The 901,985-nt window shown below is 61.3% G+C and carries 870 protein-coding genes, 11 tRNA genes, 2 other RNA genes, 8 pseudogenes and 2 riboswitches (1 of these 893 only partly in view); of the genes and pseudogenes, 563 read left to right on the forward strand and 328 right to left on the reverse strand.

What is annotated here, in order from left to right:
• Window positions 1-480 carry the 3' portion of an extensin-like domain-containing protein gene (locus tag YH63_RS12555; RefSeq protein ID WP_046827312.1) on the forward strand. The gene continues 732 nt to the left of window position 1, outside the view, so the window shows 480 of its 1,212 coding nt (coding positions 733-1,212); its start codon lies beyond the left edge, outside the window; it ends in the stop codon at window positions 478-480.
• Between the two features lie 175 nt (window positions 481-655).
• Here YH63_RS12555 and YH63_RS12560 read toward each other — a convergent pair whose 3' ends face one another.
• Window positions 656-1,288, reverse strand: coding sequence for a TetR/AcrR family transcriptional regulator (locus YH63_RS12560; protein ID WP_046827311.1), 633 nt, complete (start codon window positions 1,286-1,288; stop codon window positions 656-658).
• A gap of 267 nt (window positions 1,289-1,555) precedes the next feature.
• Between YH63_RS12560 and YH63_RS12565 the strand changes: the two genes are divergently transcribed.
• The 7 genes from YH63_RS12565 (at window position 1,556) to YH63_RS12600 (ending at window position 11,388) form a co-directional block, all read left to right on the forward strand.
• Window positions 1,556-2,797, forward strand: coding sequence for an HlyD family secretion protein (locus YH63_RS12565; protein ID WP_046827310.1), 1,242 nt, complete (start codon window positions 1,556-1,558; stop codon window positions 2,795-2,797).
• Between the two features lie 42 nt (window positions 2,798-2,839).
• Window positions 2,840-4,426: a DHA2 family efflux MFS transporter permease subunit gene (locus tag YH63_RS12570; protein ID WP_046827309.1), complete on the forward strand. Its 1,587-nt coding sequence runs from the start codon at window positions 2,840-2,842 to the stop codon at window positions 4,424-4,426.
• 58 nt (window positions 4,427-4,484) lie between these two features.
• On the forward strand, window positions 4,485-5,621 hold the full coding sequence (locus tag YH63_RS12575; RefSeq protein WP_046827308.1) for a thiolase family protein: 1,137 nt from the start codon (window positions 4,485-4,487) through the stop codon (window positions 5,619-5,621).
• Window positions 5,618-5,980: a Zn-ribbon domain-containing OB-fold protein gene (locus YH63_RS12580; protein ID WP_046827307.1), complete on the forward strand. Its 363-nt coding sequence runs from the start codon at window positions 5,618-5,620 to the stop codon at window positions 5,978-5,980. Before YH63_RS12575 ends, YH63_RS12580 begins: the two co-directional genes overlap by 4 nt.
• A 549-nt stretch (window positions 5,981-6,529) precedes the next feature.
• Window positions 6,530-8,335: an ABC transporter ATP-binding protein gene (locus tag YH63_RS12585; protein ID WP_046827306.1), complete on the forward strand. Its 1,806-nt coding sequence runs from the start codon at window positions 6,530-6,532 to the stop codon at window positions 8,333-8,335.
• Between the two features lie 620 nt (window positions 8,336-8,955).
• Window positions 8,956-9,495 (forward strand): FecR domain-containing protein, encoded by a 540-nt coding sequence (locus YH63_RS12595; protein WP_046829550.1) that lies wholly within the window; start codon window positions 8,956-8,958, stop codon window positions 9,493-9,495.
• A gap of 6 nt (window positions 9,496-9,501) precedes the next feature.
• Window positions 9,502-11,388 carry a CHASE2 domain-containing protein gene (locus YH63_RS12600; protein ID WP_046827304.1) on the forward strand — a complete coding sequence of 629 codons (1,887 nt, stop codon included), beginning with the start codon at window positions 9,502-9,504 and terminating at the stop codon, window positions 11,386-11,388.
• 71 nt (window positions 11,389-11,459) lie between these two features.
• Here YH63_RS12600 and YH63_RS12605 read toward each other — a convergent pair whose 3' ends face one another.
• From YH63_RS12605 to YH63_RS12615, 3 genes are all read right to left on the reverse strand, one after another.
• On the reverse strand, window positions 11,460-12,302 hold the full coding sequence (locus tag YH63_RS12605) for a LysM peptidoglycan-binding domain-containing protein (RefSeq protein ID WP_046827303.1): 843 nt from the start codon (window positions 12,300-12,302) through the stop codon (window positions 11,460-11,462).
• A gap of 156 nt (window positions 12,303-12,458) precedes the next feature.
• Window positions 12,459-12,912, reverse strand: an RNA gene (gene rnpB, locus YH63_RS12610) — RNase P RNA component class A.
• Window positions 12,913-12,944: 32 nt separating this feature from the next.
• Entirely contained in the window at window positions 12,945-13,721 is a 777-nt protein-coding gene (locus tag YH63_RS12615; RefSeq protein WP_046827302.1) for an N-acetylmuramoyl-L-alanine amidase, read from the reverse strand.
• 370 nt (window positions 13,722-14,091) lie between these two features.
• Here YH63_RS12615 and rsmH point away from each other — a divergent pair, with 370 nt between their 5' ends.
• From rsmH to YH63_RS12660, 9 genes are all read left to right on the forward strand, one after another.
• On the forward strand, window positions 14,092-15,276 hold the full coding sequence (rsmH, locus tag YH63_RS12620; RefSeq protein ID WP_046827301.1) for a 16S rRNA (cytosine(1402)-N(4))-methyltransferase RsmH: 1,185 nt from the start codon (window positions 14,092-14,094) through the stop codon (window positions 15,274-15,276).
• A gap of 1 nt (window position 15,277) precedes the next feature.
• Window positions 15,278-15,688 (forward strand): cell division protein FtsL, encoded by a 411-nt coding sequence (gene ftsL / locus YH63_RS12625; protein ID WP_046827300.1) that lies wholly within the window; start codon window positions 15,278-15,280, stop codon window positions 15,686-15,688.
• Window positions 15,685-17,427 (forward strand): peptidoglycan D,D-transpeptidase FtsI family protein, encoded by a 1,743-nt coding sequence (locus tag YH63_RS12630; protein WP_046827299.1) that lies wholly within the window; start codon window positions 15,685-15,687, stop codon window positions 17,425-17,427. Before ftsL ends, YH63_RS12630 begins: the two co-directional genes overlap by 4 nt.
• Window positions 17,428-17,509: 82 nt before the next feature.
• Window positions 17,510-18,958 carry a UDP-N-acetylmuramoyl-L-alanyl-D-glutamate--2,6-diaminopimelate ligase gene (locus YH63_RS12635; protein WP_046827298.1) on the forward strand — a complete coding sequence of 483 codons (1,449 nt, stop codon included), beginning with the start codon at window positions 17,510-17,512 and terminating at the stop codon, window positions 18,956-18,958.
• Entirely contained in the window at window positions 18,955-20,391 is a 1,437-nt protein-coding gene (locus YH63_RS12640) for a UDP-N-acetylmuramoylalanyl-D-glutamyl-2,6-diaminopimelate--D-alanyl-D-alanine ligase (RefSeq protein ID WP_046827297.1), read from the forward strand. Before YH63_RS12635 ends, YH63_RS12640 begins: the two co-directional genes overlap by 4 nt.
• Window positions 20,392-20,402: 11 nt before the next feature.
• Entirely contained in the window at window positions 20,403-21,488 is a 1,086-nt protein-coding gene (gene mraY / locus YH63_RS12645; RefSeq protein WP_046827296.1) for a phospho-N-acetylmuramoyl-pentapeptide-transferase, read from the forward strand.
• Between the two features lie 4 nt (window positions 21,489-21,492).
• Complete coding sequence (gene murD, locus YH63_RS12650; RefSeq protein WP_046827295.1) at window positions 21,493-22,890, forward strand: UDP-N-acetylmuramoyl-L-alanine--D-glutamate ligase; 1,398 nt, start codon at window positions 21,493-21,495, stop codon at window positions 22,888-22,890.
• Between the two features lie 266 nt (window positions 22,891-23,156).
• Window positions 23,157-24,308 carry a putative lipid II flippase FtsW gene (ftsW, locus tag YH63_RS12655; RefSeq protein WP_046827294.1) on the forward strand — a complete coding sequence of 384 codons (1,152 nt, stop codon included), beginning with the start codon at window positions 23,157-23,159 and terminating at the stop codon, window positions 24,306-24,308.
• Between the two features lie 15 nt (window positions 24,309-24,323).
• Entirely contained in the window at window positions 24,324-25,424 is a 1,101-nt protein-coding gene (locus tag YH63_RS12660) for a UDP-N-acetylglucosamine--N-acetylmuramyl-(pentapeptide) pyrophosphoryl-undecaprenol N-acetylglucosamine transferase (RefSeq protein ID WP_170978689.1), read from the forward strand.
• 127 nt (window positions 25,425-25,551) lie between these two features.
• Here the strand turns inward: YH63_RS12660 and YH63_RS12665 are convergent, their stop codons facing one another.
• Window positions 25,552-26,457 (reverse strand): LysR family transcriptional regulator, encoded by a 906-nt coding sequence (locus YH63_RS12665; RefSeq protein ID WP_046827292.1) that lies wholly within the window; start codon window positions 26,455-26,457, stop codon window positions 25,552-25,554.
• A gap of 111 nt (window positions 26,458-26,568) precedes the next feature.
• Here YH63_RS12665 and YH63_RS12670 point away from each other — a divergent pair, with 111 nt between their 5' ends.
• From YH63_RS12670 to murB, 3 genes are all read left to right on the forward strand, one after another.
• The gene (locus tag YH63_RS12670; RefSeq protein WP_046827291.1) at window positions 26,569-27,762 is read left to right on the forward strand and encodes an MFS transporter; all 1,194 of its coding nucleotides are present in this window, start codon (window positions 26,569-26,571) and stop codon (window positions 27,760-27,762) included.
• Window positions 27,763-27,913: 151 nt separating this feature from the next.
• A complete protein-coding gene (gene murC / locus YH63_RS12675; protein WP_046827290.1) occupies window positions 27,914-29,320 on the forward strand; it encodes a UDP-N-acetylmuramate--L-alanine ligase in 1,407 nt (468 codons plus the stop codon).
• Between the two features lie 2 nt (window positions 29,321-29,322).
• Complete coding sequence (murB, locus tag YH63_RS12680) at window positions 29,323-30,246, forward strand: UDP-N-acetylmuramate dehydrogenase (protein ID WP_137325190.1); 924 nt, start codon at window positions 29,323-29,325, stop codon at window positions 30,244-30,246.
• A 3-nt stretch (window positions 30,247-30,249) separates the two neighbouring features.
• On the opposite strand, the gene YH63_RS12685 is transcribed toward murB, so the two are convergent.
• A complete protein-coding gene (locus tag YH63_RS12685) occupies window positions 30,250-31,023 on the reverse strand; it encodes a DUF4239 domain-containing protein (RefSeq protein WP_046827288.1) in 774 nt (257 codons plus the stop codon).
• Between the two features lie 125 nt (window positions 31,024-31,148).
• Between YH63_RS12685 and YH63_RS12690 the strand changes: the two genes are divergently transcribed.
• The 8 genes from YH63_RS12690 (at window position 31,149) to ligA (ending at window position 42,537) form a co-directional block, all read left to right on the forward strand.
• Window positions 31,149-32,075, forward strand: coding sequence for a D-alanine--D-alanine ligase (locus YH63_RS12690; RefSeq protein ID WP_046827287.1), 927 nt, complete (start codon window positions 31,149-31,151; stop codon window positions 32,073-32,075).
• Window positions 32,042-33,022, forward strand: coding sequence for a cell division protein FtsQ/DivIB (locus tag YH63_RS12695; protein ID WP_046827286.1), 981 nt, complete (start codon window positions 32,042-32,044; stop codon window positions 33,020-33,022). Before YH63_RS12690 ends, YH63_RS12695 begins: the two co-directional genes overlap by 34 nt.
• Entirely contained in the window at window positions 33,019-34,341 is a 1,323-nt protein-coding gene (gene ftsA / locus YH63_RS12700; protein WP_046827285.1) for a cell division protein FtsA, read from the forward strand. Before YH63_RS12695 ends, ftsA begins: the two co-directional genes overlap by 4 nt.
• An 87-nt stretch (window positions 34,342-34,428) precedes the next feature.
• A complete protein-coding gene (gene ftsZ, locus YH63_RS12705; RefSeq protein WP_046827284.1) occupies window positions 34,429-36,189 on the forward strand; it encodes a cell division protein FtsZ in 1,761 nt (586 codons plus the stop codon).
• Window positions 36,190-36,549: 360 nt separating this feature from the next.
• Window positions 36,550-37,506, forward strand: coding sequence for a UDP-3-O-acyl-N-acetylglucosamine deacetylase (lpxC, locus tag YH63_RS12710; RefSeq protein WP_137325191.1), 957 nt, complete (start codon window positions 36,550-36,552; stop codon window positions 37,504-37,506).
• Window positions 37,507-37,769: 263 nt separating this feature from the next.
• On the forward strand, window positions 37,770-38,663 hold the full coding sequence (locus YH63_RS12715; protein ID WP_046827282.1) for an outer membrane protein assembly factor BamD: 894 nt from the start codon (window positions 37,770-37,772) through the stop codon (window positions 38,661-38,663).
• A gap of 27 nt (window positions 38,664-38,690) precedes the next feature.
• Complete coding sequence (gene recN, locus YH63_RS12720; protein ID WP_046827281.1) at window positions 38,691-40,364, forward strand: DNA repair protein RecN; 1,674 nt, start codon at window positions 38,691-38,693, stop codon at window positions 40,362-40,364.
• Window positions 40,365-40,374: 10 nt separating this feature from the next.
• A complete protein-coding gene (gene ligA / locus YH63_RS12725; RefSeq protein ID WP_046827280.1) occupies window positions 40,375-42,537 on the forward strand; it encodes an NAD-dependent DNA ligase LigA in 2,163 nt (720 codons plus the stop codon).
• Window positions 42,538-42,553: 16 nt separating this feature from the next.
• Here ligA and YH63_RS12730 read toward each other — a convergent pair whose 3' ends face one another.
• Both YH63_RS12730 and YH63_RS12735 read right to left on the reverse strand, forming a co-directional pair.
• A complete protein-coding gene (locus YH63_RS12730; protein WP_046827279.1) occupies window positions 42,554-43,834 on the reverse strand; it encodes a multidrug effflux MFS transporter in 1,281 nt (426 codons plus the stop codon).
• A gap of 43 nt (window positions 43,835-43,877) precedes the next feature.
• A complete protein-coding gene (locus YH63_RS12735) occupies window positions 43,878-45,713 on the reverse strand; it encodes an aminopeptidase P family protein (RefSeq protein WP_046827278.1) in 1,836 nt (611 codons plus the stop codon).
• A gap of 319 nt (window positions 45,714-46,032) precedes the next feature.
• Between YH63_RS12735 and YH63_RS12740 the strand changes: the two genes are divergently transcribed.
• Window positions 46,033-46,218, forward strand: a complete 186-nt coding sequence (locus YH63_RS12740) for a hypothetical protein (RefSeq protein WP_046827277.1) — start codon at window positions 46,033-46,035, stop codon at window positions 46,216-46,218.
• Window positions 46,219-46,374: 156 nt separating this feature from the next.
• Here the strand turns inward: YH63_RS12740 and YH63_RS12745 are convergent, their stop codons facing one another.
• Together YH63_RS12745 and YH63_RS12750 are read right to left on the reverse strand one after the other, a co-directional pair.
• Complete coding sequence (locus YH63_RS12745) at window positions 46,375-47,310, reverse strand: 50S ribosomal protein L11 methyltransferase (protein ID WP_046827276.1); 936 nt, start codon at window positions 47,308-47,310, stop codon at window positions 46,375-46,377.
• A 172-nt stretch (window positions 47,311-47,482) separates the two neighbouring features.
• Window positions 47,483-49,084, reverse strand: coding sequence for a phytoene desaturase family protein (locus tag YH63_RS12750; RefSeq protein WP_046827275.1), 1,602 nt, complete (start codon window positions 49,082-49,084; stop codon window positions 47,483-47,485).
• A 292-nt stretch (window positions 49,085-49,376) separates the two neighbouring features.
• Between YH63_RS12750 and YH63_RS12755 the strand changes: the two genes are divergently transcribed.
• On the forward strand, window positions 49,377-51,653 hold the full coding sequence (locus YH63_RS12755) for a hypothetical protein (protein WP_046827274.1): 2,277 nt from the start codon (window positions 49,377-49,379) through the stop codon (window positions 51,651-51,653).
• A gap of 9 nt (window positions 51,654-51,662) precedes the next feature.
• On the opposite strand, the gene YH63_RS12760 is transcribed toward YH63_RS12755, so the two are convergent.
• Complete coding sequence (locus tag YH63_RS12760; RefSeq protein WP_046827273.1) at window positions 51,663-52,421, reverse strand: L,D-transpeptidase; 759 nt, start codon at window positions 52,419-52,421, stop codon at window positions 51,663-51,665.
• A gap of 216 nt (window positions 52,422-52,637) precedes the next feature.
• Here YH63_RS12760 and YH63_RS12765 point away from each other — a divergent pair, with 216 nt between their 5' ends.
• Together YH63_RS12765 and YH63_RS12770 are read left to right on the forward strand one after the other, a co-directional pair.
• Window positions 52,638-52,940 (forward strand): hypothetical protein, encoded by a 303-nt coding sequence (locus tag YH63_RS12765; RefSeq protein WP_046827272.1) that lies wholly within the window; start codon window positions 52,638-52,640, stop codon window positions 52,938-52,940.
• 235 nt (window positions 52,941-53,175) lie between these two features.
• Window positions 53,176-53,511: a hypothetical protein gene (locus tag YH63_RS12770; protein ID WP_046827271.1), complete on the forward strand. Its 336-nt coding sequence runs from the start codon at window positions 53,176-53,178 to the stop codon at window positions 53,509-53,511.
• A 57-nt stretch (window positions 53,512-53,568) separates the two neighbouring features.
• On the opposite strand, the gene YH63_RS12775 is transcribed toward YH63_RS12770, so the two are convergent.
• The 5 genes from YH63_RS12775 to YH63_RS12795 form a co-directional block, all read right to left on the reverse strand.
• Window positions 53,569-54,330, reverse strand: a complete 762-nt coding sequence (locus tag YH63_RS12775) for an ABC transporter permease (protein ID WP_046827270.1) — start codon at window positions 54,328-54,330, stop codon at window positions 53,569-53,571.
• Window positions 54,327-55,247 (reverse strand): ABC transporter ATP-binding protein, encoded by a 921-nt coding sequence (locus YH63_RS12780; protein WP_046827269.1) that lies wholly within the window; start codon window positions 55,245-55,247, stop codon window positions 54,327-54,329. The genes YH63_RS12775 and YH63_RS12780 overlap by 4 nt, the downstream gene beginning before the upstream one ends.
• A 70-nt stretch (window positions 55,248-55,317) precedes the next feature.
• Window positions 55,318-55,608 carry a type II toxin-antitoxin system HicB family antitoxin gene (locus YH63_RS12785; protein ID WP_046827268.1) on the reverse strand — a complete coding sequence of 97 codons (291 nt, stop codon included), beginning with the start codon at window positions 55,606-55,608 and terminating at the stop codon, window positions 55,318-55,320.
• A 7-nt stretch (window positions 55,609-55,615) separates the two neighbouring features.
• On the reverse strand, window positions 55,616-55,810 hold the full coding sequence (locus tag YH63_RS12790) for a type II toxin-antitoxin system HicA family toxin (RefSeq protein ID WP_046829549.1): 195 nt from the start codon (window positions 55,808-55,810) through the stop codon (window positions 55,616-55,618).
• A 63-nt stretch (window positions 55,811-55,873) separates the two neighbouring features.
• Window positions 55,874-58,372 carry an ATP-dependent helicase gene (locus tag YH63_RS12795; RefSeq protein ID WP_137325192.1) on the reverse strand — a complete coding sequence of 833 codons (2,499 nt, stop codon included), beginning with the start codon at window positions 58,370-58,372 and terminating at the stop codon, window positions 55,874-55,876.
• A gap of 281 nt (window positions 58,373-58,653) precedes the next feature.
• Between YH63_RS12795 and YH63_RS12800 the strand changes: the two genes are divergently transcribed.
• Entirely contained in the window at window positions 58,654-58,827 is a 174-nt protein-coding gene (locus YH63_RS12800) for a DUF1328 domain-containing protein (protein WP_046829548.1), read from the forward strand.
• Window positions 58,828-58,860: 33 nt separating this feature from the next.
• Here YH63_RS12800 and YH63_RS12805 read toward each other — a convergent pair whose 3' ends face one another.
• Window positions 58,861-59,379, reverse strand: coding sequence for a thioesterase family protein (locus YH63_RS12805; RefSeq protein ID WP_046827266.1), 519 nt, complete (start codon window positions 59,377-59,379; stop codon window positions 58,861-58,863).
• Between the two features lie 109 nt (window positions 59,380-59,488).
• Between YH63_RS12805 and YH63_RS12810 the strand changes: the two genes are divergently transcribed.
• Together YH63_RS12810 and YH63_RS12815 are read left to right on the forward strand one after the other, a co-directional pair.
• Entirely contained in the window at window positions 59,489-60,901 is a 1,413-nt protein-coding gene (locus tag YH63_RS12810) for an FAD-binding oxidoreductase (protein WP_170978690.1), read from the forward strand.
• On the forward strand, window positions 60,898-61,722 hold the full coding sequence (locus YH63_RS12815) for a 2-keto-4-pentenoate hydratase (RefSeq protein ID WP_046827265.1): 825 nt from the start codon (window positions 60,898-60,900) through the stop codon (window positions 61,720-61,722). The genes YH63_RS12810 and YH63_RS12815 overlap by 4 nt, the downstream gene beginning before the upstream one ends.
• A 9-nt stretch (window positions 61,723-61,731) precedes the next feature.
• Here the strand turns inward: YH63_RS12815 and YH63_RS12820 are convergent, their stop codons facing one another.
• Window positions 61,732-62,592: an SAM-dependent methyltransferase gene (locus YH63_RS12820; RefSeq protein ID WP_046829546.1), complete on the reverse strand. Its 861-nt coding sequence runs from the start codon at window positions 62,590-62,592 to the stop codon at window positions 61,732-61,734.
• Window positions 62,593-62,753: 161 nt separating this feature from the next.
• Here YH63_RS12820 and YH63_RS12825 point away from each other — a divergent pair, with 161 nt between their 5' ends.
• Window positions 62,754-66,419, forward strand: coding sequence for an AsmA family protein (locus YH63_RS12825; RefSeq protein WP_046827264.1), 3,666 nt, complete (start codon window positions 62,754-62,756; stop codon window positions 66,417-66,419).
• Here the strand turns inward: YH63_RS12825 and YH63_RS12830 are convergent.
• From YH63_RS12830 to ssrA, 6 genes are all read right to left on the reverse strand, one after another.
• Complete coding sequence (locus YH63_RS12830) at window positions 66,416-66,751, reverse strand: ribbon-helix-helix domain-containing protein (protein ID WP_083992570.1); 336 nt, start codon at window positions 66,749-66,751, stop codon at window positions 66,416-66,418. The genes YH63_RS12825 and YH63_RS12830 overlap by 4 nt on opposite strands.
• A 247-nt stretch (window positions 66,752-66,998) precedes the next feature.
• On the reverse strand, window positions 66,999-67,271 hold the full coding sequence (locus tag YH63_RS12835; protein ID WP_046827263.1) for a ribbon-helix-helix domain-containing protein: 273 nt from the start codon (window positions 67,269-67,271) through the stop codon (window positions 66,999-67,001).
• Window positions 67,268-67,456 carry a DUF4169 family protein gene (locus YH63_RS12840; protein ID WP_046827262.1) on the reverse strand — a complete coding sequence of 63 codons (189 nt, stop codon included), beginning with the start codon at window positions 67,454-67,456 and terminating at the stop codon, window positions 67,268-67,270. The genes YH63_RS12835 and YH63_RS12840 overlap by 4 nt, the downstream gene beginning before the upstream one ends.
• Before the next feature lie 318 nt (window positions 67,457-67,774).
• Window positions 67,775-69,178, reverse strand: coding sequence for a class II fumarate hydratase (gene fumC / locus YH63_RS12845; RefSeq protein ID WP_046827261.1), 1,404 nt, complete (start codon window positions 69,176-69,178; stop codon window positions 67,775-67,777).
• 149 nt (window positions 69,179-69,327) lie between these two features.
• Window positions 69,328-69,840 (reverse strand): SspB family protein, encoded by a 513-nt coding sequence (locus YH63_RS12850; protein WP_083992569.1) that lies wholly within the window; start codon window positions 69,838-69,840, stop codon window positions 69,328-69,330.
• Window positions 69,841-70,031: 191 nt separating this feature from the next.
• Window positions 70,032-70,394: a transfer-messenger RNA gene (gene ssrA, locus YH63_RS12855) on the reverse strand.
• Between the two features lie 125 nt (window positions 70,395-70,519).
• On the opposite strand from ssrA, the gene YH63_RS12860 reads away from it, so the two are divergent.
• The 11 genes from YH63_RS12860 (at window position 70,520) to YH63_RS12915 (ending at window position 80,559) form a co-directional block, all read left to right on the forward strand.
• Window positions 70,520-71,122 (forward strand): chromate transporter, encoded by a 603-nt coding sequence (locus YH63_RS12860; RefSeq protein ID WP_046827260.1) that lies wholly within the window; start codon window positions 70,520-70,522, stop codon window positions 71,120-71,122.
• Window positions 71,112-71,651 carry a chromate transporter gene (locus tag YH63_RS12865; RefSeq protein WP_046827259.1) on the forward strand — a complete coding sequence of 180 codons (540 nt, stop codon included), beginning with the start codon at window positions 71,112-71,114 and terminating at the stop codon, window positions 71,649-71,651. Before YH63_RS12860 ends, YH63_RS12865 begins: the two co-directional genes overlap by 11 nt.
• A gap of 87 nt (window positions 71,652-71,738) precedes the next feature.
• Entirely contained in the window at window positions 71,739-72,233 is a 495-nt protein-coding gene (locus YH63_RS12870) for a tripartite tricarboxylate transporter TctB family protein (RefSeq protein WP_046827258.1), read from the forward strand.
• 7 nt (window positions 72,234-72,240) lie between these two features.
• Entirely contained in the window at window positions 72,241-73,755 is a 1,515-nt protein-coding gene (locus tag YH63_RS12875; protein WP_046827257.1) for a tripartite tricarboxylate transporter permease, read from the forward strand.
• A 143-nt stretch (window positions 73,756-73,898) separates the two neighbouring features.
• Entirely contained in the window at window positions 73,899-74,885 is a 987-nt protein-coding gene (locus YH63_RS12880) for a tripartite tricarboxylate transporter substrate binding protein BugD (protein WP_046827256.1), read from the forward strand.
• 199 nt (window positions 74,886-75,084) lie between these two features.
• Window positions 75,085-75,879, forward strand: coding sequence for a thymidylate synthase (locus YH63_RS12890; RefSeq protein WP_046827255.1), 795 nt, complete (start codon window positions 75,085-75,087; stop codon window positions 75,877-75,879).
• A complete protein-coding gene (locus YH63_RS12895) occupies window positions 75,876-76,412 on the forward strand; it encodes a dihydrofolate reductase (protein WP_083992568.1) in 537 nt (178 codons plus the stop codon). The genes YH63_RS12890 and YH63_RS12895 overlap by 4 nt, the downstream gene beginning before the upstream one ends.
• 182 nt (window positions 76,413-76,594) lie before the next feature.
• The gene (hflK, locus tag YH63_RS12900; RefSeq protein ID WP_046827254.1) at window positions 76,595-77,731 is read left to right on the forward strand and encodes an FtsH protease activity modulator HflK; all 1,137 of its coding nucleotides are present in this window, start codon (window positions 76,595-76,597) and stop codon (window positions 77,729-77,731) included.
• A complete protein-coding gene (gene hflC / locus YH63_RS12905) occupies window positions 77,728-78,627 on the forward strand; it encodes a protease modulator HflC (protein ID WP_046827253.1) in 900 nt (299 codons plus the stop codon). The genes hflK and hflC overlap by 4 nt, the downstream gene beginning before the upstream one ends.
• Window positions 78,628-78,669: 42 nt before the next feature.
• Window positions 78,670-78,870 carry a DUF2065 domain-containing protein gene (locus YH63_RS12910; RefSeq protein ID WP_046827252.1) on the forward strand — a complete coding sequence of 67 codons (201 nt, stop codon included), beginning with the start codon at window positions 78,670-78,672 and terminating at the stop codon, window positions 78,868-78,870.
• Window positions 78,871-79,041: 171 nt separating this feature from the next.
• Window positions 79,042-80,559 carry a DegQ family serine endoprotease gene (locus YH63_RS12915; RefSeq protein ID WP_046829542.1) on the forward strand — a complete coding sequence of 506 codons (1,518 nt, stop codon included), beginning with the start codon at window positions 79,042-79,044 and terminating at the stop codon, window positions 80,557-80,559.
• A 132-nt stretch (window positions 80,560-80,691) separates the two neighbouring features.
• On the opposite strand, the gene serB is transcribed toward YH63_RS12915, so the two are convergent.
• Window positions 80,692-81,585: a phosphoserine phosphatase SerB gene (gene serB, locus YH63_RS12920; RefSeq protein ID WP_046827251.1), complete on the reverse strand. Its 894-nt coding sequence runs from the start codon at window positions 81,583-81,585 to the stop codon at window positions 80,692-80,694.
• 9 nt (window positions 81,586-81,594) lie between these two features.
• Between serB and miaA the strand changes: the two genes are divergently transcribed.
• The 8 genes from miaA (at window position 81,595) to YH63_RS12960 (ending at window position 91,584) form a co-directional block, all read left to right on the forward strand.
• Complete coding sequence (miaA, locus tag YH63_RS12925) at window positions 81,595-82,584, forward strand: tRNA (adenosine(37)-N6)-dimethylallyltransferase MiaA (RefSeq protein WP_046827250.1); 990 nt, start codon at window positions 81,595-81,597, stop codon at window positions 82,582-82,584.
• Between the two features lie 222 nt (window positions 82,585-82,806).
• Entirely contained in the window at window positions 82,807-84,585 is a 1,779-nt protein-coding gene (locus YH63_RS12930) for an acetolactate synthase 3 large subunit (protein WP_046827249.1), read from the forward strand.
• A 17-nt stretch (window positions 84,586-84,602) separates the two neighbouring features.
• Window positions 84,603-85,145, forward strand: a complete 543-nt coding sequence (ilvN, locus tag YH63_RS12935; RefSeq protein WP_046829541.1) for an acetolactate synthase small subunit — start codon at window positions 84,603-84,605, stop codon at window positions 85,143-85,145.
• A 19-nt stretch (window positions 85,146-85,164) separates the two neighbouring features.
• A complete protein-coding gene (locus YH63_RS12940; protein WP_046827248.1) occupies window positions 85,165-86,037 on the forward strand; it encodes an EamA family transporter in 873 nt (290 codons plus the stop codon).
• Between the two features lie 4 nt (window positions 86,038-86,041).
• Window positions 86,042-86,647, forward strand: coding sequence for a LysE family translocator (locus tag YH63_RS12945; RefSeq protein WP_046827247.1), 606 nt, complete (start codon window positions 86,042-86,044; stop codon window positions 86,645-86,647).
• Between the two features lie 142 nt (window positions 86,648-86,789).
• Entirely contained in the window at window positions 86,790-87,809 is a 1,020-nt protein-coding gene (ilvC, locus tag YH63_RS12950; protein WP_046827246.1) for a ketol-acid reductoisomerase, read from the forward strand.
• A gap of 298 nt (window positions 87,810-88,107) precedes the next feature.
• Window positions 88,108-89,829: a sulfatase-like hydrolase/transferase gene (locus YH63_RS12955; protein ID WP_046827245.1), complete on the forward strand. Its 1,722-nt coding sequence runs from the start codon at window positions 88,108-88,110 to the stop codon at window positions 89,827-89,829.
• Window positions 89,830-89,847: 18 nt separating this feature from the next.
• Complete coding sequence (locus YH63_RS12960; protein ID WP_052753821.1) at window positions 89,848-91,584, forward strand: LTA synthase family protein; 1,737 nt, start codon at window positions 89,848-89,850, stop codon at window positions 91,582-91,584.
• Between the two features lie 120 nt (window positions 91,585-91,704).
• Here the strand turns inward: YH63_RS12960 and YH63_RS12965 are convergent, their stop codons facing one another.
• Both YH63_RS12965 and YH63_RS12970 read right to left on the reverse strand, forming a co-directional pair.
• On the reverse strand, window positions 91,705-93,267 hold the full coding sequence (locus YH63_RS12965) for an ABC transporter permease/substrate-binding protein (RefSeq protein WP_046827244.1): 1,563 nt from the start codon (window positions 93,265-93,267) through the stop codon (window positions 91,705-91,707).
• A complete protein-coding gene (locus YH63_RS12970; protein ID WP_046829539.1) occupies window positions 93,264-94,049 on the reverse strand; it encodes an ATP-binding cassette domain-containing protein in 786 nt (261 codons plus the stop codon). The genes YH63_RS12965 and YH63_RS12970 overlap by 4 nt, the downstream gene beginning before the upstream one ends.
• Window positions 94,050-94,152: 103 nt before the next feature.
• On the opposite strand from YH63_RS12970, the gene YH63_RS12975 reads away from it, so the two are divergent.
• The 8 genes from YH63_RS12975 to YH63_RS13010 all read left to right on the forward strand — a co-directional run bounded on the left by YH63_RS12975 (window position 94,153) and on the right by YH63_RS13010 (window position 102,001).
• Window positions 94,153-95,121 carry a polyphosphate kinase 2 family protein gene (locus YH63_RS12975; protein WP_046827243.1) on the forward strand — a complete coding sequence of 323 codons (969 nt, stop codon included), beginning with the start codon at window positions 94,153-94,155 and terminating at the stop codon, window positions 95,119-95,121.
• Window positions 95,122-95,228: 107 nt separating this feature from the next.
• Entirely contained in the window at window positions 95,229-95,840 is a 612-nt protein-coding gene (locus tag YH63_RS12980) for a hypothetical protein (RefSeq protein ID WP_046829538.1), read from the forward strand.
• A gap of 407 nt (window positions 95,841-96,247) precedes the next feature.
• Window positions 96,248-97,813: a 2-isopropylmalate synthase gene (locus YH63_RS12985; RefSeq protein WP_046827242.1), complete on the forward strand. Its 1,566-nt coding sequence runs from the start codon at window positions 96,248-96,250 to the stop codon at window positions 97,811-97,813.
• Between the two features lie 192 nt (window positions 97,814-98,005).
• Window positions 98,006-99,007, forward strand: a complete 1,002-nt coding sequence (locus YH63_RS12990) for a TRAP transporter substrate-binding protein (protein WP_046827241.1) — start codon at window positions 98,006-98,008, stop codon at window positions 99,005-99,007.
• 128 nt (window positions 99,008-99,135) lie between these two features.
• Entirely contained in the window at window positions 99,136-99,726 is a 591-nt protein-coding gene (locus tag YH63_RS12995) for a TRAP transporter small permease (RefSeq protein ID WP_046827240.1), read from the forward strand.
• Entirely contained in the window at window positions 99,723-101,051 is a 1,329-nt protein-coding gene (locus YH63_RS13000; protein ID WP_046827239.1) for a TRAP transporter large permease, read from the forward strand. The genes YH63_RS12995 and YH63_RS13000 overlap by 4 nt, the downstream gene beginning before the upstream one ends.
• 103 nt (window positions 101,052-101,154) lie before the next feature.
• Window positions 101,155-101,748: a Spy/CpxP family protein refolding chaperone gene (locus YH63_RS13005; RefSeq protein WP_046827238.1), complete on the forward strand. Its 594-nt coding sequence runs from the start codon at window positions 101,155-101,157 to the stop codon at window positions 101,746-101,748.
• A gap of 177 nt (window positions 101,749-101,925) precedes the next feature.
• Window positions 101,926-102,001: transfer RNA gene (locus YH63_RS13010), tRNA-Lys, on the forward strand.
• 103 nt (window positions 102,002-102,104) lie between these two features.
• On the opposite strand, the gene YH63_RS13015 is transcribed toward YH63_RS13010, so the two are convergent.
• On the reverse strand, window positions 102,105-103,040 hold the full coding sequence (locus tag YH63_RS13015; protein WP_246658053.1) for a Bug family tripartite tricarboxylate transporter substrate binding protein: 936 nt from the start codon (window positions 103,038-103,040) through the stop codon (window positions 102,105-102,107).
• A gap of 511 nt (window positions 103,041-103,551) precedes the next feature.
• Between YH63_RS13015 and YH63_RS13020 the strand changes: the two genes are divergently transcribed.
• The 12 genes from YH63_RS13020 to YH63_RS13075 all read left to right on the forward strand — a co-directional run bounded on the left by YH63_RS13020 (window position 103,552) and on the right by YH63_RS13075 (window position 114,527).
• Window positions 103,552-104,226, forward strand: coding sequence for a TetR/AcrR family transcriptional regulator (locus tag YH63_RS13020; RefSeq protein ID WP_052753820.1), 675 nt, complete (start codon window positions 103,552-103,554; stop codon window positions 104,224-104,226).
• A gap of 169 nt (window positions 104,227-104,395) precedes the next feature.
• Window positions 104,396-105,145: an ABC transporter ATP-binding protein gene (locus YH63_RS13025; protein ID WP_083992566.1), complete on the forward strand. Its 750-nt coding sequence runs from the start codon at window positions 104,396-104,398 to the stop codon at window positions 105,143-105,145.
• On the forward strand, window positions 105,138-105,839 hold the full coding sequence (locus YH63_RS13030) for an ABC transporter ATP-binding protein (RefSeq protein WP_046829536.1): 702 nt from the start codon (window positions 105,138-105,140) through the stop codon (window positions 105,837-105,839). The genes YH63_RS13025 and YH63_RS13030 overlap by 8 nt, the downstream gene beginning before the upstream one ends.
• Window positions 105,840-105,868: 29 nt before the next feature.
• On the forward strand, window positions 105,869-107,077 hold the full coding sequence (locus YH63_RS13035; RefSeq protein ID WP_046827234.1) for an ABC transporter substrate-binding protein: 1,209 nt from the start codon (window positions 105,869-105,871) through the stop codon (window positions 107,075-107,077).
• 56 nt (window positions 107,078-107,133) lie between these two features.
• Window positions 107,134-108,000 carry a branched-chain amino acid ABC transporter permease gene (locus YH63_RS13040; protein WP_046827233.1) on the forward strand — a complete coding sequence of 289 codons (867 nt, stop codon included), beginning with the start codon at window positions 107,134-107,136 and terminating at the stop codon, window positions 107,998-108,000.
• Window positions 108,000-108,965, forward strand: a complete 966-nt coding sequence (locus YH63_RS13045; RefSeq protein WP_046827232.1) for a branched-chain amino acid ABC transporter permease — start codon at window positions 108,000-108,002, stop codon at window positions 108,963-108,965. The genes YH63_RS13040 and YH63_RS13045 overlap by 1 nt, the downstream gene beginning before the upstream one ends.
• A complete protein-coding gene (locus YH63_RS13050) occupies window positions 108,962-110,458 on the forward strand; it encodes a class I adenylate-forming enzyme family protein (RefSeq protein ID WP_046827231.1) in 1,497 nt (498 codons plus the stop codon). Before YH63_RS13045 ends, YH63_RS13050 begins: the two co-directional genes overlap by 4 nt.
• 10 nt (window positions 110,459-110,468) lie before the next feature.
• Complete coding sequence (locus tag YH63_RS13055; RefSeq protein WP_046829535.1) at window positions 110,469-110,984, forward strand: nuclear transport factor 2 family protein; 516 nt, start codon at window positions 110,469-110,471, stop codon at window positions 110,982-110,984.
• A 15-nt stretch (window positions 110,985-110,999) separates the two neighbouring features.
• Window positions 111,000-111,812 (forward strand): enoyl-CoA hydratase, encoded by an 813-nt coding sequence (locus YH63_RS13060; RefSeq protein ID WP_046827230.1) that lies wholly within the window; start codon window positions 111,000-111,002, stop codon window positions 111,810-111,812.
• A gap of 6 nt (window positions 111,813-111,818) precedes the next feature.
• The gene (locus tag YH63_RS13065) at window positions 111,819-112,994 is read left to right on the forward strand and encodes an acyl-CoA dehydrogenase family protein (RefSeq protein ID WP_046827229.1); all 1,176 of its coding nucleotides are present in this window, start codon (window positions 111,819-111,821) and stop codon (window positions 112,992-112,994) included.
• Between the two features lie 4 nt (window positions 112,995-112,998).
• A complete protein-coding gene (locus YH63_RS13070) occupies window positions 112,999-114,072 on the forward strand; it encodes an acyl-CoA dehydrogenase family protein (protein ID WP_205717114.1) in 1,074 nt (357 codons plus the stop codon).
• A 110-nt stretch (window positions 114,073-114,182) separates the two neighbouring features.
• Window positions 114,183-114,527, forward strand: coding sequence for a 5-carboxymethyl-2-hydroxymuconate Delta-isomerase (locus YH63_RS13075; protein ID WP_046827227.1), 345 nt, complete (start codon window positions 114,183-114,185; stop codon window positions 114,525-114,527).
• On the opposite strand, the gene YH63_RS13080 is transcribed toward YH63_RS13075, so the two are convergent.
• The 3 genes from YH63_RS13080 to YH63_RS13090 are packed head-to-tail and all read right to left on the reverse strand — an operon-like array spanning window position 114,524 to window position 116,943.
• A complete protein-coding gene (locus tag YH63_RS13080; protein WP_046829534.1) occupies window positions 114,524-115,321 on the reverse strand; it encodes an IclR family transcriptional regulator domain-containing protein in 798 nt (265 codons plus the stop codon). The genes YH63_RS13075 and YH63_RS13080 overlap by 4 nt on opposite strands.
• Window positions 115,322-115,381: 60 nt before the next feature.
• Entirely contained in the window at window positions 115,382-116,620 is a 1,239-nt protein-coding gene (locus tag YH63_RS13085) for an NAD(P)/FAD-dependent oxidoreductase (RefSeq protein WP_046827226.1), read from the reverse strand.
• Complete coding sequence (locus tag YH63_RS13090) at window positions 116,617-116,943, reverse strand: 2Fe-2S iron-sulfur cluster-binding protein (RefSeq protein ID WP_046827225.1); 327 nt, start codon at window positions 116,941-116,943, stop codon at window positions 116,617-116,619. Before YH63_RS13090 ends, YH63_RS13085 begins: the two co-directional genes overlap by 4 nt.
• Before the next feature lie 461 nt (window positions 116,944-117,404).
• Here YH63_RS13090 and YH63_RS13095 point away from each other — a divergent pair, with 461 nt between their 5' ends.
• The 15 genes from YH63_RS13095 to YH63_RS13165 all read left to right on the forward strand — a co-directional run bounded on the left by YH63_RS13095 (window position 117,405) and on the right by YH63_RS13165 (window position 133,053).
• Entirely contained in the window at window positions 117,405-118,763 is a 1,359-nt protein-coding gene (locus tag YH63_RS13095; RefSeq protein WP_046827224.1) for an aromatic ring-hydroxylating dioxygenase subunit alpha, read from the forward strand.
• A 35-nt stretch (window positions 118,764-118,798) separates the two neighbouring features.
• The gene (locus YH63_RS13100; RefSeq protein ID WP_046827223.1) at window positions 118,799-120,235 is read left to right on the forward strand and encodes a glutamine synthetase family protein; all 1,437 of its coding nucleotides are present in this window, start codon (window positions 118,799-118,801) and stop codon (window positions 120,233-120,235) included.
• A gap of 60 nt (window positions 120,236-120,295) precedes the next feature.
• The gene (locus YH63_RS13105) at window positions 120,296-121,471 is read left to right on the forward strand and encodes an ABC transporter substrate-binding protein (RefSeq protein ID WP_046827222.1); all 1,176 of its coding nucleotides are present in this window, start codon (window positions 120,296-120,298) and stop codon (window positions 121,469-121,471) included.
• 78 nt (window positions 121,472-121,549) lie between these two features.
• Complete coding sequence (locus YH63_RS13110) at window positions 121,550-123,181, forward strand: amidohydrolase (protein ID WP_046827221.1); 1,632 nt, start codon at window positions 121,550-121,552, stop codon at window positions 123,179-123,181.
• Window positions 123,181-124,047: a branched-chain amino acid ABC transporter permease gene (locus tag YH63_RS13115; RefSeq protein ID WP_046827220.1), complete on the forward strand. Its 867-nt coding sequence runs from the start codon at window positions 123,181-123,183 to the stop codon at window positions 124,045-124,047. The genes YH63_RS13110 and YH63_RS13115 overlap by 1 nt, the downstream gene beginning before the upstream one ends.
• Before the next feature lies 1 nt (window position 124,048).
• Entirely contained in the window at window positions 124,049-125,050 is a 1,002-nt protein-coding gene (locus YH63_RS13120; protein ID WP_046827219.1) for a branched-chain amino acid ABC transporter permease, read from the forward strand.
• A complete protein-coding gene (locus YH63_RS13125; protein WP_046827218.1) occupies window positions 125,047-125,811 on the forward strand; it encodes an ABC transporter ATP-binding protein in 765 nt (254 codons plus the stop codon). Before YH63_RS13120 ends, YH63_RS13125 begins: the two co-directional genes overlap by 4 nt.
• Window positions 125,792-126,505 (forward strand): ABC transporter ATP-binding protein, encoded by a 714-nt coding sequence (locus YH63_RS13130; RefSeq protein WP_046829533.1) that lies wholly within the window; start codon window positions 125,792-125,794, stop codon window positions 126,503-126,505. Before YH63_RS13125 ends, YH63_RS13130 begins: the two co-directional genes overlap by 20 nt.
• Window positions 126,506-126,548: 43 nt before the next feature.
• On the forward strand, window positions 126,549-127,250 hold the full coding sequence (pcaH, locus tag YH63_RS13135; protein ID WP_046827217.1) for a protocatechuate 3,4-dioxygenase subunit beta: 702 nt from the start codon (window positions 126,549-126,551) through the stop codon (window positions 127,248-127,250).
• On the forward strand, window positions 127,250-127,831 hold the full coding sequence (gene pcaG / locus YH63_RS13140; protein ID WP_046827216.1) for a protocatechuate 3,4-dioxygenase subunit alpha: 582 nt from the start codon (window positions 127,250-127,252) through the stop codon (window positions 127,829-127,831). The genes pcaH and pcaG overlap by 1 nt, the downstream gene beginning before the upstream one ends.
• A 145-nt stretch (window positions 127,832-127,976) precedes the next feature.
• Window positions 127,977-128,900, forward strand: coding sequence for a helix-turn-helix transcriptional regulator (locus YH63_RS13145; protein ID WP_046827215.1), 924 nt, complete (start codon window positions 127,977-127,979; stop codon window positions 128,898-128,900).
• 354 nt (window positions 128,901-129,254) lie between these two features.
• Window positions 129,255-131,390: a TonB-dependent siderophore receptor gene (locus YH63_RS13150; protein ID WP_246658054.1), complete on the forward strand. Its 2,136-nt coding sequence runs from the start codon at window positions 129,255-129,257 to the stop codon at window positions 131,388-131,390.
• Window positions 131,391-131,402: 12 nt separating this feature from the next.
• Entirely contained in the window at window positions 131,403-132,569 is a 1,167-nt protein-coding gene (locus YH63_RS13155) for a PepSY-associated TM helix domain-containing protein (protein ID WP_046827214.1), read from the forward strand.
• Window positions 132,566-132,757, forward strand: coding sequence for a hypothetical protein (locus YH63_RS13160; RefSeq protein WP_046827213.1), 192 nt, complete (start codon window positions 132,566-132,568; stop codon window positions 132,755-132,757). The genes YH63_RS13155 and YH63_RS13160 overlap by 4 nt, the downstream gene beginning before the upstream one ends.
• Window positions 132,758-132,771: 14 nt before the next feature.
• Window positions 132,772-133,053 (forward strand): hypothetical protein, encoded by a 282-nt coding sequence (locus YH63_RS13165; RefSeq protein ID WP_052753819.1) that lies wholly within the window; start codon window positions 132,772-132,774, stop codon window positions 133,051-133,053.
• 17 nt (window positions 133,054-133,070) lie between these two features.
• Here the strand turns inward: YH63_RS13165 and YH63_RS13170 are convergent, their stop codons facing one another.
• Window positions 133,071-133,532, reverse strand: coding sequence for an Lrp/AsnC family transcriptional regulator (locus YH63_RS13170; RefSeq protein ID WP_046827212.1), 462 nt, complete (start codon window positions 133,530-133,532; stop codon window positions 133,071-133,073).
• Window positions 133,533-133,667: 135 nt separating this feature from the next.
• Between YH63_RS13170 and YH63_RS13175 the strand changes: the two genes are divergently transcribed.
• From YH63_RS13175 to YH63_RS13255, 17 genes are all read left to right on the forward strand, one after another.
• On the forward strand, window positions 133,668-136,028 hold the full coding sequence (locus tag YH63_RS13175; protein WP_046829530.1) for a transketolase: 2,361 nt from the start codon (window positions 133,668-133,670) through the stop codon (window positions 136,026-136,028).
• Window positions 136,029-136,136: 108 nt separating this feature from the next.
• Entirely contained in the window at window positions 136,137-136,928 is a 792-nt protein-coding gene (locus tag YH63_RS13180) for a DeoR/GlpR family DNA-binding transcription regulator (RefSeq protein ID WP_046827211.1), read from the forward strand.
• A 248-nt stretch (window positions 136,929-137,176) separates the two neighbouring features.
• Window positions 137,177-138,721 (forward strand): glycerol-3-phosphate dehydrogenase, encoded by a 1,545-nt coding sequence (glpD, locus tag YH63_RS13185; RefSeq protein WP_046827210.1) that lies wholly within the window; start codon window positions 137,177-137,179, stop codon window positions 138,719-138,721.
• Entirely contained in the window at window positions 138,718-139,797 is a 1,080-nt protein-coding gene (locus YH63_RS13190; RefSeq protein ID WP_046827209.1) for an ABC transporter ATP-binding protein, read from the forward strand. Before glpD ends, YH63_RS13190 begins: the two co-directional genes overlap by 4 nt.
• Before the next feature lie 9 nt (window positions 139,798-139,806).
• On the forward strand, window positions 139,807-140,877 hold the full coding sequence (locus YH63_RS13195) for an ABC transporter ATP-binding protein (protein WP_046827208.1): 1,071 nt from the start codon (window positions 139,807-139,809) through the stop codon (window positions 140,875-140,877).
• A complete protein-coding gene (locus YH63_RS13200) occupies window positions 140,877-141,779 on the forward strand; it encodes a carbohydrate ABC transporter permease (protein ID WP_046827207.1) in 903 nt (300 codons plus the stop codon). The genes YH63_RS13195 and YH63_RS13200 overlap by 1 nt, the downstream gene beginning before the upstream one ends.
• On the forward strand, window positions 141,779-142,585 hold the full coding sequence (locus tag YH63_RS13205; RefSeq protein WP_046827206.1) for a carbohydrate ABC transporter permease: 807 nt from the start codon (window positions 141,779-141,781) through the stop codon (window positions 142,583-142,585). Before YH63_RS13200 ends, YH63_RS13205 begins: the two co-directional genes overlap by 1 nt.
• 2 nt (window positions 142,586-142,587) lie before the next feature.
• Window positions 142,588-142,914, forward strand: coding sequence for a DUF2160 domain-containing protein (locus tag YH63_RS13210; RefSeq protein WP_046827205.1), 327 nt, complete (start codon window positions 142,588-142,590; stop codon window positions 142,912-142,914).
• 65 nt (window positions 142,915-142,979) lie between these two features.
• Window positions 142,980-144,758 (forward strand): ABC transporter substrate-binding protein, encoded by a 1,779-nt coding sequence (locus tag YH63_RS13215; protein ID WP_046827204.1) that lies wholly within the window; start codon window positions 142,980-142,982, stop codon window positions 144,756-144,758.
• Between the two features lie 346 nt (window positions 144,759-145,104).
• Window positions 145,105-145,980: a branched-chain amino acid ABC transporter permease gene (locus tag YH63_RS13220; RefSeq protein ID WP_046827203.1), complete on the forward strand. Its 876-nt coding sequence runs from the start codon at window positions 145,105-145,107 to the stop codon at window positions 145,978-145,980.
• Window positions 145,981-145,989: 9 nt separating this feature from the next.
• Window positions 145,990-147,141: a branched-chain amino acid ABC transporter permease gene (locus YH63_RS13225; protein WP_046827202.1), complete on the forward strand. Its 1,152-nt coding sequence runs from the start codon at window positions 145,990-145,992 to the stop codon at window positions 147,139-147,141.
• The gene (locus YH63_RS13230) at window positions 147,138-147,896 is read left to right on the forward strand and encodes an ABC transporter ATP-binding protein (protein ID WP_046827201.1); all 759 of its coding nucleotides are present in this window, start codon (window positions 147,138-147,140) and stop codon (window positions 147,894-147,896) included. The genes YH63_RS13225 and YH63_RS13230 overlap by 4 nt, the downstream gene beginning before the upstream one ends.
• A gap of 10 nt (window positions 147,897-147,906) precedes the next feature.
• Window positions 147,907-148,686 carry an ABC transporter ATP-binding protein gene (locus YH63_RS13235; RefSeq protein ID WP_083992700.1) on the forward strand — a complete coding sequence of 260 codons (780 nt, stop codon included), beginning with the start codon at window positions 147,907-147,909 and terminating at the stop codon, window positions 148,684-148,686.
• 152 nt (window positions 148,687-148,838) lie between these two features.
• A complete protein-coding gene (locus tag YH63_RS13240) occupies window positions 148,839-150,677 on the forward strand; it encodes an AMP-dependent synthetase/ligase (RefSeq protein ID WP_046827199.1) in 1,839 nt (612 codons plus the stop codon).
• Between the two features lie 118 nt (window positions 150,678-150,795).
• Window positions 150,796-151,995 carry an ABC transporter substrate-binding protein gene (locus YH63_RS13245; protein ID WP_046827198.1) on the forward strand — a complete coding sequence of 400 codons (1,200 nt, stop codon included), beginning with the start codon at window positions 150,796-150,798 and terminating at the stop codon, window positions 151,993-151,995.
• 92 nt (window positions 151,996-152,087) lie between these two features.
• Window positions 152,088-153,080, forward strand: a complete 993-nt coding sequence (locus tag YH63_RS13250; protein WP_137325194.1) for a phosphotransferase family protein — start codon at window positions 152,088-152,090, stop codon at window positions 153,078-153,080.
• 24 nt (window positions 153,081-153,104) lie between these two features.
• Entirely contained in the window at window positions 153,105-153,479 is a 375-nt protein-coding gene (locus YH63_RS13255) for a DUF6285 domain-containing protein (RefSeq protein WP_046827196.1), read from the forward strand.
• A 152-nt stretch (window positions 153,480-153,631) separates the two neighbouring features.
• Here YH63_RS13255 and YH63_RS13260 read toward each other — a convergent pair whose 3' ends face one another.
• Window positions 153,632-154,411, reverse strand: a complete 780-nt coding sequence (locus tag YH63_RS13260) for an enoyl-CoA hydratase-related protein (protein WP_046827195.1) — start codon at window positions 154,409-154,411, stop codon at window positions 153,632-153,634.
• A 204-nt stretch (window positions 154,412-154,615) separates the two neighbouring features.
• Here YH63_RS13260 and YH63_RS13265 point away from each other — a divergent pair, with 204 nt between their 5' ends.
• Window positions 154,616-155,911 (forward strand): acyl-CoA dehydrogenase family protein, encoded by a 1,296-nt coding sequence (locus tag YH63_RS13265; RefSeq protein WP_046827194.1) that lies wholly within the window; start codon window positions 154,616-154,618, stop codon window positions 155,909-155,911.
• Window positions 155,912-155,969: 58 nt separating this feature from the next.
• Window positions 155,970-156,785 carry a helix-turn-helix domain-containing protein gene (locus YH63_RS13270; RefSeq protein ID WP_046829529.1) on the forward strand — a complete coding sequence of 272 codons (816 nt, stop codon included), beginning with the start codon at window positions 155,970-155,972 and terminating at the stop codon, window positions 156,783-156,785.
• Here YH63_RS13270 and YH63_RS13275 read toward each other — a convergent pair.
• From YH63_RS13275 to YH63_RS13285, 3 genes are all read right to left on the reverse strand, one after another.
• The gene (locus tag YH63_RS13275) at window positions 156,782-157,444 is read right to left on the reverse strand and encodes a glutathione S-transferase family protein (RefSeq protein ID WP_046827193.1); all 663 of its coding nucleotides are present in this window, start codon (window positions 157,442-157,444) and stop codon (window positions 156,782-156,784) included. The two genes, YH63_RS13270 and YH63_RS13275, sit on opposite strands and share 4 nt — an antisense overlap.
• Before the next feature lie 81 nt (window positions 157,445-157,525).
• Window positions 157,526-158,674 (reverse strand): acyl-CoA dehydrogenase family protein, encoded by a 1,149-nt coding sequence (locus tag YH63_RS13280; RefSeq protein ID WP_046827192.1) that lies wholly within the window; start codon window positions 158,672-158,674, stop codon window positions 157,526-157,528.
• Window positions 158,675-158,701: 27 nt separating this feature from the next.
• Window positions 158,702-159,868: an acyl-CoA dehydrogenase family protein gene (locus tag YH63_RS13285; RefSeq protein WP_046827191.1), complete on the reverse strand. Its 1,167-nt coding sequence runs from the start codon at window positions 159,866-159,868 to the stop codon at window positions 158,702-158,704.
• Window positions 159,869-160,193: 325 nt separating this feature from the next.
• Between YH63_RS13285 and YH63_RS13290 the strand changes: the two genes are divergently transcribed.
• From YH63_RS13290 to YH63_RS13315, 6 genes are read left to right on the forward strand one after another with little or no spacing between them, the layout of a single operon-like run.
• The gene (locus YH63_RS13290; RefSeq protein ID WP_046827190.1) at window positions 160,194-161,057 is read left to right on the forward strand and encodes a 3-keto-5-aminohexanoate cleavage protein; all 864 of its coding nucleotides are present in this window, start codon (window positions 160,194-160,196) and stop codon (window positions 161,055-161,057) included.
• 45 nt (window positions 161,058-161,102) lie between these two features.
• Window positions 161,103-162,707 (forward strand): AMP-binding protein, encoded by a 1,605-nt coding sequence (locus tag YH63_RS13295; protein WP_046827189.1) that lies wholly within the window; start codon window positions 161,103-161,105, stop codon window positions 162,705-162,707.
• A gap of 16 nt (window positions 162,708-162,723) precedes the next feature.
• Window positions 162,724-164,343 carry an acyl-CoA carboxylase subunit beta gene (locus YH63_RS13300; RefSeq protein WP_046827188.1) on the forward strand — a complete coding sequence of 540 codons (1,620 nt, stop codon included), beginning with the start codon at window positions 162,724-162,726 and terminating at the stop codon, window positions 164,341-164,343.
• A gap of 8 nt (window positions 164,344-164,351) precedes the next feature.
• Window positions 164,352-166,334, forward strand: a complete 1,983-nt coding sequence (locus YH63_RS13305) for an acetyl/propionyl/methylcrotonyl-CoA carboxylase subunit alpha (RefSeq protein ID WP_283809702.1) — start codon at window positions 164,352-164,354, stop codon at window positions 166,332-166,334.
• A 10-nt stretch (window positions 166,335-166,344) separates the two neighbouring features.
• Complete coding sequence (locus YH63_RS13310; protein WP_046827186.1) at window positions 166,345-167,121, forward strand: enoyl-CoA hydratase/isomerase family protein; 777 nt, start codon at window positions 166,345-166,347, stop codon at window positions 167,119-167,121.
• Between the two features lie 4 nt (window positions 167,122-167,125).
• A complete protein-coding gene (locus YH63_RS13315) occupies window positions 167,126-168,004 on the forward strand; it encodes a 3-keto-5-aminohexanoate cleavage protein (protein ID WP_046827185.1) in 879 nt (292 codons plus the stop codon).
• 159 nt (window positions 168,005-168,163) lie between these two features.
• On the opposite strand, the gene YH63_RS13320 is transcribed toward YH63_RS13315, so the two are convergent.
• The 5 genes from YH63_RS13320 to YH63_RS13340 form a co-directional block, all read right to left on the reverse strand.
• A complete protein-coding gene (locus YH63_RS13320) occupies window positions 168,164-168,955 on the reverse strand; it encodes an enoyl-CoA hydratase (protein ID WP_046827184.1) in 792 nt (263 codons plus the stop codon).
• Window positions 168,956-168,973: 18 nt separating this feature from the next.
• Window positions 168,974-170,158, reverse strand: coding sequence for a CaiB/BaiF CoA transferase family protein (locus YH63_RS13325; RefSeq protein ID WP_046827183.1), 1,185 nt, complete (start codon window positions 170,156-170,158; stop codon window positions 168,974-168,976).
• 17 nt (window positions 170,159-170,175) lie between these two features.
• Complete coding sequence (locus YH63_RS13330; protein WP_046827182.1) at window positions 170,176-170,607, reverse strand: GlcG/HbpS family heme-binding protein; 432 nt, start codon at window positions 170,605-170,607, stop codon at window positions 170,176-170,178.
• A gap of 24 nt (window positions 170,608-170,631) precedes the next feature.
• Window positions 170,632-173,616: an FAD-binding and (Fe-S)-binding domain-containing protein gene (locus YH63_RS13335; RefSeq protein ID WP_046827181.1), complete on the reverse strand. Its 2,985-nt coding sequence runs from the start codon at window positions 173,614-173,616 to the stop codon at window positions 170,632-170,634.
• Window positions 173,617-173,743: 127 nt separating this feature from the next.
• On the reverse strand, window positions 173,744-174,769 hold the full coding sequence (locus YH63_RS13340) for a GntR family transcriptional regulator (RefSeq protein ID WP_433995095.1): 1,026 nt from the start codon (window positions 174,767-174,769) through the stop codon (window positions 173,744-173,746).
• Between YH63_RS13340 and YH63_RS13345 the strand changes: the two genes are divergently transcribed.
• The 4 genes from YH63_RS13345 (at window position 174,678) to YH63_RS13360 (ending at window position 179,135) form a co-directional block, all read left to right on the forward strand.
• Window positions 174,678-175,889: a pyridoxal-phosphate-dependent aminotransferase family protein gene (locus tag YH63_RS13345; protein WP_046827180.1), complete on the forward strand. Its 1,212-nt coding sequence runs from the start codon at window positions 174,678-174,680 to the stop codon at window positions 175,887-175,889. The genes YH63_RS13340 and YH63_RS13345 overlap by 92 nt on opposite strands.
• A gap of 106 nt (window positions 175,890-175,995) precedes the next feature.
• Complete coding sequence (locus YH63_RS13350; protein ID WP_046827179.1) at window positions 175,996-176,976, forward strand: Bug family tripartite tricarboxylate transporter substrate binding protein; 981 nt, start codon at window positions 175,996-175,998, stop codon at window positions 176,974-176,976.
• An 85-nt stretch (window positions 176,977-177,061) separates the two neighbouring features.
• Window positions 177,062-177,601, forward strand: coding sequence for a tripartite tricarboxylate transporter TctB family protein (locus YH63_RS13355; RefSeq protein ID WP_046827178.1), 540 nt, complete (start codon window positions 177,062-177,064; stop codon window positions 177,599-177,601).
• A gap of 22 nt (window positions 177,602-177,623) precedes the next feature.
• Window positions 177,624-179,135, forward strand: a complete 1,512-nt coding sequence (locus YH63_RS13360; RefSeq protein WP_046827177.1) for a tripartite tricarboxylate transporter permease — start codon at window positions 177,624-177,626, stop codon at window positions 179,133-179,135.
• A 99-nt stretch (window positions 179,136-179,234) separates the two neighbouring features.
• Here the strand turns inward: YH63_RS13360 and YH63_RS13370 are convergent, their stop codons facing one another.
• A complete protein-coding gene (locus tag YH63_RS13370) occupies window positions 179,235-179,600 on the reverse strand; it encodes a hypothetical protein (RefSeq protein WP_046827176.1) in 366 nt (121 codons plus the stop codon).
• 171 nt (window positions 179,601-179,771) lie between these two features.
• Between YH63_RS13370 and YH63_RS13375 the strand changes: the two genes are divergently transcribed.
• Window positions 179,772-181,175 carry an amidase family protein gene (locus YH63_RS13375; protein WP_046827175.1) on the forward strand — a complete coding sequence of 468 codons (1,404 nt, stop codon included), beginning with the start codon at window positions 179,772-179,774 and terminating at the stop codon, window positions 181,173-181,175.
• Here YH63_RS13375 and YH63_RS13380 read toward each other — a convergent pair.
• Window positions 181,088-181,369, reverse strand: coding sequence for a hypothetical protein (locus YH63_RS13380; RefSeq protein WP_046827174.1), 282 nt, complete (start codon window positions 181,367-181,369; stop codon window positions 181,088-181,090). The genes YH63_RS13375 and YH63_RS13380 overlap by 88 nt on opposite strands.
• 252 nt (window positions 181,370-181,621) lie before the next feature.
• On the opposite strand from YH63_RS13380, the gene YH63_RS13385 reads away from it, so the two are divergent.
• Both YH63_RS13385 and YH63_RS13390 read left to right on the forward strand, forming a co-directional pair.
• Window positions 181,622-182,905, forward strand: coding sequence for an MFS transporter (locus YH63_RS13385; RefSeq protein ID WP_170978691.1), 1,284 nt, complete (start codon window positions 181,622-181,624; stop codon window positions 182,903-182,905).
• A 96-nt stretch (window positions 182,906-183,001) separates the two neighbouring features.
• The gene (locus YH63_RS13390) at window positions 183,002-184,459 is read left to right on the forward strand and encodes a hypothetical protein (RefSeq protein WP_046827173.1); all 1,458 of its coding nucleotides are present in this window, start codon (window positions 183,002-183,004) and stop codon (window positions 184,457-184,459) included.
• Between the two features lie 192 nt (window positions 184,460-184,651).
• On the opposite strand, the gene YH63_RS13395 is transcribed toward YH63_RS13390, so the two are convergent.
• From YH63_RS13395 to YH63_RS13430, 8 genes are all read right to left on the reverse strand, one after another.
• Entirely contained in the window at window positions 184,652-185,857 is a 1,206-nt protein-coding gene (locus YH63_RS13395; protein ID WP_046827172.1) for a CaiB/BaiF CoA transferase family protein, read from the reverse strand.
• A 149-nt stretch (window positions 185,858-186,006) separates the two neighbouring features.
• The gene (locus tag YH63_RS13400; protein ID WP_046827171.1) at window positions 186,007-187,239 is read right to left on the reverse strand and encodes a phenylacetate--CoA ligase family protein; all 1,233 of its coding nucleotides are present in this window, start codon (window positions 187,237-187,239) and stop codon (window positions 186,007-186,009) included.
• Window positions 187,240-187,367: 128 nt separating this feature from the next.
• Complete coding sequence (locus YH63_RS13405) at window positions 187,368-188,207, reverse strand: ABC transporter ATP-binding protein (protein WP_046827170.1); 840 nt, start codon at window positions 188,205-188,207, stop codon at window positions 187,368-187,370.
• 153 nt (window positions 188,208-188,360) lie between these two features.
• Window positions 188,361-189,641 (reverse strand): ABC transporter substrate-binding protein, encoded by a 1,281-nt coding sequence (locus YH63_RS13410; RefSeq protein WP_046827169.1) that lies wholly within the window; start codon window positions 189,639-189,641, stop codon window positions 188,361-188,363.
• A 57-nt stretch (window positions 189,642-189,698) separates the two neighbouring features.
• A complete protein-coding gene (locus tag YH63_RS13415) occupies window positions 189,699-190,772 on the reverse strand; it encodes a branched-chain amino acid ABC transporter permease (protein ID WP_046827168.1) in 1,074 nt (357 codons plus the stop codon).
• 2 nt (window positions 190,773-190,774) lie between these two features.
• Complete coding sequence (locus tag YH63_RS13420; protein WP_046827167.1) at window positions 190,775-191,668, reverse strand: branched-chain amino acid ABC transporter permease; 894 nt, start codon at window positions 191,666-191,668, stop codon at window positions 190,775-190,777.
• Entirely contained in the window at window positions 191,665-193,596 is a 1,932-nt protein-coding gene (locus YH63_RS13425) for a long-chain fatty acid--CoA ligase (RefSeq protein WP_046827166.1), read from the reverse strand. The genes YH63_RS13420 and YH63_RS13425 overlap by 4 nt, the downstream gene beginning before the upstream one ends.
• Window positions 193,593-194,414 (reverse strand): ABC transporter ATP-binding protein, encoded by an 822-nt coding sequence (locus YH63_RS13430; RefSeq protein ID WP_040425647.1) that lies wholly within the window; start codon window positions 194,412-194,414, stop codon window positions 193,593-193,595. Before YH63_RS13430 ends, YH63_RS13425 begins: the two co-directional genes overlap by 4 nt.
• Before the next feature lie 436 nt (window positions 194,415-194,850).
• Here YH63_RS13430 and YH63_RS13435 point away from each other — a divergent pair, with 436 nt between their 5' ends.
• Window positions 194,851-195,525, forward strand: a complete 675-nt coding sequence (locus tag YH63_RS13435) for a Crp/Fnr family transcriptional regulator (protein ID WP_046827165.1) — start codon at window positions 194,851-194,853, stop codon at window positions 195,523-195,525.
• Window positions 195,526-195,815: 290 nt separating this feature from the next.
• Here YH63_RS13435 and YH63_RS13440 read toward each other — a convergent pair whose 3' ends face one another.
• From YH63_RS13440 to YH63_RS13465, 6 genes are all read right to left on the reverse strand, one after another.
• Window positions 195,816-196,742, reverse strand: a complete 927-nt coding sequence (locus YH63_RS13440) for a cation diffusion facilitator family transporter (protein WP_046827164.1) — start codon at window positions 196,740-196,742, stop codon at window positions 195,816-195,818.
• A 53-nt stretch (window positions 196,743-196,795) separates the two neighbouring features.
• Window positions 196,796-197,491: an ABC transporter ATP-binding protein gene (locus YH63_RS13445; RefSeq protein WP_046827163.1), complete on the reverse strand. Its 696-nt coding sequence runs from the start codon at window positions 197,489-197,491 to the stop codon at window positions 196,796-196,798.
• Window positions 197,491-198,255 (reverse strand): ABC transporter ATP-binding protein, encoded by a 765-nt coding sequence (locus YH63_RS13450; RefSeq protein ID WP_433995096.1) that lies wholly within the window; start codon window positions 198,253-198,255, stop codon window positions 197,491-197,493. Before YH63_RS13450 ends, YH63_RS13445 begins: the two co-directional genes overlap by 1 nt.
• A complete protein-coding gene (locus tag YH63_RS13455) occupies window positions 198,252-199,553 on the reverse strand; it encodes a branched-chain amino acid ABC transporter permease (protein ID WP_046827162.1) in 1,302 nt (433 codons plus the stop codon). The genes YH63_RS13450 and YH63_RS13455 overlap by 4 nt, the downstream gene beginning before the upstream one ends.
• A complete protein-coding gene (locus YH63_RS13460; RefSeq protein ID WP_046827161.1) occupies window positions 199,550-200,497 on the reverse strand; it encodes a branched-chain amino acid ABC transporter permease in 948 nt (315 codons plus the stop codon). The genes YH63_RS13455 and YH63_RS13460 overlap by 4 nt, the downstream gene beginning before the upstream one ends.
• A gap of 104 nt (window positions 200,498-200,601) precedes the next feature.
• Complete coding sequence (locus YH63_RS13465; protein WP_046827160.1) at window positions 200,602-201,834, reverse strand: branched-chain amino acid ABC transporter substrate-binding protein; 1,233 nt, start codon at window positions 201,832-201,834, stop codon at window positions 200,602-200,604.
• Window positions 201,835-202,176: 342 nt separating this feature from the next.
• Here YH63_RS13465 and fcl point away from each other — a divergent pair, with 342 nt between their 5' ends.
• From fcl to YH63_RS13480, 3 genes are read left to right on the forward strand one after another with little or no spacing between them, the layout of a single operon-like run.
• Window positions 202,177-203,124 carry a GDP-L-fucose synthase gene (fcl, locus tag YH63_RS13470; protein WP_046827159.1) on the forward strand — a complete coding sequence of 316 codons (948 nt, stop codon included), beginning with the start codon at window positions 202,177-202,179 and terminating at the stop codon, window positions 203,122-203,124.
• 51 nt (window positions 203,125-203,175) lie between these two features.
• Window positions 203,176-203,595 carry a DUF1810 domain-containing protein gene (locus YH63_RS13475; protein ID WP_046829525.1) on the forward strand — a complete coding sequence of 140 codons (420 nt, stop codon included), beginning with the start codon at window positions 203,176-203,178 and terminating at the stop codon, window positions 203,593-203,595.
• A gap of 11 nt (window positions 203,596-203,606) precedes the next feature.
• Window positions 203,607-204,056: a secondary thiamine-phosphate synthase enzyme YjbQ gene (locus tag YH63_RS13480; RefSeq protein ID WP_046827158.1), complete on the forward strand. Its 450-nt coding sequence runs from the start codon at window positions 203,607-203,609 to the stop codon at window positions 204,054-204,056.
• A gap of 261 nt (window positions 204,057-204,317) precedes the next feature.
• Here YH63_RS13480 and YH63_RS13485 read toward each other — a convergent pair whose 3' ends face one another.
• A complete protein-coding gene (locus YH63_RS13485; RefSeq protein WP_046827157.1) occupies window positions 204,318-206,783 on the reverse strand; it encodes a CaiB/BaiF CoA transferase family protein in 2,466 nt (821 codons plus the stop codon).
• A gap of 101 nt (window positions 206,784-206,884) precedes the next feature.
• Entirely contained in the window at window positions 206,885-207,739 is an 855-nt protein-coding gene (locus tag YH63_RS13490) for a uroporphyrinogen-III synthase (RefSeq protein WP_046827156.1), read from the reverse strand.
• A gap of 158 nt (window positions 207,740-207,897) precedes the next feature.
• Between YH63_RS13490 and purU the strand changes: the two genes are divergently transcribed.
• A complete protein-coding gene (gene purU, locus YH63_RS13495; protein WP_046827155.1) occupies window positions 207,898-208,761 on the forward strand; it encodes a formyltetrahydrofolate deformylase in 864 nt (287 codons plus the stop codon).
• 12 nt (window positions 208,762-208,773) lie between these two features.
• On the opposite strand, the gene YH63_RS13500 is transcribed toward purU, so the two are convergent.
• Complete coding sequence (locus YH63_RS13500) at window positions 208,774-209,235, reverse strand: host attachment protein (RefSeq protein WP_046829524.1); 462 nt, start codon at window positions 209,233-209,235, stop codon at window positions 208,774-208,776.
• Between the two features lie 199 nt (window positions 209,236-209,434).
• On the opposite strand from YH63_RS13500, the gene YH63_RS13505 reads away from it, so the two are divergent.
• Entirely contained in the window at window positions 209,435-210,553 is a 1,119-nt protein-coding gene (locus YH63_RS13505; protein WP_046829523.1) for a cobalamin-independent methionine synthase II family protein, read from the forward strand.
• 193 nt (window positions 210,554-210,746) lie between these two features.
• The gene (locus tag YH63_RS13510) at window positions 210,747-212,693 is read left to right on the forward strand and encodes an AI-2E family transporter (protein WP_052753902.1); all 1,947 of its coding nucleotides are present in this window, start codon (window positions 210,747-210,749) and stop codon (window positions 212,691-212,693) included.
• A gap of 27 nt (window positions 212,694-212,720) precedes the next feature.
• Here YH63_RS13510 and YH63_RS13515 read toward each other — a convergent pair whose 3' ends face one another.
• From YH63_RS13515 to YH63_RS13535, 5 genes are all read right to left on the reverse strand, one after another.
• A complete protein-coding gene (locus tag YH63_RS13515) occupies window positions 212,721-213,953 on the reverse strand; it encodes an HlyD family secretion protein (RefSeq protein WP_046827154.1) in 1,233 nt (410 codons plus the stop codon).
• Window positions 213,946-214,407: a hypothetical protein gene (locus YH63_RS13520; RefSeq protein ID WP_046827153.1), complete on the reverse strand. Its 462-nt coding sequence runs from the start codon at window positions 214,405-214,407 to the stop codon at window positions 213,946-213,948. Before YH63_RS13520 ends, YH63_RS13515 begins: the two co-directional genes overlap by 8 nt.
• Before the next feature lie 333 nt (window positions 214,408-214,740).
• Window positions 214,741-215,640, reverse strand: a complete 900-nt coding sequence (locus YH63_RS13525; protein WP_046827152.1) for a sigma-70 family RNA polymerase sigma factor — start codon at window positions 215,638-215,640, stop codon at window positions 214,741-214,743.
• Window positions 215,627-216,091: a carboxymuconolactone decarboxylase family protein gene (locus YH63_RS13530; RefSeq protein WP_046827151.1), complete on the reverse strand. Its 465-nt coding sequence runs from the start codon at window positions 216,089-216,091 to the stop codon at window positions 215,627-215,629. Before YH63_RS13530 ends, YH63_RS13525 begins: the two co-directional genes overlap by 14 nt.
• A gap of 43 nt (window positions 216,092-216,134) precedes the next feature.
• Window positions 216,135-216,893, reverse strand: coding sequence for an SDR family oxidoreductase (locus YH63_RS13535; RefSeq protein WP_046829521.1), 759 nt, complete (start codon window positions 216,891-216,893; stop codon window positions 216,135-216,137).
• A 341-nt stretch (window positions 216,894-217,234) separates the two neighbouring features.
• On the opposite strand from YH63_RS13535, the gene YH63_RS13540 reads away from it, so the two are divergent.
• The gene (locus YH63_RS13540) at window positions 217,235-217,540 is read left to right on the forward strand and encodes an I78 family peptidase inhibitor (protein ID WP_246658055.1); all 306 of its coding nucleotides are present in this window, start codon (window positions 217,235-217,237) and stop codon (window positions 217,538-217,540) included.
• A gap of 28 nt (window positions 217,541-217,568) precedes the next feature.
• On the opposite strand, the gene YH63_RS13545 is transcribed toward YH63_RS13540, so the two are convergent.
• The gene (locus YH63_RS13545; protein ID WP_046827150.1) at window positions 217,569-217,976 is read right to left on the reverse strand and encodes an META domain-containing protein; all 408 of its coding nucleotides are present in this window, start codon (window positions 217,974-217,976) and stop codon (window positions 217,569-217,571) included.
• Window positions 217,977-218,196: 220 nt separating this feature from the next.
• Here YH63_RS13545 and YH63_RS13550 point away from each other — a divergent pair, with 220 nt between their 5' ends.
• From YH63_RS13550 to ahcY, 3 genes are all read left to right on the forward strand, one after another.
• Window positions 218,197-219,540, forward strand: coding sequence for a hypothetical protein (locus YH63_RS13550; protein ID WP_046827149.1), 1,344 nt, complete (start codon window positions 218,197-218,199; stop codon window positions 219,538-219,540).
• A gap of 59 nt (window positions 219,541-219,599) precedes the next feature.
• Window positions 219,600-220,793, forward strand: a complete 1,194-nt coding sequence (metK, locus tag YH63_RS13555; RefSeq protein WP_046827148.1) for a methionine adenosyltransferase — start codon at window positions 219,600-219,602, stop codon at window positions 220,791-220,793.
• Window positions 220,794-221,031: 238 nt separating this feature from the next.
• Window positions 221,032-222,468: an adenosylhomocysteinase gene (gene ahcY, locus YH63_RS13560; protein WP_046827147.1), complete on the forward strand. Its 1,437-nt coding sequence runs from the start codon at window positions 221,032-221,034 to the stop codon at window positions 222,466-222,468.
• A gap of 183 nt (window positions 222,469-222,651) precedes the next feature.
• On the opposite strand, the gene YH63_RS13565 is transcribed toward ahcY, so the two are convergent.
• Window positions 222,652-223,653, reverse strand: coding sequence for a glycosyltransferase family 2 protein (locus YH63_RS13565; protein ID WP_137325198.1), 1,002 nt, complete (start codon window positions 223,651-223,653; stop codon window positions 222,652-222,654).
• Window positions 223,647-224,198, reverse strand: coding sequence for a dTDP-4-dehydrorhamnose 3,5-epimerase family protein (locus YH63_RS13570; protein WP_083992563.1), 552 nt, complete (start codon window positions 224,196-224,198; stop codon window positions 223,647-223,649). Before YH63_RS13570 ends, YH63_RS13565 begins: the two co-directional genes overlap by 7 nt.
• 202 nt (window positions 224,199-224,400) lie before the next feature.
• Here YH63_RS13570 and rocF point away from each other — a divergent pair, with 202 nt between their 5' ends.
• The 7 genes from rocF (at window position 224,401) to YH63_RS13605 (ending at window position 231,324) form a co-directional block, all read left to right on the forward strand.
• The gene (gene rocF, locus YH63_RS13575) at window positions 224,401-225,363 is read left to right on the forward strand and encodes an arginase (protein ID WP_046829517.1); all 963 of its coding nucleotides are present in this window, start codon (window positions 224,401-224,403) and stop codon (window positions 225,361-225,363) included.
• 222 nt (window positions 225,364-225,585) lie between these two features.
• Complete coding sequence (locus YH63_RS13580) at window positions 225,586-226,473, forward strand: hypothetical protein (RefSeq protein WP_137325199.1); 888 nt, start codon at window positions 225,586-225,588, stop codon at window positions 226,471-226,473.
• A gap of 855 nt (window positions 226,474-227,328) precedes the next feature.
• Window positions 227,329-227,538, forward strand: a complete 210-nt coding sequence (locus YH63_RS13585) for a cold-shock protein (protein WP_046827145.1) — start codon at window positions 227,329-227,331, stop codon at window positions 227,536-227,538.
• Window positions 227,539-227,779: 241 nt separating this feature from the next.
• A complete protein-coding gene (locus tag YH63_RS13590; RefSeq protein WP_046827144.1) occupies window positions 227,780-228,793 on the forward strand; it encodes a methyltransferase in 1,014 nt (337 codons plus the stop codon).
• Window positions 228,794-228,880: 87 nt separating this feature from the next.
• The gene (locus YH63_RS13595; protein ID WP_137325200.1) at window positions 228,881-230,350 is read left to right on the forward strand and encodes a flavin-containing monooxygenase; all 1,470 of its coding nucleotides are present in this window, start codon (window positions 228,881-228,883) and stop codon (window positions 230,348-230,350) included.
• A 170-nt stretch (window positions 230,351-230,520) separates the two neighbouring features.
• Window positions 230,521-230,946, forward strand: coding sequence for a cupin domain-containing protein (locus YH63_RS13600; RefSeq protein WP_046827142.1), 426 nt, complete (start codon window positions 230,521-230,523; stop codon window positions 230,944-230,946).
• 159 nt (window positions 230,947-231,105) lie between these two features.
• Window positions 231,106-231,324, forward strand: a complete 219-nt coding sequence (locus YH63_RS13605; RefSeq protein ID WP_046827141.1) for a DUF1049 domain-containing protein — start codon at window positions 231,106-231,108, stop codon at window positions 231,322-231,324.
• Window positions 231,325-231,341: 17 nt separating this feature from the next.
• Here YH63_RS13605 and YH63_RS13610 read toward each other — a convergent pair whose 3' ends face one another.
• A complete protein-coding gene (locus YH63_RS13610; RefSeq protein WP_046827140.1) occupies window positions 231,342-232,223 on the reverse strand; it encodes an alpha/beta hydrolase in 882 nt (293 codons plus the stop codon).
• A gap of 30 nt (window positions 232,224-232,253) precedes the next feature.
• Entirely contained in the window at window positions 232,254-233,984 is a 1,731-nt protein-coding gene (locus YH63_RS13615; protein ID WP_046827139.1) for an adenylate/guanylate cyclase domain-containing protein, read from the reverse strand.
• A gap of 170 nt (window positions 233,985-234,154) precedes the next feature.
• On the opposite strand from YH63_RS13615, the gene YH63_RS13620 reads away from it, so the two are divergent.
• The 4 genes from YH63_RS13620 to YH63_RS13635 all read left to right on the forward strand — a co-directional run bounded on the left by YH63_RS13620 (window position 234,155) and on the right by YH63_RS13635 (window position 238,135).
• Window positions 234,155-234,502, forward strand: coding sequence for an ArsR/SmtB family transcription factor (locus tag YH63_RS13620; protein WP_046827138.1), 348 nt, complete (start codon window positions 234,155-234,157; stop codon window positions 234,500-234,502).
• A 13-nt stretch (window positions 234,503-234,515) separates the two neighbouring features.
• Window positions 234,516-235,040 carry an arsenate reductase ArsC gene (locus YH63_RS13625; protein ID WP_046829516.1) on the forward strand — a complete coding sequence of 175 codons (525 nt, stop codon included), beginning with the start codon at window positions 234,516-234,518 and terminating at the stop codon, window positions 235,038-235,040.
• Window positions 235,040-235,714 carry an aquaporin gene (locus YH63_RS13630; RefSeq protein WP_046827137.1) on the forward strand — a complete coding sequence of 225 codons (675 nt, stop codon included), beginning with the start codon at window positions 235,040-235,042 and terminating at the stop codon, window positions 235,712-235,714. Before YH63_RS13625 ends, YH63_RS13630 begins: the two co-directional genes overlap by 1 nt.
• A 1,122-nt stretch (window positions 235,715-236,836) precedes the next feature.
• On the forward strand, window positions 236,837-238,135 hold the full coding sequence (locus tag YH63_RS13635) for an amidase (RefSeq protein WP_046827136.1): 1,299 nt from the start codon (window positions 236,837-236,839) through the stop codon (window positions 238,133-238,135).
• A gap of 170 nt (window positions 238,136-238,305) precedes the next feature.
• Here YH63_RS13635 and YH63_RS13640 read toward each other — a convergent pair whose 3' ends face one another.
• The 3 genes from YH63_RS13640 to galE form a co-directional block, all read right to left on the reverse strand.
• Window positions 238,306-238,995, reverse strand: coding sequence for a fumarylacetoacetate hydrolase family protein (locus YH63_RS13640; protein ID WP_046827135.1), 690 nt, complete (start codon window positions 238,993-238,995; stop codon window positions 238,306-238,308).
• Between the two features lie 51 nt (window positions 238,996-239,046).
• Window positions 239,047-240,849 carry an ABC transporter ATP-binding protein gene (locus tag YH63_RS13645; RefSeq protein WP_046827134.1) on the reverse strand — a complete coding sequence of 601 codons (1,803 nt, stop codon included), beginning with the start codon at window positions 240,847-240,849 and terminating at the stop codon, window positions 239,047-239,049.
• Between the two features lie 119 nt (window positions 240,850-240,968).
• Window positions 240,969-241,982, reverse strand: a complete 1,014-nt coding sequence (gene galE, locus YH63_RS13650) for a UDP-glucose 4-epimerase GalE (protein WP_046827133.1) — start codon at window positions 241,980-241,982, stop codon at window positions 240,969-240,971.
• Between the two features lie 371 nt (window positions 241,983-242,353).
• On the opposite strand from galE, the gene waaC reads away from it, so the two are divergent.
• Window positions 242,354-243,304 carry a lipopolysaccharide heptosyltransferase I gene (gene waaC / locus YH63_RS13655; RefSeq protein ID WP_046827132.1) on the forward strand — a complete coding sequence of 317 codons (951 nt, stop codon included), beginning with the start codon at window positions 242,354-242,356 and terminating at the stop codon, window positions 243,302-243,304.
• Here waaC and YH63_RS13660 read toward each other — a convergent pair.
• The 3 genes from YH63_RS13660 to waaF form a co-directional block, all read right to left on the reverse strand.
• The gene (locus tag YH63_RS13660) at window positions 243,294-243,824 is read right to left on the reverse strand and encodes an HAD family hydrolase (RefSeq protein ID WP_046827131.1); all 531 of its coding nucleotides are present in this window, start codon (window positions 243,822-243,824) and stop codon (window positions 243,294-243,296) included. The genes waaC and YH63_RS13660 overlap by 11 nt on opposite strands.
• A complete protein-coding gene (locus tag YH63_RS13665; RefSeq protein WP_046827130.1) occupies window positions 243,821-244,414 on the reverse strand; it encodes a D-sedoheptulose 7-phosphate isomerase in 594 nt (197 codons plus the stop codon). Before YH63_RS13665 ends, YH63_RS13660 begins: the two co-directional genes overlap by 4 nt.
• 92 nt (window positions 244,415-244,506) lie before the next feature.
• Window positions 244,507-245,583 (reverse strand): lipopolysaccharide heptosyltransferase II, encoded by a 1,077-nt coding sequence (gene waaF / locus YH63_RS13670; protein WP_046827129.1) that lies wholly within the window; start codon window positions 245,581-245,583, stop codon window positions 244,507-244,509.
• Between the two features lie 202 nt (window positions 245,584-245,785).
• On the opposite strand from waaF, the gene rfaD reads away from it, so the two are divergent.
• From rfaD to YH63_RS13690, 4 genes are read left to right on the forward strand one after another with little or no spacing between them, the layout of a single operon-like run.
• Window positions 245,786-246,766, forward strand: a complete 981-nt coding sequence (gene rfaD / locus YH63_RS13675; protein WP_046827128.1) for an ADP-glyceromanno-heptose 6-epimerase — start codon at window positions 245,786-245,788, stop codon at window positions 246,764-246,766.
• Between the two features lie 27 nt (window positions 246,767-246,793).
• Window positions 246,794-248,266, forward strand: a complete 1,473-nt coding sequence (rfaE1, locus tag YH63_RS13680) for a D-glycero-beta-D-manno-heptose-7-phosphate kinase (protein WP_046827127.1) — start codon at window positions 246,794-246,796, stop codon at window positions 248,264-248,266.
• Complete coding sequence (locus tag YH63_RS13685) at window positions 248,263-249,537, forward strand: O-antigen ligase family protein (protein ID WP_046827126.1); 1,275 nt, start codon at window positions 248,263-248,265, stop codon at window positions 249,535-249,537. Before rfaE1 ends, YH63_RS13685 begins: the two co-directional genes overlap by 4 nt.
• Before the next feature lie 2 nt (window positions 249,538-249,539).
• Window positions 249,540-251,465 (forward strand): SDR family NAD(P)-dependent oxidoreductase, encoded by a 1,926-nt coding sequence (locus tag YH63_RS13690; RefSeq protein WP_046827125.1) that lies wholly within the window; start codon window positions 249,540-249,542, stop codon window positions 251,463-251,465.
• Here the strand turns inward: YH63_RS13690 and YH63_RS13695 are convergent.
• Complete coding sequence (locus tag YH63_RS13695) at window positions 251,446-252,480, reverse strand: MraY family glycosyltransferase (protein ID WP_046827124.1); 1,035 nt, start codon at window positions 252,478-252,480, stop codon at window positions 251,446-251,448. The two genes, YH63_RS13690 and YH63_RS13695, sit on opposite strands and share 20 nt — an antisense overlap.
• A gap of 259 nt (window positions 252,481-252,739) precedes the next feature.
• Between YH63_RS13695 and YH63_RS13700 the strand changes: the two genes are divergently transcribed.
• The gene (locus YH63_RS13700; protein ID WP_246658139.1) at window positions 252,740-253,081 is read left to right on the forward strand and encodes a hypothetical protein; all 342 of its coding nucleotides are present in this window, start codon (window positions 252,740-252,742) and stop codon (window positions 253,079-253,081) included.
• 43 nt (window positions 253,082-253,124) lie between these two features.
• Here YH63_RS13700 and YH63_RS13705 read toward each other — a convergent pair whose 3' ends face one another.
• Complete coding sequence (locus YH63_RS13705; RefSeq protein ID WP_046827122.1) at window positions 253,125-254,252, reverse strand: glycosyltransferase family 4 protein; 1,128 nt, start codon at window positions 254,250-254,252, stop codon at window positions 253,125-253,127.
• A 420-nt stretch (window positions 254,253-254,672) separates the two neighbouring features.
• Here YH63_RS13705 and YH63_RS13710 point away from each other — a divergent pair, with 420 nt between their 5' ends.
• The 17 genes from YH63_RS13710 (at window position 254,673) to YH63_RS13790 (ending at window position 272,181) form a co-directional block, all read left to right on the forward strand.
• Window positions 254,673-255,314, forward strand: a complete 642-nt coding sequence (locus tag YH63_RS13710; RefSeq protein ID WP_246658056.1) for a winged helix-turn-helix transcriptional regulator — start codon at window positions 254,673-254,675, stop codon at window positions 255,312-255,314.
• Window positions 255,311-255,826 carry a transcription termination/antitermination protein NusG gene (gene nusG, locus YH63_RS13715; RefSeq protein WP_046827120.1) on the forward strand — a complete coding sequence of 172 codons (516 nt, stop codon included), beginning with the start codon at window positions 255,311-255,313 and terminating at the stop codon, window positions 255,824-255,826. Before YH63_RS13710 ends, nusG (YH63_RS13715) begins: the two co-directional genes overlap by 4 nt.
• A 174-nt stretch (window positions 255,827-256,000) precedes the next feature.
• On the forward strand, window positions 256,001-256,954 hold the full coding sequence (locus YH63_RS13720) for a UDP-glucuronic acid decarboxylase family protein (RefSeq protein ID WP_046827119.1): 954 nt from the start codon (window positions 256,001-256,003) through the stop codon (window positions 256,952-256,954).
• Window positions 256,951-258,093 carry a glycosyltransferase family 4 protein gene (locus YH63_RS13725; protein ID WP_046827118.1) on the forward strand — a complete coding sequence of 381 codons (1,143 nt, stop codon included), beginning with the start codon at window positions 256,951-256,953 and terminating at the stop codon, window positions 258,091-258,093. The genes YH63_RS13720 and YH63_RS13725 overlap by 4 nt, the downstream gene beginning before the upstream one ends.
• Window positions 258,094-258,168: 75 nt before the next feature.
• Window positions 258,169-259,311, forward strand: coding sequence for a glycosyltransferase family 4 protein (locus YH63_RS13730; RefSeq protein ID WP_046827117.1), 1,143 nt, complete (start codon window positions 258,169-258,171; stop codon window positions 259,309-259,311).
• Window positions 259,312-259,319: 8 nt separating this feature from the next.
• Complete coding sequence (locus YH63_RS13735; protein ID WP_046827116.1) at window positions 259,320-260,384, forward strand: glycosyltransferase family 4 protein; 1,065 nt, start codon at window positions 259,320-259,322, stop codon at window positions 260,382-260,384.
• On the forward strand, window positions 260,381-260,968 hold the full coding sequence (locus YH63_RS21910; protein ID WP_046827115.1) for an acyltransferase: 588 nt from the start codon (window positions 260,381-260,383) through the stop codon (window positions 260,966-260,968). Before YH63_RS13735 ends, YH63_RS21910 begins: the two co-directional genes overlap by 4 nt.
• Window positions 260,965-261,567, forward strand: a complete 603-nt coding sequence (locus YH63_RS13745; RefSeq protein WP_052753816.1) for a methionine biosynthesis protein MetW — start codon at window positions 260,965-260,967, stop codon at window positions 261,565-261,567. The genes YH63_RS21910 and YH63_RS13745 overlap by 4 nt, the downstream gene beginning before the upstream one ends.
• 40 nt (window positions 261,568-261,607) lie before the next feature.
• A complete protein-coding gene (locus YH63_RS13750) occupies window positions 261,608-262,822 on the forward strand; it encodes a DegT/DnrJ/EryC1/StrS family aminotransferase (RefSeq protein ID WP_046827114.1) in 1,215 nt (404 codons plus the stop codon).
• A gap of 48 nt (window positions 262,823-262,870) precedes the next feature.
• Complete coding sequence (locus YH63_RS13755) at window positions 262,871-263,596, forward strand: FkbM family methyltransferase (protein WP_083992559.1); 726 nt, start codon at window positions 262,871-262,873, stop codon at window positions 263,594-263,596.
• Between the two features lie 8 nt (window positions 263,597-263,604).
• The gene (locus YH63_RS13760) at window positions 263,605-264,783 is read left to right on the forward strand and encodes a glycosyltransferase family 4 protein (RefSeq protein WP_137325201.1); all 1,179 of its coding nucleotides are present in this window, start codon (window positions 263,605-263,607) and stop codon (window positions 264,781-264,783) included.
• A complete protein-coding gene (locus tag YH63_RS13765; RefSeq protein WP_046827112.1) occupies window positions 264,780-265,943 on the forward strand; it encodes a hypothetical protein in 1,164 nt (387 codons plus the stop codon). The genes YH63_RS13760 and YH63_RS13765 overlap by 4 nt, the downstream gene beginning before the upstream one ends.
• A 74-nt stretch (window positions 265,944-266,017) precedes the next feature.
• Window positions 266,018-266,746: an FkbM family methyltransferase gene (locus YH63_RS13770; RefSeq protein WP_137325202.1), complete on the forward strand. Its 729-nt coding sequence runs from the start codon at window positions 266,018-266,020 to the stop codon at window positions 266,744-266,746.
• Window positions 266,747-266,772: 26 nt separating this feature from the next.
• Window positions 266,773-267,888, forward strand: a complete 1,116-nt coding sequence (locus tag YH63_RS13775; RefSeq protein WP_046827110.1) for a glycosyltransferase — start codon at window positions 266,773-266,775, stop codon at window positions 267,886-267,888.
• The gene (locus tag YH63_RS13780; protein ID WP_046827109.1) at window positions 267,885-268,715 is read left to right on the forward strand and encodes a class I SAM-dependent methyltransferase; all 831 of its coding nucleotides are present in this window, start codon (window positions 267,885-267,887) and stop codon (window positions 268,713-268,715) included. The genes YH63_RS13775 and YH63_RS13780 overlap by 4 nt, the downstream gene beginning before the upstream one ends.
• 4 nt (window positions 268,716-268,719) lie before the next feature.
• The gene (gene asnB / locus YH63_RS13785) at window positions 268,720-270,687 is read left to right on the forward strand and encodes an asparagine synthase (glutamine-hydrolyzing) (protein ID WP_046827108.1); all 1,968 of its coding nucleotides are present in this window, start codon (window positions 268,720-268,722) and stop codon (window positions 270,685-270,687) included.
• Between the two features lie 60 nt (window positions 270,688-270,747).
• The gene (locus YH63_RS13790; RefSeq protein WP_046827107.1) at window positions 270,748-272,181 is read left to right on the forward strand and encodes a glycosyltransferase; all 1,434 of its coding nucleotides are present in this window, start codon (window positions 270,748-270,750) and stop codon (window positions 272,179-272,181) included.
• A gap of 78 nt (window positions 272,182-272,259) precedes the next feature.
• Here the strand turns inward: YH63_RS13790 and YH63_RS13795 are convergent, their stop codons facing one another.
• Complete coding sequence (locus tag YH63_RS13795; protein ID WP_046827106.1) at window positions 272,260-273,216, reverse strand: lysylphosphatidylglycerol synthase transmembrane domain-containing protein; 957 nt, start codon at window positions 273,214-273,216, stop codon at window positions 272,260-272,262.
• Window positions 273,217-273,407: 191 nt separating this feature from the next.
• Here YH63_RS13795 and YH63_RS13800 point away from each other — a divergent pair, with 191 nt between their 5' ends.
• From YH63_RS13800 to YH63_RS13835, 8 genes are all read left to right on the forward strand, one after another.
• Complete coding sequence (locus tag YH63_RS13800) at window positions 273,408-274,691, forward strand: nucleotide sugar dehydrogenase (RefSeq protein ID WP_046827105.1); 1,284 nt, start codon at window positions 273,408-273,410, stop codon at window positions 274,689-274,691.
• Window positions 274,692-274,710: 19 nt separating this feature from the next.
• Window positions 274,711-275,730 (forward strand): NAD-dependent epimerase, encoded by a 1,020-nt coding sequence (locus tag YH63_RS13805; RefSeq protein ID WP_046829513.1) that lies wholly within the window; start codon window positions 274,711-274,713, stop codon window positions 275,728-275,730.
• 17 nt (window positions 275,731-275,747) lie between these two features.
• Window positions 275,748-277,160: a mannose-1-phosphate guanylyltransferase/mannose-6-phosphate isomerase gene (locus tag YH63_RS13810; protein WP_046827104.1), complete on the forward strand. Its 1,413-nt coding sequence runs from the start codon at window positions 275,748-275,750 to the stop codon at window positions 277,158-277,160.
• Window positions 277,161-277,364: 204 nt separating this feature from the next.
• Complete coding sequence (locus tag YH63_RS13815; protein ID WP_046827103.1) at window positions 277,365-278,378, forward strand: Gfo/Idh/MocA family protein; 1,014 nt, start codon at window positions 277,365-277,367, stop codon at window positions 278,376-278,378.
• 40 nt (window positions 278,379-278,418) lie between these two features.
• A complete protein-coding gene (locus YH63_RS13820; protein WP_046829512.1) occupies window positions 278,419-279,564 on the forward strand; it encodes a DegT/DnrJ/EryC1/StrS family aminotransferase in 1,146 nt (381 codons plus the stop codon).
• Window positions 279,565-279,769: 205 nt separating this feature from the next.
• Complete coding sequence (gene murJ / locus YH63_RS13825; RefSeq protein ID WP_046827102.1) at window positions 279,770-281,296, forward strand: murein biosynthesis integral membrane protein MurJ; 1,527 nt, start codon at window positions 279,770-279,772, stop codon at window positions 281,294-281,296.
• A gap of 230 nt (window positions 281,297-281,526) precedes the next feature.
• On the forward strand, window positions 281,527-283,836 hold the full coding sequence (locus tag YH63_RS13830) for a xanthine dehydrogenase family protein molybdopterin-binding subunit (RefSeq protein ID WP_046827101.1): 2,310 nt from the start codon (window positions 281,527-281,529) through the stop codon (window positions 283,834-283,836).
• A 116-nt stretch (window positions 283,837-283,952) separates the two neighbouring features.
• Window positions 283,953-284,402, forward strand: a complete 450-nt coding sequence (locus YH63_RS13835; protein ID WP_046827100.1) for a c-type cytochrome — start codon at window positions 283,953-283,955, stop codon at window positions 284,400-284,402.
• 72 nt (window positions 284,403-284,474) lie between these two features.
• Here the strand turns inward: YH63_RS13835 and YH63_RS13840 are convergent, their stop codons facing one another.
• Window positions 284,475-284,903, reverse strand: a complete 429-nt coding sequence (locus YH63_RS13840) for a CHRD domain-containing protein (protein WP_046827099.1) — start codon at window positions 284,901-284,903, stop codon at window positions 284,475-284,477.
• 99 nt (window positions 284,904-285,002) lie between these two features.
• Between YH63_RS13840 and YH63_RS13845 the strand changes: the two genes are divergently transcribed.
• Both YH63_RS13845 and YH63_RS13850 read left to right on the forward strand, forming a co-directional pair.
• Window positions 285,003-285,920 carry a cytochrome c gene (locus YH63_RS13845; protein ID WP_046827098.1) on the forward strand — a complete coding sequence of 306 codons (918 nt, stop codon included), beginning with the start codon at window positions 285,003-285,005 and terminating at the stop codon, window positions 285,918-285,920.
• 129 nt (window positions 285,921-286,049) lie between these two features.
• Window positions 286,050-287,027 carry a DMT family transporter gene (locus tag YH63_RS13850; protein ID WP_046827097.1) on the forward strand — a complete coding sequence of 326 codons (978 nt, stop codon included), beginning with the start codon at window positions 286,050-286,052 and terminating at the stop codon, window positions 287,025-287,027.
• A gap of 16 nt (window positions 287,028-287,043) precedes the next feature.
• Here the strand turns inward: YH63_RS13850 and YH63_RS13855 are convergent, their stop codons facing one another.
• Window positions 287,044-287,286, reverse strand: coding sequence for an Lrp/AsnC ligand binding domain-containing protein (locus YH63_RS13855; RefSeq protein WP_046827096.1), 243 nt, complete (start codon window positions 287,284-287,286; stop codon window positions 287,044-287,046).
• A gap of 297 nt (window positions 287,287-287,583) precedes the next feature.
• On the opposite strand from YH63_RS13855, the gene thiD reads away from it, so the two are divergent.
• The 5 genes from thiD to YH63_RS13880 all read left to right on the forward strand — a co-directional run bounded on the left by thiD (window position 287,584) and on the right by YH63_RS13880 (window position 292,280).
• On the forward strand, window positions 287,584-288,387 hold the full coding sequence (thiD, locus tag YH63_RS13860; protein ID WP_046827095.1) for a bifunctional hydroxymethylpyrimidine kinase/phosphomethylpyrimidine kinase: 804 nt from the start codon (window positions 287,584-287,586) through the stop codon (window positions 288,385-288,387).
• 263 nt (window positions 288,388-288,650) lie between these two features.
• Window positions 288,651-289,310 carry a class I SAM-dependent methyltransferase gene (locus tag YH63_RS13865; protein ID WP_046827094.1) on the forward strand — a complete coding sequence of 220 codons (660 nt, stop codon included), beginning with the start codon at window positions 288,651-288,653 and terminating at the stop codon, window positions 289,308-289,310.
• Between the two features lie 57 nt (window positions 289,311-289,367).
• Entirely contained in the window at window positions 289,368-290,165 is a 798-nt protein-coding gene (locus YH63_RS13870) for a UDP-2,3-diacylglucosamine diphosphatase (RefSeq protein ID WP_046827093.1), read from the forward strand.
• Complete coding sequence (locus tag YH63_RS13875; RefSeq protein ID WP_046829511.1) at window positions 290,165-291,238, forward strand: glycosyltransferase family 4 protein; 1,074 nt, start codon at window positions 290,165-290,167, stop codon at window positions 291,236-291,238. Before YH63_RS13870 ends, YH63_RS13875 begins: the two co-directional genes overlap by 1 nt.
• 61 nt (window positions 291,239-291,299) lie before the next feature.
• Window positions 291,300-292,280: a threonine ammonia-lyase gene (locus YH63_RS13880; RefSeq protein WP_046827092.1), complete on the forward strand. Its 981-nt coding sequence runs from the start codon at window positions 291,300-291,302 to the stop codon at window positions 292,278-292,280.
• Between the two features lie 58 nt (window positions 292,281-292,338).
• Here YH63_RS13880 and YH63_RS13885 read toward each other — a convergent pair whose 3' ends face one another.
• On the reverse strand, window positions 292,339-293,385 hold the full coding sequence (locus tag YH63_RS13885) for a hypothetical protein (RefSeq protein WP_046827091.1): 1,047 nt from the start codon (window positions 293,383-293,385) through the stop codon (window positions 292,339-292,341).
• Between the two features lie 190 nt (window positions 293,386-293,575).
• Between YH63_RS13885 and YH63_RS13890 the strand changes: the two genes are divergently transcribed.
• Entirely contained in the window at window positions 293,576-294,709 is a 1,134-nt protein-coding gene (locus YH63_RS13890) for an MFS transporter (protein ID WP_046827090.1), read from the forward strand.
• Here the strand turns inward: YH63_RS13890 and dgcA are convergent.
• Window positions 294,706-295,710 carry an N-acetyl-D-Glu racemase DgcA gene (gene dgcA, locus YH63_RS13895; RefSeq protein ID WP_046827089.1) on the reverse strand — a complete coding sequence of 335 codons (1,005 nt, stop codon included), beginning with the start codon at window positions 295,708-295,710 and terminating at the stop codon, window positions 294,706-294,708. The genes YH63_RS13890 and dgcA overlap by 4 nt on opposite strands.
• A gap of 134 nt (window positions 295,711-295,844) precedes the next feature.
• Between dgcA and YH63_RS13900 the strand changes: the two genes are divergently transcribed.
• Genes YH63_RS13900 through YH63_RS13910 form a run of 3 tightly spaced genes read left to right on the forward strand, consistent with a single transcriptional unit; the run spans window position 295,845 to window position 298,626 of the window.
• Entirely contained in the window at window positions 295,845-296,978 is a 1,134-nt protein-coding gene (locus YH63_RS13900; protein WP_046827088.1) for an ABC transporter permease, read from the forward strand.
• A 10-nt stretch (window positions 296,979-296,988) separates the two neighbouring features.
• Complete coding sequence (locus YH63_RS13905; protein ID WP_046829510.1) at window positions 296,989-297,759, forward strand: ABC transporter ATP-binding protein; 771 nt, start codon at window positions 296,989-296,991, stop codon at window positions 297,757-297,759.
• A 27-nt stretch (window positions 297,760-297,786) separates the two neighbouring features.
• Window positions 297,787-298,626 (forward strand): MlaD family protein, encoded by an 840-nt coding sequence (locus YH63_RS13910; protein WP_046827087.1) that lies wholly within the window; start codon window positions 297,787-297,789, stop codon window positions 298,624-298,626.
• A gap of 244 nt (window positions 298,627-298,870) precedes the next feature.
• On the opposite strand, the gene YH63_RS21915 is transcribed toward YH63_RS13910, so the two are convergent.
• Complete coding sequence (locus tag YH63_RS21915) at window positions 298,871-298,996, reverse strand: hypothetical protein (RefSeq protein WP_283809703.1); 126 nt, start codon at window positions 298,994-298,996, stop codon at window positions 298,871-298,873.
• A gap of 943 nt (window positions 298,997-299,939) precedes the next feature.
• Window positions 299,940-305,087 (reverse strand): methyl-accepting chemotaxis protein, encoded by a 5,148-nt coding sequence (locus YH63_RS13920; RefSeq protein ID WP_046827085.1) that lies wholly within the window; start codon window positions 305,085-305,087, stop codon window positions 299,940-299,942.
• Window positions 305,088-305,484: 397 nt separating this feature from the next.
• Here YH63_RS13920 and YH63_RS13925 point away from each other — a divergent pair, with 397 nt between their 5' ends.
• Both YH63_RS13925 and YH63_RS13930 read left to right on the forward strand, forming a co-directional pair.
• A complete protein-coding gene (locus YH63_RS13925) occupies window positions 305,485-305,862 on the forward strand; it encodes an Hpt domain-containing protein (protein ID WP_046827084.1) in 378 nt (125 codons plus the stop codon).
• Between the two features lie 104 nt (window positions 305,863-305,966).
• Complete coding sequence (locus YH63_RS13930; protein ID WP_046827083.1) at window positions 305,967-306,287, forward strand: 2Fe-2S iron-sulfur cluster-binding protein; 321 nt, start codon at window positions 305,967-305,969, stop codon at window positions 306,285-306,287.
• 254 nt (window positions 306,288-306,541) lie between these two features.
• Here YH63_RS13930 and YH63_RS13935 read toward each other — a convergent pair whose 3' ends face one another.
• The 4 genes from YH63_RS13935 to YH63_RS13950 all read right to left on the reverse strand — a co-directional run bounded on the left by YH63_RS13935 (window position 306,542) and on the right by YH63_RS13950 (window position 311,252).
• Window positions 306,542-308,578: an autotransporter domain-containing protein gene (locus tag YH63_RS13935; RefSeq protein ID WP_052753814.1), complete on the reverse strand. Its 2,037-nt coding sequence runs from the start codon at window positions 308,576-308,578 to the stop codon at window positions 306,542-306,544.
• Between the two features lie 128 nt (window positions 308,579-308,706).
• Entirely contained in the window at window positions 308,707-309,663 is a 957-nt protein-coding gene (locus YH63_RS13940) for a helix-turn-helix transcriptional regulator (protein ID WP_046827082.1), read from the reverse strand.
• A 92-nt stretch (window positions 309,664-309,755) separates the two neighbouring features.
• Window positions 309,756-310,718 (reverse strand): helix-turn-helix transcriptional regulator, encoded by a 963-nt coding sequence (locus YH63_RS13945; RefSeq protein WP_046827081.1) that lies wholly within the window; start codon window positions 310,716-310,718, stop codon window positions 309,756-309,758.
• A gap of 90 nt (window positions 310,719-310,808) precedes the next feature.
• Window positions 310,809-311,252 carry an acyl-CoA thioesterase gene (locus YH63_RS13950; protein WP_046827080.1) on the reverse strand — a complete coding sequence of 148 codons (444 nt, stop codon included), beginning with the start codon at window positions 311,250-311,252 and terminating at the stop codon, window positions 310,809-310,811.
• A 184-nt stretch (window positions 311,253-311,436) separates the two neighbouring features.
• On the opposite strand from YH63_RS13950, the gene YH63_RS13955 reads away from it, so the two are divergent.
• Window positions 311,437-312,465: an NAD(P)/FAD-dependent oxidoreductase gene (locus tag YH63_RS13955; RefSeq protein ID WP_046827079.1), complete on the forward strand. Its 1,029-nt coding sequence runs from the start codon at window positions 311,437-311,439 to the stop codon at window positions 312,463-312,465.
• 110 nt (window positions 312,466-312,575) lie between these two features.
• On the opposite strand, the gene YH63_RS13960 is transcribed toward YH63_RS13955, so the two are convergent.
• Window positions 312,576-314,594 (reverse strand): hypothetical protein, encoded by a 2,019-nt coding sequence (locus YH63_RS13960; protein ID WP_046827078.1) that lies wholly within the window; start codon window positions 314,592-314,594, stop codon window positions 312,576-312,578.
• A 97-nt stretch (window positions 314,595-314,691) separates the two neighbouring features.
• On the reverse strand, window positions 314,692-315,750 hold the full coding sequence (locus YH63_RS13965) for a lysylphosphatidylglycerol synthase transmembrane domain-containing protein (protein ID WP_046827077.1): 1,059 nt from the start codon (window positions 315,748-315,750) through the stop codon (window positions 314,692-314,694).
• A 322-nt stretch (window positions 315,751-316,072) separates the two neighbouring features.
• Between YH63_RS13965 and YH63_RS13970 the strand changes: the two are divergent.
• Window positions 316,073-316,267 (forward strand): annotated as a pseudogene (locus YH63_RS13970) (ferritin-like domain-containing protein); the annotation flags it as partial.
• Window positions 316,268-316,365: 98 nt separating this feature from the next.
• Here the strand turns inward: YH63_RS13970 and YH63_RS13975 are convergent.
• Entirely contained in the window at window positions 316,366-316,803 is a 438-nt protein-coding gene (locus tag YH63_RS13975; RefSeq protein ID WP_046827076.1) for a hypothetical protein, read from the reverse strand.
• A gap of 110 nt (window positions 316,804-316,913) precedes the next feature.
• Between YH63_RS13975 and YH63_RS13980 the strand changes: the two genes are divergently transcribed.
• The gene (locus YH63_RS13980; protein WP_046827075.1) at window positions 316,914-317,525 is read left to right on the forward strand and encodes a hypothetical protein; all 612 of its coding nucleotides are present in this window, start codon (window positions 316,914-316,916) and stop codon (window positions 317,523-317,525) included.
• Between the two features lie 323 nt (window positions 317,526-317,848).
• On the opposite strand, the gene YH63_RS13985 is transcribed toward YH63_RS13980, so the two are convergent.
• Window positions 317,849-318,274: a universal stress protein gene (locus YH63_RS13985; protein WP_046827074.1), complete on the reverse strand. Its 426-nt coding sequence runs from the start codon at window positions 318,272-318,274 to the stop codon at window positions 317,849-317,851.
• Between the two features lie 136 nt (window positions 318,275-318,410).
• Complete coding sequence (locus YH63_RS13990) at window positions 318,411-318,944, reverse strand: SixA phosphatase family protein (protein WP_046827073.1); 534 nt, start codon at window positions 318,942-318,944, stop codon at window positions 318,411-318,413.
• Window positions 318,945-319,105: 161 nt separating this feature from the next.
• Here YH63_RS13990 and YH63_RS13995 point away from each other — a divergent pair, with 161 nt between their 5' ends.
• From YH63_RS13995 to YH63_RS14015, 5 genes are all read left to right on the forward strand, one after another.
• Window positions 319,106-320,503: an NAD(P)/FAD-dependent oxidoreductase gene (locus tag YH63_RS13995; RefSeq protein WP_046827072.1), complete on the forward strand. Its 1,398-nt coding sequence runs from the start codon at window positions 319,106-319,108 to the stop codon at window positions 320,501-320,503.
• Window positions 320,504-320,805: 302 nt separating this feature from the next.
• Entirely contained in the window at window positions 320,806-321,321 is a 516-nt protein-coding gene (gene msrB, locus YH63_RS14000) for a peptide-methionine (R)-S-oxide reductase MsrB (RefSeq protein WP_046829507.1), read from the forward strand.
• Between the two features lie 184 nt (window positions 321,322-321,505).
• Window positions 321,506-323,329, forward strand: a complete 1,824-nt coding sequence (locus tag YH63_RS14005) for a flagellar hook protein FlgE (RefSeq protein WP_046827071.1) — start codon at window positions 321,506-321,508, stop codon at window positions 323,327-323,329.
• Window positions 323,330-323,376: 47 nt separating this feature from the next.
• Window positions 323,377-325,260 (forward strand): flagellar hook-associated protein FlgK, encoded by a 1,884-nt coding sequence (gene flgK, locus YH63_RS14010; RefSeq protein WP_046827070.1) that lies wholly within the window; start codon window positions 323,377-323,379, stop codon window positions 325,258-325,260.
• Window positions 325,261-325,267: 7 nt separating this feature from the next.
• Window positions 325,268-326,779, forward strand: coding sequence for a flagellar hook protein FlgL (locus tag YH63_RS14015; RefSeq protein WP_046827069.1), 1,512 nt, complete (start codon window positions 325,268-325,270; stop codon window positions 326,777-326,779).
• A 125-nt stretch (window positions 326,780-326,904) separates the two neighbouring features.
• Here YH63_RS14015 and flbT (YH63_RS14020) read toward each other — a convergent pair whose 3' ends face one another.
• Window positions 326,905-327,339, reverse strand: coding sequence for a flagellar biosynthesis repressor FlbT (gene flbT / locus YH63_RS14020; RefSeq protein WP_046829506.1), 435 nt, complete (start codon window positions 327,337-327,339; stop codon window positions 326,905-326,907).
• Window positions 327,340-327,637: 298 nt separating this feature from the next.
• Between flbT (YH63_RS14020) and YH63_RS14025 the strand changes: the two genes are divergently transcribed.
• From YH63_RS14025 to YH63_RS14045, 5 genes are all read left to right on the forward strand, one after another.
• Entirely contained in the window at window positions 327,638-329,200 is a 1,563-nt protein-coding gene (locus YH63_RS14025) for a flagellin (RefSeq protein ID WP_046827068.1), read from the forward strand.
• Between the two features lie 240 nt (window positions 329,201-329,440).
• Window positions 329,441-331,009 (forward strand): flagellin, encoded by a 1,569-nt coding sequence (locus YH63_RS14030; protein ID WP_046827067.1) that lies wholly within the window; start codon window positions 329,441-329,443, stop codon window positions 331,007-331,009.
• 139 nt (window positions 331,010-331,148) lie between these two features.
• A complete protein-coding gene (gene flbT, locus YH63_RS14035; protein ID WP_046827066.1) occupies window positions 331,149-331,529 on the forward strand; it encodes a flagellar biosynthesis repressor FlbT in 381 nt (126 codons plus the stop codon).
• A gap of 3 nt (window positions 331,530-331,532) precedes the next feature.
• Window positions 331,533-331,892, forward strand: coding sequence for a flagellar biosynthesis regulator FlaF (flaF, locus tag YH63_RS14040; protein ID WP_006021439.1), 360 nt, complete (start codon window positions 331,533-331,535; stop codon window positions 331,890-331,892).
• Between the two features lie 14 nt (window positions 331,893-331,906).
• Complete coding sequence (locus YH63_RS14045) at window positions 331,907-332,266, forward strand: hypothetical protein (RefSeq protein WP_046827065.1); 360 nt, start codon at window positions 331,907-331,909, stop codon at window positions 332,264-332,266.
• Window positions 332,267-332,297: 31 nt separating this feature from the next.
• Here the strand turns inward: YH63_RS14045 and YH63_RS14050 are convergent, their stop codons facing one another.
• The 4 genes from YH63_RS14050 to YH63_RS14065 form a co-directional block, all read right to left on the reverse strand.
• The gene (locus YH63_RS14050) at window positions 332,298-332,660 is read right to left on the reverse strand and encodes a hypothetical protein (protein WP_046827064.1); all 363 of its coding nucleotides are present in this window, start codon (window positions 332,658-332,660) and stop codon (window positions 332,298-332,300) included.
• A gap of 198 nt (window positions 332,661-332,858) precedes the next feature.
• Window positions 332,859-333,350: a hypothetical protein gene (locus YH63_RS14055; RefSeq protein WP_046827063.1), complete on the reverse strand. Its 492-nt coding sequence runs from the start codon at window positions 333,348-333,350 to the stop codon at window positions 332,859-332,861.
• 19 nt (window positions 333,351-333,369) lie between these two features.
• Window positions 333,370-333,711, reverse strand: a complete 342-nt coding sequence (gene flgJ, locus YH63_RS14060; protein WP_046827062.1) for a flagellar assembly peptidoglycan hydrolase FlgJ — start codon at window positions 333,709-333,711, stop codon at window positions 333,370-333,372.
• Window positions 333,711-334,832: a flagellar basal body P-ring protein FlgI gene (locus tag YH63_RS14065; RefSeq protein ID WP_046827061.1), complete on the reverse strand. Its 1,122-nt coding sequence runs from the start codon at window positions 334,830-334,832 to the stop codon at window positions 333,711-333,713. Before YH63_RS14065 ends, flgJ begins: the two co-directional genes overlap by 1 nt.
• Window positions 334,833-335,122: 290 nt before the next feature.
• Here YH63_RS14065 and YH63_RS14070 point away from each other — a divergent pair, with 290 nt between their 5' ends.
• Window positions 335,123-335,542 carry a flagellar assembly protein FliX gene (locus tag YH63_RS14070; protein ID WP_046827060.1) on the forward strand — a complete coding sequence of 140 codons (420 nt, stop codon included), beginning with the start codon at window positions 335,123-335,125 and terminating at the stop codon, window positions 335,540-335,542.
• A gap of 219 nt (window positions 335,543-335,761) precedes the next feature.
• Window positions 335,762-336,127, forward strand: a complete 366-nt coding sequence (dksA, locus tag YH63_RS14075; protein WP_170978692.1) for an RNA polymerase-binding protein DksA — start codon at window positions 335,762-335,764, stop codon at window positions 336,125-336,127.
• Between the two features lie 201 nt (window positions 336,128-336,328).
• Here dksA and YH63_RS14080 read toward each other — a convergent pair whose 3' ends face one another.
• The 5 genes from YH63_RS14080 to flgF form a co-directional block, all read right to left on the reverse strand.
• Window positions 336,329-336,622 carry a hypothetical protein gene (locus YH63_RS14080; RefSeq protein ID WP_046827058.1) on the reverse strand — a complete coding sequence of 98 codons (294 nt, stop codon included), beginning with the start codon at window positions 336,620-336,622 and terminating at the stop codon, window positions 336,329-336,331.
• Window positions 336,623-336,997: 375 nt separating this feature from the next.
• The gene (flgH, locus tag YH63_RS14085) at window positions 336,998-337,756 is read right to left on the reverse strand and encodes a flagellar basal body L-ring protein FlgH (protein WP_046827057.1); all 759 of its coding nucleotides are present in this window, start codon (window positions 337,754-337,756) and stop codon (window positions 336,998-337,000) included.
• 5 nt (window positions 337,757-337,761) lie between these two features.
• Window positions 337,762-338,799, reverse strand: a complete 1,038-nt coding sequence (gene flgA, locus YH63_RS14090; protein WP_052753813.1) for a flagellar basal body P-ring formation chaperone FlgA — start codon at window positions 338,797-338,799, stop codon at window positions 337,762-337,764.
• An 11-nt stretch (window positions 338,800-338,810) separates the two neighbouring features.
• Window positions 338,811-339,599: a flagellar basal-body rod protein FlgG gene (gene flgG, locus YH63_RS14095; protein ID WP_046827055.1), complete on the reverse strand. Its 789-nt coding sequence runs from the start codon at window positions 339,597-339,599 to the stop codon at window positions 338,811-338,813.
• A gap of 12 nt (window positions 339,600-339,611) precedes the next feature.
• Window positions 339,612-340,379, reverse strand: a complete 768-nt coding sequence (gene flgF, locus YH63_RS14100; protein ID WP_046827054.1) for a flagellar basal-body rod protein FlgF — start codon at window positions 340,377-340,379, stop codon at window positions 339,612-339,614.
• A 369-nt stretch (window positions 340,380-340,748) separates the two neighbouring features.
• Here flgF and fliL point away from each other — a divergent pair, with 369 nt between their 5' ends.
• From fliL to YH63_RS14125, 5 genes are all read left to right on the forward strand, one after another.
• On the forward strand, window positions 340,749-341,231 hold the full coding sequence (gene fliL / locus YH63_RS14105; RefSeq protein WP_046827053.1) for a flagellar basal body-associated protein FliL: 483 nt from the start codon (window positions 340,749-340,751) through the stop codon (window positions 341,229-341,231).
• Between the two features lie 17 nt (window positions 341,232-341,248).
• Window positions 341,249-342,454, forward strand: coding sequence for a flagellar motor switch protein FliM (gene fliM, locus YH63_RS14110; RefSeq protein ID WP_046827052.1), 1,206 nt, complete (start codon window positions 341,249-341,251; stop codon window positions 342,452-342,454).
• Window positions 342,451-342,939 (forward strand): DUF6468 domain-containing protein, encoded by a 489-nt coding sequence (locus YH63_RS14115; RefSeq protein ID WP_046827051.1) that lies wholly within the window; start codon window positions 342,451-342,453, stop codon window positions 342,937-342,939. The genes fliM and YH63_RS14115 overlap by 4 nt, the downstream gene beginning before the upstream one ends.
• On the forward strand, window positions 342,936-343,700 hold the full coding sequence (locus YH63_RS14120) for a MotE family protein (RefSeq protein ID WP_046827050.1): 765 nt from the start codon (window positions 342,936-342,938) through the stop codon (window positions 343,698-343,700). Before YH63_RS14115 ends, YH63_RS14120 begins: the two co-directional genes overlap by 4 nt.
• Window positions 343,701-343,828: 128 nt before the next feature.
• Window positions 343,829-347,533, forward strand: coding sequence for a hypothetical protein (locus YH63_RS14125; protein ID WP_046827049.1), 3,705 nt, complete (start codon window positions 343,829-343,831; stop codon window positions 347,531-347,533).
• 124 nt (window positions 347,534-347,657) lie between these two features.
• On the opposite strand, the gene fliP is transcribed toward YH63_RS14125, so the two are convergent.
• Window positions 347,658-348,416, reverse strand: a complete 759-nt coding sequence (fliP, locus tag YH63_RS14130; RefSeq protein ID WP_046827048.1) for a flagellar type III secretion system pore protein FliP — start codon at window positions 348,414-348,416, stop codon at window positions 347,658-347,660.
• A complete protein-coding gene (locus YH63_RS14135; protein WP_046827047.1) occupies window positions 348,413-349,396 on the reverse strand; it encodes a flagellar biosynthetic protein FliO in 984 nt (327 codons plus the stop codon). Before YH63_RS14135 ends, fliP begins: the two co-directional genes overlap by 4 nt.
• A 324-nt stretch (window positions 349,397-349,720) precedes the next feature.
• Between YH63_RS14135 and flgB the strand changes: the two genes are divergently transcribed.
• The 14 genes from flgB (at window position 349,721) to YH63_RS14205 (ending at window position 360,845) form a co-directional block, all read left to right on the forward strand.
• Window positions 349,721-350,131 (forward strand): flagellar basal body rod protein FlgB, encoded by a 411-nt coding sequence (flgB, locus tag YH63_RS14140; protein WP_046827046.1) that lies wholly within the window; start codon window positions 349,721-349,723, stop codon window positions 350,129-350,131.
• Window positions 350,132-350,160: 29 nt separating this feature from the next.
• On the forward strand, window positions 350,161-350,583 hold the full coding sequence (gene flgC, locus YH63_RS14145; protein ID WP_046827045.1) for a flagellar basal body rod protein FlgC: 423 nt from the start codon (window positions 350,161-350,163) through the stop codon (window positions 350,581-350,583).
• A gap of 16 nt (window positions 350,584-350,599) precedes the next feature.
• Window positions 350,600-350,920 (forward strand): flagellar hook-basal body complex protein FliE, encoded by a 321-nt coding sequence (gene fliE / locus YH63_RS14150; RefSeq protein WP_046827044.1) that lies wholly within the window; start codon window positions 350,600-350,602, stop codon window positions 350,918-350,920.
• Between the two features lie 147 nt (window positions 350,921-351,067).
• Window positions 351,068-351,331 carry a flagellar biosynthesis protein FliQ gene (gene fliQ / locus YH63_RS14155; protein ID WP_046827043.1) on the forward strand — a complete coding sequence of 88 codons (264 nt, stop codon included), beginning with the start codon at window positions 351,068-351,070 and terminating at the stop codon, window positions 351,329-351,331.
• A gap of 71 nt (window positions 351,332-351,402) precedes the next feature.
• Window positions 351,403-352,173, forward strand: a complete 771-nt coding sequence (gene fliR, locus YH63_RS14160; protein WP_046827042.1) for a flagellar biosynthetic protein FliR — start codon at window positions 351,403-351,405, stop codon at window positions 352,171-352,173.
• A gap of 9 nt (window positions 352,174-352,182) precedes the next feature.
• Window positions 352,183-353,256, forward strand: coding sequence for a flagellar biosynthesis protein FlhB (gene flhB, locus YH63_RS14165; protein ID WP_046827041.1), 1,074 nt, complete (start codon window positions 352,183-352,185; stop codon window positions 353,254-353,256).
• A 317-nt stretch (window positions 353,257-353,573) separates the two neighbouring features.
• Window positions 353,574-356,135: a cell cycle histidine kinase CckA gene (cckA, locus tag YH63_RS14170; protein ID WP_046829505.1), complete on the forward strand. Its 2,562-nt coding sequence runs from the start codon at window positions 353,574-353,576 to the stop codon at window positions 356,133-356,135.
• A gap of 219 nt (window positions 356,136-356,354) precedes the next feature.
• Window positions 356,355-357,323 carry a Tim44 domain-containing protein gene (locus YH63_RS14175; protein ID WP_083992553.1) on the forward strand — a complete coding sequence of 323 codons (969 nt, stop codon included), beginning with the start codon at window positions 356,355-356,357 and terminating at the stop codon, window positions 357,321-357,323.
• Window positions 357,324-357,493: 170 nt separating this feature from the next.
• Window positions 357,494-358,153 carry a lectin gene (locus YH63_RS14180; RefSeq protein WP_046827039.1) on the forward strand — a complete coding sequence of 220 codons (660 nt, stop codon included), beginning with the start codon at window positions 357,494-357,496 and terminating at the stop codon, window positions 358,151-358,153.
• Window positions 358,154-358,220: 67 nt separating this feature from the next.
• Window positions 358,221-358,928 carry a glutathione S-transferase gene (locus YH63_RS14185; RefSeq protein WP_046827038.1) on the forward strand — a complete coding sequence of 236 codons (708 nt, stop codon included), beginning with the start codon at window positions 358,221-358,223 and terminating at the stop codon, window positions 358,926-358,928.
• A 127-nt stretch (window positions 358,929-359,055) separates the two neighbouring features.
• Window positions 359,056-359,274, forward strand: a complete 219-nt coding sequence (locus YH63_RS14190) for a hypothetical protein (protein WP_246658057.1) — start codon at window positions 359,056-359,058, stop codon at window positions 359,272-359,274.
• 149 nt (window positions 359,275-359,423) lie between these two features.
• The gene (locus tag YH63_RS14195; RefSeq protein ID WP_046827037.1) at window positions 359,424-359,831 is read left to right on the forward strand and encodes a (R)-mandelonitrile lyase; all 408 of its coding nucleotides are present in this window, start codon (window positions 359,424-359,426) and stop codon (window positions 359,829-359,831) included.
• 153 nt (window positions 359,832-359,984) lie between these two features.
• Window positions 359,985-360,230, forward strand: coding sequence for a hypothetical protein (locus YH63_RS14200; RefSeq protein ID WP_046827036.1), 246 nt, complete (start codon window positions 359,985-359,987; stop codon window positions 360,228-360,230).
• Between the two features lie 270 nt (window positions 360,231-360,500).
• Complete coding sequence (locus tag YH63_RS14205) at window positions 360,501-360,845, forward strand: hypothetical protein (RefSeq protein WP_046829504.1); 345 nt, start codon at window positions 360,501-360,503, stop codon at window positions 360,843-360,845.
• Window positions 360,846-360,922: 77 nt separating this feature from the next.
• Here YH63_RS14205 and YH63_RS14210 read toward each other — a convergent pair whose 3' ends face one another.
• Together YH63_RS14210 and YH63_RS21640 are read right to left on the reverse strand one after the other, a co-directional pair.
• Entirely contained in the window at window positions 360,923-361,342 is a 420-nt protein-coding gene (locus tag YH63_RS14210) for a hypothetical protein (RefSeq protein WP_046827035.1), read from the reverse strand.
• A gap of 129 nt (window positions 361,343-361,471) precedes the next feature.
• Entirely contained in the window at window positions 361,472-361,648 is a 177-nt protein-coding gene (locus YH63_RS21640) for a hypothetical protein (protein WP_170978693.1), read from the reverse strand.
• Window positions 361,649-362,685: 1,037 nt separating this feature from the next.
• On the opposite strand from YH63_RS21640, the gene YH63_RS14215 reads away from it, so the two are divergent.
• Window positions 362,686-363,645 (forward strand): hypothetical protein, encoded by a 960-nt coding sequence (locus YH63_RS14215; RefSeq protein ID WP_046827033.1) that lies wholly within the window; start codon window positions 362,686-362,688, stop codon window positions 363,643-363,645.
• Between the two features lie 29 nt (window positions 363,646-363,674).
• On the opposite strand, the gene YH63_RS14220 is transcribed toward YH63_RS14215, so the two are convergent.
• Window positions 363,675-364,151, reverse strand: a complete 477-nt coding sequence (locus YH63_RS14220) for a hypothetical protein (RefSeq protein WP_046827032.1) — start codon at window positions 364,149-364,151, stop codon at window positions 363,675-363,677.
• A 237-nt stretch (window positions 364,152-364,388) separates the two neighbouring features.
• Window positions 364,389-364,964, reverse strand: a complete 576-nt coding sequence (locus YH63_RS14225; protein ID WP_046827031.1) for a hypothetical protein — start codon at window positions 364,962-364,964, stop codon at window positions 364,389-364,391.
• 178 nt (window positions 364,965-365,142) lie between these two features.
• On the opposite strand from YH63_RS14225, the gene YH63_RS14230 reads away from it, so the two are divergent.
• Both YH63_RS14230 and YH63_RS14235 read left to right on the forward strand, forming a co-directional pair.
• Window positions 365,143-366,795, forward strand: coding sequence for a fumarate hydratase (locus YH63_RS14230; protein ID WP_046827030.1), 1,653 nt, complete (start codon window positions 365,143-365,145; stop codon window positions 366,793-366,795).
• A gap of 12 nt (window positions 366,796-366,807) precedes the next feature.
• Window positions 366,808-367,131, forward strand: a complete 324-nt coding sequence (locus tag YH63_RS14235; RefSeq protein ID WP_046827029.1) for a hypothetical protein — start codon at window positions 366,808-366,810, stop codon at window positions 367,129-367,131.
• Between the two features lie 6 nt (window positions 367,132-367,137).
• Here the strand turns inward: YH63_RS14235 and YH63_RS14240 are convergent, their stop codons facing one another.
• Window positions 367,138-367,719, reverse strand: a complete 582-nt coding sequence (locus YH63_RS14240) for a TetR/AcrR family transcriptional regulator (protein WP_046827028.1) — start codon at window positions 367,717-367,719, stop codon at window positions 367,138-367,140.
• A gap of 83 nt (window positions 367,720-367,802) precedes the next feature.
• On the opposite strand from YH63_RS14240, the gene YH63_RS14245 reads away from it, so the two are divergent.
• Complete coding sequence (locus YH63_RS14245) at window positions 367,803-369,143, forward strand: carotenoid oxygenase family protein (RefSeq protein WP_046827027.1); 1,341 nt, start codon at window positions 367,803-367,805, stop codon at window positions 369,141-369,143.
• A gap of 194 nt (window positions 369,144-369,337) precedes the next feature.
• Here YH63_RS14245 and YH63_RS14250 read toward each other — a convergent pair whose 3' ends face one another.
• Window positions 369,338-369,634 (reverse strand): hypothetical protein, encoded by a 297-nt coding sequence (locus YH63_RS14250; protein WP_046827026.1) that lies wholly within the window; start codon window positions 369,632-369,634, stop codon window positions 369,338-369,340.
• A 194-nt stretch (window positions 369,635-369,828) separates the two neighbouring features.
• Between YH63_RS14250 and YH63_RS14255 the strand changes: the two genes are divergently transcribed.
• A complete protein-coding gene (locus YH63_RS14255; RefSeq protein ID WP_046827025.1) occupies window positions 369,829-370,431 on the forward strand; it encodes a cysteine hydrolase family protein in 603 nt (200 codons plus the stop codon).
• 19 nt (window positions 370,432-370,450) lie between these two features.
• Here the strand turns inward: YH63_RS14255 and YH63_RS14260 are convergent, their stop codons facing one another.
• From YH63_RS14260 to YH63_RS14270, 3 genes are read right to left on the reverse strand one after another with little or no spacing between them, the layout of a single operon-like run.
• On the reverse strand, window positions 370,451-370,960 hold the full coding sequence (locus tag YH63_RS14260; RefSeq protein WP_046827024.1) for a septation protein IspZ: 510 nt from the start codon (window positions 370,958-370,960) through the stop codon (window positions 370,451-370,453).
• Between the two features lie 3 nt (window positions 370,961-370,963).
• Window positions 370,964-371,335 carry a hypothetical protein gene (locus YH63_RS14265; protein ID WP_046827023.1) on the reverse strand — a complete coding sequence of 124 codons (372 nt, stop codon included), beginning with the start codon at window positions 371,333-371,335 and terminating at the stop codon, window positions 370,964-370,966.
• Window positions 371,256-371,942, reverse strand: a complete 687-nt coding sequence (locus YH63_RS14270) for a hypothetical protein (protein WP_246658058.1) — start codon at window positions 371,940-371,942, stop codon at window positions 371,256-371,258. Before YH63_RS14270 ends, YH63_RS14265 begins: the two co-directional genes overlap by 80 nt.
• Before the next feature lie 110 nt (window positions 371,943-372,052).
• Between YH63_RS14270 and YH63_RS14275 the strand changes: the two genes are divergently transcribed.
• Complete coding sequence (locus YH63_RS14275) at window positions 372,053-372,781, forward strand: TetR/AcrR family transcriptional regulator (protein ID WP_046827022.1); 729 nt, start codon at window positions 372,053-372,055, stop codon at window positions 372,779-372,781.
• A gap of 22 nt (window positions 372,782-372,803) precedes the next feature.
• On the opposite strand, the gene YH63_RS14280 is transcribed toward YH63_RS14275, so the two are convergent.
• The gene (locus tag YH63_RS14280; RefSeq protein ID WP_046827021.1) at window positions 372,804-373,454 is read right to left on the reverse strand and encodes a hypothetical protein; all 651 of its coding nucleotides are present in this window, start codon (window positions 373,452-373,454) and stop codon (window positions 372,804-372,806) included.
• Window positions 373,455-373,639: 185 nt separating this feature from the next.
• Between YH63_RS14280 and YH63_RS14285 the strand changes: the two genes are divergently transcribed.
• Window positions 373,640-374,335, forward strand: a complete 696-nt coding sequence (locus tag YH63_RS14285) for an SET domain-containing protein (RefSeq protein ID WP_046827020.1) — start codon at window positions 373,640-373,642, stop codon at window positions 374,333-374,335.
• 43 nt (window positions 374,336-374,378) lie between these two features.
• On the opposite strand, the pseudogene YH63_RS14290 reads toward YH63_RS14285, so the two are convergent.
• The 5 genes and pseudogenes from YH63_RS14290 to YH63_RS14305 all read right to left on the reverse strand — a co-directional run bounded on the left by YH63_RS14290 (window position 374,379) and on the right by YH63_RS14305 (window position 376,198).
• Window positions 374,379-374,824, reverse strand: a pseudogene (locus YH63_RS14290) (DMT family transporter).
• A 56-nt stretch (window positions 374,825-374,880) separates the two neighbouring features.
• On the reverse strand, window positions 374,881-375,057 hold the full coding sequence (locus tag YH63_RS21645) for a hypothetical protein (protein ID WP_170978694.1): 177 nt from the start codon (window positions 375,055-375,057) through the stop codon (window positions 374,881-374,883).
• Between the two features lie 123 nt (window positions 375,058-375,180).
• Window positions 375,181-375,384: a hypothetical protein gene (locus YH63_RS14295; protein WP_046827019.1), complete on the reverse strand. Its 204-nt coding sequence runs from the start codon at window positions 375,382-375,384 to the stop codon at window positions 375,181-375,183.
• 139 nt (window positions 375,385-375,523) lie between these two features.
• A complete protein-coding gene (locus YH63_RS14300; protein ID WP_046827018.1) occupies window positions 375,524-375,925 on the reverse strand; it encodes a hypothetical protein in 402 nt (133 codons plus the stop codon).
• 36 nt (window positions 375,926-375,961) lie between these two features.
• Window positions 375,962-376,198, reverse strand: a complete 237-nt coding sequence (locus tag YH63_RS14305) for a hypothetical protein (RefSeq protein WP_046827017.1) — start codon at window positions 376,196-376,198, stop codon at window positions 375,962-375,964.
• Window positions 376,199-376,459: 261 nt separating this feature from the next.
• On the opposite strand from YH63_RS14305, the gene YH63_RS14310 reads away from it, so the two are divergent.
• The 3 genes from YH63_RS14310 to YH63_RS14320 all read left to right on the forward strand — a co-directional run bounded on the left by YH63_RS14310 (window position 376,460) and on the right by YH63_RS14320 (window position 378,669).
• Window positions 376,460-377,299, forward strand: a complete 840-nt coding sequence (locus YH63_RS14310; RefSeq protein ID WP_046827016.1) for a helix-turn-helix domain-containing protein — start codon at window positions 376,460-376,462, stop codon at window positions 377,297-377,299.
• 58 nt (window positions 377,300-377,357) lie between these two features.
• Entirely contained in the window at window positions 377,358-377,906 is a 549-nt protein-coding gene (locus YH63_RS14315) for a hypothetical protein (RefSeq protein ID WP_046827015.1), read from the forward strand.
• A 70-nt stretch (window positions 377,907-377,976) separates the two neighbouring features.
• Entirely contained in the window at window positions 377,977-378,669 is a 693-nt protein-coding gene (locus YH63_RS14320) for a DsbA family oxidoreductase (protein WP_046827014.1), read from the forward strand.
• A 122-nt stretch (window positions 378,670-378,791) separates the two neighbouring features.
• Here YH63_RS14320 and YH63_RS14325 read toward each other — a convergent pair whose 3' ends face one another.
• Window positions 378,792-380,045 carry an MFS transporter gene (locus YH63_RS14325; protein WP_046827013.1) on the reverse strand — a complete coding sequence of 418 codons (1,254 nt, stop codon included), beginning with the start codon at window positions 380,043-380,045 and terminating at the stop codon, window positions 378,792-378,794.
• Between the two features lie 228 nt (window positions 380,046-380,273).
• Between YH63_RS14325 and YH63_RS14330 the strand changes: the two genes are divergently transcribed.
• The gene (locus tag YH63_RS14330) at window positions 380,274-381,065 is read left to right on the forward strand and encodes an AraC family transcriptional regulator (protein WP_052753901.1); all 792 of its coding nucleotides are present in this window, start codon (window positions 380,274-380,276) and stop codon (window positions 381,063-381,065) included.
• A gap of 9 nt (window positions 381,066-381,074) precedes the next feature.
• Here YH63_RS14330 and YH63_RS14335 read toward each other — a convergent pair whose 3' ends face one another.
• Both YH63_RS14335 and YH63_RS14340 read right to left on the reverse strand, forming a co-directional pair.
• Window positions 381,075-382,019 carry a cupin-like domain-containing protein gene (locus YH63_RS14335; protein ID WP_046827012.1) on the reverse strand — a complete coding sequence of 315 codons (945 nt, stop codon included), beginning with the start codon at window positions 382,017-382,019 and terminating at the stop codon, window positions 381,075-381,077.
• The gene (locus tag YH63_RS14340) at window positions 382,016-383,242 is read right to left on the reverse strand and encodes a GNAT family N-acetyltransferase (RefSeq protein ID WP_052753812.1); all 1,227 of its coding nucleotides are present in this window, start codon (window positions 383,240-383,242) and stop codon (window positions 382,016-382,018) included. Before YH63_RS14340 ends, YH63_RS14335 begins: the two co-directional genes overlap by 4 nt.
• Before the next feature lie 381 nt (window positions 383,243-383,623).
• Between YH63_RS14340 and YH63_RS14345 the strand changes: the two genes are divergently transcribed.
• Both YH63_RS14345 and YH63_RS14350 read left to right on the forward strand, forming a co-directional pair.
• Window positions 383,624-383,953, forward strand: coding sequence for a PilZ domain-containing protein (locus YH63_RS14345; RefSeq protein ID WP_046827011.1), 330 nt, complete (start codon window positions 383,624-383,626; stop codon window positions 383,951-383,953).
• Between the two features lie 46 nt (window positions 383,954-383,999).
• Window positions 384,000-384,248: a PilZ domain-containing protein gene (locus YH63_RS14350; protein WP_046827010.1), complete on the forward strand. Its 249-nt coding sequence runs from the start codon at window positions 384,000-384,002 to the stop codon at window positions 384,246-384,248.
• A gap of 13 nt (window positions 384,249-384,261) precedes the next feature.
• On the opposite strand, the gene YH63_RS14355 is transcribed toward YH63_RS14350, so the two are convergent.
• Window positions 384,262-384,537 carry a PilZ domain-containing protein gene (locus YH63_RS14355; protein ID WP_246658059.1) on the reverse strand — a complete coding sequence of 92 codons (276 nt, stop codon included), beginning with the start codon at window positions 384,535-384,537 and terminating at the stop codon, window positions 384,262-384,264.
• A 312-nt stretch (window positions 384,538-384,849) separates the two neighbouring features.
• Between YH63_RS14355 and YH63_RS14360 the strand changes: the two genes are divergently transcribed.
• The gene (locus YH63_RS14360; protein ID WP_046827009.1) at window positions 384,850-385,116 is read left to right on the forward strand and encodes a hypothetical protein; all 267 of its coding nucleotides are present in this window, start codon (window positions 384,850-384,852) and stop codon (window positions 385,114-385,116) included.
• Between the two features lie 21 nt (window positions 385,117-385,137).
• Here the strand turns inward: YH63_RS14360 and YH63_RS14365 are convergent, their stop codons facing one another.
• Window positions 385,138-385,323, reverse strand: a complete 186-nt coding sequence (locus YH63_RS14365) for a hypothetical protein (RefSeq protein ID WP_046827008.1) — start codon at window positions 385,321-385,323, stop codon at window positions 385,138-385,140.
• A 192-nt stretch (window positions 385,324-385,515) separates the two neighbouring features.
• Between YH63_RS14365 and YH63_RS14370 the strand changes: the two genes are divergently transcribed.
• Window positions 385,516-385,704, forward strand: a complete 189-nt coding sequence (locus tag YH63_RS14370; RefSeq protein WP_046827007.1) for a hypothetical protein — start codon at window positions 385,516-385,518, stop codon at window positions 385,702-385,704.
• A gap of 128 nt (window positions 385,705-385,832) precedes the next feature.
• Here YH63_RS14370 and YH63_RS14375 read toward each other — a convergent pair whose 3' ends face one another.
• Entirely contained in the window at window positions 385,833-386,111 is a 279-nt protein-coding gene (locus YH63_RS14375; protein ID WP_046827006.1) for a hypothetical protein, read from the reverse strand.
• Window positions 386,112-386,239: 128 nt separating this feature from the next.
• Window positions 386,240-386,374 carry a hypothetical protein gene (locus YH63_RS21920; protein ID WP_283809704.1) on the reverse strand — a complete coding sequence of 45 codons (135 nt, stop codon included), beginning with the start codon at window positions 386,372-386,374 and terminating at the stop codon, window positions 386,240-386,242.
• A gap of 1,053 nt (window positions 386,375-387,427) precedes the next feature.
• On the opposite strand from YH63_RS21920, the gene recA reads away from it, so the two are divergent.
• On the forward strand, window positions 387,428-388,516 hold the full coding sequence (recA, locus tag YH63_RS14390; protein WP_046827003.1) for a recombinase RecA: 1,089 nt from the start codon (window positions 387,428-387,430) through the stop codon (window positions 388,514-388,516).
• Window positions 388,517-388,835: 319 nt separating this feature from the next.
• On the opposite strand, the gene gcvP is transcribed toward recA, so the two are convergent.
• The 3 genes from gcvP to gcvT are packed head-to-tail and all read right to left on the reverse strand — an operon-like array spanning window position 388,836 to window position 393,283.
• Window positions 388,836-391,700: an aminomethyl-transferring glycine dehydrogenase gene (gene gcvP, locus YH63_RS14395; RefSeq protein WP_046827002.1), complete on the reverse strand. Its 2,865-nt coding sequence runs from the start codon at window positions 391,698-391,700 to the stop codon at window positions 388,836-388,838.
• Window positions 391,701-391,711: 11 nt separating this feature from the next.
• A complete protein-coding gene (gene gcvH, locus YH63_RS14400) occupies window positions 391,712-392,077 on the reverse strand; it encodes a glycine cleavage system protein GcvH (RefSeq protein ID WP_046827001.1) in 366 nt (121 codons plus the stop codon).
• A gap of 30 nt (window positions 392,078-392,107) precedes the next feature.
• A complete protein-coding gene (gene gcvT, locus YH63_RS14405) occupies window positions 392,108-393,283 on the reverse strand; it encodes a glycine cleavage system aminomethyltransferase GcvT (protein WP_046827000.1) in 1,176 nt (391 codons plus the stop codon).
• A gap of 134 nt (window positions 393,284-393,417) precedes the next feature.
• Window positions 393,418-393,507, reverse strand: a riboswitch (glycine riboswitch).
• A gap of 357 nt (window positions 393,508-393,864) precedes the next feature.
• Between gcvT and alaS the strand changes: the two genes are divergently transcribed.
• The gene (gene alaS / locus YH63_RS14410; protein WP_046826999.1) at window positions 393,865-396,531 is read left to right on the forward strand and encodes an alanine--tRNA ligase; all 2,667 of its coding nucleotides are present in this window, start codon (window positions 393,865-393,867) and stop codon (window positions 396,529-396,531) included.
• Between the two features lie 31 nt (window positions 396,532-396,562).
• Here the strand turns inward: alaS and YH63_RS14415 are convergent, their stop codons facing one another.
• Window positions 396,563-397,396, reverse strand: a complete 834-nt coding sequence (locus tag YH63_RS14415) for a universal stress protein (RefSeq protein ID WP_046826998.1) — start codon at window positions 397,394-397,396, stop codon at window positions 396,563-396,565.
• Window positions 397,397-397,585: 189 nt separating this feature from the next.
• Between YH63_RS14415 and ybaL the strand changes: the two genes are divergently transcribed.
• On the forward strand, window positions 397,586-399,325 hold the full coding sequence (gene ybaL, locus YH63_RS14420; protein ID WP_046826997.1) for a YbaL family putative K(+) efflux transporter: 1,740 nt from the start codon (window positions 397,586-397,588) through the stop codon (window positions 399,323-399,325).
• 13 nt (window positions 399,326-399,338) lie between these two features.
• On the opposite strand, the gene YH63_RS14425 is transcribed toward ybaL, so the two are convergent.
• Together YH63_RS14425 and YH63_RS14430 are read right to left on the reverse strand one after the other, a co-directional pair.
• Complete coding sequence (locus tag YH63_RS14425) at window positions 399,339-399,776, reverse strand: acyl-CoA thioesterase (RefSeq protein ID WP_052753900.1); 438 nt, start codon at window positions 399,774-399,776, stop codon at window positions 399,339-399,341.
• Between the two features lie 90 nt (window positions 399,777-399,866).
• Window positions 399,867-401,081 (reverse strand): NADP-dependent isocitrate dehydrogenase, encoded by a 1,215-nt coding sequence (locus YH63_RS14430; RefSeq protein ID WP_046826995.1) that lies wholly within the window; start codon window positions 401,079-401,081, stop codon window positions 399,867-399,869.
• A gap of 240 nt (window positions 401,082-401,321) precedes the next feature.
• Between YH63_RS14430 and YH63_RS14435 the strand changes: the two genes are divergently transcribed.
• The 4 genes from YH63_RS14435 (at window position 401,322) to YH63_RS14450 (ending at window position 405,042) form a co-directional block, all read left to right on the forward strand.
• Entirely contained in the window at window positions 401,322-401,744 is a 423-nt protein-coding gene (locus YH63_RS14435; protein ID WP_046826994.1) for a YciI family protein, read from the forward strand.
• Between the two features lie 58 nt (window positions 401,745-401,802).
• Window positions 401,803-403,065 (forward strand): RNA polymerase sigma factor, encoded by a 1,263-nt coding sequence (locus tag YH63_RS14440; protein ID WP_046826993.1) that lies wholly within the window; start codon window positions 401,803-401,805, stop codon window positions 403,063-403,065.
• 182 nt (window positions 403,066-403,247) lie between these two features.
• Window positions 403,248-404,435 carry a TrmJ/YjtD family RNA methyltransferase gene (locus YH63_RS14445; protein WP_046826992.1) on the forward strand — a complete coding sequence of 396 codons (1,188 nt, stop codon included), beginning with the start codon at window positions 403,248-403,250 and terminating at the stop codon, window positions 404,433-404,435.
• A gap of 115 nt (window positions 404,436-404,550) precedes the next feature.
• On the forward strand, window positions 404,551-405,042 hold the full coding sequence (locus YH63_RS14450) for a GlcG/HbpS family heme-binding protein (protein WP_046826991.1): 492 nt from the start codon (window positions 404,551-404,553) through the stop codon (window positions 405,040-405,042).
• A gap of 71 nt (window positions 405,043-405,113) precedes the next feature.
• Here the strand turns inward: YH63_RS14450 and YH63_RS14455 are convergent, their stop codons facing one another.
• Complete coding sequence (locus YH63_RS14455; protein ID WP_046826990.1) at window positions 405,114-405,428, reverse strand: DUF1476 domain-containing protein; 315 nt, start codon at window positions 405,426-405,428, stop codon at window positions 405,114-405,116.
• A 281-nt stretch (window positions 405,429-405,709) separates the two neighbouring features.
• Between YH63_RS14455 and purC the strand changes: the two genes are divergently transcribed.
• Both purC and purS read left to right on the forward strand, forming a co-directional pair.
• Window positions 405,710-406,477, forward strand: a complete 768-nt coding sequence (gene purC, locus YH63_RS14460) for a phosphoribosylaminoimidazolesuccinocarboxamide synthase (protein WP_019196322.1) — start codon at window positions 405,710-405,712, stop codon at window positions 406,475-406,477.
• Between the two features lie 131 nt (window positions 406,478-406,608).
• Entirely contained in the window at window positions 406,609-406,851 is a 243-nt protein-coding gene (gene purS, locus YH63_RS14465; RefSeq protein WP_046826988.1) for a phosphoribosylformylglycinamidine synthase subunit PurS, read from the forward strand.
• Between the two features lie 27 nt (window positions 406,852-406,878).
• Here purS and corA read toward each other — a convergent pair whose 3' ends face one another.
• A complete protein-coding gene (gene corA, locus YH63_RS14470; protein WP_046826987.1) occupies window positions 406,879-407,895 on the reverse strand; it encodes a magnesium/cobalt transporter CorA in 1,017 nt (338 codons plus the stop codon).
• A gap of 144 nt (window positions 407,896-408,039) precedes the next feature.
• Between corA and purQ the strand changes: the two genes are divergently transcribed.
• Window positions 408,040-408,741: a phosphoribosylformylglycinamidine synthase subunit PurQ gene (gene purQ, locus YH63_RS14475; protein ID WP_046826986.1), complete on the forward strand. Its 702-nt coding sequence runs from the start codon at window positions 408,040-408,042 to the stop codon at window positions 408,739-408,741.
• A 122-nt stretch (window positions 408,742-408,863) separates the two neighbouring features.
• On the opposite strand, the gene YH63_RS14480 is transcribed toward purQ, so the two are convergent.
• Entirely contained in the window at window positions 408,864-409,325 is a 462-nt protein-coding gene (locus YH63_RS14480) for a PaaI family thioesterase (RefSeq protein ID WP_046826985.1), read from the reverse strand.
• 394 nt (window positions 409,326-409,719) lie between these two features.
• Here YH63_RS14480 and purL point away from each other — a divergent pair, with 394 nt between their 5' ends.
• Window positions 409,720-411,933: a phosphoribosylformylglycinamidine synthase subunit PurL gene (purL, locus tag YH63_RS14485; protein ID WP_083992697.1), complete on the forward strand. Its 2,214-nt coding sequence runs from the start codon at window positions 409,720-409,722 to the stop codon at window positions 411,931-411,933.
• A gap of 53 nt (window positions 411,934-411,986) precedes the next feature.
• Here the strand turns inward: purL and YH63_RS14490 are convergent, their stop codons facing one another.
• Both YH63_RS14490 and YH63_RS14495 read right to left on the reverse strand, forming a co-directional pair.
• Window positions 411,987-412,394, reverse strand: coding sequence for a hypothetical protein (locus YH63_RS14490; protein WP_349642969.1), 408 nt, complete (start codon window positions 412,392-412,394; stop codon window positions 411,987-411,989).
• A 22-nt stretch (window positions 412,395-412,416) separates the two neighbouring features.
• Window positions 412,417-413,355 (reverse strand): LysR family transcriptional regulator, encoded by a 939-nt coding sequence (locus YH63_RS14495; protein WP_046826984.1) that lies wholly within the window; start codon window positions 413,353-413,355, stop codon window positions 412,417-412,419.
• 189 nt (window positions 413,356-413,544) lie between these two features.
• Between YH63_RS14495 and ggt the strand changes: the two genes are divergently transcribed.
• Together ggt and YH63_RS14505 are read left to right on the forward strand one after the other, a co-directional pair.
• Window positions 413,545-415,158, forward strand: a complete 1,614-nt coding sequence (gene ggt, locus YH63_RS14500; protein WP_046826983.1) for a gamma-glutamyltransferase — start codon at window positions 413,545-413,547, stop codon at window positions 415,156-415,158.
• 73 nt (window positions 415,159-415,231) lie between these two features.
• On the forward strand, window positions 415,232-416,404 hold the full coding sequence (locus YH63_RS14505; RefSeq protein ID WP_046826982.1) for an ABC transporter substrate-binding protein: 1,173 nt from the start codon (window positions 415,232-415,234) through the stop codon (window positions 416,402-416,404).
• An 81-nt stretch (window positions 416,405-416,485) separates the two neighbouring features.
• Here YH63_RS14505 and YH63_RS14510 read toward each other — a convergent pair whose 3' ends face one another.
• Complete coding sequence (locus YH63_RS14510) at window positions 416,486-416,842, reverse strand: DUF427 domain-containing protein (RefSeq protein ID WP_046826981.1); 357 nt, start codon at window positions 416,840-416,842, stop codon at window positions 416,486-416,488.
• A gap of 315 nt (window positions 416,843-417,157) precedes the next feature.
• Between YH63_RS14510 and YH63_RS14515 the strand changes: the two genes are divergently transcribed.
• Together YH63_RS14515 and YH63_RS14520 are read left to right on the forward strand one after the other, a co-directional pair.
• Window positions 417,158-417,394 carry a BolA family protein gene (locus tag YH63_RS14515; RefSeq protein WP_040427058.1) on the forward strand — a complete coding sequence of 79 codons (237 nt, stop codon included), beginning with the start codon at window positions 417,158-417,160 and terminating at the stop codon, window positions 417,392-417,394.
• Between the two features lie 22 nt (window positions 417,395-417,416).
• Complete coding sequence (locus YH63_RS14520) at window positions 417,417-418,598, forward strand: low temperature requirement protein A (RefSeq protein WP_046826980.1); 1,182 nt, start codon at window positions 417,417-417,419, stop codon at window positions 418,596-418,598.
• Between the two features lie 4 nt (window positions 418,599-418,602).
• Here the strand turns inward: YH63_RS14520 and egtD are convergent, their stop codons facing one another.
• The gene (gene egtD / locus YH63_RS14525; RefSeq protein ID WP_046826979.1) at window positions 418,603-419,574 is read right to left on the reverse strand and encodes an L-histidine N(alpha)-methyltransferase; all 972 of its coding nucleotides are present in this window, start codon (window positions 419,572-419,574) and stop codon (window positions 418,603-418,605) included.
• 22 nt (window positions 419,575-419,596) lie between these two features.
• Window positions 419,597-420,895, reverse strand: coding sequence for an ergothioneine biosynthesis protein EgtB (gene egtB / locus YH63_RS14530; protein ID WP_170978695.1), 1,299 nt, complete (start codon window positions 420,893-420,895; stop codon window positions 419,597-419,599).
• A 305-nt stretch (window positions 420,896-421,200) separates the two neighbouring features.
• On the opposite strand from egtB, the gene grxD reads away from it, so the two are divergent.
• From grxD to YH63_RS14545, 3 genes are all read left to right on the forward strand, one after another.
• Window positions 421,201-421,536: a Grx4 family monothiol glutaredoxin gene (gene grxD / locus YH63_RS14535; RefSeq protein WP_046826978.1), complete on the forward strand. Its 336-nt coding sequence runs from the start codon at window positions 421,201-421,203 to the stop codon at window positions 421,534-421,536.
• Window positions 421,537-421,663: 127 nt separating this feature from the next.
• Window positions 421,664-422,947, forward strand: a complete 1,284-nt coding sequence (locus YH63_RS14540; RefSeq protein ID WP_046826977.1) for a serine hydrolase domain-containing protein — start codon at window positions 421,664-421,666, stop codon at window positions 422,945-422,947.
• A gap of 85 nt (window positions 422,948-423,032) precedes the next feature.
• Window positions 423,033-424,313 (forward strand): serine hydrolase domain-containing protein, encoded by a 1,281-nt coding sequence (locus YH63_RS14545; RefSeq protein WP_046826976.1) that lies wholly within the window; start codon window positions 423,033-423,035, stop codon window positions 424,311-424,313.
• Between the two features lies 1 nt (window position 424,314).
• Here the strand turns inward: YH63_RS14545 and YH63_RS14550 are convergent, their stop codons facing one another.
• Window positions 424,315-425,382, reverse strand: a complete 1,068-nt coding sequence (locus tag YH63_RS14550) for a threonine aldolase family protein (protein WP_046826975.1) — start codon at window positions 425,380-425,382, stop codon at window positions 424,315-424,317.
• A 198-nt stretch (window positions 425,383-425,580) separates the two neighbouring features.
• Between YH63_RS14550 and YH63_RS14555 the strand changes: the two genes are divergently transcribed.
• Complete coding sequence (locus YH63_RS14555) at window positions 425,581-426,834, forward strand: serine hydrolase domain-containing protein (protein ID WP_046826974.1); 1,254 nt, start codon at window positions 425,581-425,583, stop codon at window positions 426,832-426,834.
• A 75-nt stretch (window positions 426,835-426,909) separates the two neighbouring features.
• Here the strand turns inward: YH63_RS14555 and rpsD are convergent, their stop codons facing one another.
• The 6 genes from rpsD to rpe form a co-directional block, all read right to left on the reverse strand.
• Entirely contained in the window at window positions 426,910-427,527 is a 618-nt protein-coding gene (gene rpsD, locus YH63_RS14560) for a 30S ribosomal protein S4 (RefSeq protein WP_019196340.1), read from the reverse strand.
• 194 nt (window positions 427,528-427,721) lie between these two features.
• Window positions 427,722-428,123: a cupin domain-containing protein gene (locus tag YH63_RS14565; protein ID WP_046826973.1), complete on the reverse strand. Its 402-nt coding sequence runs from the start codon at window positions 428,121-428,123 to the stop codon at window positions 427,722-427,724.
• Window positions 428,124-428,202: 79 nt separating this feature from the next.
• Window positions 428,203-429,006, reverse strand: a complete 804-nt coding sequence (murI, locus tag YH63_RS14570) for a glutamate racemase (protein ID WP_046829497.1) — start codon at window positions 429,004-429,006, stop codon at window positions 428,203-428,205.
• 51 nt (window positions 429,007-429,057) lie between these two features.
• Complete coding sequence (locus YH63_RS14575) at window positions 429,058-429,597, reverse strand: MOSC domain-containing protein (RefSeq protein ID WP_046826972.1); 540 nt, start codon at window positions 429,595-429,597, stop codon at window positions 429,058-429,060.
• Between the two features lie 4 nt (window positions 429,598-429,601).
• Window positions 429,602-430,909 carry an adenylosuccinate lyase gene (gene purB, locus YH63_RS14580; RefSeq protein WP_046826971.1) on the reverse strand — a complete coding sequence of 436 codons (1,308 nt, stop codon included), beginning with the start codon at window positions 430,907-430,909 and terminating at the stop codon, window positions 429,602-429,604.
• Between the two features lie 137 nt (window positions 430,910-431,046).
• A complete protein-coding gene (gene rpe, locus YH63_RS14585) occupies window positions 431,047-431,748 on the reverse strand; it encodes a ribulose-phosphate 3-epimerase (RefSeq protein WP_046826970.1) in 702 nt (233 codons plus the stop codon).
• A gap of 273 nt (window positions 431,749-432,021) precedes the next feature.
• Between rpe and YH63_RS14590 the strand changes: the two genes are divergently transcribed.
• Window positions 432,022-432,762: an EF-hand domain-containing protein gene (locus YH63_RS14590; RefSeq protein WP_046826969.1), complete on the forward strand. Its 741-nt coding sequence runs from the start codon at window positions 432,022-432,024 to the stop codon at window positions 432,760-432,762.
• A 50-nt stretch (window positions 432,763-432,812) separates the two neighbouring features.
• Here YH63_RS14590 and YH63_RS14595 read toward each other — a convergent pair whose 3' ends face one another.
• Complete coding sequence (locus YH63_RS14595; protein ID WP_046826968.1) at window positions 432,813-433,814, reverse strand: P1 family peptidase; 1,002 nt, start codon at window positions 433,812-433,814, stop codon at window positions 432,813-432,815.
• Between the two features lie 94 nt (window positions 433,815-433,908).
• Between YH63_RS14595 and YH63_RS14600 the strand changes: the two genes are divergently transcribed.
• Complete coding sequence (locus YH63_RS14600; RefSeq protein WP_046826967.1) at window positions 433,909-434,643, forward strand: cytochrome c biogenesis CcdA family protein; 735 nt, start codon at window positions 433,909-433,911, stop codon at window positions 434,641-434,643.
• A gap of 66 nt (window positions 434,644-434,709) precedes the next feature.
• Here YH63_RS14600 and YH63_RS14605 read toward each other — a convergent pair whose 3' ends face one another.
• From YH63_RS14605 to YH63_RS14630, 6 genes are all read right to left on the reverse strand, one after another.
• Window positions 434,710-435,825 carry a branched-chain amino acid ABC transporter substrate-binding protein gene (locus YH63_RS14605; RefSeq protein ID WP_046826966.1) on the reverse strand — a complete coding sequence of 372 codons (1,116 nt, stop codon included), beginning with the start codon at window positions 435,823-435,825 and terminating at the stop codon, window positions 434,710-434,712.
• 115 nt (window positions 435,826-435,940) lie between these two features.
• Window positions 435,941-436,300: a DUF6867 family protein gene (locus YH63_RS14610; RefSeq protein ID WP_046826965.1), complete on the reverse strand. Its 360-nt coding sequence runs from the start codon at window positions 436,298-436,300 to the stop codon at window positions 435,941-435,943.
• On the reverse strand, window positions 436,300-437,037 hold the full coding sequence (locus tag YH63_RS14615) for an ABC transporter ATP-binding protein (RefSeq protein ID WP_046826964.1): 738 nt from the start codon (window positions 437,035-437,037) through the stop codon (window positions 436,300-436,302). The genes YH63_RS14610 and YH63_RS14615 overlap by 1 nt, the downstream gene beginning before the upstream one ends.
• On the reverse strand, window positions 437,034-437,879 hold the full coding sequence (locus YH63_RS14620) for an ABC transporter ATP-binding protein (protein WP_046826963.1): 846 nt from the start codon (window positions 437,877-437,879) through the stop codon (window positions 437,034-437,036). The genes YH63_RS14615 and YH63_RS14620 overlap by 4 nt, the downstream gene beginning before the upstream one ends.
• Entirely contained in the window at window positions 437,876-439,213 is a 1,338-nt protein-coding gene (gene livM, locus YH63_RS14625; protein WP_046826962.1) for a high-affinity branched-chain amino acid ABC transporter permease LivM, read from the reverse strand. Before livM ends, YH63_RS14620 begins: the two co-directional genes overlap by 4 nt.
• 8 nt (window positions 439,214-439,221) lie before the next feature.
• Window positions 439,222-440,136, reverse strand: a complete 915-nt coding sequence (locus tag YH63_RS14630; protein WP_046826961.1) for an ABC transporter permease subunit — start codon at window positions 440,134-440,136, stop codon at window positions 439,222-439,224.
• Between the two features lie 672 nt (window positions 440,137-440,808).
• Here YH63_RS14630 and YH63_RS14635 point away from each other — a divergent pair.
• On the forward strand, window positions 440,809-441,339 hold the full coding sequence (locus YH63_RS14635; protein WP_046829496.1) for a hypothetical protein: 531 nt from the start codon (window positions 440,809-440,811) through the stop codon (window positions 441,337-441,339).
• On the opposite strand, the gene YH63_RS21650 is transcribed toward YH63_RS14635, so the two are convergent.
• The 3 genes from YH63_RS21650 to YH63_RS14645 are packed head-to-tail and all read right to left on the reverse strand — an operon-like array spanning window position 441,312 to window position 443,877.
• A complete protein-coding gene (locus YH63_RS21650; RefSeq protein ID WP_046826960.1) occupies window positions 441,312-441,704 on the reverse strand; it encodes a carboxymuconolactone decarboxylase family protein in 393 nt (130 codons plus the stop codon). The two genes, YH63_RS14635 and YH63_RS21650, sit on opposite strands and share 28 nt — an antisense overlap.
• A gap of 9 nt (window positions 441,705-441,713) precedes the next feature.
• A complete protein-coding gene (pcaD, locus tag YH63_RS14640; RefSeq protein ID WP_046826959.1) occupies window positions 441,714-442,496 on the reverse strand; it encodes a 3-oxoadipate enol-lactonase in 783 nt (260 codons plus the stop codon).
• Window positions 442,497-442,521: 25 nt separating this feature from the next.
• Window positions 442,522-443,877, reverse strand: a complete 1,356-nt coding sequence (locus YH63_RS14645) for a 3-carboxy-cis,cis-muconate cycloisomerase (RefSeq protein WP_046826958.1) — start codon at window positions 443,875-443,877, stop codon at window positions 442,522-442,524.
• 203 nt (window positions 443,878-444,080) lie between these two features.
• On the opposite strand from YH63_RS14645, the gene YH63_RS14650 reads away from it, so the two are divergent.
• From YH63_RS14650 to YH63_RS14715, 14 genes are all read left to right on the forward strand, one after another.
• Complete coding sequence (locus YH63_RS14650) at window positions 444,081-444,530, forward strand: SRPBCC family protein (RefSeq protein WP_046826957.1); 450 nt, start codon at window positions 444,081-444,083, stop codon at window positions 444,528-444,530.
• A 210-nt stretch (window positions 444,531-444,740) separates the two neighbouring features.
• Window positions 444,741-445,226: a (2Fe-2S)-binding protein gene (locus YH63_RS14655; RefSeq protein ID WP_046826956.1), complete on the forward strand. Its 486-nt coding sequence runs from the start codon at window positions 444,741-444,743 to the stop codon at window positions 445,224-445,226.
• Between the two features lie 25 nt (window positions 445,227-445,251).
• Complete coding sequence (locus YH63_RS14660) at window positions 445,252-446,058, forward strand: FAD binding domain-containing protein (RefSeq protein WP_046826955.1); 807 nt, start codon at window positions 445,252-445,254, stop codon at window positions 446,056-446,058.
• 19 nt (window positions 446,059-446,077) lie between these two features.
• The gene (locus tag YH63_RS14665) at window positions 446,078-446,986 is read left to right on the forward strand and encodes an AAA family ATPase (RefSeq protein ID WP_046826954.1); all 909 of its coding nucleotides are present in this window, start codon (window positions 446,078-446,080) and stop codon (window positions 446,984-446,986) included.
• Between the two features lie 19 nt (window positions 446,987-447,005).
• Window positions 447,006-448,202, forward strand: a complete 1,197-nt coding sequence (locus tag YH63_RS14670; RefSeq protein ID WP_046826953.1) for a vWA domain-containing protein — start codon at window positions 447,006-447,008, stop codon at window positions 448,200-448,202.
• 11 nt (window positions 448,203-448,213) lie between these two features.
• A complete protein-coding gene (locus YH63_RS14675; RefSeq protein ID WP_046826952.1) occupies window positions 448,214-448,543 on the forward strand; it encodes an XdhC family protein in 330 nt (109 codons plus the stop codon).
• Window positions 448,540-449,250, forward strand: coding sequence for an XdhC family protein (locus YH63_RS14680; protein ID WP_046826951.1), 711 nt, complete (start codon window positions 448,540-448,542; stop codon window positions 449,248-449,250). Before YH63_RS14675 ends, YH63_RS14680 begins: the two co-directional genes overlap by 4 nt.
• Window positions 449,247-450,851, forward strand: coding sequence for an NTP transferase domain-containing protein (locus YH63_RS14685; protein ID WP_046826950.1), 1,605 nt, complete (start codon window positions 449,247-449,249; stop codon window positions 450,849-450,851). Before YH63_RS14680 ends, YH63_RS14685 begins: the two co-directional genes overlap by 4 nt.
• A gap of 90 nt (window positions 450,852-450,941) precedes the next feature.
• On the forward strand, window positions 450,942-451,331 hold the full coding sequence (locus tag YH63_RS14690; protein WP_046826949.1) for a DUF4189 domain-containing protein: 390 nt from the start codon (window positions 450,942-450,944) through the stop codon (window positions 451,329-451,331).
• A 119-nt stretch (window positions 451,332-451,450) separates the two neighbouring features.
• Window positions 451,451-452,158: a TetR/AcrR family transcriptional regulator gene (locus YH63_RS14695; RefSeq protein WP_046826948.1), complete on the forward strand. Its 708-nt coding sequence runs from the start codon at window positions 451,451-451,453 to the stop codon at window positions 452,156-452,158.
• The gene (locus YH63_RS14700) at window positions 452,155-452,928 is read left to right on the forward strand and encodes an HlyD family secretion protein (RefSeq protein ID WP_046826947.1); all 774 of its coding nucleotides are present in this window, start codon (window positions 452,155-452,157) and stop codon (window positions 452,926-452,928) included. Before YH63_RS14695 ends, YH63_RS14700 begins: the two co-directional genes overlap by 4 nt.
• Window positions 452,925-453,866 carry an ABC transporter ATP-binding protein gene (locus YH63_RS14705; protein WP_046826946.1) on the forward strand — a complete coding sequence of 314 codons (942 nt, stop codon included), beginning with the start codon at window positions 452,925-452,927 and terminating at the stop codon, window positions 453,864-453,866. Before YH63_RS14700 ends, YH63_RS14705 begins: the two co-directional genes overlap by 4 nt.
• Window positions 453,863-455,011 (forward strand): ABC transporter permease, encoded by a 1,149-nt coding sequence (locus tag YH63_RS14710; RefSeq protein ID WP_046826945.1) that lies wholly within the window; start codon window positions 453,863-453,865, stop codon window positions 455,009-455,011. The genes YH63_RS14705 and YH63_RS14710 overlap by 4 nt, the downstream gene beginning before the upstream one ends.
• A gap of 57 nt (window positions 455,012-455,068) precedes the next feature.
• A complete protein-coding gene (locus tag YH63_RS14715; protein WP_046826944.1) occupies window positions 455,069-456,370 on the forward strand; it encodes an adenylate/guanylate cyclase domain-containing protein in 1,302 nt (433 codons plus the stop codon).
• A gap of 5 nt (window positions 456,371-456,375) precedes the next feature.
• Here the strand turns inward: YH63_RS14715 and YH63_RS14720 are convergent, their stop codons facing one another.
• From YH63_RS14720 to YH63_RS14735, 4 genes are all read right to left on the reverse strand, one after another.
• Window positions 456,376-457,656, reverse strand: a complete 1,281-nt coding sequence (locus YH63_RS14720) for an MFS transporter (protein WP_046826943.1) — start codon at window positions 457,654-457,656, stop codon at window positions 456,376-456,378.
• A gap of 103 nt (window positions 457,657-457,759) precedes the next feature.
• Window positions 457,760-458,518 carry a cellulose biosynthesis protein BcsS gene (gene bcsS / locus YH63_RS14725; RefSeq protein WP_046826942.1) on the reverse strand — a complete coding sequence of 253 codons (759 nt, stop codon included), beginning with the start codon at window positions 458,516-458,518 and terminating at the stop codon, window positions 457,760-457,762.
• A 140-nt stretch (window positions 458,519-458,658) separates the two neighbouring features.
• Window positions 458,659-459,120: a DUF488 domain-containing protein gene (locus YH63_RS14730; protein ID WP_046826941.1), complete on the reverse strand. Its 462-nt coding sequence runs from the start codon at window positions 459,118-459,120 to the stop codon at window positions 458,659-458,661.
• A 43-nt stretch (window positions 459,121-459,163) separates the two neighbouring features.
• Window positions 459,164-459,967 carry a DUF72 domain-containing protein gene (locus YH63_RS14735; RefSeq protein WP_046826940.1) on the reverse strand — a complete coding sequence of 268 codons (804 nt, stop codon included), beginning with the start codon at window positions 459,965-459,967 and terminating at the stop codon, window positions 459,164-459,166.
• A gap of 297 nt (window positions 459,968-460,264) precedes the next feature.
• On the opposite strand from YH63_RS14735, the gene YH63_RS14740 reads away from it, so the two are divergent.
• From YH63_RS14740 to YH63_RS14750, 3 genes are all read left to right on the forward strand, one after another.
• Complete coding sequence (locus YH63_RS14740) at window positions 460,265-461,377, forward strand: glycosyltransferase (protein WP_046826939.1); 1,113 nt, start codon at window positions 460,265-460,267, stop codon at window positions 461,375-461,377.
• Window positions 461,374-462,879 (forward strand): glycosyltransferase family 39 protein, encoded by a 1,506-nt coding sequence (locus tag YH63_RS14745; protein WP_046826938.1) that lies wholly within the window; start codon window positions 461,374-461,376, stop codon window positions 462,877-462,879. Before YH63_RS14740 ends, YH63_RS14745 begins: the two co-directional genes overlap by 4 nt.
• Window positions 462,880-463,109: 230 nt before the next feature.
• On the forward strand, window positions 463,110-464,222 hold the full coding sequence (locus YH63_RS14750; protein ID WP_046826937.1) for a DUF2778 domain-containing protein: 1,113 nt from the start codon (window positions 463,110-463,112) through the stop codon (window positions 464,220-464,222).
• Between the two features lie 15 nt (window positions 464,223-464,237).
• On the opposite strand, the gene YH63_RS14755 is transcribed toward YH63_RS14750, so the two are convergent.
• From YH63_RS14755 to YH63_RS14775, 5 genes are all read right to left on the reverse strand, one after another.
• Window positions 464,238-465,410, reverse strand: coding sequence for an acyltransferase family protein (locus YH63_RS14755; RefSeq protein WP_046826936.1), 1,173 nt, complete (start codon window positions 465,408-465,410; stop codon window positions 464,238-464,240).
• 851 nt (window positions 465,411-466,261) lie between these two features.
• Complete coding sequence (locus YH63_RS14760; protein ID WP_046826935.1) at window positions 466,262-468,685, reverse strand: DUF4238 domain-containing protein; 2,424 nt, start codon at window positions 468,683-468,685, stop codon at window positions 466,262-466,264.
• 117 nt (window positions 468,686-468,802) lie between these two features.
• Window positions 468,803-470,446, reverse strand: coding sequence for a chaperonin GroEL (gene groL / locus YH63_RS14765; protein ID WP_046826934.1), 1,644 nt, complete (start codon window positions 470,444-470,446; stop codon window positions 468,803-468,805).
• A 56-nt stretch (window positions 470,447-470,502) separates the two neighbouring features.
• A complete protein-coding gene (locus YH63_RS14770) occupies window positions 470,503-470,820 on the reverse strand; it encodes a co-chaperone GroES (protein ID WP_046826933.1) in 318 nt (105 codons plus the stop codon).
• A 170-nt stretch (window positions 470,821-470,990) separates the two neighbouring features.
• Window positions 470,991-471,530, reverse strand: coding sequence for a DUF1353 domain-containing protein (locus tag YH63_RS14775; RefSeq protein ID WP_046826932.1), 540 nt, complete (start codon window positions 471,528-471,530; stop codon window positions 470,991-470,993).
• A 428-nt stretch (window positions 471,531-471,958) separates the two neighbouring features.
• Between YH63_RS14775 and YH63_RS14780 the strand changes: the two genes are divergently transcribed.
• The 3 genes from YH63_RS14780 (at window position 471,959) to YH63_RS14790 (ending at window position 474,436) form a co-directional block, all read left to right on the forward strand.
• A complete protein-coding gene (locus YH63_RS14780) occupies window positions 471,959-472,273 on the forward strand; it encodes an usg protein (RefSeq protein WP_046826930.1) in 315 nt (104 codons plus the stop codon).
• 113 nt (window positions 472,274-472,386) lie between these two features.
• The gene (locus YH63_RS14785) at window positions 472,387-472,977 is read left to right on the forward strand and encodes a cupin domain-containing protein (protein WP_046826929.1); all 591 of its coding nucleotides are present in this window, start codon (window positions 472,387-472,389) and stop codon (window positions 472,975-472,977) included.
• Between the two features lie 70 nt (window positions 472,978-473,047).
• The gene (locus YH63_RS14790; protein WP_137325205.1) at window positions 473,048-474,436 is read left to right on the forward strand and encodes a glycosyltransferase family 39 protein; all 1,389 of its coding nucleotides are present in this window, start codon (window positions 473,048-473,050) and stop codon (window positions 474,434-474,436) included.
• Between the two features lie 6 nt (window positions 474,437-474,442).
• On the opposite strand, the pseudogene YH63_RS22030 reads toward YH63_RS14790, so the two are convergent.
• Window positions 474,443-474,550, reverse strand: a pseudogene (locus tag YH63_RS22030) (3-oxoacyl-ACP reductase); the annotation flags it as partial.
• Between the two features lie 178 nt (window positions 474,551-474,728).
• Between YH63_RS22030 and YH63_RS14795 the strand changes: the two are divergent.
• A complete protein-coding gene (locus YH63_RS14795; protein WP_083992550.1) occupies window positions 474,729-477,278 on the forward strand; it encodes a bifunctional diguanylate cyclase/phosphodiesterase in 2,550 nt (849 codons plus the stop codon).
• Window positions 477,279-477,319: 41 nt separating this feature from the next.
• On the opposite strand, the gene YH63_RS14800 is transcribed toward YH63_RS14795, so the two are convergent.
• From YH63_RS14800 to YH63_RS14835, 7 genes are all read right to left on the reverse strand, one after another.
• On the reverse strand, window positions 477,320-478,096 hold the full coding sequence (locus tag YH63_RS14800; protein ID WP_046826927.1) for an NAD(P)H-dependent oxidoreductase: 777 nt from the start codon (window positions 478,094-478,096) through the stop codon (window positions 477,320-477,322).
• Between the two features lie 6 nt (window positions 478,097-478,102).
• Entirely contained in the window at window positions 478,103-478,849 is a 747-nt protein-coding gene (locus tag YH63_RS14805; RefSeq protein ID WP_046826926.1) for an SDR family oxidoreductase, read from the reverse strand.
• A gap of 4 nt (window positions 478,850-478,853) precedes the next feature.
• The gene (locus YH63_RS14810; protein WP_052753811.1) at window positions 478,854-480,080 is read right to left on the reverse strand and encodes an ABC transporter substrate-binding protein; all 1,227 of its coding nucleotides are present in this window, start codon (window positions 480,078-480,080) and stop codon (window positions 478,854-478,856) included.
• A 104-nt stretch (window positions 480,081-480,184) separates the two neighbouring features.
• Window positions 480,185-480,931, reverse strand: a complete 747-nt coding sequence (locus YH63_RS14815; protein ID WP_046826925.1) for a proteasome-type protease — start codon at window positions 480,929-480,931, stop codon at window positions 480,185-480,187.
• Between the two features lie 193 nt (window positions 480,932-481,124).
• Window positions 481,125-481,949: a transglutaminase family protein gene (locus YH63_RS14820; RefSeq protein WP_046829493.1), complete on the reverse strand. Its 825-nt coding sequence runs from the start codon at window positions 481,947-481,949 to the stop codon at window positions 481,125-481,127.
• Between the two features lie 141 nt (window positions 481,950-482,090).
• Entirely contained in the window at window positions 482,091-483,035 is a 945-nt protein-coding gene (locus YH63_RS14830; protein WP_046826924.1) for an alpha-E domain-containing protein, read from the reverse strand.
• A gap of 132 nt (window positions 483,036-483,167) precedes the next feature.
• Window positions 483,168-484,583: a circularly permuted type 2 ATP-grasp protein gene (locus tag YH63_RS14835; protein ID WP_046826923.1), complete on the reverse strand. Its 1,416-nt coding sequence runs from the start codon at window positions 484,581-484,583 to the stop codon at window positions 483,168-483,170.
• 258 nt (window positions 484,584-484,841) lie between these two features.
• On the opposite strand from YH63_RS14835, the gene YH63_RS14840 reads away from it, so the two are divergent.
• From YH63_RS14840 to YH63_RS14855, 4 genes are all read left to right on the forward strand, one after another.
• The gene (locus YH63_RS14840) at window positions 484,842-485,576 is read left to right on the forward strand and encodes a competence/damage-inducible protein A (protein WP_046826922.1); all 735 of its coding nucleotides are present in this window, start codon (window positions 484,842-484,844) and stop codon (window positions 485,574-485,576) included.
• A 20-nt stretch (window positions 485,577-485,596) separates the two neighbouring features.
• Window positions 485,597-486,013, forward strand: a complete 417-nt coding sequence (locus tag YH63_RS14845; protein ID WP_046826921.1) for a PaaI family thioesterase — start codon at window positions 485,597-485,599, stop codon at window positions 486,011-486,013.
• Window positions 486,014-486,035: 22 nt separating this feature from the next.
• Window positions 486,036-486,539 carry a xanthine phosphoribosyltransferase gene (gene gpt / locus YH63_RS14850; RefSeq protein WP_046826920.1) on the forward strand — a complete coding sequence of 168 codons (504 nt, stop codon included), beginning with the start codon at window positions 486,036-486,038 and terminating at the stop codon, window positions 486,537-486,539.
• Between the two features lie 89 nt (window positions 486,540-486,628).
• On the forward strand, window positions 486,629-487,324 hold the full coding sequence (locus tag YH63_RS14855; RefSeq protein ID WP_046826919.1) for a DUF2270 domain-containing protein: 696 nt from the start codon (window positions 486,629-486,631) through the stop codon (window positions 487,322-487,324).
• A gap of 3 nt (window positions 487,325-487,327) precedes the next feature.
• On the opposite strand, the gene YH63_RS14860 is transcribed toward YH63_RS14855, so the two are convergent.
• Window positions 487,328-488,350 (reverse strand): methionine synthase, encoded by a 1,023-nt coding sequence (locus tag YH63_RS14860; protein WP_046829492.1) that lies wholly within the window; start codon window positions 488,348-488,350, stop codon window positions 487,328-487,330.
• A 152-nt stretch (window positions 488,351-488,502) separates the two neighbouring features.
• Between YH63_RS14860 and YH63_RS14865 the strand changes: the two genes are divergently transcribed.
• From YH63_RS14865 to YH63_RS14875, 3 genes are all read left to right on the forward strand, one after another.
• On the forward strand, window positions 488,503-489,198 hold the full coding sequence (locus YH63_RS14865) for a glutathione binding-like protein (protein ID WP_046829491.1): 696 nt from the start codon (window positions 488,503-488,505) through the stop codon (window positions 489,196-489,198).
• 125 nt (window positions 489,199-489,323) lie between these two features.
• A complete protein-coding gene (locus YH63_RS14870; protein WP_046826918.1) occupies window positions 489,324-489,935 on the forward strand; it encodes a 2-hydroxychromene-2-carboxylate isomerase in 612 nt (203 codons plus the stop codon).
• 109 nt (window positions 489,936-490,044) lie between these two features.
• The gene (locus YH63_RS14875) at window positions 490,045-491,019 is read left to right on the forward strand and encodes an NADPH:quinone oxidoreductase family protein (RefSeq protein ID WP_046826917.1); all 975 of its coding nucleotides are present in this window, start codon (window positions 490,045-490,047) and stop codon (window positions 491,017-491,019) included.
• A 161-nt stretch (window positions 491,020-491,180) separates the two neighbouring features.
• Here the strand turns inward: YH63_RS14875 and YH63_RS14880 are convergent, their stop codons facing one another.
• Complete coding sequence (locus tag YH63_RS14880; protein ID WP_046826916.1) at window positions 491,181-492,086, reverse strand: crotonase/enoyl-CoA hydratase family protein; 906 nt, start codon at window positions 492,084-492,086, stop codon at window positions 491,181-491,183.
• A 171-nt stretch (window positions 492,087-492,257) separates the two neighbouring features.
• Here YH63_RS14880 and YH63_RS14885 point away from each other — a divergent pair, with 171 nt between their 5' ends.
• Together YH63_RS14885 and YH63_RS14890 are read left to right on the forward strand one after the other, a co-directional pair.
• Complete coding sequence (locus tag YH63_RS14885) at window positions 492,258-492,725, forward strand: cyclic nucleotide-binding domain-containing protein (protein WP_046826915.1); 468 nt, start codon at window positions 492,258-492,260, stop codon at window positions 492,723-492,725.
• Between the two features lie 166 nt (window positions 492,726-492,891).
• Window positions 492,892-492,978 (forward strand) — tRNA-Leu (locus YH63_RS14890).
• A gap of 126 nt (window positions 492,979-493,104) precedes the next feature.
• Here the strand turns inward: YH63_RS14890 and YH63_RS14895 are convergent.
• Complete coding sequence (locus YH63_RS14895; protein ID WP_046826914.1) at window positions 493,105-494,550, reverse strand: metal-dependent hydrolase family protein; 1,446 nt, start codon at window positions 494,548-494,550, stop codon at window positions 493,105-493,107.
• A gap of 444 nt (window positions 494,551-494,994) precedes the next feature.
• Here YH63_RS14895 and YH63_RS14900 point away from each other — a divergent pair, with 444 nt between their 5' ends.
• Both YH63_RS14900 and YH63_RS14905 read left to right on the forward strand, forming a co-directional pair.
• Entirely contained in the window at window positions 494,995-495,201 is a 207-nt protein-coding gene (locus YH63_RS14900) for a hypothetical protein (protein ID WP_046826913.1), read from the forward strand.
• A gap of 39 nt (window positions 495,202-495,240) precedes the next feature.
• Window positions 495,241-495,690, forward strand: a complete 450-nt coding sequence (locus tag YH63_RS14905; protein WP_083992548.1) for a hypothetical protein — start codon at window positions 495,241-495,243, stop codon at window positions 495,688-495,690.
• Window positions 495,691-495,805: 115 nt separating this feature from the next.
• Here YH63_RS14905 and YH63_RS14910 read toward each other — a convergent pair whose 3' ends face one another.
• Window positions 495,806-496,999, reverse strand: a complete 1,194-nt coding sequence (locus YH63_RS14910) for an FAD-dependent monooxygenase (protein WP_046826912.1) — start codon at window positions 496,997-496,999, stop codon at window positions 495,806-495,808.
• A 7-nt stretch (window positions 497,000-497,006) separates the two neighbouring features.
• Window positions 497,007-497,252, reverse strand: coding sequence for a zinc-finger domain-containing protein (locus YH63_RS14915; protein ID WP_019196414.1), 246 nt, complete (start codon window positions 497,250-497,252; stop codon window positions 497,007-497,009).
• A 295-nt stretch (window positions 497,253-497,547) separates the two neighbouring features.
• Here YH63_RS14915 and YH63_RS14920 point away from each other — a divergent pair, with 295 nt between their 5' ends.
• The 4 genes from YH63_RS14920 to YH63_RS14935 all read left to right on the forward strand — a co-directional run bounded on the left by YH63_RS14920 (window position 497,548) and on the right by YH63_RS14935 (window position 500,797).
• On the forward strand, window positions 497,548-498,672 hold the full coding sequence (locus tag YH63_RS14920; RefSeq protein ID WP_137325207.1) for a hypothetical protein: 1,125 nt from the start codon (window positions 497,548-497,550) through the stop codon (window positions 498,670-498,672).
• A 94-nt stretch (window positions 498,673-498,766) separates the two neighbouring features.
• A complete protein-coding gene (locus YH63_RS14925; RefSeq protein WP_046826910.1) occupies window positions 498,767-499,519 on the forward strand; it encodes an alpha/beta fold hydrolase in 753 nt (250 codons plus the stop codon).
• 135 nt (window positions 499,520-499,654) lie between these two features.
• A complete protein-coding gene (gene cysE / locus YH63_RS14930) occupies window positions 499,655-500,479 on the forward strand; it encodes a serine O-acetyltransferase (RefSeq protein WP_046826909.1) in 825 nt (274 codons plus the stop codon).
• A 99-nt stretch (window positions 500,480-500,578) separates the two neighbouring features.
• Complete coding sequence (locus tag YH63_RS14935) at window positions 500,579-500,797, forward strand: DUF3126 family protein (protein ID WP_002712383.1); 219 nt, start codon at window positions 500,579-500,581, stop codon at window positions 500,795-500,797.
• Between the two features lie 137 nt (window positions 500,798-500,934).
• Here YH63_RS14935 and YH63_RS14940 read toward each other — a convergent pair whose 3' ends face one another.
• The gene (locus tag YH63_RS14940; RefSeq protein ID WP_046826908.1) at window positions 500,935-501,648 is read right to left on the reverse strand and encodes a hypothetical protein; all 714 of its coding nucleotides are present in this window, start codon (window positions 501,646-501,648) and stop codon (window positions 500,935-500,937) included.
• A gap of 281 nt (window positions 501,649-501,929) precedes the next feature.
• Between YH63_RS14940 and YH63_RS14945 the strand changes: the two genes are divergently transcribed.
• Both YH63_RS14945 and YH63_RS14950 read left to right on the forward strand, forming a co-directional pair.
• On the forward strand, window positions 501,930-502,250 hold the full coding sequence (locus YH63_RS14945) for a DUF6949 family protein (protein WP_046826907.1): 321 nt from the start codon (window positions 501,930-501,932) through the stop codon (window positions 502,248-502,250).
• Between the two features lie 83 nt (window positions 502,251-502,333).
• Complete coding sequence (locus tag YH63_RS14950; protein ID WP_046826906.1) at window positions 502,334-502,864, forward strand: gamma carbonic anhydrase family protein; 531 nt, start codon at window positions 502,334-502,336, stop codon at window positions 502,862-502,864.
• A gap of 77 nt (window positions 502,865-502,941) precedes the next feature.
• On the opposite strand, the gene YH63_RS14955 is transcribed toward YH63_RS14950, so the two are convergent.
• The 4 genes from YH63_RS14955 to YH63_RS14970 form a co-directional block, all read right to left on the reverse strand.
• Window positions 502,942-503,169, reverse strand: coding sequence for a hypothetical protein (locus YH63_RS14955; RefSeq protein WP_046826905.1), 228 nt, complete (start codon window positions 503,167-503,169; stop codon window positions 502,942-502,944).
• A 228-nt stretch (window positions 503,170-503,397) separates the two neighbouring features.
• Window positions 503,398-504,018, reverse strand: a complete 621-nt coding sequence (locus YH63_RS14960; protein ID WP_046826904.1) for a transglutaminase-like cysteine peptidase — start codon at window positions 504,016-504,018, stop codon at window positions 503,398-503,400.
• A 329-nt stretch (window positions 504,019-504,347) separates the two neighbouring features.
• Complete coding sequence (locus YH63_RS14965) at window positions 504,348-504,962, reverse strand: PilZ domain-containing protein (protein WP_046829489.1); 615 nt, start codon at window positions 504,960-504,962, stop codon at window positions 504,348-504,350.
• A 131-nt stretch (window positions 504,963-505,093) separates the two neighbouring features.
• Window positions 505,094-505,660, reverse strand: coding sequence for a PAS domain-containing protein (locus YH63_RS14970; RefSeq protein ID WP_046826903.1), 567 nt, complete (start codon window positions 505,658-505,660; stop codon window positions 505,094-505,096).
• Window positions 505,661-506,149: 489 nt separating this feature from the next.
• Here YH63_RS14970 and YH63_RS14975 point away from each other — a divergent pair, with 489 nt between their 5' ends.
• Window positions 506,150-506,920, forward strand: a complete 771-nt coding sequence (locus tag YH63_RS14975) for a rhomboid family intramembrane serine protease (RefSeq protein ID WP_433995097.1) — start codon at window positions 506,150-506,152, stop codon at window positions 506,918-506,920.
• A 213-nt stretch (window positions 506,921-507,133) separates the two neighbouring features.
• Window positions 507,134-507,562, forward strand: coding sequence for a CBS domain-containing protein (locus tag YH63_RS14980; RefSeq protein WP_046826901.1), 429 nt, complete (start codon window positions 507,134-507,136; stop codon window positions 507,560-507,562).
• A gap of 24 nt (window positions 507,563-507,586) precedes the next feature.
• Here the strand turns inward: YH63_RS14980 and YH63_RS14985 are convergent, their stop codons facing one another.
• A complete protein-coding gene (locus YH63_RS14985) occupies window positions 507,587-508,627 on the reverse strand; it encodes a patatin-like phospholipase family protein (protein WP_046826900.1) in 1,041 nt (346 codons plus the stop codon).
• Between the two features lie 295 nt (window positions 508,628-508,922).
• Here YH63_RS14985 and YH63_RS14990 point away from each other — a divergent pair, with 295 nt between their 5' ends.
• Entirely contained in the window at window positions 508,923-509,951 is a 1,029-nt protein-coding gene (locus YH63_RS14990) for a hypothetical protein (protein WP_046826899.1), read from the forward strand.
• A gap of 179 nt (window positions 509,952-510,130) precedes the next feature.
• A complete protein-coding gene (locus YH63_RS14995; RefSeq protein WP_046826898.1) occupies window positions 510,131-512,602 on the forward strand; it encodes a putative bifunctional diguanylate cyclase/phosphodiesterase in 2,472 nt (823 codons plus the stop codon).
• Between the two features lies 1 nt (window position 512,603).
• Here YH63_RS14995 and YH63_RS15000 read toward each other — a convergent pair whose 3' ends face one another.
• The 3 genes from YH63_RS15000 to YH63_RS15010 form a co-directional block, all read right to left on the reverse strand.
• Window positions 512,604-513,167, reverse strand: coding sequence for a nitroreductase family protein (locus tag YH63_RS15000; protein WP_046826897.1), 564 nt, complete (start codon window positions 513,165-513,167; stop codon window positions 512,604-512,606).
• A 116-nt stretch (window positions 513,168-513,283) separates the two neighbouring features.
• The gene (gene thrS, locus YH63_RS15005) at window positions 513,284-515,320 is read right to left on the reverse strand and encodes a threonine--tRNA ligase (RefSeq protein ID WP_046826896.1); all 2,037 of its coding nucleotides are present in this window, start codon (window positions 515,318-515,320) and stop codon (window positions 513,284-513,286) included.
• Window positions 515,321-515,445: 125 nt separating this feature from the next.
• The gene (locus tag YH63_RS15010; RefSeq protein ID WP_046826895.1) at window positions 515,446-516,681 is read right to left on the reverse strand and encodes an MFS transporter; all 1,236 of its coding nucleotides are present in this window, start codon (window positions 516,679-516,681) and stop codon (window positions 515,446-515,448) included.
• A 101-nt stretch (window positions 516,682-516,782) separates the two neighbouring features.
• On the opposite strand from YH63_RS15010, the gene YH63_RS15015 reads away from it, so the two are divergent.
• From YH63_RS15015 to YH63_RS15025, 3 genes are all read left to right on the forward strand, one after another.
• Window positions 516,783-517,382 carry a CGNR zinc finger domain-containing protein gene (locus YH63_RS15015; RefSeq protein WP_246658061.1) on the forward strand — a complete coding sequence of 200 codons (600 nt, stop codon included), beginning with the start codon at window positions 516,783-516,785 and terminating at the stop codon, window positions 517,380-517,382.
• Between the two features lie 88 nt (window positions 517,383-517,470).
• Entirely contained in the window at window positions 517,471-518,574 is a 1,104-nt protein-coding gene (locus YH63_RS15020; RefSeq protein WP_170978745.1) for an MFS transporter, read from the forward strand.
• A gap of 52 nt (window positions 518,575-518,626) precedes the next feature.
• Entirely contained in the window at window positions 518,627-519,031 is a 405-nt protein-coding gene (locus YH63_RS15025) for a DUF3574 domain-containing protein (RefSeq protein WP_046826892.1), read from the forward strand.
• On the opposite strand, the gene yidD is transcribed toward YH63_RS15025, so the two are convergent.
• The gene (yidD, locus tag YH63_RS15030; RefSeq protein ID WP_046829488.1) at window positions 519,028-519,363 is read right to left on the reverse strand and encodes a membrane protein insertion efficiency factor YidD; all 336 of its coding nucleotides are present in this window, start codon (window positions 519,361-519,363) and stop codon (window positions 519,028-519,030) included. The genes YH63_RS15025 and yidD overlap by 4 nt on opposite strands.
• A 267-nt stretch (window positions 519,364-519,630) precedes the next feature.
• Here yidD and YH63_RS15035 point away from each other — a divergent pair, with 267 nt between their 5' ends.
• Window positions 519,631-520,584, forward strand: a complete 954-nt coding sequence (locus YH63_RS15035) for a hypothetical protein (protein ID WP_046826891.1) — start codon at window positions 519,631-519,633, stop codon at window positions 520,582-520,584.
• Window positions 520,585-520,587: 3 nt separating this feature from the next.
• Here YH63_RS15035 and YH63_RS15040 read toward each other — a convergent pair whose 3' ends face one another.
• Entirely contained in the window at window positions 520,588-521,046 is a 459-nt protein-coding gene (locus tag YH63_RS15040) for an iron-sulfur cluster assembly scaffold protein (RefSeq protein ID WP_046826890.1), read from the reverse strand.
• A gap of 274 nt (window positions 521,047-521,320) precedes the next feature.
• Between YH63_RS15040 and folE the strand changes: the two genes are divergently transcribed.
• The 4 genes from folE to YH63_RS15060 all read left to right on the forward strand — a co-directional run bounded on the left by folE (window position 521,321) and on the right by YH63_RS15060 (window position 524,757).
• Complete coding sequence (gene folE, locus YH63_RS15045; RefSeq protein ID WP_046829487.1) at window positions 521,321-521,989, forward strand: GTP cyclohydrolase I FolE; 669 nt, start codon at window positions 521,321-521,323, stop codon at window positions 521,987-521,989.
• 117 nt (window positions 521,990-522,106) lie between these two features.
• Complete coding sequence (gene hisI, locus YH63_RS15050; protein ID WP_046829486.1) at window positions 522,107-522,538, forward strand: phosphoribosyl-AMP cyclohydrolase; 432 nt, start codon at window positions 522,107-522,109, stop codon at window positions 522,536-522,538.
• Window positions 522,539-522,858: 320 nt separating this feature from the next.
• Complete coding sequence (locus YH63_RS15055; protein WP_046826888.1) at window positions 522,859-523,848, forward strand: transglycosylase; 990 nt, start codon at window positions 522,859-522,861, stop codon at window positions 523,846-523,848.
• A gap of 183 nt (window positions 523,849-524,031) precedes the next feature.
• Window positions 524,032-524,757: a sulfite exporter TauE/SafE family protein gene (locus YH63_RS15060; protein WP_046826887.1), complete on the forward strand. Its 726-nt coding sequence runs from the start codon at window positions 524,032-524,034 to the stop codon at window positions 524,755-524,757.
• 40 nt (window positions 524,758-524,797) lie between these two features.
• On the opposite strand, the gene YH63_RS15065 is transcribed toward YH63_RS15060, so the two are convergent.
• Window positions 524,798-525,223, reverse strand: a complete 426-nt coding sequence (locus YH63_RS15065) for a VOC family protein (RefSeq protein ID WP_046829485.1) — start codon at window positions 525,221-525,223, stop codon at window positions 524,798-524,800.
• A gap of 69 nt (window positions 525,224-525,292) precedes the next feature.
• Between YH63_RS15065 and YH63_RS15070 the strand changes: the two genes are divergently transcribed.
• Complete coding sequence (locus YH63_RS15070; protein ID WP_046826886.1) at window positions 525,293-525,886, forward strand: TetR/AcrR family transcriptional regulator; 594 nt, start codon at window positions 525,293-525,295, stop codon at window positions 525,884-525,886.
• 143 nt (window positions 525,887-526,029) lie between these two features.
• Window positions 526,030-527,508, forward strand: coding sequence for a DUF2336 domain-containing protein (locus YH63_RS15075; protein WP_046826885.1), 1,479 nt, complete (start codon window positions 526,030-526,032; stop codon window positions 527,506-527,508).
• 197 nt (window positions 527,509-527,705) lie between these two features.
• On the opposite strand, the gene YH63_RS15080 is transcribed toward YH63_RS15075, so the two are convergent.
• The 4 genes from YH63_RS15080 to YH63_RS15095 form a co-directional block, all read right to left on the reverse strand.
• Window positions 527,706-528,284 (reverse strand): Hpt domain-containing protein, encoded by a 579-nt coding sequence (locus YH63_RS15080; RefSeq protein ID WP_046826884.1) that lies wholly within the window; start codon window positions 528,282-528,284, stop codon window positions 527,706-527,708.
• Window positions 528,285-528,292: 8 nt separating this feature from the next.
• Entirely contained in the window at window positions 528,293-528,838 is a 546-nt protein-coding gene (locus tag YH63_RS15085) for a response regulator (protein ID WP_046829484.1), read from the reverse strand.
• Window positions 528,839-528,950: 112 nt separating this feature from the next.
• The gene (locus YH63_RS15090) at window positions 528,951-529,730 is read right to left on the reverse strand and encodes an NAD kinase (protein WP_046826883.1); all 780 of its coding nucleotides are present in this window, start codon (window positions 529,728-529,730) and stop codon (window positions 528,951-528,953) included.
• Between the two features lie 172 nt (window positions 529,731-529,902).
• Window positions 529,903-530,463 (reverse strand): tetratricopeptide repeat protein, encoded by a 561-nt coding sequence (locus tag YH63_RS15095; RefSeq protein ID WP_046826882.1) that lies wholly within the window; start codon window positions 530,461-530,463, stop codon window positions 529,903-529,905.
• 278 nt (window positions 530,464-530,741) lie between these two features.
• On the opposite strand from YH63_RS15095, the gene YH63_RS15100 reads away from it, so the two are divergent.
• Window positions 530,742-530,996 (forward strand): His-rich protein BRANT, encoded by a 255-nt coding sequence (locus YH63_RS15100; RefSeq protein ID WP_046826881.1) that lies wholly within the window; start codon window positions 530,742-530,744, stop codon window positions 530,994-530,996.
• Window positions 530,997-531,127: 131 nt separating this feature from the next.
• Here YH63_RS15100 and YH63_RS15105 read toward each other — a convergent pair whose 3' ends face one another.
• Window positions 531,128-533,245, reverse strand: coding sequence for a TonB-dependent receptor (locus YH63_RS15105; protein WP_083992547.1), 2,118 nt, complete (start codon window positions 533,243-533,245; stop codon window positions 531,128-531,130).
• A 171-nt stretch (window positions 533,246-533,416) separates the two neighbouring features.
• Window positions 533,417-533,650, reverse strand: a riboswitch (cobalamin riboswitch).
• An 80-nt stretch (window positions 533,651-533,730) separates the two neighbouring features.
• Here YH63_RS15105 and YH63_RS15110 point away from each other — a divergent pair.
• Window positions 533,731-534,165, forward strand: coding sequence for a hypothetical protein (locus YH63_RS15110; RefSeq protein WP_246658063.1), 435 nt, complete (start codon window positions 533,731-533,733; stop codon window positions 534,163-534,165).
• 115 nt (window positions 534,166-534,280) lie between these two features.
• On the opposite strand, the gene YH63_RS15115 is transcribed toward YH63_RS15110, so the two are convergent.
• The 4 genes from YH63_RS15115 to YH63_RS15130 form a co-directional block, all read right to left on the reverse strand.
• Window positions 534,281-535,492, reverse strand: a complete 1,212-nt coding sequence (locus tag YH63_RS15115; RefSeq protein WP_046826879.1) for a serine hydrolase domain-containing protein — start codon at window positions 535,490-535,492, stop codon at window positions 534,281-534,283.
• Between the two features lie 437 nt (window positions 535,493-535,929).
• Window positions 535,930-536,466: a PRC-barrel domain-containing protein gene (locus tag YH63_RS15120; RefSeq protein ID WP_046826878.1), complete on the reverse strand. Its 537-nt coding sequence runs from the start codon at window positions 536,464-536,466 to the stop codon at window positions 535,930-535,932.
• 86 nt (window positions 536,467-536,552) lie between these two features.
• The gene (locus YH63_RS15125; protein ID WP_046826877.1) at window positions 536,553-536,762 is read right to left on the reverse strand and encodes a hypothetical protein; all 210 of its coding nucleotides are present in this window, start codon (window positions 536,760-536,762) and stop codon (window positions 536,553-536,555) included.
• Between the two features lie 161 nt (window positions 536,763-536,923).
• Window positions 536,924-537,157: a hypothetical protein gene (locus YH63_RS15130; RefSeq protein ID WP_137325208.1), complete on the reverse strand. Its 234-nt coding sequence runs from the start codon at window positions 537,155-537,157 to the stop codon at window positions 536,924-536,926.
• A 170-nt stretch (window positions 537,158-537,327) separates the two neighbouring features.
• Between YH63_RS15130 and YH63_RS15135 the strand changes: the two genes are divergently transcribed.
• The 4 genes from YH63_RS15135 (at window position 537,328) to YH63_RS15150 (ending at window position 538,960) form a co-directional block, all read left to right on the forward strand.
• Complete coding sequence (locus YH63_RS15135; protein WP_137325209.1) at window positions 537,328-537,519, forward strand: hypothetical protein; 192 nt, start codon at window positions 537,328-537,330, stop codon at window positions 537,517-537,519.
• Window positions 537,520-537,649: 130 nt separating this feature from the next.
• Window positions 537,650-537,724: transfer RNA gene (locus YH63_RS15140), tRNA-Thr, on the forward strand.
• A 186-nt stretch (window positions 537,725-537,910) separates the two neighbouring features.
• Window positions 537,911-538,402, forward strand: a complete 492-nt coding sequence (locus YH63_RS15145; protein ID WP_046826874.1) for a hypothetical protein — start codon at window positions 537,911-537,913, stop codon at window positions 538,400-538,402.
• Window positions 538,403-538,441: 39 nt separating this feature from the next.
• Entirely contained in the window at window positions 538,442-538,960 is a 519-nt protein-coding gene (locus tag YH63_RS15150; RefSeq protein ID WP_046826873.1) for a hypothetical protein, read from the forward strand.
• 59 nt (window positions 538,961-539,019) lie between these two features.
• Here the strand turns inward: YH63_RS15150 and rlmB are convergent, their stop codons facing one another.
• Complete coding sequence (gene rlmB, locus YH63_RS15155; protein WP_046826872.1) at window positions 539,020-539,901, reverse strand: 23S rRNA (guanosine(2251)-2'-O)-methyltransferase RlmB; 882 nt, start codon at window positions 539,899-539,901, stop codon at window positions 539,020-539,022.
• A gap of 219 nt (window positions 539,902-540,120) precedes the next feature.
• Between rlmB and YH63_RS15160 the strand changes: the two genes are divergently transcribed.
• Window positions 540,121-540,206, forward strand: a tRNA-Tyr gene (locus tag YH63_RS15160).
• Window positions 540,207-540,482: 276 nt separating this feature from the next.
• Window positions 540,483-540,947, forward strand: a complete 465-nt coding sequence (locus YH63_RS15165) for an acyloxyacyl hydrolase (RefSeq protein ID WP_137325210.1) — start codon at window positions 540,483-540,485, stop codon at window positions 540,945-540,947.
• Window positions 540,948-541,110: 163 nt separating this feature from the next.
• Here the strand turns inward: YH63_RS15165 and YH63_RS15170 are convergent, their stop codons facing one another.
• Window positions 541,111-541,383, reverse strand: a complete 273-nt coding sequence (locus tag YH63_RS15170) for a DUF3551 domain-containing protein (RefSeq protein WP_046826871.1) — start codon at window positions 541,381-541,383, stop codon at window positions 541,111-541,113.
• Window positions 541,384-541,512: 129 nt separating this feature from the next.
• Here YH63_RS15170 and YH63_RS15175 point away from each other — a divergent pair.
• Window positions 541,513-541,586: transfer RNA gene (locus tag YH63_RS15175), tRNA-Gly, on the forward strand.
• Window positions 541,587-541,630: 44 nt separating this feature from the next.
• On the opposite strand, the gene YH63_RS15180 is transcribed toward YH63_RS15175, so the two are convergent.
• From YH63_RS15180 to YH63_RS15190, 3 genes are all read right to left on the reverse strand, one after another.
• Window positions 541,631-542,443 (reverse strand): MBL fold metallo-hydrolase, encoded by an 813-nt coding sequence (locus tag YH63_RS15180; RefSeq protein ID WP_046826870.1) that lies wholly within the window; start codon window positions 542,441-542,443, stop codon window positions 541,631-541,633.
• Window positions 542,440-542,811, reverse strand: coding sequence for a Crp/Fnr family transcriptional regulator (locus YH63_RS15185; protein ID WP_046826869.1), 372 nt, complete (start codon window positions 542,809-542,811; stop codon window positions 542,440-542,442). The genes YH63_RS15180 and YH63_RS15185 overlap by 4 nt, the downstream gene beginning before the upstream one ends.
• 65 nt (window positions 542,812-542,876) lie before the next feature.
• Window positions 542,877-543,794, reverse strand: coding sequence for a LysR family transcriptional regulator (locus YH63_RS15190; RefSeq protein WP_170978696.1), 918 nt, complete (start codon window positions 543,792-543,794; stop codon window positions 542,877-542,879).
• A 186-nt stretch (window positions 543,795-543,980) separates the two neighbouring features.
• Here YH63_RS15190 and YH63_RS15195 point away from each other — a divergent pair, with 186 nt between their 5' ends.
• Complete coding sequence (locus YH63_RS15195) at window positions 543,981-545,870, forward strand: autotransporter outer membrane beta-barrel domain-containing protein (RefSeq protein WP_052753809.1); 1,890 nt, start codon at window positions 543,981-543,983, stop codon at window positions 545,868-545,870.
• 89 nt (window positions 545,871-545,959) lie between these two features.
• On the forward strand, window positions 545,960-547,495 hold the full coding sequence (locus tag YH63_RS15200) for an autotransporter outer membrane beta-barrel domain-containing protein (RefSeq protein WP_137325211.1): 1,536 nt from the start codon (window positions 545,960-545,962) through the stop codon (window positions 547,493-547,495).
• 126 nt (window positions 547,496-547,621) lie between these two features.
• Here YH63_RS15200 and YH63_RS15205 read toward each other — a convergent pair whose 3' ends face one another.
• The 3 genes from YH63_RS15205 to YH63_RS15220 all read right to left on the reverse strand — a co-directional run bounded on the left by YH63_RS15205 (window position 547,622) and on the right by YH63_RS15220 (window position 552,326).
• A complete protein-coding gene (locus YH63_RS15205; RefSeq protein ID WP_046826867.1) occupies window positions 547,622-548,884 on the reverse strand; it encodes an MFS transporter in 1,263 nt (420 codons plus the stop codon).
• A 163-nt stretch (window positions 548,885-549,047) separates the two neighbouring features.
• On the reverse strand, window positions 549,048-550,859 hold the full coding sequence (locus YH63_RS15210; protein ID WP_046826866.1) for a carbamoyltransferase family protein: 1,812 nt from the start codon (window positions 550,857-550,859) through the stop codon (window positions 549,048-549,050).
• A 795-nt stretch (window positions 550,860-551,654) separates the two neighbouring features.
• Entirely contained in the window at window positions 551,655-552,326 is a 672-nt protein-coding gene (locus YH63_RS15220) for a TetR/AcrR family transcriptional regulator (RefSeq protein ID WP_046826864.1), read from the reverse strand.
• A 257-nt stretch (window positions 552,327-552,583) separates the two neighbouring features.
• On the opposite strand from YH63_RS15220, the gene YH63_RS15225 reads away from it, so the two are divergent.
• The 5 genes from YH63_RS15225 to YH63_RS15245 all read left to right on the forward strand — a co-directional run bounded on the left by YH63_RS15225 (window position 552,584) and on the right by YH63_RS15245 (window position 557,305).
• Window positions 552,584-553,810, forward strand: a complete 1,227-nt coding sequence (locus YH63_RS15225; RefSeq protein ID WP_046826863.1) for an acyl-CoA dehydrogenase family protein — start codon at window positions 552,584-552,586, stop codon at window positions 553,808-553,810.
• Window positions 553,811-553,836: 26 nt separating this feature from the next.
• Complete coding sequence (locus YH63_RS15230; protein ID WP_046826862.1) at window positions 553,837-554,898, forward strand: phosphotransferase family protein; 1,062 nt, start codon at window positions 553,837-553,839, stop codon at window positions 554,896-554,898.
• Between the two features lie 77 nt (window positions 554,899-554,975).
• Entirely contained in the window at window positions 554,976-555,761 is a 786-nt protein-coding gene (locus YH63_RS15235) for an SDR family NAD(P)-dependent oxidoreductase (RefSeq protein WP_046826861.1), read from the forward strand.
• Window positions 555,761-556,498, forward strand: coding sequence for a histidine phosphatase family protein (locus tag YH63_RS15240; RefSeq protein WP_046826860.1), 738 nt, complete (start codon window positions 555,761-555,763; stop codon window positions 556,496-556,498). The genes YH63_RS15235 and YH63_RS15240 overlap by 1 nt, the downstream gene beginning before the upstream one ends.
• A gap of 39 nt (window positions 556,499-556,537) precedes the next feature.
• Complete coding sequence (locus YH63_RS15245) at window positions 556,538-557,305, forward strand: SDR family NAD(P)-dependent oxidoreductase (protein WP_046826859.1); 768 nt, start codon at window positions 556,538-556,540, stop codon at window positions 557,303-557,305.
• 105 nt (window positions 557,306-557,410) lie between these two features.
• On the opposite strand, the gene YH63_RS15250 is transcribed toward YH63_RS15245, so the two are convergent.
• Window positions 557,411-558,628, reverse strand: coding sequence for a serine hydrolase domain-containing protein (locus YH63_RS15250; protein WP_046826858.1), 1,218 nt, complete (start codon window positions 558,626-558,628; stop codon window positions 557,411-557,413).
• A 277-nt stretch (window positions 558,629-558,905) separates the two neighbouring features.
• Here YH63_RS15250 and YH63_RS15255 point away from each other — a divergent pair, with 277 nt between their 5' ends.
• Entirely contained in the window at window positions 558,906-559,415 is a 510-nt protein-coding gene (locus YH63_RS15255; protein ID WP_246658064.1) for a hypothetical protein, read from the forward strand.
• Window positions 559,416-559,463: 48 nt separating this feature from the next.
• On the forward strand, window positions 559,464-559,889 hold the full coding sequence (locus YH63_RS15260; protein WP_046826856.1) for a PaaI family thioesterase: 426 nt from the start codon (window positions 559,464-559,466) through the stop codon (window positions 559,887-559,889).
• A gap of 89 nt (window positions 559,890-559,978) precedes the next feature.
• Here the strand turns inward: YH63_RS15260 and YH63_RS15265 are convergent, their stop codons facing one another.
• Together YH63_RS15265 and YH63_RS15270 are read right to left on the reverse strand one after the other, a co-directional pair.
• On the reverse strand, window positions 559,979-561,940 hold the full coding sequence (locus YH63_RS15265; RefSeq protein WP_046826855.1) for a methyl-accepting chemotaxis protein: 1,962 nt from the start codon (window positions 561,938-561,940) through the stop codon (window positions 559,979-559,981).
• Between the two features lie 165 nt (window positions 561,941-562,105).
• On the reverse strand, window positions 562,106-563,773 hold the full coding sequence (locus YH63_RS15270; protein WP_046826854.1) for a sensor histidine kinase: 1,668 nt from the start codon (window positions 563,771-563,773) through the stop codon (window positions 562,106-562,108).
• Window positions 563,774-563,954: 181 nt separating this feature from the next.
• Between YH63_RS15270 and YH63_RS15275 the strand changes: the two genes are divergently transcribed.
• The 16 genes from YH63_RS15275 to YH63_RS15350 all read left to right on the forward strand — a co-directional run bounded on the left by YH63_RS15275 (window position 563,955) and on the right by YH63_RS15350 (window position 587,380).
• Window positions 563,955-564,030, forward strand: a tRNA-Trp gene (locus tag YH63_RS15275).
• Between the two features lie 252 nt (window positions 564,031-564,282).
• Window positions 564,283-564,477: a preprotein translocase subunit SecE gene (gene secE / locus YH63_RS15280; RefSeq protein WP_046826853.1), complete on the forward strand. Its 195-nt coding sequence runs from the start codon at window positions 564,283-564,285 to the stop codon at window positions 564,475-564,477.
• A 16-nt stretch (window positions 564,478-564,493) separates the two neighbouring features.
• Window positions 564,494-565,024, forward strand: a complete 531-nt coding sequence (gene nusG / locus YH63_RS15285; protein ID WP_006021087.1) for a transcription termination/antitermination protein NusG — start codon at window positions 564,494-564,496, stop codon at window positions 565,022-565,024.
• 133 nt (window positions 565,025-565,157) lie between these two features.
• Window positions 565,158-565,586, forward strand: coding sequence for a 50S ribosomal protein L11 (rplK, locus tag YH63_RS15290; RefSeq protein ID WP_046826852.1), 429 nt, complete (start codon window positions 565,158-565,160; stop codon window positions 565,584-565,586).
• Window positions 565,587-565,591: 5 nt separating this feature from the next.
• Window positions 565,592-566,284, forward strand: a complete 693-nt coding sequence (rplA, locus tag YH63_RS15295; RefSeq protein ID WP_046826851.1) for a 50S ribosomal protein L1 — start codon at window positions 565,592-565,594, stop codon at window positions 566,282-566,284.
• Window positions 566,285-566,370: 86 nt separating this feature from the next.
• Window positions 566,371-567,318 (forward strand): 2-hydroxyacid dehydrogenase, encoded by a 948-nt coding sequence (locus YH63_RS15300; protein WP_046826850.1) that lies wholly within the window; start codon window positions 566,371-566,373, stop codon window positions 567,316-567,318.
• Window positions 567,319-567,508: 190 nt separating this feature from the next.
• On the forward strand, window positions 567,509-567,973 hold the full coding sequence (locus YH63_RS15305) for a (2Fe-2S)-binding protein (protein ID WP_046826849.1): 465 nt from the start codon (window positions 567,509-567,511) through the stop codon (window positions 567,971-567,973).
• 3 nt (window positions 567,974-567,976) lie between these two features.
• Window positions 567,977-570,169: a xanthine dehydrogenase family protein molybdopterin-binding subunit gene (locus YH63_RS15310; protein WP_046826848.1), complete on the forward strand. Its 2,193-nt coding sequence runs from the start codon at window positions 567,977-567,979 to the stop codon at window positions 570,167-570,169.
• Window positions 570,166-570,837, forward strand: coding sequence for a hypothetical protein (locus tag YH63_RS15315; RefSeq protein WP_046826847.1), 672 nt, complete (start codon window positions 570,166-570,168; stop codon window positions 570,835-570,837). Before YH63_RS15310 ends, YH63_RS15315 begins: the two co-directional genes overlap by 4 nt.
• A gap of 622 nt (window positions 570,838-571,459) precedes the next feature.
• Entirely contained in the window at window positions 571,460-571,978 is a 519-nt protein-coding gene (gene rplJ / locus YH63_RS15320; RefSeq protein ID WP_046826846.1) for a 50S ribosomal protein L10, read from the forward strand.
• Window positions 571,979-572,029: 51 nt separating this feature from the next.
• On the forward strand, window positions 572,030-572,407 hold the full coding sequence (gene rplL / locus YH63_RS15325) for a 50S ribosomal protein L7/L12 (RefSeq protein WP_046826845.1): 378 nt from the start codon (window positions 572,030-572,032) through the stop codon (window positions 572,405-572,407).
• A 407-nt stretch (window positions 572,408-572,814) separates the two neighbouring features.
• A complete protein-coding gene (gene rpoB / locus YH63_RS15330) occupies window positions 572,815-576,942 on the forward strand; it encodes a DNA-directed RNA polymerase subunit beta (protein WP_046826844.1) in 4,128 nt (1,375 codons plus the stop codon).
• Window positions 576,943-577,067: 125 nt separating this feature from the next.
• On the forward strand, window positions 577,068-581,267 hold the full coding sequence (rpoC, locus tag YH63_RS15335; RefSeq protein ID WP_046826843.1) for a DNA-directed RNA polymerase subunit beta': 4,200 nt from the start codon (window positions 577,068-577,070) through the stop codon (window positions 581,265-581,267).
• A 185-nt stretch (window positions 581,268-581,452) separates the two neighbouring features.
• A complete protein-coding gene (locus YH63_RS15340) occupies window positions 581,453-582,577 on the forward strand; it encodes a helix-turn-helix transcriptional regulator (protein ID WP_046826842.1) in 1,125 nt (374 codons plus the stop codon).
• A 550-nt stretch (window positions 582,578-583,127) separates the two neighbouring features.
• Window positions 583,128-585,182 carry an FAD-dependent oxidoreductase gene (locus YH63_RS15345; protein WP_046826841.1) on the forward strand — a complete coding sequence of 685 codons (2,055 nt, stop codon included), beginning with the start codon at window positions 583,128-583,130 and terminating at the stop codon, window positions 585,180-585,182.
• Window positions 585,183-585,418: 236 nt separating this feature from the next.
• The gene (locus YH63_RS15350; protein ID WP_137325212.1) at window positions 585,419-587,380 is read left to right on the forward strand and encodes an ABC transporter ATP-binding protein; all 1,962 of its coding nucleotides are present in this window, start codon (window positions 585,419-585,421) and stop codon (window positions 587,378-587,380) included.
• 17 nt (window positions 587,381-587,397) lie between these two features.
• On the opposite strand, the gene YH63_RS15355 is transcribed toward YH63_RS15350, so the two are convergent.
• Window positions 587,398-588,564, reverse strand: coding sequence for an FAD-dependent oxidoreductase (locus YH63_RS15355; RefSeq protein WP_046826839.1), 1,167 nt, complete (start codon window positions 588,562-588,564; stop codon window positions 587,398-587,400).
• Window positions 588,565-588,825: 261 nt separating this feature from the next.
• Here YH63_RS15355 and YH63_RS15360 point away from each other — a divergent pair, with 261 nt between their 5' ends.
• The 35 genes and pseudogenes from YH63_RS15360 (at window position 588,826) to YH63_RS15530 (ending at window position 612,133) form a co-directional block, all read left to right on the forward strand.
• Complete coding sequence (locus YH63_RS15360) at window positions 588,826-589,956, forward strand: GNAT family N-acetyltransferase (RefSeq protein WP_046826838.1); 1,131 nt, start codon at window positions 588,826-588,828, stop codon at window positions 589,954-589,956.
• A gap of 696 nt (window positions 589,957-590,652) precedes the next feature.
• Window positions 590,653-591,024: a 30S ribosomal protein S12 gene (gene rpsL, locus YH63_RS15365; protein WP_046826837.1), complete on the forward strand. Its 372-nt coding sequence runs from the start codon at window positions 590,653-590,655 to the stop codon at window positions 591,022-591,024.
• A 15-nt stretch (window positions 591,025-591,039) separates the two neighbouring features.
• On the forward strand, window positions 591,040-591,510 hold the full coding sequence (rpsG, locus tag YH63_RS15370) for a 30S ribosomal protein S7 (protein ID WP_046826836.1): 471 nt from the start codon (window positions 591,040-591,042) through the stop codon (window positions 591,508-591,510).
• A gap of 32 nt (window positions 591,511-591,542) precedes the next feature.
• Window positions 591,543-593,615: an elongation factor G gene (gene fusA / locus YH63_RS15375; RefSeq protein WP_046826835.1), complete on the forward strand. Its 2,073-nt coding sequence runs from the start codon at window positions 591,543-591,545 to the stop codon at window positions 593,613-593,615.
• 37 nt (window positions 593,616-593,652) lie between these two features.
• On the forward strand, window positions 593,653-594,843 hold the full coding sequence (gene tuf, locus YH63_RS15380; RefSeq protein ID WP_019196580.1) for an elongation factor Tu: 1,191 nt from the start codon (window positions 593,653-593,655) through the stop codon (window positions 594,841-594,843).
• 109 nt (window positions 594,844-594,952) lie between these two features.
• Window positions 594,953-595,261, forward strand: coding sequence for a 30S ribosomal protein S10 (gene rpsJ, locus YH63_RS15385; protein WP_002712302.1), 309 nt, complete (start codon window positions 594,953-594,955; stop codon window positions 595,259-595,261).
• A gap of 51 nt (window positions 595,262-595,312) precedes the next feature.
• Window positions 595,313-596,038: a 50S ribosomal protein L3 gene (gene rplC / locus YH63_RS15390; RefSeq protein ID WP_019196581.1), complete on the forward strand. Its 726-nt coding sequence runs from the start codon at window positions 595,313-595,315 to the stop codon at window positions 596,036-596,038.
• Window positions 596,038-596,658, forward strand: coding sequence for a 50S ribosomal protein L4 (rplD, locus tag YH63_RS15395; protein WP_046826834.1), 621 nt, complete (start codon window positions 596,038-596,040; stop codon window positions 596,656-596,658). Before rplC ends, rplD begins: the two co-directional genes overlap by 1 nt.
• The gene (locus tag YH63_RS15400) at window positions 596,655-596,954 is read left to right on the forward strand and encodes a 50S ribosomal protein L23 (protein ID WP_046826833.1); all 300 of its coding nucleotides are present in this window, start codon (window positions 596,655-596,657) and stop codon (window positions 596,952-596,954) included. Before rplD ends, YH63_RS15400 begins: the two co-directional genes overlap by 4 nt.
• A gap of 11 nt (window positions 596,955-596,965) precedes the next feature.
• A complete protein-coding gene (gene rplB / locus YH63_RS15405; RefSeq protein ID WP_046826832.1) occupies window positions 596,966-597,802 on the forward strand; it encodes a 50S ribosomal protein L2 in 837 nt (278 codons plus the stop codon).
• Window positions 597,803-597,814: 12 nt separating this feature from the next.
• Window positions 597,815-598,090 (forward strand): 30S ribosomal protein S19, encoded by a 276-nt coding sequence (gene rpsS, locus YH63_RS15410; protein WP_002712297.1) that lies wholly within the window; start codon window positions 597,815-597,817, stop codon window positions 598,088-598,090.
• An 18-nt stretch (window positions 598,091-598,108) separates the two neighbouring features.
• Window positions 598,109-598,495 carry a 50S ribosomal protein L22 gene (gene rplV / locus YH63_RS15415; RefSeq protein WP_046826831.1) on the forward strand — a complete coding sequence of 129 codons (387 nt, stop codon included), beginning with the start codon at window positions 598,109-598,111 and terminating at the stop codon, window positions 598,493-598,495.
• A gap of 15 nt (window positions 598,496-598,510) precedes the next feature.
• Window positions 598,511-599,209: a 30S ribosomal protein S3 gene (rpsC, locus tag YH63_RS15420; protein WP_019196585.1), complete on the forward strand. Its 699-nt coding sequence runs from the start codon at window positions 598,511-598,513 to the stop codon at window positions 599,207-599,209.
• A gap of 33 nt (window positions 599,210-599,242) precedes the next feature.
• Window positions 599,243-599,656 carry a 50S ribosomal protein L16 gene (gene rplP / locus YH63_RS15425; protein WP_019196586.1) on the forward strand — a complete coding sequence of 138 codons (414 nt, stop codon included), beginning with the start codon at window positions 599,243-599,245 and terminating at the stop codon, window positions 599,654-599,656.
• Between the two features lie 10 nt (window positions 599,657-599,666).
• Entirely contained in the window at window positions 599,667-599,879 is a 213-nt protein-coding gene (gene rpmC / locus YH63_RS15430; protein WP_019196587.1) for a 50S ribosomal protein L29, read from the forward strand.
• Window positions 599,880-599,889: 10 nt separating this feature from the next.
• Window positions 599,890-600,135, forward strand: coding sequence for a 30S ribosomal protein S17 (rpsQ, locus tag YH63_RS15435; protein ID WP_019196588.1), 246 nt, complete (start codon window positions 599,890-599,892; stop codon window positions 600,133-600,135).
• A 38-nt stretch (window positions 600,136-600,173) separates the two neighbouring features.
• Window positions 600,174-600,542: a 50S ribosomal protein L14 gene (gene rplN / locus YH63_RS15440; RefSeq protein WP_002712291.1), complete on the forward strand. Its 369-nt coding sequence runs from the start codon at window positions 600,174-600,176 to the stop codon at window positions 600,540-600,542.
• Entirely contained in the window at window positions 600,542-600,856 is a 315-nt protein-coding gene (rplX, locus tag YH63_RS15445) for a 50S ribosomal protein L24 (protein WP_046826830.1), read from the forward strand. Before rplN ends, rplX begins: the two co-directional genes overlap by 1 nt.
• A complete protein-coding gene (gene rplE / locus YH63_RS15450; protein WP_046826829.1) occupies window positions 600,849-601,406 on the forward strand; it encodes a 50S ribosomal protein L5 in 558 nt (185 codons plus the stop codon). Before rplX ends, rplE begins: the two co-directional genes overlap by 8 nt.
• Before the next feature lie 52 nt (window positions 601,407-601,458).
• Complete coding sequence (gene rpsN / locus YH63_RS15455) at window positions 601,459-601,764, forward strand: 30S ribosomal protein S14 (RefSeq protein ID WP_046826828.1); 306 nt, start codon at window positions 601,459-601,461, stop codon at window positions 601,762-601,764.
• A gap of 12 nt (window positions 601,765-601,776) precedes the next feature.
• Window positions 601,777-602,175 carry a 30S ribosomal protein S8 gene (rpsH, locus tag YH63_RS15460; RefSeq protein WP_019196592.1) on the forward strand — a complete coding sequence of 133 codons (399 nt, stop codon included), beginning with the start codon at window positions 601,777-601,779 and terminating at the stop codon, window positions 602,173-602,175.
• Window positions 602,176-602,188: 13 nt separating this feature from the next.
• Window positions 602,189-602,722 carry a 50S ribosomal protein L6 gene (gene rplF, locus YH63_RS15465; protein ID WP_019196593.1) on the forward strand — a complete coding sequence of 178 codons (534 nt, stop codon included), beginning with the start codon at window positions 602,189-602,191 and terminating at the stop codon, window positions 602,720-602,722.
• A gap of 11 nt (window positions 602,723-602,733) precedes the next feature.
• Window positions 602,734-603,096 (forward strand): 50S ribosomal protein L18, encoded by a 363-nt coding sequence (rplR, locus tag YH63_RS15470; protein WP_046826827.1) that lies wholly within the window; start codon window positions 602,734-602,736, stop codon window positions 603,094-603,096.
• A gap of 73 nt (window positions 603,097-603,169) precedes the next feature.
• Window positions 603,170-603,748, forward strand: a complete 579-nt coding sequence (gene rpsE / locus YH63_RS15475; protein WP_006021054.1) for a 30S ribosomal protein S5 — start codon at window positions 603,170-603,172, stop codon at window positions 603,746-603,748.
• A gap of 27 nt (window positions 603,749-603,775) precedes the next feature.
• Window positions 603,776-603,973, forward strand: coding sequence for a 50S ribosomal protein L30 (gene rpmD / locus YH63_RS15480; protein WP_046826826.1), 198 nt, complete (start codon window positions 603,776-603,778; stop codon window positions 603,971-603,973).
• Between the two features lie 11 nt (window positions 603,974-603,984).
• On the forward strand, window positions 603,985-604,503 hold the full coding sequence (gene rplO, locus YH63_RS15485; protein ID WP_046826825.1) for a 50S ribosomal protein L15: 519 nt from the start codon (window positions 603,985-603,987) through the stop codon (window positions 604,501-604,503).
• 122 nt (window positions 604,504-604,625) lie between these two features.
• Window positions 604,626-605,957: a preprotein translocase subunit SecY gene (secY, locus tag YH63_RS15490; protein WP_046826824.1), complete on the forward strand. Its 1,332-nt coding sequence runs from the start codon at window positions 604,626-604,628 to the stop codon at window positions 605,955-605,957.
• On the forward strand, window positions 605,954-606,865 hold the full coding sequence (locus YH63_RS15495) for an adenylate kinase (protein WP_046826823.1): 912 nt from the start codon (window positions 605,954-605,956) through the stop codon (window positions 606,863-606,865). The genes secY and YH63_RS15495 overlap by 4 nt, the downstream gene beginning before the upstream one ends.
• A gap of 159 nt (window positions 606,866-607,024) precedes the next feature.
• The gene (gene rpsM, locus YH63_RS15500; protein WP_046826822.1) at window positions 607,025-607,393 is read left to right on the forward strand and encodes a 30S ribosomal protein S13; all 369 of its coding nucleotides are present in this window, start codon (window positions 607,025-607,027) and stop codon (window positions 607,391-607,393) included.
• A 97-nt stretch (window positions 607,394-607,490) separates the two neighbouring features.
• Window positions 607,491-607,880: a 30S ribosomal protein S11 gene (rpsK, locus tag YH63_RS15505; RefSeq protein ID WP_002715392.1), complete on the forward strand. Its 390-nt coding sequence runs from the start codon at window positions 607,491-607,493 to the stop codon at window positions 607,878-607,880.
• A 104-nt stretch (window positions 607,881-607,984) separates the two neighbouring features.
• Complete coding sequence (locus YH63_RS15510; protein WP_046829479.1) at window positions 607,985-609,016, forward strand: DNA-directed RNA polymerase subunit alpha; 1,032 nt, start codon at window positions 607,985-607,987, stop codon at window positions 609,014-609,016.
• 169 nt (window positions 609,017-609,185) lie between these two features.
• Window positions 609,186-609,602, forward strand: a complete 417-nt coding sequence (rplQ, locus tag YH63_RS15515) for a 50S ribosomal protein L17 (RefSeq protein ID WP_046826821.1) — start codon at window positions 609,186-609,188, stop codon at window positions 609,600-609,602.
• A gap of 80 nt (window positions 609,603-609,682) precedes the next feature.
• Window positions 609,683-610,309 carry an ankyrin repeat domain-containing protein gene (locus tag YH63_RS15520; RefSeq protein WP_137325213.1) on the forward strand — a complete coding sequence of 209 codons (627 nt, stop codon included), beginning with the start codon at window positions 609,683-609,685 and terminating at the stop codon, window positions 610,307-610,309.
• Window positions 610,310-610,549: 240 nt separating this feature from the next.
• Window positions 610,550-610,714, forward strand: a pseudogene (locus YH63_RS15525) (oxidoreductase); the annotation flags it as partial.
• A gap of 261 nt (window positions 610,715-610,975) precedes the next feature.
• A complete protein-coding gene (locus tag YH63_RS15530) occupies window positions 610,976-612,133 on the forward strand; it encodes an alpha/beta hydrolase family protein (RefSeq protein ID WP_246658065.1) in 1,158 nt (385 codons plus the stop codon).
• Window positions 612,134-612,136: 3 nt separating this feature from the next.
• Here YH63_RS15530 and YH63_RS15535 read toward each other — a convergent pair whose 3' ends face one another.
• Window positions 612,137-612,607, reverse strand: coding sequence for a MarR family transcriptional regulator (locus YH63_RS15535; RefSeq protein WP_046829478.1), 471 nt, complete (start codon window positions 612,605-612,607; stop codon window positions 612,137-612,139).
• 406 nt (window positions 612,608-613,013) lie between these two features.
• On the opposite strand from YH63_RS15535, the gene YH63_RS15540 reads away from it, so the two are divergent.
• Window positions 613,014-614,483, forward strand: a complete 1,470-nt coding sequence (locus YH63_RS15540) for a porin (RefSeq protein WP_046826817.1) — start codon at window positions 613,014-613,016, stop codon at window positions 614,481-614,483.
• A 366-nt stretch (window positions 614,484-614,849) separates the two neighbouring features.
• Here the strand turns inward: YH63_RS15540 and YH63_RS15545 are convergent, their stop codons facing one another.
• Window positions 614,850-615,866: a zinc-binding alcohol dehydrogenase family protein gene (locus YH63_RS15545; RefSeq protein WP_046826816.1), complete on the reverse strand. Its 1,017-nt coding sequence runs from the start codon at window positions 615,864-615,866 to the stop codon at window positions 614,850-614,852.
• Between the two features lie 121 nt (window positions 615,867-615,987).
• On the opposite strand from YH63_RS15545, the gene YH63_RS15550 reads away from it, so the two are divergent.
• From YH63_RS15550 to YH63_RS15590, 9 genes are all read left to right on the forward strand, one after another.
• Window positions 615,988-616,392 (forward strand): winged helix-turn-helix transcriptional regulator, encoded by a 405-nt coding sequence (locus YH63_RS15550; RefSeq protein WP_046826815.1) that lies wholly within the window; start codon window positions 615,988-615,990, stop codon window positions 616,390-616,392.
• 63 nt (window positions 616,393-616,455) lie between these two features.
• Window positions 616,456-617,847: a DegQ family serine endoprotease gene (locus YH63_RS15555; protein ID WP_046826814.1), complete on the forward strand. Its 1,392-nt coding sequence runs from the start codon at window positions 616,456-616,458 to the stop codon at window positions 617,845-617,847.
• A 151-nt stretch (window positions 617,848-617,998) separates the two neighbouring features.
• A complete protein-coding gene (locus YH63_RS15560) occupies window positions 617,999-619,330 on the forward strand; it encodes a replication-associated recombination protein A (RefSeq protein ID WP_046826813.1) in 1,332 nt (443 codons plus the stop codon).
• Entirely contained in the window at window positions 619,327-620,160 is an 834-nt protein-coding gene (locus tag YH63_RS15565) for an arylamine N-acetyltransferase family protein (protein WP_046826812.1), read from the forward strand. Before YH63_RS15560 ends, YH63_RS15565 begins: the two co-directional genes overlap by 4 nt.
• Window positions 620,157-621,389: an RluA family pseudouridine synthase gene (locus tag YH63_RS15570; protein ID WP_046826811.1), complete on the forward strand. Its 1,233-nt coding sequence runs from the start codon at window positions 620,157-620,159 to the stop codon at window positions 621,387-621,389. Before YH63_RS15565 ends, YH63_RS15570 begins: the two co-directional genes overlap by 4 nt.
• Before the next feature lie 220 nt (window positions 621,390-621,609).
• The gene (locus YH63_RS15575; protein ID WP_170978746.1) at window positions 621,610-621,951 is read left to right on the forward strand and encodes a hypothetical protein; all 342 of its coding nucleotides are present in this window, start codon (window positions 621,610-621,612) and stop codon (window positions 621,949-621,951) included.
• An 85-nt stretch (window positions 621,952-622,036) separates the two neighbouring features.
• Entirely contained in the window at window positions 622,037-622,810 is a 774-nt protein-coding gene (locus YH63_RS15580) for an ATP12 family chaperone protein (protein WP_046826810.1), read from the forward strand.
• Window positions 622,811-623,070: 260 nt separating this feature from the next.
• Window positions 623,071-624,669, forward strand: coding sequence for a flagellar hook-length control protein FliK (locus tag YH63_RS15585; RefSeq protein WP_046826809.1), 1,599 nt, complete (start codon window positions 623,071-623,073; stop codon window positions 624,667-624,669).
• Window positions 624,666-624,932, forward strand: coding sequence for an EscU/YscU/HrcU family type III secretion system export apparatus switch protein (locus tag YH63_RS15590; RefSeq protein WP_046826808.1), 267 nt, complete (start codon window positions 624,666-624,668; stop codon window positions 624,930-624,932). The genes YH63_RS15585 and YH63_RS15590 overlap by 4 nt, the downstream gene beginning before the upstream one ends.
• Here YH63_RS15590 and YH63_RS15595 read toward each other — a convergent pair.
• Window positions 624,929-625,300: a nuclear transport factor 2 family protein gene (locus YH63_RS15595; protein ID WP_046826807.1), complete on the reverse strand. Its 372-nt coding sequence runs from the start codon at window positions 625,298-625,300 to the stop codon at window positions 624,929-624,931. The genes YH63_RS15590 and YH63_RS15595 overlap by 4 nt on opposite strands.
• A gap of 116 nt (window positions 625,301-625,416) precedes the next feature.
• On the opposite strand from YH63_RS15595, the gene blaOXA reads away from it, so the two are divergent.
• Together blaOXA and YH63_RS15605 are read left to right on the forward strand one after the other, a co-directional pair.
• Entirely contained in the window at window positions 625,417-626,250 is an 834-nt protein-coding gene (gene blaOXA / locus YH63_RS15600) for a class D beta-lactamase (RefSeq protein WP_046829476.1), read from the forward strand.
• 74 nt (window positions 626,251-626,324) lie between these two features.
• A complete protein-coding gene (locus tag YH63_RS15605) occupies window positions 626,325-626,726 on the forward strand; it encodes a nuclear transport factor 2 family protein (protein WP_046826806.1) in 402 nt (133 codons plus the stop codon).
• 221 nt (window positions 626,727-626,947) lie between these two features.
• Here YH63_RS15605 and YH63_RS15610 read toward each other — a convergent pair whose 3' ends face one another.
• A complete protein-coding gene (locus YH63_RS15610; RefSeq protein WP_046826805.1) occupies window positions 626,948-627,358 on the reverse strand; it encodes a DUF4260 domain-containing protein in 411 nt (136 codons plus the stop codon).
• Window positions 627,359-627,689: 331 nt separating this feature from the next.
• Between YH63_RS15610 and YH63_RS15615 the strand changes: the two genes are divergently transcribed.
• The 4 genes from YH63_RS15615 to YH63_RS15630 all read left to right on the forward strand — a co-directional run bounded on the left by YH63_RS15615 (window position 627,690) and on the right by YH63_RS15630 (window position 630,994).
• On the forward strand, window positions 627,690-629,222 hold the full coding sequence (locus tag YH63_RS15615; protein ID WP_046826804.1) for an acyl-CoA carboxylase subunit beta: 1,533 nt from the start codon (window positions 627,690-627,692) through the stop codon (window positions 629,220-629,222).
• 110 nt (window positions 629,223-629,332) lie between these two features.
• Window positions 629,333-629,650 carry a hypothetical protein gene (locus YH63_RS15620; protein WP_046826803.1) on the forward strand — a complete coding sequence of 106 codons (318 nt, stop codon included), beginning with the start codon at window positions 629,333-629,335 and terminating at the stop codon, window positions 629,648-629,650.
• A gap of 8 nt (window positions 629,651-629,658) precedes the next feature.
• Complete coding sequence (locus YH63_RS15625) at window positions 629,659-629,970, forward strand: hypothetical protein (RefSeq protein WP_046826802.1); 312 nt, start codon at window positions 629,659-629,661, stop codon at window positions 629,968-629,970.
• A gap of 388 nt (window positions 629,971-630,358) precedes the next feature.
• On the forward strand, window positions 630,359-630,994 hold the full coding sequence (locus YH63_RS15630) for a trimeric intracellular cation channel family protein (protein ID WP_046826801.1): 636 nt from the start codon (window positions 630,359-630,361) through the stop codon (window positions 630,992-630,994).
• Between the two features lie 32 nt (window positions 630,995-631,026).
• On the opposite strand, the gene YH63_RS21840 is transcribed toward YH63_RS15630, so the two are convergent.
• From YH63_RS21840 to YH63_RS15650, 3 genes are all read right to left on the reverse strand, one after another.
• Entirely contained in the window at window positions 631,027-631,818 is a 792-nt protein-coding gene (locus YH63_RS21840) for a VOC family protein (RefSeq protein WP_246658066.1), read from the reverse strand.
• 394 nt (window positions 631,819-632,212) lie between these two features.
• Window positions 632,213-632,824, reverse strand: a complete 612-nt coding sequence (locus YH63_RS15645; protein ID WP_349642970.1) for a hypothetical protein — start codon at window positions 632,822-632,824, stop codon at window positions 632,213-632,215.
• Between the two features lie 727 nt (window positions 632,825-633,551).
• The gene (locus YH63_RS15650) at window positions 633,552-633,809 is read right to left on the reverse strand and encodes a GCG_CRPN prefix-to-repeats domain-containing protein (RefSeq protein WP_046826800.1); all 258 of its coding nucleotides are present in this window, start codon (window positions 633,807-633,809) and stop codon (window positions 633,552-633,554) included.
• Between the two features lie 289 nt (window positions 633,810-634,098).
• Between YH63_RS15650 and YH63_RS15655 the strand changes: the two genes are divergently transcribed.
• Window positions 634,099-634,452: a twin-arginine translocation signal domain-containing protein gene (locus YH63_RS15655; protein WP_046826799.1), complete on the forward strand. Its 354-nt coding sequence runs from the start codon at window positions 634,099-634,101 to the stop codon at window positions 634,450-634,452.
• Window positions 634,453-634,616: 164 nt separating this feature from the next.
• On the forward strand, window positions 634,617-634,913 hold the full coding sequence (locus tag YH63_RS15660; protein ID WP_137325214.1) for a twin-arginine translocation (Tat): 297 nt from the start codon (window positions 634,617-634,619) through the stop codon (window positions 634,911-634,913).
• A 72-nt stretch (window positions 634,914-634,985) separates the two neighbouring features.
• On the opposite strand, the gene YH63_RS15665 is transcribed toward YH63_RS15660, so the two are convergent.
• The 3 genes from YH63_RS15665 to YH63_RS15675 form a co-directional block, all read right to left on the reverse strand.
• The gene (locus tag YH63_RS15665; RefSeq protein ID WP_046826798.1) at window positions 634,986-635,249 is read right to left on the reverse strand and encodes a GCG_CRPN prefix-to-repeats domain-containing protein; all 264 of its coding nucleotides are present in this window, start codon (window positions 635,247-635,249) and stop codon (window positions 634,986-634,988) included.
• Between the two features lie 18 nt (window positions 635,250-635,267).
• On the reverse strand, window positions 635,268-636,134 hold the full coding sequence (locus tag YH63_RS15670) for a hypothetical protein (RefSeq protein ID WP_046826797.1): 867 nt from the start codon (window positions 636,132-636,134) through the stop codon (window positions 635,268-635,270).
• A 96-nt stretch (window positions 636,135-636,230) separates the two neighbouring features.
• A complete protein-coding gene (locus YH63_RS15675; protein ID WP_046826796.1) occupies window positions 636,231-636,920 on the reverse strand; it encodes an ArsR/SmtB family transcription factor in 690 nt (229 codons plus the stop codon).
• Window positions 636,921-636,991: 71 nt separating this feature from the next.
• Between YH63_RS15675 and YH63_RS15680 the strand changes: the two genes are divergently transcribed.
• Entirely contained in the window at window positions 636,992-637,300 is a 309-nt protein-coding gene (locus YH63_RS15680) for an NIPSNAP family protein (RefSeq protein WP_046826795.1), read from the forward strand.
• Window positions 637,301-637,394: 94 nt separating this feature from the next.
• Complete coding sequence (locus tag YH63_RS15685; protein ID WP_046826794.1) at window positions 637,395-638,231, forward strand: isocitrate lyase/PEP mutase family protein; 837 nt, start codon at window positions 637,395-637,397, stop codon at window positions 638,229-638,231.
• A gap of 71 nt (window positions 638,232-638,302) precedes the next feature.
• Here YH63_RS15685 and YH63_RS15690 read toward each other — a convergent pair whose 3' ends face one another.
• Entirely contained in the window at window positions 638,303-638,716 is a 414-nt protein-coding gene (locus tag YH63_RS15690; RefSeq protein ID WP_046826793.1) for a hypothetical protein, read from the reverse strand.
• Between the two features lie 110 nt (window positions 638,717-638,826).
• Window positions 638,827-639,066 carry a hypothetical protein gene (locus YH63_RS15695; RefSeq protein ID WP_046826792.1) on the reverse strand — a complete coding sequence of 80 codons (240 nt, stop codon included), beginning with the start codon at window positions 639,064-639,066 and terminating at the stop codon, window positions 638,827-638,829.
• A 374-nt stretch (window positions 639,067-639,440) separates the two neighbouring features.
• Here YH63_RS15695 and YH63_RS15700 point away from each other — a divergent pair, with 374 nt between their 5' ends.
• From YH63_RS15700 to YH63_RS15750, 11 genes and pseudogenes are all read left to right on the forward strand, one after another.
• Entirely contained in the window at window positions 639,441-642,932 is a 3,492-nt protein-coding gene (locus YH63_RS15700) for an indolepyruvate ferredoxin oxidoreductase family protein (RefSeq protein ID WP_046826790.1), read from the forward strand.
• 105 nt (window positions 642,933-643,037) lie between these two features.
• The gene (locus YH63_RS15705; RefSeq protein WP_046826789.1) at window positions 643,038-644,186 is read left to right on the forward strand and encodes a thiolase domain-containing protein; all 1,149 of its coding nucleotides are present in this window, start codon (window positions 643,038-643,040) and stop codon (window positions 644,184-644,186) included.
• Window positions 644,186-644,578, forward strand: a complete 393-nt coding sequence (locus tag YH63_RS15710; protein WP_046826788.1) for a Zn-ribbon domain-containing OB-fold protein — start codon at window positions 644,186-644,188, stop codon at window positions 644,576-644,578. Before YH63_RS15705 ends, YH63_RS15710 begins: the two co-directional genes overlap by 1 nt.
• 21 nt (window positions 644,579-644,599) lie before the next feature.
• Entirely contained in the window at window positions 644,600-645,460 is an 861-nt protein-coding gene (locus YH63_RS15715) for a MaoC family dehydratase (protein ID WP_046826787.1), read from the forward strand.
• 23 nt (window positions 645,461-645,483) lie between these two features.
• The gene (locus tag YH63_RS15720; protein WP_046826786.1) at window positions 645,484-646,356 is read left to right on the forward strand and encodes an SDR family oxidoreductase; all 873 of its coding nucleotides are present in this window, start codon (window positions 645,484-645,486) and stop codon (window positions 646,354-646,356) included.
• Between the two features lie 19 nt (window positions 646,357-646,375).
• Window positions 646,376-647,308 (forward strand): dihydrodipicolinate synthase family protein, encoded by a 933-nt coding sequence (locus YH63_RS15725; RefSeq protein ID WP_046826785.1) that lies wholly within the window; start codon window positions 646,376-646,378, stop codon window positions 647,306-647,308.
• Window positions 647,305-648,120: an NUDIX hydrolase gene (locus YH63_RS15730; RefSeq protein ID WP_046826784.1), complete on the forward strand. Its 816-nt coding sequence runs from the start codon at window positions 647,305-647,307 to the stop codon at window positions 648,118-648,120. Before YH63_RS15725 ends, YH63_RS15730 begins: the two co-directional genes overlap by 4 nt.
• A gap of 96 nt (window positions 648,121-648,216) precedes the next feature.
• Window positions 648,217-648,957 carry a DUF3750 domain-containing protein gene (locus YH63_RS15735; RefSeq protein WP_046826783.1) on the forward strand — a complete coding sequence of 247 codons (741 nt, stop codon included), beginning with the start codon at window positions 648,217-648,219 and terminating at the stop codon, window positions 648,955-648,957.
• Between the two features lie 40 nt (window positions 648,958-648,997).
• Window positions 648,998-649,779 (forward strand): annotated as a pseudogene (locus YH63_RS15740) (cobalamin-binding protein).
• A 106-nt stretch (window positions 649,780-649,885) separates the two neighbouring features.
• A complete protein-coding gene (locus YH63_RS15745) occupies window positions 649,886-650,791 on the forward strand; it encodes a LysR substrate-binding domain-containing protein (protein WP_046826782.1) in 906 nt (301 codons plus the stop codon).
• Window positions 650,792-650,858: 67 nt separating this feature from the next.
• Window positions 650,859-650,935 (forward strand) — tRNA-Arg (locus tag YH63_RS15750).
• A 69-nt stretch (window positions 650,936-651,004) separates the two neighbouring features.
• On the opposite strand, the gene YH63_RS15755 is transcribed toward YH63_RS15750, so the two are convergent.
• The 3 genes from YH63_RS15755 to YH63_RS15765 all read right to left on the reverse strand — a co-directional run bounded on the left by YH63_RS15755 (window position 651,005) and on the right by YH63_RS15765 (window position 653,350).
• A complete protein-coding gene (locus YH63_RS15755) occupies window positions 651,005-651,319 on the reverse strand; it encodes a c-type cytochrome (RefSeq protein WP_046826781.1) in 315 nt (104 codons plus the stop codon).
• A gap of 241 nt (window positions 651,320-651,560) precedes the next feature.
• Window positions 651,561-652,838, reverse strand: coding sequence for a PQQ-dependent sugar dehydrogenase (locus tag YH63_RS15760; RefSeq protein ID WP_046826780.1), 1,278 nt, complete (start codon window positions 652,836-652,838; stop codon window positions 651,561-651,563).
• A gap of 188 nt (window positions 652,839-653,026) precedes the next feature.
• Window positions 653,027-653,350, reverse strand: a complete 324-nt coding sequence (locus YH63_RS15765; RefSeq protein ID WP_137325215.1) for a hypothetical protein — start codon at window positions 653,348-653,350, stop codon at window positions 653,027-653,029.
• 296 nt (window positions 653,351-653,646) lie between these two features.
• Between YH63_RS15765 and YH63_RS15770 the strand changes: the two genes are divergently transcribed.
• The gene (locus tag YH63_RS15770) at window positions 653,647-654,060 is read left to right on the forward strand and encodes a hypothetical protein (RefSeq protein WP_137325216.1); all 414 of its coding nucleotides are present in this window, start codon (window positions 653,647-653,649) and stop codon (window positions 654,058-654,060) included.
• Window positions 654,061-654,539: 479 nt separating this feature from the next.
• Here YH63_RS15770 and YH63_RS15775 read toward each other — a convergent pair whose 3' ends face one another.
• Both YH63_RS15775 and YH63_RS15780 read right to left on the reverse strand, forming a co-directional pair.
• A complete protein-coding gene (locus YH63_RS15775) occupies window positions 654,540-656,291 on the reverse strand; it encodes an adenylate/guanylate cyclase domain-containing protein (RefSeq protein ID WP_046829473.1) in 1,752 nt (583 codons plus the stop codon).
• Between the two features lie 32 nt (window positions 656,292-656,323).
• Window positions 656,324-657,298: an ABC transporter substrate-binding protein gene (locus YH63_RS15780; RefSeq protein ID WP_046826777.1), complete on the reverse strand. Its 975-nt coding sequence runs from the start codon at window positions 657,296-657,298 to the stop codon at window positions 656,324-656,326.
• Window positions 657,299-657,754: 456 nt separating this feature from the next.
• Here YH63_RS15780 and YH63_RS15785 point away from each other — a divergent pair, with 456 nt between their 5' ends.
• From YH63_RS15785 to YH63_RS15795, 3 genes are all read left to right on the forward strand, one after another.
• On the forward strand, window positions 657,755-659,848 hold the full coding sequence (locus YH63_RS15785; protein ID WP_246658067.1) for a PQQ-dependent dehydrogenase, methanol/ethanol family: 2,094 nt from the start codon (window positions 657,755-657,757) through the stop codon (window positions 659,846-659,848).
• Window positions 659,849-660,066: 218 nt separating this feature from the next.
• A tRNA-Arg gene (locus YH63_RS15790) sits at window positions 660,067-660,143 on the forward strand.
• A 78-nt stretch (window positions 660,144-660,221) separates the two neighbouring features.
• A complete protein-coding gene (locus YH63_RS15795) occupies window positions 660,222-661,004 on the forward strand; it encodes a tetratricopeptide repeat protein (protein WP_170978697.1) in 783 nt (260 codons plus the stop codon).
• A gap of 162 nt (window positions 661,005-661,166) precedes the next feature.
• Here YH63_RS15795 and YH63_RS15800 read toward each other — a convergent pair whose 3' ends face one another.
• Window positions 661,167-661,880 (reverse strand): hypothetical protein, encoded by a 714-nt coding sequence (locus YH63_RS15800; protein ID WP_046829471.1) that lies wholly within the window; start codon window positions 661,878-661,880, stop codon window positions 661,167-661,169.
• A gap of 265 nt (window positions 661,881-662,145) precedes the next feature.
• Here YH63_RS15800 and YH63_RS15805 point away from each other — a divergent pair, with 265 nt between their 5' ends.
• Window positions 662,146-662,589 (forward strand): hypothetical protein, encoded by a 444-nt coding sequence (locus tag YH63_RS15805; RefSeq protein WP_046826775.1) that lies wholly within the window; start codon window positions 662,146-662,148, stop codon window positions 662,587-662,589.
• Between the two features lie 1,250 nt (window positions 662,590-663,839).
• Here the strand turns inward: YH63_RS15805 and YH63_RS15815 are convergent.
• A complete protein-coding gene (locus tag YH63_RS15815; protein ID WP_046826774.1) occupies window positions 663,840-664,967 on the reverse strand; it encodes an S-(hydroxymethyl)glutathione dehydrogenase/class III alcohol dehydrogenase in 1,128 nt (375 codons plus the stop codon).
• Window positions 664,968-665,075: 108 nt separating this feature from the next.
• Between YH63_RS15815 and YH63_RS15820 the strand changes: the two genes are divergently transcribed.
• The 3 genes from YH63_RS15820 (at window position 665,076) to YH63_RS15830 (ending at window position 668,428) form a co-directional block, all read left to right on the forward strand.
• Window positions 665,076-665,981, forward strand: coding sequence for a DMT family transporter (locus tag YH63_RS15820; RefSeq protein WP_046826773.1), 906 nt, complete (start codon window positions 665,076-665,078; stop codon window positions 665,979-665,981).
• A 217-nt stretch (window positions 665,982-666,198) separates the two neighbouring features.
• The gene (locus YH63_RS15825) at window positions 666,199-667,935 is read left to right on the forward strand and encodes a methyl-accepting chemotaxis protein (RefSeq protein ID WP_046829470.1); all 1,737 of its coding nucleotides are present in this window, start codon (window positions 666,199-666,201) and stop codon (window positions 667,933-667,935) included.
• A 91-nt stretch (window positions 667,936-668,026) separates the two neighbouring features.
• Window positions 668,027-668,428: a DUF2177 family protein gene (locus YH63_RS15830; RefSeq protein WP_046826772.1), complete on the forward strand. Its 402-nt coding sequence runs from the start codon at window positions 668,027-668,029 to the stop codon at window positions 668,426-668,428.
• A 76-nt stretch (window positions 668,429-668,504) separates the two neighbouring features.
• Here the strand turns inward: YH63_RS15830 and YH63_RS15835 are convergent, their stop codons facing one another.
• Both YH63_RS15835 and YH63_RS15840 read right to left on the reverse strand, forming a co-directional pair.
• Window positions 668,505-669,164 carry a peroxiredoxin gene (locus YH63_RS15835; RefSeq protein WP_046826771.1) on the reverse strand — a complete coding sequence of 220 codons (660 nt, stop codon included), beginning with the start codon at window positions 669,162-669,164 and terminating at the stop codon, window positions 668,505-668,507.
• Window positions 669,165-669,347: 183 nt separating this feature from the next.
• Window positions 669,348-669,548, reverse strand: coding sequence for a hypothetical protein (locus tag YH63_RS15840; RefSeq protein ID WP_137325217.1), 201 nt, complete (start codon window positions 669,546-669,548; stop codon window positions 669,348-669,350).
• Between YH63_RS15840 and YH63_RS15845 the strand changes: the two genes are divergently transcribed.
• Window positions 669,547-670,143: a hypothetical protein gene (locus YH63_RS15845; RefSeq protein WP_046826770.1), complete on the forward strand. Its 597-nt coding sequence runs from the start codon at window positions 669,547-669,549 to the stop codon at window positions 670,141-670,143. The two genes, YH63_RS15840 and YH63_RS15845, sit on opposite strands and share 2 nt — an antisense overlap.
• A gap of 31 nt (window positions 670,144-670,174) precedes the next feature.
• Here the strand turns inward: YH63_RS15845 and YH63_RS15850 are convergent, their stop codons facing one another.
• Complete coding sequence (locus tag YH63_RS15850; protein WP_046826769.1) at window positions 670,175-672,019, reverse strand: alkaline phosphatase family protein; 1,845 nt, start codon at window positions 672,017-672,019, stop codon at window positions 670,175-670,177.
• Between the two features lie 171 nt (window positions 672,020-672,190).
• Here YH63_RS15850 and YH63_RS15855 point away from each other — a divergent pair, with 171 nt between their 5' ends.
• The 3 genes from YH63_RS15855 to YH63_RS15865 are packed head-to-tail and all read left to right on the forward strand — an operon-like array spanning window position 672,191 to window position 675,398.
• The gene (locus YH63_RS15855; protein WP_046826768.1) at window positions 672,191-674,206 is read left to right on the forward strand and encodes an acetyl-CoA carboxylase biotin carboxylase subunit; all 2,016 of its coding nucleotides are present in this window, start codon (window positions 672,191-672,193) and stop codon (window positions 674,204-674,206) included.
• Between the two features lie 7 nt (window positions 674,207-674,213).
• Complete coding sequence (locus tag YH63_RS15860) at window positions 674,214-675,080, forward strand: isocitrate lyase/PEP mutase family protein (protein WP_046826767.1); 867 nt, start codon at window positions 674,214-674,216, stop codon at window positions 675,078-675,080.
• A gap of 18 nt (window positions 675,081-675,098) precedes the next feature.
• Window positions 675,099-675,398 carry an acylphosphatase gene (locus YH63_RS15865; protein ID WP_046826766.1) on the forward strand — a complete coding sequence of 100 codons (300 nt, stop codon included), beginning with the start codon at window positions 675,099-675,101 and terminating at the stop codon, window positions 675,396-675,398.
• 12 nt (window positions 675,399-675,410) lie between these two features.
• Here the strand turns inward: YH63_RS15865 and YH63_RS15870 are convergent, their stop codons facing one another.
• Window positions 675,411-676,265, reverse strand: coding sequence for a LysR family transcriptional regulator (locus tag YH63_RS15870; RefSeq protein WP_046826765.1), 855 nt, complete (start codon window positions 676,263-676,265; stop codon window positions 675,411-675,413).
• Between the two features lie 112 nt (window positions 676,266-676,377).
• On the opposite strand from YH63_RS15870, the gene YH63_RS15875 reads away from it, so the two are divergent.
• Window positions 676,378-676,806, forward strand: coding sequence for a tautomerase family protein (locus tag YH63_RS15875; RefSeq protein WP_046826764.1), 429 nt, complete (start codon window positions 676,378-676,380; stop codon window positions 676,804-676,806).
• An 88-nt stretch (window positions 676,807-676,894) separates the two neighbouring features.
• Here the strand turns inward: YH63_RS15875 and YH63_RS15880 are convergent, their stop codons facing one another.
• Window positions 676,895-678,454: a GNAT family N-acetyltransferase gene (locus tag YH63_RS15880; protein WP_246658068.1), complete on the reverse strand. Its 1,560-nt coding sequence runs from the start codon at window positions 678,452-678,454 to the stop codon at window positions 676,895-676,897.
• 216 nt (window positions 678,455-678,670) lie between these two features.
• Window positions 678,671-679,378 carry a lipoyl(octanoyl) transferase LipB gene (gene lipB / locus YH63_RS15885; RefSeq protein ID WP_046826762.1) on the reverse strand — a complete coding sequence of 236 codons (708 nt, stop codon included), beginning with the start codon at window positions 679,376-679,378 and terminating at the stop codon, window positions 678,671-678,673.
• A gap of 60 nt (window positions 679,379-679,438) precedes the next feature.
• Here lipB and YH63_RS15890 point away from each other — a divergent pair, with 60 nt between their 5' ends.
• Window positions 679,439-679,681, forward strand: coding sequence for a FliM/FliN family flagellar motor switch protein (locus YH63_RS15890; protein WP_040425918.1), 243 nt, complete (start codon window positions 679,439-679,441; stop codon window positions 679,679-679,681).
• A gap of 112 nt (window positions 679,682-679,793) precedes the next feature.
• Window positions 679,794-679,878: transfer RNA gene (locus YH63_RS15895), tRNA-Leu, on the forward strand.
• A 165-nt stretch (window positions 679,879-680,043) separates the two neighbouring features.
• On the opposite strand, the gene YH63_RS21660 is transcribed toward YH63_RS15895, so the two are convergent.
• On the reverse strand, window positions 680,044-680,181 hold the full coding sequence (locus YH63_RS21660; protein ID WP_170978698.1) for a hypothetical protein: 138 nt from the start codon (window positions 680,179-680,181) through the stop codon (window positions 680,044-680,046).
• A 753-nt stretch (window positions 680,182-680,934) separates the two neighbouring features.
• Between YH63_RS21660 and YH63_RS15905 the strand changes: the two genes are divergently transcribed.
• The 3 genes and pseudogenes from YH63_RS15905 (at window position 680,935) to YH63_RS15915 (ending at window position 683,891) form a co-directional block, all read left to right on the forward strand.
• Window positions 680,935-681,249, forward strand: coding sequence for an ArsR/SmtB family transcription factor (locus tag YH63_RS15905; protein ID WP_046829469.1), 315 nt, complete (start codon window positions 680,935-680,937; stop codon window positions 681,247-681,249).
• A 48-nt stretch (window positions 681,250-681,297) separates the two neighbouring features.
• Window positions 681,298-682,664, forward strand: a pseudogene (locus tag YH63_RS15910) (NAD(P)-binding domain-containing protein).
• Window positions 682,665-682,718: 54 nt separating this feature from the next.
• Window positions 682,719-683,891, forward strand: coding sequence for an MFS transporter (locus tag YH63_RS15915; protein WP_170978747.1), 1,173 nt, complete (start codon window positions 682,719-682,721; stop codon window positions 683,889-683,891).
• An 18-nt stretch (window positions 683,892-683,909) separates the two neighbouring features.
• On the opposite strand, the gene YH63_RS15920 is transcribed toward YH63_RS15915, so the two are convergent.
• Window positions 683,910-685,085: a polysaccharide deacetylase family protein gene (locus YH63_RS15920; protein ID WP_046826760.1), complete on the reverse strand. Its 1,176-nt coding sequence runs from the start codon at window positions 685,083-685,085 to the stop codon at window positions 683,910-683,912.
• An 81-nt stretch (window positions 685,086-685,166) separates the two neighbouring features.
• A complete protein-coding gene (locus tag YH63_RS15925; RefSeq protein WP_046826759.1) occupies window positions 685,167-685,949 on the reverse strand; it encodes a polysaccharide deacetylase family protein in 783 nt (260 codons plus the stop codon).
• Between the two features lie 453 nt (window positions 685,950-686,402).
• Between YH63_RS15925 and YH63_RS15930 the strand changes: the two genes are divergently transcribed.
• The 4 genes from YH63_RS15930 to YH63_RS15945 all read left to right on the forward strand — a co-directional run bounded on the left by YH63_RS15930 (window position 686,403) and on the right by YH63_RS15945 (window position 689,286).
• Window positions 686,403-687,002: a hypothetical protein gene (locus YH63_RS15930; RefSeq protein ID WP_246658069.1), complete on the forward strand. Its 600-nt coding sequence runs from the start codon at window positions 686,403-686,405 to the stop codon at window positions 687,000-687,002.
• Window positions 687,003-687,280: 278 nt separating this feature from the next.
• Window positions 687,281-687,592, forward strand: coding sequence for a helix-turn-helix domain-containing protein (locus tag YH63_RS15935; RefSeq protein WP_046826757.1), 312 nt, complete (start codon window positions 687,281-687,283; stop codon window positions 687,590-687,592).
• A gap of 24 nt (window positions 687,593-687,616) precedes the next feature.
• The gene (locus YH63_RS15940) at window positions 687,617-688,435 is read left to right on the forward strand and encodes an aldo/keto reductase (protein WP_046826756.1); all 819 of its coding nucleotides are present in this window, start codon (window positions 687,617-687,619) and stop codon (window positions 688,433-688,435) included.
• A gap of 44 nt (window positions 688,436-688,479) precedes the next feature.
• Window positions 688,480-689,286, forward strand: coding sequence for a YdcF family protein (locus YH63_RS15945; RefSeq protein ID WP_046826755.1), 807 nt, complete (start codon window positions 688,480-688,482; stop codon window positions 689,284-689,286).
• 54 nt (window positions 689,287-689,340) lie between these two features.
• Here the strand turns inward: YH63_RS15945 and YH63_RS15950 are convergent, their stop codons facing one another.
• Window positions 689,341-689,616: a DUF3253 domain-containing protein gene (locus tag YH63_RS15950; RefSeq protein WP_433995098.1), complete on the reverse strand. Its 276-nt coding sequence runs from the start codon at window positions 689,614-689,616 to the stop codon at window positions 689,341-689,343.
• Window positions 689,617-689,662: 46 nt separating this feature from the next.
• Window positions 689,663-690,343 (reverse strand): DUF599 domain-containing protein, encoded by a 681-nt coding sequence (locus YH63_RS15955; protein WP_046826753.1) that lies wholly within the window; start codon window positions 690,341-690,343, stop codon window positions 689,663-689,665.
• Between the two features lie 149 nt (window positions 690,344-690,492).
• On the opposite strand from YH63_RS15955, the gene YH63_RS15960 reads away from it, so the two are divergent.
• The 5 genes from YH63_RS15960 (at window position 690,493) to YH63_RS15980 (ending at window position 693,529) form a co-directional block, all read left to right on the forward strand.
• On the forward strand, window positions 690,493-691,149 hold the full coding sequence (locus YH63_RS15960; RefSeq protein WP_046826752.1) for a glutathione S-transferase family protein: 657 nt from the start codon (window positions 690,493-690,495) through the stop codon (window positions 691,147-691,149).
• Window positions 691,150-691,164: 15 nt separating this feature from the next.
• Window positions 691,165-691,530, forward strand: a complete 366-nt coding sequence (locus YH63_RS15965) for a YidB family protein (RefSeq protein ID WP_046826751.1) — start codon at window positions 691,165-691,167, stop codon at window positions 691,528-691,530.
• Window positions 691,531-691,815: 285 nt separating this feature from the next.
• On the forward strand, window positions 691,816-692,007 hold the full coding sequence (locus tag YH63_RS15970) for a hypothetical protein (protein ID WP_046826750.1): 192 nt from the start codon (window positions 691,816-691,818) through the stop codon (window positions 692,005-692,007).
• A 68-nt stretch (window positions 692,008-692,075) separates the two neighbouring features.
• The gene (locus YH63_RS15975; RefSeq protein WP_046826749.1) at window positions 692,076-693,035 is read left to right on the forward strand and encodes a hypothetical protein; all 960 of its coding nucleotides are present in this window, start codon (window positions 692,076-692,078) and stop codon (window positions 693,033-693,035) included.
• 56 nt (window positions 693,036-693,091) lie between these two features.
• Window positions 693,092-693,529 carry a DUF1489 family protein gene (locus tag YH63_RS15980; protein WP_046826748.1) on the forward strand — a complete coding sequence of 146 codons (438 nt, stop codon included), beginning with the start codon at window positions 693,092-693,094 and terminating at the stop codon, window positions 693,527-693,529.
• Between the two features lies 1 nt (window position 693,530).
• Here YH63_RS15980 and panC read toward each other — a convergent pair whose 3' ends face one another.
• Window positions 693,531-694,382, reverse strand: a complete 852-nt coding sequence (panC, locus tag YH63_RS15985; RefSeq protein WP_046829467.1) for a pantoate--beta-alanine ligase — start codon at window positions 694,380-694,382, stop codon at window positions 693,531-693,533.
• A gap of 185 nt (window positions 694,383-694,567) precedes the next feature.
• Here panC and YH63_RS15990 point away from each other — a divergent pair, with 185 nt between their 5' ends.
• The 5 genes from YH63_RS15990 (at window position 694,568) to YH63_RS16010 (ending at window position 698,775) form a co-directional block, all read left to right on the forward strand.
• On the forward strand, window positions 694,568-695,488 hold the full coding sequence (locus tag YH63_RS15990; RefSeq protein WP_046826747.1) for a division plane positioning ATPase MipZ: 921 nt from the start codon (window positions 694,568-694,570) through the stop codon (window positions 695,486-695,488).
• A 334-nt stretch (window positions 695,489-695,822) separates the two neighbouring features.
• Entirely contained in the window at window positions 695,823-696,701 is an 879-nt protein-coding gene (locus YH63_RS15995; protein ID WP_046826746.1) for an alpha/beta fold hydrolase, read from the forward strand.
• Window positions 696,702-696,855: 154 nt separating this feature from the next.
• A complete protein-coding gene (locus YH63_RS16000) occupies window positions 696,856-697,038 on the forward strand; it encodes a hypothetical protein (RefSeq protein ID WP_046826745.1) in 183 nt (60 codons plus the stop codon).
• Between the two features lie 93 nt (window positions 697,039-697,131).
• Window positions 697,132-697,875, forward strand: a complete 744-nt coding sequence (locus tag YH63_RS16005) for a hypothetical protein (protein ID WP_046826744.1) — start codon at window positions 697,132-697,134, stop codon at window positions 697,873-697,875.
• A 165-nt stretch (window positions 697,876-698,040) separates the two neighbouring features.
• Complete coding sequence (locus tag YH63_RS16010) at window positions 698,041-698,775, forward strand: DnaJ domain-containing protein (protein WP_046826743.1); 735 nt, start codon at window positions 698,041-698,043, stop codon at window positions 698,773-698,775.
• A gap of 292 nt (window positions 698,776-699,067) precedes the next feature.
• Here YH63_RS16010 and YH63_RS16015 read toward each other — a convergent pair whose 3' ends face one another.
• Window positions 699,068-701,020, reverse strand: coding sequence for a D-alanyl-D-alanine carboxypeptidase (locus tag YH63_RS16015; protein WP_046826742.1), 1,953 nt, complete (start codon window positions 701,018-701,020; stop codon window positions 699,068-699,070).
• A 401-nt stretch (window positions 701,021-701,421) separates the two neighbouring features.
• On the opposite strand from YH63_RS16015, the gene YH63_RS16020 reads away from it, so the two are divergent.
• Complete coding sequence (locus YH63_RS16020) at window positions 701,422-701,754, forward strand: phasin family protein (protein ID WP_046826741.1); 333 nt, start codon at window positions 701,422-701,424, stop codon at window positions 701,752-701,754.
• Between the two features lie 75 nt (window positions 701,755-701,829).
• Here the strand turns inward: YH63_RS16020 and YH63_RS16025 are convergent, their stop codons facing one another.
• Window positions 701,830-703,185 (reverse strand): TadE/TadG family type IV pilus assembly protein, encoded by a 1,356-nt coding sequence (locus YH63_RS16025; protein WP_046826740.1) that lies wholly within the window; start codon window positions 703,183-703,185, stop codon window positions 701,830-701,832.
• A gap of 667 nt (window positions 703,186-703,852) precedes the next feature.
• Between YH63_RS16025 and clpS the strand changes: the two genes are divergently transcribed.
• Entirely contained in the window at window positions 703,853-704,185 is a 333-nt protein-coding gene (gene clpS / locus YH63_RS16030) for an ATP-dependent Clp protease adapter ClpS (RefSeq protein ID WP_046829466.1), read from the forward strand.
• A 120-nt stretch (window positions 704,186-704,305) separates the two neighbouring features.
• Window positions 704,306-706,714, forward strand: coding sequence for an ATP-dependent Clp protease ATP-binding subunit ClpA (gene clpA, locus YH63_RS16035; RefSeq protein ID WP_137325218.1), 2,409 nt, complete (start codon window positions 704,306-704,308; stop codon window positions 706,712-706,714).
• A gap of 70 nt (window positions 706,715-706,784) precedes the next feature.
• On the opposite strand, the gene YH63_RS16040 is transcribed toward clpA, so the two are convergent.
• On the reverse strand, window positions 706,785-707,153 hold the full coding sequence (locus YH63_RS16040) for a hypothetical protein (RefSeq protein WP_046826738.1): 369 nt from the start codon (window positions 707,151-707,153) through the stop codon (window positions 706,785-706,787).
• A gap of 292 nt (window positions 707,154-707,445) precedes the next feature.
• Here YH63_RS16040 and YH63_RS16045 point away from each other — a divergent pair, with 292 nt between their 5' ends.
• The 3 genes from YH63_RS16045 (at window position 707,446) to YH63_RS16055 (ending at window position 710,036) form a co-directional block, all read left to right on the forward strand.
• Window positions 707,446-708,441: a lytic transglycosylase domain-containing protein gene (locus tag YH63_RS16045; protein ID WP_137325219.1), complete on the forward strand. Its 996-nt coding sequence runs from the start codon at window positions 707,446-707,448 to the stop codon at window positions 708,439-708,441.
• A gap of 516 nt (window positions 708,442-708,957) precedes the next feature.
• Window positions 708,958-709,695 (forward strand): AzlC family ABC transporter permease, encoded by a 738-nt coding sequence (locus YH63_RS16050; RefSeq protein WP_046829464.1) that lies wholly within the window; start codon window positions 708,958-708,960, stop codon window positions 709,693-709,695.
• Window positions 709,692-710,036, forward strand: a complete 345-nt coding sequence (locus YH63_RS16055) for an AzlD domain-containing protein (protein WP_046826737.1) — start codon at window positions 709,692-709,694, stop codon at window positions 710,034-710,036. The genes YH63_RS16050 and YH63_RS16055 overlap by 4 nt, the downstream gene beginning before the upstream one ends.
• A gap of 16 nt (window positions 710,037-710,052) precedes the next feature.
• Here the strand turns inward: YH63_RS16055 and YH63_RS16060 are convergent, their stop codons facing one another.
• From YH63_RS16060 to YH63_RS16075, 4 genes are all read right to left on the reverse strand, one after another.
• Window positions 710,053-710,478 (reverse strand): HIT family protein, encoded by a 426-nt coding sequence (locus YH63_RS16060; protein ID WP_046826736.1) that lies wholly within the window; start codon window positions 710,476-710,478, stop codon window positions 710,053-710,055.
• Between the two features lie 192 nt (window positions 710,479-710,670).
• Window positions 710,671-711,843 (reverse strand): GNAT family N-acetyltransferase, encoded by a 1,173-nt coding sequence (locus tag YH63_RS16065; protein ID WP_046826735.1) that lies wholly within the window; start codon window positions 711,841-711,843, stop codon window positions 710,671-710,673.
• A gap of 101 nt (window positions 711,844-711,944) precedes the next feature.
• Window positions 711,945-712,700 (reverse strand): glycerophosphodiester phosphodiesterase, encoded by a 756-nt coding sequence (locus YH63_RS16070; protein ID WP_046826734.1) that lies wholly within the window; start codon window positions 712,698-712,700, stop codon window positions 711,945-711,947.
• Between the two features lie 61 nt (window positions 712,701-712,761).
• Entirely contained in the window at window positions 712,762-713,229 is a 468-nt protein-coding gene (locus tag YH63_RS16075) for a RidA family protein (RefSeq protein WP_046826733.1), read from the reverse strand.
• A 219-nt stretch (window positions 713,230-713,448) separates the two neighbouring features.
• Here YH63_RS16075 and YH63_RS16080 point away from each other — a divergent pair, with 219 nt between their 5' ends.
• Window positions 713,449-714,312: a cell envelope integrity EipB family protein gene (locus YH63_RS16080; RefSeq protein WP_046826732.1), complete on the forward strand. Its 864-nt coding sequence runs from the start codon at window positions 713,449-713,451 to the stop codon at window positions 714,310-714,312.
• Between the two features lie 12 nt (window positions 714,313-714,324).
• Here YH63_RS16080 and YH63_RS16085 read toward each other — a convergent pair whose 3' ends face one another.
• Window positions 714,325-715,611, reverse strand: coding sequence for a DNA polymerase IV (locus YH63_RS16085; RefSeq protein ID WP_046826731.1), 1,287 nt, complete (start codon window positions 715,609-715,611; stop codon window positions 714,325-714,327).
• Between the two features lie 4 nt (window positions 715,612-715,615).
• On the reverse strand, window positions 715,616-715,900 hold the full coding sequence (locus YH63_RS16090) for a DUF3572 domain-containing protein (RefSeq protein ID WP_040425411.1): 285 nt from the start codon (window positions 715,898-715,900) through the stop codon (window positions 715,616-715,618).
• 125 nt (window positions 715,901-716,025) lie between these two features.
• On the opposite strand from YH63_RS16090, the gene YH63_RS16095 reads away from it, so the two are divergent.
• Complete coding sequence (locus tag YH63_RS16095) at window positions 716,026-716,391, forward strand: response regulator (protein ID WP_019196738.1); 366 nt, start codon at window positions 716,026-716,028, stop codon at window positions 716,389-716,391.
• 9 nt (window positions 716,392-716,400) lie between these two features.
• Window positions 716,401-717,774, forward strand: a complete 1,374-nt coding sequence (locus YH63_RS16100; RefSeq protein ID WP_046826730.1) for a PleD family two-component system response regulator — start codon at window positions 716,401-716,403, stop codon at window positions 717,772-717,774.
• 75 nt (window positions 717,775-717,849) lie between these two features.
• On the opposite strand, the gene rpmG is transcribed toward YH63_RS16100, so the two are convergent.
• The 7 genes from rpmG to topA all read right to left on the reverse strand — a co-directional run bounded on the left by rpmG (window position 717,850) and on the right by topA (window position 726,132).
• A complete protein-coding gene (gene rpmG / locus YH63_RS16105; RefSeq protein ID WP_002712167.1) occupies window positions 717,850-718,017 on the reverse strand; it encodes a 50S ribosomal protein L33 in 168 nt (55 codons plus the stop codon).
• 311 nt (window positions 718,018-718,328) lie between these two features.
• Window positions 718,329-719,177, reverse strand: coding sequence for a hypothetical protein (locus tag YH63_RS16110; RefSeq protein WP_046826729.1), 849 nt, complete (start codon window positions 719,175-719,177; stop codon window positions 718,329-718,331).
• A 97-nt stretch (window positions 719,178-719,274) separates the two neighbouring features.
• A complete protein-coding gene (locus YH63_RS16115; RefSeq protein ID WP_046826728.1) occupies window positions 719,275-719,742 on the reverse strand; it encodes a peroxiredoxin family protein in 468 nt (155 codons plus the stop codon).
• A 63-nt stretch (window positions 719,743-719,805) separates the two neighbouring features.
• Entirely contained in the window at window positions 719,806-720,540 is a 735-nt protein-coding gene (locus tag YH63_RS16120) for an NUDIX hydrolase (RefSeq protein WP_046826727.1), read from the reverse strand.
• Entirely contained in the window at window positions 720,537-721,004 is a 468-nt protein-coding gene (locus YH63_RS16125; RefSeq protein WP_137325220.1) for a DUF983 domain-containing protein, read from the reverse strand. Before YH63_RS16125 ends, YH63_RS16120 begins: the two co-directional genes overlap by 4 nt.
• A 20-nt stretch (window positions 721,005-721,024) precedes the next feature.
• Entirely contained in the window at window positions 721,025-723,352 is a 2,328-nt protein-coding gene (gene rnr, locus YH63_RS16130) for a ribonuclease R (protein WP_137325221.1), read from the reverse strand.
• Complete coding sequence (gene topA / locus YH63_RS16135) at window positions 723,352-726,132, reverse strand: type I DNA topoisomerase (RefSeq protein ID WP_046826724.1); 2,781 nt, start codon at window positions 726,130-726,132, stop codon at window positions 723,352-723,354. The genes rnr and topA overlap by 1 nt, the downstream gene beginning before the upstream one ends.
• 248 nt (window positions 726,133-726,380) lie before the next feature.
• On the opposite strand from topA, the gene YH63_RS16140 reads away from it, so the two are divergent.
• A complete protein-coding gene (locus tag YH63_RS16140) occupies window positions 726,381-726,599 on the forward strand; it encodes a hypothetical protein (RefSeq protein WP_046826723.1) in 219 nt (72 codons plus the stop codon).
• Here the strand turns inward: YH63_RS16140 and YH63_RS16145 are convergent.
• Window positions 726,596-727,045 (reverse strand): winged helix-turn-helix transcriptional regulator, encoded by a 450-nt coding sequence (locus YH63_RS16145; RefSeq protein WP_046826722.1) that lies wholly within the window; start codon window positions 727,043-727,045, stop codon window positions 726,596-726,598. The genes YH63_RS16140 and YH63_RS16145 overlap by 4 nt on opposite strands.
• Before the next feature lie 115 nt (window positions 727,046-727,160).
• Here YH63_RS16145 and YH63_RS16150 point away from each other — a divergent pair, with 115 nt between their 5' ends.
• Together YH63_RS16150 and YH63_RS16155 are read left to right on the forward strand one after the other, a co-directional pair.
• Window positions 727,161-727,934: an SDR family NAD(P)-dependent oxidoreductase gene (locus YH63_RS16150; protein WP_046826721.1), complete on the forward strand. Its 774-nt coding sequence runs from the start codon at window positions 727,161-727,163 to the stop codon at window positions 727,932-727,934.
• A 135-nt stretch (window positions 727,935-728,069) separates the two neighbouring features.
• A complete protein-coding gene (locus YH63_RS16155) occupies window positions 728,070-728,573 on the forward strand; it encodes an anthrone oxygenase family protein (RefSeq protein ID WP_046826720.1) in 504 nt (167 codons plus the stop codon).
• On the opposite strand, the gene dprA is transcribed toward YH63_RS16155, so the two are convergent.
• From dprA to YH63_RS16175, 4 genes are all read right to left on the reverse strand, one after another.
• Window positions 728,574-729,698, reverse strand: coding sequence for a DNA-processing protein DprA (gene dprA, locus YH63_RS16160; RefSeq protein ID WP_046826719.1), 1,125 nt, complete (start codon window positions 729,696-729,698; stop codon window positions 728,574-728,576).
• Between the two features lie 65 nt (window positions 729,699-729,763).
• Window positions 729,764-730,354: a glycerol-3-phosphate 1-O-acyltransferase PlsY gene (gene plsY / locus YH63_RS16165; RefSeq protein ID WP_046826718.1), complete on the reverse strand. Its 591-nt coding sequence runs from the start codon at window positions 730,352-730,354 to the stop codon at window positions 729,764-729,766.
• 50 nt (window positions 730,355-730,404) lie between these two features.
• A complete protein-coding gene (locus YH63_RS16170) occupies window positions 730,405-731,706 on the reverse strand; it encodes a dihydroorotase (RefSeq protein WP_046826717.1) in 1,302 nt (433 codons plus the stop codon).
• 5 nt (window positions 731,707-731,711) lie between these two features.
• The gene (locus YH63_RS16175; protein ID WP_046826716.1) at window positions 731,712-732,665 is read right to left on the reverse strand and encodes an aspartate carbamoyltransferase catalytic subunit; all 954 of its coding nucleotides are present in this window, start codon (window positions 732,663-732,665) and stop codon (window positions 731,712-731,714) included.
• 241 nt (window positions 732,666-732,906) lie between these two features.
• Here YH63_RS16175 and YH63_RS16180 point away from each other — a divergent pair, with 241 nt between their 5' ends.
• The 4 genes from YH63_RS16180 (at window position 732,907) to YH63_RS16195 (ending at window position 736,690) form a co-directional block, all read left to right on the forward strand.
• On the forward strand, window positions 732,907-733,671 hold the full coding sequence (locus tag YH63_RS16180; RefSeq protein ID WP_046826715.1) for a M15 family metallopeptidase: 765 nt from the start codon (window positions 732,907-732,909) through the stop codon (window positions 733,669-733,671).
• Window positions 733,637-734,047, forward strand: a complete 411-nt coding sequence (locus tag YH63_RS16185) for a hypothetical protein (protein WP_433995099.1) — start codon at window positions 733,637-733,639, stop codon at window positions 734,045-734,047. The genes YH63_RS16180 and YH63_RS16185 overlap by 35 nt, the downstream gene beginning before the upstream one ends.
• 62 nt (window positions 734,048-734,109) lie before the next feature.
• On the forward strand, window positions 734,110-735,759 hold the full coding sequence (locus tag YH63_RS16190; RefSeq protein WP_046826713.1) for an acyl-CoA dehydrogenase family protein: 1,650 nt from the start codon (window positions 734,110-734,112) through the stop codon (window positions 735,757-735,759).
• A gap of 154 nt (window positions 735,760-735,913) precedes the next feature.
• On the forward strand, window positions 735,914-736,690 hold the full coding sequence (locus tag YH63_RS16195) for a CPBP family intramembrane glutamic endopeptidase (protein WP_046826712.1): 777 nt from the start codon (window positions 735,914-735,916) through the stop codon (window positions 736,688-736,690).
• A 3-nt stretch (window positions 736,691-736,693) separates the two neighbouring features.
• Here YH63_RS16195 and YH63_RS16200 read toward each other — a convergent pair whose 3' ends face one another.
• Complete coding sequence (locus tag YH63_RS16200; protein WP_046826711.1) at window positions 736,694-737,620, reverse strand: AEC family transporter; 927 nt, start codon at window positions 737,618-737,620, stop codon at window positions 736,694-736,696.
• A 3-nt stretch (window positions 737,621-737,623) separates the two neighbouring features.
• Window positions 737,624-738,115 carry a Holliday junction resolvase RuvX gene (ruvX, locus tag YH63_RS16205; RefSeq protein WP_046826710.1) on the reverse strand — a complete coding sequence of 164 codons (492 nt, stop codon included), beginning with the start codon at window positions 738,113-738,115 and terminating at the stop codon, window positions 737,624-737,626.
• Window positions 738,116-738,323: 208 nt separating this feature from the next.
• On the opposite strand from ruvX, the gene YH63_RS16210 reads away from it, so the two are divergent.
• The 8 genes from YH63_RS16210 (at window position 738,324) to YH63_RS16245 (ending at window position 746,371) form a co-directional block, all read left to right on the forward strand.
• Complete coding sequence (locus YH63_RS16210) at window positions 738,324-739,400, forward strand: NAD(P)H-dependent flavin oxidoreductase (protein ID WP_137325222.1); 1,077 nt, start codon at window positions 738,324-738,326, stop codon at window positions 739,398-739,400.
• Window positions 739,401-739,544: 144 nt separating this feature from the next.
• A complete protein-coding gene (gatC, locus tag YH63_RS16215; RefSeq protein ID WP_046826708.1) occupies window positions 739,545-739,832 on the forward strand; it encodes an Asp-tRNA(Asn)/Glu-tRNA(Gln) amidotransferase subunit GatC in 288 nt (95 codons plus the stop codon).
• Between the two features lie 16 nt (window positions 739,833-739,848).
• Entirely contained in the window at window positions 739,849-740,037 is a 189-nt protein-coding gene (locus YH63_RS16220) for a hypothetical protein (RefSeq protein WP_046826707.1), read from the forward strand.
• Entirely contained in the window at window positions 740,038-741,516 is a 1,479-nt protein-coding gene (gatA, locus tag YH63_RS16225; RefSeq protein WP_046826706.1) for an Asp-tRNA(Asn)/Glu-tRNA(Gln) amidotransferase subunit GatA, read from the forward strand. It begins immediately after the preceding gene.
• A 160-nt stretch (window positions 741,517-741,676) separates the two neighbouring features.
• A complete protein-coding gene (locus tag YH63_RS16230) occupies window positions 741,677-743,032 on the forward strand; it encodes a patatin-like phospholipase family protein (RefSeq protein WP_433995120.1) in 1,356 nt (451 codons plus the stop codon).
• Between the two features lie 58 nt (window positions 743,033-743,090).
• Complete coding sequence (gene gatB, locus YH63_RS16235) at window positions 743,091-744,575, forward strand: Asp-tRNA(Asn)/Glu-tRNA(Gln) amidotransferase subunit GatB (protein WP_046826704.1); 1,485 nt, start codon at window positions 743,091-743,093, stop codon at window positions 744,573-744,575.
• A gap of 89 nt (window positions 744,576-744,664) precedes the next feature.
• Window positions 744,665-745,051, forward strand: a complete 387-nt coding sequence (locus YH63_RS16240) for a hypothetical protein (protein ID WP_137325223.1) — start codon at window positions 744,665-744,667, stop codon at window positions 745,049-745,051.
• A gap of 1,053 nt (window positions 745,052-746,104) precedes the next feature.
• Window positions 746,105-746,371: an SEL1-like repeat protein gene (locus YH63_RS16245; RefSeq protein ID WP_046826702.1), complete on the forward strand. Its 267-nt coding sequence runs from the start codon at window positions 746,105-746,107 to the stop codon at window positions 746,369-746,371.
• 72 nt (window positions 746,372-746,443) lie between these two features.
• Here YH63_RS16245 and YH63_RS21845 read toward each other — a convergent pair.
• A pseudogene (locus YH63_RS21845) lies at window positions 746,444-746,685 on the reverse strand (GIY-YIG nuclease family protein).
• Between the two features lie 91 nt (window positions 746,686-746,776).
• Window positions 746,777-746,868, reverse strand: a tRNA-Ser gene (locus tag YH63_RS16255).
• A 698-nt stretch (window positions 746,869-747,566) separates the two neighbouring features.
• On the opposite strand from YH63_RS16255, the gene YH63_RS16260 reads away from it, so the two are divergent.
• A complete protein-coding gene (locus tag YH63_RS16260) occupies window positions 747,567-749,045 on the forward strand; it encodes a porin (RefSeq protein ID WP_046826701.1) in 1,479 nt (492 codons plus the stop codon).
• 239 nt (window positions 749,046-749,284) lie between these two features.
• On the opposite strand, the gene YH63_RS16265 is transcribed toward YH63_RS16260, so the two are convergent.
• The gene (locus YH63_RS16265) at window positions 749,285-750,178 is read right to left on the reverse strand and encodes an alpha/beta fold hydrolase (RefSeq protein WP_046826700.1); all 894 of its coding nucleotides are present in this window, start codon (window positions 750,176-750,178) and stop codon (window positions 749,285-749,287) included.
• 168 nt (window positions 750,179-750,346) lie between these two features.
• A complete protein-coding gene (locus tag YH63_RS16270) occupies window positions 750,347-752,548 on the reverse strand; it encodes a lytic transglycosylase domain-containing protein (RefSeq protein WP_046826699.1) in 2,202 nt (733 codons plus the stop codon).
• Between the two features lie 249 nt (window positions 752,549-752,797).
• Here YH63_RS16270 and dapA point away from each other — a divergent pair, with 249 nt between their 5' ends.
• The 4 genes from dapA (at window position 752,798) to YH63_RS16290 (ending at window position 755,359) form a co-directional block, all read left to right on the forward strand.
• Window positions 752,798-753,688 carry a 4-hydroxy-tetrahydrodipicolinate synthase gene (gene dapA / locus YH63_RS16275; RefSeq protein ID WP_046826698.1) on the forward strand — a complete coding sequence of 297 codons (891 nt, stop codon included), beginning with the start codon at window positions 752,798-752,800 and terminating at the stop codon, window positions 753,686-753,688.
• 25 nt (window positions 753,689-753,713) lie between these two features.
• Window positions 753,714-754,127 carry a large conductance mechanosensitive channel protein MscL gene (gene mscL / locus YH63_RS16280; protein WP_046826697.1) on the forward strand — a complete coding sequence of 138 codons (414 nt, stop codon included), beginning with the start codon at window positions 753,714-753,716 and terminating at the stop codon, window positions 754,125-754,127.
• 121 nt (window positions 754,128-754,248) lie between these two features.
• Window positions 754,249-754,722 carry an SsrA-binding protein SmpB gene (gene smpB / locus YH63_RS16285; RefSeq protein ID WP_046826696.1) on the forward strand — a complete coding sequence of 158 codons (474 nt, stop codon included), beginning with the start codon at window positions 754,249-754,251 and terminating at the stop codon, window positions 754,720-754,722.
• A 61-nt stretch (window positions 754,723-754,783) separates the two neighbouring features.
• A complete protein-coding gene (locus YH63_RS16290) occupies window positions 754,784-755,359 on the forward strand; it encodes a peroxiredoxin (RefSeq protein ID WP_046829463.1) in 576 nt (191 codons plus the stop codon).
• A 143-nt stretch (window positions 755,360-755,502) separates the two neighbouring features.
• On the opposite strand, the gene YH63_RS16295 is transcribed toward YH63_RS16290, so the two are convergent.
• Window positions 755,503-756,210, reverse strand: coding sequence for a uracil-DNA glycosylase (locus YH63_RS16295; RefSeq protein ID WP_046826695.1), 708 nt, complete (start codon window positions 756,208-756,210; stop codon window positions 755,503-755,505).
• Entirely contained in the window at window positions 756,191-756,832 is a 642-nt protein-coding gene (locus YH63_RS16300) for an NYN domain-containing protein (RefSeq protein WP_019196784.1), read from the reverse strand. Before YH63_RS16300 ends, YH63_RS16295 begins: the two co-directional genes overlap by 20 nt.
• Before the next feature lie 345 nt (window positions 756,833-757,177).
• Between YH63_RS16300 and rpoZ the strand changes: the two genes are divergently transcribed.
• The 13 genes from rpoZ to YH63_RS16365 all read left to right on the forward strand — a co-directional run bounded on the left by rpoZ (window position 757,178) and on the right by YH63_RS16365 (window position 770,074).
• Window positions 757,178-757,570, forward strand: a complete 393-nt coding sequence (rpoZ, locus tag YH63_RS16305) for a DNA-directed RNA polymerase subunit omega (RefSeq protein ID WP_006020886.1) — start codon at window positions 757,178-757,180, stop codon at window positions 757,568-757,570.
• 211 nt (window positions 757,571-757,781) lie between these two features.
• Window positions 757,782-760,034, forward strand: coding sequence for a RelA/SpoT family protein (locus YH63_RS16310; protein ID WP_052753895.1), 2,253 nt, complete (start codon window positions 757,782-757,784; stop codon window positions 760,032-760,034).
• Between the two features lie 23 nt (window positions 760,035-760,057).
• Window positions 760,058-760,825 (forward strand): pyridoxine 5'-phosphate synthase, encoded by a 768-nt coding sequence (locus YH63_RS16315; protein WP_046826694.1) that lies wholly within the window; start codon window positions 760,058-760,060, stop codon window positions 760,823-760,825.
• Window positions 760,826-760,988: 163 nt separating this feature from the next.
• Window positions 760,989-761,408, forward strand: coding sequence for a holo-ACP synthase (acpS, locus tag YH63_RS16320; RefSeq protein ID WP_046826693.1), 420 nt, complete (start codon window positions 760,989-760,991; stop codon window positions 761,406-761,408).
• A 207-nt stretch (window positions 761,409-761,615) separates the two neighbouring features.
• Entirely contained in the window at window positions 761,616-762,374 is a 759-nt protein-coding gene (gene lepB, locus YH63_RS16325) for a signal peptidase I (RefSeq protein WP_046829461.1), read from the forward strand.
• The gene (gene rnc / locus YH63_RS16330; RefSeq protein ID WP_046826692.1) at window positions 762,371-763,174 is read left to right on the forward strand and encodes a ribonuclease III; all 804 of its coding nucleotides are present in this window, start codon (window positions 762,371-762,373) and stop codon (window positions 763,172-763,174) included. Before lepB ends, rnc begins: the two co-directional genes overlap by 4 nt.
• Window positions 763,167-764,093: a GTPase Era gene (gene era / locus YH63_RS16335; RefSeq protein WP_046826691.1), complete on the forward strand. Its 927-nt coding sequence runs from the start codon at window positions 763,167-763,169 to the stop codon at window positions 764,091-764,093. The genes rnc and era overlap by 8 nt, the downstream gene beginning before the upstream one ends.
• Complete coding sequence (locus tag YH63_RS16340) at window positions 764,090-764,491, forward strand: hypothetical protein (RefSeq protein WP_046826690.1); 402 nt, start codon at window positions 764,090-764,092, stop codon at window positions 764,489-764,491. The genes era and YH63_RS16340 overlap by 4 nt, the downstream gene beginning before the upstream one ends.
• Before the next feature lie 58 nt (window positions 764,492-764,549).
• The gene (recO, locus tag YH63_RS16345) at window positions 764,550-765,299 is read left to right on the forward strand and encodes a DNA repair protein RecO (RefSeq protein ID WP_046826689.1); all 750 of its coding nucleotides are present in this window, start codon (window positions 764,550-764,552) and stop codon (window positions 765,297-765,299) included.
• A 15-nt stretch (window positions 765,300-765,314) separates the two neighbouring features.
• Window positions 765,315-765,695: a hypothetical protein gene (locus YH63_RS21665; protein ID WP_170978700.1), complete on the forward strand. Its 381-nt coding sequence runs from the start codon at window positions 765,315-765,317 to the stop codon at window positions 765,693-765,695.
• A 124-nt stretch (window positions 765,696-765,819) separates the two neighbouring features.
• Complete coding sequence (gene parC, locus YH63_RS16355; protein ID WP_046826687.1) at window positions 765,820-768,072, forward strand: DNA topoisomerase IV subunit A; 2,253 nt, start codon at window positions 765,820-765,822, stop codon at window positions 768,070-768,072.
• 75 nt (window positions 768,073-768,147) lie between these two features.
• Window positions 768,148-768,642, forward strand: a complete 495-nt coding sequence (gene tsaA, locus YH63_RS16360; RefSeq protein WP_046826686.1) for a tRNA (N6-threonylcarbamoyladenosine(37)-N6)-methyltransferase TrmO — start codon at window positions 768,148-768,150, stop codon at window positions 768,640-768,642.
• 61 nt (window positions 768,643-768,703) lie between these two features.
• A complete protein-coding gene (locus tag YH63_RS16365; protein ID WP_046826685.1) occupies window positions 768,704-770,074 on the forward strand; it encodes an Nramp family divalent metal transporter in 1,371 nt (456 codons plus the stop codon).
• A 6-nt stretch (window positions 770,075-770,080) separates the two neighbouring features.
• Here the strand turns inward: YH63_RS16365 and YH63_RS16370 are convergent, their stop codons facing one another.
• Window positions 770,081-770,479: a winged helix-turn-helix transcriptional regulator gene (locus tag YH63_RS16370; protein WP_046826684.1), complete on the reverse strand. Its 399-nt coding sequence runs from the start codon at window positions 770,477-770,479 to the stop codon at window positions 770,081-770,083.
• 100 nt (window positions 770,480-770,579) lie between these two features.
• On the opposite strand from YH63_RS16370, the gene YH63_RS16375 reads away from it, so the two are divergent.
• Entirely contained in the window at window positions 770,580-771,209 is a 630-nt protein-coding gene (locus YH63_RS16375) for an FMN-dependent NADH-azoreductase (RefSeq protein WP_046826683.1), read from the forward strand.
• 99 nt (window positions 771,210-771,308) lie between these two features.
• On the opposite strand, the gene YH63_RS16380 is transcribed toward YH63_RS16375, so the two are convergent.
• The 3 genes from YH63_RS16380 to hemB form a co-directional block, all read right to left on the reverse strand.
• Complete coding sequence (locus tag YH63_RS16380; protein ID WP_046826682.1) at window positions 771,309-772,103, reverse strand: arginyltransferase; 795 nt, start codon at window positions 772,101-772,103, stop codon at window positions 771,309-771,311.
• 172 nt (window positions 772,104-772,275) lie between these two features.
• A complete protein-coding gene (locus tag YH63_RS16385; protein WP_046826681.1) occupies window positions 772,276-772,839 on the reverse strand; it encodes an RDD family protein in 564 nt (187 codons plus the stop codon).
• Window positions 772,840-772,971: 132 nt separating this feature from the next.
• Complete coding sequence (hemB, locus tag YH63_RS16390) at window positions 772,972-774,030, reverse strand: porphobilinogen synthase (RefSeq protein ID WP_046826680.1); 1,059 nt, start codon at window positions 774,028-774,030, stop codon at window positions 772,972-772,974.
• A gap of 123 nt (window positions 774,031-774,153) precedes the next feature.
• Between hemB and YH63_RS16395 the strand changes: the two genes are divergently transcribed.
• From YH63_RS16395 to YH63_RS21670, 13 genes are all read left to right on the forward strand, one after another.
• Entirely contained in the window at window positions 774,154-774,660 is a 507-nt protein-coding gene (locus YH63_RS16395; RefSeq protein ID WP_046826679.1) for a DUF6163 family protein, read from the forward strand.
• A gap of 297 nt (window positions 774,661-774,957) precedes the next feature.
• Window positions 774,958-775,470 carry a transcriptional regulator LdtR gene (gene ldtR, locus YH63_RS16400; protein WP_019196804.1) on the forward strand — a complete coding sequence of 171 codons (513 nt, stop codon included), beginning with the start codon at window positions 774,958-774,960 and terminating at the stop codon, window positions 775,468-775,470.
• 874 nt (window positions 775,471-776,344) lie between these two features.
• A complete protein-coding gene (gene glyA / locus YH63_RS16405; protein ID WP_046826678.1) occupies window positions 776,345-777,646 on the forward strand; it encodes a serine hydroxymethyltransferase in 1,302 nt (433 codons plus the stop codon).
• A gap of 9 nt (window positions 777,647-777,655) precedes the next feature.
• Complete coding sequence (gene nrdR / locus YH63_RS16410; RefSeq protein ID WP_019196807.1) at window positions 777,656-778,141, forward strand: transcriptional regulator NrdR; 486 nt, start codon at window positions 777,656-777,658, stop codon at window positions 778,139-778,141.
• Window positions 778,142-778,222: 81 nt separating this feature from the next.
• Window positions 778,223-779,326, forward strand: coding sequence for a bifunctional diaminohydroxyphosphoribosylaminopyrimidine deaminase/5-amino-6-(5-phosphoribosylamino)uracil reductase RibD (gene ribD, locus YH63_RS16415; RefSeq protein WP_137325226.1), 1,104 nt, complete (start codon window positions 778,223-778,225; stop codon window positions 779,324-779,326).
• Window positions 779,327-779,935, forward strand: coding sequence for a riboflavin synthase (locus tag YH63_RS16420; RefSeq protein WP_046826676.1), 609 nt, complete (start codon window positions 779,327-779,329; stop codon window positions 779,933-779,935). It abuts the gene before it with no gap.
• Window positions 779,936-779,966: 31 nt separating this feature from the next.
• Complete coding sequence (locus tag YH63_RS16425) at window positions 779,967-780,635, forward strand: TetR/AcrR family transcriptional regulator (RefSeq protein ID WP_046826675.1); 669 nt, start codon at window positions 779,967-779,969, stop codon at window positions 780,633-780,635.
• Between the two features lie 90 nt (window positions 780,636-780,725).
• Window positions 780,726-782,588 (forward strand): acyl-CoA synthetase, encoded by a 1,863-nt coding sequence (locus tag YH63_RS16430; protein ID WP_046826674.1) that lies wholly within the window; start codon window positions 780,726-780,728, stop codon window positions 782,586-782,588.
• A gap of 113 nt (window positions 782,589-782,701) precedes the next feature.
• Window positions 782,702-783,196, forward strand: coding sequence for a 6,7-dimethyl-8-ribityllumazine synthase (gene ribH / locus YH63_RS16435; protein WP_046829460.1), 495 nt, complete (start codon window positions 782,702-782,704; stop codon window positions 783,194-783,196).
• Entirely contained in the window at window positions 783,193-783,699 is a 507-nt protein-coding gene (gene nusB, locus YH63_RS16440) for a transcription antitermination factor NusB (RefSeq protein ID WP_046826673.1), read from the forward strand. The genes ribH and nusB overlap by 4 nt, the downstream gene beginning before the upstream one ends.
• A gap of 2 nt (window positions 783,700-783,701) precedes the next feature.
• The gene (gene thiL / locus YH63_RS16445) at window positions 783,702-784,691 is read left to right on the forward strand and encodes a thiamine-phosphate kinase (protein WP_046826672.1); all 990 of its coding nucleotides are present in this window, start codon (window positions 783,702-783,704) and stop codon (window positions 784,689-784,691) included.
• A 236-nt stretch (window positions 784,692-784,927) separates the two neighbouring features.
• Entirely contained in the window at window positions 784,928-787,051 is a 2,124-nt protein-coding gene (locus YH63_RS16450; protein ID WP_046826671.1) for a sodium-translocating pyrophosphatase, read from the forward strand.
• 188 nt (window positions 787,052-787,239) lie between these two features.
• The gene (locus YH63_RS21670; protein WP_009736618.1) at window positions 787,240-787,392 is read left to right on the forward strand and encodes a hypothetical protein; all 153 of its coding nucleotides are present in this window, start codon (window positions 787,240-787,242) and stop codon (window positions 787,390-787,392) included.
• 90 nt (window positions 787,393-787,482) lie between these two features.
• On the opposite strand, the gene YH63_RS16455 is transcribed toward YH63_RS21670, so the two are convergent.
• Together YH63_RS16455 and YH63_RS16460 are read right to left on the reverse strand one after the other, a co-directional pair.
• Window positions 787,483-788,484, reverse strand: a complete 1,002-nt coding sequence (locus tag YH63_RS16455; RefSeq protein WP_046826670.1) for a Bug family tripartite tricarboxylate transporter substrate binding protein — start codon at window positions 788,482-788,484, stop codon at window positions 787,483-787,485.
• Window positions 788,485-788,632: 148 nt separating this feature from the next.
• The gene (locus YH63_RS16460; RefSeq protein ID WP_046826669.1) at window positions 788,633-789,109 is read right to left on the reverse strand and encodes an outer membrane protein assembly factor BamE; all 477 of its coding nucleotides are present in this window, start codon (window positions 789,107-789,109) and stop codon (window positions 788,633-788,635) included.
• Window positions 789,110-789,243: 134 nt separating this feature from the next.
• Here YH63_RS16460 and YH63_RS16465 point away from each other — a divergent pair, with 134 nt between their 5' ends.
• From YH63_RS16465 to YH63_RS16490, 6 genes are all read left to right on the forward strand, one after another.
• Window positions 789,244-789,798 carry a ubiquinol-cytochrome C chaperone family protein gene (locus tag YH63_RS16465; RefSeq protein WP_046826668.1) on the forward strand — a complete coding sequence of 185 codons (555 nt, stop codon included), beginning with the start codon at window positions 789,244-789,246 and terminating at the stop codon, window positions 789,796-789,798.
• On the forward strand, window positions 789,795-790,379 hold the full coding sequence (locus YH63_RS16470; RefSeq protein ID WP_046826667.1) for a YceD family protein: 585 nt from the start codon (window positions 789,795-789,797) through the stop codon (window positions 790,377-790,379). Before YH63_RS16465 ends, YH63_RS16470 begins: the two co-directional genes overlap by 4 nt.
• Window positions 790,380-790,585: 206 nt before the next feature.
• The gene (gene plsX, locus YH63_RS16475) at window positions 790,586-791,647 is read left to right on the forward strand and encodes a phosphate acyltransferase PlsX (protein WP_046826666.1); all 1,062 of its coding nucleotides are present in this window, start codon (window positions 790,586-790,588) and stop codon (window positions 791,645-791,647) included.
• Window positions 791,644-792,621: a beta-ketoacyl-ACP synthase III gene (locus YH63_RS16480; protein WP_046826665.1), complete on the forward strand. Its 978-nt coding sequence runs from the start codon at window positions 791,644-791,646 to the stop codon at window positions 792,619-792,621. The genes plsX and YH63_RS16480 overlap by 4 nt, the downstream gene beginning before the upstream one ends.
• Window positions 792,622-792,749: 128 nt before the next feature.
• On the forward strand, window positions 792,750-793,085 hold the full coding sequence (locus YH63_RS16485) for an integration host factor subunit alpha (protein ID WP_046826664.1): 336 nt from the start codon (window positions 792,750-792,752) through the stop codon (window positions 793,083-793,085).
• Window positions 793,086-793,120: 35 nt separating this feature from the next.
• Entirely contained in the window at window positions 793,121-793,777 is a 657-nt protein-coding gene (locus YH63_RS16490; protein ID WP_046826663.1) for a MerR family transcriptional regulator, read from the forward strand.
• 93 nt (window positions 793,778-793,870) lie between these two features.
• On the opposite strand, the gene YH63_RS16495 is transcribed toward YH63_RS16490, so the two are convergent.
• The gene (locus YH63_RS16495; protein ID WP_046826662.1) at window positions 793,871-795,772 is read right to left on the reverse strand and encodes a putative nucleotide-diphospho-sugar transferase; all 1,902 of its coding nucleotides are present in this window, start codon (window positions 795,770-795,772) and stop codon (window positions 793,871-793,873) included.
• A gap of 167 nt (window positions 795,773-795,939) precedes the next feature.
• A tRNA-Pro gene (locus YH63_RS16500) sits at window positions 795,940-796,017 on the reverse strand.
• A 201-nt stretch (window positions 796,018-796,218) separates the two neighbouring features.
• On the opposite strand from YH63_RS16500, the gene YH63_RS16505 reads away from it, so the two are divergent.
• Window positions 796,219-796,503 carry a hypothetical protein gene (locus YH63_RS16505; RefSeq protein ID WP_046826661.1) on the forward strand — a complete coding sequence of 95 codons (285 nt, stop codon included), beginning with the start codon at window positions 796,219-796,221 and terminating at the stop codon, window positions 796,501-796,503.
• Between the two features lie 17 nt (window positions 796,504-796,520).
• Here YH63_RS16505 and YH63_RS16510 read toward each other — a convergent pair whose 3' ends face one another.
• The gene (locus tag YH63_RS16510; protein WP_046826660.1) at window positions 796,521-797,600 is read right to left on the reverse strand and encodes a D-TA family PLP-dependent enzyme; all 1,080 of its coding nucleotides are present in this window, start codon (window positions 797,598-797,600) and stop codon (window positions 796,521-796,523) included.
• Window positions 797,601-797,739: 139 nt separating this feature from the next.
• On the opposite strand from YH63_RS16510, the gene YH63_RS16515 reads away from it, so the two are divergent.
• A complete protein-coding gene (locus YH63_RS16515; protein ID WP_137325227.1) occupies window positions 797,740-798,255 on the forward strand; it encodes a hypothetical protein in 516 nt (171 codons plus the stop codon).
• A 56-nt stretch (window positions 798,256-798,311) separates the two neighbouring features.
• On the opposite strand, the gene YH63_RS16520 is transcribed toward YH63_RS16515, so the two are convergent.
• On the reverse strand, window positions 798,312-799,415 hold the full coding sequence (locus YH63_RS16520; protein WP_046826658.1) for a glycosyltransferase family 2 protein: 1,104 nt from the start codon (window positions 799,413-799,415) through the stop codon (window positions 798,312-798,314).
• Between the two features lie 73 nt (window positions 799,416-799,488).
• On the opposite strand from YH63_RS16520, the gene YH63_RS16525 reads away from it, so the two are divergent.
• Complete coding sequence (locus tag YH63_RS16525) at window positions 799,489-800,307, forward strand: phytanoyl-CoA dioxygenase family protein (RefSeq protein WP_046826657.1); 819 nt, start codon at window positions 799,489-799,491, stop codon at window positions 800,305-800,307.
• Between the two features lie 69 nt (window positions 800,308-800,376).
• Here the strand turns inward: YH63_RS16525 and YH63_RS16530 are convergent, their stop codons facing one another.
• From YH63_RS16530 to YH63_RS16570, 9 genes are all read right to left on the reverse strand, one after another.
• Complete coding sequence (locus YH63_RS16530) at window positions 800,377-801,087, reverse strand: ABC transporter ATP-binding protein (RefSeq protein WP_046826656.1); 711 nt, start codon at window positions 801,085-801,087, stop codon at window positions 800,377-800,379.
• 4 nt (window positions 801,088-801,091) lie between these two features.
• Window positions 801,092-801,883 (reverse strand): ABC transporter permease, encoded by a 792-nt coding sequence (locus YH63_RS16535; protein ID WP_046829459.1) that lies wholly within the window; start codon window positions 801,881-801,883, stop codon window positions 801,092-801,094.
• 31 nt (window positions 801,884-801,914) lie between these two features.
• On the reverse strand, window positions 801,915-802,457 hold the full coding sequence (gene rfbC / locus YH63_RS16540) for a dTDP-4-dehydrorhamnose 3,5-epimerase (protein ID WP_046826655.1): 543 nt from the start codon (window positions 802,455-802,457) through the stop codon (window positions 801,915-801,917).
• Window positions 802,458-802,603: 146 nt separating this feature from the next.
• On the reverse strand, window positions 802,604-803,485 hold the full coding sequence (gene rfbA / locus YH63_RS16545) for a glucose-1-phosphate thymidylyltransferase RfbA (RefSeq protein WP_046826654.1): 882 nt from the start codon (window positions 803,483-803,485) through the stop codon (window positions 802,604-802,606).
• Window positions 803,482-804,165, reverse strand: coding sequence for an SDR family oxidoreductase (locus YH63_RS16550; protein WP_170978701.1), 684 nt, complete (start codon window positions 804,163-804,165; stop codon window positions 803,482-803,484). The genes rfbA and YH63_RS16550 overlap by 4 nt, the downstream gene beginning before the upstream one ends.
• Entirely contained in the window at window positions 804,165-805,289 is a 1,125-nt protein-coding gene (rfbB, locus tag YH63_RS16555; protein WP_246658070.1) for a dTDP-glucose 4,6-dehydratase, read from the reverse strand. The genes YH63_RS16550 and rfbB overlap by 1 nt, the downstream gene beginning before the upstream one ends.
• A gap of 1 nt (window position 805,290) precedes the next feature.
• The gene (locus YH63_RS16560; RefSeq protein ID WP_246658071.1) at window positions 805,291-806,361 is read right to left on the reverse strand and encodes a glycosyltransferase family 2 protein; all 1,071 of its coding nucleotides are present in this window, start codon (window positions 806,359-806,361) and stop codon (window positions 805,291-805,293) included.
• The gene (locus tag YH63_RS16565) at window positions 806,342-807,517 is read right to left on the reverse strand and encodes a glycosyltransferase family 2 protein (RefSeq protein WP_083992541.1); all 1,176 of its coding nucleotides are present in this window, start codon (window positions 807,515-807,517) and stop codon (window positions 806,342-806,344) included. Before YH63_RS16565 ends, YH63_RS16560 begins: the two co-directional genes overlap by 20 nt.
• The gene (locus tag YH63_RS16570) at window positions 807,514-808,455 is read right to left on the reverse strand and encodes a hypothetical protein (RefSeq protein WP_046826651.1); all 942 of its coding nucleotides are present in this window, start codon (window positions 808,453-808,455) and stop codon (window positions 807,514-807,516) included. Before YH63_RS16570 ends, YH63_RS16565 begins: the two co-directional genes overlap by 4 nt.
• A 172-nt stretch (window positions 808,456-808,627) precedes the next feature.
• Here YH63_RS16570 and YH63_RS16575 point away from each other — a divergent pair, with 172 nt between their 5' ends.
• Genes YH63_RS16575 through YH63_RS16590 form a run of 4 tightly spaced genes read left to right on the forward strand, consistent with a single transcriptional unit; the run spans window position 808,628 to window position 812,125 of the window.
• On the forward strand, window positions 808,628-809,398 hold the full coding sequence (locus YH63_RS16575) for a TylF/MycF/NovP-related O-methyltransferase (RefSeq protein ID WP_052753805.1): 771 nt from the start codon (window positions 808,628-808,630) through the stop codon (window positions 809,396-809,398).
• Window positions 809,399-809,448: 50 nt separating this feature from the next.
• Window positions 809,449-810,561, forward strand: coding sequence for a DegT/DnrJ/EryC1/StrS family aminotransferase (locus tag YH63_RS16580; protein WP_046826650.1), 1,113 nt, complete (start codon window positions 809,449-809,451; stop codon window positions 810,559-810,561).
• 49 nt (window positions 810,562-810,610) lie between these two features.
• Entirely contained in the window at window positions 810,611-811,354 is a 744-nt protein-coding gene (locus YH63_RS16585) for a class I SAM-dependent methyltransferase (protein WP_046826649.1), read from the forward strand.
• A 57-nt stretch (window positions 811,355-811,411) separates the two neighbouring features.
• The gene (locus tag YH63_RS16590) at window positions 811,412-812,125 is read left to right on the forward strand and encodes an acetyltransferase (RefSeq protein WP_046826648.1); all 714 of its coding nucleotides are present in this window, start codon (window positions 811,412-811,414) and stop codon (window positions 812,123-812,125) included.
• On the opposite strand, the gene YH63_RS16595 is transcribed toward YH63_RS16590, so the two are convergent.
• Window positions 812,126-812,809: a WbqC family protein gene (locus YH63_RS16595; RefSeq protein WP_052753804.1), complete on the reverse strand. Its 684-nt coding sequence runs from the start codon at window positions 812,807-812,809 to the stop codon at window positions 812,126-812,128.
• An 18-nt stretch (window positions 812,810-812,827) separates the two neighbouring features.
• Here YH63_RS16595 and YH63_RS16600 point away from each other — a divergent pair, with 18 nt between their 5' ends.
• Together YH63_RS16600 and YH63_RS16605 are read left to right on the forward strand one after the other, a co-directional pair.
• Window positions 812,828-814,099 (forward strand): FkbM family methyltransferase, encoded by a 1,272-nt coding sequence (locus YH63_RS16600; protein WP_083992540.1) that lies wholly within the window; start codon window positions 812,828-812,830, stop codon window positions 814,097-814,099.
• Between the two features lie 411 nt (window positions 814,100-814,510).
• Window positions 814,511-815,008, forward strand: coding sequence for a hypothetical protein (locus YH63_RS16605; RefSeq protein ID WP_046826647.1), 498 nt, complete (start codon window positions 814,511-814,513; stop codon window positions 815,006-815,008).
• A gap of 22 nt (window positions 815,009-815,030) precedes the next feature.
• Here YH63_RS16605 and YH63_RS16610 read toward each other — a convergent pair whose 3' ends face one another.
• A complete protein-coding gene (locus tag YH63_RS16610; RefSeq protein ID WP_046826646.1) occupies window positions 815,031-816,332 on the reverse strand; it encodes an O-antigen ligase family protein in 1,302 nt (433 codons plus the stop codon).
• A gap of 121 nt (window positions 816,333-816,453) precedes the next feature.
• On the opposite strand from YH63_RS16610, the gene lptF reads away from it, so the two are divergent.
• The 6 genes from lptF (at window position 816,454) to YH63_RS16645 (ending at window position 824,200) form a co-directional block, all read left to right on the forward strand.
• The gene (lptF, locus tag YH63_RS16615) at window positions 816,454-817,608 is read left to right on the forward strand and encodes an LPS export ABC transporter permease LptF (RefSeq protein ID WP_046826645.1); all 1,155 of its coding nucleotides are present in this window, start codon (window positions 816,454-816,456) and stop codon (window positions 817,606-817,608) included.
• Between the two features lie 93 nt (window positions 817,609-817,701).
• On the forward strand, window positions 817,702-818,790 hold the full coding sequence (gene gmd / locus YH63_RS16620; RefSeq protein WP_046826644.1) for a GDP-mannose 4,6-dehydratase: 1,089 nt from the start codon (window positions 817,702-817,704) through the stop codon (window positions 818,788-818,790).
• Window positions 818,791-818,879: 89 nt separating this feature from the next.
• A complete protein-coding gene (locus YH63_RS16625) occupies window positions 818,880-819,878 on the forward strand; it encodes a GDP-mannose 4,6-dehydratase (RefSeq protein ID WP_046826643.1) in 999 nt (332 codons plus the stop codon).
• A 40-nt stretch (window positions 819,879-819,918) separates the two neighbouring features.
• Entirely contained in the window at window positions 819,919-821,052 is a 1,134-nt protein-coding gene (locus YH63_RS16630) for a glycosyltransferase (protein ID WP_046826642.1), read from the forward strand.
• Between the two features lie 419 nt (window positions 821,053-821,471).
• On the forward strand, window positions 821,472-822,881 hold the full coding sequence (locus YH63_RS16640) for a glycosyltransferase family 4 protein (protein ID WP_046826641.1): 1,410 nt from the start codon (window positions 821,472-821,474) through the stop codon (window positions 822,879-822,881).
• Between the two features lie 149 nt (window positions 822,882-823,030).
• A complete protein-coding gene (locus YH63_RS16645) occupies window positions 823,031-824,200 on the forward strand; it encodes a glycosyltransferase family 4 protein (protein ID WP_046829453.1) in 1,170 nt (389 codons plus the stop codon).
• Window positions 824,201-824,222: 22 nt separating this feature from the next.
• Here the strand turns inward: YH63_RS16645 and YH63_RS16650 are convergent, their stop codons facing one another.
• Window positions 824,223-825,713: a glycosyltransferase family 39 protein gene (locus YH63_RS16650; protein WP_052753802.1), complete on the reverse strand. Its 1,491-nt coding sequence runs from the start codon at window positions 825,711-825,713 to the stop codon at window positions 824,223-824,225.
• Between the two features lie 183 nt (window positions 825,714-825,896).
• Here YH63_RS16650 and YH63_RS16655 point away from each other — a divergent pair, with 183 nt between their 5' ends.
• The 3 genes from YH63_RS16655 (at window position 825,897) to YH63_RS16670 (ending at window position 830,199) form a co-directional block, all read left to right on the forward strand.
• Window positions 825,897-827,402, forward strand: a complete 1,506-nt coding sequence (locus YH63_RS16655; RefSeq protein WP_046826640.1) for a glycosyltransferase family 39 protein — start codon at window positions 825,897-825,899, stop codon at window positions 827,400-827,402.
• Window positions 827,403-828,080: 678 nt separating this feature from the next.
• Window positions 828,081-828,914, forward strand: a complete 834-nt coding sequence (locus tag YH63_RS16665; protein WP_046826639.1) for a YqaJ viral recombinase family protein — start codon at window positions 828,081-828,083, stop codon at window positions 828,912-828,914.
• Window positions 828,898-830,199 carry an ERF family protein gene (locus tag YH63_RS16670; protein ID WP_046826638.1) on the forward strand — a complete coding sequence of 434 codons (1,302 nt, stop codon included), beginning with the start codon at window positions 828,898-828,900 and terminating at the stop codon, window positions 830,197-830,199. The genes YH63_RS16665 and YH63_RS16670 overlap by 17 nt, the downstream gene beginning before the upstream one ends.
• A 252-nt stretch (window positions 830,200-830,451) precedes the next feature.
• Here YH63_RS16670 and YH63_RS16675 read toward each other — a convergent pair whose 3' ends face one another.
• Both YH63_RS16675 and YH63_RS16680 read right to left on the reverse strand, forming a co-directional pair.
• Window positions 830,452-831,165, reverse strand: coding sequence for a hypothetical protein (locus YH63_RS16675; RefSeq protein WP_246658073.1), 714 nt, complete (start codon window positions 831,163-831,165; stop codon window positions 830,452-830,454).
• A complete protein-coding gene (locus tag YH63_RS16680) occupies window positions 831,125-831,586 on the reverse strand; it encodes a hypothetical protein (protein ID WP_046826637.1) in 462 nt (153 codons plus the stop codon). Before YH63_RS16680 ends, YH63_RS16675 begins: the two co-directional genes overlap by 41 nt.
• An 84-nt stretch (window positions 831,587-831,670) precedes the next feature.
• Between YH63_RS16680 and YH63_RS16685 the strand changes: the two genes are divergently transcribed.
• From YH63_RS16685 to YH63_RS16700, 4 genes are all read left to right on the forward strand, one after another.
• Entirely contained in the window at window positions 831,671-831,892 is a 222-nt protein-coding gene (locus YH63_RS16685; RefSeq protein WP_046826636.1) for a helix-turn-helix domain-containing protein, read from the forward strand.
• A gap of 649 nt (window positions 831,893-832,541) precedes the next feature.
• The gene (locus YH63_RS16690) at window positions 832,542-834,059 is read left to right on the forward strand and encodes a recombinase family protein (protein ID WP_046826635.1); all 1,518 of its coding nucleotides are present in this window, start codon (window positions 832,542-832,544) and stop codon (window positions 834,057-834,059) included.
• A gap of 536 nt (window positions 834,060-834,595) precedes the next feature.
• Entirely contained in the window at window positions 834,596-835,366 is a 771-nt protein-coding gene (locus YH63_RS16695) for a S1 family peptidase (RefSeq protein WP_046826634.1), read from the forward strand.
• An 80-nt stretch (window positions 835,367-835,446) separates the two neighbouring features.
• Window positions 835,447-835,857, forward strand: a complete 411-nt coding sequence (locus YH63_RS16700) for a YbaY family lipoprotein (protein WP_052753801.1) — start codon at window positions 835,447-835,449, stop codon at window positions 835,855-835,857.
• Window positions 835,858-836,671: 814 nt separating this feature from the next.
• Here YH63_RS16700 and YH63_RS16715 read toward each other — a convergent pair.
• Complete coding sequence (locus YH63_RS16715) at window positions 836,672-837,109, reverse strand: hypothetical protein (protein ID WP_137325228.1); 438 nt, start codon at window positions 837,107-837,109, stop codon at window positions 836,672-836,674.
• 95 nt (window positions 837,110-837,204) lie between these two features.
• On the opposite strand from YH63_RS16715, the gene YH63_RS16720 reads away from it, so the two are divergent.
• Entirely contained in the window at window positions 837,205-837,810 is a 606-nt protein-coding gene (locus YH63_RS16720; RefSeq protein WP_137325229.1) for a hypothetical protein, read from the forward strand.
• 11 nt (window positions 837,811-837,821) lie between these two features.
• A complete protein-coding gene (locus YH63_RS16725) occupies window positions 837,822-838,232 on the forward strand; it encodes a hypothetical protein (protein ID WP_137325230.1) in 411 nt (136 codons plus the stop codon).
• Between the two features lie 157 nt (window positions 838,233-838,389).
• Here the strand turns inward: YH63_RS16725 and YH63_RS16730 are convergent, their stop codons facing one another.
• Window positions 838,390-838,914, reverse strand: a complete 525-nt coding sequence (locus YH63_RS16730; protein ID WP_046826629.1) for a winged helix-turn-helix transcriptional regulator — start codon at window positions 838,912-838,914, stop codon at window positions 838,390-838,392.
• Between the two features lie 258 nt (window positions 838,915-839,172).
• Between YH63_RS16730 and YH63_RS16735 the strand changes: the two genes are divergently transcribed.
• Together YH63_RS16735 and YH63_RS16740 are read left to right on the forward strand one after the other, a co-directional pair.
• Window positions 839,173-839,811, forward strand: coding sequence for a 2-hydroxychromene-2-carboxylate isomerase (locus YH63_RS16735; protein WP_046826628.1), 639 nt, complete (start codon window positions 839,173-839,175; stop codon window positions 839,809-839,811).
• 92 nt (window positions 839,812-839,903) lie between these two features.
• Entirely contained in the window at window positions 839,904-841,103 is a 1,200-nt protein-coding gene (locus YH63_RS16740) for a CaiB/BaiF CoA transferase family protein (protein WP_046826627.1), read from the forward strand.
• A gap of 50 nt (window positions 841,104-841,153) precedes the next feature.
• Here the strand turns inward: YH63_RS16740 and YH63_RS16745 are convergent, their stop codons facing one another.
• Together YH63_RS16745 and YH63_RS16750 are read right to left on the reverse strand one after the other, a co-directional pair.
• Window positions 841,154-841,831, reverse strand: a complete 678-nt coding sequence (locus YH63_RS16745) for a glutathione S-transferase family protein (protein WP_046826626.1) — start codon at window positions 841,829-841,831, stop codon at window positions 841,154-841,156.
• Between the two features lies 1 nt (window position 841,832).
• On the reverse strand, window positions 841,833-842,573 hold the full coding sequence (locus YH63_RS16750; protein WP_433995100.1) for an SDR family NAD(P)-dependent oxidoreductase: 741 nt from the start codon (window positions 842,571-842,573) through the stop codon (window positions 841,833-841,835).
• 234 nt (window positions 842,574-842,807) lie between these two features.
• Between YH63_RS16750 and YH63_RS16755 the strand changes: the two genes are divergently transcribed.
• The 6 genes from YH63_RS16755 to YH63_RS16780 all read left to right on the forward strand — a co-directional run bounded on the left by YH63_RS16755 (window position 842,808) and on the right by YH63_RS16780 (window position 849,818).
• On the forward strand, window positions 842,808-844,379 hold the full coding sequence (locus YH63_RS16755; RefSeq protein ID WP_349642971.1) for a class I adenylate-forming enzyme family protein: 1,572 nt from the start codon (window positions 842,808-842,810) through the stop codon (window positions 844,377-844,379).
• A gap of 69 nt (window positions 844,380-844,448) precedes the next feature.
• Window positions 844,449-845,192 (forward strand): SDR family NAD(P)-dependent oxidoreductase, encoded by a 744-nt coding sequence (locus YH63_RS16760; RefSeq protein WP_046826624.1) that lies wholly within the window; start codon window positions 844,449-844,451, stop codon window positions 845,190-845,192.
• Between the two features lie 13 nt (window positions 845,193-845,205).
• Window positions 845,206-846,387 carry an acyl-CoA dehydrogenase family protein gene (locus YH63_RS16765; protein WP_046826623.1) on the forward strand — a complete coding sequence of 394 codons (1,182 nt, stop codon included), beginning with the start codon at window positions 845,206-845,208 and terminating at the stop codon, window positions 846,385-846,387.
• Window positions 846,388-846,408: 21 nt separating this feature from the next.
• Complete coding sequence (locus YH63_RS16770; RefSeq protein WP_046826622.1) at window positions 846,409-847,539, forward strand: acyl-CoA dehydrogenase family protein; 1,131 nt, start codon at window positions 846,409-846,411, stop codon at window positions 847,537-847,539.
• Window positions 847,540-847,692: 153 nt separating this feature from the next.
• Window positions 847,693-848,877 (forward strand): acetyl-CoA C-acyltransferase, encoded by a 1,185-nt coding sequence (locus YH63_RS16775; protein WP_046826621.1) that lies wholly within the window; start codon window positions 847,693-847,695, stop codon window positions 848,875-848,877.
• 188 nt (window positions 848,878-849,065) lie between these two features.
• The gene (locus YH63_RS16780; RefSeq protein ID WP_246658074.1) at window positions 849,066-849,818 is read left to right on the forward strand and encodes a hypothetical protein; all 753 of its coding nucleotides are present in this window, start codon (window positions 849,066-849,068) and stop codon (window positions 849,816-849,818) included.
• Between the two features lie 86 nt (window positions 849,819-849,904).
• Here the strand turns inward: YH63_RS16780 and YH63_RS16785 are convergent, their stop codons facing one another.
• The 5 genes from YH63_RS16785 to YH63_RS16805 all read right to left on the reverse strand — a co-directional run bounded on the left by YH63_RS16785 (window position 849,905) and on the right by YH63_RS16805 (window position 855,538).
• The gene (locus YH63_RS16785) at window positions 849,905-850,603 is read right to left on the reverse strand and encodes a DUF1236 domain-containing protein (RefSeq protein ID WP_046826620.1); all 699 of its coding nucleotides are present in this window, start codon (window positions 850,601-850,603) and stop codon (window positions 849,905-849,907) included.
• Between the two features lie 130 nt (window positions 850,604-850,733).
• Window positions 850,734-851,990, reverse strand: coding sequence for an O-antigen ligase family protein (locus YH63_RS16790; RefSeq protein ID WP_046826619.1), 1,257 nt, complete (start codon window positions 851,988-851,990; stop codon window positions 850,734-850,736).
• 91 nt (window positions 851,991-852,081) lie between these two features.
• Window positions 852,082-853,632: an undecaprenyl-phosphate glucose phosphotransferase gene (locus tag YH63_RS16795; protein WP_046829447.1), complete on the reverse strand. Its 1,551-nt coding sequence runs from the start codon at window positions 853,630-853,632 to the stop codon at window positions 852,082-852,084.
• Window positions 853,633-853,745: 113 nt separating this feature from the next.
• Window positions 853,746-854,879, reverse strand: a complete 1,134-nt coding sequence (locus tag YH63_RS16800) for a glycosyltransferase family 4 protein (RefSeq protein WP_046826618.1) — start codon at window positions 854,877-854,879, stop codon at window positions 853,746-853,748.
• Window positions 854,880-854,881: 2 nt separating this feature from the next.
• The gene (locus YH63_RS16805; RefSeq protein WP_046826617.1) at window positions 854,882-855,538 is read right to left on the reverse strand and encodes a polysaccharide biosynthesis/export family protein; all 657 of its coding nucleotides are present in this window, start codon (window positions 855,536-855,538) and stop codon (window positions 854,882-854,884) included.
• A 195-nt stretch (window positions 855,539-855,733) separates the two neighbouring features.
• Here YH63_RS16805 and YH63_RS16810 point away from each other — a divergent pair, with 195 nt between their 5' ends.
• Window positions 855,734-857,908 carry a GumC family protein gene (locus YH63_RS16810; protein WP_046826616.1) on the forward strand — a complete coding sequence of 725 codons (2,175 nt, stop codon included), beginning with the start codon at window positions 855,734-855,736 and terminating at the stop codon, window positions 857,906-857,908.
• A 15-nt stretch (window positions 857,909-857,923) separates the two neighbouring features.
• On the opposite strand, the gene YH63_RS16815 is transcribed toward YH63_RS16810, so the two are convergent.
• Window positions 857,924-859,126: a GNAT family N-acetyltransferase gene (locus YH63_RS16815; RefSeq protein WP_046826615.1), complete on the reverse strand. Its 1,203-nt coding sequence runs from the start codon at window positions 859,124-859,126 to the stop codon at window positions 857,924-857,926.
• A 145-nt stretch (window positions 859,127-859,271) separates the two neighbouring features.
• Between YH63_RS16815 and YH63_RS16820 the strand changes: the two genes are divergently transcribed.
• Window positions 859,272-860,318 carry a polysaccharide deacetylase family protein gene (locus YH63_RS16820; RefSeq protein ID WP_046826614.1) on the forward strand — a complete coding sequence of 349 codons (1,047 nt, stop codon included), beginning with the start codon at window positions 859,272-859,274 and terminating at the stop codon, window positions 860,316-860,318.
• Here the strand turns inward: YH63_RS16820 and YH63_RS16825 are convergent.
• A complete protein-coding gene (locus tag YH63_RS16825; protein ID WP_046826613.1) occupies window positions 860,309-860,521 on the reverse strand; it encodes a DUF2842 domain-containing protein in 213 nt (70 codons plus the stop codon). The two genes, YH63_RS16820 and YH63_RS16825, sit on opposite strands and share 10 nt — an antisense overlap.
• Before the next feature lie 99 nt (window positions 860,522-860,620).
• On the opposite strand from YH63_RS16825, the gene YH63_RS16830 reads away from it, so the two are divergent.
• Both YH63_RS16830 and YH63_RS16835 read left to right on the forward strand, forming a co-directional pair.
• On the forward strand, window positions 860,621-861,721 hold the full coding sequence (locus tag YH63_RS16830; RefSeq protein ID WP_046826612.1) for a COX15/CtaA family protein: 1,101 nt from the start codon (window positions 860,621-860,623) through the stop codon (window positions 861,719-861,721).
• A 152-nt stretch (window positions 861,722-861,873) separates the two neighbouring features.
• Window positions 861,874-862,692 (forward strand): annotated as a pseudogene (locus YH63_RS16835) (FTR1 family iron permease); the annotation flags it as partial.
• 90 nt (window positions 862,693-862,782) lie between these two features.
• Here YH63_RS16835 and YH63_RS16840 read toward each other — a convergent pair.
• From YH63_RS16840 to YH63_RS16850, 3 genes are all read right to left on the reverse strand, one after another.
• Entirely contained in the window at window positions 862,783-864,063 is a 1,281-nt protein-coding gene (locus tag YH63_RS16840; protein WP_046826610.1) for an O-acetylhomoserine aminocarboxypropyltransferase, read from the reverse strand.
• Between the two features lie 157 nt (window positions 864,064-864,220).
• Window positions 864,221-864,805, reverse strand: a complete 585-nt coding sequence (locus YH63_RS16845) for a CoA-binding protein (RefSeq protein ID WP_046826609.1) — start codon at window positions 864,803-864,805, stop codon at window positions 864,221-864,223.
• A 114-nt stretch (window positions 864,806-864,919) separates the two neighbouring features.
• The gene (locus YH63_RS16850) at window positions 864,920-865,744 is read right to left on the reverse strand and encodes an enoyl-CoA hydratase (protein WP_046826608.1); all 825 of its coding nucleotides are present in this window, start codon (window positions 865,742-865,744) and stop codon (window positions 864,920-864,922) included.
• A 113-nt stretch (window positions 865,745-865,857) separates the two neighbouring features.
• On the opposite strand from YH63_RS16850, the gene YH63_RS16855 reads away from it, so the two are divergent.
• From YH63_RS16855 to YH63_RS16880, 6 genes are all read left to right on the forward strand, one after another.
• Entirely contained in the window at window positions 865,858-866,286 is a 429-nt protein-coding gene (locus tag YH63_RS16855) for a PaaI family thioesterase (RefSeq protein WP_046826607.1), read from the forward strand.
• 151 nt (window positions 866,287-866,437) lie between these two features.
• Window positions 866,438-866,902 (forward strand): 50S ribosomal protein L13, encoded by a 465-nt coding sequence (gene rplM, locus YH63_RS16860; protein WP_046826606.1) that lies wholly within the window; start codon window positions 866,438-866,440, stop codon window positions 866,900-866,902.
• Complete coding sequence (gene rpsI / locus YH63_RS16865) at window positions 866,902-867,378, forward strand: 30S ribosomal protein S9 (RefSeq protein WP_046826605.1); 477 nt, start codon at window positions 866,902-866,904, stop codon at window positions 867,376-867,378. The genes rplM and rpsI overlap by 1 nt, the downstream gene beginning before the upstream one ends.
• Window positions 867,379-867,584: 206 nt before the next feature.
• Window positions 867,585-868,850: a GGDEF domain-containing protein gene (locus tag YH63_RS16870; protein ID WP_046826604.1), complete on the forward strand. Its 1,266-nt coding sequence runs from the start codon at window positions 867,585-867,587 to the stop codon at window positions 868,848-868,850.
• Between the two features lie 52 nt (window positions 868,851-868,902).
• A complete protein-coding gene (locus YH63_RS16875) occupies window positions 868,903-869,136 on the forward strand; it encodes a hypothetical protein (RefSeq protein WP_046826603.1) in 234 nt (77 codons plus the stop codon).
• A gap of 112 nt (window positions 869,137-869,248) precedes the next feature.
• A complete protein-coding gene (locus tag YH63_RS16880; RefSeq protein WP_046826602.1) occupies window positions 869,249-869,545 on the forward strand; it encodes an antibiotic biosynthesis monooxygenase family protein in 297 nt (98 codons plus the stop codon).
• Between the two features lie 110 nt (window positions 869,546-869,655).
• Here the strand turns inward: YH63_RS16880 and YH63_RS16885 are convergent, their stop codons facing one another.
• A complete protein-coding gene (locus YH63_RS16885) occupies window positions 869,656-870,813 on the reverse strand; it encodes an AI-2E family transporter (RefSeq protein WP_046826601.1) in 1,158 nt (385 codons plus the stop codon).
• 144 nt (window positions 870,814-870,957) lie between these two features.
• Here YH63_RS16885 and YH63_RS16890 point away from each other — a divergent pair, with 144 nt between their 5' ends.
• Entirely contained in the window at window positions 870,958-871,674 is a 717-nt protein-coding gene (locus YH63_RS16890) for a hypothetical protein (protein ID WP_137325231.1), read from the forward strand.
• A 1,258-nt stretch (window positions 871,675-872,932) separates the two neighbouring features.
• On the opposite strand, the gene YH63_RS16900 is transcribed toward YH63_RS16890, so the two are convergent.
• Window positions 872,933-875,308 carry a xanthine dehydrogenase family protein molybdopterin-binding subunit gene (locus YH63_RS16900; RefSeq protein ID WP_046826599.1) on the reverse strand — a complete coding sequence of 792 codons (2,376 nt, stop codon included), beginning with the start codon at window positions 875,306-875,308 and terminating at the stop codon, window positions 872,933-872,935.
• Window positions 875,309-875,505: 197 nt separating this feature from the next.
• Between YH63_RS16900 and YH63_RS16905 the strand changes: the two genes are divergently transcribed.
• Both YH63_RS16905 and YH63_RS16910 read left to right on the forward strand, forming a co-directional pair.
• Window positions 875,506-876,573, forward strand: coding sequence for a Ppx/GppA phosphatase family protein (locus YH63_RS16905; protein WP_046826598.1), 1,068 nt, complete (start codon window positions 875,506-875,508; stop codon window positions 876,571-876,573).
• A 130-nt stretch (window positions 876,574-876,703) separates the two neighbouring features.
• Window positions 876,704-877,393 (forward strand): RlmE family RNA methyltransferase, encoded by a 690-nt coding sequence (locus YH63_RS16910; RefSeq protein ID WP_046826597.1) that lies wholly within the window; start codon window positions 876,704-876,706, stop codon window positions 877,391-877,393.
• A 6-nt stretch (window positions 877,394-877,399) separates the two neighbouring features.
• On the opposite strand, the gene YH63_RS16915 is transcribed toward YH63_RS16910, so the two are convergent.
• Window positions 877,400-878,863: a DHA2 family efflux MFS transporter permease subunit gene (locus tag YH63_RS16915; RefSeq protein WP_046826596.1), complete on the reverse strand. Its 1,464-nt coding sequence runs from the start codon at window positions 878,861-878,863 to the stop codon at window positions 877,400-877,402.
• A gap of 330 nt (window positions 878,864-879,193) precedes the next feature.
• On the opposite strand from YH63_RS16915, the gene guaB reads away from it, so the two are divergent.
• From guaB to YH63_RS16930, 3 genes are all read left to right on the forward strand, one after another.
• A complete protein-coding gene (gene guaB, locus YH63_RS16920; protein ID WP_046826595.1) occupies window positions 879,194-880,687 on the forward strand; it encodes an IMP dehydrogenase in 1,494 nt (497 codons plus the stop codon).
• A 182-nt stretch (window positions 880,688-880,869) separates the two neighbouring features.
• Complete coding sequence (locus YH63_RS16925) at window positions 880,870-881,493, forward strand: hypothetical protein (protein WP_046826594.1); 624 nt, start codon at window positions 880,870-880,872, stop codon at window positions 881,491-881,493.
• Window positions 881,494-881,770: 277 nt separating this feature from the next.
• Complete coding sequence (locus tag YH63_RS16930) at window positions 881,771-882,805, forward strand: NADP-dependent oxidoreductase (RefSeq protein ID WP_046826593.1); 1,035 nt, start codon at window positions 881,771-881,773, stop codon at window positions 882,803-882,805.
• Window positions 882,806-882,982: 177 nt separating this feature from the next.
• Here the strand turns inward: YH63_RS16930 and YH63_RS16935 are convergent, their stop codons facing one another.
• Window positions 882,983-883,825 (reverse strand): metallophosphoesterase family protein, encoded by an 843-nt coding sequence (locus tag YH63_RS16935; protein WP_046826592.1) that lies wholly within the window; start codon window positions 883,823-883,825, stop codon window positions 882,983-882,985.
• Between the two features lie 200 nt (window positions 883,826-884,025).
• Window positions 884,026-884,709: a hypothetical protein gene (locus YH63_RS16940; protein WP_052753894.1), complete on the reverse strand. Its 684-nt coding sequence runs from the start codon at window positions 884,707-884,709 to the stop codon at window positions 884,026-884,028.
• Between the two features lie 160 nt (window positions 884,710-884,869).
• On the opposite strand from YH63_RS16940, the gene YH63_RS16945 reads away from it, so the two are divergent.
• Window positions 884,870-885,292, forward strand: a complete 423-nt coding sequence (locus YH63_RS16945; RefSeq protein ID WP_170978703.1) for an MAPEG family protein — start codon at window positions 884,870-884,872, stop codon at window positions 885,290-885,292.
• Between the two features lie 25 nt (window positions 885,293-885,317).
• Window positions 885,318-886,625: an RsmB/NOP family class I SAM-dependent RNA methyltransferase gene (locus YH63_RS16950; protein ID WP_137325232.1), complete on the forward strand. Its 1,308-nt coding sequence runs from the start codon at window positions 885,318-885,320 to the stop codon at window positions 886,623-886,625.
• A gap of 29 nt (window positions 886,626-886,654) precedes the next feature.
• Here YH63_RS16950 and YH63_RS16955 read toward each other — a convergent pair whose 3' ends face one another.
• Window positions 886,655-887,539 carry a hypothetical protein gene (locus YH63_RS16955; RefSeq protein ID WP_052753800.1) on the reverse strand — a complete coding sequence of 295 codons (885 nt, stop codon included), beginning with the start codon at window positions 887,537-887,539 and terminating at the stop codon, window positions 886,655-886,657.
• A gap of 277 nt (window positions 887,540-887,816) precedes the next feature.
• Between YH63_RS16955 and guaA the strand changes: the two genes are divergently transcribed.
• The gene (guaA, locus tag YH63_RS16960) at window positions 887,817-889,427 is read left to right on the forward strand and encodes a glutamine-hydrolyzing GMP synthase (protein ID WP_046826590.1); all 1,611 of its coding nucleotides are present in this window, start codon (window positions 887,817-887,819) and stop codon (window positions 889,425-889,427) included.
• Window positions 889,428-889,474: 47 nt separating this feature from the next.
• Here the strand turns inward: guaA and YH63_RS16965 are convergent, their stop codons facing one another.
• Together YH63_RS16965 and YH63_RS16970 are read right to left on the reverse strand one after the other, a co-directional pair.
• On the reverse strand, window positions 889,475-890,302 hold the full coding sequence (locus YH63_RS16965) for a hypothetical protein (RefSeq protein ID WP_046826589.1): 828 nt from the start codon (window positions 890,300-890,302) through the stop codon (window positions 889,475-889,477).
• Between the two features lie 2 nt (window positions 890,303-890,304).
• A complete protein-coding gene (locus YH63_RS16970; protein ID WP_052753799.1) occupies window positions 890,305-890,970 on the reverse strand; it encodes a hypothetical protein in 666 nt (221 codons plus the stop codon).
• A 218-nt stretch (window positions 890,971-891,188) separates the two neighbouring features.
• Here YH63_RS16970 and YH63_RS16975 point away from each other — a divergent pair, with 218 nt between their 5' ends.
• On the forward strand, window positions 891,189-891,788 hold the full coding sequence (locus YH63_RS16975) for a YdeI/OmpD-associated family protein (RefSeq protein WP_046826588.1): 600 nt from the start codon (window positions 891,189-891,191) through the stop codon (window positions 891,786-891,788).
• Window positions 891,789-891,819: 31 nt separating this feature from the next.
• Here the strand turns inward: YH63_RS16975 and YH63_RS16980 are convergent, their stop codons facing one another.
• The gene (locus YH63_RS16980) at window positions 891,820-892,470 is read right to left on the reverse strand and encodes a Vgb family protein (RefSeq protein WP_046826587.1); all 651 of its coding nucleotides are present in this window, start codon (window positions 892,468-892,470) and stop codon (window positions 891,820-891,822) included.
• A 32-nt stretch (window positions 892,471-892,502) separates the two neighbouring features.
• Window positions 892,503-893,723: a DNA-binding protein gene (locus tag YH63_RS16985; protein WP_046826586.1), complete on the reverse strand. Its 1,221-nt coding sequence runs from the start codon at window positions 893,721-893,723 to the stop codon at window positions 892,503-892,505.
• Between the two features lie 187 nt (window positions 893,724-893,910).
• On the opposite strand from YH63_RS16985, the gene YH63_RS16990 reads away from it, so the two are divergent.
• From YH63_RS16990 to YH63_RS17000, 3 genes are all read left to right on the forward strand, one after another.
• Complete coding sequence (locus YH63_RS16990; protein ID WP_246658076.1) at window positions 893,911-894,660, forward strand: DUF899 domain-containing protein; 750 nt, start codon at window positions 893,911-893,913, stop codon at window positions 894,658-894,660.
• Window positions 894,657-894,917 carry a hypothetical protein gene (locus tag YH63_RS16995; protein ID WP_046826584.1) on the forward strand — a complete coding sequence of 87 codons (261 nt, stop codon included), beginning with the start codon at window positions 894,657-894,659 and terminating at the stop codon, window positions 894,915-894,917. The genes YH63_RS16990 and YH63_RS16995 overlap by 4 nt, the downstream gene beginning before the upstream one ends.
• Window positions 894,918-895,042: 125 nt before the next feature.
• Window positions 895,043-895,525: a DUF411 domain-containing protein gene (locus tag YH63_RS17000; RefSeq protein ID WP_046826583.1), complete on the forward strand. Its 483-nt coding sequence runs from the start codon at window positions 895,043-895,045 to the stop codon at window positions 895,523-895,525.
• Between the two features lies 1 nt (window position 895,526).
• On the opposite strand, the gene YH63_RS17005 is transcribed toward YH63_RS17000, so the two are convergent.
• Window positions 895,527-896,462, reverse strand: coding sequence for a LysR family transcriptional regulator (locus YH63_RS17005; RefSeq protein ID WP_046826582.1), 936 nt, complete (start codon window positions 896,460-896,462; stop codon window positions 895,527-895,529).
• 98 nt (window positions 896,463-896,560) lie between these two features.
• On the opposite strand from YH63_RS17005, the gene ilvD reads away from it, so the two are divergent.
• Window positions 896,561-898,411: a dihydroxy-acid dehydratase gene (ilvD, locus tag YH63_RS17010; RefSeq protein ID WP_046826581.1), complete on the forward strand. Its 1,851-nt coding sequence runs from the start codon at window positions 896,561-896,563 to the stop codon at window positions 898,409-898,411.
• Between the two features lie 37 nt (window positions 898,412-898,448).
• On the opposite strand, the gene YH63_RS17015 is transcribed toward ilvD, so the two are convergent.
• The 4 genes from YH63_RS17015 to YH63_RS17025 all read right to left on the reverse strand — a co-directional run bounded on the left by YH63_RS17015 (window position 898,449) and on the right by YH63_RS17025 (window position 900,060).
• Window positions 898,449-898,994, reverse strand: coding sequence for a disulfide bond formation protein B (locus YH63_RS17015; RefSeq protein ID WP_046826580.1), 546 nt, complete (start codon window positions 898,992-898,994; stop codon window positions 898,449-898,451).
• The gene (locus YH63_RS21675) at window positions 898,994-899,152 is read right to left on the reverse strand and encodes a DUF5993 family protein (protein WP_170978704.1); all 159 of its coding nucleotides are present in this window, start codon (window positions 899,150-899,152) and stop codon (window positions 898,994-898,996) included. The genes YH63_RS17015 and YH63_RS21675 overlap by 1 nt, the downstream gene beginning before the upstream one ends.
• Window positions 899,153-899,242: 90 nt before the next feature.
• A complete protein-coding gene (locus YH63_RS17020) occupies window positions 899,243-899,725 on the reverse strand; it encodes an SRPBCC family protein (protein ID WP_046826579.1) in 483 nt (160 codons plus the stop codon).
• The gene (locus YH63_RS17025; RefSeq protein WP_046826578.1) at window positions 899,722-900,060 is read right to left on the reverse strand and encodes an ArsR/SmtB family transcription factor; all 339 of its coding nucleotides are present in this window, start codon (window positions 900,058-900,060) and stop codon (window positions 899,722-899,724) included. Before YH63_RS17025 ends, YH63_RS17020 begins: the two co-directional genes overlap by 4 nt.
• Before the next feature lie 147 nt (window positions 900,061-900,207).
• Here YH63_RS17025 and YH63_RS17030 point away from each other — a divergent pair, with 147 nt between their 5' ends.
• Together YH63_RS17030 and YH63_RS17035 are read left to right on the forward strand one after the other, a co-directional pair.
• A complete protein-coding gene (locus YH63_RS17030) occupies window positions 900,208-900,789 on the forward strand; it encodes a 2'-5' RNA ligase family protein (RefSeq protein WP_046826577.1) in 582 nt (193 codons plus the stop codon).
• Between the two features lie 29 nt (window positions 900,790-900,818).
• Window positions 900,819-901,166, forward strand: coding sequence for an ArsC family reductase (locus YH63_RS17035; protein WP_046826576.1), 348 nt, complete (start codon window positions 900,819-900,821; stop codon window positions 901,164-901,166).
• 30 nt (window positions 901,167-901,196) lie between these two features.
• On the opposite strand, the gene YH63_RS17040 is transcribed toward YH63_RS17035, so the two are convergent.
• Entirely contained in the window at window positions 901,197-901,799 is a 603-nt protein-coding gene (locus tag YH63_RS17040) for a hypothetical protein (RefSeq protein WP_046826575.1), read from the reverse strand.
• Window positions 901,800-901,985 lie beyond the last annotated feature (186 nt).

The following is a 901,985-nucleotide window of genomic DNA, read 5'->3' on the forward strand; positions in this document are numbered from 1 at the left end:
AAGCAAATCTCGGCCTATTCATGCCGCGGCATGAACGGCAATTCGCGCTCGCGCATTTCAGAGCACGCCTTCGGCAACGCGCTCGACATTTCCTCGTTCACGCTCGCGGACGGACGGCGCATTTCAGTCAAGGACGGCTGGAAGGGCTTGCCGGAAGAGCAGGGCTTCCTGCGCGACATTCAGGGCGCGGCGTGCCAGCAGTTCAACACGGTGCTGGCGCCGGGCTCGAACGTCTATCACTACGATCACATTCACGTCGACCTGATGCGGCGCGCGAGCGGCCGCGTGATCTGTCAGCCCGCCGCCGTTTCCGGCGAGGAGATCGCGGCACGCGCGGCGCCGCGCGGTGGATATGCGGCGCGCGATAATGGCATCGCCGGCTCGATCGGAAAGAGGGTCAAGAGCGTTTTCGCGCGCGGCCCGCTGTCGAAGGAAGACCGCGAGTCGATCGAAGACGAATCCCGCGTCAGGGAGCGCTGATTTTCAACTGTTCTAGTGGTCCGATTCTAACATTCGCCTCTCAGTGCAGCGGTATCCTTGCGAATGTTAGAATCGACGGACCACTAGCAAATATAAGTTTCTAGTGGAGGTTGGATTTGACATTCGCTTCACGGACTTGCCGCTACGTCAGGTAGCGAATGTCAAATCCACTCCACTAGCGAATGCGATAGCCGGCGAGGAAAAGCCGCGCCGCGCTGTCGACCACCGTTGCGATCTGTTCCTTCGTTGGAGCAGGCTTAGCCTGAAAGACGTAGGGCTCGAACAGCGTCGCCTGACACATTCTCATGAATTGAGCCGCGGCGAGTTCGCAGTCGTCGATCGCGAGTTCTTTGGCGCTGACCCGTGCCGCGAGGTAGGTCGCGAGGAGGCGCATGGTGTGGGCGATGACACGGTCGTAGAACCGGCGGCCGACGTCGGGCATCCGTTCCGCGATGGCCATCACGGTTCTGACCGCTGAGCCGCCGTCCGGCCGGCACAGGATTTCGATATAGGCGCGGCCGAAAGCGCGCAGGCTGGTTTCGGCGTCCAGCGCGGGGTCGAAATTGAACGCCGTCTTGCCGTGCTCAAGGGTTTCCTGCTCGACAATGGCCTCGAACAGCCGGTTCTTGTCGGTGAAGTAGACGTACAGCGTCCCCTTGGAGACACCCGCGGCCCGCGCGATCTCGTTCATGCTGGCGCCGTCGAAACCCAGATCCATAAAGACTCGCCGCGCGCCATCCATGATCTGGTGGCGTTTCGCGCTGTCTTCGTCGCCGGAAGCGACGGTGAGGTGGGTCTGTGCAACCATTTGTTTAGGCTGTTTTTCCGTTTCGCTGTGGAGCGCGCCGCCGGAAGGGCTGCGGGAACGCGGATTACGGTATCGAGATATCTGTCAAAATTACCATTGACCGAACCGTTCGGTCAATGGTAATTTTGTCGCACGTTGGGCATGATCCCGGAGCCGGAAACGGCTTCGGAAAAAAGAACGAACAAGTCCCGCGCAGACGCTGAGGAATTGCCGGCGCGCAAGCGTCTCTCCGGATTTTGCTGTTTTGATACTTGATTGGAGGCCGTGATGGCCGTGCCTGCCCGAGACCAGGTTGCAAGGGTTGTTCACCCGGAGCCTGATTCATCCGAAACCGACGCATCGCGCGCGGACATCGAGCAGCGTGTGCGTCCGGTCGAGCAGCCTGCGACCGATGCACCCGAGGCAGCGCCACCTGCTGATGCGAAAGAAGAATCCGCGAAACCGAAATCCCCGACCCGCAAGCGCGTCCTCGTCGGCGTCGGTGCGATTGCGATCCTCGCCGGCATCTACTTCGGCTATCACTATATGGTCGTCGGCCGTTACATGGTCACGACGGATGACGCCTATGTCCGCGGCTATAACACCACGCTCGGGGCGCGGGTCTCCGGACATATCGCCGCGATTGCCGTCGAGGACAACGCGCGGGTCGGCGCGGGCAGCGTCATCCTTCGCATCGACGACGGCGACTACCGCATCGCCGCCGACAACGCGCGCGCGAAAATTGCCACGCAGGAAGCGACCATCGACCGGATTGGCCGCCAGGTCACGGCGCAGGAGAGCGCGGTGGATCAGGCGAAGGCGCAGCTTGCCTCTGCTGATGCAGCGACCAAGCGCGCGGAAGCGGACTTCGCGCGGCAGGAGACATTGAGCACCAGGGGATTCGCGTCGAAGGCGACGTTCGATGTGTCGCAAGCCGGCCGCGATCAGGCCCTGGCATCGGTTCAGGCCGCGCAGGCGGCGCTCGACGCCGCGCAGGCCCAGGTCGATGTCGTCAAGGCGCAGAAGGCGGAAGCCGAAGGGCAGTTGCAGGAATTGCGCACAGCGCTCGCCAAGGCGGTGCGCGACCTGTCGTTCACCAGCGTGCTTGCGCCCGTGGACGGCACATTCGCCAACCGCATCGTCAATGTCGGCGACTACGTGCAGCCCGGCCAGCGGCTTGCCAATGTGGTGCAACTCGACAACGTCTATATCGACGCCAACTATAAAGAGACACAGCTCGGGCGGCTGAAGCCGGGCCAGCGCGTCAAGATCACGGTCGATGCCGTGAGCGGCCGCACCATCAACGGCATCGTCGACAGCATTGCGCCGGCGTCGGGCTCAATCTTCACCCTGCTGCCGCCGGACAACGCCACCGGAAACTTCACCAAGGTGGTGCAGCGCGTGCCGGTTCGTATTCGCGTTCCGGCCTCCGTCGCGCGGGAAAACCTGCTGCGCCCCGGCATGTCGGTGGTGACCTCGGTCAACACCAAACCCTCGCCGGACGGGGTCGATCCGATCGTCGCCCGATAACCGCGTGCGGGATCGCGCATCGCTGATCGCAGGGACAGTGTGATGGCGTCAAACACCACATCGCTGACCATGGACGGCGCCCCGGCCGTACCCGCGCCGGAGGAAACGATCAGCACGCGGCGGCTGATCGCGTTCCTGATCATGGTGTTCGGGATGTTCATGTCGATCCTGGACATCCAGATCGTCTCGGCATCGCTGGCTGAAATCCAGGCCGGTCTGTCGGCCAGCACCAGCGAAGTTGCATGGGTGCAGACCTCGTATCTGATCGCCGAAGTGATCGCGATTCCGCTGTCGGGCTTTCTGTCGCGCGCGCTCGGCACGCGGCTGCTGTTTGCGATCTCCGCTTCCGGATTTACCGTGGCGAGCTTCATGTGCGGCATGACCTCGACCATCGAACAGATGATCTTGTGGCGCGCGATCCAGGGCTTCGTCGGCGCGGGCATGATCCCGACCGTGTTCGCCTCGGCTTATACGGTTTTCCCGCGTAACAAATTCCACATCGTCGGCCCGATCATCGGCCTCGTCGCCACGCTGGCGCCGACCATCGGTCCGACGGTGGGTGGCTACATCACCGACCTGATGTCGTGGCACTGGCTGTTCTTCATCAATATCGTCCCCGGTATCGCCATCACCATCGGTGTGCTGGCCTTGGTCGACTTCGATGAGCCGAATTTCGAACTGCTTCAGCATTTCGACTGGTGGGGACTGGCTGCGATGGCAGGCTTCCTCGGCTCGCTCGAATACGTGCTTGAAGAAGGTCCGCGCAACGACTGGCTGCAGGATGAATCCATCTTCTTCTTCGCGGTGGTCTGTGTTCTGTCGGCGGTGGCTTTCTTCTATCGCGCGCTGACGCAAAAGGAGCCGATCGTCGATATCCGCGCCTTCACCGACCGGAACTTCGCGCTCGGCTGCATGTTCTCGTTCTGCGTCGGCATCGGACTCTATGGCCTGACCTACGTCTATCCGCGTTATCTGGCCGAAGTGCGCGGCTACAGCGCGCTGATGATCGGCGAGACTGTGTTCGTGTCCGGTGCGGCGATGTTCATCAGCGCGCCGTTCATCGGACGGCTGATGACCAAGGTCGATTTGCGTCTGATGATCGCGGCCGGACTGCTCATTTTCGCGCTCAGTTCGTGGATGATGACCGGGATCACGCGCGATTACGATTTCTATGAATTGCTGGTGCCGCAGATCCTGCGCGGCGTCGGCATCATGATGGCGATGGTGCCGGTCAACAATATCGCGCTCGGCACGCTGGCGCCCTCGCGCCTGAAGAATGCGTCAGGGCTGTTCAACCTGACGCGCAACCTCGGCGGCGCGGTGGGGCTCGCCCTCATCAACACCATCCTCGACAGCCGGACCGACCTGCATATCTCGCGGCTGCATGACAAAGTCACCTGGGGCAATGCGGTGGCGGTCGAGACGCTCAACATGCTGACCCAGAAATTCCAAGGGGCGGGCAACGCATCGCTGATGGCGCTGAAGCAACTGTCGCTGATCGTGCACCGGCAGGCGGTGGTGATGAGTTTCGGCGATGCCTTCTTCATCCTGGCGTGCTTCTATCTTGCACTCAGCGTGCTGGTGTTCTTCGTCAACAAGCCCAACATGATGGGCCCGGACGCGCATTGAAGTCCAGCCGCGCCCGTGGCACATCAGTCACGAACACAGCAACGGCAAGCGCGGGCACATGAGCTACATCAGCGGCGTCGGACTGACGGCTTTCGGCAAGCAAGAAGGCCGTTCGACACTCGATCTCATGAGCCAGGCGGCCGAGAGCGCGCTGTCGGATGCCGGCCTCAAGCGCGCTGACATTGACGGTCTGCTGACCGGCTATTCCACCACGATGCCGCATCTGATGCTGGCGACGGTGTTCGCCGAACATTTCGGCGTGCAGCCGTCCTATGCCCACGCCATTCAGGTCGGCGGCGCGACGGGACTTGCGATGGCGATGCTGGCGCATGAACTGGTCGAGGCCGGGGTCGCGAAAACCATTCTCGTGGTTGCAGGCGAGAACCGTCTCACCGGACAGGCGCGCGATTCGGCGATGAGCATGCTGGCCCAAGTCGGCCATCCCGACTACGAAGTGCCGCTCGGCCCGACCATCCCGGCTTATTACGGCCTGCTCGCCTCGCGGTACATGCACGACTACGGCCTGATACAGGACGACATGGCGGAGTTCGCGGTGCTGATGCGTAAGCACGCGATGCTGCATCCCGGCGCGCAATTCCACGATCCGATCACGGTTGCCGACGTGATGGCGTCGCGCGAAATATCATCGCCGCTGAAGCTGCTGGATTGCTGCCCGGTATCGGACGGCGGCGCGGCCTTTATCGTCAGCCGCGAGCCGACCAGCGACCATCATGTCCGCATCATGGGTTGCGGACAGGCGCATCTGCACCAGCATGTCACGGCGGCGCGCAGTCTCTCCGACGTCGGTGCAAAGGTTGCAGTGTCGCGCGCGCAAGCGAAAGCAGGCGTCGATCCGCGCAGTATCAAATATGCCGGCATCTATGACAGCTTCACCATTACGCTCGCGATCCTGATCGAGGAGCTTGGGCTCGCCGCGCGTGGCGAGGCCGCTGCCCGCGCGCGCAACGGCGATTTCGGCATTGAGGGGGCACTGCCGCTCAACACTCACGGCGGGCTCTTGAGCTACGGCCACTGCGGCTGCGGCGGCGCGATGGCGCATCTGGTCGAAACGCAATTGCAGATGACGGGCCGGGCTGGGCCGCGACAGGTGCGCGACGCGTCAATGGCGCTGTTGCACGGCGACGGCGGCGTGATGTCGTCCCATGTCAGCATGTTTCTGGAGCGGGTGCGATGAGCGAAGCGACCGACCTGAAGGGCTGGAACGACGGCGTCGACGCGATTCTGTATCAGTCATGCGGGGCGTGCCGTCATCTCTGGTACTTCCGTCGCGGGTTTTGTCCGTCCTGCGGCGATGCTTCGCCGCAGCCTCACAAGGCGAGCGGCAACGGCGTGGTCTATTCCGCGACGCTGGTTCGCCGCGCGGCGACGTCCGAGACCAGGGCGCTTGTGCCTTATGCGATCCTGCTGGTCGATATGGCGGAAGGCTTTCGCATGATGGCGCATGGCGACATTGATTTGCGTATCGGAGATCATGTCGTCGCGGAATTCAGGCCGTTTACCGGTATCCGCACGCCGTACTTCGTGAAGGTATAAGCAAGGTCACCACGTGTCATTCCGGACAGTCCGCGCATGGCGGACTGGTCCGGAATCCAGAAACGTTCATCGAAAGCAACTTCTGGATTCCGGGTTCACTCGCTCCGCTCGCGCCCCGGAATGACAGAAATGCAATGTGCGGCGTGACGCCGCGCCGACATTGCCGGTTTTTAAACGCCGGTACAAAATTTGCCGCAATTATTGCCCAAAACATCATCAGCGGATTTCGCCCCTGAGTCCGCATTGCTCGAACGCGGGAGGATCGCATGGATTTGAAGTTTGCGTTTATCGCGACCCCGCGAGTCCTGCGCGTACGCGCCTCGGCATCCGGATACCCCCTCGGTTAACCCCGCGGTCCTCCGCGTAAGGTTGCCGGCTGCCATCGGTTCTCCGATGGCCAGTCTGAGGTCGTCCGGTTTGCGTTGTCGCGAACCCTGCTGACCAAATTCCACAACCTGATTCTTTACACGTGACGATTGTGCGCGGCGATGCCGCTGCATCGTCCATTATTCCTGGAGTCGGCTTGCGCCCGCGCAGCCGAAACATGCCATGACTCATACTCGTAACAAAAAACCATCCGCCCTTCGTGCGGTGCTTCCGTTCGTCTTCCGTCACTGGCGCAATCAGCCGGTGCGATTGTTCGTGGTTGCCAGCGGCCTGATCGGCGTGGCGGCTGCGGATGTTTTCATGCCGCTGTTCGCCGGTCGGCTGGTGGACGCCGTGACACTTGCGGCGACCGATCCGGCCGCCGCTCAGCGCGGGGCCATAATTGCGTTTGGCGCCATCGTGGCGCTCGGCGTTTTGGCACTGGTGCTGCGTCTGATTGGCTTGAAGGCAATCTTGCCGTTCACCCTGCGCATCATGTCGGATGTGGCGCAGAACGCCTTCGTGCGAATCCAGCGTTTTTCTACGGACTGGCACGCCAACAGCTTCGCCGGATCGACCGTGCGCAAGATCACGCGCGGCATGTGGGCGCTCGATCTGCTCAACGACACCATCCTGATGGCGCTGGTGCCATCGCTGGTGGTGCTGATCGGCTCGACCATTCTGGTGGGATGGCACTGGCCGGTGCTCGGCGCGGTGATCGCGATCATCACCGTCGTCTATGTGAGCATGACGGTCGCGCTGACGGCGAACTACATTGCGCCGGCCGCGCAACTGTCGAACGCGCTCGACACCAAAGTGGGCGGCACGCTGGCCGATGCGTTGACGTGCAACGCAGTGGTGAAGTCGTTCGGCGCGGAGAACCGTGAAGATGCGCGGCTTGCCGGCGTGGTCAGCAAGTGGCGCCGGCGCGCAGGCCGCACCTGGCTACGCTACACCTACGTCGGCATTGCGCAGAACGCAGTGCTGGTCGTCATGAGCGCCTGCGTGATTGGCGGCGTGCTTCTGCTGTGGATCGCGGGCCGTGCCACGCCGGGTGAAGTCGCCTACGTGGTGACGACCTATTTCGTCATCCACGGCTATCTCGGCGACATCGGCCAGCACATCAGCCACCTGCAGCGTTCGGTGAACGACATGGAGGAGCTGGTTGCGATTCACGACGAGGCCATCGGCATTGCCGACGCGCCGGATGCCGTGCCGATGAAGGTCGCGGGCGGCGGCATCGTGTTCGACGATGTGACGTTCCACTATCGCGGGCACGACACGCCGCTGTACGACCGGCTTGCGGTCAACATCAGGCCTGGCGAGCGCGTCGGTCTGGTCGGCCGCTCGGGCTCCGGCAAGACGACGTTCGTCAAGCTGGTGCAGCGGCTGTATGACGCGACTGGCGGACGCGTGCTGATCGACGGTCAGGATGTCGCAAAGGCGACGCAGCAATCGCTGCGCAGCCAGATCGCCATCGTGCAGCAGGAGCCGACCCTGTTTCACCGTTCGCTGGCCGAGAACATCGGCTACGCGCGGCCGGGCGCGACCATGGCGCAGATCGAGGAAGCGGCGCGGCTTGCCAACGCGCACGACTTCATCATGCGGCTGCCGAAGCGTTACGAAACGTTGGTGGGCGAGCGCGGCGTGAAACTGTCGGGCGGCGAACGTCAGCGTGTGGCGTTGGCGCGTGCCTTCCTTGCCGACGCGCCGATCCTGATTTTGGACGAGGCCACCTCAAGCCTCGACTCGGAATCGGAGGCCTTGATTCAGGAGGCGATGGACCGCCTGATCCAGGGCCGCACCGCGATCGTGATCGCACACCGGCTCTCCACAGTGCGCAGCCTCGATCGCATCCTGGTGTTCGACCGGGGCCGGATCGCCGAGGAGGGGACGCATGCCTCGCTCGCCAGGCGTCCCGGCGGTATCTACCGCTCGCTGTTCGAACGGCAGGTGCTTGAACTCGACCGCATGTCGGCGGCTGAGTAAGGCATTGCGAGCGAAGCGAAGCAATCCAGTCTTGGGAATAGCGAGAACTGGATTGCTTCGTCGCAAGCGCTCCTCGCAATGACAGTGTAAATATCCGGTGCTAGCGCAGGTTGACCGTCTTGCGATTCACCGCGCTGGTGTACTGGAAATCGTCGCCGTCGATCAACGGAACGGGATGAGGCGAGACCGTGTGGACGGCGTAGCCGCTTCTCGTTTGCTATCGCCTGATAGAGCGCCTCGCCGGCGCGGATGAGCAGATCCTCCGGCGTCAGTTGTTCGTCCCGTGGAAGGTTCAAAGTTGAGGGAACTGGAACTGCCTGAGGCGCGATGGGAAGGGAATCCTGAACGGGCCTTCACTGCGGGCCGAGCCATGCATCCGGCACGATGAGGTCCGCTTCGGGAGCAATGCCGAGTGTGAGCCGCTTCACACGGCAGATGCGGTTTCGGTGGCCACCTTGGGGTGTGATTGCATTCAACACGAAGCCCGACGGCGCAATTTCTGTCTCCGCAACCGGAGATTCGTGCTTAGGTTCCCGCATAAGGCCACTTGCTGCATTCAATCTCGAAATTGGAATTGCTGTTCCCTGGTGTTCTTGGATCAGGTGCAAGGAGGCATTGTCATGAATAAGGTGAGCAACGCGCTTCGCTGTCTGGCGAGCGCGATCTTTGTCAGCGCGATGTGTGTGGGCAGCGCTGCGGCGCAGCCGGTGGGCGCGGGCTGCGTGCTGGATCAGGCGGCCTTTGCCGGGCGACAGGTTCTGCGCTGCGCCGGAGGCTTGACCATTACCGCGGAGAGCGGTGCTCAGTACTCACTCCTCGATCGCGATGGGAACGGAAAAGCCGACGCGGCCCGTCTGAGCAGCCGCGCGTTGCTGATTGATGCGCCCAAGGGCAGTCTCGGCAAGACCGGCTTTCAGGTTCTGACGCCGCAAGCCATCGCGGCGGTGCGCGGCACGAAATGGGCGGTGGATGCAGACGGAAGCAAGACATCCGTATTCGTCGCGCAGGGGCGCGTCTCGGTGCGGCGGCCGGATTCCGGGCGCGGTGTCACGCTCGGTGCTGGTGACGGAGTCGATGTAGAAGCCGGCACAGGTGCGCTGACTGTCAAGCGCTGGGCGCCCGCGCGCGTTCAGGCACTTATGGCGCGCTTCGGACAATAACCGCCGATGAAGCGATTGCGGCTCCCGACCTTGGCGGCACTCGCTCTCGCGGGGCTGTGGGGACTCGGGCTCGGTCTTGTCCATTTGCGCGGCGACGCATGGTTCCTCGATCGTTTCGAAGCGACGATGACCGATCTTCGAACGCTGGTTCGCGGAAGGATCAATCCGCCTGATCTGGTGAAGATCATTGCCATCGACGATGACGTGGTGCGGAACGAGGGGGGCTATCCTCTCCCGCGCGCTGCCTTGGCGAGAATCGTCGATGGGCTTGCGCGCTTCAAACCCAAGGTGATCGTGATCGATCTGCTTCTTGTCGATCCGGGACCCGAGAGCGGCGATCAGGCGCTGGAGCAGGCGCTCGATCAAAGCCCGAGCGTGATCGCCGCCGCGGCTGTCTTTGCACAGGGCAAGCAGTGGGTCGCATCCGGGGAGAGTGGTCCACTTGCAGGTGTGCCGAGCGCCGACCGGTTCCTGCTGCCGCTGCAGCGGTTCGCGGATCGCGCGGCGGTCGGCCTGGTCAATGTCGCGACGGACCAGAGCGGAACGCCGCGTTTCTTTCCCATGCTTTTCAGGCAGGGTAATCGCATTGAAGCGTCGCTGCCGTTGCGCGTCGCGGCTGTCGCCGCTGCGGAGAATCCCGGTGTGGAGCCGGACCGCCTCACGCTTGCGGGCAAGTCGATCCCGACGGATATCAGTCACGTTCTCCCGCTGAGCTTCTATGGTCCTCGCGGCACCATCCCGACGTTCAGCGCCGCTTCTGTGCTGAACGGACAGATAGACAGCAAGACGATCCACGATCGGATTGTGGTGATCGGTGCAACCGTCACCGGCGGTGGCGACGTTTTCCCGACTCCCTTCGATTCCGTGCTGCCGGGTGTCGAAGTCATTGCCACCGCCATTACGCATCTGATCGCCGGCGACGGAATAGTCCGTGACCGGAATGTGCGGCTTGCCGATGTCGGCTTTGCCGTCGTGCTGCCCATGATTCTTGTCGGCCTTCTGGCGTGGCGTCGCAGCGTCGTCGCGCTGATCTTGATCGTGGTCGTTTTTCTGGCCTGGCTTGGATTGAATGTCGCCGCGTTTTCGTACGGGGTCTGGCTGAGCGCCGCGCTGCCGATGGCTGCAGCAATTCCGCCAGTCATGCTGTTCGGCGCTTTGCAACTCCTGCAGGGACGACGGCGTGCGCAGTATTTTGCGATGAGGAACAGCCTCCTTCAGCAATTTCAGGCTCCGGTGGTGCGCGATTGGCTGACCCGTCATCCCGATTTTCTTTCGGAGCCCGTCCACCAGAATGCAGCGATCGTGTTCATCGATCTGTCCGGCTTCACGGCACTGAGCGAGACCATGGACGCGGACGAGATCCGCGAATTGCTGAAGTCCTTTCATGCCTTGATCGACAAGGAAGTCGTGACAGCCGGCGGCGTGATCACGAGCTTCATGGGCGACGGCGCAATGATCCTGTTCGGTCTGCCCGAGCCCGGGCCGGGCGATTCCGCAAATGCAGTGCGTTGCTGCGTCAATCTGTGCACCGGCACTCAAACATGGCTAGCGTCGCTGCCGCCATCGATTGCGGCGCGGCTTGGATTTAAAATTGGCGCGCATTTCGGGATGATCGTTGCGTCCCGATTGGGCGGCAGAAGCTATCAGCACATCACGGCGACCGGCGACACCGTCAATGTCGCGAGCCGCTTGATGGAAGTCGCGGCGCGGCAAGGCGCCGAGCTTGCAATGAGCGCGGAGATGTTCCGCGCGGCCGGTGCTGACAACGCGTTGTCGGTGTCGGGTTTTCTCAGTGGACCTGTGGACACCAGGATCAGAGGGCGGTCAGGCTCGCTGACGATCTGGCTCTGGAAAAGCTCTCTCCCCGGCGAGACCATGGCCAAGGCCAGCTAGCCGCGCTCCTTTGCCGGATCACACGCAGATAAATCGGCCAGTCTCTAAGCCGGGTTCGCAGGGCGCGCGCTTCAACGCGCCTGCTTGGGAAGGACAAAGGTCTGGCCAGGATAAATGAGATCTGGATCTCGGATCTGGTCCCGGTTCGCTTTTAAAACCAGCGGGTATCGCATGCCCGTGCCGTAGGTGGCGCGGCTGATGCGCCAGAGGCTGTCGCCGCGCGATACGACAATGGCGGAGCGTGGGCCTTTATCTGACGGAACGGACGCTTGAGAAGACCCGGCGGCTTGATCCGGCGCGGAACGGTTCGCCATTACCGTCTCCGGAACATTCGTCGGTGCTCCGGCGCGTGGGCGGGCGGCGGCGGAACTGGACTCTGCCGCGTCCAATGCGACCGCCATTTTCTGTTCGGATGTTACCTGCTTGCCGCCGGGTTGGCTGGACCTCAATGTCAGGTCGTAACTTCCGGGAGGAAGCGGCGGTGGGATCATGACGAATTGCCCGGATTGATCTGCGACCGCTCGATCAAGCGGCTCGCCGTTGCGCAGCAACTCCACGGTCGCGCCGGGCGCGGCCCTGCCGGCGATAACTGCGTCACCCGTTCGCGCAATGCGGGCAATGTCGAAGACAGGCGCGGACTTATCTGTGTCCGGCGCGCGGGGCGGGGCGGCAAGTGCACCCGTCACGGCGTTTGCTTCAGCTTGTGCCGTTGCGAGCGCGGCCGGGCCATCAACTTGCGCGCCCGATGCGGGCGGCGTAACCGCCGGCGCGGCGATTACAGTTCTGGTTTCAACTTTGGCTTCAACCGGTGGCTCGCGCTGTATGTGTCTGATGCCGAAGACAAGCGCCGCGCCGCATACCGCAACAAGCGCCAGAGACAGAACAATCACCCGGCCCGTCGATGCGGCAGTCATGGTACGCGCCCCTTCGCCAGATTGTAACTCGTCAGCGCCCCAGGTTGACCTTGCGCCGATTTTTTCCGGCCATCAAGTCCGCAGCCATTCGGTCAGCGGCGCGAACTGTCACGAAATGGCGAGGGGTCCGGCGTGTTAGCGCCGAACCCCTCATTCTCGATCAGCCAGCCTGTAAGCCGGGTTCTGTAGGGCCTGAATGGTTTACACCACGCAGACGTGACGGCCATTCCTCTGGGACGCAAGTTGCCTTGCGCCTCGAGCAACCTACCCGGACAGCGGGCCTGACACCGCCCCGCGGAGTTATCGCTCGAGAGCGAACTGTCCGCTATGCCGTCCCTATTCGGTTTTGCTCCCGGTGGGGTTTGCCATGCCATCTCCGTTGCCGGAGATGCGGTGCGCTCTTACCGCACCTTTTCACCCTTACCGCCCCCTCCTTATCCCTCCCCCGCAAGCGGGGGAGGGTAGGGTGGGGGAGGCGGTTCGTTCTCTGTGGCACTTTCCCTGGGGTCGCCCCCGCCGGTTGTTATCCGGCACCGTATGTCGATGGAGCCCGGACTTTCCTCCCCGGCGACCTTTCGATCGTTGCCGGAGCGGCCGTCCGGCCGACTGACGCCGCAGTGATGGGCGTGCGGGCGCGGGAGGTCAAGAGGTGAGGAGCGCTTCTTTCGGCATCAGCGCGAGCAGATCGTTCAACGTGGTCAATGTCGAGGTGTCGGCAATGCCGTCCACGCGCTCGGGCCGGAAGTGCCGCTGGAAGGCGGCGACCACATCCATGGTGTTGGCGTCGTAGAGTCCGTTCAGCGGCACGCCGTAACCGAAGCTCGCCAGCAGCTTTTGCAGGGCGAGGACATCGTCGCCGGATGCGCCGAGCATGGTCTTCACGCCGCGAACGATCGGCGCCGGTTCGACCCACAAGCCGACGCCGGAATCCGCCAGCAGCCGCCACGGGAATTTCTCGCCGGGGTCTTTCTTGCGGCCGGGCGCGACATCAGAATGTCCGAGAATGCGATGCTTTGGAATCTCGCGGCGGATCATGATGCCCTTGCACAACGCGATCACGGCCGCAGTCTGGCGCAGCGGGAAATCGGTGTAGCCGAGATCATGGCCGGGGTTGACGACCTCGATGCCAATGGAAACGGAGTTGATGTCGGTCTCGTTGCCCCAGGAGGACGCGCCTGCATGCCAGGCGCGATCCGCTTCGCGCACGCACTGGACGATATTGCCGTCCTCGAGCACGACATAATGCGCGGAGACCTCGGTGCCCGTCGTGCACAGCCGGACGATCGCGCTCGCCGGATCGGCCATCCCGGTGTAGTGCAGCACGATCATGTTCGGCGACAGCACGCCCTTACGGTCGCCATAGTTCGGCGACGGCGTGACGTTCGAGACGACGGACGAATCCGGCACGAAGTTCGGCATTTCAGCAGTATCCCCCAGGTGGAAAATCGGGACGCTGACGCTTCGAACCAAATCCAGCAGACTCAAACGATCCTCGCGGCATACAGGTACTCGAAACAGGGCGAGAGAAGGGCGGTAGCCAGCTAGTGATAGAGTAGTGCACCATCGGTGCAATCCGGGCGGGTTCCATCACCGGTCCTTGCCCCCAGAACATTGCGCATGGCCGGGTTGCTGACCGACGACTCTGAAAGACATCTTCTTTATTCTTTAAAGGCGATCTTCCGCGTCAACCATTCCTTAACGATAACTGCCGCTACTGAAGGATGTGGAGTCGCGCCGAATGGGGGCGACTGTGGTCTTTAGATGCGCAAAAAGCCCCGCGAAAAGCTCGATGGTTGGCCAGAAAATCCCATGCGGAACCTCGAATTTGCGGCGCGTCATCGCCAGCGCCTCCGCGTTCAGGTCGATCTGGGCGCCGGAAAGGGCCAATCTCGGGTTGTTCGGGCGGGATCTTGCAGATCGGTCCGGATATTCAGGCCGCCATGCGGCCGTCTTTCACCGGCAGGCGTTTGAAATGTCGCCCGACGATGCACCAGTGCGCCATGTTCCGGTTCTCGGCCGCGAAGCCGTCGAGGCGCTCGAGCCGCATGACGGCGGCGTCTACATTGATGCCACGTTCGGCGCCGGCGGCTACAGCCGCGCGATCCTGAAAGTTCCCGGCACGCGCGTGATCGGGATCGACCGCGACCGCACCGCCATTGCGGGCGGCTTCGAGCTTGTGGAGTCGTCCGCTGGGCGGCTGACGCTGGTCGAGGATCGCTTTTCCAATCTGGCCGACGTCTGCGCCGGGCAAGGCTTCAGCGCGGTCGACGGCATCGTGATGGATGTCGGCGTCTCGTCGATGCAACTCGATCAGTCCGAGCGCGGCTTCTCGTTCCGATTCAACGGCCCGCTCGACATGCGGATGGGCCACGACGGGCCGACCGTGGCCGATGTTGTGGCGAAGGCATCCGAAACCGATCTCGCCAACATCATTTATATTTTCGGCGAGGAGCGGCATTCACGCGCGGTGGCCCGCGCCATCGTCGCGGCAAGGAAAGAAGCGCCGATCACCACGACGCGCGCGCTGGCCGACATCGTTTCGCGCGTGGTGCGCTCCAAGCCGAACGAGATTCATCCGGCCACCCGCACGTTCCAGGCGCTGCGGATCTTCGTTAACGAAGAGCTGGACGAACTGCATGCGGCGCTTGTGGCTGCCGAAAAGACATTGAAACCCGGCGGGCGTCTCGCGGTGGTGTCGTTCCACTCGCTCGAGGACCGCATCGTCAAGAATTTCCTCAACGAGCGCGGCAAGCGCGGCGGCGGTTCGCGGCATCTGCCGGACGTCAAGCAGGCGTTGCCGAGCTTCGAGATTCTCACCAAGCGCCCCGTCGTGGCCGGTGACGACGAGGTCGCGGCCAATCCGCGCGCGCGTTCGGCGAAACTGCGTGCCGCTGCGCGCACTGACGCGCCTGCGCAGTCCGAAACTGCATCGTTCGACTGGCCGCAACTGGCCGACGTGATGAGGGGAGGCTGACATGCGCTTCGTCCACCTCTTCGTCATCTGCGCGCTGGTCTTCGCCGCGGCCTATGTCTACCGGATCAAAATGGAATCGACCGTGCGGACCGAGCGCGTTCTGAAACTGCGCGCGGACATCCGCCAGCAGCGCGATTCGATTGCGAGTCTAAAAGCGGAATGGGCCAAGCTGGAATCGCCGAAGCGATTGCAGGAACTGGCCTCGCGCCACCTTTCGCTGCGCCCGATCGAAGCGATCCAATTCGATTCGCTGAAGAATCTGCCGCCGCGTCCGCCGAGCTTCGTCAAGCCGGGCGATCCCGACCCGATCGGCACAATCATCGAAAGCGTCGATCTGGAGGCGCTTGCCGCCGCCGCGTCGCAGGACGAAACGCTCACCGGTTCGATTCCCCAGCCGGAGGGCGCGCAATGACAGATCAGGCGCCCAAGCGACCTGCAGAACCCTGGCGCCAGCGGCTGATCCGCACGCTGCTCTATGGGCGCAATGTCGATCGCTCGGCCAAGGCACGCGCGCGCGTGGGCCTTGCGATTATCGCGTTCTCATTGGTCTACGCCGTGATCGCTGGCCGCCTCGTGATGTTCGCTGTCGGCGGCGACGGCCACGGCACGCGGCGCACGGCATCGCAGGACGCCATCGCCACCGCCCGGCCTGACATTCTGGACCGCAATGGAATGATCCTGGCCACCGACGTCAAGACGCCGTCGCTGTTCGGCGAGCCGCGCCGCATCATCGACAAGGACGAGGCGATCGAGCTGCTGACCGCGACGCTGCCGGATGTCGATGCGGGCGAGGTGCGCGACCGATTGTCGTCGCGCAAGGGCTTTGTCTGGCTGAAGCGCGAAATCACGGCGCAGCAGCAGAAGGACATTTACCGTCTCGGCATTCCCGGCATCGGTTTCCTGCGTGAGAACAAGCGCGTCTATCCGAGCGGCCCCATCGTGTCGCATCTGATCGGCCACGTGAACATCGACAACCAGGGCATCGCGGGCATCGAAAAGTGGCTCGATTCGAACGGACTTGCCGATCTGCATCGCGCCGGATTCGCGACCGACCGGCAGCAGGAGCCGGTTCAGCTCGCAGTCGATCTGCGCGTCGAACATGCGCTGCGCGATGAACTGCTGAAGGCCAAGGACAAATACTCGGCGAAGGCGGCCGCGGGTCTGGTCTCGAACGTGAATACCGGCGAGATCATCGCCATGGTCTCGGTGCCTGATTACGATCCGAACAACCCGCGCGAGGCTAACGACCCGACCCGCATCAACCGCCTGACCACCGGCGTGTTTGAAATGGGATCGACGTTCAAATCGCTGACGCTCGCCATGGCGCTCGATTCCGGCCGCGCCACCATCAACACACTCTACGATGCGCGCGCACCGCTAGTGTACGGCAAGTTCAGGATCAACGACACCCACAATCTCGGACGTTCGGTTCCGATGTGGGAGGTGTTCACCGAATCCTCCAACGTCGCCTCCGCACGCATCGCGCTGTCGATGGGCGTCGAAGCGCATAAGGCGTTTCTGCGCAAACTTGGTCAGCTCTCGCGGCTGCGTACCGAATTGCCGGAGAGCGCCGAGCCTCTGGTGCCGAAGCGCTGGAGCGAACTGAACACCATTACCATTGCGTTCGGTCACGGTATGGCGGTCGCGCCGCTGCAGGCGGTGATGGGCATCAATGCGCTGATCAATGGCGGTTATCTCATTCCGCCGACATTCCTGAAGCGGTCGCGCGAGGATGCGATGCAGGTCGCCAAGCAGGTGGTCAAGCCTGAGACCAGTAACAGCATGCGCTACCTGATGCGGCTGAACGCGGAAAAAGGCACGGCGCGCAAGGCCGACGTCAAGGGTTACTATGTCGGCGGCAAGACCGGCACCTCGGAAAAGGTCGTCAACGGCCGGTATTCCAAGAAGCAGGTGCTGAATTCCTTCACCGCGATCATGCCTGCCGACAATCCGCAGTATCAGCTCCTGATCATGCTGGATGAGCCGAAGGGGCTACCGGAAACCCACGGCTTTATTACTTCGGGCTGGAACGCCGTGCCGACCGGCGGCAAGGTGATCGAGCGGATCGCCCCGCTGCTGGGGATGACGCCGCGGTTCGATTTGCCGCCGTCCGAGCGCCTTATTCTTGCGGCATCGAAGGAAAGCCGGTAACCGCACGGCTGCGCGTATTCCGCAAAAGTGGGCACCGGTTTTGCGGCTAGAATACGCGCATGCTTAGATGTACCGGGGTGAAATGAAACTACGCGACCTTTTCAGCGGGGACGCCGTGATCGGCGCGCAACATGCCGATGTTGCGGTCGCTGGCCTCGCCGTGGACAGCCGTGTGGTGAAGCCGGGCGACGTGTTTTTCGCGCTGGCCGGGGTCAAGACCGACGGCGCGCGCTTCATCGATCAGGCGATTGCCTCCGGCACTGCTGCGGTTGTCAGCGATCGCATTCCCGAGAATGACAACCGCGTTCCGTTCGTTGCGGTGCCGAATCCGCGCCGCGCGCTGGCGCTTGCCGCCGCGCGGTTCTATGCACGTCAGCCCGCCACCATTGCCGCCGTTACCGGCACCAGCGGCAAGACCTCGGTGGCGGTGTTCACCCGGCAGATCTGGCAGCGCCTTGGTTATGCCGCCGCGAGCATCGGCACCATCGGGCTGGTTTCGCCGAAACGCACGATCTATGGCTCACTGACCACGCCCGATCCGATTGCACTGCATCGTTCGCTCGACGAAATCGCGGGCGAGGGCGTGACACATCTGGCGTTCGAAGCGTCGTCGCATGGCCTCGACCAGCATCGGCTCGACGGCGTGCGCGTCAGCGCCGGCGGGTTCACCAATCTGTCGCGCGACCACATGGATTACCATCCGACGGTCGAACACTATCTCGCGGCCAAGCTGCGGCTGTTCACTGATCTGATCGTTGATGGCGGCGCTGCGGTGATCGCTGCCGATCATGAACACTCGCAGGCGGTGATCGCTGCCGCGCGCATTCGCAAGCTGCGGATTGTGACGGTCGGTCGCAACGGCGAAGGCATCAAGCTCGTTGATGCGGCGGTGGACGGCTTCGCGCAGAAGCTGACACTTGAGCATGACGGCAAGCGCCATCAGGTGCGGCTGCCGCTGGTCGGCGAATTCCAGATCGAGAACGCGCTGGTCGCGGCGGGACTCGTGATTGCGACAGGCGGGGATGCGGATCGCGCCTTCGCGGCGCTGGAACATCTCGCAGGCGCGCCGGGCCGGCTCGAGCTGGTCGGTGAGCGCAATGGCGCGCCGGTGTTTGTGGACTACGCACACAAGCCGGATGCGCTGGCGAAGGCGCTGGAAGCCTTGCGGCCCTACACCAAGCGCAAGCTCGTCGTGGTGTTCGGCGCGGGTGGTGATCGCGACGCCGGAAAGCGGCCCCTGATGGGCGCGATCGCTGCGGAGAACGCGGACACGGTGATTGTCACCGACGACAATCCCCGTTCTGAAAATCCCGCCTCCATCCGCGCCGCCATCATGGCGGCTGCGAAGGGGGCCAGGGACATCGCGGATCGTGCCGAGGCGATCCGTGCTGCCATTGCGGGCCTGCAGACGGGCGATGCGTTGCTGATCGCGGGCAAGGGTCACGAAACCGGACAGATTGTGGGAGATAAAGTGTTGCCGTTCAGCGATCACGAAGCCGCTATGGCGGCATTGGCGGAGCATGCGGCATGAGCACGGCATTATGGACGAGTGCTGCGATGGCAGAAGCGATGCGTGCCGCAAGGCGCGGCGCGCTGCCGAATGATGTCACGGGCATTTCCATCGACAGCCGCACCCTGACGCTGGGCGAGGCCTATTTCGCGATCAAGGGCGACGTTCACGACGGCCACGATTTCGTTGAGGCTGCGCTGAACAATGGTGCCGCGCTCGCCGTTGTCGCGAAGACCCACGCGGACAAATTCGCAGCCGACGCGCGGCTGCTGGTGGTCGATGATGTGCTCGCAGGTCTTGTCGATCTCGGGCGAGCGTCGCGGGCGCGTCTCGGCGGGAAGGTGATCGCTGTGACGGGTTCGGTCGGCAAGACTTCGACCAAGGAAGCGCTGCGCGCGGTGCTCGGCGGCCAGGGCGAGACCCATGCGTCGGTCGCCTCGTTCAACAATCACTGGGGCGTGCCGCTGACGCTGGCGCGTTGCCCGGCGTCAGCAAAGTTTGCGATCTTCGAGATCGGCATGAACCATGCGGGCGAGATTGAGCCGCTGGTGAAAATGGTGCGGCCGCATGTGGCGATCATCACAACGGTCGAGCCCGTACATCTGGAATTCTTCTCCGGCATCGAGGCGATTGCCGACGCCAAGGCGGAGATCTTTGCCGGCATCGAGCCCGGCGGCGCGGTGGTGCTCAACCGCGACAACGCGCAGTTCGCTCGCCTGAGCAAGAGCGCCAAGGCACAGAAGATCGAACGCATTGTTTCGTTCGGCAGTGACGAGAAAGCCGATGCACGGCTGATCGATGTGTCGCTGCATGCTGCATGTTCTGCGGTGCGTGCGAGCATTCTCGATCAGGACATCACCTACAAGATCGGGATGCCCGGACGCCACATGGTGATGAACTCGCTCGCGGTACTGGCGGCGGCTTCGCTCGCTGGGGCTGATCTCGCACTGTCGGCGCTGGCGCTGGCACAGCTTAAGCCCGCGACAGGGCGCGGCGTGCGGCAGCAACTGGTTTTGAGCGAAGGAACAGCAACGCTGATTGACGACAGCTACAACGCCAATCCGGCGTCAATGGCGGCAGCGATCACGGTGCTCGGTCAGGCGACCGTCGGTCCGCGCGGGCGGCGCATTGCGGTGCTTGGCGATATGCTGGAACTCGGCGCAACCGGCCCCGATCTGCATCGCGGCCTTGCCGAAGCTATTAAAGCGAACGGGATCGACGCGGTTTTTTGCTGTGGTCCATTGATGCACAACTTGTGGGAAGCCCTTCCTTCCACGAAGAAGGGCGGCTATGCCGATAACTCGGCTGCACTTGAGCCGCAGGTGATTTCTGCTATCGGCGCTGGCGACGCCATTATGGTCAAGGGTTCGCTTGGTTCGCGTATGAAATTGATTGTGACGGCACTGCAAAAGCGCTTTCCGGAAAAAGCCACGCTCGACGGCGTCGCACTATAAGGCAATTGGAAATGTTTTATTGGCTGACTGAATTCGCCGGCACGATCCCCGGCATCAATGTGTTCCGCTACATCACGTTTCGCACCGGCGGCGCGATGGTCACCAGCGCGTTGTTCGTCTTCCTGTTCGGGCCGTGGATCATCGATCATCTTCGCCTGGCGCAGGGCAAGGGTCAGCCGATCCGCGCCGACGGTCCGCCGACGCATCTGGTGACCAAGAAGGGCACGCCCACCATGGGCGGCCTGATGATCCTGTCGGGCCTGATCGTCGCGACGCTGCTGTGGGCCAACCTGCGCAATGCTTATGTCTGGATCGTGCTGCTGGTCACACTCGGCTTCGGCTTCGTCGGCTTCTATGACGACTACCTGAAAGTTTCCAAGCAGACCGACAAGGGATTCTCCGGACGCTCGCGCCTCGCGGTGGAAGCGCTGATCGCGTTGATCGCCTGCGCCTGCATCGTCTGGTTCGGCCGCAGCGGGTCGGTCACGGCGGTGTCGATCCCGTTCGTCAAGGATTTCATGCTCAACATCGGCTGGTTCTACGTGATGTTCGGCATGTTCATCATCGTCGGCGCCGGCAACGCGGTGAACCTCACCGACGGCCTCGACGGCCTCGCCATCGTGCCGGTGATGATCGCCGCGGCGAGCTTCGGCATGATTGCCTATCTTGTCGGCAACGCCGTATTCTCGGAATATCTGCAGATCCGCTACGTCCCCGGCACCGGCGAACTCGCGGTGCTGTGCGGCGCGGTGCTTGGCGCGGGTTTGGGTTTCCTCTGGTTCAATGCGCCGCCGGCGTCGATCTTCATGGGCGACACCGGATCGCTCGCGCTCGGCGGCATGCTCGGTGCAATCGCAGTCGCCACCAAGCACGAGATCGTACTGGCGGTGATCGGTGGCCTGTTCGTGGTCGAGGCGCTGTCCGTCATTGTGCAGGTGGCGTCGTTCAAGCTCACCGGCAAGCGGTTCTTCCGCATGGCGCCGATCCATCATCACTACGAACAGAAGGGCTGGACCGAACCGCAGATCGTGATCCGGTTCTGGATCGTTTCGGTGATGCTGGCGCTGGCTGGTCTTTCCACGCTGAAGCTGCGGTGAGCGCGTGACGCCTGTTACTTCCTTCGCGGGCAAGACGGTTGCGGTGTTCGGCCTTGGCGGATCGGGGCTGGCAAGCTGTCATGCGCTCAAAGCCGGCGGCGCGGAAGTCATCGCCAGCGACGATACACCGGCAAAGCTCGCGGAAGCGGCGAAGGCGGGTTTCATCACCGCCGATCTGCGCACGGTTTCCTGGGCAAATTTCGCGGCGCTGATCCTGACGCCCGGCGTGCCGCTGACCCATCCGCAGCCGCATTGGACCGTGCTGGCCGCGAAGGACGCAGGCGTCGAGGTGATCGGCGATATCGAACTGTTCTGCCGCGAGCGCAAACGTCATGCGCCGGATGCACCGTTCGTCGCCATCACCGGCACCAACGGCAAGTCGACCACCACTGCGTTGGTGGCGCATCTGATGCGCGAGGCCGGCTACGACACGCAGATGGGCGGCAACATCGGCACCGCTATCCTCTCGCTGGAGCCGCCGGCGAAAGGCCGCGTCCATGTGATCGAGATGTCGTCGTATCAGATCGATCTCACGCCCTCGCTCGATCCGTCCGTCGGCATCCTGCTCAACCTCACCGAAGACCACATCGACCGTCACGGCACCATCGAACACTATGCGGCGGTGAAGGAACGTCTGGTCGCGGGCGTGCAGCAGAATGGCACCGCCATTATTGGCGTCGACGATCACTGGTGCGCGGCGATTGCCGACCGTGTGGCGCAGGCGGGCAAGAACGTCGTTCGCATTTCGGTCAAGCATCCGGTGGCCGACGGCATCTGTCTCGAAGGCGACACCATCGTCCGCGTCGATGGCGGCGCGCGGTCGCGGATCGCCAGCGTCGCGGAGATCGGTTCGCTGCGCGGCCTGCACAATGCGCAGAACGCGGCGTGTGCGTCGGCTGCGGTGCTGGCGCTCGGCGTAGGCGCGGACGTGCTGCAGCAGGGACTGCGCACTTTTCCCGGACTGGCTCACCGCATGGAACAGATCGGCCGCCATGGCCGCGTGCTGTTCATCAACGACTCGAAGGGCACCAACGCCGACGCCGCGGCCCGCGCGTTGTCCTCGTTCAAGGATATTTTCTGGATCGCGGGCGGCAAGCCCAAGACCGGCGGCATCGAATCCCTGCGCGAATTCTTCCCGCGCATCCGCAAAGCCTATCTGATCGGCGAGGCTGCGGAAGAGTTCGCGAAAACGCTCGGCGACGTGCCGCATGAGATCAGCAAGACTCTGGAAGACGCCGTGCCGCACGCCACGCGCGACGCCGAAGCGTCCGGCTTGAGCGAGCCGGTGGTGTTGCTGTCGCCGGCCTGCGCGTCGTTCGACCAGTTTCCGAATTTCGAGAAGCGCGGCGACCGCTTTCGCGACGTCGCCACCGCGCTGCCCGGCGGCCTGACGCCCGCTTAGGGCGCAAAGGGATTCTCTCCGTCATTGCGAGCCAACGGGTCGGCGCAAAGCGCCGCCCGATGACAGGCTCCGCGAAGCAATCCAGCGTCACAAGAAAAAACTGGATTGCTTCGTCGCGAGGGCTCCTCGCAATGACAGTGGCAATGGCCGCCGCCAGCGTTCCATACATTTTGACGAGATTTTTTCTCGTATCCGTCCATCTTTAACCCTCCGGAAACCATGATGGGTGAGTAATACCCCGTTAATCTTTTGCGCAGGACACGCACATGATCTCCCGTGAGCAACGCACGCCTTTGAGCGAATGGTGGTGGACCGTGGATCGGCTGCTGCTGGCTGCGTTCATCACATTGATGCTGGGCGGCGTGATCCTGTCGCTGGCTGCGAGTCCGCCGGTGGCGGCGCGCATCGGCCTCGATCCGTTTCACTTCTTCAACCGGCATGTTTTCTTTCTGTTGCCGTCGCTGGTCGTGATGCTGGGCGTTTCGTTCCTGTCGCCGCGGCAAGTCCGCCGCAGTGCGCTGATCGTGTTTACGATCAGCATCGTGCTGGTGATGGCGACGCTGCTGTTCGGACCCGAAGTGAAGGGCGCGAAGCGCTGGATCACCATTCTCGGCCTTAACATTCAGGCCTCCGAATCCCTCAAGCCCGCGTTCGTGGTGCTGGTGGCATGGCTGTTCGCGGAATCCGCCAAGCGGCCCGAAATGCCTGCGACGTCGATGGCGCTCGGACTTCTGCTGATGACCGTTACGCTGCTGGTGCTGGAGCCCGACTTCGGCCAGACCATGCTGCTGCTGATGGTATGGGGCGCGCTGTTCTTCATCGCCGGGATGCGGATGATCTGGGTGTTCGGCCTGATGGGCGCGGGCGCGGTCGGATTGTTCGGCGCTTACCTGACGGTGCCCCATGTCGCGGGTCGCATCAGGCGCTTCATGGACCCATCATCAGGTGACACCTTCCAGGTCGATACTGCGATGGAAGCCTTCACGCATGGCGGCTGGTTCGGGCAGGGGCCGGGCGAGGGCACCGTGAAGCGCATTTTGCCCGACAGCCATACTGACTTCGTGTTCGCGGTGGCGGCCGAGGAATTCGGAATCATCCTGTGTCTCGCGCTGCTCGCGCTGTTCGCCTTCATCGTCATCCGCGCGTTGTCGCGCGCCTATGCCAGCGAGGATCTGTTCGCGCGCTTCGCGGCTGCAGGTCTTGCGATCATGTTCGGCATCCAGGCTGCGATCAACATGGCGGTGAACCTGCATCTGATGCCGGCGAAGGGCATGACGCTGCCGTTCATTTCGTATGGCGGATCGTCGATGATCTCGCTGGCTTACGGCGTCGGCATGCTGCTGGCCTTGACGCGGCAGCGGCCGCGCGTCGAAATGGAATCCATCAGCGCTGCCAACGCCGCGCACAGCTTCGCGTGACCCGCGAGTATTTCGATGTCTGACAGGCCTCTCATCATGCTGGCGGCTGGCGGAACAGGCGGTCACCTGTTTCCCGCCGAGGCGCTGGGCGTCGCGCTGATGAAGCGCGGCGTGCACGTGCGCCTGATGACCGACTCCCGCGCGTTGCGTTATGGCGGGATGTTCACGCGCGACATGATGGATGTGGTGCCGAGCGAAACCGTGCGCGGGCGCACGCCGTGGGCGCTGGCGCGGACCGGCACGCTGCTCGCCGCCGGTGGCGCAATGTCGCTCGCATTGCTGTTGCGGCGGAAGCCGAAGGCCATGGTCGGTTTCGGCGGCTATCCGACGCTGCCGCCCTTGATCGCGGCGAAGCTGCTCGGAATTCCGACAGTCATTCACGATTCCAATGCCGTGCTCGGCCGCGCCAACCGTTTGCTGTCGACGCGAGTCAGCGCGATTGCGACGTCGCTGCCGGGTGTGCTGGATCGCGATCCGGCGCTTGCGGGCAAGACGACCGTCACCGGCACACCGATGCGGCCTGCGATTCTCGCCGCTGCGGCCGTGCCGTATGTTGCACCGGATGCCGAGGGTCCGTTGCGGTTGCTGGTGGTCGGCGGCAGTCAGGGCGCCCGTGTGATGGCCGACATCGTGCCAGCGGCGATCGAGCGGCTGGAGCCGGCGCTGTGGCGCAGGATCAGTCTGGTTCAGCAGGTGCGTGACGAGGACAAGGCGCGTGTGCGCGCGGTGTATGACCGGCTCAAGATCGAGGCCGAGCTGGCGCCTTTCTTCGCCGATCTCCCGGTGCGGTTCGCAGCCACGCATCTGGTGATATCGCGTTCGGGGGCGGGGACCGTGGCCGAGCTCGGAGCGATCGGACGTCCCTCGATTCTGGTGCCGCTGCCCGGCGCGATCGATCAGGACCAGCACGCCAACGCGGGCGTGCTGGAGAAAGCCGGTGGCGCGATCCGCATTCCCCAGACCGAGTTCACGCCTGATCGCCTTGCAGCGGAAATTTCCGCGCTTGCCGCCGATCCCGCGCGGCTGGTCGCCATGGCCACCGGCGCGCGCACGGTCGGCAAGCTCGATGCCGCGGAGCGTCTCGCCGATCTGATGGTCAGGGTCGCCGGGGTCTAGCCTAGAGATTTATCAGCCGTCATGCCCGCGCTTGTCGCGGGCATCCACGCCTTCATTCTTTGTGCAAGCAAGACGTGGATGGCCGGGACAAGCCCGGCCATGACGATTGAATCAGACCGCAGACACCTCACAGCCTCACGTTCTCCACCAGATAATCCAGAAACGCCCGCACCCGCGCGGGCAATTGTCCGCCATGGCCGACGAACACGGCATGTATTGGTTCAAGGTCGCCCGGATTGAAGTCTTCGAGCACCGGCACCAGTCGTCCCGCCTTGATATCTGCATCGACGTGAAAGCGGGCGAGCCGGGACAGGCCAGCGCCGGCAACCGTTAGCCGTTGCATGGCCTCGCCATCGGAAACCAGCGCGGTGCCGACTGGCGGCACGGAGACGATGCCTCCACTGCTGTCACGAAACGGCCAGCCGTCGATCTGTTTTGCAAAGCAGAAGCCGAGCATGTTGTGTTTGGCAAGATCGTCTGGCGTGCGCGGCGTTCCGTGCTCCGCGAGATAGGCGGGTGCTGCGACCACGACCATGCGGCTCTCGCCGAGTTTGCGCGCAAGCAAACGGGATTCGCGCAAGGGGCCGACGCGAATGGCGATATCCGCGCGCTCTTCCATCAGGTCCACCACCGTATCGGTCAGAGCCACGTCGACGCTGACGCCGGGGTGTAGTTTGAGGAATCCGGGCAGAAGCGGCAGCAGCCAGTGCAGCCCGAACGGCACGCTTGTGTTGACGCGCACCCGGCCGCGCGGAATCGCGCCGATGGCAGCTTCGTGTTCCGCCGCGTTGATGTCGTCGAGAATGCGGACGCTGCGGTCGTAATAGGCGCTGCCTTCCGGCGTCAGTTGCAGCTTGCGGGTCGACCGGTTGATGAGGCGCACGCCCAGCCGCGCTTCCAGCCGCGCCACCAGCTTGCTCACCGCCGACGGGCTCATGCGGAAGGCGCGTGCCGCCGCGGAAAATCCGCCCATTTCGACCACGCGGGCGAACACTTCCATCTCGCCGGATCGGTTGACGTCCTGTCGTGACATTGTGACTTCAATTCACAAATATTGTTACTTAGGCAAGTCTAGTTCACGAATGGCTTTGCGTCCACTTCTCGTGAATACCGGCGCTTGGCCGGATTCGCCTGAGGACCCACCATGCCACTCGCACTCTACGCGCTCACCGCCGGCGCTTTCGGAATCGGCGTCACTGAATTCGTCATCATGGGCCTGCTGATCCAGGTCGGAGCTGATCTGGGCGTGTCCATCCCGTCCGCAGGCCTGCTGATCTCGGGCTACGCGCTGGGCGTCGTGGTCGGCGCACCGGTCATGACCATCGCGACCGCGCGCTGGCCGCGCAAAACCGTTCTGCTCGCGCTGATGGCCGTCTTCACCATCGGCAACGCCGCGTGCGCCATCGCCCCCGATTATTGGACGCTGATGGCGGCACGTGTGCTGACGGCGTTCGCGCACGGAACGTTCTTCGGCGTTGGCTCGGTGGTTGCCACCACGCTTGTCGCACCCAACAAAAAAGCCTCGGCCATCGCCGTGATGTTCACCGGCCTCACGGTGGCGAACATTCTCGGCGTTCCGTTTGGAACGTGGCTGGGGCAGGGCTTCGGCTGGCGTTCGACCTTCTGGGCGGTGACGGCGGTCGGCGTTGTCGCGTTCGCGATCATTGCTGCATTCGTGCCGAAAGATAGGGCCGCGCCGGAACCGTCATCGCTGCGCGACGATCTCGCCGTGCTGGGCCGGCTCTCGGTGCTGGTTGGCTTGTTGACCACTGTATTGAGTTGGGTCGGCGTGTTCGCGGTGTTCACCTATATCGCGCCGATGCTGACCAAGCTTGCGGGTTTCCCGGACGCCGCCGTCTCGCCGATTCTTCTGGTGTTCGGCGCGGGTCTTGTCGGCGGCAATCTCCTCGGCGGAAAGTTCGCGGACAAATGGCTGATGCCGTCGTTGTTCGGCACGCTGTTCGTCCTCGCCGTCGTGCTCGTGCTGATGACCTTCGCCACACATAACCAGGTTGCTATCGTGGTGTTCGTCGGCCTGCTGGGTGCTGCGGGATTCGCCACCGTGCCGCCGTTGCAGATGTGGGTGCTGGAGAAGGCATCCGGCGCGGGGCAATCGCTGGCGTCCAGTTTCAACATCGCGGCATTTAATCTGGGCAACGCCATCGGTGCGTGGCTCGGCGGCGCGGTGATCGATCATGGTCCGGGGCTGAGTGCGATTCCCTGGATCGCGGGACTGGTGCCGCTGGCGGCGCTGGCGCTCGCGTTGTTCAACCAGTGGCTCGATTCGCGGCAGGCCCGGCTGGTTCCCGTGGCGGCCTGCCCCGAAGCCGCCGAGTAACCGGTGGATTCGGCTCCTTCGGGCCTGATTTGAAAAGAATCGTGCTATTTTTCTGAGCTGGCCGGGCTTGTCCCGGCCAGCGTCGTCTGTTTGAAGGACGCCTTGGATGCCCGGGCCGGGCCGCGCATCCCCAATGACCGGAAGAATTTTTATGAGACTGCCGCGCGAGATCGGACCCATTCACTTCGTCGGTATCGGCGGCATCGGCATGAGCGGCATCGCCGAGGTGCTGTGCAACCTCGGTTACACGGTGCAGGGCTCGGACGCCTCGGAAAACGCCAACGTCACCCGGCTGCGCGACAAAGGCATCAAGATCAGCATCGGCCACAAGGCCGAGAACGTGAACGGCGCGGACGTGATGGTGGTCTCGACCGCGATCAAGCGCGACAATCCGGAACTGATCGCCGCGCGCGGATTGCGCGTTCCCGTGGTGCGTCGTGCCGAAATGCTGGCCGAACTGATGCGGCTCAAAAGCTGCATCGCCATCGCCGGCACCCACGGCAAGACCACGACGACCTCAATGGTCGCGACCCTGCTCGATGCCGGCGCGCTCGACCCAACCGTTATCAACGGGGGCATCATCAATGCCTACGGCACCAATGCGCGGCTCGGCGCAGGCGACTGGATGGTGGTGGAAGCCGACGAGAGCGACGGCACGTTCCTCAAGCTGCCGGTGGATGTCGCCATCGTCACCAATGTTGATCCCGAACATCTCGATCACTTCAAGACCTTCGATGCCGTGCAGGAAGCATTCAAGGATTTCGTTGAGGGCGTGCCGTTTTACGGCTTCGCGGTGATGTGCACCGACCATCCGGTGGTGCAGGCGCTGGTCGGCAAGATCGAAGACCGTCGCATCATCACGTACGGCGAGAATCCGCAGGCCGACGCGCGGCTTGTCGATCTCGTGCCGTACAGTGGCGGCTCGAAGTTCAAGGTTGCGTTCCGCCACCGCAAAACCGACGTCGCCTACGAGATTTCCGATCTGGTGCTGCCGATGCCGGGGCGTCACAACGCGCTGAACGCGACGGCTGCGATCGCCGTAGCGCACGAGATCGGCATTTCGGATGAGGCGATCCGCAAGGCGCTTGCCGGATTTGGCGGCGTGAAGCGGCGCTTCACCAAAACGGGCGAGTGGAACGGTGTCACCGTTATCGACGACTACGGCCATCATCCGGTGGAAATCGCCGCGGTGCTCAAGGCGGCGCGCGACTCGACCAAGGGCAAGGTCATCGCCGTGGTGCAGCCGCATCGCTATACGCGCCTGCAGTCGCTGTTCGAGGAGTTCTGCACCTGCTTCAACGATGCGGATACTGTCGTTGTCGCGGACATCTATGCGGCCGGCGAGGACCCGATCGCGGGCATCGATCGCGATTCATTCGTGCTTGGCCTGCGCGCGCACGGCCACCGCGAGGTGATTCCGCTCGAAGGACCTGAGAAGCTTGCGCCGCTGGTGCGCGATATCGCGAAGCCGGACGATTTTGTTGTTCTCCTCGGCGCGGGCAACATCACGCAATGGGCCTACGCGCTGCCGGGCGAACTGAAGGCGCTGGGGAAATAAGTGTGACCTTCCCCGACATCAGCGCTGATCTGAAATCCGCGATGCCCGATCTGCGCGGGCGGTTGCTGGCAAATGAATCGCTCGCGCCGTTGACATGGTTTCGCGTCGGCGGCCCGGCGCAGATCCTGTTTACGCCGGCGGACGAAGACGATCTTGCTTACTTCCTGTCGAAGTTGCCGCAGGACATCCCCGTTTATACTGTGGGCGTCGGCTCGAACCTGATCGTGCGTGACGGCGGCGTGAGTGGGGTCGTCATTCGCCTTTCTCCGAGGGGTTTTGGTGAAACCAAAGCCGAGGGCGATACCATTCGCGCGGGCACGGCCGCGCTCGACAAGCGCGTCGCGGAAGCCGCCGCCGCCGCCAACATCGGCGGGCTTGAGTTCTATTTCGGGATTCCCGGTTCGATCGGCGGTGCGCTGCGCATGAACGCCGGCGCCAACGGCGGCGAAACCAAGGACGTTCTGGTGGAGGCGAGGGGCGTCACGCGCGCGGGCGAGAAGGTCACGTTCTCGAATGCCGATATGAAATTCGTCTATCGCAATTCAGGTATCGACACGTCGGTGATTTTCACCTCTGCCTTGTACCGGGGACGCGTCACCGATCCAGAGACGATCCGCGCCCGTATGGCCGAGGTTCAGAACCACCGCGAAACCGCGCAGCCGATCCGCGAGAAGACCGGCGGATCGACGTTCAAGAATCCGCCGGGTCACAGCGCGTGGAAACTGATCGACGCGGCGGGGATGCGCGGCTTTCGCGTCGGCGGCGCGCAGGTATCGGAGATGCACTGTAATTTTCTGATCAACACCGGCGAGGCGACCGGTCACGACATCGAAACGCTCGGTGAAGCCGTGCGCACGCGCGTGATGGAAAATTCCGGCATCGATCTGCACTGGGAGATCAAGCGGATCGGGCTGGAGCGTGCGTAAGCCTCAGTCGCTCAGCGACTGCAGCGCCTTGATCGGCGCCGGCGACACCTGAAACGCGCCGTCGAACGGATATTCCTGAAGCGCCAGGATGCCGAGCGTCACCACGGCCGCGGTCGCAAACACCACCAGCGATGCAAAAAAGGCCCGCGGGCGCTCCAGATGAACAAGGGCGATCGCAACCTGCGTAATCAGGCCGAGCGCGATCACGACAAGCCATTTCAGATCGTTGGTCTGGTCGCCCGACAGCGAAAGGCGATCGCTGCGTGCGGTGCCGACGCGTACCGCAGATGTGAGCAGCGCGGTTTGCACCGCCTGCCCGGACTCTTTTGCAATGGACGGGATGCTGACTTCGCGCAGCAGATTGTCATAGGCGGCCGCCGTGGACGGTGATAGGCGCATCGCATTCATCGCCGGCCACTCTTCCGTGACCACGGAGTTCACATAGGTCTTGAGCGCGGCGCGAATGGTGCGCATGTCCGACACCGACGCGACGCTGAGCGTATGGATGTTGCGCAGTTCGCCGGCCTCGGCATGCACAATGCGGTAGGCCTGCCGCCCGCGCTCGGCGACGTCGCTGGCGAGAAAACCGGTCAGCAAAGCAAACAGGATGGCGACACCGCTGAAGAAGGGCGCGACGACGCCTGTCAGCGACTGAACGGACCGGGCAAAGGGACGGCAAAATGTGAGTGCCCCAAGCAGCAATGTTACGCCGAAATACAGACCGATCAGGACGAGGAAGATCCCGGCGGGGTACATGTCGAGCCAGGCTCTGATCATGGAAATGGCCTTCTTTTTGATGACGATTGGCGATGCCGGATTCGGCGTCGCGGCGACAGTACCTGAATTGCCGCGGCTTGGTCATCTGCCCAAATCAGCGTAGGTAGGGCCCATTGGGAGAAGTCATGACTCGATTCAAACACGTCGCGGTGCTGATGGGCGGATGGTCGTCCGAACGCGAAGTCTCGCTGCGTTCGGGCAAGGCCTGCGCCGATGCCCTGGAGCGCAAGGGCTACAAGGTCACGCGCATCGACGTGAAACGCGACATCGCGACTGTGCTCGATACGCTGAAGCCCGATGCCGCGCTGGTGATGCTGCACGGCCGGCCCGGCGAAGACGGCACCATTCAGGGTGTGCTCGAAACGCTCGGGATTCCCTATTCGCATTCGGGCGTGCTGGCGTCGTCGCTGGCGATGCAGAAGGATCTTGCGAAGACGGTGATGGCGACGGCGGGGGTGCCGGTGCCGGAAGGGCTGACGCTGACCCGCGCCGAAGTGGCGAAGGGGCATGTCATGGCGCCGCCTTATGTCATCAAACCGGTGGCGGACGGCTCCAGTGTCGGGGTTTTCATTGTCACCGAGGCCCATGCCCATCCGCCGCAGGAGCTTTTCCGCGAGGACTGGCCCCACGGCGACCAGCTTCTGGTCGAAAAATACGTCGCCGGGAAGGAACTGACCTGCGCGGTCATCAACGGCGAGCCGACCGGGGTGATTGAGATCGTACCTTTAATCAAATTCTACGATTATGAGGCAAAGTACTCTCCGGGCGCATCAAAACACATCCTGCCTGCACCTATTTTACCTTTTGTTTACCAGGAAGTCCGAAGGTTAACGCTGGCGGCGCATGTGGCGCTTGGCTGCCGGGGCGTAAGCCGTGCGGATTTCCGTTACGACGACCGCATCGAGGGTATTGGGGGATTGTCCTGCCTCGAGGTGAACACCCAACCCGGCATGACCGAGACGTCACTTGTTCCAGAGCTTGCTGCGCATGCAGGCGTAACATTTGACGAGTTGGTGCAATGGATGGTGGAGGACGCCTCTCTCGGTCGTTAAGCCGGACGAGGTCCCAGTCTAATCCTCAGACAAGGGTCGCTTCCGCGACCCAGCGCCCGCGCGCCCGCGGGCAGGCCTCCGCACGCCGCACCAACACCTCCATTTCCCGCTATGAAGAGCCGCACTGGATCGCCGTGCTGGAACGCCGGCGTCCGCGCGGCTTCGGGCTCGCTGCGACCGCGGTGGTGCTGATCGGTGCGCTCGTAATGGGCGTGACAAAGGGCGGACATACCGACGACGTTCTCGGTGCGCTGAGCGATACCCGCAACGCCGCGGCCAATGCGATCGGTTTCCGGATCACCAGCGTCGCGATCACCGGCCGCAAGCAGTTGACGCAGGATGAAATTCTCGCGGTCGGCGGCGTCAACGGCCGCTCGTCGCTGCTGTTTCTCGACGCTGCCTCCGCGCGTGACAAGCTGAAGGCCGATCCGTGGATCTCCGATGCCACCGTGCAGAAGCTTTATCCGGGCCGGCTGCAGATCGACATCACCGAACGTTTGCCGTTCGCGCTGTGGCAGGAAAACGGCCGCGTGTCCGTGATCTCGGCGGACGGCACCGTGCTTGAGCCATATGTCGCGCGGCGCTTCGTGTCGCTGCCGCTGGTGGTGGGCAAGGGCGCTGAAACCCGCGCCAGGGATTTCCTGAGCCTGCTGGGGCAATACCCGCAGGTCCGTTCCCAGGTGAAGGCCATCGTGTTCGTCGGCGAGCGCCGCTGGAATTTGCGTCTGGCGGACGGCATCGACGTACGGCTGCCGGAATTCGAGGTCGAGAAGGCGCTGGCGACCCTGTCGAAGATGGACAAGGAGACCGGTCTGTTCTCGCGCGACATCACCGCCATCGACATGCGGCTGCCGGATCGGTTGACCGTGCGCCTGTCGGAGGATGCGGCAAAGGCGCGCAACGACCTGCTCAAGGACAAGAAACCGAAGAAGGCTGGAAACGCATGACCAGTCTCGATCGCGTCCAGACCCCGAAAACCCGGCAGATGCCGCCGAACAAGACGGCGCTCGTCGCCGCGCTCGACATTGGCACCAGCAAGATCGCCTGTCTCATCGCGCGGCTGAAGCCGTGCCCGCCGAGCGATGCGCTGCGCGGCCGGACCCATGCCGTTGAATTGATCGGGCTGAGCCATATCCAGTCGCGCGGGGTCAAGGCCGGCGCGGTGGTCGATCTCAATGAATGCGAGCAGGCCGTGCGCCAGGCGGTGGCGCTGGCGGAGCGGATGGCCAAGGTCCGCGTCGAATCGGTCTTGCTGTCGGTATCGGCCGGCCGCCTGCAGGGCGATATGGTCGAGGCTTCCTCGGAATTGCGCGGCGGAGGGGTGACACCCGCCGACATGAGCCGCGTCATCAGCGCCGGCATGCATCATGCAACGCCGCGCGGACGCACCGTGCTCCATGTCCTGCCCGCCAGCTACTCGTTGGACGGCGTGAAAGGTGTCCGTGACCCGAGCGGAATGGTCGCACGCCATTTCGGAATCGACATGAACGTCATCACCACCGACGCAACGGCGGCGAAGAACCTGATGCTGGTGGTCGAGCGCTGCCATCTCAACGTCGAAGCGATGGCTGCCGGGCCTTATGCGTCCGGATTATCGGTTCTGACCGACGACGAAGCCGATCTCGGCGCGGCTGTGGTCGAGATGGGCGCGGGCACCACGACGATCGCGACCTATTCGGCGGGGCAGTGTGTTCACGCCAGCGGTTTTGCGGTTGGCGGACAACACGTCACGATGGATTTGGCGCGCGGTTTAGGCGCGTGCATTGCGGATGCCGAGCGAATCAAGACGTTATATGGCACCGTGCTGACCGGCGGTTCTGACGCGCGCGAAGTCATGAGTGTGCCAATGGCCGGAGATCACGACCGGGACGAGCCGCAGATTGTTTCCCGCGCCACGATCGCCAACATCGTGAAGCCGCGGGTCGAGGAGATTTTTGAAATGGTCAGGGACCGGCTCGCGGATTCCCCCTTTGCGGCAGAGCCGCGGGCGCGAGTTGTATTGACCGGCGGCGCGTCGCAGCTCACCGGCATTCCCGAACTTGCCAGCCGCATTCTGAGCCGCGAGGTGCGCATCGGGCGTCCGCTCGGTTTCGCCCGGCTGCCCAACGAGGCCAAGAGCGCATCCTTCGCGGTGCCGACAGGCCTTCTGGTCTATCCGCAATTTGCACACCTAGAACACGTCGAACCGCGGCACACGCGGCAGGTCATGACAGGGACCAACGGCTATTTCGGAAAGGTCGGCAGATGGCTTCGAGAGGGCTTCTGATGATCTCAACACCGGATCGGACCATTCCATCAACCGCTTTGGCGTGCAGCCTAAGCCCCCACGCGCGCGCATAATCGAGAGGCAACCATGACCATCAATCTCACCCCCCCTGATGTTCGCGAGCTGAGGCCCCGCATCACCGTGTTCGGTGTGGGCGGCGCGGGCGGTAATGCCGTCAACAACATGATCACCGCCGGTTTGCAGGGCGTCGACTTCGTCGTCGCCAACACCGACGCGCAGGCCCTGACCATGTCGAAGGCCGAACGCATCGTGCAGATGGGCACCCAGGTCACCCAGGGTCTCGGCGCCGGTTCGCAGCCGGACGTGGGCGCCGCGGCCGCTCAGGAAGTGATCGACGAGATCAAGGACCATCTCTCCGGCGCGAACATGGTGTTCGTCACCGCGGGCATGGGCGGCGGCACCGGCACAGGCGCAGGCCCCGTGATCGCCGCGACCGCGCGCGAGATGGGCATCCTCACCGTCGGCGTCGTCACCAAGCCGTTCCACTTCGAAGGCCAGCGCCGCATGCGCACCGCAGAGGCCGGCATTGCCGAGCTTCAGAAGGTGGTCGATACGCTGCTGATCATCCCGAACCAGAACCTGTTCCGCGTCGCCAACGAGAAGACCACGTTCGCAGACGCCTTCGCGATGGCCGACCAGGTGCTCTACTCGGGCGTTGCCTGCATCACCGACCTGATGGTCAAGGAAGGTCTCATCAACCTCGACTTCGCCGACGTCCGCGCCGTGATGCGCGAAATGGGCAAGGCGATGATGGGTACCGGTGAGGCCACCGGCGAGAAGCGTGCGCTGACCGCGGCGGAAGCTGCGATCGCCAACCCGCTGATCGACGATTCGTCGATGCGCGGTGCGCGGGGCCTGCTGATCTCGATCACCGGCGGCAAGGACCTCACGTTGTTCGAAGTTGACGAAGCCGCCACCCGGATTCGTGAAGAGGTCGACAACGACGCCAACATCATCGTTGGCGCGACGTTCGACGAGAGCCTCGATGGCGTTATCCGCGTGTCGGTGGTCGCCACCGGCATCGACACCGTGGCCGCCAGCCGCGCGACGACTCCTCCGCAAGTCACCAGCGGCGGTGCGCCGGAAAGCCGCCTCGCGGAACTGACCGCACGTCTGCGCGCCGACAACCAGCGCATGGCGGAGCGGGCACAGCAGCAGAAGCAGGCTGCGACCACTGCCGCGCCGGCGCCTGTGCGCGCCACCGCCGACCAGATCGATCGTGCCGCGCTTGCGGCGATCGCCGAAGCCGTGTCGCCGTCGGCCCCGGCTCCGATGCAGCCCGCCGCCTATGGCGACGTTAGCGTGCGTCCGATCCCGCCGAAGCCGTCGCTGTTCCCGGATCACGAGGAGCCGATGAACCTGCAGGAAGCCGCTCCGCCGGCATCCTTCATTCCGCAGCCTGCCGAACGCATGCCGCTTCGTGCGCCGCGCATGCCGCAGTTCGAGGAATTGCCGGTGCCTGCCCAGAATCAGATCCGGCAGGCTCGCGGCGAAACCGCCGAGGAGCATCCGCCGCAGAAGCGCGCCTCGCTGTTGCAGCGTCTGGCCAATGTCGGCCTCGGCCGCCGCGACGAGGAAAGCGAGCCGCCGATCGCAGCCCGCGCCTCCGGTCCGGCGATGCCGACGATGCCGCCGCTGCCTGAGCGCAAGCCGCAGCGTCCCGTTCCCGCCGAGTTCGGTGGTGCTGGTGGCCCGGTATCTGAATACGCTCGCCGTCCGGCGCCTCAGGGCCTTGATTCGCACGGCCGTCCGGCCCCGGTCGCGCCCCAGAACGGTGGAGAGGATCATCTGGATATCCCCGCCTTTTTGCGACGTCAGGCCACCTGATCTTTGTTACAATCCCTGAATGATCCAATGCCCCGGCCCAAAGCCGGGGCATTTTGCTGACAACCAGCGTCCTGACGGAGAGCGCAAACTAAATGTTTGTTTTTACTGGTAAAATCTGCGAGTTGCGGTAGGCCTTAGACCGCCTGGAAGGTGTCGGCCGCCGACTAAATGGGCCGGACCGGCGGCGTGAATGCGGCGAGTTTGGGGTAACAATCTGTAAACAACCGTGAGTAGCGCTCCCGTGTGCAGGGGTTAAGGTTCTCGCACGTTGGGGATGATCCTTGGTCGCAGCGCCGGTTCAACAGGCGAAACCAGTTTGGTTACAGCGACTTGGATGACTAAAACTTTGGGCAATCGGGAATGAAATCGAGTCGACAGACAACGCTCCGGTCGCAAGTCACCGTGACGGGCATCGGCGTTCATTCCGGAACTCCGGTCAGCGTCACGATCGGACCAGCCGATATCAATTCAGGTTTCGTTTTTACCCGCGCCGATCGTGAAGTTGCCGCCATCGCAGCCTCCGTCATCGCCACCGATTTTGCAACCGTCCTGGGCGACCATCAGGGCGCGTTCGTTTCCACCGCTGAACACGTTCTGGCCGCGCTGCGCGGCATGGGCGTCGATAACGCCACCATCGAAGTCGATGGACCCGAAGTGCCGATCATGGACGGCAGCGCCGCTCCCTTCGTGGATGCGATCGACCGCGCCGGTATCGTGCAGCAGAACGCCGCCCGCCGTTTCATTGAAGTTCTGAAGCCGGTGCAGGTCGAACTCGGCGAATCGTTTGGCGAACTTCGCCCGTATGCCGGTGGTTTCCGCGCCGAACTCGAAATCGATTTCGCCAATTCGCCGATCGGCCGTCAGGCCTACGCCTTCGACCTCGACGCCGACAGCTTCCGCCGCGACATCTCCCGCGCCCGCACCTTCGGCTGCATGGGCGATGTCACCAAGCTCTGGAGCGCCGGTTACGCACTCGGTGCATCGCTCGAGAACTCCGTGGTGTTCGACGAAATCCGCGTCCTGAACACCGAAGGCCTGCGCTACGCCGACGAGTGTGTCCGTCACAAGGTGCTCGACGTGGTGGGCGATCTGGCGCTGGCCGGTCTGCCGCTGATCGGCCTCTATCGCTCGGTGCGGGGCGGCCACAAGCTCAACCATGCCGTGCTCACCGCCCTGATGGCCGACCGCCATGCCTGGCGGGTGGTGGAAGCCACCGAGCCAGTGCTCGAACGCCCGGTCGTAGGCCGCCGCGCACGCGGCCACGCCGATGTCGCAGGCGGCATGGTCGCCGTGGCCTTCGCGCCGGACGTGTCCTGAGCACCCGCCGCTCGCGAGCTTTCCGGAACTTCCGGTTTAACCAATTCGTCGCTTAACCAAGGCATTGTTGGACCGCGGCCACCCGCCTTAATCCCGGCGAATTGTCCGCCTATCCGGTTGGTTAAGGTCCGTTTTTCAGTTACATAGGCGCGCTGGACGAGCCTTGGGGATTGCTTGGGGATTGTTCGTGCCGAATAGCGGCATCAGACGTGTCAGCAACCCAAACCCGCGTCGGGATTTCACACTCAGGTCGGCTTAAACGTATGACGCTCGAACTGCGCAACACTTCCGACCCGTCCCTCATGAGCCGTATCGGCCGTCAGGCGCGCCTTGCGTTCGGGCTGATCGTCCTGGCTGTGCCGCTCAGCGGTTGCGGCACCGGCGCGATCTGGGACAAGTATTTCGCCAAGGAAGAAACCTTCGTCGATGAACCGGCGGACAAGCTCTACAACGAGGGCTTGTACCTGATGAACAAGAAGGGCGACCGCAAGTCGGCGATGAAGAAGTTCGAGGAAGTGGATCGCCAGCATCCATATTCCGAATGGGCGCGCAAATCGCTGCTGATGTCGGCCTATGCGGCTTACGAGAATGGCGATTACGACGAGTGCATTTCCTCCGCCAACCGCTACGTCGCATTACATCCCGGCAGCCCGGACGCCGCCTATGCGCAGTATCTGATCGCGGCCTCGAATTTCGACCAGATTCCCGACGTGTCGCGCGACCAGGGCCGCACCGAAAAGTCCATTGCCGCGCTTGAGGAAGTGATCCGCAAGTATCCGACCTCGGAGTACGCCACCAGCGCCAAGCGGAAGATTGAGGCCGCCCGCGACCAGCTCGCCGGCAAGGAGATGACCGTCGGCCGCTGGTACATGGACAAGAAGGACTACACGGCCGCCATCAACCGCTTCAAGGTGGTGGTCACGCAGTACCAGACCACGCGGCACGTCGAAGAGGCGCTGGCCCGTCTCACCGAGGCCTATATGGCGATCGGCATCGTCGGCGAGGCCCAGACCGCCGCCGCTGTGCTTGGCCACAACTTTCCTGACAGCCGCTGGTACAAAGACGCCTACAGTCTTGTAAAGTCCGGCGGACTCGAGCCGACCGCCAACAAGGATTCCTGGATGACCCGGGCGTTCAAGAAGGTCGGCCTCGGCTAACTTCGAACGCCTCAGGACTAACCCCGCATGCTGGCCCGGCTTTCGATCCGCGACATCGTCCTGATCGAGCGGCTCGATATCGATTTCCTCAAAGGTCTTGCTGTCCTTACCGGCGAAACCGGTGCGGGCAAATCCATCCTGCTGGACGCGTTCGCGCTCGCTCTCGGCGGACGCGGCGACGCAAGTCTGGTTCGCCATGGTGCGGAACAGGGGCAGGTCACGGCCGTGTTCGATGTGCCGAAGAAACATCCGGCCAGCGCCATCCTGCGCGAGAACGGTCTGGACGATACCGGCGAGATGATCCTGCGCCGGGTGCAGTTCGCTGACGGCCGAACCCGCGCATTCCTCAACGATCAGGCGATCAGCGTGCAGACCCTGAAAGCGGTCGGCACGACGCTGGTGGAAATCCACGGCCAGCACGACGAGCGCGCGCTGGTGGACACCGCCACGCATCGTCGGTTGCTCGATGCGTTCGCAGCGCTTGAAAAGGACGTCAGCGCTGTCGAAACGTTGTGGGATGCGCGGCGCACTGCGCGTGCAGCGCTCGACGAGCATCGCGCCGACATGGAGCGTGCCGCGCGCGAGGCGGACTATCTGCGCCACGCCTCCGAAGAATTGAAGAAGCTCAATCCGCAGGAAGGCGAGGAAACCTCGCTGGCAGAACGCCGCACCGTGATGATGCAGGGCGAGAAGGTCGCGGAGGACCTGCGCGAGGCGCAGGCCGCGGTCGGTGGCCCGCAGTCACCGGTGTCGTCGCTCGCCGCCGCCGTGCGCCGGCTGGAACGCCGAGCCGGCACCGCGCCCTCGCTGATCGAGCCGGCGGTGAAGGCGATGGACGCTGCGATCAACGCGCTGGAAGAGGCCGACCAGCATCTCAATGCGGCGCTGATTGCCGCTGACTTCGATCCGCTGGAACTCGAGCGTATCGAGGAGCGGCTGTTTGCGCTGCGCGGTGCTGCCCGGAAATACTCGACGCCGGTCGATGGACTTGCTGCGCTGGCGCAGCGCTATGCTTCGGACGTCGCATTGATCGACGCGGGTGCGGACCAGCTGAAGGTTCTGGAAAAGGCGGCCGCCGCTGCCGACAAGGCTTACGACACTGCCGCGCAGAAGCTTTCCGCTGCGCGCAACAAGTCGGCCGAGAAGCTCAACAAGGCGGTCAACGCCGAGCTTGGTCCGCTCAAGCTGGACCGCGCGAAGTTCTCGACGCAAATTGAATCCGATCCCGCGTCGCCGGGACCGCAAGGCTTCGACCGCGTTGAGTTCTGGGTGCAGACCAATCCCGGCACCAAGCCCGGTCCGCTGATGAAAGTCGCCTCGGGCGGTGAACTCTCGCGCTTTCTACTGGCGCTGAAGGTCGTGCTGTCGGATCGCGGCTCGGCGCCGACGCTGGTGTTCGACGAAATCGATACCGGCGTGGGTGGTGCGGTGGCCGATGCCATCGGTGCGCGGCTGGCGCGACTCGCCGAGAAGGTTCAGGTCATGGCTGTCACCCATGCGCCGCAGGTGGCGGCGCGCGCGGATCAGCATCTGCTGATTTCCAAGGACGCACTCGACAAGGGCAAGCGCGTGGCCACACGGGTGGCGACGCTGGCGAAGGATCACCGCCGCGAGGAAATCGCGCGGATGCTGGCTGGCGCGGAAATCACCGCAGAGGCCCGCGCTGCGGCCGAACGGCTGCTCAAAGCTGCAACGGCGTGAGTTCGCTCTCATGGCAGCCGTAAAAGCAAAAAAAGCCCCCGTTGCCGTCGACAAGCTGACCGAGACGCAGGCCAAGGTTGAACTGGTGCGTCTTGCGCTTGAGATCGAGCGTCATAACGAACGCTATTACCAGAACGATGCGCCGAGTATTTCGGACGCGGCCTATGACGAACTGCGAAAGCGCAGCGATGCCATCGAGGCGCGGTTTCCGGGCCTCGTCACGCGGGACTCGCCGTCGCAGAAAGTGGGCGTTGCGCCCTCGGGCCGCTTCGCCAAGGTGCCGCACAGCGTTCCGATGCTGTCGCTCGGCAACGCGTTCAGCGACGAAGACGTTACTGATTTTGTCGATCGCGTGCGGCGTTTCCTGAAACTCGCAGACGATGACATTCCGGCCATTGTTGCCGAACCGAAGATCGACGGACTTTCGCTGTCGCTGCGTTATGAAGACGGCGAGCTGGTGCGCGGCGCGACGCGCGGCGACGGTTTCACCGGCGAGGACGTGACCGCGAACGTGCGGACCATGTCGGACATTCCGCACAAGCTGAAGGGCCGCAACATTCCAGCCGTTTGCGAAATCCGCGGCGAAGTCTACATGCTGAAAAAGGATTTCCTTGCGCTCAACAAGCGGCAGGCGGAAGCCGAAGACACCGTGTTCGCCAATCCGCGCAATTCTGCGGCCGGCTCGCTGCGCCAGAAGGATGCGTCGATCACCGCGTCGCGGCCGCTGAAGTTCTACGCCTATGCCTGGGGCGAGATGAGCGCGATGCCGGCGAAGACCCAGCACGAGATGATCGAGTGGATCGGCAACGCCGGTTTCGTCACCAATCCGCTGGTGACGCTGTGCAAGGATGTCGAAGGGCTTCTGAAGTTCTACCGCAAGATCGAAACCAAGCGGGCGTCACTTGGTTATGACATTGACGGCGTGGTCTACAAGGTGGATCGGCTCGACTGGCAGGAACGGCTTGGCTTCATCACCCGCACGCCGCGCTGGGCCATCGCGCACAAGTTCGCCGCCGAGCAGGCCACCACGGTTCTCAACGATATCGAGATCCAGGTCGGCCGCACCGGGGCGCTGACGCCGGTGGCGAAGCTTGCGCCCGTCACCGTGGGCGGCGTCGTGGTGCAGAACGCGACGCTGCACAACGAGGATTACATCAAGGGCATCGGCAACGATGGCCAGCCAATCCGAGACGGTGTGGATATTCGCATCGGCGACACGGTGGTAATCCAGCGCGCGGGCGACGTGATCCCGCAGATCGTCAGCGTGGTGCTCGACAAGCGGCCGAAAGATACAAAACCTTACAAATTTCCGACCGTGTGCCCGGCCTGCGGCAGCCATGCGGTGCGCGAGGAAGATCCAAAGACCGGCCGGCCGGATTCGGTGCGCCGCTGCACCAATTCGCTGGCCTGTCCGGCGCAAGCGAAGGAACGGCTGAAGCATTTCGTCGCGCGCAACGCGTTCGATATCGACGGGCTTGGCGACAAGCAGATCGAGGAATTCTTCACCGACGGTTTGATCATGTCGCCCGCCGACATCTTCACCTTGCAGAAGCGCGATGCGCGGGCGCAGAAGAAGCTCGCCGACCGTGAAGGCTTCGGTGCGAACTCTGTGCGGAATCTGTTCGCGGCCATTGATGCGCGGCGCTCCATCGCGCTGCATCGGTTCATTTTTGGTCTCGGCATCCGCCATGTTGGCGAGGGCAACGCCAAGCTGCTGGCGCGGCACTACGGGACGGTGGAAGCCTTCCGCGCGGCGATGATCGCGGCGGGTGAGGGGCCGCAGTCCGAGGCCTATCAGGATCTCAATGGGATCGAAGGTGTCGGCGCGGTTGTCGCCAACGCGCTTGTCGAGTTCTTCGCCGAGCCGCACAGCGTCAAGGCGGTGGACGATCTGCTCGGCGAGATCGAGGTTCAGCCCGCGGAAAAGGCCAAGACAGACTCGCCGATCGCCGGCAAGATCGTGGTCTTCACCGGCTCGCTGGAAAAATTCACCCGCGACGAGGCCAAGGCGACTGCCGAACGTCTCGGCGCAAAGGCGTCGGGATCGGTGTCGAAGAAAACCGATTACGTGGTGGCGGGGCCGGGTGCGGGCTCGAAGCTTGCCGAGGCGAACAAGCTCGGCGTCAAGGTGCTCACCGAAGACGAATGGCTGGCGTTGGTCAGCGGAGCGTAATCGCCGCGCGGCGCCTTCAAAGTAACCCTGAATCTTCTTCGTCGGCCTTGCGCTTCACGTCGGCAGTCAGGACCTTGCGCTGCCGGGGGATCAGAAAGATCATCGTCGCCGCGCAGGCGAGCGACAGCGCAACGATGCAGATCGTGAGCGGGAGTGTGCTCCGGAAGTTGCCGCCCAGATACGCGCCGAACTGCGAGCACAGCGAACCGAAACCCATCTGCACAAAGCCCATCAGCCCGGATGCGGTACCTGCCGCCAGCGGTCTTACACTGATGGCACCTGCTGCCGAATGGGACATCACGAACGCGTTGGCGAACATCACCAGCATCTGCGTTCCGAACAGCCAGACCGGCGTTTGATCGAATCCCATCGCAGCCCAGAGCACGTTCAGCAATGCGCCGCCGATCTGGATGGCGAGGCCGAACCAGATCAACTGGTCGAGCGCGTAACGCTGAGATGCGCGAGCGCTGCTCAGATTTCCGATCAGGAACGCAAATCCGGTGACCGCGAACCACGCGCCATATTCCGCGGTGGTCCGGCCCATCTGGCTGACCACGAGATAGGGGCCGCCGCCCGCGAACGTGAAGATGATCGACGACGCAAGCACCTGGCACAGCGCGTATCCGATATACGCCCTGCTCGAGAGCAGGGCGCGTGCGTCCTTGATGAAGCCGGCGCTATCGCCGTCCGCGGCAAGGCGGCGGGTTTCCGGAAGCCCGAACGCGATGATCACCGTGACGAAGATTGATGCTCCCGCCATGGCATAGAAGATCGAGCGCCAGCCGAAACTGGTTTCCAGAAGTCCGCCGATCAGGGGGCTGATCAATTGCGCAATCATCATTACGCCGATCACGAGGCTGATCATACCGCCGACGCGCTCGCGCGGGTAGAGGTCGCGGATCACCGCGCGGCTCATCACCATGCCCGTGGCGCCGCCGACGGCCTGCAGGAAGCGCCCGGCGATCAGTTGCGGCAGTGTCTGCGCGAAAATGCAGACGATGGTCGCCGCCACCATCAGTCCCAGTCCCGCAAGCAGCACCGGACGCCGTCCGAAGCGATCGGACAGAGGGCCGGTCACCAGCTGCGACATCGCCAGTCCCACCATGAACAGCGAGACATTGAGCTGTACGGCCGAGACATCGCTTAGAAATGTCGTCGCTAGGATCGGAAGCGCCGGCACCAGGATGTACAGCGAAATCGGCGCGATACCGTTCATCGCCACCAGCAGCAGCAGGATTTTCCACGATGCGGGCGTCGCAACTTTTGCGGCTGCGATCTCTATTTTTTCTTCGGTCACGTTATCCGGACTCTTTTTCTATCGTCAGCGTCAGCCCTTGGTGTCATCTCGTGTGAGTCATGGGCTCCGTTGCGGCGTCGAGCCAGACTTTCGTGGCTTCATCCACCAGTGGGCGAATCTCGTCGCGCACCCGCGCGTGATAGGCGTTGAGCCAGCGCAGTTCCTGCTTGCTGATCCGGTCGGCGTTGATCAGCCGTCGGTCGATCGGCGCGAGCGTCAGGGTCTCAAACGCGTTCATCGGCTTTTCCGCACCGTCGATCTTCGCTTCGACCACCAGTTCGAGATTTTCGATGCGGATGCCGAAGGCGTTGGCCTTGTAGTAGCCGGGCTCGTTGGACAGGATCATGCCGCGCTTGAGCGGCGTGGTTCCGAGCTTTGAAATCCGCGCCGGCCCTTCGTGGACCGACAGATAGCTGCCGACGCCGTGACCGGTGCCGTGGTCGAAGTCGATGCCGGCATGCCAGAGGAATTGCCGCGCGAAGGCGTCGATCTGCGCGCCGCTGACGCCATCGGGAAACACCGCGCGGGCGATGGCGATGTGTCCGCGCAGCACGCGGGTGAAACGGTCGCGCATTTCGTCCGTCGGTTCGCCGATAGCGATGGTGCGGGTGACGTCGGTGGTGCCGTCTTCGTATTGCGCGCCGGAATCGATCAGCAGAAGGTCGCCCGGTGCGATACGGCGGTTGGATTTTCGCGTCACGCGATAGTGCACGATGGCGCCGTTCGGGCCGGTGCCGGAAATGGTGGGGAAGGATACGTCCTTCAGCGCGCCGGTCTCGCGGCGAAAGGTTTCCAGCGCCTCGACAGCGTCGATCTCGGTGAGCTTGCCGGACGGTGCTTCCTGATCGATCCACGCCAGAAATTTTGCCAGCGCCGCGCCGTCGCGCTTGTGCGCCGCGCGGGTGCCGGCGATCTCGGCGGGGTTTTTGACCGCCTTGAGCATCGCGACCGGGTCCGACACGCGCACCGGCTTGCCGCCTTCAGCGGCGATCATGCGGCTTAGCGCATCGCCGGCGGTCGCGGTGTCGAGGCCGATGGCCGCCTTGGTCTGCGCCAGTTCGGCAAGCCGTGGCATCAGGGCCTCCGGCTCTTCGACGCTCGCGTTCTTTTCGAGATGATCGCGCGCGCTGTTCGAGAGTTTGCGGTGATCGATGAAAATCGTGGCGCGGCCTTCTTTCGGGACCAGCGCATAGGATAACGGCAGCGGTGTGTGCGCGACATCCGCGCCGCGAATGTTGAAGGTCCATGCCACCGCGTGGGAATCCGACAGCACCAGCGCATCGACGGCGAGCCTGGAGATTTCCTTGCGGATCCGCGCGAGCTTGTCGGCTTCGCTTTCGCCGGCGAATTGCGCCGGATGAACTTTCACCGCTCCGAGCGGCGGGGTCGGGCGATCCGTCCAGATCGCGTCGACAGGATTGCCGTCGACGGCGACCAGTTCCGCGCCGGCCTTTTCGCAGGCCCTGGCGAGGCGCTCCGCTGCCGCCGAAGTGTGCAGCCAGGGATCAAATCCGAGGCGGTCGCCCGGCGCGAGATGCGTCGTCAGCCAGCGCTCAGGGGGTGGTTCGATCAGGGATTCGACGCTCCAGGCGGTCGTATCGACCTGCTTGGCGGCCTGCAGGGTGTACCGTCCGTCCACGAACACGGCCGCTTTCCCGGTCAGAACGACCGCCAATCCTGCGGAACCAGTAAATCCGGTCAGCCACGCCAACCGCTCGTCGCTAGGCGGCACGTATTCATTTTGCTGGCTGTCCGCCCGGGGAATCACGAAGCCCGTGAGCTGCCGGCGCAGCAATTCCTCACGGAAGGCCGACAGCCGCGCAGTCAGCGCCACGCCGCCTTCAGGCTCTTCGAATGTCTGGAACTGGGCTTCGAACATCGGTCAACCTTAAGAGGCGGGGGGTGTGGCGGCAATCGGCGGGGCCGGAATGGGGCCGCGCCAATTCGGAATGGCACGATCCGTGCTTTGTAATCACTGCCTGCGCATGACCCGCCAAAGTGTGAGCGGTTTGGCGATCAGGTCATGCGCCACTCTAAAAGGGAGCGCGATCGGACGCAAAACCGGGTGCCAATTTTGCTGATCGCGCTCTGGAAGGCAATTCTGAGGAACCATTTGAGAGCAACGATGCTTGAACGGAATGGACCTCGCGGAAACGCGGAGGGGTGTGTTTTTCAACTCAACGACGAGGGGATAGGGCATGCCAGCTTTTATGTTTGAGAAGATTTCGCCGCCGGCGCATCAGGGCAATATCCCGGCGGTGACGATCAAGGAGCCGCGCGGCGTCATCGTCCAGATGATCGACCGTCTGACGGAAAGCCGGCTGCAGCGGGAAGCGCGGCGTGCGAGGTCCGACATCACACCCCATCGGATGAAACGGGAATAGATGACCCGGCAGCAAATTGCTTAATCCAATTTCGTCATGCCAGCGCTTGTCGCGGGCATCCACGTCTTGGCGAGGCGACGTTGGATCAAAAGACGTGGATGGCCGGGACGAGCCCGGCCATGACAGTGTGTTGTTTCTGCTCCTCAATTCAAGAGATCAGCGCCGTTGCATCAAGAGGCTGCTCCAGTTCTCGATCTGGATTCGCTTGAGCAGCTTCAGCCCCGCGCCGCTATAGGCGGCAACCACGCTGCTCGCCTGATGTGGCAGCAATCCCGACAAGATGACAAAACCCTGCGGAGCCAGGTGCGCCGCCAGCGCGGGCGCTAGCTGCCGCAGAGGATTGGCGAGGATGTTCGCCAGCACCAGGCCGAACGGGCCGTTGGCGGCAAAATGCGGCGACTGAAACCCGGTCGCATGGACAGCCTGGACCAGATTTCCGACGCCGTTGAGATGGGCGTTCTCGCGCGCCACGATCACCGAGCGCGGATCGATGTCGCTCGCCAGCACGCGCCGCCGCAGCGCCTTGGCGGCGGCGATAGCGAGGACGCCGGTCCCTGAGCCGAGGTCGAGGATGCGTTTGGGCGTGCGCTGGTGCAGCACCTGATCGAGCAGCAACAGGCAGCCCCGCGTGGTGCCGTGGTGGCCGGTGCCGAATGCCAGCGCGGCCTCGATTTCGATTCCAAGTTTATTGACCGGCACCCGGTCGCGGTCGTGGCTGCCGTGGACGACGAAACGTCCGGCGCTGACCGGGACCAGATCCGCGAGGCTCGCCTTCACCCAGTCCTTTGTTTCGACCTTGCTGAAGACGATGGACTTCGCTGCCGCTTCCCCTGCCGTGTCGGTCACCAGCGCACGGATCACGTCCTCGTCCGGGGCCTCGGCGAAATGCATGGTGACGTCCCAGCGGCCGCCGGCCGCCTCGAAGGCGGCAATCGCCAGGTCGTGGCTGGGGTAGCTCTCGGTGATGATATCCACAACGCGACTGGCCGTACGCTCGTCGCCGATGGCGAAGGTGGCCTGGGTCGCGGGCGAGGGGGACAATGAATTCACGGGGCGGTCCAAATGGCTGAAATCGCTGACTGCATCGCCCATTTCCCCACAGCCTGTCCACAGGTTACTGACCGGGTAGCGGCCAGTTCTTCACAGTTTGTTAACCGGGGTTTTCCACATCTTACTGAAACTTTAACGGGCCGGAAATTCACAGCTTATTCACAGGGTTATCCACAGTTTCTCAACAGCCGTTCGCGGCGGTTTTGCTTTCGGTTCAGGTGAAGATTCCCCGGTGGTCCTTGAGGATCACCTGCGCCGCATTGTGCCCCGGGGCACCGGTCACGCCGCCGCCGGGATGCGCGCCGGACCCGCAGTGGTAGAGCCCCTTGAGCGGCCCGCGATACCCCGCATGGCCCAGCATCGGGCGCGCGGAAAACAGTTGGTTGAGCGACAGCGCGCCATGGAAGATATCGCCGCCGAGCAGGCCGAAGTCGCGTTCGAGATCGAGCGGCGACAGCGCCTGCCGTTCGATGACGCTGCGGGCAAATCCGGGCGCATAGCGATCCACGGTCGCGATCATCAGGTCGGCGACTTCGTCGCGGTGATCGTCCCAGGATCGGCCGTCCGGCAGCTGCGGCGCGACGTGCTGGCAGAACAGACTGGCGACATGCTTGCCCGACGGCGCCAGCGAGTCATCAAGGGTGGAGGGGATCAAGACTTCGATCACCGGTTCGCGGCTCCAGCCCTGCTGGCGGGCATCGAGCCAGGCGCGGTCCATGTAGCCGAGGCTCGGCGCAAGGATGATCCCGGCAGTGAGATGATCGCCTGCGCCGGGCAGCGCTTTGAATGACGGCAACGCGCCCAGCGCGACGTTCATCCGGAATGTGCCGGACCCGTTGCGCCAGTTCGTGATGCGGTCGAGGAAGGGTTTCGGCAGCGCGTCCGCCGGGATCAGCCGGGTGTACAGCAGCTTCGGATTGACGCTGGAGGCGACATAGCGCGCGCGGACCGTCTTGCCATTGTCGAGGACCACTCCGACGGCGCGGTCACTCTCGACAATGACTTCGCGCACACCGGCGTCCGTCTCGATCTCTGCTCCATGGCCACGGGCCGATGCCGCCATCGCCTGCGTGATCGCACCCATGCCGCCGATGGCGTGGCCCCACAGCCCCTTCCGGCCGTTCACTTCGCCGAAGGCGTGATGCAGCATGACGTAGGCCGAGCCTGCCGCGTACGGGCTGGCGTAATTGCCGACGACGGCATCGAACCCGAACAGCGCCTTGACCAGATCGCTTTCAAAGACGTCGTCAAGCATGTCGCCCGCGGACCGCGTGAACAGGTCGAGCAGGGTGCGCTGGTTTTCCAGCGTCAGCCCGCGCAGGATATTGGCGCTCGTCAGCGCGTTGAACGCCTCACGCATGGCGTGAAAGCCGAATCCTTCAACCAGATCCGGCGGCGCACGCAGCACGAACTTGCGCAGCACATCGGCGATGGTTTCAAGTTCGCGGTTGAAATCGTCGATCCGCAGCGCGTCGCGTTCGCTGAATTTTGCGATCGACTGATGCGTCCGGCCATCACCGGTCAGCAGGTAGCGGCCATCCGGTGCGGGCAGGAAGTTCTGCGCACGGCGTTCCACGATCCGCAGGCCGTGGTGGTGCAGGCCGAGATCCGCGATGACCTTCGGGTTGAGCAGGCTCACCGTATAGGCGGCAACCGAGTTGCGAAACCCGGGGTGAAATTCCTCGGTCACCGCCGCGCCACCGACCACCTTGCGGCGGTCAACCACCTTCACGCGCAGGCCATTCATCGCGAGATAGGCCGCGCAGGTCAGGCCGTTGTGGCCCGCGCCAATAATGAGTGCATCGTAATCAGACATGGCCCAGTCATAATCGCGGGTAGCGTGGAGGTTCGCAAGTCCGCAACATTTTCCCAGCACGTCCATTTGCGGACTTGCGAACCAAACCCACACTAGAATCATAATTGACTAGTGTCCTTTCGAATCCGAAGTTCGCTGTGGAGCGCGCTGAAAAATGAGGCGAACTTCGGATTCGGGACACTAGCGTCACGCGCGAGTGATTTCTGTCACGCGCATGTTATTGCCCGTCGTTGGCGGCTATGCTCCACTTCACGAGCGTCCGGTGATTTGCCGGAATTATCCCGGAGCTTCCATGACTTCAGTGACGTCCGACACCGCGAGCCAGTCCACCGGCGCGAGGAATGCGCTCGTTCTGGTGGTTTACACCGCCGCGATCTTCACCAGCGCCCTGCTGCTGTTCTCGGTACAGCCGCTGTTCACGAAGATGGTGCTGCCGCGGCTCGGCGGCTCGCCTGCGGTGTGGTCGGTGGCAATGGTGTTCTTCCAGTCGCTGCTGCTCGGCGGCTACGCCTACGCACATTATCTGATGACGTTGAAGAGCCGCGTTGCTCCCGTGGTCATCCATTTGGTGCTGCTGACGGTCGCGCTGTTCACATTGCCGCTGTCGATTGCAGGAGGGTGGGGCGAACCGCCGGCGAGTGGCTACGCGTTCTGGTTGCTTGGCCTGTTCGCGGTTTCGATCGGGCTGCCGTTCTTCGCGCTCGCCGCCAACAATCCGATGCTGCAGGCATGGTTCGTCCGCACCGGACATCCCGACGGTCCCGATCCGTATTTTCTTTATGCCTCGTCAAACATCGGAAGCTTCCTCGCACTGCTGTCCTATCCCGTGCTGCTGGAGCCGATGTTCTCGCTGCGGACCCAGAACCTGATCTGGACCGGCGGCTATGCGCTGCTGATCATTCTGATCGCGGCGTGCGGCGTGTTGCTGTTGCGCTCACCGCCGATGACCGTTGAGGCCATGAGTGCCAGCGAGGGCGATGCGCCGGCACCGACATGGACGACGCGGCTGCGCTGGATATTCCTTGCCGCGGTGCCGTCCGGTCTGCTGATCGCGGTGACGGCGCACATCTCGACCGACGTCGCGGCGGCGCCGCTGCTGTGGGTGCTGCCGCTGTCGCTGTATCTGCTGACATGGGTGCTGGTGTTCCAGTCGCGGCCGCTGTTGCCGCATTGGTTCATGCTGAAGCTGCAACCGCTCGCCATCGCAGGCGTGATGGTTTTGCTCGCCGTTGGCGGGGAACAGAATTTGCTGCTGACGCTGGGTGGGCACCTGCTTTGTTTCTTTGTCATCGCCATGGCTTGCCACGGCGAACTGGCACGCACGCGTCCGGCAGCGAACTATCTCACCGGTTTCTATGTGGCGCTGTCTTTCGGTGGCATGGTCGGCGGATTGTTCGCGGGCTTGGTCGCGCCCTATGCGTTCTCATGGATCGCGGAGTATCCGATCCTGCTGGCGCTGGCCGCGCTGTGCCGCCCGGCCGGAACGTCCACCGTTCGCGGCGGGCTGATACTATGGCTGGTCGCCGTTGTCGCCGCGCTCATCCTTATCGGGTTTGCTTACCGGGCAGGAACTGTCACCGAGTTCCTTGCAACCAACCGGGTCTGGGTTGTCGCGGGTCTCGCCTCGGTCATGATGCTGCTGGCGGTGCTGTGGAGGATCGACCGCTGGAGCGTGGCTGCACTGGTGGTGCTTGGATTGATTTTGATCCGTGTCTATCCCGCGGATGACGGCCGCGTCGAAACGGTGCGCAGCTTCTTCGGCGTCCACAAGATCGTTGTGACGTCGAACGGCCAGTATCACGTCCTGATGCACGGCACGACGATCCATGGTGCGGAAAAATTCCAGGAAGACGACGGGACGCCGGTCAAGGGGAGGCCGGAGCCGATCAGCTACTACCACAAGGACGGCGGCATGGGCCGTGCGATCGCTGCGATCCGGGAACGCAAGGGCGGTCCGATCCGCGTCGCGGTGATAGGTCTTGGCACCGGCACGCTCGCCTGCCATGCGATGGAGGGAGAGGGCTGGAAATATTTCGAGATCGACCAGACCATGGTCGATACGGCGCGTGATCCCAAGTATTTCACTTATGTCAGCGCGTGCGATCCCAACATGAAGCCGGTGATCGGCGACGCGCGGCTCACCTTCGCCAAGGAGCAGGACGGCGCTTACGACCTCATCATCGTCGATGCCTATTCATCGGACGCGATTCCGATTCACCTTGCGACGGAAGAGGCGATGGCGATCTACAAGGCCAAGCTCGCGCCCCAGGGCGCGGTGGTGATGCATGTGTCCAACCGTCATCTCGAACTGGCGAGTGTCGTCGTCGGCATCGCCGAAGAGAACGACCTGATGAGCTGGGTCTTCAACGAGGATTCCGGCCGCGACGTCGATTACATCTTCACGACGAATGTCGTGATCTCCGCGCGAGAGGAGGCCGACGTCGGCAAGATCGCGTCGGACGAGAAGTGGCTGCTGACGGAAGCCACGGAAGGCCAGCGGGTCTGGACCGACGATTATTCCAACGTGCTTGGCGCGGTCTGGCGACGACTCAGCAAGCCTGACGAGTAATCGCCGCGTTTAGTCGGCGTAGTAGTAATACCCGCCGCGCGGTGACTGATACCTGGGGCGCGGCTCGTAACCGTAGCCATATCCGTTCTGATAGCCGTAGCTGTTCTGATAAATGCGACGCTGCATCGGGCCAGCGTCCGCGCGCCCGTAGTAAGCCTGGTCCTGCGCATAAGCCTGATCGCGGTAGGCTCGATCCTGAGAGGGCTGGCGCGAACGCGTGTTGGCGTTGAGGTCCTCGCTGTATCCGCTCTGCGGCGCAATCTGGACTGGCTGGCCGATCGCATCCGCATCGCCACGTGCAACGGTCGTGCGGCTCCTTGGATTGCGCGCGAGTGCAACACGCGACGATCCTGTCAGGGTCACCGTGGTGCTGAGCAGACCTTCGGACTTGACGAGATCCCACAGCTTCAGTGCGTTGGCGCGCGATAGCCGCACGCAACCATGTGAGGCCGGGTTGCCGAGACGGCTGACGGCGTCGGTGCCGTGGATGGCGTGGCCCTGCTTGGTGAAGAAGATCGCGTTCGGCATCGGTGCTTCATCGAATTCCTTCGAGTAGTGATCCTCTTCCATGCGGAAGGCCTTGAAGCTGCCGTTCGGTGTTTCGTGCGAGGGATTGCCGCTGGAGACGGGCCATGTGTAGCGCGGTGTGCCATCGACCGAGACGGTCATCTGCTGCGTGTCCTTGTTGACCAGGATGGAGACCGCCGCCTGCGCTGCGCCGCCGGAGAGCAGCATCAAGCCGGTCATCGAAATGAAAATCGCACGCATGACACTCGCCTCGTCTCTGCCCCTCAAGCCCGCAATAAAGCATGGAAAGTGGCTTTTTTAACAGCCACTTCGTCTTAAGGTTGATGCGGGCGGCCCTACAGTTTCGTGAACGGTGCTTGTTTGTGGCGTGTTTTCGCCAAACTTGACGCAACTTTCGCCGTGCCGGGACGTTACAGGGCAGGTCAGAAATTCGGCCGCTTATGGAGATATCCCGCAATGAAGACTGAGGCTCTGTTCATGTTCACGGCGCATCGCCGTTTCACGTTTATCGCAGCGGCGCTGGCCGTTCTGGCGTTGCCGATCGCGGCGCATGCGCAGGGCGTCATCAGAGGCATGGAAGGCGGCGCAAACGAGGGCGTTCGCAAGGGTAACCGTGCGGCTGGCCCGGTCGGCGGTGCCGTAGGCGGTGCGGTCGGTGCAGGTGTCGGTGGCATCGTTGGAGGCGTGAACGGCGTGCTCGGGATCGACAATCGCCGCAGCTACCGTCACCGCCATTATCGCCACAAGCGCCATCGCTAATCACACGGTGGGAGCTTTCCAAATGGCGCATCTCGAAACGGATGCGCCATTTCTCATGCGCCGGTGTTGGGGCGCGGGCGGGTTAGCCGTCTCGTTAGAACCAATTTGAAATAAGAAACGCTCCAGATGTGTCGCTATCGCGCATTGTATTTCCCCCGAACCTGACGCACCTTCGAGCTTGCTGATTTGCTTCGAGGCATGGCCGGGATTCGGCCGGGCAGGGAGGTTTCCTCACATGACGATTGCAGCTTCGTTCATATCCGTTTCAGGTGTCGCGCGTACGGCAGCGGCGCTCGCTTTTCTGGCGATGCCAGCCGCCGCTCAGCAGCAGGATCCCATTAACGGCGCCATCAGCGGCGCCGCGCAAGGGACGTATCAGGGGAAAACCGCGGCGGGTCCGATTGGCGGATTGGTCGGCGGCGCGCTCGGTGCAGGTGTTGGTGCCGTGGCCGGCACGCTCGGCGTGGTCGGTAATGGCGTTAGCCAAGCCGTGCAGCCGGCGCAGGTGCCGCCGCCCGGCAGCGGCCCTAGCGGCTATTATGACAGCAACGGAAACTGGCGTCCGAACTGACCGGCAGAGCCGTGTGCGTCCAACGCGCCCCGCTTGCGGGGCGTGTTTCGTTTGGTGTCAGGTTTTCAGCCGGTAGCCGGTCCTGAAGATCCACCACACGGTGATCATGCATAGCGCGAGAAATCCGAGCGTCATGCCGAGGCTGACGCCGACGCTGACGTCGGCGATCTCGAAGAAACTCCAGCGGAAGCCGCTGACCAGATAGACCACCGGATTGAACAGCGTCACGGTCTGCCAGACCGGCGGCAGCATGTGGATCGAGTAGAAGCTGCCGCCCAGAAACGTCAGCGGTGTGATCACCAGCAGCGGGATCACCTGCAGTTTTTCGAAGCCGTCGGCCCAGATGCCGATGATGAAACCGAACAGGCTGAACGTCACCGATGTCAGCACGAGGAAGGTCAGCATCACGAAGGGATGCGCGATCTTCAGCGGCACGAACAGTCCGGCGGTGGCGAGGATGATGAGACCGAGGATGATCGACTTGGTCGCAGCGGCCCCGACGTAACCCACCACGGCCTCGAACGACGAGACCGGCGCGGAAAGCAGTTCGTAAATGGTGCCGGAGAATTTCGGGAAATAGATGCCGAACGACGCGTTGGCGATGCTTTGCGTCAACAGCGACAGCATGATGAGGCCCGGCACGATGAAGGTGCCGTAGCTGATGCCGTCGATCTCGGTAATGCGCGAGCCAATGGCCGCACCGAACACGACGAAATAAAGCGACGTCGAAATCACCGGCGAGACGACGCTCTGCAGCAGCGTGCGGAAGGTGCGCGCCATTTCGAATTTGTAGATGGCACCGATCGCGTGAAAGTTCATTGGTGCACCAGACTGACGAAAATCTCTTCCAGCGAGCTTTGCGTCGTATTGAGATCGTTGAAGCGGACACCGGCCTGATTGAGGTCGTTCAGCAGGGCGGTGATGCCGGTGCGGTCGCCTTTGGTGTCGTAGGTATAAACCAGTTCCTCACCATCCGGCGACAGTTCGAGATGGTGCGCGGCGAGAGCGGCGGGGATTTCAGTGAGCTTCGATTGCAGATGCAGCTTGAGCTGCTTCCTGCCGAGCTTCTGCATCAGCTTGGCCTTCTCCTCGACCAGTACGATTTCGCCCTTGTTGATGACGCCGACCCGGTCGGCCATCTCCTCGGCTTCCTCGATGTAGTGCGTGGTCAGAATGATGGTGACGCCGGCGTCGCGCAGGCCGCGCACGACCTCCCACATCGCCTTGCGCAATTCGACATCGACGCCCGCGGTGGGTTCGTCGAGAAACAGAATTTGCGGTTCGTGCGCCAGCGCCTTGGCGATCATCACACGGCGCTTCATCCCCCCGGAGAGGGTGATGATCTGGCTCTTGCGCTTGTCCCACAGCGACAAGTCCTTCAGCACCTTTTCGATATGCGCAGGGTTCTTCGGCTTGCCGAACAGGCCCCGGCTGAACGAGGCGGTCGACCACGGGCTTTCCCATGCGTCGGTATGCAGTTCCTGCGGCACCAATCCGATCATCGAGCGGGCGGCGCGGTAGTCCTTGACGATGTCATGCCCATCCACCGTCACTGTGCCCGCGGTCTGCACGGCGAGGCCGCAGATCACGCTGATCAGCGTGGTCTTGCCGGCGCCGTTCGGACCGAGCAGCGCGAAGATCTCGCCGCGGCGAATATCGAGATTGATATTCTTCAGCGCGGTGAGGCCAGACGGATACGTCTTCGAGAGATTGGATACGGAGATAATGGGGGACATGAGGCTATCTGCGGGGCAGGGAGGGAATGCAGAGATAGGCGCGCCCGCGTCGATGCGCAACGCATAACGCCTATTCGGCGGCGTGAGCGCGGGTCGGAAGCTCGATCAATGCGACCATATAATTCTTGATATCTTCTGCCACTTCAGGATCGTTCCTCAACTCCGTCAGGGTGCGAGCGGGTGGCAATGGCTTCCGTTCGGCGATGAAGTCTTCGAGATAAAGCTCCAAGGCTTCGGGCGCATTGCGCAGTGCTTCATCGATATTGTCACCGGCAGAAAAACAGCCGGGAAGGTCCGGAAACCACACGCCGATAGCGTGGTCCGGTCCTGCGTCCTCAACGATGGCAATATAGTGGGTCATGCCAACCTCAGTCAGGCCTCCAGCCTGCGCCCTTATAAATGGCATGGACGAGGCCTTTCCCCAAGTCCTTCTTGGGGTGGGGAACAACGATGGTCTCACCGGAAACGGGACTTTTGAAGACATGGTGCGAGCCGGTGACGCGCTCCAGCAACCAGCCTTCCTTCTGAAGGCGGCGAATGATTTCGCGGCTATTGGTGAGCATGTCCATTCCCCCGTCGAATCCTATGACGGAAGACTAGAGATGAACAGTTGTTGTTAAGCGCCGCTATGCCTTCGTAACGAAGCTGTCGACCACTTTCTTTTCACCGGCCTTTTCAAAGGCGATGGTGAGCTTGTTGCCGTCCACCTTGGCAACGCGGCCGTAGCCGAACTTCTGGTGAAACACCCGGTTGCCGGGCGAGAAATCGGAATTGGCGCCGGTAGATTTGGCGATCAGTTCGCCCTCGATCACCGTCGCCTTGCGGTTGAAGCTGCTGCTGCTGCGTGAGCTGGAGTCGTAACGCGCGCCGGTTTCATCGAAGCCGCTGCCGCCGTTGCGGGCGCGATTGGCCTGCGCGCGCTGCCAGCCCGGCGTCGTGTAGGTCGAGCCGAAGGATTCCACATTGTCGAACCGCGATGTGCCATAGCCGCCTGAGCCGCCCCATCCCGAGCCGCCCTTGGATTCCGTGATCTGGACATTGGCCGTCGGAAGCTCATCAAGGAAGCGCGACGGAATGGTGGTCGTCCACGATCCATGAATGCGCCGGTTGGTGGCAAAATAGAGCATGGCGCGTTTGCGCGCGCGCGTGATGCCGACGTGCGCGAGGCGGCGTTCTTCCTCGAGTCCGGCGCGGCCCTGCTCATCAAGCGTGCGCTGGCTCGGAAACAGGCCTTCCTCCCAGCCCGGCAGGAACACGTTGTCGAATTCCAGCCCCTTTGCGGAATGCAGCGTCATCAGCGAGACCGCATCGTCGTCGGCATTGCCTTCGCGGTCCATCACCAGCGAAATGTGTTCGAGGAAACCCTGCAGGTTTTCGAACTCCTCCATCGAGCGCACGAGCTCCTTGAGGTTTTCGAGGCGGCCCGCGGCGTCGGCGGAGCGGTCCTTCTGCCACATCTCGGTGTAGCCGGACTCGTCGAGCACGATTTCGGCGAGCTGCGTGTGCGAAACGATGTCGCGCTGCGAGCGCCAGCGGTCGAAATTGGTCATGACGTCGCGCAGGCTGCCGCGCGCCCTCGGCTTCAGTTCGTCGGTCTCGATCACGGACCGAGCGGCTTCGGTCAGCGGGATACGGCGCTTGCGGGCGATGTCATGCAGCATCTGTACGGTGGCGTCGCCAAGGCCGCGCTTGGGGGTGTTGACGATGCGCTCGAAGGCGAGGTCGTCGGCGGGTGAATTGATGACACGCAGATAGGCCAGCGCGTCGCGGACTTCCGCGCGCTCATAGAACCGCGGTCCGCCGATCACGCGATAGTTCAGGCCAAGGGTGACGAAACGATCTTCGAATTCGCGCATCTGGAACGAGGCGCGTACCAGAATGGCGATCTCGTTGAGCTTCTGCCCAGCGCGCTGGAGCTGCTCGATCTCCTCGCCGATGCCGCGGGCTTCTTCTTCGGAGTCCCATGCGCCGGTGACGGTGACTTTCTCGCCGTCCTCGTCCTCGGTGCGCAGTGTCTTGCCGAGGCGGCCTTCATTGTACGCGATGAGATGCGAGGCGGCGGCGAGGATATGACCGGTCGAGCGGTAGTTGCGCTCGAGGCGAATGACTTTTGCGCCGGGGAAATCGTGCTCGAAGCGCAGGATGTTGTCGACCTCCGCACCACGCCAGCCGTAGATCGACTGGTCGTCGTCGCCGACGCAGCAAATGTTTTTCGGCGCGGCGACAGTCAGGGTTGGAGCATCCAGTCCTTCATCAGCGGGCTGCTGCACAACGCCCGGACCGGGTACCATTTGTTTGGACGGCGCCTGCGCCAGCAAACGAAGCCAGAGATATTGCGCGACGTTGGTGTCCTGATACTCGTCGACCAGAATGTATTTGAAGCGCTGCTGATACTGGCGCAGCACGTCGGGGTGCTCGCGAAACAACCGGATGTCTTCCAGCAGAAGATCTCCGAAGTCCGCGGCGTTGAGAATCTTCAGCCGCTCCTGGTAGGTCGCATAGAGCTTGCCGCCCTTGCCATTACCGAACACGGCGGCTTCGCCGGCTGGCACCTGCGATGGCGTCAGTCCGCGATTTTTCCAGCCGTCGATCAGTCCGGCCAGCATCCGCGCCGGCCAGCGCTTGTCGTCGATGTTCTCGGCCTGCAGAAGCTGCTTCAGGAGACGGATCTGGTCGTCAACATCAAGCACGGTGAAATTGGATTTCAACTGCACCAGTTCGGCGTGATAGCGCAGGATCCGCCCGCCGATGGAATGGAAGGTGCCAAGCCACGGCATGCCCTCGACCGCCTGGCCGAGCATCTGGCCGAGGCGGTGCTTCATCTCGCGCGCGGCCTTGTTGGTGAAGGTGACGGAGAGGATCTCATGAGGCCGCGCGCGGCCGGTCGACAGGATATGCGCGATGCGAGAGGTCAGCACGCGCGTTTTGCCGGTGCCCGCACCGGCCAGAACCAGAACCGGCCCGTCGAGGGTTTCCACCGCCTCGCGCTGCTCGGGATTGAGCGCGGTCAGATATTGGGGAGCCGCAGCGGCACGGGCGCGCGCGGCAATACCGCCAGCGGCAGGCTGGTGGCTCGGTACATCGCGGACAGGATCTAGTGGCGGCAGCTTGTTCGGTTCGGTCATGCGATTCGTCTTTGCGGCCACGATGACACCGTGAGGCCGGGAAGGGGAGGCTTCATATCAGGATCGGGGGAGATATAGGCACGATTAGGCCTGCCGGACAGGCTTGTTTTCCCAAGGTCATGCAACCCGCTGCGCCGCGATCGGTGCATTTTGTTCCGCCTGATTACTGGCTTCTCGGGGTTTTGGGCGCCTCTAGCGCCTGGAACTTTCGCTCCTGTGCAGGATTGGTTTTGCAGCAGGAGCGCACTGCGCTCCCCCTGAACAAACCGCAGGAGCGAGCCATGATGAGTTGGGTGGTCACATTTCTGATTATCGCGCTGGTCGCGGGCCTTCTGGGCTTCGGCGGCATTGCGGGCGCGTCGATCGAAATCGCCAAGATCGTGTTCTTCGTCGCCCTTATTCTGTTCCTGATTTCCGCCGTTGTGGGTCTGGCGCGGCGCGGCACCGGTCCGTAACAACCTATGGTCAGGCTGTGGTGGCGGCTGGGATCATTTGACCGGCATGGCGATGCGCCGGCCGATGCCATCCGGCCGCGGCACTGCGGCATGAGCCGCGGCGACCTCGCGAATGCGCGCGGCGATATCCGGCGGAAACGGCGCGGTTTTGCGCGCGTTCATATCGACATGGAGCGTCATGTTCTCCGAGGTGGCTGAAATCCATCCCTCGGTGGCATGACGCAGTTCCTCGAACGTGTGGATGCGTTTTTCGTCAGCCGCAACCAGATAGACCGACACCTGCACCGGATCCCCGAGATGCACCTCGCGCAGATAGCGAACGTGCGCCTCGGCCGTGAAGGTCGAGCCGTTGCGTTCCTTCATGTACTGCGGGCCGATCCCGAGCTCGAGCCACATCTGGTCGATGCCGCGATCAAACAGGACGTTGTAGTACGCCATATTGAGATGGCCGTTGTAGTCGATCCACTGCGGCTCGATCTGCATGACTGTGGTGAGGAATGGCGCGGCCAGATGTTGCGCCGCATTGTTTTTTGAAAGCGTGCTTGATGTCATCTCAAATTCCGGTTCGCTGAGCCTATCACTTGACCCGCTATACATCCTTTGCCACGCTTCGCGCCACAACAGCATCGAACGAAACAGCATCCGAACGAAACGAGCGACCGTGGCCTTCTCCAACGCAGCCCTGACACGTCCGGCACCATCCGCGCTTTCGGGCGCCATCGAAGCGCTCGCCGCACGGTTCGGCAACAATCTCATCACCTCGCAGGCGGTGCGCGAGCAGCACGCGCATACCACCACCTGGCTGCCGATGCAGCCGCCGGATGCGGTGATCATGGCGCGAACCACCGAGGACATTCAGGATGTGGTGCGGATTTGCGCGAAGCATCGCGTGCCTGTGATTCCGTTCGGCACCGGTACCTCGCTGGAAGGGCAGGTCAACGCGCCCGCGGGCGGCATCTGCATCGACCTGCGCGAGATGAACCGCATTCTCGCCGTCCATGCCGACGATCTCGATTGCGTGATCGAGCCGGGCGTGACCCGCAAGGCGCTCAACGAGCACCTGCGCGATCAAGGTTTGTTTTTCCCGATCGATCCCGGCGCCGATGCGTCGATCGGCGGCATGGCCTCGACCCGCGCGTCCGGCACCAATGCGGTGCGCTACGGCACCATGCGCGACAACATTCTCGCGCTGAAGGTTGTGCGCGCTGACGGCGAGATTATCACGACAGGCACGCGGGCCAAGAAATCTGCGGCGGGTTACGATCTCACGCATCTGTTTGTCGGCGCAGAAGGTACGCTCGGAATCATTTCTGAACTCACCATCAAGCTGCGCGGCATCCCGCAGAGCATCGCCGCTGCGTCGTGTTCGTTCACAAGCGTGCAGGGCGCCTGCAACGCCACCATTCTCGCCATTCAGACCGGTATTCCGCTGGCGCGCATCGAACTGCTGAACGCAGCGCAGGTCGCGGCCTGCAACGCCTATTCAAAGTTGTCACTGCCGGAAACGCCGCTGCTGTTGCTGGAATTCCACGGCACCGAGGCGGATGTCGCCGAGCAGTCGCGGATGTTTGGCGAGATCGCCGCCGAATGCGGCGGCGGATCGTTCGAATGGACCACGCGGCAGGAAGACCGCACGCGGCTGTGGCAGGCGCGGCACGATGCCTACTGGGCGGTGCGTGGACTTCGTCCCGGTGCACAGGCGGTCGCCACCGATGTCTGCGTGCCGATCTCGCGGCTGGCCGAGTGCGTGGTCGAGACCGAGAAAGATCTGGCGACGGTGGGGCTGATTTCGCCCATAGTGGGCCACGTCGGTGACGGCAACTTCCATTGCTCGCTGCTTTGCGATGTCAACGATCCCGACGAGATGCGGCGCGCCGAAGAGTTCCTGCACCGGCTGGTGGAGCGGGCGCAGGCGATGGATGGCACTTGTACGGGCGAGCATGGCATCGGCCAGGGCAAGCAAAAGTATCTTGAGGCCGAGCTTGGACCTGAGGCCGTCGCAGCCATGCGCGCGTTGAAAGCAGCGCTTGATCCGCACAACATTCTGAATCCCGGCAAGATCCTGCCGTCATGACCGCGACGACGATGATGGATGCGAAAGATATCGCCACCGAGGTTCTGTCGGTCCTCGGTCAGGGCCGCCAGATTGCACCGTTCTCATCGCGCGACCCGGCCTTCGGTCTCGATGAGGCCTACAGGGTTACGCCCATCGTCCGGCAGATGCGCGAGGCGCGGGGCGAAAAGGTGCTGGGCCGCAAGATCGGCTTCACCAACAGCACGATCTGGGCGCAGTACAACGTCAATGGCCCGATCTGGGGCTACATGTATGACCGCACGGTTCGCAATCTGGTCGACATCGGCGGAATCGCATCCCTCGCCGGACTGACCGATCCGCGGATCGAGCCTGAGATCGTATTCGGTCTGTCGGCGGCGCCCGATGCGGCGATGGACGAGCGCGATCTGCTGTCCTGCATCGATTGGCTGGCGCTTGGTTACGAGGTCGTGCAGTCGATCTATCCCGACTGGAAATTCGCCGCGTCCGATACGGTGGCGGCCTTTGGCCTGCACGGCGCGATGCTGATCGGTGAGCGGCATCGGGTTTCCGGTGATTTCGAAACATGGCTGAACCAGCTTTCGAATTTCGATGTCGAACTCGCCTGCAATAACGCTGTCGTGGATCGCGGCCATGCGCGCAACGTGCTCGGCGGACCGCTGTCGGCCCTGCGTCATTTCGTGGGCGTGCTGGCCAAGGACGACTTGAACCCGGGCCTCGCGGCGGGAGAGATTGTCACCACCGGCACGCTGACGCGCGCCATGCCGATCAGGCCGGGCGAGACATGGACCACAACGGTGTCCGGCATCCCGCTAGGCAGCATTGGCGTCCGCTTCAGTTGATCGGGGCGATCAGTACTTCTTCCGGAAGCTGTAACGCATCAGGCTGACCATGCCCATGCGGAAGCCGGTAGCCGACAGTTTCAGGTAGCGGCGGAACTCCGCCGCACACGCCTCGCCGACGAGCGCAACAGCCTTGTCATAATTGGCGAGCAGATTCTGCTCCCACATCATCAGCGTCCGATAGTAATGGTCGGCATCGTTGCGCGCAGCGATCAGGCTGAAGCGACCCTCGGCGGCGGCGATCGGTTCCCATTCCAGCGGGAGATCGCTTTCGGGGAAGGTCTTTTCCAGCAACGGCAGAACCTTGTGCCGCTCGGAATAGGCGATGGTTTGCAGCGACAGCCTGCCGCCGGTCGCCAGCACGCTGTCGCAATAGGCGAAGAATTCGCGGTAGACGTCGAGCTTGGCCGTCGGATCGAGGCCCTTCTGAACGAAATGCTCGAAGGCACCGACAGAGATGATCGCATCGTAGCGGCGTTCCGGCTTGTGGTCGCGCCAGTCCTGCTCGCGCACCTCGATCTTCGGGTTCCCGCTATCGCGAATCCATTGGGCCTGTGACGGGCTGAGCGTCAGCCCCACCGCATGGGCGACGCCAGCATGGTCCACCAGCCGCCGGAGCATCGCGCCCCAGCCGCAGCCGATGTCCAGAACCCGCGCGGTGTCCGCAGCGCCGGCTGCGTGGATGTGATGGTCGAGTTTGCGGCGCTGTGCCGTCGCGAGATCGTCGTCGCCCTCGAACAGGGCGCACGAGTAGATCATCTCTGGATCGAGAACGAGCCGGAAGAAATCGTTGCCCATGTCGTAATGCGACCTGATTGCCTCGGGCGAGGCACCCGTTCGTTCCGCTGGCCGTACCGGCTTTTCGGACATCGTGCTCACTGGGTTACAGGGTTGTGAACAGGGGACGTTAAATTTAGTATTCGAAGCAATCGACAGGTTCAATATTCGTGCCATCCGGTGCCCCATCGCGCTGCTGTGCGATATGGTGCTGCTGCCATCATAAGATCGGCCGATCCCACTGAGGAAAGACCTTGCAGACCACGCTGCTCGGACTGGCCATCGCTCTCATCCTTGCGCTGCTCGCAGCGCTGGTCGGGCCGTATTTCGTTGACTGGAACCAGTTTCGGCCGCAGTTCGAGGCGGAGGCGTCCCGCGTCATTGGTACGCCGGTGCGGGTTACCGGCAAGCTCGACGCGCTGCTGCTGCCGACGCCGACGCTGCGGCTGCGTGATGTTGCTGTCGGCGGCGACAAGGACCCGGCCAAGATCCGAGCCGGCAAGCTGGATGTTGAATTCGACCTCGGCGCGTTGATGCGAGGCGAATGGCGCGCCACCGAATTGTCGCTGGACGGTTTCGCGCTCGACCTCAGCCTTGATCGCCAAGGCCGTTTCCAGTGGCCGTCCACCGCCGGCCGGTTCAATCTCGGGTCGCTCGCCATCGACCGCATGAATGTCGCGGGGCGGATCGCGCTGCATGATGCGTCGAGCGGTGCGACGCTGCGGATTGATGATCTCAAATTCAGCGGCGACGTGCGCGCGCTTGCCAGCAGCATGCGCGGAGAGGGCTCGTTCACGCTGCTCGGAGCACAAACGCCGTTCCGCATCTCGTCGGGTCAAAGCAATGACGGCAAGGGGACGCGCGTGCACTTCACTGCCGAGCCGGGCGAACGTCCGCTACTGGTCGATCTCGACGGTACGCTGACATTCGACAATACAGTCCCGAAATTCGAGGGCGCGTTGATACTGGCGCGACCGGCGGATGTAAAATCCACCGAACCCGGGCAGACATGGAAGCTGTCGTCGCGGGTGAAGGCCAATCCGTCATCCGCGGCGTTTGAACAGGTCGAAGCGGCGTATGGCCCCGACGACAACGCACTGCGGCTGACCGGCGGCGGCGATATGCGTTTCGGTGCGTCGCCATTGCTGCGTCTCGCGCTGTCGGCGCGGCAACTCGATGCCGACCGGCTGCTGGCCAGAGGCACGACGAACATGGAGCCGTTGCGGTTGCTCCCTGCACTGCGGACAATGGTGACGTCGCTGCCAGCGTTGCCACTTCCGGCACAGATCGAATTGAGTTCGGACCAGATCGCGCTGGGCGGGCGTCCGCTTCAGAATGTCGTCGCTGAACTGCGCGCGGACGACAAGTCCTGGACCATCGGAAAATTCGAGATGCGCGCGCCCGGTGCGACGCGGGTTACGGCGAGTGGCACGATCTCCGAGCCCGGACCGTCGGCCCGCTTTACTGGGCCGGTCAATATCGAGTCCTCTGATCCGGATGTGCTGGCGGCGTGGCTGCAGGGACGTACCGACGCCACGTACCGCAATCAGAAGCCGTTACGTATGCGCGGCGGTGCAACCGTGACGGCGGATCGTATTGGGATCGACGGCATGAAGGCCGAGGTCAACGGCGGCGAAATCGAAGGCCGCCTCGTGCTGTTGACAATCGCCGACGGCAAGACGCGGCTGGAAGCGGCGCTGAAGGCTGCCAGCCTCGATGTTGATGCGATGTCGTCGCTTGCCGGCATGCTGGCGGGACCACAATCCGCGTGGCCGGACGAGGCGCAGATCTCGCTTGATGCTGGACGTGCCCTCGTCGCGGGACAGGAGGTGCGTCCGGTTGCCGCCACTCTGAGTTATGGGCCAAAGACCATCGCACTTGACCAGATTCAGATCGGCGATGCCAATGGCGATCTTTCAATCAGCGGCGCTGGATCGTTCGACCGCATCGATGGCAACGGCAAGCTCGCACTGGACGCCGCAGCGCCGTCGCTCGCGCAAATCGGCGACTTCATCGCGCCGTTTGCACCCATTGCCGCTGAGCGATTGAATGCGCTGGGATCGTCGCCCGGTGCTGCGCGCGTGCAACTGAAAGCCGATTTTGCCAAGGCGAAGGATCGCACCGGCCGCACCAATGCCCGCGCGGTGCTCGATCTCGATGCACCGCAGGTCAGAGGCGCGATCACGCTGTCGGCGGCGCCGAACATCGATATCGCGCGCGGGGTCGATCTCGCCGCGCTGGGCGGAAGCGAATTCCATATTGAAGCGAAACTGACTGCGAACAACACGGCAAGCATAGTGCAGGCGCTGGGCCTTGGTCGCATCGTGTCCGCGGGTGACGGCCCCGCGCAATTCGAGTCGTCGGCAACCGGTATCTGGGGTTCGCCGCTGCAACTGAAGGCCAGGCTGGTCGGCACCGGCGTCGATGGCGATATCCAGGGCACAGGGAATCCGTGGGCGGATCAACCGACGGCGGTGCTGACGGTTGCAGTGCGCCGCGCCGATCTCGCGGCATTGCTCGGTCTGAGACCGGCGAGCATGCCGTCGATTGTCCTGTCGTCGCGCCTCGGCGTGGCGGGCAACATCTTCACCTTCGATGATCTCGACACAACGATGGGGGGATCGCGGCTGCGCGGGCGGCTGGTGCTGACGCGTGGCGATGAGACTGGTGTCGATGGCGAGATCGGACTCGACACGCTCGATCTTGCGGCTGTGACGGGTCTGGCCTTTGGAGCGGCGGGTCATGATGCATCGTCGCCGCTCGACCGGGGCTGGTTGCGCGGCTGGCGCGGCAAGCTGGCGTTTCAGGCGCTGAGCGGAGTCTTGCCGGGCGGCACAGAGTTGCGTCCGGTCAGCGGGACTATCAAGGGCGACGGCCAGTCGCTGACGCTTGAGAATTTCAAGGCCGGCATTGGCGGCGGCGAAGCGGCGATCGATCTCGATGCGCGGCAAACCGCGCAAGGGCCTAATCAAGGCACGTCTTTCAACGCTCGTGTCCAACTCTCCGGCGTCGATGGCGCGGCGCTTCGCTATCGCAGCCTGACGATGCCCGGCGGCAAGGTTGCGCTGCAAATGACGCTCGCAGGGCAGGGCCGCAGCGCCGCCGGATTGACCGGCGCACTCTCGGGCGCCGGTACGCTGACTGTGACAGAGGCACGTATCGCGGGGCTCGATCCACGGGCGTTCGAAGTAGCATTACGCGCCAGCGACGGCGGGCAGGCGACCGACGATATCAAGCTGAAGGACATTGTTGAGCCTGTCCTGGCCAGCGGCACGCTGACGGTGCCATCCGCGCAAATTCCGTTCAGCCTCAAGGAGGGACGGCTGCGGATTGAGGCGGCGACGCTCAACGCCAAGCGCGCGCGCGTTGCGATTGCGGGAGGTTATGACCTGCTGGCAGATCAGGCCGACCTGCGTGCCGTGATGTCGCCCGTAACCACTCGACCGATCAACGGCCGTCCCGAAGTTCGTGTCGACCTGAACGGCTCGCCCGATGGGATGGCGCGTGCTGTTGACGTCGCGGCGTTGTCGTCGTGGCTCGGAATGCGCGCGATCGATCGCGAGACCCGGCGGCTCGATCAGCTTGAGCGTGGCGTTGCGCCGGAACCGGAGACGGATGAACTGTGGGATGAGGAATTGCCGGCTGCCGAGCCCATTCCGCCGTCCGAAGTGAAGATTCCCATTCGCGATCCGCGGCGAAAGAGCTCGGGAGCGAAGGCGGCACCGGCAGGCGTCCCCGCCGCGCCACGCGCGCCTGTTGCGGTGAGCCCGCCCCCAGGTCCGTCGCCAAGTCTGTCGTCAAGTCCGCCGAACGGCAGCACGGTGGTGCAGCCGTTGCCGCCGCCGATCGACATCAAGCCGGCGCCGGGCGTCATGCGGATGCAAAAGCAGCGGCCCGCCGCACCGGCAGGAACGTTCTAGCCGGGCACGATGCTCGGCGATGGCTGCCGTTCACCGATAAACATCGACGTGACGGCGCGGGTGCGAAAGTGGTCCAGCACGAACAGCCGGATCGCGGACGACAGGTTGGCGGTCTTGCGCGTGCGGTCGATAGCGTCGATCTGGGTCGAGAGCGGCAGGCCGCGACGTGTCGCAATGTCCTTCAGACTGGTCCAGAAGGCGTCTTCGAGGCTGACGCTGGTCTTGTGACCGCCGACGACAACGGAGCGCTTGACCACTGCGAATTCCTTCACGCTGCGCATGAGGCCGCCATCCGTCCGGTCCGTACTCTGCACGATGGTATCGTTCTGCATCGAAGGGTCCCCCATTTTGGCCAAGCGACCGCGCGCGGCGAGACGCGGTCTCGCCAATGATGAGGCTGACACATTGGCACGATGTCTGATCGGACTGCACGGATCAGGATACAGCGGCCCCCCGCAGCCGGTCTCGAAACGGCATGCGTTTCGAGACACGGGTACATAGTAACTGAAAGCAGCACCCGGCGGTATTCGTGCGAAAACCTATGACGGAGTCAGGATCGTAACTGTCCGATGCGGAAAATTACGGATGAGGACCTTCCGCCTGCAGCCGGCTGCTGCCGTTTCCAGCCGTCGGTGTCGCGCGGGAACGGAAGTAATCCAGCACGAACAGCCGAATCGCGGAGGACAAATTGCCCTGCTGGCGGCCGCCATCGATCTCGCCCACCAGTTCGGACAAGGTGAGGCTTCTCACCGATGCGATTTCCTTCATGCCATTCCAGAAGGCTTCCTCGAGGCTGACGCTGGTCTTGTGGCCCGCGACGACGATCGATCGTTTGACGACAGGCGATTTCATGCTGGCGTCCGATCATCAAGGTGGTGCTGATCGAGGACGTCGCTGGCGCGCTTTTCCTGGAGTTCGTCGCGGCTGCGTTCGTTCTTGGTGCGGCCGAAGCGAGCGCGATTGGTCTCTGACTGCTTCGCCGCTTCTTCGCGCGCGATGCGTTTCTTGACCTGCTTCAGGTTGACCAGATCGCCCATGACCCCTCCTTATTGATAGGACAATTCTCAACGAGTGATGCGGCACGCGATAACGCCGGCTTCGTTTTGTCCTGTTGGGGACTCGTCAGAGCGAGTTGCTCATGCGAGTCCGTTTCAAAATATTATTCGTTCTCGATGCGCTGATGCAGCGCGGCAGATGTGAAAAGCTACCATGCGTTGCGCTGCGGATGGTAGCCAATAGGCCTAGGACTTTAGGCGGTGCGACGACATGTCCGAAAGTTACAACGAGTTCATGTCCGAACGTTACAACGAGTTAATGTGCGCAAACGCCTTGCTCTAAGCGGCAAACGACTTGCTCTAGCCGGGATGAGTCATTTTCTCCGGCTTCACAAGCCGATCGAACTCGGCGGCGGATACCAGACCGAGACGTACTGCCTCTTCTTTCAATGTCGTGCCGCGCGCGTGAGCAGTTTTTGCGACCTTCGCGGCATTGTCGTAACCGATCTTCGGCGCCAGCGCCGTCACGAGCATTAGTGAGCGCCGCATCAACTCGTCGATTCGTTTTTCGTCGGCGCGAATGCCGACGATGCAGTGTTCGGTAAGCGAACGCACGGCGTCGGCCATCAACTGGATCGATTGCAGCATGCAGTGCGCTAGCACCGGCTTGTAGACGTTGAGCTCGAAATGGCCCTGGCTGCCGGCGACGGTGATCGCGGTGTGATTCCCGAAGATCTGGCAGCACACCATGGTCATCGCTTCGCACTGGGTCGGATTGACCTTGCCGGGCATGATCGACGAGCCAGGCTCGTTTTCCGGCAGGATCAATTCGCCGAGACCGGAGCGGGGACCTGAGCCGAGCAGGCGGATATCGTTGGCGATCTTGAACAGTCCGGTCGCGACGGAATTGATCGCGCCATGCACGAAGACATAAGCGTCGTTCGACGCCAGCGCCTCGAATTTGTTCGGCGCGCTGGTGAACGGCAGCTTGGTGAGGGAGGCGACCTGTTTGGCAAACAGCCTGGCAAATCGCGGCTTGGAATTCAGGCCGGTGCCGACCGCCGTGCCGCCCTGTGCCAGCGGATAGAGATCCTTCGCGGCAGCACGCACCCGCGCGATGCCGCTCTCGACCTGCGCGGCGTAACCGGAGAATTCCTGGCCGAGCGTCAACGGCGTCGCGTCCTGCGTATGGGTGCGGCCGATCTTGACGATTTTCGCGAACGCCTTCTCTTTCTGCCGCAGCGCCTTCAGCAGAATGGTCAGCGCAGGCAGCAGGTCGTTGGCGATGCGCTCGGCGGCTGCGATATGCATCGCGGTCGGAAACGAGTCGTTGGACGACTGGCTCATGTTGACGTGATCGTTTGGATGCACCGGCTTCTTGGTGCCGGGCTCGCCGCCGAGCAGTTCGCTGGCGCGGTTGGCGATCACCTCGTTGAGGTTCATGTTCGACTGCGTGCCCGAGCCGGTCTGCCAGACCACCAGCGGGAAATGATGGTCGAGCCTGCCGTCGATCACTTCGCGCGCTGCGCGCACGATGGCGCGGGCGCGGCGCTGATCGAGCAGGCCAAGTTCGAGATTGGTCTGCGCCGATGCGAGCTTGACGATGGCCAGCGCGCGAACGATCGGCGTCGGCATGCGCTCAACGCCGATCTTGAAGTTGTGCTTCGAGCGTTCGGTCTGTGCGCCCCAGTAGCGATCCGCTGGCACTTCGATTGGTCCGAACGTATCGGTTTCGGTGCGCGTTGTCGTTTTCGAGGCGGCCATGGTGATTTCCGGTGCTTTGTGGGGACACCGAAGTTTAGGACTTCACAGCGGATGCACGCAACCGCGGCACGCTCTCTCGCCGCGAGAAACGCGCGCTGAAGCTTAGAAAGCTTCGAGATGATGAGAGGTAGAGGAAGCCCTTCGGCGGATTACTTCTTGCGGAAGCGATCGAGCCGCACGACTTCGGCGCCTTCACCCTGCTTGACGGGCTCGTCGCTGGCTTCAGCAGGGGGAGCTTCCGGCGCAGCCGCGACCGGCAGCGTTTCCACAGGCGTTTCGGCCGCTGCGGCAGGTTCATCGACCGGCTCGAACTGCAGGCCGAACTGCACCGATGGGTCAAAGAAGCTCTTGATCGCGCTGAACGGAATGACGAGACGCTCGGGAATCCCGTTGAACGACAACCCGACCTCGAAGCGGTCATCCGTGACGACCAGATCCCAGAACTGATGCTGGAGGATGACGGTCATTTCCTGCGGATACTGCGACAGCAGGCGCGGGGAGATCTTCACGCCTTCGGCCTTGGACACGAACGTGATGTAGAAATGATGCTCGCCGGGAAGGCCATGCTCGGCGGCATCCGCGAGCACATGCTTCAGCACGCCGCGCAGCGCATCGCGCGCGAGGACATCGTAACGAATGTGATCGGTCGTCGTCGCCATCATGTGGTCCTGTAAAAGGTGGCCAGTCGAATTCGAGTTGCGGAGTGACCAGACTCGAACGTTCCGACTCGCAGTTTGATCCATGCTATCCGGTCATGGCCCGCAGGTCAGCATCCGCACAGCGCAGATCGCAGATATTCTCTCGGGCCGCAACGCATGCGACTGACAAATTCAATGCAGTCCAGTGAAAGTAAAGTGGAGGCTCCTGTTGCCAGGTGCCTCCGAACCCCGCCTAGAGGGGCTTAATCCGCCAGAACTTTAGACCTGGTTTTTCAAACTGCGTTACGCAGCCTGCGCAAACCGGAGCATAGTTGTCGTTTGCAACTATTGGATACCCGATAACGGGAGAACCATACCGAGAAAAAGCGAGCCCTTTACGCCCTCGGATCCTGTTTCGCCCCCACCAAAATCCGCCAACTGGTGACAGAAATCCGGGCTTTGGTGGAGGCGCCGGGTGCTGCCCCCGGGTCCGAATGGTTTATTACGACGGCCATTTATTTCCATACCGACGAACCGGCACCCCTAAATATAGGGGTAAATTCTCATGGCAAAAGGCCGGGTTTCCGCCTCGCGGAGGGCTCTGTGCGGCTTTCGGTGGGGAATGTCCCGATTCGCGTCCAGCACATGCGTGCTGCACTGGAAAATCGGTTGGTCTCTGTCGGGCTCCATTCTAAATCGGGTCATGCCTCCTGACAGCGCTTCAGCGATTCCCCGGCGCCCTGAAACCGCCGCGCCGGAGCGTCCGGGGCTCGTTGAGCTGTTCGTGGCGTTCGCCAAGATGTCGCTTGCGGGGTTCGGCGGCGTGCTGGTGTGGGCGCGGCGCGCCATCGTCGATCAGCATCGCTGGATGACGCCGGAGGAATTCAACGAAGCCTTCGCGCTCTGTCATTTCTTACCCGGTCCCAACATCGTCAACCTGTCGGTGGTGTTCGGCGCACGCTTCCGCGGCATCCCGGGAAGCATCGCGGCCTTTCTGGGCCTGGTCGGGCCTCCAGTGGTGATCGTCACCGTGCTGGCGGCGATCTATGCGCGATACGTCGAAATTCCTGCACTGCAGCGGACGCTGGCGGGCGTGTCCTGCGCCGCCGTCGGGCTGTTCCTCGCGGTCATCGCACGCATGATGATGCCGCTGCTGAAACGGCGAGATCCGGTCGCGCTTGCGCTGTTAGCCGCGGTGTTCGTTGCGATCGGATTGCTGCGGTTGCCGCTGGTGCCGGTCCTGCTGATTGCGATTCCACTCAGCGTTGTGGTGGCGTTCATTCTGCGAAGAAGGGGTGCATCGTGATACGCCGACGGGCACGCTGCTCACCATGGCGTGGACCTTCGGTCTGATGTCGCTTCTCGCCATCGGGGGAGCAAACTCAACGATCCCTGAAATGCATCGCGTCGCCGTCGAGGTTCGGCATTGGATGTCGGATGCGCAGTTCGCGGATATGTTCGCTATTGCACAATTGTCGCCGGGACCAAACGTGCTGATCGTGACGCTGATCGGTTATCACGTCGCCGGTATCGCGGGTGCGTTGGTGGCAACATTCGCCATGTGCGGTCCGTCCGCCGTCCTTGCCTATTTCGTCAGCAATATGCTGACCCGCTCGAGCCAGTCGATCTGGCCCGCGGTCCTGCAGGCGGCGCTGGTTCCGATTTCCATCGGGCTGATGTGCGCCAGTGGTTTCATTCTCACGATAACGACCGGCGGTACGTGGGTCGCAGTGGTTCTTATTGCCGGCGCAGCAGCACTTGCACTGGCTACCCGGCTCAACCCGCTATGGATTTTGATTGTGGGCGGCATTCTCGGTTTTGCTGGCGTCGTCTGACGAAAATAGCTAAGCAATGGGGTGCGGAGGCACCTCTGCAAACAAGAGCAGACCGGGCTAAGCCCGCGACGACAGAGGGGGATGACGATGAGTGAAGCGCCAGATCGCGCTGCGGGAAAACCCGCGCGCGGGCTTATCAAGGGACCACAGGATTTTTACGGCGGCTTGGCCCTGATGGCGATTGCGCTGTTCGCTCTGTGGGCGTCCAGCGATCTTCAAGGCACGCGAGGGTTCTCGTTCGGTCCGGGCACCGCGCCGCGCATGTTTGCATTTCTTCTTCTGGCGCTCGGCGCCGGCGTTGCCCTCACCGGGTTTCTTGCCGAGGGACCGCCGCTGCAACGTTACGGCATTCGCGGTCCAGTTTTCGTGACCGCGGCAATCCTGGTCTTCTCTGTCGCGATACGCCCGCTCGGTCTGATCGTGACGTCGTTCATATGCTTCATGATTGCCGCGATGGGAAGCGATGAGACGAAGTGGAAGGAGACCCTCATCGTCGGGATATTCCTGACGATCGGGTGCGCGCTCCTGTTCCCCTATGCGCTCGGGCTGCCGCTCGATCTTTTCCCACGCGTTCTGCGCTGAGGGCCTCATGGATATTTTTGCAAATCTCGCGCTCGGCTTCAGTGTCGCGTTCTCGCCCGTCAATCTCGGTCTTTGCCTCGTTGGCGCGCTGGTAGGCACGCTGGTCGGCGTGCTGCCAGGCATCGGCACCATCGCGACCGTTGCCATGCTGCTGCCGATCACATTCGGATTGCCACCCGTCGGCGCGCTCATCATGCTCGCCGGCATCTATTACGGTGCGCAGTACGGCGGTTCGACCACGTCGATCTTGGTCAACATTCCCGGCGAGGCGGGGTCGGTGGTCACCGCGCTCGACGGCTTCCAGATGGCCAAACAGGGCCGCGCCGGTCCGGCGCTGGCGATCGCCGCCATCGGCTCGTTCTTCGCGGGCTGTGTCGCAACCGTCCTGATCGCGCTGCTGGGCGCGCCGCTGACCAAGCTCGCGCTGGCGTTCGGCCCCGCCGAATATTTCTCGCTGATGGTGCTCGGCCTGATCTTCGCGGTCGTTCTGGCGAAGGGCTCGGTGCTTAAGGCGATCGCGATGATCGCCTTCGGCGTGCTGCTCTCAATGGTCGGTTCCGATATCGAAACCGGCGCGTCGCGCATGTCGTTCAACATTCCCGAACTCGCTGACGGACTGGGCTTCGCCACCGTGGCGATGGGTCTGTTCGGCTTTGCCGAGATCATCCGCAATCTCGATCCTGGCTCGTCGATGGAACGCAGCCTGGTGCAGCAGAAGATTTCCGGACTGATGCCGACCAAGAAGGACCTGAAGGATTCCGCTCCGGCCATCCTGCGCGGCACGACGCTGGGATCGATCCTCGGCATCCTGCCCGGTGGCGGCGCGGTGATCGCGTCATTCGCCGCCTACACGTTCGAGAAAAAGATATCGAAGCATCCCGAGCGCTTCGGCCGCGGCGCCATCGAAGGCGTGGCTGCGCCCGAAAGCGCCAACAACGCCGCGGCGCAGACCTCGTTCATTCCGCTGCTCACGCTCGGCATTCCGCCCAACGCCGTGATGGCGCTGATGGTCGGCGCGATGACCATTCACGGCATCGTTCCCGGCCCGCAGGTGATGCAGAAGCAGCCCGAACTCGTCTGGGGCATGATTGCCTCGATGTGGCTCGGCAACCTGATGCTGCTGATCATCAACCTGCCGATGGTCGGCATCTGGGTGCGGCTGCTGCGGGTGCCTTACAGGCTGCTGTTTCCCTGCATCGTCATCTTCTGCTGTATCGGTATTTACTCGGTCAACAACGCACCGATGGACGTGGTCATGACCGCCGCTTTCGGTCTTGTCGGCTACTGGCTGGTGAAGCACGATTTCGAGCCGGCCCCGATGCTGCTCGGCATGGTGCTTGGCCCGCTGATGGAGGAAAACCTCCGCCGCGCGTTGTTGATCTCGCGTGGCGACTGGACGGTCTTCCTGACCCGGCCGCTGTCCGCGACTCTGATGGCAATTGCTGCAATCCTGCTGATCCTTGCGCTGTTGCCATCGCTTCGCAAGAAACGCGACGAGGTTTTCGTCGAGTCCGAGAACTAGGAGACGCGGTGCGGCGTTGCGCCGCGCCGTGCGGTCCCGGGTCTCGCCGCAAGTCGGATAGACTTGGCTGACCCGGTCATGCTGACACTGCTGGACGGAATAACCCGTTCGGAATTTAAGAGTTTTTATCTGGGAGAACCCTCATGAATCTGCTCAAGCGCATGCTGGCGTCCTGCGGGATCGCGGCCCTTGCGGCTTCCGGCGCGGCCATCGGCCCGGCTCAGGCGCAAGACTATCCGACGCGCAACATCACCATGATCGTGCCGTTCGCGGCCGGCGGACCAACCGACGTCATCGCCCGCATCGTGACCGGTCACATGCAGCAGACGCTCGGCCAGACGATCATCATCGAAAACGTGGTCGGCGCTGGCGGCACCACGGCATCGACGCGCGCCTCGAAGGCCGCGCCCGATGGCTATACCCTCATCACCGGCCACATGGGCACCCACGCTGCGTCCGTGCCGCTGTATCCGAAGCTCGCCTATCATCCTTCCAAGGATTTCGAGGCCGTTGGTCTGATCGCCGGCACGCCAATCCTGATCCTCGCCCGGAAGGATTTCCCGCCGAAGGATCTCAAGGAGTTCGTCACCTACGTGAAGGCCAACACCGACAAGCTCAACGCGGCCCACGCGGGCGTCGGCTCGGTGTCCTACAGCTCGTGTCAGCTTCTGGACTCGGTACTCAAAATCAACCCGACCGGTGTTCCGTTTAACGGCACCGGCCCGGCTATGAATGCGCTGGTCGGGGGCCAGGTCGATTACATGTGCGACCAGATCGTCAACGCCGTGCCGCAGGTCAAGGGCGGCACCATCAAGGCTTACGCCGTGGCGACGCCGGAGCGTAACCCCTCGCTGCCGGACGTTCCGACGACCGCGGAGGCCGGTCTGCCCGAGTTCCAGGCGCAGGCCTGGAACGCGATCTTCGCGCCGAAGGGCACTCCGGCTCCGATCGTGGCCAAGCTGAATGCCGCGCTTGTGAAGGCACTGGATGACGAAGGCGTCCGCAAGCGGTTGCTCGACCTCGGCAGCGTGATTCCGAAGCCTGCCGAACGTACGCCGGACTCGCTGAAGAAGCTGGTCGATAGCGAGATCACCAAGTGGTCGGCGGTGCTAAAGCCGCTCTCCAACTGAGATTCAGCTGACATAACCTGAGTTTGGCGGGGGCGGGACGCGAGTTCCGCCCCTTGTTTTTTCAAACTGGAGCATGATCTTTTCGGAAAACCGGTTCCCACTTTTCCGGATCATGCTCGTGCGGTTCGATCCTCATTTTTCGGGGTATAATTGCCTCGCCGAAATCGAATCGCGGCGTGCGGCAGGCTAAACAGGCCCCATGAACCAGTATCACGATCTGCTTGAGCGGATTCTCAGCGACGGCGCGAAAAAGACCGACCGCACCGGCACCGGCACGTTGTCCGTGTTCGGCCATCAGATGCGGTTCAATCTGGCGTCGGGCTTTCCGATGCTGACCACCAAGAAGCTCCATCTGAAATCGATCGTCCACGAACTGCTGTGGTTTCTGGCGGGCGACACCAACATCAAATATCTCAACGACAATGGCGTCCGCATCTGGGACGAGTGGGCCGACGAGAACGGCAACCTTGGCCCGGTTTACGGATCGCAGTGGCGTTCCTGGCCCGCTCAGGACGGCGGCACGATCGACCAGATTTCAAATCTGATCGAGATGATCCGCAAAAATCCGGACTCGCGACGCCTGATCGTGAGCGCCTGGAATCCGGCCGAAGTTGACAAGATGGCGCTGCCGCCTTGCCATTGCCTGTTTCAGTTTTATGTCGCCAACGGAAAACTGTCGTGTCAGCTCTATCAGCGCTCGGCGGATGTGTTCCTCGGCGTGCCGTTCAACATCGCGTCCTATGCGCTGCTGACGATGATGGTGGCGCAGGTCACCGGACTGAAGCCCGGCGATTTTGTGCATTCGCTTGGCGATGCGCATCTTTATTCGAACCATCTCGAGCAGGCGCGGCTGCAGCTTACGCGTCCCACGCGTCCGTTGCCGACCATGAAGATCAATCCCGACGTGAAGGATATCTTCTCGTTCCGCTACGAAGACTTCACGCTCGAGAATTACGACCCGCATCCGCACATCAAGGCTGAGGTCGCGGTGTGACCGCGCCGGTGCCGACCGCTTCACATCCGCACATCGTTTTCGTCGTCGCAGTCGCGGAAAACGGCGTCATCGGCCGCGACAATGCGATGCCTTGGCATCTCAAATCCGATCTCAAGCGCTTCAAGGCAATTACGCTGAACCGGCCGGTCATCATGGGCCGCAAGACGTTCGCCTCGATCGGCCGTCCGCTGCCGGGTCGCACTAACATTGTCGTGACGCGTGACAAATCGTTTCAGGCATCCGGGGTTGTTGTTGCAAACTCGCTCGATGCCGCGCACGATATCGCGCGGGGCGATGCGCTGCGGCGTTTCGTCACTGAGATTATGGTGATAGGCGGCGCCGAGATTTTTAAGCAATGGTTGAAAAAGGCTGACCGGCTGGAGATCACCGAAGTTCACGCCAGGCCTGAAGGCGACACGCTTTTGCAACCGTTTGAGCCGGTGGAATGGGAACAAGTGGCACGTACGTCGCATGCCAAATCAGACGGCGATACGGCCGATTTCTCCTACGTGACATATAAGCGTCGCGGCTAACGCCCGTGTCTCATAGTGCCGCAGATCGCGCCATTAACCGCGATCATGATGTTCGCATTGACAAATTTGCCCTGCATCATAGCTCTTCAGAGCTGGTGTCCTGCGTTGTAAGGATAGGGCGCGTCCCCTATAAGGCCCCAAGAGTTTGCGGAGCGCGAGCTTTCGCGCGGAGGAGACTAACGATGCCGTGGAAGAATCAAGGCGGAGGCCCATGGGGCTCTGGTCCGAAGGGTCCCTGGGGCTCCGGACCGCAATCGCCCGGACCGAGACCGCCCGATCTTGAGGATCTTCTGCGCCGTGGACAGGACAAGCTCCAGACCATGTTGCCGGGAGGAAACTTCAGCGGCATGGGCATCGCGCTGGTTCTGGTCGCCGCACTGGCGATCTGGGGGCTGTCGGGCTTCTTCCGCGTGCAGTCCGAAGAACTCGGTGTCGTGCTGCGTTTCGGCAAGCATGTCCGCACGGTGCAGCCGGGTCTGAACTATCATCTGCCTTATCCGATCGAAACCGTGCTGCTCCCGAAGGCGCTGCGTGTTTCGACCCTCAGCATCGGTATGCGTGTGGTCGATGACTCGCGCCGCGGCGGCGGCACCACCATTCGCGACGTTCCCGAAGAAAGCCTGATGCTGACCGGCGACGAGAATATCGTCGACGTGGATTTCACCGTGCTGTGGCGTATCAAGCCTGACGGCGTCGGCAACTTCCTGTTCAACATCCAGAATCCGGAAGGCACCGTGAAGGCGGTTGCCGAAAGCGCCATGCGCGACATCATCGGCCGTTCGCAAATCCAGCCGATCCTCACCGGCGCGCGCACCACGACGGAAGCCGCGGTGCTCGATCTGATGCAGAAGACGCTCGACAGCTACGGCTCCGGTATCCTGATTCAGCAGGTTCAGATGCAGAAGGTCGACCCGCCGTCGCAGGTGATCGATTCGTTCCGCGACGTGCAGGCGGCCCGCGCCGACCTCGAGCGCTTACAGAACGAAGCTCAGACCTATGCAAATCGTGTCGTTCCCGACGCGCGCGGTCGCGCGGCGCAGATTCTCCAGGTTGCGGAAGGCTACCGCGAGCAGGTCGTCGCCGAAGCCAAGGGTCAAAGTTCGCGCTTTCTCAGTGTCTACGAAGCCTACAAGAAGGCTCCTAACGTGACACGCGAGCGGATCTACCTTGAAACGATGGAAAAGATTCTCGGCGGAGCCGACAAGCTCGTGCTCGACCAGGGCGCGAACGGATCTGGTGTGGTTCCCTATCTGCCATTGAATGAAATCGGACGTCGCACGCCGCCGGCTGCGCCACAACAGGGCGGGAGCACCCGATGAAAAACGGCATCGCAGGTATCGTTGCTCTTTTCGTTCTGCTGGTCGCCATCGTTGTCGGCTACAGCTCACTGTTCACTGTGAGCGAGACGCAGCAGGTTCTGCTTGTACGTCTCGGCGAGCCGGTGCGCGTGGTCACTACACCAGGTCTGAACTTCAAGGTTCCGTTCATCGATTCCGTCATCAGCATCGACAAGCGGATACTCGACCTTGAGAACCCCTCGCAGGAAGTGATCGCGTCGGACCAGAAGCGACTCGTGGTCGATGCATTCGCGCGCTATCGGATCAAGGATCCGCTCCGGTTCTATCAAACCCTCGGTTCGATCCAGGCGGCCAACATTCAGCTCACCACGCTGCTCAACTCGTCGCTGCGGCGCGTGCTTGGCGAGGTGCCCTTCATCCAGGTTGTCCGGGATGAGCGCGATGTTCTGATGGCAAGAATTCGCGACCAACTCGATCGTGAGGCCACGAGCTACGGCATCGCCGTGGTCGATGTGCGAATCCGCCGTGCCGATCTGCCGGAGCAGAACAGCCAGGCCGTCTATCAACGCATGCAGACCGAGCGCCAGCGAGAGGCAGCGGAGTTCCGCGCACAGGGCGGCCAGCGGGCACAGGAAATCCGCTCCAAGGCCGACCGTGAAGCAACGGTCATTGTCGCCGAGGCCAATTCTCAATCCGAGAAAGTTCGGGGCGAGGGCGATGGAGAACGCAACCGGCTGTTCGCTGAAGCTTACGGACAGGACCCGGATTTCTTCACGTTCTACCGCTCGATGTCCGCCTATGAAAACAGTTTGAAGAACAACGACACCCGCTTCCTGCTCCGGCCGGACTCGGAGTTCTTCCGCTATTTCGCCAATCCGACGGGCAAGCCCGCCGCCGCCAATGGTTCTGCCCGCTAAGATGCGGCTGGAAGCGCGCGATCAGGCAGGAGTCGTCGCCGTATGAGGTCAATTGGATACGGTGACCTTCTGGTCGGGGTCGGGATCATGCTGGTTCTGGAGGGCTTGCTGTTCACGGCGCTCCCGAACTGGATGCGTTCGGCGATGAAAAGCGCGCTGTCCTCGCCCGACAACATCCTGCGCGCCGTCGGGCTCGTCTCGGCGGTGGTCGGCCTGCTGCTGATCTGGCTGGTGCGGCATTAGGCTGATCCCAAAAGCCAGCTGACAGCGTTGTGAGACGCAAAGCCGGCTTTTCGCCGCAATCCCATCGGTTGATCGCTGGAATTCCGCTCAACGGCGGTGCTTGCGCACCCATCGCTTTCAGGCGCAATCTAGAGCCAAATGATCCGCCTCTTTTCAGGAGACTTTTCGACCATGTCCGATGCGTTTCAAGCATTGAGCCGCCGCGTACTGCCGCTTGCCGCGGCTGTCGGTTTCGCCCTCGTTGCGACGCCGGCGCTGGCCCGCGGGCCGGACGGCATCGCCGACGTCGCTGAGAAGGTGATCGACGCGGTCGTCAACATTTCCACGTCGCAGACCGTCGACGCCAAGAACAACGATGGCGACAAGGGCGACGAGCGCGGCAACAACCGGCGTGGGGCCAATCCGCAACTGCCGCCGGATTCGCCGTTCAGCGAATTCTTCGATGAGTTCTTCAAGAATCGCCGCGGCGGCCCGGACTCCAAGGGCGGCGCGCCGCGCAAGGTGAATTCGCTGGGTTCCGGCTTCATCATCGACGCCGACGGCACCGTGGTCACCAACAACCATGTGATTGCCGACGCCGACGAGATCAACGTCATTCTCAACGACGGCACGAAGATCAAGGCTGAAGTGATCGGCAAGGACAAGAAGAGCGATCTTGCGGTCCTGAAGTTCACGCCGCCGGAGAAGAAGATCACTGCGGTGAAGTTTGGTAATTCCGAGAACCTGCGTCTCGGCGAGTGGGTGATCGCGATCGGCAATCCGTTCAGCCTCGGCGGCACGGTCACTGCCGGCATCGTGTCGGCGCGCAACCGCGACATCAATTCGGGTCCCTACGACAACTACATTCAGACCGACGCCTCGATCAATCGCGGCAATTCCGGCGGCCCGCTGTTCAATCTCGACGGCGAAGTCATCGGCGTGAACACAGCGATCATCTCGCCGTCAGGCGGATCGATCGGCATCGGCTTCGCCGTGCCGTCGAAGACCGTGATGGCGGTGGTGGACCAACTGCGTCAGTTCAAGGAAGTGCGCCGCGGCTGGCTCGGCGTCCGCATCCAGCAGGTCACGGACGAAATCGCCGAGAGCCTCAGCATCAAGCCTGCGCGCGGTGCGCTGATCGCCGGCGTCGACGATAAGGGTCCGGCCAAGCCTGCCGGCATCGAGCCCGGTGATGTCGTCGTCAAGTTTGACGGCAAGGACATCAAGGAGATGAAGGATCTTCCGCGCGCCGTGGCCGACTCGCCGGTCGGCAAGGCGGTAGACGTAGTCATCATCCGCAAGGGCAAGGAAGAAACACGGAAGGTCACGCTCGGACGTCTCGACGACGGCGAGAAGGCGGTCGAAGCCTCAGCCAAGACCACCAGCCCGGTTGAATCCGAAAAGCCGGTGACGCAGAAGGCGCTCGGCCTCGATCTCGCCGGTCTCAGCAAGGATCTGCGGACGCGCTACAAGATCAAGGACAACGTCAAGGGCGTGATCGTCACCGGCGTCGATAGCGGGTCCGATGCGGCCGAGAAGCGCCTCAGCGCCGGCGACGTGATCGTCGAAGTCGCGCAGGAGGCCGTGACTAACGCCACCGACGTGAAAAAGCGCATCGACCAGCTGAAGAAGGACGGCAAGAAGTCCGTGCTGCTTCTGGTGTCGAATGGTTCCGGCGAACTGCGCTTCGTCGCTCTGGCGGTGAAGTAACGCGGCGACGTTCCGCAGCACGCCTAGTGCATGCTCTGGAATCTGGTTGCGACCAAAAAATGCCCGGCTTTGTGCCGGGCATTTGCGTTTCTGGTTGCAAAAATGTGATGGCCGCGGCGACGCCGATAACGATCAGCCTGCCACGAACTCGCTGCGCTTGTAGCCCTGCATGTAGAGCAACGCGGTGAGATCGCCGTGATCGATCCGTGCGCCGGCCGCTGCGGCAACCGCTGGCTTGGCGTGATAGGCGACGCCGACGCCGGCCTGCTCGATCATGCCGAGATCGTTGGCGCCGTCGCCGACCACGAGCGTATCCAGATTGTCGAGGTCGAAGGACTCACGCAAATCCACCAGCGTCGCGAGCTTCGCCTCGCGTCCCAAGATCGGCTCGGCGACTTGTCCGGTCAGCTTGCCGCTCTCGGTCAACAGTTCGTTGGCGCGGTTTTCCTGAAATCCGACCAGCTCAGCGACGCGTTTGGTGAACAGCGTGAAGCCGCCCGAGACGAGGCATGTATAGGCGCCGTGCGCGCGCATGGTGCGGACCAGTTCGACCGCGCCCGGCGTCAGCGTGATGCGGCTCTTGAGGACCTCATCGACCACTGTGACCGGAAGACCCTTCAGCAGCGCGACGCGCTCGCGCAGCGCCGGCTCGAATTCGATCTCGCCGCGCATGGCGCGCTCGGTGATCGCGGCGACGTGCGCCTTGAGACCCGCGAAGTCGGCGAGTTCGTCGATGCATTCCTGGCCGATCATGGTTGAATCCATGTCCGCCAGCAGCAGCTTCTTGCGCCGGTCGAGCTGCGGCTGCACCACGACATCGGCGCGGATGCCGTTGAGGGCCTCGCGCAGCCGGTCTGAAATTGTGCGAATGTCGTCGGTGCTGCTAAAGCGGATATCGGCGGCGACGCCTTCGAACAGCCAGTCGCCATGTTCGGGCGACGGCAGCGCGGCGCGTGCGGCATCGATCGCGGTCGAGTCGAGTTCGGGCTCGGCGGGATTGCAGATCAGTGTGACGACGAGAGACATGACGGCTCGATGTTGAAAGATGGCGTGGAGGGCAGCGGCGGCACCAAGGCCGTGCTTATCGCAGGGCCGACGGCCAGCGGCAAGTCGGCGCTGGCGCTCGCCCTTGCGGAAGCGACCGGCGGCGTCGTCATCAATACCGATTCCATGCAGGTTTATCGCGACCTGCGGATCATCACGGCGCGGCCGACGCCGGACGAAGAGGCGCGCGTCCCGCACCGGCTATATGGCTACTGCGACGCTGCGGTGAACTGCTCGGCCGGGTCATGGGTGACGGATGCCGCAGCGGTGCTGGCGGAGGCGAGGGCGACCAATCGCCTGCCGATCTTCATCGGTGGCACCGGATTGTACTTCAAGGCGCTGACCCGCGGCCTGTCGGCGGTGCCGCCGATTCCGCAGGAGGTGCGTGACAGTGTGCGCGCACGGATGGAACGGGATGGTGTCGAGGCGCTGCATGCGGAACTGGCGCGGCGCGATCCGGTCTCGGGCGACAAGCTCAAGCCGCGTGACAGCGCACGCGTCGCGCGGGCGCTGGAAGTGATCGAAGCCACCGGCCGCACGCTGCCGGACTGGCACAATGAGGGACTTCCGCCGCTGCTTGAGCCCGAAGGGATCAAAGCCGTTTTTCTCGCGCCGGACCGTAACGAACTCTACGCCCGTATCGACCATCGCTTCACAATGATGTTCGATGGCGGCGCGCTGGACGAGGTTGCGGCGCTGGCGGCGCGCAAGCTCGATCCGATCCTGCCGGCGATGAAGGCGCATGGCGTGCCGGCAATGATCCGGTATCTCGCGGGGGACATCACGCGCGAGAAGGCCATCGAGATCGGCCAGACCGACACCCGCCATTACGCCAAGCGGCAGTTCACCTGGTTCAGGCACCAGTTGGGAGAGTTTGAATGGGTCGCCCCCGATGCGGCCCGCGAATGGCTCACCCACGCACTTTCGCTCTCGCCAAACGCGAGGAAACGGCTAAGCTCCACTGACCAAGCGCGGGCTTGACTTTCAGTATTTGGATCGTATAACCCGCGCAACCTTTGGAAACTCGAAGACGATAATGCGCAATAAAGTTACCAGCCTCCTTATTATCGTCGTACCCTGGCGCACCGCTGGGGGTAGCTGACGGCTACCCACGACAAGGCGGTGTGCGAAGGGTCCTCTCGGGCCCTTTTTTATTTTCGGAAGCCTCGACCAATCTGCGCGACAAGCGCCCCGGAGCGAACCATGAGTGACAGCAAGGCACACGATCCCAACCAGATGACCGGCGCGGCGATGATCGTACGCGCGCTCAAGGATCACGGGGTCAAGCATATCTTCGGATACCCGGGCGGCGCGGTGCTTCCGATTTACGACGAGATCTTCCAGCAGAGCGACGTCGAGCACATTCTGGTGCGGCACGAGCAGGGCGCAGGCCATGCGGCGGAGGGCTACGCCCGCTCCACCGGTCTGCCGGGCGTTGCACTGGTGACGTCCGGTCCTGGCGCCACCAACATGGTCACGCCGCTGACCGACGCGCTGATGGACTCGATCCCGCTGGTCTGCATCACCGGACAGGTCCCCACCCATCTGATCGGCAACGACGCGTTTCAGGAATGCGACACGGTCGGCATCACGCGGCCCTGCACCAAGCACAACTGGCTGGTGCGCCGGATCGAGGATTTGCCGCAAGTGCTGCATGAAGCGTTCTACGTCGCGACCACGGGCCGACCCGGCCCGGTGGTGGTGGACGTGCCGAAAGACGTGCAGTTCGCGACCGGCACCTATCATCCGCCGCGCAAATCGGACGTGCATATTTCCTACAATCCGCGCGTGAAGGGCGATGCCGCGCAGATCCGCAAGGCTGTGGCGTTGCTTGCTTCGGCGCGGCGTCCGGTGATCTATTCCGGTGGCGGTGTCATCAACTCCGGCCGCGAAGCCTCCAAGCTGCTGCGCGAACTGGTTGAGGTCACCGGCTTTCCGATCACGTCGACGCTGATGGGGCTCGGCGCGTATCCGGCGTCGGGCAAGAACTGGCTCGGCATGCTGGGCATGCACGGCACTTACGAAGCCAACATGGCGATGCACGATTGCGACGTGATGCTGTGCATCGGCGCGCGCTTCGATGACCGCATCACCGGCCGCACCGACGCGTTCTCGCCGAACTCGAAGAAGATCCACATCGACATCGATCCGTCGTCGATCAACAAGAACATCCGCGTCGATGTGCCGATCATCGGGGATGTCGCCAATGTGCTGGGCGACATCCTGACGGTGTTCAAGGCCGAGGCCCAAAAGCCGAAGATCGACCCGTGGTGGTTCGAGATCGGACGCTGGCGCGCGCGAAATTCGCTGGCCTACAAGAAGAACGACGACATCATCCTGCCGCAGTATGCAATTCAGCGGCTCTTCGAGCTGACCAGAAATCATGACACCTACATCACGACGGAAGTCGGTCAGCATCAGATGTGGGCAGCGCAGTTTTTCGGCTTTGAGGAGCCGCACCGCTGGATGACCTCCGGCGGTCTCGGCACCATGGGCTACGGCCTGCCGGCGGCGCTGGGCGTGCAGGTGGCTCACCCGGACAGCCTCGTGATCGACATCGCGGGCGATGCCTCGGTGCAGATGACGATGCAGGAGATGTCGAGCGCGGTTCAGTACGAACTTCCGATCAAGATTTTCATCCTCAACAACCAGTACATGGGCATGGTGCGCCAGTGGCAGCAGCTGCTGCACGGCAACCGGTTGTCGCATTCCTATTCGGAAGCGCTGCCGGATTTCGTCAAGCTCGCCGATGCGTTCGGTTGCGTCGGGCTCCAGGTGATCAAGCCCGGCGATCTCGACGGCGCGATCAACGAAATGATCAAGGTCAAGAAGCCGGTGCTGTTCGACTGCCGTGTTGCGGCGCTGGAAAACTGCTTCCCGATGATTCCATCGGGCAAGGCCCATAACGAGATGTTGCTTCCTGCGGAAGCAAACGAAGAAGCAACGACCGCGGCGTTCGCCGGCGGCAAGGCGCTGGTGTGACGATGAAAGCAGAGACAATGGAACAGCCCGCATCCGCCTACTTTATGGAGGATCGTCACGATCCTAACGAGACGCATACGTTGTCCGTGCTCGTGCAGAACGAGCCGGGCGTGCTTGCGCGTGTGATCGGCCTGTTTTCCGGCCGCGGTTACAACATCGACAGTCTCACGGTGTCGGAAACCGAACATGCCAAGCATATGTCGCTGATCACCATCGTGACGACCGGTACGCCGATGGTAATCCAGCAGATCAAGCACCAGCTCGACCGCATGATCCCGGTCTATCGCGTGGTCGACATGACGCTCACCGGCCGCGCCATCGAGCGCGAACTGGCGATGGTGAAGGTCAAGGGGACCGGCGATCTGCGGATGGAAGCGCTGCGGCTGTCGGAAGCGTTCCGCGCCCGCGTGATCGATGCCACCACCGAGAGCTTTGTGTTCGAGATCACCGGAGGCACCGCCAAGATCGATCAGTTCATCAACCTGATGATTCCGCTCGGTCTCGTCGAGGTATCGCGGACCGGCGTCGCCGCAATCGCGCGCGGACCGGACGGAACGTAAACGCGCACATCTTCATCCCATGAAACCAATCGATATCGCGCTGGCGGTCGCTGTGGCCGTCATCTGGGGAGTTGGCTTCGTGGCGACCCGGTTTGCGGTCGACGAGATGTCGGCGACGCTGCTGACGGCGCTGCGCTTCGGCATCACGGCGCTGCCCTGCCTGTTCCTGCCGCGTCCGAAGCTGTCATGGGGACTGATTGTCGCGATCAGCTGGTTGCTGGTGGCGCAATTTCTGGCGCAGACCTATGGCCTGGCCCATGGCGTGCCGGCCGGGTTGACTGCGGTGATCGTGCAGAGCCAGGCACTGTTCACGGTGGCTTTCGCGGCCATCTTCCTGCGCGAGCTGCCGACGCGGCTTCAAGTGCTTGGCATCGCGATCGCAATGTGCGGGTTGCTGCTGATCTGTTTCACCGTCGGTTATGATTTCAGTGTCTGGGCGTTTTCGATATCGATGACCGCACCGGTCAGCTTTGCGGTGTCCAATCTGCTCCTGCGCCGCGCGCAGGACGTGTCGATGGTCGATCTGTTCGCGTGGATCGGCCTGCTGGCGATGCTGCCGCTGCTGGTAATCCTGCTCACTGTCGAAGGGCCTGCCGTCACGTGGCACGCGCTGACGCACATGTCGCTTCTGGCGGCTTCGTGTGTGCTGGCGCTGGCGCTGCTCGGGACGACGCTGGGCTACTGGATCTGGGGCCGGCTGCTAGGCAGATACTCAGCTGCGCAGGTGGTGCCGTTCGCGCTGCTGGTGCCCTTCTTCGGCGCCGGGGCATCGAGTATCGTGTTCGGCGAGACCTTTGGTCCGTTGCGCCTGACCGGCATGATCGTTGTCGTGCTGGGCATTGCCGTCATGTTGCTTTCGCGTCGTCCGCCGCCCCTCGTTGAAGTGGCCTGATCTCATGATCTCCCAGCAGCTTGCCATCGCGTTCATCGCTTTCGCTTCCGCCGCGCTGTTCACGCCGGGGCCGAACAACATCATGCTGATGGCATCCGGCCTGAACTACGGTTTCCGCCGGACGTTGCCCCATGTCGCAGGCGTTACCATCGGCTTTTCGTTTCTGGTCGCCGTGATCGGGCTCGGCCTCGGCGCTGTGTTCGCGGCCTATCCGGTGCTGCATACCATCCTGAAATATGCCGGTGCGGCGTATCTCATCTACCTCGCGGTCATGATCGCGCTGTCGGGTCCGGCGGATACCGGCGGAGCCGGGGAGGGGAAGCCGATGACCTTCCTTGGAGCTGCGATGTTCCAGTGGGTCAACGTCAAGGGCTGGGTGATCGCGGTGGGCGCGATTACCGCCTATGCGGCCATCGCCGCCTATCCGCTGAACATCGCGGCGCTCTCGATCCTGCTGTTCCTGATCGGGCTGGGCTCGTCGCTGACCTGGGTGCTGCTCGGCACCTCGCTGCAGGCGCTGGTGAAGTCCCCCCGGGCGGTGCGTATTTTCAACGTTGTTATGGCCTTGCTTCTGCTGGCCTCGCTCTACCCCGTTCTGAAGGAGCCTTGATTTAGTTGCACTGCAGAAATGGGGCCCGCGGGCTTGTCTCGCAGCACCAGCCGCCCTACACAACGGCGGCAATTCATCCGGGCCTTACCGGCCCGACCCATCTGAAAAATCGCGTGATTTGGCCAATCGAAGGAAAACGAAAATGCGTGTTTATTACGATCGCGACGCCGACCTGAACCTGATCAAGGGCAAGAAGGTGGTCATCGTCGGCTACGGCAGCCAGGGCCATGCCCACGCGCTGAACCTGAAGGACTCCGGCGTAAAGGAAGTGGCCATTGCTCTGCGCAAGGGTTCCGCCACCGCCAAGAAGGCCGAAGCCGCCGGCTTCAAGGTGATGGAAGTCGCCGAGGCCGCGAAGTGGGCCGACGTCATGATGATGCTGACGCCAGACGAACTGCAGGGCGACATCTATCGCGATCACCTGCACGACAACATGAAGCAGGGCGCGGCGCTGCTGTTCGCGCACGGCCTCAACGTGCATTTCAACCTGATCGATCCGCGCGCCGACCTCGACGTTCTGATGGTCGCGCCGAAGGGCCCGGGCCACACCGTGCGCTCCGAGTATCAGCGCGGCGGCGGCGTGCCGTGCCTGATCGCGATCAGCAAGGACTCGTCGGGCAATGCCCACGATCTCGGATTGTCCTACGCCTCCGCCATCGGCGGCGGCCGTGCGGGTATCATCGAGACCACCTTCAAGGAAGAGTGCGAGACCGATCTGTTCGGCGAACAGGCCGTTCTTTGCGGCGGCACGGTTGAACTGATCCGCGCTGGCTACGAGACGCTGGTTGAAGCCGGCTACGCGCCAGAAATGGCGTACTTCGAGTGCCTGCACGAACTGAAGCTGATCGTCGACCTGATCTATGAAGGCGGCATCGCCAACATGAACTACTCGATCTCCAACACCGCAGAGTACGGCGAATACGTCACCGGTCCTCGCATCATCACCGCCGAGACCAAGGCCGAGATGAAGCGCGTGCTGGCCGACATTCAGTCCGGCAAGTTCACCCGCGACTGGATGCTGGAGAACAAGGTCAACCAGGCATCGTTCAAGGCGACCCGCGCCCGTGCCAACGAGCATGACATCGAGGCGGTCGGCGCCAAGCTCCGCGACATGATGCCGTGGATCAAGAAGGGCGCCCTGGTCGACAAGACCAAGAACTGATCGTCCGGTTCCCCGCAAACGGGGACAGGCAGCAAGCATTCGTTAACGGGGCCGCCTTCGCGGCCCCGTTTTCGTTGCGGGGCGCCTAGGCCGGATCGCAGCTCCAGTACCGGTCCCGGGGCTGAACAGGCGCTGAACAGCCCCGGTAAACCCCTGCGGCTAAAGATCAAGTTGCAGGCGTATGACGGTTACACTACGGTTTTGTGACACGTCGCGGTTACCGGCCGCACGGTTTGCCTCCTGGCCGCCGCCAGCAAAGGCGTCAGCACAGTGCCGGGTGTAGTTCGCGTCAAAGGCAATGTTGCCCCCGCCGACCTCAGTGCCGCCTACGCTGCCTCCCGCAAGCGCGGTTACGGGCACCCTTGCGCCTGTCGGGTACTGGCGGCTTCTCGCGGTGGCGATGCCGCATCTCGCGGCCCTCGGCGTTCTGCTGCAAACCGAAACGGATTTTGGCTCGCGTCTGGTCTTCCTATTGTGCTGGGGCGCGCTGAATTTTTCGTGGATTGCGCTGCTGCGGCGACCTGCGCTGTCCGGTGCGCTGTCGCTGACGATGATCGTTGTGCTCGTACTGCTGTCGCGCCTCAAGCACGACATCGTGCAAATGACCGTGAACTTCGTCGATCTCATGATGATCGACCGCGACAGCGTCGCGTTCCTGTTCACGATCTTCCCGAGCCTGCGCTGGTCCGCGGTGATTTCAGCGCTGCTGATCGTCCCGCTGATGGTGGCGCTGTGGCGGCTCGATCCGTTTCGCATCCGCCGGCTGCCGGCGGCGGTCACGGCGCTCGCCTGCATCGCGGGACTTGCGGGTTGTTCGCTGACGTGGCCGCAGGAGGACTGGCGCGGATACTACGCAGACAATTATATCTCGAAGTTCGCGCGCTCCGGCGTGATCGCGGTGTCCGATTTCGCCAATGGCGGGTTCATGGAATCCGATGCGGTCGCGCTCGAGCGTCTGAAGCTTCCCCTGGAAGAAGCGTGCCATCCGGCAGGGCGGCGCCCGCATATCATCATGATCCACGACGAGTCGAGCTACGACATCCGCTCGGCGCCGCAGATCAAGGTGCCTGCCGGTTATGGAAGGCATTTCGTTTCTGGCGACGGCAAGGTGCGAAAGTTTCTCGCCGAAAGCAACGGTGGCTCGAGCTGGCTGACGGAATACAATGTGCTGACCGGCCTTTCGTCGCGCTCGTTCGGAAGGTTTTCGTATTTCGTGACCCGCATCGCGTCGGGCCGGGTCGAGCGTGGGCTGCCGCTGGCGTTGCGCCGCTGTGGCTACAGCACCGTATCACTCTATCCTGCCTATGGCGCGTTTATGAGCGCGCGCAGTTTCCAGACCACCACCGGCATCCAGAAATTCTACGACGCACGCGATCTCGGCGCGAAAGGTATCGAGACCGACGCCTTCTTCTATGACAACGCAGTCCGGCTGCTGTCGCAGGAAAAGCAGGGCACGCCGGTCTTCATGTATGTCTATCTCGGCGCCAATCACTTCCCGTGGGTATCCACCTTCCGCCCGGAGCAGACGCCGGCATGGCGCACTCTTGGCAACGAGCCGAAGATCGATGAATACCTGCGCCGCCAGACCATGAGCGCGCAGGACTACAACGCGTTCGTTGCGAAGCTGAAGAAGCAGTTTCCCACCGAGCCATTCTTGATCGTGCGTTATGGCGATCACCAGCCGGAATTCTCATCGCTCATCATCGAACCGAATCTGACCGAGGATGACATTGCAAAACGGCTGATGGTCTATGACCCGCGCTATTTCGCGACCTATTACGCCATCGATTCCGTCAACTTCAAACCCGTCGGCAGTCCGACTGCGATGGAAACCATCGACGCGGCCTATCTGCCGCTGGTTGTTCAGGACGCTGCCGGTATCCCGCTCGATCCGTCGTTCGAGGAGCAGAAGAAGATCATGCTCCGCTGCAAGGGGCTGTTCTATTCCTGCAAGGACGGTGCGGAGGCGCGGCGCTTCAATCGCCTGCTGATCGACGCCGGGTTCATCAAGAACCTTTAGCCGCAACGGACCCGCTTCATGTCAAACGTCACGACATTGATCCAGCGCAGCAAGCACCGGCTTCTATTGAAGCCGCTCGGAGAGGGGGGATGGCTCTGGTTCCTGCGCGTGGCGCTGATCGCCGCGATGCATCTGGCTGCCGTCTATCTTCTGGCATCGGTCGAATACGGCCCGTTCGCGATGACGCTGGCGCTGCTGACATGGGCGCTGCTGAATTTCATGTCGCTGATCGTGCTGCGCCGACCGGGTATTTCCGCGGCGCTGTCGCTGGCTGTGGTTGCGATCCTGATTACGCTGTCGCAGTTCAAATACGGGATCACGCAGCTCACGCTGACGTTCCTGGACTTTCTCATTATCGATCGCGACACGTTTTCGTTTCTGCATTCGATCTTCCCGCAACTGAAGACGCTGTCCTTTCTGCTCGCAGTCATCGCTGTGCCGGTGATCTGGCTGATCTGGCGCGCCGATCCGTTCCGTATTCGCCGCGCGGTGTCCGCGGCTGGTGCGACGGCCTGTGTCGCGCTGATCGCAGGACTGTCGGTGATCTATCCCGAGCAGCCGTGGGAACCGTTCCAGGGCGTCAATCATATCTCGAACCTGGCGCGATCCGGCGTCGTGTCGGTGTCGCACCTGACATCGACGGGCTGGATCGAAGCCGATCCGCCGAACATGATCGGGTCCGCGCAAGCGTCGCAGATTGAGACGGAATGTGCACCGGGCGCCAAGCGGCCGAACATCGTCATGGTGCTGGACGAGTCCAGCTTCGACATCAGCGCCGCGCCCGGCATCAAGGTGCCGGAGAATTATCGTGATTTCTTCAAGTCGGCGGACGGACGGCAGCGGTCGTTCATCGCGGAATCCGCCGGTGGGCCGACCTGGTACACCGAGTTCAATGTTCTGACCGGCCTGTCGGCGCGGTCGTTCGGCAAGCTCAAGTTCTATGTCACGCGGATCGCGGCGGGCAAGATTTCGCGCGGGTTGCCGCAGGCCTTGCAGCGCTGCGGCTACCGGACGTTCTCGCTGTATCCGACCTACGGCGATTTCCTCAGCGCGCGGAGCTTCCAGACATCCGCCGGGATCGACAAGTTCATCGACATGGCCGACATGGGCGTCAGCGAGGACATGCAGCCCGACAGATTCTATTTCGATCAGGCGTTGCAGTTGATCGCGCGCGAGCGCAAAGCCGATCAGCCGATGTTCGTGCTCGTCTACCTCACGGCCAATCACTTCCCCTGGACGACGAGCTACCGGCCGGATCTGACGCCAGCGAGCTGGACAGCACCGGGCAACACTGCTGAAGTAGACGAGTACATCCGCCGTCAGGCGATGACGGCGGCGGACTACGCCACCTTCGTCGCGCGGCTGAAGGCCGACTACCCGGATGATCCGTTCCTGCTGGTGCGTTTCGGGGATCATCAGCCGGCGATCTCCCAGAAGCTGCTGGAGCCGAAACTGCCACAGGCGATGCTGGCAAACCGCATCATGACGCACGATCTGCGCTATTACAAAACCTACTATGCGATCGACGCGCTTAACTACAAGCCGGACATGTCGTCGGCGCTGGAAACACTCGACGCGGCCTATCTGCCGCTTGCGGTTCAGGAGGCGGCGGGTATTCCGCTCGATTCCACGTTCGCCGAGCAGAAGAAGATCATGCTCCGCTGCAAGGGCCTGTTCTATACCTGCAAGGAAGGCGCGGAAGCCAAGCGGTTCAATCGCCTGCTGATCGACGCTGGGTTCGTTAAGAACCTTTAGGCAACCGCATTTGTCGTCACCCTGAGGTGCCGTAGCGAAGCGGAGGCCTCGAAGGGCGACGGCGGATTTCGAGCAATCATCCTTCGAGGCTCGCAAGCGCTCGCACCTCAGGATGACGGGTCATTTCCTCGAAACCCTCTCCCACAGCCATCGCGCAACTGCATCTGGCGAGCTGGTGCTGTCGCCGTTCGCCGCGCGCAGGTTGGCTTCGCGCATGGTGGCGATATCGATCTTTCCGAGCAGCGGCTGCAACGCATCGCGCAGCGCCTGGTCTCCGGCGCGCTTTGGCGAGAGAAGAACGATGGCGTCATAGGGCGGGATCGCCGATTTCGGATCGCCGAGCACGACGAGATCGTATTTCGCGATCAGCCCGTCGCTGGTGTAGCCCGCGATCACGTCGACCTCGCTGGACGCCACCGCCGCATACATGAAGTCCGGCTGCATCTGCCGCTGCTGCCGGAATAGCAGGCCGTAGCTTTGGCGCAGGGCCGTCCATTCCGGCCGCGAGAAAAACTCATAGTCGCCTGCGATCGACAGCGATGACGCGCGGGGCGCGAGATCGGCGATGGTGCTGATGCCGAGTTCCTCGGCGCGCTTGCGCGGCATCACCAGTGCATAGGCATTCTCGAAGCCAAGTTCGCCGAGCAGGGAAATGCCGTACTTGTCCTTGAGCGTTGTCGCCAGATCGCTCAGCAACTCCTTGCGGGGTTTAATCTCGGTGCGCTTGAGCTGATTGGCCCAGAGCGTCCCGGAATAGTCGACATAGACGTCGATGTCGCCGGATGCGAGCGCTTCGAAGATCACGTTGGAGCCGAGGCCTTCGCGCGGGCTGGCCGCCAGCCCCGCCGCCTGCAGGCGCTGTGCGATCAGTGACGAGAGGATGTACTGCTCTGTGAAGGTCTTGGCGCCGACGATGATGTTCGTCTTTGCGCGGGCCATTGACGGCATCAGGGTCGCGGCGATCAGCGCGGCGAGACCGAGGCAGCCGAGAACTATACGCGGGCGGCTGTGCAAGCGCACGCCACCTTCGATCAGCGCCAGCAACTGATCGACCGCCAGCGCCAAGGCTGCGGCTGCAACGCAACCGAACAGCACGAACACCCAGTTCTGGGTCTGCAATCCTGCAAAGATGTAATTGCCCAGACTCGTCTGGCCGATCGGGGTGGAGAGCGTCGCGGTGCCGATGACCCAGACCGCGGCGGTCCGGATGCCGGCCATGATCACTGGCAGTGCCAGCGGAAGCTCGACCATGGTGAGCGATTGCCGCTGCGTCATGCCGACGCCTTCCGCCGCTTCGATGATCGCCGGATCGATGCCCTGCAATCCGGTGATGGTGTTCCGCAACACCGGCAGCATGCTGTAGAGCGCGAGCGCGAGTACCGATGGCAGAAATCCGAATGCCGAAAACCCGTGGCCGAACCATTGCAGCGACAGGCCTGCCAGCGCGAGCAGCAGCGGATAGAACAGCGCGAGCAGCGCGAGGCCGGGCACGGTCTGCACGACGCTGGCGATGCCGAGCACGATGTCGCGCAGTACAGGTTGCCGCCGGACGATCAGAGCCAGCGGAAAGCTGATGATGAGCCCGAGCGCCAGAGCAGCGAGGCTGACGCGGACATGGCTGCCGAGATAGTCCGGCAGCCGTGTCAGCGCATCGCTCCAGCGCGGATCGGACAAGATATTCATGCCGGGTCCTTCGGCAGCAATTCCTTCAGCCGCTCCGCCTGACGCCGCGGTGTATTGAGCAATTCGCCGACATAGGCATCCGTGCTTTTCGACAGCTCCTGTGCTGTGCCTTGTGCGACCAGACGGCCGGCGCTCATCACCGCAACGCGGTCCGCGAGCAACAGCGCCTCGGTCATGTCATGGGTGATCATCACCGTGGTCAGGCCGAGGCTGCGATGGAGCGCGCGATAGTCCTCCCCAAGGGCATCGCGGGTAAGGGGATCGAGCGCGCCGAACGGCTCGTCCATTAACACGATGGTTGGCTTCGCCGCCAAGGCGCGCGCCACGCCGACGCGTTGCTGTTGGCCGCCGGACAGCTCATGTGGAAACCGGTTGCGGTGTGAGCGTTCAAGCCGCACCAGATCGGTCAGTTCATCGACGCGCGCTGAAGTTTCTTGTGGGGGCGTTCCCAGTAACCGCGGCGTAATGCCGATATTGCCGGCGACGGTCATGTGCGGAAACAGCCCGCCGCTCTGGAAGACGTATCCGATGCTTCGGCGCAGCGTGATCGGATCGACGCTCCGCACGTCATTGCCTTGCACGCTGACGGTGCCACTGTCGGGAGCGATCAGTCGGTTGGCCAGCCGCAGCAGCGTGGTCTTGCCGGAGCCGGAGCCGCCGACCACCGCGAGAAATTCTCCTGCGGCCACATTGAGCGAAACCTCGTCAACGGCCTTTATGCGGCCCTGCTCGAAGCTCTTGCCGACATTCTCGTAGGCGATGGCGGGCGCGGCGTTGATCATGCCGTCATGATGGACCATCGATATCGACCTGTCGACGGCCCGGCACTGGCGGACGGGTAGGCTGCCGTGTAGCGTCGTCGCGACCAACGGAGCATGTCTCGTCATGGCCAAGAACGGCAAGTCCTCGCAACCGAGCGCCAGGCAGTTGAAGTCCTATGTGGACCCGTTCCGGGTCGACGGCTCGCAGGAGTTTCATCTCACGGCGCACAAGCCCGGCGAGAAGGGCGGACTCGACAAGGAGGCGGCGCGCGGGCTCGTCGATGCCAATCGCGGGAGGCTGCGCGAGTTGCAGGAAAAGCTCTATGCGCAGGATCTTTGGTCGGTCCTGCTGATCTTTCAAGGCATGGACGCCGCTGGCAAGGACAGCGCCATCGAAAACGTCATGTCGGGCATCAATCCGCAGGGCTGTCAGGTCTATTCGTTCAAGCAGCCGTCCACGAAGGAGCTCGACCACGATTTCATGTGGCGCACATCGAAGTGTACTCCTGAACGTGGGCGTATCGGCATCTTCAACCGTTCTTATTATGAAGAACTGCTGGTGGTCCGCGTGCATCCGGAAATTCTGGATAAGCAGCGGATTCCGCCGGAGCTGGTGACCAAGAACATCTGGCACGAACGCTTCGAGGATATTGCGGCGTACGAGAAATACCTCGCGCGCAACGGCACGCTGGTCCTGAAGTTCTTTCTCAATATCTCGAAGGAGGAGCAGCGCCAGCGGTTTCTCGATCGCCTCGAAGAGCCGGCAAAGAATTGGAAGTTCTCGCTGGGCGATGTGGCCGAGCGCAAGCTGTGGGACAGGTATCAGGCGGCGTATCAGGATCTGATCCACCACACATCGGCGAAGCACGCGCCGTGGATTGTCGTGCCCGCCGACCACAAATGGTTTGCCCGCGTCGTCATCAGTTCGGCCATCGTCAGTGCGATGGAAAAGCTAAACCTGAAATTTCCCGAGGTGGACAAGAGCGACGCCGGGGAATTGAAAAAAGTGAAGGTCGCGCTCGAGCGAGAGGGACGGGCCCCGGTTCGTGTGCCCAAAGCAAAGGCTTCGGGAACCTCAAAGGGAACTGTTTAACCGGAATACGACCCATATCGACCCGCCCCCGCAATTCACAGTATGCACATCGTGGGTTGCAGACCGGGCCTGCTGGAAATATTATGCAGGCGGGTGAGGATTCCTTGGTGGCTAATCTGCGCACGGTTGTTTTGTTGGTTCTCTTGACCGGCCTCGGCGTTGCGTCGAGTCCGATGCGGGCGCATGCCGAGTGGTGGAAGATTTACGCGCCGAAGGACTTCGAGGCGTGTTCTCAGAGCGCGGAACAACCCGGTCTGTCGAAGGACGCCCAGGCGAAGATCATTTCGGAATGCGATTCAAAATTTGCTGGTCGCCGCAAACCCGGCGGCGGTTACACGTACTTTGATTTCATGCAGAACCGTCACTTCGACATCGCCGGTCCTAATCCGACGCCGCAAGAACTCAAGCGGATGGATCAGGAATATCTGGCCTATCTCGAAACGAACCGGGAAACTCCCATCGAAGTTGCAGATGCCGGGCAGGCAATCGCGGCGATCAACAATCAAATGAAGCCTGTCGGCGATCAGAAGCAGGCGCAACCGAAGGTCGCTGCGAAGCAACCCGCTCCCGTCAGTCGCCCACGCGTTCCTAAGGATGTCTGCAAAGGTGACGCCTTGTCCTGCGGCTGGGCAAAGATCACGACGACCGTGAAGGGCCTGCGACATGCCTTGCTTGGCGCAGATTCCAAGCGTGACACCTACGCGCAACGAAAGCTCTAAGCCGCCCAGCCTCGGTCCTTCCTCCGAGGCCGGCGATATGCCCGCGCAGATAGGGCAGCTTTCCTGACCAATCTTTGGCGTTGCGGGACCTTGCCTTTCTCGTCTAGAAACGGCCGTACCAGACGCTTCGGCAACCATCCGTCAACGGTTTTGGGCCGAGTATGCGTTTTTCGGGGACTGAATCGATGATTCGCGGCGGCATTCAGGGACAGCAGGACACGGGGGCATTTGCCGCCGGCCTCGACGCGCGCCCTGCTGCTGCGATTTCGTCCCTTCTTGGCGGGCTTCTGCTTCTTATCTGCCCCTGAGGGCCGTCTGGGCGTTTGCGCCTGGGCACTCAGGGGTTCGAAGACAGCACCGAAACCCGAGCGTCCTGAAGTGGCGCATCTGACCAAAGGATTTTTCCCATGACCACCGCGAGCAAGTCCGACAAGGACCGCGTCGTTATTTTTGACACCACGTTGCGTGACGGCGAACAGTGCCCCGGCGCGACCATGACCTTCGAGGAAAAGCTCGAAGTCGCGGATCTGCTCGACTCCATGGGCGTCGACATTATCGAGGCTGGTTTTCCGATCGCCTCGGACGGCGACTTCGAAGCCGTCCGCGAAATCGCGAAGCGCACGAAGAATGCGGTGGTTTGCGGCCTCTCCCGCGCGGCCCACAAGGACATCGACCGCTGCGCCGAAGCGATCCGCCCGGCGCGCCGCGGCCGCATCCACACCTTCCTGTCCACCTCGCCGGTGCACATGAAATACAAGTTGCAGATGGAGCCGGCGGATGTGCATGAGCTGGTGATCTCGCAGGTCACCCGGGCGCGCAACCACACCGATGACGTCGAGTGGTCGTCGGAAGACGGCACTCGCACGGAATTCGACTTCCTGTGCCGTTGCGTGGAATCGGCGATCAAGGCCGGTGCGACCACCATCAACATCCCGGATACCGTCGGCTATAGTGTGCCGGAAGAATACTACGATCTGTTCAAGCGCGTGCGCGAAACGGTGCCGAATTCCGACAAGGCGGTGTTCTCGGTCCATTGCCACAACGACCTTGGCATGGCGGTGGCGAATTCGCTGGCCGGTGTACGTGCGGGTGCGCGGCAGATCGAATGCACCATCAACGGCATCGGCGAGCGTGCGGGCAATGCCGCGCTCGAGGAAGTCGTGATGGCGATGCGCGTGCGCAACGACAAGTTGCCATACTGGAACAACATCGACACCACGATGCTGACGCGAGCATCGAAGTCGGTGGCTGCGGCGACATCGTTCCCGGTGCAGTACAACAAGGCCATCGTCGGGCGCAATGCCTTCGCGCACGAGAGCGGCATCCATCAGGACGGTATGCTCAAGAACGCCCAGACCTACGAGATCATGCTGCCGGAGACTGTCGGCGTAAAGCAGACCTCGCTGGTGATGGGCAAGCATTCCGGCCGCCATGCCTTCATCCACAAGCTGGAGGGGATGGGCTACAAGCTCGCCAGCAACCAGCTGGAAGATGCCTTCGTGCGCTTCAAGGCGCTGGCCGACCGCAAGAAGGATATCTACGACGAGGACATCGAAGCGCTGGTCGATCAGGAGATTGCTCATTCGCACGATCGGATTCATCTCGTATCCTTGACGGTGATTGCCGGCACGCATGGACCGCAGCGCGCAACGATGAAGCTCGACATCGAAGGTCAAATCAAAATCGAGGAAGCCGAGGGCAACGGTCCGGTAGACGCGACGTTCAACTGCATCAAGTCATTGGTGCCGAATGAAGCGAAGCTGGAGCTCTATCAGGTGCACGCGGTGACCGCCGGAACCGATGCGCAGGCTGAGGTGTCGGTGCGGCTGTCACAGGACGGACGTTCCGTCACGGCACGCGCTGCGGATCCTGACACGCTGGTGGCTTCGGCGAAGGCGTATCTCAGCGCCTTGAACAAGATCGTCATGAAAAAGCAGCGTGACACGCCTGCGGTGGCCGCCGCAGGCCACTGATCGCTTATTCGTCTAAACCAACAGAACGCGGTGCATCGTCCGATGCGCCGCGTTTTGCGTTGCAGCACGCTTTCCCTCGCTAACAGCAATGGCCTTGACCGCGGGTGTCTGCAATGATCCCGTCTTTATGGACTCCGGGGTCGCGGCCATGCCGCAAGCTCCCAACAACTCAACAATTCTTCGGGAGGAAACATGAAAAAACTTGTTCTCGCTGCGGCGTCGATCGCGGCCCTTGCGCTCGTTGGCCCTGCTTCGGCGCAGGCCCCGATCGTCATCAAGTTCAGCCACGTCGTCACGCCCAATACGCCAAAGGGGCAGGGCGCGGATAAATTCAAGGAACTCGCCGAAAAATACACCAACGGCAAGGTGAAGGTTGAGGTCTACCCGAACTCTCAGCTCTACAAGGACAAGGAAGAGGTCGAAGCGCTTCAGCTCGGCGCGGTGCAGATGCTTGCTCCGTCGCTTGCCAAGTTCGGGCCGCTCGGCGTAAAGGAGTTCGAGGTCTTCGATCTTCCGTACATTCTGCCGGACAAGGCCGCGCTGGGCCGCATCACCAAGGGGCCGATCGGAAAAAGCCTTCTGGCCAAGCTGGAGCCGAAGGGCATCACAGGTCTCGCTTACTGGGACAACGGCTTCAAGATCATGACGGCGAACAAGCCGATGCATAAGGTCGCCGACTTTCGCGGGCTGAAGATGCGGATCCAGTCGTCCAAGGTGCTGGAAGCGCAGATGCGCGCGCTCGGCGCCATTCCGCAGGTCATGGCTTTCTCCGAAGTCTATCAGGCGATGCAATCAGGCGTAGTCGACGGCAACGAGAATGTGCCGTCGAATGTCTATACCCAGAAAATGCACGAGGTTCAGAAGCACATCACGGTCTCGAACCACGGCTACATCGGCTATGTGGTGATCGTGAACAAGAAGTTCTGGGACGGATTGCCCGCCGACGTGAAGCCGCAGGTCGAAAAGGCCATGGCGGAGGCGACCGAGTTCTCCAACGCGATCGCGCAGCAAGAGAACGACGATGCGATAGTGGCGATGAAAAAGGCCGGCACCACGACGTTCCACGAACCAACGCCTGCCGAGCGCGCTGAATGGATGAAGACCCTCGAGCCGGTGACGACCGACATGGCGTCGCGGGTCGGTAAGGACCTGATCGAGGCGTTTCAGAAGGAAGCCAACGCCAAGACCAACTAGGACGGGTCGTTACGGCGAGATGAAAATGATCCGGGACGCCGGTCCATTTTCATCTGCCGGGACGATACGGGGCGTCGGCTGAAGACCAGAACGCGAAAAAATGCGGCTGGTGCGGGTAGGGGCAAGCCTTGAAATTATTTCTGCGCATCCTCGATCGTTTCGAGGAAATCCTGATCGCGACGCTCATCGCAGCGGCGACGATCGTCATCTTCCTGGCCGTTGTCCATCGCTACGGAACGGGCGTCTCGTTTCTGTATCCGTATTTGATCCAGATTCACTTCTCATGGGCGCAGGAACTGTGCATCTACATGTTCGTGTGGATGGCAAAGTTCGGTGCGGCCTATGGCGTTCGCACAGGCATCCATGTCGGCGTCGACGTGTTGGTCCTGATGCTCAAGCCGGCCTACAAGAAGGCCACCATCCTGTTCGGGCTTTTCGGTGGCGCCTTCTTCACGTTCGTCGTGGGAACGATGGGCTTGAAGTTCGTGCTGGGTTTGGCGCAGACCGATCAGACATCGCCCGATCTCGAAATTCCGAGCTGGATCGTTTATCTCTGCGTGCCTCTCGGCTCATACCTGATGTGTTTTCGCTTCCTGCAGGTCGCGTACAGCTTCTGGCACACCGGCGAACTGCCGCATCACGATGAAAGCGAAGTGGAAGGCCTCGAGGCGCTTGAAGTGAAGGCCACCGGTGGCGCGACGCTGGGTGTTCGCCAATGAGCAGCCTGATCATCTTCGGATTGCTGATTGCGCTCATGTTGACTGGGATGCCGATCTCGATCGCACTTGGCCTCACAGTGCTGTCGTTCCTGTTCTTCCTGACCAGCGTACCGATCGAGTCGGTTGCGCTGAAGCTGTTCACCGGGATCGAGAAGTTCGAGATCATGGCGATCCCGTTCTTTATTCTTGCTGGCAATTTTCTCACTCATGGCGGCGTCGCAAGGCGCATGATCGAGTTTGCAAGAACCATGATAGGCCACTGGGCCGGTGGATTGGGTATCGCCGGGACGATGGCCGCTGCATTATTTTCGGCCGTGTCGGGATCGTCTCCCGCGACGGTGGTCGCGATCGGATCGATCATGCTGCCTGCAATGCTTGCGGTCGGCTATCCGAAGCGCTTCGGCGCCGGGATTATCGTCACCGGAGGCGCGTTGGGGAATCTCATTCCGCCTTCGATCATCATGGTGATCTACGCCGTATCGACCAGCGGAGCGGTCTACTTCGGTCCGAATGGCGAGCGTGTGTCCTCGGCGTCGGTAGGCCAGTTGTTTATGGCCGGAATGGTGCCGGGGATTATTCTTGCGGTCATGTTGTCCGCCACGACCTGGTATCGCGCATGGAAAAACAATTATCCGAGAATCCCGAAAGCAACCTGGGGTGAGCGCTGGCGCGCATTCGTGGACTCGTCCTGGGGCATTTTCCTGATCGTCGTCGTTCTGGGCGGCATCTATCTGGGCTGGTTCACGCCGACCGAGGCTGCCGCGATGAGCGCGGTTTATGCCTTTTTGATCGAGATGTTCATCTACAAGGATCTCACCTGGAAGAGTGTGCCCAAGGTCCTGCTCGCGTCCGCCAACATGAGCGCGATGATCCTCTACATCGTGACCAATGCGGTCCTGTTCTCGTTCCTGATGACGAGCGAGCAGATTCCGCAGACGATGGCTGCGTGGATTACGGGAAGCGGCATCAACTGGATTGCATTCCTGCTCCTCGTGAACCTGCTTCTTCTTCTGGCCGGCAACGTGATGGAGCCGTCGTCTATCGTTCTGATCATGGCCCCGATTCTCTTTCCAATTGCGGTCAAACTCGGGATCGATCCCGTGCATTTTGGCATCATTATTGTCGTCAACATGGAAATCGGCATGTGCCATCCACCGGTGGGGCTCAACCTTTATGTGGCATCTGGTATCGCCAAAATGGGTATCACCGAGCTTTCGATCGCTGTCTTGCCCTGGCTGATCACGCTCCTCATCTTTCTCGTCATGATCACGTACATTCCAGAGATTTCGCTGTGGTTGCCGCGCACTCTGGGAATGTTGCGTTAGCGCTGCCGACTGCATTAATGGGCGTTCACCTAGGTGTCCAAAGCTTAAGTTGAAAGCGGGCCTGTTGCTGTCATCTTCGGGAGAGTTCATCCGGAGATGCCCCATGAAGAAAGTTATTCTCGCGAGCGTTGCGGCAGTCGCCATCATCGGCTCGACCGCCGTCTATGCGGAGCACCGCCACCACCACCATCATCGCATGAGCACGGAAGACCGCGCGGCATTCGTCGATGCGAAGATCGCGGCTGTGAAGGCCGGCCTGAAGCTCACGCCGGAGCAGGAAAAGATGTGGCCGCCGGTCGAGGCGGCGGTGCGCGATTTCGCCAAGCAGCGGATTGCGATGGCCAATGCGCGCGCCAGCGAGCGCGATGCGCGGCGCGCGGCACGGGATCAGAAGGGCTCTCAGGACGGCAAGCCGGCAACGGCCGATCAGGCCCGCGACCCGATGGTGCGGCTGCGCGACCGGGCCGACAGGATGGCGGAGACCGCCGCTGGCCTGAAGAAGATCGCCGACGCCGCCGATCCGCTCTACAAGAGCCTCGATGACGGCCAGAAGCGGCGGCTGACGATGCTGACCCGCATGGGCGGGCATCACGGCTGGCGCGGACGGAGCTTCGAGCGCGGTCTGGACGGCGACCGATTCGACCGGGATCGCGGCCCTGGCCGGGACCGTGGCGCAGGGGACTCCGAGCGCCTCTGAGGTCCCCGCCCAGACCATGAGGGACGACAAAACCGCCGGAAATCCGGCGGTTTTTTGCTGTCCGGAACTGCTCGAATCTAGCGTTGTCCAGCGCAGGGAAAACCCGCGAACCTTGCTGGACATGGCCGGTTCGCTTTGCTAAACGACGCCGTCCTCAACGGACATCCGGTTGGATCCGGGCGCATAGCTCAGTTGGTAGAGCAGCTGACTCTTAATCAGCGGGTCCCAGGTTCGAGCCCTGGTGCGCCCACCAAACAAACCAAACATGATGGTTTTGGATTGGTGAGAACGAGCCGCATTCTGCAGCTCGTTCAGCAGTTCTGTCTCTGTTCGAGCTTCCGGGGGCGCGGCGCGTCTCAATTGATTTTGGCGCCGGAGCTATCCACCACCTTGCCCCAACGCTCATAGTCCGCGTGGATCGTCTGAGTGAATGCTTCCGGCGTTGTCGTCGTGACGCTCAGGCCCTGCGCGCCAAGGCGTTCCCGCACGTCAGGGAGATTCCCGATGCGGATCACTTCGGCGTTCAGTCGCTGGAGAATGGCTGTCGGCGTTGCTGCGGGAGCCACGAGGCCAAACCAGGAGTCGACGACCAGGCCCGGCAAACCAGCTTCGGCGGCCGTAGGGACGTTGGGAAGTTGGGGCGACCGTTCGCGGCTGGTAACGACCAGTCCCTTGATCTTGCCGTCTCTGATTTGAGGCGCGAGGACGGTCAGGGTGTCGAAGGCAAGGTTCACCTGGCTGCCGAGCAGTGCGTTGATGGCTGGCGCGCTGCCTTTGAACGGCACATGCAGCAGGTCTGTCCCGGTCAGGTTTTTGAAGAGTTCACCGCTCAGGTGGCAGAGCGTGCCGGGGCCGCACGACGAGTACGTAAATTTGCCCGGCTCGCTCTTTGCGGCAGCGATCAGCTCCTTGAGAGTCGATACGGGTGTATCAGGGCTGGCCGCGACCACATAAGGGACCGACGCTAGAAGCGAAACAGGAGCGAAGCTTTTGAAGGGGTCGTAAGTGATGGACCTGTTGATGTGCGGCAGGATCGTGAGCTGCCCAGCCGAAGCAAGCGAGAGCGTGTAACCGTCCGGATCGGCCTTGGCGACGAATTCCGCTGCGATGGCTGTGCCAGCGCCTGGCTTGTTCTCGACCACAATGGATTGTTTGAGCGCTTCGCTGAGCTTGTCGGCATAGATCCGCGCGATGGTGTCAGCGGCACCGCCCGCCGGAAACGGCACGATGAATTTGATCGTTCGGCTTGGCCACGTATCGGCGAACGATGCGGTGCTGACGCTGACGAGCAAGCCGACCGCTGCGAGAGATGCCGAAATGAAGTTGAAGATCCTGAAGGAACGCATCGTATAATTCCTTGATGGTTTGTCGACGAGTTGCCACGGTCACGCGTTCGCGCGGAATGAATCGAATCCATTCCGCGACGTGGTGTGGGTTGTGGCGACGGTTTGCCTGCTATTCTCGATGTTGCCAGCGACGACGAGGGCGTTGGCTGTTGCATAAAAGATGGCGTCAGAACGCAGGCGTTGCAATGAAATGCTATTGCGAAACGATATGGACGCTTGGTTCATTCATCTCGCGCCGATCTCGGATTTGGAAAATCGTTCTGTTCGCTCAATGACGAGCGAATGCTGCGTCGCTTGCGCCGGATGCGACAGTCATCGCGTCAGCCGATGCGGCAAGAGAACCTCTGATGCAATGGGATCCGGCGTGCGGGCCCATCCGCGAGAGGCGGCTGCGACATTGATAGTGGAAACCGACTCTGAAGTCGGGTAGCCATACACTCTGCCAAAGGAGGCCGTCGTGGCTCGCTGGAATAACGCCGTTGCCAGCGCAACGGAACTCAAGAATCTCCGGAAGGACGCGCTGTACCGTGAGGCGGCAAAGGCCTTTCGCCGCAATGGCTATCACGGGACCTCGCTCGACGAGATCGCCGAGGGCTTGGGGATCAGCAAGCCGACCCTCTATCACTATGTCAAAACCAAGCGGGATCTTCTGTATCAGTGCCACATGGCGGCCGCCGAGCAGGCGCTGTCCACGGTGTGCCGGGACGAGGGCGTCACCGGCATCGAGCGACTCCGGCGGACGACGTCAGCCTATGTTCGATCAATGATCGGCGAGCAGAGCTATAGCGTTATTATTCTTGAGGAAAAATCGCTTTCCCCGGTCCAGCTTTCGACCGTCGTGCATGAGCGTGATCGCTTCGAGGGCGCTCTGATCTCGATGGTGCTGGAGGGGCAGCAGGACGGCACGATCCTTCCCGGGGAACCGCGGTTCGTGGTCTTCAACGTGCTCGGCGCGGTCAACTGGGTCACCAAATGGTACCGGCCCGGTGGCTCCTGGAGCGAGGCGGATGTCGGCGAGGGGGTCGCAGGCTTTGTCTGCCGCGGCCTTGCGGCGCCCGGAGTCACGATCGAGGGTAGCCAATTACTGCCGCGATTGCCGTTGATGGCAACAATGTCAGTGCGGAAAACCTAGTCAACGGGTCCACCCTGTTGACTTTCGACTCTGCAGTCGATTAGTCGTACCCGAAGTTGAGGCGAGCCAATGAAGAGCCCGCCGGGTATGGCAGGACGTTGTGGCGGACCAAGTACGAGATGGAACGAGCCCGGCAGGGGCAAGCAGCTCCCGTCAGTTGTTACGGGCAGTGGGACTCTCGAAGCGCTTCGGCGGCGTGCAGGCGTTGCGCGATGTGTCGTTCGCGATGGATCGCGGACAGGTCGTCGGGCTGATCGGGCCAAACGGCTCCGGCAAATCGACCTGCGTCAATCTTCTCTCCGGCACTCTGCCTGTCAGCGCAGGCGAAGTTTGGCTCGACGATGAACTGCTGACCGGCAAGCCGATTGATGCGGCTGTGGTCAAAGGCCTGTCGCGCACCTTCCAGAGCACGCAGATATTCCCTGAAGATACCGCGCTCGAAAATGTGATGCTCGGGTGTCACACCCTGTTCAAGCAGGGCCCGGCGAAGTCCGTTCTGCGCACAGCTTCGGCCAAACGCGAAAATCTCGAACTGGTCACCCATGCCGAGCGCTCGCTTGCATTGGTCGGCCTTGCGGAGCGCCGGGATCAGATCGCTTCGACGCTGTCGGCGGCCGAGCAGCGCCTGCTGATGATCGCTGTGGCGCTGGCATCAAAGCCCAAGGTCATTCTGCTCGACGAGCCAGCGGCGGGCATGGTCGCCAGCGAGCGCCGCGCCTTGGCAGGCATCATCCGCTCTCTGCCGTCACACGGCATCAGCGTGCTGGTGATCGAACATCACATGGGGCTGATCATGGAGGTCTGCGACCGCATCGTCGTGCTGAACTTCGGCCAGAAGATTGCCGAGGGCACTCCAGCTGAAATCCGTAACAATCAGGCGGTCATCGACGCCTATCTTGGGCATCGCGATCATGCTTGAAGTCTCCGATCTGCGTATTGCTTACGGCCAGGTCGAGGTCGTGCATGGTGTGTCCTTCAATGTGCGCCAGGGCGAATGCGTCGCGCTGATTGGCCCGAACGGCGCCGGCAAATCCACCATTCTGAAGACCGTCTGCGGGCTGATGTCGCCAATCGGCGGCTCGATCATGTTCGATGGCCGCTCCACGGCGGGCTTGCCTGGCCACACGATTGCAGGACTCGGCATTTCGATGTGTCCGGAAGGCCGTCAGGTCTTTCCGGAAATGACCGTGATGGAGAACCTGCAGCTCGGCGCCTATACGCGCCGGCGTAGCGCGATCAAGAACGACCTCGATGAGATGATGACGCTGTTTCCACGCTTGCGCGAGCGCGCCGGGCAGAATGCCGGAACGCTGTCGGGCGGCGAGCAGGAAATGGTGGCGATCGCGCGTGCGCTGATGGCGCGCCCGAAACTCTGCATTTTCGATGAGCCCTCGCTCGGCATCGCGCCACGCGTGGTCGATGAAATCGAACAGACGCTGCTGGCGATCAAGGCGCGGGGCGTCACCATTCTGCTGGTCGAGCAGTCGGTTTCGATGGCGCTTCGCGTTGCCGACCGCGGCTACGTGATCGAGGCGGGACTGATCGTGCTTGAAGGGTCATCGGCCGAGCTCTCGGGCAACAAGGACGTCCAGAACGCCTATCTCGGTTTTTGAAGCAAGAAAACTCACAGGAGGAGATTCTTATGAAGAAATTGTTGGGAGCGGTGCTGTCCGCAGCGCTGATCGGAGCGCCCGGCGCATTCGCCGCCGAAAAGACGCTGACAATCGGTTACAGCGATGCGCTGACCGGCGGCGGCGCCGTCTACGGCGTGCCGCAGAAGAAGGCGATCGATCTTGCGATCGAGGAGATCAACGGCGCCGGCGGCATCAAGGTGGGCGCGGACAACTACAAGATCAAGACCATCGAGTATGACGACAAGGCGGACTCGACCGAAGCCACCAACGTCGCACGCAAGCTGATCGACCGCGACGACGTCAAGTTCATCCTCGGCTATTGCTGCTCCGCCTCGGGCGGCGCGATGGCATCGTTCATCGGCCGTGAAGACGTCATCGTGCTGGTCGGCACCGCAGGTGCGCGCTCGATCACCTCGATCGGCAACAAGAACGTGTTCCGTACCCGTCCGCCCGGTGACTACACCGGCGCAGCCGCGGGCAAGTTCATCGCCCAGCAGGGCGTGAAGACTCTTGGCGTTCTCGCCGTGCGCGACGTGGCGCTGTTCACCCAGTACCGCGATGCGCTGGTCAAGGCATTCGAGGAAGCGGGCGGCAAGGTCGTTGCGATCGAAACCTTCGGCGGTCAGGACCGTGACATGACCGCCCAGCTGACCAAGCTGCGTGGCCTCAATCCGGATGCGCTGTTCGTGTCGGGCTATGTCGAGCAGGTTGCCTTCAGCCACCGTCAGGCTGCCGAGCTCGGCATCAAGGTTCAGCGTTATGGCTTCTCCGGCGGCAGCGCCGAGCAGTTCACCAAGGTTGCCACCGCCGAGCAGATGAACGGCGCATGGGATCTTCTGGCGATTGAGTTCAATGCCGACGTCCTCGGTCCGAAGGCAGTCGCCTTCGCCGATCGCTACAAGAAGAAGTACAACGAGAACCCGACGCCGAACCTGGCCTATGCCTACGATCAGGTCTATGTGCTGCGAGACGCGCTGCAGGCAGCGCAAACCACGACCGACCTGAAGAAGATTCAGGACACGATCCGCGCGCTGCCGGTGCCGAAGGAAGCGTTATTGAAGTACCTGCCGATCAACGGCCGGATGTTCGACGACAAGGGCCAGGCCTACATCTCCAATGGCGCGTTCCAGTGGAAGAATGGCAACTGGGCTTTCGTCAAGGAGCTTCCGTCGGATGCTGCGGCCTATTCGAACTTCCTGAAGACGGTCAAGGATTGATCGCAGACCAAATTCAGCCCGCGGAATGTTCCGCGGGCTGATCATCGGACCAGCTCATGCTCATCGATTTCATCCAGCAGATCTTCAACGGCCTCGTAGTCGGCAGCATCTACACGCTGATCGCACTCGGCCTGACGACGATCTTCGGCATTCTCGGCATCGCGCACTTCGCACATGGCAGCGTCGCCATGTTCGGCGGATACCTGACCTATTTCCTGATCTCCGCGCTCGGGATCGGCCTGTTGCCGTCATTCATTCTGGCGATGGCTGTCGGCGCGCTGCTCGGCGTCGTTCTTGAGCGCGTCGCGTACTATCCGGTGCGTAATGCACCCCCGATCAACTCCTTCATTATCGCGCTCGGACTGACCCTGATTATCGAAAAGCTGAATCTGCTCGCGTTCGGTATCGATCAGGTCATCATTCCGACGCCGTTCGTCAATGTCATCAATATCGGCGGCGTGACCATGCCGGAGCTGCGCATCTATGTGCTGGTGATCGCCGCGATCCTGGTCATCGGTATGACGCTTCTGATCCAGCGTACGTGGATCGGCATGGCGGTTCGCGCCGTTGCGCAGAATCGCCTTGCGGCAGTGCTGATGGGCATCAACGTCAATTCCGTGTCGATGTTCGTATTCGCGCTGAGTTCCGCGCTGGGCGTCGCGGCCGGCGTGCTGGTCGGCGCGCTGTTCGCGGTGGCGCCGGGCGTCAGCAGCGGGCTCGTCATCAAGGGCTTTGCGGTGCTGATCCTCGGCGGCCTGGGCTCGATCCCCGGCGCGATCGTCGGCGGCATGGTGCTCGGCGTGTCCGAAGCATTCGCTGCGGCGTTCGTGTCGTCGGCCTATAAAGACGTGATCTCGTTCCTGCTGATGATCCTTGTTCTGCTGGTGCGACCTGAAGGCCTGATGCGCAGGAGCAGCCGCTGATGTGGACGCGATTTGCCATTGTTGCGGTCATTGCTGCCGCAATCGTCTTTCCGCTGTTCGTGACGGTGAACTACTTCATCCACCTCGCGATCCTGGCGATGATCTTCATGATCGTTGCACAGGGCGCCAACGTCATTCAGGGTTATACCGGCTATGTCTCGATCGCGCAGGGCGCGTTCATGGGCATCGGCGCCTATGCGTCGGCGTTGTTGAGCATGCGCGCGGGGTTTCCGGTGTGGCTGTCGATGCTGGTGGCCCCGGCCATCACGGCGGTCGCTGCGGCGATCGCGGGCTATCCGTCGCTTCGGGTCAAGGGCCATTACTTCGCCATCGTGACGCTGGCGATGAATATGGTGGTGTTCATCGTGCTGGTGAACTGGATCTCGCTGACCAAGGGAGAGCCTGGTCTGCCGAGCATTCCGTCGCCTGAGGCGATCAATCTCGGCTTCATTGAAATCGCATTCGAGAAGCGCCGCGCCTTTTACTATCTTGCGCTGGCGGCGCTGGTTCTCGTCATGTGGATTGTGGCCGCTGTGGTGCGGTCGCGGGTCGGCCGGGTGTTGCTGGCGATCCGCCAGAATGAGACCTTCGCTGAAGCTGCAGGCATCGCCTGCTGGAAGTACAAACTGTTCGCGTTCATCTTCAGCGCGTCGCTGGCAGGCTTCGGCGGCGCGATCTACGCGCACTACATGGGCTTCATCAATCCGACACCGTTCTCCGCGGATGCATCGCTCAACGCTATTCTTGCGGTCATTCTGGGTGGCAGCGGTACGCTGACCGGCCCGCTGATCGGCGGTGCGCTGACGGTGATCCTGCCGGAAGCGCTGCGCGTGGCTGAAATCTATCGCCTGATCGCCTATGGTCTATTGCTGATCCTGGTGGTGATCTTCCTGCCGCGTGGTCTGGTGCCGGCGATGGTGGATGGTGTCAGGTCGATCACGGGCAGGGGGAAGAAGGCTCCGTGAGCGTACATATCGGCAGCTTCGTTCGGCATCACGCCATCTCGCAGCCCGACGCGCCGGCGCTGCGCGTGGGCGAGCAGGCGCTGAGCTATCGCACGCTCGATCGCCGTGCGGCTGGTTGCGCCATGCGGCTGCGCGATTTCGGTGTTGCCGCCAATGACCGCGTGATGTTTGTGCTGCCGAACTGCGTCGAATGGGTCGTGCTCTATCAAGGCACGCTTCAGGCTGGTGCAATCCCGGTTCCAATCAATCCGCTGCTGGCGGCGGCTGAGTTGGCCGCAATCATCACCGATTGCGAGCCGCGCGTGGTGTTCGCGCGCGCAGCGATGGCGGCGCAGTTGCGCGAGAGCATCGGCGACGTCAGTTCCGTGGTCGATATCGACGCGCAGCCGTTCACATCCGATGAAGCCGATCCGCAGCCGTTGCCACGTGCAGGCTCGGACGATGTCGCGCTGATCCTTTATTCATCGGGATCGACCGGCCTGCCGAAGGGCATTGAACTCACGCACGCCAACATCTTCTGGAATGCGCAGGCCTTCGCTTTCGATCTGCTGCGGTTGACGCCGGACGATCGCGGATTGACCGGCCTCCCGCTGAGCCATGTGTTCGGTCATACCTGTCTCTACACGGCATTCCTGTTCGCGGGCGCATCGATCACGCTGGTCGAACGTTTCGATGCTGCGGCGATACTTGCGATGATTCATTCGCAGCGGATTACTGTCTTCATGGGCGTCCCGACCATGTATTGGACGCTGCTGCGCGAGGAAATTCCCGCCGGCTTCGACCTGTCGTCATGGCGGGCCTGCGTCGCCGGCGGCCAGGCGCTGCCGGAAGACGTGCATCGCAAGTTCGAGATCAAATTCGGCGTCGCGATCTCCGAAGGCTACGGTATGACGGAAGCGAGCCCGTCCGTCACCGGGTGCCGCTTGTGGGGCGCGCCGCGCAAGTCCGGTTCGGCCGGACAACCTTATCTCGGCGTGCAATTGCGGATCGTGGACGACGAGGGCCGGGACGTTCCTCGCGGCGAGCGCGGCGAAATTCTCGTTGCGGGACCTGGCGTCGCGCGCGGCTATTTCCGCCAGCCGGATATGACTGCGCAGACCTTTCGCGACGGCTGGCTGCATTCGGGCGACATCGGCTACGTCGATGCGGACGGCTTCCTGTTCGTGGTCGATCGCAAGAAGGAGATGATCATCTCCGGCGGCTACAACATCTATCCGCGTGAGATCGAGGAAGTTGCGCACGCGGTCGAAGGCGTTTACGAAGTCGCGGCGATCGGCGTTCCCGATGACCGGCTCGGCGAGCGCATTGTCGCCTATGTCGTGCTGGACGCCGGTGCCTCGGTGCCGGAGGCGACGCTGCTCCAGCGCTGCAGCGATCAGCTCGCGCGTTACAAGGTGCCGCGCGAGGTGCGCTTCATGGAAGCGCTGCCGCGGAACGCAACCGGAAAGATCGATCGCCGCCGGCTTCGGGACCTTGGCCGCGATCCACAATAAGGACGGATGGATGAATACGCAGGAATTCACCTCGCTGCTCGAGGAAATGACGCTGGCTGCGGAGGCGGCCGATGGCGAGCGCTTCGCGCGTTGTTTCACCGAGGATGCGATCTATTACGATTACATCTACGGCGCGCATTATGGACGCAAAGATATTGCACACATGCTGCAGAACCTGTTCCGCCGCGATGCCGACAACGACTATCGCTGGGAAATGTTCGATCCGGTGTTCGACGGCCGCATGGGTTATGCGTGGTCATTGTCGAGCTTCACGTCGCTGGTGCCGCAGTTCAAGGGCAACTTCGTCGTGATCGACGGCATGAGCCGCTTCATTATCCGCGATGGTCTGATTACGGAGTATCGCGAATCCGTCAACGGCGGCGTGGCGATGCAGCAGCTCGGCGTAGAGCCGGCGCGAATGGCGAAGGTCTTCGCCCGCTGGACCGGCTGGCTGAAAGAGCGCGCAGAAACCGTCACCTATCTGTCGAAGCAACCGAACTGGCGGAAGCGTCCACCGCAATCCTGAGCGAGGCCTTGTAGCATGACCTATCAGCACATCCTGTATGACGTTGAATCGCGCATTGCGACCATCACGCTGAACCGGCCGGATCGCATGAACGCGTGGACCCCGACCATGGAGCGCGAGGTGCGTACTGCCATGGAGGCAGCAGCCACCGATGACGGCGTGCGTGTCATTGTCCTGACCGGGGCCGGCCGCGCATTCTGCGCCGGCGCCGACATGGAGGAACTGAAGACGCTCGATCCCAACGACATCAAGAGCGACCAGTGGATGAAGCCGTTCGATATGAACCGGCGCCCGGACTGGCAGACGCGCTATTCGTTCTATCCCGCGATCTCCAAGCCTGTGATCGGAATGCTGAACGGCGCCGCTGCCGGCATCGGTCTTGTTCATGCGCTGTATTGCGATCTTCGCTTCGCGGCCGACAACACCGTGTTCACGACGTCGTTCTCCCGACGCGGGCTGATCGCCGAACACGGGATGAGCTGGATGCTGCCGCGTATCGTGGGCCACTCCAATGCGCTTGATTTGCTGATGTCCGCGCGGCGGGTCTCGAGCGCAGAAGCGCTGCAGATCGGTCTTGTGAACCGGCTCTATCCGGCGGCGGAACTGCGCGCCAAGACCATGGAATATGTCAAGGACATGGTCGACTTCGCATCGCCGCGCGCGGTCGGCGTCATCAAGCGCCAGCTCTACGAAGTGCCGTTCCAGAGCCTCGCTGAGGCGACGATCTACGCCAACCGCGAAATGGAGCTTGCGGCCCGCAGCGACGATTTCCGAGAGGGCGTCGCGAGCTTCCTCGAAAAGCGCCCCCCGAATTTCTCAGGGACCTGAGGCACGATGGCACGTCTGTTCACCGTCGAAGAAGATGCGTTCCGGCTCACTGTCCGGAAGTTTCTCGACGACAAGCTGCCGGCCGATCTGCGCGCGCGGATGCTGAGCGGCGAGCGCCCGACCCGGGATGACAAGGTGACATGGAGCCGGTTGCTTCATGAACGCGGATGGGGCGGCTACACGTGGCCCGCCGAACATGGCGGTCCCGGGTTCTCCCCGATCCAGCGCTATATCTTCGAGGACGAGGCCTGGCAGGCCGGCGCGCCGGAGGTCGTCCCGTTCGGCCTCAAGATGGTCGCGCCCGTGATCATGAAGTTCGGCAGCGACGCGCAGAAGCAGCGTTTCCTGCCGCGGATCGCTTCGCTCGAGGACTATTGGTGTCAGGGTTATTCGGAGCCGGGCTCGGGCTCCGACCTTGCATCGCTGAAGACCCGGGCCGTGCGCGACGGTGAAGACTATCTCGTCACCGGGCAAAAGATATGGACGACCGAAGCCCACGACGCCGACTGGATCTTCTGTTTGGTGCGGACCGCATCCGGCGGGCGCAAGCAGGACGGTATCTCGTTTCTGTTGATCGACATGAAGACGCCCGGGATCACCGTGCGGCCGATCATCACATTCGACGGGGCACACGAGGTCAACGAGGTCTGGTTCGACAACGTCCGCGTTCCCGCCGCCAACCGGATCGGCGAGGAAGGGCAGGGCTGGACCTGCGCGAAGTATCTGCTCGAGAAGGAGCGGCTGAACTTCGGCGGTATGGGCTTCTGCAAACGCGAGGTCGCGCGGCTGAAGCGGCTGGCGCAGACGAAAGGGAAATCCCGTCTCGACAATCCGCTGTTTGCTGCGCGCGTCGCCGCGCTGGAGATGCGGATCGCTGCGGCGGACCTGACCAATTTGCGCTTTCTTCGCGTAGAGGAGCGCGGCGACGCGGTTGGGTTGCCCGCGCCCTATCTGAAAATCCTGAGCTCACATCTGCAGCAGGATGTGCTGGAGCTGCAGGTGCGCCTGCTCGGCCGCAATGCATTGCCGGTGCGTGCTGCCGATCTAAGCAATACGCCGCTGGCCCTCGATTCCGAACTGGCCAACGTCGCGCCGACCTACTGCAACTATCGCAAGACCACGATCTACGCAGGCTCAAACGAGATTCAGCGCAACATCGCGGCGAAGAGCCTGCTGGGGTGACATGATGTCCGACACCGCCAACGTCATTTTCGTTCCCAAGCAGGAGCACGGGCTCCTTGTTGATGCCCTTGACCATCTGCTCAGCGAGTCGGCGCTGATCAAGGACGGCTGGCGGCCGTTGTGGCAGCAGCTTGCGCAGGCGGGCATTCTTTCGGCGGCATTGCCTGAAAGCGACGGCGGCTTGCAGGACTCGCGGGCGCTGGCATTGCTGGCCGAGCGGCTTGGCCGCAGCGGCGTGGTGTCGCCATTCATTTCGTCGGCCGCTGCGGCGACATCGCTGCTCAGCCGCGTTCCGGCGGCTGATCGATTTGCCCAGCTTCGCGAACGCCTCAGCTCCGGCTCCGTCACCGTGGCGGTGGACATTCCTGGAATCGCGCAAAGCGAGCGCGGCGCTATCACGTTGACCGACGGCACGTTGAGCGGCGTCGCACGCCTGGTGCCATTCGGGGCCGAAGCGGACTTTATCATTCTGGTTGCGACGGGCGGCGACGGCGAGCCCGCGCTCGTGCTGGTGCAGAAAGCCGACGTCGCGATCGAGCAGTCCGTGATCGGAATCGACGGCGCGCCTTATGCGACGCTCCGCCTCGACGGCATAGCAATTCAGCGGGACTCGGAACTTGCACGTGGAGCGGAGGCCGAACGGCTGATCGCATGGGGCAGGGATGTACTCGTCACCATGCACTGCGCCGAGGCGCTGGGCGCAATGTCGATGCTGGTCGATCTGACTCGGGACTATCTCAAGGTTCGGCATCAGTTCGGCGAGCCGCTGTCGGCGTTCCAGGTGTTGCGCCACCGGCTGGTCGATATGGACATGGCGCTGACCGAAGCGCGATCGGTGGTCGAATGTGCTGCCGGCCTGATCGAGGAAGACGATGTTTCCGCCCGCAGGCAGGCCGTGATGGCGACGCATTTCACCGTGGCGCGTGCTGCGCTCAAGGTGTCGCAGGACAGCGTGCAACTCCACGGCGGCATCGGCATGGCCGACGAGACGCCGGTTGGGGGTTACTTTCGCCGATTGCTGACCTTGCCGCTGCTGTTCGGCGACGAGGATGCCTGCGCGGAATGCTATTCCGGCTAAAATACCTGTCGTTTTTCAAGCGGCGGTTCGGTGCTGCCGAGTGTTGACGGCGGCTGGACTGCGGACGAACACAGCTGCATGATCGGCTCTGCCGAATTGCAGGGAACGTCATGCCCCATCTTGTCTGTCACTATTCCACATCACCCGACATGCCTCCGATGCGGGACGTCATGCTGGCGCTTCATCGCTCGGCGGCGTCCACCGGTGTCGTCAAGGCTGAGGATCTCAAGATCCGGGCGCAGCCGTTTACCGACTATCTCGTCGCCGGCGAGCAGCGATCGTTCTTTCACCTTTCGCTTTATCTTCTGGCGGGGCGGACGCCGGAACAGAAGGAGCATCTCAGCACCGAACTGAGAAAAGCCCTCACGGGTCTTTTGACCCGCGTGCACAGCATCAGCGTCGATATTCGCGATATGGATCCGCAGGCTTACAAGAAGCGATTGCTCGAGAGCTAGACCAGCAGCGGCTTCGCCGAGACGGCCATATCCTTCAGCAGCGGCAGGAAGCGATCGATCATCTCGCCGGTCGTGATGCGATCCACATGCGCGCCGATGTTCGCCGCCGCCACGACTACGCCGTCATAACGATGGATCGGGACCGAGATCGAGCGGAAACCGGGCTCCGCTTCGCGGTCCACCAGCGAATAGCCCTTGTTCCGGTCGCTGATGATGGTGGCGATCACGATGGATTTGTCCGTGACCGTCTCCGGCGTTTGGGCGGTCAACGTCATGGACTCGATGGTGGAGGTCAGTTCTTCATTGGAAAGACGGCCGAGCAGAACGCGGCCCACTGACGTGCAATAGGCCGGCAGCCTGTAGCCGATATCGATCCCGGCGGAAAACACCCGCGCGGGGCTGGCCCGGGCGACAAAGACGGCTTCCTGCCCATCCAGAATTGCAAGCGAACAGACCTCGTGGGCCTTTGTCGAAATCTCGTCCATCAGCGGCTGCATGACAGCAACGATCTGATTGGACGAGAGATAGGCCGAGGCCAATGCCAGCACGCGCGGCGTCAGCGAAAACAGCCGTTCGTCGCCCGCGACAAAGCCTGACTTCTGGAGGGTAAGGAGGATTCGGCGCGCAGTGGCGCGCGGCAGATTGGACGCCTTGGCGATATCGCTCAGCGTCATCGGGCGGTGTTCGATGCCGAACGATTGCAGCACGCGAAGGCCGCGGTCGAGGCTTTCGATGAACTCGCCCCCGTCGCGCCTGGCTTCTTCTTCCTCTGCGGTGCGCTTCACGCGGGGCATGCTGGTCAAGTTCTTCCGGTTCATGTGTCGATCCGATAGACGAGACCATATTTCGCCGGATTATGCACCCACCGCGTTGATCGTTGTCAAAAGCGATTTGAAGTCGAAGGAGAGATCGGCAGCCTGCTCCGGCGACGGTGAAATTCCACTGCCGATCAGTCGTCTGGCAGCCATCTGATCGCCGGCCCGATTAATGCTGTCGACCGCGCACAGCCTGTCCTGCTTGTAGTAGAACACAGAGAACTGGCCGCTTTCCAGTGATCCACGCACTGACTGCCGGTCGAAATTGCGCGAGATTCCCACGGTCTGCAGTTTCGCGTCGTACTGATCGGACCAGAAGCGCGGCACGCTATCATAGGGGCCGGTTTTTCCGGCGATGGCCAGTCCGGCTGCCTTGGCTTGATCCTGCGCGTTCTGCACCGATTCGAGACGCAGCCAGTCCCCGGCATAGGCGTTGTAGTGATTGGCGCAGTCGCCGGCGGCAAAAATGCCGGGGTCGTCGGTCATGCCGTGGTCGTCCACCACGATTCCGTTGGTGCAGTTCAGTTGCGCGTCGCGCGCAAGCTGATCATTCGCCACGCCGCCGATTCCGACAAGAACGAGATCTGCGCGCAGGCACGCACCGCCTTGCGTTGTCACGAATGCCGCGCGGCCGTTTTGTCCTTCGATCCCTGCGACGGTGTCGTTGAGGCGGACGTCGACGTTGTGTCTGGTGTGCAGATCGAGCAGAAATTGCGAGACGAGCGGTGAGACCGAACGTTCGAGCAGGCGCGGCGCGCTCTCGATGACGGTCACTTTCTTGCCGAGCTTGCTGGCGGACGCCGCGACCTCGAGGCCGATGAAGCCGCCGCCGATGACGACAATCTCGGCTGCATGCCGCAGCCGTTCCTTCAGGTCCGCCGCGTCACGGATCGAGCGCAGATAGCACACGCCGTCGAGGTTTGAGCCCGGAAGGGCCAGACGCCGCGCATGAGATCCGGTGCCGATGAACAGCTTATCGAAATCGAGCACCGTGTTGCCGTTGATCGAAAGCTTCCGCGCGTGCCGGTCGATCGCGTGCACGCGAGTCTCGAGAATGAGATCAATCTGCTTCAGCTTGAAAAATGCGTCGTCGCGAAGGACCAGATTGTCCTGCGTGACCTTGTCGAGCAGGAAGTCCTTGGACAGGGGAGGCCGCTGATAGGGCAGCAGATGGTCGTCGGCGACGACTGTGATGCGTTCCGCGTATCCGGAGTCGCGTGCGGACAGGGCTGCCTGAATCCCGGCATACGATGCGCCGACAACGACGAGCCCGCTCATGACTGTGCCTCCGGAATGTGGACGATGAGGGATGTGATCGAGGGCGGGAGTTTCAATTGGCAGCTCAAGCGGCTGTTGGATTTGCGAGGGGCGGCAACCGAGCCGAGCAGTTCGAGTTCTTCCGGTTGCGGCGGAGCCAGCAGGCCTGAAGCGCCTTCTTCTACGTAGACGTGGCACGTCGCGCAATCGAGACAGCCGCCGCATTCCGCATCGATGCCGGAAATTCCGTTGCGGATCGCCGCGAGCATGACGCTCGTTCCGCTGTCGGCGATCTCCACGACATTCTCGGTGCCGTCGGGCTGAATAAATCTGATCTGAGCCATATCACTGCATCCGTTGTTGTGGCCTGGCAGCAAAGTTCAGTTAACGAACATATGGGCGATCATCGAACATATCAAGCTGATGAGGGGTGCTTCCGGTTGTGCTGCTAAAGTAACACTTTCGCATTTGCAGCATAAATAGGCGCTCGCGGCCTTCAAATTGCGCTTGCACGATTTCCAGTTTGGAGTCAGTCTAACAGATATCGCACATATGTTCGTACATCGAACATTGATCTAAGGCAAACGAACGCGATGCGAACGTCCGAACTGACAAGGCGCGGAGCAACCGCGGCAGATGTGCAGGAAGTTGCCGTATGCGGCGATTTTGCTTCTGCCGGGCCTCGCGTGTTGCGGCGGAAAGGTTTTCAATCGCCGAAGCATCTCGGCGAACCGAGACTTCGACTGGTCAGCGCCAGCGATGATTTCGGCAATAATCCTCTCGGGACTGGAAGGACGAAACAGCCATGATGAGCCAAGAGCAAAACGATCTGATCACCCGCACCGGTCCAGCCGATCCCGCCGGGAAACTGATGCGGATGTACTGGCAGCCCGCGGCGCTGGTTGACGAACTCGAAGGCCCGCGGCCGATCAGAGCGGTCAAGTTGCTCGGGGAAAACTTCGTCCTGTTTCGCGACGAGCAGGGCCGCTATGGCTTGATGGATCGCGATTGCCCGCATCGCGGCGCGGACCTCGCCTTTGGGCGGCTTGAAAACGGCGGCTTGCGCTGCGCCTTCCATGGCTGGCTGTTCGACGTCCAGGGCAACTGTCTCGAAACGCCGGCCGAGCCGGTCGGCTCGTCGCTGTGCAAGAACATCAAGCAGCGCGCCTATCCCGTCGTTGAGAAGGGCGGCATCCTGTGGGCCTATCTGGGCGAGGGCGAGCCACCTGCGTTTCCCGAAATTGACTGCTTTGTCGCGCCCGATGCTTACACCTTCGCGTTCAAGGGTCTGATCGACTGCAACTGGCTTCAGGCGCTTGAAGTCGGCATCGATCCGGCGCACGCCTCGTTCCTGCACCGGTTCTTCGAGGATGAAGATCTGGAAAAATCCTACGGCAAGCAGTTCCGCGGCGCGTCGGCTGGCAGCGATATGCCGATGACAAAAATTCTGCGCGAATACGATCGTCCGATCATCAATGTCGAGAAGACAGAGTATGGCCTGCGTCTGGTGGCGTTGCGCCAGATCGATGACGAACTCACTCACGTGCGCGTGACCAACCAGTTGTTCCCGCACGGCTTCGTCATTCCGATGAGCCAGGAAATGACGATCACGCAATGGCATGTGCCGGTCGATGACACCCATTGCTACTGGTATGCGATCTTCACCAGCTACACCAAGCCGGTCGACAAGAAAAAGATGCGCGAGCAGCGGCTCGAACTCTATGAACTGCCGGACTACGTATCACGGCGCAACAAGACTAACGACTACGGCTTCGATCCGCACGAGCAGGCGACCGAGACCTATACCGGCATGGGTCTGGACATCAACGTCCACGACCAGTGGGCGGTGGAATCGATGGGCGCGATCCAGAACCGCACGCGCGAACACCTCGGGCAGTCGGACAAGGGGATCGTGCAGTATCGCCGGCTGCTGCGTCAGGAAATCGAGAAGGCGGTAGCCGGTGGCAAACCGCTGCTGTTCCTCGATGAAGCGCATGCGCGCAGCATCCAGGGGCCAGCAACGATGGACGGCATCGGGCCGACGCGCGGCTGGGAAATCTACTGGATGGAAGTCGATGTGAAGCGGCGGCGCGGTGCACCGTGGGCTGCTCCGATCCCAACTGAAATCGCCGCGAAGGTGCCGCATCTCACTGCGGCCGAATAAGGTCTGCTGAGCCAATGTCAGGGAAAGCAACGTCATTGAGCTTTGTCGCACGGCATCGTCTTTGGTCGGAGGAGCAGAACGAAGCGGCAGTCCGGCTTCGGCGCATTGTCGAAGAAAAGGGACTGGATACGATTCGTCTGTCGTTTCCCGACCAGCATGGGATTCTGCGCGGCAAGACGCTGGTTGCCAGCGAAGCGCTGCGCATCCTCGAAAACGGCTGCTCGATCACGACCACGATGCTGGCGAAAGACACCTCGCATCGCACAGTATTTCCGGTGTTCACCGCCGGCGGCGGCTTCGGGATGAAGGAAATGCAGGGCGCGGCTGACGTCCTGATGATTCCCGATCCGACAACATTCCGGGTTCTGCCCTGGGCGCCCACCACGGGCTGGGTCCTGTGCGACGTTCATTTCGCCGACGGCCGTCCGGTGCCGTTCGCGACACGGGGATTGTACAAGTCCGTTCTGAACAAGCTGTCCGCGCGCGGCTATGATTTCGTAGCCGGGCTTGAGGTCGAGTTTCATGTCTTCAAGGTCAACGATCCGAAGATGCAGCCCGGCGATGCCGGACAACCTGGCGAGCCGCCGGAAGTCAGTCTTCTGTCCCACGGCTACCAGTATCTGACCGAGCAACGCTACGACCAGATGGAGCCGGTGCTCGAGCTGATCCGACGCGATGTCGTCGCGCTCGGTCTGCCGTTGCGATCGATCGAGGTCGAATTCGGTCCGAGTCAGTGCGAGTTCACCTTCGCGCCCACCGTCGGGCTGGATCCCGCCGACACCATGGTGCTGTTTCGAAGCGCCGTGAAGCAGATCTGCCATCGCCACGGCTATCATGCGACCTTCATGTGCCGTCCGCGCATTCCCAACGTTGTTTCGTCGGGCTGGCATTTGCACCAGTCGCTGGTCTCGAAATCTGACGGCCGCAATGCCTTCATGTCCGATGCCGACGGGGAATTCCTGTCGGATTTCGGCAAGGGATATCTCGGCGGATTGCTCGACCATGCCCGCGCGGCGACCGTGTTCACGACGCCGACGATCAACGGCTACAAGCGTTACCGGTCCTATTCGCTGGCTCCGGATCGCGCGATCTGGGGCCGGGACAACCGGGGCGTCATGATCCGCGTTCTGGGCGGTCCGAAAGACCCAGCCACGCGGTTCGAGAACCGCGTTGGCGAGCCCGCGGCCAACCCGTATCTGTATATGGCGTCGCAAATCCTGTCGGGGCTGGATGGCGTGGATCGCTCCATTGACCCCGGGCCGTCCGCGGATACACCTTACGAGACCAAGGCCAGTCTGCTGCCGAAGTCGCTGCGCGAGGCTGTTTTCGCGTTGAACGACGATCCATTCTTCAGGAACGCAATGGGCGCCGAACTGGTAGACTACTACGTGCACATCAAGAACGCCGAGATCGAGCGCTTTCAGGCCGAAGTCACCGAATGGGAGCAGCGCGAGTATTTCGAGATGTTTTGATGCGGCGCGCCGTACAGGCTTGACGTAAACTAAATCAAATAGCAGGAGCAGGGGACGAATATGAAAAAGACAGTGAACTACGCGTGTGTGCTGGCAGTCGCCGGACTGATGTCAGGCGCGGCCCAGGCCGACACCATCAAGGTGGGCGTCATCGGCACCATGTCCGGGCCGTATGCGCTGTTCGGCCAGAACTTCAAGGCGGGTATCGAGGCCTGGGTGGCGGAGCACGGCTCCAAGGTCGCGGGCCACGACGTTGAGTTCATCTACCGCGACGAGGAATCGCCGAACCCGGCGAAGTCCAAGGCGCTGGCGCAGGAACTTCTGGTCAAGGACAAGGTGCAGTACCTTGCTGGCGTCTATTTCACCCCCAACGCATTGGCGGTAGCGCCGCTGCTCGAAGAATCGAAGACGCCGCTGGTCGTGTTCAACGCGGCGACGTCCGCGATCGTCGAGAAGAGTCCGTTCATCGTCCGTACCTCCTTTACGATGTGGCAGAACACCGTGCCTGCCGCGAAAGTCGCAAAGGCGAAGGGCGCCAAGAAGGTGGTCATTGCCGTCACCGACTACGGTCCCGGCGTCGACGCGGAAGCAGCTTTCAAGAAAACGTTCGAGGCTGACGGCGGAACGATCGTCGAAGCCATTCGGATGCCGATCGCGACCACCGACTTCAGCCCGATCATGCAGCGGATCAAGAGCTCGGGCGCCGACACGATCTTCACCTTCCTACCCGCGGGGCCCCCGACCCTTGGATTTGTGAAGGGCTATATCGACAACGGTCTGAAGTCCGGCGGCATCAAGCTGATCTCGCTGGGAGACGTGCTGACCGAACCAGATCTGCCGAATCTTGGCGACAGCAGCATCGGTTTCTTGTCCACCTACCACTATGCGGTCTCGCACGACTCGCCCGAGAATAAGGCTTTCCTCGCGCGGCTCGCCAAGGTCGGCATCACGCTCGACAACGTCACGATGACGTCGGTAGCCGCCTACGATGGCGCGCGCGTGATCTACAAGATGATCGAGGCCACCAATGGCAAGCGCGATCCGGAAAAGGCCGTCGCCGCGGTCAAGGGCATGAAGTGGGTTAGCCCACGTGGCCCGGTGTCGATCGATCCCACGACGCGTCACATCACGCAGAACGTTTATCTGCGCGAAGTGGCAAAGGAGAACGGCAAGCTCATCAACAAGGAGCTTCAAACGTTTGAAGCACAGCCTGATTGGGCGCTGGTCAAGAACTAAGCCACCTATCCGCCACACTGAGATTGGCGCGGGTTCGCTCGCGCCGATCTTTTACGACCGGACAGACCGAACCGAGCCATGCTGCACAGCCCGGACTCCATCCGATACATCAATGCGCGGATCTACCGGTCCGCGGATGATATCCGTCCGGCTCGTTCGCTCGTGACGCGAAAGGGCGTCATTGATTGGGTCGGCGATGACGAGGATGCGCCGGACGCTGCACGTGTCATCGACATGCAGGGCGCGACGATTATCCCCGGCCTGACGGACGCACATGTTCATCTGTTTGCCATTGCCAACGAGCGGCAGCAGATCCAGTTGAATGGACCGGGCGTCCGCACGGTTGCGGATATCCTGCGTCACCTGTCGGTGGCTGCGAGGGCAAGCCCGCCCGCGCAATGGATCAGGGCGGTCGGTTTCGACGAGAACAATCTCGCCGAACACCGTTATCCGACGCGGGACGAAATCGACGCCGCGGCTCCTGACCATCCTGTCATTATTCGCCGCTTTTGCGGGCACACCGCGATCCTCAACAGCGCCGCTCTGAAGTTGCTTCAGATCGGTGAGGGGGTCTCCGACCCACCGAGCGGGTCGTTCGGACGTGATAAGCGCGGACGGCTGGATGGTAGCGCCAAGGAAAGTGCTGCGGAGAACGTCTTCCGGGCGATCCCGGCGGTTGATCTGGCTGCAATGGCTGCTTCATTGCGCGAGACAATCGAAGACAGCATCCGCATGGGCCTGACCGCGGCGGTGGAAGCTGCTGTTGGTTTCACCAGCGGCTTCGATGATGAGTTCATGGTATGGAATTTGCTCCGTCAGGACATGGCGTTCTCGCCGATCCGCCTTGGGTTCATGTATCAGCTTGATCCGAAAGATGCCGCCGCGCGTGGCTTTACGCCCCGCCGTGATCCCGACTGGCAGGCGATGACGCTGAAGTTTTTCGCCGACGGCATCGTCGGCGCGCGCACCGCGGCGGTGACAAAGCCGTTTGCGGATACCAAGTCGCACGGGTTCTTCATGCGGGCTGAGGACGATCTCGAACGCGTGATCGTTGAAGCGCATCTCGGCGGCTGGCAAACGGCGACCCATTGCGTCGGGGATCGCGCGTCCGCGCGCATCATCACGGCATTCGAGAAGGCTGAAAGAGCGTTGCCGGGACAAAAGCCGCGCCATCGCATCGAGCATTATTTCTGCCCGCCGGAGGGCGGTCTTGCGCGCATGAAGGCGCTCGACGCCCTGATCGTCACGCAGCCGAGTTTCCTGGCGCGGATGCGCCGTTCGATCTTGGAGGCGTTCGGACCGGATGCCCACAGCAAGTACCCCGCACGTTCGGTGATCGACGCGGGCGTGACCTACGTCGGCAGTTCCGATGCGCCGACCGGGCATGTGTCGCCGTGGGTCGGGATGGCGAATGCGGTGGATCGCGGGGCATCGCTGGGCGCGCCGATCGGTGCGGATGAAGCGCTGACCCGCCGTCAGGCCGTCGGCAGTTATGTCCACGGCGGTGCCTTCGCGATGAAGCAGGAAGAGTGGCGCGGAATGCTCGCGCCGGGAATGGCGGCAGACTTTATCGCCATCGATCGCGACCCGTTCGACGCGTCCACCGATTTGGCTGCAACCGAGGTGCTGATGACGGTGCTTCGCGGTGCCGTGCGTCATGATGCGCTGTCGGCGGCTCAGCCAGCGAAGATAACGGCAGAGGTTCACTGATGCTGACCGCGCTGAGCATTCTGCTGGACGCAATTTCCTACGGGATGGTGCTGTTCACGATTTCCATCGGCCTGTCGATCATGATGGGGCTGATGCGCGTTGTGAACCTCGCCCATGGCGCGTTCGCCATGATCGGCGGCTATCTCGCGTCCTATGCGCTGAAGACGCTCGGCGTCAGTTACCCGATTGCCATTATAATGGCGGTGGTGGGAACGATCATCATCTCGATCCCGTTCGAAGTCCTGCTGTACCGGCGCATCTACCGCCACTCCGATGCGCTGACCCAGCTTCTGCTCACGATCGGCATCACATTCGTCATCATCGGTTTGGCGAATTTCACGCTCGGCCCAACTTCGAAACCGATCCCGTTGCCGGCCGCACTCAGCGGCCCGTTCGATCTCGGCTTCCGCATGATCGCGACGCATCGGCTGCTGGTGATCGCCTGCGGGCTTGTGACCGCGCTGGCGTTATGGCTGCTGATCGACAAGACGGAGTTCGGCGTGCGCATGCGCGCGGCCGTCGACAACGGCGACATGGCGGAGTCACTCGGTATCCGCACGCAGTGGATCTATTCGGCGACGTTCGCTCTGGCGGTGGGTCTGGCGGCATTCGGCGGTGTGCTCGGCGCGGAGATGCTGCCGATCGAACCGTTCTATGCGCTGCGCTACATGGTGACGTTTCTGGTCGTTGTGTCGGTGGGGGGCGCCGGGTCAATCCTGGGCGCGCTGTCGGCGTCGCTGTTTCTGGGGCTTGCAGACACGACGGGAAAATATCTGGCGCCGGAGTTCGGCGAGTTTTTCTTCTATCTCGCGGTGATCCTGACTGTGTTCCTGTTTCCGCGCGGACTTCTGGGGCGGGCACACTGAGATGGCCGAAGAGATCATCAAATACGATATGCCGCGGCGGGGTTTCCCGCTCCAGCAGGAAATCTTCGGCCTGCTGACAGTCGCTGTCGTGGGCGCGATAGGATATTTCGCGTTTCCTGACGATCTCGCGTTCCTGACGCGGCTGATCAGCATTACGCTGCTCGTGCTTTCGCTCGACCTTGTTACCGGCTATTGCGGCGTTGCCACGCTGGGGCAGGCGGCCTTGTTCGGCGTCAGCGCCTATGCGGTCGGTAACGCCTGTATCGCCGGGATTACAAATCCGCTGATCCTGCTCGCCATCGGCGCTTTCACCGGCTCCATCATGGGCCTGATTTCCGGCGCATTGATCACGCGCTTTCAGGGGTTGCCGCAGCTTGTGCTGTCCATTGCCATCGGCCAGCTCGTCAGTTCGCTGGCGAACAAGCTGTCATCGTTGACCGGCGGCAGTGACGGCCTGTCGGGCATTACGCCCGCGCCGATCTTCGGCGTATTCACATTCGATATGTACAGCCGGACGTCGTATGTCTTCTCGCTGGCGACGCTTGCGGTCGTCATGGTGCTGCTGCTCAGGTTCGTCCGGTCTCCGTTCGGCCTGTTGTGCCGGGGCATCAAGGACGACAGCCTGCGCGCGCTGATGATCGGCGCTTCGGCCTATCCGAGACTCGTCGTGATGTATGGCGTGTCGGGTATCGTCGCTGGCCTCGGCGGCGCGCTGATGGCGATCAACACCGGCGTCGTCGGGCTCGACAGCGTCAGCTTCGAGCGATCGGCCGAAGTTCTCGTCATGCTGGTGCTGGGTGGGGCCGGGAACCTGTGGGGCGCGCTGGCGGGCGCGGTGATCTTCCAGATCTTCGAGCATATCGTGTCGGCGGCAAATCCGTTCCACTGGATGACGCTGGTCGGATTGCTTCTGATCCTGATCGTGATCTTCGCCCCGCGCGGGCTTGGGCACAGTATCGCTTCGCTCTGGTCATCCTTCTCGCAGCGGAGGCCGGGATCATGACTTCGCTGCTCGAACTGCGGAATGTGTCGAAGTCCTTCGGCGGCCTTCACGTCAACCGCGACGTATCCTTCAGTCTTGGCAAGGGCGACCGCGTGGCGCTGATCGGGCCGAACGGCGCAGGCAAGACCACGCTGGTAAACGTCATTTCCGGCGATTTGGCTCCGTCCGACGGGAACATCTTCTTCGAAGGCAACGACTTGACGGCAGTCTCCATCCCCGGCCGCGTCCGGCAGGGGCTGGCGCGAACCTTCCAGATCACACGCTTGTTCACCAGTCTGACGGTCGCCGAAAACGTCGCGCTGGCGGTCATGCAGCGCAAGGGTCTCACGCGCCGGTTTTTTTCGGTGGAGACTTTCGCTCCGCAGGTTCGCGACGAATGGATGCATATTCTGGGCATGCTTGGCATCGCGCACCTGTCGCAGCTTCCCGTGGCGAAGCTTGCTTACGGCCAGCAGCGGCTGCTCGATCTTGCGATTGGCCTCGCGCTCACGCCGAAGGTTCTGATGCTGGACGAGCCGGCAGCTGGCGTTCCGCACGACGAAGCGCCGAAAATCCTTGAAGCGATCAATCGCCTGCCGTCCGACATCGCCGTTCTGATGATCGAGCACGACATGGACCTCGTGTTCCGGTTTGCAAAGCGCGTGCTCGTGCTTGCCAATGGCCGCCTGATCTTCGAGGGCAGTCCGGAGGACGTCACAAAGGACGACGAAGTCCGCCGCGCCTATCTGGGGAGCTATGCCGATGCCAGCCGCACGGCTTGAGGTCGAACGCCTGAGCGCGGGCTATGGCCCGACGCAGATCGTCTCGGAGATGTCGTTCGAGGTGCCGGCCGGTGGCCGCCTCGCGATCCTCGGGCGTAACGGCGTCGGCAAGACGACGCTCCTGGCGACGCTGATGGGGCTGTCGACGCGGCATCACGGAAAAATTCTTGCGGACGGACAGGACATCAGCGGATTGCGCACGTCTGCGCGAGCGCTGTGCGGCATGGGATATGTGCCGCAGACACGCGATATTTTCCGCTCGCTGACAGTGGAGGAGAACCTGTCGACCGGCTTCAAGACCCGGGAGCGGAATGGGCTGGAGGAAATCTACCAGATGTTTCCACGCTTGGCGGAACGGCGCCGCCACCTTGGCCTGCAACTCTCGGGCGGCGAACAGCAGATGCTGTCGATGGCGCGAACGCTGCTGGGAAAGCCGTCAATCCTGCTGCTGGACGAGCCTCTCGAAGGATTGGCGCCGGTGATCTGCGACCAGCTGATGGAGACGATCTCCCGGCTCGCCACGAGCGGCGACATGACGATCATCCTGGTCGAACAGCAGATCGAACGCGCGCTGAATTTCGCCGACCGAGTCATGGTGGTCGAGCGTGGCCGCGCGGTCTGGGAAGGCGTGTCGGCGGATCTGAAGTCAGACCGGCCGCTGGTGAACCGGTTGCTCGGTGTAGGAATTCATTGATCGAATTGGTATTGTATCCGGGTCATCAGGAAGAAGACGCCCCATGACGTTGATCTATCCGCGAGAAAGCAACGCCGCGCATGCGCCACGGTTGTCGCCGGCCTACAAGAGCACGGTGCTCCGCTCGCCGTCGAAGCCGCTGGTGATTATTCCGCATACGCTGTCGGAACTGACCGGGCCGGTCTACGGCCACGAGACGGTGCGCGAAAACGACAACGATCTGACAATTCAGCACAAGGGTGAGCCGCTCGGCGAGCGCATCATCGTTCACGGCCATGTTCACGACGAGGATGGCCGCGGCGTGCCGAACACGCTGCTCGAAGTCTGGCAGGCCAACGCCTGCGGGCGTTACATCCACGTCGTCGATCAGCATCCGGCGCCGCTCGATCCGAACTTTACCGGAGCCGGCCGCGCGCAGACCGACAGCAACGGCTATTACAGGTTCATCACCATCAAGCCCGGTGCCTATCCGTGGGGCAATCACCCCAACGCGTGGCGGCCCGCCCACATCCACTTCTCGGTGTTCGGGCACTCGTTCATTTCGCGCATTGTGACGCAGATGTATTTCCCCGGCGATCCGCTGTTCGCCTACGATCCGATCTTCAACTCGGTGACGGACGAGAAGGCGCGGATGCGGATGGTGTCGAGCTTCGATCTCGAGAACACCAAGCCGGACTGGGCGCTGTGCTATCGTTTCGACATCGTATTGCGTGGGCGCAACGCCACGCCGCTAGACAACGACTGATGAGCAACATCACGCCTTCGCAGACTGTCGGCCCTTATTTCAAGTACGGCCTGACGCCGGGTAATGACTACGCATGGAACGATGCCTTCGGCAACGATCTGGTGACGCCGAATGTGTCCGGCGAGCGCATCCGCATTGTCGGGCAGGTGTTCGACGGGGAGGGCAAGGTCATTCCCGATTCCATGCTCGAAATCTGGCAAGCGGATGCGCAGGGCAGGTTCGCCGATCCGCAGGATACGCGCGCGATGCCGAATGCTGCGTTCAAGGGCTTTGGCCGTTGCGGCACCGATGCCAAGGGTGGCTTTGAATTCCGCACCATCAAGCCCGGTCCGGTGCCGGGGCCCGGCGGCAAGCCGCAAGCGCCGCACATTCTTCTGGCGGTGTTTGCGCGCGGCATGACGCAGCAGGCGATTACGCGGATCTATTTCGAGGACGAGGCCGCGAACGCTGCTGATCCGATCCTCACGCTGGTGCCGGCGGACCGCCGCACGACGTTGATCGCGAAGCGAGAGCAGGGCGTGACCTACCGGTTCGACGTTCACCTGCAAGGCGACAGGGAAACCGTGTTCTTCGATCTATAATCCGACAGAGGCGAACGCCGCGTTGCGCCGGCTGGCGTCAGCACGGTTCGAACTGTTGTCACTTTCAAATAGCTCTAAATAGGCCTGCGACCCGTTGAGCACGTGGGGCAACGCCGCCATAGTGACAGTTTAGAGCAGTTCGGAAATGACAAACCTCTTCAATCTGATCGTCGACGACTACCGGATTCTCGATAGCGAGAATCGTCCGGTCGAAGACACTTTCTCCCAAAGCATGATCTGGCTGGACAACCCCGGCTGCGTTCTTCAGCCGGGCAATTTTCAGTTGCCCGGCGATCTCCGCACCCACGGGATCATGAAGCCCGGTCTCTATATGACCATCGTGTTGGAGGGCACCGGCGAGAGTTGCACCAACGACGGCCCGGAAAGAGTCCGTTATTCCGAAAACCAGTTACTCGGAATGGCGATACGCGAGCCGACCCCGTGCAGCGGTGAAGCTCCCCGCGGTCCGATCCGCGCTGTCGGTATTGCTTTTCCCCGTACATCGATCACGGCGCTGGGCCTGGAGCAGGAATTTGTCGATCTGTTCAGGACCGCGGAGCGGCCTGTTCTGGTCTTCTCCGTGCAGGCGCCACCGCGAATTCAGGCGATTGCGGCGGAGATCCTGTCGCCGACACTCGATGGCCCTGCGGGTAAGTTGTTGATGAGCGCTCAGGCGACCGAAGTTCTGGCGCGGGGAATGCACGCATTACGTCGCAACGCCGAACTGGGCACTCCCGTCGACAACAAGCGGGCGCGCCTTCAGGTCGCGAAAGACATGATGGACGCCGACTTGCGCTATCCATGGAGCATCGCCGAACTGGCGCACCGGGCGGGAACGAGTCGCCGATCGTTCAACCTGCGCTTTCGCGCGGCTTACGGCGTTAGCGCTATCGACTATCTCAGGACCAGACGGCTTGAGATCGCGCGCGAGGCGCTGGTGTATCAGAACATGACAGTCACCGAAGCTGCCGATCTCGTCGGCTATACCAATCCGGCGAACTTCGCGACTGCGTTCCGAAAGCACTTCGGCTCGGTTCCAAGCCTCTATCGCAGTCAGACGCTGTCCTGAGCGCAAGCCTGAATTGCGACGCAAGCAGCGCGATGCACTGCGTCTTAAATGCCGCACGTGCGAGCCAATGCGGCTACCTTTGAGAGCGTCAACATAAGATCAAAGGGTTTTTGCGCGCACGCAAAGGCGTCTGCTGCACAAATCTGCTTTCTCCATCGCGGGGGCTGAAAAGCCTAGCAAGATGGGGAACTTGAGATGGGGCGGCAGTTTTCGAAGGATGTTTTGCGCGTAACGATGAGAAGCGCGCTGGGTGCGGCGATTTTGGGCGGCGCCTGTCAGGCAACGCCTTCGTTCGCGCAATCTTCGGCACCGCCGTCGGAAAAACAGTCGGCGACGACTCTCCCAGAGGTCAGGGTGGCGGGCCAGCGTGCACGTCCGCGCCGCGCCGCGCGTGTCGCTCCAGCACCTGCGCGCGCACAGCCTGTTCCAGCTCAGGTCGGCGAACGCGGCACTGGGCCGGTTGTCGGCTATTCCGCCCGGCAAAGCGTGACGGCGACGAAGACTGACACTCCGTTGCTGGAGACGCCGCAGTCCATCTCTGTCGTGACGAAAGACCAGATCAAGGATCAGGGTGCGCAAACAGTTCAGGACGCACTTCAGTACACGCCGGGTGTCTCGATCCAGGGCTACGGCGCCAACGCTTTCTTCGACGGTTTCAAGGTTCGGGGATTCGATGCCCCGCAGTATCTGGATGGTTTGCGGCTGCCCAAAGACGGCCTCTCGTTTGGGATGCCGAAGATCGAACCATACGGCCTTGAACGGCTGGAAGTGTTGAAAGGCCCGTCTTCCGGCCTTTATGGTCAGACTGACCCAGGCGGCTTCATCAATATGATCAGCAAGCGGCCGACTGCGACGCCGCACTTTGAAGCTGAAGGTACGTTTGGCTCGTTCAACCGCATCCAGGGTGCGTTCGATTTCGGCGGTCCGATCGACAAGAACGGCGAGTTTCTTTATCGCGTGGTGGGTCTTGCCCGCCAGAGCGATACGCAGACCGATTTCGTGCAGGACAACAAGGTCTTCATTGCGCCGAGCTTCACATGGCGACCGACGACAGACACTTCGTTCACGATCCTCTCGCACTACCAGAAGATCGACAACAAGGGTTACCAGCAGTACGTGCCCGGACAGGTGTCGTTCCTGCCCAATCCAAATGGACGCGTCCCCTACAGCCGCTACATTGGTGAACCGAGTCTGGACGGCTACAAACTCGAGCAGGCGGCTATCGGTTATGCGTTCGAGCATCGCTTCGATAACAACCTGCAGTTCCGCCAGAATGTGCGTTACATGGAGGTGACCAACGATCTGCAGAGTGCGCGCTCGGAAGGGATGGTGCCGCTCAGCAACTCGCTCGTGAATCGCACCTATAACTACGTGAGCTCGAAGGCGCAAAACTTCACCGCCGACAATCAGTTGCAAGCAGACTTCCGAACAGGTGCTCTGACTCACAAGGTTCTCGTGGGTCTGGACTACTTAAAGCAGACGGGAAGCTCGGATTACAGATTTTCGCCCATTGCGCCGATCAATGCGTACAACCCGGTTTATTGGACTGCGGTTCCGCCGGCGAGTTCGCTATCTCCCTTCATGCTGTTGAACAACAAAATCGATCAGGTCGGCTTGTATGCGCAGGATCAGATCAAGCTGGATCGATGGACACTGTCGCTGACCGGCCGGCAGGATTGGGTCAACACTAGGCTGGACGCTCTTGCTCCCTTCGGTTTTCCAGCGGCAGGCACCTATTCACGAAGCGATGCAGCGACAACCGGTCGCGTGGGTCTGAACTATCTGTTCGACGTCGGCCTGTCGCCGTATGCCAACTACTCGACGTCTTTTGTCCCGAATGCCAATGCGAGCCGGAACGGGCAGGCGTTCAAGCCGACGACTGGTGAGGGCTGGGAGGTCGGCGCAAAATTCCAGCCCGTCGGCACCAACCTGATGCTGACCGCAGCCTATTTCGACATCAAGCAGAACGACGTGCTGACATCGGATCCCGTTAACTTCCTTTACAGCGTACAGACCGATGCGGTCCGTTCGCGCGGTGTCGAGCTGGAAGCGCGCGGCAACATCACACGCGAACTCGAAATCATCGCGGGCTACTCACACACGGACGCCAAGATCACCGCGAGTGCTGTCGGCGCTCAAGGAAAATATGTGAACGGCGTGCCTATCGATCAGGCCTCGTTGTGGGCGAAGTACACCTGGTTCGATGGCCCGCTCGCGGGCCTCGGCCTCGGTGCAGGTGTTCGCTATGCCGGCGAGAGCTATGGCGATCTCTACAACACGTTTGTTCTTCCGGACTACACGCTGTTCGATGCAAGCGTGAGCTATGACTTCGCCTACGTGCGGCCGGATCTGAAAGGCTGGACCGCGCAGGTCACCGCAAAGAATCTGACGAACCGCTACTATGTCGCATCGTGTCTGACCGGCCTGGCCTATTGCGGCCTTGGAACCGCCCGCACGATTCTCGGAACTCTCAGATATTCCTGGAACTAAGGGAGCATCACATTGGCAGGCACAGGTAAGTCATTGCGCCGTTGGGGCTGGACGCACAAGTGGTCCAGCATCATCTGCACCGTGTTCATGCTGATGCTCTGCATCACCGGCTTGCCGCTGATCTTCCATCACGAGATCGATCACCTGCTGCATGAGGAAGTGCAGGCGGCACCGGTGCCGGAAGGCACGCCGCGCGCCAACCTCGATCTCGTTGTAAAGAACAGTCTGACGAAAGATCCGGGAATGGTGCCGCATTTCCTGATCTGGGATCCGGATGATGCCAATGCGCTGCTGGTGAGCATCGGCAAGACGCTGGAGGCCAGCCCGGTCGACAACCGCATCGTCCGCGTGGACGCTCACACCGCGGCCTATCTCGATGCGCCGGACGTCACCGGGCGTTTCACCTACATCATGCTCAAGCTGCACACCGACATGTTCGCCGGTCTGCCCGGAAAACTGTTCCTCGGGCTGATGGGCATCCTGTTCTGTGTGGCGATCATCTCCGGCATCGTCGTCTACGCACCGTCGATGCGGAAACTGAAATTCGGCACCTACCGCCGTGACCGGTTGCGCGTGGTCCGTTGGCTCGACATTCACAACATTACTGGCATCGTGCTGGTGATGTGGATGCTGGTGGTCGGCTTCACCGGCGTCATCAATACGTGGGCCGAACTCGTTATCAAGGTCTGGCAATTCGGACAGCTCGCGGAAATGACCGCGCAGTACAAGGACAAACCGCTGCCGGCCAATCCGTCGTCGATCGACGCGGCGGTGCAGGTGGCGATCAAGGCTGAGCCGAACATGAAGCCGGCCTTCGTGGCGTTTCCCGGCACCATCTTCAGCAGCAAGAGTCACTACGCTGTCTTCATGCGCGGCAACACGCCGCTCACGGCGAAATTGCTCAAACCGGCGCTGATCGATGCGGAGACCGGCGTTCTGACCGACAGTCGTCCACTCCCGTGGTATGTGTCGACGCTCCTGATTTCGCAGCCGCTGCACTTCGGTGACTATGGTGGCATGCCGCTGAAAATCATCTGGGCGATCCTCGACATCATCACCATCGCCGTACTCATCACCGGCCTTTACCTCTGGCTGCGTCGGCGCCAGTCCGGTGTCAGCATCGAGCGGGTCGTCGTCGATGCCTCGGCGTCGGATCATCGCCCGGTCTATACGTCATGAAATACAAACCGCAGCTACGCCGCCAGACCAACGGCCAGATTTTCGCGATCCCGATCGTGCTCGGCGTGCTGAGCATCGTGGGCCTGGTATCGGCGCTTGTCGGAGACGGCGTGTGGGACGGTGTGTCCTGGGTCACCTTGGCGATTCCAATCCTGCTGTGCGGATACTTCTTTCTCAGGCGTAGCTGAGCTAGGGGGATGGCATGACCGACGCGATCATTCCTGATGACAAGACAGTGGCGGATGAGGCGGCGCTGCACACGGAAAACGCCCAGCGATCCGTGATCGTCGTCGATGTGGTTGAGGTCTATGTGCATTGCAGCAAGGCGCTGAAGCGGTCGGATCTGTGGAATCCAGACAAGCGTGTTGCACGCACGCGCCTGCCGACATGGGGTGAGATGTTGCGCAATCAGGGGCGCGCATTCGTGCCCGCCAAGCTGATCGACTTTGTGATCGGGCAGGATGCGAAGCGAAGCCTTTACTGACCCGCTTCCGTTACAACTTATACCGGCAACGCGATCGAGTACTTCACCTGGCTGAGCGCGAAACTCGACTCGATCGAGGCGATGCCGTCGAGCCGGGTCAACTTGGTCTTGATGAAATTTTCATAAGATGGAAGGTCGGCGGTGACCACGCGGAGCAGGTAATCCCGGTTGCCGGTCATCAGGTAACATTCCAGCACCTCCTTCCACTTCGAGATCGCCTTGGCGAAGCGGTCGAGGTCTTCTTCCTTCTGCCGTTCCAGCTTGATCGAAATGAAAACGCTGACCGGAAGGCCGACAGATTTCTGATCCACCATCGCGATGTAGCGGGAGATCACGCCGCGCTCCTCGAGCAGTTTCACGCGGCGGTGGCATGGCGACACCGATAGTCCGACCTGATCGGCGAGGTCCTGCATGGTGACGCGGCTGTCGGCCTGAAGAATCGTCAGGATCTTGCGATCGATGGTGTCGAGGTCGGCCATTGGAATGAAATCTCACAGAGAGCGTACTTATTGGTATGATATACTAATATAGCTCGCTTGGTCGAGAAGATTTGAGATTTCTAAGCGCGAGGTGAGGAATAGCATCGTTACCGAACCCCTTTGCCGGTGACCGCCATGCCCATCGAACGTTCGCGTCTGGAAACCCTGTCGGCCCTCACCAAAAAGGTGCTGTGGCTGTCGTCGTGGACCATTCACCACGCCAATCATGTCCGGCCGGATTCCGATGGCTTGAAAGTCGGCGGGCATCAGGCCTCAAGCGCCTCGCTGGCGACGATCATGTCGGCGCTTTATTTCGGCGTGCTCAAGCCGGAAGACCGCGTCGCGGTGAAGCCGCACGCCAGTCCGGTGTTTCATGCCATTCAGTATCTGCTCGGGCAGCAGACCCGCGAGAAGCTAGAGAATTTTCGCGGTTTCAAGGGCGCGCAGTCCTATCCCTCGCGCACCAAGGATATCGACGACGTGGATTTCTCCACCGGTTCGGTCGGGCTCGGCGTGGCGCAGACGCTGTTCTCGTCGCTGGTGCAGGACTATGTGAAGTCGCACGGCTGGATGAAGGATCGCCCTGAGGGGCGCATGATCGCGCTGGTCGGCGACGCCGAACTCGATGAAGGCAATATCTTTGAAGCGCTGCTGGAAGGCTGGAAGCAGGGCCTTCGCAACACATGGTGGGTGATCGACTACAACCGCCAGAGTCTCGACGCGGTGATCCGCGAGGGACTCTGGGAAAAGCTCGAGACTATGTTCCGCAATTTCGGCTGGGACGTGGTGATCGTGAAATACGGCAAGCTGATGCAGGCGGCGTTCGCGGAGCCGGGCGGTGAAGCGCTACGCAAGTGGATCGATGGCTGCCCGAACCAGATGTACGCGGCGCTGTGCTTTCAGGGCGGTGCGGCATTCCGCAAGCATCTGCTCGATGACATCGGCGATCAGGGTGCGGTGACGCGCCTGATCGAAAAGCGCAGCGACGATGAACTTCTGGCCCTGATGTCCAATCTCGGCGGCCACGACATCGCAAGCATGCTGGAAGCCTTCGAGGCGATCGATCATGATCGGCCGGTGTGCTTCATCGCCTACACTATCAAGGGTGTCGGCCTGCCGTTCCAGGGCCACAAGGACAACCACGCCGGCCTGATGACCGTAGCGCAGATGGAAACCTTCCGCGCGGCGCAGAACATCCGCCCCGGTCACGAATGGGACCGGCTCGAAGGTCTGCCGCTCGATCATGCGCGCATTGAAGCGTTCCTGAAGAACGTGACCTTTGCGCGCGATGGCGCGCGGCGGCTCGATGCGCCGAAGATCGAGGTGCCGGCGCGCCTTAACGTGACGCTGACGCCACGCATGGCCACGCAACAGGGCTTCGGACTGGTGCTGAATGAACTTGCGCGCAGCGACACCAAGCTCGCCGAGCGCATCGTCACCACATCGCCCGATGTGACGGTCTCGACAAATCTTGGTGCATGGGTCAATCGCCGTGGTCTGTTTGCCATGGCGGAAAAGGCCGATCTATTTCGCAAGGAGAAGATTCCCTCGACCTTCGCGTGGGATTATTCCCCGAAGGGTCAGCACATGGAGCTTGGCATCGCGGAGATGAATCTCTTCATCATGCTCTCCGCGCTCGGCCTGTCGCATTCCATCAACGGCGAGCGCCTGCTGCCGGTCGGCACATTGTATGATCCCTTCATCGAGCGCGGCCTCGATGCGCTGAATTACGCCTGCTATCAGGACGCGCGCTTCATGGTCGCCGCGACACCATCGGGCATCACGCTGGCGCCGGAAGGCGGTGCGCATCAGTCGATCGCAACGCCGTTGATCGGGATGGCGCAGGACGGGCTTTCGTCGTTCGAGCCTGCGTTCGTGGACGAACTGGCGGTCATCATGCGCTGGGGCTTCGATCACATGCAGCGCGCCGACGATGGCGGATCGATCTATCTGCGGCTGTCGACGCGCACGCTGGACCAGCCGCAGCGCACGATGACGCCCGAGCTTGAAAGCGACATCGCAGCAGGGGCGTACTGGCTGCGCAAGCCGGGACCGAACGCCGAACTCGTAATCGCCTATACCGGCGCGGTCGCGCCGGAAGCCATCGAGGCGACGGGGCTGCTCGGCGAGTCACGCCGGGACATCGGCCTGCTTGCGATTACATCCGCTGACCGTTTGCTTGCGGGCTGGACGGCGTCGCGTAAGCTTCGCCGCGCAGGCGGTCCGCGCGAGCCCAGCCACATCGAGCGCTTGCTTGGGCCGCTGGCGCGCGATTGCGGACTCATCACCGTGATCGACGGACATCCGGCGACGCTGGGATGGCTCGGCAGCGTTCACGGTCATCGCGTCGAGGCGCTCGGCGTCGAGAAATTCGGCCAGACCGGCACCGTCAATGATCTCTACGGTCACTATGGTCTCGACACCAACACCATCATCGATGCGGCCGCGAGTCTGACCTTCGGCGCGCCGATCCGGCATCGGAAGATGGCGGTGTAAACGCGGCTGGTCCGGGCGGTTTTAACCACGCGCAGCTTCCGGTGAAATGTCGAGTTGACCGGACGCGGGAACATCATCACCATTGGCTCATACGGGTTAAGGTGCTGAATGACCGAGCTTTCCAACCGCCAGTCCGACATTCTGAACATCGCGCGCGCCTCCGGGCGGGTGACGGTGGAGGATCTGGCGCGGCGCTTTGAAGTGTCTGCGCAGACCATCCGCAAGGATCTGAACGATCTGTGCGACCGCCGCTCGATGACGCGGGTTCACGGCGGCGCGATCATCGCCTCGGGCGTGGAGAACCTCGCTTACGAAGCCCGCCGGTTCGTCGCGGCCGAGGAAAAGAAGGCCATCGGCATCGCAGCGGCGGCGCAAATTCCCAACGGCTGCTCGCTGTTCATCAATATCGGCACCACGACGGAAGAAGTCGCGAGCGCGCTGACGGCGACGCATGAGGATCTGCTGGTTATCACGAACAATCTCAACGTCGCGATGTTGCTCTATCGTCATCCGCGCATCGAGGTCATCGTGGCCGGCGGCACGGTGCGGCGCGCCGACGGCGCTGTGATCGGCTCGACCGCGAACAATCTCATCACGCAGTTCAAGGTCGATTACGCAATCGTCGGTGCATCAGCGATCGACGAGGAGGGCGCGCTGCTCGACTTCGATTATCGCGAAGTGCAGGCCGCGCAGGCCATTATCGCCAATGCGCGCAGCGTGATGCTTGTGGCGGACAGCACCAAGTTAAGCCGCAACGCGCCGGTGCGGATCGCGCATCTGAGCCAGATCCATACGTTCGTGACCGACCTGCCATTGCCGGCCGGGCTTCAGGCCATCTGCAACAGCCGCGGCATCGAGGTGATTGCCGCGATGCCGGACAAGCCTGCGGACGTCGCCTAACGGGCCACCTCCCGCGAGAGAACAACACGCGCGTCGGACTTTCAGGTTGATCGCGCGGAGTGACGGCTCCAAACCAGCCGTTTCCGCTGTCAACACCCTAATTATTTGATTTGACGTGTCTTTTTTCGTCGATAGGAGGCGATGCTCGCGAAATCATCACGTTGCTTGCTTTCGTTTGCGATTGTGATTTAATCATAATCGAAAGCGAAATCGCTATAAGCGAAAATAGCGAGCGCTGGGGAGACGCGGTGGGACAGGTTTTCGACCTCGCAATCATTGGTGGCGGGATCAACGGCTGCGGCATTGCCCGCGATGCCGTCGGCCGCGGAAATTCCGTCTTCCTTTGCGAAATGAACGATCTCGCCAGCGGCACCTCGTCATGGTCGAGCAAGCTCATTCACGGCGGTCTGCGCTATCTCGAATATTACGAGTTCCGTCTGGTTCGCGAGGCGCTGCTGGAGCGGGAAGTGCTCTGGCAGATTGCTCCGCACATCATCCGTCCGCTGCGATTCGTGCTGCCGCATCATGCGGGGCTGCGCCCGGCCTGGCTGCTGAGGCTCGGCCTCTTCATGTACGATTATCTCGGCGGACGACGACTGCTTCCGGCCACGCGCACGGTTGATCTCAGCCGCGATCCGGTCGGCCAGCCGTTGGCGCCGGGCCGCTTCACCAAGGGATTCGAATACTCGGACTGTTTCGTCGACGACGCGCGCCTCGTGGTTCTCAACGCACGCGATGCGGCGGATCGCGGTGCGGTGATCCGCACGCGGACCCGCGCCGTCGAGGCGAAGCGTCAGGGCGATTGCTGGCAGGTTCTGCTGGAGGACACCGTCACCGGTGCGAAAAGCAGCATCCAGGCGCGGGCGCTGGTCAATGCGGGCGGGCCATGGGTCGAGGATGTGCTGAACGGGCGCGCCGGAATCAACGCCAAGGCCAAGGTGCGTCTGGTGCAGGGTTCGCACATCGTGGTGCCGCGGCTTTACGATCACGACCGTGCCTACACGTTCCAGAACGCCGACGGCCGCGTGGTCTTTGTCATTCCGTTCCAGAACGATTTTACGCTGATCGGCACCACCGATCGCGACTACGATGGCGATCCGTCCAAGGTGAAAGCCTCGGCCGAGGAAATCGCCTATCTGTGCCAGTCGGTGAACGATTATCTCGCCAAGTCCGTGAAGCCAGAAGACGTGGTGTGGGCCTATGCCGGCGTGCGTCCGCTCTATGACGACGGCGCCAGCGAAGCCAAGGCGGCCACGCGCGACTACGTGTTCGAATACGATGCGCCCGGCGGGCTCCCGCTGCTGTCGATTTTCGGCGGCAAGATCACGACCTACCGCCGCCTGTCCGAAGAGGCGCTGGAACGGCTGGAGCAATATCTGCCGGGAAAAGCAAAGCCGGCGGGCTGGACCGGCACCACGCCGTTGCCCGGCGGCGATCTCGATGTGTCCGCGATCCCGGCACTGGCGGACGAGTTGGTCCGCGACAATTCGTTCCTGTCGCGCGCTCTCGCGCTCCGGCTTGCGCACGCCTATGGTACGCGGGCCAGCAAGGTTCTCGACAGGGCGTCATCCGCTGCGGACCTCGGACAGGTGTTCGGGGATACGCTGACGGAACGTGAAGTCCGCTACCTGATCGCGCATGAATTTGCGCGCACCGCCGAGGACATTGTCTGGCGACGATCCAAACTTGGTCTGCGTCTCTCCGCAAGTGAAGTGAAGGCGCTCGACGACTGGATCGCCACGCATCGCAGCGGTTTCGATACGCCGCTGAAGGAAGCCGGAGGCCGCGGATGAGCGTCACCCTCGACCAGGTTTCGCGCGAGGTTAACGGCGTTCCCTGGATTCGAGACGTGTCGCTGACGCTTGAGCGCGGAACTTTGAGCGTGCTACTCGGGCCGACGCTGTCCGGCAAGACCTCGATCATGCGGCTGCTGGCCGGGCTCGACAAGCCGACCTCCGGTCGCATCCTTGTCGACGGCAAGGACGTCACAGGTTTCGATGTGCGCAAGCGCTCGGTGGCGATGGTCTATCAGCAGTTCATCAATTACCCGACGCTGTCGGTCTACGAGAATATCGCGTCGCCGCTGCGGGTGCAGGGCGTGGCGCGCGACGAGATCGAAATCCGCGTGCGGGACGCGGCGAAGCTGCTCAAGCTGGAGCCTTACCTCAGCCGCACGCCGCTGCAGTTGTCCGGCGGCCAGCAGCAGCGCACCGCGATCGCGCGTGCGCTGGTCAAGGGCGCGGATCTTGTGCTGCTCGACGAGCCGCTCGCCAATCTCGACTACAAGCTGCGCGAGGAATTGCGCACCGAACTGCCGCGCATCTTTGAAGAGTCCGGCGCGATCTTCGTTTATGCGACCACTGAACCCTCCGAAGCCTTGCTGCTCGGTGGCCGCACGGTCTGCATGGGCGAGGGACAGGCGTTGCAGGTCGGCGCGACGCCGCAGGTTTATCGGCGTCCCGATACGGTGGAGGTGGCCGAGGTGTTTTCCGATCCGCCGCTGAACACCGTCGGCATCGAGAAGAAGAATGGCTCGATCTTCTATTCCGGCGGCGAGCGTGCCTCGGTTGCAGGTCTCTATGAAGGTCTCAGTGACGGCGCCTACAAGGTTGGCTTTCGTGCGCATCAGCTCAACGTCGCCGGTGCATCTCCCGGCCGGCACGCGTTCGTCACCACCGTCAGCGTCACCGAGATCACCGGTTCGGAGAGCTTTGTTCATCTCAAGCGCGAGGGCTACAACTGGGTCGCGGTGCTGCCGGGCATTCACGAATTCCTGCCGGGGCAGGAACTGGACGTGGTGCTCGACCCGAACGATCTCTTTATCTTCGATCAAGCCGGCCGGCTCGTCGCCGCGCCGACGGCAATGTGAGGATACCGCATGGCCCGCATCGACCTCGTCGATCTGGCCCATTCCTACGGCGGCGATGCCTATGCGCTGAAGCCGATGACCATGACGTGGCGGCAGGGCGGTGCTTACGCTCTGCTCGGTCCATCCGGTTGCGGTAAGACCACACTCCTCAACATCATATCCGGAATCGTCACGCCGTCGCACGGCAAGGTGCTGTTCGACGGCACGGACATCACGCGCTCGACCACACGCGAGCGCAACATCGCGCAGGTGTTCCAGTTTCCGGTGATCTACGACACCATGACGGTCGGCGAAAACCTTGCGTTTCCACTCAAGAATCGTGGACAGCCGCGCAACGTGATCGATGCGCGCGTTGCCGAGATTGCCAAGCTGCTCGATCTCACGCCGTATCTCAACCGCAAGGCGGTACGGCTCAGCGCCGACGCCAAGCAGAAGATTTCGCTGGGACGCGGGCTAGTGCGCTCGGACGTCTCGGCGGTGCTGTTCGATGAACCGCTCACGGTGATCGATCCGCATCTGAAGTGGGAGCTGCGCTCCAAGCTCAAGGCGCTGCATCAAGCGCTTGACCTCACCATGATCTACGTCACCCACGACCAGACCGAGGCGTTGACCTTCGCCGATACGGTGGTGGTGATGCACGACGGCAGCGTGGTGCAGAGCGGAACGCCGGAAGAACTGTTCGCCAAGCCTGCGCACACTTTCGTCGGCTATTTCATCGGATCGCCCGGCATGAACATCGTGCCGGCGCAGGTGAAAGGTAACGAGGCGAGGATTGATGGTCATACCATCCGGCTGAACCGGACCTACGACAGCCTGCCGATCGGGGCGAAAATCGAAATCGGCGTGCGGCCGGAATTCGTCCATGTCGCAGCGCCTGCACCCGGCCTGTTGTCGGCCCAGATCGAACGGATCGATGACCTCGGCCGGGTGCGTTTCGCGCGCGTGCGCATCGGTGACGTGAAGTTCGCGGCGCGCGTACCGAACGGGTTCACTGTTCCCGATAAAACCGCCGGCCTCGTTTTTGATCCTGCTCATATCCACGTCTATGCGGACAGTCTTCTGGTCGAGGGGCGCGCCTGATGGACAAGACAATCAACAACAAGGCCTGGTTTTTGGTGCTGCCAGTGTTCCTGATCGTGGCGTTCTCCGCGATCCTGCCGCTGATGACGGTGGTCAACTACTCGGTGCAGGACACGTTCGGAAACAATCAGTTCTTCTGGAACGGCGTCGGCTGGTTCAAGGAACTGCTCGATCCCTCGACCGATCTCGGCGACCGGTTCCTGGCCTCGCTCGGCCGCAATCTGCTGTTCTCAGCGATCATTCTCGCCATCCAAGTGCCGCTCGGCATTCTGGTCGCGCTGTCGATGCCGCGCGAAGGCTGGCGGGTTGCGGCGTGCCTCGTCATTCTGGCGCTGCCGCTGCTCATTCCTTGGAACGTGGTCGGCACCATCTGGCAGATCTTCGGGCGTCCCGACATCGGCTTGCTTGGCTATACGCTGAACAAGATGGGGCTGGACTACAATTACGTGTCCAACAGCTTCGACGCCTGGGCGACCATCATCGTCATGGACGTCTGGCACTGGACCAGCCTTGTTGCCTTGCTGTGTTACGCGGGGCTGAAGTCCATCCCGGACGCCTACTATCAGGCGGCGCAGATCGACGGCGCTTCGCGCTGGGCAGTTTTCACGGCCATCCAGTTGCCGAAGATGAAGCGTGTGCTTTTGATCGCGGTGCTGCTGCGGTTCATGGACAGCTTCATGATCTATACCGAGCCGTTCGTCGTTACCGGCGGCGGCCCCGGCAACTCCACCACCTTCGTGTCGATCGAACTCGTCAAGATCGCGCTCGGCCAGTTCGACCTCGGCAAGGCCGCCGCGCTGTCGATCGTTTACAATCTGGTCATTCTGATCGTGTGCTGGGTGTTCTACACGGTGATGACGAACGCCGACAACGAACGCCCACAAGCGACGGGAGGCGCGTGATGCATACCATTCCCGGCCGCCGCATCATTATGGTCTTGTTCCTGACGTTCCTGCTGTTGCCGATCTACTGGCTCGTCAACATGAGCTTCAAGACCAACACGGAGATCGTCACGACCATGACGTTGTGGCCGAACAACCCGACGCTGGCTCACTATAAACGTATCTTCACGGATTCAAGCTGGTACTCCGGTTACATCAATTCGCTGCAATACGTCGTCATCAACACGGTCATCTCGATTTCTTTTGCGCTGCCTGCGGCCTACGCGTTCTCGCGTTACCGTTTTCTCGGCGACAAGCACCTGTTCTTCTGGCTGCTGTCGAACCGCATGGCGCCGCCAGCGGTGTTCGCGCTGCCGTTCTTCAATCTGTATTCGGCAATCAACCTTTTCGACACGCCGTGGGCGGTCGCGCTGGCGCATTGCCTGTTCAATGTGCCGCTGGCGGTATGGATTCTTGAAGGCTTCGTGTCCGGCGTGCCGAAGGAGATCGATGAGACCGCGTTCCTCGACGGCTATTCGTTTCCGCGTTTCTTCGTGAAAATTCTGATGCCGCTGATCGCCAGCGGTATCGGCGTCGCGGCGTTTTTCTGCTTCATGTTCTCTTGGGTCGAATTGCTGTTGGCGCGCACGCTAACGTCGGTCAACGCCAAACCGATTGCAGCGACGATGACGCGCACGGTTTCGGCGTCCGGAATGGATTGGGGCCTGCTGGCCGCTGCTGGTGTCCTGACCATCATTCCCGGAGCGCTGGTGATCTGGTTTGTCCGCAACTACATCGCGCGCGGTTTCGCGCTCGGACGGGTGTAACCATGGAACACATCGCATGGATGGCCTGGACGGTGCCCACGGCGATCTTCTTCTGCCTGCTGGGTGGAACGCTCGCGACCATGACCTGGCTTGCGCTGCGTTACCCCGAGGCGGAGCGCGTCGGTGTCTTACGTATTCCCACCACGCGCGGCGACCGGCTGTTTATTTCGCTGATCGCGGCTGCGGTCATTCATCTGTTGTGGATTGCATTTGCGGGCACCAACCCGATTGCGACGCTCCCGATAGGAGAGGGAGTCGAAGTGTCGAGTTTGTGGATCGCCACCGTTATTTCGCTCGGTTCGGCTGCTGTCATATTTCGCAAAGTTTAACCGTGTGAAGAAGAGGCAGATCCGGGATCAACCCGGACCTGGAGCTGTGTTCAACGGAGGAAATCATGCGACCAGCTACAAAGAGAAATCGTCTTCTGACGATGGCAAGTGCAGTGGCATTGATGGCGGCATCGGCGGCGGTCAGCGGACCTGCTTTCGCCGATGAAGCGGCGGCAAGGAAGTGGATCGATGCCGAATTCCAGCCTTCGACGCTGTCGAAGGACGACCAGATGAAGGAGATGCAGTGGTTCATCAAGGCCGCTGAGCCCTTCAAGGGCATGGAGATTAACGTCGTGTCGGAAACGATCACGACGCATGAGTATGAAGCCGGAACGCTGGCCAAGGCGTTCACTGAAATCACCGGCATCAAGATCAAGCACGACCTGATCCAGGAAGGTGACGTCGTCGAAAAGCTCCAGACGCAGATGCAGTCCGGCAAGAATGTCTATGACGGCTGGATCAACGACTCGGACCTGATTGGCACCCACTTCCGTTACAACCAGACCGTGGTCCTTTCGGACTACATGACCGGCGAAGGCAAGGACGTCACCAACCCGATGCTCGATGTCGATGACTTCATCGGCAAGTCGTTCACCACCGCACCCGACGGCAAGCTGTATCAGTTGCCGGACCAGCAGTTCGCGAACCTGTACTGGTTCCGATACGACTGGTTCACCAACCCCGACTACAAGTCCCGGTTCAAGGCCAAGTACGGCTACGAACTCGGCGTCCCGGTGAACTGGTCAGCCTATGAGGACATCGCCGAGTTCTTCACCAATGACGTCAAGGAGATCAACGGCGTCAAGGTTTATGGCCACATGGACTACGGCAAGAAGGACCCATCGCTCGGCTGGCGGTTCACCGACGCCTGGCTGTCGATGGCGGGTAACGGCGACAGGGGCATTCCGAACGGCAAACCCGTCGATGAGTGGGGCATCCGGATGGAAGGCTGCCGGCCGGTCGGCTCGTCCGTCGAGCGTGGCGGCGACACCAACGGTCCGGCGGCGGTCTATTCGATCGTCAAGTATCTCGATTGGATGAAGAAGTATGCCCCGCCGCAGGCGCAAGGCATGACCTTCTCCGAGTCGGGACCGGTGCCGGCACAAGGAGCCATCGCCCAGCAGATGTTCTGGTACACCGCTTTTACAGCCGACATGGTGAAGCCGGGCCTGCCGGTGGTGAACGCCGATGGTACGCCGAAGTGGCGGATGGCTCCGTCTCCGCACGGATCGTACTGGAAGGAGGGCATGAAGCTCGGCTACCAGGATGCGGGCTCCGCAACTCTGCTGAAGTCGACCCCGGCGGATCGCCGCAAGGCGGCCTGGCTCTATCTGCAGTTCATCGTTTCCAAGTCCGTGAGCCTGAAGAAGAGCCATGTTGGCCTCACCTTCGTGCGTGAGTCCGACATCTGGGACAAGTCGTTTACCGAACGCGCGCCGAAACTCGGTGGCCTGATCGAGTTCTATCGTTCGCCGGCACGCGTGCAGTGGTCTCCGACCGGAAACAATGTGCCGGATTATCCGAAGCTGGCCCAGCTCTGGTGGCAGAACATCGGCGATGCGTCGTCCGGTGCGAAGACCGCGCAGGCAGCGATGGACTCGCTGGCTGCGGCCCAGGACTCGGTGCTTGAGCGCCTCGAGAAATCGGGCGTGCAGGGCGCCTGCGGACCGAAGCTCAACAAGAAGGAGACGGCCGAGTTCTGGTTCGCGAAGTCGGAGAAGGACGGCAACGTCGCGCCTCAGCGCAAACTGGCGAACGAAAAGCCAAAGGGCGAAACCGTCGACTACGACACGCTGATCAAGTCGTGGCCGGCGTCGCCGCCGAAGCGCGCCGAGGCAAAATAAGCGGCATCGGAAGACCAAACGTGACAAAGGCCGGGAGCATCCCGGCCTTTTTCTTTTGATGCAGCGCACTCTGCCGGGTGTTGTTGACAGGCCGTCGCTGTTTGGCTGTACTTCACGCACTGATGACTCCAAGATTTTCTGAATTCAGGAACAAGGAGATCCAGCGGGCGGCACAGGGCCACAACGAGGCTGCGCATTTTCAAGGCGGCCGTTGGCTGTTGCCGAAACTGTTCAAGCAAAAACGCATAGCTAATCGACACAAGATATGAGCGAGGCGATCGGTAGGATCGCGACGTGACCAAGGCGATCGCTAGAATCGCGGCACGTTGGGGGAGGGATACCTGGAATGCTGGACTTCGTTCAGCAGTTGGTGAGCGGTATTGCGCTCGGCTGTGTTTATGGCCTGATCGCACTTGGCTTTGTCCTTGTTTACAAAGCCACCGAGGTCGTCAACTTCGCGCAAGGCGACTTGATGATGCTGGGCGGGTTCTTCGCCTTCACCTTCATCAGTCTGCTCGGCTTCAACTACTGGCTTGGATTTGTTGCGGCGGTCGGCGCCATGGCGTTGTTCGGCATGCTGGCCGAACGCCTCGTGGTGCGACCGATCCTCGGCTATCCGCAGTTTTCCATCATCATGGCGACCATCGGGCTCGGCTTCTTCCTGCGCTCGGTTGCGGGAATGGTCTGGGGCACCGACGATCTCAAGATCGAAACGCCGTTCAGCCAGGGTGTGCTGCGGCTGGGGAGCCTGGTGCTGGCCTATGACAAGCTCTCGGTAATTGCCGCGACGATCATCCTCTGCGGCGTCCTGTATCTGTTTTTCAACAAGACCACGCTCGGCACCGCGATGCGCGCCAGTTCCGAGAACATGCTCGCAGCCTACTACATGGGCATTCCCGTCAAGCGCGTGGTGTCGATCGTCTGGGCGATCAGCGCCGCGGTCGCGACCTGCGCCGGCGTGCTGCTCGCGCCGATCACCTTCGTCCACTCCAACGTCGGCCTCGTGCTGGGATTGAAGGCCTTTCCCGCGGCGGTGCTGGGGGGATTCGGATCGATTCCCGGCGCGGTGGTCGGCGGAATCCTGATCGGTGTGATCGAAAGCATGGCCGGCTTTTACCTGCCGCAGGGATGGAAGGATGTCGCGCCCTACATCGTGCTGCTCGCGGTGCTGCTGCTGAAACCCGAAGGCATCTTCGGACTTCACACGCGCAAGAAAGTCTGAGGGGCGCCGATGCGGTTTCTTTTCAAGACAGATTATAACGACGACATCCGGCTGATCCCGCATAGCGGATACATCTGGTCCTACGGCGCGCTGTTGGCGCTGCTGGTGATCGCGCCGTTCGTTCTGAGCAGCTATCTCGTCAGCCAGCTCGTCTTCGTCTGCATCTATGCCATCGTCGGCGTCGGGCTGATGATCCTGACAGGATTCACCGGGCAGGCCTCGCTGGGCCACGCGGCGTTTCTCGCCATCGGCGCCTACACCGCGGCCTATCTTCAGCAAATGGGCGTACCCTTCATCGTCTATTTTCTGGCGGCGGGCGTGCTGACCGGATTGATCGGCGCAATGGTCGGATTTCCGGCGCTGCGCTTGCAGGGGATCTATCTCGTCATTGCCACCATCTCGTTCGCGCTGATCGTCGAGGAGATTCTGGCGCGCTGGGAGAGCGTCACGCACGGCAACGACGGCATGCGCGTCCGTGCGATCCAGATGCTCGGCGGCAGCATTACGCGCGACAGCCCGACCTTCTATTATATGTGCCTCGGTCTCTTGATCCTGGTCATTGTCGGCACGCTTAACCTGATGCGCTCGCCTACCGGGCGCGCGTTCGTCGCGATCCGTGACAGCGAGACGGCGGCCAAGAGCATGGGCATCAACGTCTCGCGCTACAAGGTGAAGTCATTTGCCTTGAGCGCGGCGATCACCGGCCTCGCGGGCGTGCTCTTTGCCCACAAGATGTCCTTCATCAGCCCGGAGATGTTTACCCTCCAGCTGTCCATCGAATTTATCATGGTGATCATCATAGGCGGCGTGATCAGCCTGCACGGCGCGGTGCTCGGCGCGATCTTCATCGTCATGGTCGATCCGTTCCTGACCTTCCTGAAAGATGACATTCCGGGTGTAGTTGCGGGTCTTGCCGCCACGTTCGGCGCCGGCGTCGAGCAGGTGGCCAGCATCAAGAACAACGTCGCGGCGATCGCCTCGGCCAACGGCCTGAAGGGCGCGATCTATGGCCTGATCATCATGCTGTTCATCCTGTTCGAACCCTATGGCATCTATGGCCGCTGGCTCAAGATCAAGCTCTTCTTCCAGCTCTTTCCGCTCTACAAGCGCGCGACCTTCAAGCGGCAGAAGATCTACGTCAAATCGGAGCGGAACCGATGAGCTGTTTCCGCGCCGAAAATCTCTCGCTTCATTTTGGCGGGCTGAAAGCGGTGGATTCCGTCAGCTTCGCGGTGGAGAAGGGCGAAATCCTTTCGATCATCGGTCCCAACGGGGCCGGCAAAAGCTCGATCTTCAACCTGATCTCGCGCCTCTATGAGCCGACTTCTGGCCGTCTCTATTTCGAGGATCAGGACATCACCGAGGAGCCCGCTTACGGCATCGCCAAGCTGGGCATCGCGCGCACCTTCCAGAACATCGAACTGTTCGAAAATGCCACCGTTCTCAGCAACCTTCTGGTTGGGCGGCACCGCCATTCCACCACCACCCTTTGGCAGGAGTTGCTATTCCTGCCGAACGTCCGCCGCGACGAAAAAGCGCATCGCCGCCGCGTTGAGCAGGTCATTGAATTCCTTGACCTTGCCGCCCATCGGGACAAGCTCATCTCCGGATTGCCCTATGGCGTGCGCAAGGTGATCGAGCTGGCCCGCGCACTGTGCACCGAGCCGAAGCTGATCCTGCTCGACGAACCCTCGTCGGGCCTGAATGTGGAGGAGACCGACGACATGTCGTTCTGGATCCGCGACATGAAGACCGAGCTTGGCATCACCGTGCTGATGGTCGAGCACGACATGACGCTGGTCAACCGCGTCTCCGACCGGGTGATCGCGCTGAACTACGGTAAGGTGCTGGCCATGGGCACGCCGGCCGAAGTGCAGGCGCATCCCGATGTCGTCGCAGCCTATCTCGGCACATGAGGACGATGTCATGAGCAGTCCCGATATCATTCTCAAGCTGAGCAACATCGAAAGTTTTTACGGGCCGATCATGGCGATCCGCGGCATCAGCCTCGAGGTGCCGCGCGGCAAGATCGTCACGTTGCTGGGCGCCAACGGCGCGGGCAAGACCACCGTGCTCAAGACGATTTCCGGCATTCTCGATCCGCAGAAGGGCTCCATCGAATTCAAGGGGCAGTCGATCCAGCGCATGGAGGCAGACAAGATCGTGCGGCTAGGCCTCAGTCATGTGCCTGAAGGGCGCGAGGTGTTTCCGTTCCTCAGCGTGCGCGAAAACCTGATGATGGGGGCCTATCCGCGCAAGGATCACGACGGCGTCGCCGCCGATCTGGAGCGCGTCTACGGCTATTTTCCGCGCTTGCGCGAGCGCATCAACCAGCCTGCCGGGCAGCTTTCCGGCGGCGAGCAGCAGATGCTGGCGATCGGCCGCGCGCTGATGAATCGCCCGACATTGCTGCTGCTGGACGAGCCATCGCTGGGGCTGTCGCCGATTCTGGTGAAGGAGATTTTCACGATCATCAAGCGCGTCAACGCGGAGCAGGGCATGTCGATCCTGCTGGTCGAGCAGAACGCGAAGGTGGCGCTGGAAACCGCGGATTACGGATATGTGCTGGAAATCGGACGCGTGGTGATGAACGACACCTGCGAGCGCCTGATGATGTCGCAGGATATTCAGGAATTCTATCTCGGCGCCAAGGAAGACGGCGCACGGGGCGAGCGGCGCTGGAAGAAGAAAAAGACCTGGCGATAAAGACCTGGCGGTAAAGCACTGGCGATAAAGACAAGAACCTGGCGACAAGCCAGGCAATACAAGGAGAAAAGACCGGCGTTTCAAGCCGCGCGAAAGGAACGACATCAAGGCCGCGTAGCCGCTGGGCGGATACGGCGGAAAGGGAGCGAGCAATGGCGAGACCTGCAGTGATCACCGTCGCGGACACGATCGCGAAGAGCTTTCTGCTCGCGGTTGAAACGCGTGGCGACAAGGCAGCGATCCGGGAAAAGCATCTCGGCGTCTGGCAGTCGACAAGCTGGCGCGGGTGGTTGCGGACGGCCAAGGAAATCGCCTATGCGCTTCATGCGATTGGCTTCAAGCCGGGCGATGTCGCCTCCATCATCTCGAATGCGACGCCGCAATGGGTGTTCGCCGATATGGGCGTGCTCTGCGCGGGTGGCGTCTCATCGGGCATCTACCCGACGGACTCTGCGACCCAGGTCGAATATCTCATCAACGACTCGCGAACGCGGGTGATCTTCGCCGAGGATGATGAGCAACTCGACAAGGTGTTGTCGTGCCGCGCCCGCTGCCCGACGCTTGAGAAGATCGTCGTGTTCGACATGGAAGGTCTCAGCGGCTTCAGCGATCCGATGGTGATGTCGCTGGACGAGTTCATGGCGCTCGGGCGCAACCACATGAACGGCCGCGAAGCGCTGTGGGACGAGATGATCGCCAGCCGCGGCACAAACGATCTGGCCATTCTCGTTTACACCTCGGGGACCACCGGGCCTCCGAAGGGCGCGATGCATTCCAATCGCAGCGTTACCCATCAGATGCGCTACGCGGACTACCTTTTGGTGCCGACGGATCATGAGGAGCGGCTGGTGTTCCTGCCGCTGTGCCATGTCGCCGAGCGGATCGGCGGCTACTATCTATCCATCGCCGTCGGCTCGATAATGAATTTCGCGGAAAGTCCGGAAACCGTGCCGGACAATCTGCGCGAAGTGCAGCCGACCGCGTTTCTGGCGGTGCCCCGGATCTGGGAAAAGTTCTACTCGGCCATCACCATTGCCCTGAAGGATGCAACGCCGCTTCAGCAGTGGATGTATCGCCGTGCGCTCGGCGTCGGCCAGCATCTGACCGAGTACAGGCTTGAAGGGGAAACGCCACCATTGTCACTGCGGCTCGCGGGCAAGGCGGCCTACTGGCTGGTGTTCCGCAACATCCGCCGCATGCTCGGGCTCGATCGCGTGCGCATCGCGTTCACGGGTGCCGCGCCGATTTCGCCTGATCTGATCCGCTGGTATCTCGCCATCGGTCTCGACATGCGCGAGGTCTATGGCCAGACCGAGAATTGTGGCGTCGCGACGCTGATGCCAAATGACCGCATCAAGCTCGGCTCGGTCGGCAAGGCGGCGCCCTGGGGTGAGGTTATGATCTGCCCGAAGGGAGAGATCCTCGTCAAAGGCGATTACCTGTTCATGGGCTATCTGAACCAGCCGGAGAAGACGGCCGAGACCATCGACGCCAAGGGTTGGCTGCATACCGGCGACGTCGGCACCATCGACAATGAAGGCTTCGTCAAGATCACCGACCGGATGAAGGACATCATCATCACGTCTGGCGGCAAGAACATCACGCCGTCCGAGATCGAGAACCAGCTCAAGTTCTCGCCATATATTTCGGACGCGGTGGTGATCGGCGACAAGCGGCCGTTCCTGACATGCCTGGTGATGATCGATCACGAGAACGTCGAGAAATTCGCGCAGGACTACAACATCCCCTTCACGAACTACGCGAGCCTGTGCCGCGCGCCGGAAATCCAGGATCTCATCAAGCGCGAGATCGAGGTCGTTAACCAGAACTTCGCCCGTGTGGAAACCATCAAGAAATTCCATCTGATCGAGCGGCAACTGACGCCCGAGGACGAGGAATTGACGCCGACCATGAAGCTGAAGCGGAGCTTCGTGAACAAATCCTACGCAGCCGAGATCGATGCAATGTACCGGGCGGGCGCCATGGCGTAAGCTCCCGGCGATATTGCGTCACAAAGAAGCGTATTCCGCGGCCCGCAAAGGCCGCTCAGCGGCGAAGGTAACAAGGCCCGGCCTTCGCTGAATATGGGCCAACAGAGAGGAGACCGTTATGTCGAAATCGTTCAAGGCGTTTGGCCTTGCGGTGGGTGCGTTCGCGCTGACCCAGTCGCCGGCCTTCGCGCAGACCAAGGTGACCAACGAGGGCATCTCGCCGGCCGAGATCGTCATCGGCTCGCATCAGGATCTTTCGGGCCCCATCAAGGTCTGGGGCGTGCCGGTGTCAAACGGCATGAAGATGGCGGCCGATGAGATCAATGCCGCGGGCGGCATCAACGGCCGCAAGATCAAGCTGATCATCGAAGACAGCGGTTACGATCCGAAGCGCTCGGTGCTGGCCTCCCAGAAGTTGATCGAGAAGGACAAGATCTTCGCCATGGTCGGCCCGATGGGCTCGCCGACTGTGCTTGCCGCGCAGGACATCCTGTTCGACGCGGGCGTGCTGCAGCTCTTCCCGCTGACGGCGGCGGAGTTCACTTTCAAGTTCGATCCGGCGAAGCCGCAGGAGAGATTGAAGTTCAACAACATCCTGCCCTACGTCGAAAGCACGCGGGCGGCGGTGAAATACATGATCGAGACCAAGAAGTTCACCAAGCCCTGCATCATGCATCAGGACGACGAGTACGGCAAAAGCGTGCTCGATGGCTTCACCCAGCAGGCCACCGCGATGAAGCTGACGCCGGCTTCGGTCACGAGCTACAAGCGTGGCGCATCCGATTTCAGCGCGCAGGTCGCCAAGATGAAATCCGACGGCTGCGATCTTGTTGTGCTCGGAACGGTGATCCGCGAAACCATCGGCGCGATGGGCGAAGCCAAGAAGCTCGGCTGGGATGTGACGTTCCTCGGCGCGACGCCGACCAACGTGCTCGAAGTGCCCGCGCTCGGCAAGGATATGGTTGAAGGGCTCTATGCGGCGTCCGGGTTCGAAATTCCCTATGAGGACACCGCAAAGGGCAAGGTGAAGGACTGGCTTGTGAACTACAAAAAGGCGTTCGGTTCCGACGCCAATACGCAGGCGATCATCGGTTACAACGCGATGATGACCTTCGCCTACTACGCCAACAAGGCAGGCAAGGATCTAACCGGCGCCAAGATGCTGGCTTCGCTCGAGTCCGGTGACGTGTTCCAGGACATATTTAGTTCGCCGCCGACCAAATTCTCGAAAACGAACCACCTCGCCACCACGGTGACGCAGGTTCAGCAGGTCAAGGGCGGCCGCTGGGTTCTGGTGAAGGATGGCCTGATGTTCTGATCGTTTCGTTCTGAGCGACATCGCGTGCGCGGGTTGCCCGCGCACGCGATTTTCTTTACGGTCCGGCTCCCAACCGAGAGCCGACATTCCAGATGAGCATTGAAAGTCCGGTCAAGGCCAGCGTCGCGCGCTGGTTTCCTGGAGCCACGGGTATCGATCGCCTGGCCCAGCTGTCCGGTGGCGCCAGCCAGGAAACCTGGTCGTTCGACGTCCTGCATCCATCCGGAAACATCGCCGTCATTCTGCGCCGCGCTCCGTCAGGCTATGGCGCTGCGCCGGGCCGCGCCGCCGGGCTTGAGGCCGAAGCCGTTCTCATGCAACAGGCCTATGAAGCGGGGATACCGTCGCCGCGCGTGCGTTATGTTCTGCGCGCTGAGGACGGGCTTGGCAGCGGCTTCATCATGGACCGTGTCGAGGGTGAGACCATTCCGCGCAAGATTCTGCGCGACGCGCAGTTTGCGCAGGCGCGCGGTGTGCTGGCGGGCCAGCTCGGCAAGGTGGCGGCTGGAATTCATGCGCTTGATACGACGCGTTTGCCGAAACTGCGGCTAATGACGGTTGCCGGCGAGATCGACGATCTCGCAGCCGAACACAAATCGTTCGACTGGCCGCGGCCGGTGTTCGATCTGGCGCTGCGGTGGCTGCGCGACAACGCGCCCGCGCCGTCGGATACGGTGACACTGGTTCACGGCGATTTCCGCCACGGCAATCTCATCATCGGCCCGGAAGGCGTTCGTGCCGTGCTCGACTGGGAGCTGGCGCACTTCGGCGACCCGATGGAAGACCTCGGCTGGATCTGCGTGAATTCGTGGCGGTTCGGCGAGATCGACAAGCCGGTCGGCGGGCTTGGATCGCGCGAGGATCTGTTTGCCGCTTACGAGTCTGCATCCGGCCGTCCGGTGGATGTTCCGCGTGTCATGTTCTGGGAGACGCTTGGCACGTTGCGGTGGGGCATCATGTGTTGCGGCATGATGCAGCGGTTCCGCACCGGCCCGGATCATTCTATGGAGCGCGCGATGATCGGCCGCCGCGCCTCCGAAACCGAGATCGATCTTTTGCGGCTGCTGGCGCCGCGTCGCGCATAACGCCGATGACAAAGGACGCATAAGATGCAGGATCAGCCCACGCCGGTCGAACTGATCAACGCGGTGGCGGAGTTTCTCCGCGCCGACGTCGCGCCGCAATTGTCCGGCCATGCCGCGTTCAAGCTGCGGGTGGGGCTCAACGCGCTCGATCTGGTGGTGCGGCAGCTTACGCATGAAGCGTCCGGCGATGCCGCCGAGGTCGAGCGGCTGTCAAAGCTGCTCGGTACGTCCGGCTCGCTGGAAGAACTCAACCGTCTGCTGTCCGCGCGCATTGCAAGCCGCGAGATGGGCTTCCAGACGCCGGGGCTCACCGACCACGTCTGGAAGACCACGATGGACAAGCTGGCCATCGACCAGCCGAATTATGCGTCCTATCGCCGCGAACGGGACACGGGTTAGAGGGCGCTAAACGGGACGTTGTCATTCGTCATTGCGAGGAGCACTTGCGACGAAGCAATCCAGTTCTTCATAAACATCGGCAAGACTGGATTGCTTCGCTTCGCTCGCAATGACGTGAGGCGAATGGCCCTGAATTCATTGCGGTTCGCGTATCACTTGCCCTTCCACTGCGGCGGGCGCTTTTCCGCGAACGCCTTGGGGCCTTCGATGTAATCCTCGGACGCAGCCAGAGCCTTGACGGCCGGATAGTCGAACTGTTCGGCGAGGGCCTGCTCCAGCGACACACCGAGGCCGCGATGCATGGCCTGCTTCGATGCGCGGATCGACATCGGGCCGTTCTGCAGGATGAGGTTGGCCCAGCGCTCGGCGCCGGCCAGAGCCTCACCCTTCGGAACGACTTCGTTGACGAAGCCAAGCTCAAGGCCTTCGCGCGCCGGAACGTGGCGCCCGGTCAGGATCATGCCCATGGCGCGCTTGAGGCCGATCAGGCGCGGAAGGCGGTGCAACCCGCCGGCGAGGGCGGCGAGGCCGACACGCGGTTCCGGCAGGGCGAAGGTGGCGTTTTCCGACGCGATGATCAGGTCGCACGCCAGCGCAATCTCGAAACCGCCGCCCATCGCGACGCCGTTGACGGCGGCGATGATCGGTTTGTCGCAATCGAAGCGGTGGGTCAGTCCGGCGAAGCCGCTGGTATCCCAGCCGCGCTGGCCGCCCTGGGCCTGCCACTTCAGATCGTTGCCCGCGGAAAACGCCCGGTCACCTGCGCCCGTCACAATCGCGATCCATTGATCCGGGTCCTTGTTGAACTCGTCGAAAACGCGATGCATTTCAAAGTGCATCGGGGAATGCACGGCGTTCATCACTTCGGGACGATTGAGCGTGACGATGGTCAGTGGACCTTTGCGGTCCACCTTGGCGAATTCATAGGCCATGAGCGATTTCCTTACGCTGCGTTGCAACACTTGAGCGATGTTGTCGTGCCCTAAATAGACAGCAAAGAACCCGCTTCACAAATTAATTAAGCGCTTGACTAACGCCCTCAGCCTTACCTTAATTCCCACCCATCGTCGGCTCTTGCGAGCACCGCGGCGAAAACAAGAAACAAAGTCCGGGGATGGACGTCTGGGAGTCGCGCGTTGGATTTTTCGCTGCCTGACGATTTGACCGCTTACCTGTCGGAACTCGATCGCTTCATCGATCAGAAGATCAAGCCACTCGAGCAGCGCGACGACAACATCCGCTTCTTCGATCATCGCCGCGAGTGGGCGCGAACGGATTTCGACAGGGGCGGCCTGCCGCGCCACGAATGGGAAGACCTGCTGCGTCAGGCGAAAAACCTTGCCGACGAAGCCGGGCATCTGCGCTTTGCGATTCCTAAGCGCTACGGCGGCAAGGACGGTTCGAATCTCTGGATGGCGGTGATCCGCGAGCATTTCGCCGCCAAGGGTCTCGGCCTGCACAACGATCTGCAGAACGAGCATTCCATCGTTGGAAACTTCCCGCTGGTCACCATGCTGGATCGCTACGGCCGCGACGACCAGAAAGCGATGATCGAAGGCTCGCTCACCGGAAAATACCGCATCACGTTTGGTCTCACGGAGCCTGATCACGGCTCGGACGCCACCCACATGGAAACGCGCGCGGTTCAGGCCACGCGTGACGGTGTGAGCGGGTGGGTCATCAACGGCGAGAAGATGTGGACGACCGGCATGCATGTCGCGACCCACTGCGCGACGTTCGCACGGACATCGGGCAACGACGGCGATGCGCGGGGCATCACGTGCTTTCTGGTGCCGGCGGATGCGAAGGGCGTGAAGGTCGAGGAATATCTCTGGACCTTCAACATGCCTACCGATCATCCGCGCGTCAGCTTCACCGATGTGTTCGTGCCGGACGACGCGCTGTTTGGCGAGGTCGGCCGCGGCCTGTCGCTGGCGCAGTGCTTCGTGCATGAGAATCGGATTCGTCAGGCGGCCAGTTCGCTCGGAGCTGCCGTGTACTGCATCAATGAGAGCGTGCACTACGCGCGGGAGCGCAAGCCGTTCGGTCATGCGCTCGCTGAGAACCAGGCGATCCAGTGGCCGCTGGTGGAGCTTGCGACGCAGGCCGAGATGCTGCGGCTCCTGATCCGGAAGACGGCGTGGGAAATGGATCGCATGACCCAGCCCGAGGTTGAGCAGCGGCTCTCCGACAAGGTGTCGATGTGCAATTTCTGGGCGAACCGGCTGTGCTGCGAAGCGGCCGATCGCGCGATGCAGGTGCATGGCGGCATGGGCTACTCGCGACACAAGCCGTTCGAGCACATCTATCGCCATCACCGGCGCTATCGCATCACCGAGGGCAGCGAGGAAATCCAGAAGCGCAAGGTCGCTGGGTTCCTGTTCGGCTACATGGGTGCGGGAAAATTCGAGACGACGGAGAAGAGCCGCTAATTCAAGTTTCACAAGAGGCGAACAATCGTCCGTGGAAAAAATGTTTCTGGAGGAAACGATGCCCAGGTGTACGTCCGGCCGGTCCGACCGGTTCATGCTGATCAGTTCGGAGCGGGTGTTCTACGCCGGTCTGCATGGCAAGCCATCGGTGCGCACGCTCGGCGCGCTCGCGGTTTGCGTACCGCTGCATGGCACAGCGCGTCTCGAAATCGAAGGTCAGCCGCCGCGCGTTAGCGAAATCCTCGCCGTCCCGGCTTACCTGCCGCACAAGATCACGTCAGAGTCCCGCGAAATTCTCGGACTTCTGATTGAGCCCGAGTCGGTCTGCGACGAAGATCTCGCGGAGATTCTTCGCCAGTGCGACGATCCGGCGGCAGCAAGTCATCTCGCGGCCCGATTTCGCGAAATCTATGCGACCATGGCGCTCAGCGGCACGAGCGGTTTCACGTCGGCCGATTTCGACCAGATCTTTCTCCAGCGCCGCCTGAAGCAGCGGGAACTGGATGCGCGTATCTCCACGGTCGTGTCGCGGTTTCAGGCCAAGCCGTCCAGCAGTATTTCGGGTGACGATTGCGCCAGCGGCGTCAAGCTGTCGCTGTCGCGCTTCCTGCATCTGTTCAAGGACGAGACCAGCATGAACTTCAAGACCTTCCGCGCCTGGAAGCGGGCGCGGAATATCTTGCATCATGTCAACGTCGAGCGAAATCTCGCGCATTTTGCACTCGATGCCGGCTATCCCGATTCGACGCATTTCAGCCACTCGCTGCGCCGCATTTATGGACTGCAACCGAGTGCGCTGTTTTCCGGCTCGCGCCGCCTGCAGATCATCAACGGCAAGGATGTTGCGAGTGACGTGACCGCAATCCGGGCTTAGGTTGCCGCCGGGACGCGTGGCGCGACGCCTTGTTCGGCGCCGGCTTTGTCCTGCGCCGCGATCGCCTTGCGGAATCCCTCGCGCTGCTTGAGCCGCTCCCAATAGGCCGCGACCGCCGGTGTGAACTGCGCGGACAGTCCGTTGGACTGGGCGAACATTAGCGCGTATCCGACTGAGATGTCCGCGGCGGTGAAGCGGCCCGCGCAAACTGTCTCCGATTCGGACACCGCGGTTTCGAGCGAGCGAAGCCGCGCCAGAAACCAGCGCGCGTAGTCGGTGGCAGCCTGCGGATTCCTGCGTTCCTCCGGCTCAAGCTGCGCGTAGCGGAAATAGATGGTCTGCGGGAACGTCAGCGTCGCTTCGCCGAAGAACAGCCAGTTCAGATAAGACCCATAGGCGGGTTCATCGACAGTGACGTTGAGGGGCGTGGGGCCGTACTTCGTCACGAGATAGTGGCAGATCGCGGAAGACTCGGTCATCCGGGTCTCGCCGTCGATCAGCAGTGGAATGGTCCCGAGCGGATTCAACTCGAGATACTCGCGCTTCAGAAACCGCGGTGGAAACGGCAACATTTTCAGGTCGTAGGGAATACCGACTTCTTCCAGCGTCCAGAGCGGACGGAAGGAGCGCGCGCTGGCGCAGTGAAAAAGCGTGAGCATATCGATGTTTCCCTGGTTCCCGGCGTTATACAGCGCGGATCGTAGGTTCACGCAAGCGCTTACTGTTCCGGACAACCCTTACTACTCCGGAAGTGTACCCATGTACTTGCACAGCACGCTCAGCATCACCTCGTCCGCGCCGCCGCCGATCGAGGTCAGCCGCCGGTCGCGATAGGCGCGGCTGACGCGGGTCTCGTTCATGAAACCCATGCCGCCCCAGTATTGCAGGCAGGCGTCGGGAATCTCCCGGCCCAGGCGGCCGGCTTTGAGTTTCCCCATCGTCGCCAGCGGGGTCACGTCGTTCCCGTTGATGTATTCCTCGCAGGCCCGATAGAGCAGGGAGCGCAACAGCTCGATCTCGGTTTTCAGTTCGGCAAGACGGAAATGGATCACCTGATTGTCGAGCAGGGGCTTGCCGAACGCCTTGCGGGCGCGGGTATACTCGATGGTCTCGTCGATGGTCTTTTCGTGTGATTTCAGGCACGCCGCCACCGCCCACAGCCGCTCTTCCTGGAATTGCAGCATCTGGTAGGTGAAGCCCTTGCCTTCCTCGCCGATGCGGTTGCGCTTGGGCACGCGCACGTCGGTGAACTTGATTTCCGCCGTATCCGAGCAATGCATGCCGAGCTTGTCGAGCTTGCGCAGAACCTCCACGCCCTTGGTTTTCATCGGCAGGCAGATCAGCGACTTGTTACGATGGACTGGGCCTTCGCCAGTATTGGCGAGCAGGCACATCCAGTCGGCCTGTGTCCCGTTGGTGATCCACATCTTGCCGCCGTTGATAATGTAGTCGTCGCCGTCGGAGCGGGCGGTGGTCTTGATCGAGGCGACGTCCGATCCGGCACCCGGTTCGGAGACGCCGATGCAGGCAACGTAATCTCCAGCAATTGAGGGCGCGAGAAACTCGCGCTTCATCTCGTCCGACCCGAAGCGCGCCAGCGCCGGCGTCGCCATGTCAGTCTGCACGCCGATCGACATGCCGACGCCGCCCGCGTTGATGGCGCCCAATTCTTCGGCCATCACCATCCCGTAGCTGTAGTCGAGGCCCGCGCCGCCGTATTCAACGGGCTTGCACAGGCCGAGCAGGCCGAGGTCGCCCATCTTCTTGAACACCTGATGCGCCGGATAGATTGTGTCGCGCTCCCATTCATCGACGAACGGATTGATCTCGTTCTTGATGAACTGCTGCATGGTGCGGCGGATGGCGTCGTGTTCCTGCGTGAACTGCATTTCGTTTCCTGATGTTTTCTTATGTGCTCAGAGACCCATCTGGCGGCTTGCCAGATCCTTCATGATTTCCTCGGTGCCGCCGCCGATGGCGTTGACCTTCACCTCGCGGTAGATGCGCTCGACCTTCGGCCCGCGCATGAAGCCCGCGCCGCCGAAAATCTGCACGGCTTCGGACGCACAGAAGGCCATGGTCTGCGTCGCCTGATTCTTGCACATGCAGACCTCGGCCACGGGATTGTCGCCTTGCTCCAGCCGCCAGATCAGCATTTCCAGCATCGCCTGGGTTGCCGCCACGCGCTGCGCCATGTCCACGATCTTGTGGCGGATGACCTGATGATCGGCGAGGCGCTTGCCGAAGGTCTTGCGTTCGCGGGCATAGGCGATGGCTTCCTCGACGCAGACCCGCGCGAAGCCGGTACAACCGGCCGCAAGGCCAAGCCGCTCGCTGTTGAAGTTCTTCATGATCAGCTTGAAGCCGGCGTTTTCCGTGCCGATCAGATTGCCCACGGGTACGCGGCAGTCGTCGAAATAGAGCGTCGCGGTGTCGGAGGCCCACCAGCCCATTTTCTTGAGCGGCGTGCGTGAGAAGCCCGGTGTGTCGCGCTCGATCAGCAGCAGGCTGACGCCGCTGGCGCCTTCGCCGCCGGTGCGCACCGCGACGGTGTAGTAATCCGCCCGCATGCCTGAGGTGATGAAGGTCTTCTCGCCCTTGACGACATAGTGGTCGCCGTCGCGCCGCGCGGTGGTGCGCAAATTGGCGACGTCCGATCCGCCGCCGGGCTCGGTGATGGCGAGGGCGGAGATCTTCCTTCCTGCGAGAATGTCCGGCAGCACCCGCGCCTTCAGTTCATCCGATCCGCCATAGACGATCGGCGGCGTGCCGATGGTATGGCTTTTCAGGCTGGCGCTAATACCGCCGGCGCCGGCGCGGGACAGTTCCTGCGCCGCGATCATCGACATGAAGCGGTCACAGGGGACGCCGCCGTATTCTTCCGGGAAACCGAGCTGAAGCAGGCCGACGGAGGCCGCTTTCAGATAGAGTTCGCGCGGAAATTCGCCAGCCTCGTCCCATTGCGCTGCAAAAGGCTCGATCTCGGTGGCCACGAAGCGCCGCAACATATCGCGGAACGCCAGGTGTTCCGGCGTGAGAAAGGGGCTGCTCGCTGTTTCCGCGAACTGTTCCGGGGCGTTCATTGCGATCCTCCGAGCCAGTGTCCCGTATCCGACGTTCGGTTCACTTTGCAGCACCTTCTGATCGAACGTCGGATACGAAAGGACACCTGGCAAACTATAATTCCGGTGATCCTTTGGTTCTGACATTCGTAAAAGTGCCGGTTGAGAAGGGATACGAATGTCAGAACCGGATCACCGGGGATTTATGGCCCGTTCGCGGGGGCAAGACTTGCGTTAAGCCGCCGCGCTCCGGAAATTGTGGCAAGCCCAGCTAGTTTTCACAAGACGCTGGCGGTCTCAGCCTCCTACCGTTCGGAGCAATTCGCGATGAACCTGAGGGCCTGAAATGGATAAAGCCGTCGTCACCTGCGCGCTCAACGGCGTCCTGACCAATCCCAAGCAGCACCATGTCCCGGTCACTCCGGAGGAGATGGCGCGGGAGGCCAAGGCCGCGTTCAATGCGGGCGCATCGGTGATGCACATGCACCTGCGCCAGCAGGAGCCCGACAAGGGGCACATGCCGTCGTGGGACGTGAACCTGTCGAGGGAAGTCCAGCAGGCGATCCGTGAGGCGTGCCCTGGCGTCATCATCAATCACACCACGGGTGTCAGCGGGCCGAACTATCAGGGCGCGCTCGATTGCGTGCGCGAGACCAGGCCGGAAATGGCGGCCTGCAACGCCGGTTCGCTGAACTATCTGAAAGTCAAAGCCGATGGCTCCTGGGCCTGGCCGCCGCATGTGTTCGACAATGCGCCGGACAAGATCCAGAAATATCTCGACGTCATGAAGGTGGCGAAGTCGCTGCCGGAATTCGAATGTTTCGACGTCGGTATCGTGCGCAGCGTGGCGATGTACAAGCAGAACGGGATGTATTCCGGGCCGCTGGAATACAATTTCGTCATGGGCGTTGCGTCGGGCATGCCGGCCGATCCGGAACTGCTGCCGATCCTGCTCAAGCTGAAACTGCCGGACTCCAACTGGAGCGTCACGGCAATTGGCCGCGAGGAGATCTGGCCGCTGCATTTGCGCTGTGCCGAACTGGGCGGGCATCTGCGCACCGGGCTGGAAGACACGTTCTATCTTGGCGACGGCACCAAGGTGACCTCGAACGGCCAGCTCATCGAGGGCATCGTCGCCTGCGCGCGAAAAGCAGGACGCGAGATCGCGTCACCTGCCGAAGCACGGAAGATTCTCAAGCTGATGCAGTGAGCCGAAACGGACTGAGAGCCGTGGCTAAGACAGGGAGGTAACGTCATGAGTGATCTCACCGCAACGGGCGGCGTTCCCGGGCCCGGACGTATCGGGCGCGTGGCCGTTGGCGACATCCTGCGCCGCGCCGCATGCCGGTTTCCGAACCGCATCGCGCTGACCGATGGCGCGCGTCAGGTCACGTTCACCGAAATCGAGCACGACGCCAACCGTTTCGCCAACTATCTGGTGTCGCGCGGCCTGAAGTCGGGCGAGAAGATCTCGACGATCTGCAACAACTCGGTCGAATTCGTCAAAGCGTTGTTCGGCATTCACCGCGCGGGGCTGGTCTGGGTGCCGATCAACACCATGCTCGGGCCGAGCGATATGGATTACATTCTCGACCATGCCGGGGTACGCTTCGCGCTGATCGACGACAATCTTCATGCGCAGCCGGAGCGGCGGGCGGCGCTGGAAAAGCGCGGCGTCGATCTGATCGCTATTGATCTCACCGGTCACGCCCGGGAGCAGGGGCTCGAGAATTTCAACGACCTGATCAAGGGACAGTCCATCATCGGGCCCGAGATCGCGTTCGACGACCGCGATCTGGCGATGATCATCTACACATCGGGCACGACATCGCGGCCGAAAGGCGCGATGCATTGTCATCTTGCGGTGGTGATGGCGGCGATGAGCAATGTCATCGAGATGCATCTGGATCGGAACGACGGAATCACCGGACAGTTTCCGCTGTTCCATTGCGCCGCTCACGTGCTGCTGCTGACGTACCTCTCGGTCGGCGGCAAACTCGCCATCATGCGCGGCTTCGATCCGGTGGCCTGTATGGAGGCGATCCAGCGCGACAAGCTGACGGTGTTCATCGGCTTGCCCGCGATGTATCAGGCGATCCTTGATCATCCGCGCCGCAAGGAGTTCGATCTCTCCAGCCTGCGCACCTGCGTCTACACCATGGCGCCGATGCCAAGGCCGTTGCTGGAGCGCTGCATTGCGGAGCTTTGCCCGACATTCGTTCAGCCGAGCGGGCAGACGGAAATGTATCCGGCGACGACGATGTCACAGCCGGATCGCCAGCTCGCGCGCTTCGGCAACTACTGGGGCGAGTCGATGATCGTCAACGAGACCGCGATCATGGACGACGAGGGCAATTTGCTGCCGCCCGGGCAGATCGGCGAGATCGTGCATCGCGGGCCGAACGTGATGATGGGGTATTACAAGGACCCGGAGGCGACCGCCGCCGCGCGCAAGTTCGGTTGGCATCATACCGGCGACCTGGCCCTGATCGACGAGAACGGCGAGGTGCTGTTCATCGACCGCAAGAAGGACATGATCAAGTCCGGCGGCGAGAATGTTGCCTCGGTCAAGATCGAGGAAACGCTGCTGGCGCATCCGGCGGTACTGAACGCGGCGGTGGTCGGCCTGCCGCATCCGCAATGGGGCGAGGCGGTGTCGGCCTTCGTCAAGCTGAAGCCCGACGCGCAAACCGGCGAGGCCGAGATCATCGAGCACTGCCGCAAGTCGCTCGGTGGTTTCCAGATCCCCAAGCTGGTGCGGATTCTGGACGAGATGCCGATGACCGCGACCGGCAAGCTGCGCAAGGTCGAACTGCGCCAGAAGTTCGTCGATCATTTCAACGCGACCACGGCGGCGTGAAAGCAAAGACCATCCAATGACGGTGATTGAAAACTCCATCTCCCACGCCAGCGAAAGCTATCAGGCCAATCGCGCGGGCATGCTTGCACAGATCGCGCGGGTCAATGCGGTGGTGGGGCGAACCAGCGCGGCATCCGAGCTGTCGAAGAAGCGCTTCCATGAGCGCGGCCAGTTGCTGCCGCGCGAGCGCATTGCGTTGCTGCTCGACCCGGGCGCGCCGTTCCTCGAGCTCTCGGCGCTGGCCGGATATTGTCTCGATACGCCGGACCCGGAGAAGAGCATTCCCGGCGGCGGGACCATCGCAGGCATCGGATTTGTGTCCGGCGTTCGCTGCATGGTAACCGCGAGCGATTCCGGCATCGAGGCCGGATCGCTTCAGCCGATGGGGCTCGACAAGCGGCTTCGGTCGCAGGAGATCGCGCTGGAGAACAAGCTGCCGTCGGTGCAACTGGTGGAAAGCGCCGGCGCGAACCTCTTGCGCTATCGCGTCGAGGATTTCATTCGCGGCGGCACGACGTTCCGCAATCTCGCATTGCTCTCGGCAGCGGGGCTTCCGGTGGTCACCGTCACCCACGGCTCGTCCACGGCGGGCGGCGCGTACCAGACGGGTCTCTCCGACTACATCGTGATGGTGCGGGGACGGACGCGCGCGTTCCTTGCCGGTCCGCCGCTGCTCAAGGCCGCGACGGGTGAAATTGCGACCGAAGAAGAGCTTGGCGGCGCGGAGATGCACACCAGCATTTCCGGGCTCGGCGATTATCTTGCTGAAGATGACCGCGAAGCGCTCGGCATCGCCCGGCAGATCATGGCCGACCTCAACTGGGATCGCGCGCATCCGGAGAGCGGCGAGCTGCCTCGCGAGCCATTGTACGACACCGAGGAACTGCTCGGCATCATGCCGATGGACCACAAGCGGCCCGTCGACATGAAGCAGATCATAGCGCGCATTCTCGACGGCTCGGAGTTCCTCGAGATCGGCGCGAATTACGGCCCCGCGACCGTCTGCGGTCACGGCCGCATCGGCGGCCAGGCCATCGGCATCATCACCAACAATGGTCCGCTGGATCCGAACGGCGCCAACAAGGCGACGCATTTCATTCAGGCGTGCTGCCAGTCGCGCACGCCGATCCTGTATTTGAACAACACCACGGGCTACATGGTCGGCAAGGCTTACGAAGAAGCCGGCATGATCAAGCACGGTTCGAAAATGATTCAGGCCGTGACCAACGCCACGGTGCCGCAGATTACGATCTACTGCGGCGCATCGTTCGGCGCGGGCAACTATGGCATGTGCGGGCGCGGCTTTCATCCGCGCTTCTGCTTCTCCTGGCCCAACGCAAAGACGGCTGTGATGGGCGGCGAACAGGCCGCGGGCACGATGGCGATCGTGGCGGAAGCCGCCGCTGCGCGGCGCGGCAAGCCGATCGAACCGGACAAGCTGGAGGCGATGAAGTCGCAGATCATCGATGTGTTCGAAAAGCAGATGGATGTGTTCGCCACCAGCGGGCGGCTGCTCGACGACGGCGTGATCGATCCGCGCGACACCCGCGCGGTGCTCATCAACGTGCTGGCGATCTGCCGCGAGGCCGAACTGCGCAATCCGCAGAAGGTCCAGTTCTCGGTAGCACGGCCATGAACGTAACGATGAGCGCTTTGAAGCTGACGCCGTTCCGCAAAATCCTGATCGCCAATCGCGGCGAGATCGCGCTGCGCGTCATGCGCACCGCCAAGCGTCTCGGCTACGAGACTGTCGCTGTCCATTCGACCGCCGATGCGAATGCGCGCCATGTCCGCGAGGCGGATCAGGCGGTGTGGATTGGCGAGTCGCAGCCCTCGCAATCCTATTTGCGGATCGATGCTATTGTGGAGGCCGCAAAGACGAGCGGTGCGGATGCGATCCATCCGGGCTACGGCTTTCTCGCGGAGAACGCGGAATTCGCCAAAGCCTGTCGCGCGGCGGGGCTGGTGTTCATCGGCCCGTCGCCCGAGGCGATCCACGCCATGGGCAACAAGGCCGGCGCCAAGGACATCATGCAGAAGGCGGGCGTGCCCTGCGTGCCAGGCTATCAGGGCGAGGACCAGAGCGACGCGACGATGCTCACCGCCGCGAAGCGGATCGGTTTTCCGGTGATGATCAAGGCCGTCGCCGGCGGCGGCGGGCGCGGCATGCGGCTCGTGCCAGACGAGGCGGCGTTTCCGGATTCGCTGCGTGCGGCACGCTCGGAGGCGCAGAACGCGTTCGGCGATCCGCAGGTCATTCTGGAACGCGCCATCGTTCAGCCGCGCCACATCGAAATCCAGGTGTTTGGGGACCGCCACGGCAATGCGATCCATCTCGGCGAGCGGGATTGCTCGGTGCAGCGGCGTCATCAGAAGCTGATCGAGGAAGCCCCGTCGCCTGCGGTGTCGCCGGAGTTGCGCGCGCGGATGGGTGCCACCGCCGTCGCAGCGGTGAAGGCGATCAACTATGAAGGCGCAGGCACGCTGGAATTCCTGCTGGATAGCGCGGGAAATTACTACTTTATGGAAATGAACACGCGGCTTCAGGTGGAGCATCCGGTGACCGAAGCGATCACCGGGCTCGATCTGGTCGAGCTTCAGTTGCGTGTCGCAGGCGGCCAGCCGCTGCCGCTGACACAGGACGAGGTGAAGTTCTCCGGCCATGCCATCGAGGTGCGGCTGTGCGTGGAGGATGCCGCGCATGGCTTCATGCCGCAGTCGGGCCGGATGCTGCGCTGGCGCGCGCCGTCCGAGTTGCGGGTCGAGGATGCGCTGGAAACCGGCGGCGAGATTCCGCCGTTCTACGATTCGATGATTGCCAAGGTTATCAGTCACGGGACGACGCGGGATGAAGCGCGGCGCAGGTTGACGGCGGGGCTCTCCCAGATGACCGCGCTGGGCGTCACCACCAACCAGTCGTTCCTCGCGCGCTGCCTCGATCATCCGACCTTCGCGGCAGGGCAGGCGACCACCGCGTTCATCGATGAACATTCGCCCAATCTGCTCGGAATGAAGACCGGCGATGGTCTGCATGCAGCCGTCGCGGCGCTTCTGGTTCATATCGCGGCGATTGGTCCGGTTCACGCGCAGCAGCGCCTGGGGCTGGCGCATGGCTATCCCATTCCGATGCGTTTCGATCTCGATGGCCACATCGTCGAGCCGACGGTGCGGCGCGAGCGCGGCGATGTGTTCCGGGTCGGGCTTGCGGAGTCCGAACACACCTTGACGTTCGGATCGCGCGACGGCGATATACTCACTTTCACAAGCGACGGCGTCCTGGCCTCGGCCACGTTCGTTCGCGAGGGTACGGATCTCTACTTCAGCTTCGCCGGGACCACGTCCCATGTGCGGGATCTGTCCCATGCCGCCGTGATGAAGGCGGGCGATGCCGGGTCGGACGGCAAGCTGCGGGCATCCATGAACGGGCGCGTGGTGTCGGTGCTGGCCAAGGCCGGGGATACGGTTGCGGCTGGCGCGCCGATCATCGTGCTGGAAGCCATGAAAATGCAGCATGTTCACGCCGCCCCGGTGTCGGGTAAGCTCAAAGCGCTGAACGCCGCGGAGGGCGATCAGGTCACGACCGGATTCGTGATCGCCGAGATCGAGGCCTCGCAGGACGCTGCCTAAGGAGTTATTCATGTCTGACGCACCAGTTTTGCACGAGAAGCGCGGCCACGCGTATTGGATCACGATCAATCGCCCAGACAAGCGCAACGCCCTGAACGCCTCGGTGATCGCCGGGATCGTCGATGGTTACCGCCGCGCTCATGAAGACAACGATGTGCGCGTCATCGTTCTGACCGGCATGGGCACCAAGGCCTTCTGCGCCGGAGCGGACCTGCAGCCGGGCGCGGGCTTTGCGTTCGACCTGTCGCAGCCTAATCTCGCCTATGCCGACATGCTGCGCATGGCACAGAACGCGACCAAGCCGACCATCGCGCGTGTCAACGGTGTCTGCATGGCGGGCGGTATCGGGCTTCTGTGCATGACCGATATGGCGGTGGCTGCGGATGACGTGGTGTTCGGCCTGCCCGAAGTGAAAGTCGGCGTGTTTCCGATGCAGGTGTTGAGCCTGCTGCAGTCCATTGCGCCGCCGCGTCTGGTGCGCGAATGGTGTTTCACCGGCGAGCCGTTCACTGCGTCGGAAGCGAAGGACGCGGGGCTGCTCAATCATGTGGTGCCCGCCGCCGATCTCGATGCCAAGGTCGAATGGCTGGTGGGACGTCTGATCGACAAGTCGCCGACCGCGATCCGGCGCGGCAAATACGCCATGCGCGCGTTGGCCTCGATGTCGTTCGATCAGGGTATTGCTTATACGGAGTCGCAGATCGCCGTGCTGGCCATGACGCAGGATGCGAAGGAGGGCCTCGCCGCCTTCGCGGAAAAGCGCAAGCCGGTGTGGACCGGGAAATAGCACGATGCCCAAGGTCTGGATCGAAGCCGCGCTGAACGGACCGTGGACCCGCGCGAAGCAGGCGGGCATTCCTATCGCCGTCGAGGAGATCGTCGCGGACGGCATCGCCTGTGCGGAGGCGGGCGCGGCGATCATCCATGCCCATGCCTATGACGTGACGACCGGACATCAGAAGGACGACTGGGAAATCTACGCGCGTATCATCGAGGGAATCCGCGCCAAGGTGGACGTCATCGTTTATCCGACGATTCCGAGCCCTGCATTAGGGCAGGCCGACACAGTCAAGCGCTTCGGGCATACGGCGGAGCTTGCGAAGCGCGGGTTGATCGAATGGGCGGTGATCGATCCCGGATCGGTTCACTTCGCGCGCTTCGATGATCTGGCCCACGGCGGGATTTACCAGAATCCGCACGCTGACATTCTTGAGGGCATGCGGATCGCGCGTGCACACAATGTCCATCCGAGCTACGCGATCTACGAGCCGGGTTTCACGCGGCTCGGCGCAGCGCTGGCAGCCATCGCGCCGCCGTCACCGACGCCGGTCTATCGCTTCATGTTTTCGGAGGAGTTCGCGTGGGGCTTCCCACCACGCGAGACCTATCTCGACGCGCATCTGGCACTGCTGGCGGAAGCTGCGCCCGGCGCGCCGTGGATGATTGCAGGCCTTGGCGTCGATATCACGCCATTGATTCCGCGCACGGTGGCGCGCGGCGGTCACGTCCGCGTTGGGCTTGAAGACATCAACTGGGGAAGTACGCAGACCAACGAAGCGCTGGTGAAGGACGCGGTGCAGAATGTTCGCAAGGCCGGCGGCGAACCAGCCACGACGGCTGAAGTCAGAACCGCGTTACGGTCCATGGATGCGGCGCGGGGACGCTCCTAGCGCGATCCAATGGTCGGAGATTTGACATCGTCATTGCGAGGAGCGAAGCGACGAAGCAATCCAGTCTTTCTCCTTATGGCTGGATTGCTTCGCTTCGCTCGCAATGACGTTCTTCTCTGACGATCGCAATTCCAAGGCCTAAAGAACGATCGGGTAACTTTAGCGACCCTTGAACACCGGCTTGCGCTTTTCCATGAAGGCGGCGCGGCCTTCCTTGTAGTCCTCGCTCTTGAAGCACGCGTCGACCAGCTCTTCGCAGCGCTTCATGTTGCGCATGAGTTCGTCCTTGCAGGCTTCGCCGACGATGAACTTAATCGAATCCACCGTCAGCGGCGCGTTGGCGGCAATCGTGGCGGCGTAGTTCTTCACAAAGAATTCGAGTTCGTGGTTTTCGACGATGCGGTTGACGAGGCCCATTTCGACGGCTTCCATCGCTTCGAACATTCGCGCGGTGAAGAAAATTTCCTTGGTAAAGGACGGACCGACCACGTCCATCAGTCGCTTCACGCCGGGATAACCGTAGCCGAGGCCGAGCTTGGCGGCTGGCACTGCGAAGCGCGCGTCCTCCGAACAGATGCGCAGGTCGCAGCAGCTCGCCAGCCCCATGCCGCCGCCGACGCAGAACCCGCGGATCATTGCGATGGTCGGCTTCGGAAACTCATGCACGCTGGCATAGGCGGCCTCGACCGCCTCGTTGTATTTCTTCACGCCAGCCTCGGTGGCGCGCTCGTCGCCGAACTTCGAGATGTCCGCGCCCGCGACAAAGGCCTTGTCGCCCGCACCGGCCAGCACCACCACGCGGATGCTGTCGTCCTTGGCGTACTCGGTCATCAGCCGGGTGCAGGCTTCCCACATCTCCAGCGACATCGCGTTGCGGCGCTCGGGATTGTTGAAAATCACATAGCCGACGTTGCCGTCCTTGCGGGAGATCACCTTGTCGGTCGAAGCCATAGCCGTGTTCCTTAAAATTCAGACGACCTTGCTTTGCTGAAGCGAGGCGATCTCCTGTTCATTGAAACCGAATTCCGTCAGCACCTCAAAGGTCTGTTCACCGACAAGGGGCGGGCGCGCGGCCATGCGACTCGGCGTGCGCGACAGCGTCACCGGCTGGCCGACGAGGTGCTTGCCCGCGTCGGGCAGTTGCTGCGCGATGCCGAGATGCTTGACCTGCGCGTCATCGAACACCTGATCGATGGAATAAATAGGGCCGCACGGCACGCCGGCGTCGTTGAGGATAGTAACCCATTCGCCGGTGCTGCGCTTCGCCATATATGTCCCGATGGCGGCGTTAAGTACGTCGCGGTTCTTCGAGCGCAGCGCGATCGTCGCGTAATCGGGATGTGTCAGCAGATCCGGCGCATCGATGGCCTGCGCAAAACGCTCCCAGATCCGCCCGCCGGTGGTGGCGATGTTGATGAAGCTGTCGCTGGTCTTGAACACGCCGGTCGGGATGCTGGTCGGGTGGTTGTTACCCGCCTGCTGCGGCACATCGCCATCGACCAGCCAGCGTGCCGCCTGGAAATCGAGCATGAAAATCTGCGCCTGCAACAGCGAGGTTTGTACCCATTGGCCTTCGCCGGAGACGTCGCGCTCCAGCAGCGCTGTCATGATGCCGAGCGCACAAAAGAGGCCTGCGGTCAGGTCAGCAACCGGAATTCCGGCGCGCACCGGGCCTTGTCCCGGCAATCCGGTGATCGACATCAGCCCGCCCATGCCTTGCGCGATCTGGTCGAAGCCGGGACGCTTGGAATAAGGGCCGTCCTGCCCGAAGCCGGAAATGCTGGCATAGACGAGGCGCGGATTGATCGCGCGCATGCTGGCGTAATCGATGCCGAGCTTGTCCTTCACGTCGGGACGGAAGTTTTCGACGATCACGTCGGCCTTCGCGGCGAGGCGCTTGAACACCTCAAGCCCTTTCGGGTCTTTCAGGTTCAGCGTCATCGCGCGCTTGTTGCGATGCAGGTTCTGGAAATCCGGGCCGTGGCGCGGACCGCCGGGCTGCTCGCTGTCGGCAAGGTCGGTCGGCGCTTCGATCTTGATGACGTTCGCGCCCCAGTCCGACAATTGGCGCACGGCGGTTGGCCCGGAGCGAATCCGGGTCAAATCCAGTACCGTGAAGCGCGAAAGGGCGGACGAGGCGCGCGGAAACGTCATCGAGTTCTCCGAAGAGATTATCCGGCGTTGCCGACGAGGCCAGCGGCGGCGATACCGGCGAGTGCTGCGGTTTCGTCGTTGTCGGAGGTGTCGCCGCTGATGCCGATGGCGCCGAGCAGGTTGCCGTCCTTGTCATTGATCAGGACGCCGCCAGGCACCGGCACCAACGCGCCGCGCGCCATGGTGTTGATGGCATCGACGAAATAGGGCTGTTCGTTGGCGCGCTTGAAAATCGCGCGCGATCCCATGCCCAGCGCGAGCGCGCCGTAGGCCTTGCCGTGGGCGACTTCGCCGCGCAGCAGGCTGGTGTTGTCTTCAGCGATGAACGTCTTGAGCGTGCCGCGTGCGTCGAGGATGGCGATGGCCATCGGCTTCAGCTTCATTTCCCGGCATTTCGCCAGCGCGGCGTCGGATATCTTGCGGGCAACGTCGAGGGTCAGGTCAGTCATCAAATACGTCCTTTGTGGGATAGCTTATGAAAGTGCAGGGGCTTTCGCCGCGCCATTGTCCAAGCTTATGGCAAGGACGCGGGCGACGTGCAATGCGCCACGGCCCGAACCGTCCCTGATTTGATGGCGGCAGGACGTGCCGTCGGCCACGATCAGCGCATCATCGGCCGCCTTGCGTACAGCGGGCAGCAGGGATGCCTCCGCCATGTCCATGGAGACGTCGTAGGTCTCGGCGCCATAGCCGAATGCACCGGCCATGCCGCAGCAGCTGGATTCGATCTTTTCGACCTTCAGGCCGGGCACCAGCCGCAGGATCTTCTCGACCGGCGCGAAGGCCCCGAACGACTTCTGGTGGCAGTGGCCGTGCACCAGCGCGTTCTTTTCAATGGCGCCGAGCGGCAGTTTCAACTGGCCAGTCTCTGCCTCGCGCACCAGAAATTCCTCGAACAGCAGCGCGTGGGCGCTGACCTTCTTCGCGGCATCGTCAGAACGCAGCGACAGCAGTTCGTCGCGCAGGGTCAGAAGGCAGCTCGGCTCAAGCCCAACGACGGGCACACCGCGTTCGGCGAACGGAATGAGCGTTTCGACGACGCGCTTGAGTTCGGCTTTTGCATTCTCGACAAGCCCCGCCGACAGGAACGTGCGTCCGCAACACAGCGCCCGGCCGCCATCCTTGGCGCGGGGCAGGTGGACGCGATAGCCGCCCTCAACGAGAACGCGCAGCGCCGCATCGAGATTTTCGCGCTCGTAAGCGCGGTTGAAGGTGTCGGCGAACAGCACAACCTCGCGGCCGCCTTCCGGTCCATAAGCTTCGTCCGCCGGCGCAAACACATCGCGCCGGAATTCTGGCAGCGCGCGCGCGGCGCTGATGCCGGCGACTTCCTCGAACAGCCAGCGCAGGATCTGGCTCCTGTTGCGCAGATTCGCCAGCCACGCGAAGCGGGACGCGAGTGACGCGTAGTGCGGGAGATAACCCACCATCCGGTCGCGCAGGGTGAGGCCATGCTTCGCCGCGCGTGCGGCCAGCACTTCGATTTTCATTTTCGCCATATCGACGCCGGTCGGGCATTCGTGGCGGCAGGCCTTGCAGGAGACGCACAGCTTCATCGTCTCCATCATGGAGTCCGACGAGAGCGCGTCAGGGCCGAGCTGTCCGGAGATCGCCAGCCGCAGTGTATTGGCGCGGCCGCGCGTGACGTCTTTCTCGTTGCGGGTTGCGCGATAGGACGGGCACATCACGCCGCCCTCCAGCTTGCGGCAAGCGCCGTTGTTGTTGCACATCTCGACCGCGCCCTGGAAACCGCCGGCCGCGCCGGGATAGGCCGACCAGTCCATGACGGTCTTGATGTTCTCGATTTTGTAGCCGGGCACATAGCGAAACAACGAGCGGTCATCCATCTTCGGCGGATGAACGATCTTGCCGGGATTGAGCGTGTTGTCGGGGTCGAAGCGCTCTTTCACCTCCTCGAAGGCGTGAACGATCTGCGGGCCGAACATCTGCGCGTGAAATTCCGAGCGCACGATGCCGTCGCCGTGTTCGCCGGAGTGCGAGCCTTTATATTCGCGCACCATCGCGAAGGCTTCCTCGGCGATGGCGCGCATCGCCTTGACGTCCTTGTCGAGCTTCAGGTTCAGTACGGGACGCACATGCAGGCAGCCTTCGGAAGCATGCGCGTACATGGTGCCGCGCGTGCTGTGTTTCTCGAACACCTTGTTCAGGCGTTCGGTGTAGTCGGCGAGGTGCGGCAGCGGCACCGCGCAATCCTCGACGAACGAGACCGGCTTGCCCTCCTGCTTCATCGACATCATGATGTTGAGGCCGGAGGTGCGGAAATCCGTGATCGCTGCCTGCAATGCAGGCTCGACCACATCGACCACGCCGCCCCATTTTCGCTTCGGCTGGTCCCAGCCAAAACCGAGATCGCCCATCAGGTCGCCGAGCTGTTTAAGTTTCGCAAGATTCGCGGCCTGATCCGCTTCTGCGAATTCCACGACCAGCAGCGCTTCCGGCTCGCCCTTCACCACGGCTTCAATGGTGGGCCTGAACATCGCGATGTCGCGGCCAAGCGCGACCATGGTGCTGTCGACCAACTCCACGGCAATAGGTTTCAGCTTTACCAAATGCTGGGTGGCGTCCATCGCCTGGTAGAAGCTGCCGAAATGGCAGACGCCGAACACCTTCGAGCCGATCAGTGGCCACAGCTTCAGCTCAATGCGCGTGGTGAAGGCGAGTGTGCCTTCGGAGCCGACCAGCAGGTGCGCCATGTTGTTGACGGGCTGCGGTGTCAGCGCGTCGAGATTGTAGCCGCCGACCCGACGCTGCACGTGCGGAAACCGCGTGGCGATCTCGGCGGCTTCGCGTTCGCCCAGCGCCAGCATGTCGCGGAACAGATCGCGGCCCGGCATCTCGGTGTTTTGCCACGCCATGTCGCGCGAGATTTCTCCAAAATGCAGAAGCGTGCCGTCGGCCAGCGCGGCGTCCATCGAAATGGTGTTGTCGCGCATGGTGCCGTAGCGCAGCGAGCGCCCGCCGCAGGAATTGTTGCCGGCCATACCGCCGATGGTGGCGCGCGACGCGGTCGACACATCGACCGGAAACCACAGCCCGTGCTTCTTCAGTTGCCGGTTGAGATCGTCGAGCACAATGCCAGGCTCGACCACGCAGGTGCGTTTTTCGACGTCGAGTGAAATGATCTTGTTCAGATATTTCGAGGCGTCGACCACGATGCCGTTGTTGACGGTCTGGCCGCATTGCGAGGTGCCGCCGCCGCGCGGCGTGACGATACGTCCGTCGTCGCGCGCGATCGCCATCGCACGCAGGGCGTCGTCCATGGTGCGGGGCACGACCACGCCGAACGGCTTGATCTGGTAGAACGAGGCATCGGTGGCGTAGCGCCCGAGATCGAACGGATTGAACAGCACGTCGCCGGAAATCGCGCGCGACAGCTTTGCTGCGAGGGCGCTGTCCTGCGCGATGGCGTTTCCGGTTGCGGCTTTCTGCTGAGCCATTTGTTCTTCCAGATGCTCTCAGTGTTCGCCGAGAATCGTCATTGTAAGCGAAGCAATCCAGCTTGGGACCAGGCAAGAAGTGGATTGCTTCGTCGCTCCGCTCCTCGCAATGACGAAGTAAAGACGCTCAGGTTGTTTCACGCAACGCCGACACATCGGCCGCCGGGCGGCCGCTCGGCTGATGTTCGCGCATATACTCGCACACGGCCTCGCATTTGCCGCGCATGTGGTCGAACATCAGCTTGCTGAGTTCTTCGCCGTTCCGGCGGCGCAGGGCATCGACCATCGCCTCATGCTCGCGCATGGCGTCGCTCAGCCGGTCGCGCCGCAACAGGTTGGCCGAATAGCGCAGCCGCCGCACCATGGCGTTAGCGGCCGCATAGCTTGAACTCAGGAACGGATTGGCCGCGGCGTCCACGATGGACTGATGAATCTTCTGGTTTAGCCGGAAATAGTCGGTCAGTTCCTGGCGGATATAGTGACTGTACATCTCCAGATGCATCCGCTCGATCCGGGCGATGTCCTCGTCCGAGATCCGTTCGCAGGCGACGCGGCCCGCCAGCGCATCGAGCCCGGCAATCAGTTCGAACAGATGCCGGATGTCCTGTTCGGAAAACTGGCGCACCCGCGCGCCGCGGTTGGGCAGCAGTTCGATCAGGCCTTCCGACGCCAGCACCTTGAGCGCCTCGCGCAGCGGCGTGCGCGACACGTCGAAACGTTCGCACAGTTCGCGCTCGGGAATGCGGCTGCCCGGCTCAAGGTGTCCCTCGACAATGAAGTCACGGATCTGCCCGAGCAGGTCGTCGTGCAGGGAAGCCGGGGAGGTCTCGACAACCTCGAGGGACTTGGCGCGCAAAAGATTATTCAAAATCCGAAGCCTCCGGAGGGTGTAATGCTGAAAATCGATCAGCAGGACACGCTTTGCGGCGATAAACTGATTGGTATCGGATTTTTTGGTTGTGAAAAAGGAAAATCTGAATACAATCCAGCCTAAGAAATTCTGCAGTGCACAATTATTTGCATGCAAAAGCGTTAACAGGATTTTTGGGGAGCGCCGATCGATGTCCAACGCCTCTGTCCACACCGGACGGCATTTCCTGCAGATTCCCGGGCCGACCAATGTCCCCGACCGCGTGCTGCGGGCGATGGACATGCCGACCATCGATCATCGCGGGCCGGAATTCGCGCAGCTTGGCCTCGATGTGATCGAGGGCTCCAAGAAAGTCTTCAAGACCAGCAACCCGGTCATCATCTATCCGTCCTCCGGCACCGGCGCGTGGGAAGCCGCCATCGTCAACACGCTGTCGCCCGGCGACAAGGTGCTGATGGTCGAGACCGGCCACTTCGCGACTCTGTGGCGCGCGCTGGCCGACAGGTTGAAGATCGACGTCGAGTTCGTGCCGGGCGACTGGCGCCACGGCGTCAATCCGGATGATATCGAACAGCGTCTGGCTAAGGACAAGCAGCACGCCATCAAGGCCGTGATGGTGGTGCACAACGAAACCTCGACTGGCGTGACCAGCCGCATTCACGAGGTCCGCAAGGCGATCGATCGCGCAAAACATCCGGCGCTGCTGATGGTCGACTCGATCTCGGGCCTCGGCTCGATCGAATACGATCACGACGGCTGGGGCGTGGACGTCACCGTGTCCTGCTCGCAGAAGGGGCTGATGCTGCCGCCGGGCCTCGGCTTCAATGCGGTGTCCGACAAGGCGCTCACCGCATCGAAGGCCAACAGTTCGTTGCGGTCCTATTGGGACTGGCACGAGATCATCGCCGCCAACAAGGGCGGTTCATGGTCCTACACGCCCGCGACGAACCTTCTCTACGGTCTGAAGGAAGCCGTCGCGATGCTGCTTGAAGAGGGCCTCGACAACGTGTTCGCCCGTCACAAGCGCTATTCCGCGGCGACGCGGGCAGCGGTGGAGACATGGGGGCTCGAAAATCTCTGCCTCGATCCGCGCGAATATTCGCCGATCCTGACCGCGGTGGTGATGCCCGAAGGGCACGACGCCGATCAGTTCCGCAAGGTGACGCTCGACAATTTCGACATGTCGCTGGGCTCGGGCCTGAGCAAGGTAAAGGGCAAGGTGTTCCGCATCGGCCATCTCGGCCATTTCAACGATCTGATGCTGATGGGCACGCTGGCCGGCGTCGAGATGGCGCTGGATCTCGCGAAAGTGCCGCATCGCAAGGGCGGCGTGATGGCGGCGATGGACGTCCTCACCGGGCGCGACGCGAAGTCCTCGCATGCAAAAACGGCGGTGGCGTAACGCCGCGCTGGCGGCGTCAATGATGAACTCCAAATCCGCAGCATAGCGGAAACACAAACAAGGTCCGGCGCAGCCGGGCTTCATGAACCACACAGGGAGAAACCGGATGAAGACTCTGATCAAGGCGACAAGTGTGCTTGCGCTGCTGGCGGCGACACCGGCAATGGCATGGGAGCCGGCCAAGCCGGTCGAGATCGTGGTCGCGGCCGGCGCCGGCGGCGCATCCGACCAGATGGCGCGCATGATGCAGGCCGCGATCCAGAAGAACAACCTGATGAAGCAGCCCGTCATCGTGTCGCTGAAGGGCGGTGCGTCCGGCGCGGAAGCGCTGATGTACATGAAGGGCAGCGACGGCGATCCCAACAAGGTGCTGATCGCGTATTCGCTGATCTACATGCTGCCGCTGTCGGCGAAGATTCCGTTCAACTGGCGCGATCTGACGCCGGTTTCCGTGATCGCAATGGATCAGTTCGTGCTGTGGGACAATGCTTCCGGTCCGAAGACCGTGAAGGACTTCATCGCAGCCGCGAAGGCCTCCAGTTCGCCGTTCAAGATGGGCGGCACCGGCTCGAAGCGCGAAGATCACGTTCTCACCGTCTTCATGGAAAAGAAGACCGGCGCGAAGTTCTCCTACCTGCCTTACAAGTCGGGCGGCGAGGCGGCGACCCAGCTCGTCGGCAACCACACCGAGTCCAACGTCAACAATCCGTCGGAAAATCTCGAAGTCTGGCGCGCCGGGCAGGTGCGAGCGCTGTGCGTGTTCGACAAGGAGCGCATCGCCTACAAGACCAAGGTCACCGAAACGCAGTCGTGGAACGACATTCCGACCTGCAAGGAAGAAGGCCTCGACATGCAGTACCTGATGCTGCGCGCGATGTTCCTTCCCGGCAAGGTGACGCCCGAGCAGACCGCATTCTATGACGATCTGTTCAAGAAGGTGACGCAGACCACGGAATACAAGGAATACATGGAGAAGCAGGCCTTGAAGCCGGTCTATCTGAACGGCAAGGACATGCTCAAATTCCTTGAAGAGGACGATGCCCTGAACAAGTCGCTCATGACCGAAGCAGGTTTCGTCGCAAAATAACCTCGGCAATCGAGGTCTGGCGCCGTCGTCCAAGCGGCGGCGCCGATTTTCAATTTCCCTCACAACAGCGCCGGCGGACTCCGACATGGCCCAAGACATCGAAATCGTCGTCGAAGACCCGACCGCGCCGGACGAGAATTCGCCGGCCGTCACCAACACGCGCACGGTCGAACTGGTCGTCATGGCGCTGCTGCTCGCGCTGGCGGTGTTGCTGGGCTTCGACAACTGGCGCACCGGCGCGTCATGGGATGCCACAGGCCCCGAGGCCGGCTATTTTCCGTTTTATCTCTCCGTGATCCTCGGCGGCGCGGCGCTCTACGGGCTCGTGACTGTCGCGATCAAGCGCACCGAAGGTTTGGAGACTTTCGTTACCCGTTCGCAGCTTCGCCGCGTGTTGCAGGTGTTCGTGCCGACGCTGATGTTCTGTCTGGCGATGCAATGGCTCGGTCTTTATGTCGCGAGCTTCCTGCTGATCTCGGGCTTCATGGCGATCATCGGCAAGATCGCGTGGTGGAAGTCGCTGCTCACCGCCTTCATCTTCGTCGCGATCATGTTCGGGACGTTCGATGTCGCCTTCGACGTCATCATGCCGAAGGGACCGCTCGAAGCGGCCTTCGGACGCTAGGCCGGGACCGGGGGATACGATCATGGAAGCACTCGGTCTGTTGTTTCACGGCTTCGCGGTTCTCTTCACCTGGAAAATTCTAGCGCTGATGATGGTCGGGCTGGTGCTCGGCATCTTCGTCGGTGTGCTGCCGGGGCTCGGCGGCCCCAATGGCGTCGCGATCCTGCTGCCGCTCACGTTCTCGATGGATCCGACATCGGCCATCGTGATGCTGTCGTGCATCTATTGGGGCGCGCTGTTCGGCGGCGCAATCACCTCGATCCTGTTCAACATTCCGGGCGAAGCATGGTCGGTCGCGACCACCTTCGACGGCTATCCAATGGCCCAGCAGGGTAAAGCCGCGGAAGCGCTGACCGCGGCGTTCACCTCGTCGTTCATCGGCTCGCTGGTCGCGGTGATGCTGATCACGTTTCTGGCGCCGAGCATCGCCGGCTTCGCGCTGAAGTTCGGGCCGCCTGAATTCTTCGCGGTGTATCTTCTGACATTCTGTTCGTTCGTCGGCCTGGGCCGCGAAGCCAAGCACAAGACCGTCATTTCCATGGCGCTCGGCCTGCTGCTCGCGGGCGTCGGCCTCGACACCGTGTCGGGCCAGTTGCGCATGACGTTCGGCTCCAACGACCTGCTGCGCGGCGTCAACTTCCTTGTCGCGGTGATCGGTCTGTTCGGCATCAGCGAAATCCTGCTGACCATGGAAGAGCGCCTTGCGCTGCGCGGTCATGCAGCGCGTATCAGCCTGCGGACAGTCTGGAGCGTCTGGAAGGATCTGCCGAAGTACTGGGCGACACTGGTCCGCTCGTCCGTCATCGGATGCTGGCTCGGCATCACGCCGGGCGGCGCCATTGCAGCCTCGTTCATGGGCTACAATCTCGCCAAGCGATTTTCCAAGGAAAAGGAATCGTTCGGCAAGGGCCGCATCGAAGGCGTGTTCGCACCCGAGACAGCCGCCCACGCATCGGGCACGGCGGCGCTGCTGCCGATGCTGGCGCTCGGCATTCCCGGCTCCGGCACCGCAGCGATCCTGCTCGGCGGCCTGATGGTGTGGGGTCTTAATCCCGGCCCGCTGCTGTTCGTGGAGCACAAGGATTTCGTCTGGGGCCTGATCGCCTCGATGTATCTCGGCAACGTCGTCGGCCTCGTGCTGGTGCTGACGACCGTGCCGATCTTTGCCTCGATCCTGCGCGTGCCGTTCGCCGCTATCGCGCCGATGATCGTGGTGTCGTGTGCGATCGGCGCCTACGCGATCCAGAATGCGATGTTCGACATCTGGCTGATGCTGCTGTTCGGCGTGGTCGGTTACGTCTTCAAGAAGATCGGCATTCCGCTGGCGCCGTTCACGCTGGCGCTGGTGCTCGGCAGCCGAGCCGAGGATGCGTTCCGCCTTGCCATGATCGGATCGGGCGGGGACGTGAAGGTGTTCTGGTCGAACGGTCTCGTCGGCTCGATCACGACGCTGGCGTTCGTGCTGCTGTTCTGGCCGCTGATCGACAAGGCGTTCGAAGGCATCGGACGCCTGCGGAAACCGGCGAACGCGTAGCGTAGTCGTCATTGCGAGGAGCGATAGCGACGAAGCAATTCAGCTTTTGCCTGCTTAGCTCTGGATTGCTTCGCTTCGCTCGCAATGACGATGATAGTATTACGCCTGCGCCGCGCTGATCACCTTGCACGCGCCTTCGGCGGCTTCCGTGTCGATGAAGGGGAATTTCGTCTTCTTGAACAGCTTGGTGGTCTTCGGCTTGACCTTCAGCGTCAGCTTCTGCTCGGTTTCGATCTTCCGGCCGCCGGTCTTCGACATGTAATCGCATTTCACGCGGATATCCTTGACCGCGAAATCATTGTCGTTGGTGACGGTGATGTCGGCGGTTCCGATATTGTTGGAGCCGGGCTTGCGCCACTTCTCGATCGAGATCTTGACCTTGTCGCCGGGCTCGGCGGCAGTGGCTGCGCCGGTCGCGCCGAGAAAGATCGCGGCGATGGCGGAAACGATGATCGTCGTCTTCATGGTCGTAATCCTGACTGTTCCAATGCGGCCTCGACCGCCGGAGCGGCGGCCATAAATCCAAAGTGGCCTTAAAATCCAAAAATGAACGTGCAGCCATTGAGCGCGAGCGTTTCACCGTTACTATAACGGCCGCGACATCGATGCGGCAACGGCTGTTGAACAGGAATTGCAATGAACGACATCTGGCGACTCTCGGCAGCCGATCTTGCGGCGCACATCCGCTCACGCAAGCTCTCGGCGAGGGAGGCCGCGCAGGCCGCCCTCGACCGATTGAATGCTGTCAATCCCGCGATCAATGCCGTGGTCGATCATCGGCCCGAAGACACGCTGGCACAGGCCGACGCAGTGGATGCCGCGCTTGCGAAGGGCGAAAACCCCGGCGCGCTCGCAGGTGTACCGATCACGATCAAGGTCAACATCGACCAAGCCGGATTCGCTACCACGAACGGCGTGAAGTTGCAGCGTGACCTGGTGGCGCAGACCAATAGTCCGGTGGTGGACAATCTGCGCAAGGCAGGCGCGGTGATTGTCGGGCGCACCAACGCACCGGCATTCTCGTACCGCTGGTTCACGACCAATTTGCTGCATGGCGACACGAAGAATCCGCGCGATCCATCGATCACGCCGGGCGGATCGTCAGGCGGGGCGGCGTCGGCGGTGACCGCCGGCATCGGCCACATCGCGCACGGCACCGACATCGCGGGCTCGATCCGGTATCCGGCCTATGCCTGCGGGGTTCACGGCCTTCGTCCTTCGCTCGGACGCATTCCCGCATTCAATGCCGCGCTCCCGGAGCGGCCCATCGGCCCCCAGATCACGGCGGTCTCCGGCCCGATTGCGCGCACCGTCGGCGACGTACGGCTGGCGCTTCATGCCATGGCGCAGCGCGATGTGCGCGATCCATGGTGGGTGCCGGCACCGCTTGAAGGGCCTGCGCGGCGCAAGCACGCTGCGATATGCTTGCGCCCCGGCGGCCTTGAGACGGTAAAGGAAGTCACCGACGCGGTCGTGGACGCCGGCAAGCGGCTGGAGCGGGCAGGCTGGAGCGTCGAGGAAATCACCGAGATTCCGCCGTTCGAAGAAGCGGCAGAGTTGCAGGTCAAGCTGTGGCTCGCGGACGGCTACGACGCGATGCTCGATGCCGCCGAGCGCGAAGGTGATCCCGGCGCGCTTGCGGTGCTGCGCGGTCACGAGAAGATGGCGCGCTCGATCGACCTCGCTGCATTCTCCAAAGCGCTGACGCGGCGCGCGACGCTGGTCCGCGCCTGGGAGACGTTCTTCGAAACCTATGCCGTGATCGTGATGCCGCCGTGCGGCGAACTGCCGTTCCCGTGGCAACTCGATTTGAAGGACGACGCGTCGTTCAGGCGTGTGTGGCGGGCGCAGATGCCGCAGATCGCACTGCCGTTCATCGGCATGCCGGGACTGACGGTTTCGACCGGGCTGGTCGGCCGCATTCCTGTCGGCGTTCAGATCGTCGCCGGACGTTACAGGGAAGATCTCTGCTTGCTGGCGGGCGAGGCGATCGAGGCGGGCGGCGTGCCCGCAAGCCCGATCGATCCGGTGCTGGCCTGAAGGCGGCGCTTGGCGCGGAATACGCTCTCGGTGTCGGCGAGAAGCTGCTGTGTGCGCCTCACCACGCTGCTTCCGGCCTTGAGGTCGCGGTTGGCGACGTGAAGCAGACGATGGCCTTCGACGACGAGTTCGCGAGCATGCTTCAGCTGCTCGTCGAACGAGACAACCGGTGTCTCCGCCTTGGCCGTCGTCATGATCCGGCTCCGTGTCCGCGCTAGTCCGACAGTCACCAACGCCGATGTTAACCAATCGTTCAGCGTGAGTCCTGCTGAACGGCCAAACTTTCCACCAAAACCTGATCCGCAACGTAATGCTTTGGCGGTATGGGGGAATCCGGCGTTGAACCTGACGCCGGCCGTGGCCGTCCAACCGGAAAGGCGGCAAACGCCGCCGCTTGCGAGGGCGGGCGTGCCGGTTATTCTCTCTGCACGCGGGGCGGGGTGGACATGAGCCAGACAAAGACAGCGGACCGGGGCGAACCGGCGGAAGCGTCTGCGCCGATGCCGGCGAGCAACGGCAAGGTCGGCGTCTATCTCGCGCTGCTGCAACTGTTCTTCACGCTGGGCTGGACGATCTATGTCGTCTACCTGCCGCAGCTCGCCGCCAAGGTCTGGCTTCCTCCCGGCGCCGTCATCGTCATTCTTCTGGTCGATCAGGCGATCTTCACCATCACCGATACGCTGATGGGCATCGCGGCCGATCGCATGACGCCGATCGTCGGGCGGCTCAGCCGCGTCGTGATCTGGCTGACGGTGGTGTCCTGCGCGGCGTTCATCGCGCTGCCGTTCGTCGCCGACCTCGGCCCGAACGCGAAGATCGCACTGATCGCGCTGACGATGACATGGGTCGTCACATCGTCGGCGTTGCGCGCGCCGCCGCTCGCCTTGCTCGGCAAGTTCGCGGCAAAACCGTCGATTCCGATGCTGTCGTGTCTGGTCATGTTCGGCTACGGCATCGCCGGTGCGGTCTCGCCGTATCTCGGCGTCGTGCTGCGCAATCACGATCCGCGCATTCCCTTTGTGGTCTCGACTGTGGTGCTGCTGCTCACCGCGCTGATGATGTCGTGGATCGAGCGCCAGTTGCGCGAAGGCAAGTTGAGCGTGCCGGAGCGCAAGCCACTTGCAGTGTCGAAATCATGGGGCACGCTGGCGCTGATCTTCATCGTCGCGGTATTGGTTCTTGCGCTTGGCTATCAGCTGCACTTCAGCGTCAACAGCGCGCAGTTGTTCCTGCGGTTCGCCAAGCAGCCCGATCTGCAATGGCTGATGCCGGTGTACTGGATCGGCTTCAACATCGCGATGTTTCCAGCGAGCTTCGTCACGCGGCGGCTCGGCGGATTGCTGGTGATCGGCTGCGCGGGACTGCTCGGCGCGGGCGCGGTGTTCGGGATGGAGAATGCCACCGGGCTGAACACCATGATCGCGATGCAGTTCCTGGCCGGCGCGGCGTGGGGCTGCATCCTGATGAGCGCGGTCGCGGCCGCCATCGCGGTCAGCGGCGGCGCGGAAGGCAAGGTGCTCGGCCTGATGTTCTCCGCGCTGGCGCTGGCGACATTCGCGCGCATCGCCGCCGTGGCAGGCGGCCTGACGAAGGACCCCGCCTATCAGGCCTTGCTGCAATGGACGCCGATCCTGTGCTGGGCGCTGGCCGGCGCGGCATTGCTGATGATCGCGGTCACGCGGCTTCGCAAATGGCGGGAGAGTGCAAATCCCGCCGATGCACCTGTCTAGTTAGCGTGTGCATTTATTCCCGCCGTCCGGCTCTCTCGCGGGTGCTCTCCAACCTTTGACTTGGCAAAGGACGAACGGCGTCGCAGAACGGATGTCATGCGAGTTCGCGTAATTCTTCAGGCGCTTTGCGTGATGCTTCCGATGGCTCTTGCCGCGACGGCGGGTCACGCGGCTGCGATGGAGCGCGGCGTTGCCATCACCGATCCCGCAATTCTGCAACGTCTTGACAATGCGGGACTGAGCCTCGGCAAGCTGCTCGGCGCGGACACCAATAGCTCCGGCGCGGAGCTGTTCGCGTTGCCGTCGATGGGGCCATTGCAAGCCGCGACGGATCGCGATTTCAACAGCTATGTCCTCGAACACAGGGACGATCTCGACAGGCTTCATCTGTTCGACCGCGACGCGCTCAATGCGCCGGGAACGCGTTTCGCCCTGACCGGCATCGTCAACCGGATGGACCGCGCCTATGTGTCGCCCGCCGAATGCGGCGAGATCCGGCTGATCTACCGGCCCATCGCCAACAGCGGCTCCACGAACAAGGATTCTCCGCCATCGCGGCTGCCGATGACGCTCAACCTCGTCATGAAGGCAAAACCTGCAAGTGCCAGCGCCGCAACGTGCGCCGAGCTGGCCCGGCGGTGGCTCGCATTGGCCGATCAACCGACGACAGAGCGCGCGGCGATGCTCATCGCCAGGGGCGGCGCGCTTGAATGGGTCACGCGCGATGCCATCGACCGGATCGAGATCGATGTGCAGATCGCGCGCGCGTCAGCGGACGTCAACGACTTCGAGGGCAGGGCGGACTACCTGATGAAGGTGTTTCGCTACGACGGGACGCGCTTCGCGGAGTCGCCGCTGGAAAACCAGATCGACGCCGCGCGAATTCGGGCAGATGCAAAACTTCTCGCGGATTTAAAGCGATGGCTGCTCGATCCGGCGCGGATTGCGGACCTTGATCGCGGGACGATCGTGGTGCCGGATCGGTTTCTTGCATCGAGCGCCATCAATGTGACGCCTGCGCATGATGACCTGAACAACAAAGCGCGCGAACTGTTCGCCGACGACGACATTGTAACCGCGCTGGCGAAGGCATCCGTCAATGCGCCGCTGGAAAACCTGCAGTCTCCGGCGGGGTTTGTACGCAGGCTGAATGACATGACATGCAGCGGATGCCACCAGACCCGCGCGATCGGTGGTTTTCATCTTCCGGGAATGGAACGGCCGGGATGGACGGCAGGTGCGGTGGTTGCGGCAGCATCGCCGCACTTCTTCGGCGATCAGGAGCGCCGCCGCGACATTCTGATCGCGTTCCGCGACGGCCGCGCGCCGGATTTTGCACGGGGATTTTCCGCCCGCCCGCAGGCGCGTCGCTCGACCGAACTGACGGGGACGACCTATGTGAACGGATGGGGCGCGTTGTGTTACGCCGCAGGTGGCGCGAACGCCGTGCCCGACAAGAGCTTCGCGTCATGGACCTGCGCGGAGGGGCTGACGTGTCAGGCATCCGGCGCGAAGGATTCCCGCGCCGGGTTCTGTTTTCCGAAGAGCAATTGAAGCGGGAATTCTTCCCTCTCCCCTTGTGGGAGAGGGTGCCCGAGCGTAGCGAGGGCGGGCGAGGGGGACGGTGTCACTGTGAAACCGCGCCCCCTCACCCGGCTCAGTTTCGCTTCGCTCAACTTCGCAACCCTCTTCCACAAGGGGAGAGGGAAGAAGGCATCCGATCTGCGCGCAGATTCGATTGCGCGTTTAAGCCACGATCCCCGCCGCCCGCATCTTAGCGATTTCCGCGGCACTGAAGCCCGCCGCCGCCAGTACCTCATCGCTGTTCTGGCCGACATGGGGCGCCATGCGCGGCTGAACTTTCTGCGCACCCTCGATGAAGATCGGCGTGTTGATGGTGCGCAGGTCGCTGTCTGCAAACTGCACGACGGCTTCAGTCTCGCGCATCTGCGGATCGTCCGGGACGTCGGCGGAGATGCCGACAACGCCGAAAATGAGTCCGTTGCCGTCGAGAGTCTTGCGCCAGTGGGCGAGCGGCTTGGTCGCGAACACCTCGTCGAGGATCGCGATCAGTGCCGGAGCGTTCTTGTGTCGGATCGGCTTGTTCTCGAAGCGAGGATCGGCCGCGAGCTCTTCGCGTCCGATCACTTTCACGAACACCGGCCACTGCTTGTCCTCGTTGAGCAGCGACAGGATGATCCAGCGGTCATCGCTGCACTTGTAGTGGCAGGTGACAGCATTCAGCGCGCGGTCGCGCGGCGGGCGCTTCTGGAAGGTCGCGCCGCAGAGGGCCGCCTGCGCGTAGATGCCGTTGGACCAGATGCCGTTGACCATCAGGTTCGACATCACCTGCGTACCCTTGCCGGTGCGCTCGCGCTGATAGAGCGCGGTGGCGATGCCTGCGAACATCGACATGGCACAGGGATGATCGCCCATGCCGGGCATCGAGCGGGCCGGTGTCGACTCGTCGGTTTCGCGCACCAGGTCCATCAGACCCGAGCGCGCCCACCATGCGTTGCTGTCGAAGCCCGGCTTGTCGGCCTCCGCGCCGATCTCGCCGTAGCCCGTGAACGATGCGTATACCAGCCGGTCGTTGAGCGGGGCGAGGTCCTTGTAGGTGACGCCGAGCTTCTTGCGGACCGGAGGCGGGAAATTGGTGATGAACACGTCGCAATCGGCGGCGAGCTTGCGCAGCACGGCCTGACCTTCGGGCTTGCTCAGGTCGAGCGCGAGGCTCTTCTTGTTGCGGCCTTCCAGCATCCACGCATAGTTGTGCGGGCTGATGGGGTATCCCGGCAAATTAGGCAGGTTGCGGACCGGATCGCCTGCACCCGGCGGTTCGATCTTGATGACGTCGGCCCCGAAATCGGACAGCGCCGTCGCCGCCGCGGGGGCCGCGATGAAACTGGCGCAGTCGATGACCTTGAGACCTTCGAAAATTCCCTGACCCATGTCGGCTGATTCCTCGTTTTTTGTTGTTTGAACAATAACTCTCGTCATGCCCGCGCTTGTCGCGGGCATCCACGTCTTTTCTAGTTTCCCAGACGTGGATGGCCGGGACAAGCCCGGCCATGACATCAGAGCATTGCTTGAGCCTGAGATCAGTCGTTTTTGCGCTCGTCCGAGATCGCCTTGCCGTCGTTTGGCAGCGAACCCGGTGCCACGAGGGTGACATTGCCCTGTAGCTTTGTCACGGCACGCAGGGTCGATGCAACCTCATCCCGGAGGGATTCGCCGCTTGACGGGCATTCCGCAGACAGGGTCATGACATCGACCTCCTTGTCGCGCGTGACGACAAGGCGCAGCCGCCCCAGTTCGGGGTGACGCTTGCCGATTTCGGCGATCTGCTCGGGTCGGACGAACATGCCCTTGACCTTGGTGGTCTGGTCGGCGCGGCCCATCCAGCCCTTGATGCGCATATTGGTCCGGCCGCAGGGGCTTTGCCCGGCCAGCACGGCGCTGAGATCGCCGAGCGCCAGGCGAACCCACGGATGATGCGGATCGAGCGTGGTGACGACGATTTCGCCGACGTCGCCGTCCGCCACCGGCTCACCGGTTCCCGGGCGCACGATTTCAACAATGATGTTCTCGTTGACCACCAGGCCTTCGCGCGCCGCAGTCTCGTAGGCGACGATGCCGAGGTCGGCGGTGCCGAAGTTCTGGTAGGCGTCGACGCCGCGCGCCTTCATTTCGTCCTGCAGCGACTTGGGGAATGCCGCGCCCGATACCAGCGCGCGTTTGATCGAGGAGATGTCGCGGCCGGTCTTGTCCGCCGTGTCGAGCAGGATCTTCAGAAAATCCGGCGTGCCGGAATAGCCGACGGGGCGATAGGTTTCGATCAGCTCAAACTGCTGTTCGGTGTTGCCGGGACCGCCGGGGATCACGGCGCAGCCGAGCGCGCGGGCGGAGCTATCGAAGATGAAGCCGCCGGGCGTCAGGTGATAGCTGAAGGTGTTGAGCATGATGTCGCCGGGGCGAAAACCTGCGGCGAACACTGCGCGCGCGCCGCGCCATGGATCGTCGGCGGCGACTTCCGGCTCGAAAATCGGGCCGGGCGAGGTGAACAGGCGGCCGAACGAACCGCTGGGCTGCGACACGAAGCCGCCGAACGGTGGCGCGGCCTTGTGCAGCGCGGGCAGTTCGGATTTGCGCAGCACCGGCAGTTTGGCGAGAGCGGCGCGGCTGGTGATGGAGGCGAGGTCGATGCCCTTGAAGCGCTCCGCATAGGCCGGTGCTTTCGCCGCCGCGCGCAGCACGCCGGGCAGCCGCGCGAACAGGTCGGCGTCGCGCTCGGATGGCGAGCGGGTTTCGAGAGCATCGTAGTGGTCGGTCATGGGTAGTCCATATGTTCGTCATTGCGAGGAGCGAAGCGACGAAGCAATCCAGTCTTGCGTCAATTCTCACCGCAAGCTTGTGTGGCCATGGCTGGATTGCTTCGCTGCGCTCGCAATGACGGATGTGGTTACAGCCAGCGCTTGCGGCGCTTGAAGCTCTTCAGGTTCTTGAAACTCTTGCGCTGGTCGCCCGCGCCGCCGAGATAGAATTCCTTGACGTCCTCGTTGTCGCGCAGTTCGGCGGCGGTGCCGTCAAGAACGACCTTGCCTTGCTCCATGATGTAACCATGGCTCGCGACGGAGAGCGCCGCGCGCGCATTCTGCTCCACCAGCAGGATGGTGACGCCGAGGTCGCGGTTGATCTGCTTGATGATACCGAACACTTCCTTGACCAGCAGCGGCGACAGACCCATCGACGGCTCGTCCATCAGGATCATCTTCGGGCGCGCCATCATCGCGCGGCCGATCGCCAGCATCTGCTGCTCGCCGCCGGAGAGGTAACCGGCAAGGCCGGTGCGTTCCTTGAGGCGCGGAAAATACTTGTAGACCATGTCGATGTCGTCATCGACGTTCTTGTCGCTGCGGGTGTAAGCGCCGAGCCGCAGGTTTTCCAGCGCGGTCATGTCCGCGATGATGCGGCGGCCTTCCATCACCTGAAAAATTCCACGGCGTACAATTTTGTCGGGATCGATGCCGTCGATGCGCTCACCGTCGAACACGATCTCGCCGCGGGTGACTTCGCCGTCCTCGGTCTTGAGCAGGCCGGAGATCGCCTTCAGCGTGGTCGACTTGCCCGCGCCGTTGGCGCCGAGCAGCGCCACGATCGCGCCCTTCGGCACGTCCATGCTCAGGCCGCGCAGCACGAGGATGACGTTGTCGTAAACGACCTCGATGTTGCGCACGGCCAGCAGCGGCGCGGCTGTTGCAGCGGGAGCAGGCTTTGCATTGGGTTCAGCGGCTGTTTGCACGTCGGTCGTCCTGGGTTTTCTAAACCTCTCCCCGTTTACGGGGAGAGGTCGAAGCCTGAGCGTAGCGAAGGGTTCGGGTGAGGGGCGATGTTCCGAACGAGACGTGCCCCTCACCCCAACCCTCTCCCCGCAAGCGGGGAGAGGGAGCAGAGCTTACCAGCCGAGCCATTCCTGCTTGCGCGGAAGATCGACGGTCTTCACCTTGTCGAGCTTGATCGCGCCGTTCTTGACGAGATCGCCAACGGACGCGTCGGTCGCGCCGGACACCTTCATGCGATAGATGTCGACCTTCAGCGTCGGGCGGTGATCCTTCTCGGTCCAGGTCGAAGGATTGCAGACGCCTTCCATGCCGGCCGGAACCCAATCCTTCTTCTGATAGAAGGCCTTGAGAACGTTCTCGCCGGTTGCGCCGCCGTTCTTGGCGGCCCATTCGACAGCTTCCTTCATGTACATCGCGGTGCAGACACCCGCGATGTAGTGAACCGGCCGATAGGTGGTGCCGGCGGCGTCGGACATCTTGGAGATCTCCTGCATGGTCTTCATGCCGGGAGCGTTGCCGCCCCAGGCCACTGCGGTGCGCAGCGGGAACACCACGCCGTCGGCGGCCGCGCCGGCGGCCTTCGCGGCGTTCTCGTCCATGCCCCAGACGTTGCCCATGAACTGGACATCGACGCCGGCGGCCTTACAGGCGTTCAGCACCGAGATGTTGGAGCCGGCGGTGTTGCCGAGATAAGCGTAGTTTGCGCCCGAGCTCTTCAGCGTCAGGCACTGCGCGCTGTAGTCGCCTGGCGTCAGGGCGAACACGATAGCCGGCAGAACCTCGAAGCCGAGTTCGGCAGCGAGCGTTTCTCCGGCGGCCTTCGGTGCGTTCGGATACGGATGGTTCGCACCCATGTGGACGTACTTCGGCTTACCGGACTTGCCCTTGGCCTTCCAGTCATCGGCGGCCCAGGTCAGCATGCCGCGCACCGCGTCCGAATAGCTCGGACCGTAGAACAGGTTGTAAGGCGCCGCCTTGCCCTTGCCGCCCGCGCCGGTCGGATCGGACAGTGCCGCCGAATACGACGCCGACATATCCGGGATCTTGTCCTGGGCAAGGAAGCCGGTGAGGGCTTCGGTATCCGCCGTTCCCCAGCCGATGATCGCGGCGACCTTGTCGGAGCCGGACCATTTCTTGTACTGCGCGATCGCGCGCGGCACCTGGTAGCCGTAATCCACGGTGTCGATCTTCACCGGCTTGCCGCCGATGCCGCCGTTCTTGTTGATCCAGGCGTAGGCGTCGGCGACGCCTTGTCCGTACGGTGTTCCGACGTCGGATGTCGCGCCGGAATAATCGGCGAGATGGCCGAGCGAAACCTGCGCCTGGGCTACGCCGGCGGTGCCGCCGAGCAGCAGGGCGAGTGACGCTGTACTCAATAATTTCGTCATGGTCATAAGCGTAATCCTCCGGTTTCCTCTCGAGGTCTTCTTATTGTCTGTCCCGTTCCGACCTCAATGCGAGAACGGGTAGAGTTTCCAGTAAGCCTTGATTTGCCGCCACCGGTGAGCAAGCCCGTCCGGCTCGAAGATCAAAAAGATGATGATGATGACGCCGATGGCCATCTCCCGCAAGAATGCGATGTTATTCTTGAGGCCAAGGAACTGATCGATCGTGCTGCCGCTGAGCGCGGCGCTGAGCCATTCCATCGATTCCGGCAGCAGCACCATGAAGGCGGTGCCGAGCAATGTCCCCATGATCGAGCCGATGCCGCCGATGATAATCATGGCGAGGAAGATGATCGAGCGGTCGATGCCGAAACCTTCGTTGGAAACGACCTGATTGTAATGGGCGTAGAGCGCGCCGCCGACGCCGGCGAAGAATGCCGCCAATCCGAATGAAAGCGTTCGGTACTTGGTAAGGTTGATGCCCATGATCTCGGCGGAGAGATAGTGATCGCGCACCGCCACCAGCGCGCGGCCGTCGCGCGTCCGCATCAGGTTGGTGACCAGCAGATAACAGACGATGACGTAGGCCAGCACGACGTAGAAATACTGGCGGTCGCCGCGCAGCACCTGGCCGAAAATCGAGAACGGCTCGGCATGTGCCGGAACGCTGCCGCCGGTGAACCATTCGGCGCGCGAGAAGAAGTCGAGCAGGATGAATTGCGCCGCCAGCGTCGCGATGGCGAGATAGAGGCCTTTCAGCCGCGCCGCGGGGAGGCCGAAGATCAGGCCGACAAGTGCTGTGACGAGACCCGAGAGCGGAATGGCGAAGAACACCGGGACATGGAGCTTGGTCGAGACATAGGCCGAAGTGAACGCGCCGAAGCCGAAAAAGGCCGCATGGCCGATCGAGATCTGTCCGGTGAAGCCGACCACGATGTTGAGGCCGAGCGCAGCGATGCCGAAGATGCCGATCTGGATCAGCAGGCTCAGCGCATATTCGTTCAGCACATAGGGTGCGAAACAGATCAGCACGATGCCCACGATCATCGCGTTGCGGCTGGTCGTGGTCGGAAACACCGTAGTATCCGCCGCGTAGGTGGTGCGGTAGTCGCCTGCGGGAAGGAGGGTATGGCCTGCCATGATCAGATCCGCTCGATGTCTTTGGTGCCGAACAGGCCGTAAGGCTTGATCATGAGGATGATGATGAGCGCGTAGAACGGCGCGATCTCGAACAGGTTGCCCCAGTGGAGATATTCGCTGTCGACAAAGTGCGCGACGTTCTCAAGCAGCCCGATGATGATGCCGCCGACCACCGCGCCGCCGACGCTGTCGAGACCGCCGAGGATTGCCGCCGGAAATACCTTGATGCCGTAGGCCGACAGACCGGCCGAGACGCCGTTGACCACGGCGACGACGACACCGGCGACGGCCGACACGGTCGCCGAAATCGCCCATGCCATCGCGAACACGCTTTTCACCGAAATGCCGAGCGACTGCGCGACCTGCTGGTTGAACGCGGTGGCGCGCATGGCGAGGCCATACTTCGACACCTTGAAGAACCATGCCATGCCCGCCATCATCGCCACCGACACCGCGAGGCTGAGGATGTAGACGGTCTGCACCTGCATCCCGAGGATGTTGACGAGCTGGGTGTTGAAGATCTTCGGGAACGGCTGAAGGTTGACGCCGAACATCCATTTCATCAGCGCCGAAAATACCGTGGACAGCGCGATGGTCACCATGATGACGGAAATGATCGGCTCGCCGATCATCGGGCGCAGGATGATGAGCTGGATCAGGATGCCGAAGATGAACATGAAGACGAGCGTGATCGGCATGCCGATCCAGAACGGCACCTGATACTTGGTCAGCAGAAACCAGCAGACCCACGCGCCGATCAGCAGCAACTCGCCCTGCGCGAAGTTCACCACCTGCGTGGCTTTGTAGATCAGCACGAAGGACATCGCGACGACGCCGTAAAGCGTGCCGACCACGAGGCCGTTGATGAGAAGTTGAACGAGAAGCTGGGTGTTCACTCGGCGGCCTCCGCCGTCTTGTGTGACGTTCCGAGGTCGATGACCGGCAGGGTGCAGCGGATGCGCTGCGTGGTGCCGTCCTGGAAACGGATCACGGTGTCGATATCGATGTCCGGCTTGCCGCCGTAGATCGCATTAATGATGTCGGCGTACTTGTCGTTGATCACGGTGCGGCGGACCTTGCGGGTGCGGGTCAGTTCGCCGTCGTCCGCATCGAGCTCCTTGTAGAGCAGCAGGAACTTGGAGATGCGCTGCGCCGGCGGCAGCGTGGCGTTGACCGCCTCGACTTCCTTGCGCAACAGCTCGTAGGTTTCCGGGCGCGAGGACAGGTCGGTATAGGTCGTGAAGGAGATCCGGTTTTTTTCGGCCCATTTCGAGACGATGGAGAAGCGGATACAGAGCATGGCGGCGAGGTAATCGCGCCCGTCGCCCAGCACCACGGCTTCGGCGACGTAGGGCGAGAACTTCAGCTTGTTCTCGATGTACTGCGGCGAGAAGCGGTCGCCGCGCGAGGTCTGCGCCATGTCCTTGATGCGGTCGATGACCACAAGCTGCTTCGCCTTGTTGAAGTAGCCGGCATCGCCGGAATGCATCCAGCCGTCGCGGACTTCTGCAGCGGTGGCGGCTTCATTCTTGTAGTAACCCGAGAACATGTTGGGATGGCGCACCACGATCTCGCCGACGCCGTTGACGTCGGGATCGCGGATTTCGATCTCGATGGTATTGCCCATGGCAACGCCGGTGGTGTCGGGATCGACGGCCTCAGGCTGATGCAGGGTGAACGCGCCCAGCGTTTCGGTCTGGCCGTAGAGCGTGCGCAGCGGCACGCCCATGGCGCGGAAGAACTTGAAGGTGTCGGGACCAAGTGCAGCGCCGCCGGTCGCTGCCGACCGCAGCCGGGTGAACCCGAGACGGTCACGCAGCGCGCGGAACACCAGCGTTTCCGCCACCATCGACGTTTTGCCTGCATCGAGCGCCGACAGCCCGGCCTTCATGCCGGTTTCATACAGGCTCTGCTTCATCGCGGAGGCGTCCATCACGCGTGCGCGCACGTCGGCGGCGATGGCTTCCCAGATGCGCGGCGCGAACAGAACGAACGTCGGCGCGATCTCGCGGAAGTCGTTCATCATGGTGTCGGCCTGCTCGACGAAGTTCACCTTCATCCGGGAGAGCAAGCCTTTTCCGAGCGCGTAGACCTGCTCCATGATCCAGGGCAGGGGCAGCACCGAGACGTATTCGTCGTCCGGGCCTTTGGGGTCGAAGGAGAGATACGTCGCGCAATGGCGCAGCACACTGCCGGCGGTCAGCATCGCCAGCTTCGGGTTCGAAGTGGTACCGGACGTGGTGCAGAGGATGGCGACATCCTCGGTATTGGTGGCATCGACCAGTTGATCGTAGAGCTGCGGCTCGCGCGCGGCGCGCTCGCGGCCCATCTCCGCGAGCTTGGCGGCATCGATCAGCCGGGGATCGCTGTATTTGCGCATGCCGCGCGGATCGGAATAGACGATGTGCTTGAGATGCGGGGCGCGGTCGCCAAGTTCAAGCAGCTTGTCGACCTGTTCTTCGTCCTCGGCGAACACGATCTTGGTTTCGCCGTAGGTCAAAAGATACAAAACTTCCTCGGGCAGCGACTCGCGATACATGCCGAGCGACATACCGCCGATGGCGTGGGCCGCGATTTCCGCCGCCACCCAGTCCGGACGGTTGTCGCCGATGATGCCGATCACATCGCCGCGCTTGATGCTGAGTTCGACCATGCCCAGCGTGAAATCGCGCACGCGGGTGTGGTAGTCGTTCCACGAGAAAACGCGCCAGAGACCGAAGTCCTTTTCGCGCAGCGCGATGGCGTTGCCGTGCTCTTTGGCGTTGAGCCGCAGCATCTTGGGATAGGTGTCGGCCTGTGCGACCCGGCCTGCATAATCCATCATGCTGTGGCCTCCGCGACGGGATTGGTGTCATCGAGAGCGTCGAGCACTTCGTCTTCTTCGCCGAGATAGGCCTTGCGGACGTGCGGATCGTCCAGCACATCGGCGGGCAGGCCTTCGGCGATCTTGCGGCCGAAATCCAGCACGGTGACGCGGTGCGAGATGTCCATCACCACGCCCATGTCGTGTTCGATCATCATCACCGTCATCCCGTATTCTTCGTTGAGATCGACGATGTAGCGCGCCATGTCTTCCTTCTCCTCGAAGTTCATACCGGCCATCGGCTCGTCGAGAAGAATGAGTTTCGGCTCAAGAGCCATGGCGCGCGCGAGTTCAACGCGCTTGCGCAGGCCGTAGGAGAGGGTGCCCGCGGTCGCCTTGCGCACCGATTGCAGGTCGAGGAAGTCGATGATCTCTTCCACCTTGCGGCGGTGTTCGAGTTCCTCGCGCCGCGCGCCGGTCAGCCAGTACAGCGAGCCGGTGATGAAGTTGTTTTTCAAGAGGTGATGCCGGCCGACCATGATGTTGTCGAGCACGGTCATGTGGTGGAACAGCGCGAGATTCTGGAACGTGCGGCCGATGCCGAGCGCCGCGCGTGCATTCGGCTTGAGGCCGGTGATGTCGCGGTCCTGATAGAAAAGCTGTCCCTCAGTCGGGGTGTAACGGCCGGAGACACAGTTGACGATCGAGGTCTTGCCGGCGCCGTTGGGGCCGATGATCGAAAACAGTTCGCCTTCCTTGACGCCGAAGCTCACGTCGGTCAGGGCGCGTACGCCGCCGAACCGCAGTGAGACCCCCCGCACCTCCAATGCGTAAGCCACTCAAATCCTCCCAGATACGGCGCTTGGCGCGCTCTTTATCTATGGTTCGATGCCATGGTCCCGATCCTATACCGGGGGGCCGTGGCAAGCCATTCTACTATGGATGTTTTGCGCCGCAGGACGCATTTGCCGTCGTCGTCCTTACGGCAAACCGCGACACTGAAATGTCTTGTGCCTGACAATTCGTTGGGCAATTTCGGTGCGCGCGCGGTATACCAAAGGACATTTTACCGCGTCGCAGCATCCAGTGGTCCGATTCTAACATTCGCATCCCGTTCCAGCAGGCAATTTTGCGAATGTTAGAATCAAAGGACCACTGGCAATTATAGGTTTCTAGTGGAGTTTTGGATTTGACCTTCGCGTTGCGAACCTGTGGCCGGGGAGTCGCGAAGGTCAAATCTACTCCACTAGTGACGTGAGGGGCGGTTAAGACAGCATGGTTTCTGCGGAATATCTCAAGCGCATTGCGGTCTGGTCGCGCGGCCTGAACGAGCGGGAAATCGAAGTCGCTCGCGCCGGCGTGATCGAGAAATCGTTCGGCGCGAACGAATTCATCTGCATGCGCGGCGATCATTTCGAATACTGGATGGGCGTGGTCACCGGGCTGGTGCGGATCGGCACCGGCTCGCGCGACGGCAAGGCCGTCAGCTTTACCGGCATGACCAACGGCGCGTGGTTCGGCGAGGGAACCGTGCTCAAGAACGAAGCCAGACGATATGACGCAGTCGCCTTGCGGGAAACGCGCCTGGCGCTGATGGATCGCGCCACCTTCTTCTGGCTGTTCGAGAACAGCGTCGCGTTCAACCGCTTCCTGGTGGGACTGCTGAACGAGCGGCTCGGCCAGTTCATGGGGCTGGTCGAGTACGGCCGGATGCTGGACGCCAAGGCGCGCCTCGCGCGCTCAATCGCCTCGCTGTTCAATCCGATCCTGTATCCGGATCATACGCGCCATCTGGACATTACGCAGGAGGAGCTTGGCGCGATCTCCGGCATCTCCCGCCAGAACGCCAACCAGTGCCTCAAGACGCTGGAGAAGGAAGGCCTGCTGCGCCTCGAATACGGCGGCGTGACGGTGATCGATCTGGAGAAACTGCGCGGGTACGGGGAATAGGCGTGCGTCGCTCCCTCGCCCCGCTCTTGCGGGGAGAGGGTTGGGGTGAGGGGCCAATCCCTTGCGACGAGTCGATGAAAGTCGCCCCTCACCCGGAGACTTCGCTGCGCTCAGCCTCCGACCTCTCCCCGTAAACGGGGAGAGGTGAAGTGGTGCGAACCGCGCAGTCACGCCGTCATTGCGAGGAGCACTTGCGACGAAGCAATCCAGTTCTTCCTTGTTGCTCTGGATTGCTTCGTCGCAAGTGCTCCTCGCAATGACGGCGTGAACGTCCGCTGCGTCGGCAAGCCTCACTCCGCCCATTCCTGATCGGTCGTGAAGACAATGGACAGCCAGCGGTCGGGGGTGTCGTTGCCGATGGCGTCGCCGATCTCGTCGCGGATCTTGTCCCATTCCTCGAGCCGCCTTGGCGGCAAGCCGGGTGGAACGATGAAGTAAAGCTCGATTTGGCGGCCGCGGCCGACGCGCGCGACATAGGCCCGGTATGACAGGAACTGATAGCGCAGCACGACCTGAGCGGCGATGGCTTCGACCTGTCGCATGAGGTCCGGCGGCGTGACCAGCAGGGCGTCGGCAAGCGCCTGACGCACCGTGCCGATCGGTATGGGGATGACAATCAGGCAGACGATCGCCAGCGCGGCAGGGTCGATATAGGGCGACATCCATTTCAGGTGTGTGCCCTGAATCATGTAGCCGAAGATAAAGGCAACGAGCAGGGCGGCCGTCAGCGCCGCCGACATCATCCAGGCCTTTGCGTCGAGGGCTATGAAATTGGATCGAATGGTCAGGTTGGCCTTGATGTCAAAGATCGCCATGCCGATTGCGGCGAGCATCGTCACGACGGCGTAGATGATGGCCTGGTCGAAGGCGAGTTCGCGACCTCCTGTCAGCAGGCTGCCAATGGCGGTGATCAGCGCATAGATCGCGGCACCCATCAGCAGGATGCCGTTCAATCCGAGAACCATCGGCTCCAGATGCCAGAAGCCCATGGTGAACTGCGCGATGAGTCTGGATTTGGAGCCGCCCTCGCGCGTCGACGCCGCAATCAGGTTGGCGACCAGCAGGGCGAGGATCGTCATGACAGCGTCGATCAGCGCATAGACGCCGTCGAAAACAATCGCGAAGGATCCCGACAGAAGACCGAACAGAATGCCCAGTCCGGCCAGGGCCAGGGTTACAGCGATCGATAGGCGCAGAACGCCTTGTTCGGTCCTCATGCGGGCATCCGGCAATTCCGCGGTGTAATCCCTACATCGCGGAGCGGACGGTATCACACCTCGAGCCATTCCTTGCGGATGGCCTGATTGGCCTTGAGGTCGGCCGGAGTGCCCTCGAACACGATGCGGCCGTGGCCCATCACGTAGAGCCTGTGGGAGATGCGCATGGCGATGGACAGCTTCTGTTCAACCAGCAGGATCGCCACACCGCGCTTGGCGATTTCCGCGATCAGGTCGCCGACCTGCTGCACGATCAGCGGCGCGAGACCTTCGGTCGGCTCGTCGATCATGATGAGTTCAGGGTCGCCCATCAGCGTGCGGCAGATGGTCAGCATTTGCTTCTCGCCGCCGGAGAGCACGCCCGCCGTCGTATCGGCGCGCTCCTTCAGGTTCGGGAACATGTCGAGCATGTTCTCGAGCTTCCACTTGCCCGGATGCTTGGGGTCCTTGACGCCGAGCAGCAGGTTCTGCCGCACGGTGAGGCCGGGGAAGATGTCGCGATGCTCGGGCACGTAGCCGAGCCCGAGATGCGCGATCCTGTAGCTCGGCAGACCGGCGATGTTCTGGTCCTTGAACTTGATGGTGCCGTGCGGTGGCACTTCGCCCATGATGGCCTTGACCGTGGTGGAGCGGCCGACGCCGTTGCGCCCCAGCAGGCTGACGACCTCGCCGGCGCCGATATGCATATCGACGCCCTGAAGGATGTGGCTCTTGCCGTAATAGGCGTGCAGATCCTGAACTTCCAACATCAGGCAGCTTCCTCGCCGAGATAGGCTTCCTTGACCTTCGGACTGTTGCGGATTTCCTCGGGCGTTCCGGATGCGATGATATGGCCGTAGACCAGCACCGAGATGCGGTCGGCGAGGCCGAACACCACGCTCATGTCGTGCTCGACGATCAGCAGCGTCTTGCCGACCGTGAGGCGGCGGATCAATTCCACCGCCCGTTCGGTCTCGGCGTGGCTCATGCCCGCGGTCGGTTCATCGAGCAGGATCACGTCCGCACCGCCGGCGATGGTGATGCCGATTTCGAGCGCGCGCTGTTCGGCATAGGTCAGGAGACCTGCCGGCACGTCGCGGCGCGAGGTGAGGCTGATGTCTTCCAGAATCCGCGCGGTGAGCTCGCGCACTTCCGGCAGGTTGTCGACGCTTTTCCAGAACGCGTACTTATGTCCCGTCGCCCACAGCACCGCGCAGCGCAGGTTTTCCCACACCGTCATGTTGGCGAAGACGTTGGTGACCTGGAAGCTGCGGGACAGGCCGCGCCGGTTGATCTGGTAGGGCGCGAGGGTCGAGATGTCCTCGCCCCGCAGCAGCACGTTGCCGCTGGTCGGCGCCATGTAGCCGCTGATGAGATTGAACGTGGTAGATTTGCCCGCGCCGTTCGGGCCGATCAGGGCATGGCGTTCACCCTGCGTCACCTTCAGGTTGAGGTCGCGGATCACCTTGGTGATGCCAAAGTTCTTCTGGACGTCGCGGATTTCGATGGCGTCGGGTTTCACAGTCGACATCATGCTGCCATTCCCTTCGCACGCGCTGCGGTCAACGCTTCGTCCCAGGCTATTGCGACCCGCTTCCATGTCATGCGCGCGACGATGAAGCCACCGACGATCAGGATCAGCGCGAGAACCCATGTCAGGGGGCTCGCAGCGTTGAACGGAATGCCGAACGCCTTGATGTTCGGATTTTCGGTGGGGTTCATCGTGTAGTGAACGACGGATTCGATCGCGAGCATCAGGCCGATCATGAGCGCAACCGTCGGAACGAGCGCGACGAGATAGGACGGCAGCACACGCCCGAGCGTCCCGCCCCTGAGCAGCGGGCGATGCATCATCAACAGTCCGGTGATGCCGCCGGGCGCGAACATGACAACCACGATGAAGAACAGCCCGAAGTAAAGCTGCCAGACGTGGGTCAGGTCGCTCAGTCCGAGCGACAGCAGCGTAACGAAGATCGCGCCGACGATTGGGCCGATGAAGAAGCCGACGCCGCCGATATAGGCTGCGAACAGCACCGTGCCGGACTGCACTGCGCCGAGATAGGCCGAATTGGCGATCTCGAAGTTGATGGCGGCGAGCGCGCCCGCGATGCCAGCAAAGAAGCCCGAGAAGCAGAACGCGATGTAGCGGACCACGTGCGGATCGTAACCGACGAACTGCACGCGCTCGGGGTTATCGCGAACCGCATTGCACATCCGTCCCAGCGGCGTGCGGGTGAGGGCGTACATCGCAATCATGCAGATCAGCGTCCAGGCCGCGACCAGATAATAGATCTGGATCTGCGGGCCGAAATTCCAGCCGAACACGCTCAGCAGCTTGGTGCGGTTGGCGGAAATGCCGGCTTCGCCGCCGAAGAACGTCCGCAGGATCAGCGCCGAGGAGGCGACCAGTTCGGCGACGCCGAGCGAGATCATGGCGAAGGCGGTGCCTGAACGTTGCGTCGACACCCATCCGAGCAGGATTGCGAAGGCGAGGCCTGCCAGTCCGCCGATCAGCGGCACCAGCGGCAGCGGGATCGCCCACTTGTTGCCGCCGATGATGTTGATGGCGTGAATGACGAGAAAGCCGCCGAGACCGTAATAGACCGCATGGCCGAACGACAACATGCCGGTCTGGCCGAGCAGGATGTTGTAGGACAGCGCAAAGATGATCGAGATGCCGATCAGGCTGAACGTCGTCAGGGCGCCACCTGTGCCGAAGACCTTCGGCAGCACCAGCAGGAAAATCGCGACAGCGGCCCAGAGCCCGTAGAACTTGAGGTTGTCGGCCGCGGTCGGCGGCGGAGGCGCAACGCGTGCGGTGATGTCGCTCATGTTTCACGCGTCCCCAAAAGGCCCATCGGACGGAGCGCGAGAATCAGCACCAGCAGCACATAGGGCATGATCGGCGCGATCTGCGCCACGGTCACATTCCAGATGTCGGAGAGCCATGTCGATGCGTAGGCGGGACTGAGCGGGCCAAACACTTCGGACAGCGATCCATTCATCGACACCGCGAAGGTCTGCACGAGGCCGATCAGCAGCGAGGCGATGAACGCGCCCGGCAGCGAGCCGAGCCCGCCGACCACCACGACGACGAACAGGATGGGGCCAAGGAGGCCGGCCATGTTCGATTGGGTGACCAGCGCCGGACCTGCGATGACGCCCGCCACCGCGGCGAGCGCGGTGCCGACGCCGAACACCATCATGAAGATGCGCCCGACATTATGGCCGAGATGGCCGACCATATGCGGATGGGTCAGCGCAGCCTGCACGATCATGCCGACCCGCGTGCGCTTCAGCACGACGAGCAGCGCCAGGAAGATGGCGACCGACACCAGCAGCATGAACATCTTGTAGGCGGGATAGTTGGTCGAGAAGATCGTGAAGGCAGGGAAATCGAGCGAGGACGGCACGCGGAAATCCACCGGGCTCTTGCCCCAGATGATCTGCACGACTTCCTCGATCGCGAACGCGAGGCCGAAGGTGAACAGCAGTTCGGCGACATGGCCGTTGCGGTGGACCTGGCGCAGCCCGAAGCGCTCGACGCCGGCGCCGATGATTCCCGCGAGGATGGGGGCGACCAGCAGGGCGGGCCAGAAGCCGAACCACCGGCTGATCTGAAATCCAAAAAATGCGCCGAGCATGTAGAAGCTCGCGTGCGCGAAGTTCAGCACGCCGAGCATACTGAAAATGACCGTCAGGCCGCTGGCCATCAGGAACAACAGCATCCCGAACAGGACACCGTTCAATGTGGATATGACGACTAGTTCAAGCACGACCTCAGCACTCCCCCCGGATACATGAAGGTCTCGTGTTCACCCCGGCGCGGGCCGGGGCGAACACAATCAGTTGGCGAAAAAAGCCAGCTTGCGGTGACCTCTTATGGACGGGTCATCTTGCAAGTGGTCGGCAGGACGGTCTTGTCGGCATCGATCTTGGCGACACCCTTCCAGCCCCAGCCGGTCTTTTCTTCGTCAAACGGCTCCTTGTTCTTCAGTTCGCCGAACTGCGCGATGTAGATCGGCTGGAAGAACTGGTGGTCGTCCTTGCGCATGAAGCCCTTGCCGCCGTTGAAGACTTCATAGTCCATGCCTTCGAGAGCAGCCGCAACCTTGACCGGCTCAAGTGACTTGGCCTTTTCGGCAGCGAGCGCGAACATGCGCATTTCGTTGACGGCGCGCGGATAGAACAGGCTGAAGCCATACTTGTCGCGCAGTGCCTTTTCGAACGCCATCGACGACTTGTTGTCGATGTTGGCGTAGCCTTCCGCAACCTGGAACACCTGATCGTTCAGGTTACCCTGCTTGATCGCGGTCGGACCGCCGGTGCCGCCTGCGTAGTAGGTGTACCAGTTGACCTTGAGCCCGGAGTCAGCCGCTGCCTTGAGCAGCAGCGCGAAGTCCTGGCCCCAGTTGCCGGTGATGACGCTGTCCGCGCCGGACGCCTTGATCTTCGCGATATACGGCGCGAAGTCGGTGACCTTCAGCAGCGGGTGCTTTTCGTCGCCGACGATCTCGATGTCCGGACGCTTCGTCTTCAGCATCGCGCGCGCGGCGGTGCGCACCGATTCGCCGAACGAGTAGTCCTGGTTGATCAGATAGATTTTTTTGATCGACGGAGTGCCCTTCATGTAGTTGGTGAGGGCTTCCATCTTGATGTCGGAGTTTGCGTCCCAGCGGAAGTGCGAGAAGCTGCACTTTTCGTTGGTGAGGACCGGATCAACCGCGGCGTAGTTGAAGTACAGCACTTCCTTGCCGGGATTGCGTTCGTTGTACTTGGTGATGAAGTCGGTCAGCGCGCCTGCCACCGAGGAGCCGTTGCCCTGGGTGATGTAGCGCACGCCCGAGTCGATCGCCTTCTGGGCCTGGATCAGGCTTTCCTGCGGATTGGTCTTGTTGTCGAGCGGAACGATTTCGACCTTTTTGCCGAGAATGCCGCCCTTGGCGTTTACTTCGTCGGCAAGGAACTGGAAGGTCTTGAGGCCGATTTCGCCGACGCTGGCGCCGCCGCCGGACAACGGGTCGATGTAGCCAATTTTCAAGGTGTCCTGGGCCATCGCCGCTCCGCCCAGCATGGGAAGCGCGAACGCCGCAGCCATCATCAATTTACGCATTTTTATCTCCCTGAATTCTCTTTGTGATCGGCCCGTTCTTGCGGGTGGACAGCCAAGATTTTGGGATCTTGTACCGTCCGGGCCGTTCGTGCGGCGGATTGTGGTCCAACGCCCCGCCAGCCGCAAGCCCGGTCTCTGGCCGGGCTGGAGAATGCTTAATTTGCCCGGCAGGGTGGGACCGTGATAGGGGTCCGGACCGTTTGCTGGGACCGCGACCGACGGACGCACGCCGTCATTGGTTGTTTTCTGTGCTGCCCGCATTTCGGTAATCTTCGGTGCGGGGTTGAATGAACATGCCAGCGGCAAAATCGCGACCGTCACGGTCGCCGTGCGGGATCGACGATGGCCGTCGTGCCATTTGATCTGAAAGGGAAACGCGTGTTCGTGGCCGGCCATCGGGGGATGGTGGGCAGCGCCATCGTGCGCCGGCTCGGCCGCGAGGGTGCCGAGGTCCTGACTGTTTCGCGGAGCGAACTTGATCTGCTCGATCAGGCCGCCGTGAACAGGTGGTTCGCGGCGATGCGCCCGCAGGTTGTGTTCCATGCGGCCGCGAAGGTCGGCGGCATCGTCGCCAACAACACCCTGCGCGCAGAGTTCATCTACGAGAACCTCCTGATCGCGACCAACGTCATCCATGCGGCGCATGTGCACGGCGTCGAGAAGCTGCTGTTTCTCGGTTCCTCATGCATCTATCCGAAGCTGGCTCCGCAGCCGCTGCGCGAGGATTCGCTGCTGACCAACACGCTCGAGCCGACCAACGAGCCCTATGCGATCGCCAAGATCGCCGGCGTCAAGATGGCGGAGGCTTACCGCGCCCAGTACGGCAGCGACTTCATCAGCATCATGCCGACCAATCTCTATGGCCCCGGCGACAACTATCATCCCGAATACAGCCACGTGGTCGCGGCGCTGATCCGCCGCTTCCACGAGGCGAAGGAAACCGGCGCGCGCGAAGTCGTGGTGTGGGGCACCGGCACGCCGCGGCGTGAGTTTCTTTATGTCGACGACATGGCCGACGCCTCGATCCATCTGATGAAGACCTATTCCGAAGGCGGTCTGATCAATGTCGGGACCGGCGAGGATATTTCCATCGCGGACTTTGCGCGCGTGGTCGCGCGGACCGTCGGCTACACCGGCGAGATCACGTTCGATACGTCGAAGCCGGACGGGACGCCGCGCAAGCTGCTCGATGTCGGCAAGCTCGCGAATTTCGGATGGCGGGCGACGACCTCGCTCGACGACGGCATCAAGCTTGCCTATCAGGCGTTCCTGAAGGAACGCGCGTCGTAATACATATCCGGGTTCCGGAACAAAGTTGGCCGCCTGTCTTTGGTGACAGCGATGAGTGACATCCACGACCTTCAGCGGTTTGTCGCGGCGCAGGCGCCGGTCTATCCGCGCGTGGTGTTGGAGTTGCGCGCGGGCCGCAAACAAAGCCACTGGATGTGGTTCATCTTTCCGCAGATCGAAGGTCTCGGCTTTAGCGCAATGGCGCAGAGATATGCGGTTCACTCCTCTGCCGAGGCGGTGGCGTATCTCGATCATCCGGTGCTCGGGCCAAGGCTGCGCGAATGCACGCGGCTGGTGAACGCGGTCGACGGCAAGGATATTCATGCGATCTTGGGATCGCCCGACGATATAAAATTCAGATCGTCGATGACGCTGTTCGCCGAGGTCACTGCCGACAACGCGGACTTTGTTGCCGCCCTGCATAAATACTACAATGGCGAATTCGACCCGGCGACCATCGCCCGGCTGTGAGCGACAGATCCATGAAACAGACTCCCGTTCTTGTCACCGAAGCCGCGACCATCGCCACCTCGGTGCTCACCGTGCCGAGCAAAGGCGAGGGCTTCATCGACATCACGGCGGAGGTTGCGCGGTTCCTGAAGCAGACCGGCAGCACGACAGGGATGGTGACCCTGTTCATCCGGCATACGTCGGCGTCCCTGACCATTCAGGAGAATGCCGATCCCGACGTGCTGGCGGATCTGATCACCTCGTTGCGGCGGCTCGCGCCAACGGACGGCGGCTGGCGTCACACGGTCGAAGGCCCCGACGATATGCCGGCGCATATCAAGACGATGTTGACGTGCAGTAGCCTGCAAATTCCGGTTCTTGACGGCGCGCTGGCGCTCGGCACCTGGCAGGCGATCTATCTGATCGAGCACCGCACGCGGCCGCACAGCCGCGAGGTGGTGATGCAGTTTATGGGAAGCTGAAGGGCGTAGCCGTCATTGCGAGCGAAGCGAAGCAATCCACTCTTGAAAGTGATCGGCTGGATTGCTTCGTCGCTGACGCTCCTCGCAATGACGCGGTGGAGGCCGATGACGCCGGAGATTTTGCACAGCGTCGTCCCGGCGAAAGCCGGGACCCATAACCACTAAATCACGTGGTGATGACGAGTTGCCAGATCAGCGTATCAATGATTGCGATAGGGAGTATGGGTCCCGGCTTTCGCCGGGACGACCGAACTGCGGTCTCTAGCTCGCCGCACTCGCGGTCTTGCCCTCGGGCTTTTTCTTCTTTGGTTTCGGCAATGTCGCCTCGGTACCGATGATCTCGGCGCGCGCAAGCTCCGCGATCTCGGCGTCGCTAAGACCGAGCACCTCGCGCAATACTTCACCATTATGCTGACCCAGCGTCGGCGCGACATTCACGATGGCATAGGGCAACTCGCTGTCGTCCTCGCGATAGGCGACGGACGGCAGCAGGTGCGGGCCCATGAAAGGCCGGTCGCTCGGCTGCCAGTGTCCCGTCTTCAGCAAATGCGGATCGGAGGCGAGGTCCTGTGGCAGCTTGGCGATGCCCGCGGGCACACCGGCCTTCTGCAATGTCACCATCGCGATGTCGGGGCGCACGTCGGCGAGCCAGTGCCGGATCGCGACCTCGATGGAGTCCTCGTGTTCGCGCCGGCCTTCGATAGTCGCGAGCCTGGAATCGCCTGCGAGATCCGCGCGCCGCATCACGCCGCACAGCGCGCGCCACTCGTCGTCGCTGCGCACCGAGAGCGTGATCCACTGATCGATGCCAACGGTGGGAAAGCAGCCGTTCGGCACATATTGCGGATGACGGTTGCCGATGCGCGGACTGGTTGCGCCGGTCGCCGATTGTTCGAGGATCGAGGGCGCGACCATCGGCAGCATGCACTCCACCTGGCTGAGGTCGATGTGCTGACCCTCGCCGGTGCTCCGCTGATGCATGAAGCCGAGCAGCAGCGCGGCGGCGCCGTTCAGGCCGCCGATCGGATCGCCGATCGCCGCGTGCAGCATCACCGGTGGGTCTTCCGGGCCGCCGGTGACCGAAGGCAAACCCGATGCCTGTTCCAGCGTCGAGCCATAGGCGCGCACGCCGCTCCATTTTCCCGTCATGCCGAAGGCGGGCATGGTGACGATCACGAGACGCGGATTGATCTTGAGAATGTCGTTCACGCCGAGGCCGAGGCGCGGCATCACGTCGGCGGCGTAGTTGTCGATCACCGCATCGGCGTCCTTCATCAGCCGCTTGAGCAGCGAGAGGCCGGCTTCGGTGGTGAGGTCCAGTGTGATGCCGCGCTTGTTGCGGTTGTTCATCTGGAACCAGTAGGTCTTCTCGTAGGTCCGCTCCTCGTGATAGGGCGGCCGCGTGTCGGTGCCGCGGAACCAGTCGGGATACTGGCAGGACTCCACTTTAATGACGTCGGCGCCGAGATCGCCCATCTGGCGCGTCGCGGTCGGCCCGGCCCAACCCATGGTGAGATCGATGATGCGCAGGCCCTTCAGCGGCAGCGCGTCCGCCGCAGTCGCGGCGCGCGTCGCCTTGCGTGTATGCGCGCGCAGGGCCGTTTTGTCGTCCGCGCCTGCGAGCGGCGCGCGTCCGTTCGGCTTCGGACGCGAGCGCGTCAGATATTGCGGCAGCACCGGCCCTTCAAATGACGCGCTACCGATCTCCACCGATCCGAATGCCCCGCGCACGCGATGCACATCCTGTTCGAGCAGTTCCTTCATGTCGGGCACGACCGCGAGCGGCAGCCGCAGCTCGATGCCCATCTCGAACCATTCCAGCGCGGTTTTCTTCAAGAGAGCCGGCGTGATGATCGCTTTCAGTTCATCCGCATGGTTGAAGCGGCCGATGGTCGCCGAGTATTTCGGATCGGCGCCAAGCTCGGGCATGTCGAGCATGGTGCAGAACGCCGCCCACTGCGCGGGCGTGACCACGGTGACGCCGAGCCAGCCGTGCTTGGTGACGAAGTTGCCCGACGGATAGCCGCGGCCGAACCGGTTGATACCGGGGCGCGGGCGCGTGAAGCCGGATTCGAGCGCAAGCCCGGTGTCGAACTCGCTGATGTGCAGCATCGCCTCTAAATTGTTGACGGCGAAGCGGCGCGCGCCGTGCGTGTATCCATAAAGGCCGGCGAGGCTCGGAATGAAGGCGGTCAGTCCGCCGACCACGCCGATCTGTCCGTCGCGCGGCAGCACAGGCGGCCCTTCGACCGGGCCGACCAGCTTCACGAGGCCCGCGAGACTGCGGCACACTGAATCTGTCGCGAGATAATTGCGATACGGCCCGTGTTCGCCGAACCACGACATGGCGGTGATGGCGAGGCCGGGATCGACCTTGCGCAAACGGTCGTGCGAAATCAGCGAGGCTTCGATCTCACCGGGATGCCGCGCGTCGAGCAGCAGGTCGGAACCGGCGAGCAGTTCGAGAATCCGGTTCGCGCCTGCCGGTGTTTCCAAATCGGCGGTGATGCTTTTCTTGTTGGTGTTGAGCCAAGCAAAGGTGAGGCTCTCGCGCCGGCCAGAGCCCGCATCCGCAAGCGGCGGAATAACGCGTCCGGGATCGCCACCCTGCGGCTCGATCTTGATGACCTCCGCGCCGAAATCCGAAAACAGCTTGCCGCAATAGCCGAGCGTATCGCCCGATCCGAGTTCAACGACGCGCAACCCTGACAGCGGCAAGTTCGGCATATCCACCCCGGTTCATTTGCGGCGCACAACAAATGCGCGCTTGTTTTCCGGATGTCTTAGCAACTGCCGCCGCGTTCGGCAAAGCCGCAAGCCATGTTCTTCTAGCGGGACGGTGCCGCATTTTGCAGACGTGGCGACGTCTTGTTGAGCGCTGTCGCCATGGCGCTGATCAGCGGCTTCATAAAAAACGAGTCGTTGGCGGGATAAATGTCGGTGTGCAGGCCGTTGGCCTTCAGTTCATCCGACACGACGGGGCCGACCGAGGCCACCGGCGTCTGCTTGAGACCCGCGCGCAACTGGTCCTCGCAGTTGTGCGCACGCGCCACGTCGATCAGCCGCCGCACCTGGCCCGAGCTCGTCAGCGCAATCGCATCGACGCGGCGCTGCGCCATCTCATCAATGGCTGCGACGATGTTGGTGTCCGCCGCCTGTCCGTCATAGATGTAGGGCAGCACAGGCTCGACGGTTGCGCCGAGCGAGGTGATCGCCGCTATCAGCTTGCCGTGATCCTTGTCGGGATAAAGCTGAAGCCCGACGCGGCGGCCTTTCAGATTCTCCTGAGCGAGCATGGCGGCGACGCCTTCCGATGTCGGCGTCTCGGTCTGGACGTCGGCTTCGAGGCCGATCTCGCGCAGCGCCCGCACCGGCTTCGGGCCGCGTGCGTATCGCTTCGCTTTCGCAATCGCTGCGATAAAATCCTGATCGACCCCGATGCGCCGCGCGACTTTCATCATGCGGCGCAGGCCTTCGCCGGTCATCAGGACCAGATCGTCGAACGGCTTGTCGATGAACAGCCTGATCCAGGCTTCAACCGGGGCAGGGTCCGGCGCGTCATGAATGGTGAACATCGGACATTGCAGCACATGGGCGCCCTGTTCCTGAAGCAGGCGCGAAAACTGCGCTTCCTCGCGCGTTTCCAGAATCAGGATCCGGTAACCTTCAAGCCTGCCAGCCATATCAACCTTTCGCGACCAAAGTCGAACCGAAGCGCCAGCCTATTGCCGCCGCGGATCGCATGCCAGCCTGTTTTACACGCGGGATTGGCGAAAATGTTGCACGGGTGTTAGAGGATGGTTCCGCCCCGTCACCTGTCGTCCAGAATCGAAAAACCCCCATGTCCGCACAGCAATTCGTCTTGACCCTGTCCTGCCCGGACCGCCCCGGCATTGTGTCGGCGGTCTCCACCTTCCTGTTTGCCAACGGGCAGAACATTCTCGACGCGCAGCAATACAGCGACATCGAGACCGGCCGGTTCTTCATGCGGGTAAGTTTCGATTCGCCCGCCGCGCCGGCGGACCTGCCGACGCTTCAGGCCGGGTTCGGTATGATGGCGAAGCCGTTCGACATGGTCTGGCAACTGCGCGACCGCGCTGTGCAACAGCGCGTGCTGCTGATGGTGTCGAAGTTCGATCATTGTCTCGCCGACATTCTTTATCGCTGGCGGCGCGGCGAAATGCCGATGACCCCGACTGCGATTGTTTCCAATCATCCGCTGGAGACCTATGCCGGGATCGATTTCGCAGGCATCCCGTTTCACCATTTGCCGGTGACGCGCGCCACCAAGGACGAGCAGGAAGCGGCAGTCTGGAAAATCATTCAGGGCACCAAAACGGACCTCGTGGTGCTGGCGCGTTACATGCAGGTGCTGTCGGAGGACTTCGCCGGCAAGGTCTCCGGGCGCTGCATCAATATCCACCACTCGTTCCTGCCGGGCTTCAAGGGCGCGAAGCCCTACCATCAGGCGCATGAGCGTGGCGTCAAATTGATCGGCGCCACGGCGCATTACGTCACCAGCGATCTCGACGAAGGCCCGATCATCGAGCAGGACATCGAACGCATCAGCCATCGTGATGAGCCGGAAGACCTTGTCCGCAAGGGCACGGACATCGAGCGGCGCGTGCTCGCCCGCGCGATCCGTTATCACCTTGAGGACCGGGTGATCCTCAATGGGCGCAAGACCGTGGTGTTCACGGACTGATTTTGTCCGCAGTTACGCCGCCGACAGCCGCCGCTCGATGTCCTCGACCGGGTGGCCGGTCAGATCCTTGTCGATTTCGGCGATGATGCGGACTTTCACATTGGTATCGAGGAGGCGGCGCAGTTCCGCCAGCGTGCGTGGCGGCGCCGCGATCACGAAGCCGGGGATGTCGCGGTCTCGCGCCAGCCCCTCCAGTGCATCCGCGATGGTTCGCGCAAACCGCTGTTCTCCGATCTCTTGCCAGTCGGTTTGCTCCATGGCGCTCCGTCGCGCGCCGACGCTCGCGAATGAGCGTCCGGGCTGATCGGACCCCTGTTCGCGCGTCGGCGGATTGTCGTTCCGGAGAACCTGCTCGGTTTTCAGGCGGGGGGTGGTCTGGTTACCTTCGTTGCGGAGGAAAAGGGCTTTGCGGCCGTCGCCGACGATGATGTAGGCGTTATGGGGAATGCGGATAAATTCATTGTTTTTGGTCATGTGGATGGTCTCCCATGCCTCGCAAACCAACCGCTCGGCCGGGCTTTCGTTCCGGCCGCCGCGCTGGTTAAACGGCCGGAAACCGTATCGACAAGCGCGGCCGGTCGGCTGCGTGCAATGCATAAAAGTTGCTCAGTCTTGCTGACGGATTGTGGTAGTGAGCGCGCCAAGATCGGACAGGGTCGATCCGGAGAACATGATGCAGAAATCGAAGCCGCCGTTTCGCGCCGACCATGTCGGCAGCCTGTTGCGGCCGGAACGGATCAAGGACGCGCGGGCGCGATTTGCCAAGGGCGAGATTAAGGCCGCCGAACTGGCGCGCGTCGAATCCCTCGAAATCGGCAAGATCGTCCAGAAGCAGAAGCAGAACGGCCTGCGGCTCGCGACCGACGGCGAATTCCGCCGCTCGTGGTGGCATTTCGATTTTCTTAAAAGTCTCGACGGCTGCGAGCTTCACAAGACCGACGGCATCCAGTTCAACGGGATAACGACGCGCGGCGAAAGCATCCGCGTCACCGGCAAGCTGGATTTTCCCGGCAGCCATCCGATGCTGGAGCATTTCAAGCTGCTCAAGGACAAATGCGATCTCGCCGGGATCTTGCCGAAGATGACGATCCCGTCGCCGTCGCTGCTGCACTATCGCGGCGGACGCCGGGCGATCTCGCAGGAGGTCTATCCGGATATGGATGACTTCTTCGTCGATCTGGCGAAAACATATCGCAGGGCCGTGCAGGCATTCTATGACGCGGGCTGCCGCTATCTGCAATTCGATGACACGGTGTGGGCCTATCTCTGCTCCGAGGACCAGCGCGAGAAGCTGCGCGGGCGAGGCGAGGACCCCGATGCCCTTCCGGCGGTCTATGCCCGCGTCATCAATTACGCGATTGCCGAGCGCCCGGCCGACATGACGATCACCACGCACGTTTGCCGTGGCAACTTCCGTTCGACCTGGATTTCATCCGGCGGCTACGAACCGGTGGCGGAGATCCTGCTGTCGCGCGTCAACTACGACGGCTACTTCCTTGAATACGATTCCGACCGCGCGGGCGGATTCGAGCCGCTGCGATTTTTACCCAAGGGCAACAAGACGGTGGTGCTTGGGCTCGTCACGTCGAAGACCGGCGCGCTTGAGACAAAGGACGACATCAGGCAGCGGGTGATGGAGGCGGCGAAGTTCGTCGCGCTGGATCAGCTTGCGCTGTCGCCGCAATGCGGCTTCGCCTCGACGGAGGAAGGCAACGTCCTCACCGAGGACGAGCAATGGGCGAAGCTGCGCCTCGTCGTCGATGTGGCGAACGACGTCTGGGGGCGTTCCTGAACGGGGCGGACCTTTGAACCAGAACTTCGACCAGAGACCGTGATCTTGTCGCCATGCGGAAACGCTGTCCGCGCGCGGCTCGCCGCTCGCTCGAAAAACCCTTTCTACGCCACACGTCCGCGCGCCGTTCCGGAACAATTTTGCTTGCCCACCGTTGAACTGTGGGCAAATGCGGCCGGTTGCGGCGAGGGACATGATCTTGAACATCGGCGATACGGTGCGTCCAGGCGTCGTGCAGGCTGTACGGGGGCCGGGCGTCGCCGCAGCGATTGTCGCCGCGCTCATTATCACCGGCCTTTACGTTGGCCGCGAAATCTTCGTTCCCATCGCGCTCGCCATTCTCCTCAGTTTCGTTCTCTCGCCGCCGGTTGATCGCCTCGAGCGCTGGCGCGTGCCGCGAAGCGCCGCGGTGCCCATCGTCGTGGTCGGAGCCTTTGTCCTGATCTTCGCGCTGGGCAGCCTGATCGCCTCGCAGGTCACGCAACTCGCCGAAGGCCTGCCGGGCTATCAGCAGACCATGCAGGACAAGATTTCATCGCTGCGGAGCTTCACCTCGGTGGGGCCGCTGGAACGCGCGGCGAGTGTCTTGCAGGATCTCGGCAAGGAGCTGAACAAGCCGGAAGCCAGCGTCGAGACCCCGCGCACGGCGCCGCAGCCGGATCAAGCCAAGCCGCTCCTGGTCGAGGTGCGGGCGCCGCCGCCGACGGCCCTTGAAAATGTCGCGTCGCTGATTTCGCCCTTGCTGCAGCCGCTGGCGACCGTGGGCGTGGTCCTGATCTTCGTCGTGTTCATTCTGTTTCAGCGCGAGGATCTGCGAAACCGCTTGATCAAGCTCGCCGGCGCAAACGACCTGCAGGCGACGACATCCGCCATCGATGACGCGGCCGGCCGCCTTAGTGGTCTGTTCCTGTCGCAACTGGGATTGAACACCGCTTTCGGCATCGTGATCGGATTGGGACTCTGGGTGATCGGCGTGCCGAGCGCGGTCCTGTGGGGCATTCTCGCAGGCATCATGCGCTTCGTGCCGTATATCGGCGCGTTCATCGCGGCGTTCTTTCCCCTCACGCTTGCGATCGCCGTCGATCCCGGCTGGTCGATGCTGGCATGGACCGCCGGGTTGATCATCATCACCGAGATGACGGTCGGCCACGCCATTGAGCCGATGCTGTTCGGCCGCAGCAGCGGTCTCTCGCCGTTTGCGGTGGTGGTGTCCGCAACATTCTGGACCGCGCTGTGGGGCCCGATCGGTCTCGTGCTCGCGACGCCCATGACAGTGTGTCTCGTGGTGCTGGGTCACCACGTGGAGAGCCTGAAGTTTTTCGACATTCTGCTGGGCGATCGTCCTGCGCTGTCGCCACCCGAGAATTTCTACCAGCGCATGCTTGCGAATGATCCCGGCGAAGCTGTCGAGATGGCCGAGGAATATCTGAAGGAGCGCACGCTCTCGGAATACTACGAGGAGGTCGCCCTGAAGGGATTGAAACTCGCTCACAACGACCTGAAGCGGGATCGTCTGCCCGCCGTCCGCCTTGCTGCCATCCGCGACAGCGTCATCGAACTGATCGACGATCTCGCCGATGAGGACGACGACGCCCGCAAGGGTGACACCAACGATGCGGAAGCCGAAGCCGCCATCGAGGCGTCGGTCCCGATGCCGGAACTGCCCTTCGTCATCCGCGAAGGCCTTCCCGCGGCGTGGCAGGCGGAATACCCGGTGCTATGCGTGGCCGAGCGCACCGACCTCGACGAGGCTGCCGCGCTGATCCTCACGCAGATCCTGTCGAAACACGGACTTGGGGCGCGCGTGGCGAAGAAAGAAGACGTATCGAGCAGTGGAATTTTCCGCCTCGACGGCGAGGGTGTCGCGCTGGTTTGTATCTCCGCGCTGGATGATGGAAGTCCGGCCTATACGCGTCATGTCGTGCGCAAGCTGCGCCGCAAGATGCCGCAAGCCAACATCCTCGTTTGTTACTGGATGGCGGAAAATCTCGCGATCACGAAGGACAGTATCAAGGCCGATGCGCTCGCGACGCGTCTGAGCACGGCCGCAAAGTATTGTCTGGATCTCGCGCAACCGCGCGGCGAGACGTCCGAGGACGGCGCACCCGCGCGCGATGTGGTTCTCCGCGTCGCCGGGTGAGGGCGACCGCGGTTTCGCGCCGCAGACTCAGTGCCCGCTCAATACCAGCGTCTTGACCGGAAGCAGCAGCGCCTGAATCCGCAACAGCATCGCATGCACGATCCCGACGGCATCGACGGCGTGCAACCAGATACGCTTCGATGTGCCGGTCTCCTTGGCAGAGATCACGTCGTGGTTATTGGTGTAGGCGTTGGCGATGCAGCTGCTGCCGGGCGTCACGCCTTCAAGGCCGCCCTTGTAGATCGGCTCCATGAACACGAGGATCGTCCCCGGACGTTGCGTCTGCTGCGCTTCAACCAGTTGCTCTCCGCCGCGGAACTGGCCCGCCGCGATGTAGTTCTGCACATTCGTGACCACCATCGGGATCACGGTCCATGGCTTTGAAATGCAGGTGGCCTCGGCGACCATGCCGACCTTCATGACCTGTGCTTCGATCTGTCCGAATCCTGCCGACAGCGCGCGCTGTCCCGCGCCTTCCGGAATCAGGATGCCGGCAGATCGCATGATCGGATTGACGACATCACCCGGCCGCAAAAAGAACTGTTCGACACGTCCATCCACGCCGGCGCGAATGAAGGTCTTGTCCAGATCCACTTGCGCCTGGGCAAGTGCTGCTTCCCCGCTTGCTTTCTCCGCAGGTAGAAGTGTCGTCACACGTATCACGGCAGATTGCTTCGCTGCGGTGACGGCATCGAGCGTGCCCTGTCGCCCGGTCAGGGCCACTTCGAGCTTTTCGATGTCACGCTGCGGGACGATGCCCGGATTGCGCTTCTGCAACTCGCGTTTGACGTCGAGTTCGTCGGCCGCTTGCTGATAGGAACTCTTGGCTTCCTGAATCTGGGCGTCGGCCTTGACCACATCCGACTGCGCCGCGACCAGCGAGGCATCGACTTCCGCGATCTTGCGCTTTGCGGTTTCCAGCGCTGCTGCCTGCTTTGCACTGTCGAGCGTGAAGATGACATCGCCCTTCTTGACGGGAGCGCTGTGATCGACACGAACCTCTGCCACGCGGCCGACCACTTCAGGAATGATGGGCACGGTTCGATAGTACATGGTCGCGCTGGTGGTGGACGGATGGAAGTAGAAAATGACCGTGATCAGCGCCACGGTCAGTATCACGCACGAGGTGATGCCCCATCGCAGTTCATACCAGACCGAGAACAGCGTAATCTCTTTGCCCAGCCGCTTTCCTTGCGCATAGCGGCGATAGAGATAATCGGGAAAGACTGTCAGAAGCGAGCACAGGATCAGTTCAAGCATGATGCTGCACCTCGCTCTTGCCGACAGAGGCTTTCGTCTTGTCGGATGCGTCCGCAGGAGGTGCGTGAGCCGTCGTTGGGTCCGGCGGCTCGGATGGATCGGGGTCGGGCGGAATCCCGGCCATTTTCTGGACTGAGCCTGCGATGCTGCGCAGCGGTGTGCTGAAATCGGGTAGATCGACCAGGGCAAGAAGCAGCGCGATCACCCAGAACAGGTGATTGTGCGTAAACAGTGCGAGCAAGCAGAGCACGGCCACGATCTCGAACTGCAGCTTCTGCGACTTGTGCGCCATCCGCTCGGGCAGGGAGTGGATCTGCAGATAGATGTTGCCGACGAACAGAATGGCGCCGAGCAGAATAATGCCGACGACCACCATCAGCACATCGGTGTCACCGGGGGCGGTGATAAAGCCCGGGAGGTGATGCGGTGCGGCTGGATGTAGTGACTCGCTCAAAGGCAACCTCCGCCCGGAAGAATGTTCGTCATAAATAAAACTACCAGAAATAAAGACTGGATCAGTCATCGGGCGTTGCCGAGGGTTCCATCCTCGCACAGGGGCGGAACTTGGCAAGATGCAAAAAATGTTCTGCGGGAGAGAACTGCAGTTTCTGGATAGTGGGTGCCGGCAGCGTCCCACCCGCGCGAAATGCGCATCATTCAGTCGTGGGCGGTGAAAATCCATATGCTCCTGTCGCATTGATGCAATGGGCAGCGTGCCGAACTGCCGTCACCATCCCGCCTTTTGCACGGAAGTTCGCCGCCGTTTCGCCTTTTGGCTGCGCGGCTGTCAGTGACGGGTTTCTGGCGATCCGGAAACGTTGAGCGCCTCCGCGACATGGCGCAGCTTGTCGGGATTGCGGGTGATGTAGATCTCGGTGATCTTGCCGTCCTCGATGGCGAACGCCGTGGTCTGAAACACGTTGTCGCGCTCAAAGCTGACATAGCCCGGCAGGCCGTCGATCCGCATCGGCTCGAACGTATCGGACTTCTTGATCCCGAGTTTTCTGCTCAGGCCCTCATAGAGGCGCAGCACGCGCTCCAGCCCGACGATCGGATTGAGGAAGGCGAGCACCTTGCCGCCGCCGTCCGAACGGATCACGACGTTCTGCGCGAGGATCGAGCGCAGGGCGTTGGTGTCGCCGCTGCGCGTGGCGACGAAAAAGGCTTCGGCGATACGGCTGCCTTCGTCGCGCGCAACGGGAAAGCGCGGCCGCGAGTCCTGAACGTGCTTGCGCGCCCGCGCCGCCAGTTGCCGGACCGCGGCGGGTTCGCGTTCGACGGTCGCCGCGACTTCATCGAGCGGAACGCCGAACACGTCATGCAGCAGGAAGGCCGCGCGCTCCAGCGGCGACAGGCGTTCCAGCACGAGCATCAGCGTCAATGTCAGATCGTCCTGATCCATTTCATCCGGCTCCTCGATCATCGGCTCCGGCAGCCATGAGCCGACATAGGTTTCGCGGCGGGAGCGGGCGGATTTCATCACATCGAGGCATAGCCGCGTCACGATGCGCGAGAGGAAGGCGGCCGGAGTGTCCACTGCCGTGCGGTCGGCCTGCTGCCAGCGCAGCCACGCGTCCTGTACGACATCCTCGGCCTCGGCGACCGAGCCCAGCATGCGATAGGCGAGACGCACCAGCCGGGGCCGCTGCGTCTCGAATGTTAGCGTGCCGTCGTCAGGCAGCGACATCGGCCTTGTCCACGGGATGGAGCGCGCGGAAGCCGACCTGCAACCTGTTCCAGACGTTGATGGCGCCGATCAGCATGGTCAGGTTCACCTGTTCGCTCTCGGTGAATTCGCTCTTGAGAAGTTCGTAGTCGCTGTCCGGTGCGCCTGTCGCTGCGAGCAGCGTCAGGGATTCCGTCCATGCTAGAGCTGCTCTTTCGCGGGCGCTGTAAAGCGGGGATTCGCGCCACGCGGTCAGCATATAGATCCTCATCTCGGTTTCGCCATGGGCACGCATATCCGTCGAATGCATGTGAAGGCAGAAGGCGCAGCCATTGATCTGCGAGGCACGCATTTTGACCAGTTCGATCAGGCTGTGCTCAAGGCCGCTTGTCTTGATGGCGGCTTCGAGAGCGTGCATCGCCTTGATGGCATTGGGGGCAAGCGTGTAGGCGGCTTCAATTCGAGGCTTCATGATTGTCTCCGTTTTGTGTGACAGTTGTTCAGTCAACGGCCGGTTATGCGGCCGCGGTGGTCTGATCGCGGCGCAGCCACGCGTCGAATGTGATGGTGCCGAGACGGGCGCCGGCATCCGGCGTCAGCGAGCGATCGTCAAGCTTGATGCCGAAATAGCGCGCATCGGGATCGGTGATGACGTCTCTCCGGTCGTTCCTGGCGGTCAGGTACGTCCGGATGAGTTGATCGAGCTGGAAGGATTCCGGTCCGGCAACTTCGACCATGCCCTTCGCAGGGGCGAGTGCCGCGTCCACAACCGCAGCGGCAACATCATCGGCGGCCATCGGCTGGATTTGCGCGGACGACACGCGGACGGTCTGTCCCTGCGTCGCTTCCTGCGCGATGCCGCCGACAAATTCGAAAAACTGCGTGGCGCGCACAATGGTGTAAGGCTGTCCCGAATTTTCGATCAGGCGTTCCTGCGCCAGCTTGGCGCCGAAGTAGCCGAACTCGAGCAGACGCTCGGTGCCGATGACCGACAGCGCGACGTGAAGCTTCACGCCGGCGGCTTTTTCCGCCGCGAAAATATTGCGTCCCGCCGCTTCGAAGAAGGCGAGCGCGGCTGCGGCCTCAAACGACGGCGAGTTCGCCACGTCGATGACGACATCAGCGCCCGCGAATGCGTCCTTCAGTCCCTCGCCGGTAACGGTGTTGACACCGGTTGACGGCGAAGCCGCCAGAACCTCATGGCCGCGCTGGCGCAACTGGGTCACGACGCGCGATCCGATCAGGCCGGAACCTCCGATAACGACGATCTTCATGATGGCCTCCTGTCTGCTGCCGCGATGGGCGGCGGTTGATAACGGAACTGCATGAAAGGTCTTTGGTTTCGGCGGGGGGCCCGCCGTTGCCTTCTGCTCTTTCTGCACCTTCGCCATCAAGACGAGGCAGCAGGGGCCGGATGTGACATGGCCGAAAATGATTTTTTCCGGGCGAAGCAGATGCCGGGCGGTCCGCTCAGTCTTCAATGTTCGTGGAATTGAGCGAAGCGAAGACAACTTCGCCTTGTTCCGTGCGCCTTGGGGCCGTTAGATTTCTCCTTACGGCGCAATGCGTGGTGCGTAGCCCGATGGTTGCTTGGCCTTTCACGGAGGTAGTTGCCTTGACGCTCAATTCCAGATTGACCGCCGGGACTCTGGCGCTGGCGGTTCTTATCGCCGCCGCCTCTCAGAGTGTCACGCGCCATGCGGAGGCGGCTGGCGGAGCCGGCATCTGCCGACGCGATGCGGCAGAGGTCCTTGCGGGCAAGAAACGTATCACCAATGCACAAGCGAGGCGGATCACCGGGGCTTCCCTCGTGCGCCAGATCAAGCCCGGCCAGCCCGTGACGATGGACTACCGCCAGGAGCGCGTGACGATCGAGACCGATCCGAAGACTGGGAGGATTGTCCGCGCCTTTTGCGGCTAGGGCAGACGATCATTGTCCCTGCGATAGTCTAGTCCATCTTGCTGAGGCGCATCAGTTCGAAGCCCTGGCGGTCGAGGAGCAGAAGTTTCTTCTGCGCCTGGTCGATTCGCCAGGTCCTGACTTTTTCCAGCGTGCTGTGGAATTTGCTTTCCTGGTTCATCACGGCGGGTGAGCAGGCCATGCGCGTGCTGGCCATCGGCAGAAACTTGATCGCATTGCCGTCGATCTTCGCCGAACCGGCGTAGCGGTTGCAGCCGCCCATGCCGTTGACGATTCCGTCGTCGCGAATCTCCAGTGTCGTTTGCAGCCGGTCGATGACGCCGCCGCCGTCGATGTCTTCCGCCAGCCATTTGCCGGTCGGCGTCGAAGAATCCGCCGCCGCGCCGAAGGCCACCAGGCTGAGGAAAAGGACCGATGCGGCAAATCTGATGAGCATGATGTGGCTTCAAAAATGAGGAGGCGGGGACACGTATCCTCCGTGGACACGCATCATCATGTGGATGATTGCCGATGCCGCCATTTTAAAGGCTCTAACTTTAAAGGGCGGGATTTCCCGGAATCCCGGTTTCTATTGTGGGCAGATGGTGGTAGGAAGCTGAACGCAAAATCGTTCTGCCCACAAATTCTGGCCCACTCGAACGCTGCCCACCGGTCTGATGAAAAACGACCAGCTCCTGGCTCAGATTTCCGAATACTGCCGACAGGCGGGAATGGCGGAATCGACGTTCGGCCGCCGCGCGGTGAACGACGGCAAGCTGGTGCACCGGCTGCGCGAGGGCAAGCGCATCACTGTCGATACGCTCGAGCGTATTCAGGCCTTTCTCGGCGACGGCGTGCCGGTCGTCACCGTGCCGGAACCGCCGATCGAGAAGCGCGATCCCACCGGCAACTTCCGTTTTTTTGAGAACCGGCAGAAATACCTGCTGTTCGTCCACACCTGCTCGGAAAAGCGGGTGATCGCCGACCGGGTGGCACTGGAGTTGGGGAGTATCCATCCGCGCCCGCCCGCATTGCGTGTTTTCGACGCAGGCGTGGGCGACGGGACGGTGCTGGCGCGGGTGATGCGCGCGATGCACAGCCGGTTCCCGAACATGCCGTTCTATATCGCCGGCAAGGAGATCAGCCTCGAGGACGTGCGGCTGACCCTGAACAAGGTGCCGGACCGCCTGTTCGAGCATCCGGCGACCGTTTTTGTCCTGACCAACATGAACTACGCCGAGGCCCCATGGCTGGCGCCGAAATCGCCCACCGCCGCCGCCGGCATGATCTGGCGCGAGGTCGCGCTGCGCGGCTCGTCGTCCGGCGAATTCGAGACGCAAATCGCCGACTTGCAGCCGTTTCTGGAAGAAAACTGGCGCGCCGCCGTCAGCACGCGCTCGGGCATGCCCGTCTATGAGCGGCCGATCGCGCTCGTGATCTATCGCGAGGATCACCGGTTCCTCCTCGATGCCATGATTCCACGGGCCGGCCGGGTCGAAGCCAATTTCGATCTGGTGATCGCCTCGCAGCCCTATCGGGCCAGATCGTCGCTGAATTTCCGCGCCAAGAAGATTGTTGCGCCATTGGCCCGCGCGCTGCGCGCCGGCGGCCGGCTGATCGGGATTCACTCCTACGGCCGCGATCCCGGGATGGAGATTGTGCAGTCGGTTTGGCCGGGAGAAAATCCTTTCGCGGTCAGCCGCCATGAGCTACTCCGCGCCGTGAAATACGAGCTGGGCTCGTCCGGGCGCGATCTTAACTTTAATGCCTATGCGGATAACCGCTCGATCTTCCGGTACGATATGGAAGCTTTACCAAACGAGGTAACGGGTCCGATCGGGACCTCGACGGCCTTTGCAGCATGGAACGCGGCGGTGTATGTCGCTCAGGTCGAAGACGACCGCCTGGACGAAGTCACGCAAAGCGGACGTTATCTCGACGCCACCAGAGAGGTTCTGCGCAAGCACAACGGCCTCTGGTTCTACGATGAATCCTACGTCATCTCACGGCGTCGAGATTGAAGAATCTAACTTGAGAATTCAAACGGGCCGACCGCGGCCCATCTGGAAGGGATTGGTTGATGCGCGCGTCTTATCTGTTCACAAGTGAATCGGTTTCTGAAGGTCATCCGGACAAGGTTTGCGACCGGATTTCGGACGAGATCGTCGATCTGTTTTTCCGTGAAGGCCCGAAGGCCGGAATCGATCCGTGGGATATTCGTGCCGCGTGCGAAACGCTGGCGACCACGAACAAGGTGGTGATCGCGGGCGAGACGCGCGGCCCATCGACGGTCACCAACGATCACATCGAAGCTGTCGTGCGCGCTGCGATCAAGGACATCGGCTACGAGCAGGACGGTTTCCACTGGAAGAACGCCGACATTGAAATCCTGTTGCATCCGCAGTCTGCCGACATCGCGCAGGGCGTCGATGCGAAGCAGCCGACCAATGCGGAAGAGGGGGCTGGCGATCAGGGCATCATGTTCGGTTACGCCACCAACGAGACGCCGGAACTGATGCCGGCGCCGATCCACTACGCGCACAAGATCCTGCGCCTGATCTCGGAAGCCCGTCACTCTGGCGTCGAGAAGGTGCTCGGCCCGGACTCCAAGAGCCAGGTCACCGTGCAGTACGAAAACGGCAAGCCGGTTGGCGTGCGCGAGATCGTCGTGTCGCATCAGCATCTCGTCGAGGACATGACCTCGAACCAGGTGCGCGAGCGCGTCGAGCCGTACGTGCGCAAGGCGCTGCCGGAAGGCTGGATCAACGGCAAGACCATCTGGCACATCAACCCGACCGGCAAGTTCTACATCGGCGGTCCCGATGGTGACGCGGGCCTCACGGGCCGCAAGATCATCGTCGACACCTACGGCGGTGCGGCTCCGCACGGCGGCGGCGCGTTCTCCGGCAAGGACTCCACCAAGGTCGACCGCTCGGCGGCTTATGCCGCGCGTTACGTCGCCAAGAACGTCGTCGCGGCTGGTCTTGCGGATCGCTGCACGTTGCAGCTCGCTTACGCCATCGGTGTGGCGCGTCCGCTGTCGATCTACATCGACACCCACGGCACCGGCAAAGTCTCGGACGACAAGATCGAGAAGGCTGTCGCCGAGTCGATGGACCTCACGCCACGCGGCATCCGCAAGCACCTCGACCTCAACAAGCCGATCTACGCGCGCACCGCCGCTTACGGCCACTTCGGCCGCACCCCGGATGCCGACGGCGGCTTCTCGTGGGAAAAGACCGATCTCGCCGACGCACTCAAGCGCGCGGTGTAATCTGAAGTAGTTCAGCGCGAAGGCCGGATTATCCCTCCCCCTTGTGGGGAGGGTCGGCCGAGCGAAGCGGAGGCCGGGGTGGGGGTCTGTCGCAGACGAAAGCACCCCCACCCGACGCATCGTTCGCTGCGCTCTCGATGCGCCACCCTCCCCACAAAGGGGGAGGGAGAAGAAAGCAGACCCGAATTTGCGTGCAGCCCCGCGCAACCACGCCACTCATGCATCAGGATTACACAATATGACCACCGCCACCGCGAAAGCCCCCGCAGGCTTCAACGACTACATCGTCGCAGACATCGGCCTTGCCGAGTTCGGCCGCAAGGAACTCTCGCTGGCCGAGACCGAAATGCCCGGCCTGATGGCGACCCGCGAAGAGTACGGCCCGAAGCAGCCGCTGAAGGGCGCGCGCATCGCGGGCTCCCTGCACATGACCATTCAGACCGGCGTGCTGATTGAAACGCTGAAGGCGCTCGGCGCTGACATCCGCTGGGTCTCCTGCAACATCTATTCGACGCAGGATCACGCCGCTGCCGCCATCGCGGCCGCAGGCATTCCGGTGTTCGCGATCAAGGGCGAGACGCTGAAGGATTACTGGGACTACACCGCCAAGCTGTTCGACTGGCACGGCGGCGGTCATCCGAACATGATCCTCGATGACGGCGGCGACGCCACCATGTACGTCCACCTCGGCCTGCGCGCCGAGAACGGCGACGTAGCATTTTTGGACAAGCCGGGCTCCGAGGAAGAGGAAGTATTCTTCGCGCTGCTCAAGAAGCAGCTCAAGGACAAGCCGAAGGGCTACTTCAAGGCGATCGCCGACAGCATCAAGGGCGTTTCGGAAGAAACCACCACGGGCGTGCATCGTCTGTACGACATGCAGAAGGCCGGCACGCTGCTGTGGCCTGCCATCAACGTCAATGACTCGGTCACCAAGTCGAAGTTCGACAACCTCTATGGCTGCCGTGAATCGCTGGTCGACGGCATCCGCCGCGGCACCGACGTCATGATGTCGGGCAAGGTCGCGATGGTCGCGGGCTTCGGCGACGTCGGCAAGGGCTCGGCGGCTTCGCTGCGTCAGGCCGGCTGCCGCGTGATGGTCTCCGAAGTCGATCCGATCTGCGCGCTGCAGGCGGCGATGGAAGGCTATCAGGTCGTGACCATGGAAGACGCGGCACCTCAGGCCGACATCTTCGTTACCGCGACCGGCAACAAGGACATCATCACCATCGAGCACATGCGCGCGATGAAGGATCGCGCCATCGTCTGCAACATCGGCCACTTCGACAACGAGATCCAGATCGCCTCGCTGAAGAACCTGAAGTGGACCAACATCAAGCCGCAGGTTGATGAAATCGCGTTTCCGGACGGTCACCGCATCATCATGCTGTCGGAAGGCCGCCTCGTGAACCTCGGCAACGCGATGGGTCATCCGTCCTTCGTGATGTCGGCGTCGTTCACCAACCAGACGCTGGCGCAGATCGAACTGTGGGCCAACAACAAGGACGGCAAGTACAAGAAGGAAGTCTACGTGCTGCCGAAGTCGCTCGACGAGAAGGTTGCGCGCCTCCACCTTGCCAAGATCGGCGTCAAGCTCACCGAACTGCGCAAGGATCAGGCCGACTACATAGGTGTGAAGCAGGAAGGCCCGTACAAGAGCGATCATTATCGCTATTGAGCCTCGCTTGTCATTCCGGGATGCGCCTTTTGGCGCAGGCCCGGAATCCATGCTTTCTGCCTTCTGGATTCCGGGTTCGCTCGCGATGCTCGCGCCCCGGAATGACGGATCGAAAAAAGCCCCGGAGCAATCCGGGGCTTTTGTTTTGCTTACCGAAGGTGAGGAAGATCGACACACGAATAGCTATCGGCTGTCGCCGCCTTTTCCACCGGGCAACAGCCGCCGCATCGCGCGAAGCGGTCTCGTTATGCGCCACGAGGTACTCTGCCGCAGTTGCAGGTTCGCCTTTTCGCGGCGGTCCATCTCGGGAAGGATTTCGTTCATGAGCATCCAGGACAGCCGTGACACGACTTTGTCCAGAGTGGCGCGGAACGTCGCGCTCCATTGCGGGCCGCCTGCCTCCATGACGGTGCTGTAGGCTTCCTGCCCGGTCTTGCCGGGCAATGGCGCACAGCGAAGCAGCGAAGGCCACCATCCACAGCGCTCTGCGAACGCCGATCCGTAGCTATGGGCGCGAAAGCGCGACGCGTCCGATTTGCGCCAGTTGGCGATGAAATGAAGCGATGTTGCCACGGGGAGGTGACTCACCCGGCCGCCATCCGCATCGATGATCCGCCGCCAGAGAACCCAGTCCGCTGCATCGGGGACGTTTTCAGGCCAATAGCCGACGCGCTCCAGGATGTCGCGACGATGGACGATGGCGTTCGCGGGGATGGTGTTGCCGACCTCGCGAAACTCCGCCTGAGCATCCGGAAACGTAATGTCGGTATAGAGCGGGACCGCCGCGCCTTCGTCGGAAACCCAAACGGGGCGGCTGTAAGCCAGTGCGGTGCCGGAACGATCGAGCAATTCGCCGAGCAGTTCGAGATGATCCGGGAATAGAAGGTCGTCGTGCGCTGCAAATGCAATGTAGCGGCCGCGGGCTTCGCGCAACGCGACGTTGCGGTTCGCGTAGCCGAAGAACGGCGCCTTCGGCAGATCGAAAAAACGAATTCTGGGGTCGTCAAATCCGCCGACGACCTTGGCGGTGTCGTCGGTGCATCCGTCGGCAACGATGAACAATTCGAAATCGCGGTTGGTCTGGGCGAGCACGGACCGGATCGCGAACGCAATGATGTCTGCACGATTATGCGTCGGCATCAAAACAGTGAACTGAGGGGCGGCGCGCGATCCGTCGCCTACCACCCGGTCGCTCCCGGTCCGAAGGAATACGGAATCAGATCGGTGTCGATGGGGAGCCGGTACTTGTCGGGGTTGGCATAGTCGTAAGGCTCGGTCGGAAAATTCACGACGGTCGCATCGCGGCTTCCGATGTTGTGGTCGGCGTGCCACACGTCGACCGGAACATTGACCAGCACGCGGTGATGCTCCGACAGAACGATCTTGCACACTTGGCCGAAGGTCGGACTTGCAGGGCGGCTATCATACAGGACCAGTTCGATTTCCCCGGTCAGCAGCGTGTAGCGGTCTTGATGACGGCGATGAAGATTCCAGCCTTTGACGACGCCGGGCCGGATCGTGAATGTGTAAGAGGAACGGATCGGGTCCGGATAGCCCCATCGCTCGTCCATTAGTTCTGTGACCGTTCCGCGCGCGTCGCTGTGGGTTGTCAGCGGGCGGATGACGACGCCGTGGGTCAAGGGTCGCAGCAAGTCGCCCGAGTTCGATACTGTGGGACGGTCCTGCGCGGCAGCCTCGAGCAGTTGATTGAAATGATGTGTCTGATCCATTTTTCCAGCCATATGCAATAATTCGTCCCTTCTACTCGATATGTAAGAAGGCACAATCGGTTTGGCGTATTCGATCGAACCCGCGAAAAGCCCCGGAGGAATCCCGGGCTTTTTGCGTTGAGAGTGCGTATCGCCACGCGCGCGAATCCCGCTAGGATGCGGCAGAGTTCCGTCTCCATCGCTCACCCGCGCGAGGTTGTTCGTGACCGCTGATTCAAATTCCTATCCGACGACGGTTTCGCTGCTCGGCGTGCCCATCGAAGTCGGCGCGTCGCAGAAAGGCGCGCTGATGGGCCCTGCGGCGCTGCGCACGGCAGGCATCGCACCGCTGCTGGAAAGCCTCGGGTTCGCGGTCGAGGATCACGGCGACCTCTCGCCGCGCGATCTGACCTTCAGCGATGAAGCGCCGCCAAACACGAAGCACTACCGCGAAATCAAGGCGTGGATCGGCGAGACCAGCCAACGCGCCTACGCCATGGCGAAGTCCGGCGCGATCCCGGTTTTCCTCGGCGGCGATCACTCGCTGTCGATGGGCTCGGTGAACGGTGTCGCGCGGCACTGGCACGCGCAGGGGCGCGAGCTGTTCGTGCTCTGGCTCGATGCCCACGCCGATTACAACACGCCCGCGACGACGATCACCGGCAACATGCACGGCATGTCCGGTGCGTTCCTGTGCGGCGAGCCGGGGCTGGACGATCTCTTGCCGCGCGATGAACGATCCTCGATCGTGCCGCGCCAGCTCGGCCTGTTCGGTCTGCGCTCGGTGGACAAGCTGGAAAAGGAATTGCTCGGCAAGCGCGATGTCTGGATCGCCGACATGCGCAGGATCGATGAGTTCGGCGTCAGCGTGCTGATGCGCGAATTCATCGAGCGGGTGAGGGCGCGAAACGGCGTCCTGCATGTCAGTCTCGATGTGGATTTTCTCGATCCGGTGTCGGCTCCCGGCGTCGGCACCACGGTGTCGGGAGGAGCGACCTATCGCGAAGCGCATCTTGTGATGGAGATGCTTCAGGATTCAGGTTTGGTGCGCTCGCTCGATCTGGTCGAGCTCAATCCGTTTCTGGACAACCGCGGCCTCACCGCGCGCACCGTGGTCGAACTCGTCGGCAGTCTGTTCGGTCAGCAGATCCATGACCGGCCGACGCCGAGCAACGCAGTGGTGTAGGCTGTAGAAAAGAGCTCGCTAACGGGTCCTAGTCCAAATTGGAGATGAAGCAGACAGTCTTGGCAAACAAACCGGGACTTCCCAGTTGAAGCAGTAGAGGCCGCTCGAGCAGGAAGATAGGTGCCGGTATTCTGCACAGCTGACGAATTTCAAACTGCCCCTCGTTGACCGAGGGTCTTACTTTCCATCAATATATAGAGCGGCGGGATAGGGGACTACGCAGTGCCTACATTGGTCGAACAGCTACAGCGCGATGCGATGGACCCAAACTTTCGTATCAGTGATCTGCTTCGGAGAGTTAAGTTCACTGCAGTGCAACTTGGTCTTGGGACTGTCGAAGATTGGGTGGAGCAAGAACTAAACGGCTATGAAGGCATGCCTCCCGCTTATCGGACAGTGTATGGTCGGCCGATGGCGCACCACCCATATCGCGGGTGGGAGGATATCGGGCAGGCTCCCGAGTGGATGCAGAGACGGCCTAACGGTCAGGCGATCGCGGTAATTGAGGGGTTCATTGCTCAGGCTGCTGCGACCAACAGCACGCAATTCCACATGCCTTATCCTGACGAACTAACCGAGAAACTTTACAAGTCGAATAATACCGCAGGCATGAACTGCCACCTTATTGTGTCTCCTGCTGAGATGCTCCGAATTGTCGACAAAGTGCGTAATCTAGTGCTCGATTGGGCGCTCAATTTGCAGAAGGCGGGCATTATGGGATCCGAATTCAATTTTAATGACGCGGAGAAGCAAAAGGCGCACGCAGCCGCGACCGTCATCACCATTGGCTCGATCAGCAATTTTCAAGGTAACATCGGGCAAGGCAACGTGGCATCGGACAACTCCTTCAAGATAGGAGACCTTCAGCCAATCCTAGAGCAGCTTAAACCGTACCTTGGGATGTTAGCTTCTTCGGGAGCGACCGATATATCTGAGCGCGTAGCGACGCTGGAAAAGGCGCTAGCTCAGCAACCGGCAAACGACTCATTGGTGAGAGGACTGGTCACCGATCTTCGTAATACTTTGACGGGAGCAGCCGGAAACCTCATCGCGACCGGGGCGATCGCTGCGCTAAATATGGTCTTGGGTACCGGCGTCCCGGCGGTCTAAGCGTCAGGCACTGAGCTACTTCCCTACCTTCTCCATATATACACGCGATCCTCCGCCGGCAGTCCGTCCAGCCACATCTGCTCGTCGCCGGGCTCGGGCAGCACGTGGCCGTACTCCGCCATCTGCCGGGCAGGGATCTCGGTGACAGGAGAAGATGTGGAGCGCGATCATGCAACACCTCCGGTGTCGTCCCCGCGAAAGCGGGGACCCATAGCGACCGAACACTGTCGTCCTGAGGTGCGAGCACTTGCGAGCCTCGAAGGACGACGGCAACAGGCAACCGCGCATCCTTCGAGGCTCGCCGCAAGCGCGGCTCACACCTCAGGATGACGCGACATCGCTACGTTAGCGACCAATCGGTCCCATCGGGTCGGCGAAGCCGGACCCGTTGACGAGGACGACGCGGAGAGATCGCGTCATCGCGTTGTGGATGCGCGTGATCCCTTGGCGATGGCGGCCTTCTTTGCGGCGTCGAGCAGGCCTGTGGGCGCGATGCAGTGATATGTCGGCATCGATGCGTCGCTGCTTGAAGTGAATCTTCTTGGAGAGGTTTAAGGATATCCCCGCACGTTAAGCTGTAAATGTCGCTGCATCGGCAGGCTATTTTCGGCTCCCAAGCCTCTGGCATTGCTGCGTTAAACGCCTGCGCCGCTGTGCGAACACAATTGAGTTGTTGCTTTAAGGGCTTGAACTGCTACAAGCCTCGCATTCGACCTGCGGCACAGCTTTAGTTAAAGCGCCCTTTGGACCTTTTTGGTCCCCTCCGGCTCCTTACCCAAAGACATCGCTAGATTGGATTGCTCCGCGCGACGTCGTGCGGAACTGCGCATGTACGCGCCTAAAGGATTGTTTGTTATGACGACTGGTACTGTGAAGTGGTTCAACGGCCAAAAGGGCTTTGGTTTCATTCAGCCGAGCGATGGCGGCACCGATGTGTTCGTTCACATCAGCGCTGTCGAGCGTGCTGGCCTGACCGGCCTTGCCGAAGGACAGAAGGTTTCGTACGAAGCCAAGGTTGACAAGATGCGCGGCAAGACCAGCGCAGAAAACCTGCAGATTCTGTAAGGCCTGATCGCGGCGACCGGACACCGGTTGTCGCGTAAGCCTTCTTAAAGAAAAAGAGCCAGGCGCTGCATCCACGGATGTACTGGTCGCAGCAGCCAGCTTTTCGCTCGTTTCACGGATGTAATGAAACGGACGTCACCAAGCCCCGTCAGCAATGATGGGGCTTTTTGCTGTCTGGGCCCAGGGAGGGTACGGATATATCTTTTATAATGACGATTGTGATTCCACAGGAGCGGGGCATATGAGCGAAACGACACCTGACGATATTATGAAGATCGGCATGGGCTTCTGGGCCTCGAAGACGCTGCTCAGCGCTGTCGAACTCGGCCTGTTCAGCTTGCTCGCCAAGGCGCCAGCCGATCTCGAAACATTGCAGGCCCGGCTCAAGTTGCATCCGCGCTCCGCCCGCGACTTCCTCGATGCATTGGTCGCGCTCAAAATGCTTGAGCGTGACAACGGCATTTACCGTAACGCGCCGGATACTGATCTCTTTCTCGACAAAGCCAAGCCATCCTATATCGGCGGCATCCTGGAGATGGCGAATTCGCGGCTCTATGGTTTCTGGGGATCGCTGACCGAGGCGCTGCAAACCGGTCAGTTGCAGAACGAAGGCAAGCACGGCGGCGACTTTTTTTCCGCGATCTATGCCTCACCGGAAGGTCTGCGCGGCTTTCTCGGCGCGATGAGCGGCATCAGCGCCGGCGCAGCGCAGGCGCTCGCGGCGAAATTCGACTGGAAGCCTTACGAGACCGTGATGGACGTTGGCGCTGCCCAGGGCATTGTACCGGTGACTCTGGCACGCGCGCATCCGCATCTCAGCGGCATTGGCTTCGATCTTCCCGCCGTTCGACCGGTGTTTGAGGAATTCGTCGCGCAACAAGGCTTGAAGGACCGGGTGCGCTTTCAGTCCGGTAATTTCTTCGAGGCGCCGTTGCCGAGCGCCGACGTAATCGTGATGGGTCACATCCTGCATGACTGGGATCTGCCGCAGAAGAAGATGCTGCTGGAAAAAGCTTTCGCGGCGCTTTCGAAGGGCGGTGCGCTCATCGTCTATGAAGCGCTCATCGACGACAATCGCAGTGAAAATGCTTTCGGCCTGCTGATGAGCCTTAACATGCTGATCGAAACGCAGGGCGGCTTCGACTACACCGGGGCTGATTGCCAATCATGGATGCGCGATGCGGGCTTCGTGTCCACGCGCGTGGAACCGCTGGTCGGTCCGGACTCGATGGTGATCGGATACAAGCCTGGGTGAATCGCAGTGTTCAATCGCTCATGAGAAGGCGCCAAGGCAGCTTGCAATTTCTGCTGCTCTGCGACCTAATCCGTCAGGGAGATTGAAATGCTCGACAAGACCAAAGCAGAAAGCGACCACTTCGATGTGCTGATCGTCGGCGCGGGCCTGTCGGGCATCGGCGCCGGTTATCACCTGCAGAAGAATTGCCCCGGCAAAAGCTACGCGATCCTCGAAGGCCGCGAGAGCATCGGCGGCACCTGGGATCTGTTCCGTTATCCCGGCATCCGCTCCGACTCGGACATGTACACGCTCGGCTATTCGTTCAAGCCGTGGACCGAAGCCAAGGCCATCGCCGACGGGCCGCGCATCCTCAACTACGTCAACGAGACCGCGCGCGACAACGGCATCGAGCAGAAAATCCGATTCAACCACCGCGTCAAAAGCGCGTCGTGGTCATCGAAAGACGCGCGCTGGACCGTCGAGGTGGAGCGGGGGCCTGCAAAGGAGATCGCGCATCTCACCTGCAATTTCCTGTTCATGTGCAGCGGCTACTACTCCTATGAGGGCGGCTATTCGCCGGAGTTTCCCGGCGCGGATCAGTTCGCCGGCCGCATCGTCCATCCGCAGAAGTGGACCAGCGATATCGATTACGCCGGCAAGCGCGTGGTGGTGATCGGCTCGGGCGCGACCGCCGTGACGCTGGTGCCGGAAATGGCCAAGACCGCGGCGCATGTCACCATGCTGCAGCGTTCGCCGACCTATGTGGTCGCGCGGCCCGCCGAAGACGCGCTCGCCAACAAACTGCGTGAAAAACTTCCGGCGAAGGTCGCCTATCACATGATCCGCTGGCGCAATGTGCTCTGGGGCATGTATTTCTTCCAGCTCTGCCGCCGCAAGCCGGAGCGCGCCAAGCAGTTGATCCTCGGCGGCGTGCGCCATGCGCTCGGGCGGGATTACGACATCGCCACGCATTTCACGCCGCGTTACAATCCGTGGCAGCAGCGGTTGTGCCTGGTGCCGGACGGCGACCTGTTCAAGTCGATCAAGGACGGCCGCGCGTCGGTGGTCACCAACACCATCGAGACGTTCACGCCGAAAGGCATCCGTCTCAGTGACGGCAGCGAACTGGATGCCGACCTGATCGTCACCGCCACCGGCCTCAATCTGCAGGTGCTCGGCGGCATGCAGGTCAGCGTCGACGGCAGCAACGTCGATTTCGCCAACACCCTGAACTACAAGGGCATGATGTATTCCGACGTGCCGAACCTGGCCTCATCGTTCGGCTATACCAACGCCTCGTGGACGCTGAAATGCGATCTCACCTGTGAGTATGTCTGCCGCCTGATCAACTACATGGACAAGCGCGGCTACAGGCAGTGCACGCCGCGCAACACCGATCCCGAAGTGAAACAGGAGAACTGGCTCGATTTCACCTCGGGTTACGTGCAGCGCTCGGTGGCGAAGATGCCGAAGCAAGGCTCGAAGCGGCCGTGGAAGCTCTATCAGAACTACGCGCTCGATATCGTCTCGCTGCGGCTCGGCAAGGTCGATGACGGCGTCATGGTGTATGAGTAAGACGACACGTTCTCCGCCGTCATTCATGTGGCTTTTTGATCTCTCGACACGTCATTCCGGGATGCGCCCCTTGGCGCAGACCCGGAATCCATTTTCGTTTATAACGCCACTGGATTCCGGCTTCGCTCGCTGAGCGAGCGCCCCGGAATGACGAAAAACTGGAGTTTTCTATGAAATGTTTCCCCTTCGCGCTCGGCCTGTTGTTGGTCGCGTCGCCGCTCTATGCGGACAATCACACGGTAACCAGCAAGATCGTCGTCAAGCCGGTCATCTCCTCGACGGTGACGTCGAGCGGTCAGCCGATAGTGCTGCCGCAGAAGGATGCGCAGGTCATCGTCTCGACCTACGAGATTCCGGCGGGCGCGGTGCTGCCGAAGCACAAGCATCCGTTTCCGCGCTATGGCTACGTGCAGGCGGGGACCATCGAAGTCACCAACATCGATACCGGCAAAACCGAGACCTTCAAGACCGGAGATTTCATTCTCGAAGCCGTCGATCAGTGGCACTTCGGTACGAACAAAGGTCCCGAGCCGGTGAAACTGCTGGTCATCGACATGGTCGAGAAGGGCCAGAGCAACACGGTCCTGCACAAGTAGGCATTTGACTGAAATTTGACAGCTGGCTGGCGAGCCTGTTGCGCCCGGTTCGACTTGGGCGCAATTTGCTTGCGGCGGTGGCGCGCCTGCGATGATCCGGAGCAGGGGCGCCGCCAGGAGGCGTGTATTGCAACACATTCATTTCAAGCGAGGCGGACCATGCGCTGGTTGAACACGGCTGTGATTGTCGTTCTTGTCGCGGGGATTCTGATCTTCGCGTTTCAGAATCTTCAGAGCGTGACGGTGTCCTTCCTCGGCCTGCGGATCACCGCGCCGTTGGCAGTGCATATCTTGATTGTTTACGTCGTCGGCATGGCGACGGGCGGCAGCGCCTGGGCGCTGACGCGCTGGGCCTTGCGCGGGGCAAAAGCGCCGTAGCCTTCGTTCCGCGGCAGCTACATGTGACGGCGGATGAACGCGCCGACACTCGCAAGCGCGCGGCGGCCGGGTTCGAGATGCGCGTTCCACAGCGGCCAGGCGTGGATCATTTCCGGCCACACTTCCAGCGTGACGTCGACATCGGCGGCACCGAGCGCCGCCGCGAAGCGCGTCGCGTCATCGAGCAGCGTCTCGTGCGACCCGACCTGAACCAGCGTCGGCGGAAATCCGTGCAGATCGGAAAACAGCGGTGAAATGCGCGGATCGTTCCGCGCCACCCCTGAAGGCACGAAGGCGTCGGCGAGTTCGCCGAGATAGCCCTTGTGGATGATCGGATCGAGCGTGTCCTTGGTCGCCAGCGACGCACCTGACATGGTGAGGTCGGTCCAGGGCGAGGCCAGCCACGCGCAGGACGGATGCTCGCCTTGTTCCCGCAGCGTGTTGATCAGCACGGCGGTGAGGTTGCCGCCCGCGCTGTCGCCGCCGATGGCGATCTGCGACGGCAGATAGGCTTGCTTGCGCAAGTATCGCCATGCGGCCATGGCGTCGTCGAACGCTGCAGGAAACGGATGCTCCGGCGCGAGCCGATAGCCGACCGCGAGCGTCCGGATTCCCGCCGCGCGCCCGGCTTCGGTCACCATGCGGCGGTGGCTTGTAATCGAGCCCGAGCAATAGCCGCCGCCGTGGAAGAACATCAGCACACGCGAGGCATCGCTGCCGGGCGCAAGCGACCATTCACCGGGCACGCCGTTTACATCGACGCTGGTGAGCGTGATGTCATCGGCGACCGGCCAGACCGAACCGATCTCGTCGAGTCTTTCCCGCCGCTGCGCCCAGCCCACCGGCCGGGCCTTCGCCGTCAGCAGCGCGCGGATCGCGTCGATTTCGGAGGAGGGCATGGTGCTGACCCCTGTTGCGTAAAAGAGACCTTACTTCTGCTCAAGCCGCCAGACACCGTCCCAGTCATCGCCGGGCGGGGTTGATGCAAAGCCGTCGAGTCGCTTGATGAGTGTCAGCGACGGGCCGTCATCAGGAACGGAATCGAGCGCTGCGGCGAAGGCGCGGCGCGCGTCGTCCCAGCGCCGGGCCCGATAGGCGGCAAGCCCGTCCGAGTAATGATCCCGAAGCGCGATCTGGGATGCAGTCAACGTGCCCTTGCGGCCCATGATCTCGAACACCGCCTGCGGTTCGGTTTGACCGACCATCACGATCCGATCGATCTCGCGGGTTTCTATGTCGGCGGCGGCACCCGCGACAGTCGCCTCTGACACCAGCACGCGGCTGCCATACGCCTTGTTCGCGCCTTCCAGCCGCGATGCGAGGTTCACGGTGTCGCCCATCACGGTGTAGCTCATCATCAGTTCAGAGCCGATGCTGCCGACCAGCACTTCACCAGTGGCGATGCCGATGCGAATGTCGAACGGCGCCGGGAGATTGCGGACACCGAGCAGTTCCGGAAGCTCGGCACGCAATTGCGGGATCAGCTCCAGCATGTCGAGCGCGGCGATGCTGGCGAGCCGCGCCTGATCCGCGTCGGCGGTGAAGGGAGGCCCCCAATAGGCCATGATGGCGTCGCCGATATATTTGTCGATGATGCCTTCATGCTGGCGAACGGGTGCGGACATCGCCGAGAGATAGCGGTTCATCACCTTGACCAGTCCCTGCGGCGTTGTCCCCCGGCTGGTGCTGCTGAATCCCTTCACATCGCAGAACAGCACGGTCATGACGCGGCGCTGACCTTCGGATGCCAGCGCAGGCCGGTCGATCAGCCCTTCGACCACGCGCGGATCGATATACTTTCCGAAGGTTTCGCGGATGCGCTCCTTGAGGCGCAACTGCTCGACCATGCTGTTGAACGCCGTGGTGAGCTGGCCGATTTCGTCCCGCGTGGTGACCACGAGCTTTTCCTCGAGATGTCCGGCTTCGACTGCCCGGGCACCCTCCAGCAGTTTGCGGACAGGTCGCGTCACTCCAGCGCTGACCAGCATGGAGAACACGAGCCCCATGATCGCCGCGAGCGCGGTCAGCACCGCGGCAATGATGGTGACCTGCGATTGCTTTTGCCGGGTCCGGTCGGCTTCCGTGCGAAGCAGCGCAAACATGTCCGCCCGGATGGAATCAAGGCTCTGGTTGAGTTCGTTGCGCAGGGCATCGACCCGCGCGAGGCCGTCGTCGATGACCTTGGCGTCGCCGGTTTCAAGCAGCGGCAGCATGCGCTCGATCTCGCTGTTGAGATGGCGGCGGGAGACGTTGAGCGCGGTTTCAAGGCGTGTGTCGAGCCGGGCCAGCGCCGTCGGGTCGGAGAAGGTGACGCCTTTCTGGATCAGGCCGTTGATCAGCGCACGTGCGGCCTGCGCTTCCTGCTCGACTTCAGCGCCCTTGGTCTCAAAAACCTTGCGGATCGCCGTCAGGCGGTCGCTGCCTGCCGGCGAGCGCATCTTTTCGATCACCATCCGGCGCAGCTCCAGCGCACGTTCGACGGAGCGGATATTCGCACGCGCCAGATTTCCGTAGGCCGGGATGTAGCTGTTGGTGAGTTCTTCGAGGCGCGCGCTGACCTGCATCACCGACACCATCGACAGGATCGCGGTGACCGCCATCAGGACGATGAGCGTCACGGCAATGCCCATGATTTTTCGTCGGATCGACAGCCGGATCATCGCGATTCCCTCATTCAGGAACCTTATCGTGGATGAGGCTGTGGGGATATCCGGCTGTCTTTTAGCCGCGCGCTCCAGGCCCAGCGCGCCATTTTGGGCAGGCGACGATATTTCAATAATCATTGAAGTATCGCTTGCGTCCGGGAATATATTTCAATAATCGTTGAAACATGAACAAGCTGGATATTCTGGCGGCTCTGGCCGCCCTTTCGCAAGAAAACAGGCTGGATGCCTATCGCCTGTTGGTGCAGGCGGGGGCTGATGGGATGCCCGCGGGCGAGATTGCCGCGGAGCTTGGCCTGTCTCCCAACGCCCTCACGTTTCATCTGGATCGGTTGCGCGAAGCGGGCCTGGTCACGGTTCGCCGCGATGGCCGTTCGATGATCTATGCGGCGCAGTTCGACACCATGAACGGCCTGATCGGATACCTCACCGACAACTGCTGCGGTGGCGCCGTCGCGTGCGTCCCCGATGTCGCCTGCAAACCCGCGCGCAAGCGCACCAAGGTTCTCGCGTAGGAGTAATCTCGTGATATCCGGCCAGCCCTACAACGTCCTCTTCCTGTGTACCGGCAATTCCGCGCGCTCGGTGATCGGCGAGGCGATCCTCAACAAGGCCGGTGCGGGCAAGTTCCGCGCCTACAGTGCGGGAAGCCAGCCCAAGGGGCAGGTTCACCCGGAGACGATCCGGTTGCTGAACGAACTCGGCTACGACACATCCGGTTTCCGGTCGAAGTCGTGGGCTGAGTTTGCGGAGCCCGGCGGGCCGAAGTTCGATTTCGTGTTCACCGTCTGCGACAGCGCGGCGGCGGAGTCATGCCCGATCTGGCCGGGTCAGCCGATGACGGCGCATTGGGGCGTTCCCGATCCGGCGGATGCGACAGGCACGCCCGCCGAAATCGCGATGGCCTTCAAGGAAGCCTACCGGCTGCTCAATCAGCGTATCAGCGTGTTCAGCGCACTTCCGATTGGCTCTCTGGATCGTCTCACGCTCAGGAACAGGCTTGAAGACATCGGCCAAATGGAAGGTGCAACGAAAGCGCCTGAGCCGATCTGATGCCTTCGCTTGCTCAACGCGCCTTTGCCGAATGGCTCGGCACCGCGTTCCTGCTCGCCGCTGTCGTCGGCTCGGGAATCATGGCGCAAAAGCTGGCGGGCGGGAACGGGGCCATCGCGCTTCTGTGCAACACCTTGCCCACGGGCGCGATCCTTGTCGTTCTGATCCTGATCTTCGGCCCGATCTCGGGTGCGCACTTCAATCCGGCCGTCTCGGTTGCTTTCGCAATGCGTGGCGAACTGCCGTGGCCCAGCACCGCGCTTTACATCGCGATGCAGGTGATGGGCGGCATCGCCGGCGTGTGGGCCGCGCACCTGATGTTTGAACTGCCGCTCTGGCAATTCTCGGCCACGGCACGGTCGGGAGGCGGGCAACTGTTCGCCGAGGCTGTCGCCACGTTCGGACTGTTGCTAACAATTCTGGGATGCGTGGCGCGCGCGCCATCGGCCGTGCCTTATGCGGTGGGCCTCTACATCACCTCGGCATACTGGTTTACGGCTTCGACGTCGTTCGCCAATCCGGCCGTGACGGTTGCGCGTTCGCTGTCGGATACATTCGCCGGAATTGCGCCGGCTGGCGTGCCCGCATTCATTGCCGCCCAGCTGATCGGCATGCTGGCCGCTGTCGTGTTGGGCGGGTGGTTCTGGCAACGATCGGCTGCGAAGCCAACGTAGCCCGGATGGAGCGATCTGATCTCTCCACCCGTCATTCCGGGATGCGCCTCTTGGCGCAGGCCCGGAATCCATACTGTGAGAATATCATTAGTGGCGGTGGATTCCGGGCTCGCGCGAACACGCGCGCCCCGGAATGACGGCGGATAATGTGGAGCAGCATGTGGGCCACGACTCCTGAAACATTTCGTGATGGGGATACAAATCCCCGCGCTCTGAAGCTCTCTTATGTTCGGCGTGTCCCGCCTCACACGAGGGGCGTTCGCGATCGTCACAGACGCGAGGCGGGATGCGATGGCCGCTGAGGCGTTCGAGTCCGGAGTGTCGAAAAGCACACCGGGTGACGACCGCGCCGGAGGCGGACGGCGAGAGGCGTGTGTTGTCCCGGTTGGGTCGTCCCCCAACCAGATGGGAGCCTGGGCCGGCCCTCGCGATCGTTGTCCCCGCAAGGGGCAAGGGTCGTGTTGGCGGTAAGCGAGAGCCCGGCAAACGGCGGAAACCCGGAGCGTTCGGCCGCAAGTCGGCTATAGCCGAACTTGCGCATTATTAAATGATGATCTCGGGTGAACCCGAGATCATGTGGCGCCACGCACGACGCCGTTCCAACCATTGCGTGCGGAACGCCGGATGTGTCCGGCGCAACCGTGGTGACGACACTCGTGTGCTTTCTACCTTTGCACGCGGGGCTGCGGATGCGTCGAGCATCCGGCGTTCCGCGCGCCCTCAATTCGAGGGCGAAGCGATCAGGAATTCGGGCGCCCCCGCGCCGTCATAACAACAGGGGCGATGGTGGCTGTCTGAAAACGGAATCTGTCGTAACACACTCGATCGTCGTCCCCGCGAAGGCGGGGACCCATACTCCCTACGCCTTCGATGTTGCCGTGATAGCGGGCCAACTCTTTTCTTCGCCATCACCACGGCCGGTGGTTATGGGTCCCCGCCTTCGCGGGGACGACCGGAGAGAGTATGCGCGATGTCTCACCATCCGCCCCGCGGAGACGACCGGAGAGGTATCGCGCGATGCGCCCGGAGAATGCGAAATTTTAGAGGCATTGCCTTCTGCCTGCGGAAAATCCATTCTCCCGGCCCCGTTCCTGTAAATCAAAAAGAGCCAAGACAGCCTCAATGACAGCCTCATCCCGCGACCGTCTCGAACAAGCCCTCACCAGAATCGCCGATCCCGCAGGCGAAGGCGCGCGCGCCTGCCTCACCGTCTACACCGACGAAGCCCGCAAGGCCGCGGACGCCGCCGACACACGGATCAAATCCGGCAGTTCGCGCGGGCCGCTCGACGGCGCGGTCGTGACCGTCAAGGATCTGTTCGACGTCAAGGGCGAAGTCACCCGCGCCGGATCGCGCGTGCTCGCGGCGCGCGGCAAGCCTGCGGACGCGGACGCCGTGGTCGTTCAGCGCCTGCGCGAGGCAGGCGCGGTGATCGTCGCGAAAACCAACATGACGGAATTCGCCTATTCGGGTCTCGGTGCGAACCCTCACTTTGGAACGCCGGGCAATCCGGCCGACCGCAAACGCGTCCCGGGCGGTTCGTCCTCGGGGGCTGCGGTTGCTGCGGCCGACGGGATCGGCGAAATCGCCATCGGCACCGACACCGGCGGTTCGACGCGTATTCCGGCGGCCTTCTGCGGTATCACCGGCTTCAAGCCAACGGTGAAGCGGGTGCCGCGCGCGGGCGCATTCCCGCTGTCGTTCACGCTGGATTCCATCGGGCCGATCGCGCGCAGCGTCGCCGACTGCGCCAACGCCGACGCCGTGCTGGCGGGCGACACGCCGTCGCCGCTGGCGCCGCCTCCGCTCAAGGATGTGCGCGCCGGTTTCGTGCAGGGCTATCCGATCGAAGGCCTCGATGACATCGTCGGCAAGGCCTATCCGCAGGCACTGGCGAAACTTGCCTCAAGCTGGAAGTCGGGCAAGGACGTCACGCTGAAGGCGCTGGACATCATGCACACTGCCAACGAGCGCGGCGGTGTCGCTCCGCCCGAGGCTTATGCGATCCATCGCGCGCTGCTCGCGGAAGCCGGCGAGGGCGTCGATCCGAACGTGCGGATGCGCCTCTTGCGCTCGGAGAAGGTCGCCGCCGCCGACTACATCCTTGCCCTGCGCGACCGCGAGCGCGGCATCGCGGAAATGGACGCGGTGTTCGATCAGGTCGATGTGCTGGTGATGCCGACGGTGCAGATTGTCGCGCCGACCATGGACGAGATCTCCACGCCGGAGAGCTTCAACAAGCGCAACGTCCAGGCGCTGATGAATACCGTGATCTGGAATTTCTTCGATACCTGCGCGATCTCGCTGCCGATCCGGCTCGGCAATGCGCTGCCTTGCGGGCTGATGCTGGTCGGCCGTCATGGCGACGACCGCAAGCTGCTCGCCATTGCCGCTGCGGTCGAGAAGCAACTGGGGACGTGAATTGCGATGAGAGGCGCGGGGCTCGTCACATATTCTGTTGTCGTCCCCGCGAAAGCGGGGACCCATAACCACCAAAGGTTATGTTTTTCGCAGCAGGAGTCGCTTGTTCCAGGGAGTATGGGTCCCCGCTTTCGCGGGGACGACGTGATGAGGATGAAGTACGGGTAGCCTCAGCCGATCGCGACCTTCAACGTGCCGATGCCGTCGATGCCGCATTCGATCTTGTCGCCGGGTGCAAGGGCCGCGACGCCGGCAGGCGTGCCGGTCAGGATGATGTCGCCCGCGCCGAGCGAGACCTGCAACGAGAGCTTGCCGATGATCTCGGCGACGTTCCAGATCATCTCGGACAGATCGCCCTTCTGCTTCTCGGTGCCGTTGACCGAAAGCCAGATCTTGCCCTTCACCGGATGACCGATTTCGGCGGCGGGACGCAGCGCGCCGCAGGGCGCGGAGGAATCGAACGACTTGCCGATCTCCCAAGGCTGCTCCTTCTTGCGCGACGCCATCTGCAGATCGCGGCGGGTGAGGTCGATGCCGACGCCGTAACCGTAGACATGATCGAGCGCTTTGGCGGGATCGATATTCGCGCCGCCGCTCTTCAGCGCGACGACCAGTTCGACCTCGTGCTGGAAATCCTTGGTCAGCGACGGATAAGGGATTGTAGCGCCGTCGCCGGTGACCATGTCGGCATGCTTGGCGAAGAAGAACGGCGGCTGGCGCTCGTCATTGCCCATCTCGCGGATGTGCTCGAGATAGTTGCGGCCCACACACCAGATCCGGCGCACCGGAAAGGACTTCGATTCGCCGGCGACGGGAATGGACGGCTGCGTGAGTGCGGGAATGACGAAGCTGGCGCTCATGGGAATTCCGATGTCTGGGAGGGAAAACGGAAAAAGGCGGGAGAGACGACCTTACGCGCTGGCGGCGACCGGAGCCAGCGGGTTGGCTTCACGATGCTGCAGTCGGAAGAACGAGGCATAGCGTCCGCCGCGCCGCAGCAAGTCGTCATGACGGCCGGTCTCGACGATCACGCCGTTCTCCACCACCAGAATCTGATCGGCATGCATGATGGTGTGCAGGCGGTGCGCAATGACGATGGTCGTGCGGTTCTGGCACAGATGCTCGATGGCTTCCTGCACCTGCTTCTCGGATTCGGAGTCCAGCGCCGCTGTGGCTTCATCGAGCAGGATGATCGGTGCATCCTTCACCAGCGCGCGGGCAATCGCAATGCGCTGGCGCTGGCCGCCGGAGAGCTGCGTGCCGTGTTCGCCGACCGGCGTGTCGTAGCCGAGCGGGAAGCTCATGATGAAGTCATGGGCGCAGGCCGCTTTCGCAGCGTTGACGATCTCATCGTGCGACGCGCCGGGGCGGCCGAAGGCGATATTCTCGCGGATGGTGTCGCGGAACAGATAGACATCCTGTCCGACATACGCCGTCTGCTGGCGCAGCGAGCGCCGCGACACGTCTGAGATGATCTGCCCGTCGATGACGATCGCGCCGAACTTCGCCTCGTAAAGCCGCAGCAGCAGCGCCAGCACGGTGGACTTTCCGCCGCCGGACGGTCCGACCAGCGCGGTGACCTTGCCGGGCTCCGCAACAAAGCTCATCCGGTTGAGCACGGTCTCGTTGTTCCGATAGGCGAAGGTGACATCGCGGAACTCGACCTTGGCCTCGGTCAGCTTCAGCGCGGGCTTGTCGCTGTCGTCCGGTTCGGTCGCCGGGCTGTCGACGATTTCCAGCAGCTTGCGGGCGCCGATCAAGTGACTGTTGAGTTCGATGTTGAGGCGCGCGAGGCGCTTGGCCGGTTCATAGGCCAGCAGGAACGCGGTAATGAACGAGAAGAACTGTCCCGGCGTGGCACCGGTCGCGATCACGCGATAGCCGCCATACATCAGGCAGCCTGCGATGGCGAAGCCGCCGAGCGTTTCCATCAGCGGGCTGGAACGGCTTTGCACCCGCGCCATCTTGTTGGCATTGGCCTCGACCACGCCGATGCTCTTGTCGATCCGCGCCTGCATGGTGTCTTCGAGCGTGAAGGCCTTGACGGTGCGGATGCCTTGCAGGGACTCCTGCATGGTCTCGAGAATGTCGGCGTTGCCGGTGAACTGGTCGTGGGCGAGATGCTTGATCCGGCGCACCAGCTTGCGGATGACGAACAGCGCCGGCGGCGCGACCAGCAGGCCGAACAGCGACATCCACGGGTCCTGAATGACCATCACGGCGGCAAGGCCGACCAGTGACAGGAAATCGCGGCCGACCGCGCTGATCAGGAGGCTCAACACCTGCGTCACGGCCTGCGCGCCGGCGGTCAGGCGCGCGAGGAATTCGGACGAATGGCGCTCGGAAAAGAAGCCGACATTCTCGCGCATCAGCTTGGCGAACAGCCTGCGCTGGTTGCTGGCCAGAATGGCGTTGCTGATCTTCGACAGGATCACCGTATGACCGTAGGTCGCGGCACCCTTGAGCGTGAACAGAACGATGATCACCAGCGACAGCAGCACGATGCCGTGAACGCTGCGGTCGACATAGGTCTGGTTGATGACTTCGCCGAGCAACCAGGCCGCAGCCGCGGTGGTTCCCGCAGACACCGCCATCAGCGTGAACGCGACCGCGTAGCGCCGCCAATGCTGGAGGCCCTGTTCGGTGATCAGGCGGCGAATAAGGGCAGCCGCCCCATATGGGTCGTCGGTGATTTTTCGTGGAAGCTCGGTCATCCGCGTTCCATTAACGGTTGGCGCAACCGGCGCCCCGTCAGGGTTTATGCGATGTCCGTCTCTTGCCCGCTATGAACCGGATTTTCAAGCGAAATCAGGGCTTTTTAGTCAATTCTACACTACGCTGAGACTGCCTGCCGGCCGTCCCGCTGACGTTCGACAAGCAGCTTTTCCTCCCATGCCAGCGCATGGCGGGCGATGGTGTCGAGATTATCGTATTGCGGTGTCCAGTCCAGCGTGGCGCGGATGCGCGCGGTGTCGGCGATCATGGTCATGATGTCGCCGGGGCGGCGCTCGGCATACTGGACGGCGAAATTGCGGCCCGAGGCGCGGCGCACGGCTTCGATGGTTTCGAGCACGGAATAGCCGCGGCCATAACCGCAATTCAGTGTGGCCGATGGACCGCCGCCTTCAAGATACGCAAGCGCTGCGCAATGGGCCTGCGCCAGATCGCTGACATGGATGAAATCGCGAACGCAACTTCCATCGACGGTCGGATAGTCGGTCCCGAACACGTCGATCTTGGCGCGCTGGCCGGTCGCTGCTTCAACGGCAATCTTCAGAAGATGCGTTGCGCCGACAGTCGCGAGGCCGATGCGGGCCTGCGGATCGGCGCCGGCGACGTTGAAGTAACGCAGCACCACGTAATGCATCCCGTGCGCGGAGGCGACATCGTGCAGCATGATTTCGGTCATCAGTTTCGATGAGCCGTATGGCGACATCGGGCGCGTCGGCGCCTCTTCGGCAACAGGCGTCCGGTCGGGATTGCCATAGACGGCTGCGGTCGACGAGAAAATGAAGCGGCTGATGTTGCACTTGACCGCCGCGTTGAGGAGGTTGCGCGTGGTCATCGTATTATTGCGGTAGTAGCCGAGCGGATCGCGCATCGAGTCCGGTACGACCACCGAGCCCGCGAAATGGACGATCGAATCGACATTGTGCGCGGCGATCACACCTTCGACGAGGTTTTCGTCAGAGACATCGCCGATGAACAGCGGCACGCCTTCCGGCAGGAACTGCGAGAAGCCGGTTGAGAGATTGTCGACGACCACGACGCTTTCGCCCGCATCCACCAGCGCGCGAACCGTATGGCTGCCGATGTAACCTGCACCCCCGGTGACCAGTACTGTCATGGCGTTCAAACCCGTATTGTTTCCGCGCTCTGTCAGTCGCGCTTGCGCGGCGGAATGTGGAGCGAACTTGTTGCCGGAAGCTTGCAGAGAAACGATGGAAATGGGGTATAAGGCCGAACTTTCGCGCTGAATCCCTTGGATTTTCCCGCAGGAACGCGGTTTATGGTTTCCAAAACGTAACGCCAGTGTCCCGTATCCGACGTTCGCCTCACCTTGCAGCGCGTTCTGGGCGAACGTCGGATACGAAGGGACACTGGCAAAATATAATTCTAGTGATCCTTTGGTTCTGACATTCGTAAAGTGCCTGCGAAGGACATGATACGAATGTCAGAACAGGATCACTAATTTACGAGTCCGGGCCGATCACGCCGATGCATGGTATTATGTTCATCAAGACGTCATCGCTCGGCGATGTCGTGCATCACATGCCGGCGGTGACCGATGCGCACCGGCGCTGGCCCGATGCGCGGATGACGTGGGTGGTTGAAGAAGGATTCGCGCCACTGGCGCGGCTTCATCCAGCCATCAGTGAGGTGATTTCGGTTTCGACGCGGCGCTGGCGATCCCAACTGCTGCGCGGGGCGACCTGGACCGAAGTGTCGGCCTTCAAGGCCAGGCTGAGGTCGATCAAGGCCGAAAAGGTGATCGACACGCAGGGCCTGATCCGGTCGGCACTGATCGCGTGGACTGCCACGGGTGAGCGGCACGGATACAACGCGTCGAGCATTCGGGAGCCGATGGCGTCGTGGTTCTATGACATCAAGCATGCGGTCGCGCGCGATCAGCATGCGGTGACGCGCAACCGGCTGCTGACCGGATTGAGTCTTGGCTATTCGCCGGACGCGACAATCGACTACGGACTGGTCAAACCGCCAAAAGATGGTTGCGCTCCTTATGCCGTGTTGCTGCATGGCACGTCACGCGCGGCAAAGGAGTGGCGCGAGGTTGACTGGATCGGCACCGGCAAATGGCTGCGCGGGCAGGGTCTCGACGTGGTGCTGCCATGGGGGAATGAGCGCGAGCGCTTGCGCTGCGAGCGTCTCGCGGCCGCGATTCCCGGAAGCCGCATTCTCGACCGTCAGCCGCTCGATGCAACGGCGAAAGTGATCGCCAATGCCGCGTTGGTGATTGGCGTCGATACCGGGTTGCTGCATCTGGCTGCTGCCTACAGTGTGCCGCTGATAGCAGTGTTTCTCGCGACCGATCCCGGTCTGACTGGCCCCGTCGGCAACGGCTCGATCACGGTGGTCGGCGGCAAGGATGTTTACCCGTCATTCGAACGGGTGACCGAGGCGGCGCAGAAACTGTCGCTTACGCTTTGATGCGCTTCGTCAGGATTGCTTCGACAAAGCCCGAAAGATCGTTGCCGGAAAACAGATAACCTTCGATGCCCGCTGCGGCACCCGCATCGAGATCGCGCTGCTTGTCACCAATGACGAAACTGCGCTCCTTGTCGACCGGCCAGTGCTTCATGAGATCGAGGATCATCCCCGACTGCGGTTTGCGCCAGTGGCACTCGCGCGTATAGGCCGGGACCGTGCCGTCAGGATGATGTGGGCAGTAGCGAAAGTCGTCGATGCGTGCGCCGTCGCGCGCCAGTTCATCTCGCATCCAGTTGTGAAGGGTGCGCACATCCTCCTCGGAGAAAAAGCCGCGCGCGACGCCGGACTGGTTGGTGAAGACGAAGACGTAATAGCCGGCGTCGTTCAGCGCTTTTATCGCGGTGGTTATTCCCGGCATCCAGCGAAGCCGCTCGCGGGTGCCGACATAGGCATCGTCGAGATTGATGACGCCGTCGCGGTCGAGGAGCGCCGCCGGCTTTCGCGTTAGGCTGCCCGTCATGCGGTCTTCGGTGCGCCGGTCAGCGCCTGTTCGACATCGTCACAGATTGCATGCATCGCCATCATGTGAACTTGCTGGACCACAGGCGTGTCGTCGGTGGGAGCGACGAACAGATGATCGCACGACGCGCGCATGCTTTCGCCTTTCGTGCCGGTGAAGCCGACGGTCGTGACGCCCATGTCGCGTGCTGCTTTAAGTGCTGCAAGGATGTTCGGCGAGCGACCGGACGTCGTCAGTGCAAACAACACGTCGCCGGGACGGGCGAGGCCCTGCACCTGTCGCGTGAAGATTTGCTCGAAGCCGTAGTCGTTGGCGATGGCTGTCAGCGCGGAGGTGTCGGTGGTCAGGGCGATCGCGGCCCAGCCGTGGCGTTCCTGTTTGTAGCGGCCGACGATTTCGGCAGCGATGTGCTGGGCATCCGCGGCGCTGCCGCCATTGCCGATCAGGAGCAGCTTGTTGCCAGCTCTCAACGCGTCTGCCACAGCCCGCGCAATCGTGTGCGTCGTTGCAAGCAGTTCATTGCTCTGCACGGCCTCGGTCAGCCCGGCGAGCGAGCTCTGAAAATGCGCCGCGATCCGATCCTGGCTCACATGTCACCGCGTTTGTTCAGGTTGCAGGTCAGTGGTGGTCACGAGTGGTAGTCATGGTGCGATACGGGCGCAAGTGCGGCCACGGTTCGAGATTAACGCGCAACGCCGGCGCCAGCCGTCGCCATCACGCCTTGCGCGATCTCAACGACCTCCGATGCCGGGATATCGCGCATGCAGTGGTGATCGTTCTGGGTGCAGACCGGACGATGACAGGGCTGGCAGGGCAGGTCGGTTGCCCGCTTGATGGTGGCGGCGAGGCCGTTCAGCGGGGCCCAGTGGTAGGGACTGGTCGGGCCGAAGATTCCGATCGCCGGTGTGCCGATGGCAGCGGCGATGTGCATCAGGCCGGAGTCGTTGGAAATGACGGTTTTCGCAGCCGCCATCGCCATGATGCCGTTGCGCAGATCCGTACCGGTCAGGTCGCGAACGCGTGGTCCTGCGAAATTGACGATCTCGGTGGCGATGGCTTTTTCACCAGGGCCGCCGACCACCCAGACGTCGAGGCCCTGCTCGGCGAACATGCGGGCCGCCTCTGCATAATAGGTCCAGCGCTTGGAGACGCCGACCGATCCGGGGGCCAGCGCGACCGCGGCGCTTTGGCCCAGATTGTTGGCCTGACGCCAGGCCGCGACTTCCGCCGGCGGCACCACGAGTTGTGGAACCGGCCACTGTTTTGGCAGCGGGGCATCGGCGGGCAGGGCGAGGGCGGCATTCTTGTCGATAAAGCGGGGCATCTTTCGCTCGCCCCAGCGCCAGTCATTGACCAGCCCGAAACGGACCTCTCCGACGAAGCCGGTCCGCTGCGGAATGCCTGCGAGGGTAGGGGCGATGGCCGCCTTCCATGTCCTCGGCATCACCAGGGCCGTGCCATAGCCCGCTTCGCGGAACTGGCTGGCCAGCGTCCACTGCTTTTTCAGGGCGAGCCGTCCGCGCGGCAGGTCCCAGACGATGCCGCGGCGGACGCCGGGCATATAGTCCACCAGCGGGGCGCACAGGCTCGTTACCAGAAGATCGACCGGCCGGTTCGGCCAGCGCTCCTTGAGCACCCGCACCACGGTGTGACCACGGACGAAATCGCCGATCCACATGTACGGAATCACCAGAACCGGGCTGGTTTCCGATGGGTCGGGCGAAACCTTCAATTCGCTTAGAAATGAATTTTTATTCATTTATTGAAGGGCTTTGCAGCCGTTTCCGTGGCTCGGGAGAATTGTGCACGATCAGCCGGTTACCGCGTCACTTGCGCGGCGTCCAGATGCGTTTTTGCTCCGTCGGGATGGACGCTGCCCTTCACCACACCAGTGGACGTGAGTTGCTTGCCGGGCAGGAGTGAGGCAAAGGTGACCCGCGTCAATTGGGCGGGATTCCTTCATGCTGCTGGTGACCGGCGGAGCCGGTTTTATCGGATCGAACGTCGTCGCTGCCCTCAACGATGCGGGCCGCGCGGACGTGGCCGTCTGTGATTTTCTCGGATCTGACGGCAAGTGGCGCAATCTCGCCAAGCGGCAGCTCGCGGACATCGTTCCGCCCGCGGAACTGACGCCATGGCTGGCCGGGCGCAAGCTCGACGCGGTCATTCACCTCGGCGCGATCTCGGAGACCACGGCCACCGACGGCGATCTCGTCATCGAGACCAATTTCCGGCTCTCGATGCGGCTGCTCGACTGGTGCACGGCGAACTCCGTTCCGTTCATCTATGCGTCGTCTGCCTCGACCTATGGCGACGGCGAACAGGGTTTTCGGGACGATGCCTCCCTCGATGCCCTGAAAAAGCTTCGGCCGATGAACCTCTACGGCTGGAGCAAGCATCTGTTCGACATGGCGGTGGTTGGGCGGCTTGCGAAGGGTGAGACGATGCCGCCGCAATGGGCTGGCCTCAAGTTTTTCAACGTGTTCGGCCCGAACGAATACCACAAGGGCACGATGATGAGCGTGCTGGCGCGCCGCTTCGACGACATCAGGTCCGGCCGCACCGTGCAGTTGTTCAAGTCGCATCGTGACGGGATTGCGGATGGCGACCAGCGGCGCGATTTCATTCACGTGGACGACGTCGTGCGCGTCATCATGTGGCTGCTGGCAACGCGCTCCGTGAACGGCATCTACAATGTCGGCACCGGCAAGGCGCGCAGCTTCCGCGATCTGATTCTTTCAGCATATGGTGCGCTCGGCGCCAAGCCGAACATCGAATACATCGACATGCCGGAACAAATTCGCGGCAGTTACCAGTACTTCACCGAAGCAGAGGTCGATCATCTGCGCGGCGCAGGTTACAATGGCGGCTTCACGGCGCTGGAAGATGCTGTCGGCAGCTATGTCAGGGATTTTCTCGACCGGCCCGATCGCTACCGTTGATCGTGCAACAGGGATACAGGCGTTCTCATGTTCGATTTTGACGCGCTGTCGCAAGCGATTGTCCGCCAAACCGTGCTGTGCGTCGGCGACGTGATGCTGGATGAGTTCGTCTATGGCGAAGTATCCCGCATCTCGCCGGAAGCGCCTGCGCCGGTGATCGCGGCTCGGCGCAGCGAGATCAATGTCGGGGGCGCGGGCAACGTGGCGCGCAACATCGCCTCGCTCGGGGCACGATGCATTTTCGTGGGTCTGGTCGGCAATGACGCTGCCGGCGAGACATTGAAGTCAGAACTGGCGAAGGAAAGCCTGATCGAGCCGGTTCTGGTGACCGATCCGGCGCGGCCGACCACGCGCAAGGTGCGCTTTGTCTCGGAGCATTTCTCGACGCACATGCTGCGCGCGGACTGGGAGCTATCGGCTCCGGCGTCGGAAGTCACCGAACGCAAGTTGATTGATGCCGTCGTCTCGGCGCTGCCACGGGCGGACATCGTGCTGCTGTCGGACTATGCGAAGGGCGTCCTGACTGCGCGGGTGATCCGCAACATCATCGATGCGGCGCGCAAGCTCGGCAAACGAGTGATTGTCGATCCGAAAAGCGCGAATCTTGCGATCTATCGCGGCGCGACGCTGCTGACACCGAACCGCAAGGAGTTTGCCGAGGCGACGCGGCGGCGCATCCAGTCCGACGCCGACATTGCCGATGCTTCGATCGAGGCATTGCGCACCGCCGATGCTGAGGCGATCCTTGTGACCCAGAGCGAAGACGGCATGACGCTGGCGCATCGCGACGGCAGCCTGATCCATGTTCCGGCCCAGCCCGCGAAGGTGCGCGATGTGTCGGGTGCCGGCGACACCGTGGCCGCGGTGCTGGCGGTGACGCTGGCGGCGGGGACGGACTGGGATACATCGTTGCGCTGCGCGACGGCGGCGGCCGCCGTGGCGGTCAGCAAGCCCGGCACGGCGACGGTTTCGCTGGCCGAACTGCGCCGAAAGATTTTGCCGCATGCCTCGCTCGCGGCGGAAGAGAAAATCGCCTCCAGTGCTGCGGGTCTTGATGCACAACTTGCCGAGTGGCGCAGGCAGGGATTGCGCGTCGGTTTCACCAACGGCTGTTTCGATATTCTGCATCCGGGGCATGTCCGGGTGGTGACGCAGGCGCGCGCTGCGTGCGACCGCCTGATCGTCGGCCTCAACAGTGATGCGTCGGTGCGGCGTCTCAAGGGAGCGGAGCGACCGGTGCAGGACGAGCGCGCTCGCGCCGAAGTCCTTGCAGCGCTTGAGGCGGTCGATCTCGTTGTCATTTTTGAGCAGGATACGCCGCTGGAATTGATTACGCAGATCAAGCCCAGCGTGCTGGTCAAGGGCGGCGACTACACCCGCGAGCAGGTCGTGGGCCACGAAATCGTGGCAGCCAACGGCGGTGAGGTTGTGCTCGTCGATATCCTGCCGGGTCACAGCACCACATCGCTGGTCAAGCGCGCGCGAGAGAACAAGGCATGACCGCGAACGCGTCCGATCTCTCGGCTCACGTGTCAACTTCAGTCTGGCGCAACACGGCCGCATGGACAAAGGCTGCAGATATCGCGGTGGTTCTGATCGCCATCTCGCTGCCGTGGTCGACCTCGCTGGTCGCGATCTTTGCGGTGGCGTGGCTTATGTTCCTGATTCCGACGATCGAGTGGCAGGGGTTTCTTGAATCGATCAAGCGGCCGGCTTGTGCTGCCCCGCTTCTGCTTTTCGCGCTCGCCGTCGCTGGTACGCTGTGGGCTGCGGACATTTCCTGGTCGGACCGGCTGCGCGGCATTAATCCGGCCGCCAAGCTGCTCGCTATCCCGGTTCTGATCTATCACTTTGAAAGATCGGGGCGGGGACTGTGGGTGATGCTCGCGTTTCTCGCGTCATGCACAGCGGTGATGCTGACGTCGTGGCTGATGTTCGTGGACCCTCGCATACTGCTGAACCCATTGCGTTCACCCGGTGTTCCGGTCAAGAACTACATAGCGCAGAGTCAGGAATTCGCGCTCTGCGCCTTCGCGGCCTTCGGAGCGGCAGTCTATTTGCTGAAAGCGCAGCGGAAGGCATGGGCCGCGCTTCTTCTGGTTCTCGGCATCGGCTTTCTCGCCAATATGGTTTTTGTCGCGAGTTCGCGAACTGTTTTCGTCTGCATCCCGGTGCTGATTGTCATTTTCGCCGCAAAGCACTTCAGCACGCGCGGCTTTTTGTTGCTGATGGCCGCCGTGATTGCGGCCAGCGCGCTCGCGTGGACAGCGTCGCCTTACTTGCGTATGCGGGCGGGGATGATCGGTATCGAATATCAGCGCTATCATGAAAGCAACGCCGTGACGTCCGTCGGCGAGCGGCTCGAATTCTGGCGCAAGTCGATCAAGTTCGTCGCGGAGGCGCCGCTCGTCGGTCACGGAACGGGATCGACGAAAACATTGTTCACGCAGGACGCGGTCGGGCAGACCGGCGCGTCAGCCCAGATCATCGGCAATCCGCACAACCAGACGCTCAACGTGGCCGTGCAATGGGGCTTGATCGGTTGTCTCGCCTTGTATGCGATGTGGGTTGTGCATCTCAGGCTGTTCTCTGGAGTTGGCCTTGCGGCGTGGGTGGGCCTGGTCGCGGTGGTCGAAAATTTTGTCAGCTCGCTACTGAATTCGCATCTCTTTGATTTTCACGAAGGGTGGATCTACGTGTTGGCTGTCGGCGTGGCGGGGGGCATGGTTGCGCGCGCTTCTCGCACAGAAGATTCCGCAGGACAGGCATAGTCATGGCCGCGTCGTCCCGATTCAGATCTCCAAGCCTCACTTGGCGAAATCTGTTGATCATCATCCATGATGCCTTGGCGACAATCTTCGCGGTTGTTGCGAGCTTTTACCTGCGGTTTGAGGGTAGCGGTTTAACTGAGCGCCTGCCGCTGCTGCTGCGCATCTTGCCATACTTCGTACTTTTCAGCATCGTGGTCTGTTACGTCTTCCGGCTGACGACGACCAAGTGGCGGTTCATTTCGCTGCCGGACTTCTTCAACATCGTCAAAGCTTCGACGGTGCTGGCGCTGATGTTGCTGGTGCTGGACTACATTTTCATTGCGCCGAACGTCTACGGCACATTCTTCTTCGGCAAGACGACGATCATTATCTATTGGTTCCTTCAGAATTTCGCGCTGGGAGGATTACGCGTTGCCTATCGTTATTTCCGATATACGCGGACGCTAAGCCAGGCGCGCAGCCTCGATGCGTCGCCGACACTACTGGTTGGACGCGCCGCCGATGCGGAAGTCTTGCTGCGAGGGATTGAAAGCGGCGCGGTGAAACGAATGTGGCCGGTCGGCGTGCTGTCGCCGTCCTTGTCCGACCGTGGGCAGTCGATCCGCGGTATTCCTGTGCTCGGCGGTATCGACGATCTCGCCGATGTGGTTGACGATTTCTCGCGCCGGGAAAGGCCGATCGAGCGCCTCGTCATGATGCCTTCGGCGTTCGAGGCCGATGCATCGCCGGAGTCGGTGTTGACCCGCGCCCGCAAGCTTGGTCTTACGGTTAGCCGCCTGCCGTCGCTCGAAGGCAGCGGCGAAGCTCCACGGCTTGCGCCGGTCGCGGTCGAGGACCTGCTGCTGCGGCCGAGCGTCAAGATCGACTATCAGCGGCTTGAAATGTTCGTGAGAGGTAAATCCGTCGTGGTCACTGGCGGCGGTGGATCGATCGGTTCGGAAATATGCGACCGCGTCGTGACGTTCGGCGCGTCGCGCTTGCTGATCGTGGAAAATTCGGAACCGGCGCTGCATGCGGTGCTGGAAAGTCTGGCCGCTAAATTTCCAACCGCGATCGTCGAAGGCCGCATCGCCGACATTCGTGATCGTGAGCGCATTGCGCATCTCATGACGGCGTTCAAGCCGAACATCGTGTTTCATGCTGCCGCGCTAAAGCACGTTCCGATCCTCGAGCGGGATTGGGGCGAGGGCGTCAAGACCAATATCTTCGGCACCGTCAACGTGGCCGATGCGGCGGTCAGCGCCGGCGCCGATGCCATGGTGATGATTTCCACCGACAAGGCCATCGAGCCGGTGTCGATGCTCGGTCTTACCAAGCGCTTTGCCGAAATGTATTGCCAGGCGCTCGACCGCGAATTGATGCACAAGGCGAACGGCAAAACCCCGATGCGGCTCATTTCCGTTCGCTTTGGTAATGTGCTGGCGTCGAATGGGTCGGTGGTGCCGAAGTTCAAGGCGCAGATCGAGGCGGGCGGACCCGTTACAGTCACGCATCCGGATATGGTCCGGTATTTCATGACCATTCGCGAAGCGTGCGATCTCGTGGTGACGTCCGCAACCCATGCGCTCGATCCGGTACGTCCGGATGTGTCGGTGTATGTGTTGAACATGGGACAGCCGGTGAAGATCGTTGATCTTGCCGAGCGCATCATCAGGCTGTCCGGGCTTCAGCCGGGTTATGACATCGATATCGTGTTCACCGGCGTCCGGCCGGGTGAACGTCTGAACGAAATCCTGTTTGCGCACGAGGAGCCAACGACGGACATCGGCATTGCCGGCATCGTCGCTGCGCGCCCCAACGAGCCTCCGCTCGATACCTTGCAGCGATGGCTGTCCACGCTGGAGAAGGCTGTAGGAAGCGAACAACGCAGCGTCATTGTCGGCGTACTGAAGGATGCCATCCCCGAATTCAAGAGCGGGGCGGCTTAGATCCCCCGAGCGGATCCCGTTTACGTGAGAAGCGGCCGAGCACGAGCGCCACAGCGCTTATACCCAGCGCCAGCGCGATCCCCTGAACATAAGGCGACTTCTGCCAGATGGTGACCGCCGCAAAAGCTGCGAGAACAATGTTCAAGATAAACACCTCGCCGACCACCTGCATCACGCTGAAGCCGTTGTTGGTGGCCTGCTGATAGAAGTGTGAGCGGTGGGCAACCCAGACCGTTTCACCCCTCATCAGGCGCTTCAGAAGCGTCAACGTCGCGTCGGCGAGATAATACAACGGCAGCAATAGCGCAGCGATGAGATGTCCACTTCCCGCGAGTTGAAGCAGGCACCATCCCATCAGCAAACCGATCGGCAGGCTGCCCACATCGCCGAGGAAGAGCTTTGCGACAGGCTTGTTGAATGGCGCGAAACCGATCATCGCGCCGCACAGCGCGAGGGCCACCAGCGTGGGGCCCAGGGGCAACTGGCCGTAGAAGCCGAACAGCGCCAGCGCTGCCATGACAGGCACGACCTCGGCGGCGGTGATCCAGTCAAGGCCGTCCATGAAGTTGACGAGATTGACGAACCACAGTCCGCTGATCAGCAGCAGGACACGCTCTGCCCACACAGGCAGAACCTGAACAAGGTGAAATTCTGCAGGGAGGGTTGCGAGCACGATGCCGACGGCAGCGGCTTGTATCAACAGGCGGGGCAGGACAGGTATCGTCCGCAAATCATCGTAGGCGCCGACCAGAGCCAGCAAGACCGCCGCCGCAAGGACCGCGAGCAAAACAGAACCTGCAACCGCACCAAAAAACGAAACCGATATCGCGACGGACGTGATGACTGCGGCGATCACCGCCACACCGCCGCCCTGCGGCGTTGGCACGCTATGGGACGATCGCGCGTTTGGCCGCGCCAATGCATAGCGCTGGAGCTGGGGGCGAAGCAGGACAATCAGCATCGCGCAAATCACGCAGGCGACGAGCGGCGTGGCTATAATGAGTAATGAATTCATGAAACGTGGATCATCCGGTCAGCGCCTGATTAGGTTGCAGGGAACACGGCGCCGCAAGGTGTTTAATCAAACCGGCGCGAGGTGACAACGTCCCCAGGGGCGTTCCTCTGTCCGGGGAAATGTCAGCCAGGTGCATTGCCTGTGAACTCCGGCGTATTTTCAAGCCCCGGAGACCACTTTTCACCGGCACTCCAAAGCGATAGGAATGCACCCGGACAGGCGGGAGTTGGCATCATTGGTGGCTGTACGATTGCTTCAGGTGCTGCTCGCGGCTGTATTGCTCAGCGGGTGCACTTTCTTTTTCGATGTGCAGGATTCCGTTCAACCGGATCCGGAGCCGGATTCCCGGCAACAGAAAGTCATCTTCGACCGGATTCAGCAAATCACGCAGTCGATGAAGGACATCACTCGGTCCGAGATTTCCAATGTTGGACCGAACGAGGCACAGTCGGGGCCGGAAAAATGGACGGTTTGCTCCCGCGGAAACTCCGGCAGTGAGTTGCGCTATTTCACGTTCTTCCTGAAGGGCGAAACGGTTGCCAACTGGCGGCCAGCGGTGATCAACGACAAATGCGAGACTCGCAGTTTTTCACCATTTTGATGCGGTCGATAATATTGACGGATGATGGACGGCGGAGAGCGCATCAACGCAGGCGCTGAAGCTGGTCCTCATAGAGAGCAACGACTGCCGCGCCGATCGCTTGCGCTGACATCTTCTCCACAACGAGTTGCCGAGCCGCCGCGCCATAGCGCAGTCTCAGTTCTCGCGACATGGCCAGCTCACCGATCGCATCGGCCAGGGCCTGTGGATCTTCGATCGGCACCAGCAATCCTGTTTTGCCCGGTATCGCAATTTCTCGGCAACCGGGTGCGTCCGTGGCGACCAGCGGCCGGCCGCAGGCGGCAGCTTCCAGCAGACTTTTAGGCAGGCCTTCACGATGGGAGGGAAGGGCTGCGATATGTGAGTCGCGCCATAGCGTGGTAATGTCTGCAACCTGACCCAGCCAGGTGATGCTTGGCTCATTGTTCCACTGCTGCGCCTCTTCGAGCGTAACGGAGTCAGGATTGGCTGGATCTGGATCTCCGGCGATGCGCAGACGAATATCCATGCCGCGCGCACGCAAGATCCGATGGGCTGCAACCAACGCGCGGATTCCCTTATTGGTCAGCAATCGGCCCGCGAACCCGACCGTGATCGGACCATCGGGTTCGGGAAGCGGCGTCAGCTTGTCAGTATCAACACCAGAACCTGGAATTCGGACCAGCCGCCGGGAGTCGATGCCAATCGTCTCAAGCGTGGTACGGTCGTCCGGATTCTGAATCAGTGTGACCACGTGGTCCCGGTTGAGGAGATACCGAAGGGCAATCGCAATGACGGTACGGAGAAGCCGCGCCCGGGAAGCCGTCGAAGTGAAGGCGTAGCCGAGGCCGGTCAGTGCGTTGATCTGCGGCGTCGTCGTTCCCAACGATGATATCCCGCCGAGCAGGCAGATCTGCATGCCGACATGGTGCACGATGGACGGTGAAAGCGAGTGCTTGATCTTGCGAAGCGCGCGAATGGTCGAGACAGCGCCGAGCGGCGACAGCCCGCCGCGCCGGAACGGTATGGGATGAATCGTAAATCCTTCGGCGCGGATGGCATCGGCATTCGATCCGACCGATGCCGCCACATGAACATCAAACCCCGCATCGCGCGCAGCGCGGGCCATCGGAAGCCGATGGGACAGGAAGGCCTTGTCCTCGGTCTCGACATAGAGAAGTATTTTTTTCAAACGGTCGCTTTTGTGACGGAGGGGATAATCTCGTTGGCGTGGCGTTAAAGGTCGGGAGTACATCTTGCTTCAAGCCACTTCAGAAAGAATAGTCGTCAAGCCGTGACGCTGATTTGTCCCAGAGACAAACGCTAATCATGCATCTCTAGACGATACTCTTTTGGTATTCTGTGTGTCAGTCGCAAGTGGCTTTTGGATTTTTGTTAGTCGATCCGGGCTTCAAGATGCGGCGGGCGATGGAGTCTTGCGCGATCGCGTGGTCAGGTAGCGATCGGGAGATACGAAAACACGCAAACTTTAGCTTTCTGATAATTTCTTACAATACATCAAATAGTTATTAATGTTCACGTTGTGAACGATTCTTCTTGACGTTCATGGGATGAACGCTGTATCGCTGCGAGGTATCACAAGGATGGCCTCGTGCGTTCATTGCAAAGCGATCAGGGCGATGAAGACCGCATTGTGCTCAACCTATTGAATTCGGTTGAGAGCGACGGATCGCAATCCCAGCGGCATTTGGCAGCCGAACTCGGAATTGCGTTGGGTCTGGTCAACGCGTACCTCAAGCGGTGTGTTCGAAAAGGTCTTCTAAAGGTTAGCCAGGCCCCAGCACGTCGTTACGCATACTATCTGACACCTAACGGGTTCACCGAAAAATCCCGATTAACGGTCGAGTACTTGTCCTCGTCTTTTGCATTTTTTCGGCAAGCCAAGGCTGACTTCGCGAAGGTTTTTGAGACAGCAAAAAATCGAAATTTCCAGAACATCATTCTGTGCGGGAAATCCGATCTTGCCGAGGTCGCGATTCTCTCTGCGGTAGAGAGCGGGATTTCGATCCTCGCCGTGATTGAAGAAAAGTCAGAGAGCTCGTCGTTTGTCGGCAAGAGGGTGATTTCGTCGAGTGACGAGGTTGATTTCCCCTTTGATGCCCTGGTTATCACTGATGTACGCAATGCGCGCGAGACCTATGACGTTGCCGTGAAGCTCTACGGGAGTCATCGTGTGCTTGCTCCACAATTACTCGGTCTGAACAAGCCCACAACCCGGGATGTCGCGCGATGAGCACCGTCAGCGAGGCTGCATGGTACGTTGTGCAGACGCATGTAAACGCCGAAGCTAAAGCAGCGCGAAATCTAGCGCGTCAGGGTTTTGAGATCTACATTCCCCGTTATCTCAAGCGCCGTAGTCATGCACGTAAAATTGAAAAAGTCGCGGCGCCTTTGTTCCCGCGTTATCTATTCGTGCGCGTCGATATGGCAACGCAGCGTTGGCGATCGATTCAGTCGACGATCGGTGTGTCTCATCTCGTCGCCAATGGATCAGATCCCATACCGGTCCAGCGCGACGTTCTCGGGCTATTGAAAGCGCGAGAAGATGAGCGTGGCTTTATAAAGCTGGATTGGCGTCCGAAATTTTCGTTAGGCGAGAAAGTTCGCGTGCTGGCCGGTGCGTTCGCGGACAATTTCGGACTATTTGACGGGTTGGGAGATCGTGACCGTGTTGCGGTCTTGCTGGACATCCTGGGGCGCAAGGTTCGCGTTTCACTCGAGGCGGATGTGGTCTCCGCAGCTTAAAGTTTGCCTGCTTGCTGTATTTCGTGCAGGCGAGCCGGTAGAGGCGATTTGGTCTGGTGGCTGCGAGTCACCCGGACTGCGGTAGCTTGGGTGCCGGTGTCGCGAGTTTAGTCAAACAATGCAAACGAAGAATGCCTCGCCTGTGCATTTCGCCGTATCAAATCGAGGGCTTTGATGAAAATTTTAAGACGTCGTAGATCTCTCGTCACTGGTGGTGCAGGCTTCCTCGGGTCGCACTTATGCGAGCGGCTTCTGCAAGAAGGTCATGATGTTCTCTGCGTGGACAATTTTTTCACGGGAGCCCGAGAAAACATTCTGCATTTGCTTTCAAATCCGCATTTTGAACTGATGCGGCATGATATTACGTTTCCGCTGTATGTCGAAGCCGACGAAATATACAATCTGGCCTGTCCGGCATCGCCGATCCACTACCAGTATGATCCCGTGCAGACGACAAAAACCAGCGTCCATGGTGCCATCAATATGCTGGGATTGGCCAAGCGCCTTCGCGCTCGAATTTTGCAAGCATCAACAAGCGAAGTGTACGGTGATCCGGAAGTTCATCCGCAACCAGAAAGCTATTGGGGGCGCGTCAATACGATCGGCCCACGCGCCTGTTATGATGAAGGCAAGCGCTGCGCCGAAACCCTCTTCTTTGATTACTACCGGCAGCATGCGCTGGAAATAAAGGTCGCGCGCATCTTCAACACGTACGGTCCACGAATGCATCCTAACGATGGCCGTGTGGTTTCGAACTTCATTGTGCAGGCCCTGAAAAATGAGCCGATTACGATATATGGCAGCGGCCAGCAAACTCGCTCATTTTGCTATGTCAACGAGTTGGTCGACGGACTTTATCGGCTCATGCAATCACCCGCTGATTTCACCGGCCCCGTTAATCTCGGCAACCCCACCGAATTTACGATGGTCGATCTTGCCAAGAAGGTCATCGCGCAATGCGGAAGCCGGTCCGAATTGTCTTTCAAGCCGCTGCCTGAAGACGATCCTCGGCAACGTCAGCCTGACATTAAGCTGGCGATTGAAGCGCTCGGTTGGGAGCCGCAGATTGCGCTCGATGAAGGGCTACAGAAGACAATTGAATACTTTCGCAGCTCCGCCATTCAATGAATCTTCTGATTGTTACCGGCATTTTTCCCCCGGACCATGGCGGGCCGGCGAGCTATGTGCCTCGTATGGCGTCTGCGCTCGCGGATCGTGGTCACAATATTGTCGCCGTTGTTACGCTGAGCGACAGGCTGCGACACAATGACAGCGCGTTCGGCTTTAATGTTGTGCGCTTGCTGCGTGGCGAATTCAGGCCGATGCGGTGGGTGCGCACAGTACTCACGATCCGGAAATACGCTGTGCAGGCGGATGCGGTGTATCTCAATGGCCTCGTCATGGAAGGTGTTGTGGCAACACGTTTTCTGCGACACACACCGACTGCGGTCAAAGTTGTGGGCGATCTAATTTGGGAGAAGGCCCGCAACGTAAATGCAACGTCGCTTGATATCGATGCATTTCAGATTGCGTCCTTGCCAATCGGTTGGCGATTTCTTCGTCGTTTGCAGAAGCTCTACACAGCTTGCGTGGATGCTGTGATCGTACCGAGCAACTATCTCGCAAGAATTGTATCAGGCTGGAGTGTGAATGCGCATCGCATTCATACTGTTTACAACGCGGTCGATTCCGCTGAAGCAACCAACAGTGAAACGCGCGGAGCAGCGGCCTGGGATATCGTCGTTGTTGCGCGGCTCGTGCCCTGGAAGGGGTTGGTTGCGGTGATCAAAGCTGCTGCGGCCATGCGAAAGAGTCTGAAGATCGTGGGCGATGGTCCGATGAGAGGCGAGCTTGAAGCTCTCGCACAAGAGCTGAATGCAGATGTAACCTTCACCGGTCACGTTCGGCAGTCGCAAGTTAGACAGGAAATCAGATCCGCGCGGCTGTTCGTGTTGAATTCTTCTTATGAAGGATTGCCGCATATCGTGCTGGAAGCGAAATCGGCAGGCATTCCAGTGCTCGCAACCAAGGTGGGCGGCACGCCGGAGACCATCGATCATGGGGTCAACGGTTGGCTAATCGAAGCGGGCGACGACGCCGCGCTTCAGAATGCACTGGGGCGGCTTCTATCCGATGCTTCATTGCGTGAAAGCCTTGTTGTGGGCGGGTTTGAACAGATGAAGACCCGGTTTTCCTTTCAGGCCATGGTCGATGCAACGGAACACATTCTACAGGGCATTGCTAAACCGAGGCGTGAAGCTGCATGAACTCGCAATCCGTATCTGGTGTAAGTTTGAAAGGTTCGCTGACGGCTGTCATTAATGAGATCTGTCGAACTTAGGATGCTGCGTATTTTGAACATTGGGCTCGATCGTGATATCCTTCACGCCGGTGAAGCTCAGGATCGTCAGAAAATTTATGCACAAGCGCTTCCCGCATCGATATCGCATATCGTCAAAGCCTCGCCGGATACATCACCTGCGAGGATAGAAGTTTCCAAGGATATCGTGGTCTTTCCATGCCCTGTGAGGCATTGGTCGTTGTTCGTTCCTGCCGCAATCCGGCGTGGTTCGGAGATTCTTCGCAGTCATCGCTTCGATATCATTCAGGTTCAAGAACCTTTCATATCTGGCTTAGCTGGCGCGTGGCTATCACGGAGGTTCAATATTCCGCTCGTGGTTGGCATTTTCAGCGATGAAATTGACAATCCAGTCTGGGTTCGCGCGCATATCGCTAATCGCGCTGCAAACATCGTCGGTAAGCGCGTTTTAAGAGCAGCTGCAGCCGTTCGATGCGACAGCCAAATTGTCGCGAAGAAAGTGGCATCGACTGGGCAGAAGAACGTTCAGTACGTTCCCTTTCTGATTACTCACGCTGATCGATTTCTTGAACCTCATGCAGCAGCCCAAGGCATCAGGACGCAGTTGCTTCAGGGTAGCGCCGGTCCCCTGTTGCTAACAGTTGCGCGTCTGGAGCCGGAAAAAAACATCGATCTGTCGTTGCGATCATTTGCTGAGACCTTGAAGCGCTTTCCTGAAGCAGTGTTCTCGATTGTCGGAGACGGCAGTTGCCGAGGGGACCTTGAAGCATTGGCGCTGCAGCTTGCGAAGGGGCGGGTCCGTTTTCTGGGCCGGGTCGCGAATGCCGATGTTGCCGCATTCTATCAGGCGGCCGATTTGACATTACTAAGCTCGACGCGCGAGAGCGCTGCTCGAATTTTGTTCGAATCGCTTTTGGCGGGAACGCCGATTCTGACAACGGATACAGCGGGCGTGCATGAGGTCGTTCAGGACGGAGAAACCGGCAGGGTCATCGCGCTTGGGGATGAAGCGGGATTTACAAATGCGCTTGTTGAACTTTGCGCTGCCCCTGAGCGTCTCGCGCTCATGGGTGCCGAGGGAAGGGCGCGAACGGCGAAGATTGTAACGCTGGATGGCGTTATTGAAGGACTCCGGTTGGTTTATAAAATGGCGCTCGCTGCGTGAATCTACTGATGTTCAATCTTGCGGTCGATGCCGAGCATGTCACCCTCGGGTTTGGGCTGAAATGGATCGAGGCGCTTTCGCGACGGTTTACACATATCGATATCGTGACGATGACCGCAGGCAAGTTCTCTCTGCCGAAGAATGTGACTGTCTGGTCTGTCGGTCGGGAAAAGGGCTATCCGGAGTGGCTACGAGCGCTTCGTTTTTATTGGATCGCGGTTCGTATTCTTATGCGGCGGCGGATCGATGTGGTTTTCACGCACATGATCCCGGTGTTCGCAATTCTTTTTTGGCCGGTTGCAAAACTGACGGGGTTAAAAAATCTGCTGTGGTATGCGCACGGAACCGTCACTCCTACCTTGAAGGTCGCTCACAGGCTTGTGGACCGAGTGGTTTCATCAACGCCGGAAGGATTTCGGATCGTTTCCGACAAGGTGACGTTCATAGGCCAAGGTATCGACAGTTCACTTTATCTTCCTCGGCGACGGACGCCGAGCACGATCCTGCGGATTGTTACTGTCGGGCGGATTTCCTCTAGCAAGGGATTGCACATTCTCGTAGAGGCGCTCCAGGGCTTGAACTCCGCGATGCCTTGGCAGCTAACAATTGTAGGAGATGCTACAAACGATGATGAGCGTCGATATGCAGCGGAACTTCGGCAGCAGGTAAATCTTGGATGCTCTGAGAACATTGTTTTCGCGGGGCGGCTTGAGCCGGGTCGCATCGCGGAGGAACTGGCCGCTGCGGATGTTTTTGTGAATCTCAGCGCTACGGGAAGTCTGGACAAGGCAATTGTCGAAGCAATGGCGAGTGGCTGTCCGGTTCTGAGTAGCAACGATGCATTCTGTGCCATCGCACGCGAGGCAGGTTTTTCCGACTGTATCGTTCAACGTGACGGAGGAAGTCTCACGGTTGGGCTGGAGCATTTCTCGAAACTGGATCAGGGCGCTCGTTGGACAATAGCCGAACGTCAGTCCGAAATCGCACTGCGGGAACACAGCCTCGAGGGACTCATGGACCGGCTTTATGCAAACCTACAAAAATGCGCTCCGAAAGGCGATAGGGCATCATGATCGCTGCTTGGGTTGTTCGTGCTGTATCCGCGATCGCCTTTGTGCTGCTACTGCCGCTGCTCGCATGGTCAAGACTGCCACTCCGTGAATTCAGTACTTTCACTGCACCGAGTCAGTTGCTTGCGTTTATTCCCGGCTATACCGGGATATTGCTTCGGCGAGTCTGGTATAAATGCACGCTGCAGCGGTGCGGTGACAATCTCACGGTAGATTGGTTGGGCGTCATCAGGCTTCGGCAAAGCAAAGTCGGACATCGTTGCACGTTTGGTGTCGGTGCATGGGTCGGATGGGTGGATGTCGGAGACGACGTTATGACCGGCAACGGCGTGACGTTGCTTAGTGGTGCCGGTCAACATAGTTTCTCCGACTTGACTCGGCCAATGCGAGAGCAGTTCGGAGAAAAGCGCCAATTGGTGGTCGGCAACGACGTCTGGATTGGCGCCAACGCGACCATTTTGGCTGATGTCAGTTCCGGAACCGTTGTCGGTGCTGGAAGCATCGTCACCAAAACATTTCCTGAGGGAAACATCATCGCAGGAAATCCTGCAAAAATCTTGTCTCGGCGCGAGAGGAACAGCGCGTGATCGATCTTATCTATCACAAATACAAGCTCACCAACGCAGCTCTTCGCGATAACATCGCTAGCGTACTGGATGTCGGCTGTCGTGATGCCATTCTGAAGAAGTCTCTTCGTGCCGACATTTCTTACTCCGGGCTCGATCTGTTTCCTGGTCCGGATGTCGATCATGTTGGGAACGCGGAGGAGGGGCTACCATTCCCCGACGGCGCATATGATGCCGTTATCGCGCTGGATTTGTTGGAGCATACCAACAACATCTGGTTTGTTTATGATGAGCTTATGCGCGTTGCGCGTCATCAGGTGATTGTTCTTTTGCCAAATGCTTACCATTGGTCGTTTCGTCTACAGTACCTTCGCGGCCGAGAGATGGGTAAATACGTGCTGCCAACCGAGCCCATTCTCGATCGTCATCGTTGGTTGCTGTCCCAGACTTCAGCTCGACGCTTCTGTGAAGCCAGGGCGAAGGAGAAGGGATGGCGTTTGACAGAGAAAATTTTGTTCGGTAGCCGCCGTACCGCACTGATCGATCTGGCGCTTAGTCCTATCTCAAAGAATCTGGCGACATGGTCGACGATATTTTTTCTCGATAAGCCGCAACAATGACTACCACTTGTATCATGTTCTGTTCAAAGGAAACTGAAGTATGAACGGGCACATTCCGTTCGCAAAGCCTTGCATTGGCGAGGAGGAAATCGCAGCTGTAGTGGAGACGATGCGAAGCGGTTGGCTCACCACTGGGCCGAAGACGCGTGAATTCGAAGAGGCGTTTGCGGCGGCGGTCGGCTCGCGACATGCGCTTGCCGTGAACTCGGCGACCGCCGGGCTTCATCTCGCAATCGAGGCTGCGGGTGTTCAGGCGGGTGATGCAGTCTTCACTCCGGTCTGGACATTTACCGCTTCGGCGGAAGTTGCCCGCTATCTGGGTGCTCATCCTGTTTTTGTAGATATCGACGCCGCCACTCTGAACATTGATCCGTCTCGGTTGCAGGAAGCAATTGTCAGATTGGAGCAGGCGAGAAAATGGCGGCCTAAGGCGGTCATGCCGGTTCATTTTGCCGGCCAAGCTTGCCGAATGGATGCCATTGTTGAACTTGCCCTAGATAAAGATCTGAAAGTGATTGAGGACGCGGCGCACGCTTTCCCAACAACGGTTTCGTCGCGTTCAATGCTTAACCCCTCGTCGGTTCGTCGGAGCATTGGCACCGTTGGAGACGCGACGGTTTTCTCGTTCTATGCGACCAAGACGCTCGCGACGGGTGAGGGTGGGATGGTCACGACCGAGGATGATGCGCTCGCGGAACGTGTGCGTGTCATGAGACTTCACGGCATCAGCCGGGATGTTTGGAATCGCTACACGTCGGATAAGCCATCCTGGTACTATGAAATCATAGCGCCGGGATTTAAGTATAATTTCACAGACATAGCCGCGTCTATTGGACTGGAGCAACTCCGTAAGTCTCAGATTTTTCAGAAGCGGCGCGAAGAAATCGCTGCCATCTATACCGCAGGGTTGGCAGGTCAGTCTGCATTCGAGTGTCCCATCACTGCGGACGGCAATGACGTTCATGCCTGGCATCTTTATGTTTTGCGGCTGAATCTCGATCAGTTCAGCATCGATCGCGATCGATTCATTGACGAAATGGCATCTCGCGGCGTGAGTTGCTCCGTTCATTTCATCCCGCTTCATATGCAACCATATTGGCGCGATACTTACGGGCTTGAGATGGCTCAATTTCCAGTCGCGTCACGAGAGTTCGCGCGTGTTGTCTCTTTGCCAATATATCCCGGAATGACGAATGCAATGGTAGAGCGGATTGTTGCCACACTGGTCGATGTGGCGACGAAATATAGGCGGTGAATTGTTTCTGGGGGTAATTCTTGTTGTTGTATGAAGTAAGGTGATGCGATGAAACGCATGTTTGTGCGCAGAGCGCAGCAAGTGTTGGCGCGGGCAGGATTTGAACTCCGCAGAGTTCGGCATGGATACAGCATGCTGCCTAAAATTCCCGACGGTCCGCCGAAGGCAATCCTCGATATTGGAGCGAACTCCGGGCAATTCGCGCGCAAGGTGCGATCAGTTCTTCCTGACTGTGTCATTCACTCGTTTGAGCCGTTGCCGGGCCCCTTCGCAGAACTGAAATCCTGGGCAGATCAATCTCAGAATGTTCATTGCCACAATATTGCTTTAGGCGATCAGGCAGGACGGGCTCTCATTCACACGGGAAGCTATACGCCAGCTTCGTCTCTGATGTCCGCCGCCACGAGACTCAAGCTTTCAATGCCACACGTCGTTCCTGATCGAGAGCAACAGATCGAAGTGATGACGCTCGACTGTTGGTTTGAACTACAGAGTATTCCGAGACCATTCGTGGTGAAGATGGACGTTCAAGGCTATGAGATGAAAGTTATCGCTGGCGGGCAAAAGGCAATTAGCGAGGCTGCCGCAGTATTCACCGAACTTTCATTCATCGAACTTTACGAGGGACAACCGTTAGCCACGGATATTCTGATTGCCCTTCGAGAATGTGGTTTCGAAATGGCCGATATTTATGACGTCAGCCGCGATCCAGGGTCTAACTTCGGCTTCCAATTCGATGCTTTGTTTTTCCCTCGCCGGTTTGTCAAGGGTTGAAGCCGGCTGTGGTCAACTCCCCCATTATCCAACCGATTATGCTGCAGCAGCATCCCGCATATCGAACGCAGATCGAACTGCTTCGAACAGAATTCCCGGGACGTATCGCTGCTACAAAACCCCCAGACAAATGGGAGCATGAACGGTGGCGGTCGAATGGTTTCGCGCAAAAATTACGACACTATGCCAGCCGCTTAGACGTTCTCAATTTGGATAAAAATGAGATCGCATACGTTTCGGGTTCACTCAGGCCGACGATGTATCGATTGCTTGGGCGTGCGTGGTCGGCGTATTTGGATATCGATGACCCGCTTTCATTGTATAAGAACGGCGGGCGAAACAGTCTCAAGGGTGGCGAACTGCGAGATACTGCGCAAAGCTTGCTCCGCTATCTGGACACCACGCATATAAGTTTTTGGAGCGACATCCAGCTTGGCAACTTTCTTGCCAATTTCCACGCTGACGAAACGGCCGAATTTCTCGCCACCAATCGCCTATCGGTTCTGCCTCCGGCCATCGTTCCTCAGGTAGATGCGAGCAACATTGGTGCAGATCAGCGATTGCGATGCCTTAGTATTGCGAGCGGTAAATTCTGGCACAAGGGCGTTCCGGATACCATTGCTGCCGTCGATCGGCTGGCTGCTAGCGGCGTGCCGATTAGTCTGACAATTGTAGGTGCTGACATTCCCAGCGATTGGCGATCCTTTATTGAATCGCGGGTTTGCTTAAAATTACACACGAAGTTATCGCGTGAAGGTCTCAATGACCTGATGCGAAACCACGACGTCTTGGTATTCCCGTCTCATCATGACACTTACGGGTGGGTGTTGCTCGAAGCAAAGAGTTTCGGCTTGCCTGCAGTTGCGACTGATTTCTACAGCAGGCCGGAAATTGTCCGCAATGAGATTGACGGGTTGCTCGTGCGTGATCCTTTCGTCAATCCCTTTTTACCGATTGGGCCAGCGCCATACGCAGCGGCCCATTTGAGTGTTTCGCAGGGGAATGTTCGGGTGGGCCGGTTTCTTGCGGCATACATCGATGATCTTGCGAATGCGCTTGGCAGACTGGCCTCGGACAGAGAACTTCTGAAGCGCCTGGGCGCCGCCGCTTTAGCGAGTGTGCAGCAGACATCTAAGTTCGGTGCGGCGACGCGCATTGCGCGACTTTCACCATACTTAACGGCATGAACCTGCCGACGCGCGAGTCGTTGTATCTGTTGCTGTTTATCGGCAATCAGGCGCTTGCTGTTTTTACGACGATTCTTTTCATTCGCTTCGGAAAGGACGCTTTCACGCTTACCTGGTGTCTCGGGGTTCTATTGACCTTGGGTTGGGGTAATGCGGGATATGGTCTGCTAGATCCCTCGTTTGCTGCACGTATTTGGAGCGCGCGGGTTGCTGAAGGCCTCAGGATTGCCGTCCGCTTGCTAATGCTTAGCGTGATGGGTTTCGCGCTGATCTGCATTGTTCCCTGGTCAAGGGAGAGGATCATTGAACTCGCCGGTCTTTCGGTTGAATGGACGGTGCTTTTCGTTCTTATCGGTTTCGTACGTGCATTCGCGCAGGTCTTGAACACATACACTCTTCGGCAGGGTCATCATGCCGGGGCCTTGATGTGGCAGATTGTGGGGAGGCTTGCCGAGATTGGTGTGGTTCTTCTGGCTTGTTACTTGAGGCAACCCTCTCTGCTCATTGCCGCGTGGCTGGCCTATCCCATCAGTCAGCTTATGATTTTTTTCCGGGAGCGGAAAGTATATGAGACGTTGCCAGTCGTGACGCAGAGCTCACGCGACTCTGGCCGCGCTGCCTGGATTGTATCGGTGGTTGGTCGCATTTTTGAAATTGTCTTGCCTACGATCTGGCTTCGTGTCGCAGGCGATGCGGTTTTTGTAGCATATCGATCGATTGCCGCTGCACTTTCTAACAGCGTGCTTTTGCCGCGTTACTGGTATGTGATTGTTTCGCCCGACAAAAAGTCGCAAAGCAACATTCTTCTGCCGGTAGTGGTCGTGATCGCTTCGCTGCTAATCGCGGCAATGTTCCAGATTGTGACCGATGCTGTATCTCATGATCTTTTGCTGCTTTCGCTCGGACCACTGGTTCTCAACAGCGCTTTCATGCCTTTCGTTTCCCGTTGGCGTCAGCAGTGCCTTTTGCGCGGGCACGTCCTTCCACCTGCTTTTGCGGCTATCGCGGGTTGTCTCGGGGAAATCGCCCTTCTTCTATTGCTGAGGTACATCTTCTCGGTGCCGACCGGTTTGCTGATTCTAGCCCACGCAGGGCTTTCGCTCAGTGTCCCGGTTTTGCATCTTGCCATGAAGCGACGCGAGAAATCGGCTTTTGCCTGAGGTCGGACCGGCATACGGCTTCAACTTTCCACGACCCACATCTTGTCTGCCTTAACTTCGCTCAGGGGAACGACGTGATTCATAATCTGATAAAACGCATCCGAATTCGGTTGATGAAAAAATACAACGTGCCCGCGTCGTATGTGCAGGGCGTGCCACTTTACGCGCAAGGGCGTGAAGACGTGTATTTGCTGCGCCTTTTCGGGCGCAATTATAAAGGTTTCTATGTCGATGTAGGCGCCAACAACGGAGTACTGGTTAGTAATACTTATTCACTTTATCGCCTTGGCTGGCGGGGCGTTTGCCTTGAACCAAATCCAGATGCGTATGCTGAGCTAAAGAGAGTTCGCGGAGAAGACATTTGTCTCAATGTCGGAGCAGGGTCGGAACCTGGGTCGTTGCAGCTGACATGGAAAACGGGATTGACGGAGGGGTCGACATTGCAGGCCGTTGCCCCGGACGGCCGCCGTTCAGCCGCTGTAGAAGTTAAACCTCTGACGGACATTCTGCGCGCAAGCAATGCGCCAACCAAGTTCGATGTTCTCTCGATTGACGTCGAGGGGGTCGAAATTGAAGTAATGAAAGGGCTCGATTGGAATACCTATCGACCACATCTCATTATTCTTGAATACAACAGCGGCGGAAAACTGAATACCGAAGCGGTTGAATTTGCGATGGCGATTGGTTACCGGCCGATTGTCATCAATCGCTGGAATGTCATTCTATCCAACGACTGGGAGAATGACATTCTGCGCACCCATATTGGGCAGGACTGGTTTCAGTTTGATCGCTCGATCCTGTGACATTCACTTCAGGCTGGAGGATTTGAGTGCGGATACTTCACGTCATCACGACAGTAAATCGCGGTGGTGCCGAGAACCATTTGGTTGATTTGTGCCGAGGCCAGGTGTCGGCCGGGCACCAGGTAGCGGTGGCTTACTTGAAGGGCGATCACTACTGGCGCGCAGAGCTTGAACGAATGGGCGTTCGTGTCGAGTTTCTTGGTCTTAAGAGATATGGAGAATTGGCGCCGATTTCTCGGCTGCGCCGGATGATGTGTGCGTTTAATCCGGATGTCGTTCATGCGCATATGCCGCCAGCGGAACTTTACACCCGGCTAGCCTTGGCAGTTTCTCCTGCAAGACGACCAGCCTTCGTCATCAGCAAGCACAACGATGAGCCGTTCTTCCGCGGGCCCGGGCACAAAATTTTGGGAGCCTGGGTTGCGAAGCGGGCGGACGCAATTATCGCGATTTCGGATGCTGTCAATCGCTACACCCGTGAGGGACTCGGTACTTCAAGGGCAATAATAAGGACAGTCCATTACGGCATTAATCCCGAGCCTTTTCAGGCGATCAGCGCAGACGATGCCGTGGCGGTTCGCGAGGCCTGGCATATTCCACGAGATGCATGGGTGATGGGCACGGTGGCGAGATTGGTCCCTCAAAAGGCACTGCACGTCCTGATTGAGGGCTATGCGCATTATCGTACCCAGGCTACCCGACCATCGCGTCTGGTTTTAGTGGGGCGTGGGCCACTTGAGCATGAGTTGAAAGCCCGGGCTCAGGAATTGGGTGTCGCTAACGAGATAGTGTGGGCAGGATTTCGGGAAGACATTCCTGCCGTCATGAGAGCCTTTGACCTGTTTGCGCTAACGTCCTCCTATGAAGGCTTTGGTCTCGTTTTGCTTGAAGCTATGTCTGCAGCGAAGCCTGTACTTGCGACGAAGGTAAGCGCAATTCCGGAAATAGTGAAAGACAACGAAACTGGTCTTCTATGTCAACCGGGTGACGCGCATTCAGTCGCATCCGCGCTCGTAAAGTTTGAATCCGCCAGGATGCGCGCAATAATGGGAGATGCAGGGCTGCAACGCACTCAAACATCATTCACGCTCGCTCGCATGAATTCCGAAATTGAGAGTTTGTATCGAATGAGTATCGCATGAGCAGCTCACCCCCTCGGCTCTATTGGCTCGGTAATGCCGCGAAGATGACGATTATCGACGAGATTCTTAGGCGGTTTCCAGGCCCCCAGCCGGTTGTCATATTTGACTACGGTTGCGGGGCAGGCGGCGACTGGCCGGATATTCTCTCAGCCCACCCACATTTTCGTCTCATCGGTTACGAACCGCATGGTCCGAGCGCTGCGGAGGCCCGTCGCCGTTTACAGGGGGCACGGGCGGAAGTTTGGATGGACGATGCAGTTGCAATACTGTCGTTTTCAGCCGACGTCATTGTCAGTTTTAGTGTTTTTGAGCACGTCATTGATCGGAATGGTTTTCTCCGGCACGCCCGGCGTCTCATGGCGCCGGATGGCATTTTCTTTTTGAACTACGACGACGGCCATTTCCGCTATCGGGTGGATCTCGGATATCCTGCCGGTTGGCTGGAGCGCATTCGCAGCGCGTTACGGACTATCGTTTCCGGCCCGCTGGCCGCTTTGGGATTCCCGTCCCGCTACCAGCGCCGCGTCTTGGCACGGGATGTTGATCGACTGATTCTACAGAACGGATTCAAGATTGAGCGGATCGATTATTCAAACATCGATGATTTCAAGAATCTTGCGAAAACGATACCCGAGGAGAAGCGCCAGGACTTCTCGCGCTTGTGGATCGAAACTGAGCACAAGCTTAACGAGTATTTCAGGGTAAGGCTGCCCTCTGAACGTTTCGGTGACGATACTAATTTGTGGCAAGCTATGAGTTCGCGAACGCTGGTGCTTCGATCTGCCCAGTTGGCTCCATCTGCTACACCTGAAACGTTGGGCGCTTAAGTCGATGTGTGGTATCGCGGGTTTATTCCGGCCGTGCGGAAGCAATTCTCGCGACCTCGCGAACTGCATCGGTCTCATGACAGCGACGCTATTCAAGCGTGGGCCGGACGCGGACGGAATATGGACCGATAATGACAGGGGCATTGCGCTCGGTCATCGTCGCCTCTCCATTCTGGATCTGTCTGACGCAGGTGCACAACCTATGCGCAGTGAGTGTGGACGTTTTACGCTGACTTTCAATGGCGAAATCTACAATCATCTTGCCATCCGATCAGAGCTTGAGCTGGCCAATGCAGCTCCGATCTGGCGAGGGCACTCCGATACAGAAACGCTGCTTTACGCCGTTCGCTATTGGGGTGTGCAAGAAACTCTGCAACGGCTCAACGGCATGTTTGCGTTTGCAGTCTGGGATTCTCGCGAGAGCGTACTAACGCTATGCCGTGACAGGTTTGGTGAGAAGCCGCTGTTTTATGGCTGGATTGGAGATGATCTGGCGTTTGCATCGGAGTTGAAGGCGTTTTATGCGCACCCGAAATGGCGAGGATCGATCAATCGCGATGCGCTGACGGCTTTTATGCGCTATTCGTACGTGCCAGCGCCGTGGTCAATTTGGGAGGGTGTCAGAAAGCTTACGCCAGGTTCTTTCGTTGTGTTTTCGGTAACGACAAAGACGGGTGATTTGCCAAAGCCAGAAAAGTATTGGTCGATGCGCCAGGAAGTAATCTCTGGGCAGAGTAGTCGCTTACTCGACCCAATCATGGCTACTGACGAGCTGGAGCGGTTGTTGTCCCAAGCTGTGGCGCGTCAATCGTTATCCGATGTGCCGCTGGGTGCATTTTTATCGGGTGGCATCGATTCATCCACCATCGTTGCATTGATGCAAAACCAATCGACACGGCGCATCAAGACATTCTCGATAGGATTTGCTGACGCGGCCTTCAACGAAGCAGATCATGCCCGCGGAGTTGCGCGCCATCTTGCAACTGATCATACCGAGATGATTGTTTCGCCGTCTGATGCTCGAAATGTGATTCCCGATCTCGCGCAAATTTATGATGAGCCGTTTGCAGACTCATCTCAGATCCCGACCCATCTGGTTGCAATGCTGGCGCGGCGCGGCGTGACGGTTGCTCTTTCGGGCGATGGTGGCGATGAGCTTTTTGGTGGCTACAATCGCCATGTTTGGGGTGCGCGATTGCATCGGCGTTTTGATGCGATGCCTTTGCCGGGCAGAAGATTGCTTGCGGAGTTCTTGCGGCTGATTGCTCCAGAGCCTGCGAATACGTTGGGACATCTTGCAGGAAAGTTCGTGCCACAACGTTTTAGGGTTCTGCGCGCAGGTGATCAGATCGAGAAAATCAGCCGTATTCTTGGCGCCCGCAATTTCGACGAGATGTATCGGCTATTGAGCTCAATCGATAACGAGCCAGAGCAGACCGTTTTGCAAGGCGAGGAGTCGTCAAGTTGGTTTGCCGAGCAGATGGCTAGCATTGATAGTCCGATTGATTCGCTTGATCGGATGACCCTGTCGGACTCACTCAGCTATTTGCCCGACGACATTCTGCAGAAAGTTGACCGTGCTGCGATGTCAGTCAGTCTTGAGACGCGAGTTCCATTCCTCGATAAGGATGTTGCGGAATTTAGTTGCAGAGTTTCTCCTGATATGAAGGTTAGAAGCGGGCAGGGTAAGTGGTTGGTGCGACAGGTTCTTGATCGTCATGTCCCACGGCACCTCATTGACCGTCCCAAGACAGGATTTGGTATCCCCCGCGACGACTGGATTCGCGGGCCCCTGAAGGATTGGGCCTCAGATCTTCTGGCGCCTGAACGGCTTGGCCGTCAAGGTTGGTTCAGCACAAAGCGCATCGACCACATATGGGCGGAGCATCAAAGCGGTACACGCAATCACGGCTCATTTCTGTGGAATGTGCTGATGGCTCAGGCTTGGCATGATAAATGGTGCACCGGCTAATCGACCACCTCGCCCAATCACCTCGCCCAATTTTCATTCCTCTTACATCAGTTTGCCCAAATGCTGAACCTTTCGAGCCGTAAGGCCTCTATTCTAGCCCATTCAGAACAATATGCATCCACCCGGGAAGCGTGGCGTCGTAAGGCGGCCTTCTTTCATCAAGAGGATCAAGTTTATCTGAAGTTCCTTATTCCGGCTGGGGCGCGGGTGCTTGAGATCGGTTGTGGCACCGGAGATACGCTTGCAGCGCTATCCCCATCACAGGGTGTTGGCGTCGACTTCAGTTCGGGCATGATCGATCAAGCGCGCAAGTTGCACCCGCACCTCACATTCTTCGTCGGAGACGTCGAGGACGTGGAGACGGTTGGCGTTCTAGGCGGCCCCTTCGATTACATACTCGTCCATGACACAATTGGCTCGCTCGATGATTGCCAGCGATTTCTCGAGCAATTGCATCCGTTATGTACCCGGGAGACACGGGTCGTTGTGGGCTACTTCTCCCATTTATGGCAACCCATCCTAAAGCTCGCGGAGATGCTCGGGCTGCGCAGTCCGTATCCATCGCAGAACGTGCTGGCGCCTGATGATATCGCGGCGCTGGCTGAACTGGCGGACTTTGATCCGGTCAAGAGCGAGCGACGGTTGCTGTTGCCTATCTCACTTTTCGGCCTAGGCAGGTTGATCAACCGCTTCATCAGTGTCTTGCCGCTTATTCGACAGTTGGCGCTTCGTCATTACGTCGTCTGCCGATCCCTGCGCGTCAGCGAAGATGAACTCAAGTCGGCTACTGTCGTTATTCCTGCACGCAATGAACGAGGTAATATCGAGCCCGCCGTTCAGCGTCTTCCGCAGTTTTGCGATGACATCGAGATCATCTTCATCGAGGGTCACAGCAAGGACGGCACCTTCGAGGAAATGGAGCGCGTCAAGGCGGCTTATCCCGATAAGGACATCAAGCTGATGAGACAGCCCGGCAAGGGCAAGGCCGATGCGGTCTTTACGGCGTACGATGTCGCGCGAGGCGATGTTCTGATGATTCTTGACGCCGATCTTACGATGCCGCCCGAACAGTTGCCGAAATTCTGGGAGGCGATCAAATTCGGAAAGGGCGAGTTCATCAATGGGTCGCGCCTCGTCTATCCTCTCGAAGATGACGCCATGCGTTTTCTTAACCTGATTGCGAACAAGAGCTTCTCATATTTGTTCTCCTGGCTACTGAACCAGCGTTACACCGATACGCTGTGCGGCACTAAGGTGATGCGGCGGTCGGACTATTATCGACTTCGTGACGGTAAAGCCTATTTCGGCGACTTCGATCCGTTCGGAGATTTTGATCTTATCTTCGGGGCATCCAAGCTCAATCTGAAGACGATTGATCTTCCGATCCGATATGCAGCGCGAACGTATGGCGAGACGCAAATATCGCGGTTTCGGCACGGTGTGATGTTATTGAAGATGGTGGTCTTTGCGTTCTTTAAGATCAAGGCGATTTGATCTGCGTTGGCGCTTGTATTGGAAGCGATGACGATATTTTGGCGCGTTCGGTCCAAAATTCGAACGCTCCGCCATCGATTAGTCGGCGTTCTCGCCGTCGGCTGGTGAATAAGATTTCTCTGCGCTCAGAACCCAGACGAGGCCGCCGATGGCGCCTACCACGAACGACGAAGCGCCGAACAGAAGCGAGACCACGGTGCCGTCGGTCTGTGCAAGGCCGGCATAACCGAATGCGACCATCATTGTTGCTTCACGCACGCCCCATCCTGCGATGGAGATCGGCAGCATTGTGATCAGCATGATCGGCGGTATCAGCATGAACAATTGTTCGAACGCTGCCGGAGCCGCGATGGAGCGCACGGCGCACCAGGCGATCACCACAGCCATCACATGAATGAGCAGGGACAGGACCGCGACCTTCGGTCCGCTGCTGCGGTTGAAGATCACCTGGTTGGCGATGACCGAGCAGGCATGGATGTGCCGCAGCGGCCAGAATGTTTTCAGCCACGGCCACGGCAGCATGCCCAGGACGAGAAAGCCGAGGCCGGCTGAAATTGCGCCGATATCGACCAGCAGCAAGGCGAGGCGCCCCCGCGCGTTGGCGATCAGGTCGTAGCTCCAGGGCAGGCTCACGACGACGATGAGCGCGAGCGCGATCAGGCCGATGGTGCGGTCGACGAGCACGGAATATGTGGCTGAGCGCCAGCCCGCACCTGTCTGCCGCACCAGCCAGAGCCGCATCGCATCGCCGCCGATGGTCGACGGCAGGGTCTGATTGAAGAATGCGCCGATCATGTTGTAACGGAGTGCCTGCCCGGTTTCGAGCGGGGCGCTGCATCGTGCGCTGATCTCCCGCCAGCGGAGCGCACCGAGGAAAATCTGGAAGACCGTCGCCAGCACGGCGAGCAGAAACCATCCGACGCTGATCTGACTCAGGCGGGACTGGATCGCCGCGAAGTTGATGCCGCGGAATGCAAAATAGAGCAGCGCCGCCGACACCAGTATTCGAGCGGCAAGAAGGAGAAATCCGCGCATTCCGGACCGCGATGGTTAACGTTGCTGAATCTGAGAAGGGACTGAATATCAGTGCCCATTTTCAAGGTCTTGGTATGGGTTTAGGGCTGTTCTGGCAATAGGTAAGCTCCGCCTATTGCGGCAGCCACCGCACGGCGGCTAAAGAGGGCGGCCGGCGTAGGCCAGATCCGCCGGCGTTGGGGACGGAATTTGTGACACACGGGCGTAAAATCGCGGTCATCGGGCTTGGTTATGTCGGACTGCCGGTCGCCGCTGCATTTGCGCGCGCCGGGGTTCCGGTCACAGGTTTCGACATCGATCAGAGGCGCATCGCCGAACTGCGCGCGTTTCATGACCGCACACATGAAGTTGAAGCCACCGATCTGCGTCATACGTCGCTATCGTTCACACACGAGGCGAAGGAACTGGCGTTGTCGGATTTCTTTATCGTCACCGTTCCGACGCCGATCGATGAAGCGCGGCAACCTGACCTCGGCGCCATGTTCGCTGCTTCACGCACCGTCGGAACAGCGCTCAAGAAGGGTGATATCGTCGTCTATGAATCGACGGTTTATCCCGGGGCCGTGGAAGACGACTGCGTGCCGCTTCTGGAGCAGGCGTCCGGGTTGAAGGCCGGATCGGATTTCAAGGTCGGCTATTCCCCCGAGCGCATCAATCCTGGTGACAAGCAGCATCGGTTTGAGACGATCACCAAGGTTGTCTCGGCGCAGGATGCCCCGACGCTGGACATCGTGGCCGACGTCTATGGATCGGTCGTGACCGCTGGCATTCACCGCGCGCCGTCCATCAAGGTGGCTGAAGCAGCGAAGGTGATCGAGAACACGCAACGCGATTTGAACATCGCGTTCATGAACGAACTGTCGCTGATTTTCCAGGCGTTGAATATTGACACCGGCGACGTGCTTGCCGCGGCGCGGACCAAATGGAATTTCATGCCGTTCCAGCCGGGGCTTGTCGGCGGGCACTGCATCGGGGTCGATCCATACTATCTGACATATCGTGCCGAGCGGGCCGGCTATCATCCGGAAGTCATTCTTGCCGGACGCCGTATCAACGATGGCATGGGACAGCGCGTTGCGCGTGAATGTATCCGGGGGCTGTTGCGCCGGAAGAGCAATGGCGGCGTCGTCACCATTCTTGGCCTGACGTTCAAGGAAGATGTTCCGGATACGCGCAACTCACGCGTGATCGATATTATCCGCGAACTGGAATCCTTCGGCCTTAAGGTGCAGGTCAGCGATCCGATGGCGGACCTTGAAGACGCTATGCACGAGTATGGCGTGAAGCTGGTCGATGTCGATGCGCTGCAGCCCGCCGATGCGATCATCATGGCTGTTGCCCACAAGACGTACATCGATGCGGGCTGGCCGCTGATCCAGAAACTGCTGATCGGCGGGCGCGGTCTTGTTCTGGACGTAAAGATGAGGCTCGATCGCGACAGCTTGCCTGACGGCATTGAGTTGTGGCGTCTTTGATCGCCGGATGGTGAAACGCATGTCTGAGAAGACGATACTGGTTACTGGTGCGGCGGGCTTTATCGGCCTTCACCTTTCGCAGAAACTTCTCCAAGCGGGTTATAAGGTCGTCGGGCTCGACAACATCAATAGTTATTATGACCCGAAGCTGAAGGAAGCGCGCCTTGACGTGCTGAAGAACGATCCCTCGTTCAGCTTCGTCAAGCTCGACCTTGTTGACCGGAGCGGCGTGGCGGAATTGTTCAGCGCGAAACGCTTTCCGGTGGTCATTCATCTCGCGGCGCAGGCGGGCGTGCGGTACTCGATCGAGAATCCGCATGCTTACGTGGACGCAAATCTTGAGGGCTTCATCAACATCCTCGAGGGTTGCCGCCATAACGAATGCCGGCATCTGCTGTATGCATCATCGTCGTCGGTCTATGGCGCCAATACCAAGCTGCCATTCTCCGTGCATGACAGTGTCGATCATCCGGTCAGTCTCTATGCGGCCTCGAAGAAGGCCAACGAGTTGATGGCGCACGCCTATAGTCATCTCTATCGTATTCCGTCGACCGGCCTGCGCTTCTTTACGGTATACGGGCCGTGGGGCCGGCCGGACATGGCGATGTTCCTGTTTGCCAAGGCGATCCTCGAAGGCAAGCCGATCAAGCTGTTCAATCACGGCGATATGCGTCGCGACTTCACTTACGTTGACGATGTGACGGAGGCGATCGTGCGGCTGATCGATCACGCGCCGGTCGGGCAGGCCAAGGCACCGGACGCAACCCCTGATCCTGGGACGAGCGCGGCTCCCTGGCGGGTTTTCAACGTCGGCAACAACCACCCCGAGGAATTGTCCAAGGTCGTCGAGATTCTCGAGAAAGAATTTGGGCGCAAGGCAGCGAAGGAAATGCTGCCGATGCAGCCCGGAGACGTGCCAGCCACGTATGCGGACGTCGACGATTTGATGCGCGAGGTTGGATTCCGTCCCTCGACAACCATTGAAGATGGTATTGCGCGGTTCGCGGCGTGGTATCGCGAGTATCATCAGCTTTCCTGAAATCATTTCGAGGACGCATGAGCGAGCGCATTATTCCATTGATCATGTGCGGCGGGGCAGGGACCCGCCTGTGGCCTGCCTCACGCGAGGGGCGTCCAAAGCAGTTTCTGCGGTTGTTCGGTTCGCATTCGACGTTTCAGGACACGATGCTCCGCGTCAGCGATGCGAGCCTGTTTGTACGGCCGGTCGTCATCACCAATGCAGCCTATCGCTTCATGGTGCTGGAACAGTTGAATGAGATCGGTCTCGAGGCTGACATTCTTCTCGAACCGGCCCGGCGCGATTCCGGTCCGGCAATCGCCACGGGTGCGGCCTTTGCGCTGACCCGTGATCCAGATGCCGTTGTACTGGCGCTGGCTGCCGACCATGTCGTGCGTGACCCGGCGGCTTTTGTCGAGGCGTGCCGGAAAGCGTTGAGCGTCGCCAATGCCGGCCGCATTGTTACGTTCGGCGTTCTTCCAGAGCGGCCTGCGACGGAATACGGCTACATCCGGCCTGGCGACGTTGTCTCCGGCGATGTGCGGAAGGTTGCGAAGTTCGTCGAGAAGCCAGATCCCGCGACCGCCGCTGGGTACGTTGCCGACGGTTACCTGTGGAACTGCGGGAATTTCATGTTTCGCGCGCAGATGCTGCTCGATGAATATCGCAGCGTCGATGCTGACAGCGTGAGCGCGCTGGTCGAAGCCGTCGATAGCGCTGGCCGCGATCTCGGCTTCGTAACGCTTCCACTGGAATCGTTCGGCAAAGCCACTCCGATTTCCATCGATTACGCCGTGATGGAGAAAACCGCGCAAGCCGCCGTGATCCCCGTATCCTGTGGATGGTCCGACGTCGGCTCCTGGCATGCGGTGTGGGAGCTGTCGGATAAGGACGAGCACGGCAACGTTTCGCAGGGTCTCACCGTGTTCGAGGACTCGCGCAACTGCAACGTCTCCACCGACAAGGCGCTGGTCGCGCTGGAAGGTGTCGACGATCTGGTGGTCGTCGCGACACAGGATGCCATTCTGGTGTCACGGCAGAACGATCCGAACGGTCTGAAGCGGCTGGTCGGGAAGTTGAGGACCATTGCTCCGCAGGTAACCGAAGATCACATCAAGGTTCACCGGCCGTGGGGATCGTATCAGTCGCTCGATACTGGCGAGCGCCATCAGGTGAAGCGAATTATCGTGAAGGCTGGCGGGAGGCTTTCGCTGCAGAAGCATCATCACCGGTCCGAACACTGGATTGTGGTGCGAGGAACTGCGCTGGTTACCGTGAACGACATGCAGAAGATGGTTCACGAAAACGAGTCCATCTACATTCCGATCGGTGCGATTCATCGCATGGAAAACCCTGGCAAGATTCCGCTGGAACTGATCGAGGTCCAGACAGGCAGCTATCTGGGCGAGGACGACATCATCCGCATCGAGGATGACTATCAGCGGTCATAACGCGAAGTCATCCGCGGAAAGTCTAGAAAGATTCCAGCTTTTCAACGGGTTATACCGGGGCCCGATGTAATTCTTTGAATCAAAACGTGTAAGAGAATGGGGCAGCGCCGTTCGCCACATATGTGACGGCATGCTAGGAAGTTGCATGCAGGCGCGGCGAGCGACTCGCGCCGGGAAATTCAGAGAATTCAGGAATCTCAGAAGATGAGTTCGACCGTGTCGACAAAAAGTACTGCGAGCAACGATCGTCCGCTGCGCGTTGGCGTCGTGGGCGCGGGAGTCATGGGGACCAATCATGCCCGCGTGCTGGCCGGTCTGCCGGGCGTTGAACTCGTGGGCATTGTCGATCCGCTTCCGGCGCATCGCACGCGTGCGGTAGAGATTGTCGGCTGTCCGACCTTCGAGACTCTTGAAGAGATGCTCGATGCCGGCCCCGATGCGGTGACCATCGCCGCGCCGACGCACCTTCATCGCGACGTTGCGCTTGCCTGCATCGCACGAAAGATTCACGTTCTCGTCGAAAAGCCCATTGCGACATCGGTCGAGGAGGGCAACGAGATTGTCAACGCCGCGCGTAACGCGGGCGTGACGCTGATGGTTGGCCATGTCGAGCGTTTCAATCCGGCCGTGGCTGCGATCAAGCAGGCGATCAAGGATGAGGAAATCCTCTCGATCGCCATTACCCGCGTCGGTCCGTTTCCGCCGCGCATGTCGAATGTCGGCGTGGTGATCGATCTTGCCGTTCACGATATCGATCTGATCCGCTGGTTCACCGAATCCGACATTGTCGACGTGCAGCCGCAGCTTGCGAGCGCCGTGGCCGAGCGCGAGGACATTGCGCTGCTTCAGTTCCGTACCGCCTCCGGCGTGCTTGCGCATATCAACACCAACTGGCTGACGCCGTTCAAGGCCCGCAGCGTCACCGTGGCGACGCGCGGCAAGTATGTTCAGGGTGACCTGCTGACACGGCAGGTGACCGAGTGCTTCGGTTTCCAGCGCGACGGCAGCTACTCGATGCGGCATCTGTCGGTAGGGCACGACGAACCCTTGCGCGCAGAACTGGTCGCTTTTCTCGACGCAGTACGGACCGGCAACGCGCCTGCCGTGACTGGTGACGAAGGCGTCGCGAGCCTCGAAATCGCGATCAAGTGTCTCGATGTTCCGACGGGTTCCATAGCCGCGCCGCTGCGCAAGGGACCGCGCGCCGTCGCAAGCTGACGGCAAACCTGCTTCTTTCGAAATGGATCCGGCACGCATCATGAACCAGCATTTGCGATCAGAACCCGTGGCTTTCATCGACATCGGCGCGCAGCGCCGGCGCCTCGGCACCAAGATCGATGACGCCGTCGCGCGCGTGCTGACGCACTGCCAGTTCATCAATGGTCCCGAGGTCACCCAGCTTGAGGCCGATCTGGCTGCATACTGCGGCGCCAAGCACGTCGTTGCATGCGCCAGCGGCACCGACGCGCTGTTGATGGTGCTGATGGCGCAGGGTGTCGGCCCCGGCGACGCGGTGATCTGCCCATCATTCACATTCTGCGCCACGGGCGAAGTGGCCGCGCTGGCTGGCGCGACGCCGGTATTCGTCGATGTCGACGAGGCGACGTTCAACATCAATATCGCATCGCTCAAGGCCGGTATCGCCACCGCAAGGAAACTTGGCCTCAAGCCGAAGGCGATCGTTCCGGTCGATCTGTTCGGTCAGAGCGCGGACCACGACGCCGTTGCCGAGGTCGCCACGAGCGAGGGGCTGTTTGTGTTGGACGACGCCGCTCAGTCGTTCGGTGCAACGTACAAGGGCCGCCGGCTCGGCACATTCGGCCTTGCGACGGCGACCAGTTTCTTTCCCGCCAAGCCGCTCGGCTGCTTTGGAGACGGCGGCGCAATTTTCACCGACGATGCCGCGCTCGCGGAACGGCTGCGCAGCATTCGCGTCCACGGGCAGGGCACCGAGAAATACGATAACGTTCGTCTCGGCCTGACGGCGCGGCTGGACACCATGCAGGCCGCCATCCTGATCGAGAAGCTGAAGATTTTCGACGACGAGATCGAGGCGCGCAACAAGGTCGCGAGCCGTTATTTCGATGCGCTGCATAACATCGTGACCGCGCCGCGCGTTGCCGATGGCAATACGTCGGTCTGGGCGCAGTATACCATTCGACTGCCCCGCGGCGGCCGTGACGCCTTCGCGGAGGCCCTCAAGGCTCAGGGCATTCCGACCGCGATTTATTATCCGAAGTCCATGCACCAGCAGACGGCCTATAAGCATTACCCGACGGTCGAGGGCGGGCTGCCGGTCAGCGAGAAGCTGTCGGAGGACGTCATCAGTCTGCCGATGCATGCCTATCTCGACCAGGCGGCTCAGGATCGCGTCATCAAGGCTGTGCGCGACGCTCTTTCCTGATCGTTTGCTCATGATCGCCAATTCCGTCATGCCCGGGCATATCCGTTCGTAGAACGGCGTCGCTTCCGCTCGCCTATGTCCCGGGTATCCACGTCTTGGCGGCAACCTTAAAAAGACGTGGATGGCCGGAATAAATCCGGCCATGACGGCGCGGGTTGATGCTTCGCTGGTTCGCGATCGGTGCGCCATGCGGTAGGACTATTGGATGCTCGGACGCATTTTCACCGTCGGCGGCTATACCCTTCTCTCGCGGGTCACCGGATTCGCGCGCGACATCATGCTTGCGGCGATCCTTGGCGCGGGGCCGATTGCGGACGCGTTCTTCGTCGCGCTGCGGCTACCCAATCATTTCCGTGCGATTTTCGCGGAGGGCGCATTCTCCGCCGCGTTCGTACCGGCTTATACGCATCTCCATAACCGCGATGCATTGGCTGCGAGATTGTTCGCGGATCGCATCTTCACGCTGCTGCTGAGTGTGCAGGCGGGGCTGCTGGTGGTCGCATGGCTGTTCATGCCGCAGGTCATTGCGCTGCTCGCGCCGGGATTTACCAGCGATCCCGCGCGTGCGGAACTGGCAATATCCCTGACGCGCATCACGTTTCCCTACCTGCTGCTCATCACGCTGGTGACGCTCTACGGCGGAATGCTCAATGCGATGCATCGCTTCGCGAGCCCGGCCGCCGCGCCGATATTCCTGAACCTGTCGATGATGCTGACGCTGGCGCTAGCGGCATTTTTCCCGAACGCGGGATATGCTGCAGCATGGGGCGTGCTGCTGGCTGGTTTTCTGGAGTTCTTTCTGGTCGCGGGCGATGCTGGCCGCACCGGCATCCTTCCGAAATTCACCTCGTTCAAGCTCGACGAAGATGTGCGCGGCTTCTTTCGCGCCTTGGGTCCCGCGACACTGGGCTCGATGGGCACACAGGTCGCGCTGTTTGCGGATACCATCATCGCAACATTCCTGGCCGCCGGCGCGCTCTCGGCGCTCTACTACGCCGACCGGCTCAACCAGTTGCCGATCGGTGTGATCGGAATTGCCATCGGCACGGTGCTGTTGCCGGAGATGTCGCGGCGGATCACGGCCGGCGACCATGAAGGCGCGCTCGCGTCGCAGCGGCGGGCCTTTGATTTCACCTTGCTGTTCTCGATCCCTTTCGTTGCCGCATTCCTCACGGTGCCTGACGTCATCATGCGCGCGATGTTTGCGCGTGGCGCATTCTCCAAGGCGGATGCCGCAGCGGCTGGCGCCACGCTTGCTGCCTATGCTGTCGGGCTCATTCCGTTCGTCCTGATTCGGAGCGCCGTTGCGACGTTCTATGCCCGCAAGGACACCGCCACGCCGGTCAAGGCTGCGCTCACAGGCGTCGCGGTCAATGTCGCTCTGAAGATCGCATTGGTCGGATCGCTGGCACAGATCGGGCTGGCGCTGGCCACCGCGGTCGGTGCGTGGGTCAATCTGCTGCTCGTTGTCCTGTTCGCGGTACGCCGCAAGTTTCTCGTATTCGACCGCGCGTTCCTGATGGCGCTGGTGAAGTTCGCTGCAGCGGGTGCGGTGCTGGCTGCCGCGCTGTGGCTCACAGCCCGCTGGGCGGAGTCCGGGCTGGCCGCCATGACCTCCTTACGCGATGAAACTGCTCTCGGAATTTTGATCGTGGTGGGCGCCGCCGTTTACGGAAGCTGCATACTTTTGCTATTCGGACGGCGCTGGCTGACGGGGCTGGTACGCCCCTAGTGTGGTGGTTCGCAAGCCCGCATCATTTCTACGGCGCGTCCCTTTGCGGGCTTGCGAACCAAAACCACACTAGAATTCATAGTTTCTAGTGTCCTTTTGAATCCGAAGTTCGCTCCGGAAGGTGTTGCAAAATGAAGCGAACTTCGGATTCAGGACACTAGCGCATTTGCGCTTCCAGCCATTCCGCTGCATGATGGACGTTAGAAACGTTCCAGATTGCAGTTGGAGAGATCATGGCTCCTGTCAAATTCGGTGTCGGTCAAAGCGTTCTTCGCAAGGAGGACGACGCGCTCATCCGTGGCAAGGGCCGCTACACCGACGACTACACACCGGCAGCAGCGATGCATGCCCTTGTGCTGCGGTCGCCGCACGCGCACGCGAAATTCAAGCTCGATGTGTCGCAGGCCCGCGGATTGCCGGGCGTCGCTGCGATTCTCACAGCCGACGACGTCAAGGACCTCGGCAGTCTTCCCTGTCTTTTCAATCTGCCTGACGAACCCTTTACCGGCCCTCCGTATCCGATCCTTGCGCGCGATGTCGTGCGGCACGTTGGCGACGCGGTTGCGTTCGTCGTGGCGGACACCGTCGAACAGGCCCGGGACGCGATCGAGGCGATCCAGGTCGAATGGACCGCGCTGCCCGCGGCTATCGGTCTGGTCAATGCAGTGAAAAAGGATGCGCCGCAGGTCTGGCCGGACCACGCCGGCAATGTCCTGTTCGACACGTCGCTGGGCGACAAGAAGACAACAGAAGCCGCCTTCGCGAAGGCGCATGCGGTGGCGGAGATCACCATCGTCAATCCGCGCATTATCACCAACTACATGGAAACCCGCGCGGTGGTCTGCGAGTACGACGCCAAGCGCGATCATCTGACGCTGACAATCGGCAGTCAGGGCAGCCATCGGCTGCGCGATATTCTCTGCCAGAACGTTCTCAACATTCCCGTCGAGAAGATGCGGGTGATCTGCCCGGACGTCGGCGGCGGCTTCGGCACCAAGCTTTTCCCGTATCGCGAATACGCGCTGGCTGCGGTTGCCGCGCGCAAACTGAAAAAGACGGTGAAATGGACCGCCGAGCGCGCCGATCATTTTGTCGGCGATGCGCAGGGCCGCGACAACGTCACCACCGCGCGGATGGCGCTGGCCGAGGACGGAAAATTCCTCGCCATGGATGTCGATCTGATGGGCGACATGGGCGCCTATCTCTCGACCTTCGGTCCGTACATTCCGCATGGCGGCGCGGGAATGCTGCCGGGCCTCTATGACGTTCAGGCGTTCTATTGCCGCGTCCGCACGGTGTTCACCAACACGGTGCCGGTGGATGCCTATCGCGGCGCGGGGCGACCTGAAGCGGCCTACGTCGTCGAACGTCTTGTCGATGCCGCCGCGCGCAAGCTCGGCATGACGCCGGACGCGATCCGCCGCAAGAATTTCATTCCGCCCAAGGCAATGCCGTACACAACGGCTACCGGGAAGATTTATGATTCCGGCGACTTCGCTGCGCATATGAAGCGCGCAATGGACATTGCCGACTGGAAGGAATTTCCCAGGCGCGCCAAGGCCGCCAAGAAGCAAGGACTGGTGCGCGGCATCGGTCTCGGCACCTATGTCGAGGTCTGCGGCACGATGGGCGAAGAAACCGCGCAGGTGAAGCTCGATCTCGATGGCGGCATCACGATTCTGATCGGCACCCAGTCAAGCGGGCAGGGGCATCAGACCGCCTACGCGCAGATCGTTGCAGAGCAGTTCGGCATTGCTCCGGAACGCGTTCACATCCTGCAGGGTGATACTGATCAGATCGCCACCGGTCTCGGTACGGGCGGCTCTAGCTCGATCCCGTCCGGCGGCGTCAGTGTGGAGCGGGCGACGCGCACACTTGGCGCGAACTTGAAAGACATCGCCGCCGACGTGCTGGAAACAGGCGCGGGGGATCTTGAGTTCAGCGACGGAGCCATCCGCGTCGCCGGGACCGATCGCACCGTCTCGTTCGCGGATATTGCGAAACGCGCCGGGGCGGATCCGTCGAAGCTGAGTGCGAGCAGCACGTTCAGCAGCGCCGACGGTACCTATCCGAACGGCACGCATATCGCCGAGGTCGAAATCGATCCATCAACCGGTGTGATCCATGTCGTGAACTACGTCATCGTCGACGATTTCGGCGTGACGCTGAATCCGTTGCTGCTGGCCGGACAGGTTCATGGTGGCACCATGCAGGGCATCGGTCAGGCACTGATGGAGCAGGCGGTCTATGATTCCACCGACGGTCAGCTCGTGACCGGCACGTTCATGGACTATGCGCTGCCGCGCGCCGCGGACGGCCCGTCGATCAAGTTCGAGACCCACAATGTGCCGTGCAAGACCAATCCGCTCGGCGTCAAGGGCGCAGGCGAGGCGGGGGCAATCGGTTCATGCCCTGCGGTGATGAACGCGATCATCGAAGGCTTGTCGCGTGAGTACGGGATCGACCACATCGACATGCCGGCGACTGCGGAACGAGTCTGGATGGCGATCGAGCGAAACCGTCGCGAGCACCGATTGTAAAAAATTCCCGGCGCACGAAAAAATTGTTGGGCTTGTCAGGCTGCAACGGGAGTGTTCGATTCCATCAAACTTTCGAATGAAGGCGTTATTTTCAAACTCAAGGAAGGAAATACCGAATGAGGCGTTCTGTTCTCGTGGCCGCTGCGATACTGCTCGGTGCGACCGCTGTCGTTGCTCAGCAGGCAGAGATCGAGCAAAGCCATGCGCTGATGAAAGCGAACGGCAAGAATCTGGGCGGCGTTCTCAGTCCGATGGCGAGAGGCGACAAGCCCTACGATCAGGCGGCTATCAATACAGCGCTGACGCAGCTTGATGAGACGGCCAAGAAACTTCCGTCGCTCTATCCCGCAAGCGTCAAGGCTGTGAAGCAAACCAGCGAGTACACTCCGTCCCCCAAGATCTGGGACGACAGGCCTGGATTTGACGCGGCGATCGCAGCCTTCAGCAAGGCCGTCACCGAAGCCAAGGGCAAGATCAAGGATGTGGACAGCCTGAAGGCGACGCTCCCGACGATCGGCAAGTCATGCTCGGGCTGTCACGAGACATTCCGCGTGAAGAACAGCTGATCTGAGGTCACGCAGGACAGTTTGAGGGCGGGTGCCAGTGGCGCCCGCCTTTTTTATGCTCGATGTGATCCGTTACTTCGTGACCTGTCCGCGAATTTCGCCACCCGGATGCGCCGCGGTGTGGATGTTGATGTAGTACTTCCCGGCCAGCAGATCGGCGGCCTGCGCATCGGTCAGGGTCGCGCTGCCTTCGGCACCGCTGGCAGCGTCCTTAAGCGGGACAGCGACCGGGCCGTTCTTGCCGGCTTCGGCGGGGCCGTGGAAATGCGCCATGGTGGCCGGTCCCGTGAGGCCGGAATAGGTAACCTTCCAGGTCAGCATCTTGGTCGCAGTATCGAAGTTAACATCGGCCGTACCCTTGCCGGGGCTGGTGACGGCGGGCACTTGGGCCGCGCTGGTCAAATCCACTTTCATGGTCATCTTTTCGGCGAATGCCGGTCCGCCAAGTGCGACGCACGCGCCTGCGGCAGCGGCTATGATCGCAAATCTTTTGCTGTTCATCGTTTTCTCCCGTAGTTTTCGGACTGCCAATACGAATTGAACACTGGCCGCGGCCGTTTAGTTCCTGACCATTTCCGGTTACTTCCATTGGGGGCGCTTATGTTTCGGAAGCTTTTCCTGCTGGCGGTTCTTGCCCTGATCGCCGGCCTGGGAGTTTTCTGGTTCGTCACCATTCCGGCTGTGGTGTCCGCTCAGGCCTTGACGGCTTACTCGCCAAATGTCGCCAACGGTCAGACGGTGTTCAACGCTGGCGGATGCGCATCGTGCCACGCTGTGGTGGGTGAGCCCCGCACTATGCTCGGCGGTGGACTGGCCCTTCCGTCGCCGTTCGGCACCTTCCATGTCCCGAACATTTCGCCGCACAAGCAAAACGGCATCGGTGGCTGGACCGAGGCGAATTTTGTCACCGCCATGAAGTACGGCACCTCGCCGGCCGGGACGCATTACTTTCCGTCGTTTCCCTACGGCTCCTACCGGCTCGCGACCGACAACGATATCCGCGACCTGTTTGCCTACATCAAGACCTTGCCGCCGCTGTCCGGCCGTCCACGTCCTCACGACGTGAACTTTCCGTTCAACATCCGCCGCCTCGTCGGCGGATGGAAATTCTTATTTCTGGACAACAAGCCGTTCACCCCGGACCCCAAGCAATCCGCGGCGTGGAATCGCGGCGCTTATCTGGTCAACGGCCTCGGCCATTGCGCCGAATGTCACAGCCCCCGCAATTTTCTCGGTGGCATCGTGTCGTCGCAGCGCTTTGCCGGCGGGCCGAATCCTGAAGGCGAGGGCTGGGTTCCGAACATCACCCAGAAGGGGCTCAAGGATTGGACGGAAAAGGAAATCGCCTGGTTCCTCAAGACCGGCGAACTGCCCGATGGCGACACCGCCGGGGGCTCGATGGTGCGGGTCATCAAGAACACCTCGGAATTGAACGACGAGGATCGTGCAGCGATGGCCGCCTACCTCAAGTCCTTGCCCGCCGTGGATGGCCCGGTGCGGCCGAAAAAGAAGACCTGAGCGCCGGGTTGTTCCAGCCGGGAGCGGCCTGCATGGCCGGTCAACAAGCCATGTTGAGAGCGGGGTTTTCCGGGTTGCCGCCGCGTGCTTTGTCGGGCCGCAATTGCCGCAGGATTAGCGCTTTTCTCCATGAATATCGTCAAAGCCGTTTCGTTCAAGGTCGCCAGCACGCTGATGTTCGCCGTCATGGGTGCGCAGGTGCGCTATCTGGGCGGAGCCTATCCGGAAGGGCAGGTGGCGTTCTTCCGCTCGATGTTCGCGCTAATCCCGATCCTGATCGTGTTCGGCTGGCGCGGACAGCTCAAGGGCGCCCTGCGGACGCAGCGCCCATCGGACCACCTGCTGCGCGGCGTGTTCAGCGTCGTCGGCACGTTCTGCACATTCGCGGCGCTTGCCCGGATTCCGATCGCTGACTTCACCGCAATCGCGTTTGCGTCTCCGCTCATTACCGTGATTTTCGCCGCGCTGTTTCTGAAGGAAAAGGTTCACGCCTATCGCTGGTCCGCGGTCGCCTTCGGCTTTTGTGGTGTCATCCTGATGCTGACGCCCTATGCGCGCGACCACGCCGCGCTCACCGCATCGATGGCGATCGGCCTGCTGTTCGCCCTGACCAATGCCTTCACGGCGGGCGGCGCATCGATCCAGATCCGGCGGCTGACGGCGACCGAGACCACCTCATCCATCGTCATCTTCATGACACTGCTGGTCTTGCTGGTCTCCCTGCTGACCTTGCCGTTCGGATGGCGCATGCCCTCCACATGGCAGGATGTAGCTATCCTCGCCGGGATCGGCATTGCCGGTGGCCTCGGACAGATTTTCTTCACCGACAGCTATCGGTACGCGCCGGCCTCGTTCCTGGCGCCGTTCGATTACACCGCCATGCTGTGGGCGTTCATGCTTGGCTACTGGTTCTTCGGTGAGGTGCCGACGCTCTACGTTGTCGTTGGCGCGGTCGTTGTCGCCAGCGCCGGAATTTTCGTGATCCTGCGTGAGCGCTATCTCGGCCTGAAGCGGCTGCGCGATACGCCGGTCGCGGCTATCGCCACCATCGCCGACGGCGAGGAAGATCCCGACGCGCCGGTGTCGGGAACGGCCAAGGCGGCGTGATAGCGGGCAAGCCGCTTTACGCCCCGAACGCCTTGAACGTGATGATGGTGTAGGTGTCCTGGATGCCGGGAATGACCTGGACCTTCTCGTTCACGAAATGGCCAATGTCGGTGGCGCTGTCGACGTAGAACTTGACCAGCAGATCGTAGTCGCCCGCCGTCGAGTAGATTTCCGAGGCGATTTCGGCCTCGGCGATCGCATTGGCGACCGCATAGGACTGGCCCAGCTTGCATTTGATCTGGACAAAGAAGGGGACCATCGCTGTTTCTCCGACAGGGTTATCTCTCTTGAGGCGCAATAGAGCCAAATCCGGCCACGGTGGCAACTAGTGTCCTGTATCCGACGTTCGTTTCACTTTGCAGCGCTCTCTATACGAACGTCGGATACAAAAGGACACAAGTGAATTATGATTCTAGTGATCCTTTGGTTCTGACATTCGTAAAGGTGCCTGCGAAGGAAATGATACGAATGTCAGAACCGGATCACTAGCTTGCTGGAGTTTATTCAGCGGGTTAGAGCAGGGTGCGAGAGACACTGAATATCCCATGAGACTGCCATGAGCATACCGATTGCGCTCACCATTGCCGGCTCGGATTCGAGCGGAGGCGCCGGGATTCAGGCCGACCTCAAGACGTTCGCTGCCTGCGGCGTTTATGGCGCGTCCGTGATCACCGCGCTGACGGCTCAGAATACGAAAGGCGTGACCGGTATCCATGACGTCCCGGCCGACTTCATCACCGCGCAGATCGATGCAGTGTTTTCCGATCTCGATGTCAAGGCCGTCAAGATCGGCATGGTCGCTCGCCATGAGGCGATCGAAGTAATAGCGGCAAGTCTCGACCGCTGGTCGCCGAAGCACGTCGTGCTCGATCCGGTGATGGTCGCGACATCGGGCGACCGGTTGCTGTCGTCCGATGCGGTCGATGCCCTGCGTACCAAACTCTTTCCGCGCTGTGGTCTGATCACGCCGAACCTGCCGGAGGCGGCCGCGCTGCTCAATGAGGCTGTTGCCGAGAGCGAAGCGGACATCGAGGCTCAGGGCAGGCGGCTGCTGGCGCTGGGCTGTCCCGCTGTCCTGATCAAGGGCGGTCATGGGCATGGTCCCGAGAGCACCGACTACTTGATCGACAACAACTCCGTCATCCGGCTCGCCGCGCCGCGCATCGCAACCAGCAACACCCACGGAACGGGCTGTTCACTGTCGTCGGCCGTTGCAGCAGGCCTCGCCAAGGGCGATGGGCTCGAAACCGCGGTTCGCGATGCCAAGGCATATATCAGTGCCGCTATTGCCGCGGCGGACCGGCTTGACGTCGGGCGTGGCCACGGCCCGATCCATCATTTCCACGCCTTCGACACTTAGAGCCGGATGAATTCCCGACGTCATCGGGATTTCTCCGCAACCGTCATTGCGAGGAGCGTTTGCGACGAAGCAATCCAGTTCTTCCTTGTGGCTCTGGATTGCGTCGCTTCGCTCGCAATGACGTCCAGAGGCAACTCAATCTCAATTCATCCCGGCCTTGACGCGACAAGCTGCCGCGCGTGTCGCCTGTTTGTCGTACTCCGCTGGTAATCGCCAGTAAGCGAACAAAAATCTGATTCCTCAGATCGCTTATTGGAACCAAGATGATCTCATCCGATCTCGACAAATCCATTGTTGAAACCGCTTACGCGCGCTGGGCGCCGATCTATGACGCCGTGTGCGGCCCGGTCATGGTGAAAGGCCGGCGCGCAGCGGCGGCGGCGGCGCGGGCCACCGGCGGCAAGATCCTTGAGGTCGGCGTCGGCACCGGATTGTCGTTCGACGACTACGATAACAGCACCGAGATCACCGGCATCGACATGAGCGCGCCGATGCTCAAGAAGGCGCGCGCGAAAATGGCGAGCGGGAAGTATCCGTTCGTCAAGGCGGTCCACCAGATGGACGCGCACCAGATGACGTTTGCGGATGCGACCTTCGATTGCGTCGTGGCGCAGTTCGTCATCACGCTGGTCGCCAATCCCGAGCAGGTGCTGTCCGAATGCCACCGCGTGGTGAAGCCGGGCGGGCGCATCATCCTCGTTAACCACCTCTACTCGGAAGTGGGCGTTGCGGCGGCTGTCGAACGCTGGGCGGCGCAGAAGACCCGCGCGCTGGGTCTGCGCCCCGAATTCCCCTTCGCGCGGCTGCAGGCCTGGGCGCAATCAAACGCAAGCACAACGCTCGTCGAGCGGCGCAAAGTTGCGCCGTTCGGCATCTACACACTGGTTTGTTTCGAGCGGACTCTCGGTTCGCAGGCGGCGTGATCTGTCATCGCGCTGTCATGAGATTTTGATACGTGCTCGCGCATGGAAAGACAGGCTATGAGCGACAGTAGTCCAGAACGACGCTTTCGCACTTTGTTTATCTCCGATGTCCATCTCGGAGCCCGCGGTTCGCAAGCTGACCGCCTTCTTGATTTTCTCCGTTGCCATGACGCCGACACCATCTATCTCGTCGGCGACATCATCGACGGATGGGCGTTGAAGTCCTCTTGGCACTGGCCGCAATCCCACAACGACTTCGTCCAGAAGATGCTGCGCAGGGTCCGCAAGGGTGCGCGGGTCATCTACATCCCTGGCAACCACGATGAATTCCTGCGCTCCTATTACGGCACGCATTTCGGCGGCGTCGAAGTCGTCGAGGATGCGATTCACGAGGGCGCGGACGGCAAGCGCTATCTCGTGATTCACGGCGACATTTTCGACCTCGTTGTTCAGAACGCGCGCTGGCTCGCGCATCTTGGCGACAAGGCCTATGACTTCGCCATTCAACTGAACCGGCTGGTCAACGCGTTCCGGAAGCTGTTCGGCGTGCCGTACTGGTCGCTGTCGCAGTGGGCCAAGCAAAAGGTAAAGAACGCGGTCAATTACATCGGCGCGTTCGAGCAGACGCTGGCCGGTGAAGCCAAGCGCCACGGCGCCGACGGCGTGATCTGCGGCCATATTCACTACGCGACGATCCGCGACGAGAACGGCATCCGCTACATGAATTGCGGCGACTGGGTCGAGAGCTGCACCGCGCTGGTGGAGCACGAGGATGGCCGCTTCGAAATCCTGACATGGACCGATCCGCTGCGACGGTCGCAGCCGATCCCTCGCGTCACGGCACAGGCCGCCTGATGCGCATCCTGATCGCAACGGACGCCTGGCACCCGCAAGTCAACGGCGTGGTGCGGACGCTCACCAAGATGTCGGAAGCTGCTGCCGAGATGGGCGTGGATGTTGAATTCCTGACGCCGCAATCGTTTCGAACAGTATCGCTGCCGAGCTACGCAGATTTGCACATCGCATTGCCACGGCCGGGCAAGATCGCGCGCATGATCGAAGAGGCGCAGCCCGACTACATTCACATCGCGACGGAAGGTCCGATTGGAATTCTGGCCCGGCGCTATTGCCAGAAGAACAAGGTGCCGTTCACCACGAGCTTCCACACCCGCTTTCCCGAATATGTCTCCGCACGATTTCCGATTCCCGAGTCGTGGGTCTGGGCGGCGTTACGCTACTTTCACGATACCAGCGACGCGGTGATGGCGGCGACGCCGGCGCTCGCGGATGAATTGCGCGGACGCGGCTTCCGCAATGTCGTGTTGTGGTCGCGCGGCGTCGATGCCGAGCTGTTCCGGCCGCGCGATTTCGATCTTGCGTTGCCGCGTCCGGTGTTTCTCTCGGTCGGCCGGGTGGCGGTCGAGAAGAATCTCGAGGCGTTTCTGGAACTGGATTTGCCCGGCACCAAGGTTGTGGTTGGCGACGGCCCGGCGAGGACCGAACTGGAGCGAAAATATCCCGATGCGGTGTTTCTCGGCACCATGCAGGGCGAGACGCTTGCGGAGACCTATTCCGCCGCCGACGTGTTCGTGTTCCCGAGCAAGACCGACACCTTCGGTCTGGTGCTGCTCGAGGCGCTGGCAAGCGGCGTTCCTGTCGCAGCGTTGCCTGTGTCCGGCCCGCTCGATGTGATCGGCGATGCGCCGGTCGGCGTGTTGAACACCGATCTGCGTGCGGCCTGTCTGGCAGCGCTGGATATTCCGCGCGAAGCCTGCTGCGAGTTTGCCGCGTCCCGAAGCTGGGGCGCCTGTGCTCAGGCCTTTATCGACAATGTGACCCGTGAGCGTCCACCTCAGGTCAAGCGCCGCTGGCGGCGGCGTCTGGCGCGGCGGCTTCGCTTGACGTCGGAATCCGTGCCCACCGCCTGATCACATAGCCGTTGTTCTCGGGCGATCTTGCCCGAACGCACCGGCGCGCTATACATGCGTCATGACCTCTCTCGTTCTCCCCACAAATGCCGATATCGAAGCTGCCGCGCGCGTTCTCGCGCCTGTCGCGGTGCGAACCCGTCTCGTGACGTCTCCGGCGCTGGATGCGCTCACAGGCGCGCGGGTGTTTCTCAAGCCGGAAGTGCTGCAGCGAACAGGTTCCTTCAAGTTTCGCGGGGCGTTCAACAAGCTGTCGTCGATTCCGGAAGCCGCGCGCAAAGCCGGCGTTGTGGCGTTCTCGTCTGGCAATCACGCGCAGGGCGTCGCGGCTGCGGCGCAGATCCTGAACATGCCGGCGGCGATCGTGATGCCGTCCGATGCGCCGGTCTCCAAGATCGAGCGCACCAAGAGTTACGGCGCAGAAGTCGTTCCCTATGACCGCGACAAGGAAGACCGCGATGCCATCGCGCGCGATCTCGCGAGCAAGCGCGGCGCGACCGTTGTTCCCCCTTATGACGATCTGTGGGTGATCGCGGGGCAGGGCACGGTCGGCCGCGAGATCGCGGAGGACTTCGCATCACTTGGAATCGTACCCGACATGGTGTCCGCACCTGCGTCCGGCGGCGGACTGATGGCCGGCATTGCGCTGGCGACAAAAGCAAAGTTTCCCAATGCCGGTCTGATGACCGTCGAGCCCTACGGTTTTGACGATCACGCCCGGTCGTTCAGTGCCGGTGAGCGCCAGCCGCATCGTGCTATCGGCCGCACCATCTGCGATGCGCTGATGGCGTCGATCCCGGGCGAGATTACCTTTGCCGTCAACGAGAAGAATGGCGTGAAGGGTGTCACGGCAACCGACGATGAGGTCGCCAAGGCCGTGGCGTTCGCGTTCCGCGAATTGAAGCTCGTGGTCGAGCCGGGTGGAGCCGTCGCGCTCGCGGCACTTCTGGCGGGACATATCGATGCCAGGGGCAAGACGATTGCGATCGTGCTGTCCGGCGGCAATGTCGATGCGGATCTGTACGCGCGGCTGATTCAGTAGGCGTCACAATCCAGCCTTTTGCTCGCCTTTTGCGGCGAAGACCGTCACCGTTTCGCCTTTAGCTGAAGAACGCGACTTTCTCGGCCTGACTCATCCGCCTGATCGGCGCGAGCGGATCGCTGCGCGGCGAAACCGGTTTTGCGACAATCCCGCTGGCGATCAGGCTGGCGCCCAGTGATGCCGGTGCAGGCACCTTGGCCTCGATTTCAGGCCCGATCACAAGACCGGCGGGCTCAACCTCAAGAACAGGCTCCGGCGCTGCTTCCGGCACGATTGCCAGATGCACGGCCTTAACCGGCTCCGGTGCTTCATCCATTTCGACAGTCGCCGCCATCTCAACAGGCTGGGTGTCTTCCACCAGCATAACCGTTTCGGTCGCGGCTTCCGGCGACGGCTCTTCCGAAGCCGCGACTGTGACGTCGAACAGTTCGTCATCCAGGGCGGCGATCTGCAGTTCGCCAGGCGTTTCCACAGGCGCCGGACTGAAATCGACGACATGGACTGTCGCAACGGGCTCGGCCTCGGCGTGCGGCTCCACCGCGGATGGGGCGATGGCCTCGATGTCGCGCGCTGCCTGGTCGAAGGCCCGCAGAACGTCGTCGCGAAGACCGGCTGCCGCAGCGTGATCGCAGGCGGCGTTGATCGCATCGACCTGAGACTCGAGCAGGGAGCAGATGCGGCCGTCGGCACCGGATTCGCGCAGTCCCCATGCGATCTCGCGGATCACCCGCGCGCATTTGCGTGACGGCGCCAGTGCGTCCGTCAAAGCCTGACCGTCCAATGCCGCGGAAACGCTTTCGCGGGTGGCTGCGACAATGGCTCGGACCGCAGCCATGGCTTCCGGCAACTCATTTGAGGGCTGAGCGACCGGCTCTTCTTGCGGCTGCTGTTCTTCCTTCTGGGCAGCCAGCGTGCGCTCGATGCGCGCGACGGCTTCCAGCACCATGGCGGTATCGGCGTTGCGGTTGCGCTTTGTGTATTCGTCCAGGAACCAGCGACCGCGCGCGGTCTCCAGAAACGCCTCGCGAATAGCCTCGAAGTCCGCGTCCGTCGGAGACGTGGCGCGGGCCGAGATCGGCGACAGGGCGAAGGCTTCGTTGGCCATTAAAACCTGTAAGACTGAAATCTGCAGGACAGAAACGCGTTGACGCAATCCATACGCAAAAGCGATGTCCAGATACGCCGAACACGCGCTAAACATTCACCAACACGAACCGCGGCGAATCGCAATTCCCTTGCTCACCAGAGAATCACAAAAGCATCCGGCCGGGCAATCCGTTGCTCGCCGATTTGCCATGCGGATCAGCCTGTTTTACGCCTCGACCTTCGGCATTATCGGGGTCCATCTGCCGTTCTTCCCGATCTGGCTGAAGGCCATCGGAATAGATGTGTCATGGATCGGGGTGATCACGGCTGCGCCGTCGCTGTCCCGCTTCACCATCCTGCCGTTTGTGACGGCGACCGCCGAGCGTCGCCAGGTCCTGCGCGGGACCATGATCGGACTCGCGTTTGCCACGGCAACGGGTTTTGCCATTCTGGGGCTGCTTCGTGACCCGCTCACGATCCTGATCGTCTATGCCGTCATCGCCTGCCTCTGGACGCCGCTCAGTCCGCTGACGGACGGCTATGCATTGAAGGGCGTGACGCGTTACGGCCTCGACTATGGGCGAATGCGGTTGTGGGGCTCGGCATCATTCGTGGTGTTCGCCCTTGTGGCGGGCCTGTTGCTGCAGAGGATCGAGGCGCAAAACCTGATCTGGATCATCGTGGCGCTGGCATTTCTCAGCGCGTTCGTCGGTCTTGGGATTGTCCCGCTGAATGCTCCTGCCGTCGAAGCGCCGCTGCAAGGCAAGACGCATAGCTTGTTAAGGTCGCCGCAATTCCTCGCGATCATTGGGGCTTCGGCACTGATCCAGGGTAGCCACGCGGCGTACTTCGGGTTTGCCTCCATTACCTGGCAGAACGCCGGGCTAGGGGGATTCACGATCGCCGTCTTGTGGTCGCTCGGCGTGATCGCCGAGATCGTTGTCTTCGCGATCTCGCCGCGCTTCACCCTGTCGCCGCAGGTCCTTGTGCTGATCGGCGCGGCGAGTGGCGTGCTGCGCTGGGTGATTACGGCGCAGGAGCCGCGGATCGAGATTCTCGCGGTGGTGCAATTGATGCACGGCCTGACGTTCGGCATCACGCAGGTTGGCGTCGTCGCTTTGATCGTCCGCAGCGTGCCCCATCACGTTATTGCCAGCGCGCAGGGCTACATGGTGGCGACGCAGGGCGCTACCACCAGCCTCACGATGATCTGTTCGGGGCTGATCTACGCCCGGGTCGGCGAGGGCGTCTACTACGCGATGGCCGCCATGGCGCTTGCAGGCGGCATTGTCATGGCACTCGCGCGCAAGCGCCTCGACGCGCATCACGCGGTATTGGATTAGCCCCAGAGGCCGGCGTCTGGCGGGTAGACCGTGCTGCCGTCGTAGCGCAGGCCGTTGTCGCGGTCCCTGGCCAGCAGCAATGGCCCGTCGAGGTCGACCACGCGCGCACCCTGCGCGATCATCATGGCGGGGGCCATGGCCAGCGAGGTAGCGACCATGCAGCCGACCATCAGGTCAAATTCCAGCGTCCGCGCTGCTTCGGCCATCGCCAGCGCCTCCGTGAGGCCGCCGGTCTTGTCGAGCTTGATGTTGATAGCGTCGTAGCGCTCGCGCAGGCCTCCCAGCGACGCGCGGTCGTGCACGCTTTCGTCGGCGCAGACGGACACGGGCCGCTTGATGCGCGCCAGGGCCTCATCCTGACCCGCGGGCAGGGGCTGTTCGATCATGGTCACCCCGGCATCGGCGCAGGCCGCCAGATGCCGCTCCAGATCGGCCTCGGTCCAGGCCTCGTTGGCGTCGACGATCAGCTCGCTGGCCGGGGCAGCCTTGCGGACCGCCGCGATCCGGGCCTCGTCGCCGTCGCCGCCAAGCTTGATCTTGAGCAGCGGGCGATGGGCGGCCTTCGCGGTCGCTTCCGCCATCGCCTGCGGGGTGCCCAGCGAGATCGTGTAGGCGGTGGTCAGCGGACGCGGTTCGGGGCGTCCAAGGAGGTCCCAGATACGCTTTTCAGCCACCCTGGCCTCCAGATCCCACAGCGCGCAATCGAGCGCGTTACGGGCCGCTCCGGGGCTCATCCGCGATTGCAGCGCCTGCCGGTCCAGACCGCCGCGAAGCGCATCCTGAAGGCCGAGGATGGCTGCGAGCGTTCCCTCCGGCGTCTCGTTGTAACGGGCATAGGGAACGCATTCGCCGCGCCCGATAATGGCCTTACCATTGGGACCTTGGCGACTTACCTCGGCCACAATCACCACGGCTTCTGTCTTGGCGCCCCGGCTGATGGTGAAGCCGCCGGCAATGGGCCAGCGCTCGATCCGGGCGGCGACAGTCAGCGATGGCGTCATTTGTGAAATCGATTTTCGTGAGGGCGGACTTGCCGAGAGGCGGCAATTATGGCTCTTAGCAGCATCCCCGTACAGATTGTCGGCATCGTGGTAGGTTTTATCAACCGGGCACGGGATCGACACAGGAGTTGGGCTTGAACGGCAATCCGACATTGGAGCAGGTGACCGTCGGCGCAGGTCTCGCGCTGCGCGCGGCTGGCCAATGGACGGTCCATCACGCGCCCGACCTGGAAAAGATCGTCGAGGACACCGAACGGCTGACCGGCAGCCCGGCCAACATCGTGATCGACGTATCGCAGGTCTCCAGCCTCGACACCTTCGGGGCCTGGCTGATCGAACGGCTGCGCCGCAGCCTGACCCAGGGCGGCGTCGAACCCAATGTCGCCGGCCTGTCCGCCAACTATGCGAGCCTCGTGAACGAGGTCCGCCAGGTGAAGTCCGGCGTCGTTCACAAGCGGCAGCGGCAAACCCTGCTTGGCATGCTTGACGGTATCGGCCGCAGCGTCGTGGACGTCGGTGGCACGCTGGTCGGCCTGATCGGCATGCTGGGGGCGATCCTCAACGCGCTGTTCCGGGTGATCCGCCACCCGACCACCTTCCGCTTCACCTCGATGATCCATCACCTCGAACAGGTGTGCTGGCGCGCGGTGCCGATCGTGGTGCTGATCACCTTCCTGATCGGCTGTATCATCGCCCAGCAGGGCATTTTCCATTTCCGCAAGTTCGGCGCCGACGTGTTCGTGGTCGACATGCTCGGCGTGCTGGTGCTGCGCGAACTCGGCGTGCTGCTGGTGGCGATCATGGTCGCCGGCCGCTCGGGCAGCGCCTACACGGCCGAACTCGGCTCGATGCGGATGCGCGAGGAAGTCGACGCGCTGCGCACCATGGGCTTCGATCCGACCGAGGTGCTGATCCTGCCGCGCATCGTTGCGCTGATCATCGCCATGCCCATTCTCGCCTTCCTCGGCGCGATGGCCGCGCTGTACGGCGGCGGTCTTGTCGCGTGGGGTTACGGCGGCGTGCAGCCCGACGCGTTTCTCATCCGCCTGAAGGAAGCAATTTCCATCAACCATTTCACGGTGGGCATGGTGAAGGCGCCGTTCATGGCGCTGGTGATCGGCATCGTTGCCTGCGTCGAGGGTGCCGCCGTGAAGGGCAGTGCCGAGTCGCTCGGCCAGCACACCACGGCATCGGTGGTGAAATCGATTTTCTTCGTCATCGTCATGGATGGCCTGTTCGCGATCTTCTTCGCGACGATCAATATTTGAGGTGGCGACCATGGCGTCCTATTCCGACGATGCGATCATCCGCGTGCGCGACCTCACGGTGAAGCTGAACGAGAACCTCATTCTCGATCACCTCGATCTCGACGTGCGGCGCGGCGAGATCCTCGGCTTCGTCGGCGCATCGGGCGCGGGCAAGTCGGTGCTGACGCGCACGATCATCGGTCTGATCCCGAAGCTCGCCGGCAATATCGAGGTGTTCGGCGTCAACATGGGCGAGGCGAACGAGGACCAGCGCCGCGCGGTCGAACGCCGCTGGGGCGTGCTGTTCCAGCACGGCGCGCTGTTCTCGTCGCTCAGCGTGCGGCAAAATATCCAGTTCCCGGTCCGCGAGTTCATGAACGTGTCCGAGCGGCTGCTCGATGAAATCGCCATCGCCAAGCTCGCGATGGTCGGCCTCAAGCCGGAAGTTGCTGACCGGTTCCCGTCGGAACTCTCGGGCGGCATGATCAAGCGCGTGGCGCTGGCCCGTGCGCTCGCGCTCGACCCCGAGATCGTGTTCCTCGACGAGCCGACCTCTGGCCTCGATCCGATCAGCGCCGGTGATTTTGATCAACTTGTGATGACGTTGCAGCGTACTTTGGGGCTGACCGTTTTTATGGTAACCCATGATCTCGATAGCCTTAAAACGGCCTGCAACCGGATTGCAGTGTTGGGGGATCGCAAGGTTCTCTTGGTAGGCACGATGGATGACATGCTGGCCTCGCAGCATCCTTGGCTGCGGGCCTATTTTCATGGCAATCGCGCCCGGGCCGTGATCGCGTAATTATATTGCGTATTTGGAGTTAAGTTGATGGAAACAAAGGCAAATTTCGTCCTGATCGGGGCGTTCACGCTGGCGGTGGTTGCCGCGGCGTTTGGCTTTGTGTTCTGGTTCCAGAACCTTGGTGCGGCCGCGCAGCGCATCCCGCTGCGCATCGTGTTCGAGGGCGCGGCTTCCGGCCTGCGCACCGGCGGCAACGTCAACTTCAACGGCATCAAGATCGGTGAAGTCACCTCGATCAAGCTCGATGATCCAAAGCGCGTTGTCGTGATCGCCAACGTCGACAAGTCCGCGCCGATCCGCAAGGACTCGCTGGTCGGCCTCGAGTTCGCGGGTCTCACCGGCGTGTCGTCGGTCTCGCTCAAGGGCGGTTCGATCGAGGCGGGCGGCGTGCCGGTCGCCGAAGACGGCGTGCCGACGCTGACGGCCGATCCCAACGCGATCCAGGACATCGGCGAGGCGGTGCGCGGCGTATTGCAGAACGTCAACAAACTGGTCCTCGACAACCAGGAGACCCTGCACAACAGCATGACCAACATCGAAGCGTTCTCGAAGAGCCTTGCGGCCAACTCCGCGCGCATCGACAGCATCATGGCGGGCGTCGATGGCCTGATGGGCGAGAAGGGCGAACTGCACGCAGCGGCCAAGTCGTTCCGCGAACTGGCCGACAATCTCGATAAGCGCTCCGCCGGCCTGATCATCGACGGCCGCCGCACGCTGGCCGACATCAGCCGCGCGGTGAACAACTTCGACCGCAACCCGACCCGCGTGCTGTTCGGAGCGGGGCAGAAGGATGCCGCACCGGCTCCGCCAGCTCCGGCTGCAACTCCGGTTCGGAACCCCACCGACGCCCGCGCGCGGCAGCGGTAGCTGATTTCACCTCGCCCGGTTCGTACGGGGAGGTGGCGAGCGAAGCGAGCCGGTGAGGGGCATCTGACTACACGCGCGATCTCTCTCCGGTCGTCCCCGCGCAGGCGGGGACCCATACTCCCTGAGTCATCGATTTAAGCGAGATGCCGGAGCAGCTTCGTACCATCATCACCTCGTTCGGTGGTTATGGGTCCCCGCCTGCGCGGGGACGACATCGTGGGTGTCGCGAGCACGTCGCGCAATTTCACAGTTTGTCATCACCGGGCTTGTCCCGGCCATCGACGCCTTCATTTGATTTCGCAAGCAAGACGTGGATCACCGGGTCAAGCCCGGTGATGACGATTGAATGCATGGAAACATCCCGCGTCATTCCGACTCCCGATTCATTTTTCAAACAGCCACGCGGCATCGCTCTCGCGCTTGATCGCGCGAGTCGAGCTTTTAGTTTTGCCCCTCAAACGCGCGCGCGAGGCTTGCCTCGTTCGCGCCCCTTAAGATGAGGGGCATGGAGCGCCGCGAGGCGCACCTTGTCTTGTTTCGCTTCCGGCATCGCGTGCGAGGCGGTGAACTCCGGAAGCGCATCGCCTTGCGGCGCTCCATTGCGGCGATTTTGGGCGAGGGGACCGTACTTCCGGGTGAGGACGGACGCGTTCACGTCCCGATCCGGCCGGCTTTCGCCGCCTTCGTCCTCGCCTCGTCCAGCCGCGAACGGCAGAGCCACGTAGTTGGCCCGGACGGTGACCCCAGCCTCCCGGACGACGTGTGTGCGAGACACGCGTGCAGGCGCCGCATCCTGCTCCGCCTCAAAGCGCCCTCGAGAAGCGCCCCTCACGAACAGGACACGCCGAACATAAGAGCGGTTCGGAGCGCGGGGATTTCTGTCCCCATCACGAAATGTTGCAGGGCTACGGGCTCATTGTCATTTCGGAATCTCACCACGTCGTCCCCGCGAAAGCGGGGACCCATACTCCTAAGCCATCGATGTGTGGAGATGTTGGAGCGATCTTCTCGCCGTCACCATGACATTCGGTGGTTATGGGTCCCCGCTTTCGCGGGGACGACACTGAGTGTTGAGAGGGCGCTGCGCTTTCCACACTTCGTTATGGCCGGGCTTGACCCGGCCATCCACGTCTTACTTTCTGATCGATAAATGAAGACGTGGATCACCGGGACAAGCCCTGTGATGACGGCCGAATGTGTTGAAGTACTCTCGTTTCATCTTCCCATAGCCAACAAAAAAAAAGCGGAGGCTCGCACCTCCGCTTTTTGTTCGATCGATCCGCCGGGGCCGCAGCCCGATGGATATCCGAGCCTTACCCCAGCCGTCCCGCAGCGTGGGCGAGCAGGGTGTAGACCAGCCCGGTTTCCGACACGAGGTGGCTGCGCAGCGCCGCCGGTCCGCGTTCGTCGCGCGAGACTTCGTCGAGCAGCCGCTCGAACTCGTTGATGTAACGGTCCACCGTCTGCTTGAAGTTGCGGTCGGCGCGATACTTGCGCGAGACCTCGTCGAACGCCTTCTGGCCGGCCGGTGTGTAGAGCCGCTTGGAGAACGCCTTGCGTTCGCCGCGCTGATAGCGATCCCACATTTCCGCCGCGAGCTCGCGCTCCACCAGCCGGGCGATGTCGAGCGACAGCGCCTCAAGCGGATTTCCCGACTGACGCGGAGCGGACGGCGCGGCGCGGCCACGCGTGCCGTCTTCGCTGTCCGAGCGGTTCAACAGGTCGGACAGCCAACCGTCGTTGTTGCCGCCATTGCCAACAGGGCTGACCGACGGCGCTTCCGTGCGGCGCGGAGCCGGGTTGGCCGGACCGAATTCCGGCGGCGGCAGGCTCGATGCACTGGTGATGTCGCGCGGGCGCGGCGCAGGGCGGGACACCGCCTCCTGACGTCCGCCGGTGCTGGCGATCGCAAGTTCGTCCTCGCGAACGCCGCGAGCGCCGGTGGCAACATCGAGGCCCTTGCCGTGGCGGGCGACGATCCGGTTGAGTTCGGCGAGCGCCTCGATCTGGTCGACGATGACCTTGCGCATATGCGCCGTGCTCTCGGCGGCTTCCTGCGGCACTTCGAGCACGCCCCGGCGCAGTTCGGCGCGGGTGGCGTCGAGCTCGCTGTGCAGTTCCGAGGCCATCTGCTTCATGCTGTGCACGATGGTCGCGAACTTGTCGGCAGCCTGACGGAACATGTTGTCCGCTTCGCGGGTGCCCTGGTCGTACAGTTCGGACATCGCTTCGGAGGTCTGGCGGCGTTCGTCCTCGACGGCCATGCGCACGGCTTCGAACTGGCGGCTGACTTCCGCCGAGCTGGAGCCCGCGGTCTGCGCCACGATTTGCGCGATGTCGCGCGCCCGCGTTTCGGCTGCGGCGAGCGAGTCGTCGAGCAGGTTGGTGAAGCGGGAGAGGCGATCATCGAGGTCGTGGGTCCGCAGATCGATGTTCGAGATCAGCGATTCCAGGATGGCGTTACGGTCGGCGACGGAGTCGCCGGCGCGTTCGTTGCTCTTCTCCAACAGGGTCGCGGCCTCGGCCAGCGCGCGGCCATGGTTCTCGAACTGCACCGAGAGGGCGTTGAGGTTCTCCAGCGCGCCTGATGTCTTGGCGGTGAAGGTGCCGAGCTGCTGCTCCAGCGTCGAGGTGGATTCGCCGTTGCGGCTGGTCACATCGTTCATCGTCGAGACGAATTCCGCAACCCGCGTGACGAGCGTGCGCTCCAGCGAGTTGAGGTTGTCGTGCGCGCCGGTGAGCACTTCCTGCAGCAGGATGTTGCCTTCGCGCAGCCGCTCGAACAGGGCGAGCGTGTCGGTGCGCAGGATCTTGCTGGTTTCCTGCAGCTCGTTGATGGTCGAGGTCGCTACCTGACGCGACTGGTCGATCGCCGCGCGCGAGGTCTGGTCGATGTCCTTCAGCGACTTGCTGACGGCGCCGATGGCGATTTCGCTGGCGGTGTTGATCTGGCGCGCCAGATCGGAGCTGTTGTTCATCATCGCGACGGTGAAGGCGCCGCCATGGTTCTCGATCGACTTGAGCGCGGAATCCGCGGCGCTGCCGATGGTGGTCGAAATCTCGGCGGCCTTGCTGCCGATGGCGTCGACCAGTGCGCTGCGCTTGCTGTCGACAAGCTGGGCGAGCTGCTCGGTGTGCTCGCGCACGCCGTCGGTGATGGCCTCGACCTTGCCGGTGAGGGTTGAGCCGAAGCGGTCGGTCGAGACGGCGATGGTGCGTTCGATCTCGGCGGAGGCCGACTTGATCTGCGCGGTCGCGCCGGTCGATGCGACGGTGAGGGTGTTCTCGGCTTCGCGGGCAGCCATCTGGATGCTGCGCTCGAGATCGCTGGAGACCGCCTTGAGGCTGGTTCCGACGTCGCCGGAGACGCTCCGAAGATGCGAGCCCACCTCGCCGGAAATATCCCGGAGATGGGTGCCGACATCGCCCGTGATGCCGCGAAGCTGCGAACCGACCTCGTTGGAGACGGTCTTCAGCTCGGTGCTGACTTCGCTCGAGGCGGTCTTCAACTCGGTGCTGACTTCGCTCGAGACAGCCTTGAGCTGGTTGCCGACATCGCTGGACAGCGACAGCAGCGACTGCTGGGCGGCGCGCGCGCCTCCCTGAACCGTCGCGGTGGTGTCGGCCATCAGGCCGGTCAGGATGCGCTCGGCTTCCTCGACACGCGACTTGATGGTCAGCGACAGTTCGTCGGAGCGCGAGCCGATCGCCTCGGCGGCATGCTGGCCGCTGGTGGTGACGCGGTTGGCGGCAGCCTCGACGCGGGTATCGAGCAGGTTCTCGAACTGCGCGACACGGGCGCTGATGTCCGAGGCGAGGGCGCTGACGTTGAACTCCAGGTTGTTCTGGATGTCCTTGACGCGGACCGACACGGCGTTGGCCATGTCGTCGACGCCGCTGGTCATCAGGCTCATGACCTGCGCCCCACGGCTTTCCATCGCATCGGCGATGGTCGCGGAGCGGTTCTCGACCACGGCCACGAAGGCCGCGGCGCGGCTGTCGAACGTCTGCACCACGGATGAGGTGCGGGTGTCGACGATGTCGGCGAAGGCCGCGGTGCGGGTGTCGAAAGCGTCGGAGACTGCGTTGGTCCGCGCATCGACGATGTCTGCAAAGGCTGCGGTGCTGGTATCAAATGCCTCGGTGATCGCGGCGGTGCGGGCATCGACCACGGTGGTGAAGGCTTCCGCTCCGTTGTTGATCCGCGAGGTGATGGCGACGGTGCGCGCATCGATGAGATCGGCGAACGCGGTGGTGCGGCCGTCGATGGTGTCGGTGAAGGCGGTGGTGCGGTAGTCGATCGTTTCCTTGAACGCCGCGGTCTGGTTGCCGACCGCTTCGGTGAATTCCGCGGTGCGGGTGTCGAACGTTTTGGCGATCTCCGCGGTGTGGGTCGCCACGGTCTCGGTGAAGGTGGCGGCGCGGCTGTCAAAGATCCTGCCGAGTGCGTCGGTGTGGGTGTCGAGCTTCTCGGTGAACGCCACCGCGCGGTTGTCGATCGCGTCGGTGAAGGCGCTGGTGCGCGAATCCATCACCGAGGTGAAGGATGCAGCACGGCCGCTGACCGTCTCGCCGAAGGCGGCGGCGCGAGCGTCGAACGCTTCCTCAAGCGCCTTGGTGCGGCTGGTGACGGTTTCGTCGAGCGCGTTGACCTTGCCGAGCAGCGAGCTGTCGAGATTGTCGATGCGGGTTTCGACCGCCGACTTGAAGCCGTCGAGGCTCTGGTCGAGCTTGGCATGAAGCTGGTCGCCATGGGAGGTGACACGGCCGTCGAAGGTATCGACATAAGTCTTGAGACTGTCGGCCAGGCCCTGGGTACGTTCGCCCATGCGTTCGACGATCTCGCCGCCATAGGTCTTCACGGTACGATCGAACTCGGCGATGTGGCGGGTGATGAGGGCGCCCAGCGTGCCGCTGTCGCGCGCGAAGCGTTCCGCAAGTTCGTTGCCCTGTTCTTTCACGAGGCCGTCGAACAGGCCGATCTGGTTGCTCAGCGTCTCGTGGGCGCTTTCGGTCTGGCTCATGACCTTCGCCACCAGCGTGCTGATGGTGACGTCGAGCGCTTCGCTGGCCTTGTCGCCGCTGGTCAGCACGCGATCGGCCAGCCGGTTGCCGGCTTCGTCGATCTGCTCGGAGAGGGTGGCGCCGCGCGCGTCGAGTTCCGACAGCAGGGATTCGCTCGAGGTCTTCATCGAGTCGAAGATGCGCTCGGTGCGGTCGACGACGCTTCGCACGATATCTTCCGAGCGCCCGGCGATGCCGTTGACGATTCCGGTCGAGCGCTCCTCGAACTCGCCGGTCATCTTGTCGAGGCGCTCGTTCAGCGAGTCGTGAACGCGGTCGGCAAGGTCCGCGAATTCCTCGTGGACGTGGCCGGTCTTGAAATTGAGGCTGGCGGTCAGCTTTTCGCTGGCGTCGAGTACGGCGGCGGCGGTCTGGGTGCTGGCTTCCTCGAGGCGGTCGAGCAGGTCGCCGCCGCGCTCGCCGAGCGCGATGATCATGTTGTCGCCGGCGCTGGAGAGCGCGCGGGTGATGTGTTCGCTGCGCTCCTCGAGTGCGCCGGTGATGCTGCTGGCCACTTCATCGACGCGCGATGCGATGGCGTCGCTGATCAGGGCGATGTCCTGGCGCAGATCGATCTGCACGCCGGAAATGGCGTTGCGGACCTGTTCGGCCTGGCCGACGAGGTTGTCGCGCTGAACCGCGATGTCCTGGAGCAGGGCGCGGATGCGCACTTCGTTGTCGCTGTAGGCGCGCTCAAGCGAAGACACTTCGTTGGCAACGAGGGCTTCGAGTTCGCCGGCGCGCGCGATCGCGCGCTCGACGCCGTCGCCCATCGCGGCGACTTCGCGGCGGATCGCCTGACCCACGGTCACGATCGAGCCGTTGGCGACATGTTCGGGTTCGGAGAAACGAACGGCCATCTGCGCCATGGACTGCGCGATCATGCTCATTTCCTGGCTACGCCACGCCATGCTGGCGAGGAAGTAGAACAGCAGCAGCGGTGCGACGAGAACGGCGATGAGGCCGATCATGGCCAGAGCGCCGGCGCTGCCTAGGCCGGCGATCGATTCGAGCGCGGGCATAAACGCGAAGGCGAGGAATCCGACGCCTGCGATCCACAGGCCGGAGAACAGCGTGGCGACGGTGTAGGCGTTGCGGCGCGGGCGGCCCTTCTGGATCGCCTGGAGAATGGTGCCGATGGTCTCGCGGTCGTCGTTCGCGGGAAGGCGGTCGAAGGCGGGAGCGCCGAGATCGTCGGCCGGCTGGCGCAGGTCAGAGCCACGGTTGTCAGAACCACGGCTGTCAGTGCCGCGGGTGGCGGAGCCGAGCGAGTGTTCGTTGCGCAAGTGGTTATCCCGGCCGTTGTCGGTCTCAGGCAGGTCGCCGATGTTCAGAGCTTCCTGAATCGCCGAGAGAGCGACTTCGGTTGGATCCTTGACCTTCGGATTTTTTGCCATGTGTCCCGCACGCCTTTATTTTTTACGCATCCGCAGTGGCATCACGGCAGAGGCCGCGCGCCTTCGAATGTTCCCCGATACCGTCGGCCGAAACGAAAGTTACGTCGCCGATTTGTCCCGCCGGTTGTCCCGCACTTCCGCAAACATCCTATTGGCTCGGTCGGTCGAATGAAATGGCAGGAGTTAATAGATTTTTAATCATCGTTAACGGCGCAAGGGTTAACACTTTAAGAAATCAACAGTTTTCAAAAGCACTTTGGTATTTCTAGGCGGCGGCACGGCGAAAACATGGCTAAATGATGGCGAATAGCTGATACATTTCGTTAACCATTGGTGTGATTGCTTGAGGGTGTTTTCCGCCGGTTGATCCGGCACCGTCAGCAATCCCGGATGGATCATGTCACTCAATTTGGAGCGGTTGAACTGGATGCCGTCGCCACCGCTCGTTCCGGAAGACTCCGCCATCGATGTCCAGCATCTCGGGCGCATGACGCTCGGCGAAGCCGCGCTTGAGGCCGAAGTTCTCGCGCTTTTCTCGGCCCAGAGCGGGGAGCTCGTCACCCGGCTCAAAGCCATCCCGCCCGACGCCGCCGCACTGGCGCATACGCTGAAGGGGTCCGCACGCGCCATCGGCGCTTTCCGGGTCGCGGAAGCCGCTCTCGGTGTCGAAGCGGCCATGAAGAACAATGGCGACATCGCAGGCGCGATTGCCCTGCTGCAGCAGACCGTCGAGGAAGCCCGGGCCACCATCGGACGAATGCTGAACCGGTCCTGATTGGGCCTTTTCTCGCACCGCTTTTATCCCGCGAGTGCTGGCATCCCTTGGATTGACCCGTTATAGGACTGCTCAATCTGAATTATCCGGGCAGCACCACAATCATGGTCAAAATCAACTTCACCGATCACACAGGCACAACCCGTTCCGTGGACGTGGAGGCCGGCGCGACCGTTATGGAAGCGGCGATCCGCAACGCCATTCCCGGAATCGAGGCTGAGTGCGGTGGCGCGTGCGCCTGCGCGACCTGCCATGTGTATGTCGATGAAGCCTGGCGTGAGAAGGTCGGCTCGCCGACTCCGATGGAAGAGGACATGCTCGACTTCGGTTACGACGTGCGGCCGAATTCGCGCCTGTCATGCCAGATCAAGGTCACGGACGATCTCGAAGGCCTCACGCTGACAACGCCGGAACGTCAGGCGTAAGCACGGCCACGCGCGATGCCGCATCGGCAAAGTGAAATTTCTACGTGATGAAAAGAAGCGCTGAAATACGAGAGCAGTAATTCTTACGTCATGAAAGCCGACGCGAAGCCCCGCCTGTATGCGGGGCTTTTTGATGTGTGGGCTCCATGTGGCAGATCGGCGCGCGCCCGTCTTCTCATTGCGCGCAGACGCACAATTCAAATGCGGGAAGGTTAAATTTTTCAGGCAGTGGCGGGCGACCGCCGCCTGTGCGCTCAGAACATCTGACTGACACCGAGGCGGGAGACGTAGGTGACCACCTGACCGGGCGTGAGCGACGCCGTGACGGATGCGGTGACCGCGCCGTTGTTCCACACCGGCAGGCGCACGCCGCCGCCGACCTCGGCCCAGTCCTTCGCGGACGAGAGACCCGGCGCGGTCAAGGCAAATGCATCGACCAGCGTTCCGGTGATATTCGCGCCCTTGCCGCCGTCGAGGCGATGACCCCACGCGAACGTGCCCCACACCCAACCGTTCGGCGCGAAGGTGTAACGCGCGTCACCGCCGACACGCGACGTGTGCGACGTCGAGATGAAATCGTCGAAGTTCGCCGCGAAAACGCCGCTGGTTTCGGAATAGCTGTGAAATCGCGTCTCGGCGAAGGTGTAGGAGGCGAACGGCGTCACGGTCACCTGCGGCATCACCGCGAAACCCCAGCCGATGCGTGCCGTCGCGCCGTAGCCGTTGCCCGACGTCGATCCGCTCGATGTCGTGGGCGTGATGCCGTTGAGATAGCCACGGGTGATGTCGCCCTTGAGGTTGATCAGGCTGCCGCCGACAAGCCATTGAAAACCAATATCCGGCACGCGCGCGACGAACGCGCCGACTGCGCCGCCGGACATCTTGGCGTTGCCGTTGTAGATCATGTCGGTCTTCACATAATTTGCCGAAGCAGAAAATCCGGCGACGAGACCGAACGGCAGATCGGCGGTGAGGCCGAGCGTGCCCGATGCAATCGGGTCGCTGTCATAGGCACCATAACCGAAGACGGAGTAGGGCGTGCTGCGGCTGCCCTGCGATCGCATCGCCTGTGTGGCGTATTCCTGCATCGTGCCGAGCGTACCGCCGATTGCGGCGTTTGCCGTCTGGCCGACGGCGGACTGTCCGGCAAATGATCGCATAACGTCTTCCGCAGTCACCAGTCCCTGGCAGAGTGCCGATTCGCAGCGGGCGATAAAATACTGGTTTACATTGGACGCATCGGGCCCGTAGCCGACGATGATTTTACCATTGTCGGAAACGCCAGTCGCGGCCCGCAAGCTCATGCCGCCCGTGCGGACGCCGCCGGCGCCCAGCAAGCTGCTGAGTGCCTGCATGCCGCCGGTCCGGGTCCAGCGCATGGCGACGTTCAAACCATTCGTGGTATTGGCTTCACCCACGATCACCGAACCGTCGGCATTCACGGCATTGGGCGTGGAATAGTTGCCGCCCGCGATGCTGCCGAGGTTCTCCATGCCCCCGCTATGGGTCCAGCGGAAAACGCTACGGGTAACCGAGCTATCGTTGCTGAACCCAACGATCGTGGAGCCGTCGCGGCTGATGGCATTGGCTGTGCTTTGCGTGCCACCCGCGAACGTGCCGAGACCGACCCAGCCGCCGCCTTGTGTCCAATACGCAGCCTGACTGCTCAAAGCCGCCGTCGACATGACGGTTCCGACCACCGTCTGCCCGTCACCCGAAACGCCGTATGCGATGCTGCCGTCGTAGCCCGCCAGGAAGCCCAGTCCCACCATGCCGGTCGCCTGCGTCCAGCGGAAAGCCTGAGCTACCGGCCCGATTGCAAGGCCGACTGCAACCGACCCATCGCTGCTCACGCCACGCCCGAAGCTGAGGGTGTAGCCATCCAGCGAGCCGCCAGGAGCAAACGCGGCTCCGCTGTGGAGATCGGTGATGACGGTGCCACCCGCGGTCCACATAACGGCGTGCTGGCTCGCTGCGACCGCTGTCCCGACAATCACGGAGCCGTCAATGTTCACCGCGGAAGGTGTTGCCTGATTTCCAAGGCCCGGCAGTGTAAGCAGTGCTCCATTGGTCTCCAGAAGCGGGAGGGACGGCTGCAATCCGTCTCGACTGTCCCTGACGGTGACCTTGCCGTTGCCGCTGATGAAGATAAGCGGCGAGGTGAGGCCCGGCGGCGGGAACAACACATCAAACCCGTCGGCCGCTTGAACCGCTGGCGCAGCGGCGAGTGTCGTGCTTGCGAAAAGCGCCGCGCGCCACAGCCCGCGCGTCGATAGTCCAGCCCCGGTCATCCGATTGTCCCCCAAAGATCAGGGCTATCAGGTGGGAAACCAGCCGTCTTCTCACTCTGCGCAAACGGCGTACCCAAGTAAGGGACGATTGAATCTTCTCAATCCTGTGGCGCCGGGGCCACAAGGGCTCACGCGTTGAGGGAGGCCATCCGCACATCGCCCGGGGTCATGCCGAAGCTCGCGCGAAACACGCGATAGAATGTCGCGATGCTGTCGAAGCCGCAGGCATAGGCGATCTCGGCGACCGAACGCGCCGGCATGGTTTGGAGCTGCCGCCGCGCTTCTTCCAGACGCATCGCCGTCAGTGTGCGCGCGAACGACAGGCCGGTGGGCTCGAACAGCACATGGACCTGCCGAAGTGAAATAGCGATCTCTGCCGCGACCGTTGCTGGCGACAAATCCGGGCGATGGAGATTGCGCTTCATGATTGCGCGCGCCGCGTGAAGATATCCTGCGCGCAGTGCCGCGCGGCTTTCGGGTAATCCTGTCGCGAGGCGTCCGCGCGCCAGCAGGGCCAGCCGCGCGATGTGTTCGATGTCTGCTGTCGGCGCGGCGGTGTGTTGCTGCCGCTCGCTCAATGCCGTGAACATTGCCGCGATCAGCCGGGTCAGCCTTGCCTCCCGGCCGAGCGCCTCAGGGAGGAGGTCACGCGCGCGGGCGTCAAGCGCGATGTCGCCGGTGAGCGGAATCTTCAGCGCGCGGAAATGAAAGCCGTCGGACCGTTCCGGCGTCGCCGCGAACGGCAAATCCGAATGGCTGACGGTGACGTCGCCTTCGCGAACGCGATGAACCCGGTCCCGTCCGGTATTCATGTGACCGGGTCCGCGTATCTGCAATCCGATGCTCAGGCTGTCGCCTGCCACGCGCGCAATATCGGAAGGCGTGCGGCTGACGCGGTAGGACGAGGCGGACATTTCGGCGAGGGTGGCGTTGCCGATCGTGACGGCCGAAAAGCGGCCGTGGAAATCCGCGCGACGCTCGCGCTCCAGTTCGATGGTGACACCGAACAGGCTTTTGCCGCGCACCTCGCACCAATGGTCGAAGCGGTCCTGCGGACGCAGGTCGTCGGTGGAGAAGCTGATCATGCGTGCCGCGTGGTGGAGGCTGGAGCCGATTCAGAATGGCAAGACGGCAAGGAATTGTCCAATGACAACGGCAGCCGGGCGATGTGACAGGGTCATCGGTAATCCGCGGCGGCCTTGATGTCGCGGGGCGTCATGCCATAGGCCGCCCGGAATACGCGATAGAAGGTCGACAGGCTGTCGAAGCCGCATGCAAGGGCAACGTCTGTTACTGCAAGCGCCGGCGCCGATCGCAGCAGCCGGCAGGCCTCCGCAAGCCGCATTGCCATCAAGGTGCGCGAGAAGCTGGTGCCCGTCGGCTCGAACAGGATGTGCAATTGCCGCACGGAAATCCCGAGCGTGCCGGCCACGTAGTCCGGTGACAGCTTCGGGTGGTGCATGTCGCGCGCGAGGATGTTGCGGGCCGCCTGCAGGAAACCGAATCGCAGCGCGGCGCGGCTGTCCTGCGATCCCGCCAGGACGGAGCCGCGCGCCAGCAGCGCCAGTTGTGCGAGATGACCGACGGCAAGATTGCAATCGGCTTCGGGATTTTGAGTGGTGTCCGCCACCAGCGCCGCGAACGACGCCGAGATCAGCAATGTCAGGCGCGGGTCGTCGCGCAGGAGCGCGGGCGCCAGATTGAGCGATGGGAATGCAGGCGCAGCGCGGCCGGCCAGCGGGATTTTCAGGATGCGCAGATCGAAGCCATGGGCCGTGATCGGCCGGGTCAGGTAAGGCAGATCCGAATGACTGATGGCGAACTCGCCGGCCCGCACCACGAATTCGCCGCCGGCGTGACTGTTGAACCAGCTTGCGCCGCCGGTCTGCTGATAGATGCAAAGACTGTCGCTCGAGGCGCGGGAAATATCGCTGGCGGTGCGCGACACCTTGTAGGGCGACGCCTGCATCTGGCTCAGGATCGCGCCGCCGGCGGGGCGGGCCGAGAACTGCCCCCGGAAGTGCTGGCGCTCTTCCTGCTTCAGCGAGATCGTCACGCCAAACAGATTGCGGGCGCGCACCTCGCACCAGTAATCGAAGCGCTCGTGTGGACGCAGGTCGTCGGTCGAGAAGGTGAGCATGACGGATGTTTGCCCGTTAGCCTCGAACTTGGCCCGAGCTTTAGAGGCAGACGGTTGCCACGGCAACATCAATCGCTGGTTGGCGCTGGTCTATGTGCGCAACAGCCAGGGCTGAAACCGCTCGATGATGTCGGGGGTCAGCGGCGTCGGCTTGCGCGTCTTGGCATCGACCAGGACGGTGACAGCTTCGGCGGACGCGGTGCAGACATCGCCGGCAAACACCACCTGCTGGAATGTCGCCGAGGTCCGGCCGAGCTTCGAGACGCCGATGCCGAGTTCGAAGCTTCCGGGCCAGTGCATCTCGGCGCGGAAGTCGATCGCCAGATGCACCAGCATCCAGCTGAGGCCCTTCGGCATCAGGCCGCGGTCGCCACTGCGCAACAGCGTCACGCGCGCTGTCTCAAAGTAGGTCGCGTACACCCCGTTATTGACGTGCTTGTTCGGATCGAGGTCACCGTAGCGGACATTGTCAGCCAGACGGAATGGATAATTTTCGATTTTGAAATGGGGTTTTGGGCGGGTCGGCGCGTTCACGTGTTCGGTCTCCGGTTTGAGGCCTGCATAGCGGGAAATGTCGCCGCCTCACAAGGGCGCAGGGATGGCAGGCAGCCCCGAATATGGCTTCCCCCGAGGGGCTGGGTTGGTTAGACAATGCCCCTAAAAGCGGCACTTTCCGCTTCCCGCCTGCTCATTCTTCCCTGTCAAAGCCGGAACGCGCATGACCGACACGATCAAAACCGACGTCCTGATTATCGGCGCAGGCCCCTGCGGACTGTTCGCTGTGTTCGAACTGGGCCTGCTCGACATGAAGGTGCATCTGGTCGACATCCTCGACAAGCTGGGCGGTCAGTGCGCGGAGCTTTATCCGGAAAAACCGATCTACGACATTCCGGCGATTCCGATCGTGACGGGGCAGGGCCTCACCGATGCGCTGATGGAGCAGATCAAGCCGTTCAACCCGACCTTCCATCTCAACGAAATGGTCGAGACCATCGAGAAGATCGGCGATCCGCTGTTTCGCGTGAAGACCGACGCCGGGCAGGTGTTCGAGGCCAAGGTCGTGGTGATTTCAGCAGGCGGCGGCTCGTTCCAGCCGAAGCGTCCGCCGGTGCCGGGCATCGAAGCCTATGAAGGCACATCGGTGTTTTATGCCGTGCGTAAGATGGAGCAATTTCGCGGCAAGGATCTGCTGATCGTCGGCGGCGGCGACAGCGCGCTGGACTGGGTGCTGAACCTTCAGCCGATCGCGAAGCGCGTGACACTGCTGCATCGCCGTGACGATTTCCGCGCAGCGCCGCACAGCGTCGATCAGATGCGCAAGCTCGTTGCGTCCGGAAAGATGGATCTGAAAATTGGGCAGGTTACGTCGCTTGAAGGCGCCAACGGCATGTTGTCCGGTGCGACGGTGAAGGGCAACGACAACGAAATCTCGAACGTCGAGTGCGATACCATTCTGCCGTTCTTCGGACTGACGATGAAGCTCGGCCCGGTGGCGAACTGGGGCGTCAAGCTCGAGAACAATCTGGTGCCGGTCGATACCGAAGCGTTCGAGACCAACGTGCCCGGCATCTTCGCCATCGGCGACATCAACACCTATCCCGGCAAGCTCAAGCTCATTCTGTCCGGCTTCCATGAAGGCGCGCTGATGGCGCAGAAGGCGAGCCGCTATGTCTTCCCGGACAAGCGTGTCGTGTTCCAGTACACCACGTCGTCATCGAGCCTGCAGAAGAAGCTCGGGGTGAGCTAAGGGGAATACACGCCCGTCATTGCGAGGAGCACTTGCGACGAAGCAATCCAGCTTTTGTAGGTCTGGATTGCTTCGCTTCGCTCGCAATGACGGTGTTGAGAAATTCCGCGCTATCGCTGCTGTGTCGGCACCGGCGCAATCGGCTCGCTGGTCACCGGATTTTCGGCAAGGCCGAGCCCGAGCACCGACATGGCGGCGGGGAGTGCTGCATCCGCCATTGCGGCGTGGCCTTCGGCGGTCGGATGGATCGCGCCGCCGTACACCGCGGACAACACGCCCCAGGTCGCATCGTGAATGTCGCCCGGCTGGTTGGTCGGAGCCTTTTGTGCCTGCGGATAGGTCATCGCCGTGAAGTAGCTGTCGTTGGCGTCGCGGACCCAGCGTGCGCGCGGCGCGTAGGCGCGGAAGTCGCTGGCGGCGGCGCCGCAGACCAGCGGATTGTTCGCGGCGTTGACGATGTCATTGGAAAAGCTCTCGCCGCTGGCTGAGAAACATTCGCGGTCGAACGGCGGATCGGTTTCCGCGCGCGCGCAGAAGCCATGATTGGCGAAGGCCTCCTGATGCTGATCGACGAAGGTCATGCGGTCGCGGGTGCGGTCGCCGCACAGCATGCCGCCGCTGCACTGAGCGAGCCGCTTGATCTGCGGCAGGAATTCGCTCTGCACGAAATTCGTCACGTCGGCGAGGCGCTGCGGATCGGCGTTGAACGATGGATGAATGTCGAAGCCGGCGCGTCCGCCGGGGCAGGGCGCGCCGTTCATGAGCGACGGGTTTGCGTAAGACGTGTAGATGACGCGCGCCAGGTCGCCGCCGACGAGAGGCTTCAACGCCTGACGCAGCTTGCTGAAGTCCTGCGGCAGTTCTCGTTGCAAGGTGGAACGCGCTTGATCGACCGAACTGAGCACGCCGGTGCGCCGTGACAGCGCGCGCTCGGTTTGCCGCTCGACGATGACGTCGGCGACCAGTCCCGAGAAGTCGACATCGTTGGCGCCGATCGACAGCAGGATGAGATCGAGTCCCCGGTCCGGCTGCCGCCGCGTGGCCGCGGTCAGCGCCTCGCGCAACTCCGAGATCTGCGCGTTCACCGTGCCCTGACAGGTCAGCCCGTTCTTGCCGACCACGCATTCGCGGGCGCGTTGCGATCCGAACATGCCTTCGTCGATGGTGGCCCCGGTGCAGGCCAGCGGCAGATAGGTCACCGCGATTTGCGGGTTCTGCGCCGCCAGCGCGATCGCCATGCGGGTCTGGTAGCTGTAGAGCGAACGGTGACACGCCGGGTTGAACCACTGCGCGCCGGCGCGCTGCCAGTTCTGCAGGCTCATGCCGTCGGACGTATCGCAGGCGCGCGCGCCCTTGAAGCCGGCGCGACCGGGGCGGAAATACATTCCGGCGGGGCCGCCGAGATAGGAGCGGAAGCAGAATCCTTCGTCGGAGAGCGCCACCGGCCGGTCGGGATTGCCTTCGCCCGACGCGATGGAATCGCCGAGGCCGGCGATGAAAACGTCGCGCACCGCGATCTGTGTCGTGACGCGTTGCGGCGCCTCCGATCCGCTTGAGACATCGACGGTGACGGGGGTGGCGCGGCCGTAACGGACACGCAGGTTGATCGGCTCGGCGCAATCGAGCGTCGATTGCCGCGGCGGATCGCCATCCTCGAAGGTCCATGCGCAGACCGCGCCGACTGGCACCTCGCCGGCGAGACGCACGGCGACCGGATGATCGACCGGGGTGAGATAGCTTTCCTTCACGCCGTCGCGGGTGCAGGGCTCGCTGACGCGACCCGCCGCGTCGATGCACAGCCGTCCGAGCGTGTTGCGCGCCCAGCCGCGGCCGTCGCTCTGGGTCGCCAGCGCCTGTTCTGCGGCAAGGATGTTGCGGCCACTGAGCGAGTCGACCTGAAGCTTAAAGTCACGCTCCTCGCGAAACAGCCGGAAGCGGTTACGGACTTCCCAGGAAATCTGCATCGTCGTGCTGAGTTGCACGGCGGGCGGCTGCGCGACCGAGGGTGGCACGATCGGGGTCTGGGCCTCGGCCCGGCTCGCCATGGCGCCGCCTAGTACGGCGACCAAGAGCGCCCCGATCAAGGGCGTTGCCCTGAGCGACAGACGGGTGACGCGTGACTGGATCATGCTGGTTTGAAGCCGACGGATGAGGCCAAAATGTGGGGCGAGGCCAAAACTTAGGTCAGGCCTCGAAACCCCACAAGCCACATCTTTGTGCGCGGAATTATTCCGCGGCCTGCTTGGTGTTCACCGGCTGCGAGGGCGGCGTCTTGGCGATCGCCGGCTGCAGTTTCCGGCTCTGTTGCCACGGCAGGATGACGCTCAGCCACAACTCCCGGATGCCCAGAATCGTGATCGACGTGGCGAACGGGATCAGGAAGTACAGAATGCGGAACACCAGCAGCGCCGCCAGCAACTCTTCCTTGCCGAGCATCGGCAGGCCGATCAGCATCGCCGCGTCGAACACGCCAAGACTGCCCGGCGCGTGGCTGGCGAAGCCGAGCAGCGTGGCGAGAATGAACACGACGGAGAGCGTCACGAAGTCGAGGTTCGGGCTGGACGGCGCCAGCAGGTACATCGCAAGCGCGCAGAAGGCGAGATCGACAACGCCGATCAGGATCTGCAGGACGGTCAGCGGCGCGGACGGCAGATGGACCTTCCAGCCGTCCTTGCCGAGTTTGCGGCGGCCATGCCCGGTCGCGATCCATGTGAGATACGCGGCGATGCCGACGAGCAGGCCGGCACCGATCAGTTGATTGACGCTCTCGGGCAGCAGATCGACCGCCGATGCGGCGGCCGGATGCCAGATCATTCCGATGCCAAGCACGAAGGTGTTGCCGAGCCAGAATGTCAGGCCGGAGATGAAACAGATTTTGGCGACGTCGATCGCGCTCAGGCCCCAGTCGGAATAGATCCGAAACCGGATCGCGCCGCCGGTGAAGACGGTGGCACCGATGTTGTGGCCGATGGTGTAGCTGGTGAAGCTCGACAGCGCGGCGATGCGATAGGGGACGTGCATCTTGCCGATCGTGCGCAGTGCGAACAGATCGTAGAATGTCAGGGTGAAAAATGCGCACAGCACGCACAGCGCGGCCAGCGCAATCTGGCCATGCGACTTTTCGGCGAGCGCCGTCAAAACCATCGCAGTGTCCACACCCTTGAGGGTGCGGAACAGATGCATGATCGCAATGGAAACAATCGCGACGCTGGCGACGATCCCGAGCCGTTTCCAGCCAATTCGTTCCCTGAAAACACGCCCAAGCGCGCTCAACAATTGTTGCATTCGTCCTCCCGGCGGGGCGCGAAACCTATAAAAGCCGATTGAGGCGACAGTGAGCAAGCGGCTGCGGCGGTACTCATACGCGAAATCCCGCGCTTGGAAAATAGGGCGGTTGTGCAGCGCGAATAGCGGTTAACGCTGGGAAATCGGGGCCGAAGGCCGTCATCTGCGCTTCATATTGGGCCGGCTCTGCGGTGATCCGGTCAACCCCATGTGGGGAATGAACACGGTGTTTGAAAGGCCGGCGGTCGTTTCGTTCAATCGGCCATTGTCGATTCTTCGCATCGGATTTTCAGGAACATCGGCCAACCGGCGTGCTCGCTGCTCGCTGATCAACGCGGCGCAGGCCGCCGAACACTACGAGATCACGCGCTACGGCACGCTGGTGACGTGGGCGAAGCGGCTCGGCCGCGACGACTGCGCGGCGGTGCTGCAGAAGACTCTCGACGAGGAAAAGGAGACCGACCGGAAGCTGACGCAACTGGCCGAAAGCGGCATCAATCTCAAGGCTGCCAGCTAGGGCGCCCGCTTGCCGTGGTCCGTTAAGGATTGTGAGGCAAAACGCCGCGCCGGTGCAAACCGCGCGGCGTTTGCACAAGCGATATCAGTTTCGGCGCATCAGTTTCGGCGTAGAGCGAACTGCGCGCCGCAAAGCGACATCACCGCGCCAAGACCCAGCGCGGCGAGACCCGCCAGGGCGCCGGACAGGGACGGGATCGGGCTCGGCGCAGCCGCGGCCTGACCGGCGGCCGCCAGCATGATGACGCCGACGGCAATCAGGAATTGACGCAGGCGCAGCGAGATCCGGCCCGAGACCGCGCTGTTCATCAGCGATGCCGAGATGAAGCCCGCGAGAAACGCCACCGTGCCGATCAGCCACCATGCGAGCGCCGCCCGCGCAGGGATCAATTCCGGGACGTTGCTCCGCCACAGATCGCCGAGATTGAGATTGAAGCGCTGGATGATGATGTGGATGCCGAGCGCCAGCAGCACGCCGAACAGGACCGATCCGGCGAGAACGATGTGACGGGAGAAATAGGCGGGCTTGGTGGCCATCAGGTGTTTCGTCCGGGCGCGGCAGGCTGCTATGACTTGTAGAATGACGGCTAGCTGCTGCGCAAGCGGGGCCGGATCGCGGTCGTCCGCGGCGCCATTGAAGGATTCTCATGCTCTCGCAGATGTTCAACGCCGGGCGTGCCGGCCCCGAGACAGCCAGTGACGGCACGCAATACATCTTCAAGCCGTCGCTGGTGGGCGGAGCGGCGCAGTTCGATCTCACCGACGACGGATTGTCGTGGCAGGTGAGGGGAAAGCAGGGCGTGTGGCCGCTGGAGAAGATCGCGGCCATCCGTCTGTCGTACCGTCCGGTGTCGATGCAGTCGCGGCGGTTTCGCGCCGACATCGAGGACACGCGCGGCGAGCGTGTCACGATTTATTCGACAACCTGGCACACCGTCGCGCTGATGTCGCCGCAGGACAACGGCTATCGCGCGTTCATTGTCGAATTGCACCGCCGGCTTGCGGCGGCTGGAAGCAACGCGGTGCTCATTATCGGCATCAATCCGACGATCTACCTGGGGGGACTGTTTGTGGTGGCGCTTGTCGGCGTCGCGATGCTGGGATTGCTGATCCGCGCATTGATCACGGGTGAATTCGGCGGCGCACTGTTTCTGCTCGGATTCGCGGCGCTGTTCGGCTGGCAGATCGGCAACTTCATGCGCCGCAACCGGCCGCGCGGCTACACGTTCGAGGCGTTGCCCAAGGAAGTGCTGCCGTAACTGGAAGTGTTGCCGTAACGGGCGGCGTTCAGCTCGGCCGGGCATCGTTGGCCGGCCCGGCCAAACCTCAGCCGCCCGATGATGGGGATCACCCTCCGGCGGCGCGCGACCATAGCTGACGACGCTGTCGGAGAGAAGTCAGTCCGGTCACGAATCGCGCGCTAGTGGTCCGATTCTAACATTCGCGTCCCATTTCGGTAGGCACTTTGCGAATGTTAGAATCGAAGGACCACTAGCAATACAAGATTCTAGTGGAGTTTTGGATTTGACATTCGCGTTGCGACCTCGCGGCGAAGTCGGTCGCGAATGTCAAATCCACTCCACTAGTGCCGCACCACGAGCACCGAACATTTCGCATAGCGGACGACGTGTCCGGCGTTCGAGCCGAGAAAATAACTCTGCATCGACGGGCGGTGCGACGTCATCACGATCAGGTCGGCGCCGATATCGGCGGCCTCTTCGAGCACCTCGTGATAGATGCCGCCCTGCCGCACGACCACCGAGATGCGCCGGCTTTCAATTCCGGATTCGCGCGCGACGATCCCCAGCGCTTCTTCCGACGACTGGCGTTGCTGCATGTCGAAATCGGGCGGGACATATTCCGCCAGCATCACCGGCGTCATCGGCATCACATTGACCAGCCGCACGGTGCCGCCGGAGGATTTCGATAGTGAGGCTGCCGTCTCGATGGCCGGCTTCGCAAGATCGGTATCGGCAAGGTCGATGGGGACGAGGATGGACTGGAACATCGGTCTCTCCGCTCGATGGATCGCTTACGATGAAGTCGTTGGCGGCAAGATGCAAGGTTAACAGGCAGAGCGTCCGAGTTGCGCCGGCTGATTTTTAGCGGGGCATGATCTGATCCGAAAACCGGTTACCACTGGATCATGCCCCGTCCGACCATTCTCTCAAAAGCTTGGGGCTGGCGAAGCGTTCGAGCCGCCCGCTGCGGAAGCCGACATCGCCCCAGTCGTCGGTCTTGAAATCGATCACGACGATGCCCGCGGTCGGCAGGTTGGCAGCCAGTGCGTGTCTCCCGGTCGCGTCGCCGCCGGCGACCAGCGCAAGCGCAAGTTCATGCAGGCCGGGATTGTGCGCAAGGATCATCAGGCATTGCGGGTCCGCCTTCGCCGCTCCGCGAACAGCTCTCAGAAGTTCGGACGGATCGGCCCCGTACAGTTCCGGCAAATGCTTGACCCGCACCGACGGCATCGTGGCGCGAAGCAGGTCCCAGGTTTGCTGGGTGCGCGTTGCGGTCGAGACCAGCACAAGGTCGGGGCGATAATCTTCAAGCGCGAGCCAGCGGCCGATTTCCACGCTGTCATTGCGGCCGCGCTCGTCGAGACGGCGATCCTGATCCTTGCCGGAAGGGGCGTCCCGCTCGGTCTTGGCGTGGCGGAGCAGGATCAGGCGGCGCATGTCGTGATCTCATTTAGGAAAACGTTGTCAGCTTCGAGGTTGGACCACTAGGGCATGGCCCGGAATAGTGTACAAGCTTACGCAGAACCTGTGACGGGCGCGAGTGCCGTTACACCCAGAAAACAAACGCGTCACGGCCTGCGCTTTTCGGAACAATCGGCATGGAAGAATCTTCTGCAAATCCCCCGGCTGACGTGCCCAGCCGTCAGGGACTGACGTTCGATCTCGATGTCGATATCTGCGTCATCGGAGGAGGGCTGGCCGGCCTGACCATGGCGCTTGAATCGGTCCGCAAGGGCGCGAGCGTGGCGGTACTCGAAGGCCGCAGCATCGGCTGGAACGCGTCCGGCCACAATCTTGGCACCGTCATGCCCGGATACGGCGTCGCGGCTTCCGACCTGATCGAGCGTGTCGGCTTCGAGGATGCGCGTCATCTGTGGACGCTTGCGCAAGAGGGCGCGGATTATGTCCGCGCCACCGCGGCCCGCATGCCCGGCATTGCGCTGACCGACGGCGCGCTCGAAGTTTCGAGAGTCGATGCCGGCGACGAACTCATCAGCCGGTTGCAGACGCTCGGCGAGGATTTCGGCACTGAGGTCGAAGGCTGGCAGACCGATCGTGTGCGCGAAGTGCTGAAGACGGATCGCTACTTCCATGCGATTCATTTTCCGAAGGCGTTCCAGATCGACGCGCGGTCCTATGTTCATGGTCTCGCGGCGCTCGCGGAAAGCGAAGGCGTGCGGATCTTCGAGGATACGCCGGTGGTCGGCATCGATCCGGCCGGTATCCGCAAGCGCGTGTTTACGCCTTCGGCAAAACTGCGCTGCTCTCATGTCGTGCTTGCGGGCAACGCGCATCTCGGCGCGCCCAGCCAGCGTCTCACCGCAACGCTGTTGCCGACCTGGCGCTACGCTGCGCTGACGGAGCCGCTCGCTGAACGGCTCGCCGACGCGGTGGCCTTTCAGGGATCGGTGAGCGACACCCACGGCATCGATCATTTTCGCATCGTCGATGGGGACCGGCTGCTGTGGTCCAGTCCCGAGACGACATGGCAGGGCGATCCGCGGCGTTATGCCAAACGCATCGAGAGCCGCATCGCCGCGATTTTCCCGAAGCTCGGGCCGGTCAAGATCGCAGACACATGGGGCGGGATGTTCGGCCAGACGGTACATGGCATGCCGCAGATCGGCGAAGTTCAGCCGGGTCTGTGGATTCTCAGCGGCTTCGGCCGTCAGGGACTGAACACGACGGCGATGGGCGGTCAGCTTCTGGCGCGGAGCATTCTGTCGGGCGATGACCGCTGGCGGCTGTTTTCACCGTTCGAACTGGTGTGGGCCGGCGGATCGGCCGGGCGCATCGCGGGGCAGGCGATCGATCTATGGACGCGCGGCCATTCCGCCACGGCCGGTGCACTGTCGCGATTCCGCGAACGCGCCCGCAGCCGGGAACAGGCGCGGGAATATGCCACGGAGGCGCGGATCGCATCCGCCAAGGCGCAGGCCTCGGTTGCGCGGCAGCATGCGTCGGCGGCGATGCATGAAGATCGCTCGCGCGGATAGATTTGGTTCATTTGAGTTGAACACGCTCTCACCGCTCATTCCCGAAAGCGGGAATCCAGTTTTCGCTCTGGGTCCCCGCTTTCGCGGGGACGAACGGAATTCAAGTCTGATTTAGGGCAGGTGGCCAGATTCTAACGAAATAACACCTTGGCGGCGGGGTTATCGGAGCAGGCGTGTCTGCACCGACGTCGCCGCCTCGCGGGAAAGTGAGCCTGCCGTGAGGGCAATGCTGTAACTTTCCGCGACATGGATCGTAGATCGTGATGGACAGCCTGTTTCCCGATTTGCACGGAGCTTTGACGATGATCGACCGCCGTATCCTGCTCGCATCCGCGATGAGTCTCGCTGCGTTCTCGGCATTCCGCTGGCTCGGCCTCGGCGGCAACGCCAACGCGGGCGAGAAATCCGCCGCAAAATTCGAGATCGAGAAGACGCCGGAGGAGTGGCGCAAGCAACTGAGCGCGGCCCAGTATAATGTGCTGCGCGAAGCCGGAACCGAGCGCCCGTATTCAAGCCCGCTGAACAAGGAAAAGCGCAAGGGAACCTTCGCCTGCGCGGGGTGCGATCTGCCGTTGTTCGCGTCCGAGACGAAGTTTGAAAGCGGCACCGGCTGGCCAAGCTTCTATCAGGCGCTGCCGAACGCCATCGTCGAGAAGTCCGATCGCACCATGATGATGGTCCGGACCGAAACCCTGTGCCGGCGCTGTGGCGGCCATCTCGGCCATGTGTTCGACGACGGCCCGAAGCCGACCGGACTGCGCTACTGCATGAACGGGCTGGCACTGACCTTTAAGCCCGCGGACGGCTCATCGACCTGATATCGCGCGGCAATTCTTGCCCGCTAGGCAATTGTGCCCCGGTCATCTGGCCGGGGCATTTCTTTTAAGTAGCTGATTTTGCTCGCCTAACACTGTTGGCACAGAGCTTGCGATCTCTTCTTCGAATGCGGCCGTGAACGTTGGGCACCGGTAGGCCGCCCGGATCGAAGTTGGAGATAATGTAATGGGTCTCTTTGGCGCTCTAAACACATCCGTCGCGGGTCTTCGTGCTCAATCCTACGCGCTGGAAAACATCTCCGGCAACATCGCGAACTCGCAGACGACCGCTTTCAAGCGCATCGATACGAGTTTTCTCGACCTTATTCCCGAGACCGGCAACAACAACCAGCTTGCCGGCAGCGTTGCGACCTCATCGCGCGCAACCAATACGGTGCAGGGTGACGTTCAGAAGGCTGCCGTTGCCACCTACATGGCGATCAGCGGCGACGGCTTCTTCGTGGTTCAGAAGCCGGGCAGCTTCACCGACAACAACCCGATCTTCAACGGCGTCGACAACTATACGCGCCGCGGCGACTTCACCCTCGACAAGAACGGCTATCTCGTCAACGGCGCCGGTTACTATCTCGAGGGCCTCCCGATTGATCCGACCACAGGCAACGTCACCGGCAGCAACCCGCAGGTTCTGAAATTCGGCGGCGACTTCCTGCCTGCCCAGCCAACCACCACGGTAACCTACCGCGCCAACCTGGCTGCATATCCGCTGACCACCAAGCACGATAAGTCCGTTCCGGGTTCGGAACTGATCAACGTCGGTGACTTCACCACTAATCCGAGCACGGTCGGTACGCCGCCGCTGCCTTACCTCGACAACGCCGCCAGCGGCACACCGGTCAACAGCGCCCTGACCACACCGACCAGAATCAACGGTTCGACCGCGCTGTCGGGCGCGGCGAACACCAACTCGCTGGCCGCAGGTTTCGCGATCGGCGACACCATCACCGTGAACGGCCTTACCATCACGTTCACTGACGCATCCACGGCGCTGCCGCCCGGCGTCAATGACGCAACAAATATCCCGATCGACAGCACGGTCGATCAGTTGCTCGACAAGATTGACGGGCTGAGCGGCAACGCCGCACTGAGTTCGACGGTCACCGCCGGCGCGGTCTCGCTGCACACCGGCCTGACGAGCAATCTCACCGTCAGTTCAAGCAACGTGACCGCCTTCGCCGCTCTGGGCTTCTCCGGCCCTGTGGCCGTGAACCGCCTGGGTGGCGGTACGGCGGGCGCCGGAGTGGTCATCGGCTCCGACGCAGCGACATTCATTTCACAATCGATCGCGGGCGGCGCCACGACCGGCTACGACATTTCCGGCTCGCCGGTGAGCATCCAGTTCCGCTGGGCCAAGATGGACAGTTCGACGCTCGGACCGGGCCATACCGATAAATGGAACATGTTCTATCAGGTCAATCCGAATGCGACGGGCACCGCGACGGCCTGGCAGAATATCGGCACCGATTTCACCTTCAGCGCGAACGGCCAGCTCACGCCGGCGGTTGCCTCGGTTGTCCTCACCACACCGAACATCAACGGCATCACGCTCGGCGACGTCACCGTCAATTTCGGCGTCAGCGGTCTGACCTCGTTCGCCGACGCCAACGGCAATGCACAGGTCAACGAAATTCGCCAGGACGGCTTCCCGGCGGGTTCGCTGCAGACGGTCGCGATCGGCGACAACGGCCGCGTGGTTGGCAGCTATTCGAACGGCCGCAACATCGACCTCGCGCAGATCACGCTGGCGACGTTCAACGGCGCGAACTTCCTCAAGCGCATCGACGGCGGCGCGTTTGAGGTGACCGACCAGTCCGGCGCCGCGATCTTCGGAAAGAGCGGTTCGATCACAGGCTCTGCGCTCGAAGGGTCGAACAGCGACATCGCCGACGAGTTCACCAAGCTGATCGTGACGCAGCAGGCCTACTCTGCGAACACCAAGGTCATCACGACAGCAAACACCATGGCGCAGGATCTGCTGAACGTGCTGCGATAGTCGCGAGCGTACCGTCGCGTGATGCGACCTGAGATGGGCAGTATGTTATGGGTCTGAGCCAAGCTCTATCAACCGCGATGTCCGGCCTGCGGGCGAACCAGGCAGCGATGTCGCTGGTTTCGTCCAACGTCGCGAATGCTGAAACACCGGGTTACGTCCGCAAGACGACCAACCAGGTGCAGATGTCGACCGGCACCGGCGTCCAGACCATCGGCGTCAACCGGACACTCAACGAATATATCCAGGCCCAGCTGCGGACCGAAACGTCGGGCGCGTATTATGCGAGCACGCGCGCGAGCTTCCTGAACAATCTGCAAAGCATTTACGGCGATCCAGGCTCCTCATCGACGCTGGAAGGGAGCTTCAATGCACTGACTTCGGCGCTTCAGGCGCTCTCGACCAGCCCGGACTCCCAGTCGACGCGGATCGGCGTGATCAACGCTGCGCAGTCGATGGCGCAGCAGTTGAATGCAACATCGCAGGGTATCCAGGGATTGCGCAATAGCGCCGAGTTGGGGCTGACCAATGCCGTGTCGGTGGCCAACAACGCATTGACCCAGATCGCCAGCATCAACAGGCAGCTGCAGGGCAACCCCGGGCAAGATGCGTCGACTGCCGCGATGCTCGACCAGCGCGATCAGTACATCACGCAGCTATCGCAACTGATGGACGTGCGTGTCGTGCCGGGGAACGGCGATCAGGTTTCCGTCTACACGATGTCGGGCGTACAGCTCGTCGGCGGCTCCGACGCGGCGCAATTGTCGTTCAATGCTCAAGGCACAGTGACGCCGAATACGCAATGGAATGCCGATCCAGCCAAGAGCTCGCTCGGCTCGATTTCCATCAGCTACGCGAACGGCGGAAGCATTGATCTGATCTCGAGCGGTTCGATTCGCTCGGGGGCGATCGCGGCCTATCTCGAACTGCGCGACAAGTCGCTGGTGCAGGCGCAGGCACAGGTCGATCAGCTCGCCGCGGCGATGGCCAGCGCGCTGTCCGACAGGACGACAAGCGGTACGGCATATCCGCCGGCGACGCCCGCTCCACCACCCGGCACGCCAGCCGGTTTCGATCTCGACTTGTCAGGCCTTCAGTCCGGCAATGTCGTGAATTTCACCTACACAGATACGATCACCAACACCCAGCACAGCATCTCTATCATCCGTGTTGACGATCCGAGCGTGCTGCCGCTGAAAGACAATGCAACGATCGATCCGAAGGACAAGGTGCTCGGCGTCGATTTTTCCGGCGGCATGGCGTCGGTCCTGACGCAGCTCAATGCGGCGTTCGGAAGTGCGGGCGTTCAATTCTCGAATCCGTCGGGATCGACGCTGCGCGTGCTCGACGACGGCGCGGGCGGTATGGCTGACATCAATGCGGCGTCGGTGACGAAGACGGCGACCTCACTGAGTGGCGGCGGACCGGAGCTGCCGTTGTTCACCGATGGCGGACATGTCTATTCCGGTACGATCACCGCAACGGGCTCGCAGCAGACGGGTCTTGCCGGACGTATCACCGTCAACTCGGGATTGCTGGCCGATCCATCGCGCCTCGTCGTCTACGGTCCGGGAACACCTGCTGGCGACACCACGCGTTCGGATTACATTCTGTCGCAATTGAAGTCGGGCAGCTTCAGTTACTCGGCCTCGACCGGCGTCGGATCGAACGCTACGCCCTACAAGGGCACGCTGCTCGGTTTCACGCAACAGTTCACGAGTTTGCAGGGCAATGTTGCGGCATCGGCGCAACTGCTCTCCGACGGTCAGGACGTCGTGCTCAACACGTTGCAGAAGAAAATGGATTCGGTGTCGGGCGTCGATATCGACGAGGAAATGGCCAACCTGCTGGCGTTGCAGAATGCCTACTCGGCGAACGCGCGGGTGATGTCCACCATCAACACGATGTTCCAGTCATTGATGCAGGTAATATGAGGGTCGCATGACTATCGAGGGCGTTAGCGGCCGGACATCCTATCTCGGCTCGGCGATCATCAATCTCAAGGGCCAGCTCGATACCCTGACGCAGCAGCTTGCGTCCGGAAAGAAGTCGATCACCTATGCAGGTCTCGGCGTCGATGCGGGTGTGGCGACGGGCTTGCGCTCGCAGATTTCCGGCATCGCCAGCTTTTCGAACACCGCAACGGTGCTCAATACGCGCATCAACATTGCAAACCTGTCGCTGGAAGGCATCAGCAGCGCGAGCAGTCAGGTCAAGGCAGCTGCGGCCGGCGCCACACTGACGCTGGACAATGCCGGCAAGACCGCCGGTCAGAAAACCGCGATGGCGGCGTTCACGCAGGCGATTGCGCTGCTCAATACCGAAGTCGGCGGCCGCTATCTTTTCTCCGGCCGCGCCACCGACACGCCGGCAACGCAACCCGCCGATGTCATCCTCAAGGGCAGCGGGACTCAGGCCGGATTGAATCAACTGATCGACGAGCGCGGTCAGGCCGACGGCACCACGGGATTGGGCCGCCTCGTGATTACGTCGCCGTCGCCGACATCGGTGACCATCGGCGAAGATTTCGCCGGCTCGCCGTTCGGGCTGAAGCTGAGCGCCATCACGTCGACGTTGACCGGCGCGACGGTCACCGGTCCCGCGCCTCCGGCGGCGCCTCCCGGCGCGCCGTCCGAAATGTCCGTTGATCTCGGCGCGACCAATCCGGCCGATGGCGAGAAGGTCAGGTTTACATTCACTCTTCCCGACGGAACGTCGGAGACGATCGAACTTATGGCCTCGACGACGACTCCGACACCAGTGGGCAGCTTCGCGATCGGTGCGGATTCGACCGCCACAGCGGCCAACCTCAATGCGGCGCTCAACACGGCAGTCGGCACGCTGGCAAATACGTCACTGGTGGCCGCGTCAGCGATCACGGCATCGGACAATTTCTTCAGTTCGTCGCCGCCGTTGCGTGTCGGTGGTCCTCCGTTCAATACCGCGACGGCGCTCGTGAACGGCACGCCGGCCAACACCGTTTCCTGGTATATCGGTGAAAGCGGTACCGATCCGGCGCGCGGAACCGCAGTGGCAGGTGTCGATCAGTCGATCAGCGTTCAGTATGGCGCGCGCGCCAATGAACATGCGTTCGTCGCAGCGCTGAAGAACATCGCGGTCTATGCCGCGGTGACGACGAATGCGAGCAACCCGAACGCGAACGGACAATTGACTGCGCTGAACTCGCGTATCGTCGATAATCTCGCTGTGCATCCGGGGACGCAGTCGATTCAGGATATTCAGGCGGATTTCGCCGGTGCGCAGGCGGCGATCAAGACGGCGAAGGACAGGCAGATCCAGACGGGAGCGGTCGCCCAGTCGATGCTGGACTCGATCCAGGGCATCAACGACAACGAAGTTGCCGCCAAGATCCTCGCCTTCCAGACCGCCCTGCAGGCGTCGTATCAGACGACTGCATCGCTCTATCAAATGAGCCTGGTGAAGTTCCTGTAGGACCGGCAGGTATCTTCACGCCGGCGGGCGATCGTCTCGCGATTATCCCCGAGAACGAAAACCCATCCGACAACGAAAAAGGCCTCCTTCTGGAGGCCTGTTCGTATGCAGGTCTGCGTGTGGTGTCAGGCGGCGCTGCTGAAGCCGGCTTCGATCGTTCCCGCATTCTGGCCACGGGCCTGATCGATCAGCCGCTTCTCGTAAGCGATCAGCTTCTTGGATTCTTTCAATGCTCTATAGTAGTCGCCGCTTAAGATGTAGTTATTGATTTCCTCAACCATGCTGGCAGCGCTTGGCACTGCGCTCAGGAAATCGCGCATCACGTCGAAATACACCGCGTGGTGTTCCTGCGGGTCGTGCGAAATATACATCAGCTGGACCGCCAGATAGATCAGCTTGGCCGGCGTGTCGGCATTGTCCGGTGTCAGGATATCTTTCTCTCGCAAGACCGGCAGCCTCTCTCCTTCGATCAGGAATTTTGCGCGCTGATCGGTATTTGTGATGACGCACGAGCCGACAATAATCTTCTCGTGCGGCTTGAGTTCGACCTTCAAAGCCATGGCGGTTCTCCCGTGCGCGCCGGTTTCAATCGGATCCGGCAAGTGGGGCGATCCTTTCGCTTTATGGTTAACGCGAGGTAAACGCCGACCTCGCTCCACAGCGATCGGTTTTAAGAAATACCCTTGTCAGATCAGCACAATCGTGAATTGCCGCGCGGCATCCGCCGCGCCGTGATCCGGACACTTGGACCGGTCCGGTTCATATCTTTTTAGATTGTTGCTTCCAATGTGGGTCGGCTCGCTGATCGAAATCGGCGACACGCTTGTACACGTTGCGTAACACCAGAAAGGTAGTTCCATGTCCGGTATCGTTCTCTCGTCGTCGGTTCGTCAGAACCTGCTCTCGCTCCAGTCGACCGCTGATCTTCTGTCCACCACCCAGACCCGCCTTGCCACCGGCAAGAAGGTCAACACCGCTCTCGACAATCCGACCAACTTCTTCACTGCCGCCGGCCTCGATGCCCGCGCCAGCGACATCAACAACCTCCTCGACGGCATCGGCAACGGCGTGCAGGTCATTCAGGCCGCCAACACCGGCATCTCCTCGCTGCAGAAGCTGGTCGATACCGCGAAGTCGATCGCCAACCAGGCGCTGCAGACCCCCGTCGGTTACACCAAGTCGTCCGTGACGTCGCTTGCGACCACCGGCGCGACCGCTTCCAACCTGCTCGGCAATCCCGATACGGCCGCTACAAGGTCTGGCACCGTAGTTGCCACCCTCGCGACCGGTTCGGACTTGAGCGCTGCGGCCGGCGGCGGTTTTGCCAACGGCGATACGCTCATCGTCAACGGAAAGACGATCACGTTCGCCACGGGTGGTGTTGGTGCAGCCGCATCGACGACCGACGCAACAACTGGAAACGTCACCATCAACCTGGCCAATGGTGCCGGTCCGGCCAATACAACGACGGCGACGCTGAAGTCCGCCATCGAAGGCATCGTCGGCGCCGGCAGCACGTTCACCATCGCTGCGAACGTTGCTACGATTACCGCCGGTAACACGACCGACAGCATCGTCCTTGGCGGTAGCGCGCTGAGCAAGCTCGGCCTCACCGCCGGCACCACGGCACCGACCTCCACGGTGACGGGCAAGACGCTGACCATCGGCGCAACCGGCGGCGGCACTGCAACCAACATCACCTTCGGTACGGGGACTGGTCAGGTTTCGACCCTGAACCAGCTCAATGCGGCTCTGTCGGCGAACAACCTGCAGGCGTCGATTGACACCACTGGCAAGATCTCCATCACCACCTCCAACGATGCCGCGTCAGCGAACATCGGAACCATCGGCGGCACGGCGGCGGCGTTTGCCGGTGCGACAGCCGCTGCGGCGGTTGCGGATCCGAACTCGCAGGCGACTCGTACCAGCCTGGTGAACCAGTACAACAACGTTATCGACCAGATCCGCACGACGGCTCAGGATGCGTCCTTCAACGGCGTCAACCTGCTGAACGGCGACCAGCTCAAGCTGGTGTTCAACGAAACCGGCAAGTCGACCCTGAGCATCACCGGCGTCAACTTCAACCCGGCGGGCCTCGGTCTTGGTTCGCTGTCCGTTGGCACCGACTTCGTCGATAACGCGGCGACCAACAAGGTTCTGGCGTCTCTGAACACCGCCAGCACCACGCTGCGTTCGCAGGCATCGGCTTTGGGTTCGAACCTGTCGATCGTGCAGACCCGTCAGGACTTCTCGAAGAGCCTGATCAACGTGCTGCAGACCGGCTCGTCCAACCTGACGCTGGCCGACACCAACGAGGAAGCGGCGAACAGCCAGGCGCTGTCGACCCGCCAGTCGATCGCGGTGTCCGCGCTGTCGCTCGCCAACCAGTCGCAGCAGAGCGTTCTTCAGCTCCTGCGCTGATCTGGACTATACCGAACAAGCATCAGGCGGCGGGGGAAACCCCGCCGCTTTTTTTGTCCGTTGTGCCGCCGGCCGGGCAGGGCGGTTACATCATTAAGGCTTTGTAAAGGACGATATTTAAGCCGCTGTTAACCATAATTTAAACCGTGCCTCCTAAGAATTGGGGAAAGACGCCGTTCTCCATGCTGCACCTGCCGATTCGGGTTGTCGGCATTTCGCATACTTAAGGAAGGTACCATCATGTCCGACATCGTTCTCTCGGCGTCAGTTCGCCAGAATTTGCTGTCGCTTCAGGCAACGGCGGATTTGCTGGCAACCACCCAGAACCGGCTCGCAACGGGCAAGAAGGTCAATTCGGCGCTCGACAATCCGACCAATTACTTCACGGCCGCCGGGCTCGATGCTCGCGCCAGTGACATCAACAATCTGCTCGACGGCATCGGCAACGGCGTGCAGGTCCTGCAGGCGGCCAACACCGGCATCACCTCGCTGCAGAAGCTGATCGACAGCGCGAAGTCGATCGCCAACCAGGCGCTTCAGACTAACGTCGGCTACGCCAAATCGAGCCTGACGACCGGTCCGAACGCCGGGGCAACGGGCGCCAACCTGCTCGGATTGCCGGATACCGCTGCTACCGTGACTGGCATTGTCGTCGGCGGTGGCCTGACTCCTGCCACCACGCTGGCCGCCGCCGGTTTTGCCAACGGCGACTCGTTCACGATCAATGGCAAGACGATCTCGTTCGTCACCGGTTTGGCCGCCGACCCTGCGTCCACGACCGATCCGATCACCGGCAATGTTTCGATCAGCCTGTCCAGCGCCACCGGCGGCACCGTGGCGACCATCCTGAGCGCCATCAACGGTATCACGGGCGGCACGTCGAGCATCGCGGGCAATCAGCTGACCGTCAGCAACGCAGTCGCCGACACCGCCAACAGCATCACCTTCGGCGGTACCAGCAGCGCTCTCGCCAAGCTCGGGCTCTCGACCGGCACCACGCCGCCAACCTATACGTTCTCCGGCAAGACACTGACCATTCCATCAACTGCGGGTGGACCGGCCACCAACATCGTCTTTGGTAACGGCGTCGGACAGGTCTCCACCATCAACCAGCTCAATGCCGCGCTGCTGCCGAACAACCTTCAGGCCAGCATCGATTCGACCGGCGCAATCACCATCACCACGTCCAACGATGCGGCATCCTCGACGATCGGCGTGATCGGGGGCACGGCGACGGCGCCGGGCGAGCTGTTCGCGGGCGTGATCGTCTCAGCGCCGGTTGCCGAAGCCAACTCACAGGCGACGCGCGCGAATCTCGTGACGCAGTACAACAACATCATCCAGCAGATCAAAACGACTTCGCAGGATGCATCGTTCAATGGCGTCAACCTGCTGAACGGCGACCAGCTCAAGCTGGTGTTCAACGAAACCGGCAAGTCGACGCTCAACATCACCGGCATCAATCTCGATCCGGCCGGCCTCGGTCTCGGCAATTTGTCGGCGGGCGTCGACTTCATCGACAACGTCGCGACGAACAAGGTGCTCGACTCGCTCAACTACGCAAGCAGCTTTCTGCGCTCGCAGGCGTCGACGCTGGGTTCGAACCTGTCGATCGTGCAGATCCGTCAGGATTTCTCGAAGAATCTGATCAACGTGTTGCAGAGCGGTTCGGCCAATCTCACCATCGCCGATAGCAATGAGGAAGCCGCGAACAGCCAGGCGCTGTCCACCCGCCAGTCGATCGCGGTGTCCGCGCTGGCGCTGGCCAACCAGTCGCAGCAGAGCGTGCTTCAGCTTCTCAGAACTTAAGAGAAGGCTAAGGATTAGAACAGGAAAGCGGCGAGGGGCACTTCGCCGCTTCTTTTGCGCCGTAAACTGCCGTTACTGCTCTTGAGCTGAACTGGCAAGCGTCAGCCTGACAGGAGCCACAGAGCAAGGGAGACAGAACGTGCCTCTCAGAGTCGAGCTCAAGCCGTTCGAGCGAATCGTGATCGGTCAGAGCGTCATCACCAATTCCGAGCATCGCGCGACATTCCTGATCGACGGCGATACGCCGATTTTGCGCGAGAAGGACATCCTGACGGCCGAGACCGCGAACACGCCGGTCAAGCGAATCTATCTCTGCGTTCAGCAGATGTATCTCGAAGATGACATTCCGAAATATCAGGAACTCTATCTTGGCTTCGTGCGGGACATGCTCGAGGCGGTACCAAGTTCCCGCGAACACATTGAAGCCGCAAGTAATCATATTTTAAACGGTGATCTTTACAAAGCTCTAAGAGAAATCAGGAAACTGATGAAGCGCGAAGAAGAACTCCTCTCGAGGTAATACATGTCTCACGCTGCCTATGCTCGGACCGCTCAAACCACGGCATCTCCACGGGAGATCGAGGCGCAGGCGCTCCTCAAGGCTGCGAACAAGCTTCAGCATGCGATGACGAACTGGGATCACCCCGATACGAATTTCGCTGAGGCGCTGCTTTTCAACCGCAAGCTCTGGGCGATCCTTTTGAGCGCGGTGACCAGCGACGAGAATCCGCAAACCATCGAGGTTCGTCAGAACATCGCCAACATCGGCACCTTCGTCCTGACGCAGACCGCGGAACTGCAGCTCAATCCGCAGCCCGAAAAACTGAAGTCGCTGATCGACATCAATTGCAACCTCGCGGCTGGACTGTCCGGCCGGGCATAAACACGGACATCGTCGTGGCTGACCTCCTCGGTATCATATCGGCGAACTACGTGGCGGTTGGCGCGAACGTCAATTACTCGAAAGGCCCTTATGTTCCCGTCGATGCCGCAAGCTACGAAGGCAACTGGACCGGTAAATACGCCAACAACGACTCGTTCAGCATCCAGGTGTCCGATGTCATCGGATTCCGCGCCAAGGTCAGATACCAGAGCGGCGCCACGGTGAAGTATCAGGAGGTTCTGATCCGCGACAATTCCTTCCGGATCGGAGACTCGAAGTTCATGCTGACGAAGCAGGGCACGGCGCAGATCAAGACGGTAATGACGAACAACGGCACTCAGTCCCTCGAGACCGCCTACGCCAAGCAGGGCTGACGGCTCGACGCCGTGAGCCTCGACACAAATCTCAGATTCTCAGATCGGTATTCCGGCGCATGTTGTCTTCCCGGGCGATATCCATCGCCCGCAGATAGGCGCGTGCGCGCAGGCGCGCTTCGTCCGGATACTGGCGGACCACCAGGCTGGTCGCGCTGTCGACGGTGCGATAGACGATTTCGGCCGCGGCGCGATCAATCACCACCTGCTTTGAGAGCCGGTCGGTCTCAGCCTGGGGATTGTTGCGCACGTGCAGGGACGCGTCCGGCGCTGTGACGGCCTTGTCAGGCGGAAGCTGCGTCGGGACAGCCGTCTTCGCTGCGTTGAACGCAGGCTCGACGTATGTTGCGATAACCGATGCCCCCACCGGTTTGATGTTGAAGTCCGTACTCATGGCAGCCTCTGGCTTCCCCTTGAGTCAAACCCCAACCCTCCAGTTCCCAATATGGACGGAACTCTCTGAAGCCCATCCTTATGTTGCTGCGGTGATTTGAATCAAAACGTCTGCGTTTGCGCTGCCATATGTGCAATGCAAACACGGCGCGGCCCATGGCGGTGCCATGAGCTGCGTCGCGGGTTCTTTCAGGAGAATCTAGAGCGAACGGCTGACGGTAAGCGGGGTGACGTGACGCGGCCCCGGCATCGCGCGTTGTCCGGCGGCGGTATAGCCGTTCGGGAGATTTTTCCGCTGCATTTCGCCGTTGACGCCGCGGATGATTCCCTCGGAGACGGCGTGCGCCGTCGCGAGCACCGTGAGATTGACCTGAAGCATGGCGCGGAAGGTGTCGTGATGACGATGCAGCGCGGTCAGCAGTTCAGGCGTGGACTGCTTGAGGTAATCGCGGCTGTGCGTCAGCTTCGAAATCGCATCGACATACTGCCGCGACATCTCGCCTTTCTCGGCATCGAGCGCCATCGCTTCGCGAACATTGCCGGCGCGGACCAGTTCGGTCTCGCGTTCCACGATCCCGAGCAGCGTGCTCATGATCTTCATCAGCCCTTCGGCGAGCTGGCGGGCTTCGACAGGTGTCGATGCCGGCGCGTGAGATGCGGGCGCTCTGGAGTTTTGCTGTTGAGGGGTCATGAGATGTCCCTTCCGGCGCTTAAGCCGCGCGGTTGGCCTGTTGAAGGATGAGGGTGCGGTAAACGTCGCTGGAGATTCCAACGCCGCCGGACTGTGCGAACGACTTCGAATACTGCTCGGTCATCATCGAGCGCCAGATGCCGGTGCCCGGCGTGTTGCCGTAGGGACCGTCGCCTTTGATGCCGCTCATCATCTGCGTAAACATCGAGTTGAGGAACACCGCCTCGAAATCCTGCGCCTGGCCCTTAGCTTTGGCCTGCGCCTGCGGCGAGACTTTCGTCAGCGCGTCCTGCAGCAGAAGGTCGGGACGTCCACCGGTGAAGGTCGTCGGAGCCCGTGTCGTGGTCGGGGTGATGCTCATCACATCACCTCGATATCGGCCTGGATCGCGCCGGATGCCTTGATGGCCTGCAGGATGCCGATCAGGTCGCGCGGACCGATGCCGAGTCCGTTGAGGCCATCGACGAGTTGCTGCAGGGAGACGCCATCCTTGACGACGGCGAGTTTCCTGCCGTCCTCCTGCACGCCGACGCGGGTATTCGGTGTGACCACAGTGCGGCCCCGCGAAAACGGCGCGGGCTGGCTGACCTGTGGACTTTCCGAGATCGTGACTGTGAGATTGCCTTGCGCCACCGCGACGGTGGCGACGCGCACGTCGCGGCCCATGACGATGATGCCGGAGCGTTCGTCGATGATGATCTTGGCGCCGAGGTCCGGCTCGACCTGCAACTGCTCGATCTCGGTCAGCAGTGCGACGACATTGCCCTTGAACTCGGCCGGAATGCTGAGCTGCACGGTGGAGGGATCGACCGGCTCGGCGGTCTTGGTGCCGAGGTAATCGTTGACGGCGGCGGCGATGCGCTTGGCGGTGGTGAAGTCGCCGTTGCGCAGGGCAAGGCGGACATTCGGCAGGCGGTTCAGCGCGAACTCGATCTCGCGTTCGATGATCGCGCCGTTGGCGATGCGGCCAACCGTCGGGACGCCCTTGGTGACGCTGGCGGCGGCGCCTTCGGCCGAAAAACCGCCGATCGCCAGCGAGCCCTGCGCGACCGAGTAGACGTTGCCGTCCGCGCCGAGCAGGGGCGTGACGAGGAGGGTGCCGCCCTGAAGGCTCTTGGCGTCGCCAAGCGCCGACACGGTGACGTCCATGCGGGTGCCCTGGGTGCCGAACGGAGGAAGGTTGCCGGTGACCATGACGGCGGCGACGTTGCCGGTGCGGATGGTGGAGCCACGAATGTTGACCCCCATGCGCTCCAGCATCGCTTGCAGCGACTGCTTGGTGAAGGGGATGTTGTTGAGGGTATCGCCGGTGCCGTTGAGGCCGACCACGAGACCGTAGCCGATCAACTGGTTCTGGCGCACGCCTTCGATGTTCGCGAGATCCTTGATCCGCGACGTCGCATGAGCCGGCCCACCCGAGGCGCCGATAACGGCGGTCAGCAGGGCGAAGGCCATGCAGGCTGCCTGAGAAATCCGAAACATCCTCTGCTCCCCGCTGAGGTCTTTGCGGCCCGTTCCGTGCTCCCCACGGGACTGGTCCGTCATTAACTATGCGAGGGCCGTGCCAGAGCGCGAAAGAAGACAAGCGTCTGTAATAATTAGATAATTTTATGATGACCGGAACTGGAGCAGTTCCGCCCGCGCGCCGAACTTGCCGTATCCGGCATAAATTGCCGGGTTGTTTACCTCTCATTAACCATAAACCGCCACTTTGGGCCGTGGACCAATCAGGGCGTCACGCCAGCGGTCCCAATCCGTTGCGAGATAGCACGATGCGAATTTATGGACCGAATGGAGCCAATCTGGCGTCGCCGGCGGCAAACGCGCGGCGCTCAAGCTCGACGGCCTTTTCCCTTGGCGACATAGGCACGCCGGCGGAGACCCGCTCTGCTGCAGCGCCGCGCGCCACCAGCGGAATCGATGCGCTGCTGGCGATGCAGGGTGTCGAAGACTCTACGGAACGCCGCCGGCGCTCGGTTGCCCGCGGCCGGACCGCACTGGATGTGCTCGATGACCTCAAGATCGGGCTGCTGGCCGGGGCGTTCGATTCAACGACAGTCGCCCGCCTGCGCACCGCCGCGGCAGAGCTGAAAACCACCTCCGGCGATCCGGGACTCGACCAGGTACTGTCCGAAATCGAGCTGCGGGTGGAAGTCGAACTTGCCAAGGCGGGTCAGTCCGCCGGCGGCTAACGGCGCTTTTGGCCCGGAAAGGCCGGGCAGGGTTCCCTGTGGAAGGCCCCTATTACCGGGGATTCCCGGGTTTTCCGGCCCACAGGCGATATTGTCTGTCACAAGCCGCCGCTATATAAGCTGCGGCGCGAACGGGCATATTCCGTCCGCCTTGTACGTCGACATGGACCGCACTTGGAAAAGTTGAAGAACTACAGGCCCTCTGAAAAAGAGCCTTTCATGAACGAGCGTCAGCGGGAGTATTTCCGCCGGAAACTGCTCGACTGGAAGGAAGAGATCCTCCGGGAATCGAAGACCACGCTTCAGCAGCTTCAGGAAGAGAACGTCAATCATCCTGATCTTGCCGACCGCGCTTCATCAGAGACCGATCGCGCCATTGAACTTCGCGCGCGCGACCGTCAACGCAAGCTCATTTCCAAGATCGATGCCGCCCTGCAGCGCATCGAAGAAAATACCTACGGGTATTGCGAAGAAACCGGCGAGCCGATCTCGCTGAAGCGGCTGGAAGCGCGCCCGATCGCGACGCTGTCGGTCGAGGCGCAGGAGCGCCACGAAAAGCGCGAGAAGGTCTATCGCGACGAATAGCCGGCGTCGCCGCCTCTTCCGCGATAATTTGCATCAAGCCCGATGGTCCGGAAGACCATCGGGTTTTTTCATGCCGCGCCGGAACATGCACGTTGGTCGCGAATTAGCGACATCAAAACAGACGGAGGAAATCGTGAGGACAGTATTGATTGCCATAGCAACGCTCGCCGTCGCCTCGCTTGGCGAGTGCTGATTCCGCCGCTAGGCTAGCGTATGAACGATGACCGGCCCTGCGACGGCGGTGGCTGGGCCGGTGAGCAGCGGCGCGAGATTTTTCTCGATCCACGCAAGCCCGCGTTTGTTCGACTCTTCCGCTCCGGCGAAATTGTTGAAGATGCTGATCGCCGTCACCGTGTCGTCCGGCGCATAGACCACATAGTAGGCCATGAAACCCTCGACATCGCTGATGATCGGGATCGCGCCTTCCTTGATCCTGCGCGTCAGCTCCTCGGCCATACCGGCTTTTGCTTTTCCCTGACGAATGGCGGCGTACATAGCGTCCTCCTTCACCGGTCGGCTGCCCGAGGTTGCGGTGACTGCGAGGCGGCATCACGCCCATTCAGGGACAGCCGGGCAGCGGGATTGTCCGCGCGCTGAACGGTTCGCAGTTGCGCATGGCGTCAGATTATCACTTCCGCGGTCTGTTGGACACCGGCGAACGTCGCGCAGCGGTTACCTCAAACGATCATGGCCCAAACGATCACGGCCTCCGTCAGGGGAGCTGACAGAGGCCGCGTCGTGAACACCGTGCTGCGCCTAGGTTCGCCGCCTGGTGTGGGAGTTCGAGAGAAAGACAGTGGGAGCCGTCTCACTTATTGCGGTTTGATCTCCTTCTCAGAGCGGTTCAGGATCACGCTTCCATGCCCCTGCTCAGAACGGGAGCAGGATATCGAATGCCTGCTGGCCGTAGCGGGCCTGCTGCACGTCGGTGATCTGGCCGCGGCCGCCGTAGGCGATGCGGGCCTGCGCGATCTTGCTGGAGTCGATGGTGTTGTCGCTCTGGATGTCCTCTGGCCGGACGATACCTGCGACGATCAATTCGCGGACTTCGAAGTTGACGCGGATTTCCTGCTTGCCTTCGACCACGAGGTTGCCGTTCGGCAGCAACTGCGTGACCACGGCGGCGACGTTGGTTTGCAATGCTTCCTGCCGGTTGACCGAACCCTTGCCGTCGCTGGACGAGGTGGAGTCCGCCGTCAGCATGCGGCCGGGAGGGATCGCGGCGTTGGTGCCCGGGATCTTGTTGATGCCGAAGAAGCTGGTGACGCCGGAGTTCTCGCTGTTGGTGCGGCTGCGCTGGGTTTCGTTGGCGATGTTGGCCTTGTCGGTGATGTTGACGTGTACGGTCAGGATGTCGCCGATCTGATGCGCGCGCTGATCCTTGAAGAAGGCGCGCGAACCGTTCCGCCACAGCGAGTTCGGATTGAATGACGCCGGTTGCGGCGCGGGCATCGGCATCGACACCGGCTTGTAGCCTGCCTGAGTCGTCGGGTTGTCGATCGCCGAGAGCTTCGGCTTTTCGCCGATCGCCGCGAGGCGATCGAGAGACGAGCATCCGCTGACCAGGGTGCCGAGCGCCAGCAGGCTGCCGACGACAATGATGCGATTGAACACGTGAAACTTCGACATGACTGTTACTCGGCTTTTCTGGATTCAGGGGCGGGGGCGGCTGGCGGTTCGCTGGAGAGGGCCGCGGTTGTGGTGAGGCGCGGCGTCGGAACGATAATCGAGACCTGACCTGGGCCGGTCACCACACCCTGAACGGTGCGCTTCGACTGCAGGTTGACGACGTTGACGACGTCGCCCTCGGTGCCGCTGTCGATCGCCTTGCCGCGGCCGGTGAGATAGATGCCCGGCGTTTCGTAGATCAGCGTCACGCCCTGATCGCGCGCGACCAGATCCGGCTTGCCGAGATCGGCCACTTTCAGCGCCTGTCCGGCGCGCATCTGCTTGCGGGCCTGCATGCCAACCGAACGGTCGCGATTGGCGACGTCGTTTCCGACTTCGGCTTTCGGACGCCGCTCGATCACTACGTCGGATGACTTGAGAATGTCGTTGCGTTCGACGGCGCGGGTCAGCACCGCCGCTTCCACGGTTTCCACCGCAGTGCCGGTGAAGCGCAGCTTGGTCGGCGAGTAGGTGACGTCGTTGGCGATCTCGAAGGTGATGTCGAAGCGGCCGTTGCGTGGATCGAACCTCACGGTGGTGGCGCGCATGTCGCCGGTATGGGCGGAATCGAGCTGCAGTTCGCGCAGGTCGCGCTCGAAAGTCACCGAAATGTTGGCGGCGTCGCCGAGGCCGTTGCGGCGCTCGAGCACGCGGGCGATCTGATGCTCGATTTCCTTCGAAACCAGCGTCCGCGACGACCGCGTCACCGAGACTTCGCGGAGGTCGCGGGTCTGAACACCGATCACCTCATGGGCGCGCAGCACCGTCAGCAGTTGCTGCGTCGGCAACGATCCGGTGGTGCCGAGATCGGGGGCGCGGAAGATCGCGATCTGCGCGGCGGTTCCGGCATTCTCGACCACATCGCCGATCCGGACCACGTCGCTGCTGACAGTGACGTTCGCGCGCAGCACGGGAGCTGCGAGTGAGTCGCGTTCCGCCTGCGCGAATGCCGCACCGGACGTCAGGGCGAGCAGGGCGGCGGCGATCAGGGTTGAGCGCAACATCATTCTCTCCCTCAGCGGAACATGCCGGTGGTGGCCTGCATCATCTGGTCGGCGGCGCTGACGACCTTGGCGTTCATCTCGTAGGCGCGCTGCGCGGCGATCAGGTCCGAGATTTCGGAGACGACCTCGACGTTGGCCTGTTCGAGATTGCGCTGCTGCATGTCGCCGAAGCCGTCGGCATTGGCGATGCCGTCCTGCGGTGGGCCGGAGGCGGGCGTATCGGTGAACAGGTTGTCGCCGATCGACTGCAGGCCCGCCTTGTTGATGAACCGGGTCAGGCCGATCTGGCCGACCACGGTCGGCGTGGTCGTGCCCGGCGTCGTGACCGAGACCTGGCCCTGCTGGTTGATGGTGAGGCCGGATGAATTCTGCGGGATGGTGATCGTCGGCTGCACCGGATTGCCCTGCGCAGTCACCACGCGGCCCTGACCATCGGTCGTGAAGGAGCCGTCGCGCGTGTAGGTGTAGGTGCCGTCGGTCATCTGGATCTTGAAATAGCCCTCGCCGCGGATCGCGATGTCGAGGTCGCCGCCGGTCGGGTTGAGCGTGCCCTGCGTCATCAGGCGCGGCGTGCCGACGGTCTTGACGCCGCCGCCGATGTCGATGCCGACGGGGAGGATAGTGCCCTGATCGGACGCCTGCGCGCCGACGCGCTTGACGTGTTCGTAGATGAGGTCCTGGAACTGCGCGCGCTGCTTCTTGTAGCCCGTGGTGCGCAGGTTTGCGATGTTGTTGGAGATGACCTGGACGTTGAGTTCCTGGGCCGCCATCCCGGTCGCCGCTGTATAAAGTGCGCGCATGGATCGGTCTCCTTATGCCGGAACGTCGGCGAGTATCTGGATTGCGTTTTTGCGAAGGTCGTTTTGCTGCTGCATCAGCGATGAGACCGACTGGTAGGTACGCATGACTTCCATCATGCGGGTCATCTCGGCGACCGCGCTGACGTTGGACTTTTCAACGAAACCCTGATTGACGCGCGAGGCGAGGTCGGGCTGCGCGGCGATTCCGGTGGGCGCCGAGTAAAGGTTCGCGCCTTCCTTCTTGAGCTGCTGCGGACTGTCGAACTTCACGAGCTTGAGCTTGCCGCGGATGGAGTCGAACTGTGTCACGACGCCTTCGCCCACGGTGATCGTGCCGTCGGCCGAGATTGCGATGTCGCGGTCGGTCGGCTGGAACACGATCGGGCCGTTGGTGCCGAGCACGATGTTGCCGCCGGTGGTCACGAGCTGGCCCTGGGCGTTGATCTGGAACGACCCGTCGCGGGTGTAGCGTTCGCCGGCCGGCGTCTGCACGGCGATGAAGCCCTTGCCGTCGATAGAGACGTCGAGCGGGCTGCCGGTCTTCTCCGACGGGCCCTGTGAGAAATCGTGATAGGCGGCGCGGTCATGGACGAAGCTGACGCGGCGGTCGCGGACCGAGAAGTTGTCCTCGCGCGCGCCCGTGTTCAGGAATTCCTCGAACAGCGACTTGTTGGCCTTGAAACCGGTGGTGTTGACGTTGGCCACGTTGTTGGCAATGACGTCGATCTGCCGCTCAAGCGACATCTGCCGCGATAATGCGACGAGAAGCGTATTCTCCATCGGCCAGTCTCCCCTTGTTGAACCGCGGCCTGCCTCTCCCAAGGCCTGACGCGGATCGTGCGAACCGGTGAAGCTCTCCCAAGCCGTGCGGTTCGCCATCTACAATGCGAGAGGCGTGCCAAGTCATAAATATTAGTTATTTCAATATCTTATGTGTTTTCGAGGGGCGCCGGACGTGGGCAATAACCTCTTGTTGACCATGTTGCCCCGGCAAAAATTTCCCAGTTGAGGGACAAAAGAAAGATTCCGTTAACCATTGCGTCCGTACGGTGGACAAACAGGGCGCTCACGCGCCGGCGGCCTTTGTATCGCGTCATTTAAAGCCAGTTCGGCAGCATCGAGCCCATCCCAGGACCACGGGCGGGGGCAATGGCAGACGACGATCAGGAGGAGGGCGCGGAAGCCGTTGCTCCGAAAGGCAAGCGCAAGCTCATTATAATGGGTGGCGCTACGGCGCTTGTGCTTCTGCTTGCCGGGGGCGGCTGGTTCTTCTTCATGCGCGGGCCCGCGAAGGAAGTGCAGGCAGTCGCGCCTCCGCCGAAGCCGCCGGTATTCCTTGATGTGCCAGAGGTGCTGGTCAACCTGTCGAACGCGCCGGGCGAACGAGTTCAGTATCTGAAGGTCAGGGTCGTGCTCGAGGTGAAAGATCAGCCGCTGTCGGCGCAGATCGCGCCGACGATGCCGCGGGTGACCGATCTGTTTCAGACCTACCTGCGCGAACTGCGTCCCGCCGATCTCAACGGTTCGGTCGGGCTGTTCCGCCTGAAGGAAGAACTGACGCGCCGTGTCAACGCCGCGATCTCGCCCAATCAGGTGAACGCTGTGCTGTTCAAGGAAATCGTCATTCAGTGACGGACGGAAATTGAAGCATGTCTCCGGGTGATAATGACGTCGATCAGGATGCGCTAGCCGCCGAATGGGAAGGTGCGCTCGATTCCGAAGATCCGGCCGCGGCAGCGGCTGAGGCGGAAGCGAATACGCTGACCGAGACCATGGCCGAGCAGTGGGCCGCGATGGTCGACGACGGCAGCCGCAGCCTCGAAATCGGCAAGGCCGGCGGCGAGCGGGTCCTATCGCAGGAAGAAATCGACAACCTGCTCGGTTTCAGCGACGGTGAACTCAACATCGACGAGAATTCCGGCATCCGCGCCATCATCGATTCCGCGATGGTGTCGTATGAACGCCTTCCGATGCTCGAAATCGTGTTCGACCGTCTGGTGCGGCTGATGACGACGAGCCTGCGCAATTTCACCTCGGACAACGTCGAAGTCTCGCTGGATCGCATCACCTCGGTGCGCTTCGGCGACTATCTCAATTCGATCCCGCTGCCCTGCGTTCTGTCCGTGTTCAAGGCCGAGGAGTGGGAAAACTTCGGCCTGTTCACAGTCGATTCGAGCCTGATCTATTCGATCATCGACGTGCTGCTCGGCGGCCGCCGCGGCCAGCCATCGCTGCGTATCGAAGGCCGGCCCTACACCACGATCGAAACCAATCTCGTCAAGCGCCTCGTTGAAGTCGTGCTTGCGGATGCCGAGCAGGCCTTCCGGCCGCTGTCGCCGGTGACTTTCACGATCGACCGGCTTGAGACCAATCCGCGCTTTGCCGCCATCAGCCGTCCCGCCAACGCCGCCATTCTGGTCCGTCTGCGGATCGACATGGAAGACCGCGGCGGCAACATCGAACTGCTGCTGCCTTATGCCACCATCGAACCGATCCGCGACGTGCTGTTGCAGATGTTCATGGGTGAAAAGTTCGGCCGCGATCCGATCTGGGAAGGCCATCTCGCGACCGAGATCGCGCAGGCCGAAATCGCGGTCGATGCGGTGCTCTATGAGGCCAACATTCCGCTCAAGCAACTGATGACGCTGAAGGTCGGCGATACCTTGCCGCTCAACGTGCGGCCCGACGCACTGGTCACGGTGCGATGCGGCGACGTGCCGCTCAGCGAAGGGCGGATGGGACGGGTCGGCGACCGGGTCGCCATTCGCGTCACCAAGCCGCTGCGCAAGCCCCATACGTCCTACGCGATGTTCGAGAAGCAAGATGAGCAAACCAAACTGATGGAGGCACAATGAGTCATTCATTCGGACTTGTGATCGAGAGCCTGGTTGCGGTTCTGCTTCTGGTGACAATCGGTTACTGCACGCTGCTGAATCGCCGTCTCAAGCGGCTCAAGGCCGACGAGCATTCGATGCGCGCGATGATCGCCGAGCTGATCACGGCAACGGAAATCGCCGAACGCGCCATCGGCGGCCTGAAGGTGACCGTGCGCGAGTGCGACGAGAACCTCGGCGCGCAACTGGCGGCGGGCACGACATTGTCCGCGAAACTCGCCAAGCAGGTGACCGCGGGCGAAACGATCCTCAATCGCCTGACGCAGATCGCGCTCGCGGCACGGCCAGCCGGCGCTGACGTGGAGGCCCCCGCTGCGACTGTTGCCGCAGAGCAGGCCGCTCCGGCGCAGAACCCATCGGCGCAAAACATGTCGAACGCCAAGGCGTTGCTTGCGGCCGCGCAGGCCTTTTCCGAGCGGCGAAGGGCAACCGGTCTCGCTGCATGAAAACGCTTCTCCGCGATATCCGTCTCATCCCGATACTTCTGATCGCGACCTGCTGCCTGGTCGTGCTCAAGGTGTCGGGCCTTCTTCTCGACGGCGGATACATCCTCAACGATACACCGAAGCCAAAATCCTGGGCGCAGGAGACGTTCAACTTTCCGTCGTCCGGCAAGACGATCGATTCAGCGGACATCACCGGCTCGGTCGCGGCGAAGAAAGAGGAGAAGCCGGTCGTTGCAGCTCCGGAAGCCTTGCCGCCGCCGCCCGAGAACGTGGTCTATCCAGATCCCAACCGCCCCATCTCGGCGTCGGAACGCGCGGTGCTTGAGAGTCTGCAGGCGCGGCGTCAGGAGATCGAAACCCGCGCGCGCGAAATCGACATTCGTGAAAGCCTGATGAAGTCCGCCGAAAAGCGGATCGAAGGCAAGATCGAGGAAATGAAGGCGACCGAGGCGCGGGTCTCCGTCGCCGGGCAGCAGAAGCAGGAACAGGAAGCGGCGCGCTTCAAGGGACTCGTGACGATGTACGAATCCATGAAGCCAAAGGACGCGGCCAAGGTCTTCGACCGGCTCGAACTGTCGGTGCTGTTCGAGATCGCCTCGCAGATCGCACCGCGCAAGATGTCCGACATCATGGGGCAGATGCAGCCGGAGGCGGCCGAACGGTTGACGGTCGAGATGGCGCGCCGCTCAACGGGAGACAGATCGGCGTCCGCCAGCGATTTGCCGAAGATCGAGGGCAGGCCGCAGCAGGTTCGCAATTGAGGCGGGTGATTAACAGCTCCTTAACAGGCGAATTCTAGATTCGAATTGCACGTCTGAGCCACAGGTTTCCGGAACAACAGAGAGCCGAGAACATCCGGCAAGAAAGACCCGGCGAGAAAGATTTGGGAATGTCCTGCAAGGCCGCCCTCACGTTCAAGGCCGCCCGGAAGTCCGGGGCGAGGGCCCGGTCTTTCGCGGACAGGCTCTGCCGTGGCCTGCAGCCGCCGGCGCTTGCGCTGGCTGTCGCGTTGTCATGCCTTTCTGTTGGGACAAACGCGCGCGCAGAACCGGTCAGGGGTGAAGCCACGCTGACGGCGCAATCCGGTTACGCGCGCATGGTTCTGCAGTTTCAGGAAGATGTCCCGACCGAGGTGACCGTCGCGGGCGCGATTCTGGTGATCCAGTTTAGTAAGCCGGTCGCCGTTCCGATCGACCTGCTTGCCGAGTCGGTCCCGGCCTATGTCGGATCGGTTCGGCGCGATCCGGATGGCACCGCCATCCGCATGGCGTTGACGCAGAAGGTGCGCGTCAACGTGATGACCGCGGGTGAGCGGGTGTTTATCGATCTTCTGCCAGAGAAGTGGACCGGACTCCCGCCCGCATTGCCTGCCGAGGTCGTCAAGGAATTGTCCGAACGTGCGATCGCGGCTGAGCGGGCGCTGCGGATTCAGCGGATGGCGGAAGAAGCCAAGAAGCGGCCGCCGGTCCGGGTGCGGGCGTCGGTCCAGCCGACCTTTGTCCGTTTTGTTTTTGAAATGCCGGACGGCGTCAGTGTGTCGTCGTCACTGGCCGCCGACAAATTTACGCTGTCGTTCACCTCGCCGCTGATGTTCGACCTCGCGGATGCCAAGATCGCGATGCCTGCGAACATTCACACGATCAACCAGAAGATCGAGGGCGAGACATCGCGCATCGACATCGCGATGATCGGCGAGGCCGATGTCCACGCCTTCCGCGAGGACAAGAACTACGTCGTCGACGTTGCGTTCGAGCAGGGGCAAAAATCGAAAGCGGCCAGGTCGCTTCCGAAGGCTCTCTCGACGCCTGCCGACAAGGCCGTCGAAATCGTGCCGCCGACGTCCGAGCAGATCTCGCAGCAGACGGCACAGGACGCCGAGCCGGCAACCATAAAGCCGTCTCACGTCAAATCATCTGATGCGAAATCTCCTGAGATCAAATCGCATGAGGTCAAAACGTCAGACGTCAAGCTGCCGGATAACAATCCATCCGCTGTTGCGGCTGATGTAAGAACGGAGGCTGCGCCCGCCAAGCCGGGGATCGCGACGCTACTACCGGCTGCTCCCGCCATGGCCGCGGTGACCGACTTGCCAATGAAGACCCCGCCGTCTGCACCAGCGAAAGTGCCGCCCACCGACCTCCCTGCGATGACGCCAGCAGCAGGCGTGACCGTGGATGCACGGCTCACCAGCGACGACTTCCGCCTGACATTTCCATTCACGAGTCCGACGCCTGCCGCGGTGTTTCGCCGGTCGGATTCGATCTGGCTGGTGTTCGACACCGATCAGCCGATCGACGCCAGCGCGATTAAGCGCGAGGGCGCGTGGGTCGTGGCCGATGCGACCCCGCTCGATCTGCCAAAGGGCCGCGCTCTCCGGATCCGGCTGAACCGTCCGCAGCTTGCAACCATGATCGGCGACGAGCGGGCGTGGATCCTCATCCTTGCCGACAAGGCGCAGTCGCCGCCGCAGCCGCTGGCCGCGACGCGCAACATGGCCGATCCCAGCCGTGCCAGTGTCGGCGTCAGCCTTGCGAAGCCGGGACAGATACATCGTTTCAACGATCCCGACGCCGGCGACCAGCTGCTGGTGATGACCGCCGGCGGACCGGCGCGCGGGTTCATGAAGCGCCAGGACTTTGTGGAATTCGCGCTGCTCGAATCCATCCACGGCATCGTCGTCCAGCAAAAATCGGATGATCTGACCGCCGGAGTTGCATCCGACACACTGATCCTGTCTCGGCCCGGTGGCTTGACGCTATCGACGGCAATGACTGCGCCGGATCGCGCCACATCAGTGGTTCGTCCGGTGTTCGATGTCACGGAGTGGCGCACCTTTCAGAATGCGGAGTTCATTCCCACCCGCAACAAGCTGCTGACCGCCGCGTCGATGGCGACGGGTGCTGCGCGCATGCCCGCGCATGTCGATCTCGCGCGATTTTATCTGGCGCGCGGCATGAGCGTCGAGGCGAAAGGAATTCTCGATCTGGCCCTTGCCGAGGTCAAACCCGGCGAGGAGGATGCGGCGGCGTTGACGGTTCATGCGGTCGCCAGCACCCTCGCCGGCCGCTCCGAGCTTGCGCTCGCCGATCTCGCCAATCCCGCCGTTGCCGTCAACATCGATTCCCAGCTCTGGAAAGCGCTCGCACTGGCGCGGCTGCAGAAGTGGGCGGAGGCGCGCGAGAAATTCAAGAATGTCGAGTTCGCGATTACCGCCCTGCCGGTTGATCTGCAGCGCATTGTTGTCGCTGAGGCATTTCGGGCATCGCTGGAGGTGAGGGATTATCCCGGTGCGACGGTGCGTAGCAACGATCTCGATGTTCTCGGTGTTGGCCCCGATCAGGCGGCGTCGATAGCTGTGCTGCGCGGCCGCCTGGCCGAAGCGCTGGGGCGCGATCAGGATGCGCTGGCCGCGTTCGCGGCGGCTGCCGGATCGGAAGATCGCCCCGCAGCCTCCGAAGCCAAGGTCCGCGAGATTGCCCTGCGCCAGAAGCGCGAGGAAATCACCGACGACGACGCCCAGCGCGATCTCGAAGTTCTTGCGGCGACATGGCGCGGCGATTCCACCGAGGTCAAAACGCTTGGCATGCTGACCCGGCTCTATGCCGCGAAAGCGCGCTATCCCGAAACCTTCGCGGCGGTGTACCGTGCGAGTCAACTGGAGCCGAACTCCGAAACATCACGCAAGATGCAGGACGACGCGTCGGTGCTGTTTGAGCAAATCTACAACGGCGCCAAGGGCGACGACATTCCGCCGGTCGAGGCGCTGGCGATGTTTTACGAATTTCGCGACCTGACGCCGATTGGCCGCCGCGGCGACGAAATGATCCGGCGTCTGGCGGACCGTCTCGTCGGGATCGATCTGCTCGATCAGGCCAGCCAACTGCTGCAATACCAGATCGATCACCGGCTGGAGGGCTCCGCCCGGGCACAGGTCGCATCCCGGCTGGCGATGGTCTACCTGATGAACCGCAAGCCGGAGCGCGCCATCGCGGCGCTGCGCACCACGCGGATCGCCGATCTGGCCGGCGAAATCCGCCAGCAGCGTCTTTTGCTGGAAGCCCGCGCGCAGACCGATATCGGCCGTCACGATCTGGCGCTCGACATTATCTCGAATGTCAGCGGCCGCGAGGCGGTTCGGCTGCGCTCCGACATCTACTGGGCGTCGCGGCGCTGGCGCGAGTCCGCCGAGCAGATCGAATTGCTCTACGGCGATCGCTGGCGCGACTTCCAGCCGCTGACGGCGACGGAAAAAAGCGACGTCATCCGCGCGGCCATTGGCTACGCGCTGGCGGAAGACGCCATCGGCCTCGCGCGATTCCGCGAAAAGTACAATCCGAAGATGGACGGCGGCAACGACCGCGCGGCGTTCGATCTCGCCGCGAAGCCGGCGAGGGCGAACAGCGCGGATTTTGCCCGGATCGCGAAAATGGCGGCAACCATCGACACGCTCGACGGCTTTCTGCGCGAGATGCGCGTCCGCTTCCCCGATGCGATGGCGCGCGCGAAGCTTCCGCCGGAAATCAAGACCGACCCGAATCCGACGGGCGCGCTGCCCGCCATCAAGGGCGTGAGACCGGTCGCAGCCGCGCGCTGATTGGAGGATGTTGCAATCGTCATTGCGAGGAGCATCGCGACGAAGCAATCCATACACCGTTAGGTCATTCAAAGACTGGATTGCTTCGCTTCGCTCGCAATGACGTGAGGCGCGTGCGAGGTCGTCATCCGCCGCCGTAGCTTTGCACGAGGCTGCCGGCCACCAGCGACCAGCCGTCCACCAGCACGAAGAAGATCAGCTTGAACGGCAGCGACACGACTACCGGCGGCAGCATCATCATGCCCATCGACATCAGGACCGACGCGACGACGAGGTCGATGATGAGAAACGGCAGAAACAGCAGGAAGCCGATCTCGAACGCCCGCTTCAGTTCCGAAATCATGAAAGCGGGAATCAGGATGCGCAGCGACATCTGCTCGGGCGAGGCCGCGGGCGGCTCGCCGGACAGGTCCATGAACAGCTTGAGGTCCTTCTCGCGGACATTCTTCTGCATGAAGCCGCGCAACGGGCCGGTGCCGCGCTCGAACGCCTGCTCGACGGTGATCTGGTTCGCAACCAACGGCTTGATGCCGTCGTCATAGGCCTTCTGCAGAACCGGCCCCATCACGAAGCCGGTCAGGAACAGCGCCAGCGCGATGATGACCGAATTCGGCGGTGCGGTGGCGGTGCCGAGCGCGGTGCGCAGCAGCGACAGCACCACCACGATCCGCGTGAACGAGGTCATCATGACCAGGATCGACGGTGCGATCGACAGCACCGTCAGCAGCGCGATCAGCTGGATCGCGCGCTCGGTGACCCCGCCGCCGCCCTGGCCCAGATTGATGCTGATATCCTGCGCGCTCGCCGGATCGATAAGATATCCGGCGGCGACGAGGAGACTGACAAAAAATAAAACTCTACGCGGTGATTTCGACGATCTCACGCGGGAGGCTTTGGACGGCCGAGCAGGTTGGCCATCTCGTCTTCGAGATTCTCGAACGCGGCCTTCGGAGCAGGCGCCGGTGGGGGCGGAGGCGACGGCGGGGCCGGCGGACGCGGAGCGCCTTCGGAACGCGGCACTGGCCGGTTGCCCATCGGCTCAGGCACGACCGGCGGTGCGCCGGGTCGTTCGATGGGGCCGGTCGGCGTGTCGAGACGCATTTCGCCTCCCGGGCGGCGCAGGGCGGCTTCAAGCCGCTGCGCCATATCCGCGAGATTCTGGTCTGCAGACGATAGCGGAGCCTCGGCCGGACGTGCGGGAGGGCGCGGTGGCAGCGGTGGCGCTTTCGGAGCGGTATCACTCGCGCGCGGCAGCCGGGGCGGCAGCGGTTCGGTGCGTTCGCTGCGGGGAATCGCGCGCGGTTCGGATCGCAGAGTGGGCTCGGGACGCAGCGCAGGCTCCGGCCGAATCATCGGCTCCGGCGTGAAGCTCGGTATCGTATCGGGGCTGTGGCGATCCGGCAGCGGTGGCGTCGGCCGGCGCGCATCGTCGGAATAAGATCCACGGGCGGCGCGCGGCAGTTCAGGAATCGTCGGCTCGCGATGCTCGAAGGGATCGGTATGCGCGGCTTCGCTGTCGGACCATCCGGTGTCAGGCGCCAGACGAGGCGGCAACTCGGTTCCGGCGGGTGCCCGTTGTGGAGCCTGCTGCGGCATGCCGCGAACGATGTTGGGTTCGACCACGAGGTCAGCCGGGCCGCCGATCATGAGAAGGTGTTCGACGTTATCGCGCCGGACCAGCACCAGCCTGCGGCGGCCATCAACCGCGGCGGCGTCGATGACGGCAAGCCGGGGCATACGCCCCCGCCCGGCGCTGGAGCCGCCGAGACTGCTTCCGCCAAACCGGCGCACCAGCCAGGCTGCAACTCCGATCAGCGCAAGAACGATGACGAAGGCTATGAAGAACCAAAGTGTTTGCGACATGTCCTGTCCCCGTCAAACATCACTCGCATCTATGCCAGATTCGCAGGTCGCTGGCCGCGAAACAAGCGGCTTGGGACGAATTGGGAACGAAGTTTGAGTGATCCGTTAATGCGCGGCGGCAAATGCTGCCGTTCGCGACCCTGTTACCTGAGAAAGTTCAGCGGCTCAAAAGACTTGTTGTGCCGGAACTTCAATGACTTGTCCGGTTGAAGGCAATTCGTGGCGAAAGTGGGTCAGGGCGGATCTTAACCCCTTATTAACCATACACACGGCAAATTCTGCCTACCTGAAGCGCCGCTTCGGGTCTCAGGGCGGAACAGGCCGATGGCAATCACCGATCTTCCTATGTTGTCCGCGCTTCGCACCAAGATGCAGTGGCATCAGGAGCGCCAGCGCGTTCTTGCGGAAAACATTTCGAACTCGGACACGCCGAACTTCAAGCCGCGCGATCTGGTGGCACCCAAATTCGATTCGAGCGGAACCGGGCCGGTGACCGGCAACATGGCCTCGCTCTCCATGACGCGCACCAGCGCCGGCCACATTCAGGGGGCGGGGGTCAGCGACAACTTCAATTCGCACAACCGGGGCGGCTACGCGACGCGCCCCGCGGGCAATGCGGTCAGTCTCGAGGACGAGATGATGAAGGTGTCCGCGAACCAGGGAGACTATGCGGCAGTAACCGCTCTCTACAGCCGCAGCCTCGGGTTGCTGAAGACCGCCATCGGAAAGCGCTGACACATGACCGCGCCTAAGGGAGCCACAGCATGAGCAACGGCAACGATTTTCTCAGGTCCATGAGTATCGCGACGTCTGGCTTGCGCGCGCAGGCCGGCCGGATGCGGGTGATTTCGGAAAACATCGCCAATGCGGATTCGACGGCGAAGACCGCGGGCGGCGATCCGTATCGCCGCAAGATCCCGACATTCTCGTCAGAACTCGATCGCACGATCGAGTCGCGCGTGGTGAGCCTCGGCAAGGTCAAGACGGATACGTCCGACTTCCGCATCAAGCACGAGCCGGGCAATCCGGTGGCCGATGCCAGCGGCAACGTCAAATATCCCAACGTGAACTCGCTGGTCGAAATGACCGATATGCGCGAGGCGCAGCGGTCCTACGAAGCCAACCTCAACATCATTTCCGCCACGCGCCGCATGATCCAGCGCACCCTCGACATTCTCAAGGCCTGACAAGGAGAACTAACTCATGGCATCGCCATCAGTCGCCGCCAATGCCTATGCAAGCCTTGCCAAAATCGTGGATTCAGCAGGAGGAGCCGCGGGCGGCGCCAAGACTGGAGACACCGGCGGCGTGTCGTTCGGCACGCTGCTCAAGGAAACGCTGGGCAACGTTATGGATGCCGGCCGCAAGTCCGACGCGCAGACCATCTCGATGGCACAGGGCAAGGCCAACGTCATGGATGTCGTGACGGCGGTGGCCGAAACCGACGTCGCAGTATCGACGCTGGTGTCGGTGCGCGACCGCGTGATCCAGTCCTACGAAGACATCATGCGGATGCCGATCTGATTTTCGCCGCCCTTCGAGGCCTTCGCTTCGCTACGGCACCTCAGGGTGACGGAAACAGAAAGAGCGTCATCCAGAGGTGCGAGCAGCGCGAGCCTCGAAGGATGAGAAATTTGCAACGTGATACGCGCCTGCGGGCAGGGGATTGAAATGACAGGTGCTGAAGTTCTCGACCTCTCGCGCGATGCGATCTGGACCATCGTGAAGGTGTCGTCGCCGCTCTTGATCGTCGGCCTCGTGGTCGGTGTCGTGATCTCGCTGGTGCAGGCCCTGACGCAAATTCAGGAACAGTCACTGGTGTTCGTGCCGAAGATTCTGGCGATTTTCGTCACATTGGTGCTCGCGCTACCGTTCATGGCCGACGCGCTGCATAGCCAGATGCTGCGGATATCGTCGCGAATCATCGGCGGCTAGCGCATGATTAGGGACTTGTTCAGGGACACGGCGTTCAGGGGCGAGGCAAGTCTTCGCGGGGCAAGTCTTCCATGCGTATCGATATCTCGCTGCTTCCGGCGCTCGCCGCGGCGTTCATGCTGGTGTTCGCCCGCATCGGCTCCATGGTGATGCTGCTGCCCGGATTCGGCGAAGCCAACATCCCGGTCCGGGTCCGCCTTGGGATCGCGCTGGCGCTGACACTGATCATCCTGCCGCTGCATCGCAACGCCTATACGGTCAGCATGACATCGATGGCGCCGCTGCTGGTGCTGATGGTTCACGAAATCATCATCGGCGTGGTGCTTGGCGCGACCGCGCGCGTCACGCTGTCGGCGCTGTCGGTCGCGGGCTCGGTCATCGCCCAGCAACTTGGCCTCGGTTTCGTCACTACGGTCGATCCGACGCAAGGCCAGCAGGGCGCGCTGCTCTCCAACTTCCTGACCTTGCTCGGAATCACGCTGCTGTTCGCCACCGACATGCATCACCTCGTGATCGCCGCATTAAGCGAGAGCTACAAGGTGTTTTCGCCGGGCGAACTGATGTCGAGCGGCGATGTGGCGGCGCTGGCCACCAGCGCTTTCGCGACGGCGTTCAAGATCGGCATCCAGTTGTCCGCGCCGTTCATCGTGTTCGGTCTGGTCTTCAACCTCGGACTCGGCGTGCTGGCGCGGCTGATGCCGCAGATGCAGGTCTATTTCGTCGGCGTGCCGCTTTCGATTCTGGCCGGCTTCCTGATTCTGGCGGCGATTCTCGGCACCATGATGGGCACCTACCTCGAATACTTCGGCGGCGTTCTCCACGACCTTGCGCCGCGACGCTGAGGGCAGGGCATGTCAGACGACGATAAGGAATCAAAAACACAGGACCCAACGCAAAAACGTCTCGACGATGCGTTGGAAAAGGGCGATGTCGCCAAGAGTCAGGAGGTCAACACCTGGTTCGTGATCGCGGCGTCGACCCTGCTGCTGACGTCGTTCTCGGGATCGATCAGCAAGGGCATCGAGGTTCCGATGCGCAACCTGCTGATGAACATGCATCAGATTCGCGTCGACGGGCCGGGTCTGCTGTCGCTGCTCGGTCAGATCGAACTGATGCTGATCGGCGTCCTCGGCATTCCTTTTCTGCTGCTGCTGATCGCAGGCGTCGGCAGTAACCTGATCCAGCATCGGCTGGTGTTCTCGACGGAGCCGCTGACCCCGAAGTTCAGCAAGATCTCGCCGGCGGCGGGCTTCGCACGCGTGTTCGGCAAGCAGGCGGCTGCGAACTTCCTCAAGGGTCTGTTCAAGGTGGTCGCGCTCAGCGTGGTCATGGTCCTGATATTATGGCCGGAGCGTCACCGCCTCGATGCCATGGTCCGGTTCGACCCGATAGCGATCCTGACAGTCACCAAAACGATCTCCGTCCAGTTGATGGGAACGGTGGTGGCGATGCTCGCGGTGGTGGCCGCGCTCGATTATTTCTTCCAGTACCGGCAGTGGTTTGAGCGGCAGAAGATGTCGCTGGAAGAGATCAAGGAAGAATACAAGCAGTCCGAAGGCGATCCCCACATCAAGGGACGCATCCGGCAGATTCGCCATGCGCGCGCGAAGAAGCGCATGATGGCGGCGGTTCCGACGGCTTCGGTGATCATCACCAACCCGACGCATTACGCGGTAGCGCTGAAATACGAGCGCGGCATGTCCGCGCCGATCTGCGTCGCCAAGGGCGTCGACGTGCTCGCCCTCAAGATCAGGGAAATCGCGACGGCCAACAACATTCCGATTGTCGAGAACGTGCCGCTGGCCCGTGCGCTGCATGCGAGCGTCGAGATCGACGATGAAATTCCGGTCGAGCACTATCACGCCGTCGCCGAGGTGATCGGTTACGTGATGCGCCTCCGGCACGGCGTCACAGGCCTTGGCTGATGCGTGATCTCCGGTTGACAAGGTCTGGCGCGGGCATGGGCACGGTCGTAATGTGCCTTGCGCTAGTGGTCCGATTCTAACATTCGCATCCCGTTTGGGCAGGCGATTTTTGCGAATGTTAGAATCGAAGGACCACTAGTAGATATTATTTGCTAGTGGAGCTTGGATTTGACATTCGCGTTGCGAAATCTACGGCTGGGTGGGTCGCGAATGTCAAATCCGCTCCACTAGATGCCCGATTCAGGCACTCAGAGGCCGGTAAACTGCGAATACAATGACTTGCGCGTCCCTTGCGGAACACGCGCGAACAGGCAGCGATGACAACCGACACGGGCAACGAGCTTCATTCTTCTTTCGCCACCGTCCATGAACCGGCGCGGCGCAGCGGCAGCATCCTGCTTGTGCTGCTGGTGGCAGGTGCGATCATCGCTGCGGCGGTGGCGTTCATGACCCTCGGCCGCAGCCAGGCTCAGCCCTACATTCTGGCGCTGCTGGCTCTGCTCGCCATGGTCGGGCTGTTCACGCTGTTCGCCTTCGCCGCGGGCATCGTCCGTTTCGCTGACCGTCATGCGGAAGATCCGATCGCGCGGCCGATCGCCGATCATGCGGTGGACGGGTTGGCGGTGACCGATCCGCGCGGCCACATCGTCTATGCCAACACGGCGTACCTTGCGCTCACCGGCGCAACCGGTCCCAACGATGTGCGGCCGGTCGAACGCGTCTTCATCGGCAACCCCGATGTTTCCGAAGCAGTATTCCGCCTGCTCAAGGCCGCCCGCGAGGGCAAGCGTCAGCAGGAAGAGGTCCGCGTTGCCGGCGCGGATGCCGGGCATGGCCGCTGGCTGCGCATGCGCGTGCGGCCGCTGGGGGCGGACAAGCGGCAGGCGAAGTTCGCGGTCTGGTCGGTCGCCGACATCACCCGCGACCGTGAGCGGCAGGAAGACGTCTTCCAGGAACTACAGCACGCCATCGAGTATCTCGACCATGCGCCGTGCGGTTTCTTCTCGGTGAATGCCAAGGGCGAACTGGTCTACGTCAACGCCACGCTTGCCAACTGGCTGGACTACGATCTCGCAGAGATCGGGTCCGGCGGCCTCAAGGTCGCCGACATCATGTCTGGCGACGGTGCGTCGCTGCTGACCTCGATCGTGCCGGAGCCGGGTGAGGTGAAGACCGAGGTGTTCGACCTCGATCTGCGGATGCGCAACGGCAAGACCATGCCGGTCCGGCTCTATCACAAGCTGGCATTCGGCGCCGACGGTGCGCCGGGGGCATCGCGAACGCTGGTGATCAACCGCGCGCGCGATGATCACTCCGACCCGCAGCGTGCGGCGGAAGTCCGCTTCATGCGCTTCTTCGATCACACGCCGATGGCGATCGCGACCGTCGACAAGGCGGGCAACGTCGTGCGCGCCAATGCGCGCTTCGCGAAACTCACCCAGAGCCTTTCTCCGGCCGGAACGTCGAGCAAGTCGATCTTCGCGGTGGTTCATGAGCGCGAGCGCGGCGAACTGATCGCCGCGATCAACAAGGCCGCCGACGGGCAGGGCGACATTCCCCCGGTCGAGGCGATGCTGGACAGCACCAAGGAGCGCTGGGGCCAGTTCTTCGTCACGTCGGTGGAACAGGACGCCCGCGACGCCGAGGCGGCGATCGTCTACCTGCTCGACACCACCGAAAAGCGCACGCTCGAGAACAGCTTCGCGCAGTCGCAGAAAATGCAGGCGGTGGGACAACTCGCCGGCGGCATCGCCCACGATTTCAACAACGTGCTGTCCGCCATCATGATGGCGAACGACTTCCTGCTGAACGCGCACAAACCGACCGACCCGTCGTTCCAGGACATCATGCAGATCAAGCAGAACGCCAACCGCGCGGCGGCGCTGGTGCGGCAACTGCTGGCGTTCTCGCGCAAGCAGACGCTGCGCCCGCAGGTGCTCGACATCGGCGACGTGCTGTCGGACATCAACGTGCTGCTCAAGCGCCTGTCGGGCGAGAAAGTGAAGCCCGAATTCGTCTACGGCCGCGACCTGTGGCCGGTGAAGGCCGATCTGTCGCAATTCGAGCAGGTGATCGTCAATCTCGCGGTGAATGCGCGCGACGCGATGCCAGATGGCGGCAAGCTGACGATCCGCACCGCCAACGTGTCCGCGAAGGATGCCGAGCGCGGCGAGTTCAAGGGCATGCCTGCGGCCGATTATGTCCTGATCGAGGTCGGCGACACCGGCAGCGGCATTCCCGCTGACATCGTCGACAAGATTTTCGAGCCGTTCTTCTCGACCAAGGAAGTCGGCAAGGGAACCGGCCTCGGCCTGTCCACGGTCTACGGTATCGTCAAGCAGACCGGCGGCTTCATCTATGTCGACTCGGTTGAGGGACGCGGCACGGTGTTCCGGATTTTCCTGCCCCGGCATTTCCCGGAGGTCGAGAAAGTTCAGGAAGTCGCAGCCGCCATCAGCGCGGTCGCTCATGCGCCCACTCCGGCACGCGCGCCGGACCTGACCGGGCAGGGCACCATCCTGCTGGTCGAGGACGAGGATGGATTGCGCTCGCTCAATGCACGCGGCCTGCGCTCGCGCGGATACACGGTCATTGAGGCGGAGAATGGCCTGGATGCGCTGGAAGCGCTGGAGCGGGAAGAGGGCGCGGTCGATCTCGTCGTGTCCGACGTGGTGATGCCGGAAATGGACGGTCCGACCATGCTGACCGAGATGCGCAAGCGCAATCCGGACCTGCGAATCATCTTCGTGTCAGGCTACGCCGAGGATGCCTTCGAGAAGAGCCTGCCGGAAGGCCAGCAATTCAACTTCCTGCCCAAGCCGTTCACGCTGAGCCAGCTTGTTGCTGCCGTGAAGGAAACCATGACGGCCCCGTCATAATTGGGCGCGATCCCGAAAGTGGTTACCAATTTTCGGAATTGATCATGCCAAAACAAGGGTTTGATCCCAATAGCCTCAACCGGATTGAGCGTGCCCCGCGACTGAGGGCCGCAGGCCCTATCGTACCTATCCGCTTCCCTTTCTCCCGCCGCTGACCATGTATGGACCTGTCCCCTAAGCCGGGGATCAATGCCCCTTGAGGGCCGAGAGGGAACAGACATGATTTCGTCGCAGCGCTTGCGCTCAGTCATCAAAACGCTCGCTATCGCCATGGCCGTCGCCATGCCGCTGGCACTTGCCATTTCATCGGCGGTGGACGCCCGTCCAAGCAGCGGCGGCAGCCGCGGCTCGCGCACGTTCAACGCGCCGGCCGCCACGCCGACCGCGCCCAATGCGGCGCAGCCGCTTAACCGTACAATGACCCAGCCCGGCGCGAAGGCTCCGGCGGCAGCTCCCGCAGCCGGTGGCTTCTTCAACCGTCCCGGCATGGGCATGCTCGGCGGTCTCGCCGCGGGCTTCCTCGGCGCCGGCCTGCTCGGCATGCTGTTCGGCGGCGGTCTCTTCAGCGGCCTCGGCGGCCTGTCGTCGATCATCGGTCTGGTTCTCCAGATTGGCCTGATCTACCTCGTGGTGCGTCTCGCCATGTCGTGGTGGAAGCGCCGCAACGCGCCGGCCTACGCCAACGCATCGGCCGCACCCGGCCCGGCTCCTGCGCAGGATCAGGGTCCGATGGCCAGCGCACGATCGGGCTTCGGCTTCGGTCTGGGCGGCGGTTCGAACGACGCGCCGCTCGAAATCAAGCCGGATGACTACGATGCGTTCGAGCGGCTGCTCGGCGAAGTCCAGACCGCGTGGTCGAACGAGGACATCGGCAAGCTCCATACGCTGGCCACGCCGGAAATGGTGTCGTACTTCACCGAGGATCTCAACGCGAACAAGGACCGCGGTGTGATCAACAAGGTGTCGGACATCAAGCTGCTGCAGGGCGACCTTGCGGAATCCTGGCGCGAAGGTGCCACCGATTACGCCACCGTGGCGCTGCGCTATGGCCTGATCGACAAGACCATCGAGCGCGCCAGCGGCAAGATCGTCGAAGGCAGCGATACTCCGCAGGAAGTCACCGATGTCTGGACGTTCGTGCGTCGTCCGGGCAGCCAGTGGGAGTTGTCGGCTATTCAGATGACCTGATCGCATCAGTTCGGTTCAAGCTTTACAAAGGCGTCGCGCTTTGCGCGGCGCCTTTTCATTTGCCGGCTGCTGGTCCGCCCGGGAATAAGTCGCGGCCTTGTGTGTTGATCTTGCACACCTGCGGGCGCATCACCGCCCGATAGTTCAAAAAGACTTCAAGGGAGGGACGAATGATCAGATTTTACATGATTGCTGCGCCGCTTCTTCTGCTCGCTGCTGCCCCTGCTCAGGCGCAGCAGGCGAACATGACATTTTTCATCACAAGCACACCGATCGGCAATGGCGGAAACCTCGGCGGTCTCGCCGGCGCAGACAACCAGTGCCAGACGCTGGCGCAGGCCGCGGGCGCCGGTGCGAAGACCTGGCGCGCGTACCTCTCGACGCAGGCGGCCGACGGCCAGCCTGCGGTCAACGCGCGTGACCGGATCGGCAAGGGGCCCTGGACCAACGCCAAGGGCGCGGTGGTCGCCAAGGATGTCGCCGATCTTCACGGCACGAACGCGCTGACCAAGCAGTCGGTCCTGAGCGAAAAGGGCGACGTCATCAACGGTAGCGGCGACACGCCGAACCGTCATGATGTCCTCACCGGCTCGCAGCCCGACGGGACGGCCTTTGCGGCTGGCGACGACAAGACCTGCAAGAACTGGACGAGCAGCGCGCAGGGCTCGGCAGTGGTCGGCCATCATGACCGTGTCGGATTGCGCGACGATGATGCATCGAAATCCTGGAACTCGTCGCATGGCTCGCGCGGGCCGGACGGCGGCTGCTCGCAGAACGATCTCAAGAGCACGGGAGGCGACGGCCTTCTCTATTGCTTCGCGTCGAACTGATCCAGGTTGAAGACGTTGACCATTCGGCGCGGAGTCTCTCCGCGCCGAAACTGTTTGTGAGGTCTCCATGCGGTATGAACTCTACTACTGGCCGATGATCCAGGGACGCGGCGAGTATGTCCGGCTCGCGCTGGAAGACGCGGGTGCGGATTATGTCGATGCTGCGCGGCGCGGAAGCGGCGAGAGCAGGATGATGGCGATGATGAAGGGGCGGGGAGCAACGCCGCCGTTCGCGCCGCCGTTTCTGAAGGCCGGCAAACTCGTAATCGGGCAGACCGCGAACATCCTGCTTTATCTCGGGCCGCGTCATGGCCTCGCGCCGAAAGCCGAAGCGCAGCGCCTGTGGGTGCATCAGCTTCAATTGACCATTGCGGACTTCGTGGATGAAGTTCACGACACTCATCACCCGCTTGGGACATCGCTGTATTACGAAGATCAGCGCCCCGCTGCGAAGCGGCGCTCAAGCGAATTCTGGAGCGACCGGGTTCCGAAGTTTCTCGGCTATTTCGAGCGGCTGATCGGCGCCAGCGGCGGGCCGTATCTCAACGGCCGCAGGCTTTGCTATGCGGATCTGTCGCTGTTCCAGATCGTCGAAGGCCTGCGCTACGCGTTTCCGAACAATATGAAACGCTTCGAGCGAAAGGTGCCGCACCTGATCGATCTACGCGACCGGGTGGCGGCGCGGCCGAACATCAAGGCGTATCTGGCAAGCGACCGCCGCATTCCGTTCAACGAAGACGGCATCTTCCGCCACTATCCGGCACTTGACGGTTAGCTCGTACCGCCGCGTTTACATCGTCCTTATATCCGGCGCTGGCTTTCCGTCTCGAATTCTTATGCCTCGCGGCTCATCTTCGGAACATCACGCGGCGCTGGCCGCGTCATGATTTCAGGAGATGGCCATGGCCGCTTCATGGTCGCGGGACGACACGCGGGAATCTTTCCCCGAGGACGACTATCGCGCCTATCTGATCAGCCGCAATCCGCCGCCGATCGTGTATCACTCGTGCGGCGTTCGCCTCAAGCGCCTGCGGGTTCGCTTTGATCGTGCCGTGAACGCGATCGACCGCATGCTTCATCGCATGATCGAAGCCCTCGCGGGCAACAAGACCCGGCGCTAATAGCATCTGCGCGGCATACGCTGCGCGCAACGGACGGATGACGATCCATCATCACCTCGCTGAAATAAAACTCCCCGGTTGCGGGATTGCGGCGTAAACTGCGCGTCTGTTTCGACGCCGGTCCCGGCGATCCATCACCCGGAGTTCCCATGAAGATCACACCATCCGGCTCCGTGCCGACCAAGCGCGCGCCTGCGTCCTATTTCACCGGCACGGTGTGGCAGGACCCGGTGATCGAGACACCTGCGCCTGCGCGGCTCAACGCGACGCGCGTGACCTTCGAGCCCGGCGCGCGCACGGCGTGGCACACTCATCCGCTTGGCCAGACGCTCTATGTGCTGGCGGGCTGTGGCCGCGTGCAGACCGAAGGCGAGCCGGTGCGCGAGATTCATCCGGGCGATGTGGTGTGGATTCCGCCGGGCGAGAAACACTGGCATGGCGCGGCGCCGACAACGATGATGACCCATCTCGCGATGCAGGAATCCGAGAACGGCAGCTTCGCGACCTGGCTTGAGCATGTGACCGACGCGCAATACGCCGAACCGCCGGAAAAATGATTGCTGTGTGATGCCGTCATGCGTGCGTTCACGTGAATAATTTCATCGCAAAACATGTCTGAATCGTTGACGCATTGCGTTGCGCGACGCAGCGACGATTGCGCTTGACCGGTACGCATACGACTTTAGTTTGCGCGACGGGAGGTGCGTATCATGCCTTATCAGTCTGGGTTTCTTCTCAACAAACATCCCTGCGCTCAATGCGGCAAGCCGATTGCGGCGCCGCTCTGGTCCGAGCACGAACGCAACCGCGTTTCGTTTTTGTGGTCGTGCAAGGCGTGTGACTATCAGTTCGTCACCGTTGCGATCCTCAAGGCCGAGGTGATCGACACTCCCGCTCCGCAGCAACCGCCAGCGGTTGAGGTCGCGGTGCACGGCGAAACTGTGATCGCGGCCTGACCCTCGTCAAGCGTCGATACGGATCAGCGCCAGTCCCTATTCGGGATCGTGCCGCTTGCGAAGGTGCGCCAGGCTTTCGGTGAGGATGCCTCGAGGGTGGGGCGCACATGCGCCTCGCCGGGATGCGCTGTCGGCGGTGCCATATTGCTTGCAGCGTCAACCGTGCGCGCCGGCAGGGGTTCCCGAATCGCGTGTATTGCCGCAATGCTGTCGCATTCGCCCTGTCTGTTCCGGCTTCATTCTTCATTCACACGCGAAGCAGGAGGATTGATGCGTATCATCACCCCCGCCATCTATGCAGCCCTGCTCGGAGGCGCGATCTACATCGCTATCGCCCAGAATCCGCTGCCCAACGCGATTGCCTCGGCTCCGCCGGAAGGCGCCAAGATCGCCTATGCGGTGCCGGCGGAAGGCAAATCGGTCACCCGCGTCGGCAAGCGGGAAACCTGCCGCCAGTCGGTGTCCGCGAAGAAACATCTCGGCAAGTATCAGGCGCGCGACCAGATGCAGCTGTGCGTGGCGCAGGCGCGCGTCGAATGTCTGAAGCAGGCGATCGACCAGAAGCTGCGCGGTCCGGCCCGCCGGGTCTACGTGAAGAGCTGCGTCGCGGCGTAAGGTGCCGACGCGAGGCTTGCAGCATCGCGCCGGATCACTTGTCATTCAGCCCGTCGCGTCCAGTAGATCAGCCGCGTCTAATAGATCAGCGACTCAATGCGCGAAACCGTGATCTCCGCCTTCTCGGGCTCGGTCTCACGGGCCGGGACCGCGGGCAGCTGCAGAATCGTGGCGCGCTGACCGGGTTCAAGCTGGGTCAGCAGGATGAGCTGCCCGTCGGGAAACTCCAGTGCATCATGGTGTCGGTTCGGATTGTCCAGATCGACGGTCCGGAACCGTGCGACGGTGTGACGGGCCCTCTTTCTGAAGAACCCTCCGTCGTAATCCACCTCGCGTTCGAACGAGAGTTCGGTACCGGGGAGGACACAGACCGCTACGTTCGGCTCGCCTTCGGCAGCGAAGCCTCGGGTTACGGTCATGGGGAATTTTGTCGACACCAGCTTGTCGCCGACTTTGGCGGGCCGGCTTGCTACGGCGTGCAAGCTATAATCACACATAGCGGTCACTCCTGTTGCTGATCGCTCAACCGGGTGATGCGCGGTATTGAAAAGGTAATGCTCTCGCGATGGCGTTGTTATGTTGTCGCGCCGTCACCTTTTCGTGAAACGCGGAGGAGACGATGCCGCTCAGCGCGACAGCTGCGCCGGTGCCCGGTCGCTCAACCGGGCCGCGCATTTCTCGCGCGCCATGCGCTCGGCGAGCTCGACGATCTTCAGGCGTCCCTGCATGTTGGGAATGGCCTTGAACGCGGCCAGCAGGCGCTGCGCTTCCTCGTCCGATGTCACCAGAATATCCCTGAGCATTGTCCGTCCCATGCGACTTGAGCGTCTCTTGGCCAGGCCGTCTCTTAGTCGCCGGACGTTACCATCCGGTTCATTCGGGAATGTGACGGTTTGAACGGGGTGTCAGCGTGGTTAAGCGGGTGTGAGTGCGGGGGGAGGAGCACTCTCTCCGCGTCGTCCCCGCCAACGGGTCCGGCTTCGCCGGCCCGATGACAGGCTCCGGCGGGGCCCATACTCCCTGAATCATCGATTTATCCAGAGTGCGGGACAACGCTTTCCTTCGTCACCATAACTTTCGGTGGTTATGGGTCCCCGCCTTCGCGGGGACGACATCTGAGGTGTTGCGTGATCGCGCTTCACACTTTTTCCGGATGCAGTTTTCAAACAGCCACGCGCCATCACCCCTGTTGTTATGACGGCGCGGGGGCGCCCGAAGTCCTCGTTTCCTCCGCCCTCGAATTGAGGGCGCGCGGAACGCCGGATGCTCGACGCATCCGCAGCCTCGTGTGCAAAAGTAGAAAGCACACGAGTGTCGTCGCCACGGTTGCGCCGGATACATCCGGCGTTCCGCACGCGGTGGTGCTCCGGCTTGCTTCGTGCTCTCCCCGGCAACGCCCTCGGGCTGACGCCGTCGTCTCCGCGGTACTTTTCTCCTCCGGTCGGAGGCGAAAAGAGCAGACCGGATTTCGCAGGACCACACGACTTGGGCCGGCGCGGAGTTACGCGTTCATGCCAAGCGTTACCGCTTCGCAATCCCGCGCACAGCGTGGTCCGTCTTGCGTCCGCTTCGGATGACTCACGCGCCCTTTGTACAAGGAACGCGCCCTGCCACCCTCGCTCGCGCCTGACGCTGCCGCGCCACCGCATCCCGCCCCGCGTATCGTGACGATCGCGAGCCGCCCCTCAATGGTGAGGCGGGACATGCCGAACATAAGAGAGGTTTGAAGCGCGGGGATTTGTATCCCCATCACGAAATGTTGCAGGTGTTCCAATGAACGCTTGTTGCATCGGATAGGCTCACGGTACCCTAAGTGTGTCGCGTCTTAAAGAATCTAGGGATGAAAGCGCTAATCGTCGGAGCGGGAGCTACGAGAGAGGAGTCCCTGCGTTCGGGGACTTCGTCCGGCTTTGAATTTCCGCTCGTTTCTAATTTTGCTGAGGTGATGTGGAGGGAATACCGGCCCCATCCCTTTTTACGTCCTTTCCTTTCATCGAAAGGGGTCATTGTTGAGGATTCTGGGCGCGATGATTTGCAGCGATTCTTGGAACTAGAAAAATCAGGCCAAGCCAACGTTGAGCAGTTCTTTGAGTTTTGCTGGCACAATCGCAACCAGTTCAATGATCACCCTAGCGCATGGCACGATCTGTTGCATTTTGGGTTCTTGTTGCCGATTACTACGGCGATGATTACTCAGTTCTTTGAGAACGGAGTAGGGTGGCGGCCCCTTCGCGCAGGCACGCTAGTAAGCGCCTTCTTGGATGCCGGAGATTTAGTAATCAATCTAAACTATGACACCGTTTTTGAGATGGCTGTCTCGGCTGCGGGAAAATCGATCTCATATCTTCCAAACCTTAGTTTGAAAGACGTAATGGTCGCAAAGCCTCATGGTTCTGTGAACCTTTTGGTGAACGAAAAAGAACATTCCTTCCGGTTTGGCGAACCGGAAATTCATGGAACAGCGGTGCCAACATCAGATGATAGTTTGGCGGCAAGCATTCTTCCGCCTCGTCTAAACAAACAATACTCGGAGCATCCAATTGCTAGGACGATTATTGAAGCAACGAGAAGTTTGACGCCTAACGAAACAATATTCTGGGGGATCGGCTTTACGCAAAGCGATCTAGATTTGAATTCTCTTTATCGTCGGCTCGCGATAACGAGTGATTTCATCACGGTGATAAATCCCGACAAAACTGCCGCTGAACTGGCCTTCGCGATAGTTGGAAGGCCGATCATGCACTTTGCAAACCTAGATACGTGGCTAGCTAGCCGCGGGTTAAAAACGTCACAAATCTAGAAGATCATATAGGTTCATTGGCCTGTCTCTCACACACCCTTTTCGCGCGACACCGTGATCCGCACGCCGGTCTTGGCGACGGTGCAGTGGATGTCGAGCTTGCGGTAGCGTGAGTCGATATTGTAGCCGCGCACGATGTTGGTGCGGCTGACGCAGCGCCTGGTGCCCTTGACCGCGTCGGGCTTCGGGATGGTGAACACCAGCGCCGCCGCGGTGCCGAGGAATTCGTAGTAGGCCTCCGTGGGCTTCCTCTTGTCGGTGGCGGCGAATACTTCGTTGCTGCGGTTGCGGCTCGAACAGCCGAGCGACGCCTGCGTCACGGCGGGATGCTCGAGATAGATCACGCCGGCCACCGTCTTGCCGATCTTGAGGTCCGGGATCTGCTTGACGAGATCCTTGGCAAGATCGTCGCAGCGGTCGGCGCGGGCAGGGGTGCTGCCGAGCGCCGCGACCGTCATCGCAAGGACCGCAGCGAAAGCTGGAAATCTGAGAATGCGTTTTGTCATGGTTTCCCCCGCGCCATTGAAGCGTGCGGGCGGGGTGAGTGCAAGGGGAGCAGATCTCTCCGCCGGTCGTCCCCGCGAAGGCGGGGACCCATACTCCCTGACCTTGCGTTTTGCGATGCGGACTTTGACGTCCGCCTGAACAGACCCGATGGTGGTTATGGGTCCCCGCCTTCGCGGGGACGACACCGCGGAATGATGCGCCTTCTTTCCTGTATTCCTCATCCGAAGGGCCGGGGATCAAAACCCGTAAATCATCACGCCGATCGCGAACCCCACAATCAGGACGACATTGAACAGCGTCGGGACGGCGACAAGGAACGTCGCGCGGCCGAGGTGTTCGTTGTGCGCAGCATAGGCGATGGCGCAGGCGGCGATCAGCGGAAAGGCGATGACCTTCGCGATGGTTTCCACGGCGCTGAACGCGCTTTTGAACTCAAGCCCGTGCGCCACCACTGACGGCATATCGCTGAGCCACGACATGATGATGATGGTGCCGAGCGCGATGATCGCATGGCGCACGTAGCCGAGGGATGCGAACGCGATGGCGGCGACGGCAAGCACCGGATGCGCCGCGAGATGCGCCTTGACCAGGCCGCTGCCGATGCCGGAGCCGATATGCGACATGTCGCCGAACAGGACCGGCGCGTCGAAAAAGCCGAACCAGGCTTCAACGAGGGCGAGGATAATGAGCACGCTGCGCAGGCCCATCATCTGAAGTTCGGGCTTGGGCGGCATGGGATCGGCAGGCACAGGAGTGGCAGCCACAGGAGTCGCAGCTTCGGGATCGGCTCCGGTCGGCAACGTGGTGTTCATGGCCCTGTTCCCTGGCTCATCCCCGGCTGGCGCACAGCCGCCCTGCAAGGGGCCTAGACGGCTTTTGGCCATCTTCCCTTTGTCGGAAAAGCGATTAGAACGGTTCAAACCAGTGCCTTGCGATGGCCGGACCATTGAAATTCCGGCGCTTTTCGCTCTTCAACCTGCGAGATCCTTGATGAACGCCCCGATCCCTGTGCCCACGCCCAAAGCCGTCCCGCCCTACAAGCACACCCCGCTGTTTCCGCTGGGCGCGGACAAGACGCCGTATCGCAAGATTACCAGCGATGGCGTCCGCGTCGAGAGCGTGATGGGCAAGGACATGCTGGTGGTGACCCGTGAGGCGCTGCGCGCGCTGTCGGAAGCCGCCTTCGGGGACATCAACCACTACCTGCGGCCGGGCCATCTGGCGCAGCTCCGCAAGATCCTCGACGACCCCGAGGCCAGCGACAACGACAAGTTCGTCGCGTTCGATTTTCTGAAGAACGCCAACATCGCCGCCGGCGGTGTGCTGCCGATGTGTCAGGACACCGGCACCGCGATCATCATGGGCAAGAAGGGCGCGCGCGTCATCACCGAGGGTGACGATGAAGCCGCTTTGAGCGAGGGCGCGCGCGATGCGTATCTGCGCCGCAACCTGCGCTATTCGCAGGTCGCGCCGCTTTCCATGTTCGAGGAGAAGAACACCGCCAACAACATGCCGGCGCAGTGCGAAATCTACGCCGAGGGCGATGACGCGTACAAGTTCATGTTCATGGCAAAAGGTGGAGGCTCGGCCAACAAGAGCTTCCTGTTTCAGGGCACGCCGTCTCTGCTGACCAAGGATCGCCTGCACGCGTTCCTGAAGGAGAAGGTGCTGACGCTCGGCACCGCTGCGTGTCCGCCGTATCACCTCGCCATCGTCATCGGCGGCACCTCCGCTGAACTCTGCATGAAGACGGTGAAACTCGCCTCCGCGCGCTATCTCGACGAACTGCCGACGCAGGGCTCTGCGGACGGCAATGCCTTCCGCGATCTGGAGATGGAGCAAGAGATTCTGAAGATGACGCAGTCGCTCGGCGTCGGCGCGCAGTTCGGCGGCAAGTATTTCTGCCACGATGTGCGCGTGATCCGCTTGCCGCGTCACGGTGCGTCGCTGCCGATCGGTCTCGGCGTGTCGTGCTCGGCGGATCGTCAGGTGCTGGGCAAGATCACCAGGGACGGCGTGTATCTGGAAGAGCTGGAGCATAACCCCGCGCAGTATCTGCCTGCGGTGGAAGCGACGCTCGGCGGCGAGGTGGTGCAGATCGATCTCAACCAGCCGATGAAGGATATTCTGAGCACGCTGTCGCAGTATCCGACCAAGACGCGGCTGTCGCTCACCGGCACGATGATCGTGGCGCGCGACTCCGCGCATTCGAAGCTGCGCGAGCGCCTGGAGAAGGGCGAGCCGCTGCCGGATTACTTCAAGAACCATCCGATCTACTACGCTGGTCCTGCCAAGACGCCGGAAGGCTACGCGTCCGGTTCGTTCGGCCCCACCACGGCAGGGCGCATGGATTCGTTCGTCGATCAGTTCCAGGCGGCGGGCGGCTCGATGGTGATGCTGGCGAAGGGCAACCGCTCGGCGCAGGTGCGCGACGCCTGCAAGAAGTACGGCGGGTTTTATCTGGGCTCGATCGGCGGCTCGGCGGCGAACCTCGCCGAGCATTGCATCAAGAAGGTCGAGGTCATCGAGTATCCTGAGCTGGGCATGGAAGCGATCTGGCGCATCGAGGTCGAGAACTTCCCGGCCTTCATCATCATGGATGACAAGGGCAACGACTTCTTCAAGGAGCTCAATCTCGGCTAGGAGCCATCCGGAATGCGCCGCGCGATCTGGTTCGCCGTCATTTTGGTGCCGATGCTGATGTGCGGCGGTGTCAGCGCCGCCATGGCGGACTGCCGTGAGGATCACGACGCGGCGGACCAGAACGTGCGCCGGACGCGAGCGGGCATCGAGAAACTGGCGGACGGCACGGATGCTGCGAAGTGCGCAGCCTATCGCCGCTACACCGCGGCGCTGGGTGTGCAGCGAAGCGTGATCGAACGCTGCGACAGTGGCTCCAATCGCGCGCAGAATGTCAGCGCGATCGACACCGGCATCGCCGAGTACAACAAGCGGGCTGAGGTGATCTGCAGAAAGTAAAACGCGCTACTTCTGCGGCGCGATGCCCTTGAACGACAGCCGCAGCGCCGCCGCCACGCGCGGGTCGTTCTTCTTCCACATGCCGTCGCTGATGAGGGATGCGATGCCGTGTGCGACGGCCCAGGCCAGCGCGAGTGCATCCGGATCGGCAGGCTTGCCGGGATCGGTCTGAAGTTCGGTAACCGCAAAGCGTAACTGCGCGAACGCGCTGGGGATGCCGTCCTTTTGCGTCTGGTCGTCCGATCCGAAGCGGCTGAAGGCGAGACGGAACAGCCGTGGCTCGGCAGCAGCGAAATCGATATAGGCCATCGCCGAGGCGTGCAGGCGTTCCTTGCCTTTGAGCCCCGAGGTCGCCTTTTGCGAGCGATGGGCGAGCAGCGCCAGCGCCTCGGCAGCGACCGCCGCCAGCAACTGGTCCTTGTCAGCGAAGTGTTTGTAAGCGGCGCCTGATGTCACGCCGGCATCGCGTGCGGCTTCGCGCAGGCTGAAGCTCTCCGCGCCGCCTTTGCGAACACGCTCCAGCGCCAGCGCCACCAGCGCGCTGCGCAGGTCGCCGTGGTGATAACTCTCTTTTTTGGCAGTCCTCATGTAACCGCTGTTTACATTGCGGTGGCGTGGCCGTAAAGTATGCACTGTTCACTTCAAGCCATAAAAGTCGGGAGGATATTGCAATGAGTCAGTTGGACACCACCGCCGAGAGCGAGCCGTTCTGGGAGAAGGGCAATCTCGCGCCGGTCCACGAAGAGGTGACCGCGTTCGATCTGCCGGTTGAGGGCGCGATACCGCCCGAACTGAACGGGCTGTACGCCCGCAACGGCGCCAATCCGCGTGAAGGTCACAGCGGCCACTGGTTTCTCGGCGACGGCATGCTGCATGGGGTGTCGCTGAAGGACGGCCGCGCGGAGTGGTACCGCAATCGCTGGGTCCGCACTCCGCGTTTCAACGGCGCGCCGCGGAAACCGGGCATGCCCGACATTCGCTCCGGCGTTGCCAACACCAACGTCATGGCCCATGCCGGAAAGATCATGGCGCTGGTCGAGAGCGCGCTGCCTGTGGTGATGAACCGCGAACTCGAGACGATCGGGTCCTACGACTACGATGGCAAGCTCGACACGCCGTTCACCGCGCATCCGAAGATTTGCCCGACCACGGGCGAACTGCACTTCTTCGGCTACGGCTTTCAGCCGCCGTTTCTGACCTATCATGCGGCCGATGCCAACGGCACGCTCTTGCGCAGTGTCCCGGTGCCGACGCGTGCGCCGACCATGGTGCATGATTTCGCGATGACATCGCAGCACGTCATTTTCATGGATCTGCCGGTGGTGTTCGACATGCCGGCGGCGCAGCGCGGCACCATGCCGTTTGCCTGGAGCGACAGCTACGGCGCGCGGCTTGGAATCCTGAAGCGCGGCGCGGGCATCGAGTCATTGCGCTGGGTCGAGATCGAGCCGTGTTATGTTTTCCACGTCGCCAACGCGTTCGAGGAGTCTGACGGCACCATTGTGATCGATGTCGCCTGGTACAACGAGCTGTGGCGCGGTGGGCCGTCATCAAAGACGTTCGACAAGGCGGTGCTGCGGCGCTGGCGCATTGCGCCGGGTGCGGCCAGGGCGCAGGAGCAGACGCTGGATGACAGGTCGATCGAGTTTCCGCGCGTCAACGACGACCGCGCCGGGATGCGTCACGACATCGTCTACACGGTCGATGCCGGAGATGAGAACCTCGCGACCAGCTCGTACAGCTCGCTGCGCAAATACGACCTGAAGACCGGCCAGAGCACGCAGCACACGTTCGACAAGGGCATGGCGAGCGAATTCGTTCACGTGCCGGGTGCGGGCGGCAAGGGCGAAGACGATGGCTGGCTGATCGGATTCGTCTACGATCGCGCTCGAGGTGCAAGCGACCTGATGATCCTCGACGCCCAGCGGATGGGTGCAAAGCCCGTCGCGCGCATCATGCTTCCAGCCCGGGTGCCGCAGGGCTTCCACGGCAACTGGATGCCGGGTGTCTAGTTTGATCCGCGCCTCCCTGCGGAACTGAGGCGAGGCGCTTCAACATCCTCAGTCGTCATGGCCGGGCTTGACCCGGCCATCCACGTCTTGTTGTGCGCTGTAGTAAGACGTGGATCACCGGGACAAGCCCGGTGATGACGATTGAGTTTGTCGATCGTTAAGCAGCTCAACTCGGGTCTGCTTTTGGACGTGTCTTACGCCCGCGTTCCCTTGAACGGGAAGCTGCCCATCGGGCCAATGCTGACATCGCCGGAAATGGAATCGCCGTCGACCTTGCCGCTGAAGGCCAGCGTCAGAGGCATCGGATTGGTGATCGAGGTTTTCCACGCAACGTCGTTGCCGTTCACGGTGCCGTCAACGATGTCCGCTTCGTTGCCGTCCGCCGCCTGTTTGCCGATCAGCGTGCTGCCGTCGGCTTTCAGCGTCAGCGTCGCGTCGCGATCGCCCAGCGGTGTGCTCAAGGTGATATTCCAGTTTCCATCGACTGCCATTGTTGTCCCCCTTTGCTGTGCTGCACAGCCTGAATTGGTCTTGGCGCAGCACACGCTGCCGCCGATATAGCGTATTTTTCCGACGCGATCCCGATTTTTTGTCGGAGCCATTTGTCATACGACAGACAAATTTTGTGCCGGAACTCCCGGGCGCGATGACCGTTGCCCTGAGCGTTTCTGGGAGGAGGCGGGCGATGGGAGAGCTGGCGCGGGAGGTGCCGTCACACGCCGTCCATCTCTGCGTCGACATGCAGCGGATGTTCTCCCGCGACGGTCCGTGGCCGACCCCCTGGATGGAACGCGTGCTTCCCAACACCGTTGCGCTGGCCGGTCATGCGCCAGAGAAAACTATTTTCACGCGCTTCATCACGCCGCACCGCGCGTCAGACCTGCCCGGCACCTGGGCGCGCTATTACGAGAAGTGGCAGAACGTGACACGCGAGAGGCTGGATCCGTGCCTGCTGGATCTGATGCCGGAGCTGCAGCAGTTCGTCCCGCCGGCGGGCGTGCTCGACAAGATGGTCTATTCGGCATTCGCCAATGGCCGGCTGCATGCCGAACTGCGCGCGCGGCAATGCGACACGCTGGTCGTGAGCGGCTCGGAAACCGATGTCTGCGTGCTGTCGTCTGTGATGGCGGCGGTCGATCACGGCTATCGCGTGATCCTGGCCGCCGATGCCGTTTGCAGTTCATCCGATGAGAGTCACGATGCGCTGACGGACCTTTATCGGCGACGCTTCGATATCCAGATCGAGATCGCCGATACCGGCCAGATCATCGGAGAGTGGCGCAGGTGATCGTGGATTCGCGCTTGCTTCAGGTAGCCGTTGCCGCCGCGGCGCGCAGCTTCCGTGCGATGGCGACGCGCAGGATGATCCAGGTGATGCCGAATGCGACGATCTTGGCGCCGACGGCGATCATGGCGACGGCGATCACGCCCAGCCCCAGCGCGAATATGAATGCGGCCCAGATATAGCCGGCAATGGTGGCGATGTGGGGAACGGTTTCGCGTACCATCGGCGGCGAGTAACGCAGCATCCAGTCCTTGCGCAGCATGATCGTGCCGATAGCGAAATGGCCAATCGCGGGCTTGAGCAGAACGAAACGGGGGTCCTTGGTCAGCAGCGTCGCGCCGCCGAGCCCGAGGCTCGCCCACGTCATGATGTCCAGCTTCTCTTGCCCGATCCGCGAGCGGATGAACTGGACGACAGCACCCGCGATGGCGACGCCGGTCGCGATCAGGATGTCGCCGGTCGCGGCATAGACCGCGAGAAAGACGATGGTCGAAAAGAAGTCCGCGAAAAGCTTGCGAAGGGCTCCGGCCATGTATCACACGCCGCCGGGCGCGGGTGCGGGCGCCTTTGGCGTTTGTCGGAACGGGACCGCGAGGCGTCGCACCTTATCCGCAGGCGTGCAGGCACAGTTGGCGACCGAGCCCGTAACGTCCGTCTCTGACGCCAGCGAAGCGCTTGCATCGTCACCCCTCAGCGAGATCCCGGTGAGGGTGAGGACAATTGCGAGGCTCGCCCACATCGCGACGCTCGGCTTCGCGCTGGTGGTTCGCCCGAATACGAATTGGACGACGACGATGGCGGTGCCGGCAATCGCCGCCAGCAGGACATCACCGACAACAATGAAGGCCGCGAAAAACACGGCGGTCGAGAGGAAACCGAGAAGGATCTTGAGGGCAGTGCGGGCCATTGAAGGCTCCTTGAGGCTGAAACGATTGCGCTGTTGTCGGGATCAGGCAGCGGCCGTGTTGGCGCTGGCCGCGACCGCGAACGTGCTTCGGGTACCATTGCGTGAAGTAGGAGGCGCTGTTGCGGACGGCGAAGGCGATGGCGGCGCAAACCCACAACGGCATGCTGGGCAGATAGATCGCGACGATGTCGGCGACGAGCATCAGAACGAAAGCGGCGCTCCAGACCCAGGTGAGGATGTAGTTGGTGCGCAGGAAGCGCGGCTGCTTGAGCGTTTCGGCATCGACCATCTCCCGCGCGTATTGCAACGTGAAGGGCAGGCGGATCGCGATCGAACCCAGCGCAATAGCCAGCACGCCGCCATCGACGGCGAGGCGGACGGAGGTCGGGTGCATCTCGGTCGCGGCGATCAGGTGGTATCCGGCCAGCGATGCGAAAATAATGAGGGCGCCGGTGGTCAGCATCTTGATCGAGCGGCCGCCGACCATATCTCGGCACACCAGGCCGAAGGCGATCACCGCGCTGGCTGCGAGGCTGATCTTGACCGTGGTCAACATCATCAGCGAGGCGAAGGTGGCGAACGGGGCAATGATCAGAAAGAGGGCCATGGCTGCCTGCCGGAAAATATCTTGACGATGTAAAGATGCATTTAGTCGCCTCCGGAAGGTCCGTCAAGGAAAATCTTGACACCGTCAACATGCATACCTAAATTGCATGCATGGGTGCTCGGAACGCAACAGGGCGGGAGAAACTCCCCGGAACTGCAACGGCGCGAAAAAAAACGCTGCCCAAGCGCCTGTCTGCGAAAAAAATCTCTCCATCTGCGGCCAAATCCGTACACAAACCTGATCGCGACCAGCCCTATCATCACGGCGATTTGCACGAGGCCCTGCTTCAGGCGGCCAAGCGGGTCGCCGAGCGCGACGGGTTCAATGGACTGACCCTGCGGGCGGTGGCGCGGGAGGCGGGCGTGTCGCACGCCGCGCCGGCCCATCACTTCGGCGACGTCACTGGACTGCTCAGCGAACTGGCAGCGATCGGGTTTCAACAATTTTCCGCGGCGCTGGGCGCGGCCACTTGCGCCGCTGCATCGACCGAGGCCGCCGAACTGGGCAGGGCCAATGCCTATGTCGCTTTCGCGTGCGACAACCCCTGCATGTTTCAGTTGATGTTCCGCGCCGAGCGGCTGGATCACAGCAGGCCGGTCCTGCAAGAAGCGTCCAAGGCCGCCTTTACCAACCTGGCCAGCATTGTCGGCGCCCGCCGCCATGAAGAGATTGCGCTTGATCATCTGACGCTGCCGCAAGCCGCCGACGTCGCGCGAATCTGGTCGTTGGTCCATGGCTTCGCCATGCTGTATCTGGATGGCCGGCTTCAATACATTCTGGATGCCGCGCCGGGCATCACCGAGGAGATGCTGCTGGCTGCGATGCTCAAGTCGCATTGAGCTGCGGCCGCAGGTGCTGAAGCTACCTCGGCTGCGCCAGTTCCACCGCCCGGCCGCTTGTCCCGACCACCTTCACCCTGTCGGTTCCGCATTTGAAATCACGCGCGATCGTGTCCGCGGCCTCGCGGGCTAGATCATTCGGATTGGCATTGGCCTTCACGTCGATGTAGGCGACGTGACAGACGGCATTTTCAGAGTTCGTGCTGCCGGGCTGCAGCCGCGTCACCACGAGAAGCTGCTTCGCGATTGGACGGCCGTCCTTCCCCTCATCCTCGATATCGGCCAGATGCCAGCGCTGGATCATCGCGAACGGCGGCTTGTCCTTGGCAGCCCGGCGCCATTCAATGGTCGGCGTTGTTGAACTGAACGGCCCGAACCAGGCTTTTGCCGCAGGTTCGCTGGAAGCTCCCTTCGCATTCCGCCCGATCGAGACGGTCTCGCGCAGGTCGCCCTCACTCACCACGACCACAAGCCCCGCAGGGCCGGGACAGACCCGCGTTCCGCCGTCGTCATCGGCGCTGCCGCCGTTGAGCTTTCGGCAGTCCTTGTCGGCGGCTGAGGTGTAGCTGCTGATATTTTGGGCGGTTTGCCCGGACGCAGGACCCATGAGGCCCGCGTACACGCAGGCCAGCAGCAGGGATGTCATCGCAATGGTTCGGTCGTCGCCCGGCATGATCTGGAACCCGTTTTGAAAGGCTGTGTTGTCACACGGATGGTCTCTTTGGTCGTATCAGGCGTGTGGATCGTTCACGCCGCGCATGCGAAAAACGTGTCATCAAGCACGGAATCGCATTAGAAGCACTGTCAGCGCGCTTTATGTGTCCTCGTTCAGTCTCCTCGTTAGTTTTGCAGTGAGCCATGCCCGAAATCTCGTCCAGCAAGCCCTATCGCATCGGCCGGTCCAAGACCGGGCTCGGTCTCTTCGCCACCCAGAAGATCAAGAAGGGCAGCAAGATCATCCGCTATTTCGGGCCGATGCTCGATTCGAAGAACAAGAAGCACGACGACATCGACAACAAGTACCTGTTCGAAATCAACAATCGCTGGACCATCGACGGCTCGGTGCGCAAGAACATCGCCCGCTACATCAACCACGCCTGCCGCCCGAATGCCGAGTCCGACGTCAGTTCGCGCAAGCGCAAGGTCGTGATCCGCGCCATCAAGACCATCGAGCCGGGCGAGGAAATCAACTACGATTACGGCACCGACTACTTCAAGATTTTCCTCAAGCCCATCGGCTGCAAGTGCGATCACTGCGAGAAGAAGCGGGCGAAAAAGCGCGCCGAGGCCCGCGCTGAAAAGCTGCGGCTGAAGCTGAAGGCCGAGAAGAAGGCTGCCAAAAAGGCGGATAAGCAGGCGGCCAAGGACGCTCGCAAAAAGAAGGCGGTCGCCAAGGTTACGACGTCGCAGGCGGCAAAGCGGAACACGCTCGGCGGCGTCAAGGCCAACGCGCATGCGCGGGGCACGGGCAAACCGACCAAGACCAAGGCGGCACGGACGAAGCCGCTTGGGCGCGTACAGCCAAAAAGCCCGGCTCGAGCGAAACGCGCCTGACGAATCTAAGAACCTCAGACCCGGCGGCGACTGATTTCTTCAATCAGCGCCGAATGAGTACCACGCCCGCGATCAGGAGCGCCGCGCCGAGAAGGCGCGACAAATCGATCGAGCGTTGCGCAAGGCCAAGCCAGCCGAAGTGGTCGAAGGTGATCGATGCGATCATCTGACCGGCGATCAGAATCGAAATGAACGTGGCCGCGCCAAGGAGCGGGACCAGATAGATCGCCAGGCCGATGAAGATTGCGCCAAAGAGATCGCCGCTCCATGCCCACCGGGGATGCGGCTCACGACGCTGGCCGACGGAATCGGGTCGCGCAACGCAATCGCCAGCAAGGCCATGCAGAGAACACCGACAAAATAGCTCACGAAGCCGGACCACGCGGCCGAGTCGAGTGCGGTCCGCAGGTTTGCGTTCAGGGCCTGCTGAATGACAATGCTGATGCCCGCCGCGAAGGCGAGCGCGATGGGGAAGGCGACGTTGAGCATTTTTCTGCCTCGGTTCAATTCCCGTGGAACACGCGAGCGCGATCTAGTGTCCCACACTAGAGGCCTTTGAACATGTTGCCGGCCAGCAGCAGCAGATAGCTGATCCCCAGCGTCGCGAATCCGTGACCGCTGATGAACGGGATTTTGACGCGCGCATAAACGGTAAGCGCCGCCAGGATCGCGAGGATGATTGAGACGAGGAAAATCGGAAAAGATGGCGCGCTGAGATTCATGGCAAGTCCCCGGACTGAATGCACCGCACGATTGCGGTGAGGGGACTGAAGCCCGCCCGCGGCACTCCCGGCAAGGGCATGGCCGCTTGAGGCTGTGGATGAATACCGCGCCGGCTCGATCCGCTATTCGGCGATGACGGCTTCGACCGCCTTGATGGTCTGCTGAACGGCCGCGATTTCCTGAATCAGGGCCTTGGAGATCGAAGGCGCTCCCGAGCCCATCTGCATCACCAGTTCGCGGCGCCGTTCGCGCAGCAGGACGAGCGGCAGGCGGTGATCAAACGTGTCTTCGGTGGTCATTCCAAATTCCGCTTCAATAACCGACATATTCGGCTCCCATGGCGACACGACCAAGTTAGCCGATTTGAATTAAATGGCCGGAACGGAGATCGATAAACTTTTATCGAATGGAAGATGCCGGGCGGATGGCGTATCCGGCCCGGCATTTGTTTTGGGATGATGACGCTTAGCGCGCTGCAACGGCGCTCGCGCTCTTGCGCAGCCCGATGAACTCGAGCTCCGCGAACACGCCGACGGCGATCGCCTGCATCACGATGAAGGCCTGTCCGAGCAGATTGGGCGAGACCCAGCCGCTTGCGAGTAGCAGGATGCTGTCGATGGTCCAGACCGCGTTGATGGCGATCACGGCCCATACGGCCACCTTCGACATCATCTCACGCGAGGCGAGGTAGCTGACGCCCAGAGCGAACGCCACCAGGATGAGGCCGGTGTTGCGCAGGAAGGCTTCCGGCAGGTTCAGCAGTGAAGCAAGGAAACCGGCGCCGAACACCAGCAGCAGCGCGGCGGCTCCGCTGAAGGCTGCATCGATCTGAAGAGCACGGCGAAGGAACAGGGATGGATTGATCATGATGGTTCTCCTTTGGGTTGGTCGGTGGTTGGACGATCAGGATTTGCGGCGGCGGGCGAGGGCCTGACGCAGCAGGGTGAACGGGCAGAGGGTTTTCACGGCGCGCCGCTCAGCGGCAGCGACATGCGCAAACACGAGCGCGCCGGTGTGGTGGAGCAGAGGCTCGGGCATGTTGAGTGAGCGCGCCGTCATCCGTGTCGCGAGCCGGAGCACCCAGTTGAAGGCGTCGGCGGGACGGCTGTCGGCGGCGGTTGGGCGGTCATGCGTGATCATCGGTCATCTCCTGTGGTGCAGAAGATGATCCGGCGGCGGGACCAAATCGATTACCTTGCAGGTAATGGAACGTGCGAAATCTGCATGGTAGCGTGGCGGTTCGCTAGTCCGCATCGCCCTCAAACCGGGATCCGTTTGCGGACTAGCGAACCAAAGCCACGCTACAAGTTATAATTTCCTAGTGTCCTTTCGAATCCGACGTTCGCTAAGAGGGCGCTGCAGGTGGGGCGAACGTCGGATTCGGGACACTAGGTTTCAGCCATGATGAACCCACAGTCTTCGGCGCGCCGCGCCGTCAAATCCGCCGCCAAGGCGAGACCCAACGCCTTCGGCGATCATTTGCGCGAATGGCGGCAGCGCCGCCATCTCAGCCAGCTCGACCTTGCGGGCGATGCCGAGATTTCCGCGCGGCATCTGAGTTTCGTTGAAACAGGCCGCGCCGCGCCATCGCGCGACATGGTGCTGCGCCTTGCCGAGCGGCTCGACGTGCCGCTGCGTGAGCGCAACGTGTTGCTGGTGGCGGCGGGTTTCGCGCCGGCATTTCCCAATCGCTCGCTCGACGATCCCGCGCTGGCGGCGGCACGTCAGGCGGTCGAAACCGTGTTGAAGGCGCACGAGCCTTATCCGGCGCTGGCGGTGGACCGGCACTGGAATCTGGTGTCGGCCAACGCCATGATCGCGCCGTTCCTCGCGGGCGTCGCGCCGTCATTGCTGGCGGCGCCCATCAACGTGATGCGCCTGAGTTTTCATCCGCAGGGGATCGCGCCGCTCACCGTCAATCTGGCCGAGTGGTGCGCACATCTGCTGGAGCGCCTGCATCGCCAGTGCGAGGCAACCGCCGATCCCATTCTGATTGCACTCTACGATGAGCTGAAAACCTATCCGATTCCGGCACGAAAGACGCCGCATCTCGTCGGCGCGGAGAACAGTCTTGCGGTTCCGTTCCAGATGCGGATGGGCGACGATGTGCTGAGCTTCATTTCGACCACGATGGTGTTCGGCACGCCGCTCGATGTCACGCTGTCGGAACTGGCGCTGGAGACGTTCTTTCCGGCGGACGACAAGACCACTGCGTTCATGAGGGCAATGCAGCCGCGGTGATTGCGTGTCCTCCGGTTCATCGCCTACAAGCGGGAACAACGCTTTGGACCGATGGACAATGATCGCCCCCGCAGTCGCCGTTGAAACCTACATTCTCGCCAAGGACGGCAACCGGCCGTTCCTGATGCGGCGTGCGTTCGCCACGAACGCCGAACTTGAAATGGTGGTGAAGACCGACGCCATTTCGTTTCCAGCCACGGCGAAGGGCGTGAAGGCCATCGCGGACGTTCTGGTTCATCGTTTCGGCATCGACTACGAAAACGTCTGCACGGTTTGCCTCTCGCGCCCTTCGGATGCTGACCGCCGGCACTTTGCGTGTCACTGGCTCGTCGGAATGTCCGCCAAGAGCGACGGCCAGGTCCGGGTCGGCTGCGGGCGCTACGACTGGCATTTCGGTTCGGACGGTCTGGTGGAAAAGCTCGTTATCACCATCGATGTGATGAACATGTTTCCCACTACTGAACTCGCGGCGACAATGAACTGGCTGTCCGGCCTGCCATATCCCTGGTGCACACCCGGCGAGGTTCTCGAAGGTATGCCGAAGGCAGAAGGATTCGCCGCGATTGAAGCTTATGTGAAGCAGGCTCGGATCTCGCCGGAGCGATAACGGCCGGTTACGCTCTTGCCTCATGGCTCCGTCGGCTTATCTTCCGGGTTCATTCTCGCGAGGACATCCGATGGACACCCTGAAGCCGCTGCAGATCGATATCGTCTCCGACGTTGTGTGCCCGTGGTGCTACATTGGCAAGAAGCGCATCGAGGATGCGCTGGCGCTGGCAAGCGATGTCCCCGTGCATGTGAACTGGCGGCCATTCTTCCTCAATCCGTGGGTGCCGCGCGAAGGCATTTCGCGCGACGAATATCTGACCGCGAAGTTCGGCTCGCCGGAAGCCTACAAGGGCATCGCAGGCCGTGTCGTGCAGGCGGCGGCGGAAGAGGGGCTTGAGTACAATTCCGATCGTGTGAAGCGTCAGCCCAACACCATGGATTGTCATCGCCTGATCCATTGGGCCGAGGCCTGGCAGGCAACTTTAGGCAGCCTGCCCAAAAACGGTGGCAAGGCTGCGCAGATGAAGCAGAAGCTCATGGAGCTGTATTTCCGCGACGGCGGCGATCTCACCAGCACGGACGTTCTGGTGCAGGCCGCGGCCGACATCGGCATGGATGCGGACAGCGTGCGCAAGCGCCTTGCCACCGACGAGGATGTGGATCTGATTTCAGGTCATGCGCAGGAGGCGTCCGAAAAGGGCATCTCCGGCGTGCCGACGTTCGTCTTTGCCGGTAAGTATGCCGTCTCCGGCGCGCAACCGGCGGACCAGCTCGCCCGCGCGATTCGGCAAATCTCGGCGGAGATCAATCAGGCAGCGTGAATTTAGCGTCAGCCGTCATTGCGAGCGAAGCGAAGCAATCCAGAGCAACAAAAAGAACTGGATTGCTTCGTCGCAAGTGCTCCTCGCAATGACGCCGGGTGTTATTGGCGACGCCATGGTTTTCACGCACTCGCCGCAGCCGGCGTCGGTAGCCGCGCTGGAAGGCAGGCCACCGCAACGAAGATGACAGCCGCCGCGCTTGCCATCAGGCGAAACAGCGTGTCGAAGCCGTAGTTGCCGTAGACGAACGAAATCATCGGCAGCGCCAGCGCGAGCACCGTGAAGCTGACGACATAGCGCACGCCATAGATGCGCGCGCGGGCTTCGCCGCTCGCCATCTTGCCGATCATGAAATCGTTGATCGGAATTTGCCCGAACGCGCCGAGCATGAAGCCAAACGCCGCCGCCAGCGCCCAGGCGTCGCGCAGGCCGGGCATTAGCGCAAAGAAAACGATCTGGATCGCGGCGACGATCAGAAACACAGTACGGGGCCCGAGCTTGTCGAGCAGGCTGCCGACGACAAGCTGCGCCAGCGAGGCGACCGCGAAGACGATGAAGGTGAATGCGCCGACCATGGTCGCGATGTCGCCCTTGGCGGCTGTGACGCCGCTTGCCGACAACCATTGCGTCATCTCGGTCGCGATGCCTTGCAGCCGCTCGTCGAAGATTTTCGGCAACGCGAAGGTCGTCGACTGGAACACGAGGCTGGAGACCGCCGTAGTGAGAAACACGATCGCGGAAATCCGCAGGATCAGCGCTTTCATGTCGGCAGAATGTGCCGGAGCGGCAGCAGCGGGTGCCGGCGCTTTCTGATGCGCGGTCGAGACTTCGCTCCATTGATGGACGGTGTAAAGCACGCCGATAATGATGGAGAAGACGCCCGGCACCACGAAGGCCATGCGCCAGCCGCCGTTGTCGATGAAGTAACCGGTGATCAGCGCCGCGCTGGCGACGCCGAGATTGCCCCAGACGCCGTTCACGGCGAGACGCATGCCGGTGTTCTTCCAGCGTTGCGTCACGATGGCGAGGCCGACAGGATGATAGATCGCGGCGAACACGCCCACCACAAACAGACCGATGCCGACCTGCAGCGGCGTCTGCGCGAATGCGGTCGCGATCGACGAGGCGCCAATGCCGACGAAGAATACCGCTATCATGCCCTCGCGGCTCCATTTGTCGGCGAGCCATCCGGCGGGCAGCGCGAACAGGCCGAAGGCGAAGAAGCCCGGCGTCGCGTATGTCAGGAGTTCGCTGTAGCTCAGTCCCCATTCGCGCGAGAGCGCGAGCGCTGCCACCGTCGCGAAGATCAGCGTGAACAGGTGGTCCAGATAGTGGCCGATGTTCAGGAACAGGAAGTGGATGCGGTCGCGCGTCATGGCAGGCCTTGTTTAGGCATGATCTGGTCCGAAAACCGGTACCACCCACGGATCAAGTCCGGGGGCAGGCTTTTCGGGATCATGCCTTCGATTCTGCCTCCAAAAGTACCCTTGGCACGATGGCGCTGTCATGCCAAAAATCGTTTAAAATCTGCCATTTCTCTAAAGCGCATGATCTTTACGGAAAACCGGTTTCCACTTTTCCGGATCATGCGCGGGTTACCGGTCATGACTCCGCGTCCACGCCGCAGCACCGATGCCAACGACTATCAGTTTGTGCCGCGTCCGCTTGCGGCGATGTCGAAGAGCTTCAGGGACGGTTTCGAGATCGAGCCGCACCATCACGCGCGCGACCAGCTCGTCTATGCTGTGACCGGCGTGATGCGGGTCCGCACTGCGACCGAGGCGTGGATCGTGCCGCCGGATCGCGCGGTCTATCTTCCAGCGCGCACAGAGCATTCCATCAGCATTCACGGTCAGGTGGAGATGCGCACGCTCTACATCGCGCGCGATGCCCATGACGACCTTCCATCCGCGCCGACCGTGCTGGAAGTCTCAGGCTTGTTGCGCGAACTGGTGCTGGCGATGATCGAGGAGCCGGTGATCTACGACGAGCAGGGACGCGCGGGGGCGGTGGCGTTTCTGATCCTGGCGGAAATTGCCAGCGCGCGGCGATTGTCGCTGGTGATCCCGATGCCGCGCGATCCACGCCTGCTGCGGGTCTGCAACGCACTGCTGGCCGATCCGGCAAGCCGTCTCACGCTGGATAGCTGGGTCGATACGGCGGGCGCGTCGGCGCGGACGCTGGCGCGGCTGTTCGAGGCTGAACTGGGATTGAGCTTCGCGGCATGGCGGCAGCGCGTGCGCTTCCACAACGCGCTGGAAGCTATCGTCGCGGGCGAGCCGATCTCGCGCGTCGCAGAGCGCAACGGCTATCGCAGTTCAAGCGCGTTCTCGGCTGCGTTCCGCAAGGCGATGGGCCAGCCGCCCAGTTCGTTAAGGAGTGAGGGAGGGGCGTGAGCGGTTAGCTCACGCCTTCTTCAGATAGTAGTTCGCATTCTTGCCGAGGGCGATGCGGCGGATGATCCGGCGCATGGTCTCCGATCCGCGCAGCGGTTCGATGATCGCGGCGGCGGCGCGGTAGACGGCGAGCTTTGTGCTGTCCAGCGCGGGCCTTGCGCCCGGAGCGGCCTGCGGCAAGCCGATGCCGCGCAGCATCGAGTTGAAGCGATGCAGGTCGTTCAGCCGGCGCACTTCCTCGGTTTTCCAGGTGATCGCCATCGAGATCGAATGCGATCCCGCTGTCTTCACCCAGTGCGGCCACTGATAAGGAATGTAGCAGCCGTCGCCGGCGTCGAGATTGAACTCGATCCCGCGCGGCCGGAAGCTCTCGTGGAAGGGCACGTTGCGGTGCTTGACGGTGGAATGCTCGACCTGCGCGTCGTCGGCGATCTTGCCGTCGCGGTTGTCGTAGACGGCGAAGATCTTCTCGCCGCAGATCTGCACGAAGAAATTGTCTTCGGCATCCATGTGGAACGGCGTGGTCGAGTTTGGCGACGACACGAACAGGAAGCCTTCGATCTGCGAGAAGCCGGCATCCTCGATGCTCTTGAAGCCGCGTGCACGGGCCACCGACGTCAGCGCGTCTTCGAGCAGTTGGCGATACTCCGGGGATTTCTCCACGCGCTTGAGCACCATCCATGCGCCCGCGGTCTGAATGCGGTTGACGACCTCGACCGGATCGAGATCGACGCTCTTCACCTTGTCCGGGTCCTGGCTGACGGAGGCGTCGCCGGAATTGTATTCGATCAGGTCGCGCGGCATGTCCGAGGCAAGCTGTGCGATGCGCGACAGCGTCAGCAGCGGATGGCCCGCGAGCTTGTGGCGGATCGCGAACGGCTTCAGCGGAAAATCGCGCTTCAGCGATTCATTGTCGGCGGTGATGACCGGCGAAATGCTTGAGGCGACGTTCATGAGCGTGTCTCCCGGAGTTTTCTGATGGTGTGAACAAGGCGGCGCGCCGGCTCGCGAACGAGCGTGCGCAAGGCGAGGCCGAGCCGGATGGCCGGCACGAATGGATCGCGGCGATTGAGCGGGATCAGCACGTCGCCGATGACAAGGCGCCCGCGCCAGATCGGATCGATCATGGGATGACCCGGGATCGCGGTGGAATCGACCATCGTGATTGTGTCATCGGCGCACATGTGGCGCGTCAGCTCCAGCGTCAACTGAACCCCGGGCGACCATTTGGCGAAGTTTTCGTCGACACCGAGCTTGAAATAGAAGGCGCGGTCGAGGTGCCGGAGCACGATGCCGGAGGCGACCGGCGTTTCGCCGGCATGCAGCGTCACGATTTCGCAGTTGCCGCGCGCCGCGGCATCAAACACCGCGCGGCGAACGAAAGCGGCGTCGCCGTCGTGCTGCGCCAGCGCCGTGCCGCGCTTGGCCTTCCAGCCGCTGGCTTCGAGGGTGAGGAAAATTCCAAGGTCGCGTTTGATTTCGCTCGGCGCGGTCGCGATCGTGAAGATCACGTCGCCATGTTCGGCGAGCCGGTTGCGCTGGCGGCGAAGCTCTTTCAGCTTTTTCGGCCCGAGCGCGTCGCGGAGCAGATCGTCGGCGTCGCGTGTTGCGTCGAGGCTGGCGCGCGCATGGCTTTGCAGGATGCGCGGCTTCAGCCCGCGGTACGCGAGTGCGCGGGTCAACGATGCCATCGCCGCGCCTTCGAGCGGGATGTCACGCAGGATCAGCGCATGCGCCCCGGCGTTGCGTGCCTGTTGCATCAGTTCAGCGGCGGCCTCGTCGGCCTGGTCGCGATCGAGCAATGGCGTGGCGAGTGTGCCGTAAGGATCGGCGCTGACCAGCGCGGGCAGGGGAAGGCCGTAGGCGCGCCAGGCGGAAATCACCGGCAGCAGGCCGATCAGGCGCGGACTGTCATTGTTCGCGGTTGTGGCTGTGAGGGCGCGGACGTTGGTGCGTCCCTGCGCGGACGCATTCACAGCCAGCTTCCATTCGGGCAGATAATAGCCGTTCGGCTCAACGGCGTTGTCGCTCAGGCGGCGCCAGCGCTCAGTGGAGACCATGTCGAGCGGTGCGAGCGCGGCGGTTGATTCAGCCGCGGAACGGTCGCTCGTTCGCTCACGAGCAAAACTCACCTCGCGGCGCGCGGCGGCTTGTGTTGCATCGGCAATCTCGACCACGTCCCTGATCCCATTCCACGTGTTCTTCGGCACGCGGCCTTTCGGAGCTGTGTGCGCTGTTGTTTTTGGCGTCCCTGATTTTCGACGGTATGCGCCAAACATCAAAATCGGATGTGGGATTAGGGTTAAATGCGGTGCGCTTTTTTCATCGGTTGTTAACGATGCTGGCGCGCTCACGAAGGCGTGACAGCCGTTGCCGGTATCATTCGGTTGGAAACCGCCGCGTGCAGGAAAATTTAAGCAATTGCGCGCAACCTACAATTACCATGACACCGCCTGCGTGACATTTCAGCGGCGGTGGGAATTTTAAGAAGTCAGTTTTTGTAAACCGAGATTCTCGGAGCGCAATTTTACCAGGCAGCAATCTCCACGGAGGTCGCAATGGGCAAGGAACTTCGTAAGAGCCAGCGGATCGATTTCGAACGCGGCATTGATGTGCAGATCATGGGAATCGACGGCACCTGGCGCCGGTCGTGCCGGATGCTGGATGTGTCCGAAGGCGGCGCTTTGCTGAAAGTTGACGGCTCCGTCGGCGATCTCGATCTGAAGGAATTTTTCCTGCTGCTGTCCTCGACCGGCCTCGCTTACCGGCGATGCAAGATGGTGCGGGTGAACGGCGACCAGGTCGGCGTGATTTTTCTGAGACCTGACGTCAAGAAGAAGTCGGCATCCCCATCTGCGCGACGGGTGCCAGTGGAAGGATTGGCCTGACGTCAGATCCGCAAGAGCGTTGTGAGAGTCCGAGGTGTGAGCCTTCATGCATCAAGATCGTCGCTTCAACCGCGTCCGGCCTTCGGGGAATCTCTCCCGCTCGGCCAGCATCATCGTCGACCTGAAATCTCCGGTGATCCGCTGCAACGTCGTGGATTATTCCGCGGGCGGCGCTTGTCTCGAGGTTGCACCCGGCAAGCCGTTGCCGGACAGGTTCGAGCTGCTCTACGCCGGATCGAAAAAGAAATGCCGCGTGGTGTGGGTGAAAGGCCCGCGCCTCGGCGTTTCGTTCTAGCTGCCGGGCGCCTTCAGTCGAACGCGATGCCGACGCGCTGACCGTTATTCCAGACCATGCGGCAGCGGGCGACAAAATCATCCGCCTTGATGGCAAGGCTGAATCGCGGCGGGATCATCGCGGCATTGGCGACATCCAGCGCCGCGCCGCGGTTGGATATGTTGCGTACCGTGCAGTCGACGCCCGCGCCATTGAACGTGATGACGCCGCCCTTGAAAACACGACGACGCGTTTCCGACCGCCTCTCCGCCAATGGTGTGTCTGTCATGGCCGCGACCTTGTGAGTCATGGCCGCCACCGTAGGTACAGCGGGTTGCCAGTCCATAAAGCGATACCTGTTGCTGCCTTGGCTCGCGTTCAGGATTGATTCACGACATTGAGCCGGGGCGTGCCCGGGCCCGGCTGGAACAGCTGCACAGCGGCTAACTCATGCCCCTTTGCAGGGTTTGCCTCGCCCTGGTCGCGTCCTGCCCCGTCTTGGCCATCGTTTTGCGGTGGGGTAGACTGTCGATGGCGGGCAGGCGCGCGTCCGGACGACGGCGTCCAGGTTCACAACAAGTCCCAATCTCACAACAGATTGATTGATCCGGGGAGAGTTTCGATGCGGGTGTTTCGTGTGGCGATGCTGATCGGCTTGACGATGGTTCCCGTCGCTGTGCCGGCATATGCCCAGATGATGCCGGGGTTCAAACTGGGAGAAGGCAAGGAATACTCCGAGGAAGAAAAGGCGCGCGCGAAGGCCAACGAGGACGCGGCGAAGGCCGCGCGGTCCAAGATCCCCGATGCCAAGGCGAGCAACGATCCATGGGCCACGGTGCGAACCGAGCCTGCCGCGAAATCCGCCAAGGCGAAATCGACCGCGAAGTGAAGTTCCTGCCGCGCGGCGGCGTTACTTCGGGATCTTCGTCTCTGCGGAAAGCCAGTTGTTCAGATTGACGGCAACGTCGAGCTGGCGGGCCTTTTTCAGAAGATCGTCGCGCTGCTCGCATGGCGGCATCGCGCGGGCCTTGTCCCGGGTTTCATCCGCGATTTTCTGCCACTTCTCTCCGATGGAAATCTCGTTCGTCCTGTGCATGGATGACGCTCTCCTGGCTGTCAGGTGTGAGCACACCGCTTTGTGATCGCCGGTGCATGGTCTGTCTCAACCCCCGGTTGGCTGAAACGATCCGCAGGCGCGCAACGCCCGTGCGTCGTATTTTTTTGCTCCACGAAGGAACCAATCTCGCCCCGCATTCGTCTGTCACATAAGACATTACGCGGTGGGACGATGACTGGTCTGATCCGATTGGTGCAACACTGGCTCTGGCCAGCGGCTGCGGAAATTTCGACAGAAGCGCAGGACACGACCAGCATGGCAGATCTGGTGCGGTTGCTCGGAACCGAACACGAGCCGGCTGCTCCGGTCGACGGACAGGGCGAGGGGCAGGCGAACGAGGCCGACCGTTCCGGTTCCTGACGCACGACAGTTTCGGCAAAATTACGATTCACGCAGAGCCGGAAACACAAGAGGCCCGCCAGGTGCGGCGGCCCTCGCGATGTTCGGCGCGGTTCGGCAAGCCGCACGATCATGCCGCGCCGGCGGCGTTACTGCTTGGGCATATCCATGCCCTTGTGCGGATCGTCGGCTTTCATGCCGTCCATCATCGCCATGTTCTTGCAGCAACCGCACATGCGCATGCCGGACTGTTTCATGGACACGGCAGGCTTGTCAGCCATCGGGTCGATAACGGCGGCGGACCTGCCGCACATGCCGCCCTGGGAGGTGGTGTTCTGAGCCTGCTGGCCCGAGCCGCCACACATCGCGGCAGCCGGTGAAAGGCCGATCAGCAGGGCTATGGTAGTTGAAGCGAGAAGTGTGCGCATTGGCTTTTTCTCCCTTGTTCAGGAGAACCTGGCGGCAGACGCACAGAATCGGGGTCAATTCTTTGTCAGTCGCGACAGGTGACGGCTGATGACATCGCGCAGGGCAAAACGAGGCCATTGGGATCATCTTACCACACCAGCGAGTAATAGACGGTGGCTCCGATCAGAAGCAGTCCGCCTAGAATGACCAGCGACAAAAAGAACCACTCTGCCGCCGAAAGCGGCTCAGTACGCGGATCGAAAAAATCATCCGGCTGAGACATCGCGCATCACCGAACGCAGGAGTTCGACGTTAACGCTCGCAGCTTTATATGCCTGTTCACCTTCCGACAGAACCGAAAAACAAACCCCGCGCCGGGAAGCGGGGGTGGCAAACCGACGCGGAACTCATATTGCGGTCATGTTTGGGTGGCGATGTGCGCTCACTTGAATCACATACCGGAGTAAGAAATGAAATTCTCATTCGCCCTTGTTGGACTTGCCGCTCTCAGCATTTTTGCGGTCACTGAAACCGCGTCAGCGATGCCGAACGGCTTGACCACACAGAGCGGCATCGAATCGAACGTAGATCAGGTTCGCCTGGTGTGTGACCGTTACGGACGTTGCTACCAGTCGCGTGGATATGGCTATCGAAGCGGGCCACGTTACGGCCATGGCCACCGGTATGGCCATGCACCGCGCTACGATCGTCACCGGGGAGGCGGGTACGGGTACGGTCACGGAGGTGGTGGCGGGAATTGGCGCCCCGTTGGCCGCTTGTAAGTTTTGAAAAGAGGGCTTCGGCCCTCTTTTTGTTTATCCTCTATGTCCAAGTCGACGAGTTGACCTTCACTCCGGAGCTTGATCGTTAAGGAAAAGGATGAGGCCGCCAACTGAGGCGGCCTTTCTAAACGTGACTATAGTTTCTGGTCGTCTGAAAAGGCCCAGATCCAAAGGAAAATAATATTCACGAGCGGCACGAAGTACAGCAAAGACCAAGCCCAGCTGCGGCCGTTTTTCTGCAGAATCTTTCCGATTGGAATCGGTGGTGTGAGCACGAACAAAACGACCAACCAGTGCCAAATACTGAAATTTCCCATGCGACCCCCCAATTTTCCCTGAAACACTTTTCTGGCATGGGAGCGCAAATCAAAACAGGCCACTAGGGGTTAAAACAGGCCAGTACCGCCCCTCGCAAAAGAACATATTGCGAACCTAGAACAAATAGGGTACATTTTGTTCCATCGGATCGATCCTGATTCCGGTCCGCCGCAGGGGCAGCAGGCCAGCCAGCTTGTTTGTCCGGCTGGCGAATCCCGTTCATAAGGAGCACCACTATGGCCCCCGCCGCCCTGCGTATCGTTGAAGGATCATCCATGGACAAGACCAAGGCCCTGTCGGCCGCGCTCTCACAGATCGAGCGCCAGTTCGGCAAGGGCTCCGTGATGAAGCTCGGCAAGAACGACCGCTCCATGGATATCGAGACGATTTCCTCGGGGTCGCTCGGGCTGGATATCGCGCTGGGCGTCGGCGGTCTGCCGAAGGGCCGGGTGGTCGAGATCTACGGGCCGGAATCGTCCGGCAAGACCACGCTGGCGCTGCACACGGTGGCCGAGGCCCAGAAGAAGGGCGGCATCTGCGCCTTCATCGACGCCGAACACGCGCTCGATCCGGTCTATGCCCGCAAGCTCGGCGTCAATGTCGATGAACTTCTGATCTCGCAGCCGGATCACGGCGAGCAGGCGCTGGAAATCGCCGACACACTGGTGCGCTCCGGCGCGGTCGATGTGCTGGTTGTGGACTCGGTGGCGGCGCTGGTGCCGCGCGCCGAACTCGAAGGCGAGATGGGCGACAGCCTTCCCGGCCTGCAGGCGCGGCTGATGAGCCAGGCGCTGCGCAAGCTGACCGCCTCGATCAACAAGTCCCACACCATGGTGATCTTCATCAACCAGATCCGCATGAAGATCGGTGTGATGTACGGCTCGCCGGAAACCACCACCGGCGGCAACGCCTTGAAGTTCTACGCGTCCGTGCGCCTCGACATTCGCCGCATCGGCCAGATCAAGGAACGCGACGAAGTGATCGGCAACTCGACCCGCGTCAAGGTCGTGAAGAACAAGCTGGCGCCGCCGTTCAAGCAGGTCGAATTCGACATCATGTACGGCGAGGGCGTCTCGAAGCTGGGCGAAATTCTCGATCTCGGTGTGAAAGCCGGGATCGTCGAGAAGTCCGGCGCATGGTTCTCCTATGACAGCGTGCGCCTCGGTCAGGGCCGCGAGAATTCCAAGACCTTCCTGAAGGCCAATCCGGAAGTGACGGCGAAGATCGAAGCCTTGATCCGCCAGAACTCCGGCCTGATCGCCGAGCAGATCCTCGCGGGCTCGCCGGAGCGCGATGCCGACGGCGAGGAGCCTGTGGAAGACTAAATCTATTTCCGGCTCGGGCTTAATCGCCCGGGTTTGGGTGCGATCCGAAAAGAACGGGAATCCTTTTCGGGCATCCATCGCACCTTCGGAAAGCAAACGGGCGTTGTGGATGTTGAGTTGCCGACATCCCCAGCGCCCGATTTGTTTTTGAAGAGCAGGGCGGCAGCGTTTCTCTCCGCGTCGTCCCGGCCAAGCGTAGCGCGAGCCGGGACCCATAACCCCTGCATTCGTTTGGCGCGTTGCGCGCTCGACACATGAACCACAGTCCAGTGATTGTCCCCGCTCTCGCGGGGACGACGACTTGGAAGCTCCGAGCGTGTTACTCCGCAGCCTGCGCGTAATCCGCCACCGGCGGGCAGGAGCAGACCAGATTGCGGTCGCCGTGGACGTTGTCGACGCGTCCGACCGGACACCAGTACTTGTCGGTACGCGAGGTGCCGGCCGGGAAGCAGCCCTCGGCACGCGAATACGGCCGGTCCCACTTGTCCTCCGCGATGTCGTGCACGGTGTGCGGCGCGTGGCGCAGCGGCGACGCCTCGATTTTGAAACGCCCGGATTCGACGTCGGCGATCTCGCGGCGGATCGCGATCATGGCGTCACAGAAGCGATCGAGCTCGGCCTTCGATTCGGATTCCGTCGGCTCGATCATCAGTGTGCCCGGCACCGGGAAGCTCATGGTCGGGGCATGGAAGCCGTAGTCGATCAGGCGCTTGGCGATGTCGTCCACGGTGACGCCGGATCCCGCCTTGAGCCCGCGCGGATCGACGATGCATTCGTGCGCCACGCGGCCGTTGTGGTTGCGATACAGTACCGGAAAATACGGATCGAGACGTTTGGCGATGTAGTTCGCGTTCAGGATCGCGACTTCCGTGGCGCGGGTCAGGCCTTCGCCGCCCATCATCAGGATGTAGATGTAGGAGATCACAAGGATCGACGCCGATCCGTAAGGCGCGGCCGACACGGGACCAACCGCAGCGTCCCTATCGTTTGTGATATTCGCCGGAAGGAACGGCGCGAGGTGCTTCTTCACGCCGATCGGGCCCATGCCGGGGCCGCCGCCGCCGTGCGGGATGCAAAACGTCTTGTGCAGGTTGAGATGGCTGACGTCCGCGCCGTAGTCGCCGGGCCGCGCGAGTCCGACCTGCGCGTTGAGGTTCGCGCCGTCGAGATAGACCTGTCCGCCGTGGCCATGAACGATGTCGCAGATCTCGCGGATGTGTTCCTCGAACACGCCGTGGGTCGAGGGATAGGTGATCATTACTGCGGCGAGGTCGTTCGCGTGCTCGTCGGCCTTCTTGCGCAGGTCTTCCACGTCGACGTCGCCGCGCGCGTCGCAGGCGACGACAACCACGTCCATGCCGACCATGCTGGCGGACGCGGGGTTGGTGCCGTGGGCCGAGGAGGGGATGAGGCATATCTTGCGGTGCGGCTCGTTGCGCGAGGCGTGATAGGCGCGGATCGCCAGCAGCCCGGCATATTCGCCCTGCGCGCCGGAATTCGGCTGCAGCGACACCGCGTCATAGCCGGTGATGTCGGCGAGCCACTTCTCCAGCGTGCCGAACATGGTGTGATAGCCGGCGGCCTGTTCCTTCGGCGCGAACGGATGCAATCCGCCGAATTCGGGCCAGGTCACCGGGATCATTTCGGTGGTGGCGTTCAGCTTCATGGTGCAGGAGCCGAGCGGGATCATGGCACGGTCGAGCGCGAGATCGCGGTCTGAGAGTTTGCGCATGTAGCGCAGCAGTTCGGTTTCTGAGCGGTGCTCGTGGAACACCGGATGGGTCAAGAACTTGCTGGTGCGCGCGAGAGTGGACGGCAACGCGTCGCGCGCCTCCTTCTCGATGTCGGCATAAACAAGATTGCCGCCGAAGGTGCGCCACACGCTCTCGATGATCGCAGGCGTCGTGGTCTCATCCAGCGCGATGCTGACGGTGGTTTCATCGAGCCGCAGATTGACCTGCTCATGCGCGGCGTGGGAGATGATCGCCTGCCGCTGGCCGTTCACGGCCACTGTGACCGTGTCGAAGTAGCTGTCGTTCAGCGGCGCGAAGCCGAGCTTGCGCAAGCCGGTCGCCAGAACTGTTGTGCGCCGATGTACGGTGCGCGCGATATGCGTCAGTCCTTCGGGGCCATGATAGACTGCGTACATCGACGCGATCACGGCGAGCAGCACCTGCGCGGTGCAGATGTTCGATGTCGCCTTTTCGCGTCGGATGTGCTGCTCGCGCGTTTGCAGCGCGAGGCGATAGGCGGGCGCGCCGCGTGAATCCACCGACAGACCGACGATGCGGCCGGGCAGGGAGCGCTTCAGTGCGTCCTTCACCGCCATGTAGGCCGCGTGCGGTCCGCCGTAGCCCATCGGCACGCCGAAGCGCTGGGTCGAACCAATGGCAATGTCCGCGCCGAGATCGCCGGGCGAGGCGATCAGCGTCAGCGCCAGAGGATCGGCGGCGACGACGGCGATGGCGCCCTTTGCCTTCAACGCGGTGATCGCGGCGCGCGGATCAATGAGGCTGCCGTGCGTGCCGGGATACTGGAACAGCGCGCCGAAGACATCAGCCTTGTCGAGGTCACGCGCCGGATCGCCGACGATCAGCGACCAGCCGAGCGGTTCGGCGCGGGTGCGCAGCACGGCCAGCGTCTGCGGATGCACCTCATGATCGACGAAGAACGCCTTGGTCTTCACCGAGGACGAGCGCTCGGCGAGCGCCATGGCTTCCGCCGCCGCCGTGCCCTCATCCAGCAGCGAGGCGTTGGCGATGTCGAGCCCGGTCAGATCGCAGATCATGGTCTGGAAGTTGAACAGCGCCTCCAGCCGCCCCTGGCTGATCTCGGGCTGATACGGGGTGTAGGCTGTGTACCACGCGGGACTCTCGAGAATATTGCGCTGAATCACCGCGGGCAGGACCGTGCCCGAGTAGCCTTGGCCGATCAGCGAGGTGAACACCTGATTGCGTGCGGCGATGCCGCGCATATGCGTGATCGCGTCGATTTCGCTGAGCGGCTTGCCGAGATCGAGCGGCGCCTTCAGCCGGATCGAGGCCGGCAGCGTCTCGCTCATCAGCGCCTGAAGGCTCGATGCGCCGACGGTTTGCAGCATGGCGTCGATGTCGCGCGATGAGGGGCCAATATGCCGGCGGACGAAATCGACAGCGGGTTCGGCAGGCTTGCGATGCGCGGTCATGCTTTTTCTCCTCAGGCCGTGTGGGCCTTGTAGGCGGCTTCATCCATCAGGCCATCGAGATCGCTCTTGTTGGCGATGCGCAGCTTGAAGAACCAGGCGGCCTTGCCGGGATCGGAATTCACCAGCGACGGATCGGCGGCGACGGCGTCGTTGACCTCGAGGACTTCACCCGCGATCGGCGCATAAACGTCGGACGCCGCCTTGACGCTTTCCACCACGGCGGCGGCTTCCGCCTTCTTCAGCGTACGGCCGACCTTCGGCAGTTCAACGAACACAACGTCACCGAGTTGAGTCTGCGCGTAATCGGTGATGCCGATGGTGGCGACATCGCCGTCGATCTGGAGCCATTCGTGATCGGAGGTAAACAGCGTGGTCATGGTGTCCTCAGCGTTCCAGTGTTGGTGTTGCTATCGTTTGTAACCGTTGGGCACGAACGGCATCGCAGAGACGCGCAGGGCTAAGCGCTGCCCGCGCACGTCGGCGAAGACAATCGTGCCTTCGGTGGAAAGAGGTGTCGGCAGATAACCCATCGCCACCGGAGCATTCAGGGTCGGCCCGAAGCCGCCGGATGTGACGGTGCCGATTTTGTCTGCTGATGTTTCACTGGCATAGAGCGACGCGTGCTCGCGCACCGGCGCGCGGCCCTCAGTGCGCAGGCCGACACGGCGGCGCGATGCGCCAGTCTCGAATTCTTTCAGGATAATGTCAGCGCCGGGGAAACCTCCCATCCGTGCGCCGCCGTTGCGGCGGCTCTTTTGCACGGACCACTCCAGTGCGCCCTCGACCGGGGTGGTGGTGGTGTCGATGTCGTGGCCGTAAAGACAGAGGCCGGCTTCGAGCCGCAGGCTGTCGCGCGCGCCAAGGCCGATCGGCAGCACCGCAGGGTCGGCGAGCAAAGTGGTTGCGAGGCGTTCGACGTCGCTTGCTGGAACTGAAATCTCGAAACCGTCCTCACCGGTGTAGCCCGAGCGCGAGACGAAGCAGTCGATGGCTCGACCAGAGATTTGCACCTTGTGCGCTCCGGCATCCATGAAACGCATTGCGGCGACCGTCGGCGCGTGCTTGCTCAGCACCTCGACCGCCTTCGGTCCCTGCAGCGCGATCAGTGCGCGGTCCGGCAGCGGCTCGATGATGCACACGTCGGAGAGATGTTGCCGAAGATGCGCCTCGTCTTCGGTCTTACAGGCGGCGTTGACCACCAGGAACAGATGATCGCCGAAATTCGCCACCATCAGGTCGTCGAGAATGCCGCCGGCCTCGTTTGTGAACTGCGCATAGCGCTGGCGGCCGCGCGGGACGGCCAGAATGTCCTGCGGTACCAGCCGTTCCAGCGCGCGGGCGGCATCCTCGACCTTGCCGGATTTCGCCGTGAGCGTGATCTGGCCCATGTGGGAGACGTCGAACAGGCCCGCGGAGGCGCGGGTGTGGAGATGTTCCTTCAGCACGCCGGCGGCGTACTGCACCGGCATTTCGTAACCGGCGAACGGCACGATCTTGCCGCCGCGCGCCACATGCAGGTCATGCAGCGGAACGCGCTTCAGCGCAGTGTCGGCAGGGGAGGATGGACGTTCGGCGGCTTGCATGGTCGGGCTCCTGACAGATTCGGGACCAGTTCCCGAAATCATGCCGAAGCCCCATCTGTCGCTGCGCCTGAGAGTATTATCCCGTCGGCGGATGCCGCGCCGGACGGTCCGGCCGCATCTCTTTCCAGATTTCAGTCAGTCACACGGTCCGTTTGCCTGAGAGTTTCCGGGGCGGTTGCTCCTTCGGCGCCGGCGCAAAGCCGATCTCTCCCGACGTGACTTGTCAGCTTAGCATATAGCTCACATAAGCAGGGAAACACGCCTTTCGAGGCCCTGTCAACGCAACTGCGAGATTATCAACGGGCTTCGCGGCACCATTGAGACGGCTTGCAAGCCGCTGATCTGGTGCACACTTTCTGGACATTGCTGGCCCGTTCCGTCTAGAAACGGGGCAGGACAAACCGCGCTGCACGCGTCATTGAAGGCGGGCTGCGCGGGAAAGCGTTTTCGAGCGAAGTGGGACCCGGTTCGCGTGAAGAAAACGCGCCAAGACAAAAGAGCGTTTTCGGGCGAAACGGCGAGCGTTTTGCGTGACGAAAATGCATCAGAACATCAGAGCTTTTGGGCGCGATTGGACGATTATGAGCGGCGTTAACGAGATCAGGTCGGCGTATCTGAATTATTTCGCGAAAAACGGTCACGAGATCGTGCCGTCTTCGCCGCTGGTTCCGCGCAACGACCCGACATTGATGTTCACCAATGCGGGCATGGTACAGTTTAAGAACGTGTTCACGGGTCTTGAGAAGCGGCCCTATGAGCGCGCGACCTCGTCGCAGAAATGCGTCCGCGCCGGCGGCAAGCACAACGATCTCGACAATGTCGGCTACACCGCGCGCCATCACACCTTCTTCGAGATGCTCGGGAACTTCTCGTTCGGCGATTATTTCAAAGAGCGCGCGATCGAACTTGCCTGGAATTTGATCACCAAGGAGTACGGCCTCCCGAAGGACAGGCTGCTTGTCACGGTTTATTCCGAGGATGAGGACGCGGCGAAACTCTGGAAAAAGATCGCGGGCCTGCCCGAATCGAAAATTATCCGGATCGGGACGTCGGACAATTTCTGGCAGATGGGCGACACCGGCCCCTGCGGTCCGTGTTCCGAAATCTTCTTCGACCACGGCGACAAGATCTGGGGCGGCCCTCCCGGTTCGCCCGAGGAAGACGGCGACCGCTTTATCGAGATCTGGAATCTCGTGTTCATGCAGTTCGATCAGATCGCGCCCGGCAACCGCGTCGCGCTGCCGAAGCCGTCGATCGACACCGGCATGGGTCTGGAGCGCATCGCTGCCGTCCTTCAGGGCAAGCATGACAACTACGAGATCGATCTGTTCGTCGCATTGATCCGCGCCATTGCAGAGTTGACCGGCGCCGATCCGCAGGGCGAACAAAAAGCGTCGCTGCGTGTGATCGCTGACCATCTGCGCGCGTCGTCGTTCCTGATTTCCGATGGCGTGCTGCCGTCCAACGAAGGCCGCGGCTACGTGCTGCGCCGGATCATGCGCCGCGCGATGCGTCACGGGCAGTTGCTCGGGGCGAAAGAGCCGCTGATGTATCGCCTCGTCTGGGCGCTGGTGCGCGAGATGGGCCAGGCCTATCCCGAACTGGTGCGCGCCGAGAACCTGATCGAGGAAACGCTGAAGCTGGAGGAAACCCGTTTCCGCAAGACACTGGATCGCGGCCTCACAATTCTGGACGAGAAAAGCGCGTCGCTGAAGAAGGGCGATATGTTCGACGGCGAGACCGCGTTCACGCTGTACGACACCTATGGCTTTCCGCTCGATCTCACACAGGACGCGCTGCGCAACCGCGGCATCGGCGTCGACATCGCCTCGTTCACCGACGCGATGGAACAGCAGCGCAAGAAGGCGCGCGCGGCGTGGGCCGGGTCCGGTGACACCGCGACCGAGAATATCTGGTTTCCGTTGCGCGAGAAACTCGGCGCGAGTGAGTTCTTGGGCTACGACACAGAGATCGCCGAAGGCGTCGTCACCGCTCTGGTGAAGGACGGCAAGGAGATCGAAGCTGCCGCGACCGGCGACAGCGTCGCGATCGTCATGAACCAGACGCCGTTCTATGCGGAATCTGGCGGTCAGGTCGGCGACACCGGAATTTTGAGCGGTGATGGCGTGCGTGTGCGCGTCACCGACACCCAGAAGAAGGCGGGCGATCTTTACGTGCATCTCGGCACCGTCGAGCAGGGCACGCTGAAGCTCGATCTACCCTTGCAACTTGAAGTCGATCACGCGCGGCGGACGTCGATCCGCGCCAACCACTCCGCCACGCATTTGCTGCACGAAGCGTTGCGTCAGGTGCTGGGCGATCACATCGCGCAGCGCGGTTCGCTGGTTGCTCCCGAGCGGTTGCGCTTCGACTTCGCACACAACAAGCCGATCTCAGCTGATGAACTTCGCCGCATCGAGGACATCGCCAACGATGTCGTGCTGGAGAACGGTGAAGTCCTCACGCGCTCGATGGCGGTGGACGATGCGCGGGATTCCGGCGCGCGCGCGCTGTTCGGCGAAAAGTACGGCGACGAGGTGCGCGTGGTGTCGATGGGCGCGGGGCAGGGCAATGCGCTCGGCTGGTCGGTCGAACTGTGCGGCGGCACCCATGTGCGTCGCACCGGCGACATTGGACTGATCTCCATCAGCGGGGAAAGTGCTGTGGCCTCCGGCGTCCGGCGCATCGAGGCGCTGACCGGAAACAATGCGCGTCATGCCGTGAACGCCACTATTCACACCGCGAAGGCAGCGGCGGCGGAGTTGAAAACCACGCTGGACGATTTGCCGGCGCGTATCGCCGCACTCGTCGAGGAACGTAAGAAGCTGGAAAACGCGCTGTCTGACGCGCGCAAGAAGCTGGCCATGGGCGGCGGAGCCGCGGCCGGCGGCGGCGCGGCTGCGACGTCCGACATCCGCACCATTGGCGATGTGAAATTCCTCGGCCGCGCCGTGCAGGGCATCGAGATGAAGGATCTCAAGAGCCTTGCCGACGACGGCAAGAAACAGATCGGCTCCGGCGTGGTCGCGATTATCAATGTCGGCGAAGACGGCAAGGCTGGCGCGGTGGTCGGCGTCACGGCGGACCTGACCTCGCGGTTCAGCGCGGTCGATCTGGTGAAGATCGCGTCGGAAGCCTTGGGTGGCAAGGGCGGCGGCGGCCGTCCCGACATGGCGCAGGCCGGCGGCCCCGATGGCGCGAAGGCGGACGCAGCGCTGAAGGCGATCGAAGCCGCGATGGGCGCTTAGCGGACGCGCCTTCGAGGCGCATCCGCGACATTCAGTGCGACATGAAGACCGGAACGGTCATCGTGGACAGGATGCCCCGCGTCGCGCCGCCGAGCACGAATTCGCGCAGGCGCGAATGCCCATAGCCGCCCATCACGATCATGTCGGCCGAGCAATCCGCAGCGTGCGACAGGATTGAATCGGTGACATCGATATGGGACCCCGAGATGGTTTTGACCTCGGCCTTGATGCCGTGATGTTCCAGATGTCTTGCGATCTCGGCGCCGCGAACTTCGCGCTTCGGATGTTTGGCTCTCTCGGTGACGACGACCACAATTTCAACGGTTTCAGCCTTTCTCAGGAACGGTAGCGCATCGTTGATGGCTCGCGCGGCGGCGGCGCCTCCATCCCAGCAGCACAACACGTGGCCGAGCTTCAGCCCGGCTTTCTGGATGTAGGGCACGATCATCACGGGTCGTCCGGAACTGAACAGGGCCGCTTCGATCAGAAGTTCGTTGTTTGCGCCATCCGCCCCGGACTGCTCAAGAACGCTGAGATCGAAACGCCGCGCCATCGTCGCAAAGGCTTCGCTCGGGCTGAGACCGCCTTGAGTTACAAGATGGTGCTCGGTCGAGATACGACGTCGCTGCGCCGCCATCTCAAATCGCTCGACCGCCGCGCGGGCAGACTTTTCGCTGGCGGCCAGTATTTCCGCAAGCGCTTCAGAGGGCAGGCCGGGCATCATGAAGGCCGGCATATTCACCAGGTCGCCGAAAGCAATGCAGGTAAGGTGTGCGTCGAATGCTTCGGCGACTGTGACGGCATAATCAAGAGCGGGATCATGCGGGTTGTCGCTCTCGACCTTGAGGAGGATGTCCCTGATCATGGCGGTCCCTCGCAGCAACGCGGGCGGAATGCCGGATCGACGCGGATCAAGCGGGTGGCAATCGAGCCCACTCAGTTGATATCTAATCTTGCACGTCGTTTTTCAATGGCCTCACCGCGCTTGGTCACTGCGGCGATGAGTAGCGAAGGATGCACTTGCATCTATCTTCTTCATGCAGCAAAATGCGGCATGCATCACAATACTCCTTTGATTTCAACGGTTGTCGTCGGCCTCGTACTGGCTTTCATACTCGGCGCGCTGGCTCAGCGGGTCCGTATCTCGCCGCTTGTCGGTTATCTCCTCGCGGGCGTCGTCATGGGCCCGTTTACGCCCGGTTATGTGGCGGATCAGAACATCGCCAACGAACTCGCCGAGATCGGCATCATTCTGCTGATGTTTGGCGTCGGCCTGCATTTCTCGCTGAAGGACCTGCTGTCGGTGCGCGCCATCGCTGTCCCCGGCGCGGTGGTGCAGATCGCAGTAGCGACGCTGCTCGGCATGGGCCTCGGCTGGACGCTCGGCTGGCCGATCGGCGGCGGGCTGGTGTTCGGGCTCGCGCTGTCGGTTGCCAGTACCGTTGTGCTGCTGCGCGCATTGCAGGAGAGGCGGCTGGTCGACACAGAGCGCGGGCGGATCGCCGTCGGCTGGCTGATCGTCGAGGACCTCGCCATGGTGCTGACGCTGGTGCTGCTGCCAGCGCTTGCCGGATTGCTGAAAGGCGAGGGCGCCAATGGCCTCAGCGCTTATGCCATGGCGCAGCCGGTCCTCATCACGCTCGGCAAGGTCGCGGCATTCGTCATCTTCATGCTGGTGGTCGGCCGCCGGGTGATTCCGTGGATCCTGCATTACGTTGCGCACACCGGCTCGCGCGAACTGTTCCGCCTCGCCGTGTTTGCGATCTCGCTTGGGGTCGCCTTCGGCGCGGCGATCCTGTTCGATGTCTCGTTCGCGCTCGGTGCATTCTTCGCCGGCATGATCCTGAGCGAATCCGAGCTCAGCCAGCGCGCGGCGAACGAAACGCTGCCGCTGCGCGATGCGTTTGCCGTGCTGTTCTTCGTGTCCGTCGGCATGCTGGTCGATCCTGCGATTATCGTGCGCGAACCGCTGCCGTTGCTCGCGACTGTCTTCATCATCATCTTCGGAAAATCCGTCGCGGCGTTCGGCATCGTGCGCATGTTCGGGCATCCGACATCGACGGCGCTGACGATCTCGGCGAGTCTCGCCCAGATCGGCGAATTTTCCTTCATTCTCGTCAGTCTCGGGGTCAGCCTTGCGCTGCTGCCGGATCGCGGCCGCGATCTGGTTCTTGCGGGCGCGATTATCTCGATCATGCTGAACCCGCTGTTCTTCGCGCTGCTCGATCGTTATGAGGCGAGGAAGAATGCAGCCGAGGAAGCTGCGGAGGCCGCGGCGGCAGCACAGTCCGCGCAGGACACCGCTGCCGAGGCCGTCGCAGAAGCTGCAAGGGTGTCTGCAAAGAAGAAGTCGGCCCGCGTGGAACTGCCGGTCACGGCGCTAACCAATCATGTCGTGCTGGTCGGGTACGGGCGCGTGGGAAGTGTTGTCGGCAAGTCCCTGCAGCAAGGAGACGTGCCGTTCCTCGTCATCGAGGATGATCCGGGCTGCCTCGAAAGGCTCACCGAGGCCGGGATCGAGAAGATCACGGGCAATGCGGCTGCGCCGGGAATGCTGGTGGCGGCAAATCTCGAAGGCGCGCGCGGGCTCATCGTTGCGATTCCCGATGCGTTCGAGGGCGGCCAGATCGTCGCCAAGGCGCGCGCGATCAGCCTTACGCTGCCGATTATCGCGCGCGCCCATTCAGAAGAGGAAATCGCGCATCTGAAGCATCACGGTGCGAATTCAGTGATCATGGGCGAGCAGGAAATCGCCAAGGCGATGATCGCGCAAATCGGACTGGCAGGCGCCTAGACGCCTCTGCCGATCATGCGGCGAGGTGCTTCTCGCGCGCGACGATGAGGTTGCGAATTGCCGTCGTGATCGGAGCGGGGCGATGCGTGGACTGGTCGGTGTTGACCCAGACCACTTCGCCGGTGGCCATCAGGTCCGCGCTGTCTTTCAGGAAGATCGCCGTCTCGAATGTCATGCTGGAACTGCCGATCCGCGCGACGCGGGCGCCGACCTCGATCTCTGCATCGAAGCGAATGGGCGCCTTGTATTCCACGACCGATTTGACGACATGGAAATCCATGCCCGTCTTCTTGGCATCCGCATACTGGTCGTATCCCAGCGCGCGGAAATATTCGGTGATCGTGGTGTCGTAGAACGTCAGATAATGGGCGTTGAACACCACGCCCTGGCCGTCGATCTCCGAATAGCGGATCCGGAAGGGGTGGAAAAAGCTGAATTGATCCCTGGTCATGTTCGTCATTCCGTTTCTTTTTAGTTCACAAGCAAACGGCGCAGACAGTGTCTGCGCCGTTGAAAGACTTGAGGTGAGGCGTGCTGCGCCTCAGGCCGCCATTGCCTTGGTGAGGTTTTCCGCGACCTTGTCGAGGAAGCCGGTGGTCGAGAGCCAGCGCTGATCGGCGCCGACGAGCAAGGCAAGATCCTTGGTCATGAAACCGGATTCGACCGTCTCGACACAAACTCGCTCCAATGTGTTCGCGAACTTTGCCAGTTCGGCGTTGTTGTCGAGCTTGGCGCGATGTCCGAGGCCGCGGGTCCATGCGAAAATCGACGCGATCGAATTGGTCGAGGTTTCCTTGCCCTTCTGGTGCTCGCGGTAGTGGCGGGTCACGGTGCCGTGAGCGGCTTCCGCTTCCATGGTCTTGCCGTCCGGCGTCAGCAGCACCGAGGTCATGAGGCCCAGCGAGCCGTAGCCCTGGGCCACGGTGTCGGACTGCACGTCGCCGTCGTAGTTTTTGCAGGCCCAGACGTAGCCGCCGGACCACTTCATCGCAGCCGCCACCATGTCGTCGATCAGACGGTGCTCGTAAGTGATGCCCTTGGCATCGAAGTCCTTCTTGAACTCGTTGTCGAACACTTCCTGGAAGATGTCCTTGAAGCGGCCGTCGTACTGCTTGAGGATTGTGTTCTTGGTCGAGAGATAGACCGGATAGCCCTTGACGAGGCCGAGGTTCATCGAGGCCCGGGCGAAATCGCGGATCGAGTCGTCGAGATTGAACATCGCGAGGGTCACGCCGGCGCTCGGCGCCTTGTAGACTTCGCGCTCGATCACCTTGCCGTCGTCGCCGGTGAATTTCAGCGTGATGGTGCCCGCGGTCGGGAATTTGAAATCGGTAGCGCGGTACTGGTCGCCGAAGGCATGGCGGCCGATGATGATCGGCTTGGTCCAACCCGGAACCAGACGGGGCACGTTTTTGCAGATAATCGGCTCGCGGAACACGACGCCGCCGAGGATGTTGCGGATGGTGCCGTTCGGCGACTTCCACATTTCTTTGAGGCCGAATTCCTTCACGCGGGCTTCGTCCGGGGTGATGGTGGCGCATTTGACGCCGACGCCGTGCTTCTTGATCGCGTTGGCCGCGTCGATGGTGACCTGATCGTTGGTCTTGTCGCGGTATTCCATCCCAAGGTCGTAGTATTCGAGTTTCACATCGAGGAACGGGTGAATCAGCTTGTCCTTGATGTACTGCCAGATGATCCGGGTCATCTCGTCGCCATCGAGTTCGACGACGGGGTTGGTCACCTTGATTTTTGCCATGGGGATGGGGCCTTAATATTGGGGGCGGAGAGGGCGAGAGAACCGCAACCGGTTCCATAGCGAGGCTATAGCACTGCGAAACGCAGGCTGGAAGGCGACAAAACCTGACAGATTGCCCATCCGTCCTGACCTTGCCCCTTTTTCGAAAAAAGTTTGGGCGGGATGTCGATCCCGCCGGTGCTCGTTCGTCGTGAGAGCAGGAGGCCATTGGGGCCCTCTACGGAACCAGGGAGAAAGACAATGCGCGTTATGGTGATGGTCAAGGCGACGAAGGATAGCGAAGCGGGCATCATGCCTTCAACCGAGCTCCTCGAGGCCATGGGCAAGTTCAACGAAGAACTGGTGAACGCCGGCATCATGCTGGCCGGTGAGGGGCTTCACCCGTCTTCAAAGGGAAAACGGGTCGCTTTCGACGGCCCGGCCCGCGCCGTGATCGATGGGCCCTTCGCCGAGACCCGCGAACTGGTCGCCGGTTTCTGGCTCTGGGAAGTCAAGGACATGGCGGAAGCGGTGGAGTGGGTGAAGCGCTGCCCCAATCCGATGCTCGGGCCGAGCGAGATCGAGATCCGGCAGGTGTTCGAGGCGGCCGATTTCGGCGAGGCTCTGACGCCGGAGATCGCCGAAGCGGAGGATCGCCTGCGCGAAAAACTCACGAAACGCTAAACTTCCCGGTCGCCGCCACGGCTTGCCTTTCCTCTCGTTTTTCCTCTAAGCGAGATCCGTGGCGGCGAACGACACCCATCAAGCGATCGAAACGGTCTTCCGGATCGAACGGGCCAGGCTGATAGCCGGGCTGGCCCGAATGGTGCGGGATGTCGGCCTGGCCGAAGAGCTGGCGCAAGACGCGCTCGTCTCCGCTCTGTCCGAATGGCCGAAGACCGGTGTTCCGATACATCCCGGCGCCTGGCTGATGGCTGCGGCCAAGCGCCGGGCCATCGACGGTTTCCGACGCAGCAAGATGCTGGCACGGAAGCATGCGGAAATCGGCCAGGATTTCGAAGACCAGCGCGATAGCAGCATCGAGGACGCGGAAGCGGCCATGGACGACGATCTCGGCGACGAGTTGTTGAGTCTGATCTTCACCGCGTGCCACCCGGTGCTGGCTCCCGAGGCGCGGGCGGCCCTGACCTTGCGCCTGATCGGCGGGCTGACGACGGACGAAATCGCACGCGCGTTTCTCTCGAACGAGGCAACCATCGCCCAGCGTATCGTCCGGGCGAAGAAGACCATCGGCAATGCCGGACTGACCTATGAGGTGCCGCGCGGCAAGGATCGCGGAATGCGTCTCGCCTCCGTGCTTGAGGTCGTCTACCTGATTTTCAACGAAGGCTATTCGGCCACCGCCGGCGAGGACCTCATCCGCCCGGCTCTGTGTGCCGAGGCGCAGCGCCTTGGCCGTATCATCGCCGGTCTCGCTCCGAACGAGCCCGAGGTCTTCGGTCTTCTTGCGCTGATGGAAATTCAGGCCTCGCGACTGGCAGCCCGCACGGCACCGGATGGCTCTTCGATCCCCATCACCGAACAAAACCGCAGCCGCTGGGATCAGCTCCTGATCCGCCGCGGGCTGGCCGCGCTCGAACGCGCAGAGACACTCGGCGGCAGTCATGGGCCCTATGCGTTGCAGGCCGCACTCGCGGCCTGCCATGCGCGCGCACGCAACGCGGACGAGACGAACTGGAAAAAGATCGCGGGCCTGTACGACACCCTGCGGGACGTGATGCCGTCACCGGTGGTCGATCTCAACCGGGCCGTGGCTCACAGCATGGCCTTTGGCCCGGAGGCTGGTCTGAAACTGATCGACGAGATCGCGGAGGCCGCGGCACTGCGAAATTACGCGCCGATGCCGGCCGCGAAGGGCGATTTCTTGTTTCGGGCGGGCCGGTTCACCGACGCCAGGATCGAATTCGAGCGAGCCGCGGAGCTGAGCCGCAACGTGCGCGAGAAGGAATTTTTGCTTAAACGGGCGGCCGATTGCGGCAGCTGAACCGCCGGCGGCCGGACGATCCTTTTCAGCCTCCGCAAGAGATTCAAAAGGGCAATCTAGGTCTATTATTTTGCTTGAGAATTTCCGCCAGACGGGCGAACGAAGGGCGAAGCGAGAAGGGCTCCGGCGCAGCTCAGAAGCTGAATCAAAATCTTAAGAACTTGAATCAAAAAGTGAGCCCGATGTCCGGTTCAGGCACCGACAAAACCAAGACGCGCAAGGAATTGGCTGGGCCCGTGGTGGTCCTGGTCGAACCGCAGCTTGGTGAGAACATCGGCATGTGCGCGCGCGCCATGGGCAACTTCGGCTTGACGCGGCTGCGCATCGTTAATCCGCGCGATGGCTGGCCCAATATGGCCGCCCAGCGCGCCGCGGCCGGTGCCGATCACATTCTCGATAAAGTCGAATTGTTCGACACCGTCGAGGCGGCGGTGGCCGACTGCTCACTGCTGTTCGCGACCACCGCGCGGGCGCACGATCAAGCCAAGCCGGTGGTCGGTCCGGAGGAGGCAGCCCGTCAGATCGTCGGGGAAGCCGCGGTGAACGGCACGGCAGCGATCATGTTCGGGCGCGAGCGCTACGGCTTGCAGAACGACGAGGTCGCGCTCGCCAACCGCATTGTCACGTTTCCGGTCAATCCGGGTTTTGCCTCACTGAACCTCGCTCAGGCGGTTCTGTTGATGGGCTACGAATGGTTCAAGCTGGTCACTGCCAACACGCTGCCGTTCGACATGCCGGAACGTTCGGAGCGGGCCTCGAACCATCAGATGCAGGCTTTTTTCGACAATCTCGTGAACGAACTCGACAAGGTCGAATTTCTGCGGCCGCCGGAAAAGCGCGACACGATGCTGGTGAACATGCGCAACATCTTCACGCGGATGGAGCCCACCAAGCAGGATATGCACACCCTGCACGGCGTGGTGATGGCCATCGCGGAAGGCCGGAAAGGTCCTGCAAAAGGCGGGGTTCTTGATGGCAACGAAGCGACGCGGCTGCGCGCGCTGCTGGCCGAGCACTCCGACGGACGCGCGCCGTCCGATAGCGGCACGGTGCGGGGACTAGCCCGCCTGCTGCGACGCAATCCGACCGATGCCGAGCGGATCTTGTGGCAGGCTCTGACCACGGATCGCCGCTTCGCGTCTCACTTCAAGCGGCAGACGCCGGTGGGGCGTCACATTCCCGATTTCGTGTCGTTCACGAAACGCATCGCGGTCGAACTCGTCAATGCCAACGAAACCGACGTTATCGCGCGGGACCGCGCGGCGCGTGGTGAATGGCTCGCAGCGCGGGGATATCGCGTTTGCCTGATCAATGCGGCGGATGTGGAAAGCGACCTTGCCGCGCAGCTCGACCGTCTCGCTGTCGCCTAACCCACTTCGCTCCCGCAACATCGATTGTTGTTCTGCCGCGGGATTAAAGCGCGCTAGAAAATGTTGTTGCTCAAGATGATTGCCAACGAACCAATAAAATCAGGGAGGATTCAATATGCGTTCACTCGGTCTCGCAGCGCTAACGACGGCTGCGGTCGTTCTTGCCGGTCCGGCTTACGCGCAGGCGCCGCAGGTTGAGAAGAATGTGTCGATGGCGATGGCGATAGCCATCATCCAGGGCACCATCGAGCAGTGCACCAAGGACGGCTACAAGGTGTCCGTCACGGTGGTGGACAAGGCCGGCAACGTCGCGGCACAGGTTCGCGGCGACGGTACCAATCCTCACACCATGGAGTTCAGCCGCCTGAAGGCCTACACCTCGCGCACGCGCGGGATAACGTCCCTCGAATTCATGAAACAGACGGACAAGCCTGAAACCGCCTCCCTGAGGCAGATCCCGGGTGTGGTTGCAGCGGGTGGCGCTGTCCCGATCAAGGTCGGCAACGAAGTGATTGGCGCGGTCGGTGCATCGGGTGCACCCGGTGGCGACAAGGACGAGGTCTGCGTGCTCGCTGGGATCGCGAAGGTTCAGGACGCCTTGAAGTAACTGCGTCCGGCCTGAAACAGGAAAACGCCGCGCAATCCGATCGCGCGGCGTTTTGTCTGAACGCGGCAGAGTTACTGCCCGGCCTTGATCTGGGCAACGGCGACCGCCACCAGTTCGTCCATCTTGGCGCGGATTTCCTGCTCGGTGGCTTTGCCTGCGAGGTCCGTTGCGACCTTGCGCAGGACGTCGGCATCGCCGGCTTCCTCGAAATCGGCCGAAACCACTTCCTTGGCATAGGCAGCGGCTTCATCGCCGGTTTTGCCCAGCTTTTCGGCGGCCCACAGGCCCAGCAGCTTGTTCCGGCGGGCTTCCGCCTTGAACTTCTGTTCCTCGTCGAGGGCGAACTTCTTCTCGAAGCCTTCCTGGCGCTTGTCAAAAGACGACATATATCTGTTCCGTAAGCTGAATCTGGGATTTGCCTGAACCGGCGGCGGAACCCAGCATATAGGGGGTCGGCTCCCCTCAAAGCAATGTCCCAGAAGTCGCAGGAAGCGGGTAAAACGCCTTTCGTTGCGTTGTATCCGTCACATCAATCGGTTAGGTTGCCGATGAGTCTGGTTCGCGGTTTGTTTCACGATTCCGGACTTCACGGCAGCTCCGCCGTGGGTCGCGTAAAATCACCCGGAGCACCCCATTCATGGACTTCAACAAAACACGGTACATCCCTATGAGCCGTCGGCGTCGCATTTACGAAGGCAAGGGCAAGACCCTTTACGAAGGGCCTGAGCCTGGAACCCTGATCCAGCATTTCAAGGATGACGCCACCGCGTTCAATGCCAAGAAACACCAGATCATCGAGGGTAAGGGTGTCCTCAACAACCGGATCTCGGAGTATGTCTTCCAGCATCTGAACGACATCGGCGTGCCGACCCATTTCATCAAACGGCTCAACATGCGCGAGCAGTTGATCCGCGAGGTCGAGATCGTGCCGCTGGAAGTCGTGGTGCGTAACGTCGCAGCAGGCTCGCTGTCGCAGCGCCTCGGCATCGAGGAAGGCACGCAGCTGCCGCGCTCGATCATCGAATTCTATTACAAGAACGATCAACTCGGCGATCCGATGGTCTCCGAAGAGCACATCACCGCGTTCGGCTGGGCTACGCCGCAGGAAATCGACGACATGATGGCTCTTGCCATTCGGGTCAACGACTTCCTGACTGGACTGTTTCTCGGCGTCGGCATCCGTCTTGTGGACTTCAAGATGGAATGCGGACGGCTGTTCGAGAACGACATGATGCGCATCATCGTTGCCGATGAAATCTCGCCGGACTCGTGCCGGCTGTGGGATATCAAGTCGAACGAGAAGATGGACAAGGACCGCTTCCGCCGCGATCTCGGTGGGCTGCTTGAGGCCTACACCGAGGTTGCCAAGCGTCTCGGCATCCTGATTGAGAACGACCGTCCCGCGGGCTCCGGCCCGGTGCTGGTGAAGAGCTGAATTCCGTCATCCTGAGGTGCGAGCCGCTCTTGCGGGGAGCCTCGAAGGATGGCCTCTAAAAAACGTCGCCCTTCGAGGCTTGGGCTTTGCCCTCGCGCCTCAGGGTGACGTTTCAGAAAACTGGAAGCGATATGAAGGCGCGCATCACCGTCACATTGAAGAACGGCATTCTCGATCCGCAGGGCAAGGCCATCGAAGGGGCGCTGAAATCGCTCGGCGTCGATGGCATTGCCAGCGTGCGGCAGGGCAAGGTGTTCGACATCGAAGTCGCCGGCGCGGACAAGGCGAAGGCCGAAACCGCGCTCAAGGAAGCCGCCGACAAGCTGCTCGCCAACACGGTGATCGAGAATTATCGGGTTGAGGTTCTGGGCTAACCCCGCTTCCGGCAACGTTCGGCGTGCCTACAACCATCCTGCACGCCGGAATCGGTAGAACAGCGACAGACAGACCGCGGCAATCGCGCCGAGCGCGACATAATAGCCGTACTTCCACTTGAGCTCGGGCATGTGTTCGAAGTTCATGCCATAGATGCCCGCGAATGCGGTGGGGACGGCGATGATGGCAAGCCATGACGCCAGTTTCTTGGATACTGCGGTTTCTTGCGCCTGTCCGACGAGCAGGCTCGCCTCGAACGCGAACGCCAGAACTTCGCGCAAGGAATCAATCTGCTCCTGAACGGTCCCGACATGATCGGTGACGTCGCGAAACAGCGGCTGCAGGGCCGTGCGCACCATCGTTAAATCGTCGCGTTCAAGCCGCCGGCAGACTTCCACCAGCGGTCCGATCGCGTTGCGTAGCCGCAAAAGGTCGCGGCGCAACTGGTAAAGCCGCTGAATCTGCGTCCGCGAGATTGCGGTCTCCAGCAAAAGCTCTTCCATTGTCTCGACTTCTTGCTGGATGGTCTCAATCACCGGCGAATAATTGTCGACGATGAAATCCAGGATCGCATAGAGGATATAATCCTCGCCGCGAGACAGTGCCCTTGGGCAGCTCTCGCAGTGCTCCCGCACGGCGGCGTATGATGTCGATGCGCCGTGACGGACCGTGACGATATACCCGTCGCCCACGAAAATATGGGTTTCGCCGAATGCGATGTTGCCATCCACGAGCTGAGCTGTCCGCGCAACGATGAACAGGGCATCGCCATATTGCTCGATCTTGGGCCGCTGGTGCGCGTGATTGGCATCCTCGATGGCGAGGTCGTGCAGGTTGAATTGCTGCTGTACTTTGGTCAGCAGTTCCATGCCCGGTTCAAGCAGGCCGATCCAGACCACGTGGCCCGGCTTGGTCCGCCAGTTCGAGGCCTCCTCGATGGGGATGTTGGCGACGCGACGGCCATCAGCATAGACGCTGGCTGCGACGACGCCCTTGGGAGCGACCGGCTCTGTCGCGGCGGTCACCGACGAGGCGACGTTCATGGTTTCCGTCCCTGTGATTGCTGTGTCCTGCGCGCGATGCAGGGCTTTTCAGCAAGGCTAGCACTGGAAAAACCACCGTCAAATGGGTATGTCTGGCCCTCAGCGGCGGTGAATCGCCGAACCTGTCCATTGTCCGGAATCACCATGAAATCAGCCGTTCTCGTCTTCCCCGGCATCAACCGCGAGCGCGACATGGCGCGCGCGCTCAAGCTCGCGTCCGGCAACGATTCCACGATGGTCTGGCACGCTGACACCGCTTTGCCGAAGGGCACCGACCTCGTCGTCGTGCCGGGTGGCTTCTCGTACGGCGATTACCTGCGCTGCGGCGCTATTGCTGCGCGTGCGCCGATCATGGACGCCGTCCGCGCCCATGCCGCCAATGGCGGCCTCGTGCTTGGCGTTTGCAACGGTTTCCAGATCCTCTGCGAGTCGGGCCTGTTGCCCGGCGCGCTGATGCGCAACGCGCAGCTCAAGTTCATCTGCCGTGACGTGCACCTGCGCGTCGAGCGCTCCGATACGCCGTTCACGCGCGGTTATAACGCCGGGCAGGTGATCCGCGTGCCGGTGGCGCACGGCGAAGGCAATTACGCCGCCGATGAGGATACGATCCGGCGGCTCGAGGGCGAGGGCCGAGTGCTTTACCGTTATTGCAGCGCTTCAGGCGAAGTCGGCGACACCCACAACATCAACGGCGCTGCGGCGTCGATCGCCGGCATTGTCAGCGACAAGGGTAACGTGCTCGGCATGATGCCGCATCCCGAGAATCACGTCGAAGACATCATGGGCTGCACCGACGGCCGCGGGCTGTTCGCGGGCCTGGTGGCGCATCTGAAGAGCGCGGCTTAAGCAATTTGAGTCGTCGTTCCGGGATGCACCGAAGGTGCAGACCCAGAACCCCGAAATCGTCTCAGCGAAATTCCGGGTTCGCTCGCGAGACGCGCGTCCCGGAATGACCCGTTGATTTGGCCTCACACCCTCTTTTTGATCCGCTTGATCGTGCCGGAGAACGTGAACAGCGGATTGTCGCCGGTGTGCATGATGCCGCGCAGGAAGATGAGCGATCCGGCAGCACGGGTCACTCCGCCGGTTGCGACGACGAGGTCGCCTTCGCGCGCGGCCGCGAGGAATTCGCAGCCGAACGACACGGTGACGGCGGGCGCTTCCAGTTCTCGCGCGGCAAAGGCGAACAGGCAGTAGTCGGCGAAGGTCATGTAGCAGCCGCCATGGACGTTGCGCATGCCGTTCAGGTGCTTCCGCTCGACGCGGAACGCGCAGCGGATGCTGCCGTCGTCCTCGAAACGGTGCCAGAACGGACCGTTGTTGGATTCGAAGCTGTCGCGGCTCCATGTCCGCCATCCGGCGAACTCGCCCTCGGTCGCGATCAGGAGGTCGGGACGGAAACGGGGTGTCTTCTGCGGAACGTCATCCAAGATATCGTGATCCTTGAAAATGAGGCCCCTGCGGGCCGTGCCGGGCCTCTCTTAGAGCCTGTAAGGGCAGGCCCGCAACCGGGGGTTTTTTAGCCGGGATTTCTCCCTATCTGATGCTTGCCGCAGGCCGGGCTGCCGTGCACAAAGAGGCCAGTGTCCCGAAGCCGACGTTCGCTCCATTTTGCAGCGGCTTCCGTGCGAACGTCGGATTCGAAAGGACACTGGGAATCATAGATTCTAGTGTGGTTTTGGTTCGCAGGTCCGTATATGAGCGCGCTATGGAAATGATACGGACCTGCGAACCACCACACTAGAAATCACGCCTATTCCGCCTTATCCGACCCTCTGGTTGCCCGGAGGGATGCCGAAGCATTTGACCCGGAGCGACGTCACCTTGACGATCAGGAACGAACCCCAGATCACCCCCGATCTCGTCGCCAGCCACGGTCTCAAGCCGGACGAGTACGAGCGCATCCTGAAGCTGATCGGCCGGGTGCCGACGTTCACGGAACTCGGCATCTTCTCGGCGATGTGGAACGAGCACTGTTCCTACAAATCCTCGCGCATCCATCTGCGCGGCCTGCCGACCAAGGCGCCGTGGGTGATCCAGGGACCGGGCGAGAACGCGGGCGTCATCGACATCGGTGACGGACAGGCGGTGGTCTTCAAGATGGAGAGTCACAACCACCCGAGCTACATCGAGCCGTATCAGGGCGCGACCACCGGCGTTGGCGGCATTCTGCGCGACGTGTTCACCATGGGCGCGCGGCCGATTGCGTGCCTCAATGCACTGAGCTTCGGCGATCCGAGCCATCCGAAGACGCGTCATCTCGTGTCGGGCGTCGTCGCGGGCGTCGGCGGCTACGGCAACTCGTTCGGCGTGCCGACGGTCGGCGGCCAGACGCGTTTCCACACGCGCTACGACGGCAACATTCTCGTCAACGCGATGGCGGTGGGCCTAGCCGAGACCGACAAGATTTTTTATGCGGCGGCAAGCGGCGTGAACATGCCGATCGTCTATCTCGGCTCCAAGACCGGCCGCGACGGCATCCACGGCGCGACCATGGCGTCCGCCGAGTTCGATGACGACAGCGCCGAGAAGCGCCCGACCGTGCAGGTCGGCGATCCGTTCGCGGAAAAGCTGCTGCTGGAAGCGTGCCTCGAAATCATGGAAGCGGATTGCGTGATCGCGATTCAGGACATGGGCGCTGCGGGTCTCACCTGCTCCGCGGTCGAGATGGGCGCGAAGGGCGACCTCGGCGTCGAGCTCGATCTGGATTCTGTGCCGACGCGCGAAACCGGCATGAGCGCCTACGAGATGATGCTCTCGGAGTCCCAGGAGCGCATGCTCATGGTGCTGAAGCCCGAGAAGGAAAAGCAGGCCGAGGCGATCTTCAAGAAGTGGGGTCTGGATTTCGCAATCGTCGGCTACACCACGCCGACCCAGCGCTTCGTCGTGAAGCATGGCGGCGACGTGATGGTCGATCTGCCGATCAAGGAACTGGAGTCGGAAGCGCCGCTCTATGACCGCCCGCATGTGCCATCGCCACAGTTGCCCGTCATTCACGCGCGCGATGTGAAACCACCCGTCTCGATTTCAGAGGCGCTGTCCAAGCTCATCGCCACGCCGGAGCTGTGCTCGAAGCGCTGGGTGTGGGAACAGTACGATCACGTCATCGGCGGCAACACGATGCAGCGCCCGGGCGGCGATGCGGCGGTGGTGCGCGTGCAGGACGGACCGAAGGGGCTGGCCCTGACCTGCGATGTGACGCCGCGTTATTGCGAAGCCGATCCGTTCGAAGGCGGCAAGCAGGCGGTGGCCGAAGCCTGGCGCAACATCACGGCGGTGGGCGGGCGTCCGCTCGCGATCACCGACAATCTCAATTTCGGAAATCCCGAGCGGCCCGAGATCATGGGCCAGTTCGTCGGTTGCCTGAAGGGCATTGCGGCTGCGTGCACGGCGCTGGATTTCCCGGTCGTGTCTGGCAACGTGTCGCTCTACAACGAGACCAACGGACGCGGCATTCTGCCGACGCCGTCCATCGGCGGCGTCGGGCTGCTGGATGATTTTACCAAGTCGGCGACGCTGGCGTTCAAGGCTGAGAACGAGGCGATCCTTCTGATCGGCGACACCCAGGGTTGGCTCGGCCAGTCGGTGTATCTGCGCGACGTGTGCGGCAAGGAAGAGGGCGCGCCGCCGCCGGTCGACCTCGATGTTGAGAAGCGCAACGGCGACGTGGTGCGCGGTATGATCAAGGGCGGCACCGCAACCGCGGTTCACGACGTCGCGGATGGCGGCTTGCTCGTGGCACTCACTGAAATGGCGATGGCCAGCGGTATCGGCGCTATCCTCGATGCACCGCCGGACGAGATCGTGCCGCATGCGTGGTGGTTCGGCGAGGATCAGGCGCGCTATGTTGTCACCGTGCAGGAAGAGAATTTGCTGACGGTGTTAAGCAAGCTGAAGGCTGTCGGTGTGCCGTGCCACGTCATCGGCAAGACCGGTGGGCACGACATTGCGGTCGAAGGAGAGACTTCGGTTTCGGTGGCGTCACTCAAGGCGGGCTACGAGAACTGGCTGCCGGCCTACATGGCGGGCAAGGGCTGAAACAGGAAAATCGCGGGACGCACCGCGATTTCCCAAGCTGCTGCTACTGGGACTTACCAGCGTCCTACGCCAACGCTGACACCGACGCCCGGTGCACCGTATACGCCTACACTCGGACCTTCGTTGTAATAGCGACGCTCCCGATATTGGCGCCGCGGAGCGTAAGCATACGAGTCGTCCTGAATAATCACGCGGCGTGCGCCGCGAGTCCGGTAGCATCGGCCATCTTCATCACACACTGTGCGGACATGTTCGATATTCGAGCCTGTTTGCACACCCGAAATGCCGTTCGTTATTGGCGCGGCAATCGCGCCGCCGGCAAAAACAGCGCCTGCGCCGGCCAAAAGCGCTATCGTGAAATGTCTCATGGTACATCTCCTGTCGGCAGAAAGTGCCGTTGGGGAGATAATTGAAGCCGCAGGACTTCGTTCCATGCGTTTCGGCGGCTTGTCGATGCCCATGCATGGTCACGGCGCGTGGCGGTTACTTTCGGTTCTGGCGATGCCGCCGTCGCGGCACCTCCTGATGCGACGCCATGAATGCGTTCGCCACATCGACGAAACGTGCCACCAGCGGCGACAGGTTGTCCTTGCGCCAGACCAGCGAGATATCGAGCGTCGCGGTCGCGTCTTCGATCTCCAGCGGAGCGATCCCCGGTGGCAGGGTGGGGATGAAGGATGCATCGAGAATCGTGCAGCCGAAACCCGATCGCACCAGTTGCAGCAGCACGGGCACGTCATCGGCTTCCTCGGCAATCGTCAGGGAGAGCCCGCGGTCCGTCATCAGCCCATTGATGAGTGCGCGGAAACCGCGCCATCGCCGGGCGCTGCCGATCACCAGTGGAGCGGTGGACAGGGTTCGCATCGAGATCGCACGGTTTGCCGCCCAGGCGTGGCTTGTGGGGACCAGCGCGACCAGCCGCTCGCGCGAGATGGGAATTGTCTGTTGCAGCGGCCCGACGACGTTCGACATCATGAAACCGAGATCGAGCGTGCCCTCGTCGAATGCCGCGGCTTGTTCGGACGAAGCGAGAAGGCGCAGGCCGACCTGTGCCTGTGGGTGGCGTTTCCGGAATTCGATGATGATGTCGGACATCGGGCCGGTGGCGGCAAACGTCGAGTAGCCGACGCTGACGGTGCCGCTGAGGCCCTGCGCAACGCGTTCCGCGTGCATCGTGGCGCGCGCGAGACGCTGCATGGCGTCGGCGCTTTCGCGGTAAAGCACCTCGCCGGCGGGCGTCAGTACGACACGGCGGGTCGACCGCTCGAAAAGCGTGAAGCCGAGCTGGAGTTCAAGATCCCGGATGCTGCGGCTGAGCGCCGGCTGGGCGATGCCGAGCTTCTCGGCGGCCTTGCGGAAGCTCAGCGTCTCACCGACGGCGAGAAAGTAAGGGATTTTGGCTGGAAGCAGGGGGCGGACCATCGCGCAACGGCCGCGCAGGCGGCCTTTCCTTTGTTATCAATAAAGCATCAATCGAGGCATCATTGGTATTGGACAGGCATGAATGGCCTCTGTCAAATCGCGCCGTTGTTCCCTTGAAAGAGCGCGGTGTTTCGGCCGCCATTCTGCGCGGGCGCATGGTGTAGCCACAAGAGATCTGACGGAGAGAGCATGCCGAAAGGGAAGGCGATGATCGTCGCGGCGCAGGCCGAAGCGGCGGAGGCCGGTGCGGACGTATTGCGGGCGGGCGGAAACGCCATCGATGCGGCGATCGCCTGTGCGCTGGTTCAGGGCGTCGTCGACCCGCTGATGACCGGCATCGCGGGGTTCGGCAGCGCCGGCATCTATTTTCCCGGACAGGGGTTCCACCAGTATCTCGATTTCCATGCGCCGGCGCCGGCGGCCGCGCGTCCCGACATGTGGGCCGATCTGATCGAAGGTGAAGCGCGCGACGGCTATGGCTTCATCCTGCGCGGCAAGGTGAACGATCTCGGCTATCAGTCGGTCTGCGTGCCGGCGTCGCTGAAGGCCTACTACGAGGCGCATTCCAGATTCGGCGTGCTGCCGTGGCGGGACATCGTCGCGCCGGCGATTGCGTGGGCGGAGCGCGGCTGGATGGTCCGTCCGCACGTCGAATTTTTCTGGTCCGATCCCGGCCTGATGGATCGCGCTTCGGGAATCGATCGCCTCTCATTTACTGCATCCGGGCGGAAGCTTTATTGCCGCGAGGACGGCACATACAAGCGCGTCGGCGATGTCGTCCACAATCCGGATTACGCCGAGACCCTGCGGATGATCGCCGAGGGCGGCTCCGACGTCTTCTATCGCGGTGAACTGGCACAGCGCATCGCCGCCGATATGCGCGCGCATGGCGGTCTCATCACCGCTGAAGATCTTGCGAACTACCAGCCGCAATGGCGCGAGCCTCTGCGCGGCAACTATCGCGGTTATGAAGTCACCACCAATAACCCGCCCGGCGGCGGCATCATGCTGATCGAGATGCTCAACATTCTCGAGCATTTCGATCTTTCCGGCATCGGGCACAACACCGCCGAATATCTGCGGGTGGTGTGCGAGGCGATGAAACGCTCGACCGCCGACAAGGATCGCTCGATCGGCGATCCGGCCTTTCTCGACGTGCCCGTTCAGAAGCTGACGTCGAAGGATTATGCCGCTGCATTGGCCAGCGAAATCAAGTCGCACGTCAAAGGCGACGTGCCGCGGTTCAACTCGGGCATGCCATCGAAGGACACCACCCACGTGTCGGTGGTCGACCGCGACGGCAACTGCGTGACGATGACCCATTCGCTCGGCATGCCGTCCGGTGTCATTACCGACGGGCTTGGCTTCATCTACAACGGCTGCATGGGTGTGTTCGATCCGCGGCCGGGCCGCGCCGGCTCGATTGCGCCGGGCAAGGCGCGTTTCACATCGGTGGTCCCGTCGATCATCTTCCGCGACAAGAAGCCATATCTGGTTATTGGCGCGCCCGGTGCGACGCAAATTGCGATGGGTGTGCTGCAGGCTATTCTCAACGTCATCGATTTCGGCATGACCATGACGGAGGCGGTCAGCGCGCCGCGCTTTTCCGCCACCAGCAACGCCATCGACGTTACCAATCGCATCGTACACGGCGTCACCAACGAACTCGAAGCCGACGGTTACCAGGTGATCCGCAGCCCTTACACGTTCGGCTTTGCGGCCGTGCACGGCATCCGGATCGACGGCGACAAGCTCGACGGCGGCGCCGACCCCGGCCACGACGGCATCGCATTGCCGGTCTGAAGCCGAACAACAGGACACAGAAGGAGGAAGGGATATCGTGAGAACAACCAGGATCGGACTGACGGTTGCGGCCATGCTGATGGCATGCGGTGCGGCGCGGGCACAGGTGTCTGACGACGCCGTCAAGATCGGCGTGCTGACCGACCACTCGGGCGGATTCGCCTATCTCGTCGGCAAGTACTCGGTCGAAGCGACGCAGATGGCGGTCGATGATTTCGGCGGTAAGGTGCTGGGCAAGCCGATCAGCGTCATCACCGCCGATCATCAGAACAAGGCCGACATTGCCTCCGCGATCAGCCGCAGATGGTTCGAGACCGAGGGTGTGGACACCATCACCGACGTCGCCGGTTCGGCGGTCGCCCTTGCCACTCAGGAAATCGCGCGGTCGCGCAGCAAGGTGCTGCTGATTTCAGGCGCCGCGACCACCGAATTGACGGGCAAGGCCTGTTCGGCGACGACATCGCAGTGGAGCTATGACACCTACGCGTTCGCCAAGGGAACGGCGAGCCAGGTGACCAAGCAGGGCGGCGACAGCTGGTACTTCCTGACCAGCGATTACGCCTTCGGTCATTCGCTCCAGCGTGACGCCAGCCACTTCGTTACCGAAAGCGGCGGCAAGGTGCTCGGCAGCGTGCGTTTTCCGTTCGGTTCGCCGGATTTCTCGTCGTTCCTGCTTCAGGCGCAGGCCTCCAAGGCCAAGGTGATCGGCCTTGCCATGTCTGGCGCGGACCTTCTAAGCGCCATCAAGCAGGCGCGTGAGTTCGGCATCGTGCAGTCCGGGCAGAGCCTCGCCAGCCTCGTTGTTTATATCAACGATATCGAAGGCGTCGGGCTGAACGTCGCGCAGGGCTTGACGCTCACGACCTCGTTCTACTGGGACGCCAACGACGAGACCCGTGCCTGGGCGAAGCGGTTCATGGAGCGCTCGGGTGGTTTCATTCCCAACCTCATCACCGCGGGAACCTACGCGTCGGTGCTTCACTATCTGAAGGCGGTTGAGGCGGCAGGGACCGATGAAGGCAAGGCCGTGGCGGCAAAGATGAAGGAACTGCCGGTCAACGACTTCTACAACAAGAACGTCCAGATCCGGCAGGACGGCCGCGTCATGCACAAGACCTTCCTGATGAAGGTCAAGTCACCGGCGGATTCGAAGTATCGCGGCGACTTCTATCAGCAGTTGGCTGAGATGTCGGGTGAGCAGTCGTTCAAGCCGCTCGCCGGAAGCGAGTGCCCTCTGGTCAAATAAAAGCGCAACGAAAGCGCCCTGAGCAACGCCCGCCGGTTATTCCGGCGGGTGTTGTCGTTTGTCGGAAGGCGATTGGGAGCGCTAGATCTCTTCGATCGTGACTTTGTCCGGATAGAACGCCAGATGCCCGGCGATGTCCTTCACCGAATCGTAGGGCGTCTCGTAGGTCCAGATGGCGTTCTCCAGCGTCTTGCCGCCGGAAACGATGCTGAAATAGCTCGCATCGCCCTTGTAGGGGCAATAGGTGCTGTGCGCGGTGCGCTTCAACCTGGCAGGGTTGGCATCCTCGCGCGGAATGTACTGAACCGGCGGATAGCTCGATTCCTTGAGGGTCAGGGCGCGGCTGGTTTCGGCGATGAGCTCGCCGCCGACGCTGACCCGGACCCGTTTTGGGTTCGCTGAGATCGCAATTGGGTGGTCTGGGCCTGGAATTCTCATGCGAACGTTCATGTCGGGCTCCCTGTTGAGGTCACAATATAGGAGCGATCCAGTGTCCTGAAACCGAAGTTCGCCTTATTTTGCAGCGCCTTCCGTAGCGAACTTCGGTTTCAAAAGGACACTAGAAGACTATGATCCCAGTGTGGTTTGGGTTCGCAAGTCCGCATATGTACGCGCCGGGGAAACAATGCGGACTTGCGAACCCCACACTAGCGCAATGCTTGCGTGACGGCGCAGGTTGCAAGGGCTAGAATCAGTCATATTTCGGTGCATTGCCTGGGCCCGGAATGGCTCAAGATCAGGAGATTCAAAGACATGCCAATGGACGCGCGGGACATCGAAACGATGATCAAGGCAGCGTTGCCCGACGCGAAGGTGGAAATCCGCGACCTCGCAGGCGACGGTGACCACTACGCCGCCACCGTCATCTCGGAAGCCTTTCGCGGTAAATCGCGGGTACAGCAGCACCAGATCGTCTATCAGTCGCTGAAGGGGCAGATGGGCGGCGTCCTGCATGCGCTGGCGCTGCAGACGGGCGTGCCTGACGCCTGAACCGTCGAAAGCGGGGGCAACGGTGTCGACAAACGAAACCCTGTTGCGAGCCCGTGCGCCGCACCAGCATCACCGTGTCACTTACGTCGAACTGTTCTTCGACCTCGTTTTCGTTTTTGCCATTACGCAGATCTCCCACACGCTGCTGGCGCATTTCACGCCGCTGGGCGTGCTGCAGACCACGATCCTGTTTCTGGCGGTGTGGTGGGTCTGGATCTACACATCCTGGATCACCAACTGGCTCGACCCGGAGCGCACGCCGGTCCGCGTGATGCTGTTCGGGCTGATGGTCGCCGGCCTGTTGCTGTCCACCTCCATTCCCAAGGCGTTTGAAAGCCGGGGACTGGCGTTTGCGCTGGCCTTCGTCGTCATGCAGGTCGGACGATCGGCTTTCACGTTCCTTTCGATTCCGAGGTCCCAGCCCGGCTTGCGCATGAACCTGTTGCGCATCACGATCTGGCTCGCATGCAGCGGCGTGTTCTGGATCGCGGGCGGGTTTGCGGAGGGGCAGACGCGGCTCATGCTGTGGATCGTCGCGGTGGCGATCGAGTATTGCGGCCCGCTGGCGCGGTTCCGGTGTCCCGGTTTAGGCGCCACACCTCTGGAAGACTGGGAGGTCGAAGGCGGCCACATGGCCGAACGCTGCGCGCTGTTCATCATCATCGCGCTTGGCGAGTCCATCGTGGTCACCGGCGCGACCTTCGCGTCGGCTGCGTGGACTGCGCCAACGATCATGGGCTTTGTCGTCGCGCTGATCGGCAGCATCGCCATGTGGTGGGTGTATTTTCACATCGGCGCGGAAGCGGGGGCGGAGCATATCTCGCACGCGAAGGATACAGGGCGGCTGGCGCGGCTCGCCTATACCTACCTGCATCTTCCGATTGTAGCGGGCATTGTGGTGTCGGCGGTCGGCGACGAACTGCTGCTGGCGCATCCCGAGGGCCATGCCGACACCAAGACCATACTAACCATGATCGGCGGGCCGCTATTGTTCCTGATTGGCACTATTCTGTTCAAGCGCAGCATCCGGGGCATCTTTCAGCTCTCGCATATGGTCGGCATCGGCCTGTTGATCGTGCTGATCCCGTTCGCGCACTTTCTCTCGCCGCTGCTGTTGTCGTCAGCGACAACGGTCATCATGGTGATCGTCGCAGCATGGGAAGCGATCTCGCTCGGCTCGCTCGCGAAATCGGACGAGATCTAAACCTTCATTCATTCGCAACCAGCGCGTGAACCGAGAACATCCCGTCGGGATCTGTCCACGACGCGCGCGGGGTCCATCCCGACCCACGCGCCAGCGTGGTGAAGCGCTCGATGCTGTATTTGTAGCTGCTCTCGGTGTGGATCGTCTCGCCGGTGCGGAACGTCGCCGTGTGATCCAGCACCCGCACAGTCTGCGGCTTGCGGCTGATGAGATGCATCTCGATGCGATGGCGCTGGCGGTTGTAGATCGCGCGGTGCTTGAATCCGTCGAGATCGAGATTGCCGCCGAGTTCGCGGTTGATCCGCGCCAGCACGTTGAGATTGAACTGGCCGGTCACGCCCGCCGCATCGTTGTAGGCGTCGTGAAGCACGCGTTCGTCCTTCTCCAGATCGACGCCGACGATCAGCGTCGCGCCTTCGCCGAGAATGGCGCGGGCGCTGCGCAGGAAGGCGCAGGCTTCATGCGGGTCGAAATTGCCGATGGTCGAGCCGGGAAAGAAGCCGACTTTCGGCATGTCCTTGATTTCCAGCGGCAGTTCGAACGGCTTGGTGAAGTCGGCGTTTACCGGATAAACGGCGAGATCGGGAAAGTCCCCGCGCAATGTGCTGGCCTGTCCGTTGAGAAAGTCGCCGGAAATGTCCACCGGCACGTAGGCCTTGAAGGAGCACTGTTTCAACAGCAGACGCACCTTGGTCGTGGCGCCGGCGCCGAATTCGACCAGCGCGGCGTTTGCGGGGATCGCCTGGGCGATCTCCGAACCGCGGTCGCGCAGGATGCGTAGTTCGGTGCGGGTCGGATAGTATTCCGGCAGCAGCGTGATCTGCTCGAACAGTTTCGAGCCAGCCTCGTCGTAGAAATATTTCGGCGACAGCTTTTTCGGCTGCTGCGACAATCCGGCAATCACGTCCTGAGCGAAAGAATGGTCAATCTGATCGTGAAGCGGAGCATCGGCCCGCGCGTTGACATGCACATTCATGACGGTCTCGTGTGTTCGGGGTTTAAACGGCGTAATCGGCGAGCCGCAGTCCGGTGAACTGCCAGCGATGATGTGGATAGAAGAAATTGCGATAGGTAATGCGGCTATGATTGTCCGGCGTTGCCAGCGATGAGCCGCGCAGCACCAGTTGGTTGACCATGAATTTCCCGTTGTATTCCCCGAGCGCGCCGTCGATGGCGCGGTAACCGGGGTAAGGCGAGTACGAACTGCGGGTCCACTGCCAGACGATGCCGAAGGCGTCATTAAGATGACCGGCGCGGGCGGCTACTTCCCATTCCATTTCGGTCGGCAGATGCTTGCCGCTCCAGCGCGCAAAAGCATCGGCTTCATAGTAGCTGACATGCGAGACGGGAGCCGTAGGATCGATGTTCTGCAAGCCGCCGAGCGTCATGATTTTCCAGCTTTCAGAAGAATTTGCACCGTCCACCTTGCGCCAGTGACCGGGGGCCTGCCATTCCTCACGTTCGGCGGCAGCGAAGCCGTCCATCAGCCACAGCGTTGGCGCCGTGTAACCGCCGTCCTTCATGAAGGCGAGCCACTCGGCGTTGGTCACGAGATTGCGCGCCAGCTTGACGGGGCCGACCAGCGCGCGGTGCGTGGGCTTCTCGTTGTCGAAATGAAATGAATTGTCGGCGTGGCCGATGGTGTGGATGCCTTCCATCAGGGTGACCCATGCGTCGCCGGTGCGGGTCGCAGCCGGGAATGCCCAGCCGGGTTCATAGGCCGGCGGGATCGGATTCTGTGCGAAGGCATGCAGGATGTCGGTGAGAAGCAATTCCTGATGCTGCTGCTCGTGATTGAGGCCGACCTCAATCAGTGGCTCCAGTTTCGCCAGCGTGTCCACATCCGCTGAACTGAAAAATGCCGCGACTGCGGCATCGACGTGCTTGCGATAGGCCGTCACCTCGTCCGCGCCGGGACGGGTGAGGTGGCCGCGCTGGGCGCGGGCGTGACGTGGCCCTGCGCTCACGTAATAGGAATTGAACAGGTAGGCGTAGTCCGGGTGATAGGGCTGGTAGCCCGGTGAATGCTCGCCGAGCAGGAATTGCTCCCAGAACCAGGTGACGTGGGCGCGGTGCCATTTGGTCGGGCTGGCGTCCGGCATCGACTGAACCAGCTGATCCTCAGGGGACAACGGAGCCGCCCGCCGCTCGGTCTCGTCCCGGACGGTGCGGTAGGCCGTCAGCAGCCTAGCGGCCCGTTCGTCGCGGGATTCCTGAAGGAGTTTTTGGCTGGATTCGGCCGTATTTGCGGAGGTGGTGGCGACACGGGCGTCTGGCTGGGATGCTGGTTTCGTCACGAGAATCTCCGGTTGAGGAGAGAACGATGCTTCTGCGGATCGGTTCCGCAGAACGGATGCTCTAGATAGGGCGCCTCGCCGGAGAAAAAAGGCACCGTCGGCCATGAAATGGATACGCGTCGGCTACGACGCTGTTACGGAGAGAGGCATGGCAGACCCGCATTCCGCCTCTGGGGGTGGCATGGCACCCTTTCAGCGATTTGATTGGGCTGCGGAACCGTTTCACGCTACATATATGGTCAGAGCGACAGGCCGTTGAGGATTCCCGGCCCAGCCGCAGGACCGAGGCAGTTAAGGACGCGAATATGAGCATCGACCAATTCATCGCCAACGAAGTGAAGTCCAACGACGTCGTGCTGTTCATGAAGGGCACGCCGCAGTTTCCGCAGTGCGGATTTTCGGGCCAGGTGGTCCAGATCCTCGATCACGTCGGCATCGCCTACAAGGGCCTGAACGTGCTCGAATCGTCCGAACTGCGCGACGGCATCAAGATTTATTCGAACTGGCCGACCATTCCGCAGCTTTACGTCAAGGGTGAGTTCGTCGGTGGTTGCGACATCATCCGTGAGATGTTCCAGGCTGGCGAATTGCAGCAGTTGCTCGCCGACAAGGGCGTCGCGATCCAGCAGCCCGCTGGCTGATATTTCCGGGCGAGGCGGCCGTTCGCCGTCTCGCTTGTCTGCCGGCCTTGCTGGCCGGTACAGTCCTCCCAAGCCCGGACGCAAACGATCCGGGCGTTCGTCTGAGAAGACTTGGGAGGTCTTTTTTATGTTCGTTTCTCGCCACATCACGGCGTCGCTTGTCGTTGCCGCCACACTGCTCGCCGCACAAAGCGCTTTTGCCGATAGCGTCGTCCGCACCCAGCCCATTGAAGCTGGGCTATCGCCCAAAGGGCTCGCGCGGATCGGCGACTACCTCAAGAACCAAATCGCCACCAACAAGATTCCAGGCGCCGTGATGATGATCCAGCGCCGGGGCAAGGTCGCTTATTACGAGACCTTTGGCGTCCGCGATCCCGCCACCAAGGCGCCGATGACGGCGAACACGATCTTCCGCATCTACTCGATGTCCAAGCCGATCACGACGGTCGCAGCGATGATGCTGGTGGAGGAAGGCAAGCTCCAGCTGGGCGATCCCGTCGCGAATTTCATTCCCGCATTCAAGGATGTGAAGGTCGGCGTCGAGAAGAAGGGCGAGGATGGAAAGACGACGCTCGATCTTGTCCCGTCCCGCCGTCCCATGACGGTGCAGGATCTGATGCGCCACACGTCCGGCATCACCTACGGTTTCTTCGGCGAGGGGCTGGTGAAGAAAGCCTATGTCGATGCCAAGATATTCTCGGAAGATGTCGACAACGCCGGCTTTGCGGACCGTATCGCCAAGCTGCCGCTGGCCTATCAGCCGGGATCGACATGGGACTATAGCCATTCGACCGATATCCTGGGGCGCGTGGTCGAAGTCGTATCCGGCAAATCGCTCTATCAGTTCGAGAAGGAGCGCATTCTCGATCCGCTCGGCATGAAGGACACGACATTCTACGTTACCGATAAGGCCAAGCAGCCGCTGATTGCCGAGCCGTTCCCGAATGACCGCAAGATCGGCAATGACGCCGAGATGAATGACCCGCGGATCGTGCGCAAGTGGGAATCCGGCGGCGGCGGCATGATGTCGACCATCGGCGATTACGCCCGGTTCGCGCGCATGATCGCGAATGGCGGAACGCTCGACGGCAAGCGCTACCTGAGCCCGAAGACCATCGCCTATATGGGATCGAACCATATCGGTCCCGCGTCGGGGGTGGTGAATGGTCCGTACTATCTGCCCGGTCCGGGCTTCGGTTTCGGCCTCGGATTCGCGGTACGGACCGAGCCCGGCGTCAGCGTCATGGAGGGCAGCGCCGGCGAGATGAACTGGTCGGGCGCGGGCGGCACCACCTTCTGGGTCGATCCGAAGGAAGATATGTTCGTGGTGTTCATGTCCCAGACCGTGCAGCATCGCGGCCGTCACCGCATCGCGCTGAAGAATCTCGTTTACGGCGCGTTCGAGAAGTAACGGCCCGGCCTACGGTTGCCCGGTGCAACCGCGCCGGACGGCGGGCGTATCTGATGGATCTCTGCCAACTGAAAGCAGGAACCCGATGAGATCGCGGCGTATCTGGAGCGTGCTTCCTGCCGCGATAGTCGCGCTGACGGCGAGCGCCGCCGTGGCCGATGGCGCGATGCGGGTCTACCCCCCGGACGCCGTTCTCTCTCCGCAGCGGCTTGAACGGATCACCGAATATTTTGATACCGAAGTTGCCAACGCAAAGATTTCCGGCGCAGTGGTTCTGATTCAGCGCCACGGCAAGCAGGTCTACCTCAAGTCCTTCGGCAAGATCGATACGGTCTCCGGCGAGCCGATGACGCCGGATGCGATCTTCCGAATTTTCTCGATGTCAAAGCCGGTGACCAGCGTGGCGGCGATGCTGCTGGTGGACGACGGCAAGCTTAAACTCGACGATCCGCTGTCCAGGTACATTCCGTCATTTGCGACGGTGAAGGTGGGTGTTGAAGCCACGGCCGAGAACGGTGACCCCGTGCTCAAGCTCGTGCCGACGGACCGGCCGATCACCATCAAAGACCTGCTGCGGCACTCATCCGGAATCACTTACGGTTTCTACGGCAAGGGCGTTGTCAGAAAGGCTTATGCCAGCGCCGATCTGTTCGCCGAAGCCGACAATGCGTCGCTCGCAGAAAAGATCGCGCGCCTCCCGCTATCCGAGCACCCCGGCACGCTGTGGGACTACGGCCACTCGATGGATGTACTGGGCCGCGTCATCGAAGTGGTATCTGGCAAGTCGCTTTTCGAGTTCGAGAAGGAGCGGCTGTTCGGTCCGCTCGGCATGACCGACACGGCCTACTATGTTGCCGACCCGGCCAAGCATCGCCGTATCGCCGAGCCGTTGCCCAGTGACGGTAACTTCAGGACGAGCAGTGCGCGGAATCCGCGCCTGGTTACGAAGCGGGAATCCGGCGGCAGTGGACTGGTCACGACCATCGGCGACTTCAGCCGGTTTGCCCAGATGCTGCTCAATGGCGGCGAACTCGACGGCAAGCGTTATCTGAAGCCTGAGACTTTCGCGACGATGACCACGAACCATATCGCGCCCGCAACCGGTGTGAAGCGCGGAGATTACTATTTTCCCGGCGACGGCTTCGGATACGGCCTCGGCTTCGGGGTCCGCACCGAACCCGGCAACGCCACGCCGCCGCCTCCGGGATCGCTCGGCGAGATCAAGTGGGACGGCGCGGGCGGGACTTACTTCTGGATCGATCGCGCGCAGGACATGTTCGTGATCCTGATGATCCAGTCGCCGTCGGAGCGTGGCCGTATTCAGCCGGCGCTGAAGGCCATGGTCTACGACGCGTTCGAGCGATAGATCACGCCTTAGCCGTGATGCCGCGGATCGCTGCAACCGTTTCGTCGATCATCGCTGCCGTCACATCGAGATGGGTGCAGGCGCGGATGCGGTGATCGAGTGCACCGGTCAGGATGCCGCGCTTGCGCAATTCTGAAATCATTCGCTGCGTGGTGATGCCGGCTTCTGCGGGATCGAAGAAAACCAGATTGGTCTCCGGCTGATTGACCGCGATGCCGGGGATTTGCGCGAGACCGCGAGCGAGTGCGCGGGCATTGGCGTGGTCATCTGCGAGCCGGTCGACGTGATGATCGAGCGCGTAAAGGCAGGCCGCAGCGCAAATGCCGCTCTGGCGCATTGCACCGCCGAGGCGTTGCTTCCAGCGCCACACCTCGTCGATGAAATCGTCCGTCCCCGCGATCACCGCGCCGATAGGCGCGCCTAATCCCTTGCTGAAATCGATCCAGACCGAATCCCAGCCCTCGGCCATGTCCCGCGCGGACACGCCGGTGGCCACGCAGGCATTCATCAGCCGCGCGCCATCCATGTGGGTGATAAGCTTATGCTCGCGCGCGATGGCCGTGATCTCGTCGAGAGCGGATTTTTTCCAGACCGTGCCGCCGCCGATGTTCGCGGTCTGCTCGACGGTCACGACGCGCTGCGGTGCTGAATAGCGCGAGACCGGCTGGATCGCTGCGCGAAATGTCTCCGGTGTGAAAATCCCGTTCTCGCCGGGCAGCGGCGTGATCTGGAATCCGCCGAGTGCTGCATGCGCGCCGCCTTCGCGGGTCAGCACATGCGCGGAGGGATGCGCCAGGATTTCGTCGCCCGGACGGCAATGCACCAGCGTTGCCGCCACATTGCACATGGTCCCCGACGGCAGGAAGACTGCAGCTTCCTTGCCGAGCAAGTCGGCGACGCGCTCGCACAGCGCAATCGTTGTGGGGTCGTCGCCGATCTGCTCGTCGCCCACCTCCGCACGCGCCATCGCCTCGCGCATTCCCGGCGTTGGCCGCGTCTGGGTATCCGACATCAGATTGATGCGAACGGGCGGTAGCTTCGGATCAGGCGAGGCGGGGGTCATTCTCATCGGAAAGTCCTGTGCGGTGATCTGCGCCGTTCCCTGATGTATTCAAAAAGCGACCGCCGGTCCAATGGAAGTCCGTGTGTCAATATAGGGTTGCTTGCAATGGGGCTGCCAATCGCTAGGCTTGCCGCTTGCATTTCTGTTTCTGGATGAGGCCCGACTTTGCATTTCCAAATTGTTTATCGCCCGTCCGCCCGCGCCATGGCGATGTGCTTATTTCAGGTGGCGGCGGTCGGCCTTTTCATCGTTCAAGCGTCAGCCGGCAGTATCGGAAAATCCGACCCGGCAGCGGCAGGATTTTCGAGCGAGCGGCTGGCCCGCATCACCGAATACTTCAACAATGAGGTGACGATAGGCAAGATCCCCGGCGCCATCGTGCTGATCCAGCGTCGCGGCCAGCCCGCCTATTACGAAGCCTTCGGTGTGCGCAGTGTCGCCACCAAGACGCCGATGACGCCCGACACCATCTTCACGCTGTTTTCGATGACGAAGCCGATCACGTCGGTGGCGGCGCTGATGCTGGTGGAGCAAGGCAAGCTCGCGCTCGATGACGAGGTCGGGCAATACATTCACGGCTTTTACAGTATCAAGGTCGGCGAGGAGAAACCTGGTTCTGACGGCAAGCCCGCGCTTGATCTGGTCGCGCCGAAGCGCCCGATCCAGATCCACGATCTGCTGCGGCAGTCCGCGGGCATACCTTACGCCTCGCTGGCTTATGGCGTGGTGAAGAAGCCTTATGAAGACGCCGACCTGATGTCGGGCAAGTTCACCAATGAGGAGGTCGCGAACCGCATTGCCGCGTTGCCACTGATCAGTCACCCCGGCGATTACTGGACCTACGGCCACGCCACCGATGTGCTCGGACGGGTGATCGAGGTGGTGTCAAGAAAATCGCTCTATCAGTTCGAAAAGGAAAACCTGCTCGATCCGCTCGGCATGACGAACACAAGTTTTTTCGTTACGGATCCCGCAAAACAGGCGCTGCTCGCCGATCCGCTTCCGAACAGGCATGACAAGCTGGATCGCGACCCGCGTATTGTCACCAAATGGGAATCGGGCGGTGGCGGCATGGTGTCGTCGATCGCGGACTACGCGCGCTTTGTGCAGATGCTGCTCAATCGCGGTGAACTCAACGGCAAGCGCATTCTGGCGCGCAAGACAGTGGACTTGATGACGTCGAACCATATCGGCGAAGCTGCGGGCATCAAGCCGTGGGTCTATTATTTTCCCGGTGCGGGCTATGGCTTCGGTCTTGGCGTTGCGGTGCGAACGGAAGCGGGCGTGAGCCACTGGGCAGGCTCCGTTGGCGAGTACGAGTGGAGCGGGGGCAGCGGAACATACTTCCTTGTCGATCCGAAGGAAGACATGTTCGCCGTCCTGATGATCCAGTCGCCGTCGCAGCGCGGCCGGATTCAATCGGCACTCAGAAGCCTGATCTACGGCGCGTTGAAATAGCAGACGGAATTCACGCAAACAAAAAGGCCGCCCGATGAGGCGGCCTTTCGCATTTCTGCTATCCGGCTGAAGAGATCAGCGCGAATAGAATTCGATGATGAGGTGCGGCTCCATCTGAACCGGGAACGGCACTTCCGAAAGACCCGGAACGCGCGTGACCTTGGCAGTCTGCTTGCCGTGATCGACTTCGAGGTAGTCGGGGGTGTCACGCTCGCCGAGCTGGTTGGCTTCGAGAACGAACGTGAGCTGCTTGGAAGATTCCTTGATCTCGATGACGTCGCCGACCTTGACCTTGTAGCTGGCGATGTTGACGCGCTTGCCGTTCACCTTGATGTGGCCGTGGTTGATGAACTGGCGGGCCGCGAACATGGTGGCGACGAACTTCGCGCGATACACGACGGTATCGAGGCGGCGCTCGAGCAGGCCGATCAGGTTCTCGCCCGAGTCGCCCTTCAGGCGGCTGGCTTCGACGTAGATCGCGTGGAACTGACGCTCGGAAATGTTAGCGTAATAGCCCTTCAGCTTCTGCTTGGCGCGCAGCTGGGTGCCGAAGTCGGAGAGCTTGCCTTTGCGGCGCTGGCCGTGCTGGCCGGGGCCGTATTCACGCTTGTTGACGGGGCTCTTCGGGCGGCCCCAGATGTTCTGGCCCATACGGCGATCGATTTTATACTTCGCCTCACTACGCTTAGTCATCGCGTCCTCTTTCTTAAGTTTGAGTTTTGAGGAAACGCGCCCTCCTGTGCAGCGGGATATGATCCCGGTGCTGACAGGTCCGCCTCATAAGCTTGATGAGAAAGACCACGGGTCGCGAAACGCAACGCGGGCCGAAACCGGCCCGCGAGCAACGGGGTTCTATGAAAAATCCCCCGTAATGTCAAACAGATCGGCTATTTCGCGGGGGCCGGGGAAGCCAGCGGCTTGGTCTTGTCCACTATGTAAACTCCCAGCACTTTCATAGGCTTATCGCCATGAACGGCGGCGTCGTGAACGGCGCCGGCCGGAATTTGGTAGGATTCGCCAGCTTTCAGCGTTTTGTCGGGCTGCCCGTCGATGGACAACACCAGTTCGCCCTCAAGGACGTAGCCGGTCTCGACGCCGGGATGGGTGTGCCGTCCGGCCTTGGTTCCCGGAGCCAGTTCGGCAAGGCCGGTGACTGTGTTGTAGCCCTCGGGGAAAGCGATGGTCTGGAGCGGCGTACGCTTGATGCCCGCGGGCGGTTGCTGGGCGAGGGCCACGCCTATGCCGGCGAGCGCGAGAACAGAAACGCAAAGCACTGTCTTCTTGAGCATGTGATTCTCCCTTTCGCTGTTCTCTTTCGGAACAGACCGGGCGGGAGGCTAACAGCCGAACGGTATCTGCGGAAGGGTCTCACCCCACAGGGCTGGCACCGAGGAAGGGCTCCAGCGCCATCGCCAGGACCGGAGAGGGGGTCTGTCCCGATGTGAAGATGAACCGCGCCGGGAGTGCTTCGCCGGTGCCGTTGGCGCTGCCAAGCAGGTCGCTCACGCGGCGTGCGATGGCGGGCGCGGGGTCGATCCAGTCCACGACCCACGGCGCCAGCGCGATCATCTGGCCGCTGAGCAGCGGATAATGCGTGCAGGCCAGCACCACGGTATCGGTCCGTGCTCCATCACTATCTTGGCCATTGACGAAGCACGGTGCGATCTCTGCTGCGACGGCATCGTCGCTGACACGTTCGCCGCGCAACGCTGCCTCCGCAAGACTCGCGAGATTTTCCGCACCGACCAGCGTCACGTCGCAGCCCTGCGCGAAATCTCGGATCAGCGCCTTGGTGTACTCGCGCTTGACGGTGCCGCGCGTGCCCAGCACCGACACACGCTTTGTCGTGGAGGAGGCGCAGGCTGGCTTGATTGCCGGCACGGTACCGACGAACGGCACGCTGTAAGCCTCGCGCAGATGCGTCATCACCAGGGTCGAGGCCGTGTTGCAGGCAATGACGACGAGGTCCGGTGTGTGTTCGGCGATCAGATCTCCGACCAGCGGCACCACGCGGGCGACGATCTCGTCTTCGGTATGCTGGCCGTAGGGGAAATAGGCGTCATCCGCGACGTAGACGTAGTGCGCGCCCGGCCGCAGCCTGACGATCTCGCGGAATACGGTGAGACCGCCAAGGCCGGAATCGAAAACCAGTATCGTGGGCGTCTGGGACACGAAAGCCATGATAGCCGATCTGCGGTTACCACTTTGTTGTAATCGGGGCGGCTACACCGGCTGAGGGGGGCGGCGCGGTCCCTCTGGCAGGACGATCCGGACGGCATCGCCCGGCCGGACGTCGCCGTCGGACAGCACGATGCTCATGATCCCGGCCTTGCGGATCAGGTTGCCATCGGCGTCCTTGTCCAGTGTTGCGGCCATCAGGCCCTGCTGGAAGCGGTCGATCTGGATGCAGGGATTGCGCAGCCCGGTGACCTCGACCAGGGCGGTCTCGCCGAGATGCAGCCGCGTGCCGGTCGGCAGCGCCAGCAGGTCGATGCCGCGCGTGGTGACGTTCTCGCCCATCTCGCCGGGCCGGACGATGAAGTTTTTCGGGGCCAGTTCATCGAGCAGTTCTTCGTGAATCAGATGCACCTGACGCAGGTTCGGCTGGGTCGGATCTTTCGCGACACGCGAGCGGTGTTTCACCGTCTCGCCCATATGCGCGTCACCGTCGACGCCGAGACCCTTGAGCAGACGAATGCTCAGGGAGTTCGTCTTGCTGAAGTGGTGCCCCTTGCGCAGGCTCACCGCGGTGACGATGCCCATCGGTTCAGGAGGCTCCAAAGACCCGCTTGAAGATCGTATCGACGTGCTTGAAGTGATACGCGAGATCAAATTGTTCCTCGATCTCCTTGTCCGACAGATATTTCTTCACGTCGGCGTCCTTCTTCAGAAGTGACTGGAAGTCGCCTTCGCCGCGCCAGACCGGCATCGCATTGCGCTGCACGAGCTTGTAGGCGTCCTCGCGCGATGCGCCTTTTTGCGTCAGCGCGATCAGAAGGCGCTGCGAGTGGACGAGGCCGCCGAGGCGGTCGAGGTTCTTCTGCATGTTGGCCGGATAGACCAGCAGCTTTTCGATCACGCCGGCGAGACGATTGAGCGCGAAGTCGAGGGTCACGGTGGCATCCGGGCCCATCATGCGCTCGGCGGAGGAGTGCGAGATGTCGCGCTCGTGCCAGAGCACGACGTTTTCCAGCGCCGGCGTCACATAGGCGCGCACCATACGCGACAGGCCCGTGAGATTTTCCGTCAGCACCGGATTGCGCTTGTGCGGCATCGCCGACGAGCCCTTCTGGCCTTCGGAGAAGAATTCCTCGGCTTCCAGAACTTCAGTGCGCTGCATGTGGCGGATTTCGGTGGCAAGACGCTCCACCGACGAGGCGACGACGCCGAGGGTTGCGAAGAACATCGCGTGGCGGTCGCGCGGGATCACCTGCGTCGAAATCGGCTCGACGGCGAGGCCCATGGCCTTGGCGACATGCTCTTCGACGCGCGGATCGATCTGCGCGAAGGTGCCGACTGCGCCGGAGATGGCGCAGGTCGCGATCTCCTTGCGCGCCAGAAAGAGACGCTCGCGGGCGCGGGTGAATTCGGCGTAGGCGTAGGCGAGCTTGAGGCCGAACGTCACCGGCTCGGCATGGATGCCGTGGGAGCGGCCGATGGTCGGCGTCATCTTGTGTTCGAAGGCGCGGATCTTGAGCGCGGCCAGCACCTTGTCGATGTCGGCGATCAGGATATCGGCGGCGCGCGAGAGCTGCACGTTGAGGCAGGTGTCGAGCACATCCGACGAGGTCATGCCCTGATGCACGAAGCGGGCTTCCGGGCCGACGATCTCGGCCAGATGCGTCAGGAAGGCGATGACGTCGTGCTTGGTCTCGCGTTCGATCTCGTCGATGCGCTCGACGTTGAAGGTCGCGTCCTTGGCCTTGGCCCAGATGGTTTTGGCGGCATCCTTCGGGATCGTTCCAAGCTCGGCGAGCGCATCGGCGGCATGCGCCTCGATCTCGAACCAGATCTTGAAACGCGTCTGTGGCTCCCAAATGGAGACCATTTCGGGGCGGGAATAACGGGGGATCATCGGCAAAGTCCTGTTAGTCTGACCGTCATGCCCGGCCTTGTGCCGGGCATCCACGTCTTTTTCGAGGTCAGACCAAGCAAAACGTGGATGGCCGGGTCAAGCCCGGCCATGACGAAAAACTGGTCCAACATGCACCATTAAATCGCTTCGCCGCGCGCTGACGCAGCCGCATTGCGGATCGCAGAGATATTCGCCTTGTAGCTGTCCATCGTGCCGCCCTTGAACACGGCCGATCCGGCGACCAGCGCGTTCGCGCCGGCGGCAGCGACCTTGGCGGCGTTGTCCGCGGTGACGCCGCCGTCGACTTCAATGTCGATCGGCCGGCCGGCGCACATCGCGCGAACTTGCGAAATCTTTTCCAGCACGGAAGGGATGAACGACTGGCCGCCGAAGCCGGGATTAACCGACATCACCAGCACCAGATCGATCATGTCGATCACGTACTCGATGGCGCTCGCAGGTGTCGCCGGATTGAGCGACACGCCGGCTTTCTTGCCGAGCGCACGAATCGCCTGCAATGAGCGATGCAGATGCGGACCGGCTTCGGCGTGCACGGTGATGATGTCGCAGCCGGCCTTGGCGAAAGCTTCGAGATACGGATCGCACGGCGCGATCATCAGATGCGCATCGAAAATCTTCTTCGAGTGCGGGCGCATCGCCTTGATGACATCGGGGCCGTAGGAAATGTTCGGCACGAAATGGCCGTCCATGACGTCCAGATGGATCCAGTCGGCGCCCGCCTGATCGACGGAGCGGACTTCCTCGCCGAGCTTGGAGAAATCCGACGCCAGGATCGACGGCGCGATAATCAGCGGGCGGGGTGCAAGGGGCTGTGACATGGCGGCTTCCGGTGCTTCCCTTGGCGAATTCTGGACGGATGGTTTCGCCTAACATGCCGCCTGCGCGCGGGCAATGTGAGGCAGGCGACGTACACAGGAACAGCGCCGATTCCGCGGCAAATCCTGCCGCCACGGCAGAAATTGCCCTGCTGGAAGCGCCGTCCGGACAGTGAAAATGGCTGTATTTATTGGGTTTCCGAAGCGGCACGGCAATTGCTGGATACTTCTCGGGATGATCTGAGCCGCGTGTCACCGGCTTTGGGGAGTATCGCGATGTTCTTTGCCGCAGGTGCCGTTGGAGCCGCTGCTGTCGCCGCTGGCACAGCGCTAGATCTGCTGTCCTCGCTGAGGCCTGACAAGTCGGCAGCGGCCAAGACCGGCGTCAAGCAGACCAATTCCATCTTCGATGTGACCGGATTGAGCGGCAGCACGTCGGGCGCGACGTCCGTGTCCGCGGCAAGTTCCACGCCGGCTGGAGCGCTGTCGCCAGCGACATTCAACGCGCTGTTGTCGGCGCAGGATTCCAACGGCAAGGCCAACCCGTCTGATGCGCTGAAGAGTCTGTTCGCGCAGATCGACGGCAACGGCGACGGCAAGATCACCAAGGCCGAATTCGAAGACAAGCTCGGCGCGGGCGGCACCAACATCGCGGCCGCCAATAACGTCTTTAACAAGATGGATGCCAACAGCGATGGTTCCGTCAGTCTCGACGAAATGGCAACGGCGCTCAGGGGCAAGGGTGGGGGCCAGCATGCGCATCAGGCCGGTGATGGTGCCGATGCGTTGAAGGAAGCTTTGCAAGGCGCTTCCAGCACGTCGACGACAAACAGCGATGGCTCGATCTCGACCACGCTGACATATGCCGACGGATCGAAGATCACGCTGAGCCAGCCCGCGTCATCGACCACGTCGACCGGCGCTTCCACGCAATACAATCTCGTTGAAAAAATGATGCAGCGTCAGACAGATGCGCTCGCCGCGTCTGCGAAGCAATCGGTCTCCGTCAAGATCTGATGTAACCGGGGTTCGGCTGAATCGGGCGCGCATATCCAGCGCGCAGACCGCTATGTCCCAAACCGTTCTTTCCACGACGGCAGAGCGCCGGCGAAAGGCAGTGCCTTCGCTTCATAGATACCGCGCGCAATGGCGCGCGCGATGACATTTGCTGCGATCGCGCCAAGTTCAGTGAGCCCATAAAGTGGATCAACTGGTTTTTCGCCGGTCGCTGCTGCGAACACGATGTCGCCGTCGAGCGGCGCGTGTACCGGATAGATCGCGCGGGCGAATCCGGTCTGCGCGATCATCGCAAGGCGCTTGACCTGCGGCTTGGTGAGGATGGCGTCGGTGACGACAATGGCCAGCGTGGTGTTCTCGATCGCCGTCGCGGCGGGCCCGCCCTTGAGCCGCATCGCTAGCATGTCCGGCGTAAAGGATGGCGGCAGGCCGCGACCGCCGAACTCGCCATTCTGCTCGAAGGGCGCGGCCCAAAACCATGGTCCGTCGCCGACATTGACGCTGCCGACCGCGTTAACGGAAGCAATCGCCGCGACGCGCACGCCGTTGGTCATCACGGCGGACGCAGAGCCGAGCCCGCCCTTGAAGTTGGCGGTGGTCGCGCCGAAGCCCGCGCCGACGCTGCCGAGTGCAAACGGGGTATCGGTTGCTGCTGCGGCTGCCGCGTAGCCGAGATCGCGATAGGGCGGAAAGCGGCCCCATGCCTTGTCGCCGCCGTTCAGCATGTCGAACATCACGGCACCGGGAACAATCGGGATCAGCGCGTCGCCAACGGCAAAGCCGCGTCCCTGTTCGGCGAGCCACGCCTGCACGCCGCCGCCGGCTTCCAGCCCGAAGGCCGAGCCGCCAGAAAGCGCGATCGCATCGATGCTTTCGACTGTGTTGACCGGTTCGAGCAATGCGCCGTCCCGAATTCCGGGGCCGCCGCCGCGCACATCGGCGGAGGTGACAATGGCCTTGTCGAAGATCACGGCGGTCACGCCGGATGCGACCGTCGCGTCATGGGCGTGGCCGACCCGGACGCCGGGAATGTCGGTCAGCAGGTTCTTCATAACTCTCACCTTTTTATGATCACGCTTGATCACAACACGCGGAAGGGCGGGCGCGGAGCTTGCATAGCATATGGGCGACAGTGCAATAAGCGGCATGATTCAAGACGTTTCCATCCCCGCAGCGCTCGCCGCCGGCGTTATCAGTTTCCTCTCGCCCTGCGTGTTGCCGCTGGTGCCGCCATATCTGATCTATCTCACCGGCGCGACCATCGAGCATGTGGCCAATGACGAGAAGCCGCAGGTCTCAAAGCGTGCCGTGATGCTGTCGGCGCTGGTTTTCGTGCTGGGTTTCTCGACCGTATTCGTGGCGCTCGGCGCCAGCGCCAGCTTGATCGGCGGCTGGATCCGCGCCTGGTCCGCGCAGTTGTCCATCGTCGCTGGCATCGCGATCATCCTGATGGGGCTACATTTCCTTGGCCTCACGCGCATCGGCTTTTTGATGCGTGAAGGACGCCTGCCGATACCCAAGCCCGTCGGTCTATGGGGCGCCTATGTGATGGGGCTGGCCTTTGCGTTTGGCTGGACGCCGTGCATCGGGCCGATCCTGGCTGCCATTCTGTCGGTTGCCGCATCGGAAACCACCGTGACGAAGGGCGCAGGGCTGCTTGCGGTCTACTCCGCCGGTCTCGGCATCCCGTTCCTGATCGCGGCGTTCATGGTCGAGCGATTTTCCTCGGTGCTCGCACGCATGAAAAAGCATCTCGCCACGGTCGAGCGTGCGATGGGCGTCCTGATGATTCTCGTGGGGATCGGATTTCTCACCGGCGCGGTCACGGACGTCAGCATTTGGCTGCTGGAGACGTTCCCGGCCTTGCAGAATTTTGGCTGACCAACGCATAAAGAAAATGGCCGGGACAAGCCCGGCCATGATGCTCTTTAACGATGCAGGATCGCGTTACGATCCCTTGTTGATCTCGGCGTAGTTGCCCTTGGCGTCCCAGCGATAGACGACGTAGTCGATCACCTTGATATCGCCCTTGGCATCGAAAGAAAGCTTACCAAGCACGGTATCCCATTCAGCGCCCTTGATGGCTTCCATCACCTTCTTGGAGTCGGTGGTTTTGACCTTCGCGGCGGCCTGCGACCAGACCTGAAACGCGGCATAGGTGTAAAGCGTATAGCCCTCGGGATCGATGCCCTTCGCCTTGAACTTGTCGACGATGGCCTTCGCGGTCGGCTTGTTGCGCGGATCGGGACCGAAGGTGAACAGCGTGCCTTCCGCGGCCGCACCCGTGATCGAGGCGAACTCCTTGTCGTTCAGAGCGTCGCCCGCCATCAGAAGCGTCTTCATGCCCTGATCGCGCATTTGGCGCAGGATCAGTCCTGACTCCTGATGGTAGCCACCGACATAGACCAGATCGATGTTCTCACGCTTCAGCCGCGAGACGATGGAGTTAAAGTCCTTGTCGCCCTTGTTGTAGGACTCGAACAGTTTCTCCTTCACGCCGCCGGCGTTCAGCGCCTTCTTGGTTTCGTCCGCGAGGCCTTTGCCGTAGGTCGTCTTGTCGTTGAGGATGGCGATATTCTTGCCGGCGAACGCCTTGATAATGTACTGCGCGGCGACAAGGCCTTGCTGGTCGTCACGGCCGCAGACGCGCAGCACGTTCCACAGCTTGCGCTCCGTGAAAACAGGGTTGGTCGAGGCGGGCGTGATCTGCAGCACGTTGCCTTCGGCGTAAGCTTCCGAGGCCGGGATCGACGACGACGAGCAGAAATGGCCCGCGACGAACGGGACCTTGGAGCTTGCGAACTTTTCGGCAACTGAGCGGGCCTGTTTTGGGTCGCAGGCGTCGTCACCGACCTGGAGCGCGAGCTTCTTGCCGTTGACGCCGCCCGCGGCGTTGATGTCGGCAACAGCCAGGTCCGCGCCGTTCTTCATCTGACGGCCGAACGCGGATTCGCCGCCCGTCATCGGACCGGCGACCGCGACGGAAATGTCTTGCGCAAACGCAGCAGTCGACAGTGCAATCGACGCGCCGAGTGCGAGGCCAAGGATATGGGTTGGTTTCATAGGGTAATCCTCATGCAGGTCTCGAATGGCGCGGCCAGACGGCCCGCCGGACAAACAGATCCCGGATATTGTCCGCTGATTTTACCGTCAAGTCATCGGCAATTTTGGGCCGCGCTCAGGCCTTGGCTGGCGCATCTTGCCGCAGCCGCCAGCCGAGGGGGCCGCTTGGTTCGTACAGCCAGTAATACTGCCGGACCATCTGCTGCGCCCGGGTGCGCTGAAAAGACAGGCAGGCGGCGGCGATCAGGATAGCGGTCTCGGCTAAATAAGCCTGCGGCTGCAACAGGGTTTCATTGAACAGTGCGAAATGCACGAATCGCACGGCCATCCCCAGCGGGACCATCGAGATGGCGGCGATCCAGATGCTCCGCCAGGTTAGCGCAATGGCGTGGCCGGCCAGTACGGCACAGCCGCCGCCGAGCACCAGGGTGACGAACAGCACCTGAAAGATGGATTCGTTGGAGTAGAAGGCCATCAGTGACGCCCCCCTTCAAGGTAGGCTGCACGAATCTCCGGCCGGGCGAGGAGTTCCTCGCCGGTTCCGCTCAGCGTGATCAGGCCGTTGACCATCACATACCCGCGGTGTGCCAGCTTCAGGGCATGGTTGGCGTTCTGTTCGACGATCAGGACGGTCAGGCCATCCTGCCGGTTGAGTGTGCGGACTGCGTCGAAGATTTGCCGCGCGATCAGCGGCGCGAGGCCAAGCGACGGTTCGTCCAGCATCAGAAGGCGGGGGCGGCTCATCAGTGCGCGCCCAATCGCCAGCATCTGCTGTTCGCCGCCGGACAGTGTGCCGCCGCGCTGCGAGATGCGTTCCTTGAGGCGCGGAAACAGCGTGAAGACGCGTTCCAGATCTTCGTTGCGCTCGGCTTCGGTGCTCTCGCCGGCGGCGTCCGCACCCATGCGCAGGTTTTCCGCGACCGTCATGCGCGGGAAAATGCGCCGTCCTTCGGGTGACTGCGCGATCCGCAGCCGCGCGACATGATGGGTCGGTTCGTTCGTGATGTCCCGGCCATCGAAGGTGATGAGCCCGCCGCGGGCGCGGGGCCGCCCGAACACCGACATCATCAGCGTGGATTTGCCGGCGCCGTTGGAGCCGATCAGCGCGACGATTTCACCGGGGTTGATGTCGAGATCGACGCCCTTCAGCGCTTCGATATTGCCGTAGGCCGCGACGAGTCCGCGAATGGAGAGGAGGGGCGCTGTGCTCATGTGCCACCCTCCATCACTTCGATGGCGGTTTGCTCGTCAGCCCCGAGATAGGCAGCGATGACCTTCGGGTCGTTGCGGATTTCCTGCGGCGTGCCCGCCGCGATCTTCACGCCATGGTCGAGCACGAAGATGCAGTCGGAGATTTCCATCACCACCGACATATCGTGTTCGATCAGCAGCACCGACGTTCCGTGATCCTTGCGGATCGCCAGCAGCAACTGGCTCAGTTCGTCGCTTTCCCGCGCGTTCAATCCGGCAGCGGGTTCGTCCAGGCACAGCAGGACCGGCTCGGAACACATCGCGCGCACGATCTCGAGCCTGCGCTGATCGCCGTAGGGCAGGTTACCTGCTGCGTCATCGGCGCGCGAGGTGAGGCCGATGCGGTCGAGCCAATAGCGCGAGCGCTCGATGGCGTTCTTTTCGGCGCGGCGGAAACCGGGGGCGCCGATCAGGCCTAGAAATGTGTAGCCTGACGCCAGCATCAACGGATTGTGCTGCGCGACCATCAGGTTTTCCAGCGCCGTCATGCCCGCAAACAGCCTGATGTTTTGAAACGTGCGGGCGACCTTCGCGACCTTGGAGATGCGATAGTCGAACAATCGCTCCAGAAGAAACTCGCGACCGTCTTCATGAATGAGACGCATCATGCCGGTGGTCGGTTTGTAAAAGCCGGTGATGCAGTTGAACACGGTGGTTTTGCCGGCGCCGTTGGGGCCGATCAGCGCGGTGATGTCGCCGCGTTTCGCTGTGAACGATAGATCGTTGACGGCGACGATGCCGCCGAAGCGCATCGACAAATGGTCGACGTCGAGAATGTCGTCGCTGGTATTGTTCGTCGTCATCCGCGGCCTTCCCTGACCATCGCGGACGAAATCTCCGAGGGCTTCTCCAGAAACACGGATGGTGCGCGATGACCGATCAGGCCGCGCGGCCGCCAGATCATCAGCAGCACCATCGCCGAGCCGAACACCAGCATGCGGAACTGCTCGAGCCCTCTGAACAACTCGAACCCGCCGATCATCGCAAGCGCGGCTAGCGCGACGCCAAGCTGTGAACCCATTCCGCCGAGCACGACGATAGCGAGCACCAGAGCGGATTCGTGGAACGTGAAGGATTCGGGGCTGATGAAGCCCTGACGGGTGGCGAAGAATGCCCCGGCAAAGCCGCCGAACATCGCGCCGGTCGCAAACGCAGTCAGCTTGGTGGTCGTGGTGTTGATGCCGAGCGAGCGGCAAGCGACTTCATCCTCACGTAGCGCTTCCCACGCGCGGCCAATCGGCAAACGCCGCAGGCGAATCGTGACCCAGTTCGTGAGCAGCGCGAGCGCGAGGATGAGATAGAACAGGAACACCACGCGGTGCGTGGTGGAGAACTCGATACCGAGCAGAGCGGCGAGCCCGTCGTCAGTGTTGGTGAGCGGGATGCCGAAGAATGACGGCCGCGGAATGCCGGTGATGCCGTTCGGGCCGCCGGTGACGTGCTGCCAGTTGAGCAGAATGAGCCGGATGATTTCGCCGAAAGCCAGGGTCACGATGGCAAGGTAGTCGCCACGCAATCGCAGCACGGGAAAGCCGAGCAAGACGCCCCAGAATGCGGCGAGAATTCCGGCCAGCGGCAGGCAAACCCAGAACGACAGGTCGAAGGTCGTTGCCAGCAGCGCGTAGGAATAGGCGCCGACCGCATAGAATGCGACGTAACCGAGGTCGAGCAGGCCGGCAAGACCGACGACGATGTTCAGCCCCCATCCCAGCATGACGTACGTCAAAACGAGGATGCCAAGATCGAGAATGTAGCGCTGGTCGTAGAAGATCACCGGCACCAGCGCGGCAAAGACGAGCAGCGCCGGGGCGAAAAAGCGACGCAAGGTCGCGATCGTGTCGTTGGCCGACTCGGGAATAAACGAGACGCCCTTCGACGGCCCGATCCATTGTCGCAACAGTTCGACAATGATGCTTCCGAAAAACACCGCGGCTACCATTGCGGCGAGATCGCCGAACCGGGTCCAGTAAATCAACTGGCCCTCCGGTCCGGCTTCGGTCCGGACGCCGATCATGAGCGAAAACAGAACCAGCGCCACAAGGGCGCTGATGAATGATTTCTTCAGAATGAAGGCGATGCCGTGCGGGGCTGCGGCGGCTTTTGGTGCGCGAATGGCGGGATCGGTGGAGCGCGCCACGCTGCCTCTCAGACTTTTTCGACTTCCGGACGGCCCAGCAGACCGGTCGGAAGAAAAATAAGGACGACGATGAGAATCGAGAACGCCGCAACGTCCTTGTATTCGGAGGTGAAGTAGGCGGCCCAGAAGGTCTCGATCAGGCCGATCAGAAGTCCGCCCAGCATCGCGCCGGGGAGCGAGCCGATGCCGCCGAGCACGGCGGCGGTGAACGCCTTGATGCCGGCGACGAAGCCCATGAAGAAATCGACCACGCCGTAATAGAGCAGGTACATCATGCCCGCGACGGCGGCGAGCGCAGCACCGATCACGAACGTCATTGAGATAGTGCGGTCGACGTCCACGCCGAGCAGCGAGGCCATGGTCTGGTCCTGCTCGCAGGCGCGCATGTCGCGGCCGAGCCGTGTGCGTGCCACAAGCCATGAGAAGACCGCAAGCAGGATAATCGTGGTGATGACGACGATGATCTGGATGTTCGACAGCCGCACCACGAAGCCGTCGTTTTCGAACAGCGTATGACCGCCCGTGATCACCGGCGGCACGGGCTTGACGCGTGCGCCCTGCGACACCTGCGCGTAGTTGGTCAGGACAAACGACATGCCGATGGCGGACAGCATCGGCGCCAGGCGAAACGATTGCCGCAGCGGACGATAAGCGATCCGCTCGACGGTCCAGCCGTAAAGCGCCGTGATCGCCATTGCGACCAGCAGCACCAGAAGCAGGATGACGGGAACCGTGGTGAGGCCGATCGAAACCAGGATGAGAAAGGTGATGAGGGCGATGAAGCCGCCGATCATGAAGATATCGCCGTGGGCGAAATTGATCATGCCCACGATGCCGTACACCATCGTGTAACCGATCGCGATCAGGCCATAGATTGAGCCGAGCACCAATCCGTTGATGAGTTGCTGGGCAAAGTAATCCATGGGCTGCCGTGTTTGAGCAAAGCGATCGACACGTCGAAGGCTCCGGCAGCCGGATCGTCGCGTCGTCCCATTTTCTAACAGCGGGAACTGAGGGCGGCAACCGTACTGGGTGCGGCTTCCGGTCGTCATCCACCCAACATTTCGCTGCCGCGAAAAGACCACGCCGGAACTGGGGTTCCTTCGCAGCCGATGGAGATGCCGTCGGTTGGCTCCATGTTCAACAATGGAGGTGCCAACGTGGGCAATCAGAACAATCCGAACCAGAACCCGGGCCAGCCAGAACCCGAGTCAGAAGCCGGGTCAGCAGGGCGGCGGGCAGAAGCCCGGCCAGCAGTAGATCCAAGCCGGAAAGCCCGACCAGCAGGGTCAGCAGAGCCAGAAGGGCGGGCACTAGTTTGCAGGATGAGCTTGGTTCCCGGTTCGGGACCTGAGCCATCCGATAGAAGAGGGAATCCCGCCGGAAGGCGGGACTTTCTTTGCGGCGCGCCGATCCGCTCTGGTTGTCCACAGCTCCGGCCGCGCCGTTAAGGTTAAGGAATGGTTTAAATTGCCGCTCACGTTTGAGCGGAGTTAGCTCCGCCGGTGCGGCGCCCGACGGCGCGGCTTTGGCGGGAGCATGACATCGAAGCCTTGGTTTCGGACGCCATGTTCCTCAAGTCAGGGGCAGGCGGCATGTCGAAGGATTGGCGGATCAGCACGTTCAACGGCGTGCTTCTGGCGTGTTACTTCATCCCGTCATGGACCATTTCGGCGATGAAGATCTGGATTTCGCCGATCCGCGGCTTTTACGACCGCACCAATATAGCTGCCGCAATGTATGTCAGCGATTATCTCAGCCTTTCCGCGATGGGCACGATCCGTCTCGCGTGGATGATTGCACTCTGCAAGATTACGGTCGCCGCATTCTTCCTTGTTTTCCTGCTGCTGGTCATCCGTGCTGCGATCCGCAACAAGGGCGGAGCCGACGAGGCGCTTGCTTTCGCGTTGGGGGTTGGGGCGTTCATCAGCATGGCAGGCCTGATTGCCGCCTCGAAGGTCGGCGAACTGGCGGCGTTGCGTCTTCACGCCAGCGAATCCTTGTTGCTGATCGGCGCCGCGATCCTGCTGATCATCGACACCGATCCTGCGGCGGAGCGGAAAACCGAGGCGTCGGTGCAGGCTGCGCCGAATTACAACTACTTGTCGAGTAACCCCAATTCCTGAACCACGCTGGCGGCTTCCTTGACCGCATGGTTAGCCGCGGGGACACCGCAATAGATCGCCTGCTGCAACAGGATTTCCTTGATGTCGTCCGGCGTGAATCCGCCTTCGCTTAACGCCGCGCGGACATGCAGGCGAAATTCGTCCCATTGCCCAAGCGCCACCATGGTGCCGATCACAAGGACACGGCGCGTCCGCTCGTCGAAATGCGGACGCGTCCAGATCTCGCCCCAAGCATAGCGCGTGATGAGATCGAGGAAGTCGGCGTTGAATGAATTCCTGCCCGCCGCGGATTTGTCGACCCATGCGTTGCCGAGCACCTTGCGTCGCTGGGCCGTTCCCTGATCGCGGCGTTGATCGTCGTCCATGAGGTGTTCTCAGCGCTGGGTCAGGAAGCCGACCACGGCTTCGGTGAAGTTGTGCGACTGTTCGATGTTGGAGATATGCGCCGCATCGAGCAGGGTCATGCTCGCGTTAGGGATGTGGCTGCGAATAAAGACACTGGCTTCAACCGGCGTCGCCATATCGTGGCGGCCCGCGATCACCAGCGTCGGCGTCTTGATCTGCGGGAGCAGGTCGCGTTGATCGAGCTTGCTCAGGGCCTCGCAGCAGGCGACGTAGCCCTGCACGGGTGTTGCCATCAGCATCGCCTTCATGCGGGCCGTGATCTGCGGTTCGCGGTCACGGTAATCCTCGGTCAGCCAGGCCGCCATCACAGCGTCGGCGATTGCCGCGAGGCCACCGTCGTTGACCGCCTTGATGCGGTTCAGCCAGTTGGTCGGATCGGGATAATAGCAGGACGTATTGGCGAGGATCATCCTGTCGATGCGCTCCGGCGCGTTCGCCCCCAGCCACTGGCCGACCATGCCGCCCATCGACAGTCCGCACCAGTGCACCCGCTCGATGTTGAGGTCGTCGAGGATCGTCAGCACGTCCTTGCCAAAACGCTCCATCGAATAGGGCCCGGCCGGAACGCCGGATTTTCCGTGGCCGCGGCGGTCATAACGGACGACGCGATAGAGCTTCGTCAGTGCAGCCATTTGCGGCTCCCACATCTGCATGGTCGCGCCGAGCGAATTCGACAGCATGATCGTGGGTCCGCCGTCGCGCCCCTCCACCGAGACATTGAGCATGCATCCGTCGGCGTCGATCATAGGCATGTGTATTCTCCGTGACGTCTTGTTGTTATTCGCTGTCCAGCGACGCCAGCAGCCGGTCGATCAGCGTTTGCGCGACACCCTGATAGGCCATCGGGTCGAACAGGCTTTCGAGCGTACCGGTGTCGATGTGGGTGGTGACGCGGGTATCTTCCGCGAGAACGCTGCGCAGATGCTGCCGGGTTTCGATAGCCCTGCGGCTCGCGGCCTCGACGATGAGATGGGCTTCGCCTTTGCCGATCTTTTCCGCCAGCGCCATCGCTACGGCCTCGGCCATGACGAGACCCTGGGTCGTGTCGAGATTGGCGCGCATCCGCGCGGCATCGACTTCGAGGCCCTCTGCAATCTCGGCAATAGCGGAGAGCGCTCCCGAGGTCACCAGTTGCAGCGTCGGTAATGTCGGCCACTCGGCATGCCAGGGGCCGGCGCTGCGTTCATGATCCTGAATCTGCGCAGCGAATATCGTCGCCGCAAGATTCGGCGCCATCGTCGCCGCCGCCAGAACCCTTGCCGCCGCCACGGGGTTGCGCTTGTGCGGCATCGTCGACGAGCCGCCGCGGCCTTTGCCCGCAGGCTCGAACGCTTCCGCGACATCGGTCTGCATCATCAGGGATACGTCGCGGGCGATTTTGCCGCAGGTGCCTGTGAGAATGGCCAGGGCTGACGCCACATCCGCGATTCGGTCGCGATGCGTATGCCACGGCGCATCCGGCAGCGGCAGCGACAATTCCTGGGCAAGTTGTTCGGCAACCTTGAGACCCTTGTCGCCGAGAGCGGCAAGCGTTCCGGCGGCGCCGCCGAACTGCAGGGCCAGCGTTTCACCGCGCAATCGCTTCAGGCGCCTGCGCGAACGATGCAGTGCAGCCGCGTACTCCGCCAGCTTCAGTCCGAATGGCATCGGCAGGGCGTGCTGCAGCCATGTGCGCGCAACCACTGCCGTTTCGCGATGCCGGAGGGCCATCCGGGCAAACCCCGTGATTGCACGGTCGAGATCGACAATCAGCGCGTTGATCGCCGCGCGCAGGCCCAGCATCGTCGCAGTGTCGATCACGTCCTGGCTGGTTGCGCCCCAATGCACATAGCGCGCGGCGGAAGGATCCGCGTCGGCGACTTTCGCGGTCAGCATTTTCACCAGCGGAATGGCGAGATTTCCAGCGTGAACCGCAGCCTCGGCAAGCGCCACGCGGTCGAACGATTCGGCATGGCAGGCTTTCGCGATGCTGACGACGGCGCTGGCGGGAATGATGCCGACCGCTGCTTCGGCGCGCGCAAGGGCATGCTCAAAGTCCAGCATATGCTGCAGATACACTTCATCGTCGCACACAGTGCGCATGGCGGCGCTCGACAGCAAAGGTGCGAGCAGGGGAGGTAGTGATGAACTCATGATGCGCGGACCCTATCCAAGGCTCCGACGCCTGCCAATAGCGCGATACCCTCGCCGAAAGCACTGCAACACGACGGGGGTTGCTGTTCGATGTTTTTGCAACGCTCCTTCCCGTACGGTACCCTTTCTTTTGCGGACGCTGTATCCTAATTGAGACCGGCAGGGGCCGCGGGATGCGGCTATCGAATGAAGGAGGTTTGCACATGGCAATGACGATGACGGGTGAGGTGCAGCTTCCTGCTTCTCGTGAAGTGGTCTGGGAAAAGCTCAACGATCCGGCCATTCTGAAAGCCTGCATTCCAGGCTGCGAGGAATTGGAGCGGGCCGGGGACAACCAATTTCAGGCCGTCGCCAAGATGAAGGTCGGGCCGGTGTCCGCACGCTTCAAGGGCAAGGTCACCCTGAGCGATTTCGATCCACCGAACAGCTACAAGATCTCCGGCGAAGGCGAGGGCGGCGTCGCCGGATTCGCCAAGGGCGGGGCCACGGTAGCGCTGGCGGAAAAGGATGGCGGCACGCTGCTGAGCTATAATGTCGAGGCCCAGATCGGCGGCAAGCTGGCACAGCTCGGTCAGCGCCTGATCAACGGCGCGGCCAAGAAGCTGGCCGATGAATTCTTCGCGAAATTCGCAGACGCAGTGAAGGCGGCCTGAGGCCGTTTGGGCATATCAGCTCCCCGCACAAATCAAGCCTTCTTGTCCGGAAGCGCGGGGCGGTGAGGTTGCTCATTGCCGCAATGGCCCATATTATGAATTTGGAACCATTTTAAACGCGTTTTGCGCCGCGCCATGCGGCGCGGCGAAACTTGTGTCCAAGCCTTGTGTCTGGGCCTTGGGCGCCAAGCCGAAAACAAGAGAGTGTTGATGGCCAAGATTTCACTGATCGTGAACGGCAATCCTGTGACGGGTAAGGTCGATTCGCGCACGCTGCTCGTCCAGTTCTTGCGCGAGCATCTTCGTCTGACCGGGACCCACGTCGGCTGCGACACCTCGCAGTGCGGGGCCTGCGTCGTCCATCTCGACGGCAAGGCGGTGAAGTCCTGCACAACGCTGGCGGTGATGGCGGACGGTCATAATGTGACGACCATCGAGGGCCTTGCTGCCGACGGCGCGCCGCTGCATCCGATGCAGGAGGCGTTCCGCGAACATCATGGTCTGCAGTGCGGCTTCTGTACGCCCGGCATGATCATGACTGCGGTCGATCTCGTGCACCGCAAGGGGCATGACCTCAGCGATCATGTCATCCGCGAAGAGCTTGAAGGAAATCTGTGCCGCTGCACCGGTTACCAGAACATTGTGCTGTCGATCGCGGCCGGCGCCAAGGCGATGGCCAAATCCGATCTCGCGTAATCGACGACTTCCCGAAGGACAGCTCATGTACGACTTTAAGTATCATCGTCCGGGGACTGTGCGGCAGGCCGCCAATCTTCTCGTCAAGAATGAAGACGCCAAGCTGATCGCCGGCGGCCATACGCTGGTGCCTGTGATGAAGCAGCGGCTCGCCAGCCCGCCGCATCTGGTCGATCTCAGCCACATCGAAGGCCTCAACGGCATCGAGATGAAGGGGCGCAACCTGGTGATCGGCGCGACCGCGACCCATGCTGAAGTCGCGAACTCCAGCATTGTCGGCGAGGCCATTCCCGCGCTTGCGGAGCTTGCCGGTCTGATCGGCGATCCGGCCGTTCGCCACAAGGGTACCATTGGCGGTTCGCTCGCGAACAACGATCCCACCGCGGATTATCCGGCGGCGGTCACGGCGCTTGGCGCGACCATCGTCACCAACAAGCGCCGGCTGAAGCCGGAGGAATTCTTCCAGGGCCTGTTCACCACAGCGCTTGAGCCGGACGAGATCATTACCCGCGTGATGTTTCCGCTGCCGAAGAAGGCCGCGTATCAGAAATTCCGGAATCAGGCTTCGCGCTACGCGCTGGTGGGCGTGTTCGTCGCAAGACGTCCGTCGGATGTCCGTGTCGCGGTGACCGGCGCGGGCGGGGACGGCGTGTTCCGTGCAACGGAATTCGAGGAGGCGCTGAAGAAGCGATTCTCGCCGAAATCGCTCGACGGGCTGACGGTATCCGCCGACGGCCTCAACAGCGACATTCACGGCAGCGCCGAGTATCGCGCGCATCTCATCGGCGTGCTTGCGCGCCGGGCTGTGGAAGCCGCGACCGCCAAGACTTGAGTTTGGAGTCGGTGTGAGCATGAGCAAAATTCCCGCATCGGTCGATGCAACGCTCGATCTGCTCACCAGCCGCGGCTATCTCGCGGAGCGCTCGCTCGCGACGGTGGTCTATCTGTCGCTCAAGATGGGTCGTCCGCTGTTTCTTGAAGGCGAGGCGGGCGTCGGCAAGACCGAGATCGCCAAGGTTCTGAGCACAGCGCTCGGGCGCAAGCTGATCCGTCTGCAATGCTATGAAGGTCTCGACGTCGCATCCGCGGTGTATGAGTGGAACAGTGCGGCGCAGATGATCGCCATTCGTCTGGCCGAGGCCAGTGGGGAAACCGACCGCGAGCAGTTGTCCGCAGACGTCTTTGCGGAAAAATATCTGATCAAACGTCCGCTGCTTCAGGCCCTGGAGCCGGATGTCGCCGGGCCGCCGGTGCTGCTGATTGACGAACTCGATCGCGCGGATGAAGCCTTCGAGGCTTATTTGCTGGAAATTCTCAGCGACTTCCAGGTGACGATCCCGGAGTTCGGTACGGTGAAAGCGCCGCAAGCGCCCATCGTGATCGTGACTTCGAACCGTACCCGCGAAATCCACGACGCGCTCAAGCGCCGCTGCCTGTATCACTGGGTCGATTATCCCAACGCTGAACGCGAACTGGCTATCGTCAAGTCGCGCGTGCCGAACATCGGCGCGAAGCTGTCGCAGCAGGTGGTCGGCTTCGTGCAGGCATTGCGCGAGCAGGATTTGTTCAAGGTGCCGGGTGTGGCCGAGACCATCGACTGGGCGACCGCACTGACCGAGCTCGACGCACGCTCACTGACGCCGCAGGTGGTGGGCGATACGCTCGGCGCGCTGCTGAAGTATCAGGACGACATCGGACGCATGCAGGGGCCTGCGCTCGACAAGGTGATCAAGGAAGCCGTCAACGATCCGGCGGCCTGAACACGATCCGGGAATCGTCATGCCAGATGACATAGAGACCCCAGCGGCCGGATTGATCGCGGACAATGTCGTCGGCTTTGCACGCGCGCTGCGCGTCGCCGGTCTGCCGATCGGGCCGGGTGCGGTGATCGATGCGCTGAAGGCGATGCGGCTGATCGACATCGGCAACCGCGCCGATCTGTTCACGACGCTCAAATCGATCTTCGTCAAACGTCACGAGCACGCACTGATATTTGCACAGGCGTTCGATCTGTTCTTCCGCCGCGCCGAAGGCACGGAAAGCATGCTCGACTCGGTCCCGCTGCCGCCCGAAGCGCAGAAGCCTCCGCCACCGGCCTCGCGGCGGGTTCAGGAAGCATTCTCCCAGAGCCGCAATATTGAGGGCCCGGAGATTGAGGAGAAGGACGTCCAGCTCTCGGTCTCCGATCGCGAGGTCTTGCAGCGCAAGGACTTCGCGCAGATGAGTGCTGCCGAGATCGCCGAGGTGACGCGCGCCATCGCACAGATGAAATTGCCGCAGGCTGAATTGCGTACACGGCGCTTCAAGCCCGACGCGCGAGGCCAGCGGCTCGATTTGCGGCGCACGTTGCGCGGGAGTCTCCGCACCGGCGGCGAGATCGTGAAATTCCAGCGACTCGGGCGCATCGACAAGCCGGCGCCCATTGTGGCGCTGCTCGATATTTCCGGTTCGATGACCGACTATACCCGGCTGTTCCTGCAATTTCTCCACGCGATCACTGATGCGCGCAAACGCGTTTCTGTATTTCTGTTCGGCACCCGGCTGACCAATGTGACGCGCGCCTTGCGGGCGCGCGATCCGGACGAGGCGCTGGCCGCCTGTTCGTCGAGTGTCGAGGACTGGGCCGGCGGGACGCGGATCGCGACTTCGCTGCATAATTTCAATAACCTGTGGGGCCGGCGTGTGCTCGGGCAGGGCGCCACGGTGCTCCTGATCTCGGATGGGCTGGAGCGCGAGGCGGATTCCCGGCTGGAATTCGAGATGGACCGGCTTCACCGGTCGTGCCGCCGCCTGATCTGGCTCAACCCGCTGCTACGCTTCGAGGGTTTTGAGGCCAAGGCGCAGGGCATCAAAATGATGCTGCCGCATGTTGATGAATTCCGTCCCGTACATAACTTGAAGTCGATGGAGGGATTGATCGCCGCGCTGTCGTCCAGTCAGCCGCCCCGGCGTATCGACTCCCGCTCCGCAGCCTGAGGACACACGCCATGCTCAACCGCGACGAAGACATTCTGAAAGCCGCCGAGACCTGGACGAAGTCCGGCCATGGCGTGGCTATCGCCACGGTGGTTGAGACTTGGGGCTCCGCGCCGCGCCCGGCGGGGTCGAGCCTTGTCATCAACGATGACGGGACGTTCCTCGGCTCCGTGTCCGGCGGGTGCGTCGAGGGCGCGGTGGTTACCGAGGCGCTCGACGTCATCGCCAGCGGCAAGCCGAAGATGCTGGAGTTCGGTGTCGCCGATGAAACCGCCTGGAACGTCGGGCTATCATGCGGCGGCACCATTCGTGTGTTTGTCGAGAAGGTGGGCAACTCTTGAAACAGAATACGCTGGCCGAACTGAACGCCGAGCGCGCGGCGCGCCGGGCCGTGATCGTTGTGACCGACGTCGTGACTGGCGATCAGCGATTGATCAAGGCTGCGAGCATCGCAAACGATCCGCTGCATGAAGAGCTCGACAGGCACTTGCGCATGGGCAAGAGCGGCATGATCGAAAGCGACGGCAAGAAGCTGTTTCTCAATGTCTACGCACCGACCGCGCGCCTCGTCATTATCGGCGCGGTTCATATCAGCCAGGCGCTGGCGCCGTTGGCGCAATCGCTGGATTACGATGTGTATGTGATCGATCCGCGCACAGCCTTTGCGTCGCCGGAACGTTTTCCGGATGTGCCTCTGTTCGCGGACTGGCCCGATGTCGCATTGCCGCCGCTCAACATCGACCGCTACACGGCCTTCGTCGCGTTGACCCACGATCCCAAGATCGACGATCCGGCATTGCTGCATGCGCTCGAACGCGACTGTTTCTACATCGGTGCGCTCGGCTCACGGAAAACCCATGCCAAGCGCGTGGACCGGCTGAAGGCGCAGGGCGCGAGCGATGATAGCCTTGCGCGAATTCACGCCCCCATCGGCCTCAATATCGGTGCGGTGTCCCCGTCGGAGATCGCGGTGGCCATCATGGCAGAGATCACCGCGCGGCTGCGGCTTCCCGCCGATGCGCCGCTCAAGACGAAGTCAGCGGCATGAAGTTCGGTCCTGTTACGCCTGAAGACGGCCTTGGCGGCGTCACCGTTCACGCAATTCGTCAGGGATCGCTCGTTCTCAAGAAAGGCACTGTGATAGGCGCGCCGGAAATCGCTGCGCTGAAGCAGGCGGGTGTGAAGGAAATCGTCGTCGCGCGCCTCGACAAGGACGATGTGTCCGAGGATGAGGCTGCTGCCAGCATCGCTGCGGCGGTGGCGGGCGAGGGTGTCAACGTCGAGCGCGCCTTTACCGGCCGCGCGAATCTGTTTGCGGCGGAAGCCGGTGTGCTGGTGGTCGATCGCGATGCCGTCGATCGTATCAACCGGGTGGATGAAGCGATCACCTTCGCGACGCTCTCCGCGTTCAAGCCGGTGGTTGCCGGTGAAATGATCGCCACCGTCAAGATCATTCCGTTCGGCGTGGAGGCAAAGCTGCGCGACGCTGCGGTCGTTGCCGCCAGCGCGGGGCGGATGCGGGTCGCGCCGTTCACGATCCAGCGCGTCGGTATCGTCTCCACCATGCTGCCGGGGCTGGCCCCGAAGGTGATCGAAAAGACCTTGCGCGTCACCGAAGAACGTCTCGCGCCGACCGGTGCTCGCATCATCGGCGAACGTCGCGTTCCGCACGACGAAAGCGCGCTTGCGCCGGCTATCGACGAATTGCTCGGGCTCGGTGCGGAACTGGTGCTGGTGTTCGGTGCATCCGCGATTGCCGACCGGCGCGACGTGATCCCGGCCGCGATCGAACTGATCGGCGGCGCGGTTGAACACTTCGGCATGCCGGTTGATCCCGGCAATCTGATGCTGATCGGCAAGGTCGGGAATTCGCCGGTGCTCGGCGCGCCGGGCTGCGCGCGCTCGCCGAAGGAAAACGGCTTCGACTGGATTCTGATGCGCCTGCTGGCCGGGCTTCCGGTCACCCGCGCGGATGTCACCGGCATGGGCGTCGGTGGCCTGTTGATGGAAATCGTGACACGGCCGCAGCCTCGCGTGCCGATCGAGGCCGACGGCAATCGCAAGGTCGCGGCGGTCATCCTTGCCGCCGGACGCTCCACCCGGATGGGAGGGCCGAACAAGCTTCTGGCCGAACTGAGCGGCAAGAAGCTGGTGCGGATCGTCGCCGAACAGGCGCTGGCCTCGAAGGCGTCGCCGGTGATCGTCGTCACTGGCCACCAGAGTCTCGAGATCGAGGCCGCGCTGAAGGGACTGAAAGTCGAGTTCGCCCGCAATCCGGATTTTGCCGAAGGCCTCGCAACGTCCGTGAAAGCGGGCATCGGCGCCGTCCCTGAAACCGCTGATGGTGCGATGGTGTGCCTCGGCGACATGCCGCTGATCGACGCGAAACTGATCGATCGGCTAGTCGATGCTTTCGCGCCCGATCGCGGCTCGCTGATTGTGGTGCCGGTGGCCGGTGGACGGCGCGGTAATCCGGTGTTGTGGTCGCGGAGATTTTTCCCAGAATTGATGACGCTTGATGGCGACATCGGCGCGCGCCACCTGATCGCGCAGCACGCGGAAGCGGTGGCCGAGGTCGAAGTCGAAGGTAAAAGCGCATTCCTCGACATCGACACGCCGGAAATGCTCGCTGACGCGCGCCGCGGGTAGAGATCAGCCGCACGCCCTTTCCGTTTCGTTCACCAAGTTGAAACGCCCTCCTGCTTAGAGTTACTCCGTTAGGCCTCGGGGGAGGGGATTTTGTTCGACCGTACCGTCGCGCAGGTTCGCGCGTTTTTTATTGTCGCTTTGGTTTCAGCTTTTGCCGCCCATCTCGCTGCTACTCCGGCTTCCGCAGCCGGCGCGCTGGCGATCGGCAAGTGCGGCGCTTATGGCCAGGCATTCGACTATCCGGCCGAGCAGGCTGCGCGCGCGGCTGCTCTCAAGCAATGCAAGGGCGATTGCACTGCCGTGACCATGAAACGTGCGTGTGCCGCGCTGTCTCTCGACATGACCAAGCCTTGCGGCCCGCACGGCTACGCCGTCGCGCCGCGCATTTCGAGCGCGCTCAATGAAGCGATGAAGAAGTGCTACGCATTCGGCGGCAAGGAATGCGTCATCCGCGCCTGGGCCTGCGACGCCAAAGGCTGAGCTTTCTGACATCACTACGGCTCGTTGAATTACTCTAAATAATATCAGTAAATCAGGGGCTTAAGGTGCGTCAATTTTCGTCATTGAATATGACTGACCAGTCAGTCATATTTAGATGCATGGCAAAACTCCCGTTGATCGACACCCGTCCCGTCAAAGACAAGCCCGCGCGCGGCACCAAAGCGCGTGCGCCTGCCGACCGCGCCGCGCACCCGCGTCCATCGAAGCGCGCCGTCGGCGCGACAGAGCGCCGCGCCGCGATTGTGGCTGCCGGTCTCGATGAGTTCACCGCGAAAGGCTTTGCCGCGACCCGCCTCGATGACGTGGCCAAACGCGCTGGCGTCGCCAAGGGTACGATCTATCTGCACTTCAAGGACAAGGAAGCGCTGTTTCAGGAACTGGTGCGCACCGCGCTCGGCCCGCTGATCGTGCGGATCGCAAATCCTCCAATTGGAGTGGGAGGGGGATCGGCACGCGCCGCGATGGAAGCGCTGGCCGAGACGTTCGCCCGCGAAGTCATCGGTACAAAACGCGCCGACATTGTGCGGATGATTATTTCCGAAGGCACGCGCTTTCCGCAGCTTGCCGAATTCTATTACCGCGAGGTGGTCGCGCACGGCATCGCCGGGATGCGCAAGCTGATCGAATACGGCATCGCGCGCGGCGAAATCCGCAATCCGGGGCTGGCGGAGTTTCCGCAGCTTCTGGTCGGGCCGATGATTGTTACCGTGATCTGGCAAGGTCTTTTCGGCAAGCAGGCGCCGCTCGATGTTGCCGCGATGCTGCGGGTTCATCTCGATCTGATTTTTGAAGGGAGAGCGACATGATTGCGTCGCGAAGCGTTGCGCGGGCTGTCGCGCTGTTGCTCGCCGCTGGATCGCTCGCCGGATGCTGGGATTCCAAAAATCCCGGCTATCAGGGGTGGGTCGAAGCCGACATGATTTTCGTAAGTCCGGATGAGCAAGGGCGCGTCGTCAAGCTCAACGTCCGCGAGGGCGATCATGTCGAGGTCGGCGCGCCGCTTTATGCGGTGGATGACGATCTCCAGCAGGCCGATCTGAACCAGAGCAATGCGACGCTCGCCAACGCAAAGCAGGCCTATGAGCGTGCGGCGACCCTGAGCAAGACAGGCTCAGGCACGCAGGCGAATTACGATTCGGCGCTGGCGAATCTTCGTGTCGCCGAAGCGCGCGTGAACACATCGCAGACCAAGCTGGCACGCAGGCGGATGAAGGCCCCCATCGCCGGCACGATTCAGCAGATCTACTTTCGCGAAGGTGAAACCGTTGCGGCGCAGCGTCCCGTGATCTCGATCCTGCCGCCCGGCAACATGAAGGTGCGCTTCTTCGTGCCGGAGCCCGAATTGCCGAAGATCAAGGTCGGCGACGACGTGCGGGTGACGTGCGATGGCTGCCCAGGCAACATTGCGGCGAAGGTCTACTTCATCGCTACCACGGCGGAATACACGCCGCCGGTGATCTACAGCCTCAATGAACGATCGAAGCTGGTCTATCTGATCCAGGCGCGGCCGAACAAGCCGGACAGCCTGCGTGTCGGTCAGCCGGTCAGCATCCTCACCAATGGCAAGACGCCGTGAGCAGCGACATCGCACAGTCAGACATCGCGATCGAGGTCAACGGCCTGTCGAAGTCGTTCAATGGCCGCGAGGTGGTGCATGACCTGTCAGTGCAGGTGAAGCGCGGCTCGATCTACGGCTTTCTCGGTCCCAACGGCTCCGGCAAGACCACGACCATTCGGATGCTGTGCGGCCTGTTGACGCCCGACAGCGGCGAGGGGACGTGCCTCGGCTACGATATCCGGCGCGAGGCCGACAAGATCAAGCGGCACGTGGGCTACATGACCCAGCGCTTCAGCCTTTATCAGGACCTGTCGGTACGCGAGAACCTGGAATTTGTCGCGCGGCTCTATGGTGTGCCGGATCCGCGCGGTGCGGCGCGCGAAATGATCAAGCGCATCGGGTTGACGGGGCGTGAGGAGCAACTCGCCGGAGAACTGTCCGGCGGCTGGAAGCAGCGGCTTGCGCTGGGTGCCTGCACCTTGCCAAGCCCGCAACTGCTGTTGCTCGACGAGCCGACTGCGGGCGTCGATCCCAAGGCGCGGCGCGAGTTCTGGAACGAGATTCACGCGCTCGCGGCGGAAGGTCTGACCGTGCTCGTTTCGACCCACTACATGGACGAAGCGGAGCGCTGTCACGAGATCGCGTATATCGCCTACGGGAATCTTCTGGTGCACGGCACCGTCGAAGAGGTCATCGCCAAGTCGGCGTTGACGACCTACACCGTAACGGGCGAGGGGCTGAACAAGCTGACTGCCGATCTGACCGGCAAGCCTGGTGTGGACATGGTCGCGCCGTTCGGCACAAGTCTGCATGTTTCCGGTCGCGACGCTGCCGCGCTCGAAGACGCGGTCGCGCCTTACAAGTCCGGCGGCGAAACTGCGTGGCAGAAATCAGAACCGTCGCTCGAAGATGTCTTCATCGAGCTGATGGGCCGCGCGAAGGATAATTTCCAATGAGCGCAACTGAAACGAACAATGGCGGCGCACGCGGCTTCTGGCGGCGCACCTACGCGATGCTGGTCAAGGAGTTTCTGCAACTGGGCCGTGACCGCGTTTCGTTCGCGATGATTGTGATGCTGCCGATCATGCAACTCCTGTTGTTCGGCTATGCCATCAACACCACGCCACGCCATCTGCCGACGGCCGTGCTGTTGCAGGAGGATAGCGATCTCGGGCGATCGATCCTCAAGGCGCTTCAGAATACCGCGTACTTCCGCTTCACCCGCGAGGTTCATACCGTTGCCGAATTCGACAGCCTGCTGGAATCCGGCAAGGTGTTGTTCGGTGTTGAAATCCCGCGCGGCTTCGAGCGCGGAGTTCGCCGCGGCGACAAGCCGGCACTGCTAGTGGCTGCAGATGCGACCGATCCGGTGGCATCGGGCTCGGCGCTCGGTGCGTTGGGGCAAGTGGTGCAATCGGCGCTCAAGCACGATCTGCAAGTCGGCGATCCGCCGGAGATGCCGTTCGAGATCCGCGCCCATGCTCGGTACAATCCGGCGGCGGAATCGCGGCTCAATATCGTGCCGGGGCTTGTCGGCACGATCCTGACCATGACCATGCTGATCTTCACCGCGCTGTCCGTCACCCGCGAGATCGAGCGGGGCACGATGGAAAACCTGCTTGCCATGCCGATCACTCCGGTGGAGGTGATGCTCGGCAAGATCATTCCCTACGTGCTGGTCGGCTTTCTGCAGGCAACGATCATCATCGGGATCGGCTACTTCCTGTTTCAGGTGCCGATTCTCGGCAGCCTGACCATGCTGGCGGTGCTCTCGACGTTGTTCATCGCGGCCAATCTGTCGATCGGTTACACGTTCTCGACCATCGCGCAGAACCAGCTTCAGGCCATGCAGATGTCGATGATGTTCTTTCTGCCGAATATTCTTCTGTCCGGCTTCATGTTTCCGTTCGCCGGCATGCCGGTGTGGGCGCAGTGGATTGGCGAGGCGCTGCCGCTCACCCACTACATTCGCATCGTCCGCGCGATCATGCTCAAGGGCGCATCGCTGGAAAACCTGCAATACGATGCCATCGCCCTGTGTGTGCTGGTGCTGGTTGCCATGACCATCGCGGTGACGCGATTCCGGCGAACGCTGGATTGATGGCGACCTGCAATTCGTTGTCCTGTGCGCGGAATGGCAGATATTGTGAGGCGAGGCATGCGTTGGCTGAAGAGTTGGGGAGGGAAGGCCGATCGTGCTGCGGTTTCGGATGATTTCCGGCGTGTGCTGACGCGGGAGATCCTGAAGACCGAGTTGGTGCGCATCAAGGCGCTGATCGTGACGACATCGGTCCTCACCCTGGCTCTTTGGTCGTTTTACATCTTCGCACCGGAGCAATTGAACGAGCTATGGCACGGCAAATTCAAGCCGGCCTATCTCTATGTTACTCTGGTGCCGTTTATCCTGTTCGAGTTGTTTGTCCATGTCATGGTCAAGCGGCAGTTGAAGTTAGATCGCGATCTGCCGATTTTCCGGCGATACCTCAGCGCCTTTATCGAGACGAGCACGCCAACGATCGCATTGGCTCTTCACATCGACAATATGGGATCCGTTCAGGCGCTTGGTTACATCGTGCCGTTGAGCTACTTCATATTCATTATTCTCTCGACACTTCGGCTCGATTTCTGGCTGTCCACGTTCACCGGGTTCGTGGCCGCCGTTCAATTGCTGGGTATGGCGCTGTTCTATCATCCGGATGCAGCGCCTGACGTGGACTATCACGTTATCCGGAGTCTGATCGTCTTCATATGTGGCGTGCTTGCAGGTGCTGTCGGTGTCCTGTTGCGGCGTCAATTCGAGAAAAGCATCGTAGCCGCGCCCGCGCGCGACCGGGTGACCAACCTGTTCGGTCAACACGTTTCGCCACAGGTTGTTGAGCGGTTGCTCGCCGAAGGAACGAGCATGGCGAGCGATACCCGCCGTGTGGCGGTCATGTTTGTGGACTTTCGCAGCTTCACAGCGGCGGCGCGATCGCGCAGCCCGCAGGAGGTCGTCGATCGGCTGGACGGAGCGTTCGCTGTGCTGGTGGAGATTGTCGATAGCCACGGCGGCATTGTGAACAAGTTCATGGGCGATGGATTTCTTGGGCTGTTCGGGGCGCCTTTCGAGGCGCCGGATGCCACGCAGCATGCGGTCGCGGCTGGACGCGAAATGCTTGTGGCCATGACACGCAACAACGAAGCCAGCAGTTGGCCGCTTCGCATCGGGATCGGGGTTCATTTCGGCGATGTCGTTGCCGGCAATGTCGGCTCAACAAGGCGCAAGGAATATACCGTGATCGGCGACACTGTGAACTTTGCGTCGCGGCTTGAATCCCTCAACAAGGAGTTCAATTCGCAACTGCTGATCTCGTCGGTCGTCCGCGATGCTCTTGGCGACGCATGCGTCGACGCCGTATCGCTCGGCGAGGTCGCGGTCAAAGGTTACGAGCAGCCGATGGCGGTCTGGCGCCTCGGCTGACCGTTTCACGCCGTTGCGGCTTTCGGACCGGTCCGGAGCAGCATCATCACCGCCGCCGCGATCAGACAGAGAACGCCTGCCACGAAGAACGCCGGCAGATAGCTTTCGTACAGCGTTCGCGTCAGACCGGCACCAAACGCGGCTGTTGCCGATCCAAGCTGGTGGCCGACGAAAATCCAGCCGAATACCATCGCGGCGCGCTCCGGTCCGAAATGCTTGGCCGTCAGTTTGACGGTGGGCGGGACGGTAGCGATCCAGTCCAGACCGTAGAATACTGCGAACAACGACAATCCGTAGAACGAGAAGTCGGTGAACGGCAGGAACACCAGCGAAAGACCGCGCAGGCCGTAATACCAGAACAGCAGCCAGCGATTGTTGTAACGGTCAGACAGCCAGCCGGAGGCGATGGTTCCGACAAAGTCGAAGATGCCCATGGCGGCGAGCAGGCTCGCGGACATGGTCGTGGAGATTCCGAAGTCTGCACACATTGGAATGAAATGGGTCTGGACCAGCCCATTGGTACTCGCGCCGCAGACGAAGAAGGTGCCGAACAGAATCCAGAACACACGGGTTTTCGACGCATCTCGTAAGGCTGCGAAAGCCGCCGAGATGATCGAGGTCGCCGGAGGCACTACGGGGACGGGCGAGGTGCCGTCATCGCCAACCGGCCGCAGCCCGAGGTCCGACGGCCGGTCACTCATGAACAGCAACACCATCACGGCAGCGATGGCGAGCATCACGCACATGGTGCCCATGGCGGCGCGCCAGCCGAAGGCTTCTGTCAGGTAAGCCATGACGGGAAGAAAGATGAGCTGGCCGGTGGCGACGCTGGCAGCCAGAATTCCGACCACCAGCCCTCGATGCGCGGTGAACCAGCGCGTCGCGACCGTCGCGCCGAGAACCATCGCCGTCATGCCGGTTCCGAATCCGACGACGAAGCCCCATAGCGCGATCAGATGCCAGGCCTCCGTCATGGCGAGTGATGCGAGCAGACCTATTGTGATGATCGTCAGCGCCGACATCACCACGTTACGCAATCCGAAGCGCACCATCAGCGCTGCCGCAAAGGGGGCCATTAGTCCGAACAGCAGCAGACGGATCGACAGCGCCGACGAAATTTGCGTGGTGCTCCACCCGAATTCCTTCTCCAGCGGCAGGATGAAGACGCCAGGTGCACCGACGGAAGCCGAACTGACCAGCGCGGTGAAGAACGTCACGGCCACCATGACCCAGCCGTAGTGAATGCCTCGATCGGCGAGGCGTGCAGAAACCCATGCGGAAATCATTGTGATCCTGGCGAAGTCGGGAGCAGGCTTTTATAGTATGATGTGAATCATACCATTCAACCTTTTGCGTATTAGACTTTAGAGAGCGCCAGAGTCTGGCTTGCTATCGGCGCGTGAGCAGACTGATGCGCCCATAGAGTCCGGAGCGATGGCTGTTGTCCTCAACATAACCTGCGCCGAGCGACCATTCAAACGCTGCAAACTTCAGCGACGTCAGATGAGCGCCGATCCTGTATTGGCGGTAGACCTCGTCACCCGATGTTTCCACCTCCGGCCCGGTCCAGAAGCGATCCAAAACACGCCAGCCTGCGGCTCCACGGATGCCGAAGCTGTTGCCGATGGTCGAGCCCGAGATCGACGACGCCAGCATGAGCGATGTCGTCGGCTCCCACCATAGATCGGCGGCGACGCGGACGCCCGCATGATTGCCGCGCAGGCTGTTGCCGGGATCGTCCGGGGACAGGCGGTGGTGCTGAAGATCGAGACCGGCGAACAGCTTGATTTCGAAGTCGCCACGCTTGATCCGCCAGCCGGGAAGGACCGACGCGAGCAGGCCAGTGCCGCGGATGCTGGTGCTGCCGGCGAGATAACGGTAGGTGCCTTCGGCCAGTAGCAGCTTCAGCGTGAAACCGTCCTCGTTCAGGCCGCTTGGTGCCCATTGAACGCCGCCGTAGGCCGAGCCGCCGCTGCGCCAGAGATCGAAGCCGCTGAAATAGAGAAACTTTTCGGGATATGCGCCGCCGCTCAGTTGGCTCGACGAGGGCAAGGGATCGGTCAGGGGATCGGCAACAGTTGGAGAGCCTCCGCAAAACAGAGCGGCGGCGGTGACGCAAAACGCGTACACCCATCCAACGCAACGCATGGAGCCCCGAGCCCCGGCTACTGAAATGCTTACGTAAAAATACGCAGAAATTAGAGCCCTGAAGCGGAGGTTCGTCTAGCGAACGGGTCGGGAACGCGAAGCGAACAGGTCCGGAAGATTCGCGGACCCCTGTGGATAACTCAGATCTGCGGGGCGGCCAGGTCTTCGATCTTCACGCCTTCACGATCCTCGATGATCTCGGCGATGAATTTGCGGTGGCAGACGTTGTGATCGCGCTCATAGCACAGGATGCAGACCGGCCCGGCCTTCATTACTAACGCTGCCAGTTCATCCATTTCCCCACGCGCTTGCGGCGTTTTCAGGTGGGCTTGATAGATTTTCGACAGTGCCTTCATGTCGCCGCTGCGTGCAGCCAGGCGGCCATCCTTCGGTGTGCCAAGGCCCCGAAGATGGATGTAGGAGATGCCCCGCGCGTCGAGGCCGGCCGCGAGCTGAGATTTGGAAAAGCCCGGCCGGCGCGACGATGCGACGGCGCGCACATCGACCAGCAATTTCACACCGGCACGCTGAAGTTCGTCGAGCACGGCCTTCGCGGGCGTTTGTTCGTAACCGATGGTGAAAAGCTTCTTGGCCTTGGCCATGCTGTCTCCTGCGCCCGGTTGGTGCGCGAACTCGATTATCGGCTCACTTCACCCGCTCGATCAATTCCATCGCCCCGGCGGGGGCACGGATCTTTCCTTCATGGATCACGTAGGCGAACACGTCGCGCGGTTCTTTCTTCGCAGGCGTCTTGTCGGCGCGGGCGAGGTCGGTGGGTTCACCGCCTTGTGCCCAGAGCGTCAGTCGTTTGGCCCATTCATCCAGCACCTTGGGCGGGTAGGCGGTCTTGACGGTATCCTGGCCGGTCTGAAGCCGGACGTAAGCGAAATCGGAGGTTATGTCGGCGATCGCCGGATACTTCGCGTGATCGGCATAGACCACCGCGACGTTGTGCTTGCGCAGCAGCTCGATAAATGACGGCGTGCAGAAACTGTCGTTGCGCACTTCCACCACATGGCGCAGAGCGACGCCGTCGAACTTGCGCGGCAGCAGCTCGAGAAAGGCGCCGAAATCGGCTTCGTCGAATTTCTTGGTTGGCGCGAATTGCCACAGCACTGGCCCGAGCCGGTCGCCCATCTCCGTGACGCCGGAATCGTAGAAGCGCTTGATGGAATCACCGGCCTCCGCCAGCACACGGCGGTTGGTGGCGAACCGCGGTCCCTTGACCGAGAACACGAAGCCGTCCGGCACCTCGCTGGCCCACTTGCGGAAGCTTTCGGGCTTCTGCGATCCGTAATAGGTGCCGTTGATCTCGATCGAGGTCAGCTTGGACGCGGCGTAGGAGAGCTCTTTCGCCTGGGTCAGCTTTTCCGGATAGAATACGCCCCGCCACGGCGCGAAGGTCCAGCCGCCGATCCCGATGTGGATTTGACCTGATTTTTTCGCCATTTCTCGCTTCCCTTGAGGCCCCTTGCGGGGCGCCGGTGCCGTACCTATCTAGTTTCTATCGGCGATGTTGCAGCCACGCTCCGTCGCCGGGACGACCACGAGAAGATGCCGTGAGAGGTTGAGCGCGCCGGATGTACGCGCGGCCTTGATTCTCTCACCGGTTTCCCTCCGTGGTCGTTGGCATTTCTGGCCCCATCACAACCTGCCGCCACCCGGTTTCCCGGTATTATCGCATCGAAATCGCGCCCCGGCAGGGCGTCTTGGCATCGTCCTGCACCCCGGATATACGCTGGGTCCATGACTGAGGCCATCTCACCCGGGGCGGCACCTGCGCGTCAACTATGCGTCGTGGTGCCAACTTTCAAAGAGCGCGACAACGTCCCCAAGCTTTTCGCAAAGCTGGACGCCGCGCTTGCCGGCATCGCGTGGGAAGTCATCTTTGTTGACGACAACTCCCCAGACGGGACGTGGGAAGTTGCCCGCCAGTTGGCGCAGACCGATCCCCGGGTGCGGTGTATCCGCCGCATCGGCCGGCGCGGGCTGTCCGGAGCTTGCATCGAGGGCATCCTGGCCTCGAGTGCGCCTTATGTCGCCGTCATGGACGCCGACCTTCAGCACGACGAAACCCAACTGCCGAAAATGCTCGCGCTGCTGCAATCGGGCGAAGCCGAACTCGCCGTCGGCAGCCGCTATATCAGCGGTGGCGACACCGGAAGTTTCGGCAGCGCGCGCCTCGGCGGCAGCGTGTTTGCGACCAATATCGCGAAGAAGCTGCTGCATATCGAGATCGCCGATCCGATGAGCGGCTTCTTCATGCTTCGCCGCGACCGCTTCGAACAGCTTGCGCCATCGCTCTCGGTGCAGGGCTTTAAGATCCTGCTGGATATCGTGGCGACTGCGGGCGGAAAACTCCGCGTCGTCGAGGTGCCTTATTCCTTCGGGGCGCGGCTGCACGGCGAGAGCAAACTGGACTCGATGGTCGTGCTGGACTTCCTTGGCCTCGTCCTTGCCAAGCTGACCGGTGATCTGGTGTCGCTCCGTTTTCTGCTGTTCGCGCTGGTCGGTGGGATCGGCCTCGGCGTGCACCTCGTCACGCTTTATACCGCGCTCGGTCTGAATGTTCCTTTCGCCGAAGCGCAAGGCGTCGCTGCGTTCGTCGCGATGACCGGAAACTTCCTGCTCAACAACCGGCTGACCTATCGGGACCAGCGCCTGAAGGGCGTCGCTCTTATTCGCGGCCTGCTGCTGTTCTATCTGGTCTGCAGCGTCGGTCTGCTCGCCAATGTCGGCGTCGCGGCGACTGTCTTCGATCAAGAACCGATCTGGTGGCTGGCGGGCGCAGCCGGCGCGCTGATGGGCGTGGTCTGGAATTACGGCGTCTCCAGTCTCTTTGTCTGGCGCGCAAAATGACTTCCTCCGAGACGAGGCTGGTACGTGTGACCGCTGTCACCGTGGCCGCGCTTGTTGTGCTTCGTCTGGTTGCGGCGGCGTTCACGCAACTGACATTCGACGAAGCCTATTACTGGACGTGGGCGAAGCATCTCGCGGGCGGATATTACGATCATCCGCCGATGGTCGCGGTGGTGATCCGTCTCGGCACCATAATTGCGGGTGACACCGCATTCGGTGTGCGGCTGGTCTCGATCCTGCTGGCGCTACCGATGAGTTGGGCAGTCTATCGTGCCGCCAGGATCCTGTTTGGGGACGTCCGGATCGCCGCGGCAGCGACGATCTTTCTCAACGCAACGCTGATGGCTTCGGTCGGGACCACTATCGTGACGCCGGACGCGCCATTGATGGTGGCCGCGAGCTTCGTCCTCTATTTCCTCGCCAAGATCTGGCAGACCGGCCGCGGCGTCTGGTGGCTTGCGGTCGGCGCGGCGGTGGGGGCGGGTCTGCTGTCGAAATACACCGCATTGTTCTTCGGCGCGCAGATTTTGCTGTGGCTCGTGCTGGTCAAGGATCAGCGCCGCTGGCTGGCGTCGCCGTGGCCTTATCTCGGCGGCATCGTCGCATTCGTGGTCTTCTCGCCGGTGATCCTCTGGAATGCCGATCACCAATGGGTGTCGTTCATCAAGCAACTCGGCCGCGCGCGTGTCGAGGGCATGACGCTCAAGTATCTCGGCGAGATGATCCCGACGCAGTTCGCCTTCGCGACCCCATCGGTGTTCATTCTCGGCGTCTTCGGCCTTTACGCGCTGGCGCGGGCGAGGGCGGCGCATGTCGCGGGCGCTACGCTCATCAATGTCAGCGTCTGGATGATCTTCCTTTACTTCGTCTGGCATGCGCTCCACGCCCGCGTCGAGGCCAACTGGCTCGGGCCGGTCTATCCTGCATTTGCCATCGCGGCCGCATATGCCGCGTGGGGCACGACGTGGAATCCGCGTGAGCAGCGCACGATGAACTGGTCGCGTCGCCTGGCGCTGCCGATTGGCGTTATCCTGTTCGTCGTGTTGATCGTGCAGACCAACACCGGCGTGTTCACCGGCTTCCGCCGCGACGCCACCGTGCGCAGCGTCGGCGTGGGCTGGCCGGCGCTTGCGAACGAAATCGAGGCGATCCGTCTCAAGCAAAACGCAAACTGCGTATTGGCTGCGGACTACGGCACCACCTCGTGGCTGATGTTCTATCTGCCGAAAGGAACGTGCGTTGCCCAGTTCCAGCAGCGCTATCGCTGGACCTTCATGAGCGAGCCGGATGCAAACCTGTTCAAGGGCAAAGCGCTCCTGATCGGCCCGGCGGGCGCAAGTTTTGCGTATCGTGCCCGATATGCGCGCGTTGAAAACCTCGCGGAACTGACCCGCAAACGCAGCGGGGTCGCGATCGAGACCTACGCGGTCGATCTGCTGGATGGCCCGAAGGGTGAGGTGCTCAACCGCGCCCTGCCGCCAGAGCTTGGCGGCCCGCGATAACCGTTCTGATGGAACCCGGTTGGCAGGCCTGCCTTACATCTGCCCGCACTTAATCCGCATTTAACTAAATGCCGCCTTAATGCCGCTCCGCACCTTTGCGAGATGTCGCGTGGGGAACTCCAAGCTCCGCACGGCAACTGACGCTGGCCCGCTTTCGCATGCGCCGTTCGCGCATGAACCGCCGAATGCAGCCGGAAGGACAAGGTGGGATTGTTCTGGATGCAAGGCGTATGAGTACCAGTTCTGTTGCGCGTACCGGCTACACGGCCCACCATGACGGACGTTCCTCGCGGACTTCCAGCCCTTTGAATATCGTCGGCGGCGCAGCGATTGCGTTTGTGACGCTGGCGTGCGGCTGGACGCTCTACAGCAACGTGTTCGGCAGCAATCCGTTCGGTGCCGGCGTCGATGCGCCGGCCACTGAGCGGCGCGTCGTGTTCGCCGCTGCAAGACCAGGTCTCGACCAGCAAGCGTTCGCCGATCGCTTCACCGCGCTGACCGTTGCCGACGCCGAGCCGCCAGCACTCACCGTCGAGCAGAAGAACTACGCCGCATTGCTCGACGTGACCCATTCGCTCGGCGCGCCGCCGGTCATGTTCAAGCCGACCGTTGTTGCGGCACCTGATAATCAGAAGTCCGCGCCATCGCGGGCCGAGATCGCCAGCGCGCCTGACGTAGCACTTCCGCCGACGCCGCCTGCGCGCGTTGCCAGCGTGCCGCTTCCATCGGCGCGACCGACCGACTTCAAATTCCCGCAGAGCCGCGTCAAGCCAGGTCACTCCGAGATGGTGGAGCGGGCCAAGAACGCCGCGCTCGCCGCGATGGCCAGCAAGACCCCGAGCCTGTTCGACAAGCTGTTCGGCCGCACGACACCCGGTCCCGTTCTCGCCTATGCCGGCTCCGACGGCGGCGTGATGAGCGACGGCACATCGGCCACACCCGGCGGCTCGAGCGAAGACGACAAGCTGACCGCGATCTACGACATCACCGCGCGCACCGTCTACATGCCCAACGGTTCGAAGCTGGAAGCGCATTCCGGCCTCGGCAGCAAGATGGATGATCCGCGTTACGTTCACGTCCGCATGCACGGCGCGACGCCGCCGCACATCTATACGCTCAAGCCGCGCGAGGCGCTGTTTCACGGCGTGGCGGCGTTGCGGCTGACGCCGGTGGGCGGCGAGGGCGCGATCCACGGCCGCACCGGCCTGCTCACGCATTCCTACCTGCTGGGGCCGAACGGCGATTCCAACGGTTGCGTGTCGTTCAAGGACTACAACGCGTTCCTGAAGGCCTATCAGAATGGCGAAGTGAAGCGCCTGGTCGTCGTCGCAAGCATGAACTGACGCGCGAGATTTCCTTCATCGTGACAGCGCAGGCGCTGCTGCCGCGCTATCCTCCACTGAAATCGCAGGCGCATGGCTCATCCCGGCCAGCCACCGCATCGGCCGCCACGGCCGGATCAGCCAGTGATACATCGCGAGGGATACGGCGATGGTCGCGAGCCAGATCATCGCGACCTTGCCCCATACCGGCAGCGGCAGATTCATCACCTCGAGGCCGATCAGCAGCAGCGCTGCGTGGTGGATGATGTAGACCGGCAGCGTTGCCTCGGTGAGATAAGTCAACGCCGCACTTGCTGAGGGCTTGTACCGCGTGGCGAAGCCCAACGCAGCGCAGACCGCGAACCACGCCGTCAATCCGACGAACACGCGCCCCGCGGTGGAAACGCCGAAATACGCCACGCCCGCGAACGCCAGCGCCATCAGCACCGCGAAGCGCGGCGCCTGCGCGCGCATCTGCGCTTCGATGCCCGGCCACGCCGCGATCGCCGCGCCGAACGCCATGTACATTGCGAAGTAGATGAAGTTGGCCCAGTCGCCGATCAGGTTCGGCAGGTAAGGCCAGTAGGCGTGAGACGCCGCGACATACAGGCCGAGCGGCAGCGCGGGCAGATACAGCACCGCGGCGCTGAGCCGCGCGGCATTCGGCGCGCGCCGCGCCAGCCACAACAGCAGCGGCAGCAGCATCAGCGAAATCAAAAACAGATAGGCGAGAAACCAGAGGTGCGACCACGTCAGCAGGTTCAGGATGCCGAGATTGCGCGGGAAGAAATCGAAAAAGCCGAGCGGCACGTCGGGCTCGACGTCGAGCATCGCCTGCAGCGTGCGCGCCTTGCGCAGGCCGTGCAGGCCGAGATCGCGGCCATGCATCATCTCGACGTACTTGATGATCGTGCCCGAGGTCCAGATCCCGACGACGAGCGGAACGAGCAGCCGCAGCGCGCGCTCCCTCATGAACTGCAGCGGGCTGCGCCGGCGCAGCGAGGTCACCGCCGCATAACCCGCGATGGTGAAGAACGTCACCATGGCGGTGACGCGCAGAAACTCGGCTGTGATGCCGGCGAACGGCGAGGGCTGCGCGCTCTTGATGTGATAGTAGGGGTCGGCCGAGAAGATCATGAAGGCGTGCAGCAGGATCACCGCCGCACACAGCACGATACGCAGGGCATCAAGATCGGTCCGGCGCGTCATGCTCAAAGTTCCAAAAAATCCGCTGACTATAAATTCCGTGAAATGCCCTGCATCTTACGCGGCGGGCTCCAGGCGGGGCAAGGCGCGTGACGCATTCCCGCGCAGGCGCATTCCTCTCCACGTCGTCCCCGCGCAGGCGGGGACCCATAACCAGCGAATGTGGTGATGGCGAAGGAAAGAGTTGGCCCGCAATCGTGGTTGCACCGATGGCGTACGGAGTATGGGTCCCCGCCTGCGCGGGGACGACATCGCATGTGTGATACGCATTGTGCTTCGTCTCCTGTGTCCATGAGATGTGCGTCATCGCCCCTGTTGTTATGACGGCGCGGGGGCGCCCGAAGTCCTCGTTTCCTCCGCCCTCACATGAGGGCGCGCGGAACGCCGGATGCGCGACGCATCCGCAGCCTCGTGTGCAAAGGTAGAAAGCACACGAGTGTAGTCACCACGGTTGCGCCGGAGGCATCCGGCGTTCCGCACGCAATGGTTGGAACGGCTTGTTGCGTGAGACACCCCCGGTGGCCGGTGCTGGGTACACCACCGTTGTGTGGACTGACGGACTCTTCCATCGCCCTCTGTACGAGGAACGACGGCGTCGTCCTGCCCCTTGGCGCGAAGCCGATGCGCCGGGATGACACGCCTTGGGCCGTCCGCGAACGGTGTGGTCGTCATCTCCGTGCCGCGCGAGATCACCCGGTAAGCCGGGAAATTCCACACGCGTCACGGCCTTCGAACACCGCCGCGGCCACCGCATCCCGCCCCGCGTATCGTGACGATCGCGAAACGCCCCTCATGACGGGGCAGGACAAAAGGAATATAATCCTATTTCAGAATGTCGTCAAGTCTGTGCTGTGCTATTTGACCTGCAAAGTTTTGCTCTCAATGAAAAAAGCCATCGGAACACTTGGTAGGTGCATTTCCGAACTCGACATTAGGAGAAGACGGTTGACGGTGTTGTCTTGGATGCCGTCAGACGGAAAAACGCAGGAAATGCGAGCTTCTTCAGTCGCCATACGAGTCTTTTTGATCGCAGATTGGAACTGTTGGTGCGCTCTGGCGAAACGGGCAGTTAGTTGTGCCTCGCGGTTCGGCTTAGGTCCACGCTCGCGGAGGTTCGATAAATATTTGAAGATGTCGCGCACCAATGCGGGATAGGCGGCGGAGGTCTCGTCTAGAGCGAGTGCCGCGATGTCCATAACATTCTGCGGGAACACAAATTCAGAGCGCTCGATGTCGCGTGCTAAGGCTGCAAGATTGGACTGTCCTCCTCCTGCTCTTTGTCGGCTCGCTCTCTTTACCTCGTTCCAACGAAAGCGGCTATCGGTGATGATGCAAGACCCCGTGGCTTGAGCCAAGTACATCGACATTTCGAAGTTTGGCGCGAGGCTCATCATACTGAACTGCCCGCCTGTTAAGGAGTCTGTCTGTAAAACGGCCAACGGATCATTTTCCCTGAGTTGTTCGATGTATCCCAGCGTTTCTTCTTGCTTTGTCGTGTCCAATTCCGGAAGGGCTCGCGATAGTTGGGAAAGCAATTCCTCTCGCGGTAATGACATAATGCTACGCCGGAAGTCCTGCCTCATTAGCTCTTCGATGTGGGGCTCCTTATGCCTGTCAATACGCAACCCGGCTGCGCGAGATTCCGCCATATGCAACATCTGATCGCGCAAATGGGAATCGAAGTTGCAAGGATCGGGAATTAAGTTAACCAGACCGACTTCGACTAGCGGCATGACGTTGAGAAAGAAAAGGACGGATTTGAGAAACTCTTGACGGTAAGTTTTCGGATTTTCGACCGGGCTGTACTTCTTCTTGACCGTGCCTGCGTGGAGAAAAGGGTGCTGGATAATCAACTCGCCAAAGTACAACGAAGCTCCGAGTGCAAACTTGGTGATGGTCGATGGATGAATGGAGCCGGTATAAATTGCGCGCGCGGTTCCGTCAGGTTTTGGCAAAAGTTGAAGTAGGTCAGTTTCTAGCGGCCACAGACCCTCGTAAAGGGAATAGACTTTACCTATTTGTTCGTCGGTCAGGTTGCGTCGAACTTGGGTCCAATCTTTTCCAGGTATGAGCCCTAAGACGTTTACAATGCCATTGTACAGCATGATGTTTCGTTCACGGATGCTGGGCTCACTCCACGTTGGGCGAAGCACAATGGGCTTTGGCTCACAACACGCCTTGAATAACCATCCAGACCCGCAGCCGCATACGTCACGGGGCCGTAACGGCTTGGTGGGGGGATCTTTCCTTAGAAAGTCGCGCTGCTTTTCGGTCCTGCCAAATTCGTCTTGATAGTGGACATGGCCATTCTCGAACTTCGCAAACATCTCCCCGCCGAAATTCCAGAGGCCGTCCTTGGGTGGCAGGAGAGTCTTCCGTAACTCTCCCCAAGGTTCGGAAATACTATTTTCTGGATAGAGCCATTCCTTACGTCCAGCGCCGATATAACGGCGCGCTCGTGCTTTCAGAACATAGTTGATCCGCGTGACTTCTTGATTCGAGAGTTTCCGCGTGCGGATGAAGGCGTCAGTTCTAATTATTGATTGCCGGTAGTTGCGGGCGAAGGTTCGCTTCTCGAGTGGGTTGGTCGATGGATCGCGTGCATATTCAAGGTTTGTAAGAATTAGGCAGAAATTGCGAGTGAGCGGGAAGATTGTCTGTGAAGCCTTTAAGGCGATCGAAGGATCATTTGAATCGGAGGACGTCTTTGCTTCGGGTGGAGCCGCAGGGTTATAAATTGTCACTGGGTGATCGCTGACGATGAATTTTATGTCGGCATCTTCAGCGGAAACAATTTCGCGTACTCCTTCGGCCCAGATCGTGCAGTGCATCATGCGGATGCCCTGCATTTCGAACATCAATTCGTTTTGGCTAAGTGTGGGATACTGGGTCTTAAGCCAATCCAGCCCTTTGGGCGTTCTTATTTTCTGAATGTCGATATACTCGAAAAGAGTTTGAAAATGCCGGTGCTGTCTGCTGGCATCAGAGCCAGCAAATGCTCGAATGGCATTCGACCCACGAGCATCGATGTCACCAAACAGGCGACGTTCAATCTCGTCGTTAATTGAGGTTCCAAAGAAAGTTGAATACAAGTCGAATTGCCGAAAGGCGCGCGAAGTGGGCGCGTCGAATAATGCCCTTTCGGTAATGACGCGGCCGTCTTCAAGGACTCTTCTGGTCGGATTCACATCGAGATACGCAAGCGTATTACTGCCCGCTTCGAAAAACCCTTCTTGGTACCATTGGGGCACATAGTGGTTGTTACGCGTTTTCGACATCGGCGCAGTATATGCAATGCTGCTGCTTTTCTGTGCAATGCTTCTCACTATCCCAAATAAAAAGGCCCGGTTTGCACCGGGCCTTTTGCATTTTGTAACTGCCTGAGAGACGTGGACTTAGAAATCCATGCCGCCCATGCCGCCGCCCGGAGGCATTCCGCCGCCGCCTGCGCCGCCCTTCTTGGGGACTTCGGCGATCATGGCTTCGGTGGTGATCAAGAGAGCCGCAACCGAAGCTGCGTTCTGGATCGCCGCACGAACGACCTTGGTCGGGTCGATGATGCCCTTGGAGACGAGGTTGCCGTATTCACCGGTCTGCGAGTCGAAGCCGTAGGAATACTGCTCCTTCTCGAGCACCTTGCCGACGATGACCGAGCCGTCTTCGCCTGCGTTGATGGCGATCTGGCGGGCCGGAGCGGAGAGCGCCTTGCGGACGATCTCGACGCCGGTCTTCTGGTCGTCGTTCTGGGTCTTGATGCGCTTGAGCTGCTCGGAAGCACGCAGCAGGGCGACGCCGCCGCCCGGCACGATGCCTTCTTCAACAGCCGCACGGGTCGCATGCATCGCGTCATCAACGCGGTCCTTGCGCTCCTTCACCTCAACCTCGGTCGCGCCGCCGACGCGGATTACCGCGACGCCGCCTGCGAGCTTGGCCAGACGCTCCTGCAACTTCTCGCGGTCGTAGTCCGAAGTGGTTTCTTCGATCTGCGCCTTGATCTGCGACACGCGCGCCTCGATGTCGGCCTTCTTGCCGGCGCCGTTGACGATGGTGGTGTTTTCCTTGTCGATCATCACCTTCTTGGCGCGGCCCAGCATGTTCAGGGTCACGTTCTCAAGCTTGATGCCGAGGTCTTCCGAGATCGCCTGGCCGCCGGTCAGGATCGCGATGTCCTGCAGCATGGCCTTGCGGCGGTCGCCGAAGCCCGGAGCCTTCACAGCGGCAACCTTGAGGCCACCACGGAGACGGTTGACGACGAGGGTGGCGAGAGCTTCGCCTTCGACGTCTTCAGCAACGATGACGAGCGGCTTGCCGGTCTGCACGACGGCTTCCAGCAGCGGAAGCAGTTCGTTCAGCGAGGAGAGCTTCTTCTCGTTGATGAGGATGTAGGCGTCGTCGAATTCAACGCGCATCTTGTCGGCGTTGGTGACGAAGTAGGGGGAGATGTAGCCGCGGTCGAACTGCATGCCCTCGACGACGTCGAGTTCGGTATCGAGCGACTTGGCTTCTTCAACCGTGATGACGCCTTCGTTGCCGACCTTCGCCATGGCCTTGGCGAGGAAGTCGCCGATTTCCTTGTCGCCGTTGGCCGAGATGGTGCCGACCTGGGCGATCTCGTCGTTCGAGGTGACCTTCTTGGAGTTCTTGACGAGGTCAGCGACCACGGCTTCCACAGCCAGGTCGATGCCGCGCTTCAGGTCCATCGGGTTCATGCCGGCGGCAACCGCCTTGGCGCCTTCCTTGACGATGGCCTGGGCCAGCACGGTCGCGGTGGTGGTGCCGTCGCCGGCAGCGTCTGCCGACTTCGAGGCCACTTCACGGACCATCTGTGCGCCCATGTTCTCGAACTTGTCTTCAAGCTCGATGTCCTTGGCGACGGTGACGCCGTCCTTGGTGATGCGCGGAGCGCCGAACGACTTGTCGAGAACGACGTTTCTGCCCTTGGGGCCTAACGTCACCTTGACGGCGTTGGCGAGGATGTCGACGCCGCGCAACATCTTGTCGCGGGCTTCAACGCCGAATTTGACTTCTTTAGCTGACATATTGGGTTTCCTTGAGTGTCAGGAAGATTTGGAATTTCAGATGAGAGAGGGCGCTCTTAAGCGGCCTTCTTCTTCGTGGCGGGCAGCCCGGTGATGACGCCCATGATGTCGCTTTCCTTCATGATCAGGACTTCCTGGCCATCGATCTTGACCTCGGTGCCGGACCACTTGCCGAACAGGACGATGTCACCGACCTTGAGGTCGATCGGGATCAGCTTGCCGGCCTCGTCGCGGCCGCCCGGGCCGACCGAGAGGATCTCGCCCTGCGAGGGCTTCTCTTTGGCGCTATCCGGAATGATGATGCCGCCAGCGGACTTCTCTTCGGCGTCGATACGCTTGACCACGACGCGGTCGTGAAGCGGACGGAATTTCATGCAGTCCTCCTAATAGATTGACATTGCTGTGTTTTTACGAATTTAGCAGTCATGGCAGGCGAGTGCTACCACGGCTGCATCGGACATAGGCCCATGGCGAGCGCCGGGCAAGGGCTTCTAGCAGAAAAACTGGCAGTCCGATGGCGCGGCTGCCAATTTTTGCGGGATCGTTAATGGGCCGGCGGCTGGGTTGGAGGCGGGGGCTGGGGTGGAGACGGGGGTGTCGCGGCCTTCTCCTTGCGCACAATGTCCAGCTCGGGCCGGGGCGCGACCTCCACCGGCATCGGCTTGTCGTTTTTCCAGGCCACCGCGCGGGCGGCCTGCAACGCCAGGAAGCCGAAGGTGCGCACCGCCGCCCACATGATCCATCGGGTGAGGAAGCCGACGCCGCATACTTCCATCGCCTCGAGAAAGATCGCGTCGGCGCGCTGCCGGGTCGGCGCTTCCGGGTGCGGCTCGGTGCCGGGTCGCAGCTCGTTATAGAGATAGTCGTGGATCACGGCGGCGCGGCTGTAGCGGCCCCAGGTCGGCAGGATCGCCCAGAAGAGGCGCGGGACCGATGCCCCGTCGGTCTCGAACAGCTTGTGCACCTCGATCTCGCGGCCGGAGCCTTCGTCGCCGACTTCATAGATGAGCGGCTGTTCGAGCCGCCATGTCCGGTAATCCACGTCGAGCTGCGTAATGGTGAGTTCGCCGGTGAAACGACTCATGGCCCCGCTCCGTATTGACGAGAGCGAGACTCGCACGGGCGCGGCGCGCTGTCAGCAGCAGCTTTGTCAGCAGTCTCGGTGTCATGCTGCTACTGCCTTGAAAGGCAACACTTTATTTAACATTTAAGCTTGTGATGAAGCTTCGTAATGCGTCAGATTCTTGAACAGCGCGTTTGTTCGCGACGTGGAATCCGGTTCGCGACTTTCGCGCTCAACTGAGCCTTTTCCGGCGAAGTGGACGTTCGGTTCGCCGCCAGAAAATGCTCCCTGAAAGTGGGTGCGAGCGCGTTCGACAAAACCGGTTGCCATCCCCGGATCAAGTCCGAGGACAAGCTATTTGCCGATCGCCTCCGAACATCTTTGTTGGTCGCGTTTTCTACGACGGACCGGAAGGCCACTTCGTCGGAAAACGCTCTAAGGAGGTTCTGATGATCTCGAAAGCGATGGTCCCGCAGGACGCTGCCTGTGATGGCGTTGTCTCGGAGGACTTCAAGCGGCAACTCGCCGGTTACGGTTTGACGACGGCCGAAATTCTTTACCGTCGCCCCGATCATCGCTGGCTGCTGCAATCCTACGTCTGGCAGAACTACGATCTGTTCCCGAAATTTCCGGCGCTGCAGGACTTCCTGAACTTCTGGCAGAACAAGCTCGAAGGTCCGCTGGTCTCGGTCACCGTCGCGCATTCGAAGCTGATCAAGCCGGCGGAGTTGAAGGCGGTCGACGGTCTGTTCCGGCTGCACTGACGGACTGGATTTTGAAAGGCTTGCCGGCGCGCATTGTCCGCGCGGCGGGCAATGGCTAGTCTTCCCGGGCCACGCTGCGACAAACGCAGCGGGTCAAGACAGGGAGGCCGCACATGGCTAAAACGAAATCGGCCACAACAAAATCCGCCAAGACAAGATCGGCGAGAGCTAAGTCTGCAAAGGCGAAATCAGCGGCGCGATCCGTCGCCCTGAAAAAATCCGCGCCGCGCAAGAAGGTCGCCGCATCCACATCCCGCACCAAAGCCAAATCGGGCAAGCCGCGTGCATCGGCCGCGCGAAGCGCGCCTGCGAAACAAGTTCGTCCGAAGCAGCGCTTCGTGGTCAGTCACCATCGTGAGGAAGACTTTCGTGCCGATGGCTTGCGTGCCTATGCTCAGTACCGCGATCTCGGCATCGCGGAGGGCACCCATGGGCTCGCGCGTGCGCATGTCATTCGCCTGATCGGGCCGTGCGATCCGAAGGAAGTCTCGAAGCTGCATTTCCACGGCGTCGAGTTTCAGATGGTCTACGTCCTGAAAGGCTGGGTGAAGACCTATCTCGAAGGGGAAGGCGAGATCATGATGCGCGAAGGCAGCAGCTGGACGCAGCCACCGCGCATCAGGCATCTGATCCGCGACTACTCGGACGATTGCGAGTTGCTGGAGGTGATCCTGCCGGCGGATTTCGAGACGGTGGAGCTGTGAACGGAAAATCCAGGGCCTCCGGTGCCGGTCAGATTTCTCCGAGTCATCGGTAGCGATGTCTCGCGACTCGATGACAATAATCCGAAACCGCGAGGTCGCGCTGCTGGCGATTATTGGGCTGATCGCCGCCTATTTCATGATCTGGCCGGTGTGGCGCGCGTGGTTTCCGTTGGACATCGGCCCAACCGATGGATGGAACGCCTATTTCCAGGACCTCGCTTTCGGACCCGGACTTTACCCAGCTGCTGATGCACTGGTGGCGAACAACTATCCACCGCTGTCTTTCTATTTTATCGCGGCGCTCGGCAAGGTGTTCGGCGATCCGCTCTATGTCGGCCGGGCCGTGTCGATCCTGGCGACCATCGGCATCGGCATCGAGACCGGTGTTGTGGTCAGGCAACTCGGCGGCGGGCGTTTTGCATCGATCTTCGCGGGCCTGTGGGTGGTTGCGATCCTTGCCCGATCGTTCAATTCCTATGTCGGCCGCAACGATCCGCAACTGCTCGCCGAGTTCATCATGATGCTCGGCCTGATCTGGTTCCTGCACAACAGGGGCCGCGGATTTTCATCGACCATGCCCCTGCTGCTGATGGTGTTTGCAGGGTTCTTCAAGCACAATGTAGTCGCCGTGCCGCTCACCGCTCTAATCTGGATGTTGCTGCATGACGGCCGAAAGGCGATCAGACCGCTCGTGATCGTCGCACTGGTCATCTCCGCGGGCCTGTTGTCGTGCCAGCTGGCGTATCCGACGTTTTTCGCCAACATGCTTTCGCCACGCGTCTATTCCTTTGAGCGCGTGCTGATCGCGCTCGGTCGGCTGCAGTGGGTGGCTCCGGCGCTGGTGATCAGCATCGTCTGGAGCTGGCGGGAGCGGACGAAAACGCCGGCCCGCTTCACGATGCTGTTCGTCGGCATCGGACTTCTGACCTATCTCATCCAGTGGACCGGCGATTCCGTCATGGACAACGCGCAGTTCGATCTTGTGATCGCCACTGCGGTGGGGGTCGGTCTGGCCTACAACCATGCCGCCAGTCTGCCGCTTGCACCTCGCCTGGGCGTCACCGGCGTTCGCACTGCGATCGTTGCGATCCTTGCGATGCGGTTACTGGCGACGGGTCGGATCGAACCCGTGCTGATCCTTTTTGATTCGAATTATCGCGCGCAGTTTCCGAAGCACGCGGCCATCGTGCATGCGGAAGCCGCAAAGGTCGCTCGCATCCCCGGGACGGTCTTTTGCGAAAATCACATCGTCTGCAGGCTGGCGGGAAAGCCTTTTGAGGTCGACGATTTCAAGACCGAGCAGTTCGTCAACACGGGCCGACTCACCCAGGCAGAACTGAGCGCGTTGTTTGATCGCAGGGGAGTAACCAATTTCGGGTCCGATCCTGCCACGAGAGCGGAATCACTGAACCGCGATATTTTTGCGACGCGCGATCCGCCGGTCGCTGCGCGCAACTAGAACAGTTCACCGGCCTCCGACGAATGGCATCTGCGTCGCCATGATGTCGAGAAACAGCGCGCGGACGTCGAGCGAGCGCGTTGCCATGAACACGATGGCGTCGGTAACATTCTGCTCCATCCATGTGTTGCGCGGCTTCCTTGCCCTGAGCTGCGCTTATCCTTTCGACGCGGCCGGGCTCGCACAACCATGATTTAAAATGCAGTAACCATGCCACCATAAGTTGTGTTTTGTTAGCAAGGTAGAAAACATCGTCGGGTATTCGTCAGGCGGACAAACTGGGCAGAATGCCATGTTCCGTACCCTTACGTGCCTGACCACCGAGCACGACTGGCGGCTTGTCCTGCTCGCCGGGCTTGTGTGCTTCGTCGCAAGCGTCGTCGCTGTCAGCATTTTCCATCGTGCCATCGCGTCGCAAACCAGGGCGCGTCTGATCTGGATTGCAATCGCCGGAGCCGTGTTCGGATACGGGGTCTGGGCGACGCACTTCATCGCCATGCTCGCCTATGAGCCGGGCGTTTCATCCGGTTACGGCATTGCCCTGACGGCACTGTCGCTTGCTGCGGCAATGATACTGACGTCGTGCGGTTTGGCCTTTGCCGCAAACGACCCGAGCCGGTGGCGTGCACCCATCGGCGGCGGGATCATGGGCGCCGGCATCGCCAGCATGCACTACCTCGGCATGTGGGCGCTCGAAGTGCCGGGGCGCGTGGTGTGGTCGCTGGACCTTGTCGCGGCATCCATCGTGCTCGGATTGCTCTTCGGTTATGTCGCGCTTCTGGTCGCGATACGCCGGAGCGACAGGTGGGGAACGCTTTACGCCGCGCTCTTTCTGACGCTTGCGATTGTCGCTCATCATTTCACGGCCATGGGCGCGGTGGAGATCATTCCCGATCCGACGCTGACGCCTGGCACGCTATCGCTGTCTCCAGCGGTGCTTTCCCTGGCCATTGCCGGTGTCGCCCTGTCGGTGCTCGGGATGAGTTTTGTCGGTGTGCTGGCAGATCGCCGCCTTGCCCTCCGCACCCGCAGGTTCGAAGAAATCATCGACCAGCTTTCGCTCGCCCGGCAGCAGAATGAAAGCTCACAAAAGGAACTGCAGGATCAGAAATTCAGGCTGGACACCGCCATCAACAACATGGGCGAAGGCTTGTGCATGTTCGATGGGGAAAAGCGGTTGGTCATTTGCAACGATCGTTATGCCGAGATGTATCGGTTGCCGCCGGAGCTGTTGAAGACGGGCACTCCCCACCATGACATCATCAAGCACCGCATCACCAATGGCATCCTCAAGGGCGAAACCAGCGAGAGCGCCGCGACGCTGGTGATGTCGAGGCTGGGTGCGCTGCCTCGCAATGAAACGTCGAGCCGGATCGAAGAACTCGCGGATGGCCGCTCGATCTGCGTCACGCGGCAGCCAATGGCCGGTGGTGGCTGGGTCGCCACGCATCTCGACGTCACCGAGCAACGGCGCTCTGAAGCCAGGGTCGCCCATATGGCGCAGCATGACGCGCTCACCGATTTGCCGAATCGCGTGCTGCTTCGGGACCGGCTGGAGCAGGCTCTCTCCATCACACGCAGAGGAGGGCCGCACCTCGCAGTGCTGATGCTGGATCTCGATCGCTTCAAGGAGATCAACGACACGCTGGGGCATCCAACGGGCGACGCTTTGCTGCAGGCTGTTGCCGCGCGTTTGTGCACGTGTATCAGAGACACGGCATTGATCGCCCGTCTGGGAGGCGACGAATTCGCCGTCATCGAGCACATGTCAAAGCCGGTTGCCGAAGCTGCTGCTCTTGCCGAGAGGATCAAGCGGGCACTCTCCGAGCCATTCGATCTTGGGGATCATCAGGTGATCACCGGAACAAGCATTGGGATCGCCGTCGCGCCGACTGACGGCATCAATTCCGATCAGATTTTGAAAGCGGCGGACCTCGCCCTCTATCGCGCCAAAAGCAGCGGACGCGGCACGTTCCATTTCTTCGAGCCCGAGCTGGACCAGCGCATGCATGCGAGGCGAAATCTCGAGCGCGACATGCGGCATGCGCTCGTCAGCGGTGAGTTCGAACTCCACTATCAGCCATTCGTCGATCTCAAGAGCGGCGACATCAGTGGTTTGGAAGCGCTGTTGCGTTGGCATCATCCCCAGCGCGGGTTGGTTTCGCCTGCGGAGTTTATCCCGCTCGCGGAAGAAACCGGCCTCATCGTGCCGATCGGGGAGTGGGTCCTGCGGACGGCGTGCGCCGAAGCGGCAAAATGGCCTGCCGATCTCAAGATCGCGGTCAACCTGTCGCCGGCTCAGTTCAGAAGCAAGGAACTGGTCCCGGTCGTTTTTGGCGCGCTCGCGGCGTCGGGAATCGGGGCACAGAGGCTTGAACTCGAGGTGACCGAGACCGCAATCATGCATGACAGCGAGGCCGTGTTCGCGGCGCTCGGCCAGTTGCACAAGCTCGGCGTACGAATTGCCCTGGATGATTTCGGAACGGGCTACTCGTCCTTGAGCTTTCTGCAAAAATTTCCGTTCGACAAAATCAAGATCGATCGCAGCTTCGTCAACGAGCTCCTGAGCGCGAAGGAAGATTCGCGGTTGATCGCGCGGGCCGTGGTGAAATTTGCCGTCAGCCTTGGCAAGACGACCACGGCGGAAGGAGTCGAGACGAAGGAACAGCTGGACATCCTTCGCGAAGAAGCCTGCACGGAGATGCAGGGCTATTACTTTAGCCGGCCGAAGTGTTCCGCCGAAATCGCGCAAATGGTGGGGGCGGAGGCAGTATCAGCACCCGTCGTTACCCGCGACTGGCCCGCCGAAGATCGACGCAAGATTCAATCGGCAGCGGGTTGAGACGGGACTCTCGGGCGTTCGTCAGCCCCGCCCCGCGGCTTTCACTCGAGCGGCAGTTCCGGCTTGCGGCGAATGAATGGTGAGTAGACCGGCGCGTCGGGTTTGATCCGGCCGTCGCTGCCCCAATGCGCCATCTGGTTGAACGGGATGGCCGGAATTGTCTCAACTGTCGAAAGCGTTGTTGCCAAATTGCTGGCGATCGCCTTCAGGCGCGCTTCCACGGCGGCAGGATCGGAATAGCGAAGACCGGCCTCCACGCCGTAGGCAATGAATGGTTCGAGAACCGAAAACCCGCCGTAGGCGAGGGAGAAATTGATCGGCCACAGCAGCAGGTCGATGTCGCCGCTGCGTCCGTCATAAGCGTAGGTATCCTCGCTTGTGCCGACCGTCACCGACACCATCGCCTTCTTGCCAACGAACCGTCCGTTCTCGAAGCGCTTCGTGCTGGTGTAGACGTCGCCGTAGATGAAAACGCGGTCGAACCATCCCTTGAGTATCGCGGGCGGCAGATGCCACCACATCGGATATTGCAGGATCAGCAGATCCGCCTGATCGAGCCGCGCGATTTCGTCGGCGACGTCAGGGGGGATCGTTTGCGTGGCGGACGCCTGCCGCTGTTCGGATTGCACGTCGAAGCGGCTGCGATCCAGCGGCGCCGCATAATGCTCCGGACGCTCGCAAGGATCGAACCCCATCTGGTAAAGATCGGAGACGGTGACCGACCAGCCTTTCCGTTCAAGCGCCGTCCGGGCCGTTGCGGCCAGGTGTGCGTTGTACGATTTCGGCTCGGGATGAGCGACGACGATGTGAGCGCGCACGTGTCGTCAGCCGCGCCCAACGAACGGCATCTTGGTCGCCATGATGTTGAGGAACAGCGCGTTGGCGTCGAGCGAGCGCGTTGCCATGAACACGATGGCGTCGGCGACGTTCTGCACATCCATGCGCGGCTCAACCATCGTATCGCCGCGCGGCTGAAGCACGCCGCCGGTCATGCGCTCGGTCATCTCGGTCGCGGCGTTGCCGATGTCGATCTGGCCGCAGGCGATGTCGTAGGCGCGGCCGTCGAGCGCGGTGGCGCGGGTGAGGCCGCTGATCGCGTGCTTGGTCGAGGTGTAGGGCGAGGAGAACGGCCGCGGCGCATAGGCCGAGATCGATCCGTTGTTGATGATCCGCCCGCCGCGGGGCGTCTGGTCCTTCATGATACGGAACGCATGCTGCGTGCAGAGGAACGGCGCGGTGAGGTTGGTGGCCACCGTGGTCTGCCACTGCTGCAGGCTGATGTCCTCCAGTGGCACCGGCGGTGTGCCGACGCCGGCATTGTTGAACAGCACGTCGAGGCGGCCGAATGCGTCCATGGTCTTGGCGAACAATGCGGCGATCGAGGCCGGATCGGTCATGTCGCTTGGCACCACGAGGCTCTTGCCGAGATCCTTGCCGGCCTTCGCGGTGTCTTCCAGGGCGTCCTTGCGGCGCCCCGCAAGAACCACCGAGAAGCCGGCCTTCATCAGCGCCAGCGAGGAGGCGCGTCCAATTCCGGAACCGGCGCCGGTGACGATCGCAATCTTTGCCATGGTCCTAGTTCTTTCCTGGTGGATCGAGCCGCGTACAGCCGCCGTCGTTGATCGGGCGCATGATGTCAGCGGCTTTCACCTTGGCCTTGACCTTCAAGAGGTCCCATTCACTCTTGGACTCGGACGGCCCCTTGGCTTCGACAAGAAGCATGTCGTTCATCAGCCGGCCATCCTCGCGCAGTTTGGCTCCGGGCGCAAAGAAGTCATCCACCGGCATTGTCTTCATCTGCCGCATCAGGGTGAGGCCGTTGTTGTCGTTAGCCGCTTCCGCAGCGCGCAGGTAATGTTTGACGGCGCTGTAGACGCCGGCCTGCGCATGCGTCGGCATCTTGCCGCCGTGCTTCGCCGCGAACCGCTTCGCGAACGCACGGCTCGCGTCGTCGTTGTCCCAATAATAGCCGGCGAGATACTGGACGCCCCGCATGGCTTCCGGGCCGAGGGCGTGAACCGAGGTCAGGTAATAGATCAGCACCGCAAGCTTCTGGTCACCTTCGCCGATACGAAATTCCCGCGCCTGCTTGATGTTGGTCACGGTGTCGCCGGAAGCGTTGGCGAGCGCGATGATCTTTGCGCCGGAGGCCTGCGCCTGGAGCAGGAAGGACGAGAAATCCATCGTGCCGACCGGATGACGCACGGAGCCGAGCACCTTGCCGCCCGCCGCGGTGACAACCTTGGAAACCTCGCTCTGCATGGCGATGCCGAACGCATAGTCGGCCGTGATGAAGAACCACGTATCGCCGCCCTGCTGCACGACGGATTTCGCAATGCCCTGAGCGAGCGAGTAGGTGTCGTACAGCCACATCGCGCCCGTCGGGGAGCATGCCTTGCCGAATATGTCGGCGGTTGCGGAGCCGACATGCACGACGATCTTCCCGCGCTCGCGCGCAAGATCCTGCACGGCGAGCGAGATCGCCGAATTCCCGATGTCGAAGATCGCGTCCACGCCCTGCTGGTCGTAGAGGCTGCGGGCCAGATTGACGCCGATGTCGGTTTTGTTCTGATGGTCCGGGCTGAGCAGCACGACCGGTTGGCCGCGCACCTTGCCGCCAATATCTTCGATCGCTAATTGAGCCGCGACGACGCTGCCGGGACCGCCGGCGTCAGAAAACACCGAGCTCTTGTCATTGAGAACAGCGATTTTGAGGGGATTGGTGATCGGCTCTGCCGACACGGACGGGATAAAATTCAGGGCGAGCAGAAAAAGAGCCACGAAACCTGTGGTGAGTCGCATTACTTCCTCCGAATATTTTTGCGCCGGTCGCGAACGCTAAGCATTCATGCCCGGTGTGCTCTGTTTGCGAGCGCGCAAAGTAGAACCTATTTCGCCGGAGGTGTCTACGCGGAGTTGCCGTAGGGCGGGCGCGGGATGTTCTGGTGCGCGGCGCGCAGTGCCGCCGACCAGCGCGAACGCAGATCGTGGAAATACGGCTCGCCCGCTTCGATGCGATAGTTCAGGTCGGCGTCGAGGGCGTCGGGACGGACCAGCAGAATGTCGATCGGCATGCCGACGCCGAGATTGGAGCGCATGGTCGAATCCATCGACACCAGCCCGACCTTGAGCGCGTCATACAAATCGACGTCGTAGGAGATAGCGCGGTCGAGCACGGGCTTGCCGTACTTGTGCTCGCCGATCTGCAGGTAGGGTGTGTCGGTGGTGCATTCGATGAAGTTGCCGGCGGTGTAGACCATGAACAGCCGCATCCGTGCGCCCTTGATCTGGCCGCCGAACAGAAACGACACGTCGAAGGAAATATCCTCGGCGCGCAGCGCACTGCCTTCGAGTGCATGAACGCTCCGGATGGCGCGGCCGATGCGCTGCGCCGCCTGGAACATGGTCGGCGCGTTCATCAGCGTTTCACGTTCGCCGGTCTCGGGATTTTCAACCCCCTCGTTGAGCGTCGAAATGACAGATTGGGTGAGGGCCAGATTGCCGGCGGTGGCGATCGCCATGATCCGCTCGCCGGGATTGCTGAAGACGTGCAGCTTGCGGAAGGTGGAGATGTTGTCGAGGCCCGCATTGGTGCGGGTGTCGGCCATCATCATCAGCCCGTCACGTACGAGGATTCCGCAGCAATAAGTCATTCCAAGTCTCCAGACCGCGCATTTCTACGCGGCTGGAGCGGGTGGGGCAACTACGGGGATCCAACTTTAAAGAGACCTGCGTTTTCAAAGGTCGTCATTGCGAGGAGCGTAAGCGACGAAGCAATCCAGCTTTTTCGGCGTTCCAGACCAGGTTGGATTGCTTCGCTTCGCTCGCAATGACGCTAATTTGCGATCAGCTCTGGCTCTGCCGTCCGGCCTGATCGACCCTGACGGCGACTTCCAGCGTCTCCGTGCCGCCGCCGTAACGGGTGCCGCGCGTCGGAGCCGCGCTCAGGTAGTCAAGACCGACTGCGACCCGGACATGGCCCTCGGTGGTGCAGATCGCATTGGCGGCGTCGAACCCGACCCAGCCGAGCCGCTCGACGTAAGCTTCGGCCCATGCGTGCCCCGCATCCTGCGCGACCATGCCGTCGGAGCGCAGCAGATGCCCCGAGACGTAGCGGGCAGGGACGCCGACGCTGCGGGCGCAGGCAATGAAGATGTGCGCGTAATCCTGACAGACGCCGCGCTTGAGCGCGAAGGCTTCCGTCGCGGATGTTCCAGCGTGGGTCGGATCGGTATCGAACGTCATGTGATCGTTGATCTGAAGCATCAGCGCATGGAGAAAGCCCAGCGTGTCGCCGGCCGCCTCGGTGTGCAGGTGTCTGGCGAACTTCGCCATCGCAGCGTTGACTTCGGTCAGCGGCGTGGCGCGCAGGAAAAGGCTCGGCGGAAACCGCTCGTCGGTGCCGCGCAGCACGCCGCCGGTGTCGTGGGTTTCGATCAGACCTTCGACGTGGATAGTCAGGTCCGACAGCGCGCCGTGGGTCAGCACGTGCGTGACGTTGCCGAAGGCATCCTGATGCACGTCGAGGCGCGTATCGGTGGAGACGTCGATCTGCCAGTCGGCGACGTATTGCCCGTCGTGACTCCCCGGCGTCATGCGCAGAATCTGGATCACGCCGGTCGCAGGCGGCTCGTAGCGGTATGTGGTGGTGTGGGCGATTTTCAGGCGCATGGCAGGCATCAAACAAATTTGAGTTTCGTCGTGCCCGGCCTTGTGCCGGGCATCCACGTCTTTTTTGGCGGCGTTCCGAAGCAAGGCGTGGATGGCCGGGACAAGCCCGGCCATGACGGCGTTAATAAAATTCGGATCGCATCAGATCAGATATTGCTTCGAGATGGTATCGCCTAGCCGGGCATTGTCCGCAATGAATTCCTGGATGAATTCATGCAGGCCGCGCTGGAACAGGTCGTCCATGTGCGCATGTTCCAGCCGGTTACGGACGCCGCGCGCATGACGCTGCGCTGCGCCTTGCCGTCCATAGGCGACGCCGATCTGGTCGAGATTGCGCACGAGATTGCCGTAGCAACTCGCCAGCGAGCGCGGCAGCGATTCATTGAGGATGAGAAGATCGGCGATCAGCCACGGCTTCAGAGTTTCGCGATAGACCCAGTGGTAGGCGGTGAGCGCTGACACCGAACGCAGGATCGAGGTCCACTGATAATAATCGAGCGGGCCGCCGACATGTTCTTCCTCAGGCAGCAGCACGTGATATTTCACGTCGAGAATACGCGCGGTGTTGTCGGCGCGTTCCAGATGCAGGCCGAGCCGCGAAAACCAGTAGGCATCGTTGCGCAGCATGGTCCGGTAGGCAGAGCCGTCGAACCGCAGTGAGGTTTCCTGCACGAAGCGGAGAAATTTCGTCAGGTCCTCACGCGTCTTCGCGCCTTTGGGCCACGCCGCGTGCAGCTCAATCCACGCGCCGTTGATGGTGTCCCACATCTCAGAGGTCAGCGCGGTGCGCACCGAGCGTGAATTCAGCCGCGCGTTCTCGATGCAGTTGCGGATCGAAGAGGGGTTATCGAGCGAGAACGACAGGAAGTCGACGACGGTGCGCTCGTTGGCCTCTTCGTGAAACTTGTAGAAGATGTCGTCGATGCCCGCGGTGAGCAGCGCGGATTCCCATTCGTTGCTCTTGCCGACATAAGCGTCCGGCAGCGCGGTAGCGCGCAGCGTCGCCTCGATGGTGCGCGCGAGATATTCCGCGCGTTCGACGTAGCGGGCCAGCCAGTACAGACTTTCAGCGGTGCGCGACAGCATGGTGAGCCCGAGATGAGAATAGGACGCAGGGAGTAGCGAATAGGGAGTAGCGAGTGGCGAATAGGACATCACGCGCCAGCCATGCCGAAATCGCTATTCGCCATTCGCCATTCGCTATTCGCGTGTTGTCACTCATTCGAGTATCCACGTGTCTTTGGTGCCGCCGCCCTGGCTGGAATTGACCACGAGCGAACCTTCCTTCAGCGCCACGCGGGTCAGCCCGCCGGGCACCACGGTGACGTGATTTTTTCCCGTCAGCACGAACGGCCGCAGATCGACGTGACGCGGCGCAAGGCCCGATGCGGTGCAGGTCGGGCAGGTGGACAGCGCCAGCGTCGGCTGTGCGATGAAGCCTTCCGGCTCCTTCAGCAGTTTGGCGCGGAAGGCTTCGATCGCGTCCTTGGTCGAGGCGGGGCCGATCAGCATGCCGTAGCCGCCGGAGCCGTGCACTTCCTTGACGACGAGATCCTTCAGGTTATCGAGCACGTAGGAGAGATCCTTCGGCTCACGGCAGCGATAGGTCGGCACATTCTTCAGGATCGGCTCTTCGCCGAGATAGAACTTCACGATGTCCGGCATGTAGCTGTAGACCGCCTTGTCGTCGGCGATGCCGGTGCCGACCGCGTTGGCGAGCGTAACGTTACCGGCGATGTAGGCCGACATCAGGCCCGGAACGCCAAGCACAGAGTCGGGGCGGAAGGTGAGGGGATCGAGGAAGTCGTCATCGACGCGGCGGTAGATCACATCGACGCGTTTCAATCCCTCGGTCGTGCGCATGAACACTTCGTCGTTCTTGACGATGAGGTCGCGGCCCTCGACCAGTTCGACGCCGAGCTTGTCGGCCAGAAACGAGTGTTCGTAGTACGCCGAGTTGTAGATGCCGGGTGTGAGCAGGGCGACGGTCGGTTCTGCCTTCGAGGTGAGGGGGGCCACCGAGCGCAACGCGGCCAGCAATTCATCCGGATAGTTCTCCACCGGCGCCACGCGGTGCCGCGCGAACAGGTCCGGAAACAGCCGCATCATTATTTCGCGGTTTTCCAGCATGTAGGACACGCCGGACGGTGTGCGGGCATTGTCTTCCAGCACGTAGAAGTTCTCGGAATCGACGCGCACGATGTCGATGCCGGCGATGTGGACATAGACGTCGTGCGGGACGTCCTGACCGTTCATCTCCGGCCTGAACACCGGGTTCTGGAAAATCAGATCGTCGGGAATGATCTTGGCGCGGAGGATGTCGCGGCTGTGATAGATGTCGCTCAGGAACATGTTGAGCGCCTTGACGCGCTGCTTTAGCCCCTTTTCCATCGTCGTCCATTCCTTGCCGGACAGGATCCGGGGGATGACGTCAAATGGGATCAGCCGTTCGGTGGATTCGGCCTCGCCGTAGACCGCGAAGGTGATGCCGATCCGCCGGAACAGCAGCTCGGCCTCCTGGCGGCGGTATTCCAGCGCGTCCGGAGGGGTCTCCTTCAGCCAGAGGGAGAGTTCGTGATAGGCGGAGCGAAGCGCGCCGCCCGGTCCATTCATTTCATCGAAGGCAACTGCCATAAACCAGTACGCTTCTTTCACGCGGCGGGGACATCGATCCGCTGCTCAAACTGATGGTAGCAAGGGTTGGGCCAGCGCGATATGCATTGCCTGCGGGCAATTGACGGGACCTTGCGTCGATCTGCCTGAAAAACGAGCTGGCGGCTGCCCAGAGATGCGGCAAAAGCTCGTGACTTCAATGCGTTGTGTGCGCCAAAGTTCCTGGCGTACCTGTGGGTGGCCCCGGACGTCCGCTCCGGGACAGGTAGGAGAGACAAAATGAGTGAGATCGTCACCGCCGGCATTCTCGTGATCGGCGATGAAATCCTGTCCGGGCGCACCAAGGACAAGAACATCGGCTTCATCGCCGAATACCTGACCAACATCGGCATCGACCTGAAGGAAGTGCGGGTCGTGGCCGACGAGGAAGACTCGATCATCGAGGCGCTCGACGCGCTGCGCGAACGCTACACCTACGTCTTCACCACCGGCGGCATCGGGCCGACCCACGACGACATTACCGCCGACAGCGTAGCCAAGGCATTCGGGGTCAAAATCGATCTCCATCCCGAGGTGGTGGCCCGCTTCGAGGAGCGTTTCGGCGCGGACCTGAACGAGGCACGGTTGCGGATGGCACGTATCCCGGACGGGGCGGAACTGATCACGAGCGCGACCATCCTCGCGCCCGGCTTCAAAATCGGCAATGTCATCGTGATGGCCGGTGTGCCGTCGATCATGCAGGCGATGATGGACATCATTTCGCCGAAGCTGAAGTCCGGTGTGCGGATGCTGTCGGACTCGGTGCGCGCCAATGCTCGGGAAGGCGATATCGGCACGCCGCTGCGCGCCATTCAGGCTGCTCATCCCGACACCAGCATCGGCAGCTATCCGTTCCTTGACGAGAACGGCAAGCCCAACACCAACGTCGTGGTGCGCTCGCGCGACGAGGCCAAGCTGCGCGCCGCAATGACGGACGTGGAAGCCATGCTGGCGAACCTCAAGGTCGCGAAGTAGTTGCTGCGGAAGGTCATGTCATGAGCGAGCGATTTTTCGAGGCCATCGCTGCCGGGAAAGTCCCGACGCCGGAATGCGCCAAGACGCTGGGCCTGGACATCATCGGCTACGATCTCGACGCGCATACGGTCGAGCTCGGGTTCGAGGGTCGCCCGGAGTTCGCCAACCCGATTGGTATCGTGCAGGGCGGCTTTCTGTCCGCGATGCTGGATGACTGCATGGGTCTTGCCTCGGCGACATTGCTGAGCGTGGGAGAGTTCGCGCCGACGCTCGCGATCAACGTCCAGTTTCATCGCCCGGCGAAAATCGGCAAGCTTCGGGGAGCAGGGCGGGTCACCAAGCAAGGCAAGGACATTCTCCATCTGGCCGGGGAGCTGTTTCAGGACGACAAGCTCGTTGCGACCGCCACCGCGACGGCGATGGTCCGGAAGATGTGACGCATGAGCGGGAGCACACGCGATGAATGACGAAGGCGCGCGAAAGCCGTTTCCGGTGTCGTGGGACCAGTTTCACCGCGATGCGCGGGCGCTGGCGTGGCGGCTGAGCGGTGCGGGGCCGTTCGAAGCCATGATCGCGGTGACGCGCGGGGGGCTCGTGCCTGCGGCGGTCATCGCGCGCGAGCTCGGCATTCGGGTCATCGATACGCTGTGCGTGTCGAGCTATGACCATACCTCGCAGGGCGAGCCGACCTTACTGAAGGGAATCTCCGACGCAGTGGCGCGGCTCGGCGGCGGCACCGGCAAGGGGTTGTTAGTGGTCGAAGATCTGGTCGACACCGGCAAGACCGCGCGTATCGTGCGCGATCTGGTGCCGCAGGCGCACATCGCGGCGGTCTACGCCAAGCCAATAGGCAAGCCGATGGTCGATACCTTCATCACGGAAGTGTCGCAGGACACCTGGATCTTCTTTCCGTGGGATACCGGGCTGTCGTTCCAGCCGCCGATCCGGGACGGCGCTGCGTAGTGCGCCGCAACAGCCGAACGCAGTAGAACCCTGCCGGTCGACCTCGTATCGTGCGGTCATCGATGATCTGGCTGTGAAGGATCAGGACCATGACCGAGACCGGAAACAAGCGTGCGTTCGACTCCTCCGATATCACCGCGTTGTCGCATCTGTATCGCGGCGAACTTTACCGCAGCACGGTCTGGCGCACCCGGCTCGACGCCACGACCAATTGGGCGGTGCTGACCACCGGCATCGCGCTGTCGCTGACGTTCAGCAGCGAGCACGCTTCGCCTCTGCCGCTGGTGCTGGTGGGACTTCTGGTCGCCACGTTCCTGTTCATCGAAGCGCGGCGGTACCGCTTCTTCGATTTTTGGCGCATGCGAGCGCATGTGCTTGAAGTCCAGTTCTTCGGACCCATTCTGAGGGGCGAGGGCGTTCAGACCGCGAATGGCTGGAACGAGATTCTCTATCAGGATTACAAGGCGCCCAACCTTCACATCAGTTACCTCGAGGCGGTCGGACGAAGGCTTCGCAACAACTACTGCTGGATATTCGCGATCCAGGTCACCGCCTATCTCGGCAAGCTTCTGATCCATCCAGAGCCGGTCACCTCGCTGCACGAACTGTTTGCGCGCGCAACGATCGGGCCGATCCCCGGCCAGCTTGTCCTGCTCGCCGGACTGATCTTCCACGCAACATGGATCACCATCGCGATGGTCACATATCGTGGCCGACGCGGCGCGGGGCGTTCGCGGCCGCCAAGGCCGCCAAGGGACCAATTGCTGGATTTGGCGCGGGGGTAGAGATTACCCCAGCTTCTCCCGTGCCAGCTTCGCGCCTGCGCCGAGGGCGCGGAGCTTGGCTTCCGCTATGTCGCGGCGCATCGGCGCCATGCCGCAGTTCGTGGTCGCGACGATGTTGTCCTTCGGCACGAACTTCATCACGGCTTCGATGGTCTTCACGACATCGTCGGGCGTCTCGACCGTGTCGCTGGCGACGTCGATCACGCCGGCCTGCACGACCTTGCCCTTGAGCAGCGCCAGAAGCTCCAGCGGCACGTGCGAGTTGCGGCACTCGATGGCGACCTGCTGAATCGGGCTCTTGTCGATGGCCGGGAAAATCTGCTCGTACTGCCGCCACTCGGCGCCGAGCGATTCCTTCCAGTCGGTGTTGGCCTTGATGCCGTAGCCATAGCAGATGTGAACGGCGGTCTGGCAGGTGAGGCCCTGGGCGGCGCGGGTCAGCGCCTCGATGCCCCAGTCGTTCACTTCGTCCATGAACACGTTGAAGGCGGGTTCGTCGAACTGGATCATGTCGACGCCGTCGGCCTGCAGCGCCTTGGCTTCGGCGTTCAGCAAATCGGCAAAGGCGAACGCCATCTTGACGCGGTCGCCATAATAACTGTCGGCGAGGGTGTCGATGATGGTCATTGGACCGGGCAGGGTGAATTTCAGCTTGCGCGTGGTATGCGCGCGGGCGGCGCGCGCCTCGTCGGCGTGGACGCGGCCCTTGAGCTGCAGCGGCGCGACCACCTGCGGCACCATCGCCTTGTAGCGATCCTTGCGGATTCCCATTTCGACCTTGTGGGCGAAATCGATGCCTTCGACGCGCTCGAGAAAGCCGTGCACGAAATGCTGCCGCGCCTGTTCGCCCTCGGTGACGATATCGATCCCGGCGTCTTCCTGGATTTTCACCCAGAGCAGCGTCGCGTCGCGCTTGGCGCTGACCAGTTCCGCGCCTTTGAGTTTCCAGGGCGCCCACAGCGTATTGGGCTCGGCCAGCCATTCGGGCTTCGGCAATGAGCCGGCGATGGTCGTTTGAAACAGCATGGCGCTTCCGTTCTTCTTGGTTGCACGCTTATCTGCCATGTCCGGGCCATCGCATACAAGCTGTTCGCGCTTGCGGGATGGAATGTGGCTGGAGACGTCGCTAGGATTGCGTGCGGCCGTTCGGCCTCGCTTATCCAGACACGGACCATGGCATGATTGAACTGTATTACGCGCCGACACCCAACGGGTGGAAAATCTCGATCATGCTGGAAGAACTGGGGCTGCCTTACACGGTGTTTCCGGTGAACATCCGCACCGGCGAGCAGTTCGAGCCCGAGTTCCTCAAGATCAGCCCTAACAACCGCATCCCAGCGATCATCGACCGCGCGCCTTCGGACGGCGGCGAGCCGATCCCGATGTTCGAGACCGGCGCTATCCTGATCTATCTCGCCGAGAAGACCGGGCGCTTTCTGCCGAAGGACGTGCGCGGTCGCTTCAAGGTCATCCAGTGGGTGATGTGGCAGATGGGCGGGCTCGGCCCGATGCTCGGCCAGCACGGTCACTTCGCGCTCTATGCGACCGAGAAGATTCCCTATGCCATCCAGCGCTACCGTGACGAAGCCGAGCGGCTCTATGCCGTGCTCGACCGGCAGCTTGGCAAGACCGGCGCCTATGTCGCGGGCGATGAGTATTCCATTGCCGACATCGCATGCTTCCCGTGGACGATGACCCACAAGGCGCAGGGCTTCACCCTCGAAGACTTTCCGCACATCAAGCGCTGGTACGCGACGGTGCGCGCACGGCCGGAGGTGCAGAAAGGTCTTGCCGTCGGAAAATTCGACAAGACGCCGTTCACCGAAGAGCAGCGCAAGAACATGTTCGGCAAGGCCGCGCAACAGGCACAATAGGAAATACCGCGTCATTGCGAGCGAAGCGAAGCAATCCAGAGCACAAAAAAGAAACTGGATTGCTTCGTCGCTACGCTCCTCGCAATGACGAGAGAAGCAAAACGCAATAACAAGGAAACGCCATCATGATCGAGTTCTTCTTCGACTGCTCCAGCCCGTGGACGTATCTGGCGTTCACCAACATCCAGCCGCTTGCGAAGGAGCTGGGCGCGGAGATCACATGGCGGCCGATTCTGGTCGGCGGCATCTTCAACACCGTCAACAAGACGATGTACGAGACGCGCGCCAATCCGGTGCCGGCGAAGCAGGCCTACACGGCGAAGGATATGGCGGACTGGGCGCGGCTGGCGAACATCAAGATCAAGATGCCGCCGACGGTGTTTCCTGTGAACGCGGTGAAATCGATGCGCGGGTGCATCTGGGCGGACAGCCAGGGCAAGCTGCTGCCGTTCGCCACCGCAGTGTTTGAGGCATACTGGGGCGACGATCAGGATGTCTCCAAGGACGAGGTTCTGACGAAAATCTGCGAGCGTGTCGGTCTCGATCCGGCGAAGTTTTTTGGAGGGATCGGCGAGCAATCCGTCAAGGATCAGCTCAAGACCAACACCGATGAGGCGATCGCGCGCGGCGCATTCGGCTCGCCGACGATTTATCTCGACAAGACCGATATGTACTTCGGCAACGACCGCCTGCCGTTGATCCGCGCCGCGCTGATGCGGAAGAAGACTGCGGCGTGACAATGATTGTGGGGCGAACGGTCGTATTATCTCCGGTCGTCCCCGCGGAAGCGGGGACCCAGAGCAAAGAACTGGATTCCCGCGTGCGCGGGAATGAGCGGAGAAACTAATGCCGCGCGCCGTCGTCTGCCGCGAACTCGGGCCGCCTGAGTCTCTCAAGCTGGAAGACATTCCGCGCGCCACGCTTGCGCCGGGGCAGGTGCGCGTCGCGATCCATGCAGCCGGATTGAATTTCCCCGACATCCTGATGGCGGCGGGCGAGTACCAGTTGAAGCCGCCGCTGCCGTTCACGCCGGGCATGGAGGCCGGCGGCGAGGTGATCGAGGTCGCGGGCGTCGACGGCGTCAGTGTTGGCGACAGGGTGATCGTGAAGGCGCGGTTCGGTTGCTACGCCGATGAGATTGTTGTGTCACCCGATCAACTCACGCCGCTGCCGTCCACATTCGACTATGCGCAGGGCGCGACGTTTCTCGCCGCGCACGGCACCGCGTATCACGCGCTGAAGGATCGCGCACAGATCAAGCCGGGCGAGGTGCTGCTTGTGCACGGCGCAGGCGGCGGCGTCGGGCTCGCCGCCGTTGAGTTGGGCAAGGTGTTCGGCGCGACCGTGATTGCATGCGCGTCAAGCGAAGAGAAGCTTGCGGTCGCTGCGCAGCGCGGCGCGGATCATGGCGTGCTCTATGGCCGCGAACCGTTCAAGGACGCGGTGAAGCGCATCACCGAGGGACGCGGCGTCGATGTCGTGTTCGATCCGGTCGGCGGCGAGATCTTCGAGGACAGCCTGCGCTGCATCGCGTGGGGCGCACGGCTGCTGGTGATCGGCTTCACCGGCGGCGTCGGCGTGGCGAAGACCAATCTCGTGCTGATCAAGGGCGCCAGCGTGCTTGGCGTGCGCGCCGGCGAGGCGGTGCGCAAGGACCCTTCGCTTGGCGTTGTTCGCCTTGCGGACCTGACACGGCTCGCCGAGGAGGGTCGCATCAGTCCAAACATCTCGCATCGCCTGCCGCTGGAAGATTATGCGAAGGCGATGCGACTGTTGATGGACCGCCGCGCCATCGGGCGCGTGGTGCTGATGATGCGGTGACTCTTATCCCTCCCCCTTGTGGGGAGGGTCGGCCGAGCGAAGCGGAGGCCGGGGTGGGGGTATTTCAAAAGAAGCCCCGTGAATTCACCCCCACCCGACTGGCCTTCGGCCAGCCACCCTCCCCACAAGGGGGAGGGATGACGCGACTCCGGTGACGACCCTTACTTGTACTCCCGCTCGGTCCACCACGGGAAATACGACGGCATGTCCTTCGACACAGTCTGCTTGAATTGCGCGGGCCGTTTTTCGAGGAACGACATCACGCCTTCGCGCACGTCGGCGGACTGGCCGCGCGAATAGATGCCGCGGCTGTCGACCTTGTGGGCCTCCATCGGATCGTCCGCGCCCAGCATGCGCCACATCTGCTGGCGGATCAGCGCGATCGACACCGGGGCGGTGTTCTCAACGATCTCGCGCGCGATGGCGCGCGCAGCGGGCATCAGTTCATCGGCAGGCAGCACCTTGCTGACGAGGCGTCCGTCGAGGGCTTCCTGTGCAGGAAACACGCGGCCCGAATAGCACCATTCCAGCGCCTGCGAGATGCCGACGAGGCGTGGCAGAAACCAGCTTGACGCTGCTTCCGGCACGATGCCGCGCCGCGCAAACACGAAACCGAACCGCGCATCGACCGAAGCGATTCGAATATCCATCGGAAGCTGCATGGTGACGCCGATGCCGACGGCCGCGCCGTTGATCGCGCCGATGACGGGCTTCAGCGATTTGAAAATGCGCAGCGTCACGCGTCCGCCGCCGTCGCGCACCGCGTCGTCGCTCCACTCGACTTCGCCGTTCGGGCGAAGCGGCGCGCTTTTGCGATCAGGCCGTGCAGCGCGGTCGAAGGTTGCGCCGCCTTCGGAGAGGTCCGCGCCCGCGCAGAACGCGCGCCCCGCGCCGGTCACGATGATGGCGCGCACATTGTCGTCGGCGTCGGCAGCGTCGAACGCGTCGATCAGCTCGTTCATCATGACATGCGTGAACGCGTTCATCTTGTCGGGACGATTGAGCGTGATGGTCAGGATATTGTCCTGAACTTCGTATTTGATCTGTTGGTAGTTTGCCTGGGCCATCGCCGCGTATCCTCCAGCTTGTTTGTTTGATGTTCGCGCGAGGGCGAACCAGACGGATACCCTAGCGCGTCCGTCGAAGTGCTGGTAATTTTCGCAAGCGGGATGCAACTATGCGATGGACGTTTTCCGTGGCCGGGCCTAGCCTTTGATCCTGCCAGAACGGAGGCAGCCATGCGTGCAGTTCTCGAACACTGCAAGGGCCGCGCGGAAACGTATGTTCCCGCGAAAATGTTGCTGATCCGGGAAGGCGAAACCACCGGCGATCTGTTTATCCTGATCGAGGGTGAACTTGAGGTCCTCAAAGGAGACACCATTATCGCGGTCGTCACCGAGCCGGGCGCAATCCTCGGCGAAATGTCGGTGCTGCTCGGCCAGCCGCACACCGGCACGGTCCGGGCCGCGACCGGCTCGACAGTCTACAAGATCGACGATGGCGCCGGTTTCCTGCGCGAGAATTCCGCTGTGACGCTGCTGGTCGCGACGGTGCTTGCCCAGCGCCTGAATGCCGCGACGACATATGTCGCCGACATCAAGCGGCAGTATGCCGGTCACGGCACGATGGTCGGCGAAGTGCTCGAGAGTCTCGTCAACCAGCCGGAGTCGAAAGCGTCGGATCGCGATCCTGACCCGCGGCTGTAAGCCAGCCGGCCATGCATGACATCCCCTGAGGCTGGCTAGTCATCTACGGGCTTTTTGCGCAGGACAAGCTGAGGCTTGCCCGCCGGGAAACTGCAGCAACGTTAAGTGTTTAAAGCTCGCTGTGTGCTGTGGCGCGCTCGCCGTCGCAATGCTACAACCCGCGCGCGCGGACGTGGCGGAATTGGTAGACGCAAGGGACTTAAAATCCCTCGATGGCAACGTCGTGCGGGTTCGATTCCCGCCGTCCGCACCAAAGTTGCCGCCAGTTCTTTCGCCAGGTGTTCTCAGGCGGGTGTCTCAGCGAGAGACCGTGAGCAGCGACGCGCGAACGCGCGGCAAGAAATCGGGCGCACCATCGGCATGTGGGCTCAATCGGTCCTCACTTGGCCAGTGCGTTCTTGTAAATGACGCCGTCCTTCATGATGACCAGAAAATTCTTGCCGGGGTCTGCGACGAGATTGATATTTTCCAGCGGATTGCCGTCGACCAGCAGCAGGTCGGCAAACGCGCCTTGCTCCACCACGCCCAGTTTGCCGGGGTAGGGATTGCGTTTTCCGGACAGCGCCAGCAGTTCGGCGTTCGTTGATGTCGCCATGATCAAAGCCTCGGCAGGGGTGTACCAGCGGGTAAGCGAAGCCAGAATTGCCCCCTGTTGCTGCGCCAGCGCCGCGGAGAACAGCACATCGGTGCCCCACGCCGTCTTGATCTTGTACTTCTTCGCCAACTCGTAGGATCTGGCAATGCCGGGCCAGATCTCATCCGCCTTGGCTCGCTGGACCGAACCCACCGGAAAGCCCAGCCTCAAACCCTCGGGGAGCGGCTGCATGCTCAGCCAGATGCCCTTTTCCGCGATCAGTTTGGCGGTTGCTTCGTCCATCAGCGTGCCGTGTTCGATACACGTTACGCCGGCCGAAATAGCCCCACGGATCGCAGCAGGCGTAAAGGCATGCGCGGCGACGTATGTGCCCCAATTCTCGGCCGCTTCAACGGCGGCGCGCAGTTCGGGCTCGGTGAAGGTGGTCACGTCGATCGGACTGAAGGGTGACGACACTCCGCCGCCCGCTGTCAGTTTGACCTGGGAAGCGCCCTGCATGAGCTGTTCGCGCGCGCGCACACGCACCTCGTCAGGGCTGTCGGCGACTATGGCGCCGCCGATCTGCTCCATGCGGGTGAGCATGCCGCCTATCGTGCGCGGCAGGTCGGTTAGCTGGCGGAAATCCCCGTGCCCGCTCGTGACGGTGATCATGGCGCCGGACGGATAGATGCGCGGGCCCTTGACGATTCCGTCGTCGATGGCGCGCTTGAGACCGAACGCCGGCCCGCCCACGTCGCGAACGGTGGTGAAGCCGCGCATGAGCGTGTCTGTCGCCTCTTCGCCAGCCAAAAGGTTGTTGTAGCCAACGTCACCGAACGCCTGCGCCGGAGTCACCCGTATCAGCATGGCGTGCCAATGCGCGTCGATCAGGCCCGGCATTAGCGTCCTGCCGCCACCGTCGATGATGCGGGTCGTCGCGCTGCGATCCACCGGAATAGGCGCGCGGGATATTCTTTCGATCTGGTTGCCTCGAACCAATACATTCGTGGATTCGGACAACGAAGCGCTCTTGCCGTCGAAGATGCGGACGTTCTGGAAAAGTGTTGTTCCGTTCTTGATCAAAACGGGGGGAGGTGCCGAACCCGGTGCTTCCGGTGCCTTTTGCGCCAGACCCGCCTGGCAAAGTCCTATGAAGATCGCCGCCGACATCAGCGATGGACCCAGGATCCGCCTCGACTTCCGGGCCATCGTCAGGCCACACAACGTACTCAACCCTGCCTTTGAGTTCATTGTGCAATCTCCTTTGCGTTTTGAACCCCAGAATCGAAGCTTAGTAGCGGAGACTTTTTCGCGGGAGCCCAACGTCGATGCATCGGCGTTGGATGTATCTAACGGGACGCCGTGATCGCGGTCACTGAATGCAGTGGCCGGTCGGGCAGCTTGAACGGCTCGAACTCTATCATCGCGTGCCGACTCAAGGCTATCGCGGAAAACGGCTGCTGGTCGTGCGCAATGAACATGCCGAGCGGGGGCGAGGACTTCCGCTTTCGGGAGAACGTCAAGCGGCAAGGGCAGGCGCGCCAAAGGAAATCTGATTGAGCTTCCTGTACACTTTGACATCCATGCTGAAATATACAAAAGGACTTAAAGTTTCTCGGTGGTAATGTCGTGCGGTTCGCTTGCCGCCGTCGAGCTTCTAACGCGTGACCGGCCCTGCCGGCCGAAGGACTGAAAATGGACAAGAAGGCACTGCGCGAAGAAACCGAACGCCTTGTTCGCGAGGCGATGGAGCGCAAGGCGCTTGTGGTCAAGCAGGGCAATACGCGGATCGAGACAACCTGCGGCAAGTGCGGCAAGGCAAATCGTGTTTTGGCGGAGAAGGGCGCGACCCGCGTCAAGTTCGTCTGCAAGGAATGCGGCCACAAGCAAGAAACGCTTTGATCCGCCGCCTCACGTCCCTGTCACCACCACAAATTCAACATGAAGACCGGCAACACGACGCGCATGAAACACGGGTTCACAACTGAAGATCTGAATTGCGATCCCGCACGGCGGCGGGCGGCCGGGCCGCGTCTCGCCATGCTGGGCGCGCTGGCGATCGTCCTCGGCGCTTGCGCAAGCGGCGGCGGATCGCCTTTCGGATCGAGCGTGTTTGTCGATCCCTCCAAATATGATCTCTACAACTGCCAGCAGCTCGCCACGGCGCGCAAGGCTGCCAACGACCGCGTGGTTGAACTTGAAGGGTTGATGGCCAAGGCTGAAACCGGAGCCGGCGGAGCATTGGTCTCGGGTCTGGCCTATCAGACTGATTATCGCGCGCAGCGCGCACAGCGCGATGCCATCGATGAAAAGCTTGCCAGCAATAATTGCAGCGCTGAACTCGCGCCGCCTTCGGCCGCCGCCGCGCCGAGCAGCAAGCGCCGCCGCTGATTTGAGTGTCTCCGTCATTGCGAGCGGAGCGAAGCAATCCAGCGCGCTTTTCATAAGATGAGCTGGATTGCTTCGTCGCAAGTGCTCCTCGCAATGACGATAAGGGCCGTTCCCCTCAGGACATTCGCCAGTCGTAGATCCAGTCCTGCTTCGACAGCAGGCGTGATCCGCCCAACATCCTGATGACCTGATCGCGGGCGAAGCCGATCGGCCCACTGAGGTGATAGGTCTGGCCGTTCTTGCGGGCTGTGCGCTGGACGCGCGCGACGCGGCGCGCGCGCTGGTGGGCGTATTGCGTGAAGGCCGCAGTTGGATTTCCTGATGAGGCTTCCAGGCATTTCGCGATCACGGCGGCGTCCTCGATCGCCATGCCCGCGCCTTGCGCCGCGAACGGCAACATCGCGTGCGATGCGTCGCCGAGAAGCGCGATCGGCCCCTTGTTCCAGACGCCGCCGTCGCGCATCGCGAATAGCGCCCACTTCCGCCAGCTATCGACTGCGCCGATCATCATGCGCGCGGCGACCGGCCAATGCGGATCTGCGAAATGATTGGCGATCTCGACCACATCGCCGGGCTCGCTCCAGCCCGGCCTGTTCCATTCGCCCGAGACGATGGCGACCATGTTGATGCGCTGTCCGCCCGACATCGGATAGGCGACGAGATGCGCGTTCGCGCCCATCCAGAGTTGCACACGCTGCGTCATGAAGCCGCGCGGCAGTTGTGATGCGTCGATGGTGCCGCGCCATGCGATGCTGCCGGTGAATTGCGGCTGGGCTTCCGGAAAAATCTGATGACGAACGCTGGACCAGACGCCGTCAGCGCCAATCAGCGCCAGAGCCTGCTCCTGCTGCCGCGTCGTGACGCGGCGCTGAACGACGGTGACGCCTTTCGGGTAGACTGCGGCGTCCTCGAACTGCGCGCCGAGCCGCAAATCGATGTCGGGATGGCTTGCCACGCGTGCCAGCAGCGCGGATTGCAGATCAGCACGGCGAACGATCCAGTAGGGCGCGCCATAGCGAAGGGTGGCGGCTTCGCCGAGCGGGATACGCCCGATTTCCTTAGCCGTGCGGGCCGTCATGATGCTGATCGACTCGGGCGCGATCACATGAGGGGCAAGCAGCGGCTCGAGACCGAGATCGATCAGGATGCGGCTGGCATTCGGCGACAGTTGCAGCCCGGCGCCGGCTTCTTCGAGTTTTTCGGTGCGCTCAAGCACGATGACGCGAAAGCTGCGCGCGGCGAGCGTCAGCGCGGCCGTCAGTCCGCCTATACCCGCACCAGCGACAACGATGGTGCGTGAATCGGCCACGGGTTTTTTAGGCGACCTTGTCCTTCAACACGCATTCCGGAGGACGTGCTTCGCCTGCCTTCAGATCGGCGGCATAGCGATACAGCGTCGAGCAATAGGGGCAGATGATCTCGTTGTCGTCGCCGAGGTCGAGGAACACGTGCGGATGATCGAACGGCGGATTCGCGCCGACGCACATGAATTCCCGAGAGCCAATTTCGATGATGGCCACGCCCGCATCGTTATGAAAGTGAGGGACGACGTGATCCGCCATAGTAATTCTACCCCAATCCTGGTCTTGCGTGTCTTTTGCCCATAGCCCGGCATACAGCGACGACGCAGCCGCTGCTGTTCATCATACCGAGCGATACGACTTATTCCTAGTTCCTAGATGGCGGCACCGGATTCGTCCAATCCGCCACAGTCTCAGCATGTGGATTCGACACAATCCTGCCGTCTTGGGAAAGCCCTTCTTTCGTTGGGGAGGTTGTGTCCGAAAAACGGCACACCATGTCATCGCCAGGTCACGGATTCAGTCCCCGTTGGCCTGCTGAAAGGGTGTCTTTGCGATGAAACCAGCCCGGCGCATCGGGTGGACGCTTGCGGGCGTGATCGCTTCGGCGGCTGCGTTTGCCGTGGTGTGGTCGCATGCGCGCGATGCCGCGGCGCTGCTTCTGGCGCAGGACGATCCGGCGCAGTTGTCGGACCTGCGGGTCGATTCTGCCCTGCGAAACAACGATGCCGTCATCGGGCAGGGCGTCGCGCAGGCGCTGGAAGCCAACGATGCGGATCTCGCAAAAAGCTTCGCCGATCTGGCGCAGGACAAGGGTATCAAGCTGCCGCCCGGCGTGACCGAGCGCGTCGATGCCGCTGTGGCCGATGAAAATTCCACGGTCAGTACGGCGCGGCGCTTTGCCGCCGGCTTCGTGACCGGCGAGGTCAATGATGTAGCCAGCCTTTCCGGCACCGTCGCGGGCGATCTGTTCGTTTACGGCGACATTCGCGATGTGGTGCGCGAGGGCAAGCGGCTGGCCATGGGCGAGAATGCCGACCAGTTGGTACTCGGGCTGGCCAGCGTCGGCCTTGTGGTGACGGCGGCGACCTATGTTTCTGTCGGCGGCGCGACGCCGGTTCGCGCCGGCCTGTCGATGGTGAAAGACGCCCGCAAGGTCGGACGGCTCGGCGCGGGCCTCACCGAATGGGCGGGCCGCTCCGCGCGCGGCGTGGTCGATGCGCCGATGCTGCAGCAGGCGGTGGCGAGCGCGTCGATCGCGCGCCCGGGCCAGACCATCAGCGCGATGAAGGCCGCGTTCAAGGCGGAGAAGGCGGGTGCGCTGGTGCGCCTTGCCAAGGATGTCGGTCGCGTTGGCGAGAAGGCTGGCACCAAGGGCGCACTCGATGTGCTGCGCATCGCCGACGGACCGAAGGATGTCGCGCGCGCCGCGCGGCTTGCGGAATCCAAGGGCAGCCAGACCCGCGCCATCGTGAAACTTCTCGGCCGCGGCGCGCTGCTGTTGACGGCGGGCGCGTTCAATCTGGCGTGGTGGGTGTTTGCCGCATTGCTGGCACTGTTCGGTTTTATCACCTCGATCAAGGCAACGACCGAACGGCTCACGCTGTCATGGATTCAACGCTCAAAACTCAAACGTGCGCGGCGCGAGCTCGCAGCGGCGCAAGCTCAGCACGCGATCTGACGCATCTGGTCAGGCGCGTTGCATCCGGATAAACTGCACCCCGCATATCACGACCGTTCCGGTCACTTCATCTTCCCCAACATTGGACCATCCGATGCCGAGCTTTCACAACGGCTCCGTTGAAATTGCGTATCTCGATGAAGGTGAGGGCGATCCGATTATCCTCGTGCACGGCTTCGCATCCACCAAGAATGTGAACTGGGTTTATCCGACCTGGGTCTCGACGCTGACGAAAGCGGGGCGGCGCGTAATCGCGCTCGACAATCGCGGCCACGGCGATTCCTCGAAGCTTTATGATTCCGAGGAATATCACATCGGCACCATGGCCGGCGACGTGCGCGCGCTGATGGATCATCTGAACATCCCGCGTGCCGACATGATGGGTTACTCGATGGGCGGCCGCATCACTGCCTATCTCGGCCAACGCAATCCGGAGAGGCTGCGCACGGCGATCCTCGGCGGCATCGGCATGGGTTTGATCGAAGGCGGCGGCCCGGGCGAGAATGTCGCCTCCGCGCTGGAGGCGGCGTCACTCGATGACGTCACCGATCCGGTTGGCCGGACGTTTCGGGCGTTTGCAGATCAGACCCGCTCGGATCGCAGAGCGCTTGCTGCATGCCTGCGTGGCTCGCGGCGCCTGATGACGCGCGAGGAAGCGGCTGCGATTGCCGTTCCCACGCTGATTGCAGTCGGCACAACCGATGACATCGCAGGGTCTGCGCAACGGCTTGCGGAGGTCATTCCGGGGTCGCAAGTGCTTGATATTCCAAACCGCGACCACATGCGCGCGGTCGGCGACCGCGTTTATAAAGAAGGTGTCCTGGAGTTCCTTGCAAAGCACGCATGAGCGGGAGCGCGTAGATAATTATTCTACGGCGCGGGGAGATTATTATTCCAGCGTCAACCTTGCTGGGTGTTGCGGCCTTCCAACAGTCCATTATGTGGTAAGATATCCTCAACGCCCATCAGCCGGACTCCTTACATGGCCAAGCACCATCTCGATACGAAGACGGCCCTTTCGACCGTTGATCCCGTCTGGACCCGTATCCGGGGCGAGGCCGAGGAGATCGTGCAGCGCGAGCCCGAGCTTGCGACCTTCATTTACTCCAGCGTGCTGCATCACGACCGGCTCGAGGATGCGGTGGTGCACCGTATCGCCGAGCGCCTCGATCATTCGGCGCTGTCCGGTGATCTGATCCGTCAGGCCTACAATGATGCACTCGAAGCCGATCCTGATCTGGGCAATGCTTTCCGCGCCGATCTCGTGGCCGTGTACGACCGCGATCCTGCGGTGTCGCGTTTCATCGACGCGCTGCTCTACTTCAAGGGCTTCCATGCCCTTCAGGCGCACCGGCTTGCGCACTGGCTGTATCACAACGGTCGCAGGGATTTTGCCTACTACATTCAGAGCCGCGCATCGGCTGAATTCCAGACCGACATTAATCCCGCCGCGAAAATCGGCCGCGGTATTTTCCTCGACCACGCGACCGGCTTCGTTGTCGGCGAGACCGCGGTGATCGAGGACGATGTATCGATCCTGCACGGCGTCACGCTCGGCGGCACCGGCAAGGAAAACGAGGACCGGCATCCGAAGATTCGTCATGGCGTCATGCTGGGCGCAGGCGCGAAGATTCTCGGCAACATCGAAGTCGGCCACTGCGCGCGCGTGGCGTCGGGCTCGGTGGTGCTGAAGGATGTGCCGAACAACGTCACGGTGGCGGGCGTGCCGGCGAAGATCGTCGGTGAGGCCGGCTGTTCCGAGCCGTCGCGCACCATGAACCAGATGCTCAACGCCAACGGCAATTGATTCAAGCTGCTTGCGATTTATCGCGATCCCACACTAGCGGTCCGCGCCGGATCGTTTTAAAGCTGTCGCCAACATCATTTTTCAGTTGGAGAAACGCCCGTGGACGTTACGGAAGTCAGGAAGCTCGACGCTTATCTCAAGCGGCTGTTCGGTAATCCAAAAATCCGCGTCGTGCCGCGCCCGAAGAAGGACGACTCGGCCGAGGTCTATATCGGCGAAGAATTCATCGGCGTGCTGTTCGTCGATGACGAGGACGATGACCGGTCGTTCCAGTTCCAGATGGCGATCCTCGAGACCGACATCGAGGAAGAGGTTTGAAGAGACCTGATTTTCTTCGGGCTTACTGAAGCAAAGATCTTCATGCCCGGCCTTGTGCCGGGCATCCACGTCTTTGGATATCCCAGGCAAGGCGTGGATGGCCGGGACAAGCCCGGCCATGACGGTGGTGAATTTGCTCAGCCGTGCGGTCTGCGCATCCGGACGATCAACTGATCCATCGCAGTCGCAACGTCGCGCCATTTCGACAGCCACTCGCGCGGAAATCTGAAAGTCACATCCGTTCCTTCGATCCGGCGCTCGGCAAGACACATGCCGGGCGTTTTCGCGTCGCGCGTGCAACGCGCGATGATCTGCGGCGACGAGGCATAGACGAGATCCTCATTCGCGTAAGGCGTGTTGTCGCGGAACGGGCGGATGCTCAACCCGTCCTGCAGGGTGCCTGCAGTCTGATCGAGGTAGCGCGGATAGATCGTCCGGGTCCGATCGTCCGGCGACAGCGCATCGTGATGGGCGGCGATGGACAGGAAAATCCGGTCGATCTCTGGGAGATTTTCCTCGACCGTTTCCGCGCTGACCGGACGCCGCGCCTCGGGCGGCTCGAGCGAGGGATAGACGAAGTTGAGATCGACGCGCTCCTGCGGGCCGGTGCGCTTTTGCAGTTTCACCCGGATCGCCTTGGTCGGCACATTGAACAGCGTGTTGCCGATGGTGATCGGCAGCCGGTCCGGATCGCCGGCCTTCTCGAGGCCCCAGGTCGGCCACAGCAGATACGCCACGATAGCGACGGCGCACGCGCCGATCGCGCCCATGGTCAGCAGTGGCACAAGGTGGCTGCGCTGGGCACGCCGCGCGGGCGCGGGGCGGGACGATGTTGACGAAGACAGGGCCATGATCGGGAAACAGACATTCCGGGGTAATGCCCACCATACGCGGGCCGAATCGCGGCGATTATGCCACGCGCGGGCTGATTTCCCCCGGGTTCCGCGAGAGTGGGACGCCGCCGGAGCCATGCATCCGAGGCCGGGCGACGGCGCGGTGTTAACCTTTCTTTAAGGATAAAGTGGCGGGCGCGGCTGCATTTTGCGAAGCCTAGGGCGAGCCAACCGGCCTCATGCGGATCGCATGACGTGCGGGTGGGGCTCGAAGTGGTCTCGTGCGTTGAAAGTGTCAGATGTCGCCCGAAGCGTTGAATTCCTTCTTTGCCATCTTCATCGGATTCGCCACCGCCGGTGCGCTGACCAGCGGCTTCCAGGCGCTGATGGAAAAGCCTCCCGGTTTCGGATTGCTGATGCAGGAAGCCACGCCGAAGGCGTTCGCCGCCGTGCCGTTTCTGGTCTTCGCCGCGCCCTTCATCATCATGCGCAACACCGTGCGCGGCCGTACGCTTGAAGGACGCCGGGTCCAGTTCGTGGCGATGGCTACCGTCGTCGCCGGTTTCTGGAGCATGATGTCCGGAACATTCGTGCTGATGCTGCTCGGCGCGATTGCCTGATCTCCACTGATCGGCTGGCGACGGCCTCGCCAGACCCTGTTCGTTCGTGGCATTGTCGCGCCGGATTTTAGTTGGAGACCGGAATGGCGATCTACGAACTCGACGGGCGCGCGCCCGAACTTCCTGCCGATGGACAATACTTCATCGCCGACACCGCGACGGTGATCGGCAACGTGCGCTTGCAGGCCAACGCCAGCGTCTGGTTCGGCTCGGTGCTGCGCGGCGACAACGAACTGATCGACATCGGCGAGGGCTCCAACGTGCAGGACAACTGCACCTTCCACACCGACCCCGGATTCCCGCTGACCATCGGCAAGAGTTGCACCATCGGCCACAACGTCATCCTGCACGGCTGCACCATCGGGGATGGCGCGCTGATCGGCATGGGCGCGATCATCATGAACGGTGCGCGCATCGGCGCGGGCTGCGTCGTCGGCGCGGGCGCTATCATTACCGAAGGCAAGCAGTTCGAGGACCGCACGCTGGTCATCGGCGCACCCGCGCGGGTCATTCGTACGCTGACGCCCGAACAAGTCACCGCCATGACTTACGGCGCGCCGCACTACGTTCACAACGGGCAGCGCTTCAAGAAGGGTCTGAAGAAGATCGGGTGAGGGGGCAGCCGACGCGGGCCTCTCAGCGTTCCGCCGATGACTGCGCATCCTTACGCGCAGCGCACGGCACCTGTTCGTCACCAGCCCACCAGCAGGAGAATGCCGCCGACAACGATCAACGCGAGACCAGGCCATGTCTCCTTCAGGCTAAACCCGGCGGCGGGCTCGGATGGCTCCAACGTGGGATCCGGCGTTGCCGCCGGGGTCCGTCTGACAGAGCTGAGCCGCGCCCGAAACATCGGCTGGGCCGCCAACAATATCAGGCCGCCGAACATCAATAATGCGCCAAGCAGAATGGTCAGCATCCTCGCCTCCGAGGTCGCACCGGTGAGTCAAAGCCGGGCAGGCAACTTGGTTCCGGTGGCGGCTTCGTCGTTTACGCCGAGTCAAAAAGTTGCGGCCAGCCCTGGGGGAGAGCTGGCCGCGCACGAACCGGTCTGGGACGGGGAGGGGTGGGGATACGACCGGGTCGTGGGTTCCTATGATTTCAAGTATTCATTTTTGAGCATGACGTTTCGATCATGCTCGAATTCTCAGCGTGAACTTGCGGTGGCAACGGCGGGACGCGAGTCTCCAAGCGAAACCCAGGCGTTGGCGTCGGTCTGCGACTGGCGCTTCACGAAGCGATAGCCGGTGTCGGTCCATGCGACGACTTCCTCGTTCTGGTTGTCGAGGATGAACTCGCCCTTGTCGGACTTCACCGTCAGCACCGCGTGGCCTTCGCCCTTCTTGTCGCGCACCACCGTGATCAGCAGAGCTTCGCGCGGCCAACCGGCCTCGATCAGCATCTTGCGCTTGAGCAGGACGTAGTCCTCGCAGTCGCCATATCCGTCAGCCGGAAGCGACCACTTCTCGATGACGCCCCAATGATCCATGTCGGTCATCGGCTTGATGGTCTCGTTGACCCAGCGATTGACCCGCAGCAGATCTTTCCACGCCGCCTGCGTCATCACGATGTCGCGGGCCAGCGTCGCGCCGCCCCGGCAATCGCGCGGATTGTCGGCGCAGAATTCAACCCAGCCGATCGGCGCACGCGTCGTGTCGCCCAGGCTGGCATAAAGCACTCGTTCGCCTGCGGCATGCGCCGCAACCGTCATCCCCAACAGGCTGGCAGCAATCGCCAGACCGACTCCCCGTCCACGAATTGAAAACATTGTGGCCCCCGTTTCTTGTTGGGACCACTTTTCACACAAAGGATTTTCGCCGCAGCTAAGTCGACGAAGTACAATTGAAGCAAAGACAAGTAAAAACTGGCGATACTTCGATCTATACTTGAATCAAATGAGATTAAAATTTGAAATAACTGCAATTGATTCAAATTTTATCTATCTTTGTCTAATCGACTGATAGTGCGTGCATTTTTGCGGTGGGGAGGGCCGGGATCGATCGATCAAGCCGGCGCGCAAAATGCTTCAGGGCGACACCCGGATGTGGGTATCGCCCTGATTGGCCTCAAAAATCAGAAACTGGTAACCGCGGCTCTTTACTGCGCGCTTACGTTGTCTTCGACAGTCTCGGGAAGCTGCGCGTGAACGAACTCGATCGCGAAGCCTTCTTCGAGGTGACGGACGACCCGGGCTTGCACGCGGCCGAGGGTGACCGCCTCGCCGACCAGCGGCTTGATTTCGGCGGCAAGGGCCGCACCGGACAGCGACAGATCCATGATCCGGCAGGCGATGGCGCGGCCGTCGCCGAACTTGAGCACGGACATCGGATTGCGCGGCACGATACGGTCGTGGCGACGGTCTTCCGGCAGATTGAGGATCTGGCGGTTGGCAAGCCAAGTGAGCTGGGCTGCGAGCTTGTCTCGTTTGCGGGGCGTCGCGCCGACCGTCATGGCAAAGCCGTTGTCGAGCAGGCGGGTAATCTTGCCCTCGACGCGGCCGATATGATCGAGATAGGCCACCACGCGTTCGCCGACATTGCCGATGCCGGGCGCCAGCATGGCGAGGCCGCCGGGGGACATATTGATGACCTGGCATGGAAACTCGCGCCGGTCCGCCAGCATGTAGCGGCCGAGCAAATGAACCTTCACGCGCTGAAAACGTCGCCGCTCCTGAGCGGACGGACGAATTGATTGTCTTTGCACCAACGCCATCATCAACACCGGTCGACCGGTTTTTCGGTATGATGGACCTTACGGCTGTCTGGGTTAACGATGCGTTAGCCCTAACGAAGTGCGACGCTCCGAAGGCGCTGCGCAGTGAAGCGAACGTCGGATACGGGACACTAGCGCAGGCCTTCGTAGACGGTCAGACCGCGGATCAGCGACCACTTCCGCAGCGCGCGCGGGCGGTTGCGGTCCTGTTGCAGATGACGCCAGGACGTCACGCTGAAATCTTTCAGGGTGCCGTAGGTCTGCGGCCCCTCGATGGGACTGAGGGGCGCCAGCGATCCGGTCAGGCTGACCGGGCTGTGGGAGCGGGCGCTGAACGGCAAAAGCAGCAGTTCGAGATGAATTCGGGTTTCGTCCGGAGCCAGCGCGGTCACGCCGACCACGGTGGCCTGGGTTTCCTCCGCCACGATCCCGAGGATGTCCTTGATCTCTTCGCGATCGGCGTCGCGGAACAGACTGGTGAAACTCTGCCCTTTCAGGTCGCGGCCCAGCAGGGCGCACATCCGGGTTCCGGCCACCCTGAACGGGTACTCGGCAAGGGCATCGTAGGACAGGACGAAGATGTCGCCGAGCAGATGCCGGACCTGATCGGGCGCCAGATCGCTCCGTTCGGGCGCGGCAGCGCCGGCGCGCTTCTCGTCCCAATAGGCGTAAAATTCACGGCTTGCTGGATGCTTCATCGCTTTGTCCCGCCCCGCGGATGATGACTGCGGGACAGTTTTGTCCCGCTTTCGGGCACCGCGAGGCCCCTTTCTTGTTGTGCGGGACTTGAGGTGCACCGTCTATGCCGGAACCGGGATTCAGCGCCCCAACGACGGAGTTTGCGTCGTTAACGTTAAATTAACTACGAGCTTCGTGGATATGCGTAGGGCGGTTAGTATCAAAGCACTCCAAGTCGCCGGTCTTCTCCAGGGATCGGCGGTGGCGAACTCAAGGTTGAACGACAGGCGGCGGAAAAACGATCTGGTCATTGTACGGGGAGGGGTGGGGATGCCCGGAGCGTGAAGCAGCGCTCTCACTCGAAAGTCCGTGCAAGAAGACCGGTACGACCAAGGGAGGGCCTTCAAGCCCTCCCTTTTCTTTTGCGTTGCCTCAGTCCTGCCGCTTGCACCGCACCGCCAAAGCCGCCTATCTCAGACGGTAGCCCCTGCTTCGGACATTGTGCGCCCTTGGACTCTCCTCAATCCCCCCGCGAGCCGATCCTGACCATTCCGTTCGGCATGACGGCGCTGCTCGTCATCATGGCCGGCATCCACGGCTTGCGCGCCTTGTTGCCGCTCGCCACCGATGCGGAAGTGATCTGGACTTTCGGCTTCGTGCCCGCGCGTTACGACGCGTCCGTGCTGGCGGGACGGTTTCCCGGCGGCGTCGGCGCGGAAATATGGACGTTCCTGACCTATGCCTTCCTGCATGCGGATCTCACCCACATCGCCTTCAACATGTTGTGGATGCTGCCGTTCGGCAGCGCGGTCGCGCGCCGGTTCGGGACCACGCGGTTCTTCGCGTTTTTCGCCGTCACCGCGATTGCGGGTGCGTTCGCCCATCTGGTGACCCACCAGCACGAGGTCGCACCGATGATCGGCGCGTCGGCGGCGGTGTCGGGCATGATGGCGGCGGCGATCCGCTTCGCTTTCCAGCATGGAAGCTTCCTGTCGTTCCGTCGCGGCGATGCGGAAGCGGCGGCAAGAGTGCCCGCTCTCTCGCTGATGCGGTCTTTGAAGAATCCAAGTGTGCTCGGATTCCTCGCAGTCTGGTTCGGCCTCAACATCATCACTGGTTTAGGCGCGATCGCCATCGGCGCATCGGCGCAGAGCATCGCGTGGCAGGCGCATATCGGCGGTTTTGTCGCAGGCCTGCTGTTGTTTTCATTGTTCGATCCGGTGCCGCGCGCCATCATGCAGGACAATAATGCGCGCGTCCTGCCGCCTGCGGCAGACTGACCGGCGTCCGATCTCCTGCCGCGCGGGCTGCCATGCGGTTCCATGCGCCGCCTTGCGAGCCGGTGGTATTTGCTCCATCATCCCGTCAGGCAATATCGGAGACGCGCGAAACCAATCAGACGGTACGTTGTTTGACTCGGCAGCAAAATTAAAGACCTCACTGCGCTCGGCATCAAGAGCAACGCGATGTGGTCGAATTTTCGGGAGGCTACAATGACGGTTCGAGCAGTTCTGGGTAGCAAGGGCCACCAGGTGATCAGCGTATCGCCCGACACCAAGCTTTCAGCAGCAATCAAGATTCTCACAGAGCGCCGCATCGGCGCCGTGATGGTGATGAGCGGTCAGAAAATCGACGGCATCCTCTCCGAGCGCGACATTGTCCGTGTGCTGGGTGAGCGCGGTGCTGGCGTGCTCGAAGAACCTGTGCGCGGCGTGATGACGTCGAAGGTCATCACCTGTCATGAATCGGACACCGTGTCCGCGATCATGGAAGTCATGACGTCAGGAAAATTCCGGCATCTGCCCGTTGTCGATAATGACAGGATCGTCGGCCTGATCTCAATCGGCGACGTCGTGAAGTGGCGCGTCGCGGAATTCGAGCGCGAGCAGGAAGCGCTGCAGGACTACATCAAGACGGCCTGACAGCTTACTTGCGAGACGCAGCCGTTAAGGCTGCGTCGGCTGCGCGGTGCCCGGCGTCTGATTTGATGTCGGGGTCAGCAGGTTGATCGCTTCCTGAATCGATTCGATGTTGCGTTCAGCCGCGCGCGTGCCGTGGTTGATGATTTCCTCGGCGCGATGGAAGTCGAACCATCCGACTTTCCCGACGCGCGGCGAGATCAGAACATCCGGCGGATCGCCCGCGAGACGCGAGCGCGTGATGCGGTCCTGCATGATGTTGAAGGCCTCGACCATCACCGTGGAAATTCCCGGACGTCCGGCGCTGCCGAAGAATTCCCGCTTCACGGTCTTCTCTGCCGAGAAGAACTTTCCGAAACCGCGCTTTTCCGGCACCGGCGGTTCGGCCGGTGGCGCAGGTTCTTCCGCGACCCTGCCGTGCGCAGAGATAATGGTGCCGTGACCGAACACGTCGGTCGAGACGTTGCAGGCGATCACGATTTCCGCGCCGAGCGCGCGCGCCGCCGATACCGGCACCGGATTGACCAGCGCGCCGTCCACCAGCCAGCGCTCGCCGATCAGCACCGGCTCGAAGATGCCGGGCAGGGCGTAGGACGCACGCACCGCATCGACCAGCTTTCCGTTGGTGATCCAGATTTCGTGGCCGGTATTGACCTCGGTGGAGACCGCCGCGAACTTCAGCGGAAGTTCATCGATGTAGGTGCCGCCGAATGACGCTTCGAGCTGGGCCGCGAGCTTGCTGCCGCCGATCAGGCCGGATCCGTTGAGGCGGATGTCGAGGTAGCTGAAGATGTTGCGCGGCAAGAGACCCCTGGCCCAGGATTCCAGCGCGTCGAGATGCCCAGCGGCATAGGAACCGCCGACAACCGCGCCGATGGAGGTGCCGACCACGATATCCGGAACGATGCCGTTGGCGAGCAGCGTGCGCAGGATGCCGATATGCGCGAACCCGCGCGCCGCGCCGCCGCCAAGCGCGAGCCCGATCGTCGGCTTCTTCGTGATTGCCGCCCCAAGCTCCATCTTGTTCCTTATGCCGTTGTGGCGGAATCCCATCAAACTTTCGAGCAACGTCCGTCTCCTGAGGTCTCATGACGGCGAATCGGTCGCCTTCGACCGGATTTGGTCATGAGAACGCGAAATGGGTGTGATTGTGCCGGGGACACGCGTCTCGCGTAATCAGGAAATGTGACTGTAGCGCGGCTTCTGCCGGGGCAGAAGGCGCTATTCCCCGGATAGCGGCTCCGAAAAGCCGTCAAGGACGTTGTCAGGCTTGAATTTGCCTCGTTTTCGGTGAAAAACCTCCGCCATGACAGCCCCCGGACACAGCCGCAGGATAGCCGTCCGCGGTGCGCGGACAGGCTCCATGGATCCTTTGCGTCGTTACGCATTGGCATGGATGCACGCGCTGACGTGTCTGGTCGCGATTGTGGTTGCGCAGCCCGCGGCCGCGCAGTTCGTCGGCGACGCGCCGCCGCCCATTCCCCCGGCCAATGTACCCGAAACGCCGACGCCGTCAGGCCCCGCGATCAGTCTCGCGCCGCCGTCCGGTCCCGCCGCAGCACCGGGATTTCCCGCGACGCTGACGCAGCCGCCGGTTACCACCGCGCTGCCGCCGCAGCCCGCGCCGACGCCGCAGCAAGGTGTCCTCGCGCTGACCGCGCGATTCGGAAAAGATCTGCCGTCGGTCAGCAACGGCGTGGTGTGGCGTGTCTACTCCGACAAGCCTGACGCGAGCGGCGCGTTCCAGCTCGTGCGCGAAGACCGCACCGCCACCCCGAATATCGTCCTCGCGCCCGGCGGCTATGTCGTCCACGCGTCGCTCGGTCTCGTCAGCGCTGTTCGTCCGGTGACGCTGCGCAACGATACGGTGCGCGAACAGTTCGATCTGCCCGCCGGCGGCCTTCGCATCGAAGGCCGTGTCGGCACCACCAAGATCCCGCAGGGACAGATCACGTTCTCGATTTACAAAGGCAGCCAGTTCGAAGTCGGCGAGCGCGCGCCGCTGGCGCAGAACGTCGCTGCCGGCGATGTGCTGCTGGTGCCCGAGGGGACGTACTACATCATCTCGAACTACGGCGATGCGAACTCGGTGGTGCGTTCGGACATTCGCGTGCAGGCCGGCAAGCTGACCGATGTGACCTGCACGCATCGCGCGGCGGTGATCACCCTCAAGCTCGTCAGCGACAAGGGCGGCGAAGCGCTGGCCAATACGGCGTGGTCGGTGATTACGCCCGCAGGCGACGTCATCAAGGAATACAACGGCGCGTTTCCGAAGGTCATTCTCTCGGAAGGCGAATATCGCGTGATCGCGAAGAACGAAGGCAAGGTCTTCGAGCGCCCGTTCAATGTCAGCAACGGCGTCGACGGCGAAGTCGAAGTCGTCGCGCGATAAGCCCGTGTAGCAAAACCGTCATAGTTTCTAAGACGCACTAACCATCAAACGACTTAGAACTTTCACAAACCACACATCGGCGCCGTCGGCGCGCTGCGTTTACGCAGCCTTAAGCGTCGCTGCATTGGATACCGTCCGCTGACACGACAGAAAGCCGTGTCGAAGTGGTGGGGTGTGCTGTGGTTGCTGTCGCGAAATCGAAGAAGACGTCAGATCCGGAATTATTCAGCGACGTTTCTGTTCTGCGCCGGAAATGGCAGGCAGCGCTCAAGCCCGGAAAAGATCTGCCCTTCTTTGAGGATGTCATGCTGGGCAGTCTTGGCCGCCTGGCCGACCATATCATGCTCATCAAGGACGAGGGCGTTGCGTTCAAGGTCTCGCGCGCCGGCCGTTATGTCGAGCAGTGGCTGGAAACCGAAATCCAGGACACCACGCTCGATGCGTTTCCGCCCGACTGCGCGTTGATCCTGAGCGAAGCAGTTGCGAGCGCGCGACGGAGCGGCCAGCCTTATCTGGCGACGGCCCATTGCGTCCGCGACGGTCTTGTCCAGATTTACGACGTCTTCGCGCTGCCGGTTGCCTCGCGGTGGGGCGGCACCATGACCAGCGTCTATGTGAACCGGCGCGGCCTTCAGTACAATCTGCTCGACGCGGTCTTCTCCGCAGCCGGTGACGGTGTCCTGTCGATGGCGACAATTCGTGACGTGGACGGAATGCCCGCCGATTTCCAGATCGTCCACCTCAATCAAGGCACCGCGCGCCTGCTTCGGTTGCCGCCGGACGAATTGCGCTGGCGCCGGCTGAGTTCCGGGACGCACGCGCTTTGCGCGCCGGAGGTTTTCAGCAGGCTGTGCGCCGTCGTCAGCGACGGGATCGGCGAACAGTTCGAAGTGAGCGATGACACCAGCACGCTGAAGATCAGCGCAGCGCCGGTCGGAGACATGCTTGCGCTGTCGCTGACCGACGTCACGGATATGAAGCGGCGCGAACAGTCGTTCCGGTTGCTGTTCGAAAGCAATCCGATGCCGATGTGGGTGTTTGACGTCGAGACGCGGAAGTTTCGCAGCGTGAATGATGCCGCAGTGAGCCACTATGGTTATGACCGCGCGACGTTTCTCTCCATGGAGTTGCAGGATCTCTGGCCGAAGGACGAATGGGAAGAGCATTCCCGCGCGCTGGTCGGGATCGGCGACGTCTACAATTCCGGCCGCAACTGGCGGCATCTGAAGGCAGACGGCAGCGAGATCGAGGTCCTGACTTTCGGTCGCCGCGTTGCGTTTCAGGACCGCGACAGTTTTCTGGTGTCCGCGGTCGACATTACCGAGCGCCGCAAGGCGGAGGCCCGGATCGCCTACATGGCGCACCATGACGGGCTGACAAATCTGGCCAATCGCGTGATGTTTCAGGAGCGATTGCGGCAGGACCTCGAGCGCAGCCGCCTCGTCAGCAAGACCATCGCGGTGCTTTGCATCGATCTCGACCTGTTCAAGAACGTCAACGATTCCTTCGGCCATCCGACCGGCGACAGGCTGCTGACGCAGGTGGCGCAGCGGCTTGCGGCCAATGTGCGCGGCGACAATCTGGTGGCGCGGCTCGGCGGCGATGAGTTCGCAATCATTCTCGGAACGGGCGCGTCGCCGATCGAGATCAGCGATCAGGCCATCCGCATCATCGAAACTCTCAGCGCGCCTTACCAGATCGACAGTCTCGAAGTGGTCATCGGCGCCAGCATCGGCATCGCGATTTCGCCCGGCGACGGCGAGACCGGAGAAGAACTGCTGCGCAACGCGGACATGGCGCTGTATCGGGCCAAGTCGGAGGGCGGCGGCGTGCATCACTTCTTCGAGAAAGGAATGGACCGTCACGCGCAACGGCGTCGCGACATGGAGATTGACCTGCGCCACGCGCTCGCCAATGGCGAGTTCGAACTGCATTATCAGCCGCTGGTCGATCTGGCGCAGGACCGGATCGTGTCGTTTGAGGCGTTGCTGCGCTGGAAGCATCCCGAGAAGGGCATGATCTCGCCAGCCGATTTCATTCCGGTCGCCGAGGACATCGGCTTGATTGTCCCGCTCGGCGAATGGGTTTTGCGCGAAGCCTGCACACAGGCGTCGGCGTGGCCGTCGGACATCAAGGTTGCCGTTAATCTGTCAGCGGCGCAGTTCCGAAGCCGCAACCTGACGCAGGCGGTGTTCACGGCGCTCGCGCAGTCCGGCCTGTCGCCGCTGCGGCTCGAACTCGAGATCACCGAGTCGATCTTCCTCGCGGACAGCGAAGCCAACCTCGCGATCCTGCATCAGTTGCGCGAATTCGGCGTCCGTATTTCGATGGACGACTTCGGCACCGGCTATTCCAGCCTGAGCTATCTGCGCAGCTTTCCGTTCGACAAGATCAAGATCGACCGCTCCTTCGTGCGCGACCTTGCCGAGCGGCCGGACTGCGTCGCCATCATCCGGGCGATCTCCGGGCTTGGCCGCAGCCTCAACATTTCAACGACCGCCGAAGGCGTCGAGACCGTGGATCAGCTCGACTGGTTGCGTGCCGAAGGCTGCACCGAGGTGCAGGGCTTCCTGTTCAGCGCCGCGCGTCCGGCATCAGAAGTCAGCGCGTTGCTCGGAAAGTTCGGAGATCACGCGTCGAAGGCGGCGTGAACTAGAACCGCGTCACAATATCGCTGAGCGAAGGGCGAGGGCGGTCGTCGGTGGGTCGTTCGGCCTTGCCGATGTGGATGAAGCCCGCGAGCTTTTCATCCGGCGACAGGCCCAGCGCGGTGAGCACGTCGCGGTCGAACGCCATCCAGCCGGTCAGCCAGTTCGCGACATAGCCCAGCGCATGCGCGGCGTGAACGATGTTCATGGCGCTGGCGCCGGCCGACAATTCCTGCTCCCAGAGCGGCACCTTGGGATGCTTCGACGTCCTGCTCACCACGGCGATGACGAGCGGCGCGTGAGTGAACCGCTTCTTCTCGGCCTCGACCTGATCCGGCGTCGCGGTGACGTTCTTGGCGCGGAAGACCTTCGCGAAAATCTCGCCGGCGCGGGTTCGTGCATCGCCTTCAAACACGATGAAGCGCCACGGTACGATCTTGCCGTGATCGGGCACGCGCGCGCCGACGGTCAGGATTTTCTCAAGCTCCGCAGGCGAGGGGCCCGGGCCGCTCATCTCGATCGGCTTGATGGATCGGCGCGTGGTCAGGAGGTCGATGGCATAAAGCATGTGGTATCCGGGCTGTTGGCGCACAACCAAAGTGCACGACGCTGATATCGGCAATCCAGACCGCGATAACAAGGCTTGCAGTTTATGAGGCCTCTAAGAAGAGGCCTCATAGTGTGTCAGGCGTTCGCCCGCTTCAGGTCCGGCGGCAACGCTTCATAGGCGAGCGACTTGAGCGCCTCGTCGAGCGGCAGCACGGTCTGGCCGTCGCTGCCGAGACGGCGGATCGAGACCATGCGGCCTTCGGCTTCCTTCTTGCCGACCACGAGCAGGGCCGGCACCTTTGCCAGCGAATGCTCGCGCACCTTGTAGTTGATCTTCTCGTTGCGAAGATCGATCTCGGTGCGCAGCCCCGCCTTGCGGCATGCGGCCAGCACTTCACGCGCGTAGTCGTCGCCATCGGACGTGATGGTGGTGACCACGGCCTGCACCGGCGCGAGCCAGAGCGGGAAGTGGCCGGCGAAGTGCTCGATCAGAATGCCGGTGAAACGCTCCAGCGATCCGCAGATGGCGCGATGGACCATCACCGGCGTCACCTTGTTGGAGTGATCGTCGATATAGAACGCGCCGAACCGCCCCGGCAGGTTAAAGTCGACCTGCGTGGTGCCGCACTGCCATTCGCGGCCGATGGCGTCGCGCAGCACATATTCGAACTTCGGGCCGTAGAACGCGCCTTCGCCCGGATTGATCGAGGTCTTGATGCGGTTGTGGCCCTGCGCCGCGATCTGCTCGAGCACCTTCGCCATCACGGTCTCGGCGTGATCCCACGCATCATCCGAGCCGACGCGCTTTTCCGGACGGGTCGAGAGCTTCACCGTCAGTTCGCCGACGAAACCGAAGTCCTCATAAGTCGACAGGATCAGGTCGTTGATCTTGAGGCACTCGTCCGCGAGTTGGTCCTCGGTGCAGAACACATGCGCGTCGTCCTGCGTGAAGCCGCGCACGCGCATCAGCCCGTGCATGGCGCCCGATGGCTCGTAGCGATGCACGACGCCGAACTCGGCGATGCGGATCGGCAGTTCACGGTAGCTTTTCAGGCCGTGCTTGAAGATCATCACGTGGCCGGGGCAGTTCATCGGCTTGATCGCGAACCAGCGCTTGTCTTCCGCCTCATCGCCGGCCGACTGCGCCGCGAACATGTTCTCGCGATACCATTCCCAGTGACCCGAGGTTTCCCACAGCGACTTGTCGAGCATCTGTGGCGCGTTGACCTCGTCGTAGTCGCCCGCGAGGCGGCGGCGCATATAGGCGATGATCGCCTGGAACACGGTCCAGCCCTTGGCGTGCCAGAATACGACGCCCGGACCTTCTTCCTGGAAATGGAACAGGTCCATCTCGCGGCCAAGGCGGCGATGGTCGCGCTTCTCGGCTTCCTCAAGCTGCTTGAGGTAAGCGTCGAGTTCTTCCTGCTTGGCGAATGCCGTGCCGTAGATGCGGGTCAGCATCGGATTGTTGCTGTCGCCGCGCCAGTAGGCGCCGGCCACCTTCATCAGCTTGAACGCGTTGCCGACCTTGCCGGTCGAGGTCATGTGCGGGCCGCGGCACAAATCGAACCAGTCGCCCTGATAGTAGATCTTGATCGGCTCGTTGCCGGGAATGGCGTCGACCAGTTCGACCTTGAAGGCTTCGCCCTTGTCGCGGAACACCTGCTTGGTCTTCTCGCGATCCCACACGTCCTTGGTGAACGGCTGATCCTTCGCGATGATCTCGCGCATCTTCTTTTCGATCGCGGCGAAGTCTTCCGGCGTGAACGGCTCGTTGCGGAAGAAGTCGTAATAGAATCCGTTGTCGATCACCGGGCCGATGGTGACCTGCGTGCCGGGCCAAAGCGCCTGCACGGCCTCCGCCAGCACATGCGCGGCGTCGTGCCGGATCAGTTCCAGCGCGCGCGGATCGTCGCGGTTGATGAATTCGATCTTCGCGTCGCGCGCGATCGGATCGGTGAGATCGACCACTTCGCCGTCCAGCGCCATCGCGACGGTGCGCTTGGCGAGCGAGGGCGAGATGCCCTTGGCGATGTCGAGGCCGGTGGTGTTTTTCGGAAATTCGCGCTCTGCGCCGTCCGGGAAAGTGACCTTCACTTTATTGGTCTCGACGGGCTTGAGATTGGCGAGGCTGTACTTCAATCCGGGCGCGGAGGGGTCTTTATCGGTCATTCTGTTCTCCTGTGGCTCACTCCTGCGAACGGGCGCAGGTAAGCGGTGGACCCGTTGTATAGCAGCGGATTCGGGCGGTGCAATGTTCAGTTTCCGGTGAACTCGGCGATTTTAGACCATGACGACTAGGCCGGTGCTGCGGCTTTCGACATCACCACCATGATCGCGGCTGCGACGATGTTCGCCGCAACGCTGGCGAGGATCGGCACCATGTAGCTGCCGCTGACGTCGAAGGCGAAGCCGGCGGCGCTGGGACCGATTAGGGTACCGAACGCCACGCTTGTATAAAGGATGCCGATAATGCCGCTGACGTTACAGCCGCCGAAATAGTCCATCACGACGGCCGGCAGAACCGCGACCCATCCGCCGTAGAACACACCGTAGGCGAACGCGAAGACGGCGAGCGACCAGACGTTGGCCGCGACGGCCCAGATCGCCAGCGCCAGCCCCATGCCGACGAACATCGCCAGCAGCGATGTATGGCGGCCCATCCGGTCGGCGAGGCCGCCGAGAAAGAAGCGTCCCACGGTGCTGCCGACGCCGATCACGCCCAGCAGCAGCACGGCGGATGATTTTGCGACGTCATGATCGAGCGCGTAGGGCACGAGATGCACGAACGGCACGAACACGCCGAACGAGCAAATGAGACACGCGATATAAAGACCGATGAACTGCCGCGATCGGACCGCTTCGCCGACCGAGGCGCCTGTTGGCGTCATCGACTGTACGCCCGGTTTCACCGGGTCGCCGTCGGGGCCGAGGCCGCGGTCGCGCGGATCATTCTCGATCAGAAGCGCCATGCCGGCACCGATGACGGCGGTGAGGCCACCGAGAACGAGATAGGCGGTGCGCCATCCAAGCGTGTCGATGAAAAAGGCGGCGAGCGGCGGCATAACGAGCGTGCCGATACCGATGCCGCTGACGGCCAATCCCGATGCGAAGCCGCGGCGTCTGACGAACCAGCGCTGCACCGCGCCGATGGCCGGAACGTAGGACGCGCCCACGCCGAGGCCGACGCCAAGTCCGTAGGCGACATAGACTTCGGTGAGATTGCGCGCGAGGCTTGCGGCGGCGAGGCCGAGTCCGATCAGGATCATGCCTGCGATGGCGAGGCGGCGGGAGCCCCAGCGGTCGGCGAGGGGACCGCTGACGATCCCCAATCCGAAATACAGAAAGCCGGCCAGCGAGAACACCAGCGACACCGAGCCGCGTGACGCGCCGAAGTCGCGCTGCAGGGATTCGACAAAAGCGCTGAAAGTATAGGCGCTGCCGAAACCCAGCATCATCACGGTGAACGCGGCCGCGACCACGAACCAGCCGTAGAACATGCCGGGACGGGAGATTGTTCGATCGTTGGTCATGTTTCTCCCTAAGGCCGCCAGTGCGCAGCTTTTTTTTGTTCACACCAGTATAAATATCAAGCTGGTGTCGATTGATGTCAACCATTAAAACTGATTTACTCGTGTCGAGAGGTTCCGTGTCGAAGGCGTCGCGAAAGTTTAAAGTGCCGGACGAGTTGGCCAATCTGTACGATTTCGCCAACACGCTCGACCTGCGCCGGTTCACGCATCACGGCGTGCAGCATCCACAGAGCGACGAACTCAGCACCGCGGCGGGGCTCGCCGCGTGGTTGGCGGAGCGGAAGCTGGGTTCCGGCGGAAAGATCACGCCTGCGATGTTCGATACCGCGCTTCAGCTTCGCTCCAGTGTGCGCGATTACCTGCAATGCGATCCGGGCGAGCGGTTGAAGAACAAGACTCTCGGGCGTGCGCTCAACCGGATGACGCAACATTTTCCGCTCGCCGTCGAGGTGCGTGATGGCGGGATGACAATGCGCCCGGCGCGGGACGATGCGCTGGCCGGCTTATCGGCCGTGGTCGTGGAGATGTACAACGCTGCGGCGAACGGGACGCTGGACCGCCTGAAGATGTGCGCCTCGGACGAATGCCGGCGGGTATTCTACGATCGATCGAAGCCGGCGACGCGGCGCTGGTGCGTCTCGGCGCTGTGCGGCAATCGCGAGAAGACGCGGACTTATCGCGAGCGGCATCACAGCGCGTGAGTCGCGCCACGCATGGCTTTCATGCAATTGCATTTAACCGTTCGTGTGCTAACAACGCCGCGTGAAACGCTTCGCCCCCACAGCCTTGATGCTCGGCAATTTTATCACCGGCGTGAGTATCCTCGCGCCGGCGGGTATGCTGCCGGAACTGTCGCACGAATTCGGCGTCTCGATTCATGAAGCGGGACTGCTCATTACGTTCGGTGCGATCGTGCTGTGCATCTGCTCGCCGGTGTCGGCATGGCTGACCAGCCGTTTTGATCGGCGGGTTCTGCTGTCGGTGACCGTGGCGATCATGGCCGCCGCGCAATTCGCCTCCATGATCGCGCCGAACTACGCGACACTGATGGCAATACGCCTTGTCATGCTTGCGGTCGCAGCACTGTTTACGCCGCAGGCCGCTGGCGTGGCGGCGATGATGGTGCCGCCGGAGCGGCGCGGCAGCACGATGTCCTATGTGTTTCTCGGCTGGTCGCTGGCGCTGGCGGTGGGGTTGCCGCTGGTAGCCTATGTCGCGAGCCATATCGGATGGCGCGTCGCTTACAGCGGCATCGGTGTCATCGCCCTTTTGAATCTGGCCTTGCTGATCTGGCGTATTCCCGGTGGCCTGGTCGGTACGCCGGTCAATCTGAGTACGTGGGGCGACCTCGCGCGCAATCCACTGATCGTGCTGCTGCTCGTCATCACCGTGCTGCAGACGTCCGGCCAGTTCGTGGTGTTCACGTATCTGGGGCCGTTGTTCGAGAAACTCGGCGGGAACTCCCAACTGGCGATCATCGCGTTCGGGATTTATGGCGTGATGGGCTTCATCGGAAACGTGATCGCGAGCCGTGTGGTCGATACGTGGGGCGCCTACCGCACGTCGCTGACGGCGATTGCGATGCTGCTGGTTGGAATTGCGATGTGGGCGCTGGGCGCGGGCCTGGTTCCGGTGATGCTGGCGTCGATGGTCCCCTGGGGCATGGCGTTCTCATCGGCCAACTCGATGCAGCAGGTCCGGCTTGCCGGTGCGGCACCGTTGTTCGCGAGCGCGACGGTGTCGCTGAACACGTCGGGGCTTTATGTCGGCCAAGCCATCGGGTCGGGTATCGGCGGCTTTCTTTTCTCGCACGAAATGTATTACGCGGTCGGCTATGTCGGCGTCGGCTTCCTCGTGCTGGCGCTGATCACTGTGTTTCTCTCGCGGCGATGACTTGAATCGCGTTCCGGCGTAAGCTGCCCTCCTTCAAGGGGCGGGGGTCTCCATGCGTTGCCTGTTCGGACTGCTGGCCGTTATCATGTTGTCCGGCTGTGCGTCGCTGCCGCCGGCCTGCATGCCGCCCGCGCAGGTGATGGCAACGGCGGAAATGTATTTCGGCCGCAACATTGGCAACCGCGTCGGCGTCAGCGATGCCGCCTTCGCCGACTTCACCGCGCGGGAAATCACACCGCGCTTCCCTCAAGGGTTTACGATCGTCGATGCGCGGGGGCAGTGGCGCGGTGCTGATCATGGTCGCGTGGTGCGGGAGCCGAGCAAGGTCGTGCTGGTGACATTCACCGACAGCGCGGAAGCGCGCGCGAACCTTGGCGCGATCGCGGAGGCCTACAAGCGGACATTCCGGCAGGAGTCGGTGCTGACGACGGTTCGCGCGAGTTGCGCGACGTTCTAGCTTCCGTCGTTGACGCCGCGCCAGCGCGCATAACGCCACGGCAGATACCAGCGTGCATCGGCGGAGAGTGTGCTCGGCACATTATCGATGCCGGACGTTCCCCATGGCTGACAGCGCAACAGCCGCGCCAGCGTCATCCAGCCGCCAGCCCACAGGCCGAACCGTCCGATGGCTTCGTCGCCGTAGACGGAACAGGTCGGCAGATGACGGCAGTTGAAGCCCACCAGCGGCGAGAGCGTATGGCGATAGATCCAGATCATCCCGCGGCCGGCATTGCGCGGCAAATTCTGAAGCCCGCCGCCGCAATCGGGGCATCGGCTGGAATGTTTCATGAGGTTGCCTTGCCGGATGTCGTGCCGGGTTTTCGAGCGCTTGCCGGATTTGCTGGCGTCCGAATGATGAGTTCCCGCGCAGGGAACCGCAACATGTTGTCTTTCGCGCCACACTACACAGATTATCGCACGATTTTGACTGCGCCGCAGCAAAAGTCGAATGGACGCAAATCCCGTCCGCCATTACGCTTTGATTACGCCTGCGTGACAGAATCGTCTTAAAGCGGGCCGGTCTGTTGTCGGCCCGGGGGCGGGGAAGGAACTACGTTGTTCGTCGTGAAGTCGCTTGCATGGAGCGGCTGGGCGCGACTTTGCGCTGCCGCCATTTTTCTTGCGTTGCCTGGCTCCGCCATGCTCGGCAGCAAGGTGCGCGCAGCGACGACTCTCGAAGAACGCAAGCTTCCGATGAGCTTCAAATGGCACGGCGCTACACCGGCGTGCGATCAGGATTGCTCGGGCTGGATCTCGGCGGTCGGCGTCATCACCTCTGATACGTCGTCGCAGTTCGAGGAGTTCTCGAAGGGCCGCAATCTCAAGGGCAGCACGGTGGTGCTCGATTCCAGTGGCGGATCGGTGCTGGACGCGATCGCGCTCGGGCGGCGCTGGCGCAATCTCGGACTGCGCACCACCGTCGGCATCGTAATAGAACGCGAGAATAAGGGTCTCGTCGGGCGCGACATTCTCCCCGAGGCCTACTGTGAATCGATGTGCGTGTTCCTGCTGCTCTCGGGCAATACGCGCTACGTGCCGGAAGGCGCGCGCGTGCGCGTGCACCAGATCTGGATGGGCGACCGCGCCGACGATGCGAAGGCCGCGACTTATTCCGCCGACGACCTGATGATCGTCGAACGCGATATCGGCCGGCTTGCGAAGTACACCTTCGACATGGGCGGCACCGGCGACCTGTTGTCGCTCGCGCTCAGTGTTCCGCCGTGGGAGCCGTTGCATCAATTGTCCGCGGACGAACTGCGCCTGACCAACCTTGTGACTCTGGATACGGTGGCCGATGCCAAGCGGCCGTCTGACGATGTGGTGGGCAACGTGACGCCGAAGGCGCAGGATCGCGTTGCAAGTACACCCGCGGTTGCCGTCAGCGCGCCTACGATTTCGGTGGTGTCCGGCGCTGCCGAAAAGGGTCCGCGACTTGCCCCGGGAACGCGAACCGCTGAGGCTCACGCGCCGACCGGCGGCGTGGCGCCTGCTGCGGTTGAACGGAAGTAATCGTCAGGCTTGCGCCGGGGCGAGGGTGCCTCCGGCTTTCGCTTCGATCTGGCCGATGGCATCCACCACCGCATCGAATGTCAGCATGGTCGAGGCGTGACGCGCCTTGTACTCGCGTACCGGCTCCAGCACCGCGACGTCCGCCCACTTGCCTTCGGGTGGCGCGCCGTTTTCCTTGAGCATCTTGCGGACGGTCTCGCGCAGCTCGCGCAACTCCGCAGCGTTCGAGCCGATCACATGGCGCGCCATGATCGAGGAGGAGGCTTGTCCCAGCGCGCAGGCCTTTACGTCGTGGGCGAAATCGCTGACCACGCCGTCCTGCATCTTGAGATCGACCTTGACGGTCGAGCCGCACAGCTTGGAATGGGCGGTCGCCGAGGCGTCCGGGTCAGCAAGCCGTCCCAGATGTGGGATATTGCCCGCCAATTCGATGATTTTCTTGTTGTAGATGTCGTTCAGCATGGCGGTCGAATTCGCTGTTGCATGAGACCCTTTCCGCTGCCGCCCTTGGCGGTCGCGGCTCTGAGCCTATATAATGACCTGGATGCAGGAATAAACCGCCTGCATTCCAGCGATGCGGGGAAATATAGACGGATTTCCTTGGGATTTGCTGCGAACATGCGGGATAGGCGTCCGGCGGCTCAATCGACCCCCGATTGGCTGCTGCGGCTAACCGGTGACACTCCGGCCCTCCATCGAGGTTGTCATGGACAAGGGCCGGTCGAACGGAGACGAAATGGACGCGATCATTAAGCCGATCCGCAGCGGCAAGCCGGCGGACAAATCCGAAATTCCTGCTTCCGATTACATGGCATCAGCCATCGATCCCGGTCTGGTTCGCCCCTCCCGCAGCGAGGCCGAGGCGGCGGTCAAGACGCTGCTGGCCTATATCGGCGAGAACACCGGCCGCGAAGGCCTGCTCGATACGCCGCGCCGCATGGTCGAAGCCTATGACGAACTGTTTCAGGGCTATACCCAGTGCCCCGCTGAAATCCTCGACCGCACCTTCGGCGAGACGGCGGGCTATGACGATTTCGTGCTGATGCGCGACATCAACTTCCATTCGCATTGCGAGCATCACGTGATGCCGTTCTACGGCAAGGCGCACATCGCCTACGCTCCGGTGGATCGCGTGGTAGGCCTGTCGAAGCTGGCGCGTCTGGTCGATGCCTTCGCCCATCGCCTGCAGACCCAGGAACACCTCACCGCGCAGGTCGCCGGTGCGATCAACGCCATCCTCAAGCCGCGCGGCGTCGCGGTGGTGATGGAAGCCGAGCATACCTGCATGTCGGTACGCGGCATCGCCAAGGAAGGCGCCAAGACCCTGACGACGCGCTTTACCGGCGTGTTTCAGGACAATCCTGACGAGCAGGCCCGTTTCCTCAACATGGTGCGCGGCGTCTGAGATTCGTCCCGAGCTGTATTTTTCGTCGTCATTGCGAGGAGCGTAGCGACGAAGCAATCCAGCTTTCTTTGTCGCTCTGGATTGCTTCGCTTCGCTCGCAATGACGGGGATATTGACGTGTCTGCTTCATCACACACACATAACCACGACCCCGAAGAAGGGCTGACGTTTCAGCCCAAATTCGACGCGTCCGGCCTCGTGACCTGTGTTGCAACCGACGCCGCCTCCGGCGACGTGCTGATGGTGGCACACATGAACGACGAGGCGCTGCGCAAGACCATCGCCAGCGGCGAGGCCTGGTACTACAGTCGCTCGCGCAAGGCGTTGTGGCGCAAGGGCGAAAGCTCCGGCCACGTTCAGCGCGTGATCGAGATGCGGATGGATTGCGATCAGGATGCCGTTTGGATCCGGGTCGAGCAGACCGGGGCGGCCTGCCACACCGGGCGGCGCTCATGCTTCTACCGTGCCGTCATCGGCGAGGGTGGAGAGGCGAAGCTGACGTTCATCGACGCCGACAAGGTGTTCGATCCCGCCAAGGTCTATCGCTAGACGCTGGCGTGAGGGAAGGCCCTCGCGGGGTCAGTCCTTCCGAAGCCTGCGCTTGGCCCGCTGATCCTCGATGCTCCAGAACAGAGCGGTCGATGTGATCAGCAAGCAAGCGATCAGCCCCAGGAAAGCCCATGTCGCGTCGGGTATGCTGAGTGCGTTGATCATGCTCAGGACAATGCAAAGCGTGGACCTTCGGGCATGTGAGAGCTGCATGGCTGCTGCATGCCCAGCGTTAACCGGCGCGCATTCGGGGACATTAACCCCTCATTAACCATAAATGCGGCACGCTGCGGAAGGTTCCTGGGGAGCGGGCACCAAACATGGCGATCGATTCAACAACCATCGGTGCTGGGCTGGCTTCTGCACGCGCGAAAATCGCGGGCACGATCAAGAATGCCGCCAGCGCCACCGGCGCCAGTTTTGAGTATCTGATTTCGGCTGCGAAAATCGAATCCAATCTCAATCCCAAGGCGCAGGCTTCGACGTCCTCGGCGCGGGGACTTTACCAGTTCATCGAGCAGACTTGGCTCGGTACGGTGAAAGAGGCGGGGAGCGCATTCGGTTTCGGCAAGTATGCCGACGCGATCTCGAAATCCGGGTCAGGCCGCTATACGGTCGCCGATTCCGCCACGCGGGACGAAATTCTGAAGCTGCGCGACGACCCTGCCGCCAACGCGGCCATGGCGGGCGTGCTCACGCAATCCAACAGTTTCAAGCTGACCGGCATGATCGGCCGCCGCCCGACCGACAGCGAACTTTACATGGCGCATTTCATGGGCGTCAGCGGCGCGTCCAAGCTGATCTCGAAGGCCGAGGACAGCCCGGGTGTGTCTGGCCCCGCGATGTTTCCGAGTGCGGCGGCCGCCAACCGCTCGATCTTCTACAATCGCGACGGCAGCGCGCGCAGCGTCTCGCAGGTCTATTCGGTGCTGACGTCGCGCTATGACGCTGCGGCGAATTCCCAGACGGCGCGCACCGCGATGGCGGCTGCCGGTGTTACGCCCGGTTCGCGCATGGCGGCGGCACCTGCGCCGATCGACAACGCGGCCTATCTCTCGAGCTTCCCGCAGGTTCGCACGCCCGACGCTGCGCCCACGCAGGTCGCATCACTGCAAACGCCTGCCCAGCCTGTCTTCCGTTCGCTGTACCAGACTGGAGACCGCCCCGAGCCGGTGTCGAACGCCGTGCGCGAGCTGTGGGGCAACAACACCTCGCTGACCAAGCCGCTGCCGGCGGGCGGCGCGACCCGGACGGAGGCCCCGCAGGGCCTCGGCCTGTTCAGCGATTCGACCGGCGTATTCAGCGGGTGATGAACCCCTGGCGTGTCATGCGCGGGCTTGACCCGCGCATCCATCTTCAAAAAACTCTTTCCAAAGTGATGGATTGCCGGGTCATAGGCGAGCGGAAGCGACGCCGTTCTTCGAACGGCTATGCCCGGCAGTGACAATTGAGACAACATCGCCAGTTCGTGCCCTTCAGCACAAGGCCATTCCTTGATCTATGCCTTCATCCTCATCGTCGGCTTCGCCGCCGGCATCATCAGCGGCATCGTGGGCACCGGCTCCTCGATCATGCTGCTGCCGGTGCTTGCCTACGCCTTCGGGCCGAAGCAGGCGGTGCCGATCATGGCGATTGCGGCGATCATGGCGAACCTCTCGCGTATCATCGCGTGGTGGCGGGAAGTCGACTGGCGGGCTGTTGCCGCTTACGCGATTCCGGGCGTACCCGCTGCAGCGCTTGGCGCGCGGACGCTGCTCGCGCTGCCATCAGGCGTGGTGGATGTCACCATCGGCGTGTTCCTGATTGCGATGATCCCGCTGCGGCGCTGGATGGCGGCGCATAACTTCACGTTGCCGCTGTGGTCGCTCGCGATCATCGGTGCGGTCGCGGGCTATCTCACCGGCATCGTGGCGTCCACCGGACCCATTACGGTGCCGATCTTCATGTCCTACGGTCTCGTCAAGGGCGCGCTGCTCGGCACCGAAGCCGCCGGGTCGCTGGCGATCTATATCAGCAAGGCGATCACGTTCCAGCGCTTCGACGCGCTGCCGCTCGACATCATCCTGAAAGGATTGATCGCCGGGTCGTCGCTTTTCGCCGGTGCCTTCATTGCCAAGCGCTTCGTGGTGAAGCTCGATCCCGATGCGTTCCGTCTGCTGATGGACGGCCTAATGCTGGTCGCGGGCCTGTCGATGTTCTGGAGTGCAATTCAAAGCTGAGACTTTGATTCAGCTTTGAATCGCAGCGCGTTGATGCGACTCACTTTGGCAGTGAACCCTCTGCATAAAGTTCCGCGAATTCCTTGCTCGGCGGAATCGGCTTGATCACGTCGATCAGCACGCCATTGGGGTCCGACGTGATGAAGTGGCGCTGCCCGAAGGCTTCGTCGCGCAGCGGAATCAGGATCGGGAGGCCCGCTGCCTTTGCCTTGGCATACATCTCATCGGGATCCTCGACTTCGAAGTTCAACAGCAATCCCGACACCCGGCCACGGCCGACCTTCGGGATCGTTTCGTGGCTGCCGTTCAGGACGGCGAGATTTACCGAGTCGTCGGCGGTCGACTGGAGATGGATGTACCAGTCCGCTCGGAACTTCTCCTCGAAGCCGAAATGTGCCGTGTAGAAGTCGGCGGTGGCATACACGTCGTGGGTCATGATGACGGGGTAGTAGCTGGTGATTTTCATGGTGGTCATCCCTTGCCAGTTAACATACAGTCTGTATGTTTAATTGCGAATAACATACAGGCTGTATGTATGCAAGAGTCCGATTCAAAGAATTTGCCGCGCTCAAACCGCGACCGGACAGAGAAGACCCGGGCAGCCCTCATGCAGGCGGCCCGGTCCTTATTTGTCAGTAAAGGGTACGGAGACACCTCTACGCCGGAAATCGTCGCGGCTGCAGGCATTACGCGCGGCGCGCTCTACCATCACTTCGAGGACAAGCGCGCGCTGTTCAGGGCCATCGTCATGGACGAGGCGCTCGCGGTAGCCAGTGCCATCGAGCGCGAAGCGCCCGCGGGATTGAGTCCCATCGATGCGCTGCTGAGCGGAAGCGCAGCCTATCTCGATGCCATGCGCGCGCCGGGACGAACGCGACTGCTGTTGATCGAAGGACCCTCGGTTCTCGGCCCGACAGAGATGAAAAAACTCGACGAGGACAATGCAGCACGCACGCTGCGCAGCGGCCTCGAAGCGGCAATTGATACGCGTGGCTTGCCGTTTGCGGCGCTCGCAGATCTGTTGTCGGCAGCCTTCGATCGCGCGGCTCTCGCCATCGATGCCGGCGAAGATGCGCAGGAGTACGCGGCAGCCATCGCGGTGTTGATCCGCCGTGTTGTCGACGGATAGCTCCGGGCGCCGATAGTGGGTTAACAAAACATCAACAAACACAGCCGTTTATGGTGAACGTTTTCTTAAGTGTCATGGTTTACGGTTCGTAACAGTGGCGTCGCGTCGCGGTGCCTTGGCATGTTGCGTAAGCCGGAACACCCATGATCGTTCGGCAGTTTATTAGTTGGGTTCGCACTGCTCCCGCGGGGGAGCGCGCAGAGGCGACGCGGTGTCTGGCCCGCGCCTGGCTCGTTTCCGATTTATCGGAAGACGATCGCGCCGCCGCCGAAGGCGCGCTGCTAATGCTTCTCGACGATGCGTCGCCGCTGGTCCGGCAGGCGATGGCTGAAGTTTTCGCCCATTCGATGGACGCGCCATCCGCCATCGTCGCGGCGCTCGCCGTCGACCAGCCCTCGGTTGCGGTTTCCATTCTCGAACATTCACCGCTGCTGCTCGACTCCGATCTCGTGGACATCGTTGCGACCGGAAATTCCGAGACGCAATGCGCCATCGCGCGCCGCTTCGATCTGCCGCCGTCGGTTTGCGCAGCAATTGCAGAAGTCGGCTGTGCGTCATCGGCGCTGGAACTGATCGAAAATCGCGCCGCCCAGTTGGCCCCGTTCTCGCTGGCGCGCATCGCCGATCGTCACGGCCATCTCGCCGCGATCCGCGAGTCGCTGCTGACGATGGATGAATTGCCCGCTGCTGTGCGGCTCGGGCTGGCGCAGAAGCTTTCTGATACGCTGACGCAACTGGTGACCGCACGCGACTGGCTTCACCCCGATCGCGCCCGGCGCATCGCAGGCGAAGCGATGGAGCGCTCCACGGTCAACATCGCCGCCCAGACGCGCGGCGCGGATATGACCGCGTTGGTCAGTCATCTGCGCTCCATCGGTCAGCTCAATGCCGGGCTGATCCTGCGCGCTTTGCTGTCGGGCAATATCGAACTGTTCGAGGAGTCGCTGGTCGAGTTGTCCGGCTTGCCGGCCAGCCGCGTGGCTGCGATCGTCCACGATCGCGGCGGCAACAGCCTGAACGCGTTGCTGGCGAAAGCCGGCTTGCCGGAATCGACCTATCGCGCTTTCCGCGCCGCGCTCGAAGCGTCGAACGAAATCGGTTTCATCGGCACGGTCGCCGGCGCGACGCGGCTGCGCCGCCGCATGGTCGAGCGTGTGCTGACCCAGTGCGAGACATCGGAAACGGTGTCGGAGCCGTTGCTAGTCCTGCTGCGGCGCTTCGCGATGGAATCGGCGCGCGAGGAAGCGCGGCTGTTCTGCGACGATCTCGCGGCGGAGGATTTTGTCGGCACCCTGAGTGCGCATGCCGCCGCCGAACAGATCCGCGACTATACATATGAGGCAGACACGGTCCTGTATCCGGAGCAGGAGGAATACGTGGCCGCCGAAGTTTACGCGGCGGTTGACCACTACGATGAGGCTGAACACTACGCATCGGCTGAGGACTATACCCCGGTCGAGGACTATGCCACGGTCGAAGACTATGTCCGGGTCAAGGAGTACGCTCCGGTCGAGGAATATGATCGGGCCGAAGACGACAACGCCGCTGATCGCTACGCAGATGTCGCTGACGACCATAGATATCGCGATTACTCGTACGACGACCGGCGCATCGCGGCGTAACCCTTTCTGACGTTATTTCTGTCAATTACTATCGTCGTCCCGGCGCAGGCCGGGACCCATAACCACCGGATTCTCTGTAATCAAAGAGAGTGGTTTCCGTCGTACGCTGATGATCTAGGGATGATGGGTCCCGGCCGGAGCCTGTCATCGGGCCGGCGAAGCCGGACCCGTTGGCCGGGACGACGCTGTGAACTATCTCAGCCTTCCGGCACGATGCTCGGCGCAAGCACTGCTTCGAGGTGCTCGGGGCGGTCGCGGTTGACGTGGATGAGATACTCGTCCGCGACGCCGCGCAGCTTCTTGCTCAGTTCATCGGCCATGCCGACGGCTGAGATCCGCGACTGCTCGCGATAGATCGCCTGGATCGCGTTGACATGATGTTTGATCAGTTCGCCCGGCACCTGAGCGAGATCCGGCGCATGTTCGATGATCCGGCAGAGGCTTTCCGCGGCTGCGGCAGCGGTGGGAAAGCCGAACGTCGCGGCGCCGCCCTTGATGTCGTGTGCCGCGCGAAAAAGCTCTTCGCGATTCTCGCCGTTCAGTCCGTCGCGCGCGATTGCCGCATAGGCCGCGCTCAGCCGATCACACTCCACCTGCATCCAGTCCTTGAATTCGCCGGACAGGGAGGCGAGCGCCTTTTCGGCACGCGCGACAGGATCGTCGATGTCCTTCTCTTCGGAATACCGCACCATCTTGCGCAGCGGATTGGGCTGCGAGATGACCTGATGGTCCGCGAAGGTATCGACCTTGATTTCTGTTGGCGGCTTGCGGGCCATGAGTTTTCCTAGTTTCCGGAGCGGGCTTTTTCGAGTAGCGAGGGCTGCTGCATGATTTCGGCGTTGCCGCCACTGCGGCGCTCAAGGCCGATGTAGGCGGCGTTAGTGTTGCGGCGCCGGTCCGGTCCGAAGTAGTTTTTCGTCTTGATGAAGGGCCGGGGATTGGCCACGACATTGAGGATGCGCTGATAAAGCCCCTTGGCGGAGATCGGCTTCGCCAGGAATTCAGTGACCCCGGCATCGCGCGCCACCATGACGCGGCGCTTTTCCGAATGGCCGGTCAGCATGATGATCGGTGCGTAGGGGTTACCCGCGCCGTCCGGCTGGCGGATCATCTGCGCGAGTTCGAGCCCGTCGAAAATCGGCATCGACCAGTCGGTGATGACGATGTCGGGGACGTAGTGGGAATACATTTCCAGCGCAGTTGCGCCGTCTTCCGCCTCATACACTTCGCGCGCGCCAAACGAATGCAGCAGCGTGCGCAGAATGCGCCGCATGTGCGCGTTGTCGTCGCACACGAGAAACCGCAGCTTGTTGAAGTCGATAATGAACATGCGCAGCCCGAGGTGGCGCACCGGGAAAACAGGGTACACCTCGCATTAACTATATGCGGCCGCCGTTAACGAATGGTTATCCACGCCGGCCGGGAAAGCCGGGCGCAGGGGATTAGAACCCGAACTGCTCGCTGAGAATGCGCTCTTCCAGGCTGTGGCCGGGGTCGAACAGCATGCGGATCGAAATCGTCTTGTCCGCGATGATTTCGACCCGCTGCACGTCGCGGGCCTCGTCGTGATCGGCGACGGCGGCGACCGGGCGCTTGTCGGATTCGAGAACCTCGAACACGACGAAGGCGGTGTTGGGTAGCAGCGCGCCGCGCCAGCGGCGAGGGCGGAACGGACTGATCGGCGTCAGCGCGAGCAGCGCGGCGTTGATCGGTAGGATCGGCCCCTGCGCCGAAAGATTGTAGGCGGTCGAACCGGCAGGTGTTGCCACCATGATCCCGTCGGAGATCAGTTCGGCCATCCGCTCGTGTTCGTCGACCAGAATCCGCAACCGTGCAGCCTGATGGGTCTGCCGGAACAGCGAGACCTCGTTGATGGCGTGATGGATATGCACCTTGCCGTGGATGTCGGTGGCGCGCATCAAGAGCGGATTGATCACGGTGAGCTTCGCTGCTTCCAGCCGGTCGATCAGCGAATGGTGGCTGAACTCATTCATCAGGAAGCCGACGGTGCCGCGATGCATCCCGTAGATCGGGATGCCGGAGCGCATGTGCCGGTGCAATGTCTGCAGCATCAGGCCGTCGCCGCCAAGCGCCACCACCACGTCGGCCTTGTCGGACGGCAGGTTGCCATAGGCAGCGACGAGCTGGGCGAGGGCCTGTTGGGCCTCATCGCTCGGGCCTGCCACAAAGGCAATCCGCTCGTATTTCTTCGACGTCGTCATGTCAGCCCCCGAGGCGCGGGCACAAGGTCGTGAACGCGCGGGTTTCGTCTATACGAGGTTTTCGGGGGTTGTCGAGGCGCGATCAGGCCGCGCAAAACAGCCCCGCGCGGCCGATGACCGACCCGCGGGGCTTGATCCGCCGGTTAACCAAGGCGGCTAACCGTGTCTCCGGTCAATAGGACGTCCGGCCACCGGTCAGCGCGGAGGCCAGCGATTGATATTCGGCGCTGTCGCGGCCCGCCAAGGCTTCGATCTTCGCGAGATGATGCTTCGCCTGTTCGCGGTTGCCCTGTTCGACCTGCCACAGACCATAATATTGCCAGGTGCGGACATGGCCGGGATCGGCCTTCAGAGCGCGCTCATACCAGACACTGGCAAGCTCGTAGTTGCCCAGCTTGCGATACGAATAGCCGATCAGATTGGCGACATCGGCGCGGTCGTCCTGACCGAGCGCCTTGAGCTGCGGAATGGCGGCGGCGTAGTCGTTCTGCTCGTAGATCGTTGCATAAGCGGTGCGATAGCCCTGCAGGAAAGCGGGATCCTCGACCGACGATTTCTTCTCGCCCTTTTTCTTGGACTCCGCTTTGGAACCCTTCGATTTGCTGCTGTCGGAAGCGGGAGGAGGCGAGGGCGTATCCGAACCGGCGGCTTGCGCCAGATTGACGGTGGGCGCCGCGACGAACGCAGAAAGAATGAACGCCAGAGATATCTGCCTGATGGTCAAGTTGCTCATGCCAAGCCTCCGTTGATCAGCAAAACGATCCTATTCTGTTTGTACGTCTTAAACACCCGCTGGGTTCAAACATTCCTGCGATTTCCCGTCATAATTCCGGCGGTTTTTGGCCAGCCCGCCCCGGAACGTCTGCGCCTAACCAAACTGTCATCCAGATGAACGAAAGCCGCTGGCGCGCTTCAGATTGAGTTCAGCGCGCCCGGCCTAGCGTTGCTGGGACGATCGGCACCCGGCCATGCGACCGGCCACCTCTCGATCGCGTGAACAGGAGATATCCGATGCTCAAGACGATTTCCGCAGCCCTGGTTGCCGCCTCGATGCTCGCCGCGCCTGCCATGGCTGCCACCGTCATCAAGACCGAGCGCGGCCCGATGACCAGGACGATCGTGGTGAAACCGTCGGTCGCGCGCTCCCATGCGCAGGTCGTTGTGGTGAAGAAGCATCGCCATCACCGTCACTATGGCTGGAACAAGCACCGTCATGGCCACGGCCACAAGGTCGTGATCGTGAAGAAGCATCGTCACCACTTCTGACCGGGACGACTATTTCCGTGACCGCTATTGCATAGCCCCCGCATCGAAGCGGCTCATGGAAAGAAGAACGGCCTGCGGAGCATCGTGAGATGACCGCAGGCCGGGCTGTTTGGAGGTCAGCGTGTGACAGGTCAGAACGTCACGCCGGCTTTGAGCATGTAGGTACGGCCGGGCAGAGGATAGGCGTTGAACGAGCCGTAGGTTGACGCGCTGGCGATGGCGTAATCGTAGGTCAGCACGTCGAAGAGATTGTTGACGCTGAACGACCAGAAGAAGCGATCGACCTCGCCGCTGAGTTTTAGGTCGACGGTTGCGTTAGCAGGAATGAGCGGCTGGAAATTGCGCTGGTCGTTGTCCATACGCCGCGCGCCCCAATACCGGACGGTTGCATCGAACACCAGATAACGCTGCCACACGTCCCACGACACGCCGCCATAGGCGGTGACACGCGAAACCAGAGGAACGTCGTTGCCGGCAAATTGACCTTCGGAGAACACGGCACGTGTATAGGCGAAGCCGCCCCTGAGCCGGACCGTATCGCTAGCGCGCAGGGTTGCGCTGGTTTCGCTGCCGTAACGATGAGTTGGGTCAAGATTGATATTGTAGAACAGCGCCGGGTTGAACTGGATTTCGTTCTTTAGCCGCATGTCGTAGTAGCTCGACTGAATATCGAGTGGCCCGCCATGGATGCGGATGCCGGCTTCCACATCGTGAGATGTCTGGGTCTTCAGATTGAACGTGCCGGGCGCAAAGAACGGTCCGGACCCAATCCGTTCATCAACGTTTGGCGTACGGAATGCTTGGGCGGCGCGAGCGAAAACCGCAAAATTCTCGTTGAGCCGGTGCTCAAGACCGACGTGAAGCGCGTGATTGGTTTCGTCGGTGTTGAGCGGTGACGCCTGCGGGTCGCCGAACCAGTTTGGCGCCGACATGTCGAGCTTGTCTCTTGCCTGCAGCTTCGTGTTCTGAAGTCTGCCGCCATATGAGAAGTCCGTGCTCGGCAGCAGACCGATGGTCTGTTGCCAGTAACCAGCAAGGGTTTGCTGCTTCAGATTGTAAACGTGAATCGGTGCATCGCCGGCGTAGCGGCTTCGGTTTGAACTGTAGGCCGCATCGTAATAGTCGATGCCGGTCAGGATATTCGAACGCAGGCCGAAGAACGGGTTCTTGATGCTGAGGCGGGGCGTGATCGACCATGTCTGCAACGAGGAATCGACATAACGCGCGTTGAACGGACTGAGGGGAAGGCCTCCAGGGAATGAGCCCTGCTGCTGCTTGTCGCGCACGCCGCCGTCGACGATCAATTCCGCGCCGTCCCACAACGACTTGGTAAACCCGGCGGTTGCGTTCTTTCCCTGCTTCTCGCCGCGATCGAAGGGTGTTGCTGCCCCCCGCGGATCGGTCGCAAGGCGATTGATGCCGGTGCCGAACTCGCTCGTTGCCCGGCCTCCCGGAAGACCGAGGCTTTGGTTGTCGGCTGACAGGTTCAGGAAGGCGCTGAAATCAGGCGTTGAGTAGCGAACCTCGCCGACGCCGTTGGTCTGTCGCAAGGCGTTGTTGACGCGGTATCCGTCGGACGAAATGGCGTTGCCAAAAACGGCGGAGGACCATGGACCGGCGTTGACACTGGCGGACACATTCCCCAGCCGCTGGTTGAATGATCCGACGCCTGCTTCGGTGCGCATTGCAATCGGCTTGCCGATTCCAATCCCCGTCTTCGTGATAATGTTGATGACGCCGCCAATGGCGTTGTCGCCGTACAGCACCGCACCGCTGTTGCCGCGTGTGACCTCGATCCGTTCAATCGATTGAATCGGAATAGTTGAGAGATCGACACCTTGCAGATCGGCTTCATTGAGGCGTCGGCCGTTAATGAGGAACAGCGTGTTCGACGAGGCAAACGCGCCGAACCCGCGAAGGTCGACGACGGAGCCGGTGCCGTTCACCGCGCCGTACAGGTTCGTAAGCTGAACGCCCGGGATAGTTGCGAGGATCTCCTGAATCGTTTGGTTGGGCGAACGTGCGATGTCTTCCGCAGTGATGACCGCAGTCGACGCGCCGACGATGCCGCCATAGAGGCGGCTCGCATCGACGTTGATCGGCGGCAACTGGCCGCCGCCATCCTGCGCGAGGGCAGGGCTCACAAGCGCCGTGCCTGCGAGGCATGCCGCTGCGAATGACAGTCTGAGCGTCGCCGCCGGAAAGAAAGATCTAGGAAAAAGAGTCACGTTTGAGCCCCGCCGATGCATGTGATCGCGAAGGCGCGGTGAAGACGCGCGCAGGCATGACGATGCGCGGCGAGCGAACGCTGCCGGACTTTACGTCGTGACTGAGGAAACAGGCCATCGGCCGGACCTCCGCAACTGTTACGTCACGTCACCGCTGCGGAAATGCCGCCCCTTCGCACGCCCCGTGCGACGGAAGGATGACCGGTACAGGCAGGTCTCCTGGCTCGCGGATCGTCGCCGTTGCCCGCCTTCCCAAGCCCGGCTGTAACGCCTTCGCTCAGTGGCCTATTGGACAACGACTCACCGTTGACAGTTGCGGGGGCAGCTTCGGACTAGCCGTGCATGCTTCACGTTGAAGAGTCTGCACGGCGGCACCGAATTCCCTATTCGCCAGCTTGCGCTGGCACCTGTGCCGTGGTTGCAATCAATCGGCGGCGGGTTGCCTTGTCAATGACACAATGAGCAAGAAATCCAATGCCATGGCTCAGGTTACGGACTTCATTGGGATGCGTTGCAAATTGGTGACATATGGGCCGCGCGCGGCGGCGGTGCTGCTTGCGCTCGCTGTGGCCGGCTGCGCCTGGACCGGCGGCGCCGACAGCCTGTCCTACACCGCCGATCGCGGCGTCGAGAACCAGCCGTATCCGGCGAATTACCGTCCCGAACTGCTCGCTCTGCTACGGACCTATCTGAACGATCCAACCGGTATTCGCGAGGCCGGGATTTCAGAGCCGGCGCAAAAGGAAGTCGGGGGCCGCCGCCGCTATGTCGTGTGCGTGCGCTTCAATGCGCGCGGTGCGGGAGGGCGCTACGCCGGCGTGAAGGAACGTGCGGGCATGTACATCGATGGACGACTCGATCGCATCATCGAGGAGACCGAGGATCTTTGTAAGGGCGTGGCCTTCGCCGCATTTCCCGAAATGGAAAAGCTGACGCGGTAATCCTGCGCTTCAGCAACTCGTCATTGCGAGGAGCCCTTGCGACGAAGCAATCCAGTCTTGTTTGTTGATTCTGGATTGCTTCGCTTCGCTCGCAATGACGGTGCTGATCTATATCTCACGAAAAATGCTGGACGATCGCTTCGAAACCCCGTCGCCAGGCGCGGTAATTCTCGACGTCGAGCGGGACGGGTTCGGCCGCCACGCGAACGATCACCAGTTCGCTGACGGGATCGATATAGATCCACTGGCCATGGATGCCGATGCAGCACAATGTGCGCCGCTTGCGGTCGATCTGATAAAATTTGCTGCGATAGGCGGCATCTGGAAACATCTCGGCGAATTCGCCGCGCGCCCATGCCTCCGGATCGCCGTTGTCGTTGATGTCGTCGATCCACCAGCCCGGGATCACCTGTTTGCCGTTCGCGACGCCGCGCTGCCGGATCATTTCGCCGAAGCGGGCGAGATCGCGCGGCGCAGCGCAGATACCGCCGGCTGCGCGCATCGCGCCTTCCGTGTCGAGCGTGATGTAAGCGTCGCTTTCCGCGCCGAGCGGCGTCCAGAGATGTTCGCCGAGCAGATCGGAGAGGGCGCGGCCCGCGGCGCGCTCATAGACCCAGCCGAGCAGGTCGGTGTTGGTTGAGACGTAGTGGAACGCGTGGCCGTGGGTCTTGCCGTCCGGCTTCTGGGTGGCGAGGTATTCGCGTAGCGCCATGGTGCTCTGGCCGGGCTTGATGACATCCCATCCAACTGCGCGCCGGTAACGCGCCACATCTCCGTCCGGATCGACATAATCCTCGGTGAAGGCGATTCCGACCGACATGTCGAGCAGATGCCGCACCGAGCACCCGCCATACACCGATGATGAGACTTCGGGAACGTAATCGGTGACGGGGCGGTTGGGATTCAGAAAGCCCTTGTCCACGAGAATTCCGCCAAGCGCCCCGGTGATCGACTTGCTCACCGAGAACACGATATGCGGCGTGCGCGCGTCCATGCCGCTCGAATACCATTCGGCAGCGATCCGCCCGTGCCGGAGTACGACAAATCCCTTGGTGTTCGTCGTGCGGAGCGCCTCGCGCAGCGTTGTCGGACCCTTGTTGCCCTCGAAGGCGACGTGACCGATTTCAGCCAGCGAACTTTCCAGCGGGACGGGATGCTTCGATGCGGCGATGTTCGCTGTCGGCAATACGCGCCGGACGTTATGAAAGCTCCACTCGCTGTAGGGCTGGGTGCGCCAGTTCGCCAGTGTCACAAGGTTGTCCCGCGCCGGCGGGAATTCGTTCATGAGATTTTTTGCAGGACTCTTCGCGGTCGATCTGGCTGACATTCGTTTCTCCGGAGTCCGATCCAGCGGGACTGAATCGTTTGTTGTTGTTTTTGGGCACAGCCGGGGAGACTGCGCGCCCGCATTGTGCGTGTTAATCGGCGTAAGACAACACTGCGCCGCACAACCGGAGCGGAGATCCGGAGAGAATCGGACTCGGAAAGGGCGATCTGGCAAGAGGGCCGGCGCAAAACAATGCGCGAGACTCTTCGCCGGGAGGGCGTTCAAATCTGGATATGACGCGGATGATTCTCAGACGGCCTTTTGAGGAGCCTTAGCCGTGAACACGATATTGGTCTTCACTCTGGCCGTTGCTGCTTCACTCAATGCATGGTGCCTCAGCGCCTACCTCTGAGCTGTACAGACGCACTGATACAAAACGGCCGAATCGGTGAACCGATTCGGCCGCGTCACTGAGCTGGAGACTATCCAAGCCGGGTTTACTTGGTGCTCTCCGAATACTTGAAGGCAGGCATGGCCTTCAATTGCTCCTTGGTCCCGCTCATGACGGCATGATCGGGGTACCAATCGTCCGTCGCTGCGGCTGTTGTCGTTGTTGTAGCTGCGCCGGTCGTTGTCGAAGGTCTCGTCGTTGACGACGTTCCGGACGCCGGCATTTTGTCGGCCGATGCCGAACGGATCGGCTCCTCAACCCACTTCAGCTTGTCGAACGTCACGGCGATGTCGTGCTGACCGACGCCGAGGAAACCGCCGACGCCAATGATGACGGCATTGATCTTGCCGCTCTTGTCGAGAATGATTTCACTGACGTCGCCGAGCTTCTCGTTGGCGTCATTGTAAACCGCCAAGCCGACAAGCTTGGATGCCCGCCAGTTGCCTTTCAGGTTCATCTGCTCGCTTGATGCCGACGCAGCCGGAGCGGGGGAAGGCGATGCCGGAGTCGTGGTCTGTGCGAACGCTGCTCCACCGGCCAATGCGGTTCCAAGCAAAGCTGCCGCCACATATTTCTTAATCATCAGACTCTCCTTTCAATAATGCTATTGAAACTGGAGAACCCGAACCGCTCGCATATGTTCCGGGGAACTGACGCTGTTCCTCCGCGTCAATTTAGCAGGTTGCGCGGCACTTTTTCAGAGCGCAAAGGAACCTCGCCGTTTTCAATCGCGGCATGAAGCGTGTTCAGTTGTGCCTCGAGATATTCGTTCGCGGCCAACAGCGCCATCAAGGCGCCGCGCGTGTCGCCGCCGCACTGTGCGATGACATCATCAAGGGCATTTTCATAGCGGTCATCATGCGGCTTCGCTAAACTCATGATCGTCCTCGTTCCGGGTTTTGCCTGACTCGCCAACTACCTGTGTGGTTAACGGTGACCGGACGGTGACCGTTCCAAGGCGAGCCGATTTGTCCACGCAATTCACAGGGGGGTTCGCGTCTTTTGGCATGTCCGGCGGGAATACATCCGGCCACGGGGCGTTATTTCGCGGCCCGCTCCACCGACCAGACGTCGAAAATCCCGAGGTTGTAGAGGAAGGCCAGGACGGCGACCACGCCAACCGCAGCGATCATGTATTTGTGGTGCGCACGGAACCCGCCACTGCCGTTCATGCAAATCTCCCGCGCGGCAACACGCCACTTGATGCATTGGTGACGCAAATCGAGCGGCAGCGCAAATGGAACGGCGCGCCACGTACCGGACGCACGGGTCAAGAGCGGCTCCGGGAGGAACATCCACGACATGCCATCGTTGAATGCGTGGGTGACAACGGAGGAGAATTGAAATGCGAAAATTCATCGCAGGTTTGGCTGCGGCTGCCTTGGTCATGGCAACCGGTTTCGCGTCCGCGCAGACATCGCAGCAAAAGCCGTCGGATCCTGGCATGACCAACGCCCCTCAAGCGGGCAGCAGCGGAACCAATCCGTCAGATCCGAAGAGCATCAAGAAAAAGAACGTCAAGAAAGGCAGCGGCACCACTACCGGCATGGGTAAAGGCACCATGAAAAAGAGCACCGGCAAGATGGGCACCTCCAGCGGTGGCCGGGGCGGCGGTGAAGGCGGAAGCGGCAAGTAAGCGCGGGATTGTTCTCGCAGCTCGAAAAGCCGTCGCCTTGGGTGGCGGCTTTTTCCGTCCATTTTTTGCAATGACCAGTCCTGTTGGCGGTCTTGTCCCGGAGCGGCGGCGCTGATAGCTGTTCCCCGTTGCCGGTTTAGCTCAGCGGTAGAGCAGCGGTTTTGTAAACCGAAGGTCGGGAGTTCAATCCTCTCAACCGGCACCACAAATCCGCAAAGCGGCAGCAGCTGCCGGGCGTTAACCTTCCACTTTCCAAAACCTTATTGAAATCGTTCGCAATTGAGCGAGCGCGAATGCTTACGCGTTAGGCTTACCTGACGATTGGGCGGGGCCTTTAACTCCTGCTACGGCCCGCTGGACTAGGGTGCAGCTTCAACCAAGGCATCATTCCATGCGCGCGATATTGGCTCTGGCGATAGTGATCGGAACGGCGGCCACAGCGGCGGCCGATACCGGCGCGCTGATCGTGATTCCCGGCCGTGCGGGCGTGCCCGTTATCATCAACGGACGCGACGTATCCTATTCGGTCATCGAAGGCGAATGGGGCCTTGCGAAACATTTCAGGAATACGGCCCGGGTCTATGGCGGCTGGGACCGCTACATCGGCCCGGAGGTCGGCCACTATTATCCGAGCGCCGGACGCACGCCGGGCTATGGCCGTCTCGAGATTCAGCCTTCGGCCAATCGCGCGCTGCCGCAGCCGGCCGAGAGCTATCATCGCTCGTGGTCCGCGCAATCCGCGCCGCCTGCGCCGCAGCAGCAGTACGATGTTCCCGAGTATCCGACGATCATCGAAGCGCCCCGGGACAGTTACCGGCCGAACGGTTTCCGGCCCGATCACAGTTACCGCCCGAACGGTTTCCGGCCGGATCTGAAAAAGTAGACCACAACCAAACAAGAAGCGTTCAAACAGGAGAGAGTTATGCGTCAGATGATTGCAGGATTGATTGCGGGCGTGGCGTTTGCCGCGACGATGGCGACGGCAGCACCCGCGCAGGCGTGTGCGTTGACCGACCCGTGCGGCAACTACGGCTATTATGCTTACAACTATGGATGCGGTTACAGCGCCTGCGGTGTTCGCCAGCGCCTGCCGGATCCGGCTGGCCCGCAGTATTACTGGGTCAACCAGGGCCCGACCTATACCGGTCCGGGCAACTTCGCTCCGGTCCCGACCTATCAGGAACGCGCCGTAGTCGGCTCGCGCTACTATGGCCGGCCTTACCGCTACGGCTATGACGGCGGCCCGTACGGCAACGCCACCAGCCACTATTATGACGGCGCACCGGGCGTGCAGGGACCTGCGGTCTACAGCTATCGCTCCGCCCGCCGCCATTATCATCGCGGCTATCACCGCGCGCACCATCGCGCTTATGGCGTGAGGCACTATCACGCGCACCGTCACCACGGTCAGCGCGTGAAGCCGCTTCACTACAGGCACTGATTTTCGGACGACCTAAAATCTGAAACGCCCGCTTGCATCATGCCGGCGGGCGTTTTGATTCAGCCCATCAGGCCGAGGCGGCTGGAGCCGATATACAGCGCGAGCGCCGCGGCGTTCGACACGTTGAGGCTCTTGATCGCGCCGGGCATGTCCATGCGCGCGACGATGCTGCAGGTTTCGCGCGTGAGCTGACGCAGGCCTTTGCCTTCCGCGCCCAGCACCAGAGCAAGCGGGGCATGCAACGGCACGACGCTGAGGTCACCCTGGCCTTCGCTGTCGAGGCCGACCGTCAGGAAACCTGCCTCGTTCATTTCGCCGAGCGCGCGATGCAGGTTCGGGACTTCGACAATCGGCACAAGCTCGAGTGCACCGGATGCGGATTTCGCCAGCACACCGGTCGCCTCCGGACTGTGCCGACCGGTGGTGACGATTGCCTTGACGCCGAACGCCGCTGCGGAGCGCAGGATTGCACCGACGTTGTGCGGATCGGTGATCTGGTCGAGCACCAGCACAATGCCGTCCTGCGGCAGTTCATCGATGTGCAAGCCGGGCAGGGGATCGGCCTCCGCCAGCAGACCCTGATGCACGGCATCCGGCCCGAGCCGCCGGTCGATGTCGCCGGGATGCACCAGTTCCGGCGGAACGCGAGTGTCGATCTTCTCGTCGGCGAGCCGCCGGGCGACATTTTCGGTGACGAACAGCTTACGGATGCACCGCTGGGGATTGGCCAGCGCCATGGTGACCGAGTGCCAGCCATAAAGAATGACGGGACCTTCGCCTTTGGCGTGCCCCTTCGCGCCCTTGGCGTCGCGGTCGCGCCAGTGAGGGCGTCCGCCCTGAGGCTTGCCTTGATGCCGTTCCGGGCGCTCCCGATCGCGGTCGCCGCCGCGTCCGCCTGTTTTCGGGCCTTTGAAACGTGATTTCCGGTCTCGATCGCTCATGCGGCCTTGTCCCACGGGGCTGGAATAATGGCAATTTTCGGCTTTGGGCAGGATCGCAACGACCTGTCATATTCGTCCCCGCCTTGGTTGACTTTACCCCGGCGCTTCGCCCATAAACGCGCCGACCGGGCGCCCGTTTACGGGCACGCTTTTTACCGTCATCCATGGCCGTTCAACCACCCCCGTTCGGGTGGGCGAGGGTGTCGGATGACGTCGAGCGGGGGAGTGTCCCGAGTGGCAAAGGGAGCTGACTGTAAATCAGCCGCCGTATGGCTTCGAAGGTTCGAGTCCTTCTTCCCCCACCAATCTAAGATCGCCCGGAAATCGTTTCCGGGCGATTTTTTCTAAGCGGTACGCCGCAACCGCCGGAACAGTTGCGGTTCACGTATGGTCCGCGCGCAATTGGAAAGTCGGCCATGGCTCTGCACGGTTCGTTTCGCTGGCTCGCAGCTTCGCTGCTCGCCTTGTTGGCCAGCGGAACAGATATGAAGGCCGCAGATGTCGGTGCTCCGCCGCCCTCTCTGCCAGTCCAATCGCTCTTCTAGCCCGAGCCGCTTGCGAAACGGTCCTATGGTTTCGACGTGCGCCTTGGCGGCTTTGCCCATGCAGTTGGAAGCGCGGAAGCCAATACGTTCGACGCCAGCCTTCAGGTCGTTCTTCCCAAGTTTCTAGCAGATAACTATGGGTGGTGGAATTTCCTGAATCCCCACACCTACGTCGGCGGAATGTTCAACACCGGCGGCCGCACCAGTTCGGTCCGGGCGGGCTTGCTGTGGCAAATTCCGTTCACCGAGCGCTTCTTCGGCGAAATCTTTTTCGGTGGGGCCTATCACGACGGCTCCAAAGTAGGCGATGCGACCCACAATGCGCTTGGCAGCCGCGCCCTGTTCAATGTGGGCGGATCGATCGGTTACCGCTTTACGCCGCAGTGGAGCGTACTGGTGACGTTCGACCATCTGTCGAACGGCAAAGAGGTCTTCGGCACCGGCTTCGACAGGAATGTCGGCATCAACAACTACGGCGCCCAAGTCTCTTACGCCTTCTAAAGTCTCCTACGCCTTCTGAAGCCTCCGACGTTTTCCAAGGTCTCCACCGCTTTTTAAGGCCTTTCAGCGCCATGGCTGATGATAACAAACTGATGCAACAAAAAGCCGCCCGAGGGCGGCTTTTTCGATGAACGGCGAGTGCTGGCTGGCTTAGGCTAATGACTCAATCGTAGTAGCGCCGCTCGCGGTAGACCTTGCGCGGCTTGGGGGCAGGTCGATACTGCTCGGCGAAAGCAAAGACCGGGTTGACCTGGCAGTAAGCCCGGCGTCCCGATGCGCTCGCCATGCATTGCGCATAGGTATTGTAATAGCAGGTGCCGGGGCCGGCCTGAAAGCCTTCGACCAGGCAATAGCGATAATCCCGGGCTTCGGCGGAGCCGGCGCCGAACACGGCCACGCCTGCCACGGCCAGAGCGGCGAAAAGTGCATTGCGCATGAGACGTTCTCCCGGTTGGAAAGAGGCTAAAGCGGAAACATTCTTACGGGAATATGGTTCCGTTGGGACCTGACTTCAAATCAAACGTGGTTGAGGCGGCGGAACGGCCATGCTAGTGCTCGCCGCGTCGCGGGTGTAGCTCAATGGTAGAGCAGCAGCCTTCCAAGCTGAATACGAGGGTTCGATTCCCTTCACCCGCTCCAAACTTCCCTGAAAATTGATATTCGCCGCGGTCCGCGAGACCGCCTCACGAATCGTCGAGTTTGTTGAGGTCGCGCACCGACTGCATGATCGGCTCGAAATTCGACCGCGCGTCCAGCGCGTCGAACAGTTGGGCCGTATCTGACAGCAGCGCGTGAGAGCGCTGAATCGCGATCCTCACGTCATCATGCGGCGTATCCGACAGGCGGCCGTGCCCGGACAGCAGGATTTTCGAGTCCAGCCCCTTCAAGCGCTCCAGCGACTGGATGTAGTCGCTGATGCTTCCCGACCCGAACACGCCGCCCATCACGCCGCCGGGCATCAGAGTGTCGGCGGCGAACAGCAAGCCCTTGTCCTGTTCGAACAGGCTGATGCACGCGGAGGTGTGGCCGGGCGTGTACATCACGTTCAGCCTGAAGTTTCCGAGGTCGATCAGGTTGCCTTCCTCAAGCCAGATGTCGACGTCGATCGGCACGTCCGGTTCGTTGAACATCTTGCGCAGCATCGAGAAGTCATCGCGCAGCATGATCTTGTTCGCGGCGAGACGATGCGCGGCGATGATCGTCTTCCCGGTGAAGTGGTAGGCCGCGCCGATATGGTCGAGATGTTCGTGGCTGAGCACCACCATGTCGATGTCGGAAGGCTTGACGCCGAGATGCGCAAGGCATTCCAGCAGATGCGGAAAGTTCGAGGACAGGCCGACGTCGATCATGATGGTCCGCTTGCTGCCGCGCACCAGATACGCATTGGCGGCGCGGTTCTTGAACCGGATCTGATAGACGTCCTCGGCGGCCTGAATCAGCGAACAGACATCGTCGTTGCGAAGAATGGGAAAGGGTGAGGGCTTGCGGTCGCTCATGGCGTTGCGGCCTTGAAGGTGATCGCGTTCGAGGCCCGCAATCGCTTGCTCAGCGCATCCATGATCATCAGCGCGAAGGCCGGCTGCTGGCTGACGAGGTAGACGAAGCGGGCGTGATTGATCCGCATCACCTTCGTGCCGGAGACGGCGGCGACCGCCGTTGCCGAGCGCGACGAGCCGTCGATGACGGCCATCTCGCCGAAGAATTCACCCTTGCCGAGGCTGACGATGACGGTTCTGCCTGCGCCTGAATCCTTGACGATGTCGATCTTGCCTTCGAGCACCACAAACAGCTCGCGGCCGGTCGATCCCTCCTCGAAAACGACTTCGGAGGCATCATACTCGTTGATGCATTTTTCGATTGTCATGGAACGCTCACAGCCTTTCGCCGCCGGTTCTGCCCAGATATTAGGCTGGAATCCGGCCGACGCAATCAGTCGCCCGCGGCAATCTTCCGGACGATCTTGAAAAAGGCCGTCATCGCGGGCGAGGGCGTGCGGTGCCGCTGGGTGATGAGCCCGAATTCAATGTTGATCGGCGTGGGGTTCATCACCAGGTGGGCAAGTTCGCCCCGGCGCCAATAGGGCTCAAGCAGCGGGATCGGCGCCCAGCTGATCGCATCGCTGGCGATCACAGCTCCACGCATAGCCGCAAAGCTCTCGACCCAGATTCGGGGGACGAAGCCGCCGGACTTCGGGACGGTCAGCGCGCGATTGTCGCCGGCGCTGTCCATGACGTCAGACGAGTAGTGCGACGGCCGAGGGCCGGCCAGTGGATAATCCGCGAGATCCATTTCTCCGATCACGCCGCGTTGCAGCAGCGGATGACCGGGCCGGCAGAACAACGCCACGTTGACGGTGATCAGCTTTTCGAAGGCGAGGTCATCGAGCCCGCGCACTTCGACGCGGTCGCCGATTGCGATGTCCGCGCTACCATTGAGAACTTCCTTTACGGCGCGACGACTCTCGCTGGAGCGCAGGCGGCAACGGACATTCGGAAATTCCATGGCGAGCCGTCCGAGCGCCTGAGGCACCCAAAGCTCCGATGGAAACGTGCCTGCGACGACCGTGAGTTCACCGACCTCGAGCCCCTTCGCCAGTCGTATCTCGCGGGTGAGGTTGTCCATGCTGCGCGCGACCGGTTGACCCCACTCCAGCAGGATCTTGCCAAACATCGTTGGCTCGGGAACGCCCGTCCCGCGGTCGAACAGCCGGACGTCCAGTTCGGTCTCCAGCGCCTGGAGCGCGCGCGTCAGGGCGGACTGGGTGATGCCCAGCGCTTCCGCAGCCCGCCCGAAGTGGCGATGGCGCTCAAGCGCCGTGACGATCTCGATGTGTCTCAGAGTAATCACGATGCACATTTCTCATTGATATTTGAGTTTCATGAATTTGACACATCAGACGACGCTTTGCCATCCATTTGATGGGGCGATGACGCGATTCGCGTCCGCATGAGGAACTGAATTCGCTTCGCCGGGGCGCGGCGATTTCAAGCAGGCAAGGGGCGTGCGGTGGCTTTTGTAAATCAGCGAGTGGGGTTGGAATCCGATCGCCGTAATGAGCAATCACCGTTTGCACCGGCGCGTTGCGGACGGCTGCGCAACGCGTTGCGCCGGCACTGGCTCTGCGGCGCCGCGCTGATGGCGCTGTCTGCGCCGGCGAGCGCGCAGACGATCGATACGATGCCGGCCTGGAACGGAACGTCTGCCCTTGGTTACTGGGGCGCGGGCGGCTCGGGGACATTCGGTCAGACCATCACGGCGCCGACGCAAAGCACATTGACCGAATTTTCGTTCAATCTGATTTACAACAGCAGCGGACCGCCCCATTCGCAGTATCAGGCCTTTGTCTATCGATGGGATAGCGTCAACGGCTATACCACGGGACCGGCGCTGTTCACCTCGGGAGTGATGACGGCACCTGGCGCCATGGCCTTTACTGAGGTGACATTCAATACCGGGCGCGTCACCCTCACGCCGGGCCAGCAATATGTGCTCTTCATCACCACCAAGAGCGTGGTGCAGGGCGGATCCGCGCAATACAGCATGGCCCAGGTTGCAGGCGGCGGGGCCTATGCCGGTGGTATGATGGTCTGGAACAACGGCGCGAATTTCAGCGACCTGGCTACCACGACATGGTCCAGCCTCCTCTCGCGAGACTTCGCGTTCACAGCGGTGTTCGCTCCATCGACGCTGCGCTCACAATTGCTGACGGGCACGCCGATCAATCCAACCAATGTCGCGGGCGGGATCGACAAATTTCTCGCCAGCGGCGCACCGACGGGCGGATTTTTGGTGCTGACCGGCCTTGCGCCGGCGCAACTGCCGGGCGCGCTGACGCAGCTTTCCGGCGAAAACGGCACCGCGGTCCAGCAGGGCGGCGTGCAGTTGATGAACCAGTATTTGTCGGTGCTGACCGATCCGACGGCGGCCAATCGCGGCGGCGTCGGTGGCGGCAATAATGGTGCGATGGGGTATGCGCCGGAGCGCTCTGCGGCGACTGCAAATCTGCCGCGCTCGATCGCATCAGCCTACGCCATGACCTCCAAGGCGCCGTCGCTGCAGGCGAACGCCACGTCGCGATGGAATGTCTGGGGCTCCGCATTCGGCGGCAGCAACAAGACCAGCGGCGATGCCGTCACCGTCGGCAGTCACGATGTCCGGTCGAATGCCGGCGGTTTCGCAGCGGGCGCTGATTATCGCTTCTCCCCCGACACGCGGGCCGGCTTTTCGCTGGCGGGCGGCACCACATCATGGTCGCTGGCCGGTGGTCTCGGTGATGGCCGCAGCGATGTGTTGCTGGCCGGTGTCTATGGCACGCACAACTTCGGCGCGGCCTATGTCTCCGGCGCAGCGTCCTACGGCACCTACTGGACGTCATCCTCCCGCACTGTAAGCGTCGTGGGCACCGACACGCTACAGGCAGATTTCAACGCCCAGAACTTCGGCGGACGCGTCGAAGGCGGCTATCGCATGCAGATGCCAATAGCGTTCCATGTGACGCCCTATGCCGCGGTTCAGGTGCAGGGCTTCCGCACGCCGTCCTACGGCGAAACCGCAACCTCAGGTTCCGCGCAGTTCGCACTCAATTACGAGGCGCGCACGACAACCGCAGTGCGCTCTGAACTGGGCGGCCGGATCGACAAGGCCTGGCTCGCCACCGGTGGCAGCGTGTTCAACGTGTTCGGCAAGGCTGCCTGGGCGCACGACGAGGTCAGCGACCCACGGCTCAACGTCAGCTTCGTCAGCCTTCCGGTGGCGAGTTTCGCGGTCAACGGCGCGACGCCGGCCCGCGATCTCGCCCTGACGACGGCGGGCGCGGAATGGCGCTTCGGCAACGGCGTCTCGGTCATGGCGAAGTTCGACGGCGAGTTCGCTGAACGCTCGCAGACCTACGCCGGCACCGCGCGATTGCGCTACGCGTGGTGAGATTCACGGGCGTCGTTGTCGCGTAGCGCGATGCGTGTCGATCTTCATCAGTTGCTTTGACGTGTTGAACTAAGAATCGGGGACTTCCGTTGCTGTCAGATTTTGGTAGGGGCCATCGCCCATTTTCGCTCGCGCGCCGCGTGGTGTTTGGAATTGCCAGCGTTGGCATTCTGGTTTGCGGAAGCGGCGAAGCCCGGGCCTCCGCAGGTTGCGACAGCCTGAATGCTGGAACATGGAATGTCACGCAAACTGATGGACCGGCGTTCTCCCAGAAAACGGTCACAGGCTTTGTGGTCGGCGACAAGATCACGTTCACCATCACCGGGGTCAATGCGACGCTCGCGGCAGGTGGACAGTGGTGGATCACATCGGTCTCGGCTCCCGGAACGCTGCTCGATGACTACAGCATCTACTCCAGTGGTACGGTGGTTCGCACCTATACGGTGACCGGCAACGGCGGGGACACATCCCTTAGGCAAGTCTTGCGGTTTCAGGTTCAGAATATCGGGGAAACCATCAGCGTGACGGCCGCATGTCTGCCTGTCGGTGGTCACGCGTCGACAAAGCCGACAAACAGCCAGAAACTTCGCGCCATGCAGGTGCAGGGATCTACCATCGCGGCGCAGGCCTCGGGTGCCGCGATCACCGGGGCGGTCGGCAATGCCATCGATGATGCCTTCAGCAACGGAGGTAAGCCGGTCACGTTCGGAGCGAACGGAATGTCGTTCAACTTCGCGGCTGATCCGGATGCGGATGTTGGCACGCGCTCGGATGTGACACGCCGCGCCGATGATGCTTTCGCAGCGCTCGCTTATGTTGGTCCCACCAAGGCGCCGCGCGTGCCGACGCTTGAGCGGCAATGGAGCTTGTGGGCCGATATTCGCGGCACCGGCTGGGATCGCAACAACGCCGGCGGCGATCTTCGCGGCACGCAGATCAATGCCACCGCCGGCATCGGTTACAAGCTTCGCCCCGACGTTCTGGTCGGCGTGTTCGCCGGCTTCGAGAACTTCAACTACGACTTCGTTTCGCTCGCTGGCAACCTCAAGGGTAGCGGCGGCACCGCTGGCGGTTACGCCGCATGGCGGATCGCGCCGACGCTGCGCTGGGATGCGATGGCGGGCTGGTCGGGTCTCTCCTATGACGGCGTGGCCGGCACGGCGAGCGGCAGCTTCACCGGTTCGCGCTGGATCGCCTCGACCGGGCTGACCGGCAACACCCGCGTCGCGGCTTTCGTCTTCGAGCCGTCTGCGAAGATTTACGCGCTGTGGGAACATCAGGGCGCGTGGACCGACAGCCTCAAGGTGTTGCAGGCCTCGCGCGACTTTGCCACCGGCCGCATCTCGGCGGGCGGTCGCGTGATCGCGCCGTGGCGGGTGTCGGCTACGACGACGCTGTCCCCTTATCTTGGTTTCTACGGGGATTGGCGCTTCGCGACCGACAACGCGCTGCCGGTGGGTGTGCCGTTCGTCGGCATCGGCGATGGCTGGTCCGGCCGGGTCACGGGTGGCGTCAACATCGCTATGGTGAGCGGCGGATCGCTGGCGCTCGGCGGCGAATACGGCGGCATCGGTGCGAACTACGGCGTGTGGACCGCGAACGCGCGGGCAAACTGGCCGTTCTGATCATCTGCGGCGAGACGAGGATTGCCTCGCATCAGTCTTCGTTTTCTCGCAGACGACAAAGAAGGCGCGGAGCGATCCGCGCCTTCGATGTTTTTGCAGCAAAGGCTGCTTGCGCCGCTCGTTGGTTTACATTGCCCGACGTGCGGACTTTGCGGAAGTCACGTCTGCTTCTGTGGCTGCTTCAGGATAGCGGCCGAGAGACAGGAACAAGGCTGCGGGGATCAGTTGCAGCGCGGCCAACAAGAACAGCGGCACCACGGCGCCGCCGTGGGCGGCGGAGAGTTGCGCGAATGCAACTGGCCCGATCGCCGCGCCGATGAAGAATGCGAACAGAAACCAGCCAAATGTCTTCGAGACCGCGCGTGTGCCGAAATAGCGGCTGGCGAGATAGGGCATAAGGTCGGTTTCGCCGCCGACCGCGATACCGCCAGTCGCGGCCGCGACGAAGATCAGTGCCGGTGCCGTCGCTGTTGCATAGAGTCCGAAACAGGCCGCGGCGAGCGTGACCGTCAGGATGCCGACGACCGGGGCCTGCAGCTTGTCCAGCAGATAGCCGAACCCGATGCGCCCAAGCAGAACGGAGAGGCCCGACACGGCTTGTATCATCGCCACGTCGGCGAGGGGCATGCCCGCAGTCTCGGTCAGAATGAAGGCGATGTTGGCTGCGATCGCGTAAAGCGACAAGCCCATGATCGCAAAGCAGACGGCAAGTTTCCAGAACGTTGCTGTGCGGACGATGTCGCGAACATCCATGCCAGGGGCTTCGCGCTTCGCGCCAGGAGCCGTTTCGGCCGATTGAGCGCCGTCCGGGTTGTCCTTCACAAGGAGAGCGACAAGCGGCAGGCAAATGAGTAGTTCGACAGCAGCCAGTGAGAGCAGGGCGGCCGACCATCCGGACTGCGCGATGATTTTCTGCGCCAGGATGGGAATGAAGAACGAGCCGACGGCCTGCGCGCTGGCGGCAAGCCCTAGGGCCAGTCCCCGCCTGCGATCGAACCAGAAGGCAATGGCCCTCGCATAGGACACCACGTTGGTGCCGGCGCTGACCAGACTGACCAGACCGAAGGCGAGATACATTTGAGTCAGCGAATTTCCGATCTGGCTCAGGAGAATGAGCGAGATCGCGAAGAGCGCGATGCTGCCCGTCGCAACCTTGCGCGACCCCCACCGGTCAAGCATCCATCCGCAAACCGGATACATCGCCGTCTGGATGAGCAGGAAAATCGTGGCGGCTTTGGCAAGCTCGGGTTGGGTCCAGCCGAACTGCCGTGCCCATGCGCTGGCGAGGAGGGCGAAGCCCGCACCCATGAAAACGAGCGAACCGAAGGAAATTCCGATCCCCGATCCGATAACAACTTTCCATCCCGCATGGGATGTCCGCGCCGCCATGGTGATTCTTGCCTCAGCCCTGAACTCAAGTGACGCTTGAGGGAATGAGGCGGCTAGCGCAAGGCCCGTTCATCGGTGGAGCCTGCGGCGATCTCACGCGGAGGCAAATTCTGAGGAATTGGCCTGTTCGCAGCACTCGCCGAGATGATCTTGATGAACGCCGTCACGCCGGCTTCATGTTCGCCATCACCATGGTGGCGACCTCGGTATAGGTATTCACCATCGGCCCCACGATCCTGTGCAGCGGGTTCTTCGAGACCAGCATGTCGTGCATCACCAGATGGTCGATGCCGGTGGTCAGAAAGCAGATCACGGCGTCGCGCGGCGTCTCGATGATCGGCTCGCCCTTGACGTTGAACGACGTGTTGATCAGCACAGGCACCCCGGTGAGGGCGTCGAATTCCTTCAGCAGCCGGTAGAGCATCGGGTTGGTGGCTTCGCGCACCGTCTGCACCCGCGCGGTGCCGTCCACATGCACGATCGCCGGAATTTTATCGCGCCACTCGGGACGGACATTCTTGGCGATCAGCATGAAGGGCGAATCTTCCTCGCCCTCAAAGATTTCCTTCGCACGCTCATAGAGCACGATGGGCGCGAACGGTCGGAACGGCTGGCGATGCTTGACGCGACTGTTCAGGATGTCCTTCATCTCGGGCTTGCGCGGATCGGCCAGCAGGCTGCGATTGCCCAAGGCACGCGGGCCGAACTCGGAGCGGTCCTGAAACCAGCCGATCACCTTCTGATCGGCGAGCAGTTTCGCCGTGTCTTTCGCGATGTCGTTGCTTCTGGTTTGCGTAGTCTGGATGCGAACCAGGAACTTGCTGGCTGAATCAGCGACTTCCTGATCGGAGTAGCGCTTGCCGACATAGGAATGATCCATCACAAAACTGCGGCGCTGCTTGAGGATTTCCACCCAGCCGTAATAGGCGCAGCCAATCGCGATGCCGTCATCGCCGGCCGCCGGCTGAATCCAGACGTTCTCGAAACCGGATTCCCGCGCCACGCGGCCGTTGGCGACACAGTTCAGCGCGACGCCGCCCGCGATGCAGAGATTTTTTGCGCCCGTGGTCTCGCGCAGCCACGCCGCGCGGGCGAGCAGCACCTTTTCGGTGTCGTCCTGAACGCGCCAGGCAAGATCTTCCCAGTGCTTCATCAGCGGGCTGGTCTCCCACTTCTGGTCGCTGTCCATGATGTAGGGTTTGTTCAGTTCGGACGTCCAGCGCGGGACGGTGAGCGTGTTGTCCTTGATCTGCATCAGGGACGGGACGTTGCCGTGACGTCCGTAAGGCGCAAGCCCCATCAGTTCGCCGCACTTGTTCCAGTCGCCGAAGATGTAGGTGGAGGCGCGGCTGTAGAGCGCGCCGAGGCCGGGCATGTTGTAGAACTCGTCGCTGAGAAATCCGCGATCGGGCTCCATCCAGACCTTCTTCAGACATTCGAGCTTCGTGCCCGAGAACTTGTAGTAGCTCTCCGACTCGCGCGCCAACGGCGTGGCGGCGTCGCTTTCGGGAAACGCCTCGTTGACATCGGAGCGATAGCTGCCGACGCCATCGACGATCATCACGACGCCTTCCTCGAAAGGGGAGACGGCGAAGGCGCTGTAGGCGTGGGCGAGGTGATGCGAGATCGACACCACCTTGTCGGATCGCGACAGGAAATGGGGATGGCTCTTGGCATCCGCCCGTTCATATTCGGGCAGGAAGCCCGGCAGGTCCTGATACAGCAGCCGGTCTTCCATTTCAGGCACAGGCAGGATGTAGCAATTGCGGACCACCAGATCGACGTCGTCGAGCGTGATGCCTTCGGCGTCCAGGCAGTAATCGATAACTTCCTTGTAGAAGCCGGTGGCGTGCTTCTCGCGGGTGATGCGCTCCTTCGCGATTGCATAAGCGATCTCGCCATCCCGCAGCAGGCAGGCGCTCACGTCGTGGTCATATGTGTTGAGGCCGAGAACGTAAGTATGTTTTTTGGGCATGGACCAACTTTCGGAGCGGCGGGCTTAAACGTTTAGTGGTGGAATGGTTCGGAAGGTTCAACCGCGTCTCGCACTTGCGAGGATTTTCGTTCAGCATGATGAACACCCGTTCAGCACGGGTATGGCAGTATCGAGATTAGCATGAACAGATTGTGATGCTTTCTAAGTAAACGCCAACGCGATCGGCTGAGGTTGCTTGACCCATGGGGCAGGTTGACCCTAGTCTGTTACCGGATGAATCGTGCGGTAGTCTTGTTTTTGACTATCTATTTTCCGAATGTGCCTGAACGGGACGCAGGCTCGCGGGTTTAATACGCGGAAGTGCTCCACTGCGTTTCCGGAATTGGAGGTGCCCTTTATGACTCAGATCAAGACGCGTTCGAACTTCTTGAAGCGTGCCCTTGCGGCTGCGGCCTTGGTGTTGGTCTATTCGATCAGCTTCTTAGGCACATCGTTTGTCGTCGCGACTTCGACTTCGACTTCGGCGGAAGCGCGTGGCCGCGGTCGGGGTGGTGGCCGCGGGCGCGGCGTTGGTCGCGGCCGTGGCCGAGGCGGTGGTTGGGCTCGTGGCCGCGGTCGCGGTCGTGGCTACTATCGTGGCCGTGGTTATGGCTACGGCTTCATTGCTCCGGGCTGCTACTGGAGCCCGCGCTATGGCCGGACGATCTGCCCGTACTAAGAGTTATTCGCTCGCGTAAAGCGGGTTCGCAACAAATGCGAGGTGCGCCGGTTATCCGTCGCACCTCGTTTCGTTTTTATGACTTGTTTGGATTCTGATTTTGAACCCGATCACCGTCAGGATTTACGAGAACCTGATGCGCGCACCGCAAGTGGAGTCGCGGCATCGCCGCCCCCAAGCGCAGCCCGCGCCGTGGACACAATCCGCCGGATGATGTCGTCGGTGTCGTTGAGATCACACAATCCGCCTGACAGCTTCTTCAGCCGCTCGCTGTCCGTCACGGTTTGCCGGATCATCGCCAGCGCGAAATGCAGGCCCCAGTAGATATCGACTTCGTCGCGATGGGGCAGGGCGAGACGCAATGCCGTTGCAAACCGCTGCAGATGCCGGAACTCGCGATCGACGATCTTCTTGATCGGCGGCACGGTCTCGACCGAGGCACGGGTCATGAACCGGGCCGCGGCGGAGCGTTGAAGATCGGGGCTGAGGCACCATCGCAACGGCGGGCCAACCAGCGCACTCAGAATCGCATCGACGCTCGGGCGGCCGCCGCCTTCAAGTTCCGCAGCTTTCAGCTCCGCAAATCGCTCGCGGTTCAGAACGGTGGTGCGGCTGACGAACAGGTCGGCCAGCAATTCGTCCTTAGAGCCGAAATGATAGTTCACCGCCGCGAGATTGACGCCGGCGGCGGCCACGATGTCGCGCATCGTAACTTCGCCGAAGCTGCGCTCGGCCCAGAGCATTTCAGCGGCGGTGAGAATGGCGTTTTTCGTCTGATCGCTCGACATCGAAGCCAACGGTAAGAGGTGCTATGCAAAAGCGCGAAGGGTGTTTCGCGCTGCGAAACAAGATCATACATTTGTTTGATCGTCACTTGCCATTCAAACAAATGTATGAAATCAACCTAGCAGCAAGATTGCAGCGCGGCAAGACATCCATGCGACGATCAGACAACGTCAACACTGTTGACGTTGTCTGTCGGGTGGACAGTCGGTCGCGAGTGTTGCAAGACCGTCGCCAACCAACAACAAGAGAGGACCGTTCTATGGATTTCACGATGTCTGCGCGCCAGACCGAATGGCGTAACCGCGTTATCGCGTTTATGGACAAGCACGTTCGCCCCGCCGCTCCGATCTACAAGGAGCAGGATGCCAAGGGTGATCGCTGGAAGGTGATCCCGGTTCTCGAAGACCTGAAGAAGAAGGCGAAGGCCGAAGGCCTCTGGAACATGTTCATGCCGCCAAACGAGCATGAAGACGATGAATTCCGCGGCGCCGGCCTGACCAATCTTGAATATGCGCCGCTCGCAGAGCAGATGGGCCACTTCTACTGGGCCTCCGAAGTGTTCAATTGCTCGGCTCCGGATACCGGCAACATGGAAGTGTTCATGCGCTACGGCTCCAAGGAGCACAAGCGCCAGTGGCTGAAGCCGCTGATGAACGGTGAAATCCGCTCGGCGTTCCTGATGACCGAACCGGCGGTGGCGTCGTCCGACGCGACCAACATCGAAACCAGCATCAAGCGAGATGGCGATCACTACGTCATCAACGGCCGCAAGTGGTGGTCGTCCGGCGCAGGCGACCCGCGTTGCAAGATCGCGATCCTGATGGGCAAGACCGATCCGAGCCTGCCACGCCATCAGCAGCAGTCGCAAGTCCTCGTGCCGCTCGACGCGCCCGGCATCACGATCGAAAAGATGCTGCCAGTGTTCGGCTTCGACGATGCACCGCACGGTCATGCGCAGATCCTGCTCGAGAACGTCCGCGTGCCTGCCAGCAACATTTTGCTCGGCGAAGGACGCGGCTTCGAAATCGCTCAGGGCCGTCTCGGTCCAGGCCGCATCCATCATTGCATGCGCACCATCGGCGTCGCCGAGGCCGCGCTCGAGAAGATGGTCAAGCGTTTGTCGTCGCGTACCGCGTTCGGCAAGAAGATCATCGAGCAGTCGGTGTGGGAACAGCGCATCGGCGAAGCGCGCACCAACATCGACATGACCCGTCTGCTCTGCCTCAAGGCGGCTGACATGATGGACAAGGTCGGCAACAAGGCTGCGCAAACCGAAATCGCGATGATCAAGGTTGCGGCGCCGAATATCGCGCTCAAGATCATCGACGATGCTATCCAGGCATTCGGTGCCGCGGGCGTGTCCGACGAAGCCGGACTGGCGAAATCCTACGCGGGCATCCGTACGCTGCGTCTGGCTGACGGTCCGGATGAAGTTCACAACCGGGCCATTGCGCGGCTTGAGCTTCGGAAGTATTCCAATCAGTAACTGAATAAAAAAGATTGGAAGACGGTATGGGTCTCGGTGTGAGAAACGACTCTGACTTCTCCGGTACAATGCCGGTCGAAGAGCGCCATCGTGTTGACGAAGCAAATCTCGCCAAGTGGATGGCCGAACATGTCGAAGGCTACGCGGGACCGCTGACGGTCACGCAGTTCAAGGGCGGTCAGTCGAATCCGACATACCGCCTCGACACACCCAAGACCGCCTACGTGATGCGGCGTAAGCCGTTCGGCAAACTTTTGCCGTCGGCTCACGCCGTGGATCGTGAGTTCAAAGTGATCGCGGCCCTGCACGCGCAGGGTTTTCCGGTGGCGCGCGCTTACGCGCTCTGCATGGATGACGCGGTGATCGGCACGGCCTTCTACGTCATGTCGATGGAAGAGGGGCGCGTATTCTGGAATCCGACGCTGCCGAGTCTCGAGCCCAAGGAACGTCACGCGGTCTTCACGTCGAAGATCGAGACGCTGGCGAAGCTGCACAGTTACGATCCGGAGAAGATCGGGCTGGGCGACTTCGGCAAGCCCGGCAATTATTTCGCGCGTCAGGTCGATCGCTGGACCAAACAGTACCGCGCGTCCGAGACCGATCCGATCCCGGAGATGGATCGCCTGATCGAATGGCTGCCGAAAACCGTGCCGCATCAGGCGCGTGTTTCGGTTGTCCACGGCGACTATCGCCTCGACAACATGATCTTTCACGCGGACAAGCCGCAGGTGAAGGCTGTGCTGGACTGGGAATTGTCCACGCTCGGCGATCCGATGGCCGACTTCGCCTATCTGCTCATGCAGTGGACCATGCCGGGACTCGATGGCGCCGATTTCAAGGCGCTCAACATTCCGACCATGGAGGAGGCAGAGGCCATTTATTGCAAGGCGGCGGGCGTTCCTCCGATTGCGGACCTCAACTGGTATTTCTCTTACAACCTGTTCCGGCTCGCCGGCATCGTGCAGGGCATCGCCAAGCGTATTGTGGATGGCACTGCGGCGAATGCGAAAGCGCAGGAATCCGCCTCTCGCCGCATCCCGCTGGCGCAGGCAGCCTGGGCTTACGCCCAGAAGGCCGGCGCAAGCTAAGGCAACAACAAACAGCTTCGGTGTGATGCGCGGCAGCGCGCATCCGCTCAATTCAATCAAAACTTCTGGAGAACGTCATGGGTCGCCTCGAGGGCAAGTCCGTTATCATCACCGGCGCGGGCAGTGGCATAGGCCGCGCAGCATCGCTGATGTTCACCAAGGAAGGTGCGAAGCTGATCGCGGTCGACAAGACCGAGGGCGTCAACGAAACCGTCGAGCAGGTGCGCAAGGCCGGCGGCACCGCCGAGGCTGTGATTGCCGATGCAGGCATCGAAAACGATGTGAAGGCTTTCATCGCCAAGGCGATCTCGGCCTACGGCAAGCTCGACGCGATCTGGGCCAACGCCGGCATCGGCGGCGGTCTGATCCCGCTGGCAGAGCAGACGCCGGAGCACTGGCAGGAAGTTCTGCGCGTCAATCTGATCGGGCCGTTCCTCGCCGTGAAGCACTCCATTCCGCACATGGTGAAGCAGGGCCACGGCGCCATCGTCTGCACTGCGTCGGTTGCGGGCCTGAAGGCCAATGCCAGCGGTCATCCATATGCCGCCAGCAAGGCGGGCGTGATCAGCCTCGTGCAGACCACAGCCTATTCGCTCTCCGGCACCAACGTTCGGATCAATGCGGTGTGCCCCGGACTGATTGAGACCGGCATGACCAAGCCGATTTTCGATGGTGCGAAGGAGCGCGGCACCGAAGGCAAGATCGGCCAGCTCAACCCGTTGAAGCGTCCGGGCCAGCCGCATGAACTCGCGGCGATGGGATTGTTCCTCGCCAGCGACGAAGCCTCTTACGTCAACGGACAGGCGTTCCCGGTCGATGGCGGTCTGACCGCGTCGATGCCGTACGCCGGCAAGCCGATCTGATGTCGAGCGCTCCCGCCAAGCCGTTCGTTGCGCAGCATGCCGTCCCGGTGGGCGTGACATCGACACGCTGGTGGTGGGTGCGTCATGCTCCGGTGCGCGAGGACGGCGGCAACATCTACGGCCAGTCGGACATCGGCTGCGATTGCAGCGACAGCGTCGTGTTCGCGGGTGTTGCGAAATTCCTGCCGCGGGATGCCGTCTGGTTTTCCAGCAATCTGCAACGCACGCACCAGACCGCCGCGGCGATCTGGGCGGCCGGATTGCCGAAGCCCGATCAGATGCTTCAGGACAAGGCGTTCGCGGAGCAGGATCTTGGCGAGTGGCAGGGCATGAATCGCGCCGCGTTCTTTGCGGCGCGTCCTGCGTCGATCGCGAGCTACTGGTTCGCACCCGCGCATGAACGCGCGCCGGGCGGCGAGAGTTTCAACGATCTGTCCGACCGGACGGTGGCGGGTATCCGGCGCATCAACGCCGCGCATGCGGGCAAGGACATCGTCTGCGTGTCGCACGGCGGTCCGATCAAGGCGGCGATCGCGCATGCGCTTGGGCTGGAAGCCGGCGCCGGTTTCGCATTCACCATCGACAACTGCTCGGTGACGCGGCTGGATTTTCTGGCGAGCGACAGCCACAGCGGCTGGCGGGTGCCGATGATCAACCAGCAGCCGTGGATCGCCAGCCACGCGCACGATGCCATGCATCAGCCCGCCGGACCGGAAGTCACCAACAAGCTCGGATAGCAATAAGCGGCAGCGCCGCACGTATAGGGAGAGAAACGCATGACCTTGTTCGACATGACCGGAAAATCGGCCGTCATCACCGGCTCCACCAAGGGCATCGGCCGCGCCATTGCCGAGCGGATGGTGGAGCATGGCGCGCAGGTCGTGATTTCGTCGCGCAAGCAGGATCAGTGCGATCAGGTGGCGAAGGAAATCAACGACAAGTTCGGCAAGGGCAAGGCGATCGCCGTCGCCGCAAATATTTCGAGCAAGGAGAATCTCCAGAACCTCGTCGATGAAAGCACGCGCGCCTTCGGCAAGATCGACGTGCTGGTCTGTAACGCAGCGTCGAATCCGTATTACGGACCGCTCGCGGGCATTTCCGACGATCAGTTCACCAAGATCCTCGGCAACAACATCGTCGCCAACAACTGGATCATCAGCATGGTGGTGCCACAGATGATCGCCCGCAAGGACGGCTCGATCATCATCGTTTCATCCATTGGCGGCCTGAAGGGCTCGACCATTCTCGGCGCCTACGCGATCTCGAAGGCTGCCGACATGCAACTCGCGCGCAATCTGGCTTGTGAATACGGCCCGCACAATGTGCGCGTCAATTGCATCGCGCCGGGCCTGATCAAGACCGATTTCGCCAAGGCGCTGTGGGACAATCCGGACAACCTGAAGGCATCTACCGCGCGCTCGCCGCTGCTGCGCATTGGCATCCCCGATGAAATCGCGGGTGCCGCGGTGTTCATGGGATCGGCTGCCGGTAATTTCATGACCGGTCAGACGGTCGTCATCGACGGCGGCGCAACGATCAGCTGATCAAGAGCTTCGTCATTCCGGGGTACGCGAAAGCGCAAACCCGGAATCTCGTTGTGTTAGTGTGGATTCCGGGTTCAGCCCTGCGGGCTGCCCCGGAACGACAATTCATTCCACTGCAGCGTAGACGAGGCTGCGCACCAGCGTGCGGAAATACTCGCGCTGGCCGGGGCCTTGCGACAGGAAGATCGCAAACAGATCTTCCTGCGGGTCGATCCAGAAGAACGTGCCTGCGACACCGCTCCAGAAAAACTGTCCGACGGAGCCCGCATAGGGTGCCATGCCTGCATCGGTGCGCACCGCGAATCCGAGGCCAAAACCATGGCCTGGCGGCAGCAGGTGCGACTCCACCTTGACGTTTGCTGCGAGATGGTTGGACGCCATGAACGCGAGCGTCGTGCGTCCGATCACGCGGTTGCCGTCGAGCGTGCCGCCGTTCAGCAGCATCTGGCAGAAGCGCGCGTAGTCCATCGCGGTCGAGACCAGCCCGCCGCCGCCGGATTCCATCTTCGCTACTTCCAGCGGATCGAACAGCGCGACCTTGTCGCCGGTCCATGGATCGGCCGGGAAGGGCTGCGCGATGCGCGACTTGTTGTCCTGCGCGGTGTGAAAGCCGGTTTCGTTCATCTGCAGCGGGCTGAGGATGCGCTCGCTCAGGAAGGCGCTCAGCAGCTTGCCTGACACCACTTCAAGGACGCGGCCCAGAATGTCGGTGGAGCGGCTGTAGTTCCATTCCGTGCCCGGCTGGCACATCAGCGGCATGCTGGCGATGAGCTTCGCGTGTTCCTCATTGGTGATGTCGCGGCGGAAGGTCTTCGCCTTCGCGTACATCCGCTGCACCATGCCGGCGCCGGTGATCTCGTATGAAATGCCCGAGGTGTGACGCAGCAGGTCCTGAATCGTAATCGGATGCACCGGCAGCGCGAATTCCAGCGCCCCGTTGCGCTCGACACCGACCTTCTGGCTGCCGAATTCCGGAATGTACTTGGCCAGCGGGTCGTTGAGCAGGAGATGGCCGTCCTCGACCAGCATCATGATGCCGAGCGACACCAGCGGCTTCGTCATCGAGAAGATGCGGAAGATGCTGTTCGTCGCCATCGCCGTGCTGCCGGCGGGGTCCTGTTTGCCCTGCGCCTCGAACCAGCCGATCTGGCCGCGCCGCGCCACCATCGACACCACGCCCGGCGTCGTGCCCTTGTCGATCTCGCGCTGGAACGCGTCGCGCATCCGCTGCAGCCGCTGTGCGGAAAGGCCAATCGTCTCCGGCTTGGCGGAGGGAAGGGCTGGGGTTGCCTTGGCGGCGCTTGGCGTGGCGTGGACGTTCATGTTGCCTCCGGTTTTCTTGTTCTGAAATCAATGCCAGCTGAAGCTTGGCCCAGAACGCCTGACTTGAACAGAGTGTCATCGCAACGCAATACAATTATAAGTAGACAATCTGCTTTGCTCTCCCCTAACTTTCGCCCTGGCTGAGTAAAGCAAAAACAGCGGGGGCTGTATGTCGAGGATGATGGGGCTGGCACGGCTTGCCGTGCTTGCGGGAGCGCTTGCGCTCGCTGGCTGCAAGACAATCGAGAATTCTCTATCGCAAAACGACGTAGCGGGCATGAAACTGACGGACATCTCCGTCAGCTTTGCTCCTGACGCAACTATCCAGTGGGACGATGGCATCCGGGCCTACGCCACGTCGAAATCGATCCCGGACGATCAGATCGCGACAGCGACGAACACACCTGAGGGCAAGGCCTACGTTCGGAATCTTCTGGCGCAACGGATCAAGGCTGGAGTCGACAAGACGATGGCCGGTCATCTCAACGGCTCGCGTCCTGTACGGCTTAACATCGTGGTCCACAGCTTCACGATTTCACCCGCGATCCAGCGAATTGTTATCGGCGGAGGCCATGGCATGCTCGCTGACGCAAATCTGGTGGATGCACGAACTGGCGCCAGTATCGTGGCTTATCCGAAAATGAGTGTCGTTCTTGTTGTCGGACAAGGGGTTTTGGGAACCGCGGTTCAGGCCGCGATCGATCATGCTTCCGAGCAGAGCACGGCCGATAAAATTGCCAGCCGCTACGGCGATAGCTATCGTGATTGGCTGCTTCGAAAATCCTGAGGGCCTATGTTTCGTTGGCCTTCCGCGAATATCTAGAGTGAAGGGTCAATGACTGACGCAGGTGCCAGGAAACTGGCGAAAGACGGCTGGACGATCGTCGAGGACGACGGGTTTCTCAATCTGGTGGGACCGCTCTGGCATCGCGCCAACGACACGACGGGCGAATACGCCATCGTTGCGCAGGCGAAACACAAGAACCGGCGTGGGTTCGTTCAGGGCGGGTTGCTGATGACGCTGGCGGACCGTTCGCTCGGCATGGCCGCGCGCGCGGGAAGCGGGTCCAGCGCTGTCGTCACGATCCAGATGGATACGCACTTCATCGATGCGGCCAAAATCGGAGAAATCCTGATCTCGACGCCGCGCGTGGTGCGCAGCACGCGCACGCTGATTTTCCTGAATACCGAACTGACGGCGGAAGGCCGCTGCGTCGTGATGGCAAGCGGCGTGTTCAAGATCATGAAGGGCGCGGGCTGACCGATCACAAGCTCGCGGCTGAAACGATAAAGGCCGCCCCACCAAGGTGGAGCGGCCTTTACCAAGGCACACACTATTTTGAGGCGGACTTACGCCGCCCGGACCTCGCGCAGGAAGGCATCGACCTGCGCCTTCAGTGTTTCGCCATTCATGGACAGTTCGGCGGCCGATGCGACGACCTGATCGGCAGCGACGCCGGTTTCCCGGGCCGCATCGCGAACGCCGACGATGTTCGCCGAGACTTCGCCCGTGCCACGCGCGGCCTCGGCAACGTTGTGGGCGATCTCGCGTGTGGCTGCGCCTTGCTCCTCGACCGCGGACGCAATGGCGCTCGCGATCTCGTTGACCTTGCTGATGGTGTGGGTGATCCCGTTGATGGCCTCGGCGGACGTCTTTGTCGCGGACTGGATGGCTCCGACCTGCGCTGAAATTTCGTCGGTCGCCTTCGACGTCTGGCTTGCCAGCGCCTTCACTTCGGACGCGACGACGGCAAATCCCCGTCCGGCTTCGCCGGCGCGCGCCGCTTCGATGGTGGCGTTGAGCGCGAGCAGGTTGGTCTGTTCGGCGATCTCGCTGATCAGTTTCACCACGTCGCCGATCTTCTGGGCGGCCAGCGCCAGTCCCTGAACTTCCGCATTGGTGTCGTTCGCCTGCTTGGCGGCGTGACCGGCCACCTGCGCGGATTCATTGACCTGCTGGGCGATCTCGTTGATCGAGGCGTTGAGTTCCTCGATCGCGGCGGCGACAGCCTGGGCATTCTGCGATGCTTCTTCCGATGCATCGGCAACCGTCGCGGTCTGCTGCGTCGCTTCTTCCGCCGTGCGGGCCATATTTTCGGCCGTGCTGCGCAACTCGGTCGATGCCGCGCCCACCGCATTCACGACGCTGCCGACGCCGGTTTCGAATCGCTCGGCGAGGGCCAGCACGGTGCTGCGGCGTTCGGCCTCCGAGGCGACACGCTGCTCTTCCTGCGCGGCACGCAACCGGCCGGTTTCAATCAGGCTGTCCTTGAACACCTCGACGGCGCGCGCCATCGAGCCGATCTCGTCGCGGCGATCTGCGCCCGGCACGATGATGTCGTGCTTGCCGGACGTCATCACACGCATCGCGCCTTCGAGTGCCACGATCGGTCGTGCCAGTCCGCGACCCACCCAGGCGGCAATCAGACCGGCGATCAGCACCGCGGCGATAGCGCCGACTGCGAGCCACTTCGCGGAGTTGCTCGCGATCTCGGCGTAGGCCTTCGTGTTGCGTGCGATCTCGATGACGGCGACCGGCTGTCCGGAGAAGTTCTTGATCTGACCGAAGGTGGTCGAAACGGGCTCACCCTTGCGTTCTCCCGACACGATAACGGACTCGCCGGCAAGCGCGCGCTTGACGATGTCACCGGAAGGTGCGGCTCCTCCGATGGTCGATGCGAGGGTCTTGACGTTGCCGTCATTGATCTGGTGGATCGCGACATCGACTGAGAAGCGGTCCTTCATCGATTTGACGAAAGCATCGCCGAACGGCGCGCCCATATCGACCGTGCCCAGCAGGGTGTCACCGTCGAGAATCGGCGTGGTGCCGAAGATATTGAGGACATCGCGCCCGGCCTCGACGCCGCCGACCGGCTTCTTGGTGGCGAACGCCTGCACGACCATCTTGCGGCGGGCGGTGACGTCGTCGCCGAATGCGGTCGGGTTATGCAACCTCGCAAGGGTCACACCCGGCGGAATCTGGATCGTGATGAGTTCGACGCCGAGCGGCTTGATCGAATTCAGGGTGCTGGCGAGCAGTTTCAGCGTGGCATCCCGGTCGCGCGCCTTCACCACCGTCTTGAGCTCGGGCATGGTCGCGAGGGCATTCGCGACAACCTGAACCGTGCGCGTGTCCGAGTCCATCGCGCTCATCATGTTGTCGTAGTCGGATTTCAGTTCGCGCTGAAGCGCCAGATCGACTGCGGTCTGTTGCTGCCAAAGGCCAAAGGCGGCGAGGCCGGCACAGGAGGCCGCCGCCACCAGTGAAATTGCAATCATTATTCGGGCAGAAACGGACCAAAGCTTACGCATCGTGTCTCCAAACAATCCTGAGCCAATGACAGAAAATCTGTTGGCAATAACCTAGGAAATTTGAATCAACATCGCGTTAAGGAGTGTCGTTAGGGCGGCTTCGCCGGCACGCGATGTTCGCCAGGCAGACATGGCGATTCCGTGAAGGTGCAACTATGCTTCGAGCTAGTTTCTCGGCTCTGTGTCCGGCGCAATCATGCTCAGGTGAAAGACGAGCCCCGACGGCGGGTAGCGGAAGGTGCAATCGCCGCCGAGTTGCCGGCTGAGATTCGAAATCAGCCGCGTGCCGAAACCTTCTTCGTCGGGAGGCGCGACCGAGGGTCCGCCGCTCTCGCTCCATATCAGGCTGACGGCTGTGCCCGCTTCATCGGGCTGCGCCGTCCAGCCGATGGTGACGCGGCCGCTGTCGTTCGCCAGCGCGCCGTACTTCATTGCGTTGGTGCAAAGCTCGTGCAGGATCATCGCCATCGGCACGGCCGTCGTCGGCGGCAGGTCCACCGGCGGTCCCGAAATCACGAAACGATGTCCTCGTTCCTCCTGTAGCGGGGCAATCGCGGCTTGCGCGATTTCAGACAGATCCGCGTGCTGCCAGTTCTTGCGGGTCAGGAGATCGTGGCCGCGCACCAGCGCCTGCAAGCGTTCGTGGAACTGGCGCAGGGCTTCTGGCCCCTGGCTGTGGCGAAAGCTCAAGGACGCGATCGATTGCACGGTGGCGAGGGTGTTCTTGACCCGGTGGGCGAGTTCATGAACCAGAATCTCGCGGCGTTCCTCGGCGGTGGCGCGCTGTTCCTCCCGCATGGCGTTTTCGTCCATCAGCCGGTCGAAGGTCTGCCCGAGCACGCCGATTTCGTCGCTGCGGCCGACGATGCCGGTGCGGACGGCATCGTGACCGCGCCGCCACGCTTCGGCCGTCGCCACCATGCGCATCAGCGGCCTGCGGATGATGCCCTCGCCGACAAGCCAGGCCAGCAGGAACGCCACCGCGCTTCCCAGTGCGAACAGCGCAATGCTGTTGCGCACGGCACGGTCAATCGGCTCGAATGCTTCGCTGCGCGCGATGCCGCTGCTGACGTAAAGCCCGAACGGGGTCACCGATGCCGGGATGTAGCCGATGATGCGGGGCACACCGTCGATACCGATGATGTCCTCGGTTCCAGGCGCCGCTGCACCGATTCTGCCGAGACTGTCGTCGATCTTCTTGCCGACATATTTTTCGGGGGCCGGTTCGCGTGAGATTACGATGCCGTTGCGGTCGGCGATCAGGATGGTGCCGCCGCGTTGTACGCCGCGCTGCTTCAACTGCTTTCCCAGCCAATCAACATTGAGGCCGGCGACAATTGCGCCTGTAACCTTTCCGCCGCGAATGATGGGTGTCGCCAGTGGAATGACGTTGCGGTCGGACACCTGGCTGGCGATGAACGTCCCGATCGCGAATTTCTGCTGGTCTATGGCGGTGCGAAAATAGTCGCGGGTCGCGAGATTGGGGGCTGCCAGGCTTGGCTCGCTGAAACAGCGGATGTTGCCGTCCAGCCCGACGACCAGAATGGAGGTCAGCGGTTCGATATGGGGACGGACCCGCATGATGTAGTCGGTGCATGCGGTGCTGTTAGTCCGGTGGACCTCGTCGGCCTCCGCCACCGTGCGAAGCGCGCCCTGGATGCCGTCGAAAATCTGGCCCACCTCGGAGGCAACGACCTGTGCGCTGCGCAGGGCGTCGGCGCGGGCTTCCGCATACCGGGCGTTTCGCAGGTCAAATGCCCCGTAACTGACCGCCGCGAGACCGGGCAGGGACGCAACGAGAGTAAGCGCCAGCAGCCGGTGGGTGAGCGACATGCGGCGTATGGCATTGCGAAGCGGCAAACCGTTTGTTTCCCCCACCGGTTGAGCTTTTCTTGAATGTACGCGGCGCGCCGGATGGCGGCAATCGCCGCAGGGCGGGTTCCGTGACCAAGCGAAAATCGCTGTGAGGGGGCGTGGACGGCGTGAAAATGGTTCGCTATAGAGGCGGCTCTGTAGGAGCGTAGCTCAGTTGGTAGAGCATCGGTCTCCAAAACCGAGGGTCGCAGGTTCGAGCCCTGCCGCTCCTGCCAGTTTCTGGCCCAGTATCCGTACCTTGACCTGACGCCCGTCCCACAGTAGATAACGGCACCTGCTGTCGGCCCGTTTTGACGGATTTCCGGCGCGGCATTGAAATCCCCGGACAATCGAGCCCGCTTGGCGGCTCATCCTTCTAAAGAGGGTTGGGCGCAAGAAACTGTGGCGTGCGAGGGCTGTCCGGATTCCTGAAATAATTCAATCACGCCTGGAACGACGTTCCCGGCAATACGGATGCGGACCCGACGATGGCTTTCAGCCCGTTCAAATTCCTGCAGGAAGTGCGCTCGGAGACCGCCAAGGTCACCTGGCCGACGCGCCGCGAGACCATGATCACCACGATCATGGTGTTCATTATGGTCGCGGTGTCCTCGGTGTTCTTCTTCGTCGCGGACCAGATCATTCGCGTCCTGATCACTTTCATTCTTGGCATTCAGGCCTGAGCGCGGAACCGAAACAATGAGCATGCGCTGGTACATCGTTCACGCCTATTCGAACTTCGAGAAGAAGGTCTCCGAATCCATTCGCGAGCAGGCCAAGCAGCGCGGACTGGAAGATCTGTTCGAGCAGGTGCTGGTGCCGACCGAGAAGGTCACGGAAGTGCGCCGCGGTCGCAAGATCGACGCTGAGCGCAAGTTCTTCCCGGGCTACGTGCTGGTGAAGATGAACCTCACCGACGAGGCTTTCCATCTCATCAAGAACACGCCCAAGGTAACGGGCTTCCTCGGCGCGGAAAACAAGCCGATGCCGATCTCGGAAGCCGAAGCCATGCGCATTCTGCATCAGGTGCAGGAGGGTGTGGAGCGGCCGAAGGCATCGGTGTCGTTCGAAATCGGCGAGAACGTGCGCGTGGCCGATGGCCCGTTCGCGTCGTTCTCCGGTGTGGTCGAGGAAATCGACGAGGCGCGTTCGCGCGTGAAGGTCGCGGTGTCGATCTTCGGACGTGCGACGCCGGTCGAACTGGAATTCGGTCAGGTCGAAAAGGTCTGATCGTTTTCGTCCCTGCTCAGGCAGGGACGTGAGAATGCCGTGGGAGGAGACAGCCGGTCGCCAGCCGCCTGTCGAACCGCACCACGGTCCTAAGAAGGTCCGGAATGGTCCGGATCGTTTGAAGGAGTGAAGTATGGCTAAGAAAGTGACCGGATACCTGAAGCTTCAGGTGCCGGCCGGTGCGGCGAACCCGTCGCCACCGATCGGTCCCGCGCTTGGTCAGCGCGGCCTCAACATCATGGAATTCTGCAAGGCGTTCAACGCGCAGACGCAGAAGGAAGAAAAGAACACCCCGATCCCGGTGGTCATCACCATTTATGCGGACCGGTCGTTCACGTTTGAAATGAAGACCCCGCCGATGTCCTACTTCTTGAAGCAGGCGGCGAAGATCCAGTCCGGTTCGAAAGCGCCGGGCCGCGACTCCGCAGGCAAGGTGACCCAAGCGCAAGTGCGCGAGATCGCCGAAAAGAAGATGAAGGATCTCAACTGTGACACCGTCGAAGCGGCCATGAAGATGGTCGAGGGCTCTGCCCGTTCGATGGGTCTCCAGGTAGCGGGGTAACGATCATGGCTGTTGGCAAGAAACTGGTCAAAGCCCGTGAGGGTATCGACCGCGAAAAGCTCTATCCGATCGCTGATGCGGTCAAGATGATCAAGGAACGCGCTTCGGCGAAGTTCGACGAGACCATCGAGATTGCGATCAACCTCGGCGTTGATCCGCGTCACGCTGACCAGATGGTCCGCGGCGTGGTGACACTGCCGAACGGCACCGGCCGCACGTTGCGCGTCGGCGTGTTCGCCCGCGGCGCCAAGGCTGAGGAAGCCAAGGCTGCGGGTGCTGACGTCGTCGGTGCTGAAGATCTCGTTGAGAAGGTGCAGGGCGGCGCGATCGATTTCGATCGTTGTATCGCAACTCCTGACATGATGCCGCTGGTCGGTCGTCTCGGTAAGGTGCTCGGCCCGCGTGGCATGATGCCGAACCCGAAGATCGGCACCGTCACCATGGACATCGCCAACGCGGTCAAGGGCGCCAAGGGCGGCTCGGTCGAGTTCCGTGTCGAGAAGGCCGGTATCGTGCAGGCTGGCATCGGCAAGGTCTCTTTCTCGGAAGAGAAGCTCGTTGAGAACATCAAGGCGCTGGCCGACGCGGTTGTGAAGGCGAAGCCTGCTGGCTCGAAGGGCACCTACGTTCAGCGCGTTGCGGTCTCGTCGACGATGGGCCCGGGCGTCAAGGTCGAGCCGGGCAGCCTCAACTCCTGATCGGCATTGGCTTGAATGATTTGAAGGCGGAGCGGGGATAAACACCTGCTCCGCCTTTTTCGTTATGTTCCAGTGGAAGTTCAGCAATGCCCCATCAAGTCCTGATCTTTTCGCGGTTTCCAAAAGCGCAGATGGTGCGCATCGGCGAGCGCTACGAATTGCTCGACGGCAAGGGCAGGCCACCGATTGAGACCTTCAGCGCCGAACAGCTCAAGCCGATCCGCGCGATGATCACGGCGGGCGGGCAGGCGATTCCTCCGGTGGTGCTCGATATGCTGCCGTCGCTGGGGGCGATCATTTGCTATGGCACAGGTTATGACGGCATCGATTTCGCGGAAACCGCGCGGCGCAAGATTGCCGTCGGCAACAGTCCCGCGGCGAACGCGGCTTCGGTTGCCGACCTTGCGATGACGCTGATGCTGGCGACGACGCGACGATTGGTGGCCGCGGACGACTACGTGCGCAGCGGCGGATGGTCCGGCGCGAAACCATCGCCATCGATGCGTCCGCCCCTCGGCATGACCGGACGCAAAATCGGAATCTACGGCATGGGCGAAATAGGCCGCAAGATCGCGGCACGTTGCGCGGTGTTCGAAACCGAAGTTGCCTACCACAGCCGCAGCAAGCACGACGTCCCATATGCGTATCACGCCAGTCTCGCGGCGCTGGCGGAGTGGGCCGACATATTGATGGTAGCGGTGCGCGCTGGCGCGGACACGCAGCACGCGGTCGATGCCGGCATTCTCAAGAAGCTTGGCCCGCAGGGAACCATCGTCAACATTTCGCGCGGCTCGGTGATTGATCAGGCAGCGCTGGTCGCAGCACTTGAGAGCAACGTGATCGCGGGTGCTGGTCTCGACGTTTACGCGAAAGAGCCGCATGCGCCGGACACACTGACGACCTTGCCCAACGTTGTGCTGACGCCGCACATCGGCGGCCACACGGTCGAGGCTCACATCGCCATGCAGGATTGCGTCATGGCCAATCTCGATGCCTTCTTTTCAGGCAAGCCGCTGCGTTATCCGGTGACGTGAAGCCGGGAAATAAAACTGTCATCATCGGGGACGCGGATGGGGACAGACATAAGAAACCAGAACACACATTGCGAGGGTTCGTTCCTCGCGTATCGAAAAATATAGCTTCGCCGCAGCGCACATTAGTTTGATTGATGTTTAGAACGAGTCGAATGTAGGCTTCGCCTTCGATTTTCGAAGGAGATCCGCGATGGCGGCATTCGTACTCAAGATCAACGGCGGCGAACATCGTGTGGATGTCGATCCGCAAACACCTCTGCTCTGGGCGATCCGCGACGGCGCGGGATTGATGGGCACCAAGTATGGCTGCGGCGTCGCGCAATGTGGCGCGTGCACCGTGCATGTCGATGGCCAGCCGGTGCGATCATGTTCGCTGCCGGTGTCGGCGGTCGGCGCTAGCGAAATCATCACCATCGAAGGCATCAAGAGCCGCGAAGCTCAGGCCGTGCAGAAGGCGTGGGTCGCACTCGATGTGCCGCAATGCGGCTATTGCCAGTCCGGACAGGTCATGAGCGCGACATCGTTGCTCTCACTCAATCCGAAGCCGACGGACGAGGACATCGATCTGGCGATGACCGGCAACATCTGCCGCTGCGCCACCTATGTCCGCATCCGCGCCGCGATCCACGACGCTGCCAAGTCGCTGGAGGGCTGAGCCATGAACGTACACATCAAAGACACAGTCACGCGCGCATCCGCTCTCTCGCGCCGCTCGCTTCTCAAGGCGGGAGCGGGACTCGCGATCGGCGTTTACATCGCAAGGAGCGGCAAGGCGTTCGCGCAAGGTGCGCCCGCTGCGGCGCAGGTCAACATCGTGCCGAACACGTTCCTCATCATCAAGCCGGACAACACGGTCACGGTGCTCTGCAAGCACATCGAATTCGGACAGGGACCGTTCACCGGCATGGCGACGTTGGTCGCCGAAGAGCTCGACGCCGACTGGTCGCAGATGCGCGCCGATCACGCGCCGTCCAATCCCGTGCTCTACAAGAATCTGGGGTTTGGCGTGCAAGGCACCGGCGGATCGAGCGCCATCTCAAACTCCTACGAACAGATGCGCAAGGTTGGCGCAGCCGCGCGCGAGATGCTGGTGGCTGCGGCCGCCAAGGAGTGGAACGTGCCTGCGGCGGAGATCACCGTTGAAAATGGGGTGATCAAGCACCCGTCGGGCAAGGAAGGCCGGTTCGGTGCATTCGCCGAGAAGGCGAACCAGTTGCCGGTCCCGGCCAATCCGAAGTTGAAGGACCCGTCGCAGTTCAAGCTGATCGGCAAGGAAGGTGCGGTCAAGCGCCTCGACAGCGCCGAGAAATCGAACGGCACTGCGGTGTTCACGCTCGACATCAACGAACCGGACATGCTGACGGTGGTGATCGCGCGGCCGCCGCGCTTTGGAGGCATGGTTGCGTCGTTCGACGCGACAGCAGCCAAGGCTGTATCCGGCGTGGTCGATGTAAGGCAGGTGCCGACCGGTATCGCAGTCTATGCAAAAGGCTTCTGGCCGGCGAAGACCGCACGCGATCTCTTGAAAATCACCTGGGACGACAGCAAGGCGGAGAAGCGCGGTACAGCGCAACTGTTGACCGAGTTTCGCGGCCTGTCGAAGACGCCGGGAAAAACGGTGAAGACGGAAGGCGACTTCGAGGCGGAAGCCTCCAAGGCCGGCAGCCGCATCATCGAGTCCGAATACGTTTTTCCGTATCTGGCCCACGCGGCGATGGAGCCGCTGAATGCGTTCATCCACTGGCAGGGCGATACGGCGTCGTCGCGCTTCGGCAGCCAGTTCCCGACGCCGGATCACGCGACCATCGCGAAGATCCTCGGTCTGCCGATGGAGAAGGTCCAGCTCAAGACCATTCTCGCCGGCGGCAGCTTCGGGCGGCGCGCGCAGCAGACGGTGCATGTGGCCGCTGAGCTTGCGGAAGTGGCGAAAGCCATCGGCCCCGGCAAACCGATCAAGCTGGTATGGACGCGCGAAGACGACATGCGCGGCGGATACTATCGCCCGTTCAGCATTCACCGCATGCGCGGCGTGGTGCGCGATGGAAAAATCCAGGCCTGGAGCGACACCATCGTTGGGCAGTCGATCATGAAGGGATCGCCGTTCGAGGCGATGGCAATGAAAGATGGGCTCGATTCGACCGCCTACGAAGGCTCGAACGAAATCCCCTACGACGTCGCCAACTTCAAGTGCGATCTGCATCAGGTCGATGTCGGCGTGCCGGTGCTGTGGTGGCGTTCGGTCGGACACACCCACACAGGCTACGCCGTCGAAGCCTTCGTCGATGAGTTGCTGGAGGCGGCCGGAAAAGATCCGGTCGAGGGGCGTCTTGAGCTGATGAGCAAGAAGCCGCGTCATGCCGGCGTGCTGCGCGCGGTCGCGGAACTGGCGGACTGGAAGAACGCAAAGCTCGAGCCGGGCCGCGCACGCGGCGTCGCGGTGGTCGAGAGCTTCAAGACATTTGTCGCGCAGATCGTTGAGGTGTCGATGGGCGACGAAGGCCCCAAGGTCCACAAGGTCTGGTGTGCGGTGGATTGCGGCGTTGCCGTCAATCCGGACATCATCCGCGCGCAGATGGAGGGCGGCATCGGGTTCGGCCTCGGTCACATCCTCTATGCGGATGTGCCGATGGAGGACGGCCGTGTGGTGCCGGGCAATTTCGACACCTACCGGTCGCTTCGCATCAACGAGATGCCTGCGGTTGAAGTCACCATCGTCAAATCGAGCGAGAGCCCGACCGGCGTCGGTGAACCGGGCGTGCCGCCAATCGGCCCTGCGGTAGCCAATGCGATGGCCAAACTCGGTCAGGTACGTCCGCGGCAATTGCCGATCGTGCCGGGAGCATCCGCATGAGGGTGCTCAGACAGGGCGTGATGGCGCTCGGCGCAGGCGCTTTTGCCGCAGCGTTGCTGGCGTTCGCCGGACCGGCATTTCGCGGCGAGGCCGATGCTGCGATGGAGCCGTCGGTCAATCCAGTGAAACTGAAGCCGGTGTCGGCCTTCGACGACATCAAGAGCAAGAACGAGCGCGCCGTTGCGCTATTCGAGGAAGCCGGCAAGGTGATCATGTCGCCGCGCTGCATGAACTGCCATCCAGCGACGGAGCGTCCGACGCAGACCAACAAGATGACTCCGCATCAGCCGCTGGTGGTGCGGGGCGAGGGTGGCATGGGGGCTGCGAGCGGTCTCGCCTGCAACACCTGCCACCGTGAGACGAACTTCGATCCCGCCGGTGTGCCAGGTCATCCGCAGTGGCACCTCGCGCCGCTGGAGATGGCGTGGCAGGGCAGATCACTCGGTCAGATCTGCGAGCAGATCAAGGACCCGAAGCGTAACGACGGCAAGGACATGGCCGCGCTTGTGAAGCATATGGCCGAGGACAGTCTGGTCGGCTGGGCCTGGTCGCCGGGTGCGAACCGGACGCCAGCGCCCGGAAGCCAGAAGGAGTTCGGGGATTTGATCAAGGCATGGGCTGCGGCAGGCGGGGCGTGTCCGAAAATCGTAGGCAATACAAGAGGTTGAACTTAAAGACTTGGTCCGTTATGCTTTGACGGACGCCTTTGCCGGGCGACTCCGAGCAGCTTCTGGCCCGGAAAATGCTTTGGGAACTCAGAATCTCCTTGGCAAGGCGAACCTGACCCGTTAAACATTCCTTTCCGGGCGTGCTGGCTGTCGCTGGCGCGTCCGTGTTCGTTTTCCGAAAATCAAACCAATAGGAGTCCATTCCTCGTCGATCATTCCGCATGGATTGCTCACAGGAACGGAAAGCTCTTGTTTTGACTGACGAAAATGAGCCGGGGCTGTCTCGGGTGTCAAAAGCCGGAGAAAGCTCCATCCTGTCCAAGACTGCAGGTGCCTGGCCGAATCCCTTGTGGAAGCGGCTTCGCTTAATCTCCTGCACAGACGGGTGAAAACCGGATTTCGTGACCCACCCCCGATTCGGCGGTGGCTGCGGATTTGGTTCGAACCTCGACACCTCGTTCAGGCGAACCGCAAGGCAAGCCAGGGCGAGAGGGCAGGCTTCCGAAAATGTCGTCGTGCCCGACGTGTTGAGAGATGAATGTCTCGAGGCTTAGCGGGCAGGACGATCGGTGCAACCCGGCGGTTCTGTCTCAAGCGGACCGCCAACCGGAAAGAGCTTGCTGTGGAACGAGCGGCAAAAAAAGAGGCGGTCGAAACGCTGAACGGGGTCTTCAAGGCCACGGGCGTTGCGGTCGTTGCTCATTATTCCGGCCTGACCGTTGCCCAGATGCAGACTCTGCGGACGCAGATGAAGCAGGCTGGCGCCTCGGTAAAGGTCTCGAAGAACCGTCTCGCCAAAATTGCTCTGGAAGGCACGGATGTTGTTTCCATCGGCTCCCTGTTGAAGGGGCCGACCGTGATCGCGACTTCAAACGATCCGGTTGCAGCACCGAAAGTTGCCGTCGAATTCGCCAAGGCGAACGAAAAGTTCGTCATCCTTGGCGGCGCGATGGGAACCACTGTCCTGAATCCCGACGCTGTGAAGGCTCTGGCCTCGCTGCCGTCGCTTGATGAACTGCGCGCGAAGATCGTTGGCCTCCTTGTGGCGCCTGCGACCAAGATCGCTCAGCTCTCCACCGCGCCTGCTGCGAAGCTGGCCCGCGTGGTTCAGGCCTATGCCTCCAAGAGTGAAGCGGCGTGATGCCATTCTCCATCTCAACTGGTTCGAACTGATACGCTAAGGAAAGACAAAATGGCTGATTTGCAGAAGATTGTAGACGACCTCTCGAGCCTCACGGTTCTCGAGGCTGCTGAACTCGCGAAGCTTCTCGAAGAGAAGTGGGGCGTTTCGGCTGCTGCCGCTGTTGCGGTTGCTGCTGCTCCGGGTGCTGGCGGCGGTGCTGCCGCTGCTGAAGAGAAGACCGAGTTCTCGGTGGTTCTCGCCTCGGCCGGCGACAAGAAGATCGAAGTCATCAAGGAAGTCCGCGCCATCACCGGCCTGGGCCTCAAGGAAGCCAAGGACCTCGTCGAAGGCGCACCGAAGCCCGTCAAGGACGGCGTTGCCAAGGACGAAGCCGAGAAGATCAAGGCTCAGCTCGAGAAGGCTGGCGCCAAGGTCGAGCTTAAGTAAGCCGATACGTTTCCCGGTCGGTCCTTCGGGGCCGGCCGGACACTTTAATGTGTGACGGTTCGATGATTTGACCCCCTCGAATCGCCGCGATTGCCGCCTACATAGGCGGAGGCACGAAAGGACGGATCGCCCTTTGAAACCCGGAACGAGTTCAAGGCGGGACGTCGGGAGACGAGAGATTTCGGGCTTTAATAAGCCGTAGGATTTGTTTGACGGGCAGGGCGCCACCAGCGCCCCGCGCGTCATTTTGCGTCTTGAGATTCGGATCGGGAAAGCCCGGAGCCAGAAGCTCGGATGCCGCGAAGCTCAGGCAGGTCGTTTGGGCAATTTGAAATTTACCCCGGGGGCGGTGCCCATCGCACTCCGGAAGATGCCGCCAATCAAGGGCGGCGAAATGAGAGGCCACGATGGCGCAGTCGCAGCAAACTTTTACTGGTCGCAAACGCGTTCGTAAGTTTTTCGGACACATCAAGGAAGTTGCCGAGATGCCGAACCTCATCGAGGTTCAGAAGGCGTCGTACGACCAGTTCCTGATGGTCGATGAACCCACCGGCGGGCGGCTGGACGAAGGCTTGCAGGCGGTGTTCCGCTCGGTGTTCCCGATCAACGATTTCTCGGGCACCTCGCAGCTCGAGTTCGTCCGCTATGAATTTGAACAGCCGAAGTATGACGTCGACGAGTGCCGCCAGCGCGGCATGACGTTCGCTGCGCCCCTGAAGGTGACGCTGCGCCTCATCGTGTTCGATATTGACGAAGAAACCGGCGCCAAGTCCGTCAAGGACATCAAGGAGCAAGACGTCTACATGGGCGACATTCCGCTCATGACGATGAACGGCACCTTCGTGGTCAACGGCACCGAGCGCGTCATCGTCTCGCAGATGCACCGTTCGCCGGGCGTGTTCTTCGATCACGACAAGGGCAAGACTCATTCGTCGGGCAAGCTGCTGTTTGCTGCGCGCGTGATTCCGTATCGCGGTTCGTGGCTCGACATCGAGTTCGACGCCAAGGACATCGTGTTCGCGCGCATCGACCGCCGCCGCAAGATTCCGGTGACGTCGCTGATGTTCGCTCTCGGTCTCGACGGCGAAGAAATCCTGTCCACGTTCTACAAGAAGATCCAGTACAAGCGGATCAAGGAAGGCTGGCGCGTTCCGTTCGTTGCCGACCGTTTCCGCGGGTATTCGACGATCAATGACCTGATCGACGCCGACAGCGGCAAGGTCGTGCTCGAAGCCGGCAAGAAGCTGACCGTGCGCACGGCGCGTCAGCTCCAGGAAAAGGGCCTCAAGGCGCTGCGCCTGTCCGACGATGAGCTCATCACCAACTATCTCGCGGAAGACCTCGTCAACCCGAAGACCGGCGAAATCCATGCCGAGGCCGGCGAGGAAATCACCGAGAAGCTGCTGAAGGCGCTGAACGAGCAGGGCTACAAGGAGCTGCCCATCCTCGACATCGACCACGTCAACATCGGTCCCTACATCCGCAACACACTGAACGCCGACAAGAACATGACGCGTGAAGACGCGCTGTTCGACATCTATCGCGTGATGCGTCCGGGTGAACCGCCGACGATCGATTCGGCGCAGGCCATGTTCCAGTCGCTGTTCTTCGACTCGGAGCGCTATGACCTCTCGGCCGTTGGCCGCGTGAAGATGAACATGCGTCTCGAACTCGACGCGCCGGACACCATGCGCACGCTGCGCAAGGAAGACATCCTGGCCGTCATCAAGACGCTGGTCGACCTGCGCGACGGCAAGGGCGAAATCGACGACATCGATCACCTCGGCAACCGCCGCGTGCGTTCGGTCGGCGAGTTGATGGAGAACCAGTACCGCATCGGTCTGCTGCGTATGGAGCGCGCGATCAAGGAGCGCATGTCGTCGGTCGATATCGACACCGTCATGCCGCAGGACTTGATCAACGCGAAGCCCGCCGCCGCCGCCGTGCGCGAATTCTTCGGTTCGTCGCAGCTGTCGCAGTTCATGGACCAGACCAATCCGCTGTCGGAAATCACCCACAAGCGCCGTCTCTCGGCGCTTGGACCGGGTGGTCTGACGCGCGAACGCGCGGGCTTCGAAGTCCGCGACGTGCATCCGACGCACTACGGCCGTATCTGCCCGATCGAGACGCCGGAAGGACCGAACATCGGTCTGATCAACTCGCTCGCGACCTTCGCGCGCGTGAACAAGTACGGCTTCGTGGAAACGCCTTACCGCAAGGTGAAGGACGGCCGCGTGACCGACGACGTAGTCTACCTCTCCGCGATGGAAGAGGGCCGTTACCGCGTCGCTCAGGCGAACGTGCCGCTCGATAACAAGGGCCGCTTCACCGACGATCTGGTGATCTGCCGCCACGCCGGCGAAGTTCTGCAGATCACGCCGGACAAGGTCGACTACATGGACGTGTCGCCGAAGCAGCTTGTTTCGGTCGCCGCGGCGCTGATCCCGTTCCTCGAGAACGACGACGCCAACCGCGCGCTGATGGGCTCGAACATGCAGCGTCAGGCCGTGCCTCTGGTGCGCGCCGAAGCGCCGTTCGTCGGCACCGGCATGGAAGGTGTCGTGGCGCGCGATTCGGGCGCTGCGATCGCAGCCCGCCGCACCGGCGTGATCGACCAGATCGACGCGACCCGTATCGTTATCCGCGCGACGGAAGATCTCGATCCGACCAAGTCGGGCGTCGATATCTACCGCCTGATGAAGTACCAGCGCTCGAACCAGTCGACCTGCATCAACCAGCGTCCGCTGGTGAAGGTGGGCGATCAGGTGCGCAAGGGCGACATCATCGCTGACGGTCCGTCGACCGATCTCGGCGAACTCGCGCTCGGCCGCAACGTGCTCGTCGCGTTCATGCCGTGGAATGGCTACAACTTCGAAGACTCGATCCTGCTCTCCGAGCGGATCGTGAAAGACGACGTCTTCACCTCGATCCATATCGAGGAATTCGAAGTCATGGCCCGCGACACCAAGCTCGGACCTGAGGAAATCACCCGCGACATTCCGAACGTTTCGGAAGAAGCGCTGAAGAACCTCGACGAAGCCGGCATCGTGTACATCGGCGCGGAAGTCCGCGCCGGCGACATCCTGTGCGGCAAGATCACCCCGAAGGGCGAAAGCCCGATGACGCCGGAAGAAAAGCTCCTGCGCGCCATCTTCGGTGAGAAGGCGTCCGACGTTCGCGATACCTCGCTGCGCGTGCCTCCGGGCGTGCAGGGCACGATCGTGGAAGTCCGCGTGTTCAACCGTCACGGCGTCGACAAGGACGAACGCGCTCTGGCGATCGAGCGGGAAGAGATCGAGCGTCTCGCCAAGGACCGCGACGACGAACAGGCCATTCTCGACCGTAACGTCTACGGCCGTCTCGCCGAGCTGCTTGAAAACCGTCAGGGCATTGCTGGCCCGAAGGGCTTCAAGAAGGACACCAAGATCACCCGTGCGGTGCTCGAGGAGTATCCGAAGTCGCAGTGGTGGCAGTTCGCGTCGCCGAACGACAAGCTGATGGCTGAAATCGAAGCCATGCGGAAGCAGTACGACGAATCGAAGAAGGGCCTTGAACAGCGCTTCCTCGACAAGGTCGAGAAGCTGCAGCGTGGCGACGAATTGCCTCCGGGCGTGATGAAGATGGTCAAGGTCTTCGTCGCGGTGAAGCGCAAGATTCAGCCGGGCGACAAGATGGCCGGACGTCACGGCAACAAGGGCGTGGTGTCGAAGATCGTGCCGATCGAAGACATGCCGTTCCTTGAAGACGGAACGCATGCGGACATCGTGCTCAATCCGCTCGGCGTGCCTTCGCGCATGAACGTCGGCCAGATTCTCGAAACGCATCTCGGCTGGGCCTGCGCAGGCCTCGGCAAGCGGATCGGGCAGGCGGTCGATGCCTACTACGGCCACGGCAAGTCGGACATCAAGCCGCTCAAGGAGACCTTGAAGAAGGTCTACGGCGACGATGAGGTCATCAAGACGCTGAACGACACCGAGTTGATGGAACTCGGCAAGAACCTGCGCGCTGGCGTTCCGATTGCAACGCCGGTGTTCGACGGCGCCAAGGAGAAGGACATCGAGGACATGCTCGAACTCGCCGGGATGAACAAATCCGGCCAGTCGACGGTCTACGACGGACGAACCGGCGATCAGTTCGATCGCAACGTGACGGTGGGCTACATCTACATGCTCAAGCTGCACCATCTCGTGGACGACAAGATCCACGCGCGTTCGATCGGTCCTTACTCGCTCGTCACCCAGCAGCCGCTGGGCGGCAAGGCGCAGTTCGGCGGACAGCGTTTCGGCGAAATGGAAGTGTGGGCGCTCGAGGCTTACGGCGCGGCGTACACGCTCCAGGAAATGCTGACCGTGAAGTCGGACGACGTGGCGGGCCGTACCAAGGTGTACGAGGCCATCGTGCGCGGCGACGACACGTTCGAAGCTGGTATTCCGGAATCGTTCAACGTGCTGGTCAAGGAAATGCGCTCGCTCGGCCTCAACGTCGATCTGCACAATTCCAAGCTTGCGACGCCGACGTCCGAGGCGGCCGAATAACAAGAATACTTCATGCCCGGCTTCATGCCGGGCATCTCGCCTTGCTCGGACGTTGAGCGGGGCGTGAGACGACAGACGATTTTCGAATTTGCTGCCGGTGACGATCGGCACGCGAGGAGAATACGATGAACCAAGAAATTATGAATCTCTTCAATCCGACGACTCCGGCCCAGGTCTTCGACCAGATCCGGATTTCGATCGCATCGCCCGAGAAGATTCTGTCGTGGTCCTACGGCGAGATCAAGAAGCCGGAAACCATCAACTACCGCACGTTCAAGCCAGAGCGTGACGGCCTGTTCTGCGCGCGCATCTTCGGGCCGATCAAGGACTACGAATGTCTTTGCGGCAAGTACAAGCGCATGAAGTACAAGGGCATCATCTGCGAAAAGTGCTCGGTCGAAGTGACCCTGTCGCGCGTTCGGCGCGAGCGCATGGGCCATATCGAACTGGCCGCGCCGGTCGCGCACATCTGGTTCCTGAAGTCGCTGCCGTCGCGCATCGGCCAGCTGCTCGACATGACGCTGAAAGACCTCGAGCGCATTCTTTACTTCGAGTACTACGTCGTTCTGGAGCCGGGTCTCACCGCGCTCAAGGACCGTCAGCTGCTGTCTGAAGAAGAGTATCTCCGCGCGCAGGACGAGTACGGTCAGGACAGCTTCACCGCCATGATCGGTGCGGAAGCGATCCGCGAATTGCTGAAGGGTCTCGAGCTCGAGAAGCTCGATGGCCAGCTTCGTGCCGAGATGGCCGAGACCGAGTCCGACATCAAGCACAAGAAGCTCGCCAAGCGCCTGAAGATCGTCGAAGCGTTCCGCGTGTCCGGCAACAAGCCGGAGTGGATGATCATGACCGTGGTGCCGGTGATTCCGCCGGACCTGCGTCCGCTGGTGCCGCTCGACGGCGGCCGCTTTGCGACCTCCGACCTGAACGATCTGTACCGCCGCGTCATCAACCGCAACAACCGCCTGAAGCGGCTGATGGAACTGCGTGCGCCGGACATCATCATCCGCAACGAAAAGCGCATGTTGCAGGAGGCCGTCGACGCACTGTTCGACAACGGCCGCCGCGGCCGCGTCATCACCGGCGCCAACAAGCGTCCGCTGAAGTCGCTCGCCGACATGCTCAAGGGAAAGCAGGGCCGGTTCCGTCAGAACCTGCTCGGCAAGCGCGTCGACTACTCGGGCCGTTCGGTCATCGTCGTCGGTCCGGAACTGCGCCTGCATCAGTGCGGCCTGCCGAAGAAGATGGCGCTCGAACTGTTCAAGCCGTTCATCTACTCGCGGCTCGACGCCAAGGGCCTGTCCACCACCGTGAAGCAGGCGAAGAAGCTCGTTGAGAAGGAGCGTCCCGAGGTCTGGGATATTCTCGACGAAGTCATTCGCGAGCATCCGGTGCTGCTGAACCGCGCGCCCACCCTGCATCGTCTCGGCATTCAGGCGTTCGAGCCTGTGCTGATCGAAGGCAAGGCGATCCAGCTTCATCCGCTGGTCTGCGCGGCGTTCAACGCCGACTTCGACGGCGACCAGATGGCCGTGCACGTTCCGCTGTCGCTCGAAGCGCAGCTGGAAGCGCGCGTCCTGATGATGTCGACCAACAACATCCTGCATCCCGCGAACGGTCAGCCGATCATCGTGCCGTCGCAGGACATCGTGCTGGGTCTCTACTATCTCTCGATCCTGCGCGAAGGCCTGCAGGGCGAAGGCAAGGTCTACCGCGACATGGCGGAGATCGAACACGCTCTGTTCTCGAAGGTCATCCACCTGCACACCAAGATCAAGTATCGGTGGACCGGTATCGACGAGGAAGGCAAGACGATCTCGAAGATCTACGACACCACCGCTGGCCGCGTCATGCTCGGGCAGGTTCTGCCGAAGCACGGCAAGGTGCCCTTCGACACGATCAACAAGCTGATGACGAAGCGCGAAATCTCCGGCGTGATCGATCAGGTGTACCGTCACTGCGGTCAGAAGGAGACGGTGATCTTCTGCGACCGCATCATGGCGCTCGGCTTCTACAACGCCTTCAAGGCGGGCATTTCGTTCGGCAAGGACGACATGGTCGTTCCGCACGGCAAGTGGAAGATCGTCGATGACACCCGCACGCTGGCGAAGGACTTCGAGCAGCAGTACAACGACGGCCTGATCACGCAGGGCGAAAAGTACAACAAGGTGGTCGACGCCTGGGCGAAAGCCTCGGAGAAGATCGCCGAGCAGATGATGAAGGAAATTTCGTCCGTCAAGAAGAACGCGAAGGGCGAGGATTCCCAGATCAACTCGATCTACATGATGGCTCACTCGGGCGCGCGCGGTTCGCCGGCCCAGATGCGTCAGCTTGCCGGCATGCGCGGCCTGATGGCCAAGCCGGACGGCTCGATCATCGAAACGCCGATCGTGTCGAACTTCAAGGAAGGCCTCACGGTTATGGAGTACTTCAACTCCACCCACGGCGCCCGTAAGGGTCTCGCGGATACGGCGTTGAAGACCGCGAACTCGGGCTATCTTACCCGTCGTCTGGTGGACGTGGCGCAGGACTGCATCATCACGCAGGACGATTGCGGCACCAAGCTTGGCATCAAGATGCGCGCCATCATCGACGCGGGCACGGTCGTTGCCTCGCTGGCGTCGCGCATTCTCGGCCGCACCGCAGGCGAGGATCTGCGTGATGCCGCCACCAACAGGGTGGTGGTCAAGCGTGGCACGCTGATGGAGGAGACGCATGTCGACGCCATCCAGCAGGCCGGCATCCAGGAAGTGAAGATCCGCTCGGCGCTGACCTGCGAACTGGTCAACGGCATCTGCGGCAAGTGCTACGGGCGCGATCTCGCCCGCGGTACGCCCGTCAACCACGGCGAGGCTGTCGGCGTTATCGCTGCGCAGTCGATCGGCGAGCCGGGCACGCAGCTCACCATGCGTACGTTCCACATCGGTGGCGCGGCGCAGATCAACGAGCAGTCGTTCATCGAGTCGAACTTCGACGGCAAGATCGTCATCAAGAACAAGGCGATCGCGACCAACAGCGAAGGTTTCAACGCTGCCATGGTCCGCAACATGGTCGTTGCGGTTGTCGATCCGGACGGCACCGAGCGTGCGACGCATCGCATTCAGTACGGCGCGCGTATGCGCGTCGATGACGGCGATATGATCAAGCGCGGCCAGCGCATCGCGGAGTGGGATCCATACTCACGCCCGATCCTGACCGAAGTCGAAGGCATCATCGCATTCGAGGATCTGGTCGAAGGTCAGTCGATCTCGGAAACGCTCGACGAATCCACCGGTATCGCAAAGCGCGTGGTTATCGACTGGCGCACGACCGGCCGTGGCGCGGATTTGCGTCCCGCCATCGTCGTCAAGGGCAAGGACGGCAAGGTGCTGAAGCTGGCGCGCGGCGGTGACGCCCGTTACATGCTCTCGGTCGATGCCATTCTGTCGGTGGACGTCGGCGCCAAGGTCAAGGCCGGCGACATTCTCGCCCGTGTTTCGACGGAAAGCGCCAAGACCCGCGACATCACCGGCGGTCTGCCGCGTGTTGCCGAGTTGTTCGAAGCCCGCAAGCCGAAGGATGCCGCCATCATCGCGGAAATCAGCGGCACGATCCGCTTCGGACGTGACTACAAGAACAAGCGTCGCATTTCGATTGAGCCTGTCGACAAGAACGAGGAGACTCGCGAGTACCTCATTCCGAAGGGCAAGCACATCCATCTGCAGGACGGCGACATCGTCGAAAAGGGCGATTTCATCGTCGAAGGCAATCCGGCGCCGCACGACATTCTGGCGATCAAGGGCATCGAGGAACTCGCTGCCTATCTGGTCAACGAAATCCAGGAAGTTTATCGGCTCCAGGGCGTGCTCATCAACGACAAGCACATCGAAGTGATTGTTCGTCAGATGCTGCAGAAGGTCGAGATCACCGATCAGGGCGAGACCGACATGATTTCGGGCGAGCAGATCGACAAGATCGAATTCGACCAGATCAACGCCAAGGCCAAGGACGAAGGCAAAAAGATCGCAACCGGAAACCCGGTGCTGCTCGGCATCACCAAGGCGAGCCTGCAGACGCGGTCGTTCTTCTCGGCGGCGTCGTTCCAAGAGACCACGCGCGTGCTCACCGAAGCTGCCGTCAACGGCAAGGTGGACCCGCTCGAAGGCCTCAAGGAAAACGTCATCGTCGGTCGCCTGATCCCGGCCGGTACCGGCGCCTCGATGGCGAAGATCCGCGAAGTCGCAGCCAAGCGCGACAAGCTGATCCTCGACGAGCGCGAGAAGCAGGCGGCGATCACGCCGGCTGCTCCGGAAGCGGAACCGCTGGCTTTGCCGCCTGCGGAATAGTTTCACGCCAGTTGGCGTGTCAGCCATGAAGAAAGGCCGCCCCCGGGGCGGCCTTTTTGTTTATGATGAGGAACTATTTCAGCGCGCCGAGTGTCTAACGTACTGTGACTGTCTTCCGGCTTTTCGCCGGTTCCACCAGATACTTGAAGATTTCAGTTTTGACGTTCGCGACATCGAGGACCCATTTGCAGCAGCAAGACCGTCTCATTGCGGCGATTGAAGCAATCTACGCGGCGGCAGCCGAGCCATCGCGTTGGCCGTCAACTCTCGAGGTCGTCACGAAATGCTTCGACGATGTCGGGGCGATCCTTATTTACGGAAGGGACGACGGCAGCTTTGGCGTTATCGAATCGCCATCCCTCAGGGAGGTGAGCGCGGACTACGCCGCAGGCTGGAGCGACCGCGATCTTCGCGCGATCCGCGCACGCGAACGGGGCTATTTCTTCAAACGCGACGTCATTACCGACCGCGACGTTGTGTCTCCCGAGGACGTCGAAAACGATCCGTTCTACAATGATTTTCTGCGACGGCACGGTTTGCGTTACTTTGCCGCCGCGACGGTCTCTCCGGACCCTCATATTGAAGTCGCATTGAGCGTGCAGCGCGCGATCGGCCGTCCGGAATACTCGGAAGAAGAGTTGAACATGCTGGAGCGGCTTGCTCCGCATGTGGAAACGTCGCTGCGACTGAGCATCCACCTGATGGACTCACAAGCCGTTAACGCCGGTATGGGTACGGCGATGGCCCGGATTGGAATCGGCGTGTTTGCGCTGGATTCGATGGGCCGCGTGGTGTCGTCCAACGCGGCCTCTCAGGCGCTGCTCGGCGACGGATTGAACATCGTGAACGATCGCCTGGTGCTGGCAAATCCAGCGGCGAGCGGAGAGGCGGTGGCCGCGATCCGGAATGCTCTCGATGGCAACAGGATTATCCTGTCGCAGGAAACCAAGCCGATTTTGGTCCATCGGCAGAACGCCAGCCGGCCGCTGGCGCTGTATGTGCTGCCGATCCCGGCGAAGAATGTGGGCAATGGTTTTCTGACACGGGCGCGGGCGATCGTGCTTCTGATGAACCCGACGGCGGACGGCGTTCCCGATCCGACGCTGATCCGCGATGTTCTCGGTGTGACGCTGGGGGAAGCCCGCATTGCCGCGCTGGTCGGCTCCGGTCTCTCGCCGAAGGATGCTGCGGAGCGGCTCGGCATCGCCGAGGAAACCGCGCGCTCGGTTTTGAAACGTGTATTTTCCAAGGTCGGCGTGTCGCGCCAGAGCGAACTTGCCGCCATGATGGCGAGACTCGTTATTAAGTAGAGGCTGGTGATCAACGAGAGGCTTCGTGACTGAAGCCTCGTGTCGAATAAGCCTAAGTTGGCAGAACAACTCGCTCTTTTGGCGGTACGTCGGACAGCTTTCACCCATTTGGGGGATGAATCATACCGTCACCGTCTTAGTCTGTGGCCATTCTGTGACCAACCAAGACGTGCACACGATTTGGGGCAGGGCATACAAAGGGCGCGATAATTTGAAGCCATAGGACATGATCGCCTCGCGGTGATTATTTTGGTGTTCGTGGCTCCGGATAGTGAGTTTCATCTTCCATGGGTCGGCTTTTGCCGGCCCATTTTCTTTGCTGGAGTATTCCGCTCCGCGGAACCGAGGTGGCCAATCCGCCCAAGCCCATGACTTCTGACCCGGGAAATCCGGCCAAAATCGTCGGGAAATACCCCCGATTTCCGCACATTCAGCCTTTTTCGCCTCGGATCGTGGTTTGTTCATCTTCCCTTCAGATGAAAAACGCATTTGTTTAGGCAGAGTTAGACCGGCGGTATTTCAAGAACGCCGGCGAGGGGCGAAGGACAGCATGCTCGATCTGGCGATAGTCGGCGGTGGCCCAGGCGGGCTGATGAGTGCGTGGTACCTCAAGAAGAAGCTTGGGGCGCTCTGCCGTATCACCATCTATGAGGCCTCCGATCGGGTCGGCGGCAAAGTCCTGACGAAAAAATTCGACACCGCGCCTGCCATGTACGAAGCGGGCGTTGCCGAAATCTACGACTACTCCATGACGGGGCCGGACCCGCTGCGTGAGCTGGTCCAGCATTTCGGATTGCAGACCATCCCGATGGACGCCGAGCAGGTGCAGATCGACGGCGAACTGCTGGACGACGTGCCGGGCATGCGCCGCAAATACGGCGCGCAGACCGCGAAAGCCATCGAGGATTTCCGCAAGCTCTGCGCCGGCATGGTGTCGCCGATCGAATACTATGAAGGCGTCGGCGCGCACGACAACGAGCATCCCTGGGCGTACATCAGCGCCGAAGAACTGCTGGATCGCGAGGTGGCTGATCCGGTCGCCAAACGCTTCCTGAAAGTCATGGCGCGCTCCGACATCGCCACCGAACCGCACAACACCAACGGCCTCAATGCGCTGAAGAACTTCGTGATGGATGTGGAGGGCTACATCGGCCTCTACTCGATCCAGAACGGCAACGAGCAGTTGATCCACAGCCTGCAGAGCGAGATCGAGGCTGACATCCAGTTGAACCACCGCGTGCTGAAAGTCGGCAAGGCGGACTCCGGGCGCTATGCCATCAACATGATGAACGGCAAGGCTCCTATCACCAAGGAACACGATCTCGTGGTGATGTGCCTGCCGCATTCGTGGCTCACCACCATGCGCTGGGACGGCGAGCTGCTGCGCCATTCGATGGTGAAGCACATCGCCTATTTCGATCGTCCCGCGCACTATCTGCGGGTCTCGATCCTGTTCGACGAACCGTTCTGGGGCGACAAGGTGCCTGGCGCGTGGTGGATGTCCGAGGCGTTCGGCGGCTGCTGCGTCTACGTCGAAGGCGCGCGGCACGATGTCGGCCGCCACGGCGTGCTGAACTGGCTGATCCCGGGCTCCGATGCGCTGGCCTTCGCCAATCTCAGCGACAAGGAACTCATCGATGCGGCGATCAAGTCGCTGCCAAAATCTTTAGGCAATGCGCGCGCGCATTTCCTGGAGGGCAAGACCCATCGCTGGCTGTCATCGGTGAACAGCATTCCGGGCGGGTTGCCTGCACGCGATGTGATGACCAATCATCACCCCGAGCCGCATGAGCATCCGGGTCTGGTCGTCGTCGGCGACTATCTGTTCGACTCGACACTGAACGGCCTGCTGGATTCCTCGGACGCCGCCACCGACATCATCCTGACGCAGATGATCAAGCTGCGCTACGAGCGCGGCGAGGGCGGCAACGTGCCGTCCGACAAGATCGACCGCGCCTACTTCGACAACTATCGCAACCAGGGTCCCTACGGCGAGGTCTGGAGCAAGTTCACTGATCCGGACTATCTCACCAACCTGATCAAGATCGTCTGGAATCGCGCCAAGGGCTACAAGCTGCTGGTTGCGGGATCGGCGAGCGGCGAACTGGTCGGCGCGCTGCGGGAACGCGGCATCGATGCCTGGGGCGTCGAGAACAACCGCTACATCCACGGCAAGACGCCGAAGGCGCTGCGCAAGTACAACAAGCTTGGCTCGCTGACGAAACTGCCGTTCAAGGCAGGCGAGTTCGATTTCGTGTTTGAAACCAGCCTGTGTCATGTATCTGACAAACAGGTGAAGCGCGCCGTGCGCGAGCTTAACCGCGTGGTGAAGACCGGCTTCGTGTTCGGATCGGTCACCAGCGACATGGTGCCCGCGCTGATCGACCGCTACGATCTGCTGCGCGGTGTCAAGAAACTGGGCACCTGGTGGGAATGGTCCGAGCTGTTCTTCGGCAACGGTTTCGACCTGTCCATGCATCGGCGCGATACCACCGACGCGGTGTGGGATGCGACGCTCGCTGCCAACAAGGGGCCGGGCGACTGGTACGCGGACGCCGACAGCCTGCGCTATTCGTTCTTTGACAAGATTGCGGACGACGACTAATCGCTAGTGTGATGGTTCGCAAGTCCGCATCATTTCTACAGCACGTCCATTTGCGGACTTGCGAACCAAAACCACACTAGAATTATAATTTCTAGTGTCCTTTTGAATCCGAAGTTCGCTATGGAAGATGCTGCAAAGTGAAGCGAACTTCGGATTCAGGACACTAGGGACGCACCGGCCATCCGGCCGCTGCGACAAGTGATTGCGGCCGTTTGGCCGTGCAGCGACGGTTTTAGATGTCGACCAAGCCGCCCACCCCGGATACCGACAAGCCAGAGTCGGGCAAGCCGCTCGATGATGAAGCTGCGCGCCTTGCCGCAGCGGCTCAGGCCGATATTCCGGCGCCGCCGGAGCCGGACGATATCGACGACGATGACGACGACGAGGATCTCGTCGCCTATACCGCGAGCGAGGCCGCGGGTGCGTTCGCAACGTTGTGGCGGTTCACCTGGCCGCAACTGCGCAACTACAAGACCTGGCTCAGCTTCGTCGCGATCGGTCTTTTCATCGAGACGTTGTTCAACGTCATCATGCCGCTCAGCCTGAAATTCCTGATCGACGATGCGCTCGGCGAGGAAGATTTCCAGGCGCTCTACACCATCCTGACCGTGCTGGCGGTCGCCGGCATCATCACTTCCATTGTGGCGGTCTGGTACGAACGCTGGGACGCACGGCTGGCCGCCGCCGTCATCTCCGATGTTCGCGGGCGGCTTTTCTCGCATGTCCAGAATTTGCCTGCCGCCTTCTTCGGGCGCACCAAGCGCGGTGAAATCCTGTCGCGGTTCTCCGTCGACATGGCGGGCTACGAATCCTCGATCAAGCACTTCGCCAACGGCGCGATGCTGCCGTTCCTCGAATTGATCGCCGGCATCGGCCTGATGATCTGGCTGAACTGGCAGTTGGCCGCCGTGGCGCTGCTGATATTTCCCATCACGCTGATCGGTCCGCGCATCCTGACCCCGAAGGCGGTGCAGGCGAACTACGAGCAGAAGGTCAACGAATCCGCGATCCTCGGCGTGGTGCAGGAGAATGTCGCGGCGCAGATGGTGGTGAAGGCATTCGGCCTGCAGCGCAAGGCGTTCGGCTGGTTCACCTTCCGCAACAACGCGGCGCGGCGCTCGATGGCCGACGCGACGTTTCTCTCAACCATGGTGGAGCGCACCGTTACGGTGTCGGTGCTGCTGCTGCATCTGATCGTGCTGGCGATCGGCGCCTATCTCGCCACCATCGGCAAGATTTCGATCGGCACCTTCGTGACCTTCGAAAGCGCGTTCTGGGAAATCTCCTACAACATCGCGCACCTGATGCACTTTATTCCGGTCGCGATCCAGGCCGCTGCCTCCGTTCGGCATATGGAGGAACTCCTTGATGAGCCGACCCGCGGCGCCGACCGGCCCGGCGCGCCGGATCTGCCGCGCATCACCGACAACATCAACTTCGACCGCGTTGTCTTCAAGTATGAAGGCAGTGACGCCGCCGTACTCGACGGTCTCTCGCTCAAGATCGGCGTCGGCAAGAATGTCGCCATCGTGGGACCGAGCGGGTCCGGCAAGAGCACGCTGCTCAATCTCATTCTGCGTCTCTACGAACCGAGCGAAGGCAAGGTGACCGTCGACGGCGTCGATATTCGCAAGGTGACGCGCGACTCGCTGCGCAACAGCATGGCTGTGGTGTTCCAGGAAAACATGCTGTTCAACATGTCGATCCGCGAGAACATCCGCCTCGGCAAGGAAGGCGCGACCGACGCCGAGGTCGTGGATGCGGCGAAGAAGGCCGAGATCCATCGCTACATCATGACGCTGCCGCAGAAGTACGACACGGTGGTCGGCGAGCGCGGCGACACGTTGTCCGGCGGTCAGCGCCAGCGCATCGCGATTGCGCGCGCCATCGTGCGCAACCCGTCCGTGCTACTGCTCGATGAAGCGACGTCGGCGCTCGACCAGACCACGGAAGCCGCGATCAACCGCACGCTGTTGAAGGTCGCCAAGGGCCGCACCATGATCTTCTCGACCCACCGGCTGACGTCGGTGGTCGACATGGATGAAATCATCGTCATCAGCAACGGCCAGGCCATCGAGCGCGGCCCGCATGCCGAACTGCTCAAGGCTAACGGCATGTACCGGAAGCTATGGGACGACCAGCTTCACAAGTCGCATCATCCCACCGAGGATGACGACGACGATGATGACGACGATTGATCGGTGAGGGGCAGCCGTTACGGCTGCGCCGTCCGCCGGACCGACAGCGTTTCGCGCGCATGGCGCAACGCGCCGACCACGGCGCGATGCAGGAAGCGGGTCCAGCGCCGGAGATGCCACGACAAACCGGTATCGATGGAAATCGAACGCAGGTCGTAGGCCTGACGTTGTGAAGAAGCGTCGTTGGCGCACTTTTCCGGATCGTCGTAGAACTGCGAGATCTTTGCTGCGTCCATGCCCGTGCTGGCCAGCCACGCCGGGATGTAGGCGTTGCACAGCCGTTGCACATCCATGAACACCTTGCCGGTTCCGGTGCCGGCAGCAGGGCACGATGTGCAGAACGCGTCGCCGACCAGAACGATGCCGGCTTGCCGGTGCCCCTTGGTGACGTACAAGTCCGCCGGTCGAATCTTGATCATGCCGTCGACCTTGAACTCGCCGGAGAGGGCGCGAAGGTTCGGCATCAGTTCGTGAATGGCATTCTCGGGCGTCTGGCGCATGCGCCGCAGCCACGGATCGTCCATGCCGCGATAGACCATGAGATTGGCGCGCATGGCGGAGCCGATCGGGAACAGCGTCAGATAAGACATCTGCGCCGCCGAGTTCTCCGTGAAATAGGTCAGTGCGGGAAATTCAAACGTGTCGCGGCCCACCGGCGCGACATTGAATCCGACGGTGATGGAATGACAGGGGCTGATGACCTCGCGCTCGATGCCGAGGGTGTGGCGCAGGCTGATGTTCAGGCCGTTCGCCAGCACGATCAGCCGCGCGGAAATTTCTTCGCCATTTGACAGCGTCAACGTCTGGCGATCGGGACTGGTTGCGACGGCTGTGATCTTGGCTTCGATGAAATCGACGCTGTCCGGAATCTGGCGGCGGACGGTGTTGACGAGGTCGTCGTAGATGATGCCGTGCTGGTCGCTGGGCTTCTTGTCGAGCAGGCGTCCCAGCCGGGCGGTCCAGGCGCTGCGGTCGAGCGTGGTGGCGGCAAGCACCGCTTCCGAAATTCCGGTCTTGCGCAGAAGGTCGAGCTGATAGCCGCCGAGCTTTTCGCAGCGGAAGTCTGGCGGATAGATTTTGTGAGGATCGACCAGGATCGCGGAAATGCCGGCGCGGCCAAGCATCGCGGCGGCCGTCGATCCGGCAAGCCCGCCACCAATGATGGCGATGTCCGTATGCCGCATGTTTTTGGCCTCTTTCGAGGTACTTAGCACCGCGGCTGCAAACTCGACTAAAGCTTGAACGAAATATGGTGAACGGTTGGTTAAGCGAATGCTGCAGAAACACGTGTATTAACGATTAAAATGGTTGCGACTTGCCTGCGTCGTGCGGTCGCAGCACTAATGTTCCGGGACGACTTTTGGTTCTTGGATATCAGTCGTGCACCCGCAATCAGGTACCGCGAGAATGCGGCTTCGAGGCGCATTGGCGCAGGTTTGGCCTTCATGATTTCAGTTACCGTCGCAACGCCGGGCCAGGACCTCACCGCGCAGTGGAATGATCTCATTCGCCGCGCGCCTGGCAATGCATTCATGAATCCGGTGGCGCTCAAGGCGGCGTTCGACACCATGTTCGCGGCGGTTTATGTGCTGCTGGCTTGGGAGGAGGGCGTCGAGTCCGCGCGGCTGGTGGGGCTTTGGGCCTTGCAGCATCGCAACGTCATGATGCTCTGGCCGGCGCTGCTCGAAGCCCGCCCGTTCAACTACGCTTTTTTATCGACGCCGGTGATCGATCCCGCCTTCGCCGCCGAAGTCATGCCTGCATTCTTCGCCGCAATCCGCAAAAACCCCGCGCTGCCGAATGTGGTCAGCCTGAAGGAAATGGATGCGGACTCGCAGGCCTATGCGGCAATTCAAAAGACGATCGCGGACGAGCATCACGCGCATCTGACGCTCACCCGGAGTTTGCGGCCGTCGGTGTCGCGCGAAAAGGGCGTCAAGAATTCAGGCTCGACCCGCAAGAAGCTGCGGCAGGACTGGAACAGGCTGTCCGCCCTGGGCAGGCTGGAGATGGTCAACGAGCGTACCGCGGACGCGACAAAGGCCGCTTACGAGCAGTTTCTCGATCTCGAAAAGCGAAGCTGGAAGGGCGACAAGGGCACCGCGATCCTTTGTAGCGAGCGGGATGCCGAATTCACCCGGCGGCTGATTGGCGATCTCGCGGCGGAGGGCAACGCCTCGGTGGCCCTGCTGCGCCTCGATGGGCGGGCCATCGCGGCCCAGGTGCTGATGTATTGCGGGACCACGGCCTTTACGTGGAAAATCGCGTTTGACGCCGAATTCGCCAAATACTCCCCGGGCGTGCTGCTGGTCGACAAAATGACCGAGCAACTCTTCGCTGAGACCGATGTTCAGGCCATCGATTCGTGCTCGGCGGAGGGGAGTTTCATGGCCCAGATCTGGACCGGCCGGAAAACCATGGTCGACATGGTGGTCGACGTCGGCTCCACCCGTTCGCTGGTGTTCGGCATGGAGGCGGCCCGGCAGTACGGCTATGAGCGGCTGCGCGACCTGCGGGACTGGTTGCGATCGACTTCCCTAAGCCCGGCAAAGCGGCGGCTGGCGCCATCGTCATAGCGCGAGTGATTTGCGCGAAAATCTGTATAAATAATTGAAATATAACAGATTTATTCTAAATTTGACGCCGCAAGTCTGCCGGTGTGCGCCCGTTGCCAGTCTGTCCCGCCCCAAATAGGCGCTCGGAAGCTCTCCGTCTGACCAGATCAGCAGCCTGTGGAATCAGCGGAATCGGCGCTGCGCGGATTCGCGCGGTATGTCATAAATAGCCCGTTCGGGTTTCGCTGAGAGTGCAAGAAGTGGCTCTGCCGCTTGCGCTTTTGCGATGTCGTTTAGTCTTGACTTGGCATCGCATGACTTATAAAACCCGGCCACTTCACGACAGGCGGTGAGCTTCTCTTACGTCGGAACGGACCACCATTTCAGCCCTACGGGATGAAACGGCACCAACCTCGACGAACGTCGCTCAAACGCTGTCGGCACTAGCCAGGCAATGCCAGGACAATATTTGGTCTTAAGAGCAATAGCTCCTGAGATCAGTCTCGGATGCATGATCTCGGTGAGCCGAACAGGCGAGCTGCGGTCCTCTGTGGCGTCAAGCGCTTTCCGTTCAGCGATGAATGGTTGGCGTGATTTCGTTTTGCGCGATCAAGCGCGCGAGGCGAGGTTGGTGGGCCGAAGACGTGAAGCGAGTGGGGCGGTGGCCCCGAATGAATTTGCGGAGCCGATAAGGTTTCGCGCGAACAAGGGTGAACGATGCCGACGATCAACCAGCTGATCGCGAAACCACGCGAAGCGCAGAAGTCGCGCAAGAAGGTGCCAGCGCTGCAGCAGTCGCCGCAGAAGCGTGGCGTTTGCACGCGCGTCTATACGACGACTCCGAAGAAGCCGAACTCCGCGCTTCGTAAGGTCGCCAAGGTGCGTCTGACCAACGGCTTCGAGGTCATCGGCTACATTCCGGGTGAAGGCCACAACCTTCAGGAGCACTCGGTGGTCATGATCCGCGGCGGCCGCGTCAAGGATTTGCCCGGCGTTCGTTACCACATTCTCCGCGGCGTCCTCGATACGCAGGGCGTCAAGAACCGCAAGCAGCGCCGTTCGAAGTACGGCGCGAAGCGTCCGAAGTAATCGGGGATCTGATCGATGTCGCGTCGCCATTCTGCAGAAAAGCGTGAAGTGAACCCGGATCCGAAGTTCGGGAACATCATCATCACGAAGTTCATGAATTCGATCATGTACGACGGCAAGAAGTCTGCCGCCGAAAGCATCGTTTACGGTGCGCTCGAGATGATCGAGAACAAGACCAAGCAGGGCCCGCTGCCGGTGTTCGAGCAGGCGCTGGAAAACGTCATGCCGACCATCGAAGTGCGTTCGCGCCGCGTTGGTGGCGCCACCTACCAGGTGCCGGTTGAAGTTCGCTCTGTGCGCCGTCAGGCGCTGGGCATCCGCTGGATCATTACGGCCGCGCGTGGCCGCAACGAGAAGACGATGACTGAACGGCTCTCCGCTGAGCTGCTCGATGCGTCGAACAATCGTGGCAACGCGGTCAAGAAGCGTGAAGACGTGCACAAGATGGCGGAAGCCAACCGTGCCTTCTCGCACTATCGCTGGTAACGGCGAAACGAACGGAAATTAAGGAAGCTCCTATGCCCCGCCTTCATGCCATCGAGGATTACCGGAATTTCGGTATCATGGCGCACATCGACGCCGGTAAAACGACGACGACTGAGCGCATCCTCTATTATACCGGCAAGAGCCACAAAATCGGCGAAGTGCACGAAGGTGCCGCGACGATGGACTGGATGACGCAGGAGCAGGAGCGCGGCATCACCATCACGTCGGCTGCGACGACCGCGTTCTGGGACGGCAAGCGTCTGAACATCATCGACACCCCCGGCCACGTCGACTTCACCATTGAGGTCGAGCGTTCGCTGCGCGTGCTCGACGGCGCCGTTTGCGTTCTCGACTCCAACCAGGGCGTCGAGCCGCAGACCGAAACCGTCTGGCGCCAGGGCGACAAGTATAAAGTGCCGCGCATCGTCTTCGCCAACAAGATGGATAAGACCGGTGCGGACTTCTACAAGTGCCTGCAGGACATCATCGATCGTCTCGGCGCGAAGCCGGTCGCGATCCAGTTGCCGATCGGTTCCGAGAGCAACTTCAAGGGCATGGTCGATCTTGTCCTGATGAAGGCTTACGTCTGGAATAACGAGGCGCTCGGTGCGATGTACGACGTTGTCGACATCCCGGCCGATCTCGCCGACAAGGCGAAGGAATATCGCGAGAAGCTCGTTGAAGCCGCCGTCGAACTCGACGACGACGCCATGGCTGCCTATCTCGACGGCAAGGAGCCGGACGAAGCGACGCTGAAGCGGCTCATCCGCAAGGCGGTGCTGACCGGCGCGTTCTATCCTGTGCTTTGCGGTTCGGCCTTCAAGAACAAGGGCGTGCAGCCGCTGCTCGACGCCGTCGTTGCGTATCTTCCGTCGCCGGTCGACGTGCCTGCGATCAAGGGCACCGATGAAGACGGCAACGAAGTCGTGCGCAAGGCCGACGACAAGGAGCCGCTGGCTCTGCTCGCGTTCAAAATCATGGACGATCCGTTCGTCGGCACCATCACGTTCTGCCGCATCTATTCGGGCGTTCTCGTCAGCGGTACCGGCGTCGTCAATTCGACCCGTGACAAGAAAGAGCGTATCGGCCGCATGCTGTTGATGCATGCGAACAACCGCGAAGACATCAAGGAAGCCTATGCAGGCGACATCGTCGCGCTGGCTGGCCTCAAGGAAGCGCGTACCGGCGACACGCTGTGCGACTCCAACAATCCGGTCATCCTTGAAAAGATGGAATTCCCGGAGCCGGTGATCGAAATCGCGATCGAGCCGAAGTCGAAGGCCGATCAGGAGAAGCTGGGTGTCGCTCTGGCGAAGCTCGCGAACGAAGATCCTTCGTTCCGCGTGTCAACCGACCACGAGTCCGGCCAGACCATCCTGAAGGGCATGGGCGAACTCCATCTCGACATCAAGGTCGACATTCTCCGCCGCACCTACAAGGTCGACGCCAACATTGGCGCGCCGCAGGTGGCGTTCCGCGAGAAGATCACCAAGAAGGCCGAGGTCAAGTATACCCACAAGAAGCAGACCGGTGGTACCGGTCAGTTCGCTGAAGTGTCGATCGTGGTCGAGCCGAACGAGCCAGGTGCTGGTTACGAGTTCGAGTCGAAGATCGTCGGCGGCTCTGTGCCGAAGGAATACATCCCGGGCGTCGAAAAGGGCCTCAACAGCGTGATGGGTTCGGGCGTCGTTGCTGGCTTCCCGGTTGTCGACGTCAAGGTCTCGCTCGTGGACGGCAAGTATCACGACGTCGACTCGTCGGCGCTCGCCTTCGAAATCGCGGCGCGCGCTGCGTTCCGTGAAGCGCTGCAGAAGGGCAAGTCGGTCCTCCTTGAGCCGATCATGAAGGTCGAGGTGGTGACGCCTGAGGATTACACCGGTTCGGTGATCGGCGATCTCAATTCTCGTCGTGGCCAGATCCAGGGTCAGGACATGCGCGGCAACGCCAACGTCGTCAACGCGATGGTACCGCTCATGAACATGTTCGGTTACGTGAACAACCTGCGCTCGATGAGCCAGGGCCGCGCGACCTTCACGATGCAATTCGATCACTACGCTGAAGCGCCGGCCAACGTGTCGGCAGAAGTCCAGAAGAAGTTTGCTTGATTTCTTTGACGCAAGTCAAAGTTGAACGGAGAACGTCATGGCTAAAGCTAAATTTGAACGTAACAAACCGCACTGTAACATCGGCACCATCGGTCACGTCGACCATGGCAAGACGTCGCTGACCGCAGCGATCACCAAGATTTTGGCTGAAACGGGCGGTGCAACGTTCACGGCATACGACCAGATCGACAAGGCGCCGGAAGAGAAGGCGCGCGGCATCACCATCTCGACCGCTCACGTTGAGTACGAGACCGCGAACCGCCACTACGCTCACGTCGATTGCCCTGGCCACGCCGACTACGTGAAGAACATGATCACCGGTGCTGCGCAGATGGACGGCGCGATCCTGGTCGTGTCGGCTGCCGACGGCCCGATGCCGCAGACCCGCGAGCACATCCTGCTTGCCCGTCAGGTCGGCGTTCCTGCGATCGTCGTGTTCCTGAACAAGTGCGACATGGTGGACGATCCGGAACTGCTCGAACTGGTCGAGATGGAAGTTCGCGAACTGCTCTCGAAGTACAACTTCCCGGGCGACGACATTCCGATCATCCGCGGCTCGGCGCTCGCAGCGCTCGAGAACAAGGATCCGGCTCTCGGCCACGACGCTGTTCTGGCGCTGATGAAGGCCGTCGACGAAAACATTCCGCAGCCGGCGCGTCCGATCGACCAGCCGTTCCTGATGCCGGTCGAAGACGTGTTCTCGATCTCGGGCCGTGGCACCGTCGTCACCGGCCGTGTCGAGCGCGGCATCATCAAGGTTGGCGAAGAAATCGAAATCGTTGGTCTGAAGGACACTCAGAAGACCATCGTCACCGGCGTTGAAATGTTCCGCAAGCTGCTCGATCAGGGCCAGGCTGGCGACAACATCGGTGCGCTGCTTCGCGGCACCAAGCGCGAGGAAGTCGAGCGCGGCCAGATTCTCTGCAAGCCGGGTTCGGTCAAGCCGCACACCAAGTTCAAGGCTGAGGCTTACATCCTCACCAAGGAAGAGGGTGGCCGTCACACGCCGTTCTTCACCAACTACCGTCCGCAGTTCTACTTCCGCACGACCGACGTGACGGGCGTGGTTCATCTGCCGGAAGGCACCGAAATGGTGATGCCGGGCGACAACATTGCGATGGAAGTGCACCTGATCGTGCCGATCGCGATGGAAGAGAAGCTCCGCTTCGCGATCCGTGAAGGCGGCCGTACCGTTGGTTCGGGCGTCGTCTCCAGCATCATCGAGTAACAAACGATCCGTCGCATGCCCGGTCGGAAGGCCGGGCATTCACGACCCTCTTGATAAAAACGTGGATGGCCGGGCTGACCGGTCGTGACGGACAAGAAAGACAGCGGCAATGAACGGCCAGAATATTCGCATTCGTCTCAAGGCGTTCGACCATCGAATTCTCGATACGTCGACCCGTGAGATCGTGAACACGGCAAAACGCACCGGTGCACAGGTTCGCGGACCCATTCCGCTTCCGACGCGCATCGAGAAGTTCACCGTCAACCGTTCGCCGCACGTCGACAAGAAGAGCCGCGAGCAGTTCGAGATGCGCACTCACAAGCGCCTTCTCGATATCGTCGATCCGACCCCCCAGACCGTGGACGCGCTGATGAAGCTCGACCTGGCCGCAGGTGTCGACGTCGAGATCAAGCTGTAAGAATTTTTGTTAAGTTCGCAGATCGCGGACAGAAAGACAGGAAGCACGCCGATGCGCTCCGGAGTGATCGCACAAAAGGTCGGGATGACACGGGTCTTTACGGAGACCGGTGAACATATCCCTGTGACTGTGCTCAAGTTGGGCAATTGCCAGGTTGTTGGCCATCGCACCACTGACAAGAACGGTTATGTCGCTTTGCAGCTCGGTTCGGGCTCGCGCAAAAGCGTCTATCTGCCGAAGGCTGAGCGCGGCCAGTTCGCCGTCGCCAAGGTCGAGCCAAAGCGCAAGGTCGCGGAATTCCGCGTCTCGGAAGATTCGCTGATCCCGGTCGGCGCGGAAATCCAGGCGGACCATTTCGTTGTCGGCCAGTTCGTCGACGTGACGGGCACCTCGGTCGGTAAGGGCTTCGCGGGCGGCATGAAGCGCTGGAATTTCGGCGGTTTGCGCGCAACCCACGGCGTCTCGGTCTCGCACCGTTCGATCGGTTCGACCGGCGGCCGTCAGGATCCCGGCAAGACCTTCAAGAACAAGAAGATGCCTGGCCACATGGGCGTCGATCGGATCACCACGCTGAACCTGCGAGTCGTCCAGACGGACGTGGCGCGCGGACTTCTTCTCATCGAAGGCGCCGTTCCCGGCTCCAAGGGTGGATGGATCACCGTGCGCGATGCCGTGAAGAAAGCATTGCCAAAGGATGCGCCGAAGCCCGGCAAGTTCAAGCTGGCTGGCGGAACCGACGCTGCTCCTGAAGCGGCACCGGCAGAGGAGGGTGCGTGATGGAATTGAAGGTCACAACCCTGGAAGGTAAGTCGGCTGGCTCCGTTCAGCTGTCGGACGAGATCTTCGGTCTCGAGCCGCGCAAGGATCTGATCCAGCGCGTCGTCAACTGGCAGCTCGCGAAGCGTCAGGCCGGCACCCACAAGACCAAGGGCCGCGCTGAAGTCTGGCGCACCGGCAAGAAGATGTACAAGCAGAAGGGCACCGGCGGTGCTCGTCACGGTTCGGCTCGCGTTCCGCAGTTCCGCGGCGGTGGCCGTGCGTTCGGTCCGGTCGTTCGCTCCCATGCGCACGACCTGCCGAAGAAGGTTCGCGCGCTCGGTTTGCGGCACGCCCTGTCGGCGAAGGCCAAGGACGGCGGTCTCATCGTGATCGAGAGCGCCGATCTCAAGGAAGCCAAGACGAAGGCGCTGCTCGGACACTTCTCGAGCCTGGAGATCACTAACGCGCTGATCATCGACGGCGCCGAAGTGAACACCGGTTTCGCGACCGCTGCGCGTAACATTCCGCACATCGACGTGCTGCCGATTCAGGGCATCAACGTCTATGACATTCTGCGCCGTCAGAAGCTCGTTCTGACCAAGGCCGCTCTCGATGCGTTGGAGGCGCGCTTCAAATGACAACCGCTGATGTGCGCCACTACGACATCATCGTGGCTCCGGTCGTGACCGAAAAGGCAACCGTCGCTTCCGAGCACAACAAGATTGTGTTCAAGGTTGCGGCGAAGGCGACCAAGCCGCAGATCAAGGACGCGATTGAGAAGCTGTTCGACGTCAAGGTGAAGAGCGTCAACACGCTGGTTCGCAAGGGTAAGACGAAAGTCTTCCGCGGCCAGTTCGGTTCTCAGTCGGATACGAAGCGTGCGATCGTGACCCTCGAAGAAGGTCATCGCATCGACGTGACCACCGGACTGTAAGGCACACGACGATGGCATTGAAAACATTCAACCCCACGACGCCAGGCCAGCGCCAGCTGGTGATGGTCGATCGTTCGGCGCTGTACAAGGGCAAGCCCGTCAAGGCTTTGACCGAAGGCAAGCACTCGTCCGGCGGACGTGGTAATACCGGCCGCATCACCGTGCGTTTCCGCGGCGGTGGCCACAAGCAGACGTACCGCATCGTCGACTTCAAGCGTAAGAAGGTCGACGTGCCGGCCAAGGTCGAGCGTCTCGAGTACGATCCGAACCGCACCGCGTTCATCGCGCTGATCAAGTACGCCGATGGCGAGCAGGCCTACATCCTGGCGCCGCAGCGTCTGGCGGTTGGCGACACCGTTGTCGCCGGCAGCTACGTCGACGTGAAGCCGGGCAACGTCATGCCGCTCGGCAACATGCCGGTCGGCACCATCGTGCACAACGTCGAGCTGAAGATCGGGAAGGGCGGCCAGATCGCTCGCTCCGCGGGCACCTACGCCCAGATCGTCGGCCGCGACCATGATTTCGTGATCCTGCGCTTGAACTCGGGCGAACAGCGCCTGGTTCACGGCCGCTGCATCGGCACCATCGGTGCGGTGTCGAACCCGGATCACATGAACATCTCGATCGGCAAGGCCGGTCGCAAGCGTTGGATGGGCCGTCGTCCGCATAACCGCGGCGTCGTGATGAACCCAGTCGACCATCCGCACGGCGGCGGCGAAGGCCGCACCTCGGGCGGCCGTCACCCGGTTACTCCGTGGGGCAAGCCGACCAAGGGCAAGAAGACGCGTTCTAACAAGTCGACAAACAAGTTCATTCTCATCAGCCGCCACAAGCGGAAGAAGAAGTAAGGATCGCCGGACATGGTTCGTTCAGTCTGGAAAGGCCCGTTCGTTGAAGGCTCTCTGCTCAAGAAGGCAGATGCCGCGCGTTCGTCCGGCCGTCACGACGTTATCAAGATCTGGAGCCGCCGCTCGACGATCCTCCCGCAGTTCGTGGGGCTCACCTTCGGCGTCTACAACGGTCAAAAGCATGTTCCGGTCGCAGTGAACGAGGAAATGGTTGGTCACAAGTTCGGCGAGTTCTCGCCGACGCGGACCTTCCACGGCCATTCGGGCGACAAGAAAGCCAAGAAGTAAGGGCTTGAGGACTTAGTCATGAGCAAACCAAAGCGCGAACGGGTTCTCCCGGAAAACGAAGCCAAGGCGGTAGCCCGCATGCTTCGCGTCAGCCCGCAGAAGCTGAACCTTGTTGCGCAGTTGATCCGCGGCAAGAAGGCATCTTCTGCGCTCGCCGACCTGCAGTTCTCGCGCAAGCGGATTGCCGGCGACGTCAAGAAGTGCCTGGAGTCCGCGATTGCGAACGCCGAGAACAACCATGACCTCGATGTCGACGCCCTGGTCGTCGCTGAGGCGCATGTTGGCAACGGCATCGTGATGAAGCGTTTCGCACCGCGCGGCCGTGGCCGTTCGGGTCGTGTATTTAAACCGTTCTCGCAGCTGACGATCGTCGTTCGTCAGGTCGAGGCCGAGGCGAGCGCCTAAGGGCGGGAGAAGACGATGGGTCAGAAGATCAATCCAATCGGGCTGCGTCTGGGCATTAACCGGACTTGGGATTCCCGTTGGTTCGCCGGCAAGAACGAGTATGCGAAGCTCCTCCACGAGGACATCCGCATCCGCGCCATGCTGATGAAGGAACTGAAGCAGGCTGCGGTCGCGCGCATCGTGATCGAGCGTCCGCACAAGAAGTGCCGTGTGTCGATTCACTCGGCGCGTCCGGGCGTCGTGATCGGCAAGAAGGGCGCTGACATCGACAAGCTGCGCCAGAAGGTTGCCGCGATCACCGAGTCCGACGTGGTCATCAACATCATCGAAATCCGCAAGCCGGAGCTCGATGCGACCCTGGTCGCCGAATCGATCGCGCAGCAGCTTGAGCGCCGTGTTGCGTTCCGCCGCGCCATGAAGCGCGCCGTTCAGTCGGCGATGCGTCTGGGCGCCGAAGGCATCCGCATCAACTGCTCGGGCCGTCTCGGCGGCGCTGAAATCGCACGTATGGAATGGTATCGTGAAGGCCGCGTGCCTTTGCACACGCTGCGCGCTGACGTGGACTACGGTGTCGCCACCGCGTTCACGACCTTCGGCACCTGCGGCGTCAAGGTCTGGATCTTCAAGGGTGAAATCCTCGAGCACGATCCGATGGCTCAGGACAAGCGTATGGCCGAAGGCGACAGCGGACGTCCGCGTCGCGATGCGGCTTGATTGAAATTCGAAGAAGGTTTGAGGGCGTAAGCCATGATGCAACCAAAGAAGACAAAGTTCCGCAAGGCGCATAAGGGCCGTATTCACGGCGTCGCCTCGTCGGGCGCGACGTTGTCTTTCGGCCAGTTCGGCCTGAAGGCGATGGCGCCGGAGCGCATCACCGCGCGCCAGATCGAAGCCGCTCGTCGCGCGCTGACCCGTCATATGAAGCGTGCCGGCCGCGTCTGGATCCGCGTGTTCCCGGATCTGCCGGTCTCGAAGAAACCCGCCGAAGTGCGAATGGGCTCGGGCAAGGGTACGCCGGAGTTGTGGGTTGCACGGGTGAAGCCAGGTCGTCTCATTTTCGAGATCGACGGCGTGACCCAGCAGACCGCGAAGGAAGCACTGTCGCTCGCCGCCGCCAAGCTTCCGATCAAGACGCGCTTCGTTGCGCGCATTGCGGAGTAAGGAACCGATCATGGCCGATTTGAAAGTCGAAGATATCCGCGCGATGAGCCCCGATCAGATGGACGAAGCCGTCCTCAATCTGAAGAAGGAGCGTTTCAATCTGCGCTTCCAGCGCGCCACCGGGCAGCTCGAGAACACCTCGCGCCTGCGTGAGGCTCGCCGCGATATCGCACGCATCAAGACTGTCGCGGCGCAGAAGCGCGCCGCGCAGACCAAGAAGTAAGGGGCGAAAGATGCCGAAGCGTACTCTCCAGGGCGTCGTCGTCAGCGACAAGCAGGACAAGACCATTGTCGTGCGCGTCGACCGCCGCTTCACCCACCCGATCTACAAGAAGACGATCCGACGTTCGAAGAACTATCACGCGCACGACGAGAACAATCAGTTCAAGGCAGGCGACGTGGTTCGAATTGAGGAAAGCAAACCACTCTCGAAGTTGAAGCGCTGGACGGTAGTCCAGGCCGAAACAAAAACAGCTTAAGCGCAACAAGCGCATCAGAAAGAGGACGAGGTGCATCAATGATTCAGATGCAGACCAACCTCGACGTGGCCGATAATTCCGGCGCGCGCCGTGTCATGTGCATCAAGGTTCTTGGAGGTTCCAAGCGCCGGTACGCGACTGTGGGTGACATCATTGTCGTTTCCATCAAGGAAGCCATCCCTCGCGGGAAGGTGAAGAAGGGCGACGTGATGAAAGCCGTCGTCGTTCGCGTTGCGAAGGATATTCGCCGCGCCGATGGTTCCGTTATCCGTTTCGACCGCAACGCGGCTGTGTTGATCAACAACCAGTCCGAACCGGTCGGCACCCGTATCTTCGGGCCGGTGCCGCGCGAGCTTCGCGCCAAGAACCACATGAAGATCATCTCGCTTGCGCCGGAGGTGCTGTAATGGCTGCCAAGATCCGCAAGGGTGACAAGGTTATCGTGCTGAATGGCCGCGACAAGGGCCGGACTGGCGAAGTGTTCGAGGTGCGTCCCACCGAGAGCAAGGCGCTGGTGCGTGGCGTCAACCTGGTGAAGCGTCACCAGAAGCAGACGCAGGCGCAGGAGGGCGGCATCATCACCAAGGAGTCGCCGATCCACCTGTCGAACATCGCGATCGTCGGCAAGGACGGCAAGCCGACCCGCGTCGGCTTCAAGATTCAGAAAGATGGCACCAAGGTGCGCGTCGCCAAGCGCTCGGGAGCAGAGATCGATGGCTGAGACCGCATACGTTCCGCGTCTCCGGACGCAATTCGACAAAGAGATTCGCGGCAAGCTGGTTGAGCAGTTCGGTTACACGAACGCCCTGCAGGTGCCGGTTCTCGATAAGGTCGTGCTCAACATGGGCATCGGCGAAGCCGTCAACGACCGCAAGAAGGTCGAACTGGCTGCCGCCGATCTCGCGCTGATCGCCGGTCAGAAGCCGATCGTCACGCATTCGCGCATGGCAATCGCGACCTTCAAGCTGCGTGAAGGCCAGGCCATCGGCGCCAAGGTGACGCTGCGCAAGTCCAAGATGTACGATTTCGTCGATCGTCTTGTGAACATCGCGCTGCCTCGCGTTCGCGACTTCCGTGGCCTCAATCCGAAGAGCTTCGACGGCAGGGGCAATTACTCCCTCGGCCTCAAGGAGCATCTGGTGTTCCCGGAAATCGACTACGACAAGTCGGGCGAGACCTGGGGCATGGACATTACGATCTGCACCACCGCTGCCACCGATGACGAGGCGCGTGCGTTGCTGACCGCATTCAATTTTCCGTTCCGGCAGTGAGACACTGAACTAGTCAGCGTCTCAAACGCGGAAAGGTATGGAGACTACTCGTATGGCGAAGAAAAGTTCAGTCGAGAAGAATAACCGGCGTCAGAAGATGACGAAGAACGCTGCGGCCAAGCGCTCGCGCTTGAAGGCGATCATCGCCGACAAGAAGAAGCCGATGGAAGAGCGTTTCGCGGCGACGATCAAGCTCGCCGAGATGCCGCGCAATTCGTCGGCGACCCGCATCCGCAACCGCTGCGAAATCAGCGGCCGGTCGCGCGCGGTCTATCGCAAGAACAAGATGAGCCGCATCGCGCTCCGTGATTATGGCTCGAAGGGCCTGATCCCGGGCCTCGTGAAGTCCAGCTGGTAAGGAGGGTCGGACATGTCAACGCACGATCCCATCAGCGATCTGATCACCCGCATCCGCAACGCGCAGATGCGCTCCAAGTCCAAGGTTTCGACACCGGGCTCGAAGATGCGCGCCAACGTTCTCGAAGTGCTGAAAGCCGAGGGTTATATCCGCGGTTACGCAGCGGTCGAGCATGCCGGCGGCCACAACGAGCTTGAGATCGAGCTGAAGTATTTCGATGGCGAGCCAGTTATCCGCGAAATCGAGCGGGTCTCGAAGCCAGGGCGTCGCGTGTACGCTTCGGTGAAGAACCTGCCGCGCGTGAAGAACGGTCTCGGCATTTCTGTGCTGTCGACGCCAAAGGGAATTATGGCTGACCACGACGCGCGTGACGCGAATGTGGGCGGCGAAGTTCTCTTCACGGTGTTCTAAGGAAGGAACGATTATGTCACGCGTAGGCAAACGACCCGTTCCGATTGTCTCGGGCGTCACCGCGAATCTCGAAGGCCAGACGGTCAAGATGAAGGGGCCGAAAGGCGCACTTCAGTTTGTCGTGCACGACGACGTGTCGGTCGAAATGAAGGACGGCGCGATCACCGTTGCGCCGCGCTTCGAGACCAAGCGCGCGCGTTCGCTGTACGGGACCGCTCGCGCCCAGATCGCGAATCTGGTCGAAGGCGTCACCAAGGGCTTCGAGAAGAAGCTGGAAATTACCGGCGTCGGTTACCGCGCCGCGCTGCAGGGCAAGAACCTTCAGCTCGCGCTCGGTTACAGCCACGACGTGATCTACCCGATCCCGGAAGGGATCACGATCACCGTGCCGAAGCCGACCGAAATCACCATCGTCGGCAACGACAGCCAGCGCGTCGGCCAGGTTGCCGCCGAGATCCGCAGCTATCGTCCGCCGGAGCCCTACAAGGGCAAGGGCGTGAAGTACGCCAACGAATTTATCTTCCGCAAGGAAGGCAAGAAGAAGTAACGGAGCCGGTCATGTCGAAACTCAAGGTCACGAATGCCCGGCGCAAGCAGCGCGTACGTCTCGCGCTGCGCCGGACTGCGAACGGGCGTCCGCGCCTGTCGGTGTTCCGCTCGTCGAAGCACATCTACGCTCAGGTCATTGACGATCTGAAGGGCGAAACGCTGGCTTCGGCCTCGTCGCTGGAAAAGACGATGCGCGATGCCGGAAAGACCGGCGCCGACATCGATGCGGCGAAGGCTGTCGGCAAGCTGCTGGCGGAACGCGCTGTGAAGAACGGCGTCAAGGAAGTGGTTTTCGACCGTGGTGGTTATCTGTACCACGGCCGCGTCAAGGCGCTCGGCGACGCCGCGCGGGAAAGCGGCTTGAGTTTCTAAGCTCAGCCTTTTGAATTTGGTTTGAACGGACACAAGGTCAGAGGCGCGAGCCTCACAAGGATTGGAAAACACCATGGCAGGTGAACGCGAACGCGGCGGACGCGAGCGGGGCGGTCGGGATCGGGAAGAGCGCGACAGCGAGTTTGTCGACAAGCTCGTCCACATCAATCGTGTTGCGAAGGTCGTCAAGGGCGGCAAGCGCTTCGGTTTCGCAGCTCTGGTCGTCATCGGCGATCAGAAGGGCCGGGTCGGGTTCGGTCACGGCAAGGCGCGCGAAGTGCCTGAAGCGATCCGCAAGGCGACCGAGTCGGCCAAGCGCAACCTGACGCGCGTTGCTCTGCGCGAAGGCCGCACGCTGCATCACGACATCGCTGGCCGTCATGGCGCCGGCCGCGTCTATCTGCGCGCCGCGCCTGCCGGTACCGGCATCATCGCGGGTGGCCCGATGCGCGCTGTGTTCGAGACGCTCGGCATTCAGGACGTGGTGGCGAAGTCGATCGGTTCGTCGAACCCCTACAACATGGTTCGCGCGACGTTCGACGCGCTGAAGCATCAGGATTCGCCGCGTTCGGTTGCGAACCGCCGTAACATCAAGGTTTCCACGTTGCAGTCCCGCCGCGTCGGCGGCGACGCGGAAGCTGTCGCGGAATAATTCACGCGCCGTTTTGGAGTTTAGACAATGGCCAAGGCCGCAACGAAAACCATCAAGGTCGAGCAGACCGGTAGCCCGATCCGCCGTCAGGCTGCGCAGCGTGCGACGCTGATCGGTCTGCGTCTCAACAAGATCGGCCGTGTCTCCGAGTTGCAGGATTCGCCTGCCATTCGTGGCATGATCGACAAGGTCAAGCACCTCGTCCGCGTCGTCGACGAGAAGTAAGGAAGCAAGCGATGAAGCTCAATGAGATCGCCGACAACAGCGGCTCGCGCAAGAAGCGCATGCGCGTTGGCCGTGGCATTGGCTCCGGCAAGGGCAAGCAGGCAGGTCGCGGCGGCAAGGGCCAGACCGCGCGTTCGGGCGTCCGCATCAAGGGCTTTGAAGGCGGCCAGATGCCGCTGCATCGCCGTCTGCCGAAGCGCGGCTTCAACAACATCTTCCGGCTCGACCTGACGGAGGTCAATCTCGACCGTCTTCAGGAAGCCATCGATGCCAAGAAGCTGGACGCCAAGGCGACCGTTAACGCGGAGACGCTGGTGAAGTCCGGTCTGCTGCGCCGTTCGAAGGACGGCGTGCGTCTGCTGGGCCGCGGCGAACTCAAGGCCAAGCTGAACATCGAAGTGCACGGCGCGACCAAGTCCGCGATCGAGGCAGTCGAGAAGGCCGGCGGAACGGTGAAGATCTTGGCACCGGCGAAGGACGCAGCCGCGCAGAAGGCTGCTGCCAAGAAGCCGAACAGGAAGGCCTCGTAAAATTCGGTCATGCCCGGCCTTGTGCCGGGCATCCACGTCTTTACTTCTTTGATGGCCCAAAGGAAGGCGTGGATGGCCGGGACAAGCCCGGCCATGACGAGTTGAAAGAACCGGGATCAAAAATGGCCTCTGCAGCAGAACAACTGGCAGCAAACCTCAACTTCTCGGCATTCGCGAAGGCTGACGAGCTCAAGAAGCGCATCTGGTTTACACTGGGTGCGCTGCTTGTTTATCGGCTGGGCACCTATGTGCCGCTGCCGGGCATCGATCCGAACATCTGGAGCCAGATCTTCAAGTCGCAGGCCGGCGGTATTCTCGGTATGTTCAATATGTTCGCCGGCGGCGGTATCAACCGCATGGCGATCTTCGCGTTGAACATTATGCCGTACATTTCGGCATCGATCATTCTCCAGTTGCTGACGACAGTGTCGCCGCAGCTCGAAGCTCTCAAGAAAGAGGGCGAGTCGGGCCGCAAGGTCATCAATCAGTACACGCGCTATCTGACCGTCGTGCTTGCGACGTTCCAGGCCTACGGCATCGCTGTCGGCCTTGAGGGCGCGGGTAACGTCGTTTCCGATCCCGGCATGTTCTTCCGTCTGTCGACCACGATCACGCTGGTCGGCGGCACCATGTTCCTGATGTGGCTCGGCGAGCAGATCACCTCGCGCGGCATCGGCAACGGCATTTCGCTGATCATCATGGCCGGCATCGTCGCCGAGCTGCCGTCGGCAATCGCCGGCACGCTCGAACTCGGCCGCCAGGGCGCGCTGTCGACGGTCCTGATTCTCGCGATCATCCTGATGGCCGTTGCGGTCATCGCACTGATCGTGTTTGTCGAGCGCGCGCAGCGCCGCCTGCTGATCCAGTATCCGAAGCGCCAGGTCGGCAACAAGATGTTCGAGGGCCAGTCCTCGCATCTGCCGCTCAAGCTCAACACCGCGGGCGTGATTCCGCCGATCTTCGCGTCGTCGCTGCTGCTGCTGCCGACCACCATCGCCCAGTTCAACGCAGGCAAGGGACCGGAGTGGTTCCAGTGGCTGACGACGCAGCTCAGCCACGGCCGTCCGCTGTTTCTCTTCCTGTATCTCGGGATGATCGTGTTCTTCGCGTTCTTCTACACCGCGATCGTGTTCAACCCGACCGAGACCGCAGACAACCTCAAGAAGCATGGCGGCTTCATTCCGGGCATCCGTCCGGGCGAGCGCACCGCCGAGTACATCGACTACGTGCTGTCGCGTATCACCGTGGTCGGTGCGATTTATCTCGCGATCGTCTGTCTGGTGCCTGAAATCCTGATCTCTTACGCGTCGGTGCCTTTCTATCTCGGAGGCACGTCGCTGCTGATCGTCGTCAGCGTGACGATGGATACGGTCGCCCAGGTGCAGGGCTATTTGCTGGCGCACCAGTATGAAGGGCTGATTCGTAAATCGAAATTGAGGGGCCGTCGTAAATGAGGTTGATTCTTCTCGGGCCGCCGGGGGCGGGCAAGGGAACGCAGGCGCAACGACTGATTCACAAGCACGGTATCGTTCAGCTCTCCACCGGAGAGATGTTGCGTGCCGCGGTTGCAGCCGGAACGCCCGTCGGCCTCAAGGCGAAGGACATTATGGCCAGCGGCGCGCTGGTGCCGGATGAAGTCGTGGTCGGAATCATCGCCGATCGCATCGAAGAACCGGACGCGAAGAAGGGTTTTATCCTCGACGGTTTTCCGCGCACCGTGCCGCAGGCGCAGGCGCTGGACGATCTGCTCAAGAGGAAGCACCTCAAGCTCGACGCCGTGGTCGAACTGCGTGTGAACGAGAGTGCGCTGCTCGAGCGTGTCGAAACCCGTGTCGCGCAGATGCGCGAGCGCGGCGAAGAAGTTCGCATCGACGATACGCCGGAGGTGCTGTCGAAGCGCCTGGCCAACTACCGCGCCCAGACCGAGCCGCTGGTTCACTACTATTCGGAGAAGCGCAAGCTCATCACCGTCGACGGCATGATGACCATCGAGCAGGTGACGGTGGCCATCAACCGGGTTCTGTCCGCGCTGGAAGCGGCTGATTCGGCGGCCAAGGCCGCGAAGAAAACCGCCCGGAAGACCGCCAAGCCGGGCAAGGCTGCTGGCAAGACTCCGGCAAAGGAGGCCAAGAACGCGGCTAAGAAGGCCGCCAGGAAGGCTGCCAAGGCACCCGCCAAGAAGGTCAAGAAGACCAAAAAGGCCGCGAAACCGGCCAGTAAGACTGTTAAGGGCGGTAAAAAGACCGCTGCGAAGGCCAAAAGCCGGACCTCCGGAACCAAGGCCGCGAAGACCCGAAAAGTGGCCAAAAAGGCCACTAAAAAGCGCGCTAAAGCGGTCAAACGGTTGACGAAACGCCGCTGAATACATTAATAAGCCCGCATCCAGTCGGATAGTTTCAGACGATGCCGGGCCCCGAAAGAAAATGGGGAGGGCGTCGTGTTCGCGTTTGTGGACACCCGCCCGACACAGAGACCAACAAGACAAGCCAGTCCGTGACGGACGGCGACAGGAGCGAAGACCGTGGCCCGTATTGCAGGCGTCAACATTCCGACCAACAAGCGCGTCCTGATCGCGCTTCAGTACATTCATGGCATCGGCCAGAAGAACGCTGCCGAGATCATGGAGCAGGTCAAGATCCCGCTCGATCGCCGCGTGTCGCAGCTGAGCGACGCGGAAGTCTTGCAGATCCGCGAAATGATCGACCGCGACTATCTGGTCGAGGGCGACCTCCGCCGCGAAGTCGGCATGAACATCAAGCGCCTGATGGACCTCGGCTGCTATCGCGGCCTGCGTCATCGCCGCGGCCTTCCGGTGCGCGGTCAGCGGACCCACACCAACGCGCGCACGCGCAAGGGTCCTGCCAAGGCCATCGCCGGCAAGAAGAAGTAATTTTCGTTTCTACCAAACCGACCCGGCCGTCATGGCCGGGTGATCACCTGAAATTCCCCAGCGTCTGGCACCACGGACGCGCTTGAAGGAAATGACTATGGCTAAAGAAGCTACCCGCGTCCGCCGCCGTGAACGCAAGAACATCGCATCCGGCATCGCGCACGTGAATTCGTCGTTCAACAACACCACCATCACCATCACCGACGCGCAGGGCAACACCATTGCCTGGTCGTCGGCCGGAACGATGGGCTTCAAGGGATCGCGCAAGTCGACTCCGTATGCGGCGCAGGTTGCTGCCGAAGACGTGTCGAAGAAGGCGCAGGAACACGGCATGCGCACGCTGGAAGTCGAAGTCGCTGGTCCGGGTTCGGGCCGTGAATCGGCGCTGCGCGCTCTGCAGGCTGCGGGCTTCACCGTCACCTCGATCCGTGACGTGACCACGATCCCGCACAACGGTTGCCGTCCGCGCAAGCGCCGGCGCGTCTGATTGTTTGGACTGCCGCGGGCAATATGTGCCCGCGTTGCTTTTGAGATGCGATGACGCGGATCGCTCCGCGCCGCAAAACCTCCAACGCCAAGAATTTGAGTGGCATGGGTGAACAAGTGACGATCCAGAAAAATTGGCAAGAACTCATTCGTCCGAACAAGCTCAACGTAACGCCTGGTTCGGATCCGACCCGTTTCGCAACCGTCATCGCTGAACCGCTTGAGCGTGGCTTCGGCCAGACGCTCGGCAACGCGCTTCGCCGCGTGCTGCTGTCGTCGCTGCAGGGCGCTGCCGTGCAGTCGGTTCACATCGACGGCGTGCTGCACGAGTTCTCCTCGATCGCCGGTGTGCGCGAGGACGTGACCGACATCGTGCTCAACGTGAAGGACATCTCGATCAAGATGCAGGGCGAAGGCCCGAAGCGCATGGTCGTGAAGAAGTCGGGCCCCGGCGTCGTCACCGCGGGCGACATCCAGACCGTCGGCGATGTTGTCGTGCTGAACCCCGATCTGCAGATCTGCACCCTCGACGAGGGCGCTGAAATCCGCATGGAGTTCACCGTGAACTCCGGCAAGGGCTACGTCGCCGCCGAGCGCAACCGTCCAGAGGACGCGCCGATCGGTCTCATTCCGGTGGACAGCCTGTTCTCGCCGGTTCGCAAGGTGTCCTACAAGGTCGAGAACACCCGCGAAGGCCAGATCCTGGACTACGACAAGCTGACGCTGACGATTGAAACCAACGGCGCGATCTCGCCGGACGACGCGCTCGCTTACTCGGCGCGCATCCTGCAGGATCAGCTCAACGTGTTCGTGAACTTCGAGGAGCCCCGCAAGGAGGTTGCCGCCGAGATCATTCCGGATCTCGCGTTCAACCCCGCGTTCCTCAAGAAGGTCGACGAGCTCGAACTGTCGGTTCGTTCGGCAAACTGCCTGAAGAACGACAACATCGTCTACATCGGCGATCTCGTGCAGAAGTCGGAAGCGGAAATGCTCCGTACACCGAACTTCGGCCGCAAGTCGCTGAACGAAATCAAGGAAGTGCTCGCCCAGATGGGTCTGCACCTCGGCATGGAAGTGCCCGGTTGGCCGCCGGAGAATATCGACGAGCTGGCCAAGCGCTTCGAGGATCATTATTGAGCGAATAGGGAGTAGCGAATAGCGAATAGAAAGAAACGAGCCGCGGGTAGAGCCTTTTACTATTCGCTACTCACTATTCGCCATTCGCTCTCCTGGGCGAACGCAGGCAGCCCACCTGAGCAACATGTCCGACGAACCGTCGCGGCAAGTCATCATTGAGGAATAGATTATGCGTCACGGCAAGGTTCATCGGAAACTCAACCGCACTGCGGAACACCGCAAGGCCATGTTCGCCAACATGTGCGCCGCGCTGATCAAGCACGAGCAGATCGTCACCACCTTGCCGAAGGCGAAGGAGCTTCGTCCGATCGTCGAGAAGCTGGTCACGCTCGGCAAGAAGGGCGGCCTCGCGCTGCGCCGTCAGGCGATTAGCGAAATGCGCGACCGCGATCAGGTCAAGAAGCTGTTCGACGTTCTGGCGCCCCGTTACAAGGATCGTCAGGGCGGCTACACCCGCATCATCAAGGCTGGTTTCCGCTACGGCGACAACGCGCCGATGGCTGTGATCGAGTTCGTCGACCGCGACGTCGATGCCAAGGGCCAGGATTCGGGCCCGGTGCAGGAGACGTCGTCGGAAGCAGCTTGATCTCTCAAGTAGCTGCAAGAATTTCACGGGCGGCGCATTGCGCCGCTCGTTTTGTTTTGGCCGGTTGCATCGTTGCGGTCATGATCGGAGGGACCATCGCCGTGTCCGTTGCCGATACCAGTTCGGATATTCTGATGGCCTCGGCGCGCGGAGACGCGGCGCGGGTGACAGCCTTGCTGTCATCGGGGGCGAATGTCGAGGCGCGTGATCGCGACGGCCGCACGCCGTTGCTGCTTGCTACTCATGGCAATCACGTCGAGGTGGCGCGGCTTCTGATTGCCGCCGGCACCGACGTCAACGCCAAGGATTCGATGTCCGATACGCCGTTTCTCTATGCCGGCGCGGAAGGCCGTAACGAGATTCTGAAGATGACGATTCAGGCCGGCGCAGATATCGCCAGCACCAATCGCTATGGCGGTACGGCGCTGATTCCAGCCGCGCATCACGGACATCCGGAGACGGTGAAGATCCTTCTTGGGACCGGGATCAAGATCGATCACATCAATCGGCTCGGCTGGACTGCGCTGATCGAGGCCGTGATCCTCAGTGACGGTGGCCGGATTCACACCGACATCGTGCGGTTGCTGGTGGAGGCCGGTGCCGACGTCAACATCGCGGATCGCGACGGTGTGACACCGCTCGTTCACGCTCGCCGCCGCGGTTACACCGAAATGGCGACGATCCTGGAGCGGGCAGGCGGCAGGTAGCGCCGTGATGCGGTGATCTGGATTCATACGGCGAGGAGGCGGCGCTAATGCGCCGCCTTTTTTGTTGCCGAGATATGAATGTTTCCTGTGGGGCCACAAATGCCATGAACTGCAGGACACGATCCTGCGGTGGCATTCGCGGCTTCGGGCGCCATATGGGGCTCCATAGCAAAGGAGCTCTCCATGAAAATTGATCTTTCAGGTACAACCGCCGTCATCACCGGATCGACCGGGGCATCGGCCTCCCAGTTCGTCAGGCAACATCGCGGCACCTCGCTGATCCAGCGCTTCGCCACCGTCGATGAGATCGCCAACATGGTGGTTTATGTCAGTTCACGCGAAGCCGCGGTCACCAACGGCGCAGCGCTGCGGGCCGAAGGCGGAATCATCCAGACGATTGCGTAAGTAGAATAGCCACTCCGATTTTCCCGGTCGTCCGAAAGAATTTTCTCCGGACGAGCGCCGAGGCGTCGTGTCGCACGCGAAAATCGGGGGAAGGAGTGCGCTGTCATACGGATGTAACACCCCTGTCGCATTCATACGGTCATGCTCATGGCTGCATTGCAACATGCTTGCTCGTCTTGTTCGCGACAGCTCTCTTTCTAGATCAAGCGGACTCGCCGCCGCTCTCATTCACTGGCTGATTTCATCGTGTGGACTGCCCTTTTGAACGACAGACCCGCCCACCTCTCGCCGCCGCGCTTTGAGCCGGGCGGCTGGATGCACTGGCCCGACAATGAGGATTACAGCCTTCAGTTCATGCGCGTGCTGGGGTCGGCGCAGGAGGGCGGCAGCACAATCTCGGAATGCTTCCTGACGGCGAGCCGGATCGCGGCCGGTGACGACGAGAGCTGGTATCGCGCCTGGAAGGCCATTGCCGATACCAGCAAGGTGCGCGGCGACCACGCTCGCGCCGCCGGCAATATCCATTCGGCGCTCAGCAACTGGCTGCGGGCCTCCAACTATTACCGGACCTCGGAAGTCTTTCTGAAGCTTGACGATCGTCGCCGCGCCGATGTGCTCGCGCTGATGCGGGCCTGTTCGTATCTTGTCGTCACGCATCAGCCGTCGGGCGGCGAACTGGTCCGGATTCCATGCTTCGAGGGCGGCTTCGTCGAAGCTTATTTCCTGCGCGCGCCCGGAGCGGACGCACGGGCGCCCGTCGTTGTCTGCGTCGGCGGATCGGATCACTTCAAGGATGAGCATTTGCACACGCTGCTCCGGCAGGCCCATTCGCGCGGTCTGTCGCTGTTGCTGGCTGATCTGCCGGGGCAGGGCAGCGCACCCAGGATCAAGGGAATGGTGCGATACGAGATCGAGACGGCGATCAGCTGCTGCGTGGACTATCTGATTGCGCGCGGTGATATCGACGAACAACGGATCGCTATTTTCGGCGGCGGGCTGGGCGCGGCCTATGCCTCACGCGCGGCCGGTCTCGACGACCGGTTTGCCGCGGCTGTGTGCGATGCCGGAATCTGGGACATGCACCAGCGCGTGACGGCGTCGCAATGGATGCCCGGTGACGGCGGTCAGGACACCATCGGCGACGAAATTCGCAGGCTGAAGCGACATGGCGGCATCACCAGCATCAAATGTCCGATCCTGATGACCTTCGGCGAGCATGACTGGCTGGATACTCGCCATGCCGTCGCTCTGTGCGCCGCGCTGAAGGACGAAGGCGCTGATGTGACGCTGAAGGTGTTCGCATCCGCCGAGACGGCCTCGGCGCATGGCCAGTCCGATAATCCGACCATCGGCAACGAGTTTGTCTTCGACTGGATAGCGGCCCGTCTGGCACGGGCGCTTGTGCCCGCGGACGCCTGACGGTCAGTTCTCCGCGGCGATCATTTGCGCGGCCTTCGCGAGGCGGCTCTTGAGCGTTGAAAGCTTGTCGGTGAGGTCGCGGAACGTCTGTGTGGAAAAATCCGAGAACACGAGATTGTCGGCGACCACCTGCTGCGAATAGAGATTCGCGATCTGCTTGTGCGCCTTGTCGGTCAGCGACATCAGCACGACGCGGGCATCTTCCTTGGATGCAACGCGGCGCATGAAGCCGTGCTTTTCAAGGCTTTTCGTTTGAGTCGTGACGAAGGAAGGATCGACGTGAAGTTTTGTCGAGACCTCCCTGACTGAAATTCCCTTGCCCTGATCGAGATCGTTGACCGCCATCAGGATCAGCCATTGCGGACAGGTGATGTCCAGCATTCGCGCCCAGTTGGAACGGATTTCCTCGAGATGGGTGTTGATCGAAATAACATCCCAGATGAACTGACGGACCAGAGCATCGTCTGGTCCCATCGGAGTCGCGTCGTGCGCCGTGCTGCGCGGGCTCGCAATATGACGTTGAGATGAAATTTTCTTGGCGGGGAGTCTGCCAGCCATTTATTTTCTGCCTTGTCGAGGGAATGCAGGAAAATATGCCAGCCGTTCACTCATTGCAATCGCCGGATCTGTCATCCCACTGACATGATGTTGCGAGGAAAGCACATGATCGCGGCCAAATAAAAGCATGATTAAATCAATTATTGTAATCAACTGATGCTTGCAGGCATTGTCGCCCCGTCAGCCGGAGACGTCGGGTGACTCGCTGGTGATCTCGCCCGGAAGGCGAAGCAACCGGCGGTAAGCGGGGATCAAGGGGCTGTGGGGTGGCTAACGCCACGGGAAGCGGACCTTTCCTCAATTGAACAATTTTGGAGGTTTTATGAGCAAGATTAAGAGCCTTATCCTGGGTTCGGCGGCCATGTTGGCTGCTGCCTCGGGTGCACAGGCGGCTGATCTTCCCGTCAAGGCGAAAGCGGTCCAGTACGTGAAGATCTGCTCCCTGTATGGAGCTGGTTTCTACTACATTCCCGGCACCGACACCTGCATCAAGCTGGGCGGCTACGTTCAGCTCGACGTGACGGTCAACGGCACTGCGCATCATCAGCCGGCCTGGAACAACAGCGGCAACACCGGCCTGCAGAACCGCGCGTCGGACTACTTCGTCACCCGCGCGCGTACCAGCCTGAACATCGACACCCGCACCGGGACCGAGTACGGCGTGGTCCGCACCTACTGGTCGAGCAACTTCCAGCACACCTCCGGCGACGGCCCGTCTTCCGGTGTCCTCACCATGGACTTCGGCTTCATCCAGTTCGCCGGATTCACCCTCGGTAAGGCGATCTCCGCCTTCCAGACGCCTTGGGGCGGTTCGCCTGTCGGCCTCAACACCTCCAACCTGATCGGCGGCTACGACAACGCCACCGGCATCAACCAGATTGCCTACACCTGGCAGTTCGGCAACGGCATTTCGGCTCAGGTCGGCATCGAAGACAATCGCGTCATCAACCGCGCTCCGATCTTCAACGGCGCTATTGCCTCGACTGCGACCAACTTCTTCACCGGTGCCTACACCAACGCGTCCGGTGGAAACGTTTCGCCTGATTTCGTCGGTAACGTCCGCATCGACCAGGCGGCCTTCACGGCCCAGCTCTCCGGCGGTCTCCACAACATCCACGCCAACTACTACGGCACCACCGAGCCAACCGGCCATCCGAGCGATGAATGGGGCTTCGCGATCGCGGGCGGCCTTCAGTTGAAGAGCCTGCCAACCGGTCCCGGCGACAAGCTTTCGCTGGAAGCCACTTACTCGGACGGCGCTCCGAAGTACGTGATCGGCGGCACCACGGGCAACAACTTCGACGCGTTCAACAACTCTGGCACGTCGAGCCCGGCGTTCTACCAGTCGTTCGCGTCGCTTGCGTTGTTCGACGGCGTCTACACCACCAACGGCTCGATCGAGAAGACCAAGGTGTGGGGCTTCCGCGGTGGTTACGAGCATAACTGGTCGCCAAACTGGCAGACCACCGTGTTCGGCAGCTACACGCATGTCGACTACAACAGCAACGCCACCACGATCTTCTGCACCAACACGGCTGCGTTCTACGCCGCGGGCAGCACCTGCAACCCGGACTTCAACATCTGGCAGGTCGGTTCGCGTACGGCCTGGACTCCGGTCCGCAACCTGACGTTCTCCGGCGAAGTGATGTACACGACGCTCGACCAGAGCAACACGGGTGGCACCACTGCCGTGGCAGCGGGTGCAGCTGGTCTCTTCAAGCCAGCCGGCGCTTACGAGTTCAAGGATCAGGGCATCCTGTCCGGCAACTTCCGCGTCCGCCGCACCTGGTAATCACCTAACGGTGCTCACCATCTGAACAAAGAACCCCGGCAGGCAACTGCCGGGGTTTTTCTTCGGCCTCACCACGAAAGTAGAAAGCAGCTTTCCGAGACAATCATGCCCGGACAAGAAACGGGCGAGGGGATCGGCGATATCGAACAAACAGATCCCGCACCGCACACGCAAACGTGAGGGGAGATATGCGCGGGGATTGTTTGACTAAATAAGGTAATTAAGGCATGGTCCGCTCATAGCGTGGCGGCGCTGACCGCCGTTCCCGATTGCGGATACCGACACAGTTTCTCAGAAAATCTCCCTACCTCCGGCAATGCCCTGCCGGAGGTTTTTATTTGGCGGCGCCTGCGCGTGAGAACGGCTTTACCAGCCTTCAAGCACCAGCTTGCCGGTGGAGCGTCCGCCTTCCAGCAATGTGTGCGCCTGCCTGAGGTTGGCCGCATTGATTTTGCCGAGCACCTTGTCGAGCGTGGTGCGCAGCACGCCGTTGTCGATCAGGCTGGCGACATCGTCGAGCAGCTTGTGTTGCGCGATCATGTCGTCGGTCTGGAACGATGAGCGCGTGAACATCGATTCCCAATGCAGCGATACGGCCTTGCCCTTCAGCAGCATCACGTTCGGCGGCGTTGCCGGGTCGTCGATCAGCCCGATCTTGCCCTGAGGGGCGACGATGTCGGCGAGTGCCGCGAAGTGCTGCTCGGTGTTGGTCAGCGCCGCGATCAATGCGACCGGCGGCACCTTGAGCGCTTCGATCTGATCTTTCATCGATTTGGAGTGGTCGATGACGTGATGCGCACCAAGGTCGAGACACCATTTGCGGGATTCGGGACGCGACGCCGTGGCGACCACGGTGAGGCCGGTGAGCCGCCGCGCGAGCTGGATCAGGATCGAGCCGACGCCGCCGGCGCCGCCGATGATCAGCAACGTGCGCGGATCGACGCTTTTGCCCGGTGCAACGCCGAGCCGATCGAACAGCAACTCCCACGCGGTGATCGATGTCAGGGGCAGGGCGGCGGATTGCGCGAAGGGCAGTGTCTTCGGCTTGTGGCCGACGATCCGTTCGTCCACGAGATGAAATTCCGAGTTGGTGCCCTGGCGCTGGATCGAGCCGGCGTACCAGACTTCATCGCCCGGCTTGAACAGCGACACGTCGGGCCCGACGGCATCGACCACGCCCGCGGCGTCGAAACCCAGAATCTTGGTGTCGCCTGCCTTGGGTTCCGCGCGCTTGCGGACCTTGTAGTCGACGGGATTGGCGGAAATCGCCTTCACCGCGACGCGGATGTCGCGCCCGCGCGGCTCCGGCTTGTCGGTTTCGAAATCGATCAGCGCATCCGGCGCATCGATCGGCAGCGATTTCCTGTAACCCACGGCTTTCATTGGTCTTGCTCCATCTGGGACCTGGTGGTCGGCAGACCTAGGTGTCTCGATTGCTGCATATTTGCAAGTACTGTCATTTCGGGGATATAGTCACCGTTCGGATACCAATGGAAAATCCCTTATGAAACGACAGGATTTCGGCTGTGCGCCGGGCTGTTCGGTGGAGGTCACGCTCGATCTCATCGACGGCAAGTGGAAGGGGGTCATCCTCTATCACCTGCAGGAGGGGCGGCTGCGCTTCGGCGAACTGCGCAAGCGGCTCCCGAACGTGACCCAACGGATGCTGACAAAGCAGCTTCGCGCCCTTGAGGAGGATGACCTGATCATCCGCAAGGTGTATGCCGAGGTTCCGCCGCGGGTGGATTATGAGCTGTCCGAGACGGGACAACGGCTGCGGCCGGTGATCGATGCGCTCAAGCAGTGGGGTGATGAGAATCGCGCCCGGATTGACGCCGCATCGGCAGGCAAGAAAGGCAACGCGCAATCAGCCGCGACGCGTCCGTCGAGGCAGCCGCAACCCGCGTAATCGAGACTTCTTTCGCCAAATTGGCGCGATTTTATCTTTGGCATCAGGTTCAGGATTGTTTTCATGATCGTCGTCCGCGCGCTCATTGCGCTCTTCGTTTCCTCGCTTCTCGCCGCACCTGCCGCCGCGCAGGATCGTCTTGTTCCGCAGTCTCCGACGCAGCTTCGCTTGTCGTATGCGCCGATCGTTCAGCGCGTGCAGCCGGCGGTGGTGAACGTCTATGCCGCCAAGGCGGCGCCGCGCAATCCGATGCTGGACGATCCGATGTTTCGCCGCTTCTTCGGCGTACCGGGCAAGCAGCCGGAGCAGATGCTGCGTTCGCTCGGTTCCGGTGTGATGGTCGATGCATCAGGTCTCGTGGTCACCAACAATCACGTCATCGAAGGCGCGGATCAGGTGAAGGTCTCGCTCTCCGACAAGCGTGAGTTCGAGGCCGAGATCGTGCTGAAGGACAGCCGCACCGATCTGGCGATCCTGCGCCTGAAGGACGTGAAGGAGAAATTCACGACCCTCGATTTCGCGAATTCCGACGACGCGCTGGTCGGTGACGTGGTGATCGCCATCGGCAATCCGTTCGGTGTTGGACAGACCGTCACTCACGGCATCATCTCTGCGCTGGCGCGCACGCAGGTCGGCATCACCGATTATCAGTTCTTCATCCAGACCGATGCGGCGATCAATCCCGGCAACTCGGGCGGCGCGCTGGTGGATATGAACGGCAAGCTGGTCGGCGTGAATACCGCGATCTTCTCGCGCTCCGGCGGCTCGCAAGGCATCGGCTTTGCGATTCCAGCCAACATGGTGCGCGTGGTCGTCGCCTCCGCCAAGGGCGGTGGCAGCGCCGTAAAGCGCCCATGGCTCGGCGCGCGGCTGCAGGCGGTGACGCCAGAGATCGCCGAGACGCTCGGGCTGAAGCGGCCGAGCGGCGCGCTGGTGGCCAATGTCACCACGGGAAGTCCGTCGGCGAAGGCGGGCCTGAAACTCTCGGATCTGATCGTATCCATCGACGGTCAGGTGATCGACGATCCGAACGCGTTCGACTATCGCTTCGCGACGCGTCCGCTCGGCGGCACAGCGCAAGTCGAGGTGCTGCGCGGCGGCAAGCCGCTCAAGCTTGCGATCGCGCTGGAAACCGCGCCGGACACCGGCCGCGACGAGATCGTCATCAAGGCGCGCTCGCCGTTCCAGGGGGCGAAGGTCGCCAACATCTCGCCGGCGCTGGCCGACGAATTGAAGCTCGATTCAAGCATCGAGGGCATCGTCGTGACCGACTTGCCCGACAATGCGCTGGCGGCGAACGTCGGGTTCAAGAAAGGCGACGTGATCGTAGCCGTCAACGGTCAGAAAATTGGTCGCACCGCTGATCTGGACAAGCTCGCAACCGAAGGCTCGCGCCTCTGGCGCATCACGGTGATTCGTGGCGGCCAGCAATTGTCGGTCGTGCTGGGGGGATGAAGATAGTTTCCGACGCTCCTCTTTCTTACCTCGCCCCGCTTGCGGGGAGAGGTCGGCGCGTAGCGCCGGGTGAGGGGCTCTTTTTTCTTTTCGAATTGCCCCTCACCCCAACCCTCTCCCCGTAAACGGGGAGAGGGAGCAAAAAGGCGTCATGAACCCGAAGCGACCACAGCCCTCCGCGAATCTCTTCGCCGCAGCCGGCATGGAGCAGGACGCACCGCGTCCGTTGCCTGACAAGCTGCGACCGCGGACGCTTGCCGATGTTGTCGGGCAGGATCACATCCTCGGCCCCGATGGCGCGCTGACGCGCATGCTGGAAACGCGTACGCTCGGCTCGCTGGTGTTCTGGGGGCCGCCCGGCACCGGCAAGACCACGGTGGCGCGGCTGCTGGCGGATGCGACCGAGCTTGAGTTCGAGCAGATTTCCGCGGTGTTCTCCGGCGTCGCCGATCTGAAGAAGGTGTTCGATGCCGCACGCGCCCGCCGGGAAATGGGCAAGGGCACGCTGCTGTTCGTGGACGAGGTGCATCGCTTCAACCGCGCGCAGCAGGATTCGTTTCTGCCGGTGATGGAAGACGGCACGGTGGTGCTGGTCGGGGCTACCACCGAGAACCCGTCGTTCGAGCTCAACGCGGCGCTTCTGTCGCGGGCGCGGGTGCTGGTGTTTCAGTCGCTCGATACGGAGGCGGTCGAGAAGCTCTACGCGCGTGCGGAAGAGGTCGAGGGCAGGAAATTGCCGCTCGACGCCGAAGCCCGCGCCGTGCTGGTGCGAATGGCCGATGGCGACGGACGCGCCGCGCTGACGCTGGCGGAAGAAGTCTGGCGTGCCGCGCGCGCTGATGAGGTCTTCAACGCCGCGCAGTTACAGGAAATCCTGCAGCGCCGTGCGCCGATCTACGACAAGTCCGCCGATGGCCACTACAACCTGATCTCGGCGCTGCATAAATCCGTGCGCGGCTCCGATCCGGACGCGGCGCTCTACTATCTCGCGCGCATGCTGGATGCCGGTGAAGATCCGCTCTTTCTGGCGCGGCGTGTGGTGCGGATGGCGGTGGAGGACATCGGCCTTGCCGATCCGCAGGCGCTGGTGATCTGCAACGCCGCCAAGGATGCCTATGATTTCCTCGGCAGCCCCGAGGGCGAACTCGCGATTGCGCAGGCGGTGATCTATATCGCCACCGCTCCGAAATCGAACGCTGGATACGTTGCGTACAAGGCCGCGATGCGCACGGCGAAGGAGGGCGGTTCGCTGCTGCCGCCGAAGCACATTCTCAATTCGCCGACCAAGCTGATGAAGTCCGAAGGCTATGGCGGCGGCTACGAATACGATCACGACACGCCGGAAGCGTTTTCGGGGCAGGACTACTTTCCGGAAGCGCTCGGACGCCAGACCTTCTACGATCCGCCGGACCGCGGCTTCGAGCGCGAGATTCGCAAGCGGCTCGACTACTGGGCGAAGCTGAGAAGGGAACGCAACGCTTGACCGAGTTTAAGGTCGATCTCGACGCCTATTTTGCGCGCATCGGTTTCGATGGACCGCGCACGCCGACGCTTGACGTTTTGAAACGCATTATCTTGCTGCATCAGAAAGCGATCACGTTTGAAAACCTGAATTCGTTCGCCGGTTTGCCGGTGGTGATCGATCCCCGCACAATCGAGAACAAGATCATTCACGATGGACGCGGCGGCTACTGCCACGAACAGAACCAATATCTGCGTCTTGTGCTCAAGGCGCTGGGATTCGACGCGCGTCTGAGAATGGCGCGGGTCCGCTGGATGCAGCCGCCGGAAGCCATGCCGCAGCGTGGTCACATGACGCTGAACGTGGCCGTCGAAGGGACATGGTATCTGAGCGATGTCGCGTTCGGGGCGATGACGCCGACAGCGCCGCTTCGGCTCGATACGCCCGAAGAGCAGGCGACGCCGCACCAGACCTACCGTGTGGTCCCAATCGGCGACTCGCTTCATCTCGAAGTGAAACTCGGCGAGCATTGGCGGCCGGTCTACAGCTTCGACAGCGTGGACTATCATCCGGTTGATTTCGAAGCGGCCAACTGGCAGGTCTCGACCTATCCCGCCTCGGAGTTTGTCAGAAATCTCGTCGTCGCGCGTCCGACCGCCGACCGCCGCCAGATTCTCAACAACACCCAGCTGTCGATCCGTCATCCCGATGGCGCTGTCGAAAAGAAGATGTTGTCCAATGCCGGTGAGTTGCGTTCGACGCTGACAACGATGTTCGGCATCAAGCTGCCAGCAGATACAAAAATCGATCATGCCCTTGAAGGGCTGTTTCAAACCGAGGGCCGATCATGAGCCGCCGCGTCAAAAAACCCCTCGCCAAGAAATCGGAGCGCGGCGACAAGCGTGGAGCGAAGCGCTCCACCGACAAACGGTCATCCGACAAACGCGGTTCGGGCAAGCCATCGTTCGGTGATCGCGGAACGGACAAGCGTCCTGCCGCCGGATTCTCACCGCGCCGTCCGGCTGCGCCGATGCGCGAGCCTCGTCCCGAACCCGTGAGAGAAGAGAAGCCCGCGCCGCCGCCGTTGCCAACGAAGGTGCAGACCGTCGTCGTCACCGCCGACGAGAACAACATGCGCGTGGACCGTTTTCTCGAGCATCGCTTTCCCGGCCTGTCGTTCTCCCATATCCAGCGCATCGTCCGCAAAGGCGAGCTGCGCATCAACGGCAAGCGCGCCGACAGTAAGGACCGGCTAGAGGAAGGCCAGAGCGTTCGCATTCCGCCGCTGAAGCTCGACGCGCCGAAGGTCGGCGGCGAACTGTCCGAGGCCGCGACCAAGACGCTCGACGAATTGCGCAAGATGATCCTGTTCGAGGATGCCGACGTCATGGTGCTGAACAAGCCCGCCGGTCTCGCGGTGCAGGGCGGTTCCGGCATGACCAAGCATGTCGACCTGATGCTGGAAGCGATGCGCGACGCCAAGGGCCAGAAGCCGCGTCTGGTCCATCGTCTCGACCGCGAAACCTCCGGCTGTCTCCTGATCGCCAAGACGCGGTTTGCCGCGACAGCCCTCACAGGTTCGTTCCGTCATCGCTCCGCGCGCAAGATCTACTGGGCGCTGGTGGCCGGTGTGCCGAAGCCGAAGCAGGGCCGCATCTCGACCTACCTCGCGAAAGACGAGAGTGAGGAGGATTCGATCATGCGCGTCGCGGCGCATGGCGACGAGGGCGCGGCGCATGCCGTCACTTATTATGCCGTGGTGGAAGCCTCCGCGCAGAAGTTGTGCTGGGTATCGCTAAAGCCGGTGACCGGGCGTACCCATCAGTTGCGCGCACACATGGCGCATATCGATCACGCCATTGTGGGCGATCCGAAATACTTCAACAAGGAAAACTGGGAACTGCCCGGCGGCATGCAGAAGCGGCTGCATCTGCTGGCGCGGCGGATTGTGATACCGCATCCGCGCGGCGGATTTATCGACGTCACCGCGCCGCTGCCGCCGCACATGCTCCAGTCGTGGAACCTGCTCGGCCTCGAGGCAGATCGCTTCGATCCAATCGAGAACGCGCCGGAGGAATGATCACTCAAGGGTGATCCTCTTGCCGTCGCTACATTGGTGCATGATATATCGGACTTGAGCGCGTCATGGCCGGGCTTGTCCCAGCCATCCACGTCTTGAAGATTGGTCAAGGAAGACGTGGATGCCCGGAATAAATCCGGGCATGACGAACGAAAGGTCGGATACGATTGGAAACGCGATGAAGGCGAGCACAATTATCGCAGCCACGTTAGGTCTGGCGATGGCGATCATTTCGGTCGCTGACTTGTCGCACGCGCAACTCTTTCCGCCGGGTGGCGTGAACAATCAGCCGGTGATTCCGTTTCCGGTCGCGCCGCCGGCACCGCCGCCGCCAAGGATCGAAGTGCCGGTGGTGCCGCAGATGAATTCGCCGCCGCCGTTCGCGTTGCAGAATACCACACCGGGCCTTGTGACGCAGGACACGCCGCCGAAGCGGGTTCTGAAGCGCGAGCGCCGTCCGTCGTTCGGCGAACGTGTCGCGCGCTGTCTTGACGACGGCGCGGCATGGGGGCTTAACCCCAACCAACGAGCGGCGTATTCACGCCAGTGTGCTAATCAGTAGGGCATGACCCCGAAAAGCATGCCCTTGGGTGAAGACCGGTTTTCGGACAAGGTCATGCCCAGAAAATTAAAAGGCTAGCGAGCGTATGCGCGAACTGTTCGATGAAGTTGCCGGCAAGTCGCCGCTCGATCCGCGCGAGGCTTCGCGCAAGTCGTCGCGCACGCCGCTGCGTAAGCGCTTCTATACCAGCGCGGGCGTTGCCGAAGGGCCGGACGGTTTCGCGGTGACGCTCGACGGCAAGCCGGTTCGCACCCCTGGTCGAAATCCGTTGGCTGCGCCGACGCGCGATCTCGCCGAGGCGATGGCGGCGGAGTGGGAGGCTCAGAAGGAAAATATCGATCCGATGGCGATGCCGCTGACGCGGCTGGCCAACAGCGTGATCGATGGCGTCGCGAAGGATGTTCAGGCCGTCGCCGACGATGCCGCGAAGTATTTCGAGACGGATCTGTTGTTCTATCGCGCGGGTTTTCCCGAAGCCCTGATCGCGCGGCAGGCCGAGCACTGGGACCCGGTGTTGCGATGGGCTGCTGAATCGCTCGGCGCACATTTCATCCTGACCGAAGGCGTGATCCATGTGCGCCAGCCGGAAACCGCCGTTGCCGCCGCGCGCGGCGCTTTACCAACGGATGCATGGCCGGTCGGGGCCTTTCATGTGGTCACCACCATCACCGGCTCAGCGATGCTGGCGCTGGCGCTCAAGCACGGTGTGCTGGACGGCGCGCAGGTCTGGGCGGCAGCGCATGTGGACGAGGACTGGAATAGCGAGAAATGGGGCGCGGACGATGAGGTCGAGGCCCGGCGCGCCACGCGGCTGAGGGATTTCGAGGCCGCCGCGAGGGTGCTGAAGGCGTTCTCATAACGGGGATCTCTAACCCGTCATCCCGGCGAACGCCGGGATCCATCACCCCTGTCGTGCTTGTTAAAAAGAGTCGATCAACCATCGTGCCTCATTGGGAAGCCGGTGGTTATGGGTCCCGGCCGGAGCCTGTCATCGGGCCGGCGAAGCCGGGCCCGTTGGCCGGGACGACATCCTTAATTTGTACTTGGCCCAGTGTGCCATTCGGTTAACAAGACGTTTACGACGCTGGGCTAGCTTGGCGGCCGAACAAGGCCCCCAGCATGTCGATCGCCATCAATCCCGTCTTTCCGGTTGTCGCAGCGCAGAGCGTGGCGGCAGGCGTTGCCTTGCAGCCGGGCACCGTGATCGACGCGACCGTGCTGAAGCAGCTCGATGCCAATCTGGTCCGCATCGCGATTGCGAACCTGACCATCCAGGTGCTGTCCGAAGTGCCGTTGCAGCCCGGCCAGATGTTGCAACTGGCGGTGTCGCAGACGCCGCAGGGCGTGCGGCTCCAGATCGTGCCGGGCGAGGGCGATGCGCCGTCGTCCGCATCTGCCGCATCCACGGGTGCCGCGAAGGCTGATACCGTCAGCGTGCCGAAGGCCGATGTACCGGTGCAAACCGCCGCCGCAGGCCGCGTGCTGACCAATCTCGAAGCGCTTGCCGTCTCGGCCGCGGTGCAGACCGCTGCCGCGCGTCAGGGCAGCCTGTCGCCGCTGTTCGCAAATCTCGGTGTGGTGGCGTCCTCGCAGACATTGCCGCAGACCCTGCAGCAGGCGGCCGCGCAATTGCTGGCGCAGCGCACGCCGCTCAGTGAGAATTTGACCGGCGACACGCTGAAAACGGCGTTCCGCAATTCCGGTCTGTTCATGGAGCAAAGTCTCGCGTCGTCGCAGACGGGCAACGGTCCGGATCTCAAGGCCGCGCTGATCGTGTTTCGCCAGACCGTCGCCTCATGGCTCGGCAACGCGCCTGCGGCGAGCGCTTCGCCGCAGCCATCGAATGTGCCGCTATCCGCCGCGCCACCGTTGGCACCGGACGGCGGCGACATTCTCTTGCCGCAGGCGCCGGTGCGCGTCGCGGAGGACGCCGCCGAACGCGACGGAAAAATTCGCATCTACGCGCCGAACGAGCCGTTGCCGACGGCGGCGAACCGCGTCGCGGCGGCAAGCGCGGGATTGACCGCGCTTCAGGAGGTGTTGCAGGGATTTCCGAAGGGCGTGCAGGACGCGGTTGCAGACATGCTCGATGCGGAAGCGCGCGCGGGCGCTGCGCACGTGACCGATGGCGAGGCGATCACGCGCACCAATGTGCCGCCGCCGCCGTTTCGCGGCTCGGACACGAGCGCGCAGTCCGTTGCACTTCCATCGCTCGCACCGGACGATGCGCCGGCAACCATGGCGCATCGCCTGATCGAGGACACCGACGCAGCACTTGCGCGGCAGACGCTGCTGCAGGCGGCGTCATTGCCGGTTGACGTGCCCGGTGCACGGATCGACCCGACCGCGCCGCGCTGGAATTTCGAGATTCCGTTTGTCACGCCGCAGGGCACCGCTGTGGCGCAATTCGAGATTTCGCGCGATGGTGCGGGCAGCGAGGCTGAAGCGGCAAGCCGCGTCTGGCGTGCGCGATTTTCTCTGAATGTCGAGCCGAGCGGGCCGGTGCATGCGCTGGTGTCGCTGAGCCATGGGCGAACATCGGTGCGGATGTGGGCCGAGCGTTCCGCGACGGCGGCGCAGTTGCGGATCAACGCGCCGCAATTGTCGCATGCTCTGCGCGAAGCAGCACTCGAGCCTGGCGACATCGTGATCGGCGAGGGCGCGCCGCCAAAGGCCGCGTCGCCGCCCGCCGGCCATTTTCTGGATCGCGCGCTGTGAACATCGACACCAAAAACCGAGTCGCGGTCGCGCTGCACTATGACAAGAAGGGTGCGCCGCGCGTTGTCGCCAAGGGCAAAGGCACGATTGGCGAGAAGATCATCGAGATTGCCAACGAGAACGACATTCCCATTGAGGAGAATGAAGTGCTGGCGGGCGCGCTCTCCAATGTCGAGCTTGGCGAGGAGATTCCGGCCGAGCTTTACAAGGGCGTGGCCGAAGTCCTGATCTTCGTCATGCGGCTGACGGGACGGCTGCGTTAAAGCTCCGGCGCCGGTCCGAAGAAGCCGATGATTTTCACCAGCCGTCCGTCGGGTCCGATCTCGCCGAAATCGATCGACGTGTCGCCGGCGGTACCGTCGGCCTGCACCAGCCGCCACAGGAAACGCACCACGTTGTGGTGGATATCGATGCCGCTCATGAATTCGAGCCGCGCGCCGGGCCGCCCGGCCTGAATCTTCGCGATGTGAGTGTTCAACTCATCGCGTCCGCTGAGGTCGGCTCGGGGGTCGACATAGACGCCGCCGTCGGCCCAGCACTGCGCCAGCAGCTTCCGGCGGGCCGCTGCATCGGTCTCGTTCCATGCCGCCAGATATTGCCTCACGACGGTTGCGATGCTGCCGGTGTCCATGCGTTGCCCTTTCGATTGCGTCAAGTCTATCGGGTCATGCAGGCCTGGAGCAACGTCATGATTTGAACATGAAGCGCGTCAATTTGACTGCGGTCCAATGTTTACAGGTGCCTTCCGTGATTCACCGTCGCCATGCGCTTTCACTCGTTGCCGCCGCCGCTGTCATCCCGGTGCGCGCGTTCGCGGATGTCGTGCCTCGATATGAGGTCCGCAAGAATCTGCAAAAGTATTTCACAGACGAGGGCGCCGTGGGCGCCTTCGCGGCGTTCCGGACCGACGATCAGCAGGTGATCGCCAGCGACCATTCCCGCGCGCGCGACCCGGTTCTCCCGGCGTCCACCTTCAAAATTCCGAACTCGATCATCGCGCTGGAAACCGGCGTCGTCTCCGATCCGGACAAGGATATTTTCAAGTGGGACGGCATCAAGCGCAGCATCCCCGACTGGAACAAGGATCATACCCTGCGCACCGCCATCGCGGCCTCCGCAGTGCCGGTCTATCAGGACATCGCGCGGCGGATCGGCAAGGAACGGATGCAGAAGTATGTCGACATGTTTGAGTACGGCAATCGCAATATTGGCGGCGGCATCGATCGTTTCTGGCTGACGGGCGACCTGCGCATCTCGCCGCTGGAGCAGATCGCATTCGTCGACAGGTTGCGGCGGCGTGCGCTGCCTGTGTCGAAGCGCGCGCAGGATTTGACGACGGACATTTTGCCGGTGACCAAAGTGGGCGACAGCGTCATCCGCGCCAAAACCGGGCTTACCGGCGTCACCGACAGAAGCATGACCGATGGCATAGGTGTTGCGGTAGGCTGGCTGGTCGGCTGGGTTGAGAGGGGCAGTGCGCAGACGGTATTTGCGCTCAATCTCGATGTGCGTGAGCCGAAACATTCCGCCAGCCGGATGAAGATTGCGCAGCAATGCCTCTCCGACATGGGAGCCATCTGACACTTTGTCCGGTTTCGCGCAGGCGTGAAACCGGCTAGGCTCAAGCCCAAGAACATAAAATCAGGGAGCCAAGCATGTCGTCTTCAGCAGCCGCGAAAATCGCACCGGCCTCGTCGTGGAAAGACTTCGCCACCCGTTACAACGCCGCGTGGAATGCGCACGACGTTCCGGGGATCATGGCGATGCATGTCGACGACACCAGCTATCAGCGCCATGGCAGCCCGAAGGTCTACAAGGGCAAGGATGCGGTGGCCGAACAGTTCGGCAAGGACATCTCCGGATTGCCCGGAATCAAGTTCGAGCCGGTCGCGCTCTACGGCAGCGACGATCATTTCGTGTCGGAATCGATCCTCACCGCGACCGCGCCGGACGGCAAGCCGGTGACTATGGAGCTGGTCGACGTCATCACGCTGCGCGACGGCAAGGTGGTGCACAAGTCGAGCTACTTCGTGCAGAGCCGCCCGCCGAAAACATAAGGCGCGACTTTCTTCACCTCTCCCCATTTACGGGGAGAGGTTGGCGCGCAGCGCCGGGTGAGGGGCGTTTCCCGATTGTCCGCGATCTCTCCATCGTCATCACCGGGCTTGTCCCGGTGATCCACGTCTTGCTTTAGATACTACAGAAAAACGTGGATGGCCGGGACATAGGCGAGCGGAAGCGACGCCGTTCTTCGAACGGCTATGCCCGGCCATGACAACTACTTGCCCGCATCCCTGCCGATCCGCCCGAGATGCGTGAACGTGAATCCGGCGTCGTATTTCAGTCCGTAGCCGAGCGCGCGGTCGAACCCGATATGCGCGCACCAGATCAGCGACAGGTGCATCGCCAGCGCCGAGGGTATGATCATGGCGACCATGCCGAGCAGCATCGGCAGGATGGCGGCGTGGGTGACATTGTAGCTTGCGGCTCCCGCGCGCGGGCCTGCGAGGTATCCCAGAAAGCTCAGGTCCGGCGCCAGCAGCAGGATCGCGAACATCCACCATGAGCCTTCGAAATAGCTGTAGAACACCATGCAGGCGACGGCGAGCGCCGCGCCTTCCAGCCGCAGCAGGGTGCGGACCCCGCCGGTAACCGCGCCGGCTGCCGGTGTCGTGGTGGTGTCGGTCATGGCTGCGAATCCCCTGCAAAGGGCGCTTTTACCACGCGGCGCAGGCCGCCCGGACCCGTCATTTTCGGGGAGATCGGACCATTTTCCCCCGCCCAAATCGCGTGCTAGAAAGCTGCCCACACCCTAGTGGAGCGGATTTGACATTCGCCCGATTTTGCCGCGAGCAGCGTCAGCGAATGTCAAATCCAAAGCTCCACTAGAAACCTAAAAATGCTAGTGGTCCTTTGATTTTAACATTTGCAAAAGTGCCCGCCCAAACGGGATGCAAATGTTAGAATCGGACCACTAGGCGGCGCTCGCCGCTGACAATCAAGATTCTGGGGCGAAATCCATGAAGCATATCCTCGAAGCACTCGATCAACGTCGCGCAGGCGCCAAAAAGGGCGGCGGAGACAAGCGCATCGAGGCGCAGCACGCGCGCGGCAAGCTGACCGCCCGCGAGCGCATCGAGCTGCTGCTGGATAAAGGCTCGTTCGAGGAATTCGACATGTTCGTCGAGCACCGCTCGGTCGAATTCGGCATGGAGAAGAACAAGATCCCGGGCGACGGCGTCGTCACCGGCTGGGGCACGGTCAACGGCCGCACCACCTTCGTGTTCGCCAAGGACTTCACCGTGTTCGGCGGCTCGCTGTCCGAGACCCACGCGCTGAAGATCACCAAGCTGCAGGACATGGCGCTGAAGGCGCGTGCGCCGATCATCGGGCTGTACGACGCGGGCGGCGCACGCATTCAGGAAGGCGTCGCGGCGCTGGCGGGTTACTCCTACGTGTTCCGCCGCAACGTGATCGCCTCGGGCGTCATTCCGCAGATCAGCGTCATCATGGGCCCGTGCGCGGGCGGCGACGTCTACTCGCCGGCGATGACCGACTTCATCTTCATGGTGAAGAACACCAGCTACATGTTCGTCACTGGTCCCGACGTGGTGAAGACCGTCACGAATGAAGTGGTGACGGCGGAAGAACTCGGCGGCGCGTCGGTGCACGCCACGAAATCATCCATCGCCGACGGCGCGTTCAAGGACGACGTCGAGACGCTGCTGCAGATGCGCCGGCTGATCGACTTCCTGCCGAGCAACAACACCGATGGCGTTCCGGAGTGGCCGAGTTTCGACGACATCGAACGCGTCGATGAATCCCTCGATACGCTGGTCCCGGCCAATCCGAACCAGCCCTACGACATCAAGGAACTGATCCTGAAGGTGGTGGACGAGGGGGATTTCTTCGAACTCGCCGATACGTTCGCCAAGAACATCGTCACCGGCTTCGGCCGTATCGCGGGCAAGACGGTGGGCTTCGTCGCCAACCAGCCGATGGTGCTGGCGGGCGTGCTCGACTCTGACGCCTCACGCAAGGCCGCGCGCTTCGTCCGCTTCTGCGACGCGTTCAATATTCCGATCGTCACCTTCGTGGACGTGCCGGGCTTCCTGCCGGGCACCGCGCAGGAATACGGCGGGCTGATCAAGCACGGCGCGAAGCTGTTGTTCGCCTACAGCCAGTGCACAGTGCCGCTGGTGACCGTCATCACGCGGAAAGCCTACGGCGGCGCGTTCGACGTGATGGCCTCGAAGGAAATCGGCGCGGACATGAACTACGCCTGGCCGACGGCGCAGATCGCGGTGATGGGCGCGAAGGGCGCGGTGGAGATCATCTTCCGGCAGGACATCGGCGACGCGGAGAAGATCGCCGCGCGCACCAAGGAATACGAGGACCGTTTCCTGTCGCCGTTCGTCGCCGCCGAGCGCGGCTATATCGACGACGTCATCATGCCGCACTCGACCCGCAAGCGCATCGCCCGCGCGCTGGCGATGCTAAAGGATAAGCACGTCGACGTGCCGATGAAGAAGCACGACAACATTCCGTTGTGAGGATTGGAAGTTTGAGCGCGCCAAGCTCTCATCGGTTACCTCCAGTATTAGCTCGATGATTTGCAGTAGGTTCGGAGGAGAATTTTGCGAGAATTGGCGCGATCGCCTTGATGCTGGTTGTCATTGGGCTTGAGATTGGCTCGTGGCCCTTTTTTAGTTTTCTACTTGGGAGTTTTTTAGGCGCGCCAAATATGAAGGTTGGTTTTTGGATAAAGACCCTAATGCTTGTTTCGCCTGGTATTTTGATTTCCTTCCTAGCCTTCTTGTTTCTATGGCTGGAACGCAACCGCAGATTCTGTCCTTTGGCCTTGTTGTTACTAGTTGCGTTTGTCGCGGTGTTTCTCGTAATTCAGAAGCCATCCTTGCTTCACATAGCATTGGATTACGCACAGTTTCGTGCTCAGCTTTTCTTGCGGCTGTTCAACTGATCGGTCCCATGCCCCACATCCTCGTCGTCCGTGCCACTGTCCCCGATGAATCGAAACGCGCTGCGTTCGATGCGTGGTATTCGCGCGAGCATCTGCCCGATGCGGTGAAGTCATTCGGCTCCAAGCGCGCGTGGCGCTACTGGATCGCCAACGATCCCGCCGTGCATCTGGCGATGTACGAATTTCCCGACCGCGCGTCGCTGGATGCGGCCGCAGGCGGCGAGGAGATGAAGCGGCTGATCCGCGACTTCGACCGCGACTGGCCCGAGGTGAAGCGCACGCGGGACATTCTGGTGCAGGCGGAGAGCTGGCCGGGTTGACGCGAGCTGGCGTCTTTCGCTGTCCCTGAAAAGTGCGCTTGTTTAATGGACCAACAATCACCCTCAATGTCATCACCGGGCTTGTCCCGGTGATCCCGACTGAGTGGCCACAGTGCTCACCTCATCGAGATGGCCGGGACATAGGCGAGCGGAAGCGACGCCGTTCTTCGAACGGCTATGCCCGGCCATGACAGCCATAGCGCCCGCTTCGTCGCCTCGCATCTATCAGCCGTTCGTCCCCGCGAAAGCGGGGACCCAGTCTTTGTTTTTGAACATGCTGGATCCCCGCTTTCGCGGGGATGACCGGAAAACGACAGCACAAGACAGAGGCCATCTCGCACGCATCTCCCACCCTGCGGCGGCAGTGGAACTGTGCTAGGGCTTGCCCATGCAGCCCGCCGAATCGGTTCTTTTCTTTTTCGGATTGTTCGCCATGGTCGCCGAGGCCATGACGGCGGCGCTCGCGGCCGGGCGGCGCAAGATGGACTGGTTCGGCGTCGCGATGCTGGGATGCGTGACCGCACTTGGCGGCGGCTCGTTGCGCGACATGCTGCTCGGGCATTATCCGCTGCTCTGGGTGAAACATCCCACACTGCTGCTGCTGACCGGCGGCGCGGCGCTGCTCACCATCGCGCTGGCGCGGGTGGTGCATCGCTTTCACTATCTCTTTCTTGTGCTCGATGCCATCGGCCTCGTGGTCTTCACCATCATCGGCTGCAATGTGGCCATGAGCATGGGCCATCCGCTGACCATCGTGGTGGTTGCGGGGATGATCACCGGATGCGCCGGGGGCGTGCTGCGCGATATTCTTTGCACCGAGGTGCCGCTGCTGTTCCGCAGCGAGCTTTACGCCAGCGTGTCGCTGGTGACGGGCGCGCTCTATGTCGCGGGCAACCATTTCGGGGTCGAGCATGTCGCGGTGGTGATCGGCTCGGTGGCGTTCGGTTTGACGTTCCGCCTGCTGGCGATCCGCTACAAGTGGGAAATGCCGAAGTTCATCTATGAGCGCGAAGGGCCGCACTGAGGGTGCGGCCCAGTTGCTCGCCGAGGCGTGGCTTACGCCGCCTTGCCGCGCTTCTTCAGTTCTTCTTCCGCGCGTTTCTTCAGGTCGGCTGCGCTGACGTCCTCGACATGGGTGCCGACAAACCAGCTGTTGCCTGCGGGGTCCTTCACGCCGCCGGAGCGGTCACCGTAGAACTGGTTCGACGGCTCCATGATGGAGGTGCCGCCGGCCTTGATGGCCTTCTGGTAGGCAGCGTCCGCGTCAGGCACGTACAGATAGAGCATGGCCGGCGAGGCCTTCACGAACTCCGAGGAGTCCGCGATCATGATCATCGAGTTTCCGATTTTCAGCGCGGCATGCATCACCTTGTCGTCGGGCCGCTTGGTCATTTCGTTGAACAGTTCGGCGTCGAACGCCTTTTGAAGAAAGTCGATGACGTTCTCCGCGTCGTCGACAATGAGATAGGGCGTGACGGTGTGATATCCATCAGGAACGGGTTTGACCTTGGAAGCCATGAGCAAACTCCTCATTTCGATAAGAGCGACGAGAAACAATTCGCGCCCGGATAAATAGATTCGGTCCCGCCTGACCGTCACGGGTTGCTCCGCCGGAGCTTCGTCCGCGATTGCGACAGGACCGTGAACCAGCCGCACCATGCACGCCTCCGTCGGGCGCAGCGGGCCGCTGCCCCGCGCGGCCATCTCCACGGCGTCGGCGATCTCCTGCGTGATGGCTGATTGTTCCGACGGGGGAAGGGCGCTGATGTAATCCAGCGCATCTTTCGTGGCGATCGGGCGGCCCTTCGCTGGAACGATCGGCTTGATGAAACGGCTATTCCACGGCACGGACGACTCCTGCGTCACATGGCCGGATTAAGTGCGCTGCCTGCGATTCGTTCCGAACCATTCGGCGTGTTGCGCGTTGTTCCGCATGCCGAAGAAAGCGTCACATCCCAAGAAAATGCCGGTGAAGCTGGCGATGACGATGCAACCACCCGATAACGGTCGCGGTGTTCCTCAGCCAATGACATCGCGGACGAATGTGGTCGGGCCGAGGGAACCGATGCGCAGCGACAAGGCGCAATGCGCGAAAGCGCGTGCAAGCGCGCTCGCAAGGCAGCGCGATGAACTGCGCAGAGGGCATCCCACGCCGCGCGTGTGAGGCGTCATGAAGAAATTTCTCGAATGGCTGGAAATGATCTGGAAGGGCGAGCAGTCTGTGGAACCGCAGGATCGTTAGCTAGCCCGTGCGCCGGACGCGCGCCGTGGTGCCCGCGACGATCTGCATGGTCACGCCAAGTAGCCAGCCGCATGCCAGCGCCACTGTGATCGCCGCCGTCGGGTCGGAATCGGTGACGATGGAATAGACCGAAATGAAGGCTGCGGTTGCGGCGAGGAATGTTCCGGCCGCGCTCAGCAGTTCGACGGGGTCCATCGGCTGCATATCTTCGCCGGTGAGGCGCGCCTGCGGCAGCCGGCCAGTGCGATGCGGTGGGACATCGATGCCGAGATAGAAGCCGATGGCGCCAAGGACCATCAGGGTGAGACTCATGGTCACGGAACCCAGGAGTTCGACCCGCGCGCTCGAGACATGGGCCGCGACGAACAGGCCGCATGACGCGCCCGCCATGGACAGGCCGAGCCGTTCGATCACATGGGCGCATCTGCTGGTGCGGGAACGGTAGGCACGATGGGCGATGATGCTGTCTGCCATCTTTGTCCACTCACGGAACAGTAAATCGTTCCCGTCATCGCCAAGGAAATCGTCGAGGAAATCGTCAAGGAAATCGCCGTTGATGTAGGCGCGGCGCTGCCGGTTCGAAAGATACTCCTTCGATACCTTCCCCGTCACGCTTGACTTATCTCGTCACTAGGATTATATTCCCTTTTGTCTCGCCCCGTCATGAGGGGCGTTTCGCGATCGTCACGATACGCGGGGCGGGATGCGGTGGCCGCGTGCGGCGCTCGGTTTGCGGCTGTGAAAAGCACCGCGAACGACGACGGCGCAGCAGCGGACGGCCAAAGTCGTGTGGTCCCGGCGTCGCGGTGCTGACGTCGAAAGGAGCGAGAGGGTCTGTCGCCCCAGTGGCGGTGGAACACACTCACGATCCAGAACGGTGGCGAAAGAGCCGTCCACCGGGGAGAGCGCGAACCAGGCCGTTCCAACCATTGCGTGCGGAACGCCGGATGTGTCCGGCGCAACCGTGGTGACGACACTCGTGTGCTTTCTACCTTTGCACACGGGGCTGCGGATGCGTCGAGCATCCGGCGTTCCGCGCGCCCTCAATTGGGCGAAGCGATGTAAGACTTCGGGCGCCCCCGCGCCGTCACAACAACAGGGGTGATGATGGCTGTTTGAAATTTGAATCGGGAGACGTGAAGCGCGATCACGCAACACTTCAGATGTCGTCCCCGCGCAGGCGGGGACCCATAACCACCGAACATTATGATGACGAAGGAAAGAGTTGCCCCGCTATCGCGGTAACATGATGGCTTTGGGAGTATGGGTCCCCGCCTTCGCGGGGACGACGACAAGAAAAACCCCGCCGAAGCGGGGTTTGCAGTGTGAGGCTATGCGCTCACCACCAGGTACGGCAGACGCGGCCAGGACCCCAGTAACGGCACTTGCGCACCACCGGCAGGCGAACCACGACCACGCGGCCACGGTTGACGACACAGCGGCCATACGGGCCACGATGGAAGCCGCGGCCGCAACCGCCGGCGACCTGGATGACATCGGCGCTGATGCCGGGCGCGGGAGCTGCAGGCATGGCGTTGGCGGCGCTGAAACCGGCCGCGGAGGCTGCGAGAAGTGCTGCTGCGAACAACGTTTTCATGGGTGTCTTTCCTCGGATCATCATGTTGCAAATTTATGTTGCGACGGCCCGGCCGGGGCCGGCCAGGAAGCCGGAATCAGATCGCCGGCATCGGCCGGCGCGGGACATTATTCTTCCGAAGATTGACACAAGATGAACCGATTGTGATCGCCGACGCAGGTCAGTGGCCGCATTGGCTGCAGAGGAAAGCAGCTTGGCCACGGAGACGAATCCGGAATCCCGTCGGTTCAGTTTCCATTCATGCGCGCTGCGGAATTCTTGATGCGAACAGAACATCGGAGGACGCATCATGGATCGCCGCGGTTTTCTCAAGTTCGCGTTTGGTGTCGCCGCCGCCGGTGCGGCAACTGTTACCGCCGCGCGCGCCGCGCCGCTTGCGCCGCAAGTGCTCACCGACAAACCGCTCGAGCCGGATCAACTTCCGCAGAACGCCGTCGCCAACGACGACGATCTGAACGAGGCACAGGTCGAGCAGGTCCGGTGGGGACGCCGCCGCGGCTGGGGCCGTCGTCGCTGGGGATGGCGCCGCCGCCGCTACTGGGGCTTTCGCCGCCGAAGGTACTGGCGCCGCCGCAGGTACTGGGGATGGCGTCGCCGCCGCCGCTACTATCGTCGTCGGTATTGGCGTCGCCGTTACTGGTGATGAGCTACCGCATCATTTGTTGAGGGAATGATCGCGCTGTCATTCGTGCGTAGAGAGGCAACGGGTCGCATGCAGGAAACGGAACAATTTGGTTTCACACCGCGTTCGTTGATCTTGCGGGACAGTCGTGCCGTGAAACGTTCGCTTCACAAGGAGAAGAATTGATGGAACGTCGTGATTTTCTGAAGTTTGCGTTCGGCTTCGCCGCCGGCGCAGGTGCAATTGTCGCCGCGGCATCAGCGGCGAGTGCTGCGCCGATGCTGTCCCCGCATCATGATTTGATGAACGGCCCGAAGCCGGAGCCTGACGTGACGGCCAAGCCCGCGGTTGCGGATCAGGACGATCTTGCGGGTGCCGAACTTGAGCAGGTGCATTGGCGCCATCGCCATCACCGCCGCCATCATCGCCGCTATCACCGGCATCACCGCCGCCACTACCGTCGGCATTACCGCCGCTGGTAAGCGGCGGCTGAACGAACAAACCCCGGCTGCGATCGAGCCGGGGTTTTGTTTTACGGGTATAGTTTTTTGTGCTTACTCGCGCCGGCACTTGCCGGCGAGGTTGCGCCGGTATCCGACCTGACATTTGCGGGCGAACAGCCGCATCAGTCTCGGTCCTTCCGGCTGCGGGCGGCAGACTCCGCTTGAGAGGCGATGAAATCCGACGCCGCATCCGTCCTTCACCGCCACCACATCGCCGCGCGCGGCGGCGGCCAGCGAGGCGATCGGCATGGCCTGCGCGGCTCCCGCGCCGAGCATCGCACCTGCGAGGACGACTGCCGCACAAAACGCCTTCATCGTCGTCTCTCTCAGCGATCAGAGCTTCGGCGCGTTGCCGAGCGGGGTCTTGTTCAGGGCTTCGTTCTTCTCGGCAGCGAAAGCGTCCGCGTCGATCTTCGCCGAGCTGATGATTTGCTTGAAGTCAATCAGCGTGAACTCAGTCTTGCTGACCCGGTTCGGCGTGATGCCCGGCGAGATCTCGACTGAGACGAGCGCGTCGCAATTGGCAGCCTTGGCCTCAATGACAAGCTTGTCGAGCGTCTTCTCCAGCGCTTGCGCACGTTTTAGTTCCGCGACGCAGCTACCGCGTCCGTTAGCATCATTGAGCGCGACAGCGACCTTCGGATTAATCGGCCCGTTGAGCGCTTCGAGCGCGGTGGCAGGGGTATACTTCTGCTTGACCGACATCAGCTTGCCGCCCTTGTAGAAATAGTACATGCGGCCGTCGCCGATCGCCGTGGGCGCACCATACTTCGTGGTCACGCGCTCGATCATCTCGGCCTTCGATGGCTGCTTGTCGGCAGAAAAGCCGAGCAGGCGCGAGATGTAATAGGCGCGGTTGGCGCTCGCGGGCGAGGAGAAAACCGCCAGCATCGATTCACCAGGATGGGTGCTGGTCGGGGCGAGGGTAAACTTCATCGCGGTGACATAAGTCACGTTGGTGCCGCCGAACTTCTGCTGCGCGGTTTCCGGCTTCACGCCCGGCAGATCTTTCAGGTAGGCCTCGAAGATCGGCGCGGCCTTGCTGCCTTCGATGTTGCTCGACAGGCCGACAATGTCAGGCTGCAGCTTCGCGGAAAATGCTGTTTCGGGTGACTTGGGCCTGATTTCGTAAGCCCAGCCGGTGGCCGGAGCCGTGACCGAAAAAAGCGCGACAAATGCGACTAACCCACTGCGAAACATGGAACACCCTGTCAGAAAATCGGGACATCAAAAGCGCGAAAAGCGCAGCGAATTACGCCAATTTTTGCTCGGCGCTGTCAACTGCGGATTGTTGCATTAATCGCCCGGCGCGCCGAACAATGCGTTAAAGCGCGCGGTACCTTTCGGCGAAAACGTCACGACGCGGCTGCCTTTTTCGCGCTTGGCCCAGTTCAACTCGTAGAATCGCGACAAGATCGCCGCGCCGAGCGATCCCGCGAGATGGCTGCGCCGCACACTCCAGTCGAGACAGGTCTTGCACAGCGGACGGCGCGATCCGCCGAGGGCCGGCAGGTCGATGCCGAAATCAGCGACGAACCGCTCACCCTGGGGCGTGAGCGCGACGTTGTCCTTCTGCGTGCGCAGGAGCTTCTTCTCCGTCATGGAATCGAGCATCCGGACGCCCAGATCGCCGGCAAGGTGATCGTAGCAGACGCGGGCGCGCCGCAGCCCGGGGTCGGCAGGTCCGGTGCGGACACGCAGGTGGCCGGCGCGGGCGGCGAGCCCCATCAGTCCTTCCAGCACAGCGGCTACGTCCGGCCCGGAGAGCCGGAAATAGCGGTGGCGGCCCTGCTTCTCGGGGACGACGAGATGTCCGGCCTCAAGCTTGGCGAGATGCGAACTCGTGGTCTGCGGAGTGATACCGGCTTCCTGCGCGAGTTCGGTTGCGGTGAGGGCGCGTCCGCTCATCAGTGCGGTCAGCATGTTGGAGCGCGCGGGATCGCCGACTAGCGAGGCGATCATGGCCATGTCCGGTCCGGCTTTCATACTTCGATCCTAGTCGAAGCGTTGAGAGCAGGCAACGGTCTAGGCTCTGCCTCCGACAATGGGAGCATCGCATGACCATTACCGTTTTTATTCGCTACCAGCTCGATCCGTTCAAACGACATTTGTTTGAAGCCTATGCGCAGCGATGGCTTACTATCATTCCGAAATGCGGAGGTGATCTGCTCGGCTACTGGATGCCGCACGAGGGTACCGACAACATCGCGTTCGGGCTGATCTCGTTTCCGAGTCTGGCGGAGTATGAATCCTACCGTGCACGGTTGAAGTCAGACGGTGAGGGTGTTTCAAACTTCAATTTCGCGCAGGAGCACCGGTTTATCCTCTCGGAGGAGCGAACCTTTCTGCGGCAGGTGCAGGGCTGACACTCACGTCATGCCAATTGATTCCACATGGCATCAGCGGCATCGTCGGCCGCGGCGCCAAAGACATCGAAACATATCGCCGGGAGGACAGGGAATGCCGGTTTCAATAGCCCAGAAGCGCGCGGATTTCAGAAAACTACACGAGAGCGGATGCTTCGTGCTGCCCAACCCATGGGACGTGGGCAGCGCCCAACTTTTGCAGGGAATGGGATTCAAGGCGCTCGCCTCAACCAGTTCGGGTTTTGCTTGGTCGATCGGGCATCCCGACAACAAGGTGACGTGCGACGACGTCCTGGCGCATCTGAAAACGCTGAACGATGCCACCGATCTGCCGGTGAATGCCGATTTCGAGGCGGGTTTTGCGCATGATCCGGCGGGTGTGGCAGCCAACGTGGCGCGTGGCGTTGCGACCGGCGTGGCCGGACTGTCGATCGAGGACTCGACCGGCGATGCGTCGGCCCCGCTCTATGAGATGACCCTTGCGGTGGAGCGCATGCGTGCGGCCCGTTCCGCGATTGATGCGGCGGGCGGCGATGTCGTGCTGGTGGGGCGGTGTGAGAGTTTTCTCATCGGTCAACCCGATCTCAAGGCGACCATCGCACGGCTAATCGCCTACGCCGAGGCCGGCGCGGATTGCCTGTATGCACCGGGCATCAGGACCAAGGAGCAGATCGCGGCGGTTGTGAAAGAACTGGCGCCGAAACCGATCAACGTCTTGTGGGGTGGCCCCGGTATGACGCAGGCAGAACTCGCCGATCTCGGGGTGAGACGCATCAGTGTTGGTGGCGCTCTCGCACGCACGGCGTGGGGCGCATTCCTGAAGGCTGCGCGTGAAATTGCCGAAAGTGGATCGTTCGCCGGAATGGCGCAGGCTGTGCCGCACGGGGAGATCAATGGCTTCTTTGCGAAAGCCGCCAAGGAGCGGAAATAGCAGACGGTCAATGACCTAAAAAAGAGCGGGCACCCGTTGGATGCCCGCTCTGATGTTCTGGTTCGTTGCCGTTATTTATTCGACGAATCCGCCGGAGCGCTGTTGTTCTGCGGAACTGCCGGAGCGGGGTTAGCTGTTGGCGGAGAGGTCGGCTGTGCAGGGCGCATTGCCGAGCCGGTGGTCTGGCCAGCCGGAGCGCGAGGCGCCTGTGCTGTGCCGCTTGTCGACGGCGAAGCCGGTGTCGTTTGCGCGGTCGGCGTTGCATCGGGCGATGTGCTGGACGTGTTCAGCCCGTAGAACACCACGCCGAGAATTGCCACAAGCGCGATCGCGAACACCGCGATACGTCCTCCGCTGGCCGGACCTTCGGCCAGTTCTGGATCCGCCTGAAGTTCGTTATCGAACTGTTCCGCCCGTCGGCGAAGCAATTCATCGTTGGTCGGAGCTGCGCTATATGGATCGTTAGGGTTGCGCTCGATTGCCATGAATCAGTCCTCCAGTCGTTGCATCTCAGAGACAATTGCCGGATGCCGGAGACGTTCCGTACCTCCGGCGGTCATTCGTTGCGGATTTTGGGAACTTTTCAGGTCAGGCCTCACCGGTTAGCCGAACCCGTCGTCTGCCCCGTCGTGATTGCAGGGGTGCTGGCTGTTTCATGCGGGGCTGGATTCATGCGCGAGAGGACAAGTGCGAGAACCACAAGCAGTGCGATGCCGATAAGGGCCTTGATGGGTTTGCCCTGCTGATACTCGAATTCTTCGCTTGTCTGGATCTGTTCGTCGTAGCCGCCTTTTTTACCGTCCGACGACCAATCGTTTCCTGACATCAGGGCCATGATTCAAATCCTCCGCTTGTGTCGCAACCCGTTGAGACCGGGTTTGCGTTGGCAGAGGTCAACGGCTCACCCTCTGGGACCGTTCCGGCGGAGCCTTGCATCGGGGGCAGGGCAGCGTTGCGACAGGTAATCGCACTGCAGCGAACGGCCTTGCTCCAGGAAGCGGTAAACGACCCGCAATCTCCTTTCGACGTCAGGCATAAAAGCGACACAACAGGTCGGGTTGGGCTGAAAAGCGAACCGAAAATTGCGTTTGGAAACAAAGGTCTGATGATTGCGATTTATGATGTGCTGAAAACAAAAAGCGACATAGACTGGTTCTAAGTAGACTCGTGACGTTGCAAACAAGAGCCCGGCAAAGAGGCAGTCGAATTATGGGAATCAATCAAGGGCCGATCAGTCTCGATCAGAAGTATACGCAGGCATCGGGGCACGTTTTTCTGACCGGCATTCAGGCTTTGGTCAGGCTGCCGATGGCGCAGGTCAGGCGCGATCGGGCTGCGGGTCTGAATACCGCAGGGTTCGTTACCGGCTATCGCGGATCACCGCTCGGCGGCTACGACCAGCAACTTCACGCCGCGCGCAAACATCTTGCGCAATACGATGTGAAATTTCAGCCGGGCGTCAACGAAGACCTCGCGGCCACCGCGATCTGGGGTTCGCAGCAGCTCAATCTGTCGCCGGGCGCGAAATTCGATGGCATCACTGGCATCTGGTACGGCAAGGGCCCCGGCGTCGACCGCTGCGGCGACGTGTTCCGCCACGGCAATGCGGCAGGTTCGGCCAAGAATGGCGGCGTACTCTGTCTGGCAGGCGACGACCACGGCGCCAAGTCCTCGACTGTGCCGCATCAGTCGGACCACGCCTTCATATCTGCGTTGATGCCGTATCTCTACCCGTCGAGCATCCATGAGATGATCGAGATGGGCCTGCTCGGCATCGCGATGTCTCGCTACTCCGGCTGCTGGGTCGGCATGAAGGTCATCACCGAGACGGTGGAGACCACTGCGGAGATCGATCTCACCGACGAGATGACCCCTTTCATCATTCCGACCGACTTCGAGATGCCGCCGGGCGGTCTCAATCTCCGCTGGCCGGACGACCGCTACGCGCAGGATAAGCGCCTGCAGGATTATAAAGGCTTCGCTGCCGTCGCCTTTGCGCGTGCCAACAAGATTAATCGCGTCACGATGGATTCGCCGAACGCCCGGTTCGGCATCATGGCGTCCGGCAAGAGCTACGAAGACATCCGGCAGGCGCTACGCGAACTCGGCATCACGCCGGAGGTCGCCGCCAAGATCGGCCTGCGTCTTTACAAGATCGGCATGCCGTGGCCGCTGGAGCCGCAGGGCGTGCGCGAATTCGCCGTCGGCCTTGAGGAAATTCTCATCGTCGAAGAGCGCCGCGAAATTGTCGAGAACCAGGTCAAGCAGGAGTTGTTCAATTGGCGCGACGATGTGCGTCCGCGCATCATCGGCAAGATGGACCATCACGACAAGCGCTTCCTGCCGTTCGCCGAAGAACTCAGCGTCGCGTCGCTGGCAAGTTCGCTGACTGAGCGGTTGCTGCAGCTCGACCTCAATCCTGAAATCGTGGCGATGCTGCGTGCCAAGGCCGACTGGTTCAACGGCCGGCAGGCGACACAGGTGCAGGCCATCGCGCCGGTGACCCGCACGCCGTATTTCTGTTCGGGCTGTCCGCACAATTCATCGACCAAGGTGCCGGAAGGCAGCCGCGCGATGGCCGGCATCGGCTGTCACTTCATGGCGCTGTGGATGGACCGCAACACCGAGACCTTCACGCACATGGGCGGCGAGGGCGTGCCGTGGGTCGGTATCGCGCCATTCACCAACGAGAAGCACGTCTTCGTCAACCTTGGCGACGGCACGTACTTCCACTCGGGCAGCCTCGCGATCCGGCAGGCGGTCGCGTCCAAGGCGAACATCACCTACAAAATTCTCTACAACGACGCGACGGCGATGACCGGCGGTCAGCATGTCGACGGCGAACTCTCACCGCAGCAGGTGACGTTCCAGCTTCACAGCGAGGGCATCCGCGACATCTACCTCGTGTCGGAGAATCCTGAAGCCTATCCGGCATCCGACATTGCGCCGGGCACCAAGGTCGCGCACCGCGACCAGCTCGATCAAGTCCAGCGCACGCTGCGCGAAGTGCCGGGCTGCTCGGCCATCGTCTTCGTGCAGACCTGCGCGGCCGAGAAACGCCGCCGCCGCAAGCGTGGCCTGATGGAAGATCCGTCAAAGCGCATTTTCATCAATTCGTCGGTCTGCGAAGGCTGCGGCGATTGCTCGGTGCAGTCGAACTGCATCTCGGTCGAACCCCTGGAGACCGAACTGGGGCGCAAGCGCACCATCAACCAGTCGAGTTGCAACAAGGATTATTCCTGCGTGAAGGGCTTCTGCCCGTCCTTCGTCACTGTTGAGGGCGCCACGTTGCGTAAGCGTGCGCCGGTCGCCCTTGATGATTTCGGCGAACTGCCTGCGCCATCCAGCGTTCCGTCGCTCGACAGGCCGTACAACATTGCCGTTGGCGGCGTGGGCGGCACCGGCGTGCTGACCATCGGTGCGCTGCTCGGGATGGCTGCTCATATCGAAGGCAAGGCAAGCATGATCCTCGACATGTCGGGGCTTGCGCAGAAGGGCGGCGCGGTGCTGAGCCATGTGCGGTTGTCGAAGAACACCGCGGACGTGACCTGCTCGCGAATCGTCACCGGGACTGCAGACTTGCTGATTGCGGCCGATGAAGTGGTCGCCGTCGCCAAGGAGACGATTACGCTGGCCGAGTCGTCGCGTACCTACGGTGTCATCAACACACATCTCATTCCGATTGCAGATTTCATCCAGAACCGCGATTTCGATTTCCAGCGCGGCAAGGTCAACCGGGTGCTGGAAAATGCGCTGCGCAAGGACTCCGCGTTCCTCGATTTCACCAAGCCGGCCGAAGCGCTGCTGGGTGACTCGATCGCGACCAACATGATGATGATGGGCTACGCCTATCAGAAGGGCCTGTTGCCGGTCGGGGCAGAAGCCATCGAGCAGGCGATCGAGCTGAATGCCGTTTCGATCAAGATGAATACGCAGGCGTTCCGTCTGGGCCGCCTCGCTGCGCATGATCCCGCGCGGCTTGCGGCCATGATGAAGGGTGACGAACCCGAGGCGCCGAAGACACTCGATCAGATGTCGCTCGACGAAGTCATCGCGCACCGCACGCAACTGTTGACCGATTATCAGAATGCTGCCTACGCGGCGCGCTACCGCAGCCTTGTCGACCAGGTGCGGAAGGTTGCATTCGATGGCGGCTACGGCGAGGCATTGCCGCGCGCGGTCGCGATCAACTACGCCAAGCTGCTCGCCTACAAGGATGAGTACGAGGTTGCGCGGCTTTATACCGATGGAAAGTTCGCGGAAAATCTCGGCAAGCAGTTCGAGGGCAATTTCAAGATCAGCTTCAACCTCGCGCCGCCGATCCTGCACAGTGGTGTCGATGCATTGGGCCGTCCGCGCAAGCGCGAGTTCGGCGCATGGATGTTGCCGGTATTCCGGACGATGGCGAAATTCCGCTTCCTGCGCGGCACAGCGTTCGATCCGTTCAGCTACGGCGAGGACCGCAAGCTCGAACGAAATCTGATCAAGGGATACGAGCAGGACGTGGTGACGGCAGTGAAGCTGCTTTCGCCGAAGACCCACGATATCGCGGTCGAGTTGCTGTCGCTGCCCGACCAGATCCGCGGTTATGGCCCGGTGAAGGAAGCCTCGGTCGCAAAAGCGAAGGCGCGATACGAACGGCTTGCCAAGGACCTTGTCAATCCGCCGCCGATGATCGTGCCGCAGATCGCAGCGGAATAGAACGCAGCAAACGCGTTTGTTCGCCCTGCGGAATTCAAGATGCTTGCCAAGCCTGCATAAGCGGGCGAGATAATCCGCTGGAAGAGACGCCAGCGGAGACATCTTTTGACCATTAAGAACAAAGCCTACATCGCGGGGATCTATGAACATCCCACCCGGCACGCGCCGGACAAGTCGACCGCGCAACTGCACGCTGAATGCGCCAAGGGAGCGTTGGAAGACGCAGGCCTGACCAAGGCGGACGTCGACGGCTACTTCTGCGCCGGAGACGCGCCGGGCGGCGTCATGCCGATGGCCGATTATCTCGGCCTCAAGCTGCGGCATCTCGATTCCACCGAGACGGGCGGATGTTCCTACATCATCGCCCTTGGGCACGCGGCCGAGGCGATCGCTGCCGGCAAATGTTCCGTGGCGCTGATCACGCTCGCTGGAAAGCCACGCACCGGCCCAATGCCGCCGCGGGCGTTCGGCCCTGAAGTCGATTTCGAAGCCGCGTATGGCGCAACGACCCACAACGCATATGGCATGTGCGCCATGCGTCATATGCATGAGTTCGGCACCACCAGCGAGCAACTCGCATGGGTCAAGGTCGCAGCCTCGCATCACGCGCAATACAATCCGCATGCGATGCTGCGTGATGTTGTCACCGTCGAGGACGTTATCAACTCGCCGATGATTTCTGATCCGCTGCATCGCCTTGACTGCTGCGTCGTCTCGGACGGCGGCGGCGCGCTGGTCGTGACCACGCCGGAGATCGCGAAGTCGCTGAAGCGACCGCTGGTGCGGATGACCGGTCACGGTGAATCGCTGAAAGGTCCGAACGGCGGCCGCAAGCTCGACCTGACCTATTCGGCGGGCGTGTGGAGCGGTCCTCCGGCCTTCGCGGAAGCCGGCGTCACGCCAAAGGACATCAAGTATGCGTCGATCTACGACAGCTTCACCATCACCGTGGTGGTTCAGCTCGAGGATCTTGGTTTCTGCGCGAAGGGCGACGGCGGAAAGTTCGTCGCCGACGGCAATCTGATTTCCGGCGTCGGCAAATTGCCGTGGAATACCGACGGCGGCGGGCTGTGTAACAACCATCCGATCAACCGTGGCGGCATTACCAAGATCATCGAGGCGGTGCGGCAGTTGCGCGGTGAAGCGCATCCGAAGGTTCAGGTTCCGAATTGCGATCTCGCGCTGGTGCACGGCACCGGCGGATTGCTCGGTGTGCGGCATGCGGCTTCGACCGCCATTCTGGAGCGCGTGTGATGACCGACAAACCAAAATATCCAGCGCCGGTCGGCAACCCCGAAACCGCGCACTTCTGGGACGCAGCCAAGCAGGGCAAGTTCCTGATCAAGCGTTGCACCGCGTGCCGCGAGCCGCATTATTTTCCACGCTCGATCTGCCCGGTGTGCTTCTCGGATCAGACCGTGTGGGAAGAAAGCAAGGGCGAGGGCGTCATCTACAGCTACAGCCTGATGCGAAAGTCGCCGACCGGGCCTTACGCCATCGGATATGTCACGCTGGATGAAGGTCCGTCGCTGCTGACGAATTTCGTGGACTGCGATCTGACAGCGCTGAAAATCGGTCAGCGCGTGAAGGTCGTGTTCAAGCCGACGGACGGCGCGCCGCTGCCGTTCTTCACCCCCGTCGGATAACAATAACAACAGTGAGGAAACATGCCGATCAAGTACGATGAGGTGATGGCGCTCAGGAATGTCGGCCAGAAGTATTCATGGACCGACCGCGAAGTGATGCTTTACGCCTATGGCATCGGCATGGGTGCCGATCCGATGGACGAGAAGGAATTGTCCTTCGTCAACGAGGGATACTTCACGCCACGTGACCTCAAGGTCGTACCGACCTACGCGTCGGTGGCGGCCTGGGGCGCGAGCGCAGGTCCCATCGACGTCAACCGCGTGATGGTGGTGGACGGCGAGCGTGACATTACTTTCCACAAGCCATTGCCTGTCACGGCGAACATCACGGCGGACTCCAGCATCCTTGGCGTGTTCGACAAGGGCAAGGACAAGGGCGCGGTGATCCTGCGCAAGACCGTGCTCAAGAACGAGAAGGGCGAGGATCTCGCGACGCTGATCGCGTCGCAGTTCGCGCGCGGGGACGGCGGTTTTGGTGGTCCGTCCGACGGTCAGCCCGAGCCGCATGCGATCCCGAAGCGCGCCCCTGACATAACGGTCGATATTTCGACGCGGCCGGATCAGGCGCTGATCTACCGGCTTTGCGGCGATCGCAACCCGCTGCACAGCGATCCGGAATTTGCCAAGCGCGCTGGCTTCGATCGTCCGATCCTGCACGGCATGTGCACCTACGGCCTGAGTTGCCGCGCGGTGCTGCAGACCTACGCGGATTATGATCCCGCCGCGTTCAAACAGCATGTCGTCCGCTTTTCCTCGCCGGTGTTCCCGGGAGAAACCGTCAGCTTCGACATGTGGAAAGACGGCAACGTGATCTCGCTCGAAGGGCGCGTGAAGAGCCGCGGCGTCACCGTCATCAAGAACGGCAAGACCGTTCTCGCCTAAACAAGAAGAAACGGGAGGACTCGATGGGTTTGCTCGACGGCAAGGTTGCGATCATCACCGGAGCGGGTGGTGGCCTCGGCGAGGCCTACGCCAGATTGTTCGCCCGCGAGGGAGCGGCGGTTATCGTCAACGACCTCGGTGGGCCGCGCGACGGCACCGGCGCCGACAAGTCGATGGCGCAGAAGGTGGTCGATGCGATCAAGGCGGAGGGCGGGAAGGCCGTCGCCAACGGATCGGATATCTCGACCATGGCGGGTGGCCAGTCGGTGTTCGACGATGCGATCAAGAATTTTGGCCGTGCCGACATTCTGGTCAACAATGCCGGCATTCTGCTCGACGGTACCTTCGCGAAGATGAGCGAAGAGAACTGGGACCGGGTCATGAAGGTGCATCTGAAAGGGACCTTCTGCGTCACCATGCCGGTCTTCAAATGGATGAAGGACAATGGCGGCGGCGTCATCGTCAATACGTCGTCGACGTCGGGGCTGCTCGGCAACTTCGGCCAGAGCAACTACGGCGCAGCCAAGGGTGGCATCTGGGGGCTGAGCAACGTGCTCGCCATCGAGGGCCGTAAATACAACATCCGGCTCTGGACGCTGGCGCCCGGCGCGCTGACCCGCATGACGGCGGATCTGCCGCGCTATATCGAGAATCCGGGTGCGGCCATGGGGCCGGACGAGATTGCGCCCGCAGTGCTCTATATGGTGAGCTCGCTGTCCGGCGAACAAACCGGCAAGGTGCTTGGCGTTTCCGGGCCGCGCGGTGTGCGCGAGATGAAAATGCTGGAAATGGAAGGCTGGAAACCCGGCGGCTCCTGGAAGGCGCAAGATATCGTGAGCCATGCCAAGGAGATTTTCTTCGACGAGCAGGATAAGCTGGTGGCTCGCAGATTCTAATCCCAGAAAGTAACGGCATATGAAGCTGACCCATGAGGCGAGCGGCACGTTCGCCATTGCACCGACCCCGTTTTTCGAAGACGGCCGTATCGACTATGACTCGATCGACCGGCTGACGGATTTCTATGCCGAGGTCGGCTGCAATGGCGTGACCGTGCTTGGCATTCTCGGCGAAGCGCCGAAGATGGAAGCCGATGAATCGCTTCAGGTTGCGACCCGTTTTATCAAGCGCGCAAAGGACAAGCAGATCATCGTCGGCGTGTCTGCGCCGGGCTTCGCCCAGATGCGTACGCTGGCACAGGCATCGATGGATGCCGGCGCCGCCGCCGTGATGATCGCGCCGCCGCCGCATCTGCGGACGGACGAGCAGATTCTTGGATATTTCCGGCAGGCGTCCGAGGCGATCGGCAGCGATGTGCCGTGGGTGCTGCAGGACTATCCGTTGACGCTGACTGTCGTCATGACGCCATCGGTGATCCGCAAGATCGTGATGGACAGCCCGTCCTGCGTGATGCTGAAGCATGAAGACTGGCCGGGACTGGAGAAGATTTCGACGCTGCGCGGTTTCCAGAAGGATGGCTCGCTGCGGCCGCTGTCGATTCTGGTGGGCAACGGCGGACTGTTTCTCGATTTCGAGATGGAGCGGGGCGTCGATGGCGCCATGACCGGCTATGCATTCCCCGACCTGCTGGTGGATGTCGTCAATCTCTCGAAGGCAGGCAAGCGCGATGCCGCCCACGATCTGTTCGACGCGCATCTGCCGCTGATCCGTTACGAGCAGCAGCCGGGCGTTGGCCTAGCGGTGCGCAAGTATGTGCTGAAGAAGCGTGGCAAGATCGCCTCGGACGCGCAGCGCAAGCCGGGTTCGGCCATGAGTGCGCTCGCGCGCAGCGAAGTGGATTATCTTCTGTCGCGCGTCGGGCGCGTCGATAAGCGGGCCAACATTTCATGAGCAGCGACACCAAGAGCGTGCCGGACAAGTCGAAGGCCTTGCGGATAGCTTCGACGGTATTGTTGCTGCGTGAAGCCGCCGGCGGCATGGAAATCTTCATGGTGCAGCGTAACCGCCAGATCGAATTCAGTTCCGGCGCGCTGGTGTTTCCGGGTGGCAGCATGGACCCGAACGATTATCAGATCGCAGCCGATCCGGCGCTCGTTGCCGATCGCGGCGGCCTCGATGTCGAGACAGCAGCCATCCGCATTGGCGGCATTCGTGAGACATTCGAAGAAAGTGGAATCCTGCTGGCGCGTCCGCGAGGATCGTCCTCGTTGGCTTCTGCGGAAAAGGCCGCCGCGCTGGGTTCGCAACGTGAAGCACTCGATGAAGGCAAGGTCAGCTTTGCGGACATTCTGCGCCAGAACGATTTGACGCCTGCGATCGATCTGCTTGCGCTTTTTGCGCACTGGATCACGCCGGTGAATTTGCCGAAGCGCTTCGATACGCATTTCCTGCTGGCCTTGGCGCCACCTGACCAGATCGGCAAACACGACGGCAAGGAATCCGTGGACTCCATCTGGCTGTCGCCAAAGGCGGCGCTCGATGCTGCGGCTTCGGGACGCTACAATCTTCCATTCCCAACCATTCGTAACCTGATCAAGCTCGACACGCTTGGAACTGCGCAGGCAGCGATGGATTTCGCGCGCGCGACGCCGGTAGTGACGGTGGTGCCCGAGATGAGCAGGAACGAGAACGGAACCACGCGCCTGCGCATTCCCATGGAGGCGGGTTACGATGGGGATGTGTTCGACGTCGCCCGACCATGACCGGTTAGATACTCACCATTGAATCCATCGGCGACCGTCACCATTCTCATGGAACGCGAAGCGCGTCCGTGACGGGGTCCGATGAGATTTTGGAAGATGATTCTGACGGCTTTTCTAGTGCTTATATTCGCCCCCATCGGCGTCTCCGCGGCATCCTATTTTCTGAGCGACCGGGCATCGGCGAACTGGTACGCCGCCGATCGCTCCAGTGCGGGCGTTCTGCCGCAAGCCTCGGGCCATGCTGACGCGCTGGTTCGCATTTATGCGGCGCGCACCGTGCGCTGGCGCGGCATCGTCGCCGTGCATTCCTGGATCGTGTTCAAGGACAAAGGCGCGTCGCGTTACAGCCGTTACGACTACACCGCGTGGGGCGAGCCGATCCGCGTCAATGGCTTCGTCGCTGACGGGCGCTGGTTTGGGCAGGTTCCTGATGAAGTGTTCCGCGCCGACGGCGAACAGGCAGCACAACTGATTCCGAAAATCCAGGCAGCTATCGAGAGCTACAAGTATCGCAACCTCGGCGACTACCGCGCGTGGCCCGGTCCGAACTCGAATACGTTCGTTGCAGCAATCATTGATGCCGTTCCCGAAATGCAAGCGGTGCTGCCGCCGACTGCGATCGGCAAGGACTTTCCCTATGACGGGGAATGGTTCGGCTGGACGCCTTCGGGCACGGGCTTGCGTGCTACATTGGGCGGCTATCTCGGTCTTACGGTCGGGTGGCTCGAAGGCGTCGAGTTGAATGTGTTGGGCGCGGTTCTCGGTGTCGACATTCGCCGTCCCGCAATCAAGATTCCAGGCATCGGGCGCATTGGCATGAGCGCGGTGCCGGCGTAGCAGAGCGTAAGCCGCGCACTGGCTGGCTAGAGATTCGCTGATGACTTTCCCTCCACGACGGATCGTGTGTCTCACCGAAGAGACGGTCGAGACGCTGTACCTGCTCGGCGAGCAGGATCGCATCGTCGGCGTGTCAGGATACGCGGTGCGACCGCCGCAGGTGCGGCGCGAGAAGCCGCGCGTGTCGGCGTTTATTTCGGCCGACGTCCCGAAGATCCTCGCGCTGGATCCCGATCTCGTGCTGGCGTTCTCGGATTTGCAGGCCGACATCGTCGCCGATCTGGTGCGGGCAGGGGTGGCGGTCCACGTCTTCAATCAGCGCGATATCTCCGGCATTCTGGCGATGATCCGCACGCTCGGCGGATTGATCGGTGAGGCGGGGAAGGCGGATGCACTCGCATCGCAGTTTGAGCAGTGGCTTGCTGATGTTGCTGCGATTGGACGCGCCAGACCGATGCGTCCCAAGGTCTATTTCGAGGAATGGGACAACCCGTTGATCAGCGGCATCGGCTGGGTCTCGGAACTGATTGCAGTTGCAGGCGGTGACGATGTATTTCCGCAGCTCGCAAAGGCAAAGGCTGCGAAAGATCGCATCGTTGCGCCCGAGGCCGTGGTCGCAGCCAATCCCGACGTGATCTTCGCCTCGTGGTGCGGCAAGAAAGTCGTTCCGGATAAAATCCGCAAGCGGCCGGGCTGGGACGCAATCGCCGCCGTGCGTGATAATCGCATCGTCGAAATCAATCGCCGCTGATCTTGCAGCCGGGGCCGGCGGCGCTGACCGACGGTCTCGATGCGATCATGGCGGCGCTGCGAACGCCTTGACGCTTAGGCGTGAGTGCCAGCTGCCTCTTTTGCCAAGCGCTAAAGCACCTTTTCAATCAGGCCAAATCGTAATAAAAATGGATTTATATAAGAAAATCTGATCGCTATGGTATCGCTCAAACAGCTCAGGTATTTCGACGCCGTCGCCCGGTCCCGCCATTTCGGCAAGGCTGCGGAACACTGCGCCGTGACCCAGCCTGCGCTGTCGATGCAGATTCAGGAACTGGAGAAGTCCCTCGGCATCCAGCTTCTGGAACGCAGCCGTAATGGCGTGATGCTGACCGAGGGCGGCAAGGAAATCGCGCAGCGGGCCGCGCGGGTTCTTGCCGACGTGCGCGACATCGTCGATTTCGCGCGGCGGCAAGGCAACGTCCTGTCCGGGCCACTTGGTTTCGGTGTCATTCCGTCGGTGGCGCCGTACATTCTCCCGCAATTGTTGCCGATGTTTCGTGACTCGTTTCCGGACCTTGATCTGCACATTCGCGAAAGCCAGACCCAGTCGCTTGTCAGCGAGCTTGTCGACGGTCAGCTCGATGTGTTGCTGCTGGCGCTGCCGGTCGAGCACCCTGACATCGAGACGATCCGGCTGTTCGACGACCGTTTCCTGTTGGCGATGGCGGCCTCGCATCGCATGTCGGATCGCGTCAAGGCGACGCCCGATCTGCTGGAGGAGGACAGGCTGCTCCTTCTGGAAGAGGGGCACTGCATGCGGGATCAGGCGCTGGCTTTCTGCAGCCTGCGGCGGATCGAGAACATCAACACCTTCGGCGCATCGAGCCTGTCGACACTGGTGCAGATGGTGGCGAACGGTCTCGGCATGACGCTGCTGCCTGAGCTGGCCGTGCCGCTCGAAATCCGGCGGGGCGATATCCACCTGATGCGATTCGCCGATCCTGAGCCGCAGCGCGTGATTGGCCTTGCCTGGCGCAGGAGTTCGCCGCGGAAAAGCCATTTCATCGAACTGGGACAGATGATTACGGCTGCGACGGCCCGGTCGCATCCAAAGGCCTGAAAAAGTGACGACCGGCGGTCTTCGGGGGGTAGCTTTCACGTCCTGCTTGGCTATGGTGCGCGCCTCAGCGCTCGTAGCTCAGCTGGATAGAGCATCGGATTTCGATTCCGAGGGTCGGGAGTTCGAATCTCTCCGAGCGCGCCATTCTTGACCCCTGCTCAATATGGCCTTTGTCCCGACGGCAGTATCTGGCGCGTGCGCCGCCGGGCCCCCTTATTGCTGGGACAGAATCCACTTCACCAGAGCTTCGGCCTCCTCCGGCGAAACGCTCGGTTGAGGAGGCATCGGTAGCTGACCCCAACTGCCGCCGCCGCCCTTCACGATCTTTTCGCTCAAGACCTTGATCGCGGATTCATCCTTGCCATAGCGCTCGGCCATGGCCTTGTAGGGCGGACCGATCATCTTCCGTTCGACAGAATGGCAGGCTACGCAGTTCTTGCTCTTGGCCAATTCGGCGCTTGCGAAAGCAGCCGACGATGTCAGAAGCGCGGCGAAAGAGGCTGCAGCGAGTTGGCGAAGGTCAACCATGGAGCGGGATTCCCATCATGCGCGATCCGCGTCGGACGGTATCGCAGAACAGTGGTCGAAACAAAGCGAACAGCAACACGCACGATCATCATCGGCTCTCCGGTTAAATGGCCAAGCACGCGATGATCTGCGGGCAGCTGCGAATGCTGATCGCGCAATGTCGACGGACGCGGTCAGGCCGCGCCCGCAGACGAAGGTCAGCCGCATCGCCGCAGCGGCAGGCGCGGGGCGCTGATCGAGCTCAAATGGGCTTGAGCTGGTAGATGTCGCCCTGGTCGGTGGCCACATACATGCTGCCGTCCGGGGCCTGCACGACGGAGCGGAAGCGCCCGGCCGGCATCGGCAGCGACACGGTCGTGCGCGTGGCGGACGAGCCGTCGGGCTTGATGTCGAGCACGTCGAGGCGGTTGCCGACCGGCGTTCCGTGGATGCCGATCCCCATAAAGGTCACGACCATCCGGCCGTTCCACTCTTTCCACTGCGGGCCGTTCAGGAACACGCATGACGACATGCCCTGCGAAAGCATGTCGTTGTTCCAGGCCGGCTTCATGGCGTTGGGATAGGTCTTGGTGTCGGTCATCGGCATGAACGCCGACCGCTCCTTCGGCTCCATCGCGCCCATCTGGTTCGGCGAGTATCCGCAATAGTTGTCGGGGCAGTCGCCGCGCCCGCCGATATTCGGGCGGGGATCCCATCCGGCGTTGCCGCCGGCCGTGAGCGCCGTCACCTCGTCGCTATGCCAGGGGCCGTTCTCCGCCGTGTAGGGCTGGTTGGTGCCGGGGCGGAAGCAGATGCCTTGCGGGTTGCGATGTCCGTAGGTGAAGATGCGCGCATCGAAGCCCTGTGGCGGGTTGTTGCCGGGTGCGGCCTTGCCGTCCCGATCGATGCGGAGCACTTTTCCGCCGATGCGGGTCGGGCTTTGCGGCACCTCGCCGTTATGGGTGTCGCCCGTTGTCACGTACAGGAAGCCGTCCGCGGGACCGAAGCGGAGGCGTCCGCCGTTATGCGCGCCAGGATCGCCGAAAGGATGGTTGCTGGCCGCCGGCTTGTAGGCGATGTCGGTGACGATATCCTGCCGGTTCGAGACCTTGGTCAGATCTGGATTGACCGTCAGCCGCAGTACCCGATTGGTTCCTGGCGCGGTCATGCTCGACGCCGAGGACACGTAGATGAAGCGGTTGGTGGCGAAGTCGGGATCGATCGCCACACCGTACATGCCGGCCTGACCGCCGCAGAAGAGGTCGGATGCGGTGTCAGGGTAGTTCTTGGAATCCTTGATGCCGAGCAGGGCGTTGATCTTGCCGGACGGTAGCCGGACCGAGAGTCCACTGCACTTCTCGGTGAAGAACATCGCGCCGTCGGGCAGGAAGGCCATGTCCCACGTCAGGTCACGTCCGGACATCACGGGGGTGCTGGCGAGTCCGGGAGTTCCGCTTGGGCTTTGGGCCGCCGCCGAGCCGGACAGGACGAATGAGGACAGTAACGCACAGGGCAATACGAAGCAGATACGTCGAGTCATCGATGTCTCCTCCGATTTGGTAAGTTTCACTCCCTGAAAAGGCGAATCCGCCGGACCTGAGCCGAAAGCGTTGTTCGGCGGATCAATTGTTATGCGACGCCCAGCTTGTGCAGCATCGCTTCCCACCGAATGGCAGGCACCAATTGCGCGAGCAGGAGGCCTGCGCCTCTGGGGCAACGGTGATCGGGTCAATATTGGCGATGACGAGAAGGCTTGGCAAGAGAATAGGCAACGGTTGCAGCGCGAGATGCCGTTGCCGGAGCGCAGCCAAAAAGCATGCCGAGATACCCTTTGCTTCGCGGCTTCACCTCTTTGCGCGCAGCCTTGATATCCGCGAGGAATTCCGCATTGCTATGAAGCTTAGCTATCGTTGCAGCGCCCGTAATATGGGGCGGCGCTTCGCGGGGTGTGACGGTGAAACCCGGCCGCCTGCTTGAAAGAGGAATTGCGAAATGACGCGGGGGCCTTGGTTTATAGTGCTTTCTCTGCTGATCGCGATAGCGATCACGCAAGTGTCTCTTTGGATGCGAAACATTAGACCGTCGAAAAGAATTAGCCTGTGGGAGCATCTAATATGGGAGATGCCTCCCAAGGATGAACAGACCAAAGCGTATTATAGCAAGGATGAACAGACCAAAGCGTATTATAGGCAACGTCTTATGACGACGGCCATAGTGCTCCCGGCAACAGTGCTTGTGCTCTATGCAATTACCGAAATGTACCGACGATAAAGCGAACTTATTCGCTGCCTCTCACTTCTGTATCCGTGGTCGACAGGTCAGTCGATCTGTTGACTGGAGACGTTGCGATGACGGAGGATGAGCGTACGAAGACGGATCGCGCATTGATCGTTTTGAGCTTGATGCAGCTTTTTTCCGTTATTGCAGGAGACATAAACTTCCCTCAAAGAGTTAATCCGATCCAGCTGGAAGAGATAGTGTGGAATGCGATCGAACTGAGCCCAATTCTCCTTTTATGGCTCGTTAGACGCGTCAGTCTCATTGCAATCATAGCTATCCCGATCTTCGTGATCTTCTGTGGGCGAATCTATTACGGGGCACTTTTTCTCGATTCGGGATATCAGTCCTCGCAAGGAGATTGGGCAATCTGGGTGAACCCATTGGTTGGTTTGATTTCAGCTGTCATCCTCGCCGCATGGATGATTTTTCGCATGACGCGTTTTACTGCGGACCTTATCGTTCGTGTGATTTTCAAAAGGTGAGGAAATGGCATCGGTCACTTTTCTCCAGCCGTTACGGTGTTAGACTAGCGTGGGGGCTTCATCCCGGTTGTGCCGGGAACGTGGCCGGAGTGGCGCCTGTGATTACTTGGCGCAGCATCATTGTCTTGATGTCCGCCGGACTTGTGTTCGGGGCCGTCGGCGCATCCGCGCAACATCGGCACCCGCCGCAGGACGAGCCAATCCACGAGAAGTTTTATTCGACATGGATGAGGCCGGATAACCCCAATCTATCATGCTGCAGTCAACACGACTGCTACCCGACCGAAGCTCGCAACGAAGGTGGCGTCTGGTTTGCCAAACGCCGTGAAGACGGGAAGTGGCTTCGTGTCCCGCCTGAGAAAGTTGAAAAGAACCGAGACAACCCTGACGGGCGTAGCCATCTCTGCGCGCCCAGACCTGAGCGTGCGTATAGCGCGGACATCTTCTGCTTCACCGCCGGCAGCGGAATCTAGTTCGTCCTAAGCGGTGCTGTCCGTAACAGCCTTCTCAATGACAGCGGAAAATACAGGAACGGGCTGATCGAAACCTTTCAGTGTTCGCGCATCCAGTTCAACGAGAGGCACGCGCGATCCGACCGCATGAGCTGCGACGCGGTCGATCAGGATTTCGGAATCCTGCGCGCTCGAACATAAACGCGATGCAAGGTTCACGACGTTGCCGATCGCGCTGTAGTGCAGGCGGCCCTCGGAGCCGATCTGGCCAACTGTAGCTGGCCCCATTGCGAGTCCGACGCCGAAGCCAAGTTGGTGATCCGGTGCGCGCCAACCGGCCAGAAGTTTCTGCACGCTGATTTGCATATCGATCGCCATGGTGACGGCTTGCAGTGCGGGATCCGAACAGGCGACCGGCGCATTGACCAGCACCATCGCTCCATCGCCGGAGAAGTTGATCAGCGTTGCCTCATGGGCGCCCACGACCTTTTCGAGAGCGTCGTAGTATTCGCGCAGCACACCCATGACGGTTTCCGGTTCCACGCGTGCGGAGAAGGCAGTGAAGCCCCGCATATCGCAAAATATCACCACCACTTCGACGCGCCGTCCATCGAGAACGCGGTCGTCACCAGTCCGGTCAACCAGTTCGGCGACCTGCGGCGCGAGGAAACGCTTGAGACGATTTATGCGTTCAGAGCGTTCCTGTGAAACCGCCAACTCCGCGGCCATCTCGTTGAATCGCGTCGCAAGCCGCTCGAATTCGTCACGTGTTGTCAGGCTGATGCGGTGGTCGAATTGTCCTGCGCCAATTCGGGCGACGCCGTCCTCCAACAGGCGTATCGGTCCAATCATCCGCTGGGTCAGCCAGTAGGCGAGCACTGCTGCGAGAGCCGCACCGCCCACGAGCAGCGCCGCCGTACGCCAAAGGGCCGCGTAGATCGGCGCGAATGCCTCGGCGAGAGGCTGTTTGACGATGACGCTCCAGTCGACGCCGGGGATCTGCACCATCGCCCCCAACACTGACTTCCCCATAACATCCTGGCCAACCGCCGCCTGGCCGGGTCGGGCCAGGATGGCCGCGCGCAAGGCCTGGAGCGGTCGCTGTGCGGCTTCATCGGCCCGCAGCACAAGGCTGATGTCTGGATGAGCGACGAGACGGCCCGGTCGGTCAAGCACGAACGCGTCGCCGGTGCGTCCGACCCGAATCCCCGAGATAACCTCCCAGATGAACTTGAGGTTGACCTCGGCGATAGCCACTCCATCCGCTGTCCGATTGCCGGCGATTGCGATGGCCATGAAGGGTTCCGAGCCACCATGGAACGTGACCGGCCCATACCAGATCCGATCGGAACGGGCTCCCGTCACAGCGGGTTTTGCGGAAAGGTCGTCACCGCCTTCGATCCTGTTCAGGCCGATGCGTGACACGAAGAGGCGTTCTTTCCCGGTCGCATCGACCAGAGTGAGGTTCTCCACGGACGGGACCTGACGCAGCAGGCGCAAGGCGTCGAGCCTGCGCCTGTCGCCGCCGTCCTCCGACCATGGCAGTTGCACTGTCCAGCCAAGCTGATCTCGGATTCCTTCGATGAAGTCCTGGATATTGACGGCCGCAAATCGGGCTTCCGCGTTCAGCAAGTCGTTCAGCCTCGCGCGCTGGTCATGATAGCCGAACCACGCATCGCTTCCACCCGCGATCAGAAGCGGCACGACGGCCGCCGCAAAAAGTGCGCGGAAGTACTTCTTGAACAATGACGTGCGTGGGACAACGAGCGGATTGGACATCGTGTTCGCCAGTGCGATGTCCGGCCGGCCTCTCATTCGATTACCCCATCGGCGCTACTCAGGATCGAGGACGGGAAGGATATGCCGAGGGCGCTGGCGGCCTTCAGATTGATGAACAGTTCGACTTTGGTGACCCTCTGCACGGGCAAATCCGAGGGCTTTTCGCCCTTGAGGATGCGGCCAGCGTACATTCCCGTGTGACGGTGCGACTGATTGAAGTCACCGCCGTAACTCATCAGGCCGCCAGCAAGTGGAAAATCGCGGGATTGGGTCATCGCAGGCACGGCATGGCGGACGGCGAGCGCGGCAAGTTGCTGGCTGCGGTACGCGAAATAGGGATCGGAGCTGAAGACAAGTCCGCCTGCGCGCATGTCATGTACGGCGGTGAACATGCCGTCGAACTCTTGTTCGGTGCTGGTTTTCAGGACGACAAGCTCCAGTCCGAGGCTTGTTGCCGCGGTATGGAGGTTCTTCAATTGCGAGCTTGAGGTGGGGCTTGTCGGATTGACGGCAACAGCGAACACCTTGGTGCCCGGGCGCATTTCATGCATGAACTCCAGGCGCTTGCGCGAAACCTCTACGCTCAGGCTCGATACGCCGGTGAGATTGCCTCCGGGCCGTGACAGGCTGTCCACCACGCCGAGCGCAATGGGGTCGCCACCCATCTCGAAGACAATCGGGATCGTCGCAGTCGCCGATTTTGCCGCGAGTGCGACCTCGGCGCCGCCTGCCGCTACGATCACGTTCAATGGACGGCTGGCGAGATCTTTTGCGATCGCTGGAAGCCGGTTGTACTGACCTTCCGCCCATCGAAATTCGATTTCGACGTTGCGCCCCTCGATGTAACCAACTTCTGCAAGGCCTTCGCGGAATGCTCTGAGACGGCTGCTGTAGCGTTCCGGGTTTTCGGAGCCCAGATACCCGATGACCGGCATGCTCTGAGCGCGGGCCGGGACCGTCCATGCAACAGCGCTACCAACAAGTGCAATGAAGTCGCGCCGCCGCATTCGATCGCCGGTTTGGGCAAGCGCTCGAGGCATGAAACGCACGGTTGTCCTCCTTCCAACCAACGTCGCCCAGTCACTTCACCACAGCATAGTCGCGTGGCCGAGGTTACGGAACCGGATATCTGACTGCTTAACGCGCCGATGACAGTAAAGGCAGCCGGATCAGACCGGCCTGCAGCCCTGTTTGGCCAACGCCGGCGGCGCGACAGGATGTAGGCCGTCCCGGCCTTGGTTCAGGGTTCAGGAGAGCGACGTGCGCGTGCGCTGCAAGAGAAGAGGTGGGCCTTCGTTGCAATGCGCAACACCGTTTCGTTGACGCTTCCTCTTTTGCGTCTAACATTCAACCAGGCCCGTGAGAGGCCATGGGAGGAATGCATGATGCGTCTTGCTAGCCCGTCTGCTCGCCGACAACTTTCAACAAATGCCGTAACCCAGCGCTCACCGCTGGGTTTTTTGATGATCGCGTCCGCCGTTGCGACCCTCGCCAGTTTCTCCGCAGCCTCGGCGCAATCGCCGGCGAAGGGATCGCCTGAACACATCAAGGCAGTCACTTCCGCGGTCGATCAAAACTCCATCAAGGCCAACACCGCCACGTCGAACGACTGGCCGGCGGTCGGCCTCGATTACGGAGAAACCCGCTTCAGCAAGCTGAAGCAGATCAACACCGACAACGTCAAAAATCTCGGCCTGATGTGGACGTACAACCTTGAATCGTCGCGCGGGGTCGAAGCCACGCCCGTTGTCGTTGACGGGATCATGTACGTGACCGCGTCATGGAGCGTCGTGCATGCGATCGATGTCCGCACCGGCAAGAACATATGGACCTTCGATCCGGAGGTGTCGCGCAGCATCGGCTATAAAGGTTGCTGCGACGTCGTGAATCGCGGCGTTGCCCTTCACAAGGGCAAGATCTTCGTCGGCGCCTATGACGGGCGGCTGATTGCCCTCGATGCCGTAACCGGCAAGAAGGTCTGGGAGAAAGACACGCTCATCGACAAGGAGCACCTGTACACGATCACGGGCGCGCCTCGCGTCGTGAACGGGAAGGTCGTGATCGGTAACGGCGGTGCGGAGTACGGCGCGCGTGGCTATGTCACGGCCTATGACGCCGAAACCGGCAACCAGGCCTGGCGATGGTTCGTCGTTCCCGGAGATCCGGCCAAGCCTTACGAAGATGAATCGATGGAGAAGGCCGCTAAAACGTGGGATCCGGCGGGCAAATACTGGATCAACGGCGGCGGCGGAACCGCATGGGACACCATCACCTTCGATCCCGAGTTGAACCTCGTCTACATCGGGACAGGCAACGGCTCGCCCTGGAATCGTCATCTCCGCAGCCCTGCGGGCGGTGACAACCTGTACCTCGCGTCGATTGTCGCGCTGAACGCCGATACCGGAAAATACGTTTGGCACTATCAGGAAACGCCGGGCGATCACTGGGACTATACGTCGACCCAGCCGATGATCCTTGCGGACATCAATATCGACGGCGCGCCGAGAAAAGTGATTCTTCACGCACCGAAGAACGGCTTCTTCTTCGTCATCGATCGCACCAACGGCAAGTTCATCTCGGCGAAGAATTTCGTCGATGTGAACTGGGCCACGGGGTATGACGCCAACGGGCGGCCGATCGAGGTTGCAGCGGCGCGCGATCCGGAAAAGGGAATGGACAGCATCCCGGGTCCGTACGGTGCTCACAATTGGCACCCGATGTCGTTCAATCCGATGACCGGTCTGGTCTATTTGCCGGCGCAGAACGTGCCGCTGCATCTGACCCCGCAGAAAGACTGGAAACATAACGCCAACAAGCCCGGCGACTTCGGCGGCAATGTCGGCTGGAACACCGGCTTCATCCTGAACGCGACGCCGCCCAAGAGTCTGCCGTTCGGCCGGCTCATCGCATGGGATCCGGTGAAGCAGAAAGAAGCCTGGAAGCAGGAATACGTTGCCCCGTGGAACGGCGGCACTCTGACAACAGCAGGCAACCTTGTGTTCCAGGGGACGGCTGACGGCCGCTTCATCGCCTACAATGCAACGTCAGGCGAGAAACTCTGGGAAAGCCCGACGGGAACGGGCGTCGTCGCGGCGGCTTCAACCTACATGCTCGATGGCGTGCAGTATGTGTCGGTTGCGGTCGGATGGGGCGGCGTGTTCGGAGTCGCCGCGCGTGCGACCGAGAACAACAACCCCGGCAGGGTTTATACCTTCGCCATCGGCGGCAAGGCGCCGTTGCCGGAGATGACAAAGTACCAGATGGAGAGCCTCGTCGCGGGCGTGAAGTACGATCCGGCAGATGTCGGGCCGGGGACGCTGCTCTACGTCAGCAGTTGCGTCACATGCCATGGCGTGCCGGGCGTCGATAAGGGCGGCAATGTCCGAAACCTCGGATATGTCGGCCCCGAGACGATCGCGAACCTGAAGAACTTTGTCTTCAAGGGTCCGCATGTCGACAAGGGCATGCCGGACTTCACTGGCAAGCTGAGTGAAGACGATGTCGTCAAGATCATCGCGTTCATTCAGGGCACGGCGGACGCAATTCGTCCGAAGTGAGTCGCCGCCCATCCGGCACGTGGCGCGAGTCGTTTTGACTTTCGCTGCGTTCACCTACCGTCATTCCGGGTCTGCGCCAGGACGCAGCCCGGAATGACGAGGTGGCAGGATGATTGATAAATCTGCAACAAATCCAAAGACTTAAAACAAGTGTGCCCTGGCGCAGACTGTGCGAGCGGGTTGCGCGGTGACCCGGTCTAACCTATTGAAGCCGTCATGCGCTCTTAGCCCGGCTGGATAGAGCATCGGATTTCGATTCCGAGGGTAGGGAGTTCGAACCTCTCGGAGCGCGCCAGCGATCCTTATGAAACAGATGTCAAAGAGCTCTTCTCCGGAACGAAACAGGCCACCCCCTCCCGCGCTCGCAAAGGCGATGCTGGCGTTGCAGATGCAGCAACTTGGGGAAGCAGAACAACTCGCGTCGCAAGTCCTGAAATCCGATCGCAGCAACACGCTTGCCGCAGAAATCCTTGGGCGCGCCCTTCTGGCGCAGAATCGCCTCGACGAGGCCATCGTGCATCTGGCGAAATTCGCGCGCAGGACCGACGAGCCATCGATCGAAACGTTGCTTGCGGGCATGCTCGCCACTGTCGGCCGCCGAGACGAAGCGCTGGATCATTTGCGGCGCGCCGTCGCCCGACGACCGCACTACATTCCGGCGTTTGTCGAACTCGCACTCCAGTTGCGCAAGAGCGGACAATTTGACGAGGCGATGACTGTCACCGAGAGCGGGCTGACGTTCGAGCCGCAATCGGTCGATCTGCAACTTGCCTTGGGATATGTTCTGGCGGACTGCAACGAGCGTATCCGGGCGCAGGCGGTGTTTGCCAAAGTCCACGCGGCGGAGCCGACGCATCATGACGCTTTGCTGGCTCTTGCGGCAGCGGTGATATGGGACGGCGACTACGGACGGGCCGCGGACCTCTACCGCCGCGCGCTAGCCATTAAGCCCCTGGATGATACGCGGATCCGTCTCGGGAAATGCTTGCTTGAACTCCGGCAGCGGGAGGAAGCGGAAGCACTCTTTCGCACAGCCACCCACGGGTTGAGCAAATTAGCCGCCCATGCAGTTATCGCGATGGTGTCTGTATCGCACGGGCGAATCTTCCTGCAGCCAAGTGCGACGCTGGATTTTTTACGCGTCCGAAACAACTGACCGTTACGAGTGGAGGGGATTTGACATTCGCTACCCACGCTTCGGTGAAGCGAATGTCAAATCCAAACCTCCACTCAAATCTGTATTTGCTAGTGGTCCTTTGATTCTAACATTCGCAAAAGAGTGCTGCTGCAACGGGATGCGAATGTTAGAATCGGACCACTAGACCCGAAACCGACGCCGGTAAACGCCGGTCTCGCGAGACATCAGGCCTATGAGATCGTGCGTACGCTGCGTCTCCTCTTCCGTGAAAACCGCGGTTCGCAAACTCCATTTTTCCCGCTTCACCGGAAAGCATTGAGCGACCGGCGTTCCTTTCGGCAGTACGCCGCTGAAATTGGTGTCGCGCCACCGCGCCGGAAAGTGAATCCAGCCATCGCGATAGTTGTCGCAATCGACCCATCCCGTCAGCGTCGTAAACGGCAAATCGAACCTGTTGACGGGATGCGTGAACAGCAGGGAGTAACCCTCCGGTGCTTCGATGGTCCAGAGATTGTGAAACTTGATCACGAAGCGGTCGGATTCGAAGAACGGCGTGCCCGTAAGTTGAGTACTGTCGTGCAGCCCCAGTGGAGAGCGCGGGAAATTGATCGTACCGCATGGCGGCAAATCATTATCCCAGGTAAACTCGCCGTTCTCGAACTTTATGTCGCAGATCAGCGGGATCAGAAAACCCGACGTCATCGCATCCACGAACGGCGGGCAACGCTTCACAGTGTCGTTCTGGCCCCCCATAATCTCGCTGGACACCTCTTGCGGCATGGTTTTTAGCCAGTCCGGCAAGCCCTGCGCCGCGGGGATCGGCGGCGGCAACAGACCTTCGAGTTCTTTCGGGCAGCGAAACGTCAGCAATTGCGAGGTGTCAGGCGGGGGCATAACAGCAATAGTCTCAAAACCATAAGGTTGAAAGTAATCCAGCTTGATGTTCGATGCTATCATCTACATTGCTCGCTCGCTACTCCTATGCCGGCGCAATGCAGACCGGCAATGACGCGCCGCTTGAAATTTGACTGCGTTCGAACGAAATTCGAACGGCGGGCCATCCTCGCGCCACTCATCACCCTTAACGAAATTCCAACACAACAAAGCCAAAGTTGGGCTTCATCTGTTTCGTCCCGTTTGACGCCAGGTCATTTCCGACATGCGATTTTGGGTTCCAGCTACGATTTTGATCGCGTTGAGCGGCCCCGCGCATGCGGACCTGCGCATCACCCGCGACCACGGCGGATATGTCGAAGAGTACAAGGCCAAGTACCAGCGCATCCGTGCGCGGGGTGAGCGCGTCATCATCGACGGTATCTGCAACTCGGCCTGTACGATGGTGTTCGGCATCGTGCCGATGAACAAGATCTGCGTGACGCCGCGCGCCAGCCTCGGCTTTCACCTGGCCTATTACGACAAGGCCTATACGTTCGGCCTCAAGGTCAACAGCAGCGCGGGGACGACGGATTTGATGTCGTATTACCCTCCGACGGTGAAGTCGTGGATCAGCCGCAACGGCGGTCTCACCAACGAGATGAAGAAGATCAAGAACGGCAGGGATCTCTGGCAGATTGTTGATCCGTGTCCGGAAGAGTTCTTCTGAAATTTCCATCGTGCTGGGGCGTTGGCTCTCAATAACGGTCATTGAGGCATGCGCGCGGTCTTTCAAATCGTGGGACGATCATCGATGTGTGGCAAGTACTGCGCCTCATTTGCAGGTCGTCATGGCCGGGCTTGACCCGGCCATCCACGTCTTTCCATCGGCATCGCAAGCAAGACGTGGATCACCGGGTCAAGCCCGGTGATGACAACTGCGGAGGTTGCAGTCTCGCAATCTCTCTCCATGTCGTCCCGGCGAAGGCCGGGACCCATACTCCCTGAACTTTCGATTTTGAGGTGATGCTGGAGCGATCGCCCGCCATCATCACAACGTTCGGTGGTTATGGGTCCCCGCCTTCGCGGGGACGACATCGAATGTGTTGTGACGTCACGCCACAACTCAAACTCCCGATTCAATTTTCAAACAGCCATTTCCGTTCAGCCACGCGTCATTGCTCTCGCGCATCGCGCGAGGTGAGCTTTGGTCTCGCCCCTGAAACGAGGGGCATGGAGCGCCGCGAGGCGCACCTTGGTATCGTTTCGCTTCCGGCATCGCTTGCGAGGCGATGATGTTCCGGAAGCGCATCGCCTTGCGGCGCTCCGCAGACAAGTTTACGCAGTCTGCGCAAGCTTGACTGCTATTTGGCGGCGATTTTGGGCGAGGGGACCGTACTTCCGGGTGAGGACGGACGCTTTCACGTCCTGATCCGGTCGGCTTTCGCCGCCTTCATCCTCGCCGCGTCCAGCCGCGAACGGCAGAGCCACGTAGTTGGCCCGGACGGTGACCCCAGCCTCCCGGACGACATGGCTGCGAACCGTGCGCGCGGGCGCCGCATCCTGCTCCGCTTCAAAAGCGCCCTCGAGAAGCGCCCCTCACGAACAGGACAGGCCGAACATACGAGAGGTTCAGAGCGCGGGGATTGGTGTCCCCATCACGAAATGTTGCAGGGCTACGCTCATTCAACATTCTCCGCTGTCATTCCGGGGCGCGCGTTTTTGCGCGAGCCCGGAATCCATCACCGGACTATTGATTCCCTCGCAGTATGGATTCCGGGCCTGCGCCAAGCGGCGCATCCCGGAATGACGGATCGTCGTCCCCGCGAAAGCGGGGACCCATACTCCCTAGGCTCTTTATTGGTGCGAGCAATCTTCCTGCCATCACCACGACGTTCGGTGGTTATGGGTCCCCGCTTTCGCGGGGACGACATCGCGTGTTGGGCGAGCGCTGCGCTTTATTACCGTTTCGAGCTTGACCTAGAACGTCACCACGCCGCGGATCGATTGGCCGCTCTTCATCAGATCGAATCCCTTGTTGATGTCGTTCAGCGGCATCACATGCGTGATCATCGGATCGATCTGAATCTTTCCCTGCATGTACCAGTCGACGATCTTCGGCACGTCGGTCCGGCCGCGCGCGCCGCCGAAGGCTGTGCCCTTCCAGACCCGCCCGGTTACGAGCTGGAACGGCCGCGTCGCGATCTCGGCGCCCGAGGGCGCGACGCCGATCACGATCGATTGTCCCCAGCCGCGATGGCAGGCTTCCAGCGCCTGACGCATCACGGTGACGTTGCCGGTGCAGTCGAACGTGTAGTCCGCGCCGCCGATCTGGTCTTCCTTGGTCTTGGTCATGTTGACGAGGTGCGCGACGAGATCCTTGCCGACCTCCGTCGGGTTGACGAAATGCGTCATGCCGAAGCGCTCGCCCCACGCCTTGCGGTCGTTGTTGATATCGACGCCGATGATCATGTCCGCGCCGGCGAGCCGCAGGCCTTGCAACACGTTGAGGCCGATGCCGCCGAGGCCGAACACGATGGCCTTGGCGCCTTGTTCGACCTTGGCGGTGTTGATGACCGCACCGATGCCGGTGGTGACGCCGCAGCCGATGTAGCAGACTTTGTCGAACGGCGCGTCCTCGCGGATCTTCGCCACCGCGATTTCCGGCAGCACGGTGTAGTTCGCGAAGGTCGAGGTGCCCATGTAGTGGTGGATCGGCTTGCCGCCGAGGGAGAAGCGGGAGGTGCCGTCGGGCATCAGGCCTTGCCCTTGCGTGGCGCGGATCGCGGTGCAGAGATTGGTCTTGCGCGACAGGCAGGACGGGCACTGGCGGCATTCCGGCGTATACAGCGGAATGACGTGATCGCCTTTTTTGACGCTGGTGACGCCGCGTCCCACGTCGACCACAACACCCGCGCCTTCGTGACCGAGGATCGCTGGAAAGAGGCCTTCGGGGTCCGCGCCGGACAGGGTGAATTCATCGGTGTGACATATGCCGGTCGCCTTGATCTCGACCAGCACCTCGCCCTCACGGGGGCCTTCGAGCTGAACGGTGGTGATCTCGAGCGGTTTACCGGCTGCGATGGCGACGGCGGCGCGAACATCCATGAACTGAACCCTTGTGCGTGCTTGGCATGGATCTGCGTTTTTTGAACGCATGACCCAGCGTATTTGCTCATTGCCCGACACCATAGGATCGGGCAAGCAGTTGCGCAAATGAGCCCGTCGCCGCCCGAGTCAACGTTCGAATCGATTGCCGCGCGGGCCGCGCCGGCAGTCTTCGTCGTGCTGTGGAGCACCGGATTCATCGGCACCAAGTACGTGCTGGCCGGAGCCGAACCGCTGACCTACCTCGCGGTGCGCATGGTCCTTGCGGTGCTGCTGATGGGTGTGATTGCGGCCATATACCGGGCGAAATGGCCGAACCGCACCGATGTGATGCACAGCGCGATCTCCGGACTTCTGGTCCATGGCTTTTATCTCGGCGGGACGGCGGTTGCGATTTTCCATTCCGTGCCGGCGGGATTGTCTGCGCTGATCCCGGGCCTGCAGCCGATCCTGACATCGACGCTGGCGAACCGCTGGCTCGGCGAGCGCGTGACGCCGCTGCAATGGACGGGGCTGTTGATGGGCCTTGCAGGAACGCTGATCGTTCTGCACGGCCGTTCGCTGTCGGGAGACGCGGGCTGGGGCTGGCTCGCCACCTGCGTCGCCCTGATCAGCATCACGCTCGGCACGCTCTATCAGAAGCGCTACTGCAGCCACATCGACTGGCGCTCTGGAAATTTCATTCAGTTTGTCGCGGCGGGTTTGCTGTTTGCTCTCGGCGCCTGGCTGTTCGAGACGCGAGTGATCGTCTGGAATCGCGAGTTCGTATTCGGCCTCGCGTGGCTGGTCGTCGTGCTGTCGATCGGGTCGATCGGACTGCTGTACTGGCTGATCCGCCATTCAGCCGCGACACAGGTCGCGAGCCTGTTCTACCTTGTGCCCGGCGTCACCGCGATCATGGCTTATGTGTTGTTCGACGAGCGGCTGGACATGCTCTCGATCGTGGGCATGGTGATCTGCGCGGCGGCCGTACTGCTCGTGAACAAGAGCACGACACCCGCACGCAAGGCTTAGACGTTCTCCTCCGTCTCCTTTTTCGGAATCGTGCCGGCACTCCCGGCCTTGCGTTCCCCGTCTTGGCGTACGCCGCCAGAGCGCACGCGCGTTCGGCGTTGCGATCGGCGATCGGCCCCACTGCGCATGACCGCCCAGCGAACCGTTAATGGAAGGGTAAATGTATACTGTCAAAGTTGATCGATTTTGGATCGGAATGCGTTTCGGAGAGGACACGATGACAATCGGCTCGGGGAAGAATTCCTTCAGTTTCCTGAAATTCAAGCTCGGAACCAAGGCCACGATCTTTGCGGCGCTGCTGATTGCAGCAACCACCTCGATGGTGGTCGGAGCGGCCTACTGGTCGCTGAGCACGGAGTTCGAAGCCCGGGGCAAATCCAACATCGAAACCAGTCTTCGGACTTTGGCACTGGCCTTCGCGGAAAGCTACGGCGACGCCAAGGTCACCATCAAGGACGGGATCGTCACCCGGGCCGAAATTCCGGCAATGCCCGAGTTCAAGGATCACAAGACGGTCGATCGTGCGACGGCCTATGTCGGGGGGAACGCAACCCTTTTCGTTTATGACGATGCGACCAAGCAGTTCATCCGCCGGACCACCAACGTCAAGAAGGAGAACGGCGACCGCGCCGTCGGCACGCAACTGGCGCCGGATCATCCGGGCCAGCCGGTCATCCGAAGCGGTCAGGCCTACAAGGGGCCTGCGATGCTGTTCGGCAAGAGCTTCATGACGGCATACCATCCCGTGTTCGATACCGCCGGGAAGATCGTCGGAATTCTCTACGTCGGAATTGCGACGGAACCGCTCGACGCCATGCTGCAGCAGACCATGAAGATGATGATCATCGCAGCGGTGATTGGAGCCTTGCTGGTTCTCGCCCTGACGATGCTGATCGTGCGCAGCGTCACGCGGCCGCTCCGATCCGTTACGGACACGCTGACGTCGCTCGCCGAAGGCAAACCGGACGTCACCATCAACCACGTCGATCGCTACGACGAAATCGGCTCCATTGCCCGGACCATCGGTGTGTTCAAGGCGAACTCGCTTGAACGCCGCCGGTTAGAGGCCGAGCGCAAGACCGCAGAGGCGGAGTCCGTGCAGCGCCGCAAGGTGGAACTGCAAAGCTTCGTGGATGAATTCCAGTCCAACGTCGGCGGAATCATCGACAAGGTGCTGCATTCGTCCGGCGAATTCGAAAACGCGGCACGAAACCTGACTGAAACCGCGCGCAGCACGGCGCATCTGTCGAAGGCGTCCGCCGACGCATCGACGCAGGCATCGGAGCACGTGCGCAACGCAGCCGCGGCATCCGAGGAACTGACCAGCTCAATCGCCGAGATCAGCCGCCGGGTTCAGGAGTCGAACGGGATTGCCGCCAATGCCGTGAAGCAGGCCGCCGCAACCGACGAGCGGATGGCTGAACTGTCGCGCGCGGGCGACCGCATCGGTGATGTCGTGAAACTCATTACATCGATTGCCGAACAGACCAATCTTCTCGCGCTCAACGCCACCATTGAGGCGGCGCGGGCAGGCGAGGCGGGACGAGGTTTCGCGGTGGTCGCGCAGGAAGTCAAAACTCTGGCAGGGCAGACCGCGAAAGCCACCGACGAGATCAGCAGCCATATCGTCAACATGCAGTCCGCGACACAGGAGTCGGTGTCCGCGATCAAGGCTATCGGCCAGACCATCGAGCACATCAACAAGATCGCAACATCGATTGCGGCGGCGGTCGATCAGCAAGGGGCTGCGACGCAGGAAATCGCGAAAAGCGTTCAGGCCGCCGCGACCGTCACGACCGAGGTTGCCGCCAATGTCGGGGAAGTCGCCCATGGCGCGAACCGAACCGGCGAGACATCGGACGATATCCTGAAGTCGGCGCAGGCGCTGAGCGGAGAGAGCCTGCACCTCCAGGCGGAGGTCGGGCGCTTCCTCGATGGTGTCAGGGCGGCGTGAGGTTGTTCGCCTGAATTTGCGCCGCATGTGCAACCGGATCGGCAGTCGTACGTAGTTGTTGCTACAAGCCATTGCCGTCCGGGAGGATTACTTGAAGCGGAACGCCGTTCTCTACCTCGCCACGTTGCTGGTGATGGTCCCCATCGATTTCCTGTTTCTGGGACTTGTCGCGAAAAGCTTTTTCACGTCGCAGGTCGGCGACATGCTGGGCACGGTCCGGCTTGCGCCGGCGATCCTGTTCTATCTGCTGTATGCCGTTGGTATTTTGATCTTCGTCAGCGCCGCGCCAGACGCGAACTGGCGGTCCACGCTGCTCTACGGCGCGCTGTTCGGATTTTTCTGTTACGCGACATTCGAGCTGACATCATTGGCGCTGCTGAAGCACTGGACCTGGCCGGTGGTGCTGGTGGACGTCGCGTGGGGATCGTTCGTGACGGCATTGTCGTCCACGCTCGGGTTGCTGATCGCGAACTGGCTGACGCCGCGCATGTGATGGCATGGCCGCAACACACGAAACTCAATAAATAAGGGACGCGATGCGTCCCTTATTCTTTGCATGGTCGCCGCGATTACTTTGGCTGCGGAACGATCCGGATATAGGGCTTCGGCGATTTCCAGCCGCCCGGGTAGATCGTCTTGGCCTCGTCGTCGGTAACCGAACCGGCGATGATGACGTCTTCGCCCTGTTTCCAGTCGGCCGGGGTGGCGACGCGGTGCTTGGCAGTCAGTTGCAACGAGTCGATCACGCGAAGGATCTCGTCGAAGTTGCGCCCGGTGGTCATCGGATAGACCAGCACCAGCTTCACCTTCTTGTCCGGGCCTATAACGAACACGGTGCGCACCGTGGCATTGTCGGCAGCGGTGCGGCTGGTGGCGTCACCCGACGTGCTCGCCGGCAGCATGTTGTAGAGCTTTGCAACCGCGAGATCGGTGTCGCCGATCATCGGATAGTTCGGCGCAAATCCCTGCGTCTCCTTGATGTCGGCACCCCACCTGGTGTGGTTGTCGACCGGATCGACGCTCAGGCCGATCAGTTTGACGCCGCGTTTGTCGAATTCCGGCTTCAGCCGCGCCAGCGTCCCGAGTTCGGTGGTGCAAACGGGGGTGAAGTCCTTGGGGTGCGAAAACAGCAGGGCCCAGCTGTCGCCGATCCAGTCGTGAAATTTGATGCGTCCCTCGGTGGTGTCAGCCGCGAAATCGGGCGCCTCCGCGCCAATCTGAATTGTCATGTTTTTGGCCTCACGTACTTGGAGTTGCGAGGAAAATCTCGCGCTCGAGATATAGCGACGAAGATCCCAAAACGAAACGGTGTGGCGAAAAGGGCAATATCCTTCTCGCACGCCGCCGTGCTTCAGAAAATCTCTGCTGTCCCGCGGCAGATTAATGGACGTTCATAATCGTCCGCTGCGCACTCACTTTTCTGCGATGTCGCGAATTTGACTTTGATGCGCCGCAACGCCGCCGGTTCCGGTGGTCATTGCTGAACCTGTCGGACGGTCACTGCGACCAATCCGCAACCATACGAGAAAGAAGCGTGCTCCGAATCGCTTTATTAACGCTTCGTTTACACCCGCATGAAAAAGCTGCGGGATACAAAAAGAGAAAAGTAACATGACGTCCGCCTCGATCATCTCGAACGCACCGCTTTCCGAACTGATCCGGAAAATCGAAACCGGCTCCATTGCCGACCGCGACGTGTCCGCTACCGCGCTCGCTTTCGTGCGCGACGGCGTGATCACGGGCGAGGGGCCGACAACCGCCGGACGGGTACATTTCTCCAGGGCGCTGGACGCGGATGACGCAGCTTGGTGCGCGCGGATTCTCACCGCTGCGGCGAACACCAACGAGCCTGTCAGCCGCGCCGAAGCTGAAACACTTTTCGAGATCAACAAGGCCGCGACCGAGCGCAGCGACGATGGCCGTTTCGACGATCTTTTCGCCAAGGCGATCGTGCATCACGCAGCTGCAGCCTCCGGCCTGCCGGTTCCGCCGCGCTCCGTTGCGCTGTCACCCGATACCTCGATCGAGAGCTGGGCGCCCACCACGGCCGTCGGTGTGAACACCGAAGTGCTGGAGTGGATCGCGAGCCAGATGCGTGGCACGCGCCGTAACAACCGCGCGCTGATGCGGCTGGTCGCGACCCTGATCGGCGCGGCGACCCTTCCGCTGGCCCATACGCTGCCGAACTTCCTCGACCTTGGAATGTAACGCACGCGCTCTCGCGTAAAAGCAGCAGGCGCTACCTTGCGCCTGCTGTCTTGACTGCCTCCGGAAGGCCGACCGTCCGCCCCGGAAATCCCGCCGCATCGAAATAGCGCTGATCCAGCACGCGCTGGAATTGCAGCACCGTGCGCAAGCCGTTGGCGGCGCGCGGGCCTGCGATTGTCCCGGTAAAGCCCTTGGGTGTCACGCCGTTGGGCATGGCCTCCGTCAGCACCCGGCCGACCAGCGAGCCTTTCGGCTTGCGGTCGAGGCCGAGAAGCTTCGCGGCGGTGACCCCAACATCGGCGTTGCTGACGGGAAGGGTATTGATATAGCCGGCTTTGAAATCCGGGCCGATCGCCGCCATGAAGTTCATGGTGTCGCCGCGACTGAAACTTCCGTGCATGCCCTGGCCCTGCCGCAGCACCGTATCGGCGACCGAAACCGTACACAGTGTCGGCTCATCACAGCCGGAGGTGTAGGAACGGAAACTGACGACAATCGACGGATGCGGCGTCACGGCTTTGCCACGCAGGTTGAACACCGACAGCGGCAGCGTTCCGGGAAATCGCCCCAGATCGTTTTCAACGAAAATGCCGCTGACGTAATCCTGTGCGAGAAGCGCCTTGACGATGCGCCCGGTGAGCTTGCGATCATTCTTGGGCAGATAGATCAAATCCGAGCCGCCGTTGGTCGCGACCACAACGTCGGGCTTTTCAGGATTTGCGCCAAGCAGACCACTGCCAAACCTCGGATGTGCGTTGTCGGGAACACGCGCGTTCTTGTTGTTCGGATCGAACAGCGGAAGCTTGAGCGCCTTTGCAAGATCGATGGCCAGAAATCCCAAGGGCAGAAAACCCTTCGGGGTGTCGTCATAGGTGATCTTCGTTGATGGGCTGGTCTTGCTTTCCTTCGAGATGGTGGAGAAGCCGTGATCGGAGGCGACGATGATATTCGTTGTGCCCGACAGGCCGAGATCGTCGAGCGCCTTGCGGATCTGCGCGAGGTTGTTGTCGGCGTTCCTGATCCCTGCAAGCGAAGTGGGACCGTTGATGCCGGGCGTGATCGTGTTCAGGCTGTCGCCGTGGTTGTGTTGCGCGCCGTCCGGATCGCGTGACCAGAACACCAGCACGAACGGCTGGTTGCGCGCCTTGAACATCGGCAGAATGATTTTCGTGGCGACATCGGCGAAATAGGCTTGCTGCGCGACGTTGGCGACAAGCGTACCCGGCGTCTTGAAATCTCCGGCCCTTCGGCTTTCACCGCGCGACGGCGTCACCAGCGGCAGGTCGGCTTTCGTCAGCGCATCCTTCATCTCCTGCGAGAGCGGAACGCCGTTCTTCTCGCCGGTGGTGTCGTCGATCACAATCGAATGCAGCCCCGGCCGGTCGGCGCGGTCGGTGTGATCGAAGATCAGGGTGGGGCCGACCTTGCCCAGCGCTGCGGTGCTGTATCCCTTCTCGCGGGCGAGCTTGAGAATCGTCTCTTCGTTGAGAAAGTCACCGCCGAAATGCTCGTCGAGTTCGCCCAACACCGCATTGTTCTGGAGGAACGGCACGACCGTTCCGTTGGCGTGCGCCACCGGATAGCCGGTATAGATCGTGTTGCTGAAATCTCCGGTGTCGCCGAGATAGTGGCCGGTGGCCATCGCCGACGCATTGGCGGTGGTAAAGGTCGGAAAAAGCGAGTGCGGATTGGCGAAATTGACGCCTTTGTCGCGCAATGCAGCCATGGCCGGCGCGGTTTCCGGTTTCACCATCAGCGCGCGCATGCCATCAGGCACGAAGAGAATGAGGTTGCGAGGGCGGTCATTTTGGGCGAAAGCCGCGGTGTTCGACAGGGCGAGGGCGCAAATTGCGGGCAATAGGATTGTGCAGCGCATTGAGTTTCCCGTATCCGGCTGGTTCTTTCGGGGCGAGCCGACAAGCCGAAGGCCAGTAGAGATGTAGTTTCCCTGTACAACGGAATTGTTACAATCCCCGGCCCATGCCAAATAGGTGCCCTGGCCCCGGGGTCGGTCCTGCCCTCAAGACAAGAAGATCAAGTCGCTCCCATGTTCAAAAAGATACTGATCGCCAATCGCGGCGAAATCGCTTGCCGGGTCATCAAGACCGCGCGCCGGATGGGCATCAAGACTGTCGCTGTCTATTCGGACGCCGACCGTGACGCGCTCCATGTCGAGATGGCGGACGAAGCCGTCTTCATCGGACCGCCGCAGGCCGCCGAGAGCTATCTCGTCATGGAGAAGATCATCGAGGCCTGCCGCCAGACCGGTGCGGAGGCGGTGCATCCGGGTTACGGGTTCCTGTCCGAGCGCGAGGCGTTCCCGCGCGCGCTCGAAGCGGCGGGCATCGTGTTCATCGGTCCCAACCCCGGCGCGATCGCCGCGATGGGCGACAAGATCGAGTCGAAGAAGGCGGCGGCCAAGGCCAAGGTTTCGACCGTGCCGGGCCATCTCGGCGTGATCGATGACGAGGTGCATGCCGTCAAGATCGCCGACGAGATCGGTTATCCCGTCATGATCAAGGCGTCGGCCGGCGGCGGCGGCAAGGGCATGCGGATCGCGCATTCGAAATCCGAAGTCGCGGAAGGCTTCAACCTCGCCAAGGCCGAAGCGAAAGCGTCGTTCGGCGACGACCGCGTCTTCATCGAGAAGTTCATCGTCGATCCGCGCCACATCGAAATCCAGCTCCTCGGCGACAAGCACGGCAACGTGATTTATCTCGGCGAGCGTGAGTGCTCGATCCAGCGCCGCAACCAGAAGGTGATCGAGGAAGCCCCGTCGCCGCTGCTCGATGAGGCCACCCGCCGCAAGATGGGCGAGCAGGCCGTCGCGCTGGCCAAGGCCGTGAATTACGATTCCGCAGGCACGGTCGAATTCGTCGCGGGTCAGGACAAGAGCTTCTACTTCCTCGAAATGAATACGCGGCTCCAGGTCGAGCATCCGGTGACCGAACTCATCACCGGCATCGACCTTGTCGAGCAGATGATCCGCGTTGCCGCCGGCGAGAAGCTCGCGCTGGCGCAGAAGGACGTCACGCTGACCGGATGGGCTGTCGAGTCCCGTGTTTACGCGGAAGATCCGTTCCGGAATTTCCTGCCGTCGATCGGGCGTCTCGTGAAGTATCGTCCGCCTGCGGAGAGCAAGGTGGGCGACATCACTGTGCGCAACGACACCGGCGTGCAGGAAGGCGGCGAGATTTCGATCTACTACGATCCGATGATCGCCAAACTGGTGACCCATGCGTCATCGCGCGCCGCCGCCATCGAAGCGCAATCCCAGGCGCTGGATGCGTTCTATATCGACGGCATTCGTCACAATATTCCGTTCCTGTCCGCGCTGATGAACCATCCGCGCTGGCGCGAGGGCAATCTGTCGACCGGCTTCATCGCCGAGGAATTCCCCAAGGGCTTCGGCCCGCGCACGCCGGAAGGCGAGACCGCGCATCGTATCGCCGCAGTCGGTGCGGCGGTCGATCACATCCTGGGCGAGCGCAAGCGGCAGATTTCCGGCCAGTTGAACGGCCGCGCCGTGTCGCGTGAGCGCCGCCGTTCGGTCTGGCTCGACCGCAACGAGGTTCCGCTTGATGTCGCGCGCGACGGCGAGGGGATCGTCATTCGTCTGGTCGGTGCCGATGGAAATCTCGGTCAGCCCGTGACGCTGCTCTCGAACTGGAAGCCCGGCGATCCGGTCTGGCAGGGCACCATCGCCGGTCATCCTGTCGCCGCGCAGGTGAGGCCGATGCCGAACGGCTTCCGGCTCGCCTACCAGGGCTATGAACTTCCGGTGCAGGTGTTCACGGAAACCGAAGCCACCGCCGCGCGCCTGATGCCTGTGACGTCAGCCGCCGACACCGGCAAGAAGGTGCTGTGCCCGATGCCGGGCCTCGTAATCTCGATCGCGGTGACCGAAGGTCAGGACGTCAAGGCGGGCGAGACCCTCGCGGTGATCGAGGCGATGAAGATGCAGAACGTGCTGCGCGCCGAACGCGACGGCATCGTGAAGAAAATCGCCGCCACGCCGGGCGCGACACTGGCTGTCGATGCGCTGATCCTCGAATTTGCGTGAGGGCGTGATGGTCCCGCAGGAAAAGCGCGAAGCCTTTCGGGCCATCCTGTCGGGCAAGGACGTTATCAAGCCGGGTTCGGTTTACGATCCGATCTCGGCGCGCATCGCCGAAGATCTCGGGTTCGAGCTTGGGCTGCTTGGCGGCTCTGCCGCGTCGCTGACGATCCTCGGCGATCCGGACCTGCTGCTGATCACGCTGTCCGAACTCGCCGAGCAGGTGCGGCGTATCTGCCGCGCCGGAAACATCCCGCTGCTGGTCGATGCCGATCATGGCTACGGCAACGCGCTCAATGTCCGTCGCACGGTGCAGGAGCTTGAGGCCGCGGGCGCTGCCGGTTTGACCATCGAGGATACGCTGCTGCCGCAGACTTACGGACAGGCCAAGCCGCAGGTGATTTCCATCGACGAGGGCGTCGGCAAGATGAAGGCGGCGCTCGACGGCCGCTCGGACCTGTCGCTCGTGATCGTTGGTCGCACCGGTGCCGCGTCGATCACCAGCATCGATGACGCGGTGGCGCGTGCCAAAGCCTACGAAGCGGCAGGCGTCGATGCGCTGTTCTTCACCGGCTTGAAAACCCGCGCCGAACTTCAGGCGATCGCCGCCGCGACGAAACTGCCGATCATCATGGGCAGCGCCGACGGCGAACTGGCCGATACGGCCTTTCTCGCCAGTCAGCGCGTCCGCGTCGCCAATCAGGGGCATACACCGATCGCTGTTGCGACGCAGGCAGTCTACGATACGCTGAAGGCGCTGCGCGAGGGCACGTCGCCGAAGGACCTCAAGGGGCTGCCGTCGTCGGACCTGACCAATCGCGTGATGCGCGATGCCGAGGTGAAGATACGTAACGAGAATTTCCTCGGACTTAAGAAGTAGAAGCACGAGGTCGGTTTGATGAGCGACGTCATCCGCCACATCATCGTTCGCGGCAAGGTGCAGGGTGTCGGATACCGCGCCTGGCTCGAAGACGAGGCGGTGACGCGGGATCTTGCCGGATGGGCGCGCAACCGCAGGGACGGCACGGTGGAAGCGGTGCTCTCCGGTTCGGAAGAGGCGGTCGCTGCACTGATCGCGAAATGCCAGCGCGGTCCCGGCATGGCGCGCGTGACCACCATCGACAATGAGCTTGCAACTGAGGACATGCTGAAGCTGCGCGCTTCGGGCGAGCGGTTCTCGGTGCTGCCGACAATCTGATCGTCGGCGCGGTTATCTCGCGCCGGCTTCCTTGCGGAATGTCGCGGCCAGAATACGCAGCGCCGCGCGCTTCGATGCGTCGCTGACGCGGGAGTAGAGCATCACCTTCGAGGCGCTGAGCCGCGGCAATCCGAATGCGGGTCCGACATCGATCATCCCGGCGGGCGCGATCCTTTTCGCGAGCGGCGCGACCGCAAGGCCTGCGGCGGCTGCGGCCACGACAGCGCTTACGCCGCCGCCGATGAAGGCCTCGGTCCATTTAACGCGGGCCTTGTCGAGAACTCGCGCAGCGGTGGCGCGAACGCCGCAAGGCGACGCGAGTGTGGCGACGCGCAGTGTGTCGCCTTTGGCCCAGTGAAATCCGGGCGAGGCAAACCAGCCGAAGTCGTCGGTGCAGAGTGTTTCTCCGCCGCGCCGGCTTCCTTCCTGACGCACCACGACGGCATCGAGTTCGCCGCCGTCGAAGGCATCCAGCAGCGTGCGCGAGAACTCGATCGTCACGGCGAGCGTCAGGGACGACGATGCGCCGCGCAGCTTTTCGAGAATGGGCACCAGTTCGGGGCCAGCGGCGTGATCGCTGATGCCGAGCGTCAATTGCTGGCTCACGGGAGTGGACCCTGACAATGCGCGGTCATGGGCGGCGATGAGCGCACGCGCATTGTCCTGAAAGGCGGCACCGTCGGCGGTCAGCCGGACCGCGCGGGGCGAGCGCTCGACCAGCCGTTTGCCGAGCGTGGCCTCAAGGCGCTGCAGCTTCATGCTGACGGCGGCCTGCGTTGTGCCCAGCGCCTCGGCAGTTCGTGTAAAACTTTGCAGTTCGGCCACCAGCAGGAAGGCCTGAACGGTGGGAATATCAAGGGCATTCATTTCATCATCAAATATCGTTATGATTGATATATCTAATCATAAGATACCAATATGAGGCCGCGAGGTCTAGCTTCTCTCCATGCGCTGCCGCGCAAACTTCAGGAGAAAGTCCATGCCCCTCATTACAGTCCAGTACACGTCACACCGGAACGCTCCGTCGCTGAAGGCCGATATCGCGTCCGCTATCAGCAAGCTGTCGGCTGACATCCTGCACAAGGACCCCAAGGTCACCGCGGTGATCGTGCAGTCCGTCGATGCGGCCGACTGGTTCGCCGGCGGGCAATCGCTGGCCGAACAGAAGCTGGCCAGCGTCTGGGTCGATATTCACATTTCCGACGGAACCAACAGCAAGGACGAGAAGGCTGATTTCATCGCCGCGACGTTCAAGCGGATGGATGAATTGCTCGGGCCGCTGCACAACGAGAGCTACATCTACGTCCATGATGCGCGTGCGGATGCTTACGGCTTCGGCGGCCTGACGCAGGAACGGCGCTATATCGCCGGCAAGCTCGCGGCGGCACCGCGTAGCGCCGCAGCCTGAGGGGGCGTGTTTTGAGGACGCCTTCGAGGATCGTAAGAGTATCCTCGAAGGCCTGCCTCGCAAGGGCAGACGCCGTTGTACGTTTGCCTCATAGACTTCGATTGATGCCGATATGCGGAGCAGTTTTCAGAATGCTGTTTCGCTGAACCAGCGCCAGATCATAGTCAGGCTTGAGCGCAATGGCGGAATCGAAACTTGTGAGTGCTTCCTCATGCCGTCCGAGCTGCTGCAGAGCGAGGCCACGGTTATAGTGAAGCATCGCAACATTCGGCTGCAGGCCGATCGCCAGTTTGAGCTGATGCTCCGCTGCCTCGAACCTGCGTTGCTGGAGTAAAGCGACGCCGAGGAGATACATCGCATCGGCGTGCTTCGGCTCCGCATCCAATATCGCTCTGTAAACGTTCTCCGCTTCCACGACCTGTCCGCGCTGATGGTAGCCCTTGGCCGCAGCGAGATCGGCTGGGACCGCGCGCCGATTGGCATCGAGTTCCTTCAGCAGCCGCGAAGCATCGGCGTGATCGGGGTCAATATCCAGAATCTGGCGGCAGGCTTTCGTGGCGTCGTCAAGCCGGCCTTGCTGCTGCATTCGCTGTGCGCGTTCGAAAACCACTGGTACGCTGAGTGGCTCAAGCGCGCCGCGCGGATTGCGCCGGTCGCGCGTGCTCACGCGCAGACATTCGACCCGGCGCTCAATGCCGCCGAAATCGTATTTGTAGGGGAAGTCCCCGGTCTGGAGATCGTAGACGGCGAAGCCGTTCTGAATGCCCCAGCGGACGCAGTGCAGATGAAGCACGAAGCCGGGCGGGGGGCGTTTGACGTTGAGATCCCGCCCGTTCAGCAGGCTAAGCAGCGTGCGGTTTTTCCAGTCGATGAGGCTGGCCTGAATGCCGATCCGGTTGTCTCCCTGCCAGAGAATTGGCAGGAACAGCGCATTGTCCGCGAAACAGCACCGCAGCATGTTGCGGAAATTGTTCATCATGCCGTAGGGCAGTTTTGGATTGTATCGTGCGGCCAGCTTGGCGGCCCATTGCAACTCCCAGAATTTCAGAAGCGCCTCGATGTCGTCTTTGATCGTCTCCGTTGTGGGCGTGGTGATCCTGTATTCGCCGTCTTCTGCTTGCCTCAGCGCGGCGCGCGCGTTTCTCCGCGCCTTCGCGTCGAGCCGCTCATAGAGGAAGGCATCCCAGTCGCTCGGCAAGTTCACGCAAACGTAGATGTCGTGATCGATGCCGTCGCCGTCATCCGGGCGCTTGATTTTTTCAGTGATGTAATCAGGCGACGGAAATTCATTCAGGAACAGGGCAAGCCTCTCCGGCGACGCGAAGATATTTTCAAGGTGGAGTTTTGCCCAGTTCAGCCGCCTGGTATGGCTTGCGAAGGCGAGGATGACGTCGCGCTCAAATCGCGGATCGCAAATGAAGCCGGTATAGCCGGCGAAATATCCGCCGCCGGTGCGCAGTTCATTGTGGAATTTGCCGTCGCGGCTCCAGTCGGTCCGCAGTTGCAGCGGGAAGAACCCGACATAGTCGGTTGAGCTGGCGTCCGCTTTCGCAGCCAGGACGATCCACTGGCAACCGAGCTTTTCGAACCACCCTGCGATCCATGTCCATGACATGTAGAACTGCGCTTCGGGGTCCGCGTGATACACAGCCTCCCAATTGCTCCGGAGGCGGAGCAATATGTCCCGGCTGTTGATCACATCCACATGCATGGCGTTGACCTTTGCTCCTGGGAGCGTCGACGCGCGAATGAGCGGTGTCTGCAGATAAAGGCTGTTCTTGCTGTGGTCCCTTGCGTAACGGCGTCATCGTTCGCCGATTACGCCATGGAAGGGCGGCCGTTGGCAAGGTTGTCCCGGCCGCCCTCAGGCGCCAAAGACGTCCTCGAAGGCCTGCCTCAACGCCACGTCCACGTCGGCCATCGTGACCGGCAGCCCGAGATCGACAAGGCTGGTGACGCCGTAGCGCGGGTCTCCGACGCCACAGGGGACGATGCCCGAGAAGTGCGTGAGATCAGGCTCGACGTTGATCGAGATGCCGTGCAACGACACCCAGCGCTTCAGGCGCACGCCGATCGCGGCGATCTTGTCCTCATAGGCGGGGCCCTTGTCGGGCCGTGCGACCCAGACGCCGACGCGATCTTCGCGCCGCTCGCCGCGTACGTTGAAGGCGGCGAGGGTGCGAATCGTGAACTGCTCGAGGCTGGCGACATAGGCGCGGACGTCCGGACGGCGGCGCTTGAGATCGAGCATCAGGTAGACCACCCGCTGGCCGGGGCCGTGATACGTGAACTGTCCGCCGCGTCCGGTTGAAAACACCGGAAAGCGGGCCTCGATCAGGTCGCCGGGCTTGGCGCTGGTTCCGGACGTGTAGAGCGGGGGGTGCTCCAGCAGCCAGACCAGCTCGGGCGCGAGGCCGGCGGCGATGTCTGCGGCCCGCTTTTCCATGACGTCGACGGCGTCCTGATAGGCCACCGGCGAATCGGTTACCCGCCATTCGGCGGGGGGGCCGGATTGGGCAAAAAACGACGTTAAAGCAGGGTCTTCGCGGCGCGCCTGGAGCACGTTAACCATTGGGTAACCATAACCGTGGTGATCTGCAGCTATCGTTCATTTGTGGATGCGGAAGTCAAAGTGCCAACCCTCGATAACGTCTCTGTCGACCTGATGGTGGTTCTCGGAACCACCTCGATGCCGGTCCATCAGGTGATGCGGCTGAGCCGCGGCGCCATCATCGAACTGGATGCGACCGAGCAGGACGAGGTCAAGGTGCTCGCCAACAACCTGCCGGTTGCCAGCGGCGTCGTGGTCGTCAACCGCAACCGCATCGCGGTCGAAGTCAAGCAAATGTTGCCCCGGACGCCTGATCACAGATAGTCCGGAAAAGCCTTGCCGAAGCATCGGTCTAGGCCTTGTCCCCCCATCCCCGATTTGTTACATGGGCGCCGGTTGATCCCGCGCCGGGTGCGAATCCGGGGCCGATCTTTTAGCGCTCGTGGCGGAATTGGTAGACGCGCTGCCTTGAGGTGGCAGTCCGTAACAGGGTGGGGGTTCGAGTCCCTCCGAGCGCACCACACACCTCAGAAATTTCCTTGAATTTATTCAGCTTTCGGCTCTCGCGCCCGCAGGCTTTTGCTGGGGGCGGGCGACATTTCCGCTGCGATCCCGACAGGTAACTGCAGCCAGCGCGCTGCGATTTAGCGATCGCGTGCAGAGCGCGGCCAGAGTCGCTGACATCGCTACTCAGCAGATTTTTTGAGATCCTCGGGATCGGGATCCTCGTCAGGATCTTGGTCTGGATGGTCCCAAGGTTCATCCAAAATCTCTTCGGGCTCGTCACCCGCTTCACCCTTCGTCGGCTTCTTCGGATCAATCATCTGACGCACCTCTGGTTAGCTTTGATCAGACCAGCACGAACTGTGTTACTTTTCGCAGATCGTCCTCTGCCTTTCGCGCGGCCCGATAATCTTCAAGAAATTCGATGTTCGAATATGCGCCTTGCTTCGCAAGCAGGTGTTAGATGCTGCCGATGTGGCGCAGCCAGAACTTGGGCGGGCCTGGCGGCAGGCGCCGGGCCTCCAGAATCGTCTTCTTGGCGTGTGCCATCAGATAGTCGGTTGCGTCTGACATGAATAGCGAACGGCCGAACTGGCATCCTGTTCCCTGTCATGCCCGCGTGGAACTCCTGAACACATTCGGCATTGTCTCTCCAAGGCAGTTCAACTCCATCGTGGCCGATGCCGCGCTGGAAGGAGGATTTTCAGATGGACACCACCACGCTTCTCATCATTGTGCTTCTCATTCTGCTACTTGGCGGCGGCGGCTGGTATGGCCGTGGACGCTGGTACTAAACGCTGGCGGACACCGCTAAGTTCGAAAGGAGGAGGGGCCGACTTGGCCCTTCCGTTCAAAACGATAGTGTGTGTGCGCCTTTGCCATAACCTGTCGAGCACGCAGCGACGTGGCGGTGACGCGCTGCCTTGAGGTGCACCTCGAGTCATCCGAGCGGACCATTTCACAAAATTTCTTTGACGGTACTTTGTGTTTCAGCTTCTGGGTTTTGGGCGCAGTATTTCGATAATTCTAGAAATACAGTTGACTCACGTACGGAAGAGTGAAAGCTTGTGACCATGAAACTCGACGACGCATCCGCACACCTCGAAGCCCTGGGCAATCCAACCCGCCTCAAGATTTACCGCGCGCTGGTTCGCGCAGGAGACGCCGGCATGCCGGTTGGCCGCCTGCAGGACAAACTGAAGATCGCGCCGTCGACCTTGTCGCATCATATCAAGACGCTGGTTGTGGTCGGGCTCGTCAGCCAGGTCCGGGAAGCGACAACTCTTGTCTGCCACGCGAACTACACGGTGATGCAGGAGCTGGTCGATTTCCTCGTGGCCGAATGCTGCGCGGACGCCGAGTGCAAGGATGCAAAGACCGCGGCCTGATTCTTTGCGGCTGTTATTTCGATAATTCCAGTTTGATGGGAGAACATCATGGGCGATGCAAAGACAGTGGCCGTGATCGGGGCAGGGCCCGTTGGCCTTGCCGCAGCCGCGCATGTCCTTGAACGGGGGATGACCCCGATTGTCCTGGAGGCCGGTGCGGACATTGGCCATGCCGTGCGTCAGTGGCGGCACGTCCAGTTGTTCTCGCCGTGGGAGTACAACGTCGATGGCGCTGCGCAGCGCCTGCTTGCCGCGACCGGCTGGAACTCGCCTGCGCCCGATCAGTATCCCACCGGTAGCGAACTGCTGGAGTTCTATCTGGAACCTCTCGCCAACAGGACTGAACTTAAGCCGTACATCCACACGTCGAGCCGCGTAACGGACATCAGCCGTGTCGGGTTCGATAAGCTCAAGTCAAAGGGCCGCGAGGCAGCGCCGTTCGAGATCCGCTACCAGAACGGTCAGGGACCGAAGACCGTGCGCGCTGACGCCGTCATCGATGCGTCGGGCACGTGGCATGCCCCGAATCCTGCGGGCGCCAACGGGTTGAGCGCCATCGGTGAACGGGAAAACCAGAGCAGGATCGCTTACGGTATGCCCGACGTATGGGGAGCCGATCGTCAGCGTTATGCAGGAAAACGGGTCGCCGTGCTTGGCGCGGGCCATTCCGCCATCGGAACGCTGACTGAACTTGCGCGGCTCAAGGCTCATTCGCCGGGAACGGAAGTGATCTGGCTGCTGCGCGGTGACAATCCGGCAAAAGCCTTCGGCGGCGGTGCGAACGACAAGCTCGCCGCCCGTGGCGAGCTTGGTTCAGCGTTCGGTGCGCTGGTCGCCGCCGGAGAAATCCGGGTTGAGAAGGATTTCCGCGTCACGCATCTGAGCGCGGACAAGGATGGTTTGCGGATTGGCGGCGGCTCTGCCTGCTGCGGCCGCAATGTCATCGCCGACGAACTGATTGTCGCGACCGGGTTTCGTTCAGACCTGAGCTTTGTTCGCGAATTGCGAATTCAACTCGACGCCGCGATCGAATGTCCGGTTGCGCTGGCGCCGCTGATTGATCCCAACGAACACAGTTGCGGGACGGTCAGGCCTCATGGCGCGCGCGAACTGGCGCAGGACGAGCCGGGATTCTATTTTGCCGGGATGAAGTCTTATGGCCGAGCGCCGACGTTCCTGATGCTGACGGGATACGAGCAGGTCCGCTCGATCGCAGCCCAGATTGCCGGTGATCACGACGCCGCGAATCGGGTTCAACTCGTTCTGCCTGAAACCGGTGTGTGCAGTCGCGCACCGGCGGCTGGCGCGAGCGAAGGCAGCTGCTGCGGAGGAACCGCACCGGCGGGCGTCGATGCTTGCTGTGGCGACGATGCTGCGGCAAAGCAGAATGGCAATCCGGCTGTGGCTGCGGCTAGTATCGACAGGTGCTGGGAGTGAAGAGACTGGAAGGGCGCCCGGTGATCTGGGCGATGTGTCTGGCACAACTCGGGAGCCTGCTTCCGCACGTTGTGGTGCCGTCTGTGCTGGCGCAGTTTCTCATTCCCGAATGGCGTCTCAGCGGCGCTGAAGCCGGGCTTCTGGCAGGCTCTTATGCCGCCGGTTACATGCTCGCCGTGCCGGTCCTTGCCACGCTGACCGATCGCATCGACGCCCGCACGATCCTCATTGCCGGATCGCTGCTCAGCGCGGCCGCGACGATGATGTTCGGGGTCTTCGCGCAAGGCCTGTGGTCAGGGGCGGCGATCTGGGGTCTCGCGGGTATCGGTTTTGCCGGAGCCTACATGCCGGGCCTCAAGGCCCTGACCGACCGGTTGGTGCCCGGCGATTCATCGCGTGCGGTGACTTTCTACACGTCGGCTTTCTCGTTCGGCGTCGGGCTGTCCTTTTTGGTCTCGCAGCTTGTCGCGGAACGCTGGGGCTGGCGCAGCGCATTTGTCATCACCGCAGCCGGTCCGCTGGCGATGGTTATGGTGTGCTTGTTTCTGCGGCCCGTGGCGCCGAAGCCTGCCTCGGGGCGACTGCTCGATTTCGCTCCTGTGATCAGCAACAGACCGGCCATGGGCTATGTGCTCGGCTACGGCGCGCATTGCTTCGAGCTTTACGGTATCCGGACATGGCTTGTTGCGTTCTGGACGTTTGTCGCCGTGCAGAATGCGGGCTCCGCGATCCTGTCGCCGATCGCGGTCAGCGTTGCCTTTTCGATCATCGCCATGCCAGCGAGTATTTTCGGCAATGAGATGGCGCTCAGGTTCGGCCGCCATCGTGCGATCATGGTCATCATGATCGCGTCGGCTATTGTTGCCCTGGCGATTGGACTGTCGGCCGACAAATCGCCGTGGATATTGTTGCCGCTTATCGCGCTTTATGCGCTGACGGTTCCGGCTGACTCCGGCGCGTTGACCTCCGGCATGACCATGGCGGCAAATCCAGATTATCGCGGCGCCACCATGGCGATGCATTCAACAGTCGGGTTTGGCCTGTCGGCACTGGGATCGTGGGGCGTTGGAATGGCGCTCGATGTTGCCGGAGGGCCGACCAGCGCTTCAGCATGGACCGCCGCATTCGCTCTGCTGGCCGCCGGGATCATGCTTGGACCTCTGGCGCTCTACTGGTCGCGGCCGCAGCCGAAGCAATCCAGTTAGCAGCGGAGGCTTGCCCGCTCAGCGAATATGCGGACCGAGCGGCGCATCGCTGCGGCTGCCGGTCTTGATCGGCGCTGTCAGCGGACGGAACGCCCCTTCGTTTGCCCGAACAGGGTGGCTGCCCGGTAGACGCGCGAGGCTTCGTTGTCTGCTCGCGGCGGAAATGTCCGTGTGTGGCGTCTTTGCGTAGAGTGGCAGAGGCGATGGCTGCAGCATGATGGCTGACGTCCGCAACGCTGGCTTCTGTTGCATCATCCAGACCGAACGGATCGATCGCGGAGCGTCGTGCGGCGGGGTCTCTGGCGCACCGAACACGAAGCCGCCCGGCGTTTTCGCGGCGACGTTCGGGCCGTGAATCCAGTGGGGGACCCACTGCGCGGGGTCGGTAGGTGTCTTTGGCCGGTCCGGTGTCGCGGGAACGACGTGAACCACGCGATAGCCGCGCTCTTTCAATTGCTGAAGGATCACGGGCAGGGCGGCCTGGGTCCGCGCCTGAATGTCATGCAGCAGCAAAACGCCTTTGCCTTTCGCCTCCAGCCGCGACAGCGCGAAATGCGCGACCTGTGCCGGCGAAATCTTTCGCCAGTCGTCAGCAGGGAAATCGGCGCTCCAGTTCATGATCCCGCGGTTGCTGAGAGCCGCCTCGACGGCGTCGCTCCGGCGCAGGCCGGGAATGCGGAAGAACGGCGCGAGCTGGGAGGGATCGCCGAGGGCCGCGCTCACATGCGCAACGCCCTCATCGATTTCGGCGGCCATGCGCTCAGGCGGCAGCTTGCCGAACTGGAAGGGGTGGTTCTCGCTGTGGGTGCCAATGGTGTGCCCCGCGTCATGAATACGGCGCGCGTCCTGTGGAAACTCCTTCGCCATGCGCCCGACCAGAAAGAACGTCGCCTTCACGCATTGCGCGGCGAGAATGTCGAGGATGGCATTGGTATGCGCCGGGAGCGGACCGTCATCGAAGGTCAGGACCACTTCACGATCCTGAAGCGGCAGCGTCACGCCGTACTGCATGGTGCCGATGCGCGGGTGCTCCTTCGGGTCCACGACGATGGTGCGTGATGTGCCGAGTGCGTCCGGATTGCCGGGACAGTCCGCAGCTTGGGCCGCCGCGGTCCCCGGCGAAGCTGCAGCCGTGAGCAGGCTCAACGCCGTCAGGATCGAGGCGGCGCGGCGTGCGGTGATGGTTCGGCGCATGGAAAACCTGTGAGCATGGCGCGAGGCTGATGGCTTACCGTCAGGCTCTGAACGCCGGATTAATGCGGGATGGGCGGGGCGCTATCGGTCGTTCATGGAGCTTTTGATCGCTCTCGGGGCGACCAGATGAACGACCTTGTAGCCATTGCGCCGGAGATACAGCAGGAACGCCGGCAGCATCTTCGCCGTCTGCGCCTTGGTGTCATGGAGAAGGATGATGCCCTTGCCCTGGTGCTCAAGGCGCTCGGTCAGCAGGCGCAACTGCTGGTCCGGCGTCATCGGATTCCAGTCGCTGGCCCACAGGTCGGCGCCCAAAACCGCAATCCCGCGTGACTGCAGGCTGCTCAGCAACGCCGGCGTCGAAGCGAAGCCCGGAAAGCGGAAGAACGGCGTGGACGGGATTCGCCGGGCTTCACCGTGCAGGGCCTTCTCGTCGGCAGCGATGCCGCGGTCGATTTCCTCGAGCGCCTGCGGGTAACCGATCCGGTCGAGCGGCTGGTGCGACCAGGTGTGATGGCCGATGCTGTGCCCGGCCGCGGCGATCCGTTTGACGATGTCCGGACTGGCTTCGGCGTTTCTGCCGATCAGAAAAAACGTCGCCTGAACACATTCGCTGGCGAGCGCGGCCAGAACCTTCGTCGTGGTCGGAGGGAAGGGGCCGTCGTCGAAGGTCAGCACGACCTCCTTGTCCGCCAGCGGCAGGGACTGCGGAAAGCTTTTGAGCCCGACACGGGGAAATGCCTGCGGGTCGATCGTCATGACACGCGAGGTGCCGAGCGCATCCTTGCGCGGACAGCCGGCGGCGTTGGTAACCGACATCGACGCGATGAAGAGGGAGAGCAGCGCTGCTCTATGCACGATCATGACAAATTCCGGGCGTGGCGGTTAGCAAGTCCGAACTTCGGACACTAGGCGCTGTTCGCGCGCCGCACATTTAGCATTCCGTTTAGCGGTGTCGATTGGGTAATGCTGAAACGCACACGCAAATCAGCGTCGTCATCGGTTTGCGATGATGTTCAGTCTTATCGTTGATGCGTGGCGATGTGCTTATTCCAACGGCGATTCACGCTGCCCGTTTTCCGCATAGGTTCTCTGCGCTCAGCGGGTCACTGGCCACATCTGTGCCTCATTATCGCCACCTGCCGCAAAGAAACCCCCTGAGTCGCTTGCCGCGAAACGCCGATGTTTCAGCGGTTCTTACTTTTGTTGCGATCAGGGCGATGTGCCGTGTGTGGCCGGCCCGACGCAAAATCTCCGGAGCTGAAAATTTTGATTAGAGCAGTTACCGCCGTGGCGGCGCTTTGTGCGTTGTCTTCAATGGCCGAAGCGCGCGTTCGCACGCCGGCCGTTTCGCCCGAATGCAACATCACCATGCCATGCATCGGAGTCGACAATCCGATCCATGCGCGGCAGCGCAGTCAGCGTAGCCAGCGCAATGCAGCGCCGGCATATTTCACAGCGGAGTCGGCGACGCCTCGCCTGAGCAGGCGGCAGCAGCGGGCGCTTGAGCGCGCGCAGCGCAACGTTGAGCGAGCACCGCGCGTGGCCGTTGAACGCGCCTCCCACGCATCCGAAGGCTACTCCGCAGGTCTCGTCGGTCCGCTGCAGGCCAAGCTCGCGTCGATTCAGGCGGCCTGTCCGGGCACCCAGGCGATCTCGGGCGTGCGTCACACGCGGATCGCGGGGACGCGGCGGATGTCGCTTCATTCTCAGGGCAAGGCCGTGGACGTCCGTGGTCCCTATGGCTGCATCTATGCGCAGCTCAAAGGCTGGAGCGGCGGTTACTCGACCGACGCAGGGCGCGCCAAGCACATCCATATTTCTTACGACGCTGGTGGCGGTCGTGAAATGGGCCTGCGGTTTGCTCACGGTGGCGGACGCCGTTCATGGCGCGAAGCCAACGCGCGTATGCGATAGCCTGACCGGTTTATGCCGTCCGGAAGGATCGACTTTCCGGGCGGGCGAGTGGAGTGGATTTGACATTCGCTACCCGTCTCACTGCAAATCCGCAAAGCGAATGTCAAATCCAAACTCCACTCAAGACTCACATTTGCTGGTGGTCCTTTGATTCTAACATTCGCAATGATGGCTGCCGAAACGGGATGCGAATGTTAGAATCGGACCACCAGGACCTTCTCTTGTTAACCTGCGATTAACCACGTTGGCCGACCCTCCTGAACTGCGGAGGGGTGCACATGCAGCGGCTACGGCTGAAGGCGGACGGGCGGATCGTCGAGGTGCTGGACGGGCGGGAAACTCCGCTGGTCCCCGACACGCCTGACAGCGCGCCGTCGTCCACAGCAGCCACCGTGCCGGTGGTGCGTGACCTGCGCCTTCGCGCCAAACTGACGCAAGCCGAATTCGCCGCGCGTCTCGGCGTTCCTCTAGAGACCATTCGTAACTGGGAGCAGGGCAAGCGCTCGCCGCGCGGGCCGGCGCGTGCGCTGCTGACTGTGATCGCGCATGAGCCCGACATGGTGTTTGCTGCGCTCGCGCGCAGGGGATGAGCGCGTGATGCGCTGAGGCATGGCATGCAGACGGTTGAGGCGAATGGCGCGGACATTCCGGCGATAGGTCTCGGGACCTGGGAGTTGCGCGGGCGCGCCTGTGCCCGCCTGGTCGAGCAGGCACTGCGTCTCGGCTATCGCCATATCGACACTGCACAGGCCTATGAGAACGAACGTGAGGTCGGCGAGGGCGTGCGCGCCTCCGGCATCAAGCGCTCCGACGTGTTCGTCACCACCAAAGTCTGGACGACGCATTTTGCGCCCAACGACCTGCTGCGTTCGACCAAGGAAAGCCTTGCACGCTTGCGCATGACGGAGGTCGATCTGCTTCTGCTGCACTGGCCCAATCCGCAAGTTCCGCTCGAGGAGACGCTGGGCGCCCTTGTCGAGGCCCGGAAGCTCGGTCTCACCCGGCACATCGGCGTCTCGAATTTCACCGTGGCGCTGATCGAGGAGGCTGTGGCAAAGGCCGCGGCGCCGCTGGTCTGCAATCAGGTCGAGTATCATCCGTATCTCGAACAGAACAAGGTGCTGGCGGCCTGTCGCGCCAACGGCCTCGCGCTGGTGGCGTACAGTCCGGTGGCGAAAGGCCGCGTCAAGAATGCCGAGGCACTGCACCGGATCGGCGCGCGTTATGAAAAGACAGCGGCGCAGGTCTGCCTGCGCTGGCTGATCCAGCAGGATGTCGTCGCGATTCCGCGCACATCCAAAGTCGAGCGCCTGTCGGAAAATCTCGACGTCTTCGATTTCAATCTGACCGACGAGGAAATGGGCGAGATCTTTGCGATGGGGACGCGCGGCGGCCGCATCACCGATTTCGGTTTCGCACCCAAGTGGGATTGAGCGATCTCTTGATCTTCGCGTGATGATCGCCCATCAGGACTTTCATGTTTTTCAGCCTGTCCAAGATACTCGGCTTCTTCGTCGTGCCATCGAATGCCGTGGCGATCCTCTGCGCACTTGGTGCCGTGCTGCTCGCGACGCGATTCCGCAAAGCCGGATCGCGCATCCTTGCGTTCGGCGTCGTGATGTTGCTGGTCTGCGGCTATTCATCGCTTGGCAATCTGCTGCTGTTGCCGCTGACCGAACGTTTCCCGGCGGGGAGCACGGGAGGGCGGGCGCCGGATGGGATCATTATTCTCGGCGGCTCGATCGATCCCGAGCGCAGCCAGGCGCGCGGTTCGCTGGAGATGGACGCTTCGGCCGAGCGGATCGTCACGATGCTGCAACTGGCGCGACGCTATCCGCAAGCCCGCATCGTGTTCAGCGGCGGCAGCGCCAACCTGATCGCGGAGCCGGTGCCGGAGGCGCCGATTGCCGGCGATCTGCTGGAGGACTTCGGAACGCCGCGCACGCGCATCGTGCTGGAAAGCGATTCCCGCACCACCGCCGAAAATGCGACGTTCACGCGGAAGCTGGTTTCACCGAAACCGGGCGAACGCTGGCTGCTCGTGACCTCGGCATTCCACATGCCGCGTTCCATCGGAGCATTCCGGAAAGCGGGTTTCGATGTCGAAGCCTATCCGGTGGACTGGCGGACGCGCGGCTGGAGCGATGCTTCGATGCCGTTTACGACATTGAGCGCGGGGCTCGCCCGCACCGATGTCGCCGTTCACGAGTGGGTGGGGCTGATCGCCTATTGGGCGACGGGCCGCAGCAGCGAGCTGTTTCCGGGGCCGCGGAAGATCAACTAGGCATGATCCCGAAAAGTGGGCACCGGTTTTCGGACAAGATCACGCCCAGAGATTTTAATCGTGCCGTGGCAGGCCGAGTCGATAGACCCCGCGAAAGTCATTCGGGTCGGCGGGTTTGCCCTTGCGGTAAATCACGAGGCGGCCCGCCTGCGCGAGCGCCACGGCGGACCTGCGGATCGGCACCAGCAATCCATGCCAATCGTCCCCGGCAGCGATCGCATGAGCGATCTCAGGCGCACTGAGGGTCTTTGCGCCGGCGGTGGCCAGCACCGCGAGGATGGCGTCGTCCAGCGATCCGCCATCGGCGATCTTCGAATCGGGTTTGTTCATGCCCATGCCATGACGCATCCGAACCTGCGCGGCAAGCTCCAGAGACTTATTTCGACATCGCCCGGTAGGCGTCGGAATCGAACTGCCGCCGCCACATCACGATCACGATGGCCAATGTGGTTGCGATCAGCACCCAGGGGCTGATGAACCAGCCGAGATAACCCAGCGCGAACAGGAAGGCCCGCTGGCCGCGATTGAAGTGCCGGCCTGCGGACTGGAACAATTTTGTGGTGCGCATGACATGCGACTGCGCTTCGGGTGTGTCGCGCTTGTCCGAGAACGGCATCGCCCCGAGCAGGATGGCGACGTAGTTGAACAGGCGATAGGACCAGGAGAACTTGAAGAACGCATAGACGAAGATCACGGTGAGCCCGACGCATTTGATTTCCCACAAGGCAGGGGAACTTCGGATGCCGAACGGCAGGGTGGCGAGCACCGACATGGCTTCCTCGGTCGATCGCAGCAGCGTCAACCCGCCGCCGATGGCCAGCAGGGTCGTGGACGCAAAGAATGCCGTGCCGTTCTGGAGCGACGTCATGATCTGCATGTCGACCATCCGCGTTTCGCGGTCGAGGATTCGTCGCACCCAGACCTCGCGGTAGATGCTCATGCGGGCGTTGAGGCTGTTGCGGCCATGCCCTGTGCGCTCAAGCGTGATCGCGTAGACCATCCACGACAGAACGAAGAATGCGATCGCCACGATGTCGGCAGTTGCGAACAGGTTCACGACTCGATGCCTTCCGAATGATGGCCGCCACGATAGAACAGGAAGCCGACCGGTGCGAAGCGGTTTTGGCGCTCCCGAGGGGCCGGTTGCCTGTCGCGCGCCGGTCATGGCAAGGTCCGCGCCGCAGGAGATTCAACAAAGGCTTTGCAATGGCTTTGACGCTCGTTATCGGGAACAAGAACTATTCCTCGTGGTCGATGCGGCCGTGGCTGGCGCTGAAAGCGACCGGAATTGCCTTCGATGAGGTTGTCATTCCGCTCTACACCGGCGATGCCGACAGGCAGCGCATTCTGGATGTGACCCGGTCGGGCAAGGTGCCGGCGCTGGTCGATGGCAACGTCACGGTCTGGGATTCGCTTGCGATCATCGAGTATGCGGCCGAGCGATTTCCGGACGCGCGTTTGTGGCCGCAGGACGTCGTCGCTCGCGCGCACGCGCGCTCGGTCTCAGCGGAAATGCATTCGAGCTTCATGGCGCTGCGCAACGAATGCGGCATGAACATTCATCGCCCGATCGGCCCGAAAAAGCTTTCGGACGATGCCAGGGCGAACATTGCGCGCATCCAGCAAATCTGGACCGAATGCAGGGCGCAATACGGCGGGCAGGGGCCGTATCTGTTCGGCGCGTTCAGCGGCGCGGATGCGATGTTCGCGCCGGTCATCCATCGCTTCCGGACCTACGCTATCGATGTGACCCCGCCGGTTCGTGCGTACATGGACACGATGCTGGCGAATGCTGCTTTTCAGGAATGGACCAGCGGTGCGTTGGCGGAAACACTGGTCATCGAGAAATTCGAGATCGACTGAGCCGAGGACTGTTCGATGGGCATTCTGGATATGCTGACCAGCGTGATGGCCGCGAGGGCGGCGAAGGACCTGGACCCGGCTGTCATTCCGGCCGTGCTGAGCGAAGTGCTCGGCAATGGGCGCGAGGGCGGGCTGTCCGCCGTCGTCGCGAAACTGCAACAGGGCGGATTCGGCGATCAGGTGGAATCCTGGATCGGCACCGGCGGCAATCTGCCGATCAGCGCACAGCAAATTCAGGACGTGTTGGGGAACGATATCGTCAGGCAGTTGGCGACGCGCTTCGGCATTCCGGTGGATCAGCTTTCGACGGTTCTGGCTCAGGTTTTACCGGGGGCCGTCGATCAGGCGAGTCCGAACGGTACGCTGCCGCACACGATATGAGGTTGCCGGGCTAACGCACTGAACTTGCCGGGAAATCGTTCGGAAGTGCGGGGAAGGCGGAATTGCGGCGTTGCACCCGGCTGGACCCTACCTTGAGGTCTGCGCAAGGCCTCAAAAACAGCTTTAAGATGTTGGAATATAATAGCTATTTTGCCATCACCCGTGTGCCGGTTTATCTGGCCAAATGAAGGTCCGGCATGCTATACCTCTGCCGGGCGTCAAACTGGCTTTGCCGGTATACCGGCAGGCCGCCAAAATGCGCGTATCGCGTGATGGAGCAGGGTGTTGAAGCACAAATACATCGTTGGAGAGACTGTCTATTTCACGGCAAGCAACGTGGCTCGGCCAGCCGCGAGCGGGACCTACGAAGTGATCCGCCTGCTGCCGACGGACGGTGACGACTGTCAGTACCGCATCAAGAATTCGACCGAAGCCTTCGAGCGCGTGGCGAAGGAAAGCCAACTCGCAGTCGCCTAACACATTTCCGCGACGGAATTTTGCCGCGGTTGCGGCGCTTGGTCTGTTCGTTGTGAAGGGGACCTCGCATGGACCGCGTCTGGGCATCATCGATCGATAATTTTTGGCAATCGGCGAACCTGCCGATGTGGCTCACCATCGCCGCAGCGGGGTTCTTTGCGATCGTCCTCCTGATTACGCTGTTTCGCGCCGAGCGATCGGTCGCGAACGGCGCGCTGACTGTTATCACACTGCTGGCTATCGGCATTGCAGTGACCGCGATGATGCGCGCGGCTGGAAGCAGCGATGCCTCCGTCAAGCCTGCCGGACAATCGAATGCGTCGCTTCCGGCGCTGGCGTGTCTTGACGGGCTTGCCGGCGAGAGCGTCGAAGCAGCCTGTGAGAAGGTGTTGTTCGCATCGGCCGATTCGGTCGCCGCAGGGGTTTCCTACACCGCAGCGCAGGTCACACGGCTTGCCGCCTTCGGCAATGCCGCCGCGGCCAACAAGGCGATGACGCCGGAACTCAATGCGCTGCGACGGACCATCGAGCGTGATCGTTACGGGCTGGTTGCCCAGGTGCTCAAGACGCGCGAGGGCTGCACGCTGACGGCATCTTGCCCGTTCTTCCAGTCGCTCACCAATTCGGGACAGATTTCGTCCAACATGAGCGAAAATCTCTACGACGGGTTTGTTACCCGCTACGCCGCGTCGTGGAATGCTCCGCCAACCGTTGCCGGTGCTGCTCCCATCGCGGCGCTGGGCACTGTGCCGCCGCCGGGGAAGCCTGTGTCGGGTGATTTCCCGAGCGCGGCGTCGATACCTCCGATCAACATCATGACGCCTGAGCCGTCTGCTCAGGGCTCCCAGGCGGAACGACGTCCACCGGAACCCGGTGCCTCGCCGCCGCCGCGTAGCGCGCCTGCTGCGGTGATCAACCCACAGCCGGCACCGACTGCGGCGAAGAAGCCCGCGCCACAGCCGCAGCAGAAATCGCGTGCACAAGCTCCCGTGCAGCTTGCGCCTCCCGCTGCGACCGATGATAACTGATCGCTCTTCCTCCATTTGAAGCGTGATGCTGAGGCATCGCGCTGGCGACCCCGAATATGCCGCTTCATCTCGTCAAGCTCAGTGTCGGTGCCACGTCCATCAAGGATCTCAGGGGCTGGATCGCTGAACGTGTGAAGCAGGCCAAGGCGAAGGGCCAGCCGCCGCGCCATATCCATGTGACGCGGATGTCACCCAAGCGCGTTGACGAACTTCTCGACGGCGGATCGATCTATTGGGTCATCAAGGGCGAGATCGCCGCGCGCGAGAAAATCCTCGGCATTGAACCGTTTCGCGACAAGGACGGCATCGGGCGATGCCGCCTTGTGATGGAGCCCAAGCTGATTGCCGTGTCGCCGCGGCCGATGCGGCCGTTTCAGGGCTGGCGCTATCTCGATCCAAAGAGCGCACCGCCCGATCTCGGCAAGGCCGCTGCAAGCGTGGCCGCGATGCCTGAGCCGCTGCGCCGCGAACTGCGCGAGCTTGGGCTGCTGTAAATCATGCCTTGATGTTGTCGATCAGCCGCGTCGTTCCGATTTTCGCCGCCACCAGCAGCCGGACCGGCCCATCGTTCAACGATGAGATCGGCGCGAGCGTCTCGGCGTGCCGCGCCTCGAGATAATCGAGAGCAAATCCGGCCTGGCGAATGATGTCCGCGCCATCGGACAGTGCGGCATTGATGTCGTCGCCCGCGCGCATCCGCTTCGCGGTCGCCTTGAGCGTTCGATGCAGCACGGGCGCCGTCCGGCGTTCCTCCGGCGAGAGATAGACGTTGCGTGACGACATCGCGAGGCCATCGCGCTCGCGGATGATCGCGCCGCCGATCACCTTGACGCCGAGGTCGAGATCGCGCGCCATGCGCGTGACCACCTTGAGTTGCTGAAAGTCCTTCTCGCCGAAGAACGCCATGTCCGGGCGCACCTGCGTGAACAGCTTCGCGACAACGGTTGCCACGCCGCCGAAGAAGTGCGGACGGAATTGATCCTCAAGTCCGGCAAGCGCCGGGCCTTCGGGCGCAACGCGGGTCGCGAACCCGTCCGGATACATCGTCTTCACATCCGGATTCCAGACCAGATCGACACCCTCTGCCGTGAGACGCGCGATGTCTTCCTTCCAGGTGCGGGGATACGAGCCGAGGTCTTCATGGGCCGCGAACTGCGTCGGGTTCACGAAAATCGATACGGCGACTTTGCGTGCCCGCTTTTTCGCGAGCCGGACCAGAGACACATGGCCGTCATGGAGCGCTCCCATGGTCGGCACGAGCGCGAGGGTGGCGTTGCGCTTGCAAAGGTCGGCGCGTGCGCGGTGAAGGGATGAAAGCGTGCGGGCGATGATGGGTGTGCGGGTCATGCGTGCCGATGTTTGCAACGGGTGATCGTCAGTGGGCGCAGTCTTAACAAAGGCCGTGGTGCGCGCCAACGACCACGCGCGGCCGTCTGCATCACCGGTCGGCGGATTCATCATGAACGCGGAGCCCATCGGAATTTCACTTGATTCTTTCTGGGCTTGGCTGAAGATATCCACAGGGGATTTGCATGCTATTGCAGACGAGTCAGGGGCAGTCCGGGTCGGCGCATGTCGTCGTGCTCGGCAACGAGAAGGGTGGGTCGGGCAAGTCCACCACTGCGCTTCACGTTGCGGTCGCGCTGCTGAAGGCCGGGCAGCGCGTTGCCACCATCGACCTCGATTCCCGTCAGAAGAGCTTCACCCGCTACATCGAGAATCGCCGCGCCTGGGCCCAGCGCACCGGGCTCTCTCTTGAGGTGCCGCACCACTGCTGTGTTGCTCTGGGCTCCAGCATGCAGATCGACGACAACGAGATGTCGGAGTTCGAGCAGTTCTCGGCGGCGGTCAGCGCGGTGGAGCGGACCTACGACTTCATCGTGATCGATACGCCGGGCACCGACAGCTACCTGATGCGTCTGGCGCATTCGATGGCGGATACGCTGGTGACGCCGATAAACGACAGCTTTCTGGATTTCGACGTGCTTGGCTCGGTCGATCCGGCGACTTACTCCGTGATCGGCGAAAGCCACTACGCGACCATGGTGAAGGTGGCGCGCAAGCAGCGCCGCGATCTCGATGGCGCGACCACCGACTGGATCGTTGTGCGAAACCGCCTGTCGATGCTGGGCTCCCGCAACAAGCAGCTCATCGCGGAGGGGCTCGACCAGCTCTCGTTCCGGCTCGGTTTCCGGCCGGTCGATGGCTTCGCCGAGCGTGTGGTCTACCGCGAGTTCTTCCCGCGGGGCCTGACCGCCCTTGACGACCTGGACGAGGCCACGCTGGGTACCCGCCCGAACATGGCCCATGTGACCGCCCGCGAGGAGGTGACCAGCCTGCTGCGCCACCTGAAGCTCCCGATCGATGAGCGGGGCCGCCGCCGGGCTGCGACCCGGGCCGAATGGTTTGCCCAGGTCGACCGTCCACTGGAAAATCACGGGCTCACAGCCTAATTTAAGGGCTGTGCCAGCTTGGTTTTTCGGCGGGTTCCTGCGCCCGGTTCCATTCGATGAAGCACAAATTTTGCTGAAAAATCTGAACTTATTGCGAGTTTGGCGCTTGGTTCTTTACGCGCCATAGCCCAAACGGTGCGTTTTGGGTCCGATGGCATGTTTGATGCATTGCACAAAATAACTGGTCTATGTCAGACACATGTCGGGAAATTAAGCTTGGTTTGTCGCCAACCTGTCATCATCTAACTAGACAAGGACGAAGGATTCTAAAACACTGTGTTGTGACAGGGCGGTCTGGAGGGGTTTGGACCGGCCTGGCAATTTCGAGGGCGAGATGAAGCGCGGAATTTTTATCCTGCTTGGTCTGTTTGCGATCGTTGTCGTCGCATACTTCACTGCGAGCAAATGGGCGATCCGTCACGAGACGCTGACGTTCTACGATTCAACGCGTGATCGTCCGATTGAAGTCGCGATCGCTGTGCGCCGCGACAAGGAGATGCAGGCCAACGCCGGCATGCTCACGCTGCCCGTGGCGATCGTCAATCACGGCAATACCGTAAAATTCACCGAGTACTCGTTCCTCGCCAACGTGCTCGCTGCTCGCGGATACTTTGTTTCGAGCATTCAGCACGATCTGGCGAGCGATGCGCCCTTGGTCACCAAGGTCGGCGAACTGTACGTCGGACGCCTGCCGGTCTATCAGCGCGGCGTGGCGAACATCGAGTTTGCCGTGAAGCAGGTCCAGAAGATCCAGCCTAACGCGGACTACGATCATTTGACCCTCGTTGGACACTCCAATGGCGGCGACATCTCAATGTACTACGCCAAGATGCATCCGGAGAACGTGAAGAAGATCGTCACGCTCGATAATCTTCGCGTGCCGTTCCTCACCGACGGCAAGTTCAAGATTCTTTCGTTCCGTTCGAAAGACCCTGTGTTCAAGGCCGATCCTGGCGTCGTGCCTGATGACGATACGTGCGAGCAGTCGGGTATTACCGTGGTCAACACGGGTTTCCAGCATACCGATATGAGCGATCGCGGGCCTGACAATGTGAAGACATCGATTCAGGGCGTCCTCGACAAGTTCCTGGAGACCGAGAGCAAGCTCGCGCCGGTCGACACCAAGAAGATCGTGGTGCCGAAGCCCGGCCCGTCGGCGTTGGCGCCGAAGCCCGACTCGGTGGCGCAGTTCCGGTTCGCTCCTACTCCCTAGCTCTTGACCGCAGATGTTCACGCCGGACCTGTTTCCGGCTGTCGCACATTCGCGTGAGAGCTCTCCATAGCTGCCGACTTGTCTCAAACCGCCATAATTCACTGGTGGCATGACTTCTGCTTGTTTCAGCACCCAATCAAATGAGGTGACAGTCATGGGCATCAGCGGTTTCCCCCAGTCTCCCGCGCTCGCGCCGTCAGCAGATGCGCGGCTACCGCCCGTCGTCAGTGACGACGAATGTCTGTCGCGTCTGGCGCGTGCCGTTGCCGAACATGACGATCGCCGGCTGCGCGAGGTGGCGCAACTTATCGGACGGCTCGCGGTGCCGATCGAGTAGGAACGAGCCTTCGTCGGCAGGTTTCCGCAGCCGATGAATTGACCAACTGTCCGTCGCGCTCCACATAAGACTCGCAACCAACCGCGAGATCAGATGACGCGCGATCCGACCATTCCAAAAACCGGCGAGCAGCCTGTCGCAGGCCGCGCCCGCACTGTGCCGGACACGCAGACGTCCGCCGCGGACATCGCGGCGTTCGTCGCGAAAGCGCGTGCGATGACACCGGGCAAGGGAGGCTCGGGCCGGCTGGTCTTCGCCCTCGATGCCACGATGAGCCGCCAGCCGACCTGGGACATGGCGTGCCAGCTTCAGGCGGATATGTTCCGCGAGGCGGGCAGTATCGGCGGCCTCTCGGTTCGTCTCGTCTACTATCGCGGTCTGAATGAATGCCGCGCCAGCCAGTGGATTTCCGACACCGCGCACCTTGCCACGCTGATGGGCAAAATCGATTGCCGGGGCGGGCAGACGCAGCTTGGCCGCGTACTTTCCGATGCGCGGCGCGAGGCTGTCGCATCGGGCGTGCGTGCCATTGTGTTCGTTGGCGACGCGATGGAAGAGAACGTGGACGCGCTGTGCGTCACCGCGGGCGAACTCGGCCTGCTGAAGGTGCCGTGCTTCATGTTCCAGGAGGGCAATGATCCGGCGGCGGAGGCTGCGTTTCGCGAGATCGCGCGGCTGACGGGCGGCGCGTGGTGCCGCTTCGACATGGGTTCGGCGGCGCAGTTGCGCGAACTTCTCCGCGCGGCGGCAGCCTATGCGGCCGGCGGGCGCGATGCGCTGCTGCGGCTGGCGAAGAATACCTCCGGGGCGGCGGCGCTGCTCGGGCAGATGAAATAGCGGAGGCGCGGCTGCTGCGCTCACGGGTCGGTCCGCTGGGCCAGCGGCAAAAATTCGCAGATGTGCGCGTTCCTCAAAGCACGCTAGACACATACATGAAGCATATGCCGGTCTCGCCGCACCTCGCGCGCGACGCCGTATTTGAACGCAAAGATTGATTGACCCATGCCGACCCTGATCGCAGGCATCGTCGCCGTCGCGCTGCTCTACGTCGCCCTCAACATCATCAAGGGCGCCGATCCGAAATGGCTTGCGAAAGTCGTTCGCGGCGGCGGGGGCATTGTGACGCTGGCCGCGGCGCTGTTTATCGGCGCAAGGGGCGAGCTTGCGGTGGCGATCCCGCTCGGAATTTTCGGCGCCGGTCTGCTCGGCTGGTCGCCGTTCGGCGCCCAGCTCGGTTCGGCCTGGGGCAACTACGGCCCCGGCGCTTGGAAATCAAACGGGCAGAAGTCCAAGGTACGATCCCAGTTTATAGAGATGACGCTCGACCACGACACCGGGGTGCTTGAGGGGCTTATTACCGCCGGCCCCGAAACGGGGCGCGTACTGGACGACTTCACGCTCGACGAGCTCATCGCTCTGGCGCGCGGGTTTGATGCCGAGAGCTGGGCTCTTCTGGAAAGCTATCTGGATCGCCGGTTTCCCGCCTGGCGTGAACACGCGCAGGGCGAGGGGGCAGGCCGGAGTGGAGGCGAGGATCGCCGTGCGGCGCCGAGCGGAAAAATGACGGCGGAGGAGGCCTATCAGATCCTTGGCCTGAAGCCGGGCGCGGGGCGCGATGAGATCAGCCGGGCGCACCGTGGGCTCATGAAGAAACTTCATCCCGACCAGGGGGGCTCGACGTACCTCGCTGCCCGTGTGAACGAGGCCAAGGACACTCTTCTTCGCAATCATCGCTGACTCCAGCACGCAACATCACGCTACAAACTGCGAGCAGCCTTTCCGCCTCTGTGTTGAACGCCCCTGCGGATGCCCGCCGTTGTCCGGCGTGATCGATCCTGCAGTTAATGTTTTAGAGACCAAGTCTTGAAAAAGGGTTGCATGCGCGGGCCCGGCCTAAAAAAGTTACCTCGTGAGCTGCGGTGCGATACGCACGCAAGGTAGACGCGAACGTCACATCTACTCCACGCGCAAAGAAAAAGCCCGCGGCTGAACCGCGGGCTTTGTTTCATCCGGAATTAGGATCGGCCGATCAGTTCCTGATGGCAATGCACGAAATATCGGAACGCTTCAGCGTGCGGCATGCGGCTTCAGCGGAATCCTGATTGAGACCGGCGAAGCGTGCGCGGTAGAGCGTTTTGTTGCCCTTCGACACCGTCTCCGTGAACTGTTCTGCGTCGCTGAGGAGCTTGCTTGCGCTGCCGCGCGCCGCGTGGAGGCGCTGACGGGCTTCGCTCTCGCTCTCGAGAGCACCGACCTGGATGATCCAGCCCGAGCGGGCGACGGTCTTGATCGCGCCGTTGTGCTGGATGGTCTGCGTCGGCTGCGCGGGCGGCAAGGCGGCTTGCTGGACCGGCTGCGGAGCGGGCTGCTGTTGCGGCACTGCGGATGTCTGAAGGGCGACGGCCTGCGCTCCCAGGGTCGTGGGCGGTGCGCCGCGCGCGGGATCGGCATAGGCCAGCGTCTGCGCTTGCGGTGCCGAAGACGAGGCGGGAACTGAACCGATAATGCCCTGTCCGATGCCGTTGCTGGTGTTGGGCTGGGCGGGTAGCGGGGCGGGGAAATCACTGCGCGCCTGCGCGTAAGTCGCCGGCCATGGTTCTGCACGGCGTTCGGCTTTTGATGCAGCCGGAGCGTCGGTCTTGACCTCGGCCTTTGCCACGACGGCCTTCGATGTTTCCGCGACATCCGCGCTGCGCGGCGCGGGAATGGCATTGGTCGCTACCGGCGCAGGTGCGTTGGGCGTTGCGGAAGCCACCTTGGTCTGTCCCATGCGAACCTGAACCGTCTTGACGCGCACCGGCGTCATCGGCTCAGCCGATCCGGGAATAATGGACAGAGGCGATGAAATCACGCCGCTGGTGAGCGGAGCGGGCGCGGGCTTGTCCTGCGCTTCAGCAACGGGTTTCGCGGGAGCTGGAGCTGCCGCCACTGCGCGCGGCGCGGGAAGCGGAACGGGTTCCGGCGTGGTGGAAGCAACCTTGATCGCGCCTTGCGACTGAACCATCGGGGCAGGACGCTTCGCTTCGGTCTCATCGGCATCGTCTGCGCTGGCGATCTTGGTGTCGCCGCCGCGTTCGGTGATGGCGGCAACGGTGCGCCGGGTCGCGGCTTCATCGAGATGTTCGGCGAGCAGGTTGCGCATGATCGCGTCGCGCGAACCGCCGCTGCGTCCGCCCATCACGACGCCAACCACGTAGCGATTGCCGCGCTTCATCGACGTGACGAGGTTGAAGCCGGAGGCGCGAGTATAACCGGTCTTGATGCCGTCCACGCCTTCGACGCGGCCGAGCAGCTTGTTGTGATTGCGGATCGAGCGTCCCTTGTAGTTGAACGCCTCGGTGGCGAAATAGCGATAGTATTTCGGAAAGCGGTCCTGAATGGCGCGGCCGAGCGTGGCCTGATCGCGCGCGGTGGTGACCTGCTCGCTGTCCGGAAGGCCTGACGCGTTCTTGTAAACCGTCTTGCTCATGCCAAGCGCGCGCGCCTTGCGCGTCATTGCCTTGGCGAAATCGTCCTCGTCGCCGCTGATGGCTTCGGCGATCACTGCGGCGGCGTCATTGGCGGAGCGGGTCACGAGGCCCTTGATCGCGTCTTCGACGCGGATCGTTTGGCCGGGGCGCAAACCGAGCTTGGTCGGCGCCTGCTGCGAGGCATGGACCGACACGTCCAGCGGCGTATCGAGCTTCATCTTGCCGCTCTCCAGCCGTTCGAACAGCATGTAGAGCGTCATGATCTTGGTGAGCGAGGCGGGGTGGCGCAGGCTGTCGGCGCTGGTGGCCTGGAGCGTGCTGCCGGAATTGGCGTCTACGATGATGGAAGAGAACGAGGGGCTGTAGCTCGATGCCGCAGCGTGGCGCTGCTTGTGACGCCGCCGGGCGTCTGCAGTGTCGATCGTGAAGGTGACGGCCACGGAGATGGTGGCGACGCCGAGAAGGCAAAGGCGGAGCGCGCGCAGAGACGCTGACGATTTGACCCCAAGCATGAATTTCCCCGTCCGATTCCCAGTTATTCGCCTCGTTCTGAGGCCAAATTTGGTCCGGCCGCGGCCAATCTTCGGGCCGCGTCGTCCACGCGAAGCAGCGGCTCCAATGGGCCGGTGCCGGACAGTCGGCGATCCGGCTAAGGTATTGGAACCGCGCAGCTTTTCGTATTCGTCGGAAAATGCGAAAAGCGCAGGGAATCAAATTAGGTGGCGACGGTTTCGAAAGGGTTAAGCAAGGGTTTCCGACGTTGGCAGGTTTTGTCTCAGATTTAAGACGATTGTGCGACGCACAAGATTCTTGACTTTTATTGTGCGTTGCACTACTACCAAAGTCGTGGTTAGGGAGCCGGGCATCTCTCCGGCGCGTGCAGGTCAACAGTCTGGGAAAAGGATACCGGTAAATGGTCAAGGTTGAAGAGTTTCAGCAGTACGGCAAAGAGCAGTTCGACGCCGCGGTTGCATCCGCCAACACCTTCTCGAGCGGTCTTCAGTCGATTGCGACTGCCTACGGCGAGTACGCCAAGAAGTCGTTCGAAGACACCAAGAGCTTCGTCGAGAAGCTGTCGGGCGTGAAGTCGATCGAAAAAGCCATCGAACTGCAGACCGAATACGCCAAGACGTCTTACGAGACGTTCGTGGCCGAGTCGCAGAAGATCGGCGAGCTTTACACCGACCTCGCCAAGCAGGCTTTCAAGCCTTTCGAGAACGCCGTCGTGAAGGCGACCACTCACTAATTCAAGGCTCTCGACCAACAGAAAAGCCCGGCTCAACGCCGGGCTTTTTTATTGCGGTGGACAATCCGCCGTTCGTTACTTGGCGATGCGCAGTTTCGTCAGCGAGTTTCCGATTGAATCGAACGCGGCTGCGATGCCGCTTGCGCTGGTCGATGAGTAGAAATTACCGGCGTCGGCGCAGTATTTCAGAACCGAGGATTCCGGGCCGCCATCGGTGTTGACCTGAATGGTGTAGATCAAGGTCGTTCCGTTGGCCCTGTTCTTGATATTGTCGCAGAGAATTTTCTGCCGCGCATCGATCTGCGATGCCGACGAGTACCAGCGATTTTGCGTATTCTCTCCATCCGAAAGCAGGATGATCGCATCGGTATATTTGTAGTTCGAATCCTTGGCAGGTGTCGGGAACGGATCTGTCGATTGCAGCAGCATCCACGCCCAGTGCATGCCGATGCCCTGGTTGGTGTTGCCGGACGCGACGAGGTTGTTGATCTTGCCCTTGATGGTGCTGTCGTCCGTCGATCCGTCGGATTCGTTCGCGTTAAACACTGACATCATCGGCAGGATCGACGAGCCGCAGGCGTTATAACTCTCGCCAAGAAACAGGGTCGCCGGGGTAGCGGTGGTCGGCGCGTCCTTCGTCGTGTCATAAGATTGGGTGCGGTCCGTCACGCAACCTTTCCAGTTGTTGAGATTGCTGGCAGTCCATACCTTGCCGGCAGCGACACACGAACTCTTCGTGGTCTTGGACGACTGGCTGCAACTGCCATAGCTTGTATCCCAGTCAAGCCAGGTCGCGTTCTTGTTGGCGGTGCCGACATTGACCATCACGTTGAAGGGGATGATTGACAGATACACATCGTCGACAGTCTTCGACGACGTCTTGAGTGTGTCCACCAGACCCTTGGCTGCCTTTTTCATGGCGTCGAGCTTGCCGGCGCTGTTCATCGATCCGGTGATGTCCAGCGCCATGGCGACGCGCATCCTGGTGTTCCCCCAGACCGTCGTCGAACTGGTGCCGAAATCGAGATTCGGATAGCCGACGACCTTCATGATTTCGGTCTTCATGTTGGCCGAACCCGTCAGAACGATCTTGGATCCATCCTGGGCGCTCTTTGTATAGGTCGCCGTTATCACGACATTCTGCGCTTCCGGGTGCTTGTAGAGCGCCTTGAAATATTCGTTCGCCTTCTGGCTGATCTGCTCGGTGGTGAGGCCCGTTGCGTCCCTGGAAATCATCAGGGCGGCGGTATCGAGGGCTGCCTGCATGGCGGTGCGGGCATTGCTGACGCGGGCATAATCGACCGCAGCGCCGACGAAGCCCAGCAGCGGCAAGACTACGATGCCGAACAGCACAGCGACGTTCCCGTCCTGCGCGTGGCGGAAGCGTCCGATCAATCCACGGGCGCGATTGAAAATCGATGCATCGTTCATGACGTCACCAGAGGAATGAAGCTCTGGGACGCGGGATAGGCTGCAGGCGTGAAGAGGTAGTAAAATGCTGCGGTGAATCACGGGTACACCTGAGACGAAGGCGGCTGCGGATGGACGCGCCGCTGTTTCATGGTGAAGGCCGGGTTTCCCGCTTCGTTCCAATTTTATCGATTCACCAGCCGCGCAAGCCGGGCCAGAGGTGCGGGAACGTCCGAAAATGGATGCAATGTTCATGGCAGTCACCAAAAATGGGTCCTGCCATGTCGTAGGAGGGGGCTGTGAAGGGGCGGTAAAAGTTGCGGTCAATCTACGTAAAATGCCCCACAAAATGGCCGTTTCAGCCCCTCAATCGGTGCGTATTGTCAACAGCGCCTCAACACCCCATAACGAAACTGGTGTGAAATTTGGGCGTTTTTGTTAACCACCAGCGATTGCCGCAATGGTGTCGTGCGGTTCACCCGGCGCGATTTCAGCCGGTAACGGCATGCTTGCGGGCGGGCGCACGGCGACCCATATTGTTAATGTGATCCGACGGCGTCTCGTCGCCGGAATGTTGCTTTTTGCGGGAATTTCGAACTCTCAAGCCATGCTGCACTCGTCTTCATATCCGGAACCTGTCGCGGCGCCTGAGGTGTCCGGCGAACAAACCGCCAGCGTTCGCCCGCACATGAGCAAGGATGACAACGGCAACGAGGGGCGGGGCGGTCCTGGCACGTCCGTCATCACCAAGGTCAAGCCAAAGACCAAACGTCCAAACCTCTACCGCGTCCTGATCCTGAACGACGACTACACTCCAATGGAGTTCGTCGTTCATGTTCTAGAGAAATTCTTCAACAAGGACGTTGAAGCCGCGACAACGATCATGTTGCATGTGCATCACCACGGCATCGGCGAGTGTGGCGTTTTTACGTATGAGATCGCGGAAACCAAGGTGACGCAGGTCATGGACTTTGCGCGAAAACATCAACATCCTTTGCAATGCGTGATGGAAAAGAAGTAGCATTTGAGTCTCGTTCGGCGTGGGAACCGGGTGAGGCGACGAGAATTGATCAACTGGACCCAGACGACGGACGATCACTACAGACGATCAGTGAAGTGGCGGGGGCCATAAGGGACGCGAATGCCGACTTTCTCTCAGAGCCTTGAGCAATCCCTGCACCGTGCGTTGGCGATCGCGAACGAGCGCCACCACCAGTACGCGACGCTTGAGCATCTGCTGCTTTCGTTGATCGACGACTCGGACGCCGCCGCCGTGATGCGTGCATGCAGCGTCGACCTCGACAAGTTGCGCGGCAGCCTCGTCAACTACCTCGAAACCGAATTTGAGAATCTGGTCGCCGAAGGCTCCGACGACGCCAAGCCGACCGCCGGGTTCCAGCGCGTCGTTCAGCGCGCGGTGATTCACGTCCAGTCGTCCGGCCGCGAAGAGGTCACCGGCGCCAACGTGCTGATCGCGATCTTCGCGGAGCGCGAGAGCCATGCGGCGTATTTCCTGCAGGAGCAGGATATGACGCGCTATGACGCGGTGAACTACATCAGCCATGGCATCGCCAAGCGGCCCGGCGTCTCCGAGGCGCGGCCGGTGCGCGGCGTCGACGAGGAAGCCGACACCAAGGGCAACGACGATTCCAAGAAGAAGGGTGAGGCGCTCGAAACCTATTGCGTCAACCTCAACAAGAAGGCGCGCGACGGCAAGATCGATCCCGTTATCGGTCGGCACGCGGAAATCAACCGTGCCATCCAGGTGCTGTGCCGCCGTCAGAAGAACAATCCGCTGTTCGTCGGCGAAGCAGGCGTCGGAAAAACTGCGATCGCGGAAGGTCTTGCCAAGCGCATCGTCGATAGCGAAGTGCCGGAAGTGCTGGCAGCGTCCACCGTGTTCTCGCTCGACATGGGCACGCTGCTCGCGGGCACGCGCTATCGCGGCGATTTCGAAGAGCGCCTCAAGCAGGTCATCAAGGAACTGGAAGCGCACCCGAATGCGATCCTGTTCATCGACGAAATCCACACCGTGATCGGCGCAGGCGCAACCTCCGGCGGCGCGATGGATGCGTCCAACCTGCTGAAGCCCGCGCTGGCGTCCGGCACGATCCGCTGCATGGGGTCGACCACCTACAAGGAATACCGGCAGCACTTCGAGAAGGATCGCGCGCTGGTGCGGCGGTTCCAGAAGATCGACGTCAACGAGCCGACCGTTGAAGACGCCATTGGCATCCTCAAGGGCCTCAAGCCGTATTTCGAGGAATATCACAAGCTGAAGTACACCAACGACGCCATCGAGGCGGCGGTGAACCTGTCGGCGCGCTACATTCACGACCGCAAGTTGCCGGACAAGGCGATCGACGTGATCGACGAATCCGGCGCGGCGCAGATGCTTGTGCCGGAGAACAAGCGCAAGAAGACCATCGGCATCAAGGAAATCGAAGTGACCATCGCGACGATGGCGCGGATTCCGCCGAAGTCTGTCTCCAAGGACGACGCCGAGGTGCTCAAGCATCTCGAGACGACATTGAAGCGGACCGTGTTCGGTCAGGAGAAGGCCATCGAGGCTTTGGCCGCGTCGATCAAGCTCGCCCGTGCGGGCCTGCGCGAACCGGAGAAGCCGATCGGCTCGTATCTGTTCTCGGGACCGACCGGCGTGGGCAAGACTGAGGTTGCCAAGCAGTTGGCGGCGTCGCTGGGCGTCGAACTGATCCGCTTCGATATGTCCGAGTACATGGAGCGGCATACGGTGTCGCGTCTGATCGGCGCGCCTCCGGGCTACGTTGGCTTCGACCAGGGTGGTCTCTTGACCGATGGCGTGGACCAGCATCCGCACTGTGTGGTGCTGCTCGACGAAATCGAGAAGGCGCATCCGGATCTCTACAACGTGCTGTTGCAGATCATGGATCACGGCAAGCTGACCGATCACAACGGCAAGTCGGTCAACTTCCGCAACGTCATCCTGATCATGACGACCAACGCGGGCGCTGCCGACATGGCGAAGGCCGCGTTCGGCTTCACGCGCAGCAAGCGGGAAGGCGAGGATCAGGAGGCGATCAACCGGCAGTTCGCGCCGGAGTTCCGCAACCGTCTCGATGCGATCGTGTCGTTCGCGCATCTCAATACCGATGTGATCGGCATGGTGGTCGAGAAGTTCGTGCTGCAGCTCGAAGCCCAGCTTGCGGACCGCGACGTGACCATTGAACTGTCCGAGCCTGCGAAGGCGTGGCTGGTGAAGGAAGGTTACGACGAGCAGATGGGTGCGCGGCCGATGGCCCGCGTCATTCAGGAGCACATCAAGAAGCCTTTGGCGGATGAGGTGCTGTTCGGCAAGCTGAAGGGTGGCGGCCACGTCCGCGTTGTCCTGGTGAAGGACGAGACGAGCGAAACGGGCGCCGAGAAGATCGGTTTCGAGTTCGTCGAAGGACCGGTGACCCCGAAGCCCGAAAAGCTGCCCGGCACCCGCAAGCGCTCCGCGCCGCGCAAGCCGAAGGGCGGGGGCGATGGTCCGAAAGGTCCGGCCAAGCCGCCGCTCATGAAGGTCTGAGCGGAGCCAATTCGATACAGAACAAGACCCGGCGATCTCACGATCGCCGGGTTTTTGCCTCTGTGCAGAATCAGAAACGTTTCAGCGCGGTGAGAAGGGGCTCGAGCTTCGCATTGATCGCTTCGCCTGCCTCGGACGCAACCGCCCATGCCGCCAATCCGGCCAACACGGCGACAATGAAGTACTGAGCAGTCGCCACGGCGATCAGTGGCTTCAGCAGCCCCCGGCTTACTCGTTTGAGCGGGCCTGTTTCTTTGAAATCATCGCGGGGTAGTTCCTGCGGAGTATCAATTTGAAGGTCGGGATGGCTGTCCGCGGCGAGTGCGGGAGATTCCAGATCATTCTGTGAATCCGGCAAAGCGAGATCGCGAGTGTCCGCGGACTGCGTATCCATCGCTTCGTCCGGCGTCGCCTCGATATGCACGACCACGTCACTCATCCCGTCACACTTCATTCTTTGCTAACCATAGGCTGGCCGCCCGGTGGGGGCTATGAAGAGCGATGGAAAGACTCCGTTAACGTAAACGAACCAGCGCATAGGCGTGCGAGATGAGCGACAGTTCTCATCCGATGGATAAGCGATCCACGGCAAGTTCTGTGATGGTCGCGATTTTCCGAAACCTGCTTGTGTCGTCTCCTTGCTTGATCCGCTTTTCGACATCGTCGTGTGGCAGTTGGTGGTGATGAGACGACGGTTCCCGTTGCGTTGGACACTGTGCCTGGCTGTCAGCATGATGCTGACGGCGAAGGTTCATGTGGCGCGTGGTGATGACCCTGCGCCCACAGCGAAGCCACACACTCCGCAGGAGGCATCCGAACCTAAGACTCAAGGTCAGGAAAGTCCGCCAACTCCTCCCGCTGCCACCGAAACAAAACCTGCTGCCGAGGTGCCGCCACCAGCTGCCGATGCAAAGGAGGCCAATGCACGCGAGGCGATGTGCCTGATGATCGAATCCGCGGCGACCGCTCATAACCTGCCGCTGGAATTCTTTGCGCGCGTGATCTGGCAGGAGAGCCGGTTTCAGCCGGATGCGGTGGGGCCGCTCACACGCAGCGGTCAGCGCGCGCAGGGCGTTGCGCAATTCATGCCCGGCACCGCGAACGAGCGCCGGCTGCTCGACCCATTCGATCCCGTGCAGGCTCTACCTAAGTCGGCGGAATTCCTGAAAGAGCTGCGCGAACAGTTCGGCAATCTCGGCCTTGCTGCGGCGGCCTACAATGCGGGGCCTCGCCGGGTGCAGGAATGGCTGGCGGGCACCGGCTACATGCCCTCCGAGACGCGGAACTATGTTTATGCGATCACCGGCACGCCGGTCGATGACTGGGCCGCCGCCGGGAAGAACGGCGCGGTCAAGGACCGCGCCCCGCCGACAGGTTGCCGCGAACTCATGGCGCTGCTGAAACGTGCGCCAAACCCGTTCATCGCCGAACTGGAGCAGCGGGTGAAGCTCGGTGCGGCAATGGCATGGGGTGTTCAGCTCGCCGCCGGATTCTCGCGTGACAGGGCGCTCGCGATGTATGCCCGCTCCATGAAGCGTCTGAGTGCGATCATCGGAGATCGCGATCCCAGTCTCTTGAGCTCGATCTTCCGCAGTCGCGGCACGCGGCCGTTCTATCAGGTGCGTGTGGGAGCCGACACGCGCGCCGCCGCCAACGAATTGTGCGACCGCATCCGGCGGGCAGGGCAGGCGTGCATCGTGCTGAAGAACGCGCAGGGGCGTGGTTAACCGGCGCCGGTACTGAACGCGGGCGAAAATTCCGGAAATCTCTTGGAACGGTTAACGTCGCAGATCAATTGATTGCAAAAGAAACCCAATATTTGCAGGCATTATTTGAATCTGTGCGGCAAGATTTATGCTCAACGAAATGCTAACGCGGTCATGACGTTTTTCGTTTAAGTTTTGTGAAACCGTTTTCCAATCATCTGACCGGATGCAGCGAAATTTTTCGCGGCAATCTGTGAGGAGGCCGTCGTGCTGACGTTTGGGATTATCGGTATTGCATTCGCAGCCTTGTGCGTTCTCGGTTCGCTGTCGTCGTCCGCGCGCGAGCCGTCGATCTGATCTCTTGCCGCGGTACGTCGCAGTCACCATTCGGCGGCGCGCGTCGACTGGCGGCGCGCACCCTTGCAAGTTGCCGCGTTTTAGCGGTCCGGCCTCCCGAAATTGGCGGCCTCGGTCCCTTGACGAGGGGGGCATTTCACCCGCGAGATGAATCAAGCGATTCATCCGGTGTTGCACCCCTTGGCACTTCCAGCCCTTGATTCTCCGAAATGGCACAGCCCGCTCGCAGCATTCGCGTTCGGGGTGAAATCCGCGCTGTCGTCGATTCTGGCGCTGGTGCTGTTCGGCACCTTCATCGGGGTGGGTGCATTCGCCCATGACACAGGCTTCACGCTCGGCTGGGCGCTCGCCACCACGGTTCTGGTCTGGGCCGGCCCTGCGCAAATCATCCTGATCTCGACCTCCCATGCCGGAGCGACGCTGCTGGAATCGGCTCTGGCGGTGACCATCAGCGCGATCCGCCTGCTGCCGATGGTGGTCTCGGTCTTGCCGATGCTGCGCACGCCGCAAACGAAAATGCGTCAGCTCGCGCTGCCGGCGCATTTGGTGGCGGTGACCGTCTGGGTCGAGAGCTTTCGCCTGTTGCCACACGTGCCGCGCGAACGGCGGATCGCATTCGTGAACGGGCTTGGCGGCGGGCTGGTGTTTCTGAGTTGCGTGGCGACCATTCTCGGATACGGGCTGGCGGCAAGCCTGCCGCCCATCCTGGCCGCGGGGATTCTCGCACTGACGCCGCTGACGTTCCTGCTGTCCACCGCCCGGAATGCGCACAAGCTGGTGGACAAGCTGGCGCTGGCGCTCGGGCTGGCGCTCTATCCGCTGGTGCAGCTGCTCCACACCGGTGTCGACATCATGATCTGCGGCCTGACTGCCGGCACGATTTCCTATGGCGTCCATCGCTTAAGGAGGCGCGCATGAGCGGTCTGCTTGGAGATTCGCACGCCATCGCGCTGCTGTTGTTCGCGGGCTTCCTGTCGAACGAGGTCTGGCGGGCGCTTGGCCTCGTGGTCGGCGGCGGCATCGACGAAGGTTCTGAATTCCTGGTCTGGGTGAGGGCGGTCGCTGCCGCGATCCTCGCCGGCGTCATCGCGCAGATCCTGATTTCACCGCCCGGCGCGCTGGCGACGGTGCCGGACATCGTGCGGTATGGCGCTGCCGCCGTCGGGTTTGGCGTCTATCTGGCGATGCGCAAATCGGTTTTCGCCGGCGTCATCGCCGGTGAAATCGTCGTGCTCGCGGGCAAGTGGTGGATGGGCTGAGCCTGCGCTTTGCGGCTTAGTCCTTGAGCGCCGCGATCAGCCGCGTGGCGTGATCTTCCAGCACCTTGACGTCTTCCTTGCGGGTCGCAGGAGGAAGCAGCACAACGCCTTCGACGCGCGGCATGACGTGCATGTGAAGATGATAGACGACCTGGCCGCTGGCCGGTTCGCTGAATTGCTGCAGGGTAATCCCGTCAGCCTTGAAGGCCTTCATGCCTGCAACCGCGATTTTCTTCGCCGTCCGCGCGACATGGGCGAAGCTCTCCGGCGAGATGTCGAGAATGTTGCGGGCCGGCTCCTTCGGGATCACCAGGGTATGTCCGGGACAGCGCGGCATGATGTCCATGAAAGCGAAGGTGTGTTCGTCCTCATAGACTTTGTGACAGGGGATTTCCCCGCGCAGGATTTTTGCGAAGATATTGTTGGAGTCGTATGCGGTCATGGTCGGTCCCGGAAAAGTTGCGGGTCACAATCGCCGCCCGGCGCGGCGCGGTCAAGCCGGGTTGTGTGAGCGGTGCGCATCTCAGGAATCCACTGTGCGCTCGGGGATTCCGGTCGCAATCTCGTCGATGCCGTCGGTGAGGCCCGTCAAGTCGCGTTAGGCCGATTGCCGCGTGGTCACAACGCCAGCCGGTTAGTCTTCCCCGTCCACCTTGCGAAACGGCCCGGCGTCGGTCAGTTCCCGGACGGCTTCCTGCACGTAGGTTCGCTCACGCGCGAGATAATCGCGGATAGCGCGGCGCAGCGACGGGTCGGCGATGTAATGCGCGGAGTAGGTGGTTTGCGGCAGGTAGCCGCGGTCGATCTTGTGCTCACCCTGCGCGCCGGCCTCGACACGCTTCAATCCGCGCCGGATCGCGAAGTCGATGGCCTGATAGTAGCAGACCTCGAAGTGCAGAAATGGATGATGCTCGATTGCGCCCCAGTGGCGCCCGAACAACGTATCGGAGCCGATGAAATTGATCGCGCCTGCGATCCATTTGCCGTCGCGCTTTGCCATCACCAGCAGCACGTCTTTCGCCATGGTCTCGCCGACCATGTCGTAGAACGCGCGGGTGAGATAAGGCCGCCCCCATTTGCGCGACCCGGTCTCCATGTAGAACTCGAAGAATGCGTCCCACGCATCCGGTGTGATGTCGCTGCCGGTCAGGGGATGAATGGTGATGCCGTTCGCCAGCGCCTCGCGGCGCTCGCGGCGGATGCCCTTGCGATGGCGCGAGGCGAGGGTCGCGAGGAAATCCTCGAACGTCCCGTAGCCTTCGTTGCGCCAGTGGAACTGCTGGTCGGTGCGTTGCAGGAATCCCTGTTTGGCAAGAAACGCCCATTCGTCTTCCTGCGCGAAAGTGACGTGGACGGACGATGCGTGGGTCGCGCCGCACAGCGCGATCAGTCCGGCCGCGAGGTGTTCGCGCACGCGTGCAGCCTCGTCACCCGGACGCACCAGCAGGCGAGGCCCGGTTGCAGGCGTGAACGGAACGGACGCCTGCAGCTTTGGATAATAGCTGCCGCCGGCCCGCGCATAGGCATCGGCCCAGCCGTGATCGAACACATACTCACCTTGCGAGTGATTTTTCAGGTAGCAGGGGACGACGCCCACGACGTCGCCCGCGATGCGCGCCACCAGATGACGCGGCGCCCAGCCGGTCCGCGCGATCGCTGAGCCCGACGTTTCCAAAGCTGCAAAAAAGGCGTGTGAGACAAAGGGATTGTATGCGCCATCTGTATTGGCGCAGGCGTTCCATTCGCCGGCCGGGATCTGGCCGATCGAGGATACCGCTTCAAGCGTGATCTCGCAGGAATCCGTCAAAGGGAAGGCGCACCGTGGCCGAGAGAAAACCGAAACCGTTCAGCAGTATAGATCGGCGTTCGTGCGGATGACTTCAAGTCTCTGGCATCGCGCCTTTCGGCTTACTCCGGGATGAAACCTTCGAAGGTCATCTGGTCGGCGTAACGTGCAGTTCGTACGCGCTGTTCCGGCGTGCGCACAGTCCATGTAATGAGCGCACAACCGAAGACGTTGCGCGCAATCCATGGCGCAGGCGCGGGCAAATCGTCGACCCGATAGCTGACAAAATGGGGTTGCGTGCGGAAGCCGTGGCGCAGGCCGGTCATCTCGCGGATTTTTCCGGGCGGCAACTGCTTCCATTCGCCGTCGGTGTAGTGGCGTTCCGCGACAATGCCGCGCGTGAGGTCCGGCATCAGATCGCGGATCGCAGTCACCTGATCGGGGTCGAACGACATCGCCGCCACCGGGCCGGTGTAGGACGCCAGCACCTCCGCCATCCGGGTCACCAGCCGCCGGTCGCCGTTGAACCGGCTCTTGATCTCCAGCACCAGCGGCACGCGCCCTGCGACACGCGCGCAGAGATCGCCGAGCGTCATCATGTGATCGGACGTGTGCTTGAATCCAACCTGCTTGAGTTGATCCGCGGTGAGCGAAAGCAACTCGCCGGCCCCCTGGGTGAGGCGGCCCAGCTCATAATCGTGATGCACCATCGCCTCAAAGTCAGCCGATGGCTGAAGGTCAACCTCGATGGCAAAGTTGTCGGCGACCGCAGCGTCGATCGCCGATGGCATGTTTTCAATAATGCCGCGCGTGCGATCGTGCAGGCCGCGATGGGCGATCGGCCGCGCCGTCAGCCAGCCGGGTGCACGCGCAGCCATTAGCTTACTATCTTGAGCATGATCTTGTCCGAAAACCGGTGCCCACTTTTCGGGATCATGCTCACGAAACTTCGAAGATACCTTCGACTTCGACCGCGGCGTCCGACGGAAGAGCGGCCACGCCGACGGTGGTACGTGCATGCCGGCCCTTGTCGCCGAATGCGGCGACCATCAGATCCGAAGCGCCGTTGAGCACCTTCGGCCCGTCGAGGAAATCCGGCATCGCATTGACGAAGCCGCCGAGACGCACCACGCGCGCCACCTTGTCGAGATCGCCGAGCGCCATCTTGACCTGCGCCAGCAGATTGATCGCGCATCCGCGCGCGGCGGCGGCGCCTTGCTCGACGGTCACACTGGCGCCGAGCTTGCCCTTTGCGATCAGCTTGCCTTCCGGCGTGTTGCAGACCTGGCCCGAGACGAACAGCAGATTTCCGGTGCGCACGAATCCGACGTAGTTCGCCACCGGCGGATTAGGCTCGTGCAACACGATGCCCAGCGCGTTCAACTTCTGCTCGACCGTTCCCGCCATGTCACTCCCCGATGTTGTTCTGATGTTGCCCGCAGACGATGTTCGGCATTGTCACCAATAAACCGGGCGCGCCATATTTCACCCATCGTGCCGTCACATGCAAGCGCGCAAGGTGCGTGATTTAGGCCGGATATTTTGAGCGATTCCGCGACTTTGCCCCGGTTGCGGCGCAATGCTGCGGCTATTATTCTTCGATTCTCACGCTTTCAAGGAGACGCCATGCGTCGCGCGCGCCGGATTTCAGGTTGTGGATCGCTTGCCCTGCTTATGTCAGCCGCGGTTCTCGCGCCGGGCACGACCGGAGCACAGGCTGCACCCAGCGTTGCCTTTCTCGCGCATCAGGCCGTCTATGATCTGAGCCTGAAGACATCGCGGGGCAATGCCAGCGTCAACAATGCGACCGGCCGTATCCTGTACAACTTCGCGGGCAGTGCGTGCGAGGGCTACACCACCGAATTCCGGCAGGTGTCGCGGCTCGACGCCGGCGAAAGCAAAACCACGCTGAGCGATCTGCGTTCCACCAGTTGGGAAGACGGCGAGGGCAAGAGCTATCGCTTCAAGATCGAGACTCGCATGAACGACGCCGATGTGACGTCGGTCGATGGCATCGCGGAGCGTGAGGGCACGACGGTCAAGGTCAAGTTGAAGAAACCCAAGGCCAAGACCTTCACCATCGAAGGCGCTGTGTTTCCGACGGAGCAGGTCAAGCTGATCATCGAGGCCGCGCGCCAAGGCAAGTCGGTGCTCGAACTCGTGATCTATGACGGATCGGACGACGGCGAGAAGGTCTACAACACGCTCACGGTGATCGGACAACCCATTCCGGGAACGAAAGCCCCGACGAAGCCGGATGCCACGACGGACAACGAGAAGTTCAAATCGCAGACGCGGTGGCCGGTCACGGTCAGTTATTATGATCGTGCGACGAAACCCAATTCCGGTGAGCAGACCCCGATCTATGCGATGTCGTTCGAACTGTACGAGGACGGCGTCTCGCGTGCGCTGTCGCTGGACTACAACGATTTCGTCATCGCGGGCGCGATGGGCAAGATCGATGTCAAGGAAACCAAGCCCTGCAAATAGGGTTTGGAGCCGTCATTCCGGCTTCGCAGGTCCGTCATATGCAATCCCGCGCATCACGGCGGCGTTGCCGAATTTCTTGCGGACATTGTCCATCGCGCGTTCGGCATGGGCCGAGCGGCGATCCAGCAGATCCTGATCGTCGGCCTCGGCGCCGGGTTTGAGCGCGCTGACTCCGGCGCCGATCAGCCGGAACGCGGTACCGTCGATCTCGCGGCTGAGCATTTCGCGCACGGTCGCGAAAATGCGGGTCGCGAGTTGCGTCGGAACGTGAAGCGATTGCGAACGGGTGCGCTGCCTGAAGTCCGCGGTTTTCAATTTCAGCGTGATGGTCGATCCGGAGAGGTCGCCGCTCTTGAGGCGCGAGGATACCTTTTCGCACAGCCGCCACAGAATTTTCTCCAGCGTCGGAAAATCCCGCACGTCGGACTCAAGCGTCGTTTCATTTGAAATTGTCTTGGCGCCGCGATCGGCGACCACCTTGCGGTCGTCGATGCCGCGCGCCAGCCGCCACAGCCGCCGTCCCTCGGGGCCGAATTGCTTCATCAGATCGATCTCGTCGGCGCGCTGCAGATCCTTGATCAGGCGGAAGCCGCGCTGCGAGAGTTTTTCCTGCGAGGCGGGGCCAACTCCGTAGATGAACCCGACCGGCCGCTCGGCGAGCATCGTGCGCGCTTCCTCCTGGTCGAGCGCCGCGAAGCCACGCGGCTTGTCGAGGTCGGATGCGATCTTGGCGAGAAACTTGTTCACGGACAGTCCGACCGAGACGGTGATGCCGATGTCGCGCTCCACCTGGGACGCGAACCGCGCAAGCACCTTGGCGGGGATCATGCCGTGCACCAGTTCGGTGCCGCTGAGGTCGAGGAATGCCTCGTCGATAGAGAGCGGCTCGACCAGCGGGGTCAATGCCATCATCGCATGGCGGACTTCGCGTCCGACGCGAACGTATTTCGCCATGTCGGGCCGGACCACCACAGCCGATGGGCAGAGGTCGAGCGCCTTGAACATCGGCATGGCCGAGCGGACGCCATAGGTGCGGGCGATGTAGCAGGCCGCCGACACCACGCCGCGCTTGCCGCCGCCGATGATCACAGGCTTGTCGGCGATGTCCGGGTTGTCGCGCTTCTCGACGGTTGCATAGAACGCATCGCAATCGATATGCGCGAGTGTCAGCGCGCCGAGGGTGCGATGGCGGATGAGGCGGGGGGAGCCGCATTCAGCGCAGCGCATGGTCCTTGCCGCGACGTCCGACAGGCAGTCGCGGCAAAATCCCGTAAGGTCGGCTGGCGGACGGTCGCTCAAGGCGTCACTCCCAGCGTGGGTCCAGTACCTCGCGCGCGTTGGCGACGGCTTGCGGCGTCAGCTGCGAGGCGTCGGCAAAGGCCTTCACGGTTGCGTCATCACGCACGATGAAATCGAGCACGCCGGCGAGGAATTTGGGGTCGGCGGCCGAGGTTCGAAGGGTCTGCGGGCCAATACCGCTCTCGGTCAGGAACATCCCTAATCGTTCAGGATCTGAAGCAAGGAAGGAGAGGGCCTGAATCGCAACAAATTCAGCAACTTCCTGAGGGGTCGAAGGGCCTTTTGTCATTGATCGCGTTTGCCTTTCCGTAACCTATGGTCTCTATTTTGAGCCATCATGCCCGAGTCACGGTGGCGTGGCGAATTCAATGGTTTCAGCACGTACGGGCATTTTACGGGAATTGGAGGGCCAGGATGGCCAAAACCGTCCTGATCGTGGAAGACAACGAGCTCAATATGAAGCTCTTTCGCGATCTGCTGGAGGCCCATGGGTATCAGACAGTCGGCACGCGCAACGGGGTTGAAGCACTCGACCTTGCCCGCAAGCACCGGCCCGATCTCATCCTCATGGATATTCAGCTTCCCGAAGTTTCCGGTCTCGACGTGACACGCTGGATCAAGGCGGATGTCGAATTGCGCGCGATCCCTGTGGTCGCGGTGACGGCTTTTGCCATGAAAGGCGATGAGGAACGTATCCGCGAAGGCGGGTGCGAAGCGTATTTGTCCAAACCGATTTCGGTTGGGAAGTTTATTGAGACGGTTCGACGGTTTGTCGGCTAGGAGAGTTTGATGTCCGCGCGCGTTCTGGTCGTTGACGACGTTCTCGCCAACGTAAAGCTGCTCGAGGCGCGCCTGTCCGCGGAATATTTCGACGTGGTGACGGCGAATTGCGGAACGCAGGCGCTTGAAATCTGCGAGCGCGCGGAATGCGACATTGTGCTGCTCGACGTGATGATGCCTGACATCGACGGATTCGAGGTGTGCCGCCGCCTGAAGTCGAATCCGAAAACCCATTTTATTCCGGTCATCATGGTGACGGCGCTCGACAGCCCGTCCGACCGTGTGCGCGGGCTCGACGCCGGCGCCGATGACTTTCTGACCAAGCCGGTGTCCGACGTCGTGATGATCGCGCGCGTGCGGTCGCTGACGCGGCTGAAGATGATGACCGACGAGTTGCGCATGCGCGCGATTACCTCGCTCGAGATCGGCGTCAACGCGCCCGAGCGCGAGGCCGTTGCAGATACAGGGAGAGGCGGGCGCGTTCTGCTGGTGGACGATCGGCCTTCGTCTTACGAGCGGCTCGCTCCCGTGCTGGCCACCGAACATCACGTCGATGTCGAAGCCAATCCCGCCGAAGCGTTGTTTCATGCCGCCGACGGCAATTACGATCTGTTGATCGTGTCGCTGGGTCTGGAGAATTTCGACGGATTGCGGCTTTGCAGCCAGGCGCGTTCGCTGGAGCGGACGCGCAGTGTGCCGATCCTCGCTATTGCCGACGCCGACAACAACGCGCGGCTGCTGCGCGGGTTGGAGATCGGCGTCAACGATTACCTGCTGCGCCCGGTCGACAAGAACGAACTGCTGGCGCGCGCGCGCACCCAGATCCGCAAGCGCCGCTATACCGATCATCTGCGCGACAACGTGCAGAATTCCATCGAAATGGCGATCACCGATCCGCTGACCGGGCTACACAATCGCCGCTATATGGAAAGCCATCTCGCGACGCTGGCGGAGCAGGCAGCCATGCGGGCGAAGCCGCTGGCCTTGATGATGCTCGATATCGACTACTTCAAATCGATCAACGACAGCTACGGGCACGATGCCGGCGACGACGTGCTGCGCGAATTCGCGGTGCGCATCCGCAAGTCGATTCGCGGCATCGATCTGGCCTGCCGTTACGGCGGCGAGGAATTCGTCATCGTGATGCCGGAGACCGACCTGCACGTGGCGGGCATGGTCGCCGAGCGGCTCCGCCGCTCCATCGCCGGGGAACCGTTCGCCGTTGAGAAGGGCGCCAAGCGCATCGAGGTGACCATTTCGATCGGCATCTCGACCCTGGAAACCAAGGGCGAGGCCATCGGTGCTGTTCTCAAGCGCGCCGACCAGGCGCTGTACCGCGCCAAGCATGACGGCCGTAACAGGGTCGTGGCGGCTGCAGCCTGAAGCCTGTCAAAATCCCGCATCAAACGCAAAACGGGGCCGAAAGGCCCCGGTTTCGTTCGTAAGCAACTGAAATAGTTACTTGATCTTGGCTTCGCGGAACTCGACGTGCTTCTTCGCGACCGGGTCGTACTTCTTCTTCACGAGCTTGTCGGTCATCGTGCGCGAGTTCTTCTTGGCGACGTAATAGAAGCCGGTATCCGCGCTGGAAACGAGCTTGACCTTGATGGTGACCGCTTTGGCCATGTTCAGAACCTCGAATGTCAGGAATCACGAGCAGACCCGACAAATCGAGCTGCATTTGGGCCGCAACCTAGCTTCGAACGCCCCAAAGTCAAGGTTTTAGGGCGCATTATTCCGAAAAGCGCGCCACGGTTTTCGGACCGGATTCTGGGCGGGCGGGTTCCCTGGAAAGCAAGGATTCTGCGGCGCGAAACGGGCGCCCAAGGCAGGGTCAGCCGCGTTTACGGCACCCACAGGCTCGAAAATCCGGATTTAGGCCCAAGGGCAGGCCCAGATTTTGGATGCGTGCGGAGGCGCTCCCTGGCCGGACAGGGCTATCCGCCCTTGAAATCCTTCGGGGAGAAGCTGAGGTCGAGCATGCGCCATTGATCGTAGCGATCCGGCGCGAGCATCGCGTAAGGCTGGCACTTTGCCAGCGCATCCATCGCGCTGCGCATCAGGGCGGGGCCTTTTTCGGATGCGCTTGCTTCAATCAGAAGCGGTTCCGCTGCGAGCCTGCCGTCGCGCTGAAACGCCACGCGCAGCACGATGCGGACATTGTCGGAAGGCGCCACCGATTTCGGCAGAATCGAACAGGACTTGAGATGGGCGCGCAATGCCGCCGCATCCTCGACTTTGATATTTGCGGCGGCCGTTGCCTTGGCGTCGAAGTCCCCGGTTGCTCCGGCGTCCGGCAGGGTGAACATCATGCCGAACTTGCTGGTGATGTCGGGCGCAGCCGTCGGCACCTCCGGCTGGGAAGGTGCCGGCGGCGGTTGTGTTTGCGGCTGAGACTGCTGTTGAGATGGTTCAGCGGGCTTGGCCTGCTCGGCAGGTTTGGCCTGTTCGGTGGCCTGTTGCTGGAGCGCGGCCTGCTGCGACTCCTGTTTCGGATTTGAAGCCGGACTTGGGGCGGGGGCGGGTGGCGGCGTCTGCTCGGGCGCAGCTTGCTGCTGCGACTCCTGTGCCTTCTGTTCCGCCTGCTCCTGAGATTTCTCGTCCAGCTTGGGGAAGTCGTAGTTGTCAGGCTCTTTTGGAAGCGGCGGGGCTTCCTCGGGCGTGACGATATCGACGGTAATGGCTTCCGCGGTCGTCGGGTCGAACGGGCGCACACCCGCGAGCACAAGACACGCTGTCAGAGCCGCAACATGTGCGGCGACCGATATGGCGGCGCCGGTACGCATACAAATGTGGTTCGCTCATCCCTGGCGGGCGTTCCGCCGCCGTCAGTGGGCAGCATATCAGCCCGCGCGGGAGCTTGAAACCGCAACTCCGCTTTGGTCAGGTCTCTGTCAACACCGAGGCAATCATCGCGCCGACGGCCATGTCGTCCTGTTGCCCGAAGCCGTGATGATACACGGTGCCATTCCGGCGGATCAGGATCATGGTCGGGGTTCCGCGCATGCCATAACTGGCCATGGTCACGGGAATTGGCGTGTCTTCGCCGGGTGTGTCCACGCCGATCGGGAAGGTGAGCTTGTTCTCGTGAACGAACGCCTTCAATGACACCGGTTTCATGGCTTCGTGGTGTTCGAATACGGTATGCAGACCGATGACCTGCAAGTCCGTATTCTTGAACATATCGTGCGCGCGTTGAGTTTGCGGCGTGCCGTGCGATACGCAGCCGGGACAGAGCATCTGGAAAGCGTGAAGCAGAACGGGACGCCCGCGAAGCGCCGCAAGCGTGAGCGGCGCGGCTGCATTGAGCCACTCCGAGACAGACAGTTCCGGTGCAATGGCGGTCGTCATGACAACTTCAGGCCTCTGCAATCATGGCGCCGATGCAGGAGGACTGTTCCACCAGAGGCAGAATCAGATGACGTCCCGCTGCATCTTGCCGCCGTAGAAGTGGAAGAACGGCACCTCCGCCGCATGAGACAGCGGTCCCATGGCGAGGCGCTTGTCCAACTCGCGCAGCACCATCTTCGTCATCTGATGCAGATCCGCGAGAGACAGTGAACCAAGCTCGACCCAAACGAGTTCGACAAGTTCGGCATCCGCATGGACGACGCCTTCAACCCGGTGCGCGATCGACGATGCGTCTGCGGTAAAAAACCGCGTGTCGAATCGCCGGACCCGGCCGGGCGGGGTGATGGCGCGGGCAATCAGGAACAGTCCGGACGGGTCGGGCAGCAGTCCGGCGTCGGCGAACGGCTTCCATTCGCCAGCCAGCTTCGCCGCGGCGCCATTCATGCGTGCGACCTGCCGTCCAAGGCAAAGCCCTGTTTCCTCGCAGGCTTCACGAATGGCAGCGACGGCCAGCGCGCGGGCGCGGGCAGGTGCGATCTTCGGGCTGCCGCCTGTCAGCTTTTTTTCAAGTGCTTTCGGGATTTCCGCCGCGACGGGGATGCGGTTGTCGGTTGCATCCACGCGTCCGCCGGGGAACACGAACTTGCCCGGCATGAAGATGACCTTGTCATGCCGCTTGCCGACCAGGACCTTGGGCACGCTTCCGCTGCGATCGACAAGAATCAGCGTCGCGGCATCTTTCGGGCGGCGGTAAGGATGACTGTCGTCTTCCTTTTCTTCTTTCTCAGGCTCGCTCATTTCACCACGTTCAGCTTCGCAATTGTGCCTTCCTCGACGTCAGCTGGCCGGCTTTCGTCAAAGCCATGCATACGGAACGCCCACTGCAATCCTACCACGGCACCCTTGACTGGTTGCAACAGCAGCAGCGACGAGACCAGCGTGAAGGGGAGATAGAACGCCAGCTGCAGCAGCATCGATGGCGCATAGTTGGTTTCGATCCAGAGCGCGATCGGCACAATGATGTGCCCGACGATGACGATCACGAGATAGGCGGGCAGATCGTCGGCGCGGTGATGGCTCAGATTCTCTCCGCATGCCGGGCAATTGTCGGCGACCTTCAGGAAGGCGCGGAAGATTTTGCCTTCGCCGCAGCTCGGGCAGCGGCATCGCAAACCGCGCGCCATTGCCTGCCAGAGATCGCGCTTGGGCAACGATTGAGATGTCGACGTCCATGTCGCGGCGGGCATCGTGCGGCTTTCCATAACGGCTCCTTTGAAAGGTGCTAGCCCTTCTTCGATTTGCGCGCCTTGCGGGAAGGCTTGCGCGATTTCTTTACGTCCTTCTTGTCGCGGCCTGGCCGGGTCTTGCCGCCAGTATGCGGCTTCCCGGTGCGGCTATCGCGCATGCGGCCACCGCGCGGAACGGTCCGTCCTTCGGACAGCAATTCGAACCGCAACGCGCCGGCCACCGGGGCAGCTTCTACCAGACGAACCTGCACGACGTCACCCAATCGATGCATGGCACCGCTGCGAGATCCGATCAGGGCGTGGCGGGTCTCGTCGTAGTTGTAATACTCGCTTCCCAGTGTGCGCACGGGAATGAGGCCGTCCGCGCCCGTATCGCTCAGTTTTACGAACAAACCCGCACGGGTGACGCCGGAAATCCGCCCTTCGAACGTCGCGCCGATGCGATCTGCAAGGAAATGCGCGATCAGCCGGTCGGCGGTCTCGCGTTCGGCTTTCATGGCGCGGCGTTCGGTGAGCGAAATTGCCGCAGCCACCTCGCTCAGTGTTTCAAACGTCTCGGTGTCGGGCAGCGCGCCTTCGCCGAGCCCGAGGGCGCGGATCAGCGCGCGATGCACGACAAGATCTGCGTATCGCCGGATCGGCGAGGTGAAATGAGCGTAGCGCCGCAGGTTGAGGCCGAAATGGCCGTAATTGTCGGCGGAATATTCCGCCTGCGCCTGCGAGCGCAGCACGACCTCGTTCACCAACGGCTCGGAGTCATGGCCTTTGACATGGGCCAGCACGCGGTTGAACAGCGTCGGGCGCAACGCGCCGGTCTTCGCAAAGGAGATGTCGAGGGTCTTGAGAAATTCCTGAAGGTTATGAACCTTCTCCACCGTCGGCTCGTCGTGCACGCGATAGATCAGTGGCAGCGCTTTCTTCTCAAGCGTTTCCGCCGCCGCGACGTTGGCGAGAATCATGAATTCTTCGATCAGCCGGTGCGCGTCGAGCCGTTCCGGCGTCACCACGCGGTCCACCGTGCCGTCGGCCTTCAGCAGGATCTTGCGCTCGGGGAGATCGAGGTCGAGCGGGTCGCGCTCGTTGCGCGCGCGCTTCACCAGCGCATAGGCGTCATAGAGCGGCTTCAGGATCGAATCGAGCAGAGGGCCGGTGGTGTCGTCGGGCCGTCCGTCGATGGCGGCCTGCGCCTGCGCGTAGTTCAGCTTCGCAGCGGAGCGCATCAGCACGCGATGGAAGGTGTGCGAGCGCTTGCGGCCGTCCTTGTCGATCACCATGCGCACCGCCAGCGCGCCGCGCGGCTCGCTTGGCTTCAGCGAGCACAAGTCGTTCGAGATGCGTTCGGGCAGCATCGGCACGACGCGATCGGGGAAATACACCGAGTTGCCGCGCTTGAGCGCCTCGCTGTCGAGCGGCGATTGCGGCCGCACGTAGAACGCGACATCGGCAATGGCGACGTTGACGATGTAGCCGCCCTTGTTGCTCGGATCGTTGTCCAGTTCGGCATGGACCGCGTCGTCGTGGTCCTTCGCGTCCGGCGGGTCGATGGTGACGAGCGGCACATTGCGCCAGTCCTCGCGTCCGGCGAGCGTCGCGGGTTTCGCAGCCTCGGATTCTCGGATGACGTCGGCAGGAAACTCCTGCGGAATTTCGTGGGCGTGGATCGCGATCAGGCTGACGGCCTTTTCGGTCTTGAGCGAGCCGAGGCGTTCCTTCACCCGGCCGGATGGCAATCCGTAGCCGCGCGAGCGCATCAGTTCGACGCTGACCAGATCACCATCCTGCGCGCCGTTTGCGTCGGCGGCAGTGATCGCGAGTTCCCGGCCGACCTGCTTCTTGTCGATCGGAATCAGGCGCCCGTCGCCATTCGGCAGCGTGCGGAAAATTCCGAGCACGCGGTTTCTGGCTTTATCGAGCAGCTTGATGACCCGGCCGCGGTAGGTCTTCTCGTGTTTGTTGTCGGGCTTCTCGATGCGCAGCAACGCACGGTCGCCGACGCCTGCGGCGGTGCCGGGTGCGGCTTTGCGCGGGACATGGATGCGAATGACCGGGGCAGGGCCGTTGGTTTCTTCAAGCCATTCGGCAGGCGTGGCGATCAGTTCGCCGTCGCTGTCGCGGCTTGTGATGTCCGCAACGATGGTCGGGGGGAGAGCCTTGACCTCGTGGACCTTCTTGCCCTGCTTGGCGATCAGTCCTTCGTCGGCGAGTTCGCGCAAAATGCGCCGCAGCGCCGCGCGGGATTCGTTCTTCAATCCGAAATGTCGCGCCAGTTCGCGTGTGCCGGCTTCACCGGGGTGCGCCTTGACGAACGCGACAATGCTCTCTCTGTCGGGAAAGGCAGTTGTCGCGTCGGTTTTCTTTTTCATTATCCGCGTGCTTTACCGGCGCTCTTCTTTTCCGCGACCTTCGCGACCTTGGCAGCCGCAACCTTCGCAACGTCCGCCTTGGCTTTAGCATCCTTCAGCAAAACCGGCTCGGCTGCGGCTTTCTTTGGCGCAGCCTTTTTCGCGGCAGCTTTCTTCTTGGCGGCGGGCTTCTTCGCAGGCTTTTCGGATTCAGCCGCACCATTCGCGCTGGCCGCGGCCTTGGCGGGCTTCTTCTTCGCGGTCTTTTTGGCCGCACGCTTCGGCTTGCCGCCGCCCTTGGCCGCGCGCTCCTCGATCAGGGCGATGGCTTCCGGCAGCGTGATGGTTTCCGGCGTCTTGTCGCTCGGGATCGTGGCGTTGATGCCGTCGATGGTGACGTAGGCGCCATAACGGCCGCTCTTGACCATGATGGTGCCGCCGCGTGCGGGATACTCGCCGAGCGGCTTTCCGGGATCAGCGCCGAAGCGGCGGCTCGGACCCTTGGCGATTTTCTCCGCAATCAGCGTCACCGCGCGGTTGAGGCCGACATGGTAGACATCGTCGCCGGCTTCGAGACTCGCATAGGTCTTGCCGTGGCGGACGAACGGACCGAACCGGCCGATGCCGGCCGTGATCACTTCGCCGTCTTCCGGATGCGGCCCGATATCGCGCGGCAGCGACAGAAGCTTGAGCGCAAGTTCGAGTTCAACGTCGGCAGGCGACATGTTCTTCGGAATGCCCGCACGCTTCGGCTTCTCGTCCTCGCCGTAGTCCTTAGGCTCGCCGAGCTGGATGTATGGACCAAAACGTCCGGCCTTGACCGCAACTTCAAGACCCGACACCGGGTCCTTGCCCAACGGTCGATCGCTCGATCCGCTCGACGCGGCGAGGGGGCGTGTGTAGCGGCATTCGGGATAGTTCGAGCAGCCGACGAAAGCGCCGAACTTGCCGGCCTTCAGATTGAGCTTGCCGTTGCCGCAGCTCGGGCACTGGCGGGGGTCGCCGCCGTCGGCACGCGGCTCGTAGATATGCTCGCCGAGCATCGCGTCGAGCACGTCGAGCACTTCGGTGACGCGCACGTCCTTGATGTCATTGACTGCGCCGATGAAGTCTTTCCAGAAATCGGCGAGCACCTGCTTCCAGGCGATCTCGTTGTTCGAAATCCTGTCGAGCTTTTCTTCGAGGTCGGCGGTGAAGTCGAACTCCACATAGCGCGCGAAGTAATTCTCAAGGAACGCGACAACGACGCGGCCCTTGTCCTCGCCGTGCAGCCGCTTCTTCTCGAGCTTCACATAGCCGCGATCCTTCAGCACCTGAATGATCGAGGCATAGGTCGAAGGCCGGCCAATGCCGAGTTCTTCCATGCGCTTGACCAGCGATGCTTCCGAGAAACGCGGCGGCGGCTCGGTGAAATGCTGGGTGACGTTGAGGCCTTCGCGCTTGAGCGTTTCGCCCTCGTTGATGACGGGCAGGCGCTTTGAGTCCTCGTCTTCCGGATCGTCGTCGCGGCCTTCCTGATAGACCGCGAGGAAGCCGTCGAACTTCACGACCTGGCCGGTGGCGCGCAATTCGAGCACGCGCGCGCCTGCCTTCGCCGTGATGTCGACGGTGGTGCGCTCCATCTCGGCGGATTCCATCTGGCTCGCGACCGTGCGCATCCAGATCAATTCGTAAAGCCGCGCCTGATCGTTATCGAGCCTGGCCTTCAGCGAAGAAGGGCGGCGCGAAAGATCCGTGGGGCGGATGGCTTCATGCGCTTCCTGCGCGTTCTTCGCCTTCGAGGTGTACTGGCGCGGGGAATCCGGCACGTAAGCCTTGCCGTAGTCCTCGCCGATCACCTTGCGGACCTGCGTGATGGCGGACGGATCGATCTGCACACCGTCGGTACGCATATAAGTAATGAGACCGGTGGTTTCGCCGCCGATGTCGATGCCCTCATAAAGACGCTGGGCGATGCGCATGGTGTGCGCAGGCGCAAAGCCGAGCTTGCGGCTGGCTTCCTGCTGCAGCGTCGATGTGGTGAACGGCGACTGCGGATTGCGGCGCGCCGGCTTGGCTTCCACCGCGGAGACGGTGAAGTTCGCGGCTTCGATCGCTTTCTTGAAATCCTCGGCTTCCGCGCCGGTGCCGATGTCGAGGCGTTGGAGTTTCCTGCCGTCGGCGCCGACGAGGCGGGCCTCGAAGGATTCACCGCGGGGCGTCGCCAGCGTAGTGAGCAGCGACCAGTATTCGCGGGGGACAAACTTCTCGATTTCGAGTTCGCGGTCGCAGACCAGCCGCAAGGCGACGGACTGCACGCGGCCGGCCGAGCGCGCGCCGGGCAGCTTGCGCCAGAGAACAGGGGAGAGGGTGAACCCGACCAGATAGTCCAGCGCGCGGCGCGCCAGATAGGCGTCGACCAGCGCGCCGTCGATCTCGCGCGGATTTTTCATGGCCTCGGTGACGGCCTGTTTGGTGATGGCGTTGAAGACCACGCGCTCGATCTTTTGGTCCTTGAGCGCACGCTTCTGCTTCATGATCTCCAGGACGTGCCAGGAGATCGCTTCGCCTTCGCGATCAGGGTCGGTTGCGAGGATCAGCTTGTCCGCGCTCTTGAGCGCCTTGGCGATATCGTTGAGACGGCCGGCCGCCTTGGGATCGTTTTCCCAGATCATCTGGAAATCGGCCTCCGGATCGACCGATCCATTCTTGGCCGGAAGGTCGCGGACATGGCCGTACGAGGCCAAAACCTCGTAGCCGGAGCCCAAATACTTGTTGATCGTCTTGGCCTTCGCAGGCGACTCGACAATGACGAGATTCATTTGATTCCAATAGCTTATAGGGGGTACGCGGGCCGGAATCGCAAGATTCCATCAGGCTGGCTTGCCCGATACATGGGTAAAAGGGGGTCCGCTGTCAAATAGGGATCTGGTGAGGGGACCCGTTTCAAGGTCCAGATTCGCGCACAGATTGCAGAATATGAGTACTTGTAGTTGTGCACCTTATGCGTGTATTGTCATAAAATACGCTTAAAAAGACTAAATTCCCTTGGTTTTGGAAGGGATGCCGGATGGCCGCTCGCGACAGTCGCGCCGATGTGTTGCGGACCGATTCAAGTGCCAAGGATGGCGGTCCAGCCGAGGCGGCGAGCGCCATTTCGGAGGTTGTTGCGGAACTGGCGCAGCTCTCGCGCCGCCATCGTCTCGACATGCTGGCGTATCTGCTCGACATGGCACAGCTCGAAGCGGATGAGTTCGTCAGGCGGCGACTGACGTCCGGCGAATTCTAGGCTGGCGCCGGAGCCACGACCTTGGTGTCGGTCTGATCCAGCAAGCGGCCGTCCTGGGCTCGGATCTGCAACTTGCCGAGCGGTAATCCGTTCTTTCGGTCGACCAGTGAACTGCAAGTTTCGCCCGGTTTAAAGGCATATTCCTCACCCCACTGCCGCAAGGCGACCAGCACTGGAAACAGTGCGCGGGCTTTCGCCGTCGGCACATAATCCTGATAGGCGCTGCCGTCCGAAGCCGGCTGCACCTCGAGGATTCCTTGCGCCACCAAAGAGCGCAGCCGCACTGTCAGGATGTTCTTCGCAATTCCAAGATTCTTCTGAAACTGGCTGAAGCGCCGCGCGCCGATCAGCGCATCGCGGATGATCAGCAGCGACCACCAGTCGCCGATGGCGTCCAGCGTCCGCGCGATGGGGCACAGATCACCCTGAAGACTCTTTCGTTTCACCGCTTGACCCTCCGGTCACGACATTGTGGTTGTATTATAGAACCAGAAGCATTATCCAGCAAGAGTAGTTTTATTATGAAACCAGAAACCAAGCCAATCAAAACAGGAGCGTTCCATGAGGCTTAAGGGCAAAACGGCATTCATTACGGGGGGCAACAGTGGCATCGGCCTCGCCACCGCGAAGTTGTTCGCGGCTGAAGGGGCGCGCGTGGCGATCACGGGGCGGGATCAGGCCAGACTCGATTCCGCAGTGGCGGAACTGGGGCCGAACGGTTTCGGCATCAAAGCCGACGCCACCGATGTCGCGCAGCTGGAAGATGCAGTGGCGCAGGCGGTGAAAAAATTCGGCAAGCTCGACATCGTGTTTGCCAATGCGGGCATCGCGGGCAACACGCCGGTGGGCGGCACGACGCTGGCGGCGTTCGAGAATGTCATCAAGACAAACCTCACGGCCGTGTTCTTCACGGTGCAGGCTGCCGAGCCGCATCTCAACGAAAATGCGTCGATCATTCTCAACGGCTCGGTGATTTCGGTGCTCGGCAATCCGGGCTACTCGGCTTATGCGGCGACCAAGGCCGGCGTGCGTGCGATGGCGCGCGTGATGGCGTCTGAACTTTCGCCGCGCGGCATCCGCGTCAATGTCGTTGCACCGGGCGGCACGCGCACGCCGATCTGGGGACCGGGCATTGCGACACCGCAGGCGGAGCAGGCGCTTGAGGCGCGTATCTCACGTTCGACACCGCTCGGCCGGATGGGCGAAGCCGATCACATCGCCAAGACCGTGCTGTTCCTCGCATCCGATGATGCGGCGCATGTGCAGGGTCAGGAAATTTTCGTCGATGGCGGATCGACGTCGTCTCCCGCCGGCGCACCGATTTATCGCGGGTAGTGTTCCGCGCGATTCCGGATGGCCTTCAGCACATGAGGCCATCCGGAATAGTCTCCCGCAGGAACCTGCGCGTTCTCACATGCGTTATCGCCGTGAAGCCCAGAGCCGGGGGCGGATCGAACGGCGGGACAACGCATGTTCCAGTTCCTTCAAGTCTTCACGCTGGTTCTTGTCGCGTCCACGCTGTCGTTCTCGCTGGCTCATGTCGGCGAATGGCCGGGAAAATTGCGTTTGAATCGGGACGACTATTTCACCACTCAAACGATTTACTATCCGGGTTTCACGATCGGCGGCATCAGCGAGCCCGTCGCGATCCTCTCCTTGATTGCCCTTGTCGTTTCAACCCGGTGGCAAAGCCCGGCGTTCGGCTGGCTGCTTGCCGCGCTGGCTTCAATGATCGTGATGCATCTCGTTTTCTGGCTGGTGACGCAACCGGTCAACAAGATCTGGCTGCGGGACCAGGAGTTGGCGGAGGCCGGTACCGCTTTCTTTAACCAGAAGAAAAAACCGGATCCGGCCAAATCTGTCGATTGGACGAAGCTGCGCGACCGATGGGAGTATTCCCACGCCGCCCGGGCGCTGTTCGCACTGCTCGGATTGATCTTTCTCGGGATCGCGATCACATCGCAGTCCGCCTGATTACAGCAGCGACACCATCCCGCCGCCGTGACGTTCCAGCCGTCCCGCGAGTTCAAGCTCCAGCAGGACGGTGCGCACCACAGCCGCCGAAACATCCGTCATGCGGATCAGATCGTCGATGCCGATCGGCGAGGGACCGAGCAGGCTGACGATGCGCGCGCGGTCGTTGGCCGCAGGCTCGTCGTCCATCGCCGGGTGCTGATCGGATTCGCTCATCGGCAATTCGACCGGACGCCCCATGATCGGCTGAACTGCGTTGATGACGTCGTCGGCTTCCGTCACCAGCGTCGCGCCCTGCTTGATGAGATCGTTGGTGCCGGCCGCGCGCGGATCGAGCGGCGACCCCGGTACGGCGAACACCTCGCGGCCCTGCTCGTTGGCGAAGCGTGCGGTGATGAGCGAGCCCGAGCGGTGCGCGGCTTCCACAATGACGACGCCGAGCGCAACACCCGAGATCAGGCGATTGCGCCGGGGAAAATCCCGTGCGCGCGGGCCATGGCCGAGCGGCATTTCGGAAATCGCGCCGCTGCCGGATGAAATGATCGCCGCCAGCAGGTCTTCATGCTCGGCCGGATAAATCTTGTCATGTCCGCCCGCCAGCACGGCGACCGTGCCGGTCTCGAGCGAGACGCGATGCGCGGCCTGATCGATGCCGCGCGCCAGCCCCGAGGCGATGGCAAATCCTGCATTGCCGAGATCGCGCGCGATGATTTGCGCGAATTTCAGTCCCGCGCCGGACGCGTTGCGCGAACCGACGATGCCGATCATCGGCTGGGTCTGGACGTTCAGGACCCCGCGCACGCCGAGCAGCGGCGGAGAGTCGTCGATAAGCGCGAGGCGCGGCGGATAGCCGTATTCACCCGGCGCGAGCAGGGCGACGCCGATCCGCCGGCTATTGTCGATCTCGCGCTCCGCCTCGGCCTGCGTGCAGATGCGGCCAACCCTGGACGCGCCGCCGCGCTGCGCCAGACCGGGCAGGCGGTCGAGTGCCGCGCGTGCACTGCCGAAATGATTGACGAGAGAGCGGAAGGTGCGCGGCCCGACATTGTCGGAACGGATCAGCCGCAGCCAGTCGATGCGCTGCGCGTCGGTCAGTCTGGTCGTGGCTGGAGTCTTGATGTCCACGCGGCCCCCGTGGACAGGGAGTGTGGGGCAAGTTCGCGCGGACGACAATCGTGGCGAAAGGGATTTTAGCCCTTCTTCCCAATCTTGCCCTCGGTGCCGTTCATCAGCCGCGTGATGTTGGCGCGGTGCATGATCCACAGCACGGCGGTCAATCCCGCGAACACGGCGGCGAGCGCGGTGTGCTGAGACCAGAGCAACATCACCGGCACCACAACACTGGCGACGAGAGCCGCCAGCGACGAGTAGCGGAAGATCAGCGCCACCGCGATCCAGATCGCGCAGAACGCCAGTGCGGCAGGCCAGAACAGGCCAAGCAGGATGCCGATGTAGGTGGCGACGCCTTTGCCGCCCTTGAACTTGAGCCACACCGGAAAAAGATGCCCGACGAATGCGCCGACGCCGGCGGCAATCGCGGCGTCAGGCCCGCCGAAATATCCGGCGGCGATCACCGCAACAGTGCCCTTCAGCATGTCACCGATCAGCGTCGCGGCTGCGAGGCCCTTGTTGCCGGTGCGCAGCACATTGGTTGCGCCGATGTTGCCGGAGCCGATCGAGCGCAGGTCCTGCGTTCCGGCGAGCTTGGTGAGGATCAGGCCGAAGGGGATCGAGCCGCACAGATAGCCGAAGGCCAGCGCCAGCAGGAAAGTGCCGATCATGTTGCCTCATTTCTCTTCTTCAACGACATGAGCGGACGCGCAAGCCGCGCTCACACATGCTCGTAAACGGTGCGGCCGTCGACAATGGTGCGTGCGACGCGGCCGCTGAAGCGCGCTTCGTCGAACGGCGTATTCTTGCACTGGGATTTCAAATCCGCCGGATCCAGCACCCATGGCGTATCGAGATCGATCACGATCACATCGGCGGGCGAACCCGGACGCAGCGAGCCGCCGGGCAGGCCCAGCAATTCGGCGGGGCGGGTGGACATGGCGCGGATCAGCGTCTTCAGCTCAACTTCGCCGGAATGAACGAGGCGCAAGCCTGCCGACAGCATGGTCTCGAGGCCGATCGCACCGTGGGCTGCTTCCGCGAACGGCAGGCGTTTTACCTCGACGTCCTGCGGGTTGTGGTCCGACATGATGACATCGATCAGGCCCGAGGCGAGCGCTGCGACCAGCGCGGCGCGATCCTGTTCGGTGCGCAGCGGCGGCGACAACTTCAGGAAGGTACGGTAGGGGCCGATGTCGTTTTCGTTCAGTGTGATGTGGTTGATCGAGGCTGAGGCGCTGACGCCGAGACCGGCATCCTTGGCGCGTTTGAGAACGTCGAGGGAGTCCGTGCAGGTCAGCGAGGCCGCGTGATAACGTCCGCCGGTCAGCGCCACGAGACGCATGTCGCGCTCCAGCACCACGGCTTCCGACGCATTGGGAATTCCAAACAGGCCGAGCCGCGAGGCGAATTCGCCTTCGTTCATCACGCCTTCACCGACAAGGTTCGGATCTTCGGTGTGATGGACGATCAGCGCGTCGAAATCGCGGGCGTAGGTCAGCGCGCGGCGCATCACCAGCGCATTCATCACGCTCTTGTCGCCATCGGTGAACGCGACCGCGCCTGCCGCCTTGAGCAGGCCGATCTCGGTCATTTCCTCGCCCTTCATGCCCTTGGTCAGCGCGGCCATGGGATGGATGTTGACGATGGCGGTGTCGCGGGCACGGCGCAGGATGAAATCCACCGTCGCGGAATTGTCGATCACCGGTTTGGTGTCGGGCTGGCAGACAATGGTGGTGATGCCGCCCGCTGCCGCAGCGAGGCTCGCGGACGCAAAGGTCTCGCGATGGCCGGCGCCCGGTTCGCCGACGAAGGCCCGCATGTCCACGAGGCCGGGGGCCACAACCTTGCCGGCGCAATTAATAATGTCTGTGCCTTCGGGCACGCCGGCAGCACCGATACCGCGCCGCGCGTCGCGGATGGTGCCGTCGGCGATCAGCACGTCGCCGGGACCGTCGAGATCGCGCGAGGGATCGATCAGGCGGGCGTTGGCGAGCAGGATGGGGCGGCGATCTGTGCGCATGTGCTTCACGCGTTGGGCAGGTTGCGGGCGAGCGCTTCAAGCACCGCCATGCGCACCGCCACACCCATTTCGACCTGTTCGCGGATCAGCGACTGCGCGCCGTCCGCCACGATGGAGTCGATCTCGACGCCTCTGTTCATCGGCCCCGGATGCATCACCAGCGCTTCGGGCTTGGCATAACCGAGCTTCTTCTGGTCGAGGCCGTAGTAGTGAAAGTATTCCGAACTCGACGGCACGAACGAGCCGTTCATGCGCTCGCGTTGCAGCCGCAGCATCATGACAATGTCCGCGCCTTCGAGACCCTCGCGCATGTCGCGCGCAACCTCGACGCCCATGCGCTCGATGCCGGGCGGCAGCAGGGTCGAGGGCGCAACCACGCGCACGCGCGCGCCCATGGCGTTCAGCAGGATGATGTTGGAGCGTGCAACCCGCGAGTGCAGCACGTCGCCGCAGATTGCCACCAGCAGGCCCTCGATGTGGCCCTTGTTGCGGCGGATGGTGAGCGCGTCGAGCAGCGCTTGCGTCGGGTGTTCATGCGCGCCGTCGCCGGCATTGATGACCGAACCGTCGACTTTCTGGGCGAGCAGTTCCACCGCGCCGGACGCATGATGGCGCACCACCAGAATGTCCGGGTGCATGGCGTTGAGCGTGACGGCGGTGTCCATCAGCGTCTCGCCCTTGCGGATCGAGGAGGACGACACCGACATGTTCATGACGTCGGCGCCCAGCCGTTTGCCCGCAATCTCGAACGAAGATTGCGTGCGCGTGGAGGCTTCGAAGAACAGATTGACCTGGGTGCGGCCGCGCAGATTGGTGCGCTTCTTGTCCACCTGCCGGTTCAGTTCAACGAACTCTTCGGACAGGTCCAGAAGGCCGCTGATGTCGGCCGCGGAAAGGCCCTCGATACCCAGCAAATGCCGGTGTCCGAGGACAAAACTCGATTTCGATGCAGTTGTCATTAAAGCAAGAGCTATAGGCAGACTTGCCCGGGTGAGCAAGGTGGATTCGGCGGTTGCGGAGTTTTCCCCCGCTCATGTCCGGGCAGGGTAAATGCTTCAGTTTTGGGACAAATCTGAGGGTGTCGCGATCCCTCCATTGTCATGCCCGGCTTTATGCCGGGCATCCACGTCTTTAGGATGTAACCAAGTCGTGGATGGCCGGAACAAGTCCGGCCATGACGAAAACCCCGAATGTGGAACAATGAAACGCGCCCTCGCAGCAGTATTGGCAGCAGGAGGCATGCTCGCTGCTTTCGCCCACGTCGCGCTTGCGCTCGCCCAGCCGCTGCCCGCCGGTTTCGTCTATCTGCGCGACATCGATCCGACCATCCTTCAGGACATGCGTTACGCCGCGGCGAACAATTTCGTCGGCCGCGTGCTGGCGGGTTATGAGGCGGGGGAGTGCATCGTCACCCGCGCCGTCGGTGCCGCGCTGAAGCGGGTGCAGCAGGATCTGAAGCCTCGAGGTCTGTCGTTGAAGATGTACGACTGCTACCGCCCGCAGCGCGCGGTCGACGATATGTATGCCTGGGCGCAGGATGGCCGCGAGACTGAGGCGCAGCGGCGCTACAATCCGAAGATGCGCAAGGAAGATCTGTTCCGGCGCGGTTACATCGCAAGGCATTCCGGCCATTCGACCGGCAAGGCGGTGGATCTCACGCTGGTGCAATTGCCTGTATCAAAGGTCGCGCCGTTCGATCCGACAGCAGCCTATGCTGATTGCACCGGGCCGCAAAGTCTGCGCGCGCCGGACGCGAGTGTCGATATGGGCACCGGCTATGATTGCTCGGACGAGAAGGCGCATACCGGATCAAAGGCGATCACACCGCAGCAGCGCACATGGCGCGAGACGCTGGTGAGCGCGATGGCGAAGCAGGGGTTCGTGAATTTCCGGCTGGAGTGGTGGCACTTTTCGCTGCCGGGGCCGGGCAATGCAGCGTTCGATTTCCCGGTGGCGAAGCGATAATTGCGGCGCGCGTGGGGTTGAATTTTGGCGGCTCAATCATAGCTTTGCCGAAGAGGCGCGCGACCCAGTGCGCCTGACTTGGAAAGGCCTCGTCATGAGCAGAGGCGGTATTACAGTCACGGCGATTCTTCTCGCCATCCTTGTGGCGACGATCTGGTGGGCATGGCAGGGTTGGACCGCACACGCCGACGTGCAGATGTCGATCCACGGCTATATCGCGTTGGGACTGGGAGTTTTCTTCTCGCTTCTCATTGGGTTCGGTTTGATGGCGCTGACTTTCTACTCAAGCCGTCGGGGTTATGATGACCTTCCGCAGGCCAAGGACAAGCCGGAACCGCCCGTCGGCGAAGATCAGGCCACACGCAACATTTCCTAACGGTGACGTGAAACGCGCCGCGTTCCGGTATAGCCTGTCGTCCTCAATTCCGGGAACGACTCATGGCGCAATCACCTTTGTCCGCAACGACCGACGTATTCAACCAGTCGCCTCCGTTTGAGGATGTCGATCTGTTCTCCCTCGACCGCCCGCTTGCGGAGGCCGTGACGGCCAATGGCGGGGAGGCGGCAACAACGGAGCTTGCCGACTTCGGCCGGCATTGGGGCTCGGCGACGATGGCGCAGCGCGGGCGCGTCGCCAACGAAAACACGCCGAAGCTGAAGACCTTCGATGCGCGCGGCTTTCGCCGCGACGAGGTCGAATTTCATCCGGCCTATCATGAACTGATGGCGCACAGCGCCAACGCCGGCATCCACAATTCGACATGGAATGAAAAGGGCGAGGCGGCAGGCGGCGCGTCCGAAGTCGTGCGCGGCGCAAAGTTCTTCATCGCGGCGCAGGTCGAGACCGGGCACCTGTGCCCGATCACCATGACGCGCGCCGCAGTCGGTGCGCTGTCGGTCGATCCTGCATTGCGCGCGAAGGTGATGCCGGTGCTCGGCACGCGCTCTTACGATCCGGCCTTCGCACCGTGGTGGACCAAGCGCGGCATGACCATGGGCATGGGCATGACCGAGAAGCAGGGCGGCACCGATGTGCGCGCCAACATCACGCGCGCGGTGCGTGACGGCGACGCCTACCGCATCACCGGACACAAGTGGTTCATGTCTGCGCCGATGTGCGACGCGTTCCTCGTGCTCGCGCAGGCGGAAGGCGGACTGACCTGTTTCTTCATGCCGCGCTTCGCGCCGGACGGCTCGGTCAATGGCATTCACTTCCAGCGCCTGAAGGACAAGCTCGGCAACCGCTCCAACGCGTCATCGGAAGTGGTGTTCGAGAACGCTTATGCGCTGCGGCTCGGCGAAGAGGGACGCGGCGTGCCGACGATCATCCAGATGGTTTCGTTGACCCGGCAGGATTGTTCGCTGGCATCCGCAGGCCTGATGCGTTCGGGGCTCGCGCATGCGCTCCATCACGCGCGTCATCGCAGCGTGTTCCAGAAACATCTCGCGGATCAGCCGCTGATGCGCAGCGTGCTCGCCGACATGGCGCTGCATGTCGAAGCGTCGACCGCGCTGGTGATGCGGCTGTGCCGATCGTTCGATCGCGCGCCCACCGACAAGGCGGAGGCGGCGTATATGCGGCTGCTGACGCCGGTGGTGAAATACTGGACCTGCAAGAGCGCGCCGGGATTTCTCTACGAGGCGATGGAGTGCCTTGGTGGCAACGGTTACGTCGAGGAGGGTATTCTCGCACGGCATTACCGGGAATCGCCGGTCAATGCGATCTGGGAAGGCTCCGGCAATGTGATGTGCCTCGATGTGCTGCGCGCGCTGTCGCGCGAGGCGGACGCGGCGGCCGACGTACTGCGCGGCCTTGTCGAACAGACCAAGGGACTGCCGGGTGTGGTCGAGGCGGTCGGCTTCATCGCGAAGTCGTTTCGCCGGCCCGACGCCGAGCGCGTCGCGCGGTTGGCGGTGGAGAAGCTCGCGCTGGTCGCAGCCGCCGCCGCGCTCAACGAAGTCTCGCCGAAGCACGCTGAACTGTTCGCGGCGACGCGGCTCGACGCCGATCACGGCGCTCTCTACGGCTCGGTCGATCTTGCCAATGATGACATTGGCGGTCTGCTGGACCGTGCCCTGCCGGCGTGAAGAGTTCCGTCATTGCGAGGAGTTTGCGACGAAGCAATCCAGTTCTTCCTTGTGGCTCTGGATTGCTTCGCTTCGCTCGCAATGACGGAATGGATCTTTAATGACTGCACTTAAGAAACGGTCCTGAGACGACCAATAAGCTGGAGATCAGACCATGACTACTGCTGAAAGCCCCGCCGGCCTCGCGCCTGTGTCGCCGCCGGGCCGCGAGCCGCGGGTCTGGAAGTTCATCGGCACCAGTCTTTGGGGCATCGCGCTGTTCGGCGCGATGTTTGCCGGGCAGGTCGCGGTGGTTGGATGGTTCCTGATCAGCAGTGGCGAACCGATCGATACCAGTTCGATGACCGCACTGCTCACCAACGGGCGCATCATTTCGCTGTCGGTCATCATGGGATTGCCGGCCATTCTCATCATGTTGTGGATCGCGACGCGGCTGTCGCGGACGCCATTCGCCGACTATCTGGCGCTGCGCTGGACATCATGGCGCATGCTCGCAGTCGGTGTGGCAAGCATGGTTATGCTGATGGTGGTGTGGGAGATCATCAGCCGCGTCGCGGGACGTGAATCCTCGCCGGGTTTCATGATGGACGTTTTGAAAACGGCGCGGGCCGACGGCGCGCTGTGGTTGCTGGTATTCGCGTTCTGCGTGGCGGCGCCGATTACGGAAGAATTCTTCGCGCGCGGATTTCTCTATCGCGGCTGGTCGGAATCTTTTTTGGGGATCGGTGGAGCGATCCTGCTGTCGTCAGTGGTGTGGACCCTGATGCACATGCAGTACAGCTGGTTCTTTCTGGCGCAGGTGTTTTCCATCGGATTGCTGCTCGGCTATCTGCGCTATCTCAGCGGCTCGACGTGGCTGGTGGTGGTGCTGCACGGCCTCAACAATCTGGCTGCAACGGTGCAGACCATCTGGCTGGTGAACAATTCCTGAAAGTCACGTCACCAGCGCGATGGCGATGGGCATCGTGATGATGGCGAGTACGGTCTGCAACGTCAGGATCTCCGCGACCAGCGGCGCGTCGCCGCCCATCTGTCGCGCCAAAACATAGGCGCTCGACGCGGTCGGCACAGAGGCGCAGCAGGCGACGATCGCGAGGTTCGCACCCGAAAGTCCGAATGCGAGCCCGAGCGATATGGCCATGGCGGGCATCACCACCAACTTCAGCACACACGACAGCAGCGCCGGTGCGCCGGGACGCAGGACACCCCTCAGTTGAAGCCCCGCGCCGACAACGAGCAGTCCGAGCGCGAGCGAGGAGCGACCAAGCGCATCGATGAATTCATCGATCCATGTCGGAAGCACCAGGCCAATGAGGTTGGCGGCCAATCCGAGCGCGCAAGCCCAGATGAAGGGATTTTGCGCGATGGTGAGAAGAATGCGCCCCCATGACAATCGCGTCGGCGCGGCGTAGTGCGCCAGCACCCAGACCGCCATGATGTTCAAAATCGGGATCATCGCCACCATCGCCACGGAGGCAAGCGTGAGTCCGATGTCGCCAAACAGATTTCCGGCGACGGCCAGCGCGACATAGGTTTGCCAACGGCAGGAACACTGGAAGATCGAGGTAAATGACGGGCCGCTCACGCCAAGCCGTCTCATGAGAACCGGCCGCAACGCAAGGCAAAGCGTCGCCATCAGCAGCACCGCAATCAGCAGCGCGCCGCCGACGCCGAACAGCGGAACCTCCGAAAGCTTTGCGCGGCTGAGTGTCCGAAACAGAAGTGCGGGGAACAGCACGTAGTAGACGAGTTGCTCGGTGCCGACCCAGTGGGATTCTTCCTTCAGAAGAACGCGGCGCAGTACGAAGCCCATCACGATCAGCAGGAAGATCGGCACGATTGCCGCAATGATTGTCAGCATCGGTCAGTCTTCTCCCGTTGCCTTGCGCAACGTTGCGAGCCGATCCAGCGCACCCTGCAGGATGAAGATCGCCGCGTGTTCGTCGATCACCTTGGCGCGCTTGGCGCGGCTCATGTCCATCCCGATCAGCTCGCGCTCGACTGCGACGGTGGACAGGCGCTCGTCCCACAGGCCGATCGCAAGCTCCGTCAGTTTGGAGAAGTTCCGCGCGAACGCGCGCGTCGATTGTGCTCGCGGGCCTTCGCTGGCGTCCATGTTGATCGGCAGGCCGAGAATAAAGCCCACGACCTGGCGCTCGCCGGCCAAGGCCAGCAGCCGCGCGGCGTCGGCGGTGAAGGCCTTGCGCTGGATCGTCTCGATGCCGGTCGCGAGCTTGCGGTCGGGGTCGGACACGGCAACGCCGATGGTCTTGGTGCCGAGATCGAGCCCGATCAGGGCGCCTCGTGCAGGCCAGAGCGCAGCGGCTTCGATCAGCGGTAAGATGGATGCAGGCATTGCTCCGCTTATCACGCAGGATACAAACGTTGCAAAGCGGGAATAACGTGCGGGCGATGGACGGGACGATGTTATTCTGATTGTTCGTCGTCACGGCAATGCTGGTCAGTTATGCGTTTCAGGGCCGCAGTCAGTTTGTCGGCCGATGTGCTAGGTTGACGGCTGGCTGGCAACGATGCCGGCACCATCCCAATATGAAGAGATAACCATGTGGCCTGACCGCAGACTTCTCGATCTTTTCAAAATCGATGTTCCGATTGTTCAGGCACCGATGGCCGGCGTTCAGGACGTCGATGTCATGATCGGCGCAGCGGAGGGCGGGGCGCTTGGATCCTTGCCCTGCGCAATGATCTCGGCCGAGAAGGCGCGCGAGCAGGTCAATATTTTCCGCCAGCGCATCAGTGCGCCGCTCAACATGAATTTCTTCTGTCACACACCGGTCGATGCCGATGCGGCCCGGGAAGCCGGATGGCGCAAGCGCCTTGAGGCTTACTACAAGGAACTGGGGCTCGACCCCGGCATGACTGTTCAGGCGGCCAATCGCGCGCCGTTCGATGCGCAGATGTGCGAACTGGTCGAAGAACTGAAGCCCGAGGTCGTGAGCTTTCATTTCGGCCTGCCGGATAAGGCGCTGCTGAAGCGCGTCAAGGCGGCGGGGTCTATCGTCATCGGCTCCGCGACCATCGTCAAGGAAGCGGTCTGGCTCGAGCAGAACGGCGCCGATGCCATCATCGCGCAGGGCGCCGAGGCCGGCGGTCATCGCGGGATGTTCCTGACCCAGAACATTGCTTCGCAGCCGGGTACGATGTCGCTGGTGCCGCAGGTGGTGGACGCGGTGAAGGTGCCGGTCATCGCGGCTGGCGGAATCGCGGACGGGCGAGGCATCGCTGCGGCGTTCGCGTTGGGTGCGGCGGGGGTGCAGATCGGCACGGCCTATCTGCGGACACCCGAATCCAAGGTCAGCGCCTTGGGACAGGCGGCATTGGCGGCAGCGGCGGACGATGCCACCGTCATTACCAACGTCATGACCGGGCGCCCCGCACGGGGCGTCATGAATCGCGTGATGCGGGAAGTCGGGCCGGTGTCACCCGATGCGCCGGCGTTTCCCCATGCGGCGACAGCGTTCGCGCCGCTGAAGGGAGCGGCGGAGAAACTGGGGCGGGTGGATTTCACCAATCTCTGGGCCGGTCAGTCGGTGGCGCTCGGGCGTCAGATCGGTGCGGCCGACCTGACCCGCGCGCTGGCCGCCGAAGCGCTCGATCGTCTGCGCGGCCTGTCGGGATAAGGGTGCCGCGCATGCATGACGTAATTAATTGAAATAACTAAGCTAATCTAGGCGACGGCGATATGCCCGCGACTTATTTGGCGTTGGCGATCCCCGCCGAATGTTCTATGAGGGCGGCTGAATAGCGTCCGGAGTCGTTAGAATATGTCAGTCGATGCCGCCACCGTCCGCCGGATCGCGCACCTTGCGCGCATCGCCGTCAAGGAAGACGAAGTCTCGCATCTGCAGGGCGAACTGAACGCGATGCTGGCCTTCGTCGAGCAGTTGACCGAGGTGGACATCGACGGCGTCGAGCCGATGACTTCCGTGACTCCGATGGAGATGAAGAAGCGCGCGGACGTCGTCAGCGACGGTGAGATCCCCGCCAAGGTTCTCGCCAACGCGCCCGCGACCGAAGATCACTTCTTCCTGGTGCCCAAAGTCGTCGAATAACCCCGAGGCGGATGCCATGTGCCTGTTGTGCAGCGACGAGAAGGCTTACGCGGCCTACATGACCTATCTCGACGAGATGGAGCGGCAGGGAAAGAATGTCGATCCCGACAAGGCCATCGACGCGGTGATCGACATGCTCGAAGCCGAGGCATCGCAAGCCAAAAAGAACAAATCTCCCTTTCACTGCGACCCGATTGAAGAATGAATGACTGATCTGACTTCCCTGACGCTCGCCGATGCCCGCGAGGGGCTGACGCAGAAATCCTTCACTGCGCTTGAACTGACCGACGCGCATCTGGCCGCGATGGAAAAGGCGCGCGTGCTCAATGCCTATGTGCTGGAGACGCCGGAGCAGGCGCGCACGCAGGCGCGTGCAGCAGATGCGACCATCGCCAAGGGTGATGCGGGTCCGCTTGCCGGTATTCCTCTCGGGGTGAAGGACCTGTTTGCGACCACGGATGTGCGCGCGACCGCATGCTCGAAGATTCTCGGCAACTTCATTCCTCCTTATGAGTCCACCGTGACTTCGCAGCTCTGGCGCGACGGCGCGGTGATGCTCGGCAAGCTCAACTGCGACGAGTTCGCGATGGGATCGTCCAACGAGACCTCGGCGTTCGGTCCGGTGGTCAATCCGTGGCGGCGCGACGGCTCAGATATCAATCTCGTTCCCGGCGGCTCGTCGGGCGGCTCGGCATCGGCGGTGGCTGCGAACTTGTGCCTCGGTGCAACCGGCACCGACACCGGCGGCTCGATCCGTCAGCCCGCCGCGTTCACCGGCATCGTTGGCATCAAGCCGACCTACGGCCGCTGCTCGCGCTGGGGCATCGTGGCGTTTGCCTCGTCGCTCGATCAGGCCGGACCATTCGCACGCACGGTGCGCGACACCGCGATCCTGATGCGCTCGATGGCCGGTCACGATCCGAAGGACACCACGTCAGTCGATCGTCCCGTGCCGGACTATGAGTCCGCCATCGGCAAGTCGGTGAAGGGCATGAAGATCGGTATTCCGAAGGAATACCGTCTCGACGGCATGTCCGGCGAAATCGACAAGCTCTGGGCGCAGGGCGCCGACTGGCTGAAGGCTGCTGGTGCCGAGCTTGTCGAGGTCTCGCTGCCGTACACCAAGTACGCGCTACCGGCTTACTATGTCGTCGCGCCAGCGGAAGCGTCATCCAATCTCGCGCGCTATGACGGCGTGCGTTACGGCGCGCGCGTCAACGGCAAGAACATCGCCGAGATGTACGAGAACACCCGCGCTGCGGGTTTCGGTCCAGAGGTTCGCCGTCGCATCATGATCGGTACCTACGTGCTCTCGGCCGGTTACTACGACGCCTATTATCTGCGCGCGCAGAAGGTCCGCACGCTGATCAAGAAGGACTTCGAGGATGTGTTCGCCCAGGGCGTTCAGGCCATCCTGACCCCTGCGACGCCATCCGCTGCGTTCGGCATTGGCGAGAAGGGGCAGGCCGATCCGATCGAGATGTATCTCAACGACATCTTCACGGTGACCGTGAACATGGCCGGACTGCCCGGCATCGCCGTGCCTGCGGGCAAGGACGGGCAGGGGCTGCCGCTCGGCCTGCAATTGATCGGCCGTCCGTTCGACGAGGAGACGCTGTTCTCGCTCGGCGAGGTGATCGAACAGTCGGCGGGGCATTTCACCGCAAAGAAATGGTGGGCGTGACGCTTCGTTGGGGTACCGCAGTATGCGGTGCTGCCTTGCATTCACCGTTTTGGTGGCCGAATGCCTGATGGGCGGCGGTATGTCTTCATTAACCGCCGGGGGCGATAACGGCCGGTGGGATCGGTGATTTATGCGTTGGGTGCGGCCTCTCGCGTGTGTGATGTTTGTGTCGGGCGTATTGCTCGGCTGCGCGTCGATTCAGAATGCTCCAGTCAATCTACCTGGATCCGACAACCTCACTGACAGAGGAAATATCGGCTTCGGCGAGACGACGAGCCATGAGGACACGGTCGTTGGACTGTCCTTTTCAGGCGGCGGAACCCGCGCCGCCGCGTTTTCCTTTGGCGTGCTGCAGGAGATGGAGCGCATTCCGGTCCGTGGCGCGCGGGGATCGATGATCGATCGGGTCGAGTTCATCTCCGGTGTGTCCGGCGGTTCGGTTACGGCGGCCTATTATGGCTTGCGGAAGCGGGCTGCTCTTGCCGATTTTCGCGAGCGGTTCCTGTTGCGCAATGCGGAGGAGGGACTGCAGACAAATCTCACTCTGGCTACTCTCTCTCGCGCCGTTGCCGGCGGCATCAACGACTCCACGGGATTTCCGCGCTGGCTCGATGCCAATCTGTTTCAGGGGGCAACGTTTCGCGATCTGGGCCTCACGACCCGGCCGCAGGTCTGGATTAATGCTTCCGACATTTATAACAGGACGCCGTTCGTGTTCGGTTCGGTGGCCTTCGGCGCCATGTGCAGCAACCTGTCCGAGTATCCGCTGGCGAACGCGGTTGCGGCTTCGGCGGCGGTCCCCGTGGCGTTCGCGCCGGTCGTGATCCAGACTTTCCCCGGAAAGTGCAACGATCGGCTGCCGTCGTGGATCGTGCGTGCACGGGACAATTCCAACGCGCCTCCGATGCTCAACTCGTTCGCCAAGGCGATCAGCCGCTATCACGACGGCTCTATGCCTTACATCAAGCTGCTCGATGGCGGCCTGGTCGACAACTATGGTCTGGCCGGCATGACCATCGCACGGCTGTCGTCGGATACGCCGTATGGACCGCTCAGCCCGCGGCAGGCGGTGAAGCTGCGGCGTGCTCTCATTCTGGTGGTCGACGCCAAGACGGGTTTGTCCGGCAACTGGATCAACACCATTGAAGGCCCGAGCGGCGCTGATCTTGTGAAGGCCGCGGCTGACACTGCCATCGATGCCAGCGTCGCCGGCAGTTTCACCGCGTTCAACGCGACGATGATGGACTGGCAGGGCTCGCTGATCAGATGGCGCTGTGGACTGTCGGCCGCGGATCGCGCGAAGTACGGAGTAGGCCCGGGCTGGAATTGCCGCGATCTGAAATTCTATGTCGGGCGGATCGGCTTCGATCAGCTCGACCAGGCGCGCGCGGCAGACCTTGAACGAATCCCGACGCGCTTCCAGCTTCCGCCCGAACAGGTGGACAGCGTCATTGCCGCCGGTGGCGATGCGCTGCGGGCAAGTCCGACGTTCCGCAGTTTTGCAGCGGGTTTGTAGCCTGATCTGCACAGGCGAGGGGTTTTCTAGCCCGTCCCATCAAGGTAAAAGCCGCCCCATGAACGCACCTGTCAAACCTTCAAAGCTCATCAAAGGCGCCACTGGCGATTGGGAAATGGTCATCGGGCTGGAAATCCATGCCCAGGTGACTTCGAACTCCAAATTGTTCTCGGGCGCTTCCACCGAGTTCGGCGGCGCGCCGAACGATCACGTCTCGCTGGTGGACGCGGCGATGCCCGGCATGCTGCCCGTCATCAATGAGGAGTGCGTGGCGCAGGCGATCCGCACCGGCCTCGGCCTGAAAGCGCAGATCAACCTGAAGTCGACCTTCGACCGGAAGAACTATTTCTATCCGGACCTGCCGCAGGGCTACCAGATCAGCCAGTACAAGTCGCCGATCGTGGGAGAGGGCGAGGTCGTTATCGAACTGCGCGACGGCCAAAGCATCACGGTGGGCATCGAGCGGCTTCATCTGGAGCAGGACGCCGGCAAATCGCTGCACGACCAGCATCCGACTATGTCGTTCGTAGACCTCAACCGCTCCGGCGTGGCGCTAATGGAAATCGTCTCCAAGCCGGACATGCGGTCGTCGGAAGAGGCGCAGGCCTACGTCGCGAAGGTGCGGAGCATTCTGCGTTACCTCGGCACGTGCGACGGCGACATGGAGAAGGGCAATCTGCGCGCCGACCTCAACGTCTCCGTCCGCAAGCCCGGCGATCCGTTCGGCACCCGCTGCGAGATCAAGAACGTCAATTCGATCCGCTTCATGGGGCAGGCGATCGACTACGAGGCGCGCCGCCAGATCGGCATTCTGGAAGATGGCGGTACCATCGACCAGGAGACCAGGCTTTACGATCCGAACAAGGGCGAAACCCGCTCGATGCGCTCCAAGGAAGAAGCGCACGACTATCGCTATTTCCCGGATCCCGACCTGCTGCCGCTGGAGTTCACCGCGGCCTATGTCGACGCGCTGAAAGCGAAACTTCCCGAACTGCCAGACGAGAAGCGCGAGCGCTTCATGGCCGACTTCGGCCTGACGCCTTACGACGCCAGCGTGCTGGTCGCCGAGCGCGAAAGCGCGGACTTCTATGAGGCGGTGCTGGGCAAGCTCGCGGACAAGGCGCGCGACGGCAAGCTGGCGGCCAACTGGGTCATCAACGAACTGTTCGGCCGCCTCAACAAAGAGGGGCAGGATATTTCTGCCTCGCCGGTCTCGGCGGAGCAGATGGCCGCGATTATCGGCCTGATCGGAGAAGGAACCATCTCCGGAAAGATCGCCAAGGACCTGTTCGAGATCGTCTGGACCAAGGGCGGCGATCCGCGCGCACTGGTCGAGAGCCTCGGCATGAAGCAGGTCACCGATCTCGGCGCCATCGAGAAGCTGGTCGATGACATCATCGCCGCCAATCCGGACAAGGCGGAGCAGGCGCGCGCCAAGCCGCAGCTCATGGGCTGGTTCGTCGGCCAGGTGATGAAATCGTCCGGCGGCAAGGTGAACCCGCAGGCCGTGAACGACCTGCTCAAGGCCAAGCTCGGCATCTGAACATCGTTAACGCGATGATGCCGGGCGCGCGCTGCGAGCTTGCGCGCGTTCTCCGGTCATCTCGTTTTGGGTTTTCGATGCGACGATGAGTGCGCGGCATCGCCGCGCCGACGACGAAAACCTCTCGCGACGTGGAATCGATTTGCGAATCAGATTCGCAAAAGCGTCCGGAAAAGTTCTCCGGCGCGAGCGCTGATCGCGCCAAAAGCAAATTTTCCAGAAAATATTTTTGTTGCCAAAATTTGCGACTCAGAGTCCGCGAAGCGCACTTTTTTCCAATCGCGGAGTTATCCGCGGTTTTAAAGGCGTTGCGATGCGCGTTGTATCGCGATGAAAGAAACCACTGCGGCACAGGCGTTTCTTTGATGCGTGATGTTGCGTCGCTCAGGCGTTTCGTACGCGCGATGCAGTGTCACGCAGAGGCGTTGCAACGCTTCCGTTTCGTGTTTGCAGCGCGCGCTGCGCCTTGTGCGTAAACACTTCCTTAAGCGGGACACTGTTTTTTTGAGTGCGTTGGTGTAATCCAGATGAAGTGCATTTCGATTCCCGAGTGCACACAGCGATTAAGCCATCTCACGAACTTAGGAGGGCAACATGGCCAAGAAAGCGAAGAAGGCGAAGAAGGCGAAGTCGGCAGTGAAGAAGACTGCCAAGAAGACCCGCAAGGTCGCCAAGAAGAAGAAGTAAGGCTACGCCTTATGGAATTGCCGGCACATGATGCCGGCATCGTCACAAGAGCCGCCAGGCTGATCTGTTCGCAAGAACGAGTTTGAACCGGCGGCTCCAGTCGACGAAAGAGGGTGTCGGCGAGACATCAGGCGAGACGGTCTGACCATCATTCCCGCAAGGGGCCGGTCAGGCAGAAGAGTTCAAGAGCTCTTCGTTCGTTGTGGGGGATGACCCTGCAGTTTCCCGGACGCTTTGCTTCGGCAGATGCTCCGGTGGAATCTCAGTCCTGACGTGTTCACCGACGCCCTCGTTTTTTTGAGCCGCACTGTCCACGCCTTTCTCAAGTGCATCCGGCGGCGATCTCTCCAAGACCAGAAAATAATCTCCGACTCTCCGACGTGACGTTGTCCGCGCGGCAATGTCCGCATCCGGCGTGTGTCTCGTCGATAAAGAGTCCCGGCTGTGAACACCGGCGACCGCCTCGGTCCGCATCCTGCACTCAGCCAGCGCGACCATGCGCGTCACGCTGACTCTTGTCCGCGCGCAATGGTTATCGCTTCGCCAAAGACGAAGGTGAATCGATTGTCACGATTGCCGAGAAATGCCTGAAAACAGAGGATCTTTGCGATTCGACGCGCGGCGCGCGAGCGCTGCGTTCACGTTCGATTCATCGCGATGCTTAAACTGCCATTCAAATTTTACGGGTCATATGATCCCAACAAGCCGGCAAACGGCGAACGCGTATTCCGCAGAATTGGCAAACCGGTTTTGCGGAATACGCGCCAACAAAAGCAACAGTCGCATCAAGCAGAATATCGACAGGAGCCGCGCTCGCCGCGGCGGGAAATCGGAGAGCCAGGATGTTTCAGGGAACGATCGATACCGGCACTGCGCTGCCGGTCGAGGAGGCGGCGAACGGGGATATCCTGTTCGACCTCGGCATGATCTATTCGAGCGGGCGAAACGGCCTGATCGATCTCGTTGCCGCCCACAAGTGGTTCAACCTGGCCGCGCTCAAGGGCAGGGTGGATGCCATCTCACTGCGCCGGGAAGTCGCCGGGCTGATGTCCGATGTCGAAATCGCGACCGCTCAGCGTGAAGCGCGGGCGTGGATGGCGATGCACTGAGGCGGACCGGTTATGACCTGCTGAGCGCACTGACTTCGCGAAAGTAAGCGCCACGTCTGCGTGATGTGATCCCTACCATAGACGCTTGTTAGCAAAGGCGTGCCCCGAGCCGGATCTGAGATAACGCTCAAATGAAGTTGCCTTGGCCTCGTCTGAGAAAGCCACGTAGGTCACGATCCGCCAAGGCATGAACTTCGACGTATGCGTGGATTTTCCAGCATTGTGTTCGGCGATGCGCCGTTTCAATCTGAGGTTACGCCGACATAGCGCTGATCCTCGGCGATATCGCTCTCCAGCAAATAGACATACCACACGGAATCGGCCCTCCTTCGCCGAGGCTTCGGAGGGCATCCTGCTTCGTCCCGCCGGATGCCAATCCTGCGAAGCGCGTAGCGCGAAGCAGGATGGCGGAGACGGAGGGATTCGAACCCTCGATACCCTTTTCAAGGTATGCTCATTTAGCAAACGAGTGCCTTCAGCCGCTCGGCCACGTCTCCACAGGCTCGATATGCCTCACACGATGACGCGCCGCAAGTCGCTGATGACTTTTATAAAGCCTGTGTTTGCCTCTCTCCTTCGGATCGTTCTCCTGCCTTTATAATGTCGCGACCATCGCACTCGGCAGGCGTGTCCCGTCGCGGTTGCGCCGTAATTGGTGAGAAGAGCGGCCACTGTGACGTTCCAAAGCGGGAACAAAAGCTTGTTCGGGCGACGGTTTCACCAGGATTGAGCACCGAGACACAGGGCATCGAAGGCCGTTTTTCAGGTGCTTCGATTCGCGCAATTCACAGCCGCATCGCACCTGATGCCGTGTGCGCTGCCATAATGACCATCTCATGGAACATTCTGGGGTGGTTGCAAAAACTAAATAGTTTCAACAGCTTGTGTGGGATGCCAGCAACAGGCTGCGTGCCATTTGTGCAACACCTCCTTAAAAACGGCCGGAACCGCACCGTTTCAAGGCGGTCTTTTGTTGTGTGTTCACGACTGTTGGGCAATGGTCATCGAAGCGACGGAGGGGGGCATCCCGAGGTCGTCCCGTTTGGGAGTTTCGCTTAAGTCGCTCGCGTTCAGCGGGAGTGTCCGAAAGCGCGAGGCGACCGGGCGGTTAGCGGGGATTAAGGGAACCAACCACGTGGTGTGACTTACACCACCGGCCCGGGACCTTCCCTAGAGAGCAAAACTTGGAGGTTTTATGAGCACCATTAAGAGCCTTATCCTCGGATCGGCTGCGGTTATCGCAGCGTCCGCTGGAGCACAGGCAGCCGATCTTCCCGTCAAGGCGAAAGCCGTTCAGTACGTGAAGATCTGCTCCCTTTACGGAGCCGGTTTCTACTACATCCCCGGCACCGACACCTGCATCAAGCTGGGCGGCTACGTCCAGGCTGACTGGAACATCAACGCCGGCAACTACAACAAGCCAGCATGGGATGAAGCCGGAACCGGTGCGAACGGCACGGAAAGCCGTGACTCGAACTACTTCACCACCCGCGCTCGCGTTCAGCTGAACATCGACACCCGCACTGCCACCGAATACGGCGTTGTCCGCACCTTCTGGTCGAGCAACTTCGAACATTCGACCGGCTTCGGCCCGTCGTCGGGCAACCTGACGATGGACTATGGCTTCATCCAGTTCGCCGGCTTCACCCTCGGTAAGGCGGTCTCTGGCTTCCAGACCCCATGGGGTGCTTACGGCGCCAACCAGAACACCTCGTTCACGCTCGGCGGCTACGACAACGCGACTGGCATCAACCAGATCGCCTACACGTGGCAGTTCGGCAACGGCGTGTCGGCTCAGGTCGGCATCGAAGACAACCGCACCATCAACCGTTCTGTGTTGATCAATGCGAGCCCGGCCGGTACCAACGCCAACCTCTTCACCGGCGTTTATGCCAACAGCTATGGCGGAAACCGTTCGCCTGACTTCGTCGGCAACATCCGTGTCGATCAGGCTGCATTCACCGCTCAGCTGTCGGGTGGCGTGCACAACATTCATGGTACCTACTACGGCGCGAACGAAACCACTGGCGCTCCGCAGGATGAATGGGGCTTCGCGATCGCTGGCGGCCTTCAGTTGAAGAACCTGCCGACCGGCCCTGGCGACAAGCTGTCGTTGGATGCCACCTACGTTGACGGCGCGCTGAAGTATCTCATCAGCGGCGTGACCGGCAACAGCTTCGACCACTTCTCCGGTGGCAGCGGTGGCTTCTACAACAACTTCGCTGCCCTGGCGCTTTCGGATGGTGTGTTCACGACGAACAGCAGCATTCAGAAGACCACTGGTTGGGGCATCCGCGGCGCTTACGTTCACAACTGGACCCCGAATTGGGAAACCGGCGTGTTCGGTAGCTACACTGCGGTCAACTACGGTGGAACCGCTACCACTGCGCTCTGCAACCAGAAGCTCGCGAATGCGGGTGCTGTTTTCGGCGGTGGTTTCGCAGCCGGCTGCAACCCAGACTTCAACATCTGGCAGGTTGGTACGCGTACCGCCTGGACCCCGGTTCGCAACCTGACCTTCTCGGGCGAAGTGCTGTACACCCAGCTCGACCAGAAGGACGTGGGCTTCGTAACGGTTGCTGCCAACCCAGTTGGTTTCAAGCCTCCTGGCACCTACGACTTCAAGGATCAGGGCATCTGGTCCGGCAACCTCCGCGTTCGCCGCACCTGGTAATAGTAACCGCCTAACGGCGATTACGACCTGAACTAAAAGACCTCCGGCAGGAAACTGCCGGGGGTTTTTCTTTGTCTTGCGTCATTGCGGGCGCCCGCCAAGCATACCGCGTCGTCCCCGCGAAAGCGGGATCCATAACCACCGAAGGTTATTGGGCAACGTGCTGAGGTTGTTTGCGCAGGGAGTATGGGTCCCCGCTTTCGCGGGGACGACAAAAGGATCTGGGCCGATGGCAGGTTTTAGGACGCTGTCGCCCCATCACACCGCGCGCAGAACGCGACGATGCGGTCCATCGTGGGTTTGTCCGCCAGCAGCGGCGCGTGACCCTGATCTGCGACTGTCACGAGCTCGATGTCCGGTCGTCGCGCGATCATGTCCTGAACGCCCTGAAGCGAGAGCAGGTCGGACAGGCCGCCATGGATCAGCATCAGCGGAACGCCCGCGAGTTTGTCGAACAGTTCCCAGACCTGCGGCAGCGGATTGGCCGGATCGAGCCCGTCAAGCGTATGCGCGAGTTTCAGGTCGTAGGTCCGCTCCAGTCCGCCGCCGGCCTTTTCCCGGAACGCGCGGCGCGCCCACGCCATCCATTCGGCGTCGCTCAGCGACGGAAACACGCTACCGAACAGTTCCTTCAGGCCGCGCGCCGCCTCATCCCAGGTTTGCCTCGGAGGCGGATTGGCGATGTAGCCCTTGATCTTCATCAGGCCGCCGATCTCCAGCGCCGGCCCGATGTCGTTCAGGATAACGCCGGCCAGCAGTTGCGGCTGCGCCGCCGCCAGCGCCATCGAGATCAGGCCGCCGCGTGAGGTGCCGAGCAGAATCGCGCGGGTGATCCCAAGCGACGCCGCGATCGTCAGCACGTCGCCAAGTTCGACGGGGACCGCGTATTTGGCGGGGTCCGGATCGTAGTCCGACAGGCCACGGCCGCGATAATCCACCGCCACCACCTTGCGGGGCGCAGCCGGACTGGTGGCAATGGCGCGTGCGATGTCGTCGAAATCGTCAGTGGTTCGCGTCAGGCCGGGCAGGCAAAGCACCGGCAATGCGGTGCTGGTGTCCGGATCGATAACCTTGGCATGGAGCTTCAGCCCGTCGGCAGACTGGCAGTACACGTCGCGGAATGATTGGGGCATGTTGTCTCCGGCGCTAGCCAACGAGGCTTGTTGCCAAGAATTCGAGATTTCGTCATGGCCGGGCTTGTCCCGGCCATCCACGTCTTAACTCATCTCTAGCAAGGAAGACGTGGATGCCCGGCACGAGGCCGGGCATGACGGCTGAGCAAGTGGTGACGCCGCGCCAGCCTATTCCACACCCGCGCCGCGGCGCAAATCGGCCTCGATCAGCAGCTTGCTGCCGCCGCCGAACCGCGAGCGGTACACCTGCACGTTTTCCATGATGCGTTGGACGTAGTTGCGGGTTTCGGAGAACGGGATTTTCTCGACCCAATCAACCGCGTCGACCTTGGGATCGCGCGGGTCGCCGTACCGCTCGATCCATTTGCGTACGCTGCCGCGCCCGGCGTTGTAGCCTGCGAAGGTCATGATGTAGGAGCCGCGATAATCGTCGATCAACCCGCCGAGTTCGGCGGCGCCGAATGCGGCGTTGTAGGACGGGTCGGTCTTCAGCTTGTTGAGATCGAACGTCGTGCCGTATTTCTTGGCGACGTATTTGCCGGCGCCGGCCGTGACCTGCATGAGGCCGTAGGCATTGGCAGGGGACACGATTGTCGGATGGAACGCGCTTTCCTGTCGTGCAATGGCGAAGACGATTGCCTTCTCGACCGCGGGGCCAAAGTCCTTGTAGGGCGGAATGCCGCTCACTGGATAAGCGTAGTGGTCGAACGGCATGCCGCGATTCAGCGCGGCCTTGCCGACCATCAGCATGCCCCGTGCATCGTCGTGACGCTGAGTCAGCTCGCACAGCGCAAGCAGGCCGTCCATGTCGGCGCGTTCGCCCATGTCGGCGAGAATCGGGATCGCGATCTCGCGCTCATCCAGCGCGTAGAGAAGCTCGACGGCGCGGACGACCTCCAGCCGCTCGCCGCCGCGCGAGCGGCCGGGCACGCCGTTCAGCGCGATTTGCGGCAAGCCCAGTTTCGCCCGGGCGAGCTGGCCGTAATAGCTGGTCGACTGCGCCGCAGCTGATTCATACGCGGCGCGCGCCTCTTGCGACCGCCCCGCGGCTTCCGCGGCACGGCCCTGCCAGTAACCGGCGCGGGCCAGCGCGGTCGGATTAACGCTGCCGACACCGATCCGCGCGAAATGCTGGGCCGCGAGGTTGGGATCGTTCAGGAATCGCAGCGCAATCCAGCCGGCGGTGAATTCCTGTTCGGTCTTGTAGATGTCGCGTGCCGGCAGCGACGCATCGCGCGCGACAGCATAGGCGATGCGCGGCTCATTGGTGTCGAGCAGTTTGCGCGCCAGCAGCCGCCGTTCGATCCACCATTCGTCCGCATTGACCAGCCGGGCCGGATCGCGCGGCGCGGCCTGCATGGCACGCGCGGCTTCCAGGAATTTGTCTTCGCGCCGCAGCCATTGTGCCTTGCTGAAAAGATACAGCGGATCGTTGTGGAGATCGTTCGGGACGGCATCCAGCAGGGCCTTCGCGTTCGAGGCCTTCTTGTTAAGCGCGGTGCGGGCCTTTGCGAGCGCGACATGACCGCTTCCGAGTCGCTTGGCGGAGCGTAATGCGGACTCGGCGTTATCGCCGCTGTACAGCAGCATATCCATCCGGACCTTGATGTCGCCGGATGTCAGCAGCGTGCCAAACCTGTCGAACGCTGTTTCCTCGGTGTCGGACGAGAAGGAATCGCCGCGCCACGCAGCGCGTACGAGCCGTTCCGCGCCGGGCCGGTCGCCGCGCGCCAGCAGGGCGCGCGCCAGCATAAATCGTCCTTTGCCGGAGATCGGCTGTTCGCCGCCGAGAAACGCCAGGACAGCGGCATCGTCGCGCTTGTCATCCCACAAGGCTGCTTCGCCGCGCCGCCGCAGGAATGTCACGCTTGGCCAGGTCGGGTTCTCGGTGATGAAGGCCTTGTAGCGGTCGGACGACGCGTTGTTGTCGTCGCTGCGCAGGATCATCCACTCGGAGAGCTTGCGCGCAACGGGATCCGAGATCGAGGCCTGAAGCTGCGTGGCATCGGCCGGCTTCCGCTTGCGCACCAGCTCGATGATCTGCTCGAGCGTTTCCATGTCGGCCTTCGAGGTGGACGATGACGTGGACATCGCCAGAGGCACGGCAGGCTTTCGGGGCGGTGCAGGGCGCGCGGCCAGAGTTTTGGGCGCAGGCGCGGCTGGGTCAGCTTTCGCGGCCGATGGGGCTGGTGGTTGGGCGGGCTTCGCCGGTGTGGTTTGCGGCGTCACATTGCGAGACACCGGACGCGGCTTCGGTAAAGGAACTGCGGACGCTGCATATGAAATCAGCGCAAAACCGCCTGCGCCGAGGAGAACAGCGGTCCAGCGCGCCAAACGGGGGAGCCCCGCGGATGAAGGTGCAAATGGCATCACGGGCGGCCTGTGCGGCGAATCATCAAGAGCCTTCACCCAAGGTGTAGTGCATTGAATATGTGGACAAAACATCAAATGTGTTAGAACAGGCACAATGCCGCAACACCGCGGCAAAATCGCGGCCAACGCAGGGTCATCCAGGCGGTCGGGGCGCGGTATGGGAGTGCCCGGGACTTTCATCGCGCTTCGGGACTCGGTATCAATCAATCATAAAATCGCAGCATGCGATGCGTTCGGAGACTGACAATGGCAACCAAGACGAATTTCAGGGGGTCCCTTACCGCCTTGGTGACGCCGTTCAAAAACGGAGCGCTGGACGAGGCCGGTCTGCGTGACCTCGTGAATTGGCAGATCGAGCAGGGCTCGCACGGCCTCGTTCCGGTCGGCACCACCGGCGAAAGCCCGACGCTCAGCCATGAAGAGCACAACAAGGTCACCGAGTGGTGCGTCGAGGAGGCGAAGGGCCGTGTTCCGGTCATCGCCGGTGCGGGCTCAAATTCCACGCGCGAAGCTGTCGCTCTGGCGAAGCACGCCGAGAAGGCGGGCGCTGATGCCGTGCTTGTGGTGACTCCCTACTACAACAAGCCCACGCAGGAAGGGATGTATCATCACTTCAAGGCGGTGAACGATGCGATCGGGATTCCGATCATCATCTACAATATCCCGCCGCGCTCGGTGGTCGATCTCTCCGTCGAGACGATGACGCGGCTGTTCGAGTTGAAGAATATCGCCGGCGTGAAGGATGCCACTGCCAATCTCGCCCGCGTTTCGCAGCAGCGCCATGCGATGGGGCCGGACTTCATCCAACTCTCGGGCGAGGACATGACCGCGCTCGCCTATATGGCGGCGGGCGGGCACGGCTGCATTTCGGTCGTCGCCAACGTGGCGCCGAAGCCGTGCGCGGAACTGATGTCCGCCGTGATGAAGGGCGACTATGCGGCCGCGCTCAAGATTCAGGATCGGCTGACCCCGTTGCACGACGCCATCTTCAAGGAGCCGGGCCTTGCTGGCGCCAAGCATGGCCTCAAGCTGCTGGGCCGTCTGCAGGAGGAGGTGCGCCTGCCGCTGATGCCGGTGACACCGCCGACCGGCAAGGTCATTCGCGACGCGATGGTGTATGCCGGGTTGCTCAACTGACGACGTAGCAGAAAGGGAATTGCCGATGCTTGAGGAGTTCAAGAAATTTGCCTTGAAGGGCAACGTCGTCGACCTCGCGGTCGGCGTCATCATCGGCGCGGCGTTCGGGGGGATCGTCACCTCGATGGTCGGCGACCTCATCATGCCGATCATCGGCGCGATCACCGGCGGACTGGATTTCTCGAACTACTTCACCGGCCTTTCCAAGTCGGTCACGGCCACCAACCTCGTCGATGCCAAGAAGCAGGGCGCGGTGCTGGCATGGGGCAACTTCCTCACCCTGACGCTGAATTTCCTGATCGTGGCGTTCGTGCTGTTCCTTGTGATCCGCCTGATGAACCGTTTGAAGGCGAAGCAGGAAGCGGCTCCCGAACCTGCGGCCATGAGCAAGGACCAGCAATTGCTCACTGAAATCCGCGATCTTCTGAAGTCGAAGTAAATCACTATATACCAGCTAGGCATTCTGACGGCGCAAGTCTTCCCGCGCCGTCAGGTCGTACTGAAGGATTGCGTATTCACGCGAGCCGTATTTTTCGCGTGGATACGCACCGAGGCACCTGATGGCCGAGAAGAAAGAACCCACGATCAAGGTCATCGCCGAGAACCGCAAGGCGCGGTTCAACTATGCCATCGAGGATACCGTCGAGGCAGGCATCGTGCTGACCGGCACCGAGGTCAAGTCGTCACGCAGCGGCAAGACAACGATTGCCGAGTCCTACGCGGACTCCAAGGATGGGGAAATATGGCTCGTTAACGCCAATATTCCTGAATACCTGCAAGCCAACCGCTTCAATCATGAGCCGAAGCGGGACCGCAAGCTGCTGCTGCACAAGAAGCAGATCAACAAGCTGATCGGCGCGATCGAGCGCGAGGGGATGACGCTCATTCCGCTCAAGATGTATTTCAACGAGCGCGGCAAGGTGAAGCTTCAACTGGCTCTGGCGAAGGGCAAGAAGCTGCACGACAAGCGCGATACCGAGAAGAAGCGGGACTGGGCGCGCGAGAAGGGCCGTCTGCTGAGGGCGAGAGGTTGACGCCGAAAGTGCGAAGCGGTTTTCGGACAACGTCATCCTCTAGAATATGAAGGATAGCGCGATGAACCAGCCGAACCTGATGGACGTGGACTGGAGCAAGATCCCGGCGCCGATCGATGACGGCGCGGCGAAGCATCTGGTCGGCATGGAAATGCCGCCTGTCGTGCTGCCGGCGACCGATGGGTCATCGGTCAAGCTCGCGTCGCTGCCGGGCCGGGTGGTGCTGTTCGCCTATCCGCGCACGGGAGAGCCCGGCAAGATCGGGCTTGTCGATGACTGGGACATGATCCCCGGCGCACGGGGCTGTACGCCGCAGACCTGTTCCTTCCGCGATCTGTTCAAGGATCTAAAGGATGCAGGCGCGCAGCATGTGTTCGGGATTTCGACGCAGGACACCGCCTATCAGCGAGACATGGTTGAGCGGCTGCATGTGCCGTTTCAGGTTCTGTCGGACGGCGATCTTGCGTTAACGCGGGCACTCCGGCTGCCGTCGATGGATGTTGCGGGATTGACGCTGATCAAGCGGCTGGCGTTGATTATCGATGATGCGACGATCACCCACATATTCTATCCGGTGTTTCCGCCGGACCGGAACGCAGGCGACGTGCTGGCCTGGCTGCAGGCCAACCCGGTTTAACGCAATTGGATTCCCGTCATCCTGAGGTGCGAGCCGTCTTCGGCGAGCCTCGAAGGATGAGATTGCACGCGGTCATCCTTCGAGGCGCGCAAGAAAGAGCGCGCACCTCAGGATGACGAAGCCATCGCTTGTTGCGAACGAACTTAGCCGAGATGTTTCCGTACGCCGGTGAACACCGCCCTGAACATCTCGGGCGTCAGGCGGCGGGTATTCGTGTTGTAGCGCGAGCAGTGATAGCTATCGAACAGTCGGATCGATCCTGCCTGATGCTCCGCGCCATGGGCGAACGGCGCATCGGGCGCGCGGATGCCGAGCGTCTTCAGCGTTGAATCGTGCGCCACGCGGCCCAGCATGACGATCGCGCGCAGGCGCGGCATCTCGTCGATCGCGGCTTTCATGAACGGGCGGCAGGTCCTGATTTCAGCGGGCAGGGGTTTGTTCTGTGGCGGAACGCAGCGCACCGCGTTGCCGATGCGACAATCAACCAGCGTCAGGCCATCGTCGGGCCGCGCCTCGTATGACCCTCGCGCAAAGCCGAGTTCGATGAGCGTCCCGTAGAGAAGATCGCCGGCAAAATCGCCGGTGAAGGGCCGCCCCGTGCGGTTGGCGCCCTGAAGACCCGGCGCGAGGCCAACGATCAGAAGCTGCGCGTCGGCCGGCCCGAACGAGGGAACGGGTGAGTTGAACCAATGCGGATGTTGCGCGCGATTGGCGTCGCGATAATCTTTCAGGCGGGGGCAGAGAGGGCAATCCGGACGTGGTTCGTTCGACTGCCCTGAAACAGAAGAGGAAGGGCCGGCACTGCTGCGCCGGCTCTCCTTGGTTTTCTGCTCAATCGTCGAATTCGTCATCGCCCCTTGGCGCCATTGAGCTGGTCGTCGTTCGCTGCAGGAATTGCGGCGTGTGCTGACGAGGTTCGCGGGGTTCGCGAGGAGCAGGGCGCTCGCTCGGATCGCGGCCCAGCTTGGATTGTAGCTGGACCAGATCCGTAAAGACATCCGCCTGGCGGCGCAATTCGTCAGCGATCATCGGCGGCTGGCTCGAGATGGTGGAAACCACCGTGACGCGAACGCCGCGGCGCTGTACGGCCTCGACCAGCGAGCGGAAATCGCCGTCACCCGAGAACAGCACCATCTGGTCGATGTTCTCGGCCAGCTCCATGGCGTCGACAGCGAGTTCGATGTCCATGTTGCCCTTCACCTTGCGGCGTCCGGACGCGTCGATGAATTCCTTCGTCGCCTTGGTCACGACGGTATAGCCGTTGTAATCGAGCCAATCGATCAGCGGCCTGATCGACGAGTACTCCTGATCCTCGATGATGGCGGTGTAGTAGAAAGCTCGGACCAGAGTGCCACGACTCTGAAATTCAAGAAGCAGCCTTTTATAATCTATGTCGAAACCAAGCGTCTTCGCTGTTGCGTATAGGTTTGCACCGTCAATAAACAGCGCGATCTTGTTCGTGGCGGAAGGCATCAGTTTTTTCTCGCATCGTTGTTATCGTATATATTCTTGGCGCGTATCCATCACCGCGCATTCCCATTCAATTTCAGTTGTTATTCGCCAGAAGGTTTAGAGAAGATAAAGGTCAGAAATATTGTCGGCGGTTGGTGGCGTCGCACCGCGGAACATTTCTGATGAAGCAATGAAGCGAATTCTTGTCCATGGGACTAATTGACCCTCAGCCATGCTTTCAAAGGGGTCATTCGAAACGGCCATTTTACGTGCCTTTTCGAAATTGATGCTTGCGGAAAGGCCCGGGTCGCTATACCTAGCGCGCATAGCGACATATTTTCTGACCCAGACCCGGAGCGACAGCCGATGGCGCGCGTCACTGTTGAAGATTGTATCGATAAGGTCGACAACCGTTTCGACCTCGTACTGCTGGCCGCGCACCGTGCGCGGATGATTTCTTCAGGGTCGCCCCTGACCATCGACCGCGATAATGACAAGAATCCGGTCGTTTCGCTACGCGAAATTGCTGATACGACCATTTCTCCAGAGGATTTGCGCGAGGAACTCGTTCATTCCCTGCAGAAATTCGTCGAAGTCGATGAGCCGGAACCCGATACGGTGCCTCTGATCGGTTCCGCAGGCGCCTCCGTGGACGCCGACGACACCGAAGTTGCCGTCGAGCGCATGACGGAAGAAGAGCTTCTGAAGGGCCTGGAAGGCCTTGCTCCGCCCGAGGAGCAGCCTGAGGAAGACGAGTAAGCCCGTCTTTCGGACTGACTTTCCGGCGCTCGAGCGCCGTTTTTCTCAAAGGCCCGGGCGGATCGTCCGGGCCTTTGCATTTATTGACATTTTTAGCGTCTTCCTTGCGATTATCGACGAACCGGCGATATTGTGAATGACGGTTCCTTTTTCGGAATCGGCAGTCGAGGCGAGCAAGCGGATGGCGATCGGGCGGCAAAACCAGCCCCAAATGCAGGCGGCGACCGAAGCGGTCGCGGCGGTTCCGTCTGTGTCCCCGGCAGCGGCACCGGCCAAGAAGCCGGTCCGGACCAAAATGATGCGCCAATACGACCTGGTAGACCGGGTCCGGGCCTACAATCCGAACACCGACGAGGACTTGCTCAACAGGGCCTACGTCTACGCCATGATGGCCCACGGGGAGCAGAAGCGCGCCTCTGGCGACCCGTATTTTTCCCACCCGCTCGAGGTTGCGGCGATCCTCACCGACCTGAAGCTGGATGACGCGACCATTGTCGCTGCGCTGCTTCACGACACCATCGAGGACACCGAATCGACCCGCTCCGAGATCGACCAGATGTTTGGTCAGGAGATCGGGGCGCTGGTGGAGGGGCTGACCAAGCTGAAGCGGCTAGAACTGGTGTCACGCGAAGCCAAGCAGGCCGAGAACCTGCGCAAGCTGCTGCTTGCGATCGCCGACGACGTGCGCGTTCTGCTCGTCAAGCTCGCCGACCGACTGCACAACATGCGGACGCTGGAATTCGTGCCGCCGGCCTCGCGTCACCGGATCGCGGAAGAGACGCTCGATATTTATGCGCCGCTTGCGGGCCGCATGGGTATGCAGGAGATGCGCGAAGAACTCGAGGATCTGTCGTTCAAGGTGATCGATCCCGATGCGCATGCCGTGGTTGTGCAGCGGCTGGATGCGCTTGAAGCACGCGACCGCAACATGATCGGTGAGATCGAAGCGCAACTGTCCGCCAAGCTCACCAAGAACGGCGTCAACGCGCACGTGAGAGGTCGGCGGAAGCAGCCATTCTCGATCTGGGTGAAAATGGAGCGCAAATCCGTCGGCTTCGAGCAGTTGTCCGACATTTTCGGATTTCGCATCGTCGTCAACAGCATTGCGGAGGTCTATCGGACCGTCGGCATCGTGCATACGACATGGCCGGTGGTGCCGGGGCGCTTCAAGGACTACATCTCGACGCCGAAGCAGAACGATTACCGCTCGATCCACACCACTGTGATCGGCCCCGGCAAGCAGCGTGTCGAACTGCAGATCCGCACCGAGGAAATGGATCGCGTCAACGAATACGGCATCGCCGCGCATGCCTTCTACAAGGACGGCGTCGGCTCGCCCACCGAGCGGCTCGAGCGCGAATCCAACGCGTTCGCGTGGCTGCGGCATACAGTTGAAGTGCTTTCGGAGAGCGCCAATCCGGAGGAATTCCTCGAACACACCAAGATGGAGCTGTTCCATGATCAGGTGTTCTGCTTCACGCCGAAGGGCAAGCTGATCGCGCTGCCGCGTCATGCCAACGTGATCGACTTCGCCTATGCGGTGCATACCGACGTCGGTAACAGCGCGGTCGGCTGTAAGATCAATGGCAAGTTCGCGCCGCTGTCATCCGAACTGCAGAACGGCGACGAGGTCGAGGTTTTGACTTCGCAGGCGCAATCGGCACCGCCGACAGCGTGGGAATCCCTTGCTGTCACCGGCAAGGCACGCGCCGCGATCCGCCGTGCTACCCGCACGGCCGTTCGCGATCAGTATGCGGGGCTTGGGCGGCGCATCGTCGAGCGTTTGTTCATGCGCGCGAAGATCGTCTATGCCGACGACAAGCTGAAGGGTGCGTTGCCGCGGCTGGCGCGCTCCTCCATTGATGACGTCATGGCGGCAGTCGGGCGCGGCGAGATGAAGGCATCGGACGTCGCGCGTGCGATGTACCCGGACTACAAGGAAGAAGCGCGGCTCAGCGGCAAAAAGAGCGGCGCTGCAAAGCCGAAGCCTGTGGGCGACGCCAAGGCGTCGAGCGCGATCCCGATCCGCGGCATCAACAGCGATCTGCCGGTGAAGTTCGCGCCGAACGGCGGGGCCGTACCGGGCGACCGTATCGTCGGCATCGTCACGCCGGGCGAGGGGATCACGATCTATCCGATCCAGTCCCCGGCGCTGAAGGATTTCGAGGAGGAACCCGAACGCTGGCTCGATGTCCGCTGGGACACCGACGAAGCCGCGCCGCGGCGTTTTCCGGCGCGCCTGCATGTGCAGAACGTGAACGAACCGGGCAGCCTCGCCCAGGTGGCGTCGGTGATCGCCGAGCATGACGGCAATATCGACAACATCAGCATGAGCCGCCGATCACCGGATTTCACAGAACTCACCATCGATCTTGAGGTCTATGACCTGAAGCATTTGAACGGTATCATCGCTCAGCTTCGCGCCAAGGCGGTCGTCGCCAGCGTCGATCGCATCAACGGCTAACTTCACCGCACTCTGGATTGTCCATGCCAGCTATTCCGCCGCTGCGTCTCGGGGTCAATGTCGATCATGTTGCGACCTTGCGCAACGCGCGTGGAGGTCGTGCACCGGACCCGGTGCGTGCCGCGCTGCTGGCCATCGAAGCGGGCGCCGACGGCATCACCGCGCATCTGCGCGAAGACCGCCGTCATATTCGCGACGACGACATGGCGCGGCTGAAAGCCGAAATCTCCAAGCCGCTGAACTTCGAGATGGCCGCAACCGCCGAGATGCTGCAAATCGCGCTCGCGACCAAGCCGCATGCGGTCTGCCTCGTGCCGGAGCGGCGCACTGAGGTCACCACCGAGGGCGGGCTGGATGTCGTTGGGCAACGCGACGCGCTCGGTCCATTTATTGCGCGCCTGGGTGACGCCGGAATCCGCATCTCGCTGTTCATCGCCGCCGATCCGGCCCAGATCGAGATGGCGGCAAAACTGAAATCGCCGGTGATTGAAATTCACGTCGGCGCGTGGTGCGACGCGGTGGTCGAGGGACAAAAGCAAAAGGCCGAGGCTGAATGGCAGCGCATTGTCGCCGGCGCCAAGCTTGCGCAGTCCGCCGGGCTTGAAGTTCATGCCGGACACGGTCTCGATTACGTGACGGCGGAGACCATCTCGGCGCTGCCGCAGATTGTCGAACTCAACATCGGACATTTCATGATGGGCGAGGCGATGTTCGTCGGTCTGGCCCAGACCATTCGCGACATGCGCGCGGCGATGGACCGTGGCCGGAAATCGCTTCGGGGTCATCGCTAGTGTGGCGGTTCGCAAGTTTGCGCTGTCATTGTCGCATGCTTCGACGCGGACTTGCGAACCAAAGCCACACTCGAATCATGTTTTCTAGTGTCCTTTCGAATCCGAAGTTCGCTAAGGAAGGTGCGGCAAAATGAGGCGAACTTCGAATTCAGGACACTAGGCCATGATCATCGGCATCGGGTCGGACATCATCGACATCACACGGATCGAAAAGGTGATCGGGCGTCACGGCGACCGGTTTATCGCTCGCATTTTCACCGAGGCGGAGCGGGCCAAGGCCGAGCGCCGTTCGAAGATGCCCAAGATGGTCTGGGCGACCTACGCCAAGCGATTCGCCGCCAAGGAAGCATGTTCCAAGGCGCTCGGCACCGGCATCCGGCGCGGGGTGTGGTGGCGGGACATGGGGGTGGTCAACATGCCGGGCGGCCGCCCGACCATGAAGCTGACCGGCGGCGCGCTGGCGCGGCTGGAATCCCTGATCCCGCCGGGCCATGAGGCGCGGATTGACCTCACCATTACCGATGACTGGCCGTTGGCCCAGGCGTTCGTCATCATTTCGGCCGTTCCGGCGGCGAAAGCCTGATCGGCGCTAAAACCCGGTTCCGAATGGCCCGAAAATCTAAAATTCACTGAACTGTCAGACAATTAGCAAGTTTTCATGAGCCCGTTGATTGCACCCCCTGCGACAACGGTCTAAAACCCGCGCGGGTGATTTGGGCGGCGTCTTCGCCTCTGGCGGCCACAAAAGGTCTACTACCGAGGCATGAAAAATCAGGATTCGAAAGAGCAGATGAGCGTGACAGCACCGGCCAAATCCGAAGGCGGCGTCGGCGAGACCGTCCGCGTCGTCATTCACGCGCTCATCATCGCGCTGGTGATCCGCACCTTCCTGTTTCAGCCCTTCAACATTCCGTCGGGATCGATGAAGGCGACGCTGCTGGTCGGCGACTACCTGTTCGTCTCGAAATACTCTTACGGCTACAGCCACTATTCGATCCCGCTGTCGCCCCGGCTGTTCAACGGTCGCATTTTCGGCTCCGACCCCGATCGCGGCGACATCGTCGTGTTCCGTCTGCCGAAGGACGACACCACCGACTACATCAAGCGCGTCATTGGGCTGCCCGGCGACCGCGTACAGATGAAGGAGGGGCTGCTCTACATCAATGACAAGCCGGTGCAGCGCGAACGGCTGCCGGATTTCGTCGGCGAGGACCCTTGCGGCTCTGACGCAACGGCGCGGGTCAAGCAGTGGAAGGAAACGCTGCCGAACGGCGTGAGCTACAAGTCGCTCGATTGCGTCGACAACGGCTTCTACGACAACACCAATGTCTACACCGTGCCGCCCGGCCACTTCTTCATGATGGGCGACAACCGCGACAACTCCACCGACAGCCGTGTCCTGTCGGCGGTGGGTTATGTGCCGTCCGAAAATCTGATCGGCCGCGCGCAGATGATCTTCTTCTCCATTGCCGAAGGCGAACAGGCCTGGCAGTTCTGGCGCTGGCCGGTTTCGGTGCGCTGGAATCGCATTTTCTCCATTGTGCGATGAGCGGCGAACCCGCAATCGTCAAAACTCCCGAAACGACTGACGACGCCGCGACCGCTGGTGTCGCAGAGGTCAAGCCTGCCAAGAAGACTCGCCGCCCGAGCGCGAAGGCGGCGGCCAAGGTCGTCGAGCAGCGCATCGGCCATACGTTCGCTGATCCCGCGCTGCTGGCGACGGCGTTCACCCATGTCTCGGCGCTGAAGTCCGCGCGCCGTGCCGACAGCTACCAGCGGCTGGAGTTTCTCGGCGATCACGTGCTGGGGCTGATTGTTTCGGATATGCTCTATCGGGCGTTTCCCAAGGCTGACGAGGGCGAACTGTCGAAGCGTCTCGCCGATCTGGTGCGCCGCGAAGCCTGCGCCGATGTCGCCAAGTCGCTCGGGCTGGACGAGGCCATCAAGCTCGGGTCGGTGGGCGCGGGCGCTGGCGCGCGGTTGCGAAATTCGGTGCTCGGCGACATCTGCGAAGCGGTGATCGGCGCGGTGTTCCTCGACGGCGGTTACGCGGCGGCGTCCCAATTCGTAGAACGCAACTGGACCGAGCGGATGCGCAAGCCGGTGCGTCCGCTGCGTGATCCGAAAACGATCTTGCAGGAATGGGCACAAGGCAAGGGATTGCCGACGCCGGTCTATCGCGAGGTCCAGCGTACCGGGCCGCATCATGATCCGCAGTTTCGCGTGGCGGTCGAGTTGCCGGGACTAACCCCGGCGGAAGGCGTCGGCGGCAGCAAGCGCGCCGCTGAAAAGCTCGCAGCGACGGCGCTGCTGAAGCGGGAAGGCGTAACGGGCGGCAACGATGCCTGACGAACTGCAAGAGAATTCAACCCGCGAGACGCGCTGCGGCTTCGTCGCGCTGATCGGTGCGCCAAACGTCGGCAAATCGACGCTGGTCAATGCGCTGGTCGGCTCGAAGGTCACCATCGTCTCGAAGAAGGTGCAGACCACGCGCGCGCTGATCCGCGGCATCGTGATCGAGGACAACGCACAGATCATTCTGGTCGATACGCCGGGTATCTTCGCGCCCAAGCGGCGGCTCGACCGCGCCATGGTGTCCACCGCGTGGAGCGGGGCGCACGATGCTGACCTCGTCTGCGTGCTGCTCGATGCCCGCGCTGGGATCGACGAGGAAGCCGACGCCATCTTCACGAAGCTCGCGACCGTCAAGCATCCGAAAATACTGGTGCTGAACAAGATCGATCTTGTTCCGCGCGAGAAGCTGCTGACGCTCGCGATGAAAGCCAATGAGCGGCTAACCTTCGATCAGACCTTCATGATTTCCGCGATGTCCGGCGACGGCGTTGACGACCTGCGCCGTGCGCTGGCGAAGGACGTGCCCGCAGGGCCGTTCCATTATCCCGAAGATCAGATGTCGGACGCGCCGCTGCGGCACCTCGCGGCGGAAATCACGCGCGAGAAAATCTACCGCCACCTGCATCAGGAACTGCCGTATCAGTCCACGGTCGAAACCGACTCGTGGACCGATCGCAAGGACAAGTCGGTGCGGATCGAGCAGACGATCTATGTGGAACGCGACAGCCAGCGCAAGATCGTGCTTGGCAAGGGCGGGGCGACGATCAAGGCAATCGGCGCGGATTCGCGCAAGGAGATTGCAGAGATTGTCGGCCAGCCGGTGCATCTCTTTCTGTTCGTGAAGGTCAGGGACGGCTGGGGCGACGATCCGGAGCGTTACCGCGAGATGGGTCTGGAGTTTCCCAAGGAATGATCAACGATCCCGGCGCCAGCGTTCCCACGAACATCTTCTACTTCCAGGTGCTGCTGTATCTGTCGCTGCTCATCGACGTGCTCTCCGCTGCGTTTCTGGATCGCATCCCGGATGACGTCACCGAGTCGACGAAGCTGGCGGTCAATTTCATCGCCGTCATGATGACGCTGGGATTTGTGCAACTCGTCTGGCTCGCCGCGCACCGGCGCAAGAAATGGGCGCGGACGATCCTGCTGGTGGCGCTGATGCTGTCGGTGGCCTCCATCGTCACCACGGTGGGTGAAGCCGGCATGCAGTTCAGCACTTTCGTGGATGTGATCTCGACGGCATTGACGGCTTTCGGCCTGTATTTCTCTTTCACCGGCGATGCCCGGGACTGGTTCCGGCAACCTGTGTGATCGCACTTTCCCGGGCGATGTCGCTGCGAACGTGCGCAGAATCCTGTAAGCTCCGGCCATGGAATGGACCGACGAGGGTATTGTCCTGGGCGTGCGGCGGCATGGCGAATCCAGCGCCATTGTCGAACTGCTGACGCGCAGCCATGGCCGCCATCTCGGGCTGGTGCGCGGTGGTTCCGGCTCGCGAATGCGTCCGCTGCTGCAGCCCGGAAATACCGTGAGTGCGGTCTGGCGCGCCCGTCTCGACGAGCACCTCGGATACTACGCTCTTGAAGGGGTGCGGCTGCGCGCCGCGACGATGTTCGGGTCCTCGCATGCGGTCTACGGCGTGACGCATCTGGGGTCGCTGGTGCGGCTGCTGCCCGAGCGCGATCCGCACGAAGACATTTATGAGATGCTGGAATCCATTCTCGACGATTTCGATGATGTCGCCACGGCGGGTGTACAGCTGGTAAAATTCGAACTCGCGATGCTGACCGAGCTTGGCTTCGGCCTCGATCTGTCGTCCTGCGCGGCGAGCGGAGCGATGAACGACCTGATTTACGTCTCGCCGAAATCGGGTGCCGCCGTTTCGCGGCAGGCGGGCGAGCCGTGGCGCGACCGGCTGCTTCGGTTGCCGCCATTCCTGCGCGAGAGTGACGATGGGACCAACGGCTGGTCCGGGCAGGACATCGAGGACGGCTTTCGGCTGACCGGGCTGTTCCTGCTGCGTAATGTGCTGGAGCCGCGCGGGCAGGGCCATTCGGATGCGCGGGACGGCTTTATCGCAGCGGTGATACGGCCGCGGGCAAGGGCCGTCGCCGAATAGAAAACAGGCCGGACATTGTCCGGCCTGTTCCGTGAATCATTACCGATGATGGTGATGATGAGGGCGGTGGTGCCGGTGATGGTGCCGATGATGGTGATGATGGCGCCGGTGGTAATGCGGGCGTACGTCGCGGCAGGACTTGACCCAGCGGTGGCCGACCCTTCGTGTGGTGCAGACAAGGCGGACTTCTTCGGTCTGCTGCGTGACGCCAGCCAGCGGGGCAGGGAGGCTCATGGCTTCGGCACGGCCGCCGCCCAAAGCTACGGCTCCGGTCAATGCGGCCAGTGCCGCCAGTGCCGCAACAGCGATAGTGAATCGACGCATTCTTTTTCCTTCCTTGAAGCCCTCCGGCACTTCGCCGTCGGGCACTGTACCCGGCCTGGGCCGGTGTTATGAACCGCTGGGCGATCTATAAACGCCCACGGGCAGAACGCAGCAATGTGGCAGAAGAATTGCGAACCGAGAATGACCGCCTAATTCATCTATTGTTCATCGCGCGCAGTGGAGTTAACCCCTTGCCATGGGCAAAAGACTGATTCCACCGGAGCCGATGGAGATTCAGGAGGTCGCACTCCGCGAGGCGCTCGAGGAGCGCTATCTCGCCTATGCGCTCTCGACCATCATGCACCGCGCGCTGCCGGATGCGCGCGACGGCTTGAAGCCGGTTCACCGCCGCATCCTGTACGGTATGCGGTTGCTGCGGCTCGACCCCGGCACGCCGTTCAAGAAATCCGCCAAGATCGTCGGCGACGTGATGGGTTCGTTCCATCCGCACGGCGACCAGTCGATCTACGATGCGCTGGTGCGCCTCGCGCAGGATTTCTCCTCGCGCTATCCGCTGGTGGACGGCCAGGGCAACTTTGGCAATATCGACGGCGATAATCCAGCGGCCTACCGCTATACCGAAGCGCGAATGACGGAAGTCGGGCGGCTTCTGCTGGAAGGCATCGACGAGGACGCGGTTGAATTCCGCGCCAACTACGACGGTCAGTCGAAAGAGCCGATCGTTCTCCCCGGTGCGTTCCCGAATTTGCTGGCGAATGGCTCTCAGGGCATCGCTGTCGGCATGGCGACCTCGATCCCGCCGCACAACGCGGCGGAACTCTGCGACGCGGCGCTGCATCTGATCGACAAGCCCGCCACCAAATCGCGCGGCCTGCTGAAATATGTGAAGGGTCCGGATTTTCCGACCGGCGGCATTGTCGTGGATTCCCACGAGAGCATTGCTGAGGCCTATGCGACCGGACGCGGTTCGTTCCGGGTGCGTGCAAAATGGGCTCAGGAAGAGGGCGCGCGCGGCACCTGGAATATCGTCATCACAGAAATTCCGTGGCTGGTGCAGAAGTCGCGGCTGATCGAGCGCATCGCTGAACTTCTCAACGAGAAGAAGCTGCTGCTGGTCGGCGACGTCCGCGACGAGTCGGCGGAAGATGTGCGAATCGTCATCGAGCCGAAGTCGCGCAACGTCGATCCAGAAGTGCTGATGGAAACGCTGTTCAAGCAGACCGAGCTTGAAAGCAAGATTTCGCTGAACCTCAACGTGCTGGTGAAAGGCCGGGTGCCGAAGGTGCTCGGTCTCGCCGAGTGCCTGCGCGAATGGCTCGACCACCTGCGCGACGTGCTCGTCCGCCGCGCCAACTATCGCAAGAACCAGATCGAGCATCGCCTCGAGGTGCTGGGCGGTTACCTGATCGCGTACCTGAACCTCGACAAGGTTATCAAGATCATCCGCACCGAGGATGAGCCGAAGCCGGTGCTGATCAAGACGTTCAAGCTGACCGACCTTCAGGCTGACTCGATTCTCAACATGCGCCTGCGGAATTTGCGCAAGCTTGAGGAAATGGAAATTCGCGGCGAGGACAGGGATCTTCGCAACGAGTTGAAGGGCATCAAGGGCGTTTTGGCGTCTGAGGATGAGCAGTGGAAGAAGGTCGGCGAGCAGGTGAAGAAGGTGCGCGACACCTTCGGTCCCAAGACGCCGCTCGGCAAGCGGCGCACGCAATTTGCCGACGCGCCCGAGCATGATCTCGCCGCCATTGAGGAAGCGCTGATCGAGCGCGAGCCGATCACAGTCGTTGTCTCCGACAAGGGCTGGGTGCGCACGATGAAGGGGCACGTCGAGGATCTGTCGAACCTCGCCTTCAAGACCGATGACAGCATGGGGTTCTCGTTCTTTGCCGAGAGCACGTCCAAGCTGACGTTGTTCGCCAGCAACGGGCGCTTCTACACCCTCGACGCGCAGAAACTGCCCGGCGGACGCGGTCATGGCGATCCGATCCGCATGACCATCGACATGGAAGGCGATGCCAACATCGTTTCGATGTTCGTGCAGAAGGGCGGCCGCAAATTTCTCGTAGCCAGCAGCGACGGGCAGGGCTTTGTGGTCAACGAGGACGATTGCGTCGCCAACACCCGCAAGGGCAAGCAGATTCTGAACGTCACTGCACCCAATGAGGCGGCGGCGATCGCGACCGTGAGCGGCGACACCGTCGCTGTGATCGGCACCAACCACAAAATGGTGATCTTCCCGCTCGAGCAGGTGCCTGAGATGGCGCGAGGCCGTGGCGTGCGCTTGCAGAAATACAGCGGCGGCAAGCTCTCCGATGTGATGACGTTCACCGCGAAGGACGGCATGACCTGGAAGGACTCGGCAGGCCGCGACCAGAGCTCGACGTGGAAGGAACTCGCCGACTGGCGCGGCAACCGCGCCGATGCCGGTCGTTTGGCGCACGGTTTCCCGAAGTCGAACAAGTTCGGCAAGGTGATCGAGTAAAGCGCTGCCGCTGTTGCGGATGCTTCCGATAGCGATACATTCCTCGCGAAAGTTCTCGGTGCGAGGTCTACATAAATGGTTCGCTACAATGAAATCCGCGACGGCGAGATTGCGGTTGATCCGCCGCCGCCGACCGATGCGGGCCTCGTTTTCATTGGCCGCATCCACACGCCATGGACCGACAGGCTGATGACGCCGCGACAGGGCCGTCACGATGGCCCCATTTGCAAGATCGAGATTTTCGAGCCGTGGGTGCCGGCGCTGAAGGGGCTCGACCGGTTCACGCAGGTCGAGGTGATCTACTGGCTGCACGAGTCGCGCCGCGACCTCGTTCTGCAAAGTCCGGCGAGTGACACCAATACGCACGGCACGTTCGCCTTGAGGTCGCCGGTGCGGCCCAATCCGCTCGGCACTTCCGTCGCCAAACTCGTCGGCATCGAAGGCAACACCGTTCTGGTGCGCGGGCTCGACTGTCTCGACGGCACGCCGCTGGTCGATCTCAAGCCGGACCGCTGCCAGTTCACACCGATTGCGCCGCCGCAGCCTGGAGATTTCGAAACAGGCGCGTAGGGCGGGCAACTGCTGTTGCAACTCACTTGCAACTAGCTGCAAAGCCGTGCATATTGACGATATGGACGCACGTTCGCCGTCATTGCCGCCTGACCAGGCCGCCGCCCTGCCTGTTCCGGGCGGGTGGCGGAAGCCGCGCGGCGAGCCTTCGCTCACCGGAATGTTCGCCTCCGTCCGGGTCGCCAAGACCGGCTCGTTCTGGCGCAAGCTCGCAGCCTTCATGGGGCCGGGCTATCTGGTCGCCACGGGCTACATGGACCCCGGCAACTGGGCGACGTCCCTCGCTGGCGGGTCCAAATTCGGTTACGCGCTGCTCGCGGTTGCGCTGATTTCCAACATCATGGCGATCATCCTGCAGGCGCTGTGCGCACGGCTCGGCGTCGGATCGGGCCGGGACCTTGCGCAAGCTTGCCGCGATGCGTTTCCGAAAGCGCTGGCGTGGCCGCTATGGCTGCTGGCCGAAATCGCGATCGCCGCGACGGACCTCGCGGAAATCATCGGCACAGCCATCGGGCTCAATCTGCTGTTCGGTATTCCGCTCGAGATCGGTGTCATCGTCACGGCTCTCGATGTGTTTCTCATTCTCGCGCTGCAGGCGATCGGCTTCCGATGGATCGAAGCCTTCATCGTCGGCATGCTCGGAATCATTTCCGCATGCTTCGCAATTCAGATCGCGATGGCCGATCCGAACTGGGGCGAAGTGATCCGTGGCTTCGCGCCGACGACGCAGATTGTCGCCAACCGCGACATGCTTTATCTCGCGCTCGGCATTCTCGGCGCGACGGTGATGCCGCACAACCTGTATCTGCACTCGGGCCTGGTGCAGACGCGCAACTACGGCGACAGCGTTCCGGAGAAGAAGGAAGCGATCAAGCTTGCGACCATCGACTCCACCATCGCGCTGTGCCTTGCGCTGCTGATCAATGCGTCGATCCTCATTCTTGCGGCATCGACCTTCTACAAGGCGGGCAAGACCGACGTCGCCGAACTGGAGCAGGTGCACTCGTTTCTGGCGCCGCTGCTGGGATCGACACTGGCGCCAACTCTGTTCGCGATCGCACTGTTGTGCTGCGGCCTGAGTTCGACCGTGACAGCAACGCTGTCGGGCCAGATCGTGATGGAAGGCTTCATCAACATCCGCCTCGCGCCGTGGCTGCGGCGGCTGACCACGCGCATGGTGGCGATCATTCCGGCGGCACTGGTGACGCTGTGGTACGGCGAGAAGGGAACCGCGCAGCTTCTGATTTTCAGCCAGGTGATCCTGAGTTTGCAGTTGCCGTTCGCGATCATTCCGCTGGTGATGTTCACGGCGAGCAAGGCGAAGATGGGCGAATTCGTAGCACCGCGCTGGTTGACCGCCGCCGCCGCGCTGATCGCCGCTATCGTCGTGACGCTCAACGTGAAACTGCTGATCGACTTCGTACTGGGCTGATCGCGGTTACTGGCCGCCGGTCTTCTTGTCGAAGTGTTCGCGCGCGGTCTGGATCTTCGCCAGATGTGCGAACGCCCATGAGCCGAGGTGCTGCACCGGCTCCTTGAGCGAGTGGCCAAGTTCCGTGAGTTCGTAATCCACGCGCGGGGGAATGGTCGGAAAGATCGTCCGCGTGACGAGGCCATCGCGCTCCAGCCCTCTGAGCGTCAGCGTCAGCATCCGCTGCGAGATCCCGCCGACCATGCGCTTGATCTCGTTGAAGCGGCGCGGGCCGGCGCTGAGCAGCATGATGATCAGCACGCTCCATTTGTCACCGATGCGCGACAGGATGGACCCCACCGCAAGGCAATTGCCTGGCAGATGCCGGTCGGGCGGGGCGGTTACATCGGTGTGCTCGGGTGTCACGGCTGTGCTCGGGTTCAGAAAATGTGCCTTCTTGTGCGTTTATCAAAGGTCACCATTAGTGTCCAGGTATCAATCTGATACTAGAGCTAAAGGGGAACCCATGAAACTGCTCCATATCGACGCCAGCATCCTCGGCGGCAATTCCGTCTCCCGACAACTCTCGGCCGCAGCCGTCGAGCGCCTGCGCAAAACCACGCCCAATCTGGATGTCACCTATCGCGACATCAGCGCGACGCCGTTCTCGCATCTGAGCGGGGAACATCTGGCGGCTGCCCATGGCGCGAGGCCGGAAACGCCGGCCGTGCGCGATGACATTGCCGCCAGCGCCGCCGCGCTGGATGAATTCCTTGCCGCCGACATCGTTGTCATCGGAGCGCCGATGTACAACTTCACCATTCCGAGCCAGCTCAAGGCCTGGATCGATCGCATCCTTGTGGCTGGAAAGACCTTCAAGTACTCGGAGAAGGGCGTTGAGGGGCTTGCGGCCAACAAGCGCGTGATCGTCACCATTTCGCGAGGCGGCTTCTACGGTGCGGACACGCCGGCCGCGGCGGGCGAGCATCTGGAAACGTATCTGCGCTGGGTGTTCGGTTTCATCGGCATCACCAATCCGGAAATCATCGCCGCCGACGGAATCCAGATCGGCCCGGAGCAACGTGAGAAATCGGTGGCCGGCGCGTTGCATGCCGCGGGCGCACTGCAGGGCGCTACCGGTCAGCAGGCGGCGTAGGCGACGGTGTAACGTCATTGCGAGCGAAGCGAAGCAATCCAGTCAGAAAAACTGGATTGCTTCGTCGCAAATGCTCCTCGCAATGACGAAACGGAGTTCTCAGTCCTGCGGCTCGGGCGCCATCGAGCCGGTGGCGTCAACGCGCAGCCAGCCGCTGGGCGCCAGCCGTTGCTGCGGCAGGAAGCGGGCCTTGTAGTCCATCTTGCGGGAACCATCGATCCAGTAGCCGAGATAGACGTAAGGCAGACCAAGCCGCCTCGCGCGGGCGATGTGGTCGAGGATCATGAATGTTCCCATCGAGCGGCCTTCCTCGCCGGGCTCGAAGAACGAATAGACCATCGACAATCCGTCGCTGAGAATGTCCGTGAGAGCCACCGCGATCAGGTCCTGATTCCTGACGGGGTCTTGGCCCTTGCCGGTGATGCCGCTGTCTGGCGTGCGACGCCGATACTCGATGATGCGGGTCGAGACGTGGCTGTCCTCGACCATCATCGCGTAGTCGAGCACGGTCATGTCCGCCATGCCGCCGTCGCGATGACGGGCATCGAGATAGGCGCGGAACACCGAATACTGTTCGGAGGTGGGCACCGCCGTCCGCAGTTCGCTGACGATGTCGGCGTTGCGCGCCTGGATCTTGCGGAAGTTACGCGACGGGCGAAATTCGTTGGCGATGACTCGCACCGACACGCAGGCGCGGCACTGGTCGCAGGCAGGACGGTAGGCGATGGACTGGCTGCGGCGGAAGCCGCCATGGGTGAGGAGATCGTTCAGTTCGCCGGCTTTGTCGCCGACCAGATGCGTGAAGACCTTGCGCTCCTGCTTGCCCTCCAAGTAGGGGCAGGGTGAAGGCGCCGTCAGATAGAATTGCGGCGTATTGCGCGAGTGTTGCGTCACGGGGTGCCGTGTGTCTCCGGTCTGCGCGATTCCTTTTACAGCATCGCGCCGCGGGGGGCAGTGGTCAACGAGTTTGAACGCGCCGTTGCAAGAATGACCCGGGTTTCACGCAGCAAATGACACCGAACCCGGACAGGCCACACGGATGTGATCTGCCCGGGCTGGAATTCGTCTAAACGCGTGTGGTCGGGACCGCCGATGCCTGGACGCTGCTGTTGATGAACACCGTGCCAAGCACGATGTCATGCAGCAGCCGGCGGCGGCCATTGAACAAGCCGACCAGCAGGACCAGCGGGGTCAGGAAAGAGACCGACACCCAGTAGAGGACGGCATGAACCGCGCCGAGGATGAAGTAGGGCCGCTCGCCGGTCCATGTCCGCATCTCGATGTCCATCATGCGCATGCCCACGGTGGCGCCGTTCGGACCGCCGAGCGACATGCCGTAATAGAGCAGCGCCCAGATCACCGAGAACGGCGAGATCAGCCAGAACAGGAACCAGCCCAGCCCCAGCGTGACGATGCCGAACAGGGTGACGAAGATGATCGCGAGGATGATCGGGATCGACAGGATCACGAGGTCGATCAGAAACGCGAAGAACCGCTTGGTCAGCACGCCGCGAAACAGTTCGGGCTGCAGCCACGGATCATAGGCCTGCTGCGCGCTCGCGCTGGCCGATGGATTGTTGCGCCAGGTCGTACCCGATGCCGCGCCGCCGGTGTTTCTCGTGTCGGACATTGAAACCCTCCTCGCCGGTCCTGAAAGTTCCACTGGACCGCTTGCTGCGCACATGGCCCCGCCGAATTGCGTACGCAAGATGGCTTAGGCTCACATGGAGAAAAAGTTATCCCGCTGGCCGCGGAACCGCTGTCAGCGTCCAGCCTTGAGCTTCTCCGCCGCGGCCGGCGCAAAATAGGTCAGTACGCCGTCGGCGCCGGCACGCTTGAACGCGACCAGGCTTTCCATCATCGCGCGCTCGCCGTCGATCCAGCCGTTGTTGGCTGCGCCCGCGATCATCGCGTACTCGCCGGACACCTGATAGGCGAAGGTCGGCATCGCGAAGGTGTCCTTCACGCGCCGCACGATATCGAGATAGGGCATGCCGGGTTTCACCATCACCATGTCCGCGCCCTCTGCGATGTCGAGTTCGACCTCGCGCAGCGCTTCGTCGGAATTCGCCGAATCCATCTGATAGGTGCGCTTGTCGCCGGTCAGCGTTTTTGCCGAGCCGATGGCGTCACGGAAGGGACCGTAGAATGCGGAAGCGTACTTTGCGGCATACGCCATGATCTGCACATCGCCGAAGCCTGCGTTGTCGAGGCCGTTGCGGATCGCTCCGACGCGGCCGTCCATCATGTCCGACGGCGCAATGATGTCGCAGCCGGCCTCGGCCTGCACCAGCGCCTGACGGACGAGGATTGCGACCGTCTCGTCATTCAGGATTCGGCCATCCTGCAACAGCCCGTCATGGCCGTGGCTGGTGAAGGGATCGAGCGCCACGTCGCACAGCACGCCGAGATCGGGAAATTCCTTCTTGATCGCGCGCACCGACTGGCAAACCAGATTGTTGGCATTCAGGGCCTCGGAGCCGGTCTCGTCGCGCAGCGACGGCTCGGTGTAGGGAAACAGTGCGATGCAGGGAATGTCGAGCTTCATGGCGCGCTCGGCGTCGCGGACGCACTGATCCACGCTGAGGCGATCGACGCCGGGCATCGAGGCGATCGGCGCGCGCAGGTTGTTGCCGTCGACAACGAACAGCGGCCAGATCAGATCGTCGGTGGTGAGCACGTTCTCGCGCACCAGCCGCCGCGCCCATTCGGACTTGCGGTTGCGGCGCATGCGGGTGGTCAGATCGAGGGAAGGGGCGGCGGTGGCCGCGTCCCGCGGACCATCCCGCAATTCAATCGGACGCCCGAACTTGATCGCCATCTTGATACCACTCCCGCGCAAAACAGATGGCGCCAGATGTAGCATCTGCCGGGGCTCCCGTCACGGCACGGAGGCGTCATCGGGCGGATTGATTTTAGGTTTGTAAAGGATCAAACAGGCGCCATGAACAAGGACACCCGGCAATCGATGGCCGCCCGCATGGGCCGAGGGACCAGAGGCGCGAACGGCGACGTGCCGCGCGATCAGGTCAATCTGGTCACGGCGATGACGTCGCCGGACGCGGAGACGGGCGAAAGCACGTGGACCACACGGCTCGTGCTGTTCCTGCGCGTGATGGCCGTGCTGTCGATGATCAAGGGACTCTATCACTGGGCGCAGATCACCGGCTTCATCGGCGGCGATGAGAGCGCGTTCGAGGCCCAGACCACGCAGTGGCAAACCGCCACGGTCTATTTCGCGGTGATCGAACTGGTCGCGGCGGTGGGGTTGTGGCTTGCAACCCCATGGGGCGCGGTGGTGTGGCTGACGACGATCGTCTCAACCGCCGTGATCGAGCTGATGTTTCCTACGATCTACGGTGGCAACCTGTTCGCGGTTCTCGTCTCGCTGATCCTGCTCGCGGCCTATCTCGTTCTGGCGTGGTTTTCGGCGCGGGAGAGGCCGCCGTAGTGTGCTGTTGGCCGCCGCTCGCCTTGATGTTTTACGAAGTCTTTCAAATTTGAACGAACGTGTGCTGGAATGCGACAGCGCTTGTGACGAAGCGTGAACATCGGGCTGTTTGGGTGAATCAAAACTAACAAAAAGCCCTTATTTTATCGGTGTAATATACGATTCACCGTTTCAAATAAACCATCTCTTTATGCTGTTATTTAAGCTGATCTTCAAACGCCTCCCTTAGTTTGCACCTATCAGGCGAGACAAAAGTTTCGTCGAATAAGTCGTAAAAACGACAACAGGGGAAGTGTCATGATCAAAGCCGCCGCTACGGCAGTTGAACCTGCTCGCGACAACGCCGCTGCACCTGTGCAGCCGCTTTATCTCGAAGCTCTTACGCTGGTCGAACGTCTGCATCGCCGTCTGCTCGACGTCATCAAGGACGAATTCGATCGTCGCGGCCGCGCCGATATCAATTCGGTGCAGGCTCTGCTGCTCTATAACATCGGCGACAAGGAATTGACCGCCGGCGAACTGCGTACGCGCGGCTACTACCTCGGCTCCAACGTTTCGTACAATCTGAAGAAGCTTGTCGAGATGGGCTTCCTCGATCATCAGCGCTCGCGCGTTGATCGCCGCTCGGTCCGGATTCGTCTGACCGCGCAGGGCCAGGAAATCCGCCACATTGTCGACGCGCTGTATCAGAAGCACGTCAAGACGGTGGAGCAGGTGGGAGGCATCTCGAACGCCGAGTTCGCGACGCTGAACAAGTCGCTGCATCGCCTCGAGCGCTTCTGGACCGACCAGATCCTGTATCGGCTCTGAGCCTTTCACAAATTCGGGTCAGCCGGCGGGAGCGCGATTGCGTTCTCTAACAAGATCGGCGGCCCATCGTTCTTCCTTGCAGTTTTACGCCGGTGCCCTCCGGCTGTTACCGAAGTGCGCGAAAGATGCACGCGGAAGAATTCCGCACGAGTTTCCCCTGGTGTGGGATATGCGACTTAGAGCGCGATCAGCACATTTGCTGATCGCGCTCTAAAATTATTGAAGGGCGCATGATCTCTTAGCCGACCCGCTCACACTTCGGCGGATCATGCGCTGCGCCTTCGGGCGCCTTTTCGCGTTTTGGTTTCGAGAATCGACTCGTAAACGAGTCCTGAATCCTCGGGCTCAAGAGGCAAAAATATCGCCCGAGACTCTTGCGCGGACTCTTTCCATCATCCTCAAATCATGAGGCCGATTCTCAAATTCGCCGGCGACCGGCTGCAGGTCGCGTTAATGCTCGTTCTGCTGGCCGCGTGCTCGCTGAACGTGATGTTCCTTTACGCGCGGCTGTAGGCGCGTCGCCCGTTTGGGCGGTCTCCCTCCAAATACCGGCTCGACTACCGCCTTTCGGCGCGAATTATGTTGCCCAACCCGGGCAGCTCCAGACCCGGAATGTGGGCAAAAAGGTCATCAGCGGGGCTCGAGCCGGGGCGGGGTGCGGCCAAAACCGCGCCTGCGGAGCGGTCTGGCGGCGTGCCGGTTGGCACCCGGCCCACAGGGGCAGCACGGAACAGGGCTGTCCGGCATAAATAGCGGCCCACGGGCTTGGAACTTGGCCACCCCCGCCAGATATGGTATCTCGCGGCTGCCGCCCTTGATGCCACCCGTAACCGTCCGTAGCCGTCTCGAAAGGCTGCGGCGGTGGAGATATTTCATGAGCTCATCTGCCAAGACTGCTTCCGCTCCCGACTCGTTTTTCACGGCCTCGCTCGCGCAGGCCGACCCTGAGATCGCAAATGCGATCAAGGGTGAGCTCGGTCGCCAGCAGCATGAGATCGAACTGATCGCATCGGAGAACATCGTTAGCCGCGCCGTTCTCGAGGCGCAGGGCTCGGTGATGACCAACAAGTACGCGGAAGGCTATCCGGGCGCGCGCTACTACGGTGGATGCGAGTTCGTGGACGTCGCAGAGAATCTCGCCATCGAGCGCGCCAAGAAGCTGTTCGGCGCGGGCTTTGCCAACGTGCAACCGAATTCCGGCAGCCAGATGAACCAGGCAGTGTTCCTCGCGCTGTTGCAGCCCGGCGATACCTTCATGGGTCTCGACCTCGCTGCGGGTGGCCATCTCACCCACGGCGCGCCGGTCAACATGTCCGGCAAGTGGTTCAAGCCGGCGCATTACACCGTGCGCCGCGAAGACCAGATCATCGATATGGATGCGGTGGCGAAACAGGCGGAAGAGATCAGGCCGAAGCTGATCATCGCCGGCGGCTCGGCCTATTCGCGTGCGTGGGACTTCAAGCGTTTCCGCGAAATCGCCGACAGCATCGGCGCCTACCTGATGGTGGACATGGCACATTTCGCCGGCCTCGTTGCCGGTGGCGTGCATGCCTCGCCGGTACCGTACGCGCACGTCACCACGACGACGACGCACAAGTCGCTGCGCGGGCCGCGCGGTGGCTTGATCCTCAGCAACGACGAGGCGATCGCCAAGAAGCTGAACTCGGCGATCTTCCCCGGCCTGCAGGGCGGCCCGCTGATGCACGTGATTGCAGCCAAGGCTGTCGCATTCAAGGAAGCGTTGCAGCCGGACTTCAAGATCTACGCCAAGAACGTGGTCGAGAACGCCAGGGCGCTCGCGGAAACGCTGCGCTCCAACGGTTTCGAGATCGTGTCCGGCGGCACCGACAATCACCTGATGCTGGTCGATCTACGGCCGAAGGGTCTCAAGGGCAACGTGTCCGAGAAGGCGCTGGTTCGCGCCGGCCTCACCTGCAACAAGAACGGCATCCCGTTCGACCCCGAAAAGCCGTTCGTGACTTCGGGGCTTCGCCTCGGCACCCCGGCTGCGACCACGCGCGGCTTCGGCGTCGCCGAATTCAAGCAGGTCGGTGCGCTGATTTCGGAAGTGCTCAACGCCGTCGCCCAGTCGGGTGAAGGTTCGGCACCTCTGGTCGAGGCATCGGTGAAGGAGAAGGTGAAGGAACTCACCAACCGCTTCCCGATTTACCAGTAAGGCAGGTCCATGCGCTGCCCAAGCTGCAACAGTCTCGATACGCAGGTGAAGGATTCACGGCCGACGGAAGATTCGGCCGTGATCCGGCGGCGGCGCGTCTGCATGGCGTGCAACTTCCGCTTCACCACCTTCGAGCGCGTGCAGCTTCGCGAACTCACTGTCATCAAGCGCAACAGCCGCCGCGTTCCGTTCGACCGCGACAAGCTGGTACGCTCGCTGCAGATCAGCCTGCGCAAGCGCCCGGTCGATCCCGAGCGCGTCGAGAAGATGGTGTCGGCCATCGTGCGCGAGCTGGAAAGCGGCGGCGAGGCGGAGATTTCCTCGGAGGTCATCGGCGAGACCGTGATGGAGCATCTGCGCCAGCTCGACGACGTGGCCTATGTCCGCTTCGCCTCGGTCTATCGCAATTTCCGCGAGGCCAAGGACTTTGAGGCCGTGCTGGGCGAACTGTCGGGCGAGGACGAACCGCCGCGGCCTGCGGTCGTGCGCAAGTGATTTTTTCACGGCGCGGCGTTCGCTAATCCGCTAGCTTGATCGCTGTGCCGGATATGTCTGACCCCAATGTCTTCTGACTTCATGTCTGATGATTTGCGTTACATGCAGCTTGCTCTGGCGCTTGGCCGGCGCGGGCAGGGCCGCACCTGGCCGAATCCCGCCGTTGGCGCGGTGGTCGTCAAGGATGGCGTGATTGTCGGGCGCGGCTGGACCCAGCCCGGCGGACGGCCTCATGCCGAGCCGGAGGCCTTGAAGCGGGCCGGCGACGCGGCACGCGGCGCGACGCTCTATGTCACGCTGGAGCCGTGTTCGCATTTCGGGAAATCGCCGCCCTGCGCGGACGCGATCATCGCCGCAGGTATCGCGCGCGTTGTTTCTGCGATTGAAGATCCAAATCCGGATGTCGGCGGGCAGGGCCATGCGCGGCTGCGGGCTGCCGGCATCGCGGTGGAAGTCGGTCTTTGCAAGGACGAAGCCGCGCGCGATCACGCCGGGCACTTCCTGCGCGTTGGCGAGAAACGCCCGTTCGTCATCCTGAAGCTGGCGGTATCCGCTGACGACAAGATCGCGGCGGCGGGTCACCAGCCGGTCGCGATTACCGGCGAGGCGGCCAAGGCGCGCGTGCACCTGCTGCGCGCGCAGAGCGACGCAATTCTGGTTGGCATCGGCACCGTGCTCGCCGACGATCCGCTGCTCACGGTGCGCCTGCCGGGGCTTGAGGCACAATCGCTGGTGCGTGTGGTGCTGGATCGTGCGCTGCGGCTGCCGGGCACTAGCAAGCTGGTTCATTCCGCGCGCCAGACGCCGTTATGGGTGATGACATCTGATCTTTCCGAGGCGCCAGCCGCGATGAAGCTGGGCGCGGCGGGTGCGCAGGTCTTGCGTGTGCCTGTGACGACCACACCGCCACCCGGTCTCGATCTGAAATCCGTTTTAAACGCGCTGGCCGAGCGCGGCATCACGCGGCTGATGGTCGAGGGCGGTGCCCGGGTGGCGTCCTCATTCCTGAGCGCCGGTCTGGTCGATGAGATCTGGTTGCTGCGTGGGCCGAACGACATCGGCATGGATGGTATTCCGGCGCTCGATACGCAGCCACTGTCGGTTATCACCCAGTCGCCTCGCTGGCGCGCGCATGCTACCGAGGTCTTGGATAAAGACACTCTTACGATTTATGAGCGCATCTAGATGTTCACCGGCATCATCACGGACCTTGGCGAAATCACCGGCATCACGCCGACGGCGCAGGGGCAGTTGCACCGGTTGCGGATCGCGTGCCGCTACGATCAGACCACCATCGCGGACGGCGCGTCGATCGCCTGCAACGGCGTGTGCCTCACCGTGGTCCAGTCGGGCGTCGATCAGGGCAGGACATGGTTTGACGTCGATGCTGCCGCTGAAACGCTGCGGCTGACAACCGCAAAGGGCTGGGGCAAGGGGACGCGCCTCAATCTCGAACGCGCGCTGAAGATCGGCGATGAACTCGGCGGCCACATCGTTGCCGGGCATGTCGACGGCATCGCGACGATCGTCACGCGCGAGGATCTACCGGACATGGCGCGGTTCGAACTGCGCGCGCCGCGCGATCTGGCGAAGTTCATTGCGGCAAAAGGGTCGGTGGTGCTCGACGGCGCCTCGCTGACGGTCAATACCGCCGTTGACGATGTATTTTCCGTTCTGATCATTCCGCATACACTGCAAGTGACGACGCTGAGCGACTGGCGCGTGGGATCGGAAGTCAATCTCGAGATCGATCTGATGGCGCGCTACGCCGCGCGATTGATCGAGATGAAATAGAAGCGCCGCGGGGCAGAGCGACTGGATTGGCATGCGTAAGCAACTCACCGATCAGCAGGTCGAGGTCTTCCGGGAACGGCTGCTTCGTGCGGCCGAGAAACTCTTTGCCAAGCACGGCGTTGCTGGTGTTTCGATGCGCCAGATCGCTCAAGCGCTCGGCTACAGTCAGACCGCGGCCTATCGCTATTTCGCCAACAAGGACGAAATTCTCGTGGCGATGCGGGCGGCTGCGCTCGACCGCTTCTGCGAACACCTTGAAGCGGCGTTCGACCCGGCAAGGGATGCGCGCAAGAATGCGCGCGCCGTCGGGCAGGCCTTTCTCGATTTCGCGCTGAAACATCCCGACACCTATCGGCTGATTTTCTTTACGGAAAATCTTGAAGAGGCGATCGCTCCGCGGTTCGCCGCGACGGTGACTCGCTTCCGCGCCACCATGACCACCTATGTGCAGGCGCTTGTTGATGGCGGACATATCGAGGGCGACGTCAAGACCCTGGCCGAGACGTTTTCCTCTGCCGCGCACGGCATCATCATGATGCACATGAGCGGCCTGTTGCGGACGGTCCGCGAGAGGGACGACCTGCATCTTGCCTCCATGCGCCTCATCGCCAAGGGTGCGGGGATGTCCAGTATCCCGCAAGCCAATACGAAAAAGCCTGTCAGGATCGCCGCGGGGCGCTCCGTTTCCCGCAAAACTTGACGCTGTTAAATTAATTAAATAGCTTGCCGCCCAAAATCGGGACGCGCTCCGGCGCGACCAACCGAGAACAATTCAAACGGGGGGATTCAGATGCCGCTTTTCAGCGATTATCCGGTTGCAACGCTCAAGGACGTTATCAAGTTCGAATCCGAGAAAGCGCTCGAACTGCGTTATGACGCGCGCAGCGTCTACGACATTTTCGCCAAGAGCGCGGCGCGTCATCCGGATCGTACCGCGCTGACCATGCTGATGACGGGCGCCGACGACGAGACGCCGCGTCTGGTCACTTACCGGCAGATGCTCGAGGGTGTCACCCGCGCGGCGAATTGTTTCGCTGACCTTGCGGGAAGTGGTGCCGGCGTTGCCTACATCCTGCCGAGCTTGGTGGAAACGCATTTCACGCTCTGGGGGGCGGAAGCTCAAGGCTACGCGGTGCCGATCAACTTCCTGTTGCAGGCTCAGAACATCGCGGATCTCGTCCAGGCGTCGGGTGCAAAGATTCTCGTGGCGCTGGGTCCGCATCCGCAGCTCGACATCTGGCAGAAAGCGGTCGAGGTCGGAAAGCTGCTGCCGGACATCAAGCTTGTGCAGGTGTCGCTCTCCGATGCGCCTCTGCCGGAGGGCGTATTGGGATTTTGGCCCGGCTTGAATGCGCATGAAGGCAATACGCTAATCTTTGGCAAGGCGAGGGGCGGCGATGATGTCGCGGCTTACTTCCACACCGGCGGCACCACCGGGTCGCCGAAACTCGTCACCCACACCCATCGCAACCAGATCGCGGCCGCGTTTGGCGGAACGGTGCTGCAGGATCTCAGCGAGACCGACGCGATCACCAATGGCCTGCCGCTATTTCATGTGGGAGCAACGATCTCGTGCGGTCTTTCGTTCTTCATCGCAGGCGCAAATGTCCTCGTGCTGTCGCCGGGGGGGATGCGCAATCCGGTCATCATCAAGAATTTCTGGAAGATCGTGGAGCGCTATCGCGCCACGGTGATCGGCGGCGTGCCGACCGCGCTGGCCGCGCTGCTCAATGTACCCGTGGACGCGGACATCTCGTCGGCGCGATTCAGCATCTCCGGCGGGGCGCTCCTGCCGCGTGCGGTGGCGTTGCAATTCCAAAAGATGACCGGAACGACGATCCACGAAATTCTCGGCATGACCGAAACCGGCGGACTGGTGTCCATCGATCCCGCAGCTGCGGACCCGGTGCTTGGCTCGGGCGGCATTCGTTTGCCGTACACGCAGGTCGTGGTCCGCAAGCTTGGCGCCGACGGTTCGCTGGGTGAGGCCTGCGCGCCGCACGAAGTCGGCGTCATGACCGTGTCCGGCCCCAACGTCACGCCGGGATACAAAGACCGGAGCCAGAATGGCGCCACGCTGCGCGACGGCTATCTCGACAGCGGCGATCTGGCTTACAGCGACGAGCAGGGGCGGCTGTTCATCGCCGGACGCTCGAAGGACCTCATCATCCGCAGCGGCCACAACATCGATCCCGTTCTGATCGAGGATGCATTGCAGTCCCATCCGGCAGTTGCTCTGGCAGCCGCCGTCGGGCAGCCAGACAAGTATGCCGGCGAATTGCCGGTGTGTTACGTCGCTCTCAAGCCGGGCGCGCTGGCGACTGCCGACGAACTGAAAGCCTATGCCGAGCCGCTGATCGCGGAACGCCCGGCATGGCCGAAGCAGATCATCGTCATTGACGCCATTCCGGTGACGAGCGTCGGCAAGATCTTCAAGCCGGAGTTGCGCACGGATGCCGTTCAGCGGCTCGTCACCCAGGTGGTTGCGGAAGCTGCCGGGGCAGCCGACGCCGCGATCGATGTGGTGGCGGGCGGCAAGCGCGGCATCGACGTGACGGTGACGCTGCCGCGCGCGATGGCGGGCCAGCACGCCGCGGTTGAGAAGGCGTTGGACGGGTATCTGTTCGATTACAAGGTGACGCAGGCCAATTGAGGCCGGATTCGGAGCTGCATCCCTGCCTTGAAAAGGGGCTGTTGTGCTTGGCTTTGTGACGCTCAGCGACTACAAACGCGCAAACACCGAACCCCTTTTGACTGGATGGAATGATGGTCGAACCGCGCCGCGCAGAACTCAAGGATCAAACCGACATCAGCGGCGCGACCGTCGTCATCATCGAAGCCCGGTTTTACGACGATATCCAGGAAGCGCTGCTTCAGGGTGCGATCAAGGAACTGGTGGCCGCGGGCGTCGGCTACGACGTGATCAGCGTTCCGGGCGCACTCGAAATTCCGGCAGCGATTGCGATTGCGCTCGACGCGTCGAAAAAGAACGGCCGGCAGTATGACGGCGCCATCGCGCTGGGCTGCGTAGTGCGCGGCGACACCATCCACTTCGAGATCGTCTCGATGGAATCGTCACGCGCGCTGATGGATCTCGCCGTGGCGCGCAGCCTGCCGCTCGGCAACGGCATCATTACCGTGAATACGACGGAGCAGGCATGGGAACGCGCCCGCGCCGACAAGCTGAACAAGGGCGGCGACGCGGCTCGCGCGGCGCTCACCATGATGCGTATCAAGAAGCGTTTGGCGAAACCGCTATGAGCGACGCCAAGAAAGCCGGCGACAAGGGACCGGGCGATCGCAAGGCCAACCGGCGCGGCGCCGCGCGTCTTGCCGCTGTGCAGGCGCTGTATCAGATGGATATCGCGGGCGCGGGCATCGAAGACATTTTCGCAGAGTTCGAGAGCCACTGGCTCGGCAGCGAAGTCGAGGGCGATACCTACCTTCCTGCGGAAGCCGCGTTCTTCAAGGATGTCGTCTCCGGTGTGGTGCGCGACCAGAGCAAGCTCGATCCGCTGATCGACAAGGCGCTCGAAAGCGGCTGGCCGCTGAAGCGCATCGACGCGATCCTGCGCGCGACACTGCGGGCGGGGGCCTATGAACTCGAACACCGCAAGGATATTCCGGCGCGTGTCGTGGTGTCGGAATATGTCGATGTGGCTCATGCCTTCGTGGACAAGGACGAAACCGGCATGGTGAATGCTGTGCTCGACCAGATCGCGCGGCAATTTCGCGCGCCCGAATTCGCGCGGACGGGGCAATAACAATGACGACGCCGGGTGCCGGAGCATCGGGCGAGGACGACCTGATCGCGCGCTACTTCCGTCCGCTCGCGACCGATCCCGGTGCGTTCGGCCTCATTGACGATGCGGCGCTGCTGAATCACACGGGCGACGATCTTGTCGTGACGACGGATGCCATCGTTGAAGGCGTCCATTTTCTTCCCGACGATCCGCCTGACACCGTCGCGCGCAAGGCGTTGCGCGTAAACTTGTCGGATCTGGCGGCCAAGGGTGCTGTCCCTGCAGGCTTCGTCCTGACGTTGGCGCTGCGCGAAGCGAAAGAGCAATGGCTGACGCCGTTCGCGCGTGCGCTTGGCGAGGATGCAGCGGTGTTCGGCTGTCCGGTGCTGGGCGGCGATACGGTGTCGACGCCGGGGCCGCTGATGATCTCGATCACAGCGTTTGGCCGCGTGCCGCCGGGCAAGATGGTTCGCCGCAGCGGCGCGAAGCCCGGCGATCGGATCGCGGTGACCGGCACCATCGGCGATGCCGCGCTGGGTCTGCGTATTCTCAAGGGGCAGATCGAGGGGCTCGATACGTCGTCACGCGAATTTCTGATTCAGCGTTACCGTGTGCCGCAGCCGCGCAATGCGCTTGCTGTGGCGATCCGCGAGCATGCGAGCGCAGCCATGGACGTGTCGGACGGACTGGCGGGCGATCTCGCCAAGCTCTGCACCGCATCGGGGATTTCTGCATCCATCGACCTGATGGCTGTTCCGCACTCGGAGCAGGCGCGCGTGCTGGTTACCAAGGGTAGCTCGAGTATCGAAGCCATCGTGTCGGGCGGCGACGATTACGAGGTCGTCTGTACGATCCCGGAGAATCGGTGGGATTCGTTTCTCGTCGCTGCAAGGCAGGTCAATGTGCAGGTCACGGGCATCGGCAAGGTCGAGACCGGTGCGGCTGCGCCCCGGTTCCTCGATGCAGCAGGCAAGTCTGTGACGCTGAAACGCCTGTCCTACAGCCACTTTTGACGTTTTTCGCACTGCAAACAAACGTCCTGTGCGGCATTCCTTGAATCGCCCGAAAAAGGCGCTTGCGGGGTCTTGGCGGCGTTGCGTCAAGGATATGATTTTGGCAATGTCCGCGCCGAATTGAGGCAGCATTTCGCCTTTTGACGAAAGCATGCCTCCTTTTTTGCGCGCCCGGCCACCCTGTACGGCCTGTGGGGCGTTACTGGGGAAACAGCAGGGATCTGAGGCAAAAATCAATGACAGCATTATGGTTGATCGTGCTCGCGGGAGCGCTTTCCATCGTCTACGCCGCGTGGGCAACTTCGTCGGTGCTCGCGGCAGATGCGGGCAACGCCCGCATGCAGGAAATCGCAGCGGCGGTGCGCGAAGGCGCGCAGGCTTATCTCAAGCGCCAGTACATGACGATCGGTATCGTCGGCATCGTGATCTTCGCGCTGCTGGCGTACTTCCTCGGCATCCTCGTCGCGATCGGATTCCTGATCGGTGCGGTGCTCTCGGGCGCGGCGGGCTTCATCGGCATGAACGTGTCGGTGCGTGCCAACGTCCGCACCGCGCAGGCGGCGACCAAGTCGCTCGCCGGCGGTCTTGAACTCGCGTTCAAGGCGGGCGCGATCACCGGCATGCTGGTGGCTGGTCTCGCGCTGCTCGGCGTGACGCTTTACTTCATGTATCTCACGCAGGGCCGCGGGCTGGCTGTGAATGACCGTATCGTGGTCGATTCGCTGGTGGCGCTCGGCTTCGGCGCGTCGCTGATCTCGATCTTCGCCCGTCTCGGCGGTGGCATCTTCACCAAGGGGGCGGACGTCGGCGGCGATCTCGTCGGCAAGGTTGAAGCCGGCATTCCGGAAGATGATCCGCGCAATCCGGCCACCATCGCAGACAACGTCGGCGACAACGTCGGCGATTGCGCCGGCATGGCGGCTGACCTGTTCGAGACCTACGCGGTGACGGCAGTCGCGACCATGGTGCTCGCGGCGATCTTCTTCGCCGGCGCACCTGCGCTGCTGCCCAACATGATGATCCTGCCGCTCGCTATCGGCGGCATCTGCATCCTGACCTCGATCATTGGCACCTTCTTCGTGAAGCTCGGTGCCAGCCAGTCGATCATGGGCGCTCTCTACAAGGGCCTGATCGCCACCGGCGTTCTGTCCCTGTTCGGCGTCGCCTTCGTGATCCACCAGCTGATCGGCTTCGGTCCGCTTGCGGGCGTGAAGTACACCGGCCTTGCACTGTTCGAGTGCGGCGTCGTCGGTCTCGTGGTGACGGGTCTCATCATATGGATCACCGAGTACTACACCGGCACCGATTTCCGGCCAGTGAAGTCGATCGCGCAATCGTCAGTGACCGGCCACGGCACCAACGTGATCCAGGGTCTCGCGATCTCGATGGAGTCGACCGCCGGTCCGGCGCTCGTCATCATCGCGGGCATCCTCGTCACCTACAGCCTCGCGGGCCTGTTCGGCATCGCGATCGCGACCACCACCATGCTTGCTCTGGCCGGCATGATCGTTGCGCTCGACGCTTTCGGTCCCGTCACCGACAATGCCGGCGGCATTGCCGAAATGGCTGGTCTGCCGAAGGAAGTGCGCAAGGCGACCGACGCGCTCGACGCGGTCGGCAACACCACCAAGGCCGTCACCAAGGGCTACGCCATCGGTTCGGCTGGCCTCGGCGCGCTGGTGCTGTTCGCGGCGTACAATGAAGATCTCAAGTTCTTTATCGCCAACGCTGCGAAGTATCCGTACTTCCAAGGTGTCATTCCTGACTTCTCGCTGAACAATCCGTACGTCGTGGTCGGCCTGCTGTTCGGCGGTCTGCTGCCGTACCTGTTCGGCGCGATGGGCATGACCGCAGTCGGTCGTGCTGCCGGTGCGATCGTGGAAGAGGTTCGTCGCCAGTTCCGCGAAAAGCCGGGCATCATGAAGGGCACGGACAAGCCGGATTATGGCAAGGCCGTCGATCTTCTGACCAAGGCTGCGATCAAGGAAATGATCATTCCGTCGTTGCTGCCGGTACTGTCGCCGATCTTCGTCTACTTCGCGATCTATGCGATTGCGGGCGGCGGCGCGGCCGGCAAGTCGGCAGCGTTCTCGGCGGTCGGCGCGATGCTGCTCGGCGTGATCGTCACCGGCCTGTTCGTTGCTATCTCGATGACCTCGGGTGGCGGCGCATGGGACAACGCGAAGAAGTACATCGAGGACGGCCATTACGGCGGCAAGGGTTCGGATGCTCACAAGGCAGCCGTGACCGGCGACACCGTCGGCGACCCCTACAAGGACACGGCTGGTCCGGCCGTGAACCCGATGATCAAGATCACCAACATCGTGGCCTTGTTGTTGCTGGCGATTTTGGCGCACTGATCGCCACAATCCTGAAATCGAAGAACCCCGCGGCTCACGCTGTGGGGTTTTTCTTTGCGCGGACGCCACACGTGATTGTTGCGATTTGATGACAGGTTGAATCGTTATCCACGCCGAAAATTTTGAAAGGCGATGAAACCCGATCGCGATTGCGTGCGTTGTCTCCGGTTAAGCAAGGGAGGCTACAGATGGCAGCAGACGACGGCGATCCGTTCGAGCAGGGGAAGCTCGCACGATTCAACAACGAGCCGCACGACAATCCCTATCCGGAAAACACCGAGCAGCATCAGCGGTGGGAGGCCGGTTATAGATTCGTTGAACAGGGTTTGATGTCAGTCTGACTTTACGCTTTGTGAAACAGGAAACGGCCGCCTTGCGGGACTTCGCAAGGCGGCCGTTTTGTTTTGGAAAAAACCGCGTCGCGTGGAGCGTCAGTTGACGTCCATCTTCAGACCTTCCTTGTTGATGATGCCCGCGAACTTTTTGATCTCGGCATCGATAAAGGCCGAGTACTGCTCGGGCGTTCCGTAGTCGGTCACGGCGCCCATCGCGGCGATGTTCTTCTTGATGTCCTCGCGTGCCAGCATCTTCTTGATCTCGGCGTTGTACGCATCGACGATCGGCCGCGGTGTTCCAGCCTGCAGGAACATCCCGAACCAGGACGAGACGTCGAAGTTTGCGAGCTCCGGCGCGCTTTCGCGCATGGTCGGAATATTCGGCGCCTTGAAACTGCGCTCCGGCGTCGTCACGGCCAGCGCGACGAGTTTGCCGTCTTCCACCTGCGGCAGCGATGGATAGAGGTTGTCGAACAGGATCGCCACGTCCCCACCGAGAGCGCCCGTCAGAGCGGGGCCAGCGCCCCGGAACGGAATGTGCGTCATCTTCACACCGGTCAATTGCATGAACCAGACGGCGGTCAGGTGCGGGCTTTGCCCGACCCCCGACGTACCGTAGTTCAGCTTGTCCGGATTGGCCTTGAGATAGGCGATCAGTTCCTTGATCGATTTGATCCCGCTCGAGGGATGCGCCGATACGATATTGGGAATACGGATCGCATTGGTGACCGGTTGCAGTTGATCTGCCTTGTAGGGCAGGGACCGGAAGATGCTGAAGGCCACCGCGTTCGGCCCCGGATTGCCCACGAGGATCGTGTTGCCGTCGGGTTTTTGCTGAACGAAAAACGAGGTGCCGATAGTACCGCCGCCGCCGGACTTGTTTTCGACGACGGCCGATATGCCCCATGCCTGCTGCAGGTGTTGTGCGAGGTAGCGGCCGATCACGTCCGTGCTGCCGCCGGGCGCTGCCGGCACGATGATCCGCACCGTGTCGGTCGGCCGCCAGTCGGCGGATCGCGCCGGGCGCGGCCAGAGCGGACTTGTGGAAAGGGCCGCGGCGCCTGTCAGCACGGTGCGGCGAGATAGCGAACGCGTCATCGGTTATCCTCCCAGATACATCTCGTTTGCGAGATATTGTTGGAAGGAAGCGTAGCGGGCAGGTTCCGTGTCGGCAAGCGCAGCCGTTACGCCGGATATTCCGCTCAGCAGAATACCGGCAGTTGAACTGCCGGCGCGAGCAGCGACATCAGTTCGGGCTGAGAAGCTTGAAGATCGGTGTGAGGTAGCTCATTTCCTGACCACTGGTCGGGGTGGTGCGGCTGATGAAGTCGAAGATCTTGCCGTCCTGGAGTCCGTAGTTGGCCACGCGCTGGACCGTGCGGTTCTTGTCGAAATAAATCGCGATCACCCGCTGATCGATGACGCTCTGTTGCATGAACGCGACTTTGCGTTCCGAGCGCTGGGAAATGTAATAGAAGACCTCGCCGCTCAAGGTGGCGACGGTGGATGGTGTTCCCATCACGATCAGAACCTGATCCTGGCTGGCGCCGATCGGGATTTGCTCAAGCGCTCCGGGGGGCAGGATGTAGCCCTTCTGGAACTGCTCGCCGGTGCAGGCGGCCAGCGCGGCGCACACAAACATCATCGCAGCCGCCGCGCGCAGGCGCGCCGCAAACCGTCGCTCTCCGGCGATCTGAAGACCGGGCTGTCTGAAAACCGTCATGTCGCGCGTGGCCTTCCTCTTGCCTCTTGCATCAGCCGAAGCGTTGACGTACCGGGCAGAGCTTCCGATTTCAACACACCGGGGGCCGTCAGGACGATCATGGATCGCCGCCGGCTTCGACGTGGAACCGAAAAATGCTTTGGCCGTTCAATCGCTTCAGGAACCCCACCGTCCCGCGCGGCACCATTGAAGCCATCTATGGCATGATCGTGGCGCAAGCGCGAGAACCGGCGTTTTACGCAAGCCTTGGCGTGCGCGACACGGTTAATGGCCGATTCGACATGCTGATCCTGCATCTCTGGCTGGTGCTGCGCCGGCTGCAGTCGGTGGAGGGTGGAAACAGCATGTCACAGGCGCTTTTTGACCACTTCTGCGCTGACATGGACGACAACCTTCGCGAGATGGGGGTTGGCGACCTGACCGTCCCGAAACGCATGCAGGCTTTCGGGGAGGCGTTCTACGGACGCTCGGCCGCCTACGATCTTGCTTTTGAGGCGGGTGACGAGGAATTGGCGCAGGCGCTGTCCAAGAATGTCTTCAACGGCGAGGCCGCTGATGGCGCGAGGGCGCTCGCGGCCTACGTTCGTGAAACCAGCGACAACCTCGCAAAATCAGCCGACGAGGCCGTTCGCAAGGGGGCGTGGACGTTCCCAAAGCCTGTGGCCGACTCCCAAGGCGGTGTGTCATGAGCAAGGTGGGTCATATGCCGAATAGCGATCTTCCCTGGAGCTTCCCCGTTCTGGTGACCCAGTTGCCGGAGGCCGGGCTGCATCAGGTGCTGGAGGCCACCCCGACCCAGCGTGGTCTGCTGGCCGCCGCTGCCGGCGTGAATGCGGTCCTGCGGGCCGTGGCGACGCTCGACGTCATTCCCGAGGCGGGAGGCATCGTGAAAGTCACCGGCACGGTCAGGGCGCGGGTGGAGCAAACCTGCGTCGTGTCACTCGATCCCGTCGAGAACGATATCGAGGAAGCGATCACGGCGATCTTCGCGCCGCCGTCGCAAATTGCCGTTAGTCCGAAATCCGTCCAGAAGGAGCAGGGTGAGGATGCCGAAATCTCCAATCCTCCGGAGCCCATCGTCCACGGCGCCATCGATCTCGGCCAACTGGCGGCTGAGTTTCTGGTTCTGGGAATAGATCCCTATCCGCGCAAGCCGGGTGTGGCGTTCGCTCCCCCTGAGACTCCTGAGGACCCGGACGAGCATCCGTTTGCAGCCCTGAAGGCGCTCAAGGAGAAGCCGGGCGGGCCCAAAGGCAAAAAAGCCAAGTGAAAATGACGCAGCTGCAGCGGGCGCTTGACCGAAGCCTTGGCTTGGGTCAAGCCGTTGTATCGCACCACAAAAACGCTATTGTCGCTGGCCCGGCTGGGGTTGCGCTGTCAGTGGCGTAGACTTCCGCCCACCGCCGTCGGAGACGATGGCTTCCAGCTCGCGGCCTGTCGCTTCGAGGCCGCAACGATCAGGTTTCCGGGACGCTTATGCCGCAGAAGGTTCGAATCGCGCTTGACGCCATGGGCGGCGATTTCGGTGCATCGATTATCGTTCCAGGCGCGGCGCTCGCGTTGATGCGCCACAGCGACGTCGAATTCCTGCTGTTTGGCGACAGCACGCTGATCAATGCGCAGCTCGACACCCATCCCGCGCTCAAGGCGGTCTCGCGGGTCTTCCACGCCGACATTGCGATCAGCATGGACGAGAAGCCCAGCCAGGCGCTGCGACGGGGCCGCAAGTCCTCTTCGATGTGGCTGGCGATCGACGCCGTGAAGAGGGGCGACGCCGACGTCGTGGTGTCGGCCGGCAACACCGGCGCGCTGATGGCGATGTCACGGCTCAATCTGCGGATGATGCCGGGCATCGACCGGCCGGCCATCGCGGCGGTATGGCCGACGGTGCGCGGCGAGTCCGTTGTGCTCGATGTCGGCGCCTCGATCGGCGGCGATGCCCGTCATCTCGCGTCGCTCGCGATCATGGGTAGTGCGATGGCAAGCGTTCTGTTCGATCTCGAACGTCCGACGGTCGGCCTGCTCAACATCGGCGTCGAAGAAGTGAAGGGCGTCGAGGCAGTCCGAGGAGCTGCCGAGTTGCTCCGCGCGATGAACCTGCCTCAGCTCGACTTCATCGGCTTCGTCGAGGGCGACGGCATCGGCAAAGGGGCCGCCGACGTCATCGTGACCGAAGGATTCAGCGGCAACATCGCCCTGAAGACCGCGGAGGGTACGGCACGGCAGATCGCGGAATATCTGCGCAGCGCCATGAGCCGGACCTGGCGCTCCAAGCTCGGTTACATCTTCGCACGGGGTGCTTTCAACGCGTTGCGTGATAAAATGGATCCTCGCAAGGTCAACGGCGGTGTCTTTCTCGGGTTGAACGGGGTGGTCATCAAGAGCCATGGCGGCACCGACGCTGAGGGCTTTGCGTCGGCAGTTGACGTTGGCTATGACATGGTCCGCTACGATCTCCTGACCAAGATCAATCAAACACTCAACCGCGACGGCCACGCTCTTTCGATCGTGCCAAATGCGCAGGAGGCTGTCTCGTGACTGTGATGCGTTCGGTTGTGCTCGGCTACGGCTCTTACTTGCCGGAGCGCATTCTGACCAATGACGAATTGGCGAAGATGGTCGATACGTCGGACGAGTGGATCGTCCAGCGCACCGGGATTAAAGAACGCCATATTGCGGCCGAGGGAGAGTTCACCTCCCATCTGGGCCTGAAGGCTGCGCAGGCAGCGCTCGCCAATGCCGGCATCGATGCGCAATCGATCGATCTGATCGTGCTGGCGACCTCGACGCCGGATAATACTTTTCCTGCAACCGCAGTAGCGATCCAGAACGGCCTTGGCATTCACCATGGTGCTGCGTTCGACCTGCAGGCGGTGTGTACGGGTTTCATTTTCGCGCTGGCGACGGCCGACAATTTCCTGAAGAGCGGTGCATTCAAGCGCGCGCTGGTGATCGGCGCCGAAACCTTTTCGCGCATACTGGACTGGAACGACCGCGGGACCTGCGTTCTGTTCGGCGACGGTGCGGGCGCGGTGGTGCTTGAGGCGCAGCCGCAGGCGGGAACCACTGCCGATCGCGGCATTCTGACCACGCATCTGCGTTCCGACGGCCGTCACAAGGACAAGTTGTTCGTCGATGGCGGGCCGTCCAGCACCCAGACCGTAGGCCATCTGCGGATGGAGGGCCGTGAGGTGTTCAAGCACGCCGTCGGCATGATCACCGACGTCATCGTCGACGCGTTCCAGGCGACAGGCACGACGGCGGATGATGTTGACTGGCTGGTTCCCCATCAGGCCAACAAGCGCATCATCGATGCATCGGCCAAGAAGCTGCATATTGCGCCGCAGAAAGTGGTGCTGACCGTCGACCGTCACGGAAACACCTCGGCTGCTTCGATTCCCCTCGCGCTCGCCGCGGCTGTCGATGACGGGCGCATCAAGAAGAACGATCTTTTGATGCTGGAAGCGATGGGTGGCGGTTTCACATGGGGTTCAGCGCTCTTGCGCTGGTGAGACTTTTGCTAAAGTCTGATGCAAATTGAAACAACTTCATGCTGTTGCATCGATGAGCAAGGTTGACCCTTGGTCGCTAAGCTCATAATTTCAGAACATAATATTTTTCGCCGTGAGCGGGGCAGGCGATGACCGGAACCGGGAAGACAGTCACACGCGTTGATCTGTGCGAAGCCGTCTACCAAAAGGTAGGACTGTCGCGCACGGAGTCGTCTGCGTTCGTGGAACTTGTGCTGAAGGAGATCACCGACTGCCTTGAGAAGGGCGAGACGGTGAAACTGTCATCCTTCGGCTCGTTCATGGTGCGCAAAAAAGGCCAGCGTATCGGCCGCAATCCGAAGACCGGAACGGAAGTGCCTATCTCGCCGCGCCGGGTTATGGTGTTCAAGCCATCCGCGATTCTCAAGCAGCGTATCAACGGGAATGGCAGCGGCAGTGACGACGCCAACGGCGCTGACGACTGACGTTAGGACGGCGGCTTTCAACGGGGAGCCTGCACTTGGACAAGGCGCCGGACGCGTTTCGGACAATCAGCGAGGTTGCTGATGACCTTGATGTGCCACAGCACGTCCTGAGGTTCTGGGAAACGCGCTTCAACCAGATCAAGCCAATGAAGCGGAGTGGCGGTCGCCGCTATTACCGCCCCGATGACGTCAACCTGTTGCGCGGCATCAGGCGGCTGCTGTACGGCGAAGGATACACCATTCGCGGGGTGCAGCGTATTTTACGCGAGCACGGGATCAAATCGGTCCAGAGCCTGACGGACGGCTCGGCCGATCACGCCACCGCCTTGTTCGACGGACCATCGTTTGACGGGGAGAAGGACGATCACGCCCCGGATCTGGCAAGTCCCGATATCGACGGTGATGACGAGTTGGATTCTCACGAATCCATCGAAGGACCGGAAAGGGATTACACCGCCCCGCTGGCGTTGCGGGACCTTGGACCGCCGCTGTCGGACATGGCGCCGCCGAAGGCGGTGATGCCCAAACCCGTGCAGCCGGTTCCGGCAAACGGGCCGTCAGGTGCCGAGGCCTACGCCCCGCCGAGCGTCCGGAAAAGCGCAAGGCCGACCGATCGCGGCAAGCTTCAGGAAGCGCTCGACGACCTGATCGGCGCACGCGCGCTGATCGACCGGGTGCTGAAGGACAACTAGGAACATCGCGCGAGCGTGAGGCGCTCCCGAACACACAATCATGAGCCGATGATTGTCAGACGTGATCACCAGCCAACGATCGTGAGCGGATGATCACGCCTCCTGGAAAGAATAGATCTTGATTCCGATCTCCGGGCTGCAAACAGCGATGTTGTTTCCATGCACCGCGAGGCCCTTGGGACCGCCTTCCATCTTGTTGTCCGAGTTGACCGCCCGAAAGGTCTTTTCGTCGCCAACAATCGTTTGTGCCGACGGCACCTGGCTCCATCGCAAGCCGAAGTGACTTCGTCGCGGTTCATAAACGCTGAAGAAGTTTCCGCCGGCGTTGGTCACGATCAGATGGTTGGTCCGCGGAGTGAATGCTACCGAATGAGGATAACGTAAACTCTCGTCATTAATGATCGCGATGGGCTCCGCGCCGTACCTTAGCTTGCCGCCCGTAAGAATCCGGTTGCGCCGTTGAAAAATGCTCACGGATCCGTTGCCGTGATTTGCAATGGCAAGCCATCGTCCGCATTGCGAGAAAGCGAGGCCATCCGGGTAGAAGATACTCCAATGCGTCAGTTCGAATTCGGGCCTCAATGCGAAGCGGATGGGGGAATTTGAAATTTTTGGGTAGAATGAAATGCTGCTCGAACCCAGATTGCACGCTGCAAGATAATCGTTGACCGGCGGGACGAAAGAAACGCCGTCCGAGTGTGTGAGCTTTGCTTCTGCTCCGCTGATTTCAAAGACGGGTTCGGGGCCTTTAACGCCGTTTGCTCGAAACAGCGCAAGCGCTCCAGTTCGCTGCGCCACTGCCAGCAATTCATCAGACCCGCACATCGAAAACGAGAGATCATGGGGGTAATCGAGGCCGCCCAGCCGGATGTACGGTGTGTCTTCAAAACTTCCGTTTCCTGTTCGCCGATACAGCAACACCGCATTCGTATCTGCGGTGGCGACCCCAAGCGTGTCGCCTGATGTCGAAAAAGCCAGTCCTTCAAAACGCTCTGATTTTCCTTCCGGCCACAAATTTTGAACGGAATCCGGCGTTTCATTGATCTTGAGTTTGAAGCCTGGTGACGATGACGATACGCCGCTCAATTCGTCTATTTTTTCTCGCAGCCGGTTCGTGATGACCCCCGGCAATGCCCGCAGCATCTGGCGTGGCGCCCGGATTCTCGCAATATCGTGCTTCAGTCTTTCAATTTCGGCCGTCTGGTTTTGGAACTCTGCACTGCTTGCCGTCTGCGCGCGTCTGAGACTCTGCGTTGCATGCTCCGCTGCCGCCCACCGGCTGATCTTGTGGGACAGCGCGGATCGTACTGCGGCAGAGGCAGTCTCATAGAGCGGCACGATCTCGACGTTTTCCCTTACGAGGTCGAGCCGTGTCTTGCCGGTCAGGCCTGCGAAATGATGAATGACAGGATCGGTTGCCATGGCGATGCCGGGGATCGAATTCCAGACTGGATCGAGATGTCCGACATGCGCGCGATCAAGCTCGTTGGCGACGTTGGGTCCGTTGCCGAGTGGTTCATTGTAACCGAGCATTGTGAGGAGAGCGGCCTGTTCGAGCCACGGATGGGTCATCTTTCCACGCAGGGCGAGCAGGCGCGTGAAAAACTCCAGCGACCATTCAGATCGGCGGATCAGATAGACGCCGGCGTTGTAGTGAGGCGGAAAGGGTGCTCCATCGAGCTGCGTGGTCTCCGGTCCATGCCAGGACACCAGAAGATCAGCGTCCGGTTGGACGTCCTCCAGAATATCGCGATCGGTCCGCAGGATCAGCGCGTCAATGTCCAGCCACAGAACAAAATCAAAATCGCGTCGCAGGGCGGCTAGGATCGCCGGAACCTTCATCCAGGAGTCCGTGATCTCCGAGCCATCCGGCCTGTGGACGATCAACTCGTATCCATGGCGGACTGCAAAGGCCTCCATTCTTGGAAGCGTCAGGGTGGCGAGCTTGGCAAATTCGTCACCTTGGTATGCCGTTACGATGCAGCAGCGGAGCATTGAACAGAGCTTCCTGTTGGGTTGCAGACGGGGGCAACCGGGCTAGATCCGCATGCATAGTGCAGGAAACTCTCGGTGCAACAAGCTGGCTAGCCGCTTTGCCGGGCGTCAGGCTAGAGCCTTCCCAGATGCTCGAATCCGCAAAGGGGGCATTCTGCCGAGATAAATGGTCGGAGCGAGAGGATTCGAACCTCCGACCCCTAGTCCCCCAGACTAGTGCGCTAACCGGGCTGCGCTACGCTCCGAACCGTGCCAAGAGGCACCGATGCTGTAGCCTCCTTCAGGCCACCGCGCAAGAAGGGGAGGACCCGCGATTTATTTATGGTGTCGCGGCCCCATTTTCCGGGGCCGAGCCTGACCGCAGATGCGCCCCGGATCGACATCGCCACAGTCGCCGCATGACCGGCGAATGATCTAAAATTCCTGCGATTCGCCGGGGAGCTTCCATGAACGAGATTTTGATTTCCGCCTGCCAGATGTTTCTCATCCCGGCAACGATCCTCTTCGCCGCAGTTGGTGTCGCGAACAGCCAGGGCCTGAAGCTGCTCGTTTGCCTCTTGGGAGTGGCGACCGCGGGGCTGTGGATCTATCGCGTCTGGTACTGGGCAGGCCTGTCGCTGATCGACCGCAGGACGGCGCTTGGACTGGCCGGTCTTTACGGCCTCGCATGGGTTTTCACGCTTCTGATCCAGCTCAAGAACACGGTCAGCCCGGGATACAATCGGCGCTGATCGGCCGTAGCGCGAGATTATCTAAGCTTCCCCCGGGCAGCGACGGGGAGGATGCCGACGATTTCATCGCCGCGGACCATGACGACTTCATCGGACATGTTCACGACAACGCAGACATGGTTCGGCACGATACGGACGACGTCGCCCACCGACGGCCGCGTGTTGCTTTTCGTCAGATCGAGAAAACCATGCTCCTCGGCGAAGCGGGCAATCCTGGCTTCCGGATGTTCGAGGATCAGCCCGTACCCGTCGAGCCCGCCGGTGTCGGCTGTGAGCGTCTTTGAACCTGCATCGAGAATCCCGCGATCGGGCGCGGCGCGGCTGACCACGGTTGAATAGACGTGCAGGGCGCAGTCGTCCCACGTGGCCACGCCGGCGGCGACCTGCATACGATCGTTGTAGATGTAGGTGCCGGGCCGATGCTCCGTCGCGCCTTTGAGCTTGCCGACGTTTTTCAGGTTTGGCGATCCGCCGGTTGAAACGATGGCCGGATCGAGCCCCAACTGTCGAAGGCCCGCCAACGCGTCGTCATGGAAGCGCTGAGCCTCGGTCCAGCCCGTTTCGGTTGGATACATCAGCAGCCCGGCGAACGAGAGTCCCGGCGTGCCGGCAATCTGGCTGGCGAGTGCGATGACCTCCGCAGGCGTCTCGACGCCGGCACGTTTGCGGCCGGTGTCGCACTCGATCACGACCGGCAGGGCGCGTCCGGCAGCCGCCGCCGCGGCCGGCAATCCGGCGATGACGACAGCATTGTCCGCCGCGACCGTGACGTTCGTCTTGGCCCGCAGCGCGCCGAGGCGCGCCATTTTTTCTTCGCCGATCAGGTTGTAGCTGATGAGGATGTCGTCGATGCCGGCTTGCGCCATCACTTCCGCTTCGCCCAGCTTCTGGCAGGTGATGCCTTTCGCGCCCGCCTTGATCTGAAGTTGCGCGAGGAGGGGGCTTTTGTGGGTCTTGATATGGGGCCGGTTGGCGACGCCTGCACCATCGCAGACTTTCTGAGCGCGCGCGATGTTGCGTTCGACGCGATCCATATCGATGACAAGGGCCGGCGTTCCGTATTCACGAGCGATCTTCAAGGCGAGCGGGCTGGTCAAGATTGGTTCTCCTTCTTCAGCAAACAACGGTATTGCGGAGTTGGAGCGTGGTCCAACATTTCCGATCCGCACCTGAAAGATAGCGGGTTAAAGACGGAGGATTGTCCTGGTCATCGTGCCCCTCAAGGAGTGGAGAGAGATGAACCGGAAATCCAGACCGAAGCTCGAGCGGATACGTGAACGGGGCTTCGGCGCGCTACGCGCACCACATTCGACCGAGGAGGGGATCCCGAGTGGTGCTGGATGGTACGTGAACGAGCACTTCATTGCTGAGCTATCTCCCTTGAAAGGTATCGCGGAAAAGCCCGTAACATTCCTGGTAGGAAGAGCTCTAAAAGCTGAGCGACGCCAGCCGGCGACCGGCACGGAGTGGATTTACGGCGTTAAACGCGCGGGCCGACTGTCGCCGAGCTGGCGGTCCTCCGAAACGTTCAAGATCATCAACCTAGTTGGGCGGCCCATCTACCCGCGCAGCGAACATGGCAAGCCCTTGGCATTCGGCCACCGGGCTGACAAGTCGCACGACCTCATCAATTCGTGCTTTCAGGCGGCCCAATGGGTTCTGAAACAAGACCAACCAACACGCGAGATGTGGCAGATCTATTCACTCATCCAAAGGCGATCAGGTCAGGGCCATGAAGGTGGACGACGTTAGCGACAAGTTGCAAGAGGCACTTACCGCTTACACGATTCGCACAAGGCCTTTGGGAATTAACTATGGCGTCGATCGTTTATACGCAAAATGAGCGTCTTGATGCGTTGCTGAAAATCGTATGGCAAGAACTGATTAGCAATTTTTTCAATTTTGGTGAGCAACCCAAGCACGAGTGTCTCTTTGATGGGCCAGCCAGCGACAAAATTTCGGTATTCAATGTGCGTGAAACCATGGCACTTCGCGGCCAATCTCATGGCTTCTAAGTTTCCTCCCCATTTTTGCATTGTTTCAAGCGCAAACAACCGATGATGAAGCGTTGGCTGTTTGGCGGCGTACTTAGCAAGATAAAACAGAACCAGAGAATCATCGGCGTCGTCTGACACTGATATATCTGGAAAGATTTTCAGAAGCTCATCTAACGATAGGACACTCCAATAGTTCCTAAGCAGTCGCGCGTATTCGGTCGCATATATTGCTCTATTTTGCGGCGACCCAACACTCATGTTGGAGCCGTTTCGCGCCAGCCTATAGTATGTTAAATTATCCTGAACCACATGGATGTCATAGCCGGCCATGGCAATTCGGAGCCACATATCAAGATCTTGAAGTTGCACGTACCGGCCGTCGAGTGGACCAAGCCGATCAAAGCATTCCCGACGCACCGTAGCGCTTGATGCGCAAAAGACGTTTCCCGAATGGAAAAAATACCTAAGCCACGCATGCCGGTCACGGTTTCTGGCTTGAAAAAGCGATTGGTGACGATTGGTCGCTTGCTTCCATGTTTTTCCGTGCTCATCAATTAAACTTACAAGTGTGAAGACTACCCCACAATTTTGGTTCTTCTCTAAATGATCGACTTGTCGCTTTAGTTTTTCGGGACTCCACGTATCGTCAGAATTAAGAATTGCAACCAAGTTGCCTTTGCAAAAACTAAGGCCTCTCATTGTGGTAGGCCCGCCCAAATTTCGTTGTTCGGCGATAATTTGTATTGAAGGATGCAACACTGACTTGGCAGCCTCAATGGAGCCGTCGCTGGAACCATCGTCAATTACGACAATTTCGTCAGGTGGCAATGTTTGCGCGAGTGCGCTCGTCAGCGTGGCCCGAATGAATTTTTCGTGGTTGTAGAGCGGGACAAAAACGCTAATGGATTTTGTCATTTTTCTAGTATCATGAGAAAAAACTGACCTAATTGCAATTTGTGGTTTGGCCTACTCTTCGAAAGGTTGCTGGATGTCACCGGAGCTCGTCAGTTATAAAGCCAACGGATTCTTTGTAGCAAAAGGCTTGTTGGAGGAAAAGTCCGTCCAGCGGTTAATGCAGTCAATGCAGAAGACTGTTACCGATCAGTTGCGCGCTTTATCAGCTTCGGCAGAGGAAGATGGCCTATTTCCCGCATTGAAGGCTCTGCACCGTATCGATATCCAGCGATATAAAAAGGTCGTGGGCGCGCTGTGGCGAAAGGAAGAGGCGTTCAAACTCGCGCACGATAAGAATATCACGGACTTTCTAAGGGAGAAGTTCGGCTGGCATGACATATTCTTGCCTGGCGGACAGGTCGCACTTATCATGTCCGACGAACTGAAAATTCCAAATGGGTATTTCGGTTTTGTGACCCACCAGGACTTTCCATCGGTTCAAGGCAGCCTCGACGGGGTCGTGGTTTGGTTTCCACTGGTTAATGTGGATCGGAGCAACTTCCCGCTTGAGGTGATACCTCAGAGCCATCGCTTAGGCTTGTTGCCCACGATCAAACATGGAGAATCGACCTGGGAGGTTAATCCGGATGCGTACAATCAAGAGGAATTCGTACCCATCGAGGTTGACGTTGGAGATGTAATCTTCATGTCTGTATTTACGATCCATCGCAGTTCGATCAATGGAGCCCCAGGAAGGTTCAGATTGGCAATGTCAACGCGATTCGATAATGGCGATGAACCAACATTCGTGGATCGGGTGTACCCGACCGCCTATACTCGCTCAGTCCAGCGTGAGCAATATTTTGAGGGATTCCCGACGCCAGCACAGGTGAAGGCTGTATTCGGATCGTAAGCCGATTGCCAAGGCCAGCAATAACGTCTCTGATCTCGTAGGTTTTGAAAAGAGCTTGGCTCGGCTTGTCTACGCTACGAACGGAGTCAATCGTCCGTGTTCGAGCTTTAGAATTTGGCTGCACTGGTTTTTTATCAACGCGATATCGTGAGACGCGAGAACGACAATACGCGCGCCCTGAACGAGCTTGTCGAGTCTGGCTCTTGCCTTTTCGACAAACGCAGCATCGCCGACGCTTAGCCATTCGTCCATTAGAACGATGTCGGCCTCGACGCTTGTCGCGACCGCAAATGCCAATCTCATGACCATGCCAGTGGAATATGTCCTTATCGGTAGGTGGAGATAGTCACCAATTCCAGAGAATTCGACGATGTCGTCGAGCATCGTTTTCATTTTCCGCGCGGGTACCCCCATAACGCGTCCTCGCATGAAGATATTTTCCATGCCGGTTGCTTCCATGTCGATTCCCACCGTGATACTCAGCATCGATGTAACCCGCCCTTTGACGGCGAGATATCCGCTCACGGGCTCGTAAATTCCGGCTAGTACGCGTAGCAACGTGGATTTTCCGGAGCCGTTATGTCCGATCAAACCAATACGATCGCCTTCATGGAACTCAAATGAAACGTCGTCGAGGGCGCGAACAAACACTCGTTCCGAGGCGTCACGAGCAAGAACCCCACCCGTTGCGATATTCACGATGGATGTCTTTACGGATCGGTTGTTCGCGCCGTAAATCGGGAAGTCGATCGTTACATTCCTGGCTTCAATGAGCGGCATACAATTAAATCCAATAGCTGATGCGGCTTCGGAATCTCGCGAACAGACAAAGGGCCACTGCGCCTCCCACCACCGCCATGCCGCACGTCACGATCCATGACAGCAAGTTAGGTGTTTCTCCAACTAGTGGCGACCTGACTATCTGGATCAAATGATAGATGACATTCCATTCCGCCAACTCGCGTCGTTCGCCGAGCATCTCCACTTGCCACATGATAGGTGTCAGGAAAAACAGTAATTGGACGACGCTTCCGACTATCTGAGCGATATCTCGAAAGCGGACGCACAAGATAGCGAGTGCTGTTCCGATCCATAGCAAATTTAAGAGCATAACTATCAAGCCAGGCAGCACCATGGGCACAGTAGCCAACGTTCTTGGCGGGAAGAACAACAAGACGGTCAGCACGATGACGAAATTATGCAGAAACATGATCAAGTGCTTGACCAATACTTTGAACACATAGGTCGAGTAGGGGATTTTTACATCCTTGATAAATCCTTCGGCAGAGACGAACGCGAAGCCGACCTCATTCAAATATCCCGAGATAAAAACCCAAACTACCAATCCGATAGCTAGATGTTGAAAATATGGACCAAGAGGCTGCTCGAAAAGCCTCCCATACAGCGGTCCCATCGCAGCAATCATGATGCCGGTACTAATTGTGATCCAGAACGGACCGATCAGCGAGCGACGATAGCGTTGCCGTATTTCTTGCCAAGCGAGATGCCACCAGATCGGCTGCCAAAGCGCTTCCTTTAGGTCTGTTATTGCTAGAGACAGCCGTTTGTTGGCCAATGAAAACTCCCGCTCGATCCTTTGGAGCCCCTCACGGATATGTTTGGGCATCTGCAAATGGTTGATGTAGTCGGTCTTTCGCAGACAAAATTGGCTCAGCTGAAAGAGGCCAATCGATGCTTATGGTTGGATCGTTCCAGCTTATGCAGCGTTCTTGCTCGGGGGCGTAGTAATCCGTGGTCTTGTAAAGACACTCAGCGTCCGATATGGCAAGATATCCATGCGCAAATCCTGGCGGTATCCACATTTGCCGCTTGTTTTCTGCTGATAGGAATTCGCCAACCCACTGACCAAAGAAGGGTGAGCTTCTTCGAATGTCGATCGCGACATCGAAAATTTCCCCACGGATCACTCGGATGAGTTTTCCCTGTGGCTGGCCGATCTGATAGTGGAGCCCTCTCAAAACATTGCGACTTGATTTCGAGTGATTGTCTTGCACAAACCCGAGAGCGCAGTTGGTGGCTGCTTGAAAATCCGCGAGGCTGTAGCTCTCGAAGAAAAGTCCGCGGTCGTCCTCAAAAACCCGTGGCTCAAGAAGTACAATGTCAGGAATAGTGAGCAACGTGGCTTTCATACGATCTGAATTTCTCGAGTTATCGTTGTCGATCGGGCCTGCATCGTGCCGTACGTTGTCGGTCTAACAAGGAGCTGCCATCTCCAAAAGCACCTTCACTCTATTCACGATCTAACGACTTGCAAGGGTTGTCGAGATTGCTGATTTTAAAAGATCCGCTGAGACAATAAGCTGCTTAGATATGCACCATACTCATTCTTAGACATTGCCACAGCTGCTTTGTGCAAATCTTCATCGCTGATCCAGCCATTTCGCCAAGCGATTTCTTCGAGACATGCGACCTTCAAGCCCTGCCGGCGTTCCAAAGCGGCGATGAAATGAGACGCTTCAAGCAGCGCTTCGTGTGTGCCGGTGTCTAGCCATGCAAAGCCTCGTCCCATGATTTCGACTGAAAGTTTCCCGCCTTCCAGGTAGAGCTTGTTAAGATCAGTGATTTCTAGTTCGCCCCGCGCTGATGGCTTTACGCTCTTGGCGAGTGCAACTACATCGCGATCATAAAAATACAGACCTGCAACGGCGTAGTTGGAGCGCGGCTTTCTTGGCTTCTCCTCGAGAGACAATACTTTTCCTCTCGCGTCGAATTCAGCTACGCCGTAGCGCTCGGGATCACTTACGTGATAAGCGAAAATGACAGCGCCGCTCGCATTTTGGCTCGTGCGTGTCAACAATCCATGCAGATCGTGGCCGTAGAAGATGTTATCTCCGAGGATCAACGCACAGGGATTCTGGCCAATGAAGGTTTCGCCGATTACGAAGGCTTGGGCCAGACCGTCTGGCGATGGCTGAACCGCGTATTGCAAGCTGATGCCCCAATTCCCACCGTCGCCGAGTAACTCGTTGAAGTACGGAAGGTCTCGCGGGGTCGAGATAATCAGAATTTCCTGAATGCCAGCAAGCATCAGTGTCGAAAGCGGATAATAAATCATCGGCTTGTCGTAAACTGGGAGCAACTGCTTCGATATCGCAATGGTCGCCGGATGGAGGCGAGTTCCAGCGCCGCCTGCTAGGATGATCCCCCTTCGCTTCATGCCATTGCTCCTGCTGAAAATTCAGAAACTACCTTCCTTGCATGGTCGGGCCATGAGGGAAGGTCTAAGTAGAATATTTTGCACAGTTTCGCGGTATCCAAGCGTAAGTTCGCCGGACGCGTTACCGAGGTTTCATAGTCCGCTGCCAATATCACCCTCACGCCACTTGCCGAGCAGCGTAATTTCAATCCTTGGCGCGATGCTTCCCCAAATAAAAATTTTGCGAAACCATACCAACTCGTCGCAGCAATGAGGTGACGATCTTTCGCCGCGCGCACAGCTCTTCCGCCGTCTCTTTTCGTTGCGCCGTAGACGTTGAGTGGACGCGTTGCATCATCTTCGAGATAGGGAACATCCTTCTTGCCATCGAAGACGTAATCGGTTGAATGGTGAGCGAACCGCGCATTGTTGCAACTGGCGTAATCCGTGAGTGCGGCCACTGCATCGCGGTTGACGCGATGTGTTCTCGCTGGCTCGCTGTTGGCGAGATTGACGTTTGTATGGGCCGTGGCATCAACGATGAAGGTTGGGCGGTATTTGACTATAACCGAGCGCAGTGCACCGATATCCCCGAGATCTAAGTCTTTACGTGCAGGTGCAGCGATCTCGTCTAGCGGAAGCAGGGTACTTTGTGATTTTGAGCCAATCTGGCTAGTTTTCCCCAACAGCGGAATTCTCACTATCCGTACTGCCTGTTAATCCAATTGCGATAAGCGCCGCTTTGTACGTCCGTTACCCATTCGGGGTTGTCCAAATACCATTGGACCGTTTTGCGAATGCCGGTTTCGAATGTTTCAACGGCGCGCCACCCAAGTTCACGCTGGATCTTTCCTGAATCGATTGCATATCGGCGATCATGCCCTGGTCGATCCTTCACGAAGGTTGTTAGCTCATTGTAGCTTGCAAGCCGAGAGTCCGTCTCCGGGCCCCTGAAAGGTCGCAGTCCAACAGGTATCGTCTCATCGAGTACTCTGCAGATGGTTTTTACAACCTCGATATTCTGCATTTCAACGCTGCCCCCAATGTTATAGGTCTCTCCGACTTTGCCGTTCAGCAGCACCGTCGAGATAGCAGTGCAGTGATCTTCGACGTAGAGCCAATCACGCACATGCAGCCCATCTCCATAAATCGGAAGAGGTTTACCAGCGAGGGCATTGTGAATGATCAGGGGGATAAGCTTTTCGGGAAATTGCCTAGGGCCGTAATTATTTGAGCAGTTTGTCGTGATCACTGGCAACCCATAGGTGTGCTGCCATGCACGGACCATATGATCAGATGACGCCTTGGACGCGGCGTAAGGGCTATTAGGTTGAAATTGGGAGGATTCGCAGAATGCATTCATGTCTTCTAGTAGCGATCCATAGACCTCATCGGTCGACACATGCAGAAAGCGAAAATCGCGTCGCATATCATCTTCGAGATCTGACCAGTAAGCCCGCACCGACTCCAACAGCCGAAAGGTCCCGACAATATTAGTCATAACAAACGGTTCGGGCCCGTGGATAGACCTGTCGACATGCGACTCTGCAGCGAAATTTAACACAGCGACAGGCTTGTGATGGTTCAGGATGGATCCGACAAGTGAGCTGTTACCAATATCGCCAGAAACGAAAGAGTACCTGGTCGCGTCGGAGAGCGACACGAGATTGCCGAGATTTCCTGCATAGGTTAGCTTGTCTAGATTGATGACTGATGCGCCTCCCGCTGAAAGCCAGGAATGGATAAAATTCGAACCAATAAATCCCGCGCCTCCCGTAACCAGGATTGGCCGTGGAGACAGCAAGCTTAAGCTGGAATGAGACACCTCATATCCTCTTCAGTAATACAGCGAGGAATAGTCCGACGTTATCGACAAGCGTTTGCCGGTATACGCCGGACTTATACAGGTACATCAGGCGGAGCGGCCATATTGCTTTTCGTGCCTTCGAAAATGCTTCAAGAGTCGCACTGTTTTCCCTCGAAAATATTTCTTCCGCAGAGCGAAAGGCTTCGAGATTGGTCGTATTCCACCTCGTTATCCGCCCGCTTAACATCATCCGTAGCCGGACGATGCGCGCGCGCAAGCCAGCATTTGCGCCAAGAATATTCCCGGAGTGCTGCCTGTATTTCAAGCTGGGAACGGGATCGTAGTGAGCTTTGCCGCCGGCGGCGGTTACAATTTGGTAGGTCCACCAATCATGAGACACAGCTGCTACAGAACCGCATCTAATCAACAAGCGCCGTGCGCATGAATTAAACACCATTGTGTTGCCACCGCCGATATTCTGCACAAGAGCATTTTGAAAACTAGGATCTCGCTCAAACAGCGGCGAATATCCAAGATGTGAACCGCTTTCATCTATTAGCTCGGTTCGGGAGAAATAAACCGCAGGAACATCAGGCGAGATCGATTTGAACCAATTAATCGCTCGTTCCAATTTGTCGTCATTCCAAATGTCATCCTGATCGCTGAATGCATAAAAATCGGCATCTATCCTTTCATCTAGCGCCAAAGACATAAAATTTCTGAAAAAACCCTGTCGAGGTCCTTCGCGTAAATCCACTGACCGCGACTGCGTTTCCGCAAACCGTTTGACAAGGTGTACGGTCGCATCAGACGATCCGTCGTCAGAAACATGTAGACTCCACTGGTTTAGAGTCTGGCGTGCATACGACGAGAGTTGTTCTTTCAGAAATCGCTCGCCGTCTTTCGTGGCAAGAAGGATGGCGATGCGGTGCATTCTTCCTAATCCCTCGCGCACTTGATCAAAATTATCTGCGGGGGGCAAAAAGTTGTCTGGGTGATTTGCCGACTGAAGAAGTACGATACTTGGGGTCTTGGCCTTTGCGAATATGACCCGTAGCCTATCGGGGGAACTAATCACCGTGGCGGACATCGCGGGAGCCTTTCAGTCGATGGTATACCACAAGGACTGTCGGCCACTTTTTGACCATCCGGTCCTTCAGCTGCTGCAATGAAATTTCAGGTCGTTGGAATGCAAATCTCAGCTGCGGCAATGTAATTCTTGGCCGCTTCAAGGCCGCATAGATAAAAAACGGCGCTGCCGCGATGAGATGTCCCCAAAAGATAAATTTAGCTTTCCAAGTAAGGTGCGCGACCTCTCCTCGCTTGGGAGCGGACAGGACATAGCGCGAAAATCCGACCACCGCGCCAGCGAATATGTCCCAGTGGGCGCTTCCTAGATAAAGGGCAAAATGCCTGAAGCCGTGGAGATGGAATAGCCAATGCTGCTCCAGGCTTCGACCTGAAAAGACGCCTTGTTCATGAACGCGATAAGCGGACATGTATCGATCCATGCAGTAAAAGTCTCCGAACATGCCATAAGTCATGTTGATGGTGACCTCGCAACTATAGGGGTCCGCAAACGCAGGGGGCGGCGCCAGCTCGAAAACATTGCGATAGACGATACTACTCAGATGAAACACTCCGGCCATACGAACGAGATCCTGCATCGTAGCTATGTCGCGACCGAATGCCTTGAAGGGAAGGAAGTGTTCTGACGGGCGGCCATCGTCGTAGACCTTGTTCGTCCAGTGGGCGCACGCAATGAAACTTTTGTTCGTATCCAGAAAGCTCACTTGGTCTGAAAGCTTGTTTTCGTCCGTCCAATAATCATCCCCTTCGAGCAGTGCGAAATACTCACCGCGCAAGGTTTGGAACCCGCGTATTGTGTTGAGTTGCGTCCGGATATGCCCAACGTTTCTAGCGTTGAAGTAGCAATTGATGATGCTTGGATACTGCAGCTCGTAGTTGCGCACGATCTCTTGGGTTTTGTCCGTCGAAGCGTCATCGATGACATTGATTTCGATATCGAAGTCGCGCTTTTGCATTAGAATGCTGTCCAGCGCTTCTGCGACATAACGCTCATGATTATAGGTAATGAGCATCACGCTAACTTTGGGACCATCCAACGGCTCGCCGTCTTTGGATCGCCAATTCTTCAACCCGCGCAGACGTCGGCGGGTCCCCAACAACCGTTGTGTGAACGATTGAGGATGTGGGGGAGGCGGATTAGCGAGCGGCAAGCTCATGGCTTTGGCAACTGGCCTTGCCAGACAGCGCAGCCAACGCCCGTTTGACCAAAACTGTTTCCATTATAGAACAAATACAACTGTCCATTGATCTGAAGAATGTATGGATAGCACTGCATCGTAGAATCCCAACCATCCGTCGAGAGATCGATTCCAGCCAGATGATCCGCGCGCCTCCAAATGCGACCGTCTTCTGAGAACGAATAGCCTATCCGGTAGCTGCCTTTTCCGTCGCGGAAATCAATCGAGTTCCGATAACAATACCACATATGATACTGGCCATCGCGCTCGATCACACAGGGCCGCGCAATCGCTTCTGCCACGTGACGCTGTGAAATCACTAGATTTCCAGGCCGCGTCCAACTTATGCCGTCGATCGATTCTCCGTATTTGATCCCGTAAACAGGCTCAAGACGACCGGCAACATCTATCCAGCCCAAGCCGGATACGTACCACATTTTCCAGAGCGGGCCGCTTCGTAAGACCCAAGGCGTAACGGCCATAAAAGGTTCGGTCGGAGTTCGCTCTAATATCGGTCCGTCGAAAAGCTTAGTAAAGGTCTTTCCTCCATCTGTACTTTTCGCCAGGCCTGTCGTGTTGTGATAGGGCACCGATACGCGGCGATTCCATCCGCTGTAATACAGCCAAAGCTCTTGTTGGACGTTCAGCGCGCACGCTGGCATGATTCCGTCATCATCGAAGGTGCCTAGGGCACCAAGCGGCATAATAGGTTCTTCGTTCACGCCTAGAACGGCTGTTGGGTCATCTACCGCAACGTCCACGAACGCTGGATAGCTTTTGCCGTCACTTCGCCTTGCCGCTACATAAACTCGAACCCTGTCCTCCAGTTCGACGGCAACCGGGCCTTGCATGTGAGTGCTGGAACGGCTCGCGGAGAGGGGAAAGCAGGTGATGCGCCCAATTTTTTTCCAAGGCATGTCTACTAAGCCAATAAAGACATTACGCAATTCCACTGCGTTGCTTAGCGGGTCTTGATCCCCTGTACAATCACCTCTTGTACATTGAACAGGTGCTATGCTTGATGCATCTACTAAGTAATGCGTGCCGCCCTCAAGCGTCTAATTAAGAACGATAGGTAAGGTTACACCAATGAGCGTTGAGCAGGAGAGGACCTTCCAGATTGAGACGACCGCGTCTGATGACCAGCAGATGTATCGACAGCGGCTTGTCCAGATGTTCGAAAAAAGCCCGCTTCCTTTGGGTGAAAGACTTTTCAATATTGGAATGTATACGAGAAGCTCAATTCTCGTTAAGTTTTTGGTGATGAGCGATATCTATCTGCGCGTAAGGGATATCCCAGGGCAATTTTTAGAGTTCGGGACATGGTGGGGCCAGAATCTTATCCTTCTCGAGAATCTCCGAGCGATTCATGAGCCGTTTAATAAGCAGCGTGTAATTGTCGGCTTCGATACTTTCGATGGCTACACGGAGCTTAGTGACAAAGATAAGCCCAGCGAAGTTTGGGGCGAGAACTCTTACAGCACAGGTCTCAGCTACGTTGACTATCTGCGTGAGCTTCTGGAAATTCATGAAGGCAGCAATGTGCTTGGCCAGATCAGAGGCTGTCATCGGCTGATCGTCGGCGACGTCGAGAAGACTGCTCCGAAGTATTTTGTCGATCATCCTCAAACGATAGTCGCATTCGCCTATTTTGATATGGGTTTATACAAGCCCACTAAAGCAGCTCTCAGTGCTATTAAGCCTCATCTCGTTTCGGGCAGCGTAGTTCTACTGGACGAATTGACGTGGTCTGAATCCCCGGGCGAAGCGGTCGCATTCAAGGAAGTTTTCAGCCGAGACGAAGTGCGAGTCGAAAAATGTGCCCTGTACCCCTCAAAGACAATCGTCACAATTCGATAACGGCGTCGAATGGAAAGTTACAACGCGTGTCATAGGTCGAAACAGTCATTATGAAAAATTCTGATCCGATCTATGTAACTCGCCCATTCCTGCCTCCACTTGAAGAATTCATACCTTATCTGAGTGAGATTTGGGCTGGGAAGACGCTCACGAATTGCGGACCTTTTCATCAGCAGTTCGAGAAGGCGTTATGCGAGTATCTGGGTGTCGAACACATCGCGCTATTCACGAATGGTACATTGGCACTTATCACTGCACTGCAAGCCCTTCGCATTTCGGGTAGCGTTATTACCACCCCTTATTCGTTCGTAGCCACGACACACTCGTTACTGTGGAACGGAATTCGACCCATTTTCTCCGACGTTGATCCTGTCACTCTCAATCTAGACCCGACGAAAATCGAGGCTGCGATCACAGCAGACACCACCGCGATCTTTCCGGTGCATTGCTACGGACATCCATGCGAAGTTGAGGCCATCCGCAAGATCGCCGAAAAGTACGATCTGAAGGTAATATATGACGCTGCACACGCTTTCGGTGTGGAGGACGCGGACGGGAGCATTCTGCGCCACGGGGATCTTTCAATCCTCAGCTTTCATGCCACGAAAGTATTCAATACATTCGAAGGCGGTGCGATAGTTTGTCCGGATCTGCAAACGAAGCAGCATATCGATCACTTAAAGAATTTCGGCATCACGGATGAAGTCTCCGTTGTAGCCGCCGGGTTCAATGGCAAGATGAGCGAATTGAATGCTTCATTTGGTCTGCTGCAATTGCAACATATCGATGGCGTTCTGACGCGGCGTCGGGAGATAGATTCGAGATACCGAATACTTTTGAAGGACGTCAAAGGCATCCGATGCCTGGGTAAATCTGGCGAACTGGTTGCCAATTGCGCGTATTTTCCAATTCTTATTGAGTCCGACTATACGATGAGCCGCGATCTCCTTTTCAAAATGCTTGCTGACCGGCATATTTTTGCCCGCCGATATTTCTATCCCTTAATTTCTGACCTTCCGATGTACCGTGACCTGCTATCGGCGTCTCGCTCTAATCTATCTGTAGCTGGTGATGCTGCATCTAGAGTGCTGTGCTTGCCAATTTATCCAGATTTGAGAGATGAGCAGGTTGATGCGATTGCCGCGATCATCAAACGAGGGTGATTTTGCGCCACCGCGCGTGCTGTCCTAAACGATCAACGGAGTCATCTGCGTGAATAGCGATAATCCATTTATTTTCGAGGCGACGAAAGATACGCCCTTGGGTATGCCGACCGCGCAAGCGATGGAGAAGTACAAGCAACTGGGTTACTCGCCCGAAGATCTCTACAATAACTTTCCGTGTTTTGCGGGGGCCAAAACGCTGGCACGCTATCTGTCATTCTTCCAATGTTACCAGATGACGTTGGGACTTGCTGGTCATATGGCGGAAGTCGGCGTGTACCGCGGGGGTGTCTCGCTCTTCCTAGCTAAGCTGTCGCTGCTTTATGAACCCCACTCTATGACGCAAGTTCATGGGTTCGATTGGTTTCGCGCGCCCAGTGCGCAGGATCAAGAACATGCGCCGGAAGGACACATCTACTACGAACCGTTCGAGCGAATTACCCAACTAATCGGCGTACAGGGGCTTCAGCGTTATGTATTGCTTCACCGATTGAATGTGGTTTCGGAACTTCAGGGTTTTTTCGAGCAGTACACACATCTTCAGTTCAAGCTGGTATTCTTAGATGCTGGGGAATACGACATTGTCGCAAGAAGCATTCGGGAGTTTTGGCCTCGATTGACCAATGGCGGCGTCATGATTTTCGACCAATTTAATCATGAGGTGGCGCCGGGGGAGACCCACGCTATCAAGGAACTTCTACCCCCAGACGCCGTCATTCGCTCGTTTCCCCACGGAGGTATGCCAACTGCTTATGTGGTGAAGGGGGAGCGCGTTTCCGGTCGATCATTCTAAGCTTATCATAAAGCCAATCAAAACCTACCGTTCCACCGATTTTGCGAGGCCAAAAGCGTGGCGAGTTCCTATTCCAAGACGCGAAAACTGATTATTTTTGGAACCGAGGATTTTGCGGACATCGCATTTGAGTATTTTACACACGACTCTCCATATGAGGTCGTGGCGTTTACTGCGGATCGCGCTTACGTCAAAGATGCAACGAAGTTCGGCTTGCCAGTCGTAGCCTTCGAAGACATCGAAGCGACGTTTTCGCCGGATGATTGCCATTTTTTCGGCGCTGTCGTCTACGCTCAACTGAATCGCTTGCGAGAAGATGTCTGCAAAAGAGCGAAGGTGAAGGGCTATCAGTTGGCCAGCTATGTCAGTAGCAGAGCGTTTGTTTGGCGCAACGTCAAGTTAGGGGAGCATTGTTTTATCTTTGAGGACAACACGGTTCAGCCGTTCGCGTCGATCGGCGATAATGTGGTTCTTTGGAGCGGTAATCATATCGGACATCATTCTAAAATCGGGAACCATTGTTTCCTGACCTCTCATGTTGTCGTTTCTGGATGGGTTGAAATTGGCGATTATTGCTTCGTCGGTGTGAACAGCACCCTAGCCAACAATACGCGGGTTGGGGACGGGTGCTGGATCAATCATGGCGCCTGCCTAAGCGGCGATATTGAAGCGCGTTCACTAGTGAGAGCCGGAGGAAGTGAGATCACTCCGCTCAATGAGGCAGTATTATTTCGTAGTCTTGCCCGTTCGAGTCGAGCTCGGCCGAAATAGTTACACCGAAACGTGCTCTAATATGGTGTTTCGCTGCAATTCGCCGGTAATGGTTTTGGCATCCTCAGTGAGAAGTCGTTCAAGAATGCTTTTAAACGACCCTTGATATTCCGAGAGGAAGTTGAGCGTTAGTCCTGCATCGGCGAATGCACGAGGATCATAGATACCCTTTCCTCCTGGAGCATTGATGTAATGCCGCGCATCGACACGTTTTGCGATCTCAATAATTCGGTCTTGAGCCTTGAACTCTGAAGAAATATCAAGGGAGCTTGACAGTATCGTTGGTCGCCTAAGCTCGAGCAAATCCGCGACTTGCCGCAGATTGTCCACCAAATATTCCACAGGAGTGCGCTCAAAATCCAGAATTGATCGGGATAGCCCTGGAATAGCAGTCAATTTTGTCAAACACGGAAAGCGCCGGAACTGATCGAGCATGACATTGAGGGGGGCAGGCGCAAAACGAAGGTCGCAGATTCTAGTCGCATCGCGGTCGGCCTTCAGCAAAGGAAGTGTTAGCCATTGCGGGTTGTCTTGGCTGTCCGAAAGTTGATTGCGATGAACATAACCTCTTCTCGGGAACTGAACGCAATCTAGTACAACGAACATATCAGCTGCCGAAAAAAGACGAAAGTATCCATTGTAGGGAAAGAAGTAGGGTTGCATGATCGCGACTTTCAAAGACATGGCAACGCTTCCGGATAGATGGCGCATGACGGTTGGCGTCGTGCTTTTGCGGTAGACAATGGTACTTCAAACAAACTTACGACGTTTTGCGCAGCTGAGCAAAACCTTCAGAAGAGAAAACTTATGGGCGATGTGAATTTCAACGAGGCGCTTCGACGTGAAATAAGTGTGAGCATTCGCAATTCTCACGAGAAGAATTGGGACGAGGGTGAGCGGGGACCAGAGCCGGTGCCTGTAGGGCTGCCGGTGCTGCGACGTATCGCTACGCCTGTTCGTCAGGCTGCAGCGCGGACAAAAGCGATTTGGCTCGATTATGTTCGTCCGTTAGGGATCGATCTCGTTCGACTGCTGTGGCCGTCACTTGAATATCGCCTCAAGCTGGGACGCTATAAAGGGGTTGGGTACCTCTATGATCGTCTGGAAGACGAAGAGTCGAAGAATCTTCTCGTTAAGCTTTTTGCATTCCGTGCCATGGGACATCGAAAGGTGAGACTACCGCGGAGTGATGCAAACTACTGGATCAATATTCAGCGGGTCGAGAATCTGAATATTGTCGGGCCGTCGGTTTCCGTAGAGTTCATGAATCTGGTACTGGAATTGCGAGATTTGCGTTCTATCGATTTCGATATGCAGGCTTACTGTACTGGCCGGGGCGGATCCTATGTCTTCTTGCAACGTCAGTACGAGCTACACCGTGAAACTGCGCATTGTCAGGCGGATCCCGGCGATGTCGTTATTGATGCTGGCGGCTGCTGGGGGGAGACGGCGCTCTATTTTGCACATCAAGTCGGCAGCCAGGGAAAAGTTATCTCGTATGAGTTCATTCCCAGTAATCTTCGGGTGCTCGATCGTAACCTGGCGGTGAATCCCCAACTCGCAGATACAATAACTGTTGTACGCCAGCCGCTATGGAGTACTGAAGATCAAACGTTGTACTATGTGGACTGGGGACCGGGCAGTCGCGTCAGCTTTGCGAAGATGCGTGAAGACTTTCCAGATACTCAATGCTCAACAACGACAATCGATGTGACGGTAGAGAGGGAGAAGCTTCAACGGCTAGATTTCATCAAGATGGATATAGAAGGCGCCGAGTTGAGTGCGCTTAAGGGCTGCGAGAAGTCGCTCAAGAGATTTCACCCTAAGCTTGCAATTAGTCTCTACCACAGTGTTGAAGATTTCAAATCTATCCCGCGTTATCTCGACTCGCTCGGGCTGCGATATAAATTCTATCTAGAACATCACACGATCTATGAGAATGAAACACTATTGTTTTGCATTCCGCAGAAGTGACCAGTTTTAGTAATTTCGAGATGAATCGAGTATGCTCTTGTTCGTTTCTCCGTTCGCGGGCTTCATTGCTGCTCATTAACCGTTTCAGGATGGTTGCTATAAATTCTTCTCTTTGCTGAATTCGGGTACTTGAGGATTCTTGCCATGTGTGTCCGTGATAACCTTCCTTAGCTTGGCATCTGAATGCTTGGCTTCGCGACAGATGTGCCAGTTCAAGATAGCAGTTCTGAAGCCCACCTTTCGCCTACCGCTGCTTCGTGAATCGCGAACTGGATTCAACTGATCAGTTAGATCTGGTATCCAGATTCACAAGTCATTGATGTTTATAGTGGAATTTCACTGTCCAAAATTCGTCCCTATTTGTGGCTGATTATGGGAGCCGTTCTCGTCTCTGCCACAATGCGAGGTGCAATGTTTTCATTTGAATCAATCTGCCGGCGCGCTACGATGGCTGCTGCTCTTGGCTTATCATTCATCTCCGTTGGAGTGCAGGCGCAGTCGGCACAGCCGTTCGCCGGAATGTCGGGCGTCTGGTCGGGCAAGGGGACAATCGCGTTCGAGGGCGGCGCGCGTGAGGCCATCCGCTGCCGGGCAACCTATGCCGTCCGTGACGACGGCAACGCTCTTCAGCAAATTCTGCGTTGCGCAAGCGACAGCTACAAGATCGAACTAACCAGCAACGTCGTTGCCAATGGTGGAAAATTGTCCGGGACCTGGAGCGAATCCACGCGGAATGTCAGCGGCGACGTTCAGGGTACAACGGCGGGCGGGCGGTTTCAGGTCGTCGTCAGTGCCGGCACGTTCTCGGCGGACCTTGTCGCGACAACAAAGGGAAATTCCCAGTCGGTTGTGATCCGTTCGTCAGGAAGCGAGTTCAAGGGCGCCAACATCACGCTGACGCGGACCTGACACAAATCACGAACGATTAAGATTAAGCACGGCAGACTTTCTTTTGAGAGTTTGCCGTTTTCCTTATCGTCCCTGCGGCGATGCCGACGGCGAGGACGTAGAGCCAGCCCTGATAGAAATCGCTGAGGTGCGAATTGAATAGCGAACTCAGGATGTTTTGCACGACCGCGACGAGCCCGATCCAAGCGACCACGCCTTCGCCGCGAAACGTCAGCAGATGAACGGTCCACATGAAGTAAAGCGCGAGCCCCCCGACGAATCCCCACTGGATGACGAATAGAAGCGTCTGATTATGCGGGTTTCCGATGATGCCCGTAGATAAGCTGTTCTGCCTACCGGCGTCACGCACGAACAGGGGCTTCGCTGAACCTGTGCCATGACCGATGATCGGGGCGGTCTTGAAGAACTCCATCGACTTGTTCCAAAGCTCGAGTCTTTGACCCACGGACGTCGTGCCTTGCTCCGTTCTTGGCACCCGGTATTCGGTGAATGCGGCAGAAACCTTTCGCTGCAAGTTTGGAGAAATAACCCATAGCCCCGCGATAACGGCAAGAAGGAAAGGACATGCGATCCAGAATTTTCTTCGACCGAGATAGCGATACGCAAACAATGCCGCGAGGACGGGTGAATACACCAGTGCGGTTCGCGAGACGTTGACGAAAGCGAGATTTGCTAGCAGCGCAGCGGCAATGAGCACAGCCGAAACGGCGATTGCCCGCTGCCGTCTACGCAAACTTTCCACAGTTACGGCAGCAAGCGCGGATGAGCAAAACACAAAGCCCTGACTTTGGTCGATGTAGTTTTTCACCGGGACGCCCGGTTGATCGGATTTGTAGTGGATCGACAGGCCCGGCCAAAACAGAACGACCCACGAATACAGCATCAGGACCGTGCAAGACGCGACAAAGGCATAGAACACATATTGGCCGCGATCGGATTGACTAAAGCAGTAGATCAATATCGGAATGCCGAGAAGTTTTCCCATCGGCGTCAGGCCGCGCAGCCTTTCCGGCCAGGAAATTTCCACCGCCCAAAGAACACCCAGCAAGGCAAGAAGGCATAGAACCAGGGTTGCCATGCTTGCTGGCTGTTTCAACGAGCAAAAGAAGGCCGATGGTTTTACCGTCGTCAGAAAGCCGATCAAAAAGGCCAGCGCGCACGATGAAGCCACGGACGTTGACCATGGCAATGCAGCCGCAGCGATAATGGCGAAATTCTCGGTGCCTTTTTGCCGCGCAGCCTGCGCAAGTGGCCGATTCGGACCAGTCCATACGAAAAAGCCGAGCCAGGCATCGGTCAGCTCCCGCTTGATGACGGAGTACATTATGCCTCTTTGTTGCTATTTTTTAGGTGCCGGTGGTGGAAAATATGCGATATAGTTCAAGATGATAACTGATATGTGGCGGTCATGGCCGTCCTCGAATCGGACTGTACCCGGAAGCTGGATGAGCGCAATCGACCGCTATATCGTGCGAACGACGTTGCTGGCGTTCTTGTTGATTGTCGTCTCATTGACGGGAGTCATATGGATCACGCAAGCGCTGCGCGGCATCGATTTGATGACAGGGCAGGGCCAGTCGATACTGGTGTTTCTCGGCGTTACGGGACTGGCCATACCGCTGCTGGCGATGATCATTTCGCCGATCGCGCTGCTTATTGCGGTCATGCACACTCTCAACAGGCTTGCGACCGACTCTGAAATAATTGTGATGAACGCCGCAGGGCTGTCGCCCGGCAGGCTTCTCCGTCCGTTTCTGTTTGCGACATGCGTGGTCAGCCTGCTTGTCGCGTTTCTCTCGCTTTATCTGGCGCCTGAATGCATGCGCGCCTTGCGGCGATGGCAGACCGAGATCGGCGCCGACGTCCTCACCAATATCCTTCGGCCCGGTGAATTCCAGAAGCTCGGCCCGCTGACGATCCGTATCCAGGGCCGGCAGCCCGGCGGGCTTCTCGTCGGGATTTTCATCGATGACCAGCGGAATCCATCGGAGCGGATTGACATTCTCGCGGATCGCGGCACGGTTCAGAAGAATGAACGGGGTTCGTTTCTCATTCTTCAGGATGGCAATCTCCAACGCTTCGAAGCCGGCAAACGCGAGCCTGCTCTTGTTGCATTCGCCAGCTACGCGTTCGACTTGTCCCAGTTCTCGAACGCTGTCCAGAGCGTGACGTATGGACCTCGCGAGAGGTCGATCGGTGGTCTGATCTCTCCGCCGCCCGATGATCCTGTCTTCAAGCGAATTCCGGGAGAGTTTCGGTCTGAGCTGCACGACCGGATTTTCGCGCCGATCTATCCCTTCGCTTTCATTTTGATGGCATTTGCCATTCTCGGCGCCCCACGGACCACGCGGCAGAATCGCAACTTTGCCATCGGAGTTCTTGTGGTCGGCATTCTCGTTCTGCGTATCGCAGGCTTCGGCCTTTCGACTATGTCAACGTCGCAGCCTGCCGCTGTATTCGTTCAGTACTTCATGCTGGCGGCGGTCAGCGTCGGCAGTGTCTGGATGATCATGCGCGGCGTGATCATAGACGCCCCCGCAAATCTGTTGGGATGGATCAATGGTCTGCTCAGCCGCCGCGTGTCGCTTGGGCAGCAGTAGTGTGGCGGAAAGCTCGACTCAGTATGATTTAACCGCCGATGATGTCATCATGATAAAACAGCACGTTGGCGATAATGAAGGTCAATAGATTAAATGAAGAAAACCGCGCTTATTACAGGAATCACCGGCCAGGACGGCGCATACCTTGCGGAGTTATTGCTATCCAAGGGATATTCGGTCCACGGGATCAAGCGGCGCACATCGCTTTTCAACACTGACCGCATTGACCATCTCTATCATGATCCGCATGACAAGGGTTACGATCTCACGCTTCATCATGGCGATCTGACGGATTCGTCGAGCCTCATTCGCATCGTGCAGGAAGTCCAGCCGGACGAGATCTACAACCTCGCCGCACAGAGTCATGTCGCGGTGTCGTTCGAGGAGCCTGAGTACACCGCCAATTCGGATGCGCTCGGGCCGCTGCGAATCCTCGAAGCGATCCGCATTCTTGGGCTTGAAAAGAAGACTCGATTTTATCAAGCTTCAACGTCCGAGTTGTACGGACTCGTCCAGGAAATCCCCCAGAAGGAAACGACGCCCTTTTACCCGCGATCGCCTTACGCTGTCGCGAAGCTGTACGCGTACTGGATCACCGTGAACTATCGCGAGGCTTACGGTCTGTTCGCTTGCAACGGCATTCTCTTCAATCATGAATCGCCAATCCGCGGCGAGACCTTCGTCACCCGGAAAATTACGCGTGCGTTGGCCCGCATAAAGCTCGGTCTTCAGGAGAAGGTTTATCTCGGCAACCTGAATGCGCTTCGCGATTGGGGGCACGCGCGTGACTATGTCGAGATGCAATGGCGGATGTTGCAGCAGGATGTAGCGGAGGACTATGTCATCGCGACCGGCGAACAGCACTCGGTTCGCGAGTTTCTGGAAGTCGCTGCAAGAGAGGTCGACATCGCCATTCGTTGGGAAGGAGAGGGCGTTGACGAAAAGGGGTACGAGGTTGCGACGGGACGATGTATCGTCGAAGTCGATCCGCGATATTTCCGGCCCGCGGAGGTGGAGACGCTTTTGGGCGATCCGACAAAGGCATACCAGAAACTCGGGTGGTCACCGACGACATCTTTCGTCGAACTGGTCATCGAAATGATGAGAGAGGATTTGAAGGCTGCCCAACGTGACGAACTCGTGAAGCAGCACGGTTTTAGGCATTTCAACTACAATGAATGATTTCTGAAACGGGATACGCCTCACCAATTTCTGCATAGCTGAGCAAACGTTGCTACAGAGCTATAAGTTGTTTGGAATCGAGGATTTTTTTGAGTAAAGTTTTAGTCACAGGAGCTTCCGGCCAGGACGGCTACTATCTTATCAACCTGCTTCGCCAGCAGGGGTGTGTCGTGCACGCCCAGTCGCGCCGTCAGACTCATCCAAGTTTGCATCGGGACGGGGCGTCCTGGCACGTTGGTGATCCTGCAGATCGTGATTTCCTCGACTCGCTGATTGCGAGTGTAATGCCGGACGAGATTTACAATCTCGCCGCTGTCTCCCGCCCAATCCAGAGCTGGGGCGCGCCGCGGGAGACGGCCGATGTCAACGCGTTTGTCCCGCAAGATATTTGCGAGCTTCTGCTCAAGTATAAACCAGACAGTCGTCTTTTCCAGGCCTCGTCGTCCGAGATTTTCGGAGATGCGGTCGATCACACGCAGAATGAGCAGACACTGTGCGCTCCCAAGTCGCCTTACGGCGTCGCTAAGCTCTATGCCCACCGGATTGTCGGTGCGTATCGGGCGCAGTACGGATTGCATGTTTCGACCGGCATTCTGTTCAATCACGAGAGCCCGAAGCGTCCACTTTCATTCGTGTCGCAGAAAATCGCTTATGCCGCCGCCGCCGTGTCGCTCGGCTTGAACGAGACACCAGAAGTCGATGAGACCGGCCGGCCGATACTGCTAGACGGGAAAATGGCCTTGGGTGATTTGAGCGTTCGGCGGGATTTCGGTTTTGCCGGCGACTATGTGGAAGCAATGCGGTTGATCGTTCAGCATCCAACAGCGGATGATTATGTTATCGGCACCGGTCGGGACCATTCGATTGAGGATTTCTGCCACCAGGCGTTCAGCTTGGTCGGCCAAAGGTGGGAGGACCACGTCATTGTGGATCCCGGGCTTATGCGTAAAGTCGATAGCCGCTATACACGCGCGGACACTGCCAAAATCCGTTCCGTGTTGAACTGGCAGCCAAATGTCGACTTTCAGGCGCTTGTTTCGATGATGGTGAAGGCACAAACCGCAATCATCAGGGGTAGCATGTCGTGAGTTGGAAGCTCGACGATGATTACCGCAGCGTTGAATTTTGATGCGAATTCTTCATGCGTACAAAGTCTATCTGCCCGGTGTCTATGGAGGTATCCCATCCGTCATAGCGATGCTGACGATGCTTCCGCGAATGGGCTTCCAGACGGAGGTTCTTGTTGCTTGCGACCGCGGCATGGGGCGCAAGTATGAGTTTGACGGAGTGAACGTCGAAGCGGTCTCGTCCATCGGGACGGTCATGTCGACGCCGTTGGCGCCAAGTTATCCATTCAGGTTTGCCGAACGAGCGCGGTCCTCGGATATTGTGGTCCACCACGCGCCCTTTCCGTTGACGGATTTGGGGGTTCTGCTGATGCCGAAGGATTCGGTCCTGATTGTGCATTGGCATGCGGAGGTGATCGGCCGGCCGTGGCTGATGCGGGTGCTGGCGCCGTTTATTCGGAATTCACTCAAGCGGGCCGACAAGATTATTGTTTCCGATCGGGTCATCGTCGAAAATTCTCCCTTCCTGAAAACGTTCGAGGACAAGTGTGTTGTCGTGCCATATGGGTGTGATGATGCCTACTGGGGCGAACTAAATCATGCGGAACAACGGGCTGTCGATAACTTGCAAAGGCAATATCCCAGACTCGTCGTCGCCGTCGGTCGGCTCGTCAGCTATAAAGGCTACGAAATTTTTCTTCGCGCGATGCAAAATGTCGATACCGATGCTGTCATCATTGGTGAAGGGCCGCTTAAGGCCGATCTCATCAGACTTTCGGAAGAACTCGGTGTTCTCGATCGGGTGAAGTTTTTGGGCGTACTGAAGTCCCACGAGGTCAAGCAGTACGTTCACGCCGCCAAGGCGCTTGCATTTCCGTCGGTCACGGAAGCGGAAGCCTTTGGCATCGTCCAATTGGAAGCAATGTCCGCAGGCAAGCCGGTCGTCAACACGGCTCTAGCGACGGCGGTCCCCCAGGTCGCGCGGGACGGCAAGGAGGGGCTTACCGTTCCACCAAACCAACCGGCTGCATTCGCGGAGGCGCTCCGCCGCTTGCTGGACCAACCCGACTTCGCGGCCAGATTGGGCAGGTCCGGGAAGGAACGGGTCCGAACTGAATTCAGTAAGACTCTGTTCCTATCCCGCATGCAGGAGATCTATCAGGAGGCCCATCACCGCCGCCGTTCAGCCCAGTGAGTGCGGAGTTTACCAAGCGCCAGGTGGGTGGTGTTGATTGGCGGCGCGAGGTTGGGGCAGGTGCGTAGTCAAGCGGAGATGGGCATTGCAGGATGTCGTCGACGGCCGGGGGCGAGAGAGCGCATTGACTCCTTCGTTCAGAAGGCGAGCGTTCTGGTGCTGGCGCCCACAATCTGGATTTATGCCACCGCTGATGCAACAAGGGGCTCTGGATGGATCGGGGAAGTGTCAAGGCCTTTGGCGCGGTCGAGGACATTATCGCTGCGTATCAGTCTCTCGCATAATGAGGAGGATTGGAATCGTTAACGCCTGGTTGGACCGCTAACCTGATGGACAGCTGGGTCACAATTCGAAAGAAGTTTGGGGCACTGCGTGTTATCATCGGGCAGTAAGCTTCCCGGTTTTGTTTGAGTTATTCAATGACGCTTTGGTTTGACGTAACGGATATCCGCGATTGGGAGCATCCGTACCTGACGGGAATTCAGCGGACCGTCGTGAATGTTCTGTCGGAATTGCTGAGATCTCAGGATGACATTCGCCTTTTTGCCTTCGTTCGCTCTGAACGAGCGCTTCGACAGGTGGATGTCGATACGCTTCCGCCTGCCGTTCTGAAGTATATTCGATCTTCGCGCGCGGGTGAGGTGAGCGCTCACAACACGGTAGCTATAGCGACGGGAATTGATTCACGTTCTCGCTATTTTTCGAAAATTGGCCTCCGGCGACGAATAAAGAAATGGATTGGGGATGAGGCGACCCAGGCCCTGAGAGATTTCCGGAGCGGTGGCAAAACAGTTGCTCGCATCCTTTGGCGGAAGATCAATTTCGCAACTCCGGCCTCGACCTCTCGTGCGGCTGTTGCTCCGCTGCAAATTTCTCCCGACTCCATTTTGTTCCGGCCCAGCGATATCTGTATTTCCCTATCCGCGACGTGGGGATTGCCGCATTACGGCGAAGTGATTGCGGCGAACAAGGTTCAAGGCGGTGCGAAGTGCATCAATCTCATCTACGATCTTATCCCGGCGCTTTTCCCGCAATGGATGCTACCGGGCTATTCGGATGTCGTTACCTTCTGGGCACAACAGCAGATGGAAAATGCCGATTTGATTCTTACAATTTCGAATTTCCAGAAAGGCGAAATTTCGAAATATATGGAGACTGAAAGAATATCGCCTCGGCCTATCGAAGTCGTCCGCCTGGGCGACAATCCGAACTTCATGGCGAATATCGCGGCGAATAAGCCGCTGCCCTTGCCGCGTTATGTACCCGATCGCAAGTTCGTTATCTGTGTCTCGTCGCTTGATGTGCGAAAGAACCAGAGCTTGCTTTATCAGGTTTGGCGCCGTCTGGCTCAAGAGCTTGGACCGGATTGCCCCCAGTTGCTTCTGATCGGCATACAGCAGTTGTACGTCTCCGATCTGCTGCACCAGATGCGTACAGATCCATTGGTGAGCAGACTCATCATTCACATGGACGACGTGGTGGACGAAGAACTCGCATGGTATTATCGGAGCTGCGAGTTCACGGTCTATCCGTCGGTTTACGAAGGATGGGGTTTGCCGGTTTCGGAGAGCCTGTCCTTGGGGAAATACTGCATTGCTGGCAACAGGACTTCATTGCCCGAGGCGGGAGGCGATCTGGTCGACTATTTCGATCCGTTCGATTTCATCGGTTGTTACAAGCTCGTTTACAGGGCCGTGACAGATCCGGACTATGTCAAACGCTGCGAACAGCGGATAAGAGAAAACTACGTGCCCTATACATGGACCATGACAGCGGCACATATTTCGGAGATCGTCGATCGGGTCGCGGATCGGCGGGAAGGTGCCTGATGACGGATTTCAACGCCTTGTTGGTCATCTGAATTTGAATGGTCTGTTTCAATTGCATAATCTGAGTTTCAAATAACATTCCGATAAAACACGAAAGTCATTTCGCGCAGATGCTTATAGGCTTTGAATCCAGCATCTTGAACCGCTCGATGACGGGCGTGGCAAACTACACATTCAACATTGTTCGTTGCGTCATGGAAATCGCGCCGGATATCGGCTTTGCCGGGTTTCGTGGGTTTGATTGGCGCAAGTTTGATCGTGCCGCGATGCAGGAGATCGCGCGCTCGCAACATAAACTCCATGATGTGGAGCTGCAGCACGCAGCTTCGTTTGCGCGTATCAAGAATCTCGTGCTCGACAGGGCAGCTGGTTGGCCGGGCTCACGTGTAGCGGGCGCGATTTATCGCGAGATGCGGAGAGGGCGATTTTCAGCGTCGGTGCGGAAGCAGCCTCTCGATCTTTTTCATGCGTTCAACTTCCGGCCGCTGGCCGATCCGGGAGTACCGATGCTGCCGGTGATTTATGATCTTTCGACATTCCGGTATCCGGAATTTCATCCGCCGGACCGGGTCAGGTGGCTTGAACCGCTGCGCGATCTGGTCGAACGCGCCCCTTTGGTACAGACTATTTCTGATTTCAGCCGGCGTGAGATTGCGGATATCTTCGGCTACCCTCTGGCGAAGATATTTGTGGCGCCGCCGGCTGCCGCTCCTGTGTTCGTGCCGCTGGGCCGTGACCTGACGCAATCGGTCCTCGATACGCTGGATCTGACGTACGGTGAGTTCTTTCTCGTTGTCGGAACGCATGAGCCGCGAAAAAATATCCGGACCGCTGTACTCGCCTATGAGCGGTTGCCGCAAGCGGCGCGCGCGCGGTCCCCGTTGGTCCTTGCAGGCGGAAAAGGGTGGGGCGATCTGGATCTGCCCGCGCAAACCGAAAGCCTCGTCAGGGGTGGATCGGTCAGATTTGTTCATGGCGTAGCCGATCCGCAGTTGCGCAGCCTTTATGAGGGGGCGCGTCTGCTGCTTGCGCCTTCGCTCTATGAAGGTTTCGGGATGCCTGTCGTGGAGGCGTTGGCGTGCGGTACGCCAGTGGCGCATAGCGCCGATACGTCGATGGATGAGATTTCAGGAAATATGGATCGGCGAGTTGCCGCTCTGGACGTAGAAGGCTGGACCCGCGCCCTCAGGGATGCGCTCGAGAGTGACGATCACGCCGACCTTGCGCGCCGGGAGGCACGGATCGCGCGAGCGCGTCAATTCGACTGGCAGCAGAGTGCCGAAGTGGTGATCGACGCCTACCGGCGCATCTTGAACTGATATCGTATGCCGCCGACAGGCATCAGCGTTGGCAATCCTGCGGTGCGATGAAGTGGTATGGAAACGTTCGCTGCTTTCCAGTCCATGTCCGTCTGAGCGGAATGGTGACGCTGCTCTCAGCCGAATAGGTCTTGCCCGGCAGGAATTTGAGCATCCGTTCCTTGAACTCGGGATCGGTGTCCATCACAACGGCACCTTTGGCGCGTAACCTGCTGTCGTCATACCAGGTTGCTCCGGTGATTTCCCGATACGCCAGCGTGGTGACATCGCGTCCAGCCTCGATTCCGACGCCGTAAACACCTTGCCTGCCGCCGATGAAGTACGCCGGGCCGCACGCATACTTGCTGTGCCAGTCCTTGAGAATACGGCGCGCGGCTTCGGCGCTAGGTTCCTGCATCGCGCTGTGGCTCGCAAATCCGGTGAAGATAATTGCGACGGCTATACCGGCGATGAGATAGAGCCCGCCGATGAAGGGAACCACACGGGTGTCGAACCTGCGTTTGCAATGCTCGCTCCATCCGATCAGCGGAGCGACCGCGAGGAACGTCAGCATGATGTAGGGCGCGGCAAACCGCGCCAGGAAATTAAGCCCGGTGAGCATCACGAGAATGATGAGCATGATGTGGGCAGATACGGCTGTGAAAAGCAGAAACTGTGCTGCGGGCGTACGATCCCTCTGCGGGGAGCCAATCGTCAGGTAACCTTTCCAGAGACTGATTGCGACAATTGCATATCCCGGGATTGCAAAAGTCAGGTAACCCACCGCGAGCTCCGCGACGCCGTTGATCCTTTGGAAAAATGGATTCTGAAAGTCGAAATGATCGAGGCCATATTCGAATGCCGCGCTGTGTTTCAGGACGGCGATAACGTGTGGCAGTATCAACACCACGCCTGTTGCGATTGCCGCGTAGAAGCCGGGGCGCCTCAGGACAATCCGATATGCAGGCAGCAAAAGAATGCTGCTTGCCATTGCGAAGAAAAGCACCACGGCATTGTATTTCGTGAGCGCGGCGACGGCTGACCAGAAGCCGAATGCGATCCAGTATCGAAGACGATCGGACCGGGCCGCCTGAAGGAAATAAAAAATGACGGCGGGCCACGACGTGAGTTGGAGAATGTCGGCATTGAGCGCGAAGGAGAGGGGTGCGAAAACCGTGTAAGCCGATGTGCCGTAAAGGAATGTGAACAGCAGCGCGTTGTCGCGCCTCGTCGCGAGCAGCAACGTGCGATAGCAATAGATCAATCCAACCGCGATCAGGATTTGTCCGGCGAGGATCATGACCACGGCGGAGGTGCCGAACAGCCTGTCAACGATGCCGCCGACCCACACCATCATCGGCGGGTGGAACGGCGTCACGATTGGAAATTCGCGGCCCCAAGCGATCAGTTCTCGCGTGTCGTACATCGCCGTCGGAAATACGAGGACGGCCAGCAGCACCGGCAGCAGCAGCGCCAGCCCAAGAACGCCGATCGCGCGGTGGCGTCCCGGGCCGGAAATTTCCTGGATTGGCATGATAACGATGAGCCTCGATGTCCGGGGAGATTCGCTCTGCGGCACGTGTGCAATTATAGCAAGCCGAACTACCGGGTTGGAGACCGCAGGGATAGATGCTGCGGTATCTTGGCAGGATTGACCCTGCCGGGAATAGTCGGATAGGGCTAGACCTTACGTCGCAACTGGTGAGATGTCGCCGCCATGGCCTCGTTTCTTGATACGTGGCTCGATGGTGTGGAGGACGGCTGGAGTATTCCGGTTTTGCTCGCGGTCTTTGTGACGCTATGGACCGCGTTCCTCGCAATCGCGTATCTGAATGCTGATCTGCATCCCGACGTCATCGAGGCATGGACGATCGGGCGGACGCTGGACTGGGGTGGCGCCAAGCATCCGCCGCTGATGGGCTGGGTGACCCACGCCTGGACGCTGGTTTTCCCGGTCGCGGATTGGTCGTTTTATCTTCTGGCTATGGTGAATTCCGCCTTGGCGCTCTGGATCATCGATCTGACGACGCGCCGGTTCACGAACGGCGACAAGCGCGTGATTGTCCTGCTGCTGCTGATGCTGCTGCCGGTCTATCAATTCCAGGCGCAGCGCTTTAACGCGAACTCAGTACTGTTCGCGGTCTGGCCGCTTGCGATCTATTGTTTCCTGAGATCGTTCGAGACCCGCAGGGCCGGATGGGCGGCTGCTGCTGGATTGGCCGGTGCTCTGGCGATCCTCGGAAAGTACTATTCTGCATTTCTGATCGTCGGGTTCATCTTTGCGGCGGTCTTGCATCCCGCGCGCCGGATCTATTTCACCTCGTCTGCCCCATGGATTTCCGCGGCGGCCGGATTGCTGCTGCTGGCCCCACACGTCCACTGGATGCTGACATCCGGGACCAGCCCTCTTGGCTACGCGCTGGCCGCCCACGGCGGGCTGACCACGGGCCGCGCCTTTCTGTCGGGCTTGGCCTTCCTGCTTGGGCTGGCGGCCACCCTGGCCCTGCCGGGGTTCATGTGGGCCGTTATGATCCGCACGCGGGCAGGGGACTATCTCAGGGACTTCAGGCTGCTGGATCCCGGCCTGCTTCTGCTGTTGTTGGTCGCCATAGGGGCAATCATTGTCCCGCCGGTCGTCAGTCTCATGCTCAGGAGTTCGCTGACCACTGTCTGGGCATCGCCCGGGCTATTTGTGTTCGTGCTGGTCGCCGTCTGTGCGGCCCGGTTTCCTGTTGACAGGACCCAGACGCGACGGCTGGCGGCAAGTATCCTTGCCGTCACCTTGGTGGCGGTCCTGCTTGCTCCCGCGCATGCGTATTACCGGAATGGCCACCCTTTCAAGGAGGGGCGGAATTACTACAGCCGCGCTACGACCGAGGTCATGCGACGCTGGCGGCAGGTCTCACCGAGCCTCCTGAAGACCGTCAGTGGGGACAGGTTGGCGATGGCTCTAACGTTCTATGCTCCCGTCCGCCCCGCCTTCGTCCTCCCCTTTACTCAGCGGGACGGTTGGCAAATACCATCCGATGCAGTGTTACGAGAAGGGTGGGCAAGCATGTGCCTGCCGGACGAAGAGGCATGCCTCCAGTGGTTGAAGCAGATCGCGGCAACGTCACCGGACGCCAAACCATTTGATTTTGTAGTCCAGCCGCAGCTTTGGGGAATAGCGGGAGTTCCGGCACGGATTACCGCACTCGTCGTCCCACCGCGGGCGGCGCGCTGACGAGCGCGCGCGGTCCGAGCAGTTTCGTCGTTCATGACCCGGCGAGAGGCCGCTGCGTTTCTCAGCATCTGTCTCGGCGATTGCGGTGTTTCCGAATTTGCTGGTCAGGTCGTTTTATCTGAGAAGAGGGAACGAACGCGGAAATTGCGCGCGATATCTTATCGCAATCTGCTCCAGCCGAAAGTTTATTGAATCCGCTGGAACGAAAAACCATCGCTGCTTCCGTGGCTGATTGCCGGAACTGCGAAAATAACAGGTGACCTCTGGGATAGTCTCGCCAGACGCGCGCAAACTTCGGCGGTTTTGGTGCGGCAGATGCCTTCGCCTAAGTGTATTATTTGCGCAGGCGTACGCCAGGTCCCGCACCATTTTTCGAAATAAACTGAATACCGGCGCCCTCTAGCGCCCTCTGGATGGCATGAACGGCGTCCCGTGACACATCACGCCGGGACTTCTCAAAATCCACGATCGTCGACAGTCCAAGCCCCGCCATCTCGGCGAGGGCCGGCTGCGTGATGTCCACTAACGCGCGCGCTGCGCGGCACTGGCCCGGGGTTATTGAATGCACAATTCCAATTGACATGATGATTATTGTGTTGTTCAACATAAAATGTTGATGTAGTAGTGACGCTAGACCGAACTCAGATTTACCCCAGAAGCATAACTAGAGGCTAACCGATGTCGATTTCGCAAAAGAAACAATCGCATATTATCAACCGGCGGCATTTCATCGGCGGATCGGACGCCCGAGTGATCATGGGCAAGGACGAAAAGGCGCTGCTGCGGCTCTGGAAGGAAAAGCGGGGCGAGTCCGATAGACCCAATCTCTCGGGCGAGTTGATTGTCCAGTTGGGGCTTGTGACCGAGGACCTCAATCGCCGCTGGTTCGAGCGTCAATCGGGGCATCGCATTGTGGCCGTCCAACGGCACGCCATTCACCGGGCGTTTCCCTGGATGGCGGCCACCCTCGATGGGCTGGTGGAGGCAACCGGCGCGGTGTTCGAGGCCAAATTCATGCTACCATGGTCGTTCTCGGAAGCGGCGGCCGCTGAGAAACATATGGCCCAGCTTCAGCACAACATGTTGGTCGCCGAGACCAAGATGTCGGTGCTGTCGATCATCAATGGCGGTGGCAAGTGGGTCGAGCTCGCGATCGGGGCGGATCCGATCTACCAAACCGTCCTGATCGCCGCAGAAAAGGCCTTCTGGCGTGCGGTCAAGACGGGAGAGCCACCGGCGCTGTTCGACTGTGAACCGCCCAAGCCGCGGATTGAAGCCGTCCGGGTGGTCGATATGAACGCCTCTAACTCCTGGGCTGAGTTTGCATCCCTCTACCTTGAAACACGCAGCGCCCATCTCGATCACGAGCGGGCCAAGAGCGAGCTCAAAGTGCTCATGCCGGAGGATGCCAAGGAAGCCATGGGGCATGGCATCCGCGCCAAACGCTCAAAATCCGGGGCGGTGACCTTTGATCTCGTTGAAATGGAGAGCGCCCATGCATCGCTCCAGTGAAAGCGTGGCCGCGATCGCGACCGCTCTGGCCAAGGCCCAGACCGAACTCTCCAACCCGGAGAAGTCCATGGTTGGCATGATTCATCACAATAATCGCGGCGATAACCCCCAGACGTTCCGTTATGCGTCACTATCGAGTGGCCTCGAGATTGTTCGCAAAACTTTAGGTGGTCAGCAGATTGCCGTCGCCCAAACTACCGACATCGACCGGGCGAATGGTTTGGTCAATCTGACTACGATCCTGATGCACACCTCCGGGGAATGGATTTCGTCCGACTGGCCGGTCTGCCAGCTGTCGGACGCCTCCGCGCCGCGACGAATGGGAGCGGCACTGACCTACGCGAGGCGCTATGCCTTGTTCACGCTGGTTGGCATAGCGGGCGAAGATGATCTGGATACGCCCGATCTGCAAAATCCAGACGCTAGCCAGCAGATTGAATCTGCCACCAACTACCAGAATGGAAATTCTCGACATGGGGACGCCTCTTTGGGTGCCGCCCGCTCAAGTAAACCGCAAGCTTCTATTGTTGGGGGCGCACTCGATACAGACAATTCACGCTCAATGCGGTTTCAAATTCAATCTAACATCGACGCATTGACTACGATTGAAGATCTGCAGGTACGCGCCACAGACATTCTCAAAGCAAAAAACCGCCTCGTAGTGAGCGATGCTAAGTTGATAGAACAAGCGTTCACGGACAAGATGGCTGCGCTTCAAGATCAAGCACCGGGCACAAGTGCCTACCCATCGATCGCGGACAGCAAGCCGAGCGACGACACTCAATCAACGCCTCCAGACACCTCGGCACCGGTCAGATCACGGAAGGGGAAGGGAAAGAAGCCAGGGAAAAGGAAGGGCAATGGAAGCGGAGAGGGCGGGGTACCCATTTCGGTGGTTGTTGAAACAATCTCGACAGAACCGCCCGTCGATACAATCGAAAAGCAGAAGATCGACAAGAGCGAGCTTGCACTCGGCGAGCCTCGGCGCCATCGCGACAAAGCCCACTTACGATTTGTCGCCGCGCAACCCTGTTTGATCTGCGAACGATCTCCCTCCGATGCCCATCATTTGCGGTTTGCTCAGCCTCGCGCGATGGGGCGCAAAACCAGCGACGAGTTCACGGTGCCACTGTGCCGAGCTCATCATCGGGAAAATCACCGGACAGGAAGGGAGGAGCTCTGGTGGCAAAGCAAAGGGATAGAGCCGCTCACGCTTGCCGCAGAGCTTTGGTTGACTTCGCGCCGGTCGGTGCAGTTCAATCCGCTTCGGCGCCGTAGCATTTAGCCGTTTCTCGGAGACTCGTAGGGAGGGCGCCTGGCTTTGCTATCGCGAGTTCGCTGTGGGCATGTTTGCAACTGCGATAGCGGCGATGACGAGAAGCAAAGCGGCAGTTAGCTCGATCGATATAACGGCTCATGTTTCACAGTTGCACGCTCATCAGACCGGCTTGGTTGATAGTCTTGGCGGGATCGTGACTTATCATTCACCCAATACGTTGTCCGAGAGCGTCCAATATGGTCTACCAACCGAAATCGATTAGAATTGACTGGGTTCAATTGATCTCGTTTTCAGGTTTCCACCCTTCCTGGAAATCAGTTCGACTGTATAGCCGCGCGTCTCTGTAAACTCGAAAATCCGATCTACCCTGTTTGTTGAAGTGGTCTGGCCGAACAATGCTGTTGGGCCACACCAAATGTCTCCAGCTGCGTATTTCAAAACAAACGACCCTTCGGGCACGTCCTGTTCAAGGGTTTCACCGCCGCGCATATAGAACGCCATTATTGGTTGCGACGTGACGGCATTCTCCAGCTTGATAAAATAGTAGCCGCCCGGGCTTGTCCTGATGGTTAGCGGAGAAACCCTGGCAGAGTGGTCATAGCTCGCATAAAGCCCGCTGGACGGTTGAGGATAGCCGGTACAGGCGGCGGGCGGTGCCGCGGTCTGGGTAGGCGACCCGTCTGGGACCCAGCCTGTCAGGGCTGACGGCTTTAGGATGGCAAGCAAGCCCAGCCCAACGGCGATCGTGATGAGATAACGCCTTGTATGAGCTTGGCGCAGAACGCGCTTTACCAGGGTTTCCGGCAGAGCCGATTGGCACTTACCGCAATGGGGGAGCTTGGTGACGCCGTAAGCACCAATACGGTTGATAGCTCCGCACCTGGAGCACGCCAATTCGCGAGTGGGAACGGGGGGAGGCACTAGCTGCTCGTCATTGCAGGCAGTTCTGGACGGCGAAAGCGCATTGCTCACCACCCGTCAAGATTCCGCCCGTCGGTCCAGCATAGTTAAGCCTTGATACCCGGCCGTCCATCATCACGACATTGACGGTGCAATATTTCCGGCTGGAATTGACGGTGGCTAAGCTCGTCGTTGTGGCGTGGCCGGTCGCCGAAAACTGGCTGCCCCGCCGATCGCCTGAGATTGATCCACTAGTTTGAGCAAAGCCCGTCCCAATTGTCGTCGTCTGGTCGTTGCCCGATCCATACGACCAAACCTCGGTCATTCCTTCGGCGCCCTTTGTCCCCGGGGGTCCCATGCAGGCGAGGATCTGCTCTCTGCTCATGCCGACCATTTTGTCCTGGGCGCCTTGCGCGACGACCGCGCGCTGAATCGCACAGCCTGCAAACGCGGTTACACCGGCCAACAAAAAAGCGACTCTAAAAACGCTCATGCCCTCGTTTCCTTAGTTCGACCCGATATAAATACATACTATAGTTGGTAAACTTAAAGTACATATTTTTTGCACGATGCGCATATGGATATGCGCAAGCTCGTGGGGGAGAACTTCAAAAGGATCAGGCTCTTGAAGGGCCTGACTCAGGAAGAGTTCAGCGAACTATCGGGCTTCAGTCAGCAATACATTAGTGGGCTGGAAGGGGGCCGTCGCAATCCCACCGTCGTAACGCTTTACGAGTTGGCCACAGCCCTAGGCGTTAGTCATTTAGAGTTATTGCGTCCGCCCGGCCGCCATCGCTGACACCGTTCTAAACGTGGGAATATCTATCTGCGTTTGGGAGATTTAGGATGGACCGCTATAGAGATTGAGATACTGGCCGTTCAGCGAAGAAGGATTATTGCCACATTCGGATGGCTTCGTCTTTGCAAAAACTGCGATCAGCTTGACTGCGTCAGCTGAATATTTTTTAGGGTAGCAATCTTTCTTGCCGACACAAAAAAGGCCGAGCTGCGATCGCAGCGGTTGCCCAGTCGGAGCTCAGAACAAAACGGCTCCAAAGATCTACGTTTCTTAAAACATCGACACTTCACTAACGACCTCGCGATAGCTCTTTCGAACTTGGAAGAACTTGCCAAGTTTTAGCGACGAACTCATGCGGTGCGTGGAGCCCCACTGCGACACCAAGGGTGAGCGCGAGGACGATCAACGCGATGGCAAGCGGCCACCGCAACGCAGCGATGGCGCGGTCGCCCCGCACCATCACCCTCAGCGGCCAAAAGCTGATGCTAATGTCAACGGGCCGCGATCCACGGCTTCGCAAACAACCGCACGTAGAATGCGTCTTTTGCGACAGCAATCATTTCCAGTTGAATCAGTTACGTCGCAGTGTCGCGCCTAATTGTACCAAGCGTTTTGGCAGCACCTTCATCCTTTGGCGTTCTGATCGCGCATGCTCCTGCTGGAAAATAGCGCGGCCCAATACGTTCGTATGTCCACAGACATGCAAACGTTTTCCATTGAGAACCAATCTGAAGCGATCTCGCTCTATGCTGCCACCCGCGGCTTAACAATCGTCTGCAGCTATGAGGATTCCGGCAAGAGCGGCCTCAACATCGAGGGGCGTCCCGGTCTCCGCAAGCTGATAGCTGACGTTACATCGGGTCACGCCGAATTCAAAACCATCCTCGTCTATGATGTAAGTCGCTGGGGTCGGTTTCAGGATAGCGATGAAAGCGCGTATTACGAGTTCTTGTGTCGTGAAAGCGGTGTCCAGGTGGAATATTGCGCTGAGCAATTCTCCAACGATGGGAGCCTTTCGGCCACAGTATTAAAGAATATCAAGCGTGCGATGGCGGGAGAATTTAGCCGGGAGTTGTCGACAAAGGTATTCACGGGTCAAAGCAAGATCGTTACTCGCGGATTCTATATTGGGCCGGATCCCGGATTTGGGTTGCGACGATGTTTGGTGGATCCGACTGGAAAAAAGAAGACGGTGTTGGCGTTTGGTGAGATGAAGAACATTCGGTCGGATCGAACAATACTTGTTCCTGGGCCGCCGGCTGAAACAAATGTGATTCATCGGGTTTATGGTCTGTTCATCGACAAGAAGCTGTCTATCAGCGAGATCGCACGAAAGCTAAACGACGAGGGGATTCCAAACGCATACGGCCGTCCCTGGGTAACGCATTCAATTCGCCAGTTGTTGTCCAACGAGAAGTATATCGGAAATAGCGTCTTCAATCGCGCCTCTAAGAAATTTGGAAAGAATTGGCGGAGAAATCCGCCAAGCGAATGGGTGCGCGGGCTGGGAGTTTTTGAGCCTGTGATATCGATCGAGCGGTTTGAGCAGGCGAGACTTCGGCTAAAGGAGAATTCAACGTATCGCACTGACGGTGACGTTTTGAATTCTCTCACTGCTTTGTGGTGCTGCAAGGGTCGGCTTGATATCGATTTGGTGTTGTCGTCCGAGAAGATGCCATCGCCGCAGTCGATCAAGGTCAGATTTGGAAGTCTCACTCAGGCTTATCGACTGATTGGATACAGGGGGAGGGGTGATCGGGACTATAAAATAAAAGCCCGGGAGGGCATGCGGAAGACCATCATTGAAGGAGTGAGAAAACTGAACGGCACTGCTCGAAGATGCTCGTCAGGTCGACACATAATCATCAATGAAGAGTTGCGCGTTGGTGTCGGGGTTGGGCGACGTGCGAGTGGGCCCAACAGGCATGGCGACTGGAATTTTGGATATCGATCACAGCAGAAGCCCGACATTTTGGTGGTTGCGCGTATCGATAGAGGGTGCCGGGAGGTGCGAGACTATTTCATACATCCATACGCGCTGTTGCCGCACGGCAGTTGGCTCACGATTAGTGGAAAGAATTATGCGCGGCTAGACGCATTCCATACGAATACGCTCGAGCCCTTTGTGAAAATGTGTGCTCGGAGATCGCTGGAGGCATCCAAATGACACCGAGGGAAATGAGCGGACGCGTGCTCGAAAGTGGAGGGTGGAGCGGGACCGTATCAAAGCACAACAGGTTATCGAGGCGCGAGAGCATGTAAACGTCGTGTTGGAGAGCGCTGTCGCGATATTGAATGATGAGGGATTTGGGAGCCTTCTTCATAGAAATGGAATCAGCTCAGTCCCCGAACTGAGACTAGTTTCCCAAGCAGAATCGGGCTTTGGAGACCGCACGCTACATTTCATTTTTGCGTGGTCATTCTTCTATCCGCTCTTGTCAAATAGAAGGCTTCGAACGTACTTGGAGGCCGGATGGCCGGGATTTATCTCGTCGCTAAAAGACGGGTTTATTCTGCTAGTCTCGAACGGACCGTTCCCGCAAGAATGCAGGACTGTCGGACGACCCACGCGCCCATTATTCCCGATCGAGCGAAAAGGGGGCGGAACAGTTATGAGAACGAAGGCAAGGGCGTCGTCCCGACCCCGAACAAAGGCGAACTAGAGCGGTTGACATCCCCTTTCTTGTGAGTTCATTGCGGGCAATGATCCGGTATCCGCAAACGATCCTCACCATTTCGATCTTGACGCTTTTGGCCACGACCCCGGCCTATCCCATCGTGGGCAGCCGATCCGCGCCAAGCGAAAGCATTGTGCGGGCCGTTGTCACCGTTGCAGCCGCGGGCGGCGGCGTTTGCACCGGCACGATGATCGCGCCGAACATTATTCTGACAGCTGCACATTGTCTTGCGCCAGGTACGGCCAATCGTGTGATCGATTACTCGGCGAAGCCACCGCGGTTGATCGCGCCGCAACAAGTCGCGGTGCATCCGCGCTACAATGCGCAATTCATCGCGGCGCATCGGGCGACGGCAGACGTGGCGCTGCTGCGTCTGTCGGCGCCTTTACCAGGTAAGTCGGCCGCACTTCTCGGCGTGCCGCGTGTTCCCTTTTCGCCCGCATCGCGTTTTACCGTGGTCGGCATCGGATCAATTGTCGCAGGAAGCGACTCCGGCGTCGGCACGATCCGCGCCGCGCCGCTCGCCGTTACGGGCCAGCCCGGCACGTTGCAAGTGCGCTTGATGGATCCACAAACCCAGAACAAAAGCGCGGGCATGGGCGCTTGCACGGGAGACTCGGGCGCTCCCGCGTTCGAAGATCAGGATGGAAACAGCGTCGTTGTTGGCGTGGTGAGCTGGTCGACGGGTGCGAACAATTCAGCCGGCTGCGGCGGCCTTACCGGCGTGACCCCGCTCACATTGTATAACGACTGGATCGTGAAGACCGCGCGGAGCTGGGGCGCGGTAATTCCGTAGGAGCAGGTTCCCGCGCCAAAACCTGACAAACGGCGGACGATCCCTTACTCTCCGATTCATGAAACAAACCGGAGACCATCATGATTTCGCGACGCGGTATCATAGGACTTCTCGCCACGTCGTTGCTGTTGCCCGCTGCAAACGCGGCAGCGCGCGACACGATGCTGATGGGAACCGTGAATTATCGCGAACGGATGGCGCTGCCGCCGAATGCGACCGTGCTCGTTCAACTCCTCGATATCTCCCTCGCAGACGCGCCGGCACAGGTGATCGCGGAAGATCGCATCACCGGCGCCACCGGTAGCCCGATCCCGTACCGGCTGCGCTTCGATCAGACGCTGATCAGGCCGCGGCGCACTTACACGCTCCAGGCCCGCATCTCCGAAGGCGACCGTCTGCTGTTCATCAACACCACCCGTCTTACGGTCTTTGCCGGCGGGCGCAACAACACACGCATTCTGGTACAGCGCGTCAGCTCCGAGCATCGCTAGGCTCCGTCGCTTCATTAACCAACCGGGATTGACGACGATGCATCAAGTTCTCGCGCAGATGTTCCGATCGATCACGGTCGCAGCCGTCTGCGCTGCGTTGGCATCGGCAACGCACGCGCAGCAGATGGACTTAAAAATACCTGGGCAAGGCCCGCAGGCCGCAAAACCGGATCACACCGCCGGACAAAAGCCTCTCGCGCGACAGCGCCCATCGACATCCTGCGCCGAATTCGGCGCAGGCTTCGTACGCATGCCTGGCTCTGATAGCTGCATCCGCTTCGGCGGAGGCGTCGGCATCGGCGTGGGCGCCGTGCCTTAGACGTGACCACAGGGCCGCGCCAACTGCGCATGAAAGACCTTGCGACTGCGCGTATAGATCCGCAGGCTTATTGATGCCGATTGCGATGGCGCAACGTATTGCGTGAGTATGACGTCGGCGAACGTCGGTAACGCTCGCTGTAAGATTGCTGATAACGTTTCCGAGATTCTTTAAGTGCTCGCTGATAGCCGGGCGAGTTAATAATGTTCGCTGCTCCACCACGGGCTGATGCCTCATTGAGGCAAAAGAGCGGTAGAGCACCGAGGATCAAAGCGACAGTCAGTTTTATGTAAACGTTCATGCTTCGTCTTTACGTGCACCGCCTTGCACAGCGTCGATTGGAACTGGCTGCGCCGAATTGCGCTTGAGTTGCTGGGAGTCTCGCGAGTCTTGTCGCTATTTTGGCGCTAAGTTCTTCGGAGAACCGGAGCGTCAAACGCACTGCTTCAGTTTGAGCATTTATTCGTCCACCGCGGAGTCCGCTGCTGCGGGGGGCTAATTCTCAGGAACGCTAGATTTTGCGGCGTCCACTTTCGATAAGATTTCAACAGCATGTTTTACTGCTATCGAAAATCTTACTTTTGCTTCTAAGAGCTTGGCGTCTTTGGCTGGATGAAAGACGAGCAGCGGCGCTTGTTCGACCGCTTCTTCGTTAAGCAGGATGGAGAAAGCCGTAGCCTCCCGGAAGACCTTTCGCAGCGCGGCTTCAAGACGTGGGAGTTCGTCGCTATCAGCGTCGTGTATTTTCCCTTCGAGATGTGGTTTGATTGCGTCTCCTGCCATCGAGAGCAAGCCGCAATACGTGTCGTACGCGTTTGTTGCTTGATCAAAATCTAGGATTTTCATCTGAACCGCTCCGGCATGGGACCTTGCACTGCCGTACTCTAAAAATGGCATCATTGCGGTTTCGCTGAAGAAATCCTCGCTATTCACAGCGGCTATTGTCCACGCGAATTAGGCTTTTTATCGATCCCGGAGCGCGTTTGAATCTCGCTTGAGTGATTCGAATGTCGAAATGGAGTGCGCCAGTGTCAAACGGACGGGCCCTCACCAAGCCTACGAAGATCCCTAGAGAGATTGCAGCTTTGTTAGGCGACCCCGTTCTGATGCGCGGTGAGAGACGTGAGGAATTTGACGACTACCTCCTGGCCCTGGCGGTCGCCGTTGGGGCTAAGGATATTGTAGGTTGGTCCCAATGCGCAGACATTGCTTACCAAACTTGGGAAGGTCGCCGATTTCAGAAAATCCGTAACGGGATTTTGCTTGAAGCCCAAGTTGAGGTGGTCACTGATCTGCTGAGGTCCACTTACGATAGTGGGGAAATTCCCGCGACATTTTACTCCGTTGTGAACGCGGAGAGCGAAGCCCGTAAATGGGCAATAGATGTTGATTTCGGTGCCAAAATCGATGAACGCCTAGCTGCAAGAGGACATGATCGTACCTCGGTTCTCGCCGACGCATACAAGCGCTGCGCTTCACAGCTCATGCAGATTGACAAAAGTATTTCCGATCTCGAAGCGCGACGCATGATGACGTTCCGCGAGATTGCGCGTCACGATGCAGCGATGGCCAAACGTTTAGAGCAGGCCTCGTCTGAGATCATCGAAGGCGAATTCACCCAAGCTGCTGAGTGAGGAGAAGATCGGTGGCTTCCGATCGACAAATTGCCGCGAATCGAAGGAATGCGTTGAAGAGTACTGGCCCTCGCGGGGCCGGCGGCAAAGCACGGGCTGCGGGCAATTCAAAGAAGCATGGCCTTGCCTCTAATCTAGGCCGCGACGCCATTGCATTTGCCGCCGCCGATCGTCTCGCCGACGCTATTTTTCAAGTCCACGGCGGGCTTTCTCGAGCTGCAGCACGCAGGGTGGCTGTGGCAGCGATTGAGCTCAAGGGCATCCAAAAGGTGCGCGCTGCCGCGATGGAAGCGGTGATGTTCGCGAAAAAAAGTTCGACGTTAAGTGAACGATTTGAAGGACTGCTACTCAACCTGAAAACAATCGACCGATACGAAGTCAGGGCGATCTCGAAAAAGAAGCGCGCTCTTCGCGGTACATAATCTAACGAGAATTTGGCAGAACGAACCCAATTTTACTTAAACAAATCAAAGGAGATTTTCTCGAGAGGCCTAATGTCGCGAATTGGGTGTCGCAAGTGACGACCAATGTGAGGGCGGTATGGCAGATGGCCCGATAAGGAGCCGCAGCTGATCACTGTTACGCGGCGCGAGCCTTCGAGCGCGCGGGCTTAGCCTTGGCGGTCTTAACCGGCTTCGGCGGCACAGACTTCGGGCGCGCTCCCGGGCCGGGGTGGACGTGAACTTCCTTGGCCAGCAACGGCTCGCCGCATTCGGAGCATGTCATGACCGGATTGAAGTGATGCCCGCACTTCTGATGTTCGTGAAGCAGCGGGCGACCGCGTTCATCCACCATGTGGATGTCTCCCCAATGAACGATCGCCATCATGATCGGATAGAGGTCGAGCCCCTTCTGGGTCAGGATATACTCATGCCGCTTGGGCGACTCCTGATAGGCAACCCGGCGGAGGACGCCGAGGCGGACCAGCTTCTTGAGGCGTTCGGCCAGGAGATGGCGGGTAATACCGAGGGCGGACTGGAAGGCCTCGAAGCGGCGGGTCCGCAGGAAGCATTCCCGCAGGATCAGCAGGCTCCAGCGATCACCAATGACCCCGATGGTGCGGGCCATGGAACATGGCTCTTCCTCAAGTTCGTCCCATCTCATGGTCGTCTCCGGTTCGCAAATCAGTCAGACTGTCAGGTATCTTTATAGCTGGCTCGGATACCATTCTAAATAGGCACTGAGTTGGACAAAAGTCCTATTCTTGGCTTTTTAGGGCAAAATTGGTGCATCCGGGCGGTTCGAATTGACAGTTCAATTTTAGAACCCTATGAATGGCCAACGCTCCGGACAAGGTCGGCGGTCTGAAAATGCGCCGGACAAGAGTGTACGCCAGACAGAAAATTACAGAGGAGAAGCGCGGTGGCCAGTCCCTTGAAGGTCGAGTTTCAGTTCGATTTCGGTAGCCCCAACGCCTATCTGGCAGAATATGCGATTCCGGGCATCGAAAAGCGCACCGGCGTCAAGTTCGACTATGTCCCAGTGCTTCTCGGAGGCATCTACAAGGCGACCAACAACATGTCGCCGTTCGATTCGCTGCGCGGCATCAAGAACAAGCCGGAATACAATGCGCTGGAAACCCAGCGTTTCATCCGCCGGCACAACATCACCAAGTTCAAGCAGAATCCGTTTTTCCCGGTCAACACGCTGATGTTGATGCGGGGCGCAGTCGCAGCCCAATTCGAAAACGTATTCGAGCCATACTTCCGCGCCGCCTATCATCACATGTGGGAAGAGCCGAAGAAAATGGACGACGTGGAAACCTTCCGCCAGGCATTTATTTCGTCCGGCATCGATATCGACAAACTGATTGCGCGTGCGCAACAGGATGATGTGAAGAAAAAGCTGATCGACGTCACGACCGATGCGGTGAACCGCGGCGCGTTCGGCTCACCGACTTTCTTCGTCGGCACGGAAATGTTCTTCGGCAAGGACCAGCTTCGCGATGTCGAGGACTCAATTGTCGAGCAGCTTGGCGCGGCGAAGGCCAAATCTGCCTAAGACCACAGGTCTTTCACTGAAAGACTTCTTCTGAATGCAGCGGGCGAGGCCAGCAGCAGGGCCGTCCGCGACCTCCTACAGGGAAGAAACAGATGTCCGGTCCTTTGAGTGGCGTGCGCGTGCTGGATCTAACCGGCGTGGTATCGGGTCCGTTTGCGACAATGTTTCTCGCGGACCAGGGCGCGGATGTCTTGAAGATCGAGCCGATCAGTGGCGATATCACCCGCCGCAGCCGCGCAATTATCGACAAGGCCGGCGAGTTCTCCGCGCTGTTCATCTCGTCGAACCGCGGCAAGCGTTCGCTGTCCATCGATATGAAGAGCGACATCGGGCGCGAGGTGCTGGCGAAACTGGTGGCGCAGAGCGACGTGCTGGTGCAGAACTTTCGTCCGGGCGCGATGGAGCGGCTCGGGCTTGGCGCTGAGGAATTGCGCAAGAAGCATCCGCGTCTGATCTACGTCTCGATTAGCGGCGTTGGCGACAGCGGGCCTTACGTGAAGAAACGGGTCTACGATCCCATCATTCAGGGACTGTCCGGATTTGCGGACATCCAGTCGCAGCCGGTGACCAACCGTCCGCAGATGATCCGCACGATTGTCGCGGACAAAACCACGGCGGTGTTTACCGCGCAGGCCGTATCGTCGGCGCTCTACGCGCGTGAGAAGACCGGGAAGGGCGATCATATCCAGGTGGCAATGCTCGACACCATGATCTCGTATCTGTGGCCGGAAGGCATGATGCAATACACGGTGGTGGGCGCGGAAGTAGCGGCGGGCGATCCCAACGACCGCCCCGATCTCGTGTTCAAGACGCTGGACGGCTACATGACCTGCGGCACGATTTCGGATTCGGAGTGGCAGGGCTTCTGCAAGGCTTCGGGCGATCCTGAGCTGGCGAAAGATGAGCGTTTCGCCACTCCCACCAAGCGCAACCAGAACGCGACTGCGCGCATTAACAAGATGCAGGAGTATATCGGTCAGCGCACCACAGCCGAATGGCTGGAACGGCTCGATGCAGCCGATGTACCGTGCGCGCCGATCCTGCGCCGTGGCGAGATCATCCAGAACGAGCAGGTGGTTGCACGCGGCCTGATTGAGGAATTCGAGCAGCCGACCGTCGGCCGGGTGCGCCAGCCGAAGCCGGCGGCCCGGTTCGAGATCAATGAGGCGGTCATTGGCGGTCCGGCGCCGCGCGTCGGCGAACACTCACGCGCGGTGTTGCGCGATCTCGGCTATGCCGATGCGGCGATCGACAGCATGGTTGCGGCCAAAGCGGTCAGAATCGCAAGTTAACGAAAAGAGGCCGACATTTTGTCGGCCTCTTTTGTAATGCTTCCCAAAAATCAGGCAGGTCGTCTGATCGGTTCGCCTGGGGCAGGCGGGACATTCGCGGCGGTACCACGCACATAGCCCGGACGTTTCTTGATGCGCTCGAGGTATGGATAAGCGTTGTCGCAGATGCCGACGCCGTAGGCGACTGCCCATTCGAGACATGTCGTCAGCAGAATGTCTGCGCTGGTGAATTGATCGCCCATCAGAAAGGTTCGTCCATCGTTGAGTGCGACCTCGACGTGACGCAACTGCTCGCGAAAGTATTCTCCGGCCTTGGCGACGACTTCGGGTGCAACGCCGTAAATCGGCCCGAGCGCATTGGCGCTGTGCCGGCGCATCACATACAGGCTGGTGGAATCAAGTTCAGTGACGATGAAGAAACACCACTCGAGCCACTTGGCGTACTGCTGCTTCTCCTCTGGGATCAGCGATTTGTCGGGCGTTGAATAGGTCTGTGACAGATACGCGACAATCGCCGCGCTTTCGCCGATGGCGAAATCGCCATCCTGCAGCAGCGGGACCTTCTGGCGTGGATTGAGCTTGGTGTACTCTGCCGTCTTGGTTTCGCCGGTGCGGGGACCGATGGCGTAGGTTTCATACTTCAGCCCCAATTCCGCCAGTGCCCAGTGTGGCCTGACGGTCCGGCTGGTTCCGACGCCCCATAGGGTCAGGTTCGGGGCTGCTGCCATGTCACCAGGTCTCCACGGAGGGGCGCAGATCGAGTTCGTGAGTCCAGCCGTCGCGCTTCTGCTGATGCGCGAACCAATATGCATCCGCAATGGAATCCGTTTTGGTCAGGCTGTCAGCGGGGATGTCGCTGGCGTCGATACCCTTCGCGGCTTTCATGCGCTGATGGATCGCCTCGCTATCGACGGCGGCATCGATCAGCAGGTGAACGACGTGAATGTTCTTCGGCCCGAGTTCTCTGGCCATCGACTGGGCCACGGCGCGCAGCGCAAACTTCGCTGACGCGAAGGCTGCAAAGCCCTTTCCGCCACGCACGCTCGCAGTGGCGCCTGTGAACAGAATGGTGCCGCGTTCGCGTTGCATCATGTATTTCGCCGCTTCGCGTCCAACCAAGAATCCGCCGTAGCAGGCGAGTTCCCATGCCTTGAAGAAAAGCTTCTCGGTGGTTTCAAGCAGCGGCTTGTTGACGTTGGACCCTGCGTTAAACAGGCAGACCTCGATCGGGCCGATTTCCTTCTCGATGCGCGCAAACATGGCCTGCACATCGGCTTCCTGACGGGCGTCAACGCTGATAGCGTGAACCTCACATCCTTCCGCCTTCATTTCGTCGACGAGGCCCTGGGATTTGACTGCTTCGCGGCGCGCGACACAGACCTTGTATCCGCCTCTGGCAAATCGCCGCGCGACCGCCGCGCCGATGGCGTCGCCCGCACCAACCAGCAAAACCACGCCACCTTGAGCCACGCCAACCTCCATATACAGTTCTTATTTGGTACTTTCTCTCATAACCGCCTTAAGGTGTGTTGTAAACGGCAATCGCCGCAATTCGGCACTGAGCACGATGCGAGAACGATCTTCGGAGAGTTTAATTTCTGTGCATTGCACCAATGCGATTGACTAGTTCTAAAAAAGAACGTTACTTTGCGCCAGTCGAAAGGCCGCCCCGTGAAGCGGCCGGACATTGCCGGGGAGGTTGAATTGGACAGCGCAGCGGAAGCGATTGAAGTCGGCGATAGCGAAATTCATGAGATCTTGCATGGTCTGCCGGAGCGGTTGCATCAGGCGATGGACCGCGCAGTTGCGCAGACGCCGGATTATCCGGCTTTGATCGACGATTCGCGAACGTGGTCTTACCGTCAACTGGCAGATGCGGTTGAATCGACAGCATCTGCCTTGCAGTCGCTCGGTGTACGGCCCGGCGATCGCATGATGCTGATTAGCGAGAATTGCACCGAGATGGCGTGTCTGATGCTGGCTGCAAGCCGGCTGGACGCTTGGGTGATCGTCGCCAATCCAAGACTGTCGCCGCGGGAGCTGGACCAGATTCGCGATCATAGCGGCACGCGCCGCATGTTCTTCACGACAAAGGTTTCCGCCGAGGCCGCAGCCCACGCGGCCCGTCTCGACGCCACCGTCAAAGATGTTGGCCCTCTTGCCGGCATCGGCATGACCGCGCTGAACGAAGCCACCGAACCCGAGCCGGTTCACGCCGACTCCACCAGACAGGTCGCCGTCCTGATTTACACTTCGGGCACCACCGGCACGCCGAAGGGCGTGATGCTGACTCACGGGAATCTGCTGTTCAGCGCGAAGGGCACCGCGCTGCTCAGGAACATGACCAGCAAGGACAAAGTCTACGTTGTGCTGCCGATGACGCACATTGTCGGTGTGTCGCTCATCGTGATGACGCTATTGACGGGTGCCACAGCGCGGCTCGTCAGCAAGTATGACCCGGCGGCGTTTGCCAGGCACATTGCGGAAGAGGGAATTACGACCGTCAACGGTGTTCCGGCGACTTATCAGCGCCTGCTCGAGTACAAACAAGTCGCGGGTCTCTCGAAGCTGGACAGGGGCTCGCTGAGGCTGATTGCCGTGGCTGGTGCGCCGCTCGACCTTGATCTGAAAACTCGGGTCGAGGCAGAGCTTGGTATCCCGCTCCTGAACGCCTACGGGATCACTGAGACATCGCCCGGCATTTCCGGTGTGCGGCTGGAATCGCCACGAACAGACCAGTCTGTCGGCGCCGTGATGCCGGGTGTTGAGAGCCGCATCGTCGGCCGTGACGGCAAGATCATCACCGATGGATCGGTGGGTGAGTTGCACGTGCGTGGCCGCAACGTCATGCTGGGATACTATCGAGCGCCCGATCTGACCGCGAAAGCCATCGATGCAGACGGCTGGTTCCTCACGGGCGATCTCGCCCGCTTAGAGGGAGGTGCGCTGTTTATTGTAGGCCGTAGCAAGGAAATGATCATCCGCTCCGGCTTCAACGTGTATCCCGCTGAGGTCGAGGCGGTACTCAACTCGCACGACGCCGTTGTTCAGTCCGCTGTGGTTGGGCGCCCGGTCGATGGCAACGAGGAGGTCGTCGCGTTTGTCCAGCTGCTGAATAGCTCCAAGGTTACGCCCTCCGAGCTGATGGCATATGTCAGCCCGCAGCTCACATCGTACAAGCGGCCGTCTCAGATCATCGTGCTAGAGGCGTTGCCCGCGACGTCCACAGGCAAAATTCTCAAGCACAAGCTCGCGGAATCCATTCGCAATACGTGACGCGAGCGTTTGCGCGGTCAAGCGCGAGACTGGTCGCAATTTTCGGAATCTCACATCCAGGAGGAAGCCTTGCAGAAACGAAACGCGACCGTGGCCGTGATCGGCGCCGGTGATTTCATCGGCGGCGAGATCGCCAAGAAATTTGCATCGGAGGGGTTCACTGTCTTTGCGGGTCGACGTCAAGGCGAGAAACTCGTCCCCCTCGTCAAGGAGATCGAGGCGGCAGGCGGTACGGTGTTTGCCCGCTCGCTCGATGCACGCAAGGAAGAGGAGATGATTTCATTCATTTCCGATGCCGATAAACATGCGCCGCTTGAAGCGTGCATTTTCAACATCGGCGCGAACGTCAATTTCCCGATTCTCGATACGACGGAACGCGTTTTCCGGAAGGTCTGGGAAATGGCCTGCTATTCCGGATTCCTCGCAGGGCGCGAAGCGGCTCGCGTGATGCTGCCGCGTGGCAAGGGAGCTATCTTCTTTACCGGGGCGACCGCGAGCTTGCGTGGCGGGTCGGGTTTCGCCGCCTTCGCCAGCGCCAAGTTCGGTCTGCGTGCCGTCGCGCAGTCGATCGCACGCGAGCTTGGACCGAAGAACATCCATGTCGCGCATCTCATCATCGATTCCAGCGTCGATACCGAATGGGTGCGCCAACTGATCGCCAACCGCGAAGGCAAGGAGGCGATCGAGAATCTCGATCCGAACCGCCTGATGCGCCCCGCGGCTGTCGCTGAAACATACTGGCAGCTCTATCAGCAGCCACGGGATGCCTGGACGTTCGAAACCGAAATCCGCCCATTCGGCGAGAAGTGGTAACGGGAGCTGTCCGATGGAGCTGAAGCTATCCAGCGCGGATGCGGCGTTCCGGGATGAGGTGAGGGCGTTCATCGCGGAAAACTATCCGCAGGAAATGCGCGTGCCGAACCCGGAAACGGATCTGACCAAGGAGCAGTCGATGCTCTGGCACAAAATTCTCCACAAGAAGGGCTGGATCGCGCCGTTGTGGCCAAAGGAGTATGGCGGACCCGGCTGGTCGATCACGCAGCGCTTTATCTGGGAGCAGGAAACCACGCGCGCCGGTACGCTGCCGCCGCTCGCGTTCAGCGTCACGATGGTGGGGCCGGTTATCTACACTTACGGCAGCGACGCGCAGAAACGGAAGTTCCTGCCGCGTATTCTGTCTGGCGAGGACTGGTGGTGCCAGGGTTACTCGGAGCCAGGCTCGGGGTCCGATCTCGCCTCGGTCCGCACCAAGGCGGTACGTGAGGGTGATCATTACGTTGTCAATGGTCACAAGACCTGGACCACGCTGGCGCAGCACGCCGACTGGATCTTCTGCCTGGTTCGCACTAATCCCAGCGCCAAGCCGCAATCGGGCATTTCCTTCCTGCTCATCGACATGAAGACACCGGGCGTCACCGTGCGTCCGATCATCACCATCGACGGTTCGCACGAGGTCAACGACGTTTTCCTCGAGAATGTTCGTGTTCCGGTCGAGAATCTGATCGGCGAGGAGAACAAGGGCTGGACCTACGCGAAGTTCCTACTCGGCAACGAGCGCACCAGCATGGCCGGCATCGGCCGCTCGACCCGCTACCTGAACAAGCTCAAGAAGATCGTGAAGACCGAAATCGGCGAAGACGATCCAGCCTTCGGCGAGTTCACCAAGGACATCGCTCGCGTCGAACTCGACGTTCTCGCGCTCGAGGCCACCGAGCTTCGCGTGATTGCGCAAATGTCGCGCGGGATCAATCCGGGGCCGGCTGCATCGCTGTTCAAGATCAGGGGCACGGAGATCTTTCAACGCATCACTGATCTCACCCACAGGGCCATCGGCAACTACGGTCTCGCACTGCGCGAGCATCCGGTCAGCGCCAACATCTTCATGCCGGGGCCGGACGATGGTCACACCGCGCCGGAGAAGTACCTGAATTCGCGCAAGCTCAGCATTTACGGCGGATCGAACGAGATCCAGCGCAACATCATCGCAAAAGCGGTGCTTGGTCTGTAACAGCGTCGCACGAGGCATCCGGTGGATATTGAATTTACGGAAGAACAGGAACTCCTGCGCAGCAGCATTCAGAAACTGCTGCGTGACCACTATGATTTTGATACGCGCCGCAAGATCGTCGCGACGGAAGAGGGCTGGAGTAGAAAGCACTGGAACGCCTTCGCAGAACTCGGTTTGCTGGCGGCTCCGTTTGCCGAAGCAGCCGGCGGCCTGGGCGGCGGACCGCTGGCGACGATGATCGTGATGCAGGAGTTCGGCCGGCATCTCGTGGTCGAGCCCTTCTTCGAGACCGTCGTGCTGGCAGGCGGGTTGATCGAACACGCAGGGTCCGACGCGCAGCGCGAGGAATTTCTGCCGCCAATCATGACGGGTGAGGCGATCTGGGCGCTGGCTTGGACCGAAGGCCGGTCGCGCTACGATCTCAACAATGTTTCGACGACTGCGAAGCGCAGCGGTGACACATATGTTCTGAACGGCGCGAAGGCAGCGGTGATTGGAGCGCCATGGGCTGACAAGCTGATTGTATCGGCGCGCACCCTGGGCGGCCCGCGCGACCATGCCGGTGTCAGCCTGTTCATCGTCGACCGGCAATCGGCGGGGCTTCACTTGCAGAGTTTCAAGACCATCGACGGGCGGCGTGCGGCTGAAATCACCTTGAAAGATGTCGGCGTTCCTGCAAACCGGCTGCTCGGGGCGGAAGGAAAGGGTGTCGCGGCTCTGGAAGCGTGCCGCGACCGTGCCATTGCGGCGCTGTGCGCTGAGGCCACTGGCGCCATGGGCGAACTCAATGCCGCGACGCTGGAATACACCAAGACGCGCAAACAGTTTGGCGTGGCGCTGGGCACGTTCCAGGTGTTGCAGCACCGTATGGTGGATATGTTCATTGCTCTGGAGGAGGCGACGTCGCTGTCTCAGCACTTGAACCTGACCATGGCTGAGGGCGATCAGCAGGCCTCCAAACTTGCTTCAGGTGCGAAGTCCAAGATTGGCGAAGCGGCGCGCTATGTCGGCGAACAGGCGATCCAGCTCCATGGCGGCATGGGCATGAGCGACGAATTGAACGTCGGTCACTATTTCAAGCGCATCGCATCGATCAACATCCAATTCGGCGACCCGACCTATCACCTGCTGCGCTACGCCCGCGCAAGCTGACCTTTGATCGCAACATTGCGGAATTTTCGGCATGGCAGCCTTGCTGATGTCAAGCGCGCTTCTATTAAATGATAACCATCATATAATGTGAGCATTCACATAGAGCCCGCGCGCAAACCTGATTGGGTCGGCTCACATCCCGGAGGTCACCGAATGGTAGATGCAGTTATTGTTTCCACAGCCCGCACCGGTATCGGCAAGGCCTATCGGGGCGCACTGAACAACACTGAAGGCCCGACGATGGCGGGCCATGTCATGGCTGAGGCGGTGAAGCGTGCCGGGATCGAGCCGGGCGAGGTCGAGGACGTGGTGATGGGCTGTGCCAAGCAGCAGGGCACCATGGTGATGAATGTCGCGCGCAAGGGCGCAATTCGCGCCGGGCTTCCGGTGACTGTCGCCGGTACCACAATCGATCGCCAGTGCGCGTCTGGTTTGCAGGCGATTGCTGTCGCCGCCCGTTCGGTCATGCTGGACGGTGTCGAAATCGCTATCGGCGGTGGCATTGAATCGATCAGCCTCGTTCAGAACGATCACATGAACAGATTTCACGCGGTCGACGACGAGTTGATGGTGATGAAGCCAGATATGTACATGTCGATGCTGGAAACCGCCGAAGTGGTCGCGGCGCGCTACAATATTCCTCGCGACAAGCAGGACGAATACAGTCTCGAATGTCAGCGCCGGACCGGCGCAGCCATTCAGGGCGGCCGGTTCAACGACGAAATTGTGCCGTTCAAGACCAAGATGGCGGTGATGGACAAGGAGACCAAGCAGGTCTCGTTCAAGGACATCACGCTGACCAAGGACGAGGGACCACGGCCGGATACGACCGCCGAAGGTCTCGCCAGCATCAAGCCGGTGTTTGAAGGCAAGACCATCAGCGCGGGTAATGCCAGCCAGTTATCGGACGGTGCGTCGGCCTGCGTCATCATGAGCGACAAGATCGCCGCAAAGAAGGGGCTCAAGCCGCTTGGCATTTTCCGTGGTTTTGTCGCCGCGGGCGTCGAACCGGATGAGATGGGTGTCGGCCCGGTGGCTGCGATCCCCCGTCTTCTGAAGCGGCACGGCCTCAAGATCGACGATATCGATCTGTGGGAACTGAATGAAGCCTACGCCGTTCAGGTCATCTATTGCCGGGATAAGCTGGGGATCGACCCGGAAAAGCTCAACGTCAACGGCGGCTCGATCTCGATGGGACACCCCTACGGGATGACCGGCGCGCGTCTGGCCGGTCACGTCCTGATTGAGGGCCGCCGTCGTAAGGCCAAGTACGGCGTGGTGACCATGTGCATCGGTGGCGGCATGGGCGCGGCGGGACTTTTTGAAATCTTGCAATGAGCGCACTGCGGCGTTGGTCTCCCTGACTTGCGTCTTAAACTGGCCCGGCTATCGAAAGGTCGCCGGGCCTTTCATCGAGGGCCGCTTAAACGCAAAATATTTCACGTCTGCCCGAACAAAACTCCGCTTGATGCGTTGCAAGGTGTCGATCAATATTTGGCATCGATCCCGAACGATTGGGTGCGAACGTGTTGCGACGCAAGAGCATTGCTTTCTTCTCGTTGATCTCGCTCACCATGGTTTCCGGCGGGCTCGTCTTGGGCCAAACGACGACGACGACGCCCGGCGCACAAACCACGCAAACCGACAAGCAGGACGCGGCTACTCGAGCCACAGGCGCGATTCCGTCGAAGTCTGAGCCGATCAATGCCGCGCCGGTTCAGCCGGCAGAGGCGACGCCCGCTCCAGCACCAGTTCCGTTGTCCCCGGCGGAGCAAAAAGCTGCCGATAACAAAGCCGCCCTTGACGCGCTGCTTGCAGAAGCAACAGCGTTGAAGACGAGTTATGAAAACTCAAGGCGAAGCAGGAATAAGACGCCGGTATCGCTGTCTACATTCCGGAGCATGGAATTGCGCCTTCAAATGGCCGCCGCTGCAGATCCGGCAAATGCGCCGGCGCTTGATATGGCCAATGCCATGCGCATGATCCAATACGCAATTCTCCAGCCATCCGTTCAGATCGCCGCCGTCGCCAACCGTGAACTTTATGCCCACGAGATGGGACAACGGATGCGGGATGATGGAATGAAGGTTGTCGCTTCGGGCCGCGGAAACAGTACGGTCCGCTTTGTGTCGCCGCAGATGACTCGGCAGATGGCCATGCAATTGGTTGAGACAGCGAAGATTCCGGAGCAGGCCAGGGCCTTGCAGTTCAGGCGGGTGGTCTTCAGCAGCGGCCGTCGTTCTTGGACCTACGACGTTGCGCGGGGAAGGCTGCGCTGAATCTCCGGTGGCCGTATCTCATGCTGTCGTGAAAAAAGGGCCGGTCGATGAGACCGGCCCTTTTTTTGTCGTGTATTCTGTTCAGCTTACGCTTCGAGCACGGCAACGATTTCAAGCGTACGCGGGTTCACGACGATGATTTCGTCATTGACGAGGAAGAACTCATATCCGCGCCAAGCGGGATAAATCGTGATGACCTCAGCAGGAAGCGGGTGGAAAGTGACCGTCCGCGGAACCCGCGTGCCGACCGAGATCGAGAAGTTGATATTCGTCACAGGCTTGATGTTCTGCTTGGTAATCGACGTGCGGATCGTCGTGCGCTGTTCGGTTGACAGCTTCGCGCCGGCGCCGGCCTGGCCAGTCGTGGTTCCAGCCTTGTCGGAAGCATTCTTCTGATCGGACTTCATGCCGTCCTTCTCGGCCGCATCCTTCTGGTCGGGTTTCATGCCGTCCTTTTCCGCGGCATTCTTCCGGTCGGCCTTCATGCCGTCCTTCGACTTATCCATATTCGTCTCGGACGCTGCCTTGCCCCCCTTCGGATCGCGGGTCGTTTCCGCGCCCTTCGACTTCATTCCGTCCTTGTCCTGCGCGCGCTGACCCTTCATCTCGCCGGCCGGTGCTTCGCGATTCATCGGCGCGGCCCTTTCAGCAGGCGCGCCGGCGGACGGTGCGGGCTGCGATGCGGCAGGAGCGTTCGGTGCATTGGTCGGCGCCTGAGCCGAGACCAACCCCGCGCTGCCGATCAGGGCGGCCGTCGCGACGGTCATCAAAAGCTTGGTCTTCATGTCATCCTCCTTGTTACTGCCCGGGGCTTTAACGAGAAGCGACCAACTCTGTTCCGCCCGGAAACGCGCTGTTGCGTGAACAGCCGTTCATACGGAACATTTTGCGGAACAGGCGCGGAATTTTTTCAGATCAGGGAGCGTCCGGTGTTCGTGCGCGATACGTATAGGCATGCGCCGCCGCGAACATCGCCCACATGATGCCCAGCATCATCCAGAAATGGCGCCAATGGTCGATGTCGATGACGAAGGCTTCGCAGACGGTGCCAAAGAACGCGGAAAAGATCGCGAGATATGTTCGCTGCCATGGCACGCGCACGAAGATCAGCTTGAAACCCATAATCACGGTGATGAATACGAGCGCGGGAAAGCAGACCCCTGCGATCCAGCCGCCCGACATGAACGCATTCAGGAAAGAGTTGTGGGTGTCCTCGGGAAAGTAATTAGAGAATTGAAGAGGGCCGATCCCGAGCGGAAGTTCGAGGGCCATCTGGAAGCCGAGCGCGTGGCGCCCGAAACGTCCGAAGCGGCCGCTGTCGTAGGTTTGATTAAAGCTGGCGCGTTCTTTGAAAAGGCCGCTGACAGAGTCGAACGACAGCAGCAGGACGAGAAGCAGTGCCGCACAGATTGCCGCGGCGATCGCAACGGTCACGATGCGGGTGCGCTGGGCCTGCGAAGGCGTCGTCATATACATCAGCATCAGCATGAAGCCCGAGCAAGCCACCAACTGGCCCCAGGACGCGCGCGAGAAGGCGAGCAGCACGGCGAGGCTGACAATTCCCAGCCCAATCGCGCTGCGGAATGACTTCCAGAAAGATTGTGTTACGACTGTTTGCAGCAGGAACAGCGCCGGCAGGATCAGGTAGGCGCCCAGCACGTTAGGGTCCTTAAACGTCCCGCGCGCACGGCTGTACAGCGTGAAGAGATCGTAACCGCCGCTCCCCGCGAGATGAAAGTATCCGGCGATGCCGGCGAGGGACGCGAGCAGGGCCCCAAGTATCAGGCCGCGGCGAAGGGACTCAAGCCTGTCGGCGGTGTCCTCGGACAGAACCATCGCAAAGAACAGGGCTGTGATGGCGAGATACCAGGACGTGAGAATCCAGTTCAGAACTTCCTTTTTGTCCAGCAGGTAGATGGAACAGATCGTATAGCCCATGTTGAGAAGGAACAGCAGGATCAACAGCGGAATGAAGACCGGGCGCATCCGCAAGCCGGTGGCAAAGAAGAAGATGACCGATGCCAGCGTGACGAGTTCGTATGGACTTGGTTCGATGAAAACGATCGCTCCACCGACGCCGACGGCCCACATCAACGCACGCTGGATCGCCGCGATGCGGGGCGGCGTCACGGTGGCGGGGAGAACGTAGTCTGTCGCGGCAAGTGAAGCCATGCGAACCGGAATCCTCTTCGCGCCTTCTGCGCGTCAGGTCAGTGATTTGAGCACGACGCCAGAAAGCGCTTCGCGCTTTCCAGCATCCTGATCAGTATGCGTTCTCACCCTTGATGAGTGCGAACGGCGTCTTGAAGAGGATGTAGAGGTCGAACAGGACCGACCAGTTCTCGATGTAGTAAAGATCGAACTCGACACGTTTCTGGATCTTTTCGTCGGTATCGACCTCGCCGCGCCAGCCGTTGATCTGCGCCCAGCCGGTGATTCCGGGTTTGACGCGATGGCGTGCGAAGTAGCCGTCGACGGCCTCGTCGAACAGGCGGCTCTGCAGCTTGCCCTGCACCGCATGCGGGCGCGGACCGACCAGCGAGAGATTACCCTTGAAGACGACGTTGAACAGCTGCGGCAACTCGTCAAGACTGGTCTTGCGAATGAAGCGGCCGACCCGGGTGACACGCGTGTCTCCCTTGGTCACGACCTTCGAGGCCAGTGGATCGGCCTGATCGTGAAACAGCGAGCGAAACTTGTAAACGTCGATGCGTTCATTGTTGAAGCCGTAGCGTTTCTGCAGGAACAGCACCGGACCTGCACTGTCGAGCTTGATCGCCAGTGCGACGAGCGCCATGACCGGCGCAAGCAGGACGAGAATGATCGCGCCGACGACGCGATCGAACGCCGACTTCAAGACCATGTCCCAGTCGGTGATCGGTTGTTCGAACACGTCGAGGGTTGGGACCTTGCCGAGATACGAGTAGGAGCGCGGACGGAAGCGCAGCTTGTTGGTGTGCGCCGACAGACGAATATCGACGGGCAGTACCCACAGCTTCTTCAGCATTTCCAGAATGCGGGTTTCGGCCGAGATGGGCAGCGCGAACAGCACGAGATCGATCCGGGTGCGGCGGGCGAATTCAACGATATCGTCGATCTTGCCGAGCTTTGGCTGACCGGCGCAGGTTTCCAGCGCGCGGGAATCGTTACGGTCGTCGAACACGCCGAGTATCTGAATATCGGAATCGTCCTGCGCGTTGAGTGCGCGGATCAGATTTTCGCCGTTTTCGTCGGAACCGACGATGATCGTGCGCCGGTCGAGCCGGCCTTCACGGGCCCAGCGGCGAACCAGTGCACGCAGCACCAGCCGGTCCGCAAACAGCGCGGACAATCCGACAACGAAAAACGCCGAGAGCCAGACACGGGAGATCGTGTCGCCAAGCTTTGCAAAAAACGATGCGCCGATGAACAGCAGAAAAACGAGCGCCCATGACGATGCCATGCGCGTCATCTGGCGCAGTTGTCCGCGGAAGACTTGCACGTCGTAGATTTCAGCGGCCTGGAAGCTAATCACTGCGCAGGCGGCTACGCCGAACACGGCAGCGGCATACTGCCAGGAAAAACTGGCGCCCGGCATCACGTACCAGAAATACAATCCGAGCCCGACAGCGCTGAGCAGCAGGAAATCAACGATCCGTACGACGCCACTGATGACGACCGTCGAATAAGCCTTGCTGACCTTTTCATTGGTCACCGCTAGGGCGGCTGGCGACAGCCGCTTGCGGCGCTCCAGCCGAGGCGCGCCATCGGCAGCGCTCATCGTGGCTGCTCCCGTGGCAGCGTTCATCATCGTCCGGACGTCGATCGGTTCCACGGCAAAATTTCCGTTGCTTGCCGTCATGTAGCGACAGGCCAAGGGGAACCAAGGTTCCCAGCCTCTTGCGTAGCCAACAAATCGGAAGAATTGGTTATCTCGATAAAGATAGGTTAACGCGCGTTGAACGCGTCGCGATACCCGTTAAGCACTCCGTCGACCATCGCCTTCTGGGAGAAGTGAACAAAGATGCGTTCCCGCAGGTTCCGGGCGCGTTCGCGGGTCGCATCCATGTTCGCCAATGCACTCTCGATCGCGTCGGCCATCGCGCCAATGCTGTTGGCCACGAAGAGTCCGCCCGTGTGAGGACCGAGGATCTCCGGAATACCGCCGACGCTGGCGGCGATCATTGGGATGCCGGCGGCTGCGGCCTCGATAACGACGTAAGGCATCGAGTCGCCGCGCGAGGGGACAACCAGCAGCTTGCCCTTGGAGAAACCGAAGCGAGCCCTCACATGGCCGATGAACCGTACGGCGTCGCCGACATTCAGGCGGCTGACGAGCGCCTTGAGGGCCTCGGTCTCTTCGCCGTCGCCGGCGAGTGTCAGTGTGATGGGTTTGCCGTCGGCCCGAAGCCGGGCAACGGCCTCAATCAGCAAATCCGCGCCTTTGATCTCGCGGAATTCACCGACATAGACGAGATCGGTCGCATCCTCCGAAACCGGAACCGGATCGAATTCGGATGCGGTCACGCCGTTGAACACGCAGCGGATCAGGCCTGCGGGCTTGCCGATCACGCGCTGATAGGTGTCGCGCGCAAATGCGCTTTCGAACAGAAACAGTTCGGTCCGGTTCATCAGCGCGCGCTCCATCCGCGCATAGACGCCGCCCTTGAGCGTACCCGGTGGATAGTGCAGGGACCCGCCGTGCGGGGTGTAGACCCGGATCGCCTTCTTCGATTTGCCCTTCAAGCGCACGAAGGCACCGGCCTTCGCACCATGCCCGTGCAGCACATCCAGCTTGAGCGATCGGGCAAGCCGAAGGAAATGCAGGGACGTCACGCTATCGATGGGATGGGGCTCGCGGCGGATGGCAAGGCGATAGACACCGAGCTTGAGCTTGGGGCCGATCTCTTTTAGCGCGGCGTCTGCGCGCTCGCCGCCGGTGAGGCTGTCAGCCAGTATGCCGACTGCATGCCCGCGCTCGGCTTGCCCGACAGCAAGATCCAGAATGTGACGGAAAATCCCACCAACCGGCGCACGGACGGCGTGCAGAATGCGCAGCGGGGAATCAGGCGTGTCGGGCATCGTCAGAACCAGCGTTCGGCGACAACGACCGTGTCCCCGGGTTTCAGGAGCGTACCAGGCGGTACAACAGCCTGAGCGGTACCAGCTTCGCCCATCCGGGTTAATTTGATGCTGCTTCGCAAGGCGCGCGGCGTGAAGCCGCCGGCAATGGCGACTGCGCTCTCAATCGTCATGTTCGGGACATACGGATATTGGCCGGGCGCGGCGACTTCACCTAAAATGAAGAATGGCCGGTACGTTTCAACCTCCACCGCGACATATGGTTCGCGCAGATAGCCGTTCTTCAAGCGGGACGTGACTGCGGCGGCGAGTCCGTTCGGCGTCAGCCCCCGAGCCCGAACCGCGCCGATCAGCGGCATCGTGATCGAGCCGCCTGCATCAACCGCGTATGTGTTGGTAAGGCCTTCCTGACCGTAGACGACGATGCGTAGCCGATCACCGGCGTCGAGGCGATAGGGTTCGTCGTGAGCGGCGTAGCGGTAGATGGGAGGGGCCGGCGTTGTTGCGACACTCAGGGCACGTACGGGCTGGACCGGACCATAGGCAACCGCATCAAGACTGCCGTTGTCGATAACCGCCACCGGCGCAGCCGTCCGCATGCAGCCCGACACCACGAGCGCAAGGAGAAGACAGGCGAGGCGCGCGCGGCTGCGCTGCATGGGAAAATCCAAGTAAGTATAGATTCTGATTAAGGACTTTCATGGTTAATAAAGCGTAACGCGCGTGCTGCATTGCAGCCAAAACCAAGCTCGCGAGCGCTGCGATTAACCCGGCAGCAACCTTAATAGACTGTAATCGCGCCGGAGAAGACCAGCATTCGATTCAGTGCAGTAGCGTTCGGTGGAGAGTGTTCGATGCGTTTTTCGTTGTGGCATGACTGGATGAGCAAGATGCCGTTCCGGGCCACGGCTGATGTCGCGCCGGATTCTGCGCCAGTCGTCGCCACACCCACACCTGCGCTTACGCCTGTGGCGCTGGCCGCCAGTCCCGAACTTGGCGACATCGATCTCCGTGCCATCTGGGAGGCGCTGGTCCGCAAGCGGATGTGGATTATTGTGCCCACCGCGCTCGCGTTCGCGCTGTCGCTGTTTGCCGTCAACATGATCACGCCGCGATACAAGTCCGAGGCACGCATCCTGATTGACGGACGGGAGAACGTCTTCCTGCGCCCGAATAGCGAGCGCTCGGAAGACCGCGGCAGCCTCGATGCCGAAGCAGTGACCAGTCAGGTTCAGTTGTTGCTGTCGCGCGATCTTGCTCGCGAAGTGATCAAGGCGAACAAGCTCGCCGAACTGCCTGAGTTTGATCCGGTGCTGCGTGGCATTTCGCCGCTCAAGACGCTTCTTGGTCTGTTCGGCCTCGGCCGCGATCCTTTCAAGATGACGCCCGAGGAGCGCGTGCTGGAGGCGTACTACGATCGGCTGACAGCCTTTGCGGTCGACAAGTCGCGCGTGATGGTGATCGAATTTCAATCGCGCGATCCGGAACTCGCTGCGCGTGTCACCAATTCCATCGCCGATGGCTATCTGGTGCTTCAGCAGGCGGCGCGGCAAAATCAGGCGAAGGCCGCCTCGCAGTGGCTGCTGGTCGAGATCGAGAGTCTGCGCAAGAAGGTCGCGGATGCCGAGGCGCGGGTCGAGGAATTTCGCTCCAAATCCAATCTCTTCGTCGGCACCAACAACACCACACTGTCGAACCAGCAACTCGGCGAGTTGAACACCCAGCTCAACAGTGCACGGGCGCTGAAGTCCGATGCTGAATCGAAATCACGTTTGATCCGCGAAATGCTTCAGAGCGGCAAGCCGATCGAGGCATCCGAAGTTCTCAATTCCGAACTGGTGCGCCGTCTGTCGGAGCAGCGCGTCACCCTTCGGGCGCAACTGGCGGAGCAATCATCGACGTTGCTCGGTGGGCACCCGCGCATCAAGGAATTGAAGGCACAGATACTGGATATCGATCGCCAAATCCGCGAGGAGGCTAGCAAGATTTCCCGTTCGCTGGAAAACGATGCCCGGATCGCCAGCGCTCGAGCCGACGGCCTCAACGGAAGCCTGGACCAGCTGAAGCGTCAGGCGACATCGACCAATGGTCAGGATGTCCAGTTGCGGGCCTATGAGCGCGAGGCGAAGGCGCAGCGCGACCTGCTGGAATCGTATCTTGCGAAGTATCGCGAGGCGACCACCCGCGAGAACATCGACGCTGTCCCGGCCGACGGCAGGATCATTTCCCGAGCCATCGTGTCGAATACGCCTGCATTTCCGAAAAAGCTTCCGACCGTGCTGATAGCGACCTTGGCGATGCTGATGCTGACCGGCGGTTACATTGCCACGGGAGAACTGTTGCGCATGACGGTGCCGCGCCCGGTTGCCGCCGTGCGGGCCCCGATGGCGCCCTTACGTGATACGCATCCGCAAATGCCGGCGGGTATCATCGAAATCGAACGTCTGGTCGCGATGCTGCGTCAGGGTGGTGACGCTTCTCGAAAAGTCACCGTCATCGGCGCCCATCAGGATGAAAGCGTGACATTGGTTGCGCTGACGCTGGCGCGGCTGCTGTCGCGAAGCTCGAAAGTCGTGCTGGTCGATCTTGCAATGGCGTCCCCGACGCTGGCCGCGGTGTCCACCGACCCGGCGTCGCCCGGACTGACGGAGTTGATGCAGGGTTCAGCTTCGTTCAGCGAAATCATCACCAAGGATCGTCTGTCCGGCGTTCATATTGTCGGTGCGGGGCGCGAAACCTCCCAGCGCCAGCTGCTGCAGCTACCGAGGATCAACCTCGCGATCGATGCGCTGTCGCGGGCTTATGACTTTGTCGTGCTGGATGCGGGCACTGCGACAGACCTGCCTGCGAGTGTCATCGCTGCGCAGGCTCATGCCGTCATCATCCCCGATCCGGCGATAACTGCGTCCGCGCGCGATGTGATGAAAAGTCAGTTGCTCGCGTCAGGCTTTATCGGCGTGACCATTCTCGATACGCCTTTGAAGGCAATGGACCTCGGCACGCCGGGCGAACGGGTCGCGGCGGCCTGAGCTTTCGCGTCGGGATTACGATGAGCGCGAGATGGCGTTGCGCAGAAGTTGCGCCATATGCATGAGCGCGGGATTATGTTTCACAAGCCGTTTGGCGTGGGTCAGCGACGACATGCCGAGCGCCGCGAACTTGCCTCGCGCGGTCAGCGGAATAAAGGCATCCGATAGCGGTTCGTCGTCCTTGCAGAACGTCATCTTGTACTCGTCCGACCCGACGCCGAAATCGAGCGAGCTGTAGCCGAGATCGCCGAAGTGATCGATCATGTAGCGCAGCAGGATCAGGCCGGGGCTGTAGCGAGCATTCTCAGAGATCGTATACGTGTTGAACATGGTTGAAAACCGCTCGCCGTCCGCCACGCAGGCGAAGATCGAAATCAATTCTGCTTCGCATTCCAGTGCGTGAAGCTCGATGGCGCGTCCGCCGTTCGGAAGCTTTGCCATGCACGCGTCACGAACGAACGCCTTGGTGGCTGGATCGGAAAAGATGTCCGGCAATTTTGAAAGCGCCATTCGCTGCGGCTTGATGACAAAGAAGCTGTCCAGCAGGCGGTTGATGTCGTCGTCGATCGTTGCGACGAAATAGCGATAGCCCGGAAGGGCCTGGAGCTTGCGCTCCTTGTTGCGCAATCGCCGCCTTGTTGACGTGCTGACGCGTTCTTCCGGCTTGCAACCGGGAACCATGGTCATCATGGGGCAGGGATTGGTCGACGGCTGCGCGGCAAGCGATGACAGCGGGTTAGCGATATTGCGCCATCGTTTCGGCTGCTGCGTGAAGGCCAGCACGTCGACGCCATCCGGCTGCATGCGAATGGCCGCGATCAGCGCGTTGAGTTCGGCTGCAGAGATTGTTTCCGCGAAATCGCGACGCCACAGCGCCATGTTGAACGTCGGATGCTTGCCGCCCATGAAGCGGGCGACTTTCGCACCGTTCTCTCGGTAGATAATGAGCGGGAGCAGCAGCAGCGGCTGATTGTTCGCATCGCTGGCAACGACGACGAAGGGTGCGGCGCCTTCATGCTTGCCAACGCTTTGCTGCCAGGCATCGAGAAGCTCGAAGCGCTGATAGGGGGTAGCGAGAAAATCGGCTCCTTCGAACGCTCTCCAACTCGTCTCGGCCGCAGCCATGTCGCGAATGACATCGACGCGCGCGATACGGCCCGCAACGGGATACGCCGGAGAGTTTGCGTCGGAGCCGTGAAGTTCTGCAGCCATGGCCATCAGAGGACCTGAATTCTTGGGCATTTCGAGATTTGCGGCTTTGGCCGACCTTATTCAAAGAAATGTCAACAAAGAGTAATGAGAATAGGAGCGTGACCGGACACCGGCTCGCAAGAAGGATGAACACGTGCTGTTTCGAAGGGCTATGCTTGCGGATATGGGGCTGGAGTTGGCTTATTTCAGCGGCCTGTCGCATATCTTCGGACGAAGAACCGGTGGGGTCGGCGCCATCCTCAAATTCGAACACGTCAGGCCGCGGCGCGGCGATCCGTTCCAACCGCTACGATCGCGCGACATCACCCCTGAATTCCTCGATCGAGCCATCTCGGCGCTGAAACGCTGGAAACTTGACTTTGTGTCCATTGATGAGGCGGCTGAACGCTCCCGGCAGGCTGCCCTTGCACGCCGCTTCTTGTGTTTGACGTTCGATGGCGGCCATCGCGATTTCATGACCTTCGCCTATCCGGTGTTGTCGCGTCACCGCGTGCCGTTCGCGCTGTATCTTCCTACCGGCTTTATCGACGGGATCGGCAAGGCGTGGTGGCTCGCGCTGGAGCAGGTTGTCGCGCGCAATGCCCGGATTGGGCTCGTGATGGATCGTACCGAACGGCACTTCTTCGCAGCCAGCCTCGCGGAAAAGTATCAGCTTTATGGTGTGCTGCACGCCTGGATGATGACCCTGTCGCCCGACGATGTCGCTATTGCAATCGGTGACCTGTGCGGCCGTTACGGCGTGGACCTCTACGCGGCTTCGCAGGGCGCAGCGATGAACTGGCAGGATCTCGTCAAGCTGGCGCGCGATCCGCAGGCGACCATCGGAAGTGCGACCGTCAACTATCCAAATCTCGCGCGTGCAAAGGGCACAACGGCCCTGAGAGAAATGACCATGGGCCGGACGGTGCTGGAAACCGCGCTCGATGGTCCGTGCCGGCATTTTGCCTATCCGTTTGGCGGACGAGATTGTTTCGGTCCCCGCGAAATGATGTTGGCCCGGGAGGCGGGGTTCGCCAGCGCGGTGTCCGCAGGGCAGGGAGTTGTGCGGTCAGACGGTCAGTCGGATCTGATGGCTTTGCCGAGGATCGCCTGGGACGGACGGCGAAGCTCACTCCGCGCGCTGCGTGTGGTCCTTTCGGGTCTCACCAGCAGGGCGCCGAAACCGCAAACGCCGGAACTTGCCGCAAACTACGGCTGAGGATCCGGCCGCGACATCCATGCGATCAGAGGCATCGCGGGGAGGACCCAGCCCAGACCGGCGACCACGTAAAAGATCGCCTGAGCCAGTTTCGATGCGGCCAGCCAAGGCGTCTGGGCGATTGCCATGCCCGCCAGCGACCAGACAATGACCAGCACCAGAAGGCCGATGGTTCCGATGAATTTTCGTTTGCGGATTGTCATAACAGAATTGTGCTGGAGGCTGTAAACACGCGGCTTGCGTGAAAGAGTGCGGCGACTATAAGGACCGCGCGAATTCATTCAAGGCTGCATTTTCGGATCATGACGACTATCGCGATCGACCCAGAGAAGAGGGCCGCAGGCATGCGGAGCGTCCGCGCGTGGCTGATCGTTGTCGCCGCTCTCGTTGTCTGCACGCTGATGGTCGGCGGCGCAACACGGCTGACGGAGTCCGGCCTGTCGATCGTCGAATGGAAGCCGGTTACCGGCACCATTCCGCCGCTGACGGACGCCGAATGGAGCAGGCAGTTCGAGGCCTACAAGACCATTCCGCAGTATCGGGAAATGAATCGCGGAATGAGCCTTGCCGAGTTCAAGACCATCTTCTGGTGGGAGTGGGCCCATCGGCTGCTGGGTCGGCTGATCGGCGCAGTGTTCCTGCTGCCGTTTCTCTGGTTTCTGTGGCGCGGATTTTTGTCACCCGGACTGAAGCGCAGATTGTGGATCATCTTCGTCCTTGGCGGCACGCAGGGTGCAGTCGGCTGGTGGATGGTGACGTCGGGTCTTTCCGGACGTGTCTCCGTGTCGCAGTATCGGCTTGCCATCCATTTCATGCTGGCTCTCTTTATCTTCTCCGCGATCGTGTGGACGTTGCGCCAGTTGCAAGCTCGCCCGCCGTCGGTTGCGCCAATGCGGGTGAAAGTCACTGGCAGGGTCTTGCTGGCGCTGCTGTTCCTGCAGTTCTATTTCGGCGCGCTTGTTGCCGGGCTGCGCGCAGGCCGTGTGTTCAATACATGGCCGCTGATCGACGGTGCGTTTATCCCCTCGGCCGCGCGGTTGTTCTTCGAGCAGCCGTGGTGGCGGAATTTCTTCGATAATACGCTGACGGTTCAATTCACTCATCGCATGATCGCCTATGCGCTCGTTGCTCTGGCAATCGCCCACGCGATTGATGCGATCCGTTCCCGGACAAGTCCCGCTGTTATCTCGGGCGCGCTCTGGATTATGGCGACGATGATTTTTCAGGCCGTCGTTGGCATCCTGACGCTGCTCAATCAGGTCCCGATCGATCTGGGATTGGCCCATCAGGCCGTCGCGATCGTGGTTCTCACGCTCGCGCTGTTCCACGTCGAGCGGCTGGGCGGGGCGCTGCCGGACAGGACGCCTGCCAAGCTTCGCCTTGTCACCGGCGACGGCGGCTGAATCGAACTATTCTAAAATTGCGAAAATGCCAGAAACCATGGATTACGAGGCATTTCCCTGATTCCTGACTCCGGTCACGATTTGGTGCGGCTCAAGCGGTCTTTAACTTCAATTTTCACCGCGATAGAACGAGCCACCACAAGGGTCGAAGGTCTTTCATGTCCAACGCATTCGTTCAGGCTGCCGTCATTCTGCTGCGTGAGGGACTCGAGGCCATGCTCGTGATCGCAGCGCTCGCGGGTTATCTCAGAAAAGTCGGTGGCGCTCATCGCGTAACCGCGCTTTATACCGGTGCGCTCGTGGCTGTTGGCGCCAGCTTCATTGCCGCGTGGCTGTTCGCAGTCCTCAACTCCGGCGATCACAACGATATCCTCGAGGGAGTCGTGATCCTTTTTGCTGCGGCGTTGATGCTCTACGTCAGCGGCTGGCTGATGGTGAAGCAGGACCCGCGCGGCTGGCAGGATTACCTTGCCACCAAGGCGGACAACGCGCTCTCTCAGGACACAGCGTGGGCCGTCGGCGCGCTCGCATTCTTTGCCGTGTTTCGCGAAGGCGCCGAGACGGTGCTTTTCATCAATGCGCTGGCGGTGACAGAAGGCGGCTGGAGCGCCGGATTGTTCGCAGGTCTGGGAGTTGCAACCGTTGCCCTTGCGGTTTTGTTCTACTTTATCAACCTGATCGCGCGAAAGATTCCACTTCGCCCGTTGTTTGTCGTGACGTCGGCGTTTCTGTTCGCGATGGGCATCAAGTTCATTGGCGAGGCCATTCAGGAATTCCAGGAACAGAGCCTTGTGACCGTCACCGAATTGAAACATTTCGGCTGGCTCCAGTCCCTCGGGCTCAATGCCACTCTTGAAGCCGTGTCGATACAGCTTCTCGTTATTCTTTTCGCGCTGGCGACATTCTCGATTGTTCAGCGTAACGCTCGGCTGACCCGCGAGGACAAGGCTAAAGCCACCGCGAAGACCTGATTTTCAGAAATCCCTTTTGCTCTCTTCAATTGAAAAACGCGGCGCCATGCCCGGCGCCGCGTTTTGCATTATGGGCCTGCGTGAGGCTGGTTAAGCCTTCAGGGCCTGATCGAGATCCGCAATCAGATCTTCCTTGTCTTCGAGGCCGACCGACAAACGCACCACGTCGACACCGGCGCCGGCCTGCGCCTTTTGCGCGTCGTTGAGCTGGCTGTGTGTGGTCGAGGCCGGGTGGATGATCAGCGAGCGTGTGTCGCCGACATTGGCCAGATGCGAGAACAGTTTTACGTTCGAAACGAGGCTGATCCCCGCGTCGTACCCGCCTTTCAGGCCGAACGTGAACACCGCGCCCGCGCCCTTCGGCGAATATTTGCGGGCGAGGTTGTGATAGCGGTCGCCGGGCAGTCCTGCGTAATTCACCCACGCCACGGCAGGATGTGTGGACAGCCACTCCGCGACCGCTTTGGCATTGTCGGAGTGCCTTTGCACGCGAAGACCCAGCGTTTCGATGCCGGTGAGGATCAGGAAGGCGTTGAAGGGCGACAGCGCGGGACCGAGATCACGCAGGCCGAGAACGCGCGCGGCGATCGCGAAGGCGAAGTTGCCGAACGTCTCCTGCAGCTTGATGCCGTGATATTCGGGACGCGGCTCGCTGAGGGCCGGATAGCGGCCGTCACGTGACCAGTCGAACGTGCCCGCATCGACAATGATGCCGCCGATGGAGTTGCCGTGGCCGCCAAGGAACTTCGTCAGCGAGTGAACGACGATGTCGGCGCCATGATCAATCGGCTTGATGAGGTAGGGAGAGGCGAGTGTGTTGTCGACGATCAGCGGCACGCCGGCCTTGCGTGCGATGGCCGCGATGGCCTCGATATCAGTCACTGTGCCGCCGGGATTGGCGATGGACTCGATGAAAATCGCTTTCGTCTTGGGCGTCAGCGCCTTCTCGAAAGTTGAAACATCGTCGGTATCGGCCCAGACCACGTTCCAGCCGAAGCTCTTGAAGGCGTGGCTGAACTGGTTGATCGAACCGCCATAAAGCCTGCGGGCCGCAATGAATTCGTCGCCTGGCTGCAGCAAGGTCTGGAATACGACCACCTGCGCCGCATGCCCCGACGCGACCGCAACCGCAGCCGTGCCGCCTTCAAGCGCGGCGACGCGCTCTTCGAGGACGGCATTGGTCGGGTTGCCGATGCGGGTGTAGATGTTGCCAAACGACTGCAACCCGAACAGCGATGCTGCGTGGTCGGCGTCGTTGAACACAAAAGATGTGGTCTGGTAGATGGGCGTTGCCCGCGCGCCAGTGGTGGGGTCCGGCTGCGCGCCAGCGTGAATGGAGAGCGTGGAGAAGCCCGGCAATCTTTCCGTCATGAGGTGTCCTTCTGAGCGCCGCGAATGGGCGTTGAGATAAATATGCTGCGGGTGGACGCGTCCGCCGTCAAGCCGTCAGCGGCGATCGGCCTCAACTGACAATGAACCTGAAGCTTTCGCAGTTACCCTGAAATGAACGTGCTGCGCCGCGCCGGATTTAGGGCAGGTCGTTCTTGTCCTTGGCGGCGCGGTCGGCCGCTGTTGTCGCTCCGCCGCTCACGCTGCTGCGGTTGAGTGACAGCCGCATGTTGCTGGTGGGAATCGGAGCGCGCTTGGAACTGATGGTGCGCGAGTTGACGCCCAGCCACTGGATTTCCGATGTGAGGCGCGCGTACTCGATTTTCGGGCAGCGGTTCATCACCACCTTGACACCTGCGGCCTCCGCCTTCGCCGCTGCGACGTCGTTGCGAACGCCGAGCTGCATCCAGATCACCTTCGGCAACACCGGCAACGCCAGGGCCTCATCGACGACTGCCGCGGCGGCATCCGAATTGCGGAATACATCGACCATGTCGACGGGGCGGCCGATGTCCTTCAGCGATCCGACGAACGGTTTCCCGACAAGGCTCTTGCCGACCTGACCCGGATTGATCGGGATCATATCGTAACCGCGTTCGACCAGATACTTGAAGGCAAAATAGCTCGGCCGCACATTGACCGGCGAAGCGCCGACCATGGCGATCGACTTCGCGCTGGTCAGGATCGAGCGAATGTAATTGTCGTCGTAAGCGTCGTGGTTCACTTTACATCCATCAAATGTTCATCGTCATTGCGAGCGCAAGCGAAGCAATCCAGAGCAACAAGAAAGAACTGGATTGCTTCGTCGCTTTGCTCCTCGCAATGACGAGCGCAAAATCTACCGGTCTTCCCACTTCGGATCGCGTTTTTCGATGAAAGCACCGATGCCTTCCTGTGCATCGCGCGCCATCATGTTCTCGGCCATTACCTGTGAGGCGTAGGTATAGGCGTCCGCAAGGTTCATGTCAGCCTGCCGGTAGAACGCTTCCTTGCCGACCTTCAGTGTGTAGGCCGATTTCACCGCGATCCTGTTGGCCAGATCGATTGCGGCATCGCGCTCGGAGCCCGCCGGCACCACGCTGTTGACCAGTCCAAGTTCGAGCGCGCGCTGTGCGGAGACATGCTCACCGGTAAGGAGCATGTGCATGGCGTGCTTGCGTGGCACATTGCGTGACAAGGCAACCATCGGCGTCGAACAGAACAGGCCGATATCGATGCCGGGCGTACCAAACGTGGCCTGCTCGGATGCAACTGCCAGATCGCAGGTCGCCACCAGTTGGCAGCCCGCCGCTGTCGCGACGCCTTGTACAGCGGCAACTACAGGCTTGGGCAAGCGAACGATGGCCTGCATCATGTCGCTGCATGATTTCATCATGTGCGAAAAATACGCTCTGCCTTTGTCCGCGTCGCTGCGGCGAGCCGTGAGTTCCTTGAGGTCGTGACCGGACGAATAGGCCGGCCCCTTTGCGGCGATGACGACCGCGCGAATGCTTTTGTCGTCGCGAGTGGCATCGATGGCTTCGTGGAGCGCCGCGATCATCGCTTCTGACAATGCGTTGCGCGTTTTGGGTGAATCGAGCGTGAGCACGGCAATGCTGCCGATGGTCTCGCGCACAAGCGGCGAGGGTGGCTGCGATTGAGCACGTGATGTTTGCGCTGTCATGGTCTTTAGACTCAGATTCCAGGTTCGCTTTTTAGGTTCCGTCAGGCTCGCTATCGTGCTCACCCTAAGATACAAAACCGTCACATACGAGAGCAGTGCAGGACATACGTTCCATGAACAAGCCGAAGATGACCGTGGCAGAACTCGAAGCGTTTCTCCACAAGGAGTTTCCGCAGGCTTTCGCCAGTGGCGAAATCCTGATCGAGAGCGCTGACGGCGCGACCTGCCTGCTGCGGCAGCCCTACAGCGAGCGGATGCTTCGTCCGGGCGGCACGGTCTCTGGTCCTACGCTGATGGCGCTGGCTGACTTCGCAATGTACGTCGTACTGCTCTCGGCGATTGGCCCTGTTGGGCTCGCGGTGACCACCAGCCTCAACATCAATTTCCTGCGCAAGGGGCAGCCCGGTCAGGACGTGCTGGCGGCCGCCAAGCTGATGAAGCTCGGCAAGCGCCTCGCTGTCGGGGAAGTGAGCCTGTTATCAGGGACTTCGCCCGATCCGATCGCACATGTGACCTCTACATATTCCATTCCGAATACTTAGTGATTTTAATGGTATTATTGCACCATATTTATAAGCCAATGTTTTTACTGCATAATTTTCCACTAAATGACATTGACGCGCGCGGGCGGGTTATCTAGAAACGCGCCAGTTTGGCGATTGCGCCGAACGTACAATTTCACGGATCCCTCACATGAAGACGTTTTCGGCAAAACCAGCCGAGGTCACCAAGAAGTGGGTGCTGATCGACGCCAAGGGTTTGGTCGTTGGTCGCCTCGCGACGTTGGTTGCCATGCGTTTGCGCGGCAAGCACCTCCCGACCTACACCCCCCACGTCGATTGCGGTGACAACGTCATCATCATCAACGCGGCTCACGTCGTCCTCACCGGACGCAAGCGTGAGAACAAGGTTTACTACAACCACACCGGGTTCATCGGCGGCATCAAGGAGCGCACCGCAAAGTCGATCCTCGAAGGTCGCTTCCCTGAGCGTGTCGTCGAGAAGGCCATTGAGCGCATGATCCCGCGCGGCCCACTTGGTCGCGTGCAGATGGGCAACCTGCGCGTTTACGGCGGTGCTGAACATCCGCATGAGGCGCAGCAGCCGGAAACGTTGGACATCGCATCGATGAATCGCAAGAACATGAGGGCCGCATAATGTCCGATACCATGCAGTCTCTCGATCAGCTGTCCGCGTTGAAGACCGCGGCGCCAGATGCTCCGAAGTACGAAAAGAAGGTCGACAAGCAGGGCCGCGCCTATGCCACCGGCAAGCGCAAGGACGCCGTTGCACGCGTCTGGATCAAGCCAGGCTCCGGCAAGATCGTCGTCAACACTCGCGAGGTCGAGGTTTACTTCGCTCGTCCGGTGCTGCGCATGATGATTCAGCAGCCGATCGTCGCCGCTGCCCGTCAGGACCAATACGACGTGATCTGCACCGTCGCTGGTGGCGGTCTGTCGGGTCAGGCTGGTGCCGTGCGTCACGGTATCTCCAAGGCTCTGACCAACTTCGAGCCGGATCTGCGCGGCGTCCTCAAGAAGGGCGGCTTCCTGACCCGCGACTCGCGCGTCGTCGAACGTAAGAAGTACGGCAAGGCAAAGGCCCGCCGGTCCTTCCAGTTCTCGAAGCGCTAATCGTTTCGTTCAAATTTTCCGCAATCGCGGGACAAAAAGGGCGCCTTCGGGCGCCCTTTTTGCTGTTCCAGATACAACCGAATTGCAGCGATTTTTCCCGAAAATTTTGTGACCGCCGCAAACGGAGTGCCAAGACACCGTTGCTAGCCTCCACAATGGCTGAGGGGGCTATTCCGGCTCCGTCTTATTTTAGCGCTGCATAGAAAATGCCAGCTGGCACACATTTGTCTTTGGACATTTCGACGCTCTATCTCGTGGCTACGCTGGCGGCGGCGTCGCTTGGCGTGATGCTGCTGTTCTTCTGGCGTCAGGAGAAGATCGCCGCACTCGGCTGGTGGGGCGCGGCCTATATCCTCGGTGCGGCATCGGTGGCGCTGTGGACGGTGGGCGGCGCTGAACTTGGCTGGGAGCTTTCGCTCGCGGTTAACGCCGTCGGCTTCATTGCCTGCGGCCTGGTATGGGATGCGGCGCGGGCCTTTCACGGCCGTCCTGCCAGTTGGATCGGCGTAATCGCCGGACCGGCGCTGTGGATTGCGGCTGTTGTGGCGCTTGATCCAATCGATCCGGAAATCCGGATGATGCTCGGCGCCGGCATCGTCGCCGTCTATGCCGCGCTGACGGCCGGCGAGTTGTGGCGCGAGCGGCGCAAGAGCCTGCGCGCACGCTGGCCGGCGATCGTCGTTCCAGTGATGCACGGCGTCGTTCTGATGCTGCCGATCGTTCTGGGCGACATGTTCCGGCCCGGCAGCGCAACGAGCATGGGGCAGGTCTGGGTCGCGGCGTTTGCTGCTGAACTGGTGCTCTATGCCGTCGGAACGGTGTTCATCATCTTCATGCTGGTTTCTGAGCGCACGGTCAGCGCCCACAAGACCGCGGCCTCGGTCGATCCGCTCACGGGCCTGCTGAACCGGCGCGGCTTTGGCGAAGCGACATCGCGCATGATCGAGCGCGAGGCCAAGGCGGGACGTCCCGTGACGGTGATGATCTTCGATATCGATCACTTCAAGTCGGTCAACGACCGCTTCGGCCATGCCGCAGGCGATGACGTGCTGCAGGTGTTCGCCAACGTCGTCGTCGGATCATTGCGTATCACCGATCTCGTCGGCCGGGTCGGCGGCGAGGAATTCGCAGCGCTGCTGCCGTGCTCGATCGAGGAAGCGCTGCTCGCGGCGGAGCGGGTGCGCGAAGCCTTCGAGACTTCAGGTGTGGCAATCGACGATGCGCCGCTGGAAACCACAGTGAGCATCGGTGTTGCTGGCGGTCCCGCAAACACTGAACTTGAAGTGCTGATGGCCTCGGCCGATACCGCGCTCTATCAGGCCAAGCGCGGCGGCCGCAATCGCGTGGAAGCCGCGATGGAGCAGCCGCTGTCGCTCGAGAACGCCCGGCGGAATCTCGCGACAAGCGTCGTTCGGCAGCCTGCCGACGGCGAAGTCGGCCACGCAGAGCCCGCGATGGAAATTCGCATCTAACGTCAGATGTGTTGCTAACCATCTGTTTACCATGCGCGCCTTACCATGCGGCATGACCATCGCAAGCAGCCACGATTCCCAATCCGATCTCACCGCACTTGAGGCGAGCGCTGCGTCCGCGCGCGCGGGCTTCGCCTGCATGTTCTCGACGTCCGATGAATACGAGAACGCCCTGATCACCGCGCGCCGCGCCGAGGGCCGCTACGGGTCATCATTCGACTGGCAGCCGGTGGTGCTTGGCGGTTGTACATTGGTGCTGCTCGGCGTGCTGGTGACGTTTCTCTGAGGGCTGATAGCTTCGCGGTATCGACACGACAGGGCACCGTTGGTGCCCTTTGTCTTTTCCGGCCGGTGATTTTGCGCTAGAGCCGCTGGGTAACCAGAAAGGGCGGAAGACCATGATCACCGAAATCGCACAGATCGAAATCAAGCCGGGCAGCGAGAAGGATTTCGAGGCGGCCATCGCCAAGGCGCAGCCGATTTTCCAGCGCTGCAAGGGCTGGAAGAGCTTCGAACTGCATCGGTCGATCGAGAAGCCCTCGCGCTATCGGCTTCACATCAAGTGGGAAACCCTCGAAAATCACACGTTGGATTTCCGCGAGTCGGCCAACTTCACGGAGTGGCGCGCGCTGGTCGGGCCGCATTTCGCTTCGCCGCCGGACGTCGAGCACACCAACACGGTGACGAGCTTCTAATAACGTTCGTCACGCTAAACGTCATTGCGAGGAGCGTCAGCGACGAAGCAATCCAGTCTTCTTTGTTGCTCTGGATTGCTTCGCTTCGCTCGCAATGACGATAGTATTCGTCAAGCCATCTTGAACTCGGGTTCGCGTTCGTCGCCGTCTTCGCGCAGATACGTGATGATGACCTTTACGATCGCCATCAGCGGCAGCGCCAGCGCCAGTCCCCATAGCCCGAACACGACGCCGAGCAGGATCTGGAACGCAAACAGCGTCGCAGGTGGGATGTCGAGCGCCTGCCGCTGGATGATCGGCGTCAGGATGTAGCTCTCCAGCGCATGCACCCCAAGAAACAGCACGAAGGCGCTGAACGCTGCGACCCAGCCCGAGGCGAGGCTTGCCAGCACGATAATCAGCCCGCCGATCAGCGCGCCGACGGTCGGAATGAACGCGAGCAGTCCGGCCTGAATGCCGAGAATGAAGGCGCTGTCGATGCCGATGATCGACAGGCCGATCCACGTCACGAGGAACACGGCGGCCATCGTGATCATCTGCGCGATCAGCCAGCGCTCCAGCGTGTCGCTGATCCGGTCGACCACGACGGTCACATTGGCGCGATGTCTCTTTGGCGACAGCGCCAGCAAGCCCCTGCGATAGACGCTCGGCTGGGCCGCGAACGATAACCCCAGGAACAGCACGATGAAAAAATTTCCGACGGCGCTGACCGTGCCGAGCAGCAGCTTCAGCGTCTGGCTGACGATGGCGCCGCCGCCGGAGGCGAGGGCGCCTGCGCTCGGCAGGTTTTTCGGCAGGCCCGGCGGAGGGGTGGGGGCGGCGGTTGCCGGTGTGTCTGCGGTGGCGACCGCCGCGGCCGTCGCGGTGGGACTGCCAAGCTCGAGATAGCTGGTGTCCACGCCATGCTGTTCAAGGAAGCTTTTGACCGTCGCGAGCTGCGATTTGAGGGTGTTGCTCAGGACGGCTGCCTGCCGGGCGATGGTCGAGCCGCCGAGAAAGACGACGCCGGACAAGAGGCCCGCCAGCACGACGCAGACCAGTGCAAGGCGCAGCGCGTGCGGTCCGCCCATGACCTTTTGCAGCAGATGCGTCATGGCGGTGAGGGCGACGCCGAGCAGGATGCCCGCGAACACCAGAAACAGCGTCGCCGCGTAGTACCAGGTGAACAGCAGGAAGGCCGCGAAGGCGACGATGCCGATGCCTCCCACCGCAATGGACCATGCAAGGTCGCCACGGGTCTGAGCTCTGGTCTCGATAGGGGCTGACACGTGCGGTCCTCTTGCGTTATTCCGGCGCCAGTCTTTCCCGAAAGGCCGCGCCGGATCAAGAGAAGATGGCGTGACAGCCGCACGGCCAGCGCTTAATCCTGCTCGCGGCGCAGCCGGACTGCGCAGAATCAAAGGTCTCGCCGTATGAAGTTCAGGAAATGGATCGGCCTCGCCGTGCTGCTGGCGGCGCTGGTGATCGGCGAGCGGATCTATCTTTACCGGCCTGACCACAAGTACCGCCTCACGGTCGAGGTCGAGACGCCCGGCGGCGTCCGGCCGGCATCCGGCGTGTTCTCGGTGCATCCCAATCGCGCCTATGGCGGCTCGGGAAGCGGACCGGCCGGGCCTCGCGTCAAGGGCGACGCGGTGTTTGTGGATCTCGGCAACGGGCGAAATCTCGCAATGCTGCTGCTCCACGGGATAAATCCGGCAGAAACCGACGGCATGAGCTATCTGCCCATGCGTGCGTTCGCCGCGGCGGGACGGCGGATCGATTTCCGCGATGTGAAACGGCAAATCGACAGCGTCCCCGTCGCGGGTGAACTGATCCCGACGCTGGTGACGTTCGCGGATGTCGCGAACCCTGCGTCCGCCCGCGCGGTGGATCCTGCCAATCTGGCGGCGGCATTCGGGCAGGGGTTCAGGCTGCGCGGGATGTCGCTCCAGATCGTGCCGTCAGGACTCTGGCCGCTGGATTTCGGCGGCGTGTTGGGTGAGCCGGTGACGCGGCAGATTCAGACGCAACTGCCGTGGTCAAACGATCCGGTAAAGGCGGCTGCGGCGCTCAATGCGGCGGGAATTGTCGCCGTGCCTCCGGCGGATGCGGGCTTCAGTCCGGTGCAGGCCTTCCGGCGGGAGTAGCAGGCGCGGTCGGCTTCTTTTCACACACGCATTTGCTTCCTCGTTGCCGCGAACACTTTCTCCGGTTGTCCCCGCGCATCTCTCTCCGCGTCGTCCCCGCGAAGGCGGGGACCCATACTCCCTAAATTCTCGATTTGTGAGAGATGCTGGAGCGATCTTCTGGCCATCACCATGACGTTCGGTGGTTATGGGTCCCCGCCTTCGCGGGGACGACATCGTGGTGTAGCGAGCACCTTACTTACAGTTCGTCATGGCCGGGCTTGACCCGGCCATCCACGTCTTTGGAGTTCGCCACGAGTTACAAGCAAGACGTGGATCACCGGCACAAGCCCGGTGATGACGATCGTGGGCATTGAAGCGCCGTGCGTCATTCCGCATTCCAGATTCGATTTTCAAACAGCCACTTCCGTTCAGCCACGCATCATCGTTCTCGCGCAACGCGCGAGGTGAGCTTTTAAATGTGCCCCGAAATGAGGGGCATGGAGCGCCGCGAGGCGCAAATGTGGTGTCTCGCTTCCTCTTGCGATGAGGAAGCGCATCGCCTTGCGGCGCTCCATTCCGGCGATTTTGGGCGAGGGGACCGTACTTCCGGGTGAGGACGGACGCTTTCACGTCCTGATCCGGCCGGCTTTCGCCGCCTTCGTCCTCACCGACGTCCAGCCGCGAACGGCAGAGCCACGTAGTTGGCCCGGACGGTGACCCCAGCCTCCCGGACGACATGTGTGCGAGACACGCGTGCAGGCGCCGCATCCTGCTCCGCCTCATGAGCGCCCTCGAGAAGCGCCCCTCACGAACAGGACGTGCCGAACATAGGAGAGCTTCAGAGTGCGGGGATTCGTATCCCCATCACGAAATATTTCGGCTTACGTGTGCTCGATATTATCCGCCGTCATTCCGGGGCGCGCGCCTTCGCGCGAGCCCGGAATCCATACCCGCGATTGCAAGCCAGTCATGGATTCCGGGCCTGCGCCAAGAGGCGCATCCCGGAATGACGAGCAATAACAGAATTGTGCAGTCTGGATTGCTTCGCTTCGCTCGCAATGACGGGGACGACGGGTGTGTGCGTGTTGCGGGTCGTCTCGCTCATTGCGTTTGTCATCACCGGCCATAGCCGTCTGAAGGACGGCGTCGCTTCGCTCGCCTATGTGCCGGTGATCCCGATCAATCTGGTGGGTGTCTCTAAAATCGGGATGCCCGGAACAAGTCCGGGCATGACAGTGTGTTTGTCGAAGGCTCGCGAAATTTACGGAGCCTCCACTCACGCCGTCTTCGTTTTGCGCCCGTCCTGGATCGCGCGCCAGACCTTTTCAGATGTGAGCGGCATGTCGATTTGCGTCACGCCTTCATCGGATAGCGCATCGAGCACCGCATTGACGATGGTGGCGAGGCTTCCGGCGCAGCCGGCTTCGCCGCAGCCCTTGGTGCCGAGCGGATTCGATGTCGCCGGCGAGGGATGACTGTCCAGCGTCATCGATGGAATATCGCCGGCGCGCGGCAGCGCGTAGTCCATGAACGAGCCCGTCACCGGCTGGCCGTTGTCGTCGTAGGTGACGCACTCCATCAGCGCCTGTCCGATGCCCTGCGCGACGCCGCCGTGAATTTGCCCGGCGACGATCATCGGATTGACCACGGTGCCGAAATCGTTGACGCCGCTGTAGCCGACGATGCGTACGACACCGGTGTCCGGATCGACCTCGACCTCGGCGACATGGCAACCGTTGGGGAATGTGGAAGGAATGCCCTGTGTGGTGTGATCGACATCGAGCGAGGAGGACGCGCCATCGGGCATCTTCGAATCCCGAAGCTTTGCCGCCAATTCCATGATGCCGATACCGCGGTCGGTGCCGGCGATGGTGAATTGTCCATTGGCGAACTCGATGTCGCCTTCTGAGGCCTCCAGCACATACGCCGCCGCCTGCTTGCCTTTTTCAATGACCAGCTTTGAAGCTTCAACGATGGCGGTGCCGCTTGCGGTGATCGAGCGCGAGCCGCCGGTGCCGTTGCCGGTGTGAACGATGTCGCTGTCGCCCTGCGTCAGCTTCACCGCGTCGAACGGAATCCCAAGATGCGTCGCCAGCACCTGAGCGTAGGGCGTCGCATGGCCCTGGCCGTAATCGAGCGTGCCGGTGATCAGCCGCACCGATCCGTCAGCTTCGAACACGATCTTGCCAAGTTCGGCGCTGGGCGGCGCCGTGATTTCGAGATAGGAGCCGACCGCGATGCCGCGCAGCTTGCCGCGCTTGCGGCTCTCTTTCTTTCGCTTGGCGAAGCCCGCGACGTCAGCCTGTTCCAAAGCCTTGTTGAACACGCCGGGGAAATCGCCGCTGTCATAGGTCAGGCCGTTCGCGGCAGCGAAGGGAATGTGCGACGCCTTGATGAAATTGCGCTTGCGCAGCGCCAGCCGATCGAGGCCCATTTCATCGGCGGCGCGATCGATCAGCCGCTCCATGAAATAGTTGGCTTCAGGCCGGCCCGCGCCGCGATAGGCGCCCATCAAGGTGGTGTTGGTCAGCACGCACTTGATATCGACGCCGATCAACGGCGTGCGATAGACGCTGTTGATGTTCTTGGCGATGTTGAGCGACAGCGGCAGCGGCGCGACGCCTGTGATGTAAGCGCCGAGATTGCCGTAGCCACGCACGCGCACGCCGAGAAACGCGCCGTCCGCAGCGAGCGCGAGTTCGCAATGCACGTCCTGCGCGCGGCCGTGACTGTCGGAGAGAAAGCTGGTCGAGCGCTCGTCGGTCCACTTCACCGCGCGTCCCAGTTCGCGCGCGGCATGCAGGATGCAGATGTATTCAGGATAGTTGGTGTTCTTCATGCCGAACGATCCGCCGACATTGCGGGTCCGCAGATGGACCTTGTCGTTCGGCACGTTCAGCGTTTTCGCCAGCGACAGACGGTTACCGGCGACGCCCTGGGTCGGGACTTCGATGGTGAAGCGCTGGGTCTTCCTGTCGTAGCTCGCCAGTCCCGCGCGCGGCTCCATCGCAACCACGGCGAGGCGGGTGTTGACGATATCGAGACGTGTGACATGCGCGGCGTTTGCGAACGCGGCATCGAGCGCGACATCGTCGCCGGAATGATAATCGAGCACGACATTGCCGGGGATGTGATCATAAAGCAGCGGCGCGCCGGGCTTCGCGGCGTCCCCCGCGCTTGTGACCGAGGGCAGCGGTTCGATGTCGACCACGACCGCTTCACCAGCGTCGCGGGCTTGCGCCAGAGTCTCAGCCACGACGAACGCAACCGGATCGCCGACGAAGCGCACCTTGTCGGTCATCAGCGGCAGGCGATTGGTTTGCAGCAGCGGCGAGCCGTCGCGGTTCTTCAGCGGCAGGCCGACGCTGAACGGCGTGTATCCGGCGCTCGCGAGATCCTTGCCGGTCCAGACACCGAGCACGCCGGGCATCGTGCGCGCTGCTTCCACATCGATGTTCTTGATGAGGCCGTGCGCGTGGCTGCTGCGGACGATCCAGGCGTAAGCCTGGCCGGGCAGATTGATGTCGTCGGTGTAGGTTCCCTTGCCTCGCACCAGCGTATCGTCTTCCTTGCGCCGGACAGGCTGCCCGACGCCGAATTTTTGCAGTGCGATATCATTCTCGGCCGAGATACCGGATGGGTGATCGAGCATGGGAAATCCGCTGAAAATGACGGTCTGGCGACAGAAAAGGCCGTTCGGGACGCTGACAGTCCTTGAAGTAGGTCAGCAAAAACAGAACCGCAATGTTCGATTGGGTATGCTGCGGTTGCGCCGCCTACGTACGCTGTTAGACTTTGTTTGAACAGAGTTGCCGCGGCGCGGGGCTGACGCCGCAGGGATGGAATTGCATGACTGAGGATGTGCGGCTGCACGACGGTTCCGGACCGTCTGTCGGCCCGCCAGCAGCGATGGCTGAAGAGGCGCACGGCCGCGGGGAGACCCGCGTTCATGGCGCCGCCTATGCCGCGCTCGATCTCGGAACCAACAATTGCCGGCTGCTGATCGCGCGCGTCTCGAACGACGGATTCCGCGTGATCGATTCGTTTTCGCGCATCATCCGGCTCGGCGAGGGCATTTCGACATCGGGCCGCATCAGCGACGCTGCGATTTCGCGGGCGGTGGGCGCGCTCGGCGTGTGCGGCGACAAGATTCGCGCCAAGGGCGCGAAACGGTTGCGCACCATCGCGACCGAGGCGTGCCGCGCCGCCGACAATGCCGACGCATTTCTCGACCTGATCGCGCGCGAAACCGGGATCAACCTCGAAGTCATCGACCGCGAGACCGAGTCGACGCTGGCGGTGATCGGCTGCTCGCCGCTGCTCGATACCCGCGCGAAGGGCGCGATCCTGTTCGACATTGGCGGCGGCTCGACGGAAGTGGTGCGGATCGAGCGTCCGGCCGGCAGCCCGCACGCGGCGCCGGTGAAGGGGCCATGGGTCTCGCTGCCGCTCGGCGTGGTCACGCTGGCGGAGCGCTTCGGCGGCATGCATGTCACCCGCGAGTCGTACGGCGAGATGGTCGGCGAGGTTGCACGTCATCTCGCGCCGTTCGCCGCACAGCACGGCCACGATCTGTCCGGCATGCATCTGCTCGGAACATCCGGGACCGTCACGACGGTCGCGGGCATCCACCTTGGTCTGTCGCACTATGACCGGCGACGGGTGGACGGTTTGTGGATGAACGACGCCGACATGGACCGCGCCATCAAGCGGCTGCTCGACATGAGCTATCAGGACCGCGCGCGAAATGCCTGCATCGGCACCGAGCGGGCCGATCTCGTGCTGGCCGGATGCGCCATTCTCGATGCGATCCGCAAGGCGTTTCCGCTGCCGCGCCTGCGGGTCGCGGACCGCGGTCTGCGCGAAGGCATGCTGGTCGAGATGATGCGGGCCGACGGCGCAATCCCTGCGTCCTGAGTTCCTTTAGATTCCGTGACGCAGCGGCGAAAACGTCGTAAGGGATGCGCAAGCGCATTCATTTCGGGCACGATCCTTCCCGAAACCGGTTCCCACTTTTCGGGGATCATGCCCCTGGAAAGCACTTCCCATGGCGAAAGACACCACCGGACGACTGCATGTGACGGTGAAGTCCGGCGGCAAGCGCAAGCTATCGTCGAAACTCTGGCTGGAACGTCAGCTCAACGATCCTTACGTCATGCAGGCCAAGCGTGACGGTTTTCGCTCGCGCGCGGCTTACAAATTGCGCGAAATCGACGACAAGCAGCGCTTCCTCAAGCAGGGACAGGTCGTGGTCGATCTCGGCGCCGCACCCGGCGGATGGAGCCAGATCGCGGCAAAGCGCGTCGGCGCGCTGGAGGGCCGGGGCAAGGTCGTCGCCATCGACCTGCTGGAAATGCCGGAACTGCCCGGTGTGCTTTTCGCGCAGATGGATTTTCTTGACGATCGCGCGCCCGAGAAGCTGCGCGCCATGATTGGCGGCGGCGCCGACGTCGTGATGTCGGACATGGCGGCGAACACCACGGGTCATCGCAAGACCGACCAGTTACGCATCATCGGTCTGGTCGAAAGCGCGGCAGCGTTCGCCTGCGAAATCCTCAATCCGGGCGGCACGTTTCTGGCGAAAGTCTTTCAGAGCGGTGCGGAGGCAGATTTGGTGGCGCAGCTCAAACGCGATTTCACCACGGTGAAGCATGTCAAACCCGCCGCCAGCCGGCAGGATTCATCCGAGCGCTACGTGATGGCGCTGGGATTTCGGGGTTCAAATACACCGCAATAAGCTCGTCTACCCCAGTTTCTGGTCGCGGGCGTCGTGGGTTGATTCCGCTGCGGCGGCTTCGGCGGCTTGCGGGGTCTCGACCTCCGGCACCCGATGCCCCGAGATTTCGTGGCCGGCATCCTCCGGTAATTTCCAGAACGAGTAAGCCGACAGCGCCGACAGCACAGCGACGATCAGGAACGCCGGCCAGAAGTCGTTCGCGCTGAGTTCCACGGAATGGTTCGCGGCCATCGTCGCCTCGACCGCGAACGCGCCGACCGCGACGCCCGCCGAAATCGCGAGCTGCTGGTTGACGCTCACAAGGGTGGTGGCGCGGCTCATTTCGTCGGGCGAGACTTCCGCATAGGCCATGGTGTTGATTGCCGTGAACTGCAGCGAGCGGAAGAAGCCGCCGACAACCAGGATGATCATGATGAGCAGCAGTGGCGTCGCAGGCGTGAACAGCGCGCAGGCGGCGAGAAAGAACGAACTCACCACGGCGTTGATGACCATGATGTTGCGGAAGCCGAAGGTGCGGATGATCCGTGCCGCCAGCGCCTTCATGCCGAGCGCGCCGACGGCCGAGGCAAACGTCACCATCCCCGACTGGAACGGCGAGAGGCCGAAGCCGACCTGCATCAGCAGCGGCAACAGGAACGGCAGCGCGCCGATGCCGAGGCGATACATGAAGCCGCCGGTGAGGCTGGCGCGCAATGTCGGATGCTTGATCAGCGTAAAATCCAGCACCGGCGACGCGGTGCGCTTCGCATGCCAGAGATAGAAACCCATCGCGATGCCGCCGCCGACAATCAGCGCTGTCACGACTCCCCACGACAACAGGCCAAGACCTGCGACCGACAGGCCGAAGGCGAGACCGGCGACGCCCAGTCCTGCGAGCACCAGTCCGACACCATCGAAGCGCTCGGGATTCTCGCTCTTGATCGGATCGATGTATTTCAGCGCGAGCCAGATGCCGAGCAGCCCGATCGGAATGTTGATCAGGAAGATCCAGTGCCACGAGAAGTAGGTGGTGATGAAACCGCCGAGCGGCGGCCCGATCACCGGACCGATCAGCGCGGGGATGGTGACCCACGCCATCGCGTTGACCAGCGCGCTCTTGTCGATGGAACGCAGCAGCACGAGCCGCCCGACCGGCGTCATCATGGCGCCGCCGATGCCCTGGATGATGCGTGCGATCACGAAATGGGTGATCGACGTGGACATGGCGCAGCCGATGGAGCCGACCATGAACACGGCGATGGCGACGCTGAACACCGCGCGCGCGCCGAAGCGGTCGGCGGTCCAGCCGCTCGCCGGAATGAACACCGCAAGCGACAGAAGATAGGATGTGATCGCGAGCTTCAGCGTCAGGGGACTGGTGCCGATGTCCGCGGCGATGGCGGGCAGCGACGTCGCAATCACCGTGGAATCCATGTTTTCCATGAAAAGCGCACAGGCGACGATCAGCGGTATCAGGCGTTCCTTCTGCATCGGCTCGGCTTTGTGGAAGGATCTGCCGACATGGCGGCGACAAGGGGCGAACCACCCCAGATAGGCCAGTCTTGCGGGGCAGGGTCAATAAACTCGTCGTGAAGCGCCCCTGTGTGGAAAAGACCGCTGTTAGATGGGCTTTCGCAGGTGTCCCATGCGTAAAAACCGCTGATTTCAGAGCGAAATGCTTTGAAACGTCATCCCTTCATGCTATCGACCACCGCCAACCCCATTGATGGGCTTCGATTCGAGCGACGTACCCGCGATCGCTCGATTTTGCACATCCTGAGGTTTTTTACCGCAGCCACGGGCTGCCGAACGGAGTTGGCAATGGCAAAGCAGTTGGGTCAGGGTATTCGCGAAGCTTTCACATTTGACGATGTGTTGCTGAAACCCGGTCTGTCCGACATCCTGCCGTCCGATGCCGACGTCCGCACCTATCTGACGCGCACGATCCCGCTCAACATTCCGATCATTGCCTCGGCGATGGATACCGTCACCGAAGCCAGCATGGCGATTGCGATGGCGCAGGCCGGCGGCATCGGCGTGATTCATCGGAATTTCGAAGGTGACGGTCAGGCCGCGCAGGTGCGCCTGGTCAAGAAATTCGAATCCGGCATGGTGGTGAATCCGCTGACCATCGGTCCCGACGCCAAGCTGGTCGATGCGCTGACGCTGATGAAGGATCACGGTATCTCCGGCGTTCCGGTGGTGACCGGTGCTGGCCCCGGCAAACCCGGCAAGCTGGTGGGCATTCTCACCAATCGCGACGTGCGCTTCGCCACCGATCCGGAGCAGAAAGTCTCCGAACTGATGACGCATGAAAACCTCATCACGGTGAGGGAGGGCGTTAGCCAGATCGAAGCCAAGCGGCTGCTGCATCAGAACCGCATCGAAAAGCTGCTCGTCGTCGATGAGCAATATCGCTGCGTCGGCCTCATTACAGTGAAAGACATGGAAAAGGCGGTGGCCTATCCGTTGGCCTCGAAGGATGCGCAGGGACGTCTGCGCGTTGCTGCCGCCACCACGGTTGGAGACGCCGGCTTTGCGCGTACCGAGCGGTTGATCGAGGCGGGAGCCGACGTCATTGTCGTCGATACCGCGCATGGTCATTCCATGCGCGTGCTTGAAGCGGTCAACCGCATCAAGCGTCTTTCGAACGCCGTGCAGGTGATCGCCGGTAACGTCGCGACCACCGAAGCCACGCAGGCGCTGATCGATAGCGGTGCGGACGCCATCAAGGTCGGCATCGGTCCGGGTTCAATCTGCACCACGCGCATCGTCGCCGGCGTCGGGGTGCCGCAGCTCACCGCGATCATGGATTCGGTCGAAGCTGCGAAGAAGGCGAACATTCCGGTGATCGCCGACGGCGGCATCAAGTTTTCCGGCGATCTTGCCAAGGCGCTCGCGGCCGGCGCGGATGTCGCGATGGTCGGCTCGCTGCTGGCGGGCACCGATGAGACGCCGGGCGAAGTGTTCCTGTGGCAGGGCCGGTCCTACAAGGCCTATCGCGGCATGGGCTCCGTCGGCGCGATGGCGCGCGGCTCCGCCGATCGCTACTTCCAGCAGGACATCAAGGACACGCTCAAGCTCGTCCCGGAAGGCATCGAAGGGCAGGTGCCTTACAAGGGACCGGTCGCCAACGTGCTGCATCAGTTGGCCGGTGGTCTCCGCGCGGCGATGGGCTATGTCGGCGCGAAAAACCTCGAGGACTTCCACGCCAAGGCGGAATTCGTGCGGATCACCGGCGCGGGCCTGCGCGAAAGCCACGTCCACGATGTCACCATTACCCGCGAAAGCCCGAATTATCCGGGCGGGGGCTAGTAAGCTCGTCCAATTTCGGCCCCAACGGCCTGTCAAAACAGGCTACGATTGCGCGGTATTTTTAGTACCTCGCGCAATACGGCTCGCGCGCGTTTCGCGCGAGTTCAAACGCATTTCAAGCTCATTGACCCGGCAGCGAATCCGGACGCAATGTTCGCAACATCTCAGAAAAGAAGAACATCATGGTTGACTGGACAGACGACAGGATCACAGCGCTCTCGGATCAGGATCTGAAGAACCTGCTGACCAATGCGGAGCGCAAATCGGTCGCCGATATCGTGGCAAAATGTCAGACCGAGCTTGAGAAGCGCAACGCCGCCAAGCCGCGCAAGGCATCGAAGCCGCGCTCCGAACTGAAAGAGTTCGAGCATGATGTGTCCGCACAACTTGCCGAGATCGGCAAGGAGGTTGCGGGCAAGTACGATCTCTCCGAGGAAACCGCGAAAGCGAAGTCCGAAGGCGTGAAAGGCTTCAAGGCGCACCGGCTGCTGGATTCGAAAGGCTACGCCAAGCTCGGCGGCATGCAGCGCGATGGCTCGGTCGCCATCGAGCGCTACATTTCCTATCGCCGCGGCGACAGCACGGCCTACCTCGGAGTCTTTCTGCCGAAGGATGCACCGGCGGAAGATCACGAATTTCATGTGATCGCGCCGAAAGCGTTTCTCGAGGACGGAAAGCCGGTGGCTGACATTCGCCCCTCGGCGACGGAGAAGCAGAAGCAACCTGCGGACAGCGGCCTCGCGTTCAAGGATCTGCCGAGTGCAGCCGCAGCGTTCGACAGGGCGCTGGCGAAGCTGACCGCCTGACACTTTCACTTATTTTTGTCATGGCCGGGCTTGTCCCGGCCATCTCGATCATTAGGCCTCTGTGCCATACGAATCGGGATCACCGGGACAAGCCCGGTGATGACAAAATGCGGGTTGGTAAGTGCTGGGCATTGTCCCTCGACAGCCACGACCACGCTCAACTCATTCTGTTTTAAACGACGTGAGGCATGGATGCCATGCCGCTCCACGCGCGCGTGGCAATGCGCGGTTCTCTCGGCTAAATAACGCTCACGTTCATAGAAACCGAGGAAACATCATGTCTCAGTCAGCCAAGCGTATTGTTCTCGCTTCTCGTCCCGTCGGCGAGCCGAAGCCCAGCGATTTTCGCCTTGAAGATTACGCCGTGCCGACGCCGGGTGAGGGGCAGCTCCTGCTGCGCACGATCTGGCTGTCGCTCGATCCCTACATGCGCGGGCGCATGGACGATGGTCCGTCTTACTCCGCACCGGTCCCGATCGGCGGCGTGATGGAAGGCGGCACGGTGTGCGAGGTGATGGCCTCGAACAACCCGGGCTTTGCGAAGGGCGACATCGTTCTCGCGCATGCCGGATGGCAGCAGTATGCACTCTCTGACGGCAAGGGATTGCGCAAGATCGATCCGGGCGTCGCGCCGATCTCGACGGCGGTCGGTGTGCTCGGCATGCCGGGCATGACGGCCTATACGGGCCTGCTTGAAATCGGCAAGCCGAAGCCCGGCGAGACCGTCGTGGTGGCGGCGGCGTCCGGCGCGGTGGGTTCGGCGGTCGGGCAGATCGCGAAGATCAAGGGCGCGCGCGCCGTGGGCATCGCGGGCGGCAAGGAGAAATGCGACTACGTCAAGAACGAACTCGGCTTTGACGAGTGTCTCGACCATCGCGATCCCGATCTCGCCGCGAAGCTGAAGGAAGCCTGCCCGAAGGGCATCGACGTCTATTTCGAAAACGTCGGCGGCAAGGTGTTCGAAGCGGTGTTTCCGCGTCTCAACGACTTCGCGCGCATCCCGGTGTGCGGCCTGATCGCTGATTACAGCACGATCTTCGGCAAGGACACGCCGGCGCCGAAATGGGCCAATTCGATCATGCGCGCCATTCTCGTCAAGCGGCTGAACTTCCGCGGCTTCATCGTTCGGGATTTCGCATCGATGTATCCGGACTTCATCCGCGAGATGCCGCAGTGGCTGCGCGAGGGCAAGCTCAAGCATCGCGAGTTCGTCACCGAAGGCATCGAGAGCGCGCCGAACGCGTTCATGGGCCTGCTCAAGGGCGCGAACTTCGGCAAGCAGCTCGTGCGCGTCGCGCCGGACAAGGCTTAACGCGGCTGAACGGTAATTCACCTCTCCCGTGGGGAGAGGTCGACCCGCGAAGCGGGGCGGGTGAGGGCGTTCACTCCACCGATGAATCCTAACCCCTCACCCCAACCCTCTCCCCACGGGAGAGGGAGTTCCATCGCATATGCATCGGATACGGTATTTCAATTCAGGCGTTCAGAATCACACCGCCGTTGACGGCTCCAGAACCGAAAACAGATCGATATTGATCTGCCCCGCCGCGCGAACGTGGCGGACTTCGAATCCGTCGGGCTGGAAGACATATTCCACCAGCCCGACTTCCTTCACGCCGATCAGTTCCTGTTTCGCGTTGGAGCGGATCACGAAGGACGACGACGGCGCCCAGATGTGGCGCACGTTCCGGAACGTCGTGTCCCGGCGCTGGTGCACGTGGCCGCAGGCGACCAGCCGTAAATTCATGCCGTCGAGCATGTTGAGCAGATCGCTGCGCGCGGGCATCGGCACGTAGCGGAATGATGTTGCTGCGGTCTCCGCGTCGTCAGGCGCGTCCTTGTAGAGCGGCTTGTGGATGAACAGCGCCACCGGCTTGCCTTGTGCGGCGGACAGTTGTTCGGCCAGCCATTCGCGCTGCTCTGCCTCGCAGGCGAGCGCGGTGTTCATCACCAGCGAGTTCAATCCAATGACGCACCAGCCCGCGGCATCGAACTGCCAGCGGTCTTCGCCGAACACCGCGATGAAATTCTGCCGGTTCGCCTCGGATACGGGTTGCGCAGGCTGCACGCCGGTCAAGGTCGGGTTGTCGCCGATGTCGTGATTGCCGGGAATATAGCGGCAATCGACAGGCAACGCGTCGTGCAGGGCCTTTGCGAAATCGAGATCGTCCGGATGATCCGGGCCGTCGAAAGCGACATCGCCGCTGTTGATGACGAGGTCGGGCCGGTTGTCATCGATATGCTGGCTGACCCGATGGAAGTTCTCGACGAACTCGGGAAACCGGGCGCCGAGATGCGTGTCGGTGATCTGCGTCAGGCGGAAGCGGGACATGGGCATGCTCCTTTGCGGAGCAATCTACACAGCGCGCATGTCAATGAGATGGCTCGCTGCACCAGCGATCGCGTTTAAAACAGTCGTCTATCTTTTTCGGGTTCTGCCGCCAAACGGCGAATAAAAGGAAAATTGTTAGGTGATTCAAATGAAGGGTCGTGAATAATTTTCAGGTCATGCAAATTCTCTGAACCGGTGCCTCACAGCACGCGGTAACGGATAGCGAAGCTGTCGTCGGGCACGCTGCGCGCGGTGTCGGTGGATGCGATGCGATCGACCAGGTGCCACGGGCCGAACTCATCGGACGGACTCGGGTTCGGCGGCAGCCGCAATTTGAAAGCGCGCTGCGCCTGACCGGGCAGGCTGAGCACGACCATCCTGTCCGAGGTGCGGAATTTCAGCGGAACGGAGCCGCGCAACACGGCGCGCCCGTCTTCCGTCGCGCGCAGGCTGTCATCGATCCGCGCGAGCGTCTGGTTCTGGTCGGTGAGCAATTCGACCTGTGCTTCGCGCTTCAGGTCGGCGCTTGTTGCCGTGCGCGGCAGGCGGATTTCAAACTCCACGGCGGGCGCCTTGGCCATGAGTCCGAGGTGCTTGAGCGCGGCGGTGCGCAGGCCGTAGCCGCCGGCGGCCAGCGCGCCGACCATGAGCACGACACCGAGGCTGCGGACGGCGACGCCGCGGAATGTCCGGTCATCGCCCTTGAGGGTGAGCGTGAGGGCAACCGCCGTGATAAATCCCGCCACGCCCGCCAGCGGGCCGATGACAATGAACGCAGCCAGGTTGTCCGAACCGGAGCCCAGCGAAGCCGCGATCATCGCGGCAGCGGCCCAGCTTCCGAGGGCTCCCAGCACACCGGCAAGAATCGAGATGACGTAAAGCATCGCAGCACCCGAGCACGGCTCCACTCGACCTATGGAGCGGAACCTTCTGGGCATTGGTCGTTTCTGTCTGTGATCGGGTTCACAGATCCCGGAGACAATTGTCAGGGGGAGAGGGGGCCGGTATAGCGGTGAGATAACATTCGCATCGGGGGAATTCTTTATGACAGTTCAGATGGTTCTGCTGCCGGTCTTCGTGCTGGTTCTGCTGTCCTTCATCCTGATGTTCAGGATGTTCACGGTCCGCACAGGTGCGATCAAAAACCGCGAGGTCCGCGTATCGGAAGTCGCTGTCGGCCAGAAAGCCTGGCCGACGAAGGCGGCGCAGGTCAGCAACGCCTATTCCAACCAGTTCGAACTGCCGGTGCTGTTTTTCGTGCTGATCGCCCTTGCGCTGCCGCTGCGGCAGGCCGATCTCATCATCGTGCTGTTGTCGTGGGTGTTCGTGGTCACGCGCTACATTCACGCCGGCGTCTATGCTACCTCGAACAACCTGAAGGCGCGATTCTCGGCATTCGCCGCCGGTGCGCTTGTCCTTCTCATCATGTGGGTCTATTTCGCGCTCAAGCTGTTGCTCGCGATCTGACGATCCTCACTTCTGAAAGACCATCATGACGCCTGCCGCGCGGCTCTCCGCAGCTATCGAGATTCTTGGCGCCATCGACGCGCAGCGTATTCCCGCGCCGAACGCGCTGAAGGAGTGGGGCACCGCGCACCGCTTCGCGGGTTCCGGCGACCGTGCCGCCATCGCGGGGCTGGTCTTCGACGTGCTTCGCCGCAGAGCGTCGTCGGCCTGGCTGATGGATGCCGATACGCCGCGCGCCCGATTGCTCGGCATGCTCAAGCTCGAGCGCAAGCTTGATGCCGATGCCGTCGCCGCGTTGTGCGACGGCGGGCGCTTCGCGCCCGAGCCGCTGACGGACACTGAGCGCGCCGCGTTGACCTCGCGCAGCCTGAAGGACGCGCCGGCGCACATTGCCGGCGATTATCCGGAATGGCTCGATCCCCAGCTTGCGGCCGTGTTCGGCGATGAGCGGGCGGAGGAGGCCGTCGCCATGGCCAGCCGTGCGCCGCTCGACCTGCGCGTCAACACGCTGAAGGCCAAACACGAGAAGGTGCTGGCCTCGATGAAGCATCTCGGCGCGAGGGCGACACCGTGGTCGCCATGGGGATTGCGGATCGATCTCGGCGCGGATGCGCGCAATCCCGGCATCCATTCCGAGGAAGCCTTCATCAAGGGCGGCGTCGAGGTGCAGGACGAAGGCTCGCAGCTTGCCGCCTTCCTGAGCGGCGCGAAGCCCGGCGAGCAGGTGATCGACATGTGCGCAGGCGCGGGCGGCAAGACGCTGGCGCTCGCTGCGATGATGCAGGGCAAGGGGCGGCTGATTGCGACGGATCATGACAAGCGCCAGCTTGCACCGATTCATGAGCGGCTGTCGCGCGCGGGCATTCACAACGCCGATGTGCGCACGCCGAGAGGACCGGACGATACGCTCTCCGACATCAAGGCGTCGGCCGATCTCGTGGTGATCGATGCGCCGTGCACCGGCACAGGGACGTGGCGGCGCAACCCGGACGCGAAATGGCGCATGCGCCCCGGCGCGCTGGACGTTCGCATCAAGGATCAGATCGCGGTGCTGGATCGCGCGGCTGATCTCGTGAAGCCGGGCGGACGGGTCGCCTACATCACCTGTTCGGTGTTGCCGCAGGAGAACAACGAGCAGGTCCGCGGCTTCGTGAGCCGCCATCCGGAATTCACGGTGGTTCCGCCGTCGCAAGTGGCCTCGGTGCTGTGGGACAAGGCCGATGATTTCATCGCCGCCACGCTGCAATCGCCGGAAGGGCTGTTGATGACCCCGCGGCGGACCGGGACGGACGGGTTTTTTGTATCGGTCATGACGCGTGCTGCGGCGGGGTGATCGCCGGGGTGCGTTAGCGCCGTGCGATGTCAGCTTCCGCGGGCCTTGTCGCGCAGACGCTTCGCCACTGCTCCCGGAAAATTCAGCAGCATGTGCCGCGGCGCGCGAAGCCGTTCGGCTTCATCCATGAATTTTTGCATTTCGCCCGTGAACCAGTGCGCGTCGTTCGCGCGTTGCCGCTCGGCTGCGGCCCAAAGGCCAAGCTGACGAGACAGTTCGGACCGGAACGGAGCAGGCGCAGAATCGTAAAGACCAAGTGTCGCGACATTCGATCGCAGCAACTTCATCCGGATCGCGTGCGGAAGCCCTGCGAAGTGATGGATGACGGGATCATCCGATGCGGCGATGCCGGGGATCGAATTCCATGCGGTATCGAGGTGTCCGACATGAGCGCGATCCGCTACATTGTCCAGATCAGGACCGAAGCCGAGCGATTCATTGAGTCCCAGCATCACGTGGAGGGCAGCCTGATCGCTCCAGTTGTGGGTCACTTGTCCGTGCAGGGTCAGCATCCGGGCAAAGAAGTCCCTGGACCAGTCCGACCGGCGGATCAGGTAGACTCCGGCGTTGTAGTGCGGAGGGAAGGCCGAGCCGTCCAGCCGCGCCGTATCAGGCCCGTGCCAAGAAATCATGAGATCGGCGCCGGGTTGTGCTGCGTCCAGGATATCGCGATCGAGGCGCAGGATCAGCGCGTCGATATCGAGCCAGACAACGAACTCGAAATCGCCGTCCAGCGCGTCGAGAATGGGCGGGACTTTCATCCATGCGCGGTCGAGATCGGTGCCTTCCAACCGGTGAACCCGAAGGTCGTGTCCGTGGCGGGCGGCATATTTCTCCAGTCGGGGGAGCGTGAGTTCGGCGATCTCGGCATAATCGCTGCTCCGATAGGCCGTTACGATGCAGCAGCGGGGCATTCGGGAAATCCGGCTGTTCGGCAAATTCGGCGGTCGGCTTGGGGACCGGCCGATCAAGGCGTGCTGTTAATTCGATAATATCTGGAGATTCATAGCCCAATCCGGGCGAAGGCAAAAGTGAGGCGGGATGCGTTTGCACGCAATGAGAAGACTGCGTTTTCGCGGTGCTGAGGCGTCCTGGAGGGATCGGTCAGCCGTCGCCAAAACCTGCCAATAAGCCCGTTTTTGCAGGCATTCCGGGGTTGCGACTCCGCCGCCTGTCGCGTATTTCCTCTCCATGACAGCACACAGCCAGACCGCCCCAGCGACGCCCGATGTGGCGGCCGCTCACGAGAAGATTCTCATCGTCGATTTCGGCTCCCAGGTGACGCAGCTCATCGCGCGGCGCGTCCGCGAAGAGGGGGTCTACTCCGAGATCGTGCCGTTCCAGAAAGCCGAAGCGGCCTTCAAGGCGATGCAGCCCAAGGCCGTGATCCTGTCCGGCGGCCCGGCCTCCGTCCTGGATCAGGACGCACCCTCCGCGCCGATGTCGATCCTGACCGCAGGCGTGCCGGTGCTGGGCATCTGCTACGGCGAGCAGACCATGGCGCAGCAGCTCGGCGGCACCGTCGAGGCTGGACACCATCGCGAATTCGGCCGCGCGCTGATTGAAGTGACCGACAACTGCGCGCTGTTCGAGGACGTCTGGAACATCGGAGAGAAGCATTACGTCTGGATGAGCCACGGCGACCGCGTCACCAAGCTGCCGGACGGTTTCCGAGGCGTGGCGAAGGCGCCCGGCTCGCCGATCTCGGTGATCGCCGACGACAAGCGCAAGTTCTATGCGATGCAATTCCATCCCGAGGTGGTGCATACGCCGGATGGCGCGAAGCTGATCAAGAATTTCGTGCGCAAGGTCGCGGGGCTGAAAGGCGACTGGACCATGCGCGCCTTCCGCGAGGAAGCGATCGAGAAGATCCGCGCGCAGGTCGGCAAGGGCAAGGTGATCTGCGGCCTGTCGGGCGGCGTCGATTCATCTGTCGCGGCGATCCTCATTCACGAAGCCATCGGCGATCAACTCACCTGCGTGTTTGTCGATCACGGCATGCTGCGCAAGGACGAGGCGAAGACCGTCGTCGATCTGTTCCGTCACCACTACAACATCCCGCTGGTGCACGTTGATGCGTCGAAGACTTTTCTCGGCGAGCTTGACGGCGTCACCGATCCGGAAGTGAAGCGCAAGACCATCGGCCGCCTGTTCATCGACGTGTTCGACGCTGAAGCGAAGAAGATCGCAGCCTTAGGAAAAGGTTCGGCGGATTTCCTCGCGCAGGGCACGCTCTATCCCGACGTGATCGAAAGCGTCTCGTTCACCGGCGGGCCGTCGGTGACGATCAAGTCGCATCACAATGTCGGCGGCTTGCCCGCGCGCATGAACATGAAGCTGGTGGAGCCGCTGCGTGAATTGTTCAAGGACGAGGTGCGTGCGCTCGGCCGCGAACTCGGCTTGCCGGATGTTTTCGTCGGACGGCATCCGTTTCCGGGTCCGGGGCTTGCGATCCGCTGCCCCGGCGAGATCACACGCGAGAAGCTCGACATCCTGCGCGAGGCCGATGCGGTGTACATCGACCAGATCCGCAAGGCGGGACTTTACGACACCATCTGGCAGGCGTTCGCGGTGCTGCTGCCGGTAAAGACCGTCGGCGTGATGGGCGATGGCCGTACATATGATTTTGTTGTTGGCCTGCGCGCGGTGACATCCACCGACGGCATGACCGCCGACTTCTATCCGTTCGACATGAAGTTTTTGGGCGAGACCGCCACCCGCATTATCAACGAGGTGAAGGGCGTCAATCGTGTGGTTTACGACGTGACGTCGAAACCGCCGGGAACGATCGAGTGGGAGTGATGACCGATTCTGGCTAGGCACCAGAACAGCGAGCAAAAGTTCGATATCTAATCCCTACGTTTTGCCATGCGCTTGGCTGTCAAAACGATATAGCGCTTAGGTGTGCCATCCATAGCCAAGATGCGTGTATACCGCATGCTGACACGACCACCCGTCTTGTTCGCGTATTGATCTAATCCCCAAGTGAAAATGCTGCTTACCCTGCGAAGAACCTCTCGTGACATGCTTATTGGAATCGTCCTTCCCAATTCGTTGTCAAATACCGAGCCATATCCTGAGTTTACGTTGAATGCTGCGATGCTGAAATCTTTTTCCAGCTCTTGGTTGTCCTCGATGTTTAGTCTGACGTAGTCTCTTGTGTTCTCGTTGTAGGTATTGATTATATTATGCCCTCCAAGGATCTGCATCCTTGTGGCGCCCTTCCCAATCACAGCATGAGTCTGGCGTATTGCTGGTTCAACCCTTGCTACAAGCGCCTCGATATCGCCACCCCGCCTTCTGATAATCTGCGTTAGCAACGGTGTTTGATGCGAATCGTCCTGTCCTAGATTTCTTGAGATGACCCGACGTACCAAGTCGTAGAGCAGTAATGAAGCAGTTGCACCGCCAAGTCCGAGCACTTCGGCAGGGTTCTGCTGTAGCCAAACGGTGAAGTCTGCAAGAATGCTACCTTCGGTGGGCGTACTCGCTCGCACCGCATCTCTGCCAAGGAAATCGCCTCGCTGTCGTATCTTTCCTGTTTCGGCGTAGTTCGTAACAAGCGCTAAAGTCCACGCGAATCCCGCAAGGGCCATATAGCCATCGTAGCCCTGAAATTGGTGCTGGTCTGCGGTATCGCCTGTGAGTTTGAGTCGAAAGGGGACTATCTCCGCCATGACTATTTGGTGCCTTTAGCTGTATAGCTTGTGGCCATAACGCCGTTTTGTGCGGCATCTTGGCTAGCCGGTGTATCCAGTCTCGACAATTTGGGTTTGCTAGAATTGTTGCTTTCCGGCCGGTGTGATTTGTAGGCAGCAAAAATGCCTATTACGACAGATGCTAAAATCACGATCAGGGCCAATAATTTTGCTACTCGAAAGGTCCATTCGCCAGCCTTTACACGACGCCATTCTGATTTGAGTAACGCTTGTGATGACTCCAAAAACTCCTTCTCTATGATCCGAATATTTTCGGTAGTGAGTTTCGTTTCGTCTGCTGTAAGCGCGTTGAATGCTTCCATCGCGCCAAGAAGCCTTTTGCACTTTGACTCGTTCGGATTTATCCGAAGTAAAATGTTGAAAGTTGAAGTGTTAAGTGGAATGTACAATGGACGAAGCGCTGCGACTTTCTCTGCATGATTTGGATATTTGACCTTTGTCGCGTCATGGATTGCATTAATCTGTGTAAGCAGGGCCGTAAGATCTGAGCGAAGTGCATCAATCCAAGCCTGCCTAAATTCCGATGTTTTTTGCTCTTTGCTAATAATCAATCCGAGCAATGATATGGTGCCTGCAATAAGTGCGGCGACCACTGCCCCTATGGCTGCGTCTGGAATGTTAACCATTGCCTCCCCCCCGGTCCGAAAGGTCTATGCCTTTACGATTATGGTCAAGACCCGTCGGGCGGAGAGAGATGTTTATCCGCTAGTGATATCGGCGTGGAGATGGTTTGACCGGCAATAGTTCTCCCGCTCTGCTAATAAAACTGGACTGAGCGCTGGATTAGTTGATCGTCTGCCGTGCCAGACACCCCCCTTGAATTCTCCAGAGGAGGCAAGAACGGATGGCGCCAGTCATAGTTGATCCCGAAAAAATTCGCGCATTCAAGGATGCCGCGAGTTTTTACAAGTGGCTCGCCAAGCAACACGACAAGGACGACGAGGTCTGGATCAAGATCCACAAGGTGGATTCTGGCCTCAAATCGATCACGCCCAAGGAGGCCATCGATGTCGTGCTGTGCTGGGGCTGGATCGACGGCCAGCGCAAGGGCTTCGACGAGCAAAGCTTCCTGCAGCGCTATTCCCCTCGCACCAGGAATGGCACCTGGAGCCAGATCAATGTCGACAACGTCGCGCGGCTCATCAAAGACGGCAGGATGACCGAGCACGGCTTGAAACAAGTCGAGGCCGCGAAGGCCGACGGGCGCTGGGATCGCGCCTACAAGAGCGGCAAGGACATGAAAATCCCCGCCGATCTGCAGGTGGCCATCGATGCTGAGCCCAAAGCCAAGGCCATGCTGGCGAAACTCAGTGAGCAGAACCGCTTCGCGCTGGCCTTCAGAACCCACAACATGAAGACTGAAGCCGGGCGGAAGAAGAAGATCGAGACGTTCGTTGAAATGCTCAAGCGCGGCGAGACGATTTACCCGCAGCGCAAGAAATGAGCGCAGATAAGTCAATCAAGGCTTAGGCGATTTAGCCAGTCTTCGAGCTTCGCTTCGGCCGGCGTACGGCTCGCAGCTTGCCGCTCGGTCCGCCGCCGCAGAAGAATTGATCGCCGCCGTCGGACTCGAGTCCCGAGATGCCCGTTCCTGACGGCATGGCGAGTTCTTCGAGAACGTCGCCGGTTTGAGGATCGATGCGCCGCAGTTCGCTGTCGTTGCCTTCCCAGGTGCCGTGCCAGAGCTCGCCATCGACCCAGGTGACGCCGGTGACAAAGCGGGTTGACTCGATGGTGCGCTGGATCGCTCCCGTCTCGGGGTCGATCTGATGGATCTTCTTTTCCCGGTACTGTCCGACCCAGAGCGAGCCTTCAGCCCACGCCATCCCGGAGTCTCCGCCGTTACCGGGCGCAGGGATTGTCGCAATCACACGACCCGACTTCGGGTCGACTTTCTGGATATTCTTCTCGAAGAGCTGAAACAGGTACCGGCCGTCGAAGGCGGTGCCCGCGTGCGCGGGCATATCGATCGTGTGCACGGTCTTCCCGCTCTCGGGGTCGAGAGCGTTCAGCCTGTCGCCGGACGCAAACCAGACCCTTTGACCATCGAACGTGACGCCATGCACTTCTTGCACGCCGGGAAAGGGGCCGTATTCGCGAATGATTTCTGCTGCTGCTCGTTTCATGTTTCCATTTCCGTTGTTTCGATGCCGCCAACCTAATCACCCGGCAAGGAAGCAGGGAGTAACAATGCGGTCGTGAATCCCGCCACCGGCGGGGTCATCCATCGGCGTGCGCGCGCACGGCCGAACGATTGGACCTTGCCGGCTTCGGCAAGCTCATCGAGCGCCCGCTGCACGGTGCGCTGGCTGGCGCTGAGCGCAAGTGCGAGCGCTGAACTCGACCACGACTCGCCGTCGGCGAGGAACGCAAGCACCGACCCGTGCTCTTCTTCGACCGGCGTTGCCAGCACGACGACATCGCGTGCGCGAAGCGGCGCCAGCGCGAACCCGTCTTTGGTCGCGGTTATGTCGGCCAGCGGCCTCAGCGCTTTGCGAAGCCGCCCGATCTCGACGCGGAGCCGTGCGCGATGCGATTCATCTGCGTGCTTCGCCCTGAATGTTCGCGCGAGCAGTGTACTTCTCGATACGTCGTTTGGCCACGCTTCGGCGAGCGCGCGGGCAAGCGTGAACAGCACCGGACGCCGTGGGAGCGAGACCGTCGTGCCTGCGTTGCGCACGACATAACGGCACGCGTCCACCACGAGCGCTTTCGACGCCAGCAACGCTTCGACCTCTTCGAGCAGGAGCGGGCGTTCCTCGCCGCGCGCGATGAGTCGTGCCGCGGGCGTGTTCAGAGCGCGGGACGCGCTTTCGATCTCTGTCAAAAGCGCGGGGATACAGGCGTCACGTGCCGCGCGTTCGGCGGCAGCGAGCGCGGCGCGTGCTTCCTTCGTCCGAAGCCGCCGCATCGCAATCCCGGCAATGACCAGTTCATGCGCGGCCAACCATGCGGGCGGGAAGGGCGCGGGATCGAGCTCGGCGAGCGCATGCTCGGCCTGGTCGAGGCGCCCGATCAGAAGAAGACGCCTGACCTCGAGATGGCGCGCATGTGCGGCGTTCACCCAGTCGCCATGTTTTTCGAGCGCCACGCGCGCCGCTTCGAGCGGCTTCGTCGGCCATCCGAGGTCGCGCGAGACCAGCGCGATCTCCGCCTCGGCCACGACACACCTCGCGCGGGCCACAGCCTCTTTTGGGCCGAAGGCGCGTGCGGCCTTTTGCAAAAGGGCTCTCGCCCGGACAAGATCGCCGAGTTGAGCCATCGCAATGCCCCGGAGCGCAAGGGCAGGCGGGTCGTTGCGCAGTGCAACCCGGTTCAGTGCTCCGAGGGGATCACCGGTTGCGAGTGCGCGGGCCGCGGCCGTGATCAGCGAGTCCATCTGAATCCCGCCAAACTTGTCACTCCCACCGTTCGATATCCGACCCTTAAGTCTATCCCGGAACACGAACGATCGGCAGTGAACGGCGTTACGTTCCAGCCCGAAAAATACGAGAGATCGCTCCAAAGCGGAGGTTCCGATGACCACGATTACATCACCTGAGGCCCGGAAAGAAGGACAGCACGTCATGAACACACCACCGATTGTATCGCCGCGAGAGTGGGAGGCTGCACGCGAGCAGCTTCTCGTGAAGGAGAAGGCCCAGACGCGCGCGCGTGACGCGCTGGCCGCCGAGCGCCGGCGGATGCCGTGGATGGCCGTTGAGAAATCCTATGTCTTCGACGGGCCGAACGGCAAAATGAGCCTGCTCGACCTGTTCGCGGGCCGCCGTCAGCTGATCGTCTACCGCGCCTTCTTCGAGCCCGGCGTGCACGGCTGGCCGGAGCATGCCTGCATTGGCTGTTCCCTGGGAGCCGACCAGGTCTCCAACCCCGTCCATCTGAACGCGCGCGACACCACGCTCGTGTATGCCTCGCGTGCGCCGCAGACCGACATCGCGCGCCTGAAGGCGCGGATGGGGTGGGATAGAATCCCCTGGGTGACTATCACCGACAGCTTCGACGCAGACTTCGGCGTCGATGAGTGGCACGGCCACAACGCTTTCATCCGCGACGGCGACCGCATATTCCGCACCTATCTCATCAACACGCGCGGCGATGAGGCGATGGGCACCGTCTGGAGCTATCTCGATATGACCGCGCTCGGTCGTCAGGAGGAGTGGGAGGACTCGCCGAAGGGCTATCCTCAGGAACGGCCGTACAAGTGGTGGAACTGGAACGACAGCTACGTTCCCGGCGCAGCGCCTGACCCGAAGTGGGTCGCGGTGTCGGACGCCGGAGAGGAGGCGTTCCGGAACAAAGACGGCGCGACAACATGAGCGCGACCTGTTCAGGTGCGCCCAACGGCAGGCCGTTGCGCCGGAACGCGAGTGCGTTCCGGGCCGCGGAGTGGCTGAGCCTCGCGGCCGCGCCAACCTTCGCGATCATGGCGCTGCTGACGGGTGTTCCTGGTGCAGGTGCGCCGGCAATACTCTGCGCGCATGACGCGTCACCGCTGAGTGGCATGGCCGCGATGTACGGACTGATGAGCGCCTTCCATTTGACGCCATGGCTGAAGCTGATCTCCGGCCGGTAACACCGGATGCCGCGAAAGCGGCTAACCAATCCGTGATTGGATGACATCGATCGTTCGCGGTAATCCTCCCGATAATGGAATAACAATGTCTCCGAGGCACGAGCCACGGCAATGAGGATGAATTGATGACGATCTCGACACGGCGCGCGGTATTGGCGGGAGCGTTACCGGTGGCTGTAGCGCTCGTGCTGTCGCGTTACTCGAAAGCAGCCGAGACCCTTCCGAAGATGATCGTCCATCGCGACCCGGCGTGCGGCTGTTGCGGCGATTGGATCGCGCACGTGAAGGCTGCGGGTTTTTCAGTCGATGAAATCGAAATTGCCAATCTCGCGCCACTCAAGACGAGGCTCGGCGTGCCTGTGGAGCTTTCCTCCTGTCATACGGCGGAAATCGGCGGCTACGCGATCGAAGGACATGTGCCGGCCGATGCGATCAAGCGCCTGCTTGCCGAGCGGCCGCAAGCGAAGGGCCTGGCCGTCGGCGGCATGCCGGTCGGTTCTCCGGGGATGGAAGTCGCGGGAACTCCGCCCGAGGCTTACGACGTCGTCCTGTTCTCGGCTGACGGGCAGCGCGTGTTCGCGCGCTATCGCGGAACGCAGGCGATATGAATCAAATCGCTGTCGCGCGCTGATACAGCATCATCATTTCAGCATCGCGCGCGATGTTGACGAAGCGTTCGATGGTCGGCGTGGTGTCTCCCGTGCGCCATGTGATCCCGGTCTCCAAGATCGGCGCGGGACCTGCCAGATCGATATAGCTGACGCCGGTGCGCGCGAGATTGCGCAATGACGCGGGGACGAGTGCGATTCCCATCCCGGCGGAAACAAGACTGATGATGGTTTGCATCTGGATCGCTTCCTGCGCGATCCGCGCCTGTCCGCCGTGCGCCGCGTAGTACTCGGTCACCAGATCATGGAACGCCGGCGCGCTCTGCCGGGGAAAGATGATCAGCGGCGCGCCGACGACAGATTCCGGCGCGAGCCGGTCAGCCGCCAACGATAGCGTTCCGTCGGCAAGCCAGCTTTCCGGAACGGCGGCGACAAGCGGCTCGCTCACGAGCGGCAGATAGGAGAGCGGCTTGGGAAATGCCGCGCTCGGCGGAGGAATCACCAGACCGACGTGGCCGTTGCCTTCGAGCAGGTTTGCGATCTGCACGTTGCTGGTCGCCTCCGTGAGCGAGATTTCGACATTCGGAAACAGTGATGCGTAGCGACGCACCAGCAGCGGCAGGATGCTGTAGTCCGCAGTGCTGACGAACGAGAGCGCCAGATGGCCGGCGGTGCCGTCACGCAACTGATGCGCGATCCCGGGCAGGGCCTTCACGCCGTCGAGCGCGGCGCGGACATGTGAGAGCCACTCCGCGCCGAACGGCGTCAGCGCGACGCTGCGTTTGGTCCGCACGAACAGCGGTGCGCCAAGCTCGCGCTCCAGGGTCATGATGGATTGGCTGAGCGGCGGCTGGGTCATGCCGAGCCGATCGGCGGCGCGGCCGAAATGCAGCGTGTCGGCCACGGCCGCGAAATGCCTGAGCTGGCGAATGTCCATTTAATACTCTCAGCGACCTAGTTCCTTCCTAATAATATATTTTACAGGGCCACATAACCCCCTTATTGGAAACATTCCAATCTAGGGGGAACAAGAATATGCCGGCATATCGCTCACGAACCTCGACCCATGGCCGCAACATGGCCGGCGCCCGCGGCCTTTGGCGCGCGACAGGCATGAAGGACGAGGATTTCGGCAAGCCGATCATCGCCATCGCCAACAGCTTCACCCAGTTCGTGCCGGGTCATGTTCATCTGAAGGATCTGGGGCAGCTCGTCGCCGGCGAGATCGAATCCGCGGGCGGTGTCGCCAAGGAGTTCAACACCATTGCGGTCGATGACGGCATCGCGATGGGCCACAGCGGCATGCTCTATTCGCTGCCGAGCCGCGAACTGATCGCCGACGCCGTCGAGTACATGGTCAATGCGCATTGCGCCGACGCATTGGTCTGCATTTCCAATTGCGACAAGATCACGCCCGGCATGCTGATGGCGGCGATGCGGCTCAACATCCCGACGGTGTTCGTCTCCGGCGGTCCGATGGAAGCCGGCAAGGTCGTGGTGAAGGGCAAAAAGCGTTCGGTCGATCTGATCGACGCGATGATTGTCGCGGCTGACGACAGCTATAGTGACCAGGAAGTCGCCGCGGTCGAGCGCTCGGCCTGTCCGACCTGCGGCTCCTGCTCGGGCATGTTCACCGCCAACTCGATGAATTGTTTGACCGAGGCGCTGGGCCTCTCGCTGCCGGGCAACGGCTCGGTGCTGGCGACCCATGCCGATCGCGAGCGGCTGTTCCGCGAGGCGGGTCATGTGATCGTCGATCTCGCGCGCCGCTGGTACGAGCAGGACGACGCGACCGCGTTGCCGCGCACGATCGCCAACTTCGCCGCCTTTGAGAACGCGATGAGCCTCGACATCGCGATGGGCGGTTCGACCAACACCGTGCTGCATCTTCTGGCTGCGGCGCAGGAAGGCGAAATCGATTTCACGATCGCCGACATCGACCGGCTGTCGCGCCGCGTGCCATGTCTTTGCAAGGTCGCGCCCGCCAAGAGCGACGTTCACATGGAAGACGTTCACCGCGCCGGTGGCGTCATGGCCATTCTGGGCGAACTCGAACGCGCCGAACTGATCGATACCAGCCTGCCGACCGTGCATGCGCCGACCATGGCCGATGCGCTCAACCGCTGGGACATCGGACGCACCAACAGCGAGTCCGTGCGCAACTTCTTCCGCGCAGCACCGGGTGGTGTGCCGACGCAGGTGGCTTTCAGCCAGTCGGAACGCTGGGACGATCTCGATACCGATCGCGAGAAGGGCGTGATCCGCTCGGCTGATCATCCGTTCTCGAAGGATGGCGGGCTTGCAGTGCTGTTCGGCAATATCGCGCCGGAAGGCTGCATCGTGAAAACCGCCGGCGTGGATGAATCGATCCTCACGTTTCGCGGCAAGGCGCATGTCTTCGAAAGTCAGGACGACGCGGTGTCCGGCATCCTCGGCAACAAGGTGAAGCCGGGCGACGTTGTTGTGGTGCGTTACGAGGGACCGAAGGGCGGCCCCGGCATGCAGGAGATGCTGTATCCGACCAGCTATCTGAAGTCGAAGGGGCTCGGCAAGGTTTGCGCGCTGGTGACCGACGGCCGGTTCTCGGGCGGAAGCTCGGGCCTCTCGATCGGCCACGTTTCGCCGGAAGCGGCGGAGGGTGGATTGATCGGTCTGGTGGAGACCGGCGATCCGATCCTGATCGACATTCCGAACCGCATCATCAGTGTCGAGCTCGATGACTCTGTTCTCGCTGCACGGCGTGCGGCGATGGAAGCCAAGGGCAATGCGGCGTGGAAGCCGGTTGACCGCAAGCGCGTGGTATCGCCTGCGTTGCGCGCATATGCGGCGATGACGACCAACGCCTCGCGTGGCGCCGTTCGCGACGTGTCTCAGGTCGAGAAGTAGTCGCTGGCATTTGCTTCAAACGCTGATGCGAACGGCGTCAGCGTTTGAGCAACTCATAAACAACCGGGTTGTCGGCGCACGCGCCGAACCCGCATTCCACCAGCGTCGAAATCACATTCAGAGCCGTCAGGCCGATGACGAGCCATACCGCCGTGCGCGCAAACGCCGACGCGGGAGGCGCGGTGCGGGTACTGTCGAACTGCTTGTCGAACAGCAGGATCGCCGAGATCAACACGATGGCCGCGACAAATCCCAGCAGCGCCCACGTATAGTAATGATAGCCGAGCATCGCCGAGCCGTAGCCGGCGTCGCCCGGCATGATGTGCAGCAGAACCTGACGCGTCGAGACCATCGCCCCAATGAGAGCCGCCAGCAGCGACAGCGCGTAGTGACTGGGGCGCGGTCCGAAGCGGATATTCAGGATCGGCCCGATGGCCAGTGCCGTGAACATGATGCGCTGAAGCAGGCACAGCGGGCAGGGTAGTTCGTTCAATAGAAACTGCGCGGCGAATGCCGCCGCCAGCACGGCGGCGACAGCGTAGAGACTGAGTGCGTTGAGGGTAATGGCGCGTGCGGGGGTCATCAGAACGACAGCTTCAGCGTATCGGTCGCGTGATGGAGATAGGTCGCGACACACGCAATGAGCACGACGGCGGACAAAGCGAGTGTCAGCGAGCGCGAGCCGCGCCATGCGACGAGCATGACGACAGTGACGGCGAGAAACAGCGCTGTGAATTCCATCGTATCTTCCTGAGCGAAATGCCGCCTGACTGTAAGGCAGATTCGTCGATCCACCAGCGGTGTTTCGCTCAGGTTCTATCCGGGTGAAGATTACCCCTTCACGTGCGCAGCCAGTTTCTCGAGCGTCTGCATGCCGAGTTCGACTGCGCCGAACTTCATGACGGCGTTTCGTGCTTCCACAGACGGGAAGATCGATGTCATGGTCAGCAGCGTGCGGTTCGCGCCCAGCGCTTCGAACGTGACGGCGACTTCAAAGGCACGCGGATCGTTGTCGATATCCGAGTCGTGCAGATAGGCGAGGCGTCTGCCCGGCAGGATCTCGCGATACGCGATGCGGTTCGGATAATCCGTGCCGTCCGGACCATGCATCGTGAAGCGAAACATTCCGCCGACGCGGAAGTCCCTCGCGAGCACCGTAATCGTGAAGCCGTTCGGGCCGTACCATGTCTTGAGGGCTTCGGTCTCGGTGAAGGCGCGGAACAGAACCTCTGGAGGCGCGTCGAACTCGCGCTCCATGGTGATGGAGGGCTGATCCGCAGGCGTGCTCGCTTTGACTTTGAGTGTCGTCGTCATGTGTCAGTTTCCTTTGACTGGATGTCTTTCAAATACAGGTCGAGCTTGCCGAAGCTCTCCTCCCAGAACCGCCGGTACTGATCGAGCCATTCGGTCGCTTCCTTCAGCGCCTTCGGCTCCAGACGGCAGGGCCGCCACTGGGCGGTGCGCCCGCGCGTGACGAGGCCGGCGGTTTCCAGAACTTTCAGATGCTGTGAGACGGCGGGGAGGCTCATGTCGAACGGCTTCGCCAGTTCCTGCACGGAGGTCTCGCCGAGCGCGAGGCGGGCGAGGATTGCTCGCCGTGTCGGATCGGCGAGGGCCTTGAAGGTTGCGTCGAGGGCGTCTGTCGGCATGGTTCAACCTGTATTTAAGTAGATGCTTAAATACGATTTGGAGCAGCCTTCGTCAAGGAGAATGGAGGGGTTTTGGCGCTAATCGGCAGATGCGCTTTACTGGCTTGTTTGTTCATGATTTGTTCGGACGAAATCGGAGTGCGTACCATGTCCGAACGATCTCATTTCCGGGAGTTTCGGGATCCAGGTAACAATCAAACGCTGTTCTTCGCCCTTCTTTTGGGAGCGGATGACCGACCGAGGCTGACGCAGTTCACACACGAGCGTCGCCGCAAGGAAGGATTGGCGGGGACACCGACTCCGGGACCGCGCCTTCATCTTTCGCTGCACGCCGTCGGCGACTACCGTGAACTACCTGATCGCATTGTGCGCGCCGGCGTGATGGCCGCGGCTTCCGTCGATGCTCCCGCTTTTTCGGTGGCATTCGATCGTACGATGACCTTTACGAGTACGCGACCGACGAAGCCGTTCGTCCTTTGCGCAAGCGACGGGATGATGGCGCTGGAATTTCTACATGAACGTTTGGGACAGGCACTCTGGCGGGTCGGCCTCGGCCAGCACGTCTCGCGGCGTTTCACGCCGCATATCACGCTGCTTTACGACCAGCGCTCTGCGCCCGAGCGGTCAATTTCTCCGCTGATATTTCGCTTCGACAGTTTCGTCCTCATTCACAGCCTTGTTCGCCCAAGGCGACACGTTCATGTGGCGCGTTGGGCGCTGCGCCAATAATGTTGTTAGCTCTGCAAGGGGAGATAAAGTTGGCTGCGACGATTTACGGAATCAAGAACTGCGACACGATGAAGAAAGCCCGCGCCTGGCTGGACAAGCACGGCATCGACTACAACTTTCATGATTACAAGGCCGAGGGCATCGACAAGGATCGCCTCGCGCGCTGGAGCAACGTGGCCGGTTGGGAGGTTTTGCTGAACCGGGCCGGCACCACGTTCCGGAAATTGCCGGACGCCGACAAAGCCAATCTGACCGAGAAAAAGGCGATGGCGCTGATGCTCGCGCAGCCTTCGATGATCAAGCGTCCGGTTCTGGAAATCGGCGGCAAGCTGCTGGTCGGCTTCAAGCCCGAGAGCTACGCGGCCGCGATCAAATAGCGTTGGGAAACAGAGTCCGGTGCGAACCGGCTAGACGAACTCGATGGTGTCGCCGGGCGCGATGCGGCCGGGCAGCTTGTGAAACAGATCGCGTTCGATCACGGAGCGCAGAACGTATTCCGGCAGAACGTCGTTGCCGCGCATCAGGTTTCTGATTTCGAAACCGCCCTCGTCGCTGATCGTTTTCAATGAGGCGAGGATGCGGTTGACGCCGGCGCCGTCGGAAAACGGCATCAACAATCGCTCGTAGTCGACCTTGCGCCCATACAGGTCGCTGACCTTGGAGATGGTGTAGACCGGCAGCCGCCGCCGTACGCACTCATAGTAGATGGGCATGACGATCGGCTCGAGTTTGGCGCCGAGATACTCGTCGAGGTAGCGGCCCTTGCCGGTGGTGCCATAGGCGCTCGACATCCGGGTGCCGTCACTATCGATGGTGAACCGTGGAAGCTCTCCGGCGCCATGCACGGTGTAGTAGACGAGGTCGTCCGCTTCATCGGCGATGCGCTCTGGCAGATAGTCTTCAAATTTGGGCAGTCGGTCGTGCCGGGCATATAAACGCAGCCAGCAGTTCAAGAGCTCGCGCTGCTTGATCGATTTCACAATGGCCGGACTAGCGCTTTCGAATTCCATGACGACGTCCCGAAGCGGTGTTGGGAAATGTCCTTGCCAGCAATCATCGGGCTTTGGTCGAAATTTTTCATGAAAAGGGAACTCTGCCGAATATTAGGCTTAACAAGCCGTTTCACGACTTCTGCCAGCCATAGCCGCTAGAGCCCTAGGCATCGGTGGACATTATGAATTTTGCGCGCTACGCAT

The organism is Afipia massiliensis (genome assembly GCF_001006325.2).
Taxonomy (GTDB): domain Bacteria; phylum Pseudomonadota; class Alphaproteobacteria; order Rhizobiales; family Xanthobacteraceae; genus Afipia; species Afipia massiliensis_A.

What these genes read in the sequence shown, in the direction of transcription:
- YH63_RS12560 (WP_046827311.1), bottom strand. Translation starts at nt 1,288, where the DNA reads ATGGTTGCACAGACCCACCTCACCGTCGCTTCCGGCGACGAAGACAGC.
- YH63_RS12565 (WP_046827310.1), top strand. Translation starts at nt 1,556, where the DNA reads ATGGCCGTGCCTGCCCGAGACCAGGTTGCAAGGGTTGTTCACCCGGAG.
- YH63_RS12570 (WP_046827309.1), top strand. Translation starts at nt 2,840, where the DNA reads ATGGCGTCAAACACCACATCGCTGACCATGGACGGCGCCCCGGCCGTA.
- YH63_RS12575 (WP_046827308.1), top strand. Translation starts at nt 4,485, where the DNA reads ATGAGCTACATCAGCGGCGTCGGACTGACGGCTTTCGGCAAGCAAGAA.
- YH63_RS12580 (WP_046827307.1), top strand. Translation starts at nt 5,618, where the DNA reads ATGAGCGAAGCGACCGACCTGAAGGGCTGGAACGACGGCGTCGACGCG.
- YH63_RS12585 (WP_046827306.1), top strand. Translation starts at nt 6,530, where the DNA reads ATGACTCATACTCGTAACAAAAAACCATCCGCCCTTCGTGCGGTGCTT.
- YH63_RS12595 (WP_046829550.1), top strand. Translation starts at nt 8,956, where the DNA reads ATGAATAAGGTGAGCAACGCGCTTCGCTGTCTGGCGAGCGCGATCTTT.
- YH63_RS12600 (WP_046827304.1), top strand. Translation starts at nt 9,502, where the DNA reads ATGAAGCGATTGCGGCTCCCGACCTTGGCGGCACTCGCTCTCGCGGGG.
- YH63_RS12605 (WP_046827303.1), bottom strand. Translation starts at nt 12,302, where the DNA reads ATGACTGCCGCATCGACGGGCCGGGTGATTGTTCTGTCTCTGGCGCTT.
- YH63_RS12615 (WP_046827302.1), bottom strand. Translation starts at nt 13,721, where the DNA reads ATGCCGAACTTCGTGCCGGATTCGTCCGTCGTCTCGAACGTCACGCCG.
- rsmH (WP_046827301.1), top strand. Translation starts at nt 14,092, where the DNA reads ATGGTTGGCCAGAAAATCCCATGCGGAACCTCGAATTTGCGGCGCGTC.
- ftsL (WP_046827300.1), top strand. Translation starts at nt 15,278, where the DNA reads ATGCGCTTCGTCCACCTCTTCGTCATCTGCGCGCTGGTCTTCGCCGCG.
- YH63_RS12630 (WP_046827299.1), top strand. Translation starts at nt 15,685, where the DNA reads ATGACAGATCAGGCGCCCAAGCGACCTGCAGAACCCTGGCGCCAGCGG.
- YH63_RS12635 (WP_046827298.1), top strand. Translation starts at nt 17,510, where the DNA reads ATGAAACTACGCGACCTTTTCAGCGGGGACGCCGTGATCGGCGCGCAA.
- YH63_RS12640 (WP_046827297.1), top strand. Translation starts at nt 18,955, where the DNA reads ATGAGCACGGCATTATGGACGAGTGCTGCGATGGCAGAAGCGATGCGT.
- mraY (WP_046827296.1), top strand. Translation starts at nt 20,403, where the DNA reads ATGTTTTATTGGCTGACTGAATTCGCCGGCACGATCCCCGGCATCAAT.
- ftsW (WP_046827294.1), top strand. Translation starts at nt 23,157, where the DNA reads ATGATCTCCCGTGAGCAACGCACGCCTTTGAGCGAATGGTGGTGGACC.
- YH63_RS12660 (WP_170978689.1), top strand. Translation starts at nt 24,324, where the DNA reads ATGTCTGACAGGCCTCTCATCATGCTGGCGGCTGGCGGAACAGGCGGT.
- YH63_RS12665 (WP_046827292.1), bottom strand. Translation starts at nt 26,457, where the DNA reads ATGTCACGACAGGACGTCAACCGATCCGGCGAGATGGAAGTGTTCGCC.
- YH63_RS12670 (WP_046827291.1), top strand. Translation starts at nt 26,569, where the DNA reads ATGCCACTCGCACTCTACGCGCTCACCGCCGGCGCTTTCGGAATCGGC.
- murC (WP_046827290.1), top strand. Translation starts at nt 27,914, where the DNA reads ATGAGACTGCCGCGCGAGATCGGACCCATTCACTTCGTCGGTATCGGC.
- YH63_RS12685 (WP_046827288.1), bottom strand. Translation starts at nt 31,023, where the DNA reads ATGATCAGAGCCTGGCTCGACATGTACCCCGCCGGGATCTTCCTCGTC.
- YH63_RS12690 (WP_046827287.1), top strand. Translation starts at nt 31,149, where the DNA reads ATGACTCGATTCAAACACGTCGCGGTGCTGATGGGCGGATGGTCGTCC.
- YH63_RS12695 (WP_046827286.1), top strand. Translation starts at nt 32,042, where the DNA reads ATGGATGGTGGAGGACGCCTCTCTCGGTCGTTAAGCCGGACGAGGTCC.
- ftsA (WP_046827285.1), top strand. Translation starts at nt 33,019, where the DNA reads ATGACCAGTCTCGATCGCGTCCAGACCCCGAAAACCCGGCAGATGCCG.
- ftsZ (WP_046827284.1), top strand. Translation starts at nt 34,429, where the DNA reads ATGACCATCAATCTCACCCCCCCTGATGTTCGCGAGCTGAGGCCCCGC.
- lpxC (WP_137325191.1), top strand. Translation starts at nt 36,550, where the DNA reads ATGAAATCGAGTCGACAGACAACGCTCCGGTCGCAAGTCACCGTGACG.
- YH63_RS12715 (WP_046827282.1), top strand. Translation starts at nt 37,770, where the DNA reads ATGACGCTCGAACTGCGCAACACTTCCGACCCGTCCCTCATGAGCCGT.
- recN (WP_046827281.1), top strand. Translation starts at nt 38,691, where the DNA reads ATGCTGGCCCGGCTTTCGATCCGCGACATCGTCCTGATCGAGCGGCTC.
- ligA (WP_046827280.1), top strand. Translation starts at nt 40,375, where the DNA reads ATGGCAGCCGTAAAAGCAAAAAAAGCCCCCGTTGCCGTCGACAAGCTG.
- YH63_RS12735 (WP_046827278.1), bottom strand. Translation starts at nt 45,713, where the DNA reads ATGTTCGAAGCCCAGTTCCAGACATTCGAAGAGCCTGAAGGCGGCGTG.
- YH63_RS12740 (WP_046827277.1), top strand. Translation starts at nt 46,033, where the DNA reads ATGCCAGCTTTTATGTTTGAGAAGATTTCGCCGCCGGCGCATCAGGGC.
- YH63_RS12745 (WP_046827276.1), bottom strand. Translation starts at nt 47,310, where the DNA reads ATGGGCGATGCAGTCAGCGATTTCAGCCATTTGGACCGCCCCGTGAAT.
- YH63_RS12750 (WP_046827275.1), bottom strand. Translation starts at nt 49,084, where the DNA reads ATGTCTGATTACGATGCACTCATTATTGGCGCGGGCCACAACGGCCTG.
- YH63_RS12755 (WP_046827274.1), top strand. Translation starts at nt 49,377, where the DNA reads ATGACTTCAGTGACGTCCGACACCGCGAGCCAGTCCACCGGCGCGAGG.
- YH63_RS12760 (WP_046827273.1), bottom strand. Translation starts at nt 52,421, where the DNA reads ATGCGTGCGATTTTCATTTCGATGACCGGCTTGATGCTGCTCTCCGGC.
- YH63_RS12765 (WP_046827272.1), top strand. Translation starts at nt 52,638, where the DNA reads ATGAAGACTGAGGCTCTGTTCATGTTCACGGCGCATCGCCGTTTCACG.
- YH63_RS12770 (WP_046827271.1), top strand. Translation starts at nt 53,176, where the DNA reads ATGACGATTGCAGCTTCGTTCATATCCGTTTCAGGTGTCGCGCGTACG.
- YH63_RS12775 (WP_046827270.1), bottom strand. Translation starts at nt 54,330, where the DNA reads ATGAACTTTCACGCGATCGGTGCCATCTACAAATTCGAAATGGCGCGC.
- YH63_RS12780 (WP_046827269.1), bottom strand. Translation starts at nt 55,247, where the DNA reads ATGTCCCCCATTATCTCCGTATCCAATCTCTCGAAGACGTATCCGTCT.
- YH63_RS12785 (WP_046827268.1), bottom strand. Translation starts at nt 55,608, where the DNA reads ATGACCCACTATATTGCCATCGTTGAGGACGCAGGACCGGACCACGCT.
- YH63_RS12790 (WP_046829549.1), bottom strand. Translation starts at nt 55,810, where the DNA reads ATGCTCACCAATAGCCGCGAAATCATTCGCCGCCTTCAGAAGGAAGGC.
- YH63_RS12795 (WP_137325192.1), bottom strand. Translation starts at nt 58,372, where the DNA reads ATGACCGAACCGAACAAGCTGCCGCCACTAGATCCTGTCCGCGATGTA.
- YH63_RS12800 (WP_046829548.1), top strand. Translation starts at nt 58,654, where the DNA reads ATGATGAGTTGGGTGGTCACATTTCTGATTATCGCGCTGGTCGCGGGC.
- YH63_RS12805 (WP_046827266.1), bottom strand. Translation starts at nt 59,379, where the DNA reads ATGACATCAAGCACGCTTTCAAAAAACAATGCGGCGCAACATCTGGCC.
- YH63_RS12815 (WP_046827265.1), top strand. Translation starts at nt 60,898, where the DNA reads ATGACCGCGACGACGATGATGGATGCGAAAGATATCGCCACCGAGGTT.
- YH63_RS12820 (WP_046829546.1), bottom strand. Translation starts at nt 62,592, where the DNA reads ATGTCCGAAAAGCCGGTACGGCCAGCGGAACGAACGGGTGCCTCGCCC.
- YH63_RS12830 (WP_083992570.1), bottom strand. Translation starts at nt 66,751, where the DNA reads ATGCAGAACGATACCATCGTGCAGAGTACGGACCGGACGGATGGCGGC.
- YH63_RS12835 (WP_046827263.1), bottom strand. Translation starts at nt 67,271, where the DNA reads ATGAAATCGCCTGTCGTCAAACGATCGATCGTCGTCGCGGGCCACAAG.
- YH63_RS12840 (WP_046827262.1), bottom strand. Translation starts at nt 67,456, where the DNA reads ATGGGCGATCTGGTCAACCTGAAGCAGGTCAAGAAACGCATCGCGCGC.
- fumC (WP_046827261.1), bottom strand. Translation starts at nt 69,178, where the DNA reads ATGGCCGCCTCGAAAACGACAACGCGCACCGAAACCGATACGTTCGGA.
- YH63_RS12850 (WP_083992569.1), bottom strand. Translation starts at nt 69,840, where the DNA reads ATGATGGCGACGACGACCGATCACATTCGTTACGATGTCCTCGCGCGC.
- YH63_RS12860 (WP_046827260.1), top strand. Translation starts at nt 70,520, where the DNA reads ATGCCTCCTGACAGCGCTTCAGCGATTCCCCGGCGCCCTGAAACCGCC.
- YH63_RS12870 (WP_046827258.1), top strand. Translation starts at nt 71,739, where the DNA reads ATGAGTGAAGCGCCAGATCGCGCTGCGGGAAAACCCGCGCGCGGGCTT.
- YH63_RS12875 (WP_046827257.1), top strand. Translation starts at nt 72,241, where the DNA reads ATGGATATTTTTGCAAATCTCGCGCTCGGCTTCAGTGTCGCGTTCTCG.
- YH63_RS12880 (WP_046827256.1), top strand. Translation starts at nt 73,899, where the DNA reads ATGAATCTGCTCAAGCGCATGCTGGCGTCCTGCGGGATCGCGGCCCTT.
- YH63_RS12890 (WP_046827255.1), top strand. Translation starts at nt 75,085, where the DNA reads ATGAACCAGTATCACGATCTGCTTGAGCGGATTCTCAGCGACGGCGCG.
- hflK (WP_046827254.1), top strand. Translation starts at nt 76,595, where the DNA reads ATGCCGTGGAAGAATCAAGGCGGAGGCCCATGGGGCTCTGGTCCGAAG.
- hflC (WP_046827253.1), top strand. Translation starts at nt 77,728, where the DNA reads ATGAAAAACGGCATCGCAGGTATCGTTGCTCTTTTCGTTCTGCTGGTC.
- YH63_RS12910 (WP_046827252.1), top strand. Translation starts at nt 78,670, where the DNA reads ATGAGGTCAATTGGATACGGTGACCTTCTGGTCGGGGTCGGGATCATG.
- YH63_RS12915 (WP_046829542.1), top strand. Translation starts at nt 79,042, where the DNA reads ATGTCCGATGCGTTTCAAGCATTGAGCCGCCGCGTACTGCCGCTTGCC.
- serB (WP_046827251.1), bottom strand. Translation starts at nt 81,585, where the DNA reads ATGTCTCTCGTCGTCACACTGATCTGCAATCCCGCCGAGCCCGAACTC.
- miaA (WP_046827250.1), top strand. Translation starts at nt 81,595, where the DNA reads ATGTTGAAAGATGGCGTGGAGGGCAGCGGCGGCACCAAGGCCGTGCTT.
- YH63_RS12930 (WP_046827249.1), top strand. Translation starts at nt 82,807, where the DNA reads ATGAGTGACAGCAAGGCACACGATCCCAACCAGATGACCGGCGCGGCG.
- ilvN (WP_046829541.1), top strand. Translation starts at nt 84,603, where the DNA reads ATGGAACAGCCCGCATCCGCCTACTTTATGGAGGATCGTCACGATCCT.
- YH63_RS12940 (WP_046827248.1), top strand. Translation starts at nt 85,165, where the DNA reads ATGAAACCAATCGATATCGCGCTGGCGGTCGCTGTGGCCGTCATCTGG.
- YH63_RS12945 (WP_046827247.1), top strand. Translation starts at nt 86,042, where the DNA reads ATGATCTCCCAGCAGCTTGCCATCGCGTTCATCGCTTTCGCTTCCGCC.
- ilvC (WP_046827246.1), top strand. Translation starts at nt 86,790, where the DNA reads ATGCGTGTTTATTACGATCGCGACGCCGACCTGAACCTGATCAAGGGC.
- YH63_RS12955 (WP_046827245.1), top strand. Translation starts at nt 88,108, where the DNA reads ATGTTGCCCCCGCCGACCTCAGTGCCGCCTACGCTGCCTCCCGCAAGC.
- YH63_RS12960 (WP_052753821.1), top strand. Translation starts at nt 89,848, where the DNA reads ATGTCAAACGTCACGACATTGATCCAGCGCAGCAAGCACCGGCTTCTA.
- YH63_RS12965 (WP_046827244.1), bottom strand. Translation starts at nt 93,267, where the DNA reads ATGAATATCTTGTCCGATCCGCGCTGGAGCGATGCGCTGACACGGCTG.
- YH63_RS12970 (WP_046829539.1), bottom strand. Translation starts at nt 94,049, where the DNA reads ATGATCAACGCCGCGCCCGCCATCGCCTACGAGAATGTCGGCAAGAGC.
- YH63_RS12975 (WP_046827243.1), top strand. Translation starts at nt 94,153, where the DNA reads ATGGCCAAGAACGGCAAGTCCTCGCAACCGAGCGCCAGGCAGTTGAAG.
- YH63_RS12985 (WP_046827242.1), top strand. Translation starts at nt 96,248, where the DNA reads ATGACCACCGCGAGCAAGTCCGACAAGGACCGCGTCGTTATTTTTGAC.
- YH63_RS12990 (WP_046827241.1), top strand. Translation starts at nt 98,006, where the DNA reads ATGAAAAAACTTGTTCTCGCTGCGGCGTCGATCGCGGCCCTTGCGCTC.
- YH63_RS13000 (WP_046827239.1), top strand. Translation starts at nt 99,723, where the DNA reads ATGAGCAGCCTGATCATCTTCGGATTGCTGATTGCGCTCATGTTGACT.
- YH63_RS13005 (WP_046827238.1), top strand. Translation starts at nt 101,155, where the DNA reads ATGAAGAAAGTTATTCTCGCGAGCGTTGCGGCAGTCGCCATCATCGGC.
- YH63_RS13030 (WP_046829536.1), top strand. Translation starts at nt 105,138, where the DNA reads ATGCTTGAAGTCTCCGATCTGCGTATTGCTTACGGCCAGGTCGAGGTC.
- YH63_RS13035 (WP_046827234.1), top strand. Translation starts at nt 105,869, where the DNA reads ATGAAGAAATTGTTGGGAGCGGTGCTGTCCGCAGCGCTGATCGGAGCG.
- YH63_RS13040 (WP_046827233.1), top strand. Translation starts at nt 107,134, where the DNA reads ATGCTCATCGATTTCATCCAGCAGATCTTCAACGGCCTCGTAGTCGGC.
- YH63_RS13045 (WP_046827232.1), top strand. Translation starts at nt 108,000, where the DNA reads ATGTGGACGCGATTTGCCATTGTTGCGGTCATTGCTGCCGCAATCGTC.
- YH63_RS13055 (WP_046829535.1), top strand. Translation starts at nt 110,469, where the DNA reads ATGAATACGCAGGAATTCACCTCGCTGCTCGAGGAAATGACGCTGGCT.
- YH63_RS13060 (WP_046827230.1), top strand. Translation starts at nt 111,000, where the DNA reads ATGACCTATCAGCACATCCTGTATGACGTTGAATCGCGCATTGCGACC.
- YH63_RS13065 (WP_046827229.1), top strand. Translation starts at nt 111,819, where the DNA reads ATGGCACGTCTGTTCACCGTCGAAGAAGATGCGTTCCGGCTCACTGTC.
- YH63_RS13070 (WP_205717114.1), top strand. Translation starts at nt 112,999, where the DNA reads ATGTCCGACACCGCCAACGTCATTTTCGTTCCCAAGCAGGAGCACGGG.
- YH63_RS13075 (WP_046827227.1), top strand. Translation starts at nt 114,183, where the DNA reads ATGCCCCATCTTGTCTGTCACTATTCCACATCACCCGACATGCCTCCG.
- YH63_RS13080 (WP_046829534.1), bottom strand. Translation starts at nt 115,321, where the DNA reads ATGCCCCGCGTGAAGCGCACCGCAGAGGAAGAAGAAGCCAGGCGCGAC.
- YH63_RS13085 (WP_046827226.1), bottom strand. Translation starts at nt 116,620, where the DNA reads ATGAGCGGGCTCGTCGTTGTCGGCGCATCGTATGCCGGGATTCAGGCA.
- YH63_RS13090 (WP_046827225.1), bottom strand. Translation starts at nt 116,943, where the DNA reads ATGGCTCAGATCAGATTTATTCAGCCCGACGGCACCGAGAATGTCGTG.
- YH63_RS13095 (WP_046827224.1), top strand. Translation starts at nt 117,405, where the DNA reads ATGATGAGCCAAGAGCAAAACGATCTGATCACCCGCACCGGTCCAGCC.
- YH63_RS13105 (WP_046827222.1), top strand. Translation starts at nt 120,296, where the DNA reads ATGAAAAAGACAGTGAACTACGCGTGTGTGCTGGCAGTCGCCGGACTG.
- YH63_RS13110 (WP_046827221.1), top strand. Translation starts at nt 121,550, where the DNA reads ATGCTGCACAGCCCGGACTCCATCCGATACATCAATGCGCGGATCTAC.
- YH63_RS13115 (WP_046827220.1), top strand. Translation starts at nt 123,181, where the DNA reads ATGCTGACCGCGCTGAGCATTCTGCTGGACGCAATTTCCTACGGGATG.
- YH63_RS13120 (WP_046827219.1), top strand. Translation starts at nt 124,049, where the DNA reads ATGGCCGAAGAGATCATCAAATACGATATGCCGCGGCGGGGTTTCCCG.
- YH63_RS13125 (WP_046827218.1), top strand. Translation starts at nt 125,047, where the DNA reads ATGACTTCGCTGCTCGAACTGCGGAATGTGTCGAAGTCCTTCGGCGGC.
- YH63_RS13130 (WP_046829533.1), top strand. Translation starts at nt 125,792, where the DNA reads ATGCCAGCCGCACGGCTTGAGGTCGAACGCCTGAGCGCGGGCTATGGC.
- pcaH (WP_046827217.1), top strand. Translation starts at nt 126,549, where the DNA reads ATGACGTTGATCTATCCGCGAGAAAGCAACGCCGCGCATGCGCCACGG.
- pcaG (WP_046827216.1), top strand. Translation starts at nt 127,250, where the DNA reads ATGAGCAACATCACGCCTTCGCAGACTGTCGGCCCTTATTTCAAGTAC.
- YH63_RS13145 (WP_046827215.1), top strand. Translation starts at nt 127,977, where the DNA reads ATGACAAACCTCTTCAATCTGATCGTCGACGACTACCGGATTCTCGAT.
- YH63_RS13160 (WP_046827213.1), top strand. Translation starts at nt 132,566, where the DNA reads ATGAAATACAAACCGCAGCTACGCCGCCAGACCAACGGCCAGATTTTC.
- YH63_RS13165 (WP_052753819.1), top strand. Translation starts at nt 132,772, where the DNA reads ATGACCGACGCGATCATTCCTGATGACAAGACAGTGGCGGATGAGGCG.
- YH63_RS13170 (WP_046827212.1), bottom strand. Translation starts at nt 133,532, where the DNA reads ATGGCCGACCTCGACACCATCGATCGCAAGATCCTGACGATTCTTCAG.
- YH63_RS13175 (WP_046829530.1), top strand. Translation starts at nt 133,668, where the DNA reads ATGCCCATCGAACGTTCGCGTCTGGAAACCCTGTCGGCCCTCACCAAA.
- YH63_RS13180 (WP_046827211.1), top strand. Translation starts at nt 136,137, where the DNA reads ATGACCGAGCTTTCCAACCGCCAGTCCGACATTCTGAACATCGCGCGC.
- YH63_RS13190 (WP_046827209.1), top strand. Translation starts at nt 138,718, where the DNA reads ATGAGCGTCACCCTCGACCAGGTTTCGCGCGAGGTTAACGGCGTTCCC.
- YH63_RS13195 (WP_046827208.1), top strand. Translation starts at nt 139,807, where the DNA reads ATGGCCCGCATCGACCTCGTCGATCTGGCCCATTCCTACGGCGGCGAT.
- YH63_RS13200 (WP_046827207.1), top strand. Translation starts at nt 140,877, where the DNA reads ATGGACAAGACAATCAACAACAAGGCCTGGTTTTTGGTGCTGCCAGTG.
- YH63_RS13205 (WP_046827206.1), top strand. Translation starts at nt 141,779, where the DNA reads ATGCATACCATTCCCGGCCGCCGCATCATTATGGTCTTGTTCCTGACG.
- YH63_RS13210 (WP_046827205.1), top strand. Translation starts at nt 142,588, where the DNA reads ATGGAACACATCGCATGGATGGCCTGGACGGTGCCCACGGCGATCTTC.
- YH63_RS13215 (WP_046827204.1), top strand. Translation starts at nt 142,980, where the DNA reads ATGCGACCAGCTACAAAGAGAAATCGTCTTCTGACGATGGCAAGTGCA.
- YH63_RS13220 (WP_046827203.1), top strand. Translation starts at nt 145,105, where the DNA reads ATGCTGGACTTCGTTCAGCAGTTGGTGAGCGGTATTGCGCTCGGCTGT.
- YH63_RS13225 (WP_046827202.1), top strand. Translation starts at nt 145,990, where the DNA reads ATGCGGTTTCTTTTCAAGACAGATTATAACGACGACATCCGGCTGATC.
- YH63_RS13230 (WP_046827201.1), top strand. Translation starts at nt 147,138, where the DNA reads ATGAGCTGTTTCCGCGCCGAAAATCTCTCGCTTCATTTTGGCGGGCTG.
- YH63_RS13235 (WP_083992700.1), top strand. Translation starts at nt 147,907, where the DNA reads ATGAGCAGTCCCGATATCATTCTCAAGCTGAGCAACATCGAAAGTTTT.
- YH63_RS13240 (WP_046827199.1), top strand. Translation starts at nt 148,839, where the DNA reads ATGGCGAGACCTGCAGTGATCACCGTCGCGGACACGATCGCGAAGAGC.
- YH63_RS13245 (WP_046827198.1), top strand. Translation starts at nt 150,796, where the DNA reads ATGTCGAAATCGTTCAAGGCGTTTGGCCTTGCGGTGGGTGCGTTCGCG.
- YH63_RS13250 (WP_137325194.1), top strand. Translation starts at nt 152,088, where the DNA reads ATGAGCATTGAAAGTCCGGTCAAGGCCAGCGTCGCGCGCTGGTTTCCT.
- YH63_RS13255 (WP_046827196.1), top strand. Translation starts at nt 153,105, where the DNA reads ATGCAGGATCAGCCCACGCCGGTCGAACTGATCAACGCGGTGGCGGAG.
- YH63_RS13260 (WP_046827195.1), bottom strand. Translation starts at nt 154,411, where the DNA reads ATGGCCTATGAATTCGCCAAGGTGGACCGCAAAGGTCCACTGACCATC.
- YH63_RS13270 (WP_046829529.1), top strand. Translation starts at nt 155,970, where the DNA reads ATGCCCAGGTGTACGTCCGGCCGGTCCGACCGGTTCATGCTGATCAGT.
- YH63_RS13275 (WP_046827193.1), bottom strand. Translation starts at nt 157,444, where the DNA reads ATGCTCACGCTTTTTCACTGCGCCAGCGCGCGCTCCTTCCGTCCGCTC.
- YH63_RS13280 (WP_046827192.1), bottom strand. Translation starts at nt 158,674, where the DNA reads ATGCAGTTCACGCAGGAACACGACGCCATCCGCCGCACCATGCAGCAG.
- YH63_RS13285 (WP_046827191.1), bottom strand. Translation starts at nt 159,868, where the DNA reads ATGAACGCCCCGGAACAGTTCGCGGAAACAGCGAGCAGCCCCTTTCTC.
- YH63_RS13290 (WP_046827190.1), top strand. Translation starts at nt 160,194, where the DNA reads ATGGATAAAGCCGTCGTCACCTGCGCGCTCAACGGCGTCCTGACCAAT.
- YH63_RS13295 (WP_046827189.1), top strand. Translation starts at nt 161,103, where the DNA reads ATGAGTGATCTCACCGCAACGGGCGGCGTTCCCGGGCCCGGACGTATC.
- YH63_RS13300 (WP_046827188.1), top strand. Translation starts at nt 162,724, where the DNA reads ATGACGGTGATTGAAAACTCCATCTCCCACGCCAGCGAAAGCTATCAG.
- YH63_RS13305 (WP_283809702.1), top strand. Translation starts at nt 164,352, where the DNA reads ATGAGCGCTTTGAAGCTGACGCCGTTCCGCAAAATCCTGATCGCCAAT.
- YH63_RS13310 (WP_046827186.1), top strand. Translation starts at nt 166,345, where the DNA reads ATGTCTGACGCACCAGTTTTGCACGAGAAGCGCGGCCACGCGTATTGG.
- YH63_RS13315 (WP_046827185.1), top strand. Translation starts at nt 167,126, where the DNA reads ATGCCCAAGGTCTGGATCGAAGCCGCGCTGAACGGACCGTGGACCCGC.
- YH63_RS13320 (WP_046827184.1), bottom strand. Translation starts at nt 168,955, where the DNA reads ATGGCTTCGACCGACAAGGTGATCTCCCGCAAGGACGGCAACGTCGGC.
- YH63_RS13325 (WP_046827183.1), bottom strand. Translation starts at nt 170,158, where the DNA reads ATGACGTTTCCGCGCGCCTCGTCCGCCCTTTCGCGCTTCACGGTACTG.
- YH63_RS13330 (WP_046827182.1), bottom strand. Translation starts at nt 170,607, where the DNA reads ATGACTGACCTGACCCTCGACGTTGCCCGCAAGATATCCGACGCCGCG.
- YH63_RS13335 (WP_046827181.1), bottom strand. Translation starts at nt 173,616, where the DNA reads ATGGCTCAGCAGAAAGCCGCAACCGGAAACGCCATCGCGCAGGACAGC.
- YH63_RS13345 (WP_046827180.1), top strand. Translation starts at nt 174,678, where the DNA reads ATGTCCAACGCCTCTGTCCACACCGGACGGCATTTCCTGCAGATTCCC.
- YH63_RS13340 (WP_433995095.1), bottom strand. Translation starts at nt 174,769, where the DNA reads ATGTCCATCGCCCGCAGCACGCGGTCGGGGACATTGGTCGGCCCGGGA.
- YH63_RS13350 (WP_046827179.1), top strand. Translation starts at nt 175,996, where the DNA reads ATGAAGACTCTGATCAAGGCGACAAGTGTGCTTGCGCTGCTGGCGGCG.
- YH63_RS13355 (WP_046827178.1), top strand. Translation starts at nt 177,062, where the DNA reads ATGGCCCAAGACATCGAAATCGTCGTCGAAGACCCGACCGCGCCGGAC.
- YH63_RS13360 (WP_046827177.1), top strand. Translation starts at nt 177,624, where the DNA reads ATGGAAGCACTCGGTCTGTTGTTTCACGGCTTCGCGGTTCTCTTCACC.
- YH63_RS13370 (WP_046827176.1), bottom strand. Translation starts at nt 179,600, where the DNA reads ATGAAGACGACGATCATCGTTTCCGCCATCGCCGCGATCTTTCTCGGC.
- YH63_RS13375 (WP_046827175.1), top strand. Translation starts at nt 179,772, where the DNA reads ATGAACGACATCTGGCGACTCTCGGCAGCCGATCTTGCGGCGCACATC.
- YH63_RS13380 (WP_046827174.1), bottom strand. Translation starts at nt 181,369, where the DNA reads ATGACGACGGCCAAGGCGGAGACACCGGTTGTCTCGTTCGACGAGCAG.
- YH63_RS13385 (WP_170978691.1), top strand. Translation starts at nt 181,622, where the DNA reads ATGAGCCAGACAAAGACAGCGGACCGGGGCGAACCGGCGGAAGCGTCT.
- YH63_RS13390 (WP_046827173.1), top strand. Translation starts at nt 183,002, where the DNA reads ATGCGAGTTCGCGTAATTCTTCAGGCGCTTTGCGTGATGCTTCCGATG.
- YH63_RS13395 (WP_046827172.1), bottom strand. Translation starts at nt 185,857, where the DNA reads ATGGGTCAGGGAATTTTCGAAGGTCTCAAGGTCATCGACTGCGCCAGT.
- YH63_RS13400 (WP_046827171.1), bottom strand. Translation starts at nt 187,239, where the DNA reads ATGACCGACCACTACGATGCTCTCGAAACCCGCTCGCCATCCGAGCGC.
- YH63_RS13410 (WP_046827169.1), bottom strand. Translation starts at nt 189,641, where the DNA reads ATGACCATGACGAAATTATTGAGTACAGCGTCACTCGCCCTGCTGCTC.
- YH63_RS13415 (WP_046827168.1), bottom strand. Translation starts at nt 190,772, where the DNA reads ATGGCAGGCCATACCCTCCTTCCCGCAGGCGACTACCGCACCACCTAC.
- YH63_RS13425 (WP_046827166.1), bottom strand. Translation starts at nt 193,596, where the DNA reads ATGATGGATTATGCAGGCCGGGTCGCACAGGCCGACACCTATCCCAAG.
- YH63_RS13435 (WP_046827165.1), top strand. Translation starts at nt 194,851, where the DNA reads ATGGTTTCTGCGGAATATCTCAAGCGCATTGCGGTCTGGTCGCGCGGC.
- YH63_RS13440 (WP_046827164.1), bottom strand. Translation starts at nt 196,742, where the DNA reads ATGAGGACCGAACAAGGCGTTCTGCGCCTATCGATCGCTGTAACCCTG.
- YH63_RS13445 (WP_046827163.1), bottom strand. Translation starts at nt 197,491, where the DNA reads ATGTTGGAAGTTCAGGATCTGCACGCCTATTACGGCAAGAGCCACATC.
- YH63_RS13450 (WP_433995096.1), bottom strand. Translation starts at nt 198,255, where the DNA reads ATGATGTCGACTGTGAAACCCGACGCCATCGAAATCCGCGACGTCCAG.
- YH63_RS13455 (WP_046827162.1), bottom strand. Translation starts at nt 199,553, where the DNA reads ATGAGCGACATCACCGCACGCGTTGCGCCTCCGCCGCCGACCGCGGCC.
- YH63_RS13465 (WP_046827160.1), bottom strand. Translation starts at nt 201,834, where the DNA reads ATGCGTAAATTGATGATGGCTGCGGCGTTCGCGCTTCCCATGCTGGGC.
- fcl (WP_046827159.1), top strand. Translation starts at nt 202,177, where the DNA reads ATGGCCGTCGTGCCATTTGATCTGAAAGGGAAACGCGTGTTCGTGGCC.
- YH63_RS13475 (WP_046829525.1), top strand. Translation starts at nt 203,176, where the DNA reads ATGAGTGACATCCACGACCTTCAGCGGTTTGTCGCGGCGCAGGCGCCG.
- YH63_RS13480 (WP_046827158.1), top strand. Translation starts at nt 203,607, where the DNA reads ATGAAACAGACTCCCGTTCTTGTCACCGAAGCCGCGACCATCGCCACC.
- YH63_RS13485 (WP_046827157.1), bottom strand. Translation starts at nt 206,783, where the DNA reads ATGCCGAACTTGCCGCTGTCAGGGTTGCGCGTCGTTGAACTCGGATCG.
- YH63_RS13490 (WP_046827156.1), bottom strand. Translation starts at nt 207,739, where the DNA reads ATGGCTGGCAGGCTTGAAGGTTACCGGATCCTGATTCTGGAAACGCGC.
- purU (WP_046827155.1), top strand. Translation starts at nt 207,898, where the DNA reads ATGTCCGCACAGCAATTCGTCTTGACCCTGTCCTGCCCGGACCGCCCC.
- YH63_RS13500 (WP_046829524.1), bottom strand. Translation starts at nt 209,235, where the DNA reads ATGACCAAAAACAATGAATTTATCCGCATTCCCCATAACGCCTACATC.
- YH63_RS13505 (WP_046829523.1), top strand. Translation starts at nt 209,435, where the DNA reads ATGCAGAAATCGAAGCCGCCGTTTCGCGCCGACCATGTCGGCAGCCTG.
- YH63_RS13510 (WP_052753902.1), top strand. Translation starts at nt 210,747, where the DNA reads ATGATCTTGAACATCGGCGATACGGTGCGTCCAGGCGTCGTGCAGGCT.
- YH63_RS13515 (WP_046827154.1), bottom strand. Translation starts at nt 213,953, where the DNA reads ATGCTTGAACTGATCCTGTGCTCGCTTCTGACAGTCTTTCCCGATTAT.
- YH63_RS13525 (WP_046827152.1), bottom strand. Translation starts at nt 215,640, where the DNA reads ATGTCGCTGCCTGACGACGGCACGCTAACATTCGAGACGCAGCGGCCC.
- YH63_RS13530 (WP_046827151.1), bottom strand. Translation starts at nt 216,091, where the DNA reads ATGAAGCCTCGAATTGAAGCCGCCTACACGCTTGCCCCCAATGCCATC.
- YH63_RS13535 (WP_046829521.1), bottom strand. Translation starts at nt 216,893, where the DNA reads ATGAAGATCGTCGTTATCGGAGGTTCCGGCCTGATCGGATCGCGCGTC.
- YH63_RS13545 (WP_046827150.1), bottom strand. Translation starts at nt 217,976, where the DNA reads ATGCTCATCAGATTTGCCGCATCGGTCCTTTTCCTCAGCCTGGTGGCC.
- YH63_RS13550 (WP_046827149.1), top strand. Translation starts at nt 218,197, where the DNA reads ATGAAAAACGACCAGCTCCTGGCTCAGATTTCCGAATACTGCCGACAG.
- metK (WP_046827148.1), top strand. Translation starts at nt 219,600, where the DNA reads ATGCGCGCGTCTTATCTGTTCACAAGTGAATCGGTTTCTGAAGGTCAT.
- ahcY (WP_046827147.1), top strand. Translation starts at nt 221,032, where the DNA reads ATGACCACCGCCACCGCGAAAGCCCCCGCAGGCTTCAACGACTACATC.
- YH63_RS13570 (WP_083992563.1), bottom strand. Translation starts at nt 224,198, where the DNA reads ATGGATCAGACACATCATTTCAATCAACTGCTCGAGGCTGCCGCGCAG.
- YH63_RS13585 (WP_046827145.1), top strand. Translation starts at nt 227,329, where the DNA reads ATGACGACTGGTACTGTGAAGTGGTTCAACGGCCAAAAGGGCTTTGGT.
- YH63_RS13590 (WP_046827144.1), top strand. Translation starts at nt 227,780, where the DNA reads ATGAGCGAAACGACACCTGACGATATTATGAAGATCGGCATGGGCTTC.
- YH63_RS13595 (WP_137325200.1), top strand. Translation starts at nt 228,881, where the DNA reads ATGCTCGACAAGACCAAAGCAGAAAGCGACCACTTCGATGTGCTGATC.
- YH63_RS13600 (WP_046827142.1), top strand. Translation starts at nt 230,521, where the DNA reads ATGAAATGTTTCCCCTTCGCGCTCGGCCTGTTGTTGGTCGCGTCGCCG.
- YH63_RS13605 (WP_046827141.1), top strand. Translation starts at nt 231,106, where the DNA reads ATGCGCTGGTTGAACACGGCTGTGATTGTCGTTCTTGTCGCGGGGATT.
- YH63_RS13610 (WP_046827140.1), bottom strand. Translation starts at nt 232,223, where the DNA reads ATGCCCTCCTCCGAAATCGACGCGATCCGCGCGCTGCTGACGGCGAAG.
- YH63_RS13615 (WP_046827139.1), bottom strand. Translation starts at nt 233,984, where the DNA reads ATGATCCGGCTGTCGATCCGACGAAAAATCATGGGCATTGCCGTGACG.
- YH63_RS13620 (WP_046827138.1), top strand. Translation starts at nt 234,155, where the DNA reads ATGAACAAGCTGGATATTCTGGCGGCTCTGGCCGCCCTTTCGCAAGAA.
- YH63_RS13630 (WP_046827137.1), top strand. Translation starts at nt 235,040, where the DNA reads ATGCCTTCGCTTGCTCAACGCGCCTTTGCCGAATGGCTCGGCACCGCG.
- YH63_RS13635 (WP_046827136.1), top strand. Translation starts at nt 236,837, where the DNA reads ATGACAGCCTCATCCCGCGACCGTCTCGAACAAGCCCTCACCAGAATC.
- YH63_RS13640 (WP_046827135.1), bottom strand. Translation starts at nt 238,995, where the DNA reads ATGAGCGCCAGCTTCGTCATTCCCGCACTCACGCAGCCGTCCATTCCC.
- YH63_RS13645 (WP_046827134.1), bottom strand. Translation starts at nt 240,849, where the DNA reads ATGACCGAGCTTCCACGAAAAATCACCGACGACCCATATGGGGCGGCT.
- galE (WP_046827133.1), bottom strand. Translation starts at nt 241,982, where the DNA reads ATGACAGTACTGGTCACCGGGGGTGCAGGTTACATCGGCAGCCATACG.
- waaC (WP_046827132.1), top strand. Translation starts at nt 242,354, where the DNA reads ATGCATGGTATTATGTTCATCAAGACGTCATCGCTCGGCGATGTCGTG.
- YH63_RS13660 (WP_046827131.1), bottom strand. Translation starts at nt 243,824, where the DNA reads ATGACGGGCAGCCTAACGCGAAAGCCGGCGGCGCTCCTCGACCGCGAC.
- waaF (WP_046827129.1), bottom strand. Translation starts at nt 245,583, where the DNA reads ATGAATAAAAATTCATTTCTAAGCGAATTGAAGGTTTCGCCCGACCCA.
- rfaD (WP_046827128.1), top strand. Translation starts at nt 245,786, where the DNA reads ATGCTGCTGGTGACCGGCGGAGCCGGTTTTATCGGATCGAACGTCGTC.
- rfaE1 (WP_046827127.1), top strand. Translation starts at nt 246,794, where the DNA reads ATGTTCGATTTTGACGCGCTGTCGCAAGCGATTGTCCGCCAAACCGTG.
- YH63_RS13685 (WP_046827126.1), top strand. Translation starts at nt 248,263, where the DNA reads ATGACCGCGAACGCGTCCGATCTCTCGGCTCACGTGTCAACTTCAGTC.
- YH63_RS13690 (WP_046827125.1), top strand. Translation starts at nt 249,540, where the DNA reads ATGGCCGCGTCGTCCCGATTCAGATCTCCAAGCCTCACTTGGCGAAAT.
- YH63_RS13695 (WP_046827124.1), bottom strand. Translation starts at nt 252,480, where the DNA reads ATGAATTCATTACTCATTATAGCCACGCCGCTCGTCGCCTGCGTGATT.
- nusG (WP_046827120.1), top strand. Translation starts at nt 255,311, where the DNA reads ATGAGCACCGTCAGCGAGGCTGCATGGTACGTTGTGCAGACGCATGTA.
- YH63_RS13720 (WP_046827119.1), top strand. Translation starts at nt 256,001, where the DNA reads ATGAAAATTTTAAGACGTCGTAGATCTCTCGTCACTGGTGGTGCAGGC.
- YH63_RS13725 (WP_046827118.1), top strand. Translation starts at nt 256,951, where the DNA reads ATGAATCTTCTGATTGTTACCGGCATTTTTCCCCCGGACCATGGCGGG.
- YH63_RS13730 (WP_046827117.1), top strand. Translation starts at nt 258,169, where the DNA reads ATGCTGCGTATTTTGAACATTGGGCTCGATCGTGATATCCTTCACGCC.
- YH63_RS13735 (WP_046827116.1), top strand. Translation starts at nt 259,320, where the DNA reads ATGTTCAATCTTGCGGTCGATGCCGAGCATGTCACCCTCGGGTTTGGG.
- YH63_RS21910 (WP_046827115.1), top strand. Translation starts at nt 260,381, where the DNA reads ATGATCGCTGCTTGGGTTGTTCGTGCTGTATCCGCGATCGCCTTTGTG.
- YH63_RS13750 (WP_046827114.1), top strand. Translation starts at nt 261,608, where the DNA reads ATGAACGGGCACATTCCGTTCGCAAAGCCTTGCATTGGCGAGGAGGAA.
- YH63_RS13755 (WP_083992559.1), top strand. Translation starts at nt 262,871, where the DNA reads ATGAAACGCATGTTTGTGCGCAGAGCGCAGCAAGTGTTGGCGCGGGCA.
- YH63_RS13765 (WP_046827112.1), top strand. Translation starts at nt 264,780, where the DNA reads ATGAACCTGCCGACGCGCGAGTCGTTGTATCTGTTGCTGTTTATCGGC.
- YH63_RS13780 (WP_046827109.1), top strand. Translation starts at nt 267,885, where the DNA reads ATGAGCAGCTCACCCCCTCGGCTCTATTGGCTCGGTAATGCCGCGAAG.
- asnB (WP_046827108.1), top strand. Translation starts at nt 268,720, where the DNA reads ATGTGTGGTATCGCGGGTTTATTCCGGCCGTGCGGAAGCAATTCTCGC.
- YH63_RS13790 (WP_046827107.1), top strand. Translation starts at nt 270,748, where the DNA reads ATGCTGAACCTTTCGAGCCGTAAGGCCTCTATTCTAGCCCATTCAGAA.
- YH63_RS13795 (WP_046827106.1), bottom strand. Translation starts at nt 273,216, where the DNA reads ATGCGCGGATTTCTCCTTCTTGCCGCTCGAATACTGGTGTCGGCGGCG.
- YH63_RS13805 (WP_046829513.1), top strand. Translation starts at nt 274,711, where the DNA reads ATGTCTGAGAAGACGATACTGGTTACTGGTGCGGCGGGCTTTATCGGC.
- YH63_RS13810 (WP_046827104.1), top strand. Translation starts at nt 275,748, where the DNA reads ATGAGCGAGCGCATTATTCCATTGATCATGTGCGGCGGGGCAGGGACC.
- YH63_RS13815 (WP_046827103.1), top strand. Translation starts at nt 277,365, where the DNA reads ATGAGTTCGACCGTGTCGACAAAAAGTACTGCGAGCAACGATCGTCCG.
- YH63_RS13820 (WP_046829512.1), top strand. Translation starts at nt 278,419, where the DNA reads ATGAACCAGCATTTGCGATCAGAACCCGTGGCTTTCATCGACATCGGC.
- murJ (WP_046827102.1), top strand. Translation starts at nt 279,770, where the DNA reads ATGCTCGGACGCATTTTCACCGTCGGCGGCTATACCCTTCTCTCGCGG.
- YH63_RS13835 (WP_046827100.1), top strand. Translation starts at nt 283,953, where the DNA reads ATGAGGCGTTCTGTTCTCGTGGCCGCTGCGATACTGCTCGGTGCGACC.
- YH63_RS13840 (WP_046827099.1), bottom strand. Translation starts at nt 284,903, where the DNA reads ATGAACAGCAAAAGATTTGCGATCATAGCCGCTGCCGCAGGCGCGTGC.
- YH63_RS13845 (WP_046827098.1), top strand. Translation starts at nt 285,003, where the DNA reads ATGTTTCGGAAGCTTTTCCTGCTGGCGGTTCTTGCCCTGATCGCCGGC.
- YH63_RS13850 (WP_046827097.1), top strand. Translation starts at nt 286,050, where the DNA reads ATGAATATCGTCAAAGCCGTTTCGTTCAAGGTCGCCAGCACGCTGATG.
- YH63_RS13855 (WP_046827096.1), bottom strand. Translation starts at nt 287,286, where the DNA reads ATGGTCCCCTTCTTTGTCCAGATCAAATGCAAGCTGGGCCAGTCCTAT.
- thiD (WP_046827095.1), top strand. Translation starts at nt 287,584, where the DNA reads ATGAGCATACCGATTGCGCTCACCATTGCCGGCTCGGATTCGAGCGGA.
- YH63_RS13865 (WP_046827094.1), top strand. Translation starts at nt 288,651, where the DNA reads ATGATCTCATCCGATCTCGACAAATCCATTGTTGAAACCGCTTACGCG.
- YH63_RS13870 (WP_046827093.1), top strand. Translation starts at nt 289,368, where the DNA reads ATGAGCGACAGTAGTCCAGAACGACGCTTTCGCACTTTGTTTATCTCC.
- YH63_RS13875 (WP_046829511.1), top strand. Translation starts at nt 290,165, where the DNA reads ATGCGCATCCTGATCGCAACGGACGCCTGGCACCCGCAAGTCAACGGC.
- YH63_RS13880 (WP_046827092.1), top strand. Translation starts at nt 291,300, where the DNA reads ATGACCTCTCTCGTTCTCCCCACAAATGCCGATATCGAAGCTGCCGCG.
- YH63_RS13885 (WP_046827091.1), bottom strand. Translation starts at nt 293,385, where the DNA reads ATGGCCAACGAAGCCTTCGCCCTGTCGCCGATCTCGGCCCGCGCCACG.
- YH63_RS13890 (WP_046827090.1), top strand. Translation starts at nt 293,576, where the DNA reads ATGCGGATCAGCCTGTTTTACGCCTCGACCTTCGGCATTATCGGGGTC.
- dgcA (WP_046827089.1), bottom strand. Translation starts at nt 295,710, where the DNA reads ATGACGCCATCGCTGACTGTCGCCGCCCGGATCGAGCGCTGGCCCATT.
- YH63_RS13905 (WP_046829510.1), top strand. Translation starts at nt 296,989, where the DNA reads ATGGCGTCCTATTCCGACGATGCGATCATCCGCGTGCGCGACCTCACG.
- YH63_RS13910 (WP_046827087.1), top strand. Translation starts at nt 297,787, where the DNA reads ATGGAAACAAAGGCAAATTTCGTCCTGATCGGGGCGTTCACGCTGGCG.
- YH63_RS21915 (WP_283809703.1), bottom strand. Translation starts at nt 298,996, where the DNA reads ATGACGCGGGATGTTTCCATGCATTCAATCGTCATCACCGGGCTTGAC.
- YH63_RS13920 (WP_046827085.1), bottom strand. Translation starts at nt 305,087, where the DNA reads ATGGCAAAAAATCCGAAGGTCAAGGATCCAACCGAAGTCGCTCTCTCG.
- YH63_RS13925 (WP_046827084.1), top strand. Translation starts at nt 305,485, where the DNA reads ATGTCACTCAATTTGGAGCGGTTGAACTGGATGCCGTCGCCACCGCTC.
- YH63_RS13930 (WP_046827083.1), top strand. Translation starts at nt 305,967, where the DNA reads ATGGTCAAAATCAACTTCACCGATCACACAGGCACAACCCGTTCCGTG.
- YH63_RS13935 (WP_052753814.1), bottom strand. Translation starts at nt 308,578, where the DNA reads ATGACCGGGGCTGGACTATCGACGCGCGGGCTGTGGCGCGCGGCGCTT.
- YH63_RS13940 (WP_046827082.1), bottom strand. Translation starts at nt 309,663, where the DNA reads ATGATCAGCTTCTCCACCGACGACCTGCGTCCGCAGGACCGCTTCGAC.
- YH63_RS13945 (WP_046827081.1), bottom strand. Translation starts at nt 310,718, where the DNA reads ATGCTCACCTTCTCGACCGACGACCTGCGTCCACACGAGCGCTTCGAT.
- YH63_RS13955 (WP_046827079.1), top strand. Translation starts at nt 311,437, where the DNA reads ATGACCGACACGATCAAAACCGACGTCCTGATTATCGGCGCAGGCCCC.
- YH63_RS13960 (WP_046827078.1), bottom strand. Translation starts at nt 314,594, where the DNA reads ATGATCCAGTCACGCGTCACCCGTCTGTCGCTCAGGGCAACGCCCTTG.
- YH63_RS13965 (WP_046827077.1), bottom strand. Translation starts at nt 315,750, where the DNA reads ATGCAACAATTGTTGAGCGCGCTTGGGCGTGTTTTCAGGGAACGAATT.
- YH63_RS13975 (WP_046827076.1), bottom strand. Translation starts at nt 316,803, where the DNA reads ATGGCCACCAAGCCCGCCTATTTCTCCCGTCACATCGTTCTCGCCGGA.
- YH63_RS13980 (WP_046827075.1), top strand. Translation starts at nt 316,914, where the DNA reads ATGCTCTCGCAGATGTTCAACGCCGGGCGTGCCGGCCCCGAGACAGCC.
- YH63_RS13985 (WP_046827074.1), bottom strand. Translation starts at nt 318,274, where the DNA reads ATGTTCCAGTCCATCCTCGTCCCCATCGACCTTGCCGATACCGATCTT.
- YH63_RS13990 (WP_046827073.1), bottom strand. Translation starts at nt 318,944, where the DNA reads ATGCGCCGCCTGATCCTGCTCCGCCACGCCAAGACCGAGCGGGACGCC.
- YH63_RS13995 (WP_046827072.1), top strand. Translation starts at nt 319,106, where the DNA reads ATGGAAGAATCTTCTGCAAATCCCCCGGCTGACGTGCCCAGCCGTCAG.
- msrB (WP_046829507.1), top strand. Translation starts at nt 320,806, where the DNA reads ATGATCGACCGCCGTATCCTGCTCGCATCCGCGATGAGTCTCGCTGCG.
- YH63_RS14005 (WP_046827071.1), top strand. Translation starts at nt 321,506, where the DNA reads ATGGGTCTCTTTGGCGCTCTAAACACATCCGTCGCGGGTCTTCGTGCT.
- flgK (WP_046827070.1), top strand. Translation starts at nt 323,377, where the DNA reads ATGGGTCTGAGCCAAGCTCTATCAACCGCGATGTCCGGCCTGCGGGCG.
- YH63_RS14015 (WP_046827069.1), top strand. Translation starts at nt 325,268, where the DNA reads ATGACTATCGAGGGCGTTAGCGGCCGGACATCCTATCTCGGCTCGGCG.
- flbT (WP_046829506.1), bottom strand. Translation starts at nt 327,339, where the DNA reads ATGGCTTTGAAGGTCGAACTCAAGCCGCACGAGAAGATTATTGTCGGC.
- YH63_RS14025 (WP_046827068.1), top strand. Translation starts at nt 327,638, where the DNA reads ATGTCCGGTATCGTTCTCTCGTCGTCGGTTCGTCAGAACCTGCTCTCG.
- YH63_RS14030 (WP_046827067.1), top strand. Translation starts at nt 329,441, where the DNA reads ATGTCCGACATCGTTCTCTCGGCGTCAGTTCGCCAGAATTTGCTGTCG.
- flaF (WP_006021439.1), top strand. Translation starts at nt 331,533, where the DNA reads ATGTCTCACGCTGCCTATGCTCGGACCGCTCAAACCACGGCATCTCCA.
- YH63_RS14050 (WP_046827064.1), bottom strand. Translation starts at nt 332,660, where the DNA reads ATGAGTACGGACTTCAACATCAAACCGGTGGGGGCATCGGTTATCGCA.
- YH63_RS14055 (WP_046827063.1), bottom strand. Translation starts at nt 333,350, where the DNA reads ATGACCCCTCAACAGCAAAACTCCAGAGCGCCCGCATCTCACGCGCCG.
- flgJ (WP_046827062.1), bottom strand. Translation starts at nt 333,711, where the DNA reads ATGAGCATCACCCCGACCACGACACGGGCTCCGACGACCTTCACCGGT.
- YH63_RS14065 (WP_046827061.1), bottom strand. Translation starts at nt 334,832, where the DNA reads ATGTTTCGGATTTCTCAGGCAGCCTGCATGGCCTTCGCCCTGCTGACC.
- YH63_RS14070 (WP_046827060.1), top strand. Translation starts at nt 335,123, where the DNA reads ATGCGAATTTATGGACCGAATGGAGCCAATCTGGCGTCGCCGGCGGCA.
- dksA (WP_170978692.1), top strand. Translation starts at nt 335,762, where the DNA reads ATGAACGAGCGTCAGCGGGAGTATTTCCGCCGGAAACTGCTCGACTGG.
- YH63_RS14080 (WP_046827058.1), bottom strand. Translation starts at nt 336,622, where the DNA reads ATGTACGCCGCCATTCGTCAGGGAAAAGCAAAAGCCGGTATGGCCGAG.
- flgH (WP_046827057.1), bottom strand. Translation starts at nt 337,756, where the DNA reads ATGTCGAAGTTTCACGTGTTCAATCGCATCATTGTCGTCGGCAGCCTG.
- flgA (WP_052753813.1), bottom strand. Translation starts at nt 338,799, where the DNA reads ATGTTGCGCTCAACCCTGATCGCCGCCGCCCTGCTCGCCCTGACGTCC.
- flgG (WP_046827055.1), bottom strand. Translation starts at nt 339,599, where the DNA reads ATGCGCGCACTTTATACAGCGGCGACCGGGATGGCGGCCCAGGAACTC.
- flgF (WP_046827054.1), bottom strand. Translation starts at nt 340,379, where the DNA reads ATGGAGAATACGCTTCTCGTCGCATTATCGCGGCAGATGTCGCTTGAG.
- fliL (WP_046827053.1), top strand. Translation starts at nt 340,749, where the DNA reads ATGGCAGACGACGATCAGGAGGAGGGCGCGGAAGCCGTTGCTCCGAAA.
- fliM (WP_046827052.1), top strand. Translation starts at nt 341,249, where the DNA reads ATGTCTCCGGGTGATAATGACGTCGATCAGGATGCGCTAGCCGCCGAA.
- YH63_RS14115 (WP_046827051.1), top strand. Translation starts at nt 342,451, where the DNA reads ATGAGTCATTCATTCGGACTTGTGATCGAGAGCCTGGTTGCGGTTCTG.
- YH63_RS14120 (WP_046827050.1), top strand. Translation starts at nt 342,936, where the DNA reads ATGAAAACGCTTCTCCGCGATATCCGTCTCATCCCGATACTTCTGATC.
- YH63_RS14125 (WP_046827049.1), top strand. Translation starts at nt 343,829, where the DNA reads ATGTCCTGCAAGGCCGCCCTCACGTTCAAGGCCGCCCGGAAGTCCGGG.
- YH63_RS14135 (WP_046827047.1), bottom strand. Translation starts at nt 349,396, where the DNA reads ATGTCGCAAACACTTTGGTTCTTCATAGCCTTCGTCATCGTTCTTGCG.
- flgB (WP_046827046.1), top strand. Translation starts at nt 349,721, where the DNA reads ATGGCAATCACCGATCTTCCTATGTTGTCCGCGCTTCGCACCAAGATG.
- flgC (WP_046827045.1), top strand. Translation starts at nt 350,161, where the DNA reads ATGAGCAACGGCAACGATTTTCTCAGGTCCATGAGTATCGCGACGTCT.
- fliE (WP_046827044.1), top strand. Translation starts at nt 350,600, where the DNA reads ATGGCATCGCCATCAGTCGCCGCCAATGCCTATGCAAGCCTTGCCAAA.
- fliQ (WP_046827043.1), top strand. Translation starts at nt 351,068, where the DNA reads ATGACAGGTGCTGAAGTTCTCGACCTCTCGCGCGATGCGATCTGGACC.
- fliR (WP_046827042.1), top strand. Translation starts at nt 351,403, where the DNA reads ATGCGTATCGATATCTCGCTGCTTCCGGCGCTCGCCGCGGCGTTCATG.
- flhB (WP_046827041.1), top strand. Translation starts at nt 352,183, where the DNA reads ATGTCAGACGACGATAAGGAATCAAAAACACAGGACCCAACGCAAAAA.
- cckA (WP_046829505.1), top strand. Translation starts at nt 353,574, where the DNA reads ATGACAACCGACACGGGCAACGAGCTTCATTCTTCTTTCGCCACCGTC.
- YH63_RS14175 (WP_083992553.1), top strand. Translation starts at nt 356,355, where the DNA reads ATGATTTCGTCGCAGCGCTTGCGCTCAGTCATCAAAACGCTCGCTATC.
- YH63_RS14180 (WP_046827039.1), top strand. Translation starts at nt 357,494, where the DNA reads ATGATCAGATTTTACATGATTGCTGCGCCGCTTCTTCTGCTCGCTGCT.
- YH63_RS14185 (WP_046827038.1), top strand. Translation starts at nt 358,221, where the DNA reads ATGCGGTATGAACTCTACTACTGGCCGATGATCCAGGGACGCGGCGAG.
- YH63_RS14190 (WP_246658057.1), top strand. Translation starts at nt 359,056, where the DNA reads ATGGCCGCTTCATGGTCGCGGGACGACACGCGGGAATCTTTCCCCGAG.
- YH63_RS14195 (WP_046827037.1), top strand. Translation starts at nt 359,424, where the DNA reads ATGAAGATCACACCATCCGGCTCCGTGCCGACCAAGCGCGCGCCTGCG.
- YH63_RS14200 (WP_046827036.1), top strand. Translation starts at nt 359,985, where the DNA reads ATGCCTTATCAGTCTGGGTTTCTTCTCAACAAACATCCCTGCGCTCAA.
- YH63_RS14205 (WP_046829504.1), top strand. Translation starts at nt 360,501, where the DNA reads ATGCGTATCATCACCCCCGCCATCTATGCAGCCCTGCTCGGAGGCGCG.
- YH63_RS14210 (WP_046827035.1), bottom strand. Translation starts at nt 361,342, where the DNA reads ATGTGTGATTATAGCTTGCACGCCGTAGCAAGCCGGCCCGCCAAAGTC.
- YH63_RS21640 (WP_170978693.1), bottom strand. Translation starts at nt 361,648, where the DNA reads ATGCTCAGGGATATTCTGGTGACATCGGACGAGGAAGCGCAGCGCCTG.
- YH63_RS14215 (WP_046827033.1), top strand. Translation starts at nt 362,686, where the DNA reads ATGAAAGCGCTAATCGTCGGAGCGGGAGCTACGAGAGAGGAGTCCCTG.
- YH63_RS14220 (WP_046827032.1), bottom strand. Translation starts at nt 364,151, where the DNA reads ATGACAAAACGCATTCTCAGATTTCCAGCTTTCGCTGCGGTCCTTGCG.
- YH63_RS14225 (WP_046827031.1), bottom strand. Translation starts at nt 364,964, where the DNA reads ATGAACACCACGTTGCCGACCGGAGCCGATCCCGAAGCTGCGACTCCT.
- YH63_RS14230 (WP_046827030.1), top strand. Translation starts at nt 365,143, where the DNA reads ATGAACGCCCCGATCCCTGTGCCCACGCCCAAAGCCGTCCCGCCCTAC.
- YH63_RS14235 (WP_046827029.1), top strand. Translation starts at nt 366,808, where the DNA reads ATGCGCCGCGCGATCTGGTTCGCCGTCATTTTGGTGCCGATGCTGATG.
- YH63_RS14240 (WP_046827028.1), bottom strand. Translation starts at nt 367,719, where the DNA reads ATGAGGACTGCCAAAAAAGAGAGTTATCACCACGGCGACCTGCGCAGC.
- YH63_RS14245 (WP_046827027.1), top strand. Translation starts at nt 367,803, where the DNA reads ATGAGTCAGTTGGACACCACCGCCGAGAGCGAGCCGTTCTGGGAGAAG.
- YH63_RS14250 (WP_046827026.1), bottom strand. Translation starts at nt 369,634, where the DNA reads ATGGCAGTCGATGGAAACTGGAATATCACCTTGAGCACACCGCTGGGC.
- YH63_RS14255 (WP_046827025.1), top strand. Translation starts at nt 369,829, where the DNA reads ATGGGAGAGCTGGCGCGGGAGGTGCCGTCACACGCCGTCCATCTCTGC.
- YH63_RS14260 (WP_046827024.1), bottom strand. Translation starts at nt 370,960, where the DNA reads ATGGCCGGAGCCCTTCGCAAGCTTTTCGCGGACTTCTTTTCGACCATC.
- YH63_RS14265 (WP_046827023.1), bottom strand. Translation starts at nt 371,335, where the DNA reads ATGGCCCGCACTGCCCTCAAGATCCTTCTCGGTTTCCTCTCGACCGCC.
- YH63_RS14270 (WP_246658058.1), bottom strand. Translation starts at nt 371,942, where the DNA reads ATGGCCCTCTTTCTGATCATTGCCCCGTTCGCCACCTTCGCCTCGCTG.
- YH63_RS14275 (WP_046827022.1), top strand. Translation starts at nt 372,053, where the DNA reads ATGGGTGCTCGGAACGCAACAGGGCGGGAGAAACTCCCCGGAACTGCA.
- YH63_RS14280 (WP_046827021.1), bottom strand. Translation starts at nt 373,454, where the DNA reads ATGCCGGGCGACGACCGAACCATTGCGATGACATCCCTGCTGCTGGCC.
- YH63_RS14285 (WP_046827020.1), top strand. Translation starts at nt 373,640, where the DNA reads ATGCCCGAAATCTCGTCCAGCAAGCCCTATCGCATCGGCCGGTCCAAG.
- YH63_RS21645 (WP_170978694.1), bottom strand. Translation starts at nt 375,057, where the DNA reads ATGAATCTCAGCGCGCCATCTTTTCCGATTTTCCTCGTCTCAATCATC.
- YH63_RS14295 (WP_046827019.1), bottom strand. Translation starts at nt 375,384, where the DNA reads ATGTCGGTTATTGAAGCGGAATTTGGAATGACCACCGAAGACACGTTT.
- YH63_RS14300 (WP_046827018.1), bottom strand. Translation starts at nt 375,925, where the DNA reads ATGATCAATCCATCCCTGTTCCTTCGCCGTGCTCTTCAGATCGATGCA.
- YH63_RS14305 (WP_046827017.1), bottom strand. Translation starts at nt 376,198, where the DNA reads ATGATCACGCATGACCGCCCAACCGCCGCCGACAGCCGTCCCGCCGAC.
- YH63_RS14310 (WP_046827016.1), top strand. Translation starts at nt 376,460, where the DNA reads ATGATGAACCCACAGTCTTCGGCGCGCCGCGCCGTCAAATCCGCCGCC.
- YH63_RS14315 (WP_046827015.1), top strand. Translation starts at nt 377,358, where the DNA reads ATGATCGCCCCCGCAGTCGCCGTTGAAACCTACATTCTCGCCAAGGAC.
- YH63_RS14320 (WP_046827014.1), top strand. Translation starts at nt 377,977, where the DNA reads ATGGACACCCTGAAGCCGCTGCAGATCGATATCGTCTCCGACGTTGTG.
- YH63_RS14325 (WP_046827013.1), bottom strand. Translation starts at nt 380,045, where the DNA reads ATGACGCGCGACCGCATCCACTTCCTGTTCCTGAACATCGGCCACTAT.
- YH63_RS14330 (WP_052753901.1), top strand. Translation starts at nt 380,274, where the DNA reads ATGACTCCGCGTCCACGCCGCAGCACCGATGCCAACGACTATCAGTTT.
- YH63_RS14335 (WP_046827012.1), bottom strand. Translation starts at nt 382,019, where the DNA reads ATGAACGTCGCCTCAAGCATTTCGCCGGTCATCACCGCCGACAATGAA.
- YH63_RS14345 (WP_046827011.1), top strand. Translation starts at nt 383,624, where the DNA reads ATGGGCAAGGAACTTCGTAAGAGCCAGCGGATCGATTTCGAACGCGGC.
- YH63_RS14350 (WP_046827010.1), top strand. Translation starts at nt 384,000, where the DNA reads ATGCATCAAGATCGTCGCTTCAACCGCGTCCGGCCTTCGGGGAATCTC.
- YH63_RS14355 (WP_246658059.1), bottom strand. Translation starts at nt 384,537, where the DNA reads ATGACTCACAAGGTCGCGGCCATGACAGACACACCATTGGCGGAGAGG.
- YH63_RS14360 (WP_046827009.1), top strand. Translation starts at nt 384,850, where the DNA reads ATGCGGGTGTTTCGTGTGGCGATGCTGATCGGCTTGACGATGGTTCCC.
- YH63_RS14365 (WP_046827008.1), bottom strand. Translation starts at nt 385,323, where the DNA reads ATGCACAGGACGAACGAGATTTCCATCGGAGAGAAGTGGCAGAAAATC.
- YH63_RS14370 (WP_046827007.1), top strand. Translation starts at nt 385,516, where the DNA reads ATGACTGGTCTGATCCGATTGGTGCAACACTGGCTCTGGCCAGCGGCT.
- YH63_RS14375 (WP_046827006.1), bottom strand. Translation starts at nt 386,111, where the DNA reads ATGCGCACACTTCTCGCTTCAACTACCATAGCCCTGCTGATCGGCCTT.
- YH63_RS21920 (WP_283809704.1), bottom strand. Translation starts at nt 386,374, where the DNA reads ATGTCTCAGCCGGATGATTTTTTCGATCCGCGTACTGAGCCGCTTTCG.
- recA (WP_046827003.1), top strand. Translation starts at nt 387,428, where the DNA reads ATGGCCCCCGCCGCCCTGCGTATCGTTGAAGGATCATCCATGGACAAG.
- gcvP (WP_046827002.1), bottom strand. Translation starts at nt 391,700, where the DNA reads ATGACCGCGCATCGCAAGCCTGCCGAACCCGCTGTCGATTTCGTCCGC.
- gcvH (WP_046827001.1), bottom strand. Translation starts at nt 392,077, where the DNA reads ATGACCACGCTGTTTACCTCCGATCACGAATGGCTCCAGATCGACGGC.
- gcvT (WP_046827000.1), bottom strand. Translation starts at nt 393,283, where the DNA reads ATGCAAGCCGCCGAACGTCCATCCTCCCCTGCCGACACTGCGCTGAAG.
- alaS (WP_046826999.1), top strand. Translation starts at nt 393,865, where the DNA reads ATGAGCGGCGTTAACGAGATCAGGTCGGCGTATCTGAATTATTTCGCG.
- YH63_RS14415 (WP_046826998.1), bottom strand. Translation starts at nt 397,396, where the DNA reads ATGATCAGGGACATCCTCCTCAAGGTCGAGAGCGACAACCCGCATGAT.
- ybaL (WP_046826997.1), top strand. Translation starts at nt 397,586, where the DNA reads ATGCATCACAATACTCCTTTGATTTCAACGGTTGTCGTCGGCCTCGTA.
- YH63_RS14425 (WP_052753900.1), bottom strand. Translation starts at nt 399,776, where the DNA reads ATGACCAGGGATCAATTCAGCTTTTTCCACCCCTTCCGGATCCGCTAT.
- YH63_RS14430 (WP_046826995.1), bottom strand. Translation starts at nt 401,081, where the DNA reads ATGGCAAAAATCAAGGTGACCAACCCCGTCGTCGAACTCGATGGCGAC.
- YH63_RS14435 (WP_046826994.1), top strand. Translation starts at nt 401,322, where the DNA reads ATGCGCGTTATGGTGATGGTCAAGGCGACGAAGGATAGCGAAGCGGGC.
- YH63_RS14445 (WP_046826992.1), top strand. Translation starts at nt 403,248, where the DNA reads ATGTCCGGTTCAGGCACCGACAAAACCAAGACGCGCAAGGAATTGGCT.
- YH63_RS14450 (WP_046826991.1), top strand. Translation starts at nt 404,551, where the DNA reads ATGCGTTCACTCGGTCTCGCAGCGCTAACGACGGCTGCGGTCGTTCTT.
- YH63_RS14455 (WP_046826990.1), bottom strand. Translation starts at nt 405,428, where the DNA reads ATGTCGTCTTTTGACAAGCGCCAGGAAGGCTTCGAGAAGAAGTTCGCC.
- purC (WP_019196322.1), top strand. Translation starts at nt 405,710, where the DNA reads ATGAGCCGTCGGCGTCGCATTTACGAAGGCAAGGGCAAGACCCTTTAC.
- purS (WP_046826988.1), top strand. Translation starts at nt 406,609, where the DNA reads ATGAAGGCGCGCATCACCGTCACATTGAAGAACGGCATTCTCGATCCG.
- corA (WP_046826987.1), bottom strand. Translation starts at nt 407,895, where the DNA reads ATGAACGTCGCCTCGTCGGTGACCGCCGCGACAGAGCCGGTCGCTCCC.
- purQ (WP_046826986.1), top strand. Translation starts at nt 408,040, where the DNA reads ATGAAATCAGCCGTTCTCGTCTTCCCCGGCATCAACCGCGAGCGCGAC.
- YH63_RS14490 (WP_349642969.1), bottom strand. Translation starts at nt 412,394, where the DNA reads ATGGGCATCGACAAGCCGCCGAAACGCATGGAACGAAGTCCTGCGGCT.
- YH63_RS14495 (WP_046826984.1), bottom strand. Translation starts at nt 413,355, where the DNA reads ATGGTCCGCCCCCTGCTTCCAGCCAAAATCCCTTACTTTCTCGCCGTC.
- ggt (WP_046826983.1), top strand. Translation starts at nt 413,545, where the DNA reads ATGCCGAAAGGGAAGGCGATGATCGTCGCGGCGCAGGCCGAAGCGGCG.
- YH63_RS14505 (WP_046826982.1), top strand. Translation starts at nt 415,232, where the DNA reads ATGCTGATGGCATGCGGTGCGGCGCGGGCACAGGTGTCTGACGACGCC.
- YH63_RS14510 (WP_046826981.1), bottom strand. Translation starts at nt 416,842, where the DNA reads ATGAGAATTCCAGGCCCAGACCACCCAATTGCGATCTCAGCGAACCCA.
- YH63_RS14515 (WP_040427058.1), top strand. Translation starts at nt 417,158, where the DNA reads ATGCCAATGGACGCGCGGGACATCGAAACGATGATCAAGGCAGCGTTG.
- egtD (WP_046826979.1), bottom strand. Translation starts at nt 419,574, where the DNA reads ATGAATGTGCATGTCAACGCGCGGGCCGATGCTCCGCTTCACGATCAG.
- grxD (WP_046826978.1), top strand. Translation starts at nt 421,201, where the DNA reads ATGAGCATCGACCAATTCATCGCCAACGAAGTGAAGTCCAACGACGTC.
- YH63_RS14540 (WP_046826977.1), top strand. Translation starts at nt 421,664, where the DNA reads ATGTTCGTTTCTCGCCACATCACGGCGTCGCTTGTCGTTGCCGCCACA.
- YH63_RS14545 (WP_046826976.1), top strand. Translation starts at nt 423,033, where the DNA reads ATGAGATCGCGGCGTATCTGGAGCGTGCTTCCTGCCGCGATAGTCGCG.
- YH63_RS14550 (WP_046826975.1), bottom strand. Translation starts at nt 425,382, where the DNA reads ATGAGAATGACCCCCGCCTCGCCTGATCCGAAGCTACCGCCCGTTCGC.
- YH63_RS14555 (WP_046826974.1), top strand. Translation starts at nt 425,581, where the DNA reads ATGGCGATGTGCTTATTTCAGGTGGCGGCGGTCGGCCTTTTCATCGTT.
- rpsD (WP_019196340.1), bottom strand. Translation starts at nt 427,527, where the DNA reads ATGACTAAGCGTAGTGAGGCGAAGTATAAAATCGATCGCCGTATGGGC.
- YH63_RS14565 (WP_046826973.1), bottom strand. Translation starts at nt 428,123, where the DNA reads ATGCTCAAGAAGACAGTGCTTTGCGTTTCTGTTCTCGCGCTCGCCGGC.
- YH63_RS14575 (WP_046826972.1), bottom strand. Translation starts at nt 429,597, where the DNA reads ATGGGCATCGTCACCGCGGTGAGCCTGCGCAAGGGGCACCACTTCAGC.
- purB (WP_046826971.1), bottom strand. Translation starts at nt 430,909, where the DNA reads ATGATCCCCCGTTATTCCCGCCCCGAAATGGTCTCCATTTGGGAGCCA.
- rpe (WP_046826970.1), bottom strand. Translation starts at nt 431,748, where the DNA reads ATGTCACAGCCCCTTGCACCCCGCCCGCTGATTATCGCGCCGTCGATC.
- YH63_RS14590 (WP_046826969.1), top strand. Translation starts at nt 432,022, where the DNA reads ATGTTCTTTGCCGCAGGTGCCGTTGGAGCCGCTGCTGTCGCCGCTGGC.
- YH63_RS14595 (WP_046826968.1), bottom strand. Translation starts at nt 433,814, where the DNA reads ATGAAGAACCTGCTGACCGACATTCCCGGCGTCCGGGTCGGCCACGCC.
- YH63_RS14600 (WP_046826967.1), top strand. Translation starts at nt 433,909, where the DNA reads ATGATTCAAGACGTTTCCATCCCCGCAGCGCTCGCCGCCGGCGTTATC.
- YH63_RS14605 (WP_046826966.1), bottom strand. Translation starts at nt 435,825, where the DNA reads ATGAAACCAACCCATATCCTTGGCCTCGCACTCGGCGCGTCGATTGCA.
- YH63_RS14610 (WP_046826965.1), bottom strand. Translation starts at nt 436,300, where the DNA reads ATGGCCTTCTACTCCAACGAATCCATCTTTCAGGTGCTGTTCGTCACC.
- YH63_RS14615 (WP_046826964.1), bottom strand. Translation starts at nt 437,037, where the DNA reads ATGAGCACAGCGCCCCTCCTCTCCATTCGCGGACTCGTCGCGGCCTAC.
- YH63_RS14620 (WP_046826963.1), bottom strand. Translation starts at nt 437,879, where the DNA reads ATGACGACGAACAATACCAGCGACGACATTCTCGACGTCGACCATTTG.
- YH63_RS14630 (WP_046826961.1), bottom strand. Translation starts at nt 440,136, where the DNA reads ATGGATTACTTTGCCCAGCAACTCATCAACGGATTGGTGCTCGGCTCA.
- YH63_RS14635 (WP_046829496.1), top strand. Translation starts at nt 440,809, where the DNA reads ATGTCGAAGGATTGGCGGATCAGCACGTTCAACGGCGTGCTTCTGGCG.
- YH63_RS21650 (WP_046826960.1), bottom strand. Translation starts at nt 441,704, where the DNA reads ATGGACGACGATCAACGCCGCGATCAGGGAACGGCCCAGCGACGCAAG.
- pcaD (WP_046826959.1), bottom strand. Translation starts at nt 442,496, where the DNA reads ATGCCTATGATCGACGCCGACGGATGCATGCTCAATGTCTCGGTGGAG.
- YH63_RS14645 (WP_046826958.1), bottom strand. Translation starts at nt 443,877, where the DNA reads ATGAGTTCATCACTACCTCCCCTGCTCGCACCTTTGCTGTCGAGCGCC.
- YH63_RS14650 (WP_046826957.1), top strand. Translation starts at nt 444,081, where the DNA reads ATGGCAATGACGATGACGGGTGAGGTGCAGCTTCCTGCTTCTCGTGAA.
- YH63_RS14655 (WP_046826956.1), top strand. Translation starts at nt 444,741, where the DNA reads ATGGCCAAGATTTCACTGATCGTGAACGGCAATCCTGTGACGGGTAAG.
- YH63_RS14660 (WP_046826955.1), top strand. Translation starts at nt 445,252, where the DNA reads ATGTACGACTTTAAGTATCATCGTCCGGGGACTGTGCGGCAGGCCGCC.
- YH63_RS14665 (WP_046826954.1), top strand. Translation starts at nt 446,078, where the DNA reads ATGAGCAAAATTCCCGCATCGGTCGATGCAACGCTCGATCTGCTCACC.
- YH63_RS14670 (WP_046826953.1), top strand. Translation starts at nt 447,006, where the DNA reads ATGCCAGATGACATAGAGACCCCAGCGGCCGGATTGATCGCGGACAAT.
- YH63_RS14675 (WP_046826952.1), top strand. Translation starts at nt 448,214, where the DNA reads ATGCTCAACCGCGACGAAGACATTCTGAAAGCCGCCGAGACCTGGACG.
- YH63_RS14685 (WP_046826950.1), top strand. Translation starts at nt 449,247, where the DNA reads ATGAAGTTCGGTCCTGTTACGCCTGAAGACGGCCTTGGCGGCGTCACC.
- YH63_RS14695 (WP_046826948.1), top strand. Translation starts at nt 451,451, where the DNA reads ATGGCAAAACTCCCGTTGATCGACACCCGTCCCGTCAAAGACAAGCCC.
- YH63_RS14700 (WP_046826947.1), top strand. Translation starts at nt 452,155, where the DNA reads ATGATTGCGTCGCGAAGCGTTGCGCGGGCTGTCGCGCTGTTGCTCGCC.
- YH63_RS14710 (WP_046826945.1), top strand. Translation starts at nt 453,863, where the DNA reads ATGAGCGCAACTGAAACGAACAATGGCGGCGCACGCGGCTTCTGGCGG.
- YH63_RS14715 (WP_046826944.1), top strand. Translation starts at nt 455,069, where the DNA reads ATGCGTTGGCTGAAGAGTTGGGGAGGGAAGGCCGATCGTGCTGCGGTT.
- YH63_RS14720 (WP_046826943.1), bottom strand. Translation starts at nt 457,656, where the DNA reads ATGATTTCCGCATGGGTTTCTGCACGCCTCGCCGATCGAGGCATTCAC.
- bcsS (WP_046826942.1), bottom strand. Translation starts at nt 458,518, where the DNA reads ATGCGTTGCGTTGGATGGGTGTACGCGTTTTGCGTCACCGCCGCCGCT.
- YH63_RS14730 (WP_046826941.1), bottom strand. Translation starts at nt 459,120, where the DNA reads ATGGCCAAGGCCAAGAAGCTTTTCACCATCGGTTACGAACAAACGCCC.
- YH63_RS14735 (WP_046826940.1), bottom strand. Translation starts at nt 459,967, where the DNA reads ATGGCGAAAAAATCAGGTCAAATCCACATCGGGATCGGCGGCTGGACC.
- YH63_RS14740 (WP_046826939.1), top strand. Translation starts at nt 460,265, where the DNA reads ATGACTGAGGCCATCTCACCCGGGGCGGCACCTGCGCGTCAACTATGC.
- YH63_RS14745 (WP_046826938.1), top strand. Translation starts at nt 461,374, where the DNA reads ATGACTTCCTCCGAGACGAGGCTGGTACGTGTGACCGCTGTCACCGTG.
- YH63_RS14750 (WP_046826937.1), top strand. Translation starts at nt 463,110, where the DNA reads ATGAGTACCAGTTCTGTTGCGCGTACCGGCTACACGGCCCACCATGAC.
- YH63_RS14755 (WP_046826936.1), bottom strand. Translation starts at nt 465,410, where the DNA reads ATGACGCGCCGGACCGATCTTGATGCCCTGCGTATCGTGCTGTGTGCG.
- YH63_RS14760 (WP_046826935.1), bottom strand. Translation starts at nt 468,685, where the DNA reads ATGTCGAAAACGCGTAACAACCACTATGTGCCCCAATGGTACCAAGAA.
- groL (WP_046826934.1), bottom strand. Translation starts at nt 470,446, where the DNA reads ATGTCAGCTAAAGAAGTCAAATTCGGCGTTGAAGCCCGCGACAAGATG.
- YH63_RS14770 (WP_046826933.1), bottom strand. Translation starts at nt 470,820, where the DNA reads ATGAAATTCCGTCCGCTTCACGACCGCGTCGTGGTCAAGCGTATCGAC.
- YH63_RS14775 (WP_046826932.1), bottom strand. Translation starts at nt 471,530, where the DNA reads ATGAGTCGTTTCACCGGCGAACTCACCATTACGCAGCTCGACGTGGAT.
- YH63_RS14780 (WP_046826930.1), top strand. Translation starts at nt 471,959, where the DNA reads ATGATCTCGAAAGCGATGGTCCCGCAGGACGCTGCCTGTGATGGCGTT.
- YH63_RS14785 (WP_046826929.1), top strand. Translation starts at nt 472,387, where the DNA reads ATGGCTAAAACGAAATCGGCCACAACAAAATCCGCCAAGACAAGATCG.
- YH63_RS14790 (WP_137325205.1), top strand. Translation starts at nt 473,048, where the DNA reads ATGACAATAATCCGAAACCGCGAGGTCGCGCTGCTGGCGATTATTGGG.
- YH63_RS14795 (WP_083992550.1), top strand. Translation starts at nt 474,729, where the DNA reads ATGTTCCGTACCCTTACGTGCCTGACCACCGAGCACGACTGGCGGCTT.
- YH63_RS14805 (WP_046826926.1), bottom strand. Translation starts at nt 478,849, where the DNA reads ATGGCAAAGATTGCGATCGTCACCGGCGCCGGTTCCGGAATTGGACGC.
- YH63_RS14810 (WP_052753811.1), bottom strand. Translation starts at nt 480,080, where the DNA reads ATGCGACTCACCACAGGTTTCGTGGCTCTTTTTCTGCTCGCCCTGAAT.
- YH63_RS14815 (WP_046826925.1), bottom strand. Translation starts at nt 480,931, where the DNA reads ATGACTTATTGCTGCGGAATCCTCGTACGTGACGGGCTGATGATGATG.
- YH63_RS14820 (WP_046829493.1), bottom strand. Translation starts at nt 481,949, where the DNA reads ATGCGCCTGAAAATCGCCCACACCACCACATACCGCTACGAGCCGCCT.
- YH63_RS14830 (WP_046826924.1), bottom strand. Translation starts at nt 483,035, where the DNA reads ATGCTGTCGCGCACCGCTGAAAGTCTGTACTGGCTGGCCCGCTACGTC.
- YH63_RS14835 (WP_046826923.1), bottom strand. Translation starts at nt 484,583, where the DNA reads ATGGCAGTTGCCTTCGATGAAATGAATGGACCGGGCGGCGCGCTTCGC.
- YH63_RS14840 (WP_046826922.1), top strand. Translation starts at nt 484,842, where the DNA reads ATGAGTGAGATCGTCACCGCCGGCATTCTCGTGATCGGCGATGAAATC.
- YH63_RS14845 (WP_046826921.1), top strand. Translation starts at nt 485,597, where the DNA reads ATGAGCGAGCGATTTTTCGAGGCCATCGCTGCCGGGAAAGTCCCGACG.
- gpt (WP_046826920.1), top strand. Translation starts at nt 486,036, where the DNA reads ATGAATGACGAAGGCGCGCGAAAGCCGTTTCCGGTGTCGTGGGACCAG.
- YH63_RS14855 (WP_046826919.1), top strand. Translation starts at nt 486,629, where the DNA reads ATGACCGAGACCGGAAACAAGCGTGCGTTCGACTCCTCCGATATCACC.
- YH63_RS14860 (WP_046829492.1), bottom strand. Translation starts at nt 488,350, where the DNA reads ATGCTGTTTCAAACGACCATCGCCGGCTCATTGCCGAAGCCCGAATGG.
- YH63_RS14865 (WP_046829491.1), top strand. Translation starts at nt 488,503, where the DNA reads ATGATTGAACTGTATTACGCGCCGACACCCAACGGGTGGAAAATCTCG.
- YH63_RS14870 (WP_046826918.1), top strand. Translation starts at nt 489,324, where the DNA reads ATGATCGAGTTCTTCTTCGACTGCTCCAGCCCGTGGACGTATCTGGCG.
- YH63_RS14875 (WP_046826917.1), top strand. Translation starts at nt 490,045, where the DNA reads ATGCCGCGCGCCGTCGTCTGCCGCGAACTCGGGCCGCCTGAGTCTCTC.
- YH63_RS14880 (WP_046826916.1), bottom strand. Translation starts at nt 492,086, where the DNA reads ATGGCCCAGGCAAACTACCAACAGATCAAATACGAAGTTCAGGACAAT.
- YH63_RS14885 (WP_046826915.1), top strand. Translation starts at nt 492,258, where the DNA reads ATGCGTGCAGTTCTCGAACACTGCAAGGGCCGCGCGGAAACGTATGTT.
- YH63_RS14895 (WP_046826914.1), bottom strand. Translation starts at nt 494,550, where the DNA reads ATGAACTCAAAGGCAGGGTTGAGTACGTTGTGTGGCCTGACGATGGCC.
- YH63_RS14900 (WP_046826913.1), top strand. Translation starts at nt 494,995, where the DNA reads ATGGACAAGAAGGCACTGCGCGAAGAAACCGAACGCCTTGTTCGCGAG.
- YH63_RS14905 (WP_083992548.1), top strand. Translation starts at nt 495,241, where the DNA reads ATGAAGACCGGCAACACGACGCGCATGAAACACGGGTTCACAACTGAA.
- YH63_RS14915 (WP_019196414.1), bottom strand. Translation starts at nt 497,252, where the DNA reads ATGGCGGATCACGTCGTCCCTCACTTTCATAACGATGCGGGCGTGGCC.
- YH63_RS14920 (WP_137325207.1), top strand. Translation starts at nt 497,548, where the DNA reads ATGAAACCAGCCCGGCGCATCGGGTGGACGCTTGCGGGCGTGATCGCT.
- YH63_RS14925 (WP_046826910.1), top strand. Translation starts at nt 498,767, where the DNA reads ATGCCGAGCTTTCACAACGGCTCCGTTGAAATTGCGTATCTCGATGAA.
- cysE (WP_046826909.1), top strand. Translation starts at nt 499,655, where the DNA reads ATGGCCAAGCACCATCTCGATACGAAGACGGCCCTTTCGACCGTTGAT.
- YH63_RS14940 (WP_046826908.1), bottom strand. Translation starts at nt 501,648, where the DNA reads ATGGCCCTGTCTTCGTCAACATCGTCCCGCCCCGCGCCCGCGCGGCGT.
- YH63_RS14945 (WP_046826907.1), top strand. Translation starts at nt 501,930, where the DNA reads ATGTCGCCCGAAGCGTTGAATTCCTTCTTTGCCATCTTCATCGGATTC.
- YH63_RS14950 (WP_046826906.1), top strand. Translation starts at nt 502,334, where the DNA reads ATGGCGATCTACGAACTCGACGGGCGCGCGCCCGAACTTCCTGCCGAT.
- YH63_RS14955 (WP_046826905.1), bottom strand. Translation starts at nt 503,169, where the DNA reads ATGCTGACCATTCTGCTTGGCGCATTATTGATGTTCGGCGGCCTGATA.
- YH63_RS14960 (WP_046826904.1), bottom strand. Translation starts at nt 504,018, where the DNA reads ATGTTTTCAATTCGTGGACGGGGAGTCGGTCTGGCGATTGCTGCCAGC.
- YH63_RS14965 (WP_046829489.1), bottom strand. Translation starts at nt 504,962, where the DNA reads ATGGCGTTGGTGCAAAGACAATCAATTCGTCCGTCCGCTCAGGAGCGG.
- YH63_RS14970 (WP_046826903.1), bottom strand. Translation starts at nt 505,660, where the DNA reads ATGAAGCATCCAGCAAGCCGTGAATTTTACGCCTATTGGGACGAGAAG.
- YH63_RS14980 (WP_046826901.1), top strand. Translation starts at nt 507,134, where the DNA reads ATGACGGTTCGAGCAGTTCTGGGTAGCAAGGGCCACCAGGTGATCAGC.
- YH63_RS14990 (WP_046826899.1), top strand. Translation starts at nt 508,923, where the DNA reads ATGGATCCTTTGCGTCGTTACGCATTGGCATGGATGCACGCGCTGACG.
- YH63_RS15000 (WP_046826897.1), bottom strand. Translation starts at nt 513,167, where the DNA reads ATGCTTTATGCCATCGACCTCCTGACCACGCGCCGATCCATCAAGCCG.
- thrS (WP_046826896.1), bottom strand. Translation starts at nt 515,320, where the DNA reads ATGACCGATAAAGACCCCTCCGCGCCCGGATTGAAGTACAGCCTCGCC.
- YH63_RS15010 (WP_046826895.1), bottom strand. Translation starts at nt 516,681, where the DNA reads ATGACCAACGATCGAACAATCTCCCGTCCCGGCATGTTCTACGGCTGG.
- YH63_RS15020 (WP_170978745.1), top strand. Translation starts at nt 517,471, where the DNA reads ATGCTCGGCAATTTTATCACCGGCGTGAGTATCCTCGCGCCGGCGGGT.
- YH63_RS15025 (WP_046826892.1), top strand. Translation starts at nt 518,627, where the DNA reads ATGCGTTGCCTGTTCGGACTGCTGGCCGTTATCATGTTGTCCGGCTGT.
- yidD (WP_046829488.1), bottom strand. Translation starts at nt 519,363, where the DNA reads ATGAAACATTCCAGCCGATGCCCCGATTGCGGCGGCGGGCTTCAGAAT.
- YH63_RS15040 (WP_046826890.1), bottom strand. Translation starts at nt 521,046, where the DNA reads ATGCTGAACGACATCTACAACAAGAAAATCATCGAATTGGCGGGCAAT.
- folE (WP_046829487.1), top strand. Translation starts at nt 521,321, where the DNA reads ATGGACGCGATCATTAAGCCGATCCGCAGCGGCAAGCCGGCGGACAAA.
- YH63_RS15055 (WP_046826888.1), top strand. Translation starts at nt 522,859, where the DNA reads ATGGCGATCGATTCAACAACCATCGGTGCTGGGCTGGCTTCTGCACGC.
- YH63_RS15065 (WP_046829485.1), bottom strand. Translation starts at nt 525,223, where the DNA reads ATGAAAATCACCAGCTACTACCCCGTCATCATGACCCACGACGTGTAT.
- YH63_RS15070 (WP_046826886.1), top strand. Translation starts at nt 525,293, where the DNA reads ATGCAAGAGTCCGATTCAAAGAATTTGCCGCGCTCAAACCGCGACCGG.
- YH63_RS15075 (WP_046826885.1), top strand. Translation starts at nt 526,030, where the DNA reads ATGATCGTTCGGCAGTTTATTAGTTGGGTTCGCACTGCTCCCGCGGGG.
- YH63_RS15080 (WP_046826884.1), bottom strand. Translation starts at nt 528,284, where the DNA reads ATGGCCCGCAAGCCGCCAACAGAAATCAAGGTCGATACCTTCGCGGAC.
- YH63_RS15085 (WP_046829484.1), bottom strand. Translation starts at nt 528,838, where the DNA reads ATGTTCATTATCGACTTCAACAAGCTGCGGTTTCTCGTGTGCGACGAC.
- YH63_RS15090 (WP_046826883.1), bottom strand. Translation starts at nt 529,730, where the DNA reads ATGACGACGTCGAAGAAATACGAGCGGATTGCCTTTGTGGCAGGCCCG.
- YH63_RS15095 (WP_046826882.1), bottom strand. Translation starts at nt 530,463, where the DNA reads ATGAGCAACTTGACCATCAGGCAGATATCTCTGGCGTTCATTCTTTCT.
- YH63_RS15100 (WP_046826881.1), top strand. Translation starts at nt 530,742, where the DNA reads ATGCTCAAGACGATTTCCGCAGCCCTGGTTGCCGCCTCGATGCTCGCC.
- YH63_RS15105 (WP_083992547.1), bottom strand. Translation starts at nt 533,245, where the DNA reads ATGCATCGGCGGGGCTCAAACGTGACTCTTTTTCCTAGATCTTTCTTT.
- YH63_RS15110 (WP_246658063.1), top strand. Translation starts at nt 533,731, where the DNA reads ATGCGTTGCAAATTGGTGACATATGGGCCGCGCGCGGCGGCGGTGCTG.
- YH63_RS15115 (WP_046826879.1), bottom strand. Translation starts at nt 535,492, where the DNA reads ATGTCAGCCAGATCGACCGCGAAGAGTCCTGCAAAAAATCTCATGAAC.
- YH63_RS15120 (WP_046826878.1), bottom strand. Translation starts at nt 536,466, where the DNA reads ATGATTAAGAAATATGTGGCGGCAGCTTTGCTTGGAACCGCATTGGCC.
- YH63_RS15125 (WP_046826877.1), bottom strand. Translation starts at nt 536,762, where the DNA reads ATGAGTTTAGCGAAGCCGCATGATGACCGCTATGAAAATGCCCTTGAT.
- YH63_RS15135 (WP_137325209.1), top strand. Translation starts at nt 537,328, where the DNA reads ATGACCAACGCCCCTCAAGCGGGCAGCAGCGGAACCAATCCGTCAGAT.
- YH63_RS15145 (WP_046826874.1), top strand. Translation starts at nt 537,911, where the DNA reads ATGCGCGCGATATTGGCTCTGGCGATAGTGATCGGAACGGCGGCCACA.
- YH63_RS15150 (WP_046826873.1), top strand. Translation starts at nt 538,442, where the DNA reads ATGCGTCAGATGATTGCAGGATTGATTGCGGGCGTGGCGTTTGCCGCG.
- rlmB (WP_046826872.1), bottom strand. Translation starts at nt 539,901, where the DNA reads ATGAGCGATCGAGACCGGAAATCACGTTTCAAAGGCCCGAAAACAGGC.
- YH63_RS15170 (WP_046826871.1), bottom strand. Translation starts at nt 541,383, where the DNA reads ATGCGCAATGCACTTTTCGCCGCTCTGGCCGTGGCAGGCGTGGCCGTG.
- YH63_RS15180 (WP_046826870.1), bottom strand. Translation starts at nt 542,443, where the DNA reads ATGAGCGACCGCAAGCCCTCACCCTTTCCCATTCTTCGCAACGACGAT.
- YH63_RS15185 (WP_046826869.1), bottom strand. Translation starts at nt 542,811, where the DNA reads ATGACAATCGAAAAATGCATCAACGAGTATGATGCCTCCGAAGTCGTT.
- YH63_RS15205 (WP_046826867.1), bottom strand. Translation starts at nt 548,884, where the DNA reads ATGGCGGCGCGGACATCCCATGCGGGATGGAAAGTTGTTATCGGATCG.
- YH63_RS15210 (WP_046826866.1), bottom strand. Translation starts at nt 550,859, where the DNA reads ATGCCCAAAAAACATACTTACGTTCTCGGCCTCAACACATATGACCAC.
- YH63_RS15220 (WP_046826864.1), bottom strand. Translation starts at nt 552,326, where the DNA reads ATGTCGAGCGATCAGACGAAAAACGCCATTCTCACCGCCGCTGAAATG.
- YH63_RS15225 (WP_046826863.1), top strand. Translation starts at nt 552,584, where the DNA reads ATGGATTTCACGATGTCTGCGCGCCAGACCGAATGGCGTAACCGCGTT.
- YH63_RS15230 (WP_046826862.1), top strand. Translation starts at nt 553,837, where the DNA reads ATGGGTCTCGGTGTGAGAAACGACTCTGACTTCTCCGGTACAATGCCG.
- YH63_RS15235 (WP_046826861.1), top strand. Translation starts at nt 554,976, where the DNA reads ATGGGTCGCCTCGAGGGCAAGTCCGTTATCATCACCGGCGCGGGCAGT.
- YH63_RS15240 (WP_046826860.1), top strand. Translation starts at nt 555,761, where the DNA reads ATGTCGAGCGCTCCCGCCAAGCCGTTCGTTGCGCAGCATGCCGTCCCG.
- YH63_RS15245 (WP_046826859.1), top strand. Translation starts at nt 556,538, where the DNA reads ATGACCTTGTTCGACATGACCGGAAAATCGGCCGTCATCACCGGCTCC.
- YH63_RS15250 (WP_046826858.1), bottom strand. Translation starts at nt 558,628, where the DNA reads ATGAACGTCCACGCCACGCCAAGCGCCGCCAAGGCAACCCCAGCCCTT.
- YH63_RS15255 (WP_246658064.1), top strand. Translation starts at nt 558,906, where the DNA reads ATGAAACTGACGGACATCTCCGTCAGCTTTGCTCCTGACGCAACTATC.
- YH63_RS15260 (WP_046826856.1), top strand. Translation starts at nt 559,464, where the DNA reads ATGACTGACGCAGGTGCCAGGAAACTGGCGAAAGACGGCTGGACGATC.
- YH63_RS15265 (WP_046826855.1), bottom strand. Translation starts at nt 561,940, where the DNA reads ATGCGTAAGCTTTGGTCCGTTTCTGCCCGAATAATGATTGCAATTTCA.
- YH63_RS15270 (WP_046826854.1), bottom strand. Translation starts at nt 563,773, where the DNA reads ATGTCGCTCACCCACCGGCTGCTGGCGCTTACTCTCGTTGCGTCCCTG.
- secE (WP_046826853.1), top strand. Translation starts at nt 564,283, where the DNA reads ATGGCTTTCAGCCCGTTCAAATTCCTGCAGGAAGTGCGCTCGGAGACC.
- nusG (WP_006021087.1), top strand. Translation starts at nt 564,494, where the DNA reads ATGAGCATGCGCTGGTACATCGTTCACGCCTATTCGAACTTCGAGAAG.
- rplK (WP_046826852.1), top strand. Translation starts at nt 565,158, where the DNA reads ATGGCTAAGAAAGTGACCGGATACCTGAAGCTTCAGGTGCCGGCCGGT.
- rplA (WP_046826851.1), top strand. Translation starts at nt 565,592, where the DNA reads ATGGCTGTTGGCAAGAAACTGGTCAAAGCCCGTGAGGGTATCGACCGC.
- YH63_RS15300 (WP_046826850.1), top strand. Translation starts at nt 566,371, where the DNA reads ATGCCCCATCAAGTCCTGATCTTTTCGCGGTTTCCAAAAGCGCAGATG.
- YH63_RS15305 (WP_046826849.1), top strand. Translation starts at nt 567,509, where the DNA reads ATGGCGGCATTCGTACTCAAGATCAACGGCGGCGAACATCGTGTGGAT.
- YH63_RS15310 (WP_046826848.1), top strand. Translation starts at nt 567,977, where the DNA reads ATGAACGTACACATCAAAGACACAGTCACGCGCGCATCCGCTCTCTCG.
- YH63_RS15315 (WP_046826847.1), top strand. Translation starts at nt 570,166, where the DNA reads ATGAGGGTGCTCAGACAGGGCGTGATGGCGCTCGGCGCAGGCGCTTTT.
- rplL (WP_046826845.1), top strand. Translation starts at nt 572,030, where the DNA reads ATGGCTGATTTGCAGAAGATTGTAGACGACCTCTCGAGCCTCACGGTT.
- rpoB (WP_046826844.1), top strand. Translation starts at nt 572,815, where the DNA reads ATGGCGCAGTCGCAGCAAACTTTTACTGGTCGCAAACGCGTTCGTAAG.
- rpoC (WP_046826843.1), top strand. Translation starts at nt 577,068, where the DNA reads ATGAACCAAGAAATTATGAATCTCTTCAATCCGACGACTCCGGCCCAG.
- YH63_RS15345 (WP_046826841.1), top strand. Translation starts at nt 583,128, where the DNA reads ATGCTCGATCTGGCGATAGTCGGCGGTGGCCCAGGCGGGCTGATGAGT.
- YH63_RS15350 (WP_137325212.1), top strand. Translation starts at nt 585,419, where the DNA reads ATGTCGACCAAGCCGCCCACCCCGGATACCGACAAGCCAGAGTCGGGC.
- YH63_RS15355 (WP_046826839.1), bottom strand. Translation starts at nt 588,564, where the DNA reads ATGCGGCATACGGACATCGCCATCATTGGTGGCGGGCTTGCCGGATCG.
- YH63_RS15360 (WP_046826838.1), top strand. Translation starts at nt 588,826, where the DNA reads ATGATTTCAGTTACCGTCGCAACGCCGGGCCAGGACCTCACCGCGCAG.
- rpsL (WP_046826837.1), top strand. Translation starts at nt 590,653, where the DNA reads ATGCCGACGATCAACCAGCTGATCGCGAAACCACGCGAAGCGCAGAAG.
- rpsG (WP_046826836.1), top strand. Translation starts at nt 591,040, where the DNA reads ATGTCGCGTCGCCATTCTGCAGAAAAGCGTGAAGTGAACCCGGATCCG.
- fusA (WP_046826835.1), top strand. Translation starts at nt 591,543, where the DNA reads ATGCCCCGCCTTCATGCCATCGAGGATTACCGGAATTTCGGTATCATG.
- tuf (WP_019196580.1), top strand. Translation starts at nt 593,653, where the DNA reads ATGGCTAAAGCTAAATTTGAACGTAACAAACCGCACTGTAACATCGGC.
- rpsJ (WP_002712302.1), top strand. Translation starts at nt 594,953, where the DNA reads ATGAACGGCCAGAATATTCGCATTCGTCTCAAGGCGTTCGACCATCGA.
- rplC (WP_019196581.1), top strand. Translation starts at nt 595,313, where the DNA reads ATGCGCTCCGGAGTGATCGCACAAAAGGTCGGGATGACACGGGTCTTT.
- rplD (WP_046826834.1), top strand. Translation starts at nt 596,038, where the DNA reads ATGGAATTGAAGGTCACAACCCTGGAAGGTAAGTCGGCTGGCTCCGTT.
- YH63_RS15400 (WP_046826833.1), top strand. Translation starts at nt 596,655, where the DNA reads ATGACAACCGCTGATGTGCGCCACTACGACATCATCGTGGCTCCGGTC.
- rplB (WP_046826832.1), top strand. Translation starts at nt 596,966, where the DNA reads ATGGCATTGAAAACATTCAACCCCACGACGCCAGGCCAGCGCCAGCTG.
- rpsS (WP_002712297.1), top strand. Translation starts at nt 597,815, where the DNA reads ATGGTTCGTTCAGTCTGGAAAGGCCCGTTCGTTGAAGGCTCTCTGCTC.
- rplV (WP_046826831.1), top strand. Translation starts at nt 598,109, where the DNA reads ATGAGCAAACCAAAGCGCGAACGGGTTCTCCCGGAAAACGAAGCCAAG.
- rpsC (WP_019196585.1), top strand. Translation starts at nt 598,511, where the DNA reads ATGGGTCAGAAGATCAATCCAATCGGGCTGCGTCTGGGCATTAACCGG.
- rplP (WP_019196586.1), top strand. Translation starts at nt 599,243, where the DNA reads ATGATGCAACCAAAGAAGACAAAGTTCCGCAAGGCGCATAAGGGCCGT.
- rpmC (WP_019196587.1), top strand. Translation starts at nt 599,667, where the DNA reads ATGGCCGATTTGAAAGTCGAAGATATCCGCGCGATGAGCCCCGATCAG.
- rpsQ (WP_019196588.1), top strand. Translation starts at nt 599,890, where the DNA reads ATGCCGAAGCGTACTCTCCAGGGCGTCGTCGTCAGCGACAAGCAGGAC.
- rplN (WP_002712291.1), top strand. Translation starts at nt 600,174, where the DNA reads ATGATTCAGATGCAGACCAACCTCGACGTGGCCGATAATTCCGGCGCG.
- rplX (WP_046826830.1), top strand. Translation starts at nt 600,542, where the DNA reads ATGGCTGCCAAGATCCGCAAGGGTGACAAGGTTATCGTGCTGAATGGC.
- rplE (WP_046826829.1), top strand. Translation starts at nt 600,849, where the DNA reads ATGGCTGAGACCGCATACGTTCCGCGTCTCCGGACGCAATTCGACAAA.
- rpsN (WP_046826828.1), top strand. Translation starts at nt 601,459, where the DNA reads ATGGCGAAGAAAAGTTCAGTCGAGAAGAATAACCGGCGTCAGAAGATG.
- rpsH (WP_019196592.1), top strand. Translation starts at nt 601,777, where the DNA reads ATGTCAACGCACGATCCCATCAGCGATCTGATCACCCGCATCCGCAAC.
- rplF (WP_019196593.1), top strand. Translation starts at nt 602,189, where the DNA reads ATGTCACGCGTAGGCAAACGACCCGTTCCGATTGTCTCGGGCGTCACC.
- rplR (WP_046826827.1), top strand. Translation starts at nt 602,734, where the DNA reads ATGTCGAAACTCAAGGTCACGAATGCCCGGCGCAAGCAGCGCGTACGT.
- rpsE (WP_006021054.1), top strand. Translation starts at nt 603,170, where the DNA reads ATGGCAGGTGAACGCGAACGCGGCGGACGCGAGCGGGGCGGTCGGGAT.
- rpmD (WP_046826826.1), top strand. Translation starts at nt 603,776, where the DNA reads ATGGCCAAGGCCGCAACGAAAACCATCAAGGTCGAGCAGACCGGTAGC.
- rplO (WP_046826825.1), top strand. Translation starts at nt 603,985, where the DNA reads ATGAAGCTCAATGAGATCGCCGACAACAGCGGCTCGCGCAAGAAGCGC.
- secY (WP_046826824.1), top strand. Translation starts at nt 604,626, where the DNA reads ATGGCCTCTGCAGCAGAACAACTGGCAGCAAACCTCAACTTCTCGGCA.
- YH63_RS15495 (WP_046826823.1), top strand. Translation starts at nt 605,954, where the DNA reads ATGAGGTTGATTCTTCTCGGGCCGCCGGGGGCGGGCAAGGGAACGCAG.
- rpsK (WP_002715392.1), top strand. Translation starts at nt 607,491, where the DNA reads ATGGCTAAAGAAGCTACCCGCGTCCGCCGCCGTGAACGCAAGAACATC.
- YH63_RS15510 (WP_046829479.1), top strand. Translation starts at nt 607,985, where the DNA reads ATGGGTGAACAAGTGACGATCCAGAAAAATTGGCAAGAACTCATTCGT.
- rplQ (WP_046826821.1), top strand. Translation starts at nt 609,186, where the DNA reads ATGCGTCACGGCAAGGTTCATCGGAAACTCAACCGCACTGCGGAACAC.
- YH63_RS15520 (WP_137325213.1), top strand. Translation starts at nt 609,683, where the DNA reads ATGATCGGAGGGACCATCGCCGTGTCCGTTGCCGATACCAGTTCGGAT.
- YH63_RS15535 (WP_046829478.1), bottom strand. Translation starts at nt 612,607, where the DNA reads ATGGGACCAGACGATGCTCTGGTCCGTCAGTTCATCTGGGATGTTATT.
- YH63_RS15540 (WP_046826817.1), top strand. Translation starts at nt 613,014, where the DNA reads ATGAGCAAGATTAAGAGCCTTATCCTGGGTTCGGCGGCCATGTTGGCT.
- YH63_RS15545 (WP_046826816.1), bottom strand. Translation starts at nt 615,866, where the DNA reads ATGAAAGCCGTGGGTTACAGGAAATCGCTGCCGATCGATGCGCCGGAT.
- YH63_RS15550 (WP_046826815.1), top strand. Translation starts at nt 615,988, where the DNA reads ATGAAACGACAGGATTTCGGCTGTGCGCCGGGCTGTTCGGTGGAGGTC.
- YH63_RS15555 (WP_046826814.1), top strand. Translation starts at nt 616,456, where the DNA reads ATGATCGTCGTCCGCGCGCTCATTGCGCTCTTCGTTTCCTCGCTTCTC.
- YH63_RS15560 (WP_046826813.1), top strand. Translation starts at nt 617,999, where the DNA reads ATGAACCCGAAGCGACCACAGCCCTCCGCGAATCTCTTCGCCGCAGCC.
- YH63_RS15570 (WP_046826811.1), top strand. Translation starts at nt 620,157, where the DNA reads ATGAGCCGCCGCGTCAAAAAACCCCTCGCCAAGAAATCGGAGCGCGGC.
- YH63_RS15575 (WP_170978746.1), top strand. Translation starts at nt 621,610, where the DNA reads ATGGCGATCATTTCGGTCGCTGACTTGTCGCACGCGCAACTCTTTCCG.
- YH63_RS15580 (WP_046826810.1), top strand. Translation starts at nt 622,037, where the DNA reads ATGCGCGAACTGTTCGATGAAGTTGCCGGCAAGTCGCCGCTCGATCCG.
- YH63_RS15585 (WP_046826809.1), top strand. Translation starts at nt 623,071, where the DNA reads ATGTCGATCGCCATCAATCCCGTCTTTCCGGTTGTCGCAGCGCAGAGC.
- YH63_RS15595 (WP_046826807.1), bottom strand. Translation starts at nt 625,300, where the DNA reads ATGGACACCGGCAGCATCGCAACCGTCGTGAGGCAATATCTGGCGGCA.
- YH63_RS15605 (WP_046826806.1), top strand. Translation starts at nt 626,325, where the DNA reads ATGTCGTCTTCAGCAGCCGCGAAAATCGCACCGGCCTCGTCGTGGAAA.
- YH63_RS15610 (WP_046826805.1), bottom strand. Translation starts at nt 627,358, where the DNA reads ATGACCGACACCACCACGACACCGGCAGCCGGCGCGGTTACCGGCGGG.
- YH63_RS15615 (WP_046826804.1), top strand. Translation starts at nt 627,690, where the DNA reads ATGAAGCATATCCTCGAAGCACTCGATCAACGTCGCGCAGGCGCCAAA.
- YH63_RS15620 (WP_046826803.1), top strand. Translation starts at nt 629,333, where the DNA reads ATGCTGGTTGTCATTGGGCTTGAGATTGGCTCGTGGCCCTTTTTTAGT.
- YH63_RS15625 (WP_046826802.1), top strand. Translation starts at nt 629,659, where the DNA reads ATGCCCCACATCCTCGTCGTCCGTGCCACTGTCCCCGATGAATCGAAA.
- YH63_RS15630 (WP_046826801.1), top strand. Translation starts at nt 630,359, where the DNA reads ATGCAGCCCGCCGAATCGGTTCTTTTCTTTTTCGGATTGTTCGCCATG.
- YH63_RS15650 (WP_046826800.1), bottom strand. Translation starts at nt 633,809, where the DNA reads ATGAAAACGTTGTTCGCAGCAGCACTTCTCGCAGCCTCCGCGGCCGGT.
- YH63_RS15655 (WP_046826799.1), top strand. Translation starts at nt 634,099, where the DNA reads ATGGATCGCCGCGGTTTTCTCAAGTTCGCGTTTGGTGTCGCCGCCGCC.
- YH63_RS15660 (WP_137325214.1), top strand. Translation starts at nt 634,617, where the DNA reads ATGGAACGTCGTGATTTTCTGAAGTTTGCGTTCGGCTTCGCCGCCGGC.
- YH63_RS15665 (WP_046826798.1), bottom strand. Translation starts at nt 635,249, where the DNA reads ATGAAGGCGTTTTGTGCGGCAGTCGTCCTCGCAGGTGCGATGCTCGGC.
- YH63_RS15670 (WP_046826797.1), bottom strand. Translation starts at nt 636,134, where the DNA reads ATGTTTCGCAGTGGGTTAGTCGCATTTGTCGCGCTTTTTTCGGTCACG.
- YH63_RS15675 (WP_046826796.1), bottom strand. Translation starts at nt 636,920, where the DNA reads ATGAAAGCCGGACCGGACATGGCCATGATCGCCTCGCTAGTCGGCGAT.
- YH63_RS15680 (WP_046826795.1), top strand. Translation starts at nt 636,992, where the DNA reads ATGACCATTACCGTTTTTATTCGCTACCAGCTCGATCCGTTCAAACGA.
- YH63_RS15685 (WP_046826794.1), top strand. Translation starts at nt 637,395, where the DNA reads ATGCCGGTTTCAATAGCCCAGAAGCGCGCGGATTTCAGAAAACTACAC.
- YH63_RS15690 (WP_046826793.1), bottom strand. Translation starts at nt 638,716, where the DNA reads ATGGCAATCGAGCGCAACCCTAACGATCCATATAGCGCAGCTCCGACC.
- YH63_RS15695 (WP_046826792.1), bottom strand. Translation starts at nt 639,066, where the DNA reads ATGGCCCTGATGTCAGGAAACGATTGGTCGTCGGACGGTAAAAAAGGC.
- YH63_RS15700 (WP_046826790.1), top strand. Translation starts at nt 639,441, where the DNA reads ATGGGAATCAATCAAGGGCCGATCAGTCTCGATCAGAAGTATACGCAG.
- YH63_RS15710 (WP_046826788.1), top strand. Translation starts at nt 644,186, where the DNA reads ATGACCGACAAACCAAAATATCCAGCGCCGGTCGGCAACCCCGAAACC.
- YH63_RS15715 (WP_046826787.1), top strand. Translation starts at nt 644,600, where the DNA reads ATGCCGATCAAGTACGATGAGGTGATGGCGCTCAGGAATGTCGGCCAG.
- YH63_RS15720 (WP_046826786.1), top strand. Translation starts at nt 645,484, where the DNA reads ATGGGTTTGCTCGACGGCAAGGTTGCGATCATCACCGGAGCGGGTGGT.
- YH63_RS15725 (WP_046826785.1), top strand. Translation starts at nt 646,376, where the DNA reads ATGAAGCTGACCCATGAGGCGAGCGGCACGTTCGCCATTGCACCGACC.
- YH63_RS15730 (WP_046826784.1), top strand. Translation starts at nt 647,305, where the DNA reads ATGAGCAGCGACACCAAGAGCGTGCCGGACAAGTCGAAGGCCTTGCGG.
- YH63_RS15735 (WP_046826783.1), top strand. Translation starts at nt 648,217, where the DNA reads ATGATTCTGACGGCTTTTCTAGTGCTTATATTCGCCCCCATCGGCGTC.
- YH63_RS15745 (WP_046826782.1), top strand. Translation starts at nt 649,886, where the DNA reads ATGGTATCGCTCAAACAGCTCAGGTATTTCGACGCCGTCGCCCGGTCC.
- YH63_RS15755 (WP_046826781.1), bottom strand. Translation starts at nt 651,319, where the DNA reads ATGGTTGACCTTCGCCAACTCGCTGCAGCCTCTTTCGCCGCGCTTCTG.
- YH63_RS15760 (WP_046826780.1), bottom strand. Translation starts at nt 652,838, where the DNA reads ATGACTCGACGTATCTGCTTCGTATTGCCCTGTGCGTTACTGTCCTCA.
- YH63_RS15770 (WP_137325216.1), top strand. Translation starts at nt 653,647, where the DNA reads ATGACGGAGGATGAGCGTACGAAGACGGATCGCGCATTGATCGTTTTG.
- YH63_RS15775 (WP_046829473.1), bottom strand. Translation starts at nt 656,291, where the DNA reads ATGTCCAATCCGCTCGTTGTCCCACGCACGTCATTGTTCAAGAAGTAC.
- YH63_RS15780 (WP_046826777.1), bottom strand. Translation starts at nt 657,298, where the DNA reads ATGCGGCGGCGCGACTTCATTGCACTTGTTGGTAGCGCTGTTGCATGG.
- YH63_RS15785 (WP_246658067.1), top strand. Translation starts at nt 657,755, where the DNA reads ATGATCGCGTCCGCCGTTGCGACCCTCGCCAGTTTCTCCGCAGCCTCG.
- YH63_RS15795 (WP_170978697.1), top strand. Translation starts at nt 660,222, where the DNA reads ATGCTGGCGTTGCAGATGCAGCAACTTGGGGAAGCAGAACAACTCGCG.
- YH63_RS15800 (WP_046829471.1), bottom strand. Translation starts at nt 661,880, where the DNA reads ATGCCCCCGCCTGACACCTCGCAATTGCTGACGTTTCGCTGCCCGAAA.
- YH63_RS15805 (WP_046826775.1), top strand. Translation starts at nt 662,146, where the DNA reads ATGCGATTTTGGGTTCCAGCTACGATTTTGATCGCGTTGAGCGGCCCC.
- YH63_RS15815 (WP_046826774.1), bottom strand. Translation starts at nt 664,967, where the DNA reads ATGGATGTTCGCGCCGCCGTCGCCATCGCAGCCGGTAAACCGCTCGAG.
- YH63_RS15820 (WP_046826773.1), top strand. Translation starts at nt 665,076, where the DNA reads ATGAGCCCGTCGCCGCCCGAGTCAACGTTCGAATCGATTGCCGCGCGG.
- YH63_RS15825 (WP_046829470.1), top strand. Translation starts at nt 666,199, where the DNA reads ATGACAATCGGCTCGGGGAAGAATTCCTTCAGTTTCCTGAAATTCAAG.
- YH63_RS15835 (WP_046826771.1), bottom strand. Translation starts at nt 669,164, where the DNA reads ATGACAATTCAGATTGGCGCGGAGGCGCCCGATTTCGCGGCTGACACC.
- YH63_RS15845 (WP_046826770.1), top strand. Translation starts at nt 669,547, where the DNA reads ATGACGTCCGCCTCGATCATCTCGAACGCACCGCTTTCCGAACTGATC.
- YH63_RS15840 (WP_137325217.1), bottom strand. Translation starts at nt 669,548, where the DNA reads ATGTTACTTTTCTCTTTTTGTATCCCGCAGCTTTTTCATGCGGGTGTA.
- YH63_RS15850 (WP_046826769.1), bottom strand. Translation starts at nt 672,019, where the DNA reads ATGCGCTGCACAATCCTATTGCCCGCAATTTGCGCCCTCGCCCTGTCG.
- YH63_RS15855 (WP_046826768.1), top strand. Translation starts at nt 672,191, where the DNA reads ATGTTCAAAAAGATACTGATCGCCAATCGCGGCGAAATCGCTTGCCGG.
- YH63_RS15860 (WP_046826767.1), top strand. Translation starts at nt 674,214, where the DNA reads ATGGTCCCGCAGGAAAAGCGCGAAGCCTTTCGGGCCATCCTGTCGGGC.
- YH63_RS15865 (WP_046826766.1), top strand. Translation starts at nt 675,099, where the DNA reads ATGAGCGACGTCATCCGCCACATCATCGTTCGCGGCAAGGTGCAGGGT.
- YH63_RS15870 (WP_046826765.1), bottom strand. Translation starts at nt 676,265, where the DNA reads ATGAATGCCCTTGATATTCCCACCGTTCAGGCCTTCCTGCTGGTGGCC.
- YH63_RS15875 (WP_046826764.1), top strand. Translation starts at nt 676,378, where the DNA reads ATGCCCCTCATTACAGTCCAGTACACGTCACACCGGAACGCTCCGTCG.
- lipB (WP_046826762.1), bottom strand. Translation starts at nt 679,378, where the DNA reads ATGGTTAACGTGCTCCAGGCGCGCCGCGAAGACCCTGCTTTAACGTCG.
- YH63_RS21660 (WP_170978698.1), bottom strand. Translation starts at nt 680,181, where the DNA reads ATGATTGATCCGAAGAAGCCGACGAAGGGTGAAGCGGGTGACGAGCCC.
- YH63_RS15905 (WP_046829469.1), top strand. Translation starts at nt 680,935, where the DNA reads ATGAAACTCGACGACGCATCCGCACACCTCGAAGCCCTGGGCAATCCA.
- YH63_RS15915 (WP_170978747.1), top strand. Translation starts at nt 682,719, where the DNA reads ATGTGTCTGGCACAACTCGGGAGCCTGCTTCCGCACGTTGTGGTGCCG.
- YH63_RS15920 (WP_046826760.1), bottom strand. Translation starts at nt 685,085, where the DNA reads ATGCGCCGAACCATCACCGCACGCCGCGCCGCCTCGATCCTGACGGCG.
- YH63_RS15925 (WP_046826759.1), bottom strand. Translation starts at nt 685,949, where the DNA reads ATGATCGTGCATAGAGCAGCGCTGCTCTCCCTCTTCATCGCGTCGATG.
- YH63_RS15930 (WP_246658069.1), top strand. Translation starts at nt 686,403, where the DNA reads ATGGCCGAAGCGCGCGTTCGCACGCCGGCCGTTTCGCCCGAATGCAAC.
- YH63_RS15935 (WP_046826757.1), top strand. Translation starts at nt 687,281, where the DNA reads ATGCAGCGGCTACGGCTGAAGGCGGACGGGCGGATCGTCGAGGTGCTG.
- YH63_RS15940 (WP_046826756.1), top strand. Translation starts at nt 687,617, where the DNA reads ATGCAGACGGTTGAGGCGAATGGCGCGGACATTCCGGCGATAGGTCTC.
- YH63_RS15945 (WP_046826755.1), top strand. Translation starts at nt 688,480, where the DNA reads ATGTTTTTCAGCCTGTCCAAGATACTCGGCTTCTTCGTCGTGCCATCG.
- YH63_RS15950 (WP_433995098.1), bottom strand. Translation starts at nt 689,616, where the DNA reads ATGAACAAACCCGATTCGAAGATCGCCGATGGCGGATCGCTGGACGAC.
- YH63_RS15960 (WP_046826752.1), top strand. Translation starts at nt 690,493, where the DNA reads ATGGCTTTGACGCTCGTTATCGGGAACAAGAACTATTCCTCGTGGTCG.
- YH63_RS15965 (WP_046826751.1), top strand. Translation starts at nt 691,165, where the DNA reads ATGGGCATTCTGGATATGCTGACCAGCGTGATGGCCGCGAGGGCGGCG.
- YH63_RS15975 (WP_046826749.1), top strand. Translation starts at nt 692,076, where the DNA reads ATGGACCGCGTCTGGGCATCATCGATCGATAATTTTTGGCAATCGGCG.
- YH63_RS15980 (WP_046826748.1), top strand. Translation starts at nt 693,092, where the DNA reads ATGCCGCTTCATCTCGTCAAGCTCAGTGTCGGTGCCACGTCCATCAAG.
- panC (WP_046829467.1), bottom strand. Translation starts at nt 694,382, where the DNA reads ATGACCCGCACACCCATCATCGCCCGCACGCTTTCATCCCTTCACCGC.
- YH63_RS15990 (WP_046826747.1), top strand. Translation starts at nt 694,568, where the DNA reads ATGCTATTGCAGACGAGTCAGGGGCAGTCCGGGTCGGCGCATGTCGTC.
- YH63_RS15995 (WP_046826746.1), top strand. Translation starts at nt 695,823, where the DNA reads ATGAAGCGCGGAATTTTTATCCTGCTTGGTCTGTTTGCGATCGTTGTC.
- YH63_RS16000 (WP_046826745.1), top strand. Translation starts at nt 696,856, where the DNA reads ATGGGCATCAGCGGTTTCCCCCAGTCTCCCGCGCTCGCGCCGTCAGCA.
- YH63_RS16005 (WP_046826744.1), top strand. Translation starts at nt 697,132, where the DNA reads ATGACGCGCGATCCGACCATTCCAAAAACCGGCGAGCAGCCTGTCGCA.
- YH63_RS16010 (WP_046826743.1), top strand. Translation starts at nt 698,041, where the DNA reads ATGCCGACCCTGATCGCAGGCATCGTCGCCGTCGCGCTGCTCTACGTC.
- YH63_RS16015 (WP_046826742.1), bottom strand. Translation starts at nt 701,020, where the DNA reads ATGCTTGGGGTCAAATCGTCAGCGTCTCTGCGCGCGCTCCGCCTTTGC.
- YH63_RS16020 (WP_046826741.1), top strand. Translation starts at nt 701,422, where the DNA reads ATGGTCAAGGTTGAAGAGTTTCAGCAGTACGGCAAAGAGCAGTTCGAC.
- YH63_RS16025 (WP_046826740.1), bottom strand. Translation starts at nt 703,185, where the DNA reads ATGAACGATGCATCGATTTTCAATCGCGCCCGTGGATTGATCGGACGC.
- clpS (WP_046829466.1), top strand. Translation starts at nt 703,853, where the DNA reads ATGAGCAAGGATGACAACGGCAACGAGGGGCGGGGCGGTCCTGGCACG.
- clpA (WP_137325218.1), top strand. Translation starts at nt 704,306, where the DNA reads ATGCCGACTTTCTCTCAGAGCCTTGAGCAATCCCTGCACCGTGCGTTG.
- YH63_RS16040 (WP_046826738.1), bottom strand. Translation starts at nt 707,153, where the DNA reads ATGAGTGACGTGGTCGTGCATATCGAGGCGACGCCGGACGAAGCGATG.
- YH63_RS16045 (WP_137325219.1), top strand. Translation starts at nt 707,446, where the DNA reads ATGATGCTGACGGCGAAGGTTCATGTGGCGCGTGGTGATGACCCTGCG.
- YH63_RS16055 (WP_046826737.1), top strand. Translation starts at nt 709,692, where the DNA reads ATGAGCGGTCTGCTTGGAGATTCGCACGCCATCGCGCTGCTGTTGTTC.
- YH63_RS16060 (WP_046826736.1), bottom strand. Translation starts at nt 710,478, where the DNA reads ATGACCGCATACGACTCCAACAATATCTTCGCAAAAATCCTGCGCGGG.
- YH63_RS16070 (WP_046826734.1), bottom strand. Translation starts at nt 712,700, where the DNA reads ATGGCTGCGCGTGCACCCGGCTGGCTGACGGCGCGGCCGATCGCCCAT.
- YH63_RS16075 (WP_046826733.1), bottom strand. Translation starts at nt 713,229, where the DNA reads ATGGCGGGAACGGTCGAGCAGAAGTTGAACGCGCTGGGCATCGTGTTG.
- YH63_RS16080 (WP_046826732.1), top strand. Translation starts at nt 713,449, where the DNA reads ATGCGTCGCGCGCGCCGGATTTCAGGTTGTGGATCGCTTGCCCTGCTT.
- YH63_RS16090 (WP_040425411.1), bottom strand. Translation starts at nt 715,900, where the DNA reads ATGACAAAAGGCCCTTCGACCCCTCAGGAAGTTGCTGAATTTGTTGCG.
- YH63_RS16095 (WP_019196738.1), top strand. Translation starts at nt 716,026, where the DNA reads ATGGCCAAAACCGTCCTGATCGTGGAAGACAACGAGCTCAATATGAAG.
- YH63_RS16100 (WP_046826730.1), top strand. Translation starts at nt 716,401, where the DNA reads ATGTCCGCGCGCGTTCTGGTCGTTGACGACGTTCTCGCCAACGTAAAG.
- rpmG (WP_002712167.1), bottom strand. Translation starts at nt 718,017, where the DNA reads ATGGCCAAAGCGGTCACCATCAAGGTCAAGCTCGTTTCCAGCGCGGAT.
- YH63_RS16110 (WP_046826729.1), bottom strand. Translation starts at nt 719,177, where the DNA reads ATGCGTACCGGCGCCGCCATATCGGTCGCCGCACATGTTGCGGCTCTG.
- YH63_RS16115 (WP_046826728.1), bottom strand. Translation starts at nt 719,742, where the DNA reads ATGACGACCGCCATTGCACCGGAACTGTCTGTCTCGGAGTGGCTCAAT.
- YH63_RS16120 (WP_046826727.1), bottom strand. Translation starts at nt 720,540, where the DNA reads ATGAGCGAGCCTGAGAAAGAAGAAAAGGAAGACGACAGTCATCCTTAC.
- YH63_RS16125 (WP_137325220.1), bottom strand. Translation starts at nt 721,004, where the DNA reads ATGGAAAGCCGCACGATGCCCGCCGCGACATGGACGTCGACATCTCAA.
- rnr (WP_137325221.1), bottom strand. Translation starts at nt 723,352, where the DNA reads ATGAAAAAGAAAACCGACGCGACAACTGCCTTTCCCGACAGAGAGAGC.
- topA (WP_046826724.1), bottom strand. Translation starts at nt 726,132, where the DNA reads ATGAATCTCGTCATTGTCGAGTCGCCTGCGAAGGCCAAGACGATCAAC.
- YH63_RS16140 (WP_046826723.1), top strand. Translation starts at nt 726,381, where the DNA reads ATGGCCGCTCGCGACAGTCGCGCCGATGTGTTGCGGACCGATTCAAGT.
- YH63_RS16150 (WP_046826721.1), top strand. Translation starts at nt 727,161, where the DNA reads ATGAGGCTTAAGGGCAAAACGGCATTCATTACGGGGGGCAACAGTGGC.
- YH63_RS16155 (WP_046826720.1), top strand. Translation starts at nt 728,070, where the DNA reads ATGTTCCAGTTCCTTCAAGTCTTCACGCTGGTTCTTGTCGCGTCCACG.
- plsY (WP_046826718.1), bottom strand. Translation starts at nt 730,354, where the DNA reads ATGATCGGCACTTTCCTGCTGGCGCTGGCCTTCGGCTATCTGTGCGGC.
- YH63_RS16170 (WP_046826717.1), bottom strand. Translation starts at nt 731,706, where the DNA reads ATGCGCACAGATCGCCGCCCCATCCTGCTCGCCAACGCCCGCCTGATC.
- YH63_RS16175 (WP_046826716.1), bottom strand. Translation starts at nt 732,665, where the DNA reads ATGACAACTGCATCGAAATCGAGTTTTGTCCTCGGACACCGGCATTTG.
- YH63_RS16180 (WP_046826715.1), top strand. Translation starts at nt 732,907, where the DNA reads ATGAAACGCGCCCTCGCAGCAGTATTGGCAGCAGGAGGCATGCTCGCT.
- YH63_RS16185 (WP_433995099.1), top strand. Translation starts at nt 733,637, where the DNA reads ATGCAGCGTTCGATTTCCCGGTGGCGAAGCGATAATTGCGGCGCGCGT.
- YH63_RS16190 (WP_046826713.1), top strand. Translation starts at nt 734,110, where the DNA reads ATGGCGCAATCACCTTTGTCCGCAACGACCGACGTATTCAACCAGTCG.
- YH63_RS16195 (WP_046826712.1), top strand. Translation starts at nt 735,914, where the DNA reads ATGACTACTGCTGAAAGCCCCGCCGGCCTCGCGCCTGTGTCGCCGCCG.
- YH63_RS16200 (WP_046826711.1), bottom strand. Translation starts at nt 737,620, where the DNA reads ATGCTGACAATCATTGCGGCAATCGTGCCGATCTTCCTGCTGATCGTG.
- ruvX (WP_046826710.1), bottom strand. Translation starts at nt 738,115, where the DNA reads ATGCCTGCATCCATCTTACCGCTGATCGAAGCCGCTGCGCTCTGGCCT.
- YH63_RS16210 (WP_137325222.1), top strand. Translation starts at nt 738,324, where the DNA reads ATGTGGCCTGACCGCAGACTTCTCGATCTTTTCAAAATCGATGTTCCG.
- gatC (WP_046826708.1), top strand. Translation starts at nt 739,545, where the DNA reads ATGTCAGTCGATGCCGCCACCGTCCGCCGGATCGCGCACCTTGCGCGC.
- YH63_RS16220 (WP_046826707.1), top strand. Translation starts at nt 739,849, where the DNA reads ATGTGCCTGTTGTGCAGCGACGAGAAGGCTTACGCGGCCTACATGACC.
- gatA (WP_046826706.1), top strand. Translation starts at nt 740,038, where the DNA reads ATGACTGATCTGACTTCCCTGACGCTCGCCGATGCCCGCGAGGGGCTG.
- YH63_RS16230 (WP_433995120.1), top strand. Translation starts at nt 741,677, where the DNA reads ATGTTTGTGTCGGGCGTATTGCTCGGCTGCGCGTCGATTCAGAATGCT.
- gatB (WP_046826704.1), top strand. Translation starts at nt 743,091, where the DNA reads ATGAACGCACCTGTCAAACCTTCAAAGCTCATCAAAGGCGCCACTGGC.
- YH63_RS16245 (WP_046826702.1), top strand. Translation starts at nt 746,105, where the DNA reads ATGTTTCAGGGAACGATCGATACCGGCACTGCGCTGCCGGTCGAGGAG.
- YH63_RS16260 (WP_046826701.1), top strand. Translation starts at nt 747,567, where the DNA reads ATGAGCACCATTAAGAGCCTTATCCTCGGATCGGCTGCGGTTATCGCA.
- YH63_RS16265 (WP_046826700.1), bottom strand. Translation starts at nt 750,178, where the DNA reads ATGCCCCAATCATTCCGCGACGTGTACTGCCAGTCTGCCGACGGGCTG.
- YH63_RS16270 (WP_046826699.1), bottom strand. Translation starts at nt 752,548, where the DNA reads ATGCCATTTGCACCTTCATCCGCGGGGCTCCCCCGTTTGGCGCGCTGG.
- dapA (WP_046826698.1), top strand. Translation starts at nt 752,798, where the DNA reads ATGGCAACCAAGACGAATTTCAGGGGGTCCCTTACCGCCTTGGTGACG.
- mscL (WP_046826697.1), top strand. Translation starts at nt 753,714, where the DNA reads ATGCTTGAGGAGTTCAAGAAATTTGCCTTGAAGGGCAACGTCGTCGAC.
- smpB (WP_046826696.1), top strand. Translation starts at nt 754,249, where the DNA reads ATGGCCGAGAAGAAAGAACCCACGATCAAGGTCATCGCCGAGAACCGC.
- YH63_RS16290 (WP_046829463.1), top strand. Translation starts at nt 754,784, where the DNA reads ATGAACCAGCCGAACCTGATGGACGTGGACTGGAGCAAGATCCCGGCG.
- YH63_RS16295 (WP_046826695.1), bottom strand. Translation starts at nt 756,210, where the DNA reads ATGACGAATTCGACGATTGAGCAGAAAACCAAGGAGAGCCGGCGCAGC.
- YH63_RS16300 (WP_019196784.1), bottom strand. Translation starts at nt 756,832, where the DNA reads ATGCCTTCCGCCACGAACAAGATCGCGCTGTTTATTGACGGTGCAAAC.
- rpoZ (WP_006020886.1), top strand. Translation starts at nt 757,178, where the DNA reads ATGGCGCGCGTCACTGTTGAAGATTGTATCGATAAGGTCGACAACCGT.
- YH63_RS16310 (WP_052753895.1), top strand. Translation starts at nt 757,782, where the DNA reads ATGCAGGCGGCGACCGAAGCGGTCGCGGCGGTTCCGTCTGTGTCCCCG.
- YH63_RS16315 (WP_046826694.1), top strand. Translation starts at nt 760,058, where the DNA reads ATGCCAGCTATTCCGCCGCTGCGTCTCGGGGTCAATGTCGATCATGTT.
- acpS (WP_046826693.1), top strand. Translation starts at nt 760,989, where the DNA reads ATGATCATCGGCATCGGGTCGGACATCATCGACATCACACGGATCGAA.
- lepB (WP_046829461.1), top strand. Translation starts at nt 761,616, where the DNA reads ATGAGCGTGACAGCACCGGCCAAATCCGAAGGCGGCGTCGGCGAGACC.
- rnc (WP_046826692.1), top strand. Translation starts at nt 762,371, where the DNA reads ATGAGCGGCGAACCCGCAATCGTCAAAACTCCCGAAACGACTGACGAC.
- era (WP_046826691.1), top strand. Translation starts at nt 763,167, where the DNA reads ATGCCTGACGAACTGCAAGAGAATTCAACCCGCGAGACGCGCTGCGGC.
- YH63_RS16340 (WP_046826690.1), top strand. Translation starts at nt 764,090, where the DNA reads ATGATCAACGATCCCGGCGCCAGCGTTCCCACGAACATCTTCTACTTC.
- recO (WP_046826689.1), top strand. Translation starts at nt 764,550, where the DNA reads ATGGAATGGACCGACGAGGGTATTGTCCTGGGCGTGCGGCGGCATGGC.
- parC (WP_046826687.1), top strand. Translation starts at nt 765,820, where the DNA reads ATGGGCAAAAGACTGATTCCACCGGAGCCGATGGAGATTCAGGAGGTC.
- tsaA (WP_046826686.1), top strand. Translation starts at nt 768,148, where the DNA reads ATGGTTCGCTACAATGAAATCCGCGACGGCGAGATTGCGGTTGATCCG.
- YH63_RS16365 (WP_046826685.1), top strand. Translation starts at nt 768,704, where the DNA reads ATGGACGCACGTTCGCCGTCATTGCCGCCTGACCAGGCCGCCGCCCTG.
- YH63_RS16375 (WP_046826683.1), top strand. Translation starts at nt 770,580, where the DNA reads ATGAAACTGCTCCATATCGACGCCAGCATCCTCGGCGGCAATTCCGTC.
- YH63_RS16385 (WP_046826681.1), bottom strand. Translation starts at nt 772,839, where the DNA reads ATGTCCGACACGAGAAACACCGGCGGCGCGGCATCGGGTACGACCTGG.
- hemB (WP_046826680.1), bottom strand. Translation starts at nt 774,030, where the DNA reads ATGGCGATCAAGTTCGGGCGTCCGATTGAATTGCGGGATGGTCCGCGG.
- YH63_RS16395 (WP_046826679.1), top strand. Translation starts at nt 774,154, where the DNA reads ATGAACAAGGACACCCGGCAATCGATGGCCGCCCGCATGGGCCGAGGG.
- ldtR (WP_019196804.1), top strand. Translation starts at nt 774,958, where the DNA reads ATGATCAAAGCCGCCGCTACGGCAGTTGAACCTGCTCGCGACAACGCC.
- glyA (WP_046826678.1), top strand. Translation starts at nt 776,345, where the DNA reads ATGAGCTCATCTGCCAAGACTGCTTCCGCTCCCGACTCGTTTTTCACG.
- nrdR (WP_019196807.1), top strand. Translation starts at nt 777,656, where the DNA reads ATGCGCTGCCCAAGCTGCAACAGTCTCGATACGCAGGTGAAGGATTCA.
- ribD (WP_137325226.1), top strand. Translation starts at nt 778,223, where the DNA reads ATGTCTGATGATTTGCGTTACATGCAGCTTGCTCTGGCGCTTGGCCGG.
- YH63_RS16420 (WP_046826676.1), top strand. Translation starts at nt 779,327, where the DNA reads ATGTTCACCGGCATCATCACGGACCTTGGCGAAATCACCGGCATCACG.
- YH63_RS16425 (WP_046826675.1), top strand. Translation starts at nt 779,967, where the DNA reads ATGCGTAAGCAACTCACCGATCAGCAGGTCGAGGTCTTCCGGGAACGG.
- YH63_RS16430 (WP_046826674.1), top strand. Translation starts at nt 780,726, where the DNA reads ATGCCGCTTTTCAGCGATTATCCGGTTGCAACGCTCAAGGACGTTATC.
- ribH (WP_046829460.1), top strand. Translation starts at nt 782,702, where the DNA reads ATGGTCGAACCGCGCCGCGCAGAACTCAAGGATCAAACCGACATCAGC.
- nusB (WP_046826673.1), top strand. Translation starts at nt 783,193, where the DNA reads ATGAGCGACGCCAAGAAAGCCGGCGACAAGGGACCGGGCGATCGCAAG.
- thiL (WP_046826672.1), top strand. Translation starts at nt 783,702, where the DNA reads ATGACGACGCCGGGTGCCGGAGCATCGGGCGAGGACGACCTGATCGCG.
- YH63_RS16450 (WP_046826671.1), top strand. Translation starts at nt 784,928, where the DNA reads ATGACAGCATTATGGTTGATCGTGCTCGCGGGAGCGCTTTCCATCGTC.
- YH63_RS21670 (WP_009736618.1), top strand. Translation starts at nt 787,240, where the DNA reads ATGGCAGCAGACGACGGCGATCCGTTCGAGCAGGGGAAGCTCGCACGA.
- YH63_RS16455 (WP_046826670.1), bottom strand. Translation starts at nt 788,484, where the DNA reads ATGACGCGTTCGCTATCTCGCCGCACCGTGCTGACAGGCGCCGCGGCC.
- YH63_RS16460 (WP_046826669.1), bottom strand. Translation starts at nt 789,109, where the DNA reads ATGACGGTTTTCAGACAGCCCGGTCTTCAGATCGCCGGAGAGCGACGG.
- YH63_RS16465 (WP_046826668.1), top strand. Translation starts at nt 789,244, where the DNA reads ATGCTTTGGCCGTTCAATCGCTTCAGGAACCCCACCGTCCCGCGCGGC.
- YH63_RS16470 (WP_046826667.1), top strand. Translation starts at nt 789,795, where the DNA reads ATGAGCAAGGTGGGTCATATGCCGAATAGCGATCTTCCCTGGAGCTTC.
- plsX (WP_046826666.1), top strand. Translation starts at nt 790,586, where the DNA reads ATGCCGCAGAAGGTTCGAATCGCGCTTGACGCCATGGGCGGCGATTTC.
- YH63_RS16485 (WP_046826664.1), top strand. Translation starts at nt 792,750, where the DNA reads ATGACCGGAACCGGGAAGACAGTCACACGCGTTGATCTGTGCGAAGCC.
- YH63_RS16495 (WP_046826662.1), bottom strand. Translation starts at nt 795,772, where the DNA reads ATGCTCCGCTGCTGCATCGTAACGGCATACCAAGGTGACGAATTTGCC.
- YH63_RS16505 (WP_046826661.1), top strand. Translation starts at nt 796,219, where the DNA reads ATGAACGAGATTTTGATTTCCGCCTGCCAGATGTTTCTCATCCCGGCA.
- YH63_RS16515 (WP_137325227.1), top strand. Translation starts at nt 797,740, where the DNA reads ATGAACCGGAAATCCAGACCGAAGCTCGAGCGGATACGTGAACGGGGC.
- YH63_RS16520 (WP_046826658.1), bottom strand. Translation starts at nt 799,415, where the DNA reads ATGACAAAATCCATTAGCGTTTTTGTCCCGCTCTACAACCACGAAAAA.
- YH63_RS16525 (WP_046826657.1), top strand. Translation starts at nt 799,489, where the DNA reads ATGTCACCGGAGCTCGTCAGTTATAAAGCCAACGGATTCTTTGTAGCA.
- YH63_RS16530 (WP_046826656.1), bottom strand. Translation starts at nt 801,087, where the DNA reads ATGCCGCTCATTGAAGCCAGGAATGTAACGATCGACTTCCCGATTTAC.
- rfbC (WP_046826655.1), bottom strand. Translation starts at nt 802,457, where the DNA reads ATGAAAGCCACGTTGCTCACTATTCCTGACATTGTACTTCTTGAGCCA.
- rfbA (WP_046826654.1), bottom strand. Translation starts at nt 803,485, where the DNA reads ATGAAGCGAAGGGGGATCATCCTAGCAGGCGGCGCTGGAACTCGCCTC.
- YH63_RS16560 (WP_246658071.1), bottom strand. Translation starts at nt 806,361, where the DNA reads ATGTCCGCCACGGTGATTAGTTCCCCCGATAGGCTACGGGTCATATTC.
- YH63_RS16565 (WP_083992541.1), bottom strand. Translation starts at nt 807,517, where the DNA reads ATGAGCTTGCCGCTCGCTAATCCGCCTCCCCCACATCCTCAATCGTTC.
- YH63_RS16570 (WP_046826651.1), bottom strand. Translation starts at nt 808,455, where the DNA reads ATGCCTTGGAAAAAAATTGGGCGCATCACCTGCTTTCCCCTCTCCGCG.
- YH63_RS16575 (WP_052753805.1), top strand. Translation starts at nt 808,628, where the DNA reads ATGAGCGTTGAGCAGGAGAGGACCTTCCAGATTGAGACGACCGCGTCT.
- YH63_RS16580 (WP_046826650.1), top strand. Translation starts at nt 809,449, where the DNA reads ATGAAAAATTCTGATCCGATCTATGTAACTCGCCCATTCCTGCCTCCA.
- YH63_RS16595 (WP_052753804.1), bottom strand. Translation starts at nt 812,809, where the DNA reads ATGTCTTTGAAAGTCGCGATCATGCAACCCTACTTCTTTCCCTACAAT.
- YH63_RS16600 (WP_083992540.1), top strand. Translation starts at nt 812,828, where the DNA reads ATGGCGCATGACGGTTGGCGTCGTGCTTTTGCGGTAGACAATGGTACT.
- YH63_RS16605 (WP_046826647.1), top strand. Translation starts at nt 814,511, where the DNA reads ATGTTTTCATTTGAATCAATCTGCCGGCGCGCTACGATGGCTGCTGCT.
- YH63_RS16610 (WP_046826646.1), bottom strand. Translation starts at nt 816,332, where the DNA reads ATGTACTCCGTCATCAAGCGGGAGCTGACCGATGCCTGGCTCGGCTTT.
- lptF (WP_046826645.1), top strand. Translation starts at nt 816,454, where the DNA reads ATGAGCGCAATCGACCGCTATATCGTGCGAACGACGTTGCTGGCGTTC.
- gmd (WP_046826644.1), top strand. Translation starts at nt 817,702, where the DNA reads ATGAAGAAAACCGCGCTTATTACAGGAATCACCGGCCAGGACGGCGCA.
- YH63_RS16630 (WP_046826642.1), top strand. Translation starts at nt 819,919, where the DNA reads ATGCGAATTCTTCATGCGTACAAAGTCTATCTGCCCGGTGTCTATGGA.
- YH63_RS16640 (WP_046826641.1), top strand. Translation starts at nt 821,472, where the DNA reads ATGACGCTTTGGTTTGACGTAACGGATATCCGCGATTGGGAGCATCCG.
- YH63_RS16645 (WP_046829453.1), top strand. Translation starts at nt 823,031, where the DNA reads ATGACGGGCGTGGCAAACTACACATTCAACATTGTTCGTTGCGTCATG.
- YH63_RS16650 (WP_052753802.1), bottom strand. Translation starts at nt 825,713, where the DNA reads ATGCCAATCCAGGAAATTTCCGGCCCGGGACGCCACCGCGCGATCGGC.
- YH63_RS16655 (WP_046826640.1), top strand. Translation starts at nt 825,897, where the DNA reads ATGGCCTCGTTTCTTGATACGTGGCTCGATGGTGTGGAGGACGGCTGG.
- YH63_RS16665 (WP_046826639.1), top strand. Translation starts at nt 828,081, where the DNA reads ATGTCGATTTCGCAAAAGAAACAATCGCATATTATCAACCGGCGGCAT.
- YH63_RS16670 (WP_046826638.1), top strand. Translation starts at nt 828,898, where the DNA reads ATGCATCGCTCCAGTGAAAGCGTGGCCGCGATCGCGACCGCTCTGGCC.
- YH63_RS16680 (WP_046826637.1), bottom strand. Translation starts at nt 831,586, where the DNA reads ATGAGCGTTTTTAGAGTCGCTTTTTTGTTGGCCGGTGTAACCGCGTTT.
- YH63_RS16685 (WP_046826636.1), top strand. Translation starts at nt 831,671, where the DNA reads ATGGATATGCGCAAGCTCGTGGGGGAGAACTTCAAAAGGATCAGGCTC.
- YH63_RS16690 (WP_046826635.1), top strand. Translation starts at nt 832,542, where the DNA reads ATGCTCCTGCTGGAAAATAGCGCGGCCCAATACGTTCGTATGTCCACA.
- YH63_RS16695 (WP_046826634.1), top strand. Translation starts at nt 834,596, where the DNA reads ATGATCCGGTATCCGCAAACGATCCTCACCATTTCGATCTTGACGCTT.
- YH63_RS16700 (WP_052753801.1), top strand. Translation starts at nt 835,447, where the DNA reads ATGATTTCGCGACGCGGTATCATAGGACTTCTCGCCACGTCGTTGCTG.
- YH63_RS16730 (WP_046826629.1), bottom strand. Translation starts at nt 838,914, where the DNA reads ATGAGATGGGACGAACTTGAGGAAGAGCCATGTTCCATGGCCCGCACC.
- YH63_RS16740 (WP_046826627.1), top strand. Translation starts at nt 839,904, where the DNA reads ATGTCCGGTCCTTTGAGTGGCGTGCGCGTGCTGGATCTAACCGGCGTG.
- YH63_RS16745 (WP_046826626.1), bottom strand. Translation starts at nt 841,831, where the DNA reads ATGGCAGCAGCCCCGAACCTGACCCTATGGGGCGTCGGAACCAGCCGG.
- YH63_RS16765 (WP_046826623.1), top strand. Translation starts at nt 845,206, where the DNA reads ATGGAGCTGAAGCTATCCAGCGCGGATGCGGCGTTCCGGGATGAGGTG.
- YH63_RS16775 (WP_046826621.1), top strand. Translation starts at nt 847,693, where the DNA reads ATGGTAGATGCAGTTATTGTTTCCACAGCCCGCACCGGTATCGGCAAG.
- YH63_RS16785 (WP_046826620.1), bottom strand. Translation starts at nt 850,603, where the DNA reads ATGAAGACCAAGCTTTTGATGACCGTCGCGACGGCCGCCCTGATCGGC.
- YH63_RS16790 (WP_046826619.1), bottom strand. Translation starts at nt 851,990, where the DNA reads ATGGCTTCACTTGCCGCGACAGACTACGTTCTCCCCGCCACCGTGACG.
- YH63_RS16800 (WP_046826618.1), bottom strand. Translation starts at nt 854,879, where the DNA reads ATGCCCGACACGCCTGATTCCCCGCTGCGCATTCTGCACGCCGTCCGT.
- YH63_RS16805 (WP_046826617.1), bottom strand. Translation starts at nt 855,538, where the DNA reads ATGCAGCGCAGCCGCGCGCGCCTCGCCTGTCTTCTCCTTGCGCTCGTG.
- YH63_RS16810 (WP_046826616.1), top strand. Translation starts at nt 855,734, where the DNA reads ATGCGTTTTTCGTTGTGGCATGACTGGATGAGCAAGATGCCGTTCCGG.
- YH63_RS16815 (WP_046826615.1), bottom strand. Translation starts at nt 859,126, where the DNA reads ATGGCCATGGCTGCAGAACTTCACGGCTCCGACGCAAACTCTCCGGCG.
- YH63_RS16820 (WP_046826614.1), top strand. Translation starts at nt 859,272, where the DNA reads ATGCTTGCGGATATGGGGCTGGAGTTGGCTTATTTCAGCGGCCTGTCG.
- YH63_RS16825 (WP_046826613.1), bottom strand. Translation starts at nt 860,521, where the DNA reads ATGACAATCCGCAAACGAAAATTCATCGGAACCATCGGCCTTCTGGTG.
- YH63_RS16830 (WP_046826612.1), top strand. Translation starts at nt 860,621, where the DNA reads ATGACGACTATCGCGATCGACCCAGAGAAGAGGGCCGCAGGCATGCGG.
- YH63_RS16840 (WP_046826610.1), bottom strand. Translation starts at nt 864,063, where the DNA reads ATGACGGAAAGATTGCCGGGCTTCTCCACGCTCTCCATTCACGCTGGC.
- YH63_RS16850 (WP_046826608.1), bottom strand. Translation starts at nt 865,744, where the DNA reads ATGACAGCGCAAACATCACGTGCTCAATCGCAGCCACCCTCGCCGCTT.
- YH63_RS16855 (WP_046826607.1), top strand. Translation starts at nt 865,858, where the DNA reads ATGAACAAGCCGAAGATGACCGTGGCAGAACTCGAAGCGTTTCTCCAC.
- rplM (WP_046826606.1), top strand. Translation starts at nt 866,438, where the DNA reads ATGAAGACGTTTTCGGCAAAACCAGCCGAGGTCACCAAGAAGTGGGTG.
- rpsI (WP_046826605.1), top strand. Translation starts at nt 866,902, where the DNA reads ATGTCCGATACCATGCAGTCTCTCGATCAGCTGTCCGCGTTGAAGACC.
- YH63_RS16870 (WP_046826604.1), top strand. Translation starts at nt 867,585, where the DNA reads ATGCCAGCTGGCACACATTTGTCTTTGGACATTTCGACGCTCTATCTC.
- YH63_RS16875 (WP_046826603.1), top strand. Translation starts at nt 868,903, where the DNA reads ATGACCATCGCAAGCAGCCACGATTCCCAATCCGATCTCACCGCACTT.
- YH63_RS16880 (WP_046826602.1), top strand. Translation starts at nt 869,249, where the DNA reads ATGATCACCGAAATCGCACAGATCGAAATCAAGCCGGGCAGCGAGAAG.
- YH63_RS16890 (WP_137325231.1), top strand. Translation starts at nt 870,958, where the DNA reads ATGAAGTTCAGGAAATGGATCGGCCTCGCCGTGCTGCTGGCGGCGCTG.
- YH63_RS16900 (WP_046826599.1), bottom strand. Translation starts at nt 875,308, where the DNA reads ATGCTCGATCACCCATCCGGTATCTCGGCCGAGAATGATATCGCACTG.
- YH63_RS16905 (WP_046826598.1), top strand. Translation starts at nt 875,506, where the DNA reads ATGACTGAGGATGTGCGGCTGCACGACGGTTCCGGACCGTCTGTCGGC.
- YH63_RS16910 (WP_046826597.1), top strand. Translation starts at nt 876,704, where the DNA reads ATGGCGAAAGACACCACCGGACGACTGCATGTGACGGTGAAGTCCGGC.
- YH63_RS16915 (WP_046826596.1), bottom strand. Translation starts at nt 878,863, where the DNA reads ATGCAGAAGGAACGCCTGATACCGCTGATCGTCGCCTGTGCGCTTTTC.
- guaB (WP_046826595.1), top strand. Translation starts at nt 879,194, where the DNA reads ATGGCAAAGCAGTTGGGTCAGGGTATTCGCGAAGCTTTCACATTTGAC.
- YH63_RS16925 (WP_046826594.1), top strand. Translation starts at nt 880,870, where the DNA reads ATGGTTGACTGGACAGACGACAGGATCACAGCGCTCTCGGATCAGGAT.
- YH63_RS16930 (WP_046826593.1), top strand. Translation starts at nt 881,771, where the DNA reads ATGTCTCAGTCAGCCAAGCGTATTGTTCTCGCTTCTCGTCCCGTCGGC.
- YH63_RS16935 (WP_046826592.1), bottom strand. Translation starts at nt 883,825, where the DNA reads ATGTCCCGCTTCCGCCTGACGCAGATCACCGACACGCATCTCGGCGCC.
- YH63_RS16940 (WP_052753894.1), bottom strand. Translation starts at nt 884,709, where the DNA reads ATGCTTTACGTCATCTCGATTCTTGCCGGTGTGCTGGGAGCCCTCGGA.
- YH63_RS16945 (WP_170978703.1), top strand. Translation starts at nt 884,870, where the DNA reads ATGACAGTTCAGATGGTTCTGCTGCCGGTCTTCGTGCTGGTTCTGCTG.
- YH63_RS16950 (WP_137325232.1), top strand. Translation starts at nt 885,318, where the DNA reads ATGACGCCTGCCGCGCGGCTCTCCGCAGCTATCGAGATTCTTGGCGCC.
- YH63_RS16955 (WP_052753800.1), bottom strand. Translation starts at nt 887,539, where the DNA reads ATGCCCCGCTGCTGCATCGTAACGGCCTATCGGAGCAGCGATTATGCC.
- guaA (WP_046826590.1), top strand. Translation starts at nt 887,817, where the DNA reads ATGACAGCACACAGCCAGACCGCCCCAGCGACGCCCGATGTGGCGGCC.
- YH63_RS16965 (WP_046826589.1), bottom strand. Translation starts at nt 890,302, where the DNA reads ATGGCGGAGATAGTCCCCTTTCGACTCAAACTCACAGGCGATACCGCA.
- YH63_RS16970 (WP_052753799.1), bottom strand. Translation starts at nt 890,970, where the DNA reads ATGGTTAACATTCCAGACGCAGCCATAGGGGCAGTGGTCGCCGCACTT.
- YH63_RS16975 (WP_046826588.1), top strand. Translation starts at nt 891,189, where the DNA reads ATGGCGCCAGTCATAGTTGATCCCGAAAAAATTCGCGCATTCAAGGAT.
- YH63_RS16980 (WP_046826587.1), bottom strand. Translation starts at nt 892,470, where the DNA reads ATGAAACGAGCAGCAGCAGAAATCATTCGCGAATACGGCCCCTTTCCC.
- YH63_RS16985 (WP_046826586.1), bottom strand. Translation starts at nt 893,723, where the DNA reads ATGGACTCGCTGATCACGGCCGCGGCCCGCGCACTCGCAACCGGTGAT.
- YH63_RS16990 (WP_246658076.1), top strand. Translation starts at nt 893,911, where the DNA reads ATGAACACACCACCGATTGTATCGCCGCGAGAGTGGGAGGCTGCACGC.
- YH63_RS16995 (WP_046826584.1), top strand. Translation starts at nt 894,657, where the DNA reads ATGAGCGCGACCTGTTCAGGTGCGCCCAACGGCAGGCCGTTGCGCCGG.
- YH63_RS17000 (WP_046826583.1), top strand. Translation starts at nt 895,043, where the DNA reads ATGACGATCTCGACACGGCGCGCGGTATTGGCGGGAGCGTTACCGGTG.
- YH63_RS17005 (WP_046826582.1), bottom strand. Translation starts at nt 896,462, where the DNA reads ATGGACATTCGCCAGCTCAGGCATTTCGCGGCCGTGGCCGACACGCTG.
- ilvD (WP_046826581.1), top strand. Translation starts at nt 896,561, where the DNA reads ATGCCGGCATATCGCTCACGAACCTCGACCCATGGCCGCAACATGGCC.
- YH63_RS17015 (WP_046826580.1), bottom strand. Translation starts at nt 898,994, where the DNA reads ATGACCCCCGCACGCGCCATTACCCTCAACGCACTCAGTCTCTACGCT.
- YH63_RS21675 (WP_170978704.1), bottom strand. Translation starts at nt 899,152, where the DNA reads ATGGAATTCACAGCGCTGTTTCTCGCCGTCACTGTCGTCATGCTCGTC.
- YH63_RS17020 (WP_046826579.1), bottom strand. Translation starts at nt 899,725, where the DNA reads ATGACGACGACACTCAAAGTCAAAGCGAGCACGCCTGCGGATCAGCCC.
- YH63_RS17025 (WP_046826578.1), bottom strand. Translation starts at nt 900,060, where the DNA reads ATGCCGACAGACGCCCTCGACGCAACCTTCAAGGCCCTCGCCGATCCG.
- YH63_RS17030 (WP_046826577.1), top strand. Translation starts at nt 900,208, where the DNA reads ATGTCCGAACGATCTCATTTCCGGGAGTTTCGGGATCCAGGTAACAAT.
- YH63_RS17040 (WP_046826575.1), bottom strand. Translation starts at nt 901,799, where the DNA reads ATGGAATTCGAAAGCGCTAGTCCGGCCATTGTGAAATCGATCAAGCAG.